The organism is Streptomyces sp. NPDC091682 (assembly GCF_044756625.1).
In the GTDB taxonomy this organism is placed as follows: domain Bacteria; phylum Actinomycetota; class Actinomycetes; order Streptomycetales; family Streptomycetaceae; genus Streptomyces.
Genome location: NZ_JBIVTH010000002.1, coordinates 1 through 870587, shown reverse-complemented (window position 1 = coordinate 870587; position 870587 = coordinate 1). Strand labels below are relative to the sequence as shown.

691 protein-coding genes, 38 pseudogenes and 6 riboswitches are annotated in these 870587 nt (G+C 71.3%); of the genes and pseudogenes, 353 read left to right on the top strand and 376 right to left on the bottom strand.

The window, feature by feature from the left end:
- The 3 genes from ACIQK6_RS08060 to ACIQK6_RS08050 form a co-directional block, all read left to right on the top strand.
- Positions 1–10332: SDR family NAD(P)-dependent oxidoreductase (locus ACIQK6_RS08060; protein ID WP_402694517.1), on the top strand; the 10332-nt coding region annotated here is incomplete at its 5' end.
- Positions 10333–10497: 165 nt separating this feature from the next.
- The gene (locus tag ACIQK6_RS08055) at positions 10498–32187 is read left to right on the top strand and encodes a type I polyketide synthase (protein ID WP_402694516.1); all 21690 of its coding nucleotides are present in this window, start codon (positions 10498–10500) and stop codon (positions 32185–32187) included.
- 81 nt (positions 32188–32268) lie between these two features.
- Entirely contained in the window at positions 32269–63096 is a 30828-nt protein-coding gene (locus tag ACIQK6_RS08050) for an SDR family NAD(P)-dependent oxidoreductase (protein ID WP_402694515.1), read from the top strand.
- Between the two features lie 82 nt (positions 63097–63178).
- Here the strand turns inward: ACIQK6_RS08050 and ACIQK6_RS08045 are convergent, their stop codons facing one another.
- The 9 genes from ACIQK6_RS08045 to ACIQK6_RS08005 all read right to left on the bottom strand — a co-directional run bounded on the left by ACIQK6_RS08045 (position 63179) and on the right by ACIQK6_RS08005 (position 77152).
- On the bottom strand, positions 63179–64024 hold the full coding sequence (locus ACIQK6_RS08045) for an ABC transporter permease (RefSeq protein ID WP_402694514.1): 846 nt from the start codon (positions 64022–64024) through the stop codon (positions 63179–63181).
- Positions 64021–65025 carry an ATP-binding cassette domain-containing protein gene (locus ACIQK6_RS08040; RefSeq protein ID WP_402694513.1) on the bottom strand — a complete coding sequence of 335 codons (1005 nt, stop codon included), beginning with the start codon at positions 65023–65025 and terminating at the stop codon, positions 64021–64023. Before ACIQK6_RS08040 ends, ACIQK6_RS08045 begins: the two co-directional genes overlap by 4 nt.
- 89 nt (positions 65026–65114) lie before the next feature.
- On the bottom strand, positions 65115–70238 hold the full coding sequence (locus ACIQK6_RS08035) for a beta-ketoacyl synthase N-terminal-like domain-containing protein (RefSeq protein ID WP_402694531.1): 5124 nt from the start codon (positions 70236–70238) through the stop codon (positions 65115–65117).
- Between the two features lie 69 nt (positions 70239–70307).
- Positions 70308–72383, bottom strand: a complete 2076-nt coding sequence (pabB, locus tag ACIQK6_RS08030; RefSeq protein WP_402694512.1) for an aminodeoxychorismate synthase component I — start codon at positions 72381–72383, stop codon at positions 70308–70310.
- Complete coding sequence (locus tag ACIQK6_RS08025) at positions 72383–73138, bottom strand: thioesterase II family protein (protein ID WP_402694511.1); 756 nt, start codon at positions 73136–73138, stop codon at positions 72383–72385. Before ACIQK6_RS08025 ends, pabB begins: the two co-directional genes overlap by 1 nt.
- A 68-nt stretch (positions 73139–73206) precedes the next feature.
- Positions 73207–73401, bottom strand: a complete 195-nt coding sequence (locus tag ACIQK6_RS08020) for a ferredoxin (RefSeq protein ID WP_402694510.1) — start codon at positions 73399–73401, stop codon at positions 73207–73209.
- Between the two features lie 38 nt (positions 73402–73439).
- Positions 73440–74621 carry a cytochrome P450 gene (locus ACIQK6_RS08015; RefSeq protein ID WP_402694509.1) on the bottom strand — a complete coding sequence of 394 codons (1182 nt, stop codon included), beginning with the start codon at positions 74619–74621 and terminating at the stop codon, positions 73440–73442.
- Between the two features lie 31 nt (positions 74622–74652).
- Positions 74653–75711: a DegT/DnrJ/EryC1/StrS family aminotransferase gene (locus tag ACIQK6_RS08010; RefSeq protein ID WP_402694508.1), complete on the bottom strand. Its 1059-nt coding sequence runs from the start codon at positions 75709–75711 to the stop codon at positions 74653–74655.
- Between the two features lie 55 nt (positions 75712–75766).
- The gene (locus ACIQK6_RS08005) at positions 75767–77152 is read right to left on the bottom strand and encodes a glycosyltransferase (RefSeq protein ID WP_402694507.1); all 1386 of its coding nucleotides are present in this window, start codon (positions 77150–77152) and stop codon (positions 75767–75769) included.
- 312 nt (positions 77153–77464) lie between these two features.
- Here ACIQK6_RS08005 and ACIQK6_RS08000 point away from each other — a divergent pair, with 312 nt between their 5' ends.
- From ACIQK6_RS08000 to ACIQK6_RS07985, 4 genes are all read left to right on the top strand, one after another.
- Positions 77465–80353, top strand: coding sequence for an AAA family ATPase (locus ACIQK6_RS08000; RefSeq protein ID WP_402694506.1), 2889 nt, complete (start codon positions 77465–77467; stop codon positions 80351–80353).
- A 74-nt stretch (positions 80354–80427) separates the two neighbouring features.
- On the top strand, positions 80428–83184 hold the full coding sequence (locus ACIQK6_RS07995) for an AAA family ATPase (protein WP_402694505.1): 2757 nt from the start codon (positions 80428–80430) through the stop codon (positions 83182–83184).
- Positions 83185–83188: 4 nt separating this feature from the next.
- Entirely contained in the window at positions 83189–85996 is a 2808-nt protein-coding gene (locus ACIQK6_RS07990; RefSeq protein ID WP_402694504.1) for an AAA family ATPase, read from the top strand.
- A 380-nt stretch (positions 85997–86376) separates the two neighbouring features.
- On the top strand, positions 86377–87069 hold the full coding sequence (locus ACIQK6_RS07985; protein WP_402694503.1) for a LuxR C-terminal-related transcriptional regulator: 693 nt from the start codon (positions 86377–86379) through the stop codon (positions 87067–87069).
- Here ACIQK6_RS07985 and ACIQK6_RS07980 read toward each other — a convergent pair.
- From ACIQK6_RS07980 to ACIQK6_RS07960, 5 genes and pseudogenes are all read right to left on the bottom strand, one after another.
- The gene (locus ACIQK6_RS07980; RefSeq protein ID WP_402694530.1) at positions 87062–87517 is read right to left on the bottom strand and encodes a 4'-phosphopantetheinyl transferase; all 456 of its coding nucleotides are present in this window, start codon (positions 87515–87517) and stop codon (positions 87062–87064) included. The genes ACIQK6_RS07985 and ACIQK6_RS07980 overlap by 8 nt on opposite strands.
- A gap of 36 nt (positions 87518–87553) precedes the next feature.
- Positions 87554–87694, bottom strand: a pseudogene (locus tag ACIQK6_RS07975) (hypothetical protein); the annotation flags it as partial.
- Positions 87654–87764: pseudogene (locus ACIQK6_RS07970) on the bottom strand (4'-phosphopantetheinyl transferase); the annotation flags it as partial. The pseudogenes ACIQK6_RS07970 and ACIQK6_RS07975, both read right to left, overlap by 41 nt.
- Positions 87765–87790: 26 nt before the next feature.
- The gene (locus ACIQK6_RS07965) at positions 87791–88018 is read right to left on the bottom strand and encodes a hypothetical protein (RefSeq protein ID WP_402694502.1); all 228 of its coding nucleotides are present in this window, start codon (positions 88016–88018) and stop codon (positions 87791–87793) included.
- Between the two features lie 84 nt (positions 88019–88102).
- A complete protein-coding gene (locus ACIQK6_RS07960; protein WP_402694501.1) occupies positions 88103–88882 on the bottom strand; it encodes an aminotransferase class IV in 780 nt (259 codons plus the stop codon).
- Between the two features lie 182 nt (positions 88883–89064).
- Between ACIQK6_RS07960 and ACIQK6_RS07955 the strand changes: the two genes are divergently transcribed.
- The 3 genes from ACIQK6_RS07955 (at position 89065) to ACIQK6_RS07945 (ending at position 91698) form a co-directional block, all read left to right on the top strand.
- Positions 89065–89514: a hypothetical protein gene (locus ACIQK6_RS07955; protein ID WP_402694500.1), complete on the top strand. Its 450-nt coding sequence runs from the start codon at positions 89065–89067 to the stop codon at positions 89512–89514.
- A gap of 1165 nt (positions 89515–90679) precedes the next feature.
- Entirely contained in the window at positions 90680–91042 is a 363-nt protein-coding gene (locus ACIQK6_RS07950; protein ID WP_402694499.1) for a hypothetical protein, read from the top strand.
- Positions 91039–91698, top strand: a complete 660-nt coding sequence (locus ACIQK6_RS07945) for a nucleotidyl transferase AbiEii/AbiGii toxin family protein (protein ID WP_400919856.1) — start codon at positions 91039–91041, stop codon at positions 91696–91698. Before ACIQK6_RS07950 ends, ACIQK6_RS07945 begins: the two co-directional genes overlap by 4 nt.
- Before the next feature lie 205 nt (positions 91699–91903).
- Here the strand turns inward: ACIQK6_RS07945 and ACIQK6_RS07940 are convergent, their stop codons facing one another.
- The 3 genes and pseudogenes from ACIQK6_RS07940 to ACIQK6_RS07930 form a co-directional block, all read right to left on the bottom strand.
- Positions 91904–96862, bottom strand: a complete 4959-nt coding sequence (locus ACIQK6_RS07940; RefSeq protein WP_402694498.1) for a hypothetical protein — start codon at positions 96860–96862, stop codon at positions 91904–91906.
- Positions 96863–97745: 883 nt separating this feature from the next.
- The gene (locus tag ACIQK6_RS07935; RefSeq protein WP_402694497.1) at positions 97746–98372 is read right to left on the bottom strand and encodes a hypothetical protein; all 627 of its coding nucleotides are present in this window, start codon (positions 98370–98372) and stop codon (positions 97746–97748) included.
- 423 nt (positions 98373–98795) lie between these two features.
- Positions 98796–98945, bottom strand: a pseudogene (locus ACIQK6_RS07930) (IS5/IS1182 family transposase); the annotation flags it as partial.
- 301 nt (positions 98946–99246) lie between these two features.
- Between ACIQK6_RS07930 and panD the strand changes: the two are divergent.
- The 3 genes from panD to ACIQK6_RS07915 are packed head-to-tail and all read left to right on the top strand — an operon-like array spanning position 99247 to position 100661.
- A complete protein-coding gene (gene panD / locus ACIQK6_RS07925; RefSeq protein ID WP_402694496.1) occupies positions 99247–99666 on the top strand; it encodes an aspartate 1-decarboxylase in 420 nt (139 codons plus the stop codon).
- A gap of 15 nt (positions 99667–99681) precedes the next feature.
- Positions 99682–100023, top strand: a complete 342-nt coding sequence (locus ACIQK6_RS07920) for a GNAT family N-acetyltransferase (protein ID WP_329096679.1) — start codon at positions 99682–99684, stop codon at positions 100021–100023.
- A complete protein-coding gene (locus ACIQK6_RS07915; RefSeq protein WP_402694495.1) occupies positions 100020–100661 on the top strand; it encodes an aspartate/glutamate racemase family protein in 642 nt (213 codons plus the stop codon). The genes ACIQK6_RS07920 and ACIQK6_RS07915 overlap by 4 nt, the downstream gene beginning before the upstream one ends.
- A 236-nt stretch (positions 100662–100897) precedes the next feature.
- Here the strand turns inward: ACIQK6_RS07915 and gndA are convergent, their stop codons facing one another.
- Complete coding sequence (gene gndA, locus ACIQK6_RS07910) at positions 100898–102343, bottom strand: NADP-dependent phosphogluconate dehydrogenase (protein ID WP_329096674.1); 1446 nt, start codon at positions 102341–102343, stop codon at positions 100898–100900.
- 196 nt (positions 102344–102539) lie between these two features.
- On the opposite strand from gndA, the gene ACIQK6_RS07905 reads away from it, so the two are divergent.
- Positions 102540–103853: a transglycosylase family protein gene (locus ACIQK6_RS07905; RefSeq protein WP_329096673.1), complete on the top strand. Its 1314-nt coding sequence runs from the start codon at positions 102540–102542 to the stop codon at positions 103851–103853.
- A 102-nt stretch (positions 103854–103955) separates the two neighbouring features.
- Here the strand turns inward: ACIQK6_RS07905 and ACIQK6_RS07900 are convergent.
- Positions 103956–104690: pseudogene (locus tag ACIQK6_RS07900) on the bottom strand (DMT family transporter); the annotation flags it as partial.
- Positions 104691–105015: 325 nt separating this feature from the next.
- Between ACIQK6_RS07900 and ACIQK6_RS07895 the strand changes: the two are divergent.
- Positions 105016–106515: an SDR family NAD(P)-dependent oxidoreductase gene (locus tag ACIQK6_RS07895; protein WP_402694494.1), complete on the top strand. Its 1500-nt coding sequence runs from the start codon at positions 105016–105018 to the stop codon at positions 106513–106515.
- A gap of 27 nt (positions 106516–106542) precedes the next feature.
- Here ACIQK6_RS07895 and ACIQK6_RS07890 read toward each other — a convergent pair whose 3' ends face one another.
- Positions 106543–107049, bottom strand: coding sequence for a hypothetical protein (locus ACIQK6_RS07890; RefSeq protein WP_329096670.1), 507 nt, complete (start codon positions 107047–107049; stop codon positions 106543–106545).
- Positions 107050–107378: 329 nt separating this feature from the next.
- Here ACIQK6_RS07890 and ACIQK6_RS07885 point away from each other — a divergent pair, with 329 nt between their 5' ends.
- Positions 107379–107552, top strand: a complete 174-nt coding sequence (locus ACIQK6_RS07885; RefSeq protein ID WP_329108300.1) for a hypothetical protein — start codon at positions 107379–107381, stop codon at positions 107550–107552.
- A 228-nt stretch (positions 107553–107780) separates the two neighbouring features.
- Positions 107781–108764: an NAD-dependent epimerase/dehydratase family protein gene (locus ACIQK6_RS07880; RefSeq protein ID WP_402694493.1), complete on the top strand. Its 984-nt coding sequence runs from the start codon at positions 107781–107783 to the stop codon at positions 108762–108764.
- On the opposite strand, the gene ACIQK6_RS07875 is transcribed toward ACIQK6_RS07880, so the two are convergent.
- From ACIQK6_RS07875 to ACIQK6_RS07865, 3 genes are read right to left on the bottom strand one after another with little or no spacing between them, the layout of a single operon-like run.
- Complete coding sequence (locus tag ACIQK6_RS07875) at positions 108750–110189, bottom strand: lipase maturation factor family protein (protein ID WP_402694492.1); 1440 nt, start codon at positions 110187–110189, stop codon at positions 108750–108752. The two genes, ACIQK6_RS07880 and ACIQK6_RS07875, sit on opposite strands and share 15 nt — an antisense overlap.
- Before the next feature lie 20 nt (positions 110190–110209).
- Positions 110210–110743 (bottom strand): DUF1990 domain-containing protein, encoded by a 534-nt coding sequence (locus ACIQK6_RS07870; protein ID WP_329096664.1) that lies wholly within the window; start codon positions 110741–110743, stop codon positions 110210–110212.
- On the bottom strand, positions 110740–111648 hold the full coding sequence (locus ACIQK6_RS07865; protein WP_329096662.1) for a YndJ family protein: 909 nt from the start codon (positions 111646–111648) through the stop codon (positions 110740–110742). Before ACIQK6_RS07865 ends, ACIQK6_RS07870 begins: the two co-directional genes overlap by 4 nt.
- A 164-nt stretch (positions 111649–111812) precedes the next feature.
- Between ACIQK6_RS07865 and ACIQK6_RS07860 the strand changes: the two genes are divergently transcribed.
- The 6 genes from ACIQK6_RS07860 (at position 111813) to ACIQK6_RS07835 (ending at position 118538) form a co-directional block, all read left to right on the top strand.
- Positions 111813–113123, top strand: a complete 1311-nt coding sequence (locus ACIQK6_RS07860) for a DUF6777 domain-containing protein (RefSeq protein WP_402694491.1) — start codon at positions 111813–111815, stop codon at positions 113121–113123.
- Between the two features lie 7 nt (positions 113124–113130).
- Positions 113131–115194 carry a SpoIIE family protein phosphatase gene (locus ACIQK6_RS07855; protein ID WP_329096658.1) on the top strand — a complete coding sequence of 688 codons (2064 nt, stop codon included), beginning with the start codon at positions 113131–113133 and terminating at the stop codon, positions 115192–115194.
- Positions 115195–115266: 72 nt separating this feature from the next.
- Complete coding sequence (locus ACIQK6_RS07850; RefSeq protein WP_402694490.1) at positions 115267–115923, top strand: class I SAM-dependent methyltransferase; 657 nt, start codon at positions 115267–115269, stop codon at positions 115921–115923.
- Between the two features lie 64 nt (positions 115924–115987).
- Entirely contained in the window at positions 115988–117241 is a 1254-nt protein-coding gene (locus tag ACIQK6_RS07845; protein WP_402694489.1) for a hypothetical protein, read from the top strand.
- 20 nt (positions 117242–117261) lie between these two features.
- Complete coding sequence (locus tag ACIQK6_RS07840; protein WP_329096652.1) at positions 117262–118122, top strand: DNA-formamidopyrimidine glycosylase family protein; 861 nt, start codon at positions 117262–117264, stop codon at positions 118120–118122.
- Between the two features lie 26 nt (positions 118123–118148).
- Positions 118149–118538 (top strand): hypothetical protein, encoded by a 390-nt coding sequence (locus ACIQK6_RS07835; protein WP_329096651.1) that lies wholly within the window; start codon positions 118149–118151, stop codon positions 118536–118538.
- Between the two features lie 290 nt (positions 118539–118828).
- Here the strand turns inward: ACIQK6_RS07835 and ACIQK6_RS07830 are convergent, their stop codons facing one another.
- The 4 genes from ACIQK6_RS07830 to ACIQK6_RS07815 form a co-directional block, all read right to left on the bottom strand.
- On the bottom strand, positions 118829–119266 hold the full coding sequence (locus tag ACIQK6_RS07830; RefSeq protein ID WP_402694488.1) for a hypothetical protein: 438 nt from the start codon (positions 119264–119266) through the stop codon (positions 118829–118831).
- Positions 119267–119704: 438 nt separating this feature from the next.
- Entirely contained in the window at positions 119705–120436 is a 732-nt protein-coding gene (locus ACIQK6_RS07825; protein WP_329096647.1) for a DUF4913 domain-containing protein, read from the bottom strand.
- Between the two features lie 63 nt (positions 120437–120499).
- Positions 120500–120970, bottom strand: coding sequence for a hypothetical protein (locus ACIQK6_RS07820; RefSeq protein ID WP_402694529.1), 471 nt, complete (start codon positions 120968–120970; stop codon positions 120500–120502).
- A gap of 229 nt (positions 120971–121199) precedes the next feature.
- Positions 121200–121739, bottom strand: a complete 540-nt coding sequence (locus ACIQK6_RS07815) for a sigma-70 family RNA polymerase sigma factor (RefSeq protein ID WP_329096645.1) — start codon at positions 121737–121739, stop codon at positions 121200–121202.
- A gap of 311 nt (positions 121740–122050) precedes the next feature.
- Here ACIQK6_RS07815 and ACIQK6_RS07810 point away from each other — a divergent pair, with 311 nt between their 5' ends.
- Positions 122051–123250, top strand: coding sequence for a CapA family protein (locus ACIQK6_RS07810; protein ID WP_402694487.1), 1200 nt, complete (start codon positions 122051–122053; stop codon positions 123248–123250).
- A gap of 24 nt (positions 123251–123274) precedes the next feature.
- Here the strand turns inward: ACIQK6_RS07810 and ACIQK6_RS07805 are convergent.
- Positions 123275–123762: pseudogene (locus ACIQK6_RS07805) on the bottom strand (universal stress protein).
- Between the two features lie 177 nt (positions 123763–123939).
- Here ACIQK6_RS07805 and lysX point away from each other — a divergent pair.
- A complete protein-coding gene (gene lysX / locus ACIQK6_RS07800) occupies positions 123940–127269 on the top strand; it encodes a bifunctional lysylphosphatidylglycerol synthetase/lysine--tRNA ligase LysX (protein ID WP_402694486.1) in 3330 nt (1109 codons plus the stop codon).
- Between the two features lie 40 nt (positions 127270–127309).
- Here lysX and ACIQK6_RS07795 read toward each other — a convergent pair whose 3' ends face one another.
- Complete coding sequence (locus tag ACIQK6_RS07795) at positions 127310–127498, bottom strand: hypothetical protein (protein WP_329096641.1); 189 nt, start codon at positions 127496–127498, stop codon at positions 127310–127312.
- Positions 127499–127600: 102 nt separating this feature from the next.
- On the opposite strand from ACIQK6_RS07795, the gene ACIQK6_RS07790 reads away from it, so the two are divergent.
- Entirely contained in the window at positions 127601–128494 is an 894-nt protein-coding gene (locus ACIQK6_RS07790; protein ID WP_329096639.1) for a polysaccharide deacetylase family protein, read from the top strand.
- 33 nt (positions 128495–128527) lie between these two features.
- Here the strand turns inward: ACIQK6_RS07790 and ACIQK6_RS07785 are convergent, their stop codons facing one another.
- Entirely contained in the window at positions 128528–129190 is a 663-nt protein-coding gene (locus ACIQK6_RS07785; RefSeq protein WP_329096638.1) for a class F sortase, read from the bottom strand.
- A 364-nt stretch (positions 129191–129554) separates the two neighbouring features.
- Here ACIQK6_RS07785 and ACIQK6_RS07780 point away from each other — a divergent pair, with 364 nt between their 5' ends.
- Positions 129555–130073, top strand: coding sequence for a hypothetical protein (locus tag ACIQK6_RS07780; protein ID WP_030012611.1), 519 nt, complete (start codon positions 129555–129557; stop codon positions 130071–130073).
- Positions 130074–130173: 100 nt separating this feature from the next.
- Here the strand turns inward: ACIQK6_RS07780 and ACIQK6_RS07775 are convergent, their stop codons facing one another.
- The 3 genes from ACIQK6_RS07775 to ACIQK6_RS07765 all read right to left on the bottom strand — a co-directional run bounded on the left by ACIQK6_RS07775 (position 130174) and on the right by ACIQK6_RS07765 (position 131942).
- Complete coding sequence (locus ACIQK6_RS07775) at positions 130174–130761, bottom strand: hypothetical protein (RefSeq protein WP_329096637.1); 588 nt, start codon at positions 130759–130761, stop codon at positions 130174–130176.
- A 219-nt stretch (positions 130762–130980) separates the two neighbouring features.
- Positions 130981–131751, bottom strand: a complete 771-nt coding sequence (locus ACIQK6_RS07770; protein ID WP_402694485.1) for a hypothetical protein — start codon at positions 131749–131751, stop codon at positions 130981–130983.
- A 41-nt stretch (positions 131752–131792) separates the two neighbouring features.
- Positions 131793–131942: a hypothetical protein gene (locus ACIQK6_RS07765; RefSeq protein WP_329096635.1), complete on the bottom strand. Its 150-nt coding sequence runs from the start codon at positions 131940–131942 to the stop codon at positions 131793–131795.
- A gap of 890 nt (positions 131943–132832) precedes the next feature.
- On the opposite strand from ACIQK6_RS07765, the gene ACIQK6_RS07760 reads away from it, so the two are divergent.
- Together ACIQK6_RS07760 and ACIQK6_RS07755 are read left to right on the top strand one after the other, a co-directional pair.
- Complete coding sequence (locus ACIQK6_RS07760; protein ID WP_402694484.1) at positions 132833–133663, top strand: SAM-dependent methyltransferase; 831 nt, start codon at positions 132833–132835, stop codon at positions 133661–133663.
- On the top strand, positions 133660–135885 hold the full coding sequence (locus ACIQK6_RS07755; protein ID WP_329096634.1) for an EAL domain-containing protein: 2226 nt from the start codon (positions 133660–133662) through the stop codon (positions 135883–135885). Before ACIQK6_RS07760 ends, ACIQK6_RS07755 begins: the two co-directional genes overlap by 4 nt.
- Positions 135886–135982: 97 nt before the next feature.
- Here ACIQK6_RS07755 and ACIQK6_RS07750 read toward each other — a convergent pair whose 3' ends face one another.
- Positions 135983–137050 (bottom strand): FAD-dependent monooxygenase, encoded by a 1068-nt coding sequence (locus tag ACIQK6_RS07750; protein ID WP_329096633.1) that lies wholly within the window; start codon positions 137048–137050, stop codon positions 135983–135985.
- Positions 137051–137156: 106 nt separating this feature from the next.
- Between ACIQK6_RS07750 and ACIQK6_RS07745 the strand changes: the two genes are divergently transcribed.
- Positions 137157–137837: a TetR/AcrR family transcriptional regulator gene (locus ACIQK6_RS07745; protein ID WP_402694483.1), complete on the top strand. Its 681-nt coding sequence runs from the start codon at positions 137157–137159 to the stop codon at positions 137835–137837.
- Positions 137838–137869: 32 nt separating this feature from the next.
- On the opposite strand, the gene ACIQK6_RS07740 is transcribed toward ACIQK6_RS07745, so the two are convergent.
- Positions 137870–138748 (bottom strand): LysR family transcriptional regulator, encoded by an 879-nt coding sequence (locus ACIQK6_RS07740; protein WP_329096631.1) that lies wholly within the window; start codon positions 138746–138748, stop codon positions 137870–137872.
- A gap of 95 nt (positions 138749–138843) precedes the next feature.
- On the opposite strand from ACIQK6_RS07740, the gene ACIQK6_RS07735 reads away from it, so the two are divergent.
- From ACIQK6_RS07735 to ACIQK6_RS07720, 4 genes are all read left to right on the top strand, one after another.
- Positions 138844–139548, top strand: coding sequence for a succinate dehydrogenase (locus ACIQK6_RS07735; protein WP_402694482.1), 705 nt, complete (start codon positions 138844–138846; stop codon positions 139546–139548).
- 2 nt (positions 139549–139550) lie between these two features.
- Positions 139551–141545, top strand: coding sequence for a fumarate reductase/succinate dehydrogenase flavoprotein subunit (locus tag ACIQK6_RS07730; protein WP_402694481.1), 1995 nt, complete (start codon positions 139551–139553; stop codon positions 141543–141545).
- Entirely contained in the window at positions 141542–142288 is a 747-nt protein-coding gene (locus ACIQK6_RS07725) for a succinate dehydrogenase/fumarate reductase iron-sulfur subunit (RefSeq protein ID WP_329096629.1), read from the top strand. Before ACIQK6_RS07730 ends, ACIQK6_RS07725 begins: the two co-directional genes overlap by 4 nt.
- 159 nt (positions 142289–142447) lie before the next feature.
- Positions 142448–143119, top strand: coding sequence for a hypothetical protein (locus tag ACIQK6_RS07720; protein WP_402694480.1), 672 nt, complete (start codon positions 142448–142450; stop codon positions 143117–143119).
- 14 nt (positions 143120–143133) lie between these two features.
- Here ACIQK6_RS07720 and ACIQK6_RS07715 read toward each other — a convergent pair whose 3' ends face one another.
- Positions 143134–144000, bottom strand: coding sequence for an AraC family transcriptional regulator (locus tag ACIQK6_RS07715; protein WP_329096627.1), 867 nt, complete (start codon positions 143998–144000; stop codon positions 143134–143136).
- Between the two features lie 168 nt (positions 144001–144168).
- On the opposite strand from ACIQK6_RS07715, the gene ACIQK6_RS07710 reads away from it, so the two are divergent.
- Positions 144169–144720, top strand: coding sequence for a hypothetical protein (locus ACIQK6_RS07710; protein WP_329096626.1), 552 nt, complete (start codon positions 144169–144171; stop codon positions 144718–144720).
- 54 nt (positions 144721–144774) lie between these two features.
- Here ACIQK6_RS07710 and ACIQK6_RS07705 read toward each other — a convergent pair whose 3' ends face one another.
- From ACIQK6_RS07705 to ACIQK6_RS07690, 4 genes are all read right to left on the bottom strand, one after another.
- Complete coding sequence (locus ACIQK6_RS07705; RefSeq protein WP_402694479.1) at positions 144775–145983, bottom strand: spore photoproduct lyase family protein; 1209 nt, start codon at positions 145981–145983, stop codon at positions 144775–144777.
- A 105-nt stretch (positions 145984–146088) separates the two neighbouring features.
- Positions 146089–147594 (bottom strand): cryptochrome/photolyase family protein, encoded by a 1506-nt coding sequence (locus ACIQK6_RS07700; protein WP_329096624.1) that lies wholly within the window; start codon positions 147592–147594, stop codon positions 146089–146091.
- Between the two features lie 269 nt (positions 147595–147863).
- Positions 147864–150293 (bottom strand): ABC transporter, encoded by a 2430-nt coding sequence (locus tag ACIQK6_RS07695; protein WP_402694478.1) that lies wholly within the window; start codon positions 150291–150293, stop codon positions 147864–147866.
- Between the two features lie 24 nt (positions 150294–150317).
- Positions 150318–151307: an LLM class flavin-dependent oxidoreductase gene (locus ACIQK6_RS07690; RefSeq protein ID WP_402694477.1), complete on the bottom strand. Its 990-nt coding sequence runs from the start codon at positions 151305–151307 to the stop codon at positions 150318–150320.
- A gap of 60 nt (positions 151308–151367) precedes the next feature.
- On the opposite strand from ACIQK6_RS07690, the gene ACIQK6_RS07685 reads away from it, so the two are divergent.
- Positions 151368–151859, top strand: coding sequence for a hypothetical protein (locus tag ACIQK6_RS07685; RefSeq protein ID WP_329096621.1), 492 nt, complete (start codon positions 151368–151370; stop codon positions 151857–151859).
- Positions 151860–151901: 42 nt separating this feature from the next.
- On the opposite strand, the gene ACIQK6_RS07680 is transcribed toward ACIQK6_RS07685, so the two are convergent.
- Positions 151902–152117, bottom strand: coding sequence for a dodecin (locus ACIQK6_RS07680; RefSeq protein ID WP_030663252.1), 216 nt, complete (start codon positions 152115–152117; stop codon positions 151902–151904).
- Positions 152118–152281: 164 nt separating this feature from the next.
- Between ACIQK6_RS07680 and ACIQK6_RS07675 the strand changes: the two genes are divergently transcribed.
- From ACIQK6_RS07675 to ACIQK6_RS07665, 3 genes are all read left to right on the top strand, one after another.
- On the top strand, positions 152282–153544 hold the full coding sequence (locus ACIQK6_RS07675; protein WP_402694476.1) for an extracellular solute-binding protein: 1263 nt from the start codon (positions 152282–152284) through the stop codon (positions 153542–153544).
- 233 nt (positions 153545–153777) lie between these two features.
- Positions 153778–154629, top strand: a complete 852-nt coding sequence (locus tag ACIQK6_RS07670) for a GNAT family N-acyltransferase (protein WP_329096619.1) — start codon at positions 153778–153780, stop codon at positions 154627–154629.
- The gene (locus ACIQK6_RS07665; protein WP_329096618.1) at positions 154626–155576 is read left to right on the top strand and encodes a lysophospholipid acyltransferase family protein; all 951 of its coding nucleotides are present in this window, start codon (positions 154626–154628) and stop codon (positions 155574–155576) included. The genes ACIQK6_RS07670 and ACIQK6_RS07665 overlap by 4 nt, the downstream gene beginning before the upstream one ends.
- Here the strand turns inward: ACIQK6_RS07665 and egtD are convergent.
- The 4 genes from egtD to egtA are packed head-to-tail and all read right to left on the bottom strand — an operon-like array spanning position 155459 to position 159838.
- Entirely contained in the window at positions 155459–156433 is a 975-nt protein-coding gene (gene egtD / locus ACIQK6_RS07660; RefSeq protein ID WP_329096617.1) for an L-histidine N(alpha)-methyltransferase, read from the bottom strand. The genes ACIQK6_RS07665 and egtD overlap by 118 nt on opposite strands.
- Positions 156430–157188 (bottom strand): ergothioneine biosynthesis protein EgtC, encoded by a 759-nt coding sequence (gene egtC / locus ACIQK6_RS07655; protein WP_329096616.1) that lies wholly within the window; start codon positions 157186–157188, stop codon positions 156430–156432. Before egtC ends, egtD begins: the two co-directional genes overlap by 4 nt.
- On the bottom strand, positions 157188–158510 hold the full coding sequence (egtB, locus tag ACIQK6_RS07650) for an ergothioneine biosynthesis protein EgtB (protein WP_402694475.1): 1323 nt from the start codon (positions 158508–158510) through the stop codon (positions 157188–157190). Before egtB ends, egtC begins: the two co-directional genes overlap by 1 nt.
- Positions 158507–159838, bottom strand: a complete 1332-nt coding sequence (egtA, locus tag ACIQK6_RS07645; RefSeq protein ID WP_402694474.1) for an ergothioneine biosynthesis glutamate--cysteine ligase EgtA — start codon at positions 159836–159838, stop codon at positions 158507–158509. Before egtA ends, egtB begins: the two co-directional genes overlap by 4 nt.
- Positions 159839–159945: 107 nt before the next feature.
- Between egtA and ACIQK6_RS07640 the strand changes: the two genes are divergently transcribed.
- On the top strand, positions 159946–160779 hold the full coding sequence (locus ACIQK6_RS07640) for a TIGR02452 family protein (protein ID WP_329096609.1): 834 nt from the start codon (positions 159946–159948) through the stop codon (positions 160777–160779).
- Between the two features lie 116 nt (positions 160780–160895).
- Here ACIQK6_RS07640 and ACIQK6_RS07635 read toward each other — a convergent pair whose 3' ends face one another.
- The 4 genes from ACIQK6_RS07635 to ACIQK6_RS07620 form a co-directional block, all read right to left on the bottom strand.
- On the bottom strand, positions 160896–162476 hold the full coding sequence (locus ACIQK6_RS07635; RefSeq protein ID WP_402694473.1) for an immunity 49 family protein: 1581 nt from the start codon (positions 162474–162476) through the stop codon (positions 160896–160898).
- Positions 162477–162614: 138 nt separating this feature from the next.
- On the bottom strand, positions 162615–163079 hold the full coding sequence (locus tag ACIQK6_RS07630) for a type II toxin-antitoxin system PemK/MazF family toxin (RefSeq protein ID WP_329096604.1): 465 nt from the start codon (positions 163077–163079) through the stop codon (positions 162615–162617).
- 66 nt (positions 163080–163145) lie between these two features.
- On the bottom strand, positions 163146–163808 hold the full coding sequence (locus ACIQK6_RS07625; protein ID WP_329096602.1) for an O-methyltransferase: 663 nt from the start codon (positions 163806–163808) through the stop codon (positions 163146–163148).
- A 70-nt stretch (positions 163809–163878) separates the two neighbouring features.
- Positions 163879–165306: an amidase gene (locus tag ACIQK6_RS07620; RefSeq protein WP_402694472.1), complete on the bottom strand. Its 1428-nt coding sequence runs from the start codon at positions 165304–165306 to the stop codon at positions 163879–163881.
- Between the two features lie 476 nt (positions 165307–165782).
- On the opposite strand from ACIQK6_RS07620, the gene ACIQK6_RS07615 reads away from it, so the two are divergent.
- From ACIQK6_RS07615 to ACIQK6_RS07600, 4 genes are all read left to right on the top strand, one after another.
- Entirely contained in the window at positions 165783–166802 is a 1020-nt protein-coding gene (locus tag ACIQK6_RS07615) for a LacI family DNA-binding transcriptional regulator (protein WP_402694471.1), read from the top strand.
- 195 nt (positions 166803–166997) lie between these two features.
- Positions 166998–168197 (top strand): thiolase family protein, encoded by a 1200-nt coding sequence (locus ACIQK6_RS07610; RefSeq protein WP_329096597.1) that lies wholly within the window; start codon positions 166998–167000, stop codon positions 168195–168197.
- 153 nt (positions 168198–168350) lie between these two features.
- A complete protein-coding gene (locus tag ACIQK6_RS07605; RefSeq protein WP_329096595.1) occupies positions 168351–169790 on the top strand; it encodes an aldehyde dehydrogenase family protein in 1440 nt (479 codons plus the stop codon).
- 82 nt (positions 169791–169872) lie between these two features.
- Positions 169873–170280: a thioredoxin family protein gene (locus ACIQK6_RS07600; RefSeq protein ID WP_329096593.1), complete on the top strand. Its 408-nt coding sequence runs from the start codon at positions 169873–169875 to the stop codon at positions 170278–170280.
- A gap of 71 nt (positions 170281–170351) precedes the next feature.
- On the opposite strand, the gene ACIQK6_RS07595 is transcribed toward ACIQK6_RS07600, so the two are convergent.
- Positions 170352–172724 carry a hypothetical protein gene (locus ACIQK6_RS07595; protein ID WP_402694528.1) on the bottom strand — a complete coding sequence of 791 codons (2373 nt, stop codon included), beginning with the start codon at positions 172722–172724 and terminating at the stop codon, positions 170352–170354.
- Between the two features lie 298 nt (positions 172725–173022).
- Positions 173023–173160 (bottom strand): annotated as a pseudogene (locus tag ACIQK6_RS07590) (IS3 family transposase); the annotation flags it as partial.
- A gap of 272 nt (positions 173161–173432) precedes the next feature.
- Between ACIQK6_RS07590 and ACIQK6_RS07585 the strand changes: the two are divergent.
- Entirely contained in the window at positions 173433–174518 is a 1086-nt protein-coding gene (locus ACIQK6_RS07585; protein WP_329096588.1) for an S-(hydroxymethyl)mycothiol dehydrogenase, read from the top strand.
- A complete protein-coding gene (locus ACIQK6_RS07580; protein WP_329096586.1) occupies positions 174518–175159 on the top strand; it encodes an MBL fold metallo-hydrolase in 642 nt (213 codons plus the stop codon). Before ACIQK6_RS07585 ends, ACIQK6_RS07580 begins: the two co-directional genes overlap by 1 nt.
- Before the next feature lie 40 nt (positions 175160–175199).
- Here ACIQK6_RS07580 and ACIQK6_RS07575 read toward each other — a convergent pair.
- Positions 175200–176235, bottom strand: a pseudogene (locus ACIQK6_RS07575) (serine dehydratase beta chain); the annotation flags it as partial.
- Positions 176236–176388: 153 nt separating this feature from the next.
- On the opposite strand from ACIQK6_RS07575, the gene ACIQK6_RS07570 reads away from it, so the two are divergent.
- The 3 genes from ACIQK6_RS07570 (at position 176389) to ACIQK6_RS07560 (ending at position 179178) form a co-directional block, all read left to right on the top strand.
- The gene (locus ACIQK6_RS07570; RefSeq protein ID WP_329096584.1) at positions 176389–176751 is read left to right on the top strand and encodes a bifunctional 3-phenylpropionate/cinnamic acid dioxygenase ferredoxin subunit; all 363 of its coding nucleotides are present in this window, start codon (positions 176389–176391) and stop codon (positions 176749–176751) included.
- Positions 176748–177917, top strand: a complete 1170-nt coding sequence (locus ACIQK6_RS07565; RefSeq protein ID WP_329096583.1) for an FAD-dependent oxidoreductase — start codon at positions 176748–176750, stop codon at positions 177915–177917. Before ACIQK6_RS07570 ends, ACIQK6_RS07565 begins: the two co-directional genes overlap by 4 nt.
- Before the next feature lie 130 nt (positions 177918–178047).
- Positions 178048–179178: an aromatic ring-hydroxylating dioxygenase subunit alpha gene (locus ACIQK6_RS07560; protein WP_329096581.1), complete on the top strand. Its 1131-nt coding sequence runs from the start codon at positions 178048–178050 to the stop codon at positions 179176–179178.
- Between the two features lie 65 nt (positions 179179–179243).
- Here ACIQK6_RS07560 and ACIQK6_RS07555 read toward each other — a convergent pair whose 3' ends face one another.
- Entirely contained in the window at positions 179244–179990 is a 747-nt protein-coding gene (locus ACIQK6_RS07555) for an IclR family transcriptional regulator (RefSeq protein WP_329096579.1), read from the bottom strand.
- A gap of 201 nt (positions 179991–180191) precedes the next feature.
- Here ACIQK6_RS07555 and betA point away from each other — a divergent pair, with 201 nt between their 5' ends.
- Together betA and ACIQK6_RS07545 are read left to right on the top strand one after the other, a co-directional pair.
- Positions 180192–181859, top strand: a complete 1668-nt coding sequence (betA, locus tag ACIQK6_RS07550; protein ID WP_329096577.1) for a choline dehydrogenase — start codon at positions 180192–180194, stop codon at positions 181857–181859.
- A gap of 3 nt (positions 181860–181862) precedes the next feature.
- The gene (locus ACIQK6_RS07545; RefSeq protein WP_402694470.1) at positions 181863–182699 is read left to right on the top strand and encodes a 5,10-methylenetetrahydrofolate reductase; all 837 of its coding nucleotides are present in this window, start codon (positions 181863–181865) and stop codon (positions 182697–182699) included.
- Positions 182700–182784: 85 nt separating this feature from the next.
- Here the strand turns inward: ACIQK6_RS07545 and purU are convergent, their stop codons facing one another.
- Positions 182785–183657: a formyltetrahydrofolate deformylase gene (purU, locus tag ACIQK6_RS07540; protein WP_327388286.1), complete on the bottom strand. Its 873-nt coding sequence runs from the start codon at positions 183655–183657 to the stop codon at positions 182785–182787.
- Positions 183658–183876: 219 nt separating this feature from the next.
- On the opposite strand from purU, the gene ACIQK6_RS07535 reads away from it, so the two are divergent.
- From ACIQK6_RS07535 to ACIQK6_RS07490, 10 genes and pseudogenes are all read left to right on the top strand, one after another.
- Positions 183877–185346 (top strand): aldehyde dehydrogenase family protein, encoded by a 1470-nt coding sequence (locus tag ACIQK6_RS07535; protein WP_329096572.1) that lies wholly within the window; start codon positions 183877–183879, stop codon positions 185344–185346.
- 20 nt (positions 185347–185366) lie between these two features.
- Positions 185367–186455, top strand: a complete 1089-nt coding sequence (locus ACIQK6_RS07530; protein ID WP_329096569.1) for a glycine betaine/L-proline ABC transporter ATP-binding protein — start codon at positions 185367–185369, stop codon at positions 186453–186455.
- The gene (locus ACIQK6_RS07525) at positions 186455–188464 is read left to right on the top strand and encodes an ABC transporter permease subunit (protein WP_329096567.1); all 2010 of its coding nucleotides are present in this window, start codon (positions 186455–186457) and stop codon (positions 188462–188464) included. The genes ACIQK6_RS07530 and ACIQK6_RS07525 overlap by 1 nt, the downstream gene beginning before the upstream one ends.
- A 12-nt stretch (positions 188465–188476) precedes the next feature.
- Positions 188477–189448, top strand: coding sequence for an ABC transporter substrate-binding protein (locus tag ACIQK6_RS07520; RefSeq protein ID WP_402694469.1), 972 nt, complete (start codon positions 188477–188479; stop codon positions 189446–189448).
- A gap of 248 nt (positions 189449–189696) precedes the next feature.
- Positions 189697–192135, top strand: coding sequence for an FAD-dependent oxidoreductase (locus ACIQK6_RS07515; protein ID WP_329096563.1), 2439 nt, complete (start codon positions 189697–189699; stop codon positions 192133–192135).
- Between the two features lie 36 nt (positions 192136–192171).
- Entirely contained in the window at positions 192172–193032 is an 861-nt protein-coding gene (locus tag ACIQK6_RS07510) for a bifunctional methylenetetrahydrofolate dehydrogenase/methenyltetrahydrofolate cyclohydrolase (protein WP_329096561.1), read from the top strand.
- A gap of 74 nt (positions 193033–193106) precedes the next feature.
- Positions 193107–193667 (top strand): annotated as a pseudogene (locus tag ACIQK6_RS07505) (serine hydroxymethyltransferase); the annotation flags it as partial.
- Positions 193664–194896: a sarcosine oxidase subunit beta family protein gene (locus ACIQK6_RS07500; RefSeq protein ID WP_329096559.1), complete on the top strand. Its 1233-nt coding sequence runs from the start codon at positions 193664–193666 to the stop codon at positions 194894–194896. The pseudogene ACIQK6_RS07505 and the gene ACIQK6_RS07500, both read left to right, overlap by 4 nt.
- A gap of 11 nt (positions 194897–194907) precedes the next feature.
- Positions 194908–198117: a sarcosine oxidase subunit delta family protein gene (locus tag ACIQK6_RS07495; RefSeq protein WP_402694468.1), complete on the top strand. Its 3210-nt coding sequence runs from the start codon at positions 194908–194910 to the stop codon at positions 198115–198117.
- Positions 198110–198712 carry a sarcosine oxidase subunit gamma family protein gene (locus tag ACIQK6_RS07490; protein WP_329096555.1) on the top strand — a complete coding sequence of 201 codons (603 nt, stop codon included), beginning with the start codon at positions 198110–198112 and terminating at the stop codon, positions 198710–198712. Before ACIQK6_RS07495 ends, ACIQK6_RS07490 begins: the two co-directional genes overlap by 8 nt.
- Before the next feature lie 187 nt (positions 198713–198899).
- On the opposite strand, the gene ACIQK6_RS07485 is transcribed toward ACIQK6_RS07490, so the two are convergent.
- Both ACIQK6_RS07485 and ACIQK6_RS07480 read right to left on the bottom strand, forming a co-directional pair.
- Positions 198900–199256, bottom strand: a complete 357-nt coding sequence (locus ACIQK6_RS07485) for a hypothetical protein (RefSeq protein ID WP_402694467.1) — start codon at positions 199254–199256, stop codon at positions 198900–198902.
- Between the two features lie 1147 nt (positions 199257–200403).
- Positions 200404–201066, bottom strand: a complete 663-nt coding sequence (locus ACIQK6_RS07480) for a hypothetical protein (protein WP_329096553.1) — start codon at positions 201064–201066, stop codon at positions 200404–200406.
- A 678-nt stretch (positions 201067–201744) separates the two neighbouring features.
- Between ACIQK6_RS07480 and ACIQK6_RS07475 the strand changes: the two genes are divergently transcribed.
- Both ACIQK6_RS07475 and ACIQK6_RS07470 read left to right on the top strand, forming a co-directional pair.
- Positions 201745–202197 carry a hypothetical protein gene (locus ACIQK6_RS07475; RefSeq protein ID WP_329096551.1) on the top strand — a complete coding sequence of 151 codons (453 nt, stop codon included), beginning with the start codon at positions 201745–201747 and terminating at the stop codon, positions 202195–202197.
- Between the two features lie 187 nt (positions 202198–202384).
- Entirely contained in the window at positions 202385–202585 is a 201-nt protein-coding gene (locus ACIQK6_RS07470; RefSeq protein WP_329096550.1) for a hypothetical protein, read from the top strand.
- Between the two features lie 199 nt (positions 202586–202784).
- Here the strand turns inward: ACIQK6_RS07470 and ACIQK6_RS07465 are convergent, their stop codons facing one another.
- Both ACIQK6_RS07465 and ACIQK6_RS07460 read right to left on the bottom strand, forming a co-directional pair.
- On the bottom strand, positions 202785–203576 hold the full coding sequence (locus ACIQK6_RS07465) for an AAA family ATPase (protein ID WP_402694527.1): 792 nt from the start codon (positions 203574–203576) through the stop codon (positions 202785–202787).
- Between the two features lie 557 nt (positions 203577–204133).
- Positions 204134–204559 carry a CU044_2847 family protein gene (locus ACIQK6_RS07460; RefSeq protein WP_329096547.1) on the bottom strand — a complete coding sequence of 142 codons (426 nt, stop codon included), beginning with the start codon at positions 204557–204559 and terminating at the stop codon, positions 204134–204136.
- Between the two features lie 157 nt (positions 204560–204716).
- Between ACIQK6_RS07460 and ACIQK6_RS07455 the strand changes: the two genes are divergently transcribed.
- From ACIQK6_RS07455 to ACIQK6_RS07435, 5 genes are all read left to right on the top strand, one after another.
- Positions 204717–205304 carry a TetR/AcrR family transcriptional regulator gene (locus ACIQK6_RS07455; protein ID WP_329096545.1) on the top strand — a complete coding sequence of 196 codons (588 nt, stop codon included), beginning with the start codon at positions 204717–204719 and terminating at the stop codon, positions 205302–205304.
- A gap of 234 nt (positions 205305–205538) precedes the next feature.
- Positions 205539–206966, top strand: coding sequence for a dihydrolipoyl dehydrogenase family protein (locus ACIQK6_RS07450; protein ID WP_402694526.1), 1428 nt, complete (start codon positions 205539–205541; stop codon positions 206964–206966).
- A gap of 293 nt (positions 206967–207259) precedes the next feature.
- Positions 207260–207799, top strand: a complete 540-nt coding sequence (locus ACIQK6_RS07445) for a hypothetical protein (protein WP_329096541.1) — start codon at positions 207260–207262, stop codon at positions 207797–207799.
- A 43-nt stretch (positions 207800–207842) separates the two neighbouring features.
- A complete protein-coding gene (locus ACIQK6_RS07440; RefSeq protein WP_402694466.1) occupies positions 207843–209606 on the top strand; it encodes a hypothetical protein in 1764 nt (587 codons plus the stop codon).
- 145 nt (positions 209607–209751) lie between these two features.
- Positions 209752–210588, top strand: a complete 837-nt coding sequence (locus ACIQK6_RS07435; RefSeq protein ID WP_402694465.1) for a metallophosphoesterase — start codon at positions 209752–209754, stop codon at positions 210586–210588.
- Here the strand turns inward: ACIQK6_RS07435 and ACIQK6_RS07430 are convergent.
- From ACIQK6_RS07430 to ACIQK6_RS07400, 7 genes are all read right to left on the bottom strand, one after another.
- Positions 210561–210878, bottom strand: coding sequence for a DUF2087 domain-containing protein (locus tag ACIQK6_RS07430; RefSeq protein ID WP_329096535.1), 318 nt, complete (start codon positions 210876–210878; stop codon positions 210561–210563). The two genes, ACIQK6_RS07435 and ACIQK6_RS07430, sit on opposite strands and share 28 nt — an antisense overlap.
- A gap of 140 nt (positions 210879–211018) precedes the next feature.
- On the bottom strand, positions 211019–211669 hold the full coding sequence (locus tag ACIQK6_RS07425; protein ID WP_329096533.1) for a hypothetical protein: 651 nt from the start codon (positions 211667–211669) through the stop codon (positions 211019–211021).
- The gene (locus ACIQK6_RS07420; protein ID WP_329096531.1) at positions 211666–212103 is read right to left on the bottom strand and encodes a DUF6114 domain-containing protein; all 438 of its coding nucleotides are present in this window, start codon (positions 212101–212103) and stop codon (positions 211666–211668) included. Before ACIQK6_RS07420 ends, ACIQK6_RS07425 begins: the two co-directional genes overlap by 4 nt.
- Entirely contained in the window at positions 212094–212726 is a 633-nt protein-coding gene (locus ACIQK6_RS07415; protein WP_329096529.1) for a DUF6230 family protein, read from the bottom strand. The genes ACIQK6_RS07420 and ACIQK6_RS07415 overlap by 10 nt, the downstream gene beginning before the upstream one ends.
- Before the next feature lie 107 nt (positions 212727–212833).
- Entirely contained in the window at positions 212834–213793 is a 960-nt protein-coding gene (locus ACIQK6_RS07410) for a MerR family transcriptional regulator (protein WP_402694464.1), read from the bottom strand.
- Between the two features lie 28 nt (positions 213794–213821).
- Positions 213822–215024, bottom strand: a complete 1203-nt coding sequence (locus ACIQK6_RS07405; RefSeq protein ID WP_329096525.1) for a methyltransferase — start codon at positions 215022–215024, stop codon at positions 213822–213824.
- A gap of 61 nt (positions 215025–215085) precedes the next feature.
- The gene (locus ACIQK6_RS07400) at positions 215086–215436 is read right to left on the bottom strand and encodes a tetratricopeptide repeat protein (RefSeq protein WP_329096524.1); all 351 of its coding nucleotides are present in this window, start codon (positions 215434–215436) and stop codon (positions 215086–215088) included.
- Positions 215437–215541: 105 nt separating this feature from the next.
- On the opposite strand from ACIQK6_RS07400, the gene ACIQK6_RS07395 reads away from it, so the two are divergent.
- The gene (locus ACIQK6_RS07395) at positions 215542–216507 is read left to right on the top strand and encodes a pirin family protein (protein WP_402694463.1); all 966 of its coding nucleotides are present in this window, start codon (positions 215542–215544) and stop codon (positions 216505–216507) included.
- A gap of 578 nt (positions 216508–217085) precedes the next feature.
- Here ACIQK6_RS07395 and ACIQK6_RS07390 read toward each other — a convergent pair.
- From ACIQK6_RS07390 to ACIQK6_RS07370, 5 genes and pseudogenes are all read right to left on the bottom strand, one after another.
- Positions 217086–217496 carry an NUDIX hydrolase gene (locus tag ACIQK6_RS07390; RefSeq protein ID WP_402694525.1) on the bottom strand — a complete coding sequence of 137 codons (411 nt, stop codon included), beginning with the start codon at positions 217494–217496 and terminating at the stop codon, positions 217086–217088.
- 405 nt (positions 217497–217901) lie between these two features.
- A complete protein-coding gene (locus tag ACIQK6_RS07385) occupies positions 217902–220118 on the bottom strand; it encodes a hypothetical protein (protein ID WP_402694462.1) in 2217 nt (738 codons plus the stop codon).
- A gap of 514 nt (positions 220119–220632) precedes the next feature.
- Positions 220633–220994: pseudogene (locus tag ACIQK6_RS07380) on the bottom strand (response regulator transcription factor); the annotation flags it as partial.
- A 74-nt stretch (positions 220995–221068) separates the two neighbouring features.
- Entirely contained in the window at positions 221069–221710 is a 642-nt protein-coding gene (locus ACIQK6_RS07375; RefSeq protein ID WP_329096513.1) for a CBS domain-containing protein, read from the bottom strand.
- Positions 221711–221857: 147 nt separating this feature from the next.
- The gene (locus ACIQK6_RS07370) at positions 221858–224227 is read right to left on the bottom strand and encodes a phosphoketolase family protein (protein ID WP_329096511.1); all 2370 of its coding nucleotides are present in this window, start codon (positions 224225–224227) and stop codon (positions 221858–221860) included.
- A gap of 244 nt (positions 224228–224471) precedes the next feature.
- Between ACIQK6_RS07370 and ACIQK6_RS07365 the strand changes: the two genes are divergently transcribed.
- Positions 224472–225347 (top strand): universal stress protein, encoded by an 876-nt coding sequence (locus ACIQK6_RS07365; RefSeq protein WP_402694461.1) that lies wholly within the window; start codon positions 224472–224474, stop codon positions 225345–225347.
- A 68-nt stretch (positions 225348–225415) separates the two neighbouring features.
- On the opposite strand, the pseudogene ACIQK6_RS07360 reads toward ACIQK6_RS07365, so the two are convergent.
- Positions 225416–226142: pseudogene (locus ACIQK6_RS07360) on the bottom strand (response regulator).
- Positions 226143–226403: 261 nt separating this feature from the next.
- On the opposite strand from ACIQK6_RS07360, the gene ACIQK6_RS07355 reads away from it, so the two are divergent.
- Both ACIQK6_RS07355 and ACIQK6_RS07350 read left to right on the top strand, forming a co-directional pair.
- A complete protein-coding gene (locus tag ACIQK6_RS07355; RefSeq protein ID WP_329096506.1) occupies positions 226404–226730 on the top strand; it encodes an STAS domain-containing protein in 327 nt (108 codons plus the stop codon).
- Positions 226731–226856: 126 nt separating this feature from the next.
- Positions 226857–227351, top strand: coding sequence for a pyridoxamine 5'-phosphate oxidase family protein (locus ACIQK6_RS07350; RefSeq protein WP_402694460.1), 495 nt, complete (start codon positions 226857–226859; stop codon positions 227349–227351).
- 16 nt (positions 227352–227367) lie between these two features.
- On the opposite strand, the gene ACIQK6_RS07345 is transcribed toward ACIQK6_RS07350, so the two are convergent.
- Complete coding sequence (locus tag ACIQK6_RS07345) at positions 227368–229050, bottom strand: GAF domain-containing protein (RefSeq protein WP_402694524.1); 1683 nt, start codon at positions 229048–229050, stop codon at positions 227368–227370.
- A 180-nt stretch (positions 229051–229230) separates the two neighbouring features.
- Between ACIQK6_RS07345 and ppk2 (ACIQK6_RS07340) the strand changes: the two genes are divergently transcribed.
- Complete coding sequence (gene ppk2 / locus ACIQK6_RS07340; RefSeq protein ID WP_329096501.1) at positions 229231–230025, top strand: polyphosphate kinase 2; 795 nt, start codon at positions 229231–229233, stop codon at positions 230023–230025.
- 54 nt (positions 230026–230079) lie between these two features.
- Positions 230080–231780, top strand: coding sequence for a sulfate permease (locus tag ACIQK6_RS07335; RefSeq protein ID WP_329096499.1), 1701 nt, complete (start codon positions 230080–230082; stop codon positions 231778–231780).
- A gap of 147 nt (positions 231781–231927) precedes the next feature.
- On the opposite strand, the gene ACIQK6_RS07330 is transcribed toward ACIQK6_RS07335, so the two are convergent.
- Positions 231928–232767: a hypothetical protein gene (locus ACIQK6_RS07330; RefSeq protein ID WP_402694459.1), complete on the bottom strand. Its 840-nt coding sequence runs from the start codon at positions 232765–232767 to the stop codon at positions 231928–231930.
- Positions 232768–233498: 731 nt separating this feature from the next.
- Between ACIQK6_RS07330 and ACIQK6_RS07325 the strand changes: the two genes are divergently transcribed.
- The 4 genes from ACIQK6_RS07325 (at position 233499) to ACIQK6_RS07310 (ending at position 238313) form a co-directional block, all read left to right on the top strand.
- The gene (locus ACIQK6_RS07325; protein WP_326746965.1) at positions 233499–234722 is read left to right on the top strand and encodes an arginine deiminase; all 1224 of its coding nucleotides are present in this window, start codon (positions 233499–233501) and stop codon (positions 234720–234722) included.
- Positions 234723–234795: 73 nt separating this feature from the next.
- Positions 234796–235797 (top strand): ornithine carbamoyltransferase, encoded by a 1002-nt coding sequence (gene argF / locus ACIQK6_RS07320; protein WP_329096493.1) that lies wholly within the window; start codon positions 234796–234798, stop codon positions 235795–235797.
- 33 nt (positions 235798–235830) lie between these two features.
- On the top strand, positions 235831–236784 hold the full coding sequence (arcC, locus tag ACIQK6_RS07315; RefSeq protein WP_402694458.1) for a carbamate kinase: 954 nt from the start codon (positions 235831–235833) through the stop codon (positions 236782–236784).
- Positions 236781–238313 (top strand): YfcC family protein, encoded by a 1533-nt coding sequence (locus ACIQK6_RS07310; protein ID WP_329096490.1) that lies wholly within the window; start codon positions 236781–236783, stop codon positions 238311–238313. Before arcC ends, ACIQK6_RS07310 begins: the two co-directional genes overlap by 4 nt.
- A 704-nt stretch (positions 238314–239017) precedes the next feature.
- On the opposite strand, the gene ACIQK6_RS07305 is transcribed toward ACIQK6_RS07310, so the two are convergent.
- The 3 genes from ACIQK6_RS07305 to ACIQK6_RS07295 all read right to left on the bottom strand — a co-directional run bounded on the left by ACIQK6_RS07305 (position 239018) and on the right by ACIQK6_RS07295 (position 241826).
- Positions 239018–239950, bottom strand: coding sequence for a universal stress protein (locus ACIQK6_RS07305; RefSeq protein WP_329096488.1), 933 nt, complete (start codon positions 239948–239950; stop codon positions 239018–239020).
- Between the two features lie 86 nt (positions 239951–240036).
- Entirely contained in the window at positions 240037–240834 is a 798-nt protein-coding gene (locus tag ACIQK6_RS07300; protein WP_329096486.1) for a sigma 54 modulation/S30EA ribosomal C-terminal domain-containing protein, read from the bottom strand.
- 305 nt (positions 240835–241139) lie between these two features.
- Positions 241140–241826 (bottom strand): CBS domain-containing protein, encoded by a 687-nt coding sequence (locus ACIQK6_RS07295; protein ID WP_329096484.1) that lies wholly within the window; start codon positions 241824–241826, stop codon positions 241140–241142.
- Between the two features lie 346 nt (positions 241827–242172).
- Between ACIQK6_RS07295 and gap the strand changes: the two genes are divergently transcribed.
- The 7 genes and pseudogenes from gap to pflA all read left to right on the top strand — a co-directional run bounded on the left by gap (position 242173) and on the right by pflA (position 254279).
- Complete coding sequence (gene gap / locus ACIQK6_RS07290) at positions 242173–243201, top strand: type I glyceraldehyde-3-phosphate dehydrogenase (protein WP_329096482.1); 1029 nt, start codon at positions 242173–242175, stop codon at positions 243199–243201.
- Between the two features lie 238 nt (positions 243202–243439).
- Positions 243440–246097 (top strand): bifunctional acetaldehyde-CoA/alcohol dehydrogenase, encoded by a 2658-nt coding sequence (adhE, locus tag ACIQK6_RS07285; RefSeq protein WP_402694457.1) that lies wholly within the window; start codon positions 243440–243442, stop codon positions 246095–246097.
- 187 nt (positions 246098–246284) lie between these two features.
- A complete protein-coding gene (locus ACIQK6_RS07280) occupies positions 246285–246995 on the top strand; it encodes a response regulator transcription factor (RefSeq protein WP_030895875.1) in 711 nt (236 codons plus the stop codon).
- Positions 246996–247341: 346 nt separating this feature from the next.
- Positions 247342–248220 (top strand): universal stress protein, encoded by an 879-nt coding sequence (locus ACIQK6_RS07275; RefSeq protein ID WP_329096475.1) that lies wholly within the window; start codon positions 247342–247344, stop codon positions 248218–248220.
- Between the two features lie 82 nt (positions 248221–248302).
- The gene (gene ppdK / locus ACIQK6_RS07270) at positions 248303–251005 is read left to right on the top strand and encodes a pyruvate, phosphate dikinase (RefSeq protein WP_402694456.1); all 2703 of its coding nucleotides are present in this window, start codon (positions 248303–248305) and stop codon (positions 251003–251005) included.
- A 277-nt stretch (positions 251006–251282) separates the two neighbouring features.
- Positions 251283–253553: a formate C-acetyltransferase gene (pflB, locus tag ACIQK6_RS07265; RefSeq protein ID WP_402694455.1), complete on the top strand. Its 2271-nt coding sequence runs from the start codon at positions 251283–251285 to the stop codon at positions 253551–253553.
- A pseudogene (gene pflA / locus ACIQK6_RS07260) lies at positions 253550–254279 on the top strand (pyruvate formate-lyase-activating protein). The gene pflB and the pseudogene pflA overlap by 4 nt, the downstream one beginning before the upstream one ends.
- A 74-nt stretch (positions 254280–254353) precedes the next feature.
- Here pflA and ACIQK6_RS07255 read toward each other — a convergent pair.
- The 3 genes from ACIQK6_RS07255 to ACIQK6_RS07245 all read right to left on the bottom strand — a co-directional run bounded on the left by ACIQK6_RS07255 (position 254354) and on the right by ACIQK6_RS07245 (position 257625).
- On the bottom strand, positions 254354–255358 hold the full coding sequence (locus ACIQK6_RS07255) for a ketoacyl-ACP synthase III (RefSeq protein WP_329096467.1): 1005 nt from the start codon (positions 255356–255358) through the stop codon (positions 254354–254356).
- Entirely contained in the window at positions 255355–255630 is a 276-nt protein-coding gene (locus tag ACIQK6_RS07250) for a phosphopantetheine-binding protein (protein WP_329096465.1), read from the bottom strand. The genes ACIQK6_RS07255 and ACIQK6_RS07250 overlap by 4 nt, the downstream gene beginning before the upstream one ends.
- A gap of 123 nt (positions 255631–255753) precedes the next feature.
- A complete protein-coding gene (locus ACIQK6_RS07245; protein ID WP_402694454.1) occupies positions 255754–257625 on the bottom strand; it encodes a ThiF family adenylyltransferase in 1872 nt (623 codons plus the stop codon).
- 311 nt (positions 257626–257936) lie between these two features.
- On the opposite strand from ACIQK6_RS07245, the gene ACIQK6_RS07240 reads away from it, so the two are divergent.
- From ACIQK6_RS07240 to ACIQK6_RS07230, 3 genes are all read left to right on the top strand, one after another.
- A complete protein-coding gene (locus ACIQK6_RS07240; RefSeq protein ID WP_329096461.1) occupies positions 257937–258488 on the top strand; it encodes a hypothetical protein in 552 nt (183 codons plus the stop codon).
- Positions 258489–258664: 176 nt separating this feature from the next.
- Positions 258665–259570, top strand: a complete 906-nt coding sequence (locus tag ACIQK6_RS07235) for a universal stress protein (RefSeq protein WP_329096459.1) — start codon at positions 258665–258667, stop codon at positions 259568–259570.
- Positions 259567–259842, top strand: coding sequence for a hypothetical protein (locus ACIQK6_RS07230; protein WP_266607101.1), 276 nt, complete (start codon positions 259567–259569; stop codon positions 259840–259842). The genes ACIQK6_RS07235 and ACIQK6_RS07230 overlap by 4 nt, the downstream gene beginning before the upstream one ends.
- 121 nt (positions 259843–259963) lie before the next feature.
- Here the strand turns inward: ACIQK6_RS07230 and ACIQK6_RS07225 are convergent, their stop codons facing one another.
- The 4 genes from ACIQK6_RS07225 to ACIQK6_RS07210 all read right to left on the bottom strand — a co-directional run bounded on the left by ACIQK6_RS07225 (position 259964) and on the right by ACIQK6_RS07210 (position 264217).
- Positions 259964–260875, bottom strand: coding sequence for a universal stress protein (locus ACIQK6_RS07225; RefSeq protein WP_329096456.1), 912 nt, complete (start codon positions 260873–260875; stop codon positions 259964–259966).
- Positions 260876–261144: 269 nt separating this feature from the next.
- On the bottom strand, positions 261145–262035 hold the full coding sequence (locus tag ACIQK6_RS07220) for a universal stress protein (RefSeq protein ID WP_402694453.1): 891 nt from the start codon (positions 262033–262035) through the stop codon (positions 261145–261147).
- 69 nt (positions 262036–262104) lie between these two features.
- Positions 262105–263697, bottom strand: a complete 1593-nt coding sequence (locus ACIQK6_RS07215) for an oleate hydratase (RefSeq protein WP_329096452.1) — start codon at positions 263695–263697, stop codon at positions 262105–262107.
- 319 nt (positions 263698–264016) lie between these two features.
- A complete protein-coding gene (locus ACIQK6_RS07210) occupies positions 264017–264217 on the bottom strand; it encodes a hypothetical protein (protein ID WP_030648435.1) in 201 nt (66 codons plus the stop codon).
- Positions 264218–264533: 316 nt separating this feature from the next.
- On the opposite strand from ACIQK6_RS07210, the gene ACIQK6_RS07205 reads away from it, so the two are divergent.
- Together ACIQK6_RS07205 and ACIQK6_RS07200 are read left to right on the top strand one after the other, a co-directional pair.
- Entirely contained in the window at positions 264534–265166 is a 633-nt protein-coding gene (locus tag ACIQK6_RS07205) for a hypothetical protein (RefSeq protein ID WP_402694452.1), read from the top strand.
- Between the two features lie 388 nt (positions 265167–265554).
- A pseudogene (locus ACIQK6_RS07200) lies at positions 265555–266272 on the top strand (beta-ketoacyl-[acyl-carrier-protein] synthase family protein); the annotation flags it as partial.
- A gap of 48 nt (positions 266273–266320) precedes the next feature.
- On the opposite strand, the gene ACIQK6_RS07195 reads toward ACIQK6_RS07200, so the two are convergent.
- From ACIQK6_RS07195 to ACIQK6_RS07185, 3 genes are all read right to left on the bottom strand, one after another.
- The gene (locus tag ACIQK6_RS07195; protein ID WP_402694451.1) at positions 266321–267331 is read right to left on the bottom strand and encodes a TauD/TfdA family dioxygenase; all 1011 of its coding nucleotides are present in this window, start codon (positions 267329–267331) and stop codon (positions 266321–266323) included.
- 50 nt (positions 267332–267381) lie between these two features.
- Positions 267382–268380, bottom strand: coding sequence for a hypothetical protein (locus ACIQK6_RS07190; protein ID WP_329096447.1), 999 nt, complete (start codon positions 268378–268380; stop codon positions 267382–267384).
- 315 nt (positions 268381–268695) lie between these two features.
- Positions 268696–270546 (bottom strand): ricin-type beta-trefoil lectin domain protein, encoded by a 1851-nt coding sequence (locus ACIQK6_RS07185; RefSeq protein ID WP_329096445.1) that lies wholly within the window; start codon positions 270544–270546, stop codon positions 268696–268698.
- Between the two features lie 632 nt (positions 270547–271178).
- Here ACIQK6_RS07185 and ACIQK6_RS07180 point away from each other — a divergent pair.
- Positions 271179–274013 carry an AAA family ATPase gene (locus ACIQK6_RS07180; protein ID WP_329107448.1) on the top strand — a complete coding sequence of 945 codons (2835 nt, stop codon included), beginning with the start codon at positions 271179–271181 and terminating at the stop codon, positions 274011–274013.
- A gap of 4 nt (positions 274014–274017) precedes the next feature.
- Here the strand turns inward: ACIQK6_RS07180 and ACIQK6_RS07175 are convergent, their stop codons facing one another.
- A complete protein-coding gene (locus ACIQK6_RS07175; protein ID WP_402694523.1) occupies positions 274018–274287 on the bottom strand; it encodes an RBBP9/YdeN family alpha/beta hydrolase in 270 nt (89 codons plus the stop codon).
- A 166-nt stretch (positions 274288–274453) separates the two neighbouring features.
- On the opposite strand from ACIQK6_RS07175, the gene ACIQK6_RS07170 reads away from it, so the two are divergent.
- Complete coding sequence (locus ACIQK6_RS07170) at positions 274454–274885, top strand: cupin domain-containing protein (protein ID WP_329096443.1); 432 nt, start codon at positions 274454–274456, stop codon at positions 274883–274885.
- Between the two features lie 258 nt (positions 274886–275143).
- Positions 275144–276232: a hypothetical protein gene (locus ACIQK6_RS07165; RefSeq protein ID WP_402694450.1), complete on the top strand. Its 1089-nt coding sequence runs from the start codon at positions 275144–275146 to the stop codon at positions 276230–276232.
- A gap of 86 nt (positions 276233–276318) precedes the next feature.
- Here ACIQK6_RS07165 and ACIQK6_RS07160 read toward each other — a convergent pair whose 3' ends face one another.
- Positions 276319–278679 (bottom strand): arylsulfatase, encoded by a 2361-nt coding sequence (locus ACIQK6_RS07160; protein WP_402694449.1) that lies wholly within the window; start codon positions 278677–278679, stop codon positions 276319–276321.
- A 335-nt stretch (positions 278680–279014) separates the two neighbouring features.
- Here ACIQK6_RS07160 and ACIQK6_RS07155 point away from each other — a divergent pair, with 335 nt between their 5' ends.
- Positions 279015–279239: a hypothetical protein gene (locus tag ACIQK6_RS07155; RefSeq protein WP_329096438.1), complete on the top strand. Its 225-nt coding sequence runs from the start codon at positions 279015–279017 to the stop codon at positions 279237–279239.
- Between the two features lie 72 nt (positions 279240–279311).
- Here the strand turns inward: ACIQK6_RS07155 and ACIQK6_RS07150 are convergent, their stop codons facing one another.
- From ACIQK6_RS07150 to ACIQK6_RS07140, 3 genes are all read right to left on the bottom strand, one after another.
- Positions 279312–279575, bottom strand: a complete 264-nt coding sequence (locus ACIQK6_RS07150; RefSeq protein WP_329096436.1) for a hypothetical protein — start codon at positions 279573–279575, stop codon at positions 279312–279314.
- Between the two features lie 345 nt (positions 279576–279920).
- A complete protein-coding gene (locus ACIQK6_RS07145) occupies positions 279921–280502 on the bottom strand; it encodes a hypothetical protein (RefSeq protein ID WP_329096434.1) in 582 nt (193 codons plus the stop codon).
- A gap of 142 nt (positions 280503–280644) precedes the next feature.
- Positions 280645–281865 (bottom strand): phospholipase D-like domain-containing protein, encoded by a 1221-nt coding sequence (locus tag ACIQK6_RS07140; protein ID WP_329096432.1) that lies wholly within the window; start codon positions 281863–281865, stop codon positions 280645–280647.
- 761 nt (positions 281866–282626) lie between these two features.
- Between ACIQK6_RS07140 and ACIQK6_RS07135 the strand changes: the two genes are divergently transcribed.
- The 14 genes and pseudogenes from ACIQK6_RS07135 (at position 282627) to ACIQK6_RS07070 (ending at position 294043) form a co-directional block, all read left to right on the top strand.
- Positions 282627–282977, top strand: coding sequence for a MerR family transcriptional regulator (locus ACIQK6_RS07135; RefSeq protein WP_329096430.1), 351 nt, complete (start codon positions 282627–282629; stop codon positions 282975–282977).
- A gap of 335 nt (positions 282978–283312) precedes the next feature.
- Entirely contained in the window at positions 283313–283516 is a 204-nt protein-coding gene (locus ACIQK6_RS07130; protein ID WP_329096428.1) for a cold-shock protein, read from the top strand.
- Between the two features lie 323 nt (positions 283517–283839).
- Positions 283840–285357: a DEAD/DEAH box helicase gene (locus tag ACIQK6_RS07125; RefSeq protein ID WP_329096426.1), complete on the top strand. Its 1518-nt coding sequence runs from the start codon at positions 283840–283842 to the stop codon at positions 285355–285357.
- Positions 285358–285403: 46 nt separating this feature from the next.
- Positions 285404–285808 (top strand): CBS domain-containing protein, encoded by a 405-nt coding sequence (locus tag ACIQK6_RS07120; RefSeq protein ID WP_329096424.1) that lies wholly within the window; start codon positions 285404–285406, stop codon positions 285806–285808.
- Positions 285809–285936: 128 nt separating this feature from the next.
- Positions 285937–286740 carry an alpha/beta hydrolase gene (locus ACIQK6_RS07115; RefSeq protein ID WP_329096422.1) on the top strand — a complete coding sequence of 268 codons (804 nt, stop codon included), beginning with the start codon at positions 285937–285939 and terminating at the stop codon, positions 286738–286740.
- Positions 286740–288020 (top strand): annotated as a pseudogene (locus tag ACIQK6_RS07110) (PP2C family protein-serine/threonine phosphatase). The gene ACIQK6_RS07115 and the pseudogene ACIQK6_RS07110 overlap by 1 nt, the downstream one beginning before the upstream one ends.
- A 1-nt stretch (position 288021) precedes the next feature.
- Positions 288022–288381: an STAS domain-containing protein gene (locus ACIQK6_RS07105; protein WP_329096419.1), complete on the top strand. Its 360-nt coding sequence runs from the start codon at positions 288022–288024 to the stop codon at positions 288379–288381.
- Positions 288382–288503: 122 nt separating this feature from the next.
- Positions 288504–289784 (top strand): pectinesterase family protein, encoded by a 1281-nt coding sequence (locus ACIQK6_RS07100; RefSeq protein ID WP_329096417.1) that lies wholly within the window; start codon positions 288504–288506, stop codon positions 289782–289784.
- Positions 289785–289987: 203 nt separating this feature from the next.
- A complete protein-coding gene (locus ACIQK6_RS07095) occupies positions 289988–290515 on the top strand; it encodes a SigE family RNA polymerase sigma factor (protein WP_329096416.1) in 528 nt (175 codons plus the stop codon).
- Positions 290512–291219 (top strand): hypothetical protein, encoded by a 708-nt coding sequence (locus tag ACIQK6_RS07090; protein ID WP_329096414.1) that lies wholly within the window; start codon positions 290512–290514, stop codon positions 291217–291219. Before ACIQK6_RS07095 ends, ACIQK6_RS07090 begins: the two co-directional genes overlap by 4 nt.
- A 139-nt stretch (positions 291220–291358) precedes the next feature.
- Positions 291359–292585, top strand: coding sequence for a PP2C family protein-serine/threonine phosphatase (locus ACIQK6_RS07085; RefSeq protein ID WP_329096412.1), 1227 nt, complete (start codon positions 291359–291361; stop codon positions 292583–292585).
- Between the two features lie 202 nt (positions 292586–292787).
- A complete protein-coding gene (locus ACIQK6_RS07080; RefSeq protein WP_329096410.1) occupies positions 292788–293363 on the top strand; it encodes a DUF5994 family protein in 576 nt (191 codons plus the stop codon).
- Positions 293364–293368: 5 nt separating this feature from the next.
- Positions 293369–293557: a hypothetical protein gene (locus ACIQK6_RS07075; protein ID WP_329096407.1), complete on the top strand. Its 189-nt coding sequence runs from the start codon at positions 293369–293371 to the stop codon at positions 293555–293557.
- Between the two features lie 198 nt (positions 293558–293755).
- Positions 293756–294043, top strand: a complete 288-nt coding sequence (locus ACIQK6_RS07070; protein ID WP_329096405.1) for a hypothetical protein — start codon at positions 293756–293758, stop codon at positions 294041–294043.
- A 38-nt stretch (positions 294044–294081) separates the two neighbouring features.
- Here ACIQK6_RS07070 and ACIQK6_RS07065 read toward each other — a convergent pair whose 3' ends face one another.
- The 5 genes from ACIQK6_RS07065 to ACIQK6_RS07045 all read right to left on the bottom strand — a co-directional run bounded on the left by ACIQK6_RS07065 (position 294082) and on the right by ACIQK6_RS07045 (position 298662).
- Positions 294082–295323, bottom strand: coding sequence for an HTTM domain-containing protein (locus ACIQK6_RS07065; RefSeq protein WP_329096403.1), 1242 nt, complete (start codon positions 295321–295323; stop codon positions 294082–294084).
- Positions 295313–296053: a DUF5819 family protein gene (locus ACIQK6_RS07060; RefSeq protein ID WP_329096402.1), complete on the bottom strand. Its 741-nt coding sequence runs from the start codon at positions 296051–296053 to the stop codon at positions 295313–295315. The genes ACIQK6_RS07065 and ACIQK6_RS07060 overlap by 11 nt, the downstream gene beginning before the upstream one ends.
- Positions 296054–296163: 110 nt before the next feature.
- Positions 296164–297459, bottom strand: a complete 1296-nt coding sequence (locus tag ACIQK6_RS07055) for an ice-binding family protein (RefSeq protein WP_402694448.1) — start codon at positions 297457–297459, stop codon at positions 296164–296166.
- 644 nt (positions 297460–298103) lie between these two features.
- Positions 298104–298277 carry a hypothetical protein gene (locus tag ACIQK6_RS07050; protein WP_329096397.1) on the bottom strand — a complete coding sequence of 58 codons (174 nt, stop codon included), beginning with the start codon at positions 298275–298277 and terminating at the stop codon, positions 298104–298106.
- A gap of 28 nt (positions 298278–298305) precedes the next feature.
- Positions 298306–298662, bottom strand: coding sequence for a PRC-barrel domain-containing protein (locus ACIQK6_RS07045; protein WP_329096395.1), 357 nt, complete (start codon positions 298660–298662; stop codon positions 298306–298308).
- A gap of 388 nt (positions 298663–299050) precedes the next feature.
- Between ACIQK6_RS07045 and ACIQK6_RS07040 the strand changes: the two genes are divergently transcribed.
- A complete protein-coding gene (locus tag ACIQK6_RS07040; RefSeq protein WP_329096393.1) occupies positions 299051–299929 on the top strand; it encodes a helix-turn-helix transcriptional regulator in 879 nt (292 codons plus the stop codon).
- A gap of 173 nt (positions 299930–300102) precedes the next feature.
- Here the strand turns inward: ACIQK6_RS07040 and ACIQK6_RS07035 are convergent, their stop codons facing one another.
- Entirely contained in the window at positions 300103–300471 is a 369-nt protein-coding gene (locus ACIQK6_RS07035) for a PRC-barrel domain containing protein (protein ID WP_266607229.1), read from the bottom strand.
- Between the two features lie 259 nt (positions 300472–300730).
- Between ACIQK6_RS07035 and ACIQK6_RS07030 the strand changes: the two genes are divergently transcribed.
- Positions 300731–301174: a hypothetical protein gene (locus ACIQK6_RS07030; protein ID WP_329096391.1), complete on the top strand. Its 444-nt coding sequence runs from the start codon at positions 300731–300733 to the stop codon at positions 301172–301174.
- A gap of 43 nt (positions 301175–301217) precedes the next feature.
- Here ACIQK6_RS07030 and ACIQK6_RS07025 read toward each other — a convergent pair whose 3' ends face one another.
- From ACIQK6_RS07025 to ACIQK6_RS07010, 4 genes are all read right to left on the bottom strand, one after another.
- Complete coding sequence (locus ACIQK6_RS07025; protein ID WP_329096389.1) at positions 301218–301799, bottom strand: DUF2231 domain-containing protein; 582 nt, start codon at positions 301797–301799, stop codon at positions 301218–301220.
- 136 nt (positions 301800–301935) lie between these two features.
- Complete coding sequence (locus tag ACIQK6_RS07020) at positions 301936–302403, bottom strand: hemerythrin domain-containing protein (RefSeq protein ID WP_329096387.1); 468 nt, start codon at positions 302401–302403, stop codon at positions 301936–301938.
- Between the two features lie 188 nt (positions 302404–302591).
- Entirely contained in the window at positions 302592–304832 is a 2241-nt protein-coding gene (locus ACIQK6_RS07015; protein WP_402694447.1) for a catalase, read from the bottom strand.
- Positions 304833–304933: 101 nt separating this feature from the next.
- Positions 304934–305557: an NAD(P)H-dependent oxidoreductase gene (locus ACIQK6_RS07010; protein WP_329096382.1), complete on the bottom strand. Its 624-nt coding sequence runs from the start codon at positions 305555–305557 to the stop codon at positions 304934–304936.
- A gap of 338 nt (positions 305558–305895) precedes the next feature.
- Here ACIQK6_RS07010 and ACIQK6_RS07005 point away from each other — a divergent pair.
- From ACIQK6_RS07005 to ACIQK6_RS06965, 9 genes and pseudogenes are all read left to right on the top strand, one after another.
- Positions 305896–306770, top strand: a pseudogene (locus tag ACIQK6_RS07005) (CorA family divalent cation transporter).
- Between the two features lie 28 nt (positions 306771–306798).
- Positions 306799–307947, top strand: coding sequence for a YihY/virulence factor BrkB family protein (locus ACIQK6_RS07000; RefSeq protein WP_402694446.1), 1149 nt, complete (start codon positions 306799–306801; stop codon positions 307945–307947).
- Positions 307947–308042 (top strand): annotated as a pseudogene (locus ACIQK6_RS06995) (phage holin family protein); the annotation flags it as partial. The gene ACIQK6_RS07000 and the pseudogene ACIQK6_RS06995, both read left to right, overlap by 1 nt.
- The gene (locus ACIQK6_RS06990; protein ID WP_329096376.1) at positions 308039–308416 is read left to right on the top strand and encodes a DUF3618 domain-containing protein; all 378 of its coding nucleotides are present in this window, start codon (positions 308039–308041) and stop codon (positions 308414–308416) included. The pseudogene ACIQK6_RS06995 and the gene ACIQK6_RS06990, both read left to right, overlap by 4 nt.
- Positions 308413–308679 carry a DUF4235 domain-containing protein gene (locus tag ACIQK6_RS06985; RefSeq protein ID WP_266607237.1) on the top strand — a complete coding sequence of 89 codons (267 nt, stop codon included), beginning with the start codon at positions 308413–308415 and terminating at the stop codon, positions 308677–308679. Before ACIQK6_RS06990 ends, ACIQK6_RS06985 begins: the two co-directional genes overlap by 4 nt.
- Before the next feature lie 208 nt (positions 308680–308887).
- Positions 308888–309118 carry a DUF6479 family protein gene (locus ACIQK6_RS06980; protein ID WP_329096374.1) on the top strand — a complete coding sequence of 77 codons (231 nt, stop codon included), beginning with the start codon at positions 308888–308890 and terminating at the stop codon, positions 309116–309118.
- Between the two features lie 239 nt (positions 309119–309357).
- Complete coding sequence (locus ACIQK6_RS06975) at positions 309358–309999, top strand: HemK2/MTQ2 family protein methyltransferase (RefSeq protein WP_329107444.1); 642 nt, start codon at positions 309358–309360, stop codon at positions 309997–309999.
- Positions 309983–310249, top strand: coding sequence for a CDGSH iron-sulfur domain-containing protein (locus ACIQK6_RS06970; RefSeq protein WP_266607239.1), 267 nt, complete (start codon positions 309983–309985; stop codon positions 310247–310249). Before ACIQK6_RS06975 ends, ACIQK6_RS06970 begins: the two co-directional genes overlap by 17 nt.
- Entirely contained in the window at positions 310246–311286 is a 1041-nt protein-coding gene (locus ACIQK6_RS06965; RefSeq protein ID WP_329096371.1) for an iron-containing redox enzyme family protein, read from the top strand. Before ACIQK6_RS06970 ends, ACIQK6_RS06965 begins: the two co-directional genes overlap by 4 nt.
- Positions 311287–311398: 112 nt before the next feature.
- On the opposite strand, the gene ACIQK6_RS06960 is transcribed toward ACIQK6_RS06965, so the two are convergent.
- Both ACIQK6_RS06960 and ACIQK6_RS06955 read right to left on the bottom strand, forming a co-directional pair.
- Positions 311399–311848, bottom strand: a complete 450-nt coding sequence (locus ACIQK6_RS06960) for a hypothetical protein (RefSeq protein ID WP_402694445.1) — start codon at positions 311846–311848, stop codon at positions 311399–311401.
- A 218-nt stretch (positions 311849–312066) separates the two neighbouring features.
- Entirely contained in the window at positions 312067–313830 is a 1764-nt protein-coding gene (locus ACIQK6_RS06955) for a SpoIIE family protein phosphatase (protein ID WP_329096367.1), read from the bottom strand.
- Between the two features lie 593 nt (positions 313831–314423).
- On the opposite strand from ACIQK6_RS06955, the pseudogene ACIQK6_RS06950 reads away from it, so the two are divergent.
- Positions 314424–314591: pseudogene (locus ACIQK6_RS06950) on the top strand (pirin family protein); the annotation flags it as partial.
- Positions 314592–315289: 698 nt separating this feature from the next.
- On the opposite strand, the gene ACIQK6_RS06945 reads toward ACIQK6_RS06950, so the two are convergent.
- The 3 genes from ACIQK6_RS06945 to ACIQK6_RS06935 form a co-directional block, all read right to left on the bottom strand.
- A complete protein-coding gene (locus ACIQK6_RS06945) occupies positions 315290–315913 on the bottom strand; it encodes a DUF305 domain-containing protein (protein WP_329096365.1) in 624 nt (207 codons plus the stop codon).
- Positions 315914–315990: 77 nt separating this feature from the next.
- Entirely contained in the window at positions 315991–316401 is a 411-nt protein-coding gene (locus ACIQK6_RS06940) for a DUF6153 family protein (protein WP_329096363.1), read from the bottom strand.
- Positions 316402–316675: 274 nt separating this feature from the next.
- Complete coding sequence (locus tag ACIQK6_RS06935) at positions 316676–319486, bottom strand: heavy metal translocating P-type ATPase (RefSeq protein WP_329096361.1); 2811 nt, start codon at positions 319484–319486, stop codon at positions 316676–316678.
- Between the two features lie 200 nt (positions 319487–319686).
- Here ACIQK6_RS06935 and ACIQK6_RS06930 point away from each other — a divergent pair, with 200 nt between their 5' ends.
- The 13 genes and pseudogenes from ACIQK6_RS06930 to ACIQK6_RS06870 all read left to right on the top strand — a co-directional run bounded on the left by ACIQK6_RS06930 (position 319687) and on the right by ACIQK6_RS06870 (position 326754).
- On the top strand, positions 319687–319950 hold the full coding sequence (locus ACIQK6_RS06930; RefSeq protein WP_329096359.1) for an SHOCT domain-containing protein: 264 nt from the start codon (positions 319687–319689) through the stop codon (positions 319948–319950).
- A 26-nt stretch (positions 319951–319976) separates the two neighbouring features.
- Positions 319977–320213 (top strand): DUF2933 domain-containing protein, encoded by a 237-nt coding sequence (locus tag ACIQK6_RS06925; RefSeq protein ID WP_329096357.1) that lies wholly within the window; start codon positions 319977–319979, stop codon positions 320211–320213.
- A 28-nt stretch (positions 320214–320241) separates the two neighbouring features.
- Entirely contained in the window at positions 320242–320505 is a 264-nt protein-coding gene (locus ACIQK6_RS06920; RefSeq protein WP_329096355.1) for a hypothetical protein, read from the top strand.
- Positions 320498–321220 carry an isoprenylcysteine carboxylmethyltransferase family protein gene (locus ACIQK6_RS06915; protein ID WP_329096352.1) on the top strand — a complete coding sequence of 241 codons (723 nt, stop codon included), beginning with the start codon at positions 320498–320500 and terminating at the stop codon, positions 321218–321220. Before ACIQK6_RS06920 ends, ACIQK6_RS06915 begins: the two co-directional genes overlap by 8 nt.
- A complete protein-coding gene (locus ACIQK6_RS06910) occupies positions 321217–321348 on the top strand; it encodes a hypothetical protein (RefSeq protein ID WP_329096351.1) in 132 nt (43 codons plus the stop codon). Before ACIQK6_RS06915 ends, ACIQK6_RS06910 begins: the two co-directional genes overlap by 4 nt.
- Positions 321349–321350: 2 nt before the next feature.
- A complete protein-coding gene (locus ACIQK6_RS06905; protein WP_329096348.1) occupies positions 321351–321668 on the top strand; it encodes a hypothetical protein in 318 nt (105 codons plus the stop codon).
- 162 nt (positions 321669–321830) lie between these two features.
- On the top strand, positions 321831–322607 hold the full coding sequence (locus ACIQK6_RS06900; protein WP_329096346.1) for a PspA/IM30 family protein: 777 nt from the start codon (positions 321831–321833) through the stop codon (positions 322605–322607).
- Positions 322604–322882 carry a hypothetical protein gene (locus ACIQK6_RS06895; RefSeq protein ID WP_402694444.1) on the top strand — a complete coding sequence of 93 codons (279 nt, stop codon included), beginning with the start codon at positions 322604–322606 and terminating at the stop codon, positions 322880–322882. The genes ACIQK6_RS06900 and ACIQK6_RS06895 overlap by 4 nt, the downstream gene beginning before the upstream one ends.
- Positions 322883–322933: 51 nt before the next feature.
- Positions 322934–323439 (top strand): annotated as a pseudogene (locus ACIQK6_RS06890) (universal stress protein); the annotation flags it as partial.
- A 204-nt stretch (positions 323440–323643) separates the two neighbouring features.
- On the top strand, positions 323644–325086 hold the full coding sequence (locus tag ACIQK6_RS06885; protein WP_402694443.1) for an ISL3 family transposase: 1443 nt from the start codon (positions 323644–323646) through the stop codon (positions 325084–325086).
- 12 nt (positions 325087–325098) lie between these two features.
- The gene (locus ACIQK6_RS06880; protein ID WP_329095165.1) at positions 325099–325866 is read left to right on the top strand and encodes an IS5 family transposase; all 768 of its coding nucleotides are present in this window, start codon (positions 325099–325101) and stop codon (positions 325864–325866) included.
- Positions 325867–325992: 126 nt separating this feature from the next.
- Positions 325993–326127 carry a hypothetical protein gene (locus tag ACIQK6_RS06875; protein ID WP_402694442.1) on the top strand — a complete coding sequence of 45 codons (135 nt, stop codon included), beginning with the start codon at positions 325993–325995 and terminating at the stop codon, positions 326125–326127.
- A 108-nt stretch (positions 326128–326235) separates the two neighbouring features.
- Positions 326236–326754 (top strand): pyridoxamine 5'-phosphate oxidase family protein, encoded by a 519-nt coding sequence (locus ACIQK6_RS06870; protein WP_329096340.1) that lies wholly within the window; start codon positions 326236–326238, stop codon positions 326752–326754.
- A gap of 30 nt (positions 326755–326784) precedes the next feature.
- Here ACIQK6_RS06870 and ACIQK6_RS06865 read toward each other — a convergent pair.
- Positions 326785–326951: pseudogene (locus tag ACIQK6_RS06865) on the bottom strand (ATP-binding protein); the annotation flags it as partial.
- A 301-nt stretch (positions 326952–327252) separates the two neighbouring features.
- On the opposite strand from ACIQK6_RS06865, the gene ACIQK6_RS06860 reads away from it, so the two are divergent.
- Entirely contained in the window at positions 327253–327681 is a 429-nt protein-coding gene (locus ACIQK6_RS06860) for a DUF6086 family protein (protein ID WP_329096338.1), read from the top strand.
- Between the two features lie 48 nt (positions 327682–327729).
- Here the strand turns inward: ACIQK6_RS06860 and ACIQK6_RS06855 are convergent, their stop codons facing one another.
- Entirely contained in the window at positions 327730–329322 is a 1593-nt protein-coding gene (locus tag ACIQK6_RS06855; protein WP_329107442.1) for an ISL3 family transposase, read from the bottom strand.
- 273 nt (positions 329323–329595) lie between these two features.
- Here ACIQK6_RS06855 and ACIQK6_RS06850 point away from each other — a divergent pair, with 273 nt between their 5' ends.
- The 3 genes and pseudogenes from ACIQK6_RS06850 to ACIQK6_RS06840 all read left to right on the top strand — a co-directional run bounded on the left by ACIQK6_RS06850 (position 329596) and on the right by ACIQK6_RS06840 (position 330504).
- Positions 329596–329991, top strand: coding sequence for a hypothetical protein (locus tag ACIQK6_RS06850; protein WP_328786297.1), 396 nt, complete (start codon positions 329596–329598; stop codon positions 329989–329991).
- A gap of 115 nt (positions 329992–330106) precedes the next feature.
- Positions 330107–330370: pseudogene (locus ACIQK6_RS06845) on the top strand (universal stress protein); the annotation flags it as partial.
- On the top strand, positions 330367–330504 hold the full coding sequence (locus tag ACIQK6_RS06840) for a hypothetical protein (protein ID WP_329096335.1): 138 nt from the start codon (positions 330367–330369) through the stop codon (positions 330502–330504). The pseudogene ACIQK6_RS06845 and the gene ACIQK6_RS06840, both read left to right, overlap by 4 nt.
- A 182-nt stretch (positions 330505–330686) precedes the next feature.
- Here ACIQK6_RS06840 and ACIQK6_RS06835 read toward each other — a convergent pair whose 3' ends face one another.
- The 3 genes and pseudogenes from ACIQK6_RS06835 to ACIQK6_RS06825 form a co-directional block, all read right to left on the bottom strand.
- Positions 330687–330821: a universal stress protein gene (locus ACIQK6_RS06835; RefSeq protein ID WP_329096333.1), complete on the bottom strand. Its 135-nt coding sequence runs from the start codon at positions 330819–330821 to the stop codon at positions 330687–330689.
- A gap of 19 nt (positions 330822–330840) precedes the next feature.
- Positions 330841–331047 (bottom strand): annotated as a pseudogene (locus ACIQK6_RS06830) (hypothetical protein); the annotation flags it as partial.
- 55 nt (positions 331048–331102) lie between these two features.
- The gene (locus ACIQK6_RS06825) at positions 331103–332038 is read right to left on the bottom strand and encodes a hexose kinase (RefSeq protein WP_329096331.1); all 936 of its coding nucleotides are present in this window, start codon (positions 332036–332038) and stop codon (positions 331103–331105) included.
- 1140 nt (positions 332039–333178) lie between these two features.
- Here ACIQK6_RS06825 and ACIQK6_RS06820 point away from each other — a divergent pair.
- The 4 genes from ACIQK6_RS06820 to ACIQK6_RS06805 are packed head-to-tail and all read left to right on the top strand — an operon-like array spanning position 333179 to position 337740.
- Complete coding sequence (locus tag ACIQK6_RS06820) at positions 333179–334087, top strand: universal stress protein (RefSeq protein ID WP_329096329.1); 909 nt, start codon at positions 333179–333181, stop codon at positions 334085–334087.
- Complete coding sequence (locus ACIQK6_RS06815; protein WP_329096327.1) at positions 334084–334941, top strand: universal stress protein; 858 nt, start codon at positions 334084–334086, stop codon at positions 334939–334941. Before ACIQK6_RS06820 ends, ACIQK6_RS06815 begins: the two co-directional genes overlap by 4 nt.
- Before the next feature lie 7 nt (positions 334942–334948).
- Complete coding sequence (locus ACIQK6_RS06810) at positions 334949–337525, top strand: cation-translocating P-type ATPase (RefSeq protein ID WP_402694441.1); 2577 nt, start codon at positions 334949–334951, stop codon at positions 337523–337525.
- Positions 337522–337740: a DUF1918 domain-containing protein gene (locus tag ACIQK6_RS06805; protein WP_326747024.1), complete on the top strand. Its 219-nt coding sequence runs from the start codon at positions 337522–337524 to the stop codon at positions 337738–337740. Before ACIQK6_RS06810 ends, ACIQK6_RS06805 begins: the two co-directional genes overlap by 4 nt.
- Before the next feature lie 456 nt (positions 337741–338196).
- On the opposite strand, the gene ACIQK6_RS06800 is transcribed toward ACIQK6_RS06805, so the two are convergent.
- The gene (locus tag ACIQK6_RS06800; protein WP_329096323.1) at positions 338197–338661 is read right to left on the bottom strand and encodes a cyclic nucleotide-binding domain-containing protein; all 465 of its coding nucleotides are present in this window, start codon (positions 338659–338661) and stop codon (positions 338197–338199) included.
- Between the two features lie 174 nt (positions 338662–338835).
- Between ACIQK6_RS06800 and ACIQK6_RS06795 the strand changes: the two genes are divergently transcribed.
- Positions 338836–339306, top strand: coding sequence for a pyridoxamine 5'-phosphate oxidase family protein (locus tag ACIQK6_RS06795; protein ID WP_329096322.1), 471 nt, complete (start codon positions 338836–338838; stop codon positions 339304–339306).
- 9 nt (positions 339307–339315) lie between these two features.
- Here the strand turns inward: ACIQK6_RS06795 and ACIQK6_RS06790 are convergent, their stop codons facing one another.
- Positions 339316–339807, bottom strand: a complete 492-nt coding sequence (locus ACIQK6_RS06790; RefSeq protein WP_329096321.1) for a CBS domain-containing protein — start codon at positions 339805–339807, stop codon at positions 339316–339318.
- Positions 339808–339975: 168 nt separating this feature from the next.
- On the opposite strand from ACIQK6_RS06790, the gene ACIQK6_RS06785 reads away from it, so the two are divergent.
- Positions 339976–340308 (top strand): hypothetical protein, encoded by a 333-nt coding sequence (locus ACIQK6_RS06785; protein WP_329096320.1) that lies wholly within the window; start codon positions 339976–339978, stop codon positions 340306–340308.
- 301 nt (positions 340309–340609) lie between these two features.
- On the opposite strand, the gene ACIQK6_RS06780 is transcribed toward ACIQK6_RS06785, so the two are convergent.
- Both ACIQK6_RS06780 and ACIQK6_RS06775 read right to left on the bottom strand, forming a co-directional pair.
- Complete coding sequence (locus tag ACIQK6_RS06780) at positions 340610–340885, bottom strand: isoamylase early set domain-containing protein (protein WP_326747019.1); 276 nt, start codon at positions 340883–340885, stop codon at positions 340610–340612.
- 580 nt (positions 340886–341465) lie between these two features.
- Positions 341466–342137: an HSP18 transcriptional regulator gene (locus ACIQK6_RS06775; RefSeq protein ID WP_329096317.1), complete on the bottom strand. Its 672-nt coding sequence runs from the start codon at positions 342135–342137 to the stop codon at positions 341466–341468.
- A 128-nt stretch (positions 342138–342265) separates the two neighbouring features.
- Between ACIQK6_RS06775 and ACIQK6_RS06770 the strand changes: the two genes are divergently transcribed.
- The 4 genes from ACIQK6_RS06770 (at position 342266) to ACIQK6_RS06755 (ending at position 345931) form a co-directional block, all read left to right on the top strand.
- Positions 342266–342700 (top strand): Hsp20/alpha crystallin family protein, encoded by a 435-nt coding sequence (locus ACIQK6_RS06770; protein ID WP_329096315.1) that lies wholly within the window; start codon positions 342266–342268, stop codon positions 342698–342700.
- A 449-nt stretch (positions 342701–343149) separates the two neighbouring features.
- Positions 343150–343872 (top strand): hypothetical protein, encoded by a 723-nt coding sequence (locus ACIQK6_RS06765; protein ID WP_328792986.1) that lies wholly within the window; start codon positions 343150–343152, stop codon positions 343870–343872.
- 329 nt (positions 343873–344201) lie between these two features.
- Positions 344202–345113 carry an ABC transporter ATP-binding protein gene (locus tag ACIQK6_RS06760; protein ID WP_402694440.1) on the top strand — a complete coding sequence of 304 codons (912 nt, stop codon included), beginning with the start codon at positions 344202–344204 and terminating at the stop codon, positions 345111–345113.
- On the top strand, positions 345110–345931 hold the full coding sequence (locus ACIQK6_RS06755) for an ABC transporter permease subunit (protein WP_329096311.1): 822 nt from the start codon (positions 345110–345112) through the stop codon (positions 345929–345931). The genes ACIQK6_RS06760 and ACIQK6_RS06755 overlap by 4 nt, the downstream gene beginning before the upstream one ends.
- Positions 345932–345945: 14 nt before the next feature.
- Here ACIQK6_RS06755 and ACIQK6_RS06750 read toward each other — a convergent pair whose 3' ends face one another.
- From ACIQK6_RS06750 to ACIQK6_RS06740, 3 genes are all read right to left on the bottom strand, one after another.
- Complete coding sequence (locus ACIQK6_RS06750) at positions 345946–346599, bottom strand: CBS domain-containing protein (RefSeq protein WP_053613062.1); 654 nt, start codon at positions 346597–346599, stop codon at positions 345946–345948.
- Between the two features lie 9 nt (positions 346600–346608).
- Positions 346609–347070 (bottom strand): cyclic nucleotide-binding domain-containing protein, encoded by a 462-nt coding sequence (locus ACIQK6_RS06745; protein ID WP_329096308.1) that lies wholly within the window; start codon positions 347068–347070, stop codon positions 346609–346611.
- A gap of 104 nt (positions 347071–347174) precedes the next feature.
- Complete coding sequence (locus tag ACIQK6_RS06740) at positions 347175–348602, bottom strand: MBL fold metallo-hydrolase (RefSeq protein WP_329096305.1); 1428 nt, start codon at positions 348600–348602, stop codon at positions 347175–347177.
- A gap of 424 nt (positions 348603–349026) precedes the next feature.
- On the opposite strand from ACIQK6_RS06740, the gene ACIQK6_RS06735 reads away from it, so the two are divergent.
- Together ACIQK6_RS06735 and ACIQK6_RS06730 are read left to right on the top strand one after the other, a co-directional pair.
- A complete protein-coding gene (locus ACIQK6_RS06735) occupies positions 349027–349707 on the top strand; it encodes a pyridoxamine 5'-phosphate oxidase family protein (protein WP_329096303.1) in 681 nt (226 codons plus the stop codon).
- Positions 349708–350133: 426 nt separating this feature from the next.
- On the top strand, positions 350134–352173 hold the full coding sequence (locus tag ACIQK6_RS06730) for a multicopper oxidase (protein ID WP_329096301.1): 2040 nt from the start codon (positions 350134–350136) through the stop codon (positions 352171–352173).
- Between the two features lie 376 nt (positions 352174–352549).
- Here ACIQK6_RS06730 and ACIQK6_RS06725 read toward each other — a convergent pair whose 3' ends face one another.
- Complete coding sequence (locus ACIQK6_RS06725) at positions 352550–353896, bottom strand: nicotinate phosphoribosyltransferase (RefSeq protein ID WP_329096299.1); 1347 nt, start codon at positions 353894–353896, stop codon at positions 352550–352552.
- 314 nt (positions 353897–354210) lie between these two features.
- Here ACIQK6_RS06725 and ppsA point away from each other — a divergent pair, with 314 nt between their 5' ends.
- The 10 genes from ppsA to ACIQK6_RS06675 all read left to right on the top strand — a co-directional run bounded on the left by ppsA (position 354211) and on the right by ACIQK6_RS06675 (position 365471).
- Positions 354211–356652, top strand: a complete 2442-nt coding sequence (gene ppsA / locus ACIQK6_RS06720; protein WP_402694439.1) for a phosphoenolpyruvate synthase — start codon at positions 354211–354213, stop codon at positions 356650–356652.
- Positions 356653–356708: 56 nt separating this feature from the next.
- The gene (locus ACIQK6_RS06715) at positions 356709–357167 is read left to right on the top strand and encodes an Hsp20/alpha crystallin family protein (protein WP_030648591.1); all 459 of its coding nucleotides are present in this window, start codon (positions 356709–356711) and stop codon (positions 357165–357167) included.
- Positions 357164–357667, top strand: a complete 504-nt coding sequence (locus ACIQK6_RS06710) for a flavodoxin domain-containing protein (RefSeq protein WP_329096293.1) — start codon at positions 357164–357166, stop codon at positions 357665–357667. The genes ACIQK6_RS06715 and ACIQK6_RS06710 overlap by 4 nt, the downstream gene beginning before the upstream one ends.
- A gap of 34 nt (positions 357668–357701) precedes the next feature.
- Entirely contained in the window at positions 357702–358358 is a 657-nt protein-coding gene (locus ACIQK6_RS06705; protein WP_329096291.1) for a hypothetical protein, read from the top strand.
- Complete coding sequence (locus tag ACIQK6_RS06700; protein ID WP_329096290.1) at positions 358351–361035, top strand: cation-transporting P-type ATPase; 2685 nt, start codon at positions 358351–358353, stop codon at positions 361033–361035. The genes ACIQK6_RS06705 and ACIQK6_RS06700 overlap by 8 nt, the downstream gene beginning before the upstream one ends.
- An 18-nt stretch (positions 361036–361053) precedes the next feature.
- Complete coding sequence (locus tag ACIQK6_RS06695; RefSeq protein ID WP_329096288.1) at positions 361054–361353, top strand: DUF1876 domain-containing protein; 300 nt, start codon at positions 361054–361056, stop codon at positions 361351–361353.
- 123 nt (positions 361354–361476) lie between these two features.
- A complete protein-coding gene (locus tag ACIQK6_RS06690; protein WP_402694438.1) occupies positions 361477–362379 on the top strand; it encodes a universal stress protein in 903 nt (300 codons plus the stop codon).
- Positions 362379–363236, top strand: a complete 858-nt coding sequence (locus tag ACIQK6_RS06685) for a universal stress protein (protein WP_326746998.1) — start codon at positions 362379–362381, stop codon at positions 363234–363236. Before ACIQK6_RS06690 ends, ACIQK6_RS06685 begins: the two co-directional genes overlap by 1 nt.
- Before the next feature lie 167 nt (positions 363237–363403).
- Positions 363404–363634, top strand: a complete 231-nt coding sequence (locus tag ACIQK6_RS06680) for a DUF1918 domain-containing protein (RefSeq protein WP_185559125.1) — start codon at positions 363404–363406, stop codon at positions 363632–363634.
- Positions 363635–363719: 85 nt separating this feature from the next.
- Positions 363720–365471, top strand: a complete 1752-nt coding sequence (locus ACIQK6_RS06675; RefSeq protein WP_329096284.1) for a GAF domain-containing protein — start codon at positions 363720–363722, stop codon at positions 365469–365471.
- Between the two features lie 17 nt (positions 365472–365488).
- Here the strand turns inward: ACIQK6_RS06675 and ACIQK6_RS06670 are convergent, their stop codons facing one another.
- Both ACIQK6_RS06670 and ACIQK6_RS06665 read right to left on the bottom strand, forming a co-directional pair.
- Positions 365489–366193, bottom strand: coding sequence for a response regulator transcription factor (locus tag ACIQK6_RS06670; RefSeq protein ID WP_329096282.1), 705 nt, complete (start codon positions 366191–366193; stop codon positions 365489–365491).
- 109 nt (positions 366194–366302) lie between these two features.
- Positions 366303–366947, bottom strand: coding sequence for a CBS domain-containing protein (locus ACIQK6_RS06665; protein ID WP_329096280.1), 645 nt, complete (start codon positions 366945–366947; stop codon positions 366303–366305).
- Between the two features lie 325 nt (positions 366948–367272).
- Between ACIQK6_RS06665 and ACIQK6_RS06660 the strand changes: the two genes are divergently transcribed.
- The 11 genes and pseudogenes from ACIQK6_RS06660 (at position 367273) to ACIQK6_RS06610 (ending at position 378435) form a co-directional block, all read left to right on the top strand.
- Complete coding sequence (locus ACIQK6_RS06660) at positions 367273–367776, top strand: pyridoxamine 5'-phosphate oxidase family protein (protein WP_329096278.1); 504 nt, start codon at positions 367273–367275, stop codon at positions 367774–367776.
- 82 nt (positions 367777–367858) lie between these two features.
- Positions 367859–368752 carry a potassium channel family protein gene (locus ACIQK6_RS06655; RefSeq protein ID WP_329096276.1) on the top strand — a complete coding sequence of 298 codons (894 nt, stop codon included), beginning with the start codon at positions 367859–367861 and terminating at the stop codon, positions 368750–368752.
- Positions 368753–368868: 116 nt separating this feature from the next.
- Positions 368869–370336: pseudogene (locus tag ACIQK6_RS06650) on the top strand (SulP family inorganic anion transporter).
- A gap of 105 nt (positions 370337–370441) precedes the next feature.
- The gene (locus ACIQK6_RS06645; protein ID WP_402694437.1) at positions 370442–371116 is read left to right on the top strand and encodes a hydrogenase maturation protease; all 675 of its coding nucleotides are present in this window, start codon (positions 370442–370444) and stop codon (positions 371114–371116) included.
- Between the two features lie 42 nt (positions 371117–371158).
- The gene (locus tag ACIQK6_RS06640; RefSeq protein WP_329096272.1) at positions 371159–372328 is read left to right on the top strand and encodes a 4Fe-4S dicluster domain-containing protein; all 1170 of its coding nucleotides are present in this window, start codon (positions 371159–371161) and stop codon (positions 372326–372328) included.
- A 71-nt stretch (positions 372329–372399) separates the two neighbouring features.
- Complete coding sequence (locus ACIQK6_RS06635; RefSeq protein WP_329107438.1) at positions 372400–372810, top strand: cyclic nucleotide-binding domain-containing protein; 411 nt, start codon at positions 372400–372402, stop codon at positions 372808–372810.
- Complete coding sequence (locus ACIQK6_RS06630; RefSeq protein ID WP_326746991.1) at positions 372807–373613, top strand: FAD/NAD(P)-binding protein; 807 nt, start codon at positions 372807–372809, stop codon at positions 373611–373613. The genes ACIQK6_RS06635 and ACIQK6_RS06630 overlap by 4 nt, the downstream gene beginning before the upstream one ends.
- Position 373614: 1 nt before the next feature.
- On the top strand, positions 373615–374433 hold the full coding sequence (locus tag ACIQK6_RS06625) for an oxidoreductase (RefSeq protein WP_329096269.1): 819 nt from the start codon (positions 373615–373617) through the stop codon (positions 374431–374433).
- A complete protein-coding gene (locus tag ACIQK6_RS06620) occupies positions 374430–375794 on the top strand; it encodes a Ni/Fe hydrogenase subunit alpha (RefSeq protein ID WP_402694436.1) in 1365 nt (454 codons plus the stop codon). Before ACIQK6_RS06625 ends, ACIQK6_RS06620 begins: the two co-directional genes overlap by 4 nt.
- A gap of 186 nt (positions 375795–375980) precedes the next feature.
- Positions 375981–376856 (top strand): universal stress protein, encoded by an 876-nt coding sequence (locus ACIQK6_RS06615; protein WP_329096266.1) that lies wholly within the window; start codon positions 375981–375983, stop codon positions 376854–376856.
- Between the two features lie 103 nt (positions 376857–376959).
- A complete protein-coding gene (locus tag ACIQK6_RS06610; protein ID WP_329096264.1) occupies positions 376960–378435 on the top strand; it encodes an AAA family ATPase in 1476 nt (491 codons plus the stop codon).
- A 73-nt stretch (positions 378436–378508) separates the two neighbouring features.
- Here ACIQK6_RS06610 and ACIQK6_RS06605 read toward each other — a convergent pair whose 3' ends face one another.
- Complete coding sequence (locus ACIQK6_RS06605) at positions 378509–379498, bottom strand: Acg family FMN-binding oxidoreductase (RefSeq protein WP_329096263.1); 990 nt, start codon at positions 379496–379498, stop codon at positions 378509–378511.
- 27 nt (positions 379499–379525) lie between these two features.
- Positions 379526–380401: a universal stress protein gene (locus ACIQK6_RS06600; RefSeq protein WP_329096261.1), complete on the bottom strand. Its 876-nt coding sequence runs from the start codon at positions 380399–380401 to the stop codon at positions 379526–379528.
- A 330-nt stretch (positions 380402–380731) separates the two neighbouring features.
- On the opposite strand from ACIQK6_RS06600, the gene ACIQK6_RS06595 reads away from it, so the two are divergent.
- Positions 380732–381151, top strand: coding sequence for a CBS domain-containing protein (locus tag ACIQK6_RS06595; protein ID WP_329096259.1), 420 nt, complete (start codon positions 380732–380734; stop codon positions 381149–381151).
- A 27-nt stretch (positions 381152–381178) separates the two neighbouring features.
- Here ACIQK6_RS06595 and ACIQK6_RS06590 read toward each other — a convergent pair whose 3' ends face one another.
- The 12 genes from ACIQK6_RS06590 to ACIQK6_RS06535 form a co-directional block, all read right to left on the bottom strand.
- Positions 381179–382054, bottom strand: coding sequence for a universal stress protein (locus tag ACIQK6_RS06590; protein WP_329096257.1), 876 nt, complete (start codon positions 382052–382054; stop codon positions 381179–381181).
- 76 nt (positions 382055–382130) lie between these two features.
- The gene (locus ACIQK6_RS06585) at positions 382131–382787 is read right to left on the bottom strand and encodes a CBS domain-containing protein (protein WP_030648547.1); all 657 of its coding nucleotides are present in this window, start codon (positions 382785–382787) and stop codon (positions 382131–382133) included.
- Between the two features lie 9 nt (positions 382788–382796).
- A complete protein-coding gene (locus tag ACIQK6_RS06580) occupies positions 382797–383423 on the bottom strand; it encodes a CBS domain-containing protein (protein WP_329096256.1) in 627 nt (208 codons plus the stop codon).
- 12 nt (positions 383424–383435) lie between these two features.
- A complete protein-coding gene (locus ACIQK6_RS06575) occupies positions 383436–384041 on the bottom strand; it encodes a CBS domain-containing protein (protein ID WP_329096254.1) in 606 nt (201 codons plus the stop codon).
- Between the two features lie 240 nt (positions 384042–384281).
- The gene (locus ACIQK6_RS06570; protein ID WP_329096253.1) at positions 384282–384968 is read right to left on the bottom strand and encodes a CBS domain-containing protein; all 687 of its coding nucleotides are present in this window, start codon (positions 384966–384968) and stop codon (positions 384282–384284) included.
- Positions 384969–384995: 27 nt separating this feature from the next.
- A complete protein-coding gene (locus ACIQK6_RS06565; protein ID WP_402694435.1) occupies positions 384996–385865 on the bottom strand; it encodes a universal stress protein in 870 nt (289 codons plus the stop codon).
- Positions 385866–385974: 109 nt separating this feature from the next.
- A complete protein-coding gene (locus ACIQK6_RS06560) occupies positions 385975–386226 on the bottom strand; it encodes an acyl carrier protein (protein WP_326746980.1) in 252 nt (83 codons plus the stop codon).
- On the bottom strand, positions 386223–387554 hold the full coding sequence (locus ACIQK6_RS06555) for a dihydrolipoamide acetyltransferase family protein (RefSeq protein ID WP_329096248.1): 1332 nt from the start codon (positions 387552–387554) through the stop codon (positions 386223–386225). The genes ACIQK6_RS06560 and ACIQK6_RS06555 overlap by 4 nt, the downstream gene beginning before the upstream one ends.
- Before the next feature lies 1 nt (position 387555).
- Positions 387556–388560, bottom strand: a complete 1005-nt coding sequence (locus ACIQK6_RS06550; RefSeq protein ID WP_329096246.1) for an alpha-ketoacid dehydrogenase subunit beta — start codon at positions 388558–388560, stop codon at positions 387556–387558.
- Positions 388557–389459 carry a pyruvate dehydrogenase (acetyl-transferring) E1 component subunit alpha gene (gene pdhA / locus ACIQK6_RS06545; protein WP_314245525.1) on the bottom strand — a complete coding sequence of 301 codons (903 nt, stop codon included), beginning with the start codon at positions 389457–389459 and terminating at the stop codon, positions 388557–388559. Before pdhA ends, ACIQK6_RS06550 begins: the two co-directional genes overlap by 4 nt.
- A gap of 199 nt (positions 389460–389658) precedes the next feature.
- Positions 389659–391449 (bottom strand): acetate--CoA ligase, encoded by a 1791-nt coding sequence (acsA, locus tag ACIQK6_RS06540; RefSeq protein WP_329096244.1) that lies wholly within the window; start codon positions 391447–391449, stop codon positions 389659–389661.
- Between the two features lie 121 nt (positions 391450–391570).
- Positions 391571–392266 (bottom strand): CBS domain-containing protein, encoded by a 696-nt coding sequence (locus ACIQK6_RS06535; protein WP_329096243.1) that lies wholly within the window; start codon positions 392264–392266, stop codon positions 391571–391573.
- 262 nt (positions 392267–392528) lie between these two features.
- On the opposite strand from ACIQK6_RS06535, the gene ACIQK6_RS06530 reads away from it, so the two are divergent.
- Both ACIQK6_RS06530 and ACIQK6_RS06525 read left to right on the top strand, forming a co-directional pair.
- The gene (locus tag ACIQK6_RS06530) at positions 392529–393431 is read left to right on the top strand and encodes a universal stress protein (RefSeq protein ID WP_329096242.1); all 903 of its coding nucleotides are present in this window, start codon (positions 392529–392531) and stop codon (positions 393429–393431) included.
- Positions 393428–394288 carry a universal stress protein gene (locus tag ACIQK6_RS06525; RefSeq protein WP_329096241.1) on the top strand — a complete coding sequence of 287 codons (861 nt, stop codon included), beginning with the start codon at positions 393428–393430 and terminating at the stop codon, positions 394286–394288. Before ACIQK6_RS06530 ends, ACIQK6_RS06525 begins: the two co-directional genes overlap by 4 nt.
- Before the next feature lie 105 nt (positions 394289–394393).
- Here ACIQK6_RS06525 and ACIQK6_RS06520 read toward each other — a convergent pair whose 3' ends face one another.
- Positions 394394–395059: a class I SAM-dependent methyltransferase gene (locus ACIQK6_RS06520; RefSeq protein ID WP_326746972.1), complete on the bottom strand. Its 666-nt coding sequence runs from the start codon at positions 395057–395059 to the stop codon at positions 394394–394396.
- 375 nt (positions 395060–395434) lie between these two features.
- On the opposite strand from ACIQK6_RS06520, the gene ACIQK6_RS06515 reads away from it, so the two are divergent.
- On the top strand, positions 395435–395719 hold the full coding sequence (locus ACIQK6_RS06515; protein WP_329096238.1) for an SHOCT domain-containing protein: 285 nt from the start codon (positions 395435–395437) through the stop codon (positions 395717–395719).
- Positions 395720–396036: 317 nt separating this feature from the next.
- Positions 396037–396996: pseudogene (locus ACIQK6_RS06510) on the top strand (PEP/pyruvate-binding domain-containing protein); the annotation flags it as partial.
- Positions 396997–397098: 102 nt separating this feature from the next.
- On the opposite strand, the gene ACIQK6_RS06505 reads toward ACIQK6_RS06510, so the two are convergent.
- A complete protein-coding gene (locus ACIQK6_RS06505; RefSeq protein ID WP_329096236.1) occupies positions 397099–397545 on the bottom strand; it encodes an OsmC family protein in 447 nt (148 codons plus the stop codon).
- Positions 397546–398059: 514 nt separating this feature from the next.
- Here ACIQK6_RS06505 and ACIQK6_RS06500 point away from each other — a divergent pair.
- Positions 398060–398224: pseudogene (locus tag ACIQK6_RS06500) on the top strand (pirin family protein); the annotation flags it as partial.
- 654 nt (positions 398225–398878) lie between these two features.
- Here ACIQK6_RS06500 and ACIQK6_RS06495 read toward each other — a convergent pair.
- From ACIQK6_RS06495 to ACIQK6_RS06485, 3 genes and pseudogenes are all read right to left on the bottom strand, one after another.
- Positions 398879–399533, bottom strand: a pseudogene (locus tag ACIQK6_RS06495) (CBS domain-containing protein).
- A 195-nt stretch (positions 399534–399728) separates the two neighbouring features.
- Positions 399729–400496: an MBL fold metallo-hydrolase RNA specificity domain-containing protein gene (locus ACIQK6_RS06490; RefSeq protein WP_402694434.1), complete on the bottom strand. Its 768-nt coding sequence runs from the start codon at positions 400494–400496 to the stop codon at positions 399729–399731.
- 397 nt (positions 400497–400893) lie between these two features.
- A pseudogene (locus ACIQK6_RS06485) lies at positions 400894–401157 on the bottom strand (MBL fold metallo-hydrolase); the annotation flags it as partial.
- Positions 401158–401360: 203 nt separating this feature from the next.
- Here ACIQK6_RS06485 and ACIQK6_RS06480 point away from each other — a divergent pair.
- From ACIQK6_RS06480 to ACIQK6_RS06440, 9 genes are all read left to right on the top strand, one after another.
- Positions 401361–401810 (top strand): universal stress protein, encoded by a 450-nt coding sequence (locus ACIQK6_RS06480; protein ID WP_329096232.1) that lies wholly within the window; start codon positions 401361–401363, stop codon positions 401808–401810.
- 290 nt (positions 401811–402100) lie between these two features.
- A complete protein-coding gene (locus ACIQK6_RS06475) occupies positions 402101–403177 on the top strand; it encodes a zinc-dependent alcohol dehydrogenase family protein (RefSeq protein ID WP_402694433.1) in 1077 nt (358 codons plus the stop codon).
- A 5-nt stretch (positions 403178–403182) separates the two neighbouring features.
- Entirely contained in the window at positions 403183–403854 is a 672-nt protein-coding gene (locus ACIQK6_RS06470) for a helix-turn-helix domain-containing protein (protein ID WP_402694432.1), read from the top strand.
- Positions 403851–404603: an HAD-IA family hydrolase gene (locus ACIQK6_RS06465; protein WP_329096227.1), complete on the top strand. Its 753-nt coding sequence runs from the start codon at positions 403851–403853 to the stop codon at positions 404601–404603. The genes ACIQK6_RS06470 and ACIQK6_RS06465 overlap by 4 nt, the downstream gene beginning before the upstream one ends.
- Positions 404600–406999, top strand: a complete 2400-nt coding sequence (locus ACIQK6_RS06460) for a glycoside hydrolase family 65 protein (protein WP_329096226.1) — start codon at positions 404600–404602, stop codon at positions 406997–406999. Before ACIQK6_RS06465 ends, ACIQK6_RS06460 begins: the two co-directional genes overlap by 4 nt.
- A gap of 344 nt (positions 407000–407343) precedes the next feature.
- The gene (locus ACIQK6_RS06455) at positions 407344–407847 is read left to right on the top strand and encodes a flavodoxin domain-containing protein (protein ID WP_329096224.1); all 504 of its coding nucleotides are present in this window, start codon (positions 407344–407346) and stop codon (positions 407845–407847) included.
- Between the two features lie 139 nt (positions 407848–407986).
- Positions 407987–408496 (top strand): hypothetical protein, encoded by a 510-nt coding sequence (locus ACIQK6_RS06450; protein WP_402694431.1) that lies wholly within the window; start codon positions 407987–407989, stop codon positions 408494–408496.
- Positions 408489–409112 carry a cation-transporting P-type ATPase gene (locus ACIQK6_RS06445; RefSeq protein WP_329096222.1) on the top strand — a complete coding sequence of 208 codons (624 nt, stop codon included), beginning with the start codon at positions 408489–408491 and terminating at the stop codon, positions 409110–409112. The genes ACIQK6_RS06450 and ACIQK6_RS06445 overlap by 8 nt, the downstream gene beginning before the upstream one ends.
- Positions 409096–409401: a DUF1876 domain-containing protein gene (locus ACIQK6_RS06440; RefSeq protein WP_329096221.1), complete on the top strand. Its 306-nt coding sequence runs from the start codon at positions 409096–409098 to the stop codon at positions 409399–409401. The genes ACIQK6_RS06445 and ACIQK6_RS06440 overlap by 17 nt, the downstream gene beginning before the upstream one ends.
- Before the next feature lie 22 nt (positions 409402–409423).
- Here the strand turns inward: ACIQK6_RS06440 and ACIQK6_RS06435 are convergent, their stop codons facing one another.
- The 6 genes from ACIQK6_RS06435 to ACIQK6_RS06410 form a co-directional block, all read right to left on the bottom strand.
- Positions 409424–410413, bottom strand: a complete 990-nt coding sequence (locus ACIQK6_RS06435) for an Acg family FMN-binding oxidoreductase (protein ID WP_329096219.1) — start codon at positions 410411–410413, stop codon at positions 409424–409426.
- A gap of 28 nt (positions 410414–410441) precedes the next feature.
- Entirely contained in the window at positions 410442–411317 is an 876-nt protein-coding gene (locus ACIQK6_RS06430) for a universal stress protein (protein WP_402694430.1), read from the bottom strand.
- A 153-nt stretch (positions 411318–411470) separates the two neighbouring features.
- Positions 411471–412130: a CBS domain-containing protein gene (locus ACIQK6_RS06425; RefSeq protein WP_402694429.1), complete on the bottom strand. Its 660-nt coding sequence runs from the start codon at positions 412128–412130 to the stop codon at positions 411471–411473.
- 116 nt (positions 412131–412246) lie between these two features.
- A complete protein-coding gene (locus tag ACIQK6_RS06420) occupies positions 412247–412849 on the bottom strand; it encodes a CBS domain-containing protein (RefSeq protein WP_329096214.1) in 603 nt (200 codons plus the stop codon).
- Positions 412850–413047: 198 nt separating this feature from the next.
- Positions 413048–413914 (bottom strand): universal stress protein, encoded by an 867-nt coding sequence (locus ACIQK6_RS06415; protein ID WP_329096212.1) that lies wholly within the window; start codon positions 413912–413914, stop codon positions 413048–413050.
- Positions 413915–414087: 173 nt separating this feature from the next.
- A complete protein-coding gene (locus tag ACIQK6_RS06410; RefSeq protein WP_329096210.1) occupies positions 414088–414753 on the bottom strand; it encodes a CBS domain-containing protein in 666 nt (221 codons plus the stop codon).
- Between the two features lie 264 nt (positions 414754–415017).
- Between ACIQK6_RS06410 and ACIQK6_RS06405 the strand changes: the two genes are divergently transcribed.
- Positions 415018–416148 (top strand): universal stress protein, encoded by a 1131-nt coding sequence (locus ACIQK6_RS06405; RefSeq protein ID WP_329096209.1) that lies wholly within the window; start codon positions 415018–415020, stop codon positions 416146–416148.
- A 21-nt stretch (positions 416149–416169) separates the two neighbouring features.
- Here the strand turns inward: ACIQK6_RS06405 and ACIQK6_RS06400 are convergent, their stop codons facing one another.
- From ACIQK6_RS06400 to kdpF (ACIQK6_RS06370), 7 genes are all read right to left on the bottom strand, one after another.
- Entirely contained in the window at positions 416170–416730 is a 561-nt protein-coding gene (locus ACIQK6_RS06400; protein WP_402694428.1) for a hypothetical protein, read from the bottom strand.
- A gap of 112 nt (positions 416731–416842) precedes the next feature.
- The gene (locus ACIQK6_RS06395; RefSeq protein WP_329108299.1) at positions 416843–417088 is read right to left on the bottom strand and encodes a hypothetical protein; all 246 of its coding nucleotides are present in this window, start codon (positions 417086–417088) and stop codon (positions 416843–416845) included.
- A gap of 64 nt (positions 417089–417152) precedes the next feature.
- A complete protein-coding gene (locus ACIQK6_RS06390) occupies positions 417153–417665 on the bottom strand; it encodes a hypothetical protein (RefSeq protein WP_329096205.1) in 513 nt (170 codons plus the stop codon).
- 14 nt (positions 417666–417679) lie between these two features.
- Positions 417680–419743, bottom strand: a complete 2064-nt coding sequence (locus tag ACIQK6_RS06385; protein WP_402694427.1) for a hypothetical protein — start codon at positions 419741–419743, stop codon at positions 417680–417682.
- Positions 419743–420186, bottom strand: coding sequence for a hypothetical protein (locus ACIQK6_RS06380; protein ID WP_329096201.1), 444 nt, complete (start codon positions 420184–420186; stop codon positions 419743–419745). The genes ACIQK6_RS06385 and ACIQK6_RS06380 overlap by 1 nt, the downstream gene beginning before the upstream one ends.
- 322 nt (positions 420187–420508) lie before the next feature.
- On the bottom strand, positions 420509–423085 hold the full coding sequence (locus ACIQK6_RS06375) for an ATP-binding protein (protein WP_402694426.1): 2577 nt from the start codon (positions 423083–423085) through the stop codon (positions 420509–420511).
- 2 nt (positions 423086–423087) lie between these two features.
- Positions 423088–423177 carry a K(+)-transporting ATPase subunit F gene (gene kdpF, locus ACIQK6_RS06370; RefSeq protein ID WP_099888229.1) on the bottom strand — a complete coding sequence of 30 codons (90 nt, stop codon included), beginning with the start codon at positions 423175–423177 and terminating at the stop codon, positions 423088–423090.
- A 212-nt stretch (positions 423178–423389) separates the two neighbouring features.
- Between kdpF (ACIQK6_RS06370) and ACIQK6_RS06365 the strand changes: the two genes are divergently transcribed.
- Complete coding sequence (locus tag ACIQK6_RS06365; RefSeq protein WP_329096197.1) at positions 423390–424952, top strand: Na+/H+ antiporter; 1563 nt, start codon at positions 423390–423392, stop codon at positions 424950–424952.
- Positions 424953–425005: 53 nt separating this feature from the next.
- On the opposite strand, the pseudogene ACIQK6_RS06360 reads toward ACIQK6_RS06365, so the two are convergent.
- Positions 425006–425170, bottom strand: a pseudogene (locus ACIQK6_RS06360) (cation transporter); the annotation flags it as partial.
- Positions 425171–425570: 400 nt separating this feature from the next.
- On the opposite strand from ACIQK6_RS06360, the gene ACIQK6_RS06355 reads away from it, so the two are divergent.
- Positions 425571–426257: a response regulator transcription factor gene (locus ACIQK6_RS06355; protein WP_329107437.1), complete on the top strand. Its 687-nt coding sequence runs from the start codon at positions 425571–425573 to the stop codon at positions 426255–426257.
- A 54-nt stretch (positions 426258–426311) separates the two neighbouring features.
- On the opposite strand, the gene ACIQK6_RS06350 is transcribed toward ACIQK6_RS06355, so the two are convergent.
- From ACIQK6_RS06350 to kdpF (ACIQK6_RS06295), 12 genes are all read right to left on the bottom strand, one after another.
- Entirely contained in the window at positions 426312–427154 is an 843-nt protein-coding gene (locus ACIQK6_RS06350; protein ID WP_402694425.1) for a hypothetical protein, read from the bottom strand.
- Positions 427155–427413: 259 nt separating this feature from the next.
- Positions 427414–429192, bottom strand: a complete 1779-nt coding sequence (locus ACIQK6_RS06345; RefSeq protein ID WP_329096194.1) for a MerR family transcriptional regulator — start codon at positions 429190–429192, stop codon at positions 427414–427416.
- A 184-nt stretch (positions 429193–429376) separates the two neighbouring features.
- Positions 429377–429451 carry a 50S ribosomal protein bL37 gene (locus ACIQK6_RS06340; protein ID WP_371681089.1) on the bottom strand — a complete coding sequence of 25 codons (75 nt, stop codon included), beginning with the start codon at positions 429449–429451 and terminating at the stop codon, positions 429377–429379.
- Between the two features lie 14 nt (positions 429452–429465).
- Positions 429466–430272 (bottom strand): SDR family NAD(P)-dependent oxidoreductase, encoded by an 807-nt coding sequence (locus tag ACIQK6_RS06335; RefSeq protein ID WP_402694424.1) that lies wholly within the window; start codon positions 430270–430272, stop codon positions 429466–429468.
- A 615-nt stretch (positions 430273–430887) separates the two neighbouring features.
- Entirely contained in the window at positions 430888–433431 is a 2544-nt protein-coding gene (locus tag ACIQK6_RS06330) for an ATP-binding protein (protein WP_402694423.1), read from the bottom strand.
- Between the two features lie 37 nt (positions 433432–433468).
- The gene (locus tag ACIQK6_RS06325; RefSeq protein ID WP_329096188.1) at positions 433469–434158 is read right to left on the bottom strand and encodes a response regulator; all 690 of its coding nucleotides are present in this window, start codon (positions 434156–434158) and stop codon (positions 433469–433471) included.
- Between the two features lie 124 nt (positions 434159–434282).
- Positions 434283–434999: a potassium-transporting ATPase subunit C gene (locus tag ACIQK6_RS06320; RefSeq protein WP_329096186.1), complete on the bottom strand. Its 717-nt coding sequence runs from the start codon at positions 434997–434999 to the stop codon at positions 434283–434285.
- Positions 435000–435007: 8 nt separating this feature from the next.
- Entirely contained in the window at positions 435008–437113 is a 2106-nt protein-coding gene (gene kdpB / locus ACIQK6_RS06315) for a potassium-transporting ATPase subunit KdpB (RefSeq protein ID WP_329096185.1), read from the bottom strand.
- Positions 437110–438774: a potassium-transporting ATPase subunit KdpA gene (kdpA, locus tag ACIQK6_RS06310; RefSeq protein ID WP_402694422.1), complete on the bottom strand. Its 1665-nt coding sequence runs from the start codon at positions 438772–438774 to the stop codon at positions 437110–437112. The genes kdpB (ACIQK6_RS06315) and kdpA overlap by 4 nt, the downstream gene beginning before the upstream one ends.
- Before the next feature lie 8 nt (positions 438775–438782).
- On the bottom strand, positions 438783–438872 hold the full coding sequence (gene kdpF, locus ACIQK6_RS06305) for a K(+)-transporting ATPase subunit F (protein ID WP_037860493.1): 90 nt from the start codon (positions 438870–438872) through the stop codon (positions 438783–438785).
- Between the two features lie 239 nt (positions 438873–439111).
- The gene (locus ACIQK6_RS06300) at positions 439112–439870 is read right to left on the bottom strand and encodes a DUF4118 domain-containing protein (protein WP_329096180.1); all 759 of its coding nucleotides are present in this window, start codon (positions 439868–439870) and stop codon (positions 439112–439114) included.
- A gap of 46 nt (positions 439871–439916) precedes the next feature.
- Complete coding sequence (gene kdpF / locus ACIQK6_RS06295; RefSeq protein ID WP_329096178.1) at positions 439917–440006, bottom strand: K(+)-transporting ATPase subunit F; 90 nt, start codon at positions 440004–440006, stop codon at positions 439917–439919.
- 239 nt (positions 440007–440245) lie between these two features.
- Between kdpF (ACIQK6_RS06295) and ACIQK6_RS06290 the strand changes: the two genes are divergently transcribed.
- From ACIQK6_RS06290 to ACIQK6_RS06270, 5 genes and pseudogenes are all read left to right on the top strand, one after another.
- On the top strand, positions 440246–442216 hold the full coding sequence (locus ACIQK6_RS06290) for an APC family permease (RefSeq protein ID WP_402694421.1): 1971 nt from the start codon (positions 440246–440248) through the stop codon (positions 442214–442216).
- Positions 442217–442424: 208 nt separating this feature from the next.
- Positions 442425–444572: a potassium-transporting ATPase subunit KdpB gene (gene kdpB / locus ACIQK6_RS06285; protein ID WP_329096174.1), complete on the top strand. Its 2148-nt coding sequence runs from the start codon at positions 442425–442427 to the stop codon at positions 444570–444572.
- 337 nt (positions 444573–444909) lie between these two features.
- Positions 444910–445335: pseudogene (locus ACIQK6_RS06280) on the top strand (SDR family NAD(P)-dependent oxidoreductase); the annotation flags it as partial.
- Between the two features lie 175 nt (positions 445336–445510).
- A complete protein-coding gene (locus ACIQK6_RS06275; RefSeq protein WP_329096172.1) occupies positions 445511–446377 on the top strand; it encodes a GNAT family N-acetyltransferase in 867 nt (288 codons plus the stop codon).
- Positions 446378–446438: 61 nt separating this feature from the next.
- On the top strand, positions 446439–448343 hold the full coding sequence (locus ACIQK6_RS06270) for a serine/threonine-protein kinase (RefSeq protein ID WP_402694420.1): 1905 nt from the start codon (positions 446439–446441) through the stop codon (positions 448341–448343).
- Here the strand turns inward: ACIQK6_RS06270 and ACIQK6_RS06265 are convergent.
- Positions 448321–448464, bottom strand: a complete 144-nt coding sequence (locus ACIQK6_RS06265) for a hypothetical protein (protein ID WP_329096168.1) — start codon at positions 448462–448464, stop codon at positions 448321–448323. The genes ACIQK6_RS06270 and ACIQK6_RS06265 overlap by 23 nt on opposite strands.
- Positions 448465–448892: 428 nt before the next feature.
- Here ACIQK6_RS06265 and ACIQK6_RS06260 point away from each other — a divergent pair, with 428 nt between their 5' ends.
- A complete protein-coding gene (locus ACIQK6_RS06260) occupies positions 448893–449579 on the top strand; it encodes a response regulator (protein WP_402694419.1) in 687 nt (228 codons plus the stop codon).
- Between the two features lie 70 nt (positions 449580–449649).
- Here ACIQK6_RS06260 and ACIQK6_RS06255 read toward each other — a convergent pair whose 3' ends face one another.
- The 3 genes and pseudogenes from ACIQK6_RS06255 to ACIQK6_RS06245 form a co-directional block, all read right to left on the bottom strand.
- Positions 449650–450369, bottom strand: a complete 720-nt coding sequence (locus ACIQK6_RS06255) for a cation transporter (protein WP_402694418.1) — start codon at positions 450367–450369, stop codon at positions 449650–449652.
- A gap of 1 nt (position 450370) precedes the next feature.
- Positions 450371–450706: a metalloregulator ArsR/SmtB family transcription factor gene (locus ACIQK6_RS06250; RefSeq protein WP_326709596.1), complete on the bottom strand. Its 336-nt coding sequence runs from the start codon at positions 450704–450706 to the stop codon at positions 450371–450373.
- A 203-nt stretch (positions 450707–450909) separates the two neighbouring features.
- Positions 450910–451164: pseudogene (locus tag ACIQK6_RS06245) on the bottom strand (short-chain dehydrogenase); the annotation flags it as partial.
- Between the two features lie 962 nt (positions 451165–452126).
- Between ACIQK6_RS06245 and ACIQK6_RS06240 the strand changes: the two are divergent.
- Positions 452127–452300 (top strand): hypothetical protein, encoded by a 174-nt coding sequence (locus tag ACIQK6_RS06240; RefSeq protein WP_329096163.1) that lies wholly within the window; start codon positions 452127–452129, stop codon positions 452298–452300.
- Between the two features lie 194 nt (positions 452301–452494).
- On the opposite strand, the gene lysA is transcribed toward ACIQK6_RS06240, so the two are convergent.
- Both lysA and ACIQK6_RS06230 read right to left on the bottom strand, forming a co-directional pair.
- Positions 452495–453829 carry a diaminopimelate decarboxylase gene (gene lysA / locus ACIQK6_RS06235; protein ID WP_329096161.1) on the bottom strand — a complete coding sequence of 445 codons (1335 nt, stop codon included), beginning with the start codon at positions 453827–453829 and terminating at the stop codon, positions 452495–452497.
- A gap of 13 nt (positions 453830–453842) precedes the next feature.
- Entirely contained in the window at positions 453843–454214 is a 372-nt protein-coding gene (locus ACIQK6_RS06230) for an SAV_915 family protein (protein WP_329096159.1), read from the bottom strand.
- Positions 454215–454399: 185 nt separating this feature from the next.
- Here ACIQK6_RS06230 and ACIQK6_RS06225 point away from each other — a divergent pair.
- Positions 454400–454504: pseudogene (locus ACIQK6_RS06225) on the top strand (universal stress protein); the annotation flags it as partial.
- Positions 454505–454736: 232 nt separating this feature from the next.
- Here ACIQK6_RS06225 and ACIQK6_RS06220 read toward each other — a convergent pair.
- Positions 454737–456017, bottom strand: a complete 1281-nt coding sequence (locus ACIQK6_RS06220) for an MFS transporter (RefSeq protein ID WP_402694417.1) — start codon at positions 456015–456017, stop codon at positions 454737–454739.
- A 97-nt stretch (positions 456018–456114) separates the two neighbouring features.
- Between ACIQK6_RS06220 and ACIQK6_RS06215 the strand changes: the two genes are divergently transcribed.
- Positions 456115–456495: an ArsR family transcriptional regulator gene (locus ACIQK6_RS06215; RefSeq protein ID WP_329096155.1), complete on the top strand. Its 381-nt coding sequence runs from the start codon at positions 456115–456117 to the stop codon at positions 456493–456495.
- A 45-nt stretch (positions 456496–456540) separates the two neighbouring features.
- Here ACIQK6_RS06215 and ACIQK6_RS06210 read toward each other — a convergent pair whose 3' ends face one another.
- From ACIQK6_RS06210 to ACIQK6_RS06180, 7 genes and pseudogenes are all read right to left on the bottom strand, one after another.
- Complete coding sequence (locus ACIQK6_RS06210; RefSeq protein WP_329096153.1) at positions 456541–457050, bottom strand: cupin domain-containing protein; 510 nt, start codon at positions 457048–457050, stop codon at positions 456541–456543.
- Positions 457051–457392: 342 nt separating this feature from the next.
- Positions 457393–457665: pseudogene (locus ACIQK6_RS06205) on the bottom strand (hypothetical protein); the annotation flags it as partial.
- Positions 457666–457849: 184 nt separating this feature from the next.
- On the bottom strand, positions 457850–461680 hold the full coding sequence (locus ACIQK6_RS06200) for an AAA domain-containing protein (RefSeq protein WP_402694416.1): 3831 nt from the start codon (positions 461678–461680) through the stop codon (positions 457850–457852).
- Positions 461681–462071: 391 nt separating this feature from the next.
- Entirely contained in the window at positions 462072–462218 is a 147-nt protein-coding gene (locus ACIQK6_RS06195; RefSeq protein ID WP_402694415.1) for a hypothetical protein, read from the bottom strand.
- Positions 462219–462291: 73 nt separating this feature from the next.
- Positions 462292–463437, bottom strand: coding sequence for a hypothetical protein (locus tag ACIQK6_RS06190; protein ID WP_329096147.1), 1146 nt, complete (start codon positions 463435–463437; stop codon positions 462292–462294).
- Positions 463438–463441: 4 nt separating this feature from the next.
- Entirely contained in the window at positions 463442–464326 is an 885-nt protein-coding gene (locus tag ACIQK6_RS06185; RefSeq protein ID WP_402694414.1) for an FG-GAP repeat domain-containing protein, read from the bottom strand.
- A gap of 11 nt (positions 464327–464337) precedes the next feature.
- Positions 464338–465018 carry an FG-GAP repeat domain-containing protein gene (locus ACIQK6_RS06180; RefSeq protein WP_402694413.1) on the bottom strand — a complete coding sequence of 227 codons (681 nt, stop codon included), beginning with the start codon at positions 465016–465018 and terminating at the stop codon, positions 464338–464340.
- A 652-nt stretch (positions 465019–465670) separates the two neighbouring features.
- Here ACIQK6_RS06180 and ACIQK6_RS06175 point away from each other — a divergent pair.
- Positions 465671–466195 carry a peptidylprolyl isomerase gene (locus ACIQK6_RS06175; RefSeq protein WP_402694412.1) on the top strand — a complete coding sequence of 175 codons (525 nt, stop codon included), beginning with the start codon at positions 465671–465673 and terminating at the stop codon, positions 466193–466195.
- A 449-nt stretch (positions 466196–466644) separates the two neighbouring features.
- Positions 466645–468153: a DUF4246 domain-containing protein gene (locus ACIQK6_RS06170; RefSeq protein WP_329096141.1), complete on the top strand. Its 1509-nt coding sequence runs from the start codon at positions 466645–466647 to the stop codon at positions 468151–468153.
- 136 nt (positions 468154–468289) lie between these two features.
- Here ACIQK6_RS06170 and ACIQK6_RS06165 read toward each other — a convergent pair whose 3' ends face one another.
- The 6 genes from ACIQK6_RS06165 to ACIQK6_RS06140 all read right to left on the bottom strand — a co-directional run bounded on the left by ACIQK6_RS06165 (position 468290) and on the right by ACIQK6_RS06140 (position 474774).
- A complete protein-coding gene (locus ACIQK6_RS06165; protein ID WP_329096139.1) occupies positions 468290–468874 on the bottom strand; it encodes an alpha/beta hydrolase in 585 nt (194 codons plus the stop codon).
- Positions 468871–470154, bottom strand: coding sequence for an MFS transporter (locus ACIQK6_RS06160; protein WP_329096137.1), 1284 nt, complete (start codon positions 470152–470154; stop codon positions 468871–468873). Before ACIQK6_RS06160 ends, ACIQK6_RS06165 begins: the two co-directional genes overlap by 4 nt.
- 105 nt (positions 470155–470259) lie before the next feature.
- The gene (locus tag ACIQK6_RS06155; protein ID WP_329096135.1) at positions 470260–471174 is read right to left on the bottom strand and encodes a TauD/TfdA family dioxygenase; all 915 of its coding nucleotides are present in this window, start codon (positions 471172–471174) and stop codon (positions 470260–470262) included.
- A 48-nt stretch (positions 471175–471222) separates the two neighbouring features.
- The gene (locus tag ACIQK6_RS06150; protein ID WP_329096133.1) at positions 471223–472197 is read right to left on the bottom strand and encodes a quinone oxidoreductase; all 975 of its coding nucleotides are present in this window, start codon (positions 472195–472197) and stop codon (positions 471223–471225) included.
- Positions 472198–472365: 168 nt separating this feature from the next.
- Entirely contained in the window at positions 472366–473418 is a 1053-nt protein-coding gene (locus tag ACIQK6_RS06145) for a 3-keto-5-aminohexanoate cleavage protein (RefSeq protein WP_329096131.1), read from the bottom strand.
- Between the two features lie 333 nt (positions 473419–473751).
- Positions 473752–474774 (bottom strand): AraC family transcriptional regulator, encoded by a 1023-nt coding sequence (locus ACIQK6_RS06140; protein WP_329107433.1) that lies wholly within the window; start codon positions 474772–474774, stop codon positions 473752–473754.
- A gap of 243 nt (positions 474775–475017) precedes the next feature.
- Between ACIQK6_RS06140 and ACIQK6_RS06135 the strand changes: the two genes are divergently transcribed.
- The gene (locus ACIQK6_RS06135) at positions 475018–476511 is read left to right on the top strand and encodes a long-chain fatty acid--CoA ligase (protein WP_329096129.1); all 1494 of its coding nucleotides are present in this window, start codon (positions 475018–475020) and stop codon (positions 476509–476511) included.
- A 462-nt stretch (positions 476512–476973) separates the two neighbouring features.
- Here the strand turns inward: ACIQK6_RS06135 and ACIQK6_RS06130 are convergent, their stop codons facing one another.
- On the bottom strand, positions 476974–479016 hold the full coding sequence (locus ACIQK6_RS06130) for a protein kinase domain-containing protein (protein ID WP_329096127.1): 2043 nt from the start codon (positions 479014–479016) through the stop codon (positions 476974–476976).
- Positions 479017–479176: 160 nt separating this feature from the next.
- Here ACIQK6_RS06130 and ACIQK6_RS06125 point away from each other — a divergent pair, with 160 nt between their 5' ends.
- Together ACIQK6_RS06125 and ACIQK6_RS06120 are read left to right on the top strand one after the other, a co-directional pair.
- On the top strand, positions 479177–479356 hold the full coding sequence (locus ACIQK6_RS06125; RefSeq protein ID WP_329096125.1) for a hypothetical protein: 180 nt from the start codon (positions 479177–479179) through the stop codon (positions 479354–479356).
- A 224-nt stretch (positions 479357–479580) separates the two neighbouring features.
- Positions 479581–480243, top strand: a complete 663-nt coding sequence (locus ACIQK6_RS06120; protein ID WP_329096123.1) for a hypothetical protein — start codon at positions 479581–479583, stop codon at positions 480241–480243.
- A 306-nt stretch (positions 480244–480549) separates the two neighbouring features.
- On the opposite strand, the gene ACIQK6_RS06115 is transcribed toward ACIQK6_RS06120, so the two are convergent.
- A complete protein-coding gene (locus tag ACIQK6_RS06115; protein ID WP_329096121.1) occupies positions 480550–481449 on the bottom strand; it encodes a phosphotransferase in 900 nt (299 codons plus the stop codon).
- Between the two features lie 128 nt (positions 481450–481577).
- On the bottom strand, positions 481578–483179 hold the full coding sequence (locus ACIQK6_RS06110) for an MFS transporter (RefSeq protein WP_329096119.1): 1602 nt from the start codon (positions 483177–483179) through the stop codon (positions 481578–481580).
- Positions 483180–483391: 212 nt separating this feature from the next.
- On the opposite strand from ACIQK6_RS06110, the gene ACIQK6_RS06105 reads away from it, so the two are divergent.
- Complete coding sequence (locus ACIQK6_RS06105) at positions 483392–484387, top strand: WYL domain-containing protein (protein WP_329096118.1); 996 nt, start codon at positions 483392–483394, stop codon at positions 484385–484387.
- Positions 484388–484543: 156 nt separating this feature from the next.
- On the opposite strand, the gene ACIQK6_RS06100 is transcribed toward ACIQK6_RS06105, so the two are convergent.
- From ACIQK6_RS06100 to ccrA, 7 genes are read right to left on the bottom strand one after another with little or no spacing between them, the layout of a single operon-like run.
- Positions 484544–485716 (bottom strand): serine hydrolase domain-containing protein, encoded by a 1173-nt coding sequence (locus ACIQK6_RS06100; protein ID WP_329096117.1) that lies wholly within the window; start codon positions 485714–485716, stop codon positions 484544–484546.
- Positions 485713–486942, bottom strand: coding sequence for a cytochrome P450 (locus ACIQK6_RS06095; protein ID WP_329096116.1), 1230 nt, complete (start codon positions 486940–486942; stop codon positions 485713–485715). Before ACIQK6_RS06095 ends, ACIQK6_RS06100 begins: the two co-directional genes overlap by 4 nt.
- On the bottom strand, positions 486939–487730 hold the full coding sequence (locus tag ACIQK6_RS06090) for a phytanoyl-CoA dioxygenase family protein (protein ID WP_402694411.1): 792 nt from the start codon (positions 487728–487730) through the stop codon (positions 486939–486941). The genes ACIQK6_RS06095 and ACIQK6_RS06090 overlap by 4 nt, the downstream gene beginning before the upstream one ends.
- On the bottom strand, positions 487720–488595 hold the full coding sequence (locus tag ACIQK6_RS06085; protein ID WP_329096112.1) for a TauD/TfdA family dioxygenase: 876 nt from the start codon (positions 488593–488595) through the stop codon (positions 487720–487722). The genes ACIQK6_RS06090 and ACIQK6_RS06085 overlap by 11 nt, the downstream gene beginning before the upstream one ends.
- A complete protein-coding gene (locus ACIQK6_RS06080) occupies positions 488592–489371 on the bottom strand; it encodes a class I SAM-dependent methyltransferase (RefSeq protein WP_329096110.1) in 780 nt (259 codons plus the stop codon). The genes ACIQK6_RS06085 and ACIQK6_RS06080 overlap by 4 nt, the downstream gene beginning before the upstream one ends.
- The gene (locus tag ACIQK6_RS06075; RefSeq protein WP_402694410.1) at positions 489355–496824 is read right to left on the bottom strand and encodes an SDR family NAD(P)-dependent oxidoreductase; all 7470 of its coding nucleotides are present in this window, start codon (positions 496822–496824) and stop codon (positions 489355–489357) included. The genes ACIQK6_RS06080 and ACIQK6_RS06075 overlap by 17 nt, the downstream gene beginning before the upstream one ends.
- Positions 496825–496826: 2 nt before the next feature.
- Positions 496827–498158 carry a crotonyl-CoA carboxylase/reductase gene (gene ccrA, locus ACIQK6_RS06070; protein ID WP_329096106.1) on the bottom strand — a complete coding sequence of 444 codons (1332 nt, stop codon included), beginning with the start codon at positions 498156–498158 and terminating at the stop codon, positions 496827–496829.
- 525 nt (positions 498159–498683) lie between these two features.
- Here ccrA and ACIQK6_RS06065 point away from each other — a divergent pair.
- Positions 498684–499739, top strand: a complete 1056-nt coding sequence (locus ACIQK6_RS06065; protein WP_329096105.1) for a CorA family divalent cation transporter — start codon at positions 498684–498686, stop codon at positions 499737–499739.
- Positions 499740–499928: 189 nt separating this feature from the next.
- Here the strand turns inward: ACIQK6_RS06065 and ACIQK6_RS06060 are convergent, their stop codons facing one another.
- Positions 499929–500276, bottom strand: coding sequence for a GNAT family N-acetyltransferase (locus tag ACIQK6_RS06060; protein WP_329096103.1), 348 nt, complete (start codon positions 500274–500276; stop codon positions 499929–499931).
- A 22-nt stretch (positions 500277–500298) separates the two neighbouring features.
- Complete coding sequence (locus tag ACIQK6_RS06055; protein ID WP_329096101.1) at positions 500299–501240, bottom strand: pirin family protein; 942 nt, start codon at positions 501238–501240, stop codon at positions 500299–500301.
- 47 nt (positions 501241–501287) lie between these two features.
- On the opposite strand from ACIQK6_RS06055, the gene ACIQK6_RS06050 reads away from it, so the two are divergent.
- Complete coding sequence (locus ACIQK6_RS06050) at positions 501288–501839, top strand: carboxymuconolactone decarboxylase family protein (protein WP_329096099.1); 552 nt, start codon at positions 501288–501290, stop codon at positions 501837–501839.
- 264 nt (positions 501840–502103) lie between these two features.
- On the opposite strand, the gene ACIQK6_RS06045 is transcribed toward ACIQK6_RS06050, so the two are convergent.
- Positions 502104–502439: a YnfA family protein gene (locus tag ACIQK6_RS06045; RefSeq protein ID WP_329096097.1), complete on the bottom strand. Its 336-nt coding sequence runs from the start codon at positions 502437–502439 to the stop codon at positions 502104–502106.
- A 144-nt stretch (positions 502440–502583) separates the two neighbouring features.
- Positions 502584–504320 (bottom strand): amidase, encoded by a 1737-nt coding sequence (locus ACIQK6_RS06040; protein WP_329096095.1) that lies wholly within the window; start codon positions 504318–504320, stop codon positions 502584–502586.
- A 175-nt stretch (positions 504321–504495) separates the two neighbouring features.
- Here ACIQK6_RS06040 and ACIQK6_RS06035 point away from each other — a divergent pair, with 175 nt between their 5' ends.
- From ACIQK6_RS06035 to ACIQK6_RS06000, 8 genes are all read left to right on the top strand, one after another.
- Positions 504496–505218, top strand: coding sequence for a TetR/AcrR family transcriptional regulator (locus ACIQK6_RS06035; RefSeq protein WP_402694409.1), 723 nt, complete (start codon positions 504496–504498; stop codon positions 505216–505218).
- A 143-nt stretch (positions 505219–505361) separates the two neighbouring features.
- Positions 505362–505694: a PadR family transcriptional regulator gene (locus ACIQK6_RS06030; protein ID WP_329096092.1), complete on the top strand. Its 333-nt coding sequence runs from the start codon at positions 505362–505364 to the stop codon at positions 505692–505694.
- A gap of 2 nt (positions 505695–505696) precedes the next feature.
- A complete protein-coding gene (locus ACIQK6_RS06025) occupies positions 505697–506086 on the top strand; it encodes a DUF1048 domain-containing protein (RefSeq protein WP_329096090.1) in 390 nt (129 codons plus the stop codon).
- Between the two features lie 148 nt (positions 506087–506234).
- On the top strand, positions 506235–507473 hold the full coding sequence (locus ACIQK6_RS06020; protein ID WP_329096088.1) for a serine hydrolase domain-containing protein: 1239 nt from the start codon (positions 506235–506237) through the stop codon (positions 507471–507473).
- Between the two features lie 315 nt (positions 507474–507788).
- Positions 507789–509726 carry an amino acid transporter gene (locus tag ACIQK6_RS06015; protein WP_329096086.1) on the top strand — a complete coding sequence of 646 codons (1938 nt, stop codon included), beginning with the start codon at positions 507789–507791 and terminating at the stop codon, positions 509724–509726.
- A gap of 77 nt (positions 509727–509803) precedes the next feature.
- A complete protein-coding gene (locus ACIQK6_RS06010; RefSeq protein WP_329096084.1) occupies positions 509804–509977 on the top strand; it encodes a hypothetical protein in 174 nt (57 codons plus the stop codon).
- 204 nt (positions 509978–510181) lie between these two features.
- A complete protein-coding gene (locus ACIQK6_RS06005) occupies positions 510182–511330 on the top strand; it encodes a DUF475 domain-containing protein (RefSeq protein WP_329096082.1) in 1149 nt (382 codons plus the stop codon).
- A 204-nt stretch (positions 511331–511534) separates the two neighbouring features.
- Entirely contained in the window at positions 511535–512416 is an 882-nt protein-coding gene (locus tag ACIQK6_RS06000; RefSeq protein WP_402694408.1) for a universal stress protein, read from the top strand.
- Positions 512417–512547: 131 nt separating this feature from the next.
- Here the strand turns inward: ACIQK6_RS06000 and ACIQK6_RS05995 are convergent, their stop codons facing one another.
- Positions 512548–513264, bottom strand: a complete 717-nt coding sequence (locus tag ACIQK6_RS05995) for a response regulator (protein WP_402694407.1) — start codon at positions 513262–513264, stop codon at positions 512548–512550.
- A 262-nt stretch (positions 513265–513526) separates the two neighbouring features.
- Between ACIQK6_RS05995 and ACIQK6_RS05990 the strand changes: the two genes are divergently transcribed.
- On the top strand, positions 513527–513853 hold the full coding sequence (locus tag ACIQK6_RS05990) for an STAS domain-containing protein (protein ID WP_329096078.1): 327 nt from the start codon (positions 513527–513529) through the stop codon (positions 513851–513853).
- Between the two features lie 10 nt (positions 513854–513863).
- On the top strand, positions 513864–514358 hold the full coding sequence (locus ACIQK6_RS05985; protein WP_329096076.1) for a pyridoxamine 5'-phosphate oxidase family protein: 495 nt from the start codon (positions 513864–513866) through the stop codon (positions 514356–514358).
- Positions 514359–514380: 22 nt separating this feature from the next.
- Here the strand turns inward: ACIQK6_RS05985 and ACIQK6_RS05980 are convergent, their stop codons facing one another.
- Complete coding sequence (locus tag ACIQK6_RS05980; RefSeq protein WP_402694406.1) at positions 514381–516063, bottom strand: GAF domain-containing protein; 1683 nt, start codon at positions 516061–516063, stop codon at positions 514381–514383.
- Positions 516064–516243: 180 nt separating this feature from the next.
- Between ACIQK6_RS05980 and ppk2 (ACIQK6_RS05975) the strand changes: the two genes are divergently transcribed.
- The 3 genes from ppk2 (ACIQK6_RS05975) to ACIQK6_RS05965 all read left to right on the top strand — a co-directional run bounded on the left by ppk2 (ACIQK6_RS05975) (position 516244) and on the right by ACIQK6_RS05965 (position 519864).
- Positions 516244–517038: a polyphosphate kinase 2 gene (gene ppk2 / locus ACIQK6_RS05975; RefSeq protein WP_329096072.1), complete on the top strand. Its 795-nt coding sequence runs from the start codon at positions 516244–516246 to the stop codon at positions 517036–517038.
- A 235-nt stretch (positions 517039–517273) separates the two neighbouring features.
- Positions 517274–518920, top strand: a complete 1647-nt coding sequence (locus tag ACIQK6_RS05970) for a hypothetical protein (protein ID WP_402694405.1) — start codon at positions 517274–517276, stop codon at positions 518918–518920.
- Between the two features lie 221 nt (positions 518921–519141).
- Positions 519142–519864 carry an SDR family oxidoreductase gene (locus tag ACIQK6_RS05965; RefSeq protein ID WP_329096068.1) on the top strand — a complete coding sequence of 241 codons (723 nt, stop codon included), beginning with the start codon at positions 519142–519144 and terminating at the stop codon, positions 519862–519864.
- A 332-nt stretch (positions 519865–520196) separates the two neighbouring features.
- Here the strand turns inward: ACIQK6_RS05965 and ACIQK6_RS05960 are convergent, their stop codons facing one another.
- Together ACIQK6_RS05960 and ACIQK6_RS05955 are read right to left on the bottom strand one after the other, a co-directional pair.
- Complete coding sequence (locus tag ACIQK6_RS05960) at positions 520197–520451, bottom strand: hypothetical protein (RefSeq protein ID WP_402694404.1); 255 nt, start codon at positions 520449–520451, stop codon at positions 520197–520199.
- Positions 520452–520782: 331 nt separating this feature from the next.
- Positions 520783–522735, bottom strand: a complete 1953-nt coding sequence (locus ACIQK6_RS05955) for a M20/M25/M40 family metallo-hydrolase (protein ID WP_402694403.1) — start codon at positions 522733–522735, stop codon at positions 520783–520785.
- Positions 522736–523441: 706 nt separating this feature from the next.
- Between ACIQK6_RS05955 and ACIQK6_RS05950 the strand changes: the two genes are divergently transcribed.
- Positions 523442–523717, top strand: coding sequence for an SH3 domain-containing protein (locus ACIQK6_RS05950; RefSeq protein ID WP_328787378.1), 276 nt, complete (start codon positions 523442–523444; stop codon positions 523715–523717).
- 97 nt (positions 523718–523814) lie between these two features.
- Here the strand turns inward: ACIQK6_RS05950 and ACIQK6_RS05945 are convergent, their stop codons facing one another.
- On the bottom strand, positions 523815–524282 hold the full coding sequence (locus ACIQK6_RS05945) for a hypothetical protein (RefSeq protein WP_402694402.1): 468 nt from the start codon (positions 524280–524282) through the stop codon (positions 523815–523817).
- Positions 524283–524514: 232 nt separating this feature from the next.
- Between ACIQK6_RS05945 and ACIQK6_RS05940 the strand changes: the two genes are divergently transcribed.
- Complete coding sequence (locus ACIQK6_RS05940; RefSeq protein ID WP_402694401.1) at positions 524515–526995, top strand: SpoIIE family protein phosphatase; 2481 nt, start codon at positions 524515–524517, stop codon at positions 526993–526995.
- 88 nt (positions 526996–527083) lie between these two features.
- Here the strand turns inward: ACIQK6_RS05940 and ACIQK6_RS05935 are convergent, their stop codons facing one another.
- Positions 527084–528595 carry an SDR family NAD(P)-dependent oxidoreductase gene (locus ACIQK6_RS05935; protein WP_402694400.1) on the bottom strand — a complete coding sequence of 504 codons (1512 nt, stop codon included), beginning with the start codon at positions 528593–528595 and terminating at the stop codon, positions 527084–527086.
- 441 nt (positions 528596–529036) lie between these two features.
- Between ACIQK6_RS05935 and ACIQK6_RS05930 the strand changes: the two genes are divergently transcribed.
- Together ACIQK6_RS05930 and ACIQK6_RS05925 are read left to right on the top strand one after the other, a co-directional pair.
- On the top strand, positions 529037–529495 hold the full coding sequence (locus tag ACIQK6_RS05930; RefSeq protein WP_329096056.1) for a hypothetical protein: 459 nt from the start codon (positions 529037–529039) through the stop codon (positions 529493–529495).
- A gap of 178 nt (positions 529496–529673) precedes the next feature.
- Positions 529674–530252 carry an SMI1/KNR4 family protein gene (locus ACIQK6_RS05925; protein ID WP_329096054.1) on the top strand — a complete coding sequence of 193 codons (579 nt, stop codon included), beginning with the start codon at positions 529674–529676 and terminating at the stop codon, positions 530250–530252.
- Between the two features lie 143 nt (positions 530253–530395).
- On the opposite strand, the pseudogene ACIQK6_RS05920 reads toward ACIQK6_RS05925, so the two are convergent.
- Positions 530396–530539: pseudogene (locus ACIQK6_RS05920) on the bottom strand (transposase); the annotation flags it as partial.
- A gap of 148 nt (positions 530540–530687) precedes the next feature.
- Between ACIQK6_RS05920 and ACIQK6_RS05915 the strand changes: the two are divergent.
- Positions 530688–531284 (top strand): hypothetical protein, encoded by a 597-nt coding sequence (locus ACIQK6_RS05915; RefSeq protein WP_329096052.1) that lies wholly within the window; start codon positions 530688–530690, stop codon positions 531282–531284.
- 209 nt (positions 531285–531493) lie between these two features.
- Here ACIQK6_RS05915 and ACIQK6_RS05910 read toward each other — a convergent pair whose 3' ends face one another.
- Both ACIQK6_RS05910 and ACIQK6_RS05905 read right to left on the bottom strand, forming a co-directional pair.
- The gene (locus ACIQK6_RS05910) at positions 531494–532408 is read right to left on the bottom strand and encodes a hypothetical protein (protein WP_402694399.1); all 915 of its coding nucleotides are present in this window, start codon (positions 532406–532408) and stop codon (positions 531494–531496) included.
- Between the two features lie 165 nt (positions 532409–532573).
- Positions 532574–533332, bottom strand: a complete 759-nt coding sequence (locus ACIQK6_RS05905) for a TetR/AcrR family transcriptional regulator (RefSeq protein WP_402694398.1) — start codon at positions 533330–533332, stop codon at positions 532574–532576.
- A gap of 287 nt (positions 533333–533619) precedes the next feature.
- On the opposite strand from ACIQK6_RS05905, the gene ACIQK6_RS05900 reads away from it, so the two are divergent.
- Entirely contained in the window at positions 533620–534237 is a 618-nt protein-coding gene (locus tag ACIQK6_RS05900) for a hypothetical protein (protein WP_329096046.1), read from the top strand.
- Positions 534238–534399: 162 nt separating this feature from the next.
- Positions 534400–535005, top strand: a complete 606-nt coding sequence (locus tag ACIQK6_RS05895; RefSeq protein WP_402694397.1) for a hypothetical protein — start codon at positions 534400–534402, stop codon at positions 535003–535005.
- Positions 535006–535500: 495 nt separating this feature from the next.
- On the opposite strand, the gene ACIQK6_RS05890 is transcribed toward ACIQK6_RS05895, so the two are convergent.
- The gene (locus ACIQK6_RS05890; protein WP_402694396.1) at positions 535501–536829 is read right to left on the bottom strand and encodes a hypothetical protein; all 1329 of its coding nucleotides are present in this window, start codon (positions 536827–536829) and stop codon (positions 535501–535503) included.
- Positions 536830–537413: 584 nt separating this feature from the next.
- Here ACIQK6_RS05890 and ACIQK6_RS05885 point away from each other — a divergent pair.
- The 4 genes from ACIQK6_RS05885 to ACIQK6_RS05870 all read left to right on the top strand — a co-directional run bounded on the left by ACIQK6_RS05885 (position 537414) and on the right by ACIQK6_RS05870 (position 542169).
- Positions 537414–538661: a cytochrome P450 gene (locus tag ACIQK6_RS05885; RefSeq protein ID WP_402694395.1), complete on the top strand. Its 1248-nt coding sequence runs from the start codon at positions 537414–537416 to the stop codon at positions 538659–538661.
- Positions 538662–539151: 490 nt separating this feature from the next.
- A complete protein-coding gene (locus ACIQK6_RS05880; RefSeq protein ID WP_329096039.1) occupies positions 539152–540393 on the top strand; it encodes a helix-turn-helix domain-containing protein in 1242 nt (413 codons plus the stop codon).
- A gap of 382 nt (positions 540394–540775) precedes the next feature.
- Positions 540776–541420: an L-threonylcarbamoyladenylate synthase gene (locus ACIQK6_RS05875; RefSeq protein WP_329096037.1), complete on the top strand. Its 645-nt coding sequence runs from the start codon at positions 540776–540778 to the stop codon at positions 541418–541420.
- A gap of 113 nt (positions 541421–541533) precedes the next feature.
- On the top strand, positions 541534–542169 hold the full coding sequence (locus tag ACIQK6_RS05870; RefSeq protein ID WP_329096035.1) for a carbonic anhydrase: 636 nt from the start codon (positions 541534–541536) through the stop codon (positions 542167–542169).
- Between the two features lie 65 nt (positions 542170–542234).
- Here ACIQK6_RS05870 and ACIQK6_RS05865 read toward each other — a convergent pair whose 3' ends face one another.
- On the bottom strand, positions 542235–544355 hold the full coding sequence (locus ACIQK6_RS05865; protein ID WP_402694394.1) for a SpoIIE family protein phosphatase: 2121 nt from the start codon (positions 544353–544355) through the stop codon (positions 542235–542237).
- Between the two features lie 289 nt (positions 544356–544644).
- Here ACIQK6_RS05865 and ACIQK6_RS05860 point away from each other — a divergent pair, with 289 nt between their 5' ends.
- Together ACIQK6_RS05860 and ACIQK6_RS05855 are read left to right on the top strand one after the other, a co-directional pair.
- Positions 544645–545697: a DUF2804 domain-containing protein gene (locus tag ACIQK6_RS05860; RefSeq protein ID WP_329096031.1), complete on the top strand. Its 1053-nt coding sequence runs from the start codon at positions 544645–544647 to the stop codon at positions 545695–545697.
- 174 nt (positions 545698–545871) lie between these two features.
- Positions 545872–547716, top strand: coding sequence for a glycoside hydrolase family 15 protein (locus tag ACIQK6_RS05855; RefSeq protein ID WP_329096029.1), 1845 nt, complete (start codon positions 545872–545874; stop codon positions 547714–547716).
- Positions 547717–547729: 13 nt separating this feature from the next.
- On the opposite strand, the gene ACIQK6_RS05850 is transcribed toward ACIQK6_RS05855, so the two are convergent.
- The 7 genes from ACIQK6_RS05850 to ACIQK6_RS05820 form a co-directional block, all read right to left on the bottom strand.
- Positions 547730–548017, bottom strand: coding sequence for a hypothetical protein (locus ACIQK6_RS05850; protein WP_402694393.1), 288 nt, complete (start codon positions 548015–548017; stop codon positions 547730–547732).
- A 109-nt stretch (positions 548018–548126) separates the two neighbouring features.
- Positions 548127–549173 (bottom strand): cytochrome d ubiquinol oxidase subunit II, encoded by a 1047-nt coding sequence (locus ACIQK6_RS05845; RefSeq protein WP_329096025.1) that lies wholly within the window; start codon positions 549171–549173, stop codon positions 548127–548129.
- Positions 549170–550618, bottom strand: a complete 1449-nt coding sequence (locus tag ACIQK6_RS05840) for a cytochrome ubiquinol oxidase subunit I (RefSeq protein ID WP_402694392.1) — start codon at positions 550616–550618, stop codon at positions 549170–549172. Before ACIQK6_RS05840 ends, ACIQK6_RS05845 begins: the two co-directional genes overlap by 4 nt.
- 31 nt (positions 550619–550649) lie before the next feature.
- On the bottom strand, positions 550650–551444 hold the full coding sequence (locus ACIQK6_RS05835; protein WP_402694522.1) for an SDR family oxidoreductase: 795 nt from the start codon (positions 551442–551444) through the stop codon (positions 550650–550652).
- 213 nt (positions 551445–551657) lie between these two features.
- Entirely contained in the window at positions 551658–553238 is a 1581-nt protein-coding gene (locus tag ACIQK6_RS05830) for a GMC oxidoreductase (RefSeq protein ID WP_402694391.1), read from the bottom strand.
- Between the two features lie 156 nt (positions 553239–553394).
- Entirely contained in the window at positions 553395–554309 is a 915-nt protein-coding gene (locus ACIQK6_RS05825) for a cyclase family protein (RefSeq protein ID WP_402694521.1), read from the bottom strand.
- Between the two features lie 223 nt (positions 554310–554532).
- Positions 554533–555372, bottom strand: a complete 840-nt coding sequence (locus ACIQK6_RS05820) for a M15 family metallopeptidase (RefSeq protein WP_329096018.1) — start codon at positions 555370–555372, stop codon at positions 554533–554535.
- 203 nt (positions 555373–555575) lie between these two features.
- Here ACIQK6_RS05820 and ACIQK6_RS05815 point away from each other — a divergent pair, with 203 nt between their 5' ends.
- Positions 555576–556319 carry a hypothetical protein gene (locus ACIQK6_RS05815; RefSeq protein WP_329096016.1) on the top strand — a complete coding sequence of 248 codons (744 nt, stop codon included), beginning with the start codon at positions 555576–555578 and terminating at the stop codon, positions 556317–556319.
- Between the two features lie 2 nt (positions 556320–556321).
- Here ACIQK6_RS05815 and ACIQK6_RS05810 read toward each other — a convergent pair whose 3' ends face one another.
- From ACIQK6_RS05810 to recQ, 7 genes are all read right to left on the bottom strand, one after another.
- Entirely contained in the window at positions 556322–559249 is a 2928-nt protein-coding gene (locus ACIQK6_RS05810; protein ID WP_402694390.1) for an NHLP bacteriocin export ABC transporter permease/ATPase subunit, read from the bottom strand.
- Positions 559250–561514 (bottom strand): NHLP family bacteriocin export ABC transporter peptidase/permease/ATPase subunit, encoded by a 2265-nt coding sequence (locus tag ACIQK6_RS05805; protein WP_402694389.1) that lies wholly within the window; start codon positions 561512–561514, stop codon positions 559250–559252.
- Positions 561511–562317, bottom strand: coding sequence for a hypothetical protein (locus tag ACIQK6_RS05800; protein WP_402694388.1), 807 nt, complete (start codon positions 562315–562317; stop codon positions 561511–561513). The genes ACIQK6_RS05805 and ACIQK6_RS05800 overlap by 4 nt, the downstream gene beginning before the upstream one ends.
- A gap of 102 nt (positions 562318–562419) precedes the next feature.
- On the bottom strand, positions 562420–562659 hold the full coding sequence (locus ACIQK6_RS05795; protein WP_329096010.1) for a hypothetical protein: 240 nt from the start codon (positions 562657–562659) through the stop codon (positions 562420–562422).
- Positions 562660–563064: 405 nt separating this feature from the next.
- Positions 563065–563862: an N-formylglutamate amidohydrolase gene (locus ACIQK6_RS05790; RefSeq protein WP_402694387.1), complete on the bottom strand. Its 798-nt coding sequence runs from the start codon at positions 563860–563862 to the stop codon at positions 563065–563067.
- Between the two features lie 64 nt (positions 563863–563926).
- A complete protein-coding gene (locus ACIQK6_RS05785; protein WP_402694386.1) occupies positions 563927–564439 on the bottom strand; it encodes an SRPBCC family protein in 513 nt (170 codons plus the stop codon).
- A 97-nt stretch (positions 564440–564536) separates the two neighbouring features.
- Positions 564537–566588, bottom strand: a complete 2052-nt coding sequence (recQ, locus tag ACIQK6_RS05780; RefSeq protein WP_329096005.1) for a DNA helicase RecQ — start codon at positions 566586–566588, stop codon at positions 564537–564539.
- A gap of 54 nt (positions 566589–566642) precedes the next feature.
- Here recQ and ACIQK6_RS05775 point away from each other — a divergent pair, with 54 nt between their 5' ends.
- The 5 genes from ACIQK6_RS05775 to ACIQK6_RS05755 all read left to right on the top strand — a co-directional run bounded on the left by ACIQK6_RS05775 (position 566643) and on the right by ACIQK6_RS05755 (position 572236).
- Positions 566643–567857 carry a hypothetical protein gene (locus ACIQK6_RS05775; RefSeq protein ID WP_329096003.1) on the top strand — a complete coding sequence of 405 codons (1215 nt, stop codon included), beginning with the start codon at positions 566643–566645 and terminating at the stop codon, positions 567855–567857.
- Between the two features lie 84 nt (positions 567858–567941).
- Positions 567942–570008, top strand: coding sequence for a UvrD-helicase domain-containing protein (locus ACIQK6_RS05770; RefSeq protein ID WP_329096001.1), 2067 nt, complete (start codon positions 567942–567944; stop codon positions 570006–570008).
- Positions 570009–570118: 110 nt separating this feature from the next.
- On the top strand, positions 570119–570853 hold the full coding sequence (locus ACIQK6_RS05765; RefSeq protein WP_329095998.1) for an SDR family oxidoreductase: 735 nt from the start codon (positions 570119–570121) through the stop codon (positions 570851–570853).
- 14 nt (positions 570854–570867) lie between these two features.
- Complete coding sequence (locus ACIQK6_RS05760) at positions 570868–571359, top strand: nuclear transport factor 2 family protein (RefSeq protein ID WP_329095996.1); 492 nt, start codon at positions 570868–570870, stop codon at positions 571357–571359.
- Positions 571360–571441: 82 nt separating this feature from the next.
- Complete coding sequence (locus tag ACIQK6_RS05755; RefSeq protein WP_329095994.1) at positions 571442–572236, top strand: peptidoglycan recognition family protein; 795 nt, start codon at positions 571442–571444, stop codon at positions 572234–572236.
- 19 nt (positions 572237–572255) lie between these two features.
- Here ACIQK6_RS05755 and ACIQK6_RS05750 read toward each other — a convergent pair whose 3' ends face one another.
- Positions 572256–572705, bottom strand: coding sequence for a hypothetical protein (locus tag ACIQK6_RS05750; protein ID WP_329095993.1), 450 nt, complete (start codon positions 572703–572705; stop codon positions 572256–572258).
- Complete coding sequence (locus tag ACIQK6_RS05745) at positions 572692–573171, bottom strand: Ohr family peroxiredoxin (RefSeq protein WP_329095991.1); 480 nt, start codon at positions 573169–573171, stop codon at positions 572692–572694. The genes ACIQK6_RS05750 and ACIQK6_RS05745 overlap by 14 nt, the downstream gene beginning before the upstream one ends.
- A gap of 74 nt (positions 573172–573245) precedes the next feature.
- A riboswitch (guanidine-III (ykkC-III) riboswitch) is annotated at positions 573246–573308 on the bottom strand.
- A gap of 123 nt (positions 573309–573431) precedes the next feature.
- On the opposite strand from ACIQK6_RS05745, the gene ACIQK6_RS05740 reads away from it, so the two are divergent.
- Positions 573432–573647, top strand: coding sequence for a hypothetical protein (locus ACIQK6_RS05740; protein ID WP_402694520.1), 216 nt, complete (start codon positions 573432–573434; stop codon positions 573645–573647).
- Positions 573648–573668: 21 nt separating this feature from the next.
- Here the strand turns inward: ACIQK6_RS05740 and ACIQK6_RS05735 are convergent, their stop codons facing one another.
- From ACIQK6_RS05735 to ACIQK6_RS05710, 6 genes and pseudogenes are all read right to left on the bottom strand, one after another.
- On the bottom strand, positions 573669–573860 hold the full coding sequence (locus ACIQK6_RS05735; protein ID WP_329095987.1) for a hypothetical protein: 192 nt from the start codon (positions 573858–573860) through the stop codon (positions 573669–573671).
- 186 nt (positions 573861–574046) lie between these two features.
- The gene (locus tag ACIQK6_RS05730) at positions 574047–575231 is read right to left on the bottom strand and encodes a VWA-like domain-containing protein (protein WP_402694385.1); all 1185 of its coding nucleotides are present in this window, start codon (positions 575229–575231) and stop codon (positions 574047–574049) included.
- 15 nt (positions 575232–575246) lie between these two features.
- Entirely contained in the window at positions 575247–576446 is a 1200-nt protein-coding gene (locus ACIQK6_RS05725) for an AAA family ATPase (protein ID WP_402694384.1), read from the bottom strand.
- Positions 576443–578122, bottom strand: coding sequence for an ankyrin repeat domain-containing protein (locus tag ACIQK6_RS05720; protein ID WP_329095981.1), 1680 nt, complete (start codon positions 578120–578122; stop codon positions 576443–576445). The genes ACIQK6_RS05725 and ACIQK6_RS05720 overlap by 4 nt, the downstream gene beginning before the upstream one ends.
- Positions 578119–579255 carry a gala protein gene (locus tag ACIQK6_RS05715; RefSeq protein WP_402694383.1) on the bottom strand — a complete coding sequence of 379 codons (1137 nt, stop codon included), beginning with the start codon at positions 579253–579255 and terminating at the stop codon, positions 578119–578121. The genes ACIQK6_RS05720 and ACIQK6_RS05715 overlap by 4 nt, the downstream gene beginning before the upstream one ends.
- A 73-nt stretch (positions 579256–579328) precedes the next feature.
- Positions 579329–579401, bottom strand: a pseudogene (locus ACIQK6_RS05710).
- A 398-nt stretch (positions 579402–579799) separates the two neighbouring features.
- On the opposite strand from ACIQK6_RS05710, the gene ACIQK6_RS05705 reads away from it, so the two are divergent.
- The 6 genes from ACIQK6_RS05705 to ACIQK6_RS05680 are packed head-to-tail and all read left to right on the top strand — an operon-like array spanning position 579800 to position 588903.
- The gene (locus tag ACIQK6_RS05705; RefSeq protein WP_329095979.1) at positions 579800–580858 is read left to right on the top strand and encodes a 3-oxoacyl-[acyl-carrier-protein] synthase III C-terminal domain-containing protein; all 1059 of its coding nucleotides are present in this window, start codon (positions 579800–579802) and stop codon (positions 580856–580858) included.
- Between the two features lie 3 nt (positions 580859–580861).
- Positions 580862–581716: a hypothetical protein gene (locus tag ACIQK6_RS05700; RefSeq protein WP_329095977.1), complete on the top strand. Its 855-nt coding sequence runs from the start codon at positions 580862–580864 to the stop codon at positions 581714–581716.
- A complete protein-coding gene (locus ACIQK6_RS05695; protein WP_329095974.1) occupies positions 581713–583764 on the top strand; it encodes a fatty acid CoA ligase family protein in 2052 nt (683 codons plus the stop codon). Before ACIQK6_RS05700 ends, ACIQK6_RS05695 begins: the two co-directional genes overlap by 4 nt.
- A complete protein-coding gene (locus tag ACIQK6_RS05690; protein ID WP_329095972.1) occupies positions 583749–584888 on the top strand; it encodes an NAD-dependent epimerase/dehydratase family protein in 1140 nt (379 codons plus the stop codon). Before ACIQK6_RS05695 ends, ACIQK6_RS05690 begins: the two co-directional genes overlap by 16 nt.
- Positions 584885–588190, top strand: a complete 3306-nt coding sequence (locus ACIQK6_RS05685) for an amino acid adenylation domain-containing protein (RefSeq protein ID WP_402694382.1) — start codon at positions 584885–584887, stop codon at positions 588188–588190. Before ACIQK6_RS05690 ends, ACIQK6_RS05685 begins: the two co-directional genes overlap by 4 nt.
- On the top strand, positions 588187–588903 hold the full coding sequence (locus ACIQK6_RS05680; protein WP_329095968.1) for a formyltransferase family protein: 717 nt from the start codon (positions 588187–588189) through the stop codon (positions 588901–588903). The genes ACIQK6_RS05685 and ACIQK6_RS05680 overlap by 4 nt, the downstream gene beginning before the upstream one ends.
- Here the strand turns inward: ACIQK6_RS05680 and ACIQK6_RS05675 are convergent.
- Both ACIQK6_RS05675 and ACIQK6_RS05670 read right to left on the bottom strand, forming a co-directional pair.
- On the bottom strand, positions 588872–589162 hold the full coding sequence (locus ACIQK6_RS05675; RefSeq protein WP_329095965.1) for a hypothetical protein: 291 nt from the start codon (positions 589160–589162) through the stop codon (positions 588872–588874). The two genes, ACIQK6_RS05680 and ACIQK6_RS05675, sit on opposite strands and share 32 nt — an antisense overlap.
- Positions 589163–589366: 204 nt before the next feature.
- On the bottom strand, positions 589367–589660 hold the full coding sequence (locus ACIQK6_RS05670) for a DUF6342 family protein (protein WP_327732956.1): 294 nt from the start codon (positions 589658–589660) through the stop codon (positions 589367–589369).
- Positions 589661–590728: 1068 nt separating this feature from the next.
- Between ACIQK6_RS05670 and ACIQK6_RS05665 the strand changes: the two genes are divergently transcribed.
- The 3 genes and pseudogenes from ACIQK6_RS05665 to ACIQK6_RS05655 all read left to right on the top strand — a co-directional run bounded on the left by ACIQK6_RS05665 (position 590729) and on the right by ACIQK6_RS05655 (position 592061).
- The gene (locus ACIQK6_RS05665) at positions 590729–591199 is read left to right on the top strand and encodes a lamin tail domain-containing protein (RefSeq protein WP_329095963.1); all 471 of its coding nucleotides are present in this window, start codon (positions 590729–590731) and stop codon (positions 591197–591199) included.
- Between the two features lie 146 nt (positions 591200–591345).
- A pseudogene (locus ACIQK6_RS05660) lies at positions 591346–591770 on the top strand (transposase); the annotation flags it as partial.
- A gap of 33 nt (positions 591771–591803) precedes the next feature.
- On the top strand, positions 591804–592061 hold the full coding sequence (locus ACIQK6_RS05655; RefSeq protein WP_402694381.1) for a DUF6221 family protein: 258 nt from the start codon (positions 591804–591806) through the stop codon (positions 592059–592061).
- Positions 592062–592184: 123 nt separating this feature from the next.
- Here ACIQK6_RS05655 and ACIQK6_RS05650 read toward each other — a convergent pair whose 3' ends face one another.
- On the bottom strand, positions 592185–592964 hold the full coding sequence (locus ACIQK6_RS05650) for an NAD(P)H-dependent oxidoreductase (protein WP_402694380.1): 780 nt from the start codon (positions 592962–592964) through the stop codon (positions 592185–592187).
- A 138-nt stretch (positions 592965–593102) separates the two neighbouring features.
- On the opposite strand from ACIQK6_RS05650, the gene ACIQK6_RS05645 reads away from it, so the two are divergent.
- On the top strand, positions 593103–594014 hold the full coding sequence (locus ACIQK6_RS05645) for a helix-turn-helix transcriptional regulator (RefSeq protein WP_402694379.1): 912 nt from the start codon (positions 593103–593105) through the stop codon (positions 594012–594014).
- Between the two features lie 40 nt (positions 594015–594054).
- Here the strand turns inward: ACIQK6_RS05645 and ACIQK6_RS05640 are convergent, their stop codons facing one another.
- A complete protein-coding gene (locus ACIQK6_RS05640; protein WP_329095956.1) occupies positions 594055–594831 on the bottom strand; it encodes a ferritin-like domain-containing protein in 777 nt (258 codons plus the stop codon).
- 129 nt (positions 594832–594960) lie between these two features.
- A complete protein-coding gene (locus tag ACIQK6_RS05635) occupies positions 594961–596391 on the bottom strand; it encodes an amidase (RefSeq protein WP_402694378.1) in 1431 nt (476 codons plus the stop codon).
- 139 nt (positions 596392–596530) lie between these two features.
- On the opposite strand from ACIQK6_RS05635, the gene ACIQK6_RS05630 reads away from it, so the two are divergent.
- A complete protein-coding gene (locus ACIQK6_RS05630) occupies positions 596531–597124 on the top strand; it encodes a TetR/AcrR family transcriptional regulator (protein ID WP_329095952.1) in 594 nt (197 codons plus the stop codon).
- Between the two features lie 22 nt (positions 597125–597146).
- Here the strand turns inward: ACIQK6_RS05630 and ACIQK6_RS05625 are convergent, their stop codons facing one another.
- Complete coding sequence (locus ACIQK6_RS05625; protein ID WP_402694377.1) at positions 597147–598091, bottom strand: 5'-nucleotidase; 945 nt, start codon at positions 598089–598091, stop codon at positions 597147–597149.
- 149 nt (positions 598092–598240) lie between these two features.
- Here ACIQK6_RS05625 and ACIQK6_RS05620 point away from each other — a divergent pair, with 149 nt between their 5' ends.
- Positions 598241–598957 carry a hypothetical protein gene (locus ACIQK6_RS05620; protein WP_329095948.1) on the top strand — a complete coding sequence of 239 codons (717 nt, stop codon included), beginning with the start codon at positions 598241–598243 and terminating at the stop codon, positions 598955–598957.
- A 31-nt stretch (positions 598958–598988) separates the two neighbouring features.
- Complete coding sequence (locus tag ACIQK6_RS05615) at positions 598989–599201, top strand: hypothetical protein (RefSeq protein WP_402694376.1); 213 nt, start codon at positions 598989–598991, stop codon at positions 599199–599201.
- 225 nt (positions 599202–599426) lie between these two features.
- Here the strand turns inward: ACIQK6_RS05615 and ACIQK6_RS05610 are convergent, their stop codons facing one another.
- Complete coding sequence (locus ACIQK6_RS05610; RefSeq protein WP_402694375.1) at positions 599427–600782, bottom strand: YhgE/Pip domain-containing protein; 1356 nt, start codon at positions 600780–600782, stop codon at positions 599427–599429.
- Between the two features lie 162 nt (positions 600783–600944).
- Between ACIQK6_RS05610 and ACIQK6_RS05605 the strand changes: the two genes are divergently transcribed.
- The 5 genes from ACIQK6_RS05605 to ACIQK6_RS05585 all read left to right on the top strand — a co-directional run bounded on the left by ACIQK6_RS05605 (position 600945) and on the right by ACIQK6_RS05585 (position 605830).
- Positions 600945–601637 (top strand): MerR family transcriptional regulator, encoded by a 693-nt coding sequence (locus tag ACIQK6_RS05605; protein ID WP_329095944.1) that lies wholly within the window; start codon positions 600945–600947, stop codon positions 601635–601637.
- A gap of 224 nt (positions 601638–601861) precedes the next feature.
- Positions 601862–602704 (top strand): SMP-30/gluconolactonase/LRE family protein, encoded by an 843-nt coding sequence (locus ACIQK6_RS05600; RefSeq protein WP_402694374.1) that lies wholly within the window; start codon positions 601862–601864, stop codon positions 602702–602704.
- Positions 602705–602994: 290 nt separating this feature from the next.
- Positions 602995–603444 carry a hypothetical protein gene (locus tag ACIQK6_RS05595; RefSeq protein ID WP_329095940.1) on the top strand — a complete coding sequence of 150 codons (450 nt, stop codon included), beginning with the start codon at positions 602995–602997 and terminating at the stop codon, positions 603442–603444.
- Positions 603441–604442 (top strand): hypothetical protein, encoded by a 1002-nt coding sequence (locus tag ACIQK6_RS05590; RefSeq protein ID WP_402694373.1) that lies wholly within the window; start codon positions 603441–603443, stop codon positions 604440–604442. The genes ACIQK6_RS05595 and ACIQK6_RS05590 overlap by 4 nt, the downstream gene beginning before the upstream one ends.
- 29 nt (positions 604443–604471) lie before the next feature.
- Positions 604472–605830, top strand: coding sequence for a hypothetical protein (locus ACIQK6_RS05585; RefSeq protein ID WP_402694372.1), 1359 nt, complete (start codon positions 604472–604474; stop codon positions 605828–605830).
- 74 nt (positions 605831–605904) lie between these two features.
- Here ACIQK6_RS05585 and ACIQK6_RS05580 read toward each other — a convergent pair whose 3' ends face one another.
- The 9 genes from ACIQK6_RS05580 to ACIQK6_RS05540 form a co-directional block, all read right to left on the bottom strand.
- A complete protein-coding gene (locus ACIQK6_RS05580; protein ID WP_402694371.1) occupies positions 605905–606738 on the bottom strand; it encodes an ABC transporter ATP-binding protein in 834 nt (277 codons plus the stop codon).
- Positions 606735–607829 carry a FecCD family ABC transporter permease gene (locus ACIQK6_RS05575; RefSeq protein ID WP_402694370.1) on the bottom strand — a complete coding sequence of 365 codons (1095 nt, stop codon included), beginning with the start codon at positions 607827–607829 and terminating at the stop codon, positions 606735–606737. Before ACIQK6_RS05575 ends, ACIQK6_RS05580 begins: the two co-directional genes overlap by 4 nt.
- A complete protein-coding gene (locus ACIQK6_RS05570) occupies positions 607826–608812 on the bottom strand; it encodes an ABC transporter substrate-binding protein (protein ID WP_402694369.1) in 987 nt (328 codons plus the stop codon). Before ACIQK6_RS05570 ends, ACIQK6_RS05575 begins: the two co-directional genes overlap by 4 nt.
- 102 nt (positions 608813–608914) lie before the next feature.
- The gene (gene tsaD / locus ACIQK6_RS05565; protein WP_329095930.1) at positions 608915–609985 is read right to left on the bottom strand and encodes a tRNA (adenosine(37)-N6)-threonylcarbamoyltransferase complex transferase subunit TsaD; all 1071 of its coding nucleotides are present in this window, start codon (positions 609983–609985) and stop codon (positions 608915–608917) included.
- Between the two features lie 71 nt (positions 609986–610056).
- On the bottom strand, positions 610057–610869 hold the full coding sequence (locus tag ACIQK6_RS05560; RefSeq protein WP_402694368.1) for an ECF transporter S component: 813 nt from the start codon (positions 610867–610869) through the stop codon (positions 610057–610059).
- A complete protein-coding gene (locus ACIQK6_RS05555) occupies positions 610866–612521 on the bottom strand; it encodes an ABC transporter ATP-binding protein (RefSeq protein WP_402694367.1) in 1656 nt (551 codons plus the stop codon). The genes ACIQK6_RS05560 and ACIQK6_RS05555 overlap by 4 nt, the downstream gene beginning before the upstream one ends.
- Positions 612518–613702: an energy-coupling factor transporter transmembrane component T gene (locus ACIQK6_RS05550; RefSeq protein ID WP_402694366.1), complete on the bottom strand. Its 1185-nt coding sequence runs from the start codon at positions 613700–613702 to the stop codon at positions 612518–612520. Before ACIQK6_RS05550 ends, ACIQK6_RS05555 begins: the two co-directional genes overlap by 4 nt.
- 4 nt (positions 613703–613706) lie before the next feature.
- Positions 613707–614648, bottom strand: a complete 942-nt coding sequence (locus ACIQK6_RS05545; protein WP_402694365.1) for a hypothetical protein — start codon at positions 614646–614648, stop codon at positions 613707–613709.
- Positions 614648–617440, bottom strand: coding sequence for a peptidase (locus ACIQK6_RS05540; RefSeq protein WP_402694364.1), 2793 nt, complete (start codon positions 617438–617440; stop codon positions 614648–614650). Before ACIQK6_RS05540 ends, ACIQK6_RS05545 begins: the two co-directional genes overlap by 1 nt.
- Before the next feature lie 184 nt (positions 617441–617624).
- Positions 617625–617694: riboswitch (cobalamin riboswitch) on the bottom strand.
- Between the two features lie 161 nt (positions 617695–617855).
- Positions 617856–617931, top strand: a riboswitch (cobalamin riboswitch).
- 131 nt (positions 617932–618062) lie between these two features.
- On the opposite strand from ACIQK6_RS05540, the gene ACIQK6_RS05535 reads away from it, so the two are divergent.
- From ACIQK6_RS05535 to ACIQK6_RS05500, 8 genes and pseudogenes are all read left to right on the top strand, one after another.
- On the top strand, positions 618063–619475 hold the full coding sequence (locus ACIQK6_RS05535) for a hypothetical protein (RefSeq protein ID WP_402694363.1): 1413 nt from the start codon (positions 618063–618065) through the stop codon (positions 619473–619475).
- Positions 619476–619644: 169 nt separating this feature from the next.
- Positions 619645–620655, top strand: coding sequence for a UDP-glucose 4-epimerase GalE (gene galE, locus ACIQK6_RS05530; RefSeq protein WP_329095916.1), 1011 nt, complete (start codon positions 619645–619647; stop codon positions 620653–620655).
- A 95-nt stretch (positions 620656–620750) separates the two neighbouring features.
- A pseudogene (locus ACIQK6_RS05525) lies at positions 620751–621041 on the top strand (hypothetical protein); the annotation flags it as partial.
- A 210-nt stretch (positions 621042–621251) separates the two neighbouring features.
- On the top strand, positions 621252–622460 hold the full coding sequence (locus tag ACIQK6_RS05520) for an IS110 family transposase (RefSeq protein WP_329095915.1): 1209 nt from the start codon (positions 621252–621254) through the stop codon (positions 622458–622460).
- 65 nt (positions 622461–622525) lie between these two features.
- Positions 622526–623056 (top strand): hypothetical protein, encoded by a 531-nt coding sequence (locus ACIQK6_RS05515; RefSeq protein WP_329095913.1) that lies wholly within the window; start codon positions 622526–622528, stop codon positions 623054–623056.
- Between the two features lie 127 nt (positions 623057–623183).
- Positions 623184–624401, top strand: coding sequence for a hypothetical protein (locus ACIQK6_RS05510; RefSeq protein ID WP_402694362.1), 1218 nt, complete (start codon positions 623184–623186; stop codon positions 624399–624401).
- 28 nt (positions 624402–624429) lie between these two features.
- Positions 624430–625197, top strand: coding sequence for a hypothetical protein (locus ACIQK6_RS05505; RefSeq protein ID WP_329095909.1), 768 nt, complete (start codon positions 624430–624432; stop codon positions 625195–625197).
- A gap of 131 nt (positions 625198–625328) precedes the next feature.
- Positions 625329–626462, top strand: coding sequence for an IS630 family transposase (locus ACIQK6_RS05500; protein ID WP_402694361.1), 1134 nt, complete (start codon positions 625329–625331; stop codon positions 626460–626462).
- Here the strand turns inward: ACIQK6_RS05500 and ACIQK6_RS05495 are convergent.
- The 3 genes from ACIQK6_RS05495 to ACIQK6_RS05485 all read right to left on the bottom strand — a co-directional run bounded on the left by ACIQK6_RS05495 (position 626427) and on the right by ACIQK6_RS05485 (position 628967).
- On the bottom strand, positions 626427–626960 hold the full coding sequence (locus tag ACIQK6_RS05495) for a GNAT family N-acetyltransferase (RefSeq protein WP_402694360.1): 534 nt from the start codon (positions 626958–626960) through the stop codon (positions 626427–626429). The two genes, ACIQK6_RS05500 and ACIQK6_RS05495, sit on opposite strands and share 36 nt — an antisense overlap.
- A 245-nt stretch (positions 626961–627205) precedes the next feature.
- A complete protein-coding gene (locus ACIQK6_RS05490) occupies positions 627206–627694 on the bottom strand; it encodes a DUF4430 domain-containing protein (RefSeq protein ID WP_402694359.1) in 489 nt (162 codons plus the stop codon).
- 168 nt (positions 627695–627862) lie between these two features.
- A riboswitch (cobalamin riboswitch) is annotated at positions 627863–627936 on the bottom strand.
- 110 nt (positions 627937–628046) lie between these two features.
- Entirely contained in the window at positions 628047–628967 is a 921-nt protein-coding gene (locus ACIQK6_RS05485) for a cobalamin-binding protein (RefSeq protein WP_402694358.1), read from the bottom strand.
- Between the two features lie 82 nt (positions 628968–629049).
- Between ACIQK6_RS05485 and ACIQK6_RS05480 the strand changes: the two genes are divergently transcribed.
- From ACIQK6_RS05480 to ACIQK6_RS05465, 4 genes and pseudogenes are all read left to right on the top strand, one after another.
- Positions 629050–630330 carry a GNAT family N-acetyltransferase gene (locus ACIQK6_RS05480; protein ID WP_329095904.1) on the top strand — a complete coding sequence of 427 codons (1281 nt, stop codon included), beginning with the start codon at positions 629050–629052 and terminating at the stop codon, positions 630328–630330.
- A gap of 116 nt (positions 630331–630446) precedes the next feature.
- Positions 630447–630590: a hypothetical protein gene (locus ACIQK6_RS05475; protein ID WP_329095903.1), complete on the top strand. Its 144-nt coding sequence runs from the start codon at positions 630447–630449 to the stop codon at positions 630588–630590.
- On the top strand, positions 630590–631495 hold the full coding sequence (locus ACIQK6_RS05470) for a hypothetical protein (RefSeq protein ID WP_329095902.1): 906 nt from the start codon (positions 630590–630592) through the stop codon (positions 631493–631495). The genes ACIQK6_RS05475 and ACIQK6_RS05470 overlap by 1 nt, the downstream gene beginning before the upstream one ends.
- Before the next feature lie 536 nt (positions 631496–632031).
- Positions 632032–632417, top strand: a pseudogene (locus ACIQK6_RS05465) (transposase); the annotation flags it as partial.
- A 127-nt stretch (positions 632418–632544) separates the two neighbouring features.
- On the opposite strand, the gene ACIQK6_RS05460 reads toward ACIQK6_RS05465, so the two are convergent.
- Positions 632545–633975 (bottom strand): short-chain fatty acyl-CoA regulator family protein, encoded by a 1431-nt coding sequence (locus ACIQK6_RS05460; RefSeq protein ID WP_402694357.1) that lies wholly within the window; start codon positions 633973–633975, stop codon positions 632545–632547.
- A 212-nt stretch (positions 633976–634187) separates the two neighbouring features.
- Between ACIQK6_RS05460 and ACIQK6_RS05455 the strand changes: the two genes are divergently transcribed.
- From ACIQK6_RS05455 to ACIQK6_RS05445, 3 genes and pseudogenes are all read left to right on the top strand, one after another.
- Positions 634188–635708, top strand: coding sequence for an MmgE/PrpD family protein (locus ACIQK6_RS05455; protein ID WP_329095898.1), 1521 nt, complete (start codon positions 634188–634190; stop codon positions 635706–635708).
- A pseudogene (gene prpB, locus ACIQK6_RS05450) lies at positions 635708–636612 on the top strand (methylisocitrate lyase). The gene ACIQK6_RS05455 and the pseudogene prpB overlap by 1 nt, the downstream one beginning before the upstream one ends.
- Positions 636613–636638: 26 nt before the next feature.
- Positions 636639–637775, top strand: a complete 1137-nt coding sequence (locus tag ACIQK6_RS05445) for a bifunctional 2-methylcitrate synthase/citrate synthase (RefSeq protein WP_402694356.1) — start codon at positions 636639–636641, stop codon at positions 637773–637775.
- A gap of 58 nt (positions 637776–637833) precedes the next feature.
- Here the strand turns inward: ACIQK6_RS05445 and ACIQK6_RS05440 are convergent, their stop codons facing one another.
- The 5 genes from ACIQK6_RS05440 to ACIQK6_RS05420 all read right to left on the bottom strand — a co-directional run bounded on the left by ACIQK6_RS05440 (position 637834) and on the right by ACIQK6_RS05420 (position 645871).
- Complete coding sequence (locus tag ACIQK6_RS05440; RefSeq protein ID WP_329095893.1) at positions 637834–640263, bottom strand: SpoIIE family protein phosphatase; 2430 nt, start codon at positions 640261–640263, stop codon at positions 637834–637836.
- Positions 640264–640351: 88 nt separating this feature from the next.
- Complete coding sequence (locus ACIQK6_RS05435) at positions 640352–641509, bottom strand: PP2C family protein-serine/threonine phosphatase (protein WP_402694355.1); 1158 nt, start codon at positions 641507–641509, stop codon at positions 640352–640354.
- Between the two features lie 264 nt (positions 641510–641773).
- Positions 641774–642961 carry a serine hydrolase gene (locus ACIQK6_RS05430; protein WP_329095889.1) on the bottom strand — a complete coding sequence of 396 codons (1188 nt, stop codon included), beginning with the start codon at positions 642959–642961 and terminating at the stop codon, positions 641774–641776.
- A 243-nt stretch (positions 642962–643204) separates the two neighbouring features.
- The gene (locus ACIQK6_RS05425) at positions 643205–644629 is read right to left on the bottom strand and encodes an amino acid permease (RefSeq protein ID WP_329107425.1); all 1425 of its coding nucleotides are present in this window, start codon (positions 644627–644629) and stop codon (positions 643205–643207) included.
- Between the two features lie 261 nt (positions 644630–644890).
- A complete protein-coding gene (locus tag ACIQK6_RS05420) occupies positions 644891–645871 on the bottom strand; it encodes a hypothetical protein (RefSeq protein WP_329095887.1) in 981 nt (326 codons plus the stop codon).
- A 403-nt stretch (positions 645872–646274) separates the two neighbouring features.
- Here ACIQK6_RS05420 and ACIQK6_RS05415 point away from each other — a divergent pair, with 403 nt between their 5' ends.
- The 8 genes from ACIQK6_RS05415 to ACIQK6_RS05380 all read left to right on the top strand — a co-directional run bounded on the left by ACIQK6_RS05415 (position 646275) and on the right by ACIQK6_RS05380 (position 655028).
- Positions 646275–647714 (top strand): FGGY family carbohydrate kinase, encoded by a 1440-nt coding sequence (locus ACIQK6_RS05415; protein WP_329095885.1) that lies wholly within the window; start codon positions 646275–646277, stop codon positions 647712–647714.
- Positions 647711–649129, top strand: a complete 1419-nt coding sequence (locus tag ACIQK6_RS05410; protein WP_329095883.1) for an FAD-dependent oxidoreductase — start codon at positions 647711–647713, stop codon at positions 649127–649129. The genes ACIQK6_RS05415 and ACIQK6_RS05410 overlap by 4 nt, the downstream gene beginning before the upstream one ends.
- Positions 649126–650322, top strand: coding sequence for an FAD-dependent oxidoreductase (locus tag ACIQK6_RS05405; RefSeq protein ID WP_329095881.1), 1197 nt, complete (start codon positions 649126–649128; stop codon positions 650320–650322). Before ACIQK6_RS05410 ends, ACIQK6_RS05405 begins: the two co-directional genes overlap by 4 nt.
- 139 nt (positions 650323–650461) lie before the next feature.
- Entirely contained in the window at positions 650462–651718 is a 1257-nt protein-coding gene (locus tag ACIQK6_RS05400) for a hypothetical protein (protein ID WP_329095879.1), read from the top strand.
- On the top strand, positions 651715–652944 hold the full coding sequence (locus ACIQK6_RS05395; RefSeq protein WP_329095877.1) for a hypothetical protein: 1230 nt from the start codon (positions 651715–651717) through the stop codon (positions 652942–652944). Before ACIQK6_RS05400 ends, ACIQK6_RS05395 begins: the two co-directional genes overlap by 4 nt.
- Before the next feature lie 319 nt (positions 652945–653263).
- Positions 653264–653416, top strand: a complete 153-nt coding sequence (locus tag ACIQK6_RS05390) for a hypothetical protein (RefSeq protein ID WP_329095875.1) — start codon at positions 653264–653266, stop codon at positions 653414–653416.
- Positions 653417–653556: 140 nt separating this feature from the next.
- Entirely contained in the window at positions 653557–654066 is a 510-nt protein-coding gene (locus tag ACIQK6_RS05385) for a nucleoside deaminase (RefSeq protein ID WP_329095873.1), read from the top strand.
- Positions 654067–654290: 224 nt separating this feature from the next.
- Positions 654291–655028: a CPBP family intramembrane glutamic endopeptidase gene (locus tag ACIQK6_RS05380; protein WP_329095871.1), complete on the top strand. Its 738-nt coding sequence runs from the start codon at positions 654291–654293 to the stop codon at positions 655026–655028.
- Positions 655029–655045: 17 nt separating this feature from the next.
- Here ACIQK6_RS05380 and ACIQK6_RS05375 read toward each other — a convergent pair whose 3' ends face one another.
- From ACIQK6_RS05375 to ACIQK6_RS05350, 6 genes are all read right to left on the bottom strand, one after another.
- Positions 655046–656725: an alpha/beta hydrolase gene (locus ACIQK6_RS05375; protein WP_329095870.1), complete on the bottom strand. Its 1680-nt coding sequence runs from the start codon at positions 656723–656725 to the stop codon at positions 655046–655048.
- 61 nt (positions 656726–656786) lie between these two features.
- Complete coding sequence (locus ACIQK6_RS05370; protein ID WP_402694354.1) at positions 656787–658565, bottom strand: SulP family inorganic anion transporter; 1779 nt, start codon at positions 658563–658565, stop codon at positions 656787–656789.
- Positions 658566–658578: 13 nt separating this feature from the next.
- Positions 658579–661302 carry a cation-translocating P-type ATPase gene (locus ACIQK6_RS05365; RefSeq protein ID WP_402694353.1) on the bottom strand — a complete coding sequence of 908 codons (2724 nt, stop codon included), beginning with the start codon at positions 661300–661302 and terminating at the stop codon, positions 658579–658581.
- A gap of 63 nt (positions 661303–661365) precedes the next feature.
- A complete protein-coding gene (locus tag ACIQK6_RS05360) occupies positions 661366–662349 on the bottom strand; it encodes a polyphosphate kinase 2 family protein (RefSeq protein ID WP_402694352.1) in 984 nt (327 codons plus the stop codon).
- A 40-nt stretch (positions 662350–662389) separates the two neighbouring features.
- Complete coding sequence (locus tag ACIQK6_RS05355) at positions 662390–662707, bottom strand: three-helix bundle dimerization domain-containing protein (protein ID WP_329095864.1); 318 nt, start codon at positions 662705–662707, stop codon at positions 662390–662392.
- Between the two features lie 145 nt (positions 662708–662852).
- Positions 662853–663395 (bottom strand): MarR family winged helix-turn-helix transcriptional regulator, encoded by a 543-nt coding sequence (locus ACIQK6_RS05350; protein ID WP_402694351.1) that lies wholly within the window; start codon positions 663393–663395, stop codon positions 662853–662855.
- A gap of 143 nt (positions 663396–663538) precedes the next feature.
- Between ACIQK6_RS05350 and ACIQK6_RS05345 the strand changes: the two genes are divergently transcribed.
- From ACIQK6_RS05345 to ACIQK6_RS05335, 3 genes are all read left to right on the top strand, one after another.
- Positions 663539–664603, top strand: a complete 1065-nt coding sequence (locus ACIQK6_RS05345) for an alkene reductase (RefSeq protein WP_329095860.1) — start codon at positions 663539–663541, stop codon at positions 664601–664603.
- Positions 664604–664857: 254 nt separating this feature from the next.
- Positions 664858–665292, top strand: a complete 435-nt coding sequence (locus tag ACIQK6_RS05340; RefSeq protein ID WP_329107421.1) for a DUF2809 domain-containing protein — start codon at positions 664858–664860, stop codon at positions 665290–665292.
- On the top strand, positions 665292–666140 hold the full coding sequence (locus ACIQK6_RS05335) for an alpha/beta hydrolase (protein WP_329095858.1): 849 nt from the start codon (positions 665292–665294) through the stop codon (positions 666138–666140). The genes ACIQK6_RS05340 and ACIQK6_RS05335 overlap by 1 nt, the downstream gene beginning before the upstream one ends.
- A 52-nt stretch (positions 666141–666192) precedes the next feature.
- Here the strand turns inward: ACIQK6_RS05335 and ACIQK6_RS05330 are convergent, their stop codons facing one another.
- From ACIQK6_RS05330 to ACIQK6_RS05315, 4 genes are all read right to left on the bottom strand, one after another.
- Positions 666193–667341 carry a DUF6596 domain-containing protein gene (locus ACIQK6_RS05330; protein WP_329107419.1) on the bottom strand — a complete coding sequence of 383 codons (1149 nt, stop codon included), beginning with the start codon at positions 667339–667341 and terminating at the stop codon, positions 666193–666195.
- Positions 667342–667349: 8 nt separating this feature from the next.
- A complete protein-coding gene (locus ACIQK6_RS05325) occupies positions 667350–667757 on the bottom strand; it encodes a YciI family protein (RefSeq protein WP_010982398.1) in 408 nt (135 codons plus the stop codon).
- A 141-nt stretch (positions 667758–667898) separates the two neighbouring features.
- The gene (locus ACIQK6_RS05320; protein ID WP_329095854.1) at positions 667899–668237 is read right to left on the bottom strand and encodes an SAV_915 family protein; all 339 of its coding nucleotides are present in this window, start codon (positions 668235–668237) and stop codon (positions 667899–667901) included.
- Positions 668238–668329: 92 nt separating this feature from the next.
- Positions 668330–669589, bottom strand: coding sequence for a TerD family protein (locus ACIQK6_RS05315; protein ID WP_329095852.1), 1260 nt, complete (start codon positions 669587–669589; stop codon positions 668330–668332).
- Between the two features lie 124 nt (positions 669590–669713).
- On the opposite strand from ACIQK6_RS05315, the gene ACIQK6_RS05310 reads away from it, so the two are divergent.
- Positions 669714–670028: an NIPSNAP family protein gene (locus ACIQK6_RS05310; protein ID WP_329095849.1), complete on the top strand. Its 315-nt coding sequence runs from the start codon at positions 669714–669716 to the stop codon at positions 670026–670028.
- A 72-nt stretch (positions 670029–670100) separates the two neighbouring features.
- On the opposite strand, the gene ACIQK6_RS05305 is transcribed toward ACIQK6_RS05310, so the two are convergent.
- Both ACIQK6_RS05305 and ACIQK6_RS05300 read right to left on the bottom strand, forming a co-directional pair.
- Positions 670101–670313, bottom strand: coding sequence for a hypothetical protein (locus ACIQK6_RS05305; protein WP_329095847.1), 213 nt, complete (start codon positions 670311–670313; stop codon positions 670101–670103).
- Between the two features lie 168 nt (positions 670314–670481).
- Positions 670482–672095 carry an MFS transporter gene (locus ACIQK6_RS05300; protein WP_329095845.1) on the bottom strand — a complete coding sequence of 538 codons (1614 nt, stop codon included), beginning with the start codon at positions 672093–672095 and terminating at the stop codon, positions 670482–670484.
- A gap of 161 nt (positions 672096–672256) precedes the next feature.
- Between ACIQK6_RS05300 and ACIQK6_RS05295 the strand changes: the two genes are divergently transcribed.
- Positions 672257–672700, top strand: a complete 444-nt coding sequence (locus ACIQK6_RS05295) for a MarR family transcriptional regulator (RefSeq protein ID WP_329095843.1) — start codon at positions 672257–672259, stop codon at positions 672698–672700.
- A 181-nt stretch (positions 672701–672881) separates the two neighbouring features.
- Here ACIQK6_RS05295 and ACIQK6_RS05290 read toward each other — a convergent pair whose 3' ends face one another.
- Positions 672882–673976, bottom strand: coding sequence for a polyprenyl synthetase family protein (locus tag ACIQK6_RS05290; RefSeq protein WP_329095841.1), 1095 nt, complete (start codon positions 673974–673976; stop codon positions 672882–672884).
- Between the two features lie 97 nt (positions 673977–674073).
- Positions 674074–675051 carry a pyridoxal-phosphate dependent enzyme gene (locus tag ACIQK6_RS05285; RefSeq protein ID WP_329095840.1) on the bottom strand — a complete coding sequence of 326 codons (978 nt, stop codon included), beginning with the start codon at positions 675049–675051 and terminating at the stop codon, positions 674074–674076.
- Between the two features lie 74 nt (positions 675052–675125).
- On the opposite strand from ACIQK6_RS05285, the gene ACIQK6_RS05280 reads away from it, so the two are divergent.
- On the top strand, positions 675126–676028 hold the full coding sequence (locus ACIQK6_RS05280) for a LysR substrate-binding domain-containing protein (RefSeq protein WP_329095838.1): 903 nt from the start codon (positions 675126–675128) through the stop codon (positions 676026–676028).
- Positions 676029–676158: 130 nt separating this feature from the next.
- Here the strand turns inward: ACIQK6_RS05280 and ACIQK6_RS05275 are convergent, their stop codons facing one another.
- The 3 genes from ACIQK6_RS05275 to ACIQK6_RS05265 form a co-directional block, all read right to left on the bottom strand.
- Complete coding sequence (locus tag ACIQK6_RS05275; protein WP_329095836.1) at positions 676159–676989, bottom strand: DUF4253 domain-containing protein; 831 nt, start codon at positions 676987–676989, stop codon at positions 676159–676161.
- Positions 676990–677522: 533 nt separating this feature from the next.
- The gene (locus ACIQK6_RS05270; RefSeq protein ID WP_329095834.1) at positions 677523–678998 is read right to left on the bottom strand and encodes an MFS transporter; all 1476 of its coding nucleotides are present in this window, start codon (positions 678996–678998) and stop codon (positions 677523–677525) included.
- Positions 678999–679630: 632 nt separating this feature from the next.
- On the bottom strand, positions 679631–680356 hold the full coding sequence (locus tag ACIQK6_RS05265; protein ID WP_329095831.1) for an SDR family NAD(P)-dependent oxidoreductase: 726 nt from the start codon (positions 680354–680356) through the stop codon (positions 679631–679633).
- Between the two features lie 107 nt (positions 680357–680463).
- Here ACIQK6_RS05265 and ACIQK6_RS05260 point away from each other — a divergent pair, with 107 nt between their 5' ends.
- A complete protein-coding gene (locus ACIQK6_RS05260; RefSeq protein ID WP_329095829.1) occupies positions 680464–681303 on the top strand; it encodes a LysR family transcriptional regulator in 840 nt (279 codons plus the stop codon).
- A gap of 75 nt (positions 681304–681378) precedes the next feature.
- Here the strand turns inward: ACIQK6_RS05260 and ACIQK6_RS05255 are convergent, their stop codons facing one another.
- On the bottom strand, positions 681379–682257 hold the full coding sequence (locus ACIQK6_RS05255; protein ID WP_329095828.1) for a GNAT family N-acetyltransferase: 879 nt from the start codon (positions 682255–682257) through the stop codon (positions 681379–681381).
- 367 nt (positions 682258–682624) lie between these two features.
- Entirely contained in the window at positions 682625–683149 is a 525-nt protein-coding gene (locus ACIQK6_RS05250; RefSeq protein WP_329095826.1) for an AAA family ATPase, read from the bottom strand.
- Positions 683150–683506: 357 nt separating this feature from the next.
- Here ACIQK6_RS05250 and ACIQK6_RS05245 point away from each other — a divergent pair, with 357 nt between their 5' ends.
- Positions 683507–683803: a barstar family protein gene (locus tag ACIQK6_RS05245; protein WP_329095824.1), complete on the top strand. Its 297-nt coding sequence runs from the start codon at positions 683507–683509 to the stop codon at positions 683801–683803.
- A gap of 185 nt (positions 683804–683988) precedes the next feature.
- Here the strand turns inward: ACIQK6_RS05245 and ACIQK6_RS05240 are convergent, their stop codons facing one another.
- The 5 genes from ACIQK6_RS05240 to sigK all read right to left on the bottom strand — a co-directional run bounded on the left by ACIQK6_RS05240 (position 683989) and on the right by sigK (position 687728).
- The gene (locus tag ACIQK6_RS05240) at positions 683989–685275 is read right to left on the bottom strand and encodes a class I SAM-dependent methyltransferase (RefSeq protein WP_402694350.1); all 1287 of its coding nucleotides are present in this window, start codon (positions 685273–685275) and stop codon (positions 683989–683991) included.
- On the bottom strand, positions 685272–685502 hold the full coding sequence (locus ACIQK6_RS05235; protein ID WP_329095820.1) for a hypothetical protein: 231 nt from the start codon (positions 685500–685502) through the stop codon (positions 685272–685274). Before ACIQK6_RS05235 ends, ACIQK6_RS05240 begins: the two co-directional genes overlap by 4 nt.
- Positions 685503–685778: 276 nt before the next feature.
- Complete coding sequence (locus ACIQK6_RS05230; RefSeq protein ID WP_329095818.1) at positions 685779–686261, bottom strand: peroxiredoxin; 483 nt, start codon at positions 686259–686261, stop codon at positions 685779–685781.
- 115 nt (positions 686262–686376) lie between these two features.
- On the bottom strand, positions 686377–687126 hold the full coding sequence (locus ACIQK6_RS05225) for an anti-sigma factor (protein WP_329095817.1): 750 nt from the start codon (positions 687124–687126) through the stop codon (positions 686377–686379).
- Positions 687123–687728 (bottom strand): ECF RNA polymerase sigma factor SigK, encoded by a 606-nt coding sequence (sigK, locus tag ACIQK6_RS05220; protein ID WP_329107416.1) that lies wholly within the window; start codon positions 687726–687728, stop codon positions 687123–687125. Before sigK ends, ACIQK6_RS05225 begins: the two co-directional genes overlap by 4 nt.
- Positions 687729–688289: 561 nt before the next feature.
- Here sigK and ACIQK6_RS05215 point away from each other — a divergent pair.
- Positions 688290–689867 carry a sulfite oxidase gene (locus tag ACIQK6_RS05215; RefSeq protein ID WP_329095816.1) on the top strand — a complete coding sequence of 526 codons (1578 nt, stop codon included), beginning with the start codon at positions 688290–688292 and terminating at the stop codon, positions 689865–689867.
- A 298-nt stretch (positions 689868–690165) separates the two neighbouring features.
- Here the strand turns inward: ACIQK6_RS05215 and ACIQK6_RS05210 are convergent, their stop codons facing one another.
- The 4 genes from ACIQK6_RS05210 to ACIQK6_RS05195 all read right to left on the bottom strand — a co-directional run bounded on the left by ACIQK6_RS05210 (position 690166) and on the right by ACIQK6_RS05195 (position 693690).
- Positions 690166–691311 (bottom strand): SMI1/KNR4 family protein, encoded by a 1146-nt coding sequence (locus ACIQK6_RS05210; protein ID WP_329095814.1) that lies wholly within the window; start codon positions 691309–691311, stop codon positions 690166–690168.
- A 646-nt stretch (positions 691312–691957) separates the two neighbouring features.
- Entirely contained in the window at positions 691958–692101 is a 144-nt protein-coding gene (locus ACIQK6_RS05205; protein ID WP_402694349.1) for a hypothetical protein, read from the bottom strand.
- Positions 692102–692240: 139 nt separating this feature from the next.
- Positions 692241–692732 (bottom strand): hypothetical protein, encoded by a 492-nt coding sequence (locus ACIQK6_RS05200; RefSeq protein ID WP_329095812.1) that lies wholly within the window; start codon positions 692730–692732, stop codon positions 692241–692243.
- Between the two features lie 394 nt (positions 692733–693126).
- Positions 693127–693690 (bottom strand): HAD family acid phosphatase, encoded by a 564-nt coding sequence (locus ACIQK6_RS05195; protein ID WP_329095811.1) that lies wholly within the window; start codon positions 693688–693690, stop codon positions 693127–693129.
- Between the two features lie 629 nt (positions 693691–694319).
- Here ACIQK6_RS05195 and ACIQK6_RS05190 point away from each other — a divergent pair.
- Entirely contained in the window at positions 694320–694886 is a 567-nt protein-coding gene (locus tag ACIQK6_RS05190; protein WP_329095809.1) for a Clp protease N-terminal domain-containing protein, read from the top strand.
- A gap of 281 nt (positions 694887–695167) precedes the next feature.
- Here the strand turns inward: ACIQK6_RS05190 and ACIQK6_RS05185 are convergent, their stop codons facing one another.
- Positions 695168–695701, bottom strand: a complete 534-nt coding sequence (locus ACIQK6_RS05185; protein ID WP_329095807.1) for a MarR family transcriptional regulator — start codon at positions 695699–695701, stop codon at positions 695168–695170.
- Positions 695702–695940: 239 nt separating this feature from the next.
- Here ACIQK6_RS05185 and ACIQK6_RS05180 point away from each other — a divergent pair, with 239 nt between their 5' ends.
- The gene (locus ACIQK6_RS05180) at positions 695941–697014 is read left to right on the top strand and encodes an alkene reductase (RefSeq protein WP_329095805.1); all 1074 of its coding nucleotides are present in this window, start codon (positions 695941–695943) and stop codon (positions 697012–697014) included.
- Positions 697015–697054: 40 nt separating this feature from the next.
- A complete protein-coding gene (locus ACIQK6_RS05175) occupies positions 697055–697969 on the top strand; it encodes an NADP-dependent oxidoreductase (protein ID WP_402694348.1) in 915 nt (304 codons plus the stop codon).
- 142 nt (positions 697970–698111) lie between these two features.
- Here ACIQK6_RS05175 and ACIQK6_RS05170 read toward each other — a convergent pair whose 3' ends face one another.
- The gene (locus ACIQK6_RS05170; protein ID WP_329095802.1) at positions 698112–699290 is read right to left on the bottom strand and encodes a cytochrome P450; all 1179 of its coding nucleotides are present in this window, start codon (positions 699288–699290) and stop codon (positions 698112–698114) included.
- The gene (locus tag ACIQK6_RS05165; RefSeq protein ID WP_329095800.1) at positions 699287–699460 is read right to left on the bottom strand and encodes a hypothetical protein; all 174 of its coding nucleotides are present in this window, start codon (positions 699458–699460) and stop codon (positions 699287–699289) included. The genes ACIQK6_RS05170 and ACIQK6_RS05165 overlap by 4 nt, the downstream gene beginning before the upstream one ends.
- A 387-nt stretch (positions 699461–699847) precedes the next feature.
- On the opposite strand from ACIQK6_RS05165, the gene ACIQK6_RS05160 reads away from it, so the two are divergent.
- From ACIQK6_RS05160 to ACIQK6_RS05150, 3 genes are all read left to right on the top strand, one after another.
- Entirely contained in the window at positions 699848–701038 is a 1191-nt protein-coding gene (locus tag ACIQK6_RS05160; RefSeq protein WP_329095798.1) for a cytochrome P450, read from the top strand.
- Positions 701039–701614: 576 nt separating this feature from the next.
- Positions 701615–703366, top strand: a complete 1752-nt coding sequence (locus ACIQK6_RS05155; protein WP_402694347.1) for an AAA family ATPase — start codon at positions 701615–701617, stop codon at positions 703364–703366.
- A 167-nt stretch (positions 703367–703533) separates the two neighbouring features.
- A riboswitch (guanidine-III (ykkC-III) riboswitch) is annotated at positions 703534–703601 on the top strand.
- Between the two features lie 11 nt (positions 703602–703612).
- Positions 703613–704491 carry an MBL fold metallo-hydrolase gene (locus ACIQK6_RS05150; protein WP_402694346.1) on the top strand — a complete coding sequence of 293 codons (879 nt, stop codon included), beginning with the start codon at positions 703613–703615 and terminating at the stop codon, positions 704489–704491.
- A gap of 99 nt (positions 704492–704590) precedes the next feature.
- On the opposite strand, the gene ACIQK6_RS05145 is transcribed toward ACIQK6_RS05150, so the two are convergent.
- Positions 704591–705682, bottom strand: coding sequence for a PP2C family protein-serine/threonine phosphatase (locus ACIQK6_RS05145; RefSeq protein WP_329095795.1), 1092 nt, complete (start codon positions 705680–705682; stop codon positions 704591–704593).
- A gap of 420 nt (positions 705683–706102) precedes the next feature.
- Here ACIQK6_RS05145 and ACIQK6_RS05140 point away from each other — a divergent pair, with 420 nt between their 5' ends.
- Both ACIQK6_RS05140 and ACIQK6_RS05135 read left to right on the top strand, forming a co-directional pair.
- Positions 706103–707020 (top strand): methyltransferase domain-containing protein, encoded by a 918-nt coding sequence (locus tag ACIQK6_RS05140; protein ID WP_329095794.1) that lies wholly within the window; start codon positions 706103–706105, stop codon positions 707018–707020.
- Positions 707017–708180 carry a hypothetical protein gene (locus ACIQK6_RS05135; RefSeq protein ID WP_329095793.1) on the top strand — a complete coding sequence of 388 codons (1164 nt, stop codon included), beginning with the start codon at positions 707017–707019 and terminating at the stop codon, positions 708178–708180. The genes ACIQK6_RS05140 and ACIQK6_RS05135 overlap by 4 nt, the downstream gene beginning before the upstream one ends.
- Before the next feature lie 67 nt (positions 708181–708247).
- On the opposite strand, the gene ACIQK6_RS05130 is transcribed toward ACIQK6_RS05135, so the two are convergent.
- From ACIQK6_RS05130 to ACIQK6_RS05105, 6 genes are all read right to left on the bottom strand, one after another.
- Positions 708248–709657 (bottom strand): cytochrome P450, encoded by a 1410-nt coding sequence (locus tag ACIQK6_RS05130; protein ID WP_402694345.1) that lies wholly within the window; start codon positions 709655–709657, stop codon positions 708248–708250.
- Positions 709654–710274 carry an ATP/GTP-binding protein gene (locus ACIQK6_RS05125; protein ID WP_329095790.1) on the bottom strand — a complete coding sequence of 207 codons (621 nt, stop codon included), beginning with the start codon at positions 710272–710274 and terminating at the stop codon, positions 709654–709656. Before ACIQK6_RS05125 ends, ACIQK6_RS05130 begins: the two co-directional genes overlap by 4 nt.
- The gene (locus ACIQK6_RS05120; RefSeq protein ID WP_329095788.1) at positions 710255–710614 is read right to left on the bottom strand and encodes a DUF742 domain-containing protein; all 360 of its coding nucleotides are present in this window, start codon (positions 710612–710614) and stop codon (positions 710255–710257) included. Before ACIQK6_RS05120 ends, ACIQK6_RS05125 begins: the two co-directional genes overlap by 20 nt.
- Complete coding sequence (locus ACIQK6_RS05115; RefSeq protein WP_402694344.1) at positions 710611–711021, bottom strand: roadblock/LC7 domain-containing protein; 411 nt, start codon at positions 711019–711021, stop codon at positions 710611–710613. Before ACIQK6_RS05115 ends, ACIQK6_RS05120 begins: the two co-directional genes overlap by 4 nt.
- A 2-nt stretch (positions 711022–711023) precedes the next feature.
- Positions 711024–712499 carry an ATP-binding protein gene (locus ACIQK6_RS05110; protein ID WP_329095786.1) on the bottom strand — a complete coding sequence of 492 codons (1476 nt, stop codon included), beginning with the start codon at positions 712497–712499 and terminating at the stop codon, positions 711024–711026.
- A gap of 414 nt (positions 712500–712913) precedes the next feature.
- Positions 712914–713528, bottom strand: coding sequence for a TetR/AcrR family transcriptional regulator (locus ACIQK6_RS05105; RefSeq protein ID WP_329095785.1), 615 nt, complete (start codon positions 713526–713528; stop codon positions 712914–712916).
- Positions 713529–713626: 98 nt separating this feature from the next.
- On the opposite strand from ACIQK6_RS05105, the gene ACIQK6_RS05100 reads away from it, so the two are divergent.
- The gene (locus ACIQK6_RS05100; RefSeq protein ID WP_402694343.1) at positions 713627–714415 is read left to right on the top strand and encodes an SDR family NAD(P)-dependent oxidoreductase; all 789 of its coding nucleotides are present in this window, start codon (positions 713627–713629) and stop codon (positions 714413–714415) included.
- Between the two features lie 162 nt (positions 714416–714577).
- On the opposite strand, the gene ACIQK6_RS05095 is transcribed toward ACIQK6_RS05100, so the two are convergent.
- On the bottom strand, positions 714578–715012 hold the full coding sequence (locus tag ACIQK6_RS05095; protein ID WP_402694342.1) for a hypothetical protein: 435 nt from the start codon (positions 715010–715012) through the stop codon (positions 714578–714580).
- A gap of 264 nt (positions 715013–715276) precedes the next feature.
- On the opposite strand from ACIQK6_RS05095, the gene ACIQK6_RS05090 reads away from it, so the two are divergent.
- From ACIQK6_RS05090 to ACIQK6_RS05080, 3 genes are all read left to right on the top strand, one after another.
- A complete protein-coding gene (locus ACIQK6_RS05090; protein ID WP_402694341.1) occupies positions 715277–716539 on the top strand; it encodes a sensor histidine kinase in 1263 nt (420 codons plus the stop codon).
- Between the two features lie 15 nt (positions 716540–716554).
- Positions 716555–717271 carry a response regulator transcription factor gene (locus ACIQK6_RS05085; RefSeq protein WP_329095778.1) on the top strand — a complete coding sequence of 239 codons (717 nt, stop codon included), beginning with the start codon at positions 716555–716557 and terminating at the stop codon, positions 717269–717271.
- Between the two features lie 74 nt (positions 717272–717345).
- On the top strand, positions 717346–718128 hold the full coding sequence (locus ACIQK6_RS05080) for a crotonase/enoyl-CoA hydratase family protein (RefSeq protein WP_402694340.1): 783 nt from the start codon (positions 717346–717348) through the stop codon (positions 718126–718128).
- Positions 718129–718260: 132 nt separating this feature from the next.
- Here ACIQK6_RS05080 and ACIQK6_RS05075 read toward each other — a convergent pair whose 3' ends face one another.
- Positions 718261–719139 carry an AAA family ATPase gene (locus tag ACIQK6_RS05075; RefSeq protein WP_402694339.1) on the bottom strand — a complete coding sequence of 293 codons (879 nt, stop codon included), beginning with the start codon at positions 719137–719139 and terminating at the stop codon, positions 718261–718263.
- A 252-nt stretch (positions 719140–719391) separates the two neighbouring features.
- Here ACIQK6_RS05075 and ACIQK6_RS05070 point away from each other — a divergent pair, with 252 nt between their 5' ends.
- Entirely contained in the window at positions 719392–720138 is a 747-nt protein-coding gene (locus ACIQK6_RS05070) for a DJ-1/PfpI family protein (RefSeq protein ID WP_329095771.1), read from the top strand.
- A 7-nt stretch (positions 720139–720145) separates the two neighbouring features.
- On the opposite strand, the gene ACIQK6_RS05065 is transcribed toward ACIQK6_RS05070, so the two are convergent.
- The 4 genes from ACIQK6_RS05065 to ACIQK6_RS05050 all read right to left on the bottom strand — a co-directional run bounded on the left by ACIQK6_RS05065 (position 720146) and on the right by ACIQK6_RS05050 (position 725255).
- Positions 720146–720499, bottom strand: a complete 354-nt coding sequence (locus tag ACIQK6_RS05065) for a UBP-type zinc finger domain-containing protein (protein WP_329095769.1) — start codon at positions 720497–720499, stop codon at positions 720146–720148.
- A complete protein-coding gene (locus ACIQK6_RS05060) occupies positions 720496–722001 on the bottom strand; it encodes an ATP-binding protein (RefSeq protein ID WP_329095767.1) in 1506 nt (501 codons plus the stop codon). Before ACIQK6_RS05060 ends, ACIQK6_RS05065 begins: the two co-directional genes overlap by 4 nt.
- Entirely contained in the window at positions 721998–723674 is a 1677-nt protein-coding gene (locus ACIQK6_RS05055; protein WP_329095765.1) for an FAD-dependent oxidoreductase, read from the bottom strand. Before ACIQK6_RS05055 ends, ACIQK6_RS05060 begins: the two co-directional genes overlap by 4 nt.
- Positions 723675–723818: 144 nt before the next feature.
- Entirely contained in the window at positions 723819–725255 is a 1437-nt protein-coding gene (locus ACIQK6_RS05050) for a helix-turn-helix domain-containing protein (protein WP_402694338.1), read from the bottom strand.
- Positions 725256–725476: 221 nt separating this feature from the next.
- Here ACIQK6_RS05050 and ACIQK6_RS05045 point away from each other — a divergent pair, with 221 nt between their 5' ends.
- Positions 725477–725971 carry a DUF4232 domain-containing protein gene (locus tag ACIQK6_RS05045; protein ID WP_402694337.1) on the top strand — a complete coding sequence of 165 codons (495 nt, stop codon included), beginning with the start codon at positions 725477–725479 and terminating at the stop codon, positions 725969–725971.
- A 216-nt stretch (positions 725972–726187) separates the two neighbouring features.
- On the opposite strand, the gene ACIQK6_RS05040 is transcribed toward ACIQK6_RS05045, so the two are convergent.
- On the bottom strand, positions 726188–726928 hold the full coding sequence (locus tag ACIQK6_RS05040) for an ABC transporter ATP-binding protein (protein WP_329095760.1): 741 nt from the start codon (positions 726926–726928) through the stop codon (positions 726188–726190).
- A 196-nt stretch (positions 726929–727124) separates the two neighbouring features.
- Between ACIQK6_RS05040 and ACIQK6_RS05035 the strand changes: the two genes are divergently transcribed.
- Genes ACIQK6_RS05035 through ACIQK6_RS05025 form a run of 3 tightly spaced genes read left to right on the top strand, consistent with a single transcriptional unit; the run spans position 727125 to position 734247 of the window.
- Positions 727125–730415 carry an FtsX-like permease family protein gene (locus tag ACIQK6_RS05035; protein WP_402694336.1) on the top strand — a complete coding sequence of 1097 codons (3291 nt, stop codon included), beginning with the start codon at positions 727125–727127 and terminating at the stop codon, positions 730413–730415.
- Complete coding sequence (locus ACIQK6_RS05030) at positions 730412–733288, top strand: hypothetical protein (protein ID WP_402694335.1); 2877 nt, start codon at positions 730412–730414, stop codon at positions 733286–733288. Before ACIQK6_RS05035 ends, ACIQK6_RS05030 begins: the two co-directional genes overlap by 4 nt.
- A complete protein-coding gene (locus ACIQK6_RS05025; protein WP_402694334.1) occupies positions 733285–734247 on the top strand; it encodes an ABC transporter ATP-binding protein in 963 nt (320 codons plus the stop codon). The genes ACIQK6_RS05030 and ACIQK6_RS05025 overlap by 4 nt, the downstream gene beginning before the upstream one ends.
- A 200-nt stretch (positions 734248–734447) precedes the next feature.
- Here the strand turns inward: ACIQK6_RS05025 and ACIQK6_RS05020 are convergent, their stop codons facing one another.
- The gene (locus ACIQK6_RS05020) at positions 734448–734807 is read right to left on the bottom strand and encodes a hypothetical protein (RefSeq protein ID WP_402694333.1); all 360 of its coding nucleotides are present in this window, start codon (positions 734805–734807) and stop codon (positions 734448–734450) included.
- 242 nt (positions 734808–735049) lie between these two features.
- On the opposite strand from ACIQK6_RS05020, the gene ACIQK6_RS05015 reads away from it, so the two are divergent.
- Both ACIQK6_RS05015 and ACIQK6_RS05010 read left to right on the top strand, forming a co-directional pair.
- The gene (locus tag ACIQK6_RS05015) at positions 735050–737545 is read left to right on the top strand and encodes a DUF6185 family protein (RefSeq protein ID WP_402694332.1); all 2496 of its coding nucleotides are present in this window, start codon (positions 735050–735052) and stop codon (positions 737543–737545) included.
- Between the two features lie 51 nt (positions 737546–737596).
- On the top strand, positions 737597–737977 hold the full coding sequence (locus ACIQK6_RS05010) for a HEAT repeat domain-containing protein (RefSeq protein ID WP_329095750.1): 381 nt from the start codon (positions 737597–737599) through the stop codon (positions 737975–737977).
- Between the two features lie 326 nt (positions 737978–738303).
- On the opposite strand, the gene ACIQK6_RS05005 is transcribed toward ACIQK6_RS05010, so the two are convergent.
- Positions 738304–738642: a hypothetical protein gene (locus ACIQK6_RS05005; RefSeq protein ID WP_329095748.1), complete on the bottom strand. Its 339-nt coding sequence runs from the start codon at positions 738640–738642 to the stop codon at positions 738304–738306.
- A gap of 114 nt (positions 738643–738756) precedes the next feature.
- Here ACIQK6_RS05005 and ACIQK6_RS05000 point away from each other — a divergent pair, with 114 nt between their 5' ends.
- The 4 genes from ACIQK6_RS05000 to ACIQK6_RS04985 all read left to right on the top strand — a co-directional run bounded on the left by ACIQK6_RS05000 (position 738757) and on the right by ACIQK6_RS04985 (position 743095).
- Positions 738757–739419 carry a hypothetical protein gene (locus tag ACIQK6_RS05000; protein WP_402694331.1) on the top strand — a complete coding sequence of 221 codons (663 nt, stop codon included), beginning with the start codon at positions 738757–738759 and terminating at the stop codon, positions 739417–739419.
- Entirely contained in the window at positions 739359–739823 is a 465-nt protein-coding gene (locus ACIQK6_RS04995; RefSeq protein ID WP_329095744.1) for a tetratricopeptide repeat protein, read from the top strand. The genes ACIQK6_RS05000 and ACIQK6_RS04995 overlap by 61 nt, the downstream gene beginning before the upstream one ends.
- 480 nt (positions 739824–740303) lie before the next feature.
- Entirely contained in the window at positions 740304–742445 is a 2142-nt protein-coding gene (locus ACIQK6_RS04990) for a PIG-L family deacetylase (RefSeq protein ID WP_329095742.1), read from the top strand.
- Between the two features lie 143 nt (positions 742446–742588).
- The gene (locus ACIQK6_RS04985; RefSeq protein WP_329095740.1) at positions 742589–743095 is read left to right on the top strand and encodes a hypothetical protein; all 507 of its coding nucleotides are present in this window, start codon (positions 742589–742591) and stop codon (positions 743093–743095) included.
- A gap of 90 nt (positions 743096–743185) precedes the next feature.
- Here the strand turns inward: ACIQK6_RS04985 and ACIQK6_RS04980 are convergent, their stop codons facing one another.
- Positions 743186–744664: a hypothetical protein gene (locus tag ACIQK6_RS04980; RefSeq protein WP_402694330.1), complete on the bottom strand. Its 1479-nt coding sequence runs from the start codon at positions 744662–744664 to the stop codon at positions 743186–743188.
- Between the two features lie 409 nt (positions 744665–745073).
- On the opposite strand from ACIQK6_RS04980, the gene ACIQK6_RS04975 reads away from it, so the two are divergent.
- Positions 745074–746573, top strand: coding sequence for a DUF6056 family protein (locus ACIQK6_RS04975; RefSeq protein ID WP_329095737.1), 1500 nt, complete (start codon positions 745074–745076; stop codon positions 746571–746573).
- 44 nt (positions 746574–746617) lie between these two features.
- On the opposite strand, the gene ACIQK6_RS04970 is transcribed toward ACIQK6_RS04975, so the two are convergent.
- Positions 746618–747559, bottom strand: a complete 942-nt coding sequence (locus tag ACIQK6_RS04970) for a methyltransferase domain-containing protein (RefSeq protein ID WP_402694329.1) — start codon at positions 747557–747559, stop codon at positions 746618–746620.
- Between the two features lie 279 nt (positions 747560–747838).
- On the opposite strand from ACIQK6_RS04970, the gene ACIQK6_RS04965 reads away from it, so the two are divergent.
- Both ACIQK6_RS04965 and ACIQK6_RS04960 read left to right on the top strand, forming a co-directional pair.
- Complete coding sequence (locus ACIQK6_RS04965) at positions 747839–748258, top strand: TOBE domain-containing protein (RefSeq protein WP_329095733.1); 420 nt, start codon at positions 747839–747841, stop codon at positions 748256–748258.
- 118 nt (positions 748259–748376) lie between these two features.
- The gene (locus ACIQK6_RS04960) at positions 748377–749624 is read left to right on the top strand and encodes a molybdopterin molybdotransferase MoeA (RefSeq protein WP_402694328.1); all 1248 of its coding nucleotides are present in this window, start codon (positions 748377–748379) and stop codon (positions 749622–749624) included.
- A gap of 41 nt (positions 749625–749665) precedes the next feature.
- Here the strand turns inward: ACIQK6_RS04960 and ACIQK6_RS04955 are convergent, their stop codons facing one another.
- A complete protein-coding gene (locus ACIQK6_RS04955) occupies positions 749666–749926 on the bottom strand; it encodes a hypothetical protein (RefSeq protein ID WP_329095729.1) in 261 nt (86 codons plus the stop codon).
- A gap of 80 nt (positions 749927–750006) precedes the next feature.
- Between ACIQK6_RS04955 and ACIQK6_RS04950 the strand changes: the two genes are divergently transcribed.
- Entirely contained in the window at positions 750007–750366 is a 360-nt protein-coding gene (locus ACIQK6_RS04950) for a hypothetical protein (RefSeq protein ID WP_329095727.1), read from the top strand.
- Positions 750367–750397: 31 nt separating this feature from the next.
- Here ACIQK6_RS04950 and ACIQK6_RS04945 read toward each other — a convergent pair whose 3' ends face one another.
- From ACIQK6_RS04945 to ACIQK6_RS04935, 3 genes are all read right to left on the bottom strand, one after another.
- The gene (locus ACIQK6_RS04945) at positions 750398–750895 is read right to left on the bottom strand and encodes a hypothetical protein (protein WP_329095725.1); all 498 of its coding nucleotides are present in this window, start codon (positions 750893–750895) and stop codon (positions 750398–750400) included.
- Complete coding sequence (locus ACIQK6_RS04940; RefSeq protein WP_329095722.1) at positions 750868–751554, bottom strand: pyridoxamine 5'-phosphate oxidase family protein; 687 nt, start codon at positions 751552–751554, stop codon at positions 750868–750870. The genes ACIQK6_RS04945 and ACIQK6_RS04940 overlap by 28 nt, the downstream gene beginning before the upstream one ends.
- A gap of 202 nt (positions 751555–751756) precedes the next feature.
- Positions 751757–752146: a MerR family transcriptional regulator gene (locus ACIQK6_RS04935; RefSeq protein ID WP_329095720.1), complete on the bottom strand. Its 390-nt coding sequence runs from the start codon at positions 752144–752146 to the stop codon at positions 751757–751759.
- Between the two features lie 79 nt (positions 752147–752225).
- Here ACIQK6_RS04935 and ACIQK6_RS04930 point away from each other — a divergent pair, with 79 nt between their 5' ends.
- Positions 752226–753416, top strand: coding sequence for an MFS transporter (locus ACIQK6_RS04930; protein WP_329095718.1), 1191 nt, complete (start codon positions 752226–752228; stop codon positions 753414–753416).
- 136 nt (positions 753417–753552) lie between these two features.
- Here the strand turns inward: ACIQK6_RS04930 and ACIQK6_RS04925 are convergent, their stop codons facing one another.
- The 5 genes and pseudogenes from ACIQK6_RS04925 to ACIQK6_RS04905 all read right to left on the bottom strand — a co-directional run bounded on the left by ACIQK6_RS04925 (position 753553) and on the right by ACIQK6_RS04905 (position 761007).
- Complete coding sequence (locus ACIQK6_RS04925; protein WP_329095715.1) at positions 753553–757785, bottom strand: bifunctional nitrate reductase/sulfite reductase flavoprotein subunit alpha; 4233 nt, start codon at positions 757783–757785, stop codon at positions 753553–753555.
- A gap of 175 nt (positions 757786–757960) precedes the next feature.
- Positions 757961–758911, bottom strand: coding sequence for a GDSL-type esterase/lipase family protein (locus ACIQK6_RS04920; protein ID WP_329095713.1), 951 nt, complete (start codon positions 758909–758911; stop codon positions 757961–757963).
- An 82-nt stretch (positions 758912–758993) separates the two neighbouring features.
- A pseudogene (locus ACIQK6_RS04915) lies at positions 758994–759086 on the bottom strand (sulfite oxidase-like oxidoreductase); the annotation flags it as partial.
- 287 nt (positions 759087–759373) lie between these two features.
- Positions 759374–759598, bottom strand: coding sequence for an alpha/beta hydrolase (locus tag ACIQK6_RS04910; RefSeq protein ID WP_402694327.1), 225 nt, complete (start codon positions 759596–759598; stop codon positions 759374–759376).
- Positions 759595–761007 (bottom strand): alpha/beta fold hydrolase, encoded by a 1413-nt coding sequence (locus ACIQK6_RS04905; protein ID WP_402694326.1) that lies wholly within the window; start codon positions 761005–761007, stop codon positions 759595–759597. The genes ACIQK6_RS04910 and ACIQK6_RS04905 overlap by 4 nt, the downstream gene beginning before the upstream one ends.
- A gap of 411 nt (positions 761008–761418) precedes the next feature.
- On the opposite strand from ACIQK6_RS04905, the gene ACIQK6_RS04900 reads away from it, so the two are divergent.
- A complete protein-coding gene (locus ACIQK6_RS04900; protein ID WP_329095710.1) occupies positions 761419–761922 on the top strand; it encodes a hypothetical protein in 504 nt (167 codons plus the stop codon).
- A gap of 18 nt (positions 761923–761940) precedes the next feature.
- On the opposite strand, the pseudogene ACIQK6_RS04895 reads toward ACIQK6_RS04900, so the two are convergent.
- From ACIQK6_RS04895 to ACIQK6_RS04870, 6 genes and pseudogenes are all read right to left on the bottom strand, one after another.
- Positions 761941–762078 (bottom strand): annotated as a pseudogene (locus ACIQK6_RS04895) (VOC family protein); the annotation flags it as partial.
- A gap of 70 nt (positions 762079–762148) precedes the next feature.
- Entirely contained in the window at positions 762149–763801 is a 1653-nt protein-coding gene (dacB, locus tag ACIQK6_RS04890) for a D-alanyl-D-alanine carboxypeptidase/D-alanyl-D-alanine-endopeptidase (protein WP_329095708.1), read from the bottom strand.
- Positions 763802–763889: 88 nt separating this feature from the next.
- Positions 763890–765326, bottom strand: a complete 1437-nt coding sequence (locus ACIQK6_RS04885; RefSeq protein ID WP_329095706.1) for a carotenoid oxygenase family protein — start codon at positions 765324–765326, stop codon at positions 763890–763892.
- Between the two features lie 147 nt (positions 765327–765473).
- Entirely contained in the window at positions 765474–765851 is a 378-nt protein-coding gene (locus ACIQK6_RS04880) for a hypothetical protein (protein WP_329095703.1), read from the bottom strand.
- Between the two features lie 88 nt (positions 765852–765939).
- Complete coding sequence (locus ACIQK6_RS04875) at positions 765940–767454, bottom strand: cytochrome ubiquinol oxidase subunit I (RefSeq protein WP_329095702.1); 1515 nt, start codon at positions 767452–767454, stop codon at positions 765940–765942.
- A gap of 113 nt (positions 767455–767567) precedes the next feature.
- A complete protein-coding gene (locus tag ACIQK6_RS04870; RefSeq protein WP_329095700.1) occupies positions 767568–768647 on the bottom strand; it encodes a hypothetical protein in 1080 nt (359 codons plus the stop codon).
- Positions 768648–768819: 172 nt separating this feature from the next.
- On the opposite strand from ACIQK6_RS04870, the gene ACIQK6_RS04865 reads away from it, so the two are divergent.
- The 8 genes from ACIQK6_RS04865 to ACIQK6_RS04830 all read left to right on the top strand — a co-directional run bounded on the left by ACIQK6_RS04865 (position 768820) and on the right by ACIQK6_RS04830 (position 775950).
- Positions 768820–769245, top strand: a complete 426-nt coding sequence (locus ACIQK6_RS04865) for an Ig domain-containing protein (RefSeq protein ID WP_329095698.1) — start codon at positions 768820–768822, stop codon at positions 769243–769245.
- Between the two features lie 79 nt (positions 769246–769324).
- On the top strand, positions 769325–769942 hold the full coding sequence (locus tag ACIQK6_RS04860; RefSeq protein WP_329095696.1) for a nucleoside/nucleotide kinase family protein: 618 nt from the start codon (positions 769325–769327) through the stop codon (positions 769940–769942).
- Between the two features lie 172 nt (positions 769943–770114).
- A complete protein-coding gene (locus ACIQK6_RS04855; protein ID WP_329095694.1) occupies positions 770115–770777 on the top strand; it encodes a hydrolase in 663 nt (220 codons plus the stop codon).
- A 5-nt stretch (positions 770778–770782) separates the two neighbouring features.
- On the top strand, positions 770783–771286 hold the full coding sequence (locus ACIQK6_RS04850) for a DoxX family membrane protein (RefSeq protein WP_329095693.1): 504 nt from the start codon (positions 770783–770785) through the stop codon (positions 771284–771286).
- A 148-nt stretch (positions 771287–771434) separates the two neighbouring features.
- On the top strand, positions 771435–772265 hold the full coding sequence (locus ACIQK6_RS04845) for an alpha/beta hydrolase (RefSeq protein ID WP_329095692.1): 831 nt from the start codon (positions 771435–771437) through the stop codon (positions 772263–772265).
- Between the two features lie 62 nt (positions 772266–772327).
- Positions 772328–773281 carry an alpha/beta hydrolase gene (locus tag ACIQK6_RS04840; protein ID WP_329095690.1) on the top strand — a complete coding sequence of 318 codons (954 nt, stop codon included), beginning with the start codon at positions 772328–772330 and terminating at the stop codon, positions 773279–773281.
- Entirely contained in the window at positions 773278–775191 is a 1914-nt protein-coding gene (locus ACIQK6_RS04835; protein ID WP_329095689.1) for an amidohydrolase, read from the top strand. Before ACIQK6_RS04840 ends, ACIQK6_RS04835 begins: the two co-directional genes overlap by 4 nt.
- A gap of 33 nt (positions 775192–775224) precedes the next feature.
- Positions 775225–775950, top strand: coding sequence for a hypothetical protein (locus tag ACIQK6_RS04830; RefSeq protein WP_329095687.1), 726 nt, complete (start codon positions 775225–775227; stop codon positions 775948–775950).
- A 5-nt stretch (positions 775951–775955) separates the two neighbouring features.
- On the opposite strand, the gene ACIQK6_RS04825 is transcribed toward ACIQK6_RS04830, so the two are convergent.
- From ACIQK6_RS04825 to ACIQK6_RS04805, 5 genes are all read right to left on the bottom strand, one after another.
- Positions 775956–776912: a helix-turn-helix domain-containing protein gene (locus tag ACIQK6_RS04825; RefSeq protein ID WP_329095685.1), complete on the bottom strand. Its 957-nt coding sequence runs from the start codon at positions 776910–776912 to the stop codon at positions 775956–775958.
- Between the two features lie 90 nt (positions 776913–777002).
- Positions 777003–779756 carry an ATP-binding protein gene (locus ACIQK6_RS04820; protein ID WP_402694325.1) on the bottom strand — a complete coding sequence of 918 codons (2754 nt, stop codon included), beginning with the start codon at positions 779754–779756 and terminating at the stop codon, positions 777003–777005.
- Positions 779757–779890: 134 nt separating this feature from the next.
- Entirely contained in the window at positions 779891–780496 is a 606-nt protein-coding gene (locus tag ACIQK6_RS04815) for a GPP34 family phosphoprotein (protein WP_329095681.1), read from the bottom strand.
- Positions 780497–780634: 138 nt separating this feature from the next.
- Entirely contained in the window at positions 780635–781897 is a 1263-nt protein-coding gene (locus tag ACIQK6_RS04810) for a Dyp-type peroxidase (RefSeq protein ID WP_402694324.1), read from the bottom strand.
- Entirely contained in the window at positions 781887–782543 is a 657-nt protein-coding gene (locus ACIQK6_RS04805) for a molybdopterin-dependent oxidoreductase (RefSeq protein ID WP_402694323.1), read from the bottom strand. Before ACIQK6_RS04805 ends, ACIQK6_RS04810 begins: the two co-directional genes overlap by 11 nt.
- A gap of 374 nt (positions 782544–782917) precedes the next feature.
- Between ACIQK6_RS04805 and ACIQK6_RS04800 the strand changes: the two genes are divergently transcribed.
- The 3 genes from ACIQK6_RS04800 to ACIQK6_RS04790 all read left to right on the top strand — a co-directional run bounded on the left by ACIQK6_RS04800 (position 782918) and on the right by ACIQK6_RS04790 (position 786570).
- On the top strand, positions 782918–784015 hold the full coding sequence (locus ACIQK6_RS04800; RefSeq protein WP_329095676.1) for an alpha/beta hydrolase-fold protein: 1098 nt from the start codon (positions 782918–782920) through the stop codon (positions 784013–784015).
- A 130-nt stretch (positions 784016–784145) separates the two neighbouring features.
- Complete coding sequence (locus ACIQK6_RS04795; protein ID WP_329095674.1) at positions 784146–784718, top strand: PadR family transcriptional regulator; 573 nt, start codon at positions 784146–784148, stop codon at positions 784716–784718.
- Between the two features lie 115 nt (positions 784719–784833).
- Positions 784834–786570 carry an acyl-CoA dehydrogenase family protein gene (locus ACIQK6_RS04790; protein WP_329095672.1) on the top strand — a complete coding sequence of 579 codons (1737 nt, stop codon included), beginning with the start codon at positions 784834–784836 and terminating at the stop codon, positions 786568–786570.
- 61 nt (positions 786571–786631) lie between these two features.
- On the opposite strand, the gene ACIQK6_RS04785 is transcribed toward ACIQK6_RS04790, so the two are convergent.
- Positions 786632–787399 (bottom strand): SDR family oxidoreductase, encoded by a 768-nt coding sequence (locus tag ACIQK6_RS04785; RefSeq protein ID WP_402694322.1) that lies wholly within the window; start codon positions 787397–787399, stop codon positions 786632–786634.
- 163 nt (positions 787400–787562) lie between these two features.
- On the opposite strand from ACIQK6_RS04785, the gene ACIQK6_RS04780 reads away from it, so the two are divergent.
- A complete protein-coding gene (locus ACIQK6_RS04780) occupies positions 787563–788177 on the top strand; it encodes a helix-turn-helix domain-containing protein (protein ID WP_329095668.1) in 615 nt (204 codons plus the stop codon).
- A gap of 176 nt (positions 788178–788353) precedes the next feature.
- Here the strand turns inward: ACIQK6_RS04780 and bla are convergent, their stop codons facing one another.
- Positions 788354–789253 carry a class A beta-lactamase gene (gene bla, locus ACIQK6_RS04775; RefSeq protein WP_402694321.1) on the bottom strand — a complete coding sequence of 300 codons (900 nt, stop codon included), beginning with the start codon at positions 789251–789253 and terminating at the stop codon, positions 788354–788356.
- A 132-nt stretch (positions 789254–789385) separates the two neighbouring features.
- Here bla and ACIQK6_RS04770 point away from each other — a divergent pair, with 132 nt between their 5' ends.
- The 6 genes from ACIQK6_RS04770 to ACIQK6_RS04745 all read left to right on the top strand — a co-directional run bounded on the left by ACIQK6_RS04770 (position 789386) and on the right by ACIQK6_RS04745 (position 795315).
- Entirely contained in the window at positions 789386–790006 is a 621-nt protein-coding gene (locus tag ACIQK6_RS04770) for a TetR/AcrR family transcriptional regulator (protein WP_329095664.1), read from the top strand.
- Positions 789996–790613: a hypothetical protein gene (locus ACIQK6_RS04765; RefSeq protein ID WP_329095661.1), complete on the top strand. Its 618-nt coding sequence runs from the start codon at positions 789996–789998 to the stop codon at positions 790611–790613. The genes ACIQK6_RS04770 and ACIQK6_RS04765 overlap by 11 nt, the downstream gene beginning before the upstream one ends.
- A complete protein-coding gene (locus ACIQK6_RS04760; protein WP_329095659.1) occupies positions 790606–791280 on the top strand; it encodes a GNAT family N-acetyltransferase in 675 nt (224 codons plus the stop codon). Before ACIQK6_RS04765 ends, ACIQK6_RS04760 begins: the two co-directional genes overlap by 8 nt.
- A 270-nt stretch (positions 791281–791550) precedes the next feature.
- Positions 791551–792963, top strand: a complete 1413-nt coding sequence (locus ACIQK6_RS04755) for a family 2B encapsulin nanocompartment shell protein (RefSeq protein ID WP_189744237.1) — start codon at positions 791551–791553, stop codon at positions 792961–792963.
- A 105-nt stretch (positions 792964–793068) separates the two neighbouring features.
- Positions 793069–794412 carry a family 2 encapsulin nanocompartment cargo protein terpene cyclase gene (locus ACIQK6_RS04750; protein WP_329095657.1) on the top strand — a complete coding sequence of 448 codons (1344 nt, stop codon included), beginning with the start codon at positions 793069–793071 and terminating at the stop codon, positions 794410–794412.
- A 15-nt stretch (positions 794413–794427) separates the two neighbouring features.
- Positions 794428–795315 (top strand): geranyl diphosphate 2-C-methyltransferase, encoded by an 888-nt coding sequence (locus tag ACIQK6_RS04745; RefSeq protein WP_329095655.1) that lies wholly within the window; start codon positions 794428–794430, stop codon positions 795313–795315.
- A 117-nt stretch (positions 795316–795432) separates the two neighbouring features.
- Here ACIQK6_RS04745 and ACIQK6_RS04740 read toward each other — a convergent pair whose 3' ends face one another.
- Entirely contained in the window at positions 795433–797055 is a 1623-nt protein-coding gene (locus tag ACIQK6_RS04740) for an FAD-binding oxidoreductase (RefSeq protein ID WP_329095654.1), read from the bottom strand.
- 64 nt (positions 797056–797119) lie between these two features.
- Here ACIQK6_RS04740 and ACIQK6_RS04735 point away from each other — a divergent pair, with 64 nt between their 5' ends.
- Positions 797120–797761: a TetR/AcrR family transcriptional regulator gene (locus ACIQK6_RS04735; protein WP_402694320.1), complete on the top strand. Its 642-nt coding sequence runs from the start codon at positions 797120–797122 to the stop codon at positions 797759–797761.
- Positions 797762–797779: 18 nt separating this feature from the next.
- Here the strand turns inward: ACIQK6_RS04735 and ACIQK6_RS04730 are convergent, their stop codons facing one another.
- Complete coding sequence (locus ACIQK6_RS04730; protein WP_329095651.1) at positions 797780–798271, bottom strand: MarR family transcriptional regulator; 492 nt, start codon at positions 798269–798271, stop codon at positions 797780–797782.
- Between the two features lie 87 nt (positions 798272–798358).
- On the opposite strand from ACIQK6_RS04730, the gene ACIQK6_RS04725 reads away from it, so the two are divergent.
- On the top strand, positions 798359–799228 hold the full coding sequence (locus ACIQK6_RS04725; RefSeq protein ID WP_329095650.1) for an SDR family NAD(P)-dependent oxidoreductase: 870 nt from the start codon (positions 798359–798361) through the stop codon (positions 799226–799228).
- A gap of 263 nt (positions 799229–799491) precedes the next feature.
- On the opposite strand, the gene ACIQK6_RS04720 is transcribed toward ACIQK6_RS04725, so the two are convergent.
- Entirely contained in the window at positions 799492–800610 is a 1119-nt protein-coding gene (locus ACIQK6_RS04720) for a serine hydrolase domain-containing protein (RefSeq protein ID WP_329095649.1), read from the bottom strand.
- Between the two features lie 171 nt (positions 800611–800781).
- On the opposite strand from ACIQK6_RS04720, the gene ACIQK6_RS04715 reads away from it, so the two are divergent.
- Positions 800782–801441 (top strand): helix-turn-helix domain-containing protein, encoded by a 660-nt coding sequence (locus ACIQK6_RS04715; RefSeq protein ID WP_329095647.1) that lies wholly within the window; start codon positions 800782–800784, stop codon positions 801439–801441.
- Positions 801442–801556: 115 nt separating this feature from the next.
- Here the strand turns inward: ACIQK6_RS04715 and ACIQK6_RS04710 are convergent, their stop codons facing one another.
- Positions 801557–802036, bottom strand: coding sequence for a hypothetical protein (locus tag ACIQK6_RS04710; RefSeq protein ID WP_329095645.1), 480 nt, complete (start codon positions 802034–802036; stop codon positions 801557–801559).
- Positions 802037–802292: 256 nt separating this feature from the next.
- Positions 802293–802736 carry a hypothetical protein gene (locus tag ACIQK6_RS04705; protein ID WP_402694319.1) on the bottom strand — a complete coding sequence of 148 codons (444 nt, stop codon included), beginning with the start codon at positions 802734–802736 and terminating at the stop codon, positions 802293–802295.
- 1193 nt (positions 802737–803929) lie between these two features.
- Between ACIQK6_RS04705 and ACIQK6_RS04700 the strand changes: the two genes are divergently transcribed.
- From ACIQK6_RS04700 to ACIQK6_RS04690, 3 genes are all read left to right on the top strand, one after another.
- Positions 803930–804157, top strand: coding sequence for a hypothetical protein (locus ACIQK6_RS04700; RefSeq protein WP_402694318.1), 228 nt, complete (start codon positions 803930–803932; stop codon positions 804155–804157).
- A gap of 69 nt (positions 804158–804226) precedes the next feature.
- Positions 804227–806614, top strand: coding sequence for a hypothetical protein (locus ACIQK6_RS04695; protein ID WP_402694317.1), 2388 nt, complete (start codon positions 804227–804229; stop codon positions 806612–806614).
- Between the two features lie 493 nt (positions 806615–807107).
- Positions 807108–807845, top strand: coding sequence for an NPP1 family protein (locus tag ACIQK6_RS04690; RefSeq protein ID WP_402694316.1), 738 nt, complete (start codon positions 807108–807110; stop codon positions 807843–807845).
- Positions 807846–807886: 41 nt separating this feature from the next.
- On the opposite strand, the gene ACIQK6_RS04685 is transcribed toward ACIQK6_RS04690, so the two are convergent.
- The 5 genes from ACIQK6_RS04685 to ACIQK6_RS04665 form a co-directional block, all read right to left on the bottom strand.
- Entirely contained in the window at positions 807887–808987 is a 1101-nt protein-coding gene (locus ACIQK6_RS04685) for a substrate-binding domain-containing protein (RefSeq protein WP_329107412.1), read from the bottom strand.
- Positions 808988–809086: 99 nt separating this feature from the next.
- Entirely contained in the window at positions 809087–810127 is a 1041-nt protein-coding gene (locus ACIQK6_RS04680) for an ABC transporter permease (RefSeq protein ID WP_402694519.1), read from the bottom strand.
- A 2-nt stretch (positions 810128–810129) separates the two neighbouring features.
- On the bottom strand, positions 810130–811680 hold the full coding sequence (locus ACIQK6_RS04675; protein WP_329095636.1) for a sugar ABC transporter ATP-binding protein: 1551 nt from the start codon (positions 811678–811680) through the stop codon (positions 810130–810132).
- A 129-nt stretch (positions 811681–811809) separates the two neighbouring features.
- Positions 811810–814623: a SpoIIE family protein phosphatase gene (locus ACIQK6_RS04670; protein WP_329107410.1), complete on the bottom strand. Its 2814-nt coding sequence runs from the start codon at positions 814621–814623 to the stop codon at positions 811810–811812.
- Between the two features lie 105 nt (positions 814624–814728).
- Positions 814729–815712: a cyclase family protein gene (locus tag ACIQK6_RS04665; RefSeq protein ID WP_402694315.1), complete on the bottom strand. Its 984-nt coding sequence runs from the start codon at positions 815710–815712 to the stop codon at positions 814729–814731.
- 91 nt (positions 815713–815803) lie between these two features.
- Between ACIQK6_RS04665 and ACIQK6_RS04660 the strand changes: the two genes are divergently transcribed.
- Positions 815804–816754 carry an NAD-dependent epimerase/dehydratase family protein gene (locus tag ACIQK6_RS04660; protein WP_329095634.1) on the top strand — a complete coding sequence of 317 codons (951 nt, stop codon included), beginning with the start codon at positions 815804–815806 and terminating at the stop codon, positions 816752–816754.
- Positions 816755–816867: 113 nt separating this feature from the next.
- On the opposite strand, the gene ACIQK6_RS04655 is transcribed toward ACIQK6_RS04660, so the two are convergent.
- The 11 genes from ACIQK6_RS04655 to ACIQK6_RS04605 all read right to left on the bottom strand — a co-directional run bounded on the left by ACIQK6_RS04655 (position 816868) and on the right by ACIQK6_RS04605 (position 830045).
- Entirely contained in the window at positions 816868–817062 is a 195-nt protein-coding gene (locus ACIQK6_RS04655; protein ID WP_402694314.1) for a DUF6545 domain-containing protein, read from the bottom strand.
- 285 nt (positions 817063–817347) lie between these two features.
- A complete protein-coding gene (locus ACIQK6_RS04650; protein WP_402694313.1) occupies positions 817348–818067 on the bottom strand; it encodes a DUF2993 domain-containing protein in 720 nt (239 codons plus the stop codon).
- The gene (locus ACIQK6_RS04645; protein WP_329095630.1) at positions 818064–820385 is read right to left on the bottom strand and encodes an MMPL family transporter; all 2322 of its coding nucleotides are present in this window, start codon (positions 820383–820385) and stop codon (positions 818064–818066) included. The genes ACIQK6_RS04650 and ACIQK6_RS04645 overlap by 4 nt, the downstream gene beginning before the upstream one ends.
- Positions 820386–820481: 96 nt before the next feature.
- Positions 820482–821873 (bottom strand): histidine kinase dimerization/phospho-acceptor domain-containing protein, encoded by a 1392-nt coding sequence (locus ACIQK6_RS04640; RefSeq protein WP_402694312.1) that lies wholly within the window; start codon positions 821871–821873, stop codon positions 820482–820484.
- On the bottom strand, positions 821870–822556 hold the full coding sequence (locus ACIQK6_RS04635) for a response regulator transcription factor (protein WP_329095626.1): 687 nt from the start codon (positions 822554–822556) through the stop codon (positions 821870–821872). The genes ACIQK6_RS04640 and ACIQK6_RS04635 overlap by 4 nt, the downstream gene beginning before the upstream one ends.
- 175 nt (positions 822557–822731) lie before the next feature.
- The gene (locus ACIQK6_RS04630) at positions 822732–823505 is read right to left on the bottom strand and encodes an enoyl-CoA hydratase (protein ID WP_329095624.1); all 774 of its coding nucleotides are present in this window, start codon (positions 823503–823505) and stop codon (positions 822732–822734) included.
- Positions 823502–824404 carry a 3-hydroxyisobutyrate dehydrogenase gene (gene mmsB, locus ACIQK6_RS04625; protein ID WP_402694311.1) on the bottom strand — a complete coding sequence of 301 codons (903 nt, stop codon included), beginning with the start codon at positions 824402–824404 and terminating at the stop codon, positions 823502–823504. The genes ACIQK6_RS04630 and mmsB overlap by 4 nt, the downstream gene beginning before the upstream one ends.
- On the bottom strand, positions 824401–825504 hold the full coding sequence (locus ACIQK6_RS04620; protein ID WP_402694310.1) for an enoyl-CoA hydratase/isomerase family protein: 1104 nt from the start codon (positions 825502–825504) through the stop codon (positions 824401–824403). Before ACIQK6_RS04620 ends, mmsB begins: the two co-directional genes overlap by 4 nt.
- Positions 825501–826655, bottom strand: a complete 1155-nt coding sequence (locus ACIQK6_RS04615; protein ID WP_402694309.1) for an acyl-CoA dehydrogenase family protein — start codon at positions 826653–826655, stop codon at positions 825501–825503. Before ACIQK6_RS04615 ends, ACIQK6_RS04620 begins: the two co-directional genes overlap by 4 nt.
- The gene (locus ACIQK6_RS04610; RefSeq protein ID WP_402694308.1) at positions 826652–828151 is read right to left on the bottom strand and encodes a CoA-acylating methylmalonate-semialdehyde dehydrogenase; all 1500 of its coding nucleotides are present in this window, start codon (positions 828149–828151) and stop codon (positions 826652–826654) included. Before ACIQK6_RS04610 ends, ACIQK6_RS04615 begins: the two co-directional genes overlap by 4 nt.
- Positions 828152–828355: 204 nt before the next feature.
- Positions 828356–828541, bottom strand: a riboswitch (cobalamin riboswitch).
- A gap of 88 nt (positions 828542–828629) precedes the next feature.
- A complete protein-coding gene (locus ACIQK6_RS04605; RefSeq protein ID WP_329095616.1) occupies positions 828630–830045 on the bottom strand; it encodes a short-chain fatty acyl-CoA regulator family protein in 1416 nt (471 codons plus the stop codon).
- Between the two features lie 388 nt (positions 830046–830433).
- On the opposite strand from ACIQK6_RS04605, the gene aceA reads away from it, so the two are divergent.
- From aceA to ACIQK6_RS04590, 3 genes are all read left to right on the top strand, one after another.
- A complete protein-coding gene (gene aceA, locus ACIQK6_RS04600; protein ID WP_329095615.1) occupies positions 830434–831720 on the top strand; it encodes an isocitrate lyase in 1287 nt (428 codons plus the stop codon).
- Positions 831721–831812: 92 nt separating this feature from the next.
- Positions 831813–833405, top strand: a complete 1593-nt coding sequence (aceB, locus tag ACIQK6_RS04595; RefSeq protein ID WP_329095613.1) for a malate synthase A — start codon at positions 831813–831815, stop codon at positions 833403–833405.
- On the top strand, positions 833402–834298 hold the full coding sequence (locus ACIQK6_RS04590) for a 3-hydroxybutyryl-CoA dehydrogenase (protein ID WP_329095611.1): 897 nt from the start codon (positions 833402–833404) through the stop codon (positions 834296–834298). Before aceB ends, ACIQK6_RS04590 begins: the two co-directional genes overlap by 4 nt.
- A gap of 125 nt (positions 834299–834423) precedes the next feature.
- On the opposite strand, the gene ACIQK6_RS04585 is transcribed toward ACIQK6_RS04590, so the two are convergent.
- Complete coding sequence (locus ACIQK6_RS04585; protein WP_329095610.1) at positions 834424–835356, bottom strand: aminoglycoside phosphotransferase family protein; 933 nt, start codon at positions 835354–835356, stop codon at positions 834424–834426.
- A gap of 90 nt (positions 835357–835446) precedes the next feature.
- Between ACIQK6_RS04585 and ACIQK6_RS04580 the strand changes: the two genes are divergently transcribed.
- Positions 835447–836943, top strand: a complete 1497-nt coding sequence (locus tag ACIQK6_RS04580; RefSeq protein WP_329095608.1) for a S1 RNA-binding domain-containing protein — start codon at positions 835447–835449, stop codon at positions 836941–836943.
- Positions 836944–836964: 21 nt separating this feature from the next.
- Here the strand turns inward: ACIQK6_RS04580 and ACIQK6_RS04575 are convergent, their stop codons facing one another.
- Positions 836965–837660 (bottom strand): ZIP family metal transporter, encoded by a 696-nt coding sequence (locus ACIQK6_RS04575; protein ID WP_402694307.1) that lies wholly within the window; start codon positions 837658–837660, stop codon positions 836965–836967.
- Positions 837661–837849: 189 nt separating this feature from the next.
- Here ACIQK6_RS04575 and ACIQK6_RS04570 point away from each other — a divergent pair, with 189 nt between their 5' ends.
- From ACIQK6_RS04570 to ACIQK6_RS04560, 3 genes are all read left to right on the top strand, one after another.
- The gene (locus tag ACIQK6_RS04570; RefSeq protein ID WP_329107408.1) at positions 837850–840516 is read left to right on the top strand and encodes a LuxR C-terminal-related transcriptional regulator; all 2667 of its coding nucleotides are present in this window, start codon (positions 837850–837852) and stop codon (positions 840514–840516) included.
- A 166-nt stretch (positions 840517–840682) separates the two neighbouring features.
- Positions 840683–840880, top strand: a complete 198-nt coding sequence (locus ACIQK6_RS04565; protein WP_328787159.1) for a hypothetical protein — start codon at positions 840683–840685, stop codon at positions 840878–840880.
- Positions 840881–841039: 159 nt separating this feature from the next.
- Positions 841040–841501: a hypothetical protein gene (locus tag ACIQK6_RS04560; protein WP_329095603.1), complete on the top strand. Its 462-nt coding sequence runs from the start codon at positions 841040–841042 to the stop codon at positions 841499–841501.
- Positions 841502–841593: 92 nt separating this feature from the next.
- Here the strand turns inward: ACIQK6_RS04560 and ACIQK6_RS04555 are convergent, their stop codons facing one another.
- The 4 genes from ACIQK6_RS04555 to ACIQK6_RS04540 all read right to left on the bottom strand — a co-directional run bounded on the left by ACIQK6_RS04555 (position 841594) and on the right by ACIQK6_RS04540 (position 845057).
- On the bottom strand, positions 841594–841974 hold the full coding sequence (locus ACIQK6_RS04555) for a hypothetical protein (RefSeq protein WP_402694306.1): 381 nt from the start codon (positions 841972–841974) through the stop codon (positions 841594–841596).
- Positions 841975–842220: 246 nt separating this feature from the next.
- Positions 842221–842952 carry a class F sortase gene (locus ACIQK6_RS04550; RefSeq protein ID WP_402694305.1) on the bottom strand — a complete coding sequence of 244 codons (732 nt, stop codon included), beginning with the start codon at positions 842950–842952 and terminating at the stop codon, positions 842221–842223.
- Positions 842949–843773 (bottom strand): hypothetical protein, encoded by an 825-nt coding sequence (locus ACIQK6_RS04545; RefSeq protein ID WP_329095597.1) that lies wholly within the window; start codon positions 843771–843773, stop codon positions 842949–842951. The genes ACIQK6_RS04550 and ACIQK6_RS04545 overlap by 4 nt, the downstream gene beginning before the upstream one ends.
- Before the next feature lie 687 nt (positions 843774–844460).
- Positions 844461–845057 (bottom strand): phosphohydrolase, encoded by a 597-nt coding sequence (locus ACIQK6_RS04540; protein WP_329095596.1) that lies wholly within the window; start codon positions 845055–845057, stop codon positions 844461–844463.
- An 81-nt stretch (positions 845058–845138) separates the two neighbouring features.
- Here ACIQK6_RS04540 and ACIQK6_RS04535 point away from each other — a divergent pair, with 81 nt between their 5' ends.
- The gene (locus ACIQK6_RS04535; protein WP_329095595.1) at positions 845139–845699 is read left to right on the top strand and encodes a hypothetical protein; all 561 of its coding nucleotides are present in this window, start codon (positions 845139–845141) and stop codon (positions 845697–845699) included.
- Between the two features lie 46 nt (positions 845700–845745).
- Here the strand turns inward: ACIQK6_RS04535 and ACIQK6_RS04530 are convergent, their stop codons facing one another.
- The 14 genes from ACIQK6_RS04530 to ACIQK6_RS04465 form a co-directional block, all read right to left on the bottom strand.
- Entirely contained in the window at positions 845746–847137 is a 1392-nt protein-coding gene (locus ACIQK6_RS04530) for an FAD-binding oxidoreductase (protein ID WP_402694304.1), read from the bottom strand.
- Positions 847134–847457, bottom strand: a complete 324-nt coding sequence (locus tag ACIQK6_RS04525; protein WP_402694303.1) for a hypothetical protein — start codon at positions 847455–847457, stop codon at positions 847134–847136. The genes ACIQK6_RS04530 and ACIQK6_RS04525 overlap by 4 nt, the downstream gene beginning before the upstream one ends.
- The gene (locus tag ACIQK6_RS04520; protein ID WP_402694518.1) at positions 847454–847846 is read right to left on the bottom strand and encodes a cupin domain-containing protein; all 393 of its coding nucleotides are present in this window, start codon (positions 847844–847846) and stop codon (positions 847454–847456) included. The genes ACIQK6_RS04525 and ACIQK6_RS04520 overlap by 4 nt, the downstream gene beginning before the upstream one ends.
- Positions 847847–848010: 164 nt before the next feature.
- Entirely contained in the window at positions 848011–848778 is a 768-nt protein-coding gene (locus ACIQK6_RS04515) for a response regulator transcription factor (RefSeq protein ID WP_329095589.1), read from the bottom strand.
- A 195-nt stretch (positions 848779–848973) separates the two neighbouring features.
- On the bottom strand, positions 848974–850698 hold the full coding sequence (tsrT, locus tag ACIQK6_RS04510; protein WP_402694302.1) for a tryptophan 2-C-methyltransferase: 1725 nt from the start codon (positions 850696–850698) through the stop codon (positions 848974–848976).
- Between the two features lie 41 nt (positions 850699–850739).
- Complete coding sequence (locus ACIQK6_RS04505; RefSeq protein ID WP_329095585.1) at positions 850740–851954, bottom strand: acyl-CoA dehydrogenase family protein; 1215 nt, start codon at positions 851952–851954, stop codon at positions 850740–850742.
- Positions 851955–851975: 21 nt separating this feature from the next.
- Complete coding sequence (locus ACIQK6_RS04500) at positions 851976–853190, bottom strand: acyl-CoA dehydrogenase family protein (protein ID WP_329095583.1); 1215 nt, start codon at positions 853188–853190, stop codon at positions 851976–851978.
- A 65-nt stretch (positions 853191–853255) separates the two neighbouring features.
- A complete protein-coding gene (locus ACIQK6_RS04495; protein WP_402694301.1) occupies positions 853256–854554 on the bottom strand; it encodes an ATP-grasp domain-containing protein in 1299 nt (432 codons plus the stop codon).
- The gene (locus ACIQK6_RS04490; protein ID WP_402694300.1) at positions 854551–855834 is read right to left on the bottom strand and encodes a SidA/IucD/PvdA family monooxygenase; all 1284 of its coding nucleotides are present in this window, start codon (positions 855832–855834) and stop codon (positions 854551–854553) included. Before ACIQK6_RS04490 ends, ACIQK6_RS04495 begins: the two co-directional genes overlap by 4 nt.
- Positions 855831–857105, bottom strand: coding sequence for an ATP-grasp domain-containing protein (locus tag ACIQK6_RS04485; protein ID WP_402694299.1), 1275 nt, complete (start codon positions 857103–857105; stop codon positions 855831–855833). Before ACIQK6_RS04485 ends, ACIQK6_RS04490 begins: the two co-directional genes overlap by 4 nt.
- Positions 857102–858463: an MFS transporter gene (locus tag ACIQK6_RS04480; RefSeq protein WP_329095576.1), complete on the bottom strand. Its 1362-nt coding sequence runs from the start codon at positions 858461–858463 to the stop codon at positions 857102–857104. The genes ACIQK6_RS04485 and ACIQK6_RS04480 overlap by 4 nt, the downstream gene beginning before the upstream one ends.
- Positions 858460–859527, bottom strand: coding sequence for an FAD-dependent oxidoreductase (locus ACIQK6_RS04475; RefSeq protein ID WP_329095574.1), 1068 nt, complete (start codon positions 859525–859527; stop codon positions 858460–858462). Before ACIQK6_RS04475 ends, ACIQK6_RS04480 begins: the two co-directional genes overlap by 4 nt.
- Complete coding sequence (locus tag ACIQK6_RS04470) at positions 859524–861059, bottom strand: class I tRNA ligase family protein (RefSeq protein ID WP_402694298.1); 1536 nt, start codon at positions 861057–861059, stop codon at positions 859524–859526. The genes ACIQK6_RS04475 and ACIQK6_RS04470 overlap by 4 nt, the downstream gene beginning before the upstream one ends.
- A complete protein-coding gene (locus ACIQK6_RS04465; RefSeq protein WP_402694297.1) occupies positions 861056–862339 on the bottom strand; it encodes a lysine N(6)-hydroxylase/L-ornithine N(5)-oxygenase family protein in 1284 nt (427 codons plus the stop codon). The genes ACIQK6_RS04470 and ACIQK6_RS04465 overlap by 4 nt, the downstream gene beginning before the upstream one ends.
- Positions 862340–862708: 369 nt before the next feature.
- Between ACIQK6_RS04465 and ACIQK6_RS04460 the strand changes: the two genes are divergently transcribed.
- Together ACIQK6_RS04460 and ACIQK6_RS04455 are read left to right on the top strand one after the other, a co-directional pair.
- Positions 862709–862948 carry a chaplin gene (locus ACIQK6_RS04460; protein ID WP_329095569.1) on the top strand — a complete coding sequence of 80 codons (240 nt, stop codon included), beginning with the start codon at positions 862709–862711 and terminating at the stop codon, positions 862946–862948.
- A gap of 273 nt (positions 862949–863221) precedes the next feature.
- On the top strand, positions 863222–863872 hold the full coding sequence (locus ACIQK6_RS04455) for a hypothetical protein (RefSeq protein ID WP_402694296.1): 651 nt from the start codon (positions 863222–863224) through the stop codon (positions 863870–863872).
- 81 nt (positions 863873–863953) lie between these two features.
- Here the strand turns inward: ACIQK6_RS04455 and ACIQK6_RS04450 are convergent, their stop codons facing one another.
- The 4 genes from ACIQK6_RS04450 to ACIQK6_RS04435 all read right to left on the bottom strand — a co-directional run bounded on the left by ACIQK6_RS04450 (position 863954) and on the right by ACIQK6_RS04435 (position 868113).
- Positions 863954–865444 (bottom strand): cellulose binding domain-containing protein, encoded by a 1491-nt coding sequence (locus ACIQK6_RS04450; protein ID WP_402694295.1) that lies wholly within the window; start codon positions 865442–865444, stop codon positions 863954–863956.
- 179 nt (positions 865445–865623) lie between these two features.
- Positions 865624–865995 (bottom strand): VOC family protein, encoded by a 372-nt coding sequence (locus tag ACIQK6_RS04445; protein ID WP_329095566.1) that lies wholly within the window; start codon positions 865993–865995, stop codon positions 865624–865626.
- A gap of 41 nt (positions 865996–866036) precedes the next feature.
- Positions 866037–867146, bottom strand: a complete 1110-nt coding sequence (locus tag ACIQK6_RS04440; protein ID WP_329095565.1) for a PP2C family protein-serine/threonine phosphatase — start codon at positions 867144–867146, stop codon at positions 866037–866039.
- Between the two features lie 145 nt (positions 867147–867291).
- The gene (locus ACIQK6_RS04435; RefSeq protein WP_329095564.1) at positions 867292–868113 is read right to left on the bottom strand and encodes a LysR substrate-binding domain-containing protein; all 822 of its coding nucleotides are present in this window, start codon (positions 868111–868113) and stop codon (positions 867292–867294) included.
- Positions 868114–868171: 58 nt separating this feature from the next.
- Between ACIQK6_RS04435 and ACIQK6_RS04430 the strand changes: the two genes are divergently transcribed.
- Positions 868172–868585 carry a DUF5997 family protein gene (locus ACIQK6_RS04430; RefSeq protein ID WP_329095562.1) on the top strand — a complete coding sequence of 138 codons (414 nt, stop codon included), beginning with the start codon at positions 868172–868174 and terminating at the stop codon, positions 868583–868585.
- Positions 868586–868772: 187 nt separating this feature from the next.
- On the opposite strand, the gene ACIQK6_RS04425 is transcribed toward ACIQK6_RS04430, so the two are convergent.
- Both ACIQK6_RS04425 and ACIQK6_RS04420 read right to left on the bottom strand, forming a co-directional pair.
- Positions 868773–869351 carry a YdeI/OmpD-associated family protein gene (locus ACIQK6_RS04425; RefSeq protein ID WP_329095560.1) on the bottom strand — a complete coding sequence of 193 codons (579 nt, stop codon included), beginning with the start codon at positions 869349–869351 and terminating at the stop codon, positions 868773–868775.
- A 9-nt stretch (positions 869352–869360) separates the two neighbouring features.
- Positions 869361–870293 carry an ABC transporter ATP-binding protein gene (locus ACIQK6_RS04420; protein ID WP_402694294.1) on the bottom strand — a complete coding sequence of 311 codons (933 nt, stop codon included), beginning with the start codon at positions 870291–870293 and terminating at the stop codon, positions 869361–869363.
- Positions 870294–870587 lie beyond the last annotated feature (294 nt).

Sequence of the window (870587 nt, the reverse complement as noted above, 5' to 3'; positions counted from 1 at the left end):
GAGCGGCTTTCGAGGGTGTTGCGTCCGAAGGTGGACGCGGCGTGGCATCTGCACGAGCTGACGCGGGAGATGGGCCTGTCGGCGTTCGTGGTGTTTTCGTCGGTCTCGGGTGTGATGGGTTCGGCGGGTCAGGGCAACTACGCCGCGGCCAACGTCTTCCTGGACGCCCTTGCCATGCATCGCCGTGAGCTCGGTCTGTCGGGGCAGTCCCTCGCGTGGGGTGCCTGGGCGCCCACGGGTGGTATGACCGCGACGTTGTCCGAGGCGGACCGGCAGCGGATCGCCTCCTCGGGTGTTCCGCCGCTCTCCGTCGAACAGGGTCTGGCCCTCCTTGACGCGGCGATGGCCACCGACAGCGCCTACCTCGTCCCCCTCGGCCGACTCGCGACCGGAGCCGGGGTGCGGCTGCGCGGCGACGTGCCCACCATGTTCCGCGGGCTGGTCCGCGGCGGGAGGCGGATGGCCGCCACCACCGCGGGCGGGGCCGCGACGGCCGTCGCGCTCGCCGCCCGGCTGTGGGAGCTGCGCGAGGCGGACCGTATCCGTACCGTCGTCGACATGGTGCGTACGGAAGCGGCGTCCGTCCTCGGGCACGCCTCCGCGCAGACCATCGGCGCGGACCGGGACTTCCACGACCTCGGGCTCGACTCCCTCACCGCCCTGGAACTGCGCAACCGCCTCACCGACGTCACCGGCCTGCGGCTGCCCGCCACCCTCGTCTTCGACTACCCGACCCCCACCGCGCTCGCCGCCCACCTCCTCGCCGAGCTGCTCGACGAGAACGGCGACGTACGCCTGCCGGCCGCCGTGGCCTCCGCCGTGGCCGACGACCCGATCGCCATCGTCGGCATGGCGTGCCGGTTGCCCGGTGGCATCGACTCGCCCGAAGACCTGTGGGACCTCGTCCTCGAAGGCCGGGAAGGGATCGCCGACTTCCCCACCGACCGCGGCTGGGACCTGGACACCCTCCTCGGTGCCGGTCACGGCCCGGACGGGCGGGGGCGCAGTGCCACCGCCAAGGGCGGATTCCTGCACGGGGTGGCCGAGTTCGACGCGGGCTTCTTCGGGATCTCGCCGCGCGAGGCCCTCGCCATGGATCCGCAGCAGCGGCTGCTGCTGGAGACCGCCTGGGAGGCCATCGAGCGCGCCGCCATCGACCCGGCCGCGCTGCGCGGCAGCGCGACGGGAGTGTTCGTCGGCACCGGCGGCCAGGACTACCTCACCCTCGTGATGAACTCACCCGAGGACATCGAGGGGCACGCCAGCACCGGACTGGCGGCCAGCGTGGTATCCGGCAGGGTGTCCTACGCCCTCGGCCTGGAAGGCCCCGCCGTCACGATCGACACCGCATGCTCCTCCTCCCTCGTGGCCATGCACCTGGCCGCCCAGTCACTGCGCAGCGGTGAGTCCTCGCTCGCCCTCGCCGGCGGCGTCACCGTGATGTCCTCCTCGCTGGGATTCCCCGGCTTCACCCGGCAGGGCGGCCTCGCCACCGACGGGCGCTGCAAGGCGTACGCGGACGCCGCCGACGGCACCGGCTGGTCCGAGGGCGTGGGCGTACTCGTACTGGAACGGCTCTCGGACGCCCGCCGCAACGGACACCGGGTCCTGGCCCTGGTACGCGGCTCCGCCGTCAACCAGGACGGCGCTTCGAACGGCCTCACCGCCCCCAACGGGCCGGCCCAGCAGCGGGTCATCCGCCAGGCCCTCGCCAACGCGGGCCTGACGGCCGCCGACGTCGACGTCGTCGAGGGGCACGGCACCGGTACCACCCTCGGCGACCCGATCGAGGCGCAGGCCCTGCTGGCCACGTACGGCCGGGAGCGCGGCGAGGACGGCCGGCCCCTCCTCCTCGGCTCGCTCAAGTCGAACATCGGGCACACCCAGGCCGCGGCCGGTGTGGCCGGTGTGATCAAGATGGTCATGGCCATGCGCCATGACACCGTCCCGCGGACCCTGCACGTGGACGCACCCTCCACCCACGTCGACTGGTCCGCCGGTGACGTGCGGCTGCTCACGGAGACCACGCCGTGGCCGGCCGTCGACCGGCCGCGCAGGGCCGCCGTATCGGCGTTCGGCATCAGCGGCACGAACGCACACACGATCATCGAGCAGGCCCCGCCGGCCGGGCCGCCGGCCGGAGACCCCTCCGTGCTGCCCGCCGTCGCGCCGTGGGTGGTGTCCGGCAGGTCCGAGGCCGCCCTCGACGCGCAGTCGGACCGGCTGGCCACGCTGGTCGGCGACGCTCCGTCCGCGCTGGACGTCGCGTACTCCCTCGCCGCGGGGCGCGGCACGTTCGAGCACCGGGCCGTGCTGGTCGACGGCGCCGAGATCGCCCGCGGGACCGCCGAGGAGAGCCGGATCACGGCCGTGCTGTTCTCGGGACAGGGGGCGCAGCGGCTCGGCATGGGCCGGGAGCTGTACGCGCGCTTCCCGGTGTTCGCCGACGCCTTCGACGCCGTGTGCGCGGCGCTCGACGAGCACCTGACCCGTCCCGTCCGTCCGGTCGTGTGGGGCGGGGACGAGGACGCCCTGAACGCCACGGCCCACGCCCAGGCGGGCCTGTTCGCCGTCGAAGTGGCGCTGTTCCGGCTCGTCGAGTCGCTGGGTGTGGAACCTGAGTTCGTCGCCGGACACTCGCTCGGCGAGATCGCGGCCGCACACGTCGCCGGGGTCTTCGGCCTCGCCGACGCGTGCGCGCTCGTCGCGGCGCGCGGCCGGCTGATGCAGGCCCTCCCCGAGGGCGGGGCCATGCTGGCCGTCCAGGCCACGGAGGAGGAGCTGCGGGCGCAGCTCGACCAGGACCCGGTGTCGATCGCGGCGGTCAACGGGCCGTCCTCGGTGGTCGCCTCCGGCGCCGCCGACGCGCTCGCGCGCATCGGCGCGCACTTCGAGGCCGCGGGCCGCAAAGTCACCCGGCTGCGGGTGTCGCACGCCTTCCACTCCCCGCTGATGGACCCGATGCTGGACGAGTTCCGGGCCGTGGCGGCCCGGATCGCCTTCGCCGAGCCGCAGCTGGCGCTCGTGTCGAACCTGACCGGTGCGGTGGCCGGCCCGGGCCTCGTCACCACCCCCGACTACTGGGTGCGGCACGTCCGCGAGACCGTCCGCTTCGCCGACGGGATCGGCGCGCTGCGCGAGGCCGGGGTGTCCGCGTTCCTGGAGCTCGGCCCCGACGGCATCCTCACCGCCGCCACCCTTACCACCCTCGGAGCCCAGGACGACGTCTGCGTCGCCGTGCCCGCCCTGCGGGCCGGCCGCCCCGAGGAGCGGTCTCTGGTCGAGGGGCTCGCCCGGCTGCACGTCAGCGGCGTACGCGTCGACTGGACGCGGCTCTTCGACGGCACCGCCGCCCGGCCCATCGATTTGCCCACGTACGCCTTCCAGCGCACCCGCCACTGGCCGCGGACCGGCCCCGCCCCCCGGCAGGCCCTCGCCGCCGCCGAGACGGCCCGGGAGGACATCGGCTCACAGGCGCACGAACTCACCCTGCGGCTGCGGGCCCTGCCCCGCGCCGAACAACTGACCCTCGTCACCGACCTGGTACGCACCCACGTGGCGGCGGTCCTCGGTCACGACGGCAAGGCGACCGTTCCCGCCGGCCGCAAGTTCCGCGACCTCGGGTTCGACTCGCTCACCGCCGTCGAACTCCCCGCCCGCCTCGGCCTGGCCACCGGCCGCAAGCTCTCCGCCACGACCGTCTACGACTACCCGACCGCCACCGCCCTCGCCGCCCACCTGCTCACCGAACTGCTCGACGAGCAGCGGCCGGACGGCACGGCCGCCGACGCACCCCGCCTCGCCCCCGACGACGACCCGATCGCCATCGTCGGCATGGCCTGCCGCCTCCCCGGCGGGGTCCGCACGCCCGAGGACCTGTGGCACCTGGTCTCCACCGGCGGGGACGGCATCGAACCGTTCCCCACCGACCGCGGCTGGGACCTGAAGACCCTCAGCGCCGGCGACCGCGACGGACGCGGCCGCAGCGCCACCCTGGAAGCCGGATTCGTCCCCGGCGTCGCCGACTTCGACGCCGGCTTCTTCGGGATCTCGCCGCGCGAGGCCCTCGCCATGGACCCGCAGCAGCGCCTGCTGCTGGAAACCTCCTGGGAAGCAGTCGAGCGGGCCGGTATCGCACCGGACTCCCTGCACGGCAGCCGCACCGGCGTGTTCGTCGGAACCAACGGCCTCGACTACGCCACGCTGATGATGAACTCCCGCGAGGACATCGGCGCCCACGCCGGCACCGGCCTTGCCTCCAGCGTCCTGTCCGGGCGCATCTCCTACACCCTCGGCCTCGAAGGACCCGCCGTCACCGTCGACACCGCCTGCTCCTCCTCCCTGGTGGCCCTGCACTCGGCCGCCCAGGCCCTGCGGTCCGGCGAGTGCTCGCTCGCCCTGGCCGGCGGTGTCACGGTGATGGCGACCCCCGTCGGCTTCGCGGGCATGACCGTCCAGGGCGGAATCGCCGCCGACGGTCGCTGCAAGGCGTACTCGGACGCCGCCGACGGCACCAACTGGTCCGAGGGAGTGGGCATGCTCGTCATGGAACGCCTCTCCGACGCCCGTGCCCACGGGCACGAGGTCCTGGCGCTCGTACGCGGCTCCGCCGTCAACCAGGACGGTGCCTCCAACGGCATCACCGCCCCCAACGGCCCCTCCCAGCAGCGCGTCATCCGCCAGGCCCTCGCCGCGGCCGGACTGACCCCGGCCGACGTGGACGCCGTCGAGGGACACGGCACCGGCACCGCGCTCGGCGACCCCATCGAGGCGCAGGCGCTGCTGGCCACTTACGGACGGGGCCGCGACCCCGAGCGGCCGCTGCTGCTCGGCTCGCTGAAGTCCAACATCGGGCACACCCAGGCCGCCGCCGGCGTGGCCGGCGTCATCAAGACCGTCCTCGCGCTGCGGCACGGCGTCCTGCCCAAGTCGCTGCACATCGACGAGCCCTCGACCCACGTCGACTGGACCGCCGGGGCCATCGACCTGCTCACCGAGGCCCGCCCGTGGCCGCAGACGGACCGCCCCCGGCGGGCCGGTGTGTCCTCGTTCGGCATCAGCGGCACCAACGCCCACACGATCATCGAGCAGGCCCCGCCCGCCGAGGCCCCGCCTGCCGAGACCCCGCCTGCCGCATCGCCCGAGGCGCCGACCCTGCGGCCCTCCGCAGTGCCGTGGCCGGTGTCCGGCGCCACCTCCGCGGCCCTGGACGAGCAGCTCGCCCGGCTCACGGCCCACGCCGCGGACCGTGACCCGCTGGACGTCGGCCACTCCCTCGCCACCTCCCGCAGCACCTTCGCGCACCGCGCCGTGCTCGTCGACGGCACGGAGGCCGCCCGCGGCGAGGCCGCCGCGCACACCACCGCCTTCCTCTTCTCCGGGCAGGGCGCGCAGCGACTCGGCATGGGCCGCGAACTGTACGACCGCTTCCCGGTGTTCACCGACGCCTTCGACGCCGTGTGCGCGGAGCTCGACCCCCGCCTGGAGCGGCCGCTGCGCGAGGTGGTCTGGGGAGCCGATGCCGAGGCGGCCGACCGGACGGCGTACGCCCAGACCGGGCTGTTCGCCGTGGAGGTGGCCCTGTTCCGGCTGCTCGCCTCCCTGGGCGTACGGCCCGAGTTCGTCGCCGGCCACTCCGTCGGCGAGATCGCCGCCGCCCACGTGGCCGGGGTGTTCACGCTGGCCGACGCGTGCACGCTGGTCGCCGCCCGGGGCCGGCTGATGCAGGCGCTGCCCGAAGGCGGCGCGATGGCCGCCGTACAGGTCACCGAGGACGAAGTCCGCCCGCTGCTCACCGCGCGGGTGGCCGTCGCCGCCGTCAACGCACCCTCCTCGGTCGTCGTCTCCGGCGCCGCGGATGCGGTGGAGGCCGTACGGTCCCACGTCGAGCACATGGGGCGCAGGACCAGGCGGCTGCGGGTCTCGCACGCCTTTCACTCCCCTCTGATGGACCCGATGCTCGACCAGTTCCGGACGGTCGTGGCCGGCCTGGCCGTCGCCGAGCCGGACGTCCCGCTCGTCTCCACCCTCACCGGCGCTGTTGCCGGGGCCGAGGAGCTCCGCGACCCCGAGTACTGGGTCCGGCACGTCCGCGAGACGGTCCGCTTCGCCGACGCCGTGCGCGCCCTGCGCGAGGCCGGGGCCTCCGCGTTCCTGGAGGTCGGCCCCGACGCCACCCTCGCCGCCCTCGCCCCGCAGAGCCTCGGCGAGGACGCCGGCCAATGCGTCTGCGTGTCCGCCCTGCGGGCGGACCGGCCCGAGGAGACCGCCCTGGTCACCGCCCTGGCCCGGCTGCACGTCACCGGCGTGGGTGTCGACTGGCCGCGGATCTTCGACGGCACCGGAGCCCGCACGACCGGCCTGCCCACCTACGCCTTCCAGCACGACCGGTACTGGCCGCGCCCCGCGCCCCTGTCCGGGGACGTGGCCTCGGCAGGCCTCGTGCCTGCCGAACACCCGCTGCTCGGCGCGGCCGTCCCGCTCGCCGGAGCGGACGGCGTGCTGTTCACCAGCAGGCTCTCGCTCCGCGTCCACCCGTGGCTGCTCGACCACCGCACCGGCGGGGCCACCCACTTCCCGGCCACGGCCTTCCTCGAACTCGCCGTCCAGGCGGGCGACCAGGTCGGCTGCGGACACGTCAGCCAGTTCGCCGTCACCGCACCGCTGCCGCTCGACGGCGGCGCCGAACCGGTCATCCAGGTCTGGATCGGCGCGCCCGACGAGGACAGCGGAGACCGTACGGTCGCCTGCTACGCGCGCCCCGGCGACGCGGCCCCCGACGAGCCGTGGACCCGGCACGCCACCGGCACGCTGACCGCGCAGCCCTTCACCGCGACGCCGGCGCCCCTGGTGTGGCCGCCGGCCGGCGCCGCGGCCGTGGACCTCGGCGGCTTCTACGGCGACGGCGCACCCGGACCCGTCTTCCAGGGCCTGCAGGCCGCATGGCTGCACGGCGAGGAGGTGTTCGCCGAGGTGCGGCTGGCCGGTGAAGCCGCAGACGACGCCCGCTGGTTCGGCCTGCACCCGGCGCTGTCCGCCGCGGTCCTGCACGGCGCCACCCTGCTGGGCCTCGGCGACGAGGACCACCTGCCGCAGCCCCGGTCCTGGCAGGACCTCACCCTGCACGCAGGCGGCGCCTCCGTCCTGCGGGTCCGCCTGACCCGGTCCGGCGAGGACACGGTCGTCATCGGCGCCTACGACGCCGAAGGCGCCCCCGTCCTGTCCGCCGCGGCGGTCACCCTGGCCGCTGCCGAGGCCGAGCCCGGGGCCGGCACCGCCCGCCCCACCGACCGCGAACCGCTGTTCCACGTCGAGTGGATCCCGGCCGACACAGAGAGCCCGTCCACCGGAGCACCGAACGCCGTCGCACTCGGCGCCGCCGACCCGTACGACCTCGGTACCCGCGCCGCCACCCTCGCCGAACTCGGCCGGCCGGGAGCCCAGGTGCCGGACCTGGTCGTCGCAGCGCTGCCCGCATGCACCGGGGGCGATGTGCCCGCGGCCGTACACGCGCTGACCGGGCAGGTACTGGCCCTGGTGCAGGAGTGGCTGGACGGGGAGCGGTTCGCCGCCTCCCGGCTCGTCTTCGTCACCCGCCGGGCGATCCGCGCCGCCGACGGCGACACCGTCACCGACCTCGCGGGCGGCGCCGCCTGGGGCCTGGTGCGCTCGGCGAACTCCGAGCACCCTGACCGGTTCGTCCTCCTCGACACCGAAGGAGACGCCGACGTCGCCGACGTCCTCGCCCGGCTCGCCGGCCCGCTCGCCGCGGGCGAGGCCCAGTTCGCCGTACGCGACGGCGTCCCGCTCGTCGGCCGGCTGGCCCGGCTTGCCACCGCCCCGAGCCTGCTGCCGCCTGCCGGCGAGGCATGGCGGCTGGCCCTGCCCGAAGGCGGCGCGGCCGACGACCTGCGGCTGGAACCCAGCCCCGACGCGGCACGGCCCCTCACCGACGGGGAGGCACGCGTCGCCGTCGCGGCCGCCGGTCTCACCGGCGCAGCCACCGACGGCCCGGCCGCCAGGATCGCCGGCACCGTAAGCGCCACCGGACCCGGCGTGCACGGGCTGCGCGCCGGTGACCGGGTGATGAGCCTTGCCCCCGTGGCCGTCGGCCCCGTCGCCGTCCTGGCACAGAGCGGGCTCGTACCCGTCCCCGACGGCTGGACCTTGGAACAGGCCGCAGCCACCCCGGCCGGGCAGGTCGCCTCGTACGACATCCGGCACGCCCGGACGGCCCTGCGCGCCCGCACCCCGGAGGGCGGAACCCTGGACGGCACGGTGCTCACCATGCCGCCCCTGTGGAACCCCGAGGGAACCGTCCTGATCACCGGCGGTACCGGTGCTCTCGGCCGGCACCTCGCCCGCAGGCTGGCCGCCCGCGGGGTCCGGCACCTGCTGCTCACCAGCCGGCGCGGCCCGGCCGCACCCGGCGCCGCCGAACTGGCCGCCGAGCTGGAGACCTCAGGCGTACGCGTCACCGTCGCCGCCTGCGACACCGCCGACAGGGAAGCCGCGGCCGCCCTGATCGAGGGCATCCCGGCCGCCCACCCGCTCACCGCCGTGATCCACACGGCCGGTGTGCTGGACGACGGCATCATCACCTCGCTGACGCCCGCACGGCTGTCGGACGTCCTGCGGCCGAAGGTAGACGCGGCCTGGCACCTGCACGAACTCACCCGCAGGCTCGACCTGGCCGCCTTCGTGACGTTCTCGTCCATCGCCGGCGTCATGGGCAGCCCCGGCCAGGGCAACTACGCCGCCGCCAACTCCTTCCTCGACACCCTCGCCGACCACCGCGCCGCGCTCGGACTGCCCGGCACCTCCCTGGCCTGGGGCCCCTGGGTCCAGGACGACGGCATGACCAGCGAACTCAGCGACACCGACATGCGGCGCATGCAGTCCGGCGGCATGCCCCCGCTCTCCATCGAGCAGGGCCTCGCCCTGTTCGAGGCCGCCCTCGGCTCCGCCGAACCGCTCGTCATCCCGATCGGGCTGACCGGCGCCGGCATGCGCCCGCAGGGCGAGGTCCCCCCGCTGTTCCGGGGCCTGGTCCGCACCGCCCGGCGCACCGCCGCCAACACCGCCGGCGCCAAGGACGCCGCTGCCGGCCTCACCCGTCAGCTCCTCGCGCTCAGCGAGAAGGACCGCCTGCGGTACCTCACCGACCTGGTACGGACCGAGGCCGCGACCGTGCTCGGCCACGCATCCGCCGACGCCGTCGAGGCCGACCGGGACTTCTACGAACTCGGCTTCGATTCGCTGACCGCCGTCGAACTGCGCAACAAGCTCGCCGCCTGCACCGGCATGCGCCTGTCCGCGACGGTCGTCTTCGACAACAAGACGCCCGCGGACCTGGCCGGCTGGCTGCGCGGCGAACTCGCCCAGCAGGCCCGGGCCGAGGACGGCACGGGATCCGGCGCCACCCTGGCCCTGCCGTCCGGAGTGTCGGACCCCGGCTCCCTGGAACGCCTGTTCACCGACGCCCTCGCCGACGGCAAGGTCGCCGAGGCCCAGCGCATGCTGGCCGCGGTGGCCGCGCTCCGCCCGACCTTCGAGGCTTCGGCCGAACTGGAGGACCTGCCCTACGCGTCCACCCTCGCCGACGGCCCGGCCGCCCCCAGGCTGATCTGTGTCAGCGCGCCCACAGCCAACGCGGGCGTCCACCAGTACGCCCGGCTCGCCGCGCACTTCCGCGGCAAGCGCGGGGTGGCGGCGCTGCCCCTGGTCGGCTTCGAAACCGGGGAACGGCTGCCCGCCACCCCGGAGGTGGCCACCCGGGTCATCGCCGAGAGCGCCCTGCGGGTGGCCGAGGGCAAACCGTTCGTCCTCGTCGGCCACTCCTCCGGCGGCTCGTTCGCCTACGCGGCGGCCGGACTGCTGGAACACACCTGGGGCATCAGGCCCGCCGGTGTGGTGCTGCTGGACACCTACAGCTTCCAGCACAACGACGGCGAAGGCGTCGACTACCAGGGCATGATGCGGCTCAACTTCGCGAACACGGGCCCGCAGGCCGACGCGGCCGAGGGCCCTGTGGTCCGGCTGACCAGCGCCCGGCTGTCCGCCATGGGCCAGTGGATGGTCCTGCTCAGCCGGCTCCAGGTGCAGCACACCAGCGCGCCCGTGCTCCTGGTGAAGTGCGCCAAGCAGCTGTTCGGAGCGGACGACCGGCCGATCGAACAGCAGCCGTCGGCGGAGCGCGCGCCCCTGGTCGCCGGAGCGCACGAGCGTCCAGTGGACGCCGACCACCTGTCGATGATCCGCGAGGACTCGGCGCAGACCGCACAGATCATGGAGGAATGGCTCACCGTGCACGCCCGCACCGACCGCGGCTGACCCGGGCCGACCTCCCCGGACCGGCGCACCGGACACCCTTCCCCGTGGTGTCCGGTGCGCCCTCGTGTCCTGCCGCCGCGGCACGCCTCTAGGGAAAACCGCAGTCAGGCGTAGTGAGACTGTGCGGGAAACCCCGGCATCTCACCTCGAGAGGTTGACATCCTGATGTCGAACGAGCAGAAGCTTCGCGACTATCTGAAGCGGGCCATCGCGGACCTCGACGAGACGCGCGAGCAGCTGCGAGAGGTGCACGAGAAGAGCCGGGAGCCCATCGCCATCGTCGGCATGGCCTGCCGCTACCCGGGCGGCGCCGACACCCCCGAGCAGCTGTGGGAGCTGGTGCGCGGCGGAGTCGACGCCGTCTCCGCCTTCCCCGCCGACCGCGGCTGGGACCTCGACGGCTTCTACGGAGCCGCCGATTCGGCAGGAGAAGGGGGCGCCGCCTACCCGCGCGAGAGCGGCTTCCTGCACGGCGCGGGCGAGTTCGACGCCGGCTTCTTCGGTATCTCCCCGCGCGAGGCCCTCGCCATGGACCCGCAGCAGCGGCTGATGCTGGAGACGGCCTGGGAGGCGGTCGAGCGCGCCGGTATCTCCCCGCCCGCCCTGCGCGGCACCCAGACCGGCGTGTTCATCGGCGCCGGACACGGCGGCTACGACGCCGCGGCCGCCGCCGGTACCGGACGGATCCGCGAGGAAGTCGCAGGCCACGTGCTCACCGGCAACACCGTGAGCGTCGCCTCCGGGCGCATCTCGTACGTCCTGGGCCTGGAAGGCCCGGCCGTCACCGTCGACACGGCCTGCTCCTCGTCACTGGTCGCCCTGCACCTGGCGGTGCAGTCGCTGAGGCGCGGCGAGTGCGCGCTCGCGCTGGCCGGTGGTGTCACCGTCATGTCCACCCCGCAGATGTTCGTGGAGTTCGGCCGCCAGCGCGGCCTGGCCGCCGACGGCCGCTGCAAGCCCTTCTCGGCCGCCGCCGACGGTACCGCGTGGAGCGAGGGCGCCGGCGTCATCCTTGTCGAGCGGCTGTCCGACGCGCTGCGGGCCGGGCACCCGGTGCTGGCCGTCGTACGCGGCTCCGCCGTCAACCAGGACGGCGCCAGCAACGGCCTGACGGCGCCGAACGGGCCTTCGCAGCAGCGCGTCATCCGCCGGGCGCTCGCCGACGCCGCACTCGTGCCCGGCGACGTGGACACGGTCGAGGCGCACGGCACCGGCACCCGGCTCGGCGACCCCATCGAAGCCACCGCCCTCCTGGCCACGTACGGCCAGGGACGACCGGCGGACCGGCCGCTGCTCCTCGGCTCGATGAAGTCCAACATCGGCCACACACAGGCCGCGGCGGGTGTCGCGGGCGTCATCAAGACCGTGCTCGCCATGCGGCACGGCATCCTCCCCGGGACCCTGCACCTGGACGAGCCGTCCCCGCACGTGGACTGGACGGCCGGCAGCGTACGGCTGCTCACGCAGGAGGCCGCGTGGCCGGTGCGCGAGGACCGGCCGCGACGCGCGGCCGTCTCCTCGTTCGGCGTCAGCGGCACCAACGCCCACGTGATCCTCGAACAGCCGGCGGCCGCGACCGAGACCGCGACCGCGGCGGCAACGCCGGGCGGTGGAGCCGAAGCCTCCGGCGTGTTTCCCTGGGTGCTTTCGGCGAAGACCGCCGACGCCCTGCAGGCCCAGGCGGCACGGCTCGCCGAGCACGTCCGGCAGCACGAGGAGTTGAGCGCGACCGACATCGCCTTCTCGCTCGCCACCACCCGCGCCGCGCTGGAACACCGGACCGCTGTCGTGGCCGGGGACCGCGCCGCTCTGCTGGCCGGCCTCGATGCCCTCGCGGAAGGCGAGGGCATCACCGCCCTCGTCGGCAAGGGTCCCCTCTCCGTGCTGTTCTCGGGTCAGGGGTCGCAGCGGCTCGGGATGGGGCGTGAGCTGTATGCCCGTTTCCCGGTGTTCGCAGCGGCCTTCGACGCGGTGTGCGCGGAGCTGGACGTGCCGGTGCGTGAGGTGGTCTGGGGCGAGGACGCGGATGCGCTGAACCGGACGGTGTTCGCCCAGGCCGCGCTGTTCGCGGTCGAGGTGGCGTTGTTCCGGCTGGTGGAGTCGTGGGGTGTGACGCCGGACTTCGTGGCCGGTCACTCCATCGGTGAGGTGGCCGCGGCTCACGTGGCGGGGGTGTTCAGCCTGGCCGACGCGTGCGCGCTGGTGGCGGCCCGCGGCCGGCTGATGGACGCGCTGCCCGAGGGCGGAGCGATGCTCGCCGTCCAGGCCACCGAGGAGGAAGTCCTCCCGCTGCTCGGCGAGTCCGTGTCCATCGCCGCGGTCAACGGGCAGTCGGCCCTCGTGGTCTCCGGCGCCGGAGACGCGGTGGAGTCCGTACGCGCCCGCCTGGAGGCGCAGGGCCGGAAGACGACCCGCCTCCGGGTCTCGCACGCCTTCCACTCGCCGCTGATGGACCCGATGCTGGACGGGTTCCGCGCGGTCGTGGCGGGCCTCACCTTCGGAGTGCCCTCGATCCCGCTCGTCTCCAACCTCACCGGACAGCTCGCCTCGACCACGGAACTGTGCACCCCGGACTACTGGGTGCGCCACGTCCGCGAGGCCGTCCGCTTCGGCGACGGCCTGCGCACCCTCGCGGACCTGGGCGTGACCCGCTACCTGGAACTCGGCCCGGACGGCGTGCTGTCCGCCATGGCCGCCGACACCGCGGGCGGCGACCGCGCCGTTCTGGTACCCGCCCTGCGCAAGGGCACGGACGAGGAGACCTCGCTCGTCCGCGCGCTTGCCCGGCTGCACACCGGCGGCGTGGACATCGACTGGGCCGCCTTCTTCGCCCCGTTCGGCGCCACCCGGGCCGACCTTCCCACCTACGCCTTCCAGCACGAACGGTTCTGGCTGCAGGCCCGGAGGGACACCGGCGACGCCGAGGCACTCGGTCTGAAGTCCGCCGACCACCCGCTGCTCACCGGCGCCGTCGAACTCGCGGCGTCCGACGGCTTTCTGCTCACGGGCAGGCTGTCCGCCCAGACCCACCCCTGGCTCGTGGACCACGTCATCAACGGCGCGGTACTGCTGCCGGGCACCGCCTTCCTCGAACTCGCACTCCGGGCGGGCGACGAGGTCGGCTGTGACGTGGTCGAGGAACTCACCCTGGCCGCACCCCTGATCCTGCCGGAGCACGGCAGCGTGCAGGTGCAGATCTGGGTGGGAGAGCAGGACGGGGGCGGGCGCCGGACCCTGAACGTCCACTCCCGGCCCGGCCAAGACCCGGAAGAGCCGTGGACCGAGCACGCCACCGGTGTGCTCGCCCACGGTGCGACGATCACTCCCTTCGACGGATCCGAGTGGCCGCCCGCCGGCGCCGAACCGCTCGACCTGAGCGGCCTCTACGACCGGATGGCGGCAGGCGGCTTCGACTACGGGCCCCTCTTCCGGGGCGTGCGCACCGCCTGGCGCACGGACGACGCGGTGTACGCCGAGCTGGTGCTGCCGTCGGCGGACGCGCGGGCGGGGGAGGCCGAAGCGTTCGGCCTGCACCCGGCCCTGCTGGACGCCGCGCTGCACGTATCGGCGTACCACGGCATCGAGGAGGGCGTGGTGCCGTTCTCCTGGGAGCACGTGGCCCTGCACGCCTCCGGCGCCGCGTCGGTCCGGGTCCGCGTGACCCGCACGGGTGAGGACTCGGTCGCACTGGCGGTCGCCGACGCGGCGGGCGGACCCGTGATGTCGGTGGGCTCGCTGCTGCTGCGTCCCGTCGATTCCGCTCGTACGGCGGACCGGGCCCCGGCGTTCGGAGTGGAGTGGGTGCCGGTCCGCGCGCCGGAGCCGGTGGCAGTGGCACCGGACGTATCGGTGGTCCGGCTCTCGGGCGACGGTGACGGCGATGTGGTGGAGTCGGTGCACGCCCTGTCGGCGCGGGTGCTGTCTCTGGTGCAGGAGTTGCCGGAGGCGTCGCGGCTGGTGCTGGTGACCCGGGGTGCGGTAGCGGGCGAGGATCTCGCCGCTGCCGCGGTGTGGGGTCTGGTGCGGTCGGCGCAGTCGGAGCAGCCTGGCCGGTTCGTGCTGGTGGACGTGGAGGGCGAGGAGCCCGCCGGTCTGCTGGAGGCCGTACTGGCCGTGGACGAGCCGCAAGTTCTCGTGCGCGACGGCGAACTGTTCGCGCCGCGGGTCACCCGCGTGGACGCGACGGAGCCCGGACCCGTGTGGGCGGGTGAGGGTACGGTCCTGATCACCGGCGGTACGGGTGGTCTGGGCCGGATCCTGGCCCGGCACCTGGTGGCGGAACACGGCGTACGCAGACTGCTGCTGGTCAGCCGGCGCGGCCCGGCCGCCGAGGGAGCGGACCGACTCGTCGCGGACCTGGCTGCGTGGGGAGCCGAGGCCGTCATCGAGGCGTGCGACGTGGCCGATTCCGCCGCGGTGGCCGAACTGGTCGCCCGGCACCGGGTGCGGGCCGTCGTCCACACGGCCGGTGTCATCGATGACGGTGTGGTGGACTCGCTGACCCCGCAGCGCCTGTCGGCCGTCCTGCGGCCCAAGGCGGACGCCGCCTGGAACCTGCACGAGGCCACGCGGGACCTCGACCTCACCGCCTTCGTGCTCTTCTCCTCCGCGTCCGGCCTGTTCGGCGGGCCCGGTCAGGCCAACTACGCCGCCGCCAACGCCTTCCTGGACGCGCTGGCCGTGCACCGCCGAGCGGCGGGCCTTCCGGCCGTGTCCCTGGCGTGGGGCCCGTGGAGCCAGGCCGGTGGAATGACCGGCACGCTCTCCGAAGCCGACCTCCTGCGCATCGCCCGTACCGGCATGCCGGCCCTTACCCCGGACCAGGGCACCGCCCTGTTCGACGCGGCGCTGACCGGCGGCCGTGCCCTCGCCCTGACCGCCCGGCTGGACCTGGCCGCGCTGCGGGTCCAGGACGAGATCCACGCCCTGCTGCGCGGGTTGATCCGGCCCCGCACCCGGAACCGGCGGTCGGTGAACACCGGCTCGGGGGCCGCCTCCGTGCTGCTCCAAAGGCTGACCGGCCTCGGTCCGGACGAGCGGCGCGAGGCGCTGCTCGACCTCGTCCGCGCGCAGATCGCGCTCGTACTCGGCTACGCCGGCTCCGAGACCGTCGACGCGTCCCGCACCTTCCAGGACCTCGGCTTCGACTCCCTGACCGCCGTCGAACTGCGCAACCGGCTCGGCACGGTCAGCGGACTGCGGCTGCCCGCCACCGTGGTCTTCGACTACCCGACCGCAGAGGCGCTCGTACGCTTCGTGCTGGACGAACTGTTCGCGGCGGACGCCGAAACCGCAGCCCTGCCGGCCGGGCGGGCCACGGGATCCCTCGCCGAGGACCCCGTCGTCATCGTCGGCATGTCCTGCCGCTACCCCGGGGGCGTCGAGTCCCCCGAGGACCTTTGGCGGCTGGTCTCGGACGGGACGGACGCGATCTCCGGGTTCCCCGGCGACCGCGGCTGGGACACCGACGGCCTCTACCACCCGGACCCGGCGCACACGGGTACCACGTACGCCCGCGAGGGCGGATTCCTGCACCGCGCGGCCGAGTTCGACGCCGACTTCTTCGGCATGAGCCCGCGCGAGGCCCTGGCCACGGACGCCCAGCAGCGGCTGCTGCTGGAGGCGACCTGGGAGGCGGTGGAGCGGGCCGGCATCGATCCGGTGTCGCTGCGCGGCAGCCGCACCGGGGTCTTCGCGGGCGTCATGTACAGCGACTACGCCAACCTCCTCACCGCCACCGAGTTCGACGGCTTCCGCGCCAACGGCACCGGTCCGAGCATCGCCTCCGGCCGTGTGTCGTACACCTTCGGCTTCGAAGGTCCGGCGGTGACGGTGGACACGGCCTGCTCGTCCTCGCTCGTGGCCCTGCACTGGGCCGCCCAGGCCCTGCGGGCGGGGGAGTGCTCGCTCGCGCTGGCCGGCGGCGTGTCCGTCATGGCCACCCCGAACACTTTCGTCGAGTCTTCCCGCCAGCGCGTCATGTCCCCGGACGGGCGCTGCCGTTCCTTCGCGGACACGGCCGACGGGGTCGGCTGGTCGGAGGGCGTGGGCATGCTGGTGCTGGAGCGGCTGTCGGATGCGGTGCGCAACGGTCACCGGGTGCTGGCGGTCGTTCGTGGCTCCGCGGTGAACCAGGATGGCGCGTCGAATGGTCTGACGGCTCCGAACGGTCCTTCGCAGCAGCGGGTGATCCGGCAGGCACTGGCGGGCGCGGGGCTCTCCTCGGCCGATGTGGATGTGGTCGAGGGCCACGGTACGGGCACCACACTGGGTGACCCGATCGAGGCGCAGGCGCTGATCGCGACCTACGGTCAGGACCGTCCGGAGGGCCGGCCGTTGTGGTTGGGGTCCTTGAAGTCGAACATCGGGCACGCGCAGGCGGCGGCCGGTGTCGCCGGGATCATCAAAATGATCATGGCGATGCGACACGGGGTACTGCCGCGGACGCTCCACGTGGACGCGCCGTCCTCGCACGTCGACTGGTCGGCGGGCGAGGTGGAGCTGCTGTCGGAGGAGCGGGCATGGCCGGAGTCGGGGCGTTCCCGGCGGGCGGGTGTGTCCTCGTTCGGTATCAGCGGGACGAACGCGCATGTGGTGCTGGAGCAGTTCGAGTCGGCGGACGTGGAGACGGCCGGGGAAGCCGTTCCGGGCGTCGTACCGTGGCTGGTGTCCGGCAAGACGCAGGAGGCGCTGCACGGCCAGGTCGCGCGGCTGCGGTCGTACGTGGAGGATGCGGGTCTGCGGCCGGTGGATGTGGGTCTGTCGACCCTCGGCCGGTCGGTCTTCGCCCACCGGGCTGTCGTGCTGAACGGCGAGCAGGTCATCGAGGGCCGGGCGCGGGGCGGCAAGACGGCGTTCCTGTTTACCGGGCAGGGTTCCCAGCGGCTCGGCATGGGCCGGGAACTGTATGCCCGCTTCCCGGTGTTCGCGGAAGCCTTCGACGCGGTGTGTGCGGAGCTGGATGTCCCGGTGCGGGATGTGGTCTGGGGCGAGGACGCCGATGAGCTGAACCAGACCATGTACGCCCAGGCCGGGCTGTTCGCGGTCGAGGTGGCGTTGTTCCGTCTCGTCGAGTCCTGGGGTGTCAAGCCGGACTTCGTGGCCGGTCACTCCATCGGCGAGGTGGCCGCGGCCCACGTGGCCGGGGTGTTCTCGCTCGCGGACGCGTGCGCGCTGGTGTCGGCGCGTGGCCGACTGATGCAGGCACTGCCCGAGGGCGGTGCCATGCTCGCGATATCGGCGACGGAGGACGAAGTCCTGCCACTGCTCGGTGAGTTCGCGTCGATTGCCGCGGTCAACAGCCCTTCGGCCGTGGTCGTTTCCGGCGCGGAGGAGGAAGTGGAGTCCGTACGGGCCCACTTCGAAGGACTGGGGCGCAAGGTGACCCGTCTCCGGGTCTCGCACGCGTTCCACTCCCCGCTGATGGACCCGATGCTGGACGAGTTCCGCGCCGTGGTGTCGCGGCTGTCCTTCTCCGCGCCCGTGATTCCGCTGGTGGCCGCAGCCGAGGAGTTGTGCGACCCGGAGTACTGGGTGAGCCATGTCCGCGAGGCGGTGCGTTTCGCCGACGGTGTGCGGGCCCTGCACGAGCAAGGCGTGAGGCGGTTCCTGGAACTCGGCCCCGACGGGGTCCTGTCCGCCATGGCCGCCGAGACCGTCACCGACGGATCGGCCGTCCTCGTGCCCCTCCTGCGCAAGAACCGCGACGAGGAGACGTCCGTCCTCCAGGCCGCGGCCCGGCTCTACGTCGACGGCGCCGAGGTCAACTGGTCCGCGTTCTTCGCCGGCACCGATGCCCGTCCCGTCGAGCTGCCCACCTACGCCTTCCAGCACCAGCGCTACTGGCCCCCGAGCGGCGGAACGGACCTGCTGCGCGGCGGCAGTTCGACGGCCGCCGTCGACGCGGTGGAGACCGCCTTCTGGGAGGCCGCCGAACGCGGTGACCTCGCCGCCGCCTCCGCCGTACTCGGGATCGAAGGCGCTCCCGCCCAGGCATCCCTCGACGACCTGCTCCCCGTCCTCGGAGCCTGGCGCGCCCACCGGCGTACCCGCGCCGCAACCGACGCCTGGGCCTACCGCACCACCTGGACCGCCGCCCCCGACGGTCCCGCCACCGCGCTCCCCTCCGGCTGGCTGGCCGTCGTACCCGACCATGCGGCGGACGACGAGCCCCTCGCCGCGCTGCTCGCCGGTCTCGACGACCTCGGTGCGCGCGTGGAGTGTCTCGTCGTGCCCGCCGCCGAAGGAGCCGACTCCCTCGCGGAGTCGGTCCGTACGGCCCTGGCCGCCACGGCCGAGCCGGTGTCCGGCGTACTGTCCTTCCTCGCCTTCGACGAGCGCGCGCACCCCGCCCACCCGGCGGTTCCGCGCGGACTCCTCGCCACCGTCGACCTGCTGCGCGCCCTGGAGGCCGCCGGAGGGGAGGCGCCCCTGTGGTGCCTGACCCGCGGGGCGGTGTCCGTCGACGGCACGCAGCCGCCGGCGGCGCCCGTCCATGCCCAGACGTGGGGGCTGGGCCGGGTCGCGGCGCTGGAGTACCCGCAGCGCTGGGGCGGGCTGATCGACCTCCCTGCGGCCCCCGACGGCCGCGACCTCGCGGCCCGGGTGGCCGGCGTGCTGGGCGCGGGCACGGCCGAGGACCAGATCGCCGTACGGGCCTCCGGCACGTACGCGCGGCGCCTCGCCCGCGTCGTCCCCGCCCGTGACACGGAGGCATGGACCGCCCCGCGCGGCACCGTCCTCGTCACCGGCGGTACCGGCGCCCTGGGCGGCCGCGTCGCCCGCTGGCTGGCCGGCGCGGGCGCCGAGCACCTGCTGCTGACCAGCCGCCGGGGCCCGGCGGCCGAGGGGGCGGCCGAACTGGCCGCCGAGCTGGAGGCGTCGGGCGTCCGGGTGACCGTCGTGGCCTGCGACACCGCCGAGCGCGACGCACTCGCCGCCCTCCTCGCGGACGTTCCCGCCGATCTTCCGCTGAGTGGTGTCGTGCACGCCGCCGGCGTCCTCGACGACGGAGTGCTCGACGCGCTGACCGGCGAGCGGTTCGAGACCGTGCTGCGCGCCAAGGCGGAATCCGCCCGGCTGCTGGACGAACTCACCCGTGACCCGCAGGGCGGGTCACAGCCGTCGATGTTCGTGCTGTTCTCCTCCATCGCCGGTGTGCTCGGCAACGCCGGACAGGCCAACTACGCCGCCGCCAACGCCTACCTGGACGCCCTCGCCGAACAGCGCCGCGCCGCCGGACTGCCCGCCACCTCCGTGGCCTGGGGCTCGTGGGCCGACGCCGGCATGGCCGTCGGCAGTGACGCCCTCGCCGACCGCATCCGCCGCAGCGGCATGGCCCCGATGGATCCCGAACTCGCCCTCGCCGCCCTCCAGCAGGCCCTCGTACGCGGCGCCGCCTGCGTGACCGTCGCCGACATCGACTGGGACACGCTCGCACCGGCCCTGACCGCCGCGCGGCCCAGCCCGCTCGTCGGCGACCTGCCCGAGGTACGCAGCCGCCTGGAGCAGACCGCGCAGAAGGCCGGTGGAGGCACCTCGCCGCTGCGTGAGCGTCTGCTCGGCCTGATGACAGCCGCCGAGCAGGAGCGCGTCCTGACCGACCTGCTCCGCGAGGAGATCGCCCGCGTCCTCGGGCACGCCTCCGCAGGCACCGTCGACGTCAACCGGGCGTTCCGTGAACTCGGCTTCGACTCCCTGACCGCCGTGGAGCTGCGCAACCGGCTCACCGCCGTCACGGGTCTGCGCCTGCCCGCCACGCTCCTCTTCGACCACCCGACCACGGCCGCCGTGGCGGCGCACCTGCGCGCCGAACTGCTGGACGGGCACACGGCGGGCCCGGCCGACGCCGCCGTCGCGGTACGGGCGGAGACCGACGAGCCGATCGCCATCGTGGCGATGGCCTGCCGCTTCCCCGGTGGCGTCGGCTCCCCGGAGGAGTTCTGGGAGCTGCTCGCCCGGGGCGGCGACGGGGTCTCGGACCTGCCCACGGACCGGGGCTGGGACACCGAAGGGCTCTACCACCCGGATCCGGAACACCAGGGCACCAGCTATGTCCGCGAAGGCGGCTTCCTCACCGGCCTGGCCGGCTTCGACGCCGACTTCTTCGGGATCTCGCCCCGCGAGGCCCTCGCCATGGACCCGCAGCAGCGGCTGCTGCTGGAGACCGCGTGGGAGACCGTCGAACGGGCCGGCATCGCCCCCGACACCCTGCGCGGAACCGCGACCGGCGTGTTCGTCGGCTCCAACTTCCAGGACTACCAGCAGGTCCTCGGTACCGCCCCGGACGACGTCACCGGACACCTGATGACCGGCAACGCGGCCAGTGTGGTATCCGGCCGGGTGTCGTACGCCTTCGGGTTCGAAGGCCCGGCCGTCACCGTGGACACCGCCTGCTCGTCCTCGCTGGTCTCCCTGCACCTGGCCGCGCAGGCGCTGCGCCGCGGCGAATGCACCCTTGCCCTGGCCGGCGGTGTCACCGTCATGTCGACCCCGCAGATGTTCGTGGAGTTCTCCCGTCAGCGCGGCCTCGCACCCGACGGGCGCTGCAAGCCGTTCGCGGGGGCCGCCGACGGCACAGGCTGGGCGGAGGGCGTGGGCCTGCTGCTGGTGGAACGCCTCTCCGACGCCCGCCGGAACGGCCACTCCGTCCTGGCCGTGCTGCGCGGCTCCGCCGTCAACCAGGACGGCGCCTCCAACGGGCTCACCGCCCCCAACGGGCCCTCCCAGCAGCGCGTCATCCGCCAGGCCCTGGCCGACGCCGGACTGCGCGCCGACGAGGTCGACGCGGTGGAGGCACACGGCACCGGAACCCGGCTCGGCGACCCGATCGAGGCCCAGGCCCTGCTCGCCACGTACGGGCAGGAGCGCCCGGCGGACCGGCCGCTGCTCCTCGGCTCCGTCAAGTCCAACATCGGCCACACCCAGGCCGCCGCCGGTGTCGCCGGTGTCATCAAGATGATCCTGGCCCTGCGCAACGGCATGCTGCCGCAGTCCCTGCACATCGACGCGCCGTCCCCGCACGTGGACTGGTCGGCGGGCGCCGTCGAACTCCTCGCCGCCCCCACCGCCTGGCCGGCGGTGGACCGCCCGCACCGGGCGGGCGTCTCCTCCTTCGGCATCAGCGGCACCAACGCCCACGTCATCCTCGAGGCGGCCGACCCGCTGCCGCTGGTGGCCTCCTCGACCGGGGCGGGACAGGGCGCCACCCCGGCGTCCGGGCCCGGCACAGTGCCCGGGGCTGGGGTCGGAGCCGAGGCCGTGACCTCCGGCGAGGCCGTACCGGGACGCGAGCCGGTGACGGTCGCGGGAGCCGAACGTGCCCTCGGCGGACCGGCCGCCAGGGCTGGCCGGCCGGAGCCGATCCCCGCCCTGCCCTACGTACTGTCCGCCAAGTCCCCGGCGGCGCTGGCCGCGCAGGCCGCGCGGCTGGCGCAGCACCTGCGCGGCGCGGGGGCCGCCACCGAGCCGGCCGGGGTGGCACACGCGCTGGCGACGACCCGCACCGCGATGACGCAGCGCGCCACCGTCGTCGCCGCCGACGCCACCACCCTGCTCGCCGGCCTGGACGCCCTCGCCGAGGGCCGGGGCCAGGCATCGCCCGCCGTCCTCGCAGGCACCGCCGACAGCGACGGCGACACCGTCTTCGTCTTCCCCGGACAGGGCTCCCAGTGGTCCGGCATGGCGCTCGAACTGCTCGGCACCTCGCCGGTGTTCGCCGCCCGCATGGCCGAGTGCGCCGCCGCCCTCGACGCGTACACCGACTGGTCCCTCATGGACGTGTTGCGCGGAGCCGAAGGCGCTCCCGGGCTCGACCGCGTCGACGTGGTCCAGCCCGTGCTGTTCGCCGTCATGGTCTCCCTCGCCGAACTGTGGCAGGCGCACGGCGTGCGCCCGGCCGCGGTCGTCGGCCACTCCCAGGGCGAGATCGCCGCCGCCTGCGTGGCCGGCGCCCTCACCCTGGACGACGCCGCCCGTGTCGTGGCCCTGCGCAGCCAGGCCCTGACCGCCCTGTCCGGGCAGGGCGGCATGGTGTCCGTGGCCCAGCCCGCCGACGCGGTACGCGCACGGCTGGCGCCCTGGGGCGAGCGGCTCTCCCTCGCGGCCGTCAACGGGCCCTCCTCCGTCGTGGTCTCCGGCGAGCCCGACGCCCTGGACGCCCTGCTCGACGCCTGCGCCCGGGACGGCATACGCGCCAAGCGGATCCCCGTCGACTACGCCTCGCACTCCGCGCAGGTGACCCGCATCGAGGAGGAACTCCGCACCACCCTGGCGCCCGTCGCACCCCGCGCGGCGCGCATCCCCCTCTACTCCACCGTCACGGGCGCCCCCGTAGACACGACCCTGCTGGACGCCGCCTACTGGTACGCGAACCTGCGCGGCACCGTCGAGTTCGAGCAGGCCACCCGCGCCCTGCTCGACGCCGGTCACCGCGTGTTCATCGAGGTCAGCCCGCACCCCGTCGTCACGACCGGAGTGCAGGAGACCATCGAGGCCGTCGGCTCCGCCGCGGCCGCCACCGGCACCCTGCGCCGCGACGAGGGCGGCCTCGCCCGGTTCACGCTGTCCCTCGCCGACGCCCGCAACCACGGCACCCGCGTGGACTGGGCGGCCTTCTTCGAGGCCGCCGGGGTCGCGCGCCCCGCCGCCCCGACGCACCTGCCCACGTACGCCTTCCAGCACCGCCGCTACTGGCCGCGCCCGGCCACCGGCGGAGCCGGGGACGTCGCCTCGGCGGGACTCGGCTCCCTCGACCACCCGCTGCTCGGCGCCGCGCTGCCGATCGCCCTCGGCGACGAGCTCGTCGCCACCGCCCGCTGGTCGCTGCGCAGCCACCCGTGGCTCGCCGACCACGCGGTCGGCGGCACCGTCATCGTGCCCGGCGCCGCGCTCGTCGAGGTGGCCGTCCGGGCCGGCGACGAGCTCGGCTGCGGCCGGGTCGAGGAACTGACCCTGCACGCGCCCGTCCTGCTGCCCGAACACGGCGGCATCCAGGTGCAGATCGCGGTCGGCGCCGCTGACGCCGCCGGGCTGCGGATCGTCACCGTCCACACCCGGCCCGACGACGCACCGGAAGCGGAGTGGACCCACCACGCCGACGGCACGCTCGCCGCGCCCGGCGCCGAGCCCGCCACCGAGGCGTTCACCGCCTGGCCCCCGCGCGGGGCCGAGCCGGCTCCGGAGACCGAGGGCTACTACGCGTCGCTGCGCGCCGAAGGCTACGAATACGGCCCGGTGTTCCAGGGCCTGCGGGCGGCCTGGCGGCTCGACGCGGACGTGTACGCCGAGGTGGCCCTGCCCGAGGCGGCCCTCGCCGACGCCAACCGCTTCGGGATCCACCCGGCCCTGCTGGACGCGGCGCTGCACGCGGCCGGACTCGGCCCGCTGAGCAACGCCGAAGGCAGCACCGGTCTCCCCTTCTCCTGGACCGGGGTCACCCTCCACGCCACCGGCGCCACGGCCCTGCGGGTCCGCCTGAGCCCCGCCGGACCCGGCGCGGTGTCGGTCCTGATGGCCGATCCGCTCGGCCGCCAGGTCGCCACCATCGACGCCCTGGCCGTACGGCCGGTCACGGCCGCCACCCTCGGCGCCGCCGACGCCGTCTCCCGCACGGTCCGCGACGCCCTGTTCCACCTGGAGTGGACCCCGCTGCCGACGGCCCCGACGGCGCACGCCGGCCCGACCAGCTCGGCCGGGGCCGCCCGCTGGGCGATCCTCGGCTCCGAGCCCGCGGAACTGGCCGCCCTCACCGAGGGCGGGGCAGCCCTGGCCCGCTGGGACACCCTGGCCGCACTGCCCGACACCGGCACGCCGGACGTGGTGCTGCTGACGGCCGAAGCCCTCCCGCGCCACGCGGCCGACCCGGCGGGACAGGCCGCCGGCATCCTCGAAGGGGTGCTCGCCGCTCTCCTGGACTGGCTGGCCGACGAACGGTTCGACGCGACCCGGCTGGTCGTCGTCACCCGGGGAGCCGTCAGCCCCGACCCCGGCGGCGCCGTCACCGATCTGTCCGGCTCCGCCGCGTGGGGCCTGCTGCGTTCGGCCCAGACCGAGAACCCCGGCCGGATCGTCCTCGCCGACCTCGACGACGACCCCGCCTCCTGGCGGGCCCTCCCCGCGGCGATCGCCGCCGGGGGCGAGCCCCAGCTGGCGCTGCGCCAGGGAGCGGCGTACGCACCCCGCCTGGCCCGTACCCACGCCTCGGGCGCGCTCACCGCGCCCGACGGCGCAGCCGCTTGGAGGCTGGACATCCCCGAGAAGGGCAGCCTGGACCACCTGGCCCTGCTGCCCGCGCCGCAGGCGGCCGCGCCGCTCGAACCGGGCCAGGTACGGATCGAGGTCCGCGCCGCCGGGCTCAACTTCCGGGACGTCCTGAACGCCCTCGGCATGTATCCGGGCGGCGCCGAATTCCTCGGCTCCGAGGCCGCCGGCCTGGTCGTCGAGACCGCCCCCGACGTCACCGGCCTCCGCGTCGGCGACCGCGTCTTCGGCATGGTCGCGGGCGGCTTCGGCCCCCTCGCCGTCGCCGACCGCCGCGTCATCACCCGCATGCCGACGGGCTGGACCTTCGCCCAGGCCGCCGCCGCGCCCGTCGTCTTCCTGACCGCGTACTACGCGTTGCGCGACCTCGCGGGCCTCACCGAGGGCGAATCCGTCCTCGTCCACGCCGCCGCCGGTGGCGTCGGCATGGCCGCAACCCAGCTCGCGCGCCTGTGGGGCGCCGAGGTCTACGGCACCGCGAGCGAGCCCAAACAGCGCCTGCTGCGCACCGCGAGCGACGGCCTGCCCGCCGACCGCCTCGCCTCCTCCCGCACCCTCGACTTCGAGGACGCCTTCCGCGCGGCGAGCGACGGCCGGGGAGTGGACGTGGTCCTCAACTCCCTCGCCGGCGAATACGTCGACGCCTCGCTGCGCCTCCTGGCACCCGGCGGCCGGCTCATCGAGATGGGCAAGACCGACATCCGCGACGCCGCCGACGTCGCACGCGACCACCACGGCGCCTTCTACCGCGCCTTCGACCTGACCGAAGCCGGCCCCGAGCGGATCGGCGAGATGCTCACCGAGCTCGTCGCCCTCTTCGAGCAAGGCGCCCTGCGCCCGCTCCCGGTGACCGCATGGGACGTCACCCACGCCCCGGACGCCTTCCGGTACGTCTCCCAGGCCCGCCACACCGGCAAGGTGGTCCTCACCGTGCCCCGCCCGTGGAACCCCGACGGCACCGTCCTCATCACCGGCGGCACCGGAGAACTCGGCCGCGCCCTCGCCCGCCACCTCGTCACCGAACACGGAATGCGGCACCTGCTGCTCGCCAGCCGCCGCGGCCCGGACAGTCCCGGCGCTGCCGAACTCCGGGCCGAACTGGCCGAGCTGGGCGCCGAGGTCACCCTTGCCGCCTGCGACGCCGCCGACCGTACGGCGCTCACCGCGCTGCTCGGCTCCGTCAGCGACGCCCACCCGCTGACCGCCGTCGTACACGCCGCCGGTGTGCTCGACGACGGGGTGGTCACCTCCCTCACCCCCGGGCGGCTGCGGACCGTACTGCGCCCGAAGGCGGACGCCGCCTGGAACCTGCACGAACTGACCCGGCACCTGGACCTCGCCGGCTTCGTCCTGTTCTCCTCGGCGGCCGGAACCTTCGGCAACGCCGGGCAGGGCAACTACGCCGCCGCCAACACCTTCCTGGACGGACTCGCCCGCCACCGCCAGGCCGCCGGCCTGCCCGCCACCTCCCTCGCCTGGGGCCTGTGGGCCCAGGCCAGCGAGATGACCGGACACCTCGACGACGCCGACCGCGGCCGGGCCCGGTCCACCGGAGCGCTGCCGATCGCCACGCGCGACGGGCTCGCGCTGTTCGACGCGGCGCTCGCCGCGCGCCGGCCGCTGCTCGTACCGCTGCGCCTGGACCACGCCGTCCTGCGCCGCCGGGCCCCGGAGGCGCTGCCATCGATCCTGCGGGCCCTGTTCCGGGGCACGGCTGCCCGGCGCGCCGTCGAGGCCGGAGCGGGCACCGCCGTCCCCGGCGGCGACCTGCGGAAGCGGCTTGCCGCGCTGCCCGCCGCGGAACGGCAGACCGTACTGGTCGACCTCGTCACCACGTACGCGGCCGCCGTACTCGGCCACACCGACTCCGGCCTGATCCACGCCGGGAAGGCCTTCCGCGACCTCGGCTTCGACTCGCTGACCGCCGTCGAACTGCGCAACCGGCTGGGCACCGCGACGGGGCAGCGGCTGCCCGCCACCCTGGTCTTCGACCACCCGACGCCGGTCGCCCTCGCCGAACACCTCGGCAGCCTGCTGACCGACGCCGTACCCGCGGCCGAGGTGCCCACGGCCCTGGCCCCGGCGGCCACGGATGAGGACCCCGTCGTCATCGTCGGCATGGCCTGCCGTTACCCGGGCGGCGTCCGCTCCCCCGAGGACCTGTGGACCCTGCTGGCCAACGGCACCGACGCCATCGGCGGCTTCCCCACGGACCGGGGCTGGGACCTGGAGCACTTCTACGACTCCGTCCCCGACCACCCGGACGCCTCCCGCACCCTCGAAGGCGGATTCCTGCACGACGCCGCCGAGTTCGACGCGGACTTCTTCGGCATCAGCCCCAACGAGGCCACCGTCATGGACCCGCAGCAGCGCCTGCTGCTGGAAACCGCGTGGGAGGCAGTGGAGCGGGCCGGCATCGACCCCAGGTCGCTGCGTGGCAGCCGGACCGGCGTCTTCGCCGGACTGTCCTCCAGCGACTACATGAGCCGCGGCGCCGACATCCCCGAGGCGCTCGCCGGATACGTCAACACCGGCAACGCCGTCAGCGTCGTCTCCGGCCGTGTCTCCTACGCACTCGGCCTGGAAGGTCCGGCCGTCACCGTCGACACCGCCTGCTCCTCCTCCCTGGTGGCCTTGCACATGGCCGCACAGGCGCTGCGGGCCGGTGAATGCTCGCTCGCCCTGGCCGGCGGTGTGACCGTCATGTCCTCCCCGGTGATCATCGTGGACTTCTCGCGGCAGCGCGGACTCGCCGCCAATGGCCGCTGCAAGCCCTTCTCGGCAGCCGCCGACGGCACCGGCTTCTCGGAAGGCGCCGGCCTGCTCGTCCTCGAACGCCTCTCGGACGCCGTACGGAGCGGCCACCAGGTGCTGGCAGTCGTACGCGGCTCGGCCGTCAACCAGGACGGGGCCTCCAACGGGCTCTCCGCCCCCAACGGGCCCGCGCAACAGCGGGTCATCCGCCAGGCCCTGGCCAACGCCCGCCTGACCGGCGCCGACATCGACGCGGTGGAGGCACACGGCACGGGCACCCGGCTCGGCGACCCGATCGAGGCGCAGGCCCTGCTCGCCACCTACGGCCGGGACCGGGAAGCGGACCGGCCGCTGAGGCTGGGCTCCGTCAAGTCCAACCTGGGACACACCCAGGCCGCGGCCGGCGTCGCCGGCGTGATGAAGATGGTGCTCGCCATGCGGAACGGCACACTGCCGAAGTCGCTGCACGCCGACGAGCCGACCCCGCACGTGGACTGGTCGGCGGGCGCCGTACGCGTTCTGGCCGAGGCCGCCGCCTGGCCGACGCCCGACGGCCGCCCGCGCCGGGCCGGAGTCTCCTCCTTCGGAATCAGCGGCACCAACGCGCACGTGATCCTGGAACAGGGCCCCGCCGCGACAGGTTCGGCCGCCCCGGCAGGCGACGCCCCCGCCGCGCCCCAGGCAGCTTCGGCCGCCGCCCCGGCCACCTCCGAGGCGGCGGACGCGGAGTCCGACCGGGCCCTGCCCTGGCTGCTGTCCGCGCGGAGTGCATCCGCGCTGCGCGGGCAGGCCGCCGCCCTCCTCACCCACCTCGACACCCCCGGCGGGAGCCAGGCCGCGCCGCTCGACCTCGCCGCATCCCTGGCCACCCGCCGGGCCGTCCTCGAACACCGCGCGGTCGTCACCGCCGCCGGTCCCGGCACCCTGCGGGCCGCGCTGTCCGCCCTCGCAGACGGCACCCCGGCCCCCGGCCTCGTCCAGGGGCGGCACACCTCCGGCCGCGACCGCAAGACCGTCCTGGTCTTTCCCGGCCAGGGCTCCCAGTGGGCCGGCATGGGCGCCGAACTCCTCGGCTCCTCACCGGAGTTCGCTGCCCGCATCGCCGCCTGCGAGCAGGCCCTCGCCCCGCACACGGACTGGTCCCTGACCGCCGTACTGCGGGGGGAGCGGGACGCCCCGTCGCTGGACCGCGTCGACGTGGCCCAGCCCGCCCTCTGGGCGGTGATGGTCGCGCTCGCCGAGCTCTGGCAGGCCCACGGCGTCCGCCCGGCCGCGGTCGTCGGCCACTCCCAGGGCGAGATCGCCGCCGCCTGCGTGGCCGGTGCCCTCTCCCTGGAGGACGGCGCCCGCGTGGTCGCCCTGCGCAGCCGGGCCATCGCCGCCGGGCTCTCCGGCCACGGCGGCATGGTCTCCGTCGCCGCATCCCACGAGGACGTCCTCGCCCGCCTCACGACCTGGGGCGAGCGGATCTCCGTGGCCGCGGTCAACGGCCCCGGCTCCGTCGTGGTCTCCGGCGAGCCGGACGCCCTCGACGCCCTCGTCGACGCCTGCACCCGGGACGGCGTACGCGCCAGGAAGATCCCCGTCGACTATGCCTCCCACTCGGCGCAGGTGGAACGCATCCGGGAGACCGTCCTCGCCGACCTCGCCGGCATCGAGACCCGCGAACCCCGCATCCCCTTCCTCTCCACCCTCACCGGCGAGTGGATCGACGCCGACACGGCTCTGGACGCCGCCTACTGGTACGAGAACCTGCGCCGCACCGTCCGCCTGGAGGACGCCCTGCGCACCCTCCTCGCCCAAGGCCACGACGTGTTCGTCGAGTCCAGCCCGCACCCGGTGCTGACCGCCGCCATCGAGGACACCATCGCCGCCGCCGGGACGGACGCGCTGGCCCTCGGCTCGCTGCGCCGCGACGACGGCGGCCCGGAGCGGATGCTGACCTCGCTCGCCGAGGCGCACGTGCACGGCGTACGGGTCGACTGGAGCGGCATCCTCACCGGCGGCCGGGCCGCCGACCTGCCCACGTACGCCTTCCAGCGCACCCGTTACTGGCTCGACGCCGCCCCGGCCGCGACGGCCGACGGCCCGGCGGACCCAGCAGGCCTGGACACCGTCGTCCGGCTCGCCGACGGGGACGGATCCCTCGTCCTCACCGGCCGGATCGGCGCCGCCGCACATCCGTGGCTGACCGACCACACCGTCCACGGCTCCACCGTCGTCCCCGGGACCACCCTGCTCGACTGGGCGGTCCGGGCCGCCGACGAGGCCGGCTGCGCGACGATCGAGGAACTCACCGAACTGGTCCCGCTGGCCGTCCCCGAGGACGGCACCGCGGAAATCCAGCTGACCGTGGGAGCGGCCGAGGCAGGTATCCGCCGGCTGACCGTCCACGCCCGGACCACCGCCGAAGCGGACTGGACCCGCCACGCCACCGGCACGCTCGCCCAGGCCGCCGTGACCGTGGAGGAGCCCTTCGACGCGACGGCCTGGCCGCCGCACGACGCCCACCCGGCCGACATCGAGGAGCTGTACACCGTCCTGGCCGAAGGCGGCTACGCCCCCGGACCGCTCCACCGCACCGTCCGCGCGCTCTGGACGGCTCACGACGGCAGCACCCTCGCCGAAGTGGCCCTGCCCCAGGACCAGCACGCCACCGCCCCGGGCTTCCGGATCCACCCCGCCCTGCTCCAGACCCTGCTGGCCATGGCCGCCACCCGGTCCGGAGGAGTCGAACTGCCCGCCGCCTGGCGCACGGTGCACCTCACGGCCACCGGCGCCGCTCTCCTGCGCGTACGGATCACCCCTGCCCAGGACAACACCCTGTCCCTGACGGCGGCCGACGCCACGGGTGCGCCCGTCCTCACGGTCGGCGCCGTCACCACCGCCCCGGCCGCGGCCGCTCCCCAGCACCCCCAGGCACTGTTCGAAACCGCCTGGACGGAGCCGGACTGGGCCCCCGACGCCCTCGCCGGACCGGCCACCGGCCTACAGTCCTTCACCGGACTGCCCGCCCTGCTGGAGGCCTTCAGGGCCGAGGACACGGACGCCTTCGCAGACACCGTGCTGCTGCGCCTGCCCGCGTCCGGAGACCGCGAGAACGGCGCCGACAGCACCCCCGTACGGGCGATGCTGCACCTCACCCAGGCATGGCTGGCCGATCCGCGCTGTGCGGACTCCCGGCTGGTGCTCGTCACCTCGGGCGATGACGCCGCGCTCACCGACCACGCCGTCCACGGCATGATCCGCTCGGCGCAGGCCGAGCACCCGGGCCGGTTCCTGCTCGTCGACACCGACGGCGACCCGGCCTCCGAGCGCGCGCTGCCGGGTGCCGTCGCGGCCGCCGCAGCCGCCGACGAAGCCCAGCTCGCCCTGCGCACCGGCACGGTGACCGTGCCGAGGCTCCGACGCACCGCACCCCCGCAGGACCCCTCGGCCGTCCCGGTCTGGGAGTGGGACGCGCACGGTGACGGCACTGTCCTCATCACCGGCGGCACCGGGACCCTCGGCGCCCTCGTCGCCCGGCACCTGGTCACCGAGCACGGCGTAAGGCACCTGCTGCTCACCGGCCGCCGGGGCCCCGCCGCCCCGGGCGCCGAGGAACTGCGCGACGAGCTCACCCGCATGGGGGCGGCCGTCACCATCGCCGCCTGCGACGCGGCCGACCGCGACGCCCTCGCCGACGCACTCGCCGCCATCCCGGTCGAACACCCGCTCACCGCCGTGGTCCACGCGGCCGGCGTCCTCCAGGACGGCCTCCTGGAGAACCTCACCGCGGAGGACCTGGACCACGTATGGCGCCCGAAGGCCGAAGCCGCCTGGCACCTGCACGAGCTGACCCGGGACGCCAAACTGTCCGCCTTCGTCCTGTTCTCCTCGTTCGCCGGAGTCATCGGAGGACCCGCCCAGGCCAACTACGCCGCAGCCAACTCCTTCCTCGACGCCCTCGCCCACCGACGCCGCGCCCAGGGCCTCACCGCGGTCTCCCTCGCGTGGGGATACTGGGGGGATTCCAGTGAAATGACGTCCAGGCTGGATCCCGTGGATGTCGCCCGATTCGCACGCTCAGGAATGCTGCCGCTCTCGGCGGGCCAAGGACTCGGCCTGCTCGACGCCGCCGCGGCCGTCGACCGTCCCGTCCTGGTTCCCGTACGGCTCGACCCGTGGGCCCTGGCGGCCGCCGGTCGCACCCCGGCACTGCTCCGCGGACTCACCCCCGTACGGACGGTGATACGAAGGTCCGCGAGCACACCCGGGGCCGCCACCCCGGCGGATCGGACCCGGCACGACGGCGGCTTCACGGAGCGGCTGACCGGACTCGGCGAGGCCAAGCGCGACGCGCTGCTGCTCCAGCTGATCACCGGCCACGTCGCCACCGTCCTCGGCCACGGTTCTCCCGCCTCGATCGAGGCCGAACGCGGCTTCCTCGACCTGGGCATGAGCTCGCTCACCGCCGTGGAACTACGCAACCGGTTGAACGCCGAGACCGGGCTCCGGCTGCCGACGACAGCGGTCTTCGACCACCCGACCCCACTGGCCCTCGCCCGGCACCTGCGCGCACAACTGGCGTCCGCCGGCGGCGCGGAGCCGGACAGCCCGCTCCTGCCGGGACTCGACGACCTGGAGCAGGCCCTGACGGCCGGCGCCGCTTCCGCCCTCGACGCGGACGGCCGCGCCCGCCTGACCGCCCGCCTCAAGGCACTGCAATGGAAGCTCGACGACACCGCCGAGGACACCCACGACGGGGACGCGGACGGCACCGACGCCGACGCCGACCTCGAAGCGGCCTCGACGGACGACGAGATCTTCGACCTGATCGACAAGGAACTCGGCCTCGCCTGACCGAGCCGGCCGGCCGTACCGAGCCGGCCGTTCACCGCACGACGCGTACCACCCTTTCCCGACTGCGAGGTTTTCCCACCCATGGCACCCAAGGCCGGCCCCTCCTCCGAAGACAAGCTCCGCGACTACCTCAAGAAGGTCACCGCAGACCTGCGGCGTACCAAGCAGAGGCTGGAGTCCGTCGAGGCCCGGGACAGCGAGCCGATCGCCATCGTGGGCATGGCCTGCCGGTTGCCCGGCGGAGTCCATTCCCCCGAGGACCTGTGGCGGATGGTCGCCGACGGCACCGACGCCGTCGGCGACCTGCCGGAAGACCGCGGGTGGGACACCTCGGCGCTCTACGACCCCACCCCGGGCACTCCCGGGAAGAGCTACGTACGCCACGGCGGCTTCCTCGACGCCGCCGCCGAGTTCGACGCCGACCTCTTCGGCATCGCCCCGCGCGAGGCCCTCGCCATGGACCCGCAGCAGCGCCTGCTGCTGGAAACCTCCTGGGAGGCCGTCGAGCACGCCCGGATCAGCCCCGCCGCCCTGCGCGGCACCGAGACCGGCGTCTTCATCGGGGGCGCCGACACCGACTACGGCTCCCTCGCCAAGCAGACCGCCGAAACCGAGGGCCACCTGCTGACCGGGGGCGCGGTCAGCGTCCTGTCCGGCCGGATCTCCTACACCTTCGGCCTCGAAGGCCCGGCCGTCACCGTCGACACGGCCTGCTCCTCCTCCCTGGTCGCCCTGCACCTGGCCGTACGCGCCCTGCGGGCCGGCGAATGCACCATGGCCCTGGCCGGCGGCGTCGCGATCATGCCGACCCCCCGCCTGTTCACCGAGTTCTCCCGCCAGCGCGGCCTCGCCGCCGACGGCCGCTGCAAGCCCTTCGCCGAGGCCGCCGACGGCACCGGATGGGCCGAGGGCGTCGGCGTCCTGCTCCTGGAACGGCTGTCGGACGCCCGCCGGGGCGGCCATCAGGTGCTCGCCGTCGTCCGGGGCACGGCGGTCAACCAGGACGGTGCCAGCAGCCGCCTCACCGCCCCCAACGGGCCTTCCCAGCAGCGCGTCATCCAGGCGGCGCTCGCCAACGCGCAACTGACCGCCGACCAGATCGACGCCGTCGAGGCCCACGGCACCGGTACCACGCTGGGCGACCCGATCGAGGCCCAGGCGCTGCTCGCGACCTACGGCCGCGGCCGCCCGGCGGACCGGCCGCTGCTGCTCGGCGGCATCAAGTCGAACATCGGGCACGCGCAGGCGGCGGCCGGTGTCGCCGGTGTGATCAAGATGGTCATGGCGATGCGGCACGGCGTCCTGCCCCAGACCCTGCACGTGGACCGGCCGACCCCGCACGTCGACTGGAGCGCGGGCGCCGTCGAACTCCTCACCGAGCGGACCGACTGGCCCGCCACCGGCCGCCCCCGCCGCTCGGCGGTCTCGGCCTTCGGCATCAGCGGCACGAACGCCCATGTGGTCCTGGAGCAGGCCGAACCCGTCCCGGCGGGTCCGCAGACCGATCCGCAGACCGATCCGGAGGCGGGGTCGGACGCCCCTTCGGCGGCTCCGGGCGTGGTGCCGTGGGTCCTGACGGGCCGGACGGAGCAGGCACTGCGGGACCAGACGGCGCGCCTGCGCGCGTACGTGGCGCAGTCCGCGCCGCGTCCGGTCGACGTCGCCCTGACCCTCGCGGCCGGCCGGTCCGTACTCGGTCACCGCGCTGTGCTGCTGGGTGACGCGCTGCTGGGTGACGCACAGCCGGTGGCGGAGGGGGTGGCGCGGGGCGGCAGGACCGCGTTCCTGTTCTCCGGTCAGGGCTCGCAGCGGCTCGGGATGGGCCGGGGACTGTATGCGCGTTTCCCGGTGTTCGCGGAGGCCTTCGACGCGGTGTGCGCTGAGCTGGACGTGCCGGTGCGGGAGGTGGTCTGGGGCGAGGACGCGGATGCGCTGAACCGGACGGTGTACGCGCAGGCCGCTCTGTTCGCGGTGGAGGTGGCGTTGTTCCGGCTGGTGGAGTCGTGGGGTGTGACGCCGGACTTCGTGGCCGGTCACTCCATCGGTGAGGTGGCCGCGGCGCATGTGGCGGGGGTGTTCTCCCTGGCCGATGCGTGTGCGCTGGTGTCGGCCCGCGGCCGGCTGATGCAGGCGCTGCCCGAGGGCGGCGCCATGCTGGCGGTCCAGGCGGCGGAGGACGAAGTCCTGCCGCTGCTCAGTGAGTTCGTGTCGATCGCCGCGGTCAACGGTCCGTCGGCCGTGGTGGTCTCCGGTGCCGAGGATGCGGTGGAGCCGGTACGCGCCCACTTCGAGGGGCTGGGCCGGAAGGCGGCCCGGCTGCGGGTCTCGCATGCGTTCCACTCGCCGCTGATGGACCCGATGCTGGACGAGTTCCGTGCGGTCGTGTCGGGCCTGGTGTTCTGCGCACCCACGATTGCGATGGTGGCGGGTGCGGAGGAGCTGTGTGACCCGGAGTACTGGGTCAAGCATGTCCGCGACACTGTGCGTTTCGCCGATGGTGTGCGCGCCCTGCATGAGCAGGGGGTGACGCGTTTCCTGGAGCTCGGTCCCGACGGGGTCCTGTCCGCCATGGCCGCCGCATGCCTGCCGGATGACGGCGACGCCGTCCTCGTGCCCCTCCTGCGCAAGGGCATTGACGAGGAGACGGCCGCGCTCACCGCCGCGGCCCGGATGTTCGTCGAGGGCGCGGTCGTGGACTGGACTGCGCTGCTGCGGGGTACGGACGCCCGCCTCATCGACCTCCCGACGTACGCCTTCCAGCGTCAGCGCTTCTGGCCGACCCCCGGCGCGACACCGGCCGGTGACGTCCGGGCCGCCGGATTCGACGCGGCCGGGCACCCGCTCCTCAACGCCTCCGTCGAACTGTCCGACACCGAAGGCATGCTGTTCACCTCCCGCCTGTCGCTCCGGTCACACCCCTGGCTCGCCGACCACGTGGTGCGCGGCTCGGCCCTCCTGCCCGGAACCGCGTTCCTGGAGCTCGCCATCCGCGCGGGTGACGAGGTCGGCTGCGGCACCGTCGAGGAGCTCACGCTCGCCGCACCGCTCCACCTCCCCGCGGAGGGCGGCGTCCAGCTGCACCTGCGGGTGGCCGCCGCCGACGGCAACGGCCGCCGTACGGTGAGTATCCGCTCCCGCCGTGAGGGAGCCGATGACCAGGCGTGGCTCCAGCACGCGACGGGCGTGCTGGCGACGGGCGAGCGGACCGCGGCCCTCGACGCGTCGGCGTGGCCCCCGGTCGGCGCCGAGCCGGTCGACCTGACAGGACTCTACGACCGCATGTCCGAGGCCGGATTCGACTACGGCCCGGTCTTCCAGGGCCTGCGGGCCGCCTGGCAGCTGGGCGAGGACGTGTACGCCGAGGTCTCCCTCCCCGAGGGCGTCGACGGCGGCCCCTACGGCCTGCACCCCGCCCTGCTTGACGCCGCACTGCACGTCACCGCGTTCAACGGGGTGCCGCGCGGCGTCGTGCCGTTCTCCTGGGAGGGTGTGTCGCTGCACGCCTCCGGCGCTTCGTCGGTCCGGGTGCGGGTGACCCGTTCGCGCGAGGACGCGCTCACCGTCGCCGTGGCCGACACGGCCGGCAAGCCGGTGGCATCGGTGGAATCGCTGGTGCTGCGTCCGGTCGATACGGCTCGTGCGACGGACCGGGACCCGGTGTTCGGCGTGGAGTGGGTGCCGGTCCGGGTGCCGGGCCGGGTGGCGGTGTCCCCGGACGTGGTCATGGCGCGGCTCTCGGGCGACGAGGACGTGGTGGAGTCGGTGCACGCGCTGTCGGCGCGGGCGCTGTCCCTGGTGCAGGAGTGGCTGGGGGAGGAGCGGTCCGCCGATTCCCGGTTGGTGTTCGTGACCCGGGGCGCGATGTCCGGCGAGGACCTGGCGGCTGCCGCGGTGTGGGGTCTGGTGCGGTCGGCGCAGTCGGAGCATCCGGGCCGGTTCGTGCTGGTGGACGTGGAGGGCGAGGAGCCCCCTGGTCTGCTGGAGTCCGTACTGGCGGTGGACGAGCCCCAGTTGCTCATCCGCGGCGGCGAGGTGCTGGCCGCCCGGCTGACCCGCAGCGGCGCGGTGCGGGAGAACGCTCCGGAATGGGCCGGCGAGGGCACGGTCCTGGTCACCGGCGGTACGGGTGGCCTGGGCCGGGTGATCGCCCGGCACCTGGCCGCCGAACACGGCGTACGCAGCCTGCTGCTGGTGAGCCGGAGCGGCGTGGCCGCCGAGGGCGCCGCCGAGCTGGTCGCGGAGCTGGCCGGGCTGGGCGCCGAGGCCGTCGTCGAAGCCTGCGATGTCGCCGATGCGGCAGCGGTGACCGGGCTGGTCTCCCGTCATCCGGTGCGGGCCGTGGTCCACACGGCGGGTGTGATCGACGACGGTGTGGTGGAGGCACTGACGCCCGAGCGGCTGGCGGCGGTCCTGCGACCCAAGGTGGACGCCGCGTGGAACCTGCACGAGGCCACGCGCGAGCTGGATCTCGCCGCGTTCGTCCTGTTCTCCTCCGTCTCGGGACTCTTCGGCGGCCCCGGCCAGGCCAACTACGCCGCCGGGAACGTCTTCCTGGACGCACTGGCCGAGCACCGCCGAGCTGCCGGGCTGCCGGGCACCTCGCTCGCCTGGGGTCCGTGGACCCAGCACGGCGGCATGACCGGCACCCTGTCCGAAGCCGACCTCCAGCGCATCTCCCGTACCGGCATGCCCGAACTGACCCCGGAGCAGGGCGCCGAGCTCTTCGACGCCGCGCTGCGGTGGGACGCGGCGCTGGTCGCCCCGGTACGGTTCGACTTCGCGGCCGTGCGGGCGCAGGACGGAGTACCCGCCCTCCTGCGCGGGCTGGTCCGGACCCGTACCCGGAGCCGGCGTTCGGCGGCTGCCGACGCCCCCGATTCGCCCGTCACGGCGGGTCTGCTGCGTACCCTCTCCGCCCTCGCGGCCGACGAGCGGCGCGAAGTGCTCCTCGACCTCGTACGCGGGCACGTCGCACTCGTCCTGGGCCACACCGACGCCACCGCTGTCGAACCGGCGCGGGCCTTCCAGGACCTCGGCTTCGACTCCTTGATGGCCGTCGAACTCCGCAACCGGCTGGGCAAGGCCGCAGGCCTGCGGCTGCCGGCGACTCTGGTCTTCGACTACCCGACGGCCGACGCGCTGGTCGGCTTCCTGCACGACGAGCTGTTCGGCGGCGACACGGCCGACGCGCCGGCACTGCTGCCGACGCGGGTCACGGCTGCCGAGGACGACGCCGTCGTGATCGTGGGTATGGCGTGCCGTTATCCGGGTGGGGTGGCGTCGCCGGAGGATCTGTGGCGGCTGGTGTCCGAGGGTGTGGATGCCGTTGGTTCCTTCCCGGCGGACCGCGGTTGGGATGTGGAGGGTGAGTCGTTCGCGCGGGCGGGCGGTTTCCTCTACGACGCGGCGGACTTCGACCCCGGCTTCTTCGGGATGTCCCCGCGTGAGGCACTGGCCACGGACGCCCAGCAGCGGCTGCTGCTGGAGACGTCCTGGGAGGCGATCGAGCGGGCGGGTATCGACCCCGTCTCGCTCCGCGGTTCGCAGACCGGTGTGTTCGCGGGCGTCATGTACACGGACTACCGAACCCTGCTGGAAGGCGCGCAGTTCGACGGCTTCCGTGGCAACGGCAGCGCGCCCAGCATCGCCTCCGGCCGGGTGTCGTACACCTTCGGCTTCGAAGGGCCCGCGGTGACGGTGGACACGGCGTGCTCGTCGTCGCTGGTGGCTCTGCACTGGGCAGCGCAGGCGCTGCGGTCGGGGGAGTGTTCCCTCGCCGTGGCGGGCGGTGTGACGGTGATGTCGACGCCGACGACGTTCGTGGAGTTCGCGCGTCAGGGTGGTCTGTCGTCGGATGGCCGGTGCCGGTCGTTCTCGGATTCGGCCGATGGGGTCGGCTGGGGCGAGGGCGTGGGCATGCTGGTGCTGGAGCGGCTGTCGGACGCGGTGCGCAACGGGCACCGCGTCCTGGCTGTCGTTCGTGGCTCGGCGGTGAACCAGGACGGTGCGTCCAATGGTCTGACGGCGCCGAACGGTCCTTCGCAGCAGCGGGTGATCCGGCAGGCACTGGCCAGTGGCGGTCTGTCGACGTCTGACGTGGATGTGGTGGAGGCGCACGGCACGGGAACCACACTCGGCGACCCGATCGAGGCGCAGGCGCTGATCGCGACCTACGGGCAGGACCGTGAACTGCCTCTGTTGCTCGGCTCGGTGAAGTCCAACATCGGGCACGCGCAGGCGGCGGCGGGCGTGGCCGGTGTGATCAAGATGGTCATGGCGATGGAGCACGGCACCGTGCCGAAGACGCTCAATGTCGACGCGCCGTCCACGCACGTGGACTGGAGCGCGGGCGCGGTGGAGCTGGTGACCGACAGGACGGCGTGGCCGGCATCGGGGCGTTCCCGGCGGGCGGCTGTGTCCTCGTTCGGTATCAGCGGGACGAACGCGCACGTGGTGCTGGAGCAGTTCGAGCCGGCTGAGGTCGTGCCGGCTGAGGAGATCGTTCCGGGTGTGGTGCCGTGGCTGCTGTCCGGCAAGACGCGGGAAGCGCTGCACGACCAGGTGGCGCGGCTGCGCTCGTACGTGCACGAGTCGGGGCTGCGGCCGATGGACGTGGGCCTGTCCACCCTCGACCGCTCCGTCTTCGCCTACCGCGCGGTGGTGCTGAACGGCGACCAGGTCATCCAGGGCCATGCCCGAAGCGGCAAGACGGCGTTCCTGTTCTCCGGGCAGGGCTCGCAGCGCCTTGGTATGGGGCGTGAGCTGTATGCCCGTTTCCCGGTGTTCGCGGCGTCCTTCGACGCCGTGTGTGCGGGCCTGGACATGCCGGTGCGGGACGTGATCTGGGGTGAGAACGCGGACCTGGTCAACCAGACCATGTACGCGCAGGCCGGGCTGTTCGCGGTCGAGGTGGCGTTGTTCCGTCTCGTCGAGTCCTGGGGTGTGACGCCGGACTTCGTGGCCGGTCACTCGATCGGTGAGGTGGCCGCGGCCCATGTGGCCGGGGTGTTCTCGCTCGCGGACGCATGCACACTGGTGTCGGCCCGGGGTCGGCTGATGCAGGCGCTGCCCGAGGGCGGCGCCATGCTGGCGGTGGTGGCGACGGAGGACGAAGTCCTGCCACTGCTGGGTGAGTTCGTGTCGATCGCCGCGGTCAACGGTCCGTCGGCTGTGGTGGTCTCGGGCGCCGAGGAAGCGGTGGAGGCTGTTCGGACCCACTTCGAGGGGCTCGGTCGCAAGGTGACGCGGCTGCGGGTCTCGCACGCGTTCCACTCGCCGCTGATGGACCCGATGCTCGACGAGTTCCGGGCCGTCGTGTCCGGCCTGTCGTTCTCCTCGCCCACGGTTCCGCTGGTCGCCGGTGCGGAGGAGCTGTGCGATCCGGAGTACTGGGTGCGGCATGTCCGTGAGGCGGTGCGTTTCGCGGACGGTGTGCGGGCCCTGCACGAGCGGGGCGTGACGCGGTTCCTGGAGCTCGGCCCCGACGGGGCCCTGTCCGCCGTGTCCGCCGCATGCCTGCCCGAAGACAGCGATGCAGTCCTCGTGCCCATGCTGCGCAAGAACCGAGACGAGGAGACGTCCGCCCTCCAGGCGCTCGCCGAGCTCCACGTGAGTGGCGCGGCCACGGATTGGTCGTCCCTCTTCACCGGTTCCGGCGCCCGCATCGTCGAGCTGCCCACCTACGCCTTCCAGCACCAGCGCTACTGGCCCGCGGGCAGCGGCCTCGCACGCGGCGGTGACGTACGGCTCGCGGGCCTGGAGTCGGCCGAACACCCGCTGCTGGGCGCGGCCGTGGAGCTGGCGGACTCGGACACCTTCCTCTTCACCGGCCGGCTGTCGGTGGCAACCCACCCGTGGCTCGCGGATCACGTGGTCATGGGCTCGGTCCTGGTTCCCGGTACGGCCCTGGTCGAACTGGTCGTCCGCGCGGGTGACGAGGCCGGGTGCCCGGCGGTGGAGGAACTGACGCTCGCCGCGGCGTTCGTCCTGCCCGCTGAGGGCGGCGTACGTGTGCAGGTGACCGTGGGCGCGCTCGACGAGTCCGGCCGCCGGACGGTGACTGTCCACTCCTGCCCGGACGGTACGGACGAGTCCCTCTGGATCCAGCACGCCACCGGCGTCCTCACCCCCGCCACCGCTCCGCACACGGCCTTCGACACGGCGGTCTGGCCGCCGGCCGGCGCGGAGGCGCTGGATGTGTCCGAGCTGTACGAGCGGTTCGCCGAGGCCGGGTTCGAGTACGGTCCGGTGTTCCAGGGCCTGCGAGCGGCCTGGCGGCTCGATGACGAGGTCTATGCCGAGGTCGCACTGCCGGAGGACACGGACCTGACCGGATTCGGTCTGCACCCTGCCCTGTTCGACGCCGGCCTGCATGCGGCCGTGCTCCTCGGTGACGGGGAACGCGGCGTGCCCTTCTCCTGGTCCGATGTGTCGGTGCACGCCTCAGGCGCGTCTGCTCTGCGGGTCCGGCTGTCCCGGACGCCCGACGGGGCGATCTCGGCGGCCCTGGCGGATGCAGCGGGAGAGCCGGTCGCTTCGGTGACGGGGCTCACGGTGCGGCCGGTCTCCACCGAGCAGCGGCACGACGGGTTGTTCGGCGTGGAGTGGGTGCCGGTCCGGATGCCGGCCCCTGTGGCGGCATCGCCGGATGTGGTGGTGCACCGGCTGGCCGGCGAAGACGAAGGCGATGTCGCCGCGTCGGTGCATGCGCTGTCGGCGAGGGTGCTGGGCCTGGTGCAGGAGTCGCCGGAGGCGGCGCGGCTGGTGTTCGTGACCCGGGGCGCGATGTCCGGCGACGATCTGGCGGCTGCCGCGGTGTGGGGTCTGGTGCGGTCGGCGCAGTCGGAGCAGCCGGGCCGGTTCGTGCTGGTGGACGTGGAGGGCGAGGAGCCCGCCGGTCTGCTGGAGTCCGTACTGGCGCTCGACGAACCGCAGGTGCTGGTACGGGAAGGCCGGTTCCTCGCCGCGCGGCTTGCCCGCGTCGAGGCAGCGCGGGAGACCACTCCCGCATGGGCGGGTGAGGGTGCCGTCCTGATCACCGGCGGTACGGGTGGCCTGGGCCGGGTGATCGCCCGGCACCTGGTGGCCGAACACGGCGTACGCAGCCTGCTCCTCGTCAGTCGTAGCGGCCACGCGGCCGACGGCGCGGCGGATCTCGTTGCCGAGCTGGAGTGGCTTGACGCACGGGTCGCGGTCGAGGCCTGTGACGTCGCCGAGCCCGCCGCCGTACGCGACCTGTTCGCCCGGCACGACGTACGGGCGGTGATCCACACCGCGGGCGTGATCGACGACGGGGTGATCGGCTCGCTCACGGGCGAGCGGCTCGCGGCCGTGCTGCGGCCGAAGGTGGACGCGGCCTGGAACCTGCACGAGGCCACGAAGGAACGCGACCTGGCGGCGTTCGTCGTTTTCTCCTCCGTCGCCGCCGCGTTCGGCAGCGCGGGGCAGGCGAACTACGCCGCCGGCAACGCCTTCCTCGACGCCCTCGCTGCACACCGGCGGGCCGAGGGCCTGCCCGGCGTCTCCCTCGCCTGGGGCCCCTGGGCGCGGACCGGCGGAATGACCGGTTCGCTGACCGACGCCGAGGCCGAGCGCATCACCCGGCTGGGCATGCCCCCACTTTCCGTGGCGGACGGCCTGGCGCTGTTCGATGCCGCGCTCTCCGCCGAGCGCCCGGCGATCCTGCCGGTCCGCCTGGACCTGGCCGCGATCCGAGCCCTGGGTGAGGTACCGGCGCTGCTCCGCGGCCTGATCCGGACCCGGCGCCGCAGCATACGTACGGGGTCGGCCGACGCGGCCGGACTGCGGAAGAGACTGTCCGGCCTCGCCGCTGCGGAGCGGCACGAGGCCGTGCTCGACCTGGTGCGCGCACAGATCGCGCTGGTGCTCGGGCACGGAGGCGCGGCCGATGTCGATCCGACGCGGGCGTTCCAGGACCTGGGTTTCGACTCCCTGACGGCGGTCGAGCTGCGCAACCGGCTGGGCTCGGCGAGCGGGCTGCGACTGCCCGCCACGGTGGTCTTCGACTACCCGACGGCGGACGCGCTCGCCGGATTCGTCCGCGACGAGATCCTCGGGGGAGAAGCCGAGGCCGCTCCGGTGGCCGTGCACCAGGCCGTGACGGCCCAGGACCCGGTCGTGATCGTGGGGATGGCGTGCCGCTATCCGGGTGGGGTGGCGTCGCCGGAGGACCTGTGGCGGCTGGTGTCCGAGGGTGTGGACGCGGTCGGTTCCTTCCCGGCGGACCGCGGTTGGGATGTGGAGGGTGAGTCGTTCGTGCGGGCGGGCGGTTTCCTCTATGACGCTGCCGAGTTCGATCCGGACTTCTTCGGGATGAGTCCGCGTGAGGCGCTGGCCACGGACGCGCAGCAGCGGCTGCTGCTGGAGACGACCTGGGAGGCGGTGGAGCGGGCCGGCATCGACCCCGTCTCGCTGCGCGGCTCGCGGACGGGCGTGTTCGCCGGTGTCATGTACAGCGACTACGCCAGTCTGCTCGGAGGCCGGGAGTTCGAGGGCCACCAGGGCAGCGGCAGCGCGGGCAGCATCGCCTCGGGCCGTGTCTCGTACGCGCTGGGCCTCGAAGGCCCGGCGGTGACCGTGGACACGGCGTGTTCTTCGTCGCTGGTGGCGATGCACCTCGCGGCGCAGGCGCTGCGGTCGGGGGAGTGTTCCCTCGCCGTGGCCGGCGGTGTGACGGTGATGTCGACGCCGACGACGTTCGTGGAGTTCGCGCGTCAGGGTGGTCTGTCGTCGGATGGCCGGTGCCGGTCGTTCTCGGATTCGGCCGATGGGGTCGGCTGGGGCGAGGGCGTGGGCATGCTGGTGCTGGAGCGGCTGTCGGACGCGGTGCGCAACGGGCACCGCGTCCTGGCTGTCGTTCGTGGCTCGGCGGTGAACCAGGACGGTGCGTCCAATGGTCTGACGGCTCCGAACGGTCCTTCGCAGCAGCGGGTGATCCGGCAGGCGCTGGCCAGCGGTGGCCTGTCGACGTCGGACGTGGACGTGGTGGAGGCGCACGGCACGGGAACGACTCTGGGTGACCCGATCGAGGCGCAGGCGCTGATCGCGACGTATGGGCAGGACCGTCCGCAGGGCCGGCCGTTGTGGTTGGGGTCTTTGAAGTCGAACATCGGGCACGCGCAGGCGGCGGCCGGTGTCGCCGGGATCATCAAGATGGTCATGGCGATGCGGCACGGGGTGCTGCCCCGCACCCTGCACGTGGATGCCCCGTCTTCGCACGTGGACTGGTCGGCGGGTGATGTGGAGCTGTTGTCGGAGGAGCGTGCCTGGCCGGAGTCGGGCCGTGCCCGGCGGGCGGGTGTGTCCTCGTTCGGTATCAGCGGGACGAACGCGCACGTGGTGCTGGAGGAGTTCGAGTCGGTCGATGTGGTGCCGGCTGAGGAGATCGTTCCGGGTGTGGTGCCGTGGCTGGTGTCCGGTAAGACGGAGGAGGCGCTGCACGACCAGGTCGCGCGGCTGCGCTCGTACGTGGAGGATGCGGGTCTGCGGCCGGTGGATGTGGGTCTGTCGACGCTCGGCCGGTCGGTCTTCGCCCACCGGGCTGTCGTACTGAACGGCGAGCGGGTCATCGAGGGCCGTGCGCGGAGCGGCAAGACCGCGTTCCTGTTCACCGGACAGGGCTCGCAGCGGCTCGGCATGGGCCGGGAACTGTACGCCCGCTTTCCGGTGTTCGCGGCGGCCTTCGACGCGGTGTGTGCGGAGCTGGACGTCCCGGTCCGGGAGGTGGTCTGGGGCGAGGACGCGGAACTGGTCGACCAGACCATGTACGCGCAGGCCGGCTTGTTCGCGGTCGAAGTGGCGCTGTTCCGGCTGGTGGAGTCCTGGGGTGTCAAGCCGGACTTCGTGGCCGGGCACTCGATCGGTGAGGTGGCCGCGGCCCACGTGGCGGGGGTGTTCTCGCTGACCGACGCATGTGCGCTCGTCGCGGCCCGTGGCCGGCTGATGCAGGCGCTGCCCGAGGGCGGGGTCATGCTCGCGGTTGCGGCGACGGAGGAGGAAATCCTTCCGCTGCTCGACGGGTCGGTGTCGATCGCCGCCGTAAACGGTCCCTCGGCCGTCGTGATCTCGGGCGCAGACGAAGCAGTGGAGTCCGTACGTGCCCACTTCGAGGCGCAGGGCCGCAAGGCGACCCGACTGCGGGTCTCGCACGCCTTCCACTCGCCGCTGATGGACGCGATGCTCGATGAGTTCCGTGCGGTCGTGTCCGGTCTGTCCTTCACCGCGCCGGCGATTGCGCTGGTGGCGGGTCCGGATCGAGTGTGTGACCCGGAGTACTGGGTGAGCCATGTCCGCGAAGCGGTCCGCTTCGCCGACGACATCCGTGCGCTCACCGACGCGGGGGTGACCCGCTTCCTGGAGCTCGGCCCCGACAGCGTGCTGTCGGCCATGGCCCAGGAGTCGGCCTCGTCCGACGCCCTGTTCGTGGCAGCGCTGCGCAAGGGCCGGGACGAGGAGGAGACGGCCGTACGCGCCTTGGCCGAGCTGTACGTCCACGGCGTCGGCGCGGACTGGACGGCTCTCTTCGCTGGTACCGGCGCCGGCCTCGTCGAATTGCCCACGTACGCCTTCCAGCGGCAGCGCTACTGGCCCGCCGGTGTGGTGCTGCGTGCGGGTGACGTGCGGTTCGCGGGGCTCGGCGCGGCCGAGCACCCGATGTTGAGCGCATGCGTGAGCCTGGCCGACGAGGACGGGACGGTACTGACCGGCCGTCTCTCGCGGCAGACCCACCCCTGGCTGGCCGATCACACCGTCAAGGGCGCCGTGCTGGTGCCCGGCACCGGACTGCTCGAACTGGCCCTGCGGGCGGGTGCCGAGGTCGACTGCGAGGGGGTGGAGGAGCTGACGCTCGGCGCGCCGCTCGTCCTGCCCCAGCAGGGCGGCGTGCAAGTGCAGGTACGCGTGTCGGCGCCCGAGGCCTCCGGCCGGCGGACGGTCGGCGTGTACTCGTGCACCGAGGGCACCGGCGACGGGGTGTGGGTCCGGCACGCGAGTGGTGTGCTGAGCGCGGACCCCGTGGACGCGTCCGGGTTCGATGCGGTGACGTGGCCGCCGGCGGACGCGGAGGTGGTCCCGGTCGACGGTGCCTACGAGCGGTTCGCGGAGGCCGGCTTCGGCTACGGCCCGGTGTTCCGTGGGCTGCGGGCGGTGTGGCGGCGCGGCGAGGAGCTGTTCGCCGAGGTCGCGCTGCCCGAGAAGGAGCGCGACGCGGCAGGTCGGTTCGGCCTGCACCCCGCGCTGCTCGACGCCTCGCTCCACGCGGGTCTGCTGGAGGGCGACGGCGACGACACGGTTGTTCCCTTTGCGTGGAACGACGTGATGCTGCATGCGGTCGGCGCGTCCGAGGTCCGGGTGCGGTTGACCCGCGTCGGAGACGAGGGCCTGTCCCTGCAGATGGTGGACACGGCCGGACAGCCCGTGCTGACCGTGGGCTCGATGCTCAGCCGTCGCGTCTCGGCCGAGCAGCTCGGGGCCGTCAGGAGTCCGTTGTTCGGGGTCGACTGGTCGGTTGTTCCGGTTGTTGCCGGTGGGGCGGATGTGCCGTGGGTTCGTTGGGAGGACGTGCCGGCGGAGGGTCCGGTGCCGGGTGTGGTGGTCCTGGACTGCGGGGCCGAGGGTGGGGCGGATGTTCCTTCCGGGGTGCGTGCGGTGTCGTACCGGGTGCTGGATGCGGTGCGGTCGTGGCTGGCGGATGAGCGGTTCGCCGCTTCGCGTCTGGTTGTGGTGACGCGTGGTGCGGTCGCGGTGTCGGAGGGCGCCGGGCTGGATGTGGTGCAGGCTCCGGTGTGGGGTCTGGTCCGTGCGGCGCAGGCGGAGAACCCGGGCCGGTTCGTGCTGGTGGACCTGGAGCCCGGAGCAGCGGCCGACGAGGTCGCGCACGCGCTGCTCACCGGCGAGCCGGAGTCGGCCGTACGTGCGGGCGAGGTGTGGGTGCCGCGTCTGGTCCGGCTGGAGACGGCTGGTGACCGCGTTCCCGACTTCGATGCCGGGGGTTCGGTGCTGGTGACCGGTGGTACCGGTGGTCTGGGTGCGGTGGTGGCCCGTCGGCTGGTGTCCGAGTACGGCGTGCGATATCTGGTGCTGACCAGTCGGAGGGGTCTTGCGGCTCCCGGGGCCGAGGAGTTGGCGGTCGAGCTGGGCGGTCTGGGCGCCGAGGTCCGTATCGTCGCGTGTGATGTGTCGGACCGGGCGGCGCTCGCGGCGCTCGTAGCCGAGGTGGTCGCGGAGCGTTCGCTGACCGCCGTCTTCCACACCGCCGGTATCAGCTCCAACGCTCTCGTCGACGCCCTGACCGAGGACCGCTTCGACGCCGTCCTCGCCCCCAAGGCGGATGCCGCGTGGTACCTGCACGAGCTGACGCGGGAGATGGACCTGGCCGCGTTCGTGCTGTTCTCCTCGGCCGGCGGTCTCGTGCTGACCGCCGGGCAGGGCAACTACGCGGCGGCGAACGTCTTCCTCGACGCCCTCGCCGCACAGCGGGCGAACGAAGGCCTGCCCGCCACCTCCATGGCCTTCGGCCTGTGGGACGCGGGAGCCGGCATGGGCGCGCTCCTCGCCGATGCGGACCGCAAGCGGATGGCGGCCCAGGGCCTGCCCGTCCTGTCGGCCGAGACCGGCCTGGACCTCTTCCGCTCGGCGCTTCGCTCCGCCCGGCCCGCCGTCGTACCCGTCACGGTCGACACCGAGGCCCTGCGCGCCCGTACCGACGAGATGCCCGCCCTGCTCCGCGGGCTCGCTCCGCGGCGCGCCCGCCGGGCGGCTGCCGGATCCGGCAGCGCGCCAGCTGCCTCGCTGACGCGGCGGCTGTCCGGTCTGTCGGCGGGGGAGCGTCGGCGTACGGTGCTGCACCTGGTGCGTTCGCAGGTCGCGTCCGTGCTCGGGCACGCCTCGGCCGAGGCGATCGGCGCGGACCGGGCCTTCCAGGAGCTGGGCTTCGACTCGCTCGCGGCGACCGAGCTCCGCAACCACCTGAGCCAGGCCACCGGCCTGCGACTGCCCGCCACCCTCGCCTTCGACCACCCCAACGCCGAAGCCGTCACCGACCACATCCTGACTCTCCTCGGCACCTGCGAGGCGTCCTCGGACGCGGCGGTTCGGGGCATCGACGACCGGCGCCCCGTCGACGACGACCCGATCGCGATCGTCGGCATGGCCTGCCGCTACCCCGGCGGGGTGACCTCGCCCGAGGAACTGTGGCGACTGCTGATGGACGGCGGGGACACCGTCTCCGACCTGCCCGCCGACCGCGGCTGGAACATCGAGGACCTGTACGATCCCGAGCCCGGCAAGGAGGGGAAGAGCTACACGCGCCGCGGCAGCTTCCTCCACGAGGCGGCGGACTTCGACCCGGCCTTCTTCGGCATCTCGCCCCGCGAGGCCCTGTACATGGACCCGCAGCAGCGGCTGCTGCTCGAAACCTCCTGGGAGGCCCTGGAGCGGGCCGGTATCGACCCCGCCACGCTCAAGGGCAGCCGCACCGGCGTCTTCGCCGGCGTGATGTACCACGACTACGCGCTCGGCGCGCACCCCTCCGGTACCAGCGGCGGCAGCGTCGTCTCCGGCCGGGTCTCGTACACGCTGGGTCTGGAAGGCCCGGCCGTCACGGTGGACACCGCGTGCTCGTCCTCACTGGTGGCCCTGCACCTCGCGGTGCAGGCCCTGCGGGCGGGCGAGTGCTCCTTGGCCCTGGCGGGCGGTGCGACCGTCATGTCCACGCCCGGAATGTTCATCGAGTTCAGCCGCCAGCGCGGCCTGTCCGTCGACGGCCGCTGCAAGGCGTTCGCGGGCAGCGCGGACGGGGTCGGCTGGTCCGAGGGCGTCGGCGTGCTGCTCGTCGAGCGGCTGTCCGACGCGCAGCGCAACGGGCACCGGGTCCTGGCCGTGATCCGCGGTTCCGCGGTCAACCAGGACGGCGCCAGCAACGGCTTCACCGCCCCCAACGGGCCCTCGCAGCAACGGGTCATCCGCCAGGCCCTGGCCTCCGCCGGCCTGTCGGCCGGCGAGGTCGACGCGGTCGAGGCGCACGGCACCGGCACCACACTCGGCGACCCGATCGAGGCCCAGGCGCTCATCGCGACGTACGGGCAGGACCGGCCGGAGGACCGGCCGTTCCTCCTCGGATCCATCAAGTCGAACATCGGGCACGCGCAGGCCGCTGCCGGTGTCGCGGGCGTGATCAAGATGGTCATGGCCATGCGGGAGGGCGTGCTGCCGCGCACGCTGCACGTGGACGAGCCTTCGCCGCACGTGGACTGGACCGAGGGTGCGGTGGCGCTGCTCGGAGAAGCGGTGGAGTGGCCGGAGACCGGCCGTCCCCGTCGCGCCAGCGTCTCGGCGTTCGGCATCAGCGGTACCAACGCGCACGTGATCCTGGAACAGGCGGCTACCGAAGGGCTGGTCCCGCGGAACGAGGGCGACGCCGCAGTGGGACCGGAGGCCGGCGTACTGCCGTGGCTGGTGTCCGCCGCGACCCCGGAGGCCCTGCGCGAGCAGGCCGCGCGCCTGCTCGCGTACGTCGAGTCCCGGCCGGGCCGGGACCTGGTGGCGACGGCCGGCGCGCTGGCGACCACGCGGTCCGCGCTGGAGCACCGGGCGGCGGTCCTCGCCACCGGACGCCAAGAGCTGACAGAGGGACTGCGCGGGCTGGCCGCGGGAGACCTCGCGCTTCCGGGTGGTGTCTTCGGCGCATCTGCCCGGGGGGCCGGAACGTGCGCTTTCCTCTTCTCCGGCCAGGGCTCGCAGCGGCTCGGGATGGGGCGTGACCTGTACGGGCGCTTCCCCGTGTTCGCGGCGGCCTTCGACGCGGTGTGCGCGGAGCTGGACGTGCCGGTGCGTGAGGTGGTCTGGGGCGAGGACTCGGAGGCACTGAGCCGCACGCTGTATGCCCAGGCCGCGCTGTTCGCGGTCGAGGTGGCACTGTTCCGTCTCGTCGAGTCGTGGGGTGTGACGCCGGACTTCGTGGCCGGTCACTCCATCGGTGAGGTGGCCGCGGCCCATGTGGCCGGGGTGTTCTCCCTCGCCGACGCGTGCGCGCTGGTGTCGGCCCGTGGCCGGCTGATGGACGCTCTGCCCGAGGGCGGTGCGATGCTCGCCGTCCAGGCGATGGAGGAGGAAGTCCTCCCGCTGCTGGGCGAGTCCCTCTCGATCGCGGCTGTCAACGGCCCTTCCTCGGTGGTCGTTTCGGGTGCCCTGGACGGCGTGGAGGCTGTTCGCGCCCACTTCGAGGCACAGGGGCGCAAGACCACTCGTCTCCGTGTCTCGCACGCCTTCCACTCGCCGCTGATGGACCCGATGCTGGACGACTTCCGTGCGGTGGTGTCGGGGATGTCCTTCTCCGCGCCGTCCCTTCCCGTCGTCTCGAACCTGACGGGTACGATCGCCGAAACCGAGCGGATGTGCACCCCGGAGTACTGGGTGAGCCACGTCCGTGAGGCGGTCCGCTTCGCCGACGGCATCCGCACCCTGGCCGACCTGGGCGTGACCCGCTTCCTGGAGATCGGCCCCGACGCCGTGCTCGCCGGCATGGCCGGGGAGTGCACGGACCGCACGCCCGCCCTGCCCTTGCTGCGCGCGGGCCGGGACGAGGCCGCCACCGCGGTGACGGCGCTCGCCGCACTGCACTGCGCCGGGATCGCCGTGGACTGGCGGGCGTTCTTCGGCGGCACGGACCACGCTCACGTCGACCTGCCGACGTACGCGTTCCAGCGGCAGCGGTACTGGCTGGACGCGGACCTGGGGGCAGCCGACCTGGACTCGGTCGGTGTCACCTCCGCGGATCACCCGCTGCTGGGCGCCGCGATGGAACTCGTCACGGCCGACGGCTACCTCTTCACGGGCCGGCTGTCGGTCCGGTCGCACCCGTGGCTGGCGGACCACACGGTGATGGGCGCGGTACTGGTGCCCGGTACCGGCTTGCTTGAACTCGTCCTGCGGGCGGGTGCCGAGGTCGGGTGTGCGGTGGTGGAGGAGCTGACGCTCGCCGCGCCGCTGGTGCTGCCCGAGCAGGGCGGCGTACAGGTACAGGTGTGGGTCGGTGAGCCGGACGGGTCCGGCCGCCGCCCGGTCACCGTTCACTCCCGGCCGGACGTGGAACAGGACGGCGGGTGGGTCCGGCACGCAGGTGGTGTGCTGGGCACGCTGGCCGCCGCGGACGCGGCCGCAGGGTTCGATGCCGCGGCGTGGCCGCCGGCCGGCGCCGAGCCGGTCTCCCTCGACGGCGCTTATGAGGGCTTCGCCGGGGCCGGTTTCGGCTACGGGCCGGTGTTCCGCGGGCTGCGGGCGGTGTGGCGGCGCGGCGAGGAGCTGTTCGCCGAGGTGGCGCTGCCGGTGGAGGAGCGGGACACGGCAGGCCGGTTCGGCCTGCACCCCGCCCTCCTGGACGCCGCGATGCATGCGGCGATCCTGACGAGCTCGGGCGAGACCGCCATCCCGTTCGTGTGGAACGACGTGGTGCTCCACGCCGTCGGCGCCGCCGAGGCGCGGGTGCGGCTGACCCGTGTCGGCGACGACGGCTGGACGCTGGCGCTCGCCGATGTCACGGGCACACCGGTGCTCTCGGTCGGCTCGATGGTGAGTCGCCCGGTCTCGGCCGAACAGCTCGTGACGACGGGGAGTCCGTTGTTCGGGGTCGACTGGTCGGTTGTTCCGGTGGTTGCCGGTGGGGTGGATGTGTCGTGGGTTGGTTGGGGGGAGGTGTCCGCCGGGGGTTCGGTGCCGGGTGTGGTGGTGCTGGACTGCGCGGCCGGGGTCGGGACGGCGGATGTTCCTTCCGGGGTGCGTGCGGTGTCGTACCGGGTGCTGGATGCGGTGCGGTCGTGGCTGGCGGATGAGCGGTTCGTGGCGTCCCGCATGGTTGTGGTGACGCGTGGTGCGGTGGCGGTGTCGGAGGGTGCTGGGCTGGATGTGGTGCAGGCTCCGGTGTGGGGTCTGGTGCGTGCGGCGCAGGCGGAGAACCCGGGCCGGTTCGTGCTGGTGGACCTGGAGCCCGGCGCGGCCGTGGACGGGGTCGCTCACGCGCTGGCGACCGGCGAGCCGGAGTCGGCCGTACGTGCGGGTGAGGTGTGGGTGCCTCGTCTGGTCCGGCTGGAGACGGCTGGTGACCGCGTTCCCGTCTTCGATGCCGAGGGTTCGGTGCTGGTGACCGGTGGTACCGGTGGTCTGGGTGCGGTGGTGGCCCGTCGCCTGGTGGTCGAGTACGGCGTGCGGCATCTGGTGTTGACCAGTCGGCGGGGTCTCGCGGCTCCCGGTGCCGAGGAGTTGGCGGCTGAGCTGGCCGGGGCGGGTGCCGAGGTCCGTATCGCCGCGTGTGACGTGTCGGACCGGGAGGCGCTCGCGGGTCTGCTGTCCGAGATGGTCGCGGAGCGTGCGCTGACCGCCGTCTTCCACGCCGCCGGCGTCGGCGACAGCACCGTCATGGCCGCGCTCACGCACGAGCAGGTGGACACGGTCTACGCCCCCAAGGCGGATGCCGCGTGGTATCTGCACGAGCTGACGCGGGAGATGGACCTGGCCGCGTTCGTGCTGTTCTCCTCGGCCGGCGGTCTCGTGCTGACCGCCGGGCAGGGCAACTACGCGGCGGCGAACGTCTTCCTCGACGCCCTCGCCGCACAGCGGGCGGCCGAAGGCCTGCCCGCCACCTCCATGGCCTTCGGCCTCTGGGAGGTCGGCGGCGGGCTGGGGGCGTACCTGCGTGACGTGGACCGCAAGCGGATGGCCGCCCAGGGCGTGCCGCCGCTGACCCACGAGGCCGGTCTGGCCCTGTTCGACGCGGCCCTGCGGTCCGAGCGCGCCATCGTCGTCCCCGTACGGGTCGACACGGCCGCCCTGCGCAGCCGCAAGGGCGAGGTACCCGCGCTGCTGCGCGGCCTCGCGCCCGTCGTACGGAGGGCCGCGGCGGCCGGCAGCGGTACGGCCACCGCCGAGCCCACCCTGAGCGACAGGCTGTCCGGCCTGTCGGCGGGGGAGCGTCGGCGTACGGTGCTGCACCTGGTGCGTTCGCAGGTCGCGTCCGTGCTCGGGCACGCCTCGGCCGAGGCGATCGGTGCGGACCGGGCCTTCCAGGAACTGGGCTTCGACTCCCTCGCCGCGACCGAGCTCCGCAACCACCTCAACCAGGCCACCGGCCTGCGACTGCCCGCCACCCTCGCCTTCGACCACCCCAACGCCGAAGCCGTCACCGACCACCTCCTCACCCGCCTCGGGGGCAACGGAACAGGCGAGATCCCGGGCGAGGAGGAGGTCCGCGAGGCCCTACGGTCCATCCCGACGAGCCGACTGCGCGACGCCGGTCTGATGGAGAGCCTCCTGGAACTCGCGGAGGTCCGGGTCACTCCCGCCGACCTCGCCGAGGAGCAGGAGAAGGACTCCACCGAGAACACCGCCGAGAACACCGCCGAGGACGCGGGCGCTGACGCGCTCGCGGCAGCCCGCCGCGAGACCGCCCGGCTGCGCGCCGACAACCGCAAGCTCGCCACCGACCGGTACGAGCCCATCGCGATCGTCGGCATGGCCTGCCGCTATCCGGGCGGTGTGACCAGCCCCGAGGACCTCTGGCGGCTCGTCACCTCCGGCGGCGACGCGATCTCCGCGTTCCCCGCCGACCGCGGCTGGGACCTGTCCTCCCTGCGCGACCCGAACGGAACCGGCCCGGACGCGTACTACACGCGCACCGGCGGATTCCTCGACGGAGCGGCCGACTTCGACCCGGCCTTCTTCGGGATCTCACCCCGTGAAGCCCTGGCCATGGACCCGCAGCAGCGGATCACCCTGGAACTCGCCTGGGAGGCACTGGAACGCGCGGGCATCGACCCGACCTCGCTCCGGGGCAGCCGCACCGGCGTGTTCGCCGGCGTGATGTACCACGACTACCCGGGCAGCGACGGCAACGGCAGCGTGGTCTCGGGCCGGGTCTCGTACAAGCTCGGTCTCGAAGGCCCCGCCGTCGCCGTCGACACCGCCTGCTCGTCCTCGCTCGTCGCGCTGCACCTCGCGGTGCAGGCGCTGCGGCAGGGGGACTGCTCGCTGGCGCTGACCGGCGGTGTGACGGTGATGGCGACGCCGGGTGTGTTCGCCGAGTTCGGCCGCCAGGGCGGGCTCGCGTCCGACGGCCGGTGCAAGTCGTTCGCCTCGGCGGCCGACGGCACCGGATTCGCCGAGGGCGCCGGCTTCCTCGTGGTCGAGCGGCTCTCGGACGCGGTCCGGGCCGGGCACCAGGTGCTCGCCGTGATCCGCGGCTCGGCCGTCAACCAGGACGGCGCCTCCAACGGACTGACCGCGCCGAACGGCCCCTCGCAGCGCCGGGTGATCCGGCAGGCCCTCGCCAACGCGCGGCTCGCCGCCGACCAGATCGACGCCGTCGAAGCGCACGGCACCGGCACGACGCTGGGCGACCCGATCGAGGCGCAGGCCCTCCTGGCCACGTACGGCCAGGGGCGGTCGGCGGACCGACCGCTGTGGCTGGGCTCGGTCAAGTCGAACATCGGCCACTCGCAGGCCGCGGCCGGCGTGGCCGGGGTCATCAAGATGGTCATGGCGATGCGTCACGAGGCCCTGCCGGCGACCCTGCACGTGGACGAGCCGAGCCACGAGGTCGACTGGAGCGCAGGTGACGTACGGCTGCTCACCGAGCCCCGCGAGTGGGCCGGTGACGGGCGTCGGACGCGCCGCGCGGGAGTCTCGTCCTTCGGGATCAGCGGCACCAACGCGCACGTGATCGTCGAAGAGGCGCCGATGGCCCCGTCAGCCCCCGAGGCCGGGCCGTCAGCCCCCGAGGCCGGGCCCGGGCTCGGAGACGAGCCTGAGGCGCCCGCCTCGCTCGTGGTGTCCGCGGCGACGGCAGGGGCCCTGCGCGCCCAGGCCGGGCAGCTGCTGGAGCAGGTCGGTTCGACCGAGGGGATTCGCCCCGCCGATCTCGGCTACTCGCTCGCCACGACGCGGGCGGCACTCGGACACCGCGCCGTGTTCACCGCGGCGGACCGGGACGGGCTCCTGGCCGGCCTCGGAGCCGTGGCGAGCGGCGAGACGGTCGCCGCCGTCGCGACCGCCGCACCGCTGGCGTTCCTCTTCTCGGGTCAGGGGTCGCAGCGGCTGGGGATGGGGCGTGAGCTGTATGCCCGATTCCCGGTGTTCGCGGCGGCCTTCGACGCGGTGTGCGCGGAGTTGGACGTGCCGGTGCGGGAGGTGGTCTGGGGTGAGGACGCGGATGCGCTGAACCGGACGGTGTTCGCCCAGGCCGCTCTGTTCGCGGTGGAGGTGGCGTTGTTCCGGCTGGTGGAGTCGTGGGGTGTGACGCCGGACTTCGTGGCCGGTCACTCCATCGGTGAGGTGGCCGCGGCTCACGTGGCGGGGGTGTTCTCCCTGGCCGACGCGTGTGCGCTGGTGTCGGCCCGCGGCCGGCTGATGGACGCGCTGCCCGAGGGCGGAGCGATGCTCGCCGTCCGGGCCACCGAGGAGGAAGTCCTCCCGCTGCTCGGCGAGTCGGTGTCCATCGCCGCGGTCAACGGTCCCTCGGCCATGGTCGTGTCCGGTGCGGTGGCGGAAGTGGAGTCCGTACGGGCCCACTTCGAGACGCAGGGCCGCAAGGTGACCCCGCTGCGGGTCTCGCACGCCTTCCACTCCCCGCTCATGGAACCGATGCTGGACACCTTCCGTACGGTCCTGGGAGGGCTGTCCTTCTCGAAGCCCTCGATCCCCGTCGTGTCCAACCTGACGGGCGCGATCGCCGAGAGCGAGAGGCTGTGCACCCCGGAGTACTGGGTGAGCCACGTCCGTGAGGCGGTCCGCTTCGCGGACGGCATCCGCACCCTGGCCGGCCTGGGCGTGACCCGGTACCTGGAACTGGGCCCGGACGGTGTCCTCACCGCCCTGGCCCAGGAGTCGGCCACCGACGGTGCCGTGCTCGTCCCCGTACTGCGCAGGAACACTTCGGAGGAGTCCGCCGTACGGCAGGCCGTGGCCCGCCTCCACGCGCACGGCGCGAAGGTCGACTGGCCCGCCTTCTACGCGGGCACGGGAGCCCGCCGCATCGACCTGCCCACCTACCCCTTCCAGCACCGGCGGTTCTGGCCGGCGGTGATGGCGTACGCGGGCAGCGCGGAATCCGTGGGGCTCAAGCCCGCGGAGCACCCCCTGCTGACCGGCACCGTCGAACTGGCCGGATCCGCCGGACACCTGTTCACCGGCCGGTTGTCGGTGCAGTCGCACCCGTGGCTCGCGGACCACGCGGTCATGGGCGCCGTCCTCGTACCCGGCACCGCACTCGTCGAACTGGTCATACGGGCGGGCGACGAGGTCGGCTGTGCGGCGGTGGACGAACTGACGCTGGCCGCACCGCTGGTGCTGCCCGCCGAGGGCGGCGTACAGGTACAGGTCTGGGTGGGCGAACCGGACGGATCCGGCCGCCGGCCGGTCAGTGTCCACTCCCGTCCGGACTTCGGCTCCGACACCGGATGGGTGCGCCACGCGGACGGATTCCTCGCGGTGTCCCCGGCCCCGGAGCCGGCGTACGACGTGGCGGCCTGGCCGCCCGCGGGCGCCGAGAGCCTGGACGTGTCGGAGGTGTACGAGCGCTTCGCCGAGGCCGGGTTCGAGTACGGTCCGGTCTTCCGGGGCCTGCGGGCGGCCTGGCGGCTCGGCGAGGAGGTGTACGCCGAGGTCGCGCTGCCCGAGGACGTGGACGGCGGGGTCTTCGGTCTGCACCCGGCCCTGTTCGACGCGAGCCTGCACGCCGCCGCCGCTGCCGCGGCGGGAGCGGGCGCGGCGGCGGGCGGCGGAGTGCCGTTCGCCTGGTCCGGAGTGTCGCTGTACGCGTCCGGGGCGTCGGCCCTGCGGGCACGTCTGACCCCGAGCGGTGACGGATCCCTGTCCGTGGCACTCGCGGACACGACGGGCGCGCCCGTCGCCTCCGTCGGCTCGCTCGCCGTACGCCCCGTGTCCGCCCAGCAGTCGGGGGATGCGGGAGCGGCCGTGCGCGATGCGCTGTTCACGGTGGAATGGACGCCGATCGAGGTACCCGGCACCGCGGCGCCGGACGTGGAGCTGCTCCGGCTCGGTGCGGCGGCGGCCGACTCCGGCGACGTCGTCGGATCGGTGCACGCGCTGACCGCGCGGGCGCTGGAGCTCGTACAGGAGGAGCGGCCCGTCTCCGACTCCCCGCTGGTCTTCGTCACCCGCGGCGCCGTGTCCGCAGAGGACCTGGCCGCCGCGGCGGCCTGGGGTCTGCTGCGGTCCGCGCAGTCGGAGTACCCGGACCGGTTCGTCCTCGTGGACGTGACCGGAGAGGAACCCGGCGACGAGTTGCTGAAGTCCCTGGCGACCCTCGGAGAACCCCAGCTCCTGGTCCGTGACGGCCACGTGCTGGCGGCCCGGCTGGCCCGCGTCGCAGAGCCCGCGGTCCCGTCCGTCCCCGCGTGGGACGGCGAGGGCAAGGTCCTGATCACGGGCGGCACGGGCGGTCTGGGCCGGGCCGTGGCCCGGCACCTGGTGGCCGAGCACGGCGTACGCAGCCTGCTGCTCGTCAGCCGGCGGGGTGCCGAGGCGGAAGGGGCTGCTGAGCTCGTCGCACAGCTCGCCGAGGCGGGCGCGGAGGCGGACGTCGAGGCGTGCGACCTCACCGACCGGACCGCGGTGGACGGGCTGCTGGCCCGCCACCGCGTCCGCGCCGTCGTCCACACCGCCGGTGTGCTCGACGACGCTCTGATCGGCTCGCTGACGGGCGACCGGCTGGCCGCCGTACTCCGTCCCAAGGTGGACGCGGCCTGGAACCTCCATGAAGCGACCAAGGGGCACGACCTCACGGCCTTCGTCCTGTTCTCCTCCGTGGCGGGCACCTTCGGTAGCGCCGGACAGGCCAACTACGCGGCCGGCAACTCCTTCCTGGACGCCCTCGCGCGGCACCGGGACGGCCTGGGGATGCCCGGCACCTCCCTGGCCTGGGGGCCGTGGGCCGGTGCGGGTGGCGGTATGACCGGCGCCCTCAGCACGGTGGACACGGAACGCATGGCGCGTGCGGGCATGCCCACGCTGGCGCCGGAACAGGGGCTGGCCCTGTTCGACGCCGCCCTGACGGCCGAGCGCCCGGTCGTTCTGCCGGTCCGCCTGGACCTGGCCGCGATCCGGGCCCGAGGTGAGGTCCCGGCGCTGCTGCGCGGCCTGATCCGGGGGCCCGCCCGCCGCGTGGTGACGGCGGCCGGTGCGGACGCCGGACTCACCCAGCGGCTCGCGGGTCTCGACCCGCAGGCACGCCACGAGGCGCTGCTCGACCTCGTACGGACGCAGATCGCGCACGTACTCGGGCACACGGGCGTGGCGGAGGTGGACCCGGCCCGGGCCTTCCAGGACCAGGGATTCGACTCCCTCATGGCGGTCGAGCTGCGCAACCGGCTCGACGCGGCCACCGGGCTGCGCCTGCCGGCCACCCTGGTCTTCGACTACCCGACCGCGGACGCGCTGGTGCGCTTCCTGCTCGACGAGGTGTTCGGGAACGAGACCGCCGCCGAGCGGCTGCCCGCCGTACGGTCGGCAGCGGCCGGGGACGATCCGGTGGTGATCGTGGGCATGGCCTGCCGCTACCCGGGCGGGGTGTCCTCGCCCGAGGACCTGTGGCGGCTGGTCGCCGACGGCGTGGACGCCGTGGGGGGCTTCCCCGCCGACCGTGGCTGGGACGTGGAGTCGCTCTACCACCCGGACCCGGAACACCTGGGGACCAGCTACACCCGCTCCGGCGGTTTCCTGGGCGACGCGGCGGACTTCGACCCCGGCTTCTTCGGGATGAGTCCGCGTGAGGCGCTGGCCACGGACGCGCAGCAGCGGCTGCTGCTGGAGACGACCTGGGAGGCGGTGGAGCGGGCCGGCATCGACCCCGTCTCGCTGCGCGGCTCGCAGTCGGGCGTGTTCGCCGGTGTCATGTACAGCGACTACGCCAGTCTGCTCGGAGGCCGGGAGTTCGAGGGCCACCAGGGCAGCGGCAGCGCGGGCAGCATTGCCTCCGGCCGCGTCTCGTACGCCCTGGGCCTCGAAGGCCCGGCGGTGACCGTGGACACGGCGTGTTCTTCGTCGCTGGTGGCGATGCACCTCGCGGCGCAGGCGCTGCGGTCGGGGGAGTGTTCCCTCGCCGTGGCCGGCGGTGTGACGGTGATGTCGACCCCGACCACGTTCATCGAATTCTCCCGCCAGCGCGGCCTCGCGGCCGACGGCCGGTGCAAGGCGTTCGCCGAGGCCGCCGACGGTGTCGGCTGGGGCGAGGGCGTCGGCATGGTCGTGTTGGAGCGGCTGTCGGATGCGGTGCGCAACGGGCACCGCGTCCTGGCCGTCGTACGCGGCTCCGCCGTCAACCAGGACGGTGCGAGCAACGGCCTGACCGCTCCGAACGGTCCTTCGCAGCAGCGGGTGATCCGGCAGGCGCTGGCCGCCGGCGGTCTGTCGACGTCGGACGTGGACGTGGTGGAGGCGCACGGCACGGGAACGACTCTGGGTGACCCGATCGAGGCCCAGGCGCTGATCGCGACCTACGGTCAAGGCCGTGAAATCCCGCTGCTGCTCGGCTCGGTGAAGTCCAACATCGGACACGCGCAGGCGGCGGCGGGCGTCGCCGGTGTGATCAAGATGGTCATGGCGATGCGGAACGGCTTGGTGCCGAAGACGCTCCACGTCGATGCCCCGTCCTCGCACGTGGACTGGTCGGCGGGCGAGGTGGAGCTGCTGTCGGAGGAGCGTGCCTGGCCGCAGTCGGGCCGCGTGCGCCGGGCGGGTGTCTCCTCGTTCGGTATCAGCGGGACGAACGCGCACGTGGTGCTGGAGCAGTACGAGTCGGCGGATGTCGTGCCGGTGGCGGAGATCGTTCCGGGTGTGGTGCCGTGGCTGGTGTCCGGCAAGACGGAGGAAGCCCTCCAGGACCAGGTCGCACGGCTGCGCTCGTACGTGCACGAGTCAGGACTGCGGCCGGTGGATGTGGGTCTGTCGACCCTTGACCGGTCGGTCTTCGCCCACCGTGCGGTGGTACTGAACGGCGAGCAGATCATCCAGGGCCATTCCCGAGGCGGAAAGACGGCGTTCCTGTTCACCGGGCAGGGCGCACAGCGCCTCGGCATGGGCCGGGAACTGTACGCCCGCTTCCCGGTGTTCGCGGAAGTCTTCGACGCGATCTGCGGGCAGTTGGACCTTCCGGTCCGCGACGTGGTCTGGGCTGAGGACGCGGATGCTCTGAACCAGACCATGTACGCCCAGGCCGCTCTGTTCGCCGTGGAGGTGGCGTTGTTCCGGCTGGTCGAGTCGTGGGGTGTGACGCCGGACTTCGTGGCCGGTCACTCCATCGGTGAGGTGGCCGCGGCGCATGTGGCCGGGGTGTTCTCGCTCGCGGACGCGTGTGCGCTGGTGTCGGCCCGCGGCCGGCTGATGCAGGCACTGCCCGAGGGCGGCGCCATGCTCGCGGTGGGGGCGACGGAGGACGAAGTCCTCCCGCTCCTCGACGAGTCGGTGTCCATCGCCGCCGTGAACGGGCCCTCTTCCGTGGTCGTCTCCGGTGCCGAGGAAGGGGTGGAGGCCGTACGCGCCCACTTCGAGGGGCTCGGTCGCAAGGTGACTCGCCTCCGCGTCTCGCACGCCTTTCACTCGCCGCTGATGGACCCGATGCTGGACGAGTTCCGGGCCGTCGTGTCGGGGCTGTCGTTCGCGCCTCCGCGGATCGGGATGACCGCGGGCCCGGACGTGGTGTGCGACCCGGAGTACTGGGTGCGCCACGTCCGCGACACGGTCCGCTTCGCCGACGGGATCAGCACCCTCACCGGCCTCGGGGTCACCCGGTACCTCGAACTGGGCCCGGACGGAGTCCTGTCCGCCCTTGCCGCCGAAACCGTCATGGACGGCGAGACCGTGGTGGTCCCCGTCCTGCGCAAGGATCGCGACGAGGAAGAGTCCGCCGTCCAGGCCCTCGCCCAGCTCCACGTGAGCGGCGCGCGGGTCGACTGGACCGCCCTCTTCGCCGGCACCGGTGCCCGGGTGGTGGACCTGCCGACGTACACCTTCCGGCACCGCCGCTACTGGCCCACCGGCACGCCCGCGGGCCGGGGCGGTGCGGAGGCGCTCGGGCTCCGGTCCGCCGAACACCCGCTGCTCTCGGGGGCGGTGGAGCTGGCCGGGTCCGAAGGCTTCCTGTTCACCGGCCGGCTCTCGGTGGGCACCCACCCGTGGCTGGGGCACCACACGGTCATGGGCTCGGTGGTGGTACCCGGTACGGCCGTGCTCGAACTCGCCGTCCGGGCGGGCGACGAGCTCGGCTGCACCACCGTCGAGGAACTGACCCTGGCCGCGCCGCTGGTCCTGCCCCAACAGGGCGCCGCAGTGCAGCTGCAGGTCGCCGTGGCCGCCCCCGACGCATCCGGGCGACGCGCACTCACCGTGCACTCCCGGCCCGTCGCCGGAGGCGCCCACGAGCCGTGGACGCTCAATGCCGGCGGTGTGCTCGCCGAACGTCCCGACCGTCCCGGCACGGCGCTCGAATTGGCCGCCTGGCCGCCGGCCGGAGCAGAGGCCCTCGACGTGGCGGACGTGTACGAGCGGTTCGCCGACGCCGGGTTCGGATACGGCCCGGTGTTCCAGGGCCTGCGCGCCGCCTGGCGGCTCGGCGAGGATGTGTACGCGGAGGTCGCCCTGCCCGAAGGCGTCGAAGGTTCGGCGTTCGCGCTGCACCCGGCGCTGTTCGACGCCGTCCTGCACGCGTTCGCGCTGGGCGGCCAGGACGGTACCGGTGATGCCGCCGAGGGGCAGAGCCGCGGCGGGGTCCCGTTTTCCTGGACGGGCGTCTCGCTGCACGCCTCGGGCGCCTCGGCGGTACGGGCCCGACTGAGCCGGTCCGGTACGGGTGGCGCGGTGTCCCTCGCCCTCGCGGACACCACCGGTGCGCCGGTGGCCTCCGTCGAATCTCTCGTCGTACGGCCCATCAGCGCCGAACAGCTGGGCGCGGCGGACCGGGCCGGACGGGACTCCCTGTTCCACCTGGACTGGACACCCGTCGACACGGACAGCGACAGCGCCGGAGGTGTCGGCGGGAGCCCGCGGACCGCGGTGCTCGCCACGGCGAGCGGCACGGCCACGGCCGCCCTCGGCGACCATCCGGTGTACGCCGGGCTCGCCGAGCTGGTCGCCGACGAGGCCCAGCCGGTCCCGGAGGTGGTGCTCGTACCGCTGACGGACGGCGAGACGAACGGCGACACGGACGGCGAGGCCGCCGCCCGTACGTCGCGAGCGGTGCACGGGCGTACGGCTCACGCCCTGGAACTCGCGCAGGCATGGCTGGCCGAGGACCGGTTCGCCGACGCACGCCTGGTGTTCGTCACCCGGGGCGCGGCCTCGGGCGCGGACCTCTCGGCCGCGGCCGTCTGGGGCCTGATGCGCTCGGGGATCTCGGAGAACCCGGGCCGCTTCGGCCTCGTGGACCTCGACGACGCCGGCGCGGCGGCTCTGCTGCCGCAGGCCCTCGCCACCGGGGAGCCGCAGCTGCTCCTGCGCGGCGACGCCGTACTGGCTGCCCGCCTCGCGCGGATCGCCGACCCGGCCCCGGCCGCCCCGGTATGGGCGGGCGAGGGCGCGGTCCTGATCACCGGCGGTACCGGGGGCCTGGGCCGGCTGCTGGCCCGCCACCTGGCCGCCGAGCACGGCGTACGCGAACTGGTGCTGGTCAGCCGGCGGGGCGCCGACGCCGAAGGAGCGGCCGAACTCGTCGCCGAACTGGCCGAGTCGGGTGCCCGTACGGAGATCGAGGCCTGCGACGTCGCGGATCCGGCGGCGGTGGCGGCCCTGGTGGCCCGCCACCCGCTGCGCGCGGTGATCCACACCGCGGGCGTGCTGGCCGACGGGGTCCTCGGATCCCTGACGCCGGACCGGCTCGCGGAGGTGCTGCGTCCCAAGGTGGACGCGGCCTGGAACCTGCACGAGGCGACCCGGGGCCTGGCCCTGGAGGCGTTCGTCCTGTTCTCCTCCGCGGCCGGCACCCTCGGCAACGCGGGCCAGGCCAACTACGCCGCCGCCAACGCCTGCCTGGACGCACTGGCCCGGCACCGCCGAGCCCAGGGCCTGCCCGGCACCTCCCTGGCCTGGGGCCCGTGGACGGGTACCGGCGGCGGCATGGCCGGAGGGCTGACCGCGGCCGAGGCCGAACGCCTGGCCCGGGCCGGACTCCCGCCGCTCACGCCCGAGCAGGGACTGGAGCTGTTCGACATCACGGCGGGCGGCGCCGAACCGGCCGTGCTGCCGGTCCGGCTCGACCTCGCGGCGCTCCGCGCCCGCGGGGAGGTGCCCGCGCTGCTGCGCGGCCTGATCCGTACGCCCGTACGACGCACCACCGCGGCGGACGGGACGGGCGGCGGGCTCACCGCACGGCTCGTGGCCCTGCCGCAGGCAGAGCGCTACGACGCCCTGCTCGCGGAGGTCCGCGGCCAGGCCGCGGCGGTCCTCGGGCACGCGCGGGCAGCGGACGTGGACCCCGGGCGCTCGTTCCAGGACCTCGGACTCGACTCGCTGACCGCGATCGAGCTGCGGAACCGGCTCGGCGCCCTGACCGGGACCCGGTTGCCGGCCACGCTCGTCTTCGACTACCCGACGACCGGGGAACTGGTGGACCACCTGTACGCGCTCCTCGACCTGGCGCCGCAGGCGCAGCCCGATGCCTCCACCGTCCTCCTGGCCGAACTGGCCCGGCTGGAGCTCGCCTTCACCGGCACGGACGTCAGCGACGAGGTGTTCGCGCAAGTGGCGGGACGGCTCGACGTCCTGAAGGAGAAGTGGGGCGCGCTGCGCACGGCCGGCTCCGGTGAAGACACCGAAACCGAGAGCGGGTTCGACTTCGAGGCGGCTTCCGACGAGGAGGTGTTCGACCTGCTGGACAAGCAGCTCGGCCTGTAACCGCCGGGCAGGAGAAAGCCACTGGCCCGGACATCCTCGGATGTCCGGGCCAGTGGCTTGTGCCGTTCTGTGGAGTGCCGGCCTACTGCATCGGCCGGCGGAAGCCGAGCACCGCCAGGCCGCTGCCCACGGCGGCGATCACACCCCCGATGACCAGCGCCGGGAGGATCGCGTCCGAGCCCGGGATGCCCAGGGCGAGCGCGCGGGTCGCGTCGATCGCGTACGTGAGCGGGTTGACCCCGGCGACCGCGGCCAGCCAGTCGGGCAGGTCCTTGACCGGCATGTATGCGCTGGACGCGAACATCAGCGGCAGGATCGCGATCACGGCGAGGTTCTGCATGGGCTCGGCCCGCCGCAGCCACGCCCCGGCCGCGATGAACGCCCAGCCCAGCGACCAGCTCATGAACAGGGTCAGCCCGACCGAGGCCGCCACATCGGCCGCCCCGCCATCCGGTGCGTAGCCGAGCACGCCGAATGCAAGCGCCAGGATGACCGTGGCCTGCACCGCGCTGCGCACGAGGTTGGCGAGGCTGCGGGCGATCAGCAGCGAGGACGGGGTGATGGGCAGCGACCGGAGCCGGGCCACCACCCCGTTCTTCAGGTCGTCGACGAGTCCGACGCCCGACTGGACCGCCGATTGCACCGCGTTGTCGACCAGCACCGCCGACAGCACGAAGTCGAGGTAGGTGATTCCGGCGGGGAAGTGCGGCGGTGCGCCCATCTTGCTGAACACCTGAGTCAGCACGAACAGGATGATCACCGGCTGGAGCAGCCCGAAGAGCACCACGCCCGGGTCGGTCGCCATCGAGCGCAGCGAACGCGCGGTGAGTACGCGGATCTGGAGGAACACCGAACTGTCCGGCCAGGCCTGCCGGAGCGGCGGGCCGGCGGTCGTCGCGGTGGACGCGTGGGTGGCGGTGGCGGTCATGCGGCGGGTCCTCCGGACAGGGCGGGCACAGGGGAGGCGGCGGGCACGGGTGCCCGCCCGGCCAGGGCGAGATAGACGTCGTCCAGGGTGGGTTCACCGAAGGACAGCTCGGTGGCCTCGGCCCCTGCCTGGTCCAGGGCGCGGATCACCGTCGCCACGTCCTTCGACGCGTCGATGGGGATGACGAGGCAGCCGCTCTGCGGGGCCACCGCCGGGTCCAGACAGGCGCGGCGCAGTGCCCCGACCGCGCTCTCGCGGTCGGCGGACGGGTCCAGCGTGACGGTGACGGTGCGGCGGCCGACGGCCGCCTTCAGCTCCGCCGCCGTACCGCTCGCGATGACCCGGCCGCCGGACAGCACGGTGATGGAGTCCGCGAGCCGGTCGGCCTCCTCCAGGTACTGGGTGGTGAGGAGCACGGTGGAGCCCTCGGCCACCAGGCCCTCGACGATCTCCCACAGGCCCAGCCGGGCCGCCGGGTCCAGGCCCGTGGTCGGCTCGTCGAGGAAGACCACCTCCGGACGGCCGACCAGGCTCGCGGCGAGGTCGAGCCGCCTCCGCAGTCCGCCGGAGTACGTGCGGGCTCGGCGCCCGGCCACGTCCTGGAGCGCGAACAGCTCCAGCAGTTCATCGGCGCGCACCCGGGCCGCCCGGCGGCCGGCGCCCAGCAGCCGGGCGATCAGCACCAGGTTGTCCCGGCCGCTCAACTGGCCGTCCACCGAGGCGAACTGCCCGGTCAGCCCGATGCGTCGGCGTACCTCGCGCGGTCGGCGCGTCACGTCGTACCCGGCGACCGAGGCCGCGCCGGAGGTGGGCGCCAGCGCGGCGGTGAGGATGCCCACCAGGGTGGTCTTGCCGGCGCCGTTGTGGCCCAGCAGGCCGAGGACGGACCCCCGGGGGACGGAGAGGTCCACCGAGTCGAGTGCGCGCACCGTGCCGAAGATCTTGCTGAGGTCCCGCGCCTCGATCATGGTCTCGGGAGGCTCGATGGGGAGCCCGTTCATGGGAGTTCTCCAGGTTCGTCGGGTGGGGAAAGGGAACAGCCGACCGGCATGTGCGCCGGTCGGCTGTGGCGTGGGACCGAGGCGGTCCGTCAGCGGCCGACGCCGTCCAGGCGCCGGAACAGGTCCTCGTCGGAGGCGGTGTCGAGGTCGAAGGGGGTGGCCGCCGAGCGGTCGGCGGCCGGCAGCGGCCCCCGGTCGCGTACGAGGGCCGCCAGGCGGGCGGCGGTGTCCGGGTCGAGCTCCGAGCCCGCGGACAGCAGCGCGTCCAGTTCGGCCACGAGGCCGGACACGGTACGGCCGGCCGGCCCGGTGAACTGCCCGGCCAGGTCCTGCCGTACCAGCTGGACCACGGCCGCCGGGGTCGGGTGGTCGAACACCACGGTGGCCGGCAGCCGGGCCCCGGTGGCCGCCCGCAGCCGGTTGCGCAGCTCGACCGCGCTGACCGAGGTGATGCCCATGTCGGAGAAGGACACCTCGGCGTCGGCAGCGGTCAGGGTGCGGCCGCCGAGTACGGCCCCCGTCTCGTCCAGCACCAGACGGAGCAGCAGCGCCTGCTGTTCGGCTCCGCCCAGCCCGGCGAGCCGGCCCGCGGGCGCCGGAGGAGCCGGGGCGGGCGCCGCTGCGAGGACCCCGCCCGCAGCCCAGTAGGTGCGATGCTGGAAGGGGTACGTGGGCAGCGGGACGGCCGCCGCGCCGGGCAGCACCGACCGCCAGGCCACCGGCAACCCGAGCAGATGCAGCCGCGCGAGAGCCGCGAGTACCGCGCGCTGCTCGGCGGCGCCGCCGGCGGTAACGACGGCCCCCGGTGTCGGGCGCAGGGCCAGGGTCTCCTCCAGCATCGGCGCCAGCGCGGGCTCGGGGCCCAGTTCAAGGAAGGCCCCGGCGCCGTCGGCGGGTATGCCGCCGACCGCGTCGTGGAGGCGGACCGGCTCCCGGACGTGCCGCACCCAGAAGCCCGGATCGCAGGCCTCGGCGGCGGTGAGCGGGGCCCCGGTCAGGCAGGACACGACCGGTACGGCGGGGGCGGCGAAGTCGAGCCCGGTGACGACCTCGTGGAACTCGTCCAGCATCGGATCCATCAGCGAGGAGTGGAAGGCGTGGCTGACGGCGAGCCGCTTGGTCCGGACACCGGCGTCCGTCAGCCGCCCGGCGAGTTCCTCCAGAGGCTCGGATGCGCCGGAAAGCACCGTGGAACGCGGCCCGTTGACGGCGGCCACCGCGACCGGACCGCCTCGCAGTCCCTCCAGCCACGGGTCCAGCTCGGTCTCGGGGAGCCGTACGGCCAGCATGGCGCCGCCCTCCGGCAGCCGCTGCATCAGCCGTCCCCGGGCCGCGACCAGCCGGGCCGCGTCCGCGAGGGAGAACACCCCCGCGACGTGCGCGGCCGTGATCTCGCCCACCGAATGCCCCACCAGCCGGCCGGGCACCACACCCCAGGACTCGAAGAGCCGGTACAGGGCGACCCCGTGGGCGAACAGCGCCGGCTGCGTGTACTCCGTACGGTCCAGCAGCGCGGCGTCCGGGCCGTCGGCCGCCCACATCACCGCGGTCAGCGGCCGGTCCAGCAGCGGATCGAGTGCGTCGCACACCTCCCGCAGCGCCCCGGCGAACACCGGGTACGCACGAGCGAGTTCGCGTCCCATGCCGGGCCGCTGACTCCCCTGCCCGGGGAATACGTACACCAGGTCACCCTCGCGCGGTTCACCGGGCGAGGATTCGAGCTCGGCCAAGGCCCGGACCGAATCCAGGAGTTCGCGCGGATCCGTGCCCACGACGAACGCCTGGTGCTCGGGGTGCACGGTACGGTTCACGGCCAGCGAGTATGCGATGTCCCGGGCCGGCAGTCCGGGCCGGGCGTCCACGTGCGCCGCCAGCCCGCGGGCCTGGTCGCGCAGGGCGGGCGCACTGCGCGCGGACAGCACCCATGCCACCGGACCGGTGTCGGCCGGCGGCCGTTCGCCGGCGGCCTGCTGATCCGGGGCCTCCTCCAGGATCACATGCGCGTTGGTCCCGCTGATCCCGAACGAGGACACCCCCGCCCGGCGGGCCCGCCCGGTCTCCCGGGGCCAGGTCCGGGCCTCGGTGAGCAGCCGCACGGTCCCCGCCGACCAGTCCACGCGGGAGGTCGGCGCGTCCACGTGCAGGGTCTTCGGGAGTACACCGCCCCGCAGCGCCAGCACGGACTTGATCACGCCCGCCACGCCCGCGGCGGCCTGCGCGTGCCCGATGTTCGACTTCACCGAGCCGAGCCACAGGGGCCGGGCCGCATCGTGCGCGGCGCCGTACGTGGCGAGCAGCGCCTGCGCCTCGATCGGGTCGCCGAGCGAGGTCCCGGTGCCGTGCGCCTCCACCATGTCCACGTCGGCGGCGGTCAGTCCGGCGTCGGCCAGGGCCTGCCGGATCACCCGCCGTTGCGCGGGCCCGTGCGGGGCGGTGATCCCGTTGGAGGCGCCGTCCTGGTTCACGGCGGAGCCGCGTACCAGCGCGAGGACCGGATGCCCGTTGCGCCGGGCGTCGGAGAGCCGTTCCAGTACCAGCAGGCCGACCCCTTCCGACCAGGCCGCGCCGTCGGCGGTGTCCGCGAAGGACTTGCAGCGGCCGTCGGGGGCCAGCCCGCGCAGCCGGGAGAACTCCGTGAACGAGGCGGGTGTCGCCATCACGGCGACACCGCCCGCCAGTGCCAGGGAGGACTCGCCGGACCGCAGCGAGCGGCATGCCAGATGGAGCGCGACCAGCGAGGACGAGCAGGCCGTGTCCACGGTCAGCGCCGGGCCCTGGAGCCCGAACGTGTAGGAGATCCGGCCCGCCAGGGCGCTTCCGGCGGTGCCGAGGGCCAGCAGCCCTTCCAGCTCCGGCCGCTCGCCACCGGAAGCCGACGGCGCGTAGTCGTGGTACATGGCGCCCGCGAAGACCCCGGTCTGCGAGCCGTGCAGCGAGGCCGGGTCGATCCCGGCCCGTTCCAGGGCCTCCCAGGCGGTCTCCAGCAGCAGCCGCTGTTGCGGGTCCGCGGCCAGCGCCTCCCGGTCGGAGAACCCGAAGAACCCGGCGTCGAACGCGCCCGCGCCGGCCAAGAACCCGCCCTCGCGGGCGTACGAGGTGCCGGGGCGGCCGGGATCCTCGTCGAAGAGCCGGTCCAGGTCCCAGCCGCGGTCCCGGGGGAAGCCCCCGATCGCGTCCCGGCCCTGCGCCACCAGGTCCCACAGGTCCTCGGGACCGCGCACTCCGCCGGGCAGCCGGCAGGCCATGCCCACCACGGCCACGGGGTCGTCGTACGCCGGGCCCGAGCAGGGCGCGGGGGAGGACGGCACGGTGTCCTCGACCGTCTCGCCCCGCAGATGCCGGGCTACGGCCTCGGGTGTCGGACAGTCGAAGGCGAGGGAGGCGGGCAGTGGGAGACCGGTCGCCTCGGCCAGCAGATTGCGCAGCCGGATGCTGCGGACGGAGTCCAGGCCGTGGCCCCGGAACGTGGTGCGTGCCCCGATGGGGGCGGCCTCGGTGGCCGGCTCCAGTGCCTTGGTGACGCAGGCGCGGACCAGCTCCAGGGCCGCCGCGTACGACGCGGGCACGGAGCCGCCGCCGGTCCCGGCGGCCGGTCCGCGTTCCGCCAGCAGGGACTCCAGGGCCCGCCGGTGCAGCTTGCCGGCCGGGGTGCGGGGCAGCGCCTCGACCGCGACCAGCTCCAGCGGGATCTTGTAGTCGGCGACCCCGCGCTCCAGCAGGAACGTGGTCACCTTGTCCAGCGTGACGGCGCGTTCGGCCCGCCCGGTGACCACCAGGCACGGGTACTCGCCCAGCCGCCGGTCGGGACGGGCTACCACCGCCGCCGGCCCGAGGCCCGGCATGTCCGCCAGCAGCCCCTGGACCTCGGTCGCGTCGAACTTCCGGCCGCCCACGTTGATCAGCTCGGCCGAGCGGCCCAGGAAGCGGACCCGGCCGTCGGTGCCCAGGCTCGCCCGGTCGCCGGTGCGCAGCCAGCCGTCCTTGGTGACCGCCGTCCCGGTCAGCTCGGGATCGCCGTGATAGCCGCGGAACATGCCGGGACTGCGGTAGTACAGCTCGCCCGGTTCGCCGGGGGCGGAATCGGTGCCGTCCTCGCCGAGGACGCGCACGCTCGCGCCGAAGGTCGGCCGGCCCACGCTGCGGGCGGCCACGTCGGCGGGGTCGGCGGCGGACGTGCAGGTGCCGGTGCCCAGTTCGGACATGCCCCACACCACGACGAGCGGACTGCCCAGGACCTCTCGCACCTGCGTGACCAGCGCGGCTGGAATCGCCGCTCCGGCCGTCCGTACCTCGCGCGGCCGGAATCCGGCCCGCGCCCCGGTGTCCGCGAGCCGGGCCACCACGTCGTGGAGCTGTGCGGGCACGGCGAAGACCACGCCGGGGCGCGCCTCGCGGGCCAGTTCCAGGAACCGGTCCGGGTCCCAGCCGCGCAGCAGCACCTGCCGACATCGGGCGAACAGGGCCGAGTGCAGCGACTGGAGGCCGAAGAGGTGGGTGAGCGGACAGGCGGTCAGCACCGCACCGTCGAAGGAGGCGGCCGCCTCCTCCGTCACCGCCGCCGTGTTCGACATCAGCCCGTCGTGACTGTGCAGGCAGATCTTGGGACGGGCGGACGTCGTGCCGGAGGAAGGCAGCAGCACGAAGGGCATCTCCGGCCGTACGTCGGCCGGGTACGGGGAAGCGCCCGCCCACCGCTCCAGCAGCGCGTCGATGGCCACGGGGCCCTCCGGGCCGGAGCAGGCGCCCGCCACCAGGACCGACCGCAGCGAGGGCACGGCCGCCCGCAGCGCGCAGAGGGCGGGTGCGTCCGCCACGTGCGCGGAGTCCGGGGGCAGCACCATCGCGACCGGCTCCACCCGTTCCACCAGCGCGAGCACGTCGGCGCTGCCATGGCCCTGGTGGACGGGCATCATGACAGCGCCGATCGCCGCGACGGCCAGGTGCAGGGTCTCGTACTCCCAGCAGTTGGGCAGTTGGACCGCCACCACGTCACCCACCCCGACGCCCAGCTCCTGGAGGCCGCGGGCGAGCGCGTCGACGTCCGCCGCCCACTGCCGCCAGGTCCGGTGCCGGTCCCCGTCACTCAGGGCCACGGCCTCCGGTTCCGTCTGCGCGGCGGCCCGGAAGACGGCCGGCAGGGTGAGGCCGCGCAGTGCTTCGCGCGGCCCGGCGGCCGTTTCGACCGCGTAGTCATCGACATGGACGGACACCATTACTCCCGAGAAGGCCGGCCGCTGGGCGTGTTGCCGCTCCATGCTGGGCCCGCGCCACCGGGAAAAGCCCTAGAGCTGGGACTGCCGGACCTGGAGCAGTGCCCGCAGCGGCGCCGACTTGACCAGCGTCTCCTCGTACTCGGCCGCCGGGTCGGACAGGGCGATCACCGCGCCGCCGACGCCGTAGCGCAGGGTGTCGTCGCTGAGCACCACCGTGCGGATGACGATGCTGAGATCGGCCGAGCCGGTCAGCGAGAAGTAGCCGATCGCGCCCGAGTAGATGCCGCGGGGACCGCCTTCGAGCCGGTCGATGATCTCCATGGTGCGGATCTTCGGCGCCCCCGTCATGGATCCGCCGGGGAAGGCCGCCCGGACGCCCGCCACCGCGCTGGTGCCGGTGCGCAGCCGCGCCCGTACGGTGCTGACGAGCTGGTGCACGGTGGCGTACGACTCGACCTGGAAGACCGGGTCGGCGACGACCGAGCCCACCTCGGCGCACCGGCCGAGGTCGTGCCGGACCAGGTCGACGATCATCAGGTTCTCCGCCCGGTCCTTCTCGTTCCCCGCGAGGTCGGCGGCGAGAGCGGCGTCCTGGACCGGGTCGGTGTGCCGGGGGCGGGTTCCCTTGATGGGCTTGGACTCCATCAGGCCCTGCCGGTCGATGCGCAGGAACCGCTCCGGCGAGGTGCTCAGCACCGAGAGGGTGCCGAAGCCGAGGAACGCGGCGAACGGGGCCGGACTGACCCGGCGCAGGTGGCGGTAGGCCTGCCACGGGTCGAGGGCGGTCTGCGCCTCGATCGTGTTGGTCAGGCACACCTCGTACGTCTCACCGGCGCGTATCTCCTCGTGGCAGACGTCGATGAGCTTGAGGTAGGCGTCGCGGTCGTGGCGAGGCCGCAGGTCCGGCCCGGTGAGACCGGCCGGGGCGGGGCAGGGCGCGGGTGCCTGTTCCGGGAGCCGCGCGAGCTCGGCCGCCGTGGTGCGCAGCCACGCGCGGGCCGGGGCTTCGTCACCGTCCTCGGCGAGCGCGAGGAGGTAGGTGGTGTCCGTGCGGTGGTCGAGGACGACGGCCCGGTCCGCGAAGACCAGCACGGCGTCCGGGTCGGGGGAGCGGTGGGCCGCTTCACCACCGCACTCGGCCTTCAGCTCGTAGCCCAGGCACCCCACCCATCCCAGCGCGAACTCGAAGGGGAGCTCGGGGACTTCGGTGCGCAGTGCGGCGAGATCCTGCTCCAGCCAGTCGAAGAACGGGCTGCTGACAGTCTGGGGCCGCCGGTGCGTGGTGACGGTGACCGTCCCCTCGGACACGTCGGCGGTGACGGTGCGGGCCAGTGGCCCGGAGGCGTTGCCCATGACCGAGACCTGCCCTAGCCGGGCGTCGGTACGGCTGCTGTCCAGCCAGAAGGCGTGCTCGCCGGTCCGGAACAGGCGGTCGAAGACCACTTCGGCCTCCCAGCGGGTGCCGAGCTGTTCGGCAAGTACCCGCAGCCGCCGGACCGGCGTCTCCCGGGGTGCGGCGGCCGGGGCCGGGACCGGCGTACGGGCCGGGTTCCGTCTGCGGCGGCCGTGAGCGTATGTCAGGTCGCGGAAGTTGGCCAGCAGGTGATGGCCGCTGTCCGTGCCGATCGACTCGGGGTGGAACTGCACGCCCCACAGCGGCAGGGTCCGGTGGCGCAGGGCCATGACGACGTTGTCGTCGGCGCTGTGGGCGATCGCCTCCAGCGCGGGCGGGAGCGAGGTGACGGCCAGCGAGTGGTAGCGCACCACCTCCAGCGGGTCGGGGATGTCCTCGAACAGTCCTGTGCCGTCGTGCCGGACGAGGGAGGTCCGGCCGTGGCGCGGCGCCGGGGCCGGACCGACCTCGCCGCCGTGCGCGAGGGCCATGCCCTGGTGGCCGAGGCACACACCGAGCACGGGGAGCCGGCCCTGCTCGGCGATCCGCGCGCACAGGCCGAAGTCGGCCGGGCGGTGCGCGGTGCCGGGACCGGGCGACAGCACGACGTTGTCGAACCCGTCGAGGAGTCCCTCCCGCCAGGCGGGGTCGTCGTTGCGGATCACCTCGGGCTCCTGGCCGTTGACCTCGGCGAGGTAGTGGAAGAGGTTGTAGGTGAAGGAGTCGTAGTTGTCGACGAGGAGGGTCCGCATCACAGGATCCCGAGTTCGCGTGCCATCTCGTCGCCCACGGCCCTGCTGTGGTCGGTGAGGAAGAAGTGGCCGCCGGGGTAGACCTCCATCCGGAAGCCGCCTTCGGTGTGCTCCTGCCAGGCGCGGGCCTCGGCCAGCGAAGTACGCGGGTCGGCGTCGCCGGTGAGCGCGGTGATCGGGCAGCGGAGTGTGCGGCCGGGCGGGCAGTCGTACTTCTCGATGGCCTCGTAGTCCCCGCGGATGGCCGGCAGCGCCATGCGCAGGATCTCCTCGTCGCCGAGGAGGTCCGGGTTGGTGCCGTTCAGCAGCCGGAGTTCGGCGAGGATGCCGTCGTCGTCGCGGCGGTGCACGGTCTCGTGGCGCAGGGTGGACGGGCCGCGTCGGCCGGAGGCGATCACGGACCTCGGCTCGTGGACGCCCTTCTGCTCCAGCCGCCAGGCCGTCTCGAAGGCGAGCACGGCGCCCATGCTGTGCCCGAAGAACACGGTCGGCTTCCCGTCCAGCGTCAGCAGCTCGTCGACGATGAGATCGGCCAGCGTGCCGAGGTCCGGGACGCAGGGCTCCTTGCGGCGGTCCTGGCGGCCGGGGTACTGCAGGGCGACGACGTCGACGGCGGGGGAGAACCGCACCGACACCGGGTGGAAGAAGCTGGCGGATCCGCCGGCATGCGGGAAGCAGACCAGCCGGACGGGGCTGTCCGGGGCCGGGTGGAAGCGGCGCAGCCACAGGGCCGAGGAGTGGTCCGTGCTGTTCAAGGCGCGGTCCTTTCTGAGGTACGGGCGAAGGGGGAGGGGGCGGGCGGGGACGGGGCCACGCCCGTGGATCAGTCCTCGCGGACGGTGATGGTGTGGGCGGGGCACAGGTCGCCCGCCTGCCACACGGCGTCGTGCTCCTCGGGTGCGGGGCGGGAGTCGAGGACGCGGACCACCCCGTCCTCGTCCTGGTCGAACACGCCGGGCGCGGACAGCACGCACTGTCCGGCGCCGACGCAGCGGTCGGTGTCCACGGTGATACGCATGGGGTCTCTTTCGGGAGGGCGGGCCGGGACGGCAGGGGCTACCAGCGGACGGGCAGTTCGTGCAGTCCGCACAGGACGCCGTCGTACTTGAGCGGGAGGTCCTCCACCGGCACGGCGAGTCGCAGGGTCGGGATCCGCTCGAACAACCGCTGGTAGACGATCTCCATCTCGGTCCGGACCAGGTTCTGTCCCAGGCACTGGTGCACGCCGTAGCCGAAGGCCACGTGGTGGCGCTCGGTGCGGCCCGGATCGAAGGCGTGCGGGCAGGCGAACGCCTCCTCGTCGTGGTTGGCGGCCGCGGCCAGCGGGATGATGCCCTCGCCGGCCCGGATCAGCTGGCCGCCGATCTCCACGTCCTCGACGGCGACGCGCAAGGACACCAGGTCGGCGACCGAATGGAAGCGCAGCGTCTCCTCGACCGCCCGCCGGTCCCCGATCCACTGCGGGTTGAGGAGCAGGGTGACCACGCCGAGCGCGATGTTGTTCGCCGTGGTCTCGTGGCCGGCGATGAGCAGCAGCATCAGCACCCCGGTCATCTCCTGGGTGCTGATGGCGCCGGTGGCCAGTAGCCTGCTGATCAAGTCGTCGCCGGGCCACACCGCCTTGATCCCGACGAGCCGGTTGATGTAGCGCAGCAGTTCTTTGGCGGCGGTGTCGCGCTGCCGCTCGGTGGAGGTGCGGATGGAGACCAGGGTGCGGGTGCGGGACTCGAAGAAGTCGCGGTCCACAGGTGGTATGCCGAGGAGCGAGGAGATCACCAGGGAGGGCACCGGCAGCGCGAAGTCGGCCACCAGATCGGCGGAGTCGCCGGCGGCCAGCATGGAGTCGATCAGCCCGTCCACGGTGCGTTCGATCGCCGGGCGCATCTCACGCACGCGACGCACGGTGAACTCCGGGATCAGGGCCTTGCGGAACCGGTCGTGCTCGGGCGAGTCGAGGCCGACGAACCAGCCGGGGATCTGCTCCTGGCGGGGTACGCCCATCGTGTCGCTGATGTGCGGGAAGCCCTCGCGGTCGGGGTTCGCGCTGATCTTCTTGCTGGTGAGGACCGCACGCACCTCCGCGTGCCGGGTCACCAGCCAGACCCGGTCGCCGTTCGGCAGATGGGTCAGCACCAGCCCGTCGCTGCGGCGGTACTCCTCGTAGCGGGGTGGCGGGAAGGGTTCGCCGGGGACCCGCAGCGGGAAGGGGACAACTTTCGGTTCGGCGGTGCCGGCCATGGTCTTTCGTCCTCCGTCGGTCGGTGCGGGCTCAGGCCGCGCCGTAGAAGGCGCGGATCTTCCCGGTCACGTATTCCTGGTCTGCGGCGGTCAGTTCGGTGTACGTGGGCAGGTAGAGCCCGTCGTCGCTGAACCGGCTGGCGTTGAGGTACGGCCAGATGGGGTCGTGGTAGCCGGGCTGGCGGCTCATCGGCTTGAAGAACACCCGGGTCTCGATGCCCTCGGCGTTCAGGAAGGCGCGCAGCTCGTCCCGGCGCTCGGCCCGTACGTCGTACATCCACAGCACATCGCGCTGCGGCATCACGGTGATGCCGGGGATGTCCTTCAGGCCCTGGTCGTAGCGGCGTTCGATCTCGCGGCGGCTGGCGAGGAAGCCGTCGAGCTGCTCCACCTGGGCGAGCGCCATGGCACCCTGCATGGCGGTCATGCGGAAGTTGTAGGCCAGCTTCTTGTGCAGGAAGCTGTGGTCCTTGGTGAACGCCATCGCGCGCAGGTGGGCCATCTGCTCGGCAAGCCGCGGGTCGTCCGTGAGGCAGATGCCGCCCTCGCCCGCCGTGATGATCTTGTTGGCGAAGAGCGAATAGCAGGCGACGTCGCCCACCACGGGAATGCCGTGCGCCTCGGAGGAGTCCTCCACCACGCGCAGGTTGTAGTCGTAGGCGATATTCATGATGGCGTCCATGGCGCAGCGGCGGCCGTAGACGTGGACGGGCATGATGGCCTTCGTCCGGGGGGTGATCTTCTCCTCGATCTTGGCCGGATCGATGTTGAGGTCGTCGGCGCAGTCGACGAACACCGGTGTCGCACCGGTGTAGCTCACGGCCCAGGCCGAGGCCACCATGGTGAATTCCGGGACGATCACTTCATCGCCGGCGCCTATGCCGAGCGCGCGCAGTGCCAGGGTCAGGGCCGTGGTTCCGGAGGAGCAGGCGACGCCGTGCGCGATTCCGCTGTACTCGGCGAATGCCTCCTCGAAGCGCCGGACATAAGGCCCTTGGGAGGATATCCAGCCATCAGTGATCGTTTCGGTGACATAGGCGAGTTCCCGGCCCTTCAGACTGGGCCGGGAAACGGGGTACTTGATGGACATGTCATCCTCGCTCGGAGTGGGAAGGTGGAGGGGCGGGGGTGCCCGGAGGAGGCGGTCAGGCCAGGGCGGGCAGGCCGAGGAGCAGGTCGGCCGCCGCCTGCCGGCCGCCGGCCGTGCGCTGGAGCTTCCCGATCCGTTCGGCGCGCTCGCGGAACCGCGGGTCGGCCAGGACCCTGACGAGTTTGTCGACGACGTCGTCGGGGTCGACCTCCCGCGGCCGGTCCAGCGTCAGGCTCAGGCCGAGGTCCTGGCCGCGCACCGCCTGGTCGTAGCAGTCCACCCAGAGGGGGCGGACCACCATCGGCTTGCCGAAGTACATGCCCTCGTTGAAGCCGTTGCCGCCGCCGTGGGTGAAGAACACCCGGACGTTCGGGTGGGCGAGCACGTCGAGCTGCGAGGGCAGCCAGCTCTCGATCCGCAGGTTCGCGGGCAGGGCGTCGGCGGCCGGCAGCAGGTGCTGCTGCTCGGCCGGGAGGCGCCACAGGAACTGGTGCCGGTCCTGCATGCGGCGGGCCACTTCGACCAGGGCCGAGACCTGCTCCCGGGTGAGCCGGGTGATGGTCCCGAAGCCCATGTAGACCACGGAGGACCGGGCGTCGAGCCAGTCGGCGAGCCCGCCGTCGTCCTCGCCGCGCGGAGCCTCCGGCAGCGGCGGCACCATGGCCCCGACCAGCTTCATCCGGTCCGGCACCGTGAACGGGTAGTCCAGTTCGGCGACGGAATTGCACAGGACCAGCTCCGCCCGGTCGATTCTGGTCATCGGATTGGGCTTGGGCAGGCCGAGTTCCGCGCGGATGCGTGCGTCCGCTGAGAGGACCTTGCCCATGGCGGGATGGAAGAACATGCCCAGGGTGCGGTATTTGAAGAGCTCGTTCCGCAGTCGCTGGGAGAAATCCATCGGGTAGGGCAGACCGGAATGCGGAACAGGGAAGTCCCGGGGGGTTCCGGACGGTCCGAAAGGATTGAGGGAGGTGAGTACGTTGGACGGCAGGAAGGGCACGCTCAGCGCGAACGGAATATTGCGGGCGAGTGCCACGTCGACGCCGAAGGAAGCGACGCAGTCGATCACCATCAGCGCCGGGCCGATTTTCTCGACGAGGGAATCCAGACGCCGGAATTTCTCCGCCTGGAGCTCGGGCCGGTAGGACTGCCGGATCACGGCGCGGTGCGCCTTGAAGCGGGAGGCCTGCGTCACCTCGCGGTACACCTCGTCCGGCCAACTGACCGCCGAGAGTTCGGAGAAGACCTCGCCCAGCGAGGCGAACGCGACCTCCGACCCCTCCGACAGGCGGGCCACATCGGCCCGCCGGGGCTCGTCCGTCGCGAACCAGAGGTCGGGCACACCCCGCCGCGAGAGCTCGGCCGCGAGGACGAGAAGCGGGTTGAGCAGGCCGCTTTCCGGAAGGCTGACAAAGAGGACTGGCCGCTGCGTGGCGCTCATCGGACTCCTGGGGGCGTCGTCGCCCGGTGGGGTTGGCTGCACACCTACTTGGTCTCATGGGCTGCGCAGGGAAATCCTTAGACTCGGCGGGACCGGGTCGCCGGGGCGGGCCGGTCGTGAGGCGCATGTTCAGGGCGTGACGATTCACTCCGTCAAGGTGGCGTTATCGTTCCGTTCCTTGACGGATTTCATACGGATCGCGTTGTCGGGCTCGGGTACGCTTCCACAGTTCAATGACCGTTTGGATAACTGCGGAAATGAGCACCGGGTGGGGGCCCGGTCCGGTCTTTTCCGTTCAATGAGGGGGTTTCTTTGTCTGGCCTGCTGGGCCCGTCACGTACATGCGGGGCTGTTTTCGGCCGTGATGGCGAAATTCGCACGCTCTCCGGGCGGGCCGCGGCGGCCCGCGCCGGCCAGTCGGGCATCGTGGTCCTGACCGGACCGCTCGGCATCGGGAAGAGCAGCCTCATCCGGGCGTTCCTCGACGGCCCCGGCGACGGCGGCAGCGGGGGAACGGGCGGCGGGGTGCGGGGAATGACGGCGCTGCACGGAGTGTGCGGCGCGGACACCGCCACCACCCCGTACGACGGTGTCCAGGCCCTGCTGCGCCCGCTCGGCCTGGTGGGCGAGAGCGCCGCGCGCCACCCGCTGCTGCGTGGCGCCGCCCGCCGCGCCCTGCCCGCGCTGATGCCCGGGGCGCACCCCAGGCCCTTCGCTTTCGATGCCGACTACCCGGTGCTCCAGGGGCTGTACAGCCTCATCGCCCACCTGGCCGCCCACCACCCCCTCGCCCTCGTGCTGGACGACGCCCACCTGTGCGACGAGCACACCCTGCGCTGGCTCGACTTCCTGCTGCGCCGGGCGGACGGGCTGCCTCTGCTGCTGGTCCTGGCCCGCAGCACCGAGACCGAGCCCGCCGACGGCACCCCCTGGGCGGAGTTCGCCGCCCATCCCTCGTGCACCACGGTGCCCCTGCGCCCGCTGAGCCAGGCCGCGGTCGGCGAGATGGCCCGGCGTACCTTCGGCTGCCCGGTCGCACCGTCCTTCGCGGCCCGGGTCGCCGACGCCTGCGGCGGCAACCCGGGCAACGCGTCCAGGCTCCTGACGGAACTGCGCCGTGCGGGGGTCCGGCCCGACCACGAAGGAGCCCGCCAGGCCACCGAACTCGGCGGCCGCCTGGTCGCGCTGTCCATCCGTGCCCTCTTCGACAGAAAACCAGGCTGGGTGGAGGCCGTCGCCACGGCGATGGCCGTACTCGGCGAGGATCTGCCCGACCACGTCGCCGCCCTGGCCGGCGTCGCCACCGCCCAGGTCGAGGACGCCGTCCGCGTACTTCGCCAGGCCGAGGTCCTGGCGCCCGGCCGCACCGACTTCGCGGGCGACGAGATACGCGCGGCGGTGCTCGAACCGCTCGGCCCCGGCCGCCTCGCCCGGCTGCGTGCCCGGGCAGCCCTGCTGCTCAGCGACGCCGGGCGTCCGGCCGAGGAAGTCGCCGGACACCTGCTGGCCATCCCCGGCGCCCCTCGGCCCTGGATGGTCTCGCTGCTGCAAGACGCCGCCGTCGCAGCCGAGGGCCGCGGCGTCCCCGGTACCGCCGCGCGCTACTTGCGCCGCGTGCTCGACTCCACGCCCGGGGACGACACCCTGCGGCTTCGGCTGGCCGGCCTCGTGGCGCAGACCGACCCGGACGCCGCCATCGCGCTGCTGAGGGACGCCCTCGACCGCGCGCCCGACCTGCGGACCCGCGCCTCGGCCGCTGTGCAGTACACCGCCACCTGCCTGGCCGCCGGACGGGGCGTACCCGGGGGCCACGGCCCCAGGGAGGTCCTGGCCGAACTGCGCTCCGCGACCGGCCTCCGGGAACCGGCCCTGGCCCTGGAATCGGCCTTGCTCCTCATGGGATCCGCCGACCGCACGGGCGCAACGACGCCGCCGGGACGCACCGACCGCACCGACCGCACGCCCGAGCCCTTGCCCGCCCACACGAACGCCGTCAGAGCCCTGGTCGCCGCGCTCTACGACAGCTCGCGCGAGGCGGCGACCACCCACGCCCGCCGCGTGCTGGACGTCCCGGGGCCCGATGCCTCCTGGCCGGTGCTCGCCTCCTGCACCGTGCTCGCCCTGGCCGACGAGACCGCCGAAGCCCTCGCCACCCTGAACGAGGCCGTGGCCCGAGCCGAGGCCCAGGACCCGGACACCGGCTGGACCTACGCCCTCGCCCACTCCGCCCGCGCGCTCGTTCTGTACGGCACCGGCGCGATCCCCGAGTCGATGGCCGACGCCCGTGCGGCTCTCGCCGCGGCCGGCCGCACGGCAGGGCACCTGATCCTGCCCCGCGTGGTCCTCGCGGCGGCCCTCAGCGACCGTGGGGAGGCAGCCCGCGCCGAGGACCTGGTCGCCGGGATCGTCACCCCGCCGTCCCCGGCCGGTCCCGTCATCGACCAGCAGCTCTACCTGATGGTCCGCGCCCGCGCCCGCCGCGCTCTCGGAGACCGCGAAGGGGCGCTGCGGCTGCTGCTCGCCGTCGGCCGGGCCCAGCGGGAAGCCGGCCTCGCGAACCCGGTGTTCGCCCCCTGGTGGGCCGAGGCGTGCCACACTCTCGCCGCCCTGCGCCGGCCGCAGGAAGCCCGCGCCCATGCCGAGTACGGCGGCGAACTGGCCGAGCGCTGGGGCACCGCGCACGCCCTGGGCATCGCCGCCCTGGCCCGCGGAGCGATCACCCCGGGCCGGGCGGGCATCGAACTGCTCGCCGAGGCCGCCGACACGTTGGCCGCCTCGCCGACCCGTACCGAACACGCCCGGGCCGACTTCGAACTCGGCCGGCGCCTGCTGGCCCACGGCGACCAGGCCAAGGCCCGCCCGCACCTGCGCGCCGCCGCCGACCTCGCCCACATCTGCGGCGCGCTGTCCCTCGCGCGCAGTGCCCGCCGCCTGCTCATCGCCGCGGGCGGGCGCATGCCGGAGCTCACCGGGTCGCGGGAGGACCTGCTCACCGGAGCGGAACGCAAGGTCGTCGGCCTCGTCCTGAACGGCGCCAGCAACCGGGAGATCGCCCAGTCCCTGTGCGTCACCCTGCGCACGGTCGAGACGCACCTCACCAGCGTCTACCGCAAACTGGGTGTCAGCCGCCGTGCGGCCCTGGCGACCACCCTCCGCGCCCCCGCCGTGGTCGCGGCCCGCACACCCGCGTGGAGCGGCTGACCCCGGCGCCGGCCCATGCGCACGCACCGACCGTGCTGTACACCCACCGCCGACCCCAGAACCTGATCACACCCATGTCGCCTTCGGCATTCCCGGATCCCAGCCGCCCGATCGCCTCGCCGGTACCCGAACCGCACGGAGCCAGTGGCCCGTTGCTCCACCACAGCCATGAGCAGGACACCTTGAGCTCCCTGCTCGACCGGCTCGCCTCGGGACGATCCGCCGTCGTCACCCTCACCGGACGCCCGGGCTACGGTCAGAACGCCTTGGCCCGCTGGACCGCCCGGCTCGCCCGGTCCCGCGGCCCGTGGGTGCTCAGCGCCCGGGCGGTCCCGTCCGAGTCCGGGCTGCGCCACGGAGTGGCCGACCAACTGCTGACCGCCCTCGGAGCCCCCTCCGCCGACCGGCTCCCTCCGGTGCTGCGCGCTGCCCGGCAGCACCCTCTCCTGCTGGTCCTCGAAGACGCCCAGTGGACCGACCCCGAGTCGTTGCACTGGCTCCACGCACTGGTACGGCGCTCCGCCACCGTCCCGCTGGCCGTGCTGGCCAGTGGCAGCGACGCCTGCGCCCTCGGCCCCGACTGGCGTTCCCTGGCAACCTCCTCCCCGGACCCGGCCGGCGCCCACGAACTGGTGCTGGGACCGCCGTCCCCCGCCGACGCCGCACTGACCGTACGGACCGTGTGCGGCGTCGAGGGCGAGCCGGAGTTCACCGGCGCCGCCCTGCGGGCGTCGGCAGCGGTCCCGGCCGTACTCCACGCCACCCTGCGGCAGTTCGCACGGCACGGTCACCTCCCGGTCGCCCTGCGGATTCCCGAAATCGAAACCATTGGCCGTGCGGTGCTGGACGACCACATCGGCCGGGTCCTGCGCGGACTGCCGACCGAGACCGTCGCGGCGCTGCGCGCCCTCGCCGTCGGCGGCAGGGTCCTCGAATTCCCGGCCGTCTGCGCCCTCGCGGGACTCGGTCACCTCAGGGAGGACCGGCTGCGCGCCGTCCTGGACGCCACCGGACTCGTCCGTAACAGCGGCGCCGACACCCGCGTCGTCGCAGAGGCCGGCCTGCGGATCCTGGCCGAGATGGAACCGGCCGAGCGGGCCGCACTGCACGGCGCCGCCGCCCGCGTCGCCCACCACGCGGGCGCCGCCGACCAGACGGTCGCCGGACTCCTGCTGCACTCCCGTCCCCTCGGGACCCCCTGGACGGTTCCGGTGCTGCGCCGCAGCAGCGAAGCGGCCCAGCGGGAGGGCGACCACGCCCGGGCCGCGGCCTACCTGGCCCGCGCCCTGCGCGAACCGCTCGACGAGGAGCGGCACGAGCGACTGACCCTCGATCTGGCCGCCGCCGAACTCGTCACCACTCCCGAGGCCGGCATCCGCCGGCTCGGCGAGCTCACCCGCACCCGCGACGGCGCGCGGTCCGCCCTGCGGGTGTACGCCGTGGACCTGGGGCTCGCCGCGGGTGATACCGACGGGATGCGCCGGGCCGCGGCCGAAGTCCGCCCAGCCGTCGCCGCGGAGGAACAGGAGGCCCTCGTCGCTCTGTTCTGGGCGGCCGACCCGGCCGACCGGGAACACGCGGAGCGCACGGTTCCCGAGATGCCCCCGCTGCCCGCCCACCCGGCCACCGCCCTCCAGGCCGGGCCCCGCGCCTGGCAACTTGCCCTGGCCGGCGACGGCCTGACCACGGCGAGGGAACTCGCCCGCACCGCGCTCGCCCGGCCGTCGCGCGGTGCCCCGCTCCTGCCCTACCTCGCCGCCTGCAAGGCGCTGTGCCTGACCGGGGACCACGACGAGGCCGACGCCGGACTGAGCGCCCTGCTCACCGGCGTACGGGCCGACGGCCGACAGGTCGTGGCCCCGCACATCCTCGCCGCACGCGCGGAACTCAACCTGCGCCGCGGCCTGCTCGCCGCCGCCGAACAGGACATCGGCGATGCCGAACGGGCGCTGCCCCGGCCCAGCCGGCACCCCGCCGCGACGGCACAGCTACGGGCCGTGCGCATCGTCGTCGACCTTGAACGCGGGGACACCGTACGGGCCGGGGCGCTCGCCGCCGAACCGGCACCGGAAGCCGCCCGCCACAGCCCGTACTGGCCACACCTGCTCTTCGCCCGTGCCATGGTGGCCGCCGCCGACCACGACCCCGTCGAGGCCGTGCACCTGCTGCGCGAATGCGGCCGCCTGCTCCTTCACCGCAACCACGTCAACCCCGCACTGCTGCCCTGGCGTTCGGCCGCTGCCAGGGTACTGCGGTCGTCCGGGCAGGAAGCCGAGGCGCACCGGTTGGGCTCCGAGGAGCTGCGGCTGGCCCGCAGGTGGGGAGCCGTCGGCCCGGTCGGATGGGCCGAGCTGAACGCCGGGCCGGCCGCCGCCCACGAAGACCCGGCCCGCGCCCGGTACGCGGCAGACCTGCTCGGCCGCGGCCAGGCCGGCCCGGCCTACCAGCGCGCGCTCGCCGACCTCGCCGCCGCGGAACTCGCCGCGGGCGGCAGCCGGCAGGCCGCCGCCGCGGCCGTCGCCCGGCTCAAGGTGCTCACCGCCACCCACCCGCAGGGCCCGATGGCCCAGCGCGCCCGGCGGCTCGCGGCGGAACTCGCGCCCACTCGGAGTCCCGGCGACGCCAGGCCCGCCGCGTGGACCGAGCTGTCCCCGCCCGAAGTCCGTACGGCGACGCTCGCCGCCCACGGGCACAGCAACACCCAGATCGCCGGACTGCTGTCCCTGTCGCGCCGTGCCGTGGAGCTCCGGCTGAGCCGGGTCTACCGCAAGCTGCGGATCGGCAGCCGGGAAGAACTCCGCGCCCTCGTGCGCGACATGGAAGGACGATGAGCCGATGCTGCTCGAACGGACATCCGAGACGGCGTTGGTGCGGGACGCCCTGCATGCGGCGGCCGACGGGCGGTCTTCGCTCCTGCTGTTCGCCGGCCCCCTCGGCATCGGCAGGTCCGCCTGGCTGCGGGCGCTGCCCGCACGCTTCGCCGATCAGGACGTGTGCGTCATGCGCGCCAACGCAGCGGTCATGGAACAGGAATTCGTCTTCGGCGTAGTACGTCAGCTCTTCGACAGCCTGCCCCTCGCCGCATCGGGTGGAGAAGCGGCCGGTTCCCTGCTCGGGGAGGACTCCCTGGCCGAATACCTCCTGCCGGCCGGTACGGAGGACCCGGCTGCGCCCCTAGACGCGGTCCTGCCAGACTTGCGCGAGATGCTGGCCCGGCTCGGCCGCCGACGGCCCCTGCTGATTCTCGTCGACGACCTCCAGTGGGCGGACACCTGGTCGCTGCGCTGCCTGGCCTACCTCGCGGGCCGCCCGCAGGGCATGCGGGCAGTCCTGGTCTGCACCTTGCGCGACGGCGACGCACGCGCAGGGCACCCGCTGGTGTGCGAGGTGACCGATGCCGCCACACAAGTGATGCGTCCGGCCCCGCTGTCACCCGCCGCAACCGGGCAGCTGGTGCGCGAACAGTTCGGCGAGAGCGGTGAGGAGGAGTTCGTCCTGGCCTGCCACAGGGCGTCCGGCGGCAACCCGGTGTTCCTGCGCTCATTGCTGCCGGCCCTTGACGCCGCCGGGTTGCGGCCCACCGCCGAGCACGCGGGGACCGCGGGTACGCTGCGGCCCGCGCCGCTGCGCGAACGGCTCGCCGGCTGCCTGCGCGCGCAGACCCGGCCGGTCCGAGACCTGTCCGCCGCGATCGCGATCCTGGGCGACCAGGGCAGTCCCAGCCTCGCCGCCCGGTTGGCAGGACTCGACGCGATCGGAGCGTCCGGCGCCCTGCGCGTTCTGCACCGGCTCGGCCTGCTCGTGGCCGACGGCGTCCCGGGATTCGTCCACCCGGTGGTCCAGGACGCGGCCGAATCGGCCATGACCATGGACGAACGGGGCAGTTGGCACGAAAGGGCGGCCGTCCTGCTGCACGAGGCCGGGCACTCAGCCGAAGAGGTCGCGGCCCAGCTCACGGCGGCCGCCACCCCGGGCAACAGCTGGTCCGCCGCCGTCCTTCGCACCGCGGCGGACGCGGCGTTGCGCCGGGGGGCTCCCCGGCAGGCAGCCCGCTTCCTGCGCCGCGCCCTGCTCGACAGCCCCGAACAGGGCGAGGACCGCGCGCGCCTGCTGATCGACCTGGCGGCGGCGGAGAACGCCTACGACAACGCGGCCTGCGAACGCCACATCGCCCAGGCGATGGCCCTGCTGGAGACGCCGCACGACCGGGCCGCGGCCGCGCTGCGGATCTCACCGGGCTTCCTCTCCACTCTCAGCCCTTCCGCCGCGGACATCCTCCGACAGGCCGCCGTCGGCCTCGGCGCCGCGGACCGACTGGCCGGATCGGCACGCGGCCTGGCCCTGCGGCTGGAGGCCCGAGTGAACCACAGCGCTCGTCACGAGCCCGCCGAACTCGCCCGATCCGTAGGCTGGCTGCGGGAGCGGCCCGAGGATCCGGCCGTCTGCTCCGGCGCCGAACGCGAGCTGCTCGCCGTGCTCCTGCACGCGGCCACGCTCAGCGGTCGGCTGCCCGCGTACGAAGTGGCCCGGCAGGCCGAGCGGATCCTGCGGAGGGTACCGGCCACCGGGCCCGGATCACAGTCCGTCCTGCCGCTGCTGGCACCGGTGTTCACCGGCTCGGACGACGTGGAAGCCCTCGCCGGCTGGCTGACGGCCCGCGAGCAGCACCGGTGCCGGGCCGGAGGCGGGACGGAGTCCCTCGTCCAGGCCGAACTGGCCATGGTCCTCCTGGCTCGCGGTCGGCTGGCACACGCCCGCGAGCACGCCGAGCGGGCCTTCGAGCAGGCCGCGGATGGCTGTTCGGACGGCGCTGCGGTGGCCGTCGCCGTGCTGGCAGCCGTCGCCCTGGAGGCCGGGGACACGGTGCTCGGCGATCGAGTGAGGGCTGAGGCCAATGGGCAGCGGACTGCCGGGAACCTGGCCTCCACCACCATGCTGCGGCTGACGGAGGCACAAGCGCAGGCACAGCGCGGCGAACTGGACCGGGCCCTGGCCACCGTGCTCGCCTGCGGTCGCCAACTGGAGGCGTCCGGCTGGCGCAATCCCGTACTGTTCCCGTGGCGGCCCTGGGCGATCCGCCTGCTGCACCGCAGTGGCGACCTGGAGTCCGCCCGGGCGCTCGCCGAGGAAGAGTACGCGCAGGCCCGGATCTGGGGTGCGCCGGTCGCGATCGGGCGCGCGCAGCGGCTGCGTGGTCGGCTCCGCGGTGGCAGCGAGGGCACGGCCCTGCTGCGAGACGCGGTGGACGTACTGCGCGGCTCGGCCAACGAGCTCGAACTGGCGCGGGCGCTGAGCGCGCTGGCCCGTGCGGTACGCGAGGGCGCCGAGGCGCGGGAGCTGCTGCGCGAGTCGGCGGCGCTCGCCCTCGCCTGCGGTGTGCCCTGGAAGGCCGAGCGGGACCTGCCCGGCTCACCCCGGCCTGCCGGGACCCCGCCCGAACCGGCCCTGACCCCCACCGAGTCGCGGGTCACGGCGCTGGCCGGCAGCGGCCTCACCAACCAGGAGATCGCGACAGAACTCGGGGTAGGTTCCCGGGTGGTGGAAAAGCATCTGACGAATTCTTATCGGAAGCTCGGGATATCCGGACGGCCGCAACTCGCTGCCCTTCTGGGCGGGGCGCGGAAGATAGCCGTAGGCTCCTGAGTGAATCTGTGTCACTTCGGTGGAGGGGCGATGGTTCGGTGTCCGGGCGGATCGCTTCGGTGGGCCGCCCGACCCTGCCCGCCAGAGCCCAGCCGAAGGCCCGTCAAGCCCCGTATATCAGCTTGACCTGCGATGGAGTCCGACCGCACCGTACCGAACCACCGAAGCGGAAGAGTTGGACCGAACCTTTGGGTCCGAACACCACGGTGTTGGCCTCAAGCGGCCTTCGAGCGTTGACCGGCGTGAAGCCGAATACCTAGTGTTCACAGCGGAGTCCAGTCCGGATAAGTACCTGTCGTAAAAAAACCGGGTGGCCTCACGGGGGCTGACAGTAGCCGTTAGCACTACTACTTCACGCCATGAAAGGACACAGATATTCCATGGCGACTTCCGTACCCGCGCCGGTGGACCCGGCGCAGACCGTGGCCCATGACCTCGCCGCTGATCCGCCGAGCCCGGTTGAGGAACACCCGCTGTTCCGTCAGTCGGGTCTGACCATGGCCTGGCTCGACCGGAGTCTGACCGTGCAGCAGGCGAACCAGGAGTTCTTCGGACGGTTCGGCGGGGACACGACGCAGCCCTGCGGCAGACCGTTCGCCGACCTGGTGCATCCCAGCGTCCAGCAGCCGCTGCTGCGAAAGTTCGCCGGGCTCACCGAGGGGAAGAGAGACCGCTTCACCAGTGAGGTGCTCGCCGTAGGGCCCGACGGCCGCGCCTTCACGGCCTCCCTCTCGGCCTGCGTCGTGCGCAGCAGCACCCCCGACGTGTCGGCGATCTGGGTGATGATGGCCTCCGGCGACGAGCCGGTGGACGGTGAGGTCATGCCCAGCCGGAAGAAGATCCTCAGCGAGATCGACGCCCGGATACTCGAAGGCATAGCCGCCGGAGTCTCGACCGTTCCGCTCGCGGCACGGCTCTACCTGAGCCGACAGGGAGTGGAATACCACGTGACTTGCCTGTTCCGGAAGCTACGGGTGCCCAACCGGGCGGCGTTGGTCTCGCGCGCCTACTCGATGGGCGTGCTCAAGGTGGGTGTGTGGCCGCCGAAGGTCGTCGAGGACTTCGTCAAGTAACTGACAGTGGGGAGTGCCGGGGTGCGGCCGGGGAGACGGGCCCGGCCGCCCCGGCCGTCGTGTCCTCGGCCGGAACCGCGAGGGCGGCCACCAGGAGGCCGCCGCTGACCAGCCACCGGCCGCTCAGCCGGTCGAGCGGCCGGCCGTACCGCCGCAACGGCGAGGGCGCAAGGATCCGCGCGGAGAATGCCCCTGCCGAGAGGTCGATCGTGATCCGTGCATCCTCGAATTCAAGTCGACGACGCGTCGCCGGGTACCAGGCCTTGTAGACGGTCTCCTTGAGGCTGAACAGCAGGCGGTCCCGGTGGACGCCCGGCGAGACGACTCCCAACTCGCGCACCATCGCCAGCTCCTCGGACAGCCCAATGCTTTCCAACACCCCTGCGGGCAGGGGGGCATGGGGCTCCGCGTCCACGCTGAGCATGCGCACGTCCGTGCTGCGCGCCACGGCGGCCGCCCGGTACCCGGCGCAGTGCGTGATGCTCCCGACCACACCCTCCGGCCATCGGGGGGGCGTGGTGCGGGCCGGGCAGCAACGGCGCCTCCGGGACGTGTAGTCCGGCAAGTGCCTGCTTCGCACACCACCGCCCGGTGGCGAACTCCCTCCGACGGGCGCCGACCGCATGCCGCACGACCAAAGCCTCCAGGGGGTGCAGGGACGCCTGCGGCAGATCACCGAAGGCCTCGACGCCCACCACGGACCGCGGGAGAATGCGCTCGATCACACCGAACCTGTCTCTGGACGGACGGTCACCGGAGTGGCCAACCGGGACCAGACGGCGATCAGATGGGTGGCCCACTGCCGACGGTCCGCTGCCGACTCGGGCTCCGCCGGCGGACGTGGCCCGGCGCCGGTCGCGGGCACCGAAGCCAGGACGGAGTTCAGCGAGTGCAGATCACACACCCAGTCCAGCAGCCCCGGCACGCCCGTTCTCTCGACCGAAGTCATGCCACCACCCCCTCACCCGGTCACGAGGCTTCGAGGCTAAGGACGCCGGGCTAGTGAAACTCGTAGGGACGGCGGCCGGACCGCCTACAGCCGCTCCATCGGCACGCCCGCGTACGCCTCCCGCAGAGCGGTGACCACCGGGTCGTCGGTGCGGAAGACGACATCGTCCACCGCCGCCACCGACTGCACGCCGATGGCCGTGTTCGTGGCGAACGCGGCCCGCATCGACCGCAACAGGCCGTCCGTCACCGGCGCGGTGACATGCCTGCCGTGGGCCGACCGGAGCAGCCGCATGGTGACCCCCGGCAGCACGTTCGCCTCCGGCCACACCACGGACCCGGCCGCGTCCACGAAACCGATGTTCCAGGTGCAACCTTCGGAGACCAGCCCGTCGGCACCGGCGAACAGCACATCGTCGAACCCGGCGAGCCGAGCCGCACGCCGCAGCCGTATCTGCCCGAAGAGCGCCACGTGCTTCACCGTCGGCGCGTCACGGTGGTAGGTGAGCCGCTGCACCCGCAGCGGGCCTGCGACGCCACTTGTGGGCCGTACGGTCACCAGCACGCAGGGTCGGGCTTCCCGGTCCGGGGCGGTCAGGGCCAGCCCCGGGACGAACACCGTGACGCGGACGGTGCGCCTTCCGGCGCACCCGCTCACTTCCCGCCGTACGCACTCCCGCACCCATTCGGGATCCAGCTCCGCGTCGAACACGGTCCGGCAGTCGCCGACCAGCCGGTCGAGGTGGAGCGCGAGTCCCCGTACCGCGCCGTCCTCCACGACCATGGTGGTGAAGTGTCCGTAGTTGGTGAGCGCCAAGGCCTGCATGTCGGCGGGGCCGACGGGGGATCCGTTCAAGGTAGCCATGCCCGCAGTCTGCCGTGGTGGGCCTGATGATTCGCCCAGGCCTGTACGGTGGAGCGCCGGTGCTGTGCCGGCCTGGCCCTCCCGTGCCACGGCCCACGACCACAGCGCTGATGGCACGACGCGTCGTCTGACTCACCAGGACGCACATCGGCGGCGGTGACGGCCGTATTCTCAGAACCGGAATGCGTTCGCGAGAAGGTGTCGACCACCTCGTACGGCACCCGGTGCCGGCCCCCTTCCTGCTCGTCGTGTCGCGCCGGGACCGCCAGGCCCCGGCCGCCCTCACCACGGCGCCGGCCCGCGGCGCCGACACCGGCGCGGTGCTGACCATCGCCCTCGGCCCGCCCGGCGAGCGCCACTGCGTCGAGGAACTGGCCCCCGACCTGCCGCGGCAGCGGGCCGCCGAGATGTACGCGACCAGTGAGGGTAACCCGCTGTACTTCCTGGCTCTCCTCCAGGCCCACCGCACCACCCGGCTACCCGGCGCGGGCCGTCTCCCTGTTACGGACGGCAACGGTCCGCCGCTGGGCCTGGAGGCACTGCTGCTCCACGAACTCACCCCGCTGGATTCGCCGGCGCGCTCCGCCGCCGAGGCCGCCGCCGTCCTGGGCGACCACGTCACCGCCGGGTGATGCGCCGCGACCTGATCCGTACGATTCGTACGGATGGCAGCGGGCACTGCCTGACGCTGCGCCACCCGCTGATCCGGACGCTCGTCCACGAGCACACTGACGCCTGGCCGCGGCACGAGCTCCACCGCAGAGCGGCGGCCGAGCCGGCCCGCGCGGGAGCACCGCTCGCCGAGCAGGCGCATCACATCACTGTCGCCGTCGGCGCAGGAGGGTTGAGGGGGAGGCGGGCACAGGGACCGGTCCTGCGGGGCCCTGGCGGTCGGCCGCTGGGGGACCGACACGTCTGCGTGAGGTGTCGTCAGATAAGTCAGCACTTGGTCAGCATCAGTTCCCACGTTCCGAAGATGCTGGCCGATGCGAAGGCTGGTCGGCAGCGCCACAACGGCCTGATGCCCGCGGAAGTGCAGGCCAGGAGCGTTCTCGTCCGCGGCGGTGGATTTTCCTTCAGATCTCCGACCCGACGCCTGCCGGTGTAGAGTGCAGGACGCCCTTGACCTGCAGAAAGCAGGCAGGGAGCCGTCTTCGAGGAGTCCAAAGTGCTGCGTACTCTGTTCAAGTCCAAGATCTAGCATTTGGGTGTTGTGGCAGGTCAGGGCCCTGATCGCTGCCTCTAGGTCAGCAAACGGTCAGCATCGGTCGCGGAGCGTCCCTGCTTGCTGACCAGATAGCCGCCATGACGGGGGACCTGGGCACAGGTGCCTGGCTCCCGCTGGGGACGTTCGCTGCGTGACTCGACAGCTACCTGAGTGAGTGGGCTGCATTCGGAGCCGAAGCGGCGTGCCCTGTGGATGCCGCCTGCCCCCTCCGGCCGCTACCCTGACCTCGCCCGCCCCGGTGTCCTTATCGTCCATTGCGCCGGCGCCATGGGCCTCGGCTTCGGCAGCGTCGTCATTTCCGACACCGAGACCGAAGCCGACTCCACTGCGGCGGCCCTCCGCGTAACCTGCTGCGTCATGATCACCCGCGCCCGCGAGCGGGGCTGGTCCCGGGTCTGCAGGGCAGCCGGTTGCCGTGCCACCTGGGGGCCTGCACGGGTAGGCGATGATGCGCTAAGCGCCCACTGGGTGAGATGTCCGAGGGAAGGGCGGGCGCCCGCCCGACGTACGTGCGACAGGGGACCCCCGTACCCGCCATGCCGCCGCCTCCCAGCAGTGATACTGGATGCATGGACACGACGACCACCGCGCCCCGCGCCGAGGTGCTGCGGGACCGCTATCGCAGCCGACTGCCCGAGCGCTTGCAGGAGCTGGCCGGCCCCATCGAGGGCAACGTGGACCTGCCGCTCCACATCGTCTGGTCCGGGCGGACGAGCTACAGCCTGGACCGTCCGAAGTCCCGCATGACGCTCTACCGGACCGTCCTCGCCGAAGGACTGCGCGAGGACCTGGTGACCCTCCTGCACTACCGGCTGCTCGCCGAGCAGTGGCCCGTGCTGCGGCGCTTGATCAGTCCCTACATCCGCGAGGTCTGGGAGGACGCCTTCCCCGAGCTGCTCCGCACCGCTCCGGCCGACACGACCGCCGCGTGAAGCTCACTCCGCTCCACGAGCGTCTCCTCGCCGATATCCTCGACCTCGGCTCCCCCTACCCTCTGGTCCTCACCGGCGGATACGCCGTGCAGGCCCACGGCCTGGTCGAACGCTTCAGTCGTGACCTCGACGTCGCCACCGAGAACCCCGCTCCGATGCAGGAGATCGTCGCCTCACTCACAGCCGGCCTCAGCGGGCGCGGATGGCGGACCACGCACGTCCAGACCGATCCGCTCAGCGGCCGGTTTCTCGTCACCGATCCGGACACCGGCGAGGAGTGTGAGGTCGACGTCCTCAAGGAGGCGTTCTGGGCTCCGCCTGCCCAGACCCCCTACGGCCCCGTTCTTTCCCTCGACGACGTGATCGGCACCAAGGTCCGTGCCCTCGCCGACCGCGGCACCGTCCGCGACCTGATCGACGTCCAGGCTGCCTCCCGCCACCGCTCCACCGCCGACCTCGAATCCCTGGGCCGCCGTCGCGCCCATGACGAGTTCAGCCTCGAAGACCTCCGGGACCGGCTGATCGGCGCGGACTGGTACGAGGATGAGGACTACACCGCGTACGGGCTCACCTCTCGGCAGATCGAAGAACTCAAGGCGTGGGCGCTGGAGTGGGCGGAGGATCTGGGTGCGCGGATCCATGACGAGAACGCCTGAGAGGCAGTCAGCGCGTCCATCCCCTCTACCGCCGTTGCAGCGAGAGCATGCGGTGTAGCCAGTAGGTCCCAACCCGGAGCCGTCCACGGTGGGTGGCTGCCCTGCACGGCGGATGTGCAGGGCAGCCGAGTGATTTCCCGCAGTGGACTCACGGTGAAACCGGGCTGCGGTATGGCACACCCCGGGCAGCGGCCGTACGCGGGAGTCAGAGCCCCGGGTTCCGCCGAACCTTGGAGAGGAGCCGGGACGCTGCGAGCCCGCCTGTATCTAGGGTAAGGAGCGCGGTCTGGCTGTACTCGCGCCAGGTGCGCAGGTGGTCACTGCTGCGGGGCTGACGTTCGCCAAACATGCCCAGCACAATCCGCATCTGTAGCTGCTCGAGACGCTCAGTAAGCCAGTCCCGCCGGACCAGGAGTGTGTTGATCGTTCCGGTGGGCCTGGTGCCTCGCAGGGCCCTCACGACTAGTTGGCCTTCCGAGGTATGCCAGTTGCCGTTGTCGGGGTCGCGGTATAGACCGGCTCCGTTCATGAGCCGCGTGCAGGGGAGGGCCAAGCCGGCAGGGGCTTCCATGGAGCAGTCGTGACCGCTGCTGCTCCATGAGTACTCCTGGAAGGCTGGATAGGCCCTGAGGGGGGAGCCGTCGGTGGTGCGGGCGAACCTTTCTGGGGACGCGGGGACCGGTAGAGGTTTGGACCACTGGGCGGCCAGCTTGTGCAGATTGGCAAGCCGGTCCTCGTCAGTGAGGGCTGTCTTCGTGCGGCGGCCCTTGAACTGCTCCAGAAGGTCGAAGATCTCCTCGTCGTCCAGATTGCTGGGATCGACAACTGTGGGAGAGCCGCTGTCGGCTTCGCTCGTAACGGGGCCGCCGTTGGGTGTGGCGGGTGGTTCGGAGTCGCCAATTGCGTAGTCGGGGTGGGAGAGCGTGTTGCCGTCATCCGTGTCGTGTTCGAGCATGGGAAGCTCGCCCAGGTAGACGGCGTGCCAGGCGGGGGGTTCCGGCATCCAGCGGCCCATGAGACTGCGCGAACTCAGGAACTCCATGACCTGTTCGTGCTGGGCGTCCTCGACGAGCCAACTGTGCACGATGTGCCACTGTTCTGCCTGGCCGGTCCAGTCTTTCCCGGCGGCGTGATCGGAGACGTACTCGTTGAGTACGACCCAGACAGCTCCGCCCAGGGTTCGGCTGCCCAGTTGTGCGAGGTCTGGCAGCTCTTCGGTGCCTTCAATCCACTCTTCGAGTCGGTCACGTTCGGGCAGCGAGGGAGCAGGCGGGTTCCACTGATTGTCGAGGACAGTCGGGCGGAAGGTGTCGTGACGGGTGTCTGCGTCGGGTGCCGGGACGGCGTCGACCGGTTCGGACAGGGGATGAGGGGCCGGCGGGAGCGTGGGATCGATGTCGGTCAGGTACAGTGCCGCAGCGCCTGGATAGTAGGTGAACTGGCGGGTCGGTCCGTGTTTCATGTGTCGATGGTTGGCGAGGCGTTCGACCAGTTCATGCAGACCCAGCCAGGAGTACTTCTTTCCGAAGCGTTCTGCCTTGTGGCCTTCCCGCCCGCCGCGGCCCTGACCGTAGATGTCGTCGATGGCACCGAACCTCTCAGGCGTCCAGCCGCGGCGGGCGGCGTTGTCGAGGACCCAGCGGCTGGCCCACTCCTTGTCGACAGTGGCTGCGGCAAGTAGCTGTTCGCGGGTCGGGGCTGGCGTACACGCGGCGAGCAATTGCTGCTGCCCCTCGTTGAGGACTTGCCGCTGCCGCCAGCTGTTCTTCAGGAGCGTTCTGATGCTCTCGTCCGATGCCAGGACGTCTCGGACAGCTTCAGGCAAGCTGTCCCGGAACAGGGCAACAGCCTCGTGTACAAGCGGTGCGGAGTCGGGCTGCGGAGGACGGGGAGTGGTGAGAGGTAGATCGCTGAAATGGTCGACGGCGGGGCGCACCTCGTAGTTGGTGAAGTCCGCCAGTCCCGAGAAGGAGGACCTGAGGCTCGCCCATAGGCGCTCCCCGGCCTCTCCGCGAATGGGGTAGCGGGTATCAAGGGTGTTCTCATTCGATGCTTCCCCAACCTCTGGGCATGCATGGGGATGGTGGGTGCGTGCTTCTTCCTCGTCGCTGACACGCCCTGTTTGATGTGCGATTCTGACGATTCGGGTGGCGGCGTCGCACAGCAGGGCGTTGCGCGAGGCGTGAGCCGCCCCAGCTGCATTGCCGTAGGCACTGTCGAGGATCCGGCGTGCAACGCGGGCCAGCAGTTCGGGCTGAGTGCGCGATGCATCGGTTCGGGCCAGAACGCCGTAGGCGGCCAGGACGAGCCTTTCGAAGAGGTAGGGGTCGTCCACCAACGCGGCGTCCTGGTCGAGGAACTGGTCGAGCAGCCCGACCAACACATCGGGATATCCCAGGAGGAGCTGGACGACTGCCTTGGTGGCGCGGTCGCGCAGAAAGCGGTTGGGGGAGGTGAACGTCCACACCAGGGTGAGGGCGGCGAGCCGCGCGACTTCCTCGGGTGGCTCCTGCGTTGAACCTGTGGCCGTCATGAAGGCGCCCGGCCGCCGCACCCACGTGGTGGCGGGGGCCGGTAGAGGGCGGACGCGGTCCGGAGTGGGAAGCTGCTCCGCCCAGCGCAGCAACCGGTGCAGGGCTGAGGTCTCGTTCAGCATCGAGTAGGTGTCGATGCCCCACCAGGCGTCGCGGTCGGCGGGGGAGTGGCTGAGCAGGTTGCGATGCAGCTGGTCGGCGTTGAGGCGGTGGCCGGGCTGGGTGGCGACCGTTAGTACTGCCTCCAGGACCTCTTGGTCCATCTCCCATTTGGCGGCCGCTTCGTTGAGCAGGTCCACCGTCCGCTGGGTGACATGGTCACCCTTCCGCAGCCCGAGTGTGTGGACCACGCTTCGATAGAGCGTGTAGGCATGGCTGGGAGGACGTCCCTCTTCGTTTGTCTCCTCCCCAAGAGCAAGCAGGTCGATCAGTTCATGGCCAGTGACCTCCGGCAGGAGGACGGTGGCGGCGTCGATGAGGTTGCCCGAGGCATCGGCCAGCCATGCCCTCAATGCCGATCCGGCCTGCAAGACACCCGATGCCTTCGCCAGCTCTAGATCCTCGCTGTGCTGATCCAGCATGGCGCGGACAATCCGGTCGTCGCTGAACGCTTGGTAGGCGAAGCCGATGCCGGCCTCCAACGTGCCGCTGCTGTGCATATAGCGGTCGGTGGCCAGCACCCCATGGGCTACTAGCTGTCCCAGCATGGTGTCCGGCCACGACGTCCGCCCGGGTGCAAAGGAATCCACCACCGTCCGTGCCTCAGCGTGCGAGACCACTTCCCGCCCTTTTGCTGCCATGAATGTGGCCAGCTCCTGTACCGCCTGATGTACCGGGCGTTCGGCCGGGTCCAGAGACAACCGCCCACTGATCTGTCGCGCGCGCCTGTCTACGAACGCATCGAACACCGCACTCCGATGCAGTGTCGTCGTGGCGGTGTGACGTCTTCCTTCAGGCATGGACAGCACGGTGTCGCTGTACAGCTTGACGAACAGAGGGTTGGAGAACGCAGGAGTCAGCAACGGCGTACGCGGCAACGCTGAAGGAGCTTCGCGCAGGTACGCCTCCAGCGCCTCGACCTCATGGCCGGTGAACCCCGGGTGCTCGGTGACTGGAAACCCCCTTCCCTTCAGATCGTCCGGGAGAACAGCCCGAGCCAACGACGACCGGCATGAGACCACCAGAGCCACGTGCTCGTACCGTTCCATCTCGGCTGCGAGCACCGGCAGCGTCACGCGCCAGCCTCCGGGAGCGTCAGAGTCGTTGAGCGCATCGATAAACAGCGTGAAGCGCGCGTCGCTTGCCGCGCCCGCAGCATCCATCGCCTGCAGTAGGACCTCGTGTGGAAGCGCCCCGAGCCCCAACTGCTGAGCAATCTGCGTCAAAGGGTCCACAGCCGACAACTGTTCAGCGAAGATCGTCAGCGAGGGACGGCCTTGCTCCAGCGCACGACGGGTGGCATCCACCAGAAGATGGGTCTTGCCCTGTCCCGCCTCGCCCAGCAGTACCCAGCGCCCAGCTTCAGCTGCTTGGGCCGCGTCGTTGAGACAGAACGTCCGCAGCTTCTCCGCCCGCCGCCGCGCTCCGCCAATGGATGAAGTGTCCTCTCGCGACCAACCTCGAGAGCCTGCCTCCTTCTCCTCGGGGGTCGCCGAATGTGCTGCCTCGTTGGACACATCCTGCATCTGGCGGCCCGCCTCCTGAGCCTTTGACAGGAGTCGGGCCACCTGCGCAGCCGCAGCGGCCATTGCCGAGGCCGGCATCCACCCCGGGCCAACCTCGCGCACTACCGAGAGCAACTCAAGGGCACCTTCGGTCGCCTTGGCAACCCCGTCGGACATCTGCGCGTACAGCTCGTTGAATGGTGCTCTGCCCGCTTCATTCAGCCCGGCAGGTAGGACTCGTGCCAGCGAGGGCACTCCAGGCATGGCGTCCACGAGATCCTGCGCACACGCTTCCAGGCGCGCACGGAACGTCGACGACAAGGCGCAGCCGTCAATGACTGACGCGATCGGCAACGCCACATGATGCTGGGGCGTGTAGCGGTCGTGGGCGATGTTCTCTGCAACTCGCTGTCGCTCACGCAGCCACTCCAAGCCCAGCGCACGCTGCTCGAAGAAGAACCACTGACGCCCTTCGTTGCCCGGTTCCAACAAGCGCTCCAGCAGGTGGCCACCATCCAATAGGTCGATGTCGATGTCCCCAACGCCAGGCAACTCGCGCTTCCACTTGGCGACCTCGTCGTTCCAGCGCTGTCTGGCCCCCCGTACCGGCTTGCCCTTGACCTTGTGTGCCGGGTCAGGCAGGTCGAAGGGGACCCAGAACGTCAGTCGGACGACGTTCCGCACTCCTCGGTTACGGCCCACTGCTGCGACGCTCTCGCCAGCGAGGGGCAATAGCCGCTGGACGTCATGGACGAATTTGACCTGGTGGCCGTGGCACCGCCCATCAGTGGCCTTGTCATACCACTCCACACCCCCGTCGGGAGCAGCGGTCTTGACCGTGACCCATCCAGGCGGGGCAGCGCCCCGCAGCTGAAAGCACAGCTCCTCGAAGGCACGGTCCTGACTGCCGGCCCACGAACGGATGCTGAACCAGTCGAACGCATGCGTGGCCCCGCCACCGGACACTGCTGCCCCCTTGACTGCACGAACGCGGCAGTGGAAATCGCCACGTGAGAGCATCTTGCCTCACGCCGCGGGTGGCCACTGCCCCCGCACGTGGCTACGGCCACTGGGCTTCGACGCCCAGCTACCGTGCCAGGTGACCACGTTGGGGGAGCATCGCATCGCGCTGGCGGCGGTCGCCGCCCAGGTCAGCCGAACTGCCGGAGCGCATCTGCGGGCGGGGAGAGGGTAGCCGTCGGTCAGTCCGGGATCCATCGTATGCGGTAGCGCGCCTGGAGTTCGTCGGCGGTCATGCCCCCTCCGCTGCGCGCGTTCCTGCTGCTCGGCATCCGGCCCGAGCCCATCGGGGAGGGGCGCGTCATCGAAGGCGAGCTCGGGGGTTTCCCGTGGCCCAGGCCGGAGATGCCGACAAGGCCGGGTGATCCGCGCGTTGCCATGAACGGTCCCGCCCTGCTGTAGGGGAGAGTCAGCTGGCCTGGCGCGGCGTCCCACAGATTGTCGTCGGTCAGCAGGCGCGCAAGATCTCGGGGAGCAACGCCGACCTGCTCGGCTACCTGGGGGAGTCCCGGGCGCCGTGGCCGGCGACGGGTTCGGCCAGCATGTACACAGTGTGCGAGGACAACCTGGAGACGAATCTCGGGGAGACCTGGCCCTCCTGGGGAGAGCGGAATCATCAGCTCATCGACGCGGGCGAGGGCGTTTCGGACAAGATTGCGGCCACGTATCGGGAGGCGGCCCGGACGGCCGATGTGGATCCGCCGTACGTGCTTCAGGCGATGCTGGAGAACGTCAGGGGGATGGTTCTCCGAGACCTGGGCTCACCCACGTCGGGACCGGTGGCGGGCGCACACGGCGCACTCCACCGGCCCCGGCGCGCAGAGTTACCTCAGTCGCACGCCCGTGACGTCTTCTCCGTCACCACCACGTCCTCCAGACGCGCGGAGAGGGACTTGCCTCGCTGCGGATCCCACAGCCAGATCCGGTCGCCGGACGGTCCGAAGGTCAGCAACGGGCGCGTGGTAGCAAGCGGTCCATTGAAGACGGCGATCTCCTTGTTCAGCGGCTTTACGCAGACGAGAGTGCCCTCGACCCCGTAATACGGAGCGGGGTCACGACCGGATGCCGCGGCCGTCTGCGCACGAGATGCGGCAACCTGCGCTCCGAGTAGACCTGCGACCAGCGTTATGCCCACAACGAAGAGACTCATGAGCGGGACCCCGACCCGTACGACCCCTCGGGCGTTGACCCACTGGTGGTAGTGACGCATCCACCCTGCGAAGGACACGACCACCAGGGCGAGTCCGGCGGCGATACCGACCGGCTTCAGCGAGGCGGCGTACGACCAGTACACCGAAACCTGGATCGCCTCCGACGGAATGCCGAACCCGCATCTGAGGTACGTCGTATGCAGCAGCCCTCCGAACCAGGGCAAGCTGAGCGCCAGCGCCGGGACGAGCGCCGGCACCACCCAGTTGGCATTGCGGCTGAACCAGGAGTGCGGAGAGCTGCCCACCAGGTGGTACCGGTCGCGATCGATCGATCACAGTCGGGAGCTCGGCTGGCTCTGAACCGCAAGGCTGCGTGTTCACCATTCGGGCTGTCGGCGGCGCAAAACTGTTCCAGGAAGAGGTGACCAGTGTCAGCACGACGGGTTGCGGTGGGTGATTCCGCGACGCGCGGCGGGCACCGGGGAACGGCAAGGAGCGGTGGTGGCGGATGGCTCGACGACGGATTCCATGGGCGCCTGGACGAGGCCGAGAGTCTGTCCGCCAGGTCGTCGACGGCGACAAGGACCTTGCGTGGGCACCTCGCACCGGTTGGCCCCTGCTGGACGGCGGTCCGGTACCCGGACCAACTCGTCGCTGCGCTTGCATGCGTGCAGGGGCGGGATAAGGCAGGCTGATGCCGCTCGACGCACGCGCCGTATTGTCGCGCCAATGGACGCTGCCGCGCCTGAAAGGCCGTCGCCTTTCTGACGGCAGTTGCGGAGGATCTTCCAGTCGTTCATCTGGGCGAAGGTGCGGACGAGGGCCCGGACCCTGCGGGGTTCTGCGTTGTCCTCCTCCTTACCGCGCAGGAGGGGCTGGCTGAAATTCACTCTGATCGAACCTGGATTCGGATTAGGGCGGAGCTGCTGGTGGTTCCTGGAACGCTGACGGCGGGCCGGAGGTCCTGGCCGGCTGCGCCGGACCCAGGGGCTCACGCAGTGCGGTGGTCGGACCAACCCACGTCAACCTGATGAAGTATTAGAAAAGTCAGCAATCGGTCAGCACGAGTCCTGAAAGACCCGGGGAAAGCTGACCGAACTTGCGAACGGTTGTAGGCTGCCAGGACCGCCCTTGACCTGCGTGAAGCGGGCAGGGAGCAGACATTTTGGGAGCTTCTTCATGTTTCGGACAATGTTCAAGTCCAAGATCCACCGGGCTACCGTCACCCAGGCCGACCTGCACTACGTAGGCTCCGTGACCGTCGACGCCGATCTGCTGGACGCGGCCGATCTGCTGCCCGGGGAGCTCGTCCACATCGTTGACATCACCAACGGGGCGCGGCTGGAGACCTACGTCATCGAGGGGGAGCGCGGGTCCGGGGTGATCGGGATCAACGGCGCCGCGGCGCACCTGGTGCACCCCGGGGACCTGGTCATCCTCATCAGCTACGCGCAGGTCGAGGATGCCGAGGCGCGGGTGTTCGAGCCCCGTGTCGTGCACGTGGACGGTGACAACCGGATCGTCGAGCTCGGCACGGATCCTTCCGCTCCGGTGCCGGGTACGGACCAGCGACGCAGCCCGCACGCCGTGGCCGTCTGAGCGGGGTCGGGGATCATGGCGATCGAGTTCCAGGACGACCGTGAGGCCGGACGGCTGCTCGCCGTCGAGGACGGGGCGGTGGTCGGCCACATCGCGTACTTCGTGCTCGCCGATGCGCCCCACGCCCTGGTCGCGGTGCACACCGTCGTCGAGCAGGGGCACGAGGGCCGCGGCATCGCGGGCGGGCTGGTGAAGACCTTCTACGGGATCGCCGCCGCCGACGGGGTGCCCGTGGTACCGCTCTGCCCGTACGCGGCGAGCTGGGCCGCCAAACATCCCGACGAGGCGCCCGAGCCGGCCGCCGAGGTCGTACTGGCGGCCAAGGCGCAGCTCGCCGCGGCCCCCGACCTCGGGTGACCGATCTGCTCCTGCTGCACACCTCGCCCGTGCACGTCCCGGTCTTCGACGCCCTGCGCGACCGGAACCATCCAGGTGCCGTACTACGGCACCTGGTGGTACCGGAGCTGCTGGACCGGGCCCGTGCCGAAGGGGCGGAGTCGGTGGCTCCGGCCCTGCGGGAGCTGCTGCTCCCGCAAGCGGGGCCGCCCGTGCTGGTCACCTGCTCGACCATCGGGGCGACCGCCGAGCGGCTGGCTCCGGCGTTCGGCGTGCCGGTGCTCCGGGTGGACCGGCCGATGGCGGCCGCCGCGGTGCGGGCGGGGGCGCGGATCGCCGTGCTGGCCGCCCTGGCGTCCACCCTCGCCCCGACCTGCGCACTGCTGGCCGAGGAGGCCGGTGAACGGCCCGTGTCGATCGACGCGCACCTGGTCGCCGGTGCCTGGGACCGCTTCGAGGCCGGGGACACCGCCGGCTACCTCGCCCGCGTCGCCGCGGCCGCCGACTCCGTCACCGGCGCGGACGTCATCGTGTTGGCCCAGGCGTCCATGGCCGGGGCCGCGGACCTGGCCACGGGCCCGGTCCCGGTGCTCTCCAGCCCGGCTCCGGGCCTGGCTGCGGGCCTGGCCGCGGGCCCGGCGATGCGCTCGGCCGGGTAGGCCAGGCATAGAGGCCGCAATCGCGGGAAGGTGGGCCGTATGGTGCGAAAGCGAGATGTAGAAGAAACGCAGCCGCCCGTCCCGGGGCCGGGCCCCTTCCCCGACCCCGAGCCCATTCCCCGGCCCGTGCCGCCCGTGCCGGCCCCGGTACCCGAGCCGGACCCGGTCCCCGCGCCGCCGGGGCCCGCGCCGATCCCTCAGCCCGGGCCCCTGAGCTAGGGGGTGCTCCGGCAGGTCTACGACGTGCGGGTTTCGGAGCGGTCGCCGCTCCAGTGGGTGTGGAACGAGCCCTCGCGGTCGGTCCGCCGGTAGGTGTGCGCTCCGAAGAAGTCCCGCTGCCCCTGGGTGAGGGCCGCGGGCAGCCGCTCCGCGCGCAGCGCGTCGTAGTAGGCCAGTGAGGCCGCGAAGGCGGGAACCGGGATGCCCTGGCGCACCGCCGCCACCAGGACGGACCGCCAGCCGTCCTGGGCCGCCGCGATCTCCTCGGCGAAGTGCGCGTCCGCCAGCAGGCTCGGCAGCTGCGGCCGCGCGTCGTACGCAGCCCGGATCCGGTCCAGGAACGCGGCCCGGATGATGCAGCCGCCGCGCCACAGCGAGGCCACGGCGCCCAGGTCCACGTTCCAGCCGTACTCCTCGCTGCCGGCCCGGATCTGGTGGAAGCCCTGGGTGTACGAGACGATCTTCGACGCGTACAGCGCCTGCTCCACATCGGCGGCGAAGGCCTCCGCCGCCTCCGGGGCGAGCACGGCAGCCGTCGGGCCCGCAAGCCCCCGCGCGGCCCCGCGCAGGTCCGCGTGGCCCGAGACCGCGCGGGCGAAGACCGCCTCGGCGATTCCCGACACCGGTACCCCGAGGTCGAGGGCGATCTGCACGGTCCAGCGGCCGGTCCCCTTCTGCTCGGCTGCGTCGGCCACCACGTCGACGTACGGGAGCCCGCTCGCGGGGTCCGTGTGCGCGAGCACCTCCGCCGTGATCTCGATCAGGTACGAGTCCAGGCGCCCCCGGTTCCACGCCCGGAAGGTCTCCGCGATCTTCGCGGGGGAGTAGCCCGCGACCTCGCGCAGCAGGTGGTAGGCCTCGGCTATGAGCTGCATGTCGGCGTACTCGATGCCGTTGTGCACCATCTTGACGAAGTGTCCGGCGCCGTCGGGACCCACGTGCGAGGTGCACGGCGTGCCGTCGGCGGCCTTCGCCGAGATCTTCTCCAGCAGCGGTCCGAGGGAGGCGTACGACGTCGTCGAGCCGCCCGGCATGATGCTCGGGCCGAGCAGCGCGCCCTCCTCGCCGCCGGAGATGCCCACACCCACGAAGTGCAGCCCGTGCTCGCGCAGCTCCCGCTCGCGGCGCCGGGTGTCCTCGAAGTGCGCGTTGCCGCCGTCGATGATGACGTCGCCCTCCTCCAGCAGCGGGACGAACTCGCGGATCACGGCATCGGTCGGCTCCCCGGCCTTCACCATGATGACGATGCGCCGGGGGCGCTCCAGCGCGTCGACGAACTCCTTCGCCGACCCGGCCGCCACGAAGGCGCCCTCGTGCCCGAACTCCTCCACCAGCGCAGTGGCCTTGGCCGCGGTGCGGTTGTGGACGGCCACGGTGAATCCGTTGCGGGCGAAGTTGCGGGCGAGGTTGCTGCCCATGACAGCGAGTCCGGTGACGCCGATCTGGGCTGTGCTGGTGCTCATCGGTGCGCTCCTGCTTGCTTCGGTGTGCCTTCGGTGGGCGGGGAGCACCGAAACTACCCGCACACGGACCCCGGTGGATCTTTTACTCATGGACGTACAGTCAAGTTCCCTTGACGTGCGCCCCGTTGCGCCTCTTGTCACGCTCTGATCGTGACGTTAAGTTGTGCGGTTCCTGATGTCTTCGATGGGGGCTCCCATGGGTGTACGGGGCCGGCACCGCCGGTATCAGCCGAGCAGCATCAACCGGGCCTCACTGGCCGTCACCGCCGGCGGGGCCGGGATCGCGCTCCCGCTCATCGGGGCCGGAGTCGCCCACGCGGCCTCCGTGGACACCTGGAACAAGGTCGCTTCCTGCGAGTCGACGAACGACTGGCGCATCAACACCGGCAACGGCTACTACGGCGGGTTGCAGTTCAGCCAGAGCACCTGGCGGGCCTTCGGTGGCACCGCCTACGCCCCGCGCGCCGACCTGGCCACCAAGGACCAGCAGATTGCGGTCGCGGAGAAGGTCCTGGGGGGCCAGGGGCCCGGGGCCTGGCCCGACTGCGGGAAGCGGGCCGGACTCACGCGCAGCGGCCCGGCGCCCGCCGTCACCCCACAGACGCAGAAGCAGACCCAGACGCAGACCCAGATCCAGACACGTACGCAGGCGCAGGGCCAGGGACAGGCCCCCGTGGTGCGCACGACCCCGGAGCAGGGTGGCGGACCGCGCCCGACGGGGACCTCCGTCCTGCCGAACCCGTACGTCGTCGCGCCCGGCGACTCGCTCTCCGCGATCGCCACCGACCAGCACGTCGAGGGTGGTTGGCAGGCACTGTACGAGACCAACCGGACCACCATCGGCGGCAACCCGAACCTGATCTTCCCGGGGCAGCGGCTCACCCTGCGGGTCACCACGGGGCCCGCCCTGCCGCCGCCGCCCAGGCAGGACCCCGAGAAGCCGCCGCGGACCGCCGACCCGGTGACCCCCGTGGAGCCGGCCGCCGAGAAGCCGGCCGAGAAGCCCGCGCCGAAGCCCGCGCCGAAGCCTGCCGAGAAGCCGGTCGAGAAGCCGGTCGAAAAGCCTGCGCCGGAGCCCGCTTCAGCGCAGCAGGAGCCGGATGCGGGCGGGTTCTCCGCGCCCGTCGACGCGGCCCTCGGCACCGCCTACCGCGTCTCGGGTTCCTCCTGGTCCAGCGGCTACCACACGGGCGTCGACTTTCCGGTGGCGACCGGCACCAGCGTCAAGTCGGTGGGCCCCGGCCAGATCGTCTCCGCCGGTTGGGCCGGGGCCTACGGCTACCAGGTCGTCATCCGGCACACCGACGGCCGGTACTCCCAGTACGCCCACCTCTCCGCCCTCGGCGTCAAGGCCGGCCAGCAGGTCTCCGGAGGCCAGCGCATCGGCCGCTCCGGCTCGACGGGCAACACCACGGGCCCGCACCTGCACTTCGAGATGCGCACGGGACCCGGCTACGGCTCCGACATCGACCCGCTCAAGTACCTCCGTAGCCACGGGGTCCGCATCTGACCCGCGCACGTGCGCGGGCACGACGGTGAGCAGGATCAGGCCGGCCGCCGCGAGCACGGCGCTGGCCACCGCCGCCGTCGCGCCCGCGGCCCCGTACCGGAAGCCCTCGTCGAACAGCGTGATGCCGACCGTCGCCGCCACCACCGGATTGACCACCGTCACCGTGGCCAGCGGTGCGGTCAGCCCGGCTCCCCGGTAGGCCGCCTGCGACAAGAGCAGGCCGCCGGCCGCCAGGACCGCGATCGCCACGAGGTCGGGCCACAGACCGGGCAGCGCGCCCGGCCCGAAGTCCTCGGCCACCGACTTGGTGAACACCGACGCCATGCCGAAGGCGGTACCGGCGGCCGAGGCCAGGAGCACGCTGTGCAGCACGGCCCGGTGCATCCGGTGCGCCGCCAGGAACAGCACCAGCACCGCGCCGGCGGTCACCACGAGCAGCACGCGCCGCGCGTCCCCCGCCAGCGCCTGCTCGGCCCGTCCGCTCCCGCCGGTCAGCGCCAGCAGTCCGGCGAGGCCGACCGAGGCCAGCACCGCACCGCGCCAGGCGGCCGCGCCAGCCCGGCGCCGTACGAAGAGGGCGGCCATCGGCAGGGCGAAGACGATGGTCAGGGCGCCCAGCGGCTGGACCAGGCTCAGCGGCCCGTACGCGAGGGCCACCACGTGCAACAGCGCACCGAGGCCGTTGAGTCCCACGGCCACCCACCAGACGCCCCGGCGCAGCGGGGCGTACCGGCTGTCCGGCGTGCTCGCCGCGACCCGTTCTTGGACGATCGCACCACCCGCGTACGCCAGGGCGGACACCAGGCAGAGCAGGACCGACAGCGCCAGTGCACTCATAAGGTCCACAATGCCCGACCCACCTGCGCTATTCCTCCGCCCACAGATGGTGATCAGTCATACTCCCGACGTAGTACGGGAGTACGCAGCGTGGCCCCGCGGGCAGCGGAAAGCCACCCCCCGCCGCCACCCCCGCCGACCCCCAGCCGGCCTCCGCCGCGCCCCGTCACCCACCAGTTCGCCGCATAAGGTGATGACGCGCTCGCGGTGGGTGAGGGAGGCGGAAGCGGGTTTGGCTCCGGGCGTGTGGGATCCGTACAGTTGCCCTTTTGAGGACTTCCGCAGCAGGCGGATGCGGACGAGTGATCAAGGAACGGCAGCGGCAATGACGGTGACCGAAGACAGCCAGGACTACGGCCACGACTCCGGGTCCGCCTACGGGCCCGGTATCGACCCCGATCGGCTGGCCCTCTGCCTCAGCGTGCTCGACGAGCTCGACAAGATCGACGTCGACCATCCCGACGCCATCACCGTACGCCGCGCCACCGCCGGCCTCTACCGGACGGTCAAGCAGCGCCGCCGCCAGGAGCGCCGGGCCGCCAAGACCGCCAACGACAAGGCCGTCACCGAGGCCACCGCCACGGGCTCCGCCGAGCGCATCGACGACGAGACCGAGGGCATCTTGCCCTCCTCGGTCACGGAGGCCGGCCGGATCGCCGGGATACTCCAGCGCCCGCGCTCCTGCTACGTCTGCAAGACGCGGTACGTCGAGGTCGACTACTTCTACCACCAGCTCTGCCCGGAGTGCGCCGCCGAGAACCGGGCCAGGCGGGAGGCCCGCGCCGACCTGACCGGCAAGCGCGCGCTGCTCACCGGCGGCCGGGCCAAGATCGGCATGTACATCGCGCTGCGGCTGCTGCGCGACGGCGCCCACACCACGATCACCACGCGCTTCCCCAAGGACGCCATCCGCCGCTTCAAGGCGATGGAGGACTCCGCGGACTGGATGCACCGCCTGGAGGTCGTCGGCATCGACCTGCGCGACCCCGCCCAGTCCGTGGCCCTCGCCGACCAGGTGACCGCGGCCGGTCCGCTGGACATCCTGATCAACAACGCGACGCAGACCGTGCGCCGCCTGCCCAGAGCCTACGCGGCGCTGGTCGAGGGGGAGGCCGCCCCGCTGCCCGCCGGCGAGCTCCCCGCGCACCACGTCATCGGCGCCTTCAACTCCGGTGCGGTCGACGGCCTGGCGGCGTTGCCCGTCGGAGTGAGCGGGCTGGAGGCGCAGAAGGTCGCCGACCTCGCCCTGGTCGCGGGCAACGCCAGCCTGGAGCGGCACCTCGCCGGCACCGCCATCGACGCGGGCGGTCTGCTGCCCGACGTCGTCGAGAGCAACACCTGGGTGCAGACCATCGACCAGATCTCCCCGGTGGAACTGCTCGAGACCCAGCTGTGCAACTACACGTCGCCGTTCATCCTGATCAGCGCACTGCGCCCGGCCATGGCGGAGGCTGCCCGGAAGGCGGCCAAGGGGCGGGCGTACATCGTCAACGTCTCGGCGATGGAGGGTGTCTTCAGTCGCGGCTACAAGGGTGCGGGGCACCCGAACACCAATGCCGCCAAGGCCGCGATGAACATGGTGACGCGGACCAGCGGCCAGGAGATGTTCCAGACCGACCGCATCCTGATGACCTCGGTCGACACCGGATGGATCACCGACGAGCGCCCGCACTTCGACAAGCTGCGGCTCGCCGAGGAGGGCTTCCACGCTCCGCTCGACCTGGTCGACGGCGCGGCCCGGGTCTACGACCCGATCGTCCGCGGCGAGGCCGGCGAGGACTTGTTCGGCGTCTTCCTCAAGGACTACGCCCCGGCGAACTGGTAACCCCGGAGCCCGGCTCTGGACCCCGTCCTACCGGGCCCCGTTCGGCCCGCTCCTCCCGCTCGACCCCCTCGGCCCCTTCGGCGGACCGAGGGGGTCGAGTGCGTTCCCGGAGGCCGCGGTCCGGCAGGACCCGGCCGCGACCAGTTCCAGCAGCGGCTGCCAGTCTTCCAGCACCCCCGCGTCCAGGCCGGCCGCGCCGGCGGAGTCCCGGGCCTGGCGCAGGGTGGCGACCGCCTCGGTGTCGTCACCGTCACCGTCGCCGTCGCGGTGTCCGTCGTCCGTGACGGCGGCCCGGTCCGGCGACTGCAGCCGTACCAGCCGGGCCACCCGCTCGCCCAGCAGGGGGCGGATCGACTCCGCCGCCACCCCGACGGTAACCGTCCCGTCACTCAGACGGAGCAAATGCCCGAGGCGGTGCACCAGGCCCGCGATCTGCAGTTCTTTGTCGAAGGGGCGCGAGCGGCGCAGCAGGGCCGCGGTCCGCAGGCCCTGGTCGTCGGGGTCGGCGCGCAACAGTGCCATCAGCTCCAGCACGCTTGTGACGTAAGGGACTTGAGCCTCGGACACTTTGGACCTCGCCACCGCAGACCCCCTCCGTCGCACCCCGCACGTCCGGGCTCGAGCAGATCAGCCGTTACGTACCCGCAGACCCACGACTTGCTGAACTAGGAGCGAAAGTAAGAGGGCGCAGCGGATTTTGCCTTCCTATCGAGCGGAGGTCCGCTCATATGTGTACTCTGGGGCATCAAGACGGCCCCCATCCGGGCCGCGCTCCACTAAGGCGCCACCGCGTCCGGAAACCTTTCATCCCTTGCCCGGTGCGCGGTCCGCTGACCGGGTTGCGCGACACGAAGGAGTGCGCGGTGACTGAGAAGACAAAGCCCGAACCGGCCGTGACGGAGCGGACGGGAACGCGGGCGAAGCCCCGGACCGACGAACTCGGAAGCCTTGAGGTCTGGGCCCGATCCGCCCCGATCCGGCTGGCCGGGTACGAGGACGACCTGGCGGAAGCGCACATCCTGCCCGGTATCGACTAGCCCGCAGAGCGGTGCCAAGCGCCCCCGCGTGCCCGTGCGCACCGGGGGCGCTGCCCTGCCCGCACCGTTTCCGGCCCGCCACGGTTCACCGCCCACCCCCACCCCCGCCCCCGGCTCCCCGCCCGGTCCGGTCCGGTCCAGGTTCCCCTCCCGGCTACGCCCTGAGCGTGATCGCCGTCGGCGATCACCGCTTCCGCGGCCCCCACCCGCCCCGGCAGGCTGGTGCTCATGAAACTGCTGATGCTGGGTGGTACCGAATTCGTCGGACGCGCGATCACCGAGGACGCCCTGTCCCGGGGCTGGGAGGTGACCGTCTTCCACCGCGGACACCACACGCCCCCGCCGGGCACCTCCGCCCTCCACGGGGACCGCACCGCCCCCGATGGGCTGGCCGCCCTCGATACCGGCGAGTGGGACCTGGTCGTCGACACCTGGAGCGGCGCCCCCACAGCGGTGCGCGACAGCGCCCGCCTGCTGCGCGACCGGGTCGGCCGGTACGCGTACGTCTCCAGCCGCTCGGTGTACGCCTACCCCGCCCCGGCCGGCCTCGCCGAGGACGGCCTCCTGGTCGGGGGTTCGCCGGACGCCGGACCGACCGACTACGCCGAGGACAAGCGGGGCGGCGAACTCGCCGCCCTGGACGCCTTCGCGGACCGCGCCCTGCTCGTACGCGCCGGACTGATCCTCGGCCCGTACGAGAACGTCGGCCGACTGCCGTGGTGGCTGGAGCGCACCGCCCGCGGCGGCCCGGTGCTCGCCCCCGGACCGCGGGACCTCCCGATCCAGTACATCGACGTGCGCGACCTCGCGCGCTGGACCCTGGACGCCGCGGCGGCGGGTCGCTCGGGCGCGTACAACCTGGTCTCCCCGTCCGGGCACGCCACGATGGGCGGACTCCTCGACGCCTGCGCCGCCACCACCGGGGGCGGCGCCGACCTGCGCTGGACCGACCCGGACCGGATCGTGGAGGCGGGCGTGCAGCCCTGGATCGAGCTCCCGGTCTGGCTCCCCGAGGGCGAGGACTACGACCACATGCACCGCGGGGACGTTTCCAAGGCGCTGGCGGCCGGCCTGACGTGCCGGCCGGTCGAAGAGACCGTGGCCGACACCTGGGCCTGGCTGCGCGCGCTCGGCGGCGCCGCCCCGCAGCGCCCCGACCGGCCGACCAAGGGCATCTCCGCGGAGCGGGAGGCCGCGCTACTCGGGCTCTGAGCGGCGTGCGTCCGCGAGACGGGTCGGCGGGAGGTACTCGCGCACGAGCGTGCGGTGCCACCAGGCCCCCGTCTCGCGCAGCTCCCGCCAGGTGGTGAACCGGTAGCGGTACAGCAGGGCGCGGACGTGGACGGGCGGGACGTCCGGGAACGGATTGTCGCGCAGCAGCCGCAGCGTGTCCCGGTCGCCCGCCAGCAGCCGCTCCACGAAGGGCCCGAACCAGTCCCGCGCGTAGTCGGGGGAGATGGCGGCGAACCACATCAGCCAGTCCAGCCGCAGGTGGTACGGGGCGAACTGGCGCGGAAGGCGGCCCGGTTCACCCGGCTTGCCCTTGAACCCGTACTCGCGCCAGTCCCCGTTCGCGCGCGGCACCCGGTCCGCGGAGCCCTCCACCGCCACTTCCATCCGGACCCGGCCGACCGAGCCGAAGGCCCCGTAGGTGTTGACCAGGTGCAGGGCGTCGAAGGAGCGGTTCATCACCTGGCGGCGCGAGACCATGTTGAGCACCGGGTGCCGGCTCAGGAACAGGACGAGTACGGTCACCGCGCACACCAGGACCACGAACCACACGGGACCCGTGCGCGCGGCGGCCGCCGGGGGAGCGCCCGCGAGCCCGGTGAAGTCCACGGCCGAGACGGCCAGCGTGATCGTCAGCCAGTTCAGCCAGGCGAAGTTGCCCGAGAGCACCAGCCACAGCTGCGTCGCGATGACGATCCCGGCGGCGTACGAGGCCACCGGCTGCGGGGTGAACAGGAGCACCGGGACGATCAGTTGGGTCACGTGGTTGGCCGCGCACTCCACCCGGTGCAGCGGCTTCGGCAGGTGGTGGAAGAACCAGCTCAGCGGCCCGGCCATCGGCTGCGTCTCGTGGTGGAAGTACAGGCAGGTCAGCTCGCGCCAGCAGGGGTCCCCGCGCATCTTGATCAGCCCGGCCCCGAATTCCACGCGGAAGAGCACCCAGCGCAGCAGCCACAGGACCAGTACGGGCGGACCGGCCCGCGCGTTGCCGAGGAACACGGCGAGGAAGCCCACCTCCAGGAGCAGCGACTCCCAGCCGAAGGAGTACCAGGTCTGGCCCACGTTCACGATCGAGAGGTAGAGCAGCCACAGCACGGCCCACATCGCCATGGCCGCGCCCAGCGGCACCTCGTCCCCGGCCCCGGCGGCCAGGGCCGCCGCCAGTGCGGCACCGGTCCAGGCGCAGCCGGCGAAGAGCCGGTCCGAGTAGCGCAGTTGGAACAGGCTCGGGGCGCGCCGGAAGGGCACGTACCGTACGTAGCGCGGTACGGGCGTCATGCCGTGCGTCCCGATCAGGGCCCGGAACTGCAGGGCGGCCCCGAGGAAGGCGACGAGGTAGACCCCGGCCAGGGCCCGCTGGAAGACCAGCCGGGCGAGCCAGTATCCGGGCGCCGTGAACCAGTCCATCGCCTCCAGTATCGGACCGGTCAGCCGGTGGCGGCCAGCTTGCGCAGGTTGTGTCCGAGCCAGCGGGCGTAGCTCAGCTGGAGGAAGGGGATCACCGGGCCGGCGAGGCGGGTGTACCAGGCGTTCGGCTGGCTGAAGGCGGTGACCGTGAACCACACCGTGCCGTCGGGGTCCATGTCCACGATGAACGACTCTTCCCCGCGCTCGGGGTGCCCGGCCAGGGTTCCGTAGGCGAAACCGATGCGGGCGGGTTCGTACGCGGTCCAGATCACCTCGCACGGAGCATCGATCCGCAGCGGCCCGAGTCCGATCCCGACGATCACCCAGCTGCCGGGTCGGACCGCGCCGGCATCGGCCCGCACGCGCATGCCCGAGGTCCGGTGGGCTTCGAAGGTGGTGACCGCGGTCCCGGCGGCCTCGAAGACGGCCCGGCCGTGTCCGAGGCGGGCGCGGTGGTGCAGGTGGTTGTATCCGGCGGGCAGCGGCCGGTGGGCCGTCGCGCCCCGGTCGGGGTAGTTGACGGTGTCCCGGCCGGCGCTGATGAGGCGGGTCATGGCGAGGTCTCCACTCGGTCGGTGGTGGCGGTGCTGGTGGTGGTGAGGGGGTGGTGGTCCGGGCGGTCGGCGGTGCGTGCGTCGCCGGCGAGGCGGCGCCAGGCGAGCACCGAGCACAGGGCGAATCCGAGGGCGTTGCCGAGGCCGTGGGTGGCGGCCATCCAGGTCAGGGTGGGGTGGGTGATCCCGGTGGCCTCGCCGACCGCCCACCACAGGGCGAGCAGCATGGTGGCCACGAGCACGGCCGCCGAGGTGGCGAGCAGGGTCCGTGTGGTCCGGTCCGCGCCGGCGGGTCGGACCTCCCGCCAGGTGAGCAGGGCCACGGCCCACATTCCGCCGGTCAGGACCACTGCGCCCAGCAGCTCGGCCCAGTCGTCGACGAAGTAGCCGAGGAGGACGAGCAGGGTGCCCGCCGGGACGCTGTACGCGGCCCAGCGCGCGAGGCCGTCGGTCCCGGCGCGGCCGCCCAGGGCGCGGCACACCAGCCCGGCGACCAGGGCGGCGGCGAACCCGGCGAAGTGGAAGTGGGGCACCGTCAGCGCCAGGATGTCGAGGTCGAAGCCGAAGAGCCGGTATCCGGCGCGCTCGGCGACCAGCGCGGTGGCGGCGATCGACGGCGAGACCAGCGCGGTGGCGACGGCGACGGCGGGCGGGGTCAGGGAGCGGGCCCGCAGCAGCCGGACCGGGGCCCGGGCGGCGAGCGCCAGGCAGGCCGCCGCGTACAGCGCGGCGAGCGCGGTGGCGGGCAGTCCGCGGGGCAGCCACAGGCACAGGGCCCCGGGTGCGGCGGCGAGCGGCCACCAGCGGGCCGTGCGCAGGAGCCGGTCCGGGTCGATGAGCCGCAGGCCGGCCGGGACGACGTAGAGCATGCCCAGGGTGACGATCACGTTCACCAGTACCGTCACCCTGGACTCCCCCCAACGCCGCGGCCCAACGCCTTGAACGCGTTCAACTCACGGTGGTGAGCCTACGGTGTTACTTGAACATGTTCAAGGTGCGCTCCGGTTGCGGCTCCCGCACTGATGCGGCAGACAAGAGGTGAGCAACCGGGGCGAACAGGGAGATTCAAGTGAACGGATCGTCACTTCCGACACCACGTCAGGCATCGCGGCGTCATGCGCCCGCCGGAGCCGCCCTCTTCGCCCTCCTCGGCCTCCTCGCCGCGGCGTGCGCCAGCCCCGAGCAGCCGGCGGGCGCCCCCGGAGCCGAGAGCCAGGAGGTCTACCTCCAGCCCGTGGCCTCCGCCGGCCCCGACCCCTTCACGGCCTCCTCGGCCACCGCCGAGTCCGCCCCCGTACAGCCCCCGCTGCCCAACCCGACGGGCCAGGGCATCCGGACCGTCAACGCGGCCACCCCCGGCCTGTACGGCGGCACCCAGCGGCTCGGCAGCTGCGACGTGGAACAGCAGGTCCGCTTCCTGACCGACGACAAGGCCAAGGCCCAGGCCTTCGCCGAGGCGTCGAACATCGAAGAGGGGAAGATCCCCGAATTCCTGCGCGGCCTGACGCCCGTCGTCCTGCGCGCCGACACGCGGGTCACCAACCACGCCTTCCGCGACGGAGCCGCCGACGGCTTCCAGTCCGTCCTCCAGGCCGGCACCGCCGTCCTCGTGGACGAGCACGGCATGCCCCGGGTGCGCTGCGGCTGCGGAAACCCGCTGGCCTCCCCGCGCACCGCGAAGGGATCCCCGGTGCACAAGGGCGACCCGTGGAGCGGCTACCAGGCCAACCAGGTCGTCGTGATCGAACCGACCACCCACGTGATCAACAACCTGGTGATCGTCAACATCGCCGACAACACCTGGATCGAGCGCAAGCGGGGCGATGACGGCGCGCAGGACCGGCCCCCGAAGGTGCTGCCCGCGTACGACCCGTCCGCCGGCATCCCGGACGGGCCCGTCACCCCGCCGGGATCCGCGTCCGGCGGCCCCTGCCCGCCGAACCAGGCCTCACCGACCTCGCCGAACGCCCCCGAGGCGCCGGCGCCCGGGGTGACGGACTGCCCACAGGACCCGCAGGACCCGCAGGCCGCGAAGAACCCGCCCGGCGGGAACCTGCCGCGGAAGCCGGGCACGCCGACGAACCCGTCCACCCGGCCGCAGCAACCGGAGCAGCCGCAGCAGCGGCCGCCGTCCGCCGATCCCTCGGACCCCCTGGCCGGCCTGCCGCCGCTGGACCCCGGTGAGCTGGGGCTGCTTCCCCCGGAACCCGACGGATCGGGCCCGCTGCCCGCCGACCCCGCCGCCCCCGTCGATCCCTACAACCCGGACACCCCGTCCGACCTGTACGCCCCTTACAACCCGTCCGACCCCAACGCGGTCCCGGACCCGGACCTGCAGCCGCAGCCGTCGGACGGGGGCCCTCCGCTGGAGAGCGCCTGACCGGCCCGTGTGTCATGGTGGATCGGTGCCGACCACCGTATCGCTGCCGGACGACTGGCCCGCACACCCGGACCGGTCGCTCTCGCTGAACCGCATGGGCAGTTTCGACTGGGACCTGATCACCGGTCTCATGCACATGGACGAAGCCGCCCTCGACGTTTTCGATGCGTCTCCCGAGGAGTACGACGGCCGGCCGGAGTCGCTCAACCCGCGCGTCCCCGCCACCGAGGCGACCCGGCTCGACGCCCTCGTCTCCTCCGCCCTCAAGAGCGGCGAGGACAGCTACGGCGCCTACTTCCGCATCCGCTGCCACGACGGGCGGCTGCGCTGGACGCACACCCAGGGCCGCGTCATGCGCGGCCCGGACGGCCGCCCGTACCGGATCATCGGCATCGTCCGGGACGCCACCGACGAGCTCAGCCACTCGGCGGAGCGGCTTGGCCTGGACGAGGAACGGCGCCGCCAGACGTCGGTGGTCGAGTCCACCACCGCCGCCCTCGCGCACGCCCGGACCGTGCAGGACGTCATCGACGTCATCGGCGACGCCCACGGACTGGAACGGCTCGGCTCGATGGGCATGGTGATGGGCCTCGTCGAAGCCGGCCGGATCCACCTGGTCGCCGAGGGCCCGGAGGACAGCTTCGTCCCCGGTACCCGCTACACCCGCATCGACGAGCAGTACCCGATGAGCGAGGTCGTCCGCTCGCTGGAGCCGCGCTTCCTCGACTCCGCGCAGGAATTCGCCCGGGACTACCCCGGGCTCTGGGCGAAGATCTCGTACATGCGGATCTCGGCCGCCGCCTACCTGCCGCTCATCGCCCAGGCCCGCCCGATCGGCGCGATCGGACTGCTCTACCAGGACAAGGACGGCTTCACCCAGGAAGAGCGCAACCTGCTCGTCGCCCTGGGCAGCAGCATCGCGCAGAGCCTGCAGCGGGCCATGCTGCTGGAGCAGGAGCACGACCTGGCCGAGGGACTCCAGCAGGCCATGCTGCCGCGACGGATCCCCTCGGTGGCCGGCGGGGAGATCGCCGTGCGCTACCGGTCCGCCCGGATGGGCCAGGACATCGGCGGCGACTGGTACGACGTGATCCCGCTGCCCGGCGGCCGGGTCGGCGCCGTCATCGGCGACGTCCAGGGCCACGACACGCACGCGGCGGCCGTCATGGGCCAGCTGCGGATCGTGTTGCGCGCGTACGCCGCCGAGGGGCACTCGCCCGGCACGGTCATGGCCCGTGCCTCCGTCTTCCTGCACGAGCTGGACACCGACCGGTTCGCGACCTGCACGTACGTGGAGGCCGACCTCTCGACGGGCGTCCTCCAGGTGGTCCGGGCGGGCCACATCGACCCGCTGCTGCGCACCCGCGACGGGGACTGCCACCGGCTCCCGGTGGCGGGCGGGATGCCGCTCGGCCTCTCGGCGGAGTTCGGCCGCCTGGAGTACCCGGTGACCACGGTGGAGCTGGACCCCGGGGAAACGGTGCTGTTGTGCACCGACGGCCTGGTGGAACAGCCCGGCGCCGACCTCGACGACGGAATCCAGCTCCTGACCTCCCACATCCGCCGCGGACCGGCCGACCTACAGGCCCTGGCGGACCTGCTGTGCGAGATCGTCGACGAACGGGGCGGGGACGACGACATGGCGCTGCTCCTGCTGCGCCGCCACGTGGTGGCCGCGCAGGAGGGCGGCGGGCGCCTCCAGCAGCACGTGGCCCCGGGTGACCCGGAGGCCCTGGTGGCGGCCCGGCACATGATCGGTGCGGCGGTGCGGTCGTGGGGCGCGCGGGAACGGGCCGACGAGATCGAACTGGTCGCGGACGAGTTGATCGTGAACGCCCTGATGCACACGGACGGCCCGGCCATCGTGACCCTACGGGTCCTTGCGGGTCCGCAGCGCCGGCTTCGGGTGGAGGTGGAGGACCGCTCCAGCGCACTGCCGCGCCGCCGCGAGGCGGGGGAGTCGGGCGTCTCGGGGCGGGGCCTGATGCTGGTGGACCGCCTGGCGGACGTCTGGGGCGTGGAGCCGCGGGGCGGCGGCAAATGCGTGTGGTGCGAGTTCGTGATGGGCTGAGCCCCCCCGGGCCCGCCCGGGGACGACGTTGCGTCATGCCGGTTGTCGGTGGCGGCTGGCAGGATCACCGCCATGTACGAACCCACCCCCGCCATCACCGCGTACTGGGACGCCGCCGCGGCCGCGTTCGACGACGAACCGGATCATGGCCTGCGGCAGGAGCACACCCGCGCCGCATGGGCCCGGCTGCTGGGATCCTGGCTGCCCACCGCGCCGGCCGACGTCCTCGACGTCGGCTGCGGTACCGGGTCGCTCTCCCTGCTGCTGGCCGAGGCCGGACACCGGGTGACCGGCGTGGACCTCGCACCCCGGATGGTGGAGCGGGCCGAAGCCAAACTCGCGGCCGCGGGCCTGACGGGACGGTTCCTCATCGGCGACGCCGCGGATCCGCCCACCGGGCAGGAGCAGTACGACGTGCTCCTCTGCCGGCACCTGCTGTGGACCCTGCCCGATCCCGGGGCCGCGCTCCGCGCGTGGGTGGCGCGGCTCGGCCCGGGAGGACGACTCGTCCTGGTCGAGGGGCGGTGGCGGGAAGCCGGTGAGAGCGGCGCGCCCTACGTCGCCGGAGCCGAATCGCTCCCGTGGTGCGGCGGGATCACCGCCGCGGAGCTGACCGCCGCGGTCCGGCCCCTGGTGTCCGACCTGCGCGTCGAGCCGCTCGGCGGCAACACCGAGCTGTGGGGCGGACCGGTCACCGACGAGCGGTACGCACTGATCGCCCGGATCTGACCCGGGCGGCGCAGCGGGAAAGTCCGTTGCGCCGCCCGGCCCCGCTCCGTGAGGATCTGGGGCGATGACCAACGCCATAGATGAAGTGCGCCGATTCCTGAAGACGAACGATCTGCCCGGAGCGGTACGCTCCCTCCGGCCGCACGCCGAGACGGCATCGATCACCGAACTCGCCAAGGCCACAAGGGCCCTTGCCGACGCCGCCGGGTTCAAGGACCTGGCCGGCGCCGCCAAGGCCGCAGCCAAGCGGCCCGGCGAGCCCCAGGCCCTCTACGACTTCGGCTACGCATGCGTCGAGCGCGGCATAGCCTTCCTCGCCGTCGCACCGCTGCGCGAGGGACTGCGACTGCTCCCCGACTCGCGGCCGCTCCTCGCCGAGCTGGTGTCCGCCCTGGAGGACGAGAACCGGCACGCCGAGGTCGTCGACCTGCTCTCCGGCCGCGGCCCGGGGCTGCCCGCCTGGCCCGAGACGTACCTCCTCGTGCACCACACCCTGCTGGCCGGGGACCTGGACACCGCCGCGCGCATCGGCGGCGCCCTCCCCGACCCCGAGGACCCGCAGTGGTCCGGCGCCCACGACCGCCAGAAGCACCGGCTGTACCGCACCGACCGGGCCCGCCGGGCCCAGGAAGCGGCCGGCCACGCCGATCCGCTCGGCCGCGCCGACCTGCGCGGTTGGCACTACGGCCTGACCGGCGGTCTCCTGGGCACGCTCTCCGGGTACGGCTGGGACGCCGGCATGACCGGCCGGTACGCCTACCTCGGGGACACCCACGAACAGTGCCGCCGGGGCCTCGCCCGCCTGACGCTCGCCCTGGAGGCCGCCGGGCGCCGCCCCGCCACGGTCTCGCTGCTGCCCGGCCGGGCCGACCGGATCCTCGGGCTCGCCGCCGCACGCGTGCTGGGACTGCCGGCCGTACCGTACGAGCCCGCCCGCACGGACACCCTCGTCGTCGCCTACGACCTGAACGCGACCGACCCGGACCTCCTGCGCACCCTGTACGCGCGCACCGACGGCCAGATCCTGTCCGAGCACGCCACCTGCTGGACCGACCCGCCCGCCGTGAGCGCAGACTTCAGCACGCTGCTGTGCCAGTTCGTCTCCCCGCCGTGGAAGGACGACCCGCGGCCCGAGGAGGAGATCGCCCGCGACATCGCGCAGGCCGCCGCCGACCCGGACGAGGGCGACGGGGCGACCCCGTCCGACCCGGACGAGGTCTTCCGGGCCTTCGTGACCGCCGTCCGCGACGGCTGGCTCACCGCGCCACGCGACCGCGTCGCCTCGCCCGGCCCGGTGCCCAGCTCGCGCTTCGCCTGAGGCGGCGGCAGGCTGGGACCATGCCGGAGCTGCCCGAGGTCGAGGCCCTGCGGGAGTACCTCGACGAGCACCTCACCGGGCGGGTGGTCGAGCGCGTCCTCCCGCTCGCCGTGAGCGTGCTCAAGACCTACGACCCACCGCTGACCGCCCTCGAAGGGCAGCCCGCCGGCAGCACCGCCCGGTACGGCAAGTTCTTGGCCCTGCCGGTCGGCGAGATCCACCTCGTCACGCACCTGGCCCGGGCCGGCTGGCTGCGCTGGCAGGACACCCTGCCCGCGCAGCCGCCGCGCCCCGGCAAGGGGCCGCTCGCGCTGCGCGTCTCCCTCGTGGGCGGGGGCGGCTTCGACCTCACCGAGGCCGGTACCCAAAAGCGCCTCGCCGTGTACGTGGTCCACGACCCGCAGGAGGTGCCCGGCATCGCCCGCCTCGGCCCCGATCCGCTCGCCGAGCGATTCGACCGGGACGCCTTCGCCGCGCTGCTCGAGGGGGAGCGGCGCCAGATCAAGGGCGTGCTGCGGGACCAGAGCGTGATCGCGGGAATCGGCAACGCCTACAGCGACGAGATCCTGCACGCGGCCCGGGTCTCACCGTTCAAGCTCGCCGCCTCCTTCACCGACGAGCAGCTCACCCAGCTCTACGAGGCCGTGCGGAGCACCCTGGGCGAAGCCGTCGGCCGGGCCCACGGGGTGGCCGCGGGAAAACTCAAGGCCGAGAAGAAGAGCGGCCTGCGAGTGCACGGCCGGGCCGGTGAGCCGTGCCCGGTGTGCGGGGACACCGTGCGCTCGGTGTCCTTCGCCGACTCGTCCCTGCAGTACTGCCCCACCTGCCAGACCGGTGGGAAGCCGCTCGCGGACCGGCGGCTTTCGCGCCTCCTCAAATAGGCGGGCGCTGCGTAGACTCCGCCACGATGGCCGAGGAGCAGCAACAACAATCGGCGCCCCGGCGCGAGATCGTCACCGGGGTCCCCCGGGGCGCCCGCCGCCGGCCGCCCGCGCACACCCCCGCCCGCTCGGAGATCTCCGAGCAGACGACCCTCGGGGCCACCTACGTCCGGGCCTTGATGCGCAGCCAACTGCGCGCGGCTCTGGGGGCGTTGGCCGCGCTCGTATCGCTGATCGGGACCCTGCCGCTGGCGTTCGCCCTGTCGCGCGAGGCGTCGGGTCCGCTGGTCTGGGTGGCGCTCGGCCTGCTGGTGTATCCGGTGATGTGGCTCATCGCCCGGTGGTACGTCACCCGGGCGGAGCGCAACGAGGCGGACTTCACCGGCCTGGTGATGGACCCGGCCGACCGCGGCTGACGGCTGTTCCGTCTTCCCGCCGCGATTGCGGGACGGCACCCCGCAGCCCTCTGCACCAACTCGCCCCGCCGTCCAGCGGCAAGGCGCCTCAGCCGGCGGCCGGTGGGTCGAGAACAGTGGCTGGTCAGGCCGCAGATCGACGGACCACCCGATACGTACTCGGACGGCTTCTCGAGGACGCGTTCCGTGGCTACGGCCCCATCCTCATCGACCGCCCCGCAGCCGCACTCACCCTGCTCGTCGCAGCCGACGACTAGGGTCGGTTTCAGCAACCCGTTCCGGGTGGGTCGTCAGTTGGCAGCGAGGATGTCAGAGAGACTCACGGAGGGGCGGCCGAGCATCTCTGTCAACGTGCGCTGCTGGCGCTCCGTCAAGGAGGCAACGAAGACCACTGCGTCAGCGTTGGCTTGCTCACACACCAGAGCCACCTCGCGGACCTTCCCGTAGGACAGCAGGGTTCGCGAAGAGTAGGGCAGACCCATCTTGCGGACCCCGCCGTTCGAGACGCCTCGTCGTTGCACGATCTGCGCGACGACCCGAGCGCCGTGCGCTGCCAGTTCTGTGGCTGCCGACGCCATGAGTGTTTCGAAGTCCTTCTGTTTCGCGGAGAAGTAGCCGACCAGGACCACATCGGCACCCACGTCAGGGAGCCGGAACGCCTGAGGCTGCCCCGGCTCTGACGACACGCGGCGAGTCAGGCGCCGGTCGCGCCTTCGAGGCTGATGCATGGGCTGCAGGCTAAGGGCCTGGCCTCCTGCAGCGGTACCGGATTTCTCTCCGACCGAGCGTGGCGAACAAGGTCAGAGCCACTCGTTGATGACTGCGATCAGGACGGTGGCCTCAAAGCGGACCGCGAGTTGGTCGAACTCACGAAAGAGAGCACCGATCTCACCGACGCCGGGGGACCTGCCCGGCAGCCGGCCGGCGCTGCCACCACCCCTGACCCCGTCCCATCCGTAGCGGAGCCCCTCAGGAGCTGCGGGACTCGGCAGCAGCCGACCGTTGGACCTGCCGTCGTCTGCCGTGACCTCGTCGCGACCTGGACCGAGACCGACTGCCCCGGCAACTCGTGAGCACAAGGCGCTCCGGCCGGTGCCGTTCCGTTGGACCGGCCCCAGCCCGGCGACCTCCGGCGGAACGGGGATGCAGGCACGGGCGCCGGCGGTCTACGACGGCTCGTACGGTTCCACCGGGAGCGGGGCGAGCGGTTCCTGCGCGTGCCCCCTCGGCGAGCACGCGGCGAACGGGCCCTGGCGGGGGTCCATCAGGACCCGCAGGTGCGGATCGGCGTGCTGGATCCACCACGTCGTCATGCCGAGGGCCGGATCGTGGCGCAGGTGCTCCCAGGCCAGCCACAGCGCGGACAGCCGGGCCCCCGCCTCCGGGTGCTCCCACCAGAGCGGACACCAGGTCGCAGACGTACCGTCCAGGGGGCGGCGGATCGTGACCGCCAGGTAGTCGGTGACGAAGGCGAAGACGTCGCTGAAGTAGAACTCGGGTCCGTCGCCGTAGACCTCCGACGCCGGCATCGGGAAGACGGAACGCGGTTCCGGCTTCGGCCGGGGCAGGGGGTACAACGCCAGCAGCGAGCCGAGGGCGTCGTCGCTGCGCCGGAGCTCCGTCAGGAGCCAGCCCAGGAGGAGGTCCTGGGATTCGGCGACCTCGGCGAAGGCGTCCGCCGCGAGGGAAGCGACGAGCCGCTCCCGCCAGTCGTTCAACTGCCTTCTCCAGCGGTCCTCCTCGGCGGCCGACCGGGAACCGGCCAGGAAGCGGGCCACCGTCCAGTGGTGTTCCTTCCAGGCATCGCCATCGGCTTCGGCCGTCACCCGCGCCGCCACCCGCTGCGCGTTCTCGATCGCTTTGCTGTCCATGGAACTGATGAGTGCCTTTCGAGCCACGTGAGGAGTGTGCTGATCATACGAGTTCAGCGTCCTCTACCCGTGTCCGTGCTCGTGGCTTTGTCAGAACAAGTGCATCGCCAAGTGGCCGAGGGGCAGACCGAGTTGCCAGGCCGGCGTCCATACGCGCGCGTTCTCGTCCAGGCCCGGCGCGATGTCGGTGTGGTCGTCGTCGGGCCGCCCGGGGTCGAGGTTGGTGGCGAACAGTTCGGTGCTGTCCAGCCAGCGCCACGCCGCCCGGGCCAGTTCCAGATCGGGGTCCGCGCAGTCGTCGCGCTCCCGGGCCTCCTCGCCGAGCGCGAGGAACCGGGTGTGCACCCAGTCGCGCCACGGGTGTCCGTACGCCGTGAGCGACAGCCACTCGTCGAGCTGCGAGACCACCCGGATGCCGGAGAGCTCGCCGGCCGCGTCCGAGAGGTAGATCGTCAGGGCGAGCGTGTCCCGTCCGGCCCTGAACTCCAGGGTGCTGGCCGGGATGAGCCGGCCCGTGCGCAGCAGTTCGTCCGCGATGTACTCGGCGTACAGCCAGGCCATGGGCACCGCGAGCCCGCCGTCACTGGTGCCGTTACTACCCTCGGGCTGCACCGTTCCACCTTCTCCCGCGCTTCGAGCGTCCCGTTTATCAGTCCCGAGCCTTCACCGAGCGGCTCGCGGAGCGGGGGATGTTTACTCAACTTGCACGCTCTGATGCCGAAATCGACGCGTTTTATGTCCGGTCCGCATCTATTCATGGCGTTAGCCGATCCTTCGCCGCGCTGCAGGCTCAGGCGCCGAGGCCGTACCCGTACCCCTGGAGGCCCTTCCGCAGGGCGCGGAGGGCGTAGTACGTCCGGGACTTGACCGTTCCGGCCGGAATTCCGAGCTCGGCGGCGGCCTCGGCCACCGAGCGGTCGCGGAAGTAGACCTGCATCAGCACCTCGCGGTGCTCCGGCCCGAGGGACCCCACGGCCCGCCGGACGTCGATCGCCGTGACCGAGCCGGCCACCGCGTCCTGCGGCTCGGGTGCGTGTTCCAGCCCCTCCGGATCCACCTCCAGCGGTCGTGACAGCCGGGCCCGCCGGGCGTCGATCGCGAGCCGCCGGGCCACCGTGAACAGCCAGGGCCGCATGGAGTCGTGCCCGCTGGACAGGGCCTCCGGGTGCTGCCAGACCCGTACGAGGGTCTCCTGCACGAGGTCCTCCGCGCGCTGGGCGTCCCCTGCCGTAAGGCCTACCAGGAATCCGAACAGGGCCCGCCCGTGATCGCGCTGGAGGACGGCGAGTGCCTCGGGGTCCGTACGCGGGAGGGTGGGGGAGATCGGCACGAGGGGCTCCTTCCGGGGTGCGTGGGGGGCCGTGGAAGCGGCGACCCGTCCACCCTGACCTGCACGGAGCCGACCCGGAACCGTCCGGCCCCGGCGTTGCGCCCAAGCACCCGGGTCGTCCGCCGGGCGGCCGTGCCGGTCGGTGAACGGTCGAACGGCGCGGCGAACGGCAGGCGGTCGGCCTCGCCCCCGTCCGCCGTTCGGGTGGGCGCGTGTCCGCAAGACGGATCCGGTTCTTGACTTACAGCGTGTAGTTATGTGGATTGCATGTGATCACACATCAGATAATCGTATTAATGAGAGCAGGGCGCATGACCACGCGAATCCGACCGCAGGTGTTCGCCCTCCTGTCGGTCGTGCTGCTGTCCGCCGCCGCCGGTTGCTCGGCCACCCAGAGCTCCGCACCGGCCCGCCTCGGGGATTCCGGGGGGCCGGCCGCCCCCTCCAGTGCCGCCGGACCGGCCCCCGGGCAGGGCTTCACCCTCGTTGTGAGCGGCGACGTGCTGCCGCACACCTCCGTCATCCAGCGCGCGGCGAACGACGCGGACGGCGACGGATACGACTTCAGGCCGATGTTCTCCGGGGTCAAACCGGTGGTCTCGGCGGCCGACCTCGCCCTCTGCCACATGGAGACCATCTACGGGGAGGAGGGCGGGCCCTTCTCCGGCTATCCGGCCTTCACATCGCCGCCGCAGGTCGCCGACGGGCTGAAGGACTCCGGGTACGACGGCTGCTCCACGGCCTCGAACCACACCCTCGACGACGGGGGCGCGGGCCTGCGCCGCACGCTGGACCGCTTCGACAAGGTCGGACTGGGGCACGCCGGATCGGCCCGTACGGCCGCCGAGGCGGCCACGGTGACCACGTACACGGCAGGTTCCGCCAAGGTGGCGCACCTCGCGTACACCTACGACACCAACGGCTACCCGATGCCCGAGGGCCAGCCGTGGGCGGTCAACCTGATGAAGCAGGACAAGATCATCGCGGATGCGCGGGCGGCCCGGAAGGCGGGCGCGGACGTGGTGCTGGTGAGCGTGCACTGGGGCACGGAATGGGAGACCGAACCGGACGGCACCCAGCTCTCGCTCGGCAAGGCGCTCACCGCCTCGCAGACCGGCGGCCGCCCCGACATCGACGCCCTCATCGGTACGCACGCCCACGTGCCGCAGCCCTACGAGAAGGTCAACGGGACCTGGATCATCTACGGCATGGGCGACCAGGTCGCGGGCGAGATGTTCAACCACTCGGGCGCGCGCGACATGCGGGGCAACTACGGCTCGATCGGCCGGTTCGCCTTCGCCCCGCCGGCCGCCGCCGGGCAGCGCTGGCAGGTCACCAAGGCCGAGTTCGTGCCGCAGATGATGGACCTGTCCGTGGGCCGGGTCGTCCACCTGACCGACGCCCTCGCGAAGGAGCCCGGTCGGGAGGACTACGAGAGCGCGCGCGACGCCATCAGCGAGGCCGTGCTCAGCCGCGGCGCCGCCAAGGACGGCCTGACCATGGGCAGGTAGGGCCGGCGACGGGACCCGGGATCCCTACGGAACCACGGTGACGGGCCAGCGGCCCGCCTTCACCAGGCGGATCGCCACCGATCCCACGATGCGGTGGCCCGCCTGTTCGGAGGCGCCGACCACCACCGCGTCCGCCATCAGCTCGTCCGCCGCGCTCACCAGGCCGGCTGGGGGCACCTCCCAGCGGTAGCTGGGGGCGGGTCGTCGTGGAAGGTGTGGAACTGCCAGCGCACCTCGTAGATGCCCTTGAGCCGCTCCGCCGAGGCGCGGATCTCGGTCACCCGGCCCTCGGCGATCTCCCCGGTGGTGTCCGCCGCCGGCGCGCCGAGCGCGGCGCCGGCCGGGATCACCGGCTGGACGTACACCAGGGCCAGCAGGGCGTTCTGCCGCCGGGCCAGCCCCGCCGCGTAGGCTGCGGCCCGCAGCGAGGACTCCGATCCGTCCACCCCGGCCAGGATCACCTTCGGACCGTCGGTACCGCGTTCGAATTTCGTATTCACGTGCTCCGTCACCCTGCCGAGGATGGGCCGTGCTCCAGAACGCCCGGGGCACGGCCCGGGGCCTGACCCGGTGCACGACCCGGTGCACGAACCGGGCCTGCTCGAGGACATGGCCCGGGGAGCGGCCGTGCACCTCGCGGCCCATCGCTCGCCGCGCGCCCCGGCGCGGCCCTCCCTACAGTGCGAACCATGAGTGCGACCAGCGCCACCGTGGAGGAGAAGCACGGAACCCGGAACCGCTTCCTGAACCGGGTGCCCGACGGGTTCGGCGCGTTCTTCGGAACGCTCGGCCTGCTCTGCGCCCTGCTCGCGCTCTCCCCCACGCTGCGGCGGCTCCTGCGGCCCATCGTGCGGTTCCTCGATCTGATCGTCGTCCCGGTCAGCGCGAACCTCGCCTACGCCGTCTTCCTCTTCCTCCTCGCCGCGGCCCTCGGCACCCGCAAGAAGGTCGCCTGGTGGATCGTCATCACCTATTTGGCCCTGCTGATCGTCGACGACGTGCTGGAGATGGCCGTCGGCGCGTACTGGATCGGCATCCCCTCCATGGTCATCGCCGTCGCCGCGCTGGCCGTTCTGATCGCCGCCCGCGACGAGTTCTACGCCGCCTCCCGCCCGGGGGCCCTGTGGCACGCCCTGTTCGTGCTCGGCCTCGGCCTGCTCGCCGCCGTACTCGTGGGCTGGGCGCTCGTCGCCCTCTTCCCCGGCACCCTGCCCCGGGGCCAGTGGTTGGACTGGGCCGCCAAGGAGGTCTTCGGCGGCCTCTTCTCCGCCCGGGAGTTCGACGGCCACCCACCCCGCCCGCTCTCCTTCCTGCTCGGCCTCTTCGGCGCGGCCGCCCTACTGAACGCGGCCATGACCCTCTTCCGCTCCCAGCGCCTGACCGCCGCCCTGCACGGCGACGAGGAACCCCGCATCCGCGCGCTCCTCGGCGCCTACGGCCGCAACGACTCCCTCGGCTACTTCGCCACCCGGCGCGACAAGGCCGTCGTCTTCGCCCCCAACGGCAAGGCCGGCGTCACCTACCGCGTCGAGGCGGGTGTCTGCCTCGCCAGCGGTGACCCGGTCGGCGACCCCGCCTCCTGGACCGCCGCCATCGACGCCTGGCTGGCCGTGGCCCGGCGCTACGGCTGGCAGCCCGCCGTCATGGGCGCCTCCGAGGACGGCGCCACCGCCTACGCCCGCTCCGGACTCGGCGCACTGCAGCTCGGCGACGAGGCCATCCTGCACGTGGCCCGCTTCGACCTCGACGGCCGCGACATGCGCGTCACCCGCCAGGCCGTCAACCGTGTCCGGCGCACCGGCGCCACCACCGTCATCCGCCGCCACTCCGCCCTCTCCGAGGACGAGATGCAGAGGATCGTGGAAAGCGCGGACAAATGGCGCGACACCGAGACCGAACGCGGTTTCTCCATGGCCCTGGACCGGCTCGGCGACCGCGCCGACGGGGACTGCCTGCTGGTCGAGGCCTTCGACGACAAGGGCGAGCTGATCGCCCTGCTCTCCTTTGTCCCCTGGGGCAAGGACGGCATCTCCCTCGACCTCATGCGCCGCGACCGCACCGCCCCCAACGGGGTCATGGAGTTCATGGTCGCCCAACTCTGCGCCGCGGCCCCCGGCCTCGGTGTGCACCGGATCTCCCTCAACTTCGCCGTCTTCCGCTCCGCCTTCGAGGAGGGCGGCCGGATCGGCGCCGGCCCCGTCCTCAAACTGTGGCGCAAGCTGCTCCTCTTCTTCTCCCGTTGGTGGCAGCTGGAGGCGCTGTACCGCTCGAACGTCAAGTACGACCCCGAGTGGTACCCGCGCTACCTCTGCTACCAGGACGCCGGCTCGCTCGCCCGGGTCAGCCTCGCCTCCGGCATCGCCGAGGGCTTCGTCTCCGTACCCAGCCTGCGCACCCTGTGGGGCAACGGCCACCCCAAGGGCCTCACCGCCATCGCCTCCACCGAGGGACTGCCCTCCATCGAATCCCTCGGCCTGGACGCGGTCGAGCAGGGGGACGCGGGGGCCCCGGTCGAGCGGCTGCCCGAACAGGTCCGCGTCCGCCACGCGAAACTGGACCGCATCCGGGCGGCCGGTACCGACCCCTACCCGGTGGGGATCCGCGCGCGCACCCACACCGTCGCGGAACTGAAGGCCACCCACGGGGGTTCCCCCGGCCGTCCCACCCTCCCGCCCGGCGCCCGGACCGGCGAACAGGTCACCCTCGCCGGGCGCGTGATGCTCGTGCGCGACCTCGGCGGCGTGGTCTTCGCCGTCCTGCGCGACTGGTCCGGCGACATCCAGCTGATGCTCACCCGCGACGAAGCCGGGGCCGAGGTACTGGACTCCTTCACCTCCCAGGTCGACTTCGGCGACCACGTGCTCGTCAGCGGCGAGACCGGCGCCAGCAAGGCGGGCGAGCTGTCGCTGGTGGTCCGGTCCTGGCAACTCACCGGCAAGTGCCTGCGCCCCCTCCCCGACAAGCGCAAGGGCCTCGCCGACCCCGAGGCCCGGGTCCGGCGCCGCTACCTCGACCTCGTCGCGAGCCCCGAGGCCCGGGACGTCGTACGGGCCCGCTCCAGCGCGGTCCAGGCCCTGCGCCAGGGACTGCTCGACCGCGGCTACCTCGAGGTCGAGACCCCGATGCTCCAGCAGATCCACGGCGGCGCCAACGCCCGGCCCTTCCGCACCCACATCAACGCCTACGACCTCGACCTGTACCTGCGCATCGCGCCCGAGCTCTACCTCAAGCGGCTCTGCGTCGGCGGCATGGAGAAGGTCTTCGAGATGGGCCGCACCTTCCGCAACGAGGGCGTCTCCTACAAGCACAACCCCGAGTTCACGATGCTGGAGGCCTACCAGGCCTTCGCCGACTACGACGTGATGCTCGACCTCACCCGCGAACTGATCCAGGGCGCCGCCACCGCCGCCTTCGGCTCGCCCATCGCCCACAAGGCGGGACCGGACGGGAAGCTCGTCGTCCACGACATCTCCGGAACCTGGCCGGTCAAGACCATGTACGGGGCCATCAGCGAGGCCCTCGGCGAGGAGGTCGACGCCGACACCGAGGAAGGGGCACTGCGCCGACTGTGCGACCGGGCGTCGGTCCCGCACGGCCCCGAGGACACCCGCGGCGACGTGGTGCTGGAGATGTACGAGCGCCTCGTGGAGGAGCGCACCAAGCTGCCGACCTTCTACAAGGACTTCCCCACCGACGTCTCCCCGCTCACCCGCCAGCACCGCCGGGACCCCAGGCTCGCCGAACGCTGGGACCTGGTCGCCTTCGGCACCGAACTGGGAACCGCCTACTCGGAGCTGACCGACCCCGTGGAACAGCGCCGCCGCCTCACCGCCCAGTCCCTGCTCGCGGCGGGCGGTGACCCGGAGGCGATGGAACTCGACAACGACTTCCTCGACGCCCTGGAGTACGCGATGCCGCCCACGGGCGGCCTCGGCATCGGCGTGGACCGCCTCGTCATGTTCCTCACGGGCCTGACGATCCGCGAGACCCTGCCCTTCCCCCTGGTCCGCCGCGGCTGACCACCCCGAAGGACGCCCCCGTCGTCGCCGTGGCGGTCCCTCACTGCCTCGGCATACGCCGTTCCAGCCGCGCCGCCTGCTCCCGCAGCCCCGTGGACCAACTGCGACCGGGCGGCGGAGCGGCCGTTCCCGCGACGGACACCTGTACGTCCTCGCGAGGGCCGTCCGGGGCAGCGCCGAGCCGCTCCCAGTCCACCCGGATCCCGGCCCGCTCGGCGAGCACGACCACGGTGGCGGTGAAGCCCTGCGGGTGTGAGCCGACCGGGTGAGGGGAACAGGGTGCCTCCGCGCCTCTCGACAACTTCGGCGATGTCGTTGATACGTAGTAATAATGAAAAATGACGAGCCGACAGTAGGGCGGCGCACGGTCCTGCGTACCGCCGTCTTCCTCGGGGTCGCCGCGGCCTCCGGACTGCTCAGCGTGGGCGGTGAGCGCGGTACCGGTACCCCGGGGCAGGGACCGACCGGGTCCGTACCCCCGGCCGGGCCGGGGGCGCCCCCCGCGGCGGGTGCGCCGGGGTTGCGGGCGCGGGCGCTGCCCGAGAAGGCGTACCGGCTCCAACCGATGACCGCCGACGCGCCGGTGCGCCCGGCGGCCGCGAAGCCGGCCGTACGGACCCGGCCCATCCTGGAACTCCCCGCCGAGGAAGCCGCGTCGGCCGGCATGGTGCTCACCTTCGACGACGGCCCGGACCCCCGCTACACCCCCGCCATCCTCGACACCCTCGCCCGGTACGGCGTGCGCGCCATGTTCTTCGTCTGCGGCGAGATGGCCACCGAGAACCGGAACCTGCTGCGCCGGATGGTCGACGAGGGCCACGTCATCGGCAACCACACCTGGACCCACCCGCTCATCCCGGGGCTCAGCCGGCCCGCCCTCGCCTCCGAGATCGGCCGCACGAGCGAGGTCGTCCAGCAGACCGTCGGCGAGGCGCCCTTGTGGTTCCGGGCCCCCTACGGGGCCTGGAACCGGGCCGCCTTCGAGATCGGGGCCGAGCTCGGCATGGAGCCGCTCGCCTGGACCGTGGACACCCTGGACTGGAAGGAACCGGGGACCCCGACAATCATCTCCCGGGTACTGGGCGGCGCGGCCCCCGGCGTGATCGTCCTCTCGCACGACGCCGGCGGCAACCGGTCGCAGAGCGTCCAGGCGATCTCCTCGTACCTTCCCCAACTGCTCGCACGCGGCTACCGGATGACCCTCCCGGTGCTGCCGCCCCGCTGAAGCGGGCGCCGGCCGCGGTGGACGCGCACCGGCTCAGCGGGCCTCCACCATGCGGGCGAAGACGACCACGTTGCCGTCGTAGCCACGGGCCTTTGAGTATCCGCCGCCACAGGTGATCACCCGGAGTTCCGGGTGTCCTGTGTCCCCGTACACACGGGCCCCGGGGAAGGCCTCCTTGGAGAACACCTCCACCCCGTAGACCTCGAACACCGCCGTCCGGCCGTCGTACCGCTCCACCTCGATGTGGTTGCCCGGCTTAACCGAGCCGAGACCGTAGAAGACCGCGGGGCCCTGCGCGTTGTCCACGTGACCGACGATCACCGCGGAGCCCCGCTGGCCCGGCGAGATGCCGTTGAGGTACCAGCCGGCGAGATTGCGGTCCTGCGGGGGCGGCGCGTCGATCCAACCCTCCGCGTCCAGCCCGACCGTCATCACCGGCGCGTCCACGTTGATCGTGGGAATCCGGATGCGCTGGACCGACGAGTGCTCCAGCACCTCCATGTCCGCCGGGGGCGTGGGTGGATCGGCCGGCAACTGGTCGGCCGTCACCGCGACGGCCGAGGCCGCGGTGGGCTGCGGCGGCCCGTCGCCGATGTTCACACCGTTGCGCACCATGGCGAGGCCGGTGAGCATGACCAGGGCGAGTACGCCCCACGGTGAGCGTTTGCGTGACTTCCCGGGCTCGTCCTCGCCCATCGTTCTCCCTTCCCGACGCGGGGGTCCCGACCCGCGTTCCCGTCCCACCCCTGTACGCCCTACTTCACGCACGCTAAGGCCGAGTCGGCAGCACGGCGAGGGGGGAAGGGCGAACGGGTGGCCGCCACCCGGAGGGAGCCGGACGGGGTGCGCCCATCCAGGTAATCGTCACATAAATGCCTGACGGGTCGTGACCTGCGGATCCGTCAGTTGCATTTCCCGAGCTTCGGCGTGTCGCTCAACCGGGCGGCCCAAAGCCGGAAATGCGGAGATGGCGGGACGACCCGAGGGTTCGACGTGGGAGGCGTTCTCGTCGATCATCCGGGGCCGACGCTCCGGGGCGCTTCCCGCTGGAGGTTCCACCATGCGTGTTTTGCGCGCTCTTACCGTGACGGCGGCAGCCTGCGCCGTGATCGGCCTCAGTGCCCCGTTCGCCTCCGCGAACCAGGACCCCGGGGGCCGGGGTGGGAATGGGGGTGGGAACGGCCCCAGCAACATCTCCGTCAACCCGTACTCCGTGCACCAGGGTTCCACGATGCAGGTGAGCGCGGCGGGCTGCGGTCACGGCGGTACCGTCACGTCGCACGGCAACTTTCCGCCGGCCAACCTGTCCGCGGGGTCGATCGGATTCGCGACCGTCCGGATCTTCAACCACGCCTCGCCCGGGCACCACACGCTGTCCGTCAAGTGCAACGACAGCAACCTGGTCGCCACGCACCGCTTCACCATCTTGGAGGGCAACCCCTCGCAGGGCGGCATCGGCGGATCCTTCGGCCCGTCCACGGCCGAGACCGCCATCGGTGCGGGCCTCGTCGGCGCCGCGGCCCTCGGAGCCGGGGCCCACGTGCTGCGCCGTCGCCGCCCGCTCCGCAGCCGGGCCTGACCGGTCTCCCCGGACGGAGATCCCCCCGCCACCGGCGATCGCCCCGAGTCCTGACGAGGACTCGGGGCGATCGGTGGTGGCGGGGGGACGTCCGGCGGGTTCAATGGCTACGGCCGGATCCCCTGCGGCGCAGGGCGAACACGGTGCCGCCCGCGGCGGCGAGGAACAGACCGGCGCCGGCGCCGAGCTCCAGGGGATCCATGCCGGCCACGCTGCCGCCCAGACCGCCGCGGACACCGAGGGCGGAGGACGGGGTCGGGAAGCGGGTCGTGCCGGTGCCGGTGCCGGTGCCCGTTCGCGTGGAGCTCGTGGTGGGTCCGGTGGTGCCGCCGGCGATCGTCAGATCGGCCGAGCCGGTCTCCCCGTTGCAGGTGAAGGAGACGGAGTAGACGGCGCCGCGCCGGGCGTCCCGGTCCACGGTGACCCGTACGGTCTGGCCGCGCGCGATGCTCACGGTGTCGAAGACACCGGAGGAGGCGGTGGCGTAGGCGGCGTTGCAGCGGCTGACCGCGAGGACCGTCTGCCCTCCGGGGGCGACGGTCGAAGGCGTGAGGGTGAAGCCGAACGAGGTGATGGGCTGTGCCTCGGCAGCGGTTGCGGCGGGCGCGCCGAGGACGCCGAGCGCGAGTACGGCGCCCGTGGCGCCGACGCTCAGCAGGGTGGTGGCGGAGGTACGTATCGCACCCATGGTTGGTTCTCCGGATCCCCGAGGAGCAGCCGCGGAACGGTTTTCCGCACGTGGGGGGTCGTGCGCCTCGATGTCCGACACGCTAGGTCGGGGTGCGGTGACCCGCGATCAGGAACGGGCGAATGGGGCACGGCCCTGGGCCGAACCGGGGACGGGAGGCCCGTCCCCGGTTTGCGAGTGGCCTGATCCGGCCCGACCGACGAGACGTGCCCGGGCGGCCTAGCCGCCGAGGTCCAGGTGGGGGAACTGGGTGAGGAACGGTTCGGCGGTGGCGGAGATGCCCCGCCCGAACGGCGCGTCGAAGTCCCAGATCAGGAACAGCAGGAACGCGATGAGGGCACTGAACAGGCCCGCCAGCAGCATCTCCCGGAACGAGCGCCTGATCTGCAGGGTGAAGATCAGGCCCACGGTCACCAGGGCGCCGACGATCAGCCCGAACCACACCACGCCCGGCATGGTGGCCCCGGCACTCGAGCCGCGTGCGCTGCGGGCGTCGTCGACCACCGCGACCTGGTCGACCAGCGGCTGGTAGGCCTGCCCCTCGTGGTCGGTCTGCGGTTCGTAGTCGGTGACGTCCCGGCGGATGCGCTCCAGCAGCTCCCCGCCGTGCTCGGTGAGCTCGCCGTGGTCGGCCATCCGCCTCCACTCCGTGTCCACGACGTGGGTCACGTACGCGTCGACGTCGGACCGGATCCGCTTGCGCACCTCGGCCGGGTAGACCTCGGAGCGGACACTGATCTCGTGCAGGGCCTGGGCCTCCTGGCGCACGTATTCCTGGGCGGCCCCGCGGCCCTCCCAGACGCCGGCGATCGCCAGGCCCAACACGATCGCGTAGATCACCCCGATCATCATCGTCATGTACTCGATGACGTCAGGGGTCTCGTTCGGATCGTCGTCATCGCCGATCCTCCTGTGGTTCAAGAAGGCGATGGACAGCACCACGGCACAGGCCGCGGCCATCGCGAGGGACAGGACGAGCCATTCCGACAAGATGACTCCCAATCGGTTACTGGTGGGGAGGAAGAAGCGCGCTAGCGCGGGCGCAGCGCGACGATCGCGAGCACCGCGGGAGCGGCGGTCATCAAGGTGAAAGTCACCGGCGAGATGTGGTGCTCGACGGGTTTGCGGGCGGCCGCGTGATACGCGGGGCGGGCCACCGGTTTCGGCGGTACGGGTTTCACCTCGGGGGCGGGTGGTGGCGGTGGTGCAGGTGGTGCGGGCGGCGGCGCAGGAGCCAGGACCACGCGGGGCGGTGGGGGCGCCGGCTTCGGCGGGGGCGGCGCGGGCAGGACGGGCTTCGGTACGGGCTTCGGCGCCGGCCGGGGAGGCGGCGGTTTCGGTGGTGCGGGTTTCGGGGGCGGTGGGGGCTCGGGCGACGGCGGGGGAGTCGGCTCGGGCGGCGGTGTGGGTTTCGGCGGTTTCGGTGGCTTCGGCGGTGGCTTCGGCGGGCAGGGCGGAGGGGGCGGCGGCGGAGGGCAGTGGGGGTGGCCGTGACGGCCCCCGCCGTGCCCGCCTTCACGGCGTTTCCCGTGGTCGGAGCCCTGGTCGTCACCGTGATGTCCGCCACGCGGGCCGCGTGCGCGGTCGCTGCCGCCGGCCACCGCGGCCACCACGGCGGCGGCCGGGCCGTCGCCGGAGTCGGTCGTCGCGTAGGCGCGGCTATCAGCCACGGCCGGCGTGACGGACAAGGCCGCCCACAGCAGGACCGGGACTGCCAGCAGGCGCCTGGCACAGGCTCTGTTCACCCCGGGAGCATGGGCCCGCGCGCGCCCGGGCACGCGAGGCTCGGCCCCCGGTTCGCCTGAACGGGTGGACTGCCGACCAGAGAGGTTTGAGCCATCCGCAGGTCGGTAGTGTGGTGACTCCGGTCGACCCCCAGTCAATTCCCATAAGGGACTTGTCGGTATCGGTCATTCCCCCGTCCGGCGAGGCGGTGCCTTTGGTGTGTGACGAAGAACGGATCGCCAATTTCCGCTTTTGCTCGCCCTGTTGGGAAATGATCAGTAGATTCGGCTCGGACAGGAGTCCGACCTCACACGGACGACCGCAGGACCAACGCTTGGAGACCCCGATGGAGCGCCCCGCCTGGGCCCCGCCAGGCATCGACATATCGGTGCCGAGCGTGTCCCGCATCTACGATTACTATCTGGGTGGGTCCCACAATTTCGAGGTCGACCGCCAGACGGCTCGCCGTGCCATGGAATTCATGCCGGGACTGCCCAAGATCATGCAGGCCAACCGGGCATTCATGCGCCGCGCCGTCCGGCACGCCGTCGCCGAGGGCGTCACGCAGTTCCTCGACATCGGCTCCGGCATCCCCACCTTCGGCAATGTCCACGAGGTCGCCCAGGCCGCCAGCCCGCAGGCGCGCGTCGTCTACGTCGACCACGACCCGGTGGCCGTCGCGCACAGCCGGGCCGTCCTCACAGGAGACGACCACAGCGACATCGTCGCCGCCGACTTGCGCAAGCCCAAGGAGATCCTCGCCGCCCCGGAGGTCGGTCGGCTCCTCGACCTCGGCCGACCGGTCGCCCTCCTGCTCGTCGCCGTCCTGCACTTCCTGGAGGACAAGGACGCCCCGTACGCCGCCGTCGCCGAGCTGCGCGACGCACTGGCCCCCGGCAGCCTGCTGATCCTCACGCACGCCTCGTACGAGGGAATCCCGCTCACCCAGGAAACCGCCGCCGGCACCGTGGGCGTCTACCGGGACATGCGCAACCCCCTCGTCATGCGGACCCGGGAACAGATCAGCGGCTTCTTCGACGGGTTCGAGATGCTGGAGCCGGGCCTCGTGGCCATGCCCAACTGGCGGCCGGACCGACCCGACAACGGTGAGGACGGCGAGACGCCGGAGGACCCCTACGCCTTCTCGGGCTTCGGCGGCGTGGGACGCAAGGCGTGAGACTTCCGGCACAGACGGCGGGCGCGCCGAAGGTCGCCGCGGCACCCGCCACCGGGTCCGCGACGGCTCCGCACGGCGGTATCGAGGACCGGATCGCCCGCTTCGCCACGATCTGGGGCCGGGCGATCTTCCCGGTCACGGCGACCTCGTTGACCCGCACCGAGTTCGAACGGCACCTCCTCCCCCTCACCCGCACGCTCACCGAGGCCCTGCACGCGAGGCCCTTCGACGCCTCGGTCGCCCAGCAGGTGGGGGCGGAACTCGTCGCCGTGCACTGCACCGACCCCGAGGCCCTGGCCGGCACCCTCGGCGTGATCGAGTCGTACCTGGTGCTCTACTGCGGCCCGGACGGACCCGAGGGCTCCGGTGTGGAGGGCACCGAGGAGTACCGGTCGCGCTGCGCCCGGCTGCAGCACGCCATCGCGGCGGGATACGCCCGCGCGCTGCGCGAGCGCACCCTGAGGGAGCAGGAGGCCATCGCGCGCTCCGCGCTGACCGCGCGTACCGACGCGCAGCAGGCCCTGCACGCGAGCGAGGAGCGCTTCCGCGCGGTCTTCGAGGGCGCGGCCGTGGGGATCGGCATCGCCGACCTCGACGGGAACGTCCTGGAGGTCAACGACACCCTGTTGCAGATGTTCGGCGGCCTGGAGGGGCACGTCCGCAGCCGCAACGTCAGCGAATGGGGACACCCGGATGACACCCCGCACGTCTGGCGGATGTACGGCGAGCTGGTGCGCGGCGAGCGCGAGAGCTACCGCGTCGAGAAGCCCTACTACCGGCACGACGGCACCGTGCTCTGGACCAATCTGACGGTGTCGCTGCTGCGCGACGCCGACGGGAAGCCGCAGTACCAGCTGGCGCTGATGGAGGACACCACCGAACGCCGGCTGCTGAACCTGCGCCTTCGCTACGAGGCCACCCACGACGCCCTGACCGGTCTACCCAACCGGACGCTGTTCTTCGAGCGGCTGGAGAAGGCCCTCGGCGGGGCGGGCGGCGACCGCTACGGGCTGTGCTACCTCGACCTCGACGGTTTCAAGGCGGTCAACGACAGCCTCGGGCATTCGGCGGGGGACCGGCTGCTGGTGGAGGTCGCCGACCGGCTGCAGAGCTGCGCGACCGGCCCGGGCGAGGTGGTCGCCCGGCTCGGCGGCGACGAGTTCGTCGCCCTGACCACCGGCTCCGACACCGAGCAGAAGGTGACCGAGCTCGCGGTCCGCATATTGACCGCCCTGTCCACGCCGATCCGGTTGGAGGGTCGGGAACTGACGGTCCGGGGCAGCATCGGCATCGTCGAGGGACGGGCCAAGGAGCGCACCCCGGCGGAGGTGCTGCGCAGCGCCGACATCACGATGTACCGGGCCAAGGCGGCCGGCGGCAACCGCTTCGAATTCGCCGATGCCGAGGCCGACGCCCGCGCGATCACCCGCCACGGCCTGACCAACGCCCTGCCCGCGGCTCTGGAACGCGGCGAGTTCTTCATCGAGTACCAGCCGCTGGTCCACATGCGCGACGGCAGCGTGCACGGGGCCGAGGCGCTGGTGCGCTGGTCGCACCCGCAGTACGGGGTACTCGGCCCGGACCGCTTCATCCCCCTCGCCGAACGCACCGGGCTGATCGTGCCGCTCGGTCGCTGGGTGCTGGAGGAGGCCGTCCGCCAGGCCCGCATCTGGCAGCGCGAGCACGGGGGCGCAGCCCTGCGGATCAACGTCAACCTCTCTCCGACCCAGCTGCACCACCCGGGCCTGGTTGCCGACACCGTGGCGGTGCTGGAGAAGTCGGGCCTCGCCCCGGGCGCGCTGTGCCTGGAGGTCACCGAATCAGCCCTGATAGGGGCCGACGACGAACTCCTGGAACCGCTGCGCCGGCTCGCGGCACTCGGTGTGGACATCGCCCTCGACGACTTCGGCACCGGCTACTCGAACCTGGCCAACCTGCGGCGGCTGCCGGTCAGCGTCCTGAAGCTCGACCGCTCCTTCACCCAAGGGATGCAGCAGCAGCCCGCCGACCCGGTTGACGTCAAGATCGTGGAGGGGATCGTCGCCCTGGCGCACAGCCTCGAACTCGCCGTCACCGTCGAGGGAGTGGAGACCGGAGCCCAGGCCGCCCAGCTGCGCGCCCTCGGCTGCGACACCGCTCAGGGCTGGTACTACGCCCGGCCCGGGGCGCCGGACCGCATCCACAGCCTCTCCCTCTCGGACGCGGTTCCCACGCCCTCCTGACGTCCGCCCCATCGGGAGGCCGATGCCCGGGGCCGATGCCCGGGGCCGATGCCCGGGCGGCCAGGGCCACCCCGGGCTCAGGCGCGCGCGGCGCCGGTCAGTCCAGGCCCACCTCCGTCCCGCGGCCAGGGGTCCGGACGGCTTCGACGACCCGCTCGTACCGCTCCGCCGTGTCGGCCAGTACCGCGGCGGCCACCGGCAGCCGCTCGGCCTCGTACCCGTCGAGCACCTCCTCCCCGGCAGGCCCCGTGAGGGCGGCGGCCAGCGTCCGGCCGAGGGCGGCCGCGTCCTGGATGCCGGTGTTCATGCCCAGCCCGCCGGCTATGGGATGTACGTGCGCGGCATCTCCGGCGAGGAAGACCCTGCCCTCCCGTAGACGCGTGGCCATCCGCACGTTGACCCGCCAGGACGAGAGCCAGGTTGCATCTTTGAGCCGGATGCCCGCCACCCGTGCATGGCGGTCGAAGATCCGCTGGAAGCTTTCCAGGGAGGGCGGCAGCGGTTCGCCCCGCTCGTCCCGCTCGGGCGAGGCCTGCAGCTGGAAACTGTCCGTCCCCGGCATCGGGCAGAGCAGGATCCCGCCGCCTTCCGAGGTGAACCACTGGTGCCAGACGTCCCGGCCGAGTCCCGGCGCCCGGACGTCCCCGATCACCATCGCGGGCTCCTCCTCCCCGTTCCCCTCGAAGGGGATGCCGAGCAGCTTGCGGGTGGTGCTGCGCCCGCCGTCGCACCCGGCGAGATAGCGGGCCGCGATCACGGTGCCGTCCGCCAGCTCCGCACGCACCCCGGCGTCGTCCTGGGTGATTCCGGCGAGCTCCGATCCGTACTCGACCCGCACGCCCAGCGCGGCGAGCCGCTCGCGCAGGGCCGCTTCGATCTGCCACTGCCCGATCAAGAGGCCGCCGTCGGTGGGGGTGTCGTTGATGTGTTCCCCGTCGAAGTACTTGCGCAGGGTCACGCTCGCGTCCCCGGTGGCTGCCAGCGGCTCCAGCACACCGAGCCCGCGGAAGATCTCGAGGCTGCTCGGTCGCAGCCCCTTACCCCGGGACTCGTGATGCGGTTCGGTGCGCCGGTCGATGACGCGCACGGTGACTCCGCGCTGTGCGAGGTCGCAGGCGAGCGTCAGTCCGGTCGGTCCGGAGCCGGTGATCAGTACGTCGGTCATGGGATGTCCTCTCCTCGTCGATGCCTCAAGGAAAGCGGCTCTCGACAGAAAAAGCAACCCGGTTAAAAAAATAACTCGGTCACGAATCCGTGCTACGCTGTGCGGTATGGAGAACACGACGGGTCTGCGCGAGAACAAGAAGCTCCGTACGCGTCACCGACTGGCGGCGACGGCGTTGGAGCTCTTCCTGGAACGGGGCTTCGATGCCGTGTCGGTGGCGGATGTCGCCGCCGCGGCCGAGGTCTCCAAGCCCACCCTCTTCCGGTACTTCCCGAGCAAGGAGGACCTGCTGCTCGACCGGTTCGCCGACCATCAGGACGAGGTGGCGCGCATCGTGCGCGAGCGGCCCCCCGGCCGCACGCCGGTGGGCGCGGTGCACGCGAGCTTCCTGGCGGCCCTGGCCGAGCGGGATCCGATCACCGGGCTGTGCGACCACCCGAACGTGATGGCCTTCCAGCAGCTGGTTTACAGCACCGCCAGCCTGAAGAGCCGGCTGAACCGCTACACCGAGATCGAGGTGGAGCTGCTCGCGGCCGGGCTGGAGGCGGAGGCGGTGTCCCCGCTCGCCTCCCGGCTCGCGGCGACGCACATCGTTGCGGTCCGCCATGAGCTGGGTCGGGTGAACTGGCGTCGGATCGAGGCGGGGCAGAGCGCGGACGAGGCCCACGCGGCCGCGGTGGCCGATGCCGATCTGGCCTTCGGGATGCTCGCAGAAGGCCTCGACAAGGCCCTGCCGGCGGTCCCCGCCCCGCCGATATCCCCGGAGCCGGCTCCAGCCGCGCCCTGACTGCGCCCGCCCGCAGGCCCCGCCGGGCGCAGTTAGCCGAGCAGTATCCGTTTCAGCTCGCGGGCCGCGCGCGGCGGAGCCACGTCGGTGCGGTGGGCCAGGGCGATCGTGCGACGCAGCGGGGAGCCGGCCAGCGGGGTCACCCGCAGGCCCCGACCGGATCGGTCGACCACCATCGCCGGGACCACCGCGATACCGAGCCCCGCCCGGACGAAGCCCAGGACCGCGTCCATTTCGCCGCCCTCCACGGTGAAGACCGGCTCGAAACCCTCCGCCCGGCAGGCCGCCACGGTGAGCTCCCGCAGGTCGTAGCCGTGCCGGAACATCACCATCGGCTCGTTCCGCAGCCCCGGGATGGTCAGCTCGCGGCCCCCGCCCGGTGCCGGCCGTTCCGCCGAGGAGACCACCACGAGGTCTTCGGTCAGCAGCTCCACCGTGGTCAGGGCCGGGGCCGAGGGGGGCAGCGGTAGCGCGATCAGGGCCAGGTCCAGGGCTCCGCGCGCGAGCTCCCGTACGAGGTCGAGCGAGCCGCTCTCCTCGATCAGCAGCTCGATCCCGGGATGCGCGTCGTGGAAGGCCCGCAGTACGTCCGGCAACAGGCCCGTGCAGATGCTGGGTGTGGCGCCGAGCCGGACGCGGCCGCGCCGGAGCTGCGCCAGTTCCTGCACCTCCAGCCGCGCGGTGTCAGCGTCCGCCAGGATCCGCCGGGCCAGCGGCAGCAGCGTCTCGCCCGCGTCGGTGAGCGTGACGTTGCCGCGGGCCCGGCTGAACAACTCGGCCCCGAGTTCCCGTTCGAGCGCCTTGATCTGCTGCGAGAGCGAGGGCTGTGCCACGTGCACGCGCTCCGCGGCCCGGGTGAAATGCCGGGTCTCGGCGACGGCCACGAAGTACAAGAGCTGCTGGAACTGCATCCGCCCAGGCTATCGGCTTTGATAGTCATCATCTATCGACATCAGCTCCATCATGTCTTGGACCTTTCGGGACCCCCGTCCGTACCGTCGAGGACATGGCTCTGGCAACGCGGACGGATCGACGGCCGTCCATCACACGCACGATCTGGGACTCCTCCGTCGGCAAGAAGTCCGTGATGGCCGTGTCCGGCCTGGTCATGCTTGGCTACCTCGTCGTGCACATGCTCGGAAACCTCAAGATCTTCTTCGGGGCGGACGAGTTCAACGGCTACGCCCACTGGCTGCGCACCCTCGGCTCGCCCTTCCTGCACCACGAGTGGGCCCTGTGGCTCGTGCGCGTGGGGCTGCTCGCCGCGGTCGTCGCCCACGCCGCGTCCGCCTACCAGCTCAGCCGCCGTGACATCAAGGCCCGCCCGGTGAAGTACGCCCACAAGCGCCGCCGCGCGAGCTATGCCACCCGCACCATGCGCTGGGGCGGCATCATCCTCGGCCTGTTCATCGTCTGGCACCTGCTCGACCTCACCACGCTCACCGTCAACGAGCGCGCGTGGTCCGGCCACCCGTACGAGAACGTCCTGTCCACCTTCTCCACCTGGTACGGGAACACCATCTACATCGTGGCCATGGCCGCCCTCGGCCTACATGTCCGCCACGGCTTCTGGAGCGCCGCGCAGACCCTCGGCGCGGGCAGCGCCCGACGCGAGCGGACGCTGAAGTTCCTGGCCAACGGCCTGGCCCTCGTCCTCTTCGCCGGCTTCGTGTCCGTCCCCGTAGCCGTCATGACCGGAGTGGTGAACTGACCATGAGCGCACCCCTGCACGACAGCGACCAGCAGCCCCACATGCAGCACCCCCACTACGCCGCCTACACCACCGGCGAGCCCGTCGCCGACGCCAAAGCCCCCGAAGGCCCGATCGCGGACCGCTGGGACCGGCGCCGCTTCGAGGCCAAGCTCGTCAACCCGGCCAACCGCCGCAAGCACACCATCATCGTCGTCGGCACCGGCCTGGCGGGCGGTGCCGCCGGCGCGACCCTCGCCGAGCAGGGCTACCACGTGGTCCAGTTCTGCTTCAGCGACTCGCCGCGCCGCGCCCACTCCATCGCCGCCCAGGGCGGCATCAACGCCGCGAAGAACTACCGCAACGACGGCGACTCGGTGCACCGCCTCTTCTACGACACCGTCAAGGGCGGAGACTTCCGCGCCCGCGAGTCCAACGTCCACCGCCTGGCCCAGATCTCCGTGGAGATCATCGACCAGTGCGTGGCCCAGGGCGTCCCCTTCGCCCGCGAGTACGGCGGCCTCCTCGACACCCGCTCCTTCGGTGGCGTCCAGGTGTCCCGCACCTTCTACGCCCGTGGCCAGACCGGCCAGCAGCTCCTGCTCGGCGCCTACCAGGCGCTCTCCCGGCAGATCGCCGCGGGCAACGTCGAGATGCACGCCCGCACCGAGATGCTCGACCTGATCGTCGTCGACGGCGTGGCCCGCGGCATCGTCGCACGCGACCTGATCACCGGCGAGATCTCCACGTACTACGCCGACGCCGTGGTCCTGGCGAGCGGCGGCTACGGCAACGTCTTCTACCTCTCCACCAACGCCATGAACTCCAACGCGACCGCTGTCTGGCGGGCGCACCGGCGCGGCGCGTACTTCGCCAATCCCTGCTTCACCCAGATCCACCCCACCTGCATCCCGCGCACCGGCGACCACCAGTCCAAGCTCACCCTCATGAGCGAGTCCCTGCGCAACGACGGACGCATCTGGGTTCCCAAGGCCCAGGGCGACACCCGCGCCGCGGCCGACATCCCCGAGGCGGAGCGCGACTACTACCTGGAGCGGATCTACCCCTCCTTCGGCAACCTCGTGCCCCGCGACATAGCCTCCCGCGCCGCGAAGAACGTCTGTGACGAGGGCCGCGGCGTGGGCCCCGGCGGCCAGGGCGTCTACCTCGACTTCGCGGACGCCATCCGGCGCATGGGTCGGGACAAGGTCGCCGAGAAGTACGGCAACCTCTTCGAGATGTACGAGCGGATCACCGCGGAGGACCCGTACGAGGTCCCCATGCGGATCTACCCCGCCGTGCACTACACGATGGGCGGCCTGTGGGTCGACTACGACCTCCAGACGACCGTCCCCGGCCTCTTCGCCATCGGCGAGGCCAACTTCTCCGACCACGGAGCCAACCGCCTCGGTGCCTCCGCACTGATGCAGGGACTCGCCGACGGCTACTTCGTGCTCCCCTCCACGATCAATGACTACCTCGCCCGCCACCCGCACCAGGACACGGTGGACGACAGTCACCCCGAGGCCGCGGCGGCGATCCGCGAGACCCGCGACTGCCTGGCGAAACTCCTCGCCGTCGACGGCGACCGCACGCCCGACTCCTTCCACCGCGAGATCGGTGAACTGATGTGGGAGTACTGCGGAATGGCCCGCAGCGAGCAGGGCCTGCGCAAGGCGCTCGACCGCATCCCCGAGATCCGCGAGGAGTTCTGGCGCCGCATCAAGGTCCCGGGTCGCGGCGAGGAGTTCAACCAGTCGCTGGAGAAGGCCAACCGCATCGTCGACTACCTCGAACTCGCCGAGCTGATGTGCCTCGACGCGCTCGCCCGCGCCGAATCCTGCGGCGGCCACTTCCGCGAGGAGTCCCAGACCCCCGACGGCGAAGCAGCGCGCCGCGACGAGGAGTTCGGATACGCGGCCGCCTGGGAGTACCAGGGCACCGGAGCCGCCCCCGTCCTGCACAAGGAAGACCTCGTCTTCGAGTACGTCCACCCCACCCAGCGGAGCTACGCATGAAGCTCACCTTGCGCGTCTGGCGCCAGCGCGGCGCCGACGCCCCCGGTCACATGGTCTCGTACGAGGTCGACGGCATCTCGAAGGACATGTCCTTCCTGGAGATGCTCGACACCCTCAACGAGGACCTCATCCTGCGCGGTGAGGACCCGGTCGCCTTCGACCACGACTGCCGCGAGGGCATCTGCGGCGCCTGCAGCCTCGTCATCAACGGCGACGCCCACGGCCCGGAACGCACCACCACCTGTCAGCTCCACATGCGGTCCTTCGCCGACGGCGACACCATCGACGTCGAGCCGTGGCGGGCCGCCGCCTTCCCGGTGGTCAAGGACCTCGTCGTCGACCGCGGCTCCTTCGACCGCATCATCCAGGCCGGCGGCTACATCACCGCCCCCACCGGTTCCGCCCCCGAGGCGCACGCCACCGCTGTGCCCAAGGCCGACGCCGACTTCGCCTTCGAGCACGCCGAGTGCATCGGCTGCGGCGCGTGCGTGGCGGCCTGCCCCAACGGCTCCGCGATGCTCTTCACCTCGGCCAAGGTCAACCACCTGAACGTGCTCCCGCAGGGCTCTCCGGAGCGAGAGACCCGGGTGCTCGACATGGTGGCCCGGATGGACGAAGAGGGCTTCGGCGGCTGCACCCTGACCGGCGAGTGCGCCACGGCCTGCCCGAAGGGCATCCCGTTGCCGTCGATCGCCGCGATGAACAAGGAGTGGCTGCGGGCGGTGCGCAAGGGCCCCCGCTGACCCCGGAGTCCGGGGCCCGTGCCCCTGACCCCGTCCCGCCCCCGCTTCCGCCTCCGCCCCGCTCCGCCTCCGCCCCGCCCCTGCGCCGATCGGCTGACCGGCACGGCCCGTACCGCGCCGCGCCCCGGCGCCGCCCGGGCCGTGGGGGACAGTGGCGCCATGCCAGAAGCCCCCGCCGGGTCCGGACCGCGTCGCCGAGCCGTACTGGCCGCCGCCCTCGCCCCGCTGGCCGGAGCCGGGTGCACGGGCGGGGAAGCCTGGCGCACCCCGGCTCCCGGTGCTCCCGGTCTTCCCGGTGCTCCCGCCGGGCCCAAGGACGCCCTGGTCATGGTGATCCGGCACGCGGAGAAGCCGTACGCCGGTGGCGTCGGCCGGGACGCGGAGGGCGAGGACGACCCCGGTTCGCTGGCCGGCCGCGGTTGGCGCCGGGCCGAGCGGCTCCCGCGCCTCTTCCCGCCGGCCCCCGGTTCCTCGTTGCCCCGTCCCGCGGCGGTCTTCGCGGCAGGCGGGAAGGGGGCCGTCACCCCCGCGCGGTGCCGGCAGACGGTGGCGGCGCTCGCCACCGCGCTGCGCACTCCTGTCCGCGTCGAGTTCGCCGTCGGCGCCGAAGCCGCCCTCGTGCAGGCCGCGTTGGCCGCACCGATGCCCGTACTCGTCTGCTGGGAGCACAGCGGGATCCCGCGCCTGGTCCGGGCCCTCGGCGCCGACCAGGTCCCCGGCACCCCGGCGACCTGGCCCGACCGCCACGACCTCGTCTGGATCTTCACCCGCCGCCAGGGGCGGTGGGGCTTCCGCGAACTGCCGCAGCACCTGCTCCCCGGCGACGTCTGAGCCGCACCACGGGATCAGACCGCCGTCCGCTCCACGGGGATCCACAGCTCCGCCGTCGCCTCCGTCCCGTCCCCGGACACCCGGGTGCGCAGGATTTCGGGCCCGGGCCGGCTCCGGTAGGGGTTGGACGGGAACCACTGCGTGAACACGTCCCGCCATAGGTACTGGAGCGTCTGCGGAAACGGGCCGGAGCTCTCGAAGACCGCCCACGTGCCGGCCCGGACGGTGAGCGCGTCCATGTCCTCGGGCACCTCGCTGCGGGTCACCACCCCGTGGTAGTAGTCGAGTTCGGTTCCTTCCGCGCGGCTGTCGTCCAGGTTGTCGCTCGCCGAGATGATCCCCTCGGGTTCCTGGTCGGACAAGCGCTCGATGCGCTGCAGCGTCTCCTGGTCGATCGCCCGGATGAAGGTGGCGATGGCCGGGTTCATCCCCTCGTGCACCAGCGGGACCCGCGCCTTCCTGCCGACCACACGGAACTCGTCCTTCTCCACGACCTTGTACTCCATGCTGCTGCTCCCTTCGACAATGAGGCGGAAGGACATCCGTGGCTGGGACCGCAGGGTCGCACCAGTGCGCCTGGCCTCGCCGGGACCGATGCCGTGCACGGCCCGGAACGCACGGGCGAAGGCCTCTCCCGAGGTGTAGCCGTAGCGCACCGCGATCTCCAGGAGCGTCCGCTCCCCGCCCAGCACCTCGGCGCCGGCGACCGTCAGCCGCCTGCGGCGGATGTACTCCGACAGCGGCATTCCGGCCAGGGCGGAGAACAGCCGCCGGAAGTGGTATTCCGACGTCACCGCGATCCGTGCCAGTTCGGCCGCGTCGATCGGCTGGTCGAGGCGATGTTCGATGTGTTCCACGGCCTGGTTCAACCGGTCCAGCATCCTGTGTCCTTCCCTTTCGATGCCTCAGGTTAGGAGGGACCCACCATGGCGGACCCGACATCCTGTGCCCGGTCCGGTCGGGTCCGGTCGGGTCCGGTCCGGACGTGTCCGACCATCCCGCCCGGGGCCGGGCGCGGAGCCCGGCAGGGGTGCGCGTACGGTCGGCACATGCACGACCAGCGAGACCATGACCAGGTTGCCGGCCGACCGGCGCACGAGCGGGCCGACCGGCCGGCCGCAGCGGCCGAAGCGGTGGTGTTCGTGTGCGCGGCATGCGGCGTTCCCCTGACAGGGCCGCTGACACGGCTGCCCGAGGTTCCCGAGGCGCCCCACTACGCCTGGTGGGAAGCAGACGAGCAGGGTCCGTCACCGGCGACCGTGCCGTCGGGACGCTACGCGATCGAGACCCAGCCGTACGGTGCACCCCTGGTCGTCACCGAGACGCCCGGGCCGGTGATGCCGCGCCACGGGAGTCACGTGAACGTGGACGGCAAGTACCTGGTGTCGCAGGGCCCGCGGGGCAACATCGTCGTCAATCCGGACGACGCCCGCGGCCTGGAGTTGCAGCACGCATCGCCCGCCTGCTGCGGAGCGACCCCGGACGGCGGGATGAACCAGCTGTGCGCTTGCGGCACCCTCGTCGCGACCCTCTGCTCCGACTGCTGCCTGCCCTACGAACTCCATCTCTCGGCCGACCACGTCCGAGCGGTTCGCCCTTGAGTCGAGTGCGGGCCGGCACCCGGAAGGGACCACCGGCTCCCGCCCGGCGCACCGTCAGAAGGCGTACCGGATCCTCAGCCACGGCGCACGGGCGGCGACGAGTGCGCGCATCGTCTCGACGGCCCCGGCCTTCACCCCGTTGCGGTAGCGGACGTTCCAGCTTCCGTTCTCGGAGCGCTTGGGCTGCTGGAGTTCCGGCCGCCACAGCGCCTCCTCCGCGCGGGGGTGCCAGCCGAGGTTGAGGTCGTGCAGGTCCTCGTTGTGCGTCAGCAGGATGACCTCCGCGGCTGCCTGGTCCTTCACCGGACCGGGCAGTACGTCGTCCATGTGCTCCAGCAGGAGGGCCCAGTCCTGCTGCCAGCCCGGACGCAGGACGACGGGCGAGAGGTTGAAGTGGACCTCGTACCCGGCTTCCAGGAAGTCGCCGGCGGCGGCGATGCGGCTCTCCACCGGGCTGGTGCGGATGTCCAACAACTTGGAGTCCTCTTGGGGCATGACGGAGAACCGCACCCGGGTACGACCCCGCGGTTCCAGGAGGAGGAGGTCGGGGTTGACGAACTTGGTGGCGAAGGAGGCCTTCGCGGAGGGCCACCGGGCGAAAGCACGGACCAGGTCGGCGACGTTGTCGCTGATCAGCGCGTCGACGGAGCAGTCGCTGTTCTCGCCGATGTCGTAGACCCATGCGGTCGGATCGCACTGGTTCGCCTCCGCCTTGGGGCCGAGGCGCGCGATGTGCCGGGAGAGGTGGGCGATGATGCGATCGGTGTTGGTGAAGACGGTGATCGGGTTGGCGTACCCCTTGCGGCGCGGAACGTAGCAGTAGGCGCACGCCATGGCGCAGCCGTTGGCGGGTCCGGGGGCGATCCAGTCCGCGGAACGTCCGTTGGGGCGGGTGGTGAGGGTCTTCTTCACGCCCAGGACCAGGACCTCGCTCTTGATCCGGACCCACCGGTCGACGTTGCCCTCGTTGCCGTGCAGGTGCGGGATCCGCCAGTGCGAGTCCACGGGGACGACCTCGGCACCGGGGAAGCGGGCGATGACCTGCCGGCCGCGCGGGGAGGCAGCGGCCGCGGGCTCGGCGTGGATCGTCCGCACGGACAGCAGTCGGCGCGCGGCCGCGGAGTCGCGGAACAGCGGGCGGGCACCGCCACCGGCCGGGACGGGTGCCCCCGTGACGATGTCCTCCAGACCGAACAGGGCGTCGTCCTGCTGCTCGGTGCCCTGCTGTTCGGCCGGTCGGCCCCCGTGCGGCTGGGCAGCCATCTGCGTCTCCTGTGCGTTTCGGTCGGCCCTCCACTGTAGGCGGACCGGCGGACCGGCGGACGGGCCGGCTCCGTCGTCCTCGGCGGGGCGCGCCGCGAGGTGTCGTCAGGGCGGCGTGTCGCCCGCGGCGCGGTGCGCCCGGGCGACCTGCGCCACGTCGCCCAGCCGGTCCAGCCCGCGTACGGCCCGGGCCATGCGCGGATTGCCCGCCAGCCGGGAGCGGTGCCGGTCCAGGAAGGCCCAGTAGCCGACGGTGTAGGGGCAGGCACGCTCGCCGGTGCGGTCGGCGGGCCGGTACCGACAGCCTCCGCACAGGTCGCTCATCCGGTGGATGTAGGCGCCGCCCGAGGTGTAGGGCTTGGTGGTCATCAGCCCGCCGTCCGCGTACTGGGACATGCCCACCACATTGGGCAGCATCACCCAGTCGTAACCGTCCACGAAGCACCGGTGGAACCAGTCCGTCACCTGCACCGGGTCCCAGCCCCGCTGGAGGGCGTGGCTGCCGAGGACCATGAGGCGGGGGATGTGGTGCGTCCACCCCGTGTCCCGGACCTGCGCCAACACGGTGGACAGGCACCGGGCCGCGGGCGCGTCCGCGTCCAGCTCTGCGAACCACGCGGGCACGGGAGCGGTGTGGTGCAGGTCGTTGCGGTGCCGGTAGTCCTCGCCGAGGTGCCAGTAGAGGCTCCACACGTACTCGCGCCAGCCGCACACCTGCCGGATGAACCCCTCCGCGCTGTTGAGGGGCACGTGTCCGGCCCGCCACGCTTCCTCGGCCCGGGTCACGCATTCCCAGGGGTCGAGGAGCCCGAGGTTGAGGGAGGAGGACAGCAGGCTGTGGCTCATCACGGGGTCCCCGGCCAGCATGGCGTCCTCGTGCGCGCCGAAGCCGGCGAGGCGGTGCGTGACGAAGTGGTCGAGCGCGGCCAGTGCCTCCCGGCGGCTCGCGGGGAACAGCCGGGGGCCGTCGCGGCCCACGAAGGTGATCCCCTCCTCGCGCTCCCAGCGGTCCAGGTCCCGCCGGACTCCTTCGTCGATCTCGTCCTCACGGGGCCGGTACGGGGGCGGCGCGCCGAGGGTGTCCCGGCCGCGGGGCGGGGGCTCGCGGTTGTCGTGGTCCAGGTTCCAGCGGCCGCCCGCCGGCCGGTCGCCGTCCATCAGGACGTCGTGGGTGCGCCGGGTGTGTTCGTAGAGGTTCTCCTGGAGCAGCCGGCGCCCCTTCTGCCGTGCGGCCCAGTCCGCGAACTCCCGGTGGCCCACGAGGAACCCGCGGGCCGGATGGACCGTGACCTGCGGCAGCGAGGCCACGAGGGCGAGGGCGGCGCGGGAGGTCGGGTGGTGCACGGAGACGGGTGCGTCGCCCACGGCCCGGACGAGGCCTTCCCGGTAGGTCTCTGCCGTGACGTACTCCGCGCTCGCGCCGAGGTCTGCCGCCCGGTGGCGCATGGCGCTGAGGACCAGATGGGCCTTGGCCCGGTGGAACCGGCGACGGCGGAAGACGGCCCGCGACTCGATCAGCAGCCACCGGGTGTTCCTCGGTGTCCCGCCGGCGGCGGTGGCCGTGAAGTGCGGGCCGAGCTGGTCGCCGAACAGCCAGTGCACTGGACTCATGCCCGCATCCAACCAACCAGGAACGGGCCGACGGCGACCGACGCGACCGTCCCGCGGGGTCGAACGCCCGTACCGCCCGTCGCCCCGACGTGGATCGCGCCCGGCACCACGACGCGCCCGGCACCACAACGCGCCCCGCACCACGACGCGCGGGGCGTCTCCCCGACGAGCACGCTGATGACGGTGTACGCGGGCCCGCAGCCCGCCACCGCCATCACCACGGAGTCGAACGTCCCCCGCTGGTGCTGCTCCCGTCCCTGCGCCAGCCGCTACCCACGAGGAGCGACGCCCTGGCCGGACCCGAGGGCCCGCGCCAGGTACGGGGCCGTGCGACTGCCCGGTGCGGAGGCGACTTCCGACGGCGTGCCCGCGGCGACCACGCGGCCGCCCGCCGTGCCGCCGCCCGGACCCAGGTCGATGACCCAGTCCGCGCCCGCGACCACCTCCATGTCGTGCTCCACGACCACCACCGAGTGTCCGGCGTCCACCAGCCCGTGCAACTGCCGCAGCAGTACCCGCACATCGGCCGGATGCAGCCCGGTCGTCGGCTCGTCCAGCAGGTACAGCGTGTGGTCCCGGCGCAGCCGCTGCAGTTCCGTCGCCAGCTTGATCCGCTGGGCCTCGCCGCCGGACAGCTCGGTGGCCGGCTGTCCCAGCCACAGGTAGCCCAGGCCGATCTCCTCCAGCGCCCGCAGGCTGCGCGCCGCCGCCGGGGCGTCGGCGAAGAAGCCCGCAGCGGACTCCACCGTCAGCGCCAGCACCTCGGCGATGCTCAGGCCCTGGTACCGGACCTCCAGGGTCTCGGCGTTGTACCGGGCGCCCGCGCACTCGGGGCACGGGGCGTACGTACTCGGCAGGAACATCAGCTCCACCGAGACGAAGCCCTCGCCCTGACAGGTCTCGCAGCGGCCGCCCGGCACGTTGAAGGAGAACCGGCCCGCCTTCCAGCCGCGCGCCCGCGCCTCGGGAGCCGCCGTGAAGAGCCTGCGCACCACGTCGAACAGCCCGGTGTAGGTGGCGAGGTTGGACCGCGGCGTCCGGCCGATCGGCTTCTGGTCCACCTCCACCAGCCGCCGTACGGGAAAGTCCGCCTCCGCGAGCCGCTCGCCGACCTCCCGGGCCAGCACCTGCCCCACCAGCGTGGACTTCCCCGACCCCGACACCCCGGTGACGGCGGTGAACACCCCGAGCGGGAACGTCGCGTCGAGAGCCCGCAGGTTGTGCCGGTCCACCCCGGCCAGTCGCACCGTCCCGGTTGCCGCGCGCACCTGCCGGGGGGCCGCGGCGGGCTCCCGCGCCGCGAACAGGTGTCGGGCCGTCGCCGACCCCGCCACCCCGGCCAGGTCTTGCGGCGGCCCGCTGTGGAGCACCTGTCCGCCGTGCTCGCCGGCCAGCGGGCCCACGTCCACCAGCCAGTCCGCGTGCCGCACCACATCGAGATGGTGTTCCACGACGAAGACCGTGTTCCCGGCCTCCTTCAGCCGGTCCAGTACGCCGAGCAGCGCCTCGGTGTCGGCCGGGTGCAGCCCCGCCGACGGTTCGTCCAGCACGTACACGACCCCGAACAGCCCCGACCGCAGTTGCGTCGCCAGCCGCAGCCGCTGCAGCTCGCCCGCCGACAGGGTCGGCGCCGTCCGGTCCAGGCTCAGGTAGCCGAGCCCCAGCTCCGTGACGGGCCCGATCCGGGAACGCAGGTCCTCGGCGAGCACCCGCGCCGCCTCCCCGTCCAGGGCTGCGGAGGCCAGTACGTCGTCCAGGTCGCTCAGTGGCAGCGCCGCCAGCTCCGCGATGGTCCGCCCGGCGAAGGTGACGGCGAGGGCCTCCGGGCGCAGCCGCCGGCCCTCGCACACCGGGCACGGCGAGTCGGCGAGGAACTTCTCGGCGCGGGCGCGCAGGGCGGCGCTCTTGCTGTCGGCGAAGGTCCGCATGACGTAGCGGTGGGCGCTCATGTACGTGCCCTGGTAGGGCCGCTGGATCCGCTCGGCCTCCCGCACCGGGTGCACGGTCACCACCGGCTGTTCTTCGGTGAACAGGATCCACTCGCGGTCCTTCGCCGGTAGCTCCCGCCAGGGCCGGTCCACGTCGTGGCCGAGGGTCTCCAGGACGTCCCGCAGGTTCTTGCCCTGCCAGGCGCCCGGCCAGGCGGCGATCGCGCCTTGACGGATCGACAGCTCCGGGTCGGGGACGAGGAGTTCCTCGCTGGTGCGGTGGATCCGACCGAGCCCGTGGCAGGACGGGCAGGCTCCGGTCGCGGTGTTGGGCGAGAAGGCGTCGGAGTCGAGCCGCTCCGCACCCGGCGGATAGGTCCCAGCCCGCGAGTACAGCATCCGCAGGGAGTTGGACAGCAGGGTCACCGTGCCGACCGAGGAGCGCGAACCGGGGGAGGAGCGGCGCTGTTCCAGCGAGACCGCCGGTGGCAGCCCGGTGACCGAGTCCACCTTCGGCGCGCCGATCTGGTGGATCAGGCGCCGGGCGTAGGGGGCCACGGACTCGAAGTACCGGCGCTGGGCCTCGGCGTAGAGCGTGCCGAAGGCGAGCGAGCTCTTCCCGGAGCCGGAGACCCCGGTGAACACGGTCAGCGCGTCGCGCGGGATGTCCACGTCGACGCCGCGCAGATTGTGCTCCCGGGCGCCCCGGACCCGTACGTAGGGGTCGAGGGACGCGGGGGGAGGGGCAGGGGTACCGGCGGGCTGGTGCATTCGTCCTATTTTAAAGGCTCGCCTTCACAGGCCCGCGATCCGGGCCAGGCGCGCGTGGGAGTCCAGCAGCGCCGTGCGGTCGTACGTGGAGGTGGTGACCAGCAGTTCGTCCGCGCCGGTCCGGTCCGCGACCTCCGACAGCTGCGCCGCCACCTGGTCCTCCGTGCCGTGGAGGTGGCCGACGAGGGCGTCCTCGTAGAGCTCGCGTTCCTTCGGGGTCATCTCCAGCGCCTCGATCTCCTGCGCCGGGCGCAGCGGCGGGAAGGCGCCCCGGGTGCGGGAGTGCGCGAGGGCCCAGGCCTCCGGGACCAGGATGCGGCGGGCCGCTTCCTCGGTGCCGGCGACCGCGACCGTGCCCGAGACCACGACGTACGGCCGCGCGCCCGGGGCGGAGGGCCGGAACTCCTCGCGGTACGCCCGGACGATCTCGCTCACCCGGCCGAGGGCCCGCAGGTCGCCCACCACCAGCGGCAGCCCCGCCCGGGCGGCGATCCGGGCCCCCTCCCCGGTGGCCAGGACGTAGGCCGGGATCCGCAGCCCCTCGGCGGGACGGGCGTGCACTTCGGGGTGGGCCCGCTGGGTGCCGTCGAGCCAACCCAGCAGCTCGGTCAGCTGTTCCTCGAAGCGGTCGGCGTCTGCGGTGTCGCGGCCCAGCGCCCGCCGGATGCCGCCCGTGAAGCCGACCGAACGCCCGAGGCCCATGTCGATCCGGCCGGGGAACAGCGACTCCAGGACCCCGAACTGTTCCGCCACCACCATCGGCTGGTGGTTGGGCAGCATGACTCCGCCCGTGCCGACCCGGATCCGGTGCGTCGCTCCGGCGACGGCGGCGGCCAGCACCGTCGGCGCCGAGCCCGCGACGCCCGGAACGCTGTGGTGCTCCGAGACCCAGAAGCGGTGGTAGCCGAGCTCCTCGGCCGCCCGGGCCAACTCCACGGTGTCGCGCAGGGCCTGTGGGGCCGGGTGGCCCTGGCGGGTACGCGAGCGGTCGAGTATCGAGAGTTTTCGGATCACACAGGACTCAACGCCCGGCGGCCGTGAGGATTCCCCGTACGCCTCTCCTACGCTGGCGGGATGAGTGAGCACGCCACCCGGCCGCTGGCCGTCTTCGACATCGACAACACCCTGGCGGACACCGGTCATCGCCAGCACTTCCTGGAGCGCCGCCCCCGGGACTGGACCGGCTTCTTCGCCGCCGCCCCGGCCGATCCGCCGCTCGGGCGCGGGGTCGCGCTGGCCGTGGAGAGCGCGGCCGAATGCGAGGTGGTCTACCTGACCGGGCGCCCCGAGCGATGCCGCGCGGACACGCTCGACTGGCTCGCCCGGCACGGTCTGCCCGAGGGGCGGCTGTTCATGCGCGGCAACCAGGACCGGCGGCCGGCGCGCAAGACGAAGATCGAGGTGCTGCGGCGGGTCTCCCGGGGCCGCGAGGTGCGGATGCTCGTCGACGACGACGAGCTGGTCTGCCAGACTGCCCGCGCCGCCGGTTTCCGGGTGGTCCTGGCCGACTGGGCCGCGGACGCGCCCGAGCTGCAGTCCGCCCAGGAGGTCGACGGACGGACTTGAGGTGACCGGGGGGCTCGGGCATCGGTGCCCCCGGCCCGGGGCTCAGTCCTCGCCCTCGAGGCGGAAGCCGACCTTGAGTCCCACCTGGTAGTGGGCGATCTCCCCGTTCTCGATGTGGCCGCGTACCTGAACCACCTCGAACCAGTCCAGGTTCCGCACGGTCTGGCCCGCCCGGGCGATCCCGTTGCGGATGGCCTGATCGATGCCCTCGTGGGAGGTGCCGACGATCTCGGTCACCCGGTACGTGTGATTGGACATGGAGGTCTCCCGACACTGGGTGGCTTTTGCCTGGTTCTACGGTGCCCCAGTAAGGGCGGGTCCGCGAACTTTGGGCGAACAATCCCGAGCGAAAGACCCTTGACCGGCCTATTGGTCTATGCCAATTTCGAGCCATCTGAGACCGAGCCCAGAAGGTGACCCTCTTGAAGATGCGCTTCTTCGCCGTGTGCACGGCCCTCGCGGCCGCTACCGCCCTCACGGGCTGCAGCCGGTCGGCCGACCCGGCCGGAGGGTCGCAGAAGGTCACGCTCTGGCTGATGAAGGGCAGCGCATCGGACGACTTCATCGGTGAGTTCACCGCGGAGTTCGAGACGGAGCACCCCGGCATCGACCTGGACGTCAAGATCCAGGAGTGGACGGGCATCGGCGACAAGGTCAACGCCGTCCTCAACGGCACGAGCAAGGAGAGGGCCGACGTCATCGAGGTCGGCAACACCCAGGTCGCCACGTACATCGAGACCGGCGGACTCGAAGAGCTCACCCTCGAAGGCCTGCGCGAATGGGGCAGCAAGGACTGGCTCAAGGGCCTCGCCGACCCGGGAACCATCAACGGCGCCCAGTACGGTGTCCCCTGGTACGCCGCCAACCGGGTGGTCATCTACCACAAGGACCTCTTCGCGAGCGCCGGCATCAAGGCCCCGCCCAAGAACCGCCAGGAGTGGATACAAGTCACCCAGAAGCTCGACAAGGGCGACCAGCAGGGCATCTACCTCGCGGGGCAGAACTGGTACGCGCTCGCCGGCTTCATCTGGGACGAGGGCGGCGAACTCGCCGTCGAGACCAACGGCAAGTGGGTCGGCGCGCTCGACGACGACAAGGCCCTGGCCGGCATGGACTTCTACAAGCAGCTCCAGGCCCTCGGCGACGGCCCCAAGGGCGCCGACGAGGAGACGCCCCCGCAGTCGCAGGTCTTCGCCCGTGGCCGTGTCGCCCAGATCATCGCCCCGCCCAGTCAGGCCGCCGAGATCGAGGCGGCCAACCCCGCCCTGAAGGGCAAGCTCGGCTTCTTCCCGATCCCCGGCAAGACCCCCGACAAGGCGGGGGCCGTCTTCACCGGCGGCTCGGACCTGATCATCCCGTCGCGGACCGGGCAGCGGAAGGGCGCAGTGGACGTGATCACGGCCCTCGTCAGCGAGAAGTGGCAGACCGAACTCGCCCGCACGATGAGCTACGTCCCCAACAAGACCACCCTCGCGCGCGTCGTCGAGGGCAACGAGGGTGCGGCCGCCATGGCCCCCGGCGCCGCCCAGGGCCGCGCCACCCCCACCTCCGCCCGCTGGGCCGAAGTCGAGGCGAAGAACCCGATCAAGCCCTTCATGACGGCCGTGCTCACCGGCCGGGACCCCAAGCAGGCCGCCCGGGCCGCCTCCGAGGAGATCGGCAAGGTCCTCAGCTCCGACCGCTGAGCCGGCGCCCGGCCACCGCCGGGAAGGGGCCACCGCCGGGAAGGGGCCACCGCCGGGACGGGGCCACCGCCGGGACGGGGGTACCGCCAGGACGGGGGTACCGCCGAGTTCAGCGTCCGCACATCCAAGGGCCGCAGAGCGGTCATGTCGAATCCAGCCGGTCACGGAAGAAGTAAAGGAGCCAGGCCACGCACCTGCGGGCCCGGCCCTCCGTGCCCGGATCAGGAGCCGCCATGACGATCGCACCCCTGTCCCCGTCCCCCCTCAGCGCGCCGCAGCCGTCCCCCTCGGCGGCACCGGCCACCCGCCCCGCCCCCGCCGGGAACCGGAACCCGACGCCCGGCGCGACGTTCGACGGCCCTCGCTACGCCGTCCGCCTCGCCCGCGACGAGGACGAGGTCCGCGCCGCCCAGCGGCTGCGCCACCAGGTCTTCGTCGGCGAGCTCGGCGCCCGCCTAGACGGGCCCGAGCCCGGCCTCGACGCCGACGCCTTCGACGCCTACTGCGACCACCTCCTCGTCATCGACGAGGAGGCCGAGCAGGTCGTCGGCACCTACCGGCTGCTGCCCCCGGAGCGCGCCGCCGTCGCCGGCCGCCTCTACTCCGAGGGGGAATTCGACCTCTCGGCCCTCGCCCCCATCCGCCCCGACCTCGTCGAAGTCGGCCGCTCCTGCGTCCACCCCGACCACCGCAACGGCGCCGTCATCGCCCTCATCTGGGCCGGCCTCGCCCACTACATGGACCGCACCGGGCACAACTGGCTCGCCGGCTGCTGCTCGATACCGCTCGCCGACGGCGGGGTCCTGGCCGCCGCCACCCGGGAGACCGCCCTGACCCGCAGCCTCGCCCCGGAGGAGTACCGCGTTACCCCCCACCTCCCCTGGAGCCCCGAGGGCATCGCCTTCCCCGACCGCATGGAGCTGCCGCCGTTGCTGCGCGGCTACCTCCGACTCGGCGCCTGGGTGTGCGGCGAGCCCGCCCTCGACGCCGAGTTCGGCTGCGCCGACCTGTACGTCCTGCTGTCCCTGCGCCGGACCAACCCGCGCTACCTCAAGCACTTCCGCTCGCTCGTCCCGGGCGCATGAGCGTCTGGCTGCCCACCTCGCCCTGCACCCCCGAGGCCTGCGCCGGGCACGAGGGGGGCACCGCGAGCGTTCCCCGGGCGGTGGTCCGACTCGCCGCCGCCGTCGCCCTGATCCTGCTGGGGATCCTGGGCGCCCCACCGGTCCGGCTGCTGCCGGCCGGCCCCCGGCACACGGTGGTACGAGCCTGGTCGGCCGCGCTCGTACGGGCCTTCGGCATCCGGATCACCGTGCACGGCAGCCCGGGTCCGGACGGCGGCCGGCTGCTGGTCGCCAACCACATCTCCTGGCTGGACATCCCGCTGGTGGCCGCCGCGCTGCCCTGCCGGATGCTGGCCAAGAGCGACATCCGGGCCTGGCCGGTGCTCGGCCGCCTCGCCGGACGGGCCGGCACCCTGTTCATCGAGCGCGACCGGATCCGCGCCCTGCCCGCCACCGTCGGGACCATCACCGGCGCACTGCTGGCCGGGGACCGGGTCACCGTCTTCCCCGAGGGCTCCACGTGGTGCGGGCGGGCCCAGGGGACGTTCCGCAGGGCCGCCTTCCAGGCGGCCCTCGACGCGCGCGTCCCCGTACAACCGCTGCGGCTCACCTACCTTCGCCGCGACGGGAACCGGGCCGGGGCGCCCGCCTTCGTCGGGGACGACCCGCTGACCGCCTCGCTGTGGCGGATCGCCCGGGCCCGTGGGGTGCGGGCCGAGATCAGGTTGCTGCCGCGGATCCCGCCGGGCCGGTACGCGCACCGGCGGGACCTTGCGGCGGCGGCTCAGCGGGCCGTCGTCGGGACGCGGGCCGCCAACCCCGCCCCGGATCCGCTACCGGGCATACCCGCTCAGCCGGCCACCCCGTCGGCCACCGACAGGGACAGCGCGAACCGGCCCGCCGCGTCCGTCCACCACTGGGTCAGTTCCAGTCCGGCCGCCGCCAGCTCCTTGCGCACGCCCTCCTGACGGAACTTCGCGGAGACCTCCGTCAGGATCTCCTCACCCGCCGCGAACGGCACCACCAGATCCAGCGCCCGGATCTTCACCACCAGTTCCGACCGGGCCCGCAGCCGCATCTCGATCCATTCCTGCTCCTCGTTCCACACCGCCACGTGCGCGAAGTCGGCCGTGTGGAAGTCCGCCCCCAGTTCCCGGTTGATGACGGCCAGCACGTTCTTGTTGAACTCGGCCGTCACCCCCCGCGCGTCGTCGTACGCCGCCACCAGTACGGCCTCGTCCTTCACCAGGTCCGTCCCCATCAGCAGCGCGTCCCCGGGCGACAGCATCGCCCGTACGGACGCCAGGAACACCGCGCGCTCCGGCGGCAGCAGGTTGCCGATCGTGCCGCCCAGGAACACCACCAGCCGGGGCCCGGGCGAGTCGGGCAGTTGCAGCGCGCGCGTGAAGTCGGCCAGCAGGGCGTGCACCCGCAATCCCGGATGCTCCGCCAGCAGCGTCTCGGCCGCCCCCCGCAGCGCGCTCTCGCTCACGTCCACCGGCACGTACGTGTCCAGCGCGGGCATCGCCTCGATGAGGTGCCGGGTCTTCTCCGAGGAGCCGGATCCCAGCTCCACCAGGGTGCGGGCGCCGCTCTCGGTGGCGATCTCCCGCGCCCGCTCCAGCAGGATCTCCCGTTCCGCGCGCGTCGGGTAGTACTCGGACAACCGGGTGATCTCCTCGAAGAGCTCACTGCCCCGCGCGTCGTAGAACCACTTGGGAGGCAGCACCTTCGGCGAGTGCGTCAGTCCGTGCTGCACATCCGCACGCAGTGCCGTCTCCGCGGCGTGCTCGTCGAGCGTCCGGGTCAACTGAAAGTCGTTCACAGGGAGTTCTCCTTGAGCGGGGTCAGTTCGACCCTGGTGCGGGTGGCGGTCAGCAGGGTCCGGTCGGGCACTTCGCGCCACCGGGTGTCGTCGTCGTACGGCTCGGAGGCCACCACGGTGCGCCCTTGCTCCGCGTCGGCCAGGTACCAGAGCGAATCGCCCCAGGCCGTCGCGGCGATCGTGGCGCCGTCCGTGAGCAGCAGGTTCAACCGGGAGCCGGGAGCCGCCGAGGCCAGCTCCCGGACCGGCTCGGCGAGCGCCGTACCCAGGTCGTCCCCGGCCCGCAGCCGGTGCAGGACAAGTGCCCAGACCAGCGCCGAGTCGGTGCGCGCGGCCAAGCGGAGCAGTTCTGCGGGCGGTAGCCCGGCCGCGAGCGGGGCGGCGGACCCGGGCCAGTTCCGCACCGAGCCGTTGTGGCTGAACAGCCACGGCCCGTCCGCGAACGGGGCGGCGGCCGCCTCTCCGTCGGCCCCGGGGTCCGTGGCGTCCCGCACGGCGGCCAGCACCGCCCCGCTGCGGACCACCCGGGCGAGATCGGTGAAGGCCAGGTCGCCCCAGATCGGCCCGGACCGCCGGTAGCGGGCGGGCGCCGGGTCCCCTTCCGCGTACCAGCCGATGCCGAAGCCGTCGGCGTTGACCGTCCCGGAGACTTGGCGGCGGGGCTCCCAGGCCTGGCGCACCAGCGAGTGCTCCGGCTCGACCAGCAGCTCCCCGAGCGCCACGGCCGGCCCCAGATAGGCCAGATGACGGCACATCAGACGTCCCTCGCGGTCCGGAAGCCGGAGAAGATCTGCCGCCGCACCGGAAGGTCCCAATTGCGGAAGGTGCCCCGGCAGGCCACCGGGTCCACGGCGAAGGAGCCGCCGCGCAGCACCTTGTGTTCCGGGCCGAAGAACACCTCCGAGTACTCCCGGTACGGGAAGGCGCGAAAGCCGGGGTACGGCAGGAAGTCGGAGGAGGTCCACTCCCACACGTCGCCGATCAGCTGGCGCACCCCGAGCGGGGAGGCCCCGGCCGGATAGCTGCCCGCGCGCGCCGGGCGCAGGTGGCGCTGCCCGAGGTTGGCGTGTGCGGGGGTCGGGTCGGCGTCGCCCCACGGGTAGCGGGTGGAGCGGCCGGTCGCGGGGTCGTGCCGGGCGGCCTTCTCCCACTCGGTCTCCGTGGGCAGCCGCCGCCCCGCCCAGCGGGCGTAGGCGTCCGCCTCGTACCAGCTGACGTGCAGAACCGGTTCTTCTTCGGGCACCGGCTCGATCACCCCGAAGCGGCGGCGCAGCCACTGGCCGGCCTCCCGGTGCCAGAACAGCGGGGCCTCGATGGAGTGCTCGCGGATCTGTTCCCAGCCCGGCGCCGCCCACCAGCGCGGATCGCGGTAGCCGCCGTCGGCGATGAACGCCAGGTACGCGCCGTTGGTCACGGGAACCGTGTCGATCCAGAAGGGCGCGGTGTCCCGGACGTGTGCCGGGCGCTCGTTGTCCAGCGACCACGGCTCGGCGGAGGTGCCCATCGTGAACGGGCCACCGGGGACGAGGACTTCGGCGGCGAGCGGTGGATCGTAGGGGCCGTCCGGCTCCGGGGCAGCCAGCACGGGTGCGCCCCGGCGGAGTTGATGGGTGATCAGCATGGTCTCGTCGTGCTGCTGCTCGTGCTGGGCGATCATCCCGAAGGCGAATCCGTCGTCGAGGAGCGTGCTGCCCTCCAACGGAGTCTTCTCCAGCAGGTCGAAGACGCGGCCGCGCACGTCGGCCGCGTACCGGCGGGCCTCTGCGGGCCCGAGCAGCGGCAGCTTGGGCCGCTCGGCGCGGGGGTGCTGGAAGGCGTCGTAGAGCGGCTCGATCTCGGGGCGCATCGACTCGCGTCCGGCGACGCGCTGGAGCAGCCAGAGCTCCTCCTGGTTCCCGATGTGCGCCAGGTCCCAGACCAGCGGCGACATGAGCGGGGAGTGCTGGGCGGTGAGGTCCTCGTCGGTCACGGCGTCGGTGAGGCCGGCCGTGCGTATCCGTGCCGCGGTCAGGGCGGCGGCCGCCCGCTCCCGCAGACGGGAGCCGGAATCGGACGGGGAGGGTGATCCGGTGGTCATCGGCGGACCCCTTTTCCGGTGAGCACCTGTGCGGATGCGTCGTCGGCCGGACATCGGCCGCGCAGTACGTAGCGTTCGGTGAAGGCGCCGACCGTGTCCCGGACGTGCGTGCTCGCGCCGAGCCGGGGCAGGGCCTCGACGGCGGCCCGGAAACAGGCCTTCGCGGACGCGCGCAGCTCCGGATCGGCCAGGCCGTGCCGGGCGGCCGACCGCCAGAGCGGATTGAGGGGCGCGGGATGGCCGCCGTAGGAGTCGGCCAGCGCCTTGGCCACCCGGTACGCGGTCTCGGTGGCCTCCGGATCGTCGAACAGCGCGTGCACGACGGCCACCGGCACCAGCCAGCCGTCATCGCCGGACTGGGCGTCGATCATCCGCAGCTCCAGGTGGCCGCGCGGCCTGACCGGCGGGAAGAGCGTGGTCAGGTGGTAGTCGAGGTCCTCGGCGGTGGGCGGCCGCAGCGCGGGGTGTCCGTCCGTGCGCAGCCAGTCGCGGAAGGTCGTGCCGGGCGGGGTCTCCCACGGGCCGTCGTCCTCGGAGGACCGGACGCACATCACCTCGGTGTCCAGGGCCTGTCGGGTCCACGCGGTGCGGGGTTCCGCGTCCAGCGGCGGGGCGAGCGCGCGCCGGGTGTCCAGGTCGCTCCAGATCCCCTGCCGGGCGCAGCGCCAACCGGCGTACGGGCCCTCGTGCGCGGGGGAGTTGGCGAAGGCGGCCACCAGGACCGCACCCAGCAGGTGCGCGAGCCGCCAGCGCCGGCCGTGGCCGAGCACGCCCGGCTCCTCGTACCCGGCGTCGACGCAGACCTGCACGGAGGCGGAGGCGCACATCATGGCGCGCCCGGCCGGGCCGGTGCGGTCGAAGTAGGCCTCCATGGCGTCGTAGCGCGGGTTGCTGAGCAGCCGACGGTACGGGCGGCGGGGGTCGCGGCCGAGTCCGCGCAGGACCAGGCCCTGGGCCAGCAGGGTGGCGCGGACGGCGGTGAGGTCGGTCTGCAGGTCGTCCACACAGCCGCTGAGGGAGGTGGAAGGGGCCGAGCTGAGTTCGAGCTGGCCGCCCGGTTCGACGGTCACCCGCGAGTGCAGGGGCAGGGCGCCGGCCGCGGTGTGGGCGGCCCGTAGCCGCTCGGGGGGCAGGGGCTGCTCCGGGCGCTCGGCGTCCAGGACCAGCCATTCGAGTTCGGCGCCGATGAGGCGCGGCGGCCCGGTCTTGAAACAGATGCCGTGGATCAGGTCCTCGGCCTGCGTCTCGCTGATCGAGGGCACGGGGGTCGGGCCGGGCGAGGGTGGAGGTGGAGGTGGCGGTGGCGGAGCGGATGGGTCCTGGGGCATGACCGGGTCCTCGTCTCCTGTCGTCGGTCGTGACATCACCCGTGCCTACCCCTCCTCGGGGCACAAAACCCTTTGCCGCCGGGAATCGCGGTGCGGAAGATGGCGGCGTGAGCAGCAGATTGCGCGAGATCGCGCGGGAGAACGCGGAGATCCTGGCGGCCGGCGAGTACCGGACGCGGTCGGGACGGCAGGTTCCGCTGGCCGCCGCCCTGGCGGAAGCCAAGGCCGGAACCAGGATATATGGACCAAACCGGGTCATTCCAGATGGGGAGATCGCTTCCGGCGGCCGCGCGACCGCCATCGAGGTCACTGGTGAGAGCAGCACCGTTGCCGCCCGCAGGCTCGCGACCGCCATCCCGACCCACCCGGACCCCTCTCCCGTTGCGGTCCTGAACTTCGCCTCGGCCCGTAATCCCGGGGGTGGTTACGTCCGCGGGGCCAAGGCTCAGGAAGAGGCGCTGTGCCGCGCCTCGGCCCTGTACGAGACCCTGCTCGAAGCCCCGGAGTACTACGAGGTGCACCGCGCGGAGCGGAGCACCTTCTACACCGACCGGGTGATTCACTCGCCCGGGGTCCCGGTGTTCCGGGACGACCGGGGCGATCTGCTGGAGAACCCGTTCCGGGTCGGCTTCCTCACCTCGCCCGCGCCCAACGCCGGCACCATCCGGCGGCAGGAGCCCGAGCGCACCGCCGAGATCCCGGCGGCGCTGGCGCGGCGCGCGGAGCTCGTCATGGAGGTGGCGACGCTGCACGGGTACCGGCGGCTGGTGCTGGGCGCCTGGGGCTGCGGAGTGTTCCAGAACGACCCGGCCCAGGTGGCCGAGGCCTTCCGGGGACTGCTCGCGGACCGGTTCGCAGGGGTTTTCGAGCTGGTCGTGTTCGGCATCCTCGACCGCGACCCCACCACCCGCGAGGCCTTCGAGCGGGCCTTCCCGGCCTGAGGGGCGGGTCGGCCCGGTCTGGGCGCTCGGAGCGGCTGCGCTCGGAGCGGCTGCGCTCGGAGCGGCTGCGCTCGGAGCGGCTGCGCTCAGAACGCGTGTGCTCAGAACGCGTGTGCTCAGAACGGCTGCGCCGCTCCCAGCAGGCTCTCCGGCAGGTAGGGCGAGTGGACGCGGATGCGCCAGCCCCGGCGGCGCGCGTGGCAGGCCAGGGCCAGGATGTCGAAGTCCACCGCGGCGTCGGCCCCGGCGCCGTAGAGCCGGTCGCCCACCGAGTAGTAGTCCCGGTGGGCCTCCAGGGCATCGGCCAGGGCCAGGTTGAAGCTCTCCTCGTCGCCCTCCACCAGCTGGGAGAAGAGCACGGCCGGAGCCGGCAGGAAGCCCCAATCCCTGGCCCGCTCGACGTCGGCGACGGCCCGGTCCGTGGCGGGCTCCGGGTCTTCCCCCCGCAGGTAGTCGTGCAGGGCCTGCCGGTACGAGGCGTACGCGGAACGGTCTTCTTCCAGGGCGGTGGGACCGCTGAGGACGAGCGGGGCGAGCTCCGCGCGGCTTCCGGTGATCAGGGCGTGCTCCACGGCCTCGTACCAGTTTCCGGGGCCGAGCGGGCGGTCCGTGCGGGCGGAGGCCTCGGACGCGCCCCCCGTACGGACGGCCTCGTGCAGCGCGCGCACCACACGGTCGGCGTGCCCCGCAGCATCCGGCATCTCAGGACGCTCGACGACCAGCGGGCCCTTGGCCAGCGCCGCTACGGCGTCCGCACGCCGCTCGCGCCCGTACGGTCCCACGCGCGGCGGCGGGGTCTCGAAACCGGTGACCAGCGCCCGGGGGAGGTACCCCGACTCGACCGGCGGCCGCCAGCCCTCGCGGCGGTAGCCGAGCGCGGCCAGCGCCAGCGGCAGCAGGGGCAGCAGGGTGCGCGGTTCGGCCCGGGGGTCGTCCAAGTGGGAGTACGGGAGCAGCAGTGCGGCCAGCTCGACGCCGAAGGCCTCCCGGTCCCGGGCGGCCAGCGCGCGCAGGGCGCGCAGCGCACCGGTGGCGGGGTCGGCCGCACCTATCCCGGTCCTGTCGGCTCCGGCCCCGGCTCGGGCATGCCGGTCGGCGATCCGGGCGAGCGCGGCATCGAGAGCGGCGAGCTTCTCCTGCGGGGAGGGCGGGACCTTCTGGTACTCGACCCCGATGTCCCCGCTGACGTAGGCGAGCAGGCCGTTGATCAGCTCCACCGGCGGGAGCCCGGGCCCGCCGGCCCGCTGCGGCGCCAGGCGGGCGAAGTGGAAGGCCTCGCCGTGCCGTTCGGTCTTGTCGGCGAGGACCGCGACGCAGAACGCGTCGATCCAGCGGATGGCAGTGATCGGCTGCGGAGTGCCCTCGGGGTCGGCTTCGTAGTCGAGTCCGAGGTTGACGTAGTTGAGGAAGACGTGGAAGAACGCCTTCGGGTAGTAGGCGGCGAACGACACGGTGCCGGCGGCCGCTTCGGCCGCGTCCGCCAAGATCGCCTTCGCCTCCGGGGTGTCGAGCTCCGGGGTCACCGCCGAGATCGCGCCGAGGCCGTCGAGGAACCGCAGCGTGATGTCCCACCAGTCGTACGCGTCGATCCGACCGGCCCGGGACCGGGAGTACACGTCCGAGATCATCTTGTTCGCGAAGTCCTCGCGCACCGCCGCCAGGGCCGCCTCGCTCACCCTGTGTCGTTCTATTCGCATGTCCGCTACTCCCTGTGTCCGCCTACGGGGCTCACCTTAGGAGATCATCAGGATGCTCAGGGCCAGGGACACGGGAGGCCGGGACCGGTCCCGGGCGGTGGCCCCGGGCCCCGCCGCGACCACCGCCGGGCCCGCGGGTCACCGCCAGCCGTAGCGTTCGCGCAGCCGGTCCACGACCAGGTCGAAGCGGCCGCGGTCGAGCGCGCAGGCCTCGCGGCGCATCCCCGCCTCGTGCACCCGCAGCACCCGGTCCACGTCCACCCAGGATTCGCGGCCGGCGCTGTCCCAGGGGCCGGTGCCGATCGGCACCCACTCCCGGTCGTGGTCGTGCCGCTTGCTCGACAGCTGTACGGCGAGCAGGGTCCGGCCGCCCGCCTCCCGGGCCACGACCAGCACGGGACGGTCCTTGCCCCGCCCGTCGTTCTCCTCGAAGGGGACCCAGGTCCACACGATCTCGCCGGGGTCGGGATCGCCGTCGGGGTCCGGGGCGTACTCGGTCCGCACGGGGCCGATCGCGCGCGGATCGGCCTTTGTGGTCGCGGTGTCGCCGCCCTGCCCGGGCTGCTCGGTGTGGCCGTTGCGGTGGTGGGAAAGTGCCGTCATCCGGGTGAGGCTACTGGTTGCCGGGGGCCTGGTGGAGGAGGCGGGCGCGCGCGCCCGCGCCACGGTTCAGTCGGTGACCAGGGCCAGGACGAGCCCGTCGTAGCCCTTGCTGCCGACGGTCTGCAGGGCGGTGGCGGTCAACTGAGGGTGTTCGGAGATGAGTTCGGTGAACCGGCGCACGCCCTGGACACGGGGGTCGGGGCTGTCCGGGTCGATGACGGCGCCGTCGCGGACGACGTTGTCGCCGATGATGACGCTGCCCGGTCGGGTGAGCTTCAGGGCCCACTCCAGGTACTCGGGGTTGGACGGCTTGTCGGCGTCGATGAAGACCAGGTCGAACGGGGCTTCGCCGGTGAGTCCGGGCAGCAGGTCGACGGCGCGGCCGCGCCGGATCTCGACGACGTGCTCCAGCCCGGCCCGGGCGATGTTGGCGGCCGCGACGTCGGCGCACCGCTCGTCGACCTCCAGCGTGACCAGCCGCCCGTCGGCCGGGAGCGCGCGGGCCAGCCAGATGGTGCTGTAGCCGCCCAGGGTGCCGATCTCCAGGATCCGGCGGGCGCCCCGGACGCGGGCGAGGAGGTTCAGCAGCTTGCCCTGGTTGGGGGCCACTTGGTGGGCGGGGAGGTCCGCGGCCTCGGCGTCGGCGGTCGCGGCGACCAGGGCCTCGTCCTCCTCGACCAGGAGTCCGTCGAAGTAGTTGTCAACGGCCGTCCACGTCTGCTGAACCATGGGTCGCGTCGCCCTTTCCGGTGATGTGGCGCTTGATAGTTCCTCATGGGAACTTACACGAGCGGGGGGATCACCGGGAGGAGACCGCCGCCTTCTGGCCCGGCCGCACCGCCGCCCAGTCCTCCGCCGCTTCCAGCTGCGCGGCCAGCCCCAGCAGCAGCGGCTCCGAGTCGGCCGGGCCCAGTAGTTGGGCTCCCATCGGCAGTCCGTCGGTCGTGAGGCCCGCCGGGACGTTCACCCCCGGCCAGCCCAGCACGTTCCACGTCCAGGCGTACGGGCAGGCCGCTATCATCGCCCGGTCCGTGGCCATGGCCCCCAACCCGGCCAGGGCGCCGATCCGCAGGGGCGGGGTGGCCGTCGTCGGGGTCAGCACCACGTCGAAGCGGTCGAAGACCTCACCGACCCGACGCCGCAGGACCGTCTCCGCCCGGCGGGAGGCCCGCAGGGCGAGCCCGCCCAGGGCGCGGCCCGTCCGCACGGCCTCGTGCGTGCGCGGGTCCAGCAGCGCGGGATCGGGCACCCGCGCCGCCCAGTCCCGTACGCCACTGGTCGCGCGGGGTACGAAGGTCAGGCCGATCGGGCCGTAACGAGGGTCCTCCGGGATCACCTCGTGGCCCAGCGACTCCAACCGCGCGGCCAGTCGCTCCACGGCGGAACGGACCTCCGGATCAAGGGACTTGGGCGTCGCCGTGAAGGCCATCGCGAAGGAGAGGGCGATCCGCAGCCGCCGGGGCGGGCGGCGGGTCGCCGCTACGGCGGAGATCCGTGCCGGGCGGTGCAGGTCCCCGGGGTGCGGGCCGCTCGCGGCGTCCAGCAGGAGCGCCGCGTCGGCGACCGTGCGCGCCAGGACGCCGTTGACCGTGAGCCCGTGGAAGGACTCCGGCTCCGGCCAGGTGGAGATGCGCCCGCGCTGGGGTTTCACGCCCACCAGATGGGTCCAGGCCGCCGGGATCCGGACCGAGCCGGCCCCGTCCGAGCCCAGGGCGGCCGGGACCAGTCCCGCCGCCACGGCGGCGGCCGAGCCCCCCGAGGAGCCGCCGGGCGTGTAGGCCGTGTTCCACGGGTTGCGGGTCTCGCCGAAGGCCCCGCCCTCGGTGAAGGGCCACTGCCCCAACTCCGGCGTCTGGGTCTTGCCGACGATCACGGCGCCGGCCGCCCGCAGCCTTCGTACCGCCTCGCTGTCGGCGGTTTTCGGGGGGAAGGCTCCCGCGCAGCCGAAGGCGGTCGGCTCACCGGTCACGTCCATGTCGTCCTTGACCGCAAGCGGTACGCCCAGCAGCGGCAGCCGCTCGCCCGCGGCCAGCCGCTGGTCCGCCGCGTCCGCCTCCGCGAGCGCGGCCTCGGCGCGTACCGTCCGGAAGGCGTTGAGCTCCGGCTGGGCCGCGGCGATCCGGCGCAGCGCCTCCTCGGTCAACCGCCTCGCCGACACGCTCCCTTCGGCGAGTGCGCCGACCATGTCGACCAGGCTGCAGGCCGTCGGAACAGCTGTATCGGACATCGCGTACCACTCCCCATTACCGGTCGGTAGGGAGACCGTAACGGGGAGTGGTCGGGTAGTTCCAGAGCCAGGGGCGCCCTCGCCCCGGGTTCGGGTGTGCAGGTGCCCGGTGTGCTCTTCTCGGCGGTGGATTTCGGTCGGGTGGGCGAGCGTGGTGGCGCGGAGGGTGTGGAAGGTGCGGGCCGCCGGTGCGGAGTGCCGGCCGGGGCGTCACGGCGTCGGCGCACGCGGTGGATCGGCTGCACGGAAAGGGCCCCCGCCGCGGGCCGGCACGGCCGCGACGACGAACGGCGCGGTGCACCCACCGCTGAACGAGGTGATCACCGAGGCGGCGAACGGCGCGGCGATCTGCGGGCCGAAGAAGGATGTGCCACGGCGGTTGTACGTGTCAATGACTCGTGTAATCACTGTGCGGCATCCATTTCCGGCCATCCGTCAGCCCTCGGGCGTGATCGGTCTGGAAAGATTCGACGGCAATGTCCCAGTCATCGAAATCGCCGAAGCACCCGCCGCCCCCCGTTCCGACGAGCGCCGACGTGGCCCGCCTCGCCGGCGTCTCGCGCGCGACGGTCTCGTACGTGCTGAACAACGCGGAAGCCGTACGCATCAGCGAGCCGACCCGCCGCAAGGTCCGTGAGGCCGCCGAAGAGCTCGGGTACGTCCCGCACGCCGCCGCCCGCAGCCTGCGCGCCGGGCACACCAGGATCGTGCTGCTGCCCACCTCCCACGTGCCGGTCGGGCCGCTCTACAGCACCTTCCTCAACGAACTCCAGTGGGCGCTGCGCCGCCTCGACTACACGGTGGTGCAGTACGGGAGCCTCGGGCTCACCGGTGACGAGGCCGTGCGGGCCTGGGCGGAACTGCGTCCGGTGGCCGTGATCTCCCTCGGCGAGATCGCCCTCTCCGCGCGGAACGTCGCCACCCTCAAGCGGGCCGGGGCCCGCGCGGTGATCACGTTGGGGCCCGCCGCAGTGCCCGGGGCGCACGCGCTCGTCATGGACCAGCAGGAGGTCGGCGTCCGGGCCGCCGCCCACCTCGTGGAGCGCGGACGCGGGCGGATCGGCGTGGTCGTCCCGGAGGAGGAGGGCCTCGAGCTGTTCTCCGTGCCCCGGCTCGTGGGCGCCCGGTCGGTGACGGGCGCCGAGGTCACGGCCCTGCCGATGGCCTACTCCGAGGAATCGGCCGCGGCCCTCGCAGCCCGCTGGCACGGGCTCGGGCTGGACGCGGCGTTCGCGTACAACGACGAGTACGCGATGCTGTTGATGCGGGCCCTCCAGGACGAGGGGCTCCGCGTCCCCGAGGACGTCGCCGTCATCGGCGCCGACGACCTGCTGATCGGGCGACTGCTGCGGCCCCGCCTGAGCACCGTACGACTGGAGATGCCGACCGGCGCCCATCTGGCCTCGCTGGTGGACCACGCGGTGCGCGAGCCGTCGGAGGTCACGGAGCGGTACGACCTGATGGCGGCGGCCGCCGTCCAGCGGGAGTCGACCTGACGGCGCCCGGGCCCGGGGTGCGCGGGGGACAGGACCGGACGGCCGCCGGCCCCGGTCCGGGGAGCCGTTGACAGGCGGTGACGTGCGGACGGAGACTGCGGGCGCGCCCCACCGGGCGTGCCCGGCGGCGTGCCCCGGTGTCCACACCGGCACCGACGCGCCACCGCCCGTACGGATCCGCCCAGGAGAGCCCCCATGAGCATCCGCACCGTCCGCGACGTCTACGTCGTCGACGCCGTCCGAACCCCGATCGGCAAGTTCGGCGGCGCCCTCGCCGGGGTCCGGCCTGACGACCTGGCCGCGCACGTCGTGCGCGCGCTGGTGGAGCGCACGCCGGACCTCGATCCGGCCCGCATCGACGACGTCGTGTTCGGCGACGCCAACGGCGCGGGCGAGGACAACCGCGACGTGGCCCGCATGGCGGTGCTGCTGGCCGGGCTGCCGGTGAGCGTCCCCGGGGTCACCGTCAACCGGCTCTGCGGGTCCGGCCTCGAAGCCGTGGTCCAGGCCGCCCGCGCCATCGCGCTCGGCGACGCCTCCGTGGCCATCGCGGGCGGGGTCGAGTCGATGAGCCGCGCCCCCTGGGTCGTACAGAAGCCCGAGCGCGCCTTCCCGGCCGGCCACCAGCAGATGTGGTCCACCACCCTGGGCTGGCGCATGACCAACCCGCGCATGCCCGAGGAGTGGACCGGCTCGCTCGGCGAGGGAGCCGAACTCGTCGCGGACAAGCACGGCATCACCCGCGACGCACAGGACGCCTTCGCCCTGGAGAGTCACCGCAAGGCGGCGGCCGCCTGGTCCGCCGGGCTGTACGACGGTGAGGTCGTTCCGTACGCCGGCGTGGACCTGGTGCGTGACGAGTGCATCCGGGAGGGTTCCACGCCCGAGGCGCTGGCCCGACTGAAGCCGGCCTTCCGGACGGACGGCACGGGTACGGTCACGGCGGGCAACGCCTCCCCGCTCAACGACGGCGCCGCCGCACTGCTGTTGACCGACGAAGAGGGTCTGGCGGCCACCGGCCGGGAGCCGCTCGCCCGGATCAGCGCGTCCGCCGTCACCGGCATCGAGCCCCAGCTCTTCGGCCTGGGTCCGGTGGACGCCGTCCAGCGGGCGCTCGCCAAGTCCGGCCGCGGGTTCGCCGATCTGACCGCCTTCGAGCTGAACGAGGCCTTCGCCGCACAGGCGTTGGGCTGTCTCGCGGCCTGGCCGGAGCTCGACCCGGCCGTGGTCAACCCGCGGGGCGGCGCCATCGCGATCGGCCATCCGCTCGGCGCCTCGGGTGCCCGGCTGGCGGGTTCGGTCGCGCACCAGCTGGCGGCGGCGGGCTCCGGCACCGGCATGGCGGCCCTGTGCATCGGGGTCGGGCAGGGCATCGCCCTCGTCCTGGAGCGCTGACCCGGGCCGGTGCGGCGCGCGGGCGTCGATCGTTTCCGGTCACCGCTCGCCGTCAACTGCCCAATAACTGAACAGATGTGGAGCCTCCGGTCTGGCACGATGGCGCGTGCTGCCGCCCCCCGCCCCGCCCATCCCCACCGGAGGCCCCGCGCCATGCCGCTCCTCGATCCGACGCTCTGGCAGGACGGACCCACCCTCACCGGCGGCTCCGCCCCGGTCGTCGAACCCGCCACCGGCCGCACCCTCGCCACCATCGAGCTCGCCGTACCCGCCGACGTGGCGCAGGCCGCCGTACGGGCCCTCGCGGCCCAGCGGGACTGGGCGCGCGCCACGCACCCGGAGCGGGCGGCCGTGCTGCGCCGCGCCGGGGACCTGTTCACCGCACACGCCGACGAGCTGCGGGAATGGCTGGTCCGCGAGTCCGGCTCGATACCCGGCAAGGCCGACTTCGAGCTGCACGTCGCGGCCCAGGAGTGCTACGAGGCCGCGGCGCTGGCCTCGCGCCCCACGGGGCAGGTGCTGCCGAGCGAGGCCCCCCGGCTGTCCTTCACCCGCCGGGTGCCGGCCGGGGTGGTCGGGGTCGTGGCCCCCTTCAACGCCCCGCTGATCCTGGCGATCCGCTCGGTCGCGCCGGCGCTGGCACTCGGCAACGCGGTCCTGCTCAAGCCGGACCCGCGCACCGCCGTCTGCGGCGGCCTCGCCCTCGCCGCGGTCTTCGCCGCCGCCGGGCTCCCGGGCGGGCTGCTGCAGGTCCTGCCCGGCGGTGCCGGGACGGGCGCCGCGGTGGTCGCGGACCGGCGCGTGCGGGTGGTGTCCTTCACCGGATCCACCGCCGCGGGCCGATCCGTCGGTGAGTTGGCAGGCCGTCACCTCAAGCGCGTGCACCTGGAACTCGGCGGGAACTCCGCCCTCGTCGTGCTCCGCGACGCCGACGTCGAGGCCGCCGTGGCCCAGGCCTCCTGGGGTTCCTTCTTCCACCAGGGCCAGATCTGCATGACCGCCGGGCGGCACCTCGTACACACCTCGCTCTACGACGAGTACGTCGAGCGGCTCGCCGCGCGCGCCGAGGAACTGGCCGTGGGCGACCCGTACCGCGAGCGGGTCCACCTGGGCCCGCTGATCGACCGCGCCCAGCTGGACCGCGTCCACGCCCTGGTGGAGGCCAGCACCGGGCAGGGGGCCAAGCTCGTGGCCGGCGGCACGCACCGGGACCTCTTCTACCGGCCGACCGTCCTGGCCGGCGTCGCCGACGACACCCCCGCCTACGCCGAGGAGGTCTTCGGCCCGGTGGCGCCCGTACGGTCCTTCGCGACGGAGGAGGAGGCGGTGGCGCTGGCTTCGGCGGGCCCCTACGGCCTCTCCCTCGGGATCGTGACCCGGGACGCGGCGCGCGGGCTCGATCTGGCCGACCGCATCCCGACCGGGATCGCCCATGTCAACGACCAGACGGTCAACGACGAGGCAGTCGCCCCCTTCGGCGGAGTCGGCGCCTCCGGGACCGGCGCCCGCTTCGGCGGTGAGGCGAACCTGGACGCCTTCACGGAACTGCGCTGGACCACGGCCCGCAGCACCCCCGCCGGTCACCCGTTCTAGGGAGGGTCCTGCAGAAGCGGAATGCGGAGGGCGGGACGTTCGTTCAAGGGAGCAGACGGCTCAATCAGGAGGTCTGGACACCGTGGCTACAGTCGAGCTCACCAAGGAAAACTTCGACCAGACGGTCAGCGAGAACCCGTTCGTGCTGATCGACTTCTGGGCGGGCTGGTGCCGGCCGTGCCTGCAGTTCGCCCCCGTCTACGAGCGGGCCTCCGAGGCCCATCCGGACCTCGTGTTCGCCAAGGTGGACACCGAGGCGCAGCAGGAGCTGGCCGGGGCCTTCCAGATCACCTCGATCCCGACGCTGATGATCGTCCGGGACCAGGTGGCCATCTTCGCGCAGCCCGGCGCCCTGCCGGAGGCGACCCTGACCGACCTGATCCGGCAGGCCCGGGAGCTCGACATGGACGAGGTCCGCGCGAAGATCGCCGCGGAGCAGCAGGACTCCCAGGGCGCGGGCAGCGGGGAGCCGGGCACTGCGCAGGCCTGAGGCCCGCGGTGTGAGGCCCGGGGATCCGCCGGGCCCGCGAGCCGGGCGGATCGGCGTCGGTCCCGGGGCGTTCAGTCCGGTGCGCACACCGGCTGCGCCGGGACGCGGACCGGGAGGCTCCTGCGCTCCTCGGCGGTGAACGTCCGGTTGCCGATGGCCTTGCACAGGTCGCGCTGCCACGCCCGGGGGTCGAGCGGCAGCACACCGCCGGGTCCTGCGGGGTCGGCGTAGATTACCGCCCTGGCGTCCTTGGACATGTCCATGAAGGCGTACGGACGGGGCGGGAAGAGGGAGCTGGAGCTGGAGGTCTCGCTCGGCGGCAGACCGAATTCGTACGATTCCAGGACGGCGCGTTCCTCGATGCCGTAGGTCCGCACGGCGTTGTTGGCGGCGATCAGGAAGTGGCCGTCGCCGTCGAGGAACTGGGTGACGGTCGGGGTGGCGGAGTCCTCGGCGGTGCTGCGCAGGGGACCGATCTGTTTGCGCAGGGGGTGGCGCCGCCACAACTCGACGATCGAGCCCCGGCGCATCAGCCCGAAGTAGCGGCCGCTGGGGTCGAACTGCACGGCGAGGACGTCCTCGGTGGTGCGGACGGTCTCCGTGACGGTGCCCGTGGTGATGTCGACGATGCGGACCGACGGGTCGCCCCAGACGGTGACGGCCACCTTGTTCGGGGCCGGGTAGGGGCCGATGCTGGTGTGCGGCACGGATCCCGTGGTGGGCAGCAGGGCCTTCGCGTCGTAGTGGGCGAGTTCCCGTCCCGTACGCGCGTCCCACTGCTGGACCAGGGTCCCGGAGATGGTCAGGACGTTGCCGGCAACGTCGAAGAAGTGCTGGAAGTCCGGCTCCTCGCCGCCTCCCAGGATCGCTGGCGTGGTGGTGGCCGGGGCCGGCGGCTCGGCCGCGGTGATGGTGGCCAGCCGGCGCAGGGTGGAGGCGTCGAGCACGGCCACCACGTTGGTTCCCTCCAGGTCCGCGAGCAGGCGGCCGTCCTTGCTCAGCCTCACGAGGTCGGTGCTCCGGGGTTTCCGGTACGGCGTCGCGCGCGGGGCCTCGGCGATGATCTGGTCGTTGGTGCCCGGCGCCGTGGGCCGGACCTGGAGCGCGGATCCGTCGGCGAGGACGCTGATCGTCCTGCCGCCGTCGTGGGTGATGATCTGCTGGCCCACCTGGAGCACGGATTCTCCGGTGGGGAGTTCGGTGTAGGTGATCAGGGAGTCCTTGTACCCGACGTAGTAGAGCTTGCCGTCGGCCGATGCCAGTCGGTTCGACCGGCTGGTGTAGGTCGAAGGGACGGTGGAGAGCACCTTGTGCTGCAGCAGGTCGACCAGCCGCAGCGAGTTGTTGGAGTACAGCGCCACCTGGGTGCCGTCCGTGTTGACCGCATGCGAAAGACAGATTCCCGATCTATGCCTCTTGTCCTGCTCGACATAGGGTTTCCCCTGTGGGGCGCCGTCGGAGATCCGCAGCAGGCTCACGGCCGCGCCGTCGTCGTGCTCGCTGCACGCCACGGCTGCCGTCCGGTCTCCGGAGAGCTCGATGACGTCCACCCCGTCGGCGACGACGCGGGACGCGTCGGTCGCCGGGTCGTAGACGAGCAGGCCCGTGTTGTTGGTCCCCGATCTGTGCCGCCGCAGCAGCAGGGTCCGGTTGTCCGCGCCGATCCACAGGTCGTCCATGCTGCCGCCGGGCTGGTCCTCGGGCGCACGCGTGGAGCGGGCGATGGCGCCGCTGTCCAGGTCCCACCAGACCAGGTGGTCCAGCACCCGGTGGACGATCAGCGTTCCGTCCGCCGACATGGAGGGGGCCAGTCCGTCCTCCGTGCCGATGGCCGCTCCCGGAGCGGGGGCGAGCTTGTGCAGCTCGCCCATCGGCTCCTCCTTCGGCAGCAGCTCGGAGGTGCGTTCGGCCCGTTCCCAGCGGTCCATGTCGTGGCGCAGGGACTCCCGCCACACGAGGAAGGACCGGTCCTCCTCCACCCACCGCGCCAGTTTCTCCCAGCCGCTGATCAGGGCTTCGTGCGTGAGCTCGACGCTCTCGCCGCCCTCGGCGCTGCGGCCGGTCACCAGGAGCCGGGTGGCGGCGAGCCGCTGGGCGACGCGCCACTGCTCCTCGTCCAGGTCGGCGCGCAGCGCGATGCGGCGCGTCGCGGCCGGTGATCCCATGGGGACCCGGATGAGCTGGGTGAACAGCCGCCTGGCCGCCGGCTCGTCCCCTTCGGGGACGTACTCGGCCCACACCTGATCGGCGTGCAGGCTCAGCGCCCCGGTGACACCGCCGAGCTCCTGGTAGGCCTGGTAGGTGAGCAGCCCTCCGCGCTGTTTCTGCCACAGCAGGTCGAGGGTGAATCCCAGCAGCGGCAGTGCGCCCGGCTCGGAGCCGGTGTCCTGCAGGATGTAGGCCCCGAGCCCGGGGCTCTGAGCTGGGCTTTCGGCCCATGGTATGGCGCTGACCTGCGGTGTTGCTGCTTTGGAGGTCTTTCACGGGCTTTCTGGCTTACGCGGCTAGAACTCCCCAGAGACTCCCCGTACGGCCCCGGAACTCCCCAGGCACTCCCCAGCGGGGCGGTCTGGGGAGTTCCGGTTTGGTCTCTGCCGCATGAGTGTGGAGCAGCCTCCGACGGCCCCTGCCGCACCGCTCCCGGCACGTGGTGGCCCACGCGTTGTCTGGCGGGGCGAAGTCTCGACGTCAGGGGCTCCTCGGCCGGCCCGTTGCGGAGGGTGGCGATGCCTGTCGGGAATGCAGGTGGGTCATGCCGCTCACGTACCGGGAATTCGGTGCGATCGCGGTGAAGTCGCGCCGCAGCAGGTCCGGCACCGGCGTCGCCGTCGGCTCGGGGATGGTGGTGCGGACCTTCTTGCGTAGGTGCAGCCCGACAACGGGAACTTTTGTCCTTCGGATCCTCGCGATCCAATGATCAGGTGGTCCACGATCAAGGGGTATCGCCCCGTCCGGCCGCGCGAACAGGTCGCGATCGCGCGGGGGTGCACGGGTGCCGATGAAGGGCGGGGTCGCCCCTGTCCAGTAGGCGTTCTTTGTGTACGGATCCTTGACCCCTGCTCGGCCCTCCATGATGCTATGTTGCGGCACATGAGATGCGTGCCGTATTAAGCAACACCCGAATCAGGTCTCGTACCAGCTGAGGAGTGGCCATGACTCACCAGGTCCGTGCTGTCGTCGCGCGGGGGAAGAGCGCCCCCGTCAGCCTGGAAACGATCATCGTGCCCGACCCCGGCCCGGGCGAGGCGCTGGTGAAGATCGAGGCCTGCGGGGTCTGCCACACCGATCTGCACTATCGCGAGGGTGGCATCAACGACGACTTCCCGTTCCTGCTGGGCCATGAGGCCGCGGGTGTTGTGGAGTCGGTGGGGGAGGGCGTCACCGATGTCGTTCCGGGTGACTTCGTCATTCTCAACTGGCGTGCCGTGTGCGGGCAGTGCCGGGCCTGTCTGCGTGGACGGCCGCAGTACTGCTTCAACACCCACAACGCGAAGCAGAAGATGACCTTGACCGACGGCACCGAGCTGTCCCCGGCCCTGGGTATCGGCGCGTTCGCGGAGAAGACGCTCGTGGCGGCGGGACAGTGCACCAAGGTCGACCGGGCAGCATCGGCGGCCGCCGCCGGACTGCTGGGTTGCGGAGTGATGGCGGGCATCGGCGCGGCCATCAACACCGGCAACGTCGGACGCGGTGACAGCGTGGCGGTCATCGGCTGCGGTGGCGTGGGCGACGCGGCGATCGCCGGCGCCCGGCTCGCCGGGGCAGCCACCATCATCGCGGTCGATCTCGACGACCGGAAACTCGAGACCGCGAAGAAGATCGGCGCGACCCACACCGTCAACTCCAAGCGGGGTGATCCGGTGGAGGCCATCCGCGAGCTGACCGGCGGCTTCGGTGCGGACGTCGTCATCGAGGCGGTCGGCCGCCCGGAGACGTACAAGCAGGCCTTCTACGCCCGCGATCTGGCCGGCACGGTCGTCCTCGTCGGTGTGCCGACCCCGGAGATGAAGCTGGAGCTGCCGCTGCTGGACGTGTTCGGCCGGGGCGGTGCACTGAAGTCCTCCTGGTACGGCGACTGCCTGCCCTCGCGTGACTTCCCGATGCTCATCGACCTCTATCTGCAGGGGCGACTTGACCTGGACGCCTTCGTCACGGAGACCATCGCACTGGACGAGGTCGAGAAGGCCTTCGAGCGGATGCACGGCGGCGACGTACTGCGCTCGGTGGTGGTCTTCTGATGGCCGGCAAGAAGGGTGCCCGCATCGAACACCTCGTCACCTCGGGGACGTTCTCCCTGGACGGTGACACCTGGGACGTCGACAACAATGTCTGGATCATCGGCGACGATACCGAGGCCGTCGTCATCGACGCCGCGCACGACGCCGAGGCGATCGCCGAAGCCCTCGGCGGACGCACGCTGCGGGCCATCGTGTGCACCCACGCCCATAACGACCACATCGACGCAGCCCCTGAACTCGCCGACCGTACCGGTGCTCCGACCCTGCTCCACGGCGACGACCTGCCGCTGTGGAAGCAGACCCACCCGGAGCGGTCACCCGACGGTGACTTGGCGGACGGGCAGGTCGTCACCGTGGCGGGTGTCGAGCTGACCGTCCTGCACACCCCCGGTCACGCCCCCGGTGCGGTCTGCCTGTACGCGCCGGACCTGCGGGCACTGTTCAGCGGTGACACGCTCTTCGCGGGCGGGCCGGGGGCGACGGGCAGGTCACACAGCCACTTCGGCACCATCGTCGACTCGATCCGGGACCGGCTGCTGACACTGCCGGGCGACACGGTGGTACACACCGGCCATGGTGAGACGACCACCATCGCCGCCGAGGCACCGCACCTTCAGGAGTGGATCGACCGCGGATTCTGACCACCGGCGGCGGCTTCGCCAGAACCCTCGGAACGTCTCGGCACTCGATGACGTCGACCGCGAGGCCGTCGCGCGAGGTCTCCTTGTATTTCACTTTCATGTCGGCACCGGTCTCGCGCATCGTTTTGATGACCTTGTCGAGCGAGACCACGTGAGTGTCGTCGCCACGCAGCGCCATCCGTGCCGCATTGATCGCCTTGACCGAGGCGAGGGCGTTCCCGCGTTGACGGCCAGCGCGAAGAGATCGACCCAGTCCATGATGTGCAGCGGATCCACATCCGGGGAATCCTCGGCGAGGCTGCGCAGTAGCTGCGGGGCGCGGCGTGGCACCCTAAGCCGCCCGGGCAGGGTGGTCTCGGTCCGTGAACAGCCGCGCTCCACGCACTCCTGCATCACCGCCCACATCCGCAGCAGGCCGACGCGCACCTCGCTTTCGCTCCGCCGGGCCAGCTCCTTGGTGAGCATCACTCCACTGATCGGCAGGCCGGTCTCGTTGGCGCGGAACAGCAGTTCGGGTGCCGAGCCGAAGGGGAGCGGTACAGGTGTGTCGTCGGGCTTGATGTGGTCGGCGCCCGGGGGGCTCTCGTCGACGACGAAGCCCCCGCCCACCGAGTAGTACGTGCGCGCCCTCAACGTGCCGCCTTCGCGGTCTCTGGCGGGGAACTGCACGCCGTTGGGGTGGAACGGCAACGTGCGGCGACGGTGCAGCACCAGGTCCTCGCGCTAGCGGAACTCCACTTTCCGGCGGCGCAGCAGCCGCGATCGGCCGGCCTCGTGGATCCGGCGCACACGGTCGTCCCTGGTGCCGGTGTCGACGGTTTCCGGACCGTCCCTTCGAGGCCGAGGAGTACCGCCTTGCCGCTGCCGCTGCCGCTGCCGCTTGCTGTGGCCCGGGGCGCCGAGCGATCCGAAGGGTTCTGCCCGGACAGAGGCGGCACCGGGGAGCAGACCGTCTTGGTGCACCCCGGTGACGAGGAGGCGGGCGGCCTTCATGGCCCGACGGTGTGGGAGCTCGACGGCCCGGTGCCCGCCTTGAACAGGTCGAAGACGCTGATCGCCGCGACGGGATCCTCCAGGCGAGCGTTGTCTATGGTGCAAAGGGTTGCGTAAAGAACAACGCCGAACCAGGGGGCTGCCCGTCCCCTGGATGCCTTGACAAGGGTTTGGGGCCGCCCTCAAACTGGCGTTGCGCTTACCGCAATCTGTTTCGCTATACGCACCGAGGTGTCATGATGATTCCCGCGTGCCTTCTCGCGGATCTGCCGCGAGGCGAGGCCTACCGGCTCGAAGCCGATCCGCCGGTGTCGGTGTTCCACACCGACACCGGCGAAGTGTTCGCCATCGACGACACCTGCACCCACCAGGACGCCTCGCTCGCCGACGGCTGGTTGGAGGGTTGCGAGGTGGAATGCCCGCTGCACGCTTCGAAGTTCAACCTCCGGACCGGGGCCGTCGACGCTCCGCCGGCCAAGCGCCCGGTGCGTACCCACGAGGTCATCGTCGAGGGCGGCATGATCTACGTCGTGTTGTCCACGGAGGCCCCCAACCTGCCGCCCTGCGTCGGGTCCCGGCTGGCCGGAGGCCGCGCGTGAGGACGGTGGCCGTGGTGGGCGCCTCGCTGGCCGGCCTGTCGGCGGCGCGCTCATTGCGGAAACAGGGGTACGGCGGCCGGCTGGTCGTCATCGGTGACGAACCGCACCGCCCGTACGACAGACCGCCGCTGTCCAAGGAGTTCCTCGTCGGCGGGATCGGCGAAGCCGATCTCGCGCTGGAGTCGGACGACGAGGACCTGCAGGCGGAATGGCTGCTCGGCGCCCGGGCCACCGCACTCGGCACCGACGGTACGGGCCGTGTCGTGCGGCTCGCCGACGGCCGGGAGGTCCGGGCCGAGGGCGTCGTCATCGCGACCGGTGCGGTAGCGCGGAGCCTGCCGGGCACGGACGGGACGGCCGGGGTGCACACTCTGCGCACCCTGGACGACGCCCGCGCCCTGCGGGACGAACTGGCCCTGGGTGGGAGGCTGGTCGTGATCGGAGGCGGATTCATCGGTGCCGAGGTCGCTTCCACCGCATACGCCCTCGGACTCGACGTGACGGTCGTCGAGGCGGCATCGACGCCGCTCGCCGGACCGCTCGGCGAGATCATGGGCGGCATCGTCTCCGCCCTCCATGCGGACCACGGCGTACGGCTGCTGTGCGGCGTGGGTGTCAAGGGGCTGAGCGGCGAGACCCGGGTCGACGCCGTCCTGCTCGAGGACGGCCGCAGCATCCCCGCCGACATCGTCGTCGTCGGTGTGGGCGCGAGCCCGTGTGTCGAGTGGCTGGAAGGGTCCGGCGTTGTCCTCGACAACGGCGTCAAGTGCGGCGCGGACGGCCGTACCAGCCTCGCCGGTGTGGTCGCGGTCGGTGACTGCGCCTCCTGGTACGACCCCCACGCGGGGGTCCATCGCCGCGTCGAGCACTGGACCGGTGCGCGGGAGCGGCCCGACGCTGCCGTGGCCGCGCTGCTGTCGCGGGGTGCTGCGGAGCCGGGTGTGCCCAGGCCGCCGTACTTCTGGTCGGACCAGTACGGGGTGAAGATCCAGTTCGCCGGTCATGCGGCCGGTGCCGACGGCGTGACGGTCGAGGAAGGCGCCCTGGGCGACCGCAGTTTTCTGGCCGTCTACCGGCGTGCCGGGCAGCCGGTCGCCGTGCTCGCGATGAACCAGCCGCGACTGTTCATGCGTTGGCGCAAGCAGCTCGCCTCCGCGGCATCTTGACAGCGCCGATGCGACCTTTCATTCTATTGTTGCGTATTACGCTCAGCGTTGCTCCATGCAAAACACCGTCCGGAGCTGCTCTTCCCGGCGCGTGAATGACCGATCCACGACGTTCTCCGAGGAGTGCACTGTGACCTCGACCAGCCTGCCGGACAGCCTGATCGCCACCCTCCCCGGCTCCTCCTACACGGATCCAGAGATCTTCGCCCAGGAGCAGGAGCGCATCTTCGAAACGATGTGGTTCTGCGCCGTACGCTCCTCGGATCTGGCCAGGCCCGGCGCCTTCCGGACCGTAGGGGTGGGCCGCGAGAGCATTCTGATCACGCGCGCACGGGACAACTCCATACGTGCCTTCTTCAACGTCTGCCGGCACCGCGGAGCGAAGCTCTGCACGGAGGAGACCGGCGAGGTCAAGCGTGCCTTCCAGTGCCCCTACCACGCCTGGACGTACGACCTGACGGGCAAACTCGTCGCGGCGCCCAACCTCACCAAGATGCCCGACATCAGCCGCACGGAGTACGGCTTGGCGGGCGTGGCGACCCATGAATGGCTCGGCTACGTGTGGGTGTGCCTCGCGGAGAGCCCGCCTCCCTTCGAGGAGGTCGTGCAGGACGTCGTCGCACGCCTCGGCGACACCGAGTCGATCGAGCACTACGACATGGAGAAGCTCGAGGTCGGCAAGCGGATCGTCTATGACGTCAAGGCGAACTGGAAGCTGATCGTCGAGAACTTCATGGAGTGCTACCACTGCGCCACGATCCACCCCGAACTCACCGAAGTGCTACCGGAGTTCGCCGACGGGTACGCCGCTCAGTACTACGTTGGGCACGGTGCGGAGTTCGGCGCCGAGATCAAGGGCTTCACCGTCGACGGCTCCGAGGGGCTGGACCGCATTCCGGGGGTCACCGAGGAGCAGGACCGCCGCTACTACGCGATCACCGTCAAGCCGCAGGTGTTCATCAACCTCGTCCCCGACCATGTGATTTTTCACCGGATGTACCCGGTCGCCGCGGACCGCACGCTCGTCGAGTGCGACTGGCTCTACCTCAAACGCGTCGTCGAAAGCGGCAAGGACGTCAGCCGGTCGGTGGAGCTATTCGACCGCGTCAACCGGCAGGACTTCGACGCGTGCGAGCGCTGTCAGCCCGCGATGAGCTCCCGGCTGTACGCCAAGGGCGGCGTACTGGTGCCCAGCGAGCACCACATCGGTGAGTTCCACGACTGGGTCCAGGAACGCCTGGGGACAGGGCAGCCGCAGTAGCGGCGGCGGTTCTCGGCAGGTCGACGCCGGCGGCCGATGGGCCGGCGACGGCCTCGCAAGGGTGGTCAGCCCAGGTAGCCCATCCGATGGCTGATCTCGTCCGCACCCTTGACCAGCACCGGAGCGAGCTCATGCATACGCTCCTCGGTGAACCGGTACGAGGGTCCGGAGGCGCTGAGCGCCGCGATGACCACTCCGTCCCGATCGCGGACCGGCGCGGCCATGGCGTGGAGCCCGACTTCCAGCTCCTCCACAGTCCAGGAGTAGCCACGCTCCCGGGCCTCGGCGAGATTCTTCTCGAGCTTCGTCTTCGAGGTGAGGGTGTGCGTGGTCACCTTCTTCAGGCCGGCCTCGGAAAGCATCGCGGCGCGTTCCCTGGCCGGCAGGTAGGCCAAAAGGATCTTGCCGCTGGAGGTGGCGTGCAACGGGGTCAGCTTGCCGACCCAGTTGTGCGCGGCGACGGCCCCCGGACCGCGCACCTCGTAGAGGTTGATCGCGTAGTGCTCCTGCATGACGGCGATGTTGATGGTCTCGCCGATCTCCTCGGCGAGGCGCTCGCAGACCGGGCGGCCCTGCTGGGTGATGTCGATGCGTCCGGTGACCGCGCCGGCCAGGCGTACGATGCCGAAGCCGAGGCGGTACTTGCCGCGCTCGCCCGCCTGCTCCACCAGACCGCGCGCCTCCAGGGCGCCGAGCAGTCGGAACGCGGTCGACTTGTGAACATCGATCTCGGCGGCCACCTCGCTGACGCCGGCCTCGCCGCGCTGGGCCAGGATCTCCAGCACGCTGATGGCGCGGTCGACGGACTGCACGCCGCCAGGCTGCGAACCCGTCGTTTCGGTATCTGGACTGTAGTTGCTCACAGCAAAACTATATGCGCAGTAAACAACAGAAACGCAAACAACAGCGTGGAAACGCAGGCTCGCACGTTGCGCTTTCCGCAACCTGGTGCGTATAGCGCTACCTGTATTAGCATGCCACGCGTATCTACGGCGCGAGCGAGACGAGGCACCATGGCTCCCCTGCAATACGACTTCGTCATCGTCGGTGGTGGATCCGCCGGCAGCGCTCTGGCGAACCGGCTCTCCGCCGACCCGGGCAACCAGGTGCTGGTCCTGGAGGCCGGCCGGCCCGACTACCCGTGGGATGTCTTCATCCACATGCCCGCGGCGCTGACCTATCCGATCGGCAGCCGGTTCTACGACTGGAAGTACGAGTCCGAACCCGAGCCGCACATGGGCGACCGGCGCATCTACCACGCGCGCGGCAAGGTGCTGGGCGGCTCCAGCAGCATCAACGGCATGATCTTCCAGCGCGGCAACCCCATGGACTATGAGCGCTGGGCCGCCGATGCCGGGATGGAGACCTGGGACTACGCGCACTGTCTGCCGTACTTCAAGCGGATGGAGAACTGTCTCGCGGCCGATCCCGACGACGAGTTCCGCGGCCACGAAGGCCCGCTCGTCCTCGAACGCGGCCCCGCCTTCAACCCGCTGTTCACCGCCTTCCTCAAGGCCGTCCAGGAGGCGGGCTACCCCCGCACCGACGACGTCAACGGCTATCGGCAGGAGGGCTTCGCCCCATTCGACCGCAACGTCAGCCGGGGCCGCCGTCTGTCGGCTTCGAAGGCGTACCTGAAGCCCGTGAAGAAGCGGCCCAACCTCACCATCACCACCCGCGCGCTGGTCACCCGCGTTCTCTTCGAGGGCAAGAAGGCCGTCGGCGTCGAGTACCGGCGACGTGGCAAGGTCCAGCAGGCGCGCGCCCGCGAGGTCATCCTCTGCGGCGGCGCGATCAACTCCCCTCAGCTGCTCCAGCTCTCCGGCGTCGGCAACGCCGAGGAACTGAGCGCGCTAGGCATCGACCTCGTCCACGACCTGCCGGGTGTCGGCGAGAACATGCAGGACCACCTGGAGGTGTACATCCAGTACGCTTGCAAGCAGCCCGTCTCCATGCAGCCGTACATGGCCAAGTGGCGCGCCCCCTTCATCGGCCTGCAATGGCTCTTCCGCAAGGGCCCCGCCTCGACCAACCACTTCGAGGCAGGCGGCTTCGCCCGCAGCAACGAGGACGTGGACTACCCCAACCTGATGTTCCACTTCCTGCCGATCGCGGTCCGCTACGACGGCTCCTCGCCGGCCGGCGGCCACGGCTACCAGGTGCACGTCGGGCCCATGTACTCCGACGCCATCGGCTCGGTGAAGATCAAGAGCAAGGACCCGAACGAGCACCCGGCACTGCGCTTCAACTACCTGTCCACCGAACAGGACCGCCGCGAGTGGGCCGAGTCGATCCGCGTCGCCCGCAAGCTCCTCAACCAGCCCGCTCTGGCCCCGTACAACGACGGGGAGATCTCACCCGGCCCGTCCGTGGAGAGCGACGAGGAGATCCTCGCCTGGGTTGCGAAGGAGGGCGAGACCGCCCTGCACCCCTCGTGCACCTGCAAGATGGGCACCGACGAGATGTCCGTCGTCGATCCGACCAGCATGCGTGTACACGGCGTGGAGGGACTGCGCGTCGTCGACGCGTCGGTGATGCCCTACGTCACCAACGGCAACATCTACGCGCCGGTGATGATGATCGCGGAGAAGGCGGCGGACCTCATCCTCGGCAAGGAGCCGCTGCCCGCCTCCAAGGCCGCGTACTACCGGTACCGCGACGCCCGGAAGCAGGCCGGGTAGGCATTGGACGCCGAACACTTCCGGGCGCTGCTGTCGAGCGTCCGCTACGAGGTGCTGCCCGCGAAGACGACCGAGGACAAGGTCCTCGCCCATGTCCCGCGCGACGTCGTCGTCACCGTGACGGCCTCGCCGGTCAAGGGCCTGGAGCCGACGCTCGACCTCACCGTCCGGCTCGCGGCGCACGGCTACCGCGTCGTCCCGCACGTGCCCGCGCGTCTGTTGCGGGACGACGCGCACCTGAAGGACGTCATAGGCCGGCTCCGGGAGGCGGGCGTCGACGACGTCTTCGTCCCGGCGGGCGACGCTGATCCGCCGGCCGGGGCCTATGCGGGGGCGCTGCCGGTGCTGCACAGGCTGAGCGAGCTGGGCAGCCCCTTCGCTCATGTCGGCATCACTGGTTATCCCGAGAGCCACCCGCTCATCCACGACGACCTCACCATCCAGGCGATGTGGGACAAGCGCGCGCACGCCACGTACATCGTGAGCAACCTCTGCTTCGACCCGCGCGTGCTGGCTGAGTGGGTCGGCCGGATACGCCGCCGCGATGTCACCCTGCCCGTCCATGTGGGTGTCGCGGGCCCCGTGCAGCGGGCGAAGCTCCTGTCCATGGCGGCCAAGATCGGGGTGGGGGAGTCGACCCGCTTTCTGGCCAAGCACGCCTCCTGGTTCCTGCGCTTCGCGGCCCCCGGCGGCTACTCGCCCGATCGCCTGCTCGCCCGCAGCGCCGAGGCGCTCACCGCGCCCTCGGCGGGGGTGGCGGGCCTGCACGTGTTCACCTTCAACCAGGTGGCCGAGACCGAGCGGTGGCGTTGCGCTGTGCTGGACCGGTTGGGCGGCTGAGCGGACCGGCGGGTCGCTTTCTCGGAGCCCATACAACGCCGGGGCGAGGCTGGAATCCAGCCCCGCCCCGGCGATCGTCCGCCGCTCAGCGGAATACAACCGTGCGGTTGCCGTCCACCATGACGCGGCTCTCGCTGTGCCACTTCACCGCGTGCGCGAGCACCTGCGCCTCCACGTCCCGCCCGACCGTGACCAGCTCCTCGGAGTCGAGCGAGTGGTCCACCCGGACCACTCCCTGTTCGATGATCTGCCCCTCGTCCAGGTCCGGCGTCACATAGTGCGCCGTCGCGCCGACGAGCTTCACTCCGCGCTCGTACGCCTGCTGGTAGGGGCGCGCGCCCTTGAAGCTGGGAAGGAAGGAGTGGTGGATGTTGATGGCGCGCCCCTCCAGCTGTTTGCACAGGTCGTCGGAGAGGATCTGCATGTAGCGGGCCAGCACCACCAGGTCGATGTCCAGCTCGCGCACGAGCTCCAGCAGGCGCGCCTCGGCGTCGGCCTTGGTGTCCTTGTTCACCGGGATGTGGTGGAAGGGGACGCCGTAGGTCTCCGCCAGTCCCTCGAAGTCCCGGTGATTGGAGACGATCGCCGGGATCTCGATGTTGAGCGCACCGGTGCGTCGGCGGAAGAGCAGATCGTTGAGGCAGTGGCCGAACTTGGACACCATGATCAGCGTCCTGGTCGGGGTCGAGGCGTCGCGGAGGGTCCAGGAGATTTGGTGGGCCTCGGCGACGGGGCCGAATCGGTAACGCAGATTTTTCAGATCGGCGTTTGGATCGGAAACGTCGAAGTGGACCCTCATGAAGAAACGGCCCTTGAGTCGATCATCGAACTGCTGGCTCTGCAGGATGTTGCCGGAGTTCCTGACGAGGAAGCCGCTCACGGCGTGGACCAGCCCGGCGCTGTCCGGACACGAGAGAGTCAGGACGTACTCACGGCCAGGATGCGGTCGAGGGGACATGTGCAGCCTCCGTTGGTGCGTATTGCACAACATGGTGAGCGATACGCAACATGGTTGGGCTATGTGCGGCTCGTGGTCAAGAGCGGTCGCGCAACTGCCCGCATGGCGCAATCGTCACCTGTCAGCCTCTTGACGTATGTCCGCACATTGACCAGGGTGTTCCATCACAAGCAATACGGTGCACAATGCGCAACGAAATTCGCTCGAAGGGCTCCACACGTGGCAGACCTGTATGTGGACGGAGAATGGCGCGATCCGGTGGCCGGAGGTCACCGCGACATCCGCTGTCCCGCTGACGGCGCGCTTGCCGCGACCGTGTCCGAGGGGACGCGCCCCGACACCGAGGCCGCGATCGCCGCGGCCCGCCGGGCCTTCGACGAAGGACCCTGGCCGCACACCCCCGAGCGGGAGCGCGGTGCGCTGCTGCTGCGCACCGCCGACCTCATCGAGCGCGACGCCAAGGAGTTCGCCCGCGCCGAGTCGCTGGACACCGGCAAGCGGCTGGTGGAGAGCGAGTGCGACATGGCCGACGTCGTTTCCTGCTTCCGCTACTACGGCGGGATCGGGGGCACCGATGCCGGCCGGGTGATCGACACCGGCCGCGACGACGCCGTCAGCCGCGTCGTTTACGAACCGGTCGGCGTGTGCGGGCTCATCACCCCGTGGAACTACCCGCTGCTCCAGGCGTCCTGGAAGGTCGCGCCCGCCCTGCTCGCGGGCAACACCGTCGTCCTCAAGCCCAGTGAGCTCACCCCCTCCACCTCGATCCTGCTGATGCGGGCACTCGAGGAGGCCGGGCTCCCGGCCGGCGCCGCCAATCTCGTCCTGGGCACCGGACCCGAGGTGGGCGCACCGCTCTCCGAGGACCCGGCCGTCGACATGGTCTCCTTCACCGGGGGGCTGGAGACCGGCAAGCGCATCATGGCCACCGCCGCCGCGACCGTGAAGAAGGTGGCGCTGGAGCTCGGCGGCAAGAACCCCAACGTCATCTTCGCCGACGCAGACTTCGAGACGGCCGTGGACTTCGCTCTCACGGCTGTCTTTCTGCACTCCGGCCAGGTCTGCTCGGCCGGAGCCCGCCTGATCGTCGAGGACTCCCTCCACGACGCCTTCGTCGACGAGGTCGTCCGCCGCGCCCGGCAGATCCGCCTCGGCGGACCCTTCGACCCCGAGGCCGAGACCGGAGCGCTGATCTCCGTGCAGCACCTGGAGAAGGTCGAGGCGTATGTGGCGGCGGGCCTCGCCGAGGGCGCCGTACTGCGCTGCGGCGGTGCACGCCCGGACGACCCGGCACTGGCGAACGGCCACTACTACCCGCCCACCGTGCTCGACGAGTGCCGACAGGACATGCGTGTGGTGCGGGAGGAGTCCTTCGGCCCCGTGCTCACCGTCGAGCGCTTCCGTGACGAGGACGACGCTGTACGCATCGCCAACGACACCGAGTACGGACTCGCCGGAGCCGTCTGGACGCAGGACGCCGGGAAGGCCCAGCGGGTCGCCCGGCGGCTGCGCCACGGCACGGTGTGGATCAACGACTACCACCCCTACGTGCCGCAGGCGGAATGGGGTGGCTTCGGGCACTCGGGCGTGGGACGGGAGCTGGGATCGACCGGCCTGAACGAGTACCGAGAGCCCAAGCACATCTGGCAGAACATCCAACCCCGGCCGCAGCACTGGTTCCGCGGCTGAACGCCGAAGAGAGGTCGATCGTGACCCCAGCACAGACCGAGGTGCCGCAGCGGCGCAGCACGCCCCAGGACTTGGGCCCCACCCCGGTCATATCCGTGCGCAAGCTGTGGAAGGTGTTCGGGCCGAAGGCGGACCAGGTGCCGGACTCCGAGGAGTTGTGCGGGCTCACCCGCCGTGAGCTGATGGACCGCACCGGATGCACCGCCGCCGTACGAGACGTGAACTTCGAGGTCTCGCCGGGCGAGGTCTTCGTCGTCATGGGCCTGTCCGGCTCCGGCAAGTCCACCCTGGTGCGATGTCTGACCCGGCTGATCGAACCCACCGCCGGTGAGATCGTCTTCGAGGGCGAGGACATCCGCGGCGCGGACGGCAAGCGCCTGCGCGAACTGCGGCGCCGCAAGTTTTCCATGGTCTTCCAGCACTTCGGGCTGCTGCCCCACCGCCGGGTCGTCGACAACGTGTCCTTCGGCCTGGAGATCCGCGGCATGAGCAAGGCCGAGCGCACCAAGCGGGCCCTGGAGGTCGTCGAACTGGTCGGCCTCTCCGGCTACGAGAACTCCTATCCCGACCAGCTCTCCGGCGGTATGCAGCAGCGCGTCGGCCTCGCCCGGGCGCTGGCCGGCGATCCGGACGTACTCCTCTTCGACGAACCGTTCTCGGCGCTCGACCCGCTGATCCGCCGCGACATGCAGAACGAGGTCATCCGTCTGCACCACGAGGTCGGCAAGACGATGGTGTTCATCACCCACGACCTCTCCGAGGCGCTCAAGCTGGGCGACCGCATCCTCATCATGCGCGACGGCAAGACGGTCCAGTGCGGTACCGGCGACGAACTGGTCGGCGCCCCCGCCGACGATTACGTACGCGAGTTCGTCAAGGACGTGCCGAAGGGCGACGTACTCACACTGCGGTGGATCATGCGTCCGGCGAAGCCGGACGACGCCCTGGACGGCCCAGAGCTGGGTCCGGACGTCGTGGTGCGGGAAGCCACCCGGGCGGTGCTGGCGGCCGAGAAGCCGGTCAAGGTCGTCGAGAACGGCAAGTTGCTCGGCATCGTCGGTGACGAGGAGATCCTTGCGGTGGTCGCCGGACGGGAAGGCGACATGTGATGACCGTCGCCATAGAGAAACGGGAGAAGGCCGACAAGGCCGACAAGGCCGAAGAGGCTGTGCCCGTCGCGGGCGGGCGCAGGATCAGCCGCCGCATGGTGGTGGCCGCGATCATGGTCGGGTGGCTGGTGCTCTTCGCCCTGCTGCGTGGAAAGCAGACCCTGGCGCTGGCGGCGGCGGACCTCACCGATCTGCACCGCTGGTTCAACGACGTCAATGACTCCATCGGCGCCAATCGCAACTCCAACCCCCTCTTCCTCTATTTCTTCAACGAGATCCGCCTGGTCATCGACAATCTGGTGACCTTCGTCCAGGACCTGATCTCCCAGCCGTCCGCCGACCGGCCGCTGCCGCAGATCGGCTGGCTCGGCGTCGTCGGCATAGCCGGCTACATCTCCTGGGCCGTCGGCAACTGGCGGGTCGCGCTCCTGGCCGTGGCCGGCTTCACCTTCCTCGGGCTGCAGGGCCTGTGGCAGGAGAGCATGGACACCCTGGCGCTCACCCTCTCTGCAGTCGTCGTGGCGTTGCTGTTCGCGATCCCACTGGGTGTGTGGGCAGGGCTCTCCGACCGGTTCAACCAGATCATGACCCCCTTCCTGGACCTCATGCAGACGATGCCGACCTTCGTCTACCTGGCCCCGCTGACCCTGTTCTTCCAGATCGGCCCGGCCTCCGCCACGATCGCCACGCTGATCTACGCGGCACCGCCGACGATTCGCATCACCGCGCACGCCATCCGCTCCGTACCGGAGACCACCGTGGAGGCGGCCGACTCGCTGGGCTCGACGCGGCGGCAGACACTGCTGAAGGTGTTGCTGCCGATGTCCAAGCGGACCGTGGTGATGGGCATCAACCAGACCATCATGGCCGCCCTGGCCATGGTGACCATCGCGGCCCTGATCGACGCCCCCGGCCTCGGAAAGACCGTCGTCCAGGCCCTGCAGTCGCTCGACGTCGGCACGGCCTTCAACGCGGGCCTTGCCATCGTCGTCATGGCCATCGTCCTCGACCGGGTCACGACGGCGGCGAGCGGACGGGCCGAGGCGGCCAGGCGCTCGGGCAACCGCTTCCTCAGGTGGCGGCGCCCGCTGCTGGCGGGCGGCGGAGTGGTGGCTGCGGTCCTGGTGTACCTGTCGCACCTGTACGTATGGGCGGCCGAGTTCCCCGGCGAGGGCGGCGCCGGCAGCACCATCGCGAGCGCGGCGGACAACGTGACTACCTGGGCGCAGGACAACCTGGCGGGCATCACGAACGCCTTCCGCGACGCCATCACCAACGGGCTGCTCAATCCGTTCCAGACACTGCTGACCGACTCCCCGTGGTGGCTTGTCGGCGCGGCCCTGGTCGGACTCGGCACGGTGCTCGGCGGATGGCGCGCCGGGGTCACCGCGGCCGTGTGCGTGGGACTGCTCGTCGGCACGGGCGTGTGGTCGGACAGCATGACGACGCTGGCGTCGACCCTCGTGGCGACGGTGCTGGTGCTGGTGCTCGGTGTCGCCTTCGGGGTGTGGATGGGGCGCAGCCCGCTCGTGGACCGGATGCTGCGGCCCACCCTGGACGCGGCACAGGTCATGCCGCCGTTCGTCTATCTCGTGCCGTTCCTCGCGCTGTTCGGCGCGACACGCTTCACGGCGATCGTCGCTGCCGTCGTCTACGCGGCTCCGGTCGCCATCAAGATCATCGGGGACGGAGTGCGGGCCGTGCCCGAGACCACCGTCGAGGCGGCCACGGCTGCCGGGTGCAACACCTGGCAGATCATCACCAAGGTTCAACTGCCGATGTCACGCAGTGCCCTGACGCTCGCGACCAACCAGGGTCTGATCTACGTGCTGTCGATGGTTGTTGTGGGCGGCCTGGTGGGAGCGGGCGCCCTCGGCTACGACGTCGTGGCCGGATTCTCTCAGGGGCAGCTGTACGGCAAGGGGCTGGCGGCGGGGCTCGCCATCGTGCTGCTCGGAGTCATGTTCGACCGGATCACTCAGGCAGCGGCTCGGCGTACGAGCGCATAAGGAGCGCGGATCATGGCAACGCAAGGACAACAGTGGAGAGTCGGCGCGGCCGGCATAGCGGTACTCGGCCTCACCCTCACCGCCTGCGGCGGTGCGAAGGTCGGTGACAGCTCCGCCGGTTCGGACAGCAGCGCGGGCAAGTGCGGCACGTTCAACCTCGCGGTCAACCCGTGGGTGGGATACGAGGCGGACGCGGCGGTCGTCGCGTACGTCGCGCAGCGGAAGCTCGGTTGTACGGTCACCAAGAAGGACCTCAAGGAAGAGATCGCCTGGCAGGGCTTCGGGACGGGCGAGGTCGACGCCGTCATCGAGAACTGGGGTCACGACGACCTGAAGAAGAAGTACATCGCCGATCAGAAGACCGCCGTCGAGGCAGGTCGGACCGGCAACGAAGGCCTCATCGGGTGGTACGTACCGCCGTGGCTGGCCAAGGAACACCCCGACATCACCGACTGGAACAACCTCAACAAGTACGCGTCCAAGTTCAAGACTTCGGAGTCCGGCGGCAAGGGGCAGCTCCTTGACGGCGACCCGTCGTTCGTCACCAACGACGAGGCACTGGTGAAGAACTTGAAGCTGGACTTCAAGGTGGTGTACGCGGGCAGCGAGACCGCGCTCATCCAGGCCTTCCGGAAGGCCGAGAAGGACAAGGAGTGGGTGATCGGCTATTTCTACGAGCCGCAGTGGTTCATGTCCGAGGTACCACTGGTCAAGGTCAAGTTGCCTGAGTACACGACAGGCTGTGACACCGATGCGGCGCAGGTCGCCTGCGACTATCCCGTGTACCACCTGGACAAGATCGTCAGCGCGAAGTTCGCCAAGTCCGGCAGTCCCGCCTATGACCTGGTGAAGAACTTCAACTGGACGAACGACGACCAGAACATCGTGGCCAAGTACATCGCGGTGGACAAGATGTCGCCCGAGGCGGCGGCGGAGAAGTGGGTCGAGGCCAACCCCGACAAGGTCGACGCCTGGATCAAGTAGGGCTCGACGCGGCACCGTCTGCAGCCTCGGGCCGGCGGCGGAGCGTTGCCGCACGAGTGACCCGGAAACCCGCCGGACGGGCCCGGCAGGCTGCGCTGTCAGCCTGCCGGGCCTCGTCGTGTTTCGGACGGTTTTCCGACGTCGCGGACCTCTTGACACCCACTCCCGGCGACAGGCACATTGAGTTGCGCAACCTGAAGCATGTTGCGCAGACAGCAACTGGATTGCTTTGAGTCGGAGGTGCGGCGATGGCGGGACCCCGAGTGGTCATCATCGGAGCGGGCGTCGTGGGAGCGGCGCTCGCCGACGAGATCTCCGCGCGAGGCTGGACCGAAGTAACCGTGGTCGACCAGGGCCCGCTCCCCGCCACCGGGGGATCGTCGTCGCACGCCCCGGGCCTGGTCTTCCAGACGAACTCCTCCAAGACCATGACCGAGTTGGCCCGCTACACCGTCGAGAAGTTCTGCTCTCTCGACGTCGACGGCCGGCCCTGCTTCCTGCAGGTCGGCGGCCTCGAGGTGGCGACCACCCCCGAGCGCCTCGCCGAACTCCACCGCCGCCACGGATGGATCGCCGCCTGGGGCATCGAGGCCCGGCTGCTGAGCACCCGGGAGTGCGTCGAGCAGCACCCGCTCGTGAACCCGGACAAGGTCCTCGGCGGCCTCCTGGTGCCGACGGACGGTCTCGCCAAGGCCGTCCTCGCCGTCGAGGCACAGATCCGCCGGGCCACCGAGCGCGGCGTACGCTTCCTCGCCCGCCATGAAGTCCTCGACGTACAGCAGAGTGAGGGCCGGGTGACCGGCGTCCTCACCGACCAGGGGGAGATCCGCGCCGACATCGTCGTGTGCTGCGCCGGCATCTGGGGCCCGAAGATCGCCCGCATGGTCGGCATGAACCTTCCGCTCACCCCTCTCGGCCACCAACTGGCCTGGACCGGACCGGTACCGGCGCTGGCGGGCCAGACCGAGGAGGCGGTGCGTCCGATCCTGCGCCACCAGGACGCCGATCTCTACTACCGCGAGCGCTTCGACACCCTGGGCATCGGCTACTACGGTCACCGCCCGATGCCGCTCTCCGCGGACGACATCCTGTCCGTCGACGAGGCCGACGGGATGCCGTCGGTCCTGAAGTTCACCGAGGACGACTTCGAGGACGCCTGGACCGAGACCCAGTCACTGCTGCCGGCGACGAAGGAAGCCAAGGTCGAGGAGGGCATCAACGGCCTGTTCTCCTTCACCACCGACGGCCTGCCTCTCCTCGGCGAATCTCCGGACGTCAAGGGCTTCTGGGTTGCGGAGGCCGTCTGGGTCACCCACTCCGCCGGCGTGGGTCGGGCCGTAGCCGAATGGCTGGTCGACGGCTACTGCTCCTCCTTCGACCTGCACGAGTGCGACATCAACCGCTTCGAGCCGCACCAGCTCGCCCCGGACTACGTCCTGGCCCGCGACTGCCAGAACTTCGTCGAGGTCTACGACATCCTGCACCCGCTCCAGCCGTCAGGGGACCCGCGTCCGATCCGCACGAGTCCCTTCCACGCCCGCCAGCAGGAGCTGGGCGCCTTCTTCCTGGAGGCGAACGGCTGGGAGCGCCCCCAGTGGTACGAGGCCAACGCGGGCCTGGTCGAGGGCCGTTCCATCCCGACCCCGAACGATTGGGCCGCGCGTTACTGGTCACCCATCGTCGGAGCCGAGGCACAGGCCACCCGCGAGACCGTCGCGATGTACGACATGACGGCCCTCAAGCGCCTCGAGGTCGCCGGCCCCGGTGCCGCCGCCTTCCTGGAGCGGCTGTCCACCGGCAAGGTCGACAAGTCCGTCGGCTCCGTCACGTACACCCTTCTGCTGGACGAGGACGGTGGCATCCGCAGTGACGTCACTGTCGCCCGGCTGGCCCGCGACCTCTTCCAGGTCGGCGCCAACGGCAACCTGGACCTCGACTGGTTCACCCGCCACCTCCCGGCCGACGGATCGGTTCACGTACGTGACATCACCCCCGGCACCTGCTGCATCGGGCTGTGGGGCCCGCTGGCCCGCAAGGTCCTCCAGCCCCTCACCGACGCGGACTTCTCGAACGACGGCCTGAAGTACTTCCGCGCCAAGCGCGCCCACATCGGCTCCGTCCCCGTCACCGCGATGCGTCTGTCGTACGTCGGCGAGCTCGGCTGGGAGCTGTACACCACCGCCGACCTCGGCCAGAAGCTGTGGGACACCCTGTGGCAGGCGGCCGAGCCACTGGGCGGCCTCATCGCCGGCCGGGGCGCCTTCTCCAGCCTCCGGCTGGAGAAGGGCTACCGCTCCTTCGGCACCGACATGACTTACGAGCACGACCCCTACGAGGCCGGCGTCGGCTTCGCGGTCAAACTCGACAAGGGCGACTTCATCGGCAAGGCAGCCCTGGAACGCCGTAAGGCCGACGTACGGCGCAAGCTGACCTGCCTCACCATCGACGACCCGCAGGCCGTCGTCATGGGCAAGGAGCCGGTGTACGACGGTGATCGCGCCGTCGGCTATGTCACCAGCGCTGCCTACGGCTACACGATCGGCAAGGGCATCGCCTACGCCTGGCTCCCGGCGGAACTCGCCACCCCCGGCACCGCCGTGCACATCGGCTACTTCGACCAGCGCGTCGAGGCGGTCGTCGCCGAGGAGCCCCTCTTCGACCCGACCATGTCCCGCCTCCGTGGCTAGCTCACAGCTTCGGCTTCGAGGGAAGGAGCACCGCCGGTGACCGCGCAATTGCTCGACGGCAAAGCGATCGCCGCCGCTATCCGCCGTGAACTCGCGGAACGTGTCGCCAAGCCGACGGCCACGGTCGGCCGCCCGCCCTGGCTCGGCACGGTCCTGGTCGGAGATGATCCCGGCAGCCGCGCCTACGTCGGCGGCAAACACCGCGACTGCGCGCAGATCGGCGTCTCCTCCATGCGCCGTGAACTGCCCGCCGACGCCACGCAGGAGCAGGTCGAGGATGTGATCGACGAGCTCAACGCCGACCCGGCCTGCACCGGATACATCGTCCAACTCCCGTTGCCGCGCCACCTGGACGCGAACGCCGTACTGGAACGCATGGACCCGGCCAAGGACGCCGACGGCCTGCACCCCGTCAGCCTCGGTCGGCTCGCCCTGGGGGTCGAGGCCCCGCTGCCGTGCACCCCCCGTGGCATCGTCGAACTGCTCCGCCGCCATGACGTACCGCTCGCGGGAGCGCGGGTGTGCGTGATCGGACGGGGCGTCACGGTCGGACGGCCCATCGGGCTGCTGCTCACCCGCAAGTCGGAGAACGCCACCGTGACCCTGTGCCACACCGGCACCAAGGGCCTGGCCTGGCACGTACGCGAGGCGGACATCGTCATCGCGGCCGCCGGCTCGCCCGGGCTGATCACCAAGGACATGCTGCGCCCCGGCGCGGCGGTCCTGGATGTCGGCATCACCCGCACCGACCACGGGCTGGTCGGCGATGTGCACCCGAACTCCGCCGACGTCGCCGGGTGGCTCGCGCCGATGCCCGGGGGCGTAGGACCCATGACGCGGGCGATGCTGCTCGCCAATGTCGTCGAGGCCGCCGAGAGGAACGCGAACGCCGTATGAACGCGCTGAACACCCCCCTGGCGGAGCTGGACCCCGAGGCCCACGCCGCCCTCCGCGCCGAGCTGCACCGCCAGCAGTCGGCGGTGTTTCCCGGCATGCAGCGCGGACTCCTGGAACACGTCATCGCCGCGAAGGCGGTGTCGTTCAAGATCGCTGCGTCACCCGAGTTCGCCGAGCGCCAGGCCCGTACGCTCGCCGGCTCCCGGATCCTCGCCGAACGGCTCACCCGCCCCGACGTGGCGGCCAACGGGGTGAAGGCCCTCACCGGCGGTACGGACGTGCACCTGGTCCTGGTGGACCTGCGGGACTCCGAACTGGACGGCAGGCAGGCCGAGGACCTGCGCCACGAGATCGGCATCACCGTCAACCGCAACGCCGTGCCCTTCGCCCCGCGCCCACCCGTGGTCACCTCGGGACTGCGCATCGGCACACCGGCGTTGACCACCCGCAGCTTCACCGAAGAGGACTTCGCCGAGGTCGCCGATGTGATCGCCCCGGCCCTCCAGCCCGAGCCCGACATCGCCGCCCTGCGCGCCCGCACGGAGGAGGTGGCAGCCAAGCATCCGCTCTACCAACACCGTTCAGAAACGCCGCTTTCAGAAGCGCACCTTTCAGAATACGGAGACGTCCGATGAGCCCCCGCACCCCGGGCGCCGAGCTCCCCGAGCACCCCGACTGGCTGTGGCGCACACCCGAGCCCAAGAAGTCGTACGACGTGGTGATCGTGGGAGGCGGCGGACACGGCCTTGCCACTGCCCACTATCTGGCGAAGAACCACGGCATCACCAACGTCGCCGTGCTGGAGAAGGGCTGGCTGGCGGGCGGCAACATGGCCCGCAACACCACCATCATCCGTTCCAACTACCTGTGGGACGAGAGCGCCGGCATATACGAGCACGCGCTCAAGCTGTGGGAGGGACTGGAGGACGAGCTCGACTACCCGATCCTCTTCTCCCAGCGCGGCGTGCTGAACCTCGCCCACAGCCTGCAGGACGTCCGTGACAGCGTGCGCCGCGTCGAGGCGAACCGGCTCAACGGCGTGGACGCCGAATGGCTCGACGAGCAGCAGGTCAAGGACGTCTGCCCCATCGTGAACATCTCGCCCGACGTGCGCTATCCGGTGATGGGCGGCACCTACCAGCCGCGCGCCGGCATCGCCAAGCACGACCACGTCGCCTGGGGCCTGGCCCGCTCCGCCGACGCCGCCGGGATCGACATCATCCAGAACTGCGAGGTCACCGGCCTCGACATCGTCGGCGGCCGGGCGGTCGGCGTACAGACCTCCCTCGGTCCGATCGCCGCGGGCAAGGTCGCGCTCTGCTCGGCTGGCCACACTTCGGTCCTCGCCGCCATGGCGGGCATCGAACTGCCCCTGCAGAGCCACCCGTTGCAAGCGCTCGTCTCCGAACTCCTGGAGCCGGTGCACCCGACGGTCGTCATGTCCAACGCGGTCCATGTGTACGTCAGCCAGGCGCACAAGGGCGAGCTGGTGATGGGCGCGGGCATCGACTCGTACAACTCCTACACCCAGCGCGGCGCCTTCCACATCATCGAAGAGCAGATGTCCGCCGCCCTCGAACTCTTCCCGGTCTTCGCCCGCGCCCATGTGCTGCGTACCTGGGGCGGCATCGTCGACGTCAGCCCCGACGCCTCGCCGATCATCGGCCTCACTCCGGTGGACAACCTTTACTTGAACTGCGGTTGGGGGACCGGCGGCTTCAAAGCCACCCCAGGTGTCGGCTGGGTCTACGCCCACACCATCGCCCACGACACCCCCCACCACCTCAACGCCCCCTTCTCGCTCGACCGTTTCACCACCGGCGCGCTCGTCGACGAGCACGGCGCGGCCGCGGTGGCCCACTAGGGAGCCCAACCATGCTGCTGATCCCCTGCCCCTGGTGCGGGCCCCGTGACGAAGCCGAGTTCCACTACGGCGGCCAGGCCCATGTGCCGTATCCGGAGCAATCCGCAGACCTGACCGACGAGGAGTGGGCCCGGTATCTGTTCTTCCGCGACAACCCGAAGGGTCCCTTCGCCGAGCGCTGGAGCCATGCGGCGGGCTGCCGACGGTGGTTCAACGCGGTGCGGGACACGTCGACGAACGAGGTTCTCTCCGTGTACCGGTCGGGGGAGGAGTGCCCGGCGGTCAGTGAGCGTCCGGTGCCTTCTCCGCCACGGCCGGCACCATCAGCCCGTCCGGGGTTTGGGGACGAGGCCCCTTCAGGGCCGAACGGGGGTCCGGGGGCGGAGTCCCCAGCGGCGGTACCGGCAACCGGCTTCCGCCTCCTGACCGGCGGCCGCATCAACCGCGACCGCCCCTTGACTTTCACCTTCGACGGCACCGAATACCAGGGTTACGAAGGCGACACCCTCGCCTCCGCCCTCCTGGCCAACGGCGTCATCCAGGCCGGCACGAGTATCAAGCTCGGCCGCCCGCGTGGCATCTTCTCGGCCGGAGTCGAGGAGCCCAACGCCGTCATCCAGATCGAGGCCCCGTTCCCCGAGCCGATGCTGCCCGCGACGACCGTGGAGCTGTACGACGGCCTGGTGGCGAGCAGCCTGCCCGGCCAGGGACGCCTCGCCACCGAGCCGGACCCGGCCCGCTACGACGCCGTCCACGCCCACTGCGACCTGCTTGTCGTAGGCGCCGGCCCGGCCGGTCTCGCCGCCGCGACGGCCGCCGCCCGCAGCGGAGCGCGCGTCATCCTCGCCGACGACCGGCCCGAGTTGGGCGGCAGCCTGCTGGACACAGCTCAACTCCACAACTGGGTACAGGAGTCGGGTCAGCAGCTCGACACGGCACCCGAGGTGCGCGTACTCCGCCGTACCACGGTCTTCGGCCACTACGACGACAACCACCTCCTCGCCGTCGAGCGCCGCACGAACCACCTCGGCGCACTCGCCCCCGAGCACCTCTCCCGAGAGCGCGTCTGGCGCATCCGAGCACGTCGCGTCATACTCGCGACCGGCGCCCACGAGCGCTCACTGGCCTTCGCGGACAACGACCGCCCCGGAGTGATGCTCGCGGCCGCGGCCCGCGCCTACATCAACCGATACGGCGTCCTGCCCGGCCGCCGCGCCGTCGTCTTCACCACCAACGACAGCGCCTACGCCGCCGCGCTGGATCTCGCGGCGACGGGCGTGGAGGTCGCTGTGATCGTCGACACCCGACCCGATCCGGGGGAGTGGGCGCGCCGAGCCCGCGAGGCCGGTATCGAGGTGCTGACCGGACACGCCGTCGTCGCCACCGAAGGCGCCCCGCGGCTCACTGCCGTGACGGCCGCCCCGTACGGCGAGTCCGCAGGGACGCGGGAGTTCGCCGTCGACCTGCTGCTGGTCTCCGGCGGCTGGAACCCCGTCGCCCACCTGTTCAGTCAGGCTGGCGGCAAGCTGCGCTACGACGACACCCTCGGCTCCTTCGTTCCCGACACCTGCCGCCAGGCCGTCGAGGTCGCCGGCAGCGCGAACGGCGTCCTCGACCTGGCCGGGGTCCTCGCGCAGGGCGCGGCCGCCGGTGCCCGAGCGATCGAGGCCGAGGGCTACACGTGCGAGGCGCCCCGCCTCCCCGAGGTGACCGTCGAACCGCACTCGCCCGCCATGCTGGTCTTCCTCGTGCCGGGAGCCGCCGGTGCACCCCGTTTCGTAGACCTCCAGCGCGACGTCACCGCCGACGACCTGATCCGCGCGACCGGCGCCGGCCTGCGCTCGGTCGAGCACACCAAGCGCTACACCACGGCCGGCACCGCCAACGACCAGGGCAAGACCTCCGGGGTCCTGGCGAGCGGCGTCGTCGCCGAACTGCTCGGTGTGGACGTCTCGGCCCTCGGCACGACGACGTTCCGCCCGCCCTACACGCCGGTCTCCTTCGCCACGCTCGCGGGCCGCGACCGCGGCTCACTGCACGACCCGATCCGTACGACCGCTCTGCACGACTGGCACATCGTGCACGGCGCCCTGTTCGAGAACGTCGGCCAGTGGAAGCGGCCCTGGTACTACCCACAGGACGGCGAGGACATGGAGACGGCCGTGCTGCGCGAGAGCGCCGCGGCCCGGGAGGGCGTCGCCTTCATGGACGCCTCCACCCTCGGCAAGATCGACGTACAGGGCCCGGACGCCGCCGTCTTCCTCGACCGGCTCTACACCAACGTGATGAGCAACCTGAAGGTCGGCATGATCCGCTACGGCGTCATGTGCCACCTGGACGGCATGATCTTCGACGACGGCACCGTCATCCGCCTCGCACCGGACCGCTTCCTGATCACCACCACGACGGGCAACGCGGCCGCCGTACTGGACTGGATGGAGGAATGGCTGCAGACCGAATGGCCCGAGCTGCGCGTCCACTGCACCTCCGTCACGGAACAGTGGGCCACTGCCGCCCTGGTTGGCCCCCGCTCCCGCGAGGTGCTGGGGACGCTCGCGCCGGCACTGGCGGTGGACAACGACAGCTTCCCGTTCATGGCGTGGCGGGACACGACCGTCGCGGGCGTCGAGGCCCGGGTGTGCCGGATCAGCTTCTCCGGCGAACTGGCCTATGAGATCAATGTGTCACCGTGGGAGGCGCTCGCCCTGTGGGAGGCGCTGTACGAGGCCGGTGCCCCGTTCGGCATCACCCCGTACGGCACCGAGACCATGCACGTCCTGCGCGCGGAGAAGGGCTACCCGATCATCGGCCAGGACACCGACGGCACCGTCACTCCGCACGACCTCGGCATGAGCTGGGCGGTGTCGAAGAAGAAGCCCGACTTCATCGGCAAGCGCTCCTACGCCCGCGCCGACGCCGTACGCCCCGACCGCAAGCACCTGGTCGGCCTGCTCCCGGAGGACCCGGGTGCCTTCCTCCCCGAAGGAACGCAGCTGGTCGCCGACAGCGTGCTGCCCGCCCCGCCCGTGCCGATGCTCGGCCACGTCACCTCCAGTTACCGCAGCGCGGCGCTCGGCCGGACCTTCGCCCTCGCCCTGGTGAAGGGCGGCCGGGACCGAATCGGCGAGCGGCTCTACGCCCCCGTGGGCGACCACCTGGTTCCGGTGACCGTCGCAAGCCCTGTCCTCTACGACCCCGAGGGAGCCCGCCGCGATGGCTGACATCGCCCTTACCATCCCGCGCCGCAGTCCCCTGTTGCATGCCACCGACCGCCTGGCCGCCGCGACGCGCACCTCCGGGGGCGCGGTCCGGCTGGCCGAACTCCCCTTCCTGGCCCAGGTCAACGTACGGCTCGACGCCAAGGGAGCGGCAGCGGACGCCGTCGGTCTCGCGCTGGGCCTCCACCTGCCCCTCGAACCCAACACCGTCGTACGCGCCGGCGAGCTGACCGCGGTGTGGCTCGGCCCCGACGAATGGCTGGTGGTGGGGCCGACCGGCAGTCAGCGGGACTTGGAGAGCCGGATCAGGGCCGCGAGCGGCGACGATCCCGTGGCCGTCACCGACGTCTCCGCCCAGCGCACCACCCTCCTCGTCACGGGTCCACGCGCTCGTGACCTGCTGGCACATGGCTGTCCCCTGGACCTGCACCCGCGTGTCTTCGCAGCCGGATGCTGCGCCCAGACCACCCTGGCCCGCACGCAGATCGTGCTGGTCGCCAGGGACGAACCAAAGGCCGGATTCTGGGTACTGGTCCGCTCGTCGTTTGCCGGCTACCTGACGGACTGGCTGCTGGATGCGGCGGCGGAACACATCTGAACGAGCTCAACAGGGCGTGATGTCCAAAGAGGGTGGGAGGCGTCCGCCCCCGACAGGCCGATGCTGTCAGAGGGCGTTTGATGTACAGGCGGAGGCGCTGACCGGGCGGATCACCCCGCCCAACGAGGCGTTCCGGCCGCATGGCCCGTCGACACCTCGGCCGCGGCGATCACCGCCGTCGCGCTGGTCAAGCTGTCGCGTGCGTGGGCGCCCCGGGCCGCGGTGTGTTCGTACCGGGCCGTGGCGATCCTGAGCCGCCTGGCCGAAGCCCACCTCGGACCGGGCTCAGGGCGTCCGGCGGGGAATCCGTGACCTGCTGGAGCATCCGGGCGGCGACTTTGGCCAGCCCCACTTCGGTACGGGCGTCCTGTCCGGCCGCGATGAGGGTGACCGCCTCGTGGAGCAGGGGGCGGGTGGTGCGCAGTGCGAGCGGAGCCTGATGATCGGGGGCGGCGATCAGTAGCACCGCCACGAGCCGGTGGCGCACCCCGCGACGCTGTCCCGGATCCGGCAGCAGCCGCTCCACCAGCGGCAGTCCCGCCACGCCGCCCAGGACCGGCAGACTTGATCAGGCAGACGGTGGTAGACCTGTGGCACATCGAAGCTCCGGTGCATCAAGGCGACTTGGGAGGGTCAACCCGCCCAACCGGTCGTTGCGTTCGCGACGGGCCGGCCCGGGCCTCTTGCGCCGCTGCGACCTGCGGACCCACGCACTCGCGGGGACTTTGAAACGCCCCTAGTTCGCGGACTGGTGCAGGCTCTGCAATCAGGACCTGGGGTGACGCCATGGCCCTTTGGTTGCCCCCCAGATTCTCCCCAGAGTTGATTGCGAGCAGCACTGCGTCCGGGCTCGATCTTGACGTACGCCTCGGAATTGAAAGGAGGAGCGCGAGTTGGCCTGGGATTAGGGTGGTGGAAGTGGCTGCACTTTGCCCGTCTCGCGCCCCTATGTGAGGGTGATCTGCCCTCCCGGAATCATCGCCCCGGATGATCTCGGTACGTGCAGTCGGCAGGCCCCGTGGTCAGCCCCGCGACCTGCGGTTCTGCACCGTTCTAGGGTGCTGACCCGCGAGCGCGCTTCTTTCAGGGGCTTCCACGGGCTTCCCTGCCTATGCCGCTCAAACTCCCCGGGGACTCCCCGGGCGGGGGCAGAACTCCCCAGCGCACCCCAGGAGCAAGGCCGGCGCGGGCTGGGGCCGGGGACTTCTCCGGTGGCTCGCCCCGGTCCGCGGCAGAGGTGACGTCGGCATGTCACCGTCCGGGGAAGCGTCTCGGCATCGCCTCGGGTTCGGAGCTCGGCTCCGGGCCCCCGCTCCTGTCTTGCTCGCCATCACCCGGACTTCCTCTGCTACCCGAGACTCGCAGGGGGCCGAACGGCCCTTCCCGGGACTGAATGGACCCGCTTGATCGGCCCGGTGCACGACGGCGCGCAGCACGGAAGCAGTCCGCACCATCGTCGTCCCGCCGAGGCGAACCGCGATGACCCCGGCGGTACACCCCCGGCCCACTCTGCTGCTGGACCGTGCGGTCCTGACGCACGTGACCCGACGGCGGGGCGGAGGGGACGGCATGCGTCCCCCTCACCCGGTGTGGGTCAGATCCGCATAGAACCGACCGGTCCACGGCGCGCCTTGCAGGGAGGCAGGGATCGACCCCCGACACTCCGCCGGCGAGCCGTGCAGGAACGGAGGTCACGTGCCGGCCGCCAGGCCCGGGCACGATTCGGGGGAGTGCGACGACCACAGGCCCCACGAGAGGTCGCGCGGGACGATGTGCCATGAGCAGTCCTCACGGAAGTCACGCAAGGCGACGGCGCCACACGGCTGGTACGGGCAGCGGCAGTTGGAAACCCGTTCGCCTTCGTCGTCGCGGCGGAGGTGCCTGTCCTGATCGTCGAGGCAGCGACCGCGCCGCTCGTGCCAGGTCCGCAGGGCTGCTTCGGACGCATCGGCTCGTGACCATCTGCCGGACAGCACCGGGGTGCCCAGGCTCGGACCGGTCAGCCATTGCCGGACGGCGGCGGCGACGGCGGTGGGGTCGGCGAACAGCTCGGACAGAGGCAAGGGGTTGTGGTCGTAGGCAATCGGCAGCAGGGCGCTGTCCTCGTCCATCAGCCACCAGCCCTGGTGGTGCTCCCAACCGAGCCAGACCCAGTCCGGCTCGGACCACCGCTCGCCGTGGAACTCGCCGTCCTCGAACCGGAATCCGCCGTCGGCGTCATCGTAACTCGTGATGTGGAGGTCTGAGGCCCGGTGGGTGAGCTCAGTGGTCCAGGTGCTGCGCACTCGCAGGCCCTCGGCGGCCAGCGCAGCGTGGACGGCGGCAATGTAGTCCGCGTGCGGCAGGTCGGACATCGGCCGTTCCCTCCCCAATTTCCGGCCGGCTCGACTGCGTGGGCGCTCGGCGGCAGCCGAGCGCCGCGGACCGGCCTGGTGGTCGCCCGGCTTCCCCGGGTGTCTGAGCGACCGTAATCCTTCCGAGGGATCCCTGCCTCGGGAGGTGTCTTTATGTGTTTGGTCAAGGTGGTGGGTCCGTGCCAGGCGGGAGGTCGCCTGGCACTGTCACGAGTGACGAAGAGCCTGTTCAGGAGTCGGCTGATGAGGGCTTGCGTCCGTGTGGCTACTGGGGTCACCCGGTCCTGATCGACTCGGTCGACGAGTACGGCTGTTCTGCGCGTGGCGAGCGTGACGAGGATCAGCCTGAGGCCGGCGGCCGGGGTTGGTGGAAGGTTCCCTCGCGGAGCCTCGCGAAGAGGAAGAAGTCCCGTTGACCTGTTTGTTTCCGCGGCGGGATGGTTGTTCGCCACGGATCGGGAGCCTGGACCGCGGGTCGCCGGGGCGGGATCCGGAACGGATCATCCGTCCGGTGCGTCGGTTGCGCAGCAGACCGCGACGGTGGTCGGCGGCATCGTCCGGGAATACGGTCGCCTGAGCGCCGACGGGCGTGTTCCCGACTGCTGTGCCGCTTGCCCCGGCCTGGCTGTGCGGGCACTCGCGCGATGAGGATCTGTGGCGTCTGTCATGATCAACCGAGTGACCATCCACTACGGCTACTACGCCGCAACCGACGACGCCCACGCTGCCGAAGCAGTCGAACACGACACCCTGGAGGAGATGGGCTCGGGGTACGACCAATTGGTGCTGACGGGTATTGACCCGGAGGTCCACATGCCGGCGCTCGACACCCTGATATCGGGGAGGTCCGTCGAGGCCGTCGAGGCCGACCCGCCGTACGGCCGGTTCATCAACTCAAGCGACGACGGTGGAACGGTATGCCACTCGTTCACCGAAGCGTTCCGTGACGCGCTCGCGGGCCTTGCCCCCGAGAAGGTGCGGGCCGTGGCCGCCGACTGGGCCGTGTCGGAGGTCTTCCGGGGAAGGGACACCGATGCCGACGTGCTTGCCCAGGTCCTGACCGAGCTGGCCGGCATCGCCCGCGATGCGGCCGACCGTGGAGACCGCCTCTACTACTGGATCGGCACATAGCGAGGGCAGGCACCGCTACGACGTCACCCGAGCCGGCCACGCACGGAAGGCACCACCAGTTCCTCGATCTTCGGCAGATAGCGACCGGGGTGATCGTCGCGGGCAGCGCACAGTCCAGGCCGATCGTGTTGTCCGGACGCGTGAGGGTCTGCAGGGCCATCTGGGGGCAACCGTGCCGGGTCCGGGGGTGGCGAGCGGAACCACGCTCGTCCTGGAGATGGTGCTGACACTGGGGCTGGCGCCCGTGATTCTGGGAACGGCCTCCGGGGCCCGCAACATCGGGCACAACGAGGCCATCGCCGTGGGCGGTTACGTCGCGCTCGCGGCGCTGTGGGCCGGCCCGGCGAGGGCGCGCCGACGGCACCTGGTGGGCGCGAACTCCCTCTGATTTTCCCCGGTTACTCCCCGGTGTAAATTGACGAGGTCACAGTGGTGCGAGTACACGAGCGGGCGGGCCTTGGATTATTCGGCCCAGCCCTGGGATGGCCTGGGAAAATGCTGACCGAAGTCATTGCGACCCGCTATGTCACACCCTTGCGCGAGGGTGGCTCGCTACCCGGCATTGTCGAGGGCGACGACATGGGCACCTACGTCATGCGGTCCACGAGGCCGGTTTCGTAGCGCACCGCCGGTACGGCGTCCACGGGAGCGGTCACGACCTCGCGCAGCCGCTCGGGGCCCAGTGGGCCGAGGGCGTGGACGCGCCGGCCGATGACGGCCCCGAGCCGGGGATGCGCCAGCGCCATCTCCAGGAAGTCGGCCCGCAGGGTCGTGAGCACCCGGACCGGCTGCGGCAGGGCGTCGTCGAACAGGACGTCGGCCAGTTCGTCGACGTCTTCCGGGGCGAGGGCGAGGAGTTCCTCGAACTGGTCGACCACGACGAGCAGTCGACGGCTGCCGGACAGGTCGAGCACCCGGGCCACGACGTCCGCGAGGCCGCCCCGGCGCAGCACTTCGGTCAGCTCGGAGATCCGGGCGAGGCGCCCCGTCTCGGACAGTCCGGGCTCCAGCAGCGGCAGCAGCGCGGCGGCGAGGACGGCCAGGGGACTGCTGCCGTGGGTCGGGCGTACGACGACCGCTTCCGCCCCCGAGCGGCGCAGCCGGGGGAGGACCCCGGCCAGGGCCAGGGAGGACTTGCCGGATCCGGAGGCGCCCACGATGGCCACCCGTTGCTCGCCGGCCAGCGCGAGGTCCAGCTCGTCGCTTTCGGCCCGCCGGCCGTAGAAGTGCGGGGCGTCGGCCTCACGGAACGCTGTGAGGCTGCGGAACGGGGACGGCGGGATGGCCAGTGGGCGCAGCTCGGGCCAGGCCCGCAGGATGCCGGCCGTCGGGATCAGGTAGCTGACCGGGGGTCGGCCGGACTCGGCGACGGCGATCATGCCGACCACGCCGACGCGGTCCTCGTCCCAGACCGGCGTGCCGCTGAAGCCCCGGGAGACCGGATAGCCTCCGTCGGCCAGGTCCGCCTGGATCCATCCGTAGGCCTGTGAATCCCGCAGGACTCCGGAGTGCCAGACTCCGCCCGGCCGGCCGGCGGGGAAGCCGAAGGCTCGTACCGGATGCCCCCACACCCCCTCGGCCTCGATCAGCCGCACGGGGTGGGCGCCGGGCAGTGCGGCGTCCAGCCGGAGGAGGGCCATGTCCCCACCGCCCGGCTCGCGCGGCGGCAGCCAGCGTTCGACGCTCGCGCCCACCCCGACGGCGTCCGGGGCGAAGGCGGACACCAGGGGAAGGTCGACGCGGATCCGGGAGGCGGGCGAGGGCTCCTGGTCCTGCGGCGTGCCGAGCGCCGCCGACACCACGTGGGCGCACGTCAGGGCGAGCTCGGGGGAGATCAGGAAGCCCAGGCCGACCGGGTCCCCGCGCAGGTCGCGGATCCGCAGCACCGCCGCGTTCAGGGCTTTGGGGCCGACGCCCTCCGAAGCCTGCGGTCCGGTCACGGCGCCGGCTCCGCCGGGACGGAGCCGGCAGCTGGGGCCGCGGCCGGGCCGGTCGCCGGGCCGGACTCGGGGCCCGCGGCCGGGCCGTCGGACGGGGTACGGGTCCAGGTGAGCGATATCTTGAAGTTGGCCTCGGCCGCCGTACTCGAGATCACGACGTCGGCCTCGGCGGAGATCGACAGCCCGAACTCCAGGTTGAGTTCGTCGGGCGCCTGCGCCATGCCGCGGAAGCCGTCGACGAAGCTCTGCGCGACCGGTCGGATCCCGGTCACCATTTCCCCGAGCGACCGTGAGGCGCGCGCCATCACCTGCCCCGGTCGGGCCACTCGGACCAGGCCGTCTTCGCCGGTCTCCACGACCTCGACCCGGACCACGTCCTGCGGCCCGCCCGTCCCACCGATCGGTAACTCCACGTGATACATCGTGTCTCCCCCTCCTCCAGGACGCCGCCCAGTGTGGACCCCCTGGGCGCACAATGGAAAGTCTTTCTAGAAAAGAATCTAGTAATGGCGCTTTGGGTCGAACCCGACGAGGATCGACGGGATCCGCCGCCGCTATGAGACCGAGGACGCCTGCCCGATGCCGAAGCAACAACGCGGCGAAGCCACCGTCGAACAGGTCCTGGACGCGGCACTCCGCCTCTACGCCACGTCCGGGGAGGCCGGTCTCACCCTCGGAGCCATCACCAGCGCCAGCGGGGTCAGTTCCGGAAGCATCTACCACCACTTCGGCAGCCTGGACGGGGTGGTCGCCGCACTCGCGCTGGGAGCCCTGGAGCGGCTCCTGAAGGAACTGGGGGCAGCGCTGCTCCACGCGGCCGACGCCCGCTCCGGCATCCGAGCCGTCGTCCTGGCCTACCTGGACTTCGTACAGGTCCATCCCGACGCGGCCCGCCTGATCCACTCCGTCACCGCGGACCGCCTGGGCATGGCCCACGCGCGCGAGATCCGCGATACCCAAGAGGCCCGACTGACACCGATCGGACTCTGGATCCACGCGCACCAGGAATCGGGCGAACTCGCCGAACTCCCCGCCCCCTTGATCGAGTCCCTCGCCATGGGCCCGGTCGTCGCCGTCGTCCGGCGCTGGCTCACCGTGGGAGACGTCGATCTGGAGGAGGCCGCGCGCGAACTGCCCGACCACATCTGGCGGTCGGTCAGCAACTGACCCGGTCGACGTGGCCGGCGCAGTGGGGCGGGGCAGTGGGGCGGGGCAGGTGAAGGCGACCGGGCCGTGGTCACGCGCGGGCACCTGGCCCTCGGCCGGGCGGCGGCACCACGCCGAGGCCGCCCGTCATCTCGGGCATGTTCCGCACACCACAACTAGAGTGACGGGACATGAGCCCCTGACCGGGATTCCCACGGGTCCTGGTGGACCCTCTGGAACCCTTGGAAGGTGTCTGTGTCGGAAGCGGTGGAGTACGACGTGGTGGTCCTCGGCGGGGGACCGGCCGGTGAGAACATCGTCGACCGGACCCGTGCCGCCGGGCTGAGTACGGCGCTCGTCGAGAGCGAACTGGTGGGCGGCGAGTGCTCGTACTGGGCCTGCGTCCCGAGCAAGGCGCTGCTGCGCCCGGCGCTGGCCCGGGCCGACGCCCGCCGGGTGCCGGGCCTGGCCGGTGCCGTCCAGGGGCCCCTGGACACGGCGGCGGTGCTCGCGCACCGCAACTACTGGACCGGAGACTGGAAGGACCAGGGCCAGATCGACTGGATCGACTCGATCGGCGCCCATGTGTACCGGGGCCACGGCCGGCTCTACGGGGTCCGCAAGGTCGCCGTCACCAGCCCCGAGGGCGAGCACCACATCCTGTCGGCCCGGCACGCGGTCGTCGTCGCCACCGGTACCCGGGCCGTGGTCCCGGACCTCCCGGGGATCGCCGGGGCCCGCCCCTGGACCAGTCGTGAGGCGACCTCCGCACAGGAGGCCCCCGGCCGGCTGCTGATCGTGGGCGGCTCGGTGGTGGCCGTCGAGATGGCCACCGCCTGGCAGGCCCTCGGCTCGCAGGTCACCGTCCTCGCGCGCGGCGACGGGCTGCTGCCGCGGATGGAGCCCTTCGCGGGGGAACTGGTCGCCGACGCGCTGCGCGAGGCCGGAGCGGTGGTCCGTACGGGGGTGTCCGTCGAGGCGGTGGTGCGGGACGGCTCGACCGGACCCGTCAGCGTGGTCCTGGAAGGCGGCGAGACGCTGGAGGGCGACGAGTTGCTGATGGCGACGGGCCGCGCGCCGCGGACCGACGACATCGGGCTGGACACCGTCGGCCTGCCCGCCGGTCGGTGGATCGACGTGGACGACACCTGCCGGGTGCCCGGACACGACTGGCTGTACGCCGTCGGAGACGTCAACCACCGCGTGCTCCTCACCCACCAGGGCAAGTACCAGGCGCGGATCACGGGCGCCGTGATCGCCGCCCGCGCGGCCGGTACCCCACTGGACACCGCGCCCTGGGGTGCGCACACGCCGACCGCCGACACCCGCGCCATCCCGCAGGCGGTCTTCACCGATCCGGAGGCCGCCGCCGTGGGCCTGACCCTGGCCGAGGCCGAACGGGCCGGGCACCGGGTGCGCGCGGTCGACTACGACATGTCCAAGGTCTCCGGTGCAGGTCTGTACGCCGACGGCTACAAGGGCCGGGCCCGCATGGTCGTCGACCTCGACCGCGAGGTCCTCCTCGGGGTGACCTTCGTCGGCCCCGGCGCCGCGGAGTTGATCCACGCGGCCACCATCGCGGTCGCGGGGGAGGTCCCGATCCAGCGCCTGTGGCATGCGGTCCCGTCGTTCCCGACCATCAGCGAGGTCTGGCTGCGACTGCTGGAGACCTACCGGGGGTGAGGGCCGGCCCGAGGGGGCCTCCTGGACACGCCCGAGGGGGCCTCCTGGACACGGCCCGAGGGGGCTTTTTGGACACGGCCCGGCTGCGCCCTACGGCGTGGCCGGGCCGTTCTGCGCCTGTCCCTCGTTCCTGCCCCGACCCTTCAGACCTCCGGATCGGCGCTCGTCGGAACGAAGTTGACTGGCCGTCATGGCGAGGGAGATGGCGTGAAGTAGCCGTACAACCTTGATCGAAATTAGGTTAGCCTTACCTCAGTCTTCGTGACCTCCCGTGCCTGAAAGGTGTTCCAGTGATGCGTGCTGCCTCCCTGCCCCGTACCGCCGCCCGCGCGGCCGTCGCCACCGCCGCCGCCGTTGCGCTCGCCGTCGGCGCGGCCGGCTCCGCTTCGGCCGCCACCTCGACGCGTACGGTCACCGACGGCGCGACCACCTACAACCTCAGCCTCACCGCGCCCTCCACAGCCGCCGCGGCCGGCCAGAACGTCACGGTCACCGGCAGCGGTTACAACACCGCCAAGGGCATATACGTGAGCCTCTGCGCCGTCAGCGGAGCACCGGGCGCGAGCAAGCCCACCCCCTGCCTGGGCGGTTCGGACCAGTCGGGCACCACCGGAGCCTCGCACTGGGTCAACAACGTCTTCGGCGGCACCCTGGCCAACACCTCCAAGTTCGGTCCGGGCGGTACCTTCAGCGTCACCATCCACGTCAAGGCCGACCTCGGCGGCGGCCAGATCTGCGGAGAGACGGTCGAATGCGCCATCGTCACGCGCGCCGACCACTTCAACTCCTCGAACCGCAAGTACGACGTCCACGTCCCGGTGGCCTTCAACTAATCCCGTTCCGGGACCGATCGCCCGACCCGTCGACGAGGAAGCCATGACACCCCGACACCCCCTCACCCCCGGTCGTGCGGGCGCCGCATCCGCCGCGCTCGCGCTCGTACTGGCCTCGGCCGCCACCGGAAGTCCCGTATCGGCAGCCGGGAGTGAGGGGGCCGACGTACCGCAGGGCACCGTCGCGTACCGGTCGGTGGCGCGGTTCACCACGGCGGGCAAACCCCGTGACCTCATGCTGCACCCGGACTCGAAGAAGCTGTACGTCGGTTCGGACGACCTGCCCGATACCGCCGACGTCAACGAGAGCGGGCTGCACGTCCTGGACCCCGTCGACGGCAAGGTGCGCAGCACCGTCGGCCAGGCTCCCGGGCCCACCGGCACGCTCGGCCGGCGGGCGGTGCGGCAGCTGCTCGCACCGCTGCCCGGCGACGGAGCGGTCTTCTCCTACCCGCTGCGCGGCATCGGTACTGCGAAGGACGGCGACGCTGCCGCGGCGGGCGCGTGGGTGCCGGGTGCGGCCGTCACCCACGCCACCGCCGGGCTCACCCCCTCGACGGTGCTGGTCGCGCAGGGCCCCGTACTGTCGGAGGTCGACATCGCGACCGCCGCCGTGAAGCGCTCCGTCACCCTGGAGGGCGGGGACGGGTTCGCGGTCGACGCGGCACGCGGCACGGTGTGGTTCACGGACATCGGCAACCGCCGCATGTACCGGATCGACGCAGCCACCTTCAAGGTCACCGCGACCGTCGAACTCCCGGCCGGCGAGGGGTTCGGCGGGTTCACGGAGGTGGATCCCGAGACCGGCGCGGTGTGGGTCGGGCTGGACTCCTCCGTCGTCGTCCACGACGCGACGGGCAAGCGGCTGGGCACCCTGCGCGGCTCGGGCAGCGACGTGCCCCGCGCGGCGGGCTTCGACACCACCACGCACGAGGCGTTCGTCGTGTGGCAGGACGCGGGAGACACCTCGCAGCCGGGCAGCGACAACGACGGAACGCTCACCGTCCACCGCACCCGGGACCTCCAGGAGGCCGTGAAGCCGGTCGTGCTCCCCGGAGTCCACGTGCAGTTGGGCAGTGCGGCCGTCGCCGTCGAACCCGGTGGTGCGACCGTCTTCGTATCGGACCCGGTCGCAGGCAGCATCATCCGGCTGGAACGGGCCACCTCCCCGCGCGTCATCCGCGGCCCGGCGGACCGGTCGGTCGCGGCCGGGGCCGAGGTCTCGCTCACGGCGGAGGCCGAGGGGACTCCGCGGCCCACGGTCGCCTGGCAGGTCAGCACCGACGCGGGCCGGACCTGGCAGGCCGTGGCGGGCGCCACCGCGCCGACGTACACGTTCACGGCGGCGCTCTCCGACAGCGGCCGCCGCTACCGGGCGGAGTTCAGCAACGACGTCGGTGTGGTCCGTACCGCAGCGGCCACCCTCACCGTCACCATCGCGGACACCACGACGGGAGGCAGCGGCGGCGGCTCCACCACGACCGGGGGCACCGGCGGGACGGGCCCCACCGGCCCGGCCGGCTCGGCCGGGAGTACGGCAGGCGGTTCCGACGGCGGTTCCGGTGGTGCGGGCGGCTCCGACAGCCGGTCTGACGCTTCCGGCACTTCCGGCACTTCCGGTACCCCGGGGAGCGTCGGCGGCGGTTCGGCCGGTGCCACGGTCGGCGGCGGCGATCACACCGCTCCGCACGGCGGAACGCTCGCCTCCACCGGAGTCGCCGTGGGCTCCCTCGCCGGGAGCGCCGTCGTGCTCACGGCGGCCGGGTGGGTGCTGATGCGCCGCGCGCGGTCGCGCACCACTGGCTGAGGACCGGCCCGACGTTGACCTCGGGCCGGCCTGGTGCCGACCGGGGCCGACCGGGGCCGGCAAATCGCAGTGGGCGGGCGGCGGTTCGGCATGTTGAATGGGTGTCCACTACATCTCTTGACCAGGGACGAAGGAGACACCGCACGTGATCGTGATCGCCCACCTCAGCGACGTCCATCTCGACGGTGACCGGCGCGCGGCCGACCGCACCCGCGCCGTCATGGAGTATCTCGACGCGCTTCCGCACGACTTGGACGCCGTACTCGTCAGCGGGGACATAGCCGACCACGCCGAGGACGCCGAGTACGAGGAAGCCGCGAAGTTGCTGCGCTCGCGACACCCCCTGGTGGTCTGCCCCGGCAACCACGACGAGCGGGCCGCCTTCCGTCGCGGCCTGCTGGGGGAGCGGTCCCCCGGGAAGTCTCCCGAGGGGGCCCCCGGGGAGTCCTCCGGGAAGTCCTCCGGGAAGTCCTCCGGGGAGTCCCGCTCCACCCAGCCCGTTGACCAGGTGCTGCGCGGTGAGGGCTTCGTCCTCGCCGTGTGCGACTCGTCCGTTCCCGGCGAGCACCACGGCTTCCTGGAGGAGTCCACCCTGGCTTGGCTGGACGGCGTACTGACCGACACCCCGCCGGAGATCCCGGTCCTGGTCGCCTTCCACCACCCGCCGGTGCCGTTGCACACCCCGTACGTGGACGAGATCCGCCAGTTCGGGGAGGAGCGGCTCGCCGCCCTCGTCGAGCGCCACCCGCACCTGACCGCTTTCCTGTGCGGGCACGCGCACACCGCCGCGGCCACCACCTTCGCGGGCCGGCCGGTGCTGGTCGCGCCCGGGGTGGTCTCCACGCTCCGGTTGCCGTGGGAGGCGCCGACCGGGTCCTCCGAGCACGTGCACCTCGACGAGCCGCCGGCCGTCGCCTTCCACGTGCTCGGTGACGACGGCCGGCTGACGACCCACTACCGGGTGGTCGCCGCCCGCCGATAGGTACGTCCGTCACGGGTCCGAGTGAGCCGGCCCGTTTCGACCAGATAGCGCCGCAGCGCCGAGCAGTCCTCGTGCACGGTGCGCAGCGCGTCGTTCACCTCGGGCTCCGTGTACTCCCGGTCCGGCGCGAAGAGGGTCTGCGCGAGGTGGGTGAGCAACTGCTCTCGCCGGGCGGCCCTGCGCGGGATCACGGTGAGGCGCCCGCCGGCGAAGAGGTCGTGTACGTCTCCTCGTGGCGGGCACGGGGCGGCGGTGGACTGCGACGGCCGAGGCTCGGTGTTCTGGGACATGCCGGCGAGCTTGGCCCGTCCGCGCCGCCGGCGGCAACGCATTTTCCGGGTGGGGGGCGGACAGCGGCAACCCGCCCGGCCCCCGACGTTCCGGGGCCGGGCGGGCTCGTTCGGGACCCGTGGCCGGGGATCGCCGGAGGTCAGGGGCCGACGGTGATCTGCTGCGCCGGGTCGGTGGTGTCGGTCACCTTGTAGACCGCGTTGAAGACGGACGTGGTCGCGTTCGTCGGGCAGCCGAACCCGCCGGTGACCGTGACCGGTACGGAGACGTTCGTGAAGGTCAGGGTCGACGGAGCACCGTTGACCCAGGTGCCGCCGACGTTCGCCGGAGCGGTGGGGGCGGCCGTGACCGTACAGGAGGCGAGCCCGCTCGTCTGGACCACCAGACCGCCCACCGGCAGACCCATGGTGGCGGTGATCGGGGCGCCGTTCTGCATGGACACCGACCAGGCGCCGCTGGTGGTGACCGTGGGCGTCACTCCCCACGTGCTGGAGGTGCACGAGCTGTACGTGGGTGCCGAGATCGGCGAGGACACGGCCCCGGCCGGGTTGCTGTTGCCGGGGGCGCCCGGCACGCTGCCGGTGGCGACGGAGACCGTGCAGGTCACGGTGACCGAACCGGCCTTGAGGGTGGCCTTCCCGCTGAGGGTGGCCTTGAACGCGTGCCCGGCCGGGGTGACGGTGGTCGACCCGGCCAGGGGTAAGGGCGCGGCGGAGGCGGTGACCGAGGCCAGGGCGATGGCTCCGGCGACGGCCGTCCCGAGGGCGAGCGCGGTGCGCGTACGGCTCATGGCTGTGCTCCTTGGGGATCGTGGTGCGGGGTGGGGGGAGGGGACGCGGCCACGGCGGACTCCGCTTTCCCGGCACGCCGGGCGGCGTACGGCTGCCAGGCGAACATCAGGCCGCCGCCGAGGATGCCGAGCAGGGTGCCGATCAGGAACCCGCCGAGATTCGACAGGACCAGTGCGGCGGTGGCGATCAGGGTGGTGAGGACACCCGCGAGGGAGCGCTGAGCGGGAGAGAACCAGGCGGTGAGCCCGAGCACGATCATCACGATGCCCATCAGGACGGACGGGATACCCGCCACCCCCTGCTGGAGCATGATCTTCAACGGTGCCAGCGGCAGGACGCAGATCCACGACCCGGCCAGGATCGCGAACAGACCGCCCCAGAAGGGCCTGCTGCGCCGCCACTTCCGCCAGCGCCGCAACAGGTTCAGAAGCATTCCTTCTTGCCCTTGCTGACGTCCATGCTGAGCCCGGAGAGTTTGAAGGTGCCGGCGTTCGTCGCCCACGCGGTCTGCTGGAGATCGGTGATGCTGACGGTGTCGGCCTGCTGGGCGAAGAGGTCCTGCATTCCCTGGGCCTCGGCCGGACCCTTGTCGAGGGTGGAGGCGTCGCGCCCGATCTCGATGTTGGTGAAGACGGCGTCGCCGGCGAGTTGGGTCGCGTCGACGAACAGGTTGCTCGCCTCGACCGGGGCCTTGCGTCCCGCGGTGAGGTTGAGCGAGATGTCCCCGACCACCGGGAGCGTGGTGACCACGGACTGGCAGAGGCTGTGGAGCTTGGCCTCCCTGATGGCGGTGACGGCCACCGGGATGAGCTCCTGGCGGGCGTTGACGTCCACGCTGCCGTACTGGGCGAACCCCTCGCCCTCCAGGCTTTGCGCCGACACCTTGAACTGCTGCCCCGACACGGCGAACGAGGCGGCCAGAACGCCTTGCGCGAGGGCGATGCCGAGGCCGGCGGTCACGGCCACGGCGGGGATGGTCAGGACGGCGAACCGGCGCCAGCGGACACGCCCGGAGTCATCGTCGGAGAGGTCGGATAAATGCGGGGAACCGGTCATGAGAACGTCCCTTATTTCGGCTGTGCACCGTTGTTACCGACGAGTTGAATGTAAGAGTGCCAATGGGGGTTGGCAAGGTTGTGCGAGCGCACCCTTTGAGTCGACTCCTACTTCTCCGTACGCAGCAGTTCGGCGACCTCCGCGTCCACCCGCCGGGCCATCGCCCGTGCGAACTCCGTGGCCACCACCTCACCGGCCACCGGCCTCAGCGCCGTCACCGCCGCCGTGATGTGCCGCAGCTGCGTGGCCGAAAGCCGCTCCAGCCCCTCCGAAGCATCCGGGCCGTCCGGGCCGTCCGAGCTCGCCGGGCCGGCCGAGCCCGCCGAGCCCGCCGAGCCCGCCGAGCCCGCAGAGCCCGCCGGGCCCGCTGGGCCGGCCGAGCCCGCCGAGCCCGCCGGACCATCCGAGCCCGTCGGACCATCCGGGGCCGTCGAGCCGTCCACGCCCGCGGCGTCGATCACGTACCGCCGGAAGAGCCCCACGAACCGGTCCGCGACCGCCGCCGCCTGCGCCTGTACGAACTCCCCGGCATCCAGGACCTCCGCGAGCGGCACCCCCTGCCGTACCAGCGCCAGTGTCGCCTCCAGCAGCCGCCGGCTCGGGTACGTGACCAGGTCGCCGTCGACCGTCACGTAGCCGAGCTCCGCCGCCCGCCGGGTGTCCGCGGCGGTCGCCTTCGGACCGAACAGCTCCCGCAACTCGGCCCGGGTCATGGTCACCGGCTCCTCCTGTACCCAGTCCCGGGTCATCTCCCGTTCCAGGCCCAGCAGTTGGGACAGACCTCCACCCTGCTCCCAGGCGTGCAGGAGCTCCGCGATGCCGTTGACCGTGTAGCCGCGCCCCAGCAGATCGCTGATCAGCCGCAGCCGGGTCAGGTGATCGTCGGAGTACCAGGCGATCCGGCCCTCCCGGCGCGGCGGCGGCAGCAACCCGCGCTCCTGGTAGTAGCGCAGGTTGCGCACCTTGACGCCGGCCGCCCGGGCCACGTCCTCGCGGCGGTAGCGCCCGCTGCCGCCGCTTCCGCTCCCGTTCCCGCTGTCGCTTCCGTCCTCCACCTGGCTGCTCACGGGCCAGAGTGTAGGACTTACCGGCAGGTCACATGGGCCGCGGACGATCCTGCTTGACCGCCCGCAGGACGACGAACTTCGGTTCGCTCGCGACGACTTCGCTGTTGCCGAACAGCCGCCGCAGATGGGTGTGGTAGCCCATGTGCCGGTTGGCGACGATCCACAACTCGCCGCCCGGCCGCAGCACCTTGCGCGACTGCGCGAACATCCGCAGTGCCGTCGCGTCCGTCGTGGCCTGGTGGGAGTGGAACGGCGGGTTGCTCAGCACCAGGTCCACCGAGCCGGGGGAGAGCATCGCGACCCCGTCGCCGACGTGGAACTCGGCGGTGCGCCGGCCCTCGCGGATGTTCGCCCGGTAGGTCGCCCGCGCCGAGGCGACCGCCTGGTAGGACTCGTCGGTGAACACGACCTCGGCGTCCGGGTCGTGGACCTGGACGGCCGTGCCGACGACGCCGTTCCCGCAGCCCAGGTCCACGACCCGGGCGCCATCGGTGTTGGTCGGCAGGTTCTGCAGGAAGAAGCGGGTGCCGATGTCGAGCCGGTCGGCGCAGAAGATCCCGGCGTGGTTGACGACGGACAGGCCGGAGGCCGACCCGGCGTCCTCGTCCACCGTGTAGGTGAGCGGCCAGGGCCCGGCAGACGTGGGGCGGGTCGCCCCCGGGGTACCCGGCGTGCAGAAGATCAGCCGTGCCTTCTTCTCCGCGAGCGAGGTCCTCGTCGGGCCGAGGATCTTCTCGAAGAGGCGCAGCGTGGAGGTGTGGATCTCCTTGACCATGCCGGTGCCGACGACGACGGTGCCCGCGTGCACGTGCGGGGCCAGCCGGTACAGCTGGTCCTCCAGCAGCGCCAGGCTCTTGGGCACGCGCACCAGCAGGACGTCGATCCGCTCGGGCGGCGGGTCCTGGGTCGTCAGCAGGGTCACCGTCGACTTGGACGTTCCGATACCGGCCCGGTCCAGGTTCGCGGCGGTGGCCGCGCGGGTGAGGGCGGAGTCGGTGATCTGCGTCGGGCGGTACGCGGCGAGCGCCGTCGTCAGCGTCCCCCAGCGGTCCCCGAGCACGACGATCCGGCCGGCGGCGGCCAGGTCCACCGGCCCGCGTTCCCCGGTACCGGAGTCGAGGTGGCGCAACAGGTACTCGTCGGCCGCGTCCCAGGCGCGGAGCCGGTCGCGCGGGTCCTCGGGGAAGCGGGTGAGCTCGTAGGAGCCGAAGGGTGTGGTGAGGTGGTTCATATGGGGCCCAGGCTATCGGAGCCGAAGGCCCGACCCCGCATGCGCGGGGCCGGGCGGCCCACTACTCGGGGAACTCGCCGGCCATGGCCGCCGCCATCCGCAAGTACGGACGGGCCTCGGTGGCCCGGCCCAGACGCTCCAGGGTGCGACCGAGCATCAGCTGTGCGTAGTCCTCCACCGGCCAGCGCTCCAGGACGGCGCGGAGCTCGCGCTCGGCGCGGGAGAGCTGGGCGGAGTGGTAGTAGGCGCGGGCCAGCAGCAGCCGGGGCGCCAGCTGCTCGGGGGCCTCGATCGCCAGCGTCTCCAGGATGCGGGCGGCCGTCGCGTACTCCTTCGCGTCGAAGAAGAGCTGGGCACGCGCCCAGCGCTCGGCTGCCGTCCCGTGCTCGAAGTACGTCGTCGGCGCGTTCATCGTGTCCCTTCCGCCGTTCAGGTGGTCCGTCTGCTGCCCCCAACACGCCCCGGTCGTGGAACATTCCGCCCTCCGCGGCCGCGGTCTCGGGACTAGGTTGTCCACATGAGCAATCTCGATCGCCAGCCCGCTCTCTCTGCCTGCGGCGGCCGCGGCTTCGTCGTGGCCGAACCGGTGCGCGAGCTCCTCAGCCCGCGCACGGTCAAGCTCGGAGGGTCCACCGAGGTCCGCCGGCTCCTGCCCAACCTGGGCCGCCGCATGGTGGGCGCCTGGTGCTTCGTGGACCACTACGGCCCGGACGACATCGCCGACGAGCCCGGCATGCAGGTCGCGCCACACCCGCACTCCGGGCTCCAGACGGTGAGCTGGCTGCACGAGGGCGAGGTGCTGCACCGCGACAGCGTCGGCAGCCTGGAGACGATCCGGCCCCGGGAGCTGGGCCTGATGACCTCCGGCCGCGGCATCAGCCACTCGGAGGAGAGCCCGCGCCCGCACGCCCGCTTCCTGCACGGCGCCCAGCTCTGGGTGGCCCTGCCGGACGCCCACCGCAACGTGGAACCGCACTTCCAGCACCACGCCGACCTCCCGCGCGTGACGGCCCCGGGGCTGACGGCGACGGTCATCCTGGGCACCCTGGACACGGCCACCTCGCCGGGCACGGCGTACACCCCGATCGTGGGCGCGGACCTCGCCCTCGCGGCGGGCACGGAAACCCGTCTCCCCCTCGACCCGGACTTCGAGTACGCGGTCCTGTCGATGTCGGGCGAGGCCCACGTCGACGGCGTCCCGGTCCTCCCGGGCTCGATGCTCTACCTCGGCTGCGGCCGCACCGAACTCTCCCTGCGGGCAACCTCGGACGCGGGCCTGATGCTCCTGGGCGGCGAGCCGTTCGAGGAGGAGATCGTGATGTTCTGGAACTGGATCGGACGGTCACACGATGATATCGCGCAGGCCCGCGAAGACTGGATGAACGGGTCCCGATTCGGCGAGGTGAAGGGCTACGATGGCCCTCCGATTCCGGCTCCTGAACTCCCGCCGACGCACCTGAAAGCCAGGGGAAGAGTCCGCTGACCTGCTGGTCTATGTGGGGCGTGGGTCGGGTGCGATGCTTGCTCCTGGCCCTCCGCTTTTGGCTTCGTAGGGGAGGCCGCCGGACTTGGTGCGAGAGCCTTCGACGCCGACGGTCGAGTCTCATGTGTTGCAGGCTGTTACCAAGTTTGGTCGAACGAATGCTGACCTTTTGCTGACTTTACTGACGAGCAGTTAGATCTGGCCGCTGGCTGGCCGAGTCCGGTTGCTTGCGAAGGGCAGTGTGGGTCGCCGCTGCGCCGTCGGCTCCTACGATCGTTCCGTCGGTCTCGGCCAGGGCGTTCGATCCGTGGATGAAGCGTGAGTGGCGGAAATTGTGCGCAAGTGACAACGCCCTTGCCTGTCTAGCTCCCTCCGCCAGGCTGTGACGGAACGTCGTGCGCGCGCCGGAGGCCTACGGATCCGAGGTGGCTGGCTGCTTCAGCGGCGTGCCCTCTCCCGGGAATCGGGCGGCCGCATTCAGAGGCCTACAACCCACAGGGTGCGGGGCCGCTATGAGAGGGCGCCGCCCATGGACTGCTGTTGCGGGGGTCGAGGCCTTCTTGTCCTGGTTGCCGTGGTCAAGATCGAAGGGCAACGTCCAGGTGTTGCTGGACCGGCTCGAAGAGTCCGTACGGGATGTACTGCGGGATCTCCGGCAGGGTCACCCAGGCGACCTCAGCGATTTCGTCGGCGTCCGCCACGTGCGCGGTCCCGCCGACCACCTTGCAGGCCGTGTACGACACTTGCCAACTGGTGATGGGATGGACCCGCTCGTCCAGGCGAATAACGGCGACCACGTCCAGGCCGGCTTCCTCCTTGGTTTCGCGGACGGCGGCTTCCTCGCAGGATTCGCCCGGTTCGACTTTGCCCGCCGGGAACTGCCATGAGAGTTGGCCCTCCTCAACTCGTCGCCGTACGAGCAGTACTTGACCCTCATGAACCACGACGGCCCCGGTAACCCGACGCTGAGGTGGGGCATTGTCATTCAGCGACGTCTCTCGGTCACTCACGGCAGCCACTGCCGTTTGGGGTGAGGAGGGCTTTGGGCGTCGGCGGGACGTCGGGGCCTGGTGACTGTCGCGAGCCCCTCGTCGTTACTGGGATGAGTTGCATGGGGTGTGGCTCTCCGATCCTCATCCCTCGAAGAGCATTTCTTCCACTGCGGTCGGCGCCGTTGCCTCCTGCTGTGCGCGCTCGAACTCGAGCTGCCATGCTCGCGCCTCGGCGTAAGCGACGTGGACCATACTGCCCGGACACAGCACCAGTGCCCGGGGTTCGATCTTGTGGTCCTTGACCGATCCGTACCCGATCCGTTTGGTAGGCAACAAGGCGTGCGGAACGGAGCAAGAGGGACATGGAGCCTTCGGGAGGGTCGCCATGCCACCAGGATGGCCTCATGAGCCCCGGTGCGGCAGGGAGCGCACGAGTGCGCACTGTGGCACGTCGGCGGGGTGGCATCCATTGCGCGGCGAGCTACGGCTTTCATCGTCGGCGTTGCTGCGTCCGTGCCTGGTGCTCGGCCTGGCGGTCCCGCTCGGTACGCGCTTCTGCCAAACGAGGTCGGAGGTCGCAATCGCCGCCATGACGTGCACGTCGGCCTTGAGACGGCGGCTGAGTTCGATGTCACGCCTGATTTGGCCTTCGTTTGCGAACTCGGTGGCGCTGACTTTCGCCTCGCCTGCAAGGACCTTTCCTTCGTAGACGCCGAAGATGTCGACCTCCTTCGTGTCGCCATCGTCGAAGACAACGTCGACGCCGGGGAGGAAGTGTGAGTCGGGGGCGCGTTTCTGCAGGGCGGCGACGACTAGCAAATGGGTGAGCACGCCGTTGTCAACGGCCCGGTCGATGAACCCGTTGAGGCGATACATGATCTCGACGGACTTGCCGTTGTCCCGCCCGTACCTATCCGGTGCCGAGCAGGCGGGGCAGATGGCCTGACTGGTGCTCGCCTGTAGCGGGATGAAGCTGTGCAGTTTGCACTGCTCGCAGTCCAGCCCGAGTCCGCGCTCGGCCCATCCCTGTTCACAGGCCCGTTCCAGAGCGGGGGTCACCTGTTGGGGTCGCCAATGGTTCAGGGCGTTCGTGGCGGAGCGGAACTTCCGGTCCATGCGTCCGCCGAATTCGCGGGCAAGCTCTTTGGCTTCATCCAGCGGGATGCGCCCGGGGAGCCGATGGTCTAGCGCCTTGATGAAGTGCTCGGTGCGCTCCGTCTTGAGGGCGGTAAGTGATTCCACGACGAGCAGGTCTAGAAGGGCGCCGATGTCGGACTGCTGGGTGATGGTGACGCCGATCTTGCCCGGAGTCGACAGCTCGAACTTGTTGGTGGCGTCGTCCAAGAGCCGAGGTACGACCTCCACTAGCTTCGGGATGGTCAGGGTCAGCCGCGGCCAGTCCAACCACGGCAGGGAAACTGGCATCTGTAGTTGGTCGCCGTGCCAGGACGCCGGAAGTCGAATCTGGCCCCTGCCTTGTTCCGTGATCATACGAGCGACTACGGGATGCTTTGGAAGACCGTTGAAGGGCTCTCCGGCAAGGCGCAGCAGACCGGCTGCGGGGTGCTGCAGGGTGACGGGCAGCTTGACGTCGAACCGGCTGGGCCCGGCGAACTGGTGGAAACCGCTGCGCTTCATGGCACCCCATCGGCGATCGAAGAGCCACCCTGAAGAGACGTCCAGGTTGATCGCGTAGGTCAGAGGTTCAGGAGCCTCAGCAAGACGGCTGTGGCGGAGCTCATGGTCGAACGATGCGACGAGACCGGCCTGATGCGCCGCTTCGTGCAGGTCATCTTCCGCAACGCTCTGACTGATGAGGACGACGTCCGGTTGAACGCGGAGCCCCGAGTGGACCTGTGCCAGCCGGATGTCGCGCGCGAAGTTGGTCCAGTTCTTCGGTGCATCGTCGGGGAACAGCAAGAGGGGCATCTCGGTGTGTACGTGCAAGCGCAGAGCACGAGCATTCCAAAACCACAGGACGTCGGGCAGAGAATCCGGCCGGGCAACGACGACAACGATCGGCAGCTCGTCATGCACGTTCTGACTTGAGCGCTGGTGTTCCTGAAAGCCGGCCATGCCTTGCTGGAGGGCCGTAGCGCCGGTGCTTTGTGCGGCACCGAGGAGAGTGTCCTGCGCGGGGATCACGGGACTTTGGTACGCGGCTTCGTCTGGAGCGTCGTAGATACCCGCCACTGCCACGGCCCAGAGCGGTCCCTCCGGATCTGCCCGGAAGCAGGTGTCCGCTGCCGGCCCGATCAGGTTGTGGCAGGCAGCCTCAGGCCGGCTCGTGAACTGCCAGATTCCTGTTGAGCCCATGGCGTCGAGGGCCACGAGCGGAAGATTCCAGGAGTCGGCAAGTTCCTGAGCACGTTCAGGGTTGGCGTTCACATTGACGAGCGCTTGGACATCCGCGACTCGGATCAGCTCCGCCGTCGCGCCGGTGTCGGCATCCGTAGAGGCTTCGATGATCGGCTCGGTCATGCCGCCCCAGCGTTGGGTTGCCGCCCGCACCGCCGCCCGGAAACCGCTCGTGCTGTCTTCAGCGATGAGGTAGACCACCCTCGCGGGAAGAAGGGCTACTTCGATGAGGCGGTGGCCAAGATACTCCTGGTGCTCCATTGAGCCACCCAACCAGAGAGCAGTTCGCGGCGTGGCAGGTTTGCCGGGCTTCGTTGGGACCGAGGCTGTGGCCGTCTTACCGCCAAGGTGCCTGGGCGCGCTGTGCCTGTTGCTGCGCGGAGGCGGCGTCTGCGCGGGCCATGGACAGGAGGTGGGGGAGTCGGCCGGCTGCTTGGGTGTTCCACCAGCAGTGGGCGTCGGGCGAGAACGCTGCCTTGGGGACGTTGTCGATGGCTTCTTGGTACACGGTTGGTGAGTCGTGCCATTCGGTGTCGCCGATCACCCGCAGGGAGCGGCGCGAGAGACCGTCGAGGAGGGTGAAGAGCCGGGGGACTGCCGTGAGACGGTGTTGGCTGGAGCCGGCTGGGCGGACACCGCCTGGATATTGGGCCCAGAGGAGGTACTGGGCCGGCCGATGGAGCACCGAGCCGCTCGCCGTTTGCCACCGCGGTACGTCCATTCCCGCCAGAGGGCCCAATGGCACGTCGTGTGCCGTGGGAAGGGGTACGTGGTCATCGGACCCCTTGATCTGCTTCAGCACGTACCCGGCCGCCCCCGCCATGATCGCGTCCAACAGGGCGTCCTCGTCGTCGAACGACGTCAGCATCAGGCAGGCCAGATCCGGCATGCGGGAGCGCAGCTCACGGCAGACCGAGATTCCGTCACCGTCGGGCAGCCGTACGTCGAGGACGGCGACGTCCGGGCGAAGCGCCGGTCCGCGGGCCGGGGCCTGCTCCGCCGTGCCGCCTCGCCCACCGCGGTGATGTCCCCCTCGGCATCGAGGAGGTCCCGCAACCCGCGCCGGACCACCTCGTGATCGTCGAGGACGAACACCTTGATGGGGGCCTCCGTGGAGGCCCCCGGTACGTCGGACATGTTCGCCGCCTGATCCGGATGACGCTGCGCCTGCTTCCACCCGGATTGTCTCAGAATTTGGTGATATGCACCTGCTAAGCGGGTGAGACGGCCCCGTCGAACTCCATCCGGACGTCGACGACACCCTCGACGCTGCGGATCGCCCGGGCCAGGAGCGGGACCAGAGCCCGATCCCGCAGCGGTCCCCGGAGGGCGACGACTCCGTCCTGCACCGAGAAGTCCAAGCGCGCGCCCGGTGCGAGCTCGGCCAGCACGGCCTGGCGGATTTCCTCCTCAAGTTCCTCGTTGGGACGCAGGAACACCTTCAGGAGGTCGCTGCGACTGACGACGCCCTCCAGCATGCCGACTTTGTTCACCACCGGAAGGCGCTTGACGCCCTTGCGGGCCATGATGCGGGCAGCCTCCGCGGCAGTGGCGTCGGCGTGGACGGTGACCGCGGGGCTCGACATCAGGTCCTCGGCGAGCACGGCGCCGGCCTTGGACGCTTCGTCCAGCTGGTCCGGCAGGATGGGCTCCTCGCGGCGAAACTCTTCCTTGGGGAGGAGGTCTGCTTCGGAGACGACCCCGACGACGCGACCCTCACCTTCCAGGACGGGGACCGCACTGACCTTCCATTCGTGCAACAGTTCGACTATCTCCTTGTAGGACGCCTCACGGCCGATGGCGATGGCGGTGTGCGTCATGAGGTCACTGACGGTGGACTGAGAGGCGGGCATGACCGGCTCCTTCGCCGTGGTCGATCGGTAGGGTCCCGACACTTCCAGTGTCGGCATTCGGACGTGCGCGTCGACAGGGTCCCTGTGGGCCAAGACGGGGACCGACCGGCCCCGTGGTCGGTCCGGTAGGCCCTGTTCGGCGCGTGTTCAGTACGGCCAGGACCAGTCCGCGACTTCCGGCAGGTCGGTGCCGTGTTCGCGGATCCAGTCGTGGTGTCGGATGCGCTGGTCGGCCATGGCTTGGCGCAGTCCTTCGGCGCGGGTCGCGAGGCCGGGTACGCGGTCGATGACGTCCATGACTAGCCGGTAGCGGTCCATGTCGTTGCGCACGACCATGTCGAAGGGGGTGGTCGTGGTGCCGGACTCCTTGTAGCCGCGGACGTGCAGGTGGGGGTGGCCGGTCCGGCGGTAGGCGAGGCGGTGGATGAGCCACGGGTAGCCGTGGTAGGCGAAGATCACCGGCTTGTCGGTGGTGAAGAGGGCGTCGTACTCGGGGTTCGTCATGCCGTGGGGGTGTTCCTCGTGGGGCATGAGCCGGGCGATGTCGACGACGTTGACGACGCGGACGGCCAGCGAGGGGAGGTGCTCGCGGAGCAGGGCCGCGGCGGCCAGCACTTCCATGGTGGGTACGTCGCCGGCGCAGGCGAGGACGACGTCCGGTTCGCGGGAGCCGTGGTCGGTGCCCGCCCACTCCCAGATGCCGGCGCCGCGCGTCACGTGGGTGCGGGCCTCGTCGATGGGCAGCCAGTCGAAGCAGGGCTGTTTGCCGGCGACGATGACGTTGACCTGGTCGCGGCTGCGCAGGGCGTGGTCGGCCACGGCGAGGAGGGTGTTGGCGTCCGGTGGCAGGTAGACCCGTACGACGTCGGGGCTCTTGTTGAGGACGTGGTCGACGAATCCGGGGTCCTGGTGCGAGAAGCCGTTGTTGTCCTGGCGCCAGACGTGAGAGGTGAGCAGGTAGTTGAGGGAGGCGATGGGCGCTCGCCAGGACAGTTCGCGCGAGGTCTTCAGCCACTTGATGTGCTGGGCGACCATGGAGTCGACGATGTGGGCGAAGGCCTCGTAGGTGGAGAAGAGGCCGTGGCGGCCAGTGAGGAGGTAGCCCTCCAGCCAGCCCTGGCAGACGTGTTCGGAGAGGATCTCCATGACCCGGCCGTCGCGGGACAGGTTCCGGTCCGTGGCCTCCGTGATGCCCTGCCAGGCCTTGCCGGTGGCTTCGTACAGGTCGTCCAGCCGGTTGGAGGCGGTCTCGTCCGGCCCGACGACCCTGAAGTCCCGTCGCTCAGCCGTGTCCCGCATGATCTGCGTGAGGAAGCGGCCGAGGACGCGGGTCGGTTCGTGGAGGGTGCGGCCGGGCTTGTCGACGGGGACGGCGTGCTGGTCGAGCGCGGGCAGCGGGAGCGGCCGCAGCAGCCGGCCCCCGTTCGCGTACGGCACGGCGCCCAAGCGGTGCTCGCCGTCCGGCACGCAGGCCAGGACCTGGGCCGTCGGCCGACCGTCGGCGTCGAAGAGCTCCTCCGGCCGGTACGAGCGCAGCCAGGCCTCCAGCTGCTGCAAGTGTGCCGGGTTCTCGCGCACACCGGCGAGCGGGACCTGGTGGGCCCGCCACGTGCCCTCGACCGGGTCGCCGTCGACGTTCGCCGGACCGGTCCAGCCCTTGGGCGTGCGCAGCACGATCATGGGCCAGCGTGCGTACTCTCGGCCGGGGTCGGTGCCCGCCGTCCGTGCCTCTTGCTGGATGAGGGCGATGCGGTCCAGGGCGTGGTCCATCGCGCGGGCCATGGCGTGGTGGACCTGGGTGGGGTCACTGCCGGTCACGTACAGCGGGTCGTGCCCGTAGCCGCGCAGCAGCGCGTCGAGCTCGTCCTCGGGGATCCGGGACAAGACGGTCGGGTTGGCGATCTTGTAGCCGTTCAGGTGCAGGATCGGCAGGACCGCGCCGTCGTGGACCGGGTCGAGGAACTTGTTCGAGTGCCAGGACGCGGCGAGCGGACCGGTCTCGGCCTCGCCGTCGCCGATGACGCACGCGACCAGCAGGCCGGGGTGGTCGAAGGCGGCTCCGTAGGCGTGGGCCAGGGCATAACCCAGCTCCCCACCCTCGTGGACGGAACCGGGGGTCTCCGGCGCCACATGGCTCGGCACCCCGCCGGGGAAGGAGAACTGCCGGAACAGCTTGGCCATGCCGTCGGCGTCGCGGCTCACGTCCGGATACGTCTCGCTGTATGTCCCTTCCAGCCAGGAGTTGGCCAGGACGGCGGGACCTCCGTGTCCCGGACCCCAGACGCACAGGGCCTCCAGCGCACGCTCCTTGACCACGCGGTTGAGGTGCGTGTGCACCAGGTTGAGGCCGGGCGAGGTGCCCCAGTGGCCGAGCAGCCGCGGCTTGATGTGCTCCGGCCTCAGCGGTTGGGTCAGCAGGGGGTTGCCCATGAGGTAGATCTGACCGACGGCCAGGTAGTTCGCGGCGCGCCAGTGGGCGTCCAGCTGCGAGATCGAATGCGCGCTCAACGCGGTCATGTCCGCTCCTGCGTCTGAGGGTCCGGGACGTTCGTCGACGGGGCCGATACCGACACCCTGCCCCTGCTGTGGTGCGGCCGCGAGAGGAGGACCGGCCCTCGAGGAGGGACCGTTGGCCCTTCTGCGCCCCTGCCCAGCACGAGCAAGGTGAATCCCGGTGGCGCCGGTCCTTCCCCCGGCCGGCGCCGCCCAATCCCCGCCGGCCGACCCCGATGCCTCTCGCATCAGTACGGAGGACAGACCTGTGAAGCGCACCCTCGTTGTCGGAGTGGACGGATCCCCGGAAAGCCGGGCCGCCGCGGACTGGGCCGCGCGCGAAGCCGTACGGCGTGACCTGCCCCTGCACGTGGTCCACGCCTGGCTGTGGCAGCCGCTCGCCGTCCCGATCGTCCAGGACCGCGACACCGAATCCCGCCGGGCCGACGACATCCTGAAGGAGGTCGAGCAGGAGCTCACCCACCGGTACCCGTCGCTCGCGCTCACCGCAGAAGTCCTGTGCGACACGCCCGTGCCGGCCCTGCTGCGCACCGCCAAGGAAGCCGAGCTGCTGATCCTCGGCACCCGCGGGCACGGAGCCCTGCTCGGCTTCCTGCTCGGCTCCTACGGTCAGCAGGTGATCGCGGCCGCCGAGTGCCCCGTCGTCTCCGTCCGATCCCGCCACGGCAGGCCGCTGGCCGTGCCGGAAGAGGGCGAGGTCGTCGTGGGGCAGCAGGGTGGAGTGGAGGAATCAGCCGAGGTACTGCGCGTCGCGTTCGAGGCGGCCGCGGCGCGCAAGGTCCCGCTCCGCGCCGTCCGGGCCTGGAACCTGCCCCCGGTGTACGGATACAGCCCCGGCTCGATGTGGATCGCCGAGCAGTTCGGCGGTCTGGAGCCGTTCGAGAAGGCCGCGCTGGACCAGGCGCTGGAGCCGTGGCGGCTGAGGTTTCCCGAGGTGGAGGTCGTCGCGCACGTGGAGCGGGGCAGCGCCGGCCACGTGCTGCTGTCGGAGGCTTCGGACGCCCAGCTGGTCGTCGTCGGCCGCCGGGTCTGCGAGTCGGCGGTGGGTACGCGCATCGGTTCGGTGGCCCATGCCGTGCTCCACCACGCGGCCTGCCCCGTCGCCGTCGTCCCGCACCACTGACGCCGAATCGACGGTTGAAGCCGGGCTCGCCGTCGTGCGGCGTGCCCGGCCCTTACCGTGGGCGGTTCCTACTCCGCGGCCGGGATCGGGTGCCGGCCGGGTGGGGTCAGCGCGTGGCTGGCGATCACCGCGGCCTGGACGCGCCTCTCCACGCCCAGCTTGACGAAGAGCCGCGAGATGATGTTCTTGACGGTCTTCTCCGCGAGGTACAGCCGCTTGCCGATCTCCCGGTTGGTAAGACCCTCACTGACCATGAGGAGGATCTCCTTCTCCCGGTCCGTGGAGCCGGGAAGCCCCGGGACCTGTTCCTCCTTCGGCACGTCGCCGCGCATGCGGGCCAGCAGCCGCGTCGTGGCGCCGGGGTCGAGCATCGACTGGCCCGCGGCCACCGTCCGGACGGCGGTCACCAGGTCGGTGCCGGTGATCTGCTTGAGCACGTATCCGGAGGCCCCCGCCATCACGGCGTCCAGCAGCGCCTCTTCGTCGTCGAACGACGTGAGCATCAGACAGGCCAGCTCGGGCATCCGCGAGCGCAACTCCCGGCACACGCTCACCCCGTCGCCGTCTTGGAGCCGTACGTCCAGGATCGCGACCCGGGGGGCGCAGTGCGGGGATGCGGACCAGCGCCTGTTCCGCCGTGCCCGCCTCACCGACCACGGTCAGGTCGGACTCGGCGTCCAACAGGTCGTGCACCCCTCTGCGCACGACCTCGTGGTCGTCGAGCAGGAAGATGCTGATGGGATCGGTCGCGCCGCTCGCGCTCGTCGCGTGGGAGTGGGCACCGCTGCCGGTCATGACGCAACTCCTTCGCCTGGTTCGTCCCGAACGCACGAACACCGGCATCCTGCCTTCCGTACGGGCGGAACGGACAGGGCCGATAGGCCCGCATCGACCTGCCGCTGCGCGCGGCAGGGCCGGTGTGGGCAGAGGAGGAGGGACCTTCGGCCCTGTCCGAGGGCCTGCCGGGCCTTCCCGAGTGCACTCAGCACCCGATGAACTGCGGGTGCACGGGGAACGGCGCGACTCGACGGAGCCGCACGCAGCGCGGAGGACACCATGACGACCGCCTTGATCGACCTGAGGACCGTGGCACGCGACGACCGCGGCCTGAGGATCGCCCTGGCCGGAGAGCTCGACTTCCATACGGCGGGACGAGTGGAACCACGCCTCGCCGAACTCGCCGGATTCGGCCACCGCAACATGGTCCTGGACTTGTCCGGGATCTCCTTCTGCGACAGCTCAGGCATCGAACTCTTCCTCTGGCTCCACCAGCGCTGCCGTAGCGCGGGCACCCAGCTCCTGCTCCGCGGCGTACCACCCCTGCTGGTCAAGTCCATGCAGGTGCTCGGTGTCGACCGCAGCCTGCCGCTCGCCGTGACGTGATCGAGCGGGCGTCCGAATCTCGCCCCTGGACGGGGACCGTTCGGCCCTGGTTCTCCCGTGGATCGCGGTGAAGGCTGGGACGCGGAAGCCGCAAGGGCCCATCGGGGCCGGACGAAGGTAAGCAGCATGGATCACGAAGGCAACCCGCTACGGGCCCGAGAGGTCGGTGACACGACAGCCCGCCGCTACATGCGGGAGCTGGACAGGGCCGAGGCTCTGTGGCTGCTCTCGACGGTGTCCCTGGGGCGCATCGTCTTCACACAGCACGCGCTGCCCGCCGTCCGACCGGTGAACCATCTCGTCGAGAACGAGGCCATCATCGTCCGGATACATGAGGACGGGGCATTGGCATCCCTGGCGGCACCCGCCGACGCTCCCGGCGTGGTGGTCGCTTACGAAGCGGACGTCATCGATTCCGTCACGCACCTCGGTTGGAGCGTTGTCGTCACTGGTTACGCGAGGGTGGTGTCAGATGCCGACGAGATGGACCGGTACGCGCACTTGCTGCGTCCATGGGTGGCGCACCGGATGACCAGCACCCTGAGGATCCGTCCGGATCTCGTCACCGGGTTCCGGCTGGAGGCGGACCCGACGCAGCACGTGCCCGCGGCCCGGGGCTGACGCCTTGCCCCGGTCCTCAGCCCCCGGTGGGGAGGGGAGCCCGCCAGACGAGCCTTGTACCCCCGTCATCCGGAGTCTCGTGAGTGAAGGAGCCGCCCAGGCTCCGCGCCCGCTCGTCGAGGTTGAGCAGGCCGCTTCTGCGGCCTTGGGCCGGAATGCCCTTCCCGTTGTCCGAGACGGTCAGCACGACCTCGCCCTGGCCCGCCTTGAGGGTCACTCCGACCCGGGTCGCCTGTGCGTGGCGGGCGGCGTTGCTGAGGAGTTCACCCAGCACAGCCATGACGTGGTCGGCTATGTGCGGAGGTACGTCGGTGTCGAGCAGGCCCTCCATGCTCAGACGCGGCGGGTGACCGAGGGTGGTGGCCGCGTCGCCGACGGCACGGGCGGCGCGCGCCCGCAAACCAGGGCCGCCCTCGCGGTCCTTGGTACGCAGCCCGAAGATCGTCGACCGGATGATCTTGATCGTTTCGTCCAGGTCGTCGACCGCCCGGCCGACCCTCTCGGCCGCCCCTTCGTGCTCGACGAGCCGGGCAGCGCTCTGCAAGGTCATGCCGGTCGCGAAGAGCCGCTGGATCGCCAGGTCGTGCAGGTCACGGGCGATCCGGTCGCGCTCCTCCAGCAGTGCTATCTGCTCGGCGTCCCGGCGCCGCTCCGCCAGCTCCAAGGCGAGTGCGGCCTGACCTGCGAAGGCGACGAGCGGCTCCAGCTCGCCCTCGCCGAACGCCGGCTCTCCCGCCGGGCGCGCGAGCAGCAGGACACCTCTGCTTTCGCCGCCCGCGGTGCCCAACGGGACTGCCACGGTGGGCCCCAACCCTTCCTGAATCTGGGACTCAGCGGGATAGCGCTCGTCGGCCCAGGCTTGCACCGCTGTGACGGGTTTGCCGGCGAGGTGCGCCGCTCCTGCGAGCGTGCCCGCGAAGGGGACGACGAGACCTTGCCGCTCGGCTCCGTCCGCATCGGCCGCGAACTCCACGACCAGGCCGTCGATACCGGCCACGGGCATGGCGATGTCTGCGAGGCGTGCCGCGGTGATCTCTTGTGCGCGGCGGGCGATGAGCTCCAGCACCGCCGGGCGGGAGCTGCCGGACAGCAGGCTTTCGGTGATTTCCGCATTGGCCTTGAGCCATCGCTGCTGGCGCTGCGAGCCCTCGTAGAGCCGTGCGTTGTCGATCGCGACACCCGCCGCCACCGAGAGGGTGGAGATCACCGTCTCGTCCTCGGTGTCGAAGTCGATTCCGCCACGCTTGTCGGTCAGATAGAGATTGCCGAACACCTCCTCGCGGACCCGGATCGGCACACCCAGGAACGTACGCATCGGCGGGTGATGGGCCGGAAAGCCGTAGGACGAGGAGTGCGCGCCGAGATCCGTCAGGCGCAGCGGTTCCGGGTGGTGGATGACCTCCCCGAGCAGGCCGTGGCCCGCCGGCAGGGGACCGATCTCGGCGATCTCCGCATCCGTGAGCCCCACGGTCAGGAACTGTGAGAGAGTCCGGCCGTCGGGGCCGATCACTCCCAGCGCGCCGTATTCGGCGTCGACGAGCAGCGCGGCCGCCTCCACGATCCGCCGCAGTACCTGGGCGAGATCCAGCTCCCGCCCCACCGACACCACGGCTTCCAGGAGGCTGTGCACCCGGTCGCGGGTGCCGCGCACCTCGTCGATGCGCGCTTGGAGCTCGTCCAGCAGCTCGTCCAGCCGCATCCGCGGTACCTGCGTCAACGGATCCCTCACACCCACGTGCTTCCCCTCCGACGGCTCGCTCGGTTGCCCGATCCACGGTCAGCGTATCGACACGCCCGGGCCCGATGGGCATCGTTGCGCGCGGATGCCAGCCGAGACTGACGTGACCGAAGCGCCGGACGACGACGGGGAGGATGCGCCATGGGCCTGAAGAAGGCGGTCTACGAGGACGAGCTGCTGCGGCTCCAGACGGAGCTGATCAAACTCCAGGAGTGGGTGCGTGCGGAGGGCGCTCGGCTCGTGGTCGTCTTCGAGGGCCGCGACGCGGCGGGCAAGGGAGGAACGATCAAGCGTGTCACGGAGCACCTCAACCCCCGTGTCGCACGCATCGCGGCCCTGCCCACGCCGACGGAGCGGGAGCGCAGCCAGTGGTACTTCCAGCGCTACGTCGAGCACCTGCCCGCCGCCGGTGAGATCGTCGTGTTCGACCGCAGCTGGTACAACCGCGCCGGAGTCGAGCACGTCATGGGCTTCTGCACACCGGCGGAGCACCGGCTCTTCCTGCGTCAGTGTCCGCTCTTCGAGCGCATGCTCGTCGAAGACGGGATCCTGCTCCGCAAGTACTGGTTCTCCGTCAGCGACGCAGTGCAGGAGGAGCGGTTCCGCGCCCGGGCGAAGGACCCGCTGCGGCGCTGGAAGCTCTCCCCGATGGACCTGGAGTCCCTCACGCGCTGGGAGGCCTACTCGCGGGCCAAGGACGAAATGCTCGTCCACACCGACACGGCGGACGCCCCCTGGTACGTGGTCGAGAGCGACGACAAGCGCAGCGCGAGACTCAACATGATCGCCCACCTGCTGTCCTCGCTTCCCTACGCGGACGTGGCCCTGCCTTCACTCACCCTGCCGCCCCGTCCTCCTTCCACCGGATACCAGCGTCCTCCCAAGGACCTGCAGAACGCCGTCCCCGACCATGCGTCCACGCTCGGCAAGGGCTGAAGGGCGGCGGATGCCGACGCGGAGTTGCCGAGTGCACCGTCAGCGAGGAGCGCGATGTCCGCACGTGGAAAGCCGTCCCTGCTGCCTCTCGGACTCCGGGGGTACCGCCAGGCATGGCTCGGCCGGGACGCACTGGCCGGCATCACCGTTGCCGCATATCTGGTGCCCCAGGCCATGGCTTATGCGGGGGTGGCCGGGCTGCCACCGGTCGTGGGGCTCTGGGCCGTGCTGCCGGCCATGGTCTTCTACGCCCTGATCGGTTCCTCACGGCTGCTGTCGGTGGGACCCGAGTCGACCACCGCGCTGATGACGGCCGTCGCCGTGGGGCCGCTCGCAGGAGGGGACCCGGGCCGGTACGCGGTTCTCGCGGCGGCCCTCGCCGTGGTCGTCGGCCTGGTGTCGCTGGCGGCCTGGGCCGTGCGCCTCGGGTTCCTCGCCGACCTGCTCTCACGGCCCGTGCTCGTCGGCTACCTCGCCGGTGTCGCCCTGATCATGATCGTCGACCAGCTGCCCCGGCTCACCGGAGTACGAGCCACCGGCTCCGGCTTCTTCTCACAGCTGTACACCTTCGCCCTCAACGTCTCGGACGTTCACTGGCCGACCGTCGTCCTGGCCGCCGCTGTGCTCGTCCTGCTCCTGGTGGCGCCGAGGTACTGGCGGACGGTTCCGCGTCCCCTGCTCGCCCTTGTCGCCGTCACCGCCCTGGTGGCGGCATTCGGGCTGGACGAGCGGTACGGGATCGCCGTGATCGGATCCGTACCCTCCGGGCTGCCCGTGCCCGCGCTGCCGACCCCCGGCGACCTTCCGCAGCTGGTGATCCCGGCGCTGGGCGTCCTTCTCGTCGGCTACTCGGACGTGATCCTCACCGCCCGGGCCTTCGCCGACCGGGGCGACCCGCTTCCGCTCGACCCCAACCGTGAGCTGCTCGCCCTGGGGGCGGCGAACCTGGGGGCGGGCCTCATGCACGGGTTCCCCGTCAGCAGCAGCGCCAGCCGCACCGCGCTGGCCCAGTCGGCGAAGGCACGGAGCCAGGCCTACTCCCTGTTCGCCGCACTCGCGGTACTGATGGTCCTCCTCTTCCTGGGGCCGCTCCTGGCTCACACTCCGAGCGCCGTCCTCGGCGCCATCGTGGTCTACGCCGCCGTCCGCCTCGTCGAAGTGGGCGAGTTCCGGCGTCTCGCGGCCTTCCGCCGGCGCGAGCTGCTGCTGGCGCTCGGATGCCTCCTGGGTGTTCTGGCCCTCGGCATCCTGTACGGCGTGCTCGTCGCCGTGATCCTGTCCGTGGTCGAGTTGCTGGCCCGTGTGGCCCGCCCGCACGACGCCGTGGAAGGCATGGTGCCCGGGCTCGCCGGCATGCACGACGTGGACGACTACCCGACGGCGCGGACGGTTCCGGGGCTGCTGATCTACCGCTACGACTCGCCGCTGTTCTTCGCCAACGCGGAGAACTTCCGCCGCCGTGCCCTGGCAGCGGTCGACGAGCAGCGGTCTCCGACGCGCTGGTTCGTCCTCAACACCGAGGCGAACGTGGAGGTGGACATCACAGCGCTGGACGCCGTGGAGACACTCCGCCAGGAACTCGAGGACCGCGGCATCGTCCTCGCCCTGGCCAGGGTCAAACAGGAACTCCGCGAGGACCTGGACGCTTACGGCCTGACCGCCTCGGTGGGCGCCGACCGCATCTACCCGACCCTGCCCACGGCTCTGGAGGCCTATCGGGCATGGGGCCGCGGGGCAGGGTTCGCGGCGGAATGAGCAGGACCTGCCGCCCCGAAAAATGCCGCCCGGCCCCTGCTGGTGACTGAGTCGGCGGAATGCGGTCCGGGCGGTTCGGGTGTTCGATGGGATCGTCTGCCGCCGTGCGCCGGGGGCGGCTGCCCATGGCGGGGTGAAGTCTTTGGCTCAGCATCCTGCGAAGACGGGAGCCCATGTGAGAAGGATTCCGTTGGCTTCCGTGAGCGAGGTCCACCTCGGTTCAGTTGGCCGCTTCTCCAGGGCCAGGACGGGGCATACCCGAATGTCGGTGCGCCCGAGCTGTAGTTGGTGCGTGTAGTCGAGGACTTGCCCGATCCCCAGGCGAATCTGCTGATCCTCACTCGCGCCGGTCAAGCTCTTGACCTCGGCGATGAAGATGTCATCGCCACGTGACCAGCCGGCGTCGAATCGTGGGGCATTGCGTGCGTGCCCGCGTACCTCGACCTGCTGGTAGGCCAGGTGCTCGATGAGTGCGGCGATGGTTGCCTCGTGAGCCCTGGTGCCCCTGTCGAGGTGATCGAGGTCGAGCGACAGGGCTCCGGTTCCGTGCTGCCCGACCTTGCGTCGATGAAGGGGGCCGCCCAAGATCCCGTCTCCGGAGCGTGCGAGGACGAAGACGCCGCCGTCCGCGCCCTGAGCCCGTTGCAGCTCTCGGCAGGGCGCGGGATTTCCATCGATCAAGTCGACGAATCCGTTCCCATCCACCACGCATACGTGATGTCCTTGTTCGCGTTCCCGTGCGGCGAGGACCAGTTTCTTGCTGTACTCCCGGTGCGAGTCGGTTACGAGCTGACTGGCGAGATCACCGTGGACGACGACGGTGATCTTTCGGGAGAAGTCCGGCTTGGAATTCGCACCGAACTGCTGGATCATCTCCTCGCAGTCCTTTCGAATGACCCATTCGCCATCCATGAGGACTTTGCCGGTGAAGCAGAGGGTTTGCTCGCTCAAAGTATGAACCCAGCCGTCGCAGGGTTTGACGTCCATGAGGCCTCTCCATGTGTCGGGACCTTGCGCAACGGTGACGGCGCTTGCATACGCGCCCTGGAATTTCGAGGGTGGATTCCTGGTGACTGGTGATATGTCGTGGCGGACGGCAGCGGACTGGGAGTTCCTAGCCCTTGCCGGGCGGGCCCTCGAGCTAGGCTTGATGGGTTCCTCGGCCGCAGTTATCAAATTCCGTTCCAGCTCCCGCACGAATGGCCTAACGATGTAGCGGCTGGATGGTCACTTAACTGCAAGAAGACCGGATCTCGCTGCCGATTCCGACATTCGCGCAGACCCTCAGTGTGTTCTCGACGTCTGTGTCGTCGTAGAGCGGTTTGGCGGGGCGGTCGTGGAGGTCCGCCGCTGTACGTGCCCGTCACCGAGTGGCGCGTTCTGGGGCGCCGCCATGTATGCCGCGCGGGACCCCTGCCGGCCGCCCGTGGCCCTTGCGAGGCACGCAGACCTCTGACCGCGGGTGTCCCTCGTCCCCGCCGCGTTCGTTTCCCGACCGTCGCCATACAGGGCCGAAGGGCCCTGCGAAGCGACCGAACAGGTCCTCCCGGAGAGTGCCGACCGGCCCGCCACCAGGGACTGTTGCCGCCGGGCATGAGGGGGCGCAAGTGACAGAGTTCAAGTGCTCCCCGAGGCGCCCCCAGAGGACGCCCGGCCGGGCGCACATCCCATTACGGCGCCCGTCGAGCGCACCTTCCGTCTCACCTCCGGGGGACCCCATGACGTTTCACGTCGACTCCGAGACCGGCCGGCTGCGGCAGGTCATCCTGCACCGCCCCGACCGTGAAATGACACGCCTCACACCCACCAACAAGGACGAGCTCCTCTTCGACGACGTGCTGTGGGCCAAGCGCGCCCGCGACGAGCACGACGCGTTCGCCGATGTCCTGCGGGACCGCGGAGTGCGCGTGCACCTCCTCGCCGACCTGCTCACCGAGACGTTGGACGGCATCGAGGCACGGCAGCTCGTGCTGGACCGGGTCTTCGACGAACGCGAGTTCGGCATCCTCGGCACCGACCGGCTCCGCACGCACTTCGACTCCCTGGAGCCGGCCGCCCTGACCGCCTGCCTCATCGGCGGCGTCACCAAGGCGGAACTGCTCGAGCGTACGGGCCCGATACCGAGCGTACGACTGCACGCCATGGCGCCCGACGACTTCCTCCTAGCGCCGCTGCCCAACCATCTGTTCACCCGCGACACCTCGTGCTGGGTGTACGACGGCGTGAGCGTCAACCCGATGAACAAACGGGCACGCCGCCGTGAAACGGTTCACTTCGAAGCCCTCTACCAGCACCACCCCCTTTTCGCGAAGGGGGAGTTCCACCGGTGGTCCGACGGACAGGCGGCCTATCCCGCCACCATCGAGGGCGGCGACGTCCTGGTCATCGGCAACGGCGCGGTGCTCGTCGGCATGAGCGAGCGCACCACGCCTCAGGCCGTGGAGAATCTCGCCCTGCGCATGTTCGCGGCGGGTTCCGCCCAGCGGGTCGTGGCCGTCAGCCTGCCGAAGAGCCGCAGCTTCATGCACCTCGACACGGTCATGACGATGGTCAGCGGCGACACCTTCACCCGATACGCCGGCCTCGGCATGCTGCCTTCCTCCACGATCGAACCCGGGACCGGCGGGGAGGGGCTGAGGGTCACCGACCACGCCCCCGAGGACATGGACCGGGCCATCGCCGACGCGCTGGGTCTGCCGTCCATCAACGTCCTCACCCCGAGCCAGGACCTGCGGTCCGCCGAGCGGGAGCAGTGGGACGACGGCTGCAACGTGCTGGCCGTGGAACCCGGCGTGGTCGTCGCCTACGAGCGCAACGTGACCACCAACACCCACCTGCGCAAGAGCGGTATCGAGGTGATCACCGTTCGAGGCAGCGAACTCGGCCGGGGCCGTGGCGGCCCGCGGTGCATGACCTGTCCCATCGAGCGCGAGGCCGCCTGACCACCCCTCCCGCGCCCCCGCGTCCCCGTCATCCGCCCGCCGCACACACCCCGTACACATCAAGGAGCCCGCCATGCACGACGACCTGCACCAGCGCCCGTTCGTCAAGGAACTCGACTTCACTCCCGAGGAGTTCCGCCACCTGCTGGAACTCTCCGCCTCCATCAAGACGGCCCGCCGCGAGGGACGCGAGGAGCAGCGGCTGCGCGGCAAAAACATCGCCGTCATCTTCGAGAAGACGTCGACGAGGACCCGATGCGCCTTCGAAGTGGCCGCGCACCAGCAGGGCGCGCACGTGACCTACCTCGACCCGGCCGGCTCCCAGCTCGGGCACAAGGAGTCCATCAAGGACACCGCACGCGTCCTCGGCCGCTACTACGACGGGATCGAATACCGGGGCAGCGACCAGCGCCTGGTGGAGGAGCTGGCCCAGCACGCCGGCGTTCCGGTCTGGAACGGCCTGACGGACCAGTGGCACCCCACCCAGTCGCTCGCCGACGTGCTCACCATGTGGGAGCACACCGACAAACCGCTGAACCAGGTGTCCTTCGCCTACCTGGGCGACGCCAGGAACAACGTCGGCAATTCCCTGCTGATCGTCGCGGCGATGCTCGGCATGGACGTACGCATGGTCGGCCCGCGATCCCTGCACAACGCCTCCGACGTCGTCGACCACGCGCGGCGGGCGGCGGCCGTCAGCGGTGCGCGCATCACCCTGACCGAGGACGTGACCGAAGGCGTGGCCGGCGTCGACTTCGTCTACACCGACGTATGGCTCTCCATGGGAGAGCCGCCGGAGATGTGGGACGAGCGCATAGCCCTGCTCAAGCCGTACCAGGTGACAGCGAAGACCCTGGAGGCGACGGGCAACCCGGCGGTCAAGTTCATGCACTGCCTTCCGGCCTTCCACAACAGCGACACCACCGTCGGCGCCAAGATCGCTGCGCGGACCGGCATGACCGCACTGGAGGTCACCGACGAGGTGTTCGAGTCCTCGCACTCCATCGTGTTCGACCAGGCCGAGAACCGGCTCCACACCATCAAGGCCGTCCTCGTCGCCACCCTCGGCGACTGAACCGGCATCCCCTCGACCTCCGGAGAACACGTCATGCGTGTAGTCGTCGCATTGGGCGGCAACGCCCTGCTCCGCCGCGAGGAGCGGCCGGACGCCGCCGTACAGCTCGCCAATATCCGCGCTGCTGTGTCCGCGCTCGCCCCCCTCGCGCACGAGCACGAACTCGTCATCACCCACGGCAACGGACCTCAGGTCGGCGTGCTCGCTCTCCAGAGCGCCGCCGACCGCTCCCTGAGCAGCCCCTACCCCTTCGACGTCCTCGGCGCGGAGACCCAGGGCATGATCGGCTACTGGCTGCTCCAGTCCCTGCAGAACGCCCTGCCCGAACGGCAGGTCTGCGCCCTGCTCAACCAGACCCTCGTCTCCGCGGCCGACCCCGCCTTCACCGACCCGGCCAAATTCGTGGGCCCGGTCTACGACCGGACCGAAGCGAAGCGACTGGCCGCCGAACGCGGCTGGACGGTCAAGCAGGACGGTGCCCACTGGCGACGCGTCGTACCGTCCCCCCGTCCACAACGCGTCGTGGAAACACGGCTCATCCGGCTGCTGCTCAACTCGGGAGCGGTGGCCGTGTGCGCAGGAGGCGGCGGCGTACCGGTGATCCGAGACGAACAAGGGCAGCTGACCGGCGTCGAAGCCGTGGTGGACAAGGACCTCACCGCCGTCCTCCTGGCCGAGGCGCTCGACGCCGACGCGCTCCTGCTCCTCACGGACGTTCCCCACGTCTCGCTCGGCTACGGCACCCCCGGCGCCGAGCCCATCGGACGGACCACACCCGCAGTTCTGAGAGCCCAGCAGTTCCCCGCCGGATCCATGGGACCCAAGGTCGACGCCGTGTGCCGGTTCGTCGAGCTCACCGGCGGAATGGCGGCCATCGGCGCTCTCGAAGACGCCCGAGCCATCCTCGACGGAGCCGCCGGCACCGTCGTCACACCCAGCGGCAGCTACCGCGAAGCCCGCCACGACGGAACACAGGACCTGACATGACTCTGCAGAGCGCACCCGCATCCCCACAGCCGGCCAGAGCCAGAACGGACTCCAGCGCGCCCGACGCCCCACGGCGGCGGCTTCGGTTCCCGTCCGCCTTCACCGTCCTGATCGTCGTCACCGTCGCAGTCTGGGCCCTGACGTTCGTCATCCCCGCCGGCCGCTACGACACCAAGGACGGCAGCCCCGTACCGGGCACCTACCACTCCGTAGAACTGACCACCGGATTCTGGGAGCGGCTCAAAGACCTGTTCCTCGCCCCGGTCAACGGTCTGTACGGCGTCACCGACGCCGGGACCGGCCTCACCGCACCTGGCGGCACCGGCTCCTTCGCGGGCGCGGCGGGCGTGTTCCTCTTCATACTGGCCGTGGGCGCGTTCATCACCGTCACGATGCGCACCGGGGCACTCACGACGGGAGTGGCGCGCCTCGCGCAGCGTCTGCACCACCGCAGGACCCTGCTGCTGGTGGTCCTGCTGACGGTGTTCTCCCTCGGCGGGACCACGTACGGCATGGCCGAGGAAACCCTAGGCTTCTACGGGCTGATGATCCCCCTGATGCTGAGCCTGGGCTACGACCGCATGGTCGCTGCGACGGTCGTCATGGTGGGAGCCGGGGTCGGCACCCTCGCCTCGACCGTCAACCCCTTTGCCACCGGAGTGGCTTCCGACAGCGCCGGCATCGGCACGGGAGACGGCATCGTCCTGCGACTGGTGATGTGGGTCTGCCTGACGGCCCTGGCAGCCGCTTACGTCGTGCGCTACGCCCGCCGCGTCACCGAGGACCCCTCCCGGTCGCTGACACCCCTCACCGAGGACGACCTCCGCATCAAGGCCGAGGGTGGCGAAGCGGCGAAGCTCACGAGTCGCCAGCGCACGGTCCTGGGCCTCTTCGCGACCACGTTCCTCTTCATGATCTTCGCCGTCGTCCCCTGGTCCGATCTGCACGTCACCTTCCTGCCCACCCTCGGCTGGTACTTCCCCGAACTCGCCGCCCTGTTCATCGTTGCGGCGGTCGCCGTGGGGCTGGTCGGCGGCCTGGGCGAGAAGGGAACGGTGAACGCCGTCACCGCCGGCGCAGGGGACTTCATCGGAGCGGCGTTGATCGTCATGCTGGCCCGGGGAGTCACGGTGATCATGAACAACGCCAGTGTCACCGACACCATCCTCGACGTCCTGCAGAGCGCGGTGGCCGACACGTCCTCCGGAGTGTTCGCCGTACTGATGTTCGCGGTGAACCTCCCGCTGGCCTTCTTCGTCCCCTCCTCGTCCGGCCACGCGGCCCTCGCCATGCCCATCCTCGCCCCCCTGGCCGACTTCGCCGGAGTGAGCCGGGCTCTGGTGGTGACCGCGTACCAGTCGGCTTCCGGATGGGTGAACCTCGTTACGCCCACCTCGGCCGTCGTCATGGGAGGCCTCGCCCTTGCCAAGGTCCGCTACGACCGGTACCTGCGCTTCATGGCACCACTGATGGGTGCTCTGTTGGTGGCCGTCGCCGGATTCCTCGCACTCGGTGCGGCAGTGCGCTGAATCGCTACGGGGCAGGCAAGTGGCCGGCTGGTCGGGACACCGACCAGCCGGCCACCGTCGTGTGCCCAGCACGAGGCGGACCTGTGGGCTCCGCCGGACGGCGCCAACAGGGCCCTGGGCGCTCCTCTGAGCCGCGACCGTGAGCTCGGGCAGGGCATGGTGTCCCGTGGCCGCTCAAGGTGGTGGGGCCTCATGCCCGGACTGCCGGCCATCGGAGCGACTGCACGGGCGTGATTCCCGTCCTCGCTGTGGACTGGCAGTGCGACAGCGCCGACGGGCCACTGGTGGGGCGCTCGCCCCACCGGATGGCCGTCTCGCTGCGGCTACCGATGCGGATACGCTCGCGGCGTCGGGCGGCCGCCCATCGGGGTTTGGCAGGCTTGAGAGTTGCGTCGGCGCAGACGGGCGGGCAAGGCCTGCACGGACGCTTTGGTCGAGGTGGTGGGGACGCGCGGGGACTGCCGCAACGGTCCTTCCCGGCCGGCCTGTGGACCCGGACCGACCGCCCCATCGCGCCCCTCGCCGCAGTGGCTTCCGTCTTTTCCACCCGGTACGACAAGCAACGCACCGACCACTGCGATCGCAGCACACCAGGAGCCCTCGTCGCGCAGCTGCGCGACGAGGGCTCCTGGTGTCAAGGGGCGACGGCGTCCGTCGGGGGACCGCAGCCGGGGTGTATCCGTCCTTGGTGAGGCTCGCGACGATCAGAGATGAGGGACGACCGCCACGGGCGTCGTGGCGTGGTGCAGCACTGCGTGGGTGACCGGGCCGATGTGTGCTCCGACCGCCGCCCGGCGTATGCGCCGTCCGACGACCAGCAGCGAGGCTTCCTTCGACGCTTCCACGAGGTGGCCCGCGGGCCGTCCCACCAGGCACTGCTCCTTGACCTCGACCTGGGGGAACTTGCCGCGCCACGACCGCAGTACGTCGGTGAGTGCGCTCGCCTCGCGCAGTCCCAGCGCGACGCCGTGGCCAGGGTCGGCCGCCGCAGGGTCGTACCCTTCGACCACCGGTACGCTCCAGCCGTGCACGACCCGCAGGGTGGCCGCTCGGGCAGCGGCGGCTTCGAATGCATACGCGAGCAGCTCGTCGCACGGCCTGGAGAGGTCGAGGCCGAGCACCACGTCAAGGCACTGCCCCTTGCGGTCCCCGTGGTCGCCCGTCCCGGGGAGCGGTTCACACTCGGCCCGTTCCCCGGCCCGTACGGCGACGACCGGACGCTCGGCGTGCGCGATGACGGGCAGGGACACCGATCCGGTTAGGAAGCCGGCCAGGCCACCCAGCCCTCGTGAACCCACGACCAGGACTTCCGCCTTCTCTGCGGCGGACAGCAACACCTCCGCGGGGCGGCCGTGCACCTGCTCGACGCTGATCTCCAGGCCGGGGTGCGCCGCCCGCAGCCGGTCGGACGCGTCGTGGGTGACCTGCTCGGCGTAGTGCTGTGCGGCGGTCGCCCCCTCACAGGGCGTGGTGTCCAGGCCGGTGAACGGGGCGTGGGCGAAGGCCCGTGACCAGTCCTGCCAGACGTGCAGGAGGTGCAGGGGCAGACGGCGCATCTGTGCCTCGTGGGCGGCCCAGTCCGCAGCGGCCAGCGACTCGGCCGAGCCGTCCACAGCGGCGATGACGGTACGTGACATGATTCCTCCGGGTGAGGGGTCTTCGGGTGGTTTGCGGCACTGGTCCGGGGACCGGCGGCCGGGCGCGCGGCGTCCCCCGGAACGTGTTACCGGGACGGAGTGATCAGCCCGTAGTGGCCGTCGTAGCGGTGGTAGAGGACGCAGCCCCGGCCGGTGGCCGTGTCGTTGAAGAAGACGAAGGGCAGCCCGGTGAGGTGCAACCGTGAAACGGCCTCGGTCACACTGCTCGTCGGCACGGGAACCGTGCTCACGCCGAGCAGACCGTCGACCTCCCGTTCCTGACCCAGAGGTCCCAGCGAAGCCATGCGATGCCGCCCGGTACGGACGTCGCGGTAGACGACGCTGTCGCGCCCGGAGGCCAGGTCCGTGAAGAGCCAGAAGTCGTGGTCCATGGCCTCCAGGTCGATCACGGCGTCCTCAGGCGTCTGGTGGACCAGGCTGAAGGACTTGTGCCGCACGATCCGGCGCTCTTCGGCGGGAACGTGATGCCGGTGCGGACGGTGGTCGTGCGCTGCGCCGTCCCGCGATGTCCGGCTGGGCGTGCCGTTGCGGTGGGGGCCGCCCGCCGCATACCGCCGTGGCCGGGTGAGCCGGGCAGCCAGGCGCTCCTGCAGGAGGTCGACCGCTTCGAACATGCTGTTCGCGGCCACGTGGGCGCGAACCATCCGGCCGTTGACGTCCACCACGGCCTGAGCCGTGGCCGGGCGGTTCGCCGAAGTGTTGACGGCTTGCGTGAGCTTCACCCGCACGGTCGGCACGGGTCCGCGCACGTGGCCGATCACCGCGAGCATCTTTCCCTGGGCGTACACGTCCGCGCCATCGGGCACCTGCCCTCGGTTGCGGACCTGGACGTCGGCTGTCCGGCTGGTCTTGAGACCGCTCATGAGAACTCCTCCTCGATCCCTTTCAGCCTGTCTGCCGGCGGTCGCTCCCGGGCAGAGCCGTCCGGACCCCGCCACGGCGCCACTGGTACCGACACCACCCGAGAAACCGGGACTTCTGGTCGGCCGGACAAGGCCGTTCGGCCTACAGACCCAGAGACGGGTAAGTCGACGAGCCCCGGCCTGATATCGCGTGACGTGCCGGACCGACAGCACGGCTCGGGTCGGCGGCTCCGGGTCGCCGCGACCGGCCGCGGTGACCGCCGCCGCTCGGCCGACGGAAGAGCCCGTGGTGTCCCGCCCTGTTGTCAGTGATCGCTTTCGCGGGCGGTTGTCAGCCGGTTCACCACACCCACCACACCGTCCACGCGCCACGTAGCGCTGATCAACGCCGTTGTATCGAGGGCAGGTTCGGATGACCCCACCATGGTGACCATCCCGTCGCGAACGTCGATGCGGAGCCCGTCGATGCGGTGGGCGGCCGGCGCCCGGCCGGAGACGGCATCGGCGACGTCCGCGAGGATCTCCTCGTCCGTCCTCAGGAAGACGCGCAGCAGATCACGTCGCGTGGTGATGCCGATCAGACGGTCTTCCTCGTCCACCACCGGCAACCGGTCGACGTGGCGACGTTCCATGATGCGCGCGGCGTCGGCGACGCGCTGTTCGGGATGCACGGTTACAGCCGGGCTGGTCATCAGCTCGCCTGCCGCCATGGCGAGTCCCGCGACGGCGTGGGCGTCGGCCGGTCGCCGTGGTGTGAGCGCCATCCGATGCCGCCCGGAGTCGTGCCGGCCGAGACAGCCCTGTTGCCTGGCAAGGTCTTTCCGGGAGATGACGCCCATGACCTTGTCGTCGTCATCCACCACCGGCAGCCCGCCGATCCGATGGGCGATGAGCATGCGAGCCAGTTCTTCGAAGGAGGTGTCCGGGCGGGCCTGGACCACCTCGCTGGTCATGACTTGGCCCACCGTCCGTTCTTCGACCACGGTGCTCATCTCCACTCGTCTCGCAGGTTTCCGGATACCGCCGATGGCGCCCCGACCTCTGACTGCCCGCCGACCGCTGTGCTCAGCGCGCAGGGGGCCGGGAAGCCCCGGGTTCGTCTGCTCCTCGTGCTTGCCGTTGCTTCCAGAGTGGGGCGGAGGACGGCCGGGGGGACAGAACCGGTCAGGACCCGCACGCCGGGCCGTTCGGCCCGTGACAGGCCGGGCCGGGCGGGGCCCGCCGGGGGAGAGGGCCCAACGGCCCTGGCGTGCACCCCGTTCGACCCCTGCCCGCGGCGCGACATGCCCCCCAGGCTGGCACCACTCGCATCGGCACCCAAGGGAAGGGGCGGCGGAGATGACCGTACGCATCGGAATCAACGGCTTCGGACGCATCGGCCGGAACTACCTGCGCTGCGTCATGGAACGCGCGGAGACGAGCAACGGCACCCCCATCGAGGTGGTGGCCGTCAACGACCTCACCTCCCCGGCTGCGCTGGCCCATCTGCTCACCTACGACTCCACCTACGGCCGACTCCACCGCACCGTTGATCACGACGGCGAATCCATTACGGTGGACGGTCACCGCATCGCGGTCACGTCCCGGCGCGACCCCGCCGACCTCCGGTGGGACGCGCTCGGCGTGGACGTCGTCATCGAGGCCACCGGACGCTTCCGCACCAAGGAGGAAGCGGGCCGGCACCTGACGGCAGGAGCACGCAAGGTGCTGCTGTCCGTCCCCGGCAAGGGCGTCGACGCCACCATCGTCATGGGCGTCAACGAGTCCGCGTACGACCCGCGCGTCGACCACGTGATCTCCAACGCGTCCTGCACCACCAACTGCGTGGCTCCCATGATGAAAGTCCTCAGCGAGCGCTTCGGCATCGTCAAGGGACTGATGACCACCATCCACGGCTACACCAACGACCAGGTCGTGCTCGACGGCCCGCACAAGGACCTGCGCCGCGGCCGCACGGCCGCAGTGAACATCATCCCGACCAGCACCGGCGCCGCCCGCGCCGTCGGCCTGGTGCTCCCCGAACTCGCGGGCACCCTGGACGGCATCGCCGTGCGCGTGCCGGTCGAGGACGGCTCGCTGACCGACCTCAGCCTGGTACTGGCACGGCAGGTGTCCGCACAGGACGTCAACGACGCTTTCCGGGAAGCCGCCGAGGGACCGCTGAAGGGCGTCCTGAGGGTGAGCGATGCCCCTATCGTCTCGCGCGACATCGTCGGCGACCCCGCCTCGTGCATCGTGGACGCCCCGCTGACGCAGACCAACGGCGACCTGGTCAAGGTCTTCGGCTGGTACGACAACGAGTGGGGCTACACGAACCGTCTCGTCGACCTGACCCAGTACGTCGCCACGCTGCTCGACGCCCGGTGAGCCGGCGGCAGCCCGGGCGGCGGACGCCGTAGAGGCACGGAAGGCCCGGTGGTGGCGCAAGCCTCTGCGTCTGCGCTGCCACAGGTGCCGGAGACCATCGGGCCCCGTCCAGGGACCTTCGGGACCTCCGCCGAGGACGCGTCCCGGGCAAGGCTGTAGGTGACAGGACGGAACGGATGGCCACCCCGGTGGCCGGCCACGTGTGGCCACAGCGCCACCCATACCCAGGGAGCTTTCCATGACACAGGCGACCAGCGACCCCCGCACCACCACCGACGGCACCCCGTCGGACACGCTCATCGCCGTGAACCTCCTGGTCGACAACGCCTCCAAGGCGCTCGCCGACTTCGAGTCCTTCACGCAGGAGCAGGTCGACCACATCGTCGCCAAGGCCTCGGTGGCCGCCCTGGATCAGCACACCGCCCTGGCCCGCTCGGCGGTGGAGGAGACCGGGCGGGGTGTCTTCGAGGACAAGGCGGCGAAGAACATGTTCGCCTGCGAGCACGTCACCCACAGCATGTCCCGGGCGAGGACGGTCGGCGTCATCGGCCGTGACGACATCGAGGGCATCATCGAGATCGCCGAACCCGTAGGTGTGCTCTGCGCGGTCACGCCCGTCACCAACCCGACCTCCACCACCATCTTCAAGGCGTTGCTGGCGCTGAAGTCACGCAACCCCGTCGTATTCGCCTTCCACCCCTCCGCGCAGGCATGCAGCACCGAAGCCGCACGCATCGTGCGGGACGCCGCCGTCGCCGCCGGAGCGCCCGAGCACTGCGTGCAGTGGATCGAGGCTCCTTCCATCGAGGCCACGAGCCTCCTCATGCGACACCCAGGCGTCGCGATGATCCTGGCGACCGGCGGCAACGCCATGGTCAAGGCCGCCTACTCGGCCGGCAAGCCCGCCGTCGGCGTCGGCGCCGGCAACGTGCCCGCCTACGTGCACCACAGCGCCGACCTGCGCCGGGCGGTCAACGACCTCGTCCTTTCCAAGTCCTTCGACAACGGCATGATCTGCGCGTCGGAGCAGGCGGTCATCCTGGACACCGACGTGTACGACGAGGCGCTCGCCGAATTCCGGCGCCTTCACGCGTACGTCGCCACGGCCGAGGAGAAGCGGAAGCTGGAGACCTACCTCTTTCCGCCCGACCCGGCCGGCCGGCAGGGCCGCGTCAACCCGGCAGCCGTCGGACAGAGCCCCGACCGGATCGCCGAGCAGGCCGGGTTCACCGTACCCGCGGACACCTCGCTCATCCTGGCCGAGGCGAGCCACGTCGGGCCCGACGAGCCGCTGACGCGGGAGAAGCTCTGCCCCGTCCTCAGCGTGCTGCGGGCCGGGTCCACCGAGGAGGGCTTCGACCTCGCGGCAGACATGGTCGACTTCCACGGGCAAGGACACAGCGCAGTGATCCACACCGGGGACCCGGCCCTCGCCGAGCGCTACGGCCGTCGTATGAAGACCGTACGGATCATCGTCAACTCGCCGTCCTCGCAGGGAGCGATCGGCGGCATCTACAACCGTCTGGTTCCGTCCCTGACCCTGGGCTGCGGTTCCTGGGGCAGTACTTCGGTCTCGGACAACGTCTCGGCCGCCCAGTTGCTCAACATCAAGCGCGTCACCACCCGGCAGAACAACATGCAGTGGTTCAAGGTGCCGCCGAAGATCTACTTCGAGCCCCAGGCCATCCGCTACCTCGCGGCAATGCCCGACGTCCACCGCGTCACTGTGGTCACCGACGCGACCATGACCCGGCTCGGTTACGTGGAGCGCGTCAGCCGTGTCCTGCAACAGCGGCAGCAACCCGTGACCATCCAGGTCATCGACGACGTCGAGCCGGAGCCGAGCATCGACTCCGTACAGCGTGGCGCCGCTCTCATGCGCGACTTCCGGCCGGACACCATCATCGCCCTGGGCGGCGGATCCCCCATGGACGCGGCGAAGGTGATGTGGCTGCTGTACGAACAGCCGGACGTCGACTTCGCCGACATGCGGCAGAAGTTCTCCGACATCCGTAAGCGTGCCTTCCGCTTCCCCGTGCTCGGCAAGCGGGCCCGTCTCGTCTGCGTTCCCACCACCTCGGGAACCGGCGCCGAGGTCACCCCCTTCGCCGTGATCTCCGACCCTGCGACCGGCAAGAAGTACCCGCTGGCCGACTACGCCCTGACCCCCAGCGTCGCGATCATCGATCCCGTCCTGACCAACGACCTGCCGGCGTCGCTCGCGGCCGACAGCGGCTTCGACGCCCTCACCCATGCCACCGAGGCGTACGTCTCCGTCTATGCCAACGACTTCACCGACGGTCTGGCGCTGCACGCCATCAGGCTGGTCTTCGACCACCTCGAGGCGGCGGTCACCGGCGAGGCGGCACGGCGGAGCGTGGCACGGGAGAAGATGCACAACGCGGGCACCATCGCCGGCATGGCCTTCGGCAACGCCTTCCTCGGCATCGTCCACGCGATGTCCCACACCCTGGGCGCCACCTTCCACATCGCCCACGGGCGGACCAACGCAATCCTCCTGCCGCACGTGATCCGCTACAACGGCACCGTTCCCGGCAAGCTGACGGGATGGCCCAAGTACGAGAGCTACCGCGCGCCCGAGAGGTTCCAGGACATCGCCCGCGCCCTCGGGCTCCCCGCATCCACCCCCGCCGAGGGCGTGGCCTCGTACGCCGCCGCGGTGGAACGCCTGCGGGACGCCGTGGGCATCGAACCGTCCTTCCGCGCCCTGGGACTTGACGAGGCCGCCTTCATCGGCGCGCTGCCGCAGCAGGCACTGAACGCCTATGAGGACCAGTGCGCCCCGGCCAACCCGCGCATGCCGATGCTGGACGACATGGAGGACATCATGCGCGCGGCCTACTATGCCGGGCCGCGGCCCCTTCCCTCCTTCTGACCGCGCGTAGGGCGGCAGCCGGTCTGCGGGCGGGCCGCCGAGGCCGTGTGGGACCGGGGTCCAGGGCAGCCATCTGGGGCGCGGCCGCGTATGAGGGCCATCCGGCCCTGGCCTAAGGTCCCGCTCGCACGGCACGATGCAGTGGATCCGCCGGCGGGCGGAAGACTCGGCGAACTCGGAGTGTGCGATGACGGACAGCAGCGGCGGCCTCACCGGGAAGGAACCGGTCAGGGTCTTCCTCCTCGACGATCACGAGGTCGTGCGCCGCGGTGTGCACGATCTGCTGGACGCCGAGCCGGACCTGACCGTGGTAGGGGAGGCGGGCACGGTCGAGCAGGCGCTCGTCCGTGTGCCCGCGCTGCGCCCGCAGGTCGCCGTCCTGGATGTGCGCCTGCCGGACGGGGACGGCGTGAGTGTCTGCCGGGAGCTGCGCTCCCGCATGCCCGACCTCGCCTGCCTGATGCTGACGTCGTTCGACGACGAGGAGGCGCTGCTCGACGCGATCATGGCCGGCGCTTCCGGATACGTGCTCAAGCAGATCACCGGAACCGACCTGGTGAACGCCGTGCGGACGGTCGCCTCCGGCCAGTCCATGCTGGACCCCGGCGCTACGGCGCGGGTGATGGCCCGGCTGCGCGGCGGACCTCCGCAGGAGGAGCTTCCACAGGGTCTGCCCGGCCTGACGGAGCGCGAGCGTGAGATCCTCGCTCTTGTCGGGGAAGGGCTGACCAATCGTGAGATCGGTCAGCGGCTCTACCTGGCGGAGAAGACGGTCAAGAACAACATCTCCCGGCTGCTCGCCAAACTGGGCGTCGAACGGCGAGTGCAGGCCGCCGTCATCGCCACGCAGGCTCTGGCAGCCCAGGGAGACCAGAGCGGGCGGCTCGGCAAGGTGTGACGGCTGTGCCGGGATCTGAGCGCAGGTTCACGCGCCCGCGAAACGGCTGAGCGGCCCGGCCCGGCGTCCTTCTCGGACGTCGGGCCGGGCCGCTTCCGCATGTCTGCCGGAGAGGCCGGCCGGGGCCGTCCCCGAAGCGGGGCGGGGCCGTCAGGCGTGCGGCACGACAGCTACGGGGCAGCGGGCGTGGTGCCGGAACTGCATGGGCGACCGACCGCCCGGCGGTGCGCGGTCGTGTGGGGCCTACAGGACCCGCAGCAGGGACCTGTGGCCCCTCGGCGGGTGGGTCGTGGGCAGGCCACTGTGGAGATGCAAGGCCCTTCCCCGTTCTCCCGAGGAGCCGTTCATGTCCCGCACCGTCACCGTCACCGTCGGCTTCGACGGATCCCGTGAGAGCCTCGCCGCCGTGGACTGGGCTGCCGGGGAGGCAGTGCGCCGCGCGGCGCCGCTCCGGATTCTCCAGGTCTGGAGCAAGGACGACGATCCGCGTACCCGCCTGGTGGCGCCGGCGACCGCTCAGGGGTGGGGTGAGCGGGCGCTCGGTACGGCGGGGAGGCGACTGCGCCGACGCCACCCGGGTCTGCGGACCGAGACGCATTGGGTCTGCGGTGACCCGGTGGAGGAGCTGTGTGCTGCCGCGGACGAGGCGGAGCTGTTGGTGCTCGGCTCCCGTGGCCTGGGCAGGCCGGCCGGCTTCCTCGCCGGATCCGTCTCGCTGGCCGTGCTCGCCCGCACCCGGCGCCCGGTCGTTCTGGTCCGCCCGCACAACCGCCCGGCGGCCGGGGAGGACGGGCCGGCCGGAGAGGTCGTGGTCGGCCTGGACGTGTCCGCACCCGGCGACGAGGTGCTCGCCTTCGGCTTCGCGGCGGCCGACCGGTACGGCTGCGGTCTGCGGGTACTGCACACCTGGGCCGTTCCGTCGCTCTACGGAGCCGACATGGGCGCCGCCCTGCAACTGATGTGGGCGGAAGTCGCGCAGGACGCGCGCCGGGCGCTCGACGAGGCGCTGGCCCCGTGGACGGAGAAGTACCCCGGTGTTTCCGTCGTCCGTGAATGCCGCCAGGGCCGGCCGGCGCAGGACCTCGCGGAAGCCTCGCGAGGGGCCCGGCTGGTCGTGGTGGGGCGCCGGAACCGGCGTGCGCGGATCGGCACGCACATCGGGGCCGTCACCCACGCCGTCATCCACCACTCCCTGGCTCCCGTCACGGTCGTGCCGCACGACTGACCGACCGAACCGGCCGCTACCGTGCGGCATGCCGCCCCGCTTCCCGGGACCCGACATCCACCGAAGAGACAGGCGAGCAGCCATGACCACCTATGTGTACGACTTCTCCGAGGGCGGCCGGGACATGGCCGGTCTCCTGGGAGGCAAGGGAGCGAACCTCGCGGAGATGGCGCGCATGGGCCTGCCCGTGCCGCCCGGCTTCACCGTCACCACCGAAGCCTGCCGGATCTTCCTCGCCACGGGGCAGGCTCCGGACGGCCTCGACCGGCAGATCGGCGAGCATCTCGCGGCGCTGGAACGAGCCGCCGGGAAGCGGCTCGGCCAGGTGGACGACCCGCTCCTGCTCTCCGTCCGCTCGGGGGCGAGGTTCTCGATGCCGGGCATGATGGAGACCATCCTCGACATCGGGCTGAACGATCTCTCGGTCCTGGGCCTGGCCAAGACCCCCGAGCGCGAACGCTTCGCCTGGGACTCCTACCGGCGCCTCGTGCAGATGTTCGGCAGTACGGTCATGGGCGTCGACGGTTCCCACTTCGAGGCGGCGCTCGCCGCCGTCAAGCAGCAACACAGCCGGGGCGACGACACGCAGTTGGACACCTGCGACCTCATCCGGATCGTCGAGACCTTCAAGGACCTGATCCACGAGCGGACCGGGGAGGAATTCCCGCAGGATCCGGCCGAGCAACTCCGGCGGGCGGTACTCGCCGTCTTCACCTCTTGGAACGGCGACCGCGCACGCCTGTACCGCCGGCGTGAGCACATTCCGGACGATCTGGGCACCGCGGTCAACATTCAGACCATGGTCTTCGGCAATCTCGGTGCGGACTCAGGCAGCGGCGTCGCCTTCACCCGGGATCCGGCGACCGGCCGACAGGGCGTCTACGGCGACTACCTGCCCAACGCCCAAGGGGAAGACGTCGTCGCCGGCATCCGCAACACCGTGCCCCTCCAGGACTTGGCCGGTCTCGACCCTGCGTCGTTCGCGCGGCTGCGCAGCTACATGGACCGGCTGGAGGCCCACTACCGCGATCTGTGCGACATCGAGTTCACCATCGAACGCGGCACGCTGTGGATGCTCCAGACCCGCATCGGCAAGCGCACGGCCCAGGCCGCCTTCGCCATCGCCTCCCAGCTAGCCGACGAAGGACTGATCAGCGAGCGGGAAGCGCTGGGCCGGGTCGGCGGCGAGGCGCTCGCACGGCTGATGTTTCCCCGCTTCGCCACCACGGACTCGAGCGAGGTCATCGCGCGGGGCGTGCCCGCCTCACCGGGAGCGGCCGTGGGAGCCGTCGTGTTCGACTCCGCGGAAGCGGTCCGCAGGGCGGCCGCCGGCGAGAAGGTCGTTCTCGTACGTCAGGAGACGACGCCCGACGACCTGCCGGGCATGGTCGCCGCCCAGGCGGTGCTCACCAGCCGGGGCGGGAAGACCAGCCACGCCGCGGTCGTCGCGCGCGGCATGGGCAAGGTGTGCGTGTGCGGGGCGGAGGGCATCGTCGTGGACACCCGGGAGCGGCGCTTCAGCGCCGGTGGCGTGACGGTCCCCGAAGGCACGGTCGTCTCCGTCGACGGGTCGGAAGGCGTGGTGCGCCTCGGCTCCGTACCCCTGGTCGACTCCGACGTCATGCGGTACTTCGAGGAGGGCGGCGTGCTGCCGGCCGACGGCACGGCCCGGCAGCCGGTGCGTGATGTGCACCGGCTCATGCGGCAGGCGGACGCCGTGCGGGGCCTGGAGGTCAGGGCGAACGCGGACACCCCCGAGGACGCGGCCCGCGCCCGTCGCTTCGGTGCCCAGGGGATCGGCCTGTGCCGTACCGAGCACATGTTCCTCGGCGACCGGCGCCCCCTGGTCGAGGCGATGATCCTCGCGCACGGCGACACCGAACGAGAGGCGGCACTCGCGGCGCTGCTGCCGCTCCAGAGGCACGACTTCATCGGCATCCTCGAAGCGATGGACGGCCTGCCGGTCACCGTCCGGCTGCTGGACCCGCCACTTCACGAGTTCCTGCCGGACCGCACGGAACTCGCCGTCCGTCTCGCACGCGGCGAAGCGCTCGGCACACCGGCCGATCCGCACGACAGCGAACTCCTGGCGGCCGTTACGCGCATGCACGAGGAGAACCCGATGCTCGGCCTGCGTGGTGTGCGCCTGGGGCTGGTGGTGCCGGGGCTGGTGGCCATGCAGGTACGGGCCCTCGCGGAGGCCGTCGTCGCGCGCAGGCGTGCGGGCGGCGACCCTCGGGCGGAGATCATGGTCCCGCTGGTGGACGCGGTCGAGGAGCTCCACCTCGTACGGGAGGAAGTGGACCGGGTCCTGGCAGAGGTTTCGCAAGAGACCGGCGTCGACGTCACCTGCCCGGTCGGAACCATGATCGAACTGCCCAGGGCGGCTCTCACCGCCGGCCGGATCGCGAAGGAGGCGGCGTTCTTCTCCTTCGGCACGAACGACCTGACACAGACCACCTGGGGTTTCTCCCGCGACGACGTCGAAGCCGCGTTCTTCTCCGCGTACCTCGACAAGGGCGTCTTCCCCGTCTCCCCGTTCGAGACGATCGACCGTGAAGGCGTCGGCCGGCTGGTGCGGATCGCGGTCGAGGAGGGCCGGGCAGCTCGCCCGGACCTGAAGATCGGCGTGTGCGGGGAGCATGGAGGAGACCCCGCTTCGGTCCACTTCTTCCACGGGGCCGGGCTGGACTACGTCTCCTGTTCGCCCTTCCGTGTCCCGGTCGCCCGCCTTGAGGCCGGCCGGGCAGCCCTGGAAGCGAACGGCACCGACGCGAGCGCATAGCCCCCGCACCGTGTTGCCCGGGGGCGCGGAGAGCCGCGTCGGCATGCACCCGTACCCGCCGCGGCTGCCGGGTAGGGCTCGTGACGCTCTGCGGGAGGGCCCATGGTCCCTCGCCCCGACGGGACCACAGGCCCTCTCCGCCCCGCTCACCGGGGCCGGTCAGCGGGCTCCGCCTTGCCTCTTCGACCCTGGCCGGCGACACAGCCGACGGGAACCATCAGCAGTGAGAAAGGGCGATCGCCCACCTCGCCTCCGCCCCGGCCCAGGAGATGACGACATGACCGTGACCGTCCAGCACTCTGCCGACCCCAGCCCCCTCGTCACCCGGTCGTGGCGTGGTTTCACCGGCGAGGAGTGGCAGCGACACATCGACGTCCGTTCCTTCATCCAGGCCAACTACACGCCCTACGAGGACGATGCCGCATTCCTCGCCGGTCCCACGGAGCGCACCCGCACCGTGTGGAAGACCGTCACCGCGCTCTTCCCGGAGGAGCGCCGCAAGGGTGTGCTCGACGTGGACACCGCCATGCCGTCCACCATCACCTCCCACGCGCCCGGCTACATCGACCGCGACCTGGAACTGATCGTCGGATTGCAGACCGATGCTCCGCTGAAGCGGGCGATCATGCCCAACGGCGGGCTGCGGATGGTGGACAACGCGCTGCGCGCGTACGGCTTCGAACCGGATCCGTTCGTCACCAAGGTCTTCGGCACGTACCGCAAGACCCACAACGACGGTGTCTTCGACGCCTACACCCCCGAAATGCTGGGTGCCCGCAGGGCCGGCATCATCACCGGCCTGCCAGACGCCTACGGGCGAGGCCGCATCATCGGCGACTACCGCCGCGTCGCGCTGTACGGAACCGCCCGGCTGATCGAGGCCAAGCGAGCCGAGCGGACCCGGATGGATGAGACACCGTCCACGGCCGACGTGATCCGCGACCGCGAGGAACTGGCCGAGCAGATCAGGGCACTGGGCGAGCTGGAACGGATGGCCGTCTCCTACGGCTGCGACGTGTCCCGTCCCGCAGCCACCGCGCACGAGGCCATCCAATGGCTCTACTTCGGCTTCCTCGCCGCCGTGAAGGAGCAGAACGGCGCGGCGATGTCCCTGGGCCGCACCTCCACCTTCCTGGACGTCTACCTTCAGCGTGACCTCGACGAAGGGAAAATCGACGAGAGCCGCGCCCAGGAACTCATCGACGACTTCGTGATCAAGCTGCGGATCGTGCGGTTCCTGCGCACACCGGAGTACGACGCGCTGTTCTCCGGCGACCCCACCTGGGTCACCGAGTCCATCGGCGGCATCGGAGAGGACGGCCGCTCCCTGGTCACCCGCACGTCCTTCCGCCTTCTCCAGACCCTGTACAACCTCGGCCCCGCCCCCGAGCCCAACCTGACCGTGCTGTGGTCCCCCCGGCTGCCGGCGGGCTTCAAGCAGTTCTGCGCCCAGACATCCATCGACACCAGCTCCATCCAGTACGAGTCCGACGACCTCCTTCGCCCCCGCACCGGCGACGACACCGCGATCGCCTGCTGCGTCTCCGCGATGGCGGTGGGCAAGCAGATGCAATTCTTCGGTGCCCGTGTGAATTTGGCCAAGGCGCTGCTGTACGCCATCAACGGCGGCCGCGATGAGATGAACGGCGAGCAGGTCGCCCCGGCGACGGCCCCGCTGACCGGCGAGCAGCTCGACTACGCCGATGTGGCCGACGCGTACGACCGCACGCTGGACTGGCTCGCCGCGACCTACGTCAACGCGCTCAACGTGATCCACTACATGCACGACAAGTACGCCTACGAGCGCATCGAGATGGCCCTGCACGACCACCCGGTGCATCGGACGATGGCCTGTGGCATCGCTGGGCTGTCCGTGGCGGCCGACAGCCTCTCGGCCATCAAGCACGCCCGTGTCAGAGTCATTCGGGATGCCACCGGGCTCGCCGTCGACTACCACGTCGCGGGCGACTACCCGACCTACGGCAACGACGACGACCGCGCCGACCGCATCGCGGTCGACCTGGTCCGCTCCTTCATGGCCAAGGTGCGCCGCCACCCGGCCTATCGGGGGGCCGAGCACACACAGTCGGTGCTCACCATCACCTCCAACGTCGTCTACGGCAAGCACACCGGCAACACCCCCGACGGCCGCCGTGCGGGTACGCCTTTCGCCCCGGGCGCAAACCCGATGAACGGACGTGACCGACACGGGATGGCGGCATCGGCGCTGTCGGTCGCGAAGATCCCGTATGACCAGGCCCGCGACGGCATCTCCCTGACGTCCACCATCACACCGGAGGGCTTGGGGCACGATCCGGCCGAACGTGCGGAACACCTCGTCGGAATCCTCGACGCCTACACCGCCGCAGGCGGTTTCCACATGAACGTCAACGTCCTCGACCGAGCCACCCTCGAGGACGCCATGGAACACCCGGACAACTACCCCGACCTGACCATCCGCGTCTCCGGCTACGCCGTCAACTTCGTCCGCCTCACGCGCGAACAGCAACTCGACGTCATCAACCGCACCTTCCACGGTGCGCGATGACCACGGGCCGCATCCACTCCTGGGACCTGTCCACCGGCGTGGACGGGCCCGGCACCCGGTTCGTTCTCTTCCTCAGCGGCTGTCAGCTGCGCTGCCTGTACTGCGCCAACCCCGACACCTGGCACATGCGCGACGGGCAGCCGGTCACCGTGGACGAAGTGGTGGGGCGCATTGAGCGGTACCGGCAGTTCATCACCTTGGCCGGTGGAGGCGTGACGCTGACCGGAGGGGAGCCTCTGCTCCAGTCCGCCTTCACCGCCGAGGTGTTCCGGCGCTGCAAGGAGCTCGGCCTGCACACCGCACTGGACACCTCCGGTGCCCTCGGCACTCGCGCCGACGACGCGCTCCTGGCCGATACCGACCTGGTCCTGCTCGACATCAAGTCCTTCGACGCCGGCGTCTACCGGCGCCTGACCGGCGGCCACCTTGCACCCACCCTCAACTTCGCCACCCGGCTGAACCGTCTCGGCGTCCCGACCTGGATCCGCTACGTCCTGGTCCCCGGCTGGACCCGACGATCCGGCTGCCATCGATGGGCTGGGCCGCGTCCTCGCGGAACTGGACAACGTCGACCGCGTTGACGTCCTGCCTTTCCACAAACTCGGAACCCACAAGTACGACTCGCTCGGCATCCCCTTCCCGCTCCGCGACAATCCGGTTCCGGACGCCGCACTGGTCGAGCGCGTTCGCGACCAGTTCCGGGCGCACGGCTTGCGGGCACGGTGAACCAGCCGAATGCGCGTCACATGAGACAGCGTCGGCCTGTCCGCGCGCGGGCTCCTGATCCGGCTTGGGACGCGTCACAACCAGCGTTGTACGGTTCCGGCCCAGCTCATTCCGGCGCCGACAGCGGCATGCAGAACGGTGCTCTCCGGGTGGAGGCGGCCTTGCTCCCGTGCCACGTGGAGTGCCATGGGGATCGAGGCCGCGCCCGTGTTGCCGAACGTATCAGCGGTGACGACGAGTTGTGAGGCGGAGATGCCCACTTCAAGACTCAGGGCACGCAGCATACGGGGATTTGCCTGATGCGGAACGACGAGGTCGATCTTGTTCAGGGGCAGACCGGACAGTTGGACGAGTTCTTCGACGATCCTCGGGAAGACATCGTGGAAGTAGGCCGCGACCTTCTTCCCGTTCATGTGAAGGTAGTGCCCGCCTTCAGCCACGGTGTGTCCGGTTGTCGGCCGTGCGCTGCCCCCGGCACGGATCCCCACGATGTCGGCCAGTGCACCATCAGTCCCCTGTGTGCTGCACAGGATCCCCCTTCCTGGGCCTGAAGGGCCTACCACCACTGCTCCGGCACCGTCTGCGAACAGTACGCCCGTGGACCGGTCGGCGGGATTCTGGAACTTGGAGAACGTCTCCGCTCCGACGACCAGCGCGCGTCCATCGGGGTGGGATGCGGCGAGGATGTCGCGCGCCGTCTTCAAGGCGTAGAGGAACCCCGCGCATGCTCCGCCGACATCGGTGGCCCAGGCCCGGTCCGCGCCGAGACGGTGCTGTACCCGACAGGCTGTGGCGACCGCGAGCTGATCCGGTGTGCTCGTTGCTACCAGGATGACATCGATGTCCCGGGGTGACAGGTGAGCATCGGCGAGGGCGTGTTCGGCAGCGGAGACTGCGAGGTCGGACGTGGCCTGGCCGGGTTCCGCATACTGCCGCTGCCGGACACCGGTCATGCGCTCGATCCACTCCGGGTCCACCCCGTACTGGTCGGCGATGTCCGCATTGCTGACTCGGCGCTCCGGGATGTGCACACCCAGCCCCTGGATTCCGAACGCGATGGACGGCGCCTGGGCGCTCACGTCCGGACCTCCTTGGCGTGCGCCTCCTGTACCACGTGCGCACAGTGGGACACGGTCACACCCTGCTCGGCCAGCAGCGAGTCGTCGATGGGCTTGCCGAATTCCTCCTCGGCTCGGACTGCGATCTCCACTACCTGAAGCGAGTCGAGGTCGAGATCTTCGACAAGTCGGGATTCCGAGGAGATTTCATCGACCGGGCAATCGGCGACGGCGGCAATAATGGCCGTGACCCGGTACAGAACGTCAGCAGCTGTAGGCATCTTGGATTCCATCTCGGTGGACTGCGAGGAAAGGACTATCGATGGTGGCGCCGGTCGGGCGCCTGGCGCGGCAGCGTGTGCCGGCAGGGTGTCATCGCTCGGCGTGCGCGCCCGCAGTGATCCTCGGGGCGCGTGTCATGCGACGGTGCTTCGGTCGCCCGCGGTGAGGATCTCCAGGTCGGTGTAGAAGCGACCCGACGGGCGGGGCTGGCCCAGCAGGATGCGGCGCGCGGCGTCGGCGGTGAGGGCGCCGCCCAGGGCGACTCCCGAGGCGAGTTGCGGCCAGCTGCTGAGGGTGATGCCGATCTGGGAGACGGAAGCTGTCAGCTCCGGGCTGATGCGCTCCCGGTCGACCATGGTGAGGATGACATCGACCATTTCCTCGTGGGTGAGGTCCCTCAGGTCGCTGGAGGTCGTCTCGCCGAGAAGGCCGTGCAGCAGGGGCCGGTCGGGTTCGAGGTCGAACCGTTCCACGTCCAGCAAGCCCCGATCGTTTGCGTCCATGACGACCGGGATGCCCAGCGCCCGGGCGTGCTCGCGGGCGGCGATCTTCACGTAGGGGGTGTCGCACTCTTCGACGAGAAGGTCGATGGGGCCCGCGCCGCCGGTGAAGAACTCCTCCATGGTGGCATCGGTCAGACCACCCTGGTAGAGCTCGATGTCCAGCCAGGGGTCGATCTCCAACATCTGCCGGGCTGCGAGCACGCACTTGTTCAGACCAAGATGGTGGACACCCGCACGCAACCGGTTGAGGTTCGAGACGCTGAGGGAGTCGAAGTCGGCCAGCTTGAACGATCCGCCGATGCCCTCCATCGCGAAGGTCAGGGCGGCGCTGCTCCCGACGGAAAGACCGATGACGCCCACGCGGCGTCCCAGCAGCCTGCGCTGCTGCGCGCGGTCGATCCGTCCGCGGTTGCGGTCGGTGCGCACGAGGCGGAACTCCTCGCGGGGCAACAGGTGCACCAGGCGTCCCGACCACGGGTACCAGACCCAGGTCCCGTACTCCTGCGGACTGGTGCCGGCCAGCTGTTCCGCCACGGCCCGCTCCGCCGCGTCCGGCGAGGAACACAGACGCGGCTCACGGCTGGTGACCAGCTCTGTCAGCTGATCCGTGATCGTGTCCATCACCTCGCGGACCTGCCCCGAATCGATCAGGCTTTGCAGGCCGATCCGGTCCTGCTCGCGATCCAGGGTGAAGAGCACAGGCTGCCAGCTCGCGCCGGCATGTCCGTGACTGCTCTCGGCTGCTGCCATGAGGGGGGTGGAGGGTAGGCGCAACTGGTCCTGCGGCGTGTGCCCGACCTGCGATGCAACGCCCAGCCCGGCATGTTGTGCCGGGACGACCGAGGAGGGAAACGCTTCCTCCAACTGCTCGACGAGCCCGGTGAACTCGCCTGCCGAGAACCCGGGGCGGTACAGCATGATCACCACGTCTTCGGTGTAGTGCCCGACGTAGCGGCGCGTTCCTGGGACCGGACGGAAGCCGAATCGCTCGTGGAAACGGTCCTGGCCATCTGCGGTGCCCGAGGTACCGATCATCGCCTTGGCTCCCAGGAAACGCGCGGCTCCCATGGCGAAGGCGTTCAAGTAGATCCCCAGACCCAGCTTGCGCGCTTGGTGCTCCACTACCAGACGGCTGTGCTCAAACGTTTCCGCAACGCCGAGGCCGTGCTCCCGGAGCACATCCTCATAGCGCTCGGCACCCAAATGAGCCCGGGTCTGAAAAAGACCGCCCGTCTCCGGCGTCGAAAGCCGCACGTATCCCAACGGTGGCCCTCCCGCCTCGCGCCTCCCGACGAAGTGCCAGGCGCCGAAGTCCAGATCCTGATCGTCGGCGTAGCCGCCGTCCGGAGTTTGGAAGTCGGGCCGGCGGCCACGGTCGAACAGGATCCTCGCCCTCAGCTCGCGGATCCGCCCGACCAGCTCCGCTTCGCCCGACTCGCCGGTTTCGACCCGGAACGCGGATACGTGCCACGGAACGCCTGTAGTCATGGGAATGCTCTTCACAACCGGTAACCCACTTCGGCTAGCGCTAGATGCTCAACTGTGCTCTGGGGGCGCACGCCCTGCGCACCCGAGATCACAACGAGTGCGCCGTTGATCGGTTGCGCCTCCATCGCCGTGACGGTCGGTAACGGCCCGAAGTTGGCGCCGGGCGGGCCCAGGTCGCGGCGCGGCCCGAGTCGTCATCGAACGGGTGGCTTCTGGACGCCTGTTCTCCACGTCCGGACGGGTGACCGCCGAAGCTTCTGGCGATCGGTCCCGCCAAGGATGGGCCGCGACCGCATTGACGTGCACCGCTACCCGGAGGAGCTCTCATGCCCGACACCGCCACCCCGGTACTGACCCGCAAGATGCACTACATGTTCGCGCTGCTCGACGCCGATCGAGACGGCCTTCTCGGGGCGGATGACCTGACCGCTGTCGCCGACCGGATGGCCGAGGTGTTCCCGGGCCGGCCGGACCGAATCCACACGCTCCGTGACGTCCTGCACCGGCTGTGGGAAGACCACCTGGCACACGTCGACCTCGGGGGCGGCCGCCTCGACCCCGAGGCCTTCGAGCGGGGGATCCGACGCTCGGTCGCCGCCAGTCCTGTCACCCTGCTGGAGACCCTGCATGCGGGGGCTTCGGCTTGGCTCGCTCTCACTGACGTGGACGATGACGGACTGATCGGGCTGGACGAGTACCTGCTGCTCAGTCGGGCGATCGGCGGGGTGCCCGCGCAGCAGATGAAGGAGGCGTTCCAGCGCCTGGATCGTGACGGGGACGGGACACTGGATCCGGCCCAAATTGACGCCGCCGTCGTGGAGTTCTTCACCAGCGACGACCCGAACGCCCCGGGCAACTGGCTCTACGGACCGTTCTGACCGGCCCTCGCACCTCCACCCTCGATCCTGAACAACCGAGACTGCCTCCAAATGGGCTGACCGAGAAACCTGGGCGGGGACCTTCGGCCCCGACGAGGTACCTAGGGCCCCTCTTCTGTCCGGCGCTGGGGTGTCAGCGTGGAGCTGCCCCCAATAGCGGTCGGCGAGGAGGAGCTATGGAAAGCAACAGCAGAGGTCCGGACCTCGGATCGGTCATCGTCGGTGTCGATGGGTCCGAGCCTGCCCGGTGGGCGGCGCTCTGGGCTTCGGACGAGGCTGCGCGGCGCCGTCGCCCCCTGCACATCGTGTACGGGTCCGATGTCGACGGCCGGGTCCTCGAGCTTTCGGACGACGACATGGAACGGGTCCGTGTCGCAGGGCGTGAACTGCTGGACGTTACGGCCGAGATCGTGCAGGCCCGGCATCCCGCGCTCTCGGTCACGAAGGAGTTCAGCCGTAGCGGGCCTGCGATGAGCCTGCGCCGGGCCGCGAGCGACCGCGGGACCCTCGTCGTCGGCAACCGGGGACCGGGCGGATTCAGCTCCTTGACCCTGGGCTCGGTCGGCCTCAAGGTCGCTGCGGACGCTCGTACCCCCGTGATCGTCGTGCGGGGGAGCGAGCACGAGGCCGTGAACGGTGTCGTGCTGGCCGCCGTGCGCGACGAGCGCGATCTCGATTGCGTCCGTCACGCCGCGCGTGAAGCCGAGCTGCGCAAGGCCTCGCTTCGGCTGCTGTACGTACAGGGCGTCCTGCAGTCCGTCGTCTCCGCGGCGGGAGCAGCCGATGGCCAGAACGGGGTCGCCGGCCACCGTGGGCAGAGCTTGAAGGTCGTAGCCGAGCAGATCCGGGCCGAGTGCCCCTCGCTGACGGTCCAGGCGGACGCGGAGAGGAGTGTGTCCGTCGCCGGGGTGCTGGTGGAGGCCTCCCGCCATGCCGATCTGCTGGTCATGGGTGGGCGCCGTTCGCCCGGCTACCTCGGGCGCACCCTGGGGCGCGTGACGCACAGCCTGCTGCACCATGCGTACTGCCCCGTCGAACTGATCCCGCGGCACGCCGACGAGCCCAGGAGCGAGGCGTCATGACGACCACCGAGATGGCCACCACCGAAGCCGGCGAGATTCTCGTCCGCATCGACCCGGCGGAAAACTGGTACGCGAGCCTGGCTCGGGCGGCAGCCGAGGCCGAGAAGCGCGGGCTGGGGCTTCGCCTCGTCCTCACCACGGCCCCTCAACAAGATCTGCCCCCTGCCACCGAGAGCCGAAGTGCCACGACCGGCCAGTGCCCCTCAGAGGCGGAACGGTGGGGCGAGGAAGACGTCCGCCGTGAAGAACGAGACACAGGCGGAACGCAGTAGCGCCAGGCAGACGCCGAGCCCGGCCGGTGGACATCACCCGGCCGGGCTCGGCGCGCATGGGTTGCTCCCAGGTCTGTGGTCAGCCACGGACGGTCAGGGCAACCCGGCACACGTGATCGCTTCAAGCGTGGGGTACGACCGCGACCGGGGCTGTGGCGTGGTGGAGGACAGCGTGGACGACCGGGCCGAGATGGGCGCCGATGGCGGAGCGGCGTATCCGCCGGCCGACGACGACCAGTGAGGCGTCTGCCGAGGCTTCGACGAGCTGGTTGGCGGGTTGCCCCACCGAGCAGTCCACTTCGACACGGACTTCGGGGTACTTGTCGCGCCAGGGCCGCAGTTCGTCGGCGAGCGCAGTCGCCATGGAGGTCGCCATGCCGTCCCGTACCTCGGGCGCGAGGAGCGCCGGGTCGAACGCGAAGGCGGGCGGCATGCTCCAGCGGTGGATCACACGCAGTGGGGCCCGGCGTACGGCCGCCGCGTCGAAGGCGTGGTCGAGGAGCTCGGTAGACGGGTAGGAGAGGTCCAGCCCGAGCACGACAGGCCGGTCGTTGTCCTTCCGTGGTGCGTCACCATCAGATGCGGGCAGGCAGTCGGCGTCCAGCCAGGCGCCCGGCCGCACGACCACGACCGGGCGCTTGGCCTGGGCGAGCACGGCCTGGGAGACGGATCCGACGAGGAATCCTGTCATCGCCCCCAGTCCGCGCGAGCCGAGTACCAGTACCTCGGCCTCCTGCGCGGCAGCGACCAGGACGGTCAGCGGCCGCCCGTCCACCTGCTCCTTGGTGATCTCCAGGTCGGGGTGCCGCTCGGTCAACTGCAGCGCGACCTCCCGGGGGATGCGCTCACCCCAGTACTGGGGTGACGGGGTGGCCTCGGTCTGCGACGCGTATCCGTAGGACGGGATCCACTCCTCCATGGCGTGCAACAGCTTGAGGGGGAGCCGGCGCCGCCGGGCTTCCCGGGCGGCCCACTCGGCGGCGGCAAGAGATGCAGGGGATCCGTCGATTCCCGCAATGACCGTACGTGACATGGTGTTTCCTCCGGAGCCTATGGGGCGAGTACCGTCGTCCGTCGTCGGCGGTGTGTGTCCCACCCTTCCCTTCCGTACCGCGGGGGAGCGATGGTCCAGGAGACCCGGGGAACGGGCCGAACGTCCCTCGTCGCCCGGCCGGACCGTGGCTGTGCCGGACACGGACGTGCGCGGTGCCCACACCAGTCACTGAGCACCTGGTACGCGAAGCGGCCCGCGTCCCTCACAGAGGGAACGCGGGCAACGGCGATGCGGAGCGCTGTGAATGGTCAGTCGTGGGGGATGACGGCCACCGGCGTCCGGCAGTGGTGCAGGACCGCACGGGTCACACCTCCGGTGTGGGGACCGAGCCGGAATTGGCGGTTGCGGCGGCCCATGACGAGGAGGTCGGCCGTGTGGGAAGCCTCCACCAACCTTCGCGCGGGGTGGCCGGGGCGGATCTCCCCTGTGACGCGCAGGCCGGGGTACGCATGCCGCCACTGCTCGATCACCTGCGTCAGGTCTCGTGCGGTCCTCGCGTCCGCAGCTCCGGGCGCCATGGCCGAAGCGGTCAGTGCCGCATCGCTGCCGAGCCCTCGCTGGGTATGCGGGCTGTGTACGACGCGCAGGGGTACACCGAGCCGGTGGGCCCGGGAGAAGGCGTGGTCCAGAACTTCGTCGCACGGGTGCGAGAGGTCCAGGCCGAGGACGATGCCGCCGTTCGGGATCGGAGCGCGGCCCGGAACCAGGACGACAGGATGCCGGGTACGGGCGACCACGGACAGGGCCACCGAACCGGACACGAACCCGGCGACCCCGCCCAGACCGCGGGAACCGAGCACCAACAGCTCGGACTCCTCGGCGGCCCCGCACAGAACGGTGGCCGGCTCGCCGCACAGCTCCTGCGCGACCACGTCCAGGCCCGGATGCGTGCGCCGTATCCGCTCGGCCGTGGAGCGCGGGTCCGCGTCGTACGGCTCCTGCCTGGTGCGAGAGCCGATGAGCGGTGAATGGACGTCCGGTTCCAGGCCCCACACGTGCACGAGGCGAAGGGCGAGACCGCGTCGGCGCGCTTCGTCCGCGGCCCAGGCGACGGAGGCCAGGCTCTCGCGAGATCCGTCGAGCCCGACGGTGATCGCCCGGGACCGGCGGACCCCGAGATCGGGTGGAGAGGTTGGCACAGGGTGGAACACGGAAGGACCTCCGGTCTGAAACGGCGAGCCGTGCTGTTGGGAGAGGCGAGCCACAGCTCAGGCGAAGACGGCCTTGAGGGCCCGCAGCGCCGTCAACGGGTCGGACAGCGCGTGGTAGACGGCCGGAACCTCCTTGTCGACGCCCAGCAGTTCGTACACCGCGTGCATCGCCCCGCGGACGGAGTACTCGACGGTGAAGACGACGTCTTCGGGGATCTCGGTGAACTGCCCGAGGAAGGCGAAGTTTGTCGACCCGGAGGGGACCACCAGCGGCCGGTCGTGGATGTCACGGCGCTCGAACTGGCTGGTGATGTAAGGCATCATCACCGTCGTGACGGCAGTGGTGGCGCACACCTCGTCGGCGATGTCGTCGAAGCCGAGGTGCCCGAGCAGTTCGACGAGGATCTCCTGTCCCGTGGCCTCCGACATCTTCTTGCCGGTCAACTCGCCCGGTTCGTCCACGAACAGCCCGTACCCCCAAAGGGTGAAGACGTCCTCGGGCTGGCCGGCGAAGTGCGGCTGGTGGGGCACGACCACCGACATCAACCACCGGGAGTCCTTGAACGTCATCAGCGCCCCGGTGCCGGGGGCATTGCCGGAGAACTCCTCGATCCGCTTGAGCAGTGCCGGGCTGCGCATCGTCAGGGTGAACGACTCCCACTTGGCCTCGTCGACGTTGCCGTTGAAGGCTCCGGGCCGACCGAAGTCCGGGGCCTTGCGGGCCAGCGTCTCCCACAGGTTCCAGGCCCCGTCGCGCTTGTCGCGGACCAGCTCGGGGACGATGTCGTCGCCTCCGTAGCGGGCGTCCGCGGTCATGGAGCCGATGGTGATGAACGCGTAGTCCTGCGGCCCGATTCCGTACGATCCCGCTGTGCCGTCCCGTTCGAAGAGGATGCGCTCGGCCCGACGCTCGCCGGCCTCGCCGACGGCGAACTCCACGTCGGTGACTCGGATTCCGTGCTCGATGCGGACTCCCTGCCGTTCCAGCCACGCCTGTACCGGCAGAACGATCGAGTCGTACTGGTTCAGCCGCGTGCGTCGTACTCCGGCGAGGGTGTGGATACGGGGGAGTTCCTGGAGGAAGCGCAGGAAGTAGCGCTTGAGCTCGATGGCGCTGTGCCAGTTCTGGAAGGCGAAGGTGGTGCGCCACATCGCCCAGAAGTTGGTGGTGAAGAAGTGCTCGGAGAAGAAGTCCTCGATCCGGCGCGCGCCGATGACGGACTCGGGCAAGGCGAGCAGGCGTGCCATCTCCACCCGATCGGCAGTGGTGAAGCCCAGCTCTGAGGCGTCGAGGATTCGGCCGGAGGCGTCGATGAGCCGGGCGTTGGCGTGGGTGAGCCAGCGGGCGTTGAACTCCTCGGTCTCCTGCAGGACGGACACGTTGTCGTTGCCGAGCGTGGGGATCGCCGCCAGGAGGTTCCACAGGCAGACGTAGGCTTCGTCCTCCAGCATCCGGCCACCCCGGGCGACGTAGCCGGTGTCCGGTGCGCCACTGCCGTCGAGTGCGCCGCCGGTCTGCGGCAGTTCCTCGAGGATGCGGATGTTCTCGCCGGGCATCCCCGCGTCCCGTACGAGGAAGACCGCCGCGGCCAGCGAGGCGATGCCTCCGCCGACCAGATAGGCGTGGGAGTTCTGGGTTTCGTTCGTCATGGCCATGCCCTTCGAAGGGCGAGGTGCCTCCCCGCCACTCCGTCCAGTCAACTCCCGCGCCAGCACGTCCCACAGGAGCCGAGGGGCCTGGTCGCCTGGTCCGTAGGTCCCTCCGGTGCTGCTGGAGATCTCGTATCCGGGGGACGTACACGTGCCCCGCCTTGCGATGAGTCGCGTGTCGGCAGCCGGTCCCTCACCGGGGCAGCTCCGGCCAGCTCTCCCTGGCCAATGCCTCCTTCCTCGCCTGTTGCCGACCAGTGCCCGGCCAAGAGGCTGTCCGGCTGGCTCCCGAGGGCCCTTCGGCCCAGGGCGGGGACGATCACAGGCCTGTCGACCTTCCGGTGCCGCTGCCCTGACGGTCCAGGCTCGTGGCGGCAGCGAGAGCGATGAAGCCGACGGCCATCATGATCAGTCCGACGAGCGGCCGGTCGGCGGTGGCCCATTGCCAGTCCACAGCGAACGTGAGAATGGCGCCGAGACCGATCGATGTGATGGCGCCGATGGCAAGGAGACCGGCCATGGCACTCACCTCCCTTGTCCGTCGTCCACGAGACTCCTTGCCCCGTGCAGACCTCACTGTTCCGAAGGGTGCAGCGGGCTCACAGGGGCCTGTCGGCCCTCTCTCGGCCAACAGGGCCCTCACAGCGTCGAGAGCGAACCTTCCGGCCCCCGGCACTCTGCCCCCGCTTCCGAGATCGACGGTGAACCGCGCGGCTCTGAGGGACCATTGGCGGCGCGGCGTAGGCCGTTCGCCCTCATGGCCCGCGCCCTCCGTGCGGGGACATTGGCCATGGGGGCACGCACAGGGCCTGCCCATGAGGAAAGGTTCCTACGACATGGCTCTCCACCAGCACCAGCGCCAGCACCGTCAGCCGGGAATGTGCTTCGCCGGGTGGCGCAAGGCCACCTCGGCCACAGCGCCCGGTACCGCGGCTGATGAACTCACCACGCCTCTGACCGTCGCGCGCGTCGCGGCAGCGACCCGGCTGCTGACCGCGTTCACGTTCCTCTGGGCTTTCGGCGACAAGACGTTCGGCTGGGGATACGCGACCCCGGCGGGCAAGGGATGGATCGATGGCGGGTCTCCGACCAAGGGCTTCCTGAGCCACGTCTCTGCCGGGCCGCTGGAGGCGACGTTCCACTCCTGGGCCGGGGCGGCCTGGGCCGACTGGACCTTCATGCTGGGACTGCTCGGCATCGGTATCGCCTTGGCTAGCGGCGTCGCCCTACGCGTCGCGGCTGCTGCGGGCACCACGATGATGGCGCTCATGTGGGCCGCCGAGTGGCCCCCTGCCAGGCACCTATCGGACGGCAGCCTCAGCATGTCCACGAATCCGTTGGTGGACTATCACGTCCTATACGCGGCGGTCCTGGTGACCCTCGCGGCGATCGGAGCCGGGCGCACCTGGGGTCTGGGCAGCCTCTGGCAGAGCCTGCCCCTTGTCCGCGGCAAGCGCTGGCTCGTTTGACGACGCCGGAGGACGGTCCGGGGCCGCCGCGACGGTGGCGGCCCTGGGCCAGCTGCAAACGATCAGGGTCGAACGGTCCTGGCGGTCCTCGGTCTGCCCGGCGGCACTGAGCCACTCGGCACCGCCGGTGTTGCCAGGAGCCTCGTCTCGGCCGACCTGTCTGTTTGGCCGCTCCGCTTGGACTGCCGTGTAACTCACGGATGCATCCGTTGTCTCCCGGCGGTCGCGCCTGTTGTCGGCCAACTGGTCGCCAACCTGTTCTCGACGACGTGCGACGTGGCCTCGGCGGCAGTGGCGGATACGTCGAGCTGCTGGGCGCACGTTCGGGTGCCAGCTCAGCGCGGACGGGTCCCTCTGGGACGTGATCCCGGACTTCCCCGCCCAGCTCTACTCGTACTTCGTGCCCAGCTCCTTCGTCGCCGGCATCGCCCGGGAGTTCGGCGTCACCGGGCAGAGCGGCGTCGTGTCGACCGGCTGCACCTCCGGGATCGACGCCGTGGGCAACGTGTGGGAACTGATCCAGGACGGCATCCTGGACTCCGTCGTCTGCGGGGCAACCGACGCGCCCATCTCGCCCGTCACCGTCGCCTGGTTCGACACGATCAAGGCGATCTCGACCTACTACAACGACACCCCGGAGACCGCCTCCTGGCCGTTGGACGCGACACGGGGCGGATTCGTCCTCGGCGAGGGCAGCGCGATGTCCCTCCTGCAGCCCGGGGAGGCCGTCCTGCGCCGCGGCGCGCGCGTCTGCGGCGAGATCAAGGGGGTACGCCAGCCGCTGCAACGCGTACCACATGACCGGCCTGAAGGCCGATGGGCGTGAGCTGGCGCAGGCCGTCACCGCCGCCCCGACCCAGGCCCGGATGGACCCGAGCGAGCTCGGCTACGTCAACGCCCACGGCAGCGGGACCAAGCAGAACGACAGGCACGAGACCGCTGCGCTCAAGGTCTCCCTGGGCCCCGCCGCCCGCCACGTGCCCAGCAGCTCCATCAAGTCCATGGCGGGCCACTCGCTGGGGGCCATCGGCTCGCTGGAGATCGCCGCGTGCGCCCTAGCGCTGCGGTACGACGTGATCCCGCCGACGGCCAACCTCGAAGTCAGCGGACGGTGCCCGACCGGGGCGGCACGGCGACGGTGACGATGTGGCTGGTCAGCGGGCGAGTACGTGGCCGTCCTGGGGGCGGTGGTCGCGGGAGCGGCGCAGGTCGGTGGTGACGTACGTGCGTTGCAGCCAGCGGTCTGCTCCGTCGTAGCGGGGGTGGAAGGCGGTGCGGCCGTGGACGGTGACGCGGTTGTCGATGACGACCAGGTCGCCGGGTGTCAGGCGCAGGGTGCGGGCGGTCGTCTCGCAGGCGCGGCCGAATTCGGTCAGCGCCGCGGCGGCCCGAGCGGTGAGCGGGGTGGTGACGAGTTGAGCCATCCTTATGTCGGGATCCTCGACCGCTCCCGACAGCACCGGTCGAGGCTGGACATCGAACCCGGTCGCGGCAGGGTCGGAGCCGAAGGAGGGGGGTGGTGAGGTGATGAACTCCGGGGCGAACAGGGCTTCGCGGCCGGCCGGGGTGAGGAGCGGCAGCGCTTGGCGGATGCCGGTGACGCGCATGCCGGCGATCTGGTCGTGGTCGGCACGCAGGCACAGGAAGACCACGTAGTCGGGCGGGTGGGGGTGGAAGCCGTTCTCGGTGTGGAAGGACAGCGGCACCGATCCGGCGTTGCCGTGGAAGCTCTCCTGCCCGGGCACGGGCACGACGTCCTGTACGAGGGCGCCGGATTTCTCCGCCCGGTAGGCGAGGGGTTCTCCGAGCCCGCAGGCCACCATGGTGAGCACCGCGGCCGAGACGGTGGCCTGGCGCTGGACCGAGCCGGGTACGGACGGTGTCGCGGGCAGGACCGCCTGATCGACGGGCAGGCCGCCGATCACCACGGTGCCGTGCGGGCCGGAATGCCTTCGAAACCGGCGCACCTCGAGGCGCAGCCGCAGCGGAAGCTCCTCCCAGGCGTCCCTGGCCCGGGCCACCCACTCGGGGCTGTCGACCTGGTCGTGCCCGCGGGTGCACAGGGTGCGTGCCACTTGCTCGCACGCGCCGGCATCGGCCGGGTCAAGTGCCCAGTCGGCTGCGACGGCAGAGCTTCGGGTGGTGCCGGGCGTCGTCTCGGGCATCAGGGTCCTTCCCTTCTCGATGTCTCCTGCCGGAGGTGTGGGCGGCGGACTCACGAGTGGCGCAGGCCGGCCACGGCGTCGGCGATGTAGTGGTCCCCGAAGCGGATCAGCGAGGCGTACCGGGCTGCGCGGCGATGGCGCATGAGCCGTAGTTCGGCGACGGCGTTGTCGGGGCCTTCGGGTTTCTGAGCGATGGAACGACGCAGATGTACCATCGAGTACGCGAGGGTGACGTGCCGTTCACCGTCCACGATGTCGGCTTCCAGGAGCGCGCCCCGTGCCTCGGCCAGCTCCGGGGCGCGAGCTGCCAACTGCTCGTAGGAGTCGGGAACCACGGACAGCAGGTCCTTCATCGCCGTCCGGAACAGCTTGTATCCGCGATGTTGGCGCCCGCTCAACGGGATGTCCACCGACGGCGGCGCCATGGTGTGGCGTATCGCCGCCATGTAGTAGTCGGCCGGGACCGTACTTGCGTGGGTCATGGCCGCCGGGAATCCGCGCACGTACACCGTCGCGTCGGCCAGCCGCAGCAGCGCCGCATCGTCGTCGCCGAGCCGCAGATGGCGGGTGGCGTCGGCCACGGCGACCGCAGCGCACACGTTGAACAGGACGTGGACCTGGTGACCAATGAGCCACCGCGCACTCCACACACGTTCCAACGACGATTCCGCACCGGCCTCGGGGACGGCCACCGGCGGGACGGAGTCATGGTCTGCGCCTGGCGTGGCGCCGGTGAGATCGAGCACCGACTGCCGCATCCCGGTCATCTCCAGCGCCAGGTCGGAGCCTGACAGCGGAGCGTCACACAGGTCTTCCAGACCGCGGTGGATGACCAGGACACCGTGCAGGGCGGCCTGCTGATCTGACAGCTCTCCCTCGCGGACCCGGAAGTAGGACTGACTGGTCGACTCCGCCGGCAGTTCCTCACCGGCCGCGGCCGGAGCCAGCGCCGACAGCGCGGCCACCAACTCACCGGCAGTCGTGGTGGCCTGCCGTAGCGCGAGGGTCCGCTCGACAGGTCCGGCATGGGTCGACACCGCGGCCAGCACGCGCGCGGTCCGTTTCGCCTCAGCATCGATCCGTGGGCCCAACACCGGGACGGGCCGCCCGCCTCGGGGCTCTCGGAAGACAGCGACAGCAGGATGACCGGCAACCGGTGATAAGCCCATGGTTGAAGTACTTCGCCGCGAACGCTCCACACGAAACCTGATCGGCATGACCATTCCTGCGGTGCACCGGATTTGGCCGGGGCGGCAGTGATGAGGATCTGGATTCAACGGGCCCCATCATTGACAGGATCCGGTCGCACGCACCGGTCGTGCACAGAGCCGCACTCGGCGAGTGCGGCTCCGCGGACTGTCGTCTCAGCTGATCGCGATGTCGTCTATGTAGCCGCGGTAGCTGCCGGAGCCCGGGTCCTGCTGGTCGTAGCCGACCAAGATCCGGCTGATCTGCTTGCCCGCTTTTTCGTCGAGGCTGACCGTGACGTAGTTCCAGGTGTCGAGGGTGAGGGCCGTGCACTGTTCGACGGGGGTTGCCCGGTGGCCCCTTTGGTCCCATGACCAGCTGTCACGCAGGGTGCTGCCGTCGGTGAACACCAGGTCCACGGCGACGCATGCGCTGTTTCTCGACCCGTCGGCGACCGCGGTGGCGGTGACGTGGCTCTGCGGGTAGATCCAGTAGCTGAGGGCCTTTCTGTCAGGCCATGCGGTACCGATGGCCAGCGGGCTGCTGCTCAGGTCGTAGATCTTCATGTAGGCGTCGGCATGGCCTGAGCCGGTCCGGGTGGATCCGGAGTACAGCAGTGCGCCGGTGCCGGTGTGGGCTGTTCCATCGCTGCGGATGCCTGCCTGAGGGCCGTCCACGTTGTGGAGGCCTCCACCGGCCGTGTCGACTGCGTGGGTCCAGGCCGGTACCGGGTCGCTCGACTCGAAGCCAGAGCGGAAGCTGCTGGCCGTGGACGGCTTTTGCGGCGGCTGGACGGGAGCCGGCGCCGGCTGATCCGGTGTGGTCATGCTCCGGGTCGGTCCGTCACTGATGCAGGCGGGCTGCCGTACCCATCGGCCGTTCTCGTCGAGCTTGTCCTCAGCGACACCCGAGTCGTACATCATGGTGGCCCCCGACCCGGCGGGGTAGGTGACGGTGATCTCGGCGTCGGTGGAGTAGGTCCACTCGTCCCAACTGCCCTTGGCGAAGACGAACCGGCCGGTGTAGGTCTTGCTGACCGGGAAGGCCTTCACCCAGGTCGTGGAGTGTGCAGGTGCCGCGGGGACCACGGCGTGGTAGGTCTTCTCCTCCGTGTTGGTCGTACCGGTCTGTACCGAATGGGTGATCAGCTGGGAGGCCTCAACCGCGAAGTCGGCGTGCCAGAAATCACTGGAGGAACCCAGCTTGACGGTGATGGTTTCCTTCGTGCCGTTGGCGATGGAATCCGTCGTGATGGTGGAGGTGCTGTTGGTGACCTTGTAGTCGACGGTGGTCGACGGGATCGCTGCGTCGGTGTGCTGGGCCTGCAGGCACAGGGCCACCCCTGCATCGTTGCCGGTCACCGCCGCCTGCGTCTGGCTGTAACTGCAGTACGGGTAGGCCGAATGCGCCAGGACGGCGGCATCACATTTGGTCAGCGCGTACTTGGCGGCCCAGTCAGTGGTGAAGTCCTTCCCGCCGCCGAAGCGGGAGCCCCACAACTGGTTCTCCTTGCCGTGACACGGCCACATGTTCAGGTAGTCGGCGTGGCCGGCGAGCCAGCTGCTCGCCACGTCCACGCATTGGTCGTCGACCACGTTGCGGATCATGAACTTCGTTCCCGAGCCTTTGAACTGACCCGGCTCGAAATACCAGTACTGATACTTCTGGGAGCCGTCGCACCGCTGTTGCTCCACCGGTCGGATCCGCCACGTGGAGTCCCACCAACCCGGCATCAGACACAACCCGGAACTCGTCTTGATCTGGAAACTTCCGTCACCCTGCGGTTGCAACGAGAACACCTGGTTGGAGCCGTCGTTGCGGTCGTAGGCCTGCAGCCACGCCCCGGAATCGGACGAACTCCAGGGCACATCGATTGCCCGCTGGTCCTTGGCGAGCATGAAGACACAGTCCTCGGCGCTCTTGCCGTCACCGGCGTAGCGGCACTGGTGGGACGTCTCGCCGGCCGCCTGCGCCTGCTGGGCCCCCGCCCCCAGTAGGGCGGCAACCAGTGCGAAGATCGTCGACACGAGGACCCCGACGGGTACCGGGGGTCTGGGGCGCCGCCTTCTGGGCGCGTGAGCCCGAACGGCATCGCTGCTCTGCATCTGCCACTTCCTCCTTCGTCGTGGCACCCTGCACGGTGCGCCTCCGCCTCCGGGGGATCAGCAGCGGCCCCGGGACATCGCCACACTGCGTGAGGGTCCATTCGTTCGATCAGACGGCCCTGCGAGGAGGGAGCCGTCGTAGCACCGCCAAAGTAGGAACGCGCAGCTGCCGATACATCCGTCACATGACGTAGGAATACTCGGGGTCGGCGGGCGTTCGGGCCAGGGCGATCGGGTGTGGCAGGCCGACGCCGGAGAAAGGCGCCCCGGATTGACCGTGTGACCTTCGAAGCCTCTTATGAAGCTCAAAAGTGCGCCACCCGGTGCGTATCGGAACGGGGCTGCGTCTATTGTCTGCTGTCGTGGAGTCAGCTCGACGCGTCGCAGCCCGGCGCGTGTGACCCGCAGAGGTGCTGCCTTGGCCGAATTGACCTCTCGTCGGGCAGCTGACTCTTCTGGACCCGACACCGCGGCACCCCTGATCGGGTCCGGCACGAGGCTGCCTGGTTCAGCAGGCAGGTGGCATCACTACGGGAGAGACGGCCGTGCAATTCATGGGGCCTCGCCTCGTCGGACGCGATGCCGAAACGGCGATCCTCACCACTTTGGCGGTACGCGCCGCACACGGCTCGGGGCAGGCCGCGTTCATCGCCGGCGAGGCCGGGGCGGGCAAGACACGGCTGCTCCGGCGCGCGGCGGCAGACGCCGAAGGGGCCGGCCTCCAGGCGTTGTGGGGATCGGCTCAGGAGCTGGAGGCGCATCGACCGTTCGCGTTGATATCGGCCTGCCTGGGGATCGATGACAGCCCTGTGGACCCGCTGCGGGTGCGGGCCGCCGAGGTCCTCTCGGGGCACGCTCGGTACGGGCTGCCGGGCACGCCGGGAGGCGCGGACTTCGCCACCGTGGAGGCCATGTGCGTTCTGGCGGAGGAGATCTGTGCGCAGGGGCCCGTAGCGCTCTTCCTCGATGATCTCCAGTGGGCCGATCGGGCCAGTGTGCTGGTACTGCAGCGGCTCGTGCAATCGGTGGCCCAGCTGCCGCTGCTGATCGTCGGGGCGCTTCGCCCGGTTCCCCGGGTGGTCGAGGTCGACGTGCTCGTCCGCGGGCTGCGCGGCACCCATCGCACGGTGCTGCGGCTCGGTCCGCTGGCCGCCTCGGCCGTGCCCTTGTTGGTGGCCGACACGATCGGGCATGAACCCGGCCCACGATTGCTTCGGCTGTGCGAGGGGGCGGGAGGCAACCCGCTGTACCTAGGGGAGCTGATCGCGGCCCTTCAACGGGAAGGGGTGATCACGATGCACGGGGGCGTCGCAGAGGTCACGGCCGATTGCCCCGTTCCCTCGATCGACACGCTGATCACTCACCGGCTGGCGTACCTGCGTGACGAGGTCTTGCAGGTGTTGCGCGCGGCGTCTGTGCTGGGAGCCGGCTGCACGCTCCACGACCTGGCAGCAGTACTGGAGGCGCCGGCCCATGTCCTGCTCGCCGGCGTCGCCGAGGCCGAAGCGGCCGGAATCCTGACTCCCGACGGCCCACGTGTCGTCTTCCGCCATGACCTGGTACGCCAAGCTCTGCACGACGCCGTGCCGAGTTCAGTGCGCTCGCTGCTGCACATCCGGGCCGCGCAGGCGCTGGCACGTGCCGGGGCGGCGCCCGAGCGGGTCGCCGGACATCTACTGGAAGCCGGCCCCCCGGACGGGGAGTTCCTGGTCCCCTGGATAGCCGGGTCCGCAGCGCAGCTCACCGCACGCGCGCCCGGTCTGGCCCTGCGGCTGCTGGGTACGGCGCTGGAGATCGCCGATCCCGCTGACCCGCGCTACGAGCAGTTGCGTCTGCACCGTGTCGTCGCACAACTGTCATCAGGCCTTCTGACCGAGGCCGAAGAAAGCGCCCGCATCGCTCTGGCCAGACCTGCCGATTCCGGTCTGGCAGATCTGTTCCGTTGGATCGTCGTGCAGGCCGCGTTCGCGCGCGGCCGCCCCGACGTCGCTCTGGCAGAGACCCGTATGACGTGCGGAACAGCGGGCGCGCCGACACTCGATGCGGTCCGGTTCCAAGCTTTTGCATCGGTATGCCTCTTCGCCCTGGGGCGGCTACCGGAAGCGGGAGCCGTGGCTGCCGCTGCGCGGCGAGCGGCTGCCGAGCTGGGCGACGCAACGGCCCTGGCCTATGCCCTGCACGTGCTGGCCGCCAAGCACTTCCTGGAGGCTCCTGGCCTTGAAGCACTGGAGCTCGCCCGTCAGGCGTCGCGTCTGACACCCGAGACGATCCACCCGGCGCAGTGGCTCGGGCTGCAGCTCGCGCTGGCCAACTGCTACATGGAACTGGACCTGACCCCGGACGCGGAACGCACATTGGCGAGCGTCCGCCCGAGCGCCGAGGACCTCGGGGGCGTGTTCCTGCCGTGGTACCACCTGTCCTGTGCGCTGCTGGCGTTCCACGCCGGCCGGTGGGAGGACGCGATCGCAGAGGTGGACGCCGGCCTCGACCCCGGCGTCCACTTCGCGATGAGCCGGGCGTTGAGAGCGCTGGCGGGGGCAATAGCCGTCCATCAAGGCCGGCGGGACGACGCCGAGACCCACATGAGCCGGGCTGCGGCGGCACAAGACAGCGGAACGGTCTCCTGGTTCTACGAGTACGTCCTGTTGTGTGCCCAGGCCCTGCTGGACGAGGCGCAAGGGCACCCCGAGCGCGCGTTCCGCCGCCTGGCACACAGCTTCGACACCGGGATCGGGCACCTGCCCGGTCAGCTGATCCTCAGCTTCCTGACGCCCGATCTGGTCAGACTCGCGCTTGACCAGGGCGACTCGCCGGCAGCACGGCGCTACGCGCAGGCGGCGCGTTCGCGTGCCGCGCACAGCAGCGCTCCCTACCATCTGGGGGACGCCTGCCGGTGCGAAGGGCTCATCGCACAGGATCCGGAGCTGCTGCTGGAAGCGGCCCGTCACTACCGTGAAGCCACACGGCCGCTGAACCAGGCGCACGCCCTCACCGACGCCGCCGAGCTGCACGCGATACGCGGCCGACCCTCCGACGGCCGCGCCCACCTCGAGCGAGCCCTGGCGATCTACGCCGGCCTGGGTGCGGTCTGGGACGCGGCACGTGCGACCGCCCGCCTGCGCGCGGTCTCCGTGAGCCGCGGCACCCGCGGCCCCCGCAACACCGCGCGCCTGGGATGGGAAGCGCTCACCTCCACCGAGCGCATCATCGCCGGTCACGTCGCTGCCGGACACTCCAACCCCGAAACAGCCGCGCGCATGTGCATCTCGCGCCGCACCGTCAGCACCCACGTCTCCAACATCCTGCGCAAGCTCGGCCTGACCTCGCGGGTAGAGCTGGCCACCGAGGTGATCCGCCGCAACAGCCCGCCCGAACACCAGCAGCCCTGAATCGTCAATCAGTCGGCAGAGCGCCGGGGGACCAGCTGTGTTCGAGCTCGCGGAGGAGTTCCTCCGCCCTCGGCCACGGGCCATGGCCGGAGGCGGGGTTGAGGTGGCCGACAGCGCCGAGTTCCACGAGGCGTCCGCCCCAGTTCCGGGCCAGCTCGGCCACTCGCTCGACGGTGCCCAGTGGGTCGTTCGAACTGGCCGAGACGATGGTGGTGCGCTTCAGGCACTGCGCCTGGACATAGCGGTGGTGGACGTTCTGCCGGTTCGGGGCCAGATCCGGAGGTGGTGGCGGAACGCCTGGTCAAGGTCGACTGTCCGGTGAGCGCCGCCCTTCGCCTCCAACGGCGCCGACTCGCCTGCACCTGATGTCGAGGTGCGGGCCGCCACGGGCGGTGGCGGGAACTGCTCGTACGCCGTCGGTTGCCTGGTGTACTGCCCGCATGGCAGATCAGAAGCAGTGCACGGTCGTGCGGACCGGCACGTATGAAGGCATTCAGGGCGGCACGTTCGGGGCGGGGATCAGTGCCCAGTCAGCGGGCGCGGAGCGGTTGTGTCTGCACCGGCTGGTGATGCCCGCGGGGACGCGGGGGCGTCCTCACCTGCACGAGGGGCACGAGTCGGCCATTTTCATCCAGTCCGGGCAGGTCGAGGTCTGGCACGGAGAAGACCTGGCCGAACATGCCGTGCTGCGCGCCGGAGACTACATCCACATCCCGGCGGACACGCCCCACATGCCCGTAAATACCGGAGCAGAGGACGTGGTGTGCCTGGTCGCACGCACCGACCCCGAAGAACAAGAGGGTGTCCGGCTGCTGGATCTTCCGACCTGGCTGGAGTCCCGGGTCGGCCCACTGCCGGTCGGGGCCGGCTGAGCCTCGAAGTATCGCGTCCGCGTCCGTGTTCTGCCGACTCGTCGTCGATGAGCAGCTCACCACGACGAGGGCATTCGGACCGGACCCGGGTCAGATCGTAGTCCCCTGATCACGCGCTGTGGGGAGAGCGCCCTGATGCGCGGACGCGGCTTCAAGGTCGCTGATGTGCCAGGCCGGAGCCGGAGGCCAGGAGCCGCGTTGCAGGCCACGAAAGAGACCACGAATGCGGAGCTGGGTACGGACGCGCAGCATGGAGGCATGGTTGTGCTCTCGCGGCGGCCGGAGAGGCGTTCGAAGGCCTCCGCCAGCGTCAGACCGGGATCCCCGTCGAGCGACTCCCGTACGGGTGCCGACCAGGAGAGCTCCGGGATCCGTGGACGCCGGATGCCGCCCGGCCTGCCCCGAGCGTCCTGCACAGCTCTCGCAGCCCTCCTGACGGCCGCTCTGGCCTTCGTGCCGATCGGCCCCGCCCACAGCTTCACCGGTGACAATCACGAGGACATCACCCGGGCCGCACTGCCCTGGGAGCCCATCACACTGACCGAGATGACTGACGCCCGCGCCGGGGCGATCAACGCCAACGACCACCCTCCGTACTTCGACGTCGGCCCCCTGCACTGCGACAACGCCGACTACCTTGCGCCCCGCTACGCCTCCGATTACCCCCGCACCCGGGACGAGGCAACCACCGAGCTCCTCGCGTGCATCCGTACCTCCGTCACCCGCTTGCGCAACGCGGTCGAGGCCGCCGACGGCCTCGTCGACGCCGACGGCAAGGTGCGCGCCGACCAGAGCGACCTGTCCTCGCACTGCACGTGGGACGGGAAGCCCGGGCGGGCCAAGTGCGCCGTCCTCGAACAGCTCGGCCGCAGTTTGCACCAGATCGAGGACTTCTATTCGCACTCCAACTGGAGCGACCGGCCCGCGCCCGGCCCGGTCGGCCTCGACAACCCACCCGGCCTGGAGCGTACGGACGTCGCACCGTTCCTCGACATCCGTCGCTACAGCGCCATGAAGGACGCCGACTGGACCCGCGACGCGCGTGAGCGTATCCCTGCGGACCTCGCCACCGGCTGCTACACCGACACCGATTCCACCGGTGTCAAGCCCGCCGACTGTGACGGGCGCGTCACCCACAACCGTGCCCTGACCAAGGACACCGCCGCATCGCCCCGCTCCAAGACGGGTGACAACTTCCACCACGCGACGGCCGGCGCCACCGCCGAGATCACGCGCCAGTGGAACGACTTCAAGGCCGAGCTGCTCGCGAAGTACCCGGATCACCGGCGCGGCGCACAGATGGTCTGCGCCCTCGTCCACGATGAACCCGCCGGTGCCTGCCCCTGACGGGGGAGGGAACGGTCGGTCGGGCTCTCTGGAACCCGGCCATGCATGGACTCGGCGGCGACCGGTGGGTCCACGGTGCGGCCCGCCTACTGGCGGGCCATGTACATGCGGATCTCGCTCTCGGCGTCGACGATCAGGTCGCCGGACAGGTCGACGGTGACCCTGTGCAGGGTGCCGGTGAAGCGGAACGGTGCCTGGTAGTCGGGGGTGACGGCTGATCCGGGGTTGTGGCCGCAGGCCATGCCGCCCGGGTTGAAGGCGATCGGCGTGGTGACCGGCATCTCGGTGTCGCCGACGAGGCGGCCGTCGATGTACAGCTGGGCCCGGCCGGGCGCGCCCTTGCCGTGGGCGATGTCCGGGGCGCCGGTGGGCTCGAACTCGAAGCGGAGGGCGTGGCGCCCTTCGGGGACGCTCTCGCTGGACGCCACGTGGTACAGGGCCCGTTGGACGTAGTTGTGGGCGTAGTGGAGGTGGCCGTCCTTGATGTAGAAGGACCAGCCGCCGGCGTTGGTGCCCTGGCTGAGGAGGACGCCTTCCGCGCCGTCGGGTGGGATCTCGACGTCGGCGGTGACGCTGTGCGGGCGGTTCAGGACCCGGGGGGCGACCGCGGCGGGGAGGACCTGGGTGTGGGGGCGGAGGGTGTAGCTGGTGCGGGTCCGAGTGATCTGGGGGCGTTCCTGCATCATGCGCTCGAAGGCGCTCCCGTCGATCGGCATCACGTTGTACTTGCCGGCCTCCATGTACCACAGGGAGATCATCTCGATGAGTTTGGTGCGGTTCTCCTGAGCGAGGTTCCGGGTCTCGGCGACGTCCTCGTCGATGCGGTAGAGCTCCCAGTGATGGGCATCGAGGTCGTCGAGGTCCGCCATGGTGATCGGGGCGCCGAAAGGCCGCCCGGCTTCGGCGAAGGAGGGGCCGGGCCAGGGGCAGACCGCCCGCCACCCGTCGTGGTCGATCGCCCGGTGCCCGAACATCTCGTAGTACTGGGTGCGGTGAAGGCTCGCGGCGCCGGCGTCGTCGAAGGTGTGGGCGAAGCTGACCCCGTGCAGGGGCGACTGGGTGACACCGCGGATGGTGGCGGGTGCCTCGATGCCGAGCACGTCCAGGACGGTGGGGACCATGTCGATGATGTGCGCGAACTGGCCGCGGATCTCGCCCCGGGCCTTGATGCCGCTGGGCCAGTGGACGAGGAAGGGGTCGCTGACGCCGCCGCGGTAGGTCTCCCGCTTCCACCGCCGGAACGGGGTGTTGCCTGCGGAGGTCCAGCCCCACGGGTAGTGGTTGAAGGTGGTCGGGCCGCCGATCTCGTCGATCCGCGCCAGGCTCTCCTCCAGCGTCTCGGGCGCGTTGTTGAAGAACTGCAGCTCGTTGGTGGTGCCGGTCGCCCCGCCCTCGGCGCTCGCTCCGTTGTCGGAGACCACCATGATCAGCGTGTTGTCGAACTCGCCGGTCTCCTTCAGGAAGGCCATCAGCCGGCCGAGGTGGTGGTCGGTGTGGGAGAGGAATCCCGCGTAGACCTCCATCATCCGCGCGGCCACCCGCCGCGCGTCCGCCGTCAGCGACTCCCACGGCGGCACGTCCGGATCGTGCGGGGACAACTGCGCGTCGGCGGGCACCACACCGAGCTGCTTCTGCCGGGCGAAGGTCTGCTCGCGGTAGGCCTCCCAGCCGTCGTCGAAGCGCCCCCGGTAGCGGTCGGCCCACTCCTTCGGCACATGGTGCGGGGCATGCGCGGCACCCGGGCAAAGGTTCATGAAGAACGGCTTATCCGGGGCGACCTGCTTGGCGTCGGCGATGAACGAGATCGCCCGTTCCACCAGGTCTTCCGTCAGGTGGTAGCCCTCCTCCGGCGTGGCCGGAGGCTCGACCTGGTGGTTGTCGTACACGAGTTCCGGATACCACTGGCTCGTGTCCCCGCCCAGGAATCCGTAGAACCGCTCGAAGCCCCGCCCCAGCGGCCACCGGTCGTACGGCCCGGCCGCCGACTCCTGCTCCGAGGGCATCAGGTGCCACTTGCCGACCATGTACGTGTTGTAGCCGTGCTGCAGCAGCATCTCCGACAGGAACCCGTTCTCGAACGGGATCTGCCCGTCGTAACCCGGGTAGCCGGTGGCCAGCTCTGTGATCGCCGCCATGCCGTTCGCGTGATGGTTGCGGCCCGTGATGATGCAGGAGCGCGACGGCGAGCACAGCGCGGTGGTGTGCATGTTGCTGTACAGCAGCCCGCCCGCGGCCAGCGCGTCCAGATGCGGCGTCTCGATCGGACTTCCGTAGCATCCGAACTGTCCGAACCCGACGTCGTCGAACACGATGAACAGCACGTTCGGCGCACCCGGAACCGCGCGCACCGGTTGCGGCCACGCCGGAGTCGACTCCTCGGCCGTACGGCCGATCACCCCCGGGAACCGTTGCCCGGGCCGGTACTCACGCCACGACGACTGCGCCATCTGTCTCCGTCCCACCAGCGGCACGACCACTGGCGATGTGTGTGCGGCGGTGCGACCGGACTCCTCCACGCTAGGACGCCACCGCCACCCCGGCGACCGGGCTGCGCCGTCCGGTCCCTGCCACCGGCCAGCACGCGGGCGTCTGCGCTCCCACCTGAGCCCGCTGCTGAGCGAGACGCCCGGGGCACTGATCGGCCGCAAATGCGCGTTCCTGATCGGTTGCGGGCTGGGAATTAGCTACTGAAGGTGTTCTTCGCCGATTCCGGCACCAGCGCCGACACCCTGGCCACCCTTCACGCCGCCCGGGCCTGGCCGTAGAGCGGAACCAGGGCAATGTGGCGGGGGCGCACGCCTACCTCGCCGGCCGGGCCCCGTTCCAGCAAAGGGCCGCCCAGACCGCACTCGTCGGCCGCTTCCTTACCGACTACTACCGACTCGTCGCGACCTGGGCGGAGTGGGCCGAGGCCGTCGTCCGGCAGTGGCCCGACGACCCCGCGGACGCCACCCCCGACCCGTCGGAGATCGCCGAGACCCTACGACGGGCGAGCTGGAGCGATTGAGCAGTGCGAGCGACGTCCATGCGCCCACGGGGCGACGATGCGGTGCGCGCGACTACGCCCGGAGCCCGCCCTTCATTCATCCCCGTCTCCGGCACGGGTGAGCGAGGCGACGAGGAGACCTGCGACCACCGCCCAGACCGCAGCGGTGGGGCCCGCTGTGGCCCAGCCGACGATGCCGAGCGCCGCGGTCGTGCCGGTTCCGATCGCCCATGCGCGTCGGTCGGTCAGGAAGGCCCACTGCCTTCGTCCGCTCCCGGGCACGCGGAGCTCCGCGACCGCGGTCCTGATCACCCGGGCGGCCACGACGATCGCGATGGTGAGCAGGGTGACCGTCATGCCGCCTCCGGAAGGAGTTCAGCTCCCGCCCCACGACCAGAGCCGACGGGTACGGGCCGATGGTGATGACGGCGAGCATACGTGGGTCAGCTCTAGGTACGCCTTCGGAGGCCCCCCGGGAGTCGAGGCGGGACAGCCGTCGTTGCCCCCGCCGCGCCCACCGGCGGACGCGCTCGGGGTCCAGCGGAGTGCCGTGGCCGACATGGAGGCGGCTGGGTCCGAGTTCGGGCATGGCGCGCAGGCTCGTGAGGTTGCCCAGGGGGTCGTCTTGGAAGGGCGGGTTCGCGGGCTTGCCCGGGATCCGTCCCGCCAGCCCGAAATCCGACAGCTCGGTTTCGCCGCTGATCAGGATCCCGGGTTCGAGCGGTCCGCCGCGATGTGGAGCTTCCTGTTCCTGTTCACCAGGCGGCCCATGGGCCCTGTCGGGAGGTACGCGCGGCGACCTGGACGGAGTAGCCGGGGAATCCACCCGGGGGCCCGGCTGATGCTGCGCTCGAGCTGCCGGATCGCCCTTCCGGTCGCGTCGCGCGCCAGGACCTCCGTACGACCTGCAAGGTAGCCGCCGGTCAGACCGATCACCCGGCTGATGTCGACGCGCGCGGTGAACTCGTCGAACGGCGTACCCACTTCCGCCTCGCAGCGGAACAGAACGGATTCGTCCAGGTAGCGCCACCGCATCCCACCGGCGTCCGGCGCGACAGCCGCGATCAGCTGGTCCAGCGGTTCCAGATGACGGGCCACCGCTTCGAAATCCGCATGCCCGAAGGCCCCTACATCGACCCCGAGCGGTATCGCCGCCGCGCGGACCGCGGCGTCGTCCGGGCGCATCCGAAGCGTGGTGGCCAGCTCCGTCGCCAGCTCCGCCGTCCGGTCGACGACGGCCAGCACCCTTCGCAGTGCCTCTTCGGCCAGGGGGATATCGGGCATGGTCCCGCCCTACCCGGCGCCGTCATCTCCCACACCGACCGTCCCCATCAGGGATGAACCCGTTGGACGGCGGCAGGGTGGAACTTCAGCTCCTGCTATGGGCAGTGCCGGGGCGTGGGCGCCTTCCGGCACCGTGCGGGAGTCACAGGAACCGGCGGATGGGGGTGACCGCAATCTCGCGCAGGCGTTGCGCCGCAGAGCGGCGGTTCCAGCGCGCTGGAACCATCGGCTCGCTGGCCTGCACGTCCTCGTCGAAGTGGCGGTCCAGGGTTGCGGTGAAGTCTTCGTCAAGGACCGCGAGCATGACCTCTTCGTCGTGGTCCAGGGAGCGACGGTTGAAATTGGTGGAGCCGATGAGTGCCGCGACCTGGTCGACGGTGATGACCTTGGCGTGCATCATCGTCGGCTGGTACTCGAAGATCTTCACCCCGCAGGCGAGGAGGTCCGCGTAGAAGTTCTGGCCGGCCAGCCGGCAGACGCGCTTGTCGGTGTGGGGGCCGGGCAGGAGTATCTCGACCTCGATGCCCCGGCGTGCTGCCGCACACAGCAGCTCGATGAAGTAGGCGTCCGGGGCGAAGTAGGCGGTGGACAGGCGGAAGCGATGCTGGGCGGATTCGATGGCGACCCGGATCAGGGTCTGCATGTCCTGCCAGCCGATACTGGCCGATCCCCGGACCACCTGCACCACTGCCCCGCCCTGCGGCGCGTGCTCGGTGAAGCGGTCCCGGTCGTCGAAGAGGGTGTCGTGGCACTCGGCCCAGTTCTGTGCGAAAGCGGCGGCGACGCCGTCCACGGCGGGGCCGCGCAGCCGGACGTGGGTGTCGCGCCACTCGTTCTCGTTGCGGGCGTTGCCGCACCACTCCTCGGCGATGCCGACTCCGCCGGTGAACGCCGTCTGTTCGTCGACGACGAGCACTTTGCGGTGGCAGCGGTGGTTCTGCTTGAGCGGGGAGAGGTAGAGGGGCTTGCGGAACCACGCGACGTCGACCCCGGCGTCCTCCATCAGATCGAGCAGGTTCTGCTCGATGAGCCGGCTGCCGAAGCCGTCCAGCAGCAGCCGCACCCGCACACCCGCGCGGGCCCGGTCCGCCAGCGCCTGGGCGAACTGTCGGGCTATCGCGCCCCGCCAGTACACGAACGTCATCATGTCGACGGTGTGTTCGGCGGCGCGGACGCTGTCCAGCATCGCCGTGAAGATCTCGTCCCCGTTGCGCAGGGCGAGCAACGCGTTTCCTTCGGTGGCGGCGATGCCGATCAGCCGCTCGATGCGGCGCCGCATCCGCTGCTTGCGCTCGGCCACCGACAGCGCTGGGGCGATGGCCGTCCCGCCGGACGGTCGCGACCCGCTGGTTGCACTCGTCATGACTCCACCTGACCGGTCGGGGACGCCGCCCCGGACGTCCGGCAACCGCCGGGGCGAGCCGACTGTACACAGCCGCAGACCGGGAAGGGGCGTGTATCTCCCCTCGTCGCGCGCTCATGGCGCTGAGCGGGCCGCAGAGCGGTCTCCTGCGGCCGGCGCCCGCTGCCCGCTGCCCCGGTGGTCCTTCCCGCCTGCCACCGCTGCTGTTCGAGGTCGATTACCTATCCGCAGAACACACGAAAATCTATGTTGGCCAGAGTAGACATTGGGTGGTGGTCCGGTTATGGTTTCTCTCGTAGCCCAGAGGGACGGCAGGGCCCGGCAGAGATGAACTGCCGGGCGCGGTGCCCGTAAACGCAGTTCGTAGGACGGTGCGGTGGTGGAGCTCCGAAGCCAGGGTTGTTGCAGCAGGGCGACGGGGCTGATGACCGGACCGGGTGGCCCGCGGTGATCAGGGGCCGCCATCAGCAGTACCGCAGTTGACGCAGCAAGCAGGTTGATCACCGAGGGAAGAACGGAGGAACCGCGCCATCAGGATCGCCCGGGCGGAAGTCCTGAGCCCGGGTACCGCAGGACATCGACAGTGAGGTGGTCTCCGGTCAAGCAACCGCGATCCCCGCACCCCCGACATCGTTCAAGTCGGGCATGCGGAAACAGAAGGCCGGCTCGGAACTGGTGCCGGCAGATGGTGTAGAAGTTCCCTCGGGGCCCTGGTGCCGTACGGCACCAGGGCCCCTCCATGTGTTTCAGAGAGAGGTGCAATGACAGCAGAGAATCCGACGGGCTCGCTCGGCGGCCACCTGGACGACGACGACTACCCCGCCTACACCATGGGCCGTGCCGCAGAGATGCTCGGCACCACGCCGGGCTTCCTCCGTGCCATCGGCGAAGCCCGCCTGATCACGCCGCTCCGCTCCGAGGGCGGCCACCGCCGCTACTCCCGCTACCAGCTGCGCATCGCGGCCCGAGCCCGGGAACTCGTCGATCAGGGAACCCCCGTCGAGGCCGCCTGCCGCATCGTCATCCTCGAGGACCAGCTCGAGGAAGCCCAGCGCCTCAATGCCGAGTACCGCCGCGCCGCCGCGCCGTCCGGCCCGCCGACCGCGGTCTGAGGCGGGCGAGCCCGCCGGTATCCCTTTGTTCAAAAAGCGTTGCGCCTGGGCTGCCAATATCTGTCACCGCGATGCAAGGATTTAGCGGTCCATGCGGAGAGGGTTTTTAGCGCGGCGATCACGGTGAATTGTTATTCGTACGCAGACCGCTACGGCATGCTATTGTCGATCTCAGTTGCAGTCGTGGTTCCCAAAACTTCAAGTGCCTCCAGCCGGTCTCCGTGCCCCATGGGAGTGCTTCGTATTTCCGGGTCATTTCCCGGCGGGGCATCATCGCGGCGACACGGTGTCCGTGCAATGCGGATTCCGCTGTACTGCCCCAAAGGAGATCTGACATGGCATCTGGCATCGTGAAGTGGTTCAACGCGGCAAAGGGTTTCGGCTTCATCGAGCAGGACGGTGGCGGCGCCGACGTGTTCGCCCACTTCTCGAACATCGCCGCCCAGGGCTTCCGCGAGCTGGCTGAAGGCCAGAAGGTCACCTTCGACATCGCGCAGGGCCAGAAGGGTCCGACGGCCGAGAACATCGTTCCTGCCTGACGCTGACGCGCACTTCGTAGCTGGGGCCCGCATCCTTCGGGGTGCGGGCCCCAGCTGCAGGCACCTCCCGCAGTGGGTCCACCTGCGGGATGCCCCTCACCACCCGGAGATTCCTCTCCGGCACGCGGACCTCTACGGACCTGCACCCGAGTCGATCTCGGAGATTTCACGTCCGGCACCACCCATTTTCATAGCGGCGCCCGCACGGACTCCCTGCGGCCGGCTTCGCTTTCGCATTCCATTCGGCCCGTTCTTGCGATTCCCCGCGCTGTTCTTCGGCTCCCGGAATTCCTTGATGCGCGCCGTATCGAGGAAGGTTCTGTATGAACCCCGTACGTACGAACAACCGCTCCGCTCGCACCCGCAGCCGCACCGGCGGCCCCACCTCAGGTTCCGCCGCGGGTTCGGGCCGCGGCGGCCGCTTCGGTTCTTCCGCCCCGAGCCGTTCCGGTGGCCCGAGCCGCTCGGGCGGGTACGGCCGCCGGCCCGCCGCGGTGCAGGGCGAATTCGCCCTGCCCAAGACGATCACCCCGGCCCTGCCCGCCGTCGAGGCCTTCGCCGACCTCGCCATGCCCGCGGAACTGCTCGCCGCACTCACTGCGGAGGGCTTGACCGTACCGTTCCCGATCCAGGGCGCGACCCTGCCGAACTCCTTGGCGGGCCGCGACGTGCTCGGACGCGGGCGGACCGGGTCCGGCAAGACCCTGGCCTTCGGGCTGGCCCTGCTGGCCCGTACGGCCGGTCAGCGCGCCGAGCCCCGGCAGCCGCTCGCACTGGTCCTCGTACCGACCCGTGAGCTGGCCCAGCAGGTCACCGACGCCCTCACCCCGTACGCCCGCTCGGTCAAGCTCCGCCTGGCCACGGTCGTCGGCGGGATGCCCATCGGGCGGCAGGCGGGCGCGCTGCGCGGCGGCGCCGAGGTCGTCGTCGCCACGCCGGGCAGGCTGAAGGACCTCATCGACCGTGGGGACTGCCGACTGAACCAGGTCGCGATCACCGTCCTGGACGAAGCCGACCAAATGGCCGACATGGGCTTCATGCCGCAGGTCACCGCCCTGCTCGACCAGGTGCGCCCCGAGGGCCAGCGGATGCTGTTCTCCGCCACCCTCGACCGCAACGTCGACCTGCTGGTGCGCCGCTACCTGACCGACCCGGTCGTCCACTCCGTCGACCCGTCCGCGGGCGCGGTGACGACGATGGAGCACCACGTGCTGCACGTGCACGGCGGTGACAAGCACGCCGCCACCACCGAGATCGCGGCACGCGACGGCCGCGTCATCATGTTCCTGGACACCAAGCACGCCGTGGACCAGCTCACCAGCCACCTGCTGAACAGCGGCGTGCGGGCCGCCGCCCTGCACGGCGGCAAGTCGCAGCCGCAGCGCACGCGCACCCTGGCGCAGTTCAAGACCGGACACGTCAGCGTGCTCGTCGCCACGAACGTCGCCGCCCGCGGCATCCACGTCGACAACCTCGACCTGGTCGTCAACGTGGATCCGCCCACCGACCACAAGGATTACCTGCACCGTGGCGGGCGTACCGCCCGTGCCGGGGAGTCCGGCAGCGTCGTCACCCTGGTCACCCCGAACCAGCGCCGCGACATGGCCCGGCTCATGGCCGCCGCCGGGATCACCCCGCAGACCACCCAGGTCCGCTCCGGGGAAGAGGCCCTCAGCCGGATCACCGGCGCCCAGGCCCCCTCCGGCATCCCGGTCGTCATCGCCGCGCCGGTGTCCGAGCGGCCCAAGCGCAGCGCGGCCTCCCGCAGCCGACGCGGTCCCGCTTCGGCGGCGCGGCGCCTGAACGTGCGCCGGTCCGCCTTCGATGCGGCGGCGGCCTGAGAACCACTTGATCAGGAAACTGACCCATCTCTGCAGGAGGCACGTTTTGACGCTGGTCCAGATGCAGTTCCGCTCGGTGAGTGCCAACCCTGTGTACCCGGTGGTGGTCGACGCCATGGAGGCTGCCGGGCCGCAGGTCTGCGACGACATGACGGTCGAAGTGGCCTTGTCCGTCATGGCCAGTGCCCGCGCGGGACATCTGTTGGTCTGCGACGAGGACGGCCTGTGTGCCGGTCTGGTGACCCCGGCCCAGCTCGCGGCCGTCCGTGACGGAGACGCTTACACGGACCGGATCCGGCTGCGCGACGTCCTCGGTGACCGCGGGCCGTCCACCTCGCCCCTCACCACGATGGCCGAAGCCGAGCACGCGATGCGCTACCGCCGGCTCGATGCTCTGCCCGTCGTCGACGAACAAGGCAGCGCCCTGGGCGTCCTCGCCCTTGCACGCTGAACCGCTTCACCGCGGTCGGACCGTTCCCCCGGCGCCCTGCCGACCGTCTCACTGACGGGACCGGCGTGAGCACACCCCCGACTGCGTCGGCAGTGCTGACGCTCCAGACCGATGAACAGGATGACGGGATGGATATCCTCCGCAGGAACAACGTGAAGGTCAGCGGATCACCCGGCAGCCCCGTGGTGATGCTGGCGCACGGGTTCGGCTGTGACCAGAACATGTGGGGCCTGGTGGCCCCGGCGCTGGCCGAGGAATTCCAGGTGGTCCTGTTCGACTACGTCGGGTCGGGCGGCTCCGACCCGTCCGCCTGGAGCGCCGAACGCTACGGCTCACTGCACGGATACGCCCACGACGTGGTCGAGGTGTGCGAGGCCCTCGACCTACGGGACGTGGCCTTCGTCGGACATTCGGTCAGCGCGATGATCGGGGTACGGGCGGCGGCCACCACTCCCGAGCGGTTCTCTTCCCTGGTCATGGTCGGCCCTTCCCCTTGCTACATCGACGACGACGCCTACCGCGGCGGCTTCAGCGCCGAGGACATCGACGAGCTGCTGGAGTCGCTCGAGTCGAACTACCTCGGCTGGTCGGCCACGATGGCACCGGTGATCACGGCCAACCCCGAACGTCCGGAACTGGGGGAGGAGCTGACCAACAGTTTCTGCGCCACCGATCCGGCGATCGCCCGCGTCTTCGCCCGCACCACGTTCCTCTCCGACAGCCGTGACGACCTGAAGTCGGCGGGCGTACCGACGCTGGTACTGGAATGCGCCCAGGACGTGATCGCGCCGTGCGAAGTCGGCGGCTACGTCCACGCGGCCATCCCCGGAAGCCGCCTGGTCACCCTGGACGCAACGGGTCACTGCCCCCAGCTGAGCGCTCCCGAGGCCACCACGTCAGCCATCCGCGCCTTCCTGCGGGAGCTGCGGTGATGGGGTGCACCGCCCAGAACCCTGAGCGGCCCGACGGCGAAGAGTCCGCCACCGACGCGGTGTTCTCCTCCCTGCTGGAGGACGCCGCCGAAGAGCTCTACGAATCCGCCCCCTGCGGCTACCTGTCCACCCTGATGGACGGCACCATCGCAAAGATCAACGGAACGCTCCTGGACTGCCTCGGCCTCACGCGCGAGGAAGTCGTGGGCCGTAGACGCTTCACCGACCTCCTCACGATCGGCGGCAAGCTCTACCACGAGACGCACTTCGCACCGCTCCTGCGGATGCAGGGATAGATCAGCGAGATAGCGATGGCACTCAAGGCACCGGGCGGCGGGCGTCTCCCGGTCCTGGTCACCTCCCGTGTGAAGACGAGCGGCGACGGCGAGCCGATGCTGATCCGCACCACCGTCTTCGACGCACGACAGCGCCGCGCCTACGAAAGCGAGCTGCTCCGCGAGCGTCAGGTGGCGGAGGAAGCCCGCCGGCAGGCCGAAGCCGACAGGGAGCGGCTGCGTGAAGCACTCGCGGTGCTCCAGCAGAGCCTGCTCCCCGCTGCCCTGCCCGCCGTGCCCGGAATGGCAGCGGCCTCCCACTACCACACCGCCTCCGTCGACCGGCTGGGCGGAGACTTCTACGACCTGTTCCCGCTGGACGACAAGCGCTGGGCGTTCTTCCTCGGCGGCGTCTGCGGCAAAGGTCCCCAGGCTGCCGCCGTGACCTCCCTGCCCCGCTACACCCTGCGTGCCGCAGCCCTCCACGATTCCGACCCCGTAGCCGCGCTGTGCACCTTGAACACCGTGCTGCACGAGCGGTTCACGAATGGGGACCCGCGCTACTGCACCGCGATCTTCGGTGTGATGGAACCCGATCCCAGCACCGGAACGGTTGCCGTGCACCTGGCGTCCAGGGGCCATCCCCCCGCACTCGTCGTGCGCGCCGACGGCCGGGCCGACTACCTCCCCACCCCCGGCGGCCTGCTCATCGGAATCCTGCCCGACCCCCGCTTCACCCCTGCCGCGACCACGCTCGGTCCCGGTGATTCCCTCCTCCTCTACACCGACGGCCTCACCGAAGCCCGCGTCGGCACGAACCGCGAGCTCTACGGCGAAGACGCCCTGCGGACTTTCACCGCCGGTCTCGCCCCTGCAGGTGCACACGAGCTGATCACCGCCCTCACCGGTCTCCTGGACGGCTTCGGTGAAGGCCTGGACGACGACACGGCTCTGCTCGCCCTCGGCGTGCCCCTTCCCATCCCGTTGCACGAGAGCACGATCTGACATGAGCACCCTGACGATTACCGCCCGAGACGCCACCACCGGCCCCGTCCTGGAAATCGCCGGCGACCTCGACTACGACCAGGCCCCCCGCCTTCGACAGGCCGTGACAGAGCTCAGCCTGGAGCCAGGACAACGCCTCGTCCTGGACCTCTCCCGCATACGGTTCTGCGACTCCAGCGGCATCACCGCCCTTATCGTCGCCCGCAACCACGCTGTCGCGGCCCAGGCGGACATCGCCCTGGCGGCGGTCCCCGACAACACGATCCGCATCCTTCGCATCGTCGGCCTCGACCGGGTCTTCACCATCCACCCCGACGTCGGCACGGCCACAGCACACCGACCGGCCACCAGGCGTCCCTGACGGCGCCGGTGCCGTAGGAGGTGCCCGCTCGGGACGTGTGACCCGGCCGCCAACGTCACCGAGAGGATTTCGGCGGGTGCCCGGCAACCTTTCGGGCTCCGGCGGCAACTGAGGGGTGAACAGTGCAGATCCACCTGTACGACAACTACTACGACACCACGGCGTCGGAGGGCTACGCGCACAGCTACAGCGTCAACTCCCGGGCCGGCGCCCAGGTCGTCGCGCAGAACAACTACTGGAAGCTCTCCCCCGACCGGAAGACCTCCCAGCTGCTCAGCGGCGACGGCACCGGAGCCATCGCGGGCAGCGGCAACCTCGTCGGCGGCGCCCCCGTGGACCTGGTCGCCGCCCACAACTCCGCCGGCCCCGGGAAGAAGATCAAGACCACCGTCGACTGGCGGCCCACCCTCACCGCCGGACTCGAAACCGCATCCGAACTGCCGGCGAAGCTGGCGGCGAAGGCCGGCGCCGGTATCCTCACCGAGACCGGCGGCAAGGCCGCTCCCACGCCGTCCGGTCCGGCCGGCGGCCGTACGCTGACGGTCGCCGCCGACGGCTCCGCGGCCCACCGCTCCGTACAGGCCGCCGTCGACGCCGCCACCGCGGGCGACACCGTCCTCGTCGCGCGCGGCACCTACCGCGAGACGGTGAACGTCCCCGCCTCCAAGCACGGACTGACGCTCAAAGGCGCCACCGGCAACGCCGAGGACGTCGTCATTACTCACGACAACGCCTCCGGCACACCGAAGCCCGGAGGCGGTACGTACGGAACCGCGGGCAGTGCCACCGCGACCTTCTCGGCCAACGACATCACCGTCACAGGTGTGACGGTCGAGAACACGTGGGAGAGGTCGGCTCACCCGGACGTCAGGGACACGCAGGCCGTGGCGGTCAACGCGTCCGGCGACCGCCAGAAGTACCTCAACTCGCGTTTCATCGGACACCAGGACACCGTCCTCAACTGGGCTCCCTCCGCCACCAACCAGTACCGGCAGTACTTCCGACACTGCTTCTTTGCGGGGGACGTCGACTTCGTCTTCGGCAACGCCACCGCCGTCTACGACCAGGTCAACGTCACCCTGCGCGACCGGGGCGCCGTGGCCGGCGGCCACAACGGATACCTCGCCGCACCGAACACCGACGCGGCCAAGCCGTACGGGATCCTCATCACCGACAGCACGATCAGCAGCCCCGCCCGACCCGGGACCTACTACCTCTGCCGGCCCTGGCACCCGGGCCCGAGCGCGGTCGGCCAGCTGGTCATCCGCAACACGAGCCTGCCCGCGGCCCTGAAGACCGAGGGGCCGTGGACGGACATGGGGGGCTTCTCCTGGAAGTCGGCCCGGTTCGCCGAATACGCCAACACGGGCCCCGGCGCCGGAACCGGAGCGAACCGTCCCTAGCTCGCCCCGTACCGGGCCGCAGCCCACACCGCCCGCGCCTACCTGGCCGGCACCGACGGCTGGAACCCGACGGACTGATGGGCGTCACCGTGTGGACCAGGCCCGGGCGAACCGAAGCGTCCGAACGAACGCTCGAACGGACAGCTACGCTCCGGCCCCTGCCTGAAAACGCCCCCGTAGCACCGAGAGGCCGTACCGAGGCCATGACCGAAGACGAGGCAGCCGCGGAGTTCCACGCGTTCTTCGAACGCCACCACGCCGAACTCTCCCGCCTGGCGTACCTGCTGACCGGGGAGGCGGACGCCGCCGACGACCTCGCCGCGGACGCGATGGTCGCGCTCTGGCACCGCTGGGACAGGGCCCGCAGTGCCGACTCCGCGGCTGCCTACGCCCGCGGAGTCGTCGCCAACCTTGCCCGCAGCCGGATCCGGAGCACGGTGCGCGAGCGGCGGCGCGTCCTGCTGTTCTGGTCGCACCGCCCGGAGCGGACCGACGGCCCGGACATGGCCGCCGTCATGGACGTACGGGCCGCCCTGGACACGCTGCCGTTCCGCAAATGCGCCTGCGTGGTACTGCGGTACGCCTTCGACCTCTCGGAGAAGGACACCGCGGCGGCACTCGGGATATCGGTGGGTACGGTGAAGAGCCAGACCTCGAAGGGGACTGCGGAACTGCAGCGGCTGCTCGGCACCCGGGCCGCCGGCGAGCTGGTGGAAAGGGGAAGCCGGTGACCGACGAACTGCGCGGCCTGCTGCGCGAGAGCGCCGGAGCCCACCAGCCCGACCGGGCCCGCATGCTGGCCCGGGTCGAGCGCGGCATGGCCCGTCCCGGCATCGCCCGCCGATCGCGGGACCGCGAGCGCACCCGCGCCCTGTCCTGGCCGAGGATCGTCCTCGCGACCCTGGCCACCGCCGGAACCCTGACGGCGAGCGCCCTCATGGTGGTCGCCGCCGTGCACACCCCGGACCCGCCACGGAATCCGATGGCCGCCGCCCCGTCCGCCGGCGGCCATGCGGTGCCACCGACGGCCGCGGGCAGCCGGACCGAGGACGGTCCCCTTTGGGCCGACGGCTCCGTCGACCCCCACAGCAACGCCTACTGGGCACAGAGCAACGTCACCCTGAAGGCGGGGAAGCCGCTCACCGCGCTCGTCGTCGAGCTGCGCATCGCCCTCACCGAGGGGGTGAAGGACACCGGTAGCTGGCGGACCCGCCCCGCCGCGGACTTCGACCTCTCCGCCCGCCAGGAAGGTGGCTTCCTCGTCTACCGGTGGACCCTCAGACCCGGCAGGACCGTTCCGCCAGGCGAGCACGTTTTCGCCGGCCAGTACGACCACGCCGCCGGCGGGCGCGATGCGAAGGACGACACGTACCGGATCGACGCCACTGCCGGTGCCGCGGAGAGCGGCGCCGCCGTGTGGGGCGGGTTCGCGTAGGCCGGGTCCACGTCCCGCGGTCGGCTTGGGCCGACATGCCGCGCATGGCGCAATGAGCCGCTCCGGCGGTTTCCCAGGTCACCTTGTGCGGAGGCGGTGACCGGCGCGGGCGGGCAGGAACGAGGCGGCGAGGCGGGTCGTGAACGAGGAGAGCGTGGACCGGGCCGAGGGTCTCGGCGAGCGGCCGCTCGGCCTGCTGCTGCACCGGGCGCGGCGGATGCCACCGCAGCTGATCGGCCCACTGATCGCGGAGGAGATGGCCGGGATCGGAGGCCGTGACGTCTCCATCCTGCTCCAGGACTACGCGCAGGCGCTGCTGGTGCCGCTTCCCGGCAGGAAGCTGCACGTCGGCCGGCCCCAGCCGGTGATCGACTCCCCGGCCGGGCGGGCCTTCCTGCGCGGGGAGGTCGTCGAGGTACCGCAGGCCCACGGCGGCGTCCGGATGTACGTGCCACTGCCGGACGGCAACGACACAGTGGGCGTCATGGCCCTCACCCTGGACCACGTCGGCGACGACGACCGGCGCCTGCTGCGCCGGCTCGCCGGGCTGGTCGCCGACCTGCTGGTCACCAAGAACGCCTACACCGACCAGCTCTTCCTGGCCCGGCGCCGGGAGCCGATGAGCGTGTCCGCGGAGATCCAGTGGAGCCTGCTGCCCCCGCTGACGATGACCGTGCCGCAGGTCGCGGTAGCCGGCATCCTGGAGCCCGCCTACCGCGTCGCCGGAGACAGCTTCGACTACGCACTCAACGACAACATCCTGCACATGGCCGTGATCGACGCGATGGGCCACGGCCTGGACGCCGCCGCGATGGCGACCATCGCCATCGGCGCCTACCGGCATGCCCGGCGCGTGTCCGTCAGCCTGGCCGAGAAGTACACGTACATGGACGACGCCATCTCCCGGCAGTTCGGTCCCGACCACTTCGTCACCGCCCAGCTGATGCACCTGAACATCGCCACCGGTGAGCTGGAGCTGGTCAACGCGGGCCACCCCGCGCCGCTGCTGATCCGCGACGGCAAGGTCGTGCGGCAGCTGGAGAGCGCGACGACGCTGCCCGTCGGCTTCGGCGGCGAGGAGCCCCGGATCGGAGAGCACACGCTCCGGCAAGGCGACCGCGTGCTGTGCTACACCGACGGAATCATCGAAGAGCACGTCGCCGGCGGGGAGTTGTTCGGCGAGGAACGCCTCATCCGGTGCGTCGACCGCCTCGGGGAAATGCCGTCAGAGGGGATGCGGGCAGATCTGCGCCGGCTCTCCCACACGCTGAAGAGCGAACGGGGTGGGCACACCAGCGACGACGCCACCCTCTTCATGGTCGAATGGCGCGGGGGCGCCGCCGACCACCTCGCGGTTCTCGACTGAACGCCTCGAAGCCGAGGAGATCGGCGGTCCTCCCCAGCGCCTCCGCCGGAAAATACCTGGTCACAACGGTCTTTGCCCACCGAATAGGCGTACAGTCAAAGGACCGGAAGTACTTCGAGCACCGGCTTTCACGCGGGTGTCATTTCCGGCGATCGCCTAAAAACCGGGCTGCCGACGGGCAGTCCGGGGGCAGGTCCATACCATGACCACCACCCTCGACCGCACCGCGCCCCGCGACTTCGCCGCAGAGTCCTCGGCTCGCTTGTCCCTCACCCCGAAGACCACGCTCGCCGGCCAGCTGGACGGGGCCTGGTGGCCCTACTCCCGCGACCTTGAGACCGAGCTTCCCCCGCTCGCCGCCGCCCTGGAGGAACCGTGGGGGCGCGTCACCCGCGTCACCGTGAATCCCGACCGCTGGCCCGTCGTACCGCACACGGTTGCCTTGGACGGACGCACGCTGCACGTGGGCTGGTTCACCGAACAGGACCCCGACAAGCTGATCCTGCTCTCCTACACCGTCGGCCGCTGGGACCTCCTGGTGATCCCGCCCGAGACCGCACCCGCAGCTGCGGCCCGGCTGATGGCCGCCGCCGCGATCCCGGGTAGCGTCCTCACCGCAGGCTCGCTCATGGCCAACGAAAGCGCCATCGGGCGCGGCGTCCGCGACGCCCGCCGCCGGGAAGCCACCTGGGAGGGCGAAGGCGGGGCCTGCATGTCTCCCTTCGGGGTCGCGATGGGACGAAGCGCCCTCCCGCTGTCCGCGAACGGCTGGAGGTGAGCTCCGTGGAGACCGTCGTCCTCATCGCGGTGGTCATCCTCATGATCGGCGTCGCAATGCGCTGGATCCACGTGCTGAACGCCCGGGACGAGGCGCGGATCGAGTCCTACCGCTTCAGTGACCCCCTGCCGAGGCCTCCCGGCCTGCCGGACGACACCGGTCGTCGAGCCCACCGCACGGGTGCCGACCGGTGAGGAACAGACCTTCCTCCGGCCGGGGGCAGCGGTCGGGGCGCCTCGGTGCCCCGACCCGCCGGCCTCCTCACCCGCCCTCGACGGCTACACCTGTCCCCGCGTACCCCCTCCGCCGGCACCGGCGCGCACACCGACGCGATCTGAGGAGCCCCGTCGGCCCCGGAGCCCACGCCACCCCACACACGAAAGGACGCGGTCATGGCCACACTGCGCGAACGCAAGACCTACCGCGACCAGGTGCTCCGGGTCCTGTACGAAGCCGTCGAGGGCAACCGCCTCCTCGGCATCACCGGAGCACAGCTGCGGCGCGACCTCCACGTACCGGAACAGGACCTGGCCGCCGCCTGCACCTACCTGGCGGGCGAAGGACTGATCACCGTCGACTGGGACCCCGGCAACACCCCCGCGATGGTCACCCTCACCCACGAGGGAATCCGGCACATGGAAGCCGATGAGGAGAGCACGGCTGAACCCCCGCACACGTGAGGGCCAGGGCCTGGGACGCGGGTAGCCGGTCAGTGCCTTCAGTCGGGTTTCCGAGTCCCCGAGACCGAGGGCGCGGGCCCGGTGGCAAGCGCAGTGCCCTGCTGCCCTGCCGGAGTGGCTCGATGCTTCGGGCTGGATCGGCTGGGCTGGCCCTGCGGAGGTACCGATGCGGATCCCGCCGCTCGGCCGGGTGCCGGCCGCCACATGCCCGTGTGCCGTGCTGCGCGTCGCCACAGGTGAGGCAGGAAGGCGTAGAAGCGGTCGGGAAGGAACACGGCGTCCGCAATGATCATCGCGCCGGAGAAGAGAGGCAGTCCCAGGAGCACTGCGATGCCGATGTGCATGCCCAGCAGCACCGTCAGAACGGGGTACTTGAGCCTGCCGAAGAGTACGAACGGGAAGGCGACCTGCAAGAGCACCGTCACGTAGCTGGCGATCGCGATCACCATCGGGTACTCGTCCACGAGGTGGGAGAGCGCGGGCCAGGGCTGGAAGAGTTCGAGGTTCAGCGCGTAGTGGAGGGCGGTGCCTCCGCCCCAGGTCTGGCCCTGGATCTTGTACAGGCCGGCCGATCCGTAGAGGAAGCAGACCTGTGCCGCGATGACGAGGATGCCGCAGTTGTGCACCACCGTGGTCAAGGTGGTACGGGCGTCGTGGAGTTGCTGTGCGGAGAGGCTCCTCACCGGCTCCGGCGCGTCGCCCGCACGGGCTGCCTTGAACCGGTTCCTGCGTGCGTCCAGGGACCAGCGCCGGCCGCACGCGGTGAGGACGAGGTAGAGGGCCATCAGCAGGATCAGGTTGTCGCCCCCGTCCGTCATGAAGATCGATCTGGCATGGAACGAGGTCACCACGACGGCGAAGAGGACGGACATGGCCCGGGTCCGCCAGCCCAGCATGAACAACGCGGACGTGACGAGGGCCGCCATGTAGCAGAGTTCGAAGTAGGCGCGGCTGTCGGACAGGATCAGGATGCTGTTCCAGCCCGTCTGGTCGAAGAGCTGCTGTGCCAGTGCCGGTGTCCAGGGGGAGCCCGGGCCCCAGATCTCGTCACGGTGCGGGAACTCTCGCAGCAGGAAGACCAGATAGAGCAGCCCGTAGCCGATGCGCAGAACCGATGCGGCGTACAGGGAGATCGGCCGGTCGGTGAGGAGCGCCCACAGAACACCGATCCGGTCGAGGAGCCACCGGTGGGCGGTGCCGGCGACCGGAGTCACTTGGGCCGCAGGCCGGTGCGGCGTGGCCGCTGCGGAAGGGGGCTGGGGGATCTGTTCACTTCCCATGGGAGGTCACCTTCCACCAGGGCAGGAGCCGGTCCTCGGTGGGTGCCGGCGGGCGGTTCCCGGCCGCTGTGCCGGGCGCAGCGACGGGCAGTGTGACGACCCGGAGCTGAATGAAGTCGAAAGCGCCGCCGTCGTTGTGGGCGGCGACGCGGTCCGCGGCGATGTTGCGCAGGTACGTCTGCAGCATCACGGCGCGTTCCGAGCGTGCCGTGTCGCTTCCTCCGTGGGTCTCGACGTACGAGGTCCAGGCGCGGCGCAGGAGGTTCTGGGACGTATGGCTCGGAAATACATTGTGGTCGACCGCGGAGTGGTCCACGGCAGCCAGGTCGAACCAGGGGGTCACCTGCACCGATCCTTCGGAGTCGGTGTGTGCGGTCCTCGCCAGGATCTTTCGGTTGAAGGAGTCGGGGTCCGGGGCGAAGAGCCGCCAGTTCTGTTCGAAGAGCGGGTACACCCATCCGTTGACCTGTGCGCTGTAGTGCTTCGATACGGGGTTGGCGGGGGCCACATGAAGGAATACCAGGACGACATGGACCAGTGTCGTCACCAAGCAGAGGGCTACTGCGGTGCGCAGCCCTGCTCTCACTGCGCGAACTCTCATGAACCGCTCGCCCGGCATGGCCGCTTCGTCATGACGCTGTTGGGGGACCGTACCGGAATCGGACTGATGAAGTTCCTTCACGCCCGCAGCTTCAATTCCGCTCGACACCGCCCACCCGGTCCTTCTCATGTCTGCTGTTCGCCTGATGTCTCTGCGATTCACCGACGGCGCGCGGCGGATTCGATGAGGATTCCGCCGCGCGCCGTCATCCGATGAACGGGCTTCGTGCAGCCTGTTGGCTAGCCCTCGTGGCCGTGGTGACCCTCGTGGCCAGCGGGCTTGTTGCCGTAGCCGTAGTGGTCGCCGGGCTTCCCGTCGTGGTCGTGGCCGTGGCCGTGGTCCGGCTTACCGGGTCCCTCGTCGTGCCCGTTGCCCGGCCCGCCGTGCTCCGGCCCGTGGTGCTCCAGGCCATGGTGGTCCGGCCCGCCGGGCTGACCGCCGTGCCCGCCGGTGACGTTGCCCCCGGTGATGGTCCCGCCGGTCGTGTTGCCGCCGGTCGTGTTCCCGGCCGTGTTGCCCGCGGTGTTTCCGGAGGTGTTGCCGGCGATGTTCCCCGAGGTGCCGCCCGACACGAGGTCGACGATCGGTCCGCCCAGGAGGCCACCACCGATCAGACCCACGGTCGTACCGGTCGTCGATCCTGCGGTAGGCGTGCCGGCGGTCGTGCCCGTGGTCGCGCCCGTGGTCGTACCGGTGGTGGTCGTGCCGGTCGTCGTGCCGGTGGTCGTGCCGGTGGTCGTACCGGTCGTGGTGCCCGTGGTCGTACCGGTCGTGGTGCCCGTGGTCGTACCGCCGGTGGCGCACCCGCCGAGGAAGATCCTGTTGGTGTCGAGCGTCACGGCGCCGTTACGGGCCAACGCCCGGCCCTCGATGTTCGTCCCCGTGGTAACGCTGATCGAGGTCAGAGCCATGATGGTACCCACGAAGGTGGAGGTGGTGCCGAGGGTGGCCGAACTCCCGATCTGCCAGTACACGTTGCACGCCGAAGCGCCGTTCGTGAGGAGCACTCGGCTATTGGATGCCGTCGTCAGGGCTTCAGGGATCTGGAACACCCAGACGGCGTTGGGGTCTCCTCCGGCGTCCAGGATCAGGTCACCGGTGAGCCCGACACCGGAGACAGCGGTGTGGACGCCCGGAAGCAGCGTCTGGCCGGCGCCGATTCCCGCCGCAAGCGCGAAGTCCGTGGCCTGCCCCGCAGCGTTGTTGTACGCCTGGACCAGGTCGGACTTGGCCTGAAGTGCCACAGCGTCGGCAGCGTGGACGGCGCCGAGCACCAAGCCGGGGGGGAATCCGGAGATGGCAGGGTTCGGGTGCGTCCCAAGGTCGTGACTGATCACGGAGGGGCCGGTGTTGGTAACGCCCTGACCTGCCAGAACGGAAAAGCTGGCGGCTGTGGCCAGAGGCACGGGTGTCGCGATGGCCATTGCCTGCGTCGGCAATCCGGCGACCATCACGGCGGCAACCGTTACCCCGACGGCCGAGGCCAGCCAGCCGGACAGAGTGCGGCGCTGGGCCGCTTGGAATTTCAGCTTCATCGAGAGGGGGGCCACTTCCTATGGGGGCCGTGGCATACCGGGCTCCTACCGATGGCCCGGGAAGCCTTGTCGTTGTTGCCGCATATTACGCAGCAACATTCACGTGGCAAAAATAGGCAAGGGGAGGGAGAGGGAATTACAAGCATATTCGACGCAGCGAGGCGCGATGAAAATACCAAAACTCCCGCGCCTATCATGCGATAGTCCCCCCGCCGGATGGGGCTGGATTAACTCGCACGAGGCGGAGCCGCTCATATGGAAATGCATTCAAGCCCGCCAAGCGTGCGGAGTGCCGCCAGGTAGGTGATTTCACGAGTTGTTGGAGGGTGGGCGCGCCGATCGATCTTCCGTCAATCCATATGACTCTGATCGGGATTGTTTGCGCTCCCTTTCTTGCGCGGGATCGAACACCGGCCTTGTCGAATTTTTGAGCGATGGCCGTTCCGTGGATCGAGCGTGAGTTCATCCGCAGGTGGCTTCCGACCGCTTTTCATATCCGGCAACGCCCGGCGGCCCAGCTCGCGCACTGCCCAAGGCCGCACCCAAGCCCTCATCCCGTACGTCGAGAGGGAGGAGAAGACCGTCGTCCCCCGCCGGCACGCCGCTGCCCGACAGGCCGGTACCCGAAGCCCCGCAGAGGGGTGTCAGCGGAGCGTGCGGTGGCGCCGGCCGGAACGCCGGATGTGCAGGACCAGGTACACCAGGGCGCCGATGAACACCACGATGCCGATGATCAGCAGATAGAACAGCCCCTCGGCGACGGCGCCGATGAGGCCCAGCACGATCGCAACGATGACGAGAACCAGGAAGAGCGTCATGACGCAGGGCACCTCCTCGAAGGGCCGGTCAGCGGCGGGCGAGCTGCCGCTCGCCGTTCACGCCGGGCTGATAGGCCAGGCCGTAGTGCGCGAAGACGGCCGCCTCGTCCTCGGCGGGCAGGACGTCGTCCGTCCCGATCGCCGGGCACTTCTTCACCAGCGACCTGTCGTAATCGACCTTGACGTAGCCGGGCCCCACGACCGCGCCCGCCAGCGGGACGAAGACCAGGTGGCGGCGGGTGGGCAGCCCGACCAGGACGGTGGCCATGGCCGGCTCGTCGGTGCTGGTGTCCACGTAGACCGCCTCCAGCACTCCGATCTTGTGGCTTGCGGCATCGACGACGTCATGGGTACGCCACTCCCGGATATCCGCGATTCCGATCATCCCGAGCGCCCCTTTCCCGCAACGTTGCGCCGGCAGGCGTTGTACTTTTCAGCCTGCCCCGCAAAGCCCGCCCGCACCAGCCCGGACACCCCGCAACGTCACACGGCAAGGACGACACGTTCCCCCGTGTGAGCCGCACGGCCGCCGGACCCCTGGCGACGTCCCCCCAGAGGCTTGGTAGATGAGCGGTTGTTTCCGGCGAACAGGTGGAGAGCTGTGGCATTCGGGTGAATTCTGCTCGGGCTGTGCACGCGGCTCCGCTCGCGCCGCGTGACACTCGACAGCGGGGGCCCACTGATCATCATTCCGCGGCGCATGCGTTCACCCGGGCCCGGCCGCGGCGATTTCCGTGGCTGGTAGACAGTCCCGAGCCGGAGGTAGACCGCCCGTGGCGGTGAACGGAAACCCGACCGTCAGACGACGCCGTTTGGGCGCGGAGCTGCGCCGGCTCCGTCTGGCCCGCGGTCTGACCAGTACGCAGGTGGCTGAGCACCTGTTGATCTCCCAGCCCAAGGTCAGCCACTTGGAGACCGGTCGCCGCGGGATCAGGCCGCGCGATGTGCGGGACCTGTGCGGCCTCTACGGGGTCACGGACCAGCAGGTCGTCGACTCGTTGATGGAGATGGCCCGGGAATCGAACCGACAGGGCTGGTGGGTCGCCTGCGGGGAAGTCCCGTACGCCGTCTACATCGGCCTGGAGACGGCGGCCGCTTCTGTCCGGTCCCACGAACCCCTGGTGATCCCCGGCCTGCTGCAGACGCCCGCCTACGCGGCAGCGGTCACCGCGGAAACGATCCCTCTGGCCACGGAGGAGCAGATCGCCGTGCGCCTCGAGGTACGGCTGCGCCGCCAGTCCCGCGCCCACCACCCGGCCCGGCCGTTCCGTTTAGCGGTCGTGCTGGACGAATCAGCACTGCGCCGCGTGGTCGGCAGCCCCGAGATCATGCGCGAACAACTCGAGTACCTGAACCGCCTCGGCGAGCAGCCGCACATCACCGTGCAGGTCCTCCCGCACAGTGCGGGAGCCCATCCGGGAGTCTCTGGACAGTTCTCCATCCTCGACTTCCCGGACACCGCCACGGGGACGGTGTACCTGGAGCGGTTCACCAGCGACCTCTACCTGGAGAAACGATCCGACGTGCGGTACTACGGCGCCATGTTCGACCACCTTCAGGCCCAGGCCCTGAACCCGGAGCGCACCCGCCGCTTCATCACCCGTGCCGCCGAGGAGCTGCCGGCCGCCGCAGTGCTGCCCGCCGGGCCGTGATCGCCGCACCGGCCGAAGGTCGCTGCGTCGCGTGTAGCCGTCGGCGCGCGTGGCGATGGCGCACCAGCGAGTGGGAGGTTCCTCCCCGCCGATGGCGGCGCTGAACCCCCGGGACGCGGGGAGCCCGCACCCCCGCCGGGGGTGCGGGCTCGCTCGGATCCGGGCCGCAGGGATCAGGCGGGGCGGCCGCCGAACGGGCCGCCGGTGCCGTAGTAGGTGCCCAGTTCCTCCCGGTACCCGGCGTCGCCGAGGTGCTTGTCCCGGTGGAACTCGGGGGCGTTCTTGATCTGTTCCTTGGTGCGGTCGACGAAGATCTTCTTGTCCTCCGGGTCGACCTTGACGACCGTGCTCGCCGGCAGCAGGACCTCCTTGCCGAAGATCCATACGCCGGTGTCCACGACCAGGTAGGCGTCACCGACCTCGTCGGAGTGCTTGTCGACCTTGCCGATGCTGCCGTCGGTCGCCTCGACCTTGTAGCCGGTCAGGTCCGTACCGGCCAGGTGGCCCGCGGTCGGCTGGTAACTCCACACATGTTCAGTCACGCGAAAACAACTCCTCCGGTCAACGGGGGACGGCGGGGAAGTGCTTCTCCGCCGATCCTCCTTGTTCCGTACGTCGTGCTCGGCGGATGTGCTGCGTTCCGCCTGGACTTCGCCTGCCCCGCTTTCACCGCTTCACGCACCCGGATCGAAGGCAGGACCGGGACGGTCACCGCCATGTGGTGCCCGGGTCGTGAGGATGCCTTGCTCCGTACGGCTCAATCGGCGGCTCGGGAAGGCGCCTTGAGGGCAGAAGATCACCATGGACAGCAATCGCGAGATGGACCCGGCGCACCGGGTGCCCGAGGGCGTCGACGAGAAGACACTGCGCGCCCTGGGCGCGCTCTCGAAGGCTCTGGAGACCACGGAGCGGGCCCGCGGACACCTCTACGGATTCCACCAGCTGACCGGGACCGCGGACTTCGAGCTCGGCGACGCCGTCCGGCTCCTGCGCGAGGCGGGCCACGAGGAGCAGGCCGCACGCCTCGAGCGCGACATCGTGGGCCGCAACGTCATCCCGGGACACTGGACGTTCCAGATCATCGAGGCCTACGACTCCACCTACCACCGGCCCTTCACCGCAATGGAACGCGACATCGTCGACGAGCTGGCCGGCGGGCGTGAGCACCTCCTGGAGGCCCGCCTGAAGACGATCCGCCGCACCCACGGCCATCCGGACCACACCGCCACGCCGCCCGCCTCCTGAAACGAGGGCCGAGTCCGGAGGGAGGGGAGCCCGCCGGTGTCGCTCATGTTGCCGGGTACCCTCGGACCGCCCGGCGATGGGCCACATGCCCGCCCAGGGCGCCGGTGACGGCGACGGCGGCCAGGCCGCCGAGGGACCACAGCCGGCCCTTCGCCGGGCGGCCGCGGAGCCGTGACGTCAGGGACGCGGCGTAGCAGGCCACCGCGGCCGCGTTCGAGGCCGCGTGGGCCAGGCCGACCCGGGCCTGTTCGGGAGGCAGGTCCGCCCAGTCCACCCAGCCGGCCACGGCTGCCGGGGCGATCCCGGCCAGGCCGACGGAGACGAGCGTGTTGCTCGCACGCTGCGTCCCGGGTACGACGTTCAGCACGGCGGACGAGAGCCAGCATCCGATGGGTACCTGCACCAGTACGGGATGCAGGGGGTGTCCGAGCGGTCTGCCACGCAGCAGATCACGCATCCCGCCCAGGGGGAGTGCGCGGATGCCCCGCTGGAGCACCCTGATCGCCGGATCGGCGACCGTGGTCCGTTCGAGCCGGTCCAGCGCGGTCAGCCACCGGGTCGAGGCGGTGTCGAGTACTGCGGTCCGCGCGGTCACGGCCGAGGCGTCAGGGGTGTGTGAGTTCATGCTCGACGCCTACCCGGTGTCACGCCGCGATCCCGCCCCGGTCTCCACTGGCACCCGAACGACCAGTCTCCCGCCGGGCCGGTCGCGCGGGCGTGTCCATGCCCTCGGATCCCGGCCGTCCGGACGGCTGGAGAGGTCATGCGCTGGGGACGGCCAAGGGATCGGACGGGGCGGTCTTCTTCGCCGTTTCCATCTGTACGCCGAGTTCGGTGAGGCGGTTGCGGCCCATGGCCTTGCGGACGTCCGGGAACCACTCCTTTTCCTCTTCCTCGACGTGGTGGCGGACGTTTTCGATGAGGACCGTCATCTTGGCGTCGAACCGCTCGTCGCCCGGGTCGAGGTCCTTGAGTTCGGAGAGCATCCACAGCACGACATGGTGTTCTTCGATGCTTTCGAGGACGTGGTCCTTGGTGTCGGGGTCGGCCTCTCGGGCAGCTGGGTAGAAGATCTTTTCCTCGATCCAGGTGTGCGTGGTGAGTTCCTCGATCACCTGGTCGGCGATCTTCCGTTTCGTGGCGTGCGCGTTGTCGCCGGCCTTCTCGAACTGCTTGAACAGCTTCTCGACCGTCTTGTGGTCTTCCTTGAGCAGTACGATCCCGTCCACCAGGTCTCCTTCGATCGTCCATCGGGGGCGCGGTCGACCGCCCTGACCCCGTGTACCCGGTGGGGTGGTGGTGACACTGTTGGCCGGGCGGGATGCCTCGTACGGACGACCCTCGCTACGCCGAACGCTGACGCTTCTCCAGCCTGTCGGGCTGCCCCGGTTCCGTGCGGGACCGGGGCGGGCACGGATCAGAGGGCGGCGGGGAACCGGTCCCAGGCCCGGTGCCCGCCCAACGCGGTCGTGGCGGCGGCCGCGACCGCGCTGCCGCTGTCGGCGACGGCGATGCCGGGGTCGTCTGCCGTGATGCCGGCGGATTCGAGGAGCCGTTCCGCGCCGTTCCAGCCGCCGATGGCCTTGCCGTGCCGGTACGCCTCGGTGAGGAGCAGCAGTACGCGCGGGTCGGGGGCTTCGGGGGGCTGTGCCGTGCCGGCCTTGGCGTCGCGGGCGCCGTACGCGTCCGCGCCGGCCTGGGGCACTCCGGCCAGCAGGACGGCGTCGAATTCGACGGAGCGGGCGGTGGCGAAGGTCCGCTGAACGGCGATCGGGTCGCCGTCGCCGTCACCGTCGAGGGTGCCGCCGGTCGGGGCGATGACGAGGGGCACCATTCCGGAGTCCAGGACGGCCTGGCGGGCGGCTCGTACGCCGTCCAGGTCGGCCGTGGCGTCGGCGACGATGCCGATCACGCGGCCGTCGGTCGGCCATGTCCCGCCCATCTGGGAGAGGGCGGGGCTGGGGTCGGCCGCGACGAGTGGCACGGTGGCGGCCGGTGCCGGCAGCCCGAGGCCCGAGGCGACCTGCTCGCACAGCTGCGGATCGATGTTCGCCAGCACCTTCAGGGTGCGTTCCTTGACGGCCTGCTCGTAGCACTTGGTCAGCTCGAAGGTGTAGGCGGCGATGATGTGTTCGCGCTCGGGCGGGGTCATGCTCAGCCAGAAGAGGCGCGGCTGGGTGAAGTGGTCCGAGAACGAGGCGGGCGCCTCACGGACCTTGCTCGCCTCAGGAACGGTGACGGGTACCTCGATGAAGGCGGCCGTATCGGCTCCGGCGAGGAACGGGCAGCCGCCGTCGAGGCTGTTCGGCCGGTAGGGGGCGATGCCCGTGTGGACGGCGCTCTGGTGCATGCCGTCGCGGAGCATGTCGTTGACGGGGGCGTGCGGCCTGTTGATGGGGATCTGGCCGAAGTTGGGGCCGCCGAGGCGGCTGATCTGTGTGTCGAGGTAGGAGAAGAGCCGGCCGGCGAGCAGTGGGTCGTCGGTGACGTCGATGCCCGGAACCAGGTGTCCGGGGTGGAAGGCGACCTGCTCCGTCTCGGCGAAGTAGTTCTTGGTGTTGGCGTTCAAGGTCATCAGCCCGATCGGCTGAACGGGTGAGCGCTCCTCCGGCACGATCTTGGTGGGGTCGAGGAGGTCGATGCCCTCGAACGTCTGGTCCTCGGTGTCGGGGAAGACCTGGATGCCCAGCTCCCATTGCGGGAAGGCGCCGGATTCGATGGCGTCGAAGAGGTCCCGGCGGTGGAAGTCGGGGTCCATCCCGCTGATCATCTGCGCCTCCTCCCAGACCAGGGAATGCACGCCGAGCTTCGGCTTCCAGTGGAACTTCACCAGCACGCTCTCGTCGGCCGCGTTGACCAGACGGAAAGTGTGGACGCCGAAGCCCTCCATCATCCGCAGCGACCTCGGGATCCCGCGGTCGGACATGTTCCAGAGGGTGTGGTGGGTGGCTTCGGTGTGAAGGGACACGAAGTCCCAGAACGTGTCGTGCGCGCTCTGCGCCTGCGGGATCTCGCGGTCCGGATGCGGCTTGGCGGCGTGGATGACGTCGGGGAACTTGACGGCGTCCTGGATGAAGAACACCGGGATGTTGTTGCCGACCAGGTCGAAGGTGCCCTCGTTGGTGTAGAACTTCGTCGCGAAGCCACGTGTGTCGCGCACGGTGTCGGCCGAACCGCGCGAACCGAGGACCGTGGAGAACCGCACGAACACCGGCGTCTCCACGTCCTTGGCGAGGAATGCGGCCTTTGACACCTCCCCGGCCGTTCCGTAGCCCTGGAAGACGCCGTGAGCGGCAGCACCACGCGCGTGGACTACCCGCTCCGGGATCCGCTCGTGGTCGAAATGCGTGATCTTCTCGCGCAGATGGTGGTCCTGCAGCAGCACCGGGCCGCGGGGTCCGGCCTTCAAGGAGTGATCGGTGTCGGGCAGCCGCGTCCCTTGAGTCGTCGTCAGGTACGCGCCGCTCTGCGCCACGCGTGCCTGGTCCACCCCTGTCGCCTGTCCGGTCGGCCCCACCGTCTCGGGGCCGTCCTGGTCGGGCTTCGGCGGAAGGGGTTCCGTGGGCTCCGTCGGCTCGATCAGCGGCGGAGACTCGGGGCCGGGCTTGCCCGGCAGCTCGCTCTTGGCGGTGCCGGTCGATGACTGCTGCTTGCTCATGATCCTTCTCCTTGGGGCCGCCGACGTGGTGGACGGGCGAGAGCCGTGACTTCCCCGGTCCGGGCTGCGCGGTGCGCGGTGTGCAGGGGCGGAGCCGCGGGTCAGGTCGCCGGATAGGGGGCGGCCTTGAGGCGGCGGGCGAGGTGGGCGGTGTTGGCGGCGAGGGTCTTGGTCGTGGCCGCCGTCTTCTGGGGGGTTTTGTCGAGGTCCTGGTAGTCGGTCTTCTGCATGGCTTCGCCGACCCAGTAGGTGACGGCGTTCGGAGCGAGGGAGAACCCGATGTCGTTCAGGCCTTGGAAGAGGTCGGCGCCGACCTTGTGGGCGCCGTCCTCACTGCCGACGACGCAGACCGCGGCAGCCTTGCCGTAGGTGAGCGGGCGGCCTTCGTCGTCGCTCTCGGAGATCTCCGCGTTCAGCCGCTCCAGGACCCGCTGGGCGATGCTGGACGGGTGGCCGAGCCAGATGGGCGTGGAGAGGATCAGGATGTCGCAGCCAAGGACGGTGTCCCGGATCTCCGGCCAGGCGTCCCCGTCACCCATGTCCGTCTTCACACCGGGCTTCACGTCGTGGTCGGCGATCCGGACGGTCTTCCCGGTGACACCGTGCTCGGCGAGGGCGGCCGTCGTCTGTTCGGCCAGCAGCTGGGAGCTGGACGGCGCGGGGGAGGGGGACAGGGTGCAGACGAGCGCGACAGCGCGGAGCGGCGTGTGCTTGTTGGGGCCCATGGTGTCCGGCTACCCGCACATCCCTCTTTGATGTCGCAAGCAATGTGATTCGTCCCCATTGGCTCCGTCGCACGGGTGTGGAAGTCGCGGAAGCGCGTCCCTGCGTCCTGGTCCGACACCTGGCCGTGTGAGCGCACGAAGGGGCCTGCGACCGGGGCAAGGCGGTACGCGTAGCGCCTCACGCTCCCGTCAGCCTCCGATGAGTCCGACGCGCAGCGGGGCGGAGAGAAGTCAGCGCCTCCCGCATCCATGCTGCAGCATCCGCCAGAGGCCGGAGGCATGACCGCGAGCGGTCCGTGGGCACGCATGAAATCAGGGTTCTGGCGCATGTGCGGCGTATGGAATGCGTGGTGTACGAGGAGCGGTCGGGCCGGTCGGAGACCGTCGAGTGCGGCGCGGGCGGCGAGGCCTGCCGACTGGTGCTGAAGCGGTTGCGCGGGCTGGGCGAAGGCGAGTTCGGCTGGGTACGACTGGTCGACCAGGCCGAGGGCGAGCTCGTGCAGCTGGCCGAGCAACTGGGCCTGCACCGCCTGGCGGTCGAGGACGCGGTCCAGGCCGGCCAGCGGCCGAAGCGGGAGCGCTTCGGTGACGTACTGGCCGTCGCGCTGAGGACCCTCTGGTACGTCGACGAGGAAACTTTGGTGCAGACGGGCGAGTTGATGCTCTTCGTCGGCCCGGTTACGTACTCACCGTCCGCCACGGCCCGGTGCACCCGGCAGCCGAAGCAGCCCGCCGGCTGGAAGCCGACCCGTCCATGCTGCTCTTCGGCCCGCTGTCGGCTCTGCGCGCCGTGCCCGACGTCGTCGTCGACGCCTACAGCGAGGCCGCCGAGACGGTGCGCGCCGCGCTCAACCGGCTGGAGGACCGCGTCTCCTCGCCCTCTCGCGTCGATCACACCGAGGAGATCTACCCCTTGAAGCAAGAGGTCCGTGAGTTCCGGGACGCCGTGCAGCCGCTGGTGTCCGTCCTGCCCGGTCTGCTGAGCGGTCTGGCAGACGAAGGGCGTCCGGCGACGGTCCTGCCCTACTTCCGCGACGTGGCCGATCACCTGCACCGCACCGACACCGAAGTACGGACGCTCGACGAACTGCTCACCTCCTCCATCGCTCCTTCCGCCGCAACGCCTGGCTCCAGGGGGTTTCTTGCCGGTCAGGTCGGATCCGGGGCCGCGCCCCGCGAAGGGGCCTTGTTTCCGAAGGCCGTACGGGCATGAGTTGCGCTGCGGGGGAAAGCCGGGGGGTATGACACCCCTACCGAGCCCAGCTCAGGGCCGTGACCGTGATCGTGCCGACACCGGGCGGGATTCTCTCGCGGGTCCGAGCGAGCGGGTCGAGGAGCGGGCCCCGGACCAGCCTTCCGACCTGCCCGCACGCTCCTGGCGGGCGGTACTGCGCGGCACGGCCGAGGAGTTCCGGAACGACGAGCTGGCCGATCGCGCCGCGGCCTTGACCTACTACGGGGTGCTGGCGCTCTTCCCCGCCCTCCTGGTGCTCGTCTCCCTGCTGGGCCTGGCCGGGGAGTCGACGACCGCGCGACTGCTGGACGACCTGCAGGAGCTGACGCCCGGCTCAGCCCAGGACGTGATCAGGGAGGCGGTCGAGCAACTGCAGGGCCGCAGCGGCGTCGGATCGCTGATGGCGATCGTCGGCCTCGCCGTGGCGCTGTGGTCCGCCTCGGGCTACGTGGCCGCGTTCATCCGGTCCGCGAACGCCGTCTACGACGTGCCGGAGGGCCGCCCGGTGTGGAAGGTGCTGCCGCTGCGCCTGGCGCTGACCGTCACACTGATGGTCCTCACCTGTGCGGGCGCCCTGATCGTCGTCTTCACCGGCGACCTGGCGCGGCGCGCGGGCGCCGCCCTGAGGATCGGCGACAGCGCCCTGATGGTGTGGTCGGTCGCGAAATGGCCGGTCCTTGTCCTCCTCGTCACCATCACGATCGCGCTCCTGTACTGGGCGGCGCCGAACGCCAAGGGCCGTGGATTCAGGTGGGTGACGCCGGGGAGCTGCCTGGCCCTGGTGATCTGGATGACCGCCTCGGCCGGCTTCGCCTTCTACGTCGCGAACTTCGCCTCCTACAACAAGACGTACGGCACGGTCACCGGCGTGATCGTCTTCCTGGTCTGGCTGTGGATCACCAACCTCGCCTTCCTCCTCGGGCTGGAGTTCGACGCGGAACTGGCCCGTCAGCGTGTGATAGCAGGAGGGCTGCCCGAGGACGCCGAACCCTATGTCCGGCCCCGTGGAACCCGCGCCTGGAGCGATCAGGACCGCCGCCGCATGGAGAGGCGATCGCACAGGACCGCGCCGCCCGCGCAAAAGGATCTGCTCGTGGCGTGGCTGCTCGTTCGTTTACCGGGTAGGCGCGCCATGACAACGGCGTGCGCATCGTGAAAGGTATCGCCGAGGCAGGCGCACCCGTCCCGGAGCAGACCATCGACAGCGTCAAGGCCGATCTGGCCGAGATCAAGGAGAAAGCGTTCCGATGACGAACGAACCCCGAACCGATATCGGCACACCCACCCCCGACGAGCTGCGCGAGCAGGTCGAGCGCACCCGCGACGAACTCGGTCAGACCATCGAGGCGCTGGCGGACAAGGCCGACATCAAGGCGCAGGCGAGAGAGAAGACGGCCGTCATGAAGCAACAGGCCGCCGAAACGGCCGGCGCCGTCGCCGACCAGATCCGTACGAAGACTCGGCATGCGGCCCAGCTGGTGAAGGGCGCGACGCCCGAGCCGGTCCTGGACAAGGCGGGCCGGGCCGCGAGCATGGCCCGCGCCAACCGCAGGCCGCTGCTCGTGGCCGGCGGCGCCGCTCTGGTCGTCCTTCTGCTGGTGCGGCGCAGCCGCCGAAGCCGATGAGAGCCTCCGAGGTCGCGTACAAGCCGGTGGGTCTGGCCCTGGGTGCTGTCAGCGGCATGATCGCGGCGGCGGCGTTCAAGCAGGTCTGGAAGGTCGTCGAGGGAGAAGGCGATGCTCCCAGCGCCACGGACGAAGACCGCTCGTGGAAGCAGATCCTGATCGCCGCCGCCATCCAGGGCGCGATCTTCGCCGTGGTCAAGGCCGCTGTCGACCGCTCGGGTGCCGTGGCCACACGTCGCGTGACGGGCACCTGGCCGGGCTGACCCCGCGCCGGCGCCGACCTGCACGTCCACACCACCGGGCAGGGCCGTTGCGGTGCCTCGGTGACGGGGAGGCGCAGCTTCCGAAGAAGGGCGCGCCCGCTCCGACGACCGCCGCCCGTTCCCTGCCGCGAATTCTGGGAGGGATTCCGGGAGAGAATCCGGGAGGGAGATGTCCCGTAAGCCCGCCGATTGTGGGTAGGCGCGAGCCATGATTCCTTCCGAAGTTCTCGCGGCCGAAGGCCAACGCGTACTTTTCCTCATGTTCGCCGGCGTGGCGGTGGTCGTCCTTTTGGTCGGCGCGTTCTGGTACGGCAGCCGACGCAGCGCGCGGCGCCGGGCCCCTGTCCGGCCGGCCGAGCAGAATCCCGTGGCGCGGGGGCGCGAGGATTCGTGGCAGACGCCGGACGGAAACGCCGGCGACCAGGCGCCCCGCGTGTGAGCCGGCCCGGTGCGCTCCGGGACGTGAAGCGCCGAGTAGCCGCCCGTGGGAATACCGGGAAAGGCCGATACTCGTCTGATCCTCTGAAGACCGACGAGAATTCGGATGGGCCGCTCAGTTCCGGGCAGCCGCAGCATGTCGGTCGATTTCCGCGGTCCGCTCCGCGGGCCGCATCCGAATCCGGGAGGTACGCGGTGCCCGCCACGGCTCTGTCCTTGCCCCCGCTCCCGGTCGCCCTGATGGCCCTGCCGGGCGTCTACCGGCCGCAGGCGGACACCCTTCTCCTCGCGGAGGCGCTGGCCCTGGAGGATCTCGGGCCGCGGACCGACACGCTGGAGATCGGTACGGGCACCGGTGCGCTGGCCCTGCACGCCGCCGGCAGGGGAGCCCGGGTCACGGCGGTCGACGTCTCCTGGCCCGCCGTGGTCACGGCGCGGCTGAACTCCTTGCGCCGACGGCTGCCGCTGCGCGTCCTGCACGGCGACTTCGCGGCGCGCACCGCGGGGTGCCGCTTCGACCTGGTGGTCGCCAATCCGCCGTACGTCCCGGCCCCAGGGGTCCGGCTGCCGTCGCGTGGGCCGGAGCGTGCCTGGGACGCCGGTCCGGACGGGCGCGGGGTCATCGACCGGATCTGCGCCGGCGCCCCGGCCCTGCTGCGTCCCGGAGGTGTCCTGCTCATGGTGCACTCGGCGCTGTGCGGGGCCGGGGAGACCCTCGACCGCCTGACCGGGGTGGGGCTGGCCGCAGAGGTCACGGCGAGTGCCTCGGTGCCGTGGGGACCCGTGCTGCGTTCGCGACGGGCCTGGCTGGAGCAGCGGGGTCTGGCGGCAGCAACCGACGAGTGGGAAGAGTTGGTGATCATCCGTGCCCGCTCCCTCTGACAGCTCCCCGGCTTCCGTCCCGGCTCCCGTCCAAACGCCGGCCCGCCGGGTATCGGTGGACCCGCAGGGCCCGGTCCTGGTCGAGGGGCCGGTCGAGATCGTCCTGGACGACGGGACGGTCGCCCGGTCCGAACGCTTCATGGTCGCGGTGTGCACCTGCCGCCGCAGCCGTGCCTACCCGTGGTGCGACACCAGCCACCGCTGTCGCGAGCGAGGCGGCTCGCCCCCCGAGGACAGGAACCCGCGATGACCCCTCCGAGCATGAGCCCGGGCTTGATCACGGTGGCGCCGGCCGCCGGCCCCCGCCTGGTCGACGGGCGGGGCGAGCTGTCCCGCGCCGTGACCGAGGCCCTGCGATCCGGCAACCCGCCGGTGTACGCCACGGGTTCCGTGCTGAAGGCGGACCCCTGGGGCGCGGACCTCCAGCTCGCCCTCTACCTGCTGTACGAGTTGCACTACCGCGGCTTCGATGGCGTGGACGACGAGCGAGAATGGGACCCGGAGCTGCTGCGGCTGCGCCAGTCGATGGAGACCCGCGTGCTGCACACCCTGCGCACCGAGCTGCCCGACGCGCCCCGGACGATCGAGGAAGCCTTCGCCCCGCTCCTCGTGGAGCCTGTGGACCTGTCCGGCAGTCTCAGTCACCACCTGGAAACCGACGGCGAGCTCTGGCAGTTGCGTGAGTACGCGGCCCTGCGCTCCCTGTACCACCTCAAGGAGGCCGACCCGCACGCCTGGGTCATCCCGCGGCTCACCGGACGGGCCAAGGCCGCCATGGTCGCCATCGAGTACGACGAGTTCGGCGCCGGCCGCGCCGACCGCATCCACGCACAACTCTTCGCGGACCTCATGGCCGACCTGGGCCTGGATCCCGCCTACGGCGGTTACCTGGACCGCGCGCCGGCGCCGCTGCTCGCGACGGTGAACCTGATGTCCCTCTTCGGGCTCCACCGCGCCCTGCGCGGCGCGCTCGTCGGCCACTTCGCGTGCGTCGAGGTCACCTCGTCGCCCGGGTCCAGGCGCCTGGCCAAGGCCATGCGACGCTGCGGAGCGGGACCTGCGGCCGAACACTTCTACGCGGAGCACGTGGAGGCCGACGCCGTCCACGAACAGGTGGTGCGCCACGAGGTGATCGGAGGTCTGCTGGCCGACGAGCCGGACCTGGAGGCGGACATCGCCTTCGGGTGCGCGGCGACCGTCCTGCTGGAGGACCGTCTCGTGACCCACATCCGCGAGGCCTGGGACCAGGGGCGCAGCGCCCTGCGTTCGCCCGTGCCGGGGCCGTGAGGGCGGGCTCTCGACCATGGGGAGCGGCGCGTCGGCCTCTTTGGGCAAGGCGCGCCGCTCCCTGCGGCTGATGGTGCATCTGCAAGGTTCTGCGGAACGGCAAAGACTGCCGTCAGCGGTGCGCGGCCCGGTGGCCGAACCAGTGGCCTCGGCCGCGGGGGACGTCGGTCACCGGCGCACCGGTCTCGACGCGGGGCACGTCGGCCGTCGGAGCACCGGCCCCGGCGCGGGCATCGTCGCGCTGCTTGATCAGATCGTCGCGCTCGCGGTCGACGACGGCGGCCTCACGGCGTGTTGTGCCGCGTTCCCGTCGGGCCTGCGCCGAGCGACGGGCCGAACGACGGGCGCCCATCATGACCAGAGTCAGACCCAAGAAGGCGACGGCTCCGACGATGATTCCGCTCAGAAAGAGGGATCCGGTCGAACCGGTGACGTGGTAGCCGAAAATCGCGAAATCGCCGCCGACGCCGAGATCATGTTCCGTGCCGGTATTGCCGAATACTCCGGCCAGGCCGACGGCGGTGGCGGCGATCAGAATGATGAGCCCGAGGATGAGAATCATGGAATTGCTCCTTGGATGCGCGCCCGAACGAGCCGCCGGACACGGCTGGCGTCTACCCCGGTTGTGAACCGTCACGCCGAAACGGAAGACATTGGTCCTGTCATCGGCGTCATTCTCCTCGTCATCCGCTTCGTGACGGGAATTCCGATCCTTTGGACCATCCTCATTCCGCTGGTCATCGGACGTTCGCTGGATCCAGGAAGCGGCCGGTCACCCCGTCAGGGAACGCGCAGCGCCAGTACGACGACGTCGTCCCCGGGAGCCGGGTCCGCCGGCCTGTTGCTGATCCCGTGGAGCAGTTCGGGCAGCGGACGGTCACCGTGGCGGGCGAGCAGGGCGACGAGTTGCGCGAGGGAGGCATCGATGTCGTGGCCGCGGCGTTCGATGAGCCCGTCTGTGTAGAACAACAGCGTCGAGCCCGCGGGAAGGCCGCGCCGGGCCTCGGTCCGGTGGAACGGCCCGAGGTCCCTGTGGAGGAGGATGTCGTGCTCCTCCAGGAGGGTCACCCGGCCGTCGGGGGTACGGAGCAGCGGCGGCGGGTGACCGGCGTTCGACCAGGTCAGCGTCCAGTCGGGACCGCCGTCGGCGAGGTCGAGGCGTGCGTGGACCAGCGTGCCGCCGGCCTCGATGGGCAAGACCGAACAAGCGGCATCGAGGGCGGTCAGCGCCGTGGCCGGGCTGTACGGCGGGTGGTCGAGGGTGGCCTGCCGCAGCATGCTGCGGATCTGGCCCATGATCGTGGCTGCGTGCATGTCGTGGCCGGTGATGTCACCCACCGTCACCATGAGGGCTCCGGGCTTGCCGCCAGGTGAGGAGGCGGGGGGCAGGTGGTAGGCGTCGTACCAGTCCCCGCCGATCATGTCGCCGACCGCGGCCGGCTCGTACAGGGCACTGATCTCGATGCGGTCGGCAACGGGGAGGTCGGTGAGCATGGCTTCCTGGAGCTGCCGGGCCACGGAGATGCGTTCGTCGAGGTGCAGCGCGCGCTCCACGGCCTGCGCGATGTAACCGGAAGCGGCGGCGAGCGTGGCCCGCTCCGTGACCCCCACCTCGTGCCGCTTGGCCCAGCAGACGGCGAGTACGCCCAGCAGGGCGCGGCTGCCCCAGAGCGGCAGGCACAGCACGGTGGTGAAGCCCATGCGGTCGAAGAAGCCGACCGCCTCGGGGCTGTACCCGGCGACGAGCGCCTCACGGTCGGGCACGAAAACCGCCCGCCGTTCCCGCATGGCCCGGGCGCTCGGGAACGCCGCGCTCGCGGGCAGCGTGAGGACCTCCCGTTCCACCGAGTGCTCGATGTCCGGGTCGGCAATCCGGTGCAGCTCGTCCTTGTCGGCGACCAGCAGGCCGACGTACGAGGGCTTCCCGACACCGACGAAGAGGTCCCGCAGCCTGCGCCGGACGTCCTCCAGCCCGGACGTCTGGGCCAGTTCCTCCGATGCCCTGAGCAGCAGCTCGGCGTGGTCCATGCCGGCCTGTGCCTCCTGCTCCAGGCGCTCCGCGTCGCTCCGGGCCCGCTCGGCGGCGGCTCGCGCGGTCTCCAGCACCTTCTGTGCGGACCGGCTCTGCGCCGACAGGATGCGCAGGCACAGCTCGGCGGAGCAGGCCGCCGCCAGATCCTTCAGGTCGGCCAGCTCGCCGTCACCCCACGTCCGCGGCTCGTGGTCGATGGCGCACAAGGAGCCCAGGACCAGCCCGTCGGCGTCGGTCAGCGGCATCCCCGCATACGCGATGAGCCGGAGATCCCCTATGGCCGGGCTGCTACGGAGCCGGTCATCGGCGCGGGCATCGGGTACGACCAAGGGCTGCCCGGAGGCCACCACATAACGGCAGAGCGAGTGCGACAGCGGCAGCGTGCGGCTCCCCGCCCAGGGCTCGGGCAGACCGATCAGTCCGGGCAGGATCTGCCGGTCCTCCTCGACCAGCGAAACGAAGGCCACCGGCACGTGGAGCAGTCGTGAAACCAGCCGGGCGAACCGGTCCATCCCGGTATCGGAGGCTGCCGAAAGACCGGCCATCCTCACGGCCCGTCGCTGTGCGCTGCCCGGGTCCGCTCCGGATTCCTGGCCCTGTTTCGGCATCTGTCCTCCGGCCGCGCTGTCCCGAAGCCCCTCAAGGCATGGTAGGCCAGCGGAGGGCCGCTTCGCCGGTCTACGGTGGCAAGGACGCGTGCGTCGACGGGGCGGCTCCCGGCAGCGACTGGCGGCCGAACGGCTGGGTAGGCGAGGGGTGCTGCGGGAGAGTCGGCTCCGGCTCCCACTCGTCCGAGGCGGCGTGTGGTGAAAGCCGAACTGCGCTCCTACGAGCGGACGCCCGTCCGGTGGCCCTCCCCGGTTGCTCGCACGACGGGATGGTGTGCGGCTGCCACATCCACGTCGGGGTGAACGGGCGTGGTCAAGTCCTCGTGCCGGCCGACCACATGCGCGCCTGACACTTCAGGCTGTCGCCGCCAACTGGCCCTTCTCCCGCGGGCGGCACAGCGGGTGGGCGATCGCGCTCAGCTGCTGTCGCCTTGCCGGATCCGAAGGCCGTGCCCCGGTCCCAGGAGCGCGCTGAGGCATGAAGACGGATATCTCGTATTACGTTCTGGAACTGGATCGGACGGTCCCAAGAGGATATCGCACAGGCCCGGGAGGACTGGATGAACGGGACGCGATACGGCGAGGTGAAGGGCTACGACGGCGCTCCGCTTCCGGCCCCGGAACTCCCCCCAACTCGCCTGAAGCCCAGGGGAAGAGTGCGCTGAGCTTTGTGTATGTCCTGAAGGTGGGGCCCGGGTGGTGGCCGCGCTATCGCTCCGCTTCTGGAGGTCCGCCGGTCGTCGGCGAGGCCTCTGGGGGCGCTTCCCGATCTCGAGGTCGAGTCTCATCTGAAGCAGGCTGCGGTCAGGCCTAGTCGGACGAATGCTGACCCTTTGCTGACTCTACTGATAAGTAGTTAGATGCTTGGAGAGGAAGTTCGGTTAGGTCTCCCGGCAGAGGAACGTCACGCCGAGGAGGCTGGTCCTGAACTCTTCGGCTGCCGCGGACAGCTTCAGGTGAGCCTTCCTCTGAGGCCGTACCTCGCTGTCGGTCTCTCGCCGGAGCCGGTGTGCGATGTTGTGGGCAGTCAACAAAACGTCGCGCTGAAGCCGCCGTTGTCGCGTCGGTGGGGGACTCGCGGGTCAGCCTGGAGGAATGTCGGTCAGGGCATGGTGCAGATGGTCAGAGCTGGGGAAGTTGGCCAGGCCGTCCGGGGTCTGGTACATCCGGCAGGCCAGCCTGGCGGGGCGGCCCGGTTCGGCGAAGGGGTCGCGGCCGTTGATGAGGAGGGTCAGGGAGTCGGTGAAGCCGATCCGTTCCGCCTCGGTCTGATGGGTGATGACCGTTGTGCCGATGGTGGTGCTGCTCTTGATGTCCGGAAGCGCGTTCCAGGACGCCGCGCCGGACCGGGCTCGGTTGGGATTCAGCCGGCAAGCATCGTCCGCATCTGGGCGATCTCGGCGGTCTGGGACGTGATGATGCTGTCAGCGAGGGCCTTGGCAGGACCGTAGGCGCCTTGCTGCTTCTCCGTCTTGGCCATGTCGATCGCGGCCTCGTGGTGCTCGATCATCATGGTCAGGAACATGGCGTCGAAGGCATTGCCCTTGGCGTTCCCGAGCCGGTTGATGTCCTGGTCACCCATCATCCCGGGCATACCGGAGTCGTCGTCACCGTGCCCCATGCCGAAGCCGGTGGGGACCTTCTCGCCCCACGCCTTGAGCCAGCCGGTCATGGTGTCGATCTCGGGCTTCTGCGCCTTCTTGATCTTTTCCGCGAGTGCCTTGACCTCGCTGGAGGCGCCGTGAGATTGGACCATGTCGGACATGACGATGGCCTGCCGGTGGTGGGGGATCATTCCTTGCGCGAAGGAGACGTCCGCCTGGTTGTGCTGGTTGGCCTCCGTGGAGGCCGGGGCGGCGGTGGTCACGACAGTGGGGCCGGCCGTGTTCGTGCTGTCGTTGCTGCCGCAGGCGGCCAGGACCAGGCTGGCAGCGGCGGCGGTGGCCGCCAGGGCCGCGCGACACGTCAGGGATCGGTTCGTGTTCATTTCGCTGAACTCCAGTGCTCGGATGCGGAGAGGAAGGCCGTGTGCGGCACCGTCGGGGAGTGCCGCAGGCGGGGTTCCTATATCCGCAGGAGCTGGAGTTCGGCGAGTGAGGGCGGTGCCCGCCCTCCGGCCGGCTCGTAGGCCACCGCGATCGGCAACGGGACCGGGGCATCGGCGGAGCCGTGCGCCCTGATGGTGACCGGCTCGGTGTCTGCTGCGGCGATGCCGGGGGAACCCGGTAGGGCAGTGGACGCGCACATCTGGTCTGTGTGGATGACATGGCGGCCGGTGTCACGATCGTCGTCGGGGTATCGGTCGGCGGGGGCTGTAGCCACGTGGTGGGAGGGGTGCTCGGTTGCGCTTGCCGACGGGAGGGCGGCGGCGCCCAGGGCGTGCATGCCGAGCAGTCCGACGATGACGGCGAGGACGAGCAGCGTGGAGACCCGCAGCACGGGCTGCGGCTGCGTGCGGGGCTCGCGGCCGGTCACATTTCCCACGGTAGGGCGCACCCTTGTACTGCGCAGCGCGGCCCGAGCCGGACTACTGGCCACCGCGAACGCCTCCTTCGGCTGAGCCAGTGGTTGCTGGGCGGGGCAGGCAGAGGCGCTTGAGGGCGAGTGCCTTGAGGCCGACGATGATGCTGGATCCGGACATGGACAGGCGGGCGAGGTGGTCGCCCTTGGGGTCGGCGTAGCCGTGCGGGGCCGTGCGGGGCCGTGCCCGGTGCCGGGTCCGGAGTGTCTGGGGGGTCGGGGATGGCGGTCATTTACTCTTACCTCCCTCATTTGTCCCGCCTGTCGCAATTGCGCGATAGCGGTCCGGGTCGGCGTCGAAGGCTGCCGCGCACTGGGCGGAGCAGAAGAAGTAGCTGCCGCTGGCGGTGTCGCGCCGTTCGGCGGCGGCCGGGTCGACGGGCATGCCGCACACCGGGTCCACCGTGATCGCCTCGGGGCCCCGCTGGTGGTCTTCCCCGGCCAGGGGCTCGAGGTGTGGCTGTCGGCCATCACTCGCTGAGGCGTGGGCCGGGGACCGGTCGGCAGCGGATTCGACCCGAGGCGCGACGGGCTCCACCGCGGCCGGCGGCAGCGGCGTCGTACGCCAGCGGCGCAGGCGGGATGCGTTGGTGACCACCGACAGGGAGGACAGGGCCATCGCGGCGGCGGCGATGATCGGGCTGAGGCGGATGCCCCAGACGGGGTAGAGGGCTCCGGCCGCGAGGGGAACGCCGACTGCGTTGTACACGAGGGCGAAGAACAGGTTCTGCCGGATGTTGCGCATCGTGGCCCGGGAGAGGCGGATCGCGGTGACCACTCCGGTCAGGGAGCCGGAGATCAGCGTGATGTCGGCCGCCTCGATCGCGACGTCGGTACCGGTACCGATCGCGAGCCCGACATCGGCGGCGGCGAGAGCGGGGGCGTCGTTGATGCCGTCGCCGACCATGCCGACCGTACGGCCCTCTCCCTGGAGGCGGCGGATCTCGTCCGCCTTGTGCTCGGGCAGTACCTCGGCCAGCACTCGGTCCACGCCGATCTGGGCGGCGATCGCGGCGGCGGTGCGGGCGTTGTCGCCGGTGATGACGACCGTCTCCAGGCCGAGCCGGTGCAGGGCTGCGATGGCGGATGCGGAGTCGTCCTTGACGGTGTCGGCGACGGCGAGGACACCGGCCGGCCGGCCGTCGACGGCGGCGAGTACGGGGGTCTTGCCCTGGGCGGACATCCCGGCCGCGACCGGGGTGAGGGCGCTGCTGTCGATGCCGTCGTCGCCGAGCAGCCGGGCGGTGCCGACCAGGACGGCGTGGCCGTCGACGGTGGCCCGTACCCCCTTGCCGGTGGCGGAGGCGAAGCCCCGCGCCGCAGGCAGGGTGAGGTCGCGCTGCCGGGCTCCGGTGACGATCGCGCCGGCGAGGGGGTGCTCGCTGTCCGCTTCGGCCGCCGCGACCAGGGCCAGCAGTTCGTCGTCCGCGAATCCGTCGGCAGGATGTACGTCGGTGAGGACGGGTTTGCCGGCGGTGACGGTGCCGGTCTTGTCAAGGACGACGGTGTCGAGCTTGTGCGCGGTCTCCAGCGCCTCGGCGGAACGGATCAAAATGCCCGCCTGGGCGCCCTTGCCCGTGCCGACCATGACGGACAGCGGGGTGGCAAGGCCCAGGGCGCAGGGGCAGGCGATGATCAGTACCGCGACCGCGGAGACCAGGGCGAGGGTCAGGGCCGGGGCGGGTCCGAGGGTGTACCAGAGGGCGAAGGCGGCGATGGCGATGGCGATGACGGCGGGCACGAAGTAGGCGGATACCGCGTCGGCGAGTCGCTGGATGGGAGCCTTGGACGCCTGGGCCTGCCGCACCAGGCGGATGATCTGCGCGAGCATGGTGTCGGCGCCGACCTTGCTCGCACGCACCCGCAAGGAGCCTGTGCCGTTGACGGTCGCGCCGATCACCGTGTCCCCGGCCCGTTTGGTGACCGGCATCGGCTCGCCGGTGACCATCGACTCGTCCACCGCCGAGGAACCGGACAGCACCTCGGAGTCGACCGGCACCTTCTCCCCGGGCCGGATCACCACCTCGTCGCCGACCGCCACGTCCTCGACCGGGATCTCGGTCTCGGTGCCGTCGCGGATCACCCGGGCCGTGCGGGCCTGCAGGCCCAGCAGTGCGCGGATGGCCTCGCCGGTGCCTGCCTTGGCGCGGGCCTCCAGCAGGCGGCCGAGCAGGATCAGGGTGAGGATCACCCCGACCGCCTCGAAGTACACCTCGCGCACATCCTCGGGCAGCAGACCAGGGGCGAGCGTGACGATCAGGCTGTATCCGTACGCGGCCGTGGTGCCCAGCGTGATGAGGGAGTTCATGTCCGCGCCGCGGTGGCGCAAGGTGAGCCAGCCGGTCGAGTGGATGGGCCAGCCGGTGTAGATCATCACCGGTGTGATCAGGGCCAGTTGCAGCCAGTGGTTGAGCATCCATGCGGGCACCCAGTCGGCGCCGAACAGCTCGTGGGCCATGACGGCGAAGAGCACCGGGGCGGTGAGTACGGCGCCGACGGCGACCCGGCGGGTCAGGTCTGTGATCTCCGCGCGCCGCTCGGCGACCTCCGCCGCCTCCGCCTCGGCCCCGGTCCCTCCACCGCTGGTAGGTACGGCGGCGGTGGCGGCGGTAGCCGTTTCCTCACCGTCTCCGTCCGTGGTGGCTTCCGTGGTGCCGGATCCGTCCGCGGGTTCGACCAGCAGCGTGCCGTGGATCATGTTCATTCCGCAGGCGAACCCGAAGGAACCGGCCTGATCCGGGCTGACGCGCACGGGTGTGCGGGTGAAGGCCGGCAGCCCGGCGCTGACGCGCAGATCGGGGAAGACGACCCGGTTTGTGCACTCGCCGGACTCCTGCCGGTCGAAGATCAGCTCCACCGGAATCCCCTGGCGGACCCGGATCACATCGGGGTTGTAGCCGCCCCGCACCGTCACCTCGACCCGCTGTATCCCGCCCTCCAGGCGCGCGGCACGGGCCCGGCGAGGACCGAAGAAAAACCACCCCAGGCCGACGATCAGCACAGCGGCCAAGACCACCACGACGACATCGGTGACACCCATGGCATTGACCTCCCTGCGTGTTCACTCCCTCCAGCCTCGCCCCTGGCTACCCGAACCAGGTAGGGGCTGAGCGGTCCCGATACAGGGGACCGAGTGGCCCCTGCGCAGGCGGTACAGCGGATCGACATTGGTAGCAGGAGTCACTGGCCGGACAGCGGGCCCCGCGCCCGCAGCCCCCGAATCCGGGGAAGTGAAACACGATGATGTTCTGGTTCGACCACAACGTCAGCGGCTGGGGCTGGCTCGCCATGTCGGCCAGCATGATCCTCTTCTGGGCCCCGATCATCACCGTCGCCGTCCTGCTCATCCGCGCGTTGAACCGCAGCCCCGAGCACGCCCACGTCCCCGCCAGGCCCTCGCCCGAGCAGCTGCTCGCCGAACGCTTCGCCCGCGGCGACATCGACGAAGAGGACTACCAGCGGCGCCTGGCCGCCCTGCGCTCCTCCGGCCCGGCCACACCCTGATGCCCTCCCAAGGAGGAGGACCGGCCATGAAGAACAACAGGAACTACGGCCTGTACGCGATCGCCATCGCCATCGCCCTGGTCGGCGCGCTGACGCTCGGCGTGCCCGTGGGCACCCTCGCCGTCCTCGCCCTCGCTGCCGCCTGCCCGCTGATGATGTTCTTCATGATGCGCGGCCTGCGCGACGGCGACGACATGGACAGCCACGGCCACGATGACGCGCCCAAGGACCGTGACCCGGACGGCCACAAGCCCTTCCGCTGAAACGCACGACGACGACAAGGGACGCGGCATGCAAGCCGTGATCGTGATCTTGATCGGCGCTCTGATCCTCGCGGCCCTGGCCTACAGCATCGGCCGCCTGATCACACCTCGCGAGAGCCGCTGGCCCCCTTTGGCCCGGCTGAGGGGCCGCCGCGCCGCCCTGGAGGCCGCCGAACGCTGGTGTGCGGGCCTGCGGAGGCACGACCAGATCGACACGGCTGCCTACCAGCGGCGCATGAGCGGCCTGGCCCGTGGACAGCGGACACTGCCCCGAGGAGGACGTGATGTCTGACGCCGCATACGGCCTGTGGCCGCTGGTGGTACTCAACACGGCGTTGTTCATCGTGTTCGCCGCCAGCTTCTTCCACCCGAAAACCAAACGGGACTGGCGGGCCATGGGCGCCTACAGCGCGTTCCTGGTGGCCCTATTCACCGAGATGTACGGCACCCCGCTGACCATCTACCTGCTGGGCAGCTGGCTCGGCAACCAGTTCCCGCTCCTCAAGGACACCCACGCCGGCGGGCACTTGTGGAACGACCTGACCGGCTGGTCCGGCGATCCGCACCTGAGCCCCTTCCACCTGGCCAGCTACGTCGCCATAGGCGTCGGTTTCTGGCTGATCGCCGCCGCCTGGAAGATCCTGCATGATGCCGCACACCCGGACAGGCTCGCCACCACCGGCCTCTACGCCTGGGTACGCCACCCGCAGTACGACGGCTTCCTGCTCATCGTGATCGGATTCCTGCTGCAGTGGCCCACCATACCCACCCTGATCATGTTCCCGGTCCTTGTGTACGTGTACGCCCGCCTGGCCCGCAGCGAGGAACGCGAGGTTGCCGCCCGGTTCGGGGAGGAGTGGACGGCCTACGCCGCCCGCACGCCCCGCTTCTGGCCACGGCGGCCCAGCAGGCCCTCGTTGCCGGGCAAGTACACCCCGGCCGGACTCGAGCCGGGGCCGTCGCCCGAGGCGACGTCCCGCCCCTCCGCCACCGGGAGGAACCGATGACCGGCCTCCCCGTCCTCGTCCAGGCAGCGATCGTGGTCGGCGTGCTCGCCGGGATCGTGCTGGTGATCCTGGTGCTCGCCCGAATGGACCGCCACCGCTGGCCCCGCGGCCCTGATGGGAGGCGATAGACATGGCGGCCGCCCTCGTCCTGGTTTGGGTCCTGATCGCCGTCCAGGTTCTGACCATCGCGGCGTGCGCGAGGTTGCTCGCCCTGCGCCACCGGCGGGACGCCTCGCGCCTGGCTCGCACTCTCCACCACACGGCCCCCGTCCTCCTGGCTGCCGGTGTGCTGCCCGTTCCCGCCCTCCTCGCCGCCGACGCACCCGCAGTCGCCTGGGGACTGTGGGGCGCCGGCACCATCGCCGCCGCCCTGGTTCATGCCGTCGGCGACACCTTGCGCGACATCCCCGGCCCGCAGGCGGCTGCCCGAGCCGGGAACCGATCATGACCGGCACCCGAGCACGATCAGACTGCCGCGTAAGGGGTGCGCCCGGACAATGGAAGAGGCGCGAGTCCGGCGGTGATTTGAGGCGGGCTGGTACCACGGCTGCACGGATGTCTCGGCCGATCGTTCCGGCGCGACGCCGCTATCGAGAGGAAGGCGGTCGCCATGACCAGCATCACCCAACGCATCGCCACCCTGTTCCGGGCCAAGGCGAACAAGGCGCTGGACAAGGCCGAGGACCCGCGCGAGGTCCTGGACTACTCCTACGAACAGCAGCGGGAGATGCTGCAGCGGGTGCGGCGCGGCGTTGCCGATGTGGCGACCAGTCGCAAGCGGGTCGAGCTGCAGGTGAGCCAGTTGCGGCAGTCCACGGGCAAGCTGCAGGGCCAGGCAGAGCAGGCGCTCGCGGTGGGGCGTGAGGATCTGGCCCGTGAGGCGCTCACCCGCCGGACGGCCGTGGAAGCGCAGATCTCAGATCTTGAGGGCCAGCAGGCACCCCTGAAGGAGCAGGAGGAGAAGCTCACGCTGGCCGCGCAGCGCCTGGAGGCGAAGGTCGACGCGTTCCGCACCCGCAAGGAGACCATCAAGGCGAGCTATACCGCTGCCGAGGCGCAGACCCGTATCACCGAAGCCGTGACGGGCATCGGTGAGGAGATGGGCGATGTGGGGCTGGCCATGCAGCGAGCCCAGGACAAGACCGAGCAGCTGCAGGCACGCGCCGGTGCGCTGGACGAGCTGATCGCCTCCGGTGCGCTGGAGGACGCCACCCTGCCGGCCGGACGTGACGACATCCAGGCCGAACTCGAACGCGTCACCGCCGACAGCGACGTGGAGATCGAGCTGGCCCGGATGAAGGCCCAGCTCCCGGCGTCCGCGGCTGCACCGGCCGTCGAAGGCGGCGGGACCAGGAAGACACCGCCGGACCAGGAGGCGACGCCATGATCATGCGGATTCTCGCCGAGGGCCAGTACGAGATCACCGAAGAACACCTTGCCCGGCTCAACGAGCTGGACTCCGCCCTGCAGACAGCCACCGACACAGGCGACGAGGCGGCGTTCACCTCCGCCCTCTCGGCCCTGCTGGACGCGGTGCGCAGCCTCGGCACACCGCTGCCGGACGACCGGATCACACCGTCCGACCTGGTGCTGCCCGACGAGACGACCAGCCTCACGCAGGTGCGCGAGCTGCTCTCCGGCGAGGGCCTGATCCCAGGGTGATGACGATGCGCAGCCGTTTTGAACCCGACCGGCAGCTGACCGCCCGCATGGTGGTCGATGATGCACGTGTCGCTGGGCCCGTTGCCGCTGGGTCCAGCCGAGGGCGGGCTGCACAACATGGTCGGTCGGATGGTGGCTGAGGCGGTGGAGCGTGCGCGTTCCGTTGCGCCGGAGGTGGAGGTCACCAACGCGGTGGTCACGGGTGAGCCGCTGACGGTGCTGGAGGCTCAGTCGCGCACCGCCGTGCTGGTCGTGGTCGGCAGCCGGGGGCTGGGCGGCTTCGTGGGCCTGCTGCTGGGGTCAACTGCGGTGCATCTGGCCGCGCACAGCCACTGCCCGGTCCTGGTCGTGCGGGACCAGCCAGGCCCAGCCCGACAGATCTCCTGGGCGTCGATGGCTCACCGGCCGGCGATGCGGCGGTCGAGTTCGCATTCACGGAAGCCGCCCTGCGCAACATCGGCATCGTCGCCCTGCACGCATGGACCACCTGGACAGTGGCAGCACCTCCACCGCAGGACCCGGCGATGCCGTATGTGTATGAGCCGGGGATGCTCGCGGCCGGTGTGGCCTTGTTCATGAGAACGGGGTTCTGGCACAGATCTTGGGGAGTCGTCGCGGAGCGTTACCTCAGTGTTCGATTGCAAGGAGACCGGCTCCTGTGTGACGGCGTACGCCTTGTCGTCTGACAGTCGGAGATGACGCTCCCTCAGGTGTCTGCTTGTCACTGATGGTGGAGCCTGTGGACGGTGATGGTGCTGGTCATGCAGACCGATGCACCGTTCTGGGATTCGCTGGTGTTCGACGGAATCGACGATGTGGATGTCGAGGCGGTCACAGCCGCGTTCGGCACGGTCGAGGTGGCGGCGAGAGGCCGCGCGGCCGGGGCTGCCTGTCCGGACTGCGGCCGCTTCTCGGACCGGGTCCATGACCGCTACCAGCGCAGGCTGAAGGACCTTCCGCTCGCTGAGCAGGGCTTTGTGATCCGGCTGACGGTCCGGCGCTTCATCTGCGGGTCGGCGGACTGCCCGCGCAGGACGTTCGCCGAGCCGTTCTCCCGGCTGGCCGCCCCGCACGCACGGTTCACCACTCGGCTCAACCACGCCCTGGAGCGAGTGGGGCTCGCGCTGGCCGGGCGGGCCGGCGCCCGGCTGGCGGCCCAGCTGGGCTTCGGAGCCGGCCGGATGACCTTGTTACGGAGGGTCATGGCATTGCCCGATCCGCAGTGCGGTACTCCGCGCGTGCTGGGCGTGGACGACTTCGCGATCCGCCGCGGCCAGACCTACTCCACCGTCTTGACCAGCGTCGAAGACCATCGCGTGGTCGACGTGCTCCCGACCCGCGAGGCCGGGCCGCTGGCCGCCTGGCTGATTCGCCACCCCGGCGTGGAGATCATCTGCCGGGACCGGGCGGGCGCATACGCCGAGGGAGCACGACGCGGTGCCCCCGACGCTCTGCAAGTCGCCGACAGGTTCCACCTGTGGCAGAGCCTCGGCCGAGCCGTGGAAACCTGCGTTGCCGCCCACCGCGACTGCCTGCGCGACCCTTCGCCCAGCAGCATGCTGCCGGAGGCCATCCGACTGACTTCCGGCCGACCGCAGGACGACCCGGCGCCCATCGGCCCGCGGGCTGAGCGCAAGAAGGCCGCGCACGCCCTGGTCCACGAGCTCCTTGCTCAAGGTCACTCACGCCGGGCGATCGCCCGGCACCTGGGCTGGGGCCTCAACACCGTGCTCAGATACGCGAATGCCGCACATTGGCAGGACACCATCCGCGAGAACCGGCCCCGACCCAGCAGGCTGGACCCCTACAAGCCCTACCTGGAGCGCCGATTCGCCGAGGGATGCACCAGCGTCACCCGCCTTCACAATGAACTCGTTGTCGACAACGCACCCGTCACCTACCAAATGGTCCGCAGCTACATCGCCACCCTCCGCGGGGCTCCGGCCGGCGCGCCGCCCCGGCCTCCGACGGTGCGGCAGGTGACCGGCTGGCTCACCCGTCACCCCACCGCGCTGAGCGAGGAAGACCGCGCCGGCCTGAAGGATGTCCTGGCCCGCTGCCCCGAACTGGACACGGCCGCCGGGCATGTCCGCGACTTCGGCGAGATACTCAGCGACCGTCTGGGTGCCACGCTCCCTGCTTGGATCGACGCGGTCGACGCGGTCGACGCTAAGGGCTGTCCCGTAACTGCTGGTCGCGGGTGAGATGATCTTGGTGTGGGTGGTGTGATCACGGCGTCGGAGCCGTCTTGGATAGCCCCGTTCACCGGGCTGAGCCCGCGTGCCTTCGGGAAGCTGGTGACGGTTCTGCGGCGGGAGGGGGCGGATGCGGTCCGCAAGGGCCGACCGTGGAGCCTTCCGCTGGAGGACCGGGCCCTGCTGGTGGCGGCGTACTGGCGGACGAACTTGACGATGCGCCAGCTCGCTCCTCTCTTCGGGGTCTCGAAGTCGGCGGCGGACCGGATCATCGACCACCTCGGGCCGATGCTCGCGCTGCAGCCCCGCAAGAGGTTCGCGAAGGACACTGTGCTGATCGTAGACGGCACCCTGGTGCCCACCCGCGACCACGCCATCTCGGCGCAGTCGAAGAACTACCGGTACTCCACGAACCACCAGATCGTCATCGACGCCGACACGCGCCTGGTCGTCGTGGTCGGCCGGCCGCTCGCGGGAAACCGCAACGACTGCAAGGCCTGGGAAGAGTCCGGCGTCAAAGCCGCCGTCGGCGAAACACTCACGATCGCCGACGGCGGCTATCCCGGCACCGGACTCGTCATGCCCCACCGCCGCCGGAAGGGCGAAGACCTGCCCGACTGGAAGCAGGCGCACAACAAGTCCCACAAGCAGGTCCGTGCCCGCGTCGAGCACGTCTTCGCCCGCATGAAGACCTGGAAGATCCTCCGTGACTGCCGTCTCAAAGGCGACGGCGTTCACCACGCCATGCTCGGCATCGCCCGCCTGCACAACCTCGCCCTCGCCGGATAGGCGGCGACCCGCACCACCACGACCAACCACACCAGCGTCGACTCAAAGATCAGTTACGGGACAGCCCTTAGCCAACTGCCCGGCCTGAGCGGCTTCGCACTCCACCTGCTTCGGGACCTCGGCGCCGTGACAGCGGGGCTCACCCTGGACTGGAGCTCCGGCAGCATCGAGGGCGCCGTGAACCGCATCAAGAAGATCAAAAAGCAGCTCTACGGTCGAGCCGGATTCGAACTTCTCCGCAAGATGATCCTGCTCCAGTAACGTCTGCGACTCCCCAAGATCTTTGCCAGAACCGAGATTTGACGGCACCGCCAGCTGTGGCTGACCGGGCTCTGGGGATCCAGGCGGTGAGGCATGGGATACTTGATCATGCCTGTGACCAACCCGTGGCTGTCTGGCCCGGCACCGAAGAAGCGGCTCGATCGAGAGCATCTGGAAGAGCGGATACTCAATCTGCTGTCGTCGCAGAACATGTGCGTACTGGCGACGGCAGGGCCGGAGGGGCCACTGGCGACGCCGGTGCGCTACTTCCACCTCGACTTCGCGGTGATGTTCACCGCCGCCCCGCGTTCGCCGAAGATGAGGAACCTTGCTGCGGACCCCCGGGTCTCAGTGGGGATTTTCGCTCCGCTGGTCGGGCAGGCAAGCAGCCGAGGTGCTCAGGTCTTTGGGCGGGCTCGCACGTTGTCCGAAGATGACCCCGACTTCGAGCACTACTGGTCGGCCTTCCGCTGGCAGTCCGACCATGTCGAGCGTTCGCTTTCGCTCGACGAACCGCCGTCGGGGCCTCTTGCCGTGATCGAGGCCGAGCGGATCGTCTATACCGAGCACTGGCTGCGGCGCGAGGGTTTCGCGCCGCGTCAGTTTTGGACCAGGTCCGGCCGGTAATTCCACAGCCCCGGCCAGACTGCTGGGCGGTCATACGGCCTTGGCCGACTCCTCGGCGCGTGCTCGGGTGCTGGCGAGGCGGTAGGAGTCGGTTCCGGTTCCGATGATGGTGCCGTTGAAGGTGAGGCGGTCGACGATGGCCGCGCAGAGGCGGGGGCGGCGAAGGTCTTGGTCCAGCCAACGAACGATGTGTCGGTCAGCATTACCGGCACCATCACCGTCCACAGCCGACCACGACAGCGACGAATCAGGGCCTGTGGGAGCATCGCCACCGGCTGTCAGACGGCAAGACGTACGGGGTCTCACACGACCCAGCCCCTCACAATCGAACGTCGAGGTGACGCTCCGCAACGACTCCCCAAGATCTGTGCCAGAACCGAGAACGGACAGCAGATGTTCACGACTTCGGGTTCTGGCTCACTTTCCGTGGAGGGCTGACTGACCGTAATGTCATGTGCTTGCGACGCTGGCCGGTATGACCAAAAGGGAGGGGCTGCATTGAGCCAGTACTACGACATGGGCGACGAGACCCTGTGGAACCCGTCCAACGGGGCCTCCCGGCTGTTCATGAGCCAGGTGAGTGTCTACGAAGCCGAACTGGGGCTGCCGTCCGGCATCGGACCCATGCAAGCTGACGAGTGCCAGATCGACCCCATCGCGTTCAAAGAGTTCGTCGACGCCCTGCTTGCGTGGCACCGGAGAACGAGTCACGCAGTCATGGCTGCCCTGTCCGAGGGCTTCGCCGCCACGATGCTGGTCCTGGCGGAGAGGGCAGGCATCGAGGTGAACTGGCAGCCAGCAGGCATCGCCGAGGACGGAGGTCTCAAGGATGTTCAGGTCCCGGCGGCCCCGGTTTCCTCTGAGGGGGCTTGGGCAGCCGCCCTTCAGTGCAAGTCACGCGATCTGGGTCGCTTCATGGCGGCCTGAGCCTGGTCTGCCCCGCGAAGTGCTTGGAAGCCATCAGAAGGCGATGTCCTATGAGTAAAGCAGCACACGCTTGCGGAGGAGATCGAAGCCGGCTCGGCCGAACATCTGGCGTTTGAGCATCTTGATCCGGTTGACGTGGCCTTCGACGACCCCGGAGCTCCAGGGCAGGGTGAGACCGGCGATGACCGCATCGCGGTCACGGTCGATGCCTGCGGCGAGGGTATGGAGGCCGGGGAGGTTATCTTGCCGGACGGCATCGAGCCACTGCGGCAGCCGTTCGCCCTGGCGCTCGGTAAGCATCTGGCCGAAGGAGCGGACGTGGCCGGTGAGGGCGTCCAGTTCAGGGCAGTGGACCAGAACGGCCTTGAGTCGAAGGTGCTCCGTCTCGGTGAGGGTCTCCGGCCGGCGGAGGATCCATCCGGCGACGACCCGGGGTGACGGTGGCCGAGCCGTGACGGGGCCTGGCGAGAGCCGCTTCTCCCGGAAGTAGGCGCGAACCCGCTGGTAGCTGCCCTGATAGCCGAGCGGCACGATCTCCTCCCACACCCTCCAGGCGTTCGTGCAGCCTTGGTTCCAGCGGTCATCCAGGTAGGGCTTGAAGGCATCGAGTTTGGATGGCCTGCCCTGCCACTGCCCCTGGAACAGTTCCTCCGGGGTGGCAGCGTCGGCCAAGAGCTTGACGGTGCGGGAGGTCATCCGGAGCTGGCGGCCGATCGCCCTCCGGCTGAGCCCGGCGGCCAGCAGTTCGTGGACGGTCGCATGGTTGACACGGGTGCGGTCGGCGAAACGGTGTCCCCTCGGCCAGGGCGAGCTGGAGGGGTCTTCGAACTTCTCCGGCTCGGGGGCAGGCTGGGCTGGATCCGGCGCCAGGACCTGCAGGCATCCGCGGTGGTCTGCGACGCACCGCTCTGCAGCCTCGCTCAGGTTGTGCCAAAGATGCCACCTGTCCGCGACCTGCACCGCCTGCGGCGCCCCGGCCGTGGCACCTTCGGCGAAGAACGGTGCCCGATCGCGGCAGATCACCTCCACCCCCGGCCGTTTCGCGAGCCAAGCTGCGAGGCTGGATGCCTCCCGATCGGGCAGCAGGTCCAGTGGACGCCGACTTTCGACGTCGACCAGGACAGTCCCGTAGTGACGCCCTTTGCGGGTCGCGTACTCATCGACGCCGACCACCCGCGGGGCTGGAACTTCGGGGTCGGGTAACGCTTCGACCAGCCGCAGCACCGTGCTGCGGCTCACGGACACGCCGAAGACGCGCGCCAGGCGGGCGCCGGCCCGACCCGCGAGCGCGAGGCCGACCGCGGCCAGCGTCGAACGCAGGCGCTCGGTCCGTCGGCCGTACCGACGGGTCAAGCCTGGCAGCTGTTCGGCGAAGGTCCGCCGCTCGCACGAGCTGACCGGGCAGAGGAACCTGCGGACGCGCAAACAGAGAGCGACCCGTCTGCCTCCGCTGGGCACATCAGCGGGAAATCGCAGGTAAGAGCTGTGAATCCGCCGTGACCAGATCCCGCATCCGGGACAGACGGCCCCGGGCACCGTGCTTCGGGCCTCTATACGTACCGCCTCGTCGTTCACTGCGACGGACAGCACCGTCACGTCGGTGACCGACGGGAACAGTAACTCCTCCAGCCGGAGCACCATTTCTTCCACGGGCCGAACTGTCAGCCACACCGCACCTGGTACGGGCCAATTCCGGGCAACTTCCCCAGGGCGCCCTCACCCGACAACCGTCACTCAGCGTGCATCCTCCACGGAAAGTGAGCCAGAACCCGACTTCGGAAGGCACTGTGGTCCGGCCCTGTTCGATCGCGGCAGCAGTGCTCGCGCCTCAACCTCCGCAGGCGTCGCGCTGTCCGATGCCGCCCCTCCACACCATCGAACACGGTTGCGGCGGCTGGATGCGATCCTGGACCCATGAACCATCTCGGCGAGGCGCACCTGCGCACCTGGACGCTGTACTTCATGGCTCTCCTGGCAGCCGAGGCCCAAGATCAGCTTGCCTGGCTGGGTGAGCGTGAACTGGAGACGAAGGACGTCGTCGAAGAGGTGGAGTTGCTCTGCCGTGTCTCCGAAGAACTCACGGGGCGCGGAGCCTTCGAGCCCGAGGATCTGCGTAATTTTCGGGCCATCGAACGTCGCCTCGGCAAGATCGATGCCACCTGCCGCGTCGGCCTCTGGGACAACGCTCTGACCACGGATCCAGCGTGGGACGACATACGATCTCTCGCCCGCCAGGTCCTCCTGACAAGGCTGGGCGACTGGCGTCAGCCACTGCCACGTGCCGTGCCCCCACACGCAAGCGATCACTGAGCGCGTCCAGGCGGCCTCTCGGGTCGCAACTCAGACAGCGTTCGAATGCCGAGTAGGCTCTGGTGCCTTCCGAAGTCGTGAACATCTGCTGTCCGTTCCCGTTCTCATGAACAAAGCCACCGGTGAGGAACGTCTGCTGGCAGAGGCGCTTGCAGGCCGGATGGAGAGGGGTCCGGGCATTGCGGTCGAGCACAGACTGGTGCGGGGCGGTGCCCGTGAGGCTCTCATCGAGGCGAGCAGGGGCGCCGGGCTTCTCATCGTCGGCGCTCGGGGCCGTGGCGGATTCGCCGGCTTGCTGCTGGGATCGGTCAGCCAGGCCCTTCTGCACCATGCGCACTGCCCGGTCGCCGTCGTCAGAGGAGCCGGTGCCAGACAGTGAGGCCGCCGACCTGCTCCGAGACCCCGACAGCCGCACAGATCACCGGAATGCTGTCGGCCGACGCCTCCGCCGGTGCCGTCCGGGACCGGGAGCACACCGGGCACGGCCGCTACATCGCCACCAGCGAGCGCTGAAAGGCGTCGGACAAGACAGGCCGCCGCTGATTGGGGCCACGACGCCTACGCCCGCCGCCCGGCCCTGTGGGCACCCTCCACGCGCGGGCCGGGCTCAGCGACCGGAGCGGCGGCCACAGTGGGCTTCTTCCCTGGTGGCGCACCGCTTCCGCCCTCCCGGGGTCCTGCGGAGCCGGGTGGCGTCACCCACGTACGATCACGACGGGGCACGGGGCGTGCAGGACGCATTCGTAGCTCACCGACCCCAGCAGCAGGCTTGTGTAGCCGCCCCGCCCCCCGCGAACCGACGACCAGCAGAATGGCGTCGCGAGCCGCATCCAGGAGGGCCTGCGCCGGTGGCGCTTTCACGATGGCGCACTCGATGACTGCCGGGTCGGCGTCGGGGACACCGTCCAGGGCCATTTCGACGGTTTGCTCGGCTGCCTTCTGTAGCAGCTCGTGCACGGATTCCGCGACAAGGTGAGCGATCTCGCCGCCGTGGTACGGGAACGACCAGGCATGTACCACTCGCAGTGTGCCGCCACGCAGGTGCGTTTCGTCCACGGCCCAACGCAGCGCCTGCCCCGACACGGGTGATCCGTCGTCAAGTGCCCTGGCGTCATGGATCGGTCTGGAACCTGATCCTCACCTGGGAGCGGAGGGTTCGGGCCATGTCCAGGTCGAAGGGTTCGGTGCTGGGTGTGAGCATCGCTGCGGCAGCCACGGCCACTCCCAGCGCGCAGGCGCTGACTGGGTCTTCTCCGGCTGCGAGCTGTGTGAGGAGGGCGGCGACCATGCTGTCTCCCGCTCCGGCATCGCTCAGGGGCTCGCCGGGCAGCAGCGGTGCGTAGAGCTCGGTGTGGCCGTGGCCGGTCGAGCACAGTGCGCCCAGCTCTCCGAGGGTGGTGACGGCGATCTCGGCGGCTCTTGTGGTGAGCAGGTGCTCGTTGAGGGCCCGGGCGTCGTCGAAGTCGCGTACGGGCCGGCCGGTCAGGCTTTCGGCCTCTGTCCGGTTGCATCTGAGCAGGAACACGCCCTCCGCGAGTGCTCCGCGAAGCGCCGGCCCGGAGGTGTCCAGGACCAGTCGGGACCCGGCTTCCTTGATACGGCGGGCGGCGGCCGCGTAGAAGTCGTCGGGCAGGCCGCCGGGCAGGCTGCCGCTGGCCACGACGTACGGGCAGTCGCCGACGGCCTGCACCAGCGCATCCAGGGAGCGTCGCCCCTCGTGGTCGTGCAGGTGCGGGCCGGGTGGCACGATGTGGTAGCCGCAGCGTGATTCGGCCTCGAACAGCACGAGTGCTTCGCGGGTCTCGTCCTCGATGTCGACGGCGACGTGGTCGATGCCCTCGTCGTCCAGCAGCCGGTTCAGGCGCAGGCCGACCTCGCCTCCGGCGGTGTGGAAGGCGGTGGCTCGTCCTCCGAGCCGCACGACATGACGGGCGACGTTGATCCCTCCACCCCCGGCGGCCACCGACCTGACCCGGGCACGGTTCTTGCCGATGCCCTCCAGGTGCCCGACCTCCCAACAGAGATCGACCGTGGGATTCATCGTCAAGGTGAGGATCGACGGCCCGGTGGCACTCCCGGATCCCGTTGCGCTGTCGGTACTCCTGGCTGTGGTGGGGTCGGGCGTCGCGGCCGTGTTCATCGCGGTGCCCTGGAGGCCGCGCCGGCCCCTGTCCGGCACGCCGGGTACTGGGATCGGCCCCACTCATGGCAGCCTGAGGAGACCGGGGCCTTATCCCACGCGCTGAGATCGATCCCGAGGGTGGCTGCGGCCTGGGAGAGCTTCGAGTCCTGACGATCGTGCTGGCCGTTGATCACATGAGGCCTTGTCATGCCCGCTGTCCTCTCGTGCTGGCTGCCGACGGCCGTTCTCAGCCTGGTGCTGTGGCTGCTCGGGCTTCGCGTACGGTGATCCTGAGCCGACCGTCGGCCAGGGACGCACGGCCCTCCTCGGTCCTCACCCCCTGAGGGGGGAATACGGCCCGGCACCCGAATCGGCCGGAATGGCGCGTGACGGACCCGTGGCCCACCCGGGAACCGGTGCGTGCGGCCGAAGGTCTCGTGCAGCTCCACCGGCCCACTGGCCCGGCGCCGCCCGGGTGACATCAACGTATTCACCTCCGTGGACAGCGACACGCCCGACCCGGCTCCCATACTGAAACAGTCTGACGTCACCTGCACTCCGGCTCACGGCCGGGTCTGTTCCTCGGCAGGTAGGTCTAAAGGAGCATCGGGTAGCCGGTGACCGCTGCGGCATTCGGGCAAGATCCTGGTGAAGTTGGTCGGGCAGGTCTGGGTCGAGGCACCCGGGAGCCGCGCAGGCAGCTTGGGTGGGCGCAGCCACCGTCGATTCGTCGACCTCGCTCCCGGGAGAGGTCCAGCTGGGCACGGACGACATGGTTGGCGACGCTGCGGCATGCATCTCGAACCGTGGCCGAGCATGACGAAGGACGCCAGCATGGCGGCGGCCTCGCAGAATTCTCACCATTTCACCGATGCCCGCCGACGAGCGAGGGCTGAACGGTCCCATCCAGGGGCCGGGATGGCCATGGCCCTCGGGCGGAGCGGCGGCGCGCGGGACGATGGGGACCTTTGGTCCCGATCGCGGTCCCGGGCGGCCCTCGCCCGGGCGCGTCGGCAGTGCCACCGTGAGTGGTGTCCCCCGTCGGCTTATCGGTTGGGAGGAACCGTGGAAAGCGCTTTCCGCACCCCGGATGCGAGCTCAGTGGTTGTTGGCGTCGACGGCTCGAACGCGGCACGTACGGCCGTCATGTGGGCGGCAGCAGAGGCCGTACGCCGCGACCGCCCCCTGCACATCGTCTACGGGGCCGACACCGACGGCAGGACCCTCTACCTGTCGGCGGAAACCGTTGAACGGGTCCGCGCCAACGGCCGGGAACTCCTGGACGAAACGGCGACGGCCGTTACCGACCAGTACCCCGGTCTGCGCGTGAGCACGGAGTTCAGCCGAGCCGACGCCGTCAGCACCCTCCACCGGGCCGGCGCCCTGCACGGCACCATCGTGGTGGGCAATCGCGGCGTCGGCGGATTCGACTCGCTCATGCTCGGCTCGGTCGGCTTGGACGTCGCGGCCGCCGCCATGACCCCGGTCATCGTCGTCCGCGGCATCGACGGGGCCGAGGAGACCGGAACCGTCCTCGCCGCCATCCGTGACGAGCACGACCTCCTGTACGCCCGCTACGCCGCGTGCGAGGCCGTACTGCGCAAGGGATCGCTCCGGCTCCTGCACGTCTGGAACATCCTGCAGTCCGTAGGCCTGGTGGCCAGCATGCTCGACGACGTCGACGAGATTGCAGGGAGGCACGCGGAGGCCCTGCGTGCCGTCACTGACGCGGTCCGCGACGAGTTCCCCGACCTCGAGGTGCGGGCCGACGCCGAGAAGAGCATCTCCGTGGCCGGCGTTCTGGTTGAGGCCTCCCGTCACGCCGACCTGCTCGTCATGGGCGGCCGCCGGGTCCCCGGCGCCCTCGGGATCACCCGCAGTCTGGGCAGGGCCACGCATAGCGTCCTGCACCACGCGCACTGCCCCGTCCTCCTCATTCCCCGGATGGGCAGCGACTTCGGGAGCAGGTCATGACAGGCCGCAAGGGGCACGACATCGTCGTCGGGATCGACCCGGCCAGGGACTGGCATCTGCCCCTGGCCTGGGCCGCCGACGAGGCGCACCGCCGTCGGCTTCCCTTGCGCCTGGTGCTCGTGGTGGCGCCGCAGCACGACACCCACCACGTCGACGACACCCCCGGCCACATGGCCCTGCGACGGGCGGGAGCCGACAGACTCGAGCAGGCCCGCAACTGGGTACACGCCCGTCACCCGGAGGTGGACGTCACCGGCGACCTGCTCCACGGGTTCCCCGCCCCTGCGCTGGGCAGGATGGCCAAGGAGGCCCGCATGGTCGTGCTCGGCTCGCGACACCTGAGCCGCACCGCGGAGTTCTTCAGCGCGGGCTCCATCGTGGTCCCCGTCAGCGCCCAGGCCAGTTGCCCGGTCGTCGTCGTGGGCGAGGGGGAGCACATCAGCCAGCAGCCGCCCTACGTGGTCGTCGGCCTCGACGGAAGCGCATCAGCCACGGCCGCGCTGGCATTCGCCTTCGACGAGGCAGACCTGCGCGGAGCGGCGCTCCGGGTCGTCTGCGTGTGGCAACCAGCCCTGTTCATGCCGAACGACGAGGAAGTCGCCCTGCGGGCACAGCGCGCATTGCTTTCCGAGGCCACCGCAGGCCTGTCGGACAAGTATCCCGACGTGCACGTCACCCACGAGGTCATGACGGGCCACCCGGTCGAGGAACTGGCGCGGGCGGCAGAGCACGCGCTGGCCCTGGTGGTAGGCCGCCGGGGTCGCGGCGGATACACCGGTATGCGCCTCGGTTCCGTCGTCCACGGCCTCCTGCACCGTGCGCACCGCCCTGTGATCACCGTGCCGAGCGAATGACGCCGCCATGACCATACGTACGACCACCACGCGGCCTGTCGGCTTCCCGGCGGGACCGGGGCTGACCCAGGCCGAAGCCAAGCGCCGCCTGGCCCGGTACGGCAGGAACGAAGTCGCACCCCCACGGTCCACGCCGCTGCACCGACGGGTGCTGGCCCAACTCCGCGACCCGTTGATCATGGTGCTCCTCGGGGCCATGGTGCTGACCATAGCGATCGGGGACCACCCGGACGCCGTCGTCATCGGCCTGGTGGTCGTCTTCAACACGACCGTGGGAGTGGCGCAGGAAGTCCGGGCGGACCGCGCTGTCGCCGCGCTCTCCGCCCTCTCCGCCCCGCACGCGAGAGTGCTGCGCGAGGGCACCCCGCACGAGGTTCCGGCGGCACTGGTGGTGCCGGGCGACGTCCTGCTGCTGGGGGAGGGGGACATCGTCGCCGCAGACGCCGACCTGACCGAGGCATCCGCACTCCTGGTGGACGAATCCATGCTCACGGGCGAATCCGAACCCGTGGACAAGACGGCGGACGACACGGTCAGCGCAGGCACCGTCGTCGTGCGTGGCCGAGGGTCCGCTACCGCGACCGCCACGGGGCCGGCGAGTGCCCTCGGGCGAATCGCGGCGCTCCTCGACACGGGCCGGGACCTCACCCCGCTCCAGCGTCGCCTCGCATCACTGGGCCGGATCCTGGCGGCCGTCACCATCGCCCTGTGCGTGCTGTTCTTCGCCCTGGGCCTGGCACGCGGCCTCCCGTGGAGCACGATGGCCGTGACCTCCATCAGCCTGGCTGTCGCCGCAGTGCCGGAGTCCCTCCCCGCCGTGGTCACCCTCGCCCTCGCGCTCGGAGCGCGCCGGATGGCAGCCCGCAACGCCCTGGTCCGCCGTCTGCCAGCCGTGGAAACCCTTGGCTCCGTGAGCATCCTGGCCACGGACAAGACGGGCACCCTTACCGAGGGGCGCATGGTGGTCCAGCACCTGTGGACGCCCTCCGGCACCGCAGATGTGACCGGCAGCGGCTACGAGCCGCTGGGAAGCCTGACCCGAGAAGGGCAGCCCCTGGCGGCAGACCAGCTCCGGCCACTGCAGGAACTGCTCACGACGGCGGCCCTGTGCAACGACGCCGGCCTGCGGCCCCCCGGAAAGGGCTCGGACATGTGGACGGCTGTGGGCGATCCGATGGAGGCCGCGCTGCTGGCGGCAGCCGCGAGAGCGGGTTGCCCGGACCAGGCCGCCCTGCACCGGGACTGTCCCCGGTTCGCGGAAGCTCCCTTCGACAGCCTCCGCAAGCGTATGACCACACTGCACCATCTTCCGGACGGAAACGTCCTGGTATGCCTCAAGGGCGCGCCGGAGGCGGTACTGACCGCCGAGGTGCTTGCCGCACCGCAGGAGCTTCTGGACGGGGCCCGCCGTCAGGCCGCTCTTCTGGCCGCGCAAGGCTTTCGGGTCCTGGCCGTGGCAGGAACCGAGCGACTCGTGTGGGACCGGCCGGCTCCCGAGGCCGAGCACGGACTGAGCCTCCTGGGCCTCGTCGCCATCAGTGACCCGCCCAAAGCGTCGGCCGCCACGACCCTGGAAGCATGCCGCGCGGCGGGCATCACCCCCGTCCTGATCACCGGCGACCATCCGGCGACGGCCCAAGCCATCGCCGTGCGTACCGGCCTCGTCGAGGACGGATCCGCCAGTGAGGTCCTCACCGGGCCGGAACTGGCCGCGGCCCCGGACACCGACCTGACCCGGATCCGTGTCTTCGCCCGGACCGACCCGCAGCAGAAGCTGGACATCGTCCGCGCATGGCGCGCCCGGGGCGCCGTAACGGCCATGACCGGGGACGGCGTCAACGACGGCCCCGCCCTCCACCAGGCGGACATCGGTGTGGCCATGGGCGCCCGCGGAACCGAGGTCGCCCGCCAGGCGGCGGACCTCGTGCTCACCGACGACGAGCTGTCCACCGTGGTGAAGGCCGTAGAGGAAGGCCGCCGCGTCTACGACAACATCCGGCGCTTCCTCGTCTACGCCATGGCGGGCGGAGCCGCCGAGATCCTGGTGATGCTGGCAGGCCCGGTGCTCGGCCTGGCGTTGCCCCTGCGGGCAGGACAGATCCTGTGGATCAACCTCCTCACCCACGGGCTGACGGGCGTGGCCATGGGCGCCGAACCCGTCACTCCGCAGGCCATGCGACGCCCACCGCGCCCGCCCGGACAGCACATCCTGGCCGCGGGCGTGTGGCAACGCCTCCTGGTACTCGCCGCAGTTGTGACGACCTTGAGCCTGGCCGCCGGCATCGTCGCACGTGCCATGGACCTGCCCTGGCAGAGCGTGCTCTTCCTGGCCCTGCTCGCGGCCCAGCTCGGCGTGGCCCTGGGCCTGCGCGCCCGACTGCTCACCAGGCAGAACCTCTTCCTCCCCGCCTCCGTGGCGGTCTCCGCACTCCTGGCGACGGCCGCCCTGTACGTGCCCGCACTCCAGTCCCTGCTGGACACCGAGCCCGTGGGCTGGTCCGGTACGGGGCTCGCCGCAGCGGCCGGTCTCGGAGCGTTCATCGCCGCCCGGATCCTCCGGGGAGCGTTCCACAGAAAGGCATGATCATGAAGACGTACGTACCGGGAACCGGCGTGAACGCCGAGGTGGGCGACCAGATCGTCGTGGGCGGCCCCACCGCCGGAAGGCCAGGTCGCGACGGCGAAGTCATCGCCCTGCACCATGAAGACGGCACCCCGCCCTACCACGTACGCTGGTCCGACACGGGTCGTACCACAGTGATCCAGCGGTCCCGGCCAGGGCCTGCTGCCCTTCCATGACCCGGACGTCGTCGAGGACGACGAGGGCGAGATCTGAGATCCGGCGGGGGCTGCCGGCCGGGCCGCGGCCGGCGGTCACCCGTCCTGGGAGAGGCAGCGTTCGAGCGGGGTGCGGTGGTGGGGGTGATGAGCAGGTCTCCGAGCCAGATGGTCAGCGCTCGGGCGCGGACGTGGATGGCGCGGCGGGCGTCCGGGCCGGGGTCGGTGAGGAGGATGGGGAACATGCGAACTCACCAGTCTCACACCCGGTGACCGGCAATGGCGTCGGCCTTCCCGAAGGCGGCCGACGCAGCGGTCTGCGGAATCTCGCGGAACGGGCCGAAAGGCTCGGTGGAAGCATGAAGATCAGCCCGCCGCCTACCGGCGGGTCGGGGACCCGTGTTGAGTGGTGACGCTGAGTTTGCCGACGGCGTGACAACCACCGGCAGGTGGGAGGCCGACCCTTGTGGGCGCGGGTCAGAGGAAACTGCCGCTGCCGTAGGGCGCGTACAGGTCGAGCAGGCGGATCCGAGCGGCTTGTAGCCGGTGGGCGAGGACCTGCCCGACCCAATGGCCCAGGGCCGAGCCGAACGCGGTATCGGAATCCATCAGGGAGCGGACCTCCACCGCGTCGAACTCGTAGGCACGGACCGGTGTCATCGCCTCGGCGCCGAGGCGCCACGTGTAGGGCTTGAACAGCCACGAGCAGCCGACCAGCTCCCCGGCCCCGAGGGTCTCGATGACAGCCGCGCGTCGACCGGGAACGTGCACGTCCAGGGTCACGGTGCCCGACCGGACGATCCAGAACCGGTCCGCACGACCCCCCTCGCGGAAGAGGCGTGTCCCCTCGTCGAAGTTGACCTCGCGGGCGAACTCCATCAAGCGCGAACGGCAGTCCGCCGGCAGTGCGGCATTGATGCGGATGGGAGAAGGAGTGCTCATGAACGGCCTCCTGATTCGGGTCCGTATCCAGTCTTGGCGAGTGGGTCTGCCCGGGGTATGGGCCCTGTGGGCCCCGGCAGGGACCGAACGGCCCATGCCGGGGCCGTCGAGAACGGGGACGCTGGAAAGCACACCACGACCCCGCCCCGGTCCCATGGACGGAGGGTGCCAACGATGGAGAACCGCCCGGTCGGCAGCGCCGCCGTCGCTCCTGCCGGCCCTACGCCCCGGAGGCGAACGGAAGAGATCGGCACCGAGGAAGCGCTCCGGCTGCTCGGAACCGTCGGACTGGGCCGCATCGTGTTCACCCGCCATGCTCTGCCTGCCGTGCGCCCCGTTAACCATCTCCTTGACGACGGCGACATCATCGTCCGCGTTCAGGACGGCTCGACACTGGCGGCCCTGCTCACGGCCCCGGACAGTCCGGACGTCGTCGTGGCCTACGAGGCCGACGCCATCGACCCTGACACCCGTCTGGGCTGGAGCGTGGTGGCCACCGGCTACGCCAGCGCCGTCACCGACCCGACCGAGCTGAACCACTATGCGCAGCGCCTCAAGTCCTGGGCCGACGCACCGCCATCAGGTGCCGTTCGGATCAGACCGGGCGTGGTCACCGGCTTCAGGCTCCGGGCAGTCAATTCGTAGCTGCCCCGATCAGGATCCGCGAGAAGCGGGCGGGCTCCTTCCGTCCTTTCGTGCGCGCGGGCCGATCTCGTCCCGGGGGCCGGGGGGCTCTTCGAGGACGCTCCAGGCGACCGGGCCGAGCAGGTCCGCCACCCTGCGGAAGACGTCCATGAGCAGGTCGTCCACGGTCAGCATGCCCACGACTCGATGCCCGTCCAGGACAGGGAGGCGCCGGACGCCGCTGTTGCGGAACGTCCGGTACGCCGCGTGGATGTCCTGGGCGGCATCGACGGTGACAGCCGGAGCGGTCATGACCGCTCCCACAGGATCATCGCGGTCGAACTCTCCGGCCACGGCGCGCACTGCGATGTCACGGTCGGTGACAATGCCGCGCAATACTGTTCCCTCCGTCACGACCAAGCAGCCGACGCCGTGGAGGTCCATGCATCGGGCCGCCTCCCCGATCGTCGTGGTGGCGTTGACGGACACGGCGGGGGCGGACATGTAAGCGGACACGTTCATCGTCCAGCTCCTTCCCACTGGATCCATGTGGTTGACCGTAGGACGGGGTGTCGGAGTCGGCGAGGGCCGAGCGGACCCCCGTTGTGGGACCGCATGGCCCTGTGCTGCTCCGCCCCGGCGGCGGACCATGGCATGAGGACAGACCGACCTGTTCCGAGGTGATCTGACATGGCATCCACAACATGGACCACCCCAGGGGTGTTCACCGGCTCCGGCGGGGTGCTCACCGCCGAAGCGGGATCCCTCACCGGGGAATTGACGGTCCGCACCAGCTGGGACGCAGGGCAGGCACATGTTGCCGTCCAGTACGCGGGCGCGTCGAAGTGGTGCACGATGGTCGGCAGTCCAGTGCCCTGCCCGTCCGCCGAGGAGGCTCGCTCGGTACACCAGTGCGCGGTGGAGGCCGTGCGCACCAGGGGACCTGTCCCCTTCGCGCCGTGGCCGCTCACCCCCGCGGTTCACCGTGGAACGGACGAGGTGCCGGCTCACGCAGCCGGATGAGCGCACGTCGATGAGCCGACTTGACCGCGCATGCCTGGCCAGGGTCGGCCATGGACCGTGGGGAGATTCCACGGCAGGCTCCTGTCGGTCCTGGATGCATGATCTTGAGCGTCGCGCAGGCGCGGCCTGCCCTTGCCTGAGGTCGGACTGCCTGCGGGGACCTGAACGCGAACGACGGCCCTTGCTGCCGGGCACGGTAGGCAGGGCCGTCACACGGATCCGGCCCCAGATGGCGGGGCCGGGACACGCGCCGGTACCTCCGACGCGAACCCGCGGCCGCCGGTCACATCCGCTGGGCCGTTCAGGTGTGCAGGCGGCTGTTGATGCCGTCGTGGCCGTCGGCGCCCTCTTCGTCGAACCAGTAGTCACCGGCGGCCAGGTAGCGGAAGGAGTGCTCACTGCCTTCGGGCAGGGCAACGGTCACGGCCCGGGTGCCGTCACGGCGCGGCGCCAGCGTATGGGCGCCGGGCTGCCAGTCGTTGAAGTCGCCGACCACGCTGACCGGGCCGGGCGGGGAATCGGCGGGCAGGACGAAAGTGACCTCGGTGCGGTTCTTGCGCGGCTTTCGCTCCAGCATGGAAGGAACTCCTCACAGCGGGGATAAGGGGCCGCATTCATCCTCGGGGCCCGCCCAGCCCTGCGCCTCTCGACGCGTGCCGCTTCTCTGCGGGCATCACCCGTCCGCCACGATCTGCCATTGAAATGATGCGATCGGTGACAGTGCGTGTGAGCGTGGACGAGGAGGAAATCCCAGGCATTGAGGAGCCGCAGGGTCATGGTCGGTATGCACGACAAGCGCCGGAAACCCGGCCAGGGGCGCGAGTAGACGGAAGCCATGCGCCGCCCCGGCCGGGACCCGGTCCATCCTGGGACCGCCCAGTCCTCCCGGAGGAAGCGCGGTGAGGACCCGGAACGCGAGCACCGCCGCGAGGAAGAGCAGCTCCGAGACAAGCGCGACCTGCCGGAGGAACACTTCTGAGCCACGCTGGACCCCACGCACGCAGGGCTCGGCCGGGAGGTAGCCACCCGGCCGAGCCCTGTCATGTCCGGCGCCGGAATGCGACACCGAAACGAAATGGCCGAGAAGACGGCAGCCCGGGGCTCGGCGCTCGCCGGCTGCCGCGCACGTCGGCTGGTGAGGTGGCTCGGGGTGCGGGTCACGTGCTGCGCTGGTCGTGGGCGTCCTGGCGGAGCTGGTCGGTGTGGCGGGTGAGGGCGTCGAGGCGTTCGGCGAGGGCGACGTCCTCGGGTCTCAGATGGGGCCGGGTGTCGGTCAGGGGGCGAACGAGGCGGGCGGCGTCGTTGTCGGCGAGGGCCAGGTTCAGGTCTCCGATGGCAGTCTCGGCGCCGCCCGGAAGGCTGGTGAGTGCGGTGATCTGGCCGGCGAGGCGGCGCAGGTCGGCCGCGTTGTCGCGGGCCCAGGCGTTCACGCTGCGCTCTGCCGCGCGGGTGTCGCGGGTGGCCTGGACGCGTTCCTCGCCGGTGCTGCCGTCCCTGCCGGGCCGCAGGCGCAGGTAGCGCCGTTCGGCGGCCTGTCGGCTGGCGACGCCGAGGGGGCCGGCGAGGTCGGCCCAGCTGGCCCCCCGGCCGCGGGCGGTTTCGATCAGGCCGCTCTCCCAGCCGGAGAGCTGCTCGCGAATCTCGCGCAGCATCAGCAGCGCGGCCAGGGCCGGGTGTGGGCCCGAGTCCGGCTCGGACGCTGCTGTCGTAGTCCTCGGTGATCCCGCGTTTGATCCCTGCGCGTCCTTGAGGGCCCGGTCGATGGCCTCCAGCGCCGCGGCCGCGGCGAGGAAGGGAACCGGTGCCGGCGGCTCGACGGCCTCGTTCATGGCACTCTCCGTCGCATGTCATCCTCCAGATGACTCCTTGCTTGTCATCGTTCCGATGACATGCTACAACGGGAGCGCGTTGAAGCGCATGGGCAGTTCCTGCCTGAACCAACTGGAGGTGTTTCGCGATGCTGATGCGCACCGACCCGTTCCGCGAGATGGACCGGATCTTCCAGCAGCTGTCCGGTACGACCGGGACCTGGTCCAAGCCGACCGTGATGCCGATGGACGCCTACCGCGAGGGCGACGCGTACGTGATCGCCTTCGACCTCCCCGGCGTGAACACAGAGGCGATCGACATCGACGTCGAGCGGAACATGCTGACCGTGAAGGCCGAGCGCAGGCCCGCGGCGAGCGGTGACAGCGTGCAGATGGAGCTTTCAGAGCGGCCCCTGGGTGTCTTCTCCCGCCAGGTCATGCTGGCCGACACCCTCGACACCGAGCACATCGAAGCCGACTACGACGCGGGTGTCCTGACCCTGCGCATCCCGATCGCCGAGCGCGCCAAGCCGCGGAAGATCGCCATCGGCGGCGAGTCCGGCCGCAAGCAGATCTCCGGCTGAACCGCCGTACCGCGAAAGCACGGCAGGCCGGAACCCTGCCGCATCACGGCCTCAGACCGGAAGTTCAGCAGCCCGTGATTGAGAGCGCACCCGGCCCGGCGTTCGGGTTACAGCCGCAGCCGTGCTCTGCCGGGTGTCGCACACCAGGCCCCGTACATCCAGCACCGACGTGCTGCGCTCTTTGCCCGTCGTGTGGTGCTCAACGGGGTGTGCCATGCCCGGTTCGCCTCCCGGATGGGTTCGGCTCCGCCCGTAGAGCGGCCTGCGCTCCTGGTGAGGGAGCCGCGACGGCTGCTGCGACGCCGGGGGCCGATGGGCTCCGCTGCGGTTGGCTCTGCACCGGCAGGGGGAGATTCGGCGACTGCGGTGGTGGCCTCGCTGGTCTCGGTCCGCGATGAGGGGGGCGTGTTGTCAACCGGTGGGCGCCGCTCCGGGCGGACACTTCTCGCATGCCCGAGGAGCAGACGACGTCCATCCCTCCTGAACCGTTGTTGCAGGTGATCGTCAACCTAGCCCGGTTCCATCGCGAACACGAGCAGTTCTACGCACAGGCTCCGCTGCGGCAGGCGGGCGAGCTTCAGGCGCGGTCCCGGGCGCTGAAGTCGCTGGCGGACAGATGGAGTGTGACCGACGTCGGTGAGTCGGCACGGAATCCGTTCGCAGGTGCGGAGGATCTGAATGCCCCCGGACTTGTCGCGGAGTCGGGGATCCTCTTCATGGAAGGGGCGGACGAGCCCGTCGAGCTTCAGCGGCTGAAGCGGGATGTCAGGGAAATCGCGGAAGACAGTGAGCAGACCGGAATCTGGCTGGCGCACGCGATGGAGCAGGCATGGGAGGCCGTCGGCCTCTTGGCTGCCTATCCAGTGCTTGCCGATCTGCTCGGGGAGCGGCACCGCATCGTCGCCAACGACTGGCAGTCGGCGGGGTTGCTGGCGCTGGTTGCCCATCTGCTGCGCCGCTCCATTGACTTGTTGGATCGGGTCAAGTTCTCTCCCGCGGCGCTGCGAGCTGACCTGGGGTCCCAGCGGAACGCCCCTGCATACCTCTTCTCGGCGTCCGAGCTGCTCGACCGGGCGGCGGACCTCCTCGCGGAATCGGCAACGCTTGTGCGCGACAATGAGCGGCGGTGGCGTGTGTTCGGCGCTCGCGTCCGCCGGCTGCCGTCCGACTGAAGCGGCTACGTCGGCTCCGTCGTGCAGCGCATCCGCTCATCTCGTAGAGACGGCAGACGATGCGCAGGCCGACATGCGACCAGGTGTCAGGTGGTGACAACCGCAGGCCGACGTGCGGTCGACCCGTTGGGCGGACTCTTGGAGCACGGCCCCGTATGCGACCTCCGCCGGAGTCCGGGCCATGCGCTGCGCCCGGCGGAGGCCCGCGTGACACCCGAGCCGTGGCGCAGAACGGCACGGGTGTCTTCGGGTGCCGCGCTGTCCCAGGGAGGCTCCCTGCTCGCTGCGCGTCGGCCTGGGCCAGGGCACAGACTGGTGGGGTGGGTGCCATGGATGCGATTGAGCTCAGGGGACTGACCAAGCGATACGGGGCCGTGGTCGGGGTGGAGGAACTCACGCTCGGCATCGGTCGGGGCGAGGTGTTCGGCTTCCTCGGGCCCAACGGGGCGGGCAAGACCACCACGCTCAGGTGCCTGACGGGTTTGCTGCGCCCAACCGCCGGACACGTCCGGGTGCTGGGGATGGACCCGCTCGCCGATCACCGCCGGGTGGCTCGGGAATTCGGCTATCTCCCGGGTGAGCTGCGGCTGTACCCGGAGCTCACCGGGGCGCAGACCCTCGACCTCCTGTGTTCACTCCAAGGCCGGCCCTGCACGAGGCGAGCTGAGCTGTGCGAGCGGCTGGGGCTGACGCCCGCGGTCCTGCGGCGCACGGTGGGCGGGTACTCGCGCGGCATGAAGCAGAAATTGGGCCTGGTGCAAGCGCTGCAGCACGATCCCCAGCTGGTGGTCCTGGACGAGCCGACCGAGGGGCTGGACCCTCTGGTCCAGGAAACGTTCTTCGACTTGATGGAGCAGGCAGCGGCCGACGGCCGCACGGTGCTGTTGTCCAGCCACGTGCTGCCGGAGGTGCAGCGGGCCTGCGGACGCGTGGCGATCGTCCGGGAAGGGCGCCTGGTAACCGTGGAGAGCGTGGCCGCCCTCCGGGAGGCGCGGGCGCGGCGGATTCGTCTGGCCTTCGCTGACGGGAAGGGGATGCGCCCTTTGGGGCGCGCGGAACAGTGGGCGCCCCGCTGGGAGGGCGACCGGGTGGAGCTCCTCGTACCCCCGAGCGAGGTGGTGGAAGCACTGCGTGAGCTGCTGGCCTTGGGGGTGGCCGACGTCATCGTGGAGGAGGCGGGTCTGGACGAGGCGTTCCTGGATCTGTACCGCAACGGCAAGGCGGAGGAGGCCGCGCCGTGAAGACGCGGTGGCCCCTCCTGTGGCTGGCACTGCACCGGCGTCGGCGGATGCTGGTGGCCCTCATGGTGGGGATGGTCGCCTTCGAGGCCCTGATCGTGGTGGTGGCGAACACGATCGCGCCCGGGCAGCTCTTCTCTGCGGGCGGGAAGGGCCCTCCGTCGGCGTACCGTGCGTTCAGCGGCTCGGGCGGAGACGTATCGATCGCCAGCTACCCGGGGCTGCTCGGGGCCGGATTGGTGCATCCCTTCTGGATCGCCATGCAGCTGACCGCTATCGGGGCGCTGGCCGCGGCCGCGGTGGCGGCCGACGTGGAATCCGGGACGATCGAGCTCATCGTGGTGCGCCCCGTGAGCCGCAACCGGCTCCTCGCCGAGCGGACCGCCGCCGTGGTGATCGCCGCCCTCGCCCTCAACACCTCAGCGACGTTGACGGTGGCGGCGGGCGTCTGGTTGTCCCCGGACATCCACCGGGACGTGCCGTTGAGCGGTGTCTTCGCGGCGGGGCTGATGGGGTGCGGCTTCGCGCTGTGCCTGGCCGGACCGGCCCTGGCCGTGTCGGCCTGGGGGAGCCGACGCGCGCAGGTGATCGGTGCGACGATCGCCATCGGGGCAGTCGGCTTCGCGGTGAACTTCATCGCGCTGGCTTGGTCGAAGGCGGCGCCCCTGCGGTTCATCAGCCCCTTCCACTACTACACACCGGGTGACGCACTGGCACAGGGACATGTGCTGTGGCCGCAGCTGGGAGTTCTGGTCGGGGTCGGAGTCGTGGGGCTCGTTCTCGGCCACGCGTTGCTGATGAAGCGGGACCTGGCCCCGTAAGGCTGACATGGCGCTTACGCAGAGGCGGGGCCTTCGAGCCGGCAGTGCACGCCGACCACACCTTCGACGGCCCGGGCGAGGCGCGTGGCCACGGGGATGAGGTGCGGGTCGCGGGTCCTTCCCGACAGGGTGACGATCCCGTGCGTGACGTCGACCGTGATGTCACGGTGCGAGAGGGGGAAGAGACGGTCGACGACCTCGCGGCGGACCTCGGCGGCCAGGTCGTCGTCGGCGCGGAGGAAGACCTTCAGGAGGTCGGCGCGGCTGACGATGCCGAGGAGGGTGCCGTCGGCGTCGACGACTGGAAGCCGTTTGATGTGGCGGTCGGCCATCAGGCGGGCGGCCTGGGGGAGCGTGGCGTCGGGGCGGATCGTGACGGCGGGTGTGGTCATCAACTGCTCGGCGCGGACCGATCCGGCCTTCGCGGTGTCGCCGAGGCGGCGCATCTGCTCGATGAGGCTCGGTCCGTGTTCGTGGAACTCCTCCTTGGTGAGGAGGTCGGCTTCGGAGACGACGCCGACGACATGGCCTTCGCCTTCGATGACCGGGACCGCGGTGACCTTCCAGCGCTCCATCGCGGTGGCGATCTCCTTGAATTCGGCGGCGGCGGTGACGGTGACGACGGTCTTCGTCATGACGTCGTTGACGGTGTACGGGGTGGAGGTCATGGCTGGTCCTCAGCGGGCGTAGGCGAGCGGCATGTCGCTGTGGTGGGGCGCGAACAGGTCGAGGATCCGGGTACGGGCCGAGTCGAGGCGACGGGCGATGACTGCGGCGACAGCGGTCGATATGCAACGGCCCACGGCGGTGTTCTCGTCGCAGAGCTTCCGTACGGCCTCGGCGTCGAATTCGAGCGCTCGAACGGGGTGGGTGGTGACGGCGCCGAGGTGCCAGGAGTAGGGAGGGACCATCCATGACCAGCCGAGGAGCTCTCCTGAACCGAGGGTGTCGACGACGGCGGCCTTGTGGCCGGGGACGTGCAGGTCGAGGTCGACGGTGCCGTTCTCGATGATCCAGAGGCGGTCGGCCCGCTGCCGTTCCTTGAAGATGCGGGTTCCGGCGGGGATGTCCACGCGGTGGGCGTGGGCGAGCAGAGCCTGGCGTGCTTCGGGTTCCATCTCGTCGAGGAGAGTGGTCATGGCGGTCATGGTGTGCCTCCAGCCGTTCCCCTTCAGGGTCGTGCCGGTCTCTTGGGGTGCGGGAGGGCCTCGCGGTGCATACCGCAGGGCCCATACGGCCCGGGTCAACGGACCAGGACGGCCTCGCCGGATTTGGGTACGACGGCCGTCCATCCCAGCTCGAGGTCGATGCGGTCTCGGAGGGTCTCGGCGGCGGTCTCCTCGCCATGGACGAGGTAGGTGGTGTGTGGGGGCGGTGCGGCGCGCAGCCAGTCGATGATCTGGTCGGCGTCGGCGTGGGCGGAGAAGTGGGGTACGTCGGCCACCTCGGCGCGTACGGGGACGTACTCGCCGAACATCTTGAGGGTGCGGGCGCCGTCGACGAGGTCGCGGGCGCGGGTGCCGGCGGCGGCGAAGCCGACGATCACGACAGCGTTGCGGGGGTCGGGCAGCAGCCGGTGCAGGTGGTGCAGGACCCGGCCGCCGGTGGCCATGCCGGCGGAGGAGACGATGACCGCGGGGCCTGTGGTGCTGTTGATGTCGATGGACTCCTGGACGGTACGGGCGGCCAGGAAGGGCTCTGGGCTGAACACCGCCTCGCCCTGGGCCAGGATCTCGGGCCGCAGTTCGGGAGCGCGGGACCGCAGGGCGTCGCGGTACACGTCCAAGGCGGCCAGGGCCATGGGGCTGTCCACGTAGACGGGCACGTGGCGGGGTAGCGTGCCGTCACCGCGCAGCTCGGCCAGTTCGTGCAGGACGACCTCGGTCCGGTCGATCGCGAATGCCGGGATGACGACGGTTCCTCCTCGCGACAGCGTTCGGGTGATCACGGCAGCGAACTCGCGCCGTGCCGTCTCGTGGTCGTGGCGGCGGTCGCCGTAGGTGGACTCCATCAGCAGCACGTCGGCGCCGGTGAAGGGCTCCGGGGGCAGCAGCAGGGGGTGCCCGGGACGACCAAGATCGCCACTGACGGCCAGGGTGTGGCCGTCCTCCAGCGTGAGGTGGGCCCAGGCTGAGCCGAGGATGTGTCCGCCGTGGTGCAGCTTCAGCTTCGTTCCGGCCATGATCTCGATCTCGCTGCCGACCTCGACCGGGTCGAAGAACTTCAACGTGTTCTCGACGTCCGAGTCGTCGTAGAGCGGCTTGGCGGGGCGGTGCTTGGACCAGCCGTGACTGTTGGCGTGCTCGGCGGCCTCCATCTGGAGGCGGGCACTGTCGCGGAGCACGATCTCGGCGAGGCGGGCCGTTCCGGGGGTGCAGAGGATCGGACCACGGAAGCCGTGCCGGACCAGGCGCGGCAGATAGCCACAGTGGTCCAGGTGAGCATGGGTCACGACCACGGCGCGGAGGTCGGAGGCGTCGAAGCCGGGCTTGTCCCAGTTGCGACGGCGCAGGTCCGCGAAACCCTGGAAGAGCCCGCAGTCGACCAGGATGCGGGCGTGGTCGCTCTCGACGAGGAACTTGCTGCCGGTGACCGTGCGTACTGCACCGAGCAACCGGAGGAGTGCAGGTCTGGGCGAGGCGGTAGCGGGGCGCGGGGCTGTCTCGGACATGACCCGCCCTCCCTTCGGTAAGAGGATCCGGTTCTCACCATTGCACCGTGTGTAAGGGCCGACAGGGGGCCGACAGGCCCACGCAGGGGACCGACCGGCCCATGCGCGGGCGGTCGAGCCCGGTCCAGCCTGGCGGTGCAACCTCCTTAACGTATGCAAGGGAAGAGGGGAGCGTCGTGAAGACACTCGCCTTCCAAGGCCCGGACAGACGCAGCCAGCGCGATCGTCCGTGCCGACGCCGTCACCGTCCGCGGCCTCGACGAGCGCATCGCCGAAGGCGACGTGCCCGAGGTGAATTCGGTCAGGATCCTCGGCATGGGACGTATCGGCCTGGCCCCCATCGTGACCGCCGGTCTCCACAGCCCCGGCACACGTTGCCACGGTTCCGGCCACGCAGCCCTGACACCGAGAGGACGTGAAGACAATGAGGAGAACCCAGCACGGGCCGGGCGCCACAGAGGCGCCGGCCGGACGTACTGACCTCGGGCGGCGGATCGCCATGCACCGTGAGGAACTCGGCCTCACCCGGGACGAACTGGGTGAGCGCTGCGGCGCTGACGGCGCGTACATCACCTACCTGGAGGAACACGCGGCAGCGCCGGCGATCGGCTCCCTTCTGCGACTCGCCGACGCGCTCGGGACGACCGCCGCGGAACTCTCCGGCGCGACGACGGAATACCCGCCAGGCAGAGGAACGGCCGTGCTGGATGCCAAGCTGGTCGAGTTGTCCGAAGCCGAGTGCCGACGGCTGCTGTCCACGCACGGCGTGGGCAGGGTCGCCGTCTTCACCCCGGAGGGTCCGGCGATATTCCCGGTCAACTACGTGGTGGCGGGCCGCGACATCGCATTCCGGACCTCGGGTGACGCGGTGCTTGCACGGGCCGCCGGCACCGAGGTGGCCTTCGAGGTCGACCACATCGACGACGCCACGCGCCTGGGCTGGAGCGTTATGGTCGTAGGCGAGGCGGGAGGCGTCACTGACGCGGAGGAGCTCGGTCGGCTTGACGCAGTCGCGTACTCCCTGCCCTGGGCCGGCGGCCCGAGGACCCATTGGATGAAGGTCACCGCGATCCGGATCACTGGGCGCCGGGTGATCAGGCAGTGAGTCCGCTTCGAGCCGTCGTTCTGGACACCGACGGGGTCCTCCTCGATTCCGCCGCGCTGCATGCTGTTGAGTGGAAGTCCGATTTCGACAGATTAACGCCGCGGATCCGCCGGCGTGCGGCACTGCATGGACGGTCGCCGCCCGAAAAGAGCACGCGTTCACGGAAGCGCTCAGGGACGGAGCGGTCGAGACGTTCGACGAGGTCCGGCCCGCACACAACGACGCCGCCCGGCCGCATCCTTGGGGTTCCAGGAGGCCGACGGACCACGAGAAAACCGAGGCTGAGCGCAGGCTATTTGCCGGCAACGGATATTGGCCATGACTGTGCCGGTTGCGGCTCGCTCGCTGCCTGCCCCGACAGCCCGTCGCCACGCCGGGCGTCCTTCGATTACTTACCGTGCACTCCACTTAACATTGAGTGAGGAAGTGATCGATGCCCTCGGGCTGCAGAAGGCGAGAGAGATGATCGCGCGAAGAGGCCTGCTCGTAGCCGGGGCCGTTGGTGGAGCGGCCCTGGTCCTTCCGGCCCCTAATGAGGCGGTGGCACTCCCGAACGAGACCGCGGTGGTTCCGGGGGCCAGGTCTGTCGGGAAATTCCCAGTCTCCACCCTGGACCCCACGACCATCCCGAAATACGTCACCAACCTGGTGATCCCGCCGGTGATGCCGAAGGCCCGGCACCCGGAGCGGCACGGCATCGATACGTATGTCATCGGCGTCCGGCAATTCAGCCAGCAGGTATTGCCTCCCACTCTGCCGTCCACCACCCTGTGGGGATACGGCTCGCTCGGGGACAACAGCACGTTCAACTACCCGTCGTTCACCATCGAGGCCAGCGTAGACAGGCCTGTCCGGGTCACCTGGGTGAACGATCTCGTCGACAGCCAGGGCCGTTTCCTCCCGCACTTGCTGGCGGTCGACCCCACCCTGCACTGGGCGAACCCGCCGGGCGGAAATGCCGGGCGGGATTCGCGGCCGACCTTCACATCGACGCCGGGTCCGTACACCGGCCCCGTACCGATCGTCACGCACCTGCACGGTGGGCATTCCACCGAGGAGAGCGACGGCTACACGGAAGCGTGGTACCTGCCACGCGCGAACAACATTCCTCCGGGATTCGCCACCGTGGGCTCGTTCTACAACGAGTTCCGGGACAAGTTCGCCGATGCGCACCGCCTGAAGTGGGATCCGGGTACCGCGACCTTCCAGTACGCCAACGACCAGCGGGCATCGACCCTCTGGTTCCACGACCACACCCTGGGTCTGACCCGGCTCAACGTCTACGCCGGACCCGCCGGCTTCTATCTGCTCCGCGGCGGTGAGTGCGACCTGCCCAAGGGGGCCCTGCCCGGCCCGGCGCCCGCCTCCGGAGATCGGCCGGGTACCCGATACCACGAGATCCCCCTGGCCATCCAGGACCGCTCGTTCAATTCGGACGGCTCGCTGTTCTACCCCACGACCCGGGAATTCTTCGACGGGTTCGCGGGTCCGTACATTCCCACGACCGATGTGTCCCCCATCTGGAACCCCGAATTCTTCGCCAACACCATGGTGGTCAACGGCCGGACATGGCCGAAGCTCGAAGTCGAACCGCGTCGCTACAGGCTGCGCTTCCTCAATGGATGCAATGCCCGGTTCCTCATCCTGAAGATCGCGGACGGTCCGACCGTCAGACCGGCCCGGTCGGCCGTACCGTTCTGGCAGATCGGCAACGAAGGCGGGTTCCTGCCCGCACCAGTGCGGCTGGAGCGGCTGCTGCTGGCCAATGCGGAGCGGGCCGACGTCATCGTCGACTTCACCGGGATTGCGGAAGGCACCGAGCTGTACCTCATCAACGAGGGCGCGGACGAACCCTTCGGCCGGGGCGAACCGGGCGTGGCCTTCCCTGTGGCGGATCCGGCCACCACTGGGCAGGTGATGAAGTTCGTGGTCGGCCCTCTGGCGAGCAAGGACACCAGCGTCCCGCCGGATCGGCTCAGGCTGCCCAGGATCAGGCCACTTGGCTCGGCGAGCGTCACCCGTCGGCTGTCCCTCAACGAGGCGAACTCCAGCAACCCCTTGGTGCCACCGGGAACGCCCGTCCAGAACCTGCTCGGGACGGTCGACTCCGCCGGCAATCCGGTCTCGCTCGCCTGGGACGACCCGGTCACGGAGAACCCGAGGCTGAACGCGACCGAAACATGGGAACTGCACAACTTCACTGTGGACGCCCACCCGATCCACATCCACGAGGTGGCGTTCGAGGTGGTGAACCGGCAGCCGTTCAACGGGGCACCCATTCCGCCGGAGAGCTGGGAGCTCGGTTTCAAGGACACCGTGATCGCCTATCCGGGAGAAATCACCCGGGTGAAGGCGCGGTTCGATCACCCCGGTCGCTTCGTCTGGCACTGCCACATCGTCGAGCACGAGGACAACGAGATGATGCGGCCGCTCCAAATCGGAGGCAGGCGCAAGGAGGGCCACTGACAGGCCGGCGCCAGCGACTGCGGACCGGCCGCCTCGGCCGGTCCGCGTCCGGCACCTCCTTCTTCCCCCGGATGGACTGAAGCCCCGTTACGGCACTTGGGGCACGAGAATGGCAGCGGGCCCTGAGGGGTTTGGACAACAGCCCCAGGTTGCTGACCTGGGGCTCTGTCTTGGAGCGGAAGACGGGAATCGAACCCGCACGATAGGCGTGGGAAGCTCTGTGCACGCTCGGCAACGGTCGGCTCGCCACGCGCGCACCTCTTCTCCCGAATAGCCCCTCCCCTTCCGCTGTACCTGCCCGGTGGACGGGCCGCGTCCGTGGCCCCGGTCGGCAGCGGTGGTTCCGCATGGAAGTCGGCTGATCAGCGGATCCCGCTCATCCGCTCCTGTCAGCGGGGGCGGCGGATGCCGCTTTGAGACGGTCCCTCACCACCGAGGTCAGGGCCTTCAACTGCGGGGAACCTGTTGGCACAGGGCTCTCGGGGCGATGGATGAGGCGTGCTGCCTCCGGCAGATCCACGAGATCAGCCTCGAAGCGGGCTCTGGCCGCGGCGAGGGTGTCGGGCGGGCCGGTCCGGCGGCCGTCCCGCATCACCGTACGGAGCAGGGGCACCGTACCGTCAGGCGGTTGCTCGTCGGACAGACCGATCACATCCGCGCAGCCGGGGCCGCGGAACACCTGTTTGGGAGCCGGAGCGGTGACCTTCGCGGAGGACAGCTTCATTACCGGGCGTCCGTCGTACTGGACCAACTTGTACGCCGCGTCCAAGTAGGGAGCATCGGCGGCGACGCCCACCCGGGTTCCGACCGCGAAGACGTCGATCGGTGCCCGAGTGCGCACGAGTTCGGCGACGGAGTATTCGTCCAGACCGCCGCTGGCGATGATGCGTACGTCGGTCAGCCCTGCCGCGTCGAGCAGCTGGCGTGAACGTTTGGCGAGCTCACCCAGATCGCCGCTGTCGAGCCGGATCGCGCAGCCCGGCCCTCGCCGGAGCTCGGCGAGAACACGGCCGGCGATTGCGACGCCGCGTGCGGTGTCATAGGTGTCGACGAGGAACGTCAGCGGGCCCGGATGGGTGCGGGCGAAGGCCCGGAAGGCCTCCTCCTCGCTAGGGAAGCACTCGATGTAGGAGTGAGCCATGGTTCCGGCGGCGGGGATGCCGTATCGGGTGGCGGCGGCAACATTGCTGGTCGCGGTGAAACCGACCATGGCGGAGAGCCGGGCGGCCTGCAGCCCGGCCTGGGGGCCGTGGTCGCGGCGCAGAGAGAAGTCCACCAGGGGCCGGCCCTCCGCGGCGATCACGCAACGGGCCGCCTTCGAGGCGACGGCGGTCTGGTGGCAGATCTGGCTGAGCAGATACGTCTCGACGAGCTGGGCCTGGGGGAGCGGGGCGGTGACCTCCAGCAGGGGCTCCCCGGCGAAAACGAGGTGGCCCTCCGGAATCGCGCGGACTTCCCCGTCAAAGCGCAGGCCGAGCAGGCCGGACACTTCCTCGGGCGGTCTGTGGAGCGCGACGGCGAAATCGCGGACGTCATCCGCGCTCACCCGGAAGTGGGACAGGTAGTCCAGGGACGGCTCCAGCCCGGCGGAGACGAGGAATCCCCGGCCGGGCGGCAGATCCCGGACGAACAGGCTGAAGGTGGCCGACGCGAGCATGCCCTCTCGCAGGTAGGACATCGCCATCGTCACCTCGTAGAGGTCGGTGGTCGTGGTCTCGGACATACCCCCAGCCTGCACGCTCTGCGCCTGTCGGGCATGAGCCCTTCGGTTCCCTGCTCGGCCTGCCATGGGCCGGTCGGCCCCTCCCCGGTGAGGCCCGGTCGGCCCCTTGCCGCTGCACCTCTCGGCACTGGGGTGCAGCCACCTCCCGGTGTGATCGTGGAATCCGGATGCCGATACGGGCTCCGTTTCCCAGAGGTGGCCACGATGCAGCGCATCAGGATCCAGTCCCGCCAGAAGCAGCCCCACAAGCCCGCGCCGCCGGACCTGCGCACTCCGTCCGGCCGCCCGCTCCCGTATTGAGCCCGGAGGTCGTCATGGCAAGCACGCGGCGCGTCATACCGTTCGCGGAACTCGGCCGGCAGGAAGTCGGCAGTGTCGGGGGTAAGAACGCCTCACTGGGTGAGATGACCGCCCACCTGGCCGATGCCGGCGTGCGCGTCCCTCCGGGGTTCGCAACGACGGCCGCCGCGTACGGAGAGCTGCTGGACGGACACGGACTCCGGGGGCGGATCGAGGAACAGATCGCGCGCCTGCACGAGGGCGCCGCGCTCGATGAGGTCGGGGCCGCGATACGGTCGATGACCCTCGCCGAGCCGCTGCCCCCAGGGCTGCGGGCCGAGATCGTCTCGGCGTACGAGCAGCTGGGGCGCGACGAAGGCCGCGCGGACCCCGAGGTTGCCGTACGCAGCAGCGCCACCGCCGAGGACCTGCCGGAGGCGAGCTTCGCAGGCCAGCAGGAGACCTACCTGAACGTGCGCGGGACCGCCCAATTGCTGGAGTCGGTGCATCGCTGCTATGCGTCCCTCTACACCGATCGAGCCATCGACTACCGGGAGCGGATGGGCTTCGACCACCTCCAGGTCGCTCTCTCGGTCGGTGTTCAAATCATGGTCCGGTCGGACCTGGCCGGTGCCGGGGTGATCTTCACCCTCGACCCGGAGAGCGGATTCCCCGAGGTCATCGTCATCAGCGCGGCGTGCGGACTGGGCGAGACGGTCGTCAGCGGGCAGGTCGACCCCGACGAGTACACCGTCTTCAAGCCGAGCCTGAAGGACCCGGATCTGGACCCGCTGATCGACGTACGTGTCGGAGCGAAGCGGCGGAAGGCGGTCTATGCGGAACATGGACTGACGCGGACCGTTGATACCACCGACGAGGAGCGCTTGCAGAGGGTCCTGAACGACACCGAAGTGAGGCTCCTCGCCGACTGGGCGCTGACCGTCGAAGGGCACTACGGCTGCCCCATGGACCTGGAATGGGCCAAAGACGGCCTCACCGGCGACCTGTGGATCGTGCAGGCCCGGCCCGAGACCGTTCAGTCCCGCCGCGCCGCCTCCACCCTGCGCCGCTGCCGCCTGACGGCCGTGCCAGGTACGCCTCTCGTGGACGGCATCGCTGTCGGCGAGGCCATCGGCAGCGGGCCCGTCGTCGTCCTGGACTCGCCCGTCGACCTCGACCGCTTCCCGTCCGGCGGGGTGCTCGTCACCGGCATCACCGACCCGGACTGGGAACCGATCATGAAGCGGGCCTCCGCCATCGTCACCGACCACGGCGGCCGCACGTCCCACGCTGCGATCGTCAGCCGCGAACTCGGCGTCCCCGCCGTCGTCGGCACCAGCCGTGCGACTCAGGCCCTGTACGACGGACAGAAGGTGACCGTCTCCTGTGCCGAAGGCGGACGTGGCAAGGTCTACGAAGGGCTGCTCACCTATGAGGAGACCGAGACCGACCTCGCGGACATCGCCGCCACCCGGACGCACGTCATGCTCAACCTCGCCGACCCCTCCGCCGCCTTCCGGTGGTGGCGCCTGCCGGCCGATGGTGTCGGCCTGGCCCGGCTGGAGTTCATAGTGGCGCACCAGGTCAAGGTCCACCCCATGGCCCTGCTGCACCCCGAACGCCTGGACCCCGCCGACCGCTGCGCCGTCGACCAGCTCACCGAGGGATACCTCGACCGCACCCGCTACTTCACCGATCGCCTGGCGTACGGCATCGCCCGGATCGCCGCCTCCCGGTGGCCCGCCCCCGTCATCGTACGGACCAGCGACTTCAAGACCAACGAGTACGCGCGGCTTGTCGGAGGTCGGCCGTTCGAGCCGGTCGAGGCCAACCCGATGATCGGCTGGCGGGGTGCGAGCCGCTACTACAGCGACGGATACCGGGAGGGCTTCGCCCTCGAGTGCCGAGCCCTGCGCCGGGTCCGCGACGAGATGGGCCTGGCCAACGTCGTCGTCATGATCCCCTTCTGTCGCAGCCTCGAAGAGGCCGACCGGGTGCTTGGTGTCATGGCTGAGGAAGGCCTCCGCCGTGGGGAGAACGGGCTGAAGGTCTACGTCATGGCGGAGATCCCCGCCAACGTCATCCTGGCCCAGGACTTCGCCGAACGCTTCGACGGTTTCTCCATCGGCAGCAACGACCTCACCCAGCTCACCCTGGGTGTCGACCGCGACTCCGAAGCCCTCGCCCACGTCTTCGACGAGACCAACCCGGCGGTCACCCGGAGCATCGAGATCCTCGTCCCTCGTGCCCAGGCAGCGGGCCGCCCCGTCGGCCTCTGTGGCCAGCGCCCGAGCGACGACCCCGCCTTCACGGAGTTCCTGGTCAAGGCAGGGATCGACTCCATCTCCGTCGCCCCGGACAGCTTCGCCGCGGTCAAGCACCACGTGGCCGCCGCCGAATCGGTCCGGTACGGGGAGGGCCGAACGGCCCCATCAGGGACCCGATGGTCTCAAGCGGAGCAGCCGTCCGTCTCGTGAAAGTGGAGGAAGGCAACGCATGAAGGCGCTGATCGGGCGCCGGAACGGAGCACACCATGTCAGGAACGCACCTGGAGCGCAGGCGCAGCCCGTTCCCCGATTTCAGGGACTGGTTCGGCACCGAATTCCCACGGTTCCCGCTGTGGCGGTCGTCGTTCGACACCTTCCCGATCCCGATCGAGGTGACCAACAAGGAGGGGCAGTACACGCTGCGCGCCGAACTTCCCGGGATGGACCCGGACAAGGACATCCAGATCACGGTTGAGGGGGACACCCTCACCGTCAGCGCCGAGCACACCGAGAGCAAGGAGGAGAAGGATCACTCGGAGTTCCGCTACGGCTCCTTCCAGAGAGTTGTGCGCCTGCCCGGGCCGATCCCCTCCGACGAAGTCGAGGCAGCGTACGAGGACGGCATTCTCACCGTGCGCGTGCCCATGCCGGCCTCGCCCGAGGAGTCCAGGCGCAGCATCCCCGTCAAGCGCACCACGGCGGACGGCAAGGGAGACTCGTCATGACGTCCAAGCGCGTCCTGGTCGCCTACGGCACCAAGCACGGTGCGACCGCCGGAATCGCGTCCGAGATCGGCAGGACCCTGCGTGAGGACGGCCTCGACGCCGTCGTGGTCCCCGCCGACGACGTGGACGACGTACGCGGGTACGACGCAGTGGTGCTCGGCGGCGCCCTGTACGCCGGGCACTGGAGCGGCAAGGCCAAGCGCTGCGCCGAACGCAACGAGCACTACCTCCAGCACCGCCCGGTCTACCTGTTCAGCAGCGGCCCCGTGGACAGTTCCGCCGAGCAGCACGACATCGCGCCGGTGCCTGCGGTGGCCCGGGAGATGGAGCGCCTCGGCGCACGCGAGCACATCACCTTCGGCGGCAGCATCACCGCCAGTACGCCCGGCTTCATCGCCCGGGCCATGGTCCGCGCGGGCAAGGGAGGAGACTTCCGCAATCCCGAGCGGATCCGGACGTGGGCCCACCACATCAGCGCCGAACTCGCCGCTCCCCGCTGAGCGGCCGGGCAGTACCAGAGCGCGGAGGTGCACGATGTCCGAGCCCGGCACGCCCGGAGACGGGCCCACCCGATCGCGCCCGGCGACGGCCGACCGCGTGCGTCGGCTGTTCGGCGGACGTCCGAACGAGCTGCGTCGTCCGGCCGACCGGACCCGGCGCCGCTGGAACATCGCCTTCGTGCTCTCCTTCCTGATCGCCCTGTCCTGCGGCGCCGTCGTCACGACGGCCGTCTGGGACGCCGAAAGCCGCAGTGCCCAGGAAGCGGCCCGCCACCGGCACCGGATCGAGGCGACGACGGTCGGCGCCGTGGAGCGCGCGGTCTCCAACCGCTCCGGCGGCACCTCCCGGACGGTTGCTCCGGCCGTTTGGGAGTACCCGGCTGCTCACCAGCACTCCGCCACGATCTCCGTCCCGTTCGGCACTCCGGCAGGCCGGACGGTCACGATCTGGGTCGATGACGCGGGCAGGGAGGCGCAGGCGCCGTCGGCCGAAGCCCAACGCGTCCTCACGGCCGCAGTCGCGGGAATCGGATCCTTCAGCCTGCTCGCCCTCGCCACAGGGGCAGTGGTCCGCCTTCGTCTGCTCCACGTCGAGACCCGCAGCCTGGCCCAGTGGGAGCACGAGTGGGAGGCCGTGGAGCCGCGCTGGTCCGGCAGGCTGCGACGCGAAAAGGGACCTGGCGATGACTGAGGCAGCCACCCGGCCCCCCTTTCCGGCCAACGGGCTGCCCCTGAGCCCTGACCCCCTCGAACCGTTGCCGCTCCTGAGGCGCGAACTCGGCACCGGGCCGAGTGGACTCTCCGCGCGCGAGGCGGCCCGCCGCCTCGCCGTCTACGGCCCCAACGAGGTCCGCCGCAAGGCCCGTACCTCCCTGGGCCGGGAGATCGTCCGCCAGCTCGTCCACCCGCTGGCCATGCTGCTCTGGGCGGCTGCCGCACTGGCCTTCGTGGCGGACATAGCGGTCCTCGGCTGGGCCATCGTCGCCGTGGTCATCGTCAACGCCGCCTTCGCGCTCCTGCAGGAGCGCCAGGCGGAGCAGGCAGTGGAGACCCTGGCCCGGTATCTGCCCGAGTACGCATGGGTGATCCGCGACGGCCAACCGTCGGCCGTCGAGTCGCGCGAGCTCGTGCCGGGCGACCTCATCGTCCTCGAAGAGGGCGCCAAGGTCCCCGCCGATGGACGCCTCACAGACGGCGGTATCGAGGTCGACCTGTCGATGCTGACAGGGGAGTCCGCCCCCGCCGAACGCGTCGCCGGCCCCGGTCTCGCAGGGGCTCCGCTGCTCCAGGAGCCGAACCTCGTCTTCAGCGGTACTGCCTGCACCGAGGGCCAGGCCCAGGCGATCGTGTTCGCCACGGGCGACCACACCGAACTCGGACGGATCGCCGCACTCAGCCAGCGCACCCAGCGCGACCCCAGCCCCTTGGAGCGGCAGGTAAAGAAGGTCGCCTGGCTGATCGCCGCCGTCGCGGTCGCCATGGGTGCGGTGTTCCTCGTGGCAGGCGTGGCCGTAGGACTCCCGCTGACCGACTCGCTGATCTTCGCCATCGGCCTGCTGGTCGCCAACGTGCCCGAGGGCCTGCTGCCGATCATCACCCTCGCCCTCGCCGTCGGGGTACGGGCCCTCGCCCGCCAGGGGGCTGTGGTCAAGCGGCTGAGCGCCGTCGAAACTCTCGGGTCCACTAACGTGATCTGCACCGACAAGACCGGCACCCTCACCCGGAACCGCATGCGGCTCCAGACTGTGTGGACACCTGAACACGGTACGAGCAAAGGCCCCTGGGCAGGTGAACTCGCCCGTGCAGGGGCCCTGTGTACCACGGTCACGCGGGATGCCCAGGGCCACCTGCACGGGGACCCGACCGAGATCGCCCTGGTCGAAGGAGCCGGTGCCCACGGCGCCCCCATCGACCTCGACAGGAGGGACGCCGACCGCCAGGTCCTCTTCCGTTTCGACCCCCGCTTGCGCCTGATGTCCGTCGTGCAGCAGGCGGAACCGGACGGCGCCCGCGTCATCGTCAAAGGCGCGCCAGAGTCGGTGGTGGGCGCCCTTGACGGCGGGGACTCCACTGCCGCGCTCGCCGCCGCGGACCGGCTCGCCCACGACGGCATGCGTGTCCTGGCCGTCGCCGTGCGCGACCTGCCGAAGGGGGCTGCGACGCCGGCGCGGCGCCACGATGCGGAGAGCGGTCTGCGCCTTCTGGGGCTCGTCGGCCTGTACGACCCTCCGCGGCCCGAGGTCGCGGAGGCCGTCCGCCGCTGTCACGACGCGGGCGTCCGGGTCCATATCGTCACGGGTGACAACGGCGCCACCGCGGCCGCCGTCGCGCGGGAGGTCGGGATCGGAGTACCGCGCCTCACGGTGGTGGCCCAGTCCGAGACGGTGGGTGACCAGGAGCTCGACCAGCTCCTGGCACAAGGCGATGCCGAGGTCGTTTTCGCCCGCTCTTCTCCGGAGACCAAGCTGCACGTGGCCGACACGCTGCGCGCACACGGGCAGATCGTGGCCATGACCGGCGACGGTGTCAACGACGCCCCGGCACTTCACCGTGCGCACATCGGGGTCGCGATGGGCCGGTCCGGCACCGACGTGGCACGCGAAGCGTCCACGATGGTGCTGACCGACGACAACTTCGCCACCATCGTCGCCGCCATCGAATCCGGGCGCCGCGTATACGACAACGTCCGCAAGTTCATCGTCTACATCTTCGCCCACGCCACCCCCGAGGTCGTGCCCTTCCTGGTGTTCGCACTCTCGGCCGGCACCGTCCCCCTGCCGCTGACCGTCCTGCAGATCCTCGCCATCGACCTCGGCACCGAGACCCTCCCCGCCCTCGCCCTCGGCCGGGAACGGGCCGAGCCGGGCGTCATGAGCCGTCCGCCGCGACCGAGCTCGCAGGGGGTCATCTCCCGCGACATGCTCATCCGGAGCTGGGGATGGCTCGGCACGGTGTCCGCCGCCCTGGTCATGACCGCGTTCTTCTACGTGCTCTGGCGGGCGGGCTGGCACCCCGGCGACCCCACCGGCCCCGGCACCCCCCTCCACCACGCGTACGTCACCGCGACCACCGCCACTTTCGCCGGCATCGTCACCTGTCAGGTCGGCACGGCGATGGCCGCACGCACCGACCACGCTGCTCTGCGCGAGATCGGCCTGTTCAGCAACCACCTGCTCCTCGCGGGCATCGCCTTCGAGCTGGTCTTCGCCGCGGCGCTCGTCTACGCGCCGCCGTTGCAAGACCTGTTCGGCACCGCAGCCCTCTCCCTTGACGTCGTCGCGCTCATCGCCACCTTCCCGGTCCTCGTGTGGGGCACCGATGAATTCCGGCGCTGGGCCCGACGCACTCGCCGAAGCACGAACGCCTGAACCCGTCCGGAGGCTCCCATGTCACACACAGCCGAATGGAAGGTCCGTCTCTACCTCTTCGAGGAGGACCACACGACGAAGGCACGCCTGGAACTCGACACGGGTACGAACCGGCTCACGGGCCACGGCACCGCCCGCTGCGCGCCCCAGGACGACGACGTCCCGGAGATCGGCGACGAACTCGCGGTCGCTCGTGCCATGGAGGATCTCGCCCTCCAGATGAAGCGAGCCGCCTACGGCGACATGCAGGCTGCCGGAGCTCCGTCCCTGCAGGAGTCCCTCAAGCCGTACAGCGGGTGGCTGGACACCACAGCGTGACCACGAAGGAGGCCCGACCGGGACCTTTGGCCCCCATGAAGGTCCTGAGCGGCCCTCTTCCCACAGGGGCCTGCGGTGTCACTGTGAGGTCAGACCCTCACTGGCCCTGGGCGAGGAGGAATCATGGAGCACACCGTCAGCGGTTCCGAACTCGGCTCCGTCGTCGTCGGCGTCGACGGCTCCGAGCCCGCCCGTCAGGCCGCGCTCTGGGCAGCGGGAGAGGCCGAACGCCGAGGGCGTCCGCTGCACATCGTGTACGGCGCCGACACGGACGGCCGGGCACTCTACGCATCTGTCGAGACCATTGAGCGCGTCCGTCTTGCCGGCCGCGAACTGCTCGACGAAATCGCTGCTGCGGTCAAGAAGCAGCACCCCGGCCTGGTCGCCACCACGGAATTCGGTCGTGGCGACCCCGTGGCCAGCCTGCACCGGGCCGCTGGTCGTCGCGGCACCATAGTGGTCGGCAACCGGGGGTTGGGCGGATTCAACTCCCTCTTGCTCGGATCCGTGGGCCTGAAGGTGGCGGCCGGTGCGAAGACGCCCGTCATCATCGTCAGGGGAACCGAAAGCGGCGCCGAGAGCGGGACGGTACTCGCCGGGGTCCGTGACGAGCGAGATCTGGACTGTGTGCGTTACGCGGCGCGCGAGGCCGAGCTGCGCAAGGCCGAGCTGCGGCTGCTCCAGGTGTGGAACGTGCTCCAGTCCGTTGGCGACGTGATGACCATGATGGACGACATCAAGGAGATCGCCGACGAGTACGTCCGGCACCTGACCGCGCTGACGGAGCGAATCCGCCGGGAATTCCCGGACCTCACCGTGCGGGCGGATGCCGAGAAGAGCGCGTCCGTCGCCGGTGTTCTCGTAGAGGCTTCCCGGCACGCCGACCTGCTGGTCATGGGCGGTCGCAGGGCGTCCGCATACCTGGGACCCACCCTCGGGCGGCACACCCACAGCCTCGTACACCACTCGCACTGCCCTGTGCTGCTCATCCCGCGCCACCCGGACGAGCACGGGAGTGGATCGTGATGGCCACCGCCGAACGCCGCGAGATCGTCGTAGGCATCGACCCGGCCAGGGACTGGCACTTGCCCCTTGCCTGGGCGTCGGACGAGGCCCACCGTCGTGGGATCGGGCTCCGACTCGTCGTGGCTGTGCCTCCGCCGCAGCGTACGCGGCAGGTTGATGACACACCCCGCAGGACGGCTCTGCGCCAGGCGGGCTCTGAAGCTCTTGCGGCAGGTTACGACTGGGCGCGGGACCGACACCTGGGGCTTGACGCAGCCACTGATCTGATCGAAGGATTCCCCGTTCCCGCCATCGGACGCCTGTCTCACCAGGCCCGCATGCTCGTGCTCGGATCCCGTCACCTGAGCCGGACCGCGGAACTCTTCAGCGCCGGTTCCACGGTGGTCCCGGTCGTGGCCCAGGCGCATTGCCCCGTCGTCGTGGTGGGAAACCCCGAGCACACCACCCAGGAGACGCCCTACCTGGTCGTCGGCATCGACGGCAGTGAGTCCTCGAAGGCTGCGCTGGCGCTTGCTTTCGAGGAAGCCGACCTGCGCGGCGCAGCACTGCGCGCCATCGCAGTGTGGCAGCCGCCGGTCTTCCTGCTCCACGACGAGGAGGTCGCATTGCAGGCTCAGAGGCGGATGCTGTCCGAGGCCACGGCCGGCTGGTCGCAGAAGTACCCGGACGTGGTGCTCTCCCACGAGGTCCCGATCGGGCACCCGGTGGAAGAGCTCGCGGAAGCCGCCGAGCACGCCCTGGCCGTGGTGGTGGGCCGTCGCGGACGAGGAGGCTACTCCGGCATGCGCCTGGGCTCCGTTGTCCACGGACTGCTGCACCGGGCCTTCTGTCCGGTGATCACGGTTCCGGCCGAATAGGACCGCCATGGCCATGACCCCGGCCACCGCAGAGGTACCGGTACGCGCGCCCGGCGGGCTCACCGACCTCGAAGCGGAACGCCGACTGGCCGAGCATCAGCCGCCCTCACCAGTGGCTTCGCGGCGGCCCGACTCGCACGGCACGCATTCCGAAGGAGATGATGATCATGGAGACGCGCACGTCCGAGCACGGACCCCACGCTCGCGTCGGTGACGAGATAGTGGTGGGCGGGCCGACGGTGGGCAAAGCGGGTCGCGACGGCGAAGTCGTCGGACTGCACCACGACGACGGCACCCCGCCCTACGACGTCCGCTGGTCGGACACCGGCAGGACCACCCTCTTCTTCCCGGGACCGGACGCACACATTCGGCATCTCGGCGCGGACGACTCCGGATGATGCCTTCAGCCTGAGCGGGAAGGTGGGGGCAGGGATACGGTGAAGAGGCAGGCCGAACTTCCCCGGGGCGCCGCTGGAGGTACGCATGGGCGGGGACGAGCTGGGTCCCGTGCGTCCTGGGCTTCCGCGGCTCCGGCTGGACGAACTGCTCGAGGAGCTCCAGGTTCGTATCGACGAGGTGCGCGGCACCCGGGACCGGCTGAACGGGCTCCTCGAGGCTGTGATGTCCGTCGGTCGGGAGCTCGATCTGCCACAGGTCCTGAGTGGCATCGTCGAAGCCGCTGTCGTCCTGGTGGACGCGGAGTACGGAGCGCTGGGCGTCATCGGTGACGACCAGAAGCTCGCCCAGTTCCTTCCTGTCGGCATCAGCGACGACCTCCGGGCCGAGATCGGCGACCTGCCCTCCGGCCACGGCATCCTCGGCCAGCTCATCCGGCACCCCGAGCCGCTCCGGCTCTCGGAATTGTCCGGTCACCCCGCCTCCTACGGCTTCCCTCCCCACCACCCCCCGATGCACTCCTTCCTCGGCGTCCCCATCCGGGTTCGCGAGGACGTGTTCGGCAACCTCTACATGACCGAGAAGCGGGGTGGTATCGACTTCGACGAGGAGGACGAGGCGGTCCTGTCCACGCTGGCGGTGGCGGCCGGCATTGCCGTCGAGAACGCCCGCCTCTTCGAAGAGGTACGCCTCCGGGAGCGCTGGCTGGCCGCCAGCTCCGACTTCACCCGTGCTCTGCTCTCCGGCTCGGCCGAGACGGAGGTGCTGGAGGGGATGTTGGAGCGAGCTCGCGACATCACGGGCGCCGACATCGGTGTGTTCTACCTTGTGGGCCAGAGCGGGGAGCTGCGCGGCTCGCTAGCCCTGGGGGAGGGCGCCGAGGCACATCGCGGCATCGTGTTGCCCAGCAGTGAAGGCACCCTGGCCGCCGCTGCCCTCGGCGAGGAGGACGGACTGATCACCGTGGCCGACGTCGGGGCCGACGACCGGATCACCGTGCAGCCGGAACGGTGGAAGGGTTTCGGCCCCGCCGTCGCCGTCACGTTCGGCACCAAGGAGAAGCTGAGCGGCGTCCTCATCCTGGCCCGCAGGCGCGGCCGCCCGGCGTTCGCCCGCGCCGAGATCGCAGCCCTGCCCGGCTTCGCCGGCCAGGCCGCCGTGGCGCTGGAGCTCGCAGACCGGCGCCGGGACACCGAGCAGATGAGCATGCTGGAGGATCACGACCGCATTGCCCGTGACCTGCACGATCTCGCCATCCAGCGCCTCTTCGCCACAGGTATGACCCTGCAGAGCGCGCAACCCTTCGTCGAGCATCCCGAGGCTTCGGAACGACTTGCCCGGGCGATCGACGACCTGGATGCCACCATCAAGATCATTCGGTCGACGATCTTCGGGCTTCGTGAACACGAAGTATCCGGGGTGCCGCCGAAGCTGCGGCTCCGTGCCGTTCAGGCCGTCGAGGAGGCTGCCCAGGTACTCGGGTTCGCCCCGGCCCTGCGGATGGAGGGCCTGATCGACACCGACGTACCCGCCGAGACCGCGGACGAGGCACTCGCCGTGGTCGGGGAGGCGCTCACCAACGTCGCCCGGCATGCGAGGGCAAGCCGGGCGGAAGTGTCCATCGCAGCCGTCGAGGGCGTACTGACCGTACTGGTCACCGACGACGGAGTGGGAATGGCGGAGGGAGGTCGTCGCAGCGGGCTGCGCAATCTCAGTGAACGGGCCGAACGCCTGGGTGGTGAACTCTCCGTTTCGGCGCACGGGCCGACCGGGCAGGGCACAAAGCTGGAATGGCGGGTCCCACTGGGCGGTGGAGGCCACTGCCCACCCTCCAGGTGAGCACGCCCCGTAGTCACTCAGCTCCGGCCCTTGCCGTGCTCCGGCTCGTGTTCATGGACCTGCGTGGCGATGACAGCGGCCTGCACCCGACGCTCCACCCCCAGCTTGCCCAGCAGCCTTGAGATGTGGTTCTTGACCGTCTTCTCGGACAGGTACAGCCGCTTGGCGATCTGCGCGTTGGTGAGGCCCTCGCCGATCAGTTCGAGTACGGAACGCTCCCGCTCGGAGAGAGCGGCCAGCCGATCGTCATCCGGGGCCTTGACGGCCTCCGGGTCCCGCAGGGAGTGCATGAGGCGGGCGGTCGTCGCCGGGTCCAGCATCGACTGCCCGGTCGCCACCGTCCGTACGGCCGAGACGAGGTCGGACCCCTTGATCTGCTTGAGGACGTAGCCGGCCGCACCAGCCATGATCGCGTCGAGCAGCGCGTCCTCGTCATCGAACGAGGTCAGCATCAAGCAGGCGAGTTCCGGCATGCGCGAGCGCAGCTCGCGGCACACGGTGATCCCGTCGCCGTCGGGCAGTCGGACGTCGAGTACGGCGACGTCCGGGCGCAGCGCCGGTCCGCGGGTCAGCGCCTGCGCGGCGGTGGACGCCTCACCGACGACCTCGATGTCCGGCTCCGCGTCCAGCAGGTCGTACAGGCCGCGGCGTACGACCTCGTGGTCGTCCAAGAGGAAGACCCGGACGGTGCCCTCGTAGGAGGCTGCCGGTACGTCGGACATGTACGCCCCTGTGGTCGATCCGCTCTGTGTATGTTTCATGCGAATTGTCTCAGGGGATCAGGCGGACGCACCTGGGCGGCGCCCCCGGGTTCCGGGGCGGTAAGAGGCCTCAGGAGGCTCTGGTGGGCTGCCCTTCCAGTTCCATCCGCACGTCCACCACGCCTTCCACGGCACGGACCGCACGGGCCATCAGCGGCACCAGTGCGCGATCACGGAGCGATCCGCGCAAGGTGACGACGCCCTCCTTCACCGACGCCTGCAGATGTACGGGAGGAGCGAGCCCGGTGAGAACCGAGTCGCGGATCTCCTCGCCGATCTCCTCGTCCGGTCGCAGAAACACCTTGAGCAGGTCGCTCCGGCTGACGACTCCCTCCAGCATCCCCACACCGTTCACCACGGGGAGGCGTTTCACGTGCTTTCGCGCCATGATCCGGGCAGCCTCGGCGAGTGTGGCGTCGGGGTGCACCGTCACGGCTGGGCTCGACATCAGTTCCTCGGCCAGCACACCCCCTGCCTTGGAAGCCTCTTCCAGCTGATCAGGAAGCACGGGGTCGTCCCGCCGGAACTCCTCCTTCGGCAGCAGGTCCGCCTCGGAGACCACTCCGACGACGCGCCCCTCGCCCTCCAGGACGGGAACAGCACTGACTTTCCACTGGTCCATCAGCTCGACGATCTCCTTGTAGGAAGCCTCGCGGCCGATGGCCACAGCCGTATGGGTCATGACGTCGCTGACGGTGTACCGGGACGCGGGCATGACGGACTCCTCACTGCTGGCGGTTCAGGTGGCCGACACCGGCCGCCAGGGATAGCTAGCACTGCCGTGCCCAGGGCGACGATGCCCGTTCGGACGATCCAGAACCTGTCCGCTCGGCCACCCCCGTAGGGGGAGTGGTCCTCATGGCGGCCTCCGGCCGATTCCGATTCAAGTCTGAGCGGCACTGCAGGTGCCGGGGATGGGCCGACCGGCCCCCGATTCCGCAGGACAGGGGACCATTCGGCCCTGGCACGGCGTGCGAGACGGAAAAGACGCTGAGTGAAGCCGAGGCCGACAAGACAGGGCCGGAGCGGAGGGACGCGTGATGGATCACGAAACCGCCAGGAGACCGGACCACCGCCCTGCCCCGGACCCCGCGCGGTCCACGGAGCAGCTGGACCGCTCCGAAGCGTTGCGGCTCCTGGGTACCGTCTCGCTCGGCCGCATCGTCTTCACCCACCAAGCGCTGCCAGTCATCCGGCCGATGAGCCACATCGTCCACGGGGAGGACGTGCTCGTGCAGCTCGACGAAGGCGCTTCACACGCGTCGCTGGTGGCGATGCCGGGCGAGCCCGGCATCGTCCTCGCCTACGAAGCCGACGCCATCGACCCCGACACGCATCTCGGCTGGAGCGTCGTGGTGGTCGGCTACGCCGAGCTCGTCGTGAACCGCGACGAAGCCGAACGGCTCGCGGCGCTGCTCGATCCGTGGAGGAACGAGGCGATGCCCCGCATCCTGCGGATCCGGTCCGAACTCGTCACCGGGTTCCGCCTGTGGCCGGAACCTCGGCCGATTCCGGCCGCCGGCGAGGTCCGGCCCCGCTTCTGACACCGGGGGACGGCGTGGGCTGCGATCAGCGACCACGGAGGTGCGCGAACCTGGGCGAAACGCAGCGGAAAAGGGGTTCCGGATGGATTGGCTGGTGACGGCCACGGGCGCCGCCCTGGTACTGCTGATCCTCCGGGACGTGTTCCACACGCTGTGGCACCCGACGCGTCACGGCGGGCTGAGCCGGCTGGTCATGACCACACTGTGGCGGCTGTCCTTCGCCCTGGGCACCCGTCGTACGGCAGCCGGCCTGGCGGGTCCGCTTGCCATGGTGTCTGTCGTCGCCCTGTGGGCCCTCACCGTGGCGGCGGGGTGGGCACTGATCTACTGGCCTCACATGCCCGACGCGTTCGTGTACGCGGGCGGGTTGCAGCCCGACGACCATGCAGGCCTGCTGGACGCGACGTACGTCTCGCTGGTCACGCTCTCCACGCTCGGTCTCGGCGACGTCGCACCTGCCGAGGGCTGGCTGCGCCTCCTCGCACCCCTGGAGGCGCTGGTCGGGTTCGCCTTGCTGACCGCGACGGTCTCCTGGATCCTCGGCATCTATCCGGCTCTGGCCCGCCGCAGGGCTCTTGCGTTGCGGCTCTCCCACCTCTCCCGTACCCACCCCTCGAAGGAACAGATCGACTCCCCGGCCGGGGCGGCCATGCTGGACGGCCTGGCCACAGCACTGTCCGTGGCAGCGGTCGACTTCCTCCAGTACGCGGAGTCCTACTACTTCCACGACGGCGACGAACGGACCTCCCTGGCCCTCCAGATCGGCTACGCCCTCGACATCGCCGATGAGGCTTCGGAGGCCGGGCACCGGGATGTCCGGCTCGCCGCCACGGTGTTGCGTTCCGCCCTGGAAGACCTCGCGGGCATCTTGGACGAGCGCTTCCTGCACACCCAGGGCCCGCCCAGGCAGGCTCTCGATGCGTTCGCGCGCGACCACGGACGGCAGGCGGGCACGGGTGATCGCGCCCTGCCGTGAGTTTCCGGCGTGGACGACCTCGCCCGTCCGCCCATCCGACGCCGCGGCGTCGACACCGCGTTGCCTGGAAGGCGTCGTTCGTGCGCAAGCCTGTCGTTGTCGACGGAGGAGGGGTCGTGCCGCCACGGGAGTTCGTCTGGAAGCCGCCCTTTCTTACCGGCTACCGGCGTGGCTGGCTGCGAGGGGATGCGCTCGCAGGTGTCACTGTCGCCGCGTACCTCGTGCCCCAGGTCATGGCGTACGCGGGCGTTGCGGCTGGGCTTCCTCGCGGATCTGCTGTCCCGGCCCGTGCTGGTCGGCTATCTGGCAGGCGTTGCCCTGATTATGATCGTGGACCAGGTGCCCCGCCTGACCGGCGTCTCCACTACGGGCTCGGAGTTCTTCCCGCAGCTGCTCTCGTTCTTCCGGCAGGCATCCCAGGTGCACTGGCCAACGGTGATCCTCGGTGCGGTCGGGCTGGCTCTGCTGTTCGCGTTGCCGCACGTATCGCGACTGCCGCCGGGCCCGCTGCTCGTTCTCGTGCTGGCGACGGCGGCCGTTGCTGCCTTCGGACTCGAGGACGAGTACGGCATCTCCGTGATCGGCGCGGTACCCGCGGGCCTGCCCGCCCCCGTCCTTCCCGCTCTCACCGACGTTCCTCAGCTCCTGCTTCCCGCCCTCGGCGTCCTGCTCGTCGGATACACCGACGTCATCCTCACGGCCCGGGCCTTCGCCTCCCATGACGACCCCACCCCCTTGCGCGCGAACCGGGAACTGCTGGCGCTGGGAACCGCCAACCTCGGGGCCGGGATGGTCCAGGGGTTCCCCGTCAGCAGTAGCGCCAGTCGCACGGCCCTCGCCGACTCGGCGAGCGCGCGCAGCCAGGTGTACTCCCTCGTCTCCGCCGCCTGTGTGCTGACCGTCCTGCTCTTCCTCGGTCCACTCCTGGCCCACACCCCGAGCGCGATCCTCGGCGCCATTGTCGTGTACGCCGCCGTACGTCTGGTGGAGCTGAGCGATTTCCGCCGCCTTGCCGCGTTCCGGCGACGCGAGCTACTCCTGGCCCTCGGCTGCACCCTCGGTGTCCTCACTTTCGGCATCCTGGCCGGAGTGCTGGTGGCGGTGGCTCTGTCCGTCGCCGAGCTGTTGGTACGGGTCGCCCGCCCGCACGACGCGATCGAGGGTCTCGTTCCCGGCGTAGCCGGAATGCATGACGTTGACGACTATCCCCAGGCGCGAACCATCCCCGGCCTGCTGATCTACCGTTACGATTCGCCGCTCTTCTTCGCGAACGCAGAAGACTTCCGCCGTCGCGCCTTGGCCGCCGTCGACGTACAGCGCGAGCCTGTCCAGTGGTTCGTGCTGAACACCGAGGCCAACGTAGAGGTGGACATCACCGCCCTCGATGCTGTCGACGGCCTTCGCCGCGAGCTCGAATGCCGGGGAATCGTTTTCGCGCTGGCCCGGGTCAAGGAGGACCTGCGCGACGACCTCGACGCGTACGGCCTCACCGCATCCATCGGAGTCGGCCGTCTCTACCCCACGCTTCCGACGGTCGTGGCGGCCTATCGGCAGTGGAGTGGCGAGGAGGGGACGCGTTCCTGAGGCCGGCCTCGCGTGTGGCCCAGTGGGCCGTGCCGACGGGGTTTCCGGTGCCCTGTTGATCGGAGGGCCAGTGCCGAACGGTCCCCTTCCACGGCTGTCAGTCCGATGGTCGGCCTCAGAGCCTTGGCGCGCCGCCCCGCACTCGGTACCGCACCATACGCCGTTTGCCCCGTGGCACAGGACCTCATCCCGCTAGCAGGGCAGGCTGTTCCTGGAGACGCCCGGACAAGGAAGTGGGTACCTGTGAAGCCTCTCGCCGGTACTGCGGTCATCGGGATCGGAAACGAGTTCCGGCGCGATGACGGGCTGGGGTGGGCCGCCATCGCCTTGTTGCGCGCATGGAAAGCACAGCGACCTCTCCCGTCCGGCACTGACCTCGCACAGTGCGACGGAGACCCCGGCCGACTGATCGGCCTCTGGGAAGGCAAGGCCCTCACCCTCGTCGTCGACGCCTGCTTCCCACCTGCGGCTCAGCCAGGGCGAACACACCGGTGGTGTGTGGCTCCCGGCGAGATGCCGCACCCCGCTGCCGCAGGCAGGCAGAGCACCCACGGGCTGGGGCTCGCCGAGGCCGTGTGCCTCGCCGACCGCGTCGGGCGCGGCCCCGGCCGGCTCATCGTGTATGCGGTCGAGGGGGCGGACCGTTCGCTGGGCACTGGGCTCACGCCGGCGGTCGCGGCCGCCCTGCCGCTTCTGACCCTGCGTATCGAGGCGGATGTTCGCCGGCACGACGAGCGGACTCGCCGGACCGGGTTCGAACCCCGGAGCCGGGAGGTCTGACATGCTGCCGGATCTAGGCACGTGGAGACCGAGAGGTGCACCATGACCGACGCTTCGGATGCCGGAGCCGTCCTCGACCACCAGGCCGAGGCGGTCCTCGACCGCGACGGTCTGGACGCGCTCGTGCGTGTCCTGAAGCGGCGCGGCCGCACGGTGATCGGCCCGACCGTGCGCGACGGCGCGATCGTCCTCGACGAGCTGGACACCGCAGACGCACTTCCCTACGGGTGGGGGGTCGAACTGGAGGCGGGGCGGTACCAGCTGCGCCGCCGCGAGGACGGGGCGGCCTTCGCGCACAGCGCGGGACCCCAGTCATGGAAGTCGTTCCTGCACCCGGAGCGCGTCCGTCAGTGGTCCGCGGACCGCGGCCCGGACGGTGCGCCGGTCGTCCGTGAGGAGAAGCAGGAGAGCATTTCGTACGCCTTCCTCGGCGTGCGGCCCTGCGATCTGCGTGCCATTCAGATCCTGGACCGGGTGATGAGCGGAGGCAGGTACCGGGATCCCACCTACCTGTCCCGGCGGACGGGCGCCTTCCTGATCGCGGCCGAGTGCACCGAGCCGGGTGCCACCTGCTTCTGCGTCTCGATGGGGAGCGGGCCGGCCGCCGACGCCGGGTACGACCTCGCTCTCACCGAGGTCGTGGACGATGGCGGCCACCGCTTCCTGTGCCGGAGCGGGAGCGAGGAAGGAGCCGCGGTCCTCGCGGAACTGCCGGGGCGGAGCCCCGATGGCTCCACCCGAGCGGCTGCGACCCAGGCCGTGAGCGCCGCCGCCGAACGGATGGGCCGCTCCATGCCGCCGGTGGACCTGCGCACGCTGATGCGGGACAACCTGGAAGCGGAGCGCTGGGACGACGTCACCGCCCGGTGCCTCAGCTGCGGCAACTGCACCATGGTCTGCCCCACCTGCTTCTGCACCACCACGGAGGACGTCACCGACCTGACCGGCAATCACGCCGAGCGCTGGCGCCTCTGGGACTCCTGCTACGACCTCGACTTCTCGCTCCTCCACGGCGGTCCGGTCCGGTCCACCCCGCGCAGCCGGTACCGCCAGTGGCTCACCCACAAGCTGGGTACCTGGCACGACCAGTTCGACAGTTCGGGTTGTGTCGGATGCGGCCGGTGCATCGTGTGGTGTCCCACGGGGATCGACCTGACCGAGGAAGCCCACGCCCTGCACCAGGAGGCCACGCAGCGGGAGAACACGCCGTGACCAGGCATCTGGATGGTCCTCCTGGCGAGGGCGTGCTCGCCGCTCTGACGGCGGAGCACGGTGGGAGGCTGATGGCCCTCGCCCGGGACGTCGCCCTTCCAAGCGGCACGCGGATCTTCGAGGAAGGGGAGAAGGCCGACCGCTTCTGGATCATCCGCTGGGGCACGGTTGCGCTCGACATCCACATGCCCGGTCGGGGGCGAGCCGTCGTCGAGACCATTGGTGCGGGCAGCCTGCTCGGCTGGTCGTGGCTGTGCCCGCCTCGGCAGTGGCATCTGGCGGCCGAGACACGGGAACCCGTCCGCGCCTGGGAGTTCGATGCCGCCGCCGTCCATGACCTGTGCGCCGAGGACACGGCGCTGGGCCTGTCGCTGGTGACCGCCGTCGCCGAGACCATCGGCGACCGGCTGCGGGCGACCCGCACCCGGTTGCTCGACCTCTACGGACCGCCGGGACCGCGGGGGAGCGGAGCAGCACCATGACGCCCGCACCGCTGTCCTATCGCGTGGTGGACCGCCGTGACGAGACGCATGACACGGTCACGCTTGTCCTGGAGCCTGCCAAGGATGCCCTGGACCGCTTTGCACCCGGCCAGTTCGCGATGCTGTACGCGTTCGGTGTCGGCGAGATCCCGGTGTCCGTGTCTCGGCTCGGAGACGGGCACCGGCTGACGCACACGGTCCGCGCCGTGGGGGCCGTCTCCCGCGCATTGTGCGGCCTGCGGACCGGCGGGTGGGTCGGCGTGCGCGGCCCCTTCGGTACCGCCTGGGACACGGCGGCCGCCCACGGCAGCGACCTGCTCGTCATCGCAGGCGGCATCGGGCTCGCGCCGTTGCGTCCCCTCGTCGACACCGTTCTGGCCGAGCCCCACGTCTTCGGGCGGCTGAACGTCCTCGCGGGTGCCCGGACCCCCGCCGATCTGCTCTACGGAGACGAGTTCCCCGCCTGGGAGAAGCCGTTCGGCGCCGTCACGGTCGACCGGCCCTCCGGCGGCTGGGCCGGCCGGGTCGGAGTCGTCACCACGCTGCTCCGCGAGGCCCGCTTCACGCCGCTGGACACGGTCGCCTTCGTCTGCGGTCCCGAGGTGATGATGCGCGCTACCGCACGGGCGCTGATCCACCAAGGGGTACGTCCCGACCGTATCCAGGTCTCCCTCGAACGCAACATGCGCTGCGCCATCGGCCACTGCGGACACTGCCAGCTCGGGCCCCTCCTTCTCTGCCGCGACGGCCCGGTCGTCGGCTACGACCAGGCCGAGCCCCTGCTCACCGTCCGGGAACTATGAGATGAGCACCCCCGCCCCGCCCCAGCCTCCTGCCCGCCCACGCCTCGGCGTGTTCAAGTTCGCCTCCTGCGACGGCTGCCAGCTCACCCTCCTCGACTGCGAGGACGAACTGCTCGGCATCGCCGCCGAACTGGAGATCGCCCACTTCCTGGAAGCGTCCAGCGAGCCCGCGCCCGGCCCGTACGACCTCGTGCTCGTCGAGGGCTCGGTCAGCACGCCCGAGCACGTGGAGCGCATCCGGCGCATCCGCGCCGATGCCCGCCACCTCGTCACTATCGGCGCCTGCGCCACGGCCGGCGGCGTGCAGGCGCTGCGGAACTACGCCGATGTCGAGGGGTACCTGGCGACCGTCTACGCCCGCCCCGAGTACATCGAGACCCTCGCGACCTCCACGCCGATCTCCGCCCACGTACCCGTCGACTTCGAACTGCGCGGTTGTCCCATCGACCGCGGCCAGCTCGTCGAGGTCATCACCGCGTTCCTCGCCGGACGCAAGCCCGCCATCCCGAACCACAGCGTCTGCTTCTCCTGCAAGCGGCGCGGCAACGTCTGCGTCACCGTCGCTCACGGCATGCCCTGCCTCGGCCCCGTCACCCACGCGGGCTGCGGAGCCCTGTGCCCGACCTACGGGCGCGGCTGCTACGGCTGCTTCGGGCCGGCCGGAACCACGAACCTTCCCGCGCTGGTCCCGCTCATGCAGCGCGACGGGATGAGCGAGGAGGACATCGGCAGGTACCTGCACACCTTCAACGTGACCGCCTTCACCGCCGTGGAGGAGCAAGGACAGCCCGGTACGACCGACGCGGAAGGCCCCGGATGAGCGATCCCACGCCCCGGTCCCAGGAGCTCCGCATCCCCTCACTCGCCCGTGTCGAGGGCGAGACCGCGCTGCACCTGAGGATCCACCACGGCACCGTCATCGAGGCGCGGCTCAAGATCTACGAGCCACCGCGGTTCTTCGAAGCCTTCCTCAGGGGCAGGGCGCACACGGAGCCACCCGATCTCACCTCCCGCATCTGCGGGATCTGTCCCGTCGCCTACCAGATGAGTGCCTGCCGTGCCGTCGAGGACGCGTGCGGCGTCGTCGTCGACGGACAACTGGCCGCCCTGCGCCGCCTGCTGTACTGCGGCGAATGGATCGAGAGCCAGACGCTGCACATCCACATGCTGCACGCACCGGACTTCCTCGGCGAAGACGACGTGATCGGTTTGTCCCGCTCCCATCTGGAGCACGTAAAGCGCGGACTGCGCTTGAAGCAGACCGGCAACGCCGTGGTCGAACTGCTCGGGGGCCGGGCCATCCACCCCGTCAACGTCCGGCTCGGAGGTTTCCACAGAGCCCCGACCCGCGCCGAACTCCGCCCCCTGGAAGAACGGCTGCGCACCGCCCTCGACGACGCCTGGGACACGGTGCGCTGGGTTGCCGGTTTCGAATTCCCGGACGCCGAGTGCGAAGCCGACCTGCTCGCCCTCGCCGAGGAGGACACCTACGCCATCGAGTCCGGCGTGCCCACCGTGCTCCGGTACGACGGGACGCTCCCGCCGCACAGCTTCCCCCTGCGGGATTTCACCGACCACGTGGCCGAGGAGCAGGTGTCACACTCCACAGCCCTCCACTCCCGGCTGGACGGCCGAAGGCATCTCACCGGCTCCCTCGCCCGCTGGGCGGTCAGCGGTCACCTGCTGTCCCCGCTGGCCCTGCAAGCGGCACGGGAGGCCGGGCTGGGTGCCCCCCCGTCGCGCGCAGACGGCGGGCGGGGAGAGGTCTGCAGGAACCCGTACCGAAGCATCCTCGTCCGTGCGGTGGAAGTCCTGTACGCGGTGGAAGAGGCCCTGCGGATCATCGCGGAGTACGAGCGTCCAGCCCGCCCGTACGTAGAGGTGCCGGCCCGGGCCGGCACCGGGCACGGTGCCACGGAGGCGCCGCGCGGCCTGCTCTACCACGGCTACGTGTTCGACGGCGGGGGCCGTGTCACCGACGCCTGCATCGTTCCGCCGACCGCCCAGAACCAGGGCGCCATCGAGGAGGACCTGCGTCGGCTGGTCCAAGCTGGTCTCGATCGGGGTGAGGGCTCCGAGGCTGAGCTCAGCCGGCTGTGCGAGCGGGCCGTCCGCAACCACGACCCGTGCATCTCGTGTTCGGCCCACTTCCTGGAACTGGACATCGAGCGCACCCACTGATCCCGCCCAGGTGCTGCTCGGGTGACATGCGACCGTGTGCTCGGCGCGTTGGCGTAGTTGCTTCGGCGAGTACCGCCTACGGTCGCTGCACGGCTACCGGCGCGAGCGCGGAGACGACAGGGCTCCGGGCAGGCCGGACGGATACCTCACGGTCATTCCAGTCATCTACCAGACGGAGCAGGGTGCATGGAGCCAGTCGTCACCGTGGGCCTCGACGGTTCACCCGAGAGCCTTGCCGCCGCCCGTTGGGCCGCTGACGAAGCCGCCCGCCGCAAGCTCACGCTGCGGTTGCTGCACGCGTGGCCCCTCCTGGCGCCGGAACCGACCCACGTTCCCGCCGAGATGGATCAGAACTACTGGGCGAAGCGGATCGTGCACAACGCGAAGGCCGAGCTCCAGGCGCGCCACCCGGGCCTGACCATCGTCGGCAATCTGGTCGCCGAAGATGCCCAGGAGGCACTGCTGAAGGCGGCAGCGGAGTCCGATATGACGGTGCTCGGCTCGCGGGGGATGGAGCCCGTCGAGAGCTATTTCCTGGGCGACATCAGCATGCCCGTCGTGGCACGGGCCGAGCGGCCGGTGGTCCTGGTACGCGCCGGGACGCGCGAAGCGGGGACATCGTCCGCTCCAGGCGCCTCGGGCGGCGTAGTGGTGGCGCTAAAACTGCACGGTCCGTGCGACGACCTGCTCGCATTCTCCTTCGCCGCCGCCGCGGAACGGGGTGTTCCCCTGCAAGCCGTCCATGGCCGAAGCATGCCCCTCCACGCTCACGCTCCCTGGGGCGTGGACCACGACGTGACCGAGAAGATCAGACAGGACGCGCAGAAGCTCCTGAGTGAGGCTCTCCGCCCCTGGCGCGAGAAGTTCCCGACCGTGGAGGTAACTCCCGGTGTCGGTCTTGAAAGCCCGACCAAGGTCGTGGTCCGGACCGCCGAAGGTGCAGGACTACTGGTTGTCGGCCGGCGCAGGCACCGCCCCGCCCTCGCGCCCCCAATCGGTTCCGTGGCCACCGCCGCCATCCATCACGCGCGCTGCCCCGTCGCCGTCATTCCCCATGACTGAGCCGGGTCACCCCGAGGAGCCGCCGGTCTCGGCGCACCCGGCTGATGCGTCCGTGCTCCGGACCGGCGCTGGCCTCGACGTTCCGCCGCTTCCGCGGGCAGAGGTGTGCGAGACACACACGGCCGTGCTGTTCTTCGTCGGTGACCGCGCCTACAAGGTCAAGAAGCCGGTCGACCTGGGGTTCCTCGACTACACGACCACGGCCGCCCGGCGGACCGCGTGCGAACAGGAAGTCGCTCTCAACCGCCGCTTCGCCCCTGACGTCTACCTGGGGCTGGGAGAATTCCGCAGCCCCGGCGTGGACACGCCCGAACCCCTCGTGGTGATGCGCCGCATGCCGGCGGAACGACGCCTGTCCCTGCTCGTGAGCCAAGGCGCCGACGTCGACGACGCTCTGCGGACCGTTGCACGCCTCCTCGCCTCCCGTCACGCGGACGCGCCCCGCGGCCCGGACATCGACGAGCAAGGCAGGCGGGACGCGCTGTCCGCACGCTGGGAAGCGAGCTTCACGCAGGTCAGGGAACTGACCGACGACGCCCAGCTGATCGACGGGGTGGAGGAGATCGAGCGCTTGGTGCGGCGCTATCTCGCCGGCCGCAAGGAACTGTTCGACGCGCGTATCGAGCAGGGGCGGGTGGTCGACGGCCACGGCGACCTGCTCGCCCAGGACATCTTCTGTCTCGACGACGGCCCCCGCGTCCTGGACTGCCTGGAGTTCGACGACCGCCTTCGCTCCGTCGACGGCCTCGACGACGCGGCCTTCCTCGCCATGGACCTGGAGCAGACGGGTGCCCCGGAGACCGCGGCGTTCTTCCTGGCTCAGTACGGCGAGTATTCCGGTGACCCCGCACCGCCGTCTCTGTGGCACCACTACGTCGCCTACCGCGCGTTCGTCCGCGCCAAGGTGTCCCTGATCCAGGCAGCTCAAGGCGCTCGCGGCGCAGAGACGGCAGCGCGCCGGCTGGTCACCACGACGCTGCGCCACCTGCGCACTTCGGCTGTCAGCCTGACCCTCGTCGGCGGCCTCCCGGGCAGCGGGAAGTCCACGCTCTCCGGCGCACTGGCCGATCGCCTCGGTGTCACGCTGCTCAGCAGCGACCGTCTCCGCAAGGAGCTGGCAGGCATCCCGGCGGAGGAATCCGCGGCCGCGGGCTACGGCGAAGGGCTGTACACGCCCGAGTGGACCGCGAGGACGTACGCGGTGCTGCTCGACCGGGCGTCCGCCCTCCTGTCCCGGGGCGAGTCCGTCGTTCTGGACGCCACCTGGTCCGACGCCAGACAGCGTGAAGCCGCCCTGCGCATGGCCGAACGCACCAGCGCCGACCTGGTGGCCCTGCACTGCCAGGCTCCGGGAGAGGTGTCGGCAGCGCGCCTGAGCACCCGCGCCCCGGGGGCGTCCGACGCCACCCCTGAGGTGGCCACGGCCATGGCAGCCGCGGAGCCGCCGTGGGAGGAGGCCGTCCCCATCGACACCGGCGGCCTTCTGGAGGCCGCCGTCATCCAAGCGATGGCGGCCGTGCGCCCGTACGGTTCCGGCCAGGCCCCGGTCTTCCGCCGCCCCTACATGGAACCGGACTGAGGCGAGTGGCGACGCCGCGTGCAGCGGCGTGCTCACGGCAACGAAATTCCTGGCGGCAGCTCGATGTCCGGTCTCATCGGATGTCCAGCACCTCGGCTACCGGGCGCCGGGGCGTTGCCGGACCCTGCGGTCCGTAGCCGAGCCGGATCACCATCTGGACGTGGGTCATCGCCGAGCCCGGATCGCGCACCGTCCAGCGGAGCGCGGGCCATTCGAGCGGCTGCGAGGTCATGGACGTGACCAGCCCGTCGGCGGTGGCTTGAAGGAGAACCCGCTGCAGGGCCTGTCCTGCTCGTAGCCAGTCCTTGGGCCTGTCACCCGACGTACCCAGCAGCACGATCTGCGGCTTCTGTTCGAAGGCGGCCCACCCACGACCGGGAACGCGCCGAGAGCGACCGAAGTCGCGCACGACTCCACCCCGACCCGAGTGCTTCGGACCGAAGGCGTTCACGGGAATTCCGTCGGGACGGGTCTGCTCGTCCGGTGTGCCGGAATGTGTCCACGCCATCGTCTCTGCCGTCAGTGAGGGATCCATCTCCTCGCGATGCTCGGAGTCGTGTACCAGCCCCAGCACGGTGTCGGTGTGCCAAGCGTCCGGTACGGCCAGGCGACACCCTTCGAGAAGCGCGGCGGCTCGCAGGCCGTCCAACAGTGCTGGAGGGATCTCCTCCTCCACGAAAGGAAATCGGCTGGAGTGACGTCGCCGTACGGCTGGATGCAGGGTTCCGAGATCGCTGTCCGTGGGCCCCGGTTCCCGGAGGCTGGCAGCGGCCAGCAACCACGGATCGTCCGGGTCGGGCAGCAACCGTACGTCAGCGCCCCAGCCTGCCGAGGCTGCGGACACTCGAAGGTTGAACAGAGCGGCGGCGCAGCCCACATGGAGGGCGCGGTGGTCCGGGTCGGCATGGGGCATGGCACGGCCCGGGTCGCCGTACAGCTCTATGAGCCCGGAGGCCGGTCGGTAGAGGAACTTCCAAGGCTGGGCATTGTGCATGGAAGGAGCCATGGCAGCGTCCTCGATGAGCGGAACAATCGCTGCCGGGTCCGGAAACGATGCGTTCATGAGACTTACCTGCCTGTGCTGTGGGCTTCACTCGTGGGCGATGACGGCGACCGGTGCGACCGCGTGGTGCATCACGGCGTGTGTGATGGGGCCGATGTGAGTGCCGAAGGCGGAGTGGCGGATTCGGCGGCCGACGACGACGAGGGCGGCGGTGGAGGCCGCGTCGAGGATCTGAATCGCCGGCTGTCCGATGGTGGCCCGGGAGTCGACCTGCAGCGAAGGGTACTTCTCGTGCCAGGGGCTGATCATCTCGTCCAGTGTGGTGGTGATGCCGTGGGCCATTTCCTGCTGGACCCCGGGGTCGAGCGCCGGTGCGTAGCTGAGGATGGGCGGTGGCGACCAGCCGTGGATGATCACGAGCGGGCAGCGGCGGTGGGAGGCCTCCTCGAAGGCGAAGGCGAGCAACTTGTCACAGGGCTGGTGGATGTCCACGCCGACCACGATGGGCCCTCGGTCGCGGGTACCGTCCGGCGGATTGCCCGCGCGGTCCATGGACCGGACCAGCACGACGGGGCGCACGGCCTCGATGACGGTGGCGGCGCCGGTGGATCCGACGAGGAAACCCGCGATGCTGCCGAGCGCGCGCGAGCCAAGTACGAGCATGTCGGATTCCTCGGCGGCGCGGGCGAGGGCCAGGGAAGGTAGCCCGCCCACTCGGCGGGTGTCGACCTTCAGCGACGGATGTGCGCGGTGCGTCTCATCGGTGGTGTCGCGGAGGACGGCCTCGGCCCACCTCCGACGTTCCTCGGTGGTCGTGACGGGAAGGGGAGGATTCTCCAGCCATTCCTCGGCGTGGACCAGGTCCAGGGAGGCACCGCGAAGCTCGGCCTCATGGGCTGCCCAGCGGGCAGCCGCCGTACTTTCCGGGGACCCGTCGAGGCCGACGGTCACTCGGTTCGCCATGGTCTCCATCTCCCTGTTCGCGGATCGGAGTTTTCCCGCTCACTCCAGACTGACTGCCCGACGGCCTCCTGTTGAGGGGCCGGTCGGCCCCTCGGGGGGCCGACCGGCCCGCCCCTGGTGCGGTGGAGAGAGGTCTGGGGCCTGATCAACCAGGGCCGGTCACGTCAGGAGGTCTGCCGGTCGGCCTGGCATCCGGCGAGAGCTCGGAAGGCCTTGTGCTCTGGTCCATGCCGCAGAGAAGCCATGTCCCCATGATCTCGCGTCGACGAGCGGGGCGCCGAGCACGAGCCCAGACTGGAAACGGGTACGGACGTGTATGAGGAGGCAGCCATGACCACCGCGCGGGACATCATGCACAGCGGTGCCACCTGCGTACAGGAGACCGAGACGCTCATGGACGCGGCCCGGCGGATGAGCGAACTGGACGTCGGCGCACTGCCGATCTGCGGGCCCGACGACCGTCTGCACGGCATCATTACCGACCGTGACATCGTGCTGAAGTGTCTGGCCAAGGGCAAGGACCCACACCACATGACAGCCGGACAGCTGGCGCAGGGCAGGCCCATCACGGTCGACGCGGGCGCTGACACGAGCCAGGTGCTGCAGACGATGCAGGATCACCGGATCCGGCGTGTCCCGGTGATCGCCGACCACCGCCTCGTCGGCATGATCAGTGAGGCCGATCTCGCCAGGCACCTGTCCGAGGAGCAGGTGGGTCACTTCGTCGAGACGATCTGCGCGGAGCGGTGAGCCGCACCAGAATGCATGTGGGCGTCGCTATTCGTGCGCGATGACGGCGACGGGCGCCTTGGCGTGGTGGAGGACCGCATGGGTGACCGGTCCGATGTGCGCGCCGATTGAGCTCCGCCGGATGCGGCGGCCCACGACGATGAGCCCCGCCTCTGCGCCCATCCTGATGAGTTCCGTGGCGGCGTGTCCGAGGCTCGCGCGAGCGATGACGCCGACATCCGGGTACTTGTCCCGCCAAGGCGCCAGGACATCGTGCAGAGAGGCCTCCGCGCTCATTTCGAGCTGGGCGTGGACTCTCGGATCGTACGCCGCGCCGTACCCCACCAGGGGAGGCAGCGACCAGCTGTGCAGGACGTGAAGGGTGCATGCCCGCCGCCGCGCCTCCTCGAAGGCGAAGGCGAGCAGGGCATCACACGGTCGGCTGATGTCAACGCCCACCAGCAGCTCACGGGCCGTGTGCCGGCCGTCGGGGTGCGGCACCGCGTCCTCGCTCGCCCGCACCATGACCACGGGCCGTACCGTCGCCTGGATGACCGCCATGCCGACGGAACCGAGGACGAAGCCCGTGACGGTGCCCAGTCCCCGAGAGCCCAGGACGATCATGTTCGCGCCGACTGCGACGCTGGCGAGCTCGGCGGCCGGTCTGCCGTCGATCGATCGGATGCCGACCTCCAGTTCGGGGTGGCTCGCGCGCAGTTCGTCGGCGGTCTCGTTCAGCAGCGCCTGGGCCCAGTGACGGCGCACATCGCTGGTCGGCATCGGGAGGTCGCGGGGAGATGACCATTCCTCGGCGTGGACGAGGTGGAGTGGCACGCCGCGCAGCAGGCCCTCTCGCGCCGCCCAGCGGGCGGCCGCGAGGCTTTCCGCGGATCCGTCGAGACCGGCGACGATTCGATCGTTCATGATGGCTCTCCCGGCAGGGTCCCGCATGGGTCGGGGAGTTGGTCGTCGCACGTGCCGAGGCTGCACGGCGGCTTCTTCAGACTGAGTTCGTGTCGTCGATGGCGTATCCGAGATGCTGGGTTACGGAGACGACGCCGTCGACGGTCCGGCAGAGGCGTTCGATGAGCGGGATGAGGCTCCTGAAGTCGACGGTTCCGTGCAGTTCGACCCGGCCGTCGGTGACGGCCACGGTGATGGCCGAGGGGCTCTGACGTACGCCGAGTTCGAGGACGTCACCCATGATCTCGTGACGGATGTCCTCGTCCGCCCGGAGGAAGATCCGCAGCAGGTCCCGACGGCTGACGATTCCGATCAGTACGTCCGAGTCGTCCACGACCAGGAGCCGCTTGACTCCTTGTGCTTCCATCAACCTGGCGGCTTCGGCGACGGTCCAGTCGGGTCTGGCGCACACAGGGGGCGAGGACATCAGCTCCTCGGCGCGCGTACCCGCGGCCTTGTCCTCCTGCCAGGCCTCCCGCTCGGGAAGTGACCGGAAGTAGTCGCTTTGGCCGGCGGACTTCGGCAGCAGGTCCCGTTCCGAGATCACGCCGAGCGGCCGGCCGGCAGAGTCGACGACCGGAACGGCTGACACCTTGTGCTCCGTCAGGGTGCGGGCGATCTCCTTGAACGGAGCGTTGCTGGGGACGGTGACGACCTCGCGGGTCATCAGCTCACGGACTTCCCGATGTTTCATGCTCTTCTCCTACCGTTCGGTGGGCGTTCGGGCGCCGACCGACACGTCGTCCTGCGCGTAGTCGAGCCGGTTGACCACGTCGACGACGCCGTCGACGCTCTGGCACAGGCGCAGCACGATGGGGACCAGGCTGCGTCGGCTTACGGTGCCGCTGAGGGTCACCAGCCCGTCGGTGACGTCGACGGTCAACGACGAGGGGCTGAGGCCGAGGGTGTGGGTCACTACGTCTTCGAGGATTTCCTCCTGGATCGCGTGGTCCCTGCGAAGGAAGAGCTGAAGCAGGTCGCTACGGCTCAGGATGCCGATCAGTCGGCCGGCGGCGTCCACCACGGGCAGTCTCTTGACCTGGCGACCCCGCATGACTCGCGCCGCGCGGACGACGCTCCATTCGGTCCGGGCCGTGATGGCGGGGCTGGTCATGAGATCGGCGGCCGTGTTCGTGCCGCTGCCGGAGCTGCGCTTGCGGAGCAGGTCGGCTTCGGAGACGACGCCCACGGGACGCTCGGCCTCGTCCACCACGGGCACGGCGGAGATGTCGAAATCCTTGAGGAGCCTGGCGATTTCCTTGAACGGGGTGCCCCGCTGGACGCTGACGGCTGTCGGGGTCATCAGGTCGGCGACGCTGCGGTGCCTCATCGTCGGCCTCCTTCACGTGCGGACTTCGGTATCGAGGCGCACGGCCGTGACGTCCACGACGCCCGGTACGGTGCGTGCGACACGCACCAGCACGTCCTTCAGGGCCGGGTCGGGAAGGGAGCCGTCCAGGTGCACGATGCCGTCGGCCACGTGGACCTGCACCATGGCGGATCCGGCGGGGATGAGCTCGGCCATGATCAGTTCGCGCAGCTCCTCGGCGATGTCGGCGTCGGGGCGGAGATAGATCTTGAGGAGGTCGCCCCGGCTGACGACGCCGATCAGGCGGCCGTCGCCGTCGACGACGGGCAGCCGCTTGAGGTGGCCGCGGGCCATCAGGCGGGCGGCGCCGGGGATGGTGGCGTCCTTGGTCACGGTGACCGCGGGTACGGTCATCAGCTGCCCGGCGGTGACCGCGCGGGACTCGTCCGCACCCTGGGCCTTGAGCAGCAGATCCGCTTCGGACACCACGCCGGCGACCCGTCCTTCCTCCGACAGGACGGGCAGGGCGCTGATCCGCCACTGCCGCATGGCCTCCACGACTTCCTTGAACGGTGTTCTGCGGTCGACGGAGATGACGGCATGCGTCATCACGTCCTCGACGGTGCGAAGCTGCTTCATGATGCCTCCAGAACGGCGTCCCGATACGTCCGAGCGTGGACACCCGTGCCCGACGGCGGTAGGGCCGCCAGGGGATCATTTCGGGCTGATCGGCCCTGTTGTCCAGGTGTCGGGCGTGCTTTTATGAAATTGACGGAAAGAGTCCCAGAGAGGATGCGGAGAAGCGGCTGGTGGCCGTGCACCGCACGATCGGGATCCGCGAGAAGCGGGTGGGCTCTTTCCGCCCTTTGTCGCGAGGGTTCAATGCAGGGCATCGTGAGGGTCGGCAACCGGAGACAGGTCGTCGACCGCGTAACCAAGGGATTGGTCCACGCTGACGACCCCGTCGACCGACCGGCACAGTCGTTCGACAACCGGAATGGTCGACCGCTCCTCGACCCGGCCGCTCAACGAGACGACCCCTTCGCTTACAGTCACCGCAACGCCTCCCGGGGTCATCCTGAGGGTCCGGCCCAGTACGTCGTCGACGATCTCGTCGCGGATGGCGTCATCGTTGCGGAGCATGGGGCGCAGCAGGTCGGTGCGGCTGACGATGCCCACCAGGGTTCCGGTCTCGTCGACCACCGGCAGGCGCTTGACGCCTCGCTCGTGCAGGAAGCGGGCCGTCTCGACGATGCCCCACTCCGGCCGGGCGGTCAGGACGGGAGTGGACATCAGATCGCCGGCGGTCCGGGCGCCCATCGAGACACGGTCTATGGACGACGTGGCGTGCATGGGGTCGCGTCCTTCGGTGTCGGGCAGCCCGGCCTGCCTGCGGAGCAGGTCGGCTTCGGAGACGATGCCGATCGGGTGGCGACGGGTGTCCACGATGGGCAGGGCCGAGACCCCGTTGTCGTTGAGGCTCCGGGCGACCGTTTTGAGTGACGCTTCGGGGCTCGCCGTGGCCACGTTCCGGGTCATGACGTCTGCGACAGTGCGGTGAGACATGGTCCGATCTCCTTGTGAATGGGGCCGTCAGCCGTGAGCGATGAACGCGACGGGCGCAGCGGCGTGGTGCAGGACCGCATGAGCCACGGACCCCAGATGCACGCCCAGAGGTGAGCGGCGCAGGCGGCGACCCACGACGATCAGGTCCGCGCTTGCCGCGGCCCGGACGAGCTGCTCGGGTGCGGGCCCCTCGAACGCCTCGTGGGTGACGCTCACGGACGGGAACTTGTGCCGCCACGGCATCAGCATCTCGTCGAGCATCACGGTGATGGTCCGGCCGATCTCCCGCTCGTTCTCCGGGTCGAAGAAGGGCGCGTACTGGTACATGGACGGCATCTTCCAGCCGTGGATCGCACGCAGGGCGCAGCCGCGACGGTCGGCCTCCTCGAAGGCGAAGGCCAGTACCTTGTCCGCTGCCTCGTGGATATCGACGCCCAGGACGATTTGCCCGTAGCGGGCGGGCTGGGCCGCCTCGGGCGCGTCCGACACGCGGACGAGCACCACCGGCGTCTCGGTGGCCACGAGTGTCGACAAACTCACCGAGCCGATGAGGAATCCCACCAGCCCTCCCACACCGCGGGAGCCGAGTACGAGCAGCCCGGCGTCGGCCGCCTCCGCGGCCAGGGCTGCCGCCGGCCTGCCGGAAAGGCATCTGGTCGAGACCTCCAGCCCGGGATGCCGACGTCGCACGTCCTCCGCCGCATCGGTGAGCGCCTCGTCGGCCCAACGGTCGGCCGCTTCGCGGCCCGGCGCCGGTACCGAGGGGCTGATCAGCCAGTCGACAGCGTGGACGAGCCTCAGCGGCACTTCCCGCAGGACCGCTTCCCGGGCGCCCCAACGGGCCGCGGCCCGGCTCTCGGGAGAGCCGTCGACGCCGACGGTCACATGGTGCTTCATGGCGAGACCTCCTTGGGTGCCGCAGGACCGTGGCCCTCTTCCAGCGTCACCTGCGGCGCGGCGACCGAGGAGGGGCCGAGTGGCCCCATGTGGGACCGAACAGCCCCCGCTACTCCACGGAGGAGCGTGAGGCGACGTAGTCGGCGCAGCCGTCCAGGGTGTTCAACGCCGGATAGTCGGTCTCGGGCAGGGCGAGACCGGTACGCTCGCTCAGCGCCTCGATGAAGTTGAGGAAGTCGAGCGAGTCCATCTCCAGGTGGTCCCGGAAGTTCTCGTCCTGCGAGAGAACCGCCGCGTCGGCGCCGGGAACCACGTCTGTCAGCACGTTCTTGATCAGTACGAGGGCCTCGTCACGGTTCACAGTTCCTCCGGTCGTTGGAGCAGGCGGTCGATGGACGTCAGGAATCGCGCCCCGGTCGCACCGTCGCTCGCACGGTGGTCGGCGGAGAGCGTGGCCGTGACGGTCGGGTGCACCGTGAGCATCCCGTTCACGGCTACCGGCTGCTCGATGACACGCCCCAGACCGACGAGTGCGACCTGCGGCGGGTAGATCACCCCGAAGACCGTCTCCACCCCCTGATCACCGAGGTTGGTCACGGTCAGCGTCGGGTCGGCGGTCTCCGAGGCCCGCAGTCGGCCGCCACGCGCCCGCGAGACCAGTCCCTTCAGCGTCGCCATGAGCTCTGGCAGCGGCATCGTGTCGGCGTCGGTCAGCGCCGGCGCGACCAGGCCGCCACCGCGCAGGGACACCGCGACACCGAGTCGCACGGTGTGCGAGGGGACGAACGCTTCGTCCTTCCAGTAACCGTTCAGTTCCGGTACTTGGCGTGCAGCCAGGGCAACCGATTTGAGCAGCAGGGCCGCTGGTACGAGCCGTTCCGCCACGGGCCTGTCGGCATTCCGGTCGCGCATCCATGCCATCGCGGCGGCCAGATCGATCTTCGTCGACAAGTAGTAGTGGGGGATCTCGCGGTTGGCACGGCTCATCAGAGCCGCGATCGCCGCACGCGCCGGATACGCGGGCTCGGCCGTCGCCGAAGACGGGCGCGCCTGTGCGTGGCTTTCGACCGTACGGGCCGGAGGGCCCGCCGTGGCGGCCCGTACGTCGTCGGCCCGGATCGTGCCGCCCTGTCCGGTTCCCCGCAGGGCGCTCAGGTCGATGCCCGACGACTGGGCCATCCTGCGGGCGAGCGGCGAGGCCTTCACCCGATGTGGCCCGTCGGCTGGCGCGTGCTCCACGTCGGAACGGGTGATCCGACCGCCCTTGCCGGAACCGTGCACGGACGACAGGTCGATGCCCTTCCGCTCGGCCAAGTGCCTCACCAGGGGAGTGGACACGGTGTCCCCGCCCCCGGTTGTGGTGCGGCCCGGAACGGCTTGCAGTTCGGAGGCCGGGGCCGTCGGCTGCTTCGCAGAAGGAGTGGCAGGGGCAGGGACGGCGGCCGGAGGCTCAGTTTCCGTGTTGATGACGGCCATCCGTGTGCCGACCGGCACGGTGGTCCCTGGGTCGACGAGGAGTGCACCGACCGTTCCCGAGTCGAAGCATTCGACTTCGATCGTCGACTTCGCCGTCTCCACGACGGCGACGACATCGCCCTTCGTGACGGTGTCACCGGGTCCTACCAGCCATTCCACGAGGGTGCCCTCGTCCATGTCCGCGCCGAGGGAGGGCATGGTGAAGTCGGCCATGTCAGCTCACCGCCCGACGAACGGCGTCCACGATGGTCGCGGGCTGGGGAAGCGCCGCTTCTTCGAGCTGCCGGGCATAGGGAATGGGGACCTCCGCGCTGCATACGCGCTGAACGGGGGCATCGAGCTCGTAGAACGCCTGCTCGGTGATGCGGGACGAGATTTCCGCGGCCAGGCTGCCGCTGCGCCATGCCTCGTCGACGATCACGGCCCGGTGGGTTCGGCCGACGGACGCCATGACGGTGGCGTCGTCGAGGGGGCGCAGGGTGCGTAGGTCCACGACCTCTGCGCTGATGCCCTCCCCGGCAAGGGTTTCCGCTGCGGCCATGGCCTTCGGCAGGGAGCCGCCGTACGTGATCACCGAGACGTCCGTACCCGGCCGGCGTACGGCCGCCGTGTCGAGATCGACGGCATCAACGGTGGCGTCCAGCGAGCCCTCCGCGTTGTAGAGACTGCCGTGTTCGAAGAGCAGCACCGGATCGGGGTCCGCGAGGGCGGCTGCGAGCATGTGGCGCGCGTCGTCGACCGTCGCGGGTGCCAGCACCCTGATGCCGGGGATGTGGGCGTACCAGCCTTCGAGGCTGTGGGAGTGCTGGGCGCCGAGCTGTCGGCCTGCCCCGGTGGTCATGCGGATCACGACGGGGACGCTCAGCTGCCCGCCCGACATGTGGAGCAGTGTGGCCGCGTTGTTGAGGATCTGGTCCAGGGCCAGGAGACTGAAATTGACGGTCATGATCTCGACCACGGGCCGCATCCCGCCGAGTGCGGCGCCGATGCCCGCGCCGACGAATCCGGATTCGGACAAAGGCGTGTCGCGGATACGGTCAGGTCCGAACTCTTCGAGCAGGCCCAGGCTGACGCCGAAGCATCCGCCGTACCGGCCCACGTCCTCGCCCATGAGGAAGACCCGTTCGTCCTGCAGCAGGGCTTCGCGTAGCCCCTCACGGAGCGCCTCCCGATAGGTAGTCGGCCGGGAAGTCCCGGTCGGTGCCTTCCGTGTGCTCATGCCGCGCCCCCGGTTTCGCTCGTGACGAAGCGGAGCAGGTCCGAGACCGGTTCGAGCGGGGCCTTCTCGGCCCGCTGTACGGACTGGTCGATCTCGGCGAGTACTTCCTTGTCGAGTTCTTCCATCACCCGGTCGTCGAGCTGCCCTTCGGAACGCATCAGTTCGGCCAGTCCTTTGAGGGGGTCGCGTCCCTTCCATTCCTCGATCTCGGACTTGGCCCGGTACCGGTCAGGGTCGTACATGGAGTGGGCGCGGAACCGGTAGGTCTGTGCCTCGAGGAAGTGCGGTCCGTTGCCTGCGCGCACGGACTCCGCCGCCCTGAGTGCGGCCGCTTCGACGGCGAGGACGTCCATGCCGTCGACCGTCCACGCGGGCATTCCGTAGGAGGCGGCACGCATGGCGAGGTTGGTCTGGGCGTGCTCCCGGGCCAGGCTCGTGCCCATGGCGTACAAGTTGTTCTCGCAGACCAGCAGTAGGGGTAGCCGCCACAGGGCCGCGAGGTTGGCCGTCTCGTGGAACTCGCCTTCGGCGAAAGCTCCGTCCCCGAAGAAACAGCAGGTGACGCGGGTGCTGCCGCGCATCCGGTCGGCGAGTGCGAGTCCGGCAGCCAGGGGCAGGCCGCCGGCCACGATCGCGTTGCCCCCGTAGAAGCGGTGCGTGGCGTCGAACAGGTGCATCGAGCCGCCGCGTCCGCGGCTGCAGCCGGTGGCCCTGCCGTACATCTCGGCCATCACGGCGTCGGCGGAAACTCCGCGAGCCAGGGCATGCCCGTGTTCGCGGTAGGTGGAGACCACCGCGTCCTCCTCGCGCAGTGCCTGGTTGACGCCCACGGCGACGGCTTCCTCACCGATGTAGAGGTGGACGAACCCACGGATCTTCGCGCCGCTGTAGAGCTCCACGCACCTTTCCTCGAACCGTCTGATGGCAAGCATCCGGCGGAGCAGGGACAGGTGGTGCCCGGGTGCGGGATGCCCGTCGGGAGTGCCGCGGGCGGCAGTGGCGGGTCCCTTCCTGTGCCCGCTCCTGCGTGCTGCGCTCCGGGCCTTTCCTTCGGGCTGCGGGGTGGTGCTCATGGTTCCGCCTTCTCTCACGAGCGGGTCATCCGGGGGTCTCCAGCGTGGACAGATCACCTTCGGGCAATCCCAGTTCCCGGGCGCGCAGCAGGCGGCGCATCACCTTGCCGCTGCGCGTCTTGGGGAGGTTCTGCTCGAACTCGATCTCTCTGGGCGCCACCGCGGGGCCCAGCCGCCTGCGTGCGAACGCCAAAAGTTCTCGCTTGAGGGACGCGTCGGGGGAGAGCCCGGGACGGAGGGAGACGTATGCCTTGACGACAGCTCCCACGACCGGGTCCGGGCGGCCGATCACACCGGCCTCCGCGACCGCGGGATGCTCCATCAGCGCGCTCTCCACCTCGAACGGTCCGATGAGGTGTCCTGCCGACTTGATGACGTCGTCGGCGCGGCCGACGAACCAGAACCACCCGTCCTCGTCGCGTTTCGCAAGATCGCCCGTGAGGTACCAGCCGTCTGCGAAGCAGGCCCGGTAACGGGCCTCCTCGTTCAGATAGCCCCGGAACATGGAGGGCCAGCCCGGACGCAGCGCCAGCTCTCCCTCGACGCCCGCCCCGGTGATGACCCGAACGCGGCCTCCCGCGACCTCGGCGCGTCCGTCCTCGCCGCGTTCGAGCAACGCGGCCTCCACACCGGGCAGAGGCCGTCCCATGGAGCCGGGCCGGATGTCGCTGGCCGCGAAGTTGGCGATCATGATCGCCCCGGTCTCCGTCTGCCACCAGTTGTCGTGGATCGGCAGGCCGAGTACCTCCTGCCCCCACAGGACGGCTTCCGGGTTGAGCGGTTCACCCACGCTTGCGATGAAGCGCAGAGCCGACAGGTCGTACGGCCCGGGCAGATCTCGGGTGCCGTCCCTGGGGGTTGCACGCATGAGCATGCGGATGGCGGTCGGTGCCGTGTACCAGACGGTGACCCGATGGTTGTCGAGGATGCGGTACCAGCGGTGGACGTCGAAGTCCCCTTCGTCGACCACGACGGTCGCGCCGTGCGTGAGCGGGGCGATGATCCCGTACGAGGTACCGGTCACCCATCCCGGGTCCGCCGTACACCAGTACACGTCCTCCCGGCGCAGATCGAGCGCGAAGGCCGCCGTTGCGTGGTGGGCCACAACCGCTTCGTGCACGTGGACCGCGCCCTTCGGGGTACCGGTCGTACCGCTGGTGAAGTGCAGCAGCGCTATGTCCTCCGGATCGGTGGCCGGCACCGTGTACTCCTCCGGAGCCTCGTCCATGAGTGCGGCGAAGGAGAGCGTGCCAGGCGGCGGATCGGTAACCGGACCCACGAGCAGGACATGGTCCAGATGAGGCAAGCGGTGCCTGTTCTCCTCGACCTTGCGCCGGTACAGCGCCTCGGTGGTGACAAGGACCCGGGCATCGCCCAGCTCCAGCCGCTGGCGCACGGGCTCGGGGCCGAAGGCCGAGAAGAGCGGGCACAGCACGCGTGCGCTGCGCAGCGTGCCCAAGACGGTCGTGTACAGCTCGGGGCAGCGGCCCAAGAGGGTGAAAACCCTCTCTTGTCGGTCCACGCCCAGGGAGGTGAGGACGTTGGCGAAGCGACCGGTGAGGCCTCCGAGCTCGGCGTAGGTGAGGCGGGTGACGGTGTCGTCGGGTGCGATGCAGCGGAGTGCTTCCCGCCCGCCCCGGCCTGCCGCCAGGTGCCGGTCGACGGCCTCGTAGCCGATGTTCAGCCCGCCTCCAGGCAGCCCGGACAGCAAGGACCTGGCCGTTTCCCAGTTGAAGTCCGCGCGGGCCCGCTCGTAGTCCTGGAGCATGAAGACGACACCGGGGCCGGGCTGCTTGCGGATGATCGAGTAATCCATGGCCGGGTCCTTCTCCTTGCCTTGGAACCATCAAGGAGACAGCGTCACGTCGGGTGACGGCCGTAAACGCAGCGAGCGGGCGTCGGCGATTCCCCCGGATGGGCGACACGGGACGTCGCCGTTACAGGGACATCCCGTAGGCGGTGCGGTGCGGTGGGGTGGGTAGGGAGCCATCGTGGGTGGCCGCCAGGCGGGAGGCGACTGCGACCACACCGTCCAGCTGGCTGGTGAGGTGGATCAGGACCGGAATCTGGCTCTGTTTCTCCAGCCGGCCCTCCAGTGTCACGATGCCGTCGACCACGTGGACGGTGACCGCATCGGCGCTCAGCCCCATCGTGTCCACGAGTATGTCCGCGACTACGCGGTGACGTATCTCCGAGTCCGGTCGCAGGAAGAGCCAGAGCAGGTCACGGCGGGTGACGATGCCGACGAGTCGGTCCTCGTCGTCCACGACCGGCAGTCGCTCGACGCCGCGGCGGGCCATCAGTCGGGCGGCTCCTGCCGCGGTCTCGTCCGCGTGAACCGTCACCGCCGGTGCGGACATGGCCTCACCAGCGGTGAAGGTCACCTCGGACGGGAATGGGGCCCCGCCCCGGCCGGTATCGGGCTCCTCGCCCACCGGTGCGTGATCGGCGGCTGCGAGGCCGATCAGGTCGCTCTCGGAGACGATGCCGAGCACCCGGTCCTCGTCGTCGAGGACCGGCAGTCCGCTGATGTCGTGCTGAGCGAGCAGCTTCGCGACATCCTTGAAAGGGGTGGACGTCATGACCGAGACGACCTCGTCGGTCATCAGGTCTCCGACCTTGATGTGCTTCATGAGGCACCTCCTGCCGTCACGGCGATCCACCCGGACGGGAACGCCGGAGGACGCCTAAAACCACGATCCGCCCCATGCCAAGAGACGAGGAGGGCCGAATGGTCCGGAGCCGGGCCCGATCGGACCTGTGCCGCACCTGCGGCGCGGGATTGCATGAACCAGGACCACCGGTCCCTGCCAGGTACTGAAGGGCCGTCCTGACCGAGAAGTCAGAAGAGCCGACCTGAGACCCCGACCCCTGGCGGCTCCCTGAGGAGGAACCATGGAAGGCACCACGAGCAGCTCGGAACTCGGCACCGTCGTCGTCGGTGTCGACGGCTCCGAACCGGCCCGGTGGGCAGCGTTCTGGGCGGCGGAGGAGGCCGCACGCCGGGAGTGCCCGCTGCGCATCGTGCACGGGTCCGACACGGACGGCCGGGTCCTCTACGTCTCGGCGAAGAGCATCGAGCATGTCCGCCAGGCAGGCCGGGAACTACTGGATGCCACGGTGGCCGCAGTCACGGAGCGGTTTCCCGGCCTGCAAGTCAACGCCGAGTTCAGCCGCAGGGCACCGGTCCCGAGCCTCCACCAGGCCGCGGGCCCCGACGGCACCATCGTGGTCGGCAGCCGGGGGCTGGGCGGTTTCAGCTCCCTCATGCTCGGATCGGTCGGCCTCAAGGTCGCAGCGGGGGCGAAGACGCCCGTCATCATCGTCAGGGGCACCGAGAACGGCGCTGGGACGGGCGCGGTGCTCGCCGCCGTCCGTGACGAGCACGACCTCGATTGCGCACGGTACGCCGCACGCGAGGCACAGATCCGCGAGGGCTCACTGCGGCTGCTGCACGTGTGGAACATCCTGCAGTCCGTCGGCGAGGTCGTGACCCTGCTCGACGACGTGGAGGAAATCGCCAACGAGCAGGTCCATCACCTGAACGCGGTGGCGGACCGGGTGCGCCAGGAGTTTCCGGACCTGGCCGTGCAGGGTGACGCGGAGAAGAGCACGTCAGTGGCTTCTGTCCTGGTCGAGGCTTCGCGCCGGGCGGACCTGCTGGTGATGGGCGGCCGAAGGGCACCCAGCTACCTCGGGCCCACCCTCGGACGGGTCACGCACAGCCTCGTCCATCATGCCCACTGCCCCGTAGAGCTCATTCCGCGCCACACGGACGAGAACGGGAGCGAATCGTGAGCGACGCGGGCGAACACGAGGAGATCGTCGTGGGCATCGACCCGGCCAGGGACTGGCGTCTTCCCCTGGCCTGGGCGGTGGACGAGGCCGGGCGACGCCGGCTACGGCTGCGACTCGTCGTAGCCGTACCTCCTCAACACGACACGCAACACGTCGACGACACACCGCGTAGCATCGCCTTGCATCAGGTGGTCTCAGACGCCCTCGGCGAGGCTGCCGCCTGGAGCAGGGAGCGACACCCGGAGGTCGAATCGGTCGTGGATCTCGTCGAGGGGTTCCCCGCCCCGGAGATCGGTCGCCTGTCGAGGCGGGCCCGCATGATCGTGCTCGGCTCCCGTCACCTGAGCCGGACTTCGGAGTTCCTCAGCGCCGGTTCCCTGGTTGTTCCCGTCAGCGCCCAGGCGCAGTGTCCGGTCATTGTCGTGGGCGACGCCGAGCACGTCACGCAACAGCCGCCCTACCTGGTGGTGGGCATTGACGGGAGCGATTCCTCGAAGGCGGCCCTCGCGCTGGCATTCGAAGAGGCCGACCTCAGGGGGGCCAGGCTGCGTGCCGTGTCGGTGTGGGAGCCCCCGCTCTTCCTGCACCACGACGAGGAGGCCGCGCTCCAAGGGCAACGACGCATGCTGTCCGAGACGACGGCAGGCTGGTCGCAGGAGTACCCGGACGTCGTGTTGACGCACGAGGTGCTGTCCGGGCACCCGGTGGAGGAGCTCGCCGGTGCCGCCGAGCACGCCCTCGCCGTGGTCGTGGGCCGTCGTGGCAAGGGAGGTTACACGGGCATGCGACTCGGATCGGTTGTCCACGGGCTGCTGCACCGGGCGCACTGCCCGGTGATCACGGTCCCCGTGCGGTGAGGACTGCGTGACGACGCCCGCCGTCGGGTGCACCGAGCATCGGAGCGGTACGACGAAGCCGAACCGGAACCCGAGATCGGACAGCGCTGAGCCTTCAGGCGGTACTCACCGAGGGACGGTCTGCGTGACGCGCCACAGCCGCCGGGGGAGGCCGCCTTCCTCGACGGCGGCGACCTCGACCAGAGTCCAGCTTCCGGCGAGGGCGTCGACCAGGTCGCGGGAGAAGAAGTGGACGGCGAAGCCGCCGTGTTCCCAGATGTCGTCTCCGTGCCCGGCACCGGCCTGGTAGTGGGCGTCCCCAGTGTGGCGGACGGTGTAGACGAACACTCCGCCCGGCCGCAGTACCCGTCGCACCTCGGCGACCAGGGCGTGGATCTCCTGGGTGGACAGTGCCATGCAGAGCAGCATGTGGGCGAACACGGCATCCACCGAGGCGTCCGCGAGCGGCAGAGGATCGCGGACGTCGTGGACCGCTGTGGTGACCCGCTCCGTGACGTCCTGGGCCGCGGCGGCTTCACGCAGCTGTTCCAGACCCACTGGGCTGAAGTCGGTGGCCAACACGGAGAATCCCTGGCGGGCAAAGTACAGCGCGTCACGGCCATGGCCGGCACCCAGCTCCAGCACCTTCCGGGCGCCGGCGGCCCCGAAGACGGCAGCGGCGTGGATCGCCGGATCGGATGGCTCCTCCCCGTACATGCCGGGATGCCGGCCGTAGGTCTGCTGCCAGTGCGCACGCTGAACGTCGCCCAGCCCCTGCTCCCGCTCCGACATGCTGACGCCCTCCTCACCAAGGTCGGCGTCGCCTCAATCGGCCCGCGAGGCCACCCTAGAGGGACACCATGTCGTCACCGCGCCCACCTGCTGTGCCACGGCCGTCATTGCTGTCGGCACTCGGCTTCCGGCACAACTTCTGTGGTGAAGAGCCGACTCTTGCGGTGGCGCCCGGGGCGGGAAGGCGTGCCCATTGGGCGCCTTCGTTCGGGTCCTCCCGTCTGGAGGCGGACACGGCCCTGAGCATAGGACTAACGGCCCTGGTTGCGACCCCGACCAGCCCATGCCCGGACGACATGGGCCGACGGACAGTGAGGACATGGGGGACATGCCCTGCGGGCCGTGTCCCAGACCGTCGCAACAGGAGCGTGAGCCATGTTCTGGTACGACCACGGAATGGGCGGATGGGGCTGGGTCGCCATGACGTTCAGCATGGTCCTCCTCGTGGCCCTGGCCGTCGCGGGAGTCGCACTGCTCCTCCGCAGTGTCGACCGCTTCCCCTCGGGCCCAGTGCGGCCCCCGGCTGCGCCTTCCGCCAAGCAGGTGCTCGCCGAACGGTTCGCCCGAGGCGAGATCGACGAAGAAGAGTACGAACAACGTCTGACCGCACTGCGCGCGCACGGGCCAGGGCACGGTCGGCCGGGTCCGGGAGAGACCTGAACCCTCCCTCGGGGACGGTGCAGGCTGCGACAGGCGGCGTGCGGTTATCGCGATCCTCTATACGGAGGGCGGGCGGAGGCAGGCCGCAGATGAAGGGTCGCGATATCGAGTCTGTAGGCGGGGAGTTGGCCCACTGGCCCCAGGAAGGGCCCACCGGCCCCTCCTGGAGGCCGACCGACCGGCCAGACAGACTGAGAACAGAGAAGGCAGCGCATTCCATGGATCCGGCGGTTGCGTTCGCGCGGCACGACGCGTGTCCGCGCGGACACGATCAGCACCCCCGAGAGGAGGGGGCGACGAAGGGGTTGGTGGCAGGGATGGGTTCGTACGTGTACGACTTCAACGAGGGCGGCCGGGGCATGGCCGCGCTCCTCGGAAGTAAGGGCGCGAATCTCGCGGAGATGACGTGCCTGGGATTGCCGGTTCCGCCAGGCTTCACCATCACCACCGATGCCTGCCGTGCCTTCCTGGCCACCGGTGAGCCGCCGGAGGGCTTGGAAGGCGAGGTCAGCGAGCACTTGGCGGCGGTGGAGCAGGCTGCCGGCAAGAGGCTGGGGCAGGTGGACAACCCGCTTCTACTGTCGGTCAGGGCGGGTGCCGGGCACTTCATGCCGGGCACGACGGAGACCATCCTGGACATCGGCCTGAATGACCTGTCCGTGCTGGGACTGGCCAGGGTGCCCGACCGGGACAGGTTCGGCTGGGATTCCTACCGACGTCTTGTGCAGATGTTCGGCAGTACGGCCATGGGTGTCGAAAGTTCACTGTTCGAAGACGTGCTCCGGCGAATTGAGCTGCAGCACCAGGTCGCGGACGACTCAAGGCTGGACACCTGCGACCTCATACGGGTTGTCGAAACGTTCAAGGACCTCATTCTCGAACGCACGGGGCGGGCGTTTCCGCAGGACCCGGTCGAACAGCTGTGGCAGGCGGTCCTCACCACATTCCGTTCCGGGACGGCGGTCACCGTCCAGAGCATGGTCTTCGGTAACTTCGGAGCTGACTCCGGCAGCGGCGTCGTGTTCAGCCGCGATCCGTCCGCCGGGAGTCCCGGGCTGTACGGCAAGTACCTGCCGAACGCTCAGGGCGAGGAAGTCGTCTCGGGCGTCCGCGACAGCTTGCCGCTTCAGGAGCTGGCCACGCTGGACCCGGCCTCGTTCGATCGCCTGTCCACGTACGTGGAGCAGCTGGAAGAGCACTACCGCGATGTGTGCGACATCGAGTTCACGATCGAACACGGCACCCTGTGGCTGCTCGAAACCCATGTGGGCCGGCGCGCGAAATAGCCGCACCGTCGCCTCACTCCTACCTGGCGACGGACCGTCGGCGGCGAGGCCCCGGCCGACGATGCCTGTCCGCCCGCCTTGTGAGCGGGGCGGCTACGGTGCGAGCTCGATGCCGATGTCCGGCGATCGCTGGAGCGTGTTGTGGACGGTGCAGTGCGAGGCGACGGCGAGAAGGCCCGCGCGCCGCTCTTCGGGCAGCTGCGGCGGCGGCACGATCACCATGCGCACCGCGGCCACCCGAGCGGGGCGGTCGGTGGCCATGACGAATTCCGCCCGCACGCCCAGCCCGTCGCACGGCATGCCGTGGCGGAGCAGGTAGCGCCCCGCGTAGAAGGCGACACACGTAGCCAGGGACGCTGCGAACAGCTCGGTCGGTGTGGGCGCGGTGTCCGCCCCGCCCGCGTCCGTGGGCTGGTCGACACGGAGGCGGTGCCCGCGCACGTCGACCACGTAGACGTCACCTTCGACGTGGGTGACATCGAGCCGGTGAGCCTCTCCGGGCAGCGGCTTACCAGTCCCTTCCGGTGCAGTGTCGGTCATGGCGGTACCTCCGGTTCCGGTCGGTTGCTGCCACTGTGGGCGATCCGTCGGCTGTGGGCGTGGGCAGGAAGCCTCGATCATCGTTTCCTGCACACCCGGGCGGTGGCGCGCGTGGTTTTTGGCGCGTCCGCGCGTGATAATGGGAGTCACTCCGGATCGCAATGAACCCGAGTGGCCCATCGCGTCGAGTTCCTCGTGGGGCAGACCCTGCAGGCTCGCTCGTCGACCGCCTGAGGCGCAAGCCAAGCAGAGCACGGGGATCACGAGGCGCTCTCCCCGTAGCGCCTGCGCCACTTCTTGGCCTCAGCTGGACTGTCCGAGGGCGTACCGGTACCGGACATGGGCCGAGTGGCTCGGGCGCCGGGATCCGCGTGTCACCCACGAGACGTACGCGCACGTGATGCCGGTGGCTGAGGGCCTTTATGGATCTTCATCTTGGCTGTGGATCGCTGGCCTTTCCCTGTCGGCGTCGTTGGGGATGGGCCTGCAGGTGGCGGATCTCTCGAGGATCGCCATGTCCTGGAACTGGATCGGACGGTCACACGATGATATCGCGAAGGCCCGGGAAGACTGGATGAACGGGACTCGATTCGGCGAGGTCAAGGGCTACGACGGCCCTCCGATTCCGGCCCCCGAGCTCCCGTCGGCGCATCTGAAAGCCAGGGGAAGGGTGCGTTGACCTGCTCATTTGTGCGGACCGGGGCTAGATGCGCCACTCGGGACCGATCCTCCGCTTTCGGCTTCGGGATGAAGGCTGCCGGACGTGGGCTGCCGGCCTCCAGTGTCGGTCGCCGAGCCTCACGTGTTGCAGGCTGTAGTCAACTTCGGTCGGACGATTGCTGACCTTTTGCTGACTTTACTGACGAGTAGTTAGATTCGGTCTCGGGTTGCGTCGGGTCGCCCTGCCTGCAAAGGGCAGTGGCGGCAGCAGCTGCGCGGCCGTCTCCTTCGACGTCGTCGGTGGATCCGCCCGAGACGTCCGATCCATCGCTGAAGTACGCGCGTGTGTACGTGGCCTGTCTTGTGAACAGGTGACAAGAGCCTCGCGTGTCCGGTTCTCCCCGGCAGGCGGTCACGGCGTGCCGTGTGAGCACGGGAGGCCTACGGCTCTGGGGTAACCGGATGTCCCAAGGGAGTGCCCTCGTTGCGGAATCGGGTGACCGCGTCCATGCGGTCGGAGAACCCGACCGGTGTGTGGTGGTCCGTCAGGAGGTCGAGATGGTCGCCGGGCCACGCCCGGGATGCCCGGGATCGCAGCGGCCCGTGCGCTGTTGAGGCGGCGCGAACCGGACGCTGAGCCGATCGCGGGATGCCGAGCCCGCCCGAAAGGCGCTCAAGCCGGGTGCACGAGTTCGAGCCGACAGCGCACGTCGACGACGCCCTCCACGGCCTGGGCGAGGCGTGCTGCCACCGGGATCAGGCCGGTGTCCCGTACCTGTCCGGTCAGGGTGACAACACCTTGGGAGACCGTGACCTGGACATGGTTGTGGGAGACGGGGAAGAGGGGGTGCACCACGTCGCGCCTGATCTCCTCGGTGAGTGCGTCGTCAGAGCGCAGGAAGACCTTGAGGAGGTCGGCGCGGCTGACGATGCCCTTCAGGTTGCCGTCCGCGTCGACGACCGGGAGCCCGCTTCACGTGGCGTTCGGCCATGAGGCGGGCCGCCTGGGGGAGCGTGGCGTCAGGATGGATGGTGATGGCCGGGGTGGTCATCAGCTCTTCGGCCCTGAGTGAGCCCGCCTTTGCGGTGTCGCCGAGGTGGCGCGTCTGTTCGATCATGCCGGGACGGTGGTCGTGGAACTCCTCCTTCGGGAGGAGGTCGGCCTCGGAGACGACGCCGACGACGTGGCCTTCGCCTTCGACCACGGGGGCGGCGCTCACCTTCCACCGTTCCATGGCGGTGGCGATCTCCTTGAATCCGGCGTCGGGGCTGAAGGCGATGACCTTCTTGGTCATGACGTCGTTGACGGTGTACGGAGTTGAGGTCATGGCAGCGTCCTCGTCGCGGGCGGGCGGGCGGGGAAGTCGGGAAGGCGGAGGCGCGGCTCTCGGCGACCCCTTCCCCAGCGGACTCCACACCGTGTTCATGCCGTGCCTCCAGCCCTTTCCCCCTCAGGTTGACTGCTGCGGTACGGGCTTCGGGAGGGCCTGGCGGTACACATCCCGAGGGCCGACCGGTCCCGGTCACCGCACGAGGACGCCCTCTCCCGAGCGGGGTACGACAGCCGTCCAGCCCAGTTCGCGGTCGATGCGGTCGCGCAGGGTTTCCGCCGCCGACTCCTCCCCGTGGACGAGGTAGGTGGTGTGCGGGGCGGGGGCGTTGCGCAGCCAGTCGATGATCTGGCCGGCGTCGGCGTGGGCGGAGAAGTGCGGTACGTCGGCGACTTCGGCGCGGACGGGCACGTACTCGCCGAACATTTTGAGGGTCCGGGCGCCGTCGACGAGGTTGCGGGCGCGGGTGCCGGCGGCGGCGAACCCGACGATGACGACCGCGTTGCGGGGGTCGGGCAGGATCCGGTGCAAGTGGTGCAGGACCCGCCCGCCGGTTGCCATGCCGGCCGAGGAGACGATGACCGCGGGGCCGGTGCTGTTGTTGATGTCGATGGATTCCTGGACGCTGCGGGCGGCCAGGAAGGGGTCCGGGCTGATGGCGGCCTCGCCCTGGGCGAGGGCCTCGGGCCGCAGCTCGGGGGAATGGCTGCGCAGGGCTTCGCGGTAGACGTCGAGGGCGGCGAGTGCCATGGGGCTGTCGACGTAGACGGGGACGTGTCGGGGGAGCGTGCCGTCGCGCCGCAAGCCGGCGAGCTCGTGCAGGACGACCTCGGTTCGGTCGATGGCGAAGGCGGGGATGACGACGGTGCCACCGCGCGAGAGCGCTCGGGAGATGACGGCGCCGAACTCCCGCTGAGCCGTTGCGCTGTCGTGGCTGCGGTCGCCGTAGGTGGATTCCATGAGAAGGACGTCGGCGCCGGAGAACGGTTCCGGCGGCAGCAGGAGGGGGGGCCGGGGCGGCCGAGGTCTCCGCTGACCGCGAGGGTGTGGCCGTCCTCCAGGGTGAGGTGGGCCCATGTGGAGCCGAGGATGTGGCCGCCGTGGTGAGCCTCAGCAGGGTGCCGCCCATGATCTCGACCTCGGCTCCCGTCTCCACAGGGTCGAAGAACTTCACGGTCTGGTCGACGTCGTTGTCGTCGTAGAGGGGCTTGGCGGGCTGGTGCTTGGACCAGCCGTGGTCGTTGGCGTGCTGGGCCGCTTCCATCTGGAGCCGGGCGCTGTCGCGGAGGACGATCTCGGCGAGACGGGCCGTGTGGGCGCTGGTCAGGATCGGGCCGCGGAAGCCGTGCCGGACCAGGCGGGGAAGGTAGCCGCAGTGGTCGAGGTGCGCGTGGGTGACGACGACCGCGTGGATGTCCTTGGCGTCGCAGGCGAGCTTCTGCCAATTGCGCCGTCGCAGGTCCGCGAAACCCTGGAAGAGCCCGCAGTCGACGAGGACCCTGGCGTGGTCGCTTTCGACCAGGAACTTGCTGCCGGTGACCGTCCGCACACCACCCAGAAACCGGAGCAGGGCAGGGCGTGGGGTCGGGGCGGCAGGGGTGCTCAGGGCCGACTCCGTCATGACCAGCCCTCCTTCGGGTCAGGGTCCGGCCGTGGCCTTCACCATCCACTTTGGACCCCGCCGCCGGGAGGGGCCCGGCAGGCCTCCGGCTGAGGGCCGTCCGGCCCATACGTGCGGCCTGCCGGTGACGTTCCGCCGTGTCGCGTGGCGGTGTGCGTGGGGTTCGGAGACTGTGGATGTACCGGCGTCGGAAGGTGAACGCGATGGACAGGCAGGATGGGGCTCCAAAGATCGTGGTGGGAGTCGACGGTTCGCCGTCCTCCCGGGCCGCGCTTCGTTGGGCGGTCCGGTACGCAGGCCTCGTGGGCGGGAAGGTGGAGGCCGTCGCGGCGTGGGACGTGCCCGGTGCCGCTTCGTGGTCGGCCCCCGCGGTGGACACCGTGTTCGACGAGGAGGAGGCCGAGCGAGGCCTGGTCGAGGAGGTCCGTACGGTCCTCGGCGAGGAGGGCGGGTCACTGGTGCACCAGCGCCTGGTGCGAGGCAATGCGACCGAGGTCCTGGTGGATGCAGCCGAGGGCGCCGACATGCTGGTCGTGGGCAGCCGGGGCCGGGGCGGCTTCCGCAGGGCCCTGCTCGGTTCCGTGAGTGTTCAGGTGGCGCTCCATGCCTCCTGCCCGGTGACGATCATCCGGCCTGACGTACCCGTCGAATGATCTCCGGGCGGACGTGCCGAGTGCGGGTTGTTTCGCGCACGCCTGTCGGGACCTCGGCCGGGTTGCCGACGCCCTTCACCGGAAGACCGGGCCGGCGGGGCGAACGGTCTCGGTGACGCCGGCGGAGCACCGGTCGGGGTGAGCCCCGGCGGCTTCGCCCATCCCGCACGGCCCTCGGCATGGGCCCGACCGGCCCCGATGCGGGGCCGTCCGGCCCGTGCACGCTGCCGCCCAAGAAGTCAGGCTGGAGGTACCGACACCTGACGAGACAGGAAGGGAAGGGCGGCATCATGAAGGCACTCGTCTTCCACGGGCCCGGACAGACCTCCTGGCAGGACGTTCCGGACCCGAGCATCAAGGACGCCGCCGATGCGGTGGTCCGCGTCGACGCGGTCACCATTTGCGGTACCGACCTGCACATCATCAAGGGCGACGTACCCGAGGTGACCCCGGGCCGGATCCTGGGTCACGAAGCGGTGGGCACCGTCGTCGAGACCGGTGGCGACGTCCGCAGCGTCCGCCCCGGCGACCGGGTGCTGATCTCCTGCATCTCCTCCTGCGGCCGCTGTCGGTTCTGCCGGGAAGGCCACTACGGCCAGTGCCGCGGAGGCGGCGGCTGGGTCCTGGGCCACACCATCGACGGCACGCAGGCCGAGTACGTCCGCGTCCCCTTCGCAGACCTCTCCGTCCACCCGCTGTCCAGCGCCGTCGACAGCTATGACGCCGTGCTGCTCGCCGACATCTTCCCCACCTCCTACGAGGTGGGCGTCCTGAACGGCAAGGTGCAGCCCGGCGACACGGTGGTCGTGGTCGGTGTCGGCCCCATCGGCCTGGCCGCCATCGCCACCGCCCGGCTCTACAGCCCCGGCCGGATCATTGCCGTCGACCTCGCCGACTCCCGGCTGGCCGCCGCCCGCGAACTGGGCGCGGACGCGACGGCACGTGCGGACGAGCAGCCCGAGCGGCTGGTGGAGGACCTGACCGACGGGCTCGGCGCCGACGTCGTCATGGAGGCGGTCGGCGTGCCGGAAGCCTTCGAGATGTGCACGCGGATGGTCCGCCCCGGTGGCCACGTCGCCAACATCGGCGTCCACGGCAAGCCGGCGACCCTCCACCTCGAAGACCTGTGGATCAAGGACGTCACCCTCACCACCGGCCTCGTCGACACCTACTCGACACCGATGCTGCTGAAGATGATGGCCGCCGGCCGTCTCCCCGCGGCCTCGCTGATCACTCATCGCTTCGAGCTCGGGCAGATGGAGGAGGCGTACGACGTCTTCTCCCGGGCAGCCGAGACCGGAGCCCTGAAGGTGGCGCTGGGCGGCCCCCAGCACAACACCCTGACCGCGCAGACCCCGGGGAAGTGACCGTCATGCCCAGCACGGCACCGAAGCCCGCACAGGAAGTCGGACACACCGACCTGGGCCGGCGCATCGCCGCCCGGCGCGCACAGCTCGGTCTCACCCGCGAGCAGGTGGGCGATCGCTGCGGGGCGGACGCCTCGTACATCGCCTACCTGGAGGAGAGGGCCGCCAACCCCGGCAGCGGTTCGCTGGTACGGCTCGCCGACGCGCTGGGGACGACCGTCGCCGAACTGACCGGCGCCACCACCGATCAACCGCCGGGCCGCGGGAGTGCCTGGCTGGACTCCGAACTCGTGGAGCTCGGCGAGGCGGAGTGCCGTCGGCTGCTCTCGACCCATGGCATCGGCCGCGTCGCACTCTTCACCGCCGAAGGACCCGCCATCTTCCCGGTCAACTACGTCGTCGCCGGGGACGACATCGCCTTCCGGACCTCCGGCGAGGCGCTGCTCGCCGGCGCCGCCGGCACCGAGGTGGCCTTCGAAGTCGACCACATCGACGACGCGATGAAGCAGGGCTGGAGCGTGATGGCCGTCGGCGAAGTCGCCGGGGTCACCGACGGCGACGCCCTGCAACGCCTGGACGCCCTCGCACGTTCCCTGCCCTGGGCGGGCGGCCACCGTACGCACTGGATGTCGATCAACCCCGTCCGGGTCACCGGCCGGCGCGTGGCCCGTCGGTGAGGCCGATCCGGGCCGTCGTCTTCGACACCGACGGCGTCCTGCTCGATTCCGCGGTGCTCCACGCGGCCGCTTGGAAGACCGCCTTCGACGACTGCCTGGAGGTCTGGGCCGCGGACGGCGCGACGCAGCAGCCCTTCGACGCCGATCGTGAATACCGGGATCTGGTCGACGGAAAATCCCGTGTCGACGGGGCCCGCGCCTTCCTGGGCGCCCGGGGGATCGATCTGCCGCCGGGCGAGCGCGGGGACACGCCTGGCTGCGGCACAGTCCGGGCGGTCGCCGCGCTGAAGGAGCAGATCTTCACTCAGAACCTCCGCTCCCGTGCGGTGGAGGCGTTCTCCGATGTCCACCCGGCCCTCAACGAACTGAAGGCCCAAGGCGTGCGGTACGCGGCGGTGTCCTCGTCCCGGCACGCCGCCGCGCTGCTGAAGTCCGCAGCCCTCGCGAGCCTCTTCGACGCTCTGGTGGACGGCGAGGACGCGGCACGACTCGGCCTGGCCGGCAAGCCCGATCCCGCGCTCTTCCTCGAAGCGGCCGCCCGTCTGGGCAGCGTCCCCGAGGACACGGCGGTCGTGGAGGACGCGATCGCCGGGGTGGAGGCCGGCAGCCGGGGGAGTTTCGGCCTGGTTGTCGGCATCGACAGGTCGCCCGATGCGCACAGGGCCGACGCTCTGCGCGTAGGAGGCGCGAACCTCGTGCTGGCCGACCTGGCTGCTCTGCCCGCCGTACTTCGCGGGCAGGCGCCATGACGAACTCCTGGGCCTGGGAGTTCGGCAGGTACGACCCCAAGACGGAACGGGTCGTCGAGAGCCTGTGCACCCTCGGCAACGGACGGTTCGCCACGCGGGGATCGGCACCGGAGACTGAGGCCGACACCGTCCACTCCCCGGGGACTTACGTCGCTGGCTGCTACGACCGTCTCGTCTCGACCGTGGCAGGCGCACAGGTCACCAACGAGGACATGGTCCGGCTCCCCGACTGGACGGCATTGCGCTACCGCTGTCTGCCGGAGGGCGGATCGCCGGGCGACTGGCTGACACCCGACGACGCCACCCTGCGCCATTGCAAGGTCTCCCTCGACCTGCGTCGGGGCACCCTCACGCGCCGCATGCTCTTCCAGGACCCGCACGGCCGCCGACTGGGTGTCACGCACACCCGGCTCGTCCACATGGGCGACCCGTACCTGGCCGCGCAGCGCACCGTGTTCCACGCCTACGGCTGGACCGGCACAGTCGAAGTCGAGTCCGTCCTCGACGGAGACATCACGAATACCGGTGTCGAGCGCTACCGCGATCTCGACGGCCGCCATCTCACTGGCCACCACGTCGGTGTCGAGCCGGAAGGCGTCGCATGGCTGGGCTGTACGACGACCTCGTCGCGGATCCGGATAGGACTTGCCGTACGTGTCTCGTCGCGGCCCCCCAGCCCCGTGGCCGTGTCCTGCACCGCCACGTCCGCCGTCCAGACACTCGTCCTCCGGATCTCCCGAGGCAGGCCCGCCGTGGTGCTGAAGACCGCTGCCCTGCGGACGTCGCTCGACCGGCCCGCGACAGAGCCACTGCAGGGTGCCGTCGACCACGCCTCTCGCGCACCGCGCTTTCCCGCACTGCTCGCCACCCACCAGGCCGCCTGGGAACGACTTTGGTCCGATGGGGAACTGGAGGTCCCCGGTGAAACAGGGCGGATCCTGCGCCTGCACACCTTCCACCTCCTCCAAACGCTCTCCCCGTTCACCGCCGACCTCGACGTGGGGGTCCCGGCCCGGGGCCTGCACGGAGAGGCCTACCGCGGGCACGTCTTCTGGGACGAGGTCTGCGTCCTGCCCTACGTCACCCTGCACTTCCCGGAAGTCGCGCGCTCCTGCCTGATGTACCGGTACCGCCGACTGTCACCGGCCCGCGACGCCGCGCGCCGCACCGGTTTCGCCGGGGCCATGTTCCCTTGGCAGAGCGGCAGTTCCGGAGCTGAGGAAACGCAGACGCTGCACCTCAATCCGCGCTCCGGCAGATGGCTGCCCGACCACTCGCATCTGCAGCGCCATGTCGGATCGGCCATCGCGTGGAACGTCTGGCGCTACGGTCAGACCACCGGCGACACCGGGTTCATGCAGGGACCCGGTGCCGAACTGCTGCTGAGCATCGCCCACTACTGGGCCAGTGCAGCCGCGTACGACCCCGCACGAGGGCGATACAGGATCCGGGGCGTCCTCGGACCCGACGAATACCACGACGCCTACCCCGACTCCAGCACGCCCGGGATCGACGACAACGCCTACACCAATGTCACCGCCGCGTGGGTGCTGGCCCGCGCCCTGGAGCTGTACGCCGGACTGCCGTCAGCCCGTCGCAGGGAACTGGCCGCGGAGCTGGGCCTCGACAACGGTGACCTCGACCGGTGGAAGGAGATCTCAGACCGGTTGTACGTGCCCTTCCACCGCGGGATCGTCAGCCAGTTCGAAGGCTACGGCGACCTGGCCGAACTCGACTGGGACGCCTACCGCTCCCGATATCACGACATCCGCCGCCTCGACCGCATCCTCGAAGCCGAGGGCGACACGGTCAACCGGTACCAGGCGTCCAAACAGGCCGACACCCTCATGCTCGGCTACCTCTTCCGACCCGCCGAGCTCTACGAGATCTTCGCCCGGCTCGGCTACGCCCTCGACGACGACACCTGGCGAGCGACCGTCTCGTACCACCTCGCACGCACCAGTCACGGCTCGACGCTCAGCAGCCTGGTCCACGGCTGGGTCCTCGCCCGTCTGAGCGGCCAGGACGCCTGGCCGCTCTGCCAGGAGGCGCTGCTGGGCGATGTCACCGACATTCAGGGCGGCACGACTGGCGAGGGCATCCACCTCGGTGCCATGGGCGGCACCCTCGACCTCGTGGAGCGCGTCGTCGTGGGGCTGGAGGCCTGCTCGGACGGACTCCGCGTGGATCCCGTTCCGCTGAGCGAGGTACCCCGCTCGACCTTCACTTTCTGTTACCGCGGGCATCGGGGCATCCGCGCCCGGTTCCTGCCGGGCCGATTCGGGATCAGCGTCCCCGCGTCGCGGTTCGGGCCCGTGTGCCTCGTATTGCCGGGCGGCCGGAGAGCGAGCGTGGCCCCGGGGCAACAGCGCTGGTTCCGTCTGCATACGGCCTGAGGAGGCATCCGTCCTTCGTCGGTCAGCAACTGGCCCACTTCCCGCATCACGGCAGGAGCCCGGTCCGCGCGGCCGCTGCGTGTCGACGAGGGCCGAACGGTCCCCGCACGGCCCCATGCGACCCATGTGAACGGCTTCCTTCCGGAGGAGCGTGAAGGCAGACACCCGAAGGGTGCCCGCAGGAGGTCGGAAGGGCCGGCGCACGATGCCAGGTGCCCGGATCGAGCGGAGGCGCAGCGCCTTCCGCGCGGAGCAGACTGAGAGGAAGAGAAGGACCACTCGGAGCTCTGCGGCGGATGCGTCCGGCCGGAGCGGCCAGTGATGAGTGGGAACGGAGAGTCGTCATGACGCAGAAGAGAGTGCTCGTGGCCTACGGCAGCAAGCACGGAGCGACGGCCGGCATCGCCTCACAGATCGGCCGGACCCTCCGGGAGGACGGTCTCGATGCCACTGTGCTTCCCGCCGACGACGTGAAGGACGTGCGGGGGTACGACGCCGTGGTGCTGGGCGGTGCCCTCTACGCCGGTCACTGGAGCGGCAAGGCCAAGCGTTGCGCGGAACGCAACGCCGACTACCTCAAGCACCGGCCGGTCTGGCTGTTCAGCAGTGGCCCGGTCGACAGCAGCGCGGAGCAGCACGAGATCCCGCCCGTGCCCGCCGTGGCCCGGGAGATGGAGCGCATCGGGGCGCGTGAGCACCGGACCTTCGGCGGCAGCATCACCTCGGGCACGCCGGGCTTGATCGCCCGGGCCATGGTCCGGGCGGGCAAGGGCGGCGACTTCCGCAATCCGGAGCAGATCCAGAGCTGGGCCCATCACATCAGTGCCGAACTCGCCGCTGCCCACTGAGCGGATCGGCACCGTTACAGCGCGGAGGTGTGGCATGTTCCACCGAAGCTCGTCCGGTCCAGGGCACAGGCGTCATGCTCAGGCCAACCCGCTCCGGCGGGCGACGGATCGTACGCGCAGCCGCTGGATCGCCGCCTTCGTGCTGTCGTGCGTTCTCGCCGTGGTCTGCGGGGTCGAGGTGGGACTGACCGCTGTGGACAACGGACTGCGCGCGGCCGCGGAGCAGGCACGGCACCGCCACCTCGTGAAAGCGACCACGATCGGCGAGCCCGCGCCTCACTCCTCGACCCGGGCGGGCGCGGTCACCACGACAGCGCGTGCGCGGTGGGAGTTTCCCTCGGGAACCCGCCACACCTCCGCCCTTCCCGTCCTGGCAGGGACACCCGTGGGACGCACCGTCACCCTGTGGGTCGACGACAACGGTGCGGTGGCCTCAGCTCCCCGAACCGGGGCCACGGCGGCGTCGGACGCAGTTGCAGCCGGAGCGGGCAGCGCGGCCCTGATCGCACTCGCGAGCGCCGGGGTCGTCCTCCTGCGGCTGCGCCTCCTCCAAGCACGCAACCTCGCGGAGTGGGAGCACGGATGGGAACGCGTCGAACCGGGCTGGTCCGGCCGACTGCGGCATGGCCGGGAGGCCGGTGATGACTGAGGCGCCCTCACGCCCGCAGGCCGCCGAGCCGGGCCCGCAGGCCGGCGGCGCCCTTGACCCTTTGGAGCCCCTGCCGCTGTTGCGTCGCGAACTGGGAACTGGGGAGAGGGGGCTCTCCGATCGCGAGGCGGCGCGTCGCCTGGCCGTGTACGGCCCGAACGAGGTGCGCCGCAAGGCGCGTACGTCGCTGGGACGTGAACTCGTCCGCCAACTGGTCCATCCCCTCGCCCTGCTGCTGTGGGCGGCGGCTGCCATGGCCTTCGTCGCGGACATCGCCGTACTCGGCTGGGCGATCGTCGCCGTCATCCTCCTCAACGCGGGTTTCGCCCTGCTCCAGGAGCGCCAGGCCGAGCAGGCGGTGGAGACCCTCGCGCGCTATCTGCCGACCCACGCCACGGTGATCCGGGACGGTCGGCTCTTCACCGCGGCGCTCGTCTACGTGCCGCCGCTGCAGGGCATCTTCGGTACGGCCGCACTGCCCCTCGACGTCGTCGCCCTCATAGCGGTCTTCCCGGTGCTCGTCTGGGGCACCGACGAACTGCGGCGCCGGGCGCGTCGAAACCGCCTCCACACCTCTCACCGACTCCGGGAGACCCGCCATGTCGCACACCGCTGAATGGAAGGTCCGGCTCTTCCTGTTCGAGGAGGACCGCACCACGAAGGCCCGACTGGAACTCGACACCGGCACCACCAGGATCACCGGGCACGGCACCGCTCGCTGCAACCCGCAGGACAGTGACGTTCCCGAGATCGGCGACGAACTCGCCGTCGCCCGGGCCATGGAGGACCTGGCCCTGCAGATGAAGCGCACCGCGTACGGCGACATCGGTGCCGTCGGAGCGGGGACACGCCCGCAGGACTCGCTCAAGCCGTATACCGGGTGGCTGGACGCCGCCGCCTCGTAGCAGCCGGACCACGTTGCCGCCGTCAGACGACTTCGAGGAATTCCGCGACCGCCCTGCGGGGAGTCGCCGGCCCCTGGGGTCCGTAGCCCAGCCGGATGACCATCTGGACGTGCCCCATCGGCGCGACGGGATCCCGCACCGTCCAGCGGAGTTCGGGCCATTCCAGCGGCTGCGAGGTCATCGAGTTGACGAGGCCGTCGGCGGTGGCCTGGAGCAGGACCCGTTCCAGAGCCTGACCCGCACGGAGCCAGTCCACAGGGGTGTCCTCGGACGTGCCCAGCAGGGCGATCTGAGGATGCTCCTCGAACACGGCCCAGCTGCGCCCCGACGCAGGCTGTGACCGGCCGAAGTCACGGACCGGGGAGGACCTGCCGGAGGGGCGGGGGCCGAACGCGGATACGGGAATGCCGTCGCTCCGCTCCTGTTCGCCGCCGTCTGCCGGATGGGTCCACGCGGACGTTTCGTCTTGAAGCGCCGGGTCAATGGCTTCACGGTGCTCGGAGTCGCGGACCACGCCGAGTACGGTCTCGGTGTGCCAGGCGTCCGGCACGACCAGACGGCAGCCCTCCAACCGGGCGGCCGCGCACAGAGCGTCCATCAGGGCAGCCGGGATCTGCTCCTCGGTGAATGGGAAGCGGCTGGAGTGCCGGCTTCGTACGGCCGGATGCAGCGGAATCAGGTCCCGATCGATGTCCGAGGCCGCCTGGAAGCGGACCCGGGCGAGCAGCCACGGGTCGAGACCGTCGGGAAGGAGCTCCGCGACCGCGGCGAAGCCCGCTGACGCTGCCGATACCCGCAGGTTGAACAGCGCCGCGCCGCAGCCCAGATGAAGGGCGCGGTGGTCAGGGTCGGCGCGCGGCATCGCCCGTTCGGGATCGCCGCGCAGTTCGAGAAGCGCCGCGTTCGGCCTGAGGACGAACTTCCAGGGCTGGGCGTTGTGCATGGAAGGCGCCGCGACGGCGTCTTCGACGAGGGGGACGACGCTCTCGGGGTCCAAGCGCTGTGCGGACACGGGACGGTTCCTGTCTGTGCTGTCGGCGTCAGTCGTGGGCGACGACGGCGACCGGCGAGGTGGCGTGATGCATCACGGCGTGGGTGATGGGGCCGATGTGGGGGCCGACCGGGGTGCGCCGGATGCGGCGGCCGACCACGACGAGGGCGGCCTCCCGAGCGGCGTCGAGGATCTGGGCCGCGGGCCGGCCGATGGTGGCGCGCGCGTCGATGCTCACCGTCGGGAACTTCTCACGCCACGGGGCCAGCATTCCGTCCAGCGCCGTGGTGATGCCGTGCTGGATCTCCTCGTTGATCCCGGGCTCGAGTACGGGTGAGTAGCTCATGATCGGCGGGGGCGACCATCCGTTGATGACGATCAGCGGGCATCCGCGGTGTGAAGCCTCCTCGAGGGCGAACGCGAGGAGGCCGTCACACGGGTGCTGAACGTCCACCCCGGCCACGACCGGTCCACGATCCCGGCCTCCGTCGGGCGGGTTCCCCTCACGATCGGCGGACCGTACGAGGACGACGGGTCGCTCCGTTGCCGCGATCGCGTTCGTCCCGACGGACCCGACGAGGAATCCGGCGACGGTGCCCAGGCCGCGCGTGCCGAGCACCAGCATGTCGGAATCCTTGGCGGCGGACGCGAGAGCGAGGTCGGGCAGTCCACTGACCCGGCGCGTGGTGATCTCCAGCGACGGATGGTCGAGGCGGACCGCTTTGGACGTCTTGCGCAGGACCTCCGTGGCCCAGCGTCTGCGTTCCTCCGTGGTGGTGACGGGCAGCGGCGGATTCTCCAGCCATTCCTCGGCATGGACGAGGTCCAGTGAGGCTCCCCGCAGCTCCGCCTCGCGGCCGGCCCAGCGGGCGGCGGCGGTGCTCTCGGGCTTTCCGTCCAGGCCCACGGTGATGCGGTGCGTCATGTGTCCGGCTCCTTCTGATCGAGTACCCGGCTCTCCTTTCAGATTCGACCCGACGGTGCCGGATCGGGAGGTGCCGAGTGGCCCCTCGGGGGCTCGGGAGGCCCCACCCGACGTCCGGCGAGGACGCCTTCCGGCGACGAGCGAGGCCGGGCTTCAGGGGCCGGGTACGAGGTCGTCGACCGCGTATCCGAGGTGCTGCGTCACCTGCACCACTCCGTCGACGGTTCGGCACAGCCTTTCGATCACCGGGACCAGGCTCTTGAACTGCACGGAACCGTGCAGTTCGACCCGGCCGTCGGCCAGCTGGACGGTGATCGCGTCGAGGTCCTGGCGCAGAGTGCGGTCGAGTACATCGCCGATGATCTCCTGGCGGATGATGTTGTCGTCGCGTAGGAAGATCTTCAGTAGATCGCGCCGGCTGACGATGCCCACCAGCTCGTCCGCCGCGTCGACGACCAGAAGTCGTTTGACACCCTGTGCCTCCATGAGCCGGGCCGCTTCGGCAACGGTCCAGTCCGGCCCGGCGCACACGGCGGGAGCCGACATGAGTTCCTCGGCCCTCGTGGCCACCGCCTTCTCGTGCTCCAGAGCGTCAGTCACGGGCAGCGAGCGGAAGAAGTCCCCCTGATCTGCCGACTTCGGCAGGAGGTCTCCTTCAGACACCACGCCCAGGGGATGTCCTGCGTTGTCGACGACGGCGACGGCCGACACCTTGTGTTCGGCGAGGGCGCGGACGATGTCCTTGAACGGCGAGCCGCCCTGCACCGTCACGACCTCGCGGGTCATCAGCTCGCCCACTTCTCGGTGTTTCACGGTCTACTCCTACCGTCCTGCGGCCCCGTGGATGTCGACCGACATGTCGTCGTCCTCGAACATGAGCCGATTGACCACGTCCACACGCCCCCGGAGCAGATCGGCTCCGGTGCCCCTCATCCGGACGCGCCGACGTCCAGCGTGGCCGTGACATCGACGACGCCCGGCACGGTGCGTGCGACACGTACCGCCATGTCCCGGGTGGCGGAATCGGGAACGGTGCCGCGGAGGTATACGATCCCGTTCGCCACGTGGACGTAGACCTCGGCGGATCGGGTCGGCAGGAGGTACGCGGTGAGCAGCTCGCGCAGTTCGGCTCCGATGTCCTCATCCGGCCGGAGGTAGATCTTGAGCAGATCGCCCCGGCTGACGACACCGACGAGGCGGTTGTCGCCGTCGACCACGGGCAGTCGCTTGAGGTGGCCGCGGGCCATGAGGCGGGCAGCACCGGCGATGGTGGCGTCCTTGGTCACGGTCACCGCAGGTACGGTCATCAGCTGCCCGGCCGTGACGGCGCGGGACTCGTCCATGCCCTGCGCCTTCAGCAGCAGGTCGGCCTCGGAGACCACACCCGCGACGCGTCCGTCCGCGGACAGCACGGGCAGGGCGCTGATGCGCCACTCCCGCATGGTCTCCACGATGTCCTTGAACTGGGCTCCGGTGTCGACGGAGATGGCGGCACCGGTCATGACGTCGTCGACGGTGCGCGGAGACTTCATGACTCCTCCGGGAGCAGTGGTCGGTATCGGTCCCTTCGAGTCTGCGGGCCGACAGGGAGCAGGGGCCGGGTCGGGCACTTCCGGCCCTTCGCGGAGCGGGGGCCGGAAGTGGCGGGCTGAACCGCCGGGTCATCCGTCGTGCAGCCGAGTGCCCGCTCCACGCTGACCGCGCCGTTGCTCCTTGTCCGGGACCGGACATCAGTCATGGGCGATGACGGCGGCCGGCGCGGGACAGTGATGCAGAACGGCGTGTGCCACCGAGCCCAGATGCGCGCCCAGCGGCGAACGGCGTGTCCGCCGCCCCACCACCACGAGGTCCGCGCCGGCCGCCTCCCGGACGAGTTCGCGACCGGCGGACCCCATGTACGCGCGCGTGGTGACGTCCACCGACGGGAACTTGTGCCGCCACGGCAGCAGCATGTCATCGAGCATCCGCGTGACACTCGCACCGATCTCCCGCTCGTTCTCCGGGTCGAAGAAGGGGACGTACTCGTAGGCGGCCGGGAGCTTCCACCCGTGGACGGCGCGCAGGGGGCAGCCTCGGATCGAGGCCTCTTCGAAGGCGAAGGACAGGACGTGGTCCGCGGCCTCGTGGATGTCGACACCCACGACGATCCCGCCCCGTGCGTCGGGGACGGGCCGGTCCGGCCCGTCCGCCCGCACCAGAACCACGGGTGTCTCCGTGGCGATCACGGTCGACAGGCCGACCGAGCCGATGAGGAATCCGGCCAGGCCGCCGATCCCCCTGGAGCCGAGGACGAGCAACCCGGCATCCAGGGCGTCGGCCGCGAGAACAGCGGCCGGCCGGCCGGAAAGGCATCGAGTGGTGATCTCCGTACGCGGATGGCGGCTCCGCTGCTCCTGTGCTGCTTCGGCGAGTGCCTCGTCCGCCCACCGGTCGGCCTTCTCGCGGCCCGTCCGGGGGATCGCAGGGGCCACGGGCCAGTCGACTGCGTGGACCAAGCGAAGCGGAACGTTCCGTAGAGCGGCCTCCTGGCCGCCCCAGCGCGCTGCTGCCCGGCCTTCGGGCGAACCGTCGACGCCGACGATCACGTGGTGTCCCATGGCATGCCCTCTCCGTGTCACACGGTTGCGTGTGCTGTACCTCCAGAATCACCCGGATCCGGGGACGGGACAGACCGTGTGTCCCCGCCCAGGACCGACTGGTCCCGTCCCCGGCCCAGTCCTCGTGACCACCGTCCCTGCCCTTTGCGGTCAGGGCGTCCAGGCCTCACCCGTCACCACGGCATGGTCTGGGCCGTTCGGGTCGGCGGGGCGAGCGACGCATCGTCGATGCGGCCGGTGACGCTGGACGCGACCGCCACTACTCCGTCCAGGCGTTCGACCAGACGGACCAGGACCGGAACCCGGCTCTGCCGGTCCACCGCGCCGGACAACGTGACGACGCCGTCCAGGACGTGCACCTCGACCGCGTCGGCGCGCACGTCGAAGACGTCGCGGAGGACTTCATCGATCACCCGGCGCCGGATTTCGGCGTCGGGACGCAGGAAGAGCCGAAGCAGATCACGCCGAGTGACTATCCCGACGAGCCGGCCCTCCTCGTCCACGACGGGAAGGCGTTCCACGTTCCGGCGTGTCATGAGGCGTGCAGCGTCGGCCGCGGTCTCTTCCGCGTCGACGGTCACCGCCGGGGTGGACATCACCTCGCCCGCCGTGACTTCGGCGAGGGAGGAGGCCTCGGTGTGCGGGGCGACAGGGGTTCCCTGTCTGATCAGGAGATCACTTTCGGAGACGACGCCGACCACCCGGTCCTCGTCGTCGACCACGGGCAGTCCGCTGATGTCGTGCTGTGCGAGCAGTTTCGCGACATCCTTGAAGGAGGTGGCCGACACCACGGCGACAACCTCGTCCGTCATCAGGTCTCCCACCTTGATGTGCTTCATGGAGGTACCTCCCGCCTCCTCGCGCCGCCCGGGGCAGTGCCGCTGCCTGGGGATTCAGGGTCAACCTTCCGCTACATCCGGCGACGGCGAGGAGGGCCGAACGGTCCTCCGCGTGGACCGTTCGGGTCGGCTTCGGGCGACGGTCGGCGCCGGGAGAACCCGATGGGGGCCTTCGGCCCCGAACGTGGCCCCGACCGGCCCTCATGTGAGGGCAGCCCGATGACAGTGTGTCACCTGCCCTTACCGGCTCGGCGAGGAGGAAGCATGGAAGGGACCGTCCGGTACCCGGACAGCAGCTCGGTCGTCGTGGGGGTCGACGGCTCCGACTCCGCGCGCACGGCAGCGATGTGGGCTGCTGCCGAGGCCGTACGCCGTGACCGTCCGCTGCACATCGTGTACGGGGCCGACACCGACGCGCGAATCATCTACCTGTCGGCCGAGTCCGTCGAACAGGTCCGGCACGCCGGTCGCGTGTTGCTCGACGAAACGGCGGAGGCGGTCAGAGCCGAGTTTCCGAGCGCGCACGTCACCACGGAATTCAGCCGGAGCGATCCGGTGACGGCTTTGCACAGAGCCGCCGCCCTGCACGGCACCGTCGTGGTGGGCAACCGGGGCCGGGGCGGCTTCGGCTCCCTCATGCTCGGCTCGGTGGGCCTCAAGACCGCGGCGGGTGCCCAAACTCCGATGATCGTGGTCCGGGGAGCCGGGCAAGCCGGCGAGGTAGGGGCCGTCGTCGTCGGCATGGCCGCCGGAACGGCGGCCCAACGCACGTATCAGGCCGTCCGAGCGAGCTCCGAGGCCAGGGCGCTGAGCCGGCTGGCCACCGCCATGATGCACGGCCAGGACCTGCCGACCCTGCTCGAACAGGTACGGGAGGACCTCGGCCTGGACGCGGTCAGCCTGCTGGAGAGGGATACCGGGCATGCCGCCGAGCCCCGCTGTTCCGTCGTCGCCAGCACCGGCGTTGATCCACCCGAGCGCCCCTACGACGCCGATGTGGAGAGCCCCGTCGGCGACGACATCTCGCTGGCCGCCCGCGGACGACCGCTGAGCAGCGGAGATCAGCGCGTGCTGGCAGCGTGCGCGGCCCAGTTGGGTATGGCGTACTCCCACGGACGGCTTGCCGCCCACGACGCCGAAACGGACCTGCGCGCGCGGTTGACGGCCGAGGCCCGGCCCGGCCTTGTGGAGATCCACATCACTGACGGAGCCGGCCAGGGGGCGGAGGAGGCGACGTCAGGGGCGCCCCCGGTCCGCAGCGCCGACAGCCTGGCCCTGCGGATGTCCCGCGACCTCACGGAGACCATGGGCGGCACCCTGGAGCGCTCCACCGTCGGCAGCGGGTTCGCGGTGACGCTCACGCTGCCGGCAGCAGCACCCAAGCGGGATCGGTGACTGGCGTGGGGGCGTAAGGGGTCACTGCAAGCCGGAAACCTTGAAGACCGTGTGGGCCGTCTCCCGGTCGATGCGCTGCGCCAGCTGTCGCAGAGCGGTCGCGCCGTGCAGCAGGGTGCCGTGCCGGAGGGACGAGCGGCTGTCCGTGTCGAGAAGGCGCCACATTGCGGGGTTGCGGACCAGGACCGTCGGGTCGATCTCGACCTGGCCTCCCTCCGTGTCCTGGAGGATCAGCCGCTGGGCCACCCCGTCGGACCAGCGGACCGAGGCCAGTGAGTCGGTCCGGACCGTGTTCGTCATCAGCATTCCGCGGGCGCTGAGCAGACCGGGACGTACGGAGACCTGGGGCGGCAGCAGGACGACGAAGATGAGGCCGGCCAGGCCGGTCCAGAGGACGCCGCGCGTCACGTCGAGGCTTCCGAGACCGGCGTCCACGGTGAACAGGGCCGTGAAGAGGAGGAACGCGACTCCGAGCGCCGAGCGCCTCTCACCGGCCCATTGGACGTCGTGTGCGCAGGGTCCGCGAAGTGCCGCCTCGGCGCCGGGTGCGCCAGCCGCCGCCTGAGTGAAATGTCGTCCCATGAGAGCGACGTTAGGGCTGGTAGCGGCCCTGGAGTCGGACCCTGATGCGCTGCTGATGTGATGGCTACGCCGTCTTGATGGGGTTCCCGTCGGGCGGGAACCCCATCGGCGTTCAACGGCCCGGTGGGCTGCTCGAAGGTGACGGCGGCGAGTAGTCGTACTGTGGCGGGCTCCAGGGCGCGGGGGCGGGCGCGGGCTTGAACGGTCCGGCCCGGTTGGCCATGAGGATCATCATCGTGCCGACGACGAGCAGCGTGATGATGATCAGGGCGAGCCCGACGGGGTTGCCGGGGTTGTAGTAGTAGCGGTTCGTTCCCCACTTGCTGCGCTTGAAGACCGGTTCGTCGTCGTACCGCACAGGCTGTGTCCTCCGTCGAAGGTTCTTGGTGGTCCGCTCTGCCGGAGAGGGCCGGCGCATACGGTCATGAGGTGCAGCCCACCGCTTTCCTTGCAGCCGGGAAGTACACCGTCATGAAGCCGGCCAGAGCCTCCCGGCGCTTCCTGGCGTCATCGCGCTCGGGGTGAAAACGCTCGACCTGGACGACGAACTTGTCAGCCTTGCCCTGGTGGGCGCACGCGGCTACCGCGACCACGTTGATGTCGCTCACACGGGCGTCGTCACCGACTTCGATCCTTGCCGCAGCGGGCATCTGCCACTCTCTCCGCACGCTCGGGTCCTGATCTGCCGGTATGACCTCCCCCTGCACACCCAGGACGCTCTCCTCGTCCACCTGCACGAAGCAGTGAGGAGCGCCGGGCCGGGAAAGGACCGTCGACTGTTCCAGCTTCTCGCCCGGGAGCAGCAAGGGTTCCAGGACAGCGGGATCGACCGCGACCCCGCAGACATCACCCGGTACGGCGTACTGAGGAGTCTTCGAGCACCCTGCCGCCGCCAGGAGGGCAGCTGCGACGGCCACCGACACCGCCACCGCCACCGCCGTGCTGCGCCTCAATGGGCACCTGCCAGGCCCTGAGCGCGCTTGTTCCCGTTCACTGCTGCCAGGTTGATCTCGTTCTCCAGGGTGTAGGGGTCGTTGCTGTGGCCCGGGTTGGCCTTGGCCCACTCCTGGGAGAGGGTTCGCAGCTGGTTCTCCCGGAGCAGGAAGACGTCTCGGTTCTTCTCCTGGAACCCCTCCTCGATGCGGGCCTGTTCGTCGAGCTGCCACTGGTAGGCGAGTGCGTCGACGCCTCGTTGAGCGATGTCGCCGACGACCGGAATGAAGTTCGCGGCGCCCCCGAAGCCGTGGTAGCGCCACTTGGCTTCCCAGGAGGGATCGTCCTTGTCGGTCTTCAGGGCCTGGTAGCGGGCCTCCTCCAGGAAGCCGACCGTATTGCCGGCCCGCTGGAGGGTCTCCTTGGGATCCCGAGGCTGGTCACCGTAAATGTCCTTGATCATCTCGCGGTTCATGGCCTCGTTGAGCATGCCGTATGCGTTCTGGTCCCGTGAGAGCTGTTTGCTGACCTCCAGGAGCTGCTGCCGGTCCAGCAGCCGGGGGTCGTCGGGCGTGGCCGACAGGGTGCTGGCGGAGTGGTGGACGACGTCGCCGTGGACGGAAAGGATCTTGGCCATGTCGTCGCGCATCTCGGAGGGGAAGTCGTCACCCCGCTCGGAGAGGTACTTCAGCGAGCGGTCCAGAACCTGACGGTGCTCGGGGGTGAGGTCGGCCGGGTGCGCGGTGGGGTCGTTGGGGTTGACGCCGGTGGCGGCGGAGACCAGCGCGGCGCCGGTGGCCTCGCGGGCGGAGTTGCCGTCCTTGTTGTCGAGCGGGGTGTCATCGAAGGTCTGACGGTCACCGAGGACGTACTGGGCGTTGTCGGTGGGCTGGGTGGTGTTGAAGAACTCGGTCGCCGCGTGCGGGCTGGCCGCCAGCCCGGTTATGAAGCCCGTCATCGGGTCGCGGCCGAAGTCCTCGCCGATGAAATTCATCCTCGGGACCGGCGGGAGGCCGCCGTTCCAGTAGTTCGCGGGGAGTTTCATCCTCTTCTCGGTGGCCACGAGTGCGTTGCCGTAGTCGTTCAGGAAGCGGTTGTCCCAGTCGCCGTTGCGCATGAGGTTGCTCATCACCTGGTAGCCGTAGACCTGACTGCCCCGGGTCTGGAACCGTTCCTCGCCCAGCTTGACCATGTCGTTCTCCCAGGTGCGCATGGCCGGGCTGTCGGACTGGGTGGCGCCGGCCAGGGTGAGGGAGAGGTTGCGCTGGAAGTCGCCGAACTGGTCGTGGCGGGAGCGTTGGAGAGTCCCCCCGTCGGAGGGGTCGGCCAGGTCCGTCCAGAAGTCGAGCAGGCCGCGCGGGCCGATGGTGGTGGCGAGCTTCTCCTGGAAGAGCCGGTCGTCCTTGTACTTGGCCAGGTCGGCATTGAGCTTGTCGAACTCTTCCGGGGACAGGTCGTCCCCCTTGGCCTTGAGGAGCTTCGCGATCCGGTCGGCGTCCTTCATCGCGTCCGTCGCCCGGTCGCGGTCGTAGTAGGCGGCATCGGAGAAGCCGTACGGGGTCTGGCCGACCAGCATCGTGAGCGCCTGCGCGGCCGTGCTGTCGCTCTCCGTGGCCCCCTCCAGAATCCGCTGTACCTCGTCCCTGAAGGCCGTTGCGTCGGCCTCGGTGTGCTCGGGGACCGTGTGGCCCTTGGCGGCACGGTCGGGGTGGATGTTCATCGTGACGGTGAATCCGCCGTCACCGGTCCCCACGACGGTGAGGTTCTTCTCCAGGGCACGTGAGATGGCCACGTTCAGCCGGGTCTCGTAGTCGACGAGTTCACCGTGGGTGTCGCGCAGGATGTTCCCGATGCTGGTGGCCTCGGTGGCCGCGTCGGCGAATTCCTTGGCGGTCTTGCCGATGAACTCGCGTGTCACGGTCGCGTTCACCCCCGCCCAGTCGGCCTTCGCCGCCTTTCCACCCAGGTCCCCGCGGGCGTCCGACTCCAGCTCCCACAGCTTGGTGGCCATCGCCGTCCAGTCGGCCACGGCCGTGGACAGCTTCGAGAAGTCCGCGAAGCGCAGTGCGTCCAGATCCATCAGTGCTGTGCCCTTTCCTCGAAGCCCTTGTCCAATTGCGCGAACTTGAACTGGGTCGCGATCCAGTACTCGTCCTCGGCGTGTGCGTTCTGCGTGTAGTCCAGATGGTTGGAGATGTGGGCGCAGGCATCCAGCAGCGTGCCCACCTGGTCGTGCCACTTGTCCGCGACCGTCGAGAGGGCCGCGCCCAGGGCGAAGTCCTTCTTCAAAGCGCCTGCCGCCTCGTACGTACTGGCCTTGGCGTGGTCCCCGTCGGTGCCCAGCCTCTGGCGGAGCTTGAACGCCGCGTTTCCGACGGCCGCCAGATCCTTCTGCGTGACCACCAGATCCCCCTGCGGCCCCGGCCCACCGCCCCCTCCTGGATCGAGCTGATTGAGCCGCATGACGGTCTGCTTCTCGGCAGCTGCCGACCTGAGCTCCGCCCATTCCTCATCGAACGACATAAGACCCCCATGGTGAAAATGACTTCCCCTGCGTGATTCAGGGTTGTTGCCGACCGGTACGGCGATTGCGCGTCATTCGAGATCGTCCGGCCTGGCGGATACGAGCAGTTCGACGGTGAGCGGGGGGCGCGGCGCAAGGCCACGACGTCCGCGCCGTGCCCATCGCGGCGCGACGGCAGCACGACCGTGACGGCCTCACCGCACACGGCGTCGAGCTCCTGTGCCAGGCGGTGCACGAGTCCGTCGTCCCCGCATATGATCATGTGCTGAGACCGCTGTCCGAGGTCCGTTCGGAGGTGGAGGGTGGAGGAGGACATACGGGTCAGAGCCGCCCTGCGGTCGCATCGGCGGCGACGGGCAGGGACAGGACCATGGTCAGACCGCCGCCAGGGGTGTCCTCGGGTGTGAGGGTGCCGTTCATAGCCTCGGTGAGTCCGCGGGCCAGGGCGAGGCCGAGGCCGAGTCCGGCGGTGTTGTCGCGGTCGCCGAGGCGCTGGAAGGGCTCGAAGGCGCGCTCGCGGTCGTCGGCGGCGATTCCGGGGCCCCGGTCGGCGATCCTGACCTCGACCCGGCCGGCCAGGGCACTCGCCGTCACCAGAACGGGACGGTCTCCCGGGGCATGGCGGATGGCGTTGCCGACCAGGTTCGCCAGGACCCGTTCGAGCAGAGGGGGGTCGGCTTGCAGCGCCGGCACGGTCTCCAGGTTCTGCACGTCGATGCCGGGCGTATCCGCCGACGGCAGGTCCAGTGAATCCAGAGCGGCGGGCAGGACCTCCTCGAGAGTGGTGGCCCGCAGTTCGAGGGTGAGGGCGCCGGCCTGTAGGCGGCTTAGGTCGAGCAGGTTCTCCACCAGCCGGTTCAGCCGGTTCAGGGACATCTCGGCGGATTCGAGCAGCTCCGCCCGGTCCTCCGCGGAGAAGTCCACGCCCGTGGCGCGCAGCGAGCCGATCGCGGCCAGCGCCCCGGCCAGTGGGGTGCGCAGGTCGTGGCTGACGGCCCGCAGCAGGGCGGTGCGCAGGCGGTCGGCGGCTTTGATGGGTTCGACTTCGGCGGCGGCCTCGGCCAGGCGGGCCCGCTCGACCGCGGCGCCGACGTGCGCGGCGAAGGCGGCCAGGACGCGGCGCTCGGAGGACGGCAGCGTACGGCCGCGCAGGACGAGGAAGTCGCCGGGACCGGCCGCGACCACGAGGTCGGGGTCCGGGCCGCCACGGATGCGGTGTCCGCTCTCCGTCCCGGAGGCGGCGTCAGGTGCTTCCGGAGCCAGCTCGACGGTGTCCATGCCGAAGGTCTCCCGGGTCCGTTCCAGCAGGGCCGGGATCGTCTGGTCGCCGCGCACGATGCTGCCCGCGAGGGAGGACATCGTCTCGGCCTCGGCCGTGGCCCGGGCGGCGCGGCGAGACAGGCGCAGGGACCTGTCCGCGGCGGCGGCCACGGTGGCGGCGACGACGGCGAAGACCACCAGCGCCAGCACGCTGTCCGGGTCGCTCATGGTGAACTCGCCTATGGGCGGCATGAACCAGTAGTTGAGGAGCAGGGCGGCGGTCAGTGCCGCGATCACGGCGGAGGCGACGCCTCCGATGCAGGCCACGCCGACGACGGCCACCAGGAACAGCAGCGCCTCGCTGGTCAGGTTCAGCGTGCCGCGCATCCGGTCCAGGGCGAGGGTGAGCAGTACGGGGAGGACGACACCGGCCACGGGTCCGGCGATGAGCCGGGAGGTGGGCAGCGTGCGGCGGCGGGACGGCAGCAGTCGGCCGTGGCCGGCACGCTCGTGCGTGACCATGTGGACGTCGATGTCCTCGGAGAGCCCGACGACGGTCTCGCCGATTCCCCGGCCGGTGAGGAAACGTTCCAGCCTGCGGCGGCGGCTCGTACCGAGGACGAGCTGGGTGGCGTTCTCCGCCGTGGCGAAGTCCACCAGGGCGGTGGGTACTTCGTCGCCGACGACGGAGTGGTAGCTGCCGCCCAGGTCCTCGACGAGGGCCCGCTGCGCGGCGAGCGCCGCGTGCGAGACCCCGGCAGCGAGGGCGTCGCTGCGTGCGATGTGCACGGCGAGCAGTTCGCCACCCGCGGAGCGGCCGCCGATGCGGGCGGCGCGACGGATCAGGGTCTCGCCCTCGGGGCCGCCCGTGAGCGCCACCACCACCCGCTCCCGGGTCTCCCAGACCTCCCCGATGCCGTGCTCGACGCGGTACTTGTGGAGCGCCTCGTCCACTCGTCCGGCCAGCCATAGTAGGGCCAGCTCCCGCAGCGCGATGAGGTTGCCGGGGCGGAAGTAGTTGGCGAGGGAGGCGTCGATCCGTTCCGGGGGATAGATGTTGCCGTGGGCCATCCGGCGCCGAAGCCCCTCGGGGGGTATGTCGACCAGCTCGATCTCGTTGGCGCGGCGTACGAACTCGTCGGGCACCGTCTCGCGCTGTGGCACCCCGGTGATCTTCTCGACGACGTCGCTCAGCGACTCCAGGTGCTGGATGTTGAGCGTGGTGACGACGTCGATGCCAGTGGCGAGGATGTCCTCGACGTCCTGCCAGCGCTTCGGGTGCCGGCCGCCGCCCGGGACGTTGGTGTGGGCGAGCTCGTCGATCAGCACCACCTGCGGACGCCGGGACAGCAGCGCCTCCCGGTCCAACTCCGCGTACCGGCCGCCACGGTAGTCGTGGCCGGCCAAGGGCAGCATCTCAAGGCCGTCGAGCTTCGCCTCGGTGTGCCGGCGCCGGTGGCACACCACGAAACCGGCCACCACATCCGCCCCGCGCGCCACCCGGCGATGGGCCTCGTCGAGCATGCGGTACGTCTTGCCGACCCCGGGGGCCGCGCCCAGGAAGACCTTGAGCCTTCCGGGCCGGACGACCGGCTGTGCCGCCCCTGCCGTCAGGCCGGCCGCGTCCGTCGTCGTCATGCTCAGAACTTCTCGGGAAAGAAGAACGCCAGGATCAGATACCCGACCAGGCAGACCGCAATGATGATGCCGACGACATTCTCCGTACTCACCCGTACCCGACTCCTCCGGACGCCCTCAACCTCACCAGCGAACACCAGCGAGGTCGTGAACGAAACGTCCCTGATGCGCTCCTAACGGCACTGGGGTGGGACTTTGACGGTGTATTGACGGCCGTTACATCGATAGGGTGAAGGCGGTGTGCCGGGAAGCCTGGTCGGCGTCGTGAGACCGCATGGTCCGCGTCGACTCGGGTGGGGGCGTAATGCGCAGCGTCGGTACGGTCTTGTTCCTCGTGGTGCTGGCCACGGTCGTGGCCACGGGTGCCCGCCGCTGGCGAATCCCCGCGCCCTCACTGCTCGTTGTCGCGGGCCTCGTCGTCGCGCTGATACCGGGCACTCCCGAGATCCGGGTCAGTCCCGAAGTCATCGGGCTCGTCGTGTTGCCGCCCCTGCTCTACGCCAGCGCGGAGGAACTGTCCTGGCGCGAGCTGCGCCTGGTGTGGAAGCCGGTCAGTGTGCTCGCCGTCGGCCTGGTGCTGGCCTCGGCGGCCGCGGTCGGGGTGATCGCGTCGCTGATCACTCCGCTGACGTGGCAGATGGCGCTGGTGCTCGGGGCCATCCTCGCGAGCACGGACCCCGTGGCGGTCACCGCGCTCGGCCGGCGCCTGGCGCTGCCGCCCCGCGTCCAGGTCCTCGTACAGGCCGAGAGCCTGTTCAACGACGCCACCTCGCTCGTGCTCTTCCGGGTCGCCGTCGTCGTCGCCGCGGCCTCTGCCGGAGTGTCCTGGCAGGCGGCGGGCACCGAGTTCGCACTGCTCGCCGGGGGCGGCACCCTCATCGGGGGAGCTGTCGCCGGGGTGGTGGCGCTGATCCGACGCAGGACCGAGGACCCGGTACTGGAGACGGTCATCGCGCTGGTGACCCCGTACGCCGCCTACGTGCTGGCGGAGGCGGTGCACGCGTCGGGCGTGACCGCGGTCGTCGTGGCGGGTGTCGTGCTCGGAGGCCGGGCCGACCGGTTGACCAACGCCGGCATACGGATCCAGTTGCACGCCGTCAACGGCACCGTGGTCTTCCTGCTGGAGAGCGTCGTCTTCAGCCTGATCGGGCTCACCCTGCCGGGACAGGTCGCCGCGCTGACCGCCGCCGACGGACTCTGGCCGCTGTACGCCCTGGCGGTCGCCGCGACCCTGGTCACCGTGCGCCTTCTGTGGGTCCTGCCGCTCTCGGCCGTCGTCCAGCGCAACGCCGGCGTACGCCCGTCCTGGCGCGTCCCGGCCGTGCTGACCTGGGCGGGAACGCGCGGCGTCGTCCCGCTGGCCGCGGCGCTGTCCATCCCGGTCCTTGCGGACGACGGAAGCCCTCTGGATCAGCGGTCACTCGTACTCGTGCTGACGACGTCGGTGGTGGTGGTCACCCTTGTCGCCCAGGGTTTCACCTTGGCCGACGTGGTCCGCCGCTCCGGAATCGCTCTCGAACCGGACCACACCGAACGCGAGGAGGCCTCGGCCCGGTGCGCCCTCGCATCCGCCGGGATCCGGCGACTGGACGAGATGTCCGACCTCGAAGCGGTTCCGGACGTCGTGGCGGACCGCCTGCGGCGCAGTCTGCAGGCACGTCTCGAACATGCCCACGACCGCCTGGAAGAAGCCGACCTGGCCGAGTCCGCGGACTACGTGTACCGCCTGCTTCGCCGTGACCTCATCCGGGTCGAGGCGGCCGAACTCCAGCGGCTGTACGACGAACACCACATCAGCGACGCCACCCGCCGGAACCTCCAGCGCTCCTTGGACCTGGAAGAGGCACGGCTGGAGCTGGCGAGCTGAGGTTCAACTGCGGCGGCCGGCGTGGCCGGTACTCGCCAGGTGATGGCGCCGGGTCAGCCGCAGCAGTCGCAACCGGGTCGGCATCCGCACGCGTCCGTCGCCGTGTCGACGGACGGCACGACGGTGGCGGCGGGTGTCGCGCAGCAGCCCTTGCCCTGCCAGGCGTCGCGGTCTTCCTTGAGCGCGATGGCGGCGATGACCAGGGCGGCGATGGGGTCGGTCCGTAGCGACAGAGGCGCTGCATCACGTCTACCGCGCGGGACGCCGGTCGAAGGTGAGGCGCCCGAGATGCCGATGGAGGCGCAGGTGGCGGGAGCCGGCCGGCCACCGGGACTCACCCGACATCAGCGGTGCGTCAAGAAGCACAGGCTGGCCGTAAGAGGGGTGTCAACGTGGCACGTCGGCTCCCGGCAGTGATCGCAGACTGAGCGCAGGGGGAATCGGACGGCCGTCCGTGATGCGAGGTTGGAGGGCGCGAGTGATCTCCGCCGAGACCATGCCCAGCCCGGACCTAGGGGGGCGGACTGGAGCCGGACGCATCACGGTCGGGCCGTCACCTCCGGGGAAAGCCAACGGTCCGATCCGGATCTCCACATGCGACAGGAAGGCGGCGCGCCGATGCCCCGGGTGCTGGTGGTGGATGACGAACCGCAGCTTGCGCGGCTGCTGGTCATCAATCTGAAGGCGCGGAAGTACGAAGTCGACTGCGCGCAGGACGGGAGTACGGCCCTGGAGGCCGTGGCGGCCCGCCGCCCGGACGCGGTCCTGCTCGACCTCGGGCTTCCCGACATGGACGGGATCGATGTGATCAAGCGACTGCGCGTGTGGTCGCAGGTACCCGTCCTGGTGGTCTCCGCCCGCCACGGCTCCGAGGAGAAGACCCACGCCTTGGACGCGGGTGCCGACGACTACATCACCAAGCCCTTCAGCATGGACGAACTGCTCGCCAGACTGAAAGCCGTGGCTCGCCGCACCCCGACACAAGGCACGGCCGCATCGGACGAAGCGCTGGTCGAGACCGAGGAGTTCACGGTCGACCTGCTCGCCAAGAAGGCCCGGCGCAGGGGGAAGAACATCCGGCTCACGCCGACGGAATGGCATCTGCTGGAAGTCCTGATCCGCGATCGCGGCCGACTCGTCAGCCAACGGCGTCTGCTCCAGGAGGTGTGGGGCTCCTCGTACGGAACGCAGACCAACTACCTCCGGGTGTACATGGCCCACCTGCGGCGCAAGCTGGAGGCGGACCCGTCGCACCCGCGCCATCTGATCACCGCCCCCGGCATGGGCTACCGCTTCGAGGCGTGACCGAGGCGAGGCCGGCGGGGCTTCTGGACGGGTCCAGGTGCAGGGGAGCCAGTGTCAGTATGCGCCGAAGGACCAGAAGACCCCGACCTCTTCGTCGGACACGGCGATGAGGCCCAGTTCTTCGAACAGGTCGAGGCCGTTGATGTACTCGCCTGTGATGAACCCGTGGACCCTCGTCCCTTCGAGGCCGGCCTGGACGAAGTCGCGGGCGGGGTCCGAGGCCGCGTCCTGGGCATTCGTCCAGAACCGGGCGTCCGGGCCGTAGCGGTCCAGCAGGAACCGTGCGTCGGCCAGCAGGGCATCGCGCTCCGGCCGGTTCCGGACGGGCCGGCCCTCGTTCCACTCCTCCGCCATGACGGCGAGCGCGGTGACGGCCCCCGCCGGCTCCAGCTCGTGCAAGCGGTCCCGGAACTCGGCGGCGGGCGGCGGCTCGAAGGGGTACGTCGGTACGGCGTAGCGGGCATTGTTGGTGCGGTCGCCGTCGATCCGCAGCCAGCCGCGCGGATCCGGGACCTCGCGGTGCATCAGGGCGAGCACGTCCTCGGCCCAGTCCTCGTGCCGGCGCGGACCGGTGGCGAGGAAGACGTACGGATCATCCAGCAGGCGCAGGGCCGCCGCGTTCCAGGGGCTGCGGCGCCGCCGCACCTCCATGAGGGTGCTGCCGACGCTGCGGGCGAACACGTCGGCCGGCGAGCGCGGAAAGCCGGCCAGCTCTGCGTACCCCCACCGCAGGAGTTCCGTGGCCGCACCGTCCGCAGCGGCCCCGTCCAGCTCGCGCGGTGCCTCGGGGACGACGGCCCGGTTTCCCCGCTGGAGTTCGATGGCTGCCCGCCACAGGTCTTCGAGATGGGAGTCGAGGAGGTCGAGGGCGATGCGGTCGTCGTCTGCCGTGCTCATGGTTCAATCCTAGGCCCGGCTCCGGATCTTGCTCCTTGGCGATGGCTGCGGGAGACGCGGGGTCGACAGGCCGGATTCGAAAGAGATGGCGTGGCGGTCCGAGCGGGCCGCTGACCGCACAGGTCCCGACAGCCGGCGAGGCGCTGCTGCCCACTGCAGGGTTGACCGTGCTGGGGCTGCGGCGACGGCTGGCCGAGTCCGGTGAGAGGGACCCGCCGACTGCGGGGCGCTGCCGTCCCCGGGCTGCCCGCACGTCGCGTCATACGCCCAGGTGTGCGCGAATGAGCGTGTCGAGTCGCTGCCATGCCGGAGACGATGCGTTGACGGTGCCTTGGATGAGGGAGGGGATCTCCGAGCCCGTATCCAGCGCGGGAAGTACGTCGCGGCCGTAGCGTTCCCGCGTCGCATCGGCGATCCGGCGGGCCAGATCGTCGATGCGGGGGTCGTCGGGGCCGAGGTCGTGCGCGTGGTCGTAGTCGAGGTAGAGCTGCCGCAGCGCCGGGTCGGCCGTGGTCTCGGCCTGGTCGTGGAAGAGGATGAACGCGCGGTCCGGGTGGGTGGCGAACACGAGGATCCACAGATCGCGTTGCAGGTCCACCCATCGAGGCGTGAATCCCCAGCGGGCCAGGCGCTCGAGATGGGTGCCGACCTCGTCGGGCAGCGGTGCCAGCTGCCCGGCGGCGAGCTGGCGCAGGCGCCCTTGGGTTGCCCGCAGACCACTGATGCGGGCGGTGAGCTCGTCGTCGATCTCGCGCAAGGCCTGCTGGAGCTCCTCGTCGGTCGCTGATCGCAGGTCCCGGATTCGGGCCAGCGGGACGCCGGCTTCGGCGAGCGTCCGGATCTTGATCAGGTCGACGGCGTCGTTCGCGCCGTACCGCCGGTAGCCGGACGCATCACGGTCGGGTTCAGGGAGCAGGCCCTTGTCGTGATAGACGCGGATGGTCTTGGTCGACACTCCGACGTACCTGGCCAGCTGCCCGATGGTGATCACCCGGCCATCGTCCCACTTGACCTTTCCCCTGGGGCAGGGTTGCAGCATGGCGTTATGACGAACATGAACATCGATCGGGAGACCCTGCGCGAGCTGGCCGACGAAGGCAACGAGAGCGCTCTGGACCGGCTGGCGGACCTCGCCGACGCGGCCGGCGACCTCGGGGAACTGAGCGAGCTGCTGGATGAGGGATGCATGCACGCCGGGTTCCTGCTCACTCGACGCGCGGCCGCGACCGGCGACCTGCGCGAGCTGCAACGGATCTCCGACGCCGGGTACGACGAGGCCGGGAACGAACTGGATCGGCTGCTGAAGGGGAACGGGGAAAGCGGAACCGACCGGCAGCTGTAGTCGGCTGTCCAGACGTTGCCCACCGACGTCACTTGATCCCGCGTCCGCTCTTCCGGTCGCCGTGGGTGGGCCGACGGCGTAGTGGGCGTACTCCCGCTCCGGGCGGAACTCGGCGGTCCAGGCGAGTAGGCGGCCGGGGCGGTTGCTCGCCGAGCAGGTCCAGCTGGGCGTGTGCCCGCGGGCCGCTATGTCCGAGCACAAGGCGTTGACGCAGTCGAGCGCCAGGTACTGCAGGCGAGGGTCGGGCACGGTGACGCAGGCGACGTCCTCGTAGGTGGTGCCGAGGAAGTAGGTACAGGCCACGGCCACCATGCGGTCGCCTTGGAATGCGGCCCAGGCGTGGCCGGAGCGGGCGAGGGCCTCGGGGCCGCCCCAGGTGCGGTGGATCCAGCTCATGGCGGGCGGAAGCGTGGTGAGCGCCCGGGTGTCTCGCGCGTTCAGCCTGCGTACGGTGACACCCCTCGGCGGTCGGGCGACCGGTATGGGGGACCGCTTGACGTACACCACACGCTGCCACGGCACCACCTGCTGGAACGCGGCACCGATCAGCGGGAGGAAGCGGCCAGGGGCTTCGACGGAGTGATCGGCGAAGACGGCGAGTTCGCCCGGCGTGAGGGCCCCCGGTTCTCCGTGCAGGAGTACGGGGTCCCCGCATTCGACAGCGATCGCGCGCGGCTGGATGACGCGGTCCACCACCAGCGGCCGGCCTCGGTGGTCAGGACGTGCTCGGTCAGGGCGCCCGAGCCCGGGGCTCCGGTGGGGAACCAGCGGACGAGGGCCGGGAGGCGATGCGACGGCAGGTTGATCACGGGACTTCCTTGCGGGGCCATGGAAGTGGGGCGGCCCTGTCGGAGGGCCGCCCCACGGGGCGGGCTGATGACTAGCAGTTGGGTTTGCTGCCGTGGTTGGAGCCCTTCTTGCGGCGGGCCCTCTTCTTGCGTGCGCGCTTGGACATGTCTGTGGATCCCTTCAGGCGGTGTGGCCGACGAGGAGGTCGGCGAGCTTGTTGAGGCGCTTGATGGTGCGGTCCTCGGTGGCGGCGGGGGCCGGGGCGACGCGCTCGGAGCGGTCGTAGCAGGCGCCGTTGACGATCTCCGTGGCCGGGTCGCAGAGCCGTACGACGTGCTGCGCGCCCTCGGCGGCCGGCGCGCCTTCGTGCCCGTACAGCGGGAGGAGGCCGGTCTCGCACACGCCGGGATTGACGGAGACGGCGGTGACGCGCGGGTCGGCGGCGAAGACGGTCAGCGCGAGCTGCGACTGGGCGTACGCGGCGAGCCGCGAGTAACGCCGCACGCGCTGCGGATCGTTCCACTGGATGGCGCCGGAACGGTGCAGTGCGGAGGAGACGTTGACGACGCGGCTGCCGGGGTCACTGGTGAGGGCGGGTTCCAGGAGATTGGTGAGGAGGTAGTGGGCCAGGAAGTTGACCTGGAACGCGATCTCGTTCCCGTCGGCGGTCAGCGTGTGGCGCTCGGGCGCGGCGATGGCCGCGTTGTTGACCAGTACGTCCAGGCACGGGTGCTCCCGTACGACGGCATGGGCGAGGTTCTCGACCTCCTCCAGCCGCGTGAAGTCGGCGGCGAGCGGGCGGAGCAGGTCGCCGTTGATGCCGGAGGTGGCGATGAGTCGGTCGGTGGCCGCCTGCGCCTCCTCGGGCGTGCGGCCGTGGAGGAGGACGGTGGCGCCGAGCTTGGCGAGCTGGCGCGCGGTCTCGTAGCCGATGCCGGAGGTGGCTCCGGTGACGAGGACGGTACGGCCGGGCAGGGATGAGGACATGGCGGACTCCTGGAAGAGGGCATGCCTGACGTGCCCGGCGCCCGGCGCGAGGCGGGGACATGGGCTCTCAGGTCATGCGGTGAAAGTGAGGATGCGTACGGAGCCTCGGTCAGCGCCCATCACGGGGCTGGTGGCAGGTACGCGGAGGACGCGCGGCCGTAGTCAGAGAGCCGGGCGGACGGCGGGCGCCGTCGGCTGCACCGGATTCGGTGGCCGATCGTCATAGCGCGGACCGCTGTTCATGGCGCAATCCCAGCGCATCGGGGAAGCGGAGGCAAGCGCTCGAGGCCTTCTTGACGGCCTTCTGATGCCCCATCGTCAGGGCCGCATCAAAGATCGACTTCCGCGCGGAAGGAACCCGTCAAGGCGTACTGCCAGGGCCGTCGGCCAGCTGCAGACTGGTGTGGCGACGGAGCCGGAAGACGGTCCGGCGGCACGCGGCTGGTGGCGGTGACCTGAACACCGCCCGAAGCAGCGCAGGGTTCCACCGTGGGGGTACGGACCGAAGCGACCGCGTGCCGGGTCACCCGTCGCACAACACATGAGCCGTCCGGCTCTTCGGTGTGGGGATACCGGGGCCGGACGGCTCGCGTGTTTCGGTCGGTCGCCTTGGCGTCAGGTCACCGCGGACGTCGGGAGCTCCGGCGCTACTGGAGGGCCGTCCCCCGCTATGGGGAGGGTGAGGACCATGGTGAGGCCGCCACCGGGCGTGTCCTCGGCTGCGAGGGTGCCGCCGATGGCTTCGGTGAAGCCGCGGGCGACGGCGAGGCCGAGGCCGACTCCGGCGCCTCGTGGGGCGTCGCCGTGGCGCTGGAAGGGTTCGAAGATGCGGTCCTTGGCTTCGTCCGGGACGCCGGGTCCGCGGTCGACGACGCGTAGCTCGACGCGGTGGGCCAGGGCGCTGGCAGTGACGTTGACGGGCTGGCCGGCGGGGCTGTACTTGACGGCGTTCTCGACGATGTTGGCCACGGCCCGCTCCAGCAGGCCGCGGTCGACGGCGACCATCGGCAGGGTCTCGGGGATGTCGAGCGCGACGCTGTCCTCGGGCACGCCGCCCAGGGCCATAGGGACGACCTCGTCGAGATCCGTTTCCCGGATCAGTGGGACGACGGTGCCGGTGTTGAGGCGGGACATGTCGAGGAGGTTGCCGATGAGGGCTGCGAGGCGGTCGGCTCCGTCCTCGATGCCTTCGAGGAGTTCGGCCTTGTCGTCCTCGGACCATTCGACGTCGTCGGAGCGCAGGGAAGTGACGGACGCCTTGATCCCGGCGAGCGGGGTGCGCAGATCGTGGCTGACGGCGGCGAGGAGCGCGGTGCGGATGCGGTTGGCCTCGGCGAGTTCGCGGGACTTCTCGGCCTCGTCGACGAGGCGCTGGCGGTCGAGTACGACGGCTGCCTGGGCGGCGAAGGCGCCCAGGACGCGGCGGTCCTCGGCCGGCAGGACCCGGCCCGTGAGGGCGAGGGCCATGTCGTCGCCTATGGGGAGGTCGACATCCGCGTCCTCGGGTCGGCTGACGGGACTGGTGCCGACGGACGCCGCCGTCGTCCAGGGATCCACCTCACTGCTGCGCTCCAGGAGCACGACCGACTGCATGGCGAAGGTCTCGCGAAGCCGCTCGAGGAGCGCGTCGAGGGAGTTCTCACCGCGCAGGACGCTGCCGGCGAGGAAGGAGAGGATCTCTGATTCGGCGCGCAGCCGCGCGGCCTGGTGCGTACGTCGGGCGGCCAGGTCCACCACCGAGGCCACCGACACCGCCACACCGACGAAGATCGCGATGGCGACGATGTTCTTCGGGTCGGAGATCGTGAACTCGTGCAGCGGCGGTGTGAAGTAGTAGTTGAGCAGGAGGGAGCCGAAGGCCGCCGAGGCGAGCGCGGGGAGGAGTCCGCCGAGGAGTGCTGCCGCCACCGTGCAGGTGAGGAAGAGCAGCATGTCGTTGGCGAGGCCGAGGTCGGGGACGAACTGGTTCAGCAGGACGGCGAGGAGGGCGGGGCCGGCGATGCCGGTGAGCCAGCCCCAGATGATGCGGGAGCGGCCGAGCCGCGCGCCGCGGGCGACGGGCAGCCCGCGGCCCTTGGCGGCTTCGTCGTGGGTGACGATGTGGACGTCGAGGTCCGGGCCCGATTCGCGGGCGACGGTGGCGCTGACACCGGGGCGGAACACGGACTGCCAGGAGCGCCGTCGGCTGACGCCGAGTACGATCTGGGTGGCGTTGCAGCCCCGGGCGAACTCCAGCAGCGCGTCGGGGATGCTGTCGCCTATGACGTGGTGGAAGGTGCCGCCGAGGTCCTCGACCAGGGTGCGCTGGACGGCCAGTTCCTTGGGGGAGGCGGACGTGAGGCCGTCGCTCGCGGCGATGTAGACGGCGAGTACCTCGCCGCCCGCGCCCTTCTCGGCGAGGCGGGCGGCGCGGCGGATGAGCGTACGTCCCTCGGGGCCACCGGTGAGGCCGACGACGATGCGCTCGCGGGCCTGCCAGGTGGAGCGGATGTTGTGCTCGCCCCGGTACTCCTGGAGGTACTCGTCGACCCGGTCTGCGACCCACAGCAGCGCCAGCTCGCGCAGCGCGGTCAGGTTTCCGGGCCGGAAGTAGTTCGATAGGGCCGCGTCGACCTTGTCGGGCTTGTAGACGTTGCCGTGGGCCATGCGGCGGCGCAGCGCCTGCGGTGACATGTCGACGAGCTCGATCTGGTCGGCGCGGCGTGCGACCTCGTCCGGGACCGTCTCCCGCTGGCGGACGCCGGTGATCGTCTCGACCACGTCACCCAGTGATTCGAGATGCTGGATGTTGACGGTCGAGACGACGTCGATGCCGGCCTGGAGCAGCTCTTCCACGTCCTGCCAGCGCTTGGCGTTGCGCGAGCCCGGCACGTTCGTGTGCGCGAGCTCGTCCACGAGAGCCACGGCGGGGCGGCGGGCGAGGATGGCGTCGACGTCCATCTCGGTGAAGGTGGAGCCGCGGTACTCGATCTCGCACCGCTCGATCAGTTCGAGGCCGTGCAGCATGACCTCGGTCCGCGTGCGGCTGTGGTGCTCGACGAAGCCCACGACGCAGTCGGTGCCCCGCTCGACGCGGCGGTGTGCCTCGGAGAGCATCGCGTACGTCTTGCCGACGCCGGGTGCCGCACCGAGGTAGATGCGGAGCTTGCCGCGTCCCATTTCAGACTCTTTTTCTCTGTCGACGATCAGGCGGTGATCAGGGTTCGAACCGGTATCCCATGCCGGGTTCGGTGATCAGGTACCGGGGGTGAGAGGGATCGGCTTCCAGTTTGCGCCGGAGCTGGGCCATGTATACGCGCAGGTAGTTGGTGTTCTCCCCGTACGTCGGCCCCCAGACCTCCAGCAGCAGCCGGGCCTGGGTGATCAGCCGGCCCGGGTGGGTGATGAGGATTTCCAGCAGGTGCCACTCCGTCGGCGTCAGGCGTACGGTGCGGTCTCCCCGTCGTACCTTCCGTGCGACGAGGTCGACGGTGAACTCATCCGTCGTGACGACGGCTACCTCGTCGGCCTGGGACACCGCCGGGACGTCCTGCCTCCGGGCGGCTGCGCGCAGGCGGGCCAGGAGCTCGTCCATGCTGAACGGTTTCGTCACGTAGTCGTCGGCGCCGGCGTCCAGGGCCCGGATCTTCTCTTCCGAGGTGTGGCGGGCGGAGAGGACCAGGATGGGCACGCGGCTCCAAGCGCGGACGTTCTTGATCACGTCGACGCCGTCCATGTCGGGTAGTCCAAGGTCCAGCACTATGACGTCCGGCTTGCGCGCGGCTGCGAGCCGCAGGGCCGAGCCGCCGTCGGAGGCCTCGTCGACCTCGAACTTGCGCGCCTGGAGGTTGATCTTCAGTGCGCGGACGAGCTGGGGATCGTCCTCCACCACCAGCACCCGGGTCATCGGTGTGCAGCCTTTCCTTCGCTACGGGCACGGGGAGGAGCCGGCGGGGCGCTCGGGCACCCTCCCAGCGTTGGCTGGGGGAGTCCCGCGCCCCACCGGCTCCCGGTCCGTGCGATGTGGAGCATCAGCTCTTGGTTAGCGCCTTGAGGGCGGTGTTGAGCTCGAGGACGTTGACGCGGGGTTCGCCCATGAAGCCGAGGGTCCGGCCGGCGGTGTGGTCGGCGACGAGCTTCTCGACCTGCTTGACGTCGAGCTTGTTCTGCTCGGCGACCCGGTGGACCTGGAGCTTGGCGTACTCCGGGGAGATGTTCGGGTCCAGGCCCGAGCCGGAGGAGGTGACGGCGTCGGCCGGAACCTCCTCGGGCCTGACCGTGTATCCGGCCGTGGAGTTGTCGGCGATGACCGCTTCCTTGGCGGCGACGACCTGGGCGCAGAGGGTGCCTTCCTCGGCGTCCTTGGTGCACTTGCCGTTCACGGCGCCGTTGTCGGCGGAGCGGTTGGTGGCACCGGAGAGGATCAGCGAGTACTGGGTGTTGACGCTGTTGCTGCCCAGTCCGTTGGAGGGGCGCGGCTGGAACCACTTCAGGTCCGGCTTCGCCGCCTCTTCGGCGTCGTCGGGGTTCTGCTTCGGGAGGTTGTAGGTCTGCCCGATGAGGGAGGAGCCGACGACGGTGCCGCTCCCGTCCTTGATCTCGGAGCCGTTGGCTTTGTCGTTGAACAGGGCCTGGGCGATGCCGGTGACGGCGAGGGGGTAGATGACCCCGCAGATCACCGTCAGAACCAGCAGGGCCCGCAGGCCCGCGCCGAGCAGGCGCGCTGTGTTGCGTACAGAGTTGTTCATGGCGGGTATCAGCCGATTCCGGGGATGAGGGAGATGAGCATGTCGATGAGCTTGATGCCGATGAACGGGGCAACCAGGCCGCCGAGTCCGTAGATGCCCAGGTTGCGGCGGAGCATCTTGTCGGCGCTGGTCGGCCGGTACTGCACGCCCTTCAGGGCGAGCGGCACGAGCGCGATGATGATCAGCGCGTTGAAGATGACGGCCGAGAGGATCGCGGAGTTCGGCGAGGAAAGGCCCATGATGTTGAGCTTGTCCAGGCCCGGGTAGACCACGGCGAACATCGCGGGGATGATCGCGAAGTACTTCGCCACGTCGTTGGCGATCGAGAAGGTCGTCAGGGCTCCGCGGGTGATGAGGAGCTGCTTGCCGATCTCGACGATTTCGATGAGCTTGGTGGGGTTGGAGTCCAGGTCCACCATGTTCCCGGCCTCCTTGGCGGCCGAGGTGCCCGTGTTCATCGCCACGCCGACGTCGGCCTGGGCCAGGGCCGGTGCGTCGTTCGTGCCGTCACCGGTCATGGCGACGAGCTTGCCGCCGGCCTGCTCCCGCTTGATGAGGGCCATCTTGTCCTCGGGCGTCGCCTCCGCGAGGAAGTCGTCGACACCCGCCTCCTCGGCGATGGCCTTCGCGGTCAGCGGGTTGTCGCCCGTGATCATGACGGTCTTGATGCCCATGCGGCGCAGCTCGTCGAACCGCTCGCGCATGCCCTCCTTGACCACGTCCTTGAGGTGGATGACACCGAGGACGCGGGCGCCCTTCTCGTCCTCCACGGCGACCAGGAGCGGCGTACCGCCGGCCTCGGAGATGCGGTTGGCGAGGAGGTCGGCGTCGTCGGAGACCCGACCGCCCTGCTCGCGGACCCAGGTGATGACCGAGCCGGCCGCGCCCTTGCGGGTCTTCTTCCCGTCGACGTCGACACCGGACATGCGGGTCTGCGCGGTGAAGGCGATCCACTCGGCCTGGGTCAGTTCGCCCTGGTGGCGTTCGCGCAGCCCGTACTTCTCCTTCGCGAGGACCACGATCGAGCGTCCCTCGGGCGTCTCGTCCGCGAGCGAGGACAGCTGTGCGGCGTCGGCGAGTTCGGCTTCCGTCGTGCCCTTGACGGGTACGAACTCGGATGCCTGACGGTTGCCGAGGGTGATGGTTCCGGTCTTGTCAAGCAGCAGGGTCGACACGTCGCCGGCGGCTTCCACCGCACGCCCGCTCATGGCGAGGACGTTGCGCTGGACCAGGCGGTCCATACCCGCGATACCGATCGCCGACAGCAGGGCGCCGATGGTGGTGGGGATCAGGCAGACCAGCAGCGCGGTGAGGACGATCATCGACTGCTTGGCCTCCGCGTAGATCGCGAACGGCTGCAGCGTGACGACGGCCAGCAGGAAGACGATGGTCAACGAGGCGAGCAGGATGTTCAGCGCGATCTCGTTGGGCGTCTTCTGCCGGGCCGCACCCTCCACGAGGGCGATCATGCGGTCGATGAAGGTCTCGCCCGGCTTCGTCGTGATCTTGATGACGATCCGGTCCGACAGCACCTTGGTGCCACCGGTGACGGCCGAGCGGTCGCCGCCGGATTCGCGGATGACGGGGGCGGACTCGCCGGTGATGGCCGACTCGTCGACGGACGCGACGCCTTCGACGACGTCACCGTCGCCGGGGATCACGTCCCCCGCCTCGCAGACGACCAGGTCGCCGATCTTGAGGTCGGTACCGGGGACCTGCTCCTCGCCCTTGCCGTCCTTGGTCAGGCGGCGGGCGACGGAGTCGGTCTTGGCCCTGCGCAGGGTGTCGGCCTGGGCCTTGCCGCGGCCCTCGGCCACGGCCTCGGCGAGGTTGGCGAAGATCGTGGTCAGCCACAGCCAGACGGTGATCGCCCAGCCGAACCAGTTCGTGGGGTCCGCGATCGCCAGGGCGGTAGTGACGACCGACCCGACCAGGACGACGAACATGACCGGGGACTTGATCATGATGCGGGGGTCGAGCTTGCGGACCGCGTCCGGGAAGGACTTCAGCAGTGCCTTGGGGTCGAACAGCCCCCCACCGACGCGGCCGGCGGGCGGCTGGTGGCCGGTGGGCAGGTCGTCGTGCGGAGCACGGGTGGGTGTGGCGGTGCTCATGATGCGAGCCCTTCGGCGAGCGGACCCAGCGCCAGGGCCGGGAAGTAGGTCAGACCGGTGATGATGAGGATGGTGCCGACGAGCAGGCCCGCGTAGAGCGGCTTGTCGGTGCGCAGGGTGCCCGCGGTCTCGGGAACGGGCTTCTGCTCGGCGAGCGAGCCGGCGAGGGCCAGGACGAAGACCATGGGCAGGAAGCGGCCCAGCAGCATGGCGATGCCGATGGTGCTGTTGAACCACTGGGTGTCGGCGTTCAGACCGGCGAAGGCCGAGCCGTTGTTGTTGGCGCCCGAGGTGTAGGCGTAGAGGATCTCGGAGAAGCCGTGCGCGCCGGTGTTCGTCATGGAGTTGCCCGGGGTGGGCAGGGCCATGGCCGCTGCGGTGAAGCAGAGCACCAGAGCGGGCGTGATCAGGATGTAGCAGGCGGCGATCTTGATCTCGCGGGTGCTGATCTTCTTGCCCAGGTACTCGGGGGTCCGGCCGACCATCAGGCCGGCGATGAACACCGCGATGATCGCCATGATCAGCATGCCGTAGAGACCGGAACCGACACCGCCGGGCGCGATCTCGCCGAGCTGCATGCCCAGCAGCTGGATGCCACCGCCCAGGCCGGTGTAGGAGGAGTGGAAGGAGTTGACCGCACCGGTCGAGGTGAGCGTGGTGGCAACCGAGAAGATCGAGGAGGCGGCGATGCCGAAGCGGGTCTCCTTGCCCTCCATGGCGCCGCCCGTGACCTCGAAGGCCGGGCCGTGGTGGGCGAACTCGGTCCACATCATCAGAGCGGTGAAGCCGACCCAGATGACGCCCATGGTGGCGAGGATCGCGTAGCCCTGGCGCAGGTTGCCGACCATGCGGCCGAAGGTGCGGGTCATCGCGAACGGGATGAGCAGGATCAGGAAGACCTCGAACAGGTTCGAGAAGGGGGTCGGGTTCTCGAAGGGGTGGGCCGAGTTGGCGTTGAAGTAGCCGCCGCCGTTCGTGCCCAGCTCCTTGATGACCTCCTGCGAGGCGACCGCGCCGCCGTTCCACTGCTGCGTGCCGCCCATGAACTGGCCGACCTCGTGGATCCCGGCGAAGTTCTGGATGGCGCCACAGGCGACCAGGACGATCGCGCCGATCACCGAGATCGGCAGCAGGATGCGGACGGTGCCGCGGACCAGGTCGGACCAGAAGTTGCCGAGTTCACCGGTGCGGGAGCGGGCGAAGCCGCGTACGAGGGCCACCGCGACGGCCATGCCCACGGCGGCGGAGACGAAGTTCTGGACCGCGAGGCCGCCGGTCTGCACGACGTGGCCCATGGCCTGCTCGCCGTAGTACGACTGCCAGTTCGTGTTGGCCACGAAGGACGCGGCGGTGTTGAAGGCCTGGTCCGGGTCGATCGACACGAAGCCGAGCGAGCCCGGCAGGATGCCCTGCAGGCGCTGCAGCAGGTAGAGGAAGAGGACGCTCACGGCCGAGAAGGCGAGGACGGCGCGCAGGTAGGCGGGCCAGCGCATCTCGGCCGACGGGTTGGCGCCGATGGCCTTGTAGATCCACTTCTCCGGCTTGTAGTGCTTCTCGGAGGAGTAGACGCGGGCCATGTAGTCGCCCAGGGGACGGTACGCCAGGGCCAGCGCGGCGATCAGGGCGAGCAGCTGGAGCACACCAGCGGTTACGGGGCTCATCACAGTGCTCAGAACCTCTCCGGGTACACGAGGGCGAGGACGAGGTAACCGAGCAGAGAGACGGCCACGACGAGGCCGACGACGTTTTCGACAGTCACAGCTTGGTCACCCCCCGGGCGATGAGAGCCACTAGCGCGAACACCGCGACCATGGTGACGACGAAGGCCAGATCGGCCATCGTGAGCTCCTGAGTGAAGAGGGAAGAAATGAATCAGCCAGTTGGCTGATGACGAGACAACCGTGTCTTCACCCGGGTGTTAAGACGCTTTGACGCGGTCCATACGAGGACACGGGAACCCTTAACGCCGCCCTGACGGTGCATGCTGCCCGCAGGGCATCAGGCCTGGTGGGGCAGGCCCGTCGTGTCCAGGGCGGTGCCGGCTTGCGCGGCCAGCGCGACGGCCACCAGACGGGCCTCTTCGGGCGGCAGGGGCCAGCCGGGGTGCGCGTCGAGGAGGAAGCGGCCGTAGTAGTGGCCGCCGCCGATGGCCCGCAGTTCGGTGTCGCCCTCCGGCCACACTGCGTACTCGGTGATCCGCATGCCGCGGCGCAGCCAGACGCTGCCGTCGTGCTCAAGCCGAGGCAGGTGCCCCATCAGGGTTCCGTACTCGAAGCGGCAGCCGCGCAGCCCCAGCAGACCCACCAGTTCCCTGCGCACGTACTCGACCACCGCCTCCGGCGAGCCGCCGTCCTCGGCGAGGCGAGCGGTGCCCTGGAGGCTCGACAGGTGCGCCGTGTCCGCGACCACGACCGCCTGGAGCCGGCGGGTACGGACCGCCAGCTGGGAGACGATCAGTCCCACGACGAGCAGGAGGACAGCCGTCTGGATCTCGTCGCCGTCTGCGATGGCGAACCGCTGGTAGGGCCTGGTGAGGAAGAAATCGAACCAGGCCGCCGCCGAAAGAGCGGCCAGCGCGCCGGCCGCCCGCGTGCCCAGGGCGGCGACCGCGACCACCACGACGACCATGATCAGGGCCTCGTTCGTCGCCGAAAGATCGCTGCGGAAGGGCACGAGCGCGAGCGCGACGAGGAAGGGGGCCACGAGGGCCGCGACCAGCGCGAGGGGGTCGTGGAGCCGGTGGAGGTAGCCGGACATGTGAAGCCTCCCGTCCGGACGAGCCGATCGTGATGAAGGGCGCGCCTCAGAACTTCTCGGGCTTGATCAGTGCGACCACGAGATGGCCCAGCAGCGCGAGGGCGATGAGCAGGCCGACCACGTTCTCCGCGTCCATGGAACTTTCTCCTGTCGTCGCAGTCGGGCGCTCTCGCCCAGATCAAGCCTGCCCCTCCGTAGCGCCGGCGCAACGCGTGGCACCGCCTCTTGACGTACCTCATACGCCGCTCTCACCTGCGCGTATGAAACGCGTGAAGAGTGGCGGGACGGACGTATGAAATACGCCAAGAGGGGTGGTCGCCCACCCGTGCGGCTTCGACGCTGTCCTCACTTTGCTCATTCGGAGGGACCGGCGACATGGCCATGCACGTAGGAAAACCGACCACGGTCGCTCAGGAGCCGGGCCCGGAGGAGCCGCCCGACACCAGCGCCACCGGATCCGGATCCGGATCCGGATCCGGATCCGGATCCGGATCCGGATCCGGATCCGGGGCCGGGGCCGGAGACCGCCACAAGTTGACGGCTCTCCAGGGGCTCGCCGCCCTGTCGCTCGACGCGATGGCGTCCGTCGCGTACGGCCCCGAATCGATCGTGCTGGTGCTGGCGGCGGCCGGCGCGTACGGGTTGGGGTTCACCCTTCCCGTCACGCTCGCCATCGCGGCGCTCCTGGCGGTCCTGGTGGCCTCGTACCGGCAGGTGATCGCCGCGTTCCCGGACGGCGGCGGCTCCTACGCCGTGGCCAGGCGGCACCTGGGCCGGCGTACGAGCCTGGTCGCCGCGGCCTCGCTGATCCTGGACTACGTGCTGAACGTGGCGGTGTCGGTCACCGCCGGTGTCGCCGCCCTGACCTCGGCCTTCCCGTCGCTGCACGGCGAGCGCGTCTGGATCTGCCTCGCCGTCCTGGTCCTGGTCACCGCCGTGAACCTCCGGGGGGTCGTCGATTCCGCCAAGGCCTTCCTCATCCCGACCGCGCTCTTCGTCGGGTCGATCCTCGCGATGATCACCGTCGGTCTCTTCCGCGACGGCCCCGTCAGTACCGCCTCCGCGGCCGGGCACGCCTCCGCGCTCGGGGAAGGAGCCACCGCGGTCGGTGCCCTCCTGCTGCTGAAGGCCTTCGCCGCCGGCTGTTCGGCGCTGACGGGCGTCGAGGCCGTCGCCAACGCCGTACCGTCCTTCCGCGCCCCGGCCGCCCGCCGCGCCCAGCGCACCGAGGTCGCCCTCGGCGCGCTCCTGGGCGTGATGCTGATCGGCCTGTCGATCCTCATCGGCCGCTTCCACCTCCAGCCCGTCGAGGGCGTGACCGTCCTCGCCCAGCTCGCCGACGCCTCCTTCGGCCACAACGCCGCCTTCTACGTCGTCCAGTTCGCCACCATGGTGCTGCTCGCGCTCGCCGCGAACACCTCCTTCGGCGGACTCCCGGTGCTGATGAGCCTGCTGGCCCGGCACAACCACCTGCCGCACGTCTTCGCCCTCAAGGCCGACCGCCAGGTCCACCGGCACGGCGTGGTCTGGCTGGCCCTCGTATCCGCCGCCCTGCTCGTGTTCTCCGGCGGCGACACCAACACCCTCGTCCCGCTCTTCGCGATCGGCGTCTTCGTCGGCTTCACCATCTGCCAGGTCGGCATGGTCCGGCACTGGTACGGCGAGCGCCCCAAGGGCTGGCGGACCAAGGCCGCCCTCAACGGCTTCGGCGCGCTCCTGACCGGGGTTTCCGCGGTGGTGGTCACCGCGACCAAGTTCACCGAAGGCGCCTGGCTGATCGTCCTCGCCCTGCCGCTGATCGTCCTGGTCTTCGAGAAGATCCACCGGGCCTACGCCGAGATCGGCGAACGACTCGAACTGGGCCGCGTCCCGCAGCCGCCGCACCGGTCACGCTCGCTCGTCGTCGTACCCGTCTCCGGTCTGTCCCGCCTGACCTGCCAGGCCCTCACCGCCGCCCGCTCCCTCGGCGACGAGGTCCTCGCCGTCACCGTCACCCACCCCACGGCCGAGGACCGGCGGACCACCGAAGCCCTGCGCCGCGACTGGGAGTTGTGGAAGCCCGGCGTCGAACTGATCGAACTCTCCTCGGAAACCCGCTCGCTGGGCCGCCCGGTCTCGGCGTACGTGCGCAAGCTCGCCCAGACCCACCCGGACGCTCAGGTCACCGTCCTCATCCCGGAGACCGAACCCGCGCACCTGTGGCAGCGGCTGCTCCAGAACCAGCGCGGCTCCGTCGTCGCCCACGCCGTCCGCCGCGACACCGACGCCGTCATCTGCCGCCTGCGCTTCCGCATCGCGGCGCAAGCCGGGACGACGGTGCTTGACGCCCCCTTCACGGGGTCCTGACGCCCTCGATCCGCCCGCCGTTAAGGGGGCACAAATTACCTGTGCAGGAAGACTGTTGAAGGCCGCGGGCCCGGTAAGTTCCTGCCCGTTCCACCGCCGGGGATCCCAACGTCGCACGACGAGCCGGAGGGGGTCCCACAAGGGACGGATCCCCGGCGGTGCATCCATCGTTCTTCCGGCCGTGCCGATTCGACCCGAAGGTCTCGCCATGCCTCCCGCTGCCACCCGGCAGACACCTGCCGTTCCGTCCCCGTCGCAGGCTCCGGTCAACCGGCCGCCCAGACGGCGTCCGGGCCGAGGGCCCCTACTGGAGTCGATCCGGCCGGCGGCCTCCTTCCGCGAGGCCTTACTCAAACTCGAACCCCGCGAGCTGATCCGAAAGCCCGTGCTGTTCGTGGTCGCGGTCGGCTCCGTGCTCACCACGCTGTCGGCGCTCATCCACCCGTCCGTCTTCACCTGGGTGATCAGCGGCTGGCTCTGGCTGACGGTGATCTTCGCCAACTTCGCCGAGGCCGTCGCCGAGGGGCGCGGCCGGGCCCAGGCCGACTCGCTGCGCAAGGCGCGTACGGACACCGTCGCGCTGCGGCTGCGGCACTGGACGTACGGCACGAACCTGCGGCACGCCGAGACGGAGGCCGTCGCTCCGAGCGAGCTGCAGCCCCTGGACGTCGTGCTGGTGGAGGCGGGGGAGCTGATCCCGGCCGACGGTGACGTCATCGACGGCGCCGCGGCCGTCGACGAATCCGCCGTCACCGGCGAATCCGCGCCGGTGATTCGAGAAGCCGGCGGCGATCGCAGCGGGGTCACGGGCGGTACGACGGTGCTGTCGGACTCGATCGTCGTACGCGTCAGCTCCCGCCCGGGGCACAGCTTCATGGACCGCATGATCGCCCTGGTCGAAGGCGCGTCCCGGCAGAAGACCCCGAACGAGATCGCGCTCAACATCCTGCTGGCCGCGCTCACCGTCACCTTCGTCCTGGTCGTCGTCTCGCTCCAGCCGATGGCCGCCTACGCGGGCGCCGCCCAGACCACCACCGTCCTGGTGGCCCTCCTCGTCACGCTCATCCCCACGACCATCGGTGCGCTGCTCTCCGCGATCGGCATCGCGGGCATGGACCGCCTCGTCCAGCGCAACGTCGTCGCGATGAGCGGACGTGCGGTCGAGGCCGCCGGTGACGTGAACACCCTGCTCCTCGACAAGACCGGCACCATCACGCACGGGAACCGGGAGGCGGCCGCCTTCATCCCGCTCCCCGGAACCGACCACATCAAGCTGGCGGAAGCGGCCCAGTTGGCCTCGCTGGCCGACGAGACCCCCGAAGGCCGGTCCGTCACGGTCCTGGCCCAGCAGTACGGGCTCCAGCCGGTCACCCAAGAGGACCTGAGCAACCCCCGGTTCACCGAGTTCAGCGCCCGCACCAGGATGAGCGGAATCAACCTCAGCTGGCCGAACGGGGCCGGCTGCGCCATCCGCAAGGGCGCCGTGGCCCAGGTGTCCGAATGGGTGGCGCTCCGCGGCGGGACCGTACCGCCGGAAGCCGCCGCGTGGTCGGCCGGCGTGTCCGACTCCGGCGGTACCCCGCTGCTCGTCGCGGTCCACGACTGGGACGGGCTGCGGATCCTCGGCATCATCCACCTCAAGGACGTCGTCAAGGACGGCATTCGCGAACGCTTCGAAGAGCTGCGGAGCATGGGGATCCGTACCGTCATGGTGACCGGCGACAACGAGCGCACGGCCCGCGCCATCGCGCAGGAGGCCGGCGTCGACGAGTACCTGGCCGAGGCCACCCCGGAGGACAAGATGGCCCTCATCAAGCGGGAGCAGGCCGGCGGCAAGCTCGTCGCCATGACCGGTGACGGCACGAACGACGCACCGGCCCTGGCCCAGGCCGACGTCGGCGTGGCCATGAACACGGGCACCTCCGCCGCCAAGGAGGCCGGGAACATGGTGGACCTGGACTCCAACCCCACCAAGCTCATCGACATCGTGGAGATCGGCAAGCAGCTGCTCATCACCCGCGGAGCCCTGACGACCTTCTCGATCACGAACGACGTCGCCAAGTACTTCGCGATCATCCCGGCCATGTTCACCGCGGCCTACCCGGGACTGGAAGCGCTCAACATCATGGGCCTGCACAGCCCGTTGTCCGCCATCACCTCGGCGATCATCTTCAACGCGCTGATCATCATCGCGTTGATCCCGCTCGCCCTGCGCGGCGTCCGCTACAAACCGGCCTCGGCACACGACCTGCTGCGCCGCAACCTCGCCGTCTACGGCCTCGGCGGCCTGATCCTGCCGTTCATCGGCATCAAGGCCATCGACCTCGTCGTCTCCACGATCCCCGGGCTCGGCTGAAGTCCGCCAAGACCGCATCAGAGGGTCGTCAGGGAGCTTGAGCCGTACGCCGCGGACCAGTTGGATGGACGACGTGTACATCGGTCAGCTCCATGACGACCGGCCGCCGCATCCGCCGCATCCGCCGCATCCGGTGCCGCCGGGCCTGCGCCCTGTTCGCCGCCGTCGGCGCAACGCACGCTGACCTGCCGGCAAGAGGCCCCGGCCCTGCCGCGGCCCACCGCGCGACTGCGAGCGCGGCCCACCCCCGTACTCGATACGGAACCACACCTCACCGCACGGCGGCGCCCCGACCTCGTCGGGGACCCGCCGTCGTGCCTGTCCACTGGAACCCCTCATGTCTTCGTTCCTGTCCGGCCGGACCATCATGGTCACCGGTGCCACCTCCGGCATCGGCTACGAAACCGCCCGCCTGCTCGCGGAGTCCGGTGCCACCGTGCTCCTCCACGGCCGCACCGCGGAGGAGGCCCGGGCCGCCGTGAAGCGACTCCTCGCCACCGCCGACGTCGACGCGGAACTCCTGCGCCCGTGTGCGGCGGACTTCTCGCGGCTCGACGAGGTCGAGCGGCTCGCCGGCCGGGTCATCACCGGGCATCCGTACCTCGACGTGCTGGTCAACAACGCCGTCGCCGCCCCGGAGCGGCACACGCTCACCCCCGACGGCAACGAGCTCTCGTTCCAGGTCAACTTCCTCGCCCACTACCTGCTGACGCACCTGCTCGAGCCGGCGCTCACGACCGCCCCGGGCGGACGCGTCGTGAACAAGCGCGCCGACCAGCTCGTCGGACACTCCGTCTGACGGGGTCCGCGCACCAGCCAACCCCGGCCGCAAGGCCGGCCGGCGCCGACGCTCACCGGCGCCGGATCCCCGCGGGGGCGGCCCACCGCCCCGGGCCGCCCCCGCCCCTCTCCCCCCTTCGACCTAGGCGGCGTCCGTCGTGATCGAGCTCCTTCCCTCCCGTCTCCCCGCTCTGGCCCGCTGGTTCCCCGGCGGGGCCCCTGGCGTCGCGGCTCTGCCCGAGCACGTCATCGCCACCGGTGGCGGCCGCTGGTGGGCGGACCGTGTCGTGGACCCGAGGGCGCTCGCGGTCTCCAGCGGGGACCATCTCCTGCTGCGCGGTGACCCGGGCTCTCTCGCACCCGATGCCCTCGCACGGTTCGCGGGCAGCTACATCGAGGCCCCGGCCCGCTTCCTATCCGTCCTCGGCGGCGTGTTCCAGAAGGTCGATCCGTGGGAGCGCATGGTCTACGTGCACCAGGCGCCCGCCATGGCAGCCCGCCCGGCTCCCGGCATCACGGTGCGCCGGCCGGCCCCCGAGGACACGCCGGCCGTCGTCGCACTCGGTCCCGGGGCGGCCTGGATCCACAAGACCTGGGGCGGCCCCGAGCAGCTCGCGTCCTCCGGGCTCTGCTGGGGCGCCTTCCACCGGGGCCGCGCCCTCTCCCTGGCCTGCACCTACTTCCTCGGCAGCCGGTACGAGGACGTAGCGGCCCTCGCCGACCCCGGCCACCGCCGGCAACACCTCGCCCTCGCCTGCGTCACCGCCCTGTGCCAGGACATCGCCGCCCGCGGCCGCACGCCGAGCTGGACCTGCTCGCGCGACAACCGCCCCAGCCGCCTCCTGGCCTGGTCGGCCGGCTTCCGCCTGACCCGCGAGGACGTCCACTACGCGACGGGCCCCGCCCGCCGGCAGGCCTACCAGGGGGCGCGGGCGGCCCGACCTCGCCCGGTCTTCGCCGGTTTCTCCGCAGGGACGGCACGGGGGAGGGGCCGCTCAGTACGATGCGGCGGGCGGACCCGGTAGGGGCAGCGCGGGCCCGGTCCGGATGACCGGGCGGAAGCGAGGGGCCTTGAACGTCGCTGGCATGCACATCGGCGGCCGGTACCGGCTGGAAGCCCTGCTCGGACGCGGTGGGATGGGCGAGGTGTGGCGGGCCCACGATCCCCGGCTCGATCGCAAGGTCGCGATCAAGTTCCTTCCCCCGGACTTGGCCGACGGCCACGTCGTGGACCGGTTCCACCGCGAGGCCCGGGTCACGGCGCGGCTCCAGCATCCGGGCATCACGCAGGTCTTCGACAGCGGCGCACAGGACGGACGGCTCCACCTGGTCATGGAGCTGCTGGACGGTCGCGATCTGGGCTCGGTACTGCAGGACGGGAAGTCCGGGCTGCCCGTGCGCCGGGCGGTGGACCTGGCCGCGCAGGTCGCCGAGGCGCTCTCGTACGCGCACCGGGCGGACATCGTCCACCGGGACATCAAGCCCGCCAACCTCATGCTGGTGGACGGCGGCCGGGTGAAGGTGTGCGACTTCGGGATCGCGGGCTTCGTCCATGCGGACTCCGGGCTGACCCGTGAGGGCAGCCTGATGGGAACGCCCGACTACATGGCGCCGGAACAGTGCCGGGGCCTGCGGGTCGACGGCCGGGCCGACCTGTACGCCCTCGGCTGCGTCCTGTTCGCCCTTCTCACCGGGAGGCCGCCCTTCACGACACACGGAGACTTCCGGGTCGTGATGATGGATCACATCCACACCCCACCCCCGCGGCTGGCCTCCCTGCGGCCGGGCGTGCCCGTCGAGCTCGACCGGCTCGTCTCGGTCCTGCTCGCGAAGGAGCCCGCTGACCGTCCGGCCTACGCCGGGGTCGTGGCCGACCGGCTCAGAGACCTCGCCCCTCGGCGTGCCGGGGTGCCGCTGTCCGCGCCCCGACAGGGCCCTACGTCCGCTTCCACCTCTCGACCGGATCCCAGGTACGCGTACGCCGGCCGCCCGGCGCCGGCTCCTCGCACCGCAGGTTTCACGATGGAGGCGGACTACAACGAGGTGCTCCACCCGGAGGCGACCGAGGCCAACGCGATCGTGACGGTGACGGGTACGGGCGCAGCACCCGACGACACGGCGGCCGCTGCGCCCCGCGCCCTGGTCTTCCTGCTCGGGCTTTCCGACGAACTCTGCGAAGCGGACTTCCGCGCCGTCCGGGCCGCGGTCGGTGCTGCCGTCGACAGCCTGGACGAGGATGCTGCCTTCGCCGTCGTGGCGGGATCGGACCATGCCCGGATGCTCTACCCCGACACCATGCGCCTGGTCCGGGCGACCGCAGAGGCCAGGGCCGAGGCGCGCGTCGCGCTGGCCGGGCTGGAGCCGATCGCGGTGGCTGCCTTCGGCAGGTGGCTACGGCTCGCCGACCGGCTCCTGGCCGGTCACGGCGAGGCGGTGCGCGCGGCGGTCCTCCTCACGGACCTGACGGCCACGGCCGAGAGTCCGGAAGAGCTGTCGGCCGTGCTCGCCTCGTGCGCGGGCCGCTTCACCTGCCACGCCCGCGGAATCGGCACCGACTGGGAGGTGGCGCAGGTCAGAGCGATCACCACGGCGCTGTCCGGCACGATGGACATCGTCATGGATCCCTCGGCGCCCGCCTCGGGCCTCACCGGAGAACTGATCTCGCTCGTCGCCCGGACCCGCCGGGCGTTCGCCCGTACCCTCGCCCTGCGGATCGCGCTGCCGGGAGGCTGCCGCGTCCGGTTCGTCAAGCAGCTCACGCCGACCGTGGACGATCTCACCGGCCGCGGGTACCAGCTCGGCCCCGGTGTGACCGAGTACCCCATCGACGTTCCGGACGACGACTCGTGCGACTACCACCTGCTGTTCGACCTGCCGCCCGGCCGTCACGGGGACGAGGACGTCGCCCAGCTGAGCATCGTCCTGCTTCCTCCGGCCGGTGACGGACAGACCCTCGTCGGGGTGCCGGTCATCGCAAACCGGAGACCCTGAAGACCGTCTCGGCCGTTTCGCGGTCGATGCGCGCCGCCAGCCGGCGCAGGGCGGTCGCTCCGCACAGCAGGGTGCCGCTCTGGAGGGAAGTGTGGGTGTCCGTGTCGACACGCTGCCACATGGCGGGGTTGCGGACCGAATGGTCCCGGGGCCCGCATGCCCGGCCCGTGCATCGGTCGCGGACCGAGTGTTGCGTCGTCCCATGGGGACGACATTAGGCCTGGTCGGGGCAGTTGCCGCGAGCCCTGATGGACTGCTGACGCTGCGGCGACGGCATCTTGACGGGGCTGGCCTGCGGCCGCAGGGGTTCGGAACTAGGAATTCCGTATGAGGGTCGTCAAGGTCGCGGCCTTCCCCGTATGGACGTTGTCAAGGTACGCCGTTGCGGTCGGGGAACCGCTGTTTCATCGAGGGAGCGTTCCCTCCGAACACTGCTCCATGCCGCCGGACCGGCGTTGACCGAGCCGTGGCTGCTGGGCGCGGGCGGCCACATGCGGGCCGGTCCCGGCTCGCTCCGCACATGACGTACGACAGGAAGGCGGCACGCCGATGACCCGGGTGCTGGTGGTGGATGACGAACCGCAGCTGGTGCGGTCCCTGGTCATCAGTCTGAAGGCACGCCAGTACGACGTGGCCTCCGCGCAGGACGGCGGAACGGCTCTGGAGGCCGCCGCGGGACGCCATCCGGACGTGGTCCTGCTCGACCTGGGCCTGCCGGACATGGACGGGATCGACGTGATCGAGCAGCTGCGCGCATCGTCGCAGGTGCCCATCCTCGTGGTGTCCGCCCGCCACGGCTCCGAGCAGAAGATCCGGGCCCTGGACGCGGGCGCCGACGACTACATCACCAAGCCCTTCAGTATGGACGAGCTGCTGGCCAGGCTGGGCGCCGTCGCTCGTCGCGCGCTGCCCCAGGACCCGGTCGCCGCGGACGAAGCGGTCGTGGAGACGGACGAGTTCACCGTCGACCTGCTCGCGAAGAGGGCGAGGCGCCAGGGGAAGAACATCAGGCTCACGCCGACGGAATGGCACGTGCTGGAGGTCCTGATCCGCGACAAGGGCCGGCTCGTCAGCCAGCGACGGCTGCTCCAGGAGGTGTGGGGCTCCTCCCGGGGCTCGCAGACCAACTACCTGCGCGTGTACATGGCCCACCTGCGGCGGAAGCTGCAAGCGGACCCGTCCCACCCGCGCCACCTGATCACGGTCTCCGGCCTGGGGTACCGCTTCGACGCATGAGTACGGCGAAGGTGCCCGGTGTATCGCAGGGGCGAGCCGTCACGGCAGCGCAGGAGCCGCAGACCATCGATCATGCGCAGCAGGAGCACTCGGGGCGGCAACCGCAGGTGCCGACCTCGGCCTCCGACGGGGTGGCAACGGCGGCTGACGGCGCGCAGCAGCCCCTGCCCTGCCAGGCGTCGCGGCCTTCCTTGACCGCGATCGCGGCGATGACGAGGGCGGCGATGGGGTCGGCCCACGACCAGCCCAGGGTGGCATTGAGGACCAGGCCGACCAGGAGTACGGCGGACAAGTAGGTGCACAACAGCGTCTGCTTGGAGTCGGCAACCGCGCTGGCGGAGCCGAGTTCGCGGCCGGCCCTGCGCTGGGCGGCGGACAGGAAGGGCATCACGGCCAGGGACACGGCGGCGATGACGATGCCAGGGACGGAGCGTTCGGCCTCTCCGCTGCCGGCCAGGGCGCGGACGGCATCGATGCCGACGTAGGCGGCGAGCGCGAAGAACGACACCGCGATGATCCGCAGCGTTCGCTTCTCCCGGGCCTCGCGCACGGCATGGTCGCGGGCGGAGAACTTCCAGGCGACCGCTGCGGCCGAGGAGACCTCGATGACGGAGTCCAGGCCGAAGCCGATCAGCGCGGTGGAAGAGGCGATCGTCCCGGCCGTGATGGCGACGATCGCCTCGATGACGTTGTAGGTGATGGTCGCCGCGACCAGCAGTCGTATTCGGCGGGTCAGTGCGTCGCGGCGGGCCGGGGCCGGTCCTGTGCCGAGGGGTATCTCGGCGGTCATCTCAGCAGCAGCCCTTCTCGTCCGCGTCCGCACAGGTCTTGTCGGCGGCGACGGCGACCACGGCGGTGCGCAGGTCGTCCAGCGCGTGCCCGAGGCGTTCGTCGGCGAGCTCGTAGCGGGTGCGCCGGCCCACCGGCACCGCGACGACCAGGCCGCAGTCGCGCAGGCACGCCAGGTGGTTCGACAGTCGGGTCCGGGAGATCTCCAGGGTGTCGGCGAGATCGGCGGGGTGGGCCGGGGCCTCGCGCAGGGCGAGGAGGATCCGGCAGCGGATCGGGTCGGCGAGGGCGCGGCCGAACCGCGCCAGCACCTCGATGTCGGCAGCGAGGGTCAGCACACCCATGAAAGTACACCCAATCGTGAATTCATGACATGCTGAACTGATGGCAGGCCCGGGCACCGGAGCGGGGCGGCCCTGGCCGGAGGGCCGCCCCGCGGTGTGGGTCGTTCGTCAGCAGCAGGGCTTGCTGCCGCGGTTGGAGCCCTTCTTGCGGCGGGCCCGCTTCTTGCGTGCGCGCTTGGACATGTCCGTGTATCCCTTCAGGCGGTGTGGCCGACGAGGAGGTCGGCGAGCTTGTTGAGGCGCTTGATGGTGCGTTCGTCGGTCGCGGCGGGAGCCGGGGCCACGCGTTCGTCGCGGTCGTAGTAGGCGCCGTTGGCGATTTCGGTGCCGGGGTCGCAGAGCGCCACGACATGGCGCGCGCCCTCCGCGGCCGATGCGCCTTCGTTCCCGTACAGCGGGAGGAGGCCCGTCTCGCACACGCCGGGGTTGACGGAGACCGCGGTGACGCGCGGCCCGTGTCAGACGGCCGGGCGGACAGCGGGCGCCGTCGGCTGCACCGGATTCGGTGGCCGATCGTCGTGGCGTGGACCGCTGTTCATGACCCCATCCCAGCGCATCCCGGGCGGCGGGACAAGATCCCGAACGCGTCCTTGACAGCCTTCTGACGTGCGTCCGATGACACGACGCGCGTGCATTCGTGCACGTCATCAACGGCGCGTCAAAGATCGACGACTCGATGGAAGGAACGCGTCAGGACGTGTTGCCGCAGCCGTCGGCCGGTCACAGACTGATGGTGCGACGGAGCCGGGTGACGGCCCGGTGGCGCGCGGCCGGACGGTGGTGACCTGAACACCGCCGAGACGACGCATCCCGTCCCGCCCGTGGGGGGTCCGGCCGGATGCGACCGCGCGTCGGTCAACCGACGCACAACACATGAGCCGCCCGGAATCCGGCGTGGGGGCGCCGGATCCGGGCGGCTCGCGTGCAGCCCTTGCCCGTTCCCGCCCCATGCGAACGAATTCCGTCACGGCGGAATCAATTGCCCGTAAGGGGCATTGAGAACGGCCCCACGGGGCTGTGGGATGGATGCCATGGGAATGGCCGGCGCCTCGACCCGCGGGTTCCGCCTTCGGAACCGTTGAGCGTGCGCCGCGCTGTCCTCCGGGCGCTACGGCGCCGTTAGCGACCCTGCGGCCGGCCGTGCCGACCACCGGCCGCCCGCAGGTTCCTCCGCTCGTGCGAGCGGGCCGGCCGGCTGCTGGGCTGGCGGATGGGGTTCCGGGTGCAATGCCTGCGCTTCTTCCTCAGCGGCCAGGGGGGAAGTCGCCCCGGTCACCGGCGAGGTCATCCGGGAAGCCGAACCGGACCGCTCCCGCCGCCACGTCCACGCCGGCTGACCCGCCCGCGTCAAAACGCCGACAGAAAGCCCGCCCGACCCTCGCCATGATGAGAGTCGGGCGGGATCCTCACTGATGTGACCACTCGCTCGCGCCCCGACCGCACCGTTCGTCGGGCCGTACTCGTCCTCGCCGCGGCCGGCCTGACCCTCATCGCCACGGGCGCTGCCCTCGACGCCCTGTGGCTGCTCGGCATCGGCGTCTGGGCGGTGATCGCCGCGATCGTGATCGAGCTCGTCTACCGCCCCTAGGCCGTCTCTTCCGGATCTTGTCGGCCGAGCCCGCGGCGTCCGGTGCCATGGGGTCTCCCCAGGCCCGCCAGGGCCGAGGAGAAGGCCGGCAAGGCGGAGGGGCGCCCGTGTACTGGACGTACTCGGGCGCCCCGACAACGCGGCCGGGTGCGGTGCCGGGCGTCGCGGGCCCGGCAAGGTCCGGAAGAGACGGCCTAGCTGCCGATGTCCCGGCTGCGGAGGTCTTCCAACGTCTCGCGTCGTACCAGCACCCGGGACGTGCCCTCGTGGACCGCGATCACCGGGGGACGTCCCACCATGTTGTAGCCGGAGGCCATGGACAGCTGGTAGGCGCCGGCCACCGGTACGGCCAGCAGGTCACCCGGGTGGACGTCGCCCGGCAGTTCCACATCGGCTGCGAGGACGTCACCGGCCTCGCAGTGCCGTCCGACGACCGTGGCCGTGCAGGCGCCGGCGCTGGAGTGCCGGCCGATCAGGCGGGGTGCGTAGCGCACCCCGTACAGGGCAGGTCGCGGGTTGTCGCTCATGCCGCCGTCGACGGCGACGAACACCTTCTCTCCGGTGTGCTTGACGGCGAGCACACGGTACAGGGCGATTCCGGCAGGACCGGCGACGGCACGCCCCGGCTCGATGACGAGCCGGGGCACGGCCAGGCCCGCGGCGGCGCAGCTGTCGCCGAGCTCGGCGCGGAGGCCGCGGGCGAGGGCGGTGAGGTCGAGGGCGGACTCTCCGGGCCGGTAGGCGATCCCGTGGCCACCGCCCATGTCCAGCTCGGGCAGGACGATGCCGTGCGTGTCGCGGATGCGGGCCATCAGCCCGACCATCCTGCGCAGGGCGACCAGGTAGGGCTCCACCTCGGTGATCTGGGAGCCGATGTGGCAGTGCAGACCGGTCAGTTCGAGCTGTGGCTGGCCAAGTATCCGCGCTATGGCCTCCTGCGCCGATCCATCGGTGAGCGACAGGCCGAACTTCTGGTCCTCCGTGCCGGTGCGGATCTTCGCGTGGCCCCCGGCAGAGACCCCCGGCACCACCCGCACCAGCACCTTCTGGTGCCCCTCCGGCCCGACGGCGGCCGCGATCCGGGCGATCTCGGACGGACCGTCGATGACGATGCGACCGACCCCGAGCCGCAGTGCCGTCCCGATGTCCCGGGGCGACTTCGCGTTGCCGTGCAGCACGATCCGCTCGGGCGGGAACCCGGCCGTGACGGCGAGCTCCAGCTCGCCGGCTGAGCAGACGTCCAGGCCCAGTCCTTCCTCCTCCACCCAGCGCACCATGGCGCGGCAGAGGAAGGCTTTGGCGGCGTAGAGGACGTCGGCCTCGGGAAGGGCCGCGCGGTAGGTGCGGCACCGCTCGCGGACCTCAGCCTCGTCCAGGACGTAGGCCGGGGTGTCGAAGCGATCGGCGATCTCCGTCAGGGACACCCCGCCGACGGCCACGTCGCCGTGCCGGAGCCGGGTGGTGGAGGCGGGCCACACGGACAGTTCACCGGGACCGGCCGGAATCTCCGAGAGGGAGGCGATGGTCATGGTGCGATTCCCTTCAGACGGTCCGGGCAGGGGTCTCGGGAGCCTGCGGGACGGGAGCGGTGACCGCCCCGGCAACCTCCCCGCCGACCGTCCCGGTCACCGCAGGTGCGGTGAGGGTCGGGTCGACGGTCAGCAGCGATGCTCCGAGCGGTTCGGCCATCGCGCGGAGCGCGGACTCGGCGAGCCGGATCCAGGGCTGGCCGGCGCCGAGCGCCGCGGCCAGCCGTTCGGCACTGGTGAAGCCCACAGCGGTACGTGCTCCCAGCGGGGTGCGGAACATGCGGACCACCACCTCCGTCCTACCCGGCAGGACCGGCACGTACAGCGGCCCGGCCGGGACACGTTCTTCAGGCTCCGGGTCGTCGTCGTACTGGAACAAACACATGAGGCCCTCCCGTAGGAACCACGAGTGACGGTTGAGGCCCCGGACGCGGGGAGGCAGCCCAGGGCACGACACCGAAGCTATCCCCGCCTGAACGCACCTGCGGCCACCCCATGACGGGACCTTGACGGCGGCGGGCCGAGTCCATACGGATCACTGACGCTCCGCGCGCTCGGCCGCATCAGGGCCCCGTCCTGGCGGTCCCACCGTCCCCGCTCCAGGCCGAGCTGGAAACCGTGCACCGCCGCAATGCCTGGAGGATTCCCCTGGACCCGCGCGAACTGGCCCCGTGAGCCTGCAGCACCGGGGTCCTGCGCCCGCCGACGGCACCCTGCTGCCCAACGGGTGCTGCAATCCGGTTCCGGGTGGAGCGAACCCTCCTGGTCGTGCCCGCGGAAGAGCGCGCCGGGCCACGAAGGCCCTCCGATTCCCTCCCCGGAACTGCCTCCGACGACCTCGTCGGTGGATCCGAGCATCGCAGGGGACTGCGGTGCACTGCCGTACGGCGGTCTGCGGTCGAGGGGCTCAGGCGGGCTCGGGGGCCCGGCGGCGGGTGCTGATCACCACGAGGCCGCCGATCACCGCGAGGGCCGTCAGGACGGCGGCGAAGACGGTCGCCCCATTGGTCAGGCCCACGGCGTCGCTCAGGTAACCGGCGGAGACCGGAAGGATGCCGGCGGGGAGGTAACCGCCCACATTGAGGGCCGCGTTGGCCTCGGCGAGCCGCTGCGGCGGCACAGTGGAGTTGAGCAGCGAGAGCCCGCCCAGCTGGCCCGTCCCCTGCCCGGCGCCGGCCAGCAGTGCGGAGGCGATGAGGACCGCCACCGACGAGGAGTGCACGGCGACGACGAGGGCGGCCATGCTGAGGGTGGTGCCGGCCGCCCCGGTGATCAGGATGGTGCGGCGGCGCAACTTCTGGACGGCGAACTGCACGCCGGTGGCCGAGAGGAACATCGCGAAGGCCATGACCCCGGCCACCACCCGGCTGGTGGTGCCGAGCAGGCCCGACAGGAGTGAGGGGCCGAGTGAGAGGACGAACGAGGTGGCGGTGATGCCGGGGGCGAACACCGCGATGCCCAGGATGAGTTGCAGGCCGTTGCCCTTCGGTACGCCCGGGATGCGGACCCAGGCGCCCTTCGGGGGTGTGGTGGGCCGACGTACGGGCATGCGCAGCACCGCGAGGATCGCGGTCGCGAGCAGCACGATCTCGATGATGAAGACGGTGGTGGTGGGGGCCGGCGCCGTTTCGGACAGGATGCCCGCGAGGAGCGGGCCGAGGCCCGCGCCGAAGACCATGGCGCACGAGGCGAGCAGGGCGGCGAGGCGCTTGCGCGCCCGCCCGGCCACATCGGTCACCGCGGCCATGCCGGCGGAGACGACGGCGCCGACGGCGATGCCGGTGAACAGACGGGCCACGATCAGCGCGGCCACCGACGAGGCGGTCGCGAAGATCACGCATGCCGCGACGCCGAGGGCGAGGGCGGGGAGGAGTACGGGCTTGCGGCCGAGCCGGTCGGAGGCCACGCCCGAGACGAGCAGGGACCCGAGCAGTCCGACGATGTAGAACGCGAAGACCACGGTCAGGGTGCCCTTGGAGAAACCGATGTCCTTCTGCCACAGCACGTACAACGGGGTGGCCGCGTTGGACAGGATGAACACCGCGGTGACGGGCCAGGCGGCCAGCCAGACCCACCAGGTGGGCGCCGGGGTGGCCGTGGCAGGGCTCGAACCCTGTGCCGTTTGCGCCGCTTTGGTGCGCCGCGCTCCGCTCGCCGCGTACGTGGGCACCGTTCGACTTTCCGACATGAGCGTTTCCTCCGTCGAGGCATGTACGAGTTAAGTCGAACTTAGCATGTTGTACGATTTAAGTCGTACATAGGATTCGGGTTATGAGGAGTGGCCTATGTCCGCGACAACGCGATCAGCGACCACCATCAAGGTGCTGCCGGAGCCTGCCGGGCTCCCGGAGCCCCTTGCCGAACCGGCGGTGGGCGAACTGCGGCTCGAAACGGTCCTGGGGGCGCTGAGCGATCCGCTGCGCCTGGGGATCGTGCGCAAACTCCTCCTGGAGTCCGAGGAGTTCGACCATTCCTGCGGGTGGTTCGGCCTGGACCGACCCAAGTCCTCCCTCACCCATCACTTCAAGGCGCTGCGCGAGGCGGGCATCACGAGGCAGCGGCAGTACGGACTGGAGCGGCGCAGCCATGTACGCGTCGACGACCTCGACGCGCGCTTCCCCGGACTCCTCGACCTCGTCGCGGACTGGACGCCCGCCCCGCGGTAGCGGGGCGTGGCGGGCTCGCTGCAGTACCTCGTCCTCCTGGTCATCTCAGCCCTCGCCCTGCTGGGCGGGGCGGCAGTAGCGGCGGATGAGCTCGGCATGCGCGGGGAAGCGCGCGATGAGCTCCTCGGGCCGGCCGAGGGTCATGTCGGCGTAGTCGAAGCCGGGCGCGACGGCTTCGCTGATCAGGGCGTGGTCTCCAGCGGTGAGGTGGGAGGCCTTCCAGATGCCTCCCGGCACGGCGAGGGTGAGGAGCTGTCCTTGGCCGGGGTCCGGCCCGAGGACGGCGGTGGAGTGGCGACCGTCGGGGTGGAGCAGGTGGTAGGTGATGGGTTCGCCGTGGTGGTGGAAGTGCAGGATGTCGGACCGGTTCAGGTGCCAGTGACCGATCGGGGACCAGTGGGTGAGCAGGTAGTGGATGGAGGTCAGCGTGTAACGGTCCCCATCGGGTGTGCGGATCCGGCGGCGGTGGTCCGCCTGGAAGGTCCGGCGGAAGTACCCGCCCTCCACGTGGGCTTCCAGGCCGAGGGCGTCGATCCACTGGTGCGCTGTGAGCACGCTGTCCTCCTGCAGTCGTTGACGGGGTTCTCCTGGCGCCCGCGCGCTGTCCGCGACAGGGACAGCAGTGAGTAGCCGAAGCCGACGGAGACGCTTCACCGGCCGGGGAGCGCGGAGACTCTCGCTGCGCACTGTACGACGACGCCTGGACGCCATGGTTGAGGATGCTTCCCGGTTCGGCCAAGGCCCGGCCGCGGGGGCCGGCTGACCGCAGGCAGCAGCACCCCATCGCTCACGCCTCGCCGGGATCCGGGTGCCGCACGGCCGGTCCGCGGCCTTCGACGGCCACTCGGCAGCGCATCGTCCGATGCGGGCTACGAGGTGCGTTCCTTCCAGGAGCACGGCCATGCCTTGGCCGCCGGCGGCGACGACGGTGATCAGGGCGGTGATGAGGCCGTCGTGGCGCAGAGTGGTCACTGCGGTGGTGGTCAGCAGGGCACCGGCGGCGTCGTAGGGCTCGCCGAGGGCGATGGAGCCGCCGTGCGGGTTCATCCGTTCCGGATCCAGGCCCGGCGCGGTGCAGTAGGCGAGGATCTGTGCGGCGAACGGTTCGTTGCCGGCGAAGGTGTCGATGTCCGCGAGGGTCAGACGGGCCCGGGTGAGGACGGTCCTCGTCGCAGTGACGGGTACGGGTACGGGCCTTCGGTTTCGGGAGTGCCGGCCCCGACGGGGGTGGCCGCGATCCGGGCCAGCGGGATGTGGCCGTGGGTTCGCTCACCCCGGTGCGGGGGCAGTCGTCCGCTGTGATCGTCGCGCCGCGACGGGCGTGTGGCCCTCCGCTCTGCCGCCCCGTCGGCGGTCACTCGATGTCGGGCGGCCAGCTGGCGCGGTCGCGGAGGTGGTGGAACTCCGGCAGCTCGGCGGCGAGGACGTCGAAGTGCGGGAGCGGGGCCCACAGGCTGCGCTCGCCGATGACGTAGAGGCGGCGTTTGGCGCGGCTCGCGGCGACGTTGAGCAGGTGCGGGGTGCGGGCCGCCCAGTCGCGGGCGCCGGGCCGGCCGCCGCCGAGCACGAGGACGACGACGTCGGCTTCCTTGCCCTGCGCCCGGTGGACGGTGGCGCAGCGCTCCTCGATCAGTTCCGACGTCCAGCCGTCACGGCCGCGGCAGATCTTCTGGCATTCGGCGACGAGGGCCCGGAAGGGGGCGATGACGCGCACGCGCTCGACGGCGACGCCGTGCCGGTGCAAGTGGCCGAGGACGAACTCGAAGGCTCGGCGGTCGCGGTCGCCCCATGGCGCATCGGACGGACGGGACGGGTCGTCGGTGTTGAGCCAGCGGCTGGGTAACAGCCCGTCCCGTTCCGCATCGGGGAACGCCTTCTGCCCGGTGCCGTGGACCATGAGGCCGCCGTACGCCACCTCGTTGCTGACCGTGAACATCGGCTCTTCGCAACGGCGGTGCACGCGCAGCGGCGAGCCCACCCAGACGTGCTCGTCGCTGGTGTCCGGGGCCGGCAGGTAGGTGCCGTAGCGGTTGGTCCGGTCGGCGACGGCCTGGGCCGAGGTGGCCGACGGCAGCCAGTGCTCGTCGACGCCATAGGCGCGCAGCAGCCGGCGCTGGAGGGCCTCGGGCATGGTGACGACGGGTTCGAGCTGGAGCGGATCGCCGACCAGAACGGCCCTGCGGGCGCGCCACAGTGCGCCGGCGGCGGCCTGCGGGGTGGCCTGCCCGGCCTCGTCGACGAGGACCCAGCCGATGGACTCCCGGCCGAGGCGGGCGAACATGCTCCCGATGGAGGAGAAGGTGGTCGAGACGACGGGCACCAGGAGGAACAGGGTTTGCCAGGCGTGCGCGACCTCTTCGTCGGGGACGGGCCCGTTGGTCCCGGCCATCAGCTCCATGAGGACCTGGAGGTTGCCGCGGACGTTCTTCGCGGCCCCGGCGACGAAGGCGCGGTGCAGGTCGAGGGCGCGTAGGAACAGGTCGCAGCGCGCGGTGGACCAGGCCCCGTCGGACCAGGGCGAGCCGAGTTCCTGATCGGCTTCGTCGAGGTGAGCCCAGCCGAGCGGCAAGGACGGCAGCGTCCGCGCCGCCTCGCGCAGTTCGCGGTGGCGGCCGTCGAGTTCGGCCACGGCGCCCCGAAGATCGCGGCGGGACGAGTCGGCGGTCTGTCTCGCCTGCCGAAGGGAGGCGGCTGCCGCGGACTCCCGTGCGCTCGCCGCTCGTTCGTGGGCGAGGGCGGCGGTGAGGCTGGTGGCTGCCTCGTCGACGGCGCTGCCGGACCGGGCGTGCCAGCCGGCGGCCAGGGATTCGGTGCGCACGGCTTCGGCGACCTGTTCCAGGGAGTCCTCGAGCGCGGTGCGCTGTTGGACGAGCAAGTACGCGATCTCGGCCCGAGCGTGCTCCTGCTGCCGTTCGGCGGCCTGCCGGTCGGCCGTGCTCTGCAGCAGGCGGCGCAGCCCGCCGCGAAGGCCCCGCTCGACGGCCGGGGGTGTGTCGTGGCGGGCGGTGAGGGCGGTCACGTACTCGCGCTGGTGCGCGGCCAGTTCACGGGCGGCCGACAGGTTCGCGCGGGCGGTGGCCAACTCCTGGCGGGCCCGCGGTACGTGCTCCGAGGCCGTCCGGTGTCCGGCCTCGGCCGCCGCGGTGGCGGTCCGGGCGCTGGCAGTGGCGGCGGTGGCCCGGTCCAGGACCGCAGCGGCGGCGGCCACCTGCTGGTCGGCCCGGGACACGGCGGCTTCCAGGTCCGCGATCCGCTGCCCGGCCGACGGGGACTCCACGCCCGCCAGCACCCCGGCCAGCCGGGCGCGCCCGGCGCGCAGCCGCTCGACCTCGATCTGGGCGGTACGGAACGCGGCAACGGCGTCAGTCCACGAGGGCACGGGCCGGGCGGGCCGGGCGGTCACGGCCGCGACCTGGTCCGCCTGGGTGAAGAGACCGCGGCCACCGGGCTGTGGCTTGGGCGGAATCCAGTCGCTCAGGACCTCCCGCATGCCGCGCAGCGGCGGCAGCTCCGCGGCCTTGCGGGCGTCGGTCTCCTTCTCCGGCAGCCGGCCCCACCAGAACCGCTCCCCGAACTCCTTGCGGTTGGCCTTGTTGCCGAGCACCGCCGCGATCAGACCCCAGGCCGGCCCGCCAAGGAGCGCGGAGGCGAGGTCGGAGAAATGGTCGGGGCCGTTGTGCCAGTGATCGTCGAGCGCACCGATGCCGGGCAGCTCGGCGGTGATGTTCTCCACGGCGCCGTTGTTGGACGAGGTGACCACGATCTCGAACCCGGTCAGCCGAGGGTCGAGCCGCGACACGAAGCGGGCGTGCCTGCCCTGGCGGTCCTTGCCCCGCCACGCCGGACCGGTGAACGCCTGCGAGGGCCGGTCGAACGCGGCCAGCACCGCCGCCCGCTCGACGACCAGGGCGGCGACCAGGTCGCGCAGCATCGTGGTCTTGCCCGTGCCGGGCGGGCCGTTCACGGAGAACGTCCCGCCCTCGGTTCCCGCTCGGTCGGCGAGCATGCGGTCGACCGCGAACTGCTGGCTCAGCGCGAGCGGGAACCGAGCGGGTGCGGGCCAGCGGCCGGCCGGAACCAGATCCGGAGCCACCCCTTCCAGAACGACCCCGCGCTCCCGGCGCACGTCCGTCCGCGCCCCCACGTCGACGGCGTCGAGCTCGGTCAGGTACGCCTCCAGCGCCGGGCCGATCCCCTTCCCGACCGCCGCGGACACCCGGGCCAGATCAGGGGGAAGCAGACTGTTCAAGAACGGCGCGGCGGCGGCGACCTTCGCCTGCGGGTCCCGCGGCCGGTGGACCAGCCTGCTGCGCACCCGGACCACCTGCGGCCGCAGGTGGTCCTGAACCCCGCACAGGTCGGCGATCTGCGCGGTCAGGGCGACCAGATCGGCGACCCCGAGCGCACGGGGACCGGCGCCAGCCCCGTACCCCGCCGACGTGTCCGGACCATCGGGCGATGCCCCCTCGGGAACACCCTCGGCGCCGTCCGGCCGCCCGGACTCCACCTGTTCCTCGGCGGGGCGGCGGGCCGCGACCCAGTCCGCAGCGCGGCGAACCAGGGGCTCCGCCGCGCCCTGCAGCGCGGCGCCGGCGACCTCGCCGAACAGGGCCCCGACCGCCCCGACGGCAGCGCCGCCCAGGATCTCGGCGAGCAGCCGTTGCCAGCCGCCGCCGGCCGCGCCCGGCGCTCTCGCCGCACCCTCGGAGCCGGGCCACCGCTCGTACGCCGTTCCGGCGGCCGGCGCGGTGGGGCCGTAAGGGATCGCGGTGGCCGTGAGCTCGTCGATCGCCCCGCCGAACGCGTCGTCGAGCTCCTCGAATCCGTCCAGCCAGCCAGGTGCGGACGGCCCCGGATCGAACAGGCGGCCGGTCGCCCAGGCGCACGCGGAGATCACGGACGTGTCCTCAAGCGGTCGGCCCTCGTCGTCCAGGACCAGCGCGAACATCGCGCTCTGGCCCGACAGCACCAGCTCGGACTGCGGCACACCGGGGTCGGGATCGGTCCCCGCGGGCAGTACCGCGATCATCGCCTGGCGGAGCAGCTCCAGGTCGAAGACCCCGCAGTAGACGTCATGCCGCCACATCCGGCCGTACGGTGCCCGCCGTGCCCCCGTCTCCGGATGGTCCGGATCCCACGGCAGGAGCGGTGGCACCCGGCCCGGCTCCGGCGCCAAGTCGACCACGTACTCCTCCCGCGGCCCGGAGCGCGCAGCGGGCCGCCGACGGGGCGGAGCCGGAATGGTCGGCGGGCTGAACAGCTCGATCGCACGCCAGCACTCCAGCAGGGCCTCCCGCCGACGGTCCCGTGTGTGTCTGCTCCGCACCCACTGCCCCCGTCTCGCTCGTGCGGCATTCTGCCGCTCCCCTGAAGATCAGCCGTATCGCCGAATCTACCGGACCGTCATCGGGTCGAGTCCCGATCAGCGGGGCCTGCGGCGCCGGAACGCCCAGGGGCACAGGGCCGGTTCGGCCGAATCGGGCCCGGAGCGGGAAGGCGCCAGGGGCGTGGTGGAACGCCTGTGGGCCCCCACTGTCGGGAGCAGTCAGGGGGTGCGTGCTTGCCCGACGGGAGGGCTACCAGCGCCGACAGGACCGGGGGCGTGCCGTCCGGAGCGCTTGTGCGGCCAGGCCCACGTCGAGGATCTTGGCGGCTTCGCCGATGGAGCCGGGCCTGAGGTGGCGGTAGGTCTTGAAGCTGATGTCGAGGCTCTTGTAGCCCACCGCCGACGCGGACGGCTCGTTCCTCCGCCCGCCTGGGAACACGGCCGGCCCCGCCACGGCCCGTTCCCCCCGGCTACGGGTGTTCGGCGCCGCCCGCCTGCGCTTCATGAGGGTCGCCGGCAGGCGGGTTCGCGGCCCGCAGTTCCCGCCGCAGGGCGCGCAGCGCGGTACGTTCCGCTGCGCGACGCCGCAGCCAGGCACGCCGTCGCTCGCGCGTGATGACGAACAGAAGGCCCAGGGCAAGGAGGCCGCCGATGGTGAGGGCCGCGGTGAGCCAGGGGAAGTAGGACAGCCGGACCGTGTTGCTGTCCACGGTCTTCGCCGCGCCGCCGGGAACCGTGGCGGTCACCGAGGCGGTGACCGCGCGGCGGCCGAGGGCGGGGAGGTCGGCGAGGCGGCCGGTGATGGTGGCACTGCCGCCGGGGATCACGTAGATCCCCGTGGGGGTGAGCGGGACGGTACGCGCGGAGCTGCCGCCGGTGACGTTCAGCGTTCCGGCGAGGGTGTAGAGGACGTTGCCCGTGTTGCGTACGGTCACGGTGAATTCTTCGCCGCCGCTCACAGGCCGGTGTTCCAGTTCCGAGAGGGAGACCTGGAGGTCGGCGGTGCCGGGGACGGTGAGCTCGACGAGCCGGGCGATACGGGTCTCGGTGTTCACGCCGCCGCTGACCGCGGGGGTGCGCAGCGCGGTGACCAGGCTGCCGAGATAGCTGCCCGGCGGGGTGCCGTCGGGGACCGTGAGGGAGAAGCGGACCGTGGCCTTGCTCTTCGGCTGCACGGTGACGGTGGCCTCGGAGTCCAGCTTCAGCCAGGCACCGACCGCGCGCATCTGCTGGCCTTCTTGCGCGGGGGCCAGGCCGCCGCCGGCCGCGTTGGCGACGTCGGCGCCGTAGACGTGGAAGGTCCGGGCCTCGTCGCTCTCGTTGTAGATGACCGCGGAATCCTCGATCCGGGCGCCGGCCTTCAGCGCGTACCCGAAGTGCCCGCCGGTCAGCGTCGTCAGACCGTAGAGCCCGGCCTGCACGCCGAACGGCGCGCCTGCCGCCGACTCCGGCGGAGCGGGCGACGGTACGGGGGCCGGCGCTGCCTGCGCGCCCGGCGCCAGAGCGAGCACGAGGCCCGTGAGGAGGAGGCCCGTGAGGAGGAGGCACCACAGGGCGCGGAACCGTGCCCGGTGCGTGGCGGTGGCGCCGCCCTGGGCGCGCAGACAGCTGTTCATGGGATCAGCCGGTGATCGTGTACTGCAGGGTGCCGCTGTACGAGCCGGGGACCGTCTCCGCGGGGATGTTCCACTGCGCCGTCGACCCGTCGTGGGTGAAGGCACCGCGGGTGCCGCCGTCACCGGTCGCCGTCGTCACGGCCGGGGAGAGGCTGGTGCCCGGTTGCGGGTCGGCGCCCTCGGGGAAGTGGCCGCCCGGGCCGGGCTTGGCGGTGCCCGTCCACTGGCCGCCGGTCCCATTGAGGTGGCCGCCGGTCGTGATCTTCAGATTGCTCCACCCGATGGTGTCCGTGCCGCTGACCAGGTCCGTGGCGGCAACGGTCACCGACCAGGGGGCGGTGGTGGAGAGGGTGTTGGTGTACTTGAACGTGCCGAGTCCGGCCGGGGTGCTGACGGTGCCGGGTGACAGCGTGCCGAAGTTGACGGCCGGCAGGTTCACCTCCATCGACAGGACACCGGGCGCCTTGGCGACCTGCATCGACATCGACTGGCCCGTGCGGTTCGGCTTCGAGGCGTTCAGCAGCACCTGCGCCGCAACGCCCGTAGCAGTGGACGCGGCCGCCAAATCGGGCCGGCCGTCCGCGTTCAGGTCTCCGACGGCGTGCGAGCCGTTTGCGCCGCCCTTCACTTCGTAGAGCGGGCTCGCGTTGCGGAAGGTACCCGCGCCGTCGCCGAGGAGGACGGTGGGCTGATTGTCGGGGCCGTTGTTGGTGACCAGGTCAGGCTTGCCGTCCGTGTTGACGTCGGTGAGGGCCACGCCCTCGAGAGCGCTGCCGCCGACCGGGTGGGTCACCGGGGCGCCGAAGGTTCCGGCGCCGTCGCCGAGGAAGACGGTGATCGTCCGGTCGGTGTGCGCGATGACCACGTCGAGCTTGCCGTCGCCGTTCACGTCCCCAGTCTTCAAGCCGGAAGGGCGGAGCTGGCCGGCGGAGTAGCTGCTGGGCCGGCCGCCCCCCCCACGTAGTAGTTGCTCGCGGTGCCCAGCGCGTCGGTGCCGTCGTTGGTCCACACCGAGACGTTGTCGCCGTTGCTGTTGGAAGTCAGGACGTCCGGCTTGGCGTCACCGTTCATGTCGGCGACCGCGATGTCCACGGGGAGCATGGCGTTCGTCGATGGGTTGACCAGCGTCGGCGCGGAGTAGGAGGTTGCCGGGGCGAAGCCGCCCTTGCCGTCGCCGAGCAACTCGACGATGCTGCCCATGCCTTCCGTGCCGAGCTGCGTGGGCTGCTTGGTCAGGGCCGCGGCGACGACCGCGTCCAGCCGGCCGTCACCGTTGAGGTCCGCGAGCGCGACCGCCGTCGGGAAGGTGCCGGTGTCGAGCCCGAAGGAGACACCGGGGCCGAAGCCGCCCTTGCCGTCGCCGAGCGCGGCCACCAGGGTGTTCGATCCCTTGACCGGGGTGACGAGGTCGGCCTTGCCGTCGCCGTTGAGGTCGCCCAGCGCCGGGGCAGTGCCCTTCCCGGAGCCCGCGGGCAGCGGGACGGCGGTCGCCCCGCCGAAGGAGACGGTGGGATCCGGTGCGGCTTGGGCGGCCGGTGCCAGACCCAGCCCGGCTACGAGTGCGGCTGCGGAGCCGAGCACGAGCCCGGCTCTGCGTGGTGTGGAAGTCTTCAACGTACCCGCCCCTTGGGGATTTCGTGACACGCCGACGGGAGGAGTCGACCTGCGGTGGTGTGATGGACAGTCAGGTGGAGTCAACACCGCCGCGCCGGGAAAATTGAGTGGATGTCCCACCAGTTCCGGAGCCACTCCGCGGGTGTGAGCTGGTGATTCCTACGATCGGCCAGCGGGCTGGGCCGGGCACTCACGCGAAGTGTGGGGAGGGTGCCCGCAGTCCGAGGGCGCAGCAGGCTTGATGGTCGGCGTCCACGCAGTGGATCCCCTTGGCCCTGGCAGAAGGGCCAAGGGCGTGTCTTCCGGAAGCATCGGACCGTGGCGACGCTGATCGGCCGAAAGTTCCACTCCCGCCGACCGAACCACGCCCTAGACTGCGACCGCTCCAAACCTGGCGATCATCGGGAGGGCGTGCAAGATGAACCGAGCACTCATCAGTGCATTCGCGGCCGTGGTGTTAGTCGTGTCCGGGGGGAGTGTCGCCGCCGCTTCCGACGGCGCTCCGCCGCGCACCACGCACGGCCCCTGTCAGTACGCGCAGACCCCGGACGAGCCGCCGGCGCGCTCCGTCCCGCTGCCGCCCGACCCGCGGCGCACCCCCAGTCGCGGCACGGTTGACATGGCTGTTGCGACCAGTCAGGGCCCGCTCCCGCTGCACTTGGACCGGGCCAAGGCGCCGTGCACGGTCCAGAGTTTCCTGCACCTGGCACGGCACGGGTTCTACGACCGTACGGTGTGTCACCGTCTGACGGCGTATCCGACGCTGAAGGTCCTGCAGTGCGGCGACCCGACCGGTACCGGTGAGGGCGGGCCCGGGTACAAGTACAAGGACGAGCTGCCGGTGGACCTGCCGCCGGCACCGACCGATCCGACCGGCGCCCGCCGTCTCTACGGGCGCGGCCTCCTGGCGATGGCCAACGCCGGTCCGGACACGAACGGCTCACAGTTCTTCGTCGTCTACGGCGACTCCGCGCTGCGACCGAACTACACGGTGTTCGGCACGGTCGGCCCCGACGGCCTGGCAACGCTCGACAAAACCGCCGCCGGGGGAATCGAGCCGACTGCGGAGGACCCGGCACCGGTCGACGGCACACCCGTGCTGCGGACCGAGCTGCGCCGCGTCCGGCAGTCCTGCTGGCATTGACGCACCGCGACGTGGCCGCGTCCTCGGTGAGTGCGCCTGGCGCCCGTGGCCGTCCCCGGCGGACCCTGCCGGCCGGGTGAAGCGTCCGGGTGCGCAAGCGGCGGGATCCGGACCTTGGGCCCGGACTACGCGAAGCGCCCAAGGTTCAACCCGTGGACTCCGCACGGTGCTGCCCATCGACATCGCCCCGATCGTCCGGTCCCGGCTCCCTGCCGGGGCCGGACTCCGCGACCGCGCAGAGCCGGAGCGCCAGGCGCGCTGACCTGTACGTGTTGCCACGCAGGCTCGAGATGTCGCGCAGCAACGCCTCCACCCCTGCCCGTCCTTCGCGCTACGACGTCGAAGCCTGGCTCCCGGACCGGCGATGACAGGGACCACGGGCGGGCGATGTCAGTCGGCTGAACTATCCTTCCCGCCACAGCACGCCTACTGAGCAAGGACCAAGAGAATTGACCGGCCTGCCTGCTTTCCCGCTGCCTTTTGCTGCTTCCCGTTCCCTGTCGTTCGCGACACCCCGAACACTGCGGGAACTTCAGATGATGCAGTACAGCGCGCTCATTCGGGCCAAGCCGGGGTGGTTTGACAAGATGAACGATGCCGACATCGTCGCCAGGTGGATGCAGGAGGCGGTGGCCCAAGGCCTCACCGAAGCTCAGGTTCGTCACGTGCTTGCCGAACTCCTGCACTACGCCGCGCTGAGGGACGGACGAACCGGCGTCGAGGTGTCCGCCGTCGACGGGGTGTGGCAGTCGGACGCGCTGGTCGACGACGAGCTCGGATTCCGGCTGCGCGAGGCGGTTCGGGTTCTGGAGCGGGCCCCCGAAGCGGAACGGGACTGGCACCCCGGATCCGACGGCCAGGTACTGGATCTCGTTCATCCCTCACTGTTCTGCCTGGTGAGAGAGGTGAGCGGGGCGCCCGAGAGGGCTTGGGAGAATCCGACGGACCGCTACTCGAAGTACGAGTTCTCGGAGAAATTCCAGTGGCTGCCCACAGACGTCGACGTCAGTGACGACGGCGCCGTCGCCTTCCGTTCCTACGTCAACAACGTTCACCCCGAGGTTCATCGCGAACTGGCCTCCGTCCTACCGGACTTGTTCGCGTGCTTCCGCCCGCTGCTGGAGAACGTGCTCACCGATCTGCGCCATCCGCGACCCCTGCGAATCGAGGCCGATCCTTACGGGTGGTACGACTCGAAGCCGGAGTATCCGAAGAGGACCTCCTACGACGATGACGGGGCCTACGCGGAAGCCCGCCGTGCATGGGGAGAAGCCCATGACGACTGGTGGGAAAACCGTCGCCCGGCCGTCCCGGACGCCCCGGCCTTCACGGCGCCCGAGTTGCCCGGAGAATCCTCCCGGGTCGACCTGCGCGGGCGCAGCCTGCAGGTCATCGTCAAACTCGCCACCATTCATCTCACCCCGGACAAGCCCGAGTACCCCGGCGGTTCCTGGCACGTCGAGGGGATGATGAACGAGCGGATCGTCTCGACCGGCATCTACTACTGGGACAGCGAGAACATCACCGAGAGCCGGCTGAGCTTCCGGGCGGCCCTCGACGACCCGAACTACGAACAGAACGACGACGACGGCCTGCGCGAGGTCTACGGGCTGGAGGACGAAGACGCACTGAACCAGATGCTGGGATCGACATCGACCCCAGCGGGCCGCTGCCTGGCGTTCCCGAACATCCTGCAGCACCGCGTCGGCTCGTTCCGCCTGTCGGACCCCACACGCCCGGGACACCGCAAGATTCTGGCGTTCTTCTTGGTCGATCCGTCGGAAAGGATCGTTTCGACATCCGATGTGCCGCCGCAACAACCCTGGTCCGACACCTCGACCATGACGCTCGAGCAGGCCAAGGACTACCGGGAACAACTCATGCAGGAACGCAAGTTCTTCGTCGACGAACACAACGAGCAGCTCTACGAGAGAGAATTCTCCCTCTGCGAGCACTGAACCTCTTCCGGCCCGCGACCAGGCCTGCGCAGTCGCGGAGGAAGGAATCAACGGGCGACGACACCCATCCGGCGGGCCCCGGCACCCGCCGGTGCCGGTGTTCGTCGTCGTCCTTCGCGCGGGGCCGTACGCGGGATCAACTGTGTTCGAGCTCGCGGAGGAGTTCCTCCCCCCTCGGCCACGAGCCGTGGCCGGAGGCGGGGTTGAGGTGGCCGACGTCGCCGAGTTCCACGAGGCGGCCACCCCAGTTCCGGGCCAGCTCGGCCACTCGCTGCACGGTGCCCAGCGGGTCGTTCGAGCTGGCCGCGACGATGGTGGGGAAGGGCAGCGGCGAGCGGGGCACCGGGTTCCAGCCATTCGCGTCGAGCACGTCGGTGCTGGGGTAGCCCTCCGGCAAGGGCTGCTCGAAGTCCGGCGGCGTCACCAGCAGCGCCCCCTGTACCTGCGCCTGCGCCGGGTGCCGCCGGGACCAGTGGACGGTGGTGATCACACCGGCGCTGTGGGCAACCAGTACGACGGGCCCCGCGATCTGCACCACCACCTCGTCCAGTGCGGCGACGCCTGCCTCGCAGCTCAGCCGGTCCTGCGTCAGCGGGGGCACGGTGCGGACGCTGCGCCCGGCCTCGGTGAGTCGAACCGCCAGCAGGGTTTGCCAGTGCTCCTCGACGTGGTCGCGCAGGCCGGGGACGATCACGACCACCGGATCGGTGGTACCGCTCACGAGGACACCTCCCTCTTCTGCGGCTCCGTCCCCGGAGCGACCCCGGTCAGACGGTGTACGTCACGGTCGTAGGAGTGGCGGCCGAGCAGGAACGCCGCGGTGGCCGCGATCGCCACGAGCGGGACGAGCCGGAGCGCGCCGAGCAGACCGAGCCGGTCGGCGAGCATCCCGGTGACCGCGGGGCCGGGGGCGAGTCCGAGCAGGCTCTGGGCCAGCGTGAGCGTGGCGAACGCCGTGGCGGCGATCGCAGCGGGCGTCAGGTTCGCCACCATGGCGGCCCCGGGCCCGGCCGTTCCGGCGCACAGCACGGTTCCCAGCCCCAGCACGAGCAGCTGTACGGGGCTGGCCGGTAGGCGGAACGCGGTCATCAGTAGGACGAGGGAGCCCACGCTGCAGCTGATGGCGACGGCCCACTTGCGGATCGGGGCGCGCCGGCTGATCCGGTCCGAGACGATGCCGCCGACGATCATGCCGATACCGATCACCAGGGCGAACAGGCCCGCGGTCGCTCCGGCTTGTGCGGTGGGCATGTCGTAGTAGCGGTTGAAGTAGCTGGGCAGCCAGGCGATCAGGGCGCCCGCGATGAACAACTGCAGACCGCTGCCGACGTAGGCGCTGACCACCGAGACGGAGGAGAACAGCCGCGGGAGGAGCACGCGGAGGTGGTCACGTCCATCCGTGCCGGCCCCGTGCACCGCCGGATCCTGCCGCGGGGCCAGTTGCTTCTCCTTGACCACCACGGCGTAGATGCCCGCGAGCACCAGGCCGAAGACCCCCATCACGCCGAACGCCCAGCGCCAGCCGTACGCCTGGGCCACGGCGCCGCCGATGGACACGCCCAGGACCGAACCGAAGGCCCCGCCGGCGATGAAGGCCCCCGAGAGCGTCGCCCGCAGGGCACGCGGGAAGACGCTGAGGACCACGGCGATACCGACACTGCCGTACGCGGCCTCGCCGATGCCGACGAAGAGCCGGCCGGTGAACATCTGGTCGTAGTTCGCCGCCACCGCACAGCCCAGGGTTGCCAGGCTCCACATCGTGGCTGCGATGACCAGGGACCTCACCCTGCCCCATCGGTCGGCCAGCAGCGAGAGCGGGAGGGTGAGCAGACCGACCGCCAGCGCCACGATGCCGCTGAGGGAGCCCAGTTGGGCGTCCGAGAGGACCCAGTCCGCCTTCAGCATCGGGAAGACGGCGTTGAGGACCTGCCGGGACATGTAGTCCGAGAGCAGGAGTCCGAAACTCAGTGCAAAGACCACCCAGGCGTAGCGCCGGGACACGGGCCACTCCGAGGAACCGGAACCGGTTCTTCCCGGGGCGGCTTCCGCAGTGGTGAGAAACCCCATTGTCATCACCTCAACTGCTCGTGGCGGAAAGGGAAAGGGTTAGAAGGGCCGGTCGCCGACGATTCCGGCGCGCTCCATCTTGCGGACGGCGGGCCAGTAGTCCTGGACGGCGTAGTGCTGGGTGGAGCGGTTGTCCCAGATGGCGACGCTGTTCGGCGTCCAGCGCCAGCGCACTTGGTACTCGGGGACGGCGGCCTGGCTGATCAGGTGGTTCAGCAGGAGGCCCGCGCCGGGGGCGTAGTCCGTCCCGAAGCGCACGTTCTCGGGGGTGTGGTAGTTGACGAAGTGCGTGGTGAAGGCGTTGACGAAGAGGATCTGTTCGCCCGTCTCGGGGTGGGTGCGCACCACCGGGTGCTCCGCGTCGGGGAACCGCGCTGCCAGCGCGTGACGTTCCTCCGGTGGCATGGCGGCGCCGAAGGTGGCCTCGATGCTGTGCCGGGCCCGCAGTCCCCGGATCTGCGTCTTGAGGTGCTCCGGCAGCCGGCGGTGGGCCTCGGCCATGTTGACCCAGATCGTGTCACCGCCCACCGGGGGCGACTCGATGCAGCGCAGTACGGCGCCCATGGGCGGGTTCTCGCGCCAGGTGGCGTCGGTGTGCAGCGCGTTCTCGTAGTGCTCGGGCGCGCTGTCCGGATCTTTGTAGATCCGTACCAGGCCGGGGTTGTCGGGGTCACTGCCGGCCACCGGGTGGTCCTCCAGCGGGCCGAAGCGCTCGGCGAAGGCGACGTGGTCGGCGCGCGTGATGTCCTGTTCCCGCAGGAACAGCACCTTGTACTGCAGGAGCAGGGCCTTGATGTCGGCGAACAGGTCGTCGTCGTGCACGGCGTCGCCGAGGTTCACTCCGGAGAGTTCGGCGCCGATGGTGCAGGTCAGCGGCTCGACCTCGATCGAGCCGCGGGAGTGGGCGCGCACCGACCAGAGTGCGCCTTCCGACGAAGAGACGGTCTTTTCCATGGTGCTTCCTCCTGGAGGGGGTGGAGACGCGCGTGATGTGGCAGCGGCTCAGAGGACGAAGACGGACGATCCCGTGGTCCGCCCCGACTCCAGCTCGCGGTGCGCCCGTACGGCGTCGTCGAGCGCGTAGCGCTGGTTGACTTCGATGGCGATGCGTCCGGAAGCGACGTGGTCGAAGAGCTCTCCCGCCAGCGCCGCTCGCTCCGCAGGGTCGGCGATGTAGTCGGCGAGAGCCGGCCGGGTGACGAACAGGGAGCCGCTGATCGCCAGTTGCATGGCGTCGATGGGTGGGACCGCTCCGGACGCGGTACCGAAGCAGACGAGCAGACCGCGGCGCCGTAGCGAGGCCAGGGAGGCGGCGTAGGTGGACCTACCGATGCTGTCGAAGGCGACCGGGACGCCGACGCCGTTCGTCAGCTCGCGCACCCGCTCGGCCACGTTCTCGCGCGGGTAGCGGATGACGTGGTCGCAGCCGTGGGCGCGGGCGAGCTCGGCCTTCTCCTCGGTGGAGACGGTGCCGATGACGGTCAGCCCCAGCAGCTTGGCCCACTGGCAGACGATGAGGCCGACACCACCCGCCGCCGCAGTCAGCAGGATCGTTTCCCCGGCCTTCAGCGGGTGGATCCTGCGCAACAAGTAGGCGGAAGTGAGGCCGCGCATGGTCATCGAGGCGGCCGTCTCGAAGCCGATGCCGTCCGGCAAGGGGATCAAAGAGCCGGCGTGCATGACCCGTTCCGTGCTGTAGGCACCGAGCGGGCTTCCGGTGTACGTGACCCGGTCGCCCTCGGCGACGTGGGTGACGCCTTCGCCCACCGCCTGGACCACCCCCGCTGCCTCGACACCCAGTCCGGCGGGCAGCGGTGCGGGATACAGGCCGCTGCGGAAGTAGGTGTCGGCGAAGTTGAGTCCGACGGCTTCGTGCCGGATCCGTACCTCGCCCGGCCCGGGGTCGCCGACGACGACCTCCTCCCGGCGCAGGACTTCGGGACCGCCGGTCTCCTTGAAGCGAATGGCGTGAGCCATGGGCGTGCTCCGTTGTTCGTGGGAGGTGGGGAAGAGAGGCTGGGGCCGCCGGTGCCGGGGGCACGGCAGCCCCGGGGCCACGGCAGCCGCTGGGGCCACGGCAGCCCTGGGGGTCCGTAGCCGCGCGGCGGCACGGCGACAGGACGGCGTGGTGGTCCCGTGCCGCGATCAGACGACGCGCAGCATGGGGCCGCGCTGGCCGGGGCGGCGGTTCGGCACCATGCCGAGACGGGCGAGCGTCTCGTCGGCCCCGGAGTAGTACTCGCCGAGCTTGTAGATCTTCTTCGCCTCGGCGCCCGTCGCGATGTTGCGGCCGAGCGCCTCGGAGATGTGCACCATCTGCTCGATCTGTTCGAGGGTGGTCATGCGCTCGCCCTTCCGCCGCCACAGGTTGTCCTCGTTGCCCACGCGCACGTGTACACCGAGCGCGATGCCGATCGCGTTCATCGGCGCCACCGCACGCATGGAACTCTCGATGGTGAGGACGGCGCCATCCGGGGTGCGACGGACGAACTCGATCAGGTCTGCCGGGTGCCGGCCCGCAAAACCGCCGCCGATGGCCACGTAGTTGAGGATCAGCGGGCCGGTGTGGACGCCGGCCCGGATGAGCCGCTCCACGGTTTCGAGCTGGGCCAGCGTGGCGAGTTGGAAGTGCGGCTGGATGCCGTTCTCGCGCAGCCGCTCCAGGTGCTCCAGGTAGAAGTCGGGGCCCGCCTCGACGACCATGTCGCGGTAGGCCTTGTAGTACTCGGGCTTCGCGATCGAAGTGCCTGCCAGGTCGTCGTCGGTCATGATCTCGACGATGTTCATCTGGCTGGTGTTGATCGCGATCGTCACTTGGTCGGGCGCGGGGTCGAGATCGGCCAGCAGGTGGCGGGTGTCATAGCTCAGCCACTTGGCCTCGCTGCCCTCGCCCTCCGGAGCGAACGAGATCGAGCCGCCGATCTGCAGGACCATCTCCGGCACGGCCTGGCGCAGTCGGCCCAGCAGCTCGTTGAACATGGACATCCGCTTGGAACCCTTGCCGTCGAGCTCACGTACGTGGATGTGGAGCACGGTGGCTCCGGCGTTGTAGCAGTCCACGGCCGCCTGTACGTGCTCGTCCATCGTCAGGGGGAGGTCGTCGGCGTCGCCGGGCAGCCACTCCGGCCCGTAGGGAGCGGCCTGGATCACCAGCTTCTCCTGGTTTTCCGGGAAGAGTGAGTCGTCGTGGAAATGCACGGTCCGTCTCCTTCGTGCGATCGGTGATCACTCGCCGGAACCATCGCCACGTGCGATGCGAGGGGTTGCGACGTCCGGCGAGGATGGATGCGGGTCACCGGGGACAGTGGGCGCATGGCGGCCCTCGTACGATCGACCGGTCTGGAGGAAGCGTGCATAGGGGAACCCGCTCCCGTCCGGCGGCCGACCGCGTCTCTGCGGTGGTGCCAAGGTAGGGGCGGGCAATCGCGATCGCTTGACCTTCAGGGACAGAAAATTTGTCATTTAGGGACATCGAGTGGGCCGTGTCGAGTGGGCCGGCCCGGCTCGGCCGGGTCGCTCCGGCCCGCGGTGTCAGTCCTGGCCGGGGCGCGGGGGTCGGCTCCTGGCGCTGCGCCATGCCCGGGGACTGCACCCGAACTGCTCGTGGAACCAGCGCGAGAAACCGCTCAGCGACGAGAAGCCCAGCAGGTCGGAGATCTCGGTGAGTGAGCGCCGTGGGTTCGCGACGAACTGCTCGGCGAGGTGCCGGCGGGTGGCGCCCAGGAGCGAGGAGAACGTCTCGCCCGAGGCGGCCAGGTGCCGGTGGACGGTTCGCCGGTCCACGCCCAGGCTTCGGGCGACCTGCTCGATCGAGCAGCGCCCCGTCGGCAGCAGGACCTCGATCAGCTCGCGCACCCGGTCCGCGGCGGTGGTGTCCCGGGGCACGGTGATCGCCTCGAAGTACTGGTGGGCGTACTCGCGAAGGAGCGGATCCGCCATCGCGTTGGGCGCGTCGAGATCGCCCGCGTAGAAGACGATGCCGTCGAACTCGCGGTCGAACTCCACGATGGGGCCGAAGGCGCGCCGGTGCGTCGAGACGTCCGCCGGTGCCGGGTGCCTGAACCAGACGGAGAGCGGCCGCCACCGGGTGTGCAGGAAGTCGCGCAGGATCCGGTGGTAGGCGGCGACGGCCAGCTCCGTGGCCTGCCGGGTGTCCATTGCTCGGCCGAGACGCAGGTCGACCTTCAGCGTGGCCAGCCCGTCCCCCTCGGACAGCCGGGTGTCCAGGACCTCGTTGTACATGTGCTGATGGCGGATCAATAGACCCAGGGCACTGCGCACATCGGGTTCCTCACGGACGACCAGACTGATGGGGCCGAGGTTGGAGAAGCGCCGGAACTCCGCCATGAGCAATCCGAAGTCCTCGTGACCCGTGGCGGCTGCCGACAGTCCCAGCACCTGGACCGCGGCGCAGCCGGAGATCCATCGGTCCTGGACGGCGAGGGCGGCAGTGTCCAGGCCCACGCGCTTCATCAGCGGCTGAGGGTCGATACCGAGCGATCGACACAGCTCGACGTAGCCGCTGAGGGCTGCGGTGCGGACCAGGGGCTTCATGTGCACGCTCCAAGACTGTCCCGAAAAGAAAAGTCCCATGTCACGCCAGGACAAGCACGGCGTGGAGCGGGCAACCTAGCATGGCGCCGTTCACCGGCCCGGTCCGCACGTGGTGACCGCCCTGGGCCCCGTCGCACGGCACCGGTAGCGCCCGCGCTCGCGCCGGGGTCACCACCCCTCGTGACGGGATCCGCCCTCGGGCTGCTCGTCGCAAGCCGAGACGAACCCAAGGAGATTGCCGACATGACCAACCTCGCCACGTTCCTCGTGGACTCCGCCGCGGCCCAGGGCGATCGCATCGCCGTCCGCCATGACGGCAAGACGCTCACTTACGCCCAGTTGGACGACGCGAGCGCCAGGGTGGCCGCCCTCCTGCGCGCCCGCGGCGTCCAGCCCGGCGACCGCATCGCGCTGGCCATGCCCAACGTGCCGCTGTTCCCGGTCGCCTATTACGGCATCCTGCGGGCCGGCGGTGTGGTCGTGCCGATGAATCCGCTCCTCAAGGCACGTGAACTGGCATTCACCCTGCGCGACTGCGGGGCGCGGATCTCGCTGGTGTTCCCCGTGTTCGCGGACGAGGCCGTCAAGGCCGCTGCCGAGACCGGAACAGAATGCCTGGTGACCGAGCCCGCGGACTTCGACGACTTGTTGCGGGCCCACGCACCGGTGCCCGGCGTCGTCGACCGTACAGATGACGACCCGGCCCTCATCCTCTACACCTCGGGCACGACCGGCACACCGAAGGGGGCCGAACTGTCCCACCGGAACCTGGCCACCAACGCGGCCACCGCGGCCGAGACGCTGCTTCGGGTCGGACCCGACGACGTGCTCTTCGGTGGCCTGCCCCTCTTCCACGCTTTCGGCCAGACCTGCGCGCTGAACACGGCCGTTGCCGCCGGCGCCACACTGACCCTGTTGCCGCGGTTCGAGCCGCAGCGCGCCCTGGAGACCATCGCCCGCGACAAGGTCACCGTGTTCCTCGGCGTGCCGACGATGTACGCCGCGCTGCTCCATGCCGAGCTCCCCGAAGGCTTCAGCGCCCGCGGGCTCCGCCTGGCCGTCTCGGGCGGCGCCTCGCTTCCGGTAGAGGTGCTGCACGGCTTCGAGCGGCGCTTCGGTGTCACCGTCCTCGAAGGATACGGACTCTCCGAGACCTCACCGGTCGCCGCCTTCAACCACCCGGACCGCCCGCGCAAGGCGGGCTCGATCGGACAGCCCGTCCGCGGAGTCGAGATGAAGCTCGTTGCCGAGGGCGGCGGCGCGGTGTCCTCGGGAGAGGTCGGTGAGATCGCGATCCGTGGCGAGAACCTCATGACGGGCTACTGGAACCGCCCCGAGGCCACGGCGGCGGCGGTCCACGACGGATGGTTCCACAGCGGTGATCTGGCGCGCGTCGACGAGGACGGCTTCTACTTCATCGTCGACCGCAAGAAGGACCTGATCATCCGTGGTGGCTACAACGTGTACCCGCGTGAAGTCGAGGAGGTGCTCTACACACACCCGTCCGTCGCCGAAGCCGCCGTCGTCGGCGTGCCGCACTCGTTCCACGGCGAGGAGATCGCAGCGGTGATCGTGCTCCGGCCCGGTGCCGAGGTCACGGCCGAGGAGATCCGGGAGTACGCCAGGGATCGGGTGGCGGCGTACAAGTACCCGAGGATCGTCACCTTCAGGGCCGAGCTCCCCAAGGGCCCCACCGGCAAGATCCTCAAGCGCGAGATCGTGGTCACCGGTAGGTGACCCTGGCCGGGCTCGCCCTGGGTCCGGCTCCTGAGGACGGCCTTCCTCTCCCGCCCCCGCTGGACGACGGGGAGCCCTGCCCGAACGGGGCGGCCGAGCCCTGCGTGGGCGGCTGATCGGCGGCGGCGGGGCGGCACGGGCGCAGCGTACCGACAGGACACAGGCCCGCGGCGAGCTGCGCACCTTGCGGCCCGAGGCGTTCGAATCCGCCGGCGCAGATGTTGCTCGCGTCGAAGGCGTACGCCCCGCAGGGGCCGCGGGCCGCCCGCACCGGAGGCTATCTCCGGTCAGAGGCCGGGCGCGGCGTTGGGGTAGTTGGGGTAGGGGTCAGACGGCGGCGAGGCTGATCTGGTCGTTGAAGACCACCGGTCGCTGGCCGCTGTCGGGAACCGCGCGGGTCCGGCCACGATCCGGATACTTCCCTCCGGCCTCCGGTACCCGGTCCTCCGCCGCCGATGAGAGTCAGTGCCAGGCCGGATGTCCCTCGGTGGTGGCGCCGGTGGTGAGCGGGCGCTCGCTGGTCTTGTCCGTGCGCACGGCCCAGATCGCGGGCTTCTCGTACGGACCGCGGACGAACGCCACCCAGGCGCCGTCGGCGGACCAGGCGGGGTCCATTTCATGGGCGCTGGTGGCGACCAGTTCACGATCGTCACTGCCGTCGGCATCCACGAGGCGGATGTCGCCCTGAGTGCCCGTGCCGTACGTCCCCGCCGTGTAGGCGAACGTGGTGCCGTCGGGTGACCACACCGGGTCGAGTGCCGGATGGGGCAGGTGGGTCACCTGCTGTGGGGCCCGGTTCGGGTCGGCGGGGTCGACCACGTGGATCTGCCAGTTCCCGGGCCCCGTCTGGAGACAGACCGCGATGCTCTTGCCGTCCGGCGACCACGCGGGATCCTCGACCTGGCCCCCGCCCGACGTGAGCTGGCGGGCCGCACCGTCGGCGACGCCGACCACGAACAGCTGCTGTACGCCGTCCTTCATGCGCAGCACGGCCAGCCGGCTGCCGTCCGGAGACCAGGACACCCTGCCGTTGGCGACGGAGGCGATCCGCCGCGCGTTCGAACCGTCGGCGTGGGCGGTCCAGACGGCCGCGCCCTCGGAAGTGCTGCGGGTGAACGCGAACGACCTGCGGTCGGGGGACCACTGGGGCAGGGTGTCGCACGTGCCCGCGCCCCCGGCGATGAGCTGCACGGGCTTCTCCGAGGCGGCGTCCCGGCGGGCGATGACGCCGTTGCACGTTCCGGGCCAGCCCGGGGCGGTGTCCTGCCGGATCAGCAGGGGATCGGCCGGGAACGGGGCAGGGGCCGGGGCGGATCCGGTGGGCGTGGCCGCGCCGGGCTTGGAACTGTCCTTGTCCGAGTCCTTCCAGGGCTGCCACACGAACAGGCCGACGGCTGCGAGCGACGTCACGAGCAACGCCGCCACCACCGCGCCGCGGTGACGCCGGGGCTTCCCCGGAACCGCCTGCGGCACCTGCGCGGGGGCGGGGGAGAGGCGCGCCGCGGGCCCCGTCACGGTGCGCGACTGATCGGTACGGGGCTCCGCGACGGCGGGCGGTGCGGTGTCCGGGACCGGGAGTTCCTGCGCGGTGTCCGACGGGCTGTCCGACGGGCTGTCCGGCGTGGTGGGACGCGCCGCCGGTTCCGGGGACGGCAGCAACTGCGTCGCCGCCTCCGGCAGCCAGGAGCCGTGATCCGGGTGGCGGACGGTGAGGGTACCGAGGAAGGCGGCCGGTGTGGGCCGTGCCGCCGGGTCCTTGGACAGGCAGGCGCCGATGGCTGCGCGGAGTTCACCGGGCACCGCGGTCAGGTCCGGCTCCTCGTAGACCACCTTGTAGTGCCTGGCCGCGGACGGGCCGTCGCCGAAGGGGGCGCCGCCCGCCGCCTGGGTGAGCACCACCCCCAGAGCGAACATGTCGACCGCGGGGGTGAGCACGCCACCGCCGGTGAGCTGCTCGGGTGCCAGGAATCCCGGCGTGCCGACCTGCAGGCCGGTCTGGGTCAGGGACGTACCGTCCAGTGCGCGCGCGATGCCGAAATCGATGACACGCGGTCCGTCCTCCGCGACGATGATGTTCGCGGGCTTGAGATCGCGGTGGATGACCCCTGCTCGGTGGATCGCCTCGAGTGCCTCGGCCAGGCCGGCGGCCAGCACCGTGAGCGTGTCCAGGGGCAGCGATCCGACGCGCGCCAGTACCGCTTGCAGGGTGGGACCGGGCACGAAGGCCGTCACCAGCCAGGCCGGCTCCCCCTCTGGGTCGGCGTCGACCACTGGCGCGGTGTGGAAGCCTCCGACCCGCCGCGCGGCCGCGACTTCGTCGGCGAACCTGCGCCGGAACCCGGGCTCGGTGCTCAGCTCGGGACGTACGACCTTGACGGCGACCGCACGGCCGGACCGGGAGCGGCCCAGGTAGACCACGCCCATGCCCCCCTGGCCGAGCCGTCCCACCAGCCGGTAGCGGCCATCGCCGAGCGAGGTGGGATCACCCGTTTCGAGCGGCTTCACATGTCCCCCGTTTCACACCTTGCGCGATGAACAGCCTCTCCCTACATGTCGTGCCGACCACCAGTCAAGCGAGACCCTCGCGGAGACCGGACCGGGGCGCCCCTGACGGCTCGTCCCCTGCTCGCGTGCGGGCCTCGGGCTGGCGGCGGTGGGCGTGTGCGTGCTGCTCGCACGGCGGCTGCGCGGACGGTACGGCCGCCGGCTCGGGGAGAGCTGGCCGGGCCTCGTCGCCGGTATCACCGTCTGGTTCAACGTTCTGGCGATCCCGATGGAACTGATCCAGCCGTACGTCGTGCACTCGGCCGCCGCGGCGGGGATCAACCTCGGCGACGGGTGCTGACGAGCTGACGGTGTCCATGCGGTACGCGACCGCCTTCGGCTCCGCTCGCGGACCGGCGGCGGCCAACTGGCCGGAGGGCAAGAGGCCGGGCACACGACAGAAGGGTCCACACCAGTGGCTACGATGCCCCCGACGGTGTCGAAGGCCTCCTATACAAGGACCGTGACGACCGGACGCGGGGCAGTGGCACCTGCACGAAGAGCTGCTGAGATGAGGAAGCCGCCATGAGTACGGGAAGGTGGCTGTGGGACTGCCTACAGCGCTACGTCATGACCGCCGCTCTCGGCTGGCTGGCCGCGGCCCTGGTGCTGCCCGTTCTGGGCGACGATCCCTTCTGGGCGTCGTTCGGCGCGGGGCTGGGAGCGGGGCTGATCGTGGTGCCGCTCCTGACGGTCGTGACCATGTTCGTGCTCGTCCTCCTGGCCGGTCGACGGTTCGAGCCGCCGACCGGCAGCGCCTCGCGGATCCGGGGCGGCTGGCTGATCGTGCTGCCCCTGGCCCTGCTGCTGCCCGTGGCCCTGCTCGTGCCACTGCAGTACCTGATCGTGCTCGGCGCACAACTCGTGTACCTGCTGTGGGTGCTGCCCTGCCAGGACGCCCGCGACACGGCGGACGTGCTGCGTTCGCTCGCCGACCCGGCCGTCCCGGCGGAGCAGCGGGCCCGGATGGCACGGGCGGTCGCGGGACTGCAGGGCAGGCCGGTCGTCGAAGCCCTGGTGCAGACCTCGGCCGACGCGGAGCCGGAGGTCGCCGAAGCAGGTCTGGAGACCCTCTGCACCATCTGGCGGCGCGACGGAGTCGTCGGCGAGGACCTGTTGCTGAAGCTCGACCCGCAGGCCCAGGACCGCGTCCGCGCCCTCGGCGTCAGGGTACGGAGCCCTTGGTGAGAACGGCGGCGTCCTGTTCCCGCACCAGGGCGCGCACCACCTCCTGGGCGGATGCAGCGAAGGGGCGCCGGACCCACCGGACCCACCCGAAGAAGGAACCCGGGGCCGAGGCCCGCAGTTCGAAGCCGCCGGGGCCCCGGCCATGAGCCAGCGGAACCGGTCGAGCTCGGCTTCCGGTCTGCAGAGCGGGTGCGCCGCGCCGGTCCAGCGCCCCTCGCAGGCCGTCGATCGGCGCCTCTCGGGCGAGGGCGGGGAGGGGCGGCCGGGGTCCGTGCCGGAACAGCCGCCGCCAGTGCACTGTGGCGCTCAGAGCCCGGCGAGGGCGGACAGCCGGATCGCCTCGTCCTCGGACAGCGACCGTATCGGTTCGCCGGTCACCACCTGCCGCTTGGACTTCCACCCCCGCAGCCAAAGGCCGGTCGCCCAGCTCACTTCGAGCTCATCACGTTCGAACCGGCGGCCGGCCACTTCCTGGTACGCCGCGAGGAACGCCGCCGACTCCGCCACGGAAGGAGCCACATAGGCCGCGGCGATCCCCACGATCACCGCCTCCGTCTCCGTGATCGCACTGTCCCAGTCGTACGCGACGTGGAGCTCTTCGCCGCGCCAGCGGAAGTTCTCCCGGAACCAGTCGCCGTGGCCGATGACCTTCGGCGCCCGCCAGCAAGCGATCCGTTCGCGCGCAGCTCGCCCGGCCCGTTCGAGCCAGTCCGGGCCCGTCACCGAGTGGAAGGGCCGCTCGACGTCCTCGGCGGTCGCCCACGCCCCGGGCTCGTCATGGTCCCAGCGGTTCCACGACGGCTTCGGTTCGAGGTCAACACCGGCGGCCAACGGACGGGCGGTGCGCACGAGCGCTTCGAGAGCCGACGCGAACGGCCCCGGATCCCGCCCCGAAGAGGGGAGTTCATCCCCTCCCTCGACCAGTGCTTCGACACTGGCGGTCCACCCCCCGAGTGGAGTGGGTGCGAGGATCGGCTCGGGAGCCGGATATCCGGAAGCGTGCAGCAGACTCTGTACGGCGAAGCAGCCTTCGAGGCGGGCGGCCGGCTTTCGAACCTTGATGACGACCTTTCGACCATCGGCGAGTACGGCACCGATCACGGCCGAAAGCCGGCCGCTCCGGAAGCGCTCGGCCACGATCCTCGATCCGAGGTGGTGCGAACACCACTGATCGAGCAGGTCGGCATCGATACGAGGGAAGTCCATGGGTCGAACCCTACGGATCGAGGCCGAGGGCGCCCTTCCCACCCGGCCCCGCGACGTCCTTGTTCGTCGCGCCCCGGCACTGGCCGGGATTATCCGACGTCAAGAACCGGTATTCCGGACTCAGGACGCTAGGAGGCGGGCGCCTGCTGGAGGTCGGCGCCGGCTTCCGGCGCCCCGTCGGAAGCGTCCTGTCCGCCCCACTGCGGGGCGTCCGGCTTGCGTTGGGGGATCAGGAAGGTCGCGAGCATTCCGAGCACCAGCAGCGCGGCGCAGGTGTAGCCGTTGATCTGGACCCCGTAGGACATGGCGTCCCGGGCGGCGTCGGCGGCCGCGGCCGTCCCGGGGTGCCGGCTCAGCCCGGAGATCATCGCGCCCGCGCTGTCGGAGACCGCCGAGGACAGCTCGGCGGCGTCGGGCGTTCCTTGCTGGGCGAGCCGCTCGGACAGGTCGGAGTCCAGCGCCGTGAAGAACGTCGACGTCAGGATCGCGATGCCGAGCGCGGAGCCGAGCTGACGCGCGGCGCTCTGGATTCCGGAGCCCTGGCCGGCCTGCTGCGGCGGTACGTCCGCCAGGACGACGCCGGTGACCTGCGCGGTGGCGAAGCCGACCCCCATGCCGTACAGGAACAGGGCGATGCCGATGACCCACCACTGGGAGTCGCTGCTCGCGAGCAGGCCGAACATCAGCAGGCCGAGCGCTTCGAGCACCAGGCCGATGCGGACCAGGCCGACGGGGCCGGTCTTCTGGGCCATGCCGAAGCTGGCACCGCTCGCGAAGAAGCTGCCGACTGCGACGACGAAGACCATCAGGCCGGTCTGGAGTACGGAGTACCCCAGGGTGTACTGGAGCCACAAGGGCAGTACGGCGAGGATGCCGAACTCGGCCAGCGCGATGATCAGCGTCGCGATGTTGCCCGTGCTGAAGGACTTGATGCCGAACAGTGAGGTGTCCATCAGCGGTGCCGTGCCGTTCGCGCGCGTCAGTCGGACCTGCAGCCGGAGGAAGAGCGCGAGGCCGATCACGGAGACGGCCAGGGCGACCGGGACGACCGACAGGTTCACCCCGTCACCGAAGGGGCCGAAGCCCTTGCGGGCTTCCCACCAACCGTAGTTGCGGCCCTCGACCAGACCGAAGGCGAGGAGTCCGAGGCCCAGCACCGACAGCAGTCCGCCGCCGACGTCGACCTTGCCCGGCTGCCGGGAGGACGGCTGGAGGAACCGCATGATGCCCGCGAGGATCAGAACCACGACGAAGACGTTGATGCCGAACGCCCACCGCCAGGAGTACGCGGCGAGCCAGCCGCCCAACAGCGGTCCGACCGCCGCGGCCGCACCGATCGTGGACCCCCAGATGGCGAACGCCTTGCCGCGGTCGCGCCCCCGGAAGGTCATGTTGAGCAGCGCCAGCGACGTCGGCATGACGATCGCGCCGCCGACGCCCTGGGCGAACCGGCTGACGATCAGGAACTGCCCGGAGGGCGCCACCGCCGCGGCGATGCTCGCCAGCCCGAAGACCACGGTGCCGACGACGAACAGACGGCGTGCCCCCACGATGTCCGACAGGCGCCCGATCAGCAGCAGCAGGGCTGCCAGGATGATCGCGTAGGACTCTTGGACCCACTGGGCGCCCAACGCGGAGATCTTCAGGTCGTCGATGATGGGGGGCATCACCACGTTGACGATGGTGAAGTCGACGACCACCAGCGACACACCGAGGGAAATCGCGACCAAACCCAGCCAAGCGTCCCGACGGGCAGGTGAGGATCGCGTTGGATTTTCAGACACTGCGTTCTTCCGATCTTCTCGATGCAACGCACCCGGTGGAACGCCGGGGGCGAAACACCGGAGCGGGAGGGGGCGTGCGCCGCCCCCGGAGCAGAGGCACCATCGCAGGAGAAGAGGACACGTGCTGACCTCTACCGATCGCAATCGGAGGGCAATTCTTGATCGCCAACCGCACACTGGAGCTCCTCGGCCTGCTTCAGGCACAGAAGGAGTGGACCGGCGACGGGCTGGCCGAGCGCCTGGGGGTGTCTGCGCGAACCGTCCGCCGCGACATCAACCGGCTCCGCGAACTGGGCTACCCCGTTACGGCGACGAAGGGCCCCTCCGGCTACTACCGGCTGTCCCGCGGGGCGCGTCTTCCTCCGCTGATAGTCGACGATGAGCAGGCCATCGCCATCGCGCTGTCCCTCCAGACGGCGCCCGACTCCGTGGCCGGCATGGGTGACGCCACCAAGCGCGCCCTGAACTCCATCAGGGAACTCCTGCCGCCCCATCTCTCCCGCCGCCTCGCGACCTTCTCCATCGAACAGATCGAGAACGCCTGGGAGCTGGCCCCGCCCCAGGTCGACCCCGGACTGGTGGCACAGCTGAGCGCCGCCGCGCAGGAGCGGGAACTCGTGCGGTTCACCTACCGGCCCATCGAGGTCGACGAGGTGGACGGCAGCGAGGTCCTCGCCGAACCCCACCGGCTCGTCGTCTGGTCGGGACGCTGGTACTTGGTCGGCTACGACCAGCGCGAGTGCTCCTGGCGCGCCTACCGGCTCGACCGGATCGAACAGCCGGCCCCCACCGGCTGGCGCTTCGCTCAGCGCGAAGTCCCCGAGAGGGACGGCGCCGACGCCACCCGCTTCGTCCAGAGCCAGCCCGACCGCGGAGACACCTCGGACACCTGGCCCTGCTGGGGCACCGTCCTGATGGAGTGCCCTGCGGCGCTGGTGGCCAAGTGGGCCCCGGGCGCGGCGAGTTTTGAAGCGGTCGACGAGCGGATCACCCGGATACGGATGGGGGCCTGGTCGTGGTCGGGGCTCATCGGCTTCCTCGTCACCTTCGGCTGCCGGTTCACCGTCGAGAGCCCGCCCGAACTCGCCGAGGCGGCCCGCCGTGTGAGGGGCCGTATCGACGTCGACATCCCCCGGGCCGACGCGCGTGCGTGACACCGGCCGACGCGTCCGCCCGGGGGCGAACCGGCCCGTGATCGCGCTCACATGAGGCAGGACAGGAGAGGCGGGAGAGGAGAGGCGGGAGAGGAGAGGCGGGACAGGAGAGGTCAGGAGCCGGCCTCTCCTGCCCCCGGTCCTGCCTCGCCTCGGCTATGGAACGCGATCGAGTGCTTCGTAGCAGGTGCGGGTCAATCTCTGCGCACGGTGGTCCGGAACCTCGTAGAGGCTCTTCATCTTGTTCGGCAGGAAGGCGAAGGAGAACTCCCGTTCCGGGTCGCCGAACGCCAATGCCCCGGTGGCTCCGATATGACCGAAGGCGGGACGTCCGAAGTCCGGCCACAACGGGCCTCCCGGCAACATGAACCCCGTGGCCCAGCGCGTGTGCAGACGAAAGACCTCGTCCAACCCCGACGACCGTTCGGCCGTCGCCCTCTGCAGCCATCCTCTGGTGAGCAGCCGGCCCTCGGGGATGTCGGACGACAGGGCCGCGAACAACTTGGCGACAGCACGGGCGGTGCCGTAGGCAGCCGGGCGCTCGAGGCGGTGGTATGCCGGATTGTTCACGTCGTCGGGGGTCATGGCGGACGAGCCGAAGGTCGCCCGGTAGAGGAGGGAGTCCCTGTCCGTGAGTCCGTCGGCGTACTCCTTCAGGGGGACGGGCACCGTAGCCGGTGGGGGAGATGCGGCCGGGAATATCCGGGCGAGCCTTCCGGTCTCGTCAGGGCCGAGCCGCATGTGGAGATCGAGGGCGAGCGGGCCCGCGACCCGTCGGTGAACCGCCTCGCTCGCAGCATTGCCGGTGATGCGGCGGATGAGTTCACAGATGAGGAAGCCGAAGACGACGGCGTGGTACCCGTGGGCCTCGCCGGGCGTCCACAGCGGGGTCAGACCTTCCAGCTTCCGTAACACGCGCCACCGTTCCAGCTCGTCCTTCAGGCTCACCGGATCTGCAAAGGCCGGTATGCCTGCGCGGTGGGACAGCACGGTGGCAATCGTGATGCACGACTTCCCGTGGGACGCGAACTCAGGCCAATAGCGGCTCACGGGCGCATCCACGTCCACGTGCCCGAGCGCCGCCAATCGCCACAGGGCAGTGCTCAGCACCGCCTTGGTGATGGAAGCGAGGGGCAGCAACGTGTCCGGGCCCCAGGTCGCTCGCCGGTCCGCGTCGGAGTGTCCACCCCACAGGTCGGCAACCACCTCGCCCCGGTGGTAAGCACAGAACCCGAAGCCGAGATCGAGTCCGGAGGAGAGGTGCTCGGCCAGGACCTCACGCACGCGTGCGAACCGGGCGTCGACGGTGCCGTGCACGTGTTCGGTCATACCTGGCCCCGGGTCTTGTGAAGCCGTACGGGAAGCGCCGTGAGGCCGCGGAGAAGCAGGCCTCTCGACCATTCGAGGGTGCCCCGGTCGGCCTCCACCCGCACACCGGGAAAGCGCCGGGCGAACGCGGTGAACGCCACCTCGGTCTCCAGTCTCGCGAGGCCGGCCCCCAGACAGAAATGGGGGCCCAGGCCGAAGGCGAGGTGCCCGCTCCCGGTCCGCTCGGGGCTGAGCTCGTGCGGCCTGCTGAAGCAGGCACCGTCACGGTTGGCAGCAGCCAGCCCGAGGAACACGCTGTCGCCCTTCTCGATGGTGTGCGGTCCCACCACGATGTCCTCACGGGCGAACCTCGGTGTCGCGACCTCGACGGGGGAGCACAGGCGGATGAGCTCCTCGACGAGTCGAGGGGCACCGTCAGGTTCGTCGCACAGCCGGTTCCACACCACAGGGCTCTCCAACATCGCCAGCAAACCGGTGGAGAGGAGGGCGGCGGTGGTCTCGTGACCGGCGACCAGGATGATGAATCCCATCGCGGTCAGCTCCCGCTCCGTCATGCGCCCTTCGTCGACGGCGCGGACGAGGCGACAGAAGAGCGAGTCGTCGGGGGCGGCACGCCGCGTTTCCGCCAGGGAGAGCAGGTAGTCGGAGAGCTCTTGCACCGCTCCGGGGATCAGGGCCTGTTCGTGGTCGCCCGCGGCCACCAGGAGCCGCGCCCAGTGCCGGAAACGCCGCTGATCGGCGCGCGGAACTCCCAACAGCTCACAGATGACTCCCAGCGGCACCGGTGCGGCGAATTCGGCGACGAAATCGATCAAGGCGCCGGGTTCCAGGCGGTCCAACGCCTGCTGCACCACCGATTCCACGACCGGGCGCAGCGCGGCGATGCGTGCGGGCCGGAAATCAGGTGACACCAGCGCACGCAAGCGCGTGTGCTGCGGCTCGTCCACGGTCAGCAGGTGCTCCAGAAACGGCCTGGAGGTGCCCCCGCTGCGATTGAGGTGAGCCGCGTGCCAGTCCGCCCCGGCGAACCTGGAGTCCTTGGAGAGCCTTCTGTCGTGGGCGAACGAACGGACGAGTCCGTGGTCGACGAGCAACCAACAGTCCACTCCGGTGGGCAGCCGGACCCGGGCGAGCGGCCCGGTGGATCGCAGCTCGTCGTAGAAGGGGAACGGGTCCGACTTGAAGATGTTGTCGAACACCGGCATGGCGCGTGGGCGTGGCCTCACGGATTCCCCCGTCCGAAGACCACCGGGTTGAACGGTGAGTCCGCGATGTCGCCCACCGCTCGGCCCGGGAAGTAGACGAGGTCCACCAACTCGGTACCGAACGGCTGTGGCCGCAGACGCTTCCCGTCCTCGAAGAAGAACGCGGTGAAGGCGTAGCGCGGAACTCCCGTCACGTTGCGGTCCGAGCGGTGGAACACCGTACCGGCGTGGAACAGGACGTCGCCGGCGGCCATGTCCGGGCACCGGAACGCATGCCCCTTCGCCCGCAGGTGTTGCGTGACGTCGCTGTCGGACATGCCGCGGACGTCGAGCAGGCCCTCCTGGTGGGAGCCTCGGGCATAGACGACCGCACCGTCTTCCCGGCTCACGGGGGACAGGGCCACCCAGGCCGTCACCACTTTGTCGAGGAGGGCGAAGTACTCGTCCTGATGCCAGGGCACGGGAGGATTCGCGGTGTCCTTGTACAGCATCGAGTCGTGGTACACCCGGATCCTGTCCATTCCCCCGAGCCGACCGGCGATGGAGCCGAGCCTCCGGTGCACCGACAGGTCGGCGAACTCCTCCCTGATGCGCCATAGGTTCGAGATCACCTGGACCGACTTCGTCCGGGCGAAGGTGTATCGAGGATCGTCATCGCGGTCGCCGGCGTTGTACGCCGTGCGTTCCGCCGCCAATGCCCCGCGCAGCAGTTCCGCTTGCTCTGCCGGGAACACACCGGAGATCTTGACGAACCCGTCCTGGTGGAAGCTGCGCACCTCGTCGGCCGTCGGCCACTGCTCACTCGTCATCTCGTAGACCTTCCCGTACGTCGCTCACGAGTGCGCCCGGTTCGATGGAGTCCAAGGTGATCCGCCACGTGACCTTCGAGGCCTTCGGCGGTACCGGGTCGGCACGGTGCATCACGATCCTGTTGTCCCACAGGAGCACGTCGCCGGGCGTCCACGCGTGGACGTAGGCGAAGGGGGTGTCCTCGACCGCCGCATACAGTTCGGCCAGCAGTTCCGCGCCCTCCGCGTCCTCGGCGGCGCAGACCTCCGCCAGCATCATCTGGTTGAGGATCAAGGACTCCTCACCGGTGACGGGGTGGCGACGGACGAGGGGGTGCCGGACGTCCCGCAACGCCTCCAGAAGTTCGGGATCGTCGATGCCGGCAGCCCTGTGGTCGGCGGCCAGGATCGACCGCACCGGGTAGAGGCCCGTGGCGGCCGCGCTTCTGGTCCTCAACGAAGACGGCAGGGTCCGGTGCACGGCACGCGCGTCGACGAAGCGGGTCGCGCCGCCCCCCGCAGGCGCCACGACGCAGCCCAAGACCGTCGCGGCGGTGGGCACGGGGCGCCAGCACCCGTCGGCATGCCAGTACATGCCGCCGCCTGCCACGCCAAGGCCGGGAACCGACGTCTGGTGGCGTATGTAGCTGCTGCCCGACAGCCGGTGCGCCACCGGCCGCACGACTTCGGGCACCCCGAGCGCCAGCGCGAAGGCCTCCAGTGATGCGGCGGTCAGATGTCGTGCGGGGACCCGTACGACTCCTGCGGTGTACAGGATCTCGAGCAGGGCGCCTCTTTCCGATCCGGACAGCGGACGCCCGAGGTCCACACCGGTCACGACGGCCCCGAGGCCGTGTGTGGTCAGCGGGCGGGCTCGCACGCTCATGCCGCCGCTCCGGCAGGAAAGGCCAGGACGGTGGTGGTCGTGTAGTGCAGGACCACTCGGCCGTCGACCGCGTGGTGTCGGAAGAGTTCGGCCAGCCGGTGTTCGAGCAACGGGCGCAGGGTGTCGTGACGGCCCGGTGCGTAGGAGGTGGAGTCGACCCGGTTCCAGAGTCCGTCCCGCGTCAGCGCTTGCTCGTGGCGAACCTCGTACACCCGCACGGACGCTTCGCCGGGCGCGACCGCCCGCATCAACGCGACCGGGTCGGGGTCCTTCGCCTTCGCCTCCGCGTACGTGTCGAGGAGGGCGGCCAACAACTCGTCCAGCGCCGGGCAGAACGCACACTCGCGGCACCGGACCTCGTTCCACAGGGCGAGCAGAGCACCACCGGGACGCAGGACGCGGGCGAACTCCCGTCGAGTGCGCGCAGGATCGAACCAGTGCAGGGACTGCCCCATGGTGATCGCGTCCACGGAACGGGCCGGCAGGCCGGTGGCTTCGGCACTTCCCGCGAGCGGAAGACAGGCGGCATCGTTTCCGAATGTTCGGAGGAGCACCGTCCGCATCGCGGGGTTGGGCTCGATCGCACGCACCCGGTACCTCAGGCGGAGCAGGCTTCCCGTCAGGATGCCCGTACCTGCGCCCACGTCCGCCAGCACGGCCGGTGGCGCGACACCGGCCACCGAGGCCAGCGGGGTCAAGGACGCGAGCGGATAGCCCGGGCGTCCTCGGGCGTAGGACGTGGCCCGGCTCGTGTACACGTCAGTGGGAGGCAGCATCACGAGATTCCTCGGTGCAGGCCCTCAGCAGCGACGCTGTCAGAGCGCGGTGACGACGTGCCCACTGTTCCACGGTCGCCCTCGGAACCCGGTGTGCATGGTGCCAGTAGTGCCCCACCAAGTGCGGTCCCTCGTCCGCGATCACCAGGTGGAGCCCGGGTATGCGGCGCAGCGTGCCGAAGTCGTGTCCACGCAGCAGGGGCTCTTCGACCTTGCCGATGACCTCCACGACTTCGACCTCGGGTCCGTCCACCTGGTGCTCCCTCCGATAGCTGGTGTAGTTGACGCCGAAGTCACCGAAGTAGGTGTCGAGCGGCAGACCGCGAAAGGCTCGGGTCGTTTCGAGCAGTTCGGTGGCCGGGTATTGCGCGTGTGTCGAAAGCGTCGCGAGCGTGCCGTCGACCTGTCCCGCCAGCTGAGGGGCGCCCCACCCCCGAACGTGCACGGGTAGGGGGAACGGCATGGTGAACGGCCCTATCGTGGCCGCGTGCTGCTCGTCGACGCGGGAACTGCGGATGACGGACACGCAGACGGTGGGCAGGCCGGTGACTTCCGCCGCCAAGCTCGCGTAGGTGCTCAGGACGAGCGAGAAGGGAGCGGCCCCCAGTGCGCGTGCCGCGGCCCGCAGCTCTTCCAGGTCGGCGAGCGGTTCCTCGGGGGTGTACCGGGTCGACGGATGGGCGGCGGTCGCCCTTCCCGGGCCGGTACCGGGCAGCCATGTCGGACCCTGAACTCCGCTGAAGAGTCCGGAGAAGTACTGCCGGGCCCCATCGGACGAACGGGCCAGGTAGTCGGCTTGAGTCCGGGCGTAGTGCCCGTACTGGAGCGGAACGCGGAGCGCGGGAGGTGTCCTGCCGTTGCGCAGCTCCCAGTACGTCTGCCGCACTTCATTGACGAACACCGACAGTCCCGCCCCGTCGAACTCCAGGTGGTTGCCGGCCACGATCAGCACGAACCGGCCGTCCGGGAGGTCGAGACAGCGGAGCCGCCACGACGGGCGCAACGTCGGGTCGGGTACGCCCGAAGCCAGGCTCGCCAGTTCATCGCTGACCACTGCGCGACGGTCCCGCTCGGAAGTGCCCGAGAGGTCCCGGAACAGGTCGGCCTCCGAGGGCATCACCTCAGCGACGGAGGAGATCACGGTGCTCCTGCCCTCGGGGTAGTGCTGCCGCAGGACATCGTGGCGGGCCACGACCGTGCGCAGGGCCTCCAGCAAAGCAGCCCGGTCGAGCTCGTCGTGGAAGATCACCGGCACCACCCGGTGTCCGTACCCGGTGCCGCGGATCAGACTCAGCCAGCGACGCTGTTCCAGGGAGAGCGGCGGTTCAGGAGATGACGACGGCTGTTCCGGAGCCGGCTCGGCCAGGGTGCCGAGCAGGAACTCCGTGATGCCGGCGATCGTCGGATGGCTGACGAGCAGGCGCGGCGGCAATGGTGCTGTGAACTCGCGCTGCAGGCCGTTGCGGAGCTGGATGAGCGACAGGGAGTCCAGCCCGAGCAGTTCGAGCGGGTCGTCGGGCCCGAAGGACTGGGGTACCTCGGCGTACCGTCCCACCCGCTCGGCAATGCCTCGCACGAGCACGTCCCGACGCTCGGCGACGGGAACCTCCCTGAGCCGGGCCTCCAGTGATCGATCGGGATCGGGCCCACGGCCCGGGGGTGAGGTCGGGCCGGCGCCCAGGCCCGCGTAGAGCGTGGAGTCACGCAGCTCGTGCGCAGCGAGGAACACGTCCCAGTCGTTGGGAAGCACCAGCACTTCAGGGATCGCCGCGTCCAGGCGGCTCATCAGCACGGACTCCGCCTCCGGGGCGGTCAACGACCCGAGGCCGCGTTGCCGTAGTGAGTCCTTCAGTCCGGCATCGTCACTGACCCGTCCCACCTCCCCCAGCACCCCCCATGCGAACGAAACGCCGGGCAGACCCCTGGCCGAACGGAGCAGGGCGAGTCCGTCGAGGAAGGCGTTGGCGGTGGCGTACGCGGCCTGGCCGTAGTTGCCGTGCACCGCGGTGGCTGACGAGTACAGCGCGAAGAAGTCCAGCGGCGCCTCGTGCTGCGCCGCGGAGACGTGCAGGTTCCACGAACCGCGGACCTTGGCGTCCAGCACGACGGCCACCTTGCTCCAGTCCGTCTTTTCCACCAGACGATCGTCCAAGGCGCCCGCGCTGTGCACGACGCCGCCGATGGGATGCCGGCTCAGCCGCCGTGCGGCGAAGAGACGGTCCACCGCAACGGCGTCCGCTACGTCGACTTGGGCGGTTTCGACCGCGACTCCGGCCGCGACCAGGTGCGCAATGCGCTCGGCTGCCGGGCCAGCAGCCGGCCTGCGGCCGATCAGCAGCAGGTGGCGGGCGCCGGCACGGGCCAAGACCTCAGCGGTCCAGAGGCCCGCGCCCGTGAGCCCGCCAGTGATCAGGTACGTACGGTCGGAACGAATCCGGGCCCGCCGGGGTGTGCGGTGCGCTGCGGGTGTCAGACGTGCGGACAATGCCGCGCCGTCTCGAATCGCCAGTTCGCGGTCCGCCCCGCCCTCGGCCAGACATGCGTCCAGCGCGCGCAGGTCCCTGGCGGAGGGGGTCGCGGGCAGATCGACGAGCGTGGTGCGCAGCTGGGGCTGTTCGAGGGCGACCACCCGACCGAGACCCCAGAGTGCCCGCTGCGAGGGGGACACCACATCGTCGGCCGACACGTGCTGAGCGCCGTGGGTGACGATCCAGAGCCTGGGAGGACGGCCGACCGTGTTTCCGGCGGTCAGCTCGTGGACGACGTCCAGCACGCGGGTGACGTCGGGCCGCAACGCTTCGATCGGGTCGGCGGCCTCCTGCGGCGTGGATGCCTCGAACGTCATGACGAGATCACGTCCGTGCGCGGTCGCGTCCGGAGGGGGCGTCGTCCGTGTGGCGGTGCCCGGCGAGCCGTCCGGGCGCGCGGCGCCGGGGTGGTCCGGGGCGAGGGAACGACTCCGGACGGCTTGCGGTACCCATCGGATCTCGAAGACCGGCTCACGGACCGTGGAATCGCCAGTGGGGCCACCGTCGTGGACGGCGGGCGCCCCGATCCAGTGGCGACGTCGTTCGAAGGGGTACGGGGGCAGGTGTGCCGGTCGCCCGCCCCCGCCGTTGACGGCGTCCCAGTCGAGGTCCACCCCGGCCTCGTACGCCGCTGCCAGGGCCCGGGCCAGGTCGTGCGCCGCGTCTCCGCCCCGGCGCAGGACCGGGATCCACGGTCCCGGATGGTCCGGGAGCGCCTCACAAGCGAGCGACAGCAGTCCGGAGGAGCCGCTCAACTCCACAAACGGCCCGGCTCCTTCAGTCAGAGTTCGGGCGAGGCCACTCGCGAAGTCCACCGTCTCGCAGAGGTGACGCGCCCAGTAGGCGGGTTCGGTGACGTCGGCGTCCACACCGGCCTCGCCTTGCACGGTGCCGATGAGCGTACGGTCTGGAGGACAGAGCCCTATCCGGTCGAACGCCTTCATCAAGCGGTCGACGGCCGGACGCATCCACCGGGAGTGACCCGCGCGGAGCGAGCCGAGGGCCCTGACGTCCGTTCCGTGCGCTGCAGCCACTCCTGTGAACCGTGTGAGGTCTGCCTTCCGGCCCGACACCACGGTCTTCTGCGCGCTGTTGACGGCGGCGACGTCGACCTGGAGGCCGGATTTCGCGATCAGCCGCCGTACCGTCTCGACGTCGCCCATGACCGCTGCCATCGTGCCCGACGGATCGGTGCTCTCGATGGCCCGGCCGCGCTCGATGGCGACGTACATCCCCTCCTCGGCCGAGAACACGCCGGCGGCGCAGGCCGCCACGTAGTGGCCCAGACTGTGTCCCAGAAGGATGTCGAACCGGACGCCCTTGGACTCCATCAGCCGGAACAGGGCCAGCTGAACGCCGAACGTGACCGCGTGCACCTCGACCACGTCGTGGATCGCGGTGTCCTGTCGCTCGGGGTCGTACAGGAGACGGCCCAAGGTCTGACCGATTTCGGCGTCGACCACACCGTCGAACTCGTCGAGCGCGCTGCGGAAGACGGGTTCGGACTCGTAGAGCTGCCGCCCCGTCCCCCTCCGCTCCGTCCCGTGTCCGCCGAACAGGCCGACAACAGCGCCCGAACCCGGGCGCGGCACGGGAGGACCGCTCTTGCGGCCGATCTCGCGGGCCACCGAGTCCGCGGCGGCTGCGACGACGGCAGTGCGACGGGCGTGGTGGCGTCGGCCCGTGCCCAGGGTCCTTGCGAGATCGGGAAGGGGAACCGTGCCGAGGGAGGGGTCCTGGTGGGCGTTCAGGACGCGCTCCATGCCATCGGCCGTCCGGGAGCTGAACGGAAGCACGTACCAGTGACGCGGCTCGGGCCGGGCGGGCGCCCGTCGGGGCGCCTCCTCGAGGATCACGTGCGCGTTGAACCCGCCGATGCCGAAGGCGCTCACCGCCGACCTGGCCGGCTCCGCACCCGTCGGTAGGGGGTGGAGCCGACCGGCGACGCGGAAGGGTCCGCCATCGAGGCGCAGTTCCCGGTTGGCCCGACGGAAGTGCACGGTGGGCGGGATCTTCCCGTGCCTGAGCACGAGCACCGTCTTGAGGAAACCGGCCATGCCGGACGCCCAACCGAGATGGCCGACGTTCCCCTTGATGGATCCGATCCAGCAGGAGTCGGTGGGCAGCGCGCCGTAGGCCCGGCGCAGCGCCTCGACCTCCATCGCGTCGCCGACGGGGGTCGCCGTGCCGTGAGCCTCGACGTATTGAATGGAGGCGGGCGGGACCGCGGCCGCCTCCAGAGCCATCCGGATGGCGCGTTCCTGTCCGGCGACACTCGGTGCGGTCATGCCTGCCTTCTCCGCACCGTCGTTGGATATCCCGGTGCCCCGGATCACGGCGTAGATGTCGTCGCCGGCCGCGAGTGCTGCCTTCAGCGGTTTGAGCGCCACGACGCTCACACCGTTACCGAAGACCGTTCCGGCGCTGCGTTGGTCGAACGGGCGGCAGCGTCCGTCGGGCGAGAACGGCATGGACTCGCCGTAGAGGTATCCGGACAGCTGAGGCACGGCGACCGACGCCGCGCCGGCCAGCGCGACGTCGCAGGTGCCGGAACGCAGCGCCTGGACGGCGGTGTGCAGCGCGTAGAGCGCGGTGGCGCAGGCCGCGTTCACGTTCACGCTCGGCCCGCGCAGGTCGAGCGCGTACGCGGCACGACCCGCCAGGAACTCCTTGTCGTTGGCCAGCAGGACGTTGAAGTCATCGACGGACGACGTCAACGAGCGCACGCCCAACTGGGGAAGCAGGTTGTTGAGCAGGTAGGTACTGGGACCCGAGCCGGCGTACACGCCCACCGAGAGGTCGGGGCCGGGGACGCACGCGGCGTCCTCCAGGGCCTCCTCGCAGCATTCCAGGAAGAGCCGCTGCTGCGGGTCCAACAGGGACGCCTGCTGCGGGGGGATCCCGAAGTACCCGGCGTCGAAGTCCTCGATGTCGTGCAGGACTCCGCCCGCCCGCAACCGGCCGGACGCCTGCGGCCGGGTGTCGAGGCGGGTGATGCTCTCCTGTCCGGACAGGAGGTTGGACCACAGTTCCGCGATCGTACGGGCACCCGGGAACCGGCAGGCGAGGCCCACCACGGCCACCGGCTCGGACGCGCCACCACTCGCCCGCCGCGGAGGTTCGACGCGGTCGCGCGGCCGGCAGCGGGAGTCCAGGTGACCGGCCAGGGCGCGTACGGTCGGGTGTGCGTAGGCCTCGAGGACGGTGACTTCCACTCCCGAGGAGGCCGATATCTTGCCGGCCGCCGCAGCGGCGAGCAGTGAGGTTCCGCCGAGGTCGAAGAAGTTGTCCGTGCTGCCGATGCCGGTGAGTTCGAGCTGCTCCTCCCAGATCCGGGTGATCAGCCGTTCGGAGGGCGTCCGCGGCGCCGAGTACGCCACCTGCAGGGGCGGCCGATCGGGCGTCACCTCGGGCAGGCGCGCCGCGTCCACCTTGCCGTGGGCGTTCAGGGGAATCGCTTCGACGCGGAACCAGACGGAGGGCACCGAAGGAGCTGGCAGGCGTGCGGCGAGGTACTCCCGCCACGGTGGCTCGACCACGCGTACGCCGGGTGTGCGTACGCCCGGTACGCGTTCGTCGTTCGTCACGCGTGCAGGGCGGGGGCCGTCCGTCGCCGGCCGGGGACGGACGTGGGCGACGAGCCGGAGTCGGCCACTGGGAGTGGGCAGGGCGGTGACGTGGGCGTCCTGGACGTCCGGGTGCTGTACGAGGAGGGCCTCGACCTCGTCCGGCTCCACACGGTGCCCGTCGATCTTCACCTGGCGGTCGGTGCGGCCGGTGAACCGGAAGAGGCCGTCGCGTAGAACGGCCCGATCTCCCGTGCGGTACCACCGCCGGCCACCGTGCTCGGTGAAGCGCTCGGCGGTCAGGCGGGGCCGCTGCCTGTATCCGCGTGCAAGGCAGTTTCCACCGAGCAGGAGCTCGCCCTCTTCGCCATCCGAAACGTCGGTGCCCGAGGCGTCGACCAGACGCGTGGCAACGTGCGGCAGAGGTCGTCCGATCGGCGGCAGGTCGGGCCACCGGGACGCGTCGCTGTCGAGCAGGTGACTGGTGACGACGTGGGTCTCCGTCGGCCCGTACTGGTTGTGCAGGCGAGCCCCGCCCAGTCGGGTGAACCATGCGCGGATCTCGGGGGTGACGCGAAGCTGTGAGCCCGCGACGAAGACCTGCTCGATGGTGGGGGACGCAGGACGGCGTCGCCCGGAGTCGGCCACTGTCTGGAGGAAAGCGGTCGGAAGGAAGAGCCGGGTGATGCCGGCCCCGGCAACGTAGTCCAACAAACGGACGGGGTCACGCCGTATCTCGTCGGGGACGATGTGCAGCGTGCCGCCGAAGGCCAGGCTGGTGATGATCTCCTGCCAGGCGACGTCGAACGTCACGGCTGCTGACTGCGCCGTGCGGGCATCGCCGGTGCGGTCCTCCGCGGAGAGGTGCCAGTCGAGCAGTCCGGTCAGGGGCCCGCGCCCCATCTCCACCCCCTTGGGTTCGCCGGTCGACCCGGAGGTGTGGAGCACGTACGCCAACTCGTGTGCGCGATCACCGGACAGCTGATGGCGCAAGGTCACGGGAAGTGGCTCGCACACGAACCTGGGGATGCCACCGGGGGGCTGCACCTGCCGGATCACGTAGCGCGCACCGGCGTCCGCCAGAATCGTTTCTGCCCGTCGCTCGGGTTGTGATCGGTCGAAGGGGACGCATCCCCGCCCCGATCGCCACACGGCAACGGCGGCGACGACCAGTCCGACCGAACGTGGCATGTCTATGACAACTGGTTCGAAGGATCTGCTGACCTTCGCCAGGTCCGCGGCCAGTTCTGCGCTCAGCTCACCGAGTCGGCGATAGCTGATGGCGCCATCGACATCGGTAACGGCCGTTTCGTCCGCTTGCCTGTCGATGGCCGTCAGGATCAGGTCGAGAAACGACATGATTAGGAACCCGCCGCTTCCGCGTCGCTGCGCAGCAACCGCAGTCGCTCCGCTGGAATGCCTGCCCGGAACTCCGGATCGGTGACACCCAATCCTGCGCTCGGGGCGAGGCACAGGACGCCCACCTTGCCCAGATGGAGGTTCCGGTGTACCCGGTGGACGCCTTCCGCGGCCTTCAGCAGCGGGTGCACCTCGGACAGGCCCGGCATGACCCTGCCCAGGCTGACCAGCCTGTTGGCCTCGGTCGCCTCCTGATAGTTGGCGCCGTGGCTGCCGACGATCCGCTTCAGGTTGGTCCAGAGGTGGCGGTTGTCGTAGTCGTGTGCGTACCCCCCGCTGGAGCCGCAGGTGACGATCGTGCCACCGCGCCGGGCGAGGAAGACGGAAGCACCGAAAGTCGGCCGGCCCACGTGCTCGAACACGCAGTGGGGATCTTCACCGAAACGATCTCGGATGCGGCTGCCCAGCCACCGTCGCCCCGCAAGCGAAGCGAGACCGTCGGGACCGGGCACATCATGGCGGTCGATGACGAGATCGCATCCGAGGGCCCGGGCGACACGCGCCTTCCGCGCATCGGAGACGACGCCGATCACCTGGCAGCCGGCCGCCTTGGCCAGTTGGGTCGCGTAGACACCGAGCCCCCCGGTGGCGCCCCAGATGAGCACGAGGTCACCAAGCTTCACTCGCGCGCCCCGGTCGCTGATCAGCATCCGGTACGCCGTCATCAGGCACAGGGTGTTGCAGGCCGCTTCCTCCCATGTGAGATGAGCGGGTTTGGGAAGGAGCTGGGTGGACTTCACGATCGAGTAGTGGGCGAGACCCCCGAAGTTCGTCTCGTAGCCCCACGCGCGCTGGGAGGCGGAAAGCATTCCGTCCCATTGGGTGGCAGGGTCCTGTTCATCCGCATGGAGCGTGCTCACCACCACGTGGTCGCCCACGCGCCAATGGCGTACGGAAGCGCCGACCCTGACGATGACTCCGGCCGCATCCGAACCCAGAACATGGCGGTCCATCACATGCCTGGTCAGGCCTTGGTCTTCCCTTGCCGACCTGTCGATGAGGCGGAAGGTGGATACGGGGCGGAAAGTGGCCGACCAGACGGTGTTGTAGTTCACGGCGGACGCCATGACGGCTATCAACGCCTCGTCGGGCGCGAGCTCGGGAAGCGGCACCTCCTCGACGTGCAGGGTTTTACGGACATCGATGTCCGAATCGTCCGCACCTTCGAAAAGTGACTCATCGGATCGTCTGATCACGAGACCGAGAGTGGAGGTCGGCGCCGCACATCGTGCGAGTTCCTTGCCCGATAAACCCGAGAGCACGGCCTGTGTCATGGCGGGAGCCAATGCCGCTCCTCCTGTTCTGTGAGCGAATATTCGTCCGACCTGATCGAGTGGCACTTCTGCCGAATACCCGGCGAGTGTGCCCTCGTGGCATCGGACGGTCAACCGTCAATTCCAGCCTCCGGCCTGCTTCACATCTGACACTTGTAGGACACCAGCCCCACCTGCCAAACGAATTCAATATCGCCTCTGGTGCCTCTAGGTTTCAGGCGGTTCTGGCGACGGTTTCGGGGGCCTGTAGGACGGGATCGGTGACCGCCCCGGTAGTCGCCCCGGTAACCGTTCCGGTCACCGCGCCTTCGGCGCCGTGACACATGGTGTCGCGCAGTGTCACGCGCCGTCACGCGCGTACCCCGTGAACAGCAGGCTCGACCCAGGTGGGGAGCCACCGGCTCCGGCTGTGAGGACATCTCTGCCGAGTTGGAGGAGCATCTATTGCTGTGGGGCCTGTACGGCGCGCTGTGCCCCCGGTGGGCACGGGGCGGCGCACATCGGTCGGCCGCGAGGAGGAAGGCCATGATCGTCGACTGCGCACACTACCGCGACGGGCATCGACAGCATGAGGGCGCCATGCCCCTGGAGCGGGCGGCCGCGCGCTGCCGGCAAGGCGGATTCGTCTGGCTGGGCGTTTTCGAACCGGGCCCCGAGGAACTGGACCGCGTCCGCGAGATCTTCGGACTGCACGAGCTCGCCGTCGAGGACGCCGCCGCCTTCCACCTGCGGCCGAAGGCCGAGCAGTACGAGGACGGTACCGAACTGATCATCCTGCGCACGGCCCGCTACGACGACGAGCGCGAGGAGATCGACACCGGCGAGATCAGTGTCTTCCTCGCCGACCACTTCGTGATCACCGTCCGCCAGGGCATCGCCAGCGAGCTGCACGAAGCGCGGAGCCGGCTCGAAAGTCGCCCCGAACTGCTCAAGACCGGCAGTGCCGCCACGCTGTGGGCGATCCTCGACCAGGTCGTCGACAGTTACGCGCCGGTCGTCGGCGAACTGGAGCGCGACATCGAGCAGATCGAGGCCACGGTGTTCTCCGGGGCCGTCGCCCCGACCGAACGGATCTATTCCCTGCGCCGTGAGGCCACCGACTTCTACCGGGCCGTGCACCCGCTCCTCGCCGTGCTGACCCGGCGGCTCCAGCCCGGCAGGACGCCGCTCCCGCTCCAGCCGTACATGCGTGACGTGCACGACCACCTGCTGCTGGTCAACGAGGAGGTCGCCGCCCAACGCGATCTCCTGACCACCGTCCTGGAAGCGAACATCGCGGTGATCTCCGTGGAGCAGAACAAGATCAACCTTCGGCAGAGCGCCACGATGGAACGGCTCACGATCCTCGCGAGCGTGTTCCTCCCCCTGTCATTCGTGGTCGGGTTCTTCGGGCAGAACTTCGCGTGGTTGGTCACCCACATCAGCAGCTTCGCGGCGTTCCTCGTCCTCACCGTTCTCGGGGTGCTGTTGCCGTGCCTGATGCTGTACGTCTGGCTGCGCCGTCGGCGAAGCCGGCCGACGCCGCCGATCCCCGAGGTGAGCCAAGCCGGACGGCACGCCCCGGCAACCTCGGCGAAGTGAAGGCGGCGGCGCCGGTCGGCCTCATCACGGACTGCGCCACGCCCCGGCCGGGGTCGTCGACGGGCCCACCGCCGACGGCTTGGACCCCGGCTCGCAGCGGTACCGCTCCTGCGCGATGCCCAGCCTCACCGGACCGACGACCCGGTACGAACCCGTCGTGCCCAGCACCACCCGCTTTCCGCCGAGGACTCAGCGCCCCAGTTGGGCGTCGAGCCAGGCGAGGACCTCGGGGGTGACCGGGTCGGTGATGTCCGCGAACTCCTGGTGCTTGGTGAGGAACTTGGCGACGTAGGGGCAGACGGGCACGATCCGCTTCCCGGAGGCGCGGACGTCGGTCAGGGCCTGCTCGACGAGGATCGCGGCGAGTCCCTGGCCGGCGTAGGCGTCGTCGATCTCGGTGTGGAAGAAGACCCGCTGGTCGTCGCGGTCGCGGTAGGCCGTCAGGCCTGCGCGGTCGTCGGCCACGAGGATCTCGTAGCGGTGGCGGGTGTCGACGCGGCGGACGGAGGGGGCGGGGGTGGCGGTCTGGTCGCTCATGGTGGGCCTTTCGGTACGGGGTTCAGCGGCGGGAGGGGTTCTTGCGGGGTGCGATGACGGCGTTGGGTAGGGCGGGGGCGGGCAGTCGCTCACCGGGGTAGCCGTCGACGGTGCCGAAGCGGTCGGAGGCGCGCTCCCATTCGTTTCGTGCATCGACGATGTCCTGGTGGCTGCGGCCGATGAAGTTCCACCACATCACGACCTCCTCCTCGAAGGGCGGGCCGCCCAGGAGGACCGTCCGGGCCGGGCGGTCGGAGCCGTTGGTGAGGGTGAGGGTGGTGCGGCCGGGAGCGGCGTAGCCGAGTTCGGCCGGGAGCAGGGGAGTTCCCTCGAGGCGGACGTCTCCCTCGTCGACGAGGAGTCCGTGTTCGAAGCCGGCGTCGACGTCGAGGGTGACGGTGGCGCCGGCGTCGATCAGGACCTCGGCGCCGAGGAGCGGGGTGTAGGTGCGTACGGGGGAGGTATCGCCGGCGAGGGTGCCCAGGAAGACCCGCAGTTCCGCGCCGGCGACGCGGAGCGGCTCGGGTGCGTGGTGCTGGAACTCGCGCGGTGCGTGGCGGTGCTCGCCGGGGAGGGCCACCCACAGTTGGACGCCGTGGAGGACGGTGGTGCCGGGGGTGGAGACCTCCGTGTGGCTGATGCCGTGTCCCCCGGTCATGAGGTTGATCTCGCCCGGGCGTACGAAGGCGTGCGTGCCCAGGCTGTCGCGGTGCTCGATCTCCCCGCTGAACAGCCAGCTGACGGTCTGGAGTCCGGTGTGCGGGTGCGGGGCGACGTCCATGCCCCCGGAGTCGGCGACCCGGTCGGGGCCGTAGTGGTCGGCGAAGCACCAGGCCCCGATGAGGGTCCGGGACCGTTGCGGCAGGGTGCGCCGTACGGTCATCGCCCGCGGCCCGCCCAGCGGGACGTCCCGGGCGGTGAGGACCTCGACCGCAGCCTCGACCTCGACCTCCGTGTGATCCATCTCCCGGCCCTTCTCCCGTAAAGTAGTTTCGCTTTCAACAATCTTCGATGATCATAATACCGATGATGATCCACGACAAGCAGCTGAAGGAGCACAGGGTGAGCGAGACGGTACGGGCCGCGACAGTTGCCCGGAACGACGGCCGGATCTACCTCGACAAGCAGAGCCCCGCCGCGTACCAGGCGCTGGTCAAGACGGCCGACGCCGTCCGTGCGACGGCTGCCGAGGCCGGCCTGGAGCGGATCCTGGTCGAGCTGGTCAACCTCCGCGTTTCCCAGCTCAACGGATGCGCCTTCTGCCTCGACGTCCACACCCGGGCCGCGCTGCGCGCCGGAGAGACGACCCGTCGCCTCGGCGTGCTCGCCGCCTGGCGGGACACCGAGCTCTTCACCGCCCGCGAGCGCGCGTCCCTCGCGCTGGCCGAGGCCGTCACCCACCCTGCCGACGCCCTCGCCCAGGAGGGGGCGTACGCGCAGGCGCGGGAGGTGCTGGACGACGACGAGATCTCCGCCGTGGTGTGGGCGGCCATCACCATCAACGCCTTCAACCGCGTCTCGATCCTGAGCAAACACCCGGTACGGGAGACACCCGCCCGCTGAACCCTGCGGCTCCGCCGCTCATCGGGCCGCCGGGACCGAGAGCCACCACAGGACCACCACCACGGGTCTGCGCGCCACGCCGGCCTCGTGTGCGCGGCCGGGTCCCACGACTGCACGGTTCGACGCACCACCTGTCGTGCAACCGTGCGCCCCTTGGCCCTGCTCCAGCTCCGCTACCGACGCCGGTTCGCCGGCGCAGCAGACCCGTACCCCGCCCGGCGGCGGTACCGGCGGAGGGCCGAGCGGTCCTCAGGAGCCGGAAGGTCAGTGCGAGCGGGGGGCGTACATGATCACGGCCATGCCGGCGAGGCAGACCAGGGCGCCGATGACGTCGTAGCGGTCGGGGCGGTAGCCGTCGGCGACCATGCCCCACGCGATCGAACCGGCGACGAAGATCCCGCCGTACGCGGCGAGGATCCGGCCGAAGTCGTCGTCGGACTGGAAGGTGGCCACCACCCCGTACAGGCCCAGGGCGATGACGCCGGCCCCGATCCAGATCCAGCCCTTGTGCTCGCGGATGCCCTGCCAGATCAGCCAGGCGCCACCGATCTCGAACAGGGCGGCTACGACGAACAGGGCAACGGAACGCGCGACGGTCACATCAGCTGACCCTACCCGCGGCCCGCGCCCGTGCCCGGCACCGGGTCGGCGGCCCCGACCTCAACACCATCGGCCACCGCCCGTGCCCAGGAGCGCAACCCGCTCGACCGAGGGCGGTTCCCCGGGCCCGGGGGCGCCGTCAGGTCACCGTGCCGACAGGCGCGGTGTACGCGGCGGTACCGTGCGCCGGCTGCCGGTCTTCTCGAAGGCCGCGGCGAGGGTCAGCAGGGCGTTGTCGTCGTAGGCACGGCCCGCGAAGGTCAGCCCGACGGGCATGCCGGTGTCCGCCATGGCGCCCATCGGCACGGTCACGGTCGGGATGCCGAGGTGGCGGGGGACCAGATTGCCGTTCGCGACCCAGACGCCGTTGCGCCAGCCCAGGTCGGCGGACGCCTCGCTGACGTCCATGTCGGCGGGCGCGACGTCGGCGACCGCGGGGAACACCACCGCGTCCAGGCCGAGCCCGTCCATCCACAGCTCCAGGTCCACCCGGCGCGTCTCCTCGAGTCCGCGCAGCCCTTGCTCCAGGTGCGGCATGTCGGTGAGGGACGCGTACGGGCGCTCGCGCACGAAGCGCGGGTAGTCGCCGATCGTGTCGTCGAAGCCTTCGTAGCGGTCGGGCAGTTCGCCTTCCTGCTTGGGCCAGATGCGGGTGCCGTCGACCTCGGCCAGGGTGGAGAGCTTCGGGTCGCCGTTGGCGCGCAGGAAGTCGTCCCAGGCCCAGGCGGACAGGTCCTCGATCTCGAATGTGAGGTACTCGCGGCTGACCAGCCCGCGGGTGAGCAGCGAGGGCGCACCGGGGCGGTCGGACTCGTAGTGCGACACGACGGGGAAGTCGACCTCGACGACCTCGGCGCCGGCGGCCTCCAGGTCGCGGCGCGCGGCTTCCCACAGGGTGATCACCGAGGCTCGCGTGTCGATGCGCTGCCCGGTCTGGCCGCCGATGCCTCCGTCGGGGTTCGTCCCGGCGCCGGTGTCGGCGTTGATGTACATCCTGGGTACGCCGACGCGCTTGCCGGCGAGCGCGTCGTGCGCGCCCCCTGCGTCTGCGGGTGCGAGCGCCGGGTAGGAGACGGGGCGCACCTGCGACGCCGGGGGCAGTTCCACCCACGGCTGGGCGCGCCACAGGTCCCCGCGCGTGTGCAGGTCGTCGGCGACGATCACGTCGAGCAGTTCCAGCAGGTCGGCCATGGTGCGGGTGTGCGGGACCACGACGTCCATGGTCGGTACGAGCGGCCAGTTCCCCCGGACCGAGATCACGCCGCGGCTGGGCGTGTAGGCGCACAGCGCGTTGTTCGACGCGGGGGCCCGGCCGGAGGACCAGGTCTCCTCGCCGAGGCCGAACGCGCCGAACGACGCAGCCGTCGCCGTGCCGGAGCCGTTGGAGGAGCCGGATCCGTAGGCGCTCGTGAGCCAGTCGGCGCTGTACGGGCTCTCCGCGCGGCCGTACACGCCGCGCTGCATGCCGCCGTTCGCCATCGGCGGCATGTTGGTCAGGCCGATGAGGACGGCCCCGCCCGCGCGCAGCCGTTCGATCGCGAAGGCGTCGCGCTGGGCGACGAGGTGCTCGAAGGCGGGGGAGCCGGACGCGGCCGTCAGCCCCTTCGCGAGGTAGCTGTCCTTCGCGGTGTACGGGATGCCGTCCAGCGGGCCGAGCGTCTCGCCGCGCGCGCGGCGTGCGTCGGAGGCCTCGGCTTCCGCGCGGGCGTCCGGGTTCATCACGACCACGGCGTTCAGAGCGGTGGCCGTACCGGGCCGGTCGTACGCGTCGATCCGCGCGAGGTAGGCGTCGAGCAGGCCGACCGCGGTCGTCTCGCCCCGCTCCAGCGCGGTGCGCAGGTCGGCGATACAGGTCTCCACGACATCGAATCCGCGCGTCATGTGGGTGTCTCCTGGGTGGTGAGTAGGACAGGCGGGCCGCTGGCCGTCGGGGCGACCGCGCACAGCCGGCCGTCACACACCCCATCGCTCTGACTAGATTTTCAGTCTAGACTAAAGGTCTAGATTTTTGGAACCTAGACTTGGGACCTGGATTTCCGGAACCGAAAGTGAGCTCATGCCGACGTCAGAGACCGGGCCCGCGCTGCCCGACCGCCTCCCCCCGACGGAAGGCGTGATCGGGTCGGCGGCCGCCGAGCCCGGCGCTGCCTCCCGGTCCGCGGGCCGGGTCCCGGTCGACCGGAAGCGTCAGCCCAGCGGGGACGAGGCGCGCGGGCGGGCGATGCGGGCCGCCATCAGCCTCATCGCCGAGAAGGGCACGGCGGGCCTGCGGATGTCGGACATCGCCGCGCGGGCCGGCATGAGCACCGGGCACATCCTCTACCACTTCGGCAAGAAGGACCGGCTCCTGCTCGAAGTCCTGGCATGGAGCCAGGCGGACCTCTGGACCCGGTTCCAGCAGGCCGCCGACCGGGCCGCATCGCCCGCCGAGAAGCTGGACCTGTTCGTCGGTCACTACCTGCCCCGCCACCAGAGCGACGAACGCTACGCGCTGTGGACGCAGGTACTGGCCCAGCGTCACGACGAAGCGGGCCGCCGCGTCCTGACCGAGCTGCTCGACGGCTGGGACGAGCGCCTGGAAGCCATCGTCCGTGAGGGCCGGGACCTGGGACAGTTCGCCGACGTGGACCTCCCCGAGTTCACCATCCGGGCCGTGGCCATGCTGAGCGGGCTCTCCGAAGACGTGATGTTCGGACGGTCGCGCTGGCAGCACACCTCCGCGCACGCGTTCGCCCTGTCCGCCCTCGAGCGTGAACTCCGTCCGCACGGTCGGGCGTGACCCCGCTGGCGTCGCCGCTCCGGAGTCGAGGGCTGCCGGCAGCGTCCCGCGCGTCCGCTATTCCGTCTTGCTGAGTACCGGTAGTCAGCGATACTGTCTACCAGTACCTAGTCACGCCGACTAGTGTCGAGGGGAGGTGTTCCATGGCCAAACTGCTGACGGAGATGCTCAAGGGCACGCTGGAGGGCATCATCCTCGCGTCACTGTCCGGCCGGCCCGCCTACGGCTACGAGATCACGGCACGACTGCGGGCGCAGGGCTTCGCCGACATCGCCGAAGGGACCATCTACGCGCTGCTCCTCAGGATGGAGAAGCGCGGTCTCGTCGACGTGGAGAAGGTCCCTTCGGAGAAGGGGCCGCCACGCAAGGTGCACTCCCTCAACGCTCACGGCCGGGAATACCTCGAAGAGTTCTGGAGTACGTGGAGCTTCCTCGCAGACCGCCTGGAACAGCTCCGCGCAGGGGAGGGTGAGTAACCATGTCCGGTGTCGAAAAGACCGGCTTCATTTCCAAGGTGATCGGGCCCAAGAAGCGCTGGAGGGCGTACAAGTCGCGCGTCAAGGAGCTTCCCGAGGACCACCGCACGGCGATCGAGGCGATCGAGCGGTACCTGATGCACTTCGTGCCGACCGACGGCGAGAGCAGCGTGTCGATGTTCGAGGACCTCGCCGACCTGTTCGAGCAGGCCGAGGCGAACGGAACCCCGATCCGCGAGATCGTCGGGGAGGACCCGGTGGAGTTCGCCGAGGCGTTCGTCCAGAACTACACCGAGGGCGGCTACGTTCCCGCCCGCGCGCGGAAGCGGCTGACCGAAGACATCGGGCGCGTCGCCGGTGACGAGACCGGAAGAGAAGACGCGACGGTCTGATCGCGCCCCGGCGCGTTGCCCCCGGGGGCCGATCACCACCTTCGTCGCCCGTCCGCACCACACGGCCGCGGGGCCCCGCCCGGCCGGCCGCCCCGCGCCGCACGTCCGCGGCGCCGTCGAGACCGACCACTGCGTACAAGGAGATTTCATGACGGGAAACGGCAACAACGCCTTATCCGGAGCAGGGCTGCGCCGACTGCGCGAGGTACTGGAGGCGCACGTGGAGTCCAAGAAGATCCCCGGACTCGTCGCCCTGGTCGGCCGGGGCGACGAGACCCATGTCGAGGCGATCGGGACGATGCGCCACGATGGCGGCGCGCCGATGCGCCGGGACACCATCTTCCGGATGGCCTCGACGACCAAGCCGGTCGCGGTCGCCGCGACGATGGTCCTCCTGGACGAGTGCCGGCTGCGACTTGACGAACCGATAGACCAGTGGCTGCCGGAACTGGCTGACCGGCGGGTGCTCGAGCAGCCCGACAGCGCGCTGGAGGACACCGTGCCGGCGCGGCGTCCGATCACCGTGCGGGACCTGCTCACCTCCACCTGCGGGCTCGGGCTGGACATGACGGCCTTGGGCTCCCCGATGATGAGCGCGTACTTCGAGCGGCGGCTCTACGGCGAGAACGGATGGATGCTGCCCGCAGTGGAGCCGGACGAGTGGATGCGCCGCCTGGGCACGCTCCCGCTGACGTACCAGCCCGGAGAGCGCTGGCTGTACAACGTCAGCGACGACGTACTCGGGGTGCTGGTGGCCAGGGTCACCGGCCAGTCGTTCGAGGCGTTCCTGCGCGAACGCATCTTCGATCCGCTGGGGATGAAGGACACCGGTTTCCACGTGCCCGCCGACAAGATCGATCGGCTGCCGCCCCTGTACGCCCCCGATCCGCAGTCCGGAGAGTTCATCGTGGAGGACCGGGCCGAGGGGGGACACCACAGCCAGCCTCCGGCGTTCCAGTCGGGCGGCGGCGGACTCGATTCGACCGTCGACGACTACCACGCCTACTTCCGCATGCTGCTCCGCCGCGGGATGCACGGCACCGAGCGGATCCTGTCCCGGCCCGCCGTCGAGCTGATGACCACGAACCGCCTCACGCCCGAACAGACAGCTGCGCTACAGGCATGGGCGCGCGGCGTCGTCCACCTGTCGCACGGTCAGGGACAGACCGGCGGCTGGGGCTTCGGGATGACGGTGCGCACCTACCGCGGTGACTACGCGCCCATCGGCCAGTTCGGTTGGGATGGCGGAGCCGGCACCACGACCTACGCCGACCCGGACAACCAGCTCGTCGGCATCCTGCTGACCCAGACCGGGATGTCCACCCCGGACTCGGCGCGGGCCGCGCAGGACTTCTGGACCACCCTCTACCAGGCGGTCGACGCCTGACCCGCCCCACGTCTGCGCCCTGAAGGCCGACCGGCAGGTCCACCTGCGGGGGCGGCGCCCGTCAGGGCCGCCCCCGCTCCTCCGTCCGGCGCCTCCCGGCCCCGTTCCCGTGGCGACCGCGGTGACCGACCGCCTGCCCCGGACTCGACATCCGCCCTGATCGGGGGCGTCTGCGCTACGCCACAGGTGGCTCTCTACGCGTTAAGGACGCGTCAGGGTTTGCTCGCCCGCGTGCATGAAGGATCAATTTGCATACGCTTGCTCAGCCGTCGACGTCGATGGCTGATTCTTTGTGTACGACAGGAGCACCCCACGATGGCCACCCCGGCCCGCTCCTCGCGCCTGCGCGCGTGGATGCTGGAAGGCTTGACCGCCCAGACGAGTTCGCCCGCCGCCAAGGAGGCGGCGGCCCAGCCGCACGGCCGGCCGTGGTGGCGGGTGATGTGCCTGACGGGTCTCGACTACTTCTCCACCCTCGGCTACCAGCCCGGCATCGCGTTCCTCGCGGCCGGGCTGCTGTCGCCGCTGGCGACCATCGTGCTCGTGCTGCTCACGCTCTTCGGCGCGCTGCCCGTGTACCGGCGGGTGGCCGAGGAGAGCCCGCACGGCGAGGGTTCCATCGCCATGCTGGAGAAGCTGCTGTCGTTCTGGAAGGGGAAGCTGTTCGTCCTGACCCTGCTCGGGTTCGCGGCGACCGACTTCCTCATCACCATCACCCTCTCCGCGGCCGACGCGACTGCGCACCTGGTCGAGAACCCGCACCTCACCAGCACCCTGCACGGAAACGAGGTGCTGATCACCCTGATCCTGATCGCGCTCCTCGGGGCCGTGTTCCTCAAGGGGTTCAGCGAGGCCATCGGCGTGGCGGTGGTCCTGGTGGTGACCTACCTCGGCCTGAACGTGGTCGTGGTGGCGGTCGGGTTGTGGCACGTGTTCACCGCACCGCAGGTCATCACGGACTGGACGGCCGCGCTGACCGCCGAGCACGGCAACGTCTTCATGATGATCGCCATCGCGCTGGTGGTGTTCCCGAAGCTCGCGCTGGGCCTGTCGGGGTTCGAGACGGGCGTGGCGGTCATGCCGCACGTGAAGGGCGACCCGGACGACGTACCCGAGAGGCCGGCGGGCCGGATCCGTGGCGCGAAGAAGCTGCTGACCACGGCCGCCGTGATCATGAGCGTCTTCCTGATCTGCTCCAGCCTGATCACGACCCTGCTGATCCCGCCCGCCCAGTTCGAGCCGGGCGGCGAGGCCAACGGGCGCGCGCTCGCCTACCTGGCGCACGAGTACCTGGGCTCCGCCTTCGGTACGGTCTACGACATCTCCACGATCCTGATCCTCTGGTTCGCCGGCTCCTCCGCGATGGCGGGCCTGCTGAACCTGATGCCGCGCTACCTGCCCCGGTACGGAATGGCCCCCCACTGGGCCCGCGCCCTGCGCCCGATGGTGATCGTCTTCACGCTCGTCGCGTTCCTCGTCACCTGGATCTTCGACGCCGACGTCGACGCCCAGGGCGGCGCCTACGCCACCGGTGTCCTCGTCCTGATCACCTCGGCCGCCGTCGCCGTGACCATTGCCGCCCGCCGGGCCGGGGAACGCGGCTGGACCATCGGCTTCGGCATCATCTCCGCCGTCTTCATCTACACGACCGCCGTCAACATCGTCGAGCGCCCCGACGGCGTGAAGATCGGCGCCTGCTTCATCGCCGGCATCATGGCCCTCTCCCTCCTCTCCCGCCTCGCCCGCGTCTTCGAGCTGCGCGTCACCCACATCGAATTCGACGACATGGCCCAGCGGTTCATCCGGGACACCGCGAACCGCACGATCCGTTTCATCGCCAACGAGCCCGACAACCGTGACCTGGAGGAATACCGGCAGAAGAAGGCGCAGATCCGCGCGGACAACGACATCCCGTCCGAGGACGACGTCATGTTCGTCGAGGTCACCGTGTTGGACGCGTCCGAGTTCGAATCCGGCATGCGGGTGCGCGGCGAGGTCCTGCACGGCCGTTACCGCGTCCTGACCCTGGAGAGCTCCAGCATCCCCAACGCGCTGGCCGCGCTCCTCCTGCACGTCCGGGACGAGACCGGTCAGCGGCCCCACATCTACTTCGAGTGGACCGAGGGCAACCCGATGGCCAACTTCTTCCGCTTCTTCCTCTTCGGCCAGGGGGAGGTCGCCCCCGTCACCCGAGAGGTCATCCGCGAGGCCGAACCCGACCGCAACCGTCGTCCCCACGTGCACGCCGGCTGACCCACCCGCGTCAAAACGCCGACAGGAATCCCGCTGGACCCTCGCCGTCGCGAGGGTCCGGCGGGATCCTCGCTCTTGTGACCGCTCGCTCGCGCCCGGACCGCGAAATCCGCCGGACCGCACTCGCCCTCGGGGCGGCCGGATCGACCGTCATCGCCGCCGGCGCCGTCCTCGACGCCATGTGGCTGCTCGGGATCGGGGTCTGGGGCGTCATGGCCGCGATGGCGATCGAGCTCGTCTACCGGCCGTGAAGCAGTACTCCACGGCCTTCAGGGCGTCCGGGCCGGTGGCCGATGGCGCGTGCACGGGGAGCGTTTCGTCCCGGCGTTCGCCGCTGCCGGCCGCCGGCCGGTATGTGCCGGCGCTGCGGGGTGTCGCCCTAGACTTCATGGTCAATGGTTCGTAAAGCCAGGTGCGGCGCGGGGGGATCCCCGCACGAAACGATGGGGTTGTCAGTGCTTCTGAAAACGTTCGGCTGGTCGTTCGCGGTCACCGTGCTCGGCCTGATCGCGGCGGTGTTATACGGGGGGTGGGCCGGCTTCGGGGTCGTGGCGATCCTGTCCATCCTCGAAATCTCGGTGTCCTTCGACAACGCCGTCGTCAACGCCGGGATCCTGAAGAAGATGAATGCCTTTTGGCAGAAGATCTTCCTCACCGTCGGTGTCCTGATCGCGGTCTTTGGCATGCGTCTGGTCTTCCCCGTCGTGATCGTCGCCGTCAGTGCCGAGATCGGTCCGATCGAAGCGGTACGGCTCGCGCTGGACGACAAGGACACGTACCAGCAGTTGGTGACCGACGCACACCCCTCGATCGCCGCCTTCGGCGGCATGTTCCTCCTGATGATCTTCCTTGATTTCATCTTCGAGGACCGTGACTTCAAGTGGCTCGCCTGGCTGGAGCGCCCGCTCGCCAAGCTCGGCAAGATCGACATGCTGTCCGCCTGCATCGCGCTCATCGTGCTGCTCGTCTCCGCGATGACCTTCGCCACCCATGCCCACCAGTACGGCGGCGTCCACGCGGACAAGACGCAGACCGTCCTGATCGCCGGCATCGCGGGCTTGATCACCTACCTGGTCGTCGGCGGCCTCTCCGGCTACTTCGAGAACAAGCTCGAGGAAGAGGAGGAGCGCGAGCACGAGGCCGAGGAAGCGGCCAGGGCGAGCGGTACGAAGGTCCCGGCGGTCGTGATGGCCGGCAAGGCCGCGTTCTTCCTGTTCCTCTACCTGGAAGTGCTGGACGCGTCCTTCTCCTTCGACGGCGTCATCGCCGCCTTCGCCATCACCAACGACATCGTCCTGATGTCGCTCGGCCTCGGCATCGGTGCGATGTACGTCCGTTCGCTCACGGTCTACCTGGTCCGCCAGGGCACCCTCGACGACTACGTCTACCTGGAGCACGGCGCGCACTACGCCATCGGCGCCCTCGCCGTGATCCTGCTGGTCACCATCCGGTACGAGATCCACGAGGTCATCACGGGCCTCGTCGGCGTCGTCCTGATCGGCTGGTCCTTCATCTCCTCGATCCGGCGCAACCGCAGGCTAGCGGCGGCCGAGGCGGCGGACACGGGCTCCGACGAGAAGGCCGAGGTCCCCTCCGGCGTCTGAGCCGGGCCGCCCGCACGGGCCGCGCGCTACCCGGGTTCGGCCGGCAGGGGATGACCGTCCCTCGGGGAGGGACGGTCGGCCCCTATCCGCACAGGTTCCGCCCGAGGAGAGTCGATCCCGGTGGCGCCCGGTCCTCCTCGGCCGGCGCCGCCCGTTCCGGACGGCGACCCCGATGCCTCGCGCATCAGTACGGAGGACAGACCTGTGAAGCGCACCCTCGTCGTCGGAGTGGACGGTTCCGCCGAGAGCCTGGCCGCTGCCGACTGGGCCGCGCGGGAAGCCGTGCGCCGCGACATGCACGTGCACGTGGTCCACGCCTGGCTGTGGCAGCCGCTCGCCGTCCCGGTCGTCCAGAACCGCGGCACCGAGGCGCGCCGGGCCCGGGAGATCCTGGAGGAGACCGAGGCCGGGCTCACGCGCCGGCACCCCCGGCTCTCGCTCTCCGCGGAAGTGGTGCCGGACGTTCCGGTACCAGCCCTGCTGCGCGCAGCCAAGGCCAAGGACGCGGAGATGCTGGTGCTCGGCACCCGCGGGCACGGCGCGCTGGCAGGCTTCCTCTTGGGCTCCTACGGGCAGCAGGTGATCGCCTCCGCCGAACGCCCCGTCGTTTCCGTCCGGGCCCGCGACGGCCAGCCGGTGTTCGGGGGCGACGAGGGCGAGGTCGTCGTCGGGCAGCAAGGTGGCGTGCAGGAGTCCGCCGAGGTACTGGGTTTCGCCTTCGAGGCGGCCGCAGCGCGCAAGGTCCCGCTCCGTGCGGTCCGGGCCTGGAGCCCGCCCCCGGTCTACGGCTACAGCCCCGGCTCGATGTGGATCGCGGAGCAGTTCGGCGGGCTGGAGCCGTTCGAGGAGGACGCGTTGGACCAAGCGCTGGAGCCGTGGCGGCTGAAGTTCCCCGAGGTGGAGGTCGTCGCGCACGTGGAACGGGGCAGTGCCGGCCAGGTGCTGTTGTCCGAAGCGTCGGACGCCCAGCTGGTCGTCGTCGGTCGCCGGGTCCGCGAGTCGGGGGTGGGCGCGCGGATCGGTTCGGTGGCCCATGCGGTGCTCCACCACTCGGCCTGCCCCGTCGCCGTCGTCCCGCACCACTGACCGCCGGAGGGACGGCGGGCCGAGGGCGACGGCGGGCCGACGGTGAAGGAGGGCCGTGGGCGAAGGAGGGCCGAGGGCGAAGGCGCGCACGCGCTCGTACGACCGCGCCCGGTCCCTTCCCCGGACGGCTCCTACTCGGCGGCCGGGGTCGGGTGCCGGCCGGGTGGGGTCAGCGCGTGGCTGGCGATCACCGCGGCCTGGACGCGCCTCTCCACGCCGAGCTTGATGAAGAGCCGCGAGATGATGTTCTTGACGGTCTTCTCCGCCAGGTACAGCCGTTGGCCGATCTCCCGGTTGGTGAGGCCCTCGCTGACCATGAGGAGGATCTCCTTCTCCCGGTCCGTGAAGCCGGGAAGCCCCGGGGCCTGCTCCTCCCGGGGCACGTCGCCGCGCATGCGGGCCATCAGCCGCGTGGTGGCCCCGGGGTCGAGCATCGACTGGCCCGCGGCCACCGTCCGGACGGCGGTCACCAGGTCGGTGCCGGTGATCTGCTTGAGCACGTATCCGGAGGCCCCCGCCATCACGGCGTCCAGCAGCGCCTCTTCGTCGTCGAACGACGTGAGCATCAGACAGGCCAGCTCGGGCATCCGCGAGCGCAACTCCCGGCACACGCTCACCCCGTCGCCGTCTTGGAGCCGTACGTCCAGGATCGCGACCCGGGGGCGCAGCGCGGGGATGCGGACCAGCGCCTGTTCCGCCGTGCCCGCCTCACCGACCACGGTCAGGTCGGGTTCGGCGTCCAACAGGTCGTGCACTCCCCGGCGTACGACCTCGTGGTCGTCGAGCAGGAAGACGCTGATGGGCTCCGCCGCGGGGGAGGGGACAGAGGGGACACCGCTGCCGGTCATGACGCAACTCCTTCGCCTGGGTCCGTCCTTGACGCACGAACACCGGCATCCTGCCTCCCCGACGGCCGAACGGACAGGGCCGATAGGCCCGCATCGGCCGGGTGTTGCGAGCGGCAGGCGCGGTCGCGGCTCCGAAGAAGGGACCTTCGGCCCTGTCGGGAGGGCCTGCCGGGCCTTCCCCGGTGCCCGCGGCACCGGATGAACTGAGGGCGCACGGGGAACGGCGCGACTCGACCGAGCCGCACGCAGCGCGGAGGAAGCCATGACGACCGCCTTGATCGACCTGAAGACCGTGGGCCGGGACGACCGCGGTGTGAGAATCGCCCTGGCCGGAGAGCTCGACTTCTACACGGTCGGGCAGGTGGCGCCGCGCCTGCGCGAGCTCGCCGGATCCGGCCACCGGAACATCGTCCTGGACCTGTGCGGCCTCTCCTTCTGCGACAGCGCGGGCATCGACCTCCTCATCCGCATGAACCGCAGCTGCTGCGCGGAGGGAACGCGCCTCCTCCTGTGCGACGTGCCGCCCCTGGTGGTGAAGTCCATGCGGGTGCTCGCCGCCGACCGCGACCTGCAGTTCGTCGTCTTGTGAGGTACACAGCATGGACCAGGAAGCCTTACGGCGGCCCGGCGGTCGGACGGGTGACGTGACCGCCGCCCGGCACATGCGGGAGCTGGACAGGGCCGAGGCCCTGCGGCTGCTCTCGACGGTGTCACTGGGACGCATCGTCTTCACGCAGCACGCGCTGCCCGCTGTCCGGCCGGTCAACCACCTCGTCGAAGGCGAGGACCTCATCGTCCGGATCCACGACGGCGGGGCGCTCGGCTCCCTGGCGGCACCCGCCGACGCCCCCGGCGTGGTGGTGGCTTATGAAGCGGACGACATCGATCCCGTCACCCACCTGGGCTGGAGCGTCGTCATCACCGGCTATGCGAGGGCCGTGGTCGACACCGACGAGGTGGACCGGTACGCGCACTTGCTACGCCCCTGGGTGGCACGCCCGATGACCAGCGCCCTGCGGATCCGCCCCGACCTCGTCACCGGGTTCCGGCTGGAGGCGGACCCGACGCGGCTGGTGCCGGCGGCCCGGGGCTGACCCCCGGCAGGTGCCCCGGTCCTCAGTTCCCGGTGGGGAGGGGCGCCCGCCAGATGAGCCTGGTACCCCCCTCATCGGGAGTCTCGTGGGTGAAGGATCCGCCCAGACTCTGCGCCCGCTCGTCGAGGTTGCGCAAACCGCTTCTGCGTCCCTGGGCCGGCAGGCCCTTCCCGTTGTCCGAGACGGTCAGCACGACCTCGCCCTGGCCCGCCTTGAGGGTCACTCCGACCCGGGTCGCCTGTGCGTGGCGGGCGGCGTTGCTGAGGAGTTCACCCAGCACAGCCATGACGTGGTCGGCTATCTGAGGCGGTACGTCGGTGTCGAGCAGGCCCTCCATGCTCAGGCGCGGCGGGTGACGGAGGGTGGTGGCCGCGTCGCCGACGGCACGGGCGGCGCGCGCCCGCAGACCGGGTTCGCTCTCGCGGTCCTTGGTGCGGAGTCCGAAGATCGTCGACCGGATGATCTTGATCGTTTCGTCCAGGTCGTCGACGGCCCGGCCGACCCGTTCGGCGGCCCCTTCGTGCTCGACGAGCCGGGCAGCGCTCTGCAAGGTCATGCCCGTGGCGAAGAGCCGCTGGATGGCCAGGTCGTGCAGGTCGCGGGCGATGCGGTCGCGCTCCTCCAGCAGTGCTATCTGCTCGGCGTCCCGGCGCCGCTCCGCCAGTTCCAGGGCGAGTGCCGCCTGACCCGCGAAGGCCACGAGGGGCTCCAGCTCGCCCTCGCCGAACGCCGGTTCTCCCGCCGCGCGCGCAAGCAGCAGGACGCCCCGGCCCTCGCCACCGGCGGTGCCCAACGGGACGGCCACGGCGGGCCCCGATCCGTCCTGCACCTGGGCCTCGGCCGGGTAGCGTTCATCGGCCGAGGGCAGCACGGCCGTGACGGGCTTGCCGGCCCGGTGCGCCGCCCCCGACAGCGTGCCGGCGACGGGTACGACGAGGCCTCGGCGCGCGCTCGCGTCCGTACCGGCCGCGAACTCCACGACCAGGCCGTCGATGCCGGCCACGGGCATGGCGATGTCCGCGAGGCGCGCCGCGGTGATCTCCTGTGCGCGACGGGCGATGAGCTCCAGTACCGCCGGGCGCGAACTGCCGGACAACAGGCTCTCGGTGATCTCCGCATTGGCCTTCAGCCAGCGCTGCTGGCGCTGCGAGCCCTCGTAGAGCCGTGCGTTGTCGATCGCCACGCCCGCCGCCACCGAGAGGGTGGAGATCACGGTCTCGTCCTCGGTGTCGAAGTCGAGACCGCCCCGCTTGTCGGTCAGGTAGAGGTTGCCGAACACCTCGTCGCGGACCCGGATCGGCACGCCCAGGAACGTGCGCATGGGCGGGTGATGGGCCGGGAAGCCGTAGGACGAGGAGTGCCTGCCGAGATCGGTGAGACGCAGGGGCTCCGGGTGGTGGATGACCTCCCCGAGCAGGCCGTGGCCGGCCGGCAGGGGGCCGATGCCGGCGATCTCCCGGTCCGTGAGTCCCACGGTCAGGAACTGGGCGAGCGTGCGGCCGTCGGGGCCGATCACGCCCAGCGCGCCGTACTCGGCGTCGACGAGCAGCGCGGCCGCCTCCACGATCCGCCGGAGCACCTGGGCGAGGTCCAGCTCCCGCCCCACCGACACGACGGCCTCCAGGAGGCTGTGTACCCGGTCCCGGGTGCCGCGCACCGCGTCGATGCGGACCTGGAGCTCGTCCAGCAGCTCGTCCAGTCGCATCCGCGGTACCCGGGTCAACGGATTCCCCACACCCACGCGCATTCCCTCCGGCGGTTCGCTCGGTTGCCCGATCCACGGTCAGCGTATCGACACGCCCGGGGTCGATGGGTGTTGTTGCGCAGGGACGGCCGCCGTGACTCACTTGATCGCAGCGCCGGACGACGACGGGGAGGGGACGCCATGGATCTGAAGAAGGCGGTGTACGAGGAGGAGCTGCTGCGGCTCCAGACGGAGCTGATCAAACTCCAGGAGTGGGTGCGTGCGGAAGGCGCCCGTCTCGTCGTCGTCTTCGAGGGCCGCGACGCAGCGGGCAAGGGAGGCACGATCAAACGCGTCGCGGAACACCTCAACCCCCGCGTGGCGCGCATCGCGGCGCTACCGAAGCCGACGGAGCGGGAGCGCACCCAGTGGTACTTCCAGCGCTACGTGGAGCACCTGCCCGCCGCCGGCGAGATCGTCCTGTTCGACCGCAGCTGGTACAACCGCGCCGGGGTCGAGTACGTCATGGGCTTCTGCACGCCTGCGCAACACCGGCTCTTCCTGCGCCAGTGCCCGGTCTTCGAGCACATGCTCGTGGAAGACGGGATCCTGCTCCGCAAGTACTGGTTCTCCGTCAGCGACGCGGTGCAGGAGGAACGCTTCCGCCGCCGCACCGAGGACCCGCTGCGACGGTGGAAGCTCTCCCCGATGGACCTGGAGTCCCTCACGCGCTGGGAGGCGTACTCCCGGGCCAAGGACGAGATGCTCGTCCACACGGACACGGTGGACTCCCCGTGGTACGTGGTCGAGAGCGACGACAAGCGCAGTGCGAGACTCAACATGATCGCGCACCTGTTGTCCTCGCTCCCTTACGCGGACGTGGCGCTGCCTTCGCTGACCCTGCCGTCCCGTCCGCCTTCGACCGGCTACCAGCGCCCGTCCAAAGAGCTGCAGAACGCCGTTCCCGACCATGCGGCCACGCTCAGGAAGGAGTGAAGCGCGGCGGGCGTTCGGGACGCGCTCATCGCGGGCCGGCCGGCTCCCGGTGAACGCTGCTGCGGCCGTGGGCCACGCCATCGAAAAGTGGGAGATTCCCGATTCGGCCAGTACACGTCTGTTTCGCGCCGGTTGGGGTGGATCGGAGTTCCGGATCATGCGGTGAGTGCTGTGCTGGAGGGGCTGCGCCCGTCGAGGGCGAGCGTCGGACAGCGCACACAGGGGGTCCTCAGCGATGGCTTCTCTGCACTACGAAGTACTCACCGATCCCGCTCCGCTCCAGGTGCCGGTCGCGGGCGAGGAAAGTCAGGGATCGGTCTACGTCCTCGTCTCCAACCCGACCATGGACGAGGTGATCTGGTATTCCATCGAGATACGGGTGCCCTGCGGTCAGGCGGGCGGTGATCTGACGGCCCGTCCGAAGACGATCACTGCGCGGGTCGAGCGGAACACCGCGACGAAGCAGGGGGAGGAGCCGATCGTCGTCTGGGACGACAACACGGGTGTCCTCACCGTCACCGCCCGGCCGAACACGCTGTTCCAGGAGGCCGGCTCCATGGCCCTGGTCCTGGACGGCTTCCCCGTCTCCAGCACAGCGGGACTGGTGCTGCTGCGCGTGACGGAGCGGGCGGCGAACGGCGCCTTCGTGAAGAAGAGCCCCGTGACCCTGAGCCTGCTGAAGCAACTGCCCAAGGTTCCGCGCAACTTCCGTCCGAAGCAGTCCTTGGTGACCGGCGGCCAGGACGTCGTCCTGCAGTGGGACGGGCCCGACACCCTCACCTACCGGATCCAGGGTCCGGACGGCCCCCCGGAGCCGGTCGTGCCGACGCAGGGCACAAGCGGCTGGCAGTGGTCGCCGGCGGCCGGCCAGGAGCCGAAGCGGGACGCCACGTACACCCTGATCGCCACCTCCCCGGGCGGGCAGCAGCCCGGATACTTCCTCACCACCACCGTCCACCTGCGCAGCCCCGAGTTCGAGGGCGTCACCGCGACGCGCGGAATCCACAGCCCGTGGGTCGAGGGCACGACGGACGAGGCCCGGATCGTCTTCACCGCGCAGGGCGCCCAGATCCGCGACGCCGCGAACGACCTCGGCACCCTCTCCGCAGCCCGGGCCGACGCCGAGACCGTGACCGCGGCGTGGGTCCGGGGGCGCGAGAGCGACGCCGGGTGGATCCGGTTCCCGTCCGACGGAATCAGGGTCGGCCGCGGCGGTGGAAGCGACTTGGGAACCGTCACGGCCGACAAGATCAGCGTGAACGGGATCAACACCCAGTGGGTGGGGGACCGGGACTCGGGCAAGGGATGGGTCGAGTTCCCGCAGTCGGGGGTGAACGTCCGCAAGGACGGAAAACAGGACTGGGGAACCGTCGCCGCCGACCTGGCGGACCTGAACGGCATCAACACCAAGTGGGTGCAGGGTCGCACGGCCGCCGACGGATGGATCGAGTTCCCGGCCTCCGGGATGAACGTGTTCCAGGGCGCCGGGAGCCGCCAGTGGGGGACCGTCGCGGCCGCCAAGGCGGACCTGAACGACGTGGTCACCGACCGGGCCCAGGTCAAGGAACGCCTCACCCTCCAGGGCGGGCTGACCGTCGACAACGTGCTGGAGACCCAGGACGGCCCGCCGCGGCTGATCGTCCACGGCCGCCTGGACGCCGAGGGCGAGGTGAAGGCCGACCGCACGGTCACCGTCACCGGTGACCTCACCACCCTCGGCATGCTGCGCGTCCAAGGCGAGTCGCGCCTGCAGGGGAAGGTGAACGCCGGCGCGCACCTGTCGGTCCGCAACGCAGGCGCCTGGATCATGCACACGAACGACGGGAACGTGGCGGTCAACGGCGACCTGCGCGTCCACGGGGCGTTCCGCTCCGATTCCTGATCAGGTCGTCCGGCATGCTGCGTGACGGGCGGTCGGGGGTCGTCTCACCCGCCGTCCGTCGCGTTGCGCCGCACGGGGGTACCCGGGCGGGTCCCGCGGCACCACGCCCGGTGGCGGCGGGCGTGGTGCGGCCGGCGGTGGTCTCCTGGTACGGGAGCCGACGCCGGGTGCCGCGGGGGCTCCCGTCGTCCGTGCGCCCCGAGGGGAAGGTCCCGACTGGTATGCCCGAGCCCCTGATCGTGATCACCGGTGCCAGTTCCGGTATCGGTGCGGCCACCGCCCGGCTGCTCTCCTCCCAGGGCCATTCGCTGCTCCTGCTGGCCCGCCGGCTGGAGCAGCTGGAGGCGCTGGGACTGCCCGACGCCCTGTGCCGGAAGGTCGACGTCACCGACCGGGCGGCCGTGGAGACCGCCGTGCGGGAAGCCGAGGAGCGGTACGGGCCGGTGGACCTGCTGGTCAACAACGCGGGCGCGATGCTGCTGGGCCGGATCACCGACCAGCCGGTGGACGAGTGGGAGCGGATGCTCGACATCAATGTGAAGGGCCTGCTGTACGCGACCCGCGCGGTCCTGCCCGGGATGGTGGCCAGGGGCGCGGGCACCATCGTGAACATCAGCTCGGTGGCCGGCCGCAAGACGTTCCCGAACCACGTGGCCTACGTGGGCACCAAGTTCGCCGTCCATGCGATGTCGGAGAACCTCCGCGAGGAGGTGGCTGCCACCGGGGTCAGGGTGGTGACGGTGGCTCCGGGGGCCGTGGAGACGGAACTGCTGTCGCACACCAGCGACGAGCGGATCAAGAGCGACTACCAGGCGTGGAAGGAGTCGGCGGGCGGTGCGCTGGACCCGGACGAGGTGGCCGCAGCCATCGCGTACGCCTACGGCCGGCCCCGCAACGTCTCCGTCCGCGAGATCGTCCTGGCCTCGACCGGCCAGGAAGCCTGAACCGGACGCACCGCGGGCGGGCCGGGGCGTACGTGGACGCCCCTGCGCGCAGACCGCCGCCCGGTGGCCGGCGGGCCGTTCGCCGGGCTGTTCGCCGCCACCGAGCCGGCGTGTCCCCGGGCTCCTGTTCCACGTGTGGGACGGCCCGTTCACTGCCCGTTCACCGAGGGGCCGGATTCGACGTTGCGGCTGGTTCCAGAAGGGTGTCTCGATCATTTCCGTTGTGTCGAACCCGACCGGGTCCGTATCCTCACGCCAATGCGTTGACGGAGACGAGTAGCCACGGACCACCCGAGAACAGAGAGCCGCCGGTAGCTGTGAGCATCGTTCGATCATGCCGCACGTGAGTTCCGGCCGGAACCCGTGGCGGTCCGGGCCTCGGGCGCCTTGCGCGTCTTCATCCCGCCGACGATGAGCGCCAGCCCCACGGCGACGACGCCGAGGTACGCGGTGGACGGAAGGTCGACGACCTTGTGCATCCAGCCCCACTCCGTGCCGAAGAAGGTTTGTGAAGCGAAGCTGATGAGTCCCTGGGCTCCTATGACGTAGCCGATGCTTTCGATGGTGTATCCGATGGTCGTTCGCACGGACCAATCCTCTCGCGGCGGCGCCGCCAGATCGTCCTCCACAGGGCCGAAATGACAGTAGGCCAAAGGATGCAGTCGCCGTCACTCACCGCCGTGCCCTGGGGCATCAACAGGCCGACAGACGTGGGGCTGTAGACTCTCGTGCACTACGGGAACAGGTGTGGCATGGCGAAGAATCCGCGCAACAAGGCCCTGATGCTGGCGGTGGATCAAGTTCCGGCGTACGCAGACGGACCTTCCGGCCGCCGCATAACCACGAAACGCGATACCCGCTGCCGCTGCCGCGCAGTTCAGCGGTGCGCGGCAGCGGCTCTTCTTCCGGCGGGTGCGGTTACAGGCCCGCGAAGGTGAGGGCGGTCGCGGTGACGGAGCACGCGATCGTGGCCGCGTACTGCGTGTCGTGGTCCTCGTCGAGGAGGGTGTCGCCGGGCGTGTGGTACTGCCGCGTGCCGGTCGCCGGTCCGCCGTCCGGGCCGAAGAGGTTCTCGGAAACGGCGATGGCCGCCCACCCCCGCTCGTGGAAACTCGCGTGGTCGCTCCGCCCCAGTGCGGGGTCCCCGGCCCCGGTGAGCTGCTGGACCTCGAAGTCGGAGGCGATGACGGGGATGGTCCGCGCGACCAGGTCACCGAGCGCGTCGGAGGCCGACACGACCGGCCCGGGTACGGAGGAGCCGGCATGGATCTCCACCGCGGGCGGGCTGCCGTCCTGCCGGCCGGCGATCATGTCCATCTGGAAGACGCCCGCGATGCGGTCGTCCGCCGTCGCGGCGGCGCGCGCGTAGCGCTTGCTGCCGACGAGCCCCTGCTCCTCGGCGTTGAAGAGGACGAAGCGAACGTGACGCGTCGGCGCTCTGCCCCCTGCGACCAGCGCGTGCAGACACTCCGCCGCGGCCATGACCGCTGCGGTGCCGCTCCCGTCGTCGTCCGCACCGGGCGCCGGGTCCACCGAGGGGTCGTAGGGGCGGGGATCGCCGTCGGCATCGACGAAGTTTCCGCTCTGCGCCGTCGAATCCAGATGTCCCGTGATGAGAACGGCGGAGTCCGCCCCCTCGACGCGGTGCTCGGCCTCGACGTTGAACAGTTGGCGTCCCCGCCATCTGAACGCATGCCGCCGGACCACCAGCCCCAGATCCTGGAAGTGCCGGACCAGCGCGTCCACGACGAGCCCGTTGTCGGCGTGCGACGCGTCACGGCTGAGGATCTTCAGCGGCTCGCCCGGGACCAGCGGTTCGACGCCGGAGATGCGTGCCACGTGGATACGGAGCGCCTCGGGCGTCACGGTCGCGCGTACGGCCGCGAGCGTCTCGGGGGAGGGAAGGCCGTCGCCCGTCTCCTCGAACCCGGTGGGCAGGACCGAGGCGAACTCCTCGGCCTGCGTTTCACCGGGGCGTGAGAGGAGCGCCGGGTCCGGCAGCAGGCGCTCGGTGTGTCCGGGCTTGGCTCCCTGCGCGTGGACCTCCTCGATCGGGACACCGGCTGGCGAAGCGACGTAGACACCGCCGGGCGCCGGCCCGAGTGACAAGATCTGCCGCGGGTACCCGGTCAGCTCGCCGGAGGCGAAGCAGAACGCGGCCGCCGCGCGCATCGCTCCTTCGGCCGCCGTCCGGGACTGGTCCGGGGCGCCCGCGAAGGCCTCGGGAACCGTCACCGAGCGGTCGTCCCTGACCAGGAACGCCGCCGTGTCCTCCACCTGTCCCCGTACATCGTTCGTGAATCCCGCCTGTTGGAGCGTCTCGACTCCGAGCGCGGTCGCCATGGCGAGTACGAGCCGAGGGGAGGCGACGTGCACGGGAACGGCCTCCGTGCCGTTCGCCACCGACTCCAGTACGCCCAGGGTCCGACCCTCCGGCACGTCGATCCTCGTCCAGAAGACCGGGCGGTCCTCGATGGCGGCCCGGGTGAACACGGGGTGGGGCGCCACCCTCATGCCGGCCGTGCGGGCGAACGCGCGCTCGTCGTGGTCCTCACCCACGAAGACACAGTCGTCGGCCGCGCCGCCCGCGCTCGCGACCGCGTCGTCGAAGATCGCGCGGCTGTCCTTGGGTCCGAAGTGAATGAGGTGCTCGTCCGGGAACCGGCCGGGGAAGGCCTCGTGGAGGGCCCGCGTGATCTGCGCGACCGCATCCTGTTCGGTGCCCGGGTTGGAGATGATGCCCTTGGGTTCCCCTGCGAACGCATCGAGAACCTGTGGGACGCGGGGGCGAGGACGCAACAGCCAGGATCCGTCCGCCTCGAGACGGCCGTCCGCCAATGTCGCCCCGATGTCGAAGAAGAGTGTGGTCATCTCGGTGCCTCCGGTGATCCGGTCCTATGCGGTGCCCACCCTCGGGCGGGCGTCATCGACTGCCGTCTGCGCGCCGGTCCGCGCGCCCGTCCGTTGGAGCCCCAGAGGGAACCGCGCAGGGAACCGTGCACGGAACCGCCCCTGAGGGTCGGGCGAGTTGAGCTCCTGTCGGATCACCTCGCCTTCGGACGCTGCCACTTCGGTCGATTGCTCGCGCCCCAACTGTGTGACGCGCACCTCAGGACCGTCGGCAACGTGCAAGCGGTGCTCTCAAGGTCCGACATCGCCGTGACCCCTCTCGCCCCCCGACTCCCGCGCCCCCTCCTCGATCGTCACTCACCGTAATGGACGGGGCAACCGGAAGGGCGGCGCGCTCAACGGGTTCGCCATTCGGATTGCCGGTCATCTACCCATGGTGCGCGCCGGGTACGTGGTGCTCATGGGCTACGGAGCAGTACCCGGCAGCCGGCCGGTCCGTTACAGGGGGTAATTGAACTGTCATCATTGTTCTGCTGGATCGTTGAAGCGGCGATCGACGATCCGGCGGCGGGCCGCGCGGCGGAACCATCGGAATGATGCTCGGCCGCCGGTCGTGGGGATGCCCCGCACGCCTCCGGCTCCCCGACGGGCGGGAGCCCTACCGTGCAAGCAACCCGTCCGCGCACAGCGGACCACGTCCCGCCGCTCAGGCGTTCCCTTGGAGGTCATGATGCCCAGTCCCGCCCAGCCGTTTGGCACGGTCGTCAGTAGTAGCGGCGTCAATCTGCGGAGGTATCCGAGTACCGACTCCTCCCTCGTCGGCAACCTGAGCCACGGCGCCCAGGTCGGTCTGCACAGCAAGGTGAACGCGCAGACCATCGACGGCAACAGCATCTGGTACTTGCTGCGCGACCAGGCCGTGTGGGTCGCCGCCCGCCACGTCGACAACACCGGCGAGGTACCGCTGTCCAAGGACGCCAAGCCCGCCGGCCCCCAGGGCTGACGGCGAGCCGGCCCTGCGGAAGTCCCGGGCCGTTCGGGGGCAGCCCAAGGCTGCCCCCGGGCTCGGACCGATGGTGCGTGCCCGCTGCACCGCGTGGTCAGTGGGCCTGCGGTGAGGCGCTGGTCAGGAACCTCTCCAGCGCGAGGCGCGCCGTCTCGCCCCGCCCCGCGCGGTCCTGTTCGTCCTGTGCCGCATGGATCTCCGTCGTGGCATCGAGGGCCTCTTGGGCCAACTGGATCAAGGCGGAATCGCCGCACATGAGGCGAACTCGGCAGAGTGCTGCCGTGGAGTCCGCCCGCCGCTGGTAGGACGCTTCACGAGCACTGATGGACTGAGGGCCGTCCGGGTCGGCCTGCTCCCAGTGCCAGCGGTCGTTCTGGCTCCGGCGGAAGTCGGTGAGGGCCGCCGCGAAGGTGCTGTAGGCGCCGATCCGTTCGTGCCGCACCTGTTGGTCTCGGGCGAACCGTTCCGCCTGCCGGGCGATGTGCCGTTGGAACACGAAGGTGAGGGTGGACCCGGCCAGTGTTGCGAAGACGGCGACGAGGCTCGTGAGGGCGGCATTCATGTCGTGAGGATCCCCCGTGCCGGTGGGCCGCACCCGCGCCTCGGCCCGGGTCCGGGCGGGCGGGGCCCGGCGACCCCGGGGGTGCCCCGGGGGCGACCTGCTGCCGACGTGCAGCGGCGCGGCGATACTGAAGGTGGGCCGACTGCTCAACCCCTGGTCTGCGATCACTCTGGGCAGTCGCTGCGGCAATGCCCGCCGTGCGGTCCTTTCGGCAGGTCGAAGGGTGGCAGCGATGGACGCACCGGCGCCGGGACCGGGCGAGGTGCCCGAGGACCCGTTCGCGCTGCACAGCTCGGCCTCGGCGGTACTGGACGACCACGGCAGGGTCGTGGGCTGGAGCGAGCGCGCACAGGAGCTCCTCGGCTACCCGCCCGACGAGGTGCTGGGCCGCACGGCCGTCGAGTTCTTGTGCGATTCGCGTGATCTTGAGGCGATCCGGGACGCCGTGGCCGCGTGCGACCGCGACGGGGGCTGGTCCGGTGTCCTGCCCGTCCTGCACCGCAGCGGGCGACGGGTGGAGCTGGGCTTCCGCGCCCGCGCCGTCATCCGCGCCGGATCGGCCCGCGAGTGGTTCCTCGTCGTCGCCCCGGCCGAGGAGGTGCTCCGGTGGGAGACGGACCGGTCGGTCCTGGACGGTCTGTTCCGGCGCTCCCCGATCGGCCTGTCCGTCCACGCCCCCGATCTGAGCATCCTGCGGATCAACCGGGCGCTGGCCCGGTTCACGCAACTCCCCGCGGCGGAGATCCGGAGCCGACGCATCGGCGACTTCCTGATCGGTCCGGACGTGAAGACCATCGAGACCCGGCTGCGCCGGGTGCTGGAGACGGGCGCCCCCCTGATCTTCACCGAGCAGCGCTGTCGCGCCAGGAGCGACCCCGACCACGAGTGGGTGGTCTCGGTCTCGGCGTTTCGGATGGAGGATCCCGCGGGCGGGATCCTCGGAGTCACCCAACTGGTGGAGGACGTCACCGACCGCTACCGGGCCCGGCGGCGGCTCGCCCTGCTCAACCGGGCGAGCGCCCGCATCGGGACCACGCTGGATCTCGGCCGGACCACCCGGGAGCTGGCCGACGTCGCCGTCCCCGACCTCGCGGACGCCGTCTCGGTGGACCTGCTGGAGTCGGTGGCCCGAGGCGAAGACAACGCCGAAGAAGCGAGCGGTCCGGTCCTGAGGATGGCCGTCCACTCGGTCATTGCGGAGGCGCTGCAGGTGATGCACGCCGCCGGCGAGGTCTTCCACTTCGACCCGCGCACCCCTCAGGCCAGGTGCCTCGCCGAACAGCAGCCCATCCTCGAACCGGTGCTCCAGACCAACCCCAGCTGGTACTTCCAGGATCCGGAGCGCACCCGGCGCGCCCTCGGCCTGCACGCCCACTCACTGATCGTCGTACCGCTGACGGCCCGCGGCCTGCTCCTCGGCCTGCTCAGCCTGTGGCGGGCCGGGCGGCCCGAACCGTTCGAGGAGGACGACGTCACGCTCGCCGAGGAATTCGCCGCGCGGGCCGCCCTGTGCATAGACAACGCCCGCCGCTACACCCAGCAGCATCAGGCCGCGTTGACCTTGCAGCGCAGCCTGCTGCCGCAGGAACTGCCCGAATACAGCGCGGTCGAGGTCGCGCACCTCTACCTCCCGGCCGACCCCGCCACCGGCGTCGGCGGCGACTGGTTCGATGTCATCCCCCTCTCCGGAGCACGCGTCGCCCTCGTCGTCGGCGACGTCGTCGGCCACGGCCTGCACGCCGCGGCCACCATGGGCCGCCTGCGCACGGCCGTACACACCCTGGCCAGCCTCGACTACGCTCCGGACGAGGTCCTCTCCCACCTGGACGACCTGGTCAACCGTCTGGCGGACGAGCAGGAACCCGCCGACGGACGCCCGCAGGGCCAGCAGATCGTCGGCGCGACGTGCCTCTACGCGGTCTACGACCCCACCTCCCGGCGCTGCACCCTGGCCCGTGCGGGCCACTTGCCCCCCGCCGTGGTGACCTCCGACGGCACGGTCAGCCTCCCCGACCTTCCCGAAGGGCCGCCGCTGGGTCTGGGCGGACTCCCCTTCGAGTCCGCCGAACTGGAACTCGCCGAGGGAAGTCTCCTGGCGCTGTACACGGACGGCCTGGTCGAGGCCCGCGGCCTCGACCTCGACGAGGGGCTCTCGCGGCTGCGAGAGGCCCTGTCCCGGCCCGGCCGCTCGCTCGAGCAGACCTGCGCGGCGGTCCAGGGCGCCCTGCTACCGGAGCATCCACCGGACGACGTCGCGCTGCTCCTCGCCCGCACCCGCGTCTTGGCGCCGGAGCAGGTCGCCTCCTGGGAACTCCCGGCAGAGCCGACCGTCGCCGCCCGTGCGCGGCACCTGACGGAGACCACACTGACCGGGTGGGGCCTGGCGGAGCTGGCCTTCACCGCCGAACTGGTCGTCAGCGAACTGGTCACCAACGCCTACCGGTACGGCGGTGGCGGGCCGGTCACCTTCCGGCTCATCCGCGACCGCAGCCTGATCTGCGAGGTCTCCGACGGCAGCAGCACCGCTCCCCACCTACGGCGGGCGCGCACCACCGACGAGGGCGGGCGCGGGCTCTTCCTGGTGGCCCAGCTCACCGAACGGTGGGGCACCCGCTACACCCGGGACGGCAAGACCGTCTGGACGGAGTTCCCGCTGGCCGCGGCAGTGCAGGGGTTCTCCGCGCCGGTCGCGGACCTCGCGCTCGACGGGTGACACCGGGGGAGTCGAAGCCGAGCGGGCTCCGTCGCCGCCGGGGCGGCACGCGTGTCCGACGGGGATCCCCCCGCGGATGTCGGAGGGATCACCACGGGACCTGCCGGTAGTCCTTCAGGAGGACGCCGTGGACCGGTGCGCCGGCCTGTCCCTGCACGATGGGGTGGTAGATGCGGGCGGCGCCGTCGACGATGTCCAACGGCGGGCGCCAACCGGTGGCGGCGTGCCGCTCCCGGGCGGGGAGGGGCGTCTCGTCGGTGACCCAGCCGGTGTCGACGCTGCAGGTGTGGATGGAGCGGGTGGCCAGATCGGCGGCGCTGGTGCGGGTGAGCATGTTCAGCGCCGCCTTGGCCATGTTCGTGTGCGGATGGTCGCTGGTCTTGTTGCGCACGGCGAACTGGCCTTCAACCGCCGAGACGTTGATGAGGTAGCGGTCGGGGTGCGGGGAAGCGTCGAGAAGGGGCAGCAGCCGGTCGGCGAGCAAGAACGGCGCGACCGCGTTGACCAGCTGGACCTCCAGCAGCTCGGTCGGGTCGATCTGGCCCAGGCGTAGGGTCCAGGAGTTGGTTGCGGCCGACTCGGGCAGCAGGCCCGCCTCGTCGACAACTTCCTGCGGCACTGGGGTGGCCAGCGGGGCGTCAGCCGTGTGTGCGCCTCCGGCCAGGGCGTGGGGCGCCGGGATGCGCGGGGCGAGCTCCGCCGTCCACGGAAGGGGTGCGGTGCGCGGGCCGGGTACGGAGAATCCCGGAGCGGTCCAGATCGGTGGCGCGGCGAGCGGCGCGGGGGCCGGCGCGGGTTCGGCGGCGGACAGTGCGGTGTACGCCTCGGGGGAGCGGCGCAGGGTTTGGGCCGCGTTGTTGATCAGCACGTCCAGGGGTAGCCCTTGGGCGAGCATGTGGTCCGTGAAGGCGAGTACCTGCCGGGGATCGCGCAGGTCCAGGGCGACGATCCGCAGCCGGTGCCACCAATCCGCGGCGCCGGGAGCCGCCGCGAACCGGCGCACCGTGTCCTGCGGGAAGCGACTGGTCACCGTGAGCTCGGCGCCGTCGCGAAGGAGCATCAGCGCCACCTGGTGGCCGATCTTCACGCGCCCGCCCGTCAGCAGCGCCCGCCGGCCGGTGAGGTCGGTGCGGGCGGTGCGGTGGGCGAGGTTCTCGCCGGCGCATTCGGGACACAGCAGGTGGTAGAAGTCGTGGACGTGCCGGTAGTGCTTCTTGCAGACGTAGCAGCGTTGGGGACGGTTCAGCAGCCGTGCCGGCCGGGAGCGCTCCGGCGCACGGTCCGGCAGCTGTCCCGCCGCGGCGGCCGGTCCGGGGCGAAGCCGGACGTATTCGCCCACCGTCAGGCCGCGTTCCGGCGGGGCCGGGGCGGGCAGAGCGGCATCCATGACGCGGTCGCAGGCACCCATCGCGGTGGCGGCGAGCAGCTCCGCGTCGGCTGCGGCGCGTTCCGCGCGTGCCTCGGCACGGCGTCGGAGGCGGCCGTCGCGGACGAGTTCGCCGGCGGCCCGTTCCAGCAGGCGGCGCTGAGCATCGTCCACGGGTAGCTGTCGTGCCTGGTGGATCAGGTCCAGGCAGCTCTGTATGCGCTCACTGTCCATGGGGTGCCTTTGGTGTGATGGGTCCGTTCGCGGCCCCTCCCCCCACCCCGGAGGTGTTCACGTGGACGACCGGGCCGTGCGAGGTGAAGGGCCGGGCGGCGGTGGGGACGGAGAAGGCGTTTCACGGTGGACGCGTAGCAGGGGCGCCGCGTCCGGAGGTGGTGATCACCATAGGTCGTATCCCGGACAGCCGGGCGCCTTTTTCGGCCCGGCCCGGCCTCGCCTGGCCCCGCTCCGAGTTCGGCGCCCATGTCCACCGGCCGCACGAACAGGCCGTTCCAAGCCCCGACGGGCCGGTCGTGTTCGGTGAGGTCCTCCGGCGGTTCGCGCGTCTCCGGGGCCGGGTCTTGACGATCCACCCCGAAGAGATGACACTCGGAGTGCAAGTTGTTTTGTCTGCATTTGTAGCTACTGCTTGCTCTCCGTAACGAAAGGCGAGACATGTCCGTCTACAGCGCCCGAGCGTGTTCCCGGCCCAGCCGAACCGGGACGCGTACGAGGTCCGCCCGACCCACGCGCACGCTCGCCTACGTCGCCGCGGGCGCGGCCGTGGGCGGCGTCTGGGCCTTCGGCGGGGACATGCCCGCGTGGGAACATGCACTGCGCGTCCTCGTGGTGGTGCTCTGCGTCAGCGTGGCCGGACGGTTCGTCGGCCGCCGCCTCGCCCGCTCCGGGAGGACCCCGATCGACCGCGGTCTGTTCTTCGGCCTGGTGGCGGCGAAGGTGCTCCTGGTGGCCGTGGCCCTGCTCGTCGACTGGCTCGCGGGCCTGTGGTTCTCCGAACCGGCCCTGATCACCGCCGGATTCCTGTTCGTCCTGGTGGCCGTCGGCGGTCCCGCCCTGCACGGCTGGTTGTCGCACGGTACCGGGGGCCGGGGCGATCGGGTCGTGCGCGCATAGTGCGGATACGGCAGCCCCGGCCCCCGGCCCCGGTCGTCCTCGATGGCTTCGTGCCGAGGCCCTCCTCACGTCTACGACCGGGAAGGTTCGCCGGGTTGAGGGGCTGGGCCCCTCGGTGTTGTCAGTGGGAGGCCTGATGATGTTCCCAGCCGGTCACATCTCAGGGACGAGGGAAGACATGCCATCGGCATTGGAACGCCTCCAGGCACTGCTCGGTGAGCCGGAGGGGGTGTGGGGCTGGCCGCGCCGAGAGGTCTGGGAGGCCTCCGAACAGCACCTCGGTGTCACGCTGCCCGGGGATTACAAGGCCTTCATGGACGTGTACGGGCCCGGAACCCTCGGCGGGTATCTGCACCTCGACCGGCCGACTGGCCTCATGACCCCTGCCGAAGTCGAGGACTTCTGGGCCCTGGAGGGTTGGCGCGATGCACGAAGAGGCTCGGAGGATCTCTACCCCTTCCCCTTCCACCCCGACCCGGGTGGGCTCATCCGCTGGGGCCACGACGAGCACAGCAGTGAGTACTACTTCCTTGCCAGCGACCCGGATCCGGGTCGCTGGGAGATCGTGGTCAGTAGCGAGTGCGCGGAGTGGTACCGAACCAGCGGCAGCTTCACCGACTTCCTGATGCGCTGCTTCGACGGCCTCGACCGGGCACCGTTCATGGACCGCGCCTGGCCCGGAGGCGACGCCCGCTACGAACCCTTCGACGGGGCGGGTGGTGGCCGTCCGGATGAACCGGGACGGCACGGCCGTTGACGATTGCGACCCCGAGGGTGGTGGCGGAACCAGCGGCGTCGCCGGGGCTTGGGCCTGGTCGCCCTGAGCCGGGCAGATCCACGGCACGGGGACAGACTTTCGTATCGCCCGGTCCGACCGGAGCCGCCCCAGCGCTTCGACCGGAGCACCAGCCGGTCGTCACGGGCCCGGGGCAGCGGCACGACGGCCAGGGCTCGTCGCAGCCGGGCGACATCGATCCGGCCTTGGCTGAGTGCGAAAAACGAGGCACCGTGCCCGCGCCGGTGCTCGGGAGCGAGCGTTAGGTCCGCTTTCGGCCGATCTGCCAGGTGGCCATGGTGGGGTGTCACCCCTGCGAGTCACGTTTCCTGAATCGGCGTTTCCCTCCCTTCGTGGCGTCATCCCGCCTGGGCAAGATCCGTTCCTCGGTAGACCCCTACGGAAAGGAAGCCCGTGATGCACCACACGCTGACCGGTGCCAAGCGCTCGGCACGGCACCGTAGCCGGATCGCCCTGGCATCAGCGACCGCTGTCCTGGGAACCCTGCTCACCAGCGGCCTGGCATCGGCTGCGACAGGACCCGACATCGCCGTCTCCCTGGCCCTGGACTCGCCGCGACAATGGGAGCCGAACACTGTCCTCGGGGGGTCCGGCCGCGGCTGGATCACGAACACGGGGGACACCACCATCCCCGCTGGCGTCAAGGTGTACTTCACCGTCCGCAATCTCGCCGTACCCCCCTTGATCTGCTCACGCGGCGACTCCAGCCGGATGTGCAGCGAAATCCACGCCGCCGGTGTGCTCGGCGGGGACGGCACCACCGCGGTGCCCGCCCCCGTCATCGACAATGCCGTCCCGCCATGGATGATCATCACCACCAGAGACCTCGCCCCCGGCGAAGCAGCTACGTACCGCTGGACCGTTGGCCACTACGCGCCGTGGCACCGCGTGGCAGGGGTAGCAACGGTCACGTCCTTGCCTCCGGGGATCACCGACGTCAACCAGAGCAACGACACTGCCACCGTCGCAAGGCAGGACGGCACCGGCTTCTGATCGGACCTGCGCCAGCAGCCGCCGTGCGATGGGCCTCCGGCAGGCATCGACCCGGAATGGGCGCATTGCGCAAGCGTTGGGGGAGCGGTCACGGGGACCGTTCCCCCAACGCGAGGCCGGGGTTCAGACAGGCACTCAGAGGAATTCGACGAGGGGGAACGCCCGGTGGCGACGCGGCGGCGTGAGGAAGTTCTGGCGTCGTGTCGCCGTCAGGAACCGCTCCAGCCCGTTCTCGTCCTCCGGGACGCCGTGGGCCGCCGCCAGGTCGAGCGAGGCCTGGTTCCTGCGCATCGTGGCGAAGAAGTCGGCACTCGGGACGAACACCGTGAACTCCAGCTTGGGCTGGGAGGATCCGTCCGGTACGTCCATGGTGCGTAGCCGGGGCCGTCCATGCGAACGTGCAGCGGCCTGCCGTCGGCCGTGCGCGACGACCGCTGCAGACAGGAGAGGTGGCCGATCCGGCGCTCCCCGTCCGGAGTGCCCCGCCCCTGGGCGCTCAGCAGGGCGTCGTCGGTGCCCTGGAAGGTGTTCGGCAGGAACGCGGGGCCCCCGCCGTCGGTGATCTGGTCGGCGTTGCCCGGCGAGGGTGGCGGCGTGGAACGGAACATGTACTGGACGCGTTCCGTGAACGAGGCGTCGTCTCCCGGCACGCCGGCGTCGTCGACGCCGTAGAACTGCTGGAGATCCATGAGGACGTGCGACAGCTGCTGGACGGCGCCGTGGTCGAAGTAGGAGCCCGACTTCGCCGTGGTGAGGCTGCTGCCCCGGAAGGTGACGGTGTCGGCGGCAGCGGTTCCGGCGGTTTGCTGGTCGGCGAAGCCCATCCACATCGGCGAACGCGGGTTGACCATGAAGGCGTAGGACAGCGACGCCTCGTCCGCCAGCTTCCGGGGCAGGCCGATCTGGGTGAACATCGCCCGGGCGGAGGTGAAGGACAGGAGGTCGGTGAGGGGCGGTGAGGGCTGGGGGCGGCCGGCGAGGGTCTGACTCCTGCCGAGCCACCGGAGCAGGGCTTGGACCCTCGGCCGATGGCTCGGACGCCACGGTTCGCTGACGCAGGCCGCCCCGCCCTGCACGGCGAGGTCGGCGAAGCGCCGCTGACCGGTGGCCGACCACGGCCGCATGAGGAAGGCGTCGATGCCCGCGGGCCCGTTGCACCGCTGCGCGGCCGGCCGGAGCCGCGGTGCGCCGAAGGGTGGTCGGACGTCACCGAAAGTGACCGGCGTGTTCGCGCGCCGAAGGCCGAGGGATCTCCGGCCGAGGCTCGGTGCGCGGTGCGCACCCCCGGCCTAGGAGGACGTCCCGGGTTGGTCGGTGGTGGCGAGCAGGGCGTGTACGGCCGTCTCCATGGTGCTGGTTGCCGCTTCGGCGCTCAAGCCACTGCTGCGCCAGTGGTACCAAGCGCCCCAGGTCGTCACCGCGTCCAGTCCGTAGAGCACTTCCGTCCTGCGCGCGGCGGGCAGGCGTTCGAGTTCCGCCGCGAAGATCTCGGCCAGTCGCGCACGGGCCAGGTCCAGTACCTCGCGGGTGACCTCGGCAACGCGGCCCCCCGGTGTTTCCAGGCGCATCAGGGTCAGCTGGGCCGGCGTGATCCACTCCAGGATCCGGGCCCGCTGTTCCGTCAGGGCCGTCACCCGGGTATCGCGCGGCCCGGCGGTCGGAAGCGGCCTGATCTGCTCGATCAGCTGCTCCAGTCGGCGGGTGATGGCCGTCTCCACCAGCTCGGACATGTCGGCGAAGTGATGGAACACGAGGCGGCGGGACACGCCGGCACGCTCGGCGACCCGCTCTGCGGGGAAGCTGGATTCCCCCTCGTCGAGCAGGGACAGCACGGCCTCGGCGATCTTCACCCGGGACTGGCGGCCGCGCTCGGCGCGCCCGTCCAGGGTGCGCCCGTCCGGGGTGCGCCCGTCCGGGGTGCGCCCGTCCGGGGTGCGCCCGTCCGGGGTGCGCCCGTCCGGGGTGCGCCCGTCCGTGGTGCGACCGTCCGTGGTGCGACCGTCCGTGGTGCGGTCCTCGGACCGCGGCCGTCGGGCCGACTCGTTCACGGCGCCCCTCCCCACTTCGCTGGGTGCCATTGTCGCAAACGAACGGGAGCAACTCCCCCTGGCGGCGCCCGGACGCCCTTCCGGGAGCGGGTTGCGCGGGGGCCGGCGGAGCGGCCCGGGCCCGTCCTCGTACCCCGAGTGCAGGCCGTACGGGTGGCGGAGCGCGACCGTCCCGGGGAGCCGCACGGCGCGCCCGTTTGGTCCGATGCGCACGCATCTACGAATCGCGGGCCGGTGTTCGAAAGGCGGGCCGGCACCCCTCCGCTTCCGAAGGAGACCTCCCCACCATGCCCAGAAACCCGCGATGGCTCGTCGCCCTGGCGGCCGGAGCCGCCGTACTGAGCGCGGGCCCGGCCGTGGCGTCGGCAGCGCCGCCGGCCGCGGTCAACCCGGCCCCCTACTCCACCATCGTCGTCGACCGCAGCACCGTGGCACACGGCGAGAGCTTCACCGTGTCCGCCAGCCGCTACTGGCCGAACGAGGAGGTGTACGTACGGCTGATCCCGGAAGGTCGGGCCGACGAGACCCGCGCCGTGGAAGGGGTCGACGGGGACGGCGACCGGCGCGCCGGCAGGCGCATCGTCACCCTCGCGATCCTCCTGGCGAACGCCGACGGAGAGGTCTCCGGCACGGTCAGGGTCCCCGAGCGGCACGGCCGCCATCACCACCTCCGGGGCGAGTACCGCCTGGAGCTCGCCGGGCACGGCTCCCAGTTGTGGCAGTCGATCCCCTTCAGGGTGGTCGCGGCCGAGTTCGGCGGACACCACAAGCCCGGCCACGGCTCGGCCGAGAAGCCCGGTCCGGACCTCGGACGCGACCCCGGTCAGGGCTCCCACGGGGAGTCGGACACGAAGCCCCAGGTGGACGCGCCGGAGGGTGCGCCGGAGAAGTCCCCCGAGGACTGACACGGGCGCGCCGGCGTCCCCGGCCCCATCGGCAAGGCGCCAGCTAGGCCGGGCGTCGTATGACAGTCACTCAAAAGGGAGCAGAGCGGACGCGGATGACCCCACGGAGGGTAACGATGCCGCGACTGCTCTCTTCCTCCCCCTAGAAAGAGAAGCTCTTTGATGCGCTCTGATTTTCCTCGGCGCGGCCGTTCGGGGTCGCTGCCCGGTCGGCGGATCCTCCACGTCTGCGGGGCCTTCGTCGTGCTCACCGCGGCCGTGGCCGGGCTCGCGGGCACCGCGGAATCGGCCCCGGTGCGGACAGCGAGCTCCTCGGCCGTGGCGCAGGCGGACCCCGGACCGCCGAACAGGCTCTGTCCGCCCTGGGTGGACTGCGGTCCCCTTCTGACGGGCCCGTTGCACGGTCGGCCGCCGCACCACGAGGACGGGCCGCCGCAACCCGAGGACGCGCCGCCACCCCACGAGGACGGGCCGCCGCCCCACGAAGGTCACGACGGGCACAAGCCCGCGCACGTTGCCGAGATCGTCGGCGATCCCGTGACCGTGGCCCCCGGAGACGAGGGCACCGTGTTCGCCACGTGCCCGGCCGGGAGCACCCTCCTCAGCGGCGGATACCTGATGAGCGGCACGATGCAGGTCCTGCTCACCTCCCGGGCGGCGACCCCCGACACGTGGACCGTCACCGTCCTGAACTCCTCGACGGCGAGCGCCACCGTGGCGGCCGTCGCGCAATGCGACCGCATTCCGGGCCCGTCCGCCCGCCCCTGAAGGGAATTTCATGCTCAGATCGGAAAGGGTCGTCAAGGCTCTGGGGGCCGGCGCATGCCTGCTCTCCGTCCTGGCGCTCTCCGCACCGACCGCCGCGGCCACGACCACCGACATCGACTGCGGCGAGATCCAGACCGGTGTGGTGTCCTGCCTGCTGCCGGACGGTGCGTCCTCGTACGACACCACGGCACTGCTGGCGGCCGCCCAGGCGGCGACGCAGACCTCGCTGTCCGCGACCACGCCCATGGTCATCACGGCCTACGGCGGTGCCGGGCGGTACGGCAGCAACGGTGGCGGCATCTACCGGGGCGGTGACGGCGGAAACGGTGGCAGGGCGCAGACCGTGACCTCGATCGCGAGCTTCCAGGGCGCGTTCGGACAGACCCTGTACTACTACGTCGGTCAACTCGGCGCGACGTCCGCCGGTGGCCGCACTGGCGCCTCGACCCTGGTCTCCGGCGTGGACCTGACCACGCAGAGCCCGTGCATCGCGGGTTACGGCACGTGCACCACGACCAACCTCCTCGCCGATGCCGGCGGTGGCGGAGGCGGCGGCGAGGGCAATGCCAACGCGCCGACCAGTCGGCTCCACACCCGCTCGCCGGTCCGTACGTCCAACGCCGTGAGGTACCAGGCGTCGGGCATCGCAGCGCTGCCCGTGCGGCGGGCGGACCGCAGTTCGTCGGCGGTGGGGTGCGTGAAGGTGTACAGGAGGCCCGTCGCGAGGGAGACCTTGCTGACGACGCTGGGAACCCGTTCGCTGCTGTCGGACCAGGCCAGCGAACAGGTACGGGCGGCGTAGTCGACGTGGATCCGGGCCAAGCCGGGCTCGGTGTCCACCTGGCGCCCGCCGAGCATCCCCTTCAAGAGGGCGTGGTCCCCGACGACATAGCCGTAGTTGTTCTCCACGATGAGGTCACCGCCCACGGCGACGAGGCTGTTCTCGTCGGCACCCCTTCCCGGGGCGAAGACCGGCTGTTCGCACACCTTCTCGGGCCCGGCCTTCCCGCGCGCCATCACGAGCACCCTCATCCGGGGGTCGGCGTTGTCGGTGATGGCGACGTACCCTCCGCCCGGGCCGGCTGCCGGGCCGATGAGCGTGGGAGTGGTCCCGCTGCCCTGGCTGAGCTGGCCGGGCTTCTGCCGAGAACCCCGCTCGTACGGGGCCCGCCAGGTGAAGACGGGTCGGCCCTCGGCGGACGCGTCGAAGTCGAAGCGGTAGAGGGCGTGGTTGCTGACGACGAAGACGCCGCCGGACTCGTCGACCGCGAGGCTGTTGGCGATCGTCTCCCCGCGCAGTGCGTGGGTGGAGACCGCGCCGCTGGCCGGATCGAGGACGCCGACCACCCCACTGCCGGTCACGAACCACATCCTCCCCGACCAGTCGGGGAGGACGGACACGATGCCGCTGGTACCGATCACCGGCCCCAGGTCGTAGCGCGCCTGCGTCACGAGTGCGTCGCCCCGGACGGCCACGACCTGAACGGCGCCGTCCTTCGTGGGGACGACCGCACGGTCGAGCTGGTCGAGGTAGAAGTAGCCACCTCCGGAGACCTCCGTGGGACTGGTGCCGGCCGTCCCGGGCAGGGTGAGGGAGGACACCGCTGAGAGGTCGTGCGGATCGAGCAGCATCAGCCGGGGGGAGAGTCCCGGGGTCATGCAGACGGTGACGATCCGTCCCCGCGAGTCGAAGGTGACCGAGCCGCAGAGCCCGCCCTGCAGCCTGCTGCGCACGGCGAGATCGCGGCCGGTGGGGCCGGGCGCTTCGTGCGTGTCGCTCTGATAGGCGTCGCCGTGCACGTTGCTGGAGCCGTTGGCCGCCATGAACGGGTGCTGCGGGACCGGGGGACGGCGACCGGTCGCGGTGCGACGGCGTGACCGGTGAACCGGGGCAGCGCGGCTCCGCGCGGATCCCCGGGTATGGACGGGGCGGGCAGGGCCACTGCTCCGGCCGGGGCGGCGGCGGTGAGGGGAGGTAACACGGCGGCGGCCACCATGAGGGCCAGGACACGGAGGAACGTGCGCATGCGGAGGCCTTTCATTCGCTGACCTGTGAGGACGCGGCGGGGGGCGTGAGCCCGCAGCAGATCGTCCGACATATTTGCACTGTCAGTGCAAGAATGATGATGCGGCAGAGGCTGACGGGCTGTCGAGGGCGGTAAGGCCCGCTGCCGCGCCCCGAACGGTGGCGTGCGGCTCGCGGCGTGCGCCCCGGGGGTGCGCCCCGGGGTGCGCCCTGCGGGTGCGTACTTGGGGTGTGACCTGCGGTTTCGTCGCCCGGCAGGCGCTCCTGGGGGCCTCCGTGCATGCTGGGAAAGCCGGGGAGCCGGAGTCGGCCGGAGACCGGTGTCAAAACGACGGGGGAGGGCCCCGAACCGCCGATCCCGCGAGCCGTACAAGGACGCCCCATGAGCCAAGCCATGCTCCGGCAGATCCTCGACTACTCAACCCGCGCCGACCCGTACCCGCTGTACGAGGAACTGCGCAAGACGCCGGTGTTCCGCGACGAGGACGGTCCGTACGTCGTCAGCACCTACTACGAGATACAGAGCCTGCTGCACGATCCGCGCATCAGTTCCGATCCCCGCAACCTGACGCTTCCGTCGAGCGATCCGCTGGCGCAGGAGGACGGCGGCGACTCGGCGCTGCCCCCGGTGTTCCTCAAGCTCGACCCGCCGGACCACGACCGGCTGCGCCGCATCACGAACCGGCCGTTCGGGCCGCCGCACTCGCCGCACAAGGTCCACGACATGCGCGGCGAGCTCGGCGACATCGTCTCCGACCTCATCGAGGGCATCGTCGACGCGGGTTCCCCGGAGCGGATCGACCTGGTCGACCAGTTCTCCTACCCCTTCCCGGTGACCGTGATCTGCCAGCTCCTGGGCGTGCCCCCCGAGGACGAGCCCCGCTTCCACGGCTGGGCCGACACCATCGCCGCCAGTCTGGACCCCGATCCGGACGCGGACGCCACCGAGAGGCCGAAGGCTGCCGCCGACGCGCAGATGGAGCTCGGCATGTACTTGGCCGGGCTGATCGAGGAGCGGCGCAAGGAGCCGGGCGAGGACATGCTGTCCCAGCTGGCGGCCGCCGGTCAGGATCCGGACGGGGGCATGAGCGCGCTGGAGGCCATCAGTACGGCGGCGCTGCTGCTGATCGCGGGCCACGAAACGACGGTCAACCTGATCACGAACGGCATGCTGACCCTCCTGCGCCACCCGGACGTGCTCCAGCGACTGCGCGAGGACCCGCAGCTGTCCGTCCCGATCGTCGAGGAACTGCTGCGGTACGAACCCCCCGTGCAGCTCCTGCCGCGGCGCAGCACGATCGACGACATCGAGGTGGCCAGGGTCAACATCCCCAAGGGCGCCACGGTCTCGCTGATCCTGGCCTCCGGGAACCGCGACCCGAAGCGGTTCGAGCACGCGGACCGCTTCGACCCCGACCGCGGGGACATCCAACACCTCGGCCTCGGCAGCGGGATCCACAGCTGCTTCGGTGCCCCGCTGGCGCGCCTGGAGGCCCAGCTGGCCCTGAGCGAGTTGGCCCGCCGGCCGGAGAATCCGCGGCTGCTGGAGGACCCGCCCCCGTACCGCCAGAACGCGGTGCTGCGTGGCCCGCGCCACCTGCCCATCGCCTGCGACGGCATCCGCCCCTGATTCCGGGGGCCCCGGCGCACCACTGCACGACCTGGCCCGCCCGCCGCACGGTCCGTCAGACCGGTGCGGCGGGCGGACGCACGGCCGGTGAAGTGGTTGGCCGCGCCGAGATGTCCGGGGGGCTGCGTACGACCCGGGAGCCGCATCGTCGGATCGGGGCGAGAGGAGCAGCATGCTGGAAGCGCACAGCATCTCCACAAGGTTTATCGAAAGGTGATAACTTCCCGCAACGCGTCTCGGCGCATCCAAGAATCCGGAAGATCTCCTTCCGACGGGTTCATGACAGGTCAAGTCCTGGCTGCCACCCCCAGATCCCCACGACAGCAACGAGGCACGGCTGAGGCGCAACAGCAGCAACCGGAGTCTTCATGAGGCACGACCGACGCATCAACCCGCCCATACGGCTAGGAGATTGACGATAGCGATGCCCCGCGGTCGGCTTCCTGCCTTCCGCGGGGCAGGCCTCACCCCGGCATGAACGAGGAAAACGATGTGCGAACTCCTGAACCGCATCTGGTCCCGCCCCCGAGGCGAGTGGACCCGCATCCTGCGCAGGGAGCTGCCCGTGCTGGCCGACGAGATAGTGAAGGAGCTCCTGCACGGAACTCCCGCCTTCACGGCACTCGTCGACGACTACGAGACCATCGACGACGAATCGCTCAGGCAGTTGGTGGAGAACGCGCTGTGCAACTTTCTCGGCTACCCGCAATCCGATGACCGGAAGCCGAGCGACGGCCGCCCCCGTCCCCAGCGGGCGAGCGATGACGGACATGACGGCAGACAGGAGGAAAAACCCGGGTTCACCCGGGAAGTGAAGCGGAACACCGGCCTCGTGCCCACGCAGCGCGACCGCCGCAGCGCCACCGTCGCCACCGTCGCCGCGACGAACACCACCACGGACGCCGCTACGGACCGGTACGCGACTGCCGCACCGCCCGACCGGGCGCGCGAAGAACTGTTCAAGGCGCTCACCGACGCCAGGGCTGCCTCGGGGCAGTCCCTCACCGAGCTGGCCGAAGCGGCCGGCTGGCCGCTGCCACCGGCCGTACGGGGCGTCGTACTGGCGACCCCCGGCGAGGCGCAGCAGCTGGCGGCCGTACTGGACGACTCTCTCGCCGGCGTCTTCGCGGGCCAGCCCTGCCTGCTGGTCCCGAGCGTGGACCCCGACCCCCGCGCCGTACTGGAACTCCCGCTGCGCGGCCGCTTCGCCGCCGTGGGCCACGCGGTTCCCCCGACGGACACGGCGTCCTCACTGCGTTGGGCCCTGCGCCTGCTCGCCCTCACCCCGGCCCGCCCCGGTGCCGAGACCCGGCCGGTCTTCGTCGACGACCACCTCTCCACGCTGCTCCTCCTCCAGGACCAGCCGCTGGCCCATGCGTTGGCCGCCCATTGGCTGCGGCCCTTGGCCGGCTTGACCCCACGCCAGAGCGAGCGGCTGGAGGAGACCCTCCTCGCCTGGTTCGAAGGCGGTGGCGCCCCGGAGGCCGCGAAGGCCTTGAGCGTGCATCCCCAGACCGTGCGGTACCGCATGCGGCAGCTGGAGAAGCTCTTCGGGCCGGGGCTGCGCGACCCCCGTACCCGTTTCGAGCTGGAGATGGCTCTGCGCACCCGCCGGTTGATGGCGCAGGTGCGACTCCAGCACTCCCGGATGGGCCGCAGAACGGGCCGGGCCATCACGACGAACTTCCCGCCGCTCGTCGCGGAGAGGATGGCCCGGGTCAACGGTCTGTGACCCGAGCAGCCCGGACCGGCCCGGCCGCCCCTCCACGGGGCGCCCGGGCCGCGTAGGGAAGGACGAGCGGCGTGAACATCGGCGGGGCGATCGCAGCGATCGGGGACGCGCACGCCCCGCCGGGTCTGGGCGCTGCTCACACCCACCCGTTCGGGTGATGGCCGCCGTGCGGAACTCATCGAACCCGCCGGAGGATCCCCACGGCCCACCGCCGCCCCCGTGTTCCCGATGACGCCGTCCACCTCAAGAAACGGCCCTCGGGCAGACGGTGGCGCGCACGTGGAGACCGGCGGACGGGCACGGGCGGGGCGGTCCGTTCCGGTAGCCTGCCGGCGTAAGCCAGCAGGTGCGGGCCGAGAGCCCGGTGGGATGGAGATCGGCGATGGCCCTTCGATACGACTGCTCCACGGCTTCGGGCCGGACCGACGGGCTGAGCACGGCCGCCCGGGCGGTACGCCGGGGCGAGCTCGTGGTGCTCCCGACGGACACCGTCTACGGCATCGGTGCGGACGCCTTCGACCCGGACGCGGTGGACAGACTGCTGGGAGCCAAGGGCCGGGACCGTGCGATGCCCTCGCCCGTGCTGGTCGCCTCCCCGGACGCCCTGCACGACCTGGTCGCCGAATTCCCCAAGCAGGGGTGGGCCCTGGTGGAGGCGTTCTGGCCGGGCGGGCTGACCCTGGTCGCCCGCCACCTGACCTCGCTGACCTGGGACCTCGGGGAGACCCACGGCACGGTCGCGGTCCGGATGCCGTCCCACCCCGTGGCGCTCGAGCTGCTCGCCGAGACCGGACCGATGGCGGTCTCCAGTGCCAACCTGACCGGCCGCCCCTCTCCGCAGGACTGCGACGCCGCACAGGACATGCTGGGCGACTCCGTCGCCGTCTACCTCGACGGCGGGCGCACCGAGGCCGCCGTCGCCTCCTCCATCGTGGACCTCACCGGCCCGGTACCGGTCCTCAGGCGTGCCGGCGCCATCAGCGCCCACGCCTTGCGCGGCGTCGTGCCCGACCTGCTGGAGCCGTGACCCCCGCAGGTGACACCGCGGACCATCGGCACCCAGCGGGGCGGCCGCCGCACCCCCGCTCCTTCGACGGACCCCGCAGTGTGGAGCTCCGGGCGGGGCCGTAGCCTGCGGTCATGAGTACCTTGCCGACACCGACTCCGTCCGAGGCCTTCGAGCTGCTGCTGGCCGGCAACCGGCGTTTCACCGCGGGCGCTCCCGAGCACCCGAACCAGGACGCCGCCCGCCGCACCGAGACCGCACCGGCCCAGAGCCCCTTCGCCGTGTTCTTCGGCTGCTCCGATTCGCGGCTGGCCGCCGAAATCATCTTCGACCGCGGGCTCGGTGACCTGTTCGTCGTCCGCACCGCTGGCCACGTCGCGGGGCCCGAGGTCCTGGGCAGCATCGAGTACGCCGTGAGCGTGCTGGACAGCCCGCTGGTCGTGGTGCTGGGACACGACAAGTGCGGCGCGGTCGCCGCGACCCGCGCCGCCCTGACCGACGGCGTCAGCGCCACCGGCTACGTGCGCGACGTCATCGAACGCGTCACCCCCAGCGTGCTGGCCGCCCGTGCCGCCGGACTCACCGACGAGGACGACATCATCGCCGAGCACATACGGCACACCGTCGACCTCCTCCTGGACCGCTCCCGCGTCCTCGCCGACCAGGTCGCGGCAGGGCGCACCGCCGTGGTGGGCCTGTCCTACCGGCTGGCCGACGGCAGCGCCCGGGTCGTCACCACCCGCGGCCTCCCGAGCGAGGTGTCGGTCTGACCGCCCGGTGACGGGTCTGCCCCGTACGACGGCAACATCCGGGCAGGCGGGGAAGGGCGGGGCGGTCAGGTCGGCTCGCCCGGCCCGTCGGCGGGCGGGTGGGGTCGTACGTGCGCGATGACGAGGGCGACGTCGTCGGCCGCGTCGTGGTGCCTCAGTGCGGCCAGGAGCCGGTCGCAGGTCGCCTCCGGCGGGAGGTCGGGATCGGCGAGCAGGCGCAGGAGCAGGTCGAGGCGGTCGTCCAGGGCGTCGTCGCGGGTTTCGACGAGGCCGTCGGTGTACAGGACCAAGCGGTCCCCGGGGCGCAGGTCGAGGACGGTGTTCTCGAAGTCGGTGCGGCCGAGACCTCCGGTGCCGAGCGGCACGCCGGCGGGGAGGGCGAGGAGACGGGGGGCCTGCCCCGACCGGATGACGACGGGGGGCGGGTGGCCGGCGAGGGCGACGCGGCAGCGGGAGCGGTGCGGATCCCAGGTGGCGTACACGCACGTCGCGATGGTCCCGTCCAGTTCGGCGGTGATGTGGTCGAGGTGGCGCAGCACCCGGGCCGGGTCGAGGCCGAGATCCGCCAGGGTACGGGTGGCCGTGCGCAGCTGTCCCATGGTGGCGGCGGCATGGACACCGTGTCCCATGACGTCGCCGACCACGAGGGCGGTCTTGTCCCGTGGCTGGGGGATCGCGTCGAACCAGTCGCCGCCGATGCCGCTGGCCGCTGCCGCGGGCTGGTAGCGGTAGGCGATCTGCAGGCCGGCGGACCGGGGCGGGGGCTGGGGGAGGAGGTGGCGCTGGAGGGTCAGGGCCGTGTCGGTGGCGTGCTGGTACCACCGGGCGTTGTCGATGGCGATGGCGGCGCGGGTGGCCAGCTCACCGGCCAGGGCGACGTCGTCGTGGTCGAAGGGGAGCGGATTGCGGGTGCGCAGCAGGCCGAGGGCGCCGAGGACCTGACCCCGGGCGGTCAGCGGTACGGCCAGGTAGGAGTGCGCACCCTCGTGGGCGAGGAGGTCCGCTCCGGCCGCGTCCCGCGCGATGTGCGCGAGGTCCGCGCCGGTGACGTGCGAGACCAGGACGGGACGCCCGGTGCTCACGCAGCGGGTGACCAGGCGTTCGGCCGGATACGTGATGCGCTCGCCCACCGGGTCGGTGGCGCGGACGGAGGGCGTTTCGTAGGCCGTCGCCACCGCCAGGGCCATGAAGAGGGCCTGCCCCGTCCGGGGGCCGGGCGCCGTGGCGACGCTGCCCTCCAGCACGGAGTCGAGGACGTCGACCGAGGCGATGTCGGCCAGGTCGGCCACGACGAGGTGGGCGAGCTCGCGGGCCGTGCGCTCCAGGTCCAGGGTGGTTCCGACGGTCACCGACGCCCGGGCGATGACGTCGAGGCGCCTACGGGCTTCGGCGGCCTCCTTGGCCGCGCGGTAGCTGTCGGTGACGTCCACCACCATGAGGGCAACACCGATCACCCGACCGCGCGGGTCCTCCAGCCGGTAGTAGGAGCCCGACCAGGCGTGCTCCTGGTCCGGGTCGGCGGGAGTGCGCCCGATGCCGTACTGGTCCAGGAGCGGTACGCCCGTGTCCAGGACCTGGCGCATGGCTCCCTCGATCGCGTCCGTGTCCAGGAACGGCAGGGCCTCACCGGGTGTACGGCCCAGGTGTCTGTCGGCGGGCAGGCCGTTGATCCGCTGTAGCGTCGGGTTGACCAGGACGTAGCGCAGGTCGGTGTCGAGTACCGCCAGACCGAGCGGGGACTGCGCCACCAGGGGCACCGACAGGGCCAGGTCGCGCTCCACGCCCCGCAGCACGGCCTCGTCACAGGCGATCCCCAGGGCGTACACGCCGCCCTGTTCGTCCTGCAGCCGCATGTTGCGGAACTCCACCAGCCGGGTGGAGCCGTCCTTGCGCCGTACGGGGAACACGCCCGCCCAGGCGCCGCCACCGGCCATGACCTTGCCGAACAGTTCGAGGACCAGGTCCACGTACTCTTCGACGACCAGCAGTTTCGCCGCGTAGCTGCCGAGCGCCTCCTCGGCCGACCAGCCGAACAGGTCCTGTGCCTGGGGGCTCCACAACGTGATCCGCCCGTCGGTGTCCAGGACCACCGCGGCCACGCTCAGGACGTCCAGCAGTCCGCCGGGCTCGGAGGGAACCACTTTCGCCGGGCCGGGCCCGGCCCGGAACGTCTCGGACACGACCACGACCGGACCTCCTCGTTCACCCCGTGCGGCGGGCACGGGACCCGATGGTTCGGTCCCCGGCCTGCCCCGCGGCTTTCATCTCATCCTCCTCCCGTCCCGTGCGGGCGGCACTCCTCGTCCCCGCGCACCACCCAGAATCGCGCCTGTGGCCCATTTGGTCTAAGAAACTGGCATGTGCCGGGAACATCACCTTGCCTTTCCCGTACGCGCCGATCAGCCGCTCCCCCGATCAGCCGGAGGTTCTCGTGACCGCCCGCTGCGGTGGGCCCACGGCCGGTAGGGTCCGGCCATGTCCACGCACGAACGTGAGATCGTCGCGCCCGTCGACCTGTGCCGCGCCGACGGAAGGATCGCCCCGGCCGCGATCGGCTGGTCGCGCCGACCGCTGCACCGCTGCCGGATTCCCGGCTGGGGGCGGACGAAGCGGTGGGAGTACTGGTGCGTCACCACTCCCACGCACCTGGTGGCCCTGACCGTGAGCGACCTCGACTACCTGGCCCTGAACTCGGTGTACGTCCTCGAGTACGGTGCGGAGGCAAGGGAAATCGAGCGCACCGCGATCCTGCCCGGCGGATTCGGCGTCCGCCTCCCCGACACCATCGCCGGAGCTCCGGATCCGGGGTCCGCGCCGCTCGTGGTCGGACCGCCGCGGCCGGCCGGGAGCCGGGTGCGGATCGAGATCCACGGCGAGGGCTCCGGCACCCGCCTGCGGGCGCGCTGTCTGAGTCCGCAGGGCCTCCCGGTGGAGGTCGACCTCCTCGTCGAGATGCCCGCCGGGCACGAGACCCTCTCCGTGGTGGTCCCCTGGGGCGAACGCCGCTTCCAGTACACCTCCAAGCACACGGCCCGGCCCGCGTCCGGCACGGTGCGCATCGGCGACGACCTGCTGGCGTTCGGCGACGACGCCTGGGGCACCCTCGACCACGGGCGCGGCCGGTGGCCCCGCTCGGTGGTGTGGAACTGGGGCGCGGCGTCCGGGCGTACGGACGGCCGTACCGTCGGGCTGCAGTTCGGGGGCCGCTGGACCCGCGGCACCGGAGCGACCGAGAACGCGGTGTGCGTGGACGGTCGGATCAGCAAGATCGGCCAGGAGCTGGAGTGGCACTGGTCCCGGGACGACCACCTGGCGCCGTGGTCGATCCGCAGCCCCGGATCGGACCGGGTGGACCTGGTGTTCACCCCGTTCCACAACCGGTCCACCCGCACCGACATCGGGCTCCTCGCCAACCGCACGGACCAGTGTTTCGGCCACTACACGGGCTCGATCCGCACGGACGACGGCGAACGGATCGCGGTGGACCGGCTGCTGGGATGGGCCGAGGACGTCCGCATGCGCTGGTAGGCCGCCACACCGCAGGCCGTGCCCGGGCGGGTGGACCGGCCTGCCGTGCGGCGTCCACGTCGTACGGCGTACGGGGGTGGGGTCCGGTTCGGCGGGACGGTGCAGCGGGCCCGGCATACGCTGGTTCGGGGGGCCGAGAGCCGGGCGGCGACGCATGCCGGAAGGGACGCCCTGATGGACGAGTACCCGCTGATCGAGAACCACGGCCTGATAGGTGATCTGCAGACCGCGGCGCTGGTGACCTCCGACGGGGTGGTCGACTGGTTCTGCTGCCCGCGCTTCGATTCGCCCAGCGTGTTCGGCGCCTTGCTGGACAAGGGGAAGGGCGGCCACTGCGCGGTCCGACCGGCCCACGCGACGTACGCGACCAAGCAGTTGTACCTGCCCGACACCGCGGTCCTGGTGACCCGCTTCATGACCGAGGCCGGCGCCGGCGAGGTGGTCGACTTCATGCCGCTGACCGGAGCCACGGTCACGGCCCGGCACCGGCTCGTCCGCATGGTCCGCTGCGTGCGCGGCTCCATGACCTTCGACGTCGACATCGCGCCCCGGTTCGACTACGGGCGCAAGTCGCACGACTTGAACCTCACGCAGAACGGGGCGGTGTTCACCGCCGACGGCGCGACCCTGACCGTGCACACCATTCGGGAACCGGAGGACGAGCGGCTGGGCCAGCTCCTCAGCGCCGGCGAGCGCGACGTGCACCTCACCCTGCGCCTCACGGCGGGGCAGCAGCGCGGGCTGATCCTGGAGTCGGCCGCCGACGGGCCGCCCCGGCAGATCAGGCTCGCCGAGTACGAGGAGCTGTTCCAGTCCACCATCCGCTACTGGCGCAGCTGGCTGAGCACCTCCCGGTACACCGGCCGCTGGCGCGAGGCGGTGGAGCGCTCCGCCGTGACACTGAAGCTGATGACCTACGCCCCCACCGGCGCCGTCGTCGCCGCCCCCACTGCCGGACTGCCCGAGCAGCTGGGCGGCGAACGCAACTGGGACTACCGCTACACCTGGATCCGGGACGCCTCCTTCTCCGTGTACGCCCTGCTCGGCATGGGCTTCACGGAGGAGGCGAAGGCCTTCATCGGATGGCTCGACGACCGCATCAAGGAACGGGCGGGCGGCGACAGCGAATCGGGGCCGCTGAACATCATGTACGCGGTCGACGGCTCCTCCGACCTGAAGGAGGAGACCCTGGACCACTGGGAGGGCTACGAACGCTCCGCCCCGGTCCGGATCGGCAACGGGGCGGCCACCCAGCTCCAGATGGACATCTACGGCGAGGCGCTGGACAGCATCTCCTTCGCCCACGGACACGACATCCACCTCGGCTACCACGGTTGGACCGGCATGGTCCACGTCCTGGACTGGCTGGCCGACCACTGGGACCAGGCCGACGAGGGCCTGTGGGAGACCCGCGGCGGGGCCCAGGACTTCACCTACGGCAGGGTGATGTCATGGGTGGCCTTCGACCGCGCGCTGCGGCTCGCGGCGGCCGGCGGCCGACCCGCACCCATGCAGCGCTGGAACACCACCCGGGACCGGATCTTCCAACAGGTCATGGAGAAGGGGTGGAACGAGGGCCGCGGCGCCTTCGTCCAGCACTACGGCAGCGAGGTGTTCGACTCCTCGCTCCTGCGCATGCCGACCGTGGGCTTCCTCACCCCCCAGGACCCGATGTGGGCCTCGACCCTCGACGCGATGGAACAGGAACTGGTCAGCGACAGCCTGGTGTACCGCTACAACCCGGAAGCGTCCCCGGACGGCCTGCGCGGCTCCGAGGGCACCTTCTCGCTGTGCACCTTCATGTACGTCGACGCACTCGCCCGGGCCGGGCGGATCGACCAGGCCCGGCTCGTCCTGGAGAAGATGCTGGGCTACGCCAACCACCTGGGCCTCTACTCCGAGGAGATCGACCTGACCGGGCGCCAACTGGGCAACTTCCCGCAGGCGTTCACCCACCTTGCCCTGATCGACGCGGCGATCACCCTCGACGCGGCCCTGAACCGCGGCTCCACCCCGTAGGGTGCCCGTCCGCTCACGCCCGGGGTGCGGCCCTCTCCAGGTCGTCGACGCTGCCCGACATGACGGTCCGGACGTGTTCGGTCAGGTGTGCCGCCGGCCAGTCCCACCAGGCGATCGACAGCAGGCGGGCGATGTCGTCGTCGCTGTGGCGGGTGCGGATGAGCCGGGCCGGGTTGCCGCCGACGACGGCGTAGTCGGGGACGTCGTCCAGCGGCGACGTCAGCAGCGGCTTCAGCAGCACCACGCGCGGCTGCTCCGGGAACGGGTGGAGCACGGTCGGGTCCGCGGGAAGACGGTTCACGGCGGTCGCTTTCGGTACGGCAACGGCTGGCGGGGGTTCCATTCTGCGCGTGCCGTAAGGGGTTTCGGCGTTCCGGGCGCGCCGACGGGCCCCCGGAACCCGCGGCGCGTCAGGCCTCGGGTTCCGGCCCGCCGCCCCGGCGCAGGTCGGCGTCGGAGAGGGGTTCCAGGTCGCCGCGGGTGTCGAGCCGGTACAGGAAGGCCACGGCGGGGAAGACCAGGACCGCGGCCACCACGGTCACGACGATCAGCCAGTGCAGGGTGCTGGGCGCTCCCGCCGCCTCGGCCACCGTCAGCCGGCCGGGAATGAGGTACGGGCGCTGCGCCGCGCCCCACGCGATCACGGACGAGGCCATGAGGACGACGGCCGCCGGCCGGGACCACGCCCCGGAGGTGCGCAGCAGCAGCCATGCCGTGACGACGGTGGCCAGTACGGCCACGACGAGGAGGACGAGCCCGGCGCCATGGGTGAGGCCGTGCCACAGGTGGGGGGCGTCGGCATGGGCGACGATCAGGGTGACCGCCCCCAACACGGCGAAGGCGGCGAGGACCACCAGCGCCCGCCGCCGGAAGTAGGCGTGCAGGTCGGGGGCTTCGTAGCGGACGGCGTCCGCGGCCAGGAATACCGCCCCGAGCAGCGCCGTGCCGACGACGGCCAGCAGGCCGAAGAAGACGGAGGTCGGATTGAACCAGGCGTGCGCCGTGGGCTCGGTGCCCGGCCCCACGCGCCCCGACGCGATCCCGCCGGCGGCGGCACCGAGGAAGAACGGGGTCAGGAGCGAGGAGATGGCGAACACGGCGCCGTAGACGCGCCGTCCGGCGATCTTGCGGGTCGGCTTGCGCAGCGCGAAGCCGGCGCCGCGCAGCACGATGCCGATCGCGGCGAGGGCCAGGGGCAGCCACATCGCGGAGAACACGGTCTGGAAGAACTCCGGGAACCCGGTCCACATGATGACCAGGACGAAGATGAGCCAGACGTTGTTGACCTCCCACACCGGGGCCATGGCGTGGTCGATCAGCCACCGGGGGCGCTTCCCGCGTTCCGCGCCGCCCGCCGTCAGGTCCCAGAAGCCCGCCCCGTAATCGGTGCCGCCCGCGCAGGTGTAGGCGGCCACCGCGAGGAGCAGGACGGCGGCGATCACACCGGCGGCGGTCACGGCGTGCCGTCCTCGGTCGATGCCGCGACGGCGGAGCGGGGGCCGTACGGAGTATCGGTCTCCGGTGTCGCCGTCGTGCCCGCCCCACGGCTCCGTTCGTCGTCCAGCCGCCATCGGGTGCGCATCTTCAGGAGCACGGCCAGGAAGGATCCGAAGATGAGCACGTACACGACGACGACCACGGCGAACATGGTCCACAAGGAGTCGGCGCGGGCTCCGGTCACCGCTTCGGAGACCCGCATGTTCTCGTAGACGATCCACGGCTGGCGGCCCACCTCGGTGGTGATCCAGCCGCATTCGACGGCGATGACGCTGGCCACGCCTGCGCAGGCGGCGCTGCGGTAGAACCACGGCGAGGCGGGCAGCCGGCGGCGGCGCCACCAGACGAACGCGTACCAGAGGACCAGCAGCAACAGCACCGAGCCGATGCCCACCATGATGTCGAAGGTCCAATGGATGAGGGTGGCCTGGGTGACGGTGGGCCGGTTCTCCGCCGGTACGGACGTCAGTCCGTGCACCTCGGTGTCCGGGGTGAACCCGGCCAGGATGGAGTCGAGTTGCGGAATCTTGATGCCGCCGGTGACGGTCCCGTCGGGGTGCAGGCGGCCGAAGAGGTACTCCGGGACGTGTGTGTCGGTGTTCCAGACGATCTCCATCGCCGCGAACTTCACCGGCTGCTTCTGGAACACCGCCCGGGCGATGGCGTCGCCCAGCACGAACTGGACGGGAGTGAACACGGCCGCGACCGTGAACGGAACGGTGAAGCCGAGCCGGTGGTAGCGGTCGCGGCGCCCGCGCAGCCACCCGACCGCGTAGACACCGGCCACGACGTATCCGGCGGTGAGCAGCATCGCCACGACGAAGTGCCAGTACTGCGGCCCGAACATCGGCGTGAAGATCGCCTTCCAGACGTCCACGTCGACGGGATTGCCCTCGGAGTCGAGGGAGAACCCCCGCGGGGTGTTCATCCAGGAGTTGGCCGCCAGGATGCCGAAGGCGCCCAGCAGGGCCGTCGCCGGCAGCGGCAGTCCGAGGAGGAAGTGGGTACGGGCGGGCAGCCGGCGCCACCCGTAGAGGTAGATGGCGATGAGGACGGCCTCCAGGAAGAAGGCCCACGCCTCGACGCCGAAGCCGATCCCGAACACATCGCCCCACCGGCCCATCAGCCCCGGCCACAGCAGGCCGAACTCGAAGGACAGGACGGTGCCCGTGACGACGCCGATGGCGAACTGCACCGCCATGACCGCCGACCAGCGGCGCGCCAGCAGGAGGGCGGTGGCATCGCCGCGGCGCAGGCCGTAGCCGTGCATGATCAGGGTGATCATCGGCAGCGCCACGCCCATGGGCACCAGGATGATGTGCGTGGCGAGGGTGAAGGCCATGAGCGAGCGGGCCGGCAGCATCTGAGGCGGAGCCTCTGCCAGCAGGTGGAGCGTGGTGTGCATGCGTCCCTCCCCGGGGCCGAGCGGATGGAGGTCAGCCGCCGGTGGCGAAGCCCGGGAAGAGGGTCATTCCGCCGTCCACGTAGAGCGTGGCGCCCACGACGTAGTCCATGAGGTCGGAGGCGAGGCCGACGGCCGCATGGGCGATGTCCTCGGGGTCACCCACCCGGCCGTACGGGATCAGCTTGAGCAGGTCCTGCTCGGCCTGCTCGGTGTCCCAGGCACTGCGGTTGATGGGCGTCCGGATCGCGCCGGGGGCGATCGCGTTGACGCGGATCTTCTGCGGGGCGAGTTCCTGGGCCAGGGTCTCCATCATCATCTGCACGCCGCCCTTGGAGGAGGCGTAGTTCACGTGCCCGGCCCAGGGGATGATCTGGTGCACCGAGCTCATACAGATGATCTTGCCCGCGGAGTTGGAGACGTCCGGGACGACCCCGCGCCGAAGGAACTCCTTCGTCGCCTCGCGGGCGCACAGGAACTGTCCCGTCAGATTGACGTCGATGACCTTCTGCCACTGGGCGAGCGTCATCTCGGTGAAGGCGGAGTCCCGCTGGAGGCCGGCATTGGCGACGAGGATGTCGATGGTCCCGAACTCCTCGACCATGCGTTCCGTCATGGCCACGACCTGGCCCTCGTCGGACACGTCCGCCTCGTACGCCGCCGCGCGCACCCCGAAGGAGGCGATCTCCGCGACGACCGCCTCGGCCTCCTCCCGGCCGGCCACGTAGTTCACGACCACGTCCGCCCCGGCCCGGCCCATGCCGATCGCCGTGGCCTTGCCGATCCCGGAGTTCGCACCCGTCACCAGTGCCTTCTGGCCCCGGAGCAGGTGCGCGGGGATCACGCCCCGGGGTACGCCCTCGGTCGAACTCACGGCGGACTGCCTCCTTCGCACCGCCACCCCGTGCCGTCGGGATGACGGCACCCCGGCGGGTCCGGGCGTCACCCAATCACCGCCCCCGGCGCGCGACGGCCCGCTGCGCCCCGCGTTGCGCCACCCGGACGAGGATCTTCGCCCGGTCGGCGGTGTCGCCGCCTCGGGTCAGCCCATGCGTTCGAGGAGGTGGTCACCGACCCGCAGGGCGTTCGCGATGGCCGTCAGGGACGGGTTGACCGCGCCGATGCTCGGGAAGAAGCTCGTGTCGACCACGTACAGGTTGTCCAGCTCGTGCGCCTTGCAGTTCAGGTCCAGGGCCGACGACGCCGGGTCGGTGCCGAACCGTACGGTGCCGGCCTGGTGCGCGGTGGCGCCGATCGGCATGCCCTTGTGCAGGTAGAGGCTGTGGTCCAACAGGTGGTGCTCGTGCATGCCGAGGCGGCCCAGCATGCCCTGGAGCTTGTGCCGCAGCCGCTTCAGCCCCGCCGTGTTGTGGGACTCGTCGAGCGCGAGGTGGATGCGGCCGTCGCCGTCCAGGGTGACGCGGTTGTCGGGCAGCGGCAGGTCCTCCCCGCACAGCCAGAAGTCCACCGCGTGGTGGGCCATCACCTCGAAGGGCATGTTCGGGGTCACCGCCCCGGCCCAGCGCGGGGCCTCGCCGTGGATCTGTTCGGCGTCCGACTTGCCGAGCATCTGGATCCCGCCGAGGGGGTAGTCCCAGTCGTCGGCGCCCAGGTACCAGTCGTGCAGGGCGAGGGTCTTCTGGAACTGCGTGTCGTTCGGCTCCCGGGAGACGGCCATCAGGGCCAGGTTGTTGTGGCGCATGTAGAAGCGCCCGACCACGTCCGAACCGTTCGCGAGGCCCCGCGGATGCCGGTCGTTCGCCGAAGCGAGCAGCAGCGCGGCCGAGTTGACCGCGCCGCAGGCCACGACCACGAGGTCGGCGGAGAACCGGGCCTCCTCGCCGCCGGCGAGACGGGCGACGACCGCGCTGACCGTGCGTCCCGTCGGATCGGTCTCCAGCCGCAGCACGTGGGCGTGGGTGACCAGTTCGACACCGGGATGTTGCAGCGCGGGCTCCACGCAGATCACCTGGGCGTCGGACTTGCCGCGCACCAGGCACGGGAAGCCGTCGACCCGGTTGCAACGGATGCAGACGCTGGACGGGGTCGCCCGGCCGGCCGCGTCCTGGTCCAGATCGACCCCGATCGGCAGGTGGAAGGGGTGCAGGCCCTGCTTCTCCAGGTCGTCGCTCAACTGCTGGATCCGCGGCTCGTGTTCCACCGGCGGGTGGGCGTACTGGGCGCTCACCGGGCCCTCGAAGGGGTCCTCGCCGTGCCGGCCGTGCACCCGGTACAGGTGCTCCGCCTGTGTGTAGTACGGCTCCAGGTCCTCGTAACGCAGCGGCCAGGCGGGCGAGATCCCGTCGTGGTGGCGCAGCTCCCCGAAGTCCTGCGGTCGCAGCCGGAACAGCGCCGCGCCGTAGAACTTGGTGTTGCCGCCGACGTAGTAGTTGACCTCGGGAGGGAACTCGCGGCCGTGCCGGTCGAACCAGAACTCGGGCGCGCGGTACTTCCCCTTGACGAACACCGCCGTCGAGTCCCAGTTGTCGCGTTCGCGGGGGAGGAAGCCGCCCCGCTCGAGGATCAGCACCCGCTTGCCGGACGGAGCGATCCGATGGGCGAGCGTGCCACCGCCCGCGCCCGTTCCGATGACGATGACGTCGTAGTGCGCAGCGTCGTTCAACCGGATCACCGTCCTCGGCCTGTGGTGCCGCCGCCCCGGCGGGCCCGTCGCGGCAGGATCCCCCTTCGAACGTATACGCCCCCCGCCGGTGCGGCACCCGGGGACGCGGCGTGGCCGGGAACGCCGTGGCCGCCGGCCGGGCCCAGGCGGTGCGGGTCACAGGACGGCGATCGGGTTCACCGGGGAGCCGGTGGCCCCCGGCAGCCGCAGCGGTGCCACCGCGCACAGGAACCGCCAGCGGCCGAGCTCCGCACACGCGTGGGCCAGTGCGTCCAGGTCCAGGTAGTCCATCAGGTGCATGCCCAGGGCGTGCAGGGCCAGGACGTGCACGGGGAAGGAGACGCCGGGCACCGGGCTCGGGGCCGTGTCGTTGTTGCCGTCCGAGCCGAGGACGGCGACCTGCCGTTCGGCCAGCAGCCGCATGCACGCGGGATGCAGGCCCGCCCGGGCGTGCGCCGCGTCCCAAGCGCCGCTCTCCCGGCGCCGGCGCCGGTGCCCGACCCGTACGAGCAGCAGGTCGCCCGGCCCGATCCGGACGCCCTGTGCCTCCTCGGCCGCGGTCAGCTCCTCGGCGCCCACGAAGTCCCCGGGCTCCAGCCAGGGGACCCCGCGCAGCCGTGGGACGTCCAGCAGGACCCCGGAGCCGACGATCCCGTCGCGCACCAGGTCCAGGGTGATCCCGAGGGCGGCGCCGGCCGCCAGCCGGCTCTCCGGGACGCCACCGTGGAGCTCGCCGTCGAACACGACGTGACACAGTGCGTCGAGATGGCTGTGGGCGTCCCCGTGCACGTTCATGGCGAACCGGTCCAGGGCGAAGTGCACCCCCGGGGTTCCGGTCTCCGGCGCGGTCGGCGCCGTCAGCCGGTAGACCGCGGGCTGCGGATCGTCAGGACCAGGCTGCGTCTCGATGGGCGCGGCCAGCGACACGGTGCGCCCGTGCCGCACGTCGGCCGCGGCCGCGGCCACGCGCGCGGGGGTCAGGTGGGCGAGGGTGCCGCGTCGGTGCTCGGGGCCGGTGGGCGTACGCCGGCACAGCTCGGCGTGCAGGGACCGGAAGGCCGCCTCCGTCATGAAAGGCGAAACCGTCCGGTCGGGCGTCGGGTCGTCGTCCGTCACGCGGGTCCTCCCGGTCTGCCGAAGGCCCCGCCTCCACTGTCCGTCGCCGCGGGGTCCCCTGCATCCCGGCGGGCAGTGCCGTTCCCGCGGCCGCGGGAATTCGGCCACCGCGCAGCGACCGGTCGGCCGGTCACTGCGCAGTGGACGACGTCCCGCCGGACCGCGGGGCACGGCGTCCTCAGGAGCGGTGTCCGGCCACCGACCGGTACGCGACGGGGAAGTCGAAGTAGGTGTCGGGGAACAGCTCCGGCTTGTACGTGAAGTGCCACCATTCCTCGGGCAGGTTGACGAAGCCCTCCGCCGCCAGCGTCGACCTCAGCAGGTCCCGGTTCGCACGCTGTGCCCCCTGGACGCGCGGGTCGTCGGTGTGCGACAGCGTGTCGAAGCAGTCGAAACCCGTACCCATGTCCACCGAGTTGTCCGGGTACCGCTCCGCCCGGGGCGCGTAGCAGGGCACCGATTCCTGCCCCGGCCGCGGGCGGGGCGCCGGCAGTGCCGGCAGCCGCACCAGCGTCACGTCCGTGGTGCTGCCCCGGCTGTGTCCCGACTTCTTCGCGATGTAGCCGTCCTCGAACAGCCGGGACTTGTCGACGCGCGGATAGAACTCCGCCTTCCGCCGTTCGTCGCCGAGGTCCTCGGCCCACCGTACGAAGTGGTCGACGGCCCGCTGCGGCCGGTAGCAGTCGTACACCTTGAGCGAGTAGCCCTGGCGCAGCAGGCGCACCTGGGCCCGGTGCAGGGCCTCGGCGGCCGGGCGGGTCAGGATGCAGACGGGCTGCCGGTAGCCGTCGACCGGCTCGCCGACGAAATTGTGCGGGCGCACGTACCGCATGTCCTGCAAGATCGTCGGGTCGACCGAGCCCAGTGCCACGAACGCGCGCGGAGCCTTCGCCCCGGGTGGCGGTGCGCTCGCCCCGGCGGGGGCGGCGGCCCCGGCCGTCACGAGAGCGGCAGCGGCGGCCGTCACGGCCACGGCGAGACGTGCCCTCATCGGCGGTAAGGACGTGGAACGGGTCATCCAACCCTCCATCGGCGGTGCTGCGGGGACGTGATCGGGCACCATGCTGCCCGACGCCGGGCCCGTCCCGTCCGGATCCGGCCGGACCCGCCCGGACTGCGCCCGCCGCGGTGCGGACCTACGCTGATCAGGTGACCCGGCTGCGCCGGAGGAGCGGTGACGTCTGCCGCCGTCCGCACGCAGCACGAGGGAGGTGATGCCCGATGTCCGCACCCCGGGCAGCAGCGGCCCGCTGCGCGACCGCCGGAGCCGCCTGCTTGCTGGCGTTCACGGGCGGGGGCGTGGCCCGAGCCGATGACAACGGCATCGCCGACGACAGCCCCCAGGCCATCGCACAGGCCTCGCGCAAGGCCATGGCCGAGCTCACCTCCATGCGCATGGTGGGCAAGGTGACCGAGGCCTCGGGCACCACCACGCTCGACCTGCGCTTCGACGAGCAGGGCGACTGCGTCGGCACGGTCACGCCCCCCGGCGGCGCGGGCACGGCCGCCATCGTCAAACGCGGCGACGACGTCTGGATGAAGCTCGACGACGCCCTGCTCAAGGCCCAGGTGCCGGGCCCCGCGGCCGACGACGCGATCGCGCTCATCAACGGCCGCTATCTGCACGGCACCACGGACAGCCCCCTGCTGAGCGACTTCGCCCAGGTCTGCGACCTGGACTTCTTCAAGAAGGAGTTCTCCTCGAAGCCGCCGAGCGAACAGCTGGTCAAGGGCCCCCGGACCACCGTCGACGGTCGGCCCGCCATCACGGTCACCAGCCGGCGCGACAACGGCGCGACGGGCACCTACCAGGTCTCCACCGAGGACGAGCCGTACCTCCTGCAGGTGCGGGGCACCGACGAGTCCGGCCGGAAGGTGGACGCCTCCTTCTCCGACTTCGACGAGCCCGTCACGCCCAAGCCCCCGGCGCCGGCCGACTCGGTCGACCTGTCCGATCTCCAGTAGCGTCAGCGCAGTTGCCGGCGGACCAGGCCGTGGAAGAGGCCGGTCGTGTCGGCCAGCAGTTCGGCGGGCGGGCCCTGCTGGACGATCCGGCCGTCCGACATGACGATCACGCGGTCGGCGTCCATCACCGTGGAGAGCCGGTGGGCGATCACGAGGCGGGTGGTCCGCAGGGCGCGGGTGGACTCGGTGACCACGCGCTGGGCCTCGTTGTCCAGCGCGCTGGTGGCCTCGTCGAGGAACAGGATTCGCGGCTTGCGGATGAGGGCCTGGGCGATCATCAGCCGTTGGCGCTGACCGCCCGAGACGGTCCCGCCGCCGTCGGACAAGATGGTGTGCATGCCCATCGGCATGGCCTCGATGTCCGCGGCCAGGCCAGCGAGCGCGGCGGCCTCCCACGCCTCCTCCGGCGAGAAGGTCCCGGTGCCGCGGATGCAGTCGAGGATCGAGCCGGAGAGCGGCTGGGCGTTCTGCAGTACGACGCCGCACTGGCGGCGTACGGCCGCCCGGTCGAGCGCCGCCAGGTCCTGACCGTCGTAGAGCACACTGCCCGAGAGGGGCCGCTCGAAGCCGATGAGCAGCCGCAACAGCGTCGATTTGCCGCAGCCGCTGGCCCCGACGACTGCGACGAACTCGCCCGGTCCGATCCGCAGGCTGACGTCGTCGAGGACGAGCGGACCGTCGTCGGCGTAGCGGTAGGACAGGTTCTTGGCCTCGATGGCACCGGTCAGCCGTCCCGGGCGGGTACTGGAGCGGTCCACCTCGGGGACCTCCCGCAGGAGCGGCCGGATCTGCTCGAACATCGGCAGGACCGCGGCGGCCGAGACGAGCGCCCCGGTCACCTGCGTGACCGACGACAGCAGCATCGTCAGCGCGGTGCTGAAGGTGAGGAACTCACTGGCGGACATGGCGCCGCGGGCCGGACCTGCCAGCAACGCGAACATCACCAGCGTGCACAGCGGCAGGTGGACGGCGCCGAGGACCGTGCTGACGTTCTGGGTCCGGCCGATGTGCTGCTGCAGGTCGCGGGTACGGGCGAACTCCCGGGCCCAGGCTGCGTACGCGAAGCTCTCGGCCGCCGCGACGCGGAGCTTGGGCAGGCCGCGCAGGGTCTGGAAGGCCTGGTTGCCCAGCCGGAGTCCGAGGGTGTTCAGCCGGCGCTCGTACCGCAACTGCCACAGCCCCAGGCCCAGGAAGACCCCCGCGATGACGACCAGCATGGCCAGCGCCGCCATCGCCAGCGGCACGCTGTGGACGAACAGCAGCACGAAGCTCACCGCGCCGACCGCACCCGCCTGCACGCAGACCGGCCCGATGCCGGACAGCACGCGGCGCATCGCGCTGATGCCCATCGCCGCGCCGGCCAGTTCGCCGGTGGAGCGCCCGGTGAAGAACGTCGCCGGCAGCCGCAGCAGCCGGTCCCACACGGCCGGTTGCACGGTGGCCTCGATACGGCCCTCCATGCGCAGGAGGGAGGTGTTCTGCAGGAGCATGAAGACGGCCGCGACCACGGCGGTCGCGACCAGCGCCAGCCCGGTCTGCACGATGAGGCCCGTCTCGCCCTGCGGGACGTAGCGGCCGAGGACCCGGCCGGTGGCGACCGGCACCAGGGCCCCCAGCACCACCGCGACCAGGGTGCCCAGCAGCAGGCTGCGCAGCTCGGGGAAGGTGCCGCGCACACTGAAGCGGAGCAGCGCGGGCAGGCCCACCCGCCCTTCGGGCAAGGGGCGGTACAGCATGACGGCGCGCGGTTCGAAGGCGGCCCGGTTGGCCCTCCCGACCCGCTCGCGCTCGCCGGTGGCGGGGTCGACCGCCTCGTATCCGCCGCGCCGCCACAGCAGGGCGACCGGCGTGCCGTCCTTCTCGCGCCGGCCCACCAACGGCCCGCTGTTCTCCCGCCACCAGCGCCCGCCGAGACCGACCGTGCGGGTGCGGATCCGCGAGGCGAGCGCGATGTGTTCGACGGGATCCAGCTGCTCGGACGGGGTGCCCGCCCCGCCCGGCGGGGACAGTGCGATGCCGGCCGCGCCCGCGACGACGCGACACGCCGCGAAGGTCGCGTCGACGTCCGCGCTGCGGAACTGATCCCGGCCTCCGGCGCGGACGATGGACGCCAGCAGCGTCCGGTCCGCCTGGGTGCGGGCGGCCCGGCCCGCCTCGATCCCGGCGGCCGTGCGGTCCTCGTGCGCGCGCTCCAGCTGTTCGATCCAGCCGTCCAGGGCGTACAGCAGCCGGTACTGCTGGTCGACCATGCCCTGCCACATCGTCGCGTCGACGAGGAGGGTGCCGACCGCCTCCGCCTCGTACACGGCGCCGTACCGCACGCTGCCGGGGGCGATCCGCATCCACAGGATGTCGTCGTCGGCCCCGCCGTGCCCGGTTGCGGCGGTGCCGGCCAGCGGTGCCTCGTAGAGCACGCGCAGACCACGGCCGATACCGCGCGCGAAGGCGTCCTCCAGCGGGCTCGGCCGGCCCACGGCGGTGGCACCGTGCTGCCCTTCGTCGGCGTACTGCGGGTACTGCGGGTACTGCGGGTACTGCGCGTGCTCCGGGTACTCCGGGTGTGGCGCGTACTCCGAGGGGTACAGCTCCCGCAGTTCGATGCGGCGCAGCCGGCAGCCTTGCAGGGGCCGCCCGACCAGTGTGTGGTCAGGGCCCTCGGCCGGACCGAGCAGCAGCGTGCCCGCCTCCAGCCGGCCCAAGAAGTGCCAGTGCCCGGACTGTGCGGCGTCCACGGCGAACAGGTCCAACTCGCCCGCCACGACCAGCCACAGGACGAGCGGCCCCTCCAGGGACAGGCTGCCCGCGCCCGCGCAGTCGACGGGCCCACCCAGCGCACCCAGGGCCGCGACGACCGGGTCCGGCGCCCCGCCCGACGGGCCGGCGGTGGCGGTGGCGGTGCTGGTGCCGGCCGCATGGTCCGGGTACGTCACTCAGTGCTCCTTGACCAGTGCGGCGTACGGGCCCTGCGCGGCGACCAGGCGTTCGTGCCGCCCGCGTTCCACGACCGTGCCCCGGTCGAGCACGACGATCTCGTCGCTGTCGCGCACCGTGCTCAGCCGGTGGGCGATGACCACACAGGCACAGCCGCGGCGGCGCAGGTTGTCGATGATGACCTGCTCGGTCACCGCGTCCAGGGCGCTGGTCACTTCGTCGAGCACCATGACGCTGGGGCGGCGCACCAGCGCCCGGGCGATCTCCAGGCGCTGGCGCTGGCCGCCGGAGAAGTTGCGGCCGTCCTGCTCGACTCGGCCGTGGATGCCACCGGGGCGGCGGGCCACCACGTCGTGCACGGCGGCGTCCTCCAGTGCGGCGATCACGGCCTCGTCCGCGATGGAGGGGTCCCACAGCGTGACGTTGTCACGGACGGTGCCTTCGAAGAGGAAGACGTCCTGGTCGACGAAGGAGACGGAAGCGGCCAGCGCTCCGCGCGGGATGTCCTCCAGTCGCATCCCGTCGATGCGGACGGCCCCGGCCCAAGGGGCGTGGAGGCCGGAGATGAGCCGGGAGACGGTGGACTTGCCGCTGCCGGAGCCCCCGACGAGCGCGACCTGCTGCCCGGGTCCGACCGTCAGTGAGAAGTCCTCGAGCAGCGGCGCGTCCAGGGGGTTGTAGCCGAAAGTGATGTGGTCGAGCTCCACGTGGCCCTTGAGGCGGCGGGTGGAGGCCGCGGGCTCGCGCCGTGAGTAGACCCGGTCGACCGGGAAGTTCTCCACGTCGCCCAGCCGGGCGACGTCGGCCGCGAAGTCCTGGATCCGGCCGGCGATGCCGCCCAGCCGGGAGATCGGGGCGGTGAAGCTGGTCACCAGGGCCTGGAAGGCGACGAGCAGGCCCACGGTGAGGTGGCCCTCCACCGCCCGCAGGCCGCCGATCGTCAGGATCAGCGCGCTGTTGAACGCCGCGAGGGTGGGCGCGACGATGGCCAGCCAGGCACTGGGCACGCCGAGCCGCTGCTGCACGTCGAGGGTGACCGCGTGCTGTCCGGCCCAGCGGCGGAAGAACCCGTTCTCGCCGCCCGTCGCCTTCATCGTCTCGATGAGCTGGAGACCGCCGTACGCGGTGTTGGTCAGCCGGGCGCTCTCGGCGCGCAGCTTCTGGGTACCGGTGGCCATCAGCCGGATCGCGATCCGCAGGGCGACCACGTTGAGCAGCGCCACGGCCACGCCGACGAGGATGAGCTGCGGATCGTACGTCCACAGCAGCACCGCGTAGAGCAGGACCACCACGGCGTCCACGGCCGCGGCGGACAGGTCCCGGGCGAGGGTCTCGGCGACGGCGTCGTTGGACTGGAGGCGCTGGACGAGGTCGGCCGGGTTGCGCTGGGCGTAGAAGGTGACCGGAAGCCTGAGCAGGTGCCGGAAGAAGCGGGCACTGCTCAGGGTCGAGGCGATGATGCGCCCGCGCAGCAGATTGGCCTGCAGCAGCGCGGTGAGGGTCGCGGTGAGGGCGAGGGCGACGGCCATCGAGGCGAACAGCACACCGAGCAGGGAGGTCTGCTCGCCGATGAGGAACATGTCGATGTACGTACGGCTCAGGGCCGGTACCGCCGCGCCGACGGCGACCAGGAGGAGACTGGCGACCACGGCGGCGGCCATGGTGCCCGAGGTGCCCCGCAGCCGGGCCGGCACGGCCCCGAGGACGCTCGGTCCGCGGCCACCGCGGCGGAACCCGCTGCCGGGCTCGAAGGTGAGGACGACCCCGGTGAAGCTGGTGTCGAACTCGTCCATGGGGACGAACCGGCGGCCCTTGGCGGGGTCGTTGACGTACACGCCCGTGCGGCCGAGCCGCCGGGCCGTGCCCTCGTAGACGACGTAGTGGTTGAACTCCCAGAAGAGCACGGCCGGGGCGCTCACCTCGGCGAGCGCGGCCAGGTCCATCTGCATGCCCTTGGCCGTCAGGCCGTATCCGCGGGCGGCCTTGAGGAGGTTGCTGGCGCGGGAGCCGTCCCGGGAGACACCGCACGCGATGCGCAGCTCTTCCAGCGGGACGAAGCGGCCGTGGTGACCGAGCACCATGGCCAGGGCGGCGGCGCCGCACTCCACGGCCTCCATCTGCAGCACGGTGGGGGTGCGTACGGGGCGGGGCGTGCTGCCCCTCGGTACGGGCGACGGTGCGGGCGCGGGCCTGCGGCGGGAGCCGCCCTTCGGCTCGGGGCGGTGGCGCCGGCGCCCGGCGGGAGGCAGGTGCGGCGCGGTCACGGCAGCAGCCAGTCGACCGGGCGCTGCGCGGCGAGGTGGACGGCGCCGGTGACCGGCGTCCTCGAATCGACGGCGTACGGGGGCCCGTCCGCGGAGGACCACCGGTAGCCGGAGGGGGTGGCGGAGGACCGTTCCAGGCGTACGACCACGGCCACCGGGCTGCCGTGGCGGGAGAACTGTTCGGCGAGCCCGCCGTCGCCGAGGAAGCCACCGATCTGCGCCCGCGTCAGGGGCGCGCGGCCGACCGCGGTGACGCGCCCGCGCAGTGCACCGAACCGCTGCTGCGGGACGGACGGGACGCTCAGGTTGACCGGGGCGCCCACGGCGATCGCCGAGCCACCGCTGCCCGGCACGTACAGCACGGCCACCAGCGGGTCCTGCGGACCCTTCGCACGTTCCACGGTGGCCACGTCCGCACCCGTGGCGATGACCGAGCCCACCTTGGCCACCAGGGTCGTCAACCGACCGCCGGTCACCACGCGCACGGGTCGTTCCCCCTGCTCCGTACGGACGTTGAGCAGGGGCGCACCGGCAGCCAGCCACTGGCCTTCCTCGGCGAGGACTCCGGTCACTTGCCCCGCGACCGGCGTCTGCAGCACGTAACTGCCCTCGGCCCGGGTGAGGATGCCGGATGCGCTCAGCTTGGAGGACACGGTGCCGGTGAAGGCCCAGTAGGTCGCGGCCGCCATGACGGCGACCGTGACGGCCAGGACGAGTCGCCCCTGTGGGCGGGCCAGGCGAACGGGCAGGTCCAATTCCTCGGGCGATTGCAGCTTGGAAAGAGCCTTTTGGCGAAACTGCACGGACTGTTCCTTCGGCTGCATTCGTATCGTCGGGCGAAATCTCGGACGGCCGTGAACCCCGGAGCCGTGGGGGATGATCCGGGGTTCACGGGCTATTCCCGATCAGAGACCGGCGCGACCGGAGTTCACCGAAATACCGGTGATGCCCGTGACGAGACCGGGGACGTGGGAAACGATGCCGGTTGCGGCCTGGACCGTGTTGAGGGAGCTCACGACGCCCACGACATTGTTGACATCGCTGGTCACGGCGCCGGCCAGGCCGCCGGACACGCTGATGATGCCGCCGGACACGGCGTCCAGCTCGGTGTCGTCGATCTCACGGGTCTCAAGGTCGTTACGCATGGCGCGCACCTTTCATTGGGGGGAGGAATTCATCGCCGAGCGGCGGGCGGCACGAAAGTCGGCCGCCGTTCTGACTGCTGCGATGGGCAAGATGAAAGCACGCGAACGCGCCCCCCACCGAATCCCGTTGACTTCCCGTCACGTGTGGACGGCCACCTCTGCCGACGGACGTGCAGCTTGATTCACCGAATGGTGGCGACTTCTTCACAGGATCGAGTAACAGATACGGCCGACACGCTGCTTACATGGAGCGAACCAGGGTTAATCACCATCAAAGCGACAGGGCATATCGGGCGTATCGCCCCGCTGGGGAGGTCGGCTGTCGAGATCGCGAACGCGATGTGCAGGTTTCCGGAGGGCGCGCGGGGTGATGGTGCCGTCACGCCCGGTGCGCGCGGGGGACGGTCACAGGGGCAGGCCGTCCACGAGTTCGGTCACGGCCGCCGCCAGCGCGGCGAGGCCGGGTCCGGCGGGGCCGCCCGGCTCGGACATGTAGGTGTCCCTGCGGATTTCGACCATCAGGGCACTGACGCGCCGGTCCCTGCCGTAGTGCCGCAGCGGTACGTACGTGCCCGCGAAGGGACTGTCGAGCCCCGTGCCGCCGAAGCCGGCGAAAGCCTTCTCGGCCGAGGCGAGCAGGGCGGCCGGGGTGTGGAAGGGGTCCGTGCCCAGGCAGATCGGCGGTCGCGGGCCGGCGCCGTGCAGTTCGTAGGGGAGGGGCTCCGACGGGTACGAGTGCACGTCGATGATCACGGCGCGGCCGACGGCCTCCAGTCGGTCCTCCACGGCCCGCTCCATCGCCTCCGCGTACGGGTGGAAGTAGCGGTCGACCAAGGCGCGGCCGTCGAAGCCGTCCGCCCGCAGGCGCTCCCGGTGCGTGGTGCGCGTGTACACCGCTCCCATGCCCACGGCCAGCATCTCCTCGCGCTCGTCGGGGAAGCGCTCGGGGTCGATGACGAGGCGGGACAGCCCGTTGACGAACCGCCACGGCGTGAGGGCGCATCCGGCGGCGGCGGCCGCGGCGATGTCCGCGGTGTGTGAGTCGGTGATGTGGTCCAGTTCCCGCTCCAGCGCCGCGTCGTCCAGCACGATCCCGTTGCGTACGGGCCCGGGGACGGTGCGCGAGGAGTGCGGTACGTGCAGGATCACCGGTGACGCGGCGGCTCCGGGAAGGAGTTGGAAGGACTCGGCGGCATGGTCCATGTGGATTTCCTCGGTGGGAGGGCCGTGGGGCGGAGTGCCCGCGAAGGCCTGACGGCCCCCACCGTTACCGCATCTCGGACGCCGGTTCCAAAGCCTTTTTGAGGTTGCGCAGGGTGGCTGCGATGTTCCTGCGCTGGAAATCGGCGAAGGTGTGTCCCCGCGTGGCGACCCGGTCGAAGGCGTGGGCCGCGAAGTCCGGCCACGAGCGGCGGTCGTCCGTCCACGTCTCGGTCACCCGAGTGCCCTCGGGAACCGGCTCGAAGCGGTACTCCCAGGTGGCGATGGGTCTGGGCAGCCGGGGGCGCCGCACCCCGATGGCGTGCACCCGGAACCGGAACAGCCGGTCCTGTTCGAGCGCCGTCACCGTGCACCGGGTGGTCCACCGGAAGGCCCCGCGCTTGTTGCGCCCGTCGAACACCGTCCCGACGCGCGTCTCCCCGGCTCCTCCGTGCACGGTGGCGCCGAGGTTCTCCGGGCTCCAGTCGCCCATCCGGGCAGGATCGGACACGTGCCGGTAGACGTCGGCGGGACTGACGTGGACGACGATGCTGTCGGACACGGTGAACGTACGAGGCATGGCTCTCCCCTCCAGGCCACGGACGCTACCGTTCCACCGTGCCCGTGGCTACCCATCGGTAACTTCCGGTTGGAGCGGCCCGGGTGAAGGCGGAGGTCTACTGCCAGTCGTCGTCGGGCGGCGGAGCCATCTCGTCCCAATCGAACGGCGGCTCCTCCTCGACGTCGTGCGCCGCCGGGCGGCGCTCCGCCCGGACCGACGGCGCCGGCGCCGGCCCGGCGGGCCCGGCGGGCGCGGCGGACGGAGCGGGTGTAGCGGAGGCATCGGCCGGGCTCGCCGCCCCGCACTCCGCCAGCGTGGCGAGCACCCCCTCGGCGTACTTGGCCAGCTTGGCCTCGCCGACGCCGCCGATGGTTCCCAGTTCCTCCGTCGTGGTGGGCACCCGCGTCGCGATCTCCCGCAGCGTCGCGTCGTGGAAGACGACGTACGCCGGCACGCCCTGCTCCTTCGCCGTCCCGGCCCGCCAGGCGCGCAGCGCCAGGAAGACCGGCTCGGCCGCGGCGGGCAGGTCGACCGGCACGCGGGCGCCCTTGCCCGAGCGCGATCCGGACTCCTTGCGGGCGGGTCCGGCGGGCGCCTTCTCCTTCCGCATCGGGACGCTGCGGCGGCCGCCCAGCACCTCGCCGCTGTCCTGCGTCAGCACCAGCGTCCCGTACTCGCCCTCCACCGCCAGCAACCGCTGCGCCAGCAACTGGCGTACGACGCCCCGCCACTCCGCCGTGCTCAGGTCCGCCCCCACGCCGAACACCGAGAGCGCGTCGTGGTCGAACTGGATGACCTTCGCCGTCTTCTTGCCCTGGAGGATGTCGATGATCTGGCCGGCGCCGAACTTCTGCCGCCGTTCGTTCGCCAGCCGCCACACGGTCGACAGCAGCTTCTGCGAGGCGACCGTCGCGTCCCAGGACTCGCCCGGCGTCAGGCACGTGTCGCAATTGCCGCACGGCTCGCCCGCCTGGCCGAAGTACTCCAGCAGCCGCACCCGGCGGCAGTCGACGGTCTCGCACAGCGCCAGCATGGCGTCCAGGTGCATGCTCAGGGAGCGGCGGTGCGTCTCGTCGCCCTCGGAACCCTCGATGAGCTTGCGCTGCTGCACCACGTCCTGGAGGCCGTACGCCAGCCACGCCGTGGCCGGCTCGCCGTCGCGGCCGGCCCTGCCGGTCTCCTGGTAGTAGCCCTCGACCGACTTCGGGAGGTCGAGGTGGGCCACGAAGCGCACGTCCGGCTTGTCGATGCCCATGCCGAAGGCGATCGTGGCCACCACCACGACCCCGTCCTCCCGCAGGAACCGCGCCTGGTTCGCCGCACGCGCCCGGGCGTCCATGCCGGCGTGGTACGCCACGGCGTCGATGCCCTGCTCCACCAAGAAGGCCGCGGTCTTCTCCACCGAGGCCCGCGAGAGGCAGTAGACGACTCCGGCGTCACCGGAGTGCTCGCTGCGGATCAGCTCCAGCACCTGCTTGAGCGGGTTGTTCTTCGGGGCGATCCGGTACTGGATGTTCGGCCGGTCGAAGCTGGCGACGAAGTGCCGGGCCTCCTCCAGGCCGAGCCGCGCCACGATCTCGGCGTGGGTGGCCTCGGTGGCCGTCGCGGTCAGCGCGATCCGCGGCACCTTGGGCCAGCGCTCGTGCAGCATCGACAGCGCCAGGTAGTCGGGCCGGAAGTCGTGACCCCACTGGGCGACGCAGTGCGCCTCGTCGATCGCGAAGAGCGAGACGCTGCCCCGGTCGAGCAGCCGCTGGGTGCTCTCGGTGCGCAGCCGCTCGGGGGCCAGGTAGAGCAGGTCCAGCTCGCCGCCGAGGAACGCCTGCTCGACGGCCTGCCGCTCGTACGGGTCCTGCGTCGAGTTGAGGAATCCGGCCCGCACCCCGAGCGCGGTGAGCGCGTTCACCTGGTCCTGCATCAGCGCGATGAGCGGCGAGATGACGATGCCCGTGCCTTCTCTGACGAGCGCCGGGATCTGGTAGCAGAGCGACTTGCCGCCGCCGGTCGGCATCAGCACGAGCGCGTCACCGCCGCCGACGACCTGCTCGATGATCTCCTGCTGTTCACCGCGGAAGGAGCCGTACCCGAACACGCGGTGCAGTACCTGCAGGGCGTCGGAGGTCGCGGAGGTGTCGGAGGTCTCGGGGGAAGCGTCGGGAAGTGCCATCCGTGAAGCCTATCGACACCCACCGACACCCGGCGCCGCTAGTAACATCCCGGGATGGCGAAGACGATCAAGAAGTTGACCCCGGAAGCCGGGCGGACCGACGCCGCGGGCCTGCGTGCGTTCGACGCGGACGCCCTCGCGCGGTGCGCGGCCGACACGGGCCAGCCGTGGTGGCGCCGCGATGCCTGCGCCGAGGCGCTGGCCGGGCGGGTGCCGGAGCGGCGCGTGGCCGCGTTGATCGCGTGCGTCCAGGACACCGATGACGTGAGCCACGTGCGCATCGCGCTGCTGGGCCTGCTCGCGGACCGCCCCGAGCTGCTGCCCTGGCTGCGGCACGAGGACCGGCAGCAGGACGGCGCGTACGGCATGGCCGAAGCGGTCCTGGGGGCCCGCGGCGCTCTCGGCGACCTGACGGCGGCGGGCGCCCTGGCGACGCTCGCCTTCGATCCGTGGCGTCATCGGCGGGAGACCGGCGAGGCGGGGCTCGACGCACTGGCCGCCCGGCACGGGTCCGAGGCGGTGCTGGCCGAACTCGGCGGGGCCCGCCCCGAGGACCGCTCCATCGCCGTCCGCCTGCGGGACCGCGCCGGCGGGGACGTCACCGATGCGCTCGCGGACCCCGACCGGCAGGTCGCGTTCCGCGCCCAGGCGCTCCTGACCGACCCGGGGCGGTTGCGCGCCTACCTCGCCGAGGCGCCGACCGAGGAGGCGAAGCTGTGGGCCGCGTACGCGCTGCACCGACTGACCGAGGACGTCGCCGAGACCCGGAGGCTGTACGAGGAGCTGGGCCGCCCCCGCGTCGAGGTGACCGGCCTGGACGAGGAACTGCGCACGGCGATCGTCCACGAATACGGTCAGTGGGCCGAGGAGCGGACCGATCCGCGGTGGCGGATCGAGGCCCTGTGCACGGAGCCGCCGCCGGCCACCGGTACGGCCGAGCAGCTGCGGCGGGCCTCGGCCGCGCTCACCGCCGCGGGCATCGCGCCGCAGCCGCCGATCTCCTGCGCAGAGGACAACGGAACGGGGGACGGCACGTACCACGTGATCCGCTACGGCCAGAGCGGCGCTGCGGTGCTCATCAGCACCCTCGGCCGGTTCGCGACCGGTGACGACGACGATCCGGCCGTGCGCCGCGCGGTCGAATCGGCCGGCTTCCGCTGGCTCGACGAGGCCGTCGGCTCGATCCAGGTCACCGACCTCGGCGTGTACTACTTCGGCAGCCGCGACCCGCTGAAGGTCGACACCCTGCTGTTCTACTGGCAGGACTGAGAGGAGGCGCTGCCCGGTACGCGCCCTGCCGCCACCGTTGCGTTCCGCCCTATGATCGTCACTCCGCGTACGAGGGGGCTGGGTATGGGGGCAGGCGGGGCGGCATCGCAGCGGGCGCAGGACGCGCGGCGGCAGGAGCGGTTGCTCCGGGAGCAGTGGCAGGCCGCCCGCCGGCAGGCCCTGCGGTGGGGCGCGGTCGGCGAGGGCGAACAGCGGGTCCTCGCCCAGCTGTTGGTGCTGACCGCGCGCGGTTGGCGGCTGCTCGTCCACCGGCAGTGGTCCGGGGCGCGGACCGCTGACGCCGACATGCTGCTGGTGGGACCCGGCGGCGTCTTCGTCATCGACGTCACCGCCGGCGGCGAGCCGGGCGACGAACACGCGACCGGGCTGCTCGGCGCCACGAAGGCCGCCGAGAGCGCGGTGGCGTCCCTCGGCATGTCACCGGTCGCGGTCCAGCCGCTGCTGGTGCTCGCCGGCCGGCGTTTCGACGCGAGCCGTGGCCGGATACGGCTCCTGGGCGAACAGGAGATCGGCCCCGTGCTCCTCTCCGAGCGGCACCGGCTGCGCGCGGAGTCCGTCCGGGCTATCGCCGATCACCTCGAGCGGGTGTTCCCCGGTTACGCGGGGGCGACGGTCGACCAGCAGCCGCCGCCGGCACCCGAGCGCCACCGACCGGGCTCCCCGGACGGGCTGTTCGATCTGGAAGGGCTGCGCGACGCGGCCTTGAAGGGGGCGCGGGAGGCCCCGATCGAGCAGTGGATGACCTTCCTCCACCCCGATCAAGTGGCACTGGTGCGCCGCAACTGGGCCGGCCCGGCCCGCATCAGCGGACCGGCCGGCACCGGCAAGACGGTCGTCGCACTGCACCGTGCCGCCCACCTGGCCCGGCGGACGACCGGCCGCATCCTGTACGTCACCTTCGCCAACAACCTGCCCCGGGTGCAGAGCACCTTCCTCAAGGCCATGGCCCCGGCCGTCGCCGACCGGGTGGACTTCCGCAGCCTCCACTCCTGGGCGCAGGAGTTCTTGCAGGAGCGGGGCGTACCGGTACGGCTGCACGGGGACAAGGCCGAGACCGCCTTCAGCCTCGCCTGGAAGAACGTCGGCCGCGGGAGCAGCCTGGCCGAGCTCGACCCCGCCCCCGCCTACTGGCACGAAGAGATCGACCACGTCATCAAGGGGCGGGGCCTCACCGGCTTCGACGAGTACGTGACCGTCCCGAGGCGGCGGCGGAAGGCACGCCTGCACCGTGCGCACCGGCAGGCGGTGTGGGAGCTGTACGAGGCGTACGAAGCACTGCGCGGCGAGCGCGGCGTGCACGACTTCAACGACGTCCTCTCGCTGGCCCTGGCCGAAGCGGTCCGCCGGCGCGAGCGGCCCCCGTACGCGGCCGTCATCGTGGACGAGGTCCAGGACCTCACGCTCGTCGGCGTGCGCCTGCTGCACGCGCTCGTCGGTGACGTGCCGAACGGTCTGCTGCTCGTCGGCGACGGCCAGCAGACCGTGTACCCGGGGGGCTTCCGGCTCACCGACGCGGGCATCGACATCCGCGGCGACCGCGGGCAGGTGCTGCGCACCAACTACCGCAACAGCAAGCAGATCCTGGAAGCGGCCCTCACCGTCGTGGCCGACGACGCCTTCGAGGACCTCGACGGCACGCACACCCCGGGCCGCCGCGACGTCGACCTCACCTACCACGACGGGGACGTCGTACGCGTCACCCGGCCCACGGCGGAAGCCCACGACGGGGAACTCCTGGACGCCCTGCGTTCCCTGCCCGACGGCGCGCTGGCCGACACCGCCCTGCTGTGCCCCTCCATGCGCGCTCTTCGCCACTACCAGCGGCTGCTCACCCGGTCGGGCATCCCGGTGTGCCCGTTGGAGCACTACGACGGCCGCGCGGTCGGCGCGGTGAAGCTGGGCACCTACCGCAGGGCCAAGGGCCTGGAGTTCAAGAACGTCCTCCTGCCCCGGTACGACGCGGTGTTCGCACACGGGACCCCGGCCGGCGCGGGCGGTACCCAGACCCCGGAAACGGCTCGGGAGCGCGAGGAACTGCTCCGCAGCCAGCTCTTCGTGGCGATGACCCGGGCCCGTGACCTGCTCTGGCTCGGCAGCGTCAGCACGGAGCGGCAGGGGGCCGCAGGCTAGGGGGTGGGGAGGCCCGCTGCCAGGGTGCGGTGCGTCCTGGTCGGCCGGCCGCGGCTTGTCCAAACTCGGTCGGGCGGAGTCATCCGCTTCGAACGAGGAGCAGGACGGGTATGAGGAACGAAGCCAAGGTCGTGGCCATCACCGGAGCGAGCAGCGGGATCGGGGAGGCGACGGCGCGGCGACTCGCCGCCGACGGCCACCGGCTGCTCCTGGGCGCGCGGCGCAGCGATCGGCTCGCTGCGCTCAGTCGGGAGATCAACGAGGCAGGTGGTACGGCGGCCTTCCAGCGGCTGGACGTCACCGACGCCGCCGACGTACGGGCCTTCGTGGCCGCCGCCCGGGAGCAGTACGGGCGGTTGGACGTCATGGTCAACAACGCCGGGGTGATGCCGCTCTCGCCGCTGGACGCTCTGAAGGTCGATGAATGGGACCGGACGATCGACGTGAACGTCAAGGGCGTGTTGCACGGGATCGCCGCCGCCCTGCCGGTGATGCGCGCCGGGGGCGGCGGGCACTTCGTGAACGTCGCCTCCGTCGGCGCGTACGAGGTGTCGCCCACCGCGGCCGTCTACTGCGCCACCAAGTTCGCCGTCCGCGCCCTGTCCGAAGGGCTGCGCCAGGAGTCGGACGGCACCGTCCGGGTCACCCTGGTCTCTCCGGGCGTGACCGAGTCGGAGCTGGCCGAAGGCATCTCCGACCCTGCCGCGCGCGAGGCCATGAAGGCCTATCGCGCCGTGGCGCTGCCGGCGTCCGCCATTGCCGGAGCCATCGCCTACGCCGTCGCCCAGCCGGCCGAGGTCGACGTCAACGAGATCGTCGTACGCCCTGCTGCGAGTGCCCAGTGACCGCGGGGACCGAAGTGACGTACGAGGACCTGCTGCGCCGACTGCGGGTCCTGGAGGACAAGGAAGCCTTGCGGCGGCTCATGATCCGCGGTTGGCGGGCGCTGGACCGCAAGGACTGGCGGGCGTGGATCGAGTGCTGGGCCGAGGACGCGGTGCTGGAGTTCGAGCCGTGGGGAGAGGTCCGCGGCAGGGAGGCGGTCCGGGCGAAGGTGGAGGAGGCGGAGGCACACTTCCCGAGCATGCAGCACCACATCCTGAACATGGACTTCGAGGTGGACGAGGACCGGGCGACGGGCGTCGGGTACATGTGGTTCGTCGCCGTGACGGGGAGCGGGCAGAGCTCTTCGCCCTACTCCATGGGCGGTCCGTACGACTGGGACTTCCGCCGGGGTCCCGACGGGGGCTGGTACCTGGTCCGCCAGCGACTGGGCGTCTGGTGGACCGCCGGGGAGGACACGCCGCCGGGCCTCGGCCGGGCGGTGTCGTACGCCGAGGACTCCCGGTAGGGCCACCGATGGTGGTACGTCCGGGGGGTGCGCGGTGTGTCTGCGCGGCCGGTGGCGGCACGGTCCCCTTCAATGGCGCCGCATGACCTCCTCCGCACTGCACCAGCCGTCGGCACGCGCCGCGGCCCCGTACACCCGCCGGTCGGTCCTCACGGGAGCCTTCGCCCTGACCGCCGCCGCGGCACTGCCGCTCGCCGCGGCGGGGCGGGCGTACTCCGCCGCCACCCCGGACATCATCGGCTGCGCCGCCTGGGGTGCGCGGGCGGCGTCCGAACCCGTCGTCGTCCTCGCCAACGGCCCGGAGCGGATCATCGTCCACCACACGGCGACGGCGAACGTGACGGACTACTCGAAGCAGCGCGCCGTCGCCCTCGCCCGCGCGATCCAGACGTACCACATGGACGCGCAGGGCTGGATCGACACGGGCCAGCACTTCACCATCAGCCGCGGGGCCTTCGTGCTGGAGGGACGCCACAACAGCCTGGCGGAGCTGCGCACCGGCCACCGCCAGGTGCGGGCGGCGCACTGCGTCGGCCAGAACACCGTGTCGATCGGCATCGAGAACGAGGGCACGTACACCTCGCAGGACCAGCCGGCGGCACAGTACGCGGCCCTGGCCGACCTGTGCGCCCACATCTGCGACCAGTACGGCCTGCCCGCGTCGGAGATCTACGGCCACCGCGACTTCAACGCCACTTCCTGCCCCGGCGACCGCCTCTACGCCAAACTACCGACCCTGCGCAGGGACGTCGCCGCCCGCCTCGGCACGCCCCTGTCGGAGGAGGCGGTCGACCCCATCGAGGACCTGGTCCGCCAGGCCACCGGTCGGCCGGCCTCGGAGTACGCGGAATACCTGCCGGCCGGTCTCCTGCCCTGACGGTCCGCCGCGGCCCGGGCTACAGCCGCCAGTACGTACCGGAACGGGAATCGACGTGCACCACGTGGCGGCCGACGCGCACCACGTGGTGGTCCGGGCCGGACCAGGAGCCGCACGCGCCGTCGGCGGCGGGCAGCTCGGTCCAGATCTCCAGAAAGGTGCTGCCGTCCGGGTTGGTGCCCCGCTCGACGAGGTCCGCACCGTCCCACCGGAAGGTGCCGGCGTCTTCGCCGGGCTCGCCCGTGAGGTGGTGGAAGTGCACCTGGGAGCCGTCGAAGGACGTCTCACCGGCGAAGCCCCGGCTGTCGGCGTAGTACGACCCGGCCTGCAGCCACACCACTTCGCGGTCCTCGACGAGGGGTCCGCCGTCGCGGCTGATGCCGCGCCGCAGCCAGGCGCCGTGCTCGGGCACGGCGACGCCGGGGCCGTCCGGGAGGTGCTCGCCCCGCGCGGACTCAGGCGCGGTCATCGGCGCCGGACTCGACGGACTCCACGGCCCCGGCGAGCTCGTCCACGGCCACGAGCGTCAGCGGTACGTTGCCGCGCACGGCCTGCGAGTACGGGCAGACCGCGTCCGCCCGGTGCAGCAAGGGCTGGAGGTCCGCCGCCCGCCACCCGGGCACGCCGACGGTGAGCGTCACCGCGAGGCCGTAGCCGGCGGGCGTGTCCGTGGTGCCGAGCTGGACCTCGCACGCCACGCGTGCGGTGGCGGCGTCCGCCCCGAACTCGGCGGCGACCTCTGCGAGCGCGGAGGTGAAGCAGGCGGCGAAACCGGCCGCGAACAGCTGCTCGGGGTTGGTGGTGCCGGGCACCTTCTTGCGCGGCGGGGCGAGGCGGACGTCCAGGCGTCCGTCGTCCGTGCGGACGGATCCGGTACGTCCCCCCGCGGCGTGCGCGGTCGTCCGGTACAGGCTGCGGGTGAGTGGCACGGTCATGGCGTACGCCCATCTTGCTCGACGAGTACGCTGCCCGGGTGCGGACAGCGGACGGCGCTGCTCGTGCAGCACCTCGCGCGTCGTCGTGCGTAACCGGGTACGGCGCATCTCGTCCGGGGCCTTGGACCGGCCGCCCGACAATCTAGCAACGCCGGCCGCGGTCCGGGGACGTCCCCCGCGGTGAAGTTCCTCACGGGGCCCGGCGCCGGCCCGGCGGCCGGCGCCGTGGCCCCGCTCCCTACACTCGGCCCGTGGACGCGATGAGATGTACCTACTGCGGTGGCGTCGGCCTGGAGCCGGGTTTCGTCGAGGACGCGGGGGAGGGCGCCCGGGGGTACGCGCGCTGGATCGCCGGGGCGTTGGAACGCGGCCTGTTCGGCGGTGCCAAACGGCTGGGAAAGCCCCGGCGGCGCATCGAGGCGTACCGCTGCCCGCACTGCGCCCACCTGGAGCTCTTCGCCACCGAGCCCGTCTGACGGTCGGCCGCTGCGCCGGATTCACGGCGCGTGGTGCTGGATGCCCCGCTGACCGGGCACCCGGGTCGACCGGGGAGCGCCCGAGAGGCGGCGGTCGGCCCGCTGCCGCCGGCCCGGGAACGGGTTGCGCCGCACGGTGGCGCTGGGGGCCGCGATCAGAAGGCCGACAAGTGCGAGGACCGCGACGAGGATGAGCACGTTGACGAGGTTCATGGTCCTGCCTTTCGTCGAGTGTTGATTACCTGTCACTACATCTTGTTACCGAATCGCGGGATGCTAAACACAGAGGGTGACAAGGCGTGCCGTCCGGGGTCGCGTTGGTGCCGTGCCGACAAAGGCCGCCGGAGGCCCGTCACTTGGTGAACTGCCCGCAGCAGACAGGGCCGTCGGCCGGCGGGGTCACGTGGCCAGGTCGACGCGTACGGTCTCCACCCAGGGCGGGGGCGCGGGCGGGGCGCTCCCGACCAGCGCGGCGATCAGCCGGCAGGACGGCGTCTCGTCCGGCCACGGCGTGAACCCGTCGGTCAGCACGACCACGACGTTCGGCCGGTCGGGCAGGGCCAGGGCCGCGCCGATGCCGACCCGCATGTCCGTCCCCCCGCCGCCGGCCAGGGTCACCTCGCCGGCACTGCGCACCCGGGTCACGGCGTGCACGTCGGCGTCGCACGCGAGGACGGCGACCCGGTTGCCGCCGACCCCCACCTCCCGCAGGACGCCGGTGACTTCGGCGAGAGCGGCCGCGAGCTCGCCTGGGCCCATCGATCCCGAGGTGTCGATGACGACGGCCACCCGCGGCAGCGGCCTGCGCAGACTGGGCAGCACCACCCGGCCGCCGAGCGCGGGCGTCCGGCGCGAGGGGCGGCGGTAGGTGTAGTCCACCGCGCCGGCCGCCCAGGCGGCGGCCTCGCGGACCGATCCCGCCAGAGCCCGGCGCCAGTCGACGGAGGGCTCCAGGACCTCCTCGGCCCACCGGGCCCAGCCCTCGGGCACCCGACCCCGGGTGCGCCGGTGGGCCCGTACGGCCTCGGCGGTCTGCCGGCGCAGCGCCTCGGCCTCCACCGGTCCGACCCGGGCGGGGCCGCCGTCCTCGCCCAGCTCCCACGGCCCGGGAGTGCCGTGCGCACCGGAACCGCAGTCCGGCCCGTGGGGCGTCGGGGGGATCGCCGGCAGGTACGTCTCGAAGAGGCCGCCCGTGGGCAGGCCGTAGAGCCCGGGCTCCATCCGGCCCTCGGGCAGCGCCAGCCCGTCCGCCAGCAGGTCGTCGTTGATCTCGCAGTCCTGGGCGATGTTGATCCGGACCGGATCGCGCTGGTCGGCGGCGGGCAGCCGCTCGGCCCGGCCGTGGTGGTCGCGCAGCAGGTGCGCCACCTCGTGGATCCACACCCCGGCCAGCAGGGCCACCGGGGTCGCCTCGACGAAAGCGGGCGAGACGTAGCAGCGCCAGTGCCGGTCGACGCCCATGGTGCGCACCCCGGCCGAAGGGACGACGGTCAGGGCGTACAGCGCGGACGCGAGGTACGGACGGGTTTCGGCGGCCTTGTAACGGGCCGCCAGTAGCTTCGCGCGGTCCAACTCCGGTCGCACGGCGCCGGACTGGGCTCAGTTGCCGCCCGGCAGCGAGCCGGACAGCTGGAGCAGTTCCACGAAGGCGTCGATGCCGGCGGGCACCGGCCAGTCGAGGTCGCGCATCGCGGCGAGGTCGGCGGCGGCGCGGGCGGCGACGTCGGGCACGCCCGCGTCCACGGCCTTGGCGAGGACCGCCCAGCCCGCTTCCCAGCGGGGACGGGTGAGCTCGCTCTGCACGGCCGCGACCACGGCGATGAGGAAGGCCAGCTGCCGGTCGCCGCGCTCGGGCAGGGCGAAGGCGTCGGGGTCGGCCAGCACCCGGTCCGGGTCGGGCAGGTCGAGGTGTTCGAGGTACGAGAGCAGTTCGATCCCGGCGGCTTCGCCCACGGCGCCGGTGAGCGCGGCGGCGAGGGCCTCCCGGCCCGTCGATGCCGCGTACCCGGTGGCCAGCAGCCGCAGGGCCATCTCCCAGGTGCGCGGGGAGGGCCAGCCGCGGCCCCGTCCGGCGGCCTCGGCCGGCATGTGGTGGACCAGGCCCGGACGGGCGGTGAGGAAGCCGGAGACGGCCCCGCGGGCCCGGGCGACCGAACCGGCGGCCTTGGCGGGATCGACGGCCGGGATCGCCACCTCGGGCCAGGTGCCGGCCATGCCGCGGGCCACGGTGCGCGGGTTGTGCGTCCAGTCGAGGTGGACGAAGCGGTTCGCGAGCGGCGGGCTGAGGTGCCAGCCGTCGGCGGCGCTCGCGGGCGGGTTGGCCGCGGCGACGATCCGTACCGCCGCCGGTAGTTCGAGGCTGCCGACCCGACGCTCCAGGACCACGCGCAGCAGGGCCGCCTGCACGGCCGGCGGGGCGGAGGACAGCTCGTCGAAGAACAACAGCCCGTGGCCGGTGCGGGCGAGGCGCACCGCCCAGTCCGGCGGTGCCATGGGGACGCCCGTGGTGGCCGGGTCCTCGCCGACGATGGGCAACCCCGCGAAGTCGGAGGGCTCGTGGACGCTGGCGATGACGGTCTCCAGCCGGACGCCGAGCGCGGTGGCGAGCTGCTCCATGCCAGCGGACTTGCCGATACCGGGCTCACCCCACAGGAGGACCGGCTGATTGGCCGTCACGGCCAGTGCCAGTGCTTCCAGTTGGGGGTTGGTGGCGGGTTCGGTGCGGGTGGCGTCCAGCCGGGCACCCAGGGCGTCGGCGGCGGCCAGGGCACGGGCGGGTTGTGGCTGGGTCGCACTCACGCGTCGTCGTCCTCGTCGTCCTCGTCCGCGTCGTCCTCGCGGTACTCCAGGTGGTCGTCGTACCAGTCTGCGCCGATGTCGGGGAACTCCTCGTCGACGCGGTTCCGCAGGAAGGCGAGGTCGGTGCGCCTGTAGCGGCGGATCACCTGGGACAGCGACAGTTCCATCTCGTCGGTGACGTCGATCCGGGAGCCGGCCGCCAGCAGGTCCCTGACCAGGTCCGCCGAGCCGCCCCAGTACACCGCGGACAGCAACGGGGTGCGCTGCCCGGTGTCCCGTGCCTCCAGGTCGAGTCCGGCCGCCAGCAACCGGGGCAGCAGCACCTCGTGGTCGAGCAGGTTGAGGGTGTGCAGCAGGCCGCGGCCGCGGGCGTCCCGGATCCGGGGGTCCATACCCGCGTCCAGCAGCGCCACCACGCCCGGGGTGTCGCCGTGCTGGACGCGCAGGAAGAGCTCGTGCCGCTGGGCCCGGAGGGCGCGCGGCAGCCGCCCCTCGCCCGTCGTCCAGCTGTGCTGCACGGCGAAGCACCCGGAGACCGCGCCTCCGAACGCCCGCATGGCGCGCTCGCGTTGCTGCTCCTGCGGGGTGTGCGGTACGTCGAGCACGCCGCCGTGTGAGCGCACCGCGTGCCATCCGCCGCCGCAGCGCACCCGTACCGGCCCGCCCGTATCGGGGCCGGTCGGGACCACGGCGGGGTCGGCGCCGGGGAACAGCGCGGCGGACACCAGCGGGTGCAGCTCGCGCGGGGAGACCAGGCCGGTCCGGACCAGTTCGGGATCGGGGAGCCGCTGCCGGGCGTACCGGGGCAAGGCCGGTACGGCGAACGCCTCGCCCAGTTCGATGATGCGGGCCCGCAGCCTGTCGGGGCCGACGTGTTCCAGCAGCAGGTAGGTGCGCCAGCCCGCCGAGATCCGGTAGCGGTCGCCCGCTCCCGCCGCCACCAGCCGCGCCACCTCCGGCGCGAGCCGGCCGAGGTCGATCGGCATCCCTGCGAGGAGGGCCTCCGGGTCCCTCGGGCGCTGGTGGGGCTGCGCGGCGGGCACGCGCAGGTCGCACTCGATGCCCGCCGCCGCATAGGCCCCGACCGTGTCCCCTGCGGCGCGCAGCAGGGCGATCCGCTCGGCGAGGCCTTCCGGGTCGGCGAAGCGCGCGCCGAGCTCGGACGCGTGGCGGGCGTCCCAGAACGGCCGGACCGCGGTCCAGTCCTCCGAGGCGAAGCCGCGCCCGGTGTACACGTTCCGCTTCTTCGTGGTGACCGGCGCGCAGTGCAGGCGCAGCCGCTGCGGGCCTTCGCTCATGCGGGGTGTGGTGACCGACAGGGTCGGACCGCCGGGGCCGCCGTAGGAGGCGAGCAGGATCCGCAGGTCGGTGGCGATGGTGGTGCGGCCGCCCCCGTACCGGGGCAGGTGCCAGCGCAGCAGGTCCGGGGCGAAGTGCCGCAGGTCCTCCGCCAACGCCTCGGCCACGGCGCCTCCGTAGCGGGCCTCCACCGCGGGCAGCTCGAACTCGACGTCCACGGCGGCGGCCGCGCAGGCCGCCCGCCAGTCACCGGCCAGCCGGTGCGCGGTGGCCTGCTCGATCATCCAGCCGGGCACGGCGTAGCGGCGGATCCGCTGCCAGGCCAGGCGGTCCTCCGGCCGCAGGCCGCCGGGCAGTTCGGCGTTCTCCACGCTCACCGGTACACGCTGCCGATGGCGCGGACGTCCGGGTGGGCCGCCCGGGCAGGGCGGAGCCGTTCGGTGAAGGAGCGCTTCACGCGGCGGGGCAGGCCCGGGCCGAGGCCCACGTACTCCAGCGGGCTGTCCGCGGGCACCGCCGCGAGCAGGCCCTTCGCACCGCGCCCGGTGAGGCCGGTGTGGCGCAGTTCCAGCCGGCGCAGCGGGCTGCCGGGGAGCGCCGCGGCCAGGGCGTACGCCCCTTCGTCACCGGGGTCGTTGCCGGGGGACCCGAGGCTGCGCTCCGACATGGCCCGCCCGAGGTCGAGGGCTTCGATGCCGTCGAGGGAGGCGGCCAGGCTCCGCGCTCCGGCGGCGCCGATGCCGTTGCCGCCGAGCCCGAGACGGACCGGACGGGCGGAGTCGGCCGCGGCGGAAGCGAGGACCGCGGCGCCCCCGTCGCCGAGGTGGTTGGCGGGGACGTACAGCTCGCGCACCCCGGCGTCCCGTATCAGGGCGGCCAGCAGCGGGGCGGCGTCCGGGCCGAGGCCGTTGCCGCCGAGGAAGAGCCGTTCCAGGGGCTGCTCGCGCTCCAGCAGGGCGTCGAGCAGGAGGCGTACGCCGTCGGCGCCGATCCCGGTGTTGACCAGGTCGAGCGTGCGCAGGGCGGTGTTGCGGCGCAGCAGCGCGGCCAGGGTGCGGGCGCCGTCCTCGAAGAGCGGGTTGCGCTTGAGCCAGAGGGCGCGGACGGTCGTGTCGTCGCTGAGGGCGCCGGCGAGGGAGCCCACCCCGTCGGGGCCGATCCGGTTGCAGCCGAGGTAGAGGGTGTGCAGCCCGTGGTTTCCCGTGAGGGCTTCGGCCAGGGCGACGGCGCCCGCGTCGCCCATGGCGTTGGTGCCGAGGAGCAGGTGCCTGGCGTGCGCGGAGGCGGTGGCGGCGGGCAGCAGGCGGGCCGCGCCGGCCGGACCGAGCCCCTGCTTGCAGAGGTCGACGCGGCCGTCGGTGCGCAGGGTGCCGAGGGGGAAGCTCTCGTCGGTGTCGACGGGCCGGTCCGCGGCCAGCCGGGCGAGCAGCGGGTCGAGGCGGGCCGGGTCGGCCGGTGGCAGGTCGGGGTGCTCGATCGCGGGGCACCGTACGGGTGTCGGCTGTGTCATCACCACTCCACCGGTTTCATTCGCCGGTGCCCGGCGTCCATCACGACTTGAAGGAGAACTGCAGAAGTAGACGCAAGACCGGTCGGATTCGAACCGACGTCCTCCAGCTCGATGCGTGGGCGCGACGACCTCTGCGCTACGGCCTTGCTGCCGGCGATCATACCCATCCGACGGCCCGAAATCGATCACCAGTTTGGCTGGATGGTCGGTGTGGACCCGCTCTCGCGGGCGTCGGGGTCCGCCCCGCTCACGCCCCGCAAGGTGGACCGAGTGGTTCCGGACAGGTTTTCGAGGGTGCGGGGTGCTGGGGCGCAGGGGGCGAGGCGCGAATTCCGCTCGGCGTCGCGGCGGTAACGGGTGGTAATGGGTGGCCGATATTCGACCACATGTTCCTGATTTGCGAAGCCCTGACACATCGACGACATCTCCGTACGCTACGGTAACTTGACTGTCCGTTATTCCCCGGACGTCCTTTGCATCCCTCTGTCAACCACCGCCCTGGCACTCCCTCGCCCCGGGCGGACCGCTACGGAGAGCGACACACATGAGCACCGCCACGTACAGCCGAATAGAAGCCTTAGGCGTCTGCCTTCCGGCAACGGTCCAGACCACCCCTCAACTCGCCGCCTCGGTCCCGGGGCTGGGGGAGGCGGACATCGAGAAGATCACCGGGATCACGGAGAGGCGCGTGTACGACCCCGAACCGGCGGCCGGCGAGGACTCGTTCGGGATGGCCCTGGCCGCCGCCCGGGACGCGCTGGAGTCCTCCCGCTACCGGGCCGAGGACCTCGACATCGTCATCTCCGCCTCGATCACCCGCTTCAAGGACGGAAGCCGCTTCGCCTTCGAGCCGTCCTTCGCCGCGATGCTGGCCCGGGAGCTGGGCGCCCGCTCCGCCATCCACTTCGACGTCTCCAACGCCTGCGCGGGAATGATGACGGGCGTCTGGCTGCTCGACCGGATGATCCGCTCCGGCGCCGTGCGGCGCGGCCTGGTCGTCAGCGGTGAGCAGGCGACCCGCGTCGCGCAGACCGCCGCGCGCGAGATGACCGACTCCTACGACCCGCAGTTCGCCTCGCTCTCCGTGGGGGACTCGGCGGCCGCGGTCGTCCTGGACGTCTCCGCCGACGCCGCCGACCGCATCCACTACATCGAGCTGATGACCTGCTCCGAGTACTCCCACCTGTGCATGGGCATGCCCAGCGACCGGACCCCCGGCATCTCCCTCTACACGGACAACAAGAAGATGCACAACCGGGACCGGCTCAAACTGTGGCCGCGGTTCCACGGGGACTTCCTGGCGAAGAAGGGGCGGGCGTTCGCCGGTGAGGAGTTCGACTACGTGATCCAGCACCAGGTCGGCACCCGCTTCATCGACTACGTCAACCAGACGGCCGAGGCCGAGTTCGGCGCCCCCATGCCTACCTCCCTCTCCGTGGTGGAGCGGTACGGGAACACCGCCACGACCTCGCACTTCCTGACGCTGTGCGAGCACCTCAGGACGGGCGGCGCCCGCCCCGGGGCCAAGTACCTGATGGTGCCGGCCGCTTCCGGCGTGGTCACCGGTGCCCTGTCCGCGACGCTCACGAACGTGGGGGTGTGAGCCATGGGCATGGTCATCACCGCAGCGGCGACCGCCCTGCCCGACGCGTCCGCCCCGGCCTCCGTCGTGGACCTGGCGGGCCGGGCCGCACGGGGCGCCCTGGCCCGGGCAGGAGTGCCGGCCGCTTCGATCGGCACCCTGATCAACGTCGGCGTCTACCGGGAGCACAACACCTTCGAACCGGCCATGTCGGCCCTGGTCCAGAAGGAAGTCGGCATCAACCTCGACTACATCGCCGACCCCGAACCGGCCGCGGGCTTCTCCTTCGACCTGATGAACGGAGCCTGCGGCGTGCTGAACGCCGTACAGGTGGGCCGGTCACTGCTGGAGACGGGAACCACCGAACGGCTGCTGATCACCGCTGCCGACGTCCACCCCGGCGGCGACGCGGACCGCGACGCCGACTACCCGTACGCGGACCTTGCCGGTGCCCTCCTGCTGGAGCGCAGCGCCGACCCCGCCGCCGGGTTCGGACCGGTACGCCACTACACCGCCGACCGGCCCACCGACGTCGAGGGATACCTCGACACCGCCACCATGGGCCGGCACGGGCGGACCACGATCACGGTCCGGCGCGAGCCGGGCCACGCGGAGCGGCTGAGCGCGTTCGCGGAGCGGGCCGCCGCCGACTACGCGCAGGAGATCGGCATCGACCTCGACCGGACCCTGGTGATCGGCCCGCCCACGGCCGAAGACGGCGCAGCGGGCCGGGGAGAACCACACACCGCGGCGCCGGTCCTCGGCTACCTCCGGGCGATGGACGACGCCCGCCGCGACGACCACGACCAGCTCCTGTTCGTCTCGGTCGGCGCCGGCCCCAGCGCGGCGTGCGCCCTCTACCGGCCCGAGGGGTGGTGAGCACCGTGCCGCAGACGGGGTTCACCGGCGACCCGGCCGTGGAGCAACCGGCCGCCGTCACGGGCGGCGTGGCCGGGTGGCTCGAGCGCAACGCCCGCGCGTTTCCCGGCAAGCCGGCCGTCATCCACCCCGACGGCCGGGACTCCGGCGGCTACGCCACCCTCACCTACGGCGAGTTGCAGGAGAGGGTCGAGGAACTGGCCCGCGGATTCCGGCGCGCCGGCATCACCCGGGGCACCAGGACGGTGCTGATGGCACCGCCCGGGCCGGAACTGTTCGCCCTCTGCTTCGCACTGTTCCGGGTCGGGGCCGTGCCCGTCGTCGTGGATCCCGGCATGGGCGTACGGCGCATGCTGCACTGCTACCGGGCCGTGGGCGCCGAGGCGTTCATCGGGCCGCCCCTCGCCCACCTCGTGCGCGTCCTGGGCCGCCGTACCTTCGCCGGTGTACGCATACCGGTCACCCTGGGACGGCGCCGGCTCGGCCGCGGCCACACGCTGGCCGCGCTGCGCGCCACCCCCGCGACCGTGCGGTACGCGGACGAGACCGCGCTGCCCGGCGGGGACGACCTGCTGATGATCGGCTTCACCACCGGAAGCACGGGCCCCGCCAAGGGAGTCGAATACACCCACCGCATGGCGCTGTCCATCGCCCGCCAGATAGAAGCCGTCCACGGCCGCACCCGCGACGACGTCTCCCTGGTCACCCTGCCCTTCTACGGCGTGCTCGACCTGGTCTACGGATCCACCCTGGTCCTCGCGCCACTGGCTCCCGCCAAGGTCGCCCAGGCGGACCCGGAGCTGCTCGTGGACGCGCTGGAACGATTCCGCGTCACCACGATGTTCGCCTCGCCCGCCCTGCTGCGGAACCTGGCCGGGCACCTCACCGGCGCCGCCCGCGGCCGTCATCCGCTGCCCGAGCTGCGCTGCGTCGTATCCGGCGGGGCGCCGGTGCCCGACGCGGTCGTGTCCGCGCTCCGCTCCGTCCTCGACGAGAAGGCACGGATCCACGTGACCTACGGAGCCACGGAGGTCCTGCCGATCACCTCGATCGAGGCGGCCGAGATCCTCGGCGACGACCAGGCCGACACCGGTCGCGAAGGCGGCGGTACCGCGGCCCGCGCCGCCGCCGGCGAAGGGACCTGCGTCGGCCGGCCCGTTCCCGGCACCCGAGTGGCCATCGCCCCCGTCACCGACGGGCCGCTCGCCCGCTTCGACCCCGCAACCGGCCTGCCGGCCGGGCGCGTCGGCGAGATCCTGGTGCAGGGCGACTCCGTCAGCCTGCGCTACCACCGCGCACCCCGGTCCGACGCCGCGCACAAGTCGACCGAGGAACGCTCCGGCGGCGCAGCCCCCCGCATCTGGCACCGGACCGGCGACCTGGGCCACCTCGACGCCGAAGGTCGGCTCTGGTTCTGCGGGCGCGCCACCCAGCGGGTCCGCACCGGCTACCGGGACCTGCACACCGTGCGCTGCGAGGGGGTCTTCAACGCCCATCCGCTGGTCCGGCGCACCGCACTGGTCGGCATCGGGCCGGCCGGAGCACAACGGCCCGTCGTCTGCGTGGAGACCGAGACCGGCCCGGACGGGGCGGCGCTCGACGAAGGCGCGTGGACGGAGCTCGTCGCCGAGCTGCGCACGATGGCCGAGGAGCACGCGGCGACCGCCGGCCTCCAGGAGTTCCTGCGCCACCCCGGCTTCCCCGTGGACATCCGGCACAACGCCAAGATCGGCCGCGAGGAACTGGCCCGTTGGGCCGCGCGGCAACAGGCCCGGCCCGCGTCGTCCGCGGGCCGGCGGGCGGCCCGGATCGTGCCGCTCGCCGGATGGGCGTACCTCGTCGGCGGGGCGGTGTGGGCCGCGGCCGGGGACGTTCCCGACGTCCCGGTGCTGCGCTGGCTGTGGTGGACCGACGCCTTCCTCAGCATCGGCGTGCACGCCGCGCAGATCCCGCTCGCGCTGCCGCGCGGCCGGGCGGCCGGACACGGGACCGCCTCGGTGGTCGGGCGCACCATGCTCTACGGCGCGACCTGGTGGCGGGCGCTGTGAAGATCCTGGTCACCGGAGCATCCGGATTCCTGGGCGGGCACCTGGTCGACGGCGCCCTGGAGCAGGGATTCCAGGTCCGCGCCCTGGTCCGCCCCGGCAGCGATGCCGTACGGCTGCGCTCCCTGCCCGGCGTCGAGGTCGTCACCGGCGACCTCACCGACGACGCTTCGCTCGAACGGGCGGCAGCGGGCTGTCAGGCGGTCCTGCACAGCGCGGCGCGGGTCGTCGACCACGGCAGCCGGGCCCAGTTCGAGGCCGCCAACGTCACCGGCACGCAGCGGCTGCTCGCAGCGGCGCGGTCGGCGGGGGCACGGCGGTTCGTGTTCGTCTCCAGCCCGAGCGCCCTGATGCGGGTCCGGGAGGGCGACCGGCTCGGCATCGACGAGAGCACCCCGTACCCGCAGCGGTGGTTCAACCTCTACTGCGAGACGAAGGCCGTCGCCGAACAGTACGTACGCGCCGCCGACGGCCCGGAGTTCACCACCTGCGCCGTGCGCCCGCGCGGCATCTGGGGGCCGCGCGACCACGCCGGATTCCTGCCGCGCATGGTCGAGGCCATGCGCGCGGGCCGGTTGCCCGACCTGTCGGGCGGCAAACGGGTCCTGGTCTCGCTCTGCCATGTCGACAACGCGGTGGACGCCTGCCTGCGGGCCGCGCTCGCCCCCGCCGGACGGGTCGGCGGCAGGGCCTACTTCGTCGCGGACCGCGAGGAGACCGACCTCTGGCCGTTCTTGGCCCGGGTCGGCGCCCTCTTCGACTGTTCGCCGCCCGCGCCGCGCATCCCGCTCGTCCTCGGCCGCGGGATGGCCGCGGCGGTCGAGACCGGCTGGCGCCTGCGCCACCGGTCCGCAGCCGGCAGCGGTACCGAGGCGGCTCCGCCGCTGAGCCGCTACATGATGGCGCTGCTGACCCGCTCGGCGACGTACGACACCGCTGCCGCCCGGCACGACCTCGGCTACGCCGCTCCGCGCAGCCAGGCCGACGGGCTGCGCGCCCTGCAGGAGTGGGTGACCGGGGTGGGCGGCGTCGCCGCCTGGACCGCCGGCCCGGCCGTCTCCACCGGCACCGGGGCACCGGTCCGCCCCGCCCCCGACCACATCGAACAAGGGAACACCAAGTCATGACGTCCCATCAGGTCGATGCCGGTGTCGGAACGGATGTCGGTGTCGGTGTCGGTGTCGGTGCCGTTGTCGGCACCGATGTCCGATACCGGCGTCCGGTGTCGCCCACCGAACGCCTCTACCTCTCCGCCGGGGACCCCCGCGGGGCCATGGCCCTGCGCATCGTCGTCGAGGGTGACGGCGTACCCGACCCCCGGGCCTTCCAGGCAGCCGTGACCCGGGCCGCCGAGTCGTGCCCGGGGTCACGGCTCGTGCGCACCGGGGCGACGTGGAGCGCCGGGGGGTCGCCGCCGCAGGTGCGGTACGACGTACCGCGCGCCGGAGCGTACGCCGACTCGGCCCCGGGGACGGTCGCGTTGCCCGCAGGGCCGTCGCGGCGGACGGAGCCGCCGGGCTGCGAGGTGCTGGTCGTCCCCGGCACGGACGGGAAGAGGGCGGACGGGAAGTCCGCGGACGCGAAGGCGACCACCACGATCGTCTTCAGCGCCTCGCACGCCGTGATGGACGGTCACGGCGCCCTGACCTGGGTACGGGAGGTCTTCCGAGCCCTGCGCGGCGAGCCCGCCCGGCCCGCGCCCGACACGGATACCGACATCGGGCTGCTGCGCCGGCTCGGCAGCACCGGGCCGCGGCCCACGCCGGGGCCTCCCCGGCGTTCCCCGCTCGGCCCGGCCGACGGCGCCGGCCGCCCGCTCCGGACGCTGTGGCTGCGCCGCACCCTGCCCGGCCGCCGTCCCGCCCTCACCGCCCGCCTCGCGCAGGCCCTGGCCGACGCCGCAGGGTTCGACACCCGCGTCATGGTCCCCGTCGACCTGCGCCGCCACCGTCCCGGGATCGCGGCCACCGGCAACCTGAGCCTGCCGCTGTTCCTGGACCTGCGCCCCGGGGAGGACTGGACGGCCGTGCACACCTGCCTGCTGACCGCCCTGGCCGGGAACCACGAACTCGCCACCGGATTCGAATCGGCCCTCGCGCCGCTGCCGCGGCCCGTGACCGCAGCTCTGCTGCGCACCGCACAGGCCGTGGCCTCCCGTACCGACCGGCACCTCGCTTCGGCCGTCGTCTCCCACCTCGGCCGCCTGGACCTGGCGGAGTTCTCCGGCGGCGGCTTCACGGCGTCCACGGCGTACGCACTGCCGGTGCACGCCCCGTTGGTCCCGCTCTCCCTGGTGGCCGCCGAGAGCGGCACGGCGACCGAGATCACGCTGGGCGTCCGCGGCGGGGGCCCGGATCTCGGCGCCCGCGCCGCGCGCTTGCTGGACGCGGTCCTGGCCGGCCTCGAACCGATCGAGGAGCAGGGCCCCGTCGAAGCGGAGGCGGCGGCCACGGGCCCCGCACTCCGGGCGGCGTCCCCGGTTCCGATCGCCCCGGTTCCGATCGCCCCGGTTCCGGTCGCTCCGGCTGCGGTGGTCCCGGCTCCGGTGGTCCCGGACTCGGCCCCGGACCCGGCCGTCCCCGAACTCACCGTCGTGGACGCCTTCCGCGCCCGGGCCGCCCGCACCCCCGACGCGCCCGCGCTCGACGGGCCCGGGGGCGTGGTCACGTACGCCGAGCTCGACCGGCGCTCCGACGCCGTCGCGGACGGGCTCCGGCACCGCGGCGTGGGACGCGAGGACCGGGTGGGACTCGTCGTCGACCGCACGCCCGCCGGAGTGTGCGCCCTGTGGGGCATCCTCAAGGCGGGTGCCGCCTACGTGCCGCTCGACCCCGGCCATCCCGGCGTACGGATCAGCGAGATCCTCCGGGGTTCCGCCACCGGTCTGTGCCTGACCGGACGACACCTGGTGGAGGAACTCGCCCCCTTCGTACCGGGAACCCTGCTCGCCGTGGAGGACCTCCTCGACCACGCCCCCGGCCCGGACGCGGACGGGGACGGGGACTCGGAGGGCGCCCCGGCGGACGTACGGCCCTCGGACCTCGCGTACGTCATCCACACCTCCGGTTCCACCGGCCGCCCCAAGGGCGTGCAGATCGAACACGGAAGCCTCATGGGATTCGTCCGCTGGATGACCGACGTCTGCCAGGTGAGCGCCCGCACGCGCTTCGGCTTCGCCTCCTCCTACGCCTTCGACATCTCGTGCTTCCCCCTCTTCCTGCCGCTGCTGGCCGGCGGTACGGCCGTCCTCGCCCCCGGCAGGCCCTCGCCCGCCGCCCTGCGCGAGCTGGTCGCCGAGCACGGCGCCGACACCCTCGCGCTCACCCCCTCCCACCTCGCCCTCCTCGGCGCCGCGGGCGACGGGCCCACGCACCGGTTGCGCACCCTGCTGCTGGGCGGCGAGCCCCTCACCCCCACGGCCGTACGGTCCGCGCACGCCGCCTTCGGGTCCGATTGCCGCGTCATCAACGCGTACGGACCCACGGAGGCGACCGTCGCCGTACTCGCCCACACCGTGGACGGCGGCGAGGGAGGCGCCACCGTCCCGATCGGCCTCCCCGGCCCGTACGCCCGCGTCGACCTCGTCACCGAGGACGGCGAGAGCATCGGCAACGGACCGGGCGACACCGGCCGCACCGGCGAGATCGTCGTACGCGGGGTCCAGGTGGCCCGCGGCTACCTCGGTGGGTTCGACGGCCGTCCCTCACCCTTCAGCACCGGCCCCGACGGCGTCCGCGCCTATCGCACCGGCGACCTCGGACGCCGACTGGCCGACGGAGCCGTCGAGTTCGCCGGGCGCATCGACGAACAGGTGAAGATCGCCGGGCACCGCGTCGACCCCGCCGAAGTCGTCGCCGCCCTGGAAGCCCACCCGGCCGTCCGCCGCGCCGTCGTCGTGCCCCGCCGCCGCCCGCACTCCACGGCGGCCGTGCTCTGCGCGTACGTGCTACCGGCCGTCGACGACCCCGCGATCCGCACGGATCTGCCCCGCAGCCTGCGGACCGAGCTCACCCGGACGCTCCCGACGTACCTCGTCCCCGCCCATGTCGTGGTGATCGACACCCTGCCCAGCACGGTCAGCGGCAAGGCCGATCTCGACGCCCTCCCCGACCCCTTCGCCCACGCCGCGCCGGGCGGACCCGCACCGGCACCGGCAGTCGCCCCCGTCACCTTGGAGGAACGGGTCAGGCACCACTGGGCGGAGGTGCTCGGCGTCGACGGCGCGCTGCTGTCGGCGGACTCCGAGTTCCACGCCCTCGGTGGTGATTCCCTGGCCCTCGTCGAGATGCTCACCGCCGTCTCCTCGGACCTGCTGACCCCGGGGCAGGCCTCCTGGTTCACGGGCCGTCTCGACAGCCTCGTGCGCAACCTGACGCTGGAGCAGGTCTGCGAGCACCTGGCCGCCGCCCGCGAGGAGGTGTCCGCATGATCTTCGTCGGAGAGGGAGCACTGCTCCGCCGCGCCGTCGCCCACGCGGCCACCCGTGGTCACCCGGTCGACCTGGTCTGCTCCGCCGACCCGCTGGACGCCGCGGCCGCCGACGCGCCCCACCTCGCGGTGGCGGACGTCAACGCCCACGCCGACACGCTGGCCCGGGCCTGCACCGACGGCATCGTCTGGTCCCTCAACAACCGGCAGATCTTCCGGGAGCCCCTGCTCCGGGTCGACGGCCTGCGCATCCTCAACATCCACAACGGGCTGCTGCCGCGCCATCGCGGACTGCCCTCCGTCGCCGTCCTGTTCGCCCTGCTGAACGGCGACACGGAGTACGGCGCCACGGCCCACGAGGTCGACGCGGGCATCGACACCGGTCCGGTCCTGGCCGAACACCGCTTCCCCATCGGGCCCGAGGACCGCTACCACCAGGTCATGCTGCGCGGCATCCGTGCGTGCCAAGCACTGTTCGAGCAGATCCTCCCGGAGGTCACCACCGCGACCGCCCGCCCCGGGCGCGCCGCGGCGGCCCAGCCGTCCGCGTACTACGGCCTGCGCGCCCTGGACCGGCTCGACGCCTATCGCGACCACCCCGCCTACCCCCGCGCCACCGACCTCGGCCCCTTCGCCGCCCACGCCCCCGAGGTCGCCCGGGCGCTGCTCCGACCGCCCTCGCTCAGCCCTCCGGGGCGGTGTTCAGGCGGGTGATTTCGGCAGCGTGAGCAGCGGTGCGGACCGCCGCAGCACCGGAGACGTACAGGCCGGTGCCGACCGTGGCCAGGGGGAGGGAGAGGAGCAGTGCGGCGAGCATCGGGCCCAGGTCGCGTTCGGCGTCACAGCCCTCGCCCTCGTCCCTCTGGCACGACACCTTGAAGTCGGTGTCCTGGTGGAAGGCGCGCGAGTCGCACTTGATGGGCTCGGTGCCCCGGCCGCGGTCGATGCCCCAGGAGCGGGTCTCGTCGAGCATGTCGAGTGTGCGAGCTGCGAGGAATGCCAGAAGGGCGGGAAGAGCGTGCCCCCCGCCCCCCTGGGCCATCAGTCGAGCCTGGACGCCTCGACGCTGTTCATGCCTTCCCGAACCCTCCGACGGTGATGTCGGCCTGCTGTGAGTTCACTGCGGCCGGACGTCTGATCGGTGTTGCCGGCCGGGGAGGGTGGCTTGCGCCGCTGCCTAGTACGACAGGTCCTTCTGCTCTGTGATCAGGCGGCCGGCGATGTGCAGGTTGCCGTCGGAGTCGAGTACCGCGATGACCTTCTTCGTGGAGCCGTGGTGGGTCGTGAAGTAGATCTTGTCCGCCTCCTGCGAGGTGGAGTAGTTCGTGTTCACCGACAGTTCGATGCTCACCGGAGAGCTGATGAGCACGTCCTTCGACGTCGGGGTGATCTGGTTCTGCCGCAGTTTTATACGGCCGTGGTTGTCGCCCTCATCCCAGTCCGACGCCACTCCGAGATCGATCTCAGCCATGAGGTTTCCCCTCCAGTTCCGGCGGGCCGTTTCCTCCTGGCGGGCTCTGGCAGCGTCGTTCCTTACACGAAGCCCGACAAGACGCGCCCACTCCCGAGTGAAAGAACTTCTTCGGCTCGGATGACGTGTGGCATCACCCGAACCGGTGAGGAGCCTACGCAGCCCGCTCACCTGGCGAGGGGTAGATTCCGAAAATGTTCAGTTTATATTGAAGAGTTACCATTTTTGGTCAAGTTGGTTGCTGCAGTTGGATGCCAAATGCCCTGAAGGCCCACCGGACCCGGGCTCCGCGCCGAGCCGGGCGAAGGCCGCGAGCCGGCCCACGGTCGAGGGTCCGTGAGGACCGGATGGCCGGCACCTGCTCCGGCGAGGTCAAGGGCTACGACGGCCCCGTGATCCCGGCCCCGGAACTTGTGCGGTTCGTGCCCGCCGGTTCCGCAGGACGCTCCCAGGGCCGCTGGCGGCCCTGCTGATCGAGATCACCGAGCAACTGACCGCCACGACCGCGGCCTCGCCGCCGGCCGCGCCGCGCGCCGTCGGCGTCTCCGCCGAAGAAGTGGCCACCGGGCTCGGGGCCACCCGCTCCAAGGCGCTGGTGCTCGTTCTGACCGCGCAGGACGGACAGCAGCACGCGATGACATCGGGCGTACGCGGCTCCCGGCGAGGGGTGCGCAGCCTGCCAGGCTCGAGAAGCATGTACGAACCACGGGCTGGCGTGCGAAGAATTCCGCAGAACGGTTGTTACTTGAACGACTAGCCCGGGTGGGTGAGGTGGGGGAAGAGTGCGCCCGGTGGTGCGCCGGAGCGTGTTGACCCTGATGTCCGGTTTGCGGGGCGGGTGGGTGTAGCGGTCAGTGAATGTCAGGGGCACGTTCGGGCGGAATACGTGCATCCGGAAGGCGACTGTGACGGATATGTCCGTGTCTGGTAACCGGCGTCGGCGGGGGCTGCGGTGGGGTTCGTGTCGGGTCGAGAGTGTGGCCATCGGCTCACCCCGAGCCGTCTCCGCAAAAGCCTCCACCGACCTGCTTCGGCAGGTGGGGCACTGTTCTTGAGGGAGCGTCACCCATGTCATCTGCTTCTTCCTCCGTACGCCGCATCGCCGCCACCGTCCTGGCCGCCGGCGCCATCGTCTCCGCTGCTGCGTTGCCGGCGGCCGCCGCGGACGGCGACCGTCACCACCAGCAGCGGCCGCGGGTGGAGATCAGCCGGGTCCAGGCGGACAGCCCCGGACGTGAAGACCGCTCGAACCGTTCCCTGAACGGGGAGTGGGTGGAGATCACCAACACCACCCGCAATGCGATCAACCTCCGTGGCTGGACCCTGCGCGACAGTGACGGCAACCGCTACCGCTTCGACAACGTCCGCATCGGCTCCCGTGCCACCATCCGGATCCACAGCGGCAACGGCCGTGACACCCGTACCGACCTCTTCCAGGACCGCCGCGACTACGTCTGGGACAACCGCTCCGACACCGCCACCCTGCGCGACGACCGCGGCCGCACCGTCGACACCGAAACCTGGGGCCGCCGCCGCTAACCACCGTCGTCAGCAGGTCGCAGAACCTGCTTGATGCAACCCACCGGCAGCCGGACCATGCGGCTGCCAACCGCTGACCAGCACGCGAGTACGGGCCGTCGCCCCACCGGGCGACGGCCCGCACTGCTGACCTCGTTAGCGACGTCCGGGCGCGTCCCCTGGCCCTCCGCGTCACCGCAGGCCAAGCGGGCGACGCCCCGACCTTCGAGACCGTCATGGCGGGCATCCGTGTTCCGCGAAGCGGACCCGGGCGACCGAGGACCGACCCGATGCCGTCCTGGCGGACCGTGCGCATTCATCCCGCGCGATCCGCAATCACCTCCGGCGGCGCGGAATCCGCGCTGTCATCCCCCAGGCGTCCGACCAGGTCGGCCACCAGTTGCGAAGCGGCCGCGACGGAGGCCGCCCACCGGCCTTCGACGCCGAGGCCTACAGACAGCGCAGCGCCGTCGAACGGTGCATCAACCGACTAGAGCAGTGGCGCGGCCCGGCCATGCGATCGGACAGGCTCGCCATCGTCCACCAGTGTGCACTCCACCTCGCCGCCGTCCTCATCTGGGCAGCTGCTTGACCGCCGAAACGCCTTGCCCGCGAAGATGACCACATGGACGATCTCGTGAAGTTCCTCGTCGCACGCATCATGGACGACAACCATGCCTACGCCTACGTGGCCGAGACCCTTGGCGGCGAGGCCCTTCTCGACAGCCACCTCCCCATGCTCGACCTGACCGAGCAACTGGCGCACGACTACAAGGCCATGGCCCCCTCGGACCCCCGCTCGGCCGGCCTGGCGTACGCGCTGCAAGTCCTTGCCCAGTCATACACCCACCACCCCTCCTACCGGCAGGAATGGCGCCCGTAGCCTTTCAGGAGACAGTCCCCAGGGCCGGTGTGGCGTCTTGGTCCCGAGACGTTCCCGTCCGACCCCAGGTCACCACGACCGCATGGTGCAGCGTGCCGGCGGCCCGGAGGGTGACGGGTGTGCTCAGCCGCGCAGGTGCAGTCCGAAACCCGTGCGGCCCGCAGGCTCGAGGCCCTCCTTCAGGTGCAGGGAGGGGATCTCGTAGTCACCGAAGTTCTGCCGCCGGAACGCGATCGGCTCCGTCGACTCCAGGGTGAGCAGTCGCTGCTGCCAGGCCTCGGCGACGTCCGGGTAGCGCTCGACGGTCATCCGGTCGGTGCCGTGCAGCACGAACGGCGGCAGTACCTCGATGCCCGGGTAGTACAGGATGCCGTGCTGGAACGGGAACAGCAGGTCCTCGATGGGGCCGTTGATCCCGCGGGCGGAGTAGTGGGACTCCGGGCCGCCGACGGTCACCGACAACAAGGCCCTCCTGCCCGCGAGGGTGCCTTCGCCGAAGCGCTCGCCGTACTTGGTGTCGCTGTGCTCGCCGACGCCGTAGGCGAAGCGGTAGGTGAACACCCGGTCCACCCAGCCCTTGAGGATCGCGGGCATCGTGTACCACCACAGCGGGAACTGGAAGATGATGGTGTCGGCCCACAGCAGCTTCTCCTGCTCGGCGAGGACGTCCGGGGTGAGCGCCCCGGCGTCGAAGGCCCGGCCCGAATCCAGGGCGACCCTCAGCGGACTCGACGCGTGGGGGCCGTAGTCCGCGGCGTCCACGACCGCCTTCCAGTTCATTGCGTACAGGTCGCTCACCCGTACCTCGTGCCCGGCGGCCTCCAAGGTGGACACCGCGAGGTCCTTCAGCGAGCCGTTGAGCGACTTCGGCTCCGGGTGGGCGTGGACGATCAGCGTCTTCACGGGAACTCCTTCGGATCGGATGCCCCGATCCTGGACGCGTCGGCGTCCGGCGTTCAGGGGCGCCCCTTCCGTCGGACCGGACTTCCTGGTACCGACAGGACCACCCTCACGGGCGTCACCGGGACCATACTGGGACGCATGGACGATCTTGCTGGCTTCCTGCGGACCCGGCGCTCCCGGGTCGACCCGGCGACCGTCGGCATCCCCACCGACAGCCGCCGCCGGGTGGCCGGGCTGCGCCGCGAGGAGGTCGCGCACCTGTCCGGCGTCAGCGTCGACTACTACGTACGCCTCGAGCAGGGCCGCGCGACCCAACCCTCCGAGCAGGTGCTCGACGCGCTCGCCGGCGTCCTCGACCTCGACGAAACCGAACGCGGGCACCTCTACCGGCTCGCCAGGCAGCGGCGGCGCCGGGCGAGGGCGCCGGGCAACGGGGTCCCGCCGACCGGAGGCCGGGGGAAGGTCCGGCCGGAGGTGCTGCGCGTCCTCGACCTGGTCGCCGACGCACCCGCGCTGATCATGGACCACCGCCTGGACGTGCTGGCCGGGAACCGCCTCGCGGGGCTCCTCTACGGCCGGCCGGTGCCGGGCCTGAACACCGCCCGGCACATCTTCCTGGAGGGGGCGGAACGCGGCCTCTACGCGGACTGGGAGACATGCACCCTCGACGTGGTCGGGCACCTGCGTCTGGCCGCCGGTCAATACCCTGAGGACCCCCGACTGGCTTCGCTCATCGGTGAGTTGGCGATGGGCAGCGAGCGCTTCCGCCGACTCTGGGCGCGCGCGGACGTGCGCGCCCGCACCCACGGGCGCAAGGCGTACCGGCACCCGCTGGTGGGGCTGCTGGAACTGCACCAGGAGAACTTCGCGCTACCGGGTGAATCGGGCATGGAACTGCTGGTGTTGTCCGCGGCCCCGGGCAGCCCCGCCGAGGACGGTCTGCGCCTGCTCGCGGGCCTGGGCGCGGACAGTGGTGCCGAGCGGGTGTCGCCGCGCCCGGCGGCCGCCGCGTCCGCTCCGTTCCCGACTTCCACCCGCACCTCGATGTGATGGGCGCGGCCCGGACGGGGCGGGAGGTCGGCGGACCAGGTCAGACACCAGTGCTCGCCTCCGTCCGCGCCCCCGTCCCCGTCCCCGCCTCCGTCCGCGCCGGCGCGGGAACCGGGCCGTCCGACATGGCGCGGGCCATCCACGCGGAGGTGCGCAGGGTTTGCGCGACGAAGGCGCCGCGGCGCACCCCGAGGGTCCGCAAGGCCGGACCGTGGTCCACCGCGACCAGGCCGGCGGCGCCGACCAACAGGCCGCGCCACCCGGCCGTCACCGCCCGGCGGGCGGGCCGGGGCAGTCCGGCGAGCCCCTCCCGCAGGCGCAGGCAGTGGAAGGGGACGTGCCGCTCCTCGTCCGCCAGGATCCGACCTGCGACCTCGGTGGTCAGGGGGTCGGTGGCGCCGTCGCGCAGGGCCCGGTAGTACCCCAGGGCCACCACCTCGGCGACCATCAAAACCAGCAGTTCCACCCGCAGTCCGAGGAGTCGCCGGACCCGGACGAAGGCCGCGTCGCTCCAGTGCCCGTCGAGGGTGCCGGCTCCGCCGGCCGCCAGCAGCAGCTTCAGCATCCGCGCGTGGTTCTGTTCCTCGGCGATGAAGAGCCGGACCGCCTCGGAGTAGACCGGGTCACCCGCGAGGTCGGCCTTGCCGGAGAGCGCGGAGCCGTCGCCGTCCTCGCCGACCTGGAACTTCTGGATGCTGCGGACGATTTCGGCCGGCAACTGCGCACCCTTGCCCCAGTCGGGGTCGCCCAGGGCCGCCCTGCGCTCCCGCTCGGCCTCGAACTCGCGCACCCATGCCCCGTACTCACTTTTGATCATGTTCAATAATCTAGCGAGTGTTGATCGTGTTCAAAAGTGTTGGAGTGTCATGGCCGAGTAACAGAACCACGCGGACCGGCAGTCGCCCTGCGTGCGGGCCCGTCCTGATGTCGATCTTGGTCGGCGGGCTCAGCCGGGCCGGCCCCCGGCACGCGGGTCGACCGGGGCGAGGACGCCGAGCCGGTCCTCGATCGCCTGGGCCGCGCCCAGGCACAGGTCCTCGCGGAACGCCCGCCCGACGATCTGCACCCCGCAGGGGAGGCCGTCGGCCGTCCCGGTCGGCACGGCCACACCGGGTACGCCCACGAAACTGGTCACGGTGCACAGGCGCATCCCCGACGCGACCCGGTCCCTGCCCGTCCTGTCGCGCGACTCCAGCCCCGGCTCGACCGGCGGCTCGGTGAAGACCGGGCCGAGCAACAGCGGGTACTCGTCCAGGAACCCGGCCAATGAGCGGCGGATGCTCAGCCAGCTGCCCATCAGCTTCATGAAGACGTCCGCGCTCGCGGGCGGGGTCCGTTCCATGGCCATCTCGATGTAGCGGTCCCCGCCCTTGCCGAGCAGCTTGCGCACCACCGGCCAGCTCGGGGCGAACTCGGTCACGGTGATCCGGCCGTAGGCTTCGAGGGCCTCGTCCAACCGCGGTACGTCCGCTACTTCGCGCACGTCGTACCCGGCGTCGCGCAGCGCGTCGGCCGCCGTCGCGACGGCTCCGCGAACCGTCGGGTGGACGCCGTGCCCGCCCGGGTCCGCCACGACTGCGACCTTCACGGGGCCGGGGAGCGGTTCGCCGTAGGCGGGCACCGGCACGGCGCGCGGGTCTCGCGGATCGGTTCCGGCCAACACCTCGTACGCGAGCCTCAGATCGCCCACGCTCCGGGCCAGCGGGCCGTCGGTGACCAGCATCTGGGACGCGGGGCCCGGGTCGTCCGGGCCGAGGACGCGGTGGTCGGCGGGGAACCGGCCCGCGGACGGCTTCAGTCCGGCCACGCCGCAGAACTGGGCCGGGATGCGCACCGACCCGCCGGAGTCGTTGCCGAGCCCGAGCGCCGCCATGCCCGTGGCGACGGCCACCGCATCGCCCCCGCTGGAGCCGCCCGGCGTCCGGCTGCTGTCCCACGGGTTGACCGTGTCGCCGAACAGCTCGCTGCGCGTGTGCATCCCCGCCAGGATCAGGGTGGGGATGTTGCTGTGCCCGATGGGGATGGCGCCGGCCGCCCGCAGTCGCGCCACCGGCGGCGCGTCGGCGGACGCGACCAGATCGCGGAAGCGCGCCGTGCCGAACGTGGTCGGCACGCCTTCGACGGCGGTGCTCTCCTTCACCGTGAACGGCACGCCCGCGAGCGGCCCCAGCGCTTCACCGGCGGCCCGCCGGCGGTCCAGCTGCGCCGCGGCCCCGCGAGCGCGCTCCGCGAGGAGCTGCGTGACCGCGTTCATCTGGGGGTTGATCTCGGCGATGCGGTCGAGGTGGCTGTCGATCAGTTCGACGGCCGAGACCTCCGCGGTGCGCACGGCCTCCGCCTGCGCGGCGGCCGGCATCTTCCACAGGGCGTCCTGCATGGCCCCACCTTCCTTGGCCCATGTACCGATGCGCTTGCATCGGAATCGCAGCGTACCCCTGGATTCGATACGACCGCATCGAATAAACTGCGCTACGTAGCGGACGCTGTGGAGCATGTGGAGCAGGGAGGCAACGGGCGTGCCCAAACAGGTGGATCATGAGAGTCGACGCCGTCTCATCGCGGATGCCGTCTGCCATCTCGCCGACGAGCGCGGGCTGGAGGGCGTGACCCTGCGCGACGTCGCCGCCCGCGCGCAGGTGTCGATGGGAGCCGTTCAGCGGTGCTTCCGCACCAAGGAAGAGATGCTCGTGTTCGCCCTCGGGCACATCGGCGAGCGGATCGACGAGCGCGTGCGGGCCCGTCTCGTCCGGAGTCCGGCCCAGTCGGCCGGCACCGCCCTGGGGCACGCGGCCGCCGAGGTCTCACTGCTCCGGGAGGGGCACCGCGCCGAGGCCAGGGTCTGGCTCGCGTTCGTCGCGCAGGCGGCCGTCAGCGAGGCGTTGGCGAGGACGCTGAAGGCGAACTACGCAGCCCTGCAGGAGGCGTTCACCCGCCTCATCTCGGAGGCGCGTGAGGGGTCCGACCGTGCGGTGCCCTTCGATCCGCAACGCGAGGCCCGCACGCTCCTCGCCCTGGCGGACGGCCTCACCACCCACGTCCTCATCGGCCACCTCACCCCGCACGAGGCGCACGAGGTCCTCGACGCGCACTTGACCGGCCTCTGGGAGTGACCGCTCCGGCGCGGGCGATCGCTCAGACCGTCCCGGCGGAGGGCGAATTGAGTGCCCCGAAGGGGATGTGGACGCTCGGAGTGCCCGGTGCGGTGCCGTTGAGATGGGCGACCTGGTCGTCGAAGAAGATGTGCGGGTCGAGGGCCTTCAGGACCGCGGCCTTGTCGATGCCGCCGAGGAAGAAGGCGTCGTTGACCCGTAGTCCCCACTGCTTGAGGCTCAACAGGGCGCGTTCATGAGCGGGGGAGTCCCGAGCGGTGACCAGCGATACGCGCAGGCGGGGCTGGTACGCGCGATCCTTGCGCCGTCGCTCTTCCTCGAGGCGCTGGATGCGGTTGATGCCGGCCAGGAAGTCCCGTAGTGGTCCCGGATCGTGAGGGGTGGTGGCGTGGCCGACTTCGTAGGCACGGAACTCGTCGATGCCGCCCCTCTGGTAGACCTGCTCGGCCGTGTCGCTCGCCAGCACTCCGTCGAAGTCGAACGCGATGCGGAGTTCGGGGTCGCTCTCGTCGTCGATCCGCCCCGTCTTGAGGACGTGTCCCGCGGGCAGCCCGGCCGCGACCGCGTCGCGAACGTCAGGGCCGTCGGCCGACAGGAACAGCGACATGTTGAGCGCCGGCATGAACGGGTGCGAGGGACGGCCCTGCCGGAAGACCGCACGGCTGATCGGGAGGCCGTGCGCCCTGATCGAGCGCATCACGCGCATTCCGGTGTCGGGATCGTTGCGGGAGAGGATGATGACCTCGACCAGGGGGTCGGCCCGATCCGCCAGGTCGTTCAACGACAGCAGCCGTCTGACGAAGGGGAACGCCACCCCTTTGGCCAGTAGTTCGTCGACATGGGCCTCCTGGTGGCTCCGGTAGGCGTCCTCGCCCCGCTCCCGGAACACGACGTCCCCGTCGGCCAGGTCGAACAGGGCGCTGGAGGCGATCCCCACCACCAGGCGATCGGACAGGTCGTACCTCATGGCGCCCCCTGCCGGTACATGTGCGACGTTGGGAGGCTTATCACCCTTTGGTGCAGGCCGGAAACGCCTTCCGGTCCACCGTCGGCGTGCCCGGCGGTCGCGGATAGTGTCGGCGGCCGGATGCGAGGAACGGGGAGTACGAAGTGGGGATGAAGATCCATCGTCCGGGGCGGCCGGAGGACCTTCCGGAAGTGAGTGTGCTGTGGGCGCGCTGGGCCGCCCTGGCCGTGGCGACCTGGGACGCCGAGGAGGAGAAGGAGCGCTTCCGGCACGGGTACTGGTTCGACGGCAGCGTCAGTGGTAGTGGCAGTGGTAGCGACGTCGCATTGCGGTACGACGACGGCGCGTGCAGCCGGTGGGTGTTGATCCGGGCCGGTGGCGGCCGCGCCGTTCTCTTCGGGCAGGACGATTCCAGCAAGGTCGCGCAGTACGAGCCGCCGATCGATCTCCTCGCGGGGGCGCCCCGGTGGGTGCGCGGTGAACGCCTGCACGACCTTCTGGAGCAGGGAAGGGTCGAGTGCGTCTACTGGTTCGAGGACGGTTCCTGGCACCGTGCGCCGTACCCCGACGACCTGCACGATGACGGACTCGACTGCGGGCTCGGCCATCTGGCCTCGCGTGAGCTCGCCGTCGACGCGATCTGTGCGCTGTTCGAGTTCGACGAAGACTGCGAAGGCGCCGTCGAGGCCTGCGAGCAGTTCTTCGAGCACGCAGAGCGGGGCACGGTCACCGACCAGGTCGTGCGCTCCTTCGCCGACGAGGTCTTCCGGATCCAGACCGAGTACGAACTGCTCTGGCCCAAGGCGCCGGTCGCCCGGTCGGAGTCGGACCTCGCCGCAATGACGGCGCTCGCCCGCCGCAGGTGACTCCGCGGCGGCCGAAGGGCCGTTCGATGTCGTGCTGGACTCCACGGGTGGGCCGGACCCGGCGGTCGCCCTGTCGAAGACCCGCCCGGGCGGCTTGCTCGTCTGGTTCGGCCAGGCGAGCCGCTCCCCGGTGTCCCTCGACTTCGTCCAACTCCTCAGCGGGCCCGAGCGCGTCACGATCCAGCACCTGCGCGAGCGCCGGATACGCGGCAAGGCCGTCCTGTTGACCGGAGGGGCACGATGAGCGCCGGCGCATTCGCCGCCGCCCAGAGGACCCGTGCCACGGGTGCGGGCGTGGACCCGCACGAGTACCGGCGCGTCACCGACGGCCTGACCTCGGTCGCCGACTGGGGCCCGCCTTCCTGCGCACCGGGCACGGCTACCTCCGGCGCGCGGAGGGCGCAGGATCGTCCCGCTCCGCGGGTGAGTATCGGGCGAGCGCAGGGCCGCGCACCGGCGGCCCTGCGCGTCAGGCCGTGGCCGGGGCAGGGGTCTCGGGGGTCTTCGGGGGCTCCGGGGTTTCGGCGGGGGCCCCGGCACCGGGTTCGGTGTCGGGGTGGGGGATGCGGTGCAGCCCCTTGCGGTCGTAGACGCGGGTGACGGCGAAGCCGAAGACCAGCGCGGCGACGAGGGCGACACCCATCGAGGCCCAGGCCCGGGTCAGGCCCGCGTCGGCCTGGGCTCCGTAGTAGAGGAGGGACCGCAGCCCCTCGGTGACCTGGCGCAGCGGCTCGAACTCGGCGAGGGCGCGGAAGAACCCGGGGAGTGCCTGGACTGGCACGGTGGCGCCGGAGGAGGGTACGGCCATCGCCACGAAGACGATGGTGGCCAGGAGCATGCCGGGCGTGCCGAAGGCGGCGAACAGGGCCAGGCTTCCGGTGCCGACCACCGCGATGGTGGCGACCGAGTAGAGCCACAGCAGGCCGAGGTGGGAGGCGTCCATGTCGAGGATGCCCACCGTGGCGACCTCGACCAGGGTGCCCATCACCAGGGACAGCCCGAGCATGAGCGCGATGCCGATGGCCAGGGTGCGGACGCGGCTGGTGTGCTGGACGGGTTCGCGCTTGCGGACCGGTCCGAAATCGGTGTGCAGGTAGCCGAGCGCGGTGTCGACCTGGGAGTTGACCACGTTGGCGCCGAGCATGCCGCAGACGACCAGGACCAGTGCGTAGTAGAAGGCGCTCAGGCCCATGGCGCTGCGCGGACCGACCGGGTGGCCGTCGGCGACCGTCACGGTCACCGGGTCGGCCAGCTTGAGCTGGGCGGCCGTCGGCAGCGGGGTCTTCTGGGCGGCGGCCTGCTTGAGGAGCTCCTGGCCGAGCTGGGCGGAGGCGGCGTGGGCGGCCTTCTGAGCGGCCTGGGAGGACATGGAGGAGCCGATGCTGCCGGCCGCCTGGTTGGTCAGGACGGTCATGGTCGGCGGCGCGGCCTTGCCCTGGGGCGCGGGCTGCGGGGCGGTGAGCGCGGCCATCGTGGCCGAGTAGTCGGCGGGTATGACCAGGGCGCCGAAGACCTTGCCCCGGCCCAGCCGCTTGTCGGCCTCCGCGCGGCTGACGACCTGCCAGTCGATGCTCTTCTCGCCCTCGGCGGCCTTCTGGATGCCGGAGACGACCTGCTCGCCCAGGTTGACGTGGCGGCCGTTGATGTCCGCTCCGCCGTCGCTGTTGACCAGGGCCACGGGCAGGTCGCGCAGGTTGCCCTTGGGGTTGACGTTGCCACCCACGTAGAGCAGGGCGAACAGCATCGAGACCACTGCTGCGATGAGTCCCGTTCCGATCCACAGTGCGGGTCGGCGGAGCACGGAGGGGGGCGTGGGATGAGGCATCGATTCTCCGGTGCGGCTGCGTTCCTAGGGTTGGATACTCATGGTATCCAGTTACTGGATAGTGGCAGTATCTTGCTGTGGTGTCCAATCGCCGATGTCGGATATGCCGATGCCGGATACGCAGATGCCGGATGCCGGACGCATGACCAGCAGGGAAGCCGTATGAAGATCTCGGAGCTCAGCCGGCGGACCGGCGTGCCGGTCGCCAGCATCAAGTACTTCCTGCGGCAGGGACTGCTGCCCGCAGGGCGAGCGACGGCCGCGACCCTGGCCGAGTACGGGGAGGAGCACGCGCAGCGGCTGCGGCTGATCAAGGCGCTGACCACGCTCGGCGGCCTGTCCATCGCCGCCACCCGTGAGGTGCTCGGGGCCGTCGACCAGGCCCACAGCTCCGAGAGCGCCCTCGGCGCGGTCAGCTACGCGCTCCCGGTGCCGGTGGCGGCCCAGGGCGCCGCGGGCCACGAGGAGGAGGGGGAGGGGGCCCCGGCCGGCGTGACCGCCCGCGCCGAGGTGGCCGAGCTCCTGACGGCGCTGGACTGGCACGCCCCCGGCACCTCACCGCACGTTCAGGGGCTGACGGCGGCGCTGGAGGAGCTGCGCCGGCTCGATGCCCAGTACGCCCCCGGGGAACTCGCCGCCTACGCGAGACTGGCCGAGTCCGTGGCCCGGCTCGACCTGGAGCGCGCGGAAGGCCTGGACGACCCGGTGGCCCTGGCCGAGCGGGCCGTCATCGTCTTCGCGATCTGCGCCCCGGTGTTCGAGCTGCTGCGCCGCCTCGCTCAGGAGGACCAGGTCCGGCGCCGGGTCGCGGGCGCAGGCCGGAGCGGGGGTGGTGGGGACGGGGCGCCGCGGTAGCGCTCGGACGCAGGGCGGTCGGGTCGCTGCCCGCGCCGCCGGGCAACCAAATCCACGCAGAAGTACGGTACGTGATCGGGCCGACCGCTCCGGTGTGATCAGTGATGGTTAGGGTGACACGTGCTCCTTTTAGGAACTTCGCAATCACCGCTCCCCGCCGTTCCGTTCGCCGACCTCCTCGTCGGGGCCGCGACCGAGGGCGCTGGCCGGGCGGGAGCCGCGCGGTGAGCGTGGAGGTGGTGCTGCGCGCGGCGGCCGCCTTCGCCGAATGTCCGACCTGGGACCCGGCCGACGGAACGCTGCTGTGGGTCGACATGAACCGCAGCGAGGTGCACCGGTTGCGCCCCTCGGACGGCGCCGACACGGTCCTGCACTTCGCGCAGCCCGTTGCCGCTGCCAAGCCCCGGGCCGGCGGCGGCCTGGTGCTCAGCATGCGCGACGGTGTGGCGGTCCGCGAGCCCGACGGTTCGCTGCACTCGCTCACCGACTGGTCGGCCGAAGGGGTACGGGGCAACGACGCGGGCGTCGACGCGCGCGGCCGCCTCTGGGTCGGCACCATGGCCGGCCCCTCCGCCCCGGGCTGGCTGGGTCGTGTCTCCCCCCGGGGGGTGACGCACCGCGCGCTCTCGGACACCCGACTGAGCAACGGCATCGCCTGGAGCCCGGATGGCCGGCGGATGTACTTCGTCGACACCCCCACGTGCCGCATCGACGTGCTCGACTACGACCTTTCCACGGGAGGGGCCTCCGCTCCGCGTCCGTTCGTCGAACTGACCGGCACGGCCGGTGTGCCCGACGGTCTGTGCGTCGACACCGACGGCGGCGTGTGGGTGGCCCTCTTCCGCGGCGGCGCGGTCCGCCGCTACACGCCCCGGGGCGCGCTCGACCGGGAGATCCGGCTCCCCGTCGCGCTGACCACGGCGTGCGGCTTCGGCGGGACGGACCTGACCGACCTCTACGTCACCACGGCACGGCGTGCGCCCGAACACGACGAGCCGCTCGCGGGCAGTGTCTTCGTCGTGTCCGGGGCCGGACAGGGCCTGGCCGCCACGCCGTTCGCCGGCTGAGCGCACCCACGCCCTGACGGCCGTCCCGGGGCGTCGCCCGCGGCGTGCACCCGACTCGGGTGCGGTCGAGGTTCAGCCAATCCAGGGAACCATGATCACGACACGGATAACCAACGGTAGTCGTCTGTTACTTTGCGTGTGCGTCCAGTCGGATGCGAACTCCCGTTCGTTGTTTCACCCCCGGAAGGGGCATGTTCGGCATGCGCAAAATCTCTCGTATCTCTTGTATCCCTCGCATCCCCGGCGTCGCGTCCATCGCGGCCCTCGCCCTCATCTGTGCCCTCTCGCCCGTGGCAGCCGCCGCGTCGCCGGGAGGTCCTGCGGACCACGTTCACCCAACGGTCGCCCTGGCACCCCTCGATGACGAGGAGCCGTGCCCCGGCGGCGAGGCCAAGCCGTGCGCGGCCTCCCCCGAGGAGCGCGGTTCGGTCGACAAGGACCGGGATGCGGCCAAGCAGGACAGCGCCGCGGCCAAGGAGGACATCGGGGCCGCGAAGAAGCAGGCCCAGAAGTGCGCCCCGAGCTCCACCGCGTGCATGACCGAGCTGACCGGCGGCGGCGCGAAGCAGGAGACCGACATGGCGCAGGCGCGCGGCGAGCTGGACACCTTCCGACCCGCCCCGTCCGGCAACGCCGAAGCGGCCCTGGACGGAACGTGCGCTTCCTTCGCCGCGGACCTTCCGGCCGGTCTGTCCCAGTCCTCCGAAATGACGTCGCTGTGCGGGGAGATGAACCGGTGAAGACGACCACTTGCGCCCCGGGCCGACGCGTGGCCCTGGCCACCACCGCAGCCCTCCTCGCGCTCGCCTGCGCCACCGGCTCCTCGTACGCCGGCACGCCCGAGGCGTCAGAGGTACCGGTCCCGGTCGCCTACGAGGGCGACACCCCGCTCGCCTCGACGGCGAAGGTCACCGAGTACTGCTCCACCCACCCCGGGGGCTGCCGGTTCCAGATCAACCGCGCCGCGTCCGGCGACTACTACAGCGCCGTCAAGTCGCTGGGCAACGCGGTCGTGAACTGCACCAAGGACGTCATCACCGTCGCGCGGGAGGTCACCCTGCGCACCTCCAGCAGCGACAACCTCGGAGGCGAGATCACCGGGAAGATCTCGATCGAGGGCACGATCAACGCGTCGGGGGAGGTCACCGCCGGCGTCGACGCGAAGGCCAAGGGCGAGTTCTCCACCCCGGACAAGTCGAAGGGCCCGACCGCCACCGTCGGTGCCGAGGCCGGAGCCTCGGGCAGCGGGAAGATCGCCGGTTCGCTCGGCGTCAAGGGGGCCTTCGAGGGCGCCTTCAAACTCGCCTACCAGCGCACCTGGACGACCGAACAGATCGAGAAGACCACCTACAACACCACCGTCCGCCCGGGCGACGCACTCGTCTTCGGCGCGAGCGCCGCCATGCAGCGGGTCGCCGGCGAAATCACCACGGGCAGCGGCCTGGGCATTCGCAGGGTGGTCGTCGACGGCCCCTCCACGGTGAACTCCAGCACCTTCGTCGCCGACACCTTCACGGTTCCCGGCAACACCTGCGACCGGCTGCGCCCGGAGGGCAAGAACGGAACCGAGGACACCACCGCGCCTCCCGCCCCTCCCCGCGGCCTGATGCCCGTGAACCTGCCCGAAGGCTCCCGGTTCAAGGGACGCCACGTGTTCATCCCCGGCGCATCCGGCATGTCCGACGCGTCCGGCGCGTCCGGCGCGTCCGGCACCCCTCTCACCCCCGTCGCGCCCTGACCGCCCGCCGAACGACCGTGGAGAACGTCATGGAACCCCGTCCGCGCCCTGCCGGACCCACCCGCACCCGCGTCCTCGCCCGTACCGCGCCGGTCGCCTGCCTGAGCCTGTGCCTCGGCCTGCTCACCGGGACGGCCACCGGTCACGCGGCAGCCCCGGCGGCGGCCCCGTCCGCCGCGCCCGTACCGGTCACCGTCCTCAACGGAGACTTCGCCCAACCCGCCTTCACCGGCGTCAACACCGGGGCCAACCCCTACGCCTGGTCGGTCGGTTCCACCTCCGGCACCGGCACGACCGGCGGCGTCTGGCGCTGGAACGCCGCCACCGGCGGCCACCCCGACGGCCTGACCGCCGCGATGCTACGCCTCCCCACCGAAGCCACCTACGGCCTCAAGCAGCGGCTGCGCGGAGTGCGCACCGGGGCGCGCGTCACCGTCACCTACGACGAGAGCCCCAGCGTCTCCAACTCCTGCACGGCCGCCGCACTCGAACAGGGCCAGACCTACTCCGTCCAGGGCGAGGGCGGCCCCCTCACCGACCGGACCACCCTGCCCACCACCGAGAAGCTCCCCAGCAACTACTGGAAGTCGGCCTGGCGCACCGGAGTCACCCTCGCCTTCACCGCCGGAGCCAACGAGCCGCTGCTCACCTTCGTCTCCACCGTCCCCGCCGCCCAGAACGCCTCCGGCAACTGCGGCCCGCTCATCACCAACGTCCGCGTCACCCAGGAACCGCCGCCGGTCGACAAGACCATCCCGGCCGACGCCCTGCCCGCGTCCGAAGCCTTCTACGGCAACGACCGCCGCGCAGCGGCGGACGCCGTCGCCTACTGCAACGGCGCCGTGAACCGCTGCACGTTCACGGCCGAGGAGGACTACTCGTTCAGCTACTACGCCCCCGCCCGCGTCGCCGCCGAGACCTACTTCAACTGCACCCGCAACACCCTGAACCGCACCCGCCCTGTCACCACGGCCAACCGCTCCTACGGTGACCTCCCCGCGGCCGCCGGCCTGCCCGGCAACGGCACCGGAACGCCGACCAACATGGCCCAGCAGTACACGCAGGGCACGGGTCTGTCTCCCGCCTGGAACACCTCGCAGGAACGCTCGGTCAACGAGGTCGTCCAGCCGGCCGAAGCCTCCTGGATCGAGACCCAGGCCGCACGCCGGCGTACCGAAGGATGGTTCGACGCCACCACCAAGGCCACCGATCCGAACTACGACTGGCGCCTGCACACCGTCCTCGACCACCCCTCCACGAGCCTCTCCGACCGGATCTACCAGCGCACAGGCCCGTTCACCCCCTCGGAGAAGCAGCGTTGCCAGTCCGACCGTCCCAACGCGACCACACCGGTGGGCGCAACGGACCCCGCCGGCGCCGAACGTTGACCCCGCCCGGCTCCTGACCCGCCCCGCGGGATCCGCACGCCGTCCGACCGCCGCCCCGCGGCGGTCGGACAGGCTCACGGGGCGTTACCGCGTTCCCCGGGCCGGTCGTCACGGCGGACTTCGGGGACCACGCTCACCTGCGGGATCCCGGTTCCCGGATGCCGGGACACCTCCGCCTCGACACGGTAGACCTCGGCCAGCAGGTCCCGGGTGAGGACCTCCTGCGGTGTTCCGGTCACGGCCACGCGGCCGCCGTCCAGCACACAGATCCGGTCGCAGAAGGACGCGGCGAGGTTGAGGTCGTGCAGGGCGATCACCGCGGTGACCCCGACCCTGCGGACGAGCCGCAGCGCGTCGAGCTGATGGCGCAGGTCCAGGTGGTTCGTCGGCTCGTCCAGCACCATCGTCCCGGTGCGCTGGGCCAGCGCGCGGGCGATCAGTATCCGCTGCTTCTCCCCGCCCGAGAGGCGGTCGAACGGCGCGTGCGCCAAGTCGGCGACGTCGAGCTCCTCCAACGCGCCCATGATGATCTCGCGGTCCTGGGCGTCGTCGCCCGCGAAGGCCCGTTTGTGCGGGGTGCGTCCCATCGCCACCACTTCGTAGACGCTGAGTTCAAAGTCGCCCGCGGTCTCCTGCAGTACGGCCGAGAGGCGCTGCGCGAGCCGCTTGCCGGGCATCCGCCACACGTCCTCGCCGTCCAGCAGGACGCGTCCGGACGTGGGGCGCAGCACCCGGTAGAACGTGCGCAACAGCGTCGACTTGCCCGCGCCGTTGGGGCCCACGAGCGCCAGCACCTCCCCGGGTGCCACGTGCAGCGAGACGCGGTCGACCAGGGTCCGGCCGTTCACCACGACCGTGACGTCCTCGGCGTCGAGCGCGCCGGGCTCGGGGATCGGTCCGTGCATCATCGCGCCGCCTTCCGTCGCATTAGCCAGAGGAAGAACGGGCCGCCGACGAGGGCGGTGAGGATGCCGACGGGTATCTCCTCCGGGCTCATGAACGTGCGCGCGCCCAGATCGGCGGCGATCAGGAAGCTCGCGCCGAGGAGGGCGGCTGCGGGCAGCGCGCGGCGGTGGTCGGTGCCCACGAGGAGGCGCACCACGTGCGGCAGGATCAGCCCGACGAAGCCGATCTGGCCGCTGACCGCGACGATGGTGCCGATCATCAGCGCGACCAGGACGAACAGGGCGCCGCGGAAGCGGTGGACGTCCAGCCCCAGCGCCGCGGCGGCTTCCTCCCCGGCCAGCAGCAGGTTGAGGGACCGGCACACCCCGAGCAGGACGGCCGTGCCGAGGAGCACGGCACCGACGGGGATCCACACCGTCGTCCAGGTGGTGCCGGCCAGCCCCCCGAGCATCCAGCGCAGGGCCGATTGCGTCTTCTGCGGGTCGTTGGAGGTGACGATCAGGAAGCTGGCCACCGCGGAGAGGACCTCGGCCATGGCCACACCCGCCAGCACCAGCCGAACGGTGGTCATCCGCCCGCCGGAGCGCGCCAGGAAGTACACCGCGACCAGTGCGGCCAGGGCCCCGCAGAACGCCGCCACGGGCAGGGAGTACATTCCGAACAGGGTCACGTGGAAGACGAGGACCAGCACGGCGCCGACCGACGCGCCGGACGAGACGCCGAGCAGCATCGGGTCGGCCAGCGGATTGCGGACCAGGGCCTGTAGTGCCATGCCCGACACCGACAGGCCCGCGCCCACCACACCGGCCAGCAGCACCCGGGGGAGCCGGACGTCGACGACGATCGTCTCCCGGACCGGCGTCCAGGTCGGTTCGGCGAGGACCGGGTGGATGCGGTGGAGCAGGATCCCCCAGACCTGGTCGGCCGGGACGCTGATCGAACCGATCGCGATGCCGGCCGTCGCGACGGCGGCGAGCAGGACACCCAGGGCCACGAGCAGCAGGGGGTAGGGAACGGCCCGGTGGCGGGCCGCGGCCGTCGGGGACTTCGGCGCAGCGACGACCTTCCGGCCCGCGTCCGTCGTCTCGGTCACTGGAAGCGGTCCGGATGGATCTGGTGGGCCAGTGACTCCACCGCCGCCGGGACGCGGACACCGAGCACGGTCGACGACAGCGGAAGCACCGCGAACCGCTGGTTCTTGATCGCGGGTACGTCCTTCAGCGCCGGGTTCGCGAGGAGGAACTTCTTCTTGTCCTCGACGCTCTGGTCGCTGTAGTCGTAGATGACGATGACCTCGGGCGCCCGTTCGGCCACCTGCTCGAACGACACGTCTGCGAAGGCCTTGTCCACGTCGGCGAAGAGGTTGGCCCCGCCGGCCCGCTTGATCAGCTCGTTGCCGATGCCCTTGCCGCCCGCGGTGAAGGCCGTCTTGTCACCGCTGTCGTAGACGAAGAGCTTGGTCGGGGTGATCCCGGCGAGTTTGGCGTCGACCCGGTCGAGGGTGCCGTGCACCTTGTCCACCTGCTGCTCGGCCCGGTCCGGTACGCCGAAGATCTTGGCGACGGTGCGGATCTCCTCGTCGACGGTCGCCATGGTCACCGGTCCGGCCGGGCACTGTTCGATGTTGAGGTGGGTGTTGATCCCGGCCTTGGAGAAGGCCGGACGGCCGCGGCCCTCCTTCTCGGCGAAGGTGGAGCCGAACCCGCCGTAGACGAAGTCCGGTTCGGCGGCCAGCAGGGTCTCGAAGGACGGGTACTCCTTCGACAGCACCTTCACCGAGTCGAAGGCGGCCTGGTACTCCGGCAGGATCTTGTCGTCGAGGTAGCCCGTGCCCACCATCGACTTCTCCAGCCCGAGCGCCAGCATGACCTCCGTGGCGTGCTGGTTCAGGGACACCGCGCGCTGCGGCGGTCGCTGGTAGGTGCTCTCCACGCCGCAGTTGGACACGGTGACGGGGAAACCTTCGGCCCCGGGTCCCGCTGCGGCGGTGCGGTCCTGGGCTTTGCCGCCGCAGGCCGGGACGAGCAGTACGGCGGCCACGGCCAGAAGCGCGGACAGCGGGCGTATGCCCCTCATGTGGTGTTTCCTCTCAACGGTTCCGTCGGACGGTTGCGTGCCGAACGCACCCGGCGGCAGCGGACCGGGCGGGGCGAAGGTGGCGGTGGGGCGTGGGGCCCGTCAGGGGATCTCGACGGGCGGGGCGGGGAGCGGGGTCAGGGAGGCGTACTCCAGCGGTGCGGACGGGTCGATGGAGACGTTCAGCGGGGCCGGCTCCGCCCCGGAGCGGACCAGCAGGTCACCGACGGCCGCGATCATGGCGCCGTTGTCCGTGCACAGGGTCATGGGCGGAACGCGCAGTTCGATGCCGGCCGAGGCGCATCGGCGTTCCGCGAGGGCCCTGACCCGCGAGTTCGCGGCCACCCCGCCGACCACGATCAGCGTCTTCACGTCGTGGTCGCGGCAGGCGGCCAGCGCCTTGCGGGTCAGTACGTCCGCGACCGCCTCCTGCAGCGCGGCCGCCCCGTCTGCCACCGGCGGCTCCTCGCCGCGCTGCCGGTGCTTCTCGGCCCAGCGCGCCGCGGCAGTCTTCAGGCCGGAGAAGGAGAAGGCGTACGGGTCGTCCCCGGGGCGGGTCAGCGGGCGCGGGAAGGCCACGGCCTTCGGGTCGCCGTCGCGGGCGGCCCGGTCGATGGCGGGACCGCCCGGATACGGCAGGCCCAGGATCCGGGCGACCTTGTCGAAGCACTCGCCCGCCGCGTCGTCGAGAGTGTCCCCGAGGTGCAGGATCGGCTCGCGCACCAGGTCCCGGACCAGCAGGAGCGAGGTGTGGCCGCCGGAGACGATCAGCACCACGCAGGGGTCGGGCAGCGGTCCGTGCTCCAGGGTGTCGGCGGCGACGTGCCCGGCCAGGTGGTGGACGCCGTACAGCGGCACCCCGGCCGCGTAGGCGAGCGTTTTCGCGCCGGCCAGGCCCACCTGCAGCGCGCCCGACAGGCCGGGCCCGGTGGTGACGGCGACCGCGTCGATCTGCTTCAGCCGCAGTCCGGCCTGGTCCAGGGCCTGCCGGACGACCGGGTTGAAGGAGTGCAAGTGTGCCCGGGCGGCGATCTCTGGCACGACGCCGCCGAAGCGGGCGTGCTCGTCCATGCTCGACGCCACCACGTGTGCGAGCAGCTTGCCGTCCCGCACGATTCCCGCGCCGGTCTCGTCGCACGACGACTCGATCCCCAGCACCACTGGTCCGCTCACTGCTCTCCACCTTCTTCTGCACAATCTCTGCAACTGCAATCTATATGCAATAAAGGGGGCCGTGGACCCGGTCAGGGGCGTGCGCCGGGCCGGAAGTGGACCGGTGCCCGGAAGCGGGCCTTGCGGGCCGCACGTCGGAAGGTGGTCAGGACGGCCGGTCCCGCGAGGGTGATGCAGATGAGGTTGGTGACGGCGCGGCCCGTGTCCCAGCCCAGGGACGTGGCGAGGTCGAAGGCGAGGTAGCGCTGGAACTGCTCGGTGAAGGGGAGGCCGGGCAGGTACGCGATGGAGCTGTTGGGATCGAGGGAGAAGGGCCAGAAGGAGAGGTTGAGCAGGAAGCCGAACAGGTAGCCGGAGACGGAGCCGTAGAGGGCGAGCATGACGATCTCGCGGCGGCCCGAGGCCTTCGGGAGGAAGCCGGCGAGCATGCCGACGAAGGCGCAGCCGAACATCTGGTACGGCATCCAGGGCCCGACCCCGCCCGTGATGAGGGCGGAGGCGAACAGTGAGGTGCAGCCCAGGGTGAAACCGAAGCCCGGACCGTAGACCCGGCCGGCCAGGACGAGGATGAAGAACACCGTCTCGATGCCGGCCGTCCCCGCGCCCAGCGGGCGGATCGCCGCGTTGACGGCGGACAGGACCCCCAGCATGGCCAGGGCCTTGGAGTTGATCCCGCCTTCCGCGATCTCGGAGATCACCACGCACAGCACGATCACGAGCAGTACCCCGAAGATTAGTGGCGGGGCGTAGTTCGAGCCGAACTTCCCGGGCGCGACGAGGAACGGCCAGAAGAACGCGACGACCCCGAGGAACGCGGCCATGGCGATGACGACGCCGGCCCGCGCGTTGATGCGGATCGCTGCCGTGCGTGCGGCGGTGGTCATGAGGCCCGGTCCGTCTCGTCGTCGGGGAGGGCGGCGGCCACCTGGGCGACCGTGAGGTAGGGGAGCGGAGCGAGGATCTTCGCGGTCTGCGGTGCGAAGACGGGGGAGGCGAGGATGATCTCGCCGGTCGGTCCGTCCGCGACGACGTCGCCCTCGGCCATGACCACGACGCGGTCGGCGGCGCGGGCGACGAACTCGACGTCGTGGGTGGAGATGACGACGGCGCGGCCCTCGGCCGCCAGGTCGTCGACGATGCGGATCAGTTCCGCCTTGGCGCGGTAGTCGAGGCCGCGGGTGGGTTCGTCGAGGAGCAGGACCTTGGGTGCGGCGGACAGCTGGATGGCGAGGACGAGGGCGAGCTTCTGCCCTTCGGACAGGTCGCGGGGGTGGGTGGCGTCGTCGATCCCGGGCGCGAGGCGGTCGAGGATCGCGCGCGCCGCGGGGGCGTCCGAGCCGACCTCGGACTCGGAGTCGGCCTGGTCGAGTTCCTGCTTCACGCTCTCCAGGTACAGCAGGTCGGTGGGCGTCTGCGGGACCAGACCGATGAGGCGGCGGGCCTCGGCGGCGGACAGCTTCTGCGGGTCGGCGTCCTTGCCCCCGTCCACGGCGGGGATGTGCACGGTGCCGGCCTTGCGGGGACCGGAGCCCTGGAGGGCCCACAGGAGGGAGGACTTGCCGGAGCCGTTGCGGCCCATGAGGGCGGTGATCTCGCCGCCGCGCAGGTGCAGGGCGACCTCGCGGACGGCCGGGACGCCCTGATAGGTCACCGTCACCCCGCGGGCCTTCAACAGTTCGGCCGGGTCCGGGGCTGGCCCGGGCCGTACCGGTGGCGGAGTCGTACCGGCGAGGCGGGTCCGTACGGGCGCGGCCGCGCGGCGGGCGTCACGGATCGAGAGTGGGAGCGGGTCCCAGCCGGCGGCACGGCCGAGTTCCACGATGGGCGGCGCGATGGACGACGTGCGGAAGACCTCGGCCGGTGGGCCGCAGACGACCCGCCCGTCGCCGGGGAGGTGGATGACGCGGTCGGCGTACTGGACCACGCGCTCCAGGCGGTGTTCGGCGAGCAGGACGGTGACGCCGAGGTCGTGCACCAGGCGCGTCACGGCGGCCAGCACCTCCTCCGCGGCCGTCGGGTCCAGCGCGGAGGTCGGCTCGTCGAGGACCAGGATCCGGGGGTGGGCGGTGAGCACCGAGCCGATGGCGACGCGCTGCTGCTGGCCGCCCGAGAGCTCGTGCAGGGCGCGGTGGCGGAGGTCGGCGAGGCCGAGGAGGTCGAGGGTCTCCTCGACGCGCTTGCGCATGGTGGCCGGCGGGATCGCCAACTGCTCCATCGCGTAAGCGAGTTCCTCCTCCACGGTGTCGGTGACGAAGCCGTCGAGCGGGTCCTGTCCCACGACGCCGACGACATCGGCGAGTTCGCGGGGCGGGTGCTCGGCGGTGTCCCGGCCGTCGACGAGGACACGTCCGTAGAGGGTGCCGCCGGTGAAGTGCGGGACGAGTCCGTTGACCGCGCCGAGGAGGGTGGACTTGCCGACGCCGGTATGGCCGACGACGAGGCAGAGTTCACCTTCCTCGACGGTGAGGTCGACGTCGCGCAGGACCGGTTCGGCCGTGTCCTCGTACTGGACGGTGACCTGGTCGAAGTGGATCACTTGGGTTCCTCGGTGCGTGGTGCCGGTACCGCCGGGCGGGCGGGAGCGGTCGGGGGCGGAGCAAGGAAGCCGGCCGTGCCGGCGAGCAGGATTGCCGCGGCCGGGACCAGTGGCAGCGTCGGCCAGCTGAGGGGGTAGATCGAAGGGTTCAACTCGGCAGCGTCGAAACCGATGTTGGTGAAGAGCAGGACGGCGGACAGCACCCCGCAGCCGGCAACGGCCCATTCAGCGGCCCGCCAGGGGTCGGGCCGGTAGGTGGTCCGGGTGGTCCGGCGCCCGCCGAGCCTCAGTCCCGCGAAGCACAGCGACGCCCCCACGGCCATGGCCGGCAGGCCCAGCAGTTTCGGCGCGGTGGCGTCCAGGAGGCCGTAGGCCCCGGCGCACAGGCCGCACATGCCGAGCAGCATGAGGGCTCCGGTCAGCCGGCGGGAGCGGCGGGTGGCGGTTCCGGCACGTCCGTAGCCGCGGGAGTCCATGGCGGCGGCGAGCCGCAGGGACCGTTCCAGGGCGTCCTCGAGGACCGGGACGATGATGCCGCGCAGGGCGCGCAGCCCCTTCGTACGGCCGGCCCGCAGCCGCCTCGCCCGGTGGACGCGCTGGACGCTCGCCACCAGTTGGGGAGCGACGCTGATGGAAACCGTGACGGCCACCCCGAGTTCGTAGAGGGCGCCGGGCAGGACCCGCAGGGCCCGTTTCGGGTTGGCGAGGGTGTTGGCCGCGCCGATGCAGCACAGCATGCAGGCGAGCCGCAGCCCGTCGGTGGCGGCCGACAGCAGGGCTTCGAGGGAGACGGGGCCGCCGAGCTGGATGCCGGCGTACCAATCGGGGGTCGGGACGTGGGGCAGGGAGAAGAGGAAGTGGTCCCGCGGGGTGATGCCGGTGGCGAAGACCGCGCGGAACAGCACACGGATCGTCACGACCGTGAGCGCCAGGTAGAGGTAGTACTTGAAGCCGCGCGCCCAGGGGGCCTCGGTACGGCGCACGGTGATCACGTAGCCGAGGACCGCGAGGACGAGGAAGAGCAGCAGCGGGTTGTTGGTGCGGCTCACCGCGGTGGCCAGGGCGAGCGCCCAGATCCACCAGGCGACCGGGTGCAGGGTACGGGGCAGCCGACGGCCACCTGCGTCCGGCGCGGGGCCGGACGCGGGCGGCTTGACCGCAGCGGTGGTGGTGCGTGACACGCGGCTACTCCGTACGACGGCGGCGGCTGGCCGCGAACACGGCGGCGGCGCCGATCAACAGCACCAGCGCCCCGGTGGCCACGGCCGGCAGGAAGGAGCCCGCGTCGTGCTGCGCGTCGGCCGCGGGCGCGGCCTCGACGACCCGGGGGCCGGGAGACGGCGCGGCGAGCGCCGGCTCCCCGGACGAGGGCGACGCGGAAGGCGTCGGCGCGGCGCTCGCGGTGGGGCCTTCCGGCGACGGCGACGGGTTCGGGGTCGGGGCGGAGGAGCTGGGCGGCGGTGCCGTGGGGGAGGGCGCCGCACCCGGCGGCGGGTTCTCGGGCCTGGGCCCCGTGTTGACGTTCGGCGGCAGCGGGGCCGCCGTGCGGGTGTCCTTCGGCGCGGGCCCGCCGGTGGGCCTGGCGTTCTTGGCGCGCAGCTGGTCGGGGGTGACCGTGGGCTTCCCCTCGGTGCCCTCGATGTTCGTCCCACCGAAGATCCACAGGTCGACGCTGCCGGGCTTCGGTTTGTAGAGCATGGCACCGAGCTGGCTGTACTCCCAGGTGTTCTGGCCGGGGTTCGCGTGCCAGTACGACCAGTAGGCGGAGGCGGGCGGGGTCAGGACGCAGTCGTCCTGCTGCGGGGTGGGGAACTGCTTGCCCCCCTGGTGGCCGCTGTAGCCGATCCGGCAGATGAAGGCGGGCCCGTCGTGGCCGGTGCCGGTCGTGGCCCAGCCGCCCTGGTTGAGCAGCTCGTAGCCGGTGGTGGGGGTCGTACCGCAGGAGCGGTAGACGGGTCCGCCCCAGCGGCTGAAGTCCACCGCGAGGACCACCCCGGACGAGGTGGTGCACTGCCCCATGGGCTGCGGGGCGGCCCCCGCCGGGGCCGCGGTGGCGGCGAAGGCCGCCACCGTCAGCCCCAGCGCGGCCGCGGTACGGGCCACGGCCCGCAGGAGGTGCGCGCGCATCACGCCCGGCCTCCGGTCGTCTCGTCGTGGCGTCGGCGGCGGGCGACGCGGGTCGTACCCCAGCCGCAGAACACCAGGGCCACCGCCGCGGCGGCGATGCCGGCGACCTGGGTTCCGGTGGAGGCGAGACCACCGCCCGACCCCGAAGCACTACTGCCGCCGGCCGTCTCCCCGCCCGCCGTCTCCCCGCCGGGGGTCACGATGGCGGGAGCGCCGGTCGTGCCACTGGGGACGGGCTGCGGGACGGTGCCGTTCAGGCTGCGGGTGAGGGTGGCGAAGGAGATGCCGGTGGCGCCCCCGACCGCCTGGGTGGAGGCGCGGACGTCGGAACCGGGCTGGCCGCCCTTCGCCACGTTGAACCCGCCGTCGCCGTTCTGCTGGGTCGCCAGGAACGTGCGGGCCTTGGCGATCTGCGTACGGTACTTGGGCGCGTCCAGGGACATGCCCTGGACGGCGAGGGCGGCGGAGTTGACGGAGTTGCCGGAGGCGCCGGGGAACCCGCCGTCGTCCTTCTGCTGCGCCGCCAGCCAGACCAGCGCCTTGTCCACGGCCGCCTGCGCCTTGGCGTCCGGAAGCAGGTCGAGGGCCATGGCCGCCATCGCGGTGGAATCGACCTCGGCGCCGCTGGGCGTCCCGATCAGGCTGGGCCAGGCGCCCGAGGGCTCCTGGAGGCTCTCCAGGTACGCGATCGGATCGGCTGCTGCGGCGCTCTCACCGGCGCGGACCTGGGCGATGACGGCGAGGGACTGGGAGAACACGGACGGGGCGTTGGTGTACGCGCCCTTGGCGGCGCAGCTCCGGTCGGGCGCCGTGCTCGGGGCCGGGCAGACGGCCTTGGCGAGGGCGGCGATCAGGTCCTGGCCGCCGAAGGCGCGCGGATCGCGGCCCACCGCCTCGGCGAGCAGGGCGGTCTTGCCGAGGGAACCACCGCCGGCGTGCCGGGTGCCGATCAGGGTCCAGTCGTGGACGCCGCGGCCCTTGCCGTCCTTGCCGCCCTTGTCGAGGAAGTCGACGATGTTGCGCAGGGCGGGGTCGTTCTCACCGGTGGCGGCCAGGGCGTAGGCCCCGTCGATGGTCAGACCGTAGTCGGCGAAGCCGCTGCCGGGGGCGTTCTCGTAGTAGCGGCCCTGGATCAGACGGGCGGTGTCGGTGAGGTACGCCGCGCCCTTCTTCAGGTCCGGCCCGTCGCCGGGGGGAGTGGTGGGCGGTGAAGGCGACGTCGGAGGTGACGGCGTGGTCGGCGGCTCGGGCGGGTCCACCTTCTTGGTGGTCAGCTTCACGAGGTCGCTCTTGGCGGCCGCGACGACGGCCGGGGTGGTCGGGTACAACTGCGGTTCGGTCAGGCCCTCTTCGAATCCGAAGGCCCCGCCGGGCAGCTGTTGCTTGGAGAGCCAGAACAGACCCGCGTCGGCGTACGGGGTGTCGCCCAGGGCACGCATGGCCTGGGCCGCCCAGCCGGTGGACGCCGCGTTGCCGGTGGTCATGTAGGCGGCGGCGGGCCAGGCGCCGGTGGGCAGCTGGGACTTGCGCAGATGGGCGCGGGCCTTCTCGACGACGGCGTCGTGGCCGCCGGCCCGCTTGAGTGCCAGGGTGATCAGTGCGGTGGCGTTCGCGTCGCTGTCGCACCATCCGCCGGAGCGGATGAGGATGCTGGTGAACCCGCCGTCCTCGCACTGGAGGGCGGTCAGCCGCTTCACGGCATCGGCCGGAGGCGTCACGCCGCCGTTCAGCAGGGCGATGACGGCCATGGCCTGGGCATCCGACTGGCCGGTGGTGCGGAAGTCACCCTTGGTGAGACAGCCGTCGATCGTCTCGCCGTCGCCGATGTCCCTCGGGCAGACGTACGTGACCAGGTCCCCGAGCAGGTCGTGCCCGCCGAAGGCGCGGGGATCCTTCCCGGTGGCCTCGGCGACCAGAGCGAGACGTGCGGCAGCGGTCGCGTCGGGGATCCCGGCCTTGCCGGCGGGGTAGGCGTACGCGTCCGTGTGCGCGGGCGCGGCCAGGAAGTCGGCGGCCTTGCGGGCCGCCGCGCTCTTGGGGTCGGCGCCGGCCAGGGCGTACACGGCCTCCGTGGTGAGCAGGTAGTTCGGGGTGGTGGCGCCCTCGTCGACGACCCGCTCGCCGTCCGTCAACTTCCCGGTGATCCAGCGGGTGGCGGCGGCCACGTCGACGGTGCCCGGCGGCACGGGGGGCGGGCCCGTGGGGTCCGGATCGGGCTTGCCGCCCGCGGCGCGCACGTCGTCGGGGGAGAAGGTGGGCTTGCCCGAGGTGCCGCCGATGTCCGTGCTGCCGAACACCCAGGCGTCCACGTCACCGGCCTTCGGTATCCGGGTCATCGCGCCGAGCGAGCTGTAGGTCCAGGTCTTCTGGCCGGGGGACGCGACCCAGTACGACCAGTACGCGGTCGCCTGCGGGGTCAGGACGCACTTCTCCTTGTCCGCCGTGGGGTACTGGGTACCGGAGTTGAAGGATCCGCTGCCGATGCGGCAGATGAAGGCGGGGCCGTCGTGTTGGGTGCCCTCCGTGGTGAAACCGCCGGCGTGGAGCAACTCGTAGCCCGTGGTGGGGGTGGTGTCGCAGCCCCGTTCGACCTTCCCGCCGAACGGGCCGAAGTCGACGGCGACGACGGCGCCGGTGGTGGCCGTGCACCCCTCGATCGGATCGGCCGTCGCGGACGTCGTCGTACCGGTGACGAAGGCCACGCTCGTGCCGAAGGTCAGCAGCGCCGCCGATAGCAGCGACACCAACCTCTTCCGCCCCGTGCGTCGTTCTGCTTGCTCTGCGGTCCCCACCACGGCCCCTCGTGTCGGCCGGGCGGACCAGTGCGTGGCACAGGGCTTCCCGTACCCGCACGGCACACGGCCACGGCACGGGGCGCAGGGCGCCGGGCGCGGCGCAGAACGCAGAGCGCGGAAGAAGCCTTCGAACCACGCCGTAGTCCGCGACGGCGTTTCTCGCTGCAAAATCCTGGCTCCAGGCATTCCGGCTCGCCCGGCGGGACCGGGCCTACGGTTGCGGGTCAGCGCCGGATTCAGACCGGCTTCCCCTGGAGCTGAGTGCTTATCAGTCGGAGTGGAACACGCCGATAAAGACAGCGTCAAGGTGGCCTGCGTCTCATGGGACACGCCCCGGACGGGTCCCGTCGGACCGCTCCCACGTGGCTGGCGGACCCTTGATCACTCAGGTAGCGTCCAGGGCTGCCAGATGGGGGAATCCGGTGGGAAGCCGGAGCTGACGCGCAGCGGTGTGGGACGGCGGGGGCCGTCTCCGAGCCCGAATGCCCATGCGGCGATGCAGTGCAGGAAGCCGTACCACGCGTTCCGGACGGCGGCCCTCCGGCATGCCCGGCCGTGCGTCCGTACGGTGGCGGGGGCTTCGGGAGCGGTCGGCGTCCGCCGATTCCAGGAGCAGGCCATGTCCCGTCCCCGTACCTCCCGCCGCCTCGCGCTCGCGGTCCCCGCCGCGCTCGGCGCCCTCGTCCTCACCGCGCTGCCCGCGTTCGCGACCTCGTCGCCCGCACAGATCGCCACCTCCAAGACCAACGGCGTCGCCTACCTCAAGTCCCTCCAGGCGGCGGACGGTTCGTACGCCGGTGCGGGCCTCTCCAACGAGTGGGCCTTCAGTGCCTTCGCCGCGACCGGTACGGCCGTCGTGGACGTCTACCCCGGCGGAGACACGACGAAGAACGCCCGCACCGTCTACCGCAACCTGCTCTCGACGGCGGCCTGGCCGTCCGCCTCCCCGGTGGTCACCGACTACGAGCGCGGCACCCTGAACGCGTACGCCGCCGGCATCGACCCGGCCCGCGTCTCCGCCTCCCGCAACCTCGTGGCGAACATCTACTCCCACTGGCAGACGGCGGAGACGGGCTACTTCGGATCCCCCGGAAACTTCAACGGCACGGTCTTCGCGGCCCTTTCGCTCGGCGGCGCCAAGACACAGGCCGGCGGCGCCCGCATCCCGCAGGCGCTGACCGACTCGATCGTCACCCGGATCCGCGCCAACCAGCACGTGGACGGCGGTTGGACCTACCAGAAGGCCGAGGGCAACCCGACCGTCCTCAACTCCGCGAGCGACGTCGACATGACCGGCGCGACCATGGCGGCCCTCTGCGTCTCCGGCGTCCCCAACACGGACACGGACGTCGTCCAGGCGAAGAACTTCCTCAAGAGCACGCTGGTCCCCTCCACCGGCGCCTTCAACTCCCTCTACGGGGTCAACACCAGCTCCAACGGCTGGGGCGTCGCGGGCCTGAACGCCTGCGGCTTCAACCCGCAGACCGGCGACTTCCTCACGGTCACCGGGAAGACCCCGATCGACTTCCTGATAGCCAACCAGTACAACCCGGCGGGCGGCTTCAAGTACAAGCCCTCCGACACCGTCCCCTCCGCCTACTCCTCCATCGACGCCCTGCGCGCCGTGGCGGGCGGTGGCTTCACCACGGCCCCGCCCGTCCCGGTCACCCCCGGCGCCCCGCAGTGGGTCGCCCAATCCACCTTCACCGCCGGTACGGCCACCAAGTTGGCGCTGAGCGTCGACGACGGCGCCGGCAACCTCAAGGTCTGCTCCGTTTCCTTCACCCCGACCGGCACGACCACCACCCTCGGCGACGTCCTGAACGCGGCCACCAGCGGGGCGACCCCGACCGGTTGCGTCACGAGCGTGACCCCCTCGTCGGGCACGGGCACCGTCACGGCCGTCAACGGCAAGGCCAACAGCGGCTCCAACACCTGGAAGGTCAGCGTCGACGGCTCCGCGTTCGCCGGAGCGGTCCGCAACAAGGTCATCAACGTGGGCGACACCATCGCCCTGCGCTGGGGCGTCTGACCGCCGAACGCCGGTGGGGCTGCGGACCTTCGGGCCCGCAGTCCCGTACCGGGCCCGCAGTCCCCTTCCGGGCCCGCGCCCGGCGGGCCGCTCCACCGGGGTCCGCGGGACAGCCCGTAGGCTCTGCCGGATCAGCAGTGTCCGAAATGACGAGCGGGTGGGATTCCACATGAAGGTCCTGATCGCCGGCGGCGCCGGATTCATCGGCAGCACGGTGGCGTCGGCCTGTTCGGACGCCGGGATCACTCCGGTGATCCTCGACAACCTCGTCACCGGAAGGCGCGAATTCGCCCAGGACAAGGCCTTCTACGAAGGCGACATCGCGGACGGCGCGCTGATCGACCGGGTCTTCGCGGAACACCCCGACATCGAGGCCGTGGTCCACTGCGCTGCGCTCATCGTCGTGCCCGACTCCGTCGGTGACCCGGTGGGCTACTACCGCGCCAACGTGGCCAAGAGCCTGGAATTCGTCGCGCACCTGTTGCGCAACGGCTGTAGCCGCATGATCTTCAGCTCCTCGGCCTCGATCTACCGGGAGGGCGACGACCTGACCGTGGACGAGGACTCTCCCATCGACGCGAAGAGCCCCTACGCCCGGACGAAGGCCGTCTGCGAGGCCATGTTTGCCGACATCGCCGCCAGTCAGCCGATCAAGATCCTTTCCCTTCGGTACTTCAACCCGATCGGCGCGGATCCCAAGATGCGCACGGGTCTGCAACTCCGCCACCCCAGCCATGCCCTCGGCAAGATGATCCAGGCGATGGAGAACGGAAGCGACTTCTGCGTCACGGGCACGACGTACGGCACGCGGGACGGTTCCGGCATCCGCGACTACATCCACGTCTGGGACCTGGCGTCCGCTCACGTTGCTGCCCTGACCCAATTCGACACCCTGCTGACCGACGCGGACCCCGCCCTGGCGATCAACCTCGGCACGGGTACCGGAACGACCGTCAAGGAGCTCGTCGAGGCCTTCAACTCCGTGGCCGACAGGCCGATTTCCGTGATCGAGGCCGATGCGCGCCCGGGCGACGTCGTGGGCGCGTACACCCGCAGTGACCGTGCAGAACGCCTCCTGGATTGGCGGGCCGAGTACTCGATCGTCGACGGCATCCGCCATTCGCTGCACTGGGCGACCGTCCGCGACACCCTTCTCGCGGACTCCGGCCGGTCCCGGTAGCCCTTGGTCGGACCGGTCGGCGCGGGGCGTGTCCCCCGCCGGCTAGGCAGTCCGCCTCGATGCCCGCGCGCACGAGCACCTGGCTGTCGCAAGGCGCATCGCCCCGGCGACGAGACATCGCGGCCCGGCGGACTCTGACAGTGCTGCTGAACGCCGGTGCGGGCCTCCACAAGAGGTGCTGCGGCGACCCTGGATACCGGCCCCGAACGTTGCGCGGCGTGCGCGAGCGGATGACATACGCACGGCGTAGCGGTGAGCCGGACGCCAAGGCGCTTGTTCGGCGTGATGTGCCACAGCCCCGCCCTGACCACCGGACGGGGCCCAGCCGGCCAACCCAACCGGCCACCGGTCCGCTGAAACGCTTCCTTACCTTGTTGGCGGGTTGATTCCGGTCCTTCGTACGATCGGGAGACCCGGGGGCCTGGGTGTGGCTTTAGCGCGCTCATGCCGTAGGTGTGGCTTTGACTGATTGGCCGCCCAGTGCCCCGCGACGACACGGCCACTCATTGGGATGAGCGAATAGAGATCGCTTCGTAAGGACACGTCGGCGTGGTCGTCTGCAGGGACCAGTCAACCGGACGACGAGGGAGGCTCGGGTGCCCGAGCTCTGGGCGGGGACGGATGCCGGCAAAGCCGCGCATCACTGCACGGTGATCGACACGGACGGGACGAAGGTGCTCTCGCGCCGGGTGCCCAACAACGAGCCCGAGCTCCTGGAGCTGATAGGCGACGTCCTCGCACTGGCAGAGGACGGTCCGGTGACCTGGGCCGTCGACTTGAACGCCGGCGGTGGCGCTTTGCTAATCGCTCTGCTGACAAGCCATGGCCAGCGGCTGCTCTACATTCCTGGCCGCACCGTTCACCACGCCTCCCGTGGCTACCGTGGAGATGGCAAGACGGATGCGAAGGACGCCTACGTCATCGCCGATCAGGCACGGATGCGGCGGGATCTGCAGCCTCTGCAGGAGTGGGACGAGATCGCGGTGGACCTGAAGATCCTCACCGCCCGCCGCTACGACCTCGCGGCCGACCGGACCCGCGCCATCAACCGGATGCGAGCCCAGCTGCTGGAGTACTTTCCGGCGCTGGAGCGGGCCTTCGACTACGCCGCTTCCAAAGCCGCACTCATCCTTCTGACCGGCTACCAGACCCCGGCTGGCCTGCGCCGGGTCGGCCCGAACAGGCTCGCGACCTGGCTGAAGAACCGCAAAGTCCGTGCCGCCCAGGCGATGGCCGAGGCGGCGGTCGCTGCGGCACAGGCCCAGCACACCGCCGTGGCCGGAGAGAGCACAGCCGCAGCCGTGGTGAACGCCCTGGCCAGGGCAGTGCTGGCTCTGGACGAAGAGATCGCCGACATCGACGCGCAGATCGCGGCCCGCTTCCGAGAGCACCGACACGCCGAAGTGGTCCTCAGCATGCCCGGCATGGGCACGTTGCTGGGAGCGGAATTCATCGCCTGCACCGGCGGTGACATGGACGCCTTCGGCAGCTCGGGGCGACTCGCCGGCGTCGCAGGCCTCGCACTGGTCCCACGGGACTCCGGTCGGATCAGCGGCAACATGCGCCGACCACACCGCTACCACCGCAGGCTCCTGCGCGTCTTCTACCTCTCCGCCCAGATCGCCGCCCGCTTCTGCCCCACCTCGAAGACCTTCTACGACCGCAAACGAGCCGAGGGCAAGAACCACAAGCAGGCGATCCTCGCCCTTGCTCGCCGCCGCCTCGACGTCCTGTGGGCCCTCATCCGCGACCAACGCCAATGGACGGCCCAGCCACCGCAACCGGTGCTGCCCGGCGCCGCATAAAGCCGGCCAGCCCCATGGAGGTAGGTTGATCACCAGCTTGCTGAAGGCCCTGGGGAGGAGCTGCTGTGACAGAGATCGAGGTCCCGGGACCTGAGCCCGACTGGCAGCTGGCCACGCAGCCGCCTTACTACACCGGCAAGAACCCCGCCAACCAGTACAGCCTCTGGGAGCACTCCGTCCCGCTGTTCCAGATGATCGGAGCGTTGGAGCTGCCGGTGAAGCCCGTGGCCCAGCGGCTACGTCTGGGCGTGGAGCGGTCCTGGGACGGGCTGGACGAGCTCGACGTCGTGCTGTTCCGGCTGAAAGGCTTCAGCTTCGCGATCAGCAAGCACGACAGCCATCCGTTCGGCTTCTCGTATGTCTGGCTCACTCAGCCGCACGAGCAAGCCGACAAGGCCCTGGACACCCTGCTGGCAGTAGTTGGGATCGGGGAGAACGCCGTCGCATTCCGCGGAGACGCTCACGATTACCGAGCAGAGCGGATCGCGGCATCACAGGACGCCGGCTCTCCTGACGAAGTCCCTAGCGTCCTCGTGCCGACCTCTCTGTGGGCAAGGTTCCGCCGCGCCATCGGCATGACATCAGCCACCCAGTAGGCATCCTCGACCCTTGACAACGGTCATTGGGAATCAGTCACAACTGGCGCGGCCCGCCCTCCTGGCGGGCGTAACGAAGCCGCAACTGGTTGGTGAACACCCGCCGACAGACTCGCACCCTCGCCACATGCCTGACACCCTGTCAATTGTGCACCCGGCCAATGTGTTCGAAGAGCCCTCACTCGGGATCGCGGGCAGGCGCCCGTTCTTCCTGGCACGCCGGCGATTCCGGAGAGTCGCCGCCTTCCCCTTCGCCATCCTCGTGCTCGCCACCGGGATGCTCGCCCTCACCGGCAACCTCCCGGTCCCGGGAGTGCCCGTGGTCGAGCTGAAGGGGCGCGTGGCCTCCAAGGCCGACCTCTTCGCGGATCCGGAGGTGCAGCGGATCCTGATGCGCCACCGGATCAAGGTCACCGTGGACGTCGCCGGGTCGCGTCAGGTCGCGGAGGGTGACCTCAGCCAGTACGACTTCGTCTTCCCCTCCGGGCAGGCGGCGGCCGACACCATCAAGGAACGCCGGGAAGCGGCGCACGAGCATGCCATGATCAAGCTGCCGTTCAACAGCCCACTCGTCATCGCGACCTACCGGGCCTACGCCGAGGCCCTGGTCGGCAGGGGGGCGGCGGCACCCCAGGGCACCGCCTCCGCCGACACCCTGTACTACGACCTAGACCTGGCCAAGTTCCTGGACCTCGCCCGCACCGACACGACCTGGAGCGACCTCGGACTGGATCCGGGCCGGATCAACAACAACGTCGTCGCCGCCTACACCTCGCCGTACTGTGACTCGAACTCCGCGGAGACCTACGTCAGCCAGGTCGCCTTCTCCTACCACGGCAGCCGCACAGTGGACGAGGCTTCTGCCGACGACGTGGGCAGGGCCGTCAAACCACTCCTGGAGGCTCAGGGACGCCCGGCCAGCGACCGCTTCGACTCCTTCGTCAACGGCGAGGACTCCGCGCCCACCCCGGTGGTCTACGAGCACCAGTACCTCGCCTACCAGCTCCACCACAAGTCGGTGAAGGGCAAACCCGACACCACCCGCGTCCTGCTCTACCCGGACAGCGCGTTCGTGACCGAACCGCGCATCATCTCGCTGAAGCCGCGGGCCGACGAACTGGCCGTCCTCATCGACTCCGACCCCGAGTTACGCAAACGGGCAACCGAGCTCGGCTTCCACACCGGCCTGGACGCCCACGGCCAGGACCAGCTCCGGACCTTCCTGGGGAGCCGGAACCTGCCCGCACCCGCCACGGTCAACCGGACCCGCGCCCTCCTGCCCTCGCCCAAGGCCCTGGAGACCATCCTCCAGGCAGTCGCCGGCTGCAAGCGCATCCTCTCCTGACCGCCCCCGCGACAAGGAAGCGACGGCCATGTCCAAGCTCTGGTTCAGCGAGTGGTGGTGCTTCCTGTCCGTCTGGGCGGCCGCTGTCGCGAGCCTGATCTTCCTCATCGTGTACTGCCTCCTGGAATTGCGCGCGCAGCGGATCACGGGACTGGACCTCACCCAGGGCATCTGCGTCTACCTGGACGATTCCGCCATCACCGACAGCTATCAAATGGGCCGTCACTCCGCGGCCCTCGTCCAGGCGGTCGAGCACCAGACCAACGGCGGCTACACGGTCAGCGCCGCCAGCCCGGACGGCACGCTGGGCTTCGAAAGGACCCGGGGGGAACAGCTGATCACCAACTACGTCCAGACCCACACCCCCATCGAGGTGATCGGAATCCTCGTCGACGCCATCGAGAAAGGGAACGGCATAGTCCACGCCAACCTCAAGACCAGCACGCTCCGCAAGAACCCGGCGCTCGTCAAACTGCTGAGCGATCTCGGCCAGTCCGATCCGCTGCCCAAGAGCACCCTGCTGAGCCACGTCGAGGACTACGTGCTGGTCAAGGGAAGATTCCGGCTGGCCGCCCGGACCTCCGAGGACCCGAGCGGCACCACCGTCTTTATCGCCTCCTACGCCGGCGTCGGTTCCGCCGTCCCCTCGGCCCGCGTCCGTCTGGCCTGCGCCAACGCGGGCCTGCGCCGGCACACTTCCGCCGGCGAGTTCTCCGGCAGCTGCCTGGGGAAGGTCAAGGGCTGGAACTCCGAGGACGGCGCCCTGGACATCCACCCGGTCGTCATCTTCCAGTAGCCAACGAAGGACCCGGCGACGGATCCCAGGCGCAGAACACTAGTGCCGCATCAGGCAACGTTTGCCCTGTTGTGATGTGACGCGCCGTCCGGGTGCTGTGCCGGGCGGGGTGTGTCGGTCACTCTGTCCGGGTGGCGATACGAGTGCAGGTCCGTGAGATTGATGATGACGAGGGGCGGCGGCTGCTGCGGATCATCCGCAGGGGCACCGGGTCGGTGGTGACCTGGCGACGGGCCCAGATGGTGCTGCTGTCCGCGCAGGGCATGCCGGTGGCGAGGATCGCCGAGGTGTCGTTCACCAGCGACGACCGTGTCCGGGACGTGATCCACAACTTCAACACGGACGGCTTCGACTCGCTGTACCCGAAGTACAAGGGCGGTCGGCCGAAGACGTTCACGCTGCCTGAACGCCGCGAGATCAAGAAGATCGCCAAGTCCAAACCCACCGAGCACGACCTGCCGTTCTCGACCTGGAGCCTGACCAAGCTGGCGGACTTCCTGGTCGCCGAGGGGGTGGTCGACGACATCAGCCACGAGGGCCTGCGTATCCTGCTCCGCGAGGAAGGCGTCTCCTTTCAACGCCTGAAGACATGGAAAACCTCCCGCGACCCCGACTACGCGGCCAAGAAGGCCCGCGTCGAGCACCTCTACGCAATCGCCGACGGCGAGGTCATACCCGAGGACGGCGAACCCGAAGTCATCTTCTGCATGGACGAGTTCGGCCCCCTCAACCTGATGCCGCAGCCGGGCCGGCAGTGGGCCGAACGCGGAGGCAAGCACAAGGATCCCGACCGGGAACCCCGTCGGCGGCGCCGGGCTACCTACAACCGCTACGGCGGAGTACGCCACCTGTTCGCTGCCCTGGACCTGGCCAAGGACAAGCTCTACGGCCACATCAAACCGGTCAAGCGGCGGACGCAGTTCCTGGAGTTCTGCCGCTACCTGCGCAGCCTCTACCCACCGACCGTGCGGATCGCGATCGTCAGTGACAACTTCTCGCCGCACCTGACCACGAAGAGATGCCAGCGGGTCGGCACCTGGGCCGCGGCGAACAACGTCGAGATGGCCTACACCCCGACCAACAGCTCCTGGCTCAACCGCATAGAGGCCCAGTTCACCGCCCTGCGCTACTTCACCTTGGACGGCACCGACCACGCCGACCACAAGGAGCAGGGCAGCATGATCCGCCGCTACATCATCTGGCGAAACCGCCATGCCGACGACCAGGACCTACGCGCCGTCGTCGACAGGGCTAACGTTGCTTGATCCGGCCGTGGTACTGAACGAGATCCAGACGTCAGGTGCCAGGTCCGGCCGGTTCGGCACCGGTCTGCGCTCCTCGGTCCAGGCGTCGCCGTTGATCTCTGTGGCGACGCGACGCCAGAACTTCACCGCGCCCGGGTTGGCTTCCTGGAACGCGATCTCCCACGGCCCTGGATGCAGGGCCACGATGCTCTGAGCAGCGTGCATCCCGGTCCCCGCCCGCCGTGCCCCGCGCACCACGAAGAAGCTGTTCATCACGCGCGTCGGACCAATCAGACCGCGGACGAACGCGAATCCGATGGGCCGGTCACCTCTCGTCAGGAGATACGGTGCCCGGTCGGGGTCGGAGAAGGCCATGTGAAGCCATTCGTCTCGGAAGGATCCGTCGGGGTTGGGCAGGTCACCCTCCAATTCCGACATGTCATGTCGGAACATCAGCCACAGGCGCTCGGCTGTGGGCTTGTCGGCATGGTCTGCGAGGCGCAGGGAGATGTCTGACACGAGACTCCGTGGTGAGGGTGGTCGACTTCAGCCCGAGACAATCTGCTTCCGGGCATGAAAAAGCCTCCCCGACGGAATAAGAACTCCGGACCGGGAAGGTGAGTTACTCAAGGTGAATCTAACAGGCAAGTGCGCGGGCCTGTACTTGTATCGCTGCATGACGGAGATGGCCGCCCCATGCCGCCCGGCCAAGCATCCGGGCGGCGCGTCACACCACAACAGGGCGAACGTTGCCTGATGCGGCACTAGAAGGACGTCCAGGTGAAGGAGACCTGGTCGCCGGCGTTGAGCTTGAACTGGCAGCCGCCGACCGGAGTGGGGGTGCCGTTGACGGCGATGCTCCAGTACGCGGAGCCGCCGCCGCTGACGTTCTTTATGGTGTCGACGGAGAAGTCGTCGAACGACGCGTACCAGGTGCCGTCCCAGGCGAAGCCCTTCTTGTGGGCGGCGTCGTCGAGCGCGGCCGTCGGGGTGGGGACCTTGGACGGGTTGGCGCCGCCGTTGGTGCCGTCGCACTTGTGGGTGCCACCGGTCGCGGTGGTGACGTCGTGGCCCTTGGTCTTGACCTTGCCCTTGAACAGCAGTCCGTCGGGTTCCTGGACGGTGAGGTTCACCTTGACGGCCGCGTTCGTGTTCGGCTTCGGCTTGGCCTCGGCCACGGCCGGAGCGGTGGCGAGGGCGAGACCGAGGGCGAGCGTGGTGACCACCGAGCGGCGGACGAGGGTCTGGCGCATGGAGTGCCTTCCTGAGCGGATCTTCGGGTCTGCTCGCGCGAACCCTCCGACCCGCACCCGCGCACACCCCGTGCGGGCGTCCCTCAGGAGGGCGCACGGGGGTGCCGGGCCGGGCTGGGGCTTCGTACTGCAGACCATGACAGTGGGAAGCGGTGCACATCGCACCCCGGGTTCTCCGACTCACGGCGTTGCGGACGCCGTTCACGGTTGCAGGTCAGCGCCGGATTCCCACCGGCTTCCCCCAGTTGTGCATGCATTCGGTTGTGGCTCGGGCCGCAGTGGGCCGGAGCAGAACGCATCGTACGGCCTGGGGGGAGGGGAGCGGGAGCGAACCCCGGATTCGGGCCCGCCGTCAGCCGCGGCCGAGTCGGCGGGCTTCCGCCGGACTCACCGGCGCCCCCGCCCCGACCCCGTGCAGGACGTGCGCCAGTACCTCCGCGCCGCGTACGACGCGGGGGCCCGGGCGGTTGAAGTAGGCGGGCCCGTCCAGCACCCACACCTCGTCCGCGCGCACCGCGGGCAGCTCCTCCCACCCCGGCAGCGAGGTCAGCAGCTCCCGCTCGCGCAGGGTGCGTTCCGGGCCGAACCCGCAGGGCATGAGCAGGAGCACGTCCGGGCGGGCGGCCCGGACCGCCTCCCATTCCATCGGCCGGGTGTGCTCGCCCGGCGCGGCGATCAGCGCCTCACCGCCCGCGCACGCGATCTGCTCCGGCACCCAGTGCCCGGCCGGCCAGAGCGGATCGAGCCATTCGATCGCCACCACCTTGGGCCGCTGCCGCCCGGCCGTCCGCGCCCGTACGGCCTCCAGCCGCGCGGCGAGGGCGCGGCGCCGCTCCCGCGCGCGGTCCGCCACGCCGAGCAGCTCGCCCACCGTGACCAGGCAGTCCAGTACCTCGCCCAGCGTGCGCGGTTCCAGACTCAGCACGCGGGGCCCGCCGTCCCGGACGCGCACGGCCCGGCTCACCCCCGCGTAGGACACCGCGCAGACGTGGCACAGGTCCTGCGTCAGGACCACGTCGGGAGCCAGTGTGCCGAGGGCCTCGGTGTCGAGGGTGTAGAGCGAGGAGCCGCTGTGCGCGGCGCCGCCGACGGCATCGGAGATCTCCCTGCTGCTCAGGGTGTCCGCCGAGAACTCGGCCGAGGTCACCACGGGCACGCCGGCCACCGCCCGCGGCGGCCAGTCGCACTCGTGCGTACGGCCCACCAGATCGGCGGCCAGACCGAGCTCCGCCACGATGTCGGTGGCCGCGGGCAGCAGGGAGACGATGCGCATCCTCCGAGCCTAGGTGCGGTCCGGCCGATCGTGCTGAATAAAGCAGGTGCCCGAAGCTGACGGACCGTCGTACCTTGGCCTGATGATCGACTCATCCCCAGCTCAGACTGCCTCCGACATCGAGATCCGCCCCATCGGCGAGCACGAGATCACCACCTGGGACCGCGCCCTGATGCGCGGATACCTCAGCCCGCACGAGGGCGACGGCACGGAGGTGCGCCAGCGGCAGTTCGTTCCGGGCCGCTGGCTGGCGGCGGTGGACCATACGGCGGGCGGGGCCTTCGTCGGTACCTTCCGCAGCTACGACCTGGACCTGACCCTTCCGGGCGGAGCCGCCGTGCCGGTGCACGGGATCACCGGGGTGAGCGTGGCCGCCACCCACCGACGCCGCGGGCTGCTCAGCCGGATGATGAACGGCGACCTGGCCGCCGCCCGCGAGCGGGGCAGCGTGGCCGCCGTGCTCATAGCCTCCGAGTACCCGATCTACGGCCGCTTCGGATTCGGCCCGGCGACGCGGATGGCCGGGCTGACGGTCGACGTGCCGAGGTCGGGGGGCCTGCGGCCCGACCTGAGCACCCCGCTCGGCGGACGGATCGACTTCGCGACCCCGGAGGAGGTTCGCAAGCTCGGCCCCGAACTGTACGACCGCTGGCGGCTCACACAGCCCGGCGCACTGAGTCGACCGGCCGCCAACTGGGCGATGGACACGGGCGAGGTGGTGCTGCCCGCGCGTGGTTGGAAGGAGCCCTTCTTCGCCGTCCACCGCGATGCGACCGGGGTGGTCACCGGCCTGGCCGTCTACCGCGTGGACGACAAGTGGATCGGCATGACACCGGACTCCACCCTCAAGGTGATGGACTTCCTGGCCCTCGACCGGCCGACTGCCAACGCCCTGTGGCGGCTGCTCTTCTCGGTCGACTGGGTACAGCGCATCGAGGTTGAGGACATCGGCCCGGACGATCCGCTGCCGCTGCTGCTGGCCAACCCGCGCGCGGCCACTCCGCACGTCTCCCAGACGGACTTCACCTGGCTGCGGCTGCTCAACCTGCCCGCCGCCTTCGCCGCCCGCCGTCATGCCGGGCCCGGCCGGGTGGTGCTGGCCGTGACCGACCCGCGCGGCTGGACCAGTGGCAGTTGGCTGCTGGAAACGGCCTCGGACGGCACCGGCCGCTGCACCCCCACCGAGTCGCCCGCCGACCTCACCCTCGGCGTGAGCGAACTCAGCACCCTGTACCTGGGCACCGAGTCCGCCGGCCGCCTGCTAGCCGCCGGGCTGCTCGCCGAAAACACCCCGGGCGCGGCGGACCGCCTCGACCACCTGCTCCACACCCCGATGCGGGCCTGGAACACGCTCACCATCTAGCGGGCGAACGTCCACTTCGCGAGCCGGTCCACGATCTCCAGGACCGACCTGCGCGCGCTGGCGGAGATGAACGCGAAGACGAAGAACGACGGGCTGAGCTTGTGCTTCATGGTCTGGTGAAGAACGCGACCGAAGGCAAGGACGAGTGGGACGTACAAATCGAGAAGGGCAGCAAATTCAGGATGTGCGCCGGGAGCAAGAACCAGGGCAAGAACAGTTCGCACGCCAACATCTCGCCCCAGGAGCACGTGACTCACTGATGGACACCGCACCGGCTGATGCCTACGTCCGCATCCAGTGCAACCTGCCGGGCGTGGAGACCGCGGAGGAGGCCCTGCGGCTCTGTCTGCCCCTGGTCGCCGAGCTGTCGCCCCGCGAGGTCCAGTTCGAGGCGGCGCATCCGCACAGCCTACGGACCGGGTTCCTGGTGGGTCTGCTCACCGTGCTGCCACCGGCGCCCGCCACCCCGGCGGACCAGGAGGCCGCACTGCGCGCCGCCACCGACGGACTGATCACCCGGCTGGGGCTCGACCCCGCGGCGCTGCACGTCGACGCACAAACCCCGCACGCGGGAACCCTCAATGCGGACGAGGCCGACTGGGCCGCCGGCCGTACCGCCTACGGTACGTACTCCCTCTGCGCGCGGCTGGGTGCCGACCCGTTCCACGCACCCGAGGACGGCGACGAGTACGAGGTAGAGGACCTGGTCGCGGAAGGCCCCGTCGAACCCCTTGACGACCCCGAATCCCTCGCCGCACTGGCCCGGGACCTCTCCGGTGTCCACGTGTCGCTCACGGCACGGGCGGCGGGCGTGTCCCCGGACGCGGCCGTCCGACTCACCGAGGAACTGGGCGAGCGGATCGGTGCCCTCGCCCTGGGCTCCCACGGCGGGATCCAGCTCCAGCAAGAGCCCGATCATGCCGGGGACGGCTCGTCGGCCGTCGGGGCGTTGCTCGGCCCCGTGGACGTGGCGGCGCCCGAGGTGCTCGCCGCCGTGTCCGAGGCGCTGGAGGCGGAGGGATGGCAGCGGGTGCAGGGCCCTGCGGGCCCGCTGCTGTCGACCCTGTGGCAGCCGGGGGTCGCCTCCGGGACCGGGCTGACCGGTCTCGACCTGCACGTCGCCGAGGGCTGGACGCTGTTCCTGGCCGCCGCCGACGGCCAGTGATCCGCGGAGCTTTATGGTCCTGCTGGTGGTGGCGGGAGTGAGAGGCGATCGAGCTGACCGTCGAGATGGGCAATGACTTTTCGGAACTCGCGGGAACTGCGAGGGGACATGACCCGAAGCGCGGTGTCGAGGACAGCACGGGCCTGCAGGGGATTGCCGCAGCAGTACTCGTGCACGTCGCCGTGCTCGTAGTGGTGCCATAGCTCGCGCGCGGACCGGCGAACATGGTCCCTCCACATGCGCACGGCCCAGCCGATTTCTCCCGGCGCCAGGTAGTTGCGGGTGCGCTCAAGGCGGGCGATCTCGGACAGCACTCGAGGGGACAGCCCGTTGATGGCGGCCTTGGTGTCCTGCTCACCGAGCCGATGCGGGAGGCCGGCCCGGATCTGTCCTGGCCGGTTACGCGGCATGGACCTTTCGGTTTGTCATCATGCGGAACATGTTGCCATGGCCTCGAACGACGCGTCGAACGGGATAGCTCATTCCGGGAGCCGTCCGCGGAAGCGCCACACTTCCGGGAGGCCTTCTTCGCGTGCCTGACCGCTCGGCGTGACGAACTGTTCGAGCTCGCGGACGCATTGTTGTGCGCGGACGGGCCGGTGACGGCGCCGGTTGACCTGACGCTGCTGGCCGAGCACCGCCGCGGGCACGGCGCGCTGTACGACGCTCTCGAATCGGGCCGCCCCTCCTGGTGCCAGCTGCTGGACGCCGTCCGGCTCGCCCCCGAGGACGACGTCGCCGAGCTCACCGCCCGCCAGGTCCGCCGGGTGGTCGAGGGCGATCCGGGCATCCTCATCGTCTTCGACGTCGGATACGACGCCCGCACATGGCCTACCTGCTCAACGGGCTCCCCATTGAGCTCCTGGGACGCATGTGCTCGGACCGTGCGCCCAAACCCACCAGGCCCGGTCCTGGCAGGCCACTCGGCTCGCAGAACCAGATGCCCGCCACCCGCTACGACGTGGGCAAAACCGTCCGGCGCCCAGATCGACGACAAGGGACGCACTGACTGGTGGGACTAGAGGGCCGGGGTCAGGGCCGGGCCCGTGTCAGCGGTCCGCGATCACCGGGTACGGGACGTGGGTGCGCAGGTCGGGATCGACGGAGAGGATTCCGCCGGCCGGGGGACGGGCCCGCTGGGCGCAGTCCCGCCGTTCGCAGATCCGGCAGCCCAGCCCGATGGGCGTGGTGGCGTGCGCGTCGTGCAGGGCGATGCCCTCCGCGTAGACCAGGCGCGGGGTGTGGCGCAGCTCGCAGCCCAGGGCGACGGCGAAGTCGGCCCGGGGCGCGTGGTGGCCGAAGCCCCCACGGGTGACCGTGCGGGCGATCCAGAAGTACTTCTTGCCGTCGGGCATCTCGGCGACTTGCGTGAGGATGCGGCCGGGGGAGGAAAAGGCTTCGTAGACGGTCCAGAGCGGGCAGGTGCCGCCCAGCCGGGAGAAGTGGAAGTCGGTGGCGGACTGGCGCTTGGAGATGTTGCCCGCCCGGTCGGCCCGAAGGAAGGAGAAGGGCACTCCCCGGTTCCCGGTGCGCTGGAGGGTGGACAGGCGGTGGCAGACGGTCTCGAAGCCGACTCCGAAGCGGGCCTGCAACAGTTCGATGTCGTACCGGAGCCGCTCGGCCGCCGCGTGGAAGGCGGTGTACGGCATGAGGAGCGCGCCCGCGAAGTAGTTGGCGAGCCCGATGCGGGCCAGGCCCTCCGCCTGTGGCGAGGACAGGTCCGCCGCGTCGACCAGTCCGGTCAGCAGGGGGCCCTGCTCCAACAGCGCGAACTGCGTGGCCAGTTGGAAGGCGCGCTGTCCCTCGTTGAGCCAGGGGGAGAGCAGGAGCAGTCCGCTGTCGGGGTCAAAGCGCCGTGCGTCGGCGGAGCGTTCGGGGCCCGCCTGGAGCACTTTGATCCCGTGCCGGGTCGCGAGGCGGCCCGTGAGCGCGTCCGCGGCGCGGCCGACCCGGCCGAGGCCGAGTGCTCCGGCGGTCTGCTCGGCCTCCGTTTCTAGGGCGGCGAAGTGGTTGTGGTGGGCGTAGAAGAAGTCCCGCACCTCGTCGTGGGGTTCGGCCGGCAACAGGCCCGCGGTGTCCTCGGGGGAGGCCAGGGCGACGACCCGCTCGGAGGCGTCCCGGTAGCGCTGGTGGAGGGCGACGAGGGCGCGGGCCACCTCGGGGTGGTCGCGGGCCACATCGGCGATCTCGTCCCCCGGGACCGGGCTTCCGCACGCCTCGTCCCCGAGCGCCGCCCGCAGATCGGTGGCCAGACGTTCCTCTCCGGCCTCGGAGAAGAACTCCGGATCGACGCCGAAGACCTCGGCGATCCGCAGCAGCACCGGAGCGGTCAGCGGCCGCCGGCTGTGTTCGATCTGATTGAGGTAGCTGGTGGACAGACCCAGGGCGTGGGCCAGTTCGACCTGGTTCATGCCCCGCTCACGGCGAAGCCTGCGCAGTTTCGCGTGTGCGTAGATCTTCCGTCCGGCAGGCCGTCCCATGGGGATCCCGAGCTCCTCTCCACCCGTCCTCACCTGTGAAGTTAGCATCCGCACCATTCGCAGAATTCGCAGTTTCGCACGTGAGGCAGGGACGGATTACGCAGTGTGGAGCCGTCGCCCCGGCCCTCCGGGAGGGGAAGACTCACCTTCGAACGACGGCGCACCCACCGCCCCACCGTCCCACCGTCCCACCGCACGCTGCGAGGAGCCCCGTGATCGACCATCAGGTACGTGTACACCCCAGCGCCGACCGCCTGCCCCGCGAGGAGCAGCTCGCCTGGAAGCTGGCCGTCGTGGCCACCGGCACCCAGGACGCACCGGACCTCGATCCAGGGTCCGCGGCGACGGCGGTCGACCGGATCATCGACAACGCCTCGGTCGCCGTGGCCTCGTTGCGCCGCCGCCCGGTCGCCGTCGCCCGGGCCCAGGCCCTCAGCCACCGGACCCCCTCCGGCGCGTCGGTCTTCGGCGTCGCCGCCGGGACCCGCGTGTCGCCGGAGTGGGCGGCCTGGGCCAACGGCACGGCCGTGCGCGAGTTGGACTTCCACGACACCTACCTCGCCGCGGACTACTCCCACCCCGGGGACAACATCCCGCCCCTGCTGGCGGTGGCCCAGCGCACCGGGCGCTCGGGCGCGGACCTGCTGCGGGGCATCATCGCCGCCTACGAGGTCCACGTCGCCCTGGTCAAGGGCATCTGCCTGCACGCGCACCGCATCGACCACGTCGCCCACCTCGGCGCCGCGACGGCGTGCGGCATCGGAGCGATGCTGCGGCTGGACACCGAGGTCGTGTACCAGGCGGTGCAGCAGGCGGTGCACACCACCACCTCGACCCGGCAGTCGCGCAAGGGCGAGATCTCCAGCTGGAAGGCGTTCGCACCGGCCTTCGCCGGCAAGGCCGCCGTGGAAGCGGTGGACCGGGCCATGCGCGGCGAGGGATCCCCCTCGCCGATCTACGAGGGGGAGGACGGCTTCCTCGCCTGGATGCTGGACGGCCCGGACGCCTCGTACACCGTGTCGCTGCCCGGGCCCGGCGAGGCGCGCCGCGCGATCCTCGACACGTACACGAAGGAACACTCCGCCGAGTACCAGGCGCAGGCGGTCATCGACCTCGCCCGCACCCTGCGCGAGAAGGCCGGCCCGCTGGAGAAGGTCCGCTCGATCGTCCTGCACACGAGCCACCACACCCACCACGTCATCGGCTCCGGTTCCGGCGACCCGCAGAAGTACGATCCGGCCGCCGGCCGCGAGACCCTCGACCACTCGGTGCCGTACGTCTTCGCCGTCGCCCTCGAGGACGGCGGCTGGCACCACGAGCGCTCCTACGCCCCCGAGCGCGCGGGGCGGCCCGCCACCGTCGAGCTGTGGCGGAAGATCTCCACCGCCGAGGACCCCGAATGGACCCGGCGGTACCACGACCCGGACCCGTCCCGTCGGGCCTTCGGCGGCCGCGCCGTGATCACCTTCGAGGACGGCTCCGTCATCGAGGACCAGCTCGCCGTCGCCGACGCGCACCCCGCCGGAGCCCGCCCGTTCGACCGGGCCGGCTACACCGCCAAGTTCCGCACGCTGACCGAGGGGATCGTCACCGGAGCGGCCCAGGACCACTTCCTGCAGGCCGCGGACCGGCTGGCGGAGCTGGGCACCGCAGGCCTTGCCGACCTCTTCCCCACCGTCGACACCAACGCCGTCGCCGCGGCCGACGCACGGCTCCCGAAGGGCCTGCTCTGATGCTCCACACCCGCACCACGCCCGCGTCCCGCCGCCGCACCTTCCGCGAACGGCTCGCCTCCGGGCGGCTGCTGAGGATCCCGGGCGCGATCAACCCGTACTCGGCCCGGCTCGTCCAGGAGGCGGGGTTCGACGCCGTGTACCTTTCGGGGGCCGTGCTCGCCGCCGACCTGGGCCTGCCCGACATCGGTCTGACCACCTCCACCGAGATCGCCGCCCGCGCCCAGCAGTTCACCCGCGTCACCGACCTGCCCGCCCTCATCGACGCCGACACCGGCTTCGGCGAGCCGATGAACGCCGCCCGCACCCTCCAGCTCATGGAGGACGCGGGGCTGGCCGGACTCCACCTGGAGGACCAGGTCAACCCCAAGCGGTGCGGCCACCTCGACGGCAAGGGCGTCGTGGCGCGCGCGGAGATGGCACGCCGGGTCCGCGCCGCCGCCGACGCCCGCCGCGACCCCGACTTCCTCCTCATGGCCCGTACCGACGCCCGCGCCGTCGAAGGCCTGGCCGCCGCGATCGACCGGGCCAAGGCGTACGTGGACGCGGCGCCGACGCCGTCTTTCCCGAAGCGCTCGCGGACGAGGCCGAGTTCGAGGCCTTCCGCAAGGCCGTCGACGTCCCCCTCCTCGCGAACATGACGGAATTCGGCAAGAGCAGGCTGCTCGACGCACGCACGCTGGAGAACCTCGGATACAACATCGCGCTGTACCCCGTCACCCTCTTCCGCCTCGCCATGGGCGCGGTCGAGGACGGCCTGCGCACCCTCGCCGCCGAGGGCACCCAGGAGTCGCTGCTGCCCCGCATGCAGACCCGCTCCCGCCTCTACGGGGTGCTCGGCTACGAGGACTACGCCGCCTTCGACTCGACCGTCGCCGACTTCACGCTCCCGCCCGGCAACTGACCGACCACCCGCACCGGAGGCCACCCATGACCGCCACCACGCCCGAGATCCACCGCGGTCTCACTGGTGTCGTCGTCGACACCACCGCCATCTCCACCGTCATCCAGGAGACCAACTCCCTCACCTACCGCGGGTACCCGGTCCAGGACCTGGCCGCCCGCTGTTCCTTCGAGGAGGTCGCCCACCTCCTCTGGTACGGCGACCTCCCGGACGCGGACCAACTGCGCGAGTTCCGGGCCCGCGAGCGCGCCCTGCGACCCCTGGACCGGACCACCGCCGAACTGCTCGCCCGGCTGCCCGAGACCTGCCACCCGATGGACGTGCTGCGCACCGCCGTCAGCGTCTTCGGCTCGCAGGACCCCACGGAGGACGACGGCAGCACGGAGGCCAACCGCACCAAGTCCCTCGCGCTGCTGGCGAAGCTGCCGGTCGTGGTCGCGGCGGACCACCGCAGGCGCCGCGGACTCGCCGCCCTCCAGCCGGACCCCTCGCTCGGATATGCGGAGAACTTCTTCCGGATGTGCTTCGGAACGGTGCCGGCCCCCGAGGTCGTCCGGTGCTTCGAAATCTCGCTCATCCTCTACGCGGAGCACAGCTTCAACGCCTCCACCTTCACCGCGCGAGTGGTCACCTCCACCCTCTCCGACCTCTACAGCGCGGTCACCGCGGCCATCGGCGCCCTCAAGGGCCCGCTCCACGGCGGGGCCAACGAGGCCGTGATGCACATGCTGGGCGAGATCGGCGACCCGGAGCGGGCAGGGGAGGCGCTGGACGGGGCGCTCGCCGCCTGCAGGAAGATCATGGGCTTCGGGCACCGCGTCTACAAGAACGGAGACTCCCGGGTGCCGATCATGCAGGAGGCCACCGACCGACTCGTCGCCCGCGCCGCGGACCCCGACGCGACCCGGCTCGCCACCCTGCACGCCTCGCTCCGGCACGCCATGATCAGCCGCAAGGGGATCCACCCGAACCTCGACTATCCCGCCGGGCTGGCGTACCACCTGATGGGGTTCGACGTCCCGACATTCACCCCGCTGTTCGTGATGAGCCGGATCACCGGCTGGACGGCCCACATCACCGAACAGTTGGAGCACAACGCCCTGATCCGTCCTCTCGGCTCCTACACCGGCCCCTCCCAGCGCCCCCTCCCGGCCCGCGGTTGAGGGCGGCCCCCGGGAGCCGCCCCCGGGAGCCGCCCTGGGGAGCCGCCCGGGCAACGTGTCAGGAACCGCGGCGCCAGGGGATCTCGGCCCACACCTGCTTGCCGCTGCTGAGCGGCACCGAGCCCCAGGCCGTCGCCGTCGCCTCGACGATGAGCAGCCCGCGACCACCGGTCGACTCCCAGCTCACCCAGACCGGTTTCACGGGGCTGCGCGGCGACGCGTCGTTCACGGCGATCCGCAGCCGGTCCGCCGACAGGGTCAGGTCCATCCCCACCTCGCCCTGGGTGTGCGCAATGGCGTTGGTGACCAGCTCGGACACGACCAGCAGGGCTTCGTCGAGTTCCTCCACCACCCCCCAGGACCGCAGGGTGCGCGCGGTGAAGCGGCGCGCGTGCAGGACCGCGTTGGGCACCCGCCACACCGTCCAGTGGCTCCGCATCGGCCGGTCCCCCTGGCCGTCGTAGCGCAACACCAGCAACGCCACGTCGTCGTCGCGCCGGCCCACGCCGATGACCAGCTCGTCGGCGATCCCTCCGACATCGACCGGGTCGGCCACCGCGAGCACGTCGCACACCCGCCGTACGCCCTCCTCCAGGGGCAGTCTGGCCGACTCGACCAGGCCGTCGGTGAGCAGCACGAGCAGGGTGCCGGGGACCAGCCCCGCCTCGGTCATGGGGAATTCCGCTTCCGCGAGCACACCCAGCGGAGGACCGCCCTCGACCACCATCTCCTCGGCGACGCCGTCGGGATAACGCAAGATCGGCGGCAGGTGGCCGGCCCGGACGACCCTGGCGATGCCCTCCTCCATGTCCAGGTCCACGTACCCGCAGGTGGCGAACAGGTCCGTCTCCATGCCGGCGAGCAGCCGGTTGGCCCGCGCGACCACCACATCGGGAGGGTGTCCCTCCACCGCGTAGGCCCTGACCGCCGTACGCATCTGGCCCATGATGGTGGCGGCTCCCGCGCTGTGGCCCTGTACGTCTCCGATGACGAAGGCCACGTGACCGTCACGGAGCGGAATGACGTCGTACCAGTCGCCGCCGACCTCGAGTCCGGCGGTCGCGGGCAGGTAGCGGGCGACCGCGACCCCGCCCGGCAGCTCCGGGAGCTTGCGGGGCAGCAGACTGCGCTGGAGCATGGTGGCCAGTTCGTGGCCCGCGTCCAGGGCGTGGGCGCGCACCAGCGCCTGCCCCACCAGCCCCGCGGTCGCGGTCAGCAGCGACCGTTCCTCCGGCCCGAACCGGTGCTCCGCGTCCCACCCCACCAGACACACCCCGACCAACCGGCCGTCGGCGGGCAGCGGCAGCACCGCGAGACCACCGGGCCCGACGTCCAGCAGGCCGGGTTCCAGCGCCGCCCCCGGCGGCCACAGGCTCATGTGCCCGCCGCGCAGCGCGCTCTGCAGGGTGGGCAGGTCGCTCAGCGCCACGTCGGGCCATTCGGACCGCCACTCCGAGCGCCAGACCTCGGGCCAGGCATCGGGTTCCGGAGGATCGAGGGCGGTGACGATCAGCCGTTCGGGCTCCAGCTCGCCGACCGCTACTCGGGAGGCGCCGAGCGGCTCGCGCAGGGCTGCGACCACCAGCCGGCTGACCTCCCGGATGGTCGCCGCTCCTGCCAGGGTGGCCGACAGCCGCTGGACGAGGGAAACCTCGTCGGCACTCGGGCGCAGGTACGTGGCATCGGCCACCACACCCAGGACGCGCCGCGGCGTACCGTCCGGGTCCACCTCCACGCGGCAGCGCAGCCCCAGCCAGCGCAGCTCGCCGTTCGGGCGGCGGATGCGGAACGCCAGCTGCTGTCCGGCGGCGGCCAGCCGGTTCGGCTCCACGATCGCCATCAGGGCGGGCATGTCGTCGGGCACGGCGCAGGCGAGCACGGTCTCCACCTGCCCGTCGAACTGCCCGGGCGGTAGACCGAGCAGTTCCAGCACGTGCGCGTCGGCCTCCATACGGCCGGTGGCCAGCTCCAGGATGAACGCGCCGCCCTGGTCGGGCACCAGCGACTGGCTCAGATGGGCCTGTGGGGACTTGCGTCCGGCGAAGCGTCCGGCTACTGATTCGAGTCCCGTGGCCACCTGGTCGGCGTAGAGCTCCAGGAGGCTGCGGTCGTCCGCGCTGAATCCGTTCCCGGTCTGCCCGGCGACGATCAGACATCCGAGCTCCTGGTCGTCGTACCCCAGCGGTAGCGCGCCCAGGGAGATCCGAGCGGGGGAGTTGGGGGCGCCGTCCCGCACCCGGGTGGGGAAGTGGTGGGGGTCCTCCTCGATGAACGTGGCGAGTTCCTTGGGGGCTAGCCACAGGGGACGGCCGGAGCGGAAGGCGTTGGCGGCGGGCGAATGGCCGGCCACGGCGAGGATGGCCGGCAGTCCGTAGAGGACGCCCCGGTTTCCGGTCAGCTCGGCGAGATGGAGCTCCCTGCCCTGGTCGGCGACGACGTAGACAGCGGCGAGCTCGGCCCCGCAGAACGAGAAGCGATGACCGTTCACTGTCCGTATCACCTCCTCCCGGGGCATCGAGCTCGCCGTCCTTCCTCCATGCTGTCGCGTCCCGGACCGTCCGGGCGAGTCCGGGGCGCTACGCCGGACCTCCGGCCGGCCGCTGCACCTCGTCCGAGCCCCGGTCCACGACGACGACGGCCGCATCGTCGGCGAGGCGGTCATGGGTGTGGCGGAGCAAGGCCCGGTGCAGGCCCTCCAGGAACGCCTGCCGGCTGTGGTCGCGCATGTCCACCATGGCTTCGGCCAGGTCGAAGAAGGCCTTGTCCGGGTCGCGGGCCTCGATGACACCGTCGGTGTACAGCAGCAGCCGGTCCCCCGGCGCGAACGGATAGCGGTCCGCCCGCCCGGGAGGACCGCTGACGAATTCCTCCAGGCCGAGCGGCGGCAGCGGGGTGGTGGGCATCAGGGGCCGGACCGCGCCGTCGCACAGCAGCAGCGGGGGCGGATGGCCCCGGTTGATCACGTCGATGTGCGGGCCGTCGGGGATCTGGGCCACGAGCGCGGTGACGAACCCCTCCAGGAGCGCGTCCGCGTTGCCGGCGCCCGAGACGTAGGCATCCCGCAGCAGGGCCGCCTCGCAGCGGTCGACGACCTCCATCAGGTCGTCCTCGTAGTGGACGGCCTCCCGGAAGGCGCCCAGCACGATCGCGGCGGCCCGTACGGCGGGCAGCCCCTTGCCCCGGACGTCCCCGACGATCATCCGGACCCCGTACCGGGTCTGGACCACGTCGTAAAGATCGCCGCCGATCTGGGCGCCCGTCTCGGCCGCCAGGTACATGCTGGCCGCCCGTACGGAGCCCAGCCGGCCCGGCACCGGCCGCAGCACGACCGCCTGGGCGGTCGTGGCGATCCGGCGGACCTGGTTGAGCTCGTTCTCCGTGCGCGTGCGCGCCGAGTGGCTGGTCAGGAAGCTCGCCACCGAGACCAGGAACAGGGCCAGGAAGTTGGTGTAGACCTGCTGGCTTCCCCAGGCGCCGTTGTAGCTGGCGGTGGCAACGCTGACACCGACGGCCACCCCCGCAGCCGCGAGCGTGCCCTTGGGGCCCATCGTCACGGCCGCCAGAGCGGGTGTCGCGACCAACAGGGGGCCGGTGTAGAGGACGTGCAGGGGCGTGAACTCGACGAGCAGCACCAGCAGGGCGATCGCGAAGGGCACGCACTCCGCCAAGACGAAGAGGACCTGGTGGTGGCCGTCGGCTCGCGGTCCATGGGGCGAGCGCACGGGCGCTCTCATGAGTACAGACTGCCCCGCCCGCACCCGTGGCCGCCACTCCGGTGCACCGCGACCGTGGCCCTCCGGCGTGATCACCACGAAGTCGGCGACCCCCGAACGGACCGTGCTCGGCGGGAGCCGGACCGGCTGCACCACGGTGATCCGCGCGGGGGTGAGGGCGAGCGGGCGGACGACCCGGGCGAGGCCGTGCTCGTACGTCCGCGCCCGCCCGCGGGCCGCCTCGAGTCCTGCGCAGGCCCGCGAGCCCGGGTGCGGTGCGCGCGGTCACGGGCTCCGGCGGCGGCGCAGGACGGCTGCCCCGGTCAGGGCCGCCACCGCGGCGAGGAACGCGGCCGACAAGCCGTAGACCACCGGCGTCTCCACGTCGATCCCGTCCGGGGTGACGGCGCGCGCGGCGACGGTGCGCGGTGTCGCGGGCGGCGCCGCGGGCGGCGGCGGGGGGTCGAGCGATCCGACCGGATCCACCCGGCCCGCCGCGGCGAATCCCCAGTCCAGCAGGGACCGGGCTTCCTCGTACACGGCGTTCGCGCCGCCCCACTGGGGGTTCATCACCGTTGCCAGCAGCGTGCGACCGTCCCGACGGGCGGCTGCGATCAGGGTGAAGCCCGCCTGGGAGGTGTAGCCGTTCTTCACACCGATGATCCCCGGGTACCGGCCCGTCCCGTCCTGACCGGTCACCAGTCGGTTGGTGTTCTCGATTCCGTACGTCCAGGTGGGACTGCCGTCGGCGTTGGTGCCGCCGGGGAAGCGGGCGTCGGCGGTCGCCGCGTACTCGGCGAAGGCGGGGTCGGCGAGGCCCGTACGGCCGAAGACGGCGAGATCGTAGGCCGAGGAAGCCTGGCCGTCCGCGTCGAAACCGTCCGGGGAGACGACGGTGGTGTCCCGCGCACCGAGGGCGCGTGCCTTGGCCTGCATCTGCGCGGACGTGACGTCCCAGCCGCCGTTCATCGCGGCCAGCACGTGCACGGCGTCGTTGCCCGAGCTGAGGAAGACGCCCCGCCACAGGTCAGCCACCCGGTAGGTGTGATCTGCGGACAGACCCACCGTGCTGCTCCCCTCCGGTACCTCGTCCAGCTCGGCCTCGGTTACCGTGTGCCGGCCCGAACCGGGCAGGTGGGGCAGTGCGGTGAGGGCGAAGAGCGTCTTGAGGGTGCTGGCCGGTGGCAGCCGGCGGTGTGCGTCGTGGGCCGCGAGCACCGCACCCGTACCGGCGTCCGCCACCAGCCACGACAGGGCGGACACGTCGTCCGGCAGTGCGGGCGCCCCCTGCCGCGCCCGTACGTGGGTCCCGGCGCGGTGCAACAGCGAGGCGTCGACGGCAGGGGCGGGTCGCGGTGGCAGCGGCTCCGCCCGCGCGGTGCCGGCGGCCGTCGGCACGAGGAGGACCGATGCACCGATGGCGAGGGCCGCGGCGCCCGCGCCGGCCCTGCGTCCAGAGGATCTGATGCTCATTCATCCAGCGTAGAAACGCATCGGGCCGCGCGCAGCGAGGCGTACGCCGACCGGTGGTAGGCCGGGGTGCGGACGCGGGGCCGACGAGGGCGCTCCGACCCCGTCGCGTTCCGGGCGGTGCACCGGCAGGACGCCGAAGTGTCCGGCAGCATCCGGTCGGCCGCCGCTGACCGGCCGTGCGCCGCAACCCGGTCGTCCGTCGACCGGGTTGCGGGCGCGGCCGGCCGGGCCGGCCGGCCCGGATCAGACGATGTCTTCGGCGATCTCCGCCTGCTCGCGGGCGTTGCCGTAGGCCGACGGGGTGCCGTACGAGCGGCGGGCGACGTACCACCAGACGCTGGCCAGGAGCAGGACCACCGCGAGGGCGATCACGGCGTAGTTCATCGTGTCGATGGTGACGGGGGACTTCTGGGGCAGACAGAACAGGACGGTGACGAGCGCCACCCACACGACTGCGGTCCAGCCGATCGGCTTGCTCCAGCGGCCCAGGTTCCAGGGGCCGGGCTCGAAGCGGTTGCCGGCGCGCAGGCGCAGGTAGATCGGGATGGCGTAGGCCGGGGTGATGCCGATGACGTTGATGGCGGTCACGGCCCCGTAGGCGGTGGCGGAGTGCAGGGAGGGGAGGGTCAGTACGGCCGCGACGGCGACGGAGAGCCATACGGCGGGCACCGGCGTCTGGGTCCGGCCGCTGACCTTGCGCCACAGGGCGGATCCGGGGAGCGCGTTGTCCCGGCTGAACGCGAAGACCATCCGGCTCGCGGCGGCGACCTCGGCGTTGCCGCAGAAGAGCTGCGCGACGATGACGACGAGGAGCAGGGCGGTGGCCCCGCCGGAGCCCAGCGCGTCGATGAAGATCTGGGCGGGCGGGACGCCGGTGGCGCTGTTCTGGACGGCCGCGTAGTCCTGGATGGCGAAGGTGAGGCCGGCGAGCAGGGCGAAACCGGCGATCCAGGAGACCCAGATGGCCCGGACGATGCCCTTCGCGGCGGAGACGGAGGCGTTGCTGGTCTCTTCCGAGAGGTGCGCGGAGGCGTCGTATCCGGAGAAGGTGTACTGGGCGAGCAGCAGGCCGACCGCCGCCACGTAGAACGGGTTGGCCCAGCCGGTGTCGTTGACGAACTCGGTGAAGACGAACGACGCCGACTGGTGGTTGTCGGGGATGAAGGCCAGGGCGCCGACGATCACCGCGACGCCGCCCAGGTGCCACCAGACGCTGATGGAGTTGAGCACGCTGACGAGGCGGACCCCGAAGAGGTTGAGCGCGGCGTGCAGCAGCAGGATGCACAGGAAGATCAGGAACGTGGATCCGGGCGTGGGCACGAACCCGAAGCGGAGGTTGAGGAAGGCGCCGGTGAACAGGGCCGCACCGTAGTCGATGCCGGCGATGGCGCCTAGCAGGCCGAGCAGGTTGAGCCAGCCCGTGTACCAGCCCCAGCGGCGTCCGCCGAGCCGGTCCGCCATGTAGTAGAGCGCGCCGGAGGTGGGGTAGGCGCTCGTGACCTCGGCCAGGGCGAGACCCACGCAGAGCACGAAGAGGCCCACGCCGGCCCAGCCCCACAGCATCACGGCCGGGCCGCCGGAGCCCATGCCGAACCCGTACAGCGTCATGCAGCCGGAGAGGACGGATATGACGGAGAAGCTGATGGCGAAGTTGCCGAAGCCGCCCATCCGGCGCGCGAGGACGGGCTGGTAGCCGAGTTCCCGCAGGCGCTGTTCCTCGTCCTGCTGGGGTGGGGCCTTGCGGTCCTGGCGGGCTGCCCATTCGGTTCTGGACACGGCGGTACCTCCGGGGGTCTGTGAAGCACGGGGACGGTGGAGCCTGGGGGTGCGGGTGGAGCTCGGGCGTGCGGGTGGAGCCTGGGGTGCGGGTGAGGCTTGGGTGGTGCGGGTGGAGAGAGGGGTCGGCGCCGTGGGGGAGGGCGGCGGGGGTCAGTTCCGGCCGGCCAGGCTGCGGGACCTGGCCTGCAGGAACACCTCCTCGGCCAGGGCGCGGTCGGCCGGGTCGCGGGTCCGGTGCGCCCACGGCAGGGTGGTCCAGTACGGGCCGATGGTGTCGAACACCCGGGCCGCCTCGTCGAACTGGAGGGCCCCCCACAGGGCATGGGCGAGCTGGTTCAGATCGAGCGGGGAGGCGTGCGGCAGATCGGCGTGGTGGAACCAGGTGTCCATGGCGTGGAGGGCGTCGCGGACGGCGTCCTCGGCGACCCAGTGCAGGTCGAGCGCCTTCTCCTGGCCGCGTTCGCGACGGTAGCGCTCGACCCGTACGTAGAGCGGCAGGACGTGTACGGGCGATCCCGGCGGGGCGGCGCTGGCGGCCCAGTGGACGAAGTTGGCGGCCTCGGAGAGCGGTCCGGGCGCGCCCGCGTACACGAACTGGAGCATGCGGTGGTAGGCCTCGCGGTTGTGCGGGTCGCGCTTGTCGACCTCCGCGAGGATGCCCCAGGGGCCGGGGGGCAGCATCGGGGCGGGTGGCGCGATCCGGTGCTCGGCCATCTGCCGCTGTTCGTCGAGGAGGGCGAGGGCGAGCAGGCAGACCCAGGGCACGGGGTCGGCGGGGTTGATGCGGGCGGCCTCACGGCAGGTCGACCAGGCTTCCTGCCACAGCTCGCCGGTGCGGGCGTGTCCGGCGCGGTGGGCGCGAACGGCCCGTTCGACGCAGACGCGCGTGTGCATCACGAGCGCGGCGACGCTGTTCGGTTGCTCGGCCCGCCAGGCCTGGACCACGTCGGATCCGGCGGACACGGCGGCGAGCACCTGCGTTCGCTGAGTCCACAGGCCCCAGTTGTCGGTGCGCTCCAGTAAGCGCGCCATGGAGACCCAGCGGCCGGTGCGCAGGTCCTGGGCGGCGGAACGCAGCTCCTTGTCGTGGCCGGCCGGGTGGTAGACGGGCCGGAAATCGCTGCCCGCCATCACCTCGTCCCGGTCGACGGGCGGCGGCCCGGGCGGGCGCGTTCTACGGTGGTCGTGATCATCAGTCCTCGGATCGCATGGAAGGTGGGTCCATCCGGCCGCCGACTGCCGTGGTGCAGCCGTGCCCGGTGCCAGGGATGCGTGAACCATGCGAGAACTGTCCGTCGAACCCCCGCCGTTGACCCACGGTCGATGTCGCTGCCCGTTGATCGGCGATCACTATATGGCGATCAGGAGCATACGCATCCAGTTCTATGTTCGAACGTAAGTATCAAGCCACGATCCTCATATGAGGATGCGTCAGTGACGGACGGCGGCCTCGGACGGATCTTGACGGGCGGCGTCGGCCGGTGCAGGCTTCCGGCGGACGTTCGATCAAGGCGACACCAGGGACGGAGTGGTGATGACGGGCCCGGTGCTCGCTGTCGATCAAGGCACCTCGGGGACCAAGGCGCTGGTCGTCTGTCCGGTGCGCGGGGTCATCGGATCCGGATCCGCCGCAGTACGGCCCCGCTACCTGCCGGGCGGCCGGGTCGAGGTCACCCCCGGCGAACTACTGGACTCGGTCGTCGACGCCGGACGCGCCGCGCTGGCGGCGGCGGGCGAGCCGGTGGTGGCGGTGGGCCTCGCCAACCAGGGCGAGACCGTCCTGGCCTGGGACCCGGCCACCGGCGAACCACTGACCGACGCGATCGTCTGGCAGGACCGGCGCGCCGAAGGGCTCTGCACCGAACTGGCCCCCCACGCGGCCTCTTTGCGGGAGGCGACCGGCCTGCCGCTCGACCCGTACTTCGCCGCCCCCAAGATGGCCTGGATACGCCGCCACCTGACCCGGCGCGGAGTCGTGACGACCAGCGACGTATGGCTGGTGCACCGCCTCACCGGCGCGTTCGTCACCGACGCGGCGACCGCCGGCCGCACCCAGCTGCTCGACCTCGACACCACCCGCTGGTCGGACGCGGCACTCGACGCCTTCGGCCTCGCGGGGGAGCGGCTGCCGGAGGTCGTCGACGCGGACACCCGCGTCGGCACCACCACCGCGTTCGGTCCCGAGCTGCCGCTGACGGGGCTGCTCGTGGACCAGCAGGCCGCACTGCTCGCCCAGAGCGTCACCGAAGCCGGTACCGCCAAGTGCACCTACGGCACGGGCGCGTTCCTCCTGGCGCAGACCGGCCCGCGCCCCCTGCGCAGCACCTCCGGGCTGGTCGGCTGCGTGGCCTGGCGGCTCGCCGGCCGGACCAGCTACTGCCTGGACGGGCAGGTGTACACGGCCGCCTCCGCCGTGCGCTGGCTCACCGATCTCGGAGTGATCTCCGGCGCCGCCGACATCGACACCGTGGGCGGGCGCGTTCCGGACGCCGGCGGCGTCACCTTCGTCCCCGCGCTCGCCGGGCTCGCCGCCCCGTGGTGGCGGGGCGACCTGCGGGGCTCGGTCACCGGTCTGGGTCTCGACACCACCGCCGGGCACCTGGTGCGCGCCCTGTGCGACGGCGTCGCCGCCCAGGTGGCGGAGCTCGCGGACGCGGTCGCGGCCGACCTGGGCGCCCCGCTCGCCGCCCTGCGCGTCGACGGCGGGCTGACCCGGTCCGCGCTGCTCATGCAGGCCCAGGCCGACCTCCTCGGGATCCCCGTGGAGGTCTCGGCGCTGCCGGACGTCACCGCGCTCGGCGTCGGCGCCGTCGCCCGGCTCGGGCTCGATCCCTCGCTCACCGTCGCCGAGGCCGTCCCGCAGTGGAAGCCGTCCGCCGTCTACGAGCCGCGGGCCGACGCGGCGGAGGCGACGGAGCGCCGCGCACGCTTCCGCGCGGCGGTCTCGGCCCTGCTCGGCGACGCACCGGCATGACCGTCTCCACCACCGCCACCACCGTCACGACCGGCGGCGCCCTGCCCGGCGGGGAGTACGACGTGACGGTCGTCGGTGCCGGCGTGGTGGGTGCGGCGATCGCCCGCGAACTGGCCCGGCTCCCGCTGCGGATCGCGCTGGTGGACGCCTCCGACGACGTCGGTGACGGCACCTCGAAGGCCAACACCGCCATCCTGCACACCGGTTTCGACGCGGTGCCCGATTCCCTGGAGTCCCGGCTCGTCCGGGAGGGCCACCGACTGCTCTCCGCGTACGCCGCCGAGAGCGGCATCCCGGTGGAGCCGCTCGGGGCGCTCCTCGTCGCCTGGGACGAGGAACAGGCGGCCGCACTACCGGGGCTCGCGGACAAGGCCGAACGCAACGGCTACCGCGCGGCCCGGATCATCGCGGCCGAGGAGGTGCGGGCCCGAGAGCCGGAGCTCGGCCCCGGGGCGCTGGGCGGCCTCCACGTGCCGGGGGAGTCCATCATCTGCCCCTGGACGACCACGCTCGCGTACGCCACGCAGGCCGTGCGCGCGGGCGTCGACCTCCACCTCAACTGCCGCGTCCAGAAGGTCACGTCGGGCGCAACGCACACCCTGGCCACGAGCCGGGGCCCGCTGCGCACCCGGCACCTGGTCAACGCGGCCGGTCTGTACGCCGACGAGATCGACCGGCTCCTCGGTCACGCGGACTTCGCCGTGACGCCCCGGCGCGGCCAACTCATCGTCTTCGACGAGCTCGCCCGCGACCTCGTACGGCACGTCCTGCTGCCCGTACCGAGCGCCCTCGGGAAGGGGGTGCTGGTGTCGCCGACGGTGTACGGGAACGTGATGCTCGGGCCGACCGCCGAGGACCTGGACGACAAGACGGACACCGGATCGACCGCCGAGGGGCTCGCCCTGCTGCGGGAGAAGGGCCGACGGATCCTGCCGGCCCTCCTGGAGGAGGAGGTCACGGCCGTCTACGCCGGCCTGCGGGCCGCCACCGGCGACGACGACTACGCGATCCGGGCCCACCCCGCGCAGCGGTACGTCACCGTGGGCGGGATCCGTTCGACGGGACTGACGGCCTCGATGGCGATCGCCGCCCACGTCGTGGAACTGCTCGCCGACGGCGGCCTGCCCGTGGCGGGGGCCCGGGAGCTGGAGCCGGTGCGGATGCCGAACCTGGGCGAGGCGTTCCTCAGGCCCTACCGCGATGCCGAGTTGATCGCACGGGACCCGGAGTACGGCCGGATCGTCTGCCACTGCGAGCGCGTGACGCGCGGGGAGATCCGCGACGCGCTGGCCTCGACCGTCCCGCCCGGTTCGCCGGACGGCCTGCGGCGGCGCACGCGCGCGCGGGGCGGCCGCTGCCAGGGCTTCCACTGCGGGGCCGCCGTCCGCTCGCTGTTCGAGGAGGCCCGCACGTGAGCCGTGACCGCACGGTCGACGTCCTGGTCGTCGGCGCCGGTCCCGCCGGGCTGGCCCTCGCCGCCCGCCTCGCGGGCGCGGGCGCGGGCCACGTCGAGGTCCTGGAGCGCGAGCAGGACGCGGGCGGAGTGCCGCGACACTGCCACCACGGCGGCTTCGGGGGGCCCGTACGCCCCTGGCTCACCGGACCGGCGTACGCGCGGCGCGCCGTGCGGGCGGCGACGGCGGCCGGGGCGACGGTCCGTACCGGTGTCAGCGCCACCGGCTGGGCCGGCCCGCTGACCTTGGAGACCACGAGCCCGGCGGGCCCGGAGCGGATCACGGCCCGGGCCGTCGTCCTCGCCACGGGCGCCCGCGAGCGCCCGCGCAGCGCCCGGCTGGTGCCCGGCTCCCGGCCGGCGGGCGTGCTGACCACCGGGGAGCTACAGCAGTCGGTCCACCTGTACGGACAGGACGTCGGCCGCAGGGCCGTCGTGGTGGGCGCCGAGCCGGTGGCCCGGCACGCCGTACGCACCCTGCGCCGGGCGGGAACGGAGGTGGTGGCCGTGGTCACGGAGCGCCCCCGTGCCGCCGCCGTGCCGGGAGTACCGCTGCTCACGGCCACGACGGTGGCCGAACTGCGCGGCCGGGGACGCCTGTCGGGCGTGGCCGTGCGCCACGAGGACGGCCGCTGCGGGGTCCTGGCGTGCGACACGGTGGTCTTCACCGGCGACTGGATCCCCGACCACGAGTTGGCGCGCCGCGGTGGCGTGGCCCTGGACCCGGGCACCCGCGGTCCTTCCGTGGACGCGTCCTTCCGTACGTCGACGGCGGGGGTGTTCGCGGTCGGCAACGCCCTGCACGGCGTCGAACCCGCTGCCACCGCGGCCGCGGAGGGTGAGGCTGCCGCGGCCCCGATCCTCGCCCGACTGTCGGGTGCACCGTGGCCGGATGCCGGTCCGCCGCTGGCCGTCCGGGCCCCGTTGCTGTGGGTGGCACCGAACCGGCTCAAGGACCTCGGGGGGCGGCCGATGCTGCTGCGGTCCGATGAGCCGCTGACCGCCCCGGTGCTGACGGCGGCCCAGGACGGCCGGCTCCTGTGGCGGCGGCGGTTCCCGGTCCGGGCGACGCCGTCGCGGTCGATGAGGCTGCCGGCGGGGTGGACGGACCGGGTCGACCGGTCGGGCGGCCCGGTCGTGCTGGCCGTCGGCTGACGGCCGCGCTCCCGGGCACGGAGGACGACGCCGGGCGCGCCGTCGACTACTTTCCGTGAATGTTTCGGATACTCTGTGTCACGACTCCCGTCGCTCACAACGTCACCTACGGGGCTGCGCCCCGTCAGGAGGTACCGACGTGCCGTTCTCCGCCCCCGGACTGGCCGACGACCTGACCCCCGATCTCCTGGACCACTGGAACAAGGAGATCGACCGCCAGTTCAGGCGCCTCGAGCCTGAACTGGGGAGCCAGTACTTCACCCTGGAGCCCGACGGTCCGACCGTCGACCGGGTGGCCGTCACTTGGTTCGGCAATCCGGCGGAGCCGGAGTTCTGCTTCGACGCCGCCACGGCCTGCACGCTGTCCGACTGGGGCGTGCGCGGCCGCCGCGCCCTGCACAACGAGTACTGCGAGTACGCGGTCATCAGCGCGACCGACACCGAGGGACGGATCCGCCCCAAGCGGGTGCAGGTCACCACCGAGCTCCCCGAGTACTACCTTATGCTCGCCGAGCACGCCCCGGCCCGCCTGCGGGAAATCCTCACCGGGACGCTCGGCACCGAACCCCGCTGGCAGGAACTCTACGGACCCGCCGTCGCGGACCCGCAGCTGCTCGCCCCGACCCAGCGCCGCGTGGCCTTCGCCCGCCACCTGACCGGCCACGGACAGCACACCGACCTGATCGACGCCGACGTCCCGGCCGAACCGGCGGGCTCCCTCAACGCGGTCAACGCCCTGTTCATGGCCCACCCCATCAACGGGCTGGACGACCTGATCTACATCGTGATGTTCGGCGCGAAGCCCTACGCCCGCCGGAACTCCGCGGGCGGCTTCGAACCGGCCGGACGGGACCAGATCTTCCGCCAGCAGCCCGGGCTCGAAGCCCTGTCCTGCCGCCACGCCGACCCGGCCGCCGCGCTGGCCGCGGCGGACGCCGCCTTCCACGGCCGGACCGTGTCCTTCGCCGACCCACTGGGCATGTACATCCAGCAGTTCACCTCCGAGGTCTTCCTCTTCGAGGGCGGCCCCGTCCCGGACCCGTGGATCCGGCTGGGCCGCGGCCAACAGGGGCTGACCCAGCGGCTGGAGTTCGGACCGGCTGACGACGACCCGCACTTCCTCGACGAGATCACCGTGGTGGAGGGCGATGCGGAGGAACCCCTGACCGGTGGCTACGAGGTCGTGCGCCAGGTACAGGTAGGCCCGATCGTCGCGCTCGGCGCACCGAGGCCCGTACCGCCCCGCGACTTCGTGGTCCTCGCCGACTCGCCCGGGCCCGTCCGCTGCCGGGACGCGCGCGTGTGCACCGACACCGTGGGGCCGCTTAAGGAAGCCTTCGAGGCCGAGGCCCTGCGACCCGCAGCCCCGGGCAGCCGCCCCCGGGGCGGGAGATGAGCGTCCTCCAGGACGGGATCTACCACGGGCCCGGCCGGCGCCCACCCGGCCATCTCGCGCTCGTCTTCCTGCGGGCCGACCCGGAGGCCGACGCCGCGGCCGTCGACGACGCGCTGCGCGAGGTGACCACGTTGCTGCGCGGCCTCGCCGACGGCGTCGTGCCGGAACTGCCGGGCCACCCGGTGCCGAGCGCCGGCCTGGAGTTCCTGCTCGGCTTCGGCCCGAAGGCGTTCGACATCGCCGGCGCGAAACTGCCCTGCCCGGCCGCACTCGGCCCGCGGCTGCGGTTCCGCTCGCCCCGCCCCACCGGCGGCGGGCCGCTGCTGGTCGGCGGGGGCCTGTCCTACGCGGCGGACGTCACCCGCAACGACGCCACGGAGGAGTTCTGCCTGCAGCTCACCGCGGACACCCAGCTCGCGGTCTCGCGCGCCGTGGTGGAGCTGTGGAAGCTGCTGCGCGGCGCGCGCACCGGCGACTCGCGGACGGCCACGCTGGAGATCGCGGGCATCCACACCGGATTCCAGCGCGACGACCGGCGCAGCTGGATCGGCTTCCACGACGGCGTGTCCAACCTGGAGAGCGCCGACCGGGAACGGGTCATCAGCATCGGAGCGGCCGACGCGGGCCCGGACCCGTGGACGATCGGCGGTACCTGCCTGGTCTTCGCCCGCCTCGCCGTCGACCTCGACCAGTGGCACCTCCTGCCGCGCGCGCAGCAGGAGCTCCTCGTCGGCCGGGACAAGCTCACCGGAGCCCCGCTCACCGGACGTGATGCCGACGGACGGCCCGTACCGGCCGCGGGCTGTCCGGTGACCGGAACCACCGAGGTGACGCAACCGGGCAACGAGGACTTCCTGGAGCCGGGGCCCACCGCCGATCCGGTGCTGCTCACCAGCCATGTGCGGCGGTCCAATCTGACCGGCACCGCCGACCCCGACCAGAGCGGCTCGCTGCGGGTGTTCCGGCAGGGGTACGAGTTCTTCGAACCGGTCGCGGCCGCCCCCGGCTTCCGGGCCGGGCTGAACTTCGTCGGCTTCCAGGACAGCCCCGAACGGGTGCTGCGCATCCTCACCCAGCGCGGCTGGCTGGGTGGCGTCAACTTCGGCGGGCAGCCCGGTCCGGACGGACCGGCCGGGCGGCTGCTGACGGTACGGGCGGCAGGTACGTATCTGGTCCCGCCCGTTCGGGACGGAGCCCCCTATCCCGGGGCCGAAGCGTTCGGCTGAACGACCGCCCACGCGCCGCCCTGGCAGTGCGCGACCACCGACCCGCGGGCCATTGGGACGTTCCGCTTCGCCCGCACCGGCCGGTTCGAGCGGACCTCTGTGCCAACGACCGCCTCCATCAGGAAGGTTCGCTTCTGGGTTGGTCCGCTGGACTATTGACCAGAGGCCATGTCGTGTCCGGGGAAGGGGTTTTGTAGATCTGTACGAAGAGTGGGTTTCAGCCAGCGGACGATTTCATGTCTTCCGTCCCTGCCTGACTCGGCCCGGTTGCCTGTCTACTCCTTCACACACGATGCAACGAAACGGGGGAGAGGCAGCCTTGAGCGAGACGTTGTCCGGACGGCTGCTCGCCGTGGCCCGGCTCGACCCGGGCGTCACCGTCACCGCGGAACTCGCCGTCCGCAATGCGCCGGGGGCGGACCTGTCCCGTGGCCCGGTCGCACCGGAGCACATCGCAGGCATCCGGCCGTAGCGAGCTCCCGCGGGTGCCGCCGACCGTGCCGATCCCCGGAAGCCGGCCTCGAAGCGGCACCCGCGAGCCCCACCCCTCGTCCCTGGTCCGCCCTCCAGGCGGGCAGCACACCAGGGAAATCCCCCACCGTCCCCTAAGGAGTGACCGTGACCGCGCACACCCAAGAAGCGAACATCCAGGACCTCAAGCGCACCTGGCTGGACGAGGCGATCAGACTCGCCACGAACAGCGTGGCGAACGGCGGCGGGCCGTTCGGCGCCCTGGTCGCCAAGGGCGGCGAGATCGTCGCGCTCGGGAACAACCGGGTCACCTCCACCCTGGACCCCACCGCCCACGCCGAGGTGAGCGCGATGCGTGCCGCCTGCAAGGAGCTCGACACGTTCTCGCTCGAAGGCTGCGTGTTGGTGACCTCGTGCGAACCGTGTCCGATGTGTCTTTCCTCGGCGCTGTGGGCGCGGGTCGACCGGATCGTCTTCGCCGCCGACCGGCACGACGCCGCAGTGGCCGGCTTCGACGACCGCAAGTTCTACGACCTGTTCGAGAAGCAGCCCGCGTCGAAGTGGCCGCTGGCGATCGAGCAGCTGGACCTGCCCAACCGCACGGAGCCCTTCGACGCGTGGGTGGCCAAGACCGACCGCATCGACTACTGAGGCAGCGGTCCTGGTCCGCCGTGGACCGACACCGAGTGGACCGGACCGACCGGACCACTGTGGACGCCGGAACTTTCCGGCACCGCAACACCAGGTGAACGAGCACGGACGGCAGTGAGGACCCCGCGGGCCGGCGCCCCCCCCGGGGTTGCGGCCGTCGTGTTCCGCGGCGACGGTGCAAGATGAGGGCGACTGACCTGTCGTCATGACCGAGGTGGGTTCTCATGCCCCGCAGCACCGCCGATGACGCCGGGCGGCGACACGATCGACGCCCGCGTCGCATCGGTACCTGGCCGGCCGTGGGGGTCACGGTGGTCGTCCTCGGCGCCGCCAACCTGGTCCTGCACCGCTGGACCGGTGCGTGGGGCCCGGTGACGGCCGTCGTGGTCAGCGGCCTGCTGCTCGGCGTGCTCCGCTGGGCCGGCGGCACCCCCGCGGACGCGGGTCTGGCCCGGGGCACGCTGGCCCGCGGTGCCCGTTGGGCGCTGGTCCTGATCGGCCTGGTCGGCGTCGTCTACCTGGCCGGGGCCCTGCTGCCGGCCACCAGGGGGCTGTTCGAAGACCGGCGGTACGACGCGATGGACGGCGGCGAGGTGCTGCTCCGCGTGTTCGTCCTGGTACCCGTCGGCACGGTCCTGGTGGAGGAGATCGCCTTCCGCGGCGTGCTCTACGGCCTCGTGGACCGCGTCCGCGGAGCGGTCTGGGCGACCGCCGTGTCGAGCCTGCTGTTCGGGCTGTGGCACGTGCTGCCGTCGCTGCACCTGGCGACTGCGAAACCGGCCGTGGGCTCGGTCGTCGGCCAGTCGGCGTTCGGGGCGGTGCTGGGCGCTGTGCTGTTCACGGCGGCGGCCGGCGTCCTGTTCTGCGAACTGCGCCGCCGCAGCGGCAGCCTGCTGGCTCCCATGGGCCTGCACTGGGCGGTCAACGCCTTCGGCTACCTCGTCGGGTACCTGCTGCGCTGACCGGCGGTGGGGTGGGCTCAGCTCTTCGGCGAGACGATGTCCTTGAGCTGGTTCAGGTCCTGCGCGGTGAATCCGTCGGGCCGCATGATGTCGTTCCAGGCGTCGACGTACGCGGCCTTGTACGTGTGGCCGTGGCCGTCCGGTACGCCGGTCGAGAACGGCAGGTCGGCGGTGACCTGCCAGAAGGTCACGAACGGGATCCAGACCATGGCTTCGAGCACGTCCGAGCCGGGCCGCTGCCCGATCCAGTCGGGCTCGGTGAGCGCCAGGTTCGGGCTCCACCAGACGATCGGATCGGACGGGTGCATCAGGTAGAGCACCCGCGGGCCGTCCCACGGCCGGTCCGCCGGAGGCGTCCCGGTGGCCGGGTCGTCGGTGAACCGGACGGTCCGTCCTTCCCGGTAGACGGGTTCGATCTCGGGGCTGCCCGCGTCGCGGTGGTCGCTGAACTCGCGGAACAGCGTGTTGAAGTTGGGCGGGCCGGCGAACACGGTGCCGGCGGTGCGGTTGCGCAGGTCGGCCTCCCCGCTGAAGGCCGTCTCACCGCCGAACGACCCCAGGCTCTCCCCCGCCACGAACAGGCGCGGGCGCTGGTCCTGGGGCAGCTTGGACCACTTGTCGTAGACCGCGTCGAAGAGGTCGCGGCCGGCCGCGCGCGCCTTGGACTGGTCCACCAGGTACGACATCCACGACGGCAGGTACGAGTACTGGATCGCCACGGTGGCCGAGTCGCCGTTCCCCAGGTACTCGAACGAGTCCACGGCGGCGGGATCGACCCAGCCACTGCCCGTCGTGGTCATCACGAGCAGGTTCTCGCGCTGGAAGCCGCCCGCCCGTTCGAGGTCCGCGACCGCCCGGGCCGCGCGCGTCTCCGTGTCGTCGGAGGTCTCCAGTCCGGCGTAGGCGCGGACGGGCTCCTGCGCCGTACGGTGGGTGAACGCGCCGATCTCCTGGGCCGACGGCCCGCCATCGGCGAACGCCCGACCCTCCCGGCCCAGCGAGTCCCACGGCACCAGCGAGCCGGGCCCGCCCGAACGCAGCGCCGACGTGGGCTGGTGCACTCCTTCCGGGGTTTCCGTGTCGCGCAGCGAGAAGGCCTCGTTGGACGCGTTCACGAAGCCGTTCAGCAGCAGCCCGGAGAACGCGGCCCACGCCAGGCCCGCCACCAGGAGCCAGCCGACCACCCGCGCCGCCCGTCTGCCGATCCAGCGCCCCAGCAGGTCGGCGGCCCGGTGGTACAGGGCCCGGAGCCCCCGCCCGGCCAGGAGCAGCAGCAGGAAGACGAGGGCCGCGACGAACGGGCAGGCGACGGTGAACAGGACGTTGTAGTCGCTGACTCCCATGAGCAGACGGATCTCGTGCTGCCAGTACTGGCCGAGGCCGAACGAGACGCCGAAGAGCACGACCGCGCTGACGATCAGGACGAGCCACGACCGGCGCGAGGGGATCCGCGCCTCCCGGTCGGCGAAGGCGCGCCACACGGAGGCCGCGACCACGCCCAGCCCGTAGCCGATGGCCGCGCTGATGCCGCAGACCAGGCCCTGGAGCACGCCTCCGCGGGGGAGCAGCGACGGGGTGAAGGACACACAGGCCAGGAGGAGCGCGCCCCAGCAGCCGGGCAGCGTCAGGCGGGGCCACCGGCGGTTCTCGCGGGCCGGCTCGTCCTGTGCGGGAGGTCCCGGCGGGTCCTTGCTCATGGCGTCCTCCACGGCCATGGTGCCCTCGCCGCGTCGCTCGTGCCATCCGGGGCGCGGGCCGTCATGTCGGGCCGGTGGACGAGGGACCGGCCGTCCCGTCGGGGCCCGGTGCGGACCACTCGGCTCCGGTGCGCAGCCGGAACGCGGCGACCGCGGCCTCCACGGTGGGGAAGAAGTGCCGGGGGTCGATGGTCCGGGTGAGTTCGTACCGCTCGATCTTGCGCCGCACCGGGTCCTTGAGCTCGGCGAACACCAGGTGCACACCGTCCGCGTTGAGCGCCTCGTCGAGCTCCTCCAGGACGTCGGCTGCGGTGGTGTCCACGTCCGTCATGGGCTCCGCGGCGACCACGATCCAGCTCGGCCGCGGATCCGCGCCACCGGCCAGCCGCCTGACCTCGTCCCGGAAGGTCTTGGCGTTGGCGAAGAAGAGCGGGGCGTCGAACCGGTAGATCACCAGGCCCGGCAGTTGCTCGGCCCCGGGGTAGGAACGGACATCGTGGTAGCCCTCCAGGCCCGGCACCCTCCCCAGCACGGTGTCGTACGGCCACCAGGCCCGCCGGAAGACGTTGAGTACGGACAGCCCCACGGCGATGGCGATGCCGGGCAGCACGCCGAGCAGGGCCACGCCGGCGAAGGCCGCGAAGCAGAGCAGGAACTCCGCCCGGCGCTGCCGCCACAGCCGTACGGCTCCGGGTACGTCGGCCAGGGACAGCGACGCGGTGATGACCACGGCCGCGAGGGCCGGCTGGGGGAGGTTGCGGAACAGACCCGGAGCCAGCACGAGCATGAGGACGATGAGCGCCGCCCCGACGACCCCGGTGAGCTGGCTCCGGGCCCCCGCGCGCTCCGCCACCGCCGTCCGGGAGCCGCTGGTGCTGACGGGGAAGCCCTGGAAGAGGGCGGCCGCCAGGTTGGCCGCACCGACGCCCGCCATCTCCTGGTTGCCGCGGACCTCCTGGCCGGCGCGGGCCGCGAAGGCGGACGCGTTGGAGATCGTGTCGGCCAGCGACACCAGGGCGATGCCCAGCGCACCGCCGAGCAGCGGCGCGAGGTCGGCGGGCCGCACATCGGGGAGCGTGAACGGCGGGAATCCCTCGGGCAGTACGCCGACCAGGCCGACGCCGTGCTCGTCGAGGTCGAAGAGGGTGGCCGCGGCGATCGCCAGGACCACCATCACGAGCACCGCGGGAACCTTCGGCAGAAAGCGCTGGAGGATCAGGATCAGAGCGATTCCGCCGAGGCCCACGGCGGCCGCCGCCGGTACCGTCGCCCCGTCGGCGATCATCCGCACGAGGCCGGCGCACTCGCCGATCAGGTTGTCCGCCTCGACCTTGAAGCCGAGCAGTTTGGGGAGCTGGCCGATGAAAATGGTCAGGGCCAGGCCGTTCATGTAGCCGATCATCGTCGGTTTGGAGATCAGGTCGGCGATGAAACCGAGCTTCGCCACCGAGGCCAGGATCATGATGGCCGCCACCATGACCGCGAGCATCGACGCGAGTGCGACGGCCCGGTCGGGATCCCCGTCGGCCGCCACCAGCGGCAGCACGGTGGCGGCGATCATCGGACCCAGCGAGGAGTCCGGGCCCAGCACCAGGATCCGGGACGGCCCGAACACCGCGTACCCGAGCAGGCAGAGGATCGTCGTGTACAGGCCGGTGATGGCCGGCAGGCCCGCCAGCTCGGCGTAGGCCATGCCCTGCGGCACCAGCAGCGTGGTCAGCACGACTCCCGCGACCAGGTCCTTGGGCAGCCACGCGCGCCGGTAGGACTTCGCCGCGCGGATCCCGGGAACCGACTGGAAGCGCGCGAGCACCCCGGGGCCGTCGCGCCGGCTGGTCACGGACCGGCCTTCCTCACGCGGCCCCGGGCCGGCGGCGGGCCACGAGCTTGCCCAGCTCCCACAGGATCAGGAGCACGACGGCGGCCAGCAGCGCCCAGCCGAACTGCCGCGCGTTGATGTCGGTCGTCCCGAGGACCCGCTGGAAGCCGTCCGTCTGGGTCACCAGCACCGAGAGCACGAGCTGGGCCAGGGCGACCCAGTTCATCTGCTTGCTATCGAACGTGGAGGTCGTCAGCACGGAATCCGTCTCGCTGCGGCATTCGAACGCCGCCACGATCAGGCAGAGGGCGAAGGCCGTGAACGCGATCGACCGGCCGATCTCGACGTCGCCGAAGTGGCTCTCGCCGAGCGTGATCAGGCCGAGCAGCAGGACGGTGATCGCCAGCCCGCCGAGCCCGACCGTGACCAGCACGGGACGGGTGAGCACCGATTCCCCGCGCGGACGCGGCCGGCGCCGCATGAGTCCGGCGCTCTCCCGGTCGAAGCCGAGCGCGAAGCCGAAGGAGGCGTTGACGACGAAGTGGATCCACAGCACCTGCGGCGGGGTGAACGGCTCACCGGCGGCGATGTTGAAGACGGTCGCCCCGAGGAACGTCAGCACGAACGTGACCAGCAGGAGCAGTACGAACCGGATGTACTTGGTGAGGTTGTCGTAGATCGTCCGGCCCTGCTCGACGGCGTAGACGATGGTGGCGAAGTTGTCGTCGGAGAGGATCATGCGTCCGGCGTTCTTGGCCACGTCCGTGCCGCTGCCCATGGCGATGCCGATGTCGGCCGCCTTGATGGCGGGAGCGTCGTTGACGCCGTCCCCGGTCATCGCCACGACCTCGCCCTTCTTCTTCAGCGTGTTCGCGAGCAGCACCTTGTGCTCCGGGGCGACGCGTCCCACCACACCGATCCCCTCGATGCGGGCGAGCTGCTCCTCCTCGCTCATGGCGGAGAAATCGGAACCGAGCACGGCCTCGCCCGGGATCCCGATCTGCCGGGCGATCGCCGCCCCGGTGGTGACGTCGTCACCGGTCACCAGGCGGACCCGGATGTGTGCGGCCTGCGCGTCGGCCACCGCGGCCTTGGCCTCCTCACGGGGCGGATCGACCATGCCGACGAGACTGGTCATCCGCAGCTCGGTGACGTACGCGAGCAGGTCGCCCTCGGGATCGAAGCCGTCCGGGTCCAGGTCGCGCATGGCCGCGGCCATCACCCGCCGTCCCTCACCGCCCATCCGCTCGCTCTGCTCCTCGGCCCGGCGCAGCAGCTCGGCGTCCCACGGGACGGTCTCGCCCGCCGCGAGCGCGGTGGTGGCCCGCGCCATCACCGCGGGGGCCGCTCCTTTGACGAAGCAGCGCACGACCGGCCGCCCGGAGGAGTCGACCGCCGGGTGGAAGGTGGCCATCAGCTTGTACTCGGGGTCGAACGGCAGGGTGGCGAGCCGGGGGAGGGCGTCCCGGGTGGCGTCGGTGTCCAGGCCGGCCTTGTGCGCGAGCACCAGCAGCGCACCCTCGGTCGGATCGCCCACCACCGCTCCGCCCACCAGCTTGGCGTCGCTGGCCACCACGTAGGGCAGGATCGCGTCCTCGATCCCCGCGGTGGACCCGGCGGCGTGGTGGACCTTGCCCTCCAGTCCGTAGCCCGTGCCCGACACGGTGTACCGGTCGGTGGGGCTCAGCACTTCGACGGCGGTCATCTGGTTCATCGTCAGGGTGCCGGTCTTGTCCGAGTTGATCGCGGAGGTGAACGCCAGCGTCTCCACCGACGGCAGTTCCTTGACGATGGCGCTGCGCTTCGCCAGGTTCAGGCTCCCGACGGACAGGATCGCCTGGGTCACGGTCGGCAGGGCCTCGGGGATGGCCGCGATGGCCAGCGAGACCGCGCTGACGAACAGGACGTCCCAGGCCTGGTCCCGCTGGCGGCCCAGCGCGAACATCACGATCATGGTGAGGCCCGCCGCGCCGGTGATCCACAGGGTCAGCCGGTCGAGTTCCTTGGTGAGCGGCGGCACTTCCTTCTCGGTGGCCGACAACATTCCGGAGATCTTGCCGAGCTCGGTGTCCGCACCGGTCGCGGTGACGATCATGACGCCGCTGCCGTGGGTGACCGGGGTGTTCATGAACGCCGTGTTGGTCTGGTCGCCGGGCGACAGCCCGCTGCCCTGCAGCGGCCCGGTCTCCTTCGCGGCGGGCACGCTCTCACCGGTCAGGGCCGACTCGTCGATCTGCAGGGCGCTGGCCTCGATGAGACGTCCGTCCGCCGGCACCTGGTCCCCGGCGGAAATGAGCACGACATCCCCGTCGACCAGCTGTTCGGCGGGGATCTCGGCCTCCCTGCCGTCCCTGCGCACCCGGGCCGTCGCCTTCATCATCGACTTCAGCGCCTTCATGGCGCTCTCGGCCTTGCCCTCCTGACGCAGGCCCACGACCGCGTTCAGCAGCGTCAGGACGATCAGCAGGATCGCGGTGGTCCACTCCTGGATGACCAGCGACACGATCGCCGCGGCCACCAGGACGATCTGCATGTAACTGCGGTACTGGGCGAGGAAGCGGCGCCAGGCCGGCGTCCGCTGCTCCTCGGGCAGGGCGTTCGGGCCGTGCGAAGCCAGGAGTTCCGCGGCCTTCGCCGCGGACAGGCCGGCCGCGGGATCGACACCGAACGCCGCCACGACCTCCTGGGGGGAGCGCGCGTACCAGCCGTCCCCGCCAGCCCGCGGCTGTTCCGCCACGGAATCCGACCGCACCGTCATGGTTGTGCCTCCGATCCGCGGCCGCGGACGCGTCCGGTCCGGCCGCGCGCCGTCCGAGGGCCGCTAGCCACGCTTCTTCTTCGGCCTGCTCTTCGACTTGCTCTTCGGCTCGCCGTGCCGGGCGGCGTACGGATCGGCCGGGGCGCCGGCCGGAGCGTCCCGCTCCAGGCTCCGCTTCGTGACGAGGAGGTCCTTGCGGGCCTCCTCACCCACGTCGGGGTACTGCGGATCGATGTCCATCAGGGTGTGCGCGAGGATCGCCGCCGCACAGATCCGCGCGAACCACTTCCGGTCCGCCGGCACGACGTACCACGGTGCCCACTTCGTGCTCGTCGCCGACAGCATCTCGGAGAACGCGTGCTGGTACTCGTCCCACCGGCGCCGCTCCCGCACGTCGGCGGCGGAGAACTTCCAGTTCTTCTCCGGCAGGTCGATCCGCTTCAGGAAGCGGGTGCGCTGCTCCTCCTTGGACAGGTTCAGGAAGATCTTCAACACCTTGAACCCGTTGTCCGTGAGGTAGTGCTCCCAACGGTTGATCTCCCGGTAGCGCCGGTCCCAGATGTCCGGTCCGAGCACGTGCTCCGGCAGTTTCTGCCGGAGGAGGACCTCGGGGTGGACGCGCACGACGAGGACCTCCTCGTAGTGCGAGCGGTTGAAGATGGCGATTTCGCCCCGTTCGGGCAGTCGCCGGGCGTAGCGCCACAGGTAGTCGTGGTCGAGCTCCTCGGAGGAGGGCACCTTGAAGCTGCTGACCCGTACGCCCTGGGGATTGACGCCGCTCATCACGTGGCGGATCGTCCCGTCCTTGCCTCCGGCGTCGAGTGCCTGGAGGGCGAGGACCACGCCGTAGGTGTCCTGGGCGGCCAGCCGCTCCTGGTACTCGGCGAGCAGTGACACCCCGGTCCGCAGCAGTTCGGTCCCGTCCCGCTTCTTCATGCCGGCCTTGTAGCGGGGATCGAAGTCCCGTTCCAGACTCACCTTCGACCCCGGTCGTACCCGTAGCGGCTCGATGAAGTCCGCGATGCGTTCGGCCCTCTCGTCGGACATCAGCGCTCGCCCCCTTCCTGGCCCACGGCGGTCACCGCGGTCACGGCGCGTCCCCCAGCACGTCCGGGGTGCTCCCGACGACGACGGCGAGCGCCTTCCGGGACCGGCGTTCGGCGAGGATCGGGACGTACTTCCTGACCCTGGCCTGCCGGTACGAGTCGTACGCCGCCTTGACCGTCGCCTCGACGGTGTCCGCATCGACCGAGGGGTAGGCGGCCCTCAACCGGGCCACGGTGGTCCGGACGGACGCGAGTTCCTCCCGGGTGGGTGACCACCGTTCCGTCGTCCGTGCCCCGGGATCTTCCATGGCTGGGGAAGCCTCGGTCCGTTCCGCGCCCTGGAGCGTTGCAGGTGCCATGTCCCACGACCTTCGGACCGTCGATCCGCGCATGCCGACATCGGGTGAGGGTGTCTCATGGCGATTCTCTGTCAAACCGGACAAGATCGCCCACTGAGTGCGCGGATGCGGGAAGGCGGGTCGCGAGCGGTGCGGAAGGGGCGGCCTAACAGCCGCCCGGGCCCTTGTCGGTGGCGTCGCACTCCGCACCGAAGGCGCGGGTGAGCTCCGTGCACAAGGTGGCCTCGACCTTGCCCAGGAGGCGGGCCAGTTCGGTGCGTTCGGCGGCGTCCAGGTCGTCCAGGGTCTGGCGTTCCAGTTCCCCCCATGCCCTGCGGACCTCGACCAGGAGCCCGCGGCTGGCCTCGGTCGCCTCGACCAGGGAGGCCCGACGGTCCGCGGGGTCCGGGCTGCGCCGCACATGGCCGGAGAGCTCGAGGCGCTGGAGCATCTTGGTCACCGTCGAGGGGTCGAGGCCGAGCGCCTTGATCAGCTCGGACTGGCGCACGGCCCCGCTGTCCCAGAGGTGCATCATCAGGAACTCCTGCCCCGGGTGCAGCCCCAGGTTCCGCAGGACCCGGCCCGCCGCGATCCGGTGGAGCCGGGAGACCCGGCTGATCGCATGACTCACCGGCCCGTCCAGCACCGCACTCGGCACCGCCGCGCACTGCGTGGCGGAGCGCGGCTCCCGTACGGACTCCGCGGTCATGGACGTGCTCCTCCTGGTCGGTCCGGCAGATCTCCGGATGGATTCTACCGTCCGCCCACATTTTATCTTGGTCGGCCAAGTGATGAGGTACGCTGCATCTCGCAGCCAATCATTGGCCGACCAACTATATGTGTGAGGCAGACATGACCAGCGCATTCGAACCGGTCCACGTAGCCGGCACCACCCTCGCGAACCGGATCGCCCTCGCCCCGATGACCCGCAGCCGAGCAGGTCAGGGCGGCATTGCGACCGGCCTCGTCGCCGAGTACTACACGCAGCGCGCTTCCGCCGGTCTGATCATCACCGAGGGGATCCAGCCCTCCGTCGTCGGGCAGGGCTACCCCTTCACCCCCGGCCTGCACGACGCCGAGCAGGTCGCGGCCTGGCGCGAGGTCACCGACTCCGTGCACGCGGCGGGCGGCCGGATCTTCGCCCAGCTGATGCACTCCGGCCGCATCGGCCATCCGACGCTGCTGCCCGACGGCCTCGTCCCGGTGGCCCCCTCGGCCGTGGCCGCCCAGGGGCAGCTCTTCACCGGCGAGGGCATGAAGGACTTCGTCACCCCGCACGAGCTGACCGGGGCCGAGGTCCGGCAGACCATCGCCGACTACGCGCAGGCCGCCCGCAACGCGGTCGAGGCCGGCTTCGACGGGGTGGAGCTGCACGGGGCCAACGGATACCTGATCCACCAGTTCCTGGCTCCCGGCTCGAACCTGCGCACCGACGAGTGGGGCGGTCCGGTGGAGAACCGGATCCGCTTCGCGGTGGAGGTGGTCAAGGCGGTGGCCGCCGCGATCGGCGCCGAGCGCACGGCACTGCGCGTCTCGCCCGGCAACACGTACAACGACATCGCCGAGCCCGACCCGCAGCCGGTCTACGAGGCCCTGGTCAAGGAGATCGACGGACTCGGCCTGGCCTACCTCCACGTCTTGGAGCACGCCCCCGAGGCGCGGGAGGCCACGCTCGCCCTGCGCAAGCAGTTCTCCGGACCGTTCGTGCTGAACCCGGCGACCGAGGGCCCCACCGACCACCGCGCCCTCTCGCTGATCGAGGACGGCGTCGCCGACCTCCTCGCCTTCGGATCCCTCTTCCTGGCCAACCCGGACCTGCCGGACCGCCTGCGCACCGAAGGCCCGTACAACACCCCTGACCCCGCCACCTTCTTCGGGGGCGACGCACGGGGCTACACGGACTACCCGACCCGCTAGGCCGTCTCTTCCGGATCTTGTCGGGCCCGCGACGCCCGGCACCGCACCCGGCCGCGTTGTCGGGGCGCCCGAGTACGTCCAGTACACGGGCGCCCCTCCGCCTTGCCGGCCTTCTCCTCGGCCCTGGCGGGCCTGGGGAGACCCCATGGCACCGGACGCCGCGGGCTCGGCCGACAAGATCCGGAAGAGACGACCTAGGCCCAGGAGGGCCGGGCCGGTCCGGACGGCTCCGGCAGTATGGCCCCGTGAATCCCATGTCCCGATGCCGTGACGGCGCCACCGCCACCGCCCCCGACCTCCGACGGACCCGGCTGGTGGCGGCGGGGGCCGCGGTGCTGACCGTGGCCGCAGGGTTGGGGCTGCGGGCCGTCACGGCGGGGAGCACGGCGAAGTACGGGGGAGACGCCCTGTACACCGTCCTGTTGCTGACCCTCGTCGTGCTGGTCGCGCCCCGGCTGACGCCCCTGCGGGCGGCGGGGACGGCGCTGGCCGCCAGTTGGGCCGTCGAGTTCCTCCAGCTGACCGCCGTACCCGCAGAGCTCTCCCGACACAGCACCGCGGCCCGCCTGGTCCTCGGTTCCACCTTCAACGCACCCGACCTGTTCTGGTACGTGGTCGGCGCGGCGGGGGGCTGGCTCCTCCACACCGCGCTCGCCCCGTCCGAACCGGCCGATCGGAGGCCCTGCTGATGGCGTCGAACACGATCTATCGCAGCGCGGGGGGCCGGGAACTCATCCGGCGCTGGTGCCACGAACAGCTCGACGGGTGGGACGTGCCGCACGAGCGGACCGTGGTGGACGCGGGCGGAGCGCAGACCCACGTCGTATCCGCCGGCACCGGCGCCACCACCGTCGTGTTCGTCCCCGGTACCAACTTCAATGCGGCCGCCTCGCTGCCCCTGGCCACCGCCCTCGTCGCCGCCGGCCACCGGGTGTCGCTGCTGGACGTACCAGGACAGCCCGGACTCAGCTCCGGTGGCCGGGACCTCTGCGGGGGTCGGCTGTCCTGGTACGGCACATGGCTGGACGAGGTGATCGACGAGACCTCGCCCGGCTCCGTGGTGGTGATGGGCCACTCCTTCGGCGCCGCCATCGCCCTGTCGGGTGCGTCCAGGCACATCGAACGGCTCGTTCTCGTCTCTCCCGGTGGCCTCACCGGGCTGCGTCTGCCCCCCGGCCTGCTCGCCGCCTCGGCCGCGTGGTTCCTGCGGCCCGCTCCCAGGAGCAGCGCCAGGCTCCTGCGGGCCATGCTCGCCCCCGACCACGAGCCCAGGGAACGGCTGGTGGAGTGGATGACGCTGGTGGCCCGGCACTCCCGCTCCAGCGGGGCACCCGGTACCGCGGACCTGCCGGCGAGGCCGGTGTCCCGCACGGTCTTCACCGGGGAGCACGACGTGTTCCTCCCGCCGAAGCGGATCGGCCCGGCGGTGACCCGCACGCTGGGCGTCGAACTGCGGGTACTGCCGGGGGCCGGACACCTCGTGGTGGAAGAGGCGCCCGACCGGCTGGCCGCCCTGGTCGACGGCGGGACCTGGTGAGCCCGGCTCCGGCCGCACCGGTCGTCCGGACGGCTCGGGCCGGCGCCGCCGGTCAGCCGGAGCGGTGGGCGCTGTTCAGCCGGGCGGCCTGGCGCGTCAGGTGATCGCGCTCGGCGAGGTTGGGCGCCCGGCGGGCCGCCTCGGCGTACAGCCGAGCCGCCGCCACCACGTCGCCGTCGCGCTCGTGGAGGTACGCCGCCACCGCGCTGTGGCGGGGCAGCGCGTCGTCCAGCGCCGCGAGCGCCGCCAGTCCGGCGCGCGGCCCGTCGGCCTCACCGACGGCCACCGCGCGGTTGAGCCGTACGACCGGGCTGTCGGTCAGGAGCACGAGCTCGTCGTACCACTCCACGATCTGCACCCAGTCGGTCTGCTCGGCGGTGGGTGCGTCGGCGTGCAGCGCCGCGATGGCCGCCTGGGCCTGGAACTCGCCCAGCCGGTCGCGGGCGAGGGCCCCCTGCAGGATCCGCACGCCCTCGGCGATCGCCCCGGTGTCCCACCGGCCGCGGTCCTGCTCGGCGAGCGGCACCAGACTTCCGTCGGGCGCCGTCCGGGTGGCGCGCCGGGCGTGGTGGATCAGCATGAGCGCGAGCAGCCCGGCGACCTCGGGGTGGTCGACCCGGGCCGCGAGCTGCCGGGTGAGCCGGATGGCCTCGGCAGCGAGGTCGACGTCGCCGGAGTAGCCCTCGTTGAAGACCAGGTAGAGGACGCGCAGCACGGTGGCGACGTCGCCGGGACGCTCGAACCTTGCGCTGGAGACGGTGCGCTTGGCCCGGCTGATGCGCTGCGCCATGGTCGCCTCGGGCACCAGGTAGGCCCGGGCGATCTGGCGGGTGGTGAGCCCGCCGACGGCGCGCAGCGTGAGCGCCACCGCGGACGACGGCGTCAGCGACGGGTGGGCGCACAGGAAGTACAACTGCAGCGTGTCGTCCACCGCGGGCGCAGGCCCGGGCGGCGGCTCCTCTTCCACGAGGTCCTCACGCCGGCGGCGTGCGGCGTCCGCCCTGGTCGCGTCGAGGAACCGGCGCCAGGCCACGGTGACCAGCCAGCCCTTCGGATCCCGCGGAGGGTCGGCGGGCCAGGTCCGGACCGCCTCGACCAGGGCTTCCTGGACGGCGTCCTCGGCCGCCGCGAAATCGGCTCCGCGGCGGACGAGGATCCCGAGCACGCTCGGCGTGAGGCTCCTGAGCAGGGCCTCGTCCATCGGTGGGGTCATTCCGTGATGGTGGGCGGCGCGGCCAGGAACGGACGCAGTTCGAGCCACTCGTGGATCGGCTTCCCGCCCGCCCCGGGGGCGGCCGACAGCTCTCCTGCCAGTTCGACGGCGCGCTCGTAGCTGTCGACGTCGATCACCATCCAGCCGGCGATCAGGTCCTTGGTCTCCGCGAACGGGCCGTCGGTGACCGGCGGACGCCCCTCCCCGTCGTACCGGACGAAGGTCCCCTCGGGGGCGAGCGCCTGACCGTCGACGAACTCGCCGGTCCCTTCGAGCCGGGCCGCGAAGTCGTTCATGTACTGGATGTGCGCCGAGATCTCCTCGGGCGTCCACTGGTCCATGGGCACGTCGTTGACCGCCGCCGGAGCGCCGCGGTAGTGCTTGAGCAGGAGGTACTTGGCCATGATGGTTCTCCTCGGTGCTGGTGCGACCCATTGTGGTCGCGTTCACCCCTGGGACGGAGCCGGCCGCGTCTTCTCGACATCCCGACCGAAGTCTTTTTGACACGTGTGGACGCGGTGCCGCCGCGAGCCGTGGCGTCCCCCTCAGACGGTGCGGACCGGGAGCGGCTGCGGCAGCCGGGTCGTGGCACCGGCCGCCGGTGCGGACAGCATCGGGTCGACGGTGATCAGCTCCGCGCCGAGCGGCGCGCACAGGTCCCGCAGCAACGACTCGGACAACCGGATGCACGCCTGGCCCTCGCCGAGGTTCGCGGCCAGCCGCTCCACACGGGTGGAACCGACGGCCGTCCGCACCCCCAGCGGCGTGCGGAACAGCCGGATCACCGCCCCGGCACCGCCTCCCGGCCGGACGGGCACGTACAGCAGCCCGGCCGGGGTCCGTTCTTCGGGCTCGGGGTCGTCTGCGTACTGGAACAGGCACATGGGCCGACCTCGACGCCGTGCACCGGCGCATCGTGTGGCGGCGGCCGCTGGACGCCGGGGACCTGGCGGGGTGAGGTCCGGGACCCGGCGGGTCAGTCCTTGCTCGCCGACTGCCAGCTCATGTTCCAGCCGTACTCGATGTCCGCCGCCTGCTGCTTGAAGACACCGGGCGCCGGCAGGAGGTACTTCGCCTCCCGCCGGACGATCAGCTCCCCGCCCACGTTCTCGATCAGAGCGATCGCGGCCACCGGCGACGGGACGGTGCACTCGTCCAGGCGCACCTCGATCGGCGGACCGACGGGCGGATGGAGCGTGGCGACTCCTTGGAGCCCCGCGAAGCTAGCGGCCCCGGAGTAGATGACCACGAACACCAGGAGGCGCTCGATCTCGGCCGTGTGATCAAGGTTGATCATGAGGTTCTCACCGGCCTCGCTCGCACCGGTCCGGTCGTCGTGGTCCAGCTGGACGTACGGCGGCCGGTGGAAGGAGCCGAACTGGTTGTCGATGGGATGGACGATCCCCTTGGTTCCGTTCCGCAGCTCCCACAGGCAGGAGAGGTCGAGGTCCACGTCCTCCAGCCGGACGGCGTCCTGCCCCTTCCGCATCCAGCCGCGCGGCGGCACGGCGGCGCTCCACGTGAGGTTGACCCGCATGCCCCCTGAGGTGGCCCCCTGCTTGGTCAGCGACACCGAGGGGGCCGCCTTCGTCAAGGTGATCTTCGACAGCCGTACCGGACGGGCGGGCACGGGCGGATCCACCGCCCGCTGGACCTGCACCGGCACCGGCGGAGGTGGGGTGGTGGCCAGAGCCGGGGCCGGGGTCGGGGCGGGATCGTCGACCGTGATCCCGAAGTCGGTGGCGAGCCCGGCCAGCCCGGAGTCGTACCCCTGGCCCACCGCCCGGAACTTCCACGCGCCGGCCCGCCGGTACAGCTCCCCGAGCACGAACGCGGTCTCCGTCGTGGCATCCGTCGCGTCGAACCGGGCCGTCTCGACGCCGCTCCGCGCGTCCAGCACGCGTACGAAGAGTCCGGAGACCTGACCGAACGTGCCGTCGGTGGAAGCCGCGACCACCACGGTTCCGATCTCCTCCTCCACCCCGGACAGCGTCACCCCTATCGTTTCGAGCACGCCCGTGCCGTCCTGGCGCCGTCCCTCGTGGCGCACGGCACCACTGGGGTGCACGGGTTGGTTGTAGAACACGAAGTCGTCGTCCGACCGCACCTTGCCCGCTGCCGTGAGCAGCAGGGCCGAGACGTCCACATCGGGCGCGCCGGGACCCGCTCGCCACCCCAACTCCACCCGGACCGTGGCGCTCGGCACCGGTACGTTGGCACCCTTCCGCATGGACATGCGGTCCCCCCTCGCTCAAGGTCTCCCACTCCCGCAGCGTACGAGGATTTGCCGCGCCGCCCTCCCGGAAGTCGGCGATTGCTCGCCCACCGGGGGAAGTCGTGGGGCCCGGCATGATGGGGCGGTGATCACCATTCATCTGAAGTACGAGATCGACGTCGACAAGCTCGCGGAATTCGAGGAGTACGGGCGCCGTTGGGTCCGGCTGGTCAACCGGTTCGGAGGCACCCACCACGGCTACTTCCTGCCCAGCGAGGGCGACAGCGACATCGCCTACGCGCTCTTCTCCTTCCCCGGCTTCGCCGCCTACGAGCAGTACCGCACGGACAGCATGTCCGACCCCGAGTGCCAGGCCGCCTTCGACCTGGCGCGCGAAACCCGCTGCATCAAGCGGTACGAGCGCCGTTTCCTGCGGCCGCTCGAGACCCCCGGCCACTGAAACCTCCGGTCCGGCGCCCGCGCGCGGCGGCAGGGGAGAGGGCGCCGGACCGGCCCTGCCCGCGGGGGCGCGTCACCCCTCGCGGTCCAGGACGCGACGGGCCGCCTCGGCCTCCGCCGCGGGCGGCGACAGCTCGTCGAGCGTGTCGAGCTCGTCGTCCGAGGCCAACTCCCGCTCCCAGGCCGCCGCGAGCCGCTCCTGCTCCTGCGGCGGTCTGCTGGTGACGGCCTCCTGCTGCTGCGGTCCCAGAGCCGCGAGGAAACGCCCGACCGCGTCCGTCGGCATGCCGTACTCCTTCTCGCCGTGGGGGAGGGCAGCGGCGATCGCGCTGCCGTGCCCGGCCCAGGATGGCGAACCGGTCCGGGTCGGGCGGTTCGACACGGCGGTCCGCCACCCGAATGCCGCGCCGGGGTCCGCACGGGTCGGCCGCAGCCGACCGGGCGCGGCTGCGCGTCACACGGGCGTGGAACTCCCGGCGCGCGCCGCACGCCCCACCTCCCGGGTCCGTTCCTGCTCCCGCTCCCGCTCCTGCTCTCGACCCGTGGGGCGGTCCGGCCGGAACCCGACGGCCAGGACGGCCGCGCCGATCAGCGCGAACCCGGCCGTCCAGAGCGCCCCGACGTGCATGGCGTGCAGGAAGGCGCTGTCGGCGGCCGCGGCGAGCCGGGTGTCGTGCGTGGCCACCGCCACGTGCCGGGCGAGTTCGGCCGAGACCCGCGCGGGTTCCCGTACCGGATCGGGGAGGCCGGTCAGCGAGCCGTCGATCGAACTCCGGTAGACGATCGAGGTGATCGTGCCGCCGGCCGCGATGCCCAGCACGCTGCCGGTCTGGCGCAGGGTGCTGTTGACCGCGCTGCCCGCGCCGGACCGCTCCAGCGGCAGGGAACCCAGTACCGCGCCCGTCACGGGAGCGATCACCATGCCGATCGCGGTGCCCTGGACCAGCACGACCGCCGCGTACCAGACGATCGGTGTGGCCGCTCCGAACAGGGCGAACGAGCCCATCGCCGCGGCCGCGACGGTCAGCGCGATCGAGGAGACGAGTCGGACGGAGGTCCGTCGGACCAGCCGGACGGCGATCGGGGAGCCGACGATCACCCCGAGGGCTCCCGGGAGCGCGAGGAGCGAGGCGTCCAGCGCCGAGTACCCGCGTAGGCCCTGCAGGTAGAAGGCGAGGTAGAAGGATCCGGCCGTCATGGCCAGGAAGACCGCCATCAGGGTCAGGTTCCCGGCGGCGAAGCGGCGCTGTGCCAACAACCGCGGGTCGAAGCTGGGATGGGCGATCCGCAGCTCGACGACGACGAACGCGGCGATCAGCGCGCTGCCGACGAGGGCGGATCCCCAGACGCGCGGCTGGGCGAAGGAAGCGTCCTGGCCGGCGCGGATCAGGCCGTACGCGAGGATGCCCAGGCCGCCGGTCGACAGCAGCAGTCCGGCCGGGTCGAGGCGGCGGACCTGCGGGCTGCGGGAGTTGGGCACGTACCGGGCGATGAAGCCGAGGCCGAGGACGACGACGGGCACGTTGACCAGGAACACCGATCCCCACCAGAACCGCGCGAGCAGTACCCCGGCGAGGATCGGCCCCGCGGCGAGGCCGACGCCGGCGAAGGACGACAGGGTGCCGAAGGCGGCCGGGCGCTGCGCGGGCTGGAACGTCCAGCTGACCACCGCCATGGTCGCCGGGACGAGCAGCGCGGCACCGGCTCCCATGACGGCCCGGGCGGCGATGAGTTGGCCGGGGGTGGTGGCGTAGGCGGCGAGGGCGGACGCGGCGCCGAAGAGCGCCATGCCCGTCAGCAGCAGGTTGCGGTGGCCGAACCGGTCACCGAGCGAGCCCCCGGTGAACATCAGGCCGGCGAAGACCAGCGTGTAGGCGCCGGTGGCCCATTGGAGCTCACCGGGGGTGGCGCCTAACCCCCGGACGGGGTCCGAGAGCGTCTCGAACGCGGTGGTCAAGATGGTGCCGTCGAGCCAGATGAGGAGCTGGGCGAAGACGAGGACGCCGAGGATGAGCCGCTGACGGCCCGGTGGTGGGGTGGACGACGCCGGTGACGTTGCCGAGGACATGCGTGACTGCCTCCGAACCGAGGTGAGTTGGCTTTTGGGGGGTGCGCATCACGGAGCACGCGACGGTGGCGCGCCACCCAAGAATCGTCAAGTACTTGACGATTCCCTCATCGTGGCAAACTCGTAAAGTACCTGTCAATCATGAATTCGGAGGTCGTCCGATGGGCGAGCAGAGTCACGGTCGGGTGCTGAGCTTCGTGGTGCGCCACGCCTGGCTCAGCATGCGGGCGGCGATCGGGGCGGAGCTGGAGGAATTCGGGCTCACCGTGCCGCAGTTCGCGACCTTGATGATCGTGGGAGAGACCCCGGGCATCTCGGTGGCCCAGCTGGCCCGCCTGGTCGGGAGCTCCCGCCAAGCCGCCAACGAGATGCTCGCGGCGCTGGAACGTGACGGCCTGATCGTCCGAGCCCCGCACGCCACCGACCGCAGGACCCACCAGTTGAGCCTGACGGAGCTAGGACGCGCGCGCTACGAGAACGCGCTCCCGGCCGTCCAGCGGCGCGAGGCCGAACTGGAGGCGGGGCTGACGCCGGAGCAGTGCGAGGCGGCGTTCGCCTGGATGTCGGCCATGTCGAACGCCTGCCAGGAGGGGCGTGGAAACTGACCCGGCCCGAGGCCCTGGCCCGGGGGCTCCGGGGTCCCGGCCGAATGCGGCGGGCGTCCGGGAAGGAACGCCGGCCGTCCGGCTGCCCGGCAAGGGCTTCGACGCGGGGCCGACGTCGTATGACGGTTCGCGTCCGTCCGCGACCGTTCGCGCGGGCTCGCGCAGCGGCCCTCGTCGCCCCTCAGGACATCCGGTCCACGTTCCACATCGGCAGGCCCCGGAAGAACTCCACGGCTTCCGCGCGCCAGTACGGCTCCCAGGACGCGGCCTCTGCAGCGGCTGCCTCCGCGTGCCGCCGGATCTCCGCCTTGAGCCGCCGGTCCACGCCGGCGGCGCGGGCGATCTCCCTGATCCGGCCCAGGGTTTCGTCCGGGCAGCCGGGATCGCCGAGCGCGGCTTCGACGAGGGCCGCGTCGGCCCCGGTCGCGGCGGCCAGGGTCGCACGCACGGCGTAGGTGCGGCGGCCCGAGCGGATGTCGGCCCCGGTGGACTTCACCTCGGCCGCCGGGTCGTCGCCGGACGGGCCGAAGAAGTCGAGGAAGTCGTCGCGCATCTGCTCGGACACCCCCACCAGCCGGGAGTAGCGGTGAAGTCGGGCGCGGTGTGGCGCCGGATCCCCGCCGGCGGCCAGCAGGCCCATTGTCAGCGGCGCCAGGATCGAGTACCGCGCGCTCTTGAAGTCGGTGACGGTGTGCAGGAACTCTTCGTCGGGCAGGGTGTGGGAGTCCCGCTCCAGGTCGGCGATCTGCCCGGCCACGGTCTCCGCGGCGGTGCGCGTGTGCACGCCGAGCAGGGCCTGGCGGAGTTCGGCGGGGACCTCGGCCTCCAGCAGCACCTGGGTGGACAGGAACGCCGCGAGGTCCCCGGCGAGCATCGCGAGCCCGAGGGCCTTGGCGCCCTGGCCGGGGAACTCCCGGCGGTACGCGTAGTACGTCGAGGGGCCGCCGCGGCGCAGGGGTGCGTCGTCGATGATGTCGTCGTGGACGAGGCCGTGCGTCTGGAGCAGTTCGATGCTCAGTGCGGCCTCGGCGAGCCCCGGTACCTCGTCGGTGGTGACCAGTCGGGCCGCCTCGTACAGCAGGACGACCCGCAGCCGCTTGCCGCCGCGCATCGAGAACTCCCGCAGGAGTTCCAGGCAGTGGGGGACGTACCGGCTGGGCACCGGGACGTCGAAACGCTCGCCGAGGCCGGCGAAGTACTGCTCGAACCGGGCGTCGAAGCGGATCCGGTGACCGGCGACGCGTTCCAGGGTGGTGGCCGTGACGTTGACGTGCATGAAGATCAGTATCGATCACGGCCCCGGCTGCGCGGATCCGTTCCAGCGCGCCGGGGGAGTCCCCACCTCCTCTCGCGGCAGGAGCCCGCGAACGGCTTCATCCGCCCGAGGGCGCGGCGGAGAGACAGGCCCGCAGCTCGGCTTCGCCGGCGTTGCCGCCCGTGCACATGATGGCCACCCGCTGCCCGGCAAGGTCGTCGCGTGCGGCGAGGAGCGCCGCCAGCGGTGCGGCGGCAGCCGCCTCGGCCACCGTCCGGGCATCACGCATGAGCAGCCACTGGGCCCATCGGATCTCGTCATCGCCGACCAGCTGGAAGTCCGCGAGGTGCTCCCGGAACAGACGTTGCGTCAGCTCGAAACCCGACCCGGTGGCCAGGCCCTCCGCCGTCGTGGTGTTCGGACGCTGGACGCAGCTGCCCGAGCGCCAGGAGTCGTGCGCGGCCGGCGAGCGGCGGGACTGCACCGCGATGACGCGGCAGCGCGGGCTGATCGCCGCCGCCACCAGGCAAGCGGCGGCGGCGCCGCTGCCGCCACCGACCGGCACGATGATCGCGTCGAGGTCCGGCTCCTGCTCGAAGACCTCCAGGTACGTGGTGGCCACGCCCGCGATGAGGTCCGGCTCGTTCGCCGCGCTGACCAAGCGCATCCCACGCCGGGGCGCGAGCTGCTCGGCGTGGCGGCGGGCCTCTTCGAAGTCCGCGCCGTGTTCCACCAGTTCGGCGCCGAGGCGCCGAACGGCCTCGGCCTTCAGCGGGTTCGGGTTCTTCGGCATGACGATGGTGCAGGGGACGTGGAAGAGCGCCGCGGCATGGGCGAGGGACTGCGCGTGGTTGCCGGTGGAGTACGAGAGAACGCCCCGTGCACGCTCGACGGGGTCCATCCCGGCCAGCAGGGTGACGCCTCCGCGGACCTTGAGGGCGCCGGTCGGCTGCAGGTTCTCGTGTTTGACCAGGACGCGGATGCCGGCGCCGACGGTGGCGTCGAGGGCGGGATAGGAGAGCAGAGGGGTCGGGGACAGGTGCGCGCTCTGCAGACGACGCGCGCGAAGGACGTCGGAGATCGTGGGACTGTGCATGCCCTCATGCTGCGCAGGGCCCAATCCATAGGACAAATGCCAGTTTCCAATGACTTCATCGATATCATCGATGAATGTTCGACGAGAACCGACTCAGGGTGTTCGCCGCCATCGCACGCGAGGGTTCGGTGACGGCTGCCGCCGCGGCGCTGCACTATGCGCAGCCGTCGGTCAGCCACCACCTCGCCCGGCTCGAGGCCGAAGCCGGTGTGCCGCTCGTCCAGCGGGCGGGCCGTGGCATCCGGCTGACCGAGGCCGGCCGACTGCTCGCCGATCGTGCGGAGGAGATCCTCGGCCGGATCGAATCGGCCCGGACCGAACTCGCCGCCCACGCCGGGCTCAGCGCCGGACGGGTCCGCCTCGCGGCGTTCCCCTCCGCGCTCGCCACGCTCGTACCCGCGGTGGCCGCTGCCTTCGGCGTCGCACACCCGGACATCGAACTGGCACTGACGGAAGCGGAGCCTCCCGAAGCCCTGGCGGCCCTACGGCGCGGCGAGGCCGATGTCGCCTTCACCTTCCACCACGGTGACGGTCCGCCCGGTGGCCGCGAGGGCCACACCGTGACACCGATCCTGCACGAGCCGCTCTACGTCGTCAGCCGGGCCGGCGCGTCCTGGCCCGGCCCCCGCACCGACCTCGACACCTACCGCGGACAACGGTGGATCGCCGGCTGCGAGCGGTGCCGTTCGCACCTGCTGTCAGCGTGCGGGAAGCGCGGCTTCACTCCTACGATCGCCTTCGAGACCGACGATTACGTCGCGGCCCAGGCACTCGTGGCCGCCGGCCTCGGCGTCAGTACGCTGCCCGGCCTCGCCCTGCGCGCTCATCTCCACCCCGGCGTGCGGATCGACCGCCTACCGGACGACCACCGCTTCGTCGACGCCGTCGTCTACGGCGCACCACCGCTCCCGGCCCCGGTCGAAGCCTTCCTGAAGGTCCTCAAGGAGACGGCCCTCCAGCCGGTGCCATGGCCTTGACGGGCCGGACCCGCCGGGCGCCGGGCCGGGCCGTCGCCGGGAAGCCGGGTCTCCGGTGAAGGCGGACTACCCGCCCTGCGGAGCGGCCCGAGGGTTCTCCACCCGCCGCACGGACCTTCCGTAGACGGCATCAATCCCACCAGAACGTCCAGTGGGGGTTGCCCAGCAGCGCTTGCTCCGCGTAGAGCCGGATGCTCTCGTACCCCTGCCAGATGGTGTCCGGGCAGAACGCGAAGTGTTCCGCGGCGACCGCGAGCGCCTCGTCCAGTGACTGCGGTGGAGCTGCCACGGACAGGTCCAGCCGCGCGGACGACAGGGCGACCACCCGGGCCCCGAAGCGGTCCTCCCAGGAACGGAGAACCGCACACAGCCGCGCCACGTCGGTCACGTGGTTGACCGGCCCCGACCAGCCGATCGCCGCAGGGAGGTCCGCAGGCCGGCCCACCGGGACCAATGCGAGCCGAGGGCTCTTGAGCCAGGGCCCGATCAAAGCATCGGCAACGTCCCCGGCGGTCGCCTCCGGATCCACCGGCGTCCCTCCTACCGACGCAAGCCCGGGCCAGTGACCGGTGAACGGGGCGATGGTCTCGCCGGCGTCCTCTTCGTCTTCGTTCTCCTCGGTCTCCGAAACCGCCGACTCCCAAAGGGTCTGGAGAACATCCTCGACCTGGTGATCGCCGGGATCCGACATCATGCCGGGATCCAGCTCACCGCCCCACCACTCCTCACTGCCCGGTTCGTCCTGAAGGAGGACGGGCTGCAGTCCCACCGCATCCCGGACCGACCGGTACCGTGCCCAGGCGCCGGGCACCGCGGTCCCGTCGGCCACCCAGAGCAGCGGCTCACGCCAAGGGCCGTCATGGGTCTCGGTCACCAGAGAGCCCGGGGGTAGGCCGAGGACCGCCGTTTCGCCCGTGGGGTCGGTCAACAGCGCCGTCGGCGGCGTGGAACGCGTCGTCATGCGCGTGAAGGTATCGGCCCCCACTGACACCGACGGAGGGCGCTCCCCCTCTCTCCATCGACAGCGGCGGAAGCCCTCCAACACGGCAAGGCCGGGGGACGGGAGCCGGACTGGAGGTGAGGGCCGCGCAGGTTTACCGGGCAGACTGTTCCCAGGTGATTGAAGTCGAGGGGGAGCAGTGTCGCGGAGGGTCTGGGTGTGGGCGGGGGCAGGATGGTTGGCTCTCGTGTTGTTATGTGGTGCGCTCACTCTTTACCTGGATGAATCGGAGAGTCCTGGTCCGATGTCGACCCACTGGGAGCGGGGTCCCGACCCGAGCGGCACGCCTTCGGGCTGTCCCGCCCCGACCCCAGGGGCCGAGGACATCCCACCCCCCTGTTCCTACTGGGAACGCGGTTGACCGATCGTTCCAGCCGTTCGGCATGCAGGCAGGCGACCCGAGACCCGGAACGGGATGCGGTGCGTGCGCAGCTCATAGCGGTCGAGCGGCGCGTTCTTCACCCTGGCCCCGCGTGTCACGGGCGCCGCAGCGGCTACTCCACCGCGCTCGCATGCGGACGCCTCGGCTCCGCCGCAGCCACCATCATGGAGGTCGACCGCCACCGGTTCGGCCGGGGCGCCGCCGCCCGCCGATTCCCTCGAGCGTGACCGGGCACGGCGCGGAGCGCCCCTTCAGAGCCGGTCGACGCCAAGGGCAGCGAGGCCGCGCCCGCCGCGCGCCATCGAGTCGGTGGCGGCATTCGGCGAGGCTGTCCCTGTTGGCGGGGACGCCGGTGGCGGCCGAGGCGACGGCCCGGGCCGAGCTTGCCGCGGGCGAGGAGCAGGATGGTCAGCGCGGTGGCGGCGCCGCCGGTGGGGAGCGCGGCCAGGACACCGGGGTAGGCGGCGAGGGCTGCGGCGAGCGCGGTTCCGGCTGCCTGCCCGGTGCCGACCGACAGGATCAACCAGGCGTACGCCTCGGTGGTGCGGGAGGCGGAGGCGAGATCGTCCACGGTGTGGAAGCCGTTGGTGATGATCAAGGTGAAGAACAGGCCCGGTATCGCCGTGAGGGCGAAGGCCGTGCGGGGGCCGGGCTGGGCCAGCAGGGGCGCCCAGCCGAGGAGGAACAGGGCGCTGGTGGTGATGAGTTGGGACTTGGTCGTGCCGGGCCATGCCCGGCGTGCGTAGATCAGGCTGCCCAAGAAGCTGCCGGTGGAGAACACGGCAGGAAGCAGTCCGCAGAGCATGGCCTGCCCGTGGGTGCCGGCCATGCGTGCGGCCCACACGTTCATCGCCCCGAACGCGAACCCCGTTCCCGCCAGCGCGGTGAACAGCAGCACCAGGCCGGCGCTCATCAGCCGTCCTCTTTCGGTCACCCCGGTGGCAGGACGCCAGGCCTGCGACGGTGCGGCGGTCAGGACGACCGTCGTGCCCGCGAGCCCGAGGGCGGCGGTCGCGGCCAAGGCGGTGTCGGGCCCGTGCGTGGTCGCCAGCCACGAGGCGAGCAGGGGGCCGGCGATGTAGAGGAGTCCCTGAGAGCCGGTGTCGAGCGCTTGGACGACTCGGCGCCGCCCCAGGTCAGGCAGGACGGTCGGCCAAAGCGCCCGAAGCCCTGCCTCCAGCGGCGGTGTGACCAGACCCGCGAGCCCGACCACCGCGGTCACCGCCGCGGGATGCCCGCCCACCCCGATCGAAGGGAGCGTCGCCAGGCAGCTTGCGTTGAGCAACACCGCCGGTGTCGATACCCGGGTTTGACCGTAGCGGTCCATCAGCCTGCCTTTGACCGGCTGGGACAGCCCGGATGCCAGCCCGTAGAGGGCGGTGAGCATTCCGGCGAAGGCCAGCGACCCCCCGCAGCCGGTGATCCACAGGACGAGCCCCACGGGCACCATGGAGTTGGGCAGGCGCCCGATCAGGGTGCCGCCGAGCAGGCGGACAACGTGTCGGCTGCCCAGTACGGCGCCGTACGTGGCGAGCGGCGGGGCAGTGGTCGGGTGTTCGGCCAGGGTCAACAGGGCAAGGCTTTCCATCAGAGGAAGTACGGGACGGGGGCAGGGCCCGGACTGGACCAGGGGGCCGTCGTCGTCGCGTTCACACGCTGGTGACCGGAGGCGCTGCGACCACGGGAGGGGTGCCAACGGCCGGTTACCCGGCCGCGGTGCGGGGTGTGTTAAGGCGGGACCGCGACGGCTACCTCCAGATGCCGGCCGATCTGTGCGAGGTCGTGGAGATGGTGGCTATTTTGCGCGGAGAGCAACCGCGGGCGACGGCGATCTCACGGCAGGCCCGGGCGTTCAGCGTGGTTGCCCAGATGGCGCAGGTGTCGAGGAACCCAGTGCGGGGAGCGTAGCCCGCAGCCGACCGGTCACCGCGGAACTTGTGATCTTCCGACAAGACTGCGGGAGCGAGCCGCAGTTGTGGCGGGTCGGCGACGTCGGTGCGGACGCACGCGCACAGTGCGGCGCACGGAGGACGACCGGTCGGCGGTCCGACGCGGCCGACCACCCGCGCCGTCGACCCCCTGAACAACTTCTCGGCCCCGGCGGGATCTGAAGTGCGGCGGACGGCCACCGCAGAACTCCGGTGGCCGTCCCGTTTCGCCAGCCCTTTCCGCCACACCAGCAACGAACATCAGCTGGACCACCAGGGGCCGGTGAGCCTGTCACCAGGGCACTGTTCCACCGTCGTCGAAGAATTCGCCGGTCGGTCCGTCGTCGGGCAGGGTCGCGAGGTGGATCGCGATCGCCGCGCCCTGGTGGGGGGTGCGGACGCCCTGGAAGCCGTTGAGGTCGGTGGCGGTGTAGCCGGGACAGCCGGAGTTGATCAGGATGTTGGTGTCGCTCAGTTCCTTGGCGTATTGGACGGTGATGGCGTTGAGGAAGGTCTTGGACGCCAAGTACGCAGTAGGAACCGGGCCCATGTCGATGCCGGGCGTGGTCTGCAGGGTGAGCGAGCCGACGCTGCTGGACATGTTCACGATCCGTGGCGATGCCGAGCCGCGCAGCATGGGCAGCATCGCGTTGGTGACGCGGATGACCCCGATCACGTTGGTTTCCACGACGACTCGTACGGTTGCCGGATCGACCGTGGTGGGCATCTGCGGCATATCGCCGGTGATCGCCGCGTTGTTGACCAGGACGTCGAGCCCTCCGGCGCGGTCGGCGATCAGCTCGGCCGCGGCGGCCACACTCGCGTCGTCCGCCACGTCGAGCGGGACGCCGAACGCGTCGGTCCCGGCTGCGCGCAGCTTCTCCACCGCGGTGTCGCGGCGCTGTTGATCCCGCGCGCCCACGCCGATGCGCCAGCCGAGAGCGCCCAGGCCCGCCGCGATCTCGTATCCGATTCCTTTGTTCGCGCCGGTCACCAGCGCGATCATCTGTTCACTCATGTCTTCAAGCGTGGCGCGGACTCGGTAGGGACGTCCAAGACCGACTGGGTGGGCGGCGATACCGTACGGATATCGGTCGTGGTGGGGGTGCCGGATACGATGACGCGGTGGAGACGCGGGAGTTGAAGTACTTCGTCGCCGTCGCGGAGGAGCTGCACTTCGGGCGGGCGGCGCAGCGGCTCGCCATGGCGCAACCACCGCTGTCGCGGGCGATCCAGCAGCTCGAGCGGCGGCTCGGGGTGGTTCTGCTGCACCGCACTGCTCGCGCGGTCGCCTTGACCGAGGCCGGGTCGGTGCTTCTGCGGGAGGCCCGGGCCGCACTCGACGCGGTCGAAGCCGCCGAGCGCCGCACCCGCCGCGCAGCTGCCGACCCGTTCGGTGTGGTGCTGGCCACGAAGGCCGGAGCCTCCAGCGAACTGTTGTCGAAGCTGCTGGCCGCCTACGCCGCCGAGCCCGGCGCGGTCGCCGTCGAGGTGATGCTGTGCGGGCCCGGCGAGCAGGAAAGGCTACTGCGCGACGGGCGCGCCGACGTCGCTCTGCTCCAACAGCCCTTCGACACGACGGCCGGACTCGACACCGAGGACCTGCACACCGAACAGCAGGTCGTGGTCCTGCCCGCGGGGCACCCCTTGGCCAACCGACCCCGCGTGTCGATGGCCGAGGTCACCACCCTGACGGACCTGCCCCTGCCGCGCTGGCCTCGACGGGGCGGGGGCCATCCGGACGGGCCTGGCCCGAAGGTCCGCGACCACACCCAACTGTTCCAGCTGATCGCGCTCGGACGGGCCTGCGCGGTCGTGCCCGAGTCCCTCCGGGCCCACCTGCGCGACGATCACGCGACGGTGCCGGTGTCGGACGCACCGGCTGTCACGACCGTCATCGCCTGGCCACCGCACAGCAGGTCCAAAGCCGTAGCCGACCTCGTCCGCACCGCGACGCGCCTCTAGGGCCGTGCATCGAAAGCACGGACAGGCCGGGCGGGGCGATGGGGCGATGCCCCGGTCCGGCTCGTCCGCTCGCTGCTAGAGCTCGAGCTGATACTGGTGTGTTGTGTGCGTGGGTGTGTAGGCGAAACCGTCGTTGATCTGTCTCATGTGCGTGTTGCTGTCGGCGGTGTCGGTCAGGAGGCCACCGAGGTCCGGATAGTCCCTACGGGCCTGTCGGATCGACTCGGCCTTCATCCATCGGCCGAGGCCGTGTCCACGGTGCTCGGGCAGCACACCGGTGCCGTAATGCTGGCCGTCACCTGCGCCGTTGCCGGGGATGACGAGTTCGGTGAACCCGGCGATCGAGCCGTTCGAGGCGTCGATGGCGACGACGGTGTGCAGGTGGTCGCCGCGCTGTTCGACGGCCTTAGCGGCGGCCCGCACACGGTCCACGTCCCAGGTCACGGTGCCGTAGTCGGTGTCGTCCATGGGCATGTCGTCCATGGCGCGGCGAGACGCGGCGAACGTCTGGGCGAGGTCGTCGGGGACGGTTCCCTGCCATGACACCAGCCGGTAGCCGGGATGCGGACGCTCGATGATCTCGGCGAGGACGGCGGTATCCACGTCAGCCAGTGGCAAGCGGGTGAACCTCAAGGTGAGGACCTTCCGGAAGCCGCGCGCTGCCAGAAAGCGGTCGCCGGGTGATCCGGCTTCCGCCTGCGCGACAACGCAGCGTCGGGCGTTGTCTCGGGCGGTCGCCATGGCGGTGTTGAGGAGTCGGGAGCCGACGCCCTTGCGGCGCTCCGCGGGATGAACACGCAGGTCAAGCTCGGCCAGGTGCTCTTGTCCGCCATCGAACAGGCGCAGAAAGGCGGTCCCGGCGGGGAGGGAATCCGCGTCCGATGCCAACCAGGCAAGACGCCGGCCGTGCGGCTTGTGAGCGGGGTCGGTCAGTGGGGTGATGCGGAGGGACAAGGTGTCTCCGTCGTGAGGAGGTGGCAAAGGTCAGTACGCGAGCTCAACTCCCTGGCACTCCTGCGCATGTGCTCCACACCTCCTCGTCGACAGCGCCGGCCTGCCCGTGCAGGCGGCTGGGCGAACCTAGCTGGCGGATTGGTTCCTGGGCAACGGGTTAACGAAAGGCGGTGCGCGCGTGTGGCCACAGCCACTCGTTGACGGCCGCGACGAGGACGGTCGCCCCATGGCGGACCGCGGGCTCGTCGCATCTCGTGGCCACGCTGCGATGCGGACCCGGCAGTGCCGCACTGAGCCGAAGCACGGTCGTCGTCACAAGGGAATGCGCGTCGTCACCTTCGAGGCCAGGCGTCGCAAGGTCGTTCTCTCAGCTCTTGACGGCGTCCGCGATCTGCTGGGCGGCCTGGGCGGGTGTGAGGTGCGTGGTGTCGACGACCTCGGCCTCGGCGTGCAGCCACGTGCGGGCCGCCTCGGCGTAGGGCTCGAGGTATCGCAGACGGAACGGGGAGTTGGGGCCGAGAACGGTGTCGCCAGCGATGCGCCTGCGGAGGGTGTCCTGGTCGGCATGGAGGACGAAGTGTCGGACCGGAACGGCGTGCTGGGCGAGGCCCGAGCTGATCTCGCGCCAGTACGGCTCGACCAGCACCGTCATGGGCATCACCAGGGTGCCGCCGGTGTATTCGAGGACGCGGCGGGCGGTCTCGACCACGAGAGGTCGCCACGGCGGCCAGTGCTGGAAGTTGTCCGTCGTGGGCAGCCCCGGTGCGATGTCCATGAGCGTCTCGCCGACCTTCTCGGCGTCGAGCACCCGTGAATCCGGGATCAGCTGCTGTACGAACGCACTGGTCGTCGTCTTGCCCGCGCCGTGGGTGCCGTTGAGCCATACGATCATGAACCTGACGCTAGTGCTGTGGCCGGAAAGGTTTGCCGGTTCGCGGCGTTCGGTGCGGTGCATCGCAAGGCGGAGGACCGCGGCTCGTACTGGACGTACTTGCGCGGTCCGACAACGCGGCGAGGTGCCGTACCGGGCGTCGTGAGCCGGTGAACCTTTCCGGTCACAGCACTAGCGTCGTGCGGGCCACCGGGACCAGCCTTCGGTGACAGCAGGGCTGCCGAATGAGGTTGTGTGACGAGGCAGATGCCTCGCCGTGACAACCAGGGCGCTTCGACCGACCCCCTCCAGCAGCTCGTCCGACCCCGCTGCTCGTTGACCGGCCGGCGAACAGTTGCTGGGCGCTACTCTGCTCCGATGACGGACAGCAAGCTGATGATTGACCTGAGGGGTCGGCAGATAGAGACGCTCGATGACTTCTGGGACGCGGTCACCGAGCCGTGCGGGCTGCCGGAGTGGTTCGGTCGGAACCTGGACGCGTGGTCGGACACGATCGAGACGGGCGGCATCTCGGACGTCATAGACAGCCACGATGTTCTGGTCGTGCACGTCGACCAGAACGGACTCTTCGAGGGAACCCGCCGGGAGGCCCAGGTCTTGGCCGACATCTTCGATGGGCAGCAGAACCGACTCGTTGTCCACGCGAGGGCCTGACGCCCTTCGCCTTCGAGGCGGGGCTGATCAGTTGTGACCAGCCGACGTTCACGATCACCGGCCCCCGCCGACCTGACGGTCGGCGGGGCCCGTGCATGCTCACCCGTTCCCCACTTTTCTCACTTCGTTGAGAACTCAACGAAGTGAGGCGTTGAGCGTCCCCGGTCGCGCTCTTCGGCGGCCGCTCACCGGCGGCTCGCTTGCGTGTACCAGGTGGTGGGAGTGGCGGGCATGGCCGATTCGCCGTTGCGGGTGGGGCGTACTGCCAGTAGTTGGTCCACGCCCATGCGACGCTCTGAGAAGGCCAGCGATGCCCCGGCCAGGTAGAGGCGCCACACCCGGCCGGTGGTCTCGCCGACGAGGTTCTCGACCTCGGGCCAACGGTCTTCGAGACGGGTGCGCCAGGCGTCGATCGTGGCCGCGTAGTGCTCGCGCAGGGATTCGACGAAGCGGATCTCCAGGCCCGCGGCCTCCAACAGGTCGGCGGTGCGGCCGACGGGCCGCATGTGCATGTCGGGCGCGATGTAGGTCTCGATGAAGGGCCCTCCACCGGGTGCGTCGGCGCCGCGTGACATCTGCTGGATGAGGAGCCGGCCCTCGGGACGCAGTGCGTCGTGCAGTTTGGCGGCGAAGGCGGGGTACTCGGCGTCACCGACGTGTTCGCCCATCTCGACGGCGCTGGCCGCGTCGTACCCTCCGCCGTCGATGTGGCGCCAGTGCCGCAGCTGGACCTCCACCAGTTCGGCCACGCCCTCGCGGGCGGCTCGTGCGGCGACGAAGTCACGCTGCTGCCGGGACAGGGTGACCGCGGTGACGCGCACCTTGTGTTCCCGGGCGGCGTGCACGGCGAGGGAGCCCCAGCCGCACCCGACGTCCAGGAGCCGATCGCCGGCACGCAGTCCGAGCTTGCGGCAGATCAGCTCCAGCTTGTCCCACTGGGCCTCGGCCAGGCCGTACGTGGCGTCGGCAGGCCGGGCCCAGTAGGCGCACGAGTACGCCATCGACTCGTCGAGCAGCAACGCGTAGAAGTCGTTCGACACGTCGTAGTGGTGGCTGATCGCGGCGCGGTCCCGGGAAGAGCTGTGGAGACGGCCGGTGAGCCTCGCCCGCCCGTCCGGCCGGCGAGGAGGCAAGGACGCCGCGCCCAGCCCGACGGCGAGGGCTGCGGCCGCCGCCAGTTGGGCCGGCCGCGGACGAACGATCCCCTGGTCGCGCACGGCCCGGCCGGCCTGGGAGAGTGCGGTGGCGAGGTCGCCTTCCACGTCGAGGTTGCCGCTGATGTAGGCCTCGGCCAGGCCCAGCTCACCGGGCTGCCACAACAGGCGGCGCAGGGCGTCGGGTGAACGCAGCACGACCACGGGGGCGTCGGCAGGTCCGGCCTCAACGCCCTCCCAGTCGCGCAGCCGTACGGGAAGCGGGCCGGTGAAGAAGTGGCTCACCAGCGCGGTGAGGCGTTCGGCCGGGGGCCTCATCGGCCGCCTCCCACGGCGAGGCGGGGCAGGCGGACGGCGGGGCAGCGGAAGCGGAGTCCGGCCTGCGAGCAGGTGGGGGAGATGCGCCGCGTGCGCTGGAGGAGGACGGCGAAGCCGCGTTCGCCGCAGGCTCCCCGGGGGGCCGTGGCGAAGCGTGCCCGCCAGGGCCGCAGCACCGGTGCACCGTGTTCGCGGCGACCGTCGTCGGCGGCCGTACGCGGGCCCACGGTCCGCCCGCCCCATCGGGGGAGTCCAGCGGCACCGGCGTGGCCGCCGAGCCCTCCGTGCGCCCCATACAGGGTCCTCGCGCACGAGACCGCCCGCGTGCGGGCGCCGGTCGCCCCTGCCCCGCCGGCGCCGATGACCGCCGTCTTCCGGTGTTCCACCACAACTGCTCCCGCCACTCGACACGCCGCTGGTGTGCGGCTGGTTCACGCGTACTTCGCAGCCGAAGGTCGTGCGGATTGCCGGTGACGGGCGCGGGCTGCGCCGCAGTACGGGGCTCAGACCGGCAGGGTCGCGAGCTGCGAGGCCAGGGCCGCGGCCGGTGGGAAGGTGGCGCCCAGGGCCGTGACGTGCTTCCAGTGCAAGCGGCCGTCGGCGTCGATGATGAACACCGAACGCCTCAGTCCGATCAGGGGCGCGGTGATGCCGAAGGACCGCGCCACGGCCCGGTCCGGGTCGGACAGGAGCGGCATCCTCAACTGCCGGGCCCGGGCGAACCGCTCGTGGCTGTCGACGTCTTGGGCGCTGATCCCCCACACCACGGCCCCCGCGGACTGCAGCTGCTCCAGTCCGTCGGAGTAGGAGCACAGCTGTGCGGTGCAGACGGGCGTGTCGTCGCCGGGGTAGAAAGCGAGGACCACGGGGTTTCCGCGCTGCGCGCGAAGGCTGTAGTGGCCGCGGCGGAAGGTTTCTCCGCTGAGCTGTCCGCCGGAGAGGCGGAACTCTCCGAGGAGGTTCCCGATCTTGGGGGTACTGGGCATGCGCCCTCCTTCTCTAGTTCTGACGCCGGTTGCCGGATGTCGGTTGCCCGTTGTCGGACGTTGGATGTCGGTTTTCGGTTGCTCGCAGTGTGGCTGGGCTCCGTTGCGGTGTGCGTCAGGCGGGCAGGGCCATCAGCAGCAGGGGATCGGTGGTGGGCCGGGACGAACCTCCGGCGGGCTCCACGGTGAGGCCGACCGCGGTGGCGGCGGCCGGGTCACCTTTGACCGGGACGGTTCCGTCGCCGTGGAGGAACCCGGCCGGCCGCATGCTGCCGTCGACGTCCAGCCACAGCTGGTAGGTCGTGCCCGGTGCCGGGGAGGGCAGGCCGGTGGCGGTGACGACGGCCATGTTCCGGCGGTCGGAGGAGACGAACGTCATCAGCGCACCGTTGGCCGCCTTGCCCTGGCTGGTACGGGCGTCGGGCGCCGCCAGGACGCTGCTGACGGCGTCCAGCCGCTCTTCGGCCTGCAGGGCCCGCTGCGCGGACTGCTCGCCCTGCTCGTGCTGCCAAGCGGCCAGGCTCGCGAAGGACGCGGCGGCCAGACAGGCGACCAGTGCGAAGGGCCCGGCCTTGCGCAGCAGCCCCCCGCCGGACCGATGCGCCGCAGCAGGAGCCGGCACCCGCGGCGGGAGCTGGCGTACGCCGTCGATCGCCGACAGGGTCCGCTGCTTCATGGCGGCCGACGGGGCCCGGGCCACGGCGACCGCGAGCCGCGCGGCGGTGGCCTCGAACTCCGCCACTTCCTGGCGGCATTCCGCGCAGTGCTGCAGGTGGCGGCTGAACGCCTCGCGTTCTGCGGGATCGACGGCGTTCAGGGCGTAGGCCGCAGCAAGGGCGTGGAGGTCGGTGTGGTGCTGGTTCATGTGGTCACCCCCATGCAGTCGCGGAGCCGGATGAGTCCGTCGCGCATGCGCGTCTTGATGGTCGGCAGTGCTACGTGCAGGGATTCGGCGACTTCACGGTAGGTGAGCCCCTGGTAGTAGGCCAAGGTCACGGCCTGGCGCTGGAGTTCGGTCAGGCCGCGCAGGCAACGGCGTACTTGCTCGCTCTCGAGCCGCGTCTCGACCCGCTCGGCCACCTCGTCGAACGCCGTCCGGTGCTCGCGGGCGGCCTGCGCGCGTTCCCGGTCGGCGGACGCCTGGGCGGAGCGGACCCGGTCCACGGCCCGCCGGTGGGCGATCGTCGCCGCCCATGTGGTGACGGCGCCGGATTCGGGGCGGTAGCGGGCGGCCTGCCGCCACAGGTCGATCATGACCTCTTGGGCGACCTCCTCGGACTGCGCCCGGTCGCGCACGACTCTGATCACGATGCCGAACACCATGGGTGCCAAGGCGTCGTACAGGGTGGAGAAGGCCCGCTCGTCGCCGCGGGCGACCTGTTGCACGACCTCGGCGAGATCGGGGCGGCCGGTGGGGCGGGGGGCACGGAACGGCAGCGGCTGGCTCACCGGCCGGGCCCCGGCCATGGCGACCGGCCGCAGCGGCGGCCTGGGCCGGCCGTCCGGGGGCGGGGTGTCCATCGCATGTGAGTCCTTCGTCCGTCGCTGGTGTGGACCGGACCGCACCGTGCTGGAGCGGTCCGGCCATGGATCCGAGGGGTGGGTCTGAACGGTTCTTCGGAGCGGACGTTCGTGCGGATGGGAGGGCTTTTCGTTGCGCAGCCGGTCGCCCGTTCCCCCGCGCGAGCGACCGGTCCGCCGGGGCCCAACCGCAGGCCGGGGAACTCCGGAGGACGGTCGAGGGACCGGGCGGTCACCGGACTCCTCACCGGCCGCGCGGCCTCCGCGCGGCCTCCGCGCGGCCGGAAAACCCCTCCCCAAGGAGGCGGGACGATGGTTCGTGTCCGGAAGAGCCCGGCGGCGGCTTTGGCCTCCCCCTGCCCCGGTTCGCCGTGAATTCGCGCCCCGGACGGCAGCCGCACGGTTCCGGTGCGCCACGGCCTGAAACCTCCCGACAGCGGGGACCGGGGACTCATTCGTTCGGGTGACGGGCCAATCCGCCGGGTGGGCGCCGCCGAATGCGGGGATGTGAGCAGCTTCCGCACTACCGTCAGCCGGGCCGGCCTCGGGGCCCTGTCCGGCCTGCTGGCCGGGTTCACCGCGCTGGCGGTGGCCGAGCTGACGGCCGCCCTCGGGCGGCCCGCGGCCGGACCGGTGACGGTGGTCGGGGGCGCGGTCATCGACCGGACCCCCGCGCCGGTGAAGGACTTCGCGATCCGCACGTTCGGGGAGAACGACAAGCTCGTCCTCCAACTCGGCATCCTCGTCCTGCTGAGCCTGTTCGCGGTCGCCCTCGGCCTCCTCGCCCTCCGGTACCGGCGGGCGGGGGCGGCCGGGGTGCTGGTGTTCGGGATCATCGGCGGGGCCGCCGCGCTGAGCCGGCCCGACAGTGCCGGAGCCGCGGACGTCCTGCCTTCCGTGGCGGGCGCGGTGGCGGGCGCTGCGGTGCTGTACGTCCTGGCAGGCAAAGCCAACTCCACCGGCTCGCCGAGAAGAGCCGGGGGCAGCCGGGACGGTTGGAGCCGGCGGGGATTCCTCAACGCCGCTGCCGCCACAGCGGCCGCGGCAGCCACCGCCGGAGCGCTGGGCCGCGTGCTGTCCGGCCAGCGGGGGCAGGGAGCCGTCACCTCGCGCGACGTGCTCAGCCTGCCGGCCCCCGCCTCTCCCGCTCCCGCGGTTCCGGCCGGCACCCAGCTGAAGGTCGACGGCATCAGCCCGTTCACCACGCCCGTCCGGGACTTCTACCGCGTCGACACCGCACTCGCCGTCCCCATGGTCGACGCCGGCACCTGGCGGCTGCGCATCCACGGCAAGGGCGTTACCCGGCCCCGTACCTACACCCTCGACGAGCTCCTGGCCCGCCCGCTCATCGAACGGGACATCACCCTGACCTGCGTCTCGAACGAGGTCGGCGGACCCTACCTGGGCAACGCCCGCTGGCTCGGCGCACGCCTGGCCGATCTGCTGGCCGAGTGCGGGGTGAAACCGCCGTCGAAGGGCGGTGCGGCCGATCAGCTGGTGGCCCGCTCCGTGGACGGCATGACGCTCGGTTCGCCGGTCGAGGACGTCATGGACGGCCGCGACGCGATCCTCGCGGTCGGGATGAACGGCGAACCGCTCCCGTTCGACCACGGCTTCCCCGTCCGCATGCTCGTTCCCGGCCTGTACGGGTACGTGTCGGCGTGCAAGTGGATCACCGACATCGAGCTCACCACCTTCGACGCCTACGACCCGTACTGGGTGAAGCGCAAGTGGGCCCGGCGGGCGCCGATCAAGACCCAGTCCCGCATCGACACCCCCAAGCCCTTCGCCCGCCCCACCGCCGGCACGGTGGTGGTCGCCGGCGTCGCCTGGGCCCAGCGCCGCGGCATCACCCGCGTCGAGCTCCGCATCGACGACGGCCCCTGGCAGGACGCGGAGCTCGGCGCCCAGGACACCGTCGACACCTGGCGCCAGTGGTCCTACCGCTGGAACGCCGCCCCCGGCGGGCACACGATCACCGTCCGCGCCACTGACGGCACCGGGGCGGTGCAGACCGAGCAGCGCGCCCGAACCGTACCCGACGGCGCGAGCGGCTGGCACAGCGTCTTCGTCACCGTCGCCTGAGACCACCGGACAGGCCCACGGCCGACCCGGCACCGCCGTGGTGCGGACCCGCGGGATGGTCAAGGGGCGGGGGAAGGAGCCCTCACCGCGCCAGTCATGAGACGACCCGCAGAGCCGGACGGTGCCGATGGCCGGCTTCGAAGAGCTCCGACGTGGGGTCCCGGTGCAGCCCCAACCGCATGACGTCAATCGCCAAGGCCATCCTCACGCTGGAGCGGCAGCGCTGAAGATCCCTATTGAGTGCTTCGTCTGGCGATAACCGCCACATGCGCTCACGCGGAACCGAAACCCCCTGGAGTCAGTCCTGATCTTGGGTGTACTGGGCCGCGTACCAACTGGAGTCGATGGCCGGGTTGCGCAGCGCCCCCCAGAATCGATCGTCAGGTATCGGCGGCAGGGGCTGATTGCCCAGGTCCGCATGCAGGTCCGCACGCCAGTCGAGAGTGAAGTGACTCCGGGTCTCCGCGCTCTCGCACACGGACCTGTACGGGGACCCCCAGATTCCGAGGGCTATTTTCTCCGCGGCCCACCTGCGCGTGCGGTCTCGGCCGGTGTCGGCCTGTGCGAGCACCGCGCGGAGTCGCAAGGCGAGCGGGCCTGTCTGGTCCGGCTGCGGCGGGGCCGCACCGCGCTCCCACGCGTCCAGGGCTGTCTTGACCTCCGGGTAGTTGTTCAGACCCGTTTCGACCGCCAGTCTGCGCAGCTGCTTCCGCGCGGCGTCGACCACCTGCTCATACGGCAGGACTGCGATCAGCGCACCGAGTTCCTCATGCCCGTCCAGGTGGCTCACGTGGAGGATGTCGGTGGGACTGTAGGAAAGGTCCAGCTCTGGCAGCTGCTCATCCGGTGCTGGAAGGGGCTCGTCGGCAATGTACTGCGGCCTGGCAGGCGGACGCCCCTCCCAGAACAGCCGGCCGTTGAAGGTGACGACACCGGCGTCCTGGCCGCGCTCGAGCGTGTCGGCCAGTTCGGCCAGGTACTCACCCAGCGAGTCGGCCTGCCCGAAACTGGTGCCGGTCTCGTCGAAGAACCGTCCGATCGCACCGAAGGAATCCCGCCCGGTACGGCAATCCATCAGAAGACCGTCCGACGTCACGTCGTAAGAACCGAACTTCACGTAGTCATGAAGCCAGTAGCCCTCGGCCTCCCCGTCGAGGCCCTGGCCGATGCCACGCAGGAACCCGGTGTCCCTGAGGATTCCGCTCACCCCGAGCAGCCGGTCGCCCGTGCTGAAGCAGAAAGCCTCGGGTCCCTCCAGCGCCCCGTTGTGCCGGAGGAGCGAAGCGACCAGGTCCGGAGGAAAGGTGACCCCCAGTTCCTGTTGCACTGCTGCGATCTCTTCGTCTCCTGCGGGCGGCCGAAGCGTGGCAAACGTGCGGGGCGCGTGCTCGCGCAGCCACGCGTCGATGCGAGTCCATGAGTCCTGGACCAGGTCTGATCTCATAGGGGCGACCTTAGAACCAGCGACTGACAACAGCGTCGCTCACCGGCCTTGCCGCCGCATTGGCGTTCAGGCCAGCAGGCTGCTGGCACTGGATGCTGCAGCCGCTCACTCGACGCTGAAGCGCTCTGGCGTCATCACCCGATCGGTGGCCAACTTGAAGAAGCTCGATGAGGCTTGAAGTGCGGAGTTGGGGGTTGATGGCCAGGCTTGTGGCGGTGAGGCAGCCGTCGATCAGGTCGGGCGCGTACGACGGAAGCCGGACGGTGGTGAGTCAGTCATCCTCGGCCTCGTACCGTTTCAGCCCGACGGCCAGATGGGTGTTGAGGTTGTCCCAGACCATCACGATCGGGCCGTCGAACTGGATGTGTGCCCGCACCAGGAGGTCGCGGCAGTCCTTCAGGAGAAGCTCTTGCGTGCGTCCTTGAGCAGGGGAGGGGTGCGCGGCCGGTGGATGAGACGGCTATTCTCGCCGGTTTCGTAGCAGCACGGCGCGGCGACCGAGGTCCGGCGGCGGGGCCTCCTGCAGCCGGATCCCCTCGCGAAACGCCCGACGGTCACCGGTCAGGCCCCCACCCTCCGGGTACCTCATCCCATCGGCATACCGCAGGGATCATCAACCCTCACTACCCGACGACAACCCGAAACCTCAGTAGGTGAGGAGAGGGTGCTCGATAAGAGGGACGGCAGCGATCATGGCGCTGCGGCGGACGTCGGCGTCGAGGGCGACGCACTCGTCGTTGGCGTCGTTGGCGTCGTTGGCGGTGTCGCCGAGCCAGTCGAGCAGCCGCACGAGAGTCGGGCGGTTACGTGCCCCGCGAGTGCCTCCAGTTCGGGGCAGTTCTCCAGTACTGCCTTGAGCTGGAGCCGGTCGCCCTCGGTCAGGGCGGCTGGGGTTTGTTCGGTGGGTCGGCCTTGCCAGTGGCTGTCCGTCAGGTGTCGTACTCGCCGTTCCACGGAGCCGAGAAGCCCAACCGATCCGGATGGAGCTCAGCCCAGTCGTGCTCGCCGCCCTCGTCTTCGGCACGGCACTCCGTGATGAGACCGAAGACCACACCGTCAACGGTGAGCTGGAACGGCTGGATCGCGATGTCGCAGTACTCACGCCCTGTGAGGCCGGAGAGGACGGCGGCGAGCCGGGCTTCCGCACGGGCAACCACGGAACGCTCGCCCTGCGGACGCTTGACCTGATCCGCCCAAGTACCGGCACACCAGATGTCAGACTCCTGGTGGCGTCCTTCGTGGTCGAACGTGTGCAGCACGACGAAGAGCCGCTTCTGCTCCTCCCAGCCTTCCCCCGTCACGAACCCGTCCGGGAATGCGTAGGTGACCGAAGCCAGGAACTGGCCGCCGCTGAACCGGCCTATGGTGCTCGTGCGATGGCCCGGCTCATGGGTGATGGGGATGATCTCAGGCACAGTCATGCCCGCACCTTAAACACCAGGTGAGACAGGCACCTCGCTGGGTTCGAGATCGGAAACGGGCACGGCCGGCACGAGGGCTGGGTCGTCGTTCCACCGGGCGACGGCCCGCACTGCTGCGGGAATGGGCGGTTGCGTCCGACCAGGTCCGGCGGAGTGGCTGTCGTCGTCCGCGGACGCGCCGTGCCGGAGCGGCGCCGAGTGTGCCGCAACCAACTTCACCGATGACGTGACACGGACGCGCCAGCGCTCCAGAGCGGATGGCGTCGGTGGCCGTCTACGATCCGACCCGTGCCTTCGCCCCGCTCAGATCCGGCTTCCTGCCGCTGTCCCGAGCAGGTTCGACGTGAAGCGGGCGGTCCCGACGTTCGATGACCCCGCCGGACCCGGGCACCGTTCAGTCGAGCAGGTCGCCGTAGCTCGGCAGCTTGAAGGGCTTCTCGTAGTAGCCGCCCTCGAAGTCGGTCGACCGGTTGCCGATGTTGGCGGTGATGGTGTAGCCGTCCCTGGTGAGGTCCTGCCGGCAGCGCGCCTTGCCCTTGCCGAGGCTCTCCCCGTGCCGGCGGGTGCAGATGCCGTCCACCGGGTAGCCAGCCGCCCTGAGTTGCGCGTCGGCGGAGGACGAGGACGTACGGGCCGTGACGAACAGGACGCTCATGCCGTGCGCGTCGGCCCACCGGGCCACGTCTCGCACCGGGTTGTTGGCGTGACCGGGGTGGTAGTAGGTCTCCAGAGCGGTGTTGTCGATGTCGAGGACGATCGACAGCCCCTGCCCGCCCTCCTCGCGGCGCTCTCGCAGCCAGGGAATCGCGGGCGACACCGCCGCCTTCACGTCGGACTGCCACGTCTGGTAGCTGGGTGCGGATGCCGCTTGTGCGGTGGGAGCGGTGGTCAACAGCACGGTCGGCATGGCGACCGCAGCCAGGGCACCGAGCACAACGGAGGACCTTCGAAGAGTCATCGGTTCCAAGCCTCTCTGAGAGGGACGACTGGCCTTGCCCGGTAGGCAAACACCGCACGGTTACGCTCCCGGGAACGGAAGACGCCGGTAGACGTAAGAAGGCGTTGCCTTTTCGAGCGCACGTACCCGGTTCGGCGAGCCGCGGGCCGCGAGCCGCCGGGGCCGGGGTGGCGTGTCGTCGGCGAGCCGGGGCCTCGGGCGGGTGAACCGGGTTCGGGTGGACTGTTGCTGACGGTGTGGTGGTCAGTAGCACCGGCTCATGATGATCACTGCTGGAGCGGAACGGGGTGTCTGGCTGCCTTCGTTGAGCGCCGCTTCTACTTCGGCTGCACGCTGAGCTGCCACCCTTGCAGGAGCGCTCCTTCCGAGACCTCGGCCGACTACAGAGATCGTGCACCACTCGGCAACAGACGGGCTGGACTGAGCGCCAGTCGCCCGGGCCGAGAGGGATGCAAGTGCGCCTTGACAATCGTGAATTGTCAAGGTGTGCTTGCCTAATGACTCTTCCAGATCTGGACGATCTCATCGCGGAAGTCGACCGGAAATGCGACACCGCGCACCGCCCCGGTGGACAAGAGCAACCCGACTGGCTAGCCCTACTGACGGTCGCTGCCCAACTCTCAGGCCAATTGCAGGCACTGGCAGACGACCTGGTGGAGGACTACGTCGAGCACTGCCGGATGCATGGCAACTCGTGGACGGACATCGGCACCGCCCTGGGCGTGAGCCGACAGGCGGTCCAGCAACGCTTCCATGCACCTCACAAGCGCTACAGCCCCGAGACAATGACCGACGACCTCCGCCAGGCGATGGTCCACGTCAAGCGAGCAGCTGTGCACCACCGCAACAACTACATCGGCACCGAACACCTGCTCTGGGGACTGACCGCAGAGGACAACGGCGCCACCCGGCTCCTGCGGACCGTCGGCGTCTCACCGGAGGAGGTTCACCGATCCGTCGGAAGCCGGCTGAGCGTGGGAGCCTCCCAGGCGGCCGAGCGGATCGCCTGGACCCCGTACTCCCGCAAGGCCATCGACATCGCGGAGGCGCGGTCAGAGCAGCACGGATCCGACCGCATCGGCTGCGAGGACCTGCTGATCGGTCTTGCCCGGGTCGGCCGCGGAGTGGCCGCCGCCGTCCTGACCGACGCCGGCTTCGACCCGGCAGGCGATGACCCCGCGCCTGTCGAGGGCTGAGCTGAGCGGAGCAGAGCCCGGGAGACCGTAAGACGTACTGTCGCGGTGCCGGCCGGAACCCGGACGCCAGTCTCCCCGGAAGCGGAGACGGCGTGCGGGTTCTTGGCGGGCCGGCTCCAGGATGCTGCGAACTCGCGGGCTTCCAGAAGGCAGAAGGTGGATCAGGATCCGGCGGAGGGCGCCGCTGCTCGTGTCCCTCGGCCGCTGTTCGGCTCAGGGAAGGAGCCCGAACAGGGCGACGCGTAGCGGCGGGCGAGCGGCGGCGCCGTACCTCGCGGCTCCTAGGGTTCCGTGCTCGGCTCCACGGGCTGGGCGGCGGCGCGTACGAGGTTCTGCTCCAGGCGTTCCAGGGTGGCGAGGGCGCCGGCGCGCTCGTCGTCCGAGAGGCCCGTGGCCGAGATCTCCTCGAGTTGGCTCCAGACCCGCTCCACCTCCCGGCGCAGGGCGTGGCTGGCTGCTGTCGGTTCGATGAGCGAGGCGCGCTTGTCGGTGGGTGAGGGGCGGCGGCGGACGAAGCCGGCCTGTTCGAGGCGGCGGACGGTCCGGGTCATCGTGGCGGCGTCGGAGTCCATCAGGCGCACCAGGTCGATCTGACGCTGGGGACCGAGTTCCCAGAGGTGCATCATGACCAGTTCCTGGCCCGGGTGCAGGCCGATGCGGCGGAGCAGCTGCCCCGCGTACATGCGGTGCAGCCGGGCAAGCCGGAAGATCGCGTGGCTGATCGGTCCGCTGCTGGCCGCGCCGGGGACCGGCACGGTGGTGCCCCGTTCGGCGGCTCCGGAACCCTGCCTGGCTTCAGGTGTGGACTCGGCCATCACTTCCCCGCTCTCCTGTTTGGGCAGGAGAACTCTACCTTTCATCGAAGCTCGGTGGCCGCCGATTCACCGGTCGAGGGGCATAAATGGGCTGCTCGATGCGTGTTACCAGCGTCACTTCGGCATCAAAGACATGTTTCCTGTCCGGACAAGTGTTTTACTTGTTCGGACAGGAAAGGCTGGCGCGGGCCACGGTGTGCCCGGCCCGCAGAGCGCCACTGACCCCCCGGGAGTGACCCATGACCACTGCTTTCGATCCGATCGTCCTGGGCGGTACGCACCGCCTCGCGAACCGAGTCGTGATGGCGCCGATGACACGCAGCCGCGCCTACGGTCCGGACGCCGAGCCGACCGAGCTGATGGCGGCCTACTACGCGCAGCGAGCCGGCGCCGGGCTGATCGTCACCGAAGGCGTCCAGCCCTCGGCCGTCGGCCAGGGCTACCCCGACACCCCCGGCCTGCACACGCCGGGCCAGGTGCGCGCGTGGCGGACGGTGACCGACGCCGTGCACCGCGAGGGAGGAGTGATCTTCGCGCAGCTGATGCACACCGGGCGGATCGGTCACCCCAGCCTGCTGCCGGACGGCCTGACGCCGGTGGGTCCCTCTGCGGTCGTGGCCCAGGGCCGGGTCTACACCCACCAGGGGCCGCAGGACTTCGTCACGCCGAAGGAGCTGAGCGAAGCGGAGATCCGGCAGACCATCGCCGACTTCGCGACCGCGGCGCACCACGCCGTCGAGGCCGGATTCGACGGCGTGGAGATCCACGGCGCCAACGGCTATCTGATCCACCAGTTCCTCGCGGACAACACCAACCACCGCACCGACGCCTGGGGCGGCTCGACCGAGGGCCGGATCCGCTTCGCCGTCGAGGTCGTCACGGCCGTGGCCGAGGCGGTCGGCGGCCGGCGAGTCGGTCTGCGGATCTCGCCCGGAAACCGCTACAACGACATCGTCGAGGACAACCCGGGCGAGGTCTACGGGCCCCTGCTGGACCGGCTCGCGGGTCTGGATCTTGCCTATCTGCACCTGATGGAGGGCCCGGACTCCGGACTGACCGCACGGCTGCGCAAGGAATGGCCCGGCACGTTCGTCCTCAACCCGTTCACCCATCCCGACGTCACCGGCCTCGACGCACTCGAGCTGATCGAGGACGGGAGCGCGGACATGGTGGCGTACGGGGCGCTGTTCCTCGCCAACCCCGACCTGCCCCGGCGTCTCGCCGCCGGCGGCCCGTTCAACACCCCTGACCAGACCACCTTCTACGGCGGCGACCACCGCGGCTACACCGACTACCCCACCCTCACCGCTTGAGCAGCGGCTCCGTCAACGGGCCCTTACCTGGGAGTTCCTGATGTCCAAAGCGATCGCCTTCTCCGAGTACGGCACGCCCGAGGTGCTGCGCCTGTCGGAGGTCACCCCGCCGGAGCCGGGCCCGGGCCAGGTCCGGATCCGAGTGCGGGCCGCCTCCGTGAACCCTCTCGACATGAAGATCCGCTCCGGCCTGATGGCCGGGGCCGTCCCGGCGCGCTTCCCCGTCGTTCCCGGACTGGACGCATCCGGTGTCGTCGACGCGCTCGGCGAGGGGGCCGCTGTGGCCGTGGGTGACGAGGTCCTCGGCGCCACCGCGGGCGGCAGCTACAGCGAGTACGCGCTGTTGGAACGGCCGGTCGCCAAGCCCGCAGCGCTGTCCTGGGAGGTCGCAGCGTCGCTGGTGACCGTCGGCCGGACCGCGTTCCGTGTCCTTGCCGAGCTGGGAGTGCGCGAGGGGCAGACCCTGCTCGTCCACGGTGCCGGCGGCAGCGTCGGCATCATCGCGGCGCAGCTGGCCGTCACCCGCGGCACCACCGTCATCGCAACGGTCGGCGAGCACGACATCGAGCGGGTCACCGCCCTCGGAGCCGTCGCCGTCCGCTACGGCGACGGCTGGCTGCAGCGGGTGAGGACCACAGCGCCCCAGGGGGTCGACTTCGTCCTCGATGCCTCCGGTGCCGGCGTCCTCGCCGACTCCGTCGCCCTGACCGGCGACGCCGCACACGTCATCACCATCGCCGACATGTCCGCCGCGCAGCACGGCGTCCGCTTCAGCGCCGGCCGAGCCGGCAGCGCCGACCAGGCCGAAGAAGCCCTGCCGCAACTGGTCGAGCTCGCCGCCGACGGCACGCTCACCCTGCCCGTCTGGCGGACCTACCCGCTCGAAGAGGCCGCGACGGCGCACGCCGACCTGGAAGCCCACCGCAACCGCGGCAAGGCCGTCCTGCTGCCCTGACCTCGCGCGCTGCCGCCTCGTACTGCTTCCGGGGGCGAGGCGGCCCCGGGGGCCGCAGCCGGTCGTCTCCGGGCCGAAGGCGGTACTCAGCTCCTCCAGACCTCAAGGGGCCTGCTGCTCGAGCGAACGTGCAGCGGCAGGGTCACCACGATACGGGGAGGGACCGAAGCCCGCGCTTGTGGAACGAGGGCCACCATTGAAGGTCCTCGCGGGCCACGGCCAGCCTCAGCCCGGGTCTACGCCGCAGAAGGGTCTCAACGGTGACTTCTGCTTCAAGCCGGGCCAGCGGGGCGCCGAGGCAGTAGTGAATGCCGTGGCCGAAGGCCAGGTGGGCGGGGGTACGCGTCGGATCGAAGCTGCGGGGGTACGGGAACTGAGCCTCGTCGCTGTTGGCGGAGATGATCGAAATCCAGATCCGCCCGCTTGCCGGGACGACGGTCCCGGCGATGGTGAGCTCCTCGAGTGCGAACCGGCGGACGCCCAGGGGGAACGGCGGATCCGAACGTAGCGTCTCTTCGATGACGTCGCGGATCGCGAGTGTGCCGTGGCGGACGGCATCGAGCTGCTCGGGGTGGAGGAGCAGGGCCGTGATGGTGTTCCCGATGAGGTGGACGGCGTTGTCGTAGCCGGCGAAGAGGATGAGGAAGGTGATGGACACGAGCTCGGACTCGGTCAGGCCGTCGTGTTCGTCGCGCGCTTGGATCATGGCGGAGAGAAGGTCGTCCGTGGGCTCCTCCCGCTTGGCAATGATGATCTCGACGAGGTAGCGGTACATGCTGCGCATGGCCGTCCGGGAGTCCACGGCTGCTCCCGGGGCGGGCGAGAGCAGGGTGTTGGTCCACTCGCGGAAGTCGCGCCGTGCGTCGGCCGGAACGCCGAGCAGCTCGCAGATGACGTTCATCGGGAGCGGGTTCGCGAGCACGTCCACCAGGTCGATGTCCGGGCCCGCCGGGGCCGCGTCCAGGAGTTCGGCGGCGAGGGTTTCGATGCGCGGGCGAAGGTCGGCCATGCGGCGGGGAGTGAATGCCTTCGACACCAGTCGCCGCAAACGCGTGTGGTCGGGCGGGTCCATGTTGAGCAGGTGGGCGTCGAGCTCCGGCGGCATGGAGGACCGGTAGGAGTCGCGGGTACGAGCGTTCGCCTTGTTCAGGGACAGCCGGGGGTCGGCCAGGGCGGCGCGGGCTTCGGCATAGCCGGTGATGACCCAGACGGCTTCCCCGTCGGGTGTCGTCGTGGCGTGGACGGGCCCGGCGCTGCGCAGCTGCGCGTACCGGCCGTGCGGGTCGGTCATCAGAGCGTCGTCGAAGAGGGGGACGATCACGCGATCACCGATCCGGCTCCGGCTCCGGCTTCGGTTCCGGCAGCGCGAGCGCGGGGGGCGACGATCGCCCGGTTGCGGAGCCGGATCTTCGATCGTGGGGACGACCTGCTGATGAGCAGTGCCACGAAGGAGGCCAGGCAAACGGCCACCGAGACGTACGTGATCAGCACCGCTCAGAACCTCCCTATGCTGCGGGCCAGTGACCCCGCAAGTGATCGACGAGGTCGGCGACGCCGGCGGGCGCATCGCGGGAGGGCCTCGAGGCCGGCGTAGGACACCATAACCCGTCTTCCCGGGGCGAGTTCAGAGGGGCGGAGGCCGCCGGCCGTTCCGGGGCCAGGTCGTCGTCTCGTCTCCTGTGAGTGGAAATCCGCGCATCCCCACCGAGGGAAGTCCGCCGAGGAACATGCCGTGACAGAGGCCGAGTGCCCCGCTTGCGGCGGCCCACATCTGGAGACGCGGACCGGCCAAACGGCGTCGCGGACACGGCTCGGCCCGGTGCACGCGTCCTTCAACAGGCCCGTTGTCCGGCCGTGATGACGAATTAGGGTGTGCTCATGGATCTTCAAGGCGAGCTCGCCACCCACCCCTATGCCGCGTACCAGCGGCTACGTGACACTGCGCCGGTTCAGCGCATCACCGGGCCCGGCGGCGAGCCCGCATGGCTCGTCACCCGGTACGACGACGTCCGGTCAGCCCTCGCGGATCCTCGGCTGTCCCTCGACAAGACCCATGCGGCGGAGGGCGCGTACCGCGGCCTGTCGCTACCGCCGGCCCTGGACGCCAACCTGTTGAACATGGATCCCCCCGACCACACCCGTTTGCGCAAGCTCGTGGGCCGCGCGTTCACGCCTCGCCGCGTGGAAGAGCTCCGTACCCCGATCCGACGCACCGCGGACGACTTGCTCGACGCCCTCGGCACGCACGGTCGAACCGACTTGATCGCGGCATACGCGGCACCACTGCCGATCACCGTCATCTGCGACCTCCTCGGCGTCCCGGACGACCACCGCAAGGACTTTCGCGGCTGGACCAACGAGCTGATCGCGCCGGACCCCAGCCGCCCCCAGGCGGCCAAGCAAGCGATCGGCGCCATGCTCGCCTTCTTCACCGAGCTCATCGCGCACAAGCGCCAGCACCCCGCCGACGACTTGCTCTCCGACCTGATCGCGGTCCGCGACACCGACGGCGACCGCCTCAGCGAGGACGAACTGACCTCGCTCGCCTTCCTGATCCTCGCCGCCGGCTACGAGAACACCGTCCAGCTCATCGGCAACGCCGTTCATGCCCTCCTGACCCATCCCGACCTCCTGGCACGCCTTCGCCTGGACCCGTCGAAGCTCCCTGAGGCAGTCGAGGAACTGGCGCGCTACGAAGGGCCGGCGCTTCTGGCGATCCGCCGCTTCCCCACCGAGGACGTGACGATCGGCGGGACGTCCATCCCTGCAGGAGAAACCGTCCTGCTGTCGCTGTCCGCGGCCAACCGCGATCCCGCCCGCTTCTCCCGCCCCGAGCAGGTCGACCTCGACCGCGACACCTCCGGACACCTGGCGTTGGGCCACGGAATCCACTACTGCCTGGGCGCTCCGTTGGCCCGCGCCGAGGTCGAGATCGCACTGTCCGCGCTCCTCGAGCGGTTCAGCAGCCTGACCCTCACCGAGACCGAACCCCAGTGGCGAACCTCTCTGCGGGCCCGCGGCCTTCTCGAGCTGCCGGTGGAGTACAAGGCCGCGCGGCCGCTCGCGTGAGAGTCCGGTGAGGCCCCGCGCCTCCGGACCCCGATACGGTTGTGGGCGCGGCACGCGAAAACGCATGCCGCGCCCACGACCGTTCCGAGCGGACGCGCAGCTCTCCACCGCCTCAGCGCTCCGGCACTTCCGGCCCCGGCACTTCCGGTGCGCTCGGCGCTGTCACCCGTGGCGGTATGACGGCGGCCCGGACGCGATCGGTGCCACCGCTTCGAGGGTCCGCTGGACAGGGGCCGTCTCCAAGGTTCGGATCGCCGTCACCGTGCCCCGACCGTCCGCGAGGTAGTGGTGGAAAGCGGCGGTGTTCTTGCACAGGGCGTGAGGCGAGGGCCGGCGAGCGCCAACGATCCTACGAGGGACGGAAGACGGACCCCGGCCGACCGCCGAGAACGCCGACCTCGACGTCACGGGACGAGGCCTGCGCGCGGGCGCCCGTCGATCCGTCCGTAGACGTGGACGCGCAGGGCTCGTTCCTTGTCGAACGGCAGCTCTCAGGTATTACTTGGCGGGGGATCAGCTCACGCATTCCGCGGGAAGTAGATCTTGGATTGCCGGACGACAGCAGGGGAGATCTCGGTGCAGGGGCCGTCAGTATCATGGCGTTCGATCAAGAAGTGCGAACAGGCATGGCTCCAAGGCGTCGCGCAGCTGAGGTCGGGCAATCCGGCCGCCGCTGCCGAGTCCTTCCGCTCGGCCCTCGAGCACAATCCGCTCGCGGCCGATGCCTGGCTAGGGTTCCATGCCGTCGGGCAGCTCCAGGACCGGGCGGTCGAGGCCATGTACGGTCAGGCCCAGGACTTCGGTGCCCTGCGGAGGAAGCTCCAGACCCCCTTGTCCTCCCGGTTCCAGATCGGGGGCTACGTGAACTTCCGCCTGGAGACGGACCGTGACCTGTGGCTCGCGCGGGCGGCGAAACTCCTGGACGACGGCCTGCTCGAGCAGGCGTGGAACATGCTTTCCCATGCCGTGCTCGACTGCGACGAGACCCGGTTCGTTTGCGCACGGTACGCCTTCCTGAAGAGGGACTGGCCACTTCTGCTCACCTTCGCCGAAGGGATTCGGAACTCCTTCCTGAGGGACGAGTCACAGCTCTACGTCGCGGCCGGCCTCATCGCCCAGGGCGTTTCCCACGAGGCGCTCAACGTCCTGAGACCGCTCCCGCAAGCGCTCGGCGACAACGCCGGCTTCCTCGGCGAAGTCGCCTATCTGCGTGGCCGTGCCTACGAGGAGCTCGACCGTGCCGAGGAAGCGCTGAAGCACTTCCAGACTGCGTTCCGATACAGCCCCGGCCTGGGCGACGTGGCCCAGCGTGCCCAGGCGTTGACCCCGCCGACCGCACCCGCACCCGTACCTGCACCCGTACCGGCCCAGGCCGCCCCGACCGTGCGGGAACAGCGCGGGAACTCCTCCGGCGGCACCTTGAGCGACGAGGAGCGTTCGAGGTTGCTGGACGAGGCGATGGCCGAGTTGGACGGAATGGTCGGCCTGGCCCCGGTGAAGCGCCAGGTGCGGAGCCTGTCGGCCCAGCTGCGAATGGCGGCAGTGCGCAGGAGCCAGGGCCTGACCGCGGCGCCTGCTCCGCAACACCTGGTGTTCGCCGGACCGCCCGGCACGGGCAAGACCACCGTCGCCCGCATCGTCGGCAGCGTCTTCGCCGGACTCGGCCTGCTGGAGCGGGGCCACGTCGTCGAGGTGCAGCGCGTGGACCTCGTGGGACAGCACCTGGGCGAGACGGCGATCAAGACGTCCCAGGCCATCGACCGGGCGCTCGACGGAGTGCTCTTCATCGACGAGGCGTACGCGCTGTCCAACACCGGCTACTCGGGCGGTGACGCCTTCGGGAAGGAGGCCCTACAGGTACTGCTCAAGCGTGCCGAGGACGACAGGCACCGCCTGGTCGTGGTTCTGGCCGGGTACCCGGACGAGATCGCAGAGCTCCTGTCCACCAATCCGGGCCTCGCTTCCCGCTTCAACACCCGGGTGGACTTCCCTGCCTACGCGGCCGACGACCTGGTGCTGATCGCGGAGTCGTTCCTCGAAGCCCAGGGCGATTCACTCACCGAGGAGGCCGCGAACGCGCTGCGCGTGTCATGCGACCTGGCCGTCACCCGAGACCTGATCGACCGCCTCGGCAACGGCCGCTTCGCACGCGAACTCGTGCGGAAGGCCGCCGCGGCGAGGGACCTGCGCGTCTTCGACCGGATCGGCCACTCCGGAGTTCCGTCGCCGGACGAGGTCACCACGCTGCACCTGGGGGATGTGATGGACGCGTACCAGGAGCTCACGGGAAGCATCGCCCCCCGGCCCGCTGCGGCTCCGGAGGACTGACCCGCAAGCCCGCCGGAGCGCGCGAGCCGAGTCCTGGCCTGCGACGTGTCACTGTCGCAGGTCCGTGAGTTCGCCATCGGGGTGCGCTTCGTCCAGCGAGCGAGAGCGGTGCCGCCGCGCGGACGCCGGGTAGCGGAGCCGTCGATCGATCTCGTGGTAGCGTCGTGCCGGAGGCTCGTAGGTGCCCGCCCCGGACGAGATGTGCGCCGTACCCGGCCTGCTAAGACGACGCACTCAGGAGGCGTCATGGCCGCAGCCCCATCCTTCATCGACTTCGACCGTCCGGTTTCTCGGCCCCGCGAGTTGGACGTCCGCTGGATCCACGGCTCGCCCTCGTCCAAGCACAACACCGACCCGGACATCCAGGTCCATGAGTACGACGAGCACACGGTCATCCTGCGGCAGAACATGGCGATCCACTACGAAGCGCCGTTCCTGTTCCTGTTGTTCGGCAACGACCGGGCGGTGCTGATCGATACGGGAGCCACCGCGTCACCTGAGTTCTTCCCCTTGCGCGCGGTGGTGGACCGGCTCGTCGACGGTTGGCTCGCCCGCCACCCCCGCCAGGAGTACCACCTGTTGGTGTTGCACACGCACGCCCACGGCGACCACGTCGCGGGCGACGGCCAGTTCGCCGACCGTCCCCACACCACGGTGGTCGCAGCGGAACTCTCCACGGCCTGGCAGTATTTCGGATTCGACGAGAACCCCACGGCCGTGACAAGGGTCGATCTGGGTGGCCGCAGCCTCGAGTGCCTGGCCACCCCCGGGCACCACGAGGCGGCCGTCACGTTCTACGACGCGTGGACCGGGTTCCTGCTCACCGGCGACACGGTCTATCCGGGCCGCCTCTACGTCCAGGACTGGCACGCCTTCGCGCGGACCATCGACCGCCTGATCGAGTTCTGCGAACGCAGAACGGTCACCCACCTCATGGGCTGCCACATCGAGATGACCACCGAACCGGGCGTGGAGTACCCGGTCCGCACCACCTACCAGCCCCACGAACCGCCACTGCAGATGACGACCGGCCATCTGCACGAGATCCGCGCCGCACTCAACGAGATGGGCGACCGGCCCCGCCGACTCGCCTTCCCCCTCTTCGTCATCTGCCCGGACGACTGAGCCGCGCTCCAGAGGCACTGCCAATCCGGGAAGCGGGCGAAGCGCCGCTGGCCGAGGCGCACACGAAGAGTGGCCGCACGATTACGGCTGGCGACGGGCTCAAGGCTCGCACAGGCGCACGGCGAGGGCGGCGATGTCATCGTCGAGGCGGCCCTTGCTGTGGCGGAGGAGATCGCGGTGAAGGGCCGTGAGCAGTTCGTCGGGTGGTGTCGGGGGCTGCCTGCGCATCCAGGCCGCCAGCGGGAAGAACTCGCCGTCGCGGGCGCGGGCCTCGGCGATCCCGTCGGTATAGAGGAGCAGCAGGTCATCGGGGGCGAAGTCGAAGGTGTCGACGCTGTAGTGGTCGCCGATCAGCTCCGCGAGGCTGAGCAAGGGGGAGGGGGTGGTGGACTCGAGGGTGAGGACCTTCCCCTGGTTCAGGAGCAGCGGCGGGGGGTGTCCGCAGTTGAGGATGTCGATGCGTCTACCCCCGTGCGGGATCTGGACGAGGAGGGCGGTGGCGAAGCGCTCCAACGGCCCCTCGGGCGGAAACGCGCCGTTGTAACGGGTGCTGCTGGCGTCCATGCGGCGTGCGACGTTGACCATGTCGATCTCGCCGTACGCGGCCTCCCGGAAGGCGTTCACGATCGCCGCGGCCGCTCCCACCGCCGGCAGGCCCTTGCCCCGGACGTCACCGATGAGCAGCCTGACCCCGAACGGAGTGTCGACCACCTCGTAGAAGTCCCCGCCGATGCGTGCCTCGGCCGCCGCCGCGAGGTACAGCGACTCGATCTCGATGCCGCCGAAGCGGCGCGGCAGGGGGCTGAGCACCACTTGCTGTGCCGCGTCGGCGACGAGCCGTACCTGGAAGAGGGTGCGCTCCCGCTGGAGCCGGACATGGCTCCCGTACGCGGCGGCGACGGTGACCGCGATGATCCCCGCGGCCGTCCACCACGTCCCCAGGTCCGGGAAGACGAAGCTGAGGCCGATCATCAGGATGAGACAGACCGTCCCGAGCAGGACGGTCGGCAATACCGGCCACATGGCGGCGGCGAGTGCCGGCGCCGCGGGCAGGAGACGGCTGAAGGCCATTTCCGGCGGAGTGTTGTACGCCAGGCTGGCGATGACGACGGTCAGGATGACCGGCGACAGCCGCACAAGTCGTCCCGGGCCGGGGCGCCTGCGTAGCCGCGGCCGTCCAGACTCGATCACACTTCACAGGATATCTACGTAATCGGGTCATAGCGCTCTGACGGTCGAGGTCGCGGTCCCCCAGTTGCGGACAGTATCTGTCCGCAAGGGTGTGCACTCTCGGTGTGTCGAGGCACCGACAGCCGCGGGAGGTCTACGCCGAGGGGGCCTCGGCCGGACCGGCTGACCGGTCGGTCCGCGACGACGTGGGGCACGGTCGTTCGGTCGTCCGGCCGTCCTCGGGCCGATCGGACGACCGTGGCCGGTCAGCCCGCACGCGGCGGGACCCGGATGCTGCCCCGTGTTACTCCAGTCGGCTGACGTGGCGGATCCGAAGTGCCACGATGATCCGTGCTTCAACAGTGTGCCGGACGGGACGCGGTGAGTGCGGTGACAGCGTGTCCCGGAGGCAGCCCTACCCCACGAAAGGGCGGACACCCCATGCACGTCACCCCCCTCTTATCGTCCTTGGGTCGCGAACAGGGCACGGCCGCGGACGATCCCATACGGTTCTACTACAGTCACAAGACGCAAGAGATCCTGCACAAGTACGGTCCGGGTCCCCGCGTCCACTTCCACGTGGGCCTCTACCCGGACGGTCCGCCGGACAGCACCGTCCCCCAGAGCGTGTTGAAGCAGCGCCTGTTCGATGCGCAGGAGCGGATCGTGCAGCATGCGGCCCGGTCGTGGGGCGCGTACGAGGAGTCTCCGCGGCGCCTGCTGGACATCGGCTGCGGCCTGGGCGGGACGTCGCTGTACTGGGCGCAGGAGCACGGAGCATCGGTCACCGGCCTCACCGTCGTAGCGGAACACATCCCGATCGTCCGGCACTTCGCACGGCACGCCGGGGTCGGGGAGCGGGTGAAGCCCGTACTGGCGGATGTGCACGACCTCGACGAGACCTGCGCGTACGACGCCGTCTACGCCAACGAGAGCAGCGGCTACACCGATCGGACCCGACTCTTCGAGGTCGTGGCCAAGGCGCTGGAGCCCGGAGGATGGTTCGGGATCCAGGAACACTTCGTGGGCCGTTCCACATGGCGCGAGTTCATCGACGGCTACTACAGAACGCGACTGGGACTGAGAGGGGAATACCTCACCGCGGCCGAGGCGGCCGGGTTTGAACTCGTGCACGAGGAGGACGTGACGGACTTGGTGGCGGAGTTCTGGGTGCAGTCCATGGCGTGGAACACCGCCGAACTCGACCGGCTCCGCGCGGGCGCCGACGCCGAGCCCGGCGCCTGGACCGGCGAACGGCTCGAACAGTCGACGCTCGCGCACAGCAGGTTCTTCCGGCTCTGGCGGGACCACGCGGTGCAGACGCGGCTGCTGCGCTTCCGGCTCGGGAGCGGCCGATGACGGCGTCCCCGGCACCATCCCCGTCCCCGTCTCCGTCCCCCTCCCCGTCCGCGGCACCCGCACCGCCACCGGCGCCCCGCCCCTCGCTCCTCGGTGCGCGCCTGCCGTCCTTCTACTGTCCCCTGGAGCGCAACCTCGTCCATCCCGAGGCGAAGCAGGTGGAGGCACGGGCGGTCGAGTGGCTGGACGCCTTCGGCATCTACCCGGATCCGGTCGAGCGCGCATGGGGCCTCGCCACCCACAGCGCCGACTTCTCCTGCCGCATCATCCCCGACGGGAACGTGGACGCCCTCCTCCTGTTCACCCAATGGAACTACTGGGCCAACGCCGTCGACGACTGGCAGGACTCGGGTTCCGACGAGGTGGGGACGGGTGTTGTCGTCGAACACGGCGTACGTCTGCTGCGCACCATCGAGGACCCGGGGTCATCGGTCCTGCCCGACGGACCGATGACCCGTGCGCTGCTGGACCTGGTGCGCCGCACCCATGCGGTGCTCACGCCCTACGAGCTGCGCAGGTTCGTTGAGGGGACGCGCGACTGGCTGCTCGGAGCGGCCTGGCGGGCCGCCCGGGCCGAGGCCGGGACCATGCCGGGGCTGAACGAGTTCGTCGCCATGGGGCCGCTGGCGAACGGGACGCGCTTCTCGCTGACCTGGTCCGACGTCGCCCGCGGGGACCGGCTGCCGGCGGAGGTGCTCTGCTCCCGTGCTCTGACGGCACTGACGGATGCGGCGGGATTCGTCGTCAGCGCGGACAACGACCTGTTCTCCTACGACAAGGACGACCACGTGGAGCCGAAGGAGGTGAATCTGGTCAATGTCCTCGCCCATCAGGAGAACTGCTCGCCCGCCGGGGCCGTGCCGCTCGCGGTGGCCCTGCGTGACCGGGTGATGGTCCTGTTCATGACGCTGCGGGCGCGGGCGGAGGTCGGCGCGGACGAGGAACTGCGCCGACACCTGGCGGCGTTGGGTCACTACGTGGCCGGCTCCATCACCTGGCAGAGCCGGGCACCCCGGTACGCGAGCCCGCGCAACCGCTACGAACTACCCCTGCCGGAAGCCCGGTTCGCGATCCGGTTCGCCGAATCCCCGAGCTCTGCCGGCACCGAGCCGCCGGATGTGCCGGCCCTCGCTTCCTGGTGGCAACGGCTGCACGACTGAGCGGTGCCGAGGGCCCCGGCCGGTGCGGTCGGGGCCCTCGGCCCGGAGGCCCGGAGGCCGGGAGCCGTTAGCCGTGGCCGAGCAGCCGCCGCCACCAGCTGACGGACCGGCGGCGGCGACCCGCGACCGCGGGCGCTGCCGCCGGCTGCGGCGGGACGACCGCGTGGACCGGGTGCCCGGCCGGCTGTTCGGCCGGTTGCTCGGTCCGGGACTGCGCGCTCGCCACGGGGCGGGGGGCGAACCGTACCGGCAGGGACAGCAGGTGGCGCGACATGAGGGTGCCGCGCCACTGCAGCTCGCTCGCGTCGACCGCCAGCTGGAGGTCGGGCAACCGGTCCAGCAGGACCTCGATGCCGGTGTCAGCGATGGCGCGGCCGATGTCCTGGCCCGGGCACTCGTGCGGGCCGCTGCCGAAGGCCAGGTGGGAACGGTTGCCGTGGACGGAGGCCGCGGGATCCGGCCGGATCTGCGGGTCCGCGTTGCCCGCGGCCAGCCCGAGCAGGACCATGTCGCCGGCCTTCACCTGCCGGCCGCCGAGCAGGGTGTCACCGGTGGCCCAACGCCCGATGATGGTGTTGATCGGGGGGTCGTCCCACAGGACCTGCTCCAGGGCGTCGGGCAGCGTCATGTGGCCTCCGGAGAGGCTGGCCCGGAAGCGCGGGTCGGTCAGCACGGTTCGCAGCGTGTTGGCGATCAGGTTCGCCGTGGTCTCGTAGGCCGCGATCAGCACGACGCGCAGGTGCATCAGCACCTCGGTGTCGCTCAGGTTCGCGGGGTGCTCGATCAGCCAGGAGGCGAGGTCGCGCACGGGCCTGGCCTTGCGCTCCACGACCAGCTGTTCCAGCGTGGAGGTGACGTAGCGGTCGCTCTGGAGGGCCGTCTCGGTCCCCTGGAGCATGTCGCGCGCCGCGTTGACCAGCAGGGGCCCGTGTTCGTCGGGTGCCCCGATGAGCTGGGTCATGACCAGCATCGGTAGCTGGTCGGAGAAGGCGGGCACCAGGTCGGCGTACCCCTCACCCGCGATCTGGTCGACGAGTTGGTTGGCGAAGCGCGTCACGTAGCGGCGGATGCCGCGCTTGTCGAAGCGCCCCAGGGACTCCACCACGGCCGAGCGCAACCGCTCGTGAACGGGCCCGTCGGTGAAGTTGCACACCGGTACCCAGGAGACCATGGGGCCGAGCGGGGTGTCGGCCGGCACCCGGCCCTCTTTCATGTCGCGCCACCCGCGCGGGTCGCGGGCGAAGCGCGAGGACGTGCGCGCCACGTCCAGGTTCTCCCGGTGGCCGAGGACCAGCCAGGCCGGGAGGTCTCCGCTCACCAAGACGGGCGCCACCGCCCCGTGTTCGGCGCGCAGCTTCTCGTACAGTGCGAGGGGATCGGCCTGGGCCTCCGCTCCGTGGAGACGGTACAGGCCGCCGGCGGTCGCCGCCGCCGCGTGGGCGGGGCACTCGGGCGGTGGGGTGGGGCCGGTGTTCACATTGCCTCCTGGGTGGCTGCCTGGGCGTGCAGGTAGCGCATGAGGGTCAGCAGGACATCGCGGGACGAGTCCCGCCGTCTGGCGTCGCAGACGAGGATCGGGACCGCGGGGGGCAGATCGAGGGCCCGGCGCAGTTCCTCCAGCGGATGCTCGGGTGCGCCGGGGAAGGAGTTGACGGCCACGACGAAGGGGACGCCCCGCTCCTCCAGCCGTCCGATGACGTCGAAGCTGATCTCCAGGCGACGGGTGTCGAGGAGCACGACCGCTCCGAGCGCGCCCTCGAAGAGCCCGCGCCACAGGAACCAGAAGCGTTCCTGGCCGGGAGTTCCGAACAGGTACAGGACGAGCTCGTCGTTGATGCTGATGCGGCCGAAGTCCATGGCGACGGTGGTGGTGACCTTGCGGTCCACGCCCCAGGTGTCGTCGATGCCGACGCCCGCCCTGGTCATCGTCTCCTCGGTCGTCAGCGGCCTGATCTCGCTGACCGCACCGACCATCGTGGTCTTGCCCACGCCGAACCCGCCGACGACGACGACCTTCACGGCGGCCGCTGCCGTCTGTGGAAGTATGTCCGCCTCGCGCGGCCCGGCGGGCGGGTCAGAGCTTTTGAAGTCCATCGATCACTGCCTCGATCAGAGCAAGGTCGGGTAGCTGCGCGGCGGGAACGGGCGGGCGGACGTACACGCGCCTTGCGGCCATCAGGTCCCCGACCAGCACGGTGACGACGCTCACGGGCAGACCCGCGTACGCCGCGATCTCGGCAACCGACAGCGGGGACCGGCACATCCGCAGGATGGCCGCCTGCTCGGGCTGCATTTCGGGCTGGGCGGACCCTTTGGCCACGACCAAGGTCACGAGGTCCAGATGGACGGCGGTGGAGGGTCCACTGCGTCCACCGGTGATGACGTAGAGCCGTTCGGGGCTGGCGTCCTCCCAGCTCGTGGGCGGCTCATTCACTCGGGCTGCCCGTCGCGCCGGGGCGGGCTGCTCAGGTGGTCCCCCATTCGGGTCACCAGGTTGCGCATCTGCGCGCCCATCAGGCCCGCGTCCACGCCCTCGTCGGCGAGGACCGCGAGGTAGGAGCCGTCGCCGGCGGCCATCAAGTAGAAGAAGCCGCCGTCCATCTCGATCACGACCAGGCGCATCCTGCCCTCCGAACGGGGCAGTTCCGCGGCCACCGCTCCGGCCAGGCTCTGCAGGCCCGCGCAGGCCGCTGCCAGGCGGTCGGCCGTGTCGGTCTCGGCCCCGTGCTGCGCCACGCAGAGCCCGTCCGCGGACAGCACGATCACGTGCCGCGTCTGCGGCACTCCGGCCGCCAGGTCCTTGAGCATCCAGTCCATGCTGCTGATTCGTTGAGTCATCATGCTTACGCCCCCTTGGTCCCTGAACCCGACGTTCCTTCGGTGCCCGGCGCATCGTTGCCGGGCGTGCCGGACAGTCCGCTGTGGAACGCCTCCAGCCACATTCCGGGGCCGCCGTCGTCCGTCGACCGGGGCTCCGCGGCCGGCCGTAGGTCGTAGGTGGCCACCCGGTCCTTCCGGCGGCGCTGCGGCAGGCCGGTCGCGGTACGTGCGCCGACCTCCGGCTGCCCGGCGGCGACGGGCGCCGGCCCGGGCACCGGCGCCGGCCGGGGCGCGCCCGTGCCCTCCGACGAGCGGTCGAAGGGGTGCTCGCGCGGTGTGGCGGCCACGGCCCTGGGTCCCGAGGAGGAGCCGATGCCGTGGGCGAGACCGGTCGCGGAGGTCGCCGTGGTGATCAGGTGCTGCGGCACGATCACCACGGCGCGGACGCCGCCGTACGCGGACGAGCGCAGGGACACCTGGAACCCGTACGCCTGCGCCAGCCGGCCGACCACCGCCAGACCCAGCCTCGGCGTCTCGCCCAGGTCGTTGAGGTCGATGCCGGACTGCGCCTGCGCGAGCATCCTCTCCGCCCGGGCGCGGGCCTCCTCGCTCATGCTCAGGCCGCCGTCCTCGATCTCCACGGCGATGCCCGACTGGACCTCGACGGCCGTGAGGTGGACGCGGGTGTGCGGCGGCGAGTACCGGGTGGCGTTGTCCAGCAGCTCCGCCAGGGTGTGGATCAGCGGCTCCACGACGGGACCGACGACGGCGACCTCGCAGACCGAGTGCAGTTCCACCCGCTGATAGTCGATGATCCTCGACATCGCGCCGCGCATCACGCTGTACAGGGTGACGGCCCGGCTCCACTGGCGGCCGGGGCGCGCACCGCCGAGGACCGAGATGGAATCGGCGAGCCGGCCGATCAGGGCGGTGCCGTGGTCGAGCCGCAGCAGGTCGCCGAAGACGTCCGGGTTGCTCCCGTGCCGGTCCTCCATCTCGCGCATCTCGTGGGCCTGCTGATGGACGATCGCCTGCACGCGGCGGGCGACGTTGACGAAGGCCCGCTGTGCCGAGTCGCGAAGGCTCTCCTCGTTGTCGACCGCGTCGACGACGCGGGACAGCACGGCTTGGAGGGCGGCCCTGAAGCGCGGGGTCAGGGCTTCGTCGTCGCCCCAGCGGGTGCCGTGGCCGCCGCGCCCTCCCAGGGCGGTCAGCACGTCCTCGGCCGGTTCGCCCTTGCGCAGTCGCTCTATGGCCTCGGGCAGCACCGCTTCGGACAGCCGGGCCGCCTCGGTCTGCTGCCGGGCCAGGGCGTGCTGGAGGGCCGCGACCTGGGCGCGCCCGGCGGCGAGCGCGCGGCCGCGCCGTCGCGCCTCGACGAAGACCGCTGCGGTGCACACGGCGGCGACGGCGATCGAGGCGGTGCCGAGCGGTGCCGAGGAGGAAGCCAGCGCCCCTGCCAGGCAGGCAGCGGCCACGACCGCGATCGCGGGCAGCATCCGGCTTGCTCTTCCCTCCAGGCGGGGAGTTTCGGGGGGAGTACCTCTTTGCTCCATCGGCGTCCTCGAACTATCGAAAAGGGGGACCTTCTGACCGGTGGGCGGGAGCATAACTACGCCCAACTTCGCTGATGTGGGCTTTCGTTGGAGTTCATCGGACCGGAGGAACCGTTATGCGCCATCGGTGGCGTCGAATTCCGGCAAGGGGAGCGGTCCGCGCGTGGTGTGCGGTGACGTAAGAGGAGGTCGGAGGCGGGTCGGCCCCGTTTGCCGCTCGGGAATCCGGGCTCGTGTTCCGATCGGTTCGGCCGCATCCCCCGGTCCGTCGCTGGCGTCCCGGACGGAAATGCGCTACGGGGTGTCCTGCCGATCGGACCGGGCGGCGCCAGCCCGGTCCGATCGGTGAGGCGCTCCCTAGGGCTGCGGCTCGGGTTCGACCGGGCCGAGGCCGGTGAGCAGGACGTCGAGGGCGAGGTCGGTCGCCTCGTCCAGCGGCGTGTCCTCGAGCAGGGAGCCGACGGCCAGGGCCGCGAGACCGTGCACCACGGAGAAGGCGACCTGGGCGAGCCGGGCCGGGTCACCCGCCCGTACGACGCCCTCCTGCTGGGCGAGGGAGAGCAGCCCGGCGGCGATCTCCAGACTCTGGTGGCCGAGCTCGCGGAGCTCGGCGCTGGAGTGGTCGGCGTGTTTGGCCGTGAACATCAGGCTCAGTAGCGGGGCGTGCGCGACGGCGAAGTCGATGTACGCACGGCCCATGCGGGCGAGCCGGTCGGTGACGGGGCCTGGCTCGTCCACGGCGGCCCGCAGACGCGCGTTGAGCCGGGTGAAGCCGCCCACGGCGAGCGCGTCCAGCAGGGCCTGCCGGTCGCGGAAGTGGCGGCCCGGCGCCGCGTGGCTGACGCCGAGGTCCCGCGCGAGGGCGCGGAGGGAGAGGCTGTCCGACCCCGAGGTCGCGAGCACTTCTTCCGCGCGCGCCAGCAGGGCCTCCCTGAGATTGCCGTGGTGATAGGGCGCATCGGCGTCGGCCAAGGCGGTCTCCTCTCGATGTTGTCATTGACAACAATGTTTGCTCTGTCTACATTCAAGTATCGACCACCAACCGGAGTCCCGGAACGGAGCGCCGACCCATGTCTATGACATACCGCGGAACCACAGCCCTGATCACCGGGGCCAGTGCAGGCCTCGGCGTCGAGTTCGCCCGGCAGTGGGCCGAGCGCGGAGCGGACGTCGTCCTCGTCGCCCGGCGCGTCGACCGGCTGCAGGAGCTGGCGGCCGACCTGGAGCGCCGGCACGGGGTCACGGCCCGCCCCATCGCCGCCGACCTCGCCCGGCCCGGTGCCGCGGCAGCGCTGCATGCGGAGCTCGACGCACTCGGCGTACCGGTCCACACGCTGATCAACAACGCCGGCTTCGGCACCCACGGCCCCTTCGCCGGCGAGGGCCCCCACCGGATCAGCGAGATGATCCAGCTCAACGTGCTCGCGGTGACGGAACTGACCAGGGAGTTCCTGCCCGGCCTGACCGCCGACGGCCGGGGCGCCCTCGTCACCGTCGCCAGCTCGGCCGCCTACCAGCCGACCCCGGCGATGGCGGTCTACGGCGCCACGAAGGCCTTCGTCCTGAACTTCACCGAGGCCGTCGCGTACGAGACGCGCGCCTCCTCCCTGCGGGTGCTCGCCGTCTCGCCGGGGCCGGTCCGCACCGAGTTCTTCGACGTCGTCGGCAGCCGGGAAGCCGCCGTGGGCCGGATGGCCACCCCGGAGCAGGTCGTCACCGCGACGCGCCGGGCACTGGAACGCGGCAAGACCCCGCCCAGCATCGTCGTCGGCCTCGGCAACCGGGTCTCGGCCACGGCGTCCGCCCTGGCCCCCCGCCGCCTCGCACTGACGGTGGCCGGGCGCGTCCTCAAGGCGTGACCGGGCGGGAACGCCGAGCGCTCAGGGCGCACTCCAGCACCGGAGGGCGGGCCGTCACAGGGGTGACGGCCCGCCCTCCGGGACTTCGGGGAACGAAAGGGGGCCGGAGGTCCCCCGTGAGACCTCCGGCCCGGGCGCCCGTCGGGCGCCGGCGGGACGGTCCTACCAGGCGGCGCGGCAGTTCAACAGCTTGGTGGTGCCGACCTTGCGGTCGCAGGCGTAGGCCTTCACGTCCTTCTTGTTCTTGAAGGTCCAGCTCTTCGAGCCGTTGACCACCGCCACGTAGTTCTTCACGGAGTGCCAGGCGCCGTCCTTCCAGTCCTGGTACGCCAGTGCCAGGACCGCCTCGTAGCCGTCGCCGGCCACCTTGTCCCGGGCCGTGGCGCCCTGGAGCGAGCCGGAGTAGAGCTTCTCGTTGGTCCCCGGGATCGTTCCCGACACGTGGTACTCGTAGGTGCCGCTGATCTCGGCCTTGCCGCTGCTGGAGGTCTGGTTGAAGCCCATGGTGGTCGCGCTCGCGGTGCCCGCCAGCCCGACGACGAGGGCCGAGGCGACGGCGGAGGCCCCGACGAGCGTGCGCTTCACACGAGTGGTCATGGCGATGTCTGCCTTTCTCAAGGAAATGGGAAGGAGGTGGGTGCGCCGCCCCCGTGGTGTGCTCCGGCGGCCGGCCAGACAGAAAGCTAGGCGGGCCGGAGGCCGCCCGGCGGCACGCACCGGGATGATTTGGGCCTCCACCCGGTGCGGGTGGTGGACGTCCTCGCTGCAACTCCGGCGGTAGCCGGATCGTGCGGCCGTGGTGGGCACCGGTCCTGCGACAGGCCCATGGCCCGGCCGCCCGACGGCCCGTAAGCTGCGCCGATGCGCGCTGGATCGGGATTCCTCGACGGGCTCGGGGGAAGGTACCGGCCGCTGGCCGTCGATTCGTTGCTCGCGCTGGGCTACGTCGGCGCCGGGCTGTTGCTGGGGCAGGAGCAGCCGCCGGCCGGCTGGCGGTCCGTGGACGGGCTGGGGGCGACCCTGACCGCCCTGGTGGGTCTGGTCATGGTCGCCCGCCGCATCGCACCCGTCGCCGTGTTCGCCGCCAGCGGCGCGCTGTGGGTCCTGTTCATCGCCTGCGGGTACTGGCCCGTGGTCAATTCGATGCCGCCGCTCCTGGGCCTGTACACGGTGGCGGCGACCCGGCGCCCCCGAACAGCCGCCGTGCGCACGGTCGTTGTGGCGGGAGCGTGGCTGTACGCCGGGATCGCCAACATCGAACACAGCTCCATGCCGACCGTCCTGGCCCAAGCGGTCCTGTTCCCGGCCGTCGTCCTCGTCGTCGGGCGCGGCTCGGCAGCCCTCGCCGAACGGAACAGGCAGTTCGCCGAACTGACCTTCCGGCTGCGCGGACAACAGGAGGAGAACGCACGTCAGGCCCTCACGGAGGAGCGGGTGCGGATCGCGCGGGAGCTGCACGACGTGGTCGCACACCACATGTCGGTGATCTCGCTCCAGGCGGGCATGGCCTCGTACGTGTTCCCCACGGACCCGGCGGCGAGCCGGCGGGCCCTGGACACCATCGCCGACACCAGCAGGGAGGCGTTGGAGGAGATGCGCCGCATGCTCGTACTCCTGCGCGTCGGCCAGGAAGGACAGCGGGACGGACGAGGGGAGGAGGGCGCCGCCTACACCCCGGCACCCGGGCTCGACCTGCTGGACAGGCTGCTGGAGCGGGTCCGGGGCGCAGGGGTCGACGTGACCATGGAGGTCGCCGGATCCCCGGTCCGGCTTCCGCAGGGCATGGCCCTGTGCGTCTACCGAGTGGTCCAGGAGGCGCTGACGAACGTGCTCAAACATGCGGGACCGACCAGGGCGGCCGTGACCATCCGTTACGAACGGCACACCCTCGTGGTGCGCGTCACGAACGAAGGGGACGGCACGTTCCAGCCAAACGAGGAGATGTCACCCGGTCACGGTTTGATCGGCATGAGGGAGCGAGCGAAGATCTACGGCGGGTCGGTCACCGCCGGCCCCCGCGCCCTCGGCGGATTCGAGGTACGGCTCACCCTTCCGGCGCCCACCACCAGCGACCGGCCGGGTGGTCTTCCGGCCCCGGGCACCGGGGACGTCCATACCCGATGAGGAACGAACTCCCCGATGCCCACGGTACTGGTGGTCGACGATCAACTGCTCATCCGTGCCGGACTGGTGTCCCTGCTGAACGCCGCGCCGGGGCTGTCCGTGGCCGGCGAGGCGGGTGACGGGGACGAAGCCGTCCGACTGGCCGAGGCCACCGCACCCGATGTCATCCTCATGGACCTTCGGATGCCGGGCACGGACGGCATCACCGCGACGGAACGCATCCTTCGCCGTGCGGGTGACAGGGGTGACGCACCACCGAGGATCCTGGTGCTGACCACCTTCGACCTCGACGAATACGTCTACAACGCGCTGCGTGCGGGCGCCTGCGGGTTCCTGCTCAAGGAGACGCCCCCCGAGCGCCTGGTCGCCGCCATCCATACCGTCGCCTCGGGCGACATGCTCTTCGCGCCGACCGTCACCCGGCGCCTGATCGAGGCGTACCACCCCGGGCCGACACCGCCGGGAGCGATCTCCCCGCAGTGGCACACCGTGACCGGCCGCGAGCGCGACGTCCTGCGCCTCGTGGCCACGGGGGCGACGAACACGGAAGTCGCCCGGCAGCTCTTCATCAGCGAAGCCACGGTGAAGACCCACCTCAACCGAGCGATGGCCAAGCTCGGGCTCTCCAGCCGCGCCCAGGTCGTCGTCTTCGCCTACGAAACGGCCCTCGTGACCCCGGGTGGCCCGACGGGCCTGCCGGGCTCCGGCCCCGCTGCGGACGGGCCGGGCTGAGCATCCGGGGGAGTCCCGCGCGCAGCGGCCCCCCCGCCCCACAATGGAGATCGACGAGCGGGAGGGGAGCGGGCATGGCGGACGAGCAGGCTTCGGTGCGGGTGGAGCGGGACGGCCCCGTGTACACGGTGATCCTGAGCCGGCCGGGAGTACGGAACGCCGTGGACGGACCGACCGTGGCGCAACTGGCGTCTGCGTTCGAGGAGTTCGATGCCGATGCGGACGCGGCCGTCGCCGTGCTCTGGGGCGAGGGCGGAACGTTCTGCGCGGGCGCCGACCTCAAGGCCATCGGTACCGAGCGCGGCAACCGGGTGCTCGCCTCCGGCGACGGCCCCATGGGCCCGACCCGGATGCGGCTCGGCAAGCCGGTGATCGCGGCCGTCGCGGGGCACGCGGTGGCCGGCGGCCTGGAGTTGGCGCTCTGGTGCGACCTGCGGGTCGCGGAGGAGGACGCGGTGTTCGGTGTGTTCTGCCGCCGCTGGGGCGTCCCCCTGATCGACGGCGGTACGGTGCGGCTGCCCCGCCTCATCGGCGAGAGCCGGGCCATGGACCTGATCCTGACGGGCCGTCCGGTCCCGGCGGCCGAAGCGTACGGGATGGGGCTGGCCAACCGCGTGGTCCCCACGGGCCGATCGAGGCAGGCTGCCGAGGAACTGGCCCGCGAGATCGCCGGGTTCCCCCAGACCTGCCTGCGCCACGACCGGTTGTCCTTCCTGGAACAGCACGGACTGGCCGAGGAGGACGCACTGGCGGGGGAGTTCCGGCACGGCCTGGTGCCCTTGACCGCGGGTGAAACCCAGGCCGGAGCGGACCGGTTCGCCGCCGGTGCGGGCCGGCACGGCGCCTTCGGCCAGTAGCGGGCCGGGCGGTAGGCGGTCGGGCGGAAAGCGGTCGCGGAAGCCGTTCCAGGCGTGCCCGGACACGCACTGAAGAAGGCCTACGGCCCGGCCGAGGGGGGCGGGGAGACGGGTCTGGAGACGTCGGACGCGTCAGGCGAAGGAGAAGCGCGCGGCGGCCTCGGCAGGCGTGGTCGCTCGGCGGCGTCCGGGTACGTCGTGGACGTGGGTCGCACCTTCGGAACGGAGCTGTTCCGTAGCGGAGTCGCGGTCCATCACGGCGGCGTAGGCGCGGACGTCCGCGGCGGTGAGGTCCGTGCGGCCCCGCTCCGTGTACTGCTGGAGGAGGTCGGTGACGTCCGGGTCGAACCGCAGCATGGTCACCGGAGCGTTGAAGCGCCTGGCGATGGCGATGAGTCGTGCGCGTGCCTGCGGCGTGACGTTCGTCGACTCGGCCACGGCGCCGTGTCCGGTGGCGAGCCTGGCGACGATCCTGCGGTCGCGCTCCTCAAAGACCAGTGCGTCCGCCGCGTCGGATGCCGCTTCCGCGGCTGAGGTGCCGAAGAGCTCTGCGCGGATCTCGTCGCTGGACACCACGGCTTCCGCGTCGATCTGCCGGCGCGCGATCAGTGCCCGGACGAAGCTGGTCTTGCCCGAGGCCGGTGGGCCCACGAGGACGACGAGTCCAGCCGGCACCGGGACGGTCGGCGCGAGGACGTCGCGGTAGGGGCCGGCCGCGCAGTCGAAGCAGTCTTCGGGACTGCCGGTGGGTAGTCCCGTGGGGAGGGAGTGGTCCCGGTAGCCGCCCCGGCTCGCGAGGCGCAGGGCGAACCCCCAGGTGTGCGGGGAGCCGGTGAAGCGCAGTCGACACAAGGGGAGTCGTTCCCCGTCCTGCGGTTCGACGGTCACGTAGGCGAATCCGGCACGGAAGCGGACGTCGACCCGGGCCAGTTGCGGCCAGTGCGCCTGGGCGTGGCTGGTCAGACGCCGGCCCAGGTGGTGACGCACGGACTCCGGGGGGTTCTTCGGCACGCGCCCATCCTGCCGGGTCCGGTGTCGGTCCGCCATGATCTTTTGCCGTGCCGGGCGAAGACACGGGCGGGGCGACGGCGGCACGGTCCGCGACCTGGCGGCAGGCACGGAGCAGCGCAGTGCGCGGAGCAGCACTCGCACACGGTCGGCGTGTGGCGCCCGCCACAGCAGGCCTCGGGAACTCGGCCTCCGGCGGCTTCGACTCCTGTCGTAGAGCGGCGCATGGGCCGGGCGATCGGAAGGAACCATCGGATGAACCGTAGGAACGTGCTCCGGGCCCAGGTCGCCGTCGGCGCCGCGGCCGCGTTGACGGGTGCCGCCGGGGTGGCCGCGGCGGCGCAGCCGCGACCCGCCGGGACGCCGTCGGGGCCGGCGGGGCCGTTACGCGTGCACGTCGTCATGTACGACGGCGTGGAGGAGCTCGACTTCGCCGCGCCCTACGAGGTCTTCTCGGCCGCGCGGTTCTTCACCGACCGGGAGGTCGACGTCCGCTACGTCAACGCCTCCGGGCCGGGTCCCGTGCGCGCCGCCTACGGCACGCAGGTGAACGTGGAGCACGCCTGGGCCCCGCGCACCGCTGACGTCCTCCTCGTGCCCGGCGGCGGATACGCACGCCGCGACAGCCCCGGAGTGTGGGCCGAGATCCGCAGCGGCGTCCTCCCGAGGAAACTGGCCGCGGCGGTACGCCCCGGCCTGACCGTCAGTGCCGTCTGCACGGGCACCATGCTGCTGGCCGCCGCCGGGCTGACCACGAACCGCCCCTGCACCACCCACCACAAGGCGCGCCCGGACCTGGAGAAGCAGGGCGGCCTCCTGAAGAACGCCCGTGTGGTGGACGACGCGGACCTGGTCACCGCGGGTGGCATCACCAGTGGGCTGGACCTCGCCCTGTGGCTCGTACGCCGGGAACTGGGTGCCGATGCGGCGACCGGTGTGGAGGCCATGCTCGAATACGAGGCCCGCGGCACGGTGTGGACCCCGCCCACCACCCGGTCGTAGCCGCAGGTCAGCGGTTCAGTCGCCGCGTCCAGTCCTCCGGTACCCGGCCGGCCGGACCCGGTACCGGCTGCTCCGCCGGATGATCGCGCGGAGCGGTCAGTTCGGGGCCGGAGTCGTACAGCGCGTCCGTGTCGTAGTTCCAGAACCACTCCTCGCCCGGCTCGAAGCTCTGCACCAAGGGGTGGCCGGAGGACTTCCAGTGGGCGGTGGCGTGCTGGGCCGGCGAGGAGTCGCAGCAGCCGATGTGGCCGCACTGGGCGCAGCGCCGCAGGTGGAACCACCAGCCGCCCAACTCGTCGCACTCGACGCAGCCGGCGCCGGTGGGCGCGGCGCTCGGGTCGATTCCCTCGATGTCGCTCATACGGGCTCCTCAGCGGTCTGGGTCTGGGTCTGGGTTTGGGTCGCGGATCCGGCTTCGGTTTCGGCCTCGGGGGCCGGGGCGGTCAGCGGAAGCAGGACCTGGAACCGGGTGTCACCCGGGGTCGACTCGACCTGGAGGCTGCCGTGGTGCTTGTTCACGACGATCCGCCAGGAGATGTCGAGGCCCAGACCGGTGCCCTCGCCGACCGGCTTGGTGGTGAAGAACGGGTCGAAGATGCGGCTGCGGATGTCCGCCGGGATGCCGGGTCCGGTGTCGCGGAACTCCACCAGCAGGCGGTCGCCCTCGCGCGCCGTGCGGACCGTCAGCGTGCCCTCGCCGCCGGTGCTCCCGATGGCGAACACGGCGTTGTCGATGAGGTTGGTCCACACCTGGTTGAGCTCCGCCGGGTAGGCGGGAACGTCCGGCAGGGAGCGGTCGTACTCCTTGACCAGCCGCACCCGGGAGCCGATCTTGCCGGACAGCATCAGCAGGGTGCTGTCGAGGAGTTCGTGGACGTCGACGACCCGGTACGGGGCGCGGTCGAGCTGCGAGTATTGCTTGGCCGCGTCCACGAGGTGGGAGATGCGGGTGGTGGAGTCGGCGATCTCGTCCATCAACAGCTCGGTCTCGACCGTGTAGTTGAGCCAGCCGATGGCCGACGGCAGGATCTCCTCTGCCACGGTCGCCGCGACCTGGTCCAGCCAGTCCGTGTCCAGCCCGGCCTGCACGAAGGTCGGCGCGAGCCGCCAGCCCTCCGCGATGCCGTGGTCGTCGAGCCAGTCGGCGAGTTCGTCCTCCCGGTCGGAGGCTTCCAGCGGGCTGAGCGCCGTCGCCTTCGCGACGCGTTCGACGGTGCGCTCCTGGATTTCGATGAGGTCGGCGATCGTCTCCCGCGAGTACTGGCCCTGGGAGATGTGGGCCAGCTTGTGCCGCATCTTGCCGACCCGCTCCCGCAGGGTCGCCGTGGCCCGGACGGCCGCCGCCGCCGGGTTGTTGAGCTCGTGGGTGAGGCCGGCGGACAAGGACCCGAGCGCCAGCAGTCGTTCGCGCTGCCCGATGGCCCGCTGGGTGTTCTTGGAGCCGAAGAACAGCCCCTCCAGCAGGTGTGCCGCCATCGGGAACCACTCCTGCATGACGTCCGCGAACGACTGTGCGGGCAGCACGAAGAAACGCGTCGGCTCGGTCACCCGCATGGAGTTGGTGTACGTCTGCGGCACCTGGTCGCCCAGGTACGCCTGCATGGCCCCCGCGTACACGCCGCGTTGCGAGGTGCGGCTCACCTCGACGTCGTCGCCGCCGACCCGGCGGGACAGTACGACGGTGCCCTCGATCATCACGTAGAAGCAGGTGGCCGGGGAACCCTCGACGTACACCGGACCGGCTTCGAACCGCTCCACCCGCCCCTCACCGCACAGCCGCCCGAGCTGCTCTGGGGTGAGCTTCTCGAACAGGAACAGCGAGGCGATCTCCTGCGGGCTGCACGGCATGGGCTGGCCGCTCATGACTGCTCCAGGTACCGGTGGACGAGCATCACGGCCATGGCTCCCTCTCCGACGGCGGACGCGACGCGCTTCGCGGACTGGGCGCGCGCGTCGCCCGCCACGAACACGCCGGGAATGTTGGTTTCCAGGTGGTAGGGCGGCCGGTCCAGTTCCCATGCGGCCGGCGGCCGTCCGTCCGGGGTGAGGTCCGGCCCGGTCAGGATGAAACCGTGCTCGTCGCGCAGCACCGTACCGTCCAGCCAGTCGGTCAGCGGGGCCGCGCCGATGAACACGAACATCCACTGCGCGTCGACGAGTTCGCTCGCGCCGCCGTCCAGGTTCCGCAGGGTCAGCTGCTCCAGGTGCCCCTCGCCGTGCGCCGCCTCGACGACGGTCCGGGTGCGCACGGTGATGTTCGGCGTCTCCTCGATCTGCTGGATCAGGTAGTACGACATCGACGCCGTCAGGGACTCCCCGCGCACCAGCAGCGTCACGGACTTGGCGCCGCGCGCCAGGTACATCGCCGCCTGCCCGGCCGAGTTGGCGCCGCCCACGATGTACACGTCCTGCCCCTGGCAGGAGGCCGCCTCGGTGAGCGAGGAGCCGTAGTACACCCCGCAGCCGGTCAACTGGTCGCAGCCCGGCGCGCGGAGCTGCCGGTAGGACACCCCGGTCGCCAGGATGACGCTGTGCGCGGCGATCGCCGAGCCGTCCGAGAAGCGGACGACGCGCGCCGCGCCGTTGACCTCCAGGCCGGTGACCTCGCGCGCCGTGAGGATCTCGGCGCCGAACCGGCCGGCCTGGCGGCGGGCGCGCTCCGTGAGCTGGGCGCCCGACACGCCGTCGGGGAACCCGAGGTAGTTCTCGATGCGGGAGCTCTGACCGGCCTGTCCGCCGGTCGCCGACCGCTCGACCAGTACGGTGCGCAGCCCCTCGGAGGCCCCGTACACCGCGGAGCCGAGCCCGGCCGGGCCGCCGCCGATGACGACGAGGTCGTAGAAGTCGGCGGCCGGCGTCGTCGCGAGCCCCACGTGGGAGGCCAGCTCGGGCGCCTCCGGTTCGATCAGCGCAGTGCCCTCGGGCGTGATGACCAGCGGTAGTCGTTGCCCGTCGGCCCCGGCCGCCTCGAGCAACCGCCGCCCCTCAGGTTCGTCGGAGGAGTACCAGCGGTACGGCACCTGGTTGCGGGCCAGGAACTCCCGCACGTCCGAGGAGCGCGCCGACCAGCGGTGGCCCACCACCTTGGTGGCGGGTACCGGACGGTAGTCGCTGGTGCGCCAGGCCGTGAGCAGGTCGTCCACGACCGGGTAGAGCTTCTCCTCCGGGGGGTCCCAGGGCTTGAGCAGGTAGTGGTCGAGGTCGACGACGTTGATCGCGTCGATCGCCGCGTTGGTGTCGGCGTACGCGGTGAGCAGCACCCGCCGTGCGCCCGGGTACACCGCCAGGGCCTGTTCGAGGAACTCGATGCCGTTCATCTGCGGCATCCGGTAGTCGGCGAGGATCACCGCCACCAGGTCGCCGCGCAGCTTCAGCTCGCGCAGCGCCTCCAGCGCGGACTCGCCCGACTCGGCCCGCACGATCCGGTACTCGGCGCCGTAGCGCCGCCGCAGGTCACGGGCGATGGCCCGGGAGACTCCCGGGTCGTCGTCCACGGTCAGGATGACGGTCCGCGCCGTGTCGGCGGCCTGTGCCATACGTCGTCTCCACCCCGAGTGCTCTGGGCGGGCGGCCCGGCGAGCCGCCCGCGCCGGTTCCCGCCCATCGTAGGGGCGATCCCGCGGGATCGCTCCGGGACGACGCGGACCGTGCGCTCCAGGTACACACCCGGTCGCTCCTGGTCAACGGCCCGTCGTGCCCGCCCCGACCCATCCCTCGCCGCCGAGGGGGAACTCGTAGCCGGTCCGTCCCCCGCGTCCGCTGGTGCGGAAGGGACGGCCGTTGTGGTCGATCTTGAGGGTGCCGTAGCGGGAGCCGCTGGACCAGGACAGCTCCACGTACCAGCTCACGTCGTGGGCGGAGGTGGCGGCCTTGATGTGGAGCACCTCCGGTTGCGACTCGCTGACCGAGAAGGGGAAGTCCCGCTGACCCGGCACGGGTACTACGGCCGGGCGCGCGGAGTCCAGGGCCACGTCGAAGGAGCGGGTCGGGACGTCCGCGCCGCAGCCCACCCCCGGGTAGCCCATGGCGTAGTCGTTCCAGGGGAGCGGCGCACGCTTGGCGACCGTACGGACGGCCAGGCCGTCCAGCACCACCGTGTCCGCGCCGGAGCCCTGCAGGGTGAGGGTGACGTACTGCTCGCCCGCGGGTACGGCCCCGGCCGCAGCCACCCAGGCGGGTGCGTCCCGTTCGACGGGGGGCGGTCCCACCTGGGCCGGTGGTTTGTCGATCAGGTAGTGCTGACCGCAGGGGGCCTCCCAGGTGTGGGGGCGGGTGGTCACCTTCACCGGCGTGCCGGCGGCGGTGTCGCCGCCGCTGCTGTCGTTGCCTGCTGCGGGGGTCGCGGGCATTGCGTCCGAGGACCCGGACGAGGGCGAGGACCCGGACGAGGGCGAGGACACGGGCGAGGACGCGGACGGCGACGGCGCCGCGGACGAAGTCGGGGACGAAGGCGGGGGCGATGACGGCCCGGCCGGGCCGTCCGGGGACTTCTCCCCCGCGGGGGAGCGGCCCGTGGCACCGACGGGGCCGTCCCGGACGTCGGCGCCCCGTTCTGGCCGGTCCGCGCCGAGGGGGAGCACGCCGGCCAGGGCGGTGACGGCGGCCACGACCGTCAGCGCGATCCCGGTGAGCACGGCCGGGCGCGGGCGCGGGCGAGGACGCCGGGTCGGCGTGGTCGGCCCGGCTGCGGTGGTCACTTCTTCGACCTCGGACCCCACCTCGACCCCTTCGGGCGGGTCCGCCGCCCGGGCCGCGTCCACCGCGTCGTGTGCCTCGGCCGTGTCGACCGGCAGGGTTCCGGTTCCGGTCGCCCCGGTCGCCCCGGTCGTCTCCTGCACGGTGCCGCTCGGGTCCGCGCCCTTGCGCGGGCGGTTGGTATCGGCCCGCACCCAACTCCGGTGCAGGGCGAGGAGTTCCTCGGGCGAGGCCTTGCAGAGCCGGGCGAGCCGTTCGACCGGTGCGTAGTCCGCCGGGACGACCTCGCCGCTGCAGTAGCGGTGCAAGGTCGACGCACTCATGTGGAGCCGCTTGGCGAGCGTTCCGTAGCTGAGGCCGGACCGGTCCTTCAACTCCCTCAGCAGCTCGGCGAACTCGGACCCAGCAGTGTCCTGCGACACCGTTCCTCCCACCCGTGTCCTGTCCCGCATCCCAGGAACAGGTTGTTTGCGCAGCTCAGAGCCTATGCCGGTATTCCAGCGTTCCTGATTGCCCAGCGGATGTGGCGGCTGGGACGGAGCATCGCTCAGGCTGAGGTCATCCAAGCACACCGCTCCCGGCGGCCGGTCCCTGTGGACCCCGACCGGGCCCTGTCGTCATGCCCTGTGAAAGGCCGTCAGCCATGCACGCGTTCCACCGCACGCCCTTCGTCCGTACCTCCCGCACCTTCCGCCCGCAGGCCTTCCGGCGCCTCGCGGGTGCGGCCGCCGCCGCCCTCGTCGTCCTCTCCCTCACCGGGTGCGAGGACGGTACGGGCCTCAAGGACGGGGGAGCGTCTGCCGCTTCGAGCCCCGCCACGGACGCCGCTCCCTCGGCCGCCCCGCCCGCGGCAGCGGCCCCCAAGGCTTCGCCGACGGCCCCTGCTCCCTCCGCTCCGACGGCCGCGGGGGAACAGCAGCACGTCCTGTGCAACGGAGCGAACACCGGCGTCACGGTGCAGCCGGTCTCCCGGCCGCTCAACCACATGTTGATCACGGTGAAGAACACCGGCTCGAAGACCTGCGACCTGACCTACTACCCGGTGCTCCGCTTCGACGAGATGCAATGGGTGCCGGCCGCGCAGCAGCAGACCCGGCCCCAGGCCGTGGTGTCGCTCGCCCCGGGCGAGTCGGGCTAAGCGGGGGCCCTACTGTCGGCGGCCGACGGCAGCGGTGAGGGCGGGACGACCGGACACCGGCTCACGATCGCCTTCCAGGGCCGGACGCCCCTCAGCAACGCAGGCGCGTCCGCGACCCCGCCCCTCCCGGCGGCCGGTGTCGCCTACGACAGCTCGCTGTCGGTCACGTACTGGCAGCGGAGCAGCGCGGACGCGCTCGGCTCATGAGTCGGCCGCTCATGAGTCGGCCGCAACGATGCGGCCGTCCCGCAGTTCCACGACCCGGTCCGCGAGCTCGATCAGGTTGGGGTCGTGGGTGGCGACGAGGATGGTCACCGACTCGCTGCGCACCACGGCGCGCAGCAGCTCCATGACCGAGCGGCCGGTCTCCGAGTCTAGCTGTCCCGTCGGCTCGTCCGCGATGATCAGGTCCGGATCGTTGGCCAGGGCGCGGGCCACCGCCACCCGCTGCTGCTGGCCGCCGGAGAGCTCGCCGGGCCGCTGTTCGGCATGGTCCGCCAGTCCGACCAGGGCCAGCAGGGTCCGGGCGCGCTCCTCGCGCTCCCTGGCGGGGACGCGTCGCAGCCGCATGGGAACGCCGACGTTCTCGGCGGCGGTCAGGACGGGTATCAGACCGAAGGACTGGAAGACGAAGCCGATGCGGTCGCGGCGCAGGGCGAGCAGGCCCGGTTCGTCGAGGTCCGCCAGGTCGGTGCCGTCGAGCGCGATCCGGCCGCCGGTCGGGGAGTCGAGGCCGCCGACGAGGTTCAGCAGGGTGGTCTTGCCGGAGCCCGACCGGCCCTTGAGAGCGGTGAGTTCGCCGCGACGGACCTCGAAGGACACGCCCCGCAGGGCGTGGACGGCCTGCGGTCCGCTGCCGAAGCTGTGGTGCACGTCGTCGACGACCACGATCGGGGAGCCGCCCGCCTCCCGCCCCGCCCGCGTCGCGACCGTAGCCGGTGCCTGCTGATCCGTCATCGCCTCTGTTCCCCCGTCGAGTTGTCCGCGCGGGGCACCCGGCCCCACGTACCGCACCAGCTGCCGCTGTAACTTCCTGATCGCATTTGCGCATCTGCCGCACTGATCACGCAAGCCCCTTCCCTCTATCGATCACATCTGACAGCATCGTCCGCTATCCGGTACTTCGGGTCCGGACGGGGGAGGAATTCAACACGTGCTCGGCTTCGTCGTGCGCCGACTGCGCGGGCGATGGCCGCTCGCCGTCGCCGTGCTGCTCACCGTACTGATCACCGCGACCACACTGACCGCGCTGACGGCATTCACCCGTGGCGTGGGCGAAGAAGGGCTCCGGCGGGCCCTGACCGGGACGGCACAGCCCCGGACCACCGTCGTCGTCACCAGCGGCCATCCCGCCGACTCCCGAGCCAAGGACGACGCGTCCGTACGGGCCTTCGCGGACGAGGTGTTCGGGCGGCTTCCGGTGACCTCCGAGAGCGTGGCGCGCAGCCGCTCGTACGGACTGCCCGGCGTCGCCGCCTCCGGCCGCGACGCCGACCTGACCCTGCTCGCCGCCCTCGGCAAGGACCACGTACGGTTGCTCGCCGGCGAGTGGCCGGCGCCCGTCACCGCACCCACGGGCGCAGGCGTCCCGCCCGCGCCGACCCAGGTGGCCGTGCCGCGCGCGGCGCTCGCTCGGCTGGGACTGGCCGAATCCGCGCTGCCCGCCCCCGTCCGGCTGGACGACCGGTTCGGCGGTGCACCGCTGACCGTGCTGGTCACCGGCGTGTACCGGGCCGCCGACCCGGACGCCGCCTACTGGCGGCTCGACCCCCTCGGCGGCCGCGAGGTCCAGGCCGACACCTTCGCCATCTACGGCCCGCTCCTGGTGGACGACAGCGCCTTCACCACCGGCGGCATCCTGCAGAACCACCGCCTCACGCTGCTCACCCCGGACCTGCACACGGTCCGCACCGCCGAGGCGGAGGCCGTCCGGACCGCGACCGACCCCGCGAGCGCCGCCCTCGAACGCGCCGGCTCGCTGCGGGCCGCCACCGAACTGCCCAAACTCCTGGCCGAGCTGAGCGCCGGCACGGTCGTCGCCCGCTCCACCCTGCTGATGGGCGCGCTCCAGCTCGCCGTCCTGTCGACCGCCGCACTGCTCCTCGTCTCCCACATCCTGACCGTCCGACAGGAACCGGAACGGGTCCTGCTCACCGCGCGCGGCGCCTCCCGCCGCCGCCTCGGCGAGCTCACCGCGGCCGAGTCCCTGCTGCTCGCCCTGCCCGCGGCCGTCCTGGCACCCCTGCTCACACCACCCCTGCTGCGCCTGTTCGGCCGGTTCGGACCGCTCGGGCGGGTCCACCTGGAGATCCCGGACACCTGGCTGGTCTGGCCGGTCGCGGGTGGCTGCGCTCTGGCCTGCGTCCTGCTGACGACCCTGCCCTCCGTGCTGCGCGGGGCCTCCGCCGCCGTACTGCGCCGCGTGGGCAGCCGCCAGGCACTGGTGACGGGCGCCGCCCGCTCCGGCCTCGACCTGGCCGTCGTCGTCCTCGCCGTCCTCGGCTACCAGCAGCTCGCGCAGTACGGCGGTGAGGACGCCCCCGCGTCCGGCGCTCCGGCCAGTACCGGGCTCGGTGTCGACCCGGTCCTGGTCGCCGCTCCCACCCTGGCCCTGTGCGGGGGCACGCTGCTGGTCCTGCGCCTGCTGCCGTTCGCGGCGCGGGCCGGGGGACGGCTGGCGGCGCGCGGCCGGAGCCTGGGGCCCGCCCTGTTCGGTTGGCAGCTCGCCCGACGACCCGGCCGGGCCACCGGGCCCGTGCTGCTGCTCGTACTCGCCGTCGCCAGCGGGATCCTGGCGCTCGGTCAGCACACCGGCTGGTCCGCTTCCCAGCGCGACCAGGCCGACTTCGCCACCGCGGGCGGCCTGCGGATCTCCGGCAGCAGCATGTCCCCGATGGGGCAGGGCGGACGCTACGCGGCCCTGCCCGGCGGCGACCGCCTCGTTCCGGTGGTCCGCCGGGAACAGAAGCTGCCGGACGGGAGCCCCGCAGACCTCGTCGCCCTGGACGCCGTCAAGGCGGGCGAACGGGTGCCGCTGCGCGCGGACCTGCGCGCCGGGCACACCATGCGAGAGCTGTTCACCCCGCTCGCCGCCGGTGACCCGGGCGCCACGGCCGGCCCCGCGGGCCCCGGTGTCGCCCTGCCCGGCTCCCCGCGCCGGATCGACCTCGAGGTGTCGGTCCGGTCCTCCGGGATGAGCTGGGCCGCCGTGAGCCTGTTGCTGCGCGACCGGTTCGGGGCGACGTACGGGACGTCCTCGGTCACCCTGCCCCAGGGCGGCGACGTCACCCTCCCCTACCTCCTCGACGCACTGACCGGCGCCCCGGTCGGATCGACGGCCACCCCGTTGACCCTTGCGGGGATACGCCTCTCGTACGCCGGGGACGGCGACGCCCCGGGCGACGGCAGCGAACTGACCGTGCGCCGCATCGCCGTGTCCGACACCGCGGACGGCGCCGCCACGGGCGTCACCGCACCCGCGGACGCCACCGGCTGGCGGACCTCGCTCCCGCAGGCGAGCGGCCCCCGGAGGGGCCCCGAGCCGGTCCCGGTCCCCGCCGGCTCCACGGACCTGCTGCGGCTGCGCTACTGGGGCGGCTTCGGCACCCTGCAGGGCGCCAACACTGTGGTGTTCCCCGCGCCCGCCGGCCCGGCCCCCACCGCCGTCCCCGCGGTCGCCACCACCCGCTACCTGGCGTCCCTGGGCGCCGCCGTGGGCGATACGGTCCCCGTCACGCTGGACGGCGCCGCGGTCCAGATGCGGATCACCGCCGCCGTGGACTCCCTGCCCGTGGCCGGCCGCTCGGCGCTCGCCGTCGACCTGCAGGTACTCGGCCGGTTCCTGCTGGAATCCGTCGGCCAGCAGCCGCCCACGCCCACCGAGTGGTGGCTGCCCGCCGACTCGGCCGCCGACCCGGTCCCGGCCCGCGCGGCGGACAAGCTGCGCGAAGGCGCCCGGATCGAACGCGTCCAACTGCGCGAGGAGATCACCGAGCAGCTGCTGGACGACCCGCTGAGCGCCGGCCCGCAGAGCGCCCTGGCCGCCCTCGCCGCCGCCTGCGCGGTCCTGGCCGCCATCGGATTCGCGACCTCCACCGCCGCCGAACGACGCGTGCGCGGAAGGGAGTTCTCCGTCCTGCTCGCCCTCGGTACCCCGCGCCGCTCGCTGGCCCTCGCCTCCGCCGCCGAGGGCGGGGTACTGATCGCCATCGGGTCCGCGGTCGGGACCGGACTGGGCATCGCCCTCGTCCACCTGATGGCGCCCCTGGTCGTCCTGACACCCGCTGCCGGGCGACCGTTCCCGCCCGTACGCGTGGACATGCCGTTCTGGCAGACCGTGCTCACGGTCGTCGCCATCGCAGCCGTTCCCCTGCTGTCGGCCGCGCTCAGCGGCCCCCGGGGCCGCGACATCGCCGCCCGGCTGCGTCCCGTGGAGGAGATGTGACCACCCCGCCGTCCGCCACCCCGCTGACCGCCCGTTCGCCCCTGCCCACCGCCCCGCGGCCCGCGCCCTGGGTCAGGACCCGGCTTCGGGCGGCGCCCCTGAGCACCCTGCTCGGCGCCGCACTGGCCTTCGTCGCCGTCCTGCTGGCCGCCGCGCTGCCCCGGGCCCAGGACCGGGGCGCCGACCAGGCCCTGAGGTCCTTCCTGGAACGCAGCGCGGCCGGCAACGCCAGCCTGCAGGTGACCGCTCCCTCCCCGGACAGCGGGCAGAGCGCCCAGGCCCTGGACGCCACGCTGGAGAAACTGCTCGCGCCGACCGGATCCACCTTCCGCGTGGACCCGGAGTCGACGGTCCACGGCACGCGCACCACCAAGAGGCAGCTGCTGCTGAACCCGGAACTCTCCCGCCCCTCCGGCTTTCCGCCCAGCATGAACCTCCTGCACGTCCGCGAGGCGGAGGCCCATGTGAAGCTGGCGGAGGGGCAGTGGCCGAGCAGCACACCCACGGCCCCCGCGCAGGCCGCCCCCGGGGCGCTGGCGCCCCTCCAGGTGGCCCTCTCGCAGAAGGCCGCCGCGACCCTCGGCGCCCGCGTCGGATCCGTCCTGACGAGCGAGACCCGAGTGGACGGCACACCGTCCGTCACGGTCGTCGGTCTCTTCGCGGTCCTCGACGAGACCGACGACTTCTGGACGGACAACCTGGGGTGCCTCGCCCGCGCCTGCGAGCACTACTACAACGAGAGCCTCGCCTGGGACGTCGACGCCCTCGTCGGCACCGGGGACCTCGACCGGATGAGCACGTGGAGCCGCGCCGCCGACGACTTCTGGCAGCTGCCCGTGGACATCGGCCACCTGCGGGCCGACCGGCTCGACGCCACGACCAAGGACATCGCCTCGTACCTCGCCGGCCCCACCGCCGCCACCCTCGCCCGGGAGACCGGCCGCCCGCATCTGCACACCACCTCGTGGCTGCCCGAGCGGTTCGAAGAAGCCCGCGTCCGCACCCGCGCCGCGGCGCCGCTCGCCGCGATCGGACCCGCCGGGGTCGGTGGCGTCGCCTTCGTCGTCCTGTGCCTGGCCGGCGCACTCGCGGCCGACCGCCGCGACGCCGAACTTCGGCTGCTGCTCGCGCGCGGCGGCTCGCGCACCGCCATCGTCGGCCGGCTCCTCGGGGAGGGCGCCGTCACCGTACTCCCGGCGGCCACGGCCGCCACCGCGCTCGCCGTCCTGCTGCTGCCCACCCCCCGGCTCGCGCCCACCCTCCTCTCGGCCGCGGCCGTCGCCCTGCTCGCCCTGCTGGCCTTCCCCGTACGGGCAGCCGTCCTGCTGACCCCGGCCCGCCCGGCCGGGCGGTGGCGCAGGCCCGTGGCCGAACTGCTCGTCCTCATCGCCACCGCCGCCGCCGTGGTGGAGGTCCGCCGCCGCGGGGTCGCCCCGCCCGGCAGCGACCTCGACCCGCTGCTGATCGCGGCCCCGCTGCTGCTCGCCCTGTGCGGGGGACTGCTGCTGGCCCGGCTCCAGCCGGTGGTCACCGGATGGCTCGCCCGGGCGGCCGGCCGCGGCTCCGGACTGGTCGGCTTCCTGGGACTCGCGCGGGCCGCCCGCGGCCCGGCGACGACCGGTACGCAGACCCGCGGCCGCAGCGGCCCCTCCGTCCTGCCGATGGTCGCGCTGCTCGTCGCCATCACCACCGGCGGGTTCGGCGCCGCCGTGCTGCAGTCGGTGGACTCGTCCCGGCTGGGGGTGGCCCGGCTGACCGTCGGGGGCGACGCGTCGATCTCCGCGTACGGGAAGTTCCCGCTTCCGGAAGGACTCGCGAAGGCAGCGGGCGAGCTGCCAGGCGTACGGACGTCCGTGCCGCTGTGGATCGACCACGACTCCGCCCTCCTCGGCACCACCGTCAGGTCCAGCCAGATCACCGTGATCGTGGCCGAGCCGGCCGCGTACGCGGAGCTGTCCCGGGTCCTCGGCTGCGGCTCCTTCGAGCCCGCGCTGCTGGCCACCGGTGGTACGCAGTCCGCCGACGCCCCGGTGCCCGCGCTGTTCAGCGCGGGCCTGGCCGGGAAGGTCACGCAGGGCGGCACGTACGCGGTGCAGCCCGGCGACGGCAAGGAGCTGAAGGTACGGGTCGCGGGCACGGTCGACTGCACCCCGGCCCATCCGGCGCGGGACGCCGCGACCGTCGTCCTGCCGGCGGGCGCCGCAACCGCCGCCATGGGCGGCGCCGACCACCCGAACCGGTGGCTCGGCCTCGGTGACGTCGACGCTGACCGGCTGCGCGCTCTGGTCAGCTCCAAGCTCCCGGCGCCGTCCGCGACTCCGGCCCCGGCCCCGGCTCCGATCCCGGGTTCCGGTTCCTCCGCGGGCCCGGCCCCGGTCGACGAGGCGTACCCCGTGCACACCAGTGCCGAGGCCGTCACCGCACTGGGCGCCGATCCGCTCCAGCGCTCGGCACAGCGCCTCTTCTGGGCCGCCATGGCCGGAGCGGCGGGCTTCGCCCTGTTGGCCGTACTGCTGACGTTGATGCGGACCGTCCCCGAACGCGCGGCGCTGCTGGCCCGGCTGCGCACCATGGGGCTGCGCCGCCGGCAGGGCGTGGCGCTGATCCTTGCCGAAACCCTGCCGCAGACCCTGGCCGCGACGATGGGCGGGGCCCTGGTGGCGGCGGCCGCCGTGGCCCTGCTGGGCCCGGCGATGGACCTGTCCACGCTGGTCGGCGCGCACGTGCCGAACGGAGTGCGGCTGACGGCAGGGCCCGTACTGACCCAGGCCCTGGGCCTGGCAGCCCTGGTCGCCACGGCCGTGTGCGTGGAGGCGGCGACATCCGGGCGACGGCAGATCACCACCGAGTTGAGAGCGGGAGACCAGCGTTGAACACCGACCAGCCGACGTACGAGGAGCTGCGCCGCCGGGCGACGGCCGCCGCGGAGCCGCGCACCCCGGCGGCGGACGCCGCGATCGCCTGCGACCGCCTGGTCCGGATCTTCAGCCAGGACGGCATCGAGGTACAGGCCCTCCAGGGACTGGAGCTGACGGTCGAACAGGGCGACCTGATGGCCCTCGTCGGCGCCTCCGGCAGCGGCAAGTCCACCCTCTTGAACATCCTGGCCGGCCTGGACGTTCCCACGGCCGGCAGCGCTGCGGTCGCCGGCTACGACCTGCTGGAGCTGTCGGCGCGGGACCGGCTGCGGTACCGGCGCGAAGCGGTCGGGTTCGTCTTCCAGCAGACGGCCCGCAACCTGCTGCCGTTCCTCACGGCTGCTCAGAACGTCGCCCTCCCGATGCAGTTGGCCGGCGGCGGCGGCGCCCGGCGCGGCGCGGGCGCACGCCGCGCGGCCAGGGTCGGGGAGATCCTGGAGGCCCTCGGGATCGGCGACCTGGCGCACAGACGCCCGGCGGAACTGTCCGGCGGCCAGCAGCAGCGCGTCGCGATCGCCGTGGCGATGGCGAACGACCCCAAGGTGCTGCTCGCCGACGAACCCACGGGCGAACTGGACTCGGAAACGGCCGCGGCGGTCTTCGAGACCTTCCGGACCGTGAACAAGGAACTCGGCGTGACGGTGGTGATCGTGACGCACGACCCGATGGTGGCGGGCGAGGTCCGCAGGACCGTCGCGATCCGCGACGGCCGCACCAGCAGTGAGGTCCTGCGCCGCCTGGTCACCGACGAGCACGGCGAGGAGTCCATCAGCGAACGCGAGTACGTCGTCCTCGACCGCTCCGGGCGGGTCCAACTCCCCCCGAAGTTCCTGGAGGCCTTGGGCATGGAACACCGCGTGGCGGTCGACCTGGCTCCGGACCACATCGAACTGCGCCCGGACGGAGCCCACTAAAGGCCCCGTAGGCCCCGTCACCCGTGAGACGTAGGTCCCGGAGGATCTTCCGGGCCTTCGTGCGGGCGAGGGCCTGCCCGACGCGGGCGCGGACCCGCTGGTGGGACGGGGCCGTCGAGACCGGCTGGGACGCCGTGGTCACAGCCGCGTCGGGAGGCCCGCACCGGGCGGGCGTGCTCCCGAAACAGGCCCTTCCCCCGTCAGCGGAACTCGTGGACCACCTGGATCTCGCCGACGATGTGGGCGTTGAAGTCGTCCAGCTCCTCAGCCGGAACCCAGAGCTCGAGGATCGTCCGCCCGCCCGCCTGCTGAACGGGATACCGGCTCAGGAACTCCTTGTCGACCTCGAAACGCGTGACGAAGCCGGCACCACTGTGCTTCACGTTCCAGTCCCGCGCGATCCTGATCGCGTAGTCCTCGTTGAGGACCGGGTAGAAGATCGGCTGCTCGGGCAGCCTGGGTGGCCACGCACGCCAGTTCAGCTTCCGCACCAGCCCCAGCTCTTCGGGGCCGGTGGGGCGCCAGAGGGTCGTCGTTGCCTGCTGGCTGGTCATCTGCATCGCTCTCTCGACGTGGGCCGCCGGTACGGCGGCTCGGGAGACCGGACGCTACCGGCACTTCAGGGCGGGCGCCCACACGGTTTCCGGTGGGGCCGGTGCACCCCGATCACGGACCGGAGGCCGCCGGGCGGCTGCGACCGGCCCCCCGTTGGCTTTCACCCGTCGGCCGGTGGGGTGGATCTGCCTGCGCGTCGACGCGTCGCGCAGCATCGCGCGCCTCTTGCGGGGAGGATTCTGGGGCAGTGATCCGCCCCTGCTGCTCCGCGCCGCGCCTGCTGTACGTGCTGTTCCTGGTTCTCTGCCTCACACTCCCCGAAGCGGGGCGGGCCCGCGCTGCTGAGGGCGCCCCGACCGATTGTCGCGCCGACCAGCTGAAGAAGACCAAGGTCACGGCGCTGGCCGAGTTCAAGCACCGCGGCAACGACTTCAGCATGCTCACGAGCACGATGGACGTCAGCGTGCCCGCCGATTGGAGGCACGCCTCCGCGCTGCTCCTGGACGCCCACGCGTCGGCCTACCGCTTTGCGCTGGCGTGCCTGGTGGGCAAACCCCCGGGGGAGCAGAACGACTTCCGTGACGACGAGTGGCGCTTCAAGCCGGTGACCGTGAAGGCCGACGGTCAGTGGGTCAAGGTTCACTACAAAGCTGCCACGTGGGTGCAGAACACTTCCTTGGTCGCCGTCGGTTCCTGGAGACTGACCGTGACGAAGGACAATTGGCGCATCGAGTTGCGGCCTACCCCTGCTTTGAAGGACGCGAACTGGGAGAAGGTGCACGTCAGCCTGGGCGGACCGGGAGCCCTGACGGCCGATCCTCCGCCGGCTTTCGGTGAAGGCGGAACGAGGCTGAGCTGGCGGCACGAACAGCATGACGACTACCCCACGGTGACATTCCGGCCTCCCGCAGCCCAGCATTGGGACTACATCACAACCACGTCGGAAGGCACGTGGCAGGCATGGGAGGCGTGGGGATATTACGGCGCATCTTCAGCCTTCTGGTATGTCGCCACCGGCGGGTTGCTGCTCGTCGCGGGTCGTCGGCTGAGGCTCAGTCTGTCCGGCAAGCTGATGCCACAAGAGTCGAAAGCGATGCAGTTTCTGCGGTGGTGGGCGGTTCTCTTGATGTTCCTCGGCTCGCTCATCTACCTCGGTGACAACCTCTACTTGGTCCTGCACCGGCTGATGGGCTGGAAGGACGACTACTCGCCGACGCTGGCGGTGTTCGCCCTGGCGTTCCTCGGGCTTTCGCTGTGTCTGCTCGGCTCCCTGCCGAAGCACCTCCGTGTAGGTGTGTGCGCACTCGTCCTGGGCTTGACCGGGGCGTATGTGGTTTCGGAGGTCAACGACTTCACGCTGCTCCCCACGGCCGACCAACTGTTGTCCCCTCCGGGCTGGACCGGGGCCATGGCCTGCGCTGCCCTGATGGCGGTGGGCTGGCTCGGTGTGATTTCCGTGGGGCAGCGGATCCTGCTGATGGGAGAGGCGCGGCTGCCGGCGTGGGTGATGGTCTGCGTCGCCGTCGTGGCGGCGATGATGACCGTCCTGTGGAGCTACCTCGCCTTCGCGCGCCACTGGGACCGCGTCAGCTGGCTCGCGGACCCGAACTGGCCGGCGTACAACACTCTTTGGGCGACGACGCTCGACGGGTGGTGGTGGGCCTTCCCGGTGATCGTCGCGGACCCGCTGCTGACCATCGTGTCCCTTCTGGCGCCGCTGCCCCTGCTGGGGGTCTTGCGGGTCTGTCGGGTCGAACAGTACGAGAAGGGGGCGTTCACACCGGACCGGGCGGAGAAGTTCCTCCTCGCGGTCCTGTTCGCCGTCACCTTCGCACCCCAGGGGTACTACTACGGCTTCTCCGCCTATGCCCTCAGCCTGCTGCTTTGCCTGTGCACGGCCTGGGGAGTGATCGCCCTGGGCTCTTCCGTCTCCGTACTGGAGAAATCCTCCGCCGACAATGCGCCGCTGGGAAGAGTGATCTCACGGACCGACAGGGCCGACGTACTGCGTCTGGCGCGCCGGTTCCGGGAGCTCCAGACACAGCTGCACCGTCTCAGCACTGCGAAACCGGCGGAGCGTTCCACGGAGCAGGGGTCGATCGAGGCCGAGATCGACCGGTTGGACCAGTCGTTGCCGGAAGGGGTCAGGCCCGCCGATCTGCCCTTTGCCTTCGGCCCCATGTCCACGTGGTGGGGCAACGCTCGTCGGGGCGCTGTCGACGCATGTCTCGTCGGACTGCCCGTGACCGGCCTGCTCTATTGGACCAGCGCGGTCAAGGGCGACTCCTGGACGGTGACCACACAGGATCCGGCAGGATTCCTCTTGATCATGATCGAGATCCTGTACTGGCAAGTAGCCTGGATCGTCGGGGGATTCTTCCTCGGGGCGCTATGGCGTGATCTGCCGGGCCGTCACGGACCGGCGAAGGCAATGTTCGTCGCGCTCGTGTTCGCCGTCCCGGCGGCAGCCGACTTCCTCATCGCCCAAGCCCTCGGCGGGAACGTGCCGCGCATGATCGGTGAGATCGCCGCGTTCGGTTCGGTGATGACGTGCACCGGTCTCGTGATGGACCTGCAGACCTTTCAGGACGAGCGGCGCTACTGGCCGACCAATGCCAGTCTCGCCGCGTACGTCTACCAGATGCGCTTCGCCTCCGTAGCGTTCTTCCTGGCACAGCTGCTCGCACTCGCCACGCTGTGGAAGACCCTCGCGGACATGGGGCCGTCGGCGCCCAACCGGTAGGCCCTGGGCTCCACGTCACAGCCGAGGACGCCGGCGCCGTCGTCCGCGTGGGTGCGCGACGCGCAGCAGTGCGAGGCCCTGCTCGACGACCCCGACCCCGTGGTACGGGAAGCGGCGCAGGAGAGCAGCTGGGAGCTGGACCCGGAAGCGGTGCAAGCCGTCGTTTGGCTCGCCCGCCACCCCGAGGCGATGGTCCGCGAGATGGTCGCCGCCCGGCCCGACCTGGGACCGGACCTGGTCACCGAGTTAAGGGAAGACCCGAACGAGGACGTGCGGATGCGTGCACGCCGCCACCCCTTTCCCCGCACCTGGGCCGAGTACTGGGCGATCCAGCGGGTCATGGGACACGGTCACGGTCCGGACTGCGTCTGCCCGATCACCGAGCCGGCCACCGAGACCCCGCCCGCCCGGCCCACCGGCCGCACCTGCTGACCCTGCCCGCGTTCCCCCGTGCCGGCCTGACCGGCTTGACCGGCTTGACCGGCCTCTTCGGCCACCCGGATTCCGAGGTGCGTGCCCCGGCCGCAGAGGGCGCCGCAGCCGAACCGCCCCTCCCCGTCCCCCGCATGCATGCGCTCCTCGACCGCTGCCTGAACGGCGCAGCCACCCCACCGGCGGTGGCCGAACACGGACGCACGATGTCCACGGAGCGATCCCGGGCACGGCCGCCTTCGTCGGCCGTCGACTGACCCGACACCCCGGACAGGAGCGCGGTCTTCAGCCGGGTTTCGGGTCAAGCGGGTTGCATGGAGGCCGGATCACCGACTGCCGGCGCGCAACGACTCCACCACCCTGGACAGGCTGGACGCGGCGTGCCCCGCGCGGATCTGGTCGTCGAAGAGCCGCAGCAGTGGCGCCAGCAGGTCCGTCGGCAGTCCCTGCGCCTCGGTGGTGGAGAGGATGTTGCGCAGCCCCACCGCGTTGATCTCCAGGTTGGAGGTCGTGGTGGTGTAGTCCTTCGCGTCGATCTCCTCCGCGAAGGCGGGCAGCGCGTCGACGGCCGCCGTCAGCCACCGCGCCAGCGGGCGCGTCAGCTCCGCGGCCCCGATCCCCTCCGTGCCGGCGAGCGCCACCGCCTGGAAGAACCCGGCGAACATCCCCCCGAGCACGCTGCTCAGCTCGGGCCCGGGACCGGCCGGGGCCAGGACCGGTCCGCGGGGGAGCGGATCGCCGCGCGCGCCCTGGCGGCGGCCTGGCGGGCCGGACTGACCGTGGGGGAAGGCACGGCGAGCGCCGCCGGGACCCTGCTGCGGTCCGCGGTGGCCGACCTCGACGCGCGGGCGGTGGCGGAACACGACCCGCAGGGTCATGCGCACGCGCTGGGCTTCCTGGCCGCCGCGCAGATGGGCGCGGGAAACGTGTCCGCGAGCGAGGAACTCGCCGACCGGGCGCTGGCCGCGGCCGAGGGGATCGGCGACGTCTGGGGGACCGCGGCCGCCGTGAGCGTGCGCGCCCGACACGCCCTCGTGCACGGCGACCTGGCCGCGGCGCGCCGCGAGGGGGAGAGCGCCGCCCGCCTGTTCAGCGCAGTGGGCGACCGTTGGGGCCTGTTGCAGACCGTCTTCCCCCGTGCAGCGCTCCACGAGATCGCGGGTGAGTACCCGCAGGCGTCCCGGCTGCACGAGGAGGGGCTGGCCATCGCCGAGGAACTCGGGCTACGGACCGAGGCCGGCAAGCGGCTGTGCGCACTGGGCCGGTCGGCGTTGCTGGCGGGTGCGTACGAGGAGAGCCGGCAACGGCACGCGGACGCCCTGCGGCTGGCCAGGGAGCAGACCACCGGGCCGGGGAGGCCGACGCCCGGATCGGACTCGCCATGGTTGCCCGGCGCACCGGCGACCTGGTCGGCGCCGAGGAGCACATGCGGGAGGTGCTGACCTGGTTCAGGGAGGCCGGCTACGGGCCGGGCACGGCGCTCGCCCTCGCCGAACTGGGCTTCACGGTCGAGCTGAGGGGGGACCGGGACCGGGCCCGCGCCCTGCACCTCGAGGGACTCGCGGCCGCGCGGGCGTTGGACGACGTACGTGCCGTGGCCCTCGCGCTGGAGGGCCTGGCGGGCGCAGCGGCGGCCGGTGGCGAGCCCGAGCGGGCGGCGCGACTGCTTGGCGCCGCCGATGCGGCCCGCGCCTCGGCCGGAGCCCCCCTACCGCCCGCCGAACGACACGACGTGGACCGGACATGGTCGGCCTGTCTGTCGGCACTGGGCCGCGCGGCGGCCGAAGCGGCCTTCGCCCGCGGCGCCACGCACCCGCACGGGGCCGAACCGGCGGCCTCGGGCTGAAGGTCTCCGGCCGGTCGACCCGCGGCGTTCAGCGACGGGATCCGCAGACGGCTCCCGAGCCCGGGGGACCTCCTCTGCGGTCAGTGAGAGCCGCGTCACTGCAGACGCCTGCCGGTGCCGGTCGGTGCCGGTCGGTGCCGGTCGGTCGGCGTGTGGAATGCACCACTTGTGCGGGGTCGGCGGGGAAGGGGCCGCCGCGCTCGACGGTCCCACCGATCCCGGGCAACCCGCAGGTGGCCGGCGCATACACCGGATCCGGCCGGTTTTCAGGCCCAACTGCACGCCAGTCGACAAAAGGGACAAAATTGCCCATTCCTTCTACAACTCCCTTTCTGGTCATATGTGACTTGAGGGTGTGTCAGCCCCGAACGTGCGGGACATAATCGGCCCCGGTCGTCTCCGGAAGCAGTGGAGCCATCGGGGCACCGATCGACCTCCCGGGCGGATCGCCGCACCGGACCGACCCCCAAGGCGCCGTACATGTCCCTGGCCCGCCGCACCCGACTCGCGGCCCTGCTCGCCGCGTTCTCCGTCGGCACCGCCGGCGTGACGGCCTGGGCCTACGGACACGGGACCGAGCACCCGCAGCCGGCGCCCGAGGTGGTGGTCGCCCCGAGCGTGACCGAGGGCTCCGCCCTCCAGGTCGTCGCGCACCCCGACGACGACCTCTTCTTCATGAACCCCGACCTCAGCCGCTCCATATCGACGGGCATCAAGGTCACCACCGTCTACCTGACCTCCGGCGAGTCCGACGGCAGGAACGAGGCCCACAGCCCGCACCTGCAGGACGCCGCCGGTCCCGCCGACCGGGCCGCCTACGCGGAGGCCCGGCAGAACGGCATACGCGCCGCCTACGCGCAGATGGCCACCGGCGACCGCACCAGCGCGTGGCAGCGCAAGGCCGTACCCACCGCCGGCGGCGGCAGCGCCGAGGTGGACGTCCTGGTCGCCCGGCCCCAGGTCAACCTCGTGTGGATGGAGCTGCGCGAGGCCCGCAGCATTTCCGGGGACAATCCGGAGAGCCTCCGCGGCCTGTGGGACGGCCGGACCCCCGCCCTGGGCGCCCAGCTGACCTCCGGAACCCCGGTCAAGGACTGGTTCTCCTACACCAAGGACCAGGCCGTGGCCGCCATCGCGGGAGTGTTCGAGACGTACCGGCCGACGACGATACGGACGCAGGACCCGACCCCCGGCAGGGCGGAGGGCGGCGGTGCCTTCCTCGACCACCAGGACCACATGTACGGCGCCCGCTTCGTGCAGGCCGCCGCCGAGCGCTACGCGAAGACCACGGCCCGGCCGCACTTCTCGGTCCAGAACTACGTGAGCTACCCGAACAGCTCACTGCCCCCGACGCTCGACCCGCAGACCGCCGAGGAGAAGCTCGGCTACCTGAAGACCTACGCCTGGACCGACCACCAGGACTGGTGCGGCAGCCCCGCCGGCTGCGGCGACCGCAAAACCGCGACCCGGCCCACCGGCGCCGGCTGGAACCAGACCATCCGCTACAGCCGCGGGGACGGCACCTCGTGGATGACCGAGGGCGTCTCCGGACGGCTGTGGGCCTTCGCCGCGCTGGACGGCCGCATGGCCTACTGGTCGCGCAGCGGCCCGCAGGCCCTCTGGCAGGGCCCCGAGTTCCTGCCCGGCGACGGCATCGACTCGGGGGCGGCGGCCGTCCGCCTCTGGGACGGTCGGATCGGCGTGTTCGCCACCCGCACCACCCTGGGCGCGACGCCCGAGGAGTACGGCCGGGAAATCGTCTACGCCGTCCAGAGCGAGGTCGACGGCGGATTCGGCCCGTGGCGCTCGCTCGGCACCCCGGACACCGTGGACAGGTCCGGCACCTCGGCCATCAGCGGGCCGTCCGTCGCCGTGGACCCCGAGGGCCGGATGACGGTCTACGTCCGCGACTCCCGCCGGACGCTGCGCGCCCGGGCACAGGAGACCCCGGGCGGCGACTTCGGTGCGTGGCAGGCCCTGGGCGGCGCCGGCCTCCAGGGCGATCCGGTCACCGCGACCGACGGGTCGGGGCGGCGCCACGTGTACGCCGCCACCGCCGGGTCCGTACTGGCCTGGGTCCAGCCGGCACCGGGCGCCCCGTTCGGCGGGCCCGTCCCGACCGGGCTGCCCCAGACGACGGGCGCGCTCTCGGTGCGTCCGGAGGGCGACGGCGTCCGCCTGTTCTTCCGCCGGCCCGGCATCGGCACCGTCGCCACGAGCCTGGCCCGCACGGGCGGAACCGCACCGGAGTTCTCCCCGGTCGCCGAGGCGGGCGGCCTGGGCGGCTACGGTGCCGTGGGCATCGCGGGAGACCTGCTCGCGGGCCGGGCGGGCGCGGGCACGGTCGGCGTCGCGGCCACCGACGGTCCGCAGCCCTGGCAGGAGTCCCAGATGCTCTACACGGGCGCCCCCGCCGGTGTGGCCGAGGGGGCCGGCACGGCCGTCGCCGCGGCGCTCGGCCTCGACGCCGACCTGCACGTCATCACGACGGTCCCCGCGGGCGGCGCAACCCTGCCCGGCAGCCGGACCCCCGCCCCGTGGCACCGCGCCGTCCAGCCCTGGACGCTCGCGCAAGCCGGCCGCCCGGGCACGGCCGTCCCCGGGGGGCAGCCCCCGCGGTGACCTGCGCCGCAGCGCACACCCGCCGCCCCGCCCCCCCACGGCCGCCGGGTGGCAGGGCGGAGGGGAGCGGGCGAGGATGGCAGCCGGACCAGCTCGCGCAGCCAGGGCGGCCGCACTCGGACCAACGGGCGATCGGGGCTTCCATGACCCCTCCTCTCCTCTCGTGCCGTCGCCGGTGCGCAGGACCCGCAACGCTGCGCGCCGCTGCCGCCCTCGCCGCCCTCGCCGCCTGTACGGCCCTGGTGGCCGGCTGCGGCGGCGACAGCGGGCCCGACCGGGCGTACCCGGAACTCGGGACGAGCCTCCGATCGCTCTCCCGCGATCTCGACGGGGCCTGTGGGCGGACGCAGACCCCGGAGGGCTGCGCGGAGGACCTCGACCGGCTCACGGCGCCGACGGAGCGGGCCTTCGCCCAGGCCCTGGAGCACGAGCTGCTCGATGTCGCCGTCGTGGCGGCGATGAACGAACTGGACCGGGCGAGGGAACTCCGCGCTGCCGCCGCCGAGGAGGCCCGGTCCCGGCAGGATCCGCACCACCTCCCCCTCGCGCGCGTGGTGGCGGCCGAGAAGCACGCGTACCAGCGGCTTCTCGACGAGCTGGAGCGCCTGCGCACCGCGCCGCCGCCGGGCGACGGAACGGACCCCGAGTGAGGCGGCGCCCGCAGGCGGGAGGGGCCGAAAGGACCGAGGGGCCGAAAGGACTGAAGGACTGAAGGGCTGAGGGGCTACGGGCCCCTTTCGTTACGGCCCCGGGGGTGGTGTCGGGAGCCCCCCGCCATCGAGGGCCACCAACGTGAGGACGACGATCGAGGCCGTCCAGCCCAGTGGTGCGACCGATGAAGGCCTGCCCGCCCGGTCCACCTTCTCGGGCAGCTCCCCGAGCGGGTTCCGCTTGGCGAGGACCCAGTCCAGGACCTGACGGGCCTTCGCGGGCTGCCCGGTGCCCGCCCATGCGAGGGCGAAGAACGACGTACTGGGGGTCCAGGCGTTCGCACCCCAGGGCGCGGTCGGATCGTTCCCGGGAGTGAGCCCCCCGTTGGGCAGCAGCAGCGCCTCGTACGTGGTGTCCAGCGCCCGGGGCAGGTCGGCCGGGGCCGTGTTGAAGGGGGGCGCCATGAAGGCCACCGCGCTGTCCCGTCCGTGCTGTCCGTCGACGGTGCGCTGATAGCCGAGCGGGGCGAACGTCCGGGAGATCCCGCTGGAGAGCCGCCCGGCGGCGCCGGACCAGCGGGCCGCGTCCCCGGGCCGGTCCAGCGCGTCGGCGAGGTCCGCGGCGGCGCGGAGTCCGGCCAACAAGGGTGCGGCCGTACCGATGTTGGCGGTGGTCGTCATCACCTCCCAGTAGTCTGGGGAGGCCGGAGGCAGCCCGTTCGGCCCGAGGGAGGCCGCCGAGCGGTCGGCCGCCTTGCGGATCATCGGGTAGAGGGCGGTCAGCCGGGCGCGGCGAGTGACGAGAGGCGCCGTCCGGTACCACTGCCAGGTGGCCCAGGGGACCCAGCCGTTGGCGTCGAGCTGCCACCGCCTGCTGTCCGGGGGGCCGGATCCGTCGAGTTCCGTCCGCGCGTCCCAGGTGCCGTCCCCCCGCTGGGTCGCGGCACTGTAGCGCAGGATCCGGTAGGCCTCGGCGTCGTGGCCGGTGTGCGCGAACGCGGCGGAGGCGAAGCTGGAGTCGCGCGGCCAGGAGTACATCCAGCCGGGGGACCAGCCCGCCGCCATGGCCCCGTTCGGCCGCAGCAGGGCGCGCATGGCCAGGAGGGCCCGCTCGGCCGTCGCGCGCCGGGCCGCCGAGTCGCCGGGCACCCGGCCGCCGGCCAGCCAGTCGCGGCTCTCCGCGATCTGCAGACGGGCCGTCGGGTCCTCCGGGGCCGCCACGACCGACGCCGTCCGGCCGACGGGGAGGTATTTCCACCGACCGGACAGCAGCCGCAGTACGTGGCTCCGCTCGACGTACCGCGCGCCCCCGGCGACGGCAGAGGTGACGCCCTCGGCGGCGGTGGTGTTGGAGAGGAGGCCGATGGTGGGGGCGACGAGCATCGACAGGGGCGCGTAGCGGCCCTCGGCTTCGCCGTGGCTCTGGTGTCCGAGGGGTCGGACGAAGTAGACTGTCCGCTCCTTCCCGGAGGGCCGGCCGACGGGGCTCGCCGCGACGCACACCGGGAGGGCGACGCTCGCGAGGGACGCTGCGAGGGCCGCCCAGCGGACGAGCAGGGCAGCAGGCATCGCCACTCCTTCTGTCGGGCTTCCGAGCGCGCGGCCCCCCGGAGCACCCATCGTGGGCCGGATGTGCGGAGCCCGCCATGACATGCCCGCCGCCCGGGTGACGGGAGGGGAAGGGCCCGAAGGGCCCCGCGTTCCCGTACGGAGCAGCGGGCGCAGCAACGCACGGAACCACGCACGGAACCACGCACGGAGCAACGGACGGAGTAACCGATGCAGCGACTCAGATGCTGCCGAAGCAGGGGAGAAGACGCCGGTGGCGCACGGCAGGAGGCCCGCGGGCCCGACCCCGTACCTCCTCCTCCCGGATGCCGGTGAGCGGCGAACCGTGCAGATTGGTGTGACCGGAACCGGCAGGCGCACGAGCCGTTGGACGTCGGTCCGGCCGCGCTTCGCTGCGAAGGACTGGTGGATGAGCACTGCTTCGACCGAGGGGAACCGCCGGTTCGTCCGTGGGCTCCTGCCGGTCGCGGGCGGCTCCCTCGTGGCGGCGGCCGGAGCCCTGATCGCCGTCGGCTGCTTCCTCGGCCTCTACCTACGGCCCACCTCGGACGACTGGTGCGCCGCATGGAAGTCCCGCGATCTGGGTGTCCTCGGCATCACGCACGACTTCTACGCCACCCAGAACGGCCGGATCACCAATGCCTTCCTGAGCGGACTCGTCTACGGCGACGGACTCACGGGGATGAAGATCCTGCCGACCGCCATCGCCGTCGCCTTCACCGTCGGCCTGGTCCTGCTCGGGATCCAGTTCCTGCGGTGCCTCGGCGTGAGACCCCCGGTGTTGCTCCTGTTCGCCGCCTCCCTGGCCGTCCAGGCCCTGATCTACTACGGCGGCACGCGCAGTTACCAGGTCCTGCTGTGGGCACCGGCCACGATCTCCCACACCGTTCCGAGCGTCATCGGAGTGTGGGCGCTGCTGCTGGGCATCTGGACCGTCCGCCAACCCCGGGCCCCCGTGCGTGCGGGCGGCTTCGCCGCGGCGTTCCTCATCGGGTTCGCGGTCGGCACGCTGAGCGAGTCGTTCTCCCTCGTCAGCGGACTCCTCGCGGCCTGCGTGGGGCTGCTCGCCGTGCCCCGCCTGGGGCTGGCGCGGACCTGGCACCCGTTCACCTGGTGCCTGCTCTGGTGCTCCGGGATCGTCTGCGGGCTGATCGTGCTCACCACGTCCCCCGGCGCCCGGTGGCGCCGCGCCCAGCAGCCGGCCAAGGAGTCCCTGCTCTCCTCGGGTGAACTCCGCGGCACTTACGAGGACTGGCTCCACATGTGGGACACGGTCACCGGCCAGTGGGCCTACCTCGGAGCCGCCGCCGTCGGCCTCCTGCTGGGCCTGGGGGCCGGGCTCGCGGCGCCCGTGCCCGCGCCCGGGAAACGGGAATCGGGCCGGGCCGTCCCGCGGAGGATGCTGGTCGCCCTCCTGTTGCTGCCGGTGCTCGTCGTGGTGCTGGGGTCGTTCGCGGTGGTGGTGGGGCTGCGCAGCGGCTACGGGCCGACCGGTTGGACGTACGCCCGCACCTGGACGAACTACCTCGTACCGATGGAACTGGCGCTGTGCGCCTACGGCGTCCTGCTGGGGGTGTGGGCCCGCCGGTACCTGGCGCGCCGGGGGATCGCCGGCGCGGCCCTGCCGGCGGGCATCGCGGTCGCGGCCGGACTGGCACTGGTCTCGCTGGCCGTGCTCGTCCCGAGCGTCAAGCAGCTCACCACCGCCACGGTCACCCGCGCGGTGGCGTGGGACGCCCAGAACCACCGCATCCGGACCGAAGCCGCGGCGGGCGCCACCGACCTCGGATACCGCCCCCTGCACATCGGGAGCCTGGCCGAACCCTTCTTCACCTCCGACTACGAGCGGGACTGGGTCGCGGCCTGCGTCTCGAACTGGTACGGCATCGAGCGGATCCACCGCCTCTGAGCACGGCCGTCGCGGGCTCGGCCGACGAGATCCGAAAGGGAGGCCTAGCCGAGCGGCACCGCACGGGCCAGGAAGTGACCGGCGGCGTCCTCGTACTCCTCCAGCTGCCAACCCGTGGTCTCGAGTGCGCGGCGGAGGTTGCCCTCGGCGAGGAGGTCGTCGGGGCCGGGGGAGCGGCCGTGTCGGGCGGCGCGCTCCGCGCGGCCCGACGGGTGGAAGAGCAGCAGGACGCCGTCGGCCGCAGTGACGCGGGCCCATTCGCGCAGGGCGGCGGTCGGGTCCGGGAGGTGGTCGAGCAGCCCCGCCGAGAAGATGCCGTCCACGGACGCGCAGGCCAAGGGGAGCCGGGTGCAGTCAGCGGCGAGGAGGGACCCGTGGCGGGTGCGGCCGTGCCGGGCGGCGGCGGCCAGCATCGCTGGGGTGAGGTCGACGCCGAGCACCTGGCCGCGGGGTCCGACCTGCGCCCGGAGCGCGGGCATCGCACGTCCGGTGCCGCAGCCGAGGTCGAGGGCCCGCCCGCCCGGTGCCAGCCGCAGCCGGGCGATCGCCGCTTCGTAGACGGGGGTCTGGTAGGCGAACCGCTCCTCCCAGGCGTCGGCCCGGCGGGTGAAGAAGGCCCGGGTGGCGGTGTGTTCGGCGCGGGCGGCCACGAGGGTGGCGAACCGGCCGAGGAGCTGCTCGCCCCAGGGGTCCAGAGGGAGTCCCTGCGGCAGGAAGCGGACGCCCCAGGCGCTGGTGCCGATCCGGAACGCCTGCTCCGGATACCCGTCGCAGGAGGCCAGGACCACGGCGCCGGCGGGCAGTTCCAGCGGGTCGCAGGCCGGCCGGAGGGCCGGGGAGGGCCGGGTGGCCCCGGCGAAGAGCGGGTCGGAGCCGGCGGCCCGGGCGAGTTCCACCGGCGGGCGGTCGGGGGCGGTGTCGGGCCGGGCTGCCGGGGTGGCGCCGCCGGCCCGTACCAGCAACCGGGTACCCGGTTCCAAGGCCAATGGGGCATCAGGAGGCCGGCATCTGCAATTCGTCGAGCCTTGCCCGATGGGGTGCCGATTCCGCCAACCGGGTCAAAAGTCCCAGTTCAGGCAGTTGGAGGGCCGAGAAAGTAAGAGGAGATCGGGCCTTTCTGGAATGCGCGAGGAGGTTGCGCCCATTCGGTTGGCGAATGCGATGGGTGCGCTCCGGCCCCGCTAATCCATCGGGTACGTTCGGCCATGACGCAGGTCACAGACGTGCTTGCGGTTCCGTTTCCGACCATGTGAGGCGTGTTTTCCATGAGCCTGTCCATCCGCAACCAGATCGCCGGCACCGTCACCGCTGTCACCGCCGGCGAGGCCATGGCCTCGGTGAAGGTGCGCCTGGTCGGCGGTCAGGACATCACCGCCGCCATCACCACCGACGCCGTCAAGGACCTCGGCCTCGCCGAGGGCTCCTCCGTCAAGGCATTGGTGAAGGCGACCGAGGTGTCCCTCGCGACCGGTCCGGTCGAGGGCATCTCCATCCGCAACCAGATCGCCGGCACCGTCACGGACGTCGCGACCGGTGGCGCCATGGGCTCGGTGAAGGTCTCCGTCGAGGGCGGGGAGTTGACCGCCGCGATCACCAAGGACGCCGTCGAGGCCCTGGGCCTGGCCTCCGGTACCTCCGTCGTCGCCCTGATCAAGTCGACCGAGATCTCCCTCGCCGCCTCCTGATCCCCCCGGGGCGGTGCGGGGGGATCACACCCGTGTGTCGCGGGAGGTGAGCGGATCGGAGCGCAACCGCAACCCTCCCGGGGGGAACCGGAAACGCCCCGGGCCGACAGTCGTGTCCATGCTTCCGACGACCGCGCCCGCCCCCGCGCCCGCCCCCGCCTCCGATCACGTCTGCACCCCCGTCCCCGCTGCCGTGCCCCGGGTCCCGGCACGGCCACCGGTGGTGTCCTGGGCGCGGGCCCGGGTCCTGGCCCACGGCGCTGCCCGCCCGCTGCCCGCCCGTAGGGTGCCCCTGCGCGACGCCGCCGGACTCACCTTGGCCGACGCCCTGCCCACCCTGCAGCCGCTCCCGGGTTTCGACACGGCCGCGATGGACGGCTATGCGGTGTCCGGCACCGGCCCCTGGCGGGTACGGGCCGCCGTCCGCGCGGGCGCGCCGTGGGCGGGCGTGCTCGGCGCGGCGGAGTGCGTGGAGATCTCCACCGGGGCCGAGGTGCCGGCCGGTGCCCGCGCCGTGCTCCCACTGGAGGCGGCGGTGACCACGGACGACGGCCGGGTGTCCGGCCCGCTGCCGCCGCCGGGGCGGCACGTCCGGCGGGCGGGCGAGGACGCCCCCGCGGGCCGCCGTCTCGCCCCCGCCGGCACCGGGATCGGCCCCGCGCTGCTCGGACTCGCCGCCTCGTGCGGCCACGACACGCTGCCGGTTCGGCCGCGTCCCCGGGTCGGAGTACTGGTCACCGGGGACGAGCTGGACCGCGCGGGCGTGCCGGGACCGGGCCGGGTGCGCGATGCCCTCGGGCCACTGCTCCCGGCGCTGGTCGCCGAACTCGGCGGCGCAACCGAAGACGTGCGGTACGTCCCCGACCGGCCGGGCGGCCGGCTGGCCGGGGCCGTGCACGCGGTGCGGGGCGCGGACGTCGTCGTGGTCACCGGCTCCACCTCCGTCGGCGCCACCGACCAACTGCGCCGGTTGCTGGACGAGGCCGGGGCGCGGATGGTTGTCGACACGGTCGCCTGCCGCCCCGGCCACCCCATGCTGCTCGCCGAACTGGCCCCGGACCGCTGGGTGGTGGGGCTGCCGGGCAATCCGTACGCCGCGCTGGTCGCCGCCCGCACCCTGCTCGGCCCCCTGATCGCGGGCCTGTCCGGACGCGCCCTCGGTCACCTGCCGTGCGTACCGGTGCACGGGCGGGCGCGACCCGCCCCCGGACTGACCCGGCTGGTGCCCGTCGTCTGGGACGGCGCGCGGGCCCAGATCGTCGACGGGTACCGCGCCGCCTTCCTCCAGGGGGCCGCCGTGGGCGACGTGCTGGCCGCGATCCCCCCGGACTGGACGGACGACGGCGCTCCGGTGCCGCTGGTCTGACGGCCGGTTGATGATGGGCAGACGGCCCGACCGGCGATTCTTCAGACGAGGTCCAGCAGCCGCTTGTACGAGCCGCCGAAACCACGGCGCCGGTCGACCAGATGGATCTCCAGGATCCAGCGGGCCCGCCACCCTCCCTCGACGGTCCGGCGCAGCGGACGGTCGTTCTCCGCGCAGATGTACGCGTCCGGCCGGGCGTCCCGGACTCCGGTCGCGGGATCGGCCCCGACCAGGTGACCGCAGTGCCATCCGGCCACCGTCCAGCCCGCCCCGGCGGCGAGCGCCAGGAGCTTGGCGTGCAACCGCCCGCCCGTGAGGGACGCATCGGCGAGCAGGCCTCGCGGCAGGCGGTGAACATCCTCGGCAGGTCCAGGGCGAGCCGGTGCTTGTCCGGGTCCTCGCCGAAGACGAGGGTCGAGGTGAAACCGACCTCGGACACCGCGAGCACCGAACCGAGTTCGACGACGACGAGGTCGTCCTCGCCGATCACCCGGTCCGGTGTCTCCGGGCCGTACGGGAGCAGGGCGTGCGGGCCGGAGCGCACGATGGGCCCGGGCAGGCGTGCGGCCGTGCCGAACAGTTCCCACGCCAGGTCCCCGATCCGATCGCTCGCCTCGCGTCCACCGCGGCCCGGCACCACGAGGCCGCGGGCCGCGGTCGCGGCGAAGAGGGCCTCGGCCATGCGCTGGGTCTCCACCAGCCCCAGGGCGCGCAGTCGTTCGTCCATCCGGTCGGGTACTGACATCGCTTTCGTCCTCTTCTTCCGATGCTTCCTACGGGGTCGCGCGCACGATCACGAGCGATCCCTCGTAGGTCGGCCGACTGCGCAGGTGGCCGAACTCCTCGTCCCAGGCACCGGACTCCAGGTCCGCGCGGAGGGTCCGGTCGAAGTGCTCGCGCACCCGGTCGTCGACGAAGCTCCAGGCCGAGCACGCCTGCCGGGCGGCCGGGTCGAGCAGTGCCTCCGGGCGCCCGTAGTAGGCCTCGTTGAACCCGTCGGTGCAGTCCAGGGGGATGGGCACGGTCTGGACCGTGCCGGAGCCGCCCAGGGCCGAGGCCAGCTCTTCGACGGTCGGGTGGCGCAGGGCCTCGGTATCGAGGACCTCCGGCGCGTACCGGTACAGCCAGAAGTCCCGGACCAGATCGGGGTCACAGGTCAAGATGACCACCGGGCCTCGGGCCACGCGCCGCATCTCGCGCAGTCCGGCCCGTACGTCGGGCCACTGGTGGACGCCGAACAGGGTCATCGTCGCGTCGAACTCACCGTCCATGAAGGGTAGTTCCTCGGCGACGGCGCCGACGTCGAGAACGGTCCGGGAGTCACCGAGGGCCTCGGCGATGAACCGGGCGATGCGTTCGTCCGGGCGGCGGTGGGGGGAACGGTCGGCGGCGGGGGAGCCGATGGCTCCTGCCGGATCAGGGCCAGGGCCTTCTCCAGGGCCTGGTCGCGTTCCACCGGATCCGCCAGGTACTGGCTCTGGCGGGCCAGCAGGGATTCGGCGCGCGCCGTGTCCGACCGGCCCAGGAAGTCGGTCGCGTTGTCCTGGGCGGAGCCGGGCGTCACGGGTCCGCGCAGGCGGACCTGACGACCGTGCTCGGGCCAGTAGAAGGTGAGTGCGGCCCGTGGGTGGACGGCCAGTTGGTGTCCCTTGGGGCTGAAGCCGTGCCCGGCGAACTGCCATCCGGCATCGTCCACCCCCTTGAGGAGCAGCACGCGGGCGTCCGGGTCGCCGGCCTCGTCCACGGTGGACAGGGTCATCGCGTGCGGGTCGCGCAGTCCGTCCGCCACGGCGTCGGAGAGCCAGGACAGGAAGAGCCGCACGGGATCGGCCGGAGCCCGCTCCGGCTCGAACTCCGGAAGGGGCCCCGCGAAGACCTCGATCCCCCGCAGCCAGCCCCGGACGGCGCTGCCGTGATCTCCCTCGCCCATCAGATGACCTCCTCCACGCACAACCTGCCGACACCATCCTGCATCTGCGGTCAATATTCGACAATCACCTGGCAAATGCTTGCCCGAAGGCCCAAGTCGCGTAGCGCTTGAGCAGGCGAGATTGGAGGTGTCGACAATCCCCGTGCGCCAAGCACCGGCGCGAGCGGATCGTCCGGTGGGTCGTTCGTGAGAGCCGGTTCGTTCACCCGTCGAGTGAAGCCAGTGCCCTGCGGGTGACGTCGGCCGGAGCCGCGGCGATGACGTCGTTGAGCGCGTCCATGGAAGCCTGAAGGTCGCTGATGGCCTGGGCGATGCGGTCGCGCTCCTGGTGGAGGTCGGCGAGCAGGTCCGAGCAGGTGGGGACGAGACGGTCGCCGGTGTCCCGCAGGCACGGCAGGACCGCGGTGATCGTGGAGGTGCCCAGGCCGGCGGCCAGCAGGCTGCGGATGCGGCGGACAACGGCAACGTCCTCCTCGACGTATTCCCGGTAACCGCTGGGGCGACGCTGCGGATGCAGCAGACCCTGCTCCTCGTAGTAGCGCAACGAGTACACGGCCACGCCGGTCCGCCGGGACAACTCACCGATGCGCACGAGGACCTCCCGATGGCCGCGCGGACCTGGCCCGTTCGACTTGACTCTCATACCGATGTGAGACTTTAGCGTCTGCGGCATGAAGGTGAACAAGGGTTTCGCGACGCTCGCCGCATTGTGCGTGAGCGTCTTCGTCGTGGGTACCTCGGAGTACCTGATCGCCGGGTTGCTGCCCCAGGTCGGCGAGGATCTGGACGTCTCCGTGGGAACCGCCGGACAAGCAGTGACCGCATACGCGCTCGGAGTCGTGGTCGGAGGGCCGCTCATGGTCCTGTTGACCTCGCGTCTGCCGCGCAAGGGCCTCGCCATCGGGCTGATGTTGCTGTTCGCGGCCGGCAGCGCGATCAGCGCCGTGGCGCCGTCGTTCGGCCTGCTCCTGGTGGGCCGCGTGGTGTCCTCGCTGGGTCACGCCGCCTTCCTGGCCCTGGCGCTGGTGACGGCGACTCGGGTGGTCCCGGCTGAGAAGACGGGCTCGGCCATCGCCACCGTGGCCTCCGGCTTCACCGTGGCCACGCTCCTCGGAGTGCCCCTGGGGGCACTGCTCGGGCAGGGCGCCGGATGGCGGGCTCCATTCGCCGTGCTGACCGTTCTGTCCCTGGTGGGCACCGTGCTCCTGGCCGCCGTACTGCCCCGGCAGGAAGCACCGTCCACGCGACTGCGTGACGAGGTGCGCGTGGTGACGCGTCGGCCGGTCGTGCTCGCCATCGCCACCACCGCGGTGGGCTTCTCCGGGGTCGCCACGGTGTTCACCTACATCGCCCCGCTGCTGACTCGGGTCTCCGGCTTCTCCGCCGCGGCGGTCTCCGGTCTGCTGCTCGCCTACGGCGCGGGTAGTTTCCTCGGCAACATCACCGCCGGAAAGCTGACCGACAAGTCGATGAGCGCCACCGTACGCGGGGTCTTCGGCGGGTTGGCGGGGACGCTCCTGCTCCTCCCGTTCGCCGTGGTGTGGCAGCCCACCGCCGTGGCAGCGGTCCTGGTACTCGGTCTGTTCGCCACCGCGACCATCGCCCCGCTGCAGGGACTGATCCTGCACCACGCGGGCGCCGCGCCGAGCCTGGCGGTCTCCGTCAACGTGGGCGCCTTCAACCTGGGGGCCGCAGCCGGCTCGGTCATCGGTAGCGCGATCGCCGCCGCCGGTGCTCTGCGGTGGACCGGCCTGGCGGGCGCGGTGCTGAGCCTGATCGGACTGGCCCTGACCCGTCTCGTCCTGCCCCGGACACGGACGTCGGCGAAGGAGGACGCCGCACACGAAGCTCCGGTCACCTGATTCCCTGTCCACTCGCCGCGCAGAGGAGGTCGCCATGGACGCGATCCACAGCGCTCGTCACGGCGGGCCCGACGTCCTGTCCTCCAGGCCCGGCGCCCCGTATCGCCCTCGCTGTCGGCGGCCAGGTCCTCCACGCTCAGTACACGTCGCGGCCGTACCGCTTGGCGGCGGAGAGCTGCTTCAGGTACGCGGCGGCCTCGTCGGCGTCGAGGCCCCCGTGCGTCATGGCGATGTCGCGCAGTGCCCGGTCCACGTCCTTGGCCATTCGGCTCGCGTCGCCGCACACGTAGAAGTGGGCGCCGTCCTGGAGCCAGGACCACACCTGGGCGCCGTGCTCGCGCATGCGGTCCTGGACGTAGACCTTGGTCCGCTGGTCGCGGGAGAAGGCCAGGTCGAGCCGGGTGAGCGTGCCGTGCCGGTGGAGTTCCGCCAGCTCCTCGCGGTAGTAGAAGTCGGTGGCGCGGCGCTGTTCGCCGAAGAACAGCCAGTTTCCGCCCCGGTGGCCGAGCGCCCGGCGGTGTTCGAGGAAGGCCATGAACGGTGCGATGCCGGTCCCCGGACCAATCATGATCGCCGGGGTGTCCGCACCCGCGGGCGGGCGGAAGTGCGCCGAGCCCTGCACGAACAGCGGTACGGGCGTGCCCGGTTCGGCGTCCGCGAGGAAGGCGGAGGCGACGCCCGTGCGGTGGTGGCCGCCCGGACCCTCGTAGCGCAGGACCGAGACGGTCAGGCTGACCCGGCGGGAGTCGACGAGCGGGCTGGAGGAGATCGAGTAGAGGCGGGGTCCCAGGCGCCGTAGGCGCTCGGCCCACTCCTGGGCACCGATCCGCACCGGGAACTCGGCCAGGACGTCGACGGGCTGTCGCCCCCAGGTCCACCGGGCCAGGCCGTCCTTGTTGTCGGGGCGGGTCAACTGCTTGAGCGTGCGGTCGCCGGTGTGCTCGGTGATGAAGCGCAGCAGGTCGGGCGTGAGCCGGGTGATGTCCAGGTGCCGGTGGAGGGCCTCGGCGAACGGCATGGGGTCGCGGCCGGGTACGGCGACCTCCGCGTCCGCGGAGAGACCGGTGGCGGCCAGCCATTGCGTCACCAGGCCGGGGCAGTTGACCGGCTGGACCCCGAGGGCGTCTCCCGCCTCGTACGCCGGGCCGTCCTCGCCCAGGTCGAAGGTGAACCGGCGGACCTCCTTGGCGGCTCCGGGCAGGCTGAGCAGCCGGTTGCCGGACAGTCGGGCGGTGTGGGGGGCTCGGCGGTCCGCCGCGGGCCGGGGCCCCGCGACGGGCTGCTCCGGGTCCGGGGCGGCCACGAGCGCCTCGCGCACCTGCTCCAGCCACCGCCGCGCGGGCTCCTCGTAGTCGGGCTCGCAGTCCACGCGGGGCAGCAGGCGCCGGCCCCCGAGTTCTTCGAGGCGCCGGTCGAGCCGGCGGCCGTGGCCGCAGAAGGCGTCGTAGGCGGAGTCCCCCAGGGCGAGCACCGCGTACCGGACGTCCTGGAGGCGGGGCGCGTCGGCAGCGCTGAGGGACTCCCAGAACGCGGCTCCGTTGTCCGGCGCGTCGCCGTCGCCGAAGGTGCTGGTGATGACCAGCAGATCGGTACCGGGCGTCAGGGCGGCCGCCGTGCGGTCCGCCATGCCGTGCACGCTCGCCGGGGAGCCGCTCCCGGTCAGGGCCGCTCCGACGGTGGCCGCGAGCTCCTCGGCATTGCCCGTCTGCGAGGCCCACAGGACCGTGGTGTGCCGGGCCGGCCGGTCCGGGGCGGCGGGAGCGGTGGCCGGAACGGCCGGGGGAGCGCCGGCCAGGGCGGTCGCCGTACGCGCGTACGTGCCGGCGAGCACGCCGTCGACCCAGAGTGCGTGCCCGGCCTCGAAGGGGGCGCCGGCGGGCAGCGAGGGGACTCCCGGGCCGGGCGGGGCGGAGGCCAGCCCGGCGAGGAAACCGGCGAGGTACTGGCGTTCCCGGTCGGAGAGGGCGGGCGGGGTCCGGTCCTCCAGCCCGAACACGCAGGCGAGGGCGGCCGTGGCGGGGTCGGGCGGGGCGGCCGTGGCGGGGTCGGGCGGGGCGGCCGTCGCGGGACGGGCCAGCGCGGCGACGATGCCCGATCCGGATCCGGCCCCGGCCCCGGCGGCCCCGGATCCCGCGCCCGTGCCGGCCGGCAGGGCCGCCGCGGGAACCGGGGCCCGCGTCTTGGCCAAGGTCACCGCGCACATCTTGAACCCGGGCTGGAAGGAGAGCGGGTCGACGGTGTCGTCGGTGACGGCGTTGACGCTGAGGTACTCGCCGTACAGGTCGTTCCAGTGGAAGGGGGCGAAGCAGTTCCCGGGCCGGACCCGATCGGTGACGACGGCGGGCAGCACGGCCCGCCCGCGCCGGGAGGCCACCTCCACCCCGTCGCCCTCCTCGATGCCGAGCGCGGCCGCGTCCTGCGGGTGGATCTCCACGAACGGTCCGGGGTTGAGCTTGCCCAGCTTGGCGACCTTGCCGGTCTTGGTCAGGGTGTGCCACTGGTGCTGCAGGCGGCCCGTGTTGAGCACGAACGGGTAGTCGTCGTCGGGGAGTTCGCCGTCCGGCAGGTGCGGACGGGCGAAGAAGACGGCCCGTCCCGTGGACGTCGGGAAGACCAGTCGGGGGCGGGTGCCGTCCGGTCGCTCGGTCAGGGTCTGGCTGACCCCGTCGTTGAGGTAGCGGACCGGGTTGCGGTCCGGCCCGCCCGGGGCGGCCGGCCACTGCACCGGGCCCGAGCGCAGCCGGTCGTAGGTGACCCCGCGCAGGTCCCAGCCCGTCTTCGGGTTCCAGGCCTGCCGGAGCTCCTCGAACACCTCCTCGGCGCACGTGTACGTGAACGCCTCGGCGAACCCCATTGCGCAGGCGACCCGGGCGATCAGCTGCCAGTCGGGCAGGGCCTCGCCGGGCGGGTCGGCGGCCCCCTGCACCAGGGTGAGGTTGCGCTCCGAGTTGATCATCACGCCGTCCGCCTCGGCCCACAGCGTCGCGGGCAGCGCGATGTCGGCGTAGGCATTGGTCTCGGTCTCCGCGAACACGTCCTGAGTGATGACGAGTTCGGCGGTCTCCAGGGCCTTGATCACGGTGCTGCGGTTGGCGACGGAGGCGACCGGGTTGGTGCAGATGATCCAGCACGCCTTGATCTCGCCGGCGGCCATCTTCTCGAACATCTCCACGGTGCCGCGGCCGACGTCGGTGCGCAGGGTGCCCTTCGGCACGCCCCACAGCTCCTCGACGTAGTCGCGGTCCTCCGCCACCAGGACCGAGCGCTGGCCGGGCAGCCCCGGCCCCATGTAACCCATCTCCCGCCCGCCCATCGCGTTGGGCTGGCCGGTGAGGGAGAAGGGGCCGCTGCCCGGGCGGCAGATGGCTCCGGTGGCGAGGTGCAGGTTGACCAGGGCATTGGTGTTCCAGGTGCCGTGGGTGGACTGGTTGAGGCCCATGGTCCAGCAGCTCGTCCACTCGCCCGCCTCGCCGATCCAGCGGGCGGCCAGCCGGATGTCGGCCTCCGGTACGCCGGTGATCCGGGAGACCCGGTCGGGCGCGTAGTCCTCCAGGAAGGCGGGCATGTCCTGCCAGCCCTCGGTGTGCTCGGCGATGAACGCGGGGTCGGTCCAGCCGCCCTCGACCAGGAGGTGCAGCAGGCCGTTGAGCAGGGCCAGGTCGGTGCCCGGCCGGATCTGCAGGAACAGGTCCGCCTTGTCGGCGGTGGCGTTGCGCCGGGGATCGACCACGATCAGCTTGGCACCGGAGACCTTGACGCGGTCCATCATCCGCAGGAAGAGGATGGGGTGGCAGTCGGCCATGTTGGCGCCGATGACGAAGAAGGCGTCCGCCCGCTCGAAGTCCTCGTACGAGCCGGGCGGCCCGTCGGCGCCGAGCGAGAGCTTGTAGCCGGTGCCCGCGCTCGCCATGCACAGCCGCGAATTGGATTCGATCTGGTTCGTCCGCAGGAAGCCCTTGGCCAGCTTGTTCGCCAGGTACTGGGCCTCCAGGGACATCTGGCCGGAGACGTAGAGCGCCAGCGCGTCGGGGCCGTGCGCGTCGAGGAGCTCCCGCAGGCGCGCGGCCGCCTCGGCGACGGCCGCCTCCACCGCGGCGGGGGCGGGCCCGGCGCCCCGCTCGCCGCGGACCAGCGCGGTGGTCAGCCGGCCCGGTGCCGCCAGCATGTCGGCGTGCGTGGCGCCCTTGGTGCACAGGCGCCCGGCGTTCGCCGGGTGCTGCTTGTCCCCGACGGCCTTGGCCACCGTACGGCGGCCGTCGTCGCCCGTGGCGACGTCCAGGACGATCCCGCACCCCACCCCGCAGTAGGAGCAGACCGTACGCACCCGTTGCCCGGTCGCGGCCTTCGCCTCCGCACCCGCCTCCGCCACCGCGGACCTCCTCGTGCCTTCGGCCGACACCGCACCGCTCCGGGCCGCTGCGGCCGTGTGCAGGCCGGTCCCGTCGCGGTCCAACGTAGGAAGTCCCTGTTGCGCGCAGGTGACGGGCGGTGCGCCCCCGGGGTTACAAGCGGCTTCGCCCGGACCGCCGAGGGCGGTGAGGTGGTCAGCGGCCCAGCGCGTCGAGGTGCTCGTAGAGTGCCAGGTGGCCTTCGGCGGTGGGGTGCAGGCCGTCGGCGAGCAGGTCGGTCCGCTCCCGGAGCGGCTCCCACAAGTCGAGGTGGTCGATGTGGTTCGCCTCGCACCAGGCCCGCAGGAAGGCGCGCAGGGCCAGTGCGCGCGCCCGGGTGAAGCGCAGGCCCTCGTAGTCGCGGGTGCGGTCCTCGTCGAGCCAGGACGGTCCGGCGACGACGAGCCGGGCGCCCCGGCTCAGGGCGGTGGCGGCCAGCGCGTCGAGGCTGTGGGTGAGCGGCGCGAAATCAGCGGGTGCGTCGGCGTCGATGTCCTGCGCGCCGGCGAGCGGTACGGCGGAGTCGTTGATGCCGGCGGCGACCAGGAGGGTGTCGGGTCGGCGGGCCGCCAGGAGTGCGGGCGTCTGCTCGCCGACGTCGGCGAGGGTGCTGCCGGGCACCGCCAGGTTGAAGAGCCGGCGTTCGGCTTCGTTCCCGGCGATGTGGGCGGCCGCCAGGTGGCCCGCCCAGCCGCCCCGCGGGTCGCAGCGTCCGTAGGCGATGCTGTCGCCCACGACGACGATGCGCTCCGCCGGGCGCAGCGGCTTCGCGTCCAGGTAGGCCCAGGTGCTCTCGCCGGAGGAGAGGACCACCCGGCGGCGGGTGTAGTCGTCCACCTCGTAGGCGTCGGCCGCCGCGAGCTCGCGGTCGGTGAGGTGGAGCACCGCGCCTTCGACCGAGGCGCCGAGCCTGCGCTCCAGGATCAGGTGCACGTCCAGCCCGCTGGCGGCGATCACGGCCGGATCGGTGATCTTCAGGGGCCGGGTGGTGTAACCGGCCAGCGAGGCCGGGGAGGTGGGCACGGCTCCGCCGAAGAGGGCGTTCTGGACCCGCTCCTCCATCAGCGTGCCGAAGGAGAACAGGGTGTGCGTACGTGATTCGGTCACAGCGAGCCGCAGGGCCTTTCTGCACGGAGGGTCGGGTTTCACCCTAACGGCCGGCGGTGACGGGCGGAGCCGGGGTTTCGGACTACTCCTCCTGGTAGGAGTGGCGCTGTTCCTTCCAGGGGTCGCCGATGTTGTGGAAGCGGCGCTCCTCCCAGAAGCCGCGGCGGTCGGCGGTCGGGACGGGGCCGTGGTGCGAGACGGGCCAGACCTTGGCGAGGCGCTGTCCTGGGGGGAGCGGTTCGGTTCCCACGGGGTGCTGGTCCTTTTCCGGTGGCGACGACGGGACGGCGGCACGGCGCCCGCGCTCCGCGTCGCGAGCGCCGCCGTAGGAGGATCCCGCCAGCAATGCCGCCGCGGTCCGGACCCGTGGCACGGCCGTCGGGGAAATCCCGGACCTGACCCTCCGCGGCCCCGGGCCCGGCCCGGCCCGACGGCGAAGCCGTGCGCGTCGGCGGGTGGTCTTCAGCGGGCTCCGGCAGCCTCCGGATCCGGGGCGGGCGGCGGGTTGTGGCAGGTCACGTCCTTCGCGGGCAGCCGTCCCGTCGACAGGTACGCGTTGACGGGCGTGTTGGCGCAGGCCGTGGGGTTGGAGAGGTACACACCGTGCCCCTCACCCCCCAGCGCCAGCACCATCCGTGACCCCTTGAGCGCCCGGTGCAGCCCCTGGCCGGTTTCGAGCGGGGTCATCGGTCCCACTCGTTCTGCACGGTCAGGACATCGGCCCGGGTCTTCATGGGCGTGGCGGGCTCCAGCGGCCGCTGCCAGAAGGCGCACGGTTTGATGTTCGACGCGAAGTCCCCGTACAGCGGGTGCTTCACCTTGTCCCGCGCCGCGTCCCGCGCGTACTGCTCCGGATCGCGGGGCCAGCTGTCCGTGTCCCCGCACACCACGGCCCAGTACACGGCGGTGACGTTGCTCGCGGGAGGGGCGTCCGGCCCCTCCGGCGCCCCTCCCGCGCCGACACCCGCGCCGACACCCGCGCCGACACCCGGGCCGACGGCCCGGACTCCGCCGAGCGGCGACTGCGCACCGGGCCCCTTCCCGTCGGCGCCCTTCCCGCTCGCGCCCGGATCGGTGCCACCCGGCGGCTGGGGCGTCTTGTCGGCCGACGCCTTGATGGACTTGACGACGGCCGAGGCACCGCGGGGATCGAAGAAGAGCGACGGGTCGGCCCTGATGTAGTCACCCGTCACCTTCTCCCCGTAGTGCATGAACGGGTCCCGGTCGGCCCGCGCCACCAGTGCCCAGAAGGTGGCCGAGACCGCCTCGGGCGTGGCGCCGAGCCCATAGGCGTCCGAGCGCTCGGCCGCCCACCGCGTCCACCGCTCGAAGGCGGGCTCGGCTCCGGTTCCCCACGCCTGGATCATGCCGCGCCAGACGCGCCCCGGGTCCACGCCGCTGTCCAGGACGAACCGGTCGGTGCGCTCGGGGAACATCTGGGAGTACACCGCGCCGAGGTACGTCCCGTACGAGTAGCCCAGGTACGAGACCGTCCGTTCCCCCAGTGCGGCGCGGATGACGTCCATGTCGCGCGCCGTGTTGCGGGTGGTGATGTACGGAATCACATCGCCCGACTTCGCACGGCACTTGTCGGCGATTCCGCGCGCCCAGGCCACGTCCGAGGCGAAGGTCTCGGGCCGGTACGCCCCGCCGACGCCCACCTCCGCTTCGCTCAGATCACCACAGCCGATCGGGCTGCTCTCACCGACGCCGCGCGGGTCGAAGCCGATGAGGTCGTAGCGGTCGCGGACGTCCTTGGGCATCTCGGCATTCGTCCGTAGCGGCCGGTGGAGACCCGAGGTGCCGGGGCCGCCCGGGTTGAGGAGGAGGACGCCACGCCGCTCGGCGGGGTTCTCGCTCTTCATCCGGGAGATGGCGAGGTCCAAGGTGCGTCCTTCGGGACGCTGGTAGTCGAGCGGCACCTTGAGGGTGGCGCACTCGTACGCCGCCGGCCGATCGGGGCTGCAGCGGTGCCAGTCCGGTGTCTGTCGCATGTACCCGGGGGTCGGGGCGGCGGAGGCCGATGGCGCCGCCAGCCCGGTCAGGGCGGTGGCCAATAATCCGGAGGTGGCGAGCAGCGGTGCGAGACGCTTCATGCGTGTGGCCCCGTTCCTTTGTCTGGGGAAATCGCTTGCGCCTCGACTGTGTTGGACGAGCTGGTCAGACCGGATCCCTCCCGGGAACGACCTTCCATCCTCCGCACGTATTACCTGAATTCCGGACATGTGGCCGAGACTCACCCTCAAGATCCGCTGATCCGGCGGGACTTCCGGGGAAGGACCCGCCCGTTCACTCGTCAACACCTCCTCCTGGGGGAGGACGGCCGAGGCGGGCGTTCAGACGGCGGTCGCGCTTCGGTGGATCCTGCCCCGACGCTTCATGCGGTGCACCGCGCCCGGTCCCTCATGCCCCGCGCGCGGTACGGCGGCCGTCCGGTGTGTCTGCGGCCCTCCGTTCCCGGCGGGCGGTATGGATGGTGGGTCGGGGACGAGAGCGGGGAGCGGTGCGTGGCGGCGATGGTCGGACTGTTCTGGGTCACTCCGGACGCGGTGTACGTGGGGTCGCCGCCGAACGCCGTCGGAGTCGGCGTCCGGCTGACCGCCGGGGGCCTGGAATCGATGGACCCCGACAGCCCCCGGACGTGGACCTGGACGGAGTTGCGTTCCGCCGTGGTCGAGGACGTTCCCGGGCACAACCCGGTGGGCCGTGCGACGAAGGCCCTCGGCGCGATGATCTCGGCCGCGATCGGAGCGGACTACCTCGGCGAGGGTCCGCCCGAGATGACGCTGCGCCTGGAAACGGAGGAAGGTACGCACGAGGTCACCGTCCACGCAGCGGTGGCGGGCTATCCCGCCGAGGAGGTACGGCTCTCCCAGGACCTGCTCGACCGCTACGTGGCGGGAACCGCCGACCCGCGGGCCCTCGAGGAGTGGGGACGGGAGTACGCCCCGGAGGGCACCCCCGAGCCGCGGGCGCGGGAGGCCCTGCTGCACGCCTGGGCGCAGCCGTAGCCGCGGTCCCGCCCCCGCTCAGTCGATGCAGAACTCGTTGCCCTCGATGTCCAGCATCGGGATGCACGAATCGGTACCGTCGTACAGCGTTCGCACGTGCACCGCACCGAGCGGGACCAGCCGTGCGCATTCGGCCTCGAGTGCGGCGAGGCGCTCCGGTTCCGCACAGTCGAAGGTGACTTGGAACTTCTTGATCGACGACATCGGCCCAGCATAGGGCCGGGCTCTAGGACGACTCCTGGAGGTAGGCGGCGATCATCGCGAGGTCGTTGGAGATGGCCAGCACCTCGGTGGGGTCGGCGCCCGGTGTGGAGGCGCCGTTGACGCCCGCGTAGAAGGTGTCGAAGCGGCCGCCGCCCTTGCCGAGGTAGCCCGCGATGGTGATGGCGCCCACGGCCAGCCGGTCGTTGAGCGCGTCACCGCCGACGGCCGCGCCGGTCTTGGCGAACACCTTCCCCCGGGCCGGACAGCTGCGGCAGTTCTCGGCCAGCAGGCCGTCCACCCCGAGGATGGGCAGGGCCTCCCGGAACAGCCGCGCGTCCGGGGTCCGTTGCCAGTACGCCAGCATCTGCACCAGCACCTGTGGCGTGGCCCGGTCGGCGGGGTTTCCGCCCCGGCCGTCCATGAGCTGCGCCTGCTCGCGGTCGACGCCGGCCTCGTCGAGGAAGTCGGCGAGCACCGGGAAGCCGGCCGGGCACTGGTCGCTCTTCGCGGTGACGGCGAGCAGGCAAATGCCGAGGTTGGCGCCCAGGTTGTGGCTGACCTTGAGGATCAGCTTGGCGTACTGGGCGTAGGGCGGGGAGGTGTACGCGGCCACGCGCGGGCGTCCGTCGTAGTCGCGCGGCAGCCGCCCCACCGGATTGGGGCCCGACGGGTCCGCGGTGACGTGCACCCCGGCACGTTCGAGGGCCTCGATCAGCGCGACGCGGCCGAAGGCGGCCGGATCGCCGATCGGCGAGGTGCGCAGCAGCGGTGCGGAGTCCGCCGCGATCGTCCCGGTCAGGCGGATCCGGGTGCCGCCGTCGGTGGCCGTCACCGTGACCGCGGTCGGCTCCCCGGCCGCCACGGTCTTCACCGCCGAGGTGACCTCGTAGGGCGCGACCTTGGGCCGCCAGTCCAGCCGGGCGGCCGCGCCGGGCCGGCTCCCGGGGGTGGTCATGAGGTCGATCAGGTTGTCGTTGATGATCAGGGGCGTCGGGGTGGGGACGAGCTCCGGGTCGGGGACGAACAGCCGGCTGTCGACGATCACGTCGCCGTCGACGCGGGTGATGCCGGAGTCGCGCACCTGCCGGGCGAGCCGGTCGATCCCGGCGAGCGGGTTCTCCGGAGTGAGGGTCGCGCCGGGGAAGTCGTTGGCGTAGGTGTGGTCGAGGTCGGTGTACGCGACCGTGCCGTCGGGGCGCGTCCGGCCGCCCATGGTGAGGTCGCCCTGGGCGACGAGGTCGAGGTCACCGGTCAGCGTGGCGCCGTCGCGCGCGCCGACCGCGTAGAGCGGGGTCACGAAGCGGTGGTCGGCGCCGAGGGTGTGCCACGGGCCCGAGACGCTGATCAGCTTCGCGGTGGATCCGGGAATGAAGAACTGCTCGGGGAAGAGGCTGTGCACCACGCGGCCGCTCTCCGGGTCGGTCTGCAGCAGGCCCCACTGGGCATTGCGGTAGTCCGGCTTGCGCATGATCTCCGTGATGCGCGGGTCGAGGCCGGCGATTCCCGTGTCACCCGTCGCCGACGGCGTGGTCGCAGACGGAGAAGGGGGCGGGGTCGGCGTCGGGTCCGCCCCGGTCGCGGTACCCGAGGCGAGGGCCACGAACAGCAGGACGGCACAGGCGACGGCCGTACCGCGCCGAGGAGGTGCCGGTGCGGGGTGGATCGGTCTGCTCACAGCGCGCTCCGTTCGTCGCGGCTGTTTCCTCCCGAGGCCAGGAAACAGAGTGGTACGGCCGCGCCGCGCCGGCGCGCCGGGCGGGGTCTCACTCCTCGGTCGGCAGCCAGCAGCCGTGCAGGCCGAGCGGGACGCGCACGGGGATGCGGGCGCGGGCCACCGGGCCCGCGGCGGGATCCTCGGCGGGGATGACCAGGAACCAGCTCGAACCGTCGGTGCGGTCCGTGGCGAAGGTCAGCCAGTGGCCGCCCTCCTCGGAGCCGGTCCCCGAGCCCGGCGCGGGGGCGAAGACCGGCTCGCCCACGGAAAGGTCCCCGGCCGGCCAGACCCGGGAGGTGCCGCGCTCGACGTCGTACCAGCGCACGGCGTCGAACTCGCCCGGCAGCAGGTCCGTCCGCCCGGTTTCGGAGGCCAGCGCGGTGTGCCGGTGGCGCCGCCCGATGCGCCGGTCGTCGACCCGCGGGAACTCCACCCGCGCGTCGTCCAGGGGGGTACGGACCATGCTGCCGGCGGCAGGGTCGAGGCGCGCCCGCACCAGGCCACCGCTGATCGGTTCGCCGTCCCCTTCCGGGCCGCCGACGGTGAGCCTGCTCCACTGCACGTAGTCGAGGACCACCGGGGCGTCCGCGCCCGGGCCGTCGTCGTACGCGTTCACGGTGTGCCACGCCCAGAAGGCCTCGTCGGCCGCCCAGCGCACCGGTCCGCCGTCGCGGGGGATCAGCGCCACCCGGGTGCCGCGTTCGGGGCGCCAGGCCAGGAAGGAGCCGCCGCTCATGGCCGCGGCGAGGTCGAAGAAGGCCGGGGCGAGGACGAGGACGGCGTAGCGGCCGGTCAGGGCCATGTCGTGGATCATCATCGGCTCGTCCACCCCGTCGACGGGAGTGGGCCCGCGGCTGACCCTGCCGTCGCGGTCGATGACCGACCAGGTCAGGTAGGGCGGCTCCAGGCCGTAACAGAAGACGACCATCTCGCCCGTGACTGGGTCGATCTTCGGGTGGGCGGTGATGCCCGCGGGCAGCGCCCCGCCGAAGTCCTCGCGGCCGAGCGTCGCCAGTTCGGTGTCGATCCGGAACGGGCAGGCCGACTCGGCGAGGGCCAGCAGGCGTCCGGAGTGCCGGACGACGTTGATGTCGGGCATGTCCCGGAAGGTGCCGGCGAGCTCCGGCCCCACCTGGTCGGCGTCCGGCACGATCATCGATTCGAGGCCGCCCCACAGGGCGCGGCCGGCCCGTTCCTCGGCCAGCAGCGCGGGGGTGCGTACGAAGCGGTTGCGGTAGCGGGCCCGCCCGCCGGAGAGCCACACGCCGTGCAGCATGCCGTCACCGTCGATGGGGTAGAGGTACGAGCCGATCGGGGTGAACCGCGGATTGGGGCCGTTGCGCAGGTACAGGCCGTCCAGGGTGTCCGGCAGTTCGCCCGTGACCTCCAGGTCCGTGACGTCGACCTCGTCGGACACGGGCGCGAAGGACCCCAGCAGGTGGGGGACGCGGGTCGGGTCGAAGCGGGGTGGCACGTAGGTGTTCACGGGACCTCCCGGTGCGCGGTCCTCCGTGGGCGCGCTGGTACGGCACCTTCCAGTGAAACCCTCGGGGGGTGAGGGTGCCAGGCAGGCCCGGACCGGCCCGGGCGGTCCGGGACCGGTACCGCCCGCGCCAGCCGGTACTGGGCGACCTCAGGAGGACGTGAAGAGCTCCTCCTGCGCGCCGTCGAGGACGAACCCGTTGTCGATGCGGACACGGACCGTCACACGGAGCTTCTGCTCCTGGAAGGCGATCCACGCCGGTTCCAGGGAGGCGACCTGCTCCTCGAGCTGTTTCCGGCTCCCCTCGGGCATCTGATGGCCGAAGGAATCGAGGAGCGACTTCAGGCGCTCGTACTCGCGGACGTCCTCGCCGCTCTGCGGCCGGTGCTCGTCCACCCGCTCGACGGTGCCCCCGGTGCCCGAGGCCAGGGCCAGGAACCCGGCGACCGCGTCCCCCGCCGCCGTGAGCGAACCGGTCAGCGTGAGGTCCGCGGCCAGCCTCACCCGCTGGCCTTCGTTCAACGTCATCGATCCCTCATCTCCCCGGTCGGTGCACGAGCCTATCGGTGACCCGCACGCCGGGGCCGACCGGCACCAGCACGGCCACCGGCACCGCTCAGTACGAGAACGCCATCGGCCGGTCGTGGTCGTCGTGGTCGCCGCCGATCCGGGTGGGCGGGTCGAGTTCGTGCGGTGCCGGTTCGGCGGGGCCCGCCCGCACGGCCCGGACCATCAGGGTGATCTCGATCGCGGCGAGTACGGCGTACAGCGCGGTGTAGGCCGTGAGGGAGGCGATCACCTCGCCCTGGGAGACCTCGGGGGACACGGCGCCGGCCGTGCGCAGCAGCCCGTAGACCACCCACGGCTGGCGGCCCATTTCCGTGAAGATCCAGCCCCAGGAGGTGGAGACGAGCGGGAACGCCAGGGTCCACAGGGTCAGCCACCAGTACCAGGCGGTCGCCCTCGGGGGAAGCGGGCGGGAGCGGGTCAGGGCGAGCCGTGGCACCTCGTCCTCGGTGGTGCGCAGGGCGGGCCGGAGCAGGAAGCGGCGCCGCGTCAGCCACAGGCCGAGCAGGCCCAGGCCGAACGAGGCCATGCCGAAACCGATCATGAAGCGGAAGCCCCAGAAGGCGACGGGGATGTTCGGGAGGTAGTCGCCGGGACCGTACCGCGCCTCCTCGGCGGCGGCGGTGTCGTTGATCCCGGGGACGTAGGCGGTGAAGTTGCCCTCCGCGAGGAAGGACAGCAGCCCGGGGATGGACCATTCGACCGTGTTGTGACCTTCGGACACGTCACCGATGGCGAAGACGGAGAAGGGCGCGGAGGTCTGGCCCTCCCACAGGGCTTCGGCCGCGGCCATCTTCATCGGCTGCTGCTGGAACATGACCTTCGCCAGCGTGTCCCCGCTCAGGGCCACGAGCAGGCCGGAAACGGTCAGGGTGACCAGGCCCAGGCGCAGCGAGGCCCGCATCACGGGAACGTGCCGGCCGCGCCGCAGGTGGAACGCCGCCACGCCCGCCATGAGGGCCCCGCCGGTCAGGAACGCGGCGGCGAGGGTGTGGTAGACGACCACGAGCGTGGTCTCCTGCGTGAGTACGGCGAGGAAGTCGGTGAGTTCGGCGCGCCCGGTCTCGGGCGAGATGGTGTACCCGACGGGGTGCTGCATCCACGAGTTGGCCGCGAGGATGAACCAGGCGGAGAGCACGGCCCCGACGGCCATCGCCCAGACACAGGCCAGGTGGATCCGCTTCGGCAGCCGGTCCCATCCGAAGATCCACAGGCCGATGAAGGTCGATTCGAGGAAGAAGGCGATCAGCGCCTCGAAGGCCAGGGGCGCGCCGAAGACGTCGCCGACGAACCGCGAGTACGTCGACCAGTTCATCCCGAACTGGAACTCCTGCACGATGCCCGTGACCACGCCCATCGCGACGTTGATCAGGAACAGCCGGCCCCAGAACGTGGTGGCCATCAGATAGGTGCGCTTCCCGGTCCGCACCCACGCGGTCTGCAGGACGGCCACGAGCACGCCGAGGGAGATCGTCAGCGGCACGAAGAGGAAGTGGTAGACGGTGGTGATGCCGAACTGCCACCGGGCCACCGTGTCGGGCGCCAGAGCCAGGTCCCACGGCATCCTCGTCCTCCTCAGCCCACGGCCGCTGCTTCCTGCGGGGCCACTCTGCCCGGCGCAGGGGCACACGGGCGGTCAGCGGCGGCCGACCCGCGCGGGGTTGCCCCGGACGGTCGTCAGGAGCGCACCGACACGTGGTCGGCGACGGCCTCGTGGGTCAGGTGGAGGCCCGCCCGCAGAACGGCGTCGTGCCGGGTGGGGTGCGCCGCGCGGTGGGCGAGGTCCAGGGCGCGGGCCCGGTCGAGGTCCGTGGCGCAGTCCCCGCCGCGCAGGGCGGTGTCCACGGTCCGGGCGGTGGCCCGGACCAGCGGGGCGAGCTCGCGCAGGGCGGTGTCGGACCCGGTTCCGGGAGGTGGGGCCGAGCCGTCGGTACGGGCGCGCTCCCGTAGTTCCCGGGTGAAGTACTGGAGGGTGAGGGCGGTCCGGGCGGCGAGCCTCAGCCGCTCTTCCAGCCCCTCCGGCGGCCGTTTGGGCGTACGGAGGTACAGCCGGGGGAGCCGGGTGCGTCGAGCGGCCCGCTCGTAGGCCGCGAGGCCGTTCCGCGGCCGCAGCCACAACTCCGCGTCCTCGGGGAGCCCCTGCGCGGTGGGCGGTCCGCCCGCGCCGAGCCGGTCGGCGACCGCACCCAGGAGGTCGTCGAGTTCGCCCCGGTACGTGCGGAGGCCGGCCGCGGCCGACCGGTACGGGTCCGGCGGCCACAGCAGCGGCCCCAGCAGGACGACGGTGGCGACGCCGACGGCGCTCTCCGCCAGCCGGGCCAGGGCGTAGCCGGGGAGGGCGGTCGCGTAGATCACCAGCGCGCTCACCAGGACCTGCTGGTTGGGGGCGCCGCCCCGGTACATCAGGTACATGCCCGCGCAGCCGCAGGCCAGTACGGCGAGGAAGGACACCGACGCGGCCACCGACACCGAGGTCACCGAGGAGGCCGTGGGCGGCGGCAGCCAGTGCAGCACGAGCGTGGTCAGCGCCACCCCCACGACGACGCCCACGAGCCGCTCCCAGCCCCGTCGCGGGGCGTCGTACACGTCGTCGCGCAGGATCAGCACGGCGGGCAGGGCGGCCGGCACCGGAACCGTGCTCGTGCCCCACCACAGGCAGAGGAACCAGGGCACGGCGGCGCACACGGCCAGGCGGGCGGCGGAGCGCACTCGGGCGCGGGGCGGCGGGTCGAGCGGGACGGGGACCGTACCGGGCATGGCGGACATCGTAGGCCCGTGCGGCCGGCCGCGCGCCATCGACGGGACGGCCGGGCCCGCCTATGATGCCGACGCGCCACGCACCTCGAACATGCATACCCACAAAGGGCGATGGCGGTGTCCGGGACCCGTACCGGGAACGCCGCTCCGCCCGACGAGTTCGGAGGTTCCGTTGAGCACATCCACACGCACCCCGCGCACCCCGCGCAGAATGGCGGCGCTGGCCGTCGGCCTGACCGCTGTCCTGGCAGCGTCGGTCGGTCCGTCCTTCGCCGCGCCGCACGGCTCGACCGGCCCGGCGGTGATGCGCACGGTGGCCGCCGCCCCGTCCGTGGTCAACCCGGGCAACCAGGTGTCCCTCCAGTACGACTCCGCGTACCTGCCGATGACCGCCAACGGTGGCGCGGCCCCCTACACCTGGTCGGCCGTCAACCTGCCGACCGGCGCCTCGATCAATCCCTCCACCGGCCTGATCTCGGGCCTCCTGCGCGGCAGCGGCATCCGTACGGTGGCCGTCACCGCCAAGGACGCCACGGGTGCGACCGGCTCCACCAGCTTCACCTGGCGCGTGATCCGCGACGCCTGTCCCCGCTGCTGACCCGGCGGCCCGGCACCCCCTCCCGAGCGCCGATCGCGGGGAGGGGTGCCGGGCGCTGCTCCTCGGGCAGGATGTGCGGATGAACACGACGGAAGCGGCATCGAGGGCACGGGCGCTGGCCACCGCGGGCGAGCGGCGCGTCCTGGGCATCGCCGGGCCCCCGGGGGCCGGAAAGTCGACGCTGGCCGCCCGGCTCGCGGACGCGCTCGGGCCGGAGCGGGCCGTCGTGGTCCCGATGGACGGCTTCCACCTCGCCCAGGCCGTGTTGGACCGCCTGGGCCGCGCCGACCGCAAGGGCGCCCCGGACACCTTCGACGCCGCCGGCTACGCCGCCCTGCTGCGCCGACTGCGCACACCGCACGGCCCCACAGTGTACGCGCCCGCCTTCGACCGCTCCCTGGAGGAACCGATCGCGGGCAGCATCCCCGTGTCCCCGGACGTACCGCTGGTGATCACGGAGGGGAACTACCTGCTGCACGACGCGGGGGAGTGGGCCTCGGTGCGCCCCCTGCTGGACGAGGCCTGGTACCTCGCCCCGGCCGAGGACCTGCGCCTGGAGCGGCTGATCGGCCGTCATGTACGACACGGCAAGGACCCCGCGCACGCGCGCGCATGGGTGGCGCGCTCGGACGAACGCAACGCCCGCCTCGTCGCCCTCGGCCGCCACCGCGCCGACTTCGTCCTCGACGCCGACTGACGGCGCCCGGCCGGGCGCACGCGGCGGGTCGCCGTCGTGCGCTCTCGTGCCAACACCCGTGCACGGTAAGGAAAGTCGGGCGGGCGGGGCGTCCGTAGCTTTCGGGGTGTGCCGGGCCGCGGGATCGATCGCGGACGGCGATGATCCATAGTGCTCCGGGAGGACACCCCCCATGTTCGACATCAACCAGGTCCAGGCCGCCCCGAGCGCGGACCTGCTCACGCCCGACAACGCGGTCATGCTCTTCGTCGACCACCAGCCGCAGATGTTCTTCGGTACCGGCAGCGGTGACCGCGCCGCCATCATCAACAGCACGGTGGGCCTCGCGAAGGCGGCCAGGGCCTTCGACGTGCCGGTCGTGCTGACCACCGTCGCCGCCGAGTCCTTCTCCGGTCCGCTGTTGCCCCAGCTCGCCGAGGTGTTCCCCGGGCACGAGGTCATCGACCGTACGTCGATGAACGCGTGGGAGGACGAGGCGCTCGTGGCGGCGGTCAAGGCGACCGGACGCAAGAAGATCGTCCTGTCGGGCCTGTGGACGGAGGTCTGCCTGGTGCTGCCCGCCCTGTCCGCACTGGAACAGGGCTACGAGGTCTACGTGGTCTCCGACGCCTCCGGAGGCGTCAGCCCGACCGCCCACGAGCACGCCGTCCAGCGGATGCTGGCCGCCGGAGCCGTGCCGGTGACCTGGGTACAGGTGCTGCTGGAGCTCCAGCGCGACTGGGCCCGCCAGGAGACGTACGGCGCCGTCATGGAGATCGTCAAGGCCCACGCCGGCGCCTACGGCCTCGGCGTCGTCTACGCGCAGGCCGTCATCGGCGAGCACGCGGCCGGCTGACCCCGTTGGACACCGGCATCCTGATGTTGCGTCTGCTGGTGGGCCTCCTCGTCGCCGCCCACGGGGTGCAGAAGGTCAGCCGGCACCTGGGCGGCCACGGCCTCGACGGCGGTGCGCGCGAGTTCCGCGCCGACGGTTTCCGCGGCGGCGTCCTCACCGCCCTCGCGGCGGGCGGCGGCCAGATCGGATCGGGCCTCCTGCTGGCCGCCGGCCTGCTGACCCCGCTCGCCGCGACCGGTGTCATCGGCGTGATGACCGTCGCCCTCACCGTGAAGTGGCCCGGCGGCCTCTGGGTGCAGAACGACGGCTACGAGTACCCCCTGGTGCTGATCGTCACCGCCGCCGCCCTGGCGGCCACCGGGCCCGGCGCCCTCTCCCTCGACGCGGTGATCGGCCTCACCCCGTACCCGCTGTGGTGGACGGCCCCCGTACTCGCGGCGGGCGTCGGCAGCGGCCTGCTCACCCGGCTCGTCCTGCACCGCGCCCCGGCCGCCGCCGACCACGGCTGAGCCCTCCACGGCCGGTCCCTCCACGCCGCACGGACCGGGCCCGGCCGTCCGCGCACCCCCCTGTGCGCCGACCGGCCGGGCCCGCCCGGTCCACCCGGCCCCACACCCACGCACCACCCGTACACATCCGACAGAGGAGCACCACCCCATGCCGTACATCAAGGTCGCAGAAGGCAACACCGCCCCCGTCGAGCTCTACTACGAGGACCACGGCACCGGCGCGCCGGTCGTGCTGATCCACGGCTGGCCGCTGAGCGGGGCCTCCTGGGAGAAGCAGACGGCCGCCCTGCTCGCCGCCGGCCACCGGGTCATCACCTACGACCGGCGCGGCTTCGGCCGCTCCGACCAGCCCGCCGACGGCTACGACTACGACACCTTCGCCTCCGACCTGAACGAGGTCCTCACCGCGCTCGACCTGCGCGACGCCGTCCTGGTCGGCTTCTCGATGGGCAGCGGCGAAGTGACCCGCTACCTCGGCACCTACGGCAGCGCGCGCATCGCCAAGGCCGTCATGATCGGCGTGGTGCCGCCCTTCCTGCTCAAGACGGACGACAACCCCGGCGGGGTGGACGCCGGCGTCTTCAAGGGCATCGAGGACGCCATCACCGTCGACCGCTTCGCGTTCATGAGCTCCTTCTTCGCCGACTTCTACAACGTCGACGTCCTCGGCGGCGAACGCATCAGCGAGGAGGCGGTCCGCGCCAGTTGGAACGTGGCCGTCGGCGCCTCCGCCAAGGGCACCCTCGACTGCGTCCAGGCCTGGCTCACCGACTTCCGGGCCGACCTCCCCCGCATCGACGTGCCCACGCTCATCATCCACGGCGACGCCGACCGCACGCTGCCCATCGAGGCCACGGCGATCCCCCTGGCGAAGAGCATCGCCGGCGCGCAGCTCACGGTCGTCCCCGGCGGCCCGCACGGCCTGACCTGGACCCACGCCGCCGAGGTCAACACCGCCCTGCTCGCCTTCCTCCGCTGAGCACGGCCACGGCCCCCGTCACGGCCACCAGCCCCCGACACCCCCACCGAAGGAGAGCCCCCATGTCCGAAGAGCCGGTACTCGAAGCCGCCGCCCAGGCCTTCGCCCACGCCACCGCCCAGCCGCCGTACCTCTACCAGATCCCCGTCGCCGACGGCCGGAAGGCCGTGGACGACGTGCAGAGCGGCGAGGGCGTCGCCCTGCCCGCCGTCGACGAGGAATGGATCACCGTCCAGGGCGGCCCCACCGGCGACGTCCGCACCCGGATCGTGCGCCCCCGCGGCTCCAACGGCCCGCTGCCCGTCATCCTCTACTTGCACGGCGCGGGCTGGGTCTTCGGCAACGCCCACACCCACGACCGGCTGGTGCGCGAACTGGCCGTCGGCGCAGGGGCGGCCGTGGTCTTCCCCGAGTACGACCTGTCGCCCGAGGCCCGCTACCCGGTCGCCATCGAGCAGAACTACACCGTCGCCCAGTGGGTGGCCCGCGAGGGACACCACGAGGACCTCGACGGCTCCCGGATCGCCGTCGCCGGCGACTCGGTCGGCGGCAACATGAGCGCCGCCCTCACCCTCATGGCCAAGCAGCGCGGCGACGTCCGCATCCTCCACCAGGTCCTCTTCTACCCGGTCACCGACGCGGCCTTCGACACCGACTCCTACGCGCAGTTCGCCGAGGGCTACTTCCTGCGCCGCGACGCCATGCGCTGGTTCTGGGACCAGTACACGACCGACGCGGCCGAGCGGGCGCAGATCACCGCCTCCCCGCTGCGCGCCTCCCTCGATCAGCTCACCGGGCTGCCGCCCGCCCTGGTCATCACCGCCGAGGCCGACGTGCTGCGCGACGAGGGCGAGGCGTACGCCGCCCGGCTGCGCGCCGCCGGCGTCCCGGTCACGGCCCTGCGCGTCCTGGGCACCATCCACGACTTCGTCATGCTGAACGCGCTGCGCGAGACGCGGGCCGCGTCGCTCGCCATCGGCCAGGCAGTAGAGACCCTGCGCGAGGCCCTGGCATGACGGCCCCGGCCGGTACGACGAGCATGCCCGTGGCCGGCGTGGTCCCCGCCGCCGGCCCGGCGGATCCGGCGGCCGGGCGCCCGGCCGCCGACCTGCTCGTGCGCAACGCGAAGGTGTACACCGGGGACCCGGCCCGGCCCGAGGCCCGCGCCGTCGCGATCCGCGACGGCCGCGTCGTGGCCCTCGGCGACGACCACGACCTCGCCGGGCTCGTGGGCCCGGCGACCCGGGTGGTCGACGCCCTCGGCCGCCGCGTGGTCCCCGGGCTGAACGACTCGCACCTGCACGTCATCCGGGGCGGCCTGAACTACGTGCTGGAGCTGCGCTGGGACGGCGTACGCAGCCTGCGCCACGCGCTGGCCATGCTGCGCGAGCAGGCCGGCCGCACCCCCAAGGGCCAGTGGATCCGGGTGGTCGGCGGTTGGACGGCCGAGCAGTTCGCCGAACGCCGGATGCCGACCGTGGCCGAGCTGAACGCCGCCGCGCCCGACACCCCGGTGTTCGTCCTGCACCTCTACCAGTCGGCGCTGATGAACCGGGCGGCCGTGCGGGCCGCCGGATTCACCCGTGCCACCCCCGACCCGCGCGGCGGGCAGATCGTACGGGGCCGCGACGGCGAGCCCACCGGGGTCCTCCTGGCGGCACCGAGCGCGCTCGTCCTGTACTCCACCCTGGCCAAGGCGCCGACCCTGGACGCGGGCGACCGGCGGAACTCGACGCGGCACTTCCTGCGCGAGCTGAACCGCTTCGGGCTGACCTCGGCGGTCGACGCCGCCGGCGGGTTCCAGAACTTCCCCGACGACTACGCCACCGTCATCGACCTGGCCCGGTCGGGGGAGCTTTCGCTGCGCATCACCTACCACCTGTTCCCGCAGACCGCCGGGCAGGAGCTCGCCGATCTGAAACGTTGGACCGAGACCGTCGAGCCGGGGGACGGTGACGAGTGGCTGCGCCTCGGCGGCGCCGGCGAGAACCTGACCTGGGCGGCCGCCGACTTCGAGAACTTCTCCGAGCCCCGCCCGGCGCTCACCGAAGGGTACGAGGCCGAGTTCGAGCAGGCCGTCCGGCTGCTGATAGAGAACGGCTGGGGCTTCCGGCTCCACGCCACCTACGACGAGACGATCCGCCGCGACCTGGCGGTGTTCGAGAAGCTCGCCGCCGAAGGGCTCTTCCCCGGCGGGAACCGCTGGCTCTTCGACCACGCCGAGACCGTCTCCGCCGACAGCCTGGACCGCATCGCCGCCCTCGGCGGCGCCCTCTCCGTACAGAACCGGATGTCCTTCCAGGGAACCGCCTTCCTCGACCGCTACGGCGCCGAGGCCGCCTCCCAGGCCCCACCGGTCCGCGCCATGCTCGACCGGGGCCTCACCGTCGCCGCCGGCACCGACGCCACGCGCGTGTCCTCGTACAACCCGTGGGTCTGCCTGCACTGGCTCGTGACCGGCCGCACCGTGGGCGGTACGCCGCTCCACCCGGCCGGGACCTCCATCGACCGGGAGACCGCGCTCGGCCTCTACACCCGGGGCGGTGCGCAGCTCACCGGTGAGGAGGACGTCAAGGGCGTGCTGCGGGAGGGCTGTTACGGGGACCTCTCGATCCTGTCGGAGGACTACTTCAGCGTGCCCGAGGCCGCTATCCCGGGCATCGAGTCCCTGTGCACGGTCGTCGGCGGCCGCATCGTGTACGCGACCGCCGAGTACGAGGGCCTGGACGAGCCGCTCCCGCCGGTCAGCCCGCAGTGGGCGCCGGTGGCCCGCTTCGGCGGGTACCAGGGGGGCGGCGCACGTCAGGCCGAGCTGATGGCCGAAGCCGTTGCCGAGTCCGAACGGCACTGGCTGTGGCGACGGGCGCGCGGATCGGCGCCCGAGACGCCGCCGCAGCCCTTCGTCGACCCGTGCTTCGCGCACTGACCCACGGAACAACGGAACAGGGGAACCCACCAGATGAGTACGGTCCCGGGCAACACCGCCGCGGGCGGCCCGGACGGGGTGGCGCCCCGGCGCCGCCACGAACCGGACCTCCGGGCGATGACGCGGATCAACCTGCACCCCATCGCCTCACCGATGCCTCTGGGCTTCTTCACGGTGGCGATCGCCTCGGTGATGACCGGCTGCCTGCAGCTCGGGGTCTTCGAGGCCGCCGACCGCAGGGCCGTCGCCCTGTGCGTGCTGCCCGCCTTCGCCCTCCAACTCCTAGTGAGCTTCCTGGCGTTCGGTGCCCGGGACGTGATCGCGGCCACGCTCATGGGCACGTTCGCCGGCAGTTGGCTGGCGTACGCCCTCGTGACGGGAACCGGTGCGGTCGGCGGCCACCGGGTCCTGGGCGTGTTCAACCTGGCGCTGCTGTGCTTCGGGGCGCTGATGGCCCTCGTGACCCGCCCCAAGCGGGCCCTGTGGCTGGTCATCGTGGTCTCCCTGCCCCGCTGGGCGGCCACCGGCCTGGCGGGGCTGACCGGGGCCGAGTGGCCCGGACAGCTGGCCGGAGCCCTCGGCCTCCTGGTGGCCCTCGTCGCCACCTACGCCGCCTTCGCGCTGATGCTGGAGGACATGCGCGGCGAACAGGTGCTGCCCATCGGCCGCAGCGGCCCCGCCCACACCGCGGTCGAGGGGGATCTGGCCGGGCAACTGCGGAACCTGGAACGCCAGGCGGGGGTGCGGCGCACGCTGTGAGACGGTCATTCGCCCCGGGCGCCGCACTGCCACTCCCGGGGCGACATGCCGTAGGCGGCGCGGAAGGCCCGGCTGAAGTGGGACGGGTTGGTGAACCCCCAGCGCTGGGCGACCGCGGTGACCGCCGGCGCCGACCCCGTCCGCCGCGACAGGTCGCGCCGGCACCGCTCCAGCCGCTCCTGCCGGATCCAGCGGCCCACCGTGGTCCCCTCCGACTGGAAGAGCTTGTGCAGGTACCGCACCGAGATGTGGTGCGCGGCCGCGATGCGCTCCGGCGACAGGTCGGGATCGGCCAGGGACGTCAGGACGTACGCCTTGACGCGCGCCAGCATGCCCCGGGCCGTGTCCGAGGCGTACGGATCCAGCCGCCCCCGCCGCTCGCGCACCAGCACCCCCAGGAGGTCCATGGCGGTCATGGCGAGCTGCTGACCCGTGTACGCGTCGAAGCCGGAGGGCCGTTCGGCCAGCCGCCTCAGGAAGCCCGCGACCAGACCGGAGGTTCCGTGATCGCCGCTGAAGACCGTTCCGGTGACCGCCCGCAGGTCCGCCTCCGGTACTCCCAGTCCGCTCTTGGGCACCCGGATCGCCGTGAAGCGGAAGTGGTCCGGTTGCTCCCGCTCGTACGGGCGTCCGGCGTCCGAGCAGGTGAAGGTCCCCGGCCCGACCAGCGCCCGGCGGTCGTCCTGGGTCAGCCGCGCGGTACCGGTCTGCTGGAAGGTGACGGTGAGGAACTCCTCCCCGCCCCGGGAGATCAGCCGCCGGGTGCGCGACACGCTCTGCGGACCCGCCTGGACCGCCGAGATCTGCAGGGGCCCGAGACGTTCGCTGACGATGCTCCCCACGGACGGCACGGGTTCGTGCAGGGTGACGCCGAGGGGGATGAAGGTGTCGGACACCAGGTTGTTCCAGTAGTCCGCCCGCTCGTGCGGGGACAGCGGCGAGGTGGTGAGTACGACGCTCATGGGAACTCCGAGGGGGTGAGGGCTTCTCCTCCACCCAGTCTCGAAACGACCACCGCCGCTGCCATCCGTCACATGACTTGCCCTGTGGCCTCAGTCGGTCGACTCCGGCTCCACCACATCCCGCAGCCGGCCGCGAGAGGTGACGCCCAGCACCGGGAAGGCCTGGTAGAGGTGGGTGCCGACGGTACGGGGCGAGAGGAACAGTCGCTCGCCGATCTCCCGGTTGGTCAGGCCCTCGGCCGCCAGCCGGACGATCCGCTGACGTTGCGGCGTCAGGGTCCGGAACGCGCTGCGCGGGGAGGATTGGACGGTGACGCCGGCCGCTCGCAGCTCGGCCTGCGCCCGGTCGCTCCAATGCACCGCCCCCAGCCCCTCGAAGATCTCCCGGGCCTTGATCAGGGCGGCCCGTGCCTCGGCGATCCGGCGCTGCCTGCGCAGCCACTCCCCGTACTCCAGCCAGGTCTGGGCGTGTTCGAAGGGCCAGCGGTGGCCGGCCGGGTCCGCCAGCGCGCCCTCGAAGGACGGGCCGGCCCCGGCCGGATCGGAGAGCAGCGCCCGGGCCCGGCCCAGGACCTGCCGCAGCCGGACGGAGCCCCCGTCCCCGACCGCGGCGGTGACCTGCTCCAGGGCGACCGAGGCGTCCTCGGCGCGGCCGACGAGCACGGCGGCCGCCGCGTAGTCGGCGACCGCGTAACACGACAGGTGGTAGTGCACGGGCACCCCCTCCCCGTCGAAGAGGGTGCGCAGGTGCCGGAAGGCCGAGGCGTGGTCACCGAGTGCCGTGGCGGCGAGACCCGCTGCCCGGCGGGCGCGGACGACGGCGCCGAGCACCCCGGCCGGCTCCGTCACGGCGAGGGCGGCCGTTGCGTGCCGTACGGCGAGCTCAGGCTCACCGGTGAGCGCGCACAGGGTGGCCAGGACGGTCAGCGCCCGCGCGGAGCCGTGCGTGTGGACACCATCCAGGAACCGGCCGGCGAGCCGCTCGACACCGAGCCGGGCGTCCGCCCAGCGGCCCCGGTCCAGATTGGCCCAGGCCAGATCGGCGGCGGTCATCCCCGCGTGGAAGGCGTCGGCGTCCTCCCACTGCGGGTTGGCCACCTCGCGCAGCAGGCTCACCGCCGTCTCGGTCTCGTCGAGGATCAGGCAGAGCACGCCGAGCGTGTGGTTCTCGGTGGGTGCGCGGCCCGGCGCGGAGGTGACGGCGGGCAGGTGGGACCGGACCAGGTCGCCCTTGCCGAAGGGGTCCGTGACACCGGCGTCCCAGAGGTGGAAGGGGTGCGGTGGGGTCGGATCCGTCAGGTCGCGGCCGGCCAGCAGCCGCAGTGCGCGCTCGCGCTGGACGGGACTGCCCGAGTGGTAGGCGATCCCGGTGACGATCGTGGAACTGCCCTCGTCGAGTTGGGCCACGTCGGGCAGGGTGTCGGGGGCGATCAGGGCGAACGCCCGCTCCATCCGCATCATCAGCATCTCCACCAGGGCGGTGAGCGCCGATATCCAGGGCGTCGCCGCCGGGTCCTCGTTGACCGAGGCGGCCTTCGCCGCGAGCTCCTCCGCCCGGTCGATGTCGCCGGTCAGGATGCCCGCGTACGCCGCCGTCGTCAGCAGCCGGGTCTGCTCGGCAGGAGCGGCGTTCAGCTGCGCGGACCGTTCCAGACCGGCCAGGGCCTCGGCGAGCGCGCCGCGGCCGAACGCGCGCATGGCGGTGGCCTCCAGCGCGGCGGACACCGCCGCGTCCGGTTCCACCGTGGCGGCCGACAACTGCCAGGCCCGCCGGTCGGGATCGCCGTCGAGCGAAGCCGCCAGCGCCAGGTGGGTCCGCCGGCGCTCGGCGAACGGAGCGGCCCCGTAGATCGCGGAGCGGACCAGGGGGTGCCGGAAGTCGATGCGGTCGCTGTGCAGCCGGACCAGCCCCGCCCGCTCCGCAGGCAGCCAGACGTCCATGTCCGTGCCCGGCGGCAGGGCGGCCAGCACACCGGCCGGCCCGACGCCCTCGGCCGCGGCCGCGACCAGCAGCGCGGCCCGCGTCGCCGCGGGCAACTCGTCCACCTGGGCGGCGAAGGTCCGTTCCAGCAGATCGGTGACCGGGAGGTGTCCGCCCGCGTGGAGCCCGCCCGAGCGGAGCCCGGCCGGCGGGGGCCCGTCCGCCCGGAGCACGTCCTCGCGTGCCGCCGAGCGCGAAAGCTCCACCAGGGCCAGCGGGTTGCCCGCGGCGGTCTCTAGCACCCGGCGCCGGGCCGATCCCAGGGGCGGATCCGGCTGTGCGCCGATCAGCTCCTCGGCCTCGGCCGGCGACAGCGCGGGCACCACCAGCTCCGTGACCGACCGGTCCAGCCACTCCGGTCGGCGCGTGCCGCGCGAGGCGACGAGCAGCCCGATCGGCTCGCCCGCGAGACGTCGGGCGAGGAACCCCAGCACCTGGCAGCTCCCGCGGTCGATCCACTGGGCGTCGTCGACGGCGAGCAGCACCCGCCCGGCCGAGGCGACGTGCGAAACCAGGGTCAGTACGGCCAGGCTCATCATCATGGGATCGGGCGGGGCCGGGTCGTCGCCCAGGCCGAAGGCGGCCATCAGGGCGCCGCGCTGACGGACCGGCAGGTCGTCGGCCCGGTCCAGCACGGGCAGCAGCAACTGGTGCAGCCCCGCGAAGGCCAGCTCGGTCTCCGCCGCGTTGCCGCGGACGCGCAGCACCCGGGTCCCCGCCGCGAGCGCGTCGTCGACGGTCATGTCCAACAGCAGGGTCTTGCCGACCCCGGGCTCACCGAGCAGCAGCAGCGACGCGGTGGCCGCCTGCGGTGACAACGCGGCGGCGATGGTCGCCCGTTCTTCCTGACGCCCGATCAACACGCTTATTCCCGAACCTTCTCAGCAGGAGGACATCCGCCGTTCGTACACAGGGGCGGACGGCACTCCGGCGAGCATAGTCGGGCCGCGCCACGGTTCTGACCGGGCGTAACGCACGTCACGGACGCCCGCGGGGCTCAGGGGCCGCGCCAGATGTTGGCGAACGCCGCGTTCTCGATGGTCCGCCGCTGGCGCACGGCCTCCAGCTCCATCACCGCGTCGCTGACGACGGCCAGGACGATCGTCACCGCCTCGTCGCCCGGGCGGGGTTCGGCCTCGGGTTCACCGCTGCCGATGCCCACGACCGAGGCGAGGGCGGCGAGGACGGGCTCTTCCTCCTCCTGGCGGCCCAGCGCCCGGCGGCGGGCGGGCGTGTCGGCCACCTCCATGCGGTCGCTCCCGAAGGGCAGCAGGCCGCGCCGTCCCCGCGTCAGCTCACCGGCCTCCTCCAGTGCGGCCTGGTACGCCGCGGACAGATCACGCCCGCGGCGCCACAGCCAGTCGTCGACCCGCTCGTAGGGCATCTGGCGGGTGAGCGCCGACGCTGCCTCGGCCAGCAGGGGGTCGTGCAGTTCCTGCTCCCCGCCGGGCACGATGCGGTCGTCGTCCAGGGCGACGGCCTGCGCGTCGAGGAGGTCGATCAGCTCGGCTCCCGCCAGGGCGAGCGACAGGTCGCCCTGGCCGACGGAACGGTCCGGCGGCGGGTCCATGGCGATGATGAACAGGTCTTTCGCCGTGCTCATGAACGGCTCCCCTCGCAGTCGGTCGGAAGGCGCGGATACCGGCGGGTCCCCGCCGGCCGGTGGGCCCGGTTGATCACCTACCTATGGTCGCACCAACGCCCGCGACGGCCCGCTGGTTCCCGGATCCACCCGGTCGGGCTACTCCTCCAGCAGGGCCTGGCCGACGTATCCGCCCGGGCGGACGCCGCCGGGGACCACGAACAGGGAAGACGCCTCGTGGACCAGGTACCGGCCGAGTGCGTCGCCGCGGGCCAGACGCTGCTGGACGGGGACGAAGCCGGTGCGGGGGTCCGACTGCCAGGCGACGAAGAGCATCCCGGCGTCCGGCGCGCCGTCCGCGCGCAGGCCGTCGTAGTACGACCAGCCGCGGCGCAGCATGGTCGCGCCCCCGTTGGTGGCGGGTGCGGCCAGCCGGACGTGTGCGTTGTACGCGATCACCGGGACGCCGTCGGGGCGGTTGGCCGCGAGGTCGGGGGCGGTGCGTTCGCCGCCGCCCGTGAGCGGGGAGCCGTCGGCGGCGCGGCGTCCGACGGCCTGTTCCCGGTGCTCCGGGGGGAGGGTGTCCCAGTGGTCGAGGAGCATCCGGATCCGGCGGACCACCACGTACGAGCCGCCCGCCAGCCAGGGCGGCGAACCGGGGGCGGTCACGAGGATCCGGTCGCGCGCGGCGGCATCCGCGGGGGAGGGGTTGGCGGTGCCGTCGAGCTGTCCCATGAGGTCGCGGTGCGTGGGCGCGGTGCGGCCCGGCACCGGCGCAGTGGTGAACCCGGACATCACCCAGCGGGTCTTCGCCTCGCCGTGCGCCAGGCGCTGCACGGTGCGCAGGGCGTGCAGGCCGACGAGCGGATCGTCGGCGGCGATCTGGACGAACAGGTCGCCGCCGCCGCGGGCCGGGTCGAGCTGGTCGTCGGGGAAGGCGGGCAGCGGTGCGAGTGCCTCGGGGCGGGCCGCGGCCAGCTCCACCCGATCGAAGAAGGTCGCGCCGAAACCGAAGGTGAGGGTGAGCGAGGCGGGGCCGGATCCCAGCGCGACGCCGGTGTCGACGGCCCGGGAACCCGGCGGGCTGATCTCCTCGCCGACCGGTTCGCCGCGGGTGAGGCGTGCGGCGGCGGTGCTCCAGCGCAGCAGGAGCGCGGCGGCCCGGCCCCGGTCGGTCCGCGCCCCGAAGTCGAAGGCGGCCAGGTGGGCGTGGGTCTGACGGGGGTGCAGGATCCCGGCCTGCTGCGGGCCGTGGAAGGGGACGTTCGCCCCGGCGCCGTCCGGCGCGGCCGGGGCCTCGCGCACGGCGGCCGAGACGACGGCGCCGCCGCCCGCCACGGCCCCGAGACCGGCGGCGCCGAGCAGCGCGCGCCGGGTCAGGGACCGCCGACGGCCGGGCGCTCCGGACGCCTCAGTGGGCACTGTCGACCACCGGATCGACGGTGCCGACCCACAGCTGGTTCAGTTCGGAGACGTAGCGGCCGCCGCGGGTGTCCTGCGGGACGACCAGGCGCGGGCCGGCCGCGTCCTCGAAGGGCGTCCCGTCCTCGGAAACGGCCAGCAGGATCTGGGACTTGGCGAATCCCGGATCGACCTCGGCCCACGCGAAGACCGCGCGGTAGTCCCCGCCGCCGGTGGCCGCGACCACCCCGCGCAGCTGCCCGTTCTTCTTGCCCTGGTCGAAGCGCGGCTGGGCCGCCTTCAGCACCTCGTGCAGCAGCACGCCCTGGTAGGTGTGCTTCTGGTCCCCCTTGGCGCTGACGAACTCCACCGGGGCCTCGGCCTGGGGCAGCTTGCGCAGGTCGGCCAGGGTGATGGTGTACGGCTTGTCGACCTCGCCCGCGATGCGTACCTCGCCCGGCTTGATCGGAGCGACCGAGGCCTTGGGGGATGTCGACGCCGACGCCGACGCCGACGCCTGTGCCGATGTCGACGGAGCGGCCGCGTCCTTCGGGTCGTCGACCGTGCCGCAGGAGGTGATCAGCAGGGCGGTGGCGGCGGCACACACGTGCGCCACGCGGCTCGCTGCCCGCCCCGCGCGTATCCGGCGGTTTTCGTCCTGCGTCATGCGGATCTCCTGGTCAACGACTGCCGTCCGCCGAAGTCAGAACGTTCCGTGAAACGCATCTGCAAGGGTGAATCGGCCCATGGAAGGTGATTTGCCGCGTGAAAAATACAGGAGGGCTATCAGATGCCGACAGCATCGGAAAGGGATTTCGTCAGGGTATCCGTGCCGCCGTCAGCACTTCATGTGGCATTACCCAAAGGAGGGCCGAGCCGGCGGCGCTTCTTCCGCCCCGGGTGGGTCGCGCTTTGCCCGGTACCGCCCCTTCCACGAGGGAACGCGGGGCCCGCTCCGCCCCTCTTGCCTGGTGCGCCACCTGCTGGTAGCGCTCCGGGCCCGAGCGTCCGGACGGGACTGTGCAGAGGGTTCACTGATTCATGGGTCTGACGAGTGGCACGCTCATGGCGAGCGTCGCATTGTGCACGGCGCTGCTGTTCGCCCTCACGGTATGGCTGTGGCCCCGGCTCGGACGCCCGGGCGCCCGGCGGGTGCTGGCGCGCGTCGGGCTGCTCGTCCTCGTGCAGCTGTCGGTCCTGGCCTCGGTCGGTGCCGCCGCCAACCGCACCTTCCTCCTCTACGACTCCTGGGCCGACCTCGCCGGTACGAAGCAGCACGCCCCGGCCGTCCCGGGAGGCGCTGCCGTAGAGGTGCTGGGCAGGCAGGCTCCGGAAGTGCCCGGCGGCCGGAACCCGCAGGTGGGTGGGGTGATCGAGAAGGTGGTGATCCACGGTGAGCGGTCCCGGGCCGCCGCCGAGGCGTACGTGTACCTGCCGCCGGAGTACTTCGACAAGAGCGACGAGCGGCGCAGGTTCCCGGCCGCCGTCGTCCTCACGGGCTACCCGGGCATGGCCGAGAACCTCATCAAGAAGCTGCACTACCCGAGGCTGGCGTGGAGCCTGGCGAAGCAGAAGCGCATGCAGCCGATGATCCTGGTGATGATGCGACCCACCATCGCCGCGCCCAACACCCAGTGCGTCGACGTTCCCGGGGGTCCGCAGAGCGAGGCCTTCTTCGGCGCGGACGTCGTCAAGGCGGTCTCCGGCACGTACCGCGTGGGCACGTCGCCGCGGAGCTGGGGGGTCATCGGCGACTCCACCGGGGGCTACTGCGCCCTGAAGATGGCGGTGCAGCACCCGGAGGCGTACGCGGTCGGCGTGGGCCTGTCGGCGGAGTACCGGCCCGAGATCGACAAGTACTCCGGTGACCTGTTCAAGGGGAACAAGGACGAGGAGAAGAGGTCCGATCTGCTCTGGCACCTGGACCACCTGCCGCAGGGAAACTCGTCGTTCCTCGTGACCTCCTCGCTGCGGGGCGAGCCGAACTACGGCGAGACGCAGGAGTTCATCCGCAAGGTGAAGGCACCCGCCCACGTCTCGTCGATCATCCTCGACAGCGGTGGCCACAGCTTCAACACCTGGCTGCGGGAGATTCCGCCGGCGCTCGTCTGGACCGGCGCACGGCTCGCCGCCGAGTGAGCCGGCGGCATCCGCCGGCACCTGGCGTCATCCGGCGGCACCTGGCGGCGCACCCCGCGCCCGGGTGAGCCGCGTCTCACCTGACTCCTGCCGCTTGTCTATGCAACGAGTTGCATAGAAAGATCGGGGCATGGCGCTCGACCACGCGATCCTCGTCTCCCTGCTGGAGAAGCCGGGCTCCGGCTACGAGCTGGCCCGTCGTTTCGACCGGTCCATCGGCTACTTCTGGACCGCCACCCACCAGCAGATCTACCGGGTCCTGGCGCGCATGGAGGGCAACGGGCTGCTCGCCGTCCGCGCGGTCCCGCAGCAGGGCCGGCCGGACAAGAAGGAGTACTCCGTCGCCGGTCCCGGCCGCACCGCCCTCGCCGAGTGGCTGCACGAGCCGATCGAGCCCGAGAGCCTCCGCCACGACCTCGCCGTCAAGATCCGCGGCGCGGCCTTCGACGACCCGGCCGCACTGATCCACGAGGTGGAGCGGCACCACCGGGCACACAGCGACCGGCTGGCCCGCTACCTCGCTGGTGAACTGCGCGACTTCACCGGGCCGGACGCCCCCGCACCGCTCGACGCCGGTCAGGAGCTCCAGCACGTCGTGCTGCGCGGCGGCATCGCGTTCGAGCGGATGACGATCGCCTGGCTCGACGACGTCCTCGCCACCCTCCACCGGCTCGGCGGGGCCCCGCCGACCGCAACCGCCTGAATCCCGTCGCGCCGCGGCGGCCGTACCGCCCGCGAAACCGCCGCACGGCGCCACCCCCCCTGCAGTCGCCCCATCCCCTCCCCTCCTCTGTCAACCCCTCGGAAGGTGAACCTCCATGGCAGACGCCCTGCTCTTCAACCCGCACACGTACGACCCGGCGCACTTCGACCCCGAGACCCGCAGGCTGCTGCGCGCCACCGTCGACTGGTTCGAGAGCCGCGGCAAGCGCCGGCTGATCGAGGACTACCGTTCCCGCGCCTGGCTCGCCGACTTCCTCGCCTTCTCCGCGAAGGAGGGCCTCTTCGCGACCTTCCTGACCCCGGCCACCGAGGCCGGCGAGGGGGAGTCCGACCAGCGCTGGGACACGGCGCGGATCGCCGCCCTGAACGAGATCTTCGGCTTCTACGGCCTCGACTACTGGTACGCCTGGCAGGTCACCATCCTCGGCCTCGGTCCGGTCTGGCAGAGCGACAACGCCGACGCCCGCGCCCGCGCCGCGCAGCTCCTCGCCGAGGGCGAGGTGTTCGCCTTCGGCCTGTCCGAGAAGACCCACGGCGCCGACATCTACTCCACCGACATGCTGCTGCGGCCGTACGTCGACGAAGCCGGTGCCGCCGGATTCCGCGCGAGCGGGTCCAAGTACTACATCGGCAACGGAAACGCCGCCGGCCTCGTCTCCGTCTTCGGCCGCCGCACCGACATAGAGGGCCCCGACGGCTACGTCTTCTTCGCGGCCGACAGCCGCCACCCCGCGTACCACCTGGTGAAGAACGTCGTCGACTCCTCCAAGTACGTCAGCGAGTTCCGCCTCGAGGACTATCCGGTCCGCGCCGAGGACGTCCTGCACACCGGCAAGGCCGCCTTCGACGCCGCCCTGAACACCGTCAACGTCGGCAAGTTCAACCTGTGCACCGCCTCCATCGGCATCTGCGAGCACGCGATGTACGAGGCCGTGACCCACGCGCACAACCGGGTCCTCTACGGTCGCCCCGTCACCGCCTTCCCGCACGTGCGCCGGGAGCTGGCCGACGCGTACGTCCGCCTGGTCGGGATGAAGCTCTTCAGCGACCGCGCCGTCGACTACTTCCGTTCCGCCGGCCCGGACGACCGCCGATACCTGCTCTTCAACCCGATGACGAAGATGAAGGTGACCACGGAGGGCGAGAAGGTCATCGACCTGATGTGGGACGTCATCGCCGCCAAGGGCTTCGAGAAGGACAACTACTTCGCGCAGGCGGCCATCGAGATCCGCGGACTGCCCAAGCTGGAGGGCACGGTCCACGTCAACCTCGCCCTGATCCTCAAGTTCATGCGCAACCACCTGCTGAACCCGGCCGAGTACCCGGCCGTGCCGACCCGGCTCGACGCGGCCGACGACGCCTTCCTCTTCCAGCAGGGGCCGGCCCGCGGCCTGGGCTCCGTACGGTTCCACGACTGGCGGACCGCCTACGACGCGTACGCCGACGTGCCGAACGTGGCCCGGTTCCGCGAGCAGGCCGACGCGCTCTGCGCGTTCGTGGCCACCGTCGCTCCGGACGAGGAGCAGAGCCGCGACCTCGACTTCCTCCTCTCCGTGGGCCAGCTGTTCGCGCTGGTCGTGTACGGACAGCTGATCCTGGAGCAGGCCCGCCTGACGGACCTGGACGGGTCGGTGCTCGACGAGCTGTTCTCCGTCCTGGTGCGCGACTTCTCCGGCCACGCGGTCGAGCTGTACGGCAAGGACTCCGCGACGGCGGCCCAGCAGGAATGGGCGCTGGGCGCGGTCCGGCGTCCGGTCGTCGACGAGGAGCGGGCGGCGCGCGTCTGGGCGCGGGTCGAGGCGCTGTCCGGCACGTACGAGATGGCCCCGTAGGAACAGGGCCCCCGGGGACCGGCACGGCCCGCCACGGCCGGGGCCGGTCCCCCCACCGCCCTCAGGCCTGCGCGGTGGGGCGCACGACGATGTCGCCCACGTCGACACCGTCCGGCTGCTCGACGGCGAAGGCGATGGCGCGGGCCACCGCGTCCGGCGACAGCGCGGTCTCCATCATCCGGTCGATCCGGGCCCGGGCCTCCGGCCCCATGCGCTCCGTGAAGTCCGTACGGACGGCGCCGGGCGACACGACGGTCACGCGCAGGCTGTCCCCGGCCTCCTGGCGCAGGCCCTCGGAGATCGTGCGCACGGCGTTCTTGGTGCCCGCGTACACCGACTGGAGCGGCACGACGCGCAGACCGGCGGTGGACACGATGTTGACGAAGTGTCCGGAGCCCTGCTCCCGGAACAGGGGGAGCGCCGCGGCGATCCCGTAGAGGACGCCCTTGAGGTTGACGTCGATCATCTCCTCCCAGTCCTCGACGCGCAGTTCGTCGAGCGGGGAGATGAGTCCGACCCCGGCATTGCTGACCAGTACGTCGAGCCTGCCGTACCGCTCTCGGGCCAGGTCGACGAGGCCGGTCACCTCGCCGCGCCGCGTCACGTTCGTACGGATCCAAGCGGCTTCACCACCGGCCCGCTCGATCCGGGCGGCCAGCGCCTGGAGGCGTTCGGTGCGCCGTGCGCCGAGGACCACCTTCGCGCCCCGCTCGGCGAGCAGGAGGGCGGTCGCCTCGCCGATGCCGCTGCCGGCTCCGGTGATGGCGACGACCTTTCCGGCAATTCCCGTGGTTCCCGCGATCGCCGTGATGTCCGCAGTTCCCGACATGACGGGCCGTCCCTTCGGAAGAGGAAGAAGAAGAGGAAGAAGAGGAAGAAGAGGAAGGGCAGGCCGAGGGCATGCCCTAGAGTGAAAGTGGAGGCGCCGCCACTTCAGCCCACACTAAGTGGAGGCTCCTCCACTTAGCAAGTGAGGAACGAGGGAGCCGCTGATGGCCGCAGATGCAGGACGCCCGCTGAGGGCCGATGCGCAGCGCAACCGGGACAAGATCCTGGCTGCCGCGGTGCGCGTGTTCACCGAGCAGGGGCTGGAGGCCCACTTCGAACGCATCGCCAAGGAAGCCGGTGTCGGCACCGGCACCCTCTACCGCAACTTCCCTTCCCGGGAAGCCCTGATCGAAGCGGCCTACCGGAACGAGGTCGCGCGCCTGTGCGACTCCGTCCCCACGCTCCTGGAGACCCTGCCGCCGTACGAGGCCCTGCGCGCCTGGACGCGCCGCTTCATCGACTACGCCACCGCCAAGATGGGCATGGCCGACGCGATGCGCGCCGTTCTTGCGGCGGGTACCAATCCCTACGCCGACAGCCGCCAGATGATCCAGGACGCCCTCGCGTCCCTCATGGAGGCCTGCACCGCCGCGGGTGCGATCAGGTCCGACATCAGCTCGACCGACATGTTCGCCGCCCTCGCCGGCATCGCCCTCACCTCGGCCGGCCCCGAGCAACGGGCCCAGGCCGAACGCCTCCTCGACCTGAACCTGGACGGACTGCGCCTGCCGCTCGTGCAGCGGCGCGCGGGAGGCGGCGTTCCAGACCGGCCCTCGTGATCTCCGCCCCCCGGCGCCCCGTGGCCACGTCCGCTCCTTGACGGCGCGGACCGTCGCGTCCGGCCCCCGGGGGCCGGCGGCGGCGATGGACCACGGCGACGGGGTGCGCCCGCGCCCCCCCGCTACCTTCTCCACGAGGAACGCGCCCTCATCCTGAGGAGCCCCGCCGCGAGGGCTCAGGCGAGCGTGTCCGCCAGCAGCTTCGCGGTCCTGGCGATCAGCGTGTTGTCGCGCGGCGCCGTCGCCCCCGGCATGGTCGACAGGATGGAAAGGACCAAGGGCGGGCGCCCCGGGGGCCAGGCGATGCCCACGTTGTTGTTGGTCCCGTACGAACCGGCGCCCGTCTTGTCCCCGACGGCCCAGTCCTTCGGCAGGCCGGCCCGGAGTCGATCGCCGCTGGTGGTGTTCGACAGTAGCCAGCCGTTCAGCTGCTCCCGGTCCCCGGGGTCCAGCGCGTCGCCGAGCGAGAGGCGGGCGTACGTCCGGCCGATCGCGCGGGGGCTGGTCGTGTCCGTCTCCCGCCACGGCTCGGCCGTGTTCAGCTCGGGCTCCCACCGGTCGAGCCGGGTCGTACGGTCGCCCAGCGAGCGGCAGAAGCGGGTGATCGCGGTGGGGCCGCCGAGCTCGCGCAGCAGCAGGTTGGCGGCGGCGTTGTCGCTCTGGGCGATGGCGGCGGAGCAGAGTTCCGCCACGGTCAGGCCGTCCTCGATGTTCTCGGGCCGCTCCGTGACCGACCCGCCGCCCGCGTCCGTGACGTCCTGGAGCGTGTAGTGGATGCGCTGGGCGAGGCGGCTGCCGTCGTGGTCGAGGTCCCGCAGCACGGCCGCGGCCGCCAGCGTCTTGAACACCGAGCACATGGGGAACGGTTCGTCGGCGCGGTGGACCACGGTCCGGCCGGTGGCGGTGTCCAGCGCGTACACCCCCAGCCGCGCCCCGTACTCGCGTTCCAGCGTGCGCAGTCCCGCCACCGGTGAGGCGGCGCGGGCCGTGCCCACCGGCAGTGCGGCGGCCAGGGCCACCCCCGCTCCCACGGTCAGCAGGGTGCGTCGGGACGTCGATGTGTCCGGTGTCCTCACGTCAGGTTCTCCTCTTCCTCGCCGGTCATATGCCCTCGAAGACGCCGAACATGATCAATTCGGTTCCCCTCGACGCTGATCTCCCGGCGAGGTGTACTGGTAGTACACACCGATGGTGTGTACCGTAAGTACATGACTCCGCTCCCTCGATTCCACCGCCTGCCGGCCGAGCGAAGGGCGGCGATCCTCGCCGTCGCCCGCGCGCACTTCGCCGAGCACGGTCCCGCGTCCGCCTCGTACAACAAGATCATTGAGGCGGCCGGCTTCTCAAAGACCGCTGCCTACCAGTACTTCGACGGCCGGGAGGACCTCCTCGCCGCCGTCCTCGACGACGTGCTCGATCGCCTCCTCGGTGTGCTCGGGCCATGGACCCCGGCCCGCGACGAGGCCGACTTCTGGGCCCGGCTGGAGGCCGGATCGCACGCCCTGGTCACCCACTTGCGCGCCCACCCGGACGATCTGGCCCTCGCCGACGCCGCTGTCGGTCGGGCTCGGGGCGAGGTCTGGCTCGGCTGGTTCGGAGCCGTGGTCGCGGACGGACAGCGCCTCGGATTCATCCGGACGGACGTGGACGCGGCGCTGCTGGCCGGTGCGACCGCGGCCGTGATGCGGGCCGCCGACGAATGGGCGCTCACCGCACTGCGTGCGGCGGAGCCGACGGAAGCCGCGGCGTCGGGGAGCGGGCAGGTCTGGAGCCTGCTGCGGGGGCTGTGGAACGGCGGCACGGACGGAGGGACCCGGCGTGCGCACTGATCTGGAGATCCACTGGGAGATACCGCCCACCTCCACGGGGCCGCTGGGTCGCCTGGAGCGGTTCATGGGGCCGGGCAAGTCCCGCTCCGAGTCGACGGTGGAGATCCTCGGCGCCGGCGGGTGTGCGGTGCTGCTCGCGGCCGGTGTGTGGTCGTCGGGGATCCACCGTGACTGGAACGGCCTCCAGTGGGCCGTGGTGGTGCTGATCGGTCTCGATCTGCTCGGGGGGATCCTCACCAACGCGACGAACTCCGCCAAGCGCTGGTACCACCGCCAGGACCCCGGGGCCCGGCGCGCCCGCCTGCTCTTCGTCGGCGCGCACGTGCTCCACCTCGCCGCGATGGGCCTGCTGGTGCTTGGCGGGGGCCACGGCTGGACGCTGGGGAACACGGCGCTGCTGCTCTGCGCCGCCGTGGTCGTGGAGTTCATGCCCGTCCATCTCAAGCGCCCGGTGGCCATGGCCTGTTACTCCGCGGCCGTCGTGGTCAACCTGTTCTGGCTGCCCGTGCCCGTCGCCCTCGCCTGGTTCGCACCGCTCTTCTTCCTGAAGCTCCTGGTGTGCCACCTCGTGCCGGAGGCACCGCTGGAACGGCGGCGCGATGTCTGAGCCCGACGCGGGTCCCGGCCCGGACGCGGGCCCCGACACCGGTGCCGGCGCCGGGTCGGACCGCCTGCACCGCGACGACGCCCCGCCCCCCGCGCGGTGCGCGCCCGTGCTCGCCGCGGCCTTCGTCCGTGAACCCGCCATGACCTGGATCGCCGGCGGATCGGACCGTGTGCGGCGGGCATGGTTCGGCGCCACGCTGCGTACGCACGCCACGCTCCCCGGAGCCCGCCGCCACCTGCTGACCGACGGCACCGGACGGCCCGTCGCCGCCGCCGTCCTCACCCCGCCGGCCGCCGTCCCCTCGGGTGCGGCCCGGGCGGCCTGGGCGGCCCGCACCCTGATGGGCTGCGGTCCGCGCGCCTTGACGCGGACGCTGCGCTATCTGCACGCGGCCGAGTCCGGGATCCCGGCGGGCGCCTGGACCCTCGAGTTCATCGGCGTGCAGCCCGAGGCGGTCGGTCGGGGCACCGGAGGGCGGCTCCTCGGCCACCTGCTCGCCGCGACCCCCGCCCCCGACGGCATCTTCCTCACCACCGCCGACGAGGCGAACGTCCGGCTCTATCGCCGCTTCGGCTTCACCGTCCTGCGGCACCTGACGGTGGGCCCGCTGGAGGTGACGGCGATGTGGCGGCCGGCCCGGCCGGAGCGGACGCGGTCTAGCAGATGAGGGTGGCCTTGCGAGGTGACTGCCGCGCCGCTTTTCGGCCTTGTTCGTAAACAAGGCCGAATATCGTCAACAACCCCGGCAAACCACCTTCGATGCGAGATCACTGCATCGAGCTAATGCCAACGGTTTTCAGGCTCAAGACGGGCGTACAGGCCGCTAGTGTTCCCCCGGATCTGGACGGATTCCCGCATAATTCGCCCGCTTTTTTCCTCGTTCTTTGGTGACGCGCGCATCCGCCGATCACCACCCTTACGAAGGAGAGCTCGCCCGATGACCGTTGACACCAGCCCGGAAGCCCAGCTGGAGCCGCCGCGGCAGTCCAGCCTGAGCACGGCGGCTGCACGCAACCTCGCCAGCACGACCAAGTCCGCCCCGCAGATGCAGGAGATCACCTCCCGCTGGCTGCTGCGGATGCTCCCCTGGGTGGAGACCAAGGGCGGCACCTACCGGGTCAACCGCCGGCTAACGTACACCGTGGGCGACGGCACCATCGAGTTCGTCCAGGACGGCGCGAACGTCCGGGTGATCCCGCGCGAGCTCGGCGAACTGGCCCTGCTGCGCGGCTTCGAAGACGACGAGGTGCTGACCGCGATCGCCGGCCGGTGCGTCCAGCGCGACTTCCGGGCCGGCGAGGTGATCGTCGAGCGCGGTGCCCCCGCCGACCAGATCCACCTGATCGCCCACGGCCGGATCAGCCAGACCTCCGTCGGCAAGTACGGCGACGACGTCGCCGTCGCCGTACTCGCCGACGGCGACCGGTTCGGTGAGAACGCCCTGCTGGACGCGGACGCCACCTGGGACTACACGGCCACCGCCGAGACCCCCGGCATCCTGCTCACCCTCTCCCGCGGCGACTTCGCCTCCGTGCTCGCCGCGGCGCCGCAACTCCAGGACCACATCAACCGGTTCAGCTCGCTGCCGCACCAGCGCCAGAACCGGCACGGCGAGGCCGAGATCGCGATGTCCGCCGGCCACACCGGTGAGGCGGACCTGCCCGGCGCCTTCGTCGACTACGAGCTCAAGCCCCGCGAATACGAACTCTCCATCGCGCAGACCGTGCTGCGGATCCACACCAGGGTCGCCGACCTCTACAACGGACCGCACAACCAGACCGAAGAACAGCTCAGGCTCACCATCGAGGCGCTGCGCGAGCGCCAGGAGCACGAGCTGATCAACAACAGGGACTTCGGTCTGCTCCACAACGCGGCCTTCAAGCAGCGGATCCAGACCCACTCCGGCCCGCCGACCCCGGACGACCTCGACGAGCTGCTCTGCCGCCGCCGCGGTTCCAAGTTCTTCCTCGCCCACCCACGGACGATCGCCGCGATCGGGCGCGAGTTCAACGCCCGCGGGCTCTACCCGGACCACGTCGACGTCGGCGGGCAGTCGGTCCCGGCCTGGCGCGGGGTCCCGATCCTGCCCTGCAACAAGATCCCGATCAGCAAGGAGAACACCAGCTCGGTGCTCGTCATGCGAACCGGCGAGGACAACCAGGGCGTCATCGGTCTGCGTCAGACCGGCCTGCCGGAGGAGTACGAGCCGGGCCTCTCGGTGCGCTTCATGGGGATCAGCGAGCAGGCGATCATCTCCTACCTGGTCACCACCTACTTCTCCGCCGCCATCCTGGTGCCCGACGCGCTCGGTGTGCTGGAGAACGTACAGATCGCCCGCAGGCGGGACTAAGAGGACCTGCCCGACGGCCGTGACAGCCAGGACCCCTGCCTGTCCTGGCCCGCCGAGCACGCCCGGGATCCGGGACAACCCACTTACTTCCCCAAGGAGTTACGGATGCCCGATCCTGGGCCTTCCCCTCTGCAGTCGAGCCTGCCCGCCGCCGCGGCGTCCTTCGGGGCCCACGTCCTCGCCCACGCGCTCGCCGTCGGCGTCGAACCCGCCGTCGGCGCCGGGCCCGTCGAGCCCCCTCCACTTCTTTCGCCCGCCCCGCCCGCCCTGCCGGCGGGACCGCCCGTCCTGACACCCGTACCCGTACCCGTACCCGACGAGGGTGCGGCCGCGGCCGCCGCGCCGCAGCCGAGTGCCGCCCTCGAACGGATCCTGCGCGGGCCCAGCGGTCTGGGCACGGCCAGCCTGCACTGGGCCCGGGTCGAGGAGCCCGCAGCGGCCGGGGCGCCCGACGTGCCCGCGCCGGCGGTGGGCAACCCGATCCCGGGCCTCTACTACCACCCGGTGCCGGAGCCCGATCCGGTGCGGGTGGAGGAGCTCAGCCACCGGATCAAGGCCTGGGCGCTGGACGAGGTGTCGCTCTACCCGGAGGACTGGGAGGACCAGTTCGACGGCTTCTCCGTCGGGCGCTACATGGTCGCCTGCCATCCGGACGCCCCCAGCATCGAGCACCTGATGCTCGCCACCCGGCTGATGGTCGCCGAGAACGCGGTCGACGACTGCTACTGCGAGGACCACGGCGGCTCGCCGGTCGGCCTCGGCGGGCGGCTGCTGATGGCGCACACCGCTCTCGACCCCGTCCACACGACGAAGGAGTACGCGCCGGACTGGGAGGCGTCGCTCCTCTCGGACGCTCCCCGGCGCGCCTACCGCTCCGCCATGGAGTACTTCCTCCGGGCCACCACCCCCTCACAGGCCGATCGGTTCCGGCACGACATGGCCCGGCTGCACATGGGCTACCTCGCCGAGGGAGCCTGGGCGCAGACGGAGTACGTCCCCGAGGTGTGGGAGTACCTGGCGATGCGCCAGTTCAACAACTTCCGCCCCTGCCCCACCATCACCGACTCCGTCGGCGGCTACGAACTGCCGGCGGACCTCCATGCGCAGCCCGCCATGCAACGGGTGATCGCGCTTGCCGGGAACGCCACCACGATCGTCAACGATCTGTACTCCTACACCAAGGAACTGGCCGCCCCCGGAAAGCATTTGAACCTACCGGTGGTGATCGCCGAACGCGAGGCCTGCTCCGAGAAGGACGCCTATCTGAAGGCCGTAGAGGTCCACAACGACCTGATGCGCGACTTCGAGGCCGCCGCCGCCGAACTGGCCCTCGCCTGCCCCGTCCCGAGCGTCCAGCGCTTCCTGCGCGGGGTGGCCGTGTGGGTCGACGGCAACCACTACTGGCACCAGACCAACACCTATCGCTACAGCCTGCCCGATTTCTGGTAAAGATGGGAATTGTTCATGACTAGCACCGATCTCACCGCCGCAGCCGGTACCTCCTCCGTGTTCATCCCCGGCCCGGCGACTCCCTACCAGGGGGACATCGCCCGTTACTGGGACCACGAGGCCAGGCCCGTGAACCTCCGTCTCGGCGACGTCGACGGCCTTTACCACCACCACTACGGCATCGGCGACATCGACCACGCCGCCCTCGGCGACACCGAGGACAGTGCATATGAGAAGAAGCTGATCGCCGAGCTCCACCGCCTCGAGTCGGCCCAGGCCGAACTCCTCCTTGAGCACCTCGGCCCCATCGGGCGCGATGACACCCTCGTTGACGCGGGTTGCGGCCGCGGCGGTTCGATGGTCATGGCCCACCAGCGCTTCGGATGCAAGGTGGAGGGCGTCACCCTGTCGGCCAAGCAGGCCGACTTCGCCAACCAGCGCGCCCAGGAACTCGGCATCGGGGACCACGTCCGGGCCCGGGTCTGCAACATGCTCAGCACGCCGTTCGAGACCGGGCAGGCCAGGGGCTCGTGGAACAACGAGTCGAGCATGTACGTCGACCTGCACGACCTCTTCGCGGAGCACTCGCGCGTCCTCGAGGTCGGCGGCCGGTACGTGACCATCACCGGCTGCTGGAACCCGCGGTACGGCCAGCCCTCGAAGTGGGTCTCCCAGATCAACGCGCACTTCGAGTGCAACATCCACTCCCGCCGGGAGTACCTGCGTGCGATGGCCGACAACCGTCTCGTGCCGCAGGCCGTCATCGACCTGACCCCCGAGACCCTGCCCTACTGGGAGCTGCGGGCCACGTCCTCCCTGGTCACCGGTATCGAGGAGGCGTTCATCGAGTCCTACAAGGACGGCTCCTTCCAGTACGTCCTGATCGCGGCCGACCGCGTCTGACCGACCGCATGTGACCGACCGCTGGCCGAAGGGCCGGAGCCGTCGTCCGACGGACCCGGCCCTTCGGGGTGTCCCCGGCGCACCTGCCCGGGGGACCGGCGCACGCACGGACCCCGATCAGTCCACGAGCACACCGGGGTTGAGGATGCCGCGCGGATCGAGGGCTCCCTTCGCGGCCCGCAGGGCGAGGGCGAAGGGCTCCGGGCGCTGGCGGTCGTAGCCCGGGCGGTGGTCCCGGCCGACCGCGTGGTGGTGCGTGATGGTGGCCCGGTGCCGGTGCAGGACCTCGCCCGCCACGGCCTTGAGGTCGTCCCAGACGGCGACCTCGTCACCGGCCCGACCGGCGGCGAGCACGGTGAAGTACGGCGCCGCACCGTCCGGATACACGTGGGTCAGACGGCAGTTCACGGTCGCCGGGAATCCGGTGGCCTTGACCGCCGCCTCGCCGACCTCCCTGCGCACTTCGTTGATCAGGCCCGGGATCCGGTCCCAGGTGGCCGCCGTCTCGAAGGTCTCCGCGACCGCGCCCATCCGGGCCAGACCGTCGCGGAGGTAGGGCATGCGCAGGAACGCAGAGCGCCAGGCGCGCACGGCCGCGTCACCGTCCGGGCCTTCCTCCCGGCCGCCGGACCCGCCCGTTCCCTCGTACCGCCCGCCGTGCGAACGGGCCAGCGCGACGGCCCGTTCGAGCCGGGCGGCCACCGGTTCGTCCGCCGACTCGAAACCCAGGACCAGTACGGAGCTGCCGTCGTGCGCCGCGCCCGACAGTGCGGCCTCACCGGGGTCCAGCAAGCGGCAGTTGGCGGGGGAGAGGTCGCACTGCGCGAGGGCGCGCACCGCACCGAGGGCACCCTGGAAGTCCGCGAACGCGACCGCGGCGGACGCCTTGTGGCGGGGGCGTTCCTGGAGGCGTACCCACGCCTCGGTGATGACGCCGAGGGCTCCTTCGGAGCCCAGGAACAGGCGGTCGGGAGAGGGGCCCGCCCCGGAGGCGGGCAGCCGCCACGAGCTGCTGGTGCCGGCCGGGGTCACGACGCGCAGCGACTGGACGAAGTCGTCGATGTGCGTGCGACCGGTGGCGTAGTGGCCACCGGCCCGGGTCGCGAGCCAGCCGCCCAGCGTGGAGAACTCGAAGCTCTGCGGGAAGTGCCGCAGGGTGAGGCCGTGCGGTCGCAGTTGGTCCTCCAGGCTCGGCCCGAGCGTGCCGGCCTGGATGCGCGCCGCCCGGCCCCCGGTGTCGACCTCCAGTACGCGGCCCATGGCGGTCAGGTCCAGGGACAGGACGGCCCGGTGGGCATCGCCGCGGTACTCGACGCCCCCGGAGACCGAGGAACCTCCGCCGTAGGGGACGACGGCGACCTGCCGCTCACCGGCCCAGTCCAGCAGATCGGCCACGCCCCGGTCGTCCGTGGGGCGGGCGACGAGGTCGGGGATGCGGCCGGGGCGTCCGCGCAGGGCGCGCACCACGTCGCGGTAAGCCTTCCCCATGGCGTGCGCGGCACGGTCCGCGGGGTCGGTGCTGACCAGGTGGGCGAGGCTCCGCGGGGGTTCGGCGGCGGGGTCGGCGACGGCCAGGTCGCGGACGCGCGGCACGGGGAGCGGGCGGCTGAGGGTGCCGGGGAGCAGGGCGCCGATCGCGGTGCATTCCGCGTCGTCGGGATGCGCGTCCGTCCAGCCCCAGCCCCACCAGGAGCGGGTGCGGGACGGGGGCTGCGTGGGCTGCGGGATGGTGCCGGCCATGGCGGCGCTCCAGGGGTCGAGGTAATTTACCTAGCGGTAAATTACCTACTGATAATATCCGTCCATGGCAACCCCCTCCTCGCATTCCTCGAAGGCCGGCACCAAGGGAGTCCCGCGGCAGCACCGCCGCCGGCAGATGCTGGAGGCTGCCACCGAGGAGTTCGGTACGCACGGCTACGCGGCCGCCTCGCTCCCCGCGATCGCCGCGCGGGTGGGGGTGACCAAGACGCTGCTGCACCAGTACTTCGGCACCAAGGAAGAGTTGTACGTGGCTTGCCTGGTCCCGGTCGGGGACCGGCTGCTGGACACCGTCCGCGCGGCCATGAGGGAGGGCGGGGCCGCCCCGCACACGCCGCTGCGCGTGCTCCACGGCATCTTCGTCGCCCTGGAGGGGCAGCGGGAGGCGTGGTTCGTGCTCTACGACACCACCCTGCCGCCCGGCGGTGAGGCCGCGCGCCGGGCCTCGGAGTACTGGTCGGCCATCGACCGGCTCGCCGCCGGCGGCACCGCGGAACTGCTGCGCGCGTCCGGATCCACCGATCCGCTGGACGCCGACGCGCTGAAGTACGTCTGGCGGGACCTGGTCGCCACCCTGGTCCGCTGGTGGGTCAAGCACCCGGAGCAGACTCCGGAGGCCATGACGCGGCGCTGTGCCCGCCTCTTCGCGGCCGCCGCCACCCTCACGCCCGACGGCCGCTCCGGCTGAGGGGCGCTGCTCGGGGGGTTATTTGGCGCGCTCCTGCTCGGCCTGTGCGGCCTGCGCCGCCTTCGCGGCCTTGAGCTTGCGCCACACGGTGCCCAGCGCCTCCAGGTCCCGCTCGTCGAGGAGCTCGGTGAAGACCGGTGCCAGGGCTTCGCGCCGGGTGGCGTCCGCCTCGGCGAACACCGTACGGCCCGCCTCGGTGAGGGAGACCTCCACCGACCGGGCGTCGCGCGCCGAAGGCGTGCGGGTCACCAGGCCTCTGGTCTGCAGGGCGTCCACGACGCGGGAGACCTGGCTGCGACTGAGCAGGGTGCTGTTGCCGAGGACGGAGGCGGGCACCGGCTCGGGGCTGGAGGCCAGCCACAGCATGACCTCGAACCAGGACACCGGGAGGTCGTGGGCCTTGACCAGGGCCCGGTCGACGCGATCGGTCATGGTCGTCCCGGCCCACACCAGCCCGTAGAAGGCGTAGTCGGCCGCCGGCATCTCGGATTCGGTGAGCTTCTTCGGCATGTCGGCAGTCTAGAGCTTGCGTGCGCACGCACATAATTTTATAGTGTGTGTGCACGCACATAAATCACCGCTGTGAAAGGCTCCGCCATGTCGACCACCGCCGCCCCCGCCTCCGCGACCTCCGCCCCCACCGTCCTGATCACCGGCACCTCCTCCGGCATCGGCCTGGCCGCCGCGATCGCCGCCGCCCGGGCCGGCTGGCGCACCGTCGCCACCCTGCGCGACACCGGCCGCGCCGACGCGCTGCGCAAGGCGGCCGTCGAGGCGGGCGTCGAACTCGACGTCCGACAGCTCGACGTCGTCGACGAGGCCTCCGTCGCCGCCGCCGTGGAGGGCGTCATCGCCGACTACGGCCGGCTGGACGCCGTCGTCAACAACGCGGGCGCCGGGCACGTGGGCACCCTGGAGCTCGAATCCGTCGCCGACGTCCGCGAGGTCATGGAGGTCAACTTCTTCGGCGTGCTGAACGTCTCCAAGGCCGCGCTGCCGCACCTGCGGGCCACCGGCGGCCGCCTGATCACGGTCACCAGCGTCGGCGGCGTCATCGGTCAGCCCTTCAACGAGGCCTACTGCGCCGCCAAGTTCGCCGTGGAGGGGTACATGGAGAGCCTGGCCCCCGTCGCGGGCGCCGTCGGCGTGAGCGTGTCCGTCATCGAGCCCGGCGCCGTGGCGACGGAGTTCGTGAACAACATCGGCCTCGACCTCGAAGCCCGGATCGCCGCGGCCGGCCCGTACTCCGACGCGCTGCGCCACTACGTCGAGCGCACGGTCGGCCAGTTCATGAACGGCGCGCAGACCCCGGCCGGCGCGGCCGAGGCCGTCATGGAGGCGCTCACCGCCGACCGGCCCGCCTTCCGCATCCAGACCTCGCAGTGGGCCCGTGACTTCACGGGGACCAAGCTGGCCGACCAGGACGGCTCGGCGGTCGTCGGCATGACCGGAACCTGGGTCGCCTGACCTGCCGCGGGCGTCCCGGCCGAGGGGGCCGGGCCCCCGACCTGTGCTCCGCCCGGATTCGGGTCATGATGGCCGGAGGTGGCCGAGCCCCGCGTGCCGTCCCCGCAAGCGCGCGCGGCGGCCCGCCCGGGTCGGGAGGTGACTCGTGGGCATGGACGAATCGAGCAGGGCTTGGCTCATGATCGGCGTCGTCATCGCCGTCATCCTCCTGGACCTCCTGGCCATCATCCTGATGAACGCCCTCGGCTGATGCCCGGTCCTCGTCAGCCGTACATCGCCAGGCGGTACAGGGTCGCGAGCGCGTCGTCGATGGGATGGGGCTGCGGCCTGCCGGAGGAGTCGAGCCTGTTCCACCTCTGCATGTTGACCGCGACCGCCATCTGCCGCCTGCCGTCGGCACGGGTCATGGCCAGCGTTCCACCACCCCAGACCGTGCCGCCATGGCCCCAGAAGGCGCCCTGACCGGGACCCTCCATCGGGTGCAGGCCGAGGCCGTAGGCGATCGTCCGTCCCTCTTGGGAGACGACCGGGACCGTGCGTTGCATCTCTGCCAGCGACGACGGGCTGACGATCTCTCCGGCCAGCAGCATGCCGTAGAAGCGGTTGAGGTCCGCGACGGTCGATATCAGGGAGCCCGCAGGGATGACCCATGACATGTCGTAGACGCTGTAGTCCCGCGGCGGGTCGATCATGCCGAACCACGCCTCGTAGAGCTGCGAGTGCGGCCCGTCGACGTACGGTCCGGTGGGGAGTTCGGTGTCACGGAGCCCGGCGCGCTCGATGACGTTCCGGGTGATGTACTGCTCGGCCGTCGTGCCGGTCACCTGTTCCAGGAGCTGGGCGAGGAGCAGGTAGTTGGTGTTGGAGTACAACCCCGGAGTGCCGCCCGGGGTGCCGACTGCGGGTGCGGTGACCCCCATCTCGATCAGTTCGATGGGGTCGAACCGGGTGAGCCGGTGGTCGTCCAGGCTCTGGGGCCCGGTGTCCGCGAGGTTGGGGAGCGCCTTGAGGGAGGGGTAGGCGTACGGGAGGTACTCGGCGAGGCCGCTCGTGTGGTTGATCAGCATGCGGACGGTGATCGCGGCACCGCGTTCTCCGGGAATCAGCCCCGGAAGGTATCGGTCGACCGGTGCGTCGAGACCGATCCGACCGTTTTCGACCTGTTGCAGGACCGCGGCGGCGGTGAAGGTCTTGGTGATGCTGCCGACGCGGTGGCGCATGTCGATGGTGACGGGACGGCCGGTGGTGACATCGGCGACCCCGGCGGCACCGCGCCAGACCTGGTCGCCGTCACGAACCTCGGCGAACAGGCCCGGCATTCCGGCTCGGTGGACGTTTTCGAGGGCTGCGCTCAGCGCTGCGGAATCCAGTGGGTTCTTCACGTCATGCGTCCTTTCGCATTCCCCGGGGTGGGCTCCGCATCGGTCGCCTGACCCGGACAAGAGGGCACGAGTGGCATGCCGGCCCGCCCGGCATGCTCATGTCCTCATTATGCACGCGGTGCGTGCAACACCAAGTGCATAGATAGGATGAGGTCCGGCGAGGGGAGCGAGATGACAGGCCGAAGGCGTTGGTCAACCGAAGAGATCCTGGATGCGGCGGCCGAGCTGCTGCGCACGAGCGACGCGGATTCGTTCAGCGTGCGCAAGCTGGCCGCGTCCCTCGGGACCGATTCCTCCAGCCTCTACCGGCACTTCCGCAGCAAGACCGAGCTGCTGCGTGCGGTCGCCGACCGGATCCTCCTGGCTGCGATGGACGGCTACCGCCCCGAGGGTGACTGGAAACGGCGCATCACGTCCCTGGCCCTGTGCGTGAGGGAGGCCTTCGGGCGGCAGCCCCAGCTTGCCGCGGTCTGGGGCCGCTATGCATCGAGCGGCACTGGTTCCCGGATGGTCATGGAAGAGGTGCTGCAGGCCCTGCGCGCGTCGGGCCTGCCCGACGAGGAGATCCCGCTGCGCTACCACCGGCTCGCGGTCCTCCTCGCCGCGCTGATCGCCTCCGAGGCCGGAGTCGGCACCATCACCCCTGAAGAGCACGAACAGGGCATGGAGCTGTTCCGCGTCGCGGTACTCGGCGCCGACCCCGAACGCTTCCCGGCCCTGGCACACTTCGCCCGCGATGTCCGCCCCCTCGGGGTGGAGCGCCGTGCCGCGTTCGAAGAGATCCTGGCCGCCCAACTCGCCCACATCGAGGCCGCGGTCCGCCCGAGCTAGGCCCTGTTCCGAAAGTGATGGAACACCGACCCCAACCCTACGTCTGGACCAAGACCGCAGACGAGATCCTCGAACGCCTCGCCAGCCATCTGAACAGAATTCCTGACTCAGAAGACTAGGACCGTGTGTCGTCCTGCTCGCGGCTGCTGTCGGAATCCAGGGCTGCGACGGTGAAGCAGACGGCGGTCCCGAGGCCGAACAAGAAGAAGACAGGGTTGACGTAGCCGGGGACGGCGACGGGGTAGTCGCCGACGTCGTCGGCCTCGCACACGAACCGCAGCGGCACGTACTCCACCCGGTAGCCGGAGATCTCCTCCGCCCGCTGCTCCCAACCCTGGGTACGGCACGGCCGGATGGGGACCGAGTTCGTTCCACCGTCCTCGGCCGACATGACCGCGCTGCTGACGTGCAGCAGTCCCCAGGTGTACACGCCCAACGCGATCGCCGCCTGGGCGAAGCCGGCAGTGCGCAGCCAGGCGTGGCTGTCGGCCCGCCGCGGCCCGCCGGCCCGGGCCAGTACACCGAGAGTCCGTCCCGCGAAGACGAACGGGAGGATCAGACCTGCCGGGACGAGAAGCAATAGGAAGAAGGCCATTGCCCGACTCCAGCAGTGTTGGGGGAGTGAGGGCTGTGGTGGAGCCCACAACTCCGGCAATAAGTTCGCAACTGCTCGTCCGCGCGACCACTGCATCAGATCGCAGGTCGGAGCGGGCCGTGGTCGTGCGCGGCGGTGGAGGCCGCCGCATCACGGAAGGACATGAAGCGGGATCGTGACCCGACTTCGGCGGGGATCAATGCTGGACCGAAGCGCTGGTGCCCATCGTCGGGCCCGTGCCCCTGCTCAGTCGGCCCTACTTCGGGGGAATCCGCCCGGTGAGCCTTTCCCAGTCCCGGGAAGCCTCTTCCAGCCGGGTCTCAACGGCCTCGCCCCGGGGGTCAGTGCGGTTGCGCTGACGGAGCTTCTGCAGACGTTCCCGAGCGGCGTCCAGTTCGTTCGTGTCGGCCTGGACCTCCTCCCGCTTGCTTTCCGCCTCCTTCAGCTGAAGCGGAAGTCGGGCACGGAAGAGGTTCTCCTGCGCAATGGTGTTCTGGATTGTCACGGCGAAGTCGCGCACCTGGTCCTCGTCGAAGAGCTGTTCGCCGTCCTCGGGCGAAGAGGGGCGGTGCGGGTACTTGGCCCGATACACGTGTCCGTCAGCATCGGTGCAGTAGACGGAGTGGTTCTTCTGCCCGAGCTCGAAGCGGACCTCCATGCCGGTCAAGGCGATGGAGCGCGTCCCCGAGGGGGACTGCACCAGGAGAACGTGCCGGAACAGAACCAGCTCCCCGAGCGCATCGACGCGCTCCCCACGGCCAGGGTTGCTCAGCGAGGCGATGCGCTGTTCCAGCCGGCGGAGGCGCTCGTCCCGAGTCTTCTCGGCCGAGTCGACAACAGCATTTGCCTGTGCCTCGCCCTGAGTTGCCGAGCGGGCCCAAGCGCGGGCCGCACTCCGAGCAGCCCACCAAGACTTCCGGGCATCCGCGTGTCTCGGACTGAAGGCGTATGCCCACCCTCCTGGATAGTGGTACCGCTGCCATGCCACCCCGGCCAGCGCACCCGCGCAAATGATCAACCCGAGAACCATGCCGCGCTTCGCCCCCTTCTGTGCCCTGCAGATCTGTCTACCCGGGTCTGCGCCCGCTACGGCAGAGCTCTTGCAAAGCTTGCAAGGTCACATCGAGAAGAGTCGTGAACCAGTTCGAACGGGCAGCGGCGGCAGACGGTCTTTTGGGCGGCTGGAGCTGGCCCTCCATGCCATTGACACAGCCCGTGCCGGGCTGGAGGACCTGTTGTACTCGAATTCCCGCAGCGCCTTTGAAAGAGCCTTCGTTGACAGCCCGGCCGGCCTGAGGACCGCCATTCCGCCCGCTCCGATGCTTTGGCCGGCGCGGGCGGGTCCGCCCCGTGGGGCGGACCGCCGCGTTCGGTGCGGGGCTCTGCTGCAACAGAGCGGTCCGCGTGCCCTTGTGTTGAGTGGAAGCGACCGCGAGGGCCCGCAGGTCGCTTCGCAACGATCCGCGCTGACTGCCGCTGCCTTCTGAGATGCGACAAGAAGAGCGCGGGACGGATCTGCAACAATACGCCCCGCGGCTCCTGAACTCGATTTACAGCATGATTTGTTGCATCGATGGCCCTTGTCTAGAAGGGCGTCACGCGGGACATCGGTGCAACAAAATATTGACGTGGACCTGCCGAGCGGGACGCAATGAATCTTTCCTGTGCGCGCGCAGGCTCTGTAGAGCCCCTCATCAGGTCAAACGTATTCTGGCCAGCCTCAACGCGAAATCGGTTCGACCGGTTAATGGCGAATTGCGGTGTGGGCGGAGGATGGAGTGCACCATGCGTGTGCGGCATCATCGTCATGCTGGCCCCACGAGCTGCAACTCGCGGACCAGTCAGATCAATTGAGTGGAAGCGACAAGCGAGAAGCAACCCGGAGGTCGAACCATGCCCCGATCACGTGATGCGCGGGAACCTCACACTCACCTGCGCAGCGAGCAGCATCTGCCCGCCACGGCCGCGTCCCTGGCCGCCATCATCCTGGCTCTGACCGTTGGCATGGCCGCCTACGGCATGCCGATGGAGACGATCATCGCCGTTCTGGTCATCGCCTCCGGCGTCGCCGTCGAAGTCGTTCGCCGTCTGACCGGCGTGTTCCACCGGCGCCGCGGCTGACCGGTGGGACGGCCCAAGACGCCACTGACCGGCCGGGGCCCCGTCAACACACTCGCGCAGCGTCTTCGGATGCTGCGCGAGCGTGCCGGCAAGCCCTACCACGCCATGTCCGGCGAGCACTCCGTCGCGACACTGGCCCGGGCCGACCGCGGCGACCGCCTGCCGCGTTGGTCGACCGTGCTCGCTTACGCCCGCGCTTGCGACGCCACCGAGCAAGACCTCACCGACCTGGATAAGCTGTGGCGTGCTGCCAGCCAAAGCCGAGCCCGAGCCCGCCAGCACGTCGACGCCCCGACACGCTTCATCGCGCCCGCGTACATCACCACCGTCGAGGACCTGCACACCAGCCTGCATTACCTCTACCTGGCCAGCGGAGCTCCCAGCCTGCGCGAGTTGTGCCGGCGCGACCCGACCGGCCGGCTTCCCGCACTCTCCCGCACCACCGCCCACAGCCTGCTGACCCGGCGACGCCCGCCCAGCCTCTCCACCGTGATCGCCTTCCTCGCACGGTGCCTGACCACCGCGGACGGCGGAGCGCACCGGCACCACGACATCCCCGCCTGGAAAGAGGCATGGACCAGGGCACTACAGCCCCCCGCCACCACCTACCCCCACCGACCGGCCACACCCGCCCCCACCCCGGCGAGCACGGCGACCCCCAACGCGGACCCGGCCCCGCCCGCAGCCCACCGCACCGCTTCAGTACGCCCCGCACCGGGTCCACGCATCAAGCGCCCTAGAACCCTTTCCCGGCCCAACCTCCCACCCGGCCCCCTCAAAGACCTCAAGGCACTGCTCCACGCTGCTTACCTCGCGGCCGGCGCCCCGACCCTGGACACGATCGCCGCCATGATCCTGGAGGACGACCATCTGCGCGGCGCCCCGTCCCGGGACACCATCCGCCGCGGCCTCGCCACCGACACAGCCATCGGTCAGGCCGACACCGAAGCCATCGCATCTGTCCTGGCCGACATGGCGGCCTGGGACCGCACCAGCATGCTCAAAACGGTCCGTGAACTATGGGTCGCCTCCCGCACGCACACCACGCCGGGCCGTCCCATCACCGACTACGACCCCCACGAACTCGGCGTCCACCCCATCACCGCCCCCAACAGTGCTGCCACACCCCTGACGCCCTACATCCCTCGCCCCCACGACCTGGAGCTCCACGACCACATCGATCGTGCCGTGACAGGCCGCAGCACCGTGCTCTTCCTGGTGGGACCGTCCGCCAGCGGTAAAACCCGAGCGATCTGGGAAGCAGTCCGCCTCCTGCCCCAGCCCTGGAGACTCTGGAGCCCCTGGCCGGCACCGGATCCCGAAAGCGTCCTCACCGAACTGAAGCACCTTCCCGCGCACACCGTCATCTGGCTCGACGAAGCCCAGCACACCCTCCACGGACCGCAAGGAGAACGATTCACCTCCACACTGCGCACCATCCTCGGCGACCCCTCGCGAGGCCCGTTCCTGGTCCTGGGCACCCTATGGCCGCACTACGCCCACGAGTTCACCAGCCCGCCCTCCCACACCGAGCCCGACCCGGCACCCCACGCCAGGGCCCTCATGCAGCAAGCCGCTCTCCTCGCCGTCCGTGAACATTTCACGAAGCGAGAACACCAGCTCGCCCTCGAGCTCGGCGACGAGCCTCTCAAGCAGGCCGCACAACTGACCGAAACCCGCGTTCTGCCCATGCTGACCGCCGGCCCCCAACTCCACTCCCGCTACCAGACGGCCCCGCCCGCTACACAGGCTCTCGTCAAGGCCGCTGCCGCTGCCCGAGCCCTCGGCGCCGTGCACGCACTGCCGCAGCACGTACTGCTCGCGGCGGCCGTCGACTACCTCGACCCCCTCGTCTGGGACCTGCTTCCCGACGACTGGGCGCAGACCGCCATCGCCCACGCCACCACCCCCGTGGCCGGCGGCCTGAGCATGCTGCACCGCAGCCGACGCCTCTCGGTGACCGGGACCGACGAACACGCCTACACACTCAGCGACTACCTCGCCCACACGCTCACCGGAGAAACCGGCACTCCGCCGGACTCGGTCTGGAAAGCACTCACCGACACACCAGCCGTCATCGACCAGAACACCCTCATCGCCGCAGCGCACCGCCACGGCCGCCTCGATGCCATCACGCCCCCCGCTCCCACGGCTTCGAACCCCACCGACAGCCCCCTGATCGCAGGCGCCCGCCTGCTCCACGCCCAAGGCCGCACCGATGAAGCGCTGAGCTGGTTCGAGCGGGCAGCAGCGGCAGGACACCATCAGGCATGGCTCGAAGCAGCCACCGTGCTCAGCGGCCAGAACAGAACCGAAGAAGCACTCGCCTGGTACGAACGGGCAGCCCACGCCGGCAACACCGAAGCACTCAGCCACGCCGCATCCGTACTCGCGGCCAGCGGTCGGATCGACGAAGCGCTGCGATGGTACGAACGAGCCGCCGCGTACAACCCATGACGGCAATGAGGAACCGCCAACTTCCGCAACCCAGATCAGAAGCGCGCCCAGCCAAGGCATGGAGGAGGCACCTGCCGGCCCGCACCGCCGCGACAACGGACCCCGCGTGTAGACATTCAACGGACCCCATGCCTGGCCCCCCAACCTGACCGCCGGCACCGTCCGCCGCCGCCCGCTTCACCTCCAACTCGACGGCCGCACCGGCGCGGTGAGGGCGGTGGCGGCATTCACCTCAACTGACGGCACCCCCCGCCGGCGGCGCCCGACTCCGATAGCATCTGACATTTCGTCAAATTGCTTTCGTGCGAGGCTTTCCTGGTCCTTCGGTACGCAAGGAACGGAGTCTGTCCGGCCCCTTGCCGTGTCGCCCCGGTTCGCGAATGATGCTCGCGGCGCGTCGGTCGGCGGTGCTCCGTCGCGATGCGTCCACCCCCCTCGCACCCGGTCGGCCAGGAGGCCTGTTTTGCGGACGAACCGTCACATCCGGAGATCGATGGTGGTAGTCGGTGCTGCCCTCGCGGTGGTCGTCGCCGTTCCCCAAGTGGCCTTCGCGGCACCGCCCCCGGCGCTTCCCGGTAGGGCCGAAGCGATCGAGCTGGCCTACCAGCCCGCGTACGACTACGACACCGACGGCTGCTACCCGACACCCGCCATCAGTGCGAGCGGGGTGCTGAACGGCGGACTCAAACCCACCGGCGCCCTGAGCGGCAGCTGCCGGGACTCCTCGGACCTCGACAACACCAACGGCTACTCCCGTTGGGCCTGCAACAACGGCTGGTGCGCCGTCATGTACGCGCTCTACTTCGAGAAGGACCAGGCCCTGCCCGGCATCGAGCTCGGCGGCCACCGCCACGACTGGGAGCACGTGGTCGTGTGGATCCAGGGCAACGAGGCCAAGTACGTCGCGACCTCCGCCCACGGGGACTTCAACATCCACTCGCGCGACCAGATCCGCTGGGACGGCAACCACCCCAAGATCGTTTACCACAAGGACGGCATCGGCACGCACTGCTTCCGCGCCGCGAACACCAACGACGAACCGCCCGAGAACCACCGCCGCGCCTGGCAGTTCCCCACCCTCGTCGGCTGGTCGGGCTACCCGGCGACCGTGCGGGACAAGCTCACCCAGGCCGATTTCGGCAGTGCGCACTTCGGTCTGAAGGACGGCTCCTTCGCCTCGCACCTGGCGGAGGCCAAGCCGGCGGGCATCCCCTTCGACCCGTACCAGTGACACGCGACGCGCAGGGGGGCGGTGCCCCCTGCGCGGTGTCGTCAGCCCGCCCAGATCCTGCGGTACCCCTCGCGGTAGCCGGACGGGTCCCAGGACGTGGCGCCCTCGCTGTTGTCGGCCGTGGCGATGTGCACGGGAGCCACGTAGCCGCTGGCCGGCCGGTCGGCGAAGGCCCGGTTGAACTCGTCGATGATCTGCCAGCCCTGCTGGTTCAGCGGCTCGGGCACGGTGGCGGCCTGGAACTGCCCGCTGTTGATCCGCTGGAAGGCGGACGGGTCGCCGTCGCCCGCGCCGATGTTGAAGGGCGGACCGGAGCCCGGCTTGCCCGCCGCGCGCAGGGCCGGGGCCGCGTCCGCGAAGTAGAGGTCGTTGATGGCGGCGGAGTACGTCCAATCGTCATGGAAGCGGGAGAGCAGGGAGGAGACCGCCTGCGGGGTGCGGATCCCGGCGTCGGGGATGGGGATGTTCTCGTAGCTCAGGAGCCGGACGCCGGAGCAGGTGGCGAGCTCCTTGCGGATCAGCTCCGCCTTGTTCTTCGCGAACGGGATCGAGTCGTCGGTGAAGAGGACGACTCCGGCATCGCCCACGGACCGGGCGATGATCCAGTCCGCGCTGATCCTCGCCACGTCCTCCACCTTGGTGGTGACGTTGGTGAACAGCTTCGGTCGCTCGCTCGGGCCGGGGGAGCCCACCGCGTGCCAGCCGATCACGGGGATGTGCGCCGCTTCGGCCCGCGCCATCTGTTGCGAGGTCAGCTGGGGATCGAAGCCGCCGATGACGATGCCCGAAGGCCGTACGGTGATGGCTTGGCTGAGTGCTGCCTGGATGCCGGCCGGGGTGCCGTCCCCGTCGATCACCCGCACCTGCCAGCCGATGGCCTTCGCGGCCTCCTCGACGCCCTTCGCGACGCCCGCGACACCGGGATTGGTCATGGTCTGCGCGACGTAGACGATCGACTTGTCGGGGACCGCCGCGGGGCCGGTGGTGGGGCCGTGCCACGCGGTGTCGGTGTTCTCGGCCCGCGCGACGGCCGCCCTGGCGCTCGCGAGGGCCGCCGGACAGCCGGCCCCGGGCGGCGCGGCGCCGGTGGCCGGGCCGCCGTTCCCGCAGCCGGCGAGGAGGGCGGAGACCGCTGCCAGCAGGGCCGCGGTCGTGAGGGTGGTCCTGCGGTGCGGGTGCGACGGTGGGTACGGGGCCTTCGGGTACACGGTGCTCCTGACGCGGTACGCGTACGAACTTTCCTAGGGGGTGCGCAGCCGGCGCCGGGCGGAGTAGCCGGCCAGGCCGACGGCGATGAGCAGGGTGGCGCCGTTGAACAGCGGCGTGGCCCAGAAGTCGGCGCCGAGCTGGCCGATGCCGGCGAGGCCGATGGCGAGGACGGCGACCGCCACGACGGTGCCGAGGGCGTTGACGCGGCCGGGTTTGATCGTGGTGGACCCCAGCAGGGCGCCGACGAACGCGGGCAGCAGGTAGTCCAGCCCGACGCTCGGGTTGCCGGTCTGCTGCTGGGCGGCGAGGAGGACCCCGGCGAGGCCGGTGACCAGGCCCGATCCGGCGAAGGCGTAGACGGAGTACCGGTGGCTGGGGATGCCGATGATGTCGGCGGTGCGCCGGCTGGAGCCGATGACGTACATGTACCGGCCGAGCGGCAGCCGTTCCAGGACCACCCAGAGGGCGGCCGCGAGGGCCAGGACGTAGTAGGCGGGGAGCGGCAGGCCGAGGAACCGGGAGTCGTAGAGGCCGGTGAAGGCCGCGGGCAGGCCGTCCGGGCCGGGGACGATCCGGGAGCCGTCGGTGATCCAGCCGGTGACGGCGTACATCATGCTGCCGGTGCCGAGGGTGGCGATGAAGGAGTCGATCCGCACGTACTCGACGATGACGCCGTTGAGGACGCCGACCAGTGCCCCGCCGAGGACCACGGTGAGGCAGGCGAGCGGCCAGGGCCAGCCCGTGTTGACGATGAGCTGCATCACCATCACATGGGCCAGGCCGAGGCCGTAGCCCATGGACAGGTCGAACTTGCCGGTGGCGATGGGGATGGTCGCGCCGAGGGCCAGGATGGCCGGGATCGACTGGTTGGACAGGATTGAGGAGACGTTGTCCCGGGTGGGGAAGGTGTCCGGCAGGACGAGGGAGAAGACGAGGAAGAGCAGGACGGCGAGGATCAGCAGGCCGTAAGTGCCGAGGTGGTGACCCCGCAGGTGGTCCAGCAGGGACCGCGGCGAGGACGGACGAGAAGGCGACGGCGCGGGCGGGGGCGGCGGGGAAGAGGAAGGGGCCATGGTCATCGGTCCGTCGTGGGTCCGGTGATCGCGGGCATGGCCGAGGCGGTTCGGGTGAGTTCGGCGACGGTGAGGGCCGCACCGCTCAGCTCGGCGCTCACGCTCCCGCGGACGAACACCAGGGCGCGATGGCACACGTCCGCGACCTCTTCGAAATCGGTGGAGATGAGCAGGACCGCCAGGCCCGAGGCCAGCGCGTCGTCGAGCAGCCGGTGGATGGTCGCCTTGGCGCCGACGTCCACACCGGCGGTCGGTTCCTCCAGGACGAGCAGGCGCAGGTGTCCCCGGAGCCAACGGCCGACCATGACCTTCTGCTGGTTGCCGCCGGACAGGGTGGCGATCGGCACCTCGCTGTCGCGGGGGTGCACCGAGAACCGGTCGATCAGGGCGGTGGCCCGGGCGCGCTCGCGGCGGGGGCTGATCCAGTGAGTCGCCGGGGCGCCGGACGCGCGCGGGTTCGCCAAGAAGTTCTCCCGTACGGTCAGGTCGGCGGCGCAGCCCTCCTCCTGACGGTTGGCCGCCACGAAGCCGACGCCGGAGTCGAGTGCGGAGTGGACCGTACGCGGGCGGTACGGCCGGCCGTCGAGCAGCACCCGACCGCCGAGGATCGGTAGGGCGCCGGCGAGGGCGCGGCCCAGCTCCATGTGGCCGGCGCCGGTCAGGCCCACCATGCCGAGGACCTCGCCGGCGCGCAGGTCCAGGCTCACCCCTGCGGTGGACACGGTCCGCACCCCGTCGAGGCTCAGCAGGGGCGCGCCGGCGGCGGGGGGAGCGGCGGGCACGCGTCCGGCCGGTGCGTGGCCCACGATCGCGCGCACCAGCCGGTCGGGGCCGTGGCCGGCGAGCGGGCCCCGGTCGACCAGCCGGCCGTCCCGCAGCACGGCGAAGGCATCGGCGACCCGGTAGACCTCGTCGAGCCGGTGGCTGACGTAGAGGATGCCGTGGCCGCGGTCGCGCAGGGTGTGCAGCACGTCGAAGAGCCGCGCGCAGTCGGCGGCCGGCAGGGTGGCGGTCGGCTCGTCGAGCACGATGAGCTCGGCCCGGGTGGCGAGGGCGCGGGCGATGGCGACGAGCGAGCGCTCGGCGGGGCCGAGGCGGGCGACCGGGGCGTCGGCGTCCAGGTGCCCGGCGACGATCCGCAGGGCCTCGTCGCAGTGCTCGCGGGTCCGCCGCCAGGAGATCAGCCCGAGGCGACGGGGATAGCCCGGTCCCAGGGCGATGTTCTCGGCCACCGTCATCCACGGGACGAGCCCGAGGTCCTGGTGGATGAAGGACATGTTCCGGGTCGCGGCGTGGCTGGCGAGGGGATGGCCGGCCACCGTGACCTCGCCCGTGTCGGCCCGGTGCACCCCGGCGAGCACCTTGATGAGAGTGGACTTTCCGGCTCCGTTGGGGCCGAGCAGGGCCAGGACGCTGCCGCGCCGGATGTCGAGGTCGACCGAGTCCAGCGCGAGCGTGCCGCCGAACCGTTTGCTCAGGCCGCGCACGCGGACGAGTGGTGGGGCACCGGACCGCGAGGGTGGGCTCGCCCAGGTGTCGGGAGCGTCATGCACGGACTTCTCCGGGGGTCGGCCTCCGAGTTCTTCCCGACGGTACGGGCACTCTACGGGGGCATGGCGGTGCATTACCGGCATATCGGCGCGCTGTCTGACCCCATTGGCCGAACGGCGGGGGTTCGGGGGTCATGCCGCGGCCAGGGTGCACTCGGCCCAGATGACCTTGCCGTCGGTGGTGTAGCGGGTGCCCCAGGACTGGGCGAGCTGGGCGACGAGGAACAGGCCGCGGCCGCCCTCGTCGGTGGTGGCCGACAGGCGCATGCGCGGGGCGCTGCTGCTGGCGTCGTGCACCTCGCAGATCAGGTTGCGATCGTGGATGAGCCTCACCCAGATGGGTGCGGTCCCGTACCGGACGGCGTTCGTGACCAGCTCGCTGAGCAGCAGTTCCGTGGCGAACGCGGACTCCTCCAGCCCCCACCGGTTCAGTTGGCTCACGGAAGCGGCGCGCACCTCGGAGACGAGCGCCGGATCGGCGGCCAGCTCCCAGGAGGCGATCCGGTCCTGGGGTACGGCGTGGGTGCGGGCGACCAGCAGCGCGATGTCGTCGGCGGGGTGCTCGGGCGCCACGGCATCGAGGACGGCGTCACAGGTTTCCTCAGGCGCCCGGTCCGGGTGCGCCAGTGCTCGGTGCAGGGCGTCGAGGGCCACGTCGACGTCGCGGTGGCGGTCCTTCATGAGCCCGTCGGTGTAGAGGACGAGCTGACTGTGTTCGGGGAGCCGGATCTCGACCGACTCGAAGGGCAGGCCGCCGAGGCCGAGCGGGGGCCCTGCGGGCAGGTCGAGGAGGGACACGGTGCCGTCGGGCTGGACCAGCGCGGGCGGAGGGTGGCCGGCCCGGGCCATCGTGCACTGCTGGGAGGTGGGGTCGTAGATGGCGTACAGGCAGGTGGCGCCCACGATGCCGGTGCTGCCGGAGCCGGGACCGTCCCCGCCCTCCTCGCGGTCGAGGCGCACCATCAGGTTGTCCAAATGGGTGAGGAGCTCGTCGGGGGCCAGTTCCAGCTCGGCGAAGTTGCGGGCGGCGGTGCGCAGCCGGCCCATGGTGGCGGCGGCGTGCAGGCCGTGGCCGACGACGTCGCCGACGAGGAGGGCCACCCTCGTCCCGGACAGGGGGATGACGTCGAACCAGTCGCCGCCCACGCCCGACTCGGCGGGCAGGTAGCGGTGGGCGACTTCGACGGCGCTCTGCTCGGGCAGGCCTCGGGGGAGCAGGCTGCGCTGCAGGGACAGGGCGAGGGTGTGCTCGCGGGTGTAGCGGCGGGCGTTGTCGATGCAGAGCGAGGCGCGGGCGGCGAGCTCCTGGGCCAGTGAGCGGTCGTCGTCCCCGTAGGGGGCCGGGTCCTGCGAGCGGTAGAAGCTCGCGACGCCGAGGACGGCCCCACGGGCGAGCAGGGGGACCGTGATGAGGGAGTGGACGTTGTGGGCGAGGAGCAGTTCGGCGTGCTGGGGGTCCTGGGCGATCCAGCCGAAGGCGGCCTTCAGGTCTTGTTCGAGCACCGGCTGGCGGGTGGCGATGCAGCGCATGTGGGGCGTGGTGGGCCGCAGGCTGACCTGCGTGCCGACCGGGTAGAAGGGGCAGTCCTCGCGGATGCCGTGGACCACGGTGCGGTGCATCTCGGTGGTGGGATGGGGGGACTCCTCCCCGAGCAGTACGCCCCCGGGCAGGTCGATGGTGACGAAGTCGGCCAACCTGGGGACGGCCGTTTCGGCGAGCTCCCAGGCGGTGCGGCTCACGTCCAGCGTGGTGCCGATGCGGTTGCTCGCCTCGGCCAGCAACTCCAGGCGCCGGCGCGCTGCGACGGCGTACTTGCCGACCTCGGGCTCGCCCACCAGCACCAGCCCTCTGACCCGACCCTGGGCTGGGCCGCCGGCGAACGCCCGGGCGGCCTCCCCGGCGGGGCGCCCGGCGAGCGGTGCGCCGCGTGCGCGGACCGTCGCCGGACCCGGACCGGGGGTGACGCCGGGGCCGAGCGCGGTCGGCAGCGCAGCGGGGGCGTGGGGGTGGGTGGGGGCGGGGGCGTGCCGCTCCGTGTCCTCGGGGAGCAGTGCCTCGACGACGACGCCCTCCACTCCGGCGGCGCTCGTCACGGGGCGGCTGACCAGCGTGACCCACCGGCCGCGGGACAGGGGCACCTCCGCGGCGGCCCGCCGGTCCCCGGACATAAGCTCCGTGGCCTTCTCCTTCAGGGTCGCCTGGTCGCTCTGCTCCAGCTCGCTCTGGAGGAAGTCGGCCATCGCGACGGGGTGCCCGTCGAGGCCGTGCTCGCTGCTCAGGGCGAGGCTCGCGGTGTCGAGATAGGCCTGCAGGAGGCCGTGCTCGCGCGCCGAACTCTGGTCCATCAGCCGCCGCTCGATGGCTTCGGCCGCCTTGCGCACCACGGGGATCAGCGCCGGGTCGGCCTCGGTGTAGGGGTAGCCGAGGCACAGGACGCCCTGGATGTGTCCGCTGAGCTGGTCGCGCAGGGGGATCGCGGTGCAAGCGCTCGACTGGGCCCGCTCGGCGAAGTGCTCGGCGCCGTAGACCTGGCAGAGTCGCCGCTCCGCGAGGCTGAGGCCGATGCCGTTCGTCCCGGCGACCTGTTCGGCGAAGACGAACCCCGGGACGGTCTGGATCGGCGCGAGACGGCGGACCATCGATTTCTCGCCAAAGCGGCGCGCGAGCACCATGCCGTAACCGTCGGCGAGGCAGATGTTCGTCTGGCTGCCCGCGAAAATGGCCTGGAGCCGGTCGAGCACCGGCTCGGCGGCGCGCAGCAGCGGACCGTCCACGTCGAAGTCCTCCCGGAAGGGCAGCTCGGACTGGTCCGGCGACAGCCCCAGCAGACGGCTGCGCTGCCACGAACTCAGGATCGGACTTCTCACGCTTCCCTCGACCGACTCGCCCTGTAGGAATCGGTCACGGAAGCGCACGGGGCCGATGCGGTCCCCGACGACCCCCATGTGCATCACGTCCCCTCACCGGAGCGCCCTCGATCACAGGATTTGAGTATATTCCTCACGATTCGGCGATGAGTAAGGGAGCGAAGTGATCAGCGGGCGCGGGCGTCACAGGATCGCGACCGGATTGACGGGCGAGCCCGTTCCGCCGGGGACGTTCAGCGGTGCCACGACGAGCAGGAACGCGTAACGGCCCGCTTCGGCGCACGCGGCCGAGAGCGGTTCGAGGTCGAGGTTGTCCAGCAGCGGCACCCCCATCGCCGCAACGGCGAGCGCGTGGACGGGGGAGTGCAGCCCCTCGACCGGCGAAGGTCGTACGTCGCTGTCCCCGTCGCCGCCCAGCAGCGCGACGGCGCGCTCGGCCAGCAGCGGTACGGCGTGCACGTGCCACCCCGCGCTCGCCGCGTCGGGGTCCCACGGGCCGAGCTCCCGGCGTCGACGCAGGGCCCCGGAGCGCAGCAGCACCGCGTCGCCGCCCCCGACGCTCACTCCGAGCGCCTCCTCCGCGGCGACGAGGTCCCGTGCGTGCACCGCATGGCCCGGTTCGAGCCATTCGACCCCGAGCACGGCGGGCAGGTCGATCAGGACGCCCCGCGTGACCAGGGGGCCGAGCGCCGATACGGCGCCGAAGCGGACACCGGCCGCACCGACGTGCTCGCGCGCCGAGCGCCCGTCGTACAGTTGCCCTCGGTAGGCGACGTGTGACAGTGCGTCCAGGTGCGTCACGGCCTTGCCGTGGTAGTCCGCGGCCAGGAAGTCCTTGTGGACGGACGGCTCCGGGGCCTGCACGTCGCCGAGGTCGGACATGTAGTGCAGCGCGGGCCTCGCGTTGTCCGGGCCGGGGCGGGTGTCCCAGGGCCGTCCCATCGGAACGACCGTCCCGTCCCGGACCGCGGCGGTGGCCCTGCGCGCGTGTTCCGCCGTCACCCCGTTCCAGGCCCCGCGGTCCGCCGCCGCCCACCGGCCCCACGTACGGACCGACGTGAACAGTGCGTCGAACTCCCGGCGGGAGACCGCGGGCCCGTTGGCCGGACCGCTCGCCGGCCCCTCGTCGGGGGCGTCGGTGGTGGCATCGGTGGGTGTGCCGCTCATGTCCCCAGTGTCCGGCGTTTCGCGCCCCGGCGCTGGCCGGGAGACGTGCTCCGCAGAAGGGGGCGCCGGTCACCCGCGCTAGGGTGCGCACGTGAGCTTCCATGTCGTCATCGGTTGGGGACCCGCCGGAGCCGCCGCTGCTCGGCTCCTCGCCGAACAGGGCCATACCGTAAGGGCCGTCACCAGATCAGGCCGAAGCCCGGAACCCGGGATCGAACACGTCGCGCTGGACGCGACGGACACCCGGCGGCTGACCGAAGCCGCGCGGGGCGCGGTGGCGATCCACAGCTGCGCCGCACCGCCCTACCGGCGTTGGGCGGCCGACTGGCCGTCGCTGGCCTCGTCGCTCTGCGCCGCGGCCGAAGCGACCGGGGCCGTACTGGTCATGCTGGGGAACCTCTACGGCTACGGCCCGGTGGACGGCCCCCTGACCGAGGACCTTCCGCTCGCGGCCACCGGCACCAAGGGGCGGGTCCGGGCCGAGATCTGGGAGCAGGCGCGGAAACTCCACGAGCAGGGCCGGATCAGGGCGGTCGAGGTGCGCGCCTCGGACTTCTTCGGACCCGGCGTCACCGATGGCGGCCACCTCGCCGCACGGGTCGTGCCGCCGCTCCTGCGCGGCAAACCGGTCACGACGCTGGGGGACCCGGACGCCCCGCACAGCTGGACCTACCTCCCCGACGTCGCCCGGACACTGGTCGAAGTCGCGGACGAGGAGAGCGCCTGGGGGCGCGCCTGGCACGTCCCGACCCAGCCGGCGCTGTCCGTGCGGGAGATGGTCGAGCGGCTCTGCGCCCAGGCGGGAACGGGACCGGTCGCCGTGCGCGGGCTCCCGTCCGCCGTGGTGGGCGCGGCCTCGCTCTTCTCCCCGCTGATCCGCGAACTGAAGGAGGTCCGCTACCAGTTCGACCGTCCGTTCGTCGTGAGTTCGCGCGCCTACGAGGAGGCGTTCGCGGTCCGGGCCACCCCCGTCGACGAGCAGGTCAAGGCGACCGTGGAATGGTGGCGCGAACGACTCGCGGCCGGTGACCGACACGGGTGACGGGGCAGGGGCGGGCCGGGCCAGTACGGGAATCACCCGTCCGGCCGCCGCAACGGCGGGGGAAACGGGATACCCGCCCGGTTTGACGGGGGATGCAAACCGGGCGGGAGTTCTCAACTCGCCCTGCCGAGCTTACTGTAGGCGGCTGCCGCTTGGGTGAGCCATGCGAGCTCTGCCGCGAAGTCGTTCGTATCGCGGTCGTCGAAATCGCCGGCGTCCTCGTCGTTCCGGGGCACCGTGCGGGTCGGTTTTGCCTGCAAGGCGCGCTTGAACTGTGCAGCTTCGGCGAAGGCCTGCCGCGATTCCACGCTCACCTCCTTGGCCGGATCACGACCCCCGGTGGCGGCGCGGTCGATGGACGGACGCAAGTCCCGCCAGAGCGGGTGGAGCGACCGGTACGACCGGTACGCCCGGTACGTGCGGGCCCGTTCCGGAGCCGGGTCGCCGCCGGCCCCCGGAGGAGTTGGGGTCAGGCCGAGCGGGAGCACGACGATGCCGCGGCGCTGAAGACCGACGCGGCGACCTCATCTGCTGTGATCCGGCCACCGGGCGGGCGCGGAACGTTCCGGGCGAACGCGGTCGAGCGGTGGGTGTCAGTGGTCGGGCAGGGTGCTCGGGCCGCCGGTCAAAGAGACGTGCAGGCCGTCCGGTCGGACCTCGGCGGAGGTGGCGGCGAGCCCGAGCGGGTACTCCTTCGGCGCGCCCGACTGCGGGCCGAACCCGTCGGCACCGATCCCGAGCCGGGAGGTGGGGACGGAGCGGCCGAACAGGGTGAGCCCGTCGACGCCGAGGGTGACCTTGCCGTCCGCGAGCACCGGACGCAGCGTCAGCCGCCCGAGGCCGCCCGGGCCGACGTCCGTGAGGATCGTCCCCTTGGCCGGGTCGGTGGTGACGTCGGCCACCGCCACGGACGGAACGGCGTTGCGGATCGCGGCGGCGAGGGACTGCGTGGAGACCGTCACGTCCGCGCGGGTGCTGCCGACCGTGTTCGTTTCGCCGAGGCGGACGTCGTCCAGCCGGGCCCGGACGCGGACTTGGGAGAGCCGTCCCACCCGGGCGTCGTCGCTGCTGATGTCGAGCCGGGGAATGCTTCCGTGCGCCAGGTCCCACAGGGCCCAGTCGCCGGCCGTGGCGACTGCCACGTCGTCACCGAGTCCGGGAGCCGCTCGTGCGACGCGGTCGTGTATGCGGTGGCGGACCGTGTACTCGGCCGCGCCGGTGGCGACGACGGCCAGCAGGACCACGGCGACCGTGACCGTGAGGACGGGTCGGCGGCGCAGGGCGGCCCAGGTCCTCGTCAGGGGGTGCTTCATCGCCGTTCTCCTCGTGCGGGTGTGAAATCGGGTGCGGGGGTGCCTGGTGCACCGGGGTCAGATCCCGGAGTAGGTCCGGGAGTCGGTCCGGGATTCGATCGGGGATTCGATCCGGGATCGTACCCGGCAAGGGGCTCCGGTCCGGCGGCGGGCCCTTCCGGGTCGAGATGCGGAAGGAACCGGTCCAACCAGTCGGGGAGCCACCAGTTGGCGCGCCCGAGGAGGTACATGGACGAGGGCACCAGGAGCAGGCGGACCACGGTGGCGTCGATGATGACGCTGACGCCGAGGCCCAGCGCGAGCATCTTGACGGCGACGTTGGTGGAGAGCAGGAACGCCAGGAACACGCTGGTCATGATCAGTGCCGCGCAGGTGATGACGCGGGCCGTGGCGGCGAGTCCGGTGGCGACGGCCCGGTGGTTGTCCCGGCAACTCAGCCAGGTCTCGCGGATCCGGGAGAGCAGGAAGACCTCGTAGTCCATGGAGAGCCCGAAGACGATCGCGAACATCATCATCGGTACGTAGGACTCGACGGGCACCTTCTCGGTGACGCCGAACAGCGCCCCGCCCCAGCCCCATTGGAAGACCGCGACGACCACGCCGTAGGCGGCGGCGATGGAGAAGAGGTTGAGCACGGCGGCCTTGAGCGCCACCAGCGGGCTGCGGAAGACGGTCAGCAGCAGCAGGAACGCGGCGGCGACGACCACGGCGATGATCAGGGGCAGTTTGGCGGTGAGGGTGTCGGTGAAGGTCTGGGCGGCGGCGGTCGTGCCCGTGAGGTAGCCGGTGGCTCCGGTGCCCGACAGCGTCCGCGGCACCGTCTCGTCCTGCAAGGTGTGGATCAGGTCCGCGGTGGCCGCGTCCTGCGGGCCGGTGGTGGGCACGACCGTGGTGATGAGCAGGGCGCGGTCGGGGCTGGGCACCGGCGCAGTGACGGAGGCGACGCCCGGTACGGCGGCCAGCTCGCGCCGGAGCGACGCCGCGAGGTCCTGGCGCAGGCCCTCGCTCTCGACGTGGCGGCTGTCGAGGTGGGTGACGACGGTGAGCGGGCCGTTGGCCCCCGGGCCGAAGCCCTCGGTGATCAGATCGTAGGCGCGGCGGTCGGTCCTGCTGGTGGACTGGGCACCTGCGTCGACGTGGCCGAGCTGCATGGACGCGACGGGGACCGCCAGTGCACCGAGTACGAGCAGGCCGCCGACCAGGAAGAGCCACGGGCGACGGCTCACCCTGACGGCCCAGCGCTGCCAGACGTCCGCCTCACCGGTGGGTTCCGCGACCGGCTCGCGGACGTGCAGGCGGTCGATGCGGCGGCCGAGCAGACCGAGCAGGGCGGGGGTCAGGGTCACGGACGCGGCCGCGGCCACGAGGACGCTGAGTCCGGCGGCGACACCGAGGGCGCCGATGAAGCCGACGCCGGAGGCGCACAGCCCGCCCAGGGCCATGGCCACCGTGGCGGCCGCGACCAGCACGGCCCGGCCGCTGGTGGCCACCGTACGGCCGACCGCCTCGGTGGGTTCGGCTCCGGCGTGCAGCAGGGCCCGGTAGCGGGTGGCGAGGAAGAGCGCGTAGTCGATGCCGACGCCGAGGCCCATCATCGCGGCCAGGGTCGGAGCGGCCTGGGCGAAGCCGAAGTGCCCGGCGAGCAGTCCGAGCCCGGCCAGGCTCACGGACAGGCCGATCACGGCCGTCACCAGGGGCAGGCCGGTGGCGGCGACGCTGCCGAAGCCGATCAGCAGCACGAGCACGGCGACGGCCAGACCGATCGCCTCCGAGGCGCGGTCGGCGGACTTGGGGGTGGCCAGCTGGCCGAGCGGGGCCCCGTACTCGACGGTGACGTCGTCGGCGCGCAGCGGCTCGACGGCGGTGTCGACCTCAGCGAGGTAGGTGGGGTCGAAGCTCGCCGGGTTGCCGTCGAAGCGGACGGTCACCTGGGCGGTCCGGCCGTTTGCGGAGACCGCCCCGGGGGTGGTGAGCGGGTCGGCCACCGACAGGACGTCCGGAAGCCGGCCCAGGTTGGCGACGGCCGTCTCGACGGCCGCCCGGTGATCGGTGACCGCACCCTCGTCGGAGGTGATCACGAGGGCGGAGGCGGTGCCGCCGGACGCGGTGGTGTGGGCCGTCAGCAGGTCCGCGCCGGTCTGGGTGCTGGTACCGGGGAGGGAGAAGCTGTCCGCGTAGGTGCCGCCCCAGGTGTGGTTGGCGAGCCCGAGGCCGACCAGTGCCAGTACCCACAGGGCGACGACCCGCCAGGCGTGCCGGGCGCACCAGCGCCCGCTCCGGTGGAGCAGCCCCGGTCGCCGGGCCGATTCAGTGTTCATGGGGCCACTGTGCGCGGTGTGTGTAAGGAGGTCGTGGGCGCATTGTTCGGGGAAGGTAAGGGGCCGCCGGCACACCCGAGCGGGAGGGTGCGCCCTTCAGGCGGAGGGTGCCGGCGGGAGGGTGACGGTGAAGCAGGCGCCGCCCTCCGGACCGTGCCCCTCGACGCGGATGCCGGCGCCGAGCCGGCCGGTCAGACGATGGGCGATGGCCAGCCCCAATCCGCTGCCGACCGGGCGGGTGCCCCGATAGCGCTCGTGGAGGGCGCCGTGCTCGAATGCGATGCGCACGTCGTCGTCGGTGAGGCCGGGCCCGCCGTCGCGGACCTGTAGTTCGGCCCCGCCGTCCGAGGTGGCCGGACGGACGGCGAGGACGAGGGGTGCACCCTCGGGCGTGACGCGCAGCGCGTTCTGCACCAGGCCGTCGATCAGCTGCCGGACCCGGAAGGCGTCCGTCGCGACGACGACGGGCCCTTCCGGCCGTTCGAGCCGGAGATCGACGCCGTGGCGTGCGCACAGCCCGGTCCAGAACGCGGCGGCTTCGGAGACCAACGTGCGGAGGTCGGCCGGAGCCACGTCCAGACGGAAGTCGTCCGCCTCCAGCCGGGCCAGGTCCAGCAGGTCCCCGAGGAGCCGGTCCAGGCGCCGGGTCTCCTCCGCCAGGATGGAGCCGACTTCGGGCACCCGCTCCGGCTCGATCAGACCGTCGGCGAGCGCCTCGGCATAGCCCTGCAGCGCGGTCAGCGGGGTGCGCAGATCGTGGGAGACGGAGAGCAGGAAATCCCGCTGCCGGTTCTCGCTGTGGGCCAGCGCCCCGTCCAGGACGTTGAGGGCGCGCCCGATGTCCGCGGTCTCCCGGGGCCCGTCGACCGGGGCCGGTACGCCGCGTTCGCCGTCGGCGAGCCGGTGCGCGATCTGCGCGGCCGTCACCAGCGGACGGGCGATGCGGCGGGCGAGGAGCACTCCGGCCAGGGCCGCGCCGAGCATGCCGACGACCAGCGGGACGATCACGTTGCGGCGGATCCGGCTCGTGTTCTCGGTGACGACCGCGTACGGCTCGGTCAGTACGACGGCGCCGCCGCCGCGCACGCCGGGCTGCCCCACCAGCAGTACCTCCTGGCCACCGAGGATGCCGGTGGTGGAGACCGGGTCCCCGGCCAGCAGGGCCGACTTGGACCTCCGGTCGACGGCAGGGCCGGCGGTGCCGCTCACGGTGCCGTCCGGGGCGATGACCGCGAGCTGCACCTCGTTGGGCCCCGCCAGGACCTGGGCGCCGGTGAAGAGCGCCTCGGACACGGCCGGCAGCCGGCTGAGCACCGTCGCCTGACGGGTCAGCTGGTCGCGTTCACGCTGTTCGGCACCGTGCGCGGCGGTCTGCCAGGCGATCAGTCCGGTCAGGGCCACCGCGAGCGCCGCCACCAGGGTGGTCAGCACCACGATCTTGCGGGCGAGGGAGCTACGGCGCGGACCGGTGCGGGGGCGGCCGGTCACGGGCCGGGAGCCGTCGCGCTGTACCCGACGCCGCGGACCGTACGGATCGGGCTCGCGTCGCCGAGCTTGGCACGTACCTGCGAGACGAAGACGTCGACCATGCGGGTGTCGCGGTAGCCGGGGTACCCCCACACCTGGGCGAGCAGTTGCTCGCGGGTGAAGACCTGGCCCACGTGCTGGAGGAGGTGGGAGAGCAGGTTGAACTCGGTGGCGGTGAGCTCGACCGGCTCGCCGTCGCGGCGCACGGTGCGGCTGACCGGGTCCACGCTGAGCCGGCCGGTGTCCCCGGGCGGCGGTCCGGGCGGGCCCGCCGCCCGGCGCAGTACGGTCTTGACCCGGGCGACCAGCTCGCGCGGCGAGAACGGCTTGGTCAGGTAGTCGTCCGCACCGAGTTCGAGGCCGAGGATCCGGTCGGCCTCCTCACCGCGGGCGGTGACCAGCAGGACCGGGGTCCAGTCGCCGGCGTCCCGCAGGGCGCGGCAGAAGGCGATGCCGTCCATGCCGGGCAGGCCGATGTCCAGGACGATCGCCACCGGGTGCATGCGCCGCGCGGCCGCGAGACCGGCGCCGCCGTCGGCCTCGACGTGGACGCCGAAGCCCTCGCGGGTCAGGTAGAGGCGTTGCACGTCGGAGATGTGGCGCTCGTCCTCGACGATCAGTACGAGGCCCCTGGACTCCGTCATCACTGCCCTTCAGCCGCGGTTGGCAACAACGATGCTAACCGCGCCGACCCGCCCTCCCGGCGGGCGCGCCGCCATCCGTACGTTCCCCGAACAATGCGCCGGCCGGCCGGCCGTCGCGGCCGGCCGCGGGCCGGGTACGGCGCAGTCACGCGCCGTACCCGGTTCGTGCACTGCCTCAGCCGTGGCTGAAGCGGGGCGGGCGCTTGTCCACGAAGGCGGACATGCCCTCCTTCTGGTCGGCGGTGGCGAAGACCGCGTGGAACAGCCGGCGTTCGAAGCGGACGCCCTCGGTGAGAGTGGTCTCGAAGGCCCGGTTCACGGCCTCCTTGGCCATCATCGCGACCGGCTTGGACATCCCCGCGACGGTCTCGGCGACCGCGAGGGCCTCGGACAGCAGCTCGTCGGCCGGGACGATCCGGGAGACCAGGCCCGCCCTCTCGGCCTCGACCGCGTCCATGGTGCGGCCCGTCAGGCACAGTTCCATGGCCTTGGCCTTGCCGACGGCCCGGGTGAGCCGCTGGGATCCGCCGATCCCCGGGATCACCCCGAGCTTGATCTCGGGCTGCCCGAACTTCGCGGTGTCCGCGGCGAGCAGGATGTCGCACATCATCGCGAGCTCGCAGCCACCGCCCAGGGCGTAGCCGGAAACCGCCGCGAGGGTGGGCGTGCGGACCTGCCCGAGCCGGTCCCAGGCCGTGAACCAGTCCGAGAGGTACATGTCCATGTAGCTGCGCGGCCGCATCTCCTTGATGTCGGCGCCGGCTGCGAAGGCCTTCGCGGAGCCGGTCAGGACGATGCAGCCGACCTCCGGATCACGGTCCAGTTCCTCCGCGGCGGCCACCACCTCGGTCATGACCCGGAGGTTGAGGGCGTTGAGGGCCTCCGGCCGATCGAGGGTGAGGACGGCCACCCGCCCCTTGCGCTCCAGCAGGATGGTTTCGTAGGTCATGCGGGGGTTCCGTTCCGGGGTCGCAGGGTGTGGACGATCGCCGAGAAGTCGAGGCCCGCGCCCTCGCCGGCGGCGAAGTCGGCGTACAGCTCGGCGGCCTTCAGGCCCAGCGGCGCCTCCACCCCGCCGGCCCGCAGGGCGTTCGCCGCCAGGGCGAGGTCCTTGGCCATGAGGGGGGCGGCGAAGCCGGGAAGGTAGTCACGGTTGGCGGGGCTGCTCGGAACCGGTCCGGGCACGGGGCAGTTGACGGTGAGGGCCCAGCACTGGCCGGAGGCGGTGGAGGCCACGTCGTAGAGGGCCTGGTGGTCCAGGCCGAGGCTCTCGGCGAGGACGAAGGCCTCGCTCACCCCGATCATCGAGACGGCGAGGATCATGTTGTTGCAGATCTTCGCGGCCTGTCCGGCGCCCGCCGTCCCGCAGTGCACGGCCTTCTTGCCCATCGCGCCGAGCAGTGGCGCGGCCGCCGCGAACTCCTCGGCGCCGCCGCCCGCCATGAAGGTGAGGCTCGCCGCCTGCGCGCCGACCACCCCGCCCGAGACGGGCGCGTCCAGGGACCGGTGACCGGCCGCCCCGGCGGCCTCGTGGGCCGCCCGCGCGTCGGCCACGTCGATGGTCGAGCAGTCGACGAAGAGGGTGCCGGGCCGCGCGGCGGCCAGCAGCCCGCCCTCCCCGTACAGGGCGAGGACGTGCGCGCCCGCCGGCAGCATGGTGATCACCACGTCGGCCGCGGCGGCCGCCGAGGCGGCCGACACCGCCGGCTCCACCCCCGTCGCGGCGGCGCTGGCCAGCAGCTCCGGCACCAGGTCGAAGCCGAGGACACGATGTCCGGCCTTCACCAGGTTGGCCGCCATCGGGCCACCCATGTGGCCCAGTCCGACGAACGCCACGGTCCTGCTCACCAGGGCACCTCCTGAGTCGAATCCGTACGGGTCAGGGCCAGTTCGTGCGCGCCGAGCGGGGCGAAGTACCGTTCCACGTCCGCCGGACCCACCTCCGCCAGCGCGGGCGGCGACCACCGCGGGCTCCGGTCCTTGTCGATGACCTGTGCGCGGATCCCCTCCACCAGATCGGGGGAGGACAGCGCCGCGCAGGAGATCCGGTACTCCTGCTCCAGCGCCCGCTCCAACGGGCCGAGCCCGCGCACCCGGCGCAGGGCGGCCAGGGTCACCTTCAGCGCCGTGGGCGACTTGGCCCGCAGCGTGGCTGCGGCCTCCTTCGCCGCCGGGGCGCCGCTGTCGAGCAGGCGCTCCACGATGTCCTCCACCGTGTCCGCCGCGTAGCAGTGGTCGATCCACTCGCGGTCACCGTCGAGCGTGCCACCGGGAGCCGGAGCGACGTACCGTTCCAGCACTTCGTGTACGGAGGCCCGCGCCAGGTCGGCCGCCAGCCGCGGCAGCAGCTCCGAGGGGACGAAATGATCGGCCAGTCCGCAGAGCAGTGCGTCCGCCGCCCCGACCGGCGCCCCCGTCAGGGCCAGGTGGGTGCCCAGTTCCCCGGGCGCCAGCGCCAGCAGGTACGTGCCGCCGACGTCGGGGACGAAGCCGATGCCCGTCTCCGGCATGGCCACGCGGGAGCGTTCGGTGACGATCCGTACGGTGCCGTGGGCCGAGATCCCGACGCCGCCACCCATGACGATGCCGTCCATGAGGGCGACGTACGGCTTGGGGTAGCGGGCGATGCGGGCGTTGAGCCGGTACTCGTCGCGCCAGAAGTCGGCCGAGGCCCTGCCGCCCGTGCGGGCGTCCTCGTAGATCGCGCGGACGTCACCGCCCGCGCACAGGCCGCGCTCACCCGCGCCCTCGATGACGACGGCCGTGACGTCCGGGTCGTGCTGCCAGCGGGCGAGCGCCTCGTCGATGCGCAGCACCATGGGGTGGGTGAGGGCGTTCAGGGCCTTGGGGCGGTTGAGGGTGAGGTAGCCGGTGTGGCCCTCGGTCCGCAGGAGCACGTGGCCCTGGTCCTGGTCCTGGTCGTGGTTCCCGGGGGATCCGTGGTTCATCGCAGGGCCTCCGTGAGCCCGCGGGCGACGATGATGCGCATGACCTCGTTGGTGCCTTCCAGGATCTGGTGGACCCGAAGGTCGCGGACGATCTTCTCGATGCCGTACTCGCTCAAGTAGCCGTAACCTCCGTGGAGTTGGAGTGCCCGGTCGGCGACCGCGTAGCCGGTGTCCGTGGCGAACCGCTTGGCCATCGCGCACAGCTGCGGGGCCAGCGGGTCGCCCCGGTCCAGCGCGTCGGCGGCCTGGCGGACCAGGGCGCGGGCCGCGGCCAGCTCGGTGGCCATGTCCGCGAGCCGGAACTGCAGGGCCTGGGCGTCCAGCAGCCGGGCCCCGAAGGCCTCCCGGTCGGCCAGGTGCGCGAGGCTGCGGTCCAGCGCGCTCTGCGCACCGCCCAGGGAGCAGGCGGCGATGCCGAGGCGACCGCCGTTGAGGCCGTTCATGGCGATGCGGAAGCCGTCGCCGTCGGCGCCGAGCCGCCGATCGGCGGGGACGCGGACCCCGTCGAGGACCACCTGGCGGGTGGGTTGGGCGTTCCAGCCCATCTTGCGCTCGTTCGGACCGAAGGAGACCCCGGCATCCGCGCGTTCGACGACGAACGCGGAGATGCCGCCCGGGCCCTCCCCGCCGGTGCGGGCCATGACGATGTAGACCTCGGAGGCGCCGGCGCCGGAGATGAACTGCTTGACCCCGGTCAGCACGTAGCCGTCGCCGGTGCGCTCGGCCCGGGTGCGCAGCTGGGCCGCGTCGGATCCGGCGCCGGGCTCGGTCAGGCAGTAGCTGCCCAGCGACCGGGCGGAGCACAGGTCGGGGAGCCAGCGGGCCCGCTGGTCCGCGTCCCCGTACCGGTCGATCATCCAGGCGACCATGTTGTGGATGGAGAGGTATCCGGCGATGGAGGGGCAACCGGTGGCGAGGGTCTCGAAGACGAGGACGCCGTCGCTGCGGCTGAGGCCGCTGCCGCCGTGCTCCTCGCGGACGTAGACGCCGCCGAGCCCGAGGTCCGCCGCCTTGCGGATCACGTCCAGCGGGAAGTGCTTGTCCTGGTCCCAGGTGACGGCGTACGGGCCGAGCTGCTCCTGGGCGAAGTCGAGGGTGACTTCGGCGAGGGCGAGCTGATCGGGGCTGAGGGTGAGGGTCACCGGGCTCATCCCATCGTCGGGATGGTGAAGCTCGCGCCCTCCTTGGCCCCGGAGGGCCAGCGCGAGGTGACGGTCTTGGTGCGGGTGTAGAAGCGGATCGAGTCGGGGCCGTGCTGGTTCAGATCGCCGAAGCCGGACCGCTTCCAGCCGCCGAAGGTGTGATACGCCACGGGGACCGGGATCGGCACGTTGACGCCGACCATGCCGGCGCCCACCCGGCGGGTGAAGTCGCGCGCCGTGTCGCCGTCGCGCGTGAAGATCGCGACGCCGTTGCCGTACGGGTGCTCGGTGGGCAGCCGCAGGGCCTCCTCGTAATCGGCGGCCCGTACGACGGACAGCACCGGGCCGAAGATCTCCTCGCGGTAGATCCGCATCTGCGGGGTCACCCGGTCGAAGAGGGTGGCGCCGGCGAAGAAGCCGTCCTCGTGTCCGGGCAGGGTGAACCCGCGGCCGTCCACGACGAGTTCGGCGCCTTCGGTGGCTCCGATGCCGACGTAGCGGTTCACCCGGTCGAGGGCGTCCCGGCTGACCAGCGGCCCGAAATCGGCCTCGGGGTCGTCGGAGCGGCCCACCCGCAGGGTGGCGATCCGTTCCTTCAACTTTCCGACCAGGGCGTTCGCGGTCTCCTCGCCGACGGGGACGGCGACGGCGATGGCCATGCAGCGCTCGCCCGCGGAGCCGTAGCCGGCGCCGATGAGGGCCTCCACGGCCTGGTCGAGATCGGCGTCGGGCATCACGATCATGTGGTTCTTGGCGCCGCCGAAGCACTGGGCGCGCTTGCCGTGGGCCGCGGCGGTGGCGTAGATGTGCGCGGCGATCGGGGTGGAGCCGACGAAGCCGAGGGCTTGCACGCGCGGGTCTTCCAGGAGGGTGTCGACGGCTTCCTTGCCGCCGTTGACCACATTGAGCACGCCGGGCGGCAGCCCGGCCTCCAGGAACAGTTCGGCGAGGCGCAGCGGTACGGAGGGGTCGCGCTCGGAGGGCTTCAGGATGAAGGAGTTGCCGCAGGCCAGGGCGGGCGCGGCTTGCCACAGGGGGATCATCGCGGGGAAGTTGAAGGGGGTGATCCCGGCGACCACGCCGAGCGGTGAGCGCAGGGAGTGCACGTCGATCCCGGTGCCCGCGTTGTCGGTGAACTCGCCCTTCAGCAGGTGCGGGACGCCGGCGGCGAACTCGACCACCTCCAGACCGCGTTGCAGGTCACCGTGGGCGTCGGCGACGGTCTTGCCGTGTTCGCAGGACAACAGCCTTGCGAGGGAGTCCCGTTCGCCCTCGACCAGCTGGAGGAAGCGCAGCAGGACGCGCGAGCGGCGCTGCGGGTTCCACTGCCCCCAGTCGGCCTGCGCCTCCTCGGCGTTCGCGATGGCGGCCTCGGTGTCGGCCCGCCCCGCGAGCGGGACGCGGGCCTGGACGGAGCCGGTGTTGGGGTCGTACACGTCGGTGAAGAGTCCGGAGGATCCGGTGGTGTGCTTGCCGCCGATGAAATGGGTGAGTTCACGGACCATGGGTGCCTGCTCTCGTCAGGTTGGATCCGGGGATGGCACGACCGACCGGCGGACGGCACCCGATCGGGTGCGCCGCTGGGGAAGGCCGTGGGACTGGGTCGAATGGGACGACCTACGAGCGTGCGAACGTGTGCGCGCGCTCCGCCGGATCACCAGGGTCGTGGGTACAAACCGGTGCCATGCGTGTCTGCTCCATCCTCGTGGACAACACGGAACATCCGCGGCCGGTATCCTGACTCCCGGATCCCCGCGTGCCGCCCGCCTTCCCGACAGACCTCGTCAGTGGCGTGTGGATGGCAGCACACTCCCCGGTCACAGTGGCGGGACCGTGCCGGTTTCTCACCGGCTTCCCTGCACCGCGGACCTTGTGCCACGAACATATAGTTGGACGTCCTAGTAAGTCCAGAGCCGCCGCCGCGCGCCTTCCGTCCGGCCGCGGCGGCCGACCTGTCGTGCCGCCCGTGGGCCTGGCGCCCGCTCAGTTCCGTGCCGGGACGTCGTTCCTGGTCACCGGGTACGGGATGAAGGTGCTGCTGTTCTCGTCGACGGCCAGCGCCCGCCCGAGCGGCGGCACGGCCCGCTGCGGACAGTCGAGGCGTTCGCAGAGGCGGCAACCCATGCCGATGGGGGTGGCGGCCGCCGCGTTGTCGAGGTCGAGTCCGTCGGCGTACACGAGCCGCGAGGCGTGCCGGATCTCGCAGCCGAGCCCGATCGCGAAGGTCTTGCCCGGCTCGCCCCAGCCGCCGCGGTGGCGGGTGACGGCCCGGGCGGTCCACAAGTAGCGCTGCCCGTCGGGCATGGCGGCCACCTGGACGTGGATGCGGCCGGGCGCGGCGAAGGCCTCGTAGACGTTCCACAGCGGGCAGGTGCCGCCCGCGCGGGAGAAGTGGAATCCGGTCGCGGACTGCCTCTTGGACATGTTCCCGGCCCGGTCCACTCGGACGAAGGAGAAGGGCACCCCGCGCAGCCTGGGCCGTTGCAGGGTGCTCAGCCGGTGGCAGACCGTCTCGTAGCCGATCCCGAAGTGGTCGGTGAGTCGCTCGATGTCGTAGCGGAACTCCTCGGCGGCCGCGTGGAAGGCGCGGTACGGGAGGATGAGCGCGCCCGCGAAGTGGTTGGCGATCCCGATCCGCGCGAGGGCGTGGACGGGGGTGCCGGGCTCGAAGTCCTCGGCGGCCAGCCGGTCCAGCTCGTCCCCGTACTCGATCAGCGCCAGCTGGGTGGCCATTCGGAACGCCTGCTGTCCCGGCCGGAGCCGGTTCGACAGGTGCAGGACCCGGGCGGCGGGGTCGTAGTGGTGCAGCCGGTCGGAGTCCGTGGCCGTCCGGATCCCGTGCCGGTCGCCGAGCCGGCGGGTCAGCGCGCGGATGACGTCCCCCGGGCGGATGCCGATCTCGACGGCCAGGTCTTCGGCGGCGACATCGGTGTCGTGGAGGTAGTTCTGCCGCCGGTAGAAGAACTCGCGGATCTCCTCGTGGGGCGAGCGAGGGCTGTCGGTGGCCACGTCCCGGCCGTCGGCGGCGTCGGCGAGGCGCTCGGCCAGGAGCTGGCTGCGCCGGCCCAGGTCCAACAGCACCGAGGCGACCGCGGGCATGCGGGTGGCCAGTTCGGCCAGGTCGGAGGGGGATACGCGGGCGCGGGCCACCTCGTTCGCGAGCGCTTCGCGCAGGTCGGCGACCAGCCGGCTGGTGTCGCGTTCGGAGAAGAAGCCCGGGTCCACCCCGAAGGCCTCGGTGAGCCGCAGCAGGACGGGAACGGTGAGCGGCCGGGAGTCGTGCTCCATCTGGTTGAGGTAACTGGGGGAGATGGCGAGCACCCGGGCCAGGTCGGCCTGGGTCATCCGCCGCTCCTCGCGCAGCCGCCTCAGTCGTGCTCCCGCGTACGTCTTGCTCACCGAACTCCCTCGCCGTCTACCGAGCCGGACACGCGCCGCCAGGATACGGCGATCTTCGCGACCAGCGGGCTTCGCAACCTTGGCAATTTCGGGACCGAAGATTCGCAGACCTTGGCAGATGTACGTCCTTGATGGCACTCAGTGTCAGTGTCAGAGTCGGTGCTGCGGCCCGCCGGACACGGTGGCCGGGGGGAACCGACTGGCCCGATTCACGCCCTGATTTCGGCCATCCAGGCAGTTCGCCCCGGCGGCTCGGCAGCATTGCTCAGCTTCGGCCCATGGTCGGGTTCGGCGGCCGCAGCTCAACACCAGGCACAGAGTGCCAAAGCATCGGGTCCACGGCCCGGCCCATTGGCAAGACAAGCGACGGATGGAAACGGTGACGGTCATGGCACAGGCGAACACGACGGCGGCGGCCGAGCAGCTGGGGCAGCGGTGGGCCGACGACCCCCGCTGGGCGGGCATCGAGCGCACCTACACGGCCGAGGACGTGGTGCGGCTCTCGGGCAGCGTCCGCGAGGAGCACACCCTGGCCCGGCGCGGCGCCGAGCGACTGTGGCGACAGCTCCACGAGCAGGACTACATCCACGCCCTCGGCGCGCTCACCGGCGGCCAGGCGGTCCAGCAGGTGCGGGCCGGACTCCAGGCGATCTACCTCTCCGGCTGGCAGGTGGCCGCCGACGCCAACCAGGCCGGGCACACCTACCCCGACCAGAGCCTGTACCCGGTCAACTCGGTCCCGCAGGTGGTGCGTCGGATCAACAACGCGCTGCTGCGCGCCGACCAGATCGCCACCGCCGAGGGCGGCACCGACACCACGGACTGGCTCGCACCGATCGTCGCGGACGCCGAGGCCGGCTTCGGCGGCCCGCTGAACGCCTTCGAGCTCACCAAGGCGATGATCGCGGCCGGTGCCGCCGGCATCCACTACGAGGACCAGCTGGCCTCCGAGAAGAAGTGCGGCCACCTCGGCGGAAAGGTCCTCGTCCCGACCGCGCAGCACGTCCGCACCCTCAACGCGGCCCGCCTGGCGGCCGACATCGCCGATGTCCCGACCCTGATCATCGCCCGCACGGACGCCCTCGCCGCCACCCTCCTGACCAGCGACGTCGACGAACGCGACGCCGAGTTCTGCACCGGTGAGCGCACCGCCGAGGGCTTCTACCACGTACGCAACGGAATGGCTCCGGTCATCGCCCGCGGCCTCGCCTACGCCCCGTACGCCGACCTGATCTGGGTGGAGACCGGCACCCCGGACCTGGCGCAGGCCCGCGAGTTCGCCGAGGCGATCCACGCCCAGTACCCCGACCAGATGCTGGCCTACAACTGCTCGCCCTCCTTCAACTGGAAGGCCGCGCTGGACGACGACCAGATCGCCAAGTTCCAGCGGGAGCTCGGTGCGATGGGCTACCGCTTCCAGTTCATCACCCTGGCCGGCTTCCACTCGCTCAACCACGGCATGTTCGACCTCGCCCGCGGCTACGCCGAGCACGGCATGACCGCCTACGTCGACCTCCAGGAGCGCGAGTTCGCCGCCCAGGCCCAGGGGTTCACCGCCGTCAAGCACCAGCGCGAGGTCGGCACCGGCTACTTCGACCTCGTCTCCACCGCCGTCAACCCGGCCTCCTCCACGACCGCGCTCTCCGGATCCACCGAAGAAGAGCAGTTCCACTAGACCCTCTCTTCGCCGACTCCTTCCTCCTTCCGACGGGTGCCCGAGGGACCTTCCCCGGGCACCCGCCCACCGCCCCCGCTGAGGAGAACCGCATGCCCCTCTCCCCCCTGACCCGCAGCGTCCAGGTCCTCGGTGCGCCGGGTGAGCGCCACGAGGAGATCCTGACGCCCGAGGCCCTGGAGTTCATCGGCCGGCTCGACACCGCGTTCGCGGACCGCCGCCTGGAGGTCCTCAAGGAGCGCGACCGCCGCTCGGGCCACCTGGCCGGCGGCACCCCGCTCGACTTCCCGCTCGCCACCCGCGCCCTGCGCGAGGACCCGCACTGGCGCGTCGCCCCACCCGCGCCCGGCCTCACCGACCGCCGCGTCGAGATCACCGGCCCGCCGGAGCGCCGGATGGCCGTCAACGCCCTGAACTCCGGCGCCAAGGTTTGGATGGCCGACTTCGAGGACGCCACCGCCCCCACCTGGAACAACGTCATCGGCGGCCAGCTGACCCTGCTCGACGCCATCGAACGGCGCATCGACTTCACCACCCCGGAGGGCAAGGAGTACCGCCTCGGCGAGCAGCTCGCGACCATCATGGTCCGACCGCGCGGCTGGCACCTCCTCGAAGAGCACCTGGAGATCGACGGCCGACCCCTGTCCGCGTCCCTCGTCGACTTCGGCCTGTACTTCTTCCACTGCGCCCAGCGGCAGATCGACGCGGGCCACGGCCCGTACTTCTACCTGCCCAAGCTGGAGAACCGGTACGAGGCGCGCCTGTGGAACGACGTGTTCCTCCTCGCCCAGGAACTCCTCGACATCCCCCGCGGCACCGTCCGCGCCACCGTCCTCATCGAGACGATCACCGCCGCCTTCGAGATGGAGGAGATCCTCCACGAACTGCGCGAGCACAGCGCGGGACTGAACGCGGGCCGCTGGGACTACCTCTTCAGCCTGATCAAGACCTTCGGCCACCGCACCGACTTCCAACTGCCCGACCGGGCCAAGGTCACCATGACCGCCCCCTTCATGCGCGCCTACACCGAGCTGCTGGTCCGCACCTGCCACCGGCGCGGCGCCCAAGCCATCGGCGGGATGGCCGCCCACGTCCCCAGCCGGGACGCGGAAGCGAACGCCGCCGCCCTCGCCAAGGTCCGCCTCGACAAGGAACGGGAGGCCGAGGACGGCTTCGACGGCTCCTGGGTGGCCCACCCCGGACTGGTCCCCGTCTGCCGCGAGGTCTTCGACGGCGTACTGGGGGAGCGGCCGAACCAGCTGGACCGGACCCGGGCGGACGTCGAGATCACGGCCGCCGACCTGCTGTCCGTACGCCGGATCGCCGCGCCCCCCACCCGGGAGGGCATCCGCTCGAACGTCGCCGTGGCCCTGCGCTACTTCGACGCCTGGCTGCGCGGCAGCGGCGCCGTGGCCCTGTACGGCCTGATGGAGGACGCCGCGACCGCCGAGATCGCCCGCGTCCAGATCTGGCAGTGGCTGCGCCACGACCAGATCGACCGGGCGACGGTCCTCGACCTCCTCGACGCCGAATGCGCGGCCCTGGAAGAGGAGGACCCGCGGGCCCGGGTCGCCGAGGCCCGGGAGGTCTTCGTGAATACCGCGCTCACCCCCCGCCTGCCCGCCTTCTTCACCCCCGAGGCCTACACCCGCCACCTCGTCCGCCGAACGGAGAACGCCTCATGACCAGGTCGATCGCGCCGCTCGCGTCGGTCGCGTCGATCCACCGGGTCGGCATCGTGGGCGGCGGCCAGATGGGCGCGGGGATCGCCGAAGTGTGCGCCCGCGCCGGCCTCGACACCGTCGTCGCCGAGTCGGACGCCACGGCCGCCCGGGCCGCCCGGGAACGCGTCGCCGTCTCCCTCGAACGGGCCGTGCAGCGCGGCAAACTGGACCGGATCTCCGCCGAGGACGCCCTCGCCCGGCTCGTCTTCACCGGCGATCTGGAGGACCTCGCCGACCGGCAGCTTGTCATCGAGGCCGTCACTGAGAACCCCGAAGCCAAGATCGAGGTCTTCGCCGGCCTCGACAAGATCGTGGCGGACCCGGAAGCGATCCTCGCCACGAACACCTCGGCCATCCCGATCATGCGGCTGGGCATGGCCACCGGCCGCGCCGACCGGGTCGTGGGCCTGCACTTCTTCAACCCCGTCCCCGTCCTGCCGCTCGTGGAGGTCGTCTCCTCCCTCCACACCTCGCGCGACACGCTCGACGCCGTGGAAGCCTTCGCCCGGGGCGCCCTCGGCAAGACCACCGTCCGCTCCCAGGACCGGGCCGGTTTCGTGGTCAACGCCCTGTTGATCCCCTACCTCCTCTCGGCCATCCGCATGGCCGAATCCGGGTTCGCCGCCCCCGAGGACGTGGACGCCGGAATGGAACTGGGCTGCGCCCACCCGATGGGCCCGCTCAAACTCGCCGACCTGATCGGTCTGGACACCGTCGCGGCCATCGCGGAATCCCTCTACGAGGAGTTCAAGGAACCCCTGTACGCGCCGCCCCCGCTGCTCCAGCGGATGGTGCAGGCGGGTCTGCTCGGCCGCAAGAGCGGCCGCGGGTTCCACACGTACGGCCGGGGCTGAGGGGCCCCGGCGGTCTCCAGGGCAGAGGGTGCGCCGGAGACGCACGGAAACGGCGCGGGTGGGGCGAGTGGTGTCGCCGCACCCGCGCCGCACCGCGTACGGGAGCACGGGATCGCCGGCCGCGATCAGGCGGGCCGCGTCAGCAACTGCGCCAGGTGGTCGGCGAACTCCGTGATCCGGTCGAGCAGCGGGCCGCCGCGGGCGACCCGGAAGCCGTGCCGACGGGCCCAGAACGCGGCCTGCACGGCATGGAGCTGGGCCCAGCGCCGGACGCGTTCGCGCTCGAGTTCCGCGGCCTCGACGAAGACGTCCACGGTGCGCCGGACCGCCTTGTCGAGGTCCTCGGCCCCGATGAGGGACAGTGCGCGCGTCTTGAGCAGCGTGCCGCCGTCGTAGGCGGGATCTCCCACGTAGCCCTTGGGATCGACCGCGAGCCACGGCTCGCGGTCCGCCCGCAGGATGTTCCGGGCGTGGAGGTCGCCGTGGATCAGGACGTCCGGCTGGGTGCGCCCCAGCTCGCGCACGGTCGCCACCGCCGCGTCCACCACGTACCGGGGCAGCCCGTGCGCCAACTCGTACTCGTCCTTGCGGAGTTGTTCCTCCCAGGAGCCGGCCCGCTCCCGCAGCCGGGGGAGGTGGGCCGGCGCCGGGACGGCCAGCCGGCGGTTGAGCCGCCCCGCCACCGTCACCACCTCGTCGCCGTCCTCGACCCCCTGCAGCGTCGACGAGCGGACCCGCTCCAGCAGCATCGCGAAGCGCTCGTCGTCGCGCTCGTGCAGGAGAACGGCCCCGCGCCCGCCCCACACCTCGAACGCTTCCGGCTCGTGAACGTTGCCGGGATGCGGGAAGGAGACCTTCAGCACGGCCGGCACCGTGTCCCGCCGCAGCACCGGAACGATGATCCCGACGCCCCCGTGCATGACCTCGCCGTCGGGTGCGCACTCCCAACGTGCCAGTAACTCGTCGACGATCTCCGGAAGTTCGGCGAGCCATGCAGATCCGGCCGCTCCCTCGCGCTCGACGGTGCAGCGCGTGAACGTCTCTGGTGTCTCGACCATGCCGGTACCTTACGCTGGGCCACATGATCCAACTTTCTGTCCGTCCGCGACCGGCCCTCAGGGCAACTTCGAGCCGCCGGGGGCGCTGAGATGCCGCCCTTCACCTACCGGCTCACCCCCGCCGCGGCCGTCCCCTTCGCCCTCCGGGAGCAGCTGGCCGAGACCTTCGTCGCCGCCGCACGCCGCTTCGCTCTGGAAGCCGGCGCCGACCGGCTGACGATCGATAATCCGATGGCGCGGGGGTTCTTCTCCTTCCGATCCCGTTCGGCGCCGAGCGCCCCGGAGCTGGCGGGGCTGTTGCCCTCCGACCGGCCCGGCTCGTCCGGCCCGCTCCCACCGTCCGGTTTCCACGACGGCGCGCGCGTTCCGCTCGACACCGGCCTGGAACTGCTGCGGGCCGTGCTGCTGCGCGAGGGCCCCTGGTGCCGACTGCGCGCCGAGGAAGGGTTCTTCCTCCACGTCGGGGAACGGCACGACCTCTACGTCGGGGGTGCGACGTCGTACGCGGAGGCCGCTGCGCACGCCCGCCGATCGGGGCTGACCGTCGAACCGGTCGAACGCTCCCCGTACGACCCCGCCCTCGACGAGATCGCCCCCCAGCCGCCCGCGGACGGGGCCTTCTGGACGGCGGTCCACAGCCTGGTCGCCGAGCACGGCGGGGTACTGGTCGAGGAACGGTACGTCGGCGGCGACCAGCGATGGCACCGGCCGACCACGGCCGCCGAGATCACCCGGATACGGGCGCTGCTGACCCCGCGTGCCCGGCTGGCGGTCTGGCCGGACCTGACCGACGACATCGAGGCGGTCCGCGCCGCCGTCCTCCGCGCGGAACGGCTCGAACTCCTGGTCCAGCAGGGGGCCGACGGGACCCCGTGGGCGCGCATCGCCGAACCGTGGATGGGCCACGCCGAGATCGCCTTCCCGGTGATCGGGAGCGGTCCGGGGAGTCGGGCCGGGCTGGTCCCGCTGGCGCCGGTCGATCGCCGCCCCCTGCTCGCCGGGGTACTGCCGGACGCCGATGGAGTCGTACGGGCGCGCTGGCGCACCAACCGCACCCCGGCCGACGAGCGGCGGACCCTGCTCGGTTCGCTGCGGACCGGCGACGTGGTGTCCGGCACCGTCGCGAGCGGCCTGGACGACGTCGGCGTGCACGTGCACTTGGACCTGGAGCGGAACCTGGAACACGAGCGGGGGTGGCCCATGGGCTTCCTGCGCGTCCCCGAAATGTCCTGGGAGTACTTCGAGGACGTGGACGAGGTGGCCCCGATCGGCCGGCGGATCCGCGCCGAGGTCCTCCACGTCGACCTCGAGTGGGAGCGCGCGAGCCTGTCCGTCAAGGCACTGCAGCCGGACCCCTGGCGCGCCTTCGCCGAAGCCCTCCGGGCCGGCGACACCTTCCCCGGCACCGTCACCAAGATCATTCCGTTCGGTGTGTTCGTGCGCGTCGCACCGGGTATCGAGGGCCTGGTCCACGAGACCGAGCTCGCCGGCAGGACCTTCGAGGTGGGGGAGGACCTACGCGTCGCCCTGCTCGGCGTGGACCTGCAGCGGCGCCGGATCAGCCTTTCCCCGGCCCGGGAGGCCTGAGCGAGCGGTCGCCGGCGGTGTTCACTCCAGGAGGGAGAGCGCACCGGCGGCCGCGAAGCCCAGCACCGTCGACAGGCCCGCGAGCCTGCCGCCCAGCTCGAAGGCCTCCGGCATCATCGAGTTCGCGAGCATCGTCAGGACCGCCCCGGCCGCGAACGCTTGCACCAGTCGGCCCTCGGTGCCGGGCACGAACCCCACCAGCCCGTACCCCAGCGCCGCGCACGCGCCCGAGATCGCGGTGATGCCCCACCAGATCCGGTACACCACACCCGGCTGGCGGCCCTCCTCCCGCAGGCCCGCCGTGGCGCCGAGGCCCTCGGGGAGGTTCGACAGGAAGACCGCCGCCAGGAACGGGACGCTGATCGAGCCGCCGGCGGCCAGGCCCATCCCCAGCACCAGCGACTCGGGTACCCCGTCGAGCAGGGCACCGAGCACGATGGAACGGTTCGCGTTGTGCGCGCTCCCGCCCGAACGCTGCGCCGTGGCCTTCTGCGCGAGGGCCCCGTCGAGGAGGAAGAAGCTCAGGGCGCCGACGCCGACGGCCAGGAAGTCCCACGCGCTCTCGAAGCGCTCCCTGGGCACCAGCTCGTACGCCACGGCCGCGATCAGCGCACCTGCGCCGAAACCCAGGACCAGTCCGGTCACCCTCGGCGACGGACGGTAGCGCAGCGCCAGCCAGGCGCCGATGACCAGGGAGAACGCCGCGAGAGCGTTCATCGGACCTCCTGGGCGGCCGTCCCGACCGTCCCGCGCGGCGAAGGCGACCGGAGCCCATGCTGCCGGCCGCGGAGCCCCCGGACATCCCCCGGAGCAGGTGACCAACTGGTGATCACCACCGATGACCGGTTCAGTGGTGAGCGTGGGCCGATCACAGTCCGTATCCCCGCGGGAACCCCGGTGACCTCCATGGACCACCGCGCCCCGACCGGCGACCCCATGCTCACGGCCAGGTTCGCGCCTCCGGCCGTACCGAAACTGCTGGTCCACCGGCCCGAGCTGCTGGGGCGGCTGACGGCCGGTGCACAGGGGCCGCTCACCCTCATCAACGGTCCGGCCGGATCGGGCAAGACGGTGCTCACCGCCCACTGGGCGGCCGACGGACGTGCGCCGCGTCCCCCCATGTGGCTCACCGTCGAACCCGACGACGCACCCGGTGCCTTCTGGGCGTACGTCCTGGAAGCCCTCCACCGCGGCGGGGTGGCCCTGCCGGCCGCGGTGGGCAGGCCGACCCGCGCCGAAGGGGTGACCCGCTCGTTCCTGGTGCGCCTGGCGGACGGGCTGGCCGCATCGCCGCAGCCCTCGGTCCTCGTCCTCGACCAGTTCGACACCGCCCAGCCGCCCGCGACGAGCGAGGGGCTGGACTTCGTACTCCGGCACGCGGCCGGCGGCCTGCGCATCGTGCTCACCAGCCGCTCGGACTCCCTGCTGCCCCTGCACCGCTACCGGGCGGCCGGCGAGATCACCGAGATCCGGCACGCCGACCTCAGGTTCACCGACGCGGACGCCGAGGCGCTGCTGGGCGAACACCGGCTGGACGTCTCACCTGCCGGAATCCGCCTGCTGATGGAGCGGACCGAGGGATGGGCGGCCGGCGTACGCCTGTGCGCCCTGGCGATGCAGCGCAGCGCCGACCCGGAGGCGTTCCTGCGCCAGTTCGCGGCCGACCGCACCACGATCGCCGACTACCTCCTCACCGAGGTGCTCGACGCCCAGCCGCCGCCCACCCAGGACCTGCTGCTGCGCGTCTGCGTCACGGATCGCGTCCACCCCGACCTCGCGGACGCGCTGACCGGCCGGGACGACGGTGCACGGACCCTGGCGGGACTGGCCCGCGACAACGCGTTCCTGGAGCAGATCGACGCCTCCGCCTGGTACCGGCTGCACCCCCTGTTCGCCGAGGTCCTGCGCGCGCACCTGCGGCAGCGCTGCCCCGGGCTGGAACCCCTGCTGCACGGGCGGGCGGCGCGCTGGCTCGCCCGGACCGGGCGGCTCACGGAGGCGGTGCTCCAGGGCGCCGCCGCCGGGGACTGGCAGTTCGCCGCGGCGCAGCTGGTCGACCACCTGGCGATCGGCCGCCTGCTCACGGGCCTGGAAGCCGATCAACTGGGCCGGGCCTTCGCCGCGATGCCCACCGGGACGACCGGAGCGGCGCCCGCACTGGTCGGCGCGGCCTGCCGGTTGGCCGAACAGGACCTGCCCGGATGCCGGGCCGCCCTGCGCCGGGCGGACGCCGTCCTGTCGGACGCATCCCCTACGGACGGCTCCCTCACGGACTCCTGCGGTCCGGCGGCGCGGTTCGGCCGTGCCTTCCTCGGCGTACTCGCCGGACGGCCGGCCGACGACGTGACGGCCACCGAACGGGCCGCCGCCGATGCCGACCGGCTGCTGCGGGAGTTGCCGCCGCACCTGGTCGCCGAGCGACCGGAGCTCCGCGCCCTGCTGCTGGCGCACCTCGGCGCCGTCGAGCTGGGCGCGGGTCACCTGGACCGGGCCGAAGCCGCCCTCACGGCCGCCGTCGCAGCGTGCGGGCAGCCGGGCACGGAGTCCCCGCACTGCGGCGCCCTCGGCTCACTGGCCCTGACCGAACTGCTGCGCGGCCGGTTGCGGCAGGCGGCCGCCCACGCCCGCGCCTCGCTCGCCGTCGCCGAGCGCTCCGCCCTTCCGCCCGAGCGCCGGGCCGCGGCCGTCCACCTCGTCCTGGCGGGCGTGGCGGTCGAGCAGGACGACCTGCCCGCCGCCCGCCGCCACCTCGACCTGGCGACCGCGGAGCCCGGGCCGCGCCCGGACCCCGCGACCGCCGCCCGGGCCGCCGTCATCGGGGCCCGGATCCTGGCGGCCGAGGGCGACGGGGACGCCGCGCTCGCCGCCCTGCGCGCGGTCTACGCGGAGGAACTGCCCGCCCGGGCCGTGGACGAGCTGGCCGTGGCCGAGTCGGCCGTACACCTGGCACGCGGCGACGCCGCCGGGGCCCTACGGGTCCTCGACGCGGTGGCGGCCCCGGACGACTCCCGGCCGGAGCACGCGGTGGCCAGGGCCCGGGCCCTGGTGGCCGCCGGCCGCGCCGCGTGCGCGGCGGGGGAGCTGGCGGGCGTACCGGGAGACGACGGCGTCGCCACCCCGGTACGGGCGCGCGCGTGCCTGCTCCGCGCGCAGATCGCCGCGGCGGCCGGCGACTTCCAGGAGGCGCACCGGCACCTCGGGGAGGCACTGGCGCTCGCCCGCCCCGAGGAACTGCGCCGGATGTTCAGCGAGAGCGGTCCATGGGTGCGCCGGACCCTGAGCCGGGACCCGCGACTGGCGCGGTCGCACGGCTGGCTGACCCCGCGCGCCCCGGCCCGTAGGGCGCGCGCGCCGCAGGCCGACGGGCAGCCGGTGGTGGTGGAACCGCTGAGCGCGCGGGAGACCGAGGTGCTGCGCAAGGCCGCGGAACTGCTGTCCACCGAGGAGATCGCGGCCGAGCTGTACGTATCGGCCAACACGGTCAAGACCCACCTGAAGAGCATCTACCGCAAGCTCTGCGTCACCCGGCGCAGCGAGGCCGTCCACCGGGCGCAGGACCTCGGGATGCTCTGAGCCGCGAGCGGGACGCGGGGGACGCGGGGGACGCGCCCCTCGCCCGCACCGGGCGATGCCGAGCGCGGGGCGGGGGCCGACGATGGCGTGGGAGGCCGGGAGCAGCCCGGGCCCTCGCACCGGCCCGGGCTCCGATGCCTTCGTTCCGAGAGGAGTGAGTGCTCTCATGCGCTACGAATTCCGCATCTCGGGGGTCGTACCGGACACGCTCGCCGCGAGCTTCCCCGAGCTCGACCGGACCCCCGTACCGGAGCAGACGCTCCTGTTCGGCAGCGTGGCGGACGAGGCCCACCTGTACGGGCTTCTCACCCGCTTCCAGTCCCTGGGCCTGCGCGTGCTCGAAATGCGCCGGCTCCCCGCCTGAGCGGGAGCCGCAGGGCGGGCCCGGGGCAATACCACCCGCTTCGGGTGATCACGGGAACCGGACCGCCGGACGACACTGCGATGTGGGCACCGGAGCCTGTGACCGACGAGCCGGAGCAGGACGGTCCTGCGCTGCACCGCCAACTGTGAGGTGAATTCCATGGGCCAGCCGACACCGACCGGGGGAAACTGGAACACCGGCCCCGCGCCGGGCAACGCACCGTCGTTCTCGAGCGGCGACGGCCAGGGCGCGGGGAACGTGGGCACGATGTTCGCCGCGGTCCTCCTCCTGGTGACGGGCTGCCTCGCGATCTTCCAGGGCATCGCGGCCATCGCCAACGACGACGTCTACGCGCGCATCGGCAGATACGTCTTCGAGTTCGACTTGACGGCGTGGGGCTGGATCCACCTCATCGTCGGGATCATCGTCGTCCTCACCGGAGTGGGCCTGTTCGCCGGGTCGAACCTGGCCCGGGGCGCCGGTATCGCGCTGGCCGGCATCAGCGTGATCCTCAACTTCATGTGGCTGCCGTACCAGCCCTGGTGGTCGATCATCATCATCGCGATCGACGTGTTCATCATCTGGGCGCTGTGCACGAGCTGGACGCACGCCACCGACTGACGCCCGCCACGCCCGCCACGTGCGGCACGTGCGGCACCCGATCCGGCGACGGATCGGGTGCCGCCGCGTCGAGCCGGTCCACGGGCCGGTCCTCAGCCGTTCGGGCCGAGGAAGAAGGCGGGCTTGCGTACGGTGAGGGAGTCGGCCATGGTCCTCAGGTCCCCGTCGGAAACGGTCGGTCCACCGCCATCGAGCAGGACGACGGCGCCTTCGTGTCGCGCGACGTAGCTGATGCCCCCGGACCGGGAGGAGCGCCAGGTGTCGGGGGCCACCTGTTCGCACGGGCCCAAGTTCATCTGTGTGACACCGCTGTAGACCTCGCACGCGTCCGGGGGTGCGAAACCGGCGACCTGCGGGGCGACGGTCACCCGGACACCGAGCTCCTCCCGGTCGGCGGCGCTGGTCTCCACCGGCTTGGGCAGCAGGAGATAGCCGAACGTGCCGCCGTATGCGTTGGCTTCGGGGAAGTACATCCGGTAGCCGCGCAGCTCGGGGGCAGCAACGGCACCTTGGAGGCAGCGAGTTGCCGTTCCGTGTACTGCGAGATGCTGCGTTTGCCCGTCGTCCCCTCGATGAAGATCCGTTCCGGAGCTCCATCGTGGCTATATCGTCATGCTCACGCCATGAGTAGGGATACTCATCCGGCCGGACGGGGTCGGGCCCGTCAGCCGCAGTGGGGCGCTGCGGCCGACGGGCGTGTTCCCGGCCCCTCGTCCTGGCTAGGCGGCGCCCGTCATGCGGGCGTACACCACCACATTGCTGTCGTAATAGTGCTTCTTGGGGTCGAAGTTGCCGCCGCAGGTGACCAGACGCAGGCCCGCGTGGTCGACGTTCTTGTAGACCTCCAGCGTCGGGAACTCGGCCTTCGGGTACTCCGCGACCTTGTCCACCGTGAACGTGACCGTCTTGCCGTCCTGTCGGGTCACCTTGATGGTGTCACCGCCCTTCATCGTCTTCAGCTTCTCGAATACCGCGGATGCGCCGTTCCACGTGACGTGCCCGGCGATCACCGCCGGCCCTTGGGAGCCGGGGGTCGGCCCCGGCTCGTACCAGCCCGCGAGCGCGGGGTCCTTCGGGGTCTGCATGGTGCCGTCGGGGTTCTGCTGCAGGGTCTCCAGGGTGCTGGTCACGTTGAGGGAGGGGATCGTGATCTTCTGGGGAGCCGACCGCGCCAGTGCCTGCTTGGCCTGGCCCGAACCCGAACCCGAACCCGATCCCGCGTCCGTGCCGGGGCTCGCGCCATCCTTGGATCCCGCGGCGGGAGCCTGCCCCGCGGGCGGGGCATCGGCGGGGGCCGGCACTCCGCCCTGGGCGTCCTGCCCCGCCGGGACGGCGGGCTTCGCAGCGTCCGCGCCACCGCCGCCGCACCCCGAGAGGAGGAGCCCGGCGAGGACGGCGGCCGCCAGCGGGCCTACGGTTCGGCGGCGGAGCCGCGCGGGTGCCGACTTCACGCGCCACCCCCGGTGGTCTCCTGGCGGACGGGTCCGACACCGGACCGCTTCCGCCCGATGATCACCGCACCCGCCACCACCGCGAGTACGGTCATCGCCACGCCGTCGCGCACCGTCACCGGTACGGCGGTGTGCTCTTCGGCACCGCCACCGGTCTCGATGCCGCCGACGGGGATCGACCCCACGGCCGCGCCCTTGACCTCTCCGCAGTTGGTCGGAGCCGTGGCCTCCTGGGGCAGCTTCGGATCGAGCTCGCTCTTGCCGGCCCCCTCGAAGTCGTACTTCTTGTTCTTGTTGCGGTCGATGCCGTGCTGCACGACGTGCAGGTCCTTGATGTGGGTGACCACGTCCTGGCCGACTTCGATCGTCCGCTTGTAGCGGATCGTGCCCTGTGCATCGGCGACCGGCATGCGCAGCACGTCAAGGCCGCTGGTGGGCTTGGTGTCCCCGCCCGTGGTGAGCGAGATGTTGATGTCGCCGTAGTCGTGCGTGGCCTCGGTGTTGCTGAGGACCCCGTCGCGGTCGGTGTCGTCGGTCGCGTCCGGGCAGTGGAAGTCGTGCCCCTTCGTCGAGCCGTGCAGGTGCTGGGCCGACGGCTGTCCGGGAACCATCCCCTTGGACTCGATCTGCACGGTGAGTTGGTTGCCCTTGAGGGTCAGCATGACCGTACCGCTCGAGCCCGAGTTGTTCAGCTGCGCCAGGTCGATCTGGTACGCCTTTCCGCCCTCGGCGAGAGCTGGTCCAGAAAGGCCGAGGGTCAGGGCCACGGCGGCGGGTATGGCGGCGAGAACCACGTGGCGACCGGCGCGCTTGACTATCACATTCGCTCCTGTTCCGTGGATCCCCAGGACGGGAATCGCAGATCGTACGGGATTACACGAGGCCCTGGAGAGGCTCTCGCTTCTCCTTCGGTGCCCCAACGCCTGCGGATGGGTGCCCATATGAAAAATTTCAGGTGACTTTCTTCGGCTGCGAAAGAGAGGCAGCTTGCAGAGGCCTTCCGGAGCTGGCGCAATTCCGTGCGCGGTGCACGTCGGAACGTGCTCGCATGGCAACCGGATCATCGCGTCGCCCAGGACGCGGCCCAAGGTGGGATCCCTGACGGTGCACGTCAGCCATGTGTCTCAGGCCGCAGTGGAGCTTCCGTCGGGGAGTGGAGAATTCGTTGAACGAAACGCACAGCGCAAACGCAGGGAGGAGGTTGGGGAGTCCCTCCTCCCTGCGCCCGGGTCGGTATTGCGCCCGCCTATCGGCACAGTCCGCGGCGGGGCCGAGTGCGTCAGGTGGAGGGGTCGGAACTCGGTCTCCCTTGAAGTAATCTGACCGCTATCCATTCGATTCTGCCGCATCTACACACGCGCATGCACCGCCTTAGATGTCATTCCGGTCGTCGCCGGGGGAGGTGATCCCCGTCGCCGGTCCGGTCCGGTTCGGTCTCGACCTTTGTAGTCCTCCTGGCGGCGACCGGACGAATAGTTGACCTCTGATGCTAAGAAATGCCGTCAGGGCTACGCGTGCACCGGGAAGGACGCCTGGAAGGCGAGGCGGCCGTCGGCCCCCTCGCCGATGCGCGTGAGCAGGTCGTCGAACGCGAGGTACTCCTCCCAGTGCTGACCGCCCGTCGCCTGCGCCAGGCGCGTGATCACGAGGTCTTCGAGTTCCTGGACGCGCTTGTTCTTCCAGACCTTGTCGGCCGTGCTCACCAGCAGGTCCTCCAGCGTCGTACCGGGAGCCGTCCACGAGGCGTGGGTTCCCGCGTAGCGGGCGAGGTCCGGGCCGAACCCGTGGGCCAACAGCAGGACGCGGCCCGCCTCTTCGTGCACGGAGCCGGGCCCGGACAGCTCTGTCGTGTGCACGGTCTTGCCGATGTCGTGGGTCGCCGCCCCGAAGAGAACGGCCGCGCGGTCAAGGGCGATCCGCGGATGGCGACGCTCCGTCCATTCGACCAGCTCGACCGCCACGTCGTGGACGGCGCGCAGATGGGCGGCCAGCCGCGGCGGTGCACCGAGGGACCGGAGCAGGTCCACCACCGGCGACGGTAGCGGCCGGAGCGGCGGATCGGCGGGAGCGTACAGGGCCTGGGACAAGGGATCCGAGAGGGGCATCGGCGCAGACTACCGACCCGGATCCCGGGCCCGCGCTTCCCACCGGGCGCCGGCGGGCGGCTCTTACTACCCTCTCCACTCATGATCACATGGGTCGTCACCATCGCCTTGGCGTTCGTCGGCTACACCGTCACCTATCTCAACGGCCTGCGCCTGGCCCAGCGACAAGAGCGCCTCTCGCGCGTCAACCGCCAACTCAGCGAGCTCTACGGACCGCTGTTCGCCCTCACGGAGGCCAACAGCCGCATCTTCGGCGCGTTCATGGAGCGCCACGCCCGTTCCGACGGCCGATCGCCCTTCGTCCATGAACTGCCGCCCACCGAGGAGGAACTCGCCGAGTGGCGGCTGTGGGTCAAGACCGTCTTCCTTCCGAACATCCAGCGGATGCGCGACCTCGTCATCAAGCACGCCGACCTCCTCGGCGAAGCGGAGATGCCGCCGATCCTGCTCCAGCTCTGCGCCCACGTCTCCGGCTACGAGATCACGGTCGCCCGGTGGGAGCAGGGGAGTTACGGCGAGCACCAGTCCGTGGTGCCCTTCCCCAGCGAGGAGATAGCCGCGTACGCACGGCGAGGGTTCGCCGGACTGAAGCAGGAACAGGGCCGGCTCCTCGGGCGCCGGCGCACCGGCGATCGATCCTGACGGCGAGGGCGCCCGGGCGCCGGGCCCGGGTGCCGGCCGGCCCGTCTCAGGTCCCGACGGCCTGCCCGAAGGTGAAGAAGCCGTCCGGGTCCACCCGCTTCTTGATCTCGACGAGCCGCGGGTAGTTGGCGCCGTAGTACGCCGTGCGCCAGTCCGGTAGGTCCGGGTCGATGAAGTTCTGGTACGCCCCTTCGCCCACGTACGGTGCCATCGCCTCCTGCAGCCCCGTCAGCCAGCGGAGATTCACCTCCGCGGTGGCCGGAGGGTCCTGCTCGGACCAGGAGGTGTCCATGGTGACCAGGCTGAGTGCGTCCCGGTGCACGAACGCGGTGTCGGCCGGGGCCACCCGGTTGATCGCGCCGCCCCAGGTGTACAGGGCCAGGCCGCAGCCGTCCGGATTGCCGCTGCCGGGCCGGCGTTCGAGCAGGGAGAGGGCGGTGCGCAGGGCCTGGGCGGGCAACGGCTCGGCGGTGAAGTTCGTCCGTACCGCGAACGCGCCGGCCGAGGTCTCGTGGAGCAGGTGGTCCTGGGCCTCCCAGAAGGTGCGGTCCGCGATGTCCTGTCGGACCGGGCGGGTCGACTTCAAGGCAGGGGCGAGGAGTTCGCGCAGCTCGCTCGCCGGGCCGAGGTGCAGGGCGACGGCCGACACCGTGGCCCCGGCTCCGTCGGCGGCGCTGACGCCCAGCCTGAGGGAGAACGCGTCCGGTGCCCTCCGTGCGATCTCCTGCATCACCGTGAAGACCTCGGGCGCGTCCGCCCCGTCCCACAGCAGCACGCACGTGGAGACGTCGGACACCGGGCTCGCCCGGAAGGTGAAGGACAGGTTGATGCCGAAGTTGCCGCCGCCGCCACCGCGGCAGGCCCAGTACAGGTCGGGGTTCTCCTGGGCGTCGCAGGTGAGGAGTTCGCCGTCGGCGGTCATCAGCGTGGTGCGTACGAGTGCGTCCGCCGTGAGGCCGAGCGTGCGCGAGGTGGCGGAGGAGCCCCCGCCGAGGGTCAGGCCGGCGATGCCGACGGACGCCCCGTTGCCCAGCGCGAACGCCATCTCGTGCGGCTGGATCGCGGCGCGGACGTCGGACATCAGGGCACCGCCGGCGGCCGTGACCCACCCGGTGGAGCCGTCGGCGGTCACGCCGTTCAGCGCGCCGAGGTCGAGCACCAGGCCGGAGGCGGCCGAGTATCCCGCGTAGCTGTGCCCGCCGCTGCGCGCGACGAGGCCGATGCCGTTCTCGCGCGCCCACGAGAGGGCGCGCCGTACGTCGGTGATGTTCGCGGCGGACAGGACGCCGCTCGGCGCGGTCCTCGCGTACCGCCGGTTGAAGGGGGTGCTCGAGGAGCGGAAGCCGGCTGCGCCGGGGCGCAGCACGCGGCCCGTCACGCTCCGCTCCAGTCGCCGCCAGGCGGACTCGGACGGGCCGTGCGCCGCGTTCGCGCTCACCGGACCTCCTCGATGTAGGAGGTTCCGGTGGCGGCGTGCGGGCCGTAGCGCTCCCACACCTCGCGCAGCCGCAGGCGGCCGTCCTCGGCCACCTCGGGCGTGTTGACCGTGTGTCCGCAGACGACCTCGCCGGTCGCGAAGACGAGGGTGTAGCCCATGGAGAGGGTTCCATTGGGCTCGCAGGTGCCCACCGTCCACCCGCGCCGCACCTCGCCGCCGACGACCTCGCCCCACACCAGGTCGCCCTGCTGGTGGTAGACGGCGACGGTCCGGCTGTCACCCTTCGGCTTGCGGAACGTGCGCCCGTCGTAGTTGATCACGGGGCGGACCCCGGCTCGGGCACCGGTTCGGACTCCGGTTGTACGGCGAGGAAGTCGGCGGACATGTCCGGGCCCCACCAGATCGCGTAGTAGGCGAAGTCCTCGTCGTGCTCGTTGACGATGTGGTGCTCCGCTCCGGCCCTCATCACCGCGAGGTCCCCGGCGGCGAGCTCGTGCCGCCGCTCCTCGCAGACGACCGCGGCCCGGCCGGCCATGACGATGAACAGCTCGCGTTCGTGATGGGCGTGCGCATCCGTCACGTCACCGGGGCGCAGGACGCACCAGGCTCCACGAAATGGAGTTTCCAACCCGGGCCACGGATGGAGGAGTCCGAGATCCAGTCCGTGAGCCCGGGTCAGGTTATCCGGCTCTCTTCTGCGGATGATCACATCGGGTTTTTCCTGGTCGGTCAACGTCCCACTCCGATCGACGTCCTCATTTTCCGGCGGCGCGCGACGTCGTTCAGGCTAGAAGCCGACTGCTCCCTTTCGACAGGGGAATTGTTCCCTGGTCGGGAGGGAATCGGTGGTGCGGGGGATCACGGACCGGCGGATCAGCCGTGTCCGAGACCGGCGTCCCGGGCCAGCACGATGGCCTGCGAGCGATCCGCCACGCCGAGCTTGCCGAATATCACGGAAACGCGGTTGCTGACGGTCTTCGAGGCGAGCACGAGTTCACGGGCGATGATGGTATTCGATTTGCCCGCGGCGATGCGTTCCAGAACGTCCCTTTCCCGGTTGGTCAATTGCGGGAACGGGTAGTAATACTGCTGACCGGAGGTGGCGCGCATGAGGGCGCCGAGTCGTCCGGCGATCGATTTGTCGATGATCGCCTCGCCGGCCGCCACGGCCTGGATCCCGCGCAGGATCTGGTCCGCGTCGGCCCGCTTGAACAGGTAGCCGCGGGCACCCGCCTGGAGTGCCGAGGTGATGGCCCGGTCGTCGTCCACGGCACTGAAGACCAGGATGCCCGTGTCGGGCCAGGACCTCAGGACCTCAGGGATGACCTGCGTTCCGGAGGATCCGTCCATCAGCGGGTCGAGCACGAGCACAACGGGTCTCCAGCGGCACATTTCCTCGATCACCTCGTCCGCCGTGGCGGCCTCTCCGACGACCGAAATTCCCTCGGACCGTTCGAGAACGGAACGGACACCGTGACGAATTGCGGGCTGGGTGTCGGCGAGGACGACGGTGACCGAGGCGGGGGCCCGGTGGGTGGCCGGGAGGTCTTCGTCGGGCCGAAGGACCACCCCGTCTCTTCGTGGATCATTATGTGGCGCGAGTGGCCAGAGTAATCTCATGGTGTCGGTTTTCTGGTTCATTCGTACCTTCCCCCACTCGACGGTGAAACACGGTCCATGCTGATCGGCCGGATCCCAGAATGGTCCAGAGGTCCGGCCCACCGCAACGGTGAGGAGTGCGAGAAGAAACGTGATAGTTATGTCGACGAAGGCATCACTATTCGCGCCCTATTTCACGGCCTTCGCACATGCATCGACAATTGAAATCCGGCAAACTCACGTACCCGCCGGTCCAACCGCTCCGACGTCCTGCGCGCGGCGCAGGATCGCTTCCCGATCACGCCAGTGCGCCCAGAATGCGCCGGTGTATCCGAGCCCTCCCAGACTCGTCAGGAACGGATTGTCCGCGTAGTTGTTGTCGTGCTCACTGGAGCCTGCCAGCGTCGGCAGCATCACCCGGTGGTAGTCCGACGGATCGACGAGCTCCCACAGGAGATCCACGGACCGGCTCCAGCGCCCGGAGGGATCGGTGACCGTTTCGGTCCCCTCCAGCAGATCCGGGGAAAAGTAGCAGACCAGACGGAAGTTGCCCGATTCGTCGAACATGAATTGCCGCTCGTACTCCACCGGCCCGGAGCACTTGGACAGGGGTTTCAGCACGATCGGCCCGGTCGCCGTGTTGGACTGCAGTCCCGCTACCGTCCGGACACCGTCGCACCGCTCGGCCATCGCGATGCCCAGCGGCGTGTGGGGGAAGAGCCGCAACCCCAGCGAGAAGCCGGTCACGGTGGCGTCCAGCGCCATGAACGCGTCTACGCATTCGCGCATGCTCCGGGGTGTCTCGCCCGGCATCCCGAAGAGCGCCTCGACCATGGTCAGCATGCCGTTGGCGTGGCAGAGCCGGACCAGGCGCTCGGTATCGGCGAAGGTGTAGTACGTGGTGCCCTTCTGCGTGATCTTCCAGCCGTTCAGCATCTCGGCGCGCACGTGGTCCGAGCCGACGTTCACCCCGCGACAGCCCGCGGCGGCGAGCAGCCCGGCGAACTCCTCGTCGAACGGCGAGGGCTGGCAGTAGACCCACAGCCGCAAGTCGTTCAGCGGGTTGCCGGGATCGGCGTGCTTGCGCCGGACGATCTCCCGCAACAGGTTCTTGGCGTGGGATATCGCCAGGTTGAACTCGCTGTCGGTGGTGTGTTGGTCGAGGATCCCCTGCTCAGCCAGGGACTGCATCTCGTCGACCACGGCCGCGACATCGCGCCGGCCCGTCCGGATGCCCTTGGCGTCCGGCTCCACGCAGTGCGAACAGCGGTAGGTGCAGCCGTTCTTGGTGAGGATGCCGGCCAACCCGCCGCGCTGGTAGTACAACAGGTTGTCCACCTTGTGCGGCGCGCCGGAGCGGCGGACGTACATTCCGGAGCGGTCCACCTGCCAGGTCCGGTCCTCGAACTGCCCGGCGGGCAGCGGCGCCGCCACCGTACGGCGGGCCGACGGGGCGAGTGCCGGCGGCGGCACCCTGGTCACCCCTTCCGGGGTGTTGCGGATGAGCCCGCTGACCGTGTCCGTGCCGCGCCCGGTGACCAGCGCGTCGGCGAGGTCGCAGATGATCTGCTCACCCGGCCCCTTGACGCCGAAATCGATGCCGAAGTAGTCGACCAGCGCGAAGGGCATGGAGGAGAAGCCGATGCCGCCGCCGACGATCGGCGCGTCCGTCAGCCGTCTGATCTCGGTGATGATCTCCTTGTGTTCGCCGACGAAAGGGCGCTGTTCGAAGGCGTAGACGGTGTCGGTATTGCGGATGGTGACACCGACGAGGACCGGGCTGCGCGTCCCGAAGTAGTCGGAGAGGCAGGTCTTCCAGTCCTCCCGGTGGAACGTGAGGTCGACCACCTCGACCTCGAAGTCGGCGGCTTCCAACGAGGTCGTGAGCACATCGAGCGCATAGGGAGCGATCGGTGGGTGCACCTTGTTGGGATTGACCAAAAGCACCAGGCCTCGGCCCATCGGACTTTCTCCCCCCCTGGCCTGCACGCAGGCGATTCGCGTCATCTGACGATGCCGAGGCAGATCCCGAACTCGGGCTTCCCGCCCAGCAGATAGGCGCCGGCCGACTGGAGGATGCGGTCCTGGGCGGTGGCGTGCTGGCACATGGTGGTGGTGTCGCGCATCCAGCGGTCCATCGGCGACGACTGGTGGATCGACCAGGTCTGCAGCAGGTCGCAGAGCCGGCTGACGATCGACCGCGAGGTGCGGAAGGCGTGCACCCAGGCGATCGGCGACGCGGCGCGCTCCTCGGGGGTGAGGTCGTCCAGCGTGCCCCCGGCGGCCAACACCGCCCACTGGCGCCGCTGGCTCCCGTAGACCCCGCTCCGAGTGGCGAGGAGGTCCGCCTCGCACTCGGCGAGCGTGACCTGCGCCCGGAAGTGGTCCTTCCACGCCACCCCGGTCATCCGGTCGACCCGGGTCCGGGCGATCTCCCGGGCGTGGTCCAGGGCGGCCCTGGCCACCCCCAGCGCAACGCCGCACATACTGCGCGTGAAGGCGTCCGGCTGGGCGAGCGGGCCGGGCCGGCCGCGCACCTTGCCGAAGCTGTACGTGTGTTCCTCGGGCACGAAGACATCGGCCATCGTGTAGTCGCAACTGCCGGTGCCGCGCATGCCCATGGTGTGCCAGTTGTCGATGACCTCCACCTGCGCCCGGGGCACCAGGAACTGCCTCGACTCGTGCGGATTGCTGCCGTCGGGGCTCGCGTACGGCTTGCCGTCCGCGTAGACGAACGCACCCGAGGTCACCCAGTCGCAATGGGTGATCCCGCTGCCGAACGACCACCGGCCGGAGAGCCGGAAACCGCCGGGCACCCGCTCGGCGTGCCCCGTCGGCTGCAGCAGCCCGGCCATGATCGTGTCCGGGGTCGGGAAGACCTCCTTGGCCACCCTCTCGTCGAGGAAGGCGCTGAAGATCCCGCTGCTCGCGCCCATCACCGCGCACCAGGCCGCGGAGGCGTCCCCGTGCGCAAGGGTCTCGACGACCTCGGTCTGCTCCATCGTGGTCAGCGCCAGGCCGCCCAGCTCACGGCCGAAGGCCATCCGGAACACCCCGGCGCCGCGCAGTAGGTCCACCACGTCCGCCGGCAGCCGCCGCGCCTCCTCGATCTCCGCCGACCGCTCCCGCAGCAGTGGAGCCAGCTCCTTCGCACGGGCGAGGAGCTCCGCCGCGGTGGCGGCGGGCACCTGGACCCTCGGGTTCCGGGTCATGCTCATGTGATCGCCCTTCACTTGGCCCTACTTGACGATGCCGAGGCTCATCCGGAACTTGGGCGGCCGGCCCAGCAGGTAGGCGCCGCCTGATTCGAGGATCAGATCCGAGGCGGCGACGTGCTGGCACATGGTCGCGGTGTCGCGCATCCAGCGGTCCATCGGCGAGGACCGGTTGATCGACCAAGCCTGCAGCAGGTCGTAGAGCCGGTTCACGATCGCCCGCGAGGTGCGGAAGGCGTGCACCCAGGCCAGCGAGGACGCGGCCCGCTCGGTGGCGGTCAGATCGTCCAACGTGCCGCCACCGGCCAGTACGTCCCAGTGCCGCTGCGAGCTGCTGTAGACCCCGCTGCGGGCGGCGTTGAACTCCGCCTCGCACTCGGCGAGGGTCACCTGTACGCGGAAGGTGTCCGCCCACGGCGTGTTGGTCATCTTGTCCACCCGGGTGAGCGCGGTTTCCCGCGCGTGGTCCAGGGCGGCCCTGGCCACCCCGAGCGGGACCGCGCACAGGCTGCGCATGAAGGAGTCCGGCTGGGCGATCGGGGTGTCCGTGCGGCCCCGCACCTTGTAGAAGGTGTAGGTGTGCTCCTCGGGCACGAACACGTCGGTGATCGTGTAGTCACTGCTCCCGCTGCCGCACAGGCCGGTGGTGTCCCAGTTCCCGACGACCCCCACCTCGTGCGCCGGCACAAGGAACTGGCGCGACGCGTGCGCGTTGCTGCCGTCCGGGCTCGCCCACGGCTTGCCGTCCTGGTAGATGAACGCACCCGAGGTCACCCAGTCGCAATGGGTGATCCCGCTGCCGAACGACCACCGGCCGGAGAGCCGGAAGCCGCCGGGCACGCGCTCGGCGTGCCCGGCCGGCGCGATCAGCCCGGCGGTGATCATGTCGAGGCTCGGGAACACCTCCTTGACCACGGCCGGATCCAAGAAGTTGCTGATCGCCCCGGTCATCGCGCCGATCGCCGCGCACCAGCCGGCCGAGGCGTCCCCGTAGGCCAACGTCTCCACCACTTCGGCCTGCTGCATCGACGTCAGCTCGGGTCCGCCCCACTCGGGGCCGAAGCACATCCGGAACACTCCGGTGTCGCGCAGCAGGTCCACCACGTCCGCTGGGAGCTGCCGGGCCTGTTCGATCTCCGCCGACCGTTCCCGCAGCCGCGGGGCCAGTGCCTTGGCCCGCGCGAGGATCTCTTCGGCGGTCGTGGGTGCTTCGGTGCCCGGGTTCCGGGTCGTGCTCATGCGTTCCCCCTCGGGTGATGGCGTGCTGCGGTCCGCCACGGTCCGGTCCGGCTCCGCGGTGGCGGTCATGCGTCCACGTCGAGCAGTCCGGCGGGCATCTCGAACGGAGCGTCCGGGTCCGGCGGGCCGATCGGTTCGGCCTCCAGCTCGACCAGCCCCGCGGCCGCGTCCAGGCGGTCGAGGCAGGTCCGTACGTCGTCGGCCTCGCACACCACGAAGGAGTGGCGGGCCAGGTAGCCGCCCGGAGGCAGCCGCAGGGTGGTACCCGGTTCGGCCATCGGCGCGGCCGTGACCAGGCCGGGTGCCTCGACCGGTACGCGCACCGAGCGCAGCAGACAGTCCTGCTCCGGATAGCCGAACCGGATGCCGGCCACCGCCCGCCGGGTGGGCCTGGTGTCGGGACGCTGTCCGGTGGCCACGTCGAACAACACCTCACCGGGCTCGATACCGGTCGCGGTCCTGCCGAGGAAGGGGATCAGGTCCCCGCCGAGGCGGCCGTTGATCTCGATGACGAGGGGCCCGCGTGCGGTCAGGCGCAGCTCGCTGTGGGTGATGCCGTCCTCGATGCCGAGCGCGCGGTGGGCCCGCGCCAGGGTGCTCATCAGCTCCTCGTCCGCCATCAGCGGGTCGCCCGCGTCGACCAGGTGCCCGACCTCCTCGAAGTAGGGCTGGTCGCTGCTGTGCTTGCGGGCCAGGAACATCGGCAGGTACTCGCCCTTGTGGACGGCGCCGTCGACGCTGATCTCCGGGCCGGGCGCGTACCCCTCGACCAGGGCGCTCGCACGGTAGGGCCCCGGATCGACCTCGCTCGCGGCCAGGGCGATCCGGAACGCCGCCTCCACCTCGGTCGCACCGGCCGCGAACACGACCCCGATGCTCGCCCCCATCGCCCGGGGCTTGATCACGACGGGATAGCCGATCCGGTCGGCCGCCGCTCTGGCCTGCTCGACCGTGGTGGTCAGCTCGAAGCCCGGCTGGTGGATGCCCGCCGCGGTGAGTTCGGCCCGGGTGCGCTCCTTGTCGCGGCAGCCGCGCACGCCCGGTACGGACAGACCCGGCACGCCGAACTCGGCGGCGAGCAGGCCGGCATCCAGGACGAGCGGCTCGTCCCAGCACATCAGGCCGACGATGCGGCGCCGGGAGGCGACTTCCCGGGCCGCCGCGCCCATCGCCCCGGAGTCGAACACGTTGGCGACGGTGATCTCGTCGAAGTAGTCACGCTGCCAGGTGGGCTTCAGATTGTTGAGCAGCACCATGTCCAGACCCGCCGCTCGGGCGCGGCGGCGGATCGGCGCTATCAGGTACTCCCGGTACACCTTCAGGCCGCTCCCGATGACCAGCAGCGTGCCCCGGCCCGCGCTCATCGTGTGCTCCTGGGTTGGGTGGTGGTGCGGCGGGTGAGGAGGTCGGTGAGGATGTCGTGGGAGCGGTGGGCGAGGACGCTGATGAGGGAGTCGGCGATGCCGTGGGTTTTTTCGTTGACGCCTTGGAGGTAGAGGGCTCCGCGGGTGGGTGTGCCGAGGTCGACGCGGTAGTTGCGGCTGACGGTGACGTCGTCGAGGCCGATGCGTGTGGCGAGTTCTCGGACGAGGGTGGGTTTGCGGGGGTCGTAGCCGGTTCCGAGTACGACGAGGTCGCAGTGGAGGGGTTCGGTTTTGCCGCTGAGTCGGTCGCGGAGGTCGAGCACCACTTCGTCGCCGTCGAGGCGGGCCCCCACCACCTCCGTCATTGCCCGCACCTCGGAGCGTTGGGGCCCGACGGTTTTCTGGCGGTAGAGCATGGTGTAGAGCTCGTCGAGGAAGGGGGGTGCGAGTCCGGCGTAGTTGGTGAATCGCATTTCGTCGAGGATTTGTGCGCGGACTTCGGTGGTGTTCTTGTAGAACTCGTCGACGAATGATGTGAAGAAGATTTTGTTGAGGATTTTGCTTGTTTGGTAGTTTTGTAGTCCGATGGAGCGGACCAGCATGGTGATGTGGCTGGCCGGTAGGTTTTCGTGGAGGGCGTAGAACATTTCGGCGGCGCTTTGGGCGCCGCCCACGACGGCGATGCGGAGGGGTTGGTCTTTTGGTATTCGGGTGATTTTGGTGCGGTATTGGGCGCTGTGGATGAGGCGGTCCGGGGGGAGGGTGGTGAAGGTTTCTGGTATTCGGGGGTCGCGGCCGCCGCCGATGACGAGGTCGCGGCAGTGGATGGTGTCGCCGTCGGTGAGGTGTACGGTCCAGCCGGTGAGGGTGCGGTCGGTGGTGTGTACGGGGTCGACGTGGGTGGCGCGGGCGTCGTAGCGGATGGTGACGTGTTCCAGGGAGGTGGCGACCCATTGGAGGTAGTCGGAGAATTCCCAGCGGAAGGGGTGGAAGGTGCCGAGGTTGACGAATTCGTCGAGTCGGTTTTGTGCGTGGAGGAAGTTCAGGAAGGTGAACCGGCTGCTCGGGTTGCGGAGGGTGACGAGGTCTTTGAGGAAGGAGACTTGGCTGCGTGCCCAGGGCATCAGGAGGTCGCGTTGCCAGGTGATGTCGGGGCTTTGTTCCAGTAGGAGTGTGCCGTCCGCCAATTCGGCTGATCCGGATTCCTCGATGGCGGCTGCCAGGGCCAGATTGGCCGGACCCGCACCGATCGCCAGAACATCGACTTCCCGCTCGGTCACGCTTCCCCCTCGATGTCGATTCGGACCATGCCGGCGGCCGCCTCGGCCCGCCGGAGCGCCTCGGTCGAGCTGTCCGCGGTGGCCATGACGATGCCCGCCCGGTGCCAGGAATGGCGCACCTCGCCGACCGTCTGGCCCGGCTCCACGGTGACCGCGGCCAGGAACACGCCTTCCGCCTGCCGGGCGGCCCCGACGCCGCGTACGGCGACCACCCGGCCCGCCGCGGCCGCGATGAACCGCACGGCCGCCCCGCCCTTCGCCCGCCGGGGCAGTTCGCCCGGCAGCTCCTCGCCCTTCAACACCGCGTAGTAGCTGCGCAACAGCTCGACCGGATAGGCGAGTTGGATGGTGTCGAGAATGCCCCCGCCGGGCAGCCGGCCCGCGCACTCCACCAGGTACGGAATGCCCGCCGAGACGATCCACTCGCAGTGGACGATCCCGTCGCGGAAGCCGACGGCTTCGACGAGGCGCTCGGTCCGCGCACCGAGCAGCCGCGCGAGGTCCACCGGTATGTCCGCCGGCACGGTGTGGGCCAGCTCCACCGGGTGGGGCCCCGGGAACAGCTGCTTCCCCGTGACGTTGACGAACAGCGCGGCACCGTCCCTCACCAGCATCTCGACGCTGAACTCGGGACCCTCGACGTGCTGTTCGGCCAGCATGGACAGCTCCATGGGCCGGTCGGGCACGAAGACGTCCTCGTCCTGGACGAGGCAGTTGGCCCACGCCCGTTCGACCTCGGAGGCATCGCGGATCACCTGGGTGCCCACGGACGCCTGACGGTTTGCCGGCTTGAGCACGACGGGTCCCGACCGGCCCCGCAGGAAGGCCAGCACGTCGTCCGGACCCCGTACGGGCACGCTCACCGGGTTCGCGATGCCGACGGCCGCGCTCACCCGCCGCAGCAGCGCCTTGTCCCGCAGGATCTGCGCGGCGCCGAGACCGGCGCCCGGCAGACCGTAGCGTTCCGCGAGCCGGGCGGCGAAGGGCGTGGCGTACTCGATGGCCGGGACGACCGCGGCGGGGTCCAGGTCCGGGTGGGCGTTGAAGAACTCGTCGGCCTTCCCCGCGAGGTGGTACTCCCACTCGATGAGGCCGCGGACGAAGGCCACTCCTTCGATCTGCTCGTGCACCCGCCGCTTGCGCACGACGTCCGGCTCCTCCACGTAGATCACCGAGTCGTCCGGCTGGAAGGCCCCGATCGCGGCGACCGTGACACCCACGAAACCGATCACCAGGACCGGCCGGCTCGCGCCGGGCCGCCGCCCGGTCACGCGGCACCCCCGACGGCTTCCGTCTTCCCGGCGGGGTCCGCCCCCGGACCGGTGGCGGGAGCCGGCTCGGGCGGTTGTCGCACGCCCGCCAGGGCGAGCAGTCCGGCGACCGCGGTGACCACACCGCACAGCAGCCAGAAGCCGCTGCCGAGCCGGGTCCAGGCGTACACGCCGAACAGCGGGGCAAGGGCCCCGGCCGCGCCGCCCACCGCCTGCATCGTGCCGATGTAGCGGGCCTTCACCGCCTGGGGGAAGGTCGCCGGGTGGGCGAACATGCTCGGGGCAGCGATCATGATCCCCGCCACGACCAGGACGACGCCCGCGATCGTGAACGCCCCGGACCGCGAGGACAGACCGTAGACGGCGAGGCCGACGGCCTCCACCAGATGGCCGGTGATGACGCGGACGTGCTTCGGCAGTCTGCTGAGATACGCCGTGACCTTGAGCTCGCACGTGATGAGCACGACGGACGACACCGTGAGCACCGTGCTGTAGAAGCTGGTCGGGTAGTGGTCGGCGGCCAGTTCCAACGGCAGGGCGATGTGGCCCTGGGCGTAGGTGAGCGAGCCGAGCAGCACGGCGGCCAGGTAGAAGACGTACTTCCGGTCGCGCAGCATCGCGGTGTAGCCCGAGGCGACGCGCCCGGCTGGCTCGCCGTCGGCGGCTGGCTCCCCGGCCGCAGCCGTCGCCCCCGGCGCCGCCCCGTCGGACGGTTCGCTTCCGTCCGCGGGCCCGGACCCGGCCTCGGGCTCCTGCGGCACGGTCTTCTTCGGCAGCAGGGCGAAGGCCAGCAGCGAGTAGACGAGTGCGGTACCGCCGTCGATCCAGAACAGTAGGTCCCAGTCGACCAGGATGAGTCCGGCGGCGATCAGCGGCGCCAGGGCCGCACCGATGTTCAGGGCGATCCGCATCATCGAGAACGCCATCACCTGGTATCGGTCCGGCATCAGGTCGCTCAGCATCACGGCGGCCGCCGGCCGGTAGGCCTGGGTGAACAGGCCCGCGAGCCCGACGACGACGAGCAGTTGCCACAGCCTGCCCGGCCCGCTCAGCCACGAGATCGCCGCCACCAGCGGGGCGGACCCCGCCATGGCCGTCACGATCGTGGCCCGCGGACCGAACCGCTGGGTGAACTCGGCACCCAGCATCGTGCCGAAGATCGACCCCACGCTGTAGGCGCCGAGGGCCAGACCCGCGGCGGCGACCGACATGCCGCGGAAGGTCAGGTACAGCACGAGGAACGTCTGGACGAACGCGCCGAGCTGGTTGATCAGCACGCCACCGAGCAGATAGCGCACCGGGGTCGGGGTCGCCTTCAGCGCCTCGAACACGCCGATCGGAGTCTCCTCCTCCTTCATGCCGCTCCCTTCGTCAAGGCATCGACGATCCGCCCCGCGACGAGCGGAGCCTGGCTGAATCCGGAACCGCCGCAGGCCGCCCGCGACCACACGGCGGGACCCACGCGGGCGAGCAAGGCGCCGCCCGTGTCCGCGGCGCTCGCGTAGTGGCACTGCTTGACCGCCGCCACCGTGTAGCGCTCCAGGCCGGACAGCGGTGCCGCCTCGGCCAGCCGCGCCACCCAGGGCGCCTGGTCCTCCTCCGCGGCACCCGCGGTGGCGTCCACTTCCCGGGACACGGCGTCCGAGCTGATCTTCAAGAGCGCGCCGCCGCCCGGCGGCATCGCCCAGGCCCGCCCGTCCGCGCCGATTCCGCCCGCGGCGGGAGCCGTTCCCCACCACCGCGCCGCGTTCGCCGGCGGCCGCAGGTAGACCATCGTCTGTCGGTGCAGCACGACCGGATGCCCCACCAGGTCCCGGGTCCACGGGCCGGCCGCGACCAGCACCAGGTCGGCGCCGAGCTCCTCGCCGTCGGCCAGCAGGACGTGCGCGCCGTCCACGTCGATCCACGCCACCGGGCTGTACGGCCGCACCGTCACCGCCGGATGCCCGGCGAGCCACCGGACCGCGGCCCGCAGCACCCGGTCGGCGAGCAGTACGCCGCCGTCGGCCTCCAGCACGGCCGCCGAACCGGCCGGGAACCTCAGGTGCGGCAGGCGCCGCGGCTCCACCGTCCGCACGGGCACACCCGCGGTGGCGGCCGCCGCGGTCACCGAGGCGAGGCGCTCCCGGGGCCAGGCGGTGACCACCCCCACGCGCCGGAAGAAGCCGGTGCCCAGCAGGCCCTCCAGCTCCAGCCACCGCCGGTGGGCGGCGACCATCTGCCCGGTGGCCTGCGCATCGTCCGCGTCAAGGGTACGGATGACCCGGTGCTGGTCGCAGGAGCTCGACGCCGGGTTCGGGATCGGGCCCCTGTCCAGCACGGTCACGTGGTGGCCCGCGAGCGCGCACTCCACCGCGGTCAACAACCCGGTGACGCCCGCTCCCACGACGACCACCCGCCGGGCGGCGACCGCCGCCCTCACGACCCCGTCTCCGCCAGCCGTGGCAACCGTACGGGCGTGACCTGCACGGTGTCCGGCCGGGCGGGGACCGTTCGCTCTGGCAGCGCCTGCCCGGCCAGGTCGATCAGGACCGGCGCCGCACAGCGCAGGAACACCTCCACCTCGTGGCAGAAGTCGCCCGCGTCGCCGGGACCCACCTCCCACCGGTCGAGTCGCGCCAGTTGCTCGGACAGGGTGAAGGCCACCGCGGTCAGACTGAACCGGCGCACGTCGTAGGCGGCGGCGAACCGCTCCAGCATCAGCCCGGCCGCCGCCCTGGACCGCTCGGACACCGGCAGCGGTCCCCGGCCCGTCCACGCGGCGACCTTGTCCACCACCCGGTTCCAGGGCCGGACGAGCCGGGTGCCGGTCACGTGCTCCAGGGCCGCGCGGTTGAAGTTGGTGCGCTGGAAGTCCGGCCCGGTCGCCGCGAGATAGAACCGCACCAGGTCCCTCGGCACCTCTGCGGCCAGCTCCCGCCCCGTCACAACATGACCCCGGCTGGTGGAGAACTTGTCGTGGTCCAGCTCGTAGAACTCGTTCGTGACGAAGTGTTCGGGCAGCGTGTAGCCCCCCAGCGCCAGCAGCATCGCGGCCCCGACCACCGCGAAGGCGAAACCGGCGTCGGAGCCGAAGAAGTACGCCACCTGCGTGCCGGCGTCGGAGAACCACAGCTCGTCGTCGGCGCCGAGCACCGCCCCGCGCCGCTCGGCCGCGAGCGCGGTGCAGTGCATGCTCCAGGCGATGGTCTCGGCATCCGCGTAGATCACCTGACCGGCGACCTCCGGGAACGGCGCCGGGATGCCCCAGGAGATCGGCAGAGTGACGGGATAGTCCGGGAGCGGCCGGGACAGGATCTCCTCGATCATCTGGGCCAGCCGCGGACGCATCGTCGCTGCGCGCCCGGCGAAGTACTCCACGAGCGCCTCGCGGTGCTCCTCCAGCGGGAGCACCAGGACCTGCTGCTCCCGCAGTTCGACCGGACCGTCCGGGTCCAGGGTCGAGCGCGGTGCGATGAGGTCGGCGGAGGCGATCCAGTGCCCGCAGTTCTCGCACAGTCCGGCGCAGCCCTCGGCCAGGCACACCGGGCAGCCTCCGCGTACGTAGGCGTCCGTGAGGTACGCGCCGGAGTGCGGCGCGTACGGGAACTTCACGGCCCGCAGCCGCAACTTTCCCGTACCGTGCAGGCGCTCGAAGAAGTGCCGGACCGTCTTCACGTACCGGTCGTCGAACCGGACGAAGCCGTCCGGGTCGATCCCGACGGCCGCCAGGGTGTCCTCGACCTGCGCGGCCGAGCGCACGCGCAGCTCCTCGGGCGGGACCCCCAGCCTTCGGGCGGTGGTCACGATGTAGTTCTGCGTGAAGTGCACGCCCGTACCGAACAGCACGTCCTGTCCGGTGGAACGCGCGTACCTCGTGCAGACGTCCGCAGCGAGGAACGGGCCGGCCAGGTGCCCCAGGTGCAGATCGCCGTTCGCGGTCGGGCCGGGGGCTATCACCAACGTCCGCTTCATCGTGTGCTCCTGGGTTGGGTGGTGGTGCGGCGGGTGAGGAGGTCGGTGAGGATGTCGTGGGAGCGGTGGGCGAGGACGCTGATGAGGGAGTCGGCGATGCCGTGGGTTTTTTCGTTGACGCCTTGGAGGTAGAGGGCTCCGCGGGTGGGTGTGCCGAGGTCGACGCGGTAGTTGCGGCTGACGGTGACGTCGTCGAGGCCGATGCGTGTGGCGAGTTCTCGGACGAGGGTGGGTTTGCGGGGGTCGTAGCCGGTTCCGAGTACGACGAGGTCGCAGTGGAGGGGTTCGGTTTTGCCGCTGAGTCGGTCGCGGAGGTCGAGCACCACTTCGTCGCCGTCGAGGCGGGCCCCCACCACCTCCGTCATTGCCCGCACCTCGGAGCGTTGGGGCCCGACGGTTTTCTGGCGGTAGAGCATGGTGTAGAGCTCGTCGAGGAAGGGGGGTGCGAGTCCGGCGTAGTTGGTGAATCGCATTTCGTCGAGGATTTGTGCGCGGACTTCGGTGGGGCTGTCGTAGAACTCGTCGACGAATGATGGGAAGAAGAGTTCGTTGACGAATTTGCTGGATTGGTAGTTTTGTAGTCCGATGGAGCGGACCAGCATGGTGATGTGGCTGGCCGGTAGGTTTTCGTGGAGGGCGTAGAACATTTCGGCGGCGCTTTGGGCGCCGCCCACGACGGCGATGCGGAGGGGTTGGTCTTTTGGTATTCGGGTGATTTTGGTGCGGTATTGGGCGCTGTGGATGAGGCGGTCCGGGGGGAGGGTGGTGAAGGTTTCTGGTATTCGGGGGTCGCGGCCGCCGCCGATGACGAGGTCGCGGCAGTGGATGGTGTCGCCGTCGGTGAGGTGTACGGTCCAGCCGGTGAGGGTGCGGTCGGTGGTGTGTACGGGGTCGACGTGGGTGGCGCGGGCGTCGTAGCGGATGGTGACGTGTTCCAGGGAGGTGGCGACCCATTGGAGGTAGTCGGAGAATTCCCAGCGGAAGGGGTGGAAGGTGCCGAGGTTGACGAATTCGTCGAGTCGGTTTTGTGCGTGGAGGAAGTTCAGGAAGGTGAACCGGCTGCTCGGGTTGCGGAGGGTGACGAGGTCTTTGAGGAAGGAGACTTGGCTGCGTGCCCAGGGCATCAGGAGGTCGCGTTGCCAGGTGATGTCGGGGCTTTGTTCCAGTAGGAGTGTGCCGTCCGCCAATTCGGCTGATCCGGATTCCTCGATGGCGGCTGCCAGGGCCAGATTGGCCGGACCCGCACCGATCGCCAGAACATCGACTTCCCGCTCGGTCACGCTTCCCCCTCGATCACAGAGATCCGACTCGCGGACGGGCAGTAGCGAGGCTAGATTTCCGCGGTTCCCGATCGATAGGGGAACTTGTCCCGTCGACTGGGGAATCTCGGGCGGGGGAGGGGCGCAGGGGCGGGGAGCCGGTCGGGTGACCTGAACGAAGGCGGTCGGATGGTCGGACAATCAGTCTGATTCGGCCGGGCTCGACGGCGGACCTGTACCTCCGAACGGAGGCGCGGGTCCACCTATTCGAGGGAACCGGGCGGCCGGAACCAGGCCAGGAGGCCATCAGCTGCCGAAGTAAAGGGCGACGACCCCGCTCGGGGCCGTGCGGTGCTCCGGCACCGCTGTCCGGTTACAAGGAGATGTCACGTGTCGCGTGTTCTGAAGAGTGCGGGTCTTGCCCTGGTGCTCGGCCTGGCGGTCATCGGCGGTGCGTCCTCGGCGTCTGCGGACGCCAACGCGGAGGGCATCGCGGTCGGCTCGCCCGGCGTGCTTTCGGGTAACGTGATCCAGATCCCGATCCACATTCCGATCAACCTGTGCGGCAACAGCATCAACGTGATCGGCGCGCTCAACCCGGCCGCCGGCAACGTCTGCGTCAACGCCTGACGGCTGTGAACCGTGGCCCATCCCGGTCGGAGGCTCGGCCGGGATGGGCCCGCACGCGGCACCACCGTCAGGCCAGGGTGCGTACGGTGCGCCCGTACGGACTTCCCGGCGCGGTGGGCCGTACGGTCACGGACGAGGCCAGTTGCCGCACGCTGCCCCGGCCGAGTCCACGGCCTCCCGGCCTCCCAACTGCCCGGCCCGTTCGACCATCGGCATTTCAGCCGACCCGGTCGCGCGTGCGAGGCTTGCCCGACACCCGGGAGGAGACACACGATGCACGCGCCGAGCCGGCCGGAAGACCTAGAACACCCCGAACTGCTCTGGGCCAGGGCGGTGACCATGGCCATGGTGGACACCGCGTGCTCGACGAGCACCGAGTTCGCCCTCGACGACGACGGCCTGTGGTGCCACTCCACCGGCGGGGACGGCTGGTGGCGCCTGACCATGGCGGAGGGCGGGCGCGCGGTGTTCTGCGGCCAGGACCCCGACGGCAGCCACACCCACGTCGGCGGAGATCAGATCGACTTCCTCGCGGGCGGCCCCGACTGGCTGCCCTGGGACCTCCTGCGCGACGACGCCGCCGGCAATCTCTTCGGCTTCGTCTACTGGTGGGAGAACGGCGCGTGGCACCGCATCCCGTACCCGGACGAGGTGCGCGAGGACGGACTGGAGGGGGCCGCCGCCTGGGTGGGCCCGGACGAGGAGGAGTTCCTCGGTCTCACCGTGTCCTCGTTCGACGCCCCGTACGCGCTGGAGCGGAGCCTGACCGAGGCGGTCGCCAGGTTCGCGGCACTGGCACGGGAACGGAAGGCCGACGCGGACGCCGTGGCGGCGCTGCTGGCGGCGGCCCACACCGAAGGCCGCCCGGCCCCGCGCCTCGACGCGGCACTCGACCTCGCCGCCCGCGCGGGCATCCTCGTGTAGGGCCACGGCCGACGGGCCCGGCCCACGCCATGTGCGCGGGGCCCGGGCCCGTCGGTCGTCCCCCGTTCGGGCTTCGCGCGACTACTTGAGCGCGGCGAACGCCTTGGTGAAGGCCAGCGGCTGCTGGAGGATCGAACTGCACGTCGCATCGGCGTGGTTGACGGCTCCGGCCGCGCACTGCTTGTCCCGCGTGGAGGACCACATGGCCAGCCGGCCGATCCCCTTCGACGCGGCGAACTGCACGAGCTGCGTCGCGTCCTCCACCGTGAAGACCTCGCTCGCGACGTCGTTCACGCCGATCATCGGCGTGACGGCCACGGCCTTCCACGCCGCCGCGTCGGACAGCCCGAGCACGCCCTTGATCTGTGCCTGCGTGGCCGTCGCGGCCTGGATCGCGTACTGCCCCATGTCCCCGCTGTACGCCGGTCCGTAGTCCATCGCCATGATGTTGACGGCGTCGACGCGCACCCCGTTCTTCTTGGCGTCGGCCAGCAGCGCCACACCCGGCTGGGTCAGCCCCTCGGGCATCACGGGCAGGGTGAAGGCGACGTCCAGGCCCGGGTGGGACTTTTGCAGCCGGGCGATGGCCTGCGCGCGGCGCGCGTTGGCCGCCGTGTCCGGCAGGGCCGCGCCCTCGATGTCGAAGTCGACCTTGGTGAGCCGGTACTGGTCGACTACCTTCCCGTACGCGGCGGCCAGCTCGTCCACGGTGGCGCAGTTCAGCGCCAGTTCGTGACCGGCGGCCCCGCCGAACGACACCCGTACGTCGCCGCCCTTCGCGCGCAGCGCACCGATCTGGGCGGCGACCTTGTCGCTCGCGAGATCCGTGACACCACCCCACAGCGGGGCGCAGCCGCCGCCGGAGGTGACGAAGGCCAGGTGGAACTCCTTCACGCCCGTCTTCGCCGCGGTGTCGAGCAGGTCGTAGGCGGGGTACAGGGAGGTGTCCACGTACGGGGCGAAGCGCGCGCCGGTGCCCCCGGGGGCGGGAGTGCTGGTGGGGGCGGTCGCCGTGGGGGAGGGCGAGGTGGTCCCGGTGGGCTTGGCGGACGTGGTGGGCGCGGTCGGGGCCGGGCTCGCCGTGACGGTGGGTCGGGCAGTGGGGCGCCCGCTGGGCTGGGCCGTTGCGCCCTGGTCCACCGAGCACTTCACTCCGTTGATCCGGCACCCGGTGGGGTTGCCGAGGGTGCCGGTGCCGCTCGCGACGAAGCCGACGGTGACGGAAGCCCCGGCCGCCAGCTGTCCGTTCCAGCTCGCGGGCTTCACGGTCACGCGGCGGTCGGAGACCGTGTGGGTGCCGTTCCAGAGCGAGTCGATCTTCGTGCCCGGCGGCAGGTCGAACTGGAGGGTCCAGTCCGACTGCGCCGTGCCCGTGCCGTTGGTGATGACGTACTGGCCGGTGTAACCGCCGCTCCAGGTGCTGGACTTCGTGTAGACGGCTCCGACGGAGGTCGCCTGCGCGGTCCCGGTGAAGGCGAAGGCCGCTCCACCGATCACCGCCGCCGCCACGACCGCGCCGGTGACCTTCGCCCTACGGCCCGTCGTGCGCCGGTGCCCGACTGTGCTGCCCATCGCGTGCCTACCTCTGTGTTACTGGGGAGTTGGGGGATCCGGCAGCACGCTAGCCGCACCGAAACGGACATTCGGCCGTTTCGGTGCGACCCTGATGAGTCTTAGGTTCCGCTTAAGGTGGCGGTAAGGACCGGCCAAGGGTGTCGAGGACGTGCGTCCTGCTCCCGCGGCCCGCGGGCTCAGCCGTGTGTGGCGTCGATGACGCAGAAGCGGTTGCCCTCGGGGTCGGCCAGCACCACGAAATCCGGGTCCTCCGGGTAGGAATCCCAGTCGACGTGCCGGGCGCCAAGCGAGACCAGCCGCTCCACCTCCGCCGCCTGTTCCGCGGCGTCCGCCGCGTACAGGTCGAGGTGGACGCGCGGCCGCTCCTGTACGGGAGTGACGCTGCGGCCCAGCGCCAGGCCCGGCCCGCTGCCGCCGGCCGGGACCAGGACCGTCCAGCCGTCGTCCACCTGGCCGTCACGGGGTACGTACCCCAGCGCCCGGCTCCAGAATTCCGCGGCCCGCCGCACGTCCGCGGCTCCCATGACGATAGTTCCGAGGGTCAGCATGATCCGATTCTGGCAAACCCGGACCGGCCGGGCGGCACGCCCTAAGGCGTCGAGGGCCGCTCGATCGCGACCATCGCCGCGTCGTCGTCCAGGGTGTGACCGGCCGCGTGTGCGAGCAGGTCCTGGCACAGCAGGTCCAACAGCGCCTGCGGGCGCAGTCCCGACCATGCGGTCACGCGTCGCGCCAGCGGGTAGAAGGCGCCCGCCCCGTCGCGCGCCTCCAGGACGCCGTCCGTGTACAGCAGGAGGACGTCACCCTCGGCGAAGGCGAAGGTCTGCGCGGTGACCGCCGACGCCACGAGCCCGGCGAGCCCCAGCGGCGGCGCGGGCCGGTCCACCTCCAGCTGCTCGGCGCCGCCGGCGCGCAGCACGAGCAGCGGCGGCGGATGGCCGCAGCTGACGAGGTGCAGCACCGGCTCGGCGTCGGGGATCTCCAGGACGGCCGCGGTCACGAAGCTCTCGCCCTCGTCCCCGGCGCCGTCCAGGTCCCCGGAGACCGCCGCCTCGAGGTAGTCCACCAGGCCCGGCAGCCCGGTCTCCTGGTGGGCGGAGGCCCGGAAGGCGCCCAGGACGAGCGCGGCGTCTCCGACCGCTTCCAGCCCCTTGCCCCGGACGTCGCCGATGATCAGCCGTGTGCCGGTGGCCGTCCGGGCGGCGGCGTACAGATCGCCGCCGATCTGGGCCTCGGCCGCGGCGGCCAGGTACACGGAGGCGACGCCCAGCGGGCCGATCCGGTCGGGCAGCGGCCGCAGGACCACCTCCTGGGCGGTCTCCGCCACCGAGCGCAGCTGGGTCAGCTCCTTCTCGTGCACCTCGCGCAGGTGGGCGAAGAAGGTCACGAACACGGAGATCATCACGAGCGCGATGATCTGGAAGGTGTGGTTCAGGTCGGTCAGGCTGGTGCGGGCCGTCGCGACCACCACCTGGGCCAGTACGGCGACCAGACCGACGAAGGCCGTCATCCGGGGCCCCGCGAACGACGCGGTCACCGCGGGTGCGGCGGCCAGGAACGGGCCGAGGTGCACCTCGGGCGGAGCGAGCACGTCGACCAACGTCACCAGGGCGATCAGCGCGAACGGGACCGCCAACTGCGCGTGGCTCACCTGGGGGGACCGGAGGTGACGGGAGTGCGACGGCGGCCGGAGATCCATTCCTCCTGCATACACCGCGCGGTGACCCGGATCCCCGAAGCCAGGCCGTCGCAGGCGGCCCGGCCGGTCCTACGAGCCCCGGCCGGTCCTACGAGCCCCGGCCGGTCTTACGGGCGACGGCCGGTCTTACGGGCGACGGCCGGTCTTACGGGCGACGGCCGGTCCTACCGCCCTTGCCGCCCTTCGCACCCTTTCCGCCCTTGGGGCCGCCGGAGGCCCCGCGGGGGTTCTTGCCCGCCGGCTTTCCGGACGAGGACTTCCCGGTCCCCGACTTGCGCTGGGCGCCCCCGCCACCGCCACCACCCGTACCCGCGTCCGGGCGCTTGCGCTTCGCCTTGGGCTGCGGCGGGGTCGGGGCGCGCCCCCGCGTGCTGTTCACGGTCCGGCCGCGGACGATCCCGATGAACTCCTCCACCAGATCGGTGGTCTCCTCCTGCGGCCACGACAGCGCGACCCGCGAGGCGGGCGCGTCGGACACCGGCCGGTAGGTCAGGTCCTTGCGGTGGTGCAGGCGGGCGAGCGACTGCGGGACGACGAGTACGCCCACCCCGGCGGCCACCAGCTCGATCGCGTCCGCCGTCGTCTCGGGCCGCGCGATCGCCGGCTTGCCCGGCAGCTGCTCCCAGTCCAGGGTGTCGTCGAGCGGGTGGAACACGATCTCGTCGGCGAGGTCCTCGGTGGACACCTCTTCCGCAGCGGCCACGAGGTGGTCCTTGGGGACCACGACCACCGTGGTCTCCGTGTAGAGGGGGATCGCGCTGAGGTCGTCGCGGTCGACCGGCAACCGTACGAACCCGGCATCGGCGCCGCCCGCCCGCAGCACGCCGTACGCCTCGATCGGGGACACCGCGACCAAGGTCAGCGGGACGTCGGGCAGCCGCTCGTTCCAGATGCGCACCCACTTGCTGGGTGTGACCCCCGGGACATAAGCGAGCCGGAACGAATGGGGTACTTCCGAGCCTGTCACCCCGCAAGGTTACCGGTCGTGGTCGGAGGTAGCGCACACGCTCGATACTCTTGACACCATGACGTCGCACCAGAACACCCAGACGATGAAGCCCGCGACCGCGGCGAAGAAGCTGGGCGTGTACCTCGAGGCCACCCCCGCAGAGTTCCAGGAGGGTGTCGTCTCGCGCAGCGAATTGAGTGCGCTCCAGGCCGATCCGCCCCAGTGGCTGAAGGAGCTGCGCGCCAACGGTCCGCACCCGCGACCGGTGGTGGCGGCCAAGCTCGGCGTGTCCATCGCCGGCCTCGCCCGCGGCGGGGTCACCGAGCCCCTCACCACGGAGCAGATCGAAGCACTGAAGCAGGAGGACCCCGAGTGGCTCAAGCGTGAGCGCGCCACCCAGGCCGAGGTCCGCAAGGAAACGGTCCGCATCAAGGAGAAGAACGCCGAGAAGGCTGAGAAGGCCGAGAAGGCCCGCGGCCAGCACTCCTGACCTGCTGCGACTCCGCCTTACGACAGGCCTGGTCTCCCCGTGGGGAGGCCAGGCCTGACGCTTTCCCCGACAACGCGACCGGGTGCGGTGCCGGACGCCGCGGGCCCGGCAAGATCGGGAAGGGACCGCCCGGTCCCTACGCCCCCTGCGCCCCCTACGCCCCTGCGCTCGCGGGAGACCGGCCGGATCAGCCGGCAGCCCCGTCTCCCCCCAGCAGCCGCACCGCCCGGTCGAGCCGGGCCCGCCTGGTCTCCGGGGTGAGCGCCTGCAACAACGGCAGGATCACCTGGTAGCGCCCGGTGCGATCGAGCGCCTCGAACGCCCGCGCGGCCACCGGATCCGCCTCGAAGGCCGCCGCGAGGTCCGGTGGCACCGCCGCCGTTCGCTGGGACTCGTAGGCGTGCGTCCACCGCCCGTCCGCCTGCGCCCTGCGCACTTCGGCGAGCCCGGGCTCACGCATCCGCCCCGCGGAGCTCAGCTCCGCGACCTTGTCCACGTTCACCTGTGACCACAGGCTCTTGGGCCGGCGCGGCACGTACTTCTGCAGGTAGTACCGCTCGTCGAGGGCGCGCCGTTGCCCGGAGACCCAGCCGTAGCACAGCCCGATGTCGACCAGCTCGTCATCGGTGACCGATGCGATCCCGGACCTCTTCTTGGCCAGCTTGATCCACACGCCCTCGTGGCGCGTGTGGTGCTCGGCCAGCCAGCTCTCGAACGCTTCGGCGTCCGTGAAGGCGATGACCTCCACCCCACCCAGTTCCTCCATGCGCCCAGGCTATCGCCCGCCGTCCGGACGGGGCCCGGCCGACACGGCCCTGGAACCGGCGCACAGTTCACCCAGTACCTCCTCCAACGTGGGCCTGCGGGTGTCGAGTTCGAGGATCACGATCCCGTGCTCGGTGGCCAGGGCGCCGACGCGCGCCGCCGTCATCCCGGTCACGGCGAGCCGGCCCGGCCCCGACAGCCGGGCCCGGACCACCGTCGCGCCCCTGCCCGCCAGTACGGCGGCCAGCTCGGCGTGGTGCGGAGTGCCCACGACGACCCGGGGCGCGGCGCTCCGGGCGGTGAACTCGGCCGCGGACTGCGTGAGCACCGTTCGGCCCCGGTCGAGGACGACGATCCGGTCGGCCGTCTCGGCCATCCCCGCCGCACGGTCACCGGTGATCGCGACCGTACGTCCCTGCGCGGCCAGTGCGCGCAGCAGCCGGCGGGCCCACCGCACCCCCTCGGCGTCCAGCCCGGCCAGCGGCTCGTCCAGCAGCAGCACGGGTGGATCGCCGAGCAGCGCCCCCGCGATGCGCAGCCGCTGCCGCATCGCGGGGGAGTACGTCCCCACGCGCCGCCGCGGCTCCTGCGCCAGCCCCGTTTCCGCCAGCACCTCGGTCACCCGGCCCGCCCCGATGCCGTGCGCGCGGGCCAGTGCCCCCAGCACCGCCCCGGCGGTCCGCCGACCGTGCAACCCGGCCGGATCGGGCAGGGCCCCGACCTGGTGCGGGCTGCGCGGGCGGCCGCGCAGCGGGACCCCGCACACGGCGACCGTGCCCGCGGTCGGGGAGTCCAGCCCCAGGATCAGCCGGAGCGCGCTGGTCTTGCCGGCCCCGGCGGCGCCGAGGAACGCGGTGACCGCGCCGGGCCGGGCCGTGAGGGAGAGCCGGTCTACGGCCGTCCGGTCGCCGTGCGTCCTGGTGAGTTCCTTGACCTCGATCACCCGGCCCACCCTGCCGGGCGCCCGGCCCGTGGACATCGGACCGCCGGCGGAAGGCGCCCGGCGGCCTCGCCCCCGGGGCGTAAGCCCGGGGGCCGATGCCCGGGCCGATGACGGCTGGCTACGGTCACGCCATGGACAACCCACCGAAGAGTTCGACGACACCGAAGTCCGCGAAGACCCCCAAGTTCGCGCAGGTTGCGGGGGGGGTGTCTCTATGTCCTTCGTCAAGGACGTGGTGCCGGGTATGCGGGCGTTTGGGGTGGTCATGCGGCGAGGGTGATGGTGGGGGTTCTG

Bases quoted from the DNA above. Each gene is read 5' to 3' on its own strand.
- ACIQK6_RS06420 (WP_329096214.1), bottom strand. From the start codon at position 412,849: ATGAAGTCTCCGCGCACCGTCGACGACGTCATGACCGGTGCCGCCATC.
- ACIQK6_RS04560 (WP_329095603.1), top strand. From the start codon at position 841,040: ATGGGCCAGCCGACACCGACCGGGGGAAACTGGAACACCGGCCCCGCG.
- ACIQK6_RS06490 (WP_402694434.1), bottom strand. From the start codon at position 400,496: ATGGAATCCACCTACGGCGACCGCAGCCACGACAGCGCAACGGCTCAG.
- sigK (WP_329107416.1), bottom strand. From the start codon at position 687,728: ATGGCCGGGGCCCGGCCGGTGAGCCAGCCGCTGCCGTTCCGTGCCCCC.
- ACIQK6_RS04990 (WP_329095742.1), top strand. From the start codon at position 740,304: ATGTCCCTGGCCCGCCGCACCCGACTCGCGGCCCTGCTCGCCGCGTTC.
- ACIQK6_RS06380 (WP_329096201.1), bottom strand. From the start codon at position 420,186: ATGTCGTTCGATGAGGAATGGGCGGAGCTCAGGTCGGCAGCTGCCGAG.
- ACIQK6_RS06215 (WP_329096155.1), top strand. From the start codon at position 456,115: ATGTCCGCGACAACGCGATCAGCGACCACCATCAAGGTGCTGCCGGAG.
- ACIQK6_RS06605 (WP_329096263.1), bottom strand. From the start codon at position 379,498: ATGAACGCATCGTTTCCGGACCCGGCAGCGATTGTTCCGCTCATCGAG.
- ACIQK6_RS07480 (WP_329096553.1), bottom strand. From the start codon at position 201,066: ATGTCCGACCTGCCGCACGCGGACTACATTGCCGCCGTCCACGCTGCG.
- ACIQK6_RS04940 (WP_329095722.1), bottom strand. From the start codon at position 751,554: ATGGGCGAGGGAGATCACGGCAGCGCCGTCCGGGGCTGGCTGCGGGGG.
- ACIQK6_RS06835 (WP_329096333.1), bottom strand. From the start codon at position 330,821: ATGCGGCTCGCGACGCCATTCTGCTGGTCGTCGGTTCGCGGGGGGCGG.
- ACIQK6_RS06790 (WP_329096321.1), bottom strand. From the start codon at position 339,807: ATGAACGTGTCCGCTTACATGTCCGCCCCCGCCGTGTCCGTCAACGCC.
- ACIQK6_RS07695 (WP_402694478.1), bottom strand. From the start codon at position 150,293: ATGCACCAGCCCGCCGGTACCCCTGCCCCTCCCCCCGCGTCCCTCGAC.
- ACIQK6_RS06640 (WP_329096272.1), top strand. From the start codon at position 371,159: ATGACCGACGCTTCGGATGCCGGAGCCGTCCTCGACCACCAGGCCGAG.
- ACIQK6_RS07280 (WP_030895875.1), top strand. From the start codon at position 246,285: ATGACGGACAGCAGCGGCGGCCTCACCGGGAAGGAACCGGTCAGGGTC.
- ACIQK6_RS07325 (WP_326746965.1), top strand. From the start codon at position 233,499: ATGACGTTTCACGTCGACTCCGAGACCGGCCGGCTGCGGCAGGTCATC.
- ACIQK6_RS07500 (WP_329096559.1), top strand. From the start codon at position 193,664: ATGAGCCCCCGCACCCCGGGCGCCGAGCTCCCCGAGCACCCCGACTGG.
- ACIQK6_RS06375 (WP_402694426.1), bottom strand. From the start codon at position 423,085: ATGACGACGACGGACGCGGCCGGCCTGACGGCAGGGGCGGCACAGCCG.
- ACIQK6_RS04975 (WP_329095737.1), top strand. From the start codon at position 745,074: ATGAGCACTGCTTCGACCGAGGGGAACCGCCGGTTCGTCCGTGGGCTC.
- ACIQK6_RS05185 (WP_329095807.1), bottom strand. From the start codon at position 695,701: ATGGCCGAGTCCACACCTGAAGCCAGGCAGGGTTCCGGAGCCGCCGAA.
- ACIQK6_RS05470 (WP_329095902.1), top strand. From the start codon at position 630,590: ATGGACACCGCACCGGCTGATGCCTACGTCCGCATCCAGTGCAACCTG.
- ACIQK6_RS05175 (WP_402694348.1), top strand. From the start codon at position 697,055: ATGTCCAAAGCGATCGCCTTCTCCGAGTACGGCACGCCCGAGGTGCTG.
- ACIQK6_RS06040 (WP_329096095.1), bottom strand. From the start codon at position 504,320: ATGACGCGCGGATTCGATGTCGTGGAGACCTGTATCGCCGACCTGCGC.
- ACIQK6_RS07115 (WP_329096422.1), top strand. From the start codon at position 285,937: ATGGATATCCTCCGCAGGAACAACGTGAAGGTCAGCGGATCACCCGGC.
- ACIQK6_RS05890 (WP_402694396.1), bottom strand. From the start codon at position 536,829: ATGGCGGCCAACGGCTCCAGCAACGTGCACGGCGACGCCTATCAGAGC.
- ACIQK6_RS07060 (WP_329096402.1), bottom strand. From the start codon at position 296,053: ATGAGAAGGACCGGGTGGGCGGTGTCGAGCGGAATTGAAGCTGCGGGC.
- ACIQK6_RS06690 (WP_402694438.1), top strand. From the start codon at position 361,477: ATGGAGCACACCGTCAGCGGTTCCGAACTCGGCTCCGTCGTCGTCGGC.
- ACIQK6_RS07985 (WP_402694503.1), top strand. From the start codon at position 86,377: ATGGCGACTTCCGTACCCGCGCCGGTGGACCCGGCGCAGACCGTGGCC.
- ACIQK6_RS06920 (WP_329096355.1), top strand. From the start codon at position 320,242: ATGCAAGCCGTGATCGTGATCTTGATCGGCGCTCTGATCCTCGCGGCC.
- ACIQK6_RS05090 (WP_402694341.1), top strand. From the start codon at position 715,277: ATGCGCGCTGGATCGGGATTCCTCGACGGGCTCGGGGGAAGGTACCGG.
- ACIQK6_RS06700 (WP_329096290.1), top strand. From the start codon at position 358,351: ATGACTGAGGCAGCCACCCGGCCCCCCTTTCCGGCCAACGGGCTGCCC.
- ACIQK6_RS05230 (WP_329095818.1), bottom strand. From the start codon at position 686,261: ATGCCCAGTACCCCCAAGATCGGGAACCTCCTCGGAGAGTTCCGCCTC.
- ACIQK6_RS04635 (WP_329095626.1), bottom strand. From the start codon at position 822,556: ATGACGGAGTCCAGGGGCCTCGTACTGATCGTCGAGGACGAGCGCCAC.
- ACIQK6_RS06885 (WP_402694443.1), top strand. From the start codon at position 323,644: ATGCAGACCGATGCACCGTTCTGGGATTCGCTGGTGTTCGACGGAATC.
- ACIQK6_RS07335 (WP_329096499.1), top strand. From the start codon at position 230,080: ATGTCCGCACGTGGAAAGCCGTCCCTGCTGCCTCTCGGACTCCGGGGG.
- ACIQK6_RS06925 (WP_329096357.1), top strand. From the start codon at position 319,977: ATGAAGAACAACAGGAACTACGGCCTGTACGCGATCGCCATCGCCATC.
- ACIQK6_RS07215 (WP_329096452.1), bottom strand. From the start codon at position 263,697: ATGACGAACGAAACCCAGAACTCCCACGCCTATCTGGTCGGCGGAGGC.
- ACIQK6_RS06220 (WP_402694417.1), bottom strand. From the start codon at position 456,017: ATGTCGGAAAGTCGAACGGTGCCCACGTACGCGGCGAGCGGAGCGCGG.
- ACIQK6_RS05485 (WP_402694358.1), bottom strand. From the start codon at position 628,967: ATGCGCATCGTCTCCCTGCTGCCCGCGGCCACCGACATCGTGGCGGAG.
- ACIQK6_RS05490 (WP_402694359.1), bottom strand. From the start codon at position 627,694: ATGCGCCAGACCCTCGTCCGCCGCTCGGTGGTCACCACGCTCGCCCTC.
- ACIQK6_RS06505 (WP_329096236.1), bottom strand. From the start codon at position 397,545: ATGACCGACACTGCACCGGAAGGGACTGGTAAGCCGCTGCCCGGAGAG.
- ACIQK6_RS06385 (WP_402694427.1), bottom strand. From the start codon at position 419,743: ATGGATCTGGACGCACTGCGCTTCGCGGACTTCTCGAAGCTGTCCACG.
- kdpF (WP_329096178.1), bottom strand. From the start codon at position 440,006: ATGGACGCGGAGAACGTGGTCGGCCTGCTCATCGCCCTCGCGCTGCTG.
- ACIQK6_RS04790 (WP_329095672.1), top strand. From the start codon at position 784,834: ATGGCAGACGCCCTGCTCTTCAACCCGCACACGTACGACCCGGCGCAC.
- ACIQK6_RS04450 (WP_402694295.1), bottom strand. From the start codon at position 865,444: ATGGGCAGCACAGTCGGGCACCGGCGCACGACGGGCCGTAGGGCGAAG.
- ACIQK6_RS07625 (WP_329096602.1), bottom strand. From the start codon at position 163,808: ATGGTTCAGCAGACGTGGACGGCCGTTGACAACTACTTCGACGGACTC.
- ACIQK6_RS05180 (WP_329095805.1), top strand. From the start codon at position 695,941: ATGACCACTGCTTTCGATCCGATCGTCCTGGGCGGTACGCACCGCCTC.
- ACIQK6_RS05645 (WP_402694379.1), top strand. From the start codon at position 593,103: ATGGACGATCTTGCTGGCTTCCTGCGGACCCGGCGCTCCCGGGTCGAC.
- ACIQK6_RS07105 (WP_329096419.1), top strand. From the start codon at position 288,022: ATGAGCACCCTGACGATTACCGCCCGAGACGCCACCACCGGCCCCGTC.
- ACIQK6_RS07520 (WP_402694469.1), top strand. From the start codon at position 188,477: ATGGCAACGCAAGGACAACAGTGGAGAGTCGGCGCGGCCGGCATAGCG.
- ACIQK6_RS07135 (WP_329096430.1), top strand. From the start codon at position 282,627: ATGACAGCAGAGAATCCGACGGGCTCGCTCGGCGGCCACCTGGACGAC.
- ACIQK6_RS07835 (WP_329096651.1), top strand. From the start codon at position 118,149: ATGGCCGAGGAGCAGCAACAACAATCGGCGCCCCGGCGCGAGATCGTC.
- ACIQK6_RS05870 (WP_329096035.1), top strand. From the start codon at position 541,534: ATGAGTACCTTGCCGACACCGACTCCGTCCGAGGCCTTCGAGCTGCTG.
- ACIQK6_RS06175 (WP_402694412.1), top strand. From the start codon at position 465,671: ATGGCTGTTGCGACCAGTCAGGGCCCGCTCCCGCTGCACTTGGACCGG.
- ACIQK6_RS05995 (WP_402694407.1), bottom strand. From the start codon at position 513,264: ATGACCGGCAGCGGTGTCCCCTCTGTCCCCTCCCCCGCGGCGGAGCCC.
- ACIQK6_RS06850 (WP_328786297.1), top strand. From the start codon at position 329,596: ATGAACCATCTCGGCGAGGCGCACCTGCGCACCTGGACGCTGTACTTC.
- ACIQK6_RS05095 (WP_402694342.1), bottom strand. From the start codon at position 715,012: ATGACCACTCGTGTGAAGCGCACGCTCGTCGGGGCCTCCGCCGTCGCC.
- ACIQK6_RS06020 (WP_329096088.1), top strand. From the start codon at position 506,235: ATGACGGGAAACGGCAACAACGCCTTATCCGGAGCAGGGCTGCGCCGA.
- ACIQK6_RS06335 (WP_402694424.1), bottom strand. From the start codon at position 430,272: ATGTCCTCATCCCTGCCCGGCCGTACCGTCCTCGTCACCGGAGCCACC.
- ACIQK6_RS05885 (WP_402694395.1), top strand. From the start codon at position 537,414: ATGAGCCAAGCCATGCTCCGGCAGATCCTCGACTACTCAACCCGCGCC.
- ACIQK6_RS06035 (WP_402694409.1), top strand. From the start codon at position 504,496: ATGCCGACGTCAGAGACCGGGCCCGCGCTGCCCGACCGCCTCCCCCCG.
- ACIQK6_RS05825 (WP_402694521.1), bottom strand. From the start codon at position 554,309: ATGACGGAGGCGGCCTTCCGGTCCCTGCACGCCGAGCTGTGCCGGCGT.
- ACIQK6_RS04620 (WP_402694310.1), bottom strand. From the start codon at position 825,504: ATGAACCACGGATCCCCCGGGAACCACGACCAGGACCAGGACCAGGGC.
- ACIQK6_RS08050 (WP_402694515.1), top strand. From the start codon at position 32,269: ATGGCACCCAAGGCCGGCCCCTCCTCCGAAGACAAGCTCCGCGACTAC.
- ACIQK6_RS06805 (WP_326747024.1), top strand. From the start codon at position 337,522: ATGATCATGAAGACGTACGTACCGGGAACCGGCGTGAACGCCGAGGTG.
- ACIQK6_RS06750 (WP_053613062.1), bottom strand. From the start codon at position 346,599: ATGACCTCCACCCCGTACACCGTCAACGACGTCATGACGAAGACCGTC.
- ACIQK6_RS05510 (WP_402694362.1), top strand. From the start codon at position 623,184: ATGCCTGACACCCTGTCAATTGTGCACCCGGCCAATGTGTTCGAAGAG.
- ACIQK6_RS07810 (WP_402694487.1), top strand. From the start codon at position 122,051: ATGACCACGCGAATCCGACCGCAGGTGTTCGCCCTCCTGTCGGTCGTG.
- ACIQK6_RS04480 (WP_329095576.1), bottom strand. From the start codon at position 858,463: ATGAAGGAGGAGGAGACTCCGATCGGCGTGTTCGAGGCGCTGAAGGCG.
- ACIQK6_RS04785 (WP_402694322.1), bottom strand. From the start codon at position 787,399: ATGTCGGGAACTGCGGACATCACGGCGATCGCGGGAACCACGGGAATT.
- ACIQK6_RS06685 (WP_326746998.1), top strand. From the start codon at position 362,379: ATGGCCACCGCCGAACGCCGCGAGATCGTCGTAGGCATCGACCCGGCC.
- ACIQK6_RS06785 (WP_329096320.1), top strand. From the start codon at position 339,976: ATGGCATCCACAACATGGACCACCCCAGGGGTGTTCACCGGCTCCGGC.
- ACIQK6_RS05065 (WP_329095769.1), bottom strand. From the start codon at position 720,499: ATGAGCGACATCGAGGGAATCGACCCGAGCGCCGCGCCCACCGGCGCC.
- ACIQK6_RS07760 (WP_402694484.1), top strand. From the start codon at position 132,833: ATGGAGCGCCCCGCCTGGGCCCCGCCAGGCATCGACATATCGGTGCCG.
- ACIQK6_RS05320 (WP_329095854.1), bottom strand. From the start codon at position 668,237: ATGTGCCTGTTCCAGTACGCAGACGACCCCGAGCCCGAAGAACGGACC.
- ACIQK6_RS07195 (WP_402694451.1), bottom strand. From the start codon at position 267,331: ATGCCCGAGACGACGCCCGGCACCACCCGAAGCTCTGCCGTCGCAGCC.
- ACIQK6_RS04440 (WP_329095565.1), bottom strand. From the start codon at position 867,146: ATGGATCTCCGGCCGCCGTCGCACTCCCGTCACCTCCGGTCCCCCCAG.
- ACIQK6_RS06320 (WP_329096186.1), bottom strand. From the start codon at position 434,999: ATGAACAACTCTGTACGCAACACAGCGCGCCTGCTCGGCGCGGGCCTG.
- ACIQK6_RS05670 (WP_327732956.1), bottom strand. From the start codon at position 589,660: ATGGCTGAGATCGATCTCGGAGTGGCGTCGGACTGGGATGAGGGCGAC.
- ACIQK6_RS05715 (WP_402694383.1), bottom strand. From the start codon at position 579,255: ATGACACAGCCGACACCCGTACGGTGCCCCGCGATCGAGCACCCCGAC.
- ACIQK6_RS05045 (WP_402694337.1), top strand. From the start codon at position 725,477: ATGCACGCGTTCCACCGCACGCCCTTCGTCCGTACCTCCCGCACCTTC.
- ACIQK6_RS04455 (WP_402694296.1), top strand. From the start codon at position 863,222: ATGCACGCGCCGAGCCGGCCGGAAGACCTAGAACACCCCGAACTGCTC.
- ACIQK6_RS04695 (WP_402694317.1), top strand. From the start codon at position 804,227: ATGCTGCGCGAGCGTGCCGGCAAGCCCTACCACGCCATGTCCGGCGAG.
- ACIQK6_RS06990 (WP_329096376.1), top strand. From the start codon at position 308,039: ATGACGAACGAACCCCGAACCGATATCGGCACACCCACCCCCGACGAG.
- ACIQK6_RS04980 (WP_402694330.1), bottom strand. From the start codon at position 744,664: ATGCCTGCTGCCCTGCTCGTCCGCTGGGCGGCCCTCGCAGCGTCCCTC.
- ACIQK6_RS05305 (WP_329095847.1), bottom strand. From the start codon at position 670,313: ATGCCGACGGACGCGGTCGGGCGTTTCCTCGCGGCTCTGGGACCGCAG.
- ACIQK6_RS04725 (WP_329095650.1), top strand. From the start codon at position 798,359: ATGTCGACCACCGCCGCCCCCGCCTCCGCGACCTCCGCCCCCACCGTC.
- ACIQK6_RS06775 (WP_329096317.1), bottom strand. From the start codon at position 342,137: ATGAACGAGGCCGTCGAGCCGCCGGCACCGGTTCCCTTCCTCGCCGCG.
- ACIQK6_RS05060 (WP_329095767.1), bottom strand. From the start codon at position 722,001: ATGAGCGGCCAGCCCATGCCGTGCAGCCCGCAGGAGATCGCCTCGCTG.
- ACIQK6_RS04840 (WP_329095690.1), top strand. From the start codon at position 772,328: ATGTCCGAAGAGCCGGTACTCGAAGCCGCCGCCCAGGCCTTCGCCCAC.
- ACIQK6_RS07880 (WP_402694493.1), top strand. From the start codon at position 107,781: ATGAAACTGCTGATGCTGGGTGGTACCGAATTCGTCGGACGCGCGATC.
- ACIQK6_RS07405 (WP_329096525.1), bottom strand. From the start codon at position 215,024: ATGAACCACCTCACCACACCCTTCGGCTCCTACGAGCTCACCCGCTTC.
- ACIQK6_RS06055 (WP_329096101.1), bottom strand. From the start codon at position 501,240: ATGGATCACACGGAGGTCGAGGTCGAGGCTGCGGTCGAGGTCCTCACC.
- ACIQK6_RS07385 (WP_402694462.1), bottom strand. From the start codon at position 220,118: ATGGAGCACCAGGAGTATCTTGGCCACCGCCTCATCGAAGTAGCCCTT.
- ACIQK6_RS05955 (WP_402694403.1), bottom strand. From the start codon at position 522,735: ATGACCACACTCTTCTTCGACATCGGGGCGACATTGGCGGACGGCCGT.
- ACIQK6_RS07820 (WP_402694529.1), bottom strand. From the start codon at position 120,970: ATGGCCTGGCTGTACGCCGAGTACATCGCGGACGAACTGCTGCGCACG.
- aceA (WP_329095615.1), top strand. From the start codon at position 830,434: ATGGCACAGGCGAACACGACGGCGGCGGCCGAGCAGCTGGGGCAGCGG.
- ACIQK6_RS04610 (WP_402694308.1), bottom strand. From the start codon at position 828,151: ATGGTCCGTGAACTCACCCATTTCATCGGCGGCAAGCACACCACCGGA.
- ppk2 (WP_329096072.1), top strand. From the start codon at position 516,244: ATGGATCTGAAGAAGGCGGTGTACGAGGAGGAGCTGCTGCGGCTCCAG.
- ACIQK6_RS05245 (WP_329095824.1), top strand. From the start codon at position 683,507: ATGACGGACAGCAAGCTGATGATTGACCTGAGGGGTCGGCAGATAGAG.
- ACIQK6_RS05735 (WP_329095987.1), bottom strand. From the start codon at position 573,860: ATGAACCTCGTCAACGTGCTCATCCTCGTCGCGGTCCTCGCACTTGTC.
- ACIQK6_RS05625 (WP_402694377.1), bottom strand. From the start codon at position 598,091: ATGAGGTACGACCTGTCCGATCGCCTGGTGGTGGGGATCGCCTCCAGC.
- ACIQK6_RS04430 (WP_329095562.1), top strand. From the start codon at position 868,172: ATGACGTCGCACCAGAACACCCAGACGATGAAGCCCGCGACCGCGGCG.
- ACIQK6_RS07850 (WP_402694490.1), top strand. From the start codon at position 115,267: ATGTACGAACCCACCCCCGCCATCACCGCGTACTGGGACGCCGCCGCG.
- ACIQK6_RS06665 (WP_329096280.1), bottom strand. From the start codon at position 366,947: ATGCCCGCGTCCCGGTACACCGTCAGCGACGTCATGACCCATACGGCT.
- ACIQK6_RS06745 (WP_329096308.1), bottom strand. From the start codon at position 347,070: ATGACCACTCTCCTCGACGAGATGGAACCCGAAGCACGCCAGGCTCTG.
- adhE (WP_402694457.1), top strand. From the start codon at position 243,440: ATGACACAGGCGACCAGCGACCCCCGCACCACCACCGACGGCACCCCG.
- ACIQK6_RS06655 (WP_329096276.1), top strand. From the start codon at position 367,859: ATGGATTGGCTGGTGACGGCCACGGGCGCCGCCCTGGTACTGCTGATC.
- ACIQK6_RS07415 (WP_329096529.1), bottom strand. From the start codon at position 212,726: ATGACCGGTTCCCCGCATTTATCCGACCTCTCCGACGATGACTCCGGG.
- ACIQK6_RS05610 (WP_402694375.1), bottom strand. From the start codon at position 600,782: ATGCCTCATCCCACGCCCCCCTCCGTGCTCCGCCGACCCGCACTGTGG.
- ACIQK6_RS05070 (WP_329095771.1), top strand. From the start codon at position 719,392: ATGAACCGTAGGAACGTGCTCCGGGCCCAGGTCGCCGTCGGCGCCGCG.
- ACIQK6_RS06475 (WP_402694433.1), top strand. From the start codon at position 402,101: ATGAAGGCACTCGTCTTCCACGGGCCCGGACAGACCTCCTGGCAGGAC.
- ACIQK6_RS06635 (WP_329107438.1), top strand. From the start codon at position 372,400: ATGGCCCTCGCCCGGGACGTCGCCCTTCCAAGCGGCACGCGGATCTTC.
- ACIQK6_RS07730 (WP_402694481.1), top strand. From the start codon at position 139,551: ATGAGCGCACCCCTGCACGACAGCGACCAGCAGCCCCACATGCAGCAC.
- ACIQK6_RS06550 (WP_329096246.1), bottom strand. From the start codon at position 388,560: ATGAGCACACGGAAGGCACCGACCGGGACTTCCCGGCCGACTACCTAT.
- ACIQK6_RS04735 (WP_402694320.1), top strand. From the start codon at position 797,120: ATGGCAACCCCCTCCTCGCATTCCTCGAAGGCCGGCACCAAGGGAGTC.
- ACIQK6_RS06620 (WP_402694436.1), top strand. From the start codon at position 374,430: ATGAGCGATCCCACGCCCCGGTCCCAGGAGCTCCGCATCCCCTCACTC.
- ACIQK6_RS07635 (WP_402694473.1), bottom strand. From the start codon at position 162,476: ATGCGAATAGAACGACACAGGGTGAGCGAGGCGGCCCTGGCGGCGGTG.
- ACIQK6_RS06905 (WP_329096348.1), top strand. From the start codon at position 321,351: ATGGCGGCCGCCCTCGTCCTGGTTTGGGTCCTGATCGCCGTCCAGGTT.
- ACIQK6_RS07995 (WP_402694505.1), top strand. From the start codon at position 80,428: ATGTCGCCTTCGGCATTCCCGGATCCCAGCCGCCCGATCGCCTCGCCG.
- ACIQK6_RS06760 (WP_402694440.1), top strand. From the start codon at position 344,202: ATGGATGCGATTGAGCTCAGGGGACTGACCAAGCGATACGGGGCCGTG.
- ACIQK6_RS06590 (WP_329096257.1), bottom strand. From the start codon at position 382,054: ATGAACGATCGAATCGTCGCCGGTCTCGACGGATCCGCGGAAAGCCTC.
- ACIQK6_RS06350 (WP_402694425.1), bottom strand. From the start codon at position 427,154: ATGAGCACGGCAGACGACGACCGCATCGCCCTCGACCTCCTCGACTCC.
- ACIQK6_RS07875 (WP_402694492.1), bottom strand. From the start codon at position 110,189: ATGGACTGGTTCACGGCGCCCGGATACTGGCTCGCCCGGCTGGTCTTC.
- ACIQK6_RS07070 (WP_329096405.1), top strand. From the start codon at position 293,756: ATGGCCACACTGCGCGAACGCAAGACCTACCGCGACCAGGTGCTCCGG.
- ACIQK6_RS07585 (WP_329096588.1), top strand. From the start codon at position 173,433: ATGACTCACCAGGTCCGTGCTGTCGTCGCGCGGGGGAAGAGCGCCCCC.
- ACIQK6_RS07990 (WP_402694504.1), top strand. From the start codon at position 83,189: ATGCTGCTCGAACGGACATCCGAGACGGCGTTGGTGCGGGACGCCCTG.
- ACIQK6_RS04570 (WP_329107408.1), top strand. From the start codon at position 837,850: ATGGACCACCGCGCCCCGACCGGCGACCCCATGCTCACGGCCAGGTTC.
- ACIQK6_RS05970 (WP_402694405.1), top strand. From the start codon at position 517,274: ATGGCTTCTCTGCACTACGAAGTACTCACCGATCCCGCTCCGCTCCAG.
- ACIQK6_RS04750 (WP_329095657.1), top strand. From the start codon at position 793,069: ATGCCCGATCCTGGGCCTTCCCCTCTGCAGTCGAGCCTGCCCGCCGCC.
- egtB (WP_402694475.1), bottom strand. From the start codon at position 158,510: ATGACCACCGGATCACCCTCCCCGTCCGATTCCGGCTCCCGTCTGCGG.
- ACIQK6_RS06025 (WP_329096090.1), top strand. From the start codon at position 505,697: ATGTCCGGTGTCGAAAAGACCGGCTTCATTTCCAAGGTGATCGGGCCC.
- ACIQK6_RS04515 (WP_329095589.1), bottom strand. From the start codon at position 848,778: ATGAACCAGAAAACCGACACCATGAGATTACTCTGGCCACTCGCGCCA.
- ACIQK6_RS05680 (WP_329095968.1), top strand. From the start codon at position 588,187: ATGATCTTCGTCGGAGAGGGAGCACTGCTCCGCCGCGCCGTCGCCCAC.
- ACIQK6_RS07305 (WP_329096488.1), bottom strand. From the start codon at position 239,950: ATGTCACGTACCGTCATCGCCGCTGTGGACGGCTCGGCCGAGTCGCTG.
- ACIQK6_RS04830 (WP_329095687.1), top strand. From the start codon at position 775,225: ATGAGTACGGTCCCGGGCAACACCGCCGCGGGCGGCCCGGACGGGGTG.
- ACIQK6_RS06140 (WP_329107433.1), bottom strand. From the start codon at position 474,774: ATGAAGCCCCTGGTCCGCACCGCAGCCCTCAGCGGCTACGTCGAGCTG.
- ACIQK6_RS06945 (WP_329096365.1), bottom strand. From the start codon at position 315,913: ATGAACACGAACCGATCCCTGACGTGTCGCGCGGCCCTGGCGGCCACC.
- ACIQK6_RS05580 (WP_402694371.1), bottom strand. From the start codon at position 606,738: ATGATGCACGGACCGATCCCCGAGCCCGGCGCGCTCGACGCCGAGGAC.
- ACIQK6_RS06715 (WP_030648591.1), top strand. From the start codon at position 356,709: ATGTCAGGAACGCACCTGGAGCGCAGGCGCAGCCCGTTCCCCGATTTC.
- ACIQK6_RS07665 (WP_329096618.1), top strand. From the start codon at position 154,626: ATGAGCGTCTGGCTGCCCACCTCGCCCTGCACCCCCGAGGCCTGCGCC.
- ACIQK6_RS07735 (WP_402694482.1), top strand. From the start codon at position 138,844: ATGGCTCTGGCAACGCGGACGGATCGACGGCCGTCCATCACACGCACG.
- ACIQK6_RS06780 (WP_326747019.1), bottom strand. From the start codon at position 340,885: ATGCTGGAGCGAAAGCCGCGCAAGAACCGCACCGAGGTCACTTTCGTC.
- ACIQK6_RS06150 (WP_329096133.1), bottom strand. From the start codon at position 472,197: ATGGCTCACGCCATTCGCTTCAAGGAGACCGGCGGTCCCGAAGTCCTG.
- ACIQK6_RS05115 (WP_402694344.1), bottom strand. From the start codon at position 711,021: ATGATGACTCAACGAATCAGCAGCATGGACTGGATGCTCAAGGACCTG.
- ACIQK6_RS06725 (WP_329096299.1), bottom strand. From the start codon at position 353,896: ATGTCCGAGACCACGACCACCGACCTCTACGAGGTGACGATGGCGATG.
- ACIQK6_RS07840 (WP_329096652.1), top strand. From the start codon at position 117,262: ATGCCGGAGCTGCCCGAGGTCGAGGCCCTGCGGGAGTACCTCGACGAG.
- ACIQK6_RS05545 (WP_402694365.1), bottom strand. From the start codon at position 614,648: ATGCGCGCGCACCTCCTGCGGGCCGTGGCCCGTACCGCGGCCGCGCTG.
- betA (WP_329096577.1), top strand. From the start codon at position 180,192: ATGGCTCCCCTGCAATACGACTTCGTCATCGTCGGTGGTGGATCCGCC.
- ACIQK6_RS04875 (WP_329095702.1), bottom strand. From the start codon at position 767,454: ATGCCGTGGGACCTGGCTCTGGCGCCCGACACGGTGGCCCGGTGGCAG.
- ACIQK6_RS04740 (WP_329095654.1), bottom strand. From the start codon at position 797,055: ATGGCCGGCACCATCCCGCAGCCCACGCAGCCCCCGTCCCGCACCCGC.
- ACIQK6_RS05950 (WP_328787378.1), top strand. From the start codon at position 523,442: ATGATGCCCAGTCCCGCCCAGCCGTTTGGCACGGTCGTCAGTAGTAGC.
- ACIQK6_RS05335 (WP_329095858.1), top strand. From the start codon at position 665,292: ATGGCGTCGAACACGATCTATCGCAGCGCGGGGGGCCGGGAACTCATC.
- ACIQK6_RS04945 (WP_329095725.1), bottom strand. From the start codon at position 750,895: ATGGACGGTGAGTTCGACGCGACGATGACCCTGTTCGGCGTCCACCAG.
- ACIQK6_RS07065 (WP_329096403.1), bottom strand. From the start codon at position 295,323: ATGGGAAGTGAACAGATCCCCCAGCCCCCTTCCGCAGCGGCCACGCCG.
- ACIQK6_RS04665 (WP_402694315.1), bottom strand. From the start codon at position 815,712: ATGAGCGGCACACCCACCGATGCCACCACCGACGCCCCCGACGAGGGG.
- ACIQK6_RS05395 (WP_329095877.1), top strand. From the start codon at position 651,715: ATGAGCGTCCTCCAGGACGGGATCTACCACGGGCCCGGCCGGCGCCCA.
- ACIQK6_RS06480 (WP_329096232.1), top strand. From the start codon at position 401,361: ATGGACAGGCAGGATGGGGCTCCAAAGATCGTGGTGGGAGTCGACGGT.
- ACIQK6_RS07495 (WP_402694468.1), top strand. From the start codon at position 194,908: ATGCTGCTGATCCCCTGCCCCTGGTGCGGGCCCCGTGACGAAGCCGAG.
- ACIQK6_RS05480 (WP_329095904.1), top strand. From the start codon at position 629,050: ATGATCGACTCATCCCCAGCTCAGACTGCCTCCGACATCGAGATCCGC.
- ACIQK6_RS06680 (WP_185559125.1), top strand. From the start codon at position 363,404: ATGGAGACGCGCACGTCCGAGCACGGACCCCACGCTCGCGTCGGTGAC.
- ACIQK6_RS07180 (WP_329107448.1), top strand. From the start codon at position 271,179: ATGGGGCCTCGCCTCGTCGGACGCGATGCCGAAACGGCGATCCTCACC.
- ACIQK6_RS07745 (WP_402694483.1), top strand. From the start codon at position 137,157: ATGGAGAACACGACGGGTCTGCGCGAGAACAAGAAGCTCCGTACGCGT.
- ccrA (WP_329096106.1), bottom strand. From the start codon at position 498,158: ATGACACAGGCCGTGCTCTCGGGTTTATCGGGCAAGGAACTCGCACGA.
- ACIQK6_RS06770 (WP_329096315.1), top strand. From the start codon at position 342,266: ATGCTGATGCGCACCGACCCGTTCCGCGAGATGGACCGGATCTTCCAG.
- ACIQK6_RS05445 (WP_402694356.1), top strand. From the start codon at position 636,639: ATGACCGCCACCACGCCCGAGATCCACCGCGGTCTCACTGGTGTCGTC.
- ACIQK6_RS08035 (WP_402694531.1), bottom strand. From the start codon at position 70,238: ATGGTGTCCGTCCATGTCGATGACTACGCGGTCGAAACGGCCGCCGGG.
- ACIQK6_RS07080 (WP_329096410.1), top strand. From the start codon at position 292,788: ATGACCACCACCCTCGACCGCACCGCGCCCCGCGACTTCGCCGCAGAG.
- ACIQK6_RS05210 (WP_329095814.1), bottom strand. From the start codon at position 691,311: ATGAGATCAGACCTGGTCCAGGACTCATGGACTCGCATCGACGCGTGG.
- ACIQK6_RS04650 (WP_402694313.1), bottom strand. From the start codon at position 818,067: ATGAAGCACCCCCTGACGAGGACCTGGGCCGCCCTGCGCCGCCGACCC.
- ACIQK6_RS07145 (WP_329096434.1), bottom strand. From the start codon at position 280,502: ATGCCCGATATCCCCCTGGCCGAAGAGGCACTGCGAAGGGTGCTGGCC.
- ACIQK6_RS05055 (WP_329095765.1), bottom strand. From the start codon at position 723,674: ATGGCACAGGCCGCCGACACGGCGCGGACCGTCATCCTGACCGTGGAC.
- ACIQK6_RS05285 (WP_329095840.1), bottom strand. From the start codon at position 675,051: ATGCACAGTCCCACGATCTCCGACGTCCTTCGCGCGCGTCGTCTGCAG.
- ACIQK6_RS06535 (WP_329096243.1), bottom strand. From the start codon at position 392,266: ATGAAGCACATCAAGGTCGGAGACCTGATGACCGACGAGGTCGTCTCG.
- ACIQK6_RS05420 (WP_329095887.1), bottom strand. From the start codon at position 645,871: ATGGCGGGCAGCGATTTCCGGCCCGTCTACCACCCGGCCGGCCACGAC.
- ACIQK6_RS04930 (WP_329095718.1), top strand. From the start codon at position 752,226: ATGAAGGTGAACAAGGGTTTCGCGACGCTCGCCGCATTGTGCGTGAGC.
- ACIQK6_RS07525 (WP_329096567.1), top strand. From the start codon at position 186,455: ATGACCGTCGCCATAGAGAAACGGGAGAAGGCCGACAAGGCCGACAAG.
- kdpB (WP_329096174.1), top strand. From the start codon at position 442,425: ATGCCTCCCGCTGCCACCCGGCAGACACCTGCCGTTCCGTCCCCGTCG.
- ACIQK6_RS07210 (WP_030648435.1), bottom strand. From the start codon at position 264,217: ATGGCCGGTCTCCTTGCCATCGGCGCCATCACATCGATCGGTCTCGGC.
- ACIQK6_RS07490 (WP_329096555.1), top strand. From the start codon at position 198,110: ATGGCTGACATCGCCCTTACCATCCCGCGCCGCAGTCCCCTGTTGCAT.
- ACIQK6_RS06895 (WP_402694444.1), top strand. From the start codon at position 322,604: ATGATCATGCGGATTCTCGCCGAGGGCCAGTACGAGATCACCGAAGAA.
- ACIQK6_RS07620 (WP_402694472.1), bottom strand. From the start codon at position 165,306: ATGTCCGATACAGCTGTTCCGACGGCCTGCAGCCTGGTCGACATGGTC.
- ACIQK6_RS07030 (WP_329096391.1), top strand. From the start codon at position 300,731: ATGGACAGCAATCGCGAGATGGACCCGGCGCACCGGGTGCCCGAGGGC.
- ACIQK6_RS05460 (WP_402694357.1), bottom strand. From the start codon at position 633,975: ATGGGACGGCCTGCCGGACGGAAGATCTACGCACACGCGAAACTGCGC.
- ACIQK6_RS07275 (WP_329096475.1), top strand. From the start codon at position 247,342: ATGTCCCGCACCGTCACCGTCACCGTCGGCTTCGACGGATCCCGTGAG.
- ACIQK6_RS06120 (WP_329096123.1), top strand. From the start codon at position 479,581: ATGAGTACGGGAAGGTGGCTGTGGGACTGCCTACAGCGCTACGTCATG.
- ACIQK6_RS08020 (WP_402694510.1), bottom strand. From the start codon at position 73,401: ATGCGTATCACCGTGGACACCGACCGCTGCGTCGGCGCCGGACAGTGC.
- ACIQK6_RS07670 (WP_329096619.1), top strand. From the start codon at position 153,778: ATGACGATCGCACCCCTGTCCCCGTCCCCCCTCAGCGCGCCGCAGCCG.
- ACIQK6_RS07870 (WP_329096664.1), bottom strand. From the start codon at position 110,743: ATGACCCGCCTCATCAGCGCCGGCCGGGACACCGTCAACTACCCCGAC.
- ACIQK6_RS04825 (WP_329095685.1), bottom strand. From the start codon at position 776,912: ATGAGCGTCGTACTCACCACCTCGCCGCTGTCCCCGCACGAGCGGGCG.
- ACIQK6_RS05195 (WP_329095811.1), bottom strand. From the start codon at position 693,690: ATGACTCTTCGAAGGTCCTCCGTTGTGCTCGGTGCCCTGGCTGCGGTC.
- ACIQK6_RS05900 (WP_329096046.1), top strand. From the start codon at position 533,620: ATGCCCAGAAACCCGCGATGGCTCGTCGCCCTGGCGGCCGGAGCCGCC.
- ACIQK6_RS07400 (WP_329096524.1), bottom strand. From the start codon at position 215,436: ATGAACGCGCCGACGACGTACTTCGAGCACGGGACGGCAGCCGAGCGC.
- ACIQK6_RS07785 (WP_329096638.1), bottom strand. From the start codon at position 129,190: ATGGGCGAGGACGAGCCCGGGAAGTCACGCAAACGCTCACCGTGGGGC.
- ACIQK6_RS07680 (WP_030663252.1), bottom strand. From the start codon at position 152,117: ATGTCCAATCACACGTACCGGGTGACCGAGATCGTCGGCACCTCCCAC.
- ACIQK6_RS07355 (WP_329096506.1), top strand. From the start codon at position 226,404: ATGACGACCGCCTTGATCGACCTGAGGACCGTGGCACGCGACGACCGC.
- ACIQK6_RS05340 (WP_329107421.1), top strand. From the start codon at position 664,858: ATGTCCCGATGCCGTGACGGCGCCACCGCCACCGCCCCCGACCTCCGA.
- ACIQK6_RS04590 (WP_329095611.1), top strand. From the start codon at position 833,402: ATGACCAGGTCGATCGCGCCGCTCGCGTCGGTCGCGTCGATCCACCGG.
- egtC (WP_329096616.1), bottom strand. From the start codon at position 157,188: ATGTGCCGTCATCTGGCCTATCTGGGGCCGGCCGTGGCGCTCGGGGAG.
- arcC (WP_402694458.1), top strand. From the start codon at position 235,831: ATGCGTGTAGTCGTCGCATTGGGCGGCAACGCCCTGCTCCGCCGCGAG.
- ACIQK6_RS05605 (WP_329095944.1), top strand. From the start codon at position 600,945: ATGAAGATCTCGGAGCTCAGCCGGCGGACCGGCGTGCCGGTCGCCAGC.
- ACIQK6_RS06075 (WP_402694410.1), bottom strand. From the start codon at position 496,824: ATGTCGTTTCTCGACCTGATCCTGACGGCCATCGACAGGCAAGCGGAC.
- ACIQK6_RS06430 (WP_402694430.1), bottom strand. From the start codon at position 411,317: ATGACGCACCGCATCACCGTGGGCCTGGACGGAAAGCCCGAGAGCACC.
- ACIQK6_RS07225 (WP_329096456.1), bottom strand. From the start codon at position 260,875: ATGTCACGTACGGTCATTGCGGGAATCGACGGATCCCCTGCATCTCTT.
- ACIQK6_RS07455 (WP_329096545.1), top strand. From the start codon at position 204,717: ATGCCGAAGCAACAACGCGGCGAAGCCACCGTCGAACAGGTCCTGGAC.
- ACIQK6_RS06740 (WP_329096305.1), bottom strand. From the start codon at position 348,602: ATGTCCGAGACAGCCCCGCGCCCCGCTACCGCCTCGCCCAGACCTGCA.
- ACIQK6_RS04780 (WP_329095668.1), top strand. From the start codon at position 787,563: ATGGCCGCAGATGCAGGACGCCCGCTGAGGGCCGATGCGCAGCGCAAC.
- argF (WP_329096493.1), top strand. From the start codon at position 234,796: ATGCACGACGACCTGCACCAGCGCCCGTTCGTCAAGGAACTCGACTTC.
- ACIQK6_RS05135 (WP_329095793.1), top strand. From the start codon at position 707,017: ATGACGGCGTCCCCGGCACCATCCCCGTCCCCGTCTCCGTCCCCCTCC.
- ACIQK6_RS06300 (WP_329096180.1), bottom strand. From the start codon at position 439,870: ATGTCCGGCTACCTCCACCGGCTCCACGACCCCCTCGCGCTGGTCGCG.
- ACIQK6_RS07725 (WP_329096629.1), top strand. From the start codon at position 141,542: ATGAAGCTCACCTTGCGCGTCTGGCGCCAGCGCGGCGCCGACGCCCCC.
- ACIQK6_RS05940 (WP_402694401.1), top strand. From the start codon at position 524,515: ATGGACGCACCGGCGCCGGGACCGGGCGAGGTGCCCGAGGACCCGTTC.
- ACIQK6_RS07845 (WP_402694489.1), top strand. From the start codon at position 115,988: ATGACCAACGCCATAGATGAAGTGCGCCGATTCCTGAAGACGAACGAT.
- ACIQK6_RS05880 (WP_329096039.1), top strand. From the start codon at position 539,152: ATGTGCGAACTCCTGAACCGCATCTGGTCCCGCCCCCGAGGCGAGTGG.
- ACIQK6_RS04645 (WP_329095630.1), bottom strand. From the start codon at position 820,385: ATGAACACTGAATCGGCCCGGCGACCGGGGCTGCTCCACCGGAGCGGG.
- ACIQK6_RS06065 (WP_329096105.1), top strand. From the start codon at position 498,684: ATGATCGTCGACTGCGCACACTACCGCGACGGGCATCGACAGCATGAG.
- ACIQK6_RS07630 (WP_329096604.1), bottom strand. From the start codon at position 163,079: ATGACGGCACTTTCCCACCACCGCAACGGCCACACCGAGCAGCCCGGG.
- ACIQK6_RS06255 (WP_402694418.1), bottom strand. From the start codon at position 450,369: ATGACCGCCGAGATACCCCTCGGCACAGGACCGGCCCCGGCCCGCCGC.
- ACIQK6_RS07740 (WP_329096631.1), bottom strand. From the start codon at position 138,748: ATGCAGTTCCAGCAGCTCTTGTACTTCGTGGCCGTCGCCGAGACCCGG.
- ACIQK6_RS07780 (WP_030012611.1), top strand. From the start codon at position 129,555: ATGCGTGTTTTGCGCGCTCTTACCGTGACGGCGGCAGCCTGCGCCGTG.
- ACIQK6_RS06985 (WP_266607237.1), top strand. From the start codon at position 308,413: ATGAGAGCCTCCGAGGTCGCGTACAAGCCGGTGGGTCTGGCCCTGGGT.
- ACIQK6_RS06530 (WP_329096242.1), top strand. From the start codon at position 392,529: ATGGAAGGCACCACGAGCAGCTCGGAACTCGGCACCGTCGTCGTCGGT.
- ACIQK6_RS04835 (WP_329095689.1), top strand. From the start codon at position 773,278: ATGACGGCCCCGGCCGGTACGACGAGCATGCCCGTGGCCGGCGTGGTC.
- ACIQK6_RS06980 (WP_329096374.1), top strand. From the start codon at position 308,888: ATGATTCCTTCCGAAGTTCTCGCGGCCGAAGGCCAACGCGTACTTTTC.
- ACIQK6_RS05005 (WP_329095748.1), bottom strand. From the start codon at position 738,642: ATGTTCGCCGGGTTCTTCCAGGCGGTGGCGCTCGCCGGCACGGAGGGG.
- ACIQK6_RS05855 (WP_329096029.1), top strand. From the start codon at position 545,872: ATGGACGAGTACCCGCTGATCGAGAACCACGGCCTGATAGGTGATCTG.
- ACIQK6_RS06795 (WP_329096322.1), top strand. From the start codon at position 338,836: ATGGAGAACCGCCCGGTCGGCAGCGCCGCCGTCGCTCCTGCCGGCCCT.
- ACIQK6_RS05790 (WP_402694387.1), bottom strand. From the start codon at position 563,862: ATGGACCATGCCGCCGAGTCCTTCCAACTCCTTCCCGGAGCCGCCGCG.
- ACIQK6_RS05965 (WP_329096068.1), top strand. From the start codon at position 519,142: ATGCCCGAGCCCCTGATCGTGATCACCGGTGCCAGTTCCGGTATCGGT.
- ACIQK6_RS05980 (WP_402694406.1), bottom strand. From the start codon at position 516,063: ATGCGACTGGACGAGCTGCTGGACGAGCTCCAGGTCCGCATCGACGCG.
- ACIQK6_RS06810 (WP_402694441.1), top strand. From the start codon at position 334,949: ATGACCATACGTACGACCACCACGCGGCCTGTCGGCTTCCCGGCGGGA.
- ACIQK6_RS05290 (WP_329095841.1), bottom strand. From the start codon at position 673,976: ATGCACGTCAACGTCACGGCCACCACCCTGGAACGCGTCGCCGGTCAC.
- ACIQK6_RS06115 (WP_329096121.1), bottom strand. From the start codon at position 481,449: ATGGACTTCCCTCGTATCGATGCCGACCTGCTCGATCAGTGGTGTTCG.
- ACIQK6_RS05560 (WP_402694368.1), bottom strand. From the start codon at position 610,869: ATGACCACCGCCGCACGCACGGCAGCGATCCGCATCAACGCGCGGGCC.
- ACIQK6_RS05655 (WP_402694381.1), top strand. From the start codon at position 591,804: ATGGACGATCTCGTGAAGTTCCTCGTCGCACGCATCATGGACGACAAC.
- ACIQK6_RS07165 (WP_402694450.1), top strand. From the start codon at position 275,144: ATGGTTGTGCTCTCGCGGCGGCCGGAGAGGCGTTCGAAGGCCTCCGCC.
- ACIQK6_RS07350 (WP_402694460.1), top strand. From the start codon at position 226,857: ATGGATCACGAAGGCAACCCGCTACGGGCCCGAGAGGTCGGTGACACG.
- ACIQK6_RS05935 (WP_402694400.1), bottom strand. From the start codon at position 528,595: ATGGACAGTGAGCGCATACAGAGCTGCCTGGACCTGATCCACCAGGCA.
- ACIQK6_RS04730 (WP_329095651.1), bottom strand. From the start codon at position 798,271: ATGCCGAAGAAGCTCACCGAATCCGAGATGCCGGCGGCCGACTACGCC.
- ACIQK6_RS06625 (WP_329096269.1), top strand. From the start codon at position 373,615: ATGAGCACCCCCGCCCCGCCCCAGCCTCCTGCCCGCCCACGCCTCGGC.
- ACIQK6_RS05295 (WP_329095843.1), top strand. From the start codon at position 672,257: ATGGGCGAGCAGAGTCACGGTCGGGTGCTGAGCTTCGTGGTGCGCCAC.
- ACIQK6_RS06930 (WP_329096359.1), top strand. From the start codon at position 319,687: ATGATGTTCTGGTTCGACCACAACGTCAGCGGCTGGGGCTGGCTCGCC.
- pabB (WP_402694512.1), bottom strand. From the start codon at position 72,383: ATGCGGACCCTCCTCGTCGACAACTACGACTCCTTCACCTACAACCTC.
- ACIQK6_RS07170 (WP_329096443.1), top strand. From the start codon at position 274,454: ATGGCAGATCAGAAGCAGTGCACGGTCGTGCGGACCGGCACGTATGAA.
- ACIQK6_RS04700 (WP_402694318.1), top strand. From the start codon at position 803,930: ATGCCCCGATCACGTGATGCGCGGGAACCTCACACTCACCTGCGCAGC.
- ACIQK6_RS06660 (WP_329096278.1), top strand. From the start codon at position 367,273: ATGGATCACGAAACCGCCAGGAGACCGGACCACCGCCCTGCCCCGGAC.
- ACIQK6_RS04580 (WP_329095608.1), top strand. From the start codon at position 835,447: ATGCCGCCCTTCACCTACCGGCTCACCCCCGCCGCGGCCGTCCCCTTC.
- ACIQK6_RS06365 (WP_329096197.1), top strand. From the start codon at position 423,390: ATGCGCAGCGTCGGTACGGTCTTGTTCCTCGTGGTGCTGGCCACGGTC.
- ACIQK6_RS06600 (WP_329096261.1), bottom strand. From the start codon at position 380,401: ATGGCGAACCGAGTGACCGTCGGCCTCGACGGGTCCCCGGAAAGTACG.
- ACIQK6_RS07205 (WP_402694452.1), top strand. From the start codon at position 264,534: ATGGCTCTCCACCAGCACCAGCGCCAGCACCGTCAGCCGGGAATGTGC.
- ACIQK6_RS05240 (WP_402694350.1), bottom strand. From the start codon at position 685,275: ATGAGGCCCCCGGCCGAACGCCTCACCGCGCTGGTGAGCCACTTCTTC.
- ACIQK6_RS07955 (WP_402694500.1), top strand. From the start codon at position 89,065: ATGCGTTCGCGAGAAGGTGTCGACCACCTCGTACGGCACCCGGTGCCG.
- ACIQK6_RS06270 (WP_402694420.1), top strand. From the start codon at position 446,439: ATGCACATCGGCGGCCGGTACCGGCTGGAAGCCCTGCTCGGACGCGGT.
- ACIQK6_RS06470 (WP_402694432.1), top strand. From the start codon at position 403,183: ATGCCCAGCACGGCACCGAAGCCCGCACAGGAAGTCGGACACACCGAC.
- ACIQK6_RS04690 (WP_402694316.1), top strand. From the start codon at position 807,108: ATGGTGGTAGTCGGTGCTGCCCTCGCGGTGGTCGTCGCCGTTCCCCAA.
- ACIQK6_RS05910 (WP_402694399.1), bottom strand. From the start codon at position 532,408: ATGCGGCCGTGGTCGGCCACCGGTCAGCGGCGCTTCGCCGACCTCGCC.
- ACIQK6_RS05270 (WP_329095834.1), bottom strand. From the start codon at position 678,998: ATGGAAAGCCTTGCCCTGTTGACCCTGGCCGAACACCCGACCACTGCC.
- ACIQK6_RS05020 (WP_402694333.1), bottom strand. From the start codon at position 734,807: ATGCAGATGACCAGCCAGCAGGCAACGACGACCCTCTGGCGCCCCACC.
- ACIQK6_RS06585 (WP_030648547.1), bottom strand. From the start codon at position 382,787: ATGAAACATCGGGAAGTCCGTGAGCTGATGACCCGCGAGGTCGTCACC.
- ACIQK6_RS07370 (WP_329096511.1), bottom strand. From the start codon at position 224,227: ATGACCGCGTTGAGCGCGCATTCGATCTCGCAGCTGGACGCCCACTGG.
- kdpA (WP_402694422.1), bottom strand. From the start codon at position 438,774: ATGAGCCCCGTAACCGCTGGTGTGCTCCAGCTGCTCGCCCTGATCGCC.
- ACIQK6_RS07295 (WP_329096484.1), bottom strand. From the start codon at position 241,826: ATGAGCACCGTGGTCGAAGAACGGACGGTGGGCCAAGTCATGACCAGC.
- ACIQK6_RS05815 (WP_329096016.1), top strand. From the start codon at position 555,576: ATGTCCGCACCCCGGGCAGCAGCGGCCCGCTGCGCGACCGCCGGAGCC.
- ACIQK6_RS06445 (WP_329096222.1), top strand. From the start codon at position 408,489: ATGACTGAGGCGCCCTCACGCCCGCAGGCCGCCGAGCCGGGCCCGCAG.
- ACIQK6_RS07700 (WP_329096624.1), bottom strand. From the start codon at position 147,594: ATGAGTCCAGTGCACTGGCTGTTCGGCGACCAGCTCGGCCCGCACTTC.
- ACIQK6_RS06645 (WP_402694437.1), top strand. From the start codon at position 370,442: ATGGTCGGCCTCAGAGCCTTGGCGCGCCGCCCCGCACTCGGTACCGCA.
- ACIQK6_RS05250 (WP_329095826.1), bottom strand. From the start codon at position 683,149: ATGATCGTATGGCTCAACGGCACCCACGGCGCGGGCAAGACGACGACC.
- ACIQK6_RS06355 (WP_329107437.1), top strand. From the start codon at position 425,571: ATGCCCCGGGTGCTGGTGGTGGATGACGAACCGCAGCTTGCGCGGCTG.
- ACIQK6_RS06900 (WP_329096346.1), top strand. From the start codon at position 321,831: ATGACCAGCATCACCCAACGCATCGCCACCCTGTTCCGGGCCAAGGCG.
- kdpB (WP_329096185.1), bottom strand. From the start codon at position 437,113: ATGAGCACCGCCACACCCACCCGTGCTCCGCACGACGACCTGCCCACC.
- ACIQK6_RS05620 (WP_329095948.1), top strand. From the start codon at position 598,241: ATGAAGATCCATCGTCCGGGGCGGCCGGAGGACCTTCCGGAAGTGAGT.
- ACIQK6_RS07685 (WP_329096621.1), top strand. From the start codon at position 151,368: ATGAGTGAGCACGCCACCCGGCCGCTGGCCGTCTTCGACATCGACAAC.
- ACIQK6_RS06515 (WP_329096238.1), top strand. From the start codon at position 395,435: ATGTTCTGGTACGACCACGGAATGGGCGGATGGGGCTGGGTCGCCATG.
- ACIQK6_RS04770 (WP_329095664.1), top strand. From the start codon at position 789,386: ATGACTCCGCTCCCTCGATTCCACCGCCTGCCGGCCGAGCGAAGGGCG.
- ACIQK6_RS06870 (WP_329096340.1), top strand. From the start codon at position 326,236: ATGCCTGTGACCAACCCGTGGCTGTCTGGCCCGGCACCGAAGAAGCGG.
- ACIQK6_RS07160 (WP_402694449.1), bottom strand. From the start codon at position 278,679: ATGGCGCAGTCGTCGTGGCGTGAGTACCGGCCCGGGCAACGGTTCCCG.
- ACIQK6_RS04445 (WP_329095566.1), bottom strand. From the start codon at position 865,995: ATGCTGACCCTCGGAACTATCGTCATGGGAGCCGCGGACGTGCGGCGG.
- ACIQK6_RS06085 (WP_329096112.1), bottom strand. From the start codon at position 488,595: ATGAGCGTGCGAGCCCGCCCGCTGACCACACACGGCCTCGGGGCCGTC.
- ACIQK6_RS04965 (WP_329095733.1), top strand. From the start codon at position 747,839: ATGAGCCTGTCCATCCGCAACCAGATCGCCGGCACCGTCACCGCTGTC.
- ACIQK6_RS06675 (WP_329096284.1), top strand. From the start codon at position 363,720: ATGGGCGGGGACGAGCTGGGTCCCGTGCGTCCTGGGCTTCCGCGGCTC.
- ACIQK6_RS07720 (WP_402694480.1), top strand. From the start codon at position 142,448: ATGCCAGAAGCCCCCGCCGGGTCCGGACCGCGTCGCCGAGCCGTACTG.
- ACIQK6_RS05100 (WP_402694343.1), top strand. From the start codon at position 713,627: ATGTCTATGACATACCGCGGAACCACAGCCCTGATCACCGGGGCCAGT.
- ACIQK6_RS04495 (WP_402694301.1), bottom strand. From the start codon at position 854,554: ATGAGCGCGGGCCGGGGCACGCTGCTGGTCATCGGGAGCGGCCTGAAG.
- ACIQK6_RS07570 (WP_329096584.1), top strand. From the start codon at position 176,389: ATGATGATTCCCGCGTGCCTTCTCGCGGATCTGCCGCGAGGCGAGGCC.
- ACIQK6_RS05705 (WP_329095979.1), top strand. From the start codon at position 579,800: ATGAGCACCGCCACGTACAGCCGAATAGAAGCCTTAGGCGTCTGCCTT.
- ACIQK6_RS08055 (WP_402694516.1), top strand. From the start codon at position 10,498: ATGTCGAACGAGCAGAAGCTTCGCGACTATCTGAAGCGGGCCATCGCG.
- ACIQK6_RS04680 (WP_402694519.1), bottom strand. From the start codon at position 810,127: ATGGCCCCTTCCTCTTCCCCGCCGCCCCCGCCCGCGCCGTCGCCTTCT.
- ACIQK6_RS07705 (WP_402694479.1), bottom strand. From the start codon at position 145,983: ATGGCTGCCCAGCCGCACGGGGGCCGACCGGCCGAACAGCAGGGCACC.
- ACIQK6_RS06570 (WP_329096253.1), bottom strand. From the start codon at position 384,968: ATGTCTCACCGCACTGTCGCAGACGTCATGACCCGGAACGTGGCCACG.
- ACIQK6_RS06410 (WP_329096210.1), bottom strand. From the start codon at position 414,753: ATGAAGCACATCAAGGTGGGAGACCTGATGACGGACGAGGTTGTCGCC.
- ACIQK6_RS07240 (WP_329096461.1), top strand. From the start codon at position 257,937: ATGCCCGACACCGCCACCCCGGTACTGACCCGCAAGATGCACTACATG.
- ACIQK6_RS06455 (WP_329096224.1), top strand. From the start codon at position 407,344: ATGACGCAGAAGAGAGTGCTCGTGGCCTACGGCAGCAAGCACGGAGCG.
- ACIQK6_RS05635 (WP_402694378.1), bottom strand. From the start codon at position 596,391: ATGCAGGACGCCCTGTGGAAGATGCCGGCCGCCGCGCAGGCGGAGGCC.
- ACIQK6_RS07125 (WP_329096426.1), top strand. From the start codon at position 283,840: ATGAACCCCGTACGTACGAACAACCGCTCCGCTCGCACCCGCAGCCGC.
- ACIQK6_RS04425 (WP_329095560.1), bottom strand. From the start codon at position 869,351: ATGGAGGAACTGGGTGGGGTGGAGGTCATCGCCTTCACGGACGCCGAA.
- ACIQK6_RS06405 (WP_329096209.1), top strand. From the start codon at position 415,018: ATGGAAGGGACCGTCCGGTACCCGGACAGCAGCTCGGTCGTCGTGGGG.
- ACIQK6_RS07790 (WP_329096639.1), top strand. From the start codon at position 127,601: ATGAAAAATGACGAGCCGACAGTAGGGCGGCGCACGGTCCTGCGTACC.
- ACIQK6_RS05265 (WP_329095831.1), bottom strand. From the start codon at position 680,356: ATGAGTGAACAGATGATCGCGCTGGTGACCGGCGCGAACAAAGGAATC.
- ACIQK6_RS05040 (WP_329095760.1), bottom strand. From the start codon at position 726,928: ATGACGGATCAGCAGGCACCGGCTACGGTCGCGACGCGGGCGGGGCGG.
- ACIQK6_RS05700 (WP_329095977.1), top strand. From the start codon at position 580,862: ATGGGCATGGTCATCACCGCAGCGGCGACCGCCCTGCCCGACGCGTCC.
- ACIQK6_RS07230 (WP_266607101.1), top strand. From the start codon at position 259,567: ATGACGACCACCGAGATGGCCACCACCGAAGCCGGCGAGATTCTCGTC.
- ACIQK6_RS04905 (WP_402694326.1), bottom strand. From the start codon at position 761,007: ATGAAGCGTCTCGCACCGCTGCTCGCCACCTCCGGATTATTGGCCACC.
- ACIQK6_RS05380 (WP_329095871.1), top strand. From the start codon at position 654,291: ATGCCCCGCAGCACCGCCGATGACGCCGGGCGGCGACACGATCGACGC.
- ACIQK6_RS07610 (WP_329096597.1), top strand. From the start codon at position 166,998: ATGAGCATCCGCACCGTCCGCGACGTCTACGTCGTCGACGCCGTCCGA.
- ACIQK6_RS06555 (WP_329096248.1), bottom strand. From the start codon at position 387,554: ATGGCCGACTTCACCATGCCCTCCCTCGGCGCGGACATGGACGAGGGC.
- ACIQK6_RS06735 (WP_329096303.1), top strand. From the start codon at position 349,027: ATGAGGAGAACCCAGCACGGGCCGGGCGCCACAGAGGCGCCGGCCGGA.
- ACIQK6_RS06910 (WP_329096351.1), top strand. From the start codon at position 321,217: ATGACCGGCCTCCCCGTCCTCGTCCAGGCAGCGATCGTGGTCGGCGTG.
- ACIQK6_RS04500 (WP_329095583.1), bottom strand. From the start codon at position 853,190: ATGAGCACGACCCGGAACCCGGGCACCGAAGCACCCACGACCGCCGAA.
- ACIQK6_RS06915 (WP_329096352.1), top strand. From the start codon at position 320,498: ATGTCTGACGCCGCATACGGCCTGTGGCCGCTGGTGGTACTCAACACG.
- ACIQK6_RS05820 (WP_329096018.1), bottom strand. From the start codon at position 555,372: ATGACCCGTTCCACGTCCTTACCGCCGATGAGGGCACGTCTCGCCGTG.
- aceB (WP_329095613.1), top strand. From the start codon at position 831,813: ATGCCCCTCTCCCCCCTGACCCGCAGCGTCCAGGTCCTCGGTGCGCCG.
- ACIQK6_RS06080 (WP_329096110.1), bottom strand. From the start codon at position 489,371: ATGCTGCCTCCCACTGACGTGTACACGAGCCGGGCCACGTCCTACGCC.
- ACIQK6_RS06190 (WP_329096147.1), bottom strand. From the start codon at position 463,437: ATGAACAGCTGTCTGCGCGCCCAGGGCGGCGCCACCGCCACGCACCGG.
- ACIQK6_RS07515 (WP_329096563.1), top strand. From the start codon at position 189,697: ATGGCGGGACCCCGAGTGGTCATCATCGGAGCGGGCGTCGTGGGAGCG.
- ACIQK6_RS06855 (WP_329107442.1), bottom strand. From the start codon at position 329,322: ATGGTGCTCCGGCTGGAGGAGTTACTGTTCCCGTCGGTCACCGACGTG.
- ACIQK6_RS05415 (WP_329095885.1), top strand. From the start codon at position 646,275: ATGACGGGCCCGGTGCTCGCTGTCGATCAAGGCACCTCGGGGACCAAG.
- ACIQK6_RS04815 (WP_329095681.1), bottom strand. From the start codon at position 780,496: ATGAGCACGGCGAAAGACCTGTTCATCATCGCCATGGACCCGCCGCCG.
- ACIQK6_RS06800 (WP_329096323.1), bottom strand. From the start codon at position 338,661: ATGAGCACTCCTTCTCCCATCCGCATCAATGCCGCACTGCCGGCGGAC.
- ACIQK6_RS07150 (WP_329096436.1), bottom strand. From the start codon at position 279,575: ATGACGGTCACCCTGCTCACCATCGCGATCGTCGTGGCCGCCCGGGTG.
- ACIQK6_RS08010 (WP_402694508.1), bottom strand. From the start codon at position 75,711: ATGTCCATCAAGTACCCCGTTTCCCGGCCCAGTCTGAAGGGCCGGGAA.
- ACIQK6_RS05430 (WP_329095889.1), bottom strand. From the start codon at position 642,961: ATGAGCATCAGATCCTCTGGACGCAGGGCCGGCGCGGGCGCCGCGGCC.
- ACIQK6_RS07950 (WP_402694499.1), top strand. From the start codon at position 90,680: ATGGACACGACGACCACCGCGCCCCGCGCCGAGGTGCTGCGGGACCGC.
- ACIQK6_RS04715 (WP_329095647.1), top strand. From the start codon at position 800,782: ATGACAGGCCGAAGGCGTTGGTCAACCGAAGAGATCCTGGATGCGGCG.
- lysA (WP_329096161.1), bottom strand. From the start codon at position 453,829: ATGACCATCGCCTCCCTCTCGGAGATTCCGGCCGGTCCCGGTGAACTG.
- ACIQK6_RS05360 (WP_402694352.1), bottom strand. From the start codon at position 662,349: ATGTCCGACGAGAGGGCCGAACGCATCGCGGACTTCATCGAGCCGCTA.
- ACIQK6_RS04670 (WP_329107410.1), bottom strand. From the start codon at position 814,623: ATGGGGGTCGTCGGGGACCGCATCGGCCCCGTGCGCTTCCGTGACCGA.
- ACIQK6_RS07965 (WP_402694502.1), bottom strand. From the start codon at position 88,018: ATGACTTCGGTCGAGAGAACGGGCGTGCCGGGGCTGCTGGACTGGGTG.
- ACIQK6_RS05160 (WP_329095798.1), top strand. From the start codon at position 699,848: ATGGATCTTCAAGGCGAGCTCGCCACCCACCCCTATGCCGCGTACCAG.
- ACIQK6_RS05345 (WP_329095860.1), top strand. From the start codon at position 663,539: ATGACCAGCGCATTCGAACCGGTCCACGTAGCCGGCACCACCCTCGCG.
- ACIQK6_RS07715 (WP_329096627.1), bottom strand. From the start codon at position 144,000: ATGCTGGACCGGTTGAACCAGGCCGTGGAACACATCGAACATCGCCTC.
- ACIQK6_RS05795 (WP_329096010.1), bottom strand. From the start codon at position 562,659: ATGCGTAACGACCTTGAGACCCGTGAGATCGACGACACCGAGCTGGAC.
- ACIQK6_RS06670 (WP_329096282.1), bottom strand. From the start codon at position 366,193: ATGTCCGACGTACCGGCAGCCTCCTACGAGGGCACCGTCCGGGTCTTC.
- ACIQK6_RS05640 (WP_329095956.1), bottom strand. From the start codon at position 594,831: ATGATCAAAAGTGAGTACGGGGCATGGGTGCGCGAGTTCGAGGCCGAG.
- ACIQK6_RS04540 (WP_329095596.1), bottom strand. From the start codon at position 845,057: ATGCCCCTCTCGGATCCCTTGTCCCAGGCCCTGTACGCTCCCGCCGAT.
- ACIQK6_RS05740 (WP_402694520.1), top strand. From the start codon at position 573,432: ATGAGATGTACCTACTGCGGTGGCGTCGGCCTGGAGCCGGGTTTCGTC.
- ACIQK6_RS07375 (WP_329096513.1), bottom strand. From the start codon at position 221,710: ATGCCCGCCTCTCAGTCCACCGTCAGTGACCTCATGACGCACACCGCC.
- ppdK (WP_402694456.1), top strand. From the start codon at position 248,303: ATGACCACCTATGTGTACGACTTCTCCGAGGGCGGCCGGGACATGGCC.
- ACIQK6_RS04855 (WP_329095694.1), top strand. From the start codon at position 770,115: ATGTTCGACATCAACCAGGTCCAGGCCGCCCCGAGCGCGGACCTGCTC.
- ACIQK6_RS04615 (WP_402694309.1), bottom strand. From the start codon at position 826,655: ATGAGCCCGGTGACCCTCACCCTCAGCCCCGATCAGCTCGCCCTCGCC.
- ACIQK6_RS07055 (WP_402694448.1), bottom strand. From the start codon at position 297,459: ATGAAGCTGAAATTCCAAGCGGCCCAGCGCCGCACTCTGTCCGGCTGG.
- ACIQK6_RS04555 (WP_402694306.1), bottom strand. From the start codon at position 841,974: ATGTACTTCCCCGAAGCCAACGCATACGGCGGCACGTTCGGCTATCTC.
- ACIQK6_RS05140 (WP_329095794.1), top strand. From the start codon at position 706,103: ATGCACGTCACCCCCCTCTTATCGTCCTTGGGTCGCGAACAGGGCACG.
- ACIQK6_RS06325 (WP_329096188.1), bottom strand. From the start codon at position 434,158: ATGACCCGGGTGCTGGTGGTGGAGGACGATCCCCAGCTCGTCCGCGCA.
- ACIQK6_RS08040 (WP_402694513.1), bottom strand. From the start codon at position 65,025: ATGAACGGGCTCCCCATCGAGCCTCCCGAGACCATGATCGAGGCGCGG.
- recQ (WP_329096005.1), bottom strand. From the start codon at position 566,588: ATGGCACTTCCCGACGCTTCCCCCGAGACCTCCGACACCTCCGCGACC.
- ACIQK6_RS07300 (WP_329096486.1), bottom strand. From the start codon at position 240,834: ATGAGCGGTCTCAAGACCAGCCGGACAGCCGACGTCCAGGTCCGCAAC.
- ACIQK6_RS07095 (WP_329096416.1), top strand. From the start codon at position 289,988: ATGACCGAAGACGAGGCAGCCGCGGAGTTCCACGCGTTCTTCGAACGC.
- ACIQK6_RS04985 (WP_329095740.1), top strand. From the start codon at position 742,589: ATGACCCCTCCTCTCCTCTCGTGCCGTCGCCGGTGCGCAGGACCCGCA.
- ACIQK6_RS04575 (WP_402694307.1), bottom strand. From the start codon at position 837,660: ATGAACGCTCTCGCGGCGTTCTCCCTGGTCATCGGCGCCTGGCTGGCG.
- ACIQK6_RS04870 (WP_329095700.1), bottom strand. From the start codon at position 768,647: ATGCCCGGTACGGTCCCCGTCCCGCTCGACCCGCCGCCCCGCGCCCGA.
- ACIQK6_RS07010 (WP_329096382.1), bottom strand. From the start codon at position 305,557: ATGGGCCCCAACAAGCACACGCCGCTCCGCGCTGTCGCGCTCGTCTGC.
- ACIQK6_RS07440 (WP_402694466.1), top strand. From the start codon at position 207,843: ATGACACCCCGACACCCCCTCACCCCCGGTCGTGCGGGCGCCGCATCC.
- ACIQK6_RS05350 (WP_402694351.1), bottom strand. From the start codon at position 663,395: ATGACCGCGGAGTCCGTACGGGAGCCGCGCTCCGCCACGCAGTGCGCG.
- ACIQK6_RS08005 (WP_402694507.1), bottom strand. From the start codon at position 77,152: ATGAGCGCCACGCAGCGGCCAGTCCTCTTTGTCAGCCTTCCGGAAAGC.
- lysX (WP_402694486.1), top strand. From the start codon at position 123,940: ATGAGTGCGACCAGCGCCACCGTGGAGGAGAAGCACGGAACCCGGAAC.
- ACIQK6_RS06100 (WP_329096117.1), bottom strand. From the start codon at position 485,716: ATGACCGAACACGTGCACGGCACCGTCGACGCCCGGTTCGCACGCGTG.
- ACIQK6_RS07605 (WP_329096595.1), top strand. From the start codon at position 168,351: ATGCCGCTCCTCGATCCGACGCTCTGGCAGGACGGACCCACCCTCACC.
- ACIQK6_RS05315 (WP_329095852.1), bottom strand. From the start codon at position 669,589: ATGTCCATGCGGAAGGGTGCCAACGTACCGGTGCCGAGCGCCACGGTC.
- ACIQK6_RS07895 (WP_402694494.1), top strand. From the start codon at position 105,016: ATGACGGTGACCGAAGACAGCCAGGACTACGGCCACGACTCCGGGTCC.
- ACIQK6_RS05665 (WP_329095963.1), top strand. From the start codon at position 590,729: ATGTCATCTGCTTCTTCCTCCGTACGCCGCATCGCCGCCACCGTCCTG.
- gap (WP_329096482.1), top strand. From the start codon at position 242,173: ATGACCGTACGCATCGGAATCAACGGCTTCGGACGCATCGGCCGGAAC.
- ACIQK6_RS05785 (WP_402694386.1), bottom strand. From the start codon at position 564,439: ATGCCTCGTACGTTCACCGTGTCCGACAGCATCGTCGTCCACGTCAGT.
- ACIQK6_RS07905 (WP_329096673.1), top strand. From the start codon at position 102,540: ATGGGTGTACGGGGCCGGCACCGCCGGTATCAGCCGAGCAGCATCAAC.
- ACIQK6_RS07710 (WP_329096626.1), top strand. From the start codon at position 144,169: ATGCACGACCAGCGAGACCATGACCAGGTTGCCGGCCGACCGGCGCAC.
- ACIQK6_RS06630 (WP_326746991.1), top strand. From the start codon at position 372,807: ATGACGCCCGCACCGCTGTCCTATCGCGTGGTGGACCGCCGTGACGAG.
- ACIQK6_RS04910 (WP_402694327.1), bottom strand. From the start codon at position 759,598: ATGACCCCGCTCGAAACCGGCCAGGGGCTGCACCGGGCGCTCAAGGGG.
- ACIQK6_RS07615 (WP_402694471.1), top strand. From the start codon at position 165,783: ATGTCCCAGTCATCGAAATCGCCGAAGCACCCGCCGCCCCCCGTTCCG.
- ACIQK6_RS05300 (WP_329095845.1), bottom strand. From the start codon at position 672,095: ATGTCCTCGGCAACGTCACCGGCGTCGTCCACCCCACCACCGGGCCGT.
- ACIQK6_RS07420 (WP_329096531.1), bottom strand. From the start codon at position 212,103: ATGCTTCTGAACCTGTTGCGGCGCTGGCGGAAGTGGCGGCGCAGCAGG.
- ACIQK6_RS06330 (WP_402694423.1), bottom strand. From the start codon at position 433,431: ATGGGACGCGGCAAGCTCCGCATCTACCTCGGTGCGGCACCCGGCGTC.
- ACIQK6_RS07460 (WP_329096547.1), bottom strand. From the start codon at position 204,559: ATGTATCACGTGGAGTTACCGATCGGTGGGACGGGCGGGCCGCAGGAC.
- ACIQK6_RS07960 (WP_402694501.1), bottom strand. From the start codon at position 88,882: ATGGCTACCTTGAACGGATCCCCCGTCGGCCCCGCCGACATGCAGGCC.
- ACIQK6_RS04470 (WP_402694298.1), bottom strand. From the start codon at position 861,059: ATGAAGCGGACGTTGGTGATAGCCCCCGGCCCGACCGCGAACGGCGAT.
- ACIQK6_RS05755 (WP_329095994.1), top strand. From the start codon at position 571,442: ATGACCTCCTCCGCACTGCACCAGCCGTCGGCACGCGCCGCGGCCCCG.
- ACIQK6_RS04535 (WP_329095595.1), top strand. From the start codon at position 845,139: ATGATCACATGGGTCGTCACCATCGCCTTGGCGTTCGTCGGCTACACC.
- ACIQK6_RS05675 (WP_329095965.1), bottom strand. From the start codon at position 589,162: ATGCTCGACGAGACCCGCTCCTGGGGCATCGACCGCGGCCGGGGCACC.
- ACIQK6_RS05895 (WP_402694397.1), top strand. From the start codon at position 534,400: ATGCGCTCTGATTTTCCTCGGCGCGGCCGTTCGGGGTCGCTGCCCGGT.
- ACIQK6_RS05375 (WP_329095870.1), bottom strand. From the start codon at position 656,725: ATGAGCAAGGACCCGCCGGGACCTCCCGCACAGGACGAGCCGGCCCGC.
- ACIQK6_RS07830 (WP_402694488.1), bottom strand. From the start codon at position 119,266: ATGCATCAGCCTCGAAGGCGCGACCGGCGCCTGACTCGCCGCGTGTCG.
- ACIQK6_RS05985 (WP_329096076.1), top strand. From the start codon at position 513,864: ATGGACCAGGAAGCCTTACGGCGGCCCGGCGGTCGGACGGGTGACGTG.
- ACIQK6_RS05685 (WP_402694382.1), top strand. From the start codon at position 584,885: ATGACGTCCCATCAGGTCGATGCCGGTGTCGGAACGGATGTCGGTGTC.
- ACIQK6_RS05505 (WP_329095909.1), top strand. From the start codon at position 624,430: ATGTCCAAGCTCTGGTTCAGCGAGTGGTGGTGCTTCCTGTCCGTCTGG.
- ACIQK6_RS04800 (WP_329095676.1), top strand. From the start codon at position 782,918: ATGGGTCTGACGAGTGGCACGCTCATGGCGAGCGTCGCATTGTGCACG.
- tsrT (WP_402694302.1), bottom strand. From the start codon at position 850,698: ATGGGCCGAGGCCTGGTGCTTTTGGTCAATCCCAACAAGGTGCACCCA.
- ACIQK6_RS06595 (WP_329096259.1), top strand. From the start codon at position 380,732: ATGACCACCGCGCGGGACATCATGCACAGCGGTGCCACCTGCGTACAG.
- ACIQK6_RS06960 (WP_402694445.1), bottom strand. From the start codon at position 311,848: ATGATTCTCATCCTCGGGCTCATCATTCTGATCGCCGCCACCGCCGTC.
- ACIQK6_RS07045 (WP_329096395.1), bottom strand. From the start codon at position 298,662: ATGATCGGAATCGCGGATATCCGGGAGTGGCGTACCCATGACGTCGTC.
- ACIQK6_RS06815 (WP_329096327.1), top strand. From the start codon at position 334,084: ATGACAGGCCGCAAGGGGCACGACATCGTCGTCGGGATCGACCCGGCC.
- ACIQK6_RS06135 (WP_329096129.1), top strand. From the start codon at position 475,018: ATGACCAACCTCGCCACGTTCCTCGTGGACTCCGCCGCGGCCCAGGGC.
- ACIQK6_RS05875 (WP_329096037.1), top strand. From the start codon at position 540,776: ATGGCCCTTCGATACGACTGCTCCACGGCTTCGGGCCGGACCGACGGG.
- ACIQK6_RS07050 (WP_329096397.1), bottom strand. From the start codon at position 298,277: ATGACGCTCTTCCTGGTTCTCGTCATCGTTGCGATCGTGCTGGGCCTC.
- ACIQK6_RS06935 (WP_329096361.1), bottom strand. From the start codon at position 319,486: ATGGGTGTCACCGATGTCGTCGTGGTGGTCTTGGCCGCTGTGCTGATC.
- ACIQK6_RS06580 (WP_329096256.1), bottom strand. From the start codon at position 383,423: ATGAGGCACCGCAGCGTCGCCGACCTGATGACCCCGACAGCCGTCAGC.
- ACIQK6_RS05275 (WP_329095836.1), bottom strand. From the start codon at position 676,989: ATGACGACGCGTTCCACGCCGCCGACGGCGCTGTTGACCGACCCCACG.
- ACIQK6_RS05330 (WP_329107419.1), bottom strand. From the start codon at position 667,341: ATGGACGAGGCCCTGCTCAGGAGCCTCACGCCGAGCGTGCTCGGGATC.
- panD (WP_402694496.1), top strand. From the start codon at position 99,247: ATGTTTCGGACAATGTTCAAGTCCAAGATCCACCGGGCTACCGTCACC.
- egtA (WP_402694474.1), bottom strand. From the start codon at position 159,838: ATGCCCCAGGACCCATCCGCTCCGCCACCGCCACCTCCACCTCCACCC.
- ACIQK6_RS04710 (WP_329095645.1), bottom strand. From the start codon at position 802,036: ATGGCCTTCTTCCTATTGCTTCTCGTCCCGGCAGGTCTGATCCTCCCG.
- ACIQK6_RS05355 (WP_329095864.1), bottom strand. From the start codon at position 662,707: ATGGCACCTGCAACGCTCCAGGGCGCGGAACGGACCGAGGCTTCCCCA.
- ACIQK6_RS07130 (WP_329096428.1), top strand. From the start codon at position 283,313: ATGGCATCTGGCATCGTGAAGTGGTTCAACGCGGCAAAGGGTTTCGGC.
- ACIQK6_RS05750 (WP_329095993.1), bottom strand. From the start codon at position 572,705: ATGACCGCGCCTGAGTCCGCGCGGGGCGAGCACCTCCCGGACGGCCCC.
- ACIQK6_RS05200 (WP_329095812.1), bottom strand. From the start codon at position 692,732: ATGACTGTGCCTGAGATCATCCCCATCACCCATGAGCCGGGCCATCGC.
- ACIQK6_RS07025 (WP_329096389.1), bottom strand. From the start codon at position 301,799: ATGAACTCACACACCCCTGACGCCTCGGCCGTGACCGCGCGGACCGCA.
- acsA (WP_329096244.1), bottom strand. From the start codon at position 391,449: ATGGATTACTCGATCATCCGCAAGCAGCCCGGCCCCGGTGTCGTCTTC.
- ACIQK6_RS04860 (WP_329095696.1), top strand. From the start codon at position 769,325: ATGAACACGACGGAAGCGGCATCGAGGGCACGGGCGCTGGCCACCGCG.
- ACIQK6_RS07015 (WP_402694447.1), bottom strand. From the start codon at position 304,832: ATGAGCAAGCAGCAGTCATCGACCGGCACCGCCAAGAGCGAGCTGCCG.
- ACIQK6_RS06955 (WP_329096367.1), bottom strand. From the start codon at position 313,830: ATGGACCGGTTCGCCCGGCTGGTTTCACGACTGCTCCACGTGCCGGTG.
- ACIQK6_RS05410 (WP_329095883.1), top strand. From the start codon at position 647,711: ATGACCGTCTCCACCACCGCCACCACCGTCACGACCGGCGGCGCCCTG.
- ACIQK6_RS05840 (WP_402694392.1), bottom strand. From the start codon at position 550,618: ATGCACACCACGCTCCACCTGCTGGCAGAGGCTCCGCCTCAGATGCTG.
- ACIQK6_RS05925 (WP_329096054.1), top strand. From the start codon at position 529,674: ATGCCATCGGCATTGGAACGCCTCCAGGCACTGCTCGGTGAGCCGGAG.
- ACIQK6_RS04755 (WP_189744237.1), top strand. From the start codon at position 791,551: ATGACCGTTGACACCAGCCCGGAAGCCCAGCTGGAGCCGCCGCGGCAG.
- galE (WP_329095916.1), top strand. From the start codon at position 619,645: ATGAAGGTCCTGATCGCCGGCGGCGCCGGATTCATCGGCAGCACGGTG.
- pflB (WP_402694455.1), top strand. From the start codon at position 251,283: ATGACCGTGACCGTCCAGCACTCTGCCGACCCCAGCCCCCTCGTCACC.
- ACIQK6_RS05930 (WP_329096056.1), top strand. From the start codon at position 529,037: ATGTCCGTCTACAGCGCCCGAGCGTGTTCCCGGCCCAGCCGAACCGGG.
- ACIQK6_RS06290 (WP_402694421.1), top strand. From the start codon at position 440,246: ATGGCCATGCACGTAGGAAAACCGACCACGGTCGCTCAGGAGCCGGGC.
- ACIQK6_RS05080 (WP_402694340.1), top strand. From the start codon at position 717,346: ATGGCGGACGAGCAGGCTTCGGTGCGGGTGGAGCGGGACGGCCCCGTG.
- ACIQK6_RS06975 (WP_329107444.1), top strand. From the start codon at position 309,358: ATGGCCCTGCCGGGCGTCTACCGGCCGCAGGCGGACACCCTTCTCCTC.
- ACIQK6_RS06090 (WP_402694411.1), bottom strand. From the start codon at position 487,730: ATGACGAGTGAGCAGTGGCCGACGGCCGACGAGGTGCGCAGCTTCCAC.
- ACIQK6_RS07310 (WP_329096490.1), top strand. From the start codon at position 236,781: ATGACTCTGCAGAGCGCACCCGCATCCCCACAGCCGGCCAGAGCCAGA.
- ACIQK6_RS05860 (WP_329096031.1), top strand. From the start codon at position 544,645: ATGTCCACGCACGAACGTGAGATCGTCGCGCCCGTCGACCTGTGCCGC.
- ACIQK6_RS06265 (WP_329096168.1), bottom strand. From the start codon at position 448,464: ATGTGGCAGCGTGTCGACACGGACACCCACACTTCCCTCCAGAGCGGC.
- ACIQK6_RS06710 (WP_329096293.1), top strand. From the start codon at position 357,164: ATGACGTCCAAGCGCGTCCTGGTCGCCTACGGCACCAAGCACGGTGCG.
- ACIQK6_RS05770 (WP_329096001.1), top strand. From the start codon at position 567,942: ATGGGGGCAGGCGGGGCGGCATCGCAGCGGGCGCAGGACGCGCGGCGG.
- ACIQK6_RS06440 (WP_329096221.1), top strand. From the start codon at position 409,096: ATGTCGCACACCGCTGAATGGAAGGTCCGGCTCTTCCTGTTCGAGGAG.
- ACIQK6_RS07425 (WP_329096533.1), bottom strand. From the start codon at position 211,669: ATGAGCCGTACGCGCACCGCGCTCGCCCTCGGGACGGCCGTCGCCGGA.
- ACIQK6_RS05125 (WP_329095790.1), bottom strand. From the start codon at position 710,274: ATGGACTTCAAAAGCTCTGACCCGCCCGCCGGGCCGCGCGAGGCGGAC.
- ACIQK6_RS06965 (WP_329096371.1), top strand. From the start codon at position 310,246: ATGACCCCTCCGAGCATGAGCCCGGGCTTGATCACGGTGGCGCCGGCC.
- ACIQK6_RS07465 (WP_402694527.1), bottom strand. From the start codon at position 203,576: ATGATCGCCGTCGCCGAGTCCGGCCGACCCCCGGTCAGCTACCTGATC.
- ACIQK6_RS04565 (WP_328787159.1), top strand. From the start codon at position 840,683: ATGCGCTACGAATTCCGCATCTCGGGGGTCGTACCGGACACGCTCGCC.
- ACIQK6_RS07430 (WP_329096535.1), bottom strand. From the start codon at position 210,878: ATGTCCCAGAACACCGAGCCTCGGCCGTCGCAGTCCACCGCCGCCCCG.
- ACIQK6_RS06460 (WP_329096226.1), top strand. From the start codon at position 404,600: ATGACGAACTCCTGGGCCTGGGAGTTCGGCAGGTACGACCCCAAGACG.
- ACIQK6_RS04795 (WP_329095674.1), top strand. From the start codon at position 784,146: ATGGCGCTCGACCACGCGATCCTCGTCTCCCTGCTGGAGAAGCCGGGC.
- ACIQK6_RS06030 (WP_329096092.1), top strand. From the start codon at position 505,362: ATGGCCAAACTGCTGACGGAGATGCTCAAGGGCACGCTGGAGGGCATC.
- ACIQK6_RS04630 (WP_329095624.1), bottom strand. From the start codon at position 823,505: ATGACCTACGAAACCATCCTGCTGGAGCGCAAGGGGCGGGTGGCCGTC.
- ACIQK6_RS07580 (WP_329096586.1), top strand. From the start codon at position 174,518: ATGGCCGGCAAGAAGGGTGCCCGCATCGAACACCTCGTCACCTCGGGG.
- ACIQK6_RS04760 (WP_329095659.1), top strand. From the start codon at position 790,606: ATGTCTGAGCCCGACGCGGGTCCCGGCCCGGACGCGGGCCCCGACACC.
- ACIQK6_RS06565 (WP_402694435.1), bottom strand. From the start codon at position 385,865: ATGAAGCACCATGTGACCGTCGGCGTCGACGGCTCTCCCGAGAGCCGG.
- ACIQK6_RS07445 (WP_329096541.1), top strand. From the start codon at position 207,260: ATGCGTGCTGCCTCCCTGCCCCGTACCGCCGCCCGCGCGGCCGTCGCC.
- ACIQK6_RS07140 (WP_329096432.1), bottom strand. From the start codon at position 281,865: ATGACGAGTGCAACCAGCGGGTCGCGACCGTCCGGCGGGACGGCCATC.
- ACIQK6_RS05425 (WP_329107425.1), bottom strand. From the start codon at position 644,629: ATGGGCGGCTTCGGCAACTTCGCCATCAGCTTCTCCGTCATATCCGTC.
- ACIQK6_RS05745 (WP_329095991.1), bottom strand. From the start codon at position 573,171: ATGACCGTGCCACTCACCCGCAGCCTGTACCGGACGACCGCGCACGCC.
- ACIQK6_RS07330 (WP_402694459.1), bottom strand. From the start codon at position 232,767: ATGGACGTCAAACCCTGCGACGGCTGGGTTCATACTTTGAGCGAGCAA.
- ACIQK6_RS07235 (WP_329096459.1), top strand. From the start codon at position 258,665: ATGGAAAGCAACAGCAGAGGTCCGGACCTCGGATCGGTCATCGTCGGT.
- ACIQK6_RS05990 (WP_329096078.1), top strand. From the start codon at position 513,527: ATGACGACCGCCTTGATCGACCTGAAGACCGTGGGCCGGGACGACCGC.
- ACIQK6_RS07750 (WP_329096633.1), bottom strand. From the start codon at position 137,050: ATGACCGACGTACTGATCACCGGCTCCGGACCGACCGGACTGACGCTC.
- ACIQK6_RS05915 (WP_329096052.1), top strand. From the start codon at position 530,688: ATGCACCACACGCTGACCGGTGCCAAGCGCTCGGCACGGCACCGTAGC.
- ACIQK6_RS04805 (WP_402694323.1), bottom strand. From the start codon at position 782,543: ATGACGCAGGACGAAAACCGCCGGATACGCGCGGGGCGGGCAGCGAGC.
- ACIQK6_RS06060 (WP_329096103.1), bottom strand. From the start codon at position 500,276: ATGAGCGACCAGACCGCCACCCCCGCCCCCTCCGTCCGCCGCGTCGAC.
- ACIQK6_RS05150 (WP_402694346.1), top strand. From the start codon at position 703,613: ATGGCCGCAGCCCCATCCTTCATCGACTTCGACCGTCCGGTTTCTCGG.
- ACIQK6_RS07250 (WP_329096465.1), bottom strand. From the start codon at position 255,630: ATGGAATCCAAGATGCCTACAGCTGCTGACGTTCTGTACCGGGTCACG.
- ACIQK6_RS06415 (WP_329096212.1), bottom strand. From the start codon at position 413,914: ATGGGACACCACGTGATCGTCGGCGTCGACGGTTCGCCCGAAGGCCGG.
- ACIQK6_RS05570 (WP_402694369.1), bottom strand. From the start codon at position 608,812: ATGAGGGGCATACGCCCGCTGTCCGCGCTTCTGGCCGTGGCCGCCGTA.
- ACIQK6_RS06615 (WP_329096266.1), top strand. From the start codon at position 375,981: ATGGAGCCAGTCGTCACCGTGGGCCTCGACGGTTCACCCGAGAGCCTT.
- gndA (WP_329096674.1), bottom strand. From the start codon at position 102,343: ATGAGCACCAGCACAGCCCAGATCGGCGTCACCGGACTCGCTGTCATG.
- ACIQK6_RS06015 (WP_329096086.1), top strand. From the start codon at position 507,789: ATGGCCACCCCGGCCCGCTCCTCGCGCCTGCGCGCGTGGATGCTGGAA.
- ACIQK6_RS04960 (WP_402694328.1), top strand. From the start codon at position 748,377: ATGCTTCCGACGACCGCGCCCGCCCCCGCGCCCGCCCCCGCCTCCGAT.
- ACIQK6_RS07395 (WP_402694463.1), top strand. From the start codon at position 215,542: ATGAGCAATCTCGATCGCCAGCCCGCTCTCTCTGCCTGCGGCGGCCGC.
- ACIQK6_RS05365 (WP_402694353.1), bottom strand. From the start codon at position 661,302: ATGACGGTGCGGTCGGATTCCGTGGCGGAACAGCCGCGGGCTGGCGGG.
- ppk2 (WP_329096501.1), top strand. From the start codon at position 229,231: ATGGGCCTGAAGAAGGCGGTCTACGAGGACGAGCTGCTGCGGCTCCAG.
- ACIQK6_RS04880 (WP_329095703.1), bottom strand. From the start codon at position 765,851: ATGACGTTGAACGAAGGCCAGCGGGTGAGGCTGGCCGCGGACCTCACG.
- ACIQK6_RS05535 (WP_402694363.1), top strand. From the start codon at position 618,063: ATGTCCCGTCCCCGTACCTCCCGCCGCCTCGCGCTCGCGGTCCCCGCC.
- ACIQK6_RS04585 (WP_329095610.1), bottom strand. From the start codon at position 835,356: ATGGTCGAGACACCAGAGACGTTCACGCGCTGCACCGTCGAGCGCGAG.
- ACIQK6_RS06575 (WP_329096254.1), bottom strand. From the start codon at position 384,041: ATGAAGCAGCTTCGCACCGTCGAGGACGTGATGACGCATGCCGTCATC.
- purU (WP_327388286.1), bottom strand. From the start codon at position 183,657: ATGTCCCCTCGACCGCATCCTGGCCGTGAGTACGTCCTGACTCTCTCG.
- ACIQK6_RS07775 (WP_329096637.1), bottom strand. From the start codon at position 130,761: ATGGGTGCGATACGTACCTCCGCCACCACCCTGCTGAGCGTCGGCGCC.
- ACIQK6_RS04745 (WP_329095655.1), top strand. From the start codon at position 794,428: ATGACTAGCACCGATCTCACCGCCGCAGCCGGTACCTCCTCCGTGTTC.
- ACIQK6_RS07345 (WP_402694524.1), bottom strand. From the start codon at position 229,050: ATGCGGCTGGACGAGCTGCTGGACGAGCTCCAAGCGCGCATCGACGAG.
- ACIQK6_RS06695 (WP_329096288.1), top strand. From the start codon at position 361,054: ATGTCACACACAGCCGAATGGAAGGTCCGTCTCTACCTCTTCGAGGAG.
- ACIQK6_RS05775 (WP_329096003.1), top strand. From the start codon at position 566,643: ATGGCGAAGACGATCAAGAAGTTGACCCCGGAAGCCGGGCGGACCGAC.
- ACIQK6_RS06705 (WP_329096291.1), top strand. From the start codon at position 357,702: ATGTCCGAGCCCGGCACGCCCGGAGACGGGCCCACCCGATCGCGCCCG.
- ACIQK6_RS08015 (WP_402694509.1), bottom strand. From the start codon at position 74,621: ATGGCCGGCACCGCCGAACCGAAAGTTGTCCCCTTCCCGCTGCGGGTC.
- ACIQK6_RS08045 (WP_402694514.1), bottom strand. From the start codon at position 64,024: ATGACCGCCACCGCCACCCACGCGTCCACCGCGACGACCGCCGGCCCG.
- ACIQK6_RS04845 (WP_329095692.1), top strand. From the start codon at position 771,435: ATGCCGTACATCAAGGTCGCAGAAGGCAACACCGCCCCCGTCGAGCTC.
- ACIQK6_RS04995 (WP_329095744.1), top strand. From the start codon at position 739,359: ATGGTTGCCCGGCGCACCGGCGACCTGGTCGGCGCCGAGGAGCACATG.
- ACIQK6_RS06230 (WP_329096159.1), bottom strand. From the start codon at position 454,214: ATGTGTTTGTTCCAGTACGACGACGACCCGGAGCCTGAAGAACGTGTC.
- ACIQK6_RS05325 (WP_010982398.1), bottom strand. From the start codon at position 667,757: ATGGCCAAGTACCTCCTGCTCAAGCACTACCGCGGCGCTCCGGCGGCG.
- ACIQK6_RS06400 (WP_402694428.1), bottom strand. From the start codon at position 416,730: ATGGGACGACATTTCACTCAGGCGGCGGCTGGCGCACCCGGCGCCGAG.
- ACIQK6_RS06050 (WP_329096099.1), top strand. From the start codon at position 501,288: ATGATCATAATACCGATGATGATCCACGACAAGCAGCTGAAGGAGCAC.
- ACIQK6_RS06765 (WP_328792986.1), top strand. From the start codon at position 343,150: ATGCCCGAGGAGCAGACGACGTCCATCCCTCCTGAACCGTTGTTGCAG.
- ACIQK6_RS05585 (WP_402694372.1), top strand. From the start codon at position 604,472: ATGGAACCCCGTCCGCGCCCTGCCGGACCCACCCGCACCCGCGTCCTC.
- ACIQK6_RS07000 (WP_402694446.1), top strand. From the start codon at position 306,799: ATGACACCCCTACCGAGCCCAGCTCAGGGCCGTGACCGTGATCGTGCC.
- ACIQK6_RS05280 (WP_329095838.1), top strand. From the start codon at position 675,126: ATGTTCGACGAGAACCGACTCAGGGTGTTCGCCGCCATCGCACGCGAG.
- ACIQK6_RS06520 (WP_326746972.1), bottom strand. From the start codon at position 395,059: ATGTCGGAGCGGGAGCAGGGGCTGGGCGACGTTCAGCGTGCGCACTGG.
- ACIQK6_RS06260 (WP_402694419.1), top strand. From the start codon at position 448,893: ATGACCCGGGTGCTGGTGGTGGATGACGAACCGCAGCTGGTGCGGTCC.
- ACIQK6_RS05110 (WP_329095786.1), bottom strand. From the start codon at position 712,499: ATGCTGCCCGCGATCGCGGTCGTGGCCGCTGCCTGCCTGGCAGGGGCG.
- ACIQK6_RS05085 (WP_329095778.1), top strand. From the start codon at position 716,555: ATGCCCACGGTACTGGTGGTCGACGATCAACTGCTCATCCGTGCCGGA.
- ACIQK6_RS04505 (WP_329095585.1), bottom strand. From the start codon at position 851,954: ATGAGCATGACCCGGAACCCGAGGGTCCAGGTGCCCGCCGCCACCGCG.
- ACIQK6_RS05435 (WP_402694355.1), bottom strand. From the start codon at position 641,509: ATGAGAGCGCCCGTGCGCTCGCCCCATGGACCGCGAGCCGACGGCCAC.
- ACIQK6_RS06155 (WP_329096135.1), bottom strand. From the start codon at position 471,174: ATGGAAAAGACCGTCTCTTCGTCGGAAGGCGCACTCTGGTCGGTGCGC.
- ACIQK6_RS05225 (WP_329095817.1), bottom strand. From the start codon at position 687,126: ATGAACCAGCACCACACCGACCTCCACGCCCTTGCTGCGGCCTACGCC.
- ACIQK6_RS05765 (WP_329095998.1), top strand. From the start codon at position 570,119: ATGAGGAACGAAGCCAAGGTCGTGGCCATCACCGGAGCGAGCAGCGGG.
- ppsA (WP_402694439.1), top strand. From the start codon at position 354,211: ATGGCAAGCACGCGGCGCGTCATACCGTTCGCGGAACTCGGCCGGCAG.
- ACIQK6_RS05945 (WP_402694402.1), bottom strand. From the start codon at position 524,282: ATGAATGCCGCCCTCACGAGCCTCGTCGCCGTCTTCGCAACACTGGCC.
- ACIQK6_RS07920 (WP_329096679.1), top strand. From the start codon at position 99,682: ATGGCGATCGAGTTCCAGGACGACCGTGAGGCCGGACGGCTGCTCGCC.